This is a genomic window from Pseudomonas umsongensis, from assembly GCF_002236105.1.
In the GTDB taxonomy this organism is placed as follows: Bacteria; Pseudomonadota; Gammaproteobacteria; order Pseudomonadales; family Pseudomonadaceae; genus Aquipseudomonas; species Aquipseudomonas umsongensis.
Window position 1 is genome coordinate 1,436,678 of record NZ_NIWU01000001.1, and the last position, 809,174, is coordinate 2,245,851.

Annotated in this window: 738 protein-coding genes, 7 tRNA genes, 12 pseudogenes and 2 riboswitches (1 of these 759 cut by a window edge); of the genes and pseudogenes, 366 read left to right on the forward strand and 391 right to left on the reverse strand. The window is 60.8% G+C overall.

What is annotated here, in order from left to right; all coding sequences use genetic code 11:
- Together cobN and cobW are read right to left on the reverse strand one after the other, a co-directional pair.
- On the reverse strand, nt 1-1,365 hold the 5' portion of the coding sequence (gene cobN / locus PSUM_RS06360; RefSeq protein WP_020795438.1) for a cobaltochelatase subunit CobN. The gene continues 2,412 nt to the left of window position 1, outside the view; 1,365 of the gene's 3,777 nt are visible here — the first part of the coding sequence; the start codon lies at nt 1,363-1,365; its stop codon lies beyond the left edge, outside the window.
- Nucleotides 1,366-1,368: 3 nt separating this feature from the next.
- Nucleotides 1,369-2,430, reverse strand: a complete 1,062-nt coding sequence (gene cobW, locus PSUM_RS06365) for a cobalamin biosynthesis protein CobW (protein ID WP_020795439.1) — start codon at nt 2,428-2,430, stop codon at nt 1,369-1,371.
- A gap of 99 nt (nt 2,431-2,529) precedes the next feature.
- Nucleotides 2,530-2,741: riboswitch (cobalamin riboswitch) on the reverse strand.
- Between the two features lie 192 nt (nt 2,742-2,933).
- Nucleotides 2,934-3,158, forward strand: a riboswitch (cobalamin riboswitch).
- Nucleotides 3,159-3,280: 122 nt separating this feature from the next.
- Here cobW and PSUM_RS06370 point away from each other — a divergent pair.
- From PSUM_RS06370 to cobM, 4 genes are all read left to right on the forward strand, one after another.
- Nucleotides 3,281-3,475 (forward strand): CbtB domain-containing protein, encoded by a 195-nt coding sequence (locus PSUM_RS06370; protein ID WP_020795440.1) that lies wholly within the window; start codon nt 3,281-3,283, stop codon nt 3,473-3,475.
- Between the two features lie 11 nt (nt 3,476-3,486).
- Complete coding sequence (locus PSUM_RS06375; RefSeq protein ID WP_020795441.1) at nt 3,487-4,191, forward strand: CbtA family protein; 705 nt, start codon at nt 3,487-3,489, stop codon at nt 4,189-4,191.
- Complete coding sequence (locus PSUM_RS06380; RefSeq protein ID WP_083349221.1) at nt 4,188-4,601, forward strand: cobalamin biosynthesis protein; 414 nt, start codon at nt 4,188-4,190, stop codon at nt 4,599-4,601. Before PSUM_RS06375 ends, PSUM_RS06380 begins: the two co-directional genes overlap by 4 nt.
- 83 nt (nt 4,602-4,684) lie before the next feature.
- The gene (cobM, locus tag PSUM_RS06385) at nt 4,685-5,431 is read left to right on the forward strand and encodes a precorrin-4 C(11)-methyltransferase (protein WP_020795443.1); all 747 of its coding nucleotides are present in this window, start codon (nt 4,685-4,687) and stop codon (nt 5,429-5,431) included.
- 156 nt (nt 5,432-5,587) lie between these two features.
- On the opposite strand, the gene nfuA is transcribed toward cobM, so the two are convergent.
- On the reverse strand, nt 5,588-6,172 hold the full coding sequence (gene nfuA / locus PSUM_RS06390) for a Fe-S biogenesis protein NfuA (protein ID WP_007912592.1): 585 nt from the start codon (nt 6,170-6,172) through the stop codon (nt 5,588-5,590).
- Nucleotides 6,173-6,359: 187 nt separating this feature from the next.
- A complete protein-coding gene (locus PSUM_RS06395) occupies nt 6,360-8,657 on the reverse strand; it encodes a fatty acid cis/trans isomerase (RefSeq protein WP_083349222.1) in 2,298 nt (765 codons plus the stop codon).
- A 156-nt stretch (nt 8,658-8,813) separates the two neighbouring features.
- Between PSUM_RS06395 and metH the strand changes: the two genes are divergently transcribed.
- Entirely contained in the window at nt 8,814-12,524 is a 3,711-nt protein-coding gene (gene metH / locus PSUM_RS06400; RefSeq protein WP_033041110.1) for a methionine synthase, read from the forward strand.
- A gap of 64 nt (nt 12,525-12,588) precedes the next feature.
- Here the strand turns inward: metH and PSUM_RS06405 are convergent, their stop codons facing one another.
- Complete coding sequence (locus tag PSUM_RS06405) at nt 12,589-19,578, reverse strand: NEL-type E3 ubiquitin ligase domain-containing protein (protein WP_083349223.1); 6,990 nt, start codon at nt 19,576-19,578, stop codon at nt 12,589-12,591.
- Nucleotides 19,579-19,716: 138 nt separating this feature from the next.
- On the opposite strand from PSUM_RS06405, the gene PSUM_RS06410 reads away from it, so the two are divergent.
- The 3 genes from PSUM_RS06410 (at nt 19,717) to PSUM_RS06420 (ending at nt 22,615) form a co-directional block, all read left to right on the forward strand.
- Nucleotides 19,717-19,935 (forward strand): DUF2970 domain-containing protein, encoded by a 219-nt coding sequence (locus PSUM_RS06410; protein ID WP_083349224.1) that lies wholly within the window; start codon nt 19,717-19,719, stop codon nt 19,933-19,935.
- A gap of 543 nt (nt 19,936-20,478) precedes the next feature.
- A complete protein-coding gene (locus PSUM_RS06415) occupies nt 20,479-22,137 on the forward strand; it encodes a nitrite/sulfite reductase (RefSeq protein WP_020799148.1) in 1,659 nt (552 codons plus the stop codon).
- Nucleotides 22,121-22,615 (forward strand): DUF934 domain-containing protein, encoded by a 495-nt coding sequence (locus tag PSUM_RS06420; RefSeq protein ID WP_033041115.1) that lies wholly within the window; start codon nt 22,121-22,123, stop codon nt 22,613-22,615. The genes PSUM_RS06415 and PSUM_RS06420 overlap by 17 nt, the downstream gene beginning before the upstream one ends.
- A gap of 59 nt (nt 22,616-22,674) precedes the next feature.
- On the opposite strand, the gene PSUM_RS06425 is transcribed toward PSUM_RS06420, so the two are convergent.
- From PSUM_RS06425 to sohB, 3 genes are all read right to left on the reverse strand, one after another.
- Nucleotides 22,675-22,980, reverse strand: coding sequence for a hypothetical protein (locus tag PSUM_RS06425; RefSeq protein ID WP_033040238.1), 306 nt, complete (start codon nt 22,978-22,980; stop codon nt 22,675-22,677).
- Between the two features lie 172 nt (nt 22,981-23,152).
- Complete coding sequence (locus tag PSUM_RS06430; RefSeq protein ID WP_033040236.1) at nt 23,153-27,031, reverse strand: dermonecrotic toxin domain-containing protein; 3,879 nt, start codon at nt 27,029-27,031, stop codon at nt 23,153-23,155.
- Between the two features lie 184 nt (nt 27,032-27,215).
- Nucleotides 27,216-28,238, reverse strand: a complete 1,023-nt coding sequence (sohB, locus tag PSUM_RS06435; RefSeq protein ID WP_020799152.1) for a protease SohB — start codon at nt 28,236-28,238, stop codon at nt 27,216-27,218.
- A 201-nt stretch (nt 28,239-28,439) separates the two neighbouring features.
- On the opposite strand from sohB, the gene PSUM_RS06440 reads away from it, so the two are divergent.
- The 6 genes from PSUM_RS06440 to PSUM_RS06465 all read left to right on the forward strand — a co-directional run bounded on the left by PSUM_RS06440 (nt 28,440) and on the right by PSUM_RS06465 (nt 35,131).
- Nucleotides 28,440-29,150 carry a histidine phosphatase family protein gene (locus PSUM_RS06440; protein ID WP_083349225.1) on the forward strand — a complete coding sequence of 237 codons (711 nt, stop codon included), beginning with the start codon at nt 28,440-28,442 and terminating at the stop codon, nt 29,148-29,150.
- A gap of 64 nt (nt 29,151-29,214) precedes the next feature.
- Nucleotides 29,215-29,529, forward strand: coding sequence for an SCP2 sterol-binding domain-containing protein (locus PSUM_RS06445; protein WP_008059234.1), 315 nt, complete (start codon nt 29,215-29,217; stop codon nt 29,527-29,529).
- 293 nt (nt 29,530-29,822) lie between these two features.
- Nucleotides 29,823-31,670, forward strand: coding sequence for an amidohydrolase (locus tag PSUM_RS06450; RefSeq protein WP_083350162.1), 1,848 nt, complete (start codon nt 29,823-29,825; stop codon nt 31,668-31,670).
- Between the two features lie 122 nt (nt 31,671-31,792).
- Nucleotides 31,793-32,656: a LysR family transcriptional regulator gene (locus PSUM_RS06455; RefSeq protein WP_020799155.1), complete on the forward strand. Its 864-nt coding sequence runs from the start codon at nt 31,793-31,795 to the stop codon at nt 32,654-32,656.
- A 238-nt stretch (nt 32,657-32,894) separates the two neighbouring features.
- Complete coding sequence (locus tag PSUM_RS06460; RefSeq protein ID WP_083349226.1) at nt 32,895-34,046, forward strand: sterol desaturase/SRPBCC family protein; 1,152 nt, start codon at nt 32,895-32,897, stop codon at nt 34,044-34,046.
- Nucleotides 34,043-35,131, forward strand: coding sequence for an SMP-30/gluconolactonase/LRE family protein (locus PSUM_RS06465; RefSeq protein ID WP_083349227.1), 1,089 nt, complete (start codon nt 34,043-34,045; stop codon nt 35,129-35,131). The genes PSUM_RS06460 and PSUM_RS06465 overlap by 4 nt, the downstream gene beginning before the upstream one ends.
- Nucleotides 35,132-35,251: 120 nt before the next feature.
- Here PSUM_RS06465 and PSUM_RS06470 read toward each other — a convergent pair whose 3' ends face one another.
- Together PSUM_RS06470 and PSUM_RS06475 are read right to left on the reverse strand one after the other, a co-directional pair.
- Complete coding sequence (locus tag PSUM_RS06470) at nt 35,252-35,494, reverse strand: hypothetical protein (protein WP_020799159.1); 243 nt, start codon at nt 35,492-35,494, stop codon at nt 35,252-35,254.
- Nucleotides 35,495-35,603: 109 nt separating this feature from the next.
- Nucleotides 35,604-35,837 (reverse strand): DUF465 domain-containing protein, encoded by a 234-nt coding sequence (locus PSUM_RS06475; RefSeq protein WP_020799160.1) that lies wholly within the window; start codon nt 35,835-35,837, stop codon nt 35,604-35,606.
- A gap of 217 nt (nt 35,838-36,054) precedes the next feature.
- Here PSUM_RS06475 and PSUM_RS06480 point away from each other — a divergent pair, with 217 nt between their 5' ends.
- From PSUM_RS06480 to PSUM_RS06510, 7 genes are all read left to right on the forward strand, one after another.
- Nucleotides 36,055-36,576 (forward strand): DUF4142 domain-containing protein, encoded by a 522-nt coding sequence (locus PSUM_RS06480; protein WP_020799161.1) that lies wholly within the window; start codon nt 36,055-36,057, stop codon nt 36,574-36,576.
- Nucleotides 36,577-36,817: 241 nt separating this feature from the next.
- Nucleotides 36,818-37,669, forward strand: a complete 852-nt coding sequence (locus PSUM_RS06485) for an STAS domain-containing protein (RefSeq protein ID WP_020799163.1) — start codon at nt 36,818-36,820, stop codon at nt 37,667-37,669.
- A gap of 4 nt (nt 37,670-37,673) precedes the next feature.
- Nucleotides 37,674-38,036: an STAS domain-containing protein gene (locus tag PSUM_RS06490; protein WP_020799164.1), complete on the forward strand. Its 363-nt coding sequence runs from the start codon at nt 37,674-37,676 to the stop codon at nt 38,034-38,036.
- Nucleotides 38,033-38,437, forward strand: a complete 405-nt coding sequence (locus PSUM_RS06495; protein ID WP_020799165.1) for an anti-sigma regulatory factor — start codon at nt 38,033-38,035, stop codon at nt 38,435-38,437. The genes PSUM_RS06490 and PSUM_RS06495 overlap by 4 nt, the downstream gene beginning before the upstream one ends.
- Nucleotides 38,434-39,444 carry an ATP-binding protein gene (locus PSUM_RS06500; protein WP_083350163.1) on the forward strand — a complete coding sequence of 337 codons (1,011 nt, stop codon included), beginning with the start codon at nt 38,434-38,436 and terminating at the stop codon, nt 39,442-39,444. Before PSUM_RS06495 ends, PSUM_RS06500 begins: the two co-directional genes overlap by 4 nt.
- Nucleotides 39,437-40,312 (forward strand): sensor histidine kinase, encoded by an 876-nt coding sequence (locus tag PSUM_RS06505; RefSeq protein ID WP_020799167.1) that lies wholly within the window; start codon nt 39,437-39,439, stop codon nt 40,310-40,312. Before PSUM_RS06500 ends, PSUM_RS06505 begins: the two co-directional genes overlap by 8 nt.
- A complete protein-coding gene (locus PSUM_RS06510) occupies nt 40,302-42,245 on the forward strand; it encodes a response regulator (protein ID WP_083349228.1) in 1,944 nt (647 codons plus the stop codon). The genes PSUM_RS06505 and PSUM_RS06510 overlap by 11 nt, the downstream gene beginning before the upstream one ends.
- Before the next feature lie 735 nt (nt 42,246-42,980).
- Here PSUM_RS06510 and PSUM_RS06515 read toward each other — a convergent pair.
- From PSUM_RS06515 to PSUM_RS06580, 14 genes are all read right to left on the reverse strand, one after another.
- Nucleotides 42,981-45,620, reverse strand: coding sequence for an excinuclease ABC subunit UvrA (locus PSUM_RS06515; RefSeq protein WP_083349229.1), 2,640 nt, complete (start codon nt 45,618-45,620; stop codon nt 42,981-42,983).
- A 132-nt stretch (nt 45,621-45,752) separates the two neighbouring features.
- Nucleotides 45,753-47,864, reverse strand: a complete 2,112-nt coding sequence (locus PSUM_RS06520) for a hybrid sensor histidine kinase/response regulator (protein ID WP_080725303.1) — start codon at nt 47,862-47,864, stop codon at nt 45,753-45,755.
- 151 nt (nt 47,865-48,015) lie between these two features.
- The gene (gene tssF, locus PSUM_RS06525; RefSeq protein WP_033041244.1) at nt 48,016-49,785 is read right to left on the reverse strand and encodes a type VI secretion system baseplate subunit TssF; all 1,770 of its coding nucleotides are present in this window, start codon (nt 49,783-49,785) and stop codon (nt 48,016-48,018) included.
- A 55-nt stretch (nt 49,786-49,840) separates the two neighbouring features.
- Nucleotides 49,841-52,990, reverse strand: a complete 3,150-nt coding sequence (locus tag PSUM_RS06530) for an ImcF-related family protein (protein WP_231989926.1) — start codon at nt 52,988-52,990, stop codon at nt 49,841-49,843.
- A gap of 229 nt (nt 52,991-53,219) precedes the next feature.
- A complete protein-coding gene (locus PSUM_RS06535) occupies nt 53,220-54,212 on the reverse strand; it encodes a hypothetical protein (RefSeq protein ID WP_042955213.1) in 993 nt (330 codons plus the stop codon).
- 158 nt (nt 54,213-54,370) lie between these two features.
- Nucleotides 54,371-54,634: a PAAR domain-containing protein gene (locus PSUM_RS06540; protein WP_083349232.1), complete on the reverse strand. Its 264-nt coding sequence runs from the start codon at nt 54,632-54,634 to the stop codon at nt 54,371-54,373.
- Nucleotides 54,634-56,988 (reverse strand): T6SS phospholipase effector Tle1-like catalytic domain-containing protein, encoded by a 2,355-nt coding sequence (locus PSUM_RS06545; RefSeq protein WP_083349233.1) that lies wholly within the window; start codon nt 56,986-56,988, stop codon nt 54,634-54,636. The genes PSUM_RS06540 and PSUM_RS06545 overlap by 1 nt, the downstream gene beginning before the upstream one ends.
- Nucleotides 56,976-57,482 (reverse strand): Tli1a family immunity protein, encoded by a 507-nt coding sequence (gene tli1a / locus PSUM_RS06550; protein ID WP_083349234.1) that lies wholly within the window; start codon nt 57,480-57,482, stop codon nt 56,976-56,978. Before tli1a (PSUM_RS06550) ends, PSUM_RS06545 begins: the two co-directional genes overlap by 13 nt.
- 61 nt (nt 57,483-57,543) lie before the next feature.
- Nucleotides 57,544-58,053 (reverse strand): Tli1a family immunity protein, encoded by a 510-nt coding sequence (gene tli1a / locus PSUM_RS06555; RefSeq protein WP_083349235.1) that lies wholly within the window; start codon nt 58,051-58,053, stop codon nt 57,544-57,546.
- A 61-nt stretch (nt 58,054-58,114) separates the two neighbouring features.
- Entirely contained in the window at nt 58,115-58,624 is a 510-nt protein-coding gene (gene tli1a, locus PSUM_RS06560) for a Tli1a family immunity protein (protein ID WP_083349236.1), read from the reverse strand.
- 61 nt (nt 58,625-58,685) lie between these two features.
- Nucleotides 58,686-59,195: a Tli1a family immunity protein gene (gene tli1a, locus PSUM_RS06565; RefSeq protein WP_231989916.1), complete on the reverse strand. Its 510-nt coding sequence runs from the start codon at nt 59,193-59,195 to the stop codon at nt 58,686-58,688.
- Between the two features lie 186 nt (nt 59,196-59,381).
- On the reverse strand, nt 59,382-60,131 hold the full coding sequence (gene tla1 / locus PSUM_RS06570; RefSeq protein ID WP_020795448.1) for a toxin Tle1 chaperone Tla1: 750 nt from the start codon (nt 60,129-60,131) through the stop codon (nt 59,382-59,384).
- A 16-nt stretch (nt 60,132-60,147) separates the two neighbouring features.
- Nucleotides 60,148-62,544, reverse strand: coding sequence for a type VI secretion system Vgr family protein (locus tag PSUM_RS06575; RefSeq protein ID WP_083349238.1), 2,397 nt, complete (start codon nt 62,542-62,544; stop codon nt 60,148-60,150).
- Between the two features lie 283 nt (nt 62,545-62,827).
- Nucleotides 62,828-63,517, reverse strand: a complete 690-nt coding sequence (locus PSUM_RS06580; RefSeq protein WP_020795451.1) for a GntR family transcriptional regulator — start codon at nt 63,515-63,517, stop codon at nt 62,828-62,830.
- A gap of 140 nt (nt 63,518-63,657) precedes the next feature.
- Between PSUM_RS06580 and PSUM_RS06585 the strand changes: the two genes are divergently transcribed.
- From PSUM_RS06585 to PSUM_RS06615, 7 genes are all read left to right on the forward strand, one after another.
- Nucleotides 63,658-64,740, forward strand: a complete 1,083-nt coding sequence (locus tag PSUM_RS06585; protein ID WP_033040923.1) for an ABC transporter ATP-binding protein — start codon at nt 63,658-63,660, stop codon at nt 64,738-64,740.
- A 1-nt stretch (nt 64,741) separates the two neighbouring features.
- Nucleotides 64,742-65,659: an ABC transporter permease gene (locus PSUM_RS06590; RefSeq protein ID WP_020795453.1), complete on the forward strand. Its 918-nt coding sequence runs from the start codon at nt 64,742-64,744 to the stop codon at nt 65,657-65,659.
- Nucleotides 65,656-66,444 (forward strand): ABC transporter permease, encoded by a 789-nt coding sequence (locus PSUM_RS06595; RefSeq protein ID WP_020795454.1) that lies wholly within the window; start codon nt 65,656-65,658, stop codon nt 66,442-66,444. Before PSUM_RS06590 ends, PSUM_RS06595 begins: the two co-directional genes overlap by 4 nt.
- Before the next feature lie 17 nt (nt 66,445-66,461).
- Nucleotides 66,462-67,514 (forward strand): extracellular solute-binding protein, encoded by a 1,053-nt coding sequence (locus tag PSUM_RS06600; protein ID WP_033040925.1) that lies wholly within the window; start codon nt 66,462-66,464, stop codon nt 67,512-67,514.
- Nucleotides 67,515-67,662: 148 nt separating this feature from the next.
- On the forward strand, nt 67,663-68,859 hold the full coding sequence (locus PSUM_RS06605) for an amidohydrolase family protein (RefSeq protein ID WP_083349239.1): 1,197 nt from the start codon (nt 67,663-67,665) through the stop codon (nt 68,857-68,859).
- Complete coding sequence (locus tag PSUM_RS06610; protein WP_083349240.1) at nt 68,856-70,343, forward strand: amidohydrolase family protein; 1,488 nt, start codon at nt 68,856-68,858, stop codon at nt 70,341-70,343. The genes PSUM_RS06605 and PSUM_RS06610 overlap by 4 nt, the downstream gene beginning before the upstream one ends.
- Before the next feature lie 12 nt (nt 70,344-70,355).
- Entirely contained in the window at nt 70,356-71,018 is a 663-nt protein-coding gene (locus tag PSUM_RS06615) for a flavin reductase family protein (RefSeq protein WP_020795458.1), read from the forward strand.
- Nucleotides 71,019-71,074: 56 nt separating this feature from the next.
- On the opposite strand, the gene PSUM_RS06620 is transcribed toward PSUM_RS06615, so the two are convergent.
- The 5 genes from PSUM_RS06620 to PSUM_RS06640 all read right to left on the reverse strand — a co-directional run bounded on the left by PSUM_RS06620 (nt 71,075) and on the right by PSUM_RS06640 (nt 77,867).
- Nucleotides 71,075-74,173: an error-prone DNA polymerase gene (locus tag PSUM_RS06620; protein WP_162276365.1), complete on the reverse strand. Its 3,099-nt coding sequence runs from the start codon at nt 74,171-74,173 to the stop codon at nt 71,075-71,077.
- Nucleotides 74,149-75,564 carry a Y-family DNA polymerase gene (locus tag PSUM_RS06625; RefSeq protein ID WP_083349241.1) on the reverse strand — a complete coding sequence of 472 codons (1,416 nt, stop codon included), beginning with the start codon at nt 75,562-75,564 and terminating at the stop codon, nt 74,149-74,151. The genes PSUM_RS06620 and PSUM_RS06625 overlap by 25 nt, the downstream gene beginning before the upstream one ends.
- A gap of 7 nt (nt 75,565-75,571) precedes the next feature.
- Complete coding sequence (gene imuA, locus PSUM_RS06630) at nt 75,572-76,189, reverse strand: translesion DNA synthesis-associated protein ImuA (RefSeq protein WP_020795461.1); 618 nt, start codon at nt 76,187-76,189, stop codon at nt 75,572-75,574.
- The gene (gene lexA, locus PSUM_RS06635; RefSeq protein ID WP_020795462.1) at nt 76,189-76,806 is read right to left on the reverse strand and encodes a transcriptional repressor LexA; all 618 of its coding nucleotides are present in this window, start codon (nt 76,804-76,806) and stop codon (nt 76,189-76,191) included. The genes imuA and lexA overlap by 1 nt, the downstream gene beginning before the upstream one ends.
- 149 nt (nt 76,807-76,955) lie before the next feature.
- Nucleotides 76,956-77,867: a LysR family transcriptional regulator gene (locus PSUM_RS06640; protein WP_083349242.1), complete on the reverse strand. Its 912-nt coding sequence runs from the start codon at nt 77,865-77,867 to the stop codon at nt 76,956-76,958.
- 103 nt (nt 77,868-77,970) lie between these two features.
- Between PSUM_RS06640 and PSUM_RS06645 the strand changes: the two genes are divergently transcribed.
- Together PSUM_RS06645 and PSUM_RS06650 are read left to right on the forward strand one after the other, a co-directional pair.
- Complete coding sequence (locus PSUM_RS06645; protein ID WP_083349243.1) at nt 77,971-79,713, forward strand: amidohydrolase; 1,743 nt, start codon at nt 77,971-77,973, stop codon at nt 79,711-79,713.
- Nucleotides 79,714-79,819: 106 nt separating this feature from the next.
- Entirely contained in the window at nt 79,820-80,557 is a 738-nt protein-coding gene (locus tag PSUM_RS06650) for a TorF family putative porin (protein WP_083349244.1), read from the forward strand.
- Nucleotides 80,558-80,667: 110 nt separating this feature from the next.
- Here PSUM_RS06650 and PSUM_RS06655 read toward each other — a convergent pair whose 3' ends face one another.
- The 9 genes from PSUM_RS06655 to PSUM_RS06695 all read right to left on the reverse strand — a co-directional run bounded on the left by PSUM_RS06655 (nt 80,668) and on the right by PSUM_RS06695 (nt 89,038).
- The gene (locus PSUM_RS06655) at nt 80,668-80,952 is read right to left on the reverse strand and encodes a DUF971 domain-containing protein (protein WP_020800861.1); all 285 of its coding nucleotides are present in this window, start codon (nt 80,950-80,952) and stop codon (nt 80,668-80,670) included.
- On the reverse strand, nt 80,949-81,911 hold the full coding sequence (locus tag PSUM_RS06660) for a HEAT repeat domain-containing protein (protein ID WP_083349245.1): 963 nt from the start codon (nt 81,909-81,911) through the stop codon (nt 80,949-80,951). Before PSUM_RS06660 ends, PSUM_RS06655 begins: the two co-directional genes overlap by 4 nt.
- Nucleotides 81,908-82,756 (reverse strand): ABC transporter ATP-binding protein, encoded by an 849-nt coding sequence (locus PSUM_RS06665; RefSeq protein WP_020800863.1) that lies wholly within the window; start codon nt 82,754-82,756, stop codon nt 81,908-81,910. Before PSUM_RS06665 ends, PSUM_RS06660 begins: the two co-directional genes overlap by 4 nt.
- Entirely contained in the window at nt 82,756-83,529 is a 774-nt protein-coding gene (locus PSUM_RS06670; RefSeq protein ID WP_020800864.1) for an ABC transporter permease, read from the reverse strand. The genes PSUM_RS06665 and PSUM_RS06670 overlap by 1 nt, the downstream gene beginning before the upstream one ends.
- A gap of 48 nt (nt 83,530-83,577) precedes the next feature.
- A complete protein-coding gene (locus PSUM_RS06675) occupies nt 83,578-84,984 on the reverse strand; it encodes an ABC transporter substrate-binding protein (protein ID WP_020800865.1) in 1,407 nt (468 codons plus the stop codon).
- Nucleotides 84,985-85,220: 236 nt separating this feature from the next.
- Nucleotides 85,221-85,466, reverse strand: coding sequence for a 4Fe-4S dicluster domain-containing protein (locus PSUM_RS06680; protein WP_008060065.1), 246 nt, complete (start codon nt 85,464-85,466; stop codon nt 85,221-85,223).
- A gap of 26 nt (nt 85,467-85,492) precedes the next feature.
- Entirely contained in the window at nt 85,493-87,223 is a 1,731-nt protein-coding gene (locus PSUM_RS06685; RefSeq protein ID WP_020799174.1) for a fumarate reductase/succinate dehydrogenase flavoprotein subunit, read from the reverse strand.
- Complete coding sequence (locus tag PSUM_RS06690) at nt 87,220-87,972, reverse strand: GntR family transcriptional regulator (protein ID WP_033042528.1); 753 nt, start codon at nt 87,970-87,972, stop codon at nt 87,220-87,222. The genes PSUM_RS06685 and PSUM_RS06690 overlap by 4 nt, the downstream gene beginning before the upstream one ends.
- Before the next feature lie 178 nt (nt 87,973-88,150).
- Nucleotides 88,151-89,038, reverse strand: coding sequence for a Dyp-type peroxidase (locus tag PSUM_RS06695; RefSeq protein ID WP_033042825.1), 888 nt, complete (start codon nt 89,036-89,038; stop codon nt 88,151-88,153).
- Nucleotides 89,039-89,298: 260 nt separating this feature from the next.
- On the opposite strand from PSUM_RS06695, the gene PSUM_RS06700 reads away from it, so the two are divergent.
- Both PSUM_RS06700 and PSUM_RS06705 read left to right on the forward strand, forming a co-directional pair.
- Entirely contained in the window at nt 89,299-90,924 is a 1,626-nt protein-coding gene (locus tag PSUM_RS06700; RefSeq protein WP_020799171.1) for an NADP-dependent glyceraldehyde-3-phosphate dehydrogenase, read from the forward strand.
- A 104-nt stretch (nt 90,925-91,028) separates the two neighbouring features.
- Nucleotides 91,029-91,991, forward strand: coding sequence for an FUSC family protein (locus PSUM_RS06705; RefSeq protein ID WP_052024714.1), 963 nt, complete (start codon nt 91,029-91,031; stop codon nt 91,989-91,991).
- 6 nt (nt 91,992-91,997) lie between these two features.
- Here the strand turns inward: PSUM_RS06705 and PSUM_RS06710 are convergent, their stop codons facing one another.
- A complete protein-coding gene (locus PSUM_RS06710; protein WP_033045090.1) occupies nt 91,998-92,891 on the reverse strand; it encodes a DMT family transporter in 894 nt (297 codons plus the stop codon).
- A gap of 136 nt (nt 92,892-93,027) precedes the next feature.
- Between PSUM_RS06710 and PSUM_RS06715 the strand changes: the two genes are divergently transcribed.
- Entirely contained in the window at nt 93,028-93,465 is a 438-nt protein-coding gene (locus PSUM_RS06715; protein ID WP_007987480.1) for an Lrp/AsnC family transcriptional regulator, read from the forward strand.
- A gap of 68 nt (nt 93,466-93,533) precedes the next feature.
- Here PSUM_RS06715 and PSUM_RS06720 read toward each other — a convergent pair whose 3' ends face one another.
- The gene (locus PSUM_RS06720) at nt 93,534-94,205 is read right to left on the reverse strand and encodes a Bax inhibitor-1/YccA family protein (protein ID WP_008060078.1); all 672 of its coding nucleotides are present in this window, start codon (nt 94,203-94,205) and stop codon (nt 93,534-93,536) included.
- Between the two features lie 123 nt (nt 94,206-94,328).
- Here PSUM_RS06720 and PSUM_RS06725 point away from each other — a divergent pair.
- The 4 genes from PSUM_RS06725 to PSUM_RS06740 all read left to right on the forward strand — a co-directional run bounded on the left by PSUM_RS06725 (nt 94,329) and on the right by PSUM_RS06740 (nt 97,705).
- A tRNA-Ser gene (locus PSUM_RS06725) sits at nt 94,329-94,416 on the forward strand.
- A 93-nt stretch (nt 94,417-94,509) separates the two neighbouring features.
- Nucleotides 94,510-95,175, forward strand: a complete 666-nt coding sequence (locus tag PSUM_RS06730) for a GIN domain-containing protein (RefSeq protein ID WP_083349246.1) — start codon at nt 94,510-94,512, stop codon at nt 95,173-95,175.
- 260 nt (nt 95,176-95,435) lie between these two features.
- The gene (locus PSUM_RS06735; RefSeq protein WP_020800059.1) at nt 95,436-97,295 is read left to right on the forward strand and encodes an ABC transporter ATP-binding protein; all 1,860 of its coding nucleotides are present in this window, start codon (nt 95,436-95,438) and stop codon (nt 97,293-97,295) included.
- 119 nt (nt 97,296-97,414) lie between these two features.
- The gene (locus tag PSUM_RS06740; protein ID WP_020800060.1) at nt 97,415-97,705 is read left to right on the forward strand and encodes a hypothetical protein; all 291 of its coding nucleotides are present in this window, start codon (nt 97,415-97,417) and stop codon (nt 97,703-97,705) included.
- A gap of 75 nt (nt 97,706-97,780) precedes the next feature.
- Here the strand turns inward: PSUM_RS06740 and PSUM_RS06745 are convergent, their stop codons facing one another.
- Complete coding sequence (locus PSUM_RS06745) at nt 97,781-98,131, reverse strand: hypothetical protein (protein WP_020800061.1); 351 nt, start codon at nt 98,129-98,131, stop codon at nt 97,781-97,783.
- Between the two features lie 260 nt (nt 98,132-98,391).
- On the opposite strand from PSUM_RS06745, the gene PSUM_RS06750 reads away from it, so the two are divergent.
- From PSUM_RS06750 to PSUM_RS06775, 5 genes and pseudogenes are all read left to right on the forward strand, one after another.
- Entirely contained in the window at nt 98,392-98,949 is a 558-nt protein-coding gene (locus PSUM_RS06750) for an ATP-dependent Clp protease proteolytic subunit (protein WP_020800062.1), read from the forward strand.
- 76 nt (nt 98,950-99,025) lie between these two features.
- Nucleotides 99,026-99,181, forward strand: a pseudogene (locus PSUM_RS06755) (ArsB/NhaD family transporter); the annotation flags it as partial.
- Nucleotides 99,157-99,552: pseudogene (locus tag PSUM_RS06760) on the forward strand (NAD(P)H-dependent oxidoreductase); the annotation flags it as partial. The pseudogenes PSUM_RS06755 and PSUM_RS06760, both read left to right, overlap by 25 nt.
- A gap of 50 nt (nt 99,553-99,602) precedes the next feature.
- Complete coding sequence (locus PSUM_RS06765) at nt 99,603-100,094, forward strand: GNAT family N-acetyltransferase (protein ID WP_020800064.1); 492 nt, start codon at nt 99,603-99,605, stop codon at nt 100,092-100,094.
- Between the two features lie 634 nt (nt 100,095-100,728).
- On the forward strand, nt 100,729-101,058 hold the full coding sequence (locus PSUM_RS06775; RefSeq protein ID WP_020800065.1) for a hypothetical protein: 330 nt from the start codon (nt 100,729-100,731) through the stop codon (nt 101,056-101,058).
- A 617-nt stretch (nt 101,059-101,675) separates the two neighbouring features.
- Here the strand turns inward: PSUM_RS06775 and PSUM_RS06785 are convergent.
- Entirely contained in the window at nt 101,676-103,178 is a 1,503-nt protein-coding gene (locus PSUM_RS06785) for an aldehyde dehydrogenase family protein (protein ID WP_033042902.1), read from the reverse strand.
- 164 nt (nt 103,179-103,342) lie between these two features.
- Here PSUM_RS06785 and PSUM_RS06790 point away from each other — a divergent pair, with 164 nt between their 5' ends.
- Nucleotides 103,343-104,134, forward strand: coding sequence for an N-acetylmuramidase domain-containing protein (locus tag PSUM_RS06790; RefSeq protein ID WP_020800068.1), 792 nt, complete (start codon nt 103,343-103,345; stop codon nt 104,132-104,134).
- Nucleotides 104,135-104,345: 211 nt separating this feature from the next.
- Nucleotides 104,346-104,861, forward strand: a complete 516-nt coding sequence (locus PSUM_RS06795) for an HvfX family Cu-binding RiPP maturation protein (RefSeq protein ID WP_020800069.1) — start codon at nt 104,346-104,348, stop codon at nt 104,859-104,861.
- Nucleotides 104,862-104,913: 52 nt separating this feature from the next.
- On the opposite strand, the gene PSUM_RS06800 is transcribed toward PSUM_RS06795, so the two are convergent.
- Nucleotides 104,914-105,876 carry a Nit6803 family nitrilase gene (locus PSUM_RS06800; RefSeq protein WP_020800070.1) on the reverse strand — a complete coding sequence of 321 codons (963 nt, stop codon included), beginning with the start codon at nt 105,874-105,876 and terminating at the stop codon, nt 104,914-104,916.
- A gap of 95 nt (nt 105,877-105,971) precedes the next feature.
- Complete coding sequence (locus PSUM_RS06805) at nt 105,972-106,904, reverse strand: GlxA family transcriptional regulator (RefSeq protein ID WP_033042903.1); 933 nt, start codon at nt 106,902-106,904, stop codon at nt 105,972-105,974.
- A 202-nt stretch (nt 106,905-107,106) separates the two neighbouring features.
- Here PSUM_RS06805 and PSUM_RS06810 point away from each other — a divergent pair, with 202 nt between their 5' ends.
- Complete coding sequence (locus tag PSUM_RS06810; protein WP_083349248.1) at nt 107,107-110,595, forward strand: hypothetical protein; 3,489 nt, start codon at nt 107,107-107,109, stop codon at nt 110,593-110,595.
- Nucleotides 110,596-111,176: 581 nt separating this feature from the next.
- Here the strand turns inward: PSUM_RS06810 and PSUM_RS06815 are convergent.
- From PSUM_RS06815 to PSUM_RS06835, 5 genes are all read right to left on the reverse strand, one after another.
- On the reverse strand, nt 111,177-112,712 hold the full coding sequence (locus tag PSUM_RS06815; RefSeq protein WP_083349249.1) for an ArnT family glycosyltransferase: 1,536 nt from the start codon (nt 112,710-112,712) through the stop codon (nt 111,177-111,179).
- 3 nt (nt 112,713-112,715) lie between these two features.
- Entirely contained in the window at nt 112,716-112,994 is a 279-nt protein-coding gene (locus PSUM_RS06820; RefSeq protein WP_020799551.1) for a lipid-A-disaccharide synthase N-terminal domain-containing protein, read from the reverse strand.
- Nucleotides 112,991-113,731 carry a glycosyltransferase family 2 protein gene (locus PSUM_RS06825; RefSeq protein WP_083349250.1) on the reverse strand — a complete coding sequence of 247 codons (741 nt, stop codon included), beginning with the start codon at nt 113,729-113,731 and terminating at the stop codon, nt 112,991-112,993. The genes PSUM_RS06820 and PSUM_RS06825 overlap by 4 nt, the downstream gene beginning before the upstream one ends.
- 46 nt (nt 113,732-113,777) lie before the next feature.
- Nucleotides 113,778-114,740: an NAD-dependent epimerase/dehydratase family protein gene (locus PSUM_RS06830; RefSeq protein WP_083350165.1), complete on the reverse strand. Its 963-nt coding sequence runs from the start codon at nt 114,738-114,740 to the stop codon at nt 113,778-113,780.
- Between the two features lie 185 nt (nt 114,741-114,925).
- A complete protein-coding gene (locus PSUM_RS06835) occupies nt 114,926-115,546 on the reverse strand; it encodes a cell wall hydrolase (RefSeq protein WP_083349251.1) in 621 nt (206 codons plus the stop codon).
- A 144-nt stretch (nt 115,547-115,690) separates the two neighbouring features.
- Between PSUM_RS06835 and PSUM_RS06840 the strand changes: the two genes are divergently transcribed.
- From PSUM_RS06840 to PSUM_RS06885, 10 genes are all read left to right on the forward strand, one after another.
- Nucleotides 115,691-116,542, forward strand: coding sequence for a CAP domain-containing protein (locus PSUM_RS06840; protein ID WP_083349252.1), 852 nt, complete (start codon nt 115,691-115,693; stop codon nt 116,540-116,542).
- Between the two features lie 185 nt (nt 116,543-116,727).
- Nucleotides 116,728-117,627, forward strand: a complete 900-nt coding sequence (locus PSUM_RS06845; RefSeq protein WP_083349253.1) for a bestrophin family protein — start codon at nt 116,728-116,730, stop codon at nt 117,625-117,627.
- 78 nt (nt 117,628-117,705) lie between these two features.
- Entirely contained in the window at nt 117,706-119,058 is a 1,353-nt protein-coding gene (gene chrA / locus PSUM_RS06850; RefSeq protein WP_020799558.1) for a chromate efflux transporter, read from the forward strand.
- A 402-nt stretch (nt 119,059-119,460) separates the two neighbouring features.
- Nucleotides 119,461-120,825 carry a glutamine synthetase family protein gene (locus PSUM_RS06855; protein WP_020799560.1) on the forward strand — a complete coding sequence of 455 codons (1,365 nt, stop codon included), beginning with the start codon at nt 119,461-119,463 and terminating at the stop codon, nt 120,823-120,825.
- A 152-nt stretch (nt 120,826-120,977) separates the two neighbouring features.
- The gene (locus tag PSUM_RS06860) at nt 120,978-122,261 is read left to right on the forward strand and encodes an NAD(P)/FAD-dependent oxidoreductase (RefSeq protein ID WP_083349254.1); all 1,284 of its coding nucleotides are present in this window, start codon (nt 120,978-120,980) and stop codon (nt 122,259-122,261) included.
- Between the two features lie 495 nt (nt 122,262-122,756).
- The gene (napE, locus tag PSUM_RS06865; protein ID WP_020799563.1) at nt 122,757-122,924 is read left to right on the forward strand and encodes a periplasmic nitrate reductase, NapE protein; all 168 of its coding nucleotides are present in this window, start codon (nt 122,757-122,759) and stop codon (nt 122,922-122,924) included.
- Nucleotides 122,925-122,956: 32 nt separating this feature from the next.
- Nucleotides 122,957-123,217 (forward strand): chaperone NapD, encoded by a 261-nt coding sequence (locus PSUM_RS06870; protein WP_020799564.1) that lies wholly within the window; start codon nt 122,957-122,959, stop codon nt 123,215-123,217.
- Nucleotides 123,214-125,718 carry a nitrate reductase catalytic subunit NapA gene (gene napA / locus PSUM_RS06875; protein ID WP_083349255.1) on the forward strand — a complete coding sequence of 835 codons (2,505 nt, stop codon included), beginning with the start codon at nt 123,214-123,216 and terminating at the stop codon, nt 125,716-125,718. The genes PSUM_RS06870 and napA overlap by 4 nt, the downstream gene beginning before the upstream one ends.
- A 50-nt stretch (nt 125,719-125,768) precedes the next feature.
- Nucleotides 125,769-126,227 carry a nitrate reductase cytochrome c-type subunit gene (locus PSUM_RS06880; protein ID WP_414896148.1) on the forward strand — a complete coding sequence of 153 codons (459 nt, stop codon included), beginning with the start codon at nt 125,769-125,771 and terminating at the stop codon, nt 126,225-126,227.
- A 9-nt stretch (nt 126,228-126,236) separates the two neighbouring features.
- Nucleotides 126,237-126,833, forward strand: a complete 597-nt coding sequence (locus tag PSUM_RS06885; RefSeq protein ID WP_020799567.1) for a cytochrome c3 family protein — start codon at nt 126,237-126,239, stop codon at nt 126,831-126,833.
- A gap of 4 nt (nt 126,834-126,837) precedes the next feature.
- Here PSUM_RS06885 and PSUM_RS06890 read toward each other — a convergent pair whose 3' ends face one another.
- The 23 genes from PSUM_RS06890 to tssB all read right to left on the reverse strand — a co-directional run bounded on the left by PSUM_RS06890 (nt 126,838) and on the right by tssB (nt 155,270).
- A complete protein-coding gene (locus PSUM_RS06890; protein ID WP_083349257.1) occupies nt 126,838-127,506 on the reverse strand; it encodes an ATPase in 669 nt (222 codons plus the stop codon).
- 108 nt (nt 127,507-127,614) lie between these two features.
- Nucleotides 127,615-128,802, reverse strand: coding sequence for an OmpA family protein (locus PSUM_RS06895; protein WP_083349258.1), 1,188 nt, complete (start codon nt 128,800-128,802; stop codon nt 127,615-127,617).
- Nucleotides 128,803-128,817: 15 nt separating this feature from the next.
- Nucleotides 128,818-129,267, reverse strand: coding sequence for a type VI secretion system baseplate subunit TssE (tssE, locus tag PSUM_RS06900; RefSeq protein WP_020799570.1), 450 nt, complete (start codon nt 129,265-129,267; stop codon nt 128,818-128,820).
- 3 nt (nt 129,268-129,270) lie between these two features.
- Nucleotides 129,271-129,807, reverse strand: coding sequence for a type VI secretion system lipoprotein TssJ (gene tssJ, locus PSUM_RS06905; protein WP_020799571.1), 537 nt, complete (start codon nt 129,805-129,807; stop codon nt 129,271-129,273).
- On the reverse strand, nt 129,788-130,885 hold the full coding sequence (tssG, locus tag PSUM_RS06910; protein WP_020799572.1) for a type VI secretion system baseplate subunit TssG: 1,098 nt from the start codon (nt 130,883-130,885) through the stop codon (nt 129,788-129,790). Before tssG ends, tssJ begins: the two co-directional genes overlap by 20 nt.
- A complete protein-coding gene (gene tssF, locus PSUM_RS06915) occupies nt 130,849-132,618 on the reverse strand; it encodes a type VI secretion system baseplate subunit TssF (protein ID WP_083349259.1) in 1,770 nt (589 codons plus the stop codon). Before tssF (PSUM_RS06915) ends, tssG begins: the two co-directional genes overlap by 37 nt.
- 24 nt (nt 132,619-132,642) lie before the next feature.
- Complete coding sequence (tssA, locus tag PSUM_RS06920) at nt 132,643-134,229, reverse strand: type VI secretion system protein TssA (protein ID WP_033040821.1); 1,587 nt, start codon at nt 134,227-134,229, stop codon at nt 132,643-132,645.
- Entirely contained in the window at nt 134,226-137,591 is a 3,366-nt protein-coding gene (locus tag PSUM_RS06925; protein WP_231989917.1) for an ImcF-related family protein, read from the reverse strand. The genes tssA and PSUM_RS06925 overlap by 4 nt, the downstream gene beginning before the upstream one ends.
- The gene (locus PSUM_RS06930) at nt 137,578-138,750 is read right to left on the reverse strand and encodes a hypothetical protein (RefSeq protein ID WP_033041670.1); all 1,173 of its coding nucleotides are present in this window, start codon (nt 138,748-138,750) and stop codon (nt 137,578-137,580) included. Before PSUM_RS06930 ends, PSUM_RS06925 begins: the two co-directional genes overlap by 14 nt.
- A 115-nt stretch (nt 138,751-138,865) precedes the next feature.
- A complete protein-coding gene (tli1a, locus tag PSUM_RS06935; RefSeq protein WP_083349260.1) occupies nt 138,866-139,438 on the reverse strand; it encodes a Tli1a family immunity protein in 573 nt (190 codons plus the stop codon).
- Nucleotides 139,425-139,589, reverse strand: coding sequence for a hypothetical protein (locus tag PSUM_RS31710; protein WP_156703878.1), 165 nt, complete (start codon nt 139,587-139,589; stop codon nt 139,425-139,427). Before PSUM_RS31710 ends, tli1a (PSUM_RS06935) begins: the two co-directional genes overlap by 14 nt.
- Complete coding sequence (gene tli1a, locus PSUM_RS06940; RefSeq protein ID WP_083349261.1) at nt 139,577-140,071, reverse strand: Tli1a family immunity protein; 495 nt, start codon at nt 140,069-140,071, stop codon at nt 139,577-139,579. Before tli1a (PSUM_RS06940) ends, PSUM_RS31710 begins: the two co-directional genes overlap by 13 nt.
- Nucleotides 140,058-142,364: a T6SS phospholipase effector Tle1-like catalytic domain-containing protein gene (locus PSUM_RS06945; RefSeq protein WP_083349262.1), complete on the reverse strand. Its 2,307-nt coding sequence runs from the start codon at nt 142,362-142,364 to the stop codon at nt 140,058-140,060. The genes tli1a (PSUM_RS06940) and PSUM_RS06945 overlap by 14 nt, the downstream gene beginning before the upstream one ends.
- Entirely contained in the window at nt 142,352-142,837 is a 486-nt protein-coding gene (gene tli1a, locus PSUM_RS06950; protein ID WP_033042187.1) for a Tli1a family immunity protein, read from the reverse strand. Before tli1a (PSUM_RS06950) ends, PSUM_RS06945 begins: the two co-directional genes overlap by 13 nt.
- A 71-nt stretch (nt 142,838-142,908) precedes the next feature.
- Nucleotides 142,909-143,679, reverse strand: coding sequence for a toxin Tle1 chaperone Tla1 (gene tla1, locus PSUM_RS06955; RefSeq protein WP_033042182.1), 771 nt, complete (start codon nt 143,677-143,679; stop codon nt 142,909-142,911).
- Complete coding sequence (locus tag PSUM_RS06960; protein WP_083349263.1) at nt 143,676-146,078, reverse strand: type VI secretion system Vgr family protein; 2,403 nt, start codon at nt 146,076-146,078, stop codon at nt 143,676-143,678. The genes tla1 (PSUM_RS06955) and PSUM_RS06960 overlap by 4 nt, the downstream gene beginning before the upstream one ends.
- A 2-nt stretch (nt 146,079-146,080) precedes the next feature.
- Nucleotides 146,081-148,744 (reverse strand): type VI secretion system ATPase TssH, encoded by a 2,664-nt coding sequence (gene tssH, locus PSUM_RS06965; protein WP_083349264.1) that lies wholly within the window; start codon nt 148,742-148,744, stop codon nt 146,081-146,083.
- 138 nt (nt 148,745-148,882) lie between these two features.
- Nucleotides 148,883-149,374: an Hcp family type VI secretion system effector gene (locus PSUM_RS06970; RefSeq protein ID WP_020798295.1), complete on the reverse strand. Its 492-nt coding sequence runs from the start codon at nt 149,372-149,374 to the stop codon at nt 148,883-148,885.
- A gap of 34 nt (nt 149,375-149,408) precedes the next feature.
- The gene (locus PSUM_RS06975) at nt 149,409-151,139 is read right to left on the reverse strand and encodes an OmpA family protein (RefSeq protein WP_083349265.1); all 1,731 of its coding nucleotides are present in this window, start codon (nt 151,137-151,139) and stop codon (nt 149,409-149,411) included.
- A gap of 1 nt (nt 151,140) precedes the next feature.
- On the reverse strand, nt 151,141-151,821 hold the full coding sequence (gene tssL, locus PSUM_RS06980) for a type VI secretion system protein TssL, short form (protein WP_083349266.1): 681 nt from the start codon (nt 151,819-151,821) through the stop codon (nt 151,141-151,143).
- A complete protein-coding gene (gene tssK, locus PSUM_RS06985) occupies nt 151,818-153,173 on the reverse strand; it encodes a type VI secretion system baseplate subunit TssK (protein WP_083349267.1) in 1,356 nt (451 codons plus the stop codon). The genes tssL and tssK overlap by 4 nt, the downstream gene beginning before the upstream one ends.
- Complete coding sequence (gene tssC / locus PSUM_RS06990) at nt 153,170-154,732, reverse strand: type VI secretion system contractile sheath large subunit (protein ID WP_083349268.1); 1,563 nt, start codon at nt 154,730-154,732, stop codon at nt 153,170-153,172. Before tssC ends, tssK begins: the two co-directional genes overlap by 4 nt.
- 34 nt (nt 154,733-154,766) lie before the next feature.
- Nucleotides 154,767-155,270, reverse strand: coding sequence for a type VI secretion system contractile sheath small subunit (gene tssB, locus PSUM_RS06995; protein ID WP_020798300.1), 504 nt, complete (start codon nt 155,268-155,270; stop codon nt 154,767-154,769).
- A 411-nt stretch (nt 155,271-155,681) separates the two neighbouring features.
- Here tssB and PSUM_RS07000 point away from each other — a divergent pair, with 411 nt between their 5' ends.
- Entirely contained in the window at nt 155,682-156,422 is a 741-nt protein-coding gene (locus PSUM_RS07000; protein ID WP_020798301.1) for a hypothetical protein, read from the forward strand.
- Between the two features lie 34 nt (nt 156,423-156,456).
- Here PSUM_RS07000 and PSUM_RS07005 read toward each other — a convergent pair whose 3' ends face one another.
- Nucleotides 156,457-157,260, reverse strand: coding sequence for a hypothetical protein (locus PSUM_RS07005; protein WP_083349269.1), 804 nt, complete (start codon nt 157,258-157,260; stop codon nt 156,457-156,459).
- 298 nt (nt 157,261-157,558) lie between these two features.
- Here PSUM_RS07005 and PSUM_RS07010 point away from each other — a divergent pair, with 298 nt between their 5' ends.
- From PSUM_RS07010 to argE, 4 genes are read left to right on the forward strand one after another with little or no spacing between them, the layout of a single operon-like run.
- Nucleotides 157,559-158,869: a flavin-containing monooxygenase gene (locus tag PSUM_RS07010; protein WP_020798303.1), complete on the forward strand. Its 1,311-nt coding sequence runs from the start codon at nt 157,559-157,561 to the stop codon at nt 158,867-158,869.
- A gap of 51 nt (nt 158,870-158,920) precedes the next feature.
- Entirely contained in the window at nt 158,921-159,337 is a 417-nt protein-coding gene (locus PSUM_RS07015) for a RidA family protein (RefSeq protein WP_083349270.1), read from the forward strand.
- 11 nt (nt 159,338-159,348) lie between these two features.
- Entirely contained in the window at nt 159,349-160,026 is a 678-nt protein-coding gene (locus PSUM_RS07020) for a DUF1028 domain-containing protein (RefSeq protein ID WP_020798304.1), read from the forward strand.
- Nucleotides 160,023-161,174 carry an acetylornithine deacetylase gene (gene argE / locus PSUM_RS07025; RefSeq protein WP_083349271.1) on the forward strand — a complete coding sequence of 384 codons (1,152 nt, stop codon included), beginning with the start codon at nt 160,023-160,025 and terminating at the stop codon, nt 161,172-161,174. The genes PSUM_RS07020 and argE overlap by 4 nt, the downstream gene beginning before the upstream one ends.
- 15 nt (nt 161,175-161,189) lie before the next feature.
- Here argE and PSUM_RS07030 read toward each other — a convergent pair whose 3' ends face one another.
- Nucleotides 161,190-162,101: a LysR substrate-binding domain-containing protein gene (locus tag PSUM_RS07030; RefSeq protein ID WP_020798306.1), complete on the reverse strand. Its 912-nt coding sequence runs from the start codon at nt 162,099-162,101 to the stop codon at nt 161,190-161,192.
- A 232-nt stretch (nt 162,102-162,333) separates the two neighbouring features.
- Between PSUM_RS07030 and PSUM_RS07035 the strand changes: the two genes are divergently transcribed.
- The 3 genes from PSUM_RS07035 (at nt 162,334) to PSUM_RS07045 (ending at nt 165,056) form a co-directional block, all read left to right on the forward strand.
- Nucleotides 162,334-163,749: a purine-cytosine permease family protein gene (locus tag PSUM_RS07035; RefSeq protein WP_083349272.1), complete on the forward strand. Its 1,416-nt coding sequence runs from the start codon at nt 162,334-162,336 to the stop codon at nt 163,747-163,749.
- A 619-nt stretch (nt 163,750-164,368) separates the two neighbouring features.
- Nucleotides 164,369-164,794, forward strand: a complete 426-nt coding sequence (locus PSUM_RS07040) for a hypothetical protein (RefSeq protein ID WP_083349273.1) — start codon at nt 164,369-164,371, stop codon at nt 164,792-164,794.
- Between the two features lie 67 nt (nt 164,795-164,861).
- A complete protein-coding gene (locus PSUM_RS07045; protein ID WP_020798446.1) occupies nt 164,862-165,056 on the forward strand; it encodes a PLDc N-terminal domain-containing protein in 195 nt (64 codons plus the stop codon).
- Nucleotides 165,057-165,086: 30 nt separating this feature from the next.
- On the opposite strand, the gene PSUM_RS07050 is transcribed toward PSUM_RS07045, so the two are convergent.
- From PSUM_RS07050 to PSUM_RS07065, 4 genes are all read right to left on the reverse strand, one after another.
- Nucleotides 165,087-165,635: a cupin domain-containing protein gene (locus PSUM_RS07050; protein WP_007895886.1), complete on the reverse strand. Its 549-nt coding sequence runs from the start codon at nt 165,633-165,635 to the stop codon at nt 165,087-165,089.
- 274 nt (nt 165,636-165,909) lie between these two features.
- The gene (locus tag PSUM_RS07055; RefSeq protein WP_020798445.1) at nt 165,910-167,193 is read right to left on the reverse strand and encodes an NAD(P)/FAD-dependent oxidoreductase; all 1,284 of its coding nucleotides are present in this window, start codon (nt 167,191-167,193) and stop codon (nt 165,910-165,912) included.
- A gap of 56 nt (nt 167,194-167,249) precedes the next feature.
- On the reverse strand, nt 167,250-168,740 hold the full coding sequence (locus PSUM_RS07060) for an aldehyde dehydrogenase (protein WP_020798444.1): 1,491 nt from the start codon (nt 168,738-168,740) through the stop codon (nt 167,250-167,252).
- Nucleotides 168,741-168,833: 93 nt separating this feature from the next.
- Nucleotides 168,834-170,210: a glutamine synthetase family protein gene (locus tag PSUM_RS07065; protein WP_083349274.1), complete on the reverse strand. Its 1,377-nt coding sequence runs from the start codon at nt 170,208-170,210 to the stop codon at nt 168,834-168,836.
- Between the two features lie 280 nt (nt 170,211-170,490).
- Between PSUM_RS07065 and PSUM_RS07070 the strand changes: the two genes are divergently transcribed.
- The 5 genes from PSUM_RS07070 (at nt 170,491) to PSUM_RS07090 (ending at nt 175,777) form a co-directional block, all read left to right on the forward strand.
- Complete coding sequence (locus PSUM_RS07070; RefSeq protein ID WP_083349275.1) at nt 170,491-171,252, forward strand: gamma-glutamyl-gamma-aminobutyrate hydrolase family protein; 762 nt, start codon at nt 170,491-170,493, stop codon at nt 171,250-171,252.
- A gap of 335 nt (nt 171,253-171,587) precedes the next feature.
- Entirely contained in the window at nt 171,588-172,730 is a 1,143-nt protein-coding gene (potA, locus tag PSUM_RS07075) for a polyamine ABC transporter ATP-binding protein (RefSeq protein ID WP_020798440.1), read from the forward strand.
- 29 nt (nt 172,731-172,759) lie between these two features.
- On the forward strand, nt 172,760-173,641 hold the full coding sequence (locus PSUM_RS07080; protein WP_162831853.1) for an ABC transporter permease subunit: 882 nt from the start codon (nt 172,760-172,762) through the stop codon (nt 173,639-173,641).
- Complete coding sequence (locus tag PSUM_RS07085) at nt 173,638-174,522, forward strand: ABC transporter permease subunit (protein WP_020798439.1); 885 nt, start codon at nt 173,638-173,640, stop codon at nt 174,520-174,522. Before PSUM_RS07080 ends, PSUM_RS07085 begins: the two co-directional genes overlap by 4 nt.
- Nucleotides 174,523-174,679: 157 nt before the next feature.
- Nucleotides 174,680-175,777, forward strand: coding sequence for a polyamine ABC transporter substrate-binding protein (locus PSUM_RS07090; RefSeq protein ID WP_033044681.1), 1,098 nt, complete (start codon nt 174,680-174,682; stop codon nt 175,775-175,777).
- Nucleotides 175,778-176,064: 287 nt separating this feature from the next.
- Here the strand turns inward: PSUM_RS07090 and thpR are convergent, their stop codons facing one another.
- Nucleotides 176,065-176,604, reverse strand: coding sequence for an RNA 2',3'-cyclic phosphodiesterase (gene thpR, locus PSUM_RS07095; RefSeq protein WP_020798435.1), 540 nt, complete (start codon nt 176,602-176,604; stop codon nt 176,065-176,067).
- Between the two features lie 110 nt (nt 176,605-176,714).
- Here thpR and PSUM_RS07100 point away from each other — a divergent pair, with 110 nt between their 5' ends.
- Nucleotides 176,715-176,909 (forward strand): hypothetical protein, encoded by a 195-nt coding sequence (locus PSUM_RS07100; protein WP_020798434.1) that lies wholly within the window; start codon nt 176,715-176,717, stop codon nt 176,907-176,909.
- A 14-nt stretch (nt 176,910-176,923) separates the two neighbouring features.
- Here the strand turns inward: PSUM_RS07100 and PSUM_RS07105 are convergent, their stop codons facing one another.
- On the reverse strand, nt 176,924-177,277 hold the full coding sequence (locus tag PSUM_RS07105) for a DUF1428 domain-containing protein (RefSeq protein ID WP_020798433.1): 354 nt from the start codon (nt 177,275-177,277) through the stop codon (nt 176,924-176,926).
- Nucleotides 177,278-177,292: 15 nt separating this feature from the next.
- A complete protein-coding gene (locus tag PSUM_RS07110; RefSeq protein ID WP_020798432.1) occupies nt 177,293-178,357 on the reverse strand; it encodes a hypothetical protein in 1,065 nt (354 codons plus the stop codon).
- A 436-nt stretch (nt 178,358-178,793) separates the two neighbouring features.
- Here PSUM_RS07110 and PSUM_RS07115 point away from each other — a divergent pair, with 436 nt between their 5' ends.
- Entirely contained in the window at nt 178,794-179,054 is a 261-nt protein-coding gene (locus tag PSUM_RS07115) for a hypothetical protein (protein ID WP_020798431.1), read from the forward strand.
- On the opposite strand, the gene PSUM_RS07120 is transcribed toward PSUM_RS07115, so the two are convergent.
- From PSUM_RS07120 to PSUM_RS07145, 6 genes are all read right to left on the reverse strand, one after another.
- Nucleotides 179,026-179,973, reverse strand: coding sequence for an NAD-dependent epimerase/dehydratase family protein (locus PSUM_RS07120; protein WP_033039621.1), 948 nt, complete (start codon nt 179,971-179,973; stop codon nt 179,026-179,028). The two genes, PSUM_RS07115 and PSUM_RS07120, sit on opposite strands and share 29 nt — an antisense overlap.
- A 2-nt stretch (nt 179,974-179,975) precedes the next feature.
- Complete coding sequence (locus PSUM_RS07125; RefSeq protein ID WP_020798429.1) at nt 179,976-181,100, reverse strand: HlyD family secretion protein; 1,125 nt, start codon at nt 181,098-181,100, stop codon at nt 179,976-179,978.
- 6 nt (nt 181,101-181,106) lie between these two features.
- Nucleotides 181,107-181,949 (reverse strand): hypothetical protein, encoded by an 843-nt coding sequence (locus PSUM_RS07130; protein ID WP_020798428.1) that lies wholly within the window; start codon nt 181,947-181,949, stop codon nt 181,107-181,109.
- Nucleotide 181,950: 1 nt separating this feature from the next.
- Entirely contained in the window at nt 181,951-183,279 is a 1,329-nt protein-coding gene (locus PSUM_RS07135; protein ID WP_033039616.1) for a glycosyltransferase family 2 protein, read from the reverse strand.
- Nucleotides 183,276-184,673 (reverse strand): TackOD1 domain-containing metal-binding protein, encoded by a 1,398-nt coding sequence (locus PSUM_RS07140; RefSeq protein WP_020798426.1) that lies wholly within the window; start codon nt 184,671-184,673, stop codon nt 183,276-183,278. Before PSUM_RS07140 ends, PSUM_RS07135 begins: the two co-directional genes overlap by 4 nt.
- Before the next feature lie 512 nt (nt 184,674-185,185).
- Nucleotides 185,186-186,079: a LysR family transcriptional regulator gene (locus PSUM_RS07145; RefSeq protein WP_083349276.1), complete on the reverse strand. Its 894-nt coding sequence runs from the start codon at nt 186,077-186,079 to the stop codon at nt 185,186-185,188.
- Between the two features lie 132 nt (nt 186,080-186,211).
- Between PSUM_RS07145 and PSUM_RS07150 the strand changes: the two genes are divergently transcribed.
- Nucleotides 186,212-187,624 carry an MFS transporter gene (locus PSUM_RS07150; RefSeq protein ID WP_083349277.1) on the forward strand — a complete coding sequence of 471 codons (1,413 nt, stop codon included), beginning with the start codon at nt 186,212-186,214 and terminating at the stop codon, nt 187,622-187,624.
- Nucleotides 187,625-187,630: 6 nt separating this feature from the next.
- Here the strand turns inward: PSUM_RS07150 and PSUM_RS07155 are convergent, their stop codons facing one another.
- The gene (locus PSUM_RS07155; protein ID WP_020798423.1) at nt 187,631-188,080 is read right to left on the reverse strand and encodes a cupin domain-containing protein; all 450 of its coding nucleotides are present in this window, start codon (nt 188,078-188,080) and stop codon (nt 187,631-187,633) included.
- 849 nt (nt 188,081-188,929) lie between these two features.
- Between PSUM_RS07155 and ahr the strand changes: the two genes are divergently transcribed.
- Nucleotides 188,930-189,961, forward strand: coding sequence for an NADPH-dependent aldehyde reductase Ahr (gene ahr, locus PSUM_RS07160; protein WP_083349278.1), 1,032 nt, complete (start codon nt 188,930-188,932; stop codon nt 189,959-189,961).
- Between the two features lie 74 nt (nt 189,962-190,035).
- Here ahr and PSUM_RS07165 read toward each other — a convergent pair.
- Nucleotides 190,036-190,246 (reverse strand): annotated as a pseudogene (locus tag PSUM_RS07165) (extracellular solute-binding protein); the annotation flags it as partial.
- Here PSUM_RS07165 and PSUM_RS07170 point away from each other — a divergent pair.
- The 13 genes and pseudogenes from PSUM_RS07170 to PSUM_RS07230 form a co-directional block, all read left to right on the forward strand.
- Nucleotides 190,234-190,539, forward strand: a pseudogene (locus tag PSUM_RS07170) (LysR substrate-binding domain-containing protein); the annotation flags it as partial. The pseudogenes PSUM_RS07165 and PSUM_RS07170 sit on opposite strands and share 13 nt — an antisense overlap.
- A gap of 104 nt (nt 190,540-190,643) precedes the next feature.
- A complete protein-coding gene (locus tag PSUM_RS07175) occupies nt 190,644-191,495 on the forward strand; it encodes a putative selenate ABC transporter substrate-binding protein (protein ID WP_020800824.1) in 852 nt (283 codons plus the stop codon).
- Complete coding sequence (locus PSUM_RS07180; RefSeq protein ID WP_083349279.1) at nt 191,492-192,289, forward strand: phosphonate ABC transporter ATP-binding protein; 798 nt, start codon at nt 191,492-191,494, stop codon at nt 192,287-192,289. Before PSUM_RS07175 ends, PSUM_RS07180 begins: the two co-directional genes overlap by 4 nt.
- Nucleotides 192,283-193,110 carry a PhnE/PtxC family ABC transporter permease gene (locus PSUM_RS07185; protein ID WP_020800826.1) on the forward strand — a complete coding sequence of 276 codons (828 nt, stop codon included), beginning with the start codon at nt 192,283-192,285 and terminating at the stop codon, nt 193,108-193,110. The genes PSUM_RS07180 and PSUM_RS07185 overlap by 7 nt, the downstream gene beginning before the upstream one ends.
- A complete protein-coding gene (gene phnE, locus PSUM_RS07190) occupies nt 193,107-193,874 on the forward strand; it encodes a phosphonate ABC transporter, permease protein PhnE (protein WP_083349280.1) in 768 nt (255 codons plus the stop codon). The genes PSUM_RS07185 and phnE overlap by 4 nt, the downstream gene beginning before the upstream one ends.
- Before the next feature lie 152 nt (nt 193,875-194,026).
- Entirely contained in the window at nt 194,027-194,446 is a 420-nt protein-coding gene (locus PSUM_RS07195) for an organic hydroperoxide resistance protein (RefSeq protein ID WP_083349281.1), read from the forward strand.
- Nucleotides 194,447-195,039: 593 nt separating this feature from the next.
- Nucleotides 195,040-196,170, forward strand: a complete 1,131-nt coding sequence (locus PSUM_RS07200; RefSeq protein ID WP_020800830.1) for a PAS domain-containing protein — start codon at nt 195,040-195,042, stop codon at nt 196,168-196,170.
- On the forward strand, nt 196,167-197,603 hold the full coding sequence (locus tag PSUM_RS07205) for a sigma-54 interaction domain-containing protein (RefSeq protein ID WP_033043092.1): 1,437 nt from the start codon (nt 196,167-196,169) through the stop codon (nt 197,601-197,603). The genes PSUM_RS07200 and PSUM_RS07205 overlap by 4 nt, the downstream gene beginning before the upstream one ends.
- Before the next feature lie 931 nt (nt 197,604-198,534).
- Nucleotides 198,535-199,137: a dimethylamine monooxygenase subunit DmmA family protein gene (locus PSUM_RS07210; protein WP_083349282.1), complete on the forward strand. Its 603-nt coding sequence runs from the start codon at nt 198,535-198,537 to the stop codon at nt 199,135-199,137.
- On the forward strand, nt 199,134-200,102 hold the full coding sequence (locus PSUM_RS07215) for a PDR/VanB family oxidoreductase (RefSeq protein WP_083349283.1): 969 nt from the start codon (nt 199,134-199,136) through the stop codon (nt 200,100-200,102). Before PSUM_RS07210 ends, PSUM_RS07215 begins: the two co-directional genes overlap by 4 nt.
- Before the next feature lie 18 nt (nt 200,103-200,120).
- Nucleotides 200,121-201,161 carry a heme-dependent oxidative N-demethylase family protein gene (locus PSUM_RS07220; RefSeq protein ID WP_020801175.1) on the forward strand — a complete coding sequence of 347 codons (1,041 nt, stop codon included), beginning with the start codon at nt 200,121-200,123 and terminating at the stop codon, nt 201,159-201,161.
- 201 nt (nt 201,162-201,362) lie between these two features.
- Nucleotides 201,363-202,898 (forward strand): APC family permease, encoded by a 1,536-nt coding sequence (locus PSUM_RS07225; RefSeq protein WP_083349284.1) that lies wholly within the window; start codon nt 201,363-201,365, stop codon nt 202,896-202,898.
- 176 nt (nt 202,899-203,074) lie between these two features.
- A complete protein-coding gene (locus tag PSUM_RS07230; RefSeq protein ID WP_083349285.1) occupies nt 203,075-204,499 on the forward strand; it encodes a gamma-aminobutyraldehyde dehydrogenase in 1,425 nt (474 codons plus the stop codon).
- Nucleotides 204,500-204,603: 104 nt separating this feature from the next.
- On the opposite strand, the gene PSUM_RS07235 is transcribed toward PSUM_RS07230, so the two are convergent.
- Entirely contained in the window at nt 204,604-204,840 is a 237-nt protein-coding gene (locus tag PSUM_RS07235) for a hypothetical protein (RefSeq protein ID WP_020801332.1), read from the reverse strand.
- 178 nt (nt 204,841-205,018) lie between these two features.
- On the opposite strand from PSUM_RS07235, the gene PSUM_RS07240 reads away from it, so the two are divergent.
- From PSUM_RS07240 to yghX, 6 genes are all read left to right on the forward strand, one after another.
- Nucleotides 205,019-206,782 (forward strand): L-lactate permease, encoded by a 1,764-nt coding sequence (locus tag PSUM_RS07240; protein ID WP_020801333.1) that lies wholly within the window; start codon nt 205,019-205,021, stop codon nt 206,780-206,782.
- 195 nt (nt 206,783-206,977) lie between these two features.
- On the forward strand, nt 206,978-208,477 hold the full coding sequence (gene glcD / locus PSUM_RS07245; protein WP_020801334.1) for a glycolate oxidase subunit GlcD: 1,500 nt from the start codon (nt 206,978-206,980) through the stop codon (nt 208,475-208,477).
- Entirely contained in the window at nt 208,477-209,541 is a 1,065-nt protein-coding gene (gene glcE / locus PSUM_RS07250; RefSeq protein ID WP_083349286.1) for a glycolate oxidase subunit GlcE, read from the forward strand. Before glcD ends, glcE begins: the two co-directional genes overlap by 1 nt.
- A gap of 3 nt (nt 209,542-209,544) precedes the next feature.
- Complete coding sequence (gene glcF / locus PSUM_RS07255; RefSeq protein WP_033044510.1) at nt 209,545-210,765, forward strand: glycolate oxidase subunit GlcF; 1,221 nt, start codon at nt 209,545-209,547, stop codon at nt 210,763-210,765.
- 19 nt (nt 210,766-210,784) lie between these two features.
- Nucleotides 210,785-211,186, forward strand: a complete 402-nt coding sequence (locus PSUM_RS07260; RefSeq protein ID WP_083349287.1) for a heme-binding protein — start codon at nt 210,785-210,787, stop codon at nt 211,184-211,186.
- A 54-nt stretch (nt 211,187-211,240) separates the two neighbouring features.
- A complete protein-coding gene (gene yghX, locus PSUM_RS07265; RefSeq protein WP_020801338.1) occupies nt 211,241-212,128 on the forward strand; it encodes a YghX family hydrolase in 888 nt (295 codons plus the stop codon).
- Nucleotides 212,129-213,061: 933 nt separating this feature from the next.
- Here the strand turns inward: yghX and PSUM_RS07280 are convergent.
- The 3 genes from PSUM_RS07280 to PSUM_RS07290 all read right to left on the reverse strand — a co-directional run bounded on the left by PSUM_RS07280 (nt 213,062) and on the right by PSUM_RS07290 (nt 216,052).
- A complete protein-coding gene (locus PSUM_RS07280; protein WP_083349289.1) occupies nt 213,062-213,715 on the reverse strand; it encodes a peroxiredoxin in 654 nt (217 codons plus the stop codon).
- Between the two features lie 104 nt (nt 213,716-213,819).
- A complete protein-coding gene (locus PSUM_RS07285) occupies nt 213,820-214,764 on the reverse strand; it encodes an aldo/keto reductase (protein ID WP_080725366.1) in 945 nt (314 codons plus the stop codon).
- Nucleotides 214,765-214,774: 10 nt separating this feature from the next.
- Entirely contained in the window at nt 214,775-216,052 is a 1,278-nt protein-coding gene (locus tag PSUM_RS07290; protein WP_033043839.1) for an NTP/NDP exchange transporter, read from the reverse strand.
- Nucleotides 216,053-216,104: 52 nt separating this feature from the next.
- Between PSUM_RS07290 and PSUM_RS07295 the strand changes: the two genes are divergently transcribed.
- Entirely contained in the window at nt 216,105-216,893 is a 789-nt protein-coding gene (locus PSUM_RS07295; protein WP_033043838.1) for an alpha/beta hydrolase, read from the forward strand.
- Nucleotides 216,894-217,091: 198 nt separating this feature from the next.
- On the opposite strand, the gene PSUM_RS07300 is transcribed toward PSUM_RS07295, so the two are convergent.
- The gene (locus PSUM_RS07300) at nt 217,092-217,880 is read right to left on the reverse strand and encodes a DNA-binding transcriptional regulator (protein WP_020796451.1); all 789 of its coding nucleotides are present in this window, start codon (nt 217,878-217,880) and stop codon (nt 217,092-217,094) included.
- A 134-nt stretch (nt 217,881-218,014) separates the two neighbouring features.
- Between PSUM_RS07300 and PSUM_RS07305 the strand changes: the two genes are divergently transcribed.
- From PSUM_RS07305 to PSUM_RS07350, 10 genes are all read left to right on the forward strand, one after another.
- Nucleotides 218,015-219,673 (forward strand): bifunctional 3-(3-hydroxy-phenyl)propionate/3-hydroxycinnamic acid hydroxylase, encoded by a 1,659-nt coding sequence (locus PSUM_RS07305; protein WP_020796450.1) that lies wholly within the window; start codon nt 218,015-218,017, stop codon nt 219,671-219,673.
- A gap of 1 nt (nt 219,674) precedes the next feature.
- On the forward strand, nt 219,675-220,628 hold the full coding sequence (gene mhpB, locus PSUM_RS07310; RefSeq protein WP_020796449.1) for a 3-carboxyethylcatechol 2,3-dioxygenase: 954 nt from the start codon (nt 219,675-219,677) through the stop codon (nt 220,626-220,628).
- Nucleotides 220,629-220,643: 15 nt separating this feature from the next.
- The gene (locus tag PSUM_RS07315) at nt 220,644-221,507 is read left to right on the forward strand and encodes an alpha/beta fold hydrolase (protein WP_020796448.1); all 864 of its coding nucleotides are present in this window, start codon (nt 220,644-220,646) and stop codon (nt 221,505-221,507) included.
- Nucleotides 221,508-221,521: 14 nt separating this feature from the next.
- Nucleotides 221,522-222,310 (forward strand): 2-keto-4-pentenoate hydratase, encoded by a 789-nt coding sequence (gene mhpD, locus PSUM_RS07320; protein WP_083350167.1) that lies wholly within the window; start codon nt 221,522-221,524, stop codon nt 222,308-222,310.
- 12 nt (nt 222,311-222,322) lie between these two features.
- On the forward strand, nt 222,323-223,258 hold the full coding sequence (locus tag PSUM_RS07325) for an acetaldehyde dehydrogenase (acetylating) (RefSeq protein ID WP_020796446.1): 936 nt from the start codon (nt 222,323-222,325) through the stop codon (nt 223,256-223,258).
- 10 nt (nt 223,259-223,268) lie between these two features.
- Nucleotides 223,269-224,279 (forward strand): 4-hydroxy-2-oxovalerate aldolase, encoded by a 1,011-nt coding sequence (dmpG, locus tag PSUM_RS07330; RefSeq protein WP_020796445.1) that lies wholly within the window; start codon nt 223,269-223,271, stop codon nt 224,277-224,279.
- 89 nt (nt 224,280-224,368) lie between these two features.
- Complete coding sequence (gene mhpT / locus PSUM_RS07335; RefSeq protein WP_033042050.1) at nt 224,369-225,577, forward strand: 3-(3-hydroxy-phenyl)propionate transporter MhpT; 1,209 nt, start codon at nt 224,369-224,371, stop codon at nt 225,575-225,577.
- Between the two features lie 70 nt (nt 225,578-225,647).
- Complete coding sequence (locus PSUM_RS07340) at nt 225,648-226,919, forward strand: OprD family porin (protein ID WP_033042048.1); 1,272 nt, start codon at nt 225,648-225,650, stop codon at nt 226,917-226,919.
- 318 nt (nt 226,920-227,237) lie between these two features.
- A complete protein-coding gene (locus tag PSUM_RS07345; protein ID WP_033042046.1) occupies nt 227,238-227,873 on the forward strand; it encodes a hypothetical protein in 636 nt (211 codons plus the stop codon).
- Nucleotides 227,874-227,891: 18 nt separating this feature from the next.
- Nucleotides 227,892-228,521 carry a helix-turn-helix transcriptional regulator gene (locus PSUM_RS07350; RefSeq protein ID WP_033042045.1) on the forward strand — a complete coding sequence of 210 codons (630 nt, stop codon included), beginning with the start codon at nt 227,892-227,894 and terminating at the stop codon, nt 228,519-228,521.
- On the opposite strand, the gene PSUM_RS07355 is transcribed toward PSUM_RS07350, so the two are convergent.
- Nucleotides 228,484-229,407, reverse strand: coding sequence for a LysR family transcriptional regulator (locus PSUM_RS07355; RefSeq protein ID WP_033042043.1), 924 nt, complete (start codon nt 229,405-229,407; stop codon nt 228,484-228,486). The two genes, PSUM_RS07350 and PSUM_RS07355, sit on opposite strands and share 38 nt — an antisense overlap.
- 91 nt (nt 229,408-229,498) lie before the next feature.
- Here PSUM_RS07355 and PSUM_RS07360 point away from each other — a divergent pair, with 91 nt between their 5' ends.
- The 7 genes from PSUM_RS07360 to PSUM_RS07395 all read left to right on the forward strand — a co-directional run bounded on the left by PSUM_RS07360 (nt 229,499) and on the right by PSUM_RS07395 (nt 237,632).
- Nucleotides 229,499-230,941, forward strand: coding sequence for an aldehyde dehydrogenase family protein (locus PSUM_RS07360; RefSeq protein ID WP_033042041.1), 1,443 nt, complete (start codon nt 229,499-229,501; stop codon nt 230,939-230,941).
- 13 nt (nt 230,942-230,954) lie between these two features.
- The gene (locus PSUM_RS07365; RefSeq protein WP_033042039.1) at nt 230,955-231,941 is read left to right on the forward strand and encodes a dipeptidase; all 987 of its coding nucleotides are present in this window, start codon (nt 230,955-230,957) and stop codon (nt 231,939-231,941) included.
- A gap of 126 nt (nt 231,942-232,067) precedes the next feature.
- The gene (locus tag PSUM_RS07370) at nt 232,068-233,621 is read left to right on the forward strand and encodes a BCCT family transporter (protein ID WP_020796437.1); all 1,554 of its coding nucleotides are present in this window, start codon (nt 232,068-232,070) and stop codon (nt 233,619-233,621) included.
- Between the two features lie 23 nt (nt 233,622-233,644).
- Entirely contained in the window at nt 233,645-235,360 is a 1,716-nt protein-coding gene (locus PSUM_RS07375) for a hypothetical protein (protein WP_083349290.1), read from the forward strand.
- 1 nt (nt 235,361) lies between these two features.
- Nucleotides 235,362-236,075 (forward strand): DUF3726 domain-containing protein, encoded by a 714-nt coding sequence (locus PSUM_RS07380; protein ID WP_033042035.1) that lies wholly within the window; start codon nt 235,362-235,364, stop codon nt 236,073-236,075.
- A 28-nt stretch (nt 236,076-236,103) separates the two neighbouring features.
- A complete protein-coding gene (locus PSUM_RS07385) occupies nt 236,104-236,475 on the forward strand; it encodes a RidA family protein (protein WP_083349291.1) in 372 nt (123 codons plus the stop codon).
- Nucleotides 236,476-236,771: 296 nt separating this feature from the next.
- A complete protein-coding gene (locus tag PSUM_RS07395) occupies nt 236,772-237,632 on the forward strand; it encodes a CAP domain-containing protein (protein ID WP_020796433.1) in 861 nt (286 codons plus the stop codon).
- 46 nt (nt 237,633-237,678) lie between these two features.
- On the opposite strand, the gene PSUM_RS07400 is transcribed toward PSUM_RS07395, so the two are convergent.
- From PSUM_RS07400 to PSUM_RS07415, 3 genes are all read right to left on the reverse strand, one after another.
- Entirely contained in the window at nt 237,679-238,689 is a 1,011-nt protein-coding gene (locus tag PSUM_RS07400) for a GlxA family transcriptional regulator (protein WP_173667170.1), read from the reverse strand.
- A 914-nt stretch (nt 238,690-239,603) separates the two neighbouring features.
- Complete coding sequence (locus tag PSUM_RS07410; protein WP_020801211.1) at nt 239,604-240,233, reverse strand: Vgb family protein; 630 nt, start codon at nt 240,231-240,233, stop codon at nt 239,604-239,606.
- A gap of 35 nt (nt 240,234-240,268) precedes the next feature.
- Nucleotides 240,269-241,489, reverse strand: coding sequence for a hypothetical protein (locus tag PSUM_RS07415; RefSeq protein ID WP_020801212.1), 1,221 nt, complete (start codon nt 241,487-241,489; stop codon nt 240,269-240,271).
- Between the two features lie 197 nt (nt 241,490-241,686).
- Between PSUM_RS07415 and PSUM_RS07420 the strand changes: the two genes are divergently transcribed.
- The 4 genes from PSUM_RS07420 (at nt 241,687) to PSUM_RS07435 (ending at nt 243,947) form a co-directional block, all read left to right on the forward strand.
- Nucleotides 241,687-242,142 carry an outer membrane lipoprotein gene (locus PSUM_RS07420; RefSeq protein ID WP_033044023.1) on the forward strand — a complete coding sequence of 152 codons (456 nt, stop codon included), beginning with the start codon at nt 241,687-241,689 and terminating at the stop codon, nt 242,140-242,142.
- Between the two features lie 238 nt (nt 242,143-242,380).
- Entirely contained in the window at nt 242,381-242,833 is a 453-nt protein-coding gene (locus PSUM_RS07425; protein WP_020801214.1) for an Ohr family peroxiredoxin, read from the forward strand.
- A 65-nt stretch (nt 242,834-242,898) separates the two neighbouring features.
- Entirely contained in the window at nt 242,899-243,351 is a 453-nt protein-coding gene (locus PSUM_RS07430; RefSeq protein WP_020801215.1) for an Ohr family peroxiredoxin, read from the forward strand.
- Nucleotides 243,352-243,491: 140 nt separating this feature from the next.
- Nucleotides 243,492-243,947, forward strand: coding sequence for a MarR family winged helix-turn-helix transcriptional regulator (locus tag PSUM_RS07435; protein ID WP_020801216.1), 456 nt, complete (start codon nt 243,492-243,494; stop codon nt 243,945-243,947).
- A 120-nt stretch (nt 243,948-244,067) separates the two neighbouring features.
- Here PSUM_RS07435 and PSUM_RS07440 read toward each other — a convergent pair whose 3' ends face one another.
- The gene (locus PSUM_RS07440; protein ID WP_033044026.1) at nt 244,068-245,168 is read right to left on the reverse strand and encodes a polyamine ABC transporter substrate-binding protein; all 1,101 of its coding nucleotides are present in this window, start codon (nt 245,166-245,168) and stop codon (nt 244,068-244,070) included.
- Nucleotides 245,169-245,530: 362 nt separating this feature from the next.
- Here PSUM_RS07440 and PSUM_RS07445 point away from each other — a divergent pair, with 362 nt between their 5' ends.
- The 4 genes from PSUM_RS07445 (at nt 245,531) to PSUM_RS07465 (ending at nt 250,473) form a co-directional block, all read left to right on the forward strand.
- Nucleotides 245,531-246,193, forward strand: a complete 663-nt coding sequence (locus PSUM_RS07445; RefSeq protein ID WP_020801219.1) for a glutathione S-transferase family protein — start codon at nt 245,531-245,533, stop codon at nt 246,191-246,193.
- A 1,085-nt stretch (nt 246,194-247,278) separates the two neighbouring features.
- Nucleotides 247,279-248,655: a pyridoxal-phosphate dependent enzyme gene (locus PSUM_RS07455; RefSeq protein WP_083349292.1), complete on the forward strand. Its 1,377-nt coding sequence runs from the start codon at nt 247,279-247,281 to the stop codon at nt 248,653-248,655.
- Nucleotides 248,652-249,830: a trans-sulfuration enzyme family protein gene (locus PSUM_RS07460; protein ID WP_020796352.1), complete on the forward strand. Its 1,179-nt coding sequence runs from the start codon at nt 248,652-248,654 to the stop codon at nt 249,828-249,830. Before PSUM_RS07455 ends, PSUM_RS07460 begins: the two co-directional genes overlap by 4 nt.
- A 148-nt stretch (nt 249,831-249,978) precedes the next feature.
- Nucleotides 249,979-250,473 (forward strand): PaaI family thioesterase, encoded by a 495-nt coding sequence (locus tag PSUM_RS07465; RefSeq protein WP_083349293.1) that lies wholly within the window; start codon nt 249,979-249,981, stop codon nt 250,471-250,473.
- Between the two features lie 16 nt (nt 250,474-250,489).
- Here the strand turns inward: PSUM_RS07465 and PSUM_RS07470 are convergent, their stop codons facing one another.
- The gene (locus tag PSUM_RS07470; RefSeq protein ID WP_404821813.1) at nt 250,490-251,662 is read right to left on the reverse strand and encodes a DUF2252 domain-containing protein; all 1,173 of its coding nucleotides are present in this window, start codon (nt 251,660-251,662) and stop codon (nt 250,490-250,492) included.
- Between the two features lie 406 nt (nt 251,663-252,068).
- On the opposite strand from PSUM_RS07470, the gene PSUM_RS07475 reads away from it, so the two are divergent.
- Entirely contained in the window at nt 252,069-252,521 is a 453-nt protein-coding gene (locus PSUM_RS07475) for a hypothetical protein (RefSeq protein ID WP_083349295.1), read from the forward strand.
- 441 nt (nt 252,522-252,962) lie between these two features.
- Here the strand turns inward: PSUM_RS07475 and mqo are convergent, their stop codons facing one another.
- Nucleotides 252,963-254,606 (reverse strand): malate dehydrogenase (quinone), encoded by a 1,644-nt coding sequence (mqo, locus tag PSUM_RS07480; protein WP_083349296.1) that lies wholly within the window; start codon nt 254,604-254,606, stop codon nt 252,963-252,965.
- 371 nt (nt 254,607-254,977) lie between these two features.
- Between mqo and ilvD the strand changes: the two genes are divergently transcribed.
- Nucleotides 254,978-256,660 (forward strand): dihydroxy-acid dehydratase, encoded by a 1,683-nt coding sequence (ilvD, locus tag PSUM_RS07485; RefSeq protein ID WP_083349297.1) that lies wholly within the window; start codon nt 254,978-254,980, stop codon nt 256,658-256,660.
- Between the two features lie 133 nt (nt 256,661-256,793).
- Here the strand turns inward: ilvD and PSUM_RS32575 are convergent, their stop codons facing one another.
- From PSUM_RS32575 to PSUM_RS07495, 3 genes and pseudogenes are all read right to left on the reverse strand, one after another.
- Complete coding sequence (locus PSUM_RS32575; RefSeq protein WP_414896149.1) at nt 256,794-257,657, reverse strand: methyl-accepting chemotaxis protein; 864 nt, start codon at nt 257,655-257,657, stop codon at nt 256,794-256,796.
- A pseudogene (locus PSUM_RS32580) lies at nt 257,649-258,455 on the reverse strand (MCP four helix bundle domain-containing protein); the annotation flags it as partial. The pseudogene PSUM_RS32580 and the gene PSUM_RS32575, both read right to left, overlap by 9 nt.
- A gap of 51 nt (nt 258,456-258,506) precedes the next feature.
- Nucleotides 258,507-259,181, reverse strand: a complete 675-nt coding sequence (locus tag PSUM_RS07495) for a DUF2238 domain-containing protein (protein WP_033043295.1) — start codon at nt 259,179-259,181, stop codon at nt 258,507-258,509.
- Between the two features lie 170 nt (nt 259,182-259,351).
- On the opposite strand from PSUM_RS07495, the gene PSUM_RS07500 reads away from it, so the two are divergent.
- On the forward strand, nt 259,352-259,783 hold the full coding sequence (locus PSUM_RS07500) for a nuclear transport factor 2 family protein (protein ID WP_020796360.1): 432 nt from the start codon (nt 259,352-259,354) through the stop codon (nt 259,781-259,783).
- A gap of 88 nt (nt 259,784-259,871) precedes the next feature.
- Here PSUM_RS07500 and PSUM_RS07505 read toward each other — a convergent pair whose 3' ends face one another.
- From PSUM_RS07505 to nirB, 3 genes are read right to left on the reverse strand one after another with little or no spacing between them, the layout of a single operon-like run.
- Complete coding sequence (locus tag PSUM_RS07505; RefSeq protein ID WP_083349299.1) at nt 259,872-260,312, reverse strand: CBS domain-containing protein; 441 nt, start codon at nt 260,310-260,312, stop codon at nt 259,872-259,874.
- Nucleotides 260,313-260,343: 31 nt separating this feature from the next.
- Nucleotides 260,344-260,718 carry a nitrite reductase small subunit NirD gene (nirD, locus tag PSUM_RS07510; protein ID WP_020796362.1) on the reverse strand — a complete coding sequence of 125 codons (375 nt, stop codon included), beginning with the start codon at nt 260,716-260,718 and terminating at the stop codon, nt 260,344-260,346.
- Nucleotides 260,718-263,279, reverse strand: a complete 2,562-nt coding sequence (gene nirB, locus PSUM_RS07515) for a nitrite reductase large subunit NirB (protein ID WP_083349300.1) — start codon at nt 263,277-263,279, stop codon at nt 260,718-260,720. Before nirB ends, nirD begins: the two co-directional genes overlap by 1 nt.
- A 318-nt stretch (nt 263,280-263,597) precedes the next feature.
- On the opposite strand from nirB, the gene PSUM_RS31070 reads away from it, so the two are divergent.
- Nucleotides 263,598-263,870 carry a hypothetical protein gene (locus tag PSUM_RS31070; protein WP_141195485.1) on the forward strand — a complete coding sequence of 91 codons (273 nt, stop codon included), beginning with the start codon at nt 263,598-263,600 and terminating at the stop codon, nt 263,868-263,870.
- 898 nt (nt 263,871-264,768) lie between these two features.
- Here the strand turns inward: PSUM_RS31070 and PSUM_RS07525 are convergent.
- Entirely contained in the window at nt 264,769-264,969 is a 201-nt protein-coding gene (locus tag PSUM_RS07525; protein WP_033044098.1) for a YbdD/YjiX family protein, read from the reverse strand.
- Between the two features lie 240 nt (nt 264,970-265,209).
- Here PSUM_RS07525 and PSUM_RS07530 point away from each other — a divergent pair, with 240 nt between their 5' ends.
- The 3 genes from PSUM_RS07530 to msrA are packed head-to-tail and all read left to right on the forward strand — an operon-like array spanning nt 265,210 to nt 266,863.
- A complete protein-coding gene (locus PSUM_RS07530) occupies nt 265,210-265,815 on the forward strand; it encodes an SCO family protein (protein ID WP_020800942.1) in 606 nt (201 codons plus the stop codon).
- The gene (locus PSUM_RS07535) at nt 265,815-266,303 is read left to right on the forward strand and encodes a copper chaperone PCu(A)C (protein WP_083349302.1); all 489 of its coding nucleotides are present in this window, start codon (nt 265,815-265,817) and stop codon (nt 266,301-266,303) included. Before PSUM_RS07530 ends, PSUM_RS07535 begins: the two co-directional genes overlap by 1 nt.
- A gap of 53 nt (nt 266,304-266,356) precedes the next feature.
- Nucleotides 266,357-266,863, forward strand: coding sequence for a peptide-methionine (S)-S-oxide reductase MsrA (msrA, locus tag PSUM_RS07540; RefSeq protein WP_033044096.1), 507 nt, complete (start codon nt 266,357-266,359; stop codon nt 266,861-266,863).
- Between the two features lie 4 nt (nt 266,864-266,867).
- Here the strand turns inward: msrA and PSUM_RS07545 are convergent, their stop codons facing one another.
- A complete protein-coding gene (locus PSUM_RS07545) occupies nt 266,868-267,407 on the reverse strand; it encodes a hypothetical protein (RefSeq protein ID WP_033044094.1) in 540 nt (179 codons plus the stop codon).
- Nucleotides 267,408-267,899: 492 nt separating this feature from the next.
- Here PSUM_RS07545 and katG point away from each other — a divergent pair, with 492 nt between their 5' ends.
- A complete protein-coding gene (gene katG / locus PSUM_RS07550) occupies nt 267,900-270,152 on the forward strand; it encodes a catalase/peroxidase HPI (RefSeq protein ID WP_020800947.1) in 2,253 nt (750 codons plus the stop codon).
- 58 nt (nt 270,153-270,210) lie between these two features.
- On the opposite strand, the gene PSUM_RS07555 is transcribed toward katG, so the two are convergent.
- The 4 genes from PSUM_RS07555 to PSUM_RS07580 all read right to left on the reverse strand — a co-directional run bounded on the left by PSUM_RS07555 (nt 270,211) and on the right by PSUM_RS07580 (nt 277,428).
- Nucleotides 270,211-272,208, reverse strand: coding sequence for a peptidase U32 family protein (locus PSUM_RS07555; protein WP_083349303.1), 1,998 nt, complete (start codon nt 272,206-272,208; stop codon nt 270,211-270,213).
- A gap of 981 nt (nt 272,209-273,189) precedes the next feature.
- Nucleotides 273,190-273,570, reverse strand: a complete 381-nt coding sequence (locus tag PSUM_RS07570) for a RidA family protein (protein ID WP_033044524.1) — start codon at nt 273,568-273,570, stop codon at nt 273,190-273,192.
- Between the two features lie 97 nt (nt 273,571-273,667).
- On the reverse strand, nt 273,668-276,478 hold the full coding sequence (locus PSUM_RS07575) for an amino acid adenylation domain-containing protein (RefSeq protein WP_083349305.1): 2,811 nt from the start codon (nt 276,476-276,478) through the stop codon (nt 273,668-273,670).
- A gap of 137 nt (nt 276,479-276,615) precedes the next feature.
- Nucleotides 276,616-277,428: an AraC family transcriptional regulator gene (locus tag PSUM_RS07580; protein WP_033044523.1), complete on the reverse strand. Its 813-nt coding sequence runs from the start codon at nt 277,426-277,428 to the stop codon at nt 276,616-276,618.
- Nucleotides 277,429-277,559: 131 nt separating this feature from the next.
- Between PSUM_RS07580 and PSUM_RS07585 the strand changes: the two genes are divergently transcribed.
- Complete coding sequence (locus PSUM_RS07585) at nt 277,560-278,078, forward strand: carboxymuconolactone decarboxylase family protein (RefSeq protein ID WP_020797724.1); 519 nt, start codon at nt 277,560-277,562, stop codon at nt 278,076-278,078.
- Nucleotides 278,079-278,105: 27 nt separating this feature from the next.
- Entirely contained in the window at nt 278,106-278,357 is a 252-nt protein-coding gene (grxC, locus tag PSUM_RS07590; protein WP_020797723.1) for a glutaredoxin 3, read from the forward strand.
- 137 nt (nt 278,358-278,494) lie between these two features.
- Here the strand turns inward: grxC and PSUM_RS07595 are convergent, their stop codons facing one another.
- From PSUM_RS07595 to PSUM_RS07605, 3 genes are read right to left on the reverse strand one after another with little or no spacing between them, the layout of a single operon-like run.
- The gene (locus PSUM_RS07595; RefSeq protein WP_020797722.1) at nt 278,495-280,003 is read right to left on the reverse strand and encodes a tripartite tricarboxylate transporter permease; all 1,509 of its coding nucleotides are present in this window, start codon (nt 280,001-280,003) and stop codon (nt 278,495-278,497) included.
- An 18-nt stretch (nt 280,004-280,021) separates the two neighbouring features.
- On the reverse strand, nt 280,022-280,507 hold the full coding sequence (locus PSUM_RS07600) for a tripartite tricarboxylate transporter TctB family protein (protein ID WP_033042504.1): 486 nt from the start codon (nt 280,505-280,507) through the stop codon (nt 280,022-280,024).
- A 1-nt stretch (nt 280,508) separates the two neighbouring features.
- Nucleotides 280,509-281,474, reverse strand: coding sequence for a Bug family tripartite tricarboxylate transporter substrate binding protein (locus PSUM_RS07605; protein ID WP_083349306.1), 966 nt, complete (start codon nt 281,472-281,474; stop codon nt 280,509-280,511).
- 258 nt (nt 281,475-281,732) lie between these two features.
- Between PSUM_RS07605 and PSUM_RS07610 the strand changes: the two genes are divergently transcribed.
- The gene (locus tag PSUM_RS07610) at nt 281,733-284,114 is read left to right on the forward strand and encodes a DUF3772 domain-containing protein (protein WP_033042502.1); all 2,382 of its coding nucleotides are present in this window, start codon (nt 281,733-281,735) and stop codon (nt 284,112-284,114) included.
- A 113-nt stretch (nt 284,115-284,227) separates the two neighbouring features.
- Here PSUM_RS07610 and PSUM_RS07615 read toward each other — a convergent pair whose 3' ends face one another.
- Together PSUM_RS07615 and PSUM_RS07620 are read right to left on the reverse strand one after the other, a co-directional pair.
- Entirely contained in the window at nt 284,228-285,718 is a 1,491-nt protein-coding gene (locus tag PSUM_RS07615; protein WP_020797718.1) for an aldehyde dehydrogenase family protein, read from the reverse strand.
- Between the two features lie 52 nt (nt 285,719-285,770).
- Complete coding sequence (locus tag PSUM_RS07620) at nt 285,771-286,160, reverse strand: c-type cytochrome (protein WP_020797717.1); 390 nt, start codon at nt 286,158-286,160, stop codon at nt 285,771-285,773.
- A gap of 258 nt (nt 286,161-286,418) precedes the next feature.
- Here PSUM_RS07620 and PSUM_RS07625 point away from each other — a divergent pair, with 258 nt between their 5' ends.
- The 7 genes and pseudogenes from PSUM_RS07625 (at nt 286,419) to PSUM_RS07650 (ending at nt 294,811) form a co-directional block, all read left to right on the forward strand.
- On the forward strand, nt 286,419-287,135 hold the full coding sequence (locus PSUM_RS07625; protein WP_020797716.1) for a glycosyltransferase family 25 protein: 717 nt from the start codon (nt 286,419-286,421) through the stop codon (nt 287,133-287,135).
- Between the two features lie 206 nt (nt 287,136-287,341).
- Nucleotides 287,342-288,664, forward strand: a complete 1,323-nt coding sequence (locus PSUM_RS07630; RefSeq protein ID WP_020797715.1) for an alginate export family protein — start codon at nt 287,342-287,344, stop codon at nt 288,662-288,664.
- Between the two features lie 350 nt (nt 288,665-289,014).
- A pseudogene (locus tag PSUM_RS32585) lies at nt 289,015-290,067 on the forward strand (methyl-accepting chemotaxis protein); the annotation flags it as partial.
- 255 nt (nt 290,068-290,322) lie between these two features.
- Nucleotides 290,323-290,922, forward strand: a pseudogene (locus PSUM_RS32590) (methyl-accepting chemotaxis protein); the annotation flags it as partial.
- Nucleotides 290,923-291,203: 281 nt separating this feature from the next.
- Nucleotides 291,204-292,517 carry an amino acid permease gene (locus PSUM_RS07640; RefSeq protein ID WP_020801259.1) on the forward strand — a complete coding sequence of 438 codons (1,314 nt, stop codon included), beginning with the start codon at nt 291,204-291,206 and terminating at the stop codon, nt 292,515-292,517.
- A complete protein-coding gene (locus PSUM_RS07645) occupies nt 292,510-293,787 on the forward strand; it encodes an aspartate aminotransferase family protein (protein WP_083349307.1) in 1,278 nt (425 codons plus the stop codon). Before PSUM_RS07640 ends, PSUM_RS07645 begins: the two co-directional genes overlap by 8 nt.
- A gap of 10 nt (nt 293,788-293,797) precedes the next feature.
- Nucleotides 293,798-294,811: a phosphotransferase enzyme family protein gene (locus PSUM_RS07650; RefSeq protein ID WP_020801261.1), complete on the forward strand. Its 1,014-nt coding sequence runs from the start codon at nt 293,798-293,800 to the stop codon at nt 294,809-294,811.
- A 128-nt stretch (nt 294,812-294,939) separates the two neighbouring features.
- On the opposite strand, the gene hpaC is transcribed toward PSUM_RS07650, so the two are convergent.
- Nucleotides 294,940-295,452, reverse strand: coding sequence for a 4-hydroxyphenylacetate 3-monooxygenase, reductase component (gene hpaC, locus PSUM_RS07655; RefSeq protein WP_020801262.1), 513 nt, complete (start codon nt 295,450-295,452; stop codon nt 294,940-294,942).
- 259 nt (nt 295,453-295,711) lie between these two features.
- Here hpaC and PSUM_RS07660 point away from each other — a divergent pair, with 259 nt between their 5' ends.
- Nucleotides 295,712-296,341, forward strand: coding sequence for a response regulator transcription factor (locus tag PSUM_RS07660; RefSeq protein WP_008062087.1), 630 nt, complete (start codon nt 295,712-295,714; stop codon nt 296,339-296,341).
- Between the two features lie 118 nt (nt 296,342-296,459).
- Here the strand turns inward: PSUM_RS07660 and feaR are convergent, their stop codons facing one another.
- The 9 genes from feaR to PSUM_RS07705 all read right to left on the reverse strand — a co-directional run bounded on the left by feaR (nt 296,460) and on the right by PSUM_RS07705 (nt 304,368).
- Complete coding sequence (gene feaR / locus PSUM_RS07665) at nt 296,460-297,380, reverse strand: transcriptional regulator FeaR (RefSeq protein ID WP_083349308.1); 921 nt, start codon at nt 297,378-297,380, stop codon at nt 296,460-296,462.
- 153 nt (nt 297,381-297,533) lie between these two features.
- Nucleotides 297,534-298,484 (reverse strand): PDR/VanB family oxidoreductase, encoded by a 951-nt coding sequence (locus PSUM_RS07670; RefSeq protein WP_020799601.1) that lies wholly within the window; start codon nt 298,482-298,484, stop codon nt 297,534-297,536.
- A 158-nt stretch (nt 298,485-298,642) separates the two neighbouring features.
- On the reverse strand, nt 298,643-299,383 hold the full coding sequence (locus PSUM_RS07675; protein ID WP_083349309.1) for an SDR family NAD(P)-dependent oxidoreductase: 741 nt from the start codon (nt 299,381-299,383) through the stop codon (nt 298,643-298,645).
- Nucleotides 299,384-299,393: 10 nt separating this feature from the next.
- Nucleotides 299,394-299,894 carry an aromatic-ring-hydroxylating dioxygenase subunit beta gene (locus tag PSUM_RS07680; protein ID WP_033044314.1) on the reverse strand — a complete coding sequence of 167 codons (501 nt, stop codon included), beginning with the start codon at nt 299,892-299,894 and terminating at the stop codon, nt 299,394-299,396.
- Nucleotides 299,891-301,174: an aromatic ring-hydroxylating oxygenase subunit alpha gene (locus PSUM_RS07685; protein ID WP_020799605.1), complete on the reverse strand. Its 1,284-nt coding sequence runs from the start codon at nt 301,172-301,174 to the stop codon at nt 299,891-299,893. The genes PSUM_RS07680 and PSUM_RS07685 overlap by 4 nt, the downstream gene beginning before the upstream one ends.
- Nucleotides 301,175-301,203: 29 nt before the next feature.
- The gene (locus tag PSUM_RS07690; RefSeq protein ID WP_020799606.1) at nt 301,204-302,322 is read right to left on the reverse strand and encodes an amidase; all 1,119 of its coding nucleotides are present in this window, start codon (nt 302,320-302,322) and stop codon (nt 301,204-301,206) included.
- Entirely contained in the window at nt 302,319-302,789 is a 471-nt protein-coding gene (locus PSUM_RS07695) for a nuclear transport factor 2 family protein (protein ID WP_083349310.1), read from the reverse strand. Before PSUM_RS07695 ends, PSUM_RS07690 begins: the two co-directional genes overlap by 4 nt.
- A 3-nt stretch (nt 302,790-302,792) precedes the next feature.
- Nucleotides 302,793-303,164 carry a hypothetical protein gene (locus PSUM_RS07700; RefSeq protein WP_020799608.1) on the reverse strand — a complete coding sequence of 124 codons (372 nt, stop codon included), beginning with the start codon at nt 303,162-303,164 and terminating at the stop codon, nt 302,793-302,795.
- A gap of 40 nt (nt 303,165-303,204) precedes the next feature.
- The gene (locus PSUM_RS07705) at nt 303,205-304,368 is read right to left on the reverse strand and encodes an acyl-CoA dehydrogenase family protein (RefSeq protein WP_083349311.1); all 1,164 of its coding nucleotides are present in this window, start codon (nt 304,366-304,368) and stop codon (nt 303,205-303,207) included.
- A 323-nt stretch (nt 304,369-304,691) separates the two neighbouring features.
- On the opposite strand from PSUM_RS07705, the gene PSUM_RS07710 reads away from it, so the two are divergent.
- The 7 genes from PSUM_RS07710 (at nt 304,692) to PSUM_RS07740 (ending at nt 311,655) form a co-directional block, all read left to right on the forward strand.
- Nucleotides 304,692-306,176, forward strand: a complete 1,485-nt coding sequence (locus PSUM_RS07710) for a sensor histidine kinase (RefSeq protein WP_020799610.1) — start codon at nt 304,692-304,694, stop codon at nt 306,174-306,176.
- A gap of 169 nt (nt 306,177-306,345) precedes the next feature.
- A complete protein-coding gene (locus PSUM_RS07715; protein WP_020799612.1) occupies nt 306,346-307,497 on the forward strand; it encodes an amine dehydrogenase large subunit in 1,152 nt (383 codons plus the stop codon).
- A gap of 13 nt (nt 307,498-307,510) precedes the next feature.
- Nucleotides 307,511-308,050 (forward strand): MauE/DoxX family redox-associated membrane protein, encoded by a 540-nt coding sequence (locus PSUM_RS07720; protein ID WP_020799613.1) that lies wholly within the window; start codon nt 307,511-307,513, stop codon nt 308,048-308,050.
- Nucleotides 308,051-308,055: 5 nt separating this feature from the next.
- Nucleotides 308,056-308,682, forward strand: a complete 627-nt coding sequence (mauD, locus tag PSUM_RS07725; protein WP_020799614.1) for a methylamine dehydrogenase accessory protein MauD — start codon at nt 308,056-308,058, stop codon at nt 308,680-308,682.
- An 18-nt stretch (nt 308,683-308,700) separates the two neighbouring features.
- The gene (locus tag PSUM_RS07730) at nt 308,701-309,222 is read left to right on the forward strand and encodes a methylamine dehydrogenase light chain (RefSeq protein ID WP_008062110.1); all 522 of its coding nucleotides are present in this window, start codon (nt 308,701-308,703) and stop codon (nt 309,220-309,222) included.
- Between the two features lie 144 nt (nt 309,223-309,366).
- On the forward strand, nt 309,367-309,888 hold the full coding sequence (locus PSUM_RS07735; RefSeq protein ID WP_083349312.1) for a cytochrome C: 522 nt from the start codon (nt 309,367-309,369) through the stop codon (nt 309,886-309,888).
- 342 nt (nt 309,889-310,230) lie between these two features.
- Nucleotides 310,231-311,655 (forward strand): undecaprenyl-phosphate glucose phosphotransferase, encoded by a 1,425-nt coding sequence (locus PSUM_RS07740; protein ID WP_033039829.1) that lies wholly within the window; start codon nt 310,231-310,233, stop codon nt 311,653-311,655.
- A gap of 77 nt (nt 311,656-311,732) precedes the next feature.
- On the opposite strand, the gene PSUM_RS07745 is transcribed toward PSUM_RS07740, so the two are convergent.
- The 12 genes from PSUM_RS07745 to PSUM_RS07805 form a co-directional block, all read right to left on the reverse strand.
- Nucleotides 311,733-312,845: a glycosyltransferase 61 family protein gene (locus PSUM_RS07745; protein WP_020799617.1), complete on the reverse strand. Its 1,113-nt coding sequence runs from the start codon at nt 312,843-312,845 to the stop codon at nt 311,733-311,735.
- A gap of 71 nt (nt 312,846-312,916) precedes the next feature.
- Nucleotides 312,917-314,059 carry a hypothetical protein gene (locus tag PSUM_RS07750; protein ID WP_042955685.1) on the reverse strand — a complete coding sequence of 381 codons (1,143 nt, stop codon included), beginning with the start codon at nt 314,057-314,059 and terminating at the stop codon, nt 312,917-312,919.
- A 239-nt stretch (nt 314,060-314,298) separates the two neighbouring features.
- Nucleotides 314,299-315,042, reverse strand: a complete 744-nt coding sequence (locus tag PSUM_RS07755) for a WecB/TagA/CpsF family glycosyltransferase (RefSeq protein WP_083349313.1) — start codon at nt 315,040-315,042, stop codon at nt 314,299-314,301.
- Nucleotides 315,042-316,229, reverse strand: coding sequence for a glycosyltransferase family 2 protein (locus tag PSUM_RS07760; RefSeq protein ID WP_083349314.1), 1,188 nt, complete (start codon nt 316,227-316,229; stop codon nt 315,042-315,044). The genes PSUM_RS07755 and PSUM_RS07760 overlap by 1 nt, the downstream gene beginning before the upstream one ends.
- Nucleotides 316,226-317,428, reverse strand: coding sequence for a glycosyltransferase (locus tag PSUM_RS07765; protein ID WP_033039820.1), 1,203 nt, complete (start codon nt 317,426-317,428; stop codon nt 316,226-316,228). The genes PSUM_RS07760 and PSUM_RS07765 overlap by 4 nt, the downstream gene beginning before the upstream one ends.
- 71 nt (nt 317,429-317,499) lie before the next feature.
- A complete protein-coding gene (locus PSUM_RS07770; RefSeq protein WP_020799623.1) occupies nt 317,500-318,411 on the reverse strand; it encodes a DUF535 family protein in 912 nt (303 codons plus the stop codon).
- A 19-nt stretch (nt 318,412-318,430) separates the two neighbouring features.
- Nucleotides 318,431-319,408, reverse strand: coding sequence for a glycosyltransferase family 2 protein (locus PSUM_RS07775; protein ID WP_033039832.1), 978 nt, complete (start codon nt 319,406-319,408; stop codon nt 318,431-318,433).
- Between the two features lie 5 nt (nt 319,409-319,413).
- Nucleotides 319,414-319,938 (reverse strand): serine O-acetyltransferase, encoded by a 525-nt coding sequence (locus PSUM_RS07780; RefSeq protein WP_020799625.1) that lies wholly within the window; start codon nt 319,936-319,938, stop codon nt 319,414-319,416.
- Between the two features lie 8 nt (nt 319,939-319,946).
- The gene (locus PSUM_RS07785) at nt 319,947-320,903 is read right to left on the reverse strand and encodes a glycosyltransferase family 2 protein (RefSeq protein ID WP_020799626.1); all 957 of its coding nucleotides are present in this window, start codon (nt 320,901-320,903) and stop codon (nt 319,947-319,949) included.
- Complete coding sequence (locus PSUM_RS07790; RefSeq protein WP_020799627.1) at nt 320,896-321,513, reverse strand: acyltransferase; 618 nt, start codon at nt 321,511-321,513, stop codon at nt 320,896-320,898. The genes PSUM_RS07785 and PSUM_RS07790 overlap by 8 nt, the downstream gene beginning before the upstream one ends.
- Nucleotides 321,514-321,624: 111 nt before the next feature.
- Nucleotides 321,625-323,091: an FAD-dependent oxidoreductase gene (locus PSUM_RS07795; RefSeq protein WP_083349315.1), complete on the reverse strand. Its 1,467-nt coding sequence runs from the start codon at nt 323,089-323,091 to the stop codon at nt 321,625-321,627.
- A gap of 262 nt (nt 323,092-323,353) precedes the next feature.
- The gene (locus PSUM_RS07805) at nt 323,354-324,745 is read right to left on the reverse strand and encodes an oligosaccharide flippase family protein (RefSeq protein ID WP_033039089.1); all 1,392 of its coding nucleotides are present in this window, start codon (nt 324,743-324,745) and stop codon (nt 323,354-323,356) included.
- A gap of 103 nt (nt 324,746-324,848) precedes the next feature.
- Between PSUM_RS07805 and PSUM_RS07810 the strand changes: the two genes are divergently transcribed.
- From PSUM_RS07810 to galE, 3 genes are all read left to right on the forward strand, one after another.
- On the forward strand, nt 324,849-326,375 hold the full coding sequence (locus PSUM_RS07810; protein WP_083349316.1) for an O-antigen ligase family protein: 1,527 nt from the start codon (nt 324,849-324,851) through the stop codon (nt 326,373-326,375).
- A gap of 5 nt (nt 326,376-326,380) precedes the next feature.
- Complete coding sequence (locus tag PSUM_RS07815; protein WP_083349317.1) at nt 326,381-329,011, forward strand: glycoside hydrolase 5 family protein; 2,631 nt, start codon at nt 326,381-326,383, stop codon at nt 329,009-329,011.
- 71 nt (nt 329,012-329,082) lie between these two features.
- The gene (gene galE, locus PSUM_RS07820; protein ID WP_020799632.1) at nt 329,083-330,060 is read left to right on the forward strand and encodes a UDP-glucose 4-epimerase GalE; all 978 of its coding nucleotides are present in this window, start codon (nt 329,083-329,085) and stop codon (nt 330,058-330,060) included.
- Between the two features lie 347 nt (nt 330,061-330,407).
- On the opposite strand, the gene PSUM_RS07825 is transcribed toward galE, so the two are convergent.
- The gene (locus PSUM_RS07825) at nt 330,408-331,676 is read right to left on the reverse strand and encodes an IS110 family RNA-guided transposase (RefSeq protein WP_042955929.1); all 1,269 of its coding nucleotides are present in this window, start codon (nt 331,674-331,676) and stop codon (nt 330,408-330,410) included.
- Between the two features lie 690 nt (nt 331,677-332,366).
- On the reverse strand, nt 332,367-333,773 hold the full coding sequence (locus PSUM_RS07830) for a purine-cytosine permease family protein (protein ID WP_083349318.1): 1,407 nt from the start codon (nt 333,771-333,773) through the stop codon (nt 332,367-332,369).
- A 323-nt stretch (nt 333,774-334,096) separates the two neighbouring features.
- Between PSUM_RS07830 and PSUM_RS07835 the strand changes: the two genes are divergently transcribed.
- From PSUM_RS07835 to folD (PSUM_RS07855), 6 genes are all read left to right on the forward strand, one after another.
- Nucleotides 334,097-334,582, forward strand: coding sequence for a flavin reductase family protein (locus tag PSUM_RS07835; protein WP_008061453.1), 486 nt, complete (start codon nt 334,097-334,099; stop codon nt 334,580-334,582).
- Between the two features lie 180 nt (nt 334,583-334,762).
- Nucleotides 334,763-335,806, forward strand: a complete 1,044-nt coding sequence (locus PSUM_RS07840) for an LLM class flavin-dependent oxidoreductase (protein WP_020801142.1) — start codon at nt 334,763-334,765, stop codon at nt 335,804-335,806.
- A gap of 132 nt (nt 335,807-335,938) precedes the next feature.
- Entirely contained in the window at nt 335,939-336,094 is a 156-nt protein-coding gene (locus tag PSUM_RS31795) for a hypothetical protein (RefSeq protein WP_020801141.1), read from the forward strand.
- Nucleotides 336,095-336,186: 92 nt separating this feature from the next.
- Nucleotides 336,187-336,864 (forward strand): cysteine hydrolase family protein, encoded by a 678-nt coding sequence (locus PSUM_RS07845; RefSeq protein WP_020801140.1) that lies wholly within the window; start codon nt 336,187-336,189, stop codon nt 336,862-336,864.
- Between the two features lie 5 nt (nt 336,865-336,869).
- The gene (locus PSUM_RS07850; RefSeq protein WP_033044484.1) at nt 336,870-338,231 is read left to right on the forward strand and encodes a purine-cytosine permease family protein; all 1,362 of its coding nucleotides are present in this window, start codon (nt 336,870-336,872) and stop codon (nt 338,229-338,231) included.
- A gap of 222 nt (nt 338,232-338,453) precedes the next feature.
- Nucleotides 338,454-339,359: a bifunctional methylenetetrahydrofolate dehydrogenase/methenyltetrahydrofolate cyclohydrolase FolD gene (gene folD, locus PSUM_RS07855; RefSeq protein ID WP_020801138.1), complete on the forward strand. Its 906-nt coding sequence runs from the start codon at nt 338,454-338,456 to the stop codon at nt 339,357-339,359.
- A 117-nt stretch (nt 339,360-339,476) separates the two neighbouring features.
- Here folD (PSUM_RS07855) and PSUM_RS07860 read toward each other — a convergent pair whose 3' ends face one another.
- From PSUM_RS07860 to glnT, 5 genes are all read right to left on the reverse strand, one after another.
- Entirely contained in the window at nt 339,477-340,802 is a 1,326-nt protein-coding gene (locus PSUM_RS07860; protein WP_020801137.1) for an ammonium transporter, read from the reverse strand.
- A gap of 126 nt (nt 340,803-340,928) precedes the next feature.
- A complete protein-coding gene (locus PSUM_RS07865) occupies nt 340,929-342,251 on the reverse strand; it encodes an FMN-binding glutamate synthase family protein (protein ID WP_020801136.1) in 1,323 nt (440 codons plus the stop codon).
- Between the two features lie 20 nt (nt 342,252-342,271).
- On the reverse strand, nt 342,272-342,955 hold the full coding sequence (locus tag PSUM_RS07870) for a GltB/FmdC/FwdC-like GXGXG domain-containing protein (protein ID WP_020801135.1): 684 nt from the start codon (nt 342,953-342,955) through the stop codon (nt 342,272-342,274).
- A gap of 11 nt (nt 342,956-342,966) precedes the next feature.
- Complete coding sequence (locus tag PSUM_RS07875; RefSeq protein WP_020801134.1) at nt 342,967-343,872, reverse strand: class II glutamine amidotransferase; 906 nt, start codon at nt 343,870-343,872, stop codon at nt 342,967-342,969.
- A gap of 77 nt (nt 343,873-343,949) precedes the next feature.
- A complete protein-coding gene (gene glnT, locus PSUM_RS07880; protein WP_020801133.1) occupies nt 343,950-345,284 on the reverse strand; it encodes a type III glutamate--ammonia ligase in 1,335 nt (444 codons plus the stop codon).
- A gap of 266 nt (nt 345,285-345,550) precedes the next feature.
- Between glnT and PSUM_RS07885 the strand changes: the two genes are divergently transcribed.
- Nucleotides 345,551-346,150, forward strand: coding sequence for a helix-turn-helix domain-containing protein (locus tag PSUM_RS07885; RefSeq protein ID WP_020801132.1), 600 nt, complete (start codon nt 345,551-345,553; stop codon nt 346,148-346,150).
- Nucleotides 346,151-346,277: 127 nt separating this feature from the next.
- On the opposite strand, the pseudogene PSUM_RS32110 reads toward PSUM_RS07885, so the two are convergent.
- Nucleotides 346,278-346,421 (reverse strand): annotated as a pseudogene (locus PSUM_RS32110) (IS110 family transposase); the annotation flags it as partial.
- A 186-nt stretch (nt 346,422-346,607) separates the two neighbouring features.
- Nucleotides 346,608-347,810, reverse strand: coding sequence for an NAD(P)/FAD-dependent oxidoreductase (locus tag PSUM_RS07890; protein ID WP_020801385.1), 1,203 nt, complete (start codon nt 347,808-347,810; stop codon nt 346,608-346,610).
- A gap of 300 nt (nt 347,811-348,110) precedes the next feature.
- Here PSUM_RS07890 and PSUM_RS07895 point away from each other — a divergent pair, with 300 nt between their 5' ends.
- Complete coding sequence (locus PSUM_RS07895) at nt 348,111-348,674, forward strand: RrF2 family transcriptional regulator (protein ID WP_020801384.1); 564 nt, start codon at nt 348,111-348,113, stop codon at nt 348,672-348,674.
- 3 nt (nt 348,675-348,677) lie between these two features.
- Here PSUM_RS07895 and PSUM_RS07900 read toward each other — a convergent pair whose 3' ends face one another.
- A complete protein-coding gene (locus PSUM_RS07900) occupies nt 348,678-349,016 on the reverse strand; it encodes a hypothetical protein (RefSeq protein WP_020801383.1) in 339 nt (112 codons plus the stop codon).
- 73 nt (nt 349,017-349,089) lie between these two features.
- Nucleotides 349,090-349,308 carry a hypothetical protein gene (locus PSUM_RS07905; protein ID WP_033044453.1) on the reverse strand — a complete coding sequence of 73 codons (219 nt, stop codon included), beginning with the start codon at nt 349,306-349,308 and terminating at the stop codon, nt 349,090-349,092.
- A 169-nt stretch (nt 349,309-349,477) separates the two neighbouring features.
- Here PSUM_RS07905 and PSUM_RS07910 point away from each other — a divergent pair, with 169 nt between their 5' ends.
- Together PSUM_RS07910 and osmE are read left to right on the forward strand one after the other, a co-directional pair.
- The gene (locus PSUM_RS07910) at nt 349,478-349,717 is read left to right on the forward strand and encodes a hypothetical protein (RefSeq protein ID WP_033044454.1); all 240 of its coding nucleotides are present in this window, start codon (nt 349,478-349,480) and stop codon (nt 349,715-349,717) included.
- 13 nt (nt 349,718-349,730) lie between these two features.
- The gene (osmE, locus tag PSUM_RS07915; protein WP_020801380.1) at nt 349,731-350,084 is read left to right on the forward strand and encodes an osmotically-inducible lipoprotein OsmE; all 354 of its coding nucleotides are present in this window, start codon (nt 349,731-349,733) and stop codon (nt 350,082-350,084) included.
- Here the strand turns inward: osmE and PSUM_RS07920 are convergent.
- The 5 genes from PSUM_RS07920 to PSUM_RS07940 all read right to left on the reverse strand — a co-directional run bounded on the left by PSUM_RS07920 (nt 350,078) and on the right by PSUM_RS07940 (nt 353,968).
- On the reverse strand, nt 350,078-351,103 hold the full coding sequence (locus PSUM_RS07920; protein ID WP_033044455.1) for an ABC transporter substrate-binding protein: 1,026 nt from the start codon (nt 351,101-351,103) through the stop codon (nt 350,078-350,080). The genes osmE and PSUM_RS07920 overlap by 7 nt on opposite strands.
- On the reverse strand, nt 351,100-351,645 hold the full coding sequence (locus tag PSUM_RS07925; RefSeq protein WP_083349319.1) for a sigma-70 family RNA polymerase sigma factor: 546 nt from the start codon (nt 351,643-351,645) through the stop codon (nt 351,100-351,102). The genes PSUM_RS07920 and PSUM_RS07925 overlap by 4 nt, the downstream gene beginning before the upstream one ends.
- A gap of 117 nt (nt 351,646-351,762) precedes the next feature.
- Complete coding sequence (locus PSUM_RS07930) at nt 351,763-352,551, reverse strand: phosphate/phosphite/phosphonate ABC transporter substrate-binding protein (RefSeq protein ID WP_033044457.1); 789 nt, start codon at nt 352,549-352,551, stop codon at nt 351,763-351,765.
- A 138-nt stretch (nt 352,552-352,689) separates the two neighbouring features.
- Nucleotides 352,690-353,631 carry a fatty acid desaturase gene (locus PSUM_RS07935; RefSeq protein ID WP_083349320.1) on the reverse strand — a complete coding sequence of 314 codons (942 nt, stop codon included), beginning with the start codon at nt 353,629-353,631 and terminating at the stop codon, nt 352,690-352,692.
- Nucleotides 353,632-353,770: 139 nt separating this feature from the next.
- Complete coding sequence (locus PSUM_RS07940) at nt 353,771-353,968, reverse strand: hypothetical protein (protein ID WP_020800178.1); 198 nt, start codon at nt 353,966-353,968, stop codon at nt 353,771-353,773.
- Nucleotides 353,969-354,185: 217 nt separating this feature from the next.
- On the opposite strand from PSUM_RS07940, the gene PSUM_RS07945 reads away from it, so the two are divergent.
- Nucleotides 354,186-354,548 carry an NUDIX hydrolase gene (locus PSUM_RS07945; protein ID WP_042955771.1) on the forward strand — a complete coding sequence of 121 codons (363 nt, stop codon included), beginning with the start codon at nt 354,186-354,188 and terminating at the stop codon, nt 354,546-354,548.
- Between the two features lie 10 nt (nt 354,549-354,558).
- Here the strand turns inward: PSUM_RS07945 and PSUM_RS07950 are convergent, their stop codons facing one another.
- From PSUM_RS07950 to PSUM_RS07985, 8 genes are all read right to left on the reverse strand, one after another.
- The gene (locus PSUM_RS07950) at nt 354,559-355,332 is read right to left on the reverse strand and encodes a 1,6-dihydroxycyclohexa-2,4-diene-1-carboxylate dehydrogenase (RefSeq protein ID WP_020800180.1); all 774 of its coding nucleotides are present in this window, start codon (nt 355,330-355,332) and stop codon (nt 354,559-354,561) included.
- A gap of 11 nt (nt 355,333-355,343) precedes the next feature.
- A complete protein-coding gene (gene benC, locus PSUM_RS07955; RefSeq protein ID WP_020800181.1) occupies nt 355,344-356,357 on the reverse strand; it encodes a benzoate 1,2-dioxygenase electron transfer component BenC in 1,014 nt (337 codons plus the stop codon).
- Nucleotides 356,358-356,367: 10 nt separating this feature from the next.
- A complete protein-coding gene (gene benB, locus PSUM_RS07960) occupies nt 356,368-356,856 on the reverse strand; it encodes a benzoate 1,2-dioxygenase small subunit (RefSeq protein WP_033042204.1) in 489 nt (162 codons plus the stop codon).
- Entirely contained in the window at nt 356,853-358,217 is a 1,365-nt protein-coding gene (gene benA / locus PSUM_RS07965) for a benzoate 1,2-dioxygenase large subunit (RefSeq protein WP_020800183.1), read from the reverse strand. The genes benB and benA overlap by 4 nt, the downstream gene beginning before the upstream one ends.
- A 246-nt stretch (nt 358,218-358,463) precedes the next feature.
- Nucleotides 358,464-359,423 (reverse strand): AraC family transcriptional regulator, encoded by a 960-nt coding sequence (locus tag PSUM_RS07970; protein ID WP_020800184.1) that lies wholly within the window; start codon nt 359,421-359,423, stop codon nt 358,464-358,466.
- A gap of 218 nt (nt 359,424-359,641) precedes the next feature.
- A complete protein-coding gene (gene catA, locus PSUM_RS07975; protein ID WP_020800186.1) occupies nt 359,642-360,571 on the reverse strand; it encodes a catechol 1,2-dioxygenase in 930 nt (309 codons plus the stop codon).
- Between the two features lie 54 nt (nt 360,572-360,625).
- Nucleotides 360,626-360,916, reverse strand: coding sequence for a muconolactone Delta-isomerase (catC, locus tag PSUM_RS07980; protein WP_008029082.1), 291 nt, complete (start codon nt 360,914-360,916; stop codon nt 360,626-360,628).
- A 10-nt stretch (nt 360,917-360,926) separates the two neighbouring features.
- Entirely contained in the window at nt 360,927-362,072 is a 1,146-nt protein-coding gene (locus tag PSUM_RS07985; RefSeq protein ID WP_162276366.1) for a muconate cycloisomerase family protein, read from the reverse strand.
- Between the two features lie 127 nt (nt 362,073-362,199).
- On the opposite strand from PSUM_RS07985, the gene PSUM_RS07990 reads away from it, so the two are divergent.
- Complete coding sequence (locus PSUM_RS07990) at nt 362,200-363,096, forward strand: LysR family transcriptional regulator (protein WP_033041574.1); 897 nt, start codon at nt 362,200-362,202, stop codon at nt 363,094-363,096.
- 91 nt (nt 363,097-363,187) lie between these two features.
- On the opposite strand, the gene PSUM_RS07995 is transcribed toward PSUM_RS07990, so the two are convergent.
- Both PSUM_RS07995 and PSUM_RS08000 read right to left on the reverse strand, forming a co-directional pair.
- The gene (locus PSUM_RS07995) at nt 363,188-363,427 is read right to left on the reverse strand and encodes a DUF1652 domain-containing protein (protein ID WP_020801369.1); all 240 of its coding nucleotides are present in this window, start codon (nt 363,425-363,427) and stop codon (nt 363,188-363,190) included.
- Between the two features lie 110 nt (nt 363,428-363,537).
- Nucleotides 363,538-364,437, reverse strand: coding sequence for a polysaccharide deacetylase family protein (locus tag PSUM_RS08000; RefSeq protein ID WP_020801368.1), 900 nt, complete (start codon nt 364,435-364,437; stop codon nt 363,538-363,540).
- Between the two features lie 163 nt (nt 364,438-364,600).
- Between PSUM_RS08000 and PSUM_RS08005 the strand changes: the two genes are divergently transcribed.
- Both PSUM_RS08005 and PSUM_RS08010 read left to right on the forward strand, forming a co-directional pair.
- The gene (locus PSUM_RS08005; RefSeq protein ID WP_083349321.1) at nt 364,601-365,284 is read left to right on the forward strand and encodes an SOS response-associated peptidase; all 684 of its coding nucleotides are present in this window, start codon (nt 364,601-364,603) and stop codon (nt 365,282-365,284) included.
- A gap of 181 nt (nt 365,285-365,465) precedes the next feature.
- A complete protein-coding gene (locus PSUM_RS08010) occupies nt 365,466-365,735 on the forward strand; it encodes a hypothetical protein (RefSeq protein WP_033044701.1) in 270 nt (89 codons plus the stop codon).
- 1,304 nt (nt 365,736-367,039) lie between these two features.
- Here the strand turns inward: PSUM_RS08010 and PSUM_RS31800 are convergent.
- The 3 genes from PSUM_RS31800 to PSUM_RS08030 all read right to left on the reverse strand — a co-directional run bounded on the left by PSUM_RS31800 (nt 367,040) and on the right by PSUM_RS08030 (nt 368,264).
- Nucleotides 367,040-367,186, reverse strand: a complete 147-nt coding sequence (locus PSUM_RS31800; protein ID WP_169840430.1) for a hypothetical protein — start codon at nt 367,184-367,186, stop codon at nt 367,040-367,042.
- A gap of 68 nt (nt 367,187-367,254) precedes the next feature.
- Nucleotides 367,255-367,566, reverse strand: coding sequence for an AzlD domain-containing protein (locus PSUM_RS08025; protein ID WP_010455066.1), 312 nt, complete (start codon nt 367,564-367,566; stop codon nt 367,255-367,257).
- Nucleotides 367,566-368,264 (reverse strand): AzlC family ABC transporter permease, encoded by a 699-nt coding sequence (locus PSUM_RS08030; protein WP_020801067.1) that lies wholly within the window; start codon nt 368,262-368,264, stop codon nt 367,566-367,568. The genes PSUM_RS08025 and PSUM_RS08030 overlap by 1 nt, the downstream gene beginning before the upstream one ends.
- 407 nt (nt 368,265-368,671) lie before the next feature.
- Here PSUM_RS08030 and dapA point away from each other — a divergent pair, with 407 nt between their 5' ends.
- The 3 genes from dapA to PSUM_RS08045 all read left to right on the forward strand — a co-directional run bounded on the left by dapA (nt 368,672) and on the right by PSUM_RS08045 (nt 370,925).
- Nucleotides 368,672-369,547, forward strand: a complete 876-nt coding sequence (gene dapA / locus PSUM_RS08035; RefSeq protein WP_033044562.1) for a 4-hydroxy-tetrahydrodipicolinate synthase — start codon at nt 368,672-368,674, stop codon at nt 369,545-369,547.
- A gap of 61 nt (nt 369,548-369,608) precedes the next feature.
- On the forward strand, nt 369,609-369,983 hold the full coding sequence (locus PSUM_RS08040; protein ID WP_033044564.1) for a DUF2784 domain-containing protein: 375 nt from the start codon (nt 369,609-369,611) through the stop codon (nt 369,981-369,983).
- A gap of 24 nt (nt 369,984-370,007) precedes the next feature.
- The gene (locus PSUM_RS08045) at nt 370,008-370,925 is read left to right on the forward strand and encodes a LysR family transcriptional regulator (RefSeq protein ID WP_020801064.1); all 918 of its coding nucleotides are present in this window, start codon (nt 370,008-370,010) and stop codon (nt 370,923-370,925) included.
- A 3-nt stretch (nt 370,926-370,928) separates the two neighbouring features.
- On the opposite strand, the gene PSUM_RS08050 is transcribed toward PSUM_RS08045, so the two are convergent.
- On the reverse strand, nt 370,929-372,482 hold the full coding sequence (locus tag PSUM_RS08050; RefSeq protein ID WP_020801063.1) for a sensor domain-containing diguanylate cyclase: 1,554 nt from the start codon (nt 372,480-372,482) through the stop codon (nt 370,929-370,931).
- A gap of 49 nt (nt 372,483-372,531) precedes the next feature.
- Nucleotides 372,532-373,059: a DUF3087 domain-containing protein gene (locus PSUM_RS08055; RefSeq protein ID WP_020801062.1), complete on the reverse strand. Its 528-nt coding sequence runs from the start codon at nt 373,057-373,059 to the stop codon at nt 372,532-372,534.
- 236 nt (nt 373,060-373,295) lie between these two features.
- On the opposite strand from PSUM_RS08055, the gene ppnN reads away from it, so the two are divergent.
- The 3 genes from ppnN (at nt 373,296) to PSUM_RS08070 (ending at nt 376,675) form a co-directional block, all read left to right on the forward strand.
- Entirely contained in the window at nt 373,296-374,669 is a 1,374-nt protein-coding gene (gene ppnN, locus PSUM_RS08060; RefSeq protein ID WP_020801060.1) for a nucleotide 5'-monophosphate nucleosidase PpnN, read from the forward strand.
- 948 nt (nt 374,670-375,617) lie between these two features.
- Nucleotides 375,618-376,358, forward strand: coding sequence for a response regulator (locus PSUM_RS08065; protein ID WP_020800967.1), 741 nt, complete (start codon nt 375,618-375,620; stop codon nt 376,356-376,358).
- A 104-nt stretch (nt 376,359-376,462) separates the two neighbouring features.
- Nucleotides 376,463-376,675 carry a hypothetical protein gene (locus tag PSUM_RS08070; RefSeq protein ID WP_020800966.1) on the forward strand — a complete coding sequence of 71 codons (213 nt, stop codon included), beginning with the start codon at nt 376,463-376,465 and terminating at the stop codon, nt 376,673-376,675.
- 77 nt (nt 376,676-376,752) lie between these two features.
- Here PSUM_RS08070 and PSUM_RS08075 read toward each other — a convergent pair whose 3' ends face one another.
- The 11 genes from PSUM_RS08075 to PSUM_RS08130 all read right to left on the reverse strand — a co-directional run bounded on the left by PSUM_RS08075 (nt 376,753) and on the right by PSUM_RS08130 (nt 387,926).
- Nucleotides 376,753-378,183 carry an FAD/NAD(P)-binding protein gene (locus PSUM_RS08075; protein ID WP_083349322.1) on the reverse strand — a complete coding sequence of 477 codons (1,431 nt, stop codon included), beginning with the start codon at nt 378,181-378,183 and terminating at the stop codon, nt 376,753-376,755.
- A 14-nt stretch (nt 378,184-378,197) separates the two neighbouring features.
- Nucleotides 378,198-378,965: an ABC transporter ATP-binding protein gene (locus PSUM_RS08080; RefSeq protein WP_083349323.1), complete on the reverse strand. Its 768-nt coding sequence runs from the start codon at nt 378,963-378,965 to the stop codon at nt 378,198-378,200.
- A gap of 3 nt (nt 378,966-378,968) precedes the next feature.
- Nucleotides 378,969-380,309: an ABC transporter substrate-binding protein gene (locus PSUM_RS08085; RefSeq protein ID WP_083349324.1), complete on the reverse strand. Its 1,341-nt coding sequence runs from the start codon at nt 380,307-380,309 to the stop codon at nt 378,969-378,971.
- 25 nt (nt 380,310-380,334) lie between these two features.
- Entirely contained in the window at nt 380,335-381,384 is a 1,050-nt protein-coding gene (locus PSUM_RS08090; RefSeq protein WP_033043855.1) for a branched-chain amino acid ABC transporter permease, read from the reverse strand.
- A 4-nt stretch (nt 381,385-381,388) separates the two neighbouring features.
- Nucleotides 381,389-382,270: a branched-chain amino acid ABC transporter permease gene (locus PSUM_RS08095; protein ID WP_020800961.1), complete on the reverse strand. Its 882-nt coding sequence runs from the start codon at nt 382,268-382,270 to the stop codon at nt 381,389-381,391.
- Nucleotides 382,270-383,046 carry an ABC transporter ATP-binding protein gene (locus PSUM_RS08100; protein ID WP_020800960.1) on the reverse strand — a complete coding sequence of 259 codons (777 nt, stop codon included), beginning with the start codon at nt 383,044-383,046 and terminating at the stop codon, nt 382,270-382,272. Before PSUM_RS08100 ends, PSUM_RS08095 begins: the two co-directional genes overlap by 1 nt.
- Nucleotides 383,043-383,948 (reverse strand): acyl-CoA synthetase family protein, encoded by a 906-nt coding sequence (locus tag PSUM_RS08105; protein ID WP_083349325.1) that lies wholly within the window; start codon nt 383,946-383,948, stop codon nt 383,043-383,045. Before PSUM_RS08105 ends, PSUM_RS08100 begins: the two co-directional genes overlap by 4 nt.
- 176 nt (nt 383,949-384,124) lie before the next feature.
- Nucleotides 384,125-385,528 (reverse strand): LLM class flavin-dependent oxidoreductase, encoded by a 1,404-nt coding sequence (locus PSUM_RS08115; protein ID WP_033043275.1) that lies wholly within the window; start codon nt 385,526-385,528, stop codon nt 384,125-384,127.
- On the reverse strand, nt 385,528-385,977 hold the full coding sequence (locus tag PSUM_RS08120) for an acyl-CoA dehydrogenase (RefSeq protein ID WP_033043274.1): 450 nt from the start codon (nt 385,975-385,977) through the stop codon (nt 385,528-385,530). Before PSUM_RS08120 ends, PSUM_RS08115 begins: the two co-directional genes overlap by 1 nt.
- A 10-nt stretch (nt 385,978-385,987) precedes the next feature.
- Nucleotides 385,988-387,205: an SfnB family sulfur acquisition oxidoreductase gene (locus PSUM_RS08125; RefSeq protein ID WP_042955902.1), complete on the reverse strand. Its 1,218-nt coding sequence runs from the start codon at nt 387,203-387,205 to the stop codon at nt 385,988-385,990.
- 157 nt (nt 387,206-387,362) lie between these two features.
- Nucleotides 387,363-387,926, reverse strand: a complete 564-nt coding sequence (locus tag PSUM_RS08130; protein ID WP_020800954.1) for a helix-turn-helix domain-containing protein — start codon at nt 387,924-387,926, stop codon at nt 387,363-387,365.
- A gap of 15 nt (nt 387,927-387,941) precedes the next feature.
- Here PSUM_RS08130 and PSUM_RS08135 point away from each other — a divergent pair, with 15 nt between their 5' ends.
- The 8 genes from PSUM_RS08135 to PSUM_RS08170 all read left to right on the forward strand — a co-directional run bounded on the left by PSUM_RS08135 (nt 387,942) and on the right by PSUM_RS08170 (nt 396,431).
- Nucleotides 387,942-388,946, forward strand: coding sequence for a DMT family transporter (locus PSUM_RS08135; RefSeq protein ID WP_175582350.1), 1,005 nt, complete (start codon nt 387,942-387,944; stop codon nt 388,944-388,946).
- A gap of 253 nt (nt 388,947-389,199) precedes the next feature.
- Nucleotides 389,200-390,147: an IS110 family RNA-guided transposase gene (locus PSUM_RS08140; protein WP_033044663.1), complete on the forward strand. Its 948-nt coding sequence runs from the start codon at nt 389,200-389,202 to the stop codon at nt 390,145-390,147.
- 220 nt (nt 390,148-390,367) lie between these two features.
- The gene (locus PSUM_RS08145) at nt 390,368-393,286 is read left to right on the forward strand and encodes a monovalent cation/H+ antiporter subunit A (protein WP_083349326.1); all 2,919 of its coding nucleotides are present in this window, start codon (nt 390,368-390,370) and stop codon (nt 393,284-393,286) included.
- Nucleotides 393,286-393,630: a Na+/H+ antiporter subunit C gene (locus tag PSUM_RS08150; protein ID WP_007986256.1), complete on the forward strand. Its 345-nt coding sequence runs from the start codon at nt 393,286-393,288 to the stop codon at nt 393,628-393,630. The genes PSUM_RS08145 and PSUM_RS08150 overlap by 1 nt, the downstream gene beginning before the upstream one ends.
- Entirely contained in the window at nt 393,627-395,312 is a 1,686-nt protein-coding gene (locus PSUM_RS08155; protein WP_020800952.1) for a monovalent cation/H+ antiporter subunit D, read from the forward strand. The genes PSUM_RS08150 and PSUM_RS08155 overlap by 4 nt, the downstream gene beginning before the upstream one ends.
- On the forward strand, nt 395,309-395,797 hold the full coding sequence (locus tag PSUM_RS08160) for a Na+/H+ antiporter subunit E (RefSeq protein WP_033043270.1): 489 nt from the start codon (nt 395,309-395,311) through the stop codon (nt 395,795-395,797). The genes PSUM_RS08155 and PSUM_RS08160 overlap by 4 nt, the downstream gene beginning before the upstream one ends.
- On the forward strand, nt 395,794-396,072 hold the full coding sequence (locus tag PSUM_RS08165; RefSeq protein WP_008063386.1) for a K+/H+ antiporter subunit F: 279 nt from the start codon (nt 395,794-395,796) through the stop codon (nt 396,070-396,072). Before PSUM_RS08160 ends, PSUM_RS08165 begins: the two co-directional genes overlap by 4 nt.
- Entirely contained in the window at nt 396,069-396,431 is a 363-nt protein-coding gene (locus PSUM_RS08170; RefSeq protein WP_008063389.1) for a Na+/H+ antiporter subunit G, read from the forward strand. The genes PSUM_RS08165 and PSUM_RS08170 overlap by 4 nt, the downstream gene beginning before the upstream one ends.
- 280 nt (nt 396,432-396,711) lie before the next feature.
- Here the strand turns inward: PSUM_RS08170 and PSUM_RS08175 are convergent, their stop codons facing one another.
- The 4 genes from PSUM_RS08175 to PSUM_RS08190 form a co-directional block, all read right to left on the reverse strand.
- A complete protein-coding gene (locus PSUM_RS08175) occupies nt 396,712-397,149 on the reverse strand; it encodes a DUF3995 domain-containing protein (protein WP_020796720.1) in 438 nt (145 codons plus the stop codon).
- A gap of 106 nt (nt 397,150-397,255) precedes the next feature.
- The gene (locus PSUM_RS08180) at nt 397,256-398,269 is read right to left on the reverse strand and encodes an ABC transporter substrate-binding protein (RefSeq protein WP_083349327.1); all 1,014 of its coding nucleotides are present in this window, start codon (nt 398,267-398,269) and stop codon (nt 397,256-397,258) included.
- A gap of 118 nt (nt 398,270-398,387) precedes the next feature.
- A complete protein-coding gene (locus PSUM_RS08185) occupies nt 398,388-398,591 on the reverse strand; it encodes a hypothetical protein (RefSeq protein WP_020796722.1) in 204 nt (67 codons plus the stop codon).
- A complete protein-coding gene (locus PSUM_RS08190; protein ID WP_020796723.1) occupies nt 398,591-399,061 on the reverse strand; it encodes a hypothetical protein in 471 nt (156 codons plus the stop codon). The genes PSUM_RS08185 and PSUM_RS08190 overlap by 1 nt, the downstream gene beginning before the upstream one ends.
- A 409-nt stretch (nt 399,062-399,470) precedes the next feature.
- Here PSUM_RS08190 and PSUM_RS32115 point away from each other — a divergent pair, with 409 nt between their 5' ends.
- The 3 genes from PSUM_RS32115 (at nt 399,471) to PSUM_RS08205 (ending at nt 400,479) form a co-directional block, all read left to right on the forward strand.
- Nucleotides 399,471-399,719, forward strand: coding sequence for a hypothetical protein (locus PSUM_RS32115; protein WP_080725390.1), 249 nt, complete (start codon nt 399,471-399,473; stop codon nt 399,717-399,719).
- Nucleotides 399,720-399,868: 149 nt separating this feature from the next.
- Entirely contained in the window at nt 399,869-400,099 is a 231-nt protein-coding gene (locus tag PSUM_RS08200; protein WP_008064250.1) for a hypothetical protein, read from the forward strand.
- 140 nt (nt 400,100-400,239) lie between these two features.
- Nucleotides 400,240-400,479 carry a DUF2789 domain-containing protein gene (locus PSUM_RS08205; protein WP_020796726.1) on the forward strand — a complete coding sequence of 80 codons (240 nt, stop codon included), beginning with the start codon at nt 400,240-400,242 and terminating at the stop codon, nt 400,477-400,479.
- A 2-nt stretch (nt 400,480-400,481) separates the two neighbouring features.
- On the opposite strand, the gene PSUM_RS08210 is transcribed toward PSUM_RS08205, so the two are convergent.
- The 3 genes from PSUM_RS08210 to PSUM_RS08220 form a co-directional block, all read right to left on the reverse strand.
- Entirely contained in the window at nt 400,482-400,691 is a 210-nt protein-coding gene (locus tag PSUM_RS08210; protein WP_020796727.1) for a hypothetical protein, read from the reverse strand.
- Nucleotides 400,692-400,864: 173 nt separating this feature from the next.
- Nucleotides 400,865-402,529, reverse strand: a complete 1,665-nt coding sequence (locus tag PSUM_RS08215) for a methyl-accepting chemotaxis protein (RefSeq protein WP_404821742.1) — start codon at nt 402,527-402,529, stop codon at nt 400,865-400,867.
- Nucleotides 402,530-402,698: 169 nt separating this feature from the next.
- Entirely contained in the window at nt 402,699-403,103 is a 405-nt protein-coding gene (locus tag PSUM_RS08220; protein ID WP_007935965.1) for a TraR/DksA family transcriptional regulator, read from the reverse strand.
- Between the two features lie 364 nt (nt 403,104-403,467).
- On the opposite strand from PSUM_RS08220, the gene PSUM_RS08225 reads away from it, so the two are divergent.
- Entirely contained in the window at nt 403,468-404,079 is a 612-nt protein-coding gene (locus PSUM_RS08225) for a glutathione S-transferase (RefSeq protein ID WP_083349328.1), read from the forward strand.
- Nucleotides 404,080-404,303: 224 nt separating this feature from the next.
- Here PSUM_RS08225 and PSUM_RS08230 read toward each other — a convergent pair whose 3' ends face one another.
- Nucleotides 404,304-405,233 carry a hypothetical protein gene (locus tag PSUM_RS08230; protein WP_083349329.1) on the reverse strand — a complete coding sequence of 310 codons (930 nt, stop codon included), beginning with the start codon at nt 405,231-405,233 and terminating at the stop codon, nt 404,304-404,306.
- A 278-nt stretch (nt 405,234-405,511) separates the two neighbouring features.
- On the opposite strand from PSUM_RS08230, the gene PSUM_RS08235 reads away from it, so the two are divergent.
- Both PSUM_RS08235 and PSUM_RS08240 read left to right on the forward strand, forming a co-directional pair.
- Complete coding sequence (locus tag PSUM_RS08235) at nt 405,512-406,195, forward strand: response regulator transcription factor (RefSeq protein WP_020796732.1); 684 nt, start codon at nt 405,512-405,514, stop codon at nt 406,193-406,195.
- Nucleotides 406,173-407,567 (forward strand): sensor histidine kinase, encoded by a 1,395-nt coding sequence (locus tag PSUM_RS08240; RefSeq protein WP_020796733.1) that lies wholly within the window; start codon nt 406,173-406,175, stop codon nt 407,565-407,567. Before PSUM_RS08235 ends, PSUM_RS08240 begins: the two co-directional genes overlap by 23 nt.
- A 116-nt stretch (nt 407,568-407,683) precedes the next feature.
- On the opposite strand, the gene PSUM_RS08245 is transcribed toward PSUM_RS08240, so the two are convergent.
- From PSUM_RS08245 to PSUM_RS08255, 3 genes are read right to left on the reverse strand one after another with little or no spacing between them, the layout of a single operon-like run.
- On the reverse strand, nt 407,684-408,094 hold the full coding sequence (locus PSUM_RS08245) for an SRPBCC family protein (protein ID WP_033044548.1): 411 nt from the start codon (nt 408,092-408,094) through the stop codon (nt 407,684-407,686).
- Between the two features lie 28 nt (nt 408,095-408,122).
- On the reverse strand, nt 408,123-408,920 hold the full coding sequence (locus tag PSUM_RS08250) for an SDR family NAD(P)-dependent oxidoreductase (protein WP_033044549.1): 798 nt from the start codon (nt 408,918-408,920) through the stop codon (nt 408,123-408,125).
- 2 nt (nt 408,921-408,922) lie between these two features.
- Nucleotides 408,923-409,939, reverse strand: coding sequence for an aldo/keto reductase (locus tag PSUM_RS08255; protein ID WP_083349330.1), 1,017 nt, complete (start codon nt 409,937-409,939; stop codon nt 408,923-408,925).
- A 115-nt stretch (nt 409,940-410,054) separates the two neighbouring features.
- On the opposite strand from PSUM_RS08255, the gene PSUM_RS08260 reads away from it, so the two are divergent.
- Both PSUM_RS08260 and PSUM_RS08265 read left to right on the forward strand, forming a co-directional pair.
- A complete protein-coding gene (locus PSUM_RS08260) occupies nt 410,055-410,957 on the forward strand; it encodes a LysR substrate-binding domain-containing protein (protein ID WP_083349331.1) in 903 nt (300 codons plus the stop codon).
- A gap of 179 nt (nt 410,958-411,136) precedes the next feature.
- Nucleotides 411,137-412,057: a LysR substrate-binding domain-containing protein gene (locus PSUM_RS08265; RefSeq protein WP_083349332.1), complete on the forward strand. Its 921-nt coding sequence runs from the start codon at nt 411,137-411,139 to the stop codon at nt 412,055-412,057.
- Here the strand turns inward: PSUM_RS08265 and PSUM_RS08270 are convergent.
- The 4 genes and pseudogenes from PSUM_RS08270 to PSUM_RS32440 form a co-directional block, all read right to left on the reverse strand.
- Nucleotides 411,978-412,571 carry a DinB family protein gene (locus tag PSUM_RS08270; protein WP_083349333.1) on the reverse strand — a complete coding sequence of 198 codons (594 nt, stop codon included), beginning with the start codon at nt 412,569-412,571 and terminating at the stop codon, nt 411,978-411,980. The genes PSUM_RS08265 and PSUM_RS08270 overlap by 80 nt on opposite strands.
- Before the next feature lie 79 nt (nt 412,572-412,650).
- Nucleotides 412,651-412,788: a hypothetical protein gene (locus tag PSUM_RS31805; RefSeq protein ID WP_020796739.1), complete on the reverse strand. Its 138-nt coding sequence runs from the start codon at nt 412,786-412,788 to the stop codon at nt 412,651-412,653.
- A gap of 8 nt (nt 412,789-412,796) precedes the next feature.
- Nucleotides 412,797-413,903: an NAD(P)/FAD-dependent oxidoreductase gene (locus PSUM_RS08275; protein WP_033044190.1), complete on the reverse strand. Its 1,107-nt coding sequence runs from the start codon at nt 413,901-413,903 to the stop codon at nt 412,797-412,799.
- Nucleotides 413,903-414,103, reverse strand: a pseudogene (locus tag PSUM_RS32440) (MFS transporter); the annotation flags it as partial. The gene PSUM_RS08275 and the pseudogene PSUM_RS32440, both read right to left, overlap by 1 nt.
- Before the next feature lie 175 nt (nt 414,104-414,278).
- Between PSUM_RS32440 and PSUM_RS08285 the strand changes: the two are divergent.
- The gene (locus tag PSUM_RS08285; protein ID WP_083349334.1) at nt 414,279-415,295 is read left to right on the forward strand and encodes a GlxA family transcriptional regulator; all 1,017 of its coding nucleotides are present in this window, start codon (nt 414,279-414,281) and stop codon (nt 415,293-415,295) included.
- Between the two features lie 89 nt (nt 415,296-415,384).
- A complete protein-coding gene (locus tag PSUM_RS08290) occupies nt 415,385-415,705 on the forward strand; it encodes a DUF2388 domain-containing protein (protein ID WP_033044188.1) in 321 nt (106 codons plus the stop codon).
- A gap of 86 nt (nt 415,706-415,791) precedes the next feature.
- Here PSUM_RS08290 and PSUM_RS08295 read toward each other — a convergent pair whose 3' ends face one another.
- Nucleotides 415,792-416,583, reverse strand: coding sequence for an SDR family NAD(P)-dependent oxidoreductase (locus PSUM_RS08295; RefSeq protein ID WP_033044187.1), 792 nt, complete (start codon nt 416,581-416,583; stop codon nt 415,792-415,794).
- A gap of 123 nt (nt 416,584-416,706) precedes the next feature.
- Between PSUM_RS08295 and PSUM_RS08300 the strand changes: the two genes are divergently transcribed.
- Nucleotides 416,707-417,651 (forward strand): GlxA family transcriptional regulator, encoded by a 945-nt coding sequence (locus PSUM_RS08300; RefSeq protein ID WP_020796752.1) that lies wholly within the window; start codon nt 416,707-416,709, stop codon nt 417,649-417,651.
- 65 nt (nt 417,652-417,716) lie between these two features.
- Nucleotides 417,717-418,376 (forward strand): methyltransferase family protein, encoded by a 660-nt coding sequence (locus PSUM_RS08305; RefSeq protein ID WP_020796753.1) that lies wholly within the window; start codon nt 417,717-417,719, stop codon nt 418,374-418,376.
- 74 nt (nt 418,377-418,450) lie between these two features.
- Here PSUM_RS08305 and PSUM_RS08310 read toward each other — a convergent pair whose 3' ends face one another.
- The 6 genes from PSUM_RS08310 to PSUM_RS08335 form a co-directional block, all read right to left on the reverse strand.
- Complete coding sequence (locus PSUM_RS08310) at nt 418,451-419,149, reverse strand: HAD-IA family hydrolase (protein WP_020796754.1); 699 nt, start codon at nt 419,147-419,149, stop codon at nt 418,451-418,453.
- A gap of 136 nt (nt 419,150-419,285) precedes the next feature.
- Nucleotides 419,286-419,693: a response regulator gene (locus PSUM_RS08315; RefSeq protein WP_020796755.1), complete on the reverse strand. Its 408-nt coding sequence runs from the start codon at nt 419,691-419,693 to the stop codon at nt 419,286-419,288.
- Between the two features lie 132 nt (nt 419,694-419,825).
- Nucleotides 419,826-420,092, reverse strand: a complete 267-nt coding sequence (locus tag PSUM_RS08320) for a pentapeptide MXKDX repeat protein (protein ID WP_020796756.1) — start codon at nt 420,090-420,092, stop codon at nt 419,826-419,828.
- 52 nt (nt 420,093-420,144) lie between these two features.
- Nucleotides 420,145-420,930 carry a molybdopterin-dependent oxidoreductase gene (locus PSUM_RS08325; protein ID WP_020796757.1) on the reverse strand — a complete coding sequence of 262 codons (786 nt, stop codon included), beginning with the start codon at nt 420,928-420,930 and terminating at the stop codon, nt 420,145-420,147.
- Complete coding sequence (locus PSUM_RS08330) at nt 420,927-421,535, reverse strand: cytochrome b/b6 domain-containing protein (RefSeq protein WP_020796758.1); 609 nt, start codon at nt 421,533-421,535, stop codon at nt 420,927-420,929. Before PSUM_RS08330 ends, PSUM_RS08325 begins: the two co-directional genes overlap by 4 nt.
- A gap of 221 nt (nt 421,536-421,756) precedes the next feature.
- Complete coding sequence (locus PSUM_RS08335; protein ID WP_141195486.1) at nt 421,757-425,329, reverse strand: hypothetical protein; 3,573 nt, start codon at nt 425,327-425,329, stop codon at nt 421,757-421,759.
- A 276-nt stretch (nt 425,330-425,605) separates the two neighbouring features.
- Between PSUM_RS08335 and PSUM_RS08340 the strand changes: the two genes are divergently transcribed.
- Entirely contained in the window at nt 425,606-426,547 is a 942-nt protein-coding gene (locus tag PSUM_RS08340; protein WP_083349336.1) for a class I SAM-dependent methyltransferase, read from the forward strand.
- Here PSUM_RS08340 and PSUM_RS08345 read toward each other — a convergent pair.
- Entirely contained in the window at nt 426,531-427,307 is a 777-nt protein-coding gene (locus tag PSUM_RS08345) for a helix-turn-helix transcriptional regulator (protein ID WP_020796761.1), read from the reverse strand. The genes PSUM_RS08340 and PSUM_RS08345 overlap by 17 nt on opposite strands.
- Before the next feature lie 111 nt (nt 427,308-427,418).
- On the opposite strand from PSUM_RS08345, the gene PSUM_RS08350 reads away from it, so the two are divergent.
- Both PSUM_RS08350 and PSUM_RS08355 read left to right on the forward strand, forming a co-directional pair.
- Nucleotides 427,419-428,522, forward strand: a complete 1,104-nt coding sequence (locus PSUM_RS08350) for an extracellular solute-binding protein (RefSeq protein WP_020796762.1) — start codon at nt 427,419-427,421, stop codon at nt 428,520-428,522.
- A gap of 165 nt (nt 428,523-428,687) precedes the next feature.
- On the forward strand, nt 428,688-429,818 hold the full coding sequence (locus tag PSUM_RS08355; RefSeq protein ID WP_083349337.1) for a DmpA family aminopeptidase: 1,131 nt from the start codon (nt 428,688-428,690) through the stop codon (nt 429,816-429,818).
- A gap of 400 nt (nt 429,819-430,218) precedes the next feature.
- Here PSUM_RS08355 and PSUM_RS08365 read toward each other — a convergent pair whose 3' ends face one another.
- Entirely contained in the window at nt 430,219-430,908 is a 690-nt protein-coding gene (locus PSUM_RS08365) for a GNAT family N-acetyltransferase (protein ID WP_033043575.1), read from the reverse strand.
- A gap of 207 nt (nt 430,909-431,115) precedes the next feature.
- Between PSUM_RS08365 and paoA the strand changes: the two genes are divergently transcribed.
- Genes paoA through paoC form a run of 3 tightly spaced genes read left to right on the forward strand, consistent with a single transcriptional unit; the run spans nt 431,116 to nt 434,887 of the window.
- Complete coding sequence (gene paoA / locus PSUM_RS08370) at nt 431,116-431,739, forward strand: aldehyde dehydrogenase iron-sulfur subunit PaoA (RefSeq protein ID WP_083350171.1); 624 nt, start codon at nt 431,116-431,118, stop codon at nt 431,737-431,739.
- Nucleotides 431,736-432,692, forward strand: coding sequence for an FAD binding domain-containing protein (locus PSUM_RS08375; RefSeq protein ID WP_033043574.1), 957 nt, complete (start codon nt 431,736-431,738; stop codon nt 432,690-432,692). Before paoA ends, PSUM_RS08375 begins: the two co-directional genes overlap by 4 nt.
- Entirely contained in the window at nt 432,689-434,887 is a 2,199-nt protein-coding gene (gene paoC / locus PSUM_RS08380; protein ID WP_083349339.1) for an aldehyde oxidoreductase molybdenum-binding subunit PaoC, read from the forward strand. The genes PSUM_RS08375 and paoC overlap by 4 nt, the downstream gene beginning before the upstream one ends.
- A gap of 298 nt (nt 434,888-435,185) precedes the next feature.
- Here the strand turns inward: paoC and PSUM_RS32595 are convergent.
- The 5 genes and pseudogenes from PSUM_RS32595 to PSUM_RS08415 form a co-directional block, all read right to left on the reverse strand.
- A pseudogene (locus PSUM_RS32595) lies at nt 435,186-435,281 on the reverse strand (hypothetical protein); the annotation flags it as partial.
- A gap of 129 nt (nt 435,282-435,410) precedes the next feature.
- Nucleotides 435,411-436,463 carry a T6SS phospholipase effector Tle1-like catalytic domain-containing protein gene (locus PSUM_RS08390; protein ID WP_020796769.1) on the reverse strand — a complete coding sequence of 351 codons (1,053 nt, stop codon included), beginning with the start codon at nt 436,461-436,463 and terminating at the stop codon, nt 435,411-435,413.
- Between the two features lie 39 nt (nt 436,464-436,502).
- The gene (locus tag PSUM_RS08395) at nt 436,503-437,072 is read right to left on the reverse strand and encodes a YceI family protein (RefSeq protein WP_020796770.1); all 570 of its coding nucleotides are present in this window, start codon (nt 437,070-437,072) and stop codon (nt 436,503-436,505) included.
- A 125-nt stretch (nt 437,073-437,197) separates the two neighbouring features.
- A complete protein-coding gene (locus PSUM_RS08400; protein WP_083349341.1) occupies nt 437,198-437,857 on the reverse strand; it encodes a phosphoribosyltransferase in 660 nt (219 codons plus the stop codon).
- Between the two features lie 1,485 nt (nt 437,858-439,342).
- On the reverse strand, nt 439,343-440,704 hold the full coding sequence (locus PSUM_RS08415) for an MATE family efflux transporter (RefSeq protein WP_033044603.1): 1,362 nt from the start codon (nt 440,702-440,704) through the stop codon (nt 439,343-439,345).
- Between the two features lie 442 nt (nt 440,705-441,146).
- Here PSUM_RS08415 and PSUM_RS08420 point away from each other — a divergent pair, with 442 nt between their 5' ends.
- A complete protein-coding gene (locus PSUM_RS08420) occupies nt 441,147-441,419 on the forward strand; it encodes a hypothetical protein (RefSeq protein WP_083349343.1) in 273 nt (90 codons plus the stop codon).
- 88 nt (nt 441,420-441,507) lie between these two features.
- On the opposite strand, the gene PSUM_RS08425 is transcribed toward PSUM_RS08420, so the two are convergent.
- Nucleotides 441,508-441,583: transfer RNA gene (locus tag PSUM_RS08425), tRNA-Phe, on the reverse strand.
- A gap of 186 nt (nt 441,584-441,769) precedes the next feature.
- Nucleotides 441,770-441,985 carry a hypothetical protein gene (locus PSUM_RS08430; RefSeq protein ID WP_020800710.1) on the reverse strand — a complete coding sequence of 72 codons (216 nt, stop codon included), beginning with the start codon at nt 441,983-441,985 and terminating at the stop codon, nt 441,770-441,772.
- A 167-nt stretch (nt 441,986-442,152) separates the two neighbouring features.
- Between PSUM_RS08430 and tspO the strand changes: the two genes are divergently transcribed.
- The gene (tspO, locus tag PSUM_RS08435) at nt 442,153-442,593 is read left to right on the forward strand and encodes a tryptophan-rich sensory protein TspO (RefSeq protein WP_020800711.1); all 441 of its coding nucleotides are present in this window, start codon (nt 442,153-442,155) and stop codon (nt 442,591-442,593) included.
- Between the two features lie 47 nt (nt 442,594-442,640).
- Complete coding sequence (locus PSUM_RS08440; protein ID WP_083349344.1) at nt 442,641-443,183, forward strand: YdeI/OmpD-associated family protein; 543 nt, start codon at nt 442,641-442,643, stop codon at nt 443,181-443,183.
- 95 nt (nt 443,184-443,278) lie between these two features.
- Here the strand turns inward: PSUM_RS08440 and PSUM_RS08445 are convergent, their stop codons facing one another.
- Nucleotides 443,279-443,737: a metallophosphoesterase family protein gene (locus tag PSUM_RS08445; RefSeq protein WP_083349345.1), complete on the reverse strand. Its 459-nt coding sequence runs from the start codon at nt 443,735-443,737 to the stop codon at nt 443,279-443,281.
- A gap of 207 nt (nt 443,738-443,944) precedes the next feature.
- Between PSUM_RS08445 and gltS the strand changes: the two genes are divergently transcribed.
- Entirely contained in the window at nt 443,945-445,159 is a 1,215-nt protein-coding gene (gltS, locus tag PSUM_RS08450) for a sodium/glutamate symporter (protein WP_033042937.1), read from the forward strand.
- A 21-nt stretch (nt 445,160-445,180) separates the two neighbouring features.
- Here the strand turns inward: gltS and PSUM_RS08455 are convergent, their stop codons facing one another.
- Nucleotides 445,181-445,864 (reverse strand): winged helix-turn-helix transcriptional regulator, encoded by a 684-nt coding sequence (locus PSUM_RS08455; protein WP_020800716.1) that lies wholly within the window; start codon nt 445,862-445,864, stop codon nt 445,181-445,183.
- 105 nt (nt 445,865-445,969) lie between these two features.
- Here PSUM_RS08455 and PSUM_RS08460 point away from each other — a divergent pair, with 105 nt between their 5' ends.
- The 3 genes from PSUM_RS08460 (at nt 445,970) to PSUM_RS08470 (ending at nt 447,971) form a co-directional block, all read left to right on the forward strand.
- Nucleotides 445,970-446,911 (forward strand): carbon-nitrogen hydrolase family protein, encoded by a 942-nt coding sequence (locus PSUM_RS08460; RefSeq protein WP_020800717.1) that lies wholly within the window; start codon nt 445,970-445,972, stop codon nt 446,909-446,911.
- 55 nt (nt 446,912-446,966) lie between these two features.
- Complete coding sequence (locus PSUM_RS08465) at nt 446,967-447,395, forward strand: GFA family protein (RefSeq protein WP_020800718.1); 429 nt, start codon at nt 446,967-446,969, stop codon at nt 447,393-447,395.
- Between the two features lie 255 nt (nt 447,396-447,650).
- Nucleotides 447,651-447,971, forward strand: coding sequence for an isochorismate lyase (locus tag PSUM_RS08470; RefSeq protein WP_020800719.1), 321 nt, complete (start codon nt 447,651-447,653; stop codon nt 447,969-447,971).
- 138 nt (nt 447,972-448,109) lie between these two features.
- On the opposite strand, the gene PSUM_RS08475 is transcribed toward PSUM_RS08470, so the two are convergent.
- Nucleotides 448,110-448,592 carry a cupin domain-containing protein gene (locus PSUM_RS08475; RefSeq protein ID WP_033042944.1) on the reverse strand — a complete coding sequence of 161 codons (483 nt, stop codon included), beginning with the start codon at nt 448,590-448,592 and terminating at the stop codon, nt 448,110-448,112.
- Between the two features lie 264 nt (nt 448,593-448,856).
- Between PSUM_RS08475 and PSUM_RS08480 the strand changes: the two are divergent.
- The 3 genes and pseudogenes from PSUM_RS08480 to PSUM_RS08490 all read left to right on the forward strand — a co-directional run.
- Nucleotides 448,857-449,138 (forward strand): annotated as a pseudogene (locus PSUM_RS08480) (hypothetical protein); the annotation flags it as partial.
- Nucleotides 449,139-449,387: 249 nt separating this feature from the next.
- A complete protein-coding gene (locus tag PSUM_RS08485; protein ID WP_083349346.1) occupies nt 449,388-450,914 on the forward strand; it encodes a DUF3300 domain-containing protein in 1,527 nt (508 codons plus the stop codon).
- A 38-nt stretch (nt 450,915-450,952) separates the two neighbouring features.
- The gene (locus PSUM_RS08490) at nt 450,953-451,837 is read left to right on the forward strand and encodes a DUF2950 domain-containing protein (protein ID WP_083349347.1); all 885 of its coding nucleotides are present in this window, start codon (nt 450,953-450,955) and stop codon (nt 451,835-451,837) included.
- Nucleotides 451,838-452,103: 266 nt separating this feature from the next.
- On the opposite strand, the gene PSUM_RS08495 is transcribed toward PSUM_RS08490, so the two are convergent.
- Entirely contained in the window at nt 452,104-452,754 is a 651-nt protein-coding gene (locus PSUM_RS08495) for a TetR/AcrR family transcriptional regulator (RefSeq protein WP_033043888.1), read from the reverse strand.
- A 158-nt stretch (nt 452,755-452,912) separates the two neighbouring features.
- On the opposite strand from PSUM_RS08495, the gene PSUM_RS08500 reads away from it, so the two are divergent.
- Complete coding sequence (locus PSUM_RS08500; RefSeq protein ID WP_033043890.1) at nt 452,913-453,338, forward strand: hypothetical protein; 426 nt, start codon at nt 452,913-452,915, stop codon at nt 453,336-453,338.
- 66 nt (nt 453,339-453,404) lie between these two features.
- Here PSUM_RS08500 and PSUM_RS08505 read toward each other — a convergent pair whose 3' ends face one another.
- The 6 genes from PSUM_RS08505 to PSUM_RS08530 all read right to left on the reverse strand — a co-directional run bounded on the left by PSUM_RS08505 (nt 453,405) and on the right by PSUM_RS08530 (nt 459,173).
- On the reverse strand, nt 453,405-454,727 hold the full coding sequence (locus PSUM_RS08505; protein WP_033043891.1) for a purine-cytosine permease family protein: 1,323 nt from the start codon (nt 454,725-454,727) through the stop codon (nt 453,405-453,407).
- Between the two features lie 111 nt (nt 454,728-454,838).
- Complete coding sequence (locus PSUM_RS08510; protein WP_033043893.1) at nt 454,839-455,813, reverse strand: 5-oxoprolinase subunit C family protein; 975 nt, start codon at nt 455,811-455,813, stop codon at nt 454,839-454,841.
- The gene (locus tag PSUM_RS08515) at nt 455,810-456,682 is read right to left on the reverse strand and encodes a 5-oxoprolinase subunit B family protein (RefSeq protein ID WP_020800702.1); all 873 of its coding nucleotides are present in this window, start codon (nt 456,680-456,682) and stop codon (nt 455,810-455,812) included. Before PSUM_RS08515 ends, PSUM_RS08510 begins: the two co-directional genes overlap by 4 nt.
- Nucleotides 456,679-458,052, reverse strand: coding sequence for an acetyl-CoA carboxylase biotin carboxylase subunit (locus PSUM_RS08520; protein ID WP_033043894.1), 1,374 nt, complete (start codon nt 458,050-458,052; stop codon nt 456,679-456,681). The genes PSUM_RS08515 and PSUM_RS08520 overlap by 4 nt, the downstream gene beginning before the upstream one ends.
- 15 nt (nt 458,053-458,067) lie before the next feature.
- Nucleotides 458,068-458,313, reverse strand: coding sequence for an acetyl-CoA carboxylase (locus PSUM_RS08525; RefSeq protein ID WP_020800700.1), 246 nt, complete (start codon nt 458,311-458,313; stop codon nt 458,068-458,070).
- Nucleotides 458,314-458,414: 101 nt separating this feature from the next.
- A complete protein-coding gene (locus PSUM_RS08530; RefSeq protein WP_020800699.1) occupies nt 458,415-459,173 on the reverse strand; it encodes a 5-oxoprolinase subunit PxpA in 759 nt (252 codons plus the stop codon).
- Nucleotides 459,174-459,307: 134 nt separating this feature from the next.
- Between PSUM_RS08530 and PSUM_RS08535 the strand changes: the two genes are divergently transcribed.
- Nucleotides 459,308-460,225: a LysR family transcriptional regulator gene (locus PSUM_RS08535; RefSeq protein WP_020800698.1), complete on the forward strand. Its 918-nt coding sequence runs from the start codon at nt 459,308-459,310 to the stop codon at nt 460,223-460,225.
- Nucleotides 460,226-460,255: 30 nt separating this feature from the next.
- Here PSUM_RS08535 and PSUM_RS08540 read toward each other — a convergent pair whose 3' ends face one another.
- Nucleotides 460,256-461,119, reverse strand: a complete 864-nt coding sequence (locus tag PSUM_RS08540) for a sensor domain-containing diguanylate cyclase (protein WP_083349348.1) — start codon at nt 461,117-461,119, stop codon at nt 460,256-460,258.
- 95 nt (nt 461,120-461,214) lie between these two features.
- Complete coding sequence (locus PSUM_RS08545; RefSeq protein WP_083349349.1) at nt 461,215-462,171, reverse strand: AraC family transcriptional regulator; 957 nt, start codon at nt 462,169-462,171, stop codon at nt 461,215-461,217.
- 183 nt (nt 462,172-462,354) lie between these two features.
- Here PSUM_RS08545 and PSUM_RS08550 point away from each other — a divergent pair, with 183 nt between their 5' ends.
- Nucleotides 462,355-463,308, forward strand: coding sequence for a diiron oxygenase (locus PSUM_RS08550; protein ID WP_083349350.1), 954 nt, complete (start codon nt 462,355-462,357; stop codon nt 463,306-463,308).
- A 15-nt stretch (nt 463,309-463,323) separates the two neighbouring features.
- Nucleotides 463,324-463,752, forward strand: a complete 429-nt coding sequence (locus PSUM_RS08555; protein ID WP_083349351.1) for an MAPEG family protein — start codon at nt 463,324-463,326, stop codon at nt 463,750-463,752.
- 64 nt (nt 463,753-463,816) lie between these two features.
- On the opposite strand, the gene PSUM_RS08560 is transcribed toward PSUM_RS08555, so the two are convergent.
- Nucleotides 463,817-464,260 (reverse strand): hypothetical protein, encoded by a 444-nt coding sequence (locus tag PSUM_RS08560; protein WP_083349352.1) that lies wholly within the window; start codon nt 464,258-464,260, stop codon nt 463,817-463,819.
- Nucleotides 464,261-464,531: 271 nt separating this feature from the next.
- On the opposite strand from PSUM_RS08560, the gene PSUM_RS08565 reads away from it, so the two are divergent.
- A complete protein-coding gene (locus PSUM_RS08565) occupies nt 464,532-464,936 on the forward strand; it encodes an antitoxin Xre-like helix-turn-helix domain-containing protein (protein WP_033043897.1) in 405 nt (134 codons plus the stop codon).
- The gene (locus tag PSUM_RS08570; protein ID WP_083349353.1) at nt 464,930-465,622 is read left to right on the forward strand and encodes an RES family NAD+ phosphorylase; all 693 of its coding nucleotides are present in this window, start codon (nt 464,930-464,932) and stop codon (nt 465,620-465,622) included. The genes PSUM_RS08565 and PSUM_RS08570 overlap by 7 nt, the downstream gene beginning before the upstream one ends.
- 14 nt (nt 465,623-465,636) lie before the next feature.
- On the opposite strand, the gene PSUM_RS08575 is transcribed toward PSUM_RS08570, so the two are convergent.
- The gene (locus PSUM_RS08575; protein WP_083349354.1) at nt 465,637-467,310 is read right to left on the reverse strand and encodes a tetratricopeptide repeat protein; all 1,674 of its coding nucleotides are present in this window, start codon (nt 467,308-467,310) and stop codon (nt 465,637-465,639) included.
- Nucleotides 467,311-467,546: 236 nt separating this feature from the next.
- Between PSUM_RS08575 and PSUM_RS08580 the strand changes: the two genes are divergently transcribed.
- From PSUM_RS08580 to PSUM_RS08640, 12 genes are all read left to right on the forward strand, one after another.
- Nucleotides 467,547-467,948, forward strand: a complete 402-nt coding sequence (locus PSUM_RS08580) for a hypothetical protein (RefSeq protein ID WP_083349355.1) — start codon at nt 467,547-467,549, stop codon at nt 467,946-467,948.
- Nucleotides 467,949-468,086: 138 nt separating this feature from the next.
- Complete coding sequence (locus tag PSUM_RS08585; RefSeq protein ID WP_020796918.1) at nt 468,087-468,371, forward strand: DUF7693 family protein; 285 nt, start codon at nt 468,087-468,089, stop codon at nt 468,369-468,371.
- 103 nt (nt 468,372-468,474) lie between these two features.
- Nucleotides 468,475-469,044 (forward strand): chorismate mutase, encoded by a 570-nt coding sequence (locus PSUM_RS08590; protein WP_020796917.1) that lies wholly within the window; start codon nt 468,475-468,477, stop codon nt 469,042-469,044.
- A 181-nt stretch (nt 469,045-469,225) separates the two neighbouring features.
- Nucleotides 469,226-469,654 (forward strand): nuclear transport factor 2 family protein, encoded by a 429-nt coding sequence (locus PSUM_RS08600; protein WP_033043395.1) that lies wholly within the window; start codon nt 469,226-469,228, stop codon nt 469,652-469,654.
- Between the two features lie 120 nt (nt 469,655-469,774).
- A complete protein-coding gene (locus PSUM_RS08605) occupies nt 469,775-470,536 on the forward strand; it encodes a sensor histidine kinase (protein WP_083349357.1) in 762 nt (253 codons plus the stop codon).
- Nucleotides 470,533-471,186, forward strand: coding sequence for a response regulator transcription factor (locus PSUM_RS08610; protein WP_083349358.1), 654 nt, complete (start codon nt 470,533-470,535; stop codon nt 471,184-471,186). The genes PSUM_RS08605 and PSUM_RS08610 overlap by 4 nt, the downstream gene beginning before the upstream one ends.
- 98 nt (nt 471,187-471,284) lie before the next feature.
- Entirely contained in the window at nt 471,285-471,659 is a 375-nt protein-coding gene (locus PSUM_RS08615) for a response regulator transcription factor (RefSeq protein ID WP_083349359.1), read from the forward strand.
- 153 nt (nt 471,660-471,812) lie between these two features.
- Nucleotides 471,813-473,015, forward strand: coding sequence for an NAD(P)/FAD-dependent oxidoreductase (locus tag PSUM_RS08620; RefSeq protein ID WP_083349360.1), 1,203 nt, complete (start codon nt 471,813-471,815; stop codon nt 473,013-473,015).
- A 52-nt stretch (nt 473,016-473,067) separates the two neighbouring features.
- Nucleotides 473,068-473,328 carry a transmembrane sensor/regulator PpyR gene (locus PSUM_RS08625; RefSeq protein ID WP_083349361.1) on the forward strand — a complete coding sequence of 87 codons (261 nt, stop codon included), beginning with the start codon at nt 473,068-473,070 and terminating at the stop codon, nt 473,326-473,328.
- 520 nt (nt 473,329-473,848) lie between these two features.
- Nucleotides 473,849-474,832: a FecCD family ABC transporter permease gene (locus PSUM_RS08630; protein ID WP_162276376.1), complete on the forward strand. Its 984-nt coding sequence runs from the start codon at nt 473,849-473,851 to the stop codon at nt 474,830-474,832.
- Complete coding sequence (locus tag PSUM_RS08635) at nt 474,832-475,599, forward strand: heme ABC transporter ATP-binding protein (RefSeq protein WP_083349362.1); 768 nt, start codon at nt 474,832-474,834, stop codon at nt 475,597-475,599. The genes PSUM_RS08630 and PSUM_RS08635 overlap by 1 nt, the downstream gene beginning before the upstream one ends.
- A 26-nt stretch (nt 475,600-475,625) precedes the next feature.
- Complete coding sequence (locus PSUM_RS08640) at nt 475,626-476,510, forward strand: ChaN family lipoprotein (RefSeq protein WP_083349363.1); 885 nt, start codon at nt 475,626-475,628, stop codon at nt 476,508-476,510.
- A gap of 120 nt (nt 476,511-476,630) precedes the next feature.
- Here PSUM_RS08640 and PSUM_RS08645 read toward each other — a convergent pair whose 3' ends face one another.
- Nucleotides 476,631-477,020: a c-type cytochrome gene (locus PSUM_RS08645; protein WP_083349364.1), complete on the reverse strand. Its 390-nt coding sequence runs from the start codon at nt 477,018-477,020 to the stop codon at nt 476,631-476,633.
- Between the two features lie 205 nt (nt 477,021-477,225).
- Here PSUM_RS08645 and PSUM_RS08650 point away from each other — a divergent pair, with 205 nt between their 5' ends.
- From PSUM_RS08650 to PSUM_RS08660, 3 genes are all read left to right on the forward strand, one after another.
- Nucleotides 477,226-477,975 carry an SDR family oxidoreductase gene (locus PSUM_RS08650; RefSeq protein ID WP_083349365.1) on the forward strand — a complete coding sequence of 250 codons (750 nt, stop codon included), beginning with the start codon at nt 477,226-477,228 and terminating at the stop codon, nt 477,973-477,975.
- Nucleotides 477,976-478,030: 55 nt separating this feature from the next.
- Nucleotides 478,031-478,435, forward strand: a complete 405-nt coding sequence (locus PSUM_RS08655) for a cupin domain-containing protein (RefSeq protein ID WP_083349366.1) — start codon at nt 478,031-478,033, stop codon at nt 478,433-478,435.
- A 186-nt stretch (nt 478,436-478,621) separates the two neighbouring features.
- Nucleotides 478,622-479,089, forward strand: a complete 468-nt coding sequence (locus tag PSUM_RS08660; protein WP_080725403.1) for a hypothetical protein — start codon at nt 478,622-478,624, stop codon at nt 479,087-479,089.
- 189 nt (nt 479,090-479,278) lie between these two features.
- On the opposite strand, the gene PSUM_RS08665 is transcribed toward PSUM_RS08660, so the two are convergent.
- On the reverse strand, nt 479,279-480,109 hold the full coding sequence (locus PSUM_RS08665) for an oxidoreductase (RefSeq protein ID WP_083349367.1): 831 nt from the start codon (nt 480,107-480,109) through the stop codon (nt 479,279-479,281).
- A gap of 130 nt (nt 480,110-480,239) precedes the next feature.
- Here PSUM_RS08665 and PSUM_RS08670 point away from each other — a divergent pair, with 130 nt between their 5' ends.
- A complete protein-coding gene (locus tag PSUM_RS08670; protein ID WP_083349368.1) occupies nt 480,240-481,145 on the forward strand; it encodes a LysR family transcriptional regulator in 906 nt (301 codons plus the stop codon).
- A 168-nt stretch (nt 481,146-481,313) separates the two neighbouring features.
- On the opposite strand, the gene PSUM_RS08675 is transcribed toward PSUM_RS08670, so the two are convergent.
- Nucleotides 481,314-482,033: a cysteine hydrolase family protein gene (locus PSUM_RS08675; RefSeq protein WP_033042620.1), complete on the reverse strand. Its 720-nt coding sequence runs from the start codon at nt 482,031-482,033 to the stop codon at nt 481,314-481,316.
- A gap of 152 nt (nt 482,034-482,185) precedes the next feature.
- On the opposite strand from PSUM_RS08675, the gene PSUM_RS08680 reads away from it, so the two are divergent.
- The 4 genes from PSUM_RS08680 (at nt 482,186) to PSUM_RS08695 (ending at nt 484,621) form a co-directional block, all read left to right on the forward strand.
- Nucleotides 482,186-483,082, forward strand: a complete 897-nt coding sequence (locus PSUM_RS08680; RefSeq protein WP_083349369.1) for an AraC family transcriptional regulator — start codon at nt 482,186-482,188, stop codon at nt 483,080-483,082.
- 21 nt (nt 483,083-483,103) lie between these two features.
- On the forward strand, nt 483,104-483,430 hold the full coding sequence (locus PSUM_RS08685) for an NIPSNAP family protein (RefSeq protein ID WP_020796896.1): 327 nt from the start codon (nt 483,104-483,106) through the stop codon (nt 483,428-483,430).
- A 193-nt stretch (nt 483,431-483,623) separates the two neighbouring features.
- On the forward strand, nt 483,624-484,433 hold the full coding sequence (locus PSUM_RS08690; protein ID WP_033045360.1) for a DUF2092 domain-containing protein: 810 nt from the start codon (nt 483,624-483,626) through the stop codon (nt 484,431-484,433).
- The gene (locus tag PSUM_RS08695) at nt 484,430-484,621 is read left to right on the forward strand and encodes a hypothetical protein (protein ID WP_020796894.1); all 192 of its coding nucleotides are present in this window, start codon (nt 484,430-484,432) and stop codon (nt 484,619-484,621) included. The genes PSUM_RS08690 and PSUM_RS08695 overlap by 4 nt, the downstream gene beginning before the upstream one ends.
- Nucleotides 484,622-484,762: 141 nt before the next feature.
- Here the strand turns inward: PSUM_RS08695 and PSUM_RS08700 are convergent, their stop codons facing one another.
- The 5 genes from PSUM_RS08700 to speB form a co-directional block, all read right to left on the reverse strand.
- Nucleotides 484,763-485,221: a GNAT family N-acetyltransferase gene (locus PSUM_RS08700; protein ID WP_033045361.1), complete on the reverse strand. Its 459-nt coding sequence runs from the start codon at nt 485,219-485,221 to the stop codon at nt 484,763-484,765.
- A gap of 159 nt (nt 485,222-485,380) precedes the next feature.
- On the reverse strand, nt 485,381-487,069 hold the full coding sequence (betA, locus tag PSUM_RS08705) for a choline dehydrogenase (protein ID WP_020796891.1): 1,689 nt from the start codon (nt 487,067-487,069) through the stop codon (nt 485,381-485,383).
- 17 nt (nt 487,070-487,086) lie between these two features.
- Nucleotides 487,087-488,661, reverse strand: coding sequence for a purine-cytosine permease family protein (locus tag PSUM_RS08710; protein ID WP_020796890.1), 1,575 nt, complete (start codon nt 488,659-488,661; stop codon nt 487,087-487,089).
- Nucleotides 488,662-488,859: 198 nt separating this feature from the next.
- Nucleotides 488,860-490,368, reverse strand: coding sequence for an aldehyde dehydrogenase family protein (locus PSUM_RS08715; RefSeq protein WP_033045362.1), 1,509 nt, complete (start codon nt 490,366-490,368; stop codon nt 488,860-488,862).
- Between the two features lie 71 nt (nt 490,369-490,439).
- Nucleotides 490,440-491,438 carry an agmatinase gene (speB, locus tag PSUM_RS08720; protein WP_033045363.1) on the reverse strand — a complete coding sequence of 333 codons (999 nt, stop codon included), beginning with the start codon at nt 491,436-491,438 and terminating at the stop codon, nt 490,440-490,442.
- A gap of 152 nt (nt 491,439-491,590) precedes the next feature.
- Here speB and PSUM_RS08725 point away from each other — a divergent pair, with 152 nt between their 5' ends.
- The 8 genes from PSUM_RS08725 to PSUM_RS08760 all read left to right on the forward strand — a co-directional run bounded on the left by PSUM_RS08725 (nt 491,591) and on the right by PSUM_RS08760 (nt 501,742).
- Complete coding sequence (locus tag PSUM_RS08725; RefSeq protein WP_020796887.1) at nt 491,591-492,505, forward strand: LysR family transcriptional regulator; 915 nt, start codon at nt 491,591-491,593, stop codon at nt 492,503-492,505.
- A gap of 69 nt (nt 492,506-492,574) precedes the next feature.
- On the forward strand, nt 492,575-494,083 hold the full coding sequence (locus tag PSUM_RS08730; RefSeq protein WP_083349370.1) for a sigma-54-dependent transcriptional regulator: 1,509 nt from the start codon (nt 492,575-492,577) through the stop codon (nt 494,081-494,083).
- Nucleotides 494,084-494,481: 398 nt separating this feature from the next.
- Entirely contained in the window at nt 494,482-494,865 is a 384-nt protein-coding gene (gene gcvH / locus PSUM_RS08735; protein WP_083349371.1) for a glycine cleavage system protein GcvH, read from the forward strand.
- A gap of 10 nt (nt 494,866-494,875) precedes the next feature.
- Nucleotides 494,876-497,725, forward strand: a complete 2,850-nt coding sequence (gene gcvP, locus PSUM_RS08740) for an aminomethyl-transferring glycine dehydrogenase (protein ID WP_083349372.1) — start codon at nt 494,876-494,878, stop codon at nt 497,723-497,725.
- Nucleotides 497,726-497,854: 129 nt separating this feature from the next.
- Nucleotides 497,855-499,111, forward strand: a complete 1,257-nt coding sequence (gene glyA, locus PSUM_RS08745) for a serine hydroxymethyltransferase (protein WP_083349373.1) — start codon at nt 497,855-497,857, stop codon at nt 499,109-499,111.
- 155 nt (nt 499,112-499,266) lie between these two features.
- Nucleotides 499,267-500,223: a lipoyl synthase gene (gene lipA / locus PSUM_RS08750; protein WP_020799576.1), complete on the forward strand. Its 957-nt coding sequence runs from the start codon at nt 499,267-499,269 to the stop codon at nt 500,221-500,223.
- Nucleotides 500,224-500,261: 38 nt separating this feature from the next.
- A complete protein-coding gene (locus PSUM_RS08755) occupies nt 500,262-501,023 on the forward strand; it encodes a M15 family metallopeptidase (protein ID WP_042955683.1) in 762 nt (253 codons plus the stop codon).
- Nucleotides 501,020-501,742: a L,D-transpeptidase family protein gene (locus PSUM_RS08760; RefSeq protein ID WP_033043507.1), complete on the forward strand. Its 723-nt coding sequence runs from the start codon at nt 501,020-501,022 to the stop codon at nt 501,740-501,742. Before PSUM_RS08755 ends, PSUM_RS08760 begins: the two co-directional genes overlap by 4 nt.
- On the opposite strand, the gene PSUM_RS08765 is transcribed toward PSUM_RS08760, so the two are convergent.
- The 3 genes from PSUM_RS08765 to PSUM_RS08775 all read right to left on the reverse strand — a co-directional run bounded on the left by PSUM_RS08765 (nt 501,645) and on the right by PSUM_RS08775 (nt 505,238).
- Nucleotides 501,645-502,748 (reverse strand): sterol desaturase family protein, encoded by a 1,104-nt coding sequence (locus tag PSUM_RS08765; protein ID WP_083349374.1) that lies wholly within the window; start codon nt 502,746-502,748, stop codon nt 501,645-501,647. The two genes, PSUM_RS08760 and PSUM_RS08765, sit on opposite strands and share 98 nt — an antisense overlap.
- Nucleotides 502,749-502,896: 148 nt before the next feature.
- Nucleotides 502,897-503,742, reverse strand: a complete 846-nt coding sequence (locus PSUM_RS08770; RefSeq protein ID WP_083349375.1) for a nitrilase-related carbon-nitrogen hydrolase — start codon at nt 503,740-503,742, stop codon at nt 502,897-502,899.
- Nucleotides 503,739-505,238: a purine-cytosine permease family protein gene (locus PSUM_RS08775; protein WP_083349376.1), complete on the reverse strand. Its 1,500-nt coding sequence runs from the start codon at nt 505,236-505,238 to the stop codon at nt 503,739-503,741. The genes PSUM_RS08770 and PSUM_RS08775 overlap by 4 nt, the downstream gene beginning before the upstream one ends.
- A 199-nt stretch (nt 505,239-505,437) precedes the next feature.
- Between PSUM_RS08775 and PSUM_RS08780 the strand changes: the two genes are divergently transcribed.
- Nucleotides 505,438-506,343, forward strand: coding sequence for a LysR family transcriptional regulator (locus PSUM_RS08780; RefSeq protein WP_020799581.1), 906 nt, complete (start codon nt 505,438-505,440; stop codon nt 506,341-506,343).
- A 109-nt stretch (nt 506,344-506,452) separates the two neighbouring features.
- Here the strand turns inward: PSUM_RS08780 and PSUM_RS08785 are convergent, their stop codons facing one another.
- Nucleotides 506,453-506,986, reverse strand: coding sequence for a cysteine hydrolase family protein (locus PSUM_RS08785; RefSeq protein ID WP_033044615.1), 534 nt, complete (start codon nt 506,984-506,986; stop codon nt 506,453-506,455).
- Nucleotides 506,987-507,049: 63 nt separating this feature from the next.
- Nucleotides 507,050-508,777, reverse strand: coding sequence for a gamma-glutamyltransferase (ggt, locus tag PSUM_RS08790; protein ID WP_083349377.1), 1,728 nt, complete (start codon nt 508,775-508,777; stop codon nt 507,050-507,052).
- 135 nt (nt 508,778-508,912) lie between these two features.
- Between ggt and PSUM_RS08795 the strand changes: the two genes are divergently transcribed.
- Nucleotides 508,913-509,425 (forward strand): methylated-DNA--[protein]-cysteine S-methyltransferase, encoded by a 513-nt coding sequence (locus tag PSUM_RS08795; protein WP_033044616.1) that lies wholly within the window; start codon nt 508,913-508,915, stop codon nt 509,423-509,425.
- Between the two features lie 97 nt (nt 509,426-509,522).
- Here the strand turns inward: PSUM_RS08795 and PSUM_RS08800 are convergent, their stop codons facing one another.
- Nucleotides 509,523-509,969, reverse strand: coding sequence for a hemerythrin domain-containing protein (locus PSUM_RS08800; protein WP_033042600.1), 447 nt, complete (start codon nt 509,967-509,969; stop codon nt 509,523-509,525).
- A 145-nt stretch (nt 509,970-510,114) separates the two neighbouring features.
- Between PSUM_RS08800 and PSUM_RS08805 the strand changes: the two genes are divergently transcribed.
- Nucleotides 510,115-510,540: a GNAT family N-acetyltransferase gene (locus PSUM_RS08805; protein WP_020799586.1), complete on the forward strand. Its 426-nt coding sequence runs from the start codon at nt 510,115-510,117 to the stop codon at nt 510,538-510,540.
- 136 nt (nt 510,541-510,676) lie between these two features.
- On the opposite strand, the gene PSUM_RS08810 is transcribed toward PSUM_RS08805, so the two are convergent.
- On the reverse strand, nt 510,677-511,027 hold the full coding sequence (locus PSUM_RS08810; protein WP_020799587.1) for a hypothetical protein: 351 nt from the start codon (nt 511,025-511,027) through the stop codon (nt 510,677-510,679).
- A 148-nt stretch (nt 511,028-511,175) separates the two neighbouring features.
- On the opposite strand from PSUM_RS08810, the gene PSUM_RS08820 reads away from it, so the two are divergent.
- The 9 genes from PSUM_RS08820 to PSUM_RS08860 all read left to right on the forward strand — a co-directional run bounded on the left by PSUM_RS08820 (nt 511,176) and on the right by PSUM_RS08860 (nt 516,170).
- The gene (locus tag PSUM_RS08820; RefSeq protein WP_020799588.1) at nt 511,176-511,424 is read left to right on the forward strand and encodes a hypothetical protein; all 249 of its coding nucleotides are present in this window, start codon (nt 511,176-511,178) and stop codon (nt 511,422-511,424) included.
- 20 nt (nt 511,425-511,444) lie between these two features.
- The gene (locus PSUM_RS08825) at nt 511,445-511,774 is read left to right on the forward strand and encodes a DUF6388 family protein (protein WP_083349378.1); all 330 of its coding nucleotides are present in this window, start codon (nt 511,445-511,447) and stop codon (nt 511,772-511,774) included.
- 24 nt (nt 511,775-511,798) lie between these two features.
- Nucleotides 511,799-512,503, forward strand: coding sequence for a YoaK family protein (locus PSUM_RS08830; protein WP_083349379.1), 705 nt, complete (start codon nt 511,799-511,801; stop codon nt 512,501-512,503).
- 198 nt (nt 512,504-512,701) lie between these two features.
- Complete coding sequence (gene tusD, locus PSUM_RS08835; RefSeq protein WP_033042497.1) at nt 512,702-513,094, forward strand: sulfurtransferase complex subunit TusD; 393 nt, start codon at nt 512,702-512,704, stop codon at nt 513,092-513,094.
- A 1-nt stretch (nt 513,095) separates the two neighbouring features.
- Entirely contained in the window at nt 513,096-513,458 is a 363-nt protein-coding gene (gene tusC / locus PSUM_RS08840) for a sulfurtransferase complex subunit TusC (RefSeq protein WP_020799592.1), read from the forward strand.
- Nucleotides 513,458-513,751: a sulfurtransferase complex subunit TusB gene (gene tusB, locus PSUM_RS08845; protein ID WP_020799593.1), complete on the forward strand. Its 294-nt coding sequence runs from the start codon at nt 513,458-513,460 to the stop codon at nt 513,749-513,751. The genes tusC and tusB overlap by 1 nt, the downstream gene beginning before the upstream one ends.
- Nucleotides 513,748-514,083, forward strand: a complete 336-nt coding sequence (locus PSUM_RS08850) for a TusE/DsrC/DsvC family sulfur relay protein (RefSeq protein WP_008062047.1) — start codon at nt 513,748-513,750, stop codon at nt 514,081-514,083. Before tusB ends, PSUM_RS08850 begins: the two co-directional genes overlap by 4 nt.
- A complete protein-coding gene (locus PSUM_RS08855; RefSeq protein WP_033042491.1) occupies nt 514,080-515,081 on the forward strand; it encodes a glycosyl transferase family protein in 1,002 nt (333 codons plus the stop codon). The genes PSUM_RS08850 and PSUM_RS08855 overlap by 4 nt, the downstream gene beginning before the upstream one ends.
- A gap of 90 nt (nt 515,082-515,171) precedes the next feature.
- Nucleotides 515,172-516,170, forward strand: a complete 999-nt coding sequence (locus PSUM_RS08860) for a glutathione S-transferase family protein (RefSeq protein ID WP_033042494.1) — start codon at nt 515,172-515,174, stop codon at nt 516,168-516,170.
- A 131-nt stretch (nt 516,171-516,301) separates the two neighbouring features.
- Here PSUM_RS08860 and cysG read toward each other — a convergent pair whose 3' ends face one another.
- The 6 genes from cysG to PSUM_RS08890 form a co-directional block, all read right to left on the reverse strand.
- Nucleotides 516,302-517,696 (reverse strand): siroheme synthase CysG, encoded by a 1,395-nt coding sequence (gene cysG / locus PSUM_RS08865; RefSeq protein ID WP_083349380.1) that lies wholly within the window; start codon nt 517,694-517,696, stop codon nt 516,302-516,304.
- Entirely contained in the window at nt 517,697-518,977 is a 1,281-nt protein-coding gene (serS, locus tag PSUM_RS08870) for a serine--tRNA ligase (RefSeq protein WP_083349381.1), read from the reverse strand. It abuts the gene before it with no gap.
- Between the two features lie 15 nt (nt 518,978-518,992).
- Nucleotides 518,993-519,367, reverse strand: a complete 375-nt coding sequence (gene crcB / locus PSUM_RS08875; protein ID WP_020799521.1) for a fluoride efflux transporter CrcB — start codon at nt 519,365-519,367, stop codon at nt 518,993-518,995.
- Nucleotides 519,367-520,689, reverse strand: coding sequence for a replication-associated recombination protein A (locus PSUM_RS08880; protein WP_020799522.1), 1,323 nt, complete (start codon nt 520,687-520,689; stop codon nt 519,367-519,369). Before PSUM_RS08880 ends, crcB begins: the two co-directional genes overlap by 1 nt.
- 147 nt (nt 520,690-520,836) lie before the next feature.
- Nucleotides 520,837-521,460, reverse strand: coding sequence for an outer membrane lipoprotein periplasmic chaperone LolA (lolA, locus tag PSUM_RS08885; protein WP_008062032.1), 624 nt, complete (start codon nt 521,458-521,460; stop codon nt 520,837-520,839).
- Nucleotides 521,461-521,528: 68 nt separating this feature from the next.
- Nucleotides 521,529-523,937, reverse strand: coding sequence for a DNA translocase FtsK (locus PSUM_RS08890; protein ID WP_033044215.1), 2,409 nt, complete (start codon nt 523,935-523,937; stop codon nt 521,529-521,531).
- A gap of 305 nt (nt 523,938-524,242) precedes the next feature.
- On the opposite strand from PSUM_RS08890, the gene trxB reads away from it, so the two are divergent.
- The 4 genes from trxB to infA all read left to right on the forward strand — a co-directional run bounded on the left by trxB (nt 524,243) and on the right by infA (nt 527,037).
- Complete coding sequence (gene trxB / locus PSUM_RS08895; protein WP_020799525.1) at nt 524,243-525,202, forward strand: thioredoxin-disulfide reductase; 960 nt, start codon at nt 524,243-524,245, stop codon at nt 525,200-525,202.
- A 62-nt stretch (nt 525,203-525,264) separates the two neighbouring features.
- Entirely contained in the window at nt 525,265-525,945 is a 681-nt protein-coding gene (aat, locus tag PSUM_RS08900; protein WP_020799526.1) for a leucyl/phenylalanyl-tRNA--protein transferase, read from the forward strand.
- A 54-nt stretch (nt 525,946-525,999) separates the two neighbouring features.
- Nucleotides 526,000-526,707: an arginyltransferase gene (locus tag PSUM_RS08905; protein WP_020799527.1), complete on the forward strand. Its 708-nt coding sequence runs from the start codon at nt 526,000-526,002 to the stop codon at nt 526,705-526,707.
- A 111-nt stretch (nt 526,708-526,818) separates the two neighbouring features.
- Complete coding sequence (gene infA, locus PSUM_RS08910; protein ID WP_002553999.1) at nt 526,819-527,037, forward strand: translation initiation factor IF-1; 219 nt, start codon at nt 526,819-526,821, stop codon at nt 527,035-527,037.
- Nucleotides 527,038-527,260: 223 nt separating this feature from the next.
- Here infA and clpA read toward each other — a convergent pair whose 3' ends face one another.
- Together clpA and clpS are read right to left on the reverse strand one after the other, a co-directional pair.
- Nucleotides 527,261-529,531 (reverse strand): ATP-dependent Clp protease ATP-binding subunit ClpA, encoded by a 2,271-nt coding sequence (gene clpA, locus PSUM_RS08915; RefSeq protein ID WP_020799528.1) that lies wholly within the window; start codon nt 529,529-529,531, stop codon nt 527,261-527,263.
- A gap of 30 nt (nt 529,532-529,561) precedes the next feature.
- Entirely contained in the window at nt 529,562-529,945 is a 384-nt protein-coding gene (clpS, locus tag PSUM_RS08920) for an ATP-dependent Clp protease adapter ClpS (protein WP_020799529.1), read from the reverse strand.
- A gap of 224 nt (nt 529,946-530,169) precedes the next feature.
- On the opposite strand from clpS, the gene cspD reads away from it, so the two are divergent.
- Complete coding sequence (gene cspD / locus PSUM_RS08925) at nt 530,170-530,436, forward strand: cold shock domain-containing protein CspD (protein WP_020799530.1); 267 nt, start codon at nt 530,170-530,172, stop codon at nt 530,434-530,436.
- 80 nt (nt 530,437-530,516) lie between these two features.
- Here cspD and icd read toward each other — a convergent pair whose 3' ends face one another.
- A complete protein-coding gene (gene icd / locus PSUM_RS08930; RefSeq protein WP_007951441.1) occupies nt 530,517-531,773 on the reverse strand; it encodes an NADP-dependent isocitrate dehydrogenase in 1,257 nt (418 codons plus the stop codon).
- On the opposite strand from icd, the gene PSUM_RS31815 reads away from it, so the two are divergent.
- The 23 genes from PSUM_RS31815 to nuoN all read left to right on the forward strand — a co-directional run bounded on the left by PSUM_RS31815 (nt 531,772) and on the right by nuoN (nt 558,551).
- Nucleotides 531,772-531,939: a hypothetical protein gene (locus tag PSUM_RS31815; protein ID WP_020799531.1), complete on the forward strand. Its 168-nt coding sequence runs from the start codon at nt 531,772-531,774 to the stop codon at nt 531,937-531,939. The genes icd and PSUM_RS31815 overlap by 2 nt on opposite strands.
- Before the next feature lie 328 nt (nt 531,940-532,267).
- The gene (locus PSUM_RS08935) at nt 532,268-534,493 is read left to right on the forward strand and encodes an NADP-dependent isocitrate dehydrogenase (RefSeq protein ID WP_083349382.1); all 2,226 of its coding nucleotides are present in this window, start codon (nt 532,268-532,270) and stop codon (nt 534,491-534,493) included.
- 208 nt (nt 534,494-534,701) lie between these two features.
- Nucleotides 534,702-535,148, forward strand: coding sequence for an NUDIX hydrolase (locus PSUM_RS08940; RefSeq protein ID WP_020799534.1), 447 nt, complete (start codon nt 534,702-534,704; stop codon nt 535,146-535,148).
- A gap of 59 nt (nt 535,149-535,207) precedes the next feature.
- On the forward strand, nt 535,208-536,353 hold the full coding sequence (gene mnmA, locus PSUM_RS08945; protein ID WP_020799535.1) for a tRNA 2-thiouridine(34) synthase MnmA: 1,146 nt from the start codon (nt 535,208-535,210) through the stop codon (nt 536,351-536,353).
- Nucleotides 536,350-536,973, forward strand: a complete 624-nt coding sequence (hflD, locus tag PSUM_RS08950; RefSeq protein WP_020799536.1) for a high frequency lysogenization protein HflD — start codon at nt 536,350-536,352, stop codon at nt 536,971-536,973. Before mnmA ends, hflD begins: the two co-directional genes overlap by 4 nt.
- Nucleotides 536,974-537,097: 124 nt before the next feature.
- Nucleotides 537,098-538,468, forward strand: coding sequence for an adenylosuccinate lyase (purB, locus tag PSUM_RS08955; RefSeq protein WP_083349383.1), 1,371 nt, complete (start codon nt 537,098-537,100; stop codon nt 538,466-538,468).
- 86 nt (nt 538,469-538,554) lie between these two features.
- On the forward strand, nt 538,555-539,724 hold the full coding sequence (locus PSUM_RS08960; RefSeq protein WP_020799538.1) for a ribosomal protein uL16 3-hydroxylase: 1,170 nt from the start codon (nt 538,555-538,557) through the stop codon (nt 539,722-539,724).
- Nucleotides 539,717-540,142 carry a GNAT family N-acetyltransferase gene (locus PSUM_RS08965; protein WP_033042527.1) on the forward strand — a complete coding sequence of 142 codons (426 nt, stop codon included), beginning with the start codon at nt 539,717-539,719 and terminating at the stop codon, nt 540,140-540,142. Before PSUM_RS08960 ends, PSUM_RS08965 begins: the two co-directional genes overlap by 8 nt.
- Nucleotides 540,143-540,491: 349 nt before the next feature.
- Nucleotides 540,492-541,268 (forward strand): secretin N-terminal domain-containing protein, encoded by a 777-nt coding sequence (locus tag PSUM_RS08970; RefSeq protein WP_020799540.1) that lies wholly within the window; start codon nt 540,492-540,494, stop codon nt 541,266-541,268.
- A 458-nt stretch (nt 541,269-541,726) separates the two neighbouring features.
- Nucleotides 541,727-543,052 (forward strand): isocitrate lyase, encoded by a 1,326-nt coding sequence (gene aceA / locus PSUM_RS08975; RefSeq protein ID WP_020799541.1) that lies wholly within the window; start codon nt 541,727-541,729, stop codon nt 543,050-543,052.
- 559 nt (nt 543,053-543,611) lie between these two features.
- A complete protein-coding gene (locus PSUM_RS08980; RefSeq protein ID WP_003223812.1) occupies nt 543,612-544,025 on the forward strand; it encodes an NADH-quinone oxidoreductase subunit A in 414 nt (137 codons plus the stop codon).
- A 10-nt stretch (nt 544,026-544,035) separates the two neighbouring features.
- Complete coding sequence (locus tag PSUM_RS08985) at nt 544,036-544,710, forward strand: NuoB/complex I 20 kDa subunit family protein (RefSeq protein WP_008061991.1); 675 nt, start codon at nt 544,036-544,038, stop codon at nt 544,708-544,710.
- Between the two features lie 73 nt (nt 544,711-544,783).
- A complete protein-coding gene (nuoC, locus tag PSUM_RS08990) occupies nt 544,784-546,568 on the forward strand; it encodes an NADH-quinone oxidoreductase subunit C/D (RefSeq protein WP_083349384.1) in 1,785 nt (594 codons plus the stop codon).
- A gap of 2 nt (nt 546,569-546,570) precedes the next feature.
- Nucleotides 546,571-547,068 (forward strand): NADH-quinone oxidoreductase subunit NuoE, encoded by a 498-nt coding sequence (nuoE, locus tag PSUM_RS08995; RefSeq protein ID WP_008053447.1) that lies wholly within the window; start codon nt 546,571-546,573, stop codon nt 547,066-547,068.
- The gene (nuoF, locus tag PSUM_RS09000; RefSeq protein WP_020799543.1) at nt 547,065-548,420 is read left to right on the forward strand and encodes an NADH-quinone oxidoreductase subunit NuoF; all 1,356 of its coding nucleotides are present in this window, start codon (nt 547,065-547,067) and stop codon (nt 548,418-548,420) included. The genes nuoE and nuoF overlap by 4 nt, the downstream gene beginning before the upstream one ends.
- 137 nt (nt 548,421-548,557) lie before the next feature.
- A complete protein-coding gene (gene nuoG, locus PSUM_RS09005) occupies nt 548,558-551,272 on the forward strand; it encodes an NADH-quinone oxidoreductase subunit NuoG (RefSeq protein ID WP_020799544.1) in 2,715 nt (904 codons plus the stop codon).
- Nucleotides 551,269-552,276: an NADH-quinone oxidoreductase subunit NuoH gene (nuoH, locus tag PSUM_RS09010; protein ID WP_020799545.1), complete on the forward strand. Its 1,008-nt coding sequence runs from the start codon at nt 551,269-551,271 to the stop codon at nt 552,274-552,276. Before nuoG ends, nuoH begins: the two co-directional genes overlap by 4 nt.
- Nucleotides 552,277-552,288: 12 nt before the next feature.
- Nucleotides 552,289-552,834 (forward strand): NADH-quinone oxidoreductase subunit NuoI, encoded by a 546-nt coding sequence (gene nuoI / locus PSUM_RS09015; RefSeq protein ID WP_007970449.1) that lies wholly within the window; start codon nt 552,289-552,291, stop codon nt 552,832-552,834.
- A 9-nt stretch (nt 552,835-552,843) separates the two neighbouring features.
- Nucleotides 552,844-553,347 (forward strand): NADH-quinone oxidoreductase subunit J, encoded by a 504-nt coding sequence (gene nuoJ, locus PSUM_RS09020; RefSeq protein WP_083349385.1) that lies wholly within the window; start codon nt 552,844-552,846, stop codon nt 553,345-553,347.
- Nucleotides 553,348-553,349: 2 nt separating this feature from the next.
- Nucleotides 553,350-553,658 (forward strand): NADH-quinone oxidoreductase subunit NuoK, encoded by a 309-nt coding sequence (nuoK, locus tag PSUM_RS09025; RefSeq protein ID WP_007946416.1) that lies wholly within the window; start codon nt 553,350-553,352, stop codon nt 553,656-553,658.
- On the forward strand, nt 553,655-555,508 hold the full coding sequence (nuoL, locus tag PSUM_RS09030; RefSeq protein WP_083349386.1) for an NADH-quinone oxidoreductase subunit L: 1,854 nt from the start codon (nt 553,655-553,657) through the stop codon (nt 555,506-555,508). The genes nuoK and nuoL overlap by 4 nt, the downstream gene beginning before the upstream one ends.
- Nucleotides 555,509-555,547: 39 nt before the next feature.
- Complete coding sequence (nuoM, locus tag PSUM_RS09035; RefSeq protein ID WP_020799548.1) at nt 555,548-557,080, forward strand: NADH-quinone oxidoreductase subunit M; 1,533 nt, start codon at nt 555,548-555,550, stop codon at nt 557,078-557,080.
- 7 nt (nt 557,081-557,087) lie between these two features.
- On the forward strand, nt 557,088-558,551 hold the full coding sequence (gene nuoN / locus PSUM_RS09040) for an NADH-quinone oxidoreductase subunit NuoN (protein WP_020799549.1): 1,464 nt from the start codon (nt 557,088-557,090) through the stop codon (nt 558,549-558,551).
- 651 nt (nt 558,552-559,202) lie between these two features.
- Here the strand turns inward: nuoN and PSUM_RS09045 are convergent.
- From PSUM_RS09045 to PSUM_RS09070, 6 genes are read right to left on the reverse strand one after another with little or no spacing between them, the layout of a single operon-like run.
- Nucleotides 559,203-560,945, reverse strand: a complete 1,743-nt coding sequence (locus tag PSUM_RS09045) for an ABC transporter substrate-binding protein (protein WP_008061970.1) — start codon at nt 560,943-560,945, stop codon at nt 559,203-559,205.
- 47 nt (nt 560,946-560,992) lie between these two features.
- Nucleotides 560,993-561,265: a DUF2160 domain-containing protein gene (locus PSUM_RS09050; RefSeq protein WP_020801178.1), complete on the reverse strand. Its 273-nt coding sequence runs from the start codon at nt 561,263-561,265 to the stop codon at nt 560,993-560,995.
- Nucleotides 561,266-561,275: 10 nt separating this feature from the next.
- On the reverse strand, nt 561,276-562,076 hold the full coding sequence (locus tag PSUM_RS09055) for a carbohydrate ABC transporter permease (protein ID WP_083349387.1): 801 nt from the start codon (nt 562,074-562,076) through the stop codon (nt 561,276-561,278).
- Between the two features lie 7 nt (nt 562,077-562,083).
- Nucleotides 562,084-562,950, reverse strand: coding sequence for a carbohydrate ABC transporter permease (locus PSUM_RS09060; protein ID WP_020801179.1), 867 nt, complete (start codon nt 562,948-562,950; stop codon nt 562,084-562,086).
- Nucleotides 562,947-564,062 (reverse strand): ABC transporter ATP-binding protein, encoded by a 1,116-nt coding sequence (locus PSUM_RS09065; RefSeq protein ID WP_020801180.1) that lies wholly within the window; start codon nt 564,060-564,062, stop codon nt 562,947-562,949. The genes PSUM_RS09060 and PSUM_RS09065 overlap by 4 nt, the downstream gene beginning before the upstream one ends.
- Nucleotides 564,062-565,156 (reverse strand): ABC transporter ATP-binding protein, encoded by a 1,095-nt coding sequence (locus tag PSUM_RS09070; RefSeq protein WP_020801181.1) that lies wholly within the window; start codon nt 565,154-565,156, stop codon nt 564,062-564,064. Before PSUM_RS09070 ends, PSUM_RS09065 begins: the two co-directional genes overlap by 1 nt.
- 361 nt (nt 565,157-565,517) lie before the next feature.
- Between PSUM_RS09070 and PSUM_RS09075 the strand changes: the two genes are divergently transcribed.
- The gene (locus PSUM_RS09075; protein ID WP_042955948.1) at nt 565,518-567,350 is read left to right on the forward strand and encodes a sigma-54-dependent Fis family transcriptional regulator; all 1,833 of its coding nucleotides are present in this window, start codon (nt 565,518-565,520) and stop codon (nt 567,348-567,350) included.
- 229 nt (nt 567,351-567,579) lie between these two features.
- Here the strand turns inward: PSUM_RS09075 and cysS are convergent, their stop codons facing one another.
- Nucleotides 567,580-568,962, reverse strand: a complete 1,383-nt coding sequence (gene cysS / locus PSUM_RS09080; protein ID WP_033045696.1) for a cysteine--tRNA ligase — start codon at nt 568,960-568,962, stop codon at nt 567,580-567,582.
- Nucleotides 568,963-568,976: 14 nt separating this feature from the next.
- A complete protein-coding gene (locus tag PSUM_RS09085; protein ID WP_020801185.1) occupies nt 568,977-570,674 on the reverse strand; it encodes a glutamine--tRNA ligase/YqeY domain fusion protein in 1,698 nt (565 codons plus the stop codon).
- Nucleotides 570,675-570,925: 251 nt separating this feature from the next.
- On the opposite strand from PSUM_RS09085, the gene PSUM_RS09090 reads away from it, so the two are divergent.
- On the forward strand, nt 570,926-571,429 hold the full coding sequence (locus PSUM_RS09090; RefSeq protein ID WP_020801186.1) for a peptidylprolyl isomerase: 504 nt from the start codon (nt 570,926-570,928) through the stop codon (nt 571,427-571,429).
- On the forward strand, nt 571,426-572,154 hold the full coding sequence (gene lpxH, locus PSUM_RS09095) for a UDP-2,3-diacylglucosamine diphosphatase (protein WP_033045694.1): 729 nt from the start codon (nt 571,426-571,428) through the stop codon (nt 572,152-572,154). The genes PSUM_RS09090 and lpxH overlap by 4 nt, the downstream gene beginning before the upstream one ends.
- A 125-nt stretch (nt 572,155-572,279) precedes the next feature.
- On the opposite strand, the gene PSUM_RS09100 is transcribed toward lpxH, so the two are convergent.
- The 4 genes from PSUM_RS09100 to PSUM_RS09115 all read right to left on the reverse strand — a co-directional run bounded on the left by PSUM_RS09100 (nt 572,280) and on the right by PSUM_RS09115 (nt 577,135).
- On the reverse strand, nt 572,280-573,809 hold the full coding sequence (locus tag PSUM_RS09100) for a DHA2 family efflux MFS transporter permease subunit (protein ID WP_083349388.1): 1,530 nt from the start codon (nt 573,807-573,809) through the stop codon (nt 572,280-572,282).
- 168 nt (nt 573,810-573,977) lie between these two features.
- Nucleotides 573,978-575,180 (reverse strand): HlyD/EmrA/EmrK family protein, encoded by a 1,203-nt coding sequence (locus tag PSUM_RS09105; RefSeq protein WP_033045347.1) that lies wholly within the window; start codon nt 575,178-575,180, stop codon nt 573,978-573,980.
- A 15-nt stretch (nt 575,181-575,195) separates the two neighbouring features.
- Nucleotides 575,196-576,665 (reverse strand): efflux transporter outer membrane subunit, encoded by a 1,470-nt coding sequence (locus PSUM_RS09110; protein ID WP_083349389.1) that lies wholly within the window; start codon nt 576,663-576,665, stop codon nt 575,196-575,198.
- Nucleotides 576,662-577,135, reverse strand: coding sequence for a MarR family winged helix-turn-helix transcriptional regulator (locus PSUM_RS09115; protein WP_020801191.1), 474 nt, complete (start codon nt 577,133-577,135; stop codon nt 576,662-576,664). Before PSUM_RS09115 ends, PSUM_RS09110 begins: the two co-directional genes overlap by 4 nt.
- A gap of 245 nt (nt 577,136-577,380) precedes the next feature.
- Here PSUM_RS09115 and zapE point away from each other — a divergent pair, with 245 nt between their 5' ends.
- On the forward strand, nt 577,381-578,511 hold the full coding sequence (gene zapE / locus PSUM_RS09120) for a cell division protein ZapE (protein WP_083349390.1): 1,131 nt from the start codon (nt 577,381-577,383) through the stop codon (nt 578,509-578,511).
- A gap of 962 nt (nt 578,512-579,473) precedes the next feature.
- Here the strand turns inward: zapE and PSUM_RS09125 are convergent.
- The gene (locus tag PSUM_RS09125) at nt 579,474-580,178 is read right to left on the reverse strand and encodes a YebC/PmpR family DNA-binding transcriptional regulator (RefSeq protein WP_008063883.1); all 705 of its coding nucleotides are present in this window, start codon (nt 580,176-580,178) and stop codon (nt 579,474-579,476) included.
- 225 nt (nt 580,179-580,403) lie between these two features.
- Here PSUM_RS09125 and PSUM_RS09130 point away from each other — a divergent pair, with 225 nt between their 5' ends.
- Nucleotides 580,404-581,816 (forward strand): type VI secretion system Vgr family protein, encoded by a 1,413-nt coding sequence (locus PSUM_RS09130; RefSeq protein ID WP_083350172.1) that lies wholly within the window; start codon nt 580,404-580,406, stop codon nt 581,814-581,816.
- Nucleotides 581,817-581,820: 4 nt separating this feature from the next.
- On the opposite strand, the gene PSUM_RS09135 is transcribed toward PSUM_RS09130, so the two are convergent.
- Nucleotides 581,821-583,146: an MFS transporter gene (locus tag PSUM_RS09135; protein WP_083349391.1), complete on the reverse strand. Its 1,326-nt coding sequence runs from the start codon at nt 583,144-583,146 to the stop codon at nt 581,821-581,823.
- Between the two features lie 268 nt (nt 583,147-583,414).
- Between PSUM_RS09135 and PSUM_RS09140 the strand changes: the two genes are divergently transcribed.
- Nucleotides 583,415-584,287: a LysR family transcriptional regulator gene (locus PSUM_RS09140; RefSeq protein ID WP_020800256.1), complete on the forward strand. Its 873-nt coding sequence runs from the start codon at nt 583,415-583,417 to the stop codon at nt 584,285-584,287.
- A 104-nt stretch (nt 584,288-584,391) separates the two neighbouring features.
- Here PSUM_RS09140 and PSUM_RS09145 read toward each other — a convergent pair whose 3' ends face one another.
- Nucleotides 584,392-585,255 carry a LysR substrate-binding domain-containing protein gene (locus tag PSUM_RS09145; protein WP_020800255.1) on the reverse strand — a complete coding sequence of 288 codons (864 nt, stop codon included), beginning with the start codon at nt 585,253-585,255 and terminating at the stop codon, nt 584,392-584,394.
- Between the two features lie 109 nt (nt 585,256-585,364).
- Between PSUM_RS09145 and PSUM_RS09150 the strand changes: the two genes are divergently transcribed.
- The 3 genes from PSUM_RS09150 (at nt 585,365) to PSUM_RS09160 (ending at nt 588,193) form a co-directional block, all read left to right on the forward strand.
- A complete protein-coding gene (locus PSUM_RS09150) occupies nt 585,365-586,474 on the forward strand; it encodes a 2-aminoethylphosphonate--pyruvate transaminase (RefSeq protein ID WP_020800254.1) in 1,110 nt (369 codons plus the stop codon).
- A gap of 152 nt (nt 586,475-586,626) precedes the next feature.
- Nucleotides 586,627-587,454 carry a phosphonoacetaldehyde hydrolase gene (phnX, locus tag PSUM_RS09155; protein ID WP_083349392.1) on the forward strand — a complete coding sequence of 276 codons (828 nt, stop codon included), beginning with the start codon at nt 586,627-586,629 and terminating at the stop codon, nt 587,452-587,454.
- Between the two features lie 178 nt (nt 587,455-587,632).
- Nucleotides 587,633-588,193, forward strand: a complete 561-nt coding sequence (locus PSUM_RS09160) for a cytochrome b (RefSeq protein WP_020800251.1) — start codon at nt 587,633-587,635, stop codon at nt 588,191-588,193.
- Nucleotides 588,194-588,204: 11 nt separating this feature from the next.
- Here PSUM_RS09160 and PSUM_RS09165 read toward each other — a convergent pair whose 3' ends face one another.
- The 15 genes from PSUM_RS09165 to pedF form a co-directional block, all read right to left on the reverse strand.
- Nucleotides 588,205-589,164, reverse strand: coding sequence for a 1-aminocyclopropane-1-carboxylate deaminase/D-cysteine desulfhydrase (locus PSUM_RS09165; protein ID WP_414896139.1), 960 nt, complete (start codon nt 589,162-589,164; stop codon nt 588,205-588,207).
- Between the two features lie 122 nt (nt 589,165-589,286).
- Complete coding sequence (locus tag PSUM_RS09170; RefSeq protein WP_083349393.1) at nt 589,287-591,326, reverse strand: NADPH-dependent 2,4-dienoyl-CoA reductase; 2,040 nt, start codon at nt 591,324-591,326, stop codon at nt 589,287-589,289.
- A 141-nt stretch (nt 591,327-591,467) separates the two neighbouring features.
- Nucleotides 591,468-593,204, reverse strand: coding sequence for a PAS domain-containing hybrid sensor histidine kinase/response regulator (locus tag PSUM_RS09175; RefSeq protein ID WP_033043196.1), 1,737 nt, complete (start codon nt 593,202-593,204; stop codon nt 591,468-591,470).
- Nucleotides 593,188-594,351 carry an alcohol dehydrogenase-like regulatory protein ErcA gene (ercA, locus tag PSUM_RS09180; protein ID WP_020800247.1) on the reverse strand — a complete coding sequence of 388 codons (1,164 nt, stop codon included), beginning with the start codon at nt 594,349-594,351 and terminating at the stop codon, nt 593,188-593,190. Before ercA ends, PSUM_RS09175 begins: the two co-directional genes overlap by 17 nt.
- 234 nt (nt 594,352-594,585) lie before the next feature.
- Nucleotides 594,586-595,728, reverse strand: a complete 1,143-nt coding sequence (gene pqqE, locus PSUM_RS09190) for a pyrroloquinoline quinone biosynthesis protein PqqE (protein ID WP_083349394.1) — start codon at nt 595,726-595,728, stop codon at nt 594,586-594,588.
- Complete coding sequence (gene pqqD / locus PSUM_RS09195) at nt 595,706-595,978, reverse strand: pyrroloquinoline quinone biosynthesis peptide chaperone PqqD (protein ID WP_020800245.1); 273 nt, start codon at nt 595,976-595,978, stop codon at nt 595,706-595,708. Before pqqD ends, pqqE begins: the two co-directional genes overlap by 23 nt.
- A complete protein-coding gene (gene pqqC / locus PSUM_RS09200) occupies nt 595,975-596,727 on the reverse strand; it encodes a pyrroloquinoline-quinone synthase PqqC (RefSeq protein ID WP_033041441.1) in 753 nt (250 codons plus the stop codon). The genes pqqD and pqqC overlap by 4 nt, the downstream gene beginning before the upstream one ends.
- Before the next feature lie 116 nt (nt 596,728-596,843).
- Nucleotides 596,844-597,758, reverse strand: a complete 915-nt coding sequence (gene pqqB / locus PSUM_RS09205; protein ID WP_033041442.1) for a pyrroloquinoline quinone biosynthesis protein PqqB — start codon at nt 597,756-597,758, stop codon at nt 596,844-596,846.
- Nucleotides 597,759-597,813: 55 nt separating this feature from the next.
- The gene (gene pqqA, locus PSUM_RS09210; protein WP_003253598.1) at nt 597,814-597,885 is read right to left on the reverse strand and encodes a pyrroloquinoline quinone precursor peptide PqqA; all 72 of its coding nucleotides are present in this window, start codon (nt 597,883-597,885) and stop codon (nt 597,814-597,816) included.
- Between the two features lie 244 nt (nt 597,886-598,129).
- Nucleotides 598,130-599,650, reverse strand: coding sequence for an acetaldehyde dehydrogenase ExaC (exaC, locus tag PSUM_RS09215; RefSeq protein WP_033044683.1), 1,521 nt, complete (start codon nt 599,648-599,650; stop codon nt 598,130-598,132).
- Nucleotides 599,651-599,914: 264 nt separating this feature from the next.
- The gene (locus PSUM_RS09220; protein ID WP_083349395.1) at nt 599,915-601,690 is read right to left on the reverse strand and encodes a PQQ-dependent methanol/ethanol family dehydrogenase; all 1,776 of its coding nucleotides are present in this window, start codon (nt 601,688-601,690) and stop codon (nt 599,915-599,917) included.
- 174 nt (nt 601,691-601,864) lie between these two features.
- Nucleotides 601,865-602,803 carry a quinoprotein relay system zinc metallohydrolase 1 gene (locus PSUM_RS09225; protein WP_033044232.1) on the reverse strand — a complete coding sequence of 313 codons (939 nt, stop codon included), beginning with the start codon at nt 602,801-602,803 and terminating at the stop codon, nt 601,865-601,867.
- Between the two features lie 16 nt (nt 602,804-602,819).
- The gene (locus PSUM_RS09230; protein ID WP_083349396.1) at nt 602,820-603,581 is read right to left on the reverse strand and encodes a quinoprotein dehydrogenase-associated SoxYZ-like carrier; all 762 of its coding nucleotides are present in this window, start codon (nt 603,579-603,581) and stop codon (nt 602,820-602,822) included.
- Between the two features lie 9 nt (nt 603,582-603,590).
- Nucleotides 603,591-604,466 carry a substrate-binding periplasmic protein gene (locus PSUM_RS09235; RefSeq protein ID WP_020800572.1) on the reverse strand — a complete coding sequence of 292 codons (876 nt, stop codon included), beginning with the start codon at nt 604,464-604,466 and terminating at the stop codon, nt 603,591-603,593.
- A 3-nt stretch (nt 604,467-604,469) separates the two neighbouring features.
- Entirely contained in the window at nt 604,470-604,931 is a 462-nt protein-coding gene (gene pedF, locus PSUM_RS09240) for a cytochrome c-550 PedF (protein ID WP_020800571.1), read from the reverse strand.
- A gap of 254 nt (nt 604,932-605,185) precedes the next feature.
- On the opposite strand from pedF, the gene exaA reads away from it, so the two are divergent.
- Together exaA and PSUM_RS09250 are read left to right on the forward strand one after the other, a co-directional pair.
- The gene (exaA, locus tag PSUM_RS09245) at nt 605,186-607,078 is read left to right on the forward strand and encodes a quinoprotein ethanol dehydrogenase (RefSeq protein ID WP_083349397.1); all 1,893 of its coding nucleotides are present in this window, start codon (nt 605,186-605,188) and stop codon (nt 607,076-607,078) included.
- Between the two features lie 96 nt (nt 607,079-607,174).
- Complete coding sequence (locus tag PSUM_RS09250) at nt 607,175-607,822, forward strand: pentapeptide repeat-containing protein (RefSeq protein ID WP_083349398.1); 648 nt, start codon at nt 607,175-607,177, stop codon at nt 607,820-607,822.
- Between the two features lie 130 nt (nt 607,823-607,952).
- On the opposite strand, the gene PSUM_RS09255 is transcribed toward PSUM_RS09250, so the two are convergent.
- Genes PSUM_RS09255 through PSUM_RS32350 form a run of 3 tightly spaced genes read right to left on the reverse strand, consistent with a single transcriptional unit; the run spans nt 607,953 to nt 609,975 of the window.
- Nucleotides 607,953-608,591 carry a response regulator gene (locus tag PSUM_RS09255; protein WP_033044193.1) on the reverse strand — a complete coding sequence of 213 codons (639 nt, stop codon included), beginning with the start codon at nt 608,589-608,591 and terminating at the stop codon, nt 607,953-607,955.
- Complete coding sequence (locus PSUM_RS09260) at nt 608,588-609,850, reverse strand: sensor histidine kinase (protein WP_083349399.1); 1,263 nt, start codon at nt 609,848-609,850, stop codon at nt 608,588-608,590. Before PSUM_RS09260 ends, PSUM_RS09255 begins: the two co-directional genes overlap by 4 nt.
- Before the next feature lie 2 nt (nt 609,851-609,852).
- Nucleotides 609,853-609,975, reverse strand: coding sequence for a hypothetical protein (locus PSUM_RS32350; protein WP_020800566.1), 123 nt, complete (start codon nt 609,973-609,975; stop codon nt 609,853-609,855).
- A 157-nt stretch (nt 609,976-610,132) separates the two neighbouring features.
- Between PSUM_RS32350 and PSUM_RS09265 the strand changes: the two genes are divergently transcribed.
- The 6 genes from PSUM_RS09265 (at nt 610,133) to PSUM_RS09290 (ending at nt 615,228) form a co-directional block, all read left to right on the forward strand.
- Nucleotides 610,133-611,317, forward strand: a complete 1,185-nt coding sequence (locus PSUM_RS09265) for an ABC transporter substrate-binding protein (RefSeq protein ID WP_083349400.1) — start codon at nt 610,133-610,135, stop codon at nt 611,315-611,317.
- A 28-nt stretch (nt 611,318-611,345) separates the two neighbouring features.
- On the forward strand, nt 611,346-612,305 hold the full coding sequence (locus PSUM_RS09270) for a YVTN family beta-propeller repeat protein (protein ID WP_020800564.1): 960 nt from the start codon (nt 611,346-611,348) through the stop codon (nt 612,303-612,305).
- A complete protein-coding gene (locus PSUM_RS09275) occupies nt 612,302-613,033 on the forward strand; it encodes an ABC transporter ATP-binding protein (protein ID WP_083349401.1) in 732 nt (243 codons plus the stop codon). Before PSUM_RS09270 ends, PSUM_RS09275 begins: the two co-directional genes overlap by 4 nt.
- Nucleotides 613,030-613,821, forward strand: a complete 792-nt coding sequence (locus tag PSUM_RS09280; protein WP_020800562.1) for an ABC transporter permease — start codon at nt 613,030-613,032, stop codon at nt 613,819-613,821. Before PSUM_RS09275 ends, PSUM_RS09280 begins: the two co-directional genes overlap by 4 nt.
- Nucleotides 613,822-613,948: 127 nt before the next feature.
- Nucleotides 613,949-614,506 carry a PQQ-dependent catabolism-associated CXXCW motif protein gene (locus tag PSUM_RS09285; protein ID WP_033044204.1) on the forward strand — a complete coding sequence of 186 codons (558 nt, stop codon included), beginning with the start codon at nt 613,949-613,951 and terminating at the stop codon, nt 614,504-614,506.
- Between the two features lie 56 nt (nt 614,507-614,562).
- Nucleotides 614,563-615,228: a response regulator transcription factor gene (locus tag PSUM_RS09290; RefSeq protein ID WP_008056546.1), complete on the forward strand. Its 666-nt coding sequence runs from the start codon at nt 614,563-614,565 to the stop codon at nt 615,226-615,228.
- A 119-nt stretch (nt 615,229-615,347) separates the two neighbouring features.
- On the opposite strand, the gene nahK is transcribed toward PSUM_RS09290, so the two are convergent.
- The 6 genes from nahK to PSUM_RS09320 form a co-directional block, all read right to left on the reverse strand.
- A complete protein-coding gene (nahK, locus tag PSUM_RS09295) occupies nt 615,348-617,981 on the reverse strand; it encodes a hybrid sensor histidine kinase/response regulator NahK/ErcS' (RefSeq protein ID WP_083349402.1) in 2,634 nt (877 codons plus the stop codon).
- Nucleotides 617,911-619,074, reverse strand: a complete 1,164-nt coding sequence (gene nosP, locus PSUM_RS09300) for a nitric oxide-sensing protein NosP (RefSeq protein ID WP_020801027.1) — start codon at nt 619,072-619,074, stop codon at nt 617,911-617,913. The genes nahK and nosP overlap by 71 nt, the downstream gene beginning before the upstream one ends.
- 247 nt (nt 619,075-619,321) lie before the next feature.
- On the reverse strand, nt 619,322-620,506 hold the full coding sequence (locus PSUM_RS09305; RefSeq protein WP_020801028.1) for a porin: 1,185 nt from the start codon (nt 620,504-620,506) through the stop codon (nt 619,322-619,324).
- 250 nt (nt 620,507-620,756) lie between these two features.
- Nucleotides 620,757-623,237 (reverse strand): TonB-dependent siderophore receptor, encoded by a 2,481-nt coding sequence (locus PSUM_RS09310; RefSeq protein WP_083349403.1) that lies wholly within the window; start codon nt 623,235-623,237, stop codon nt 620,757-620,759.
- A gap of 100 nt (nt 623,238-623,337) precedes the next feature.
- Nucleotides 623,338-624,300, reverse strand: coding sequence for a FecR domain-containing protein (locus PSUM_RS09315; protein ID WP_033042267.1), 963 nt, complete (start codon nt 624,298-624,300; stop codon nt 623,338-623,340).
- Nucleotides 624,297-624,818 (reverse strand): sigma-70 family RNA polymerase sigma factor, encoded by a 522-nt coding sequence (locus PSUM_RS09320; protein ID WP_020801031.1) that lies wholly within the window; start codon nt 624,816-624,818, stop codon nt 624,297-624,299. Before PSUM_RS09320 ends, PSUM_RS09315 begins: the two co-directional genes overlap by 4 nt.
- Nucleotides 624,819-625,055: 237 nt before the next feature.
- On the opposite strand from PSUM_RS09320, the gene PSUM_RS09325 reads away from it, so the two are divergent.
- Nucleotides 625,056-625,214, forward strand: coding sequence for a DUF2986 domain-containing protein (locus PSUM_RS09325; protein ID WP_020801032.1), 159 nt, complete (start codon nt 625,056-625,058; stop codon nt 625,212-625,214).
- Here PSUM_RS09325 and PSUM_RS31820 read toward each other — a convergent pair.
- The 17 genes from PSUM_RS31820 to PSUM_RS09410 all read right to left on the reverse strand — a co-directional run bounded on the left by PSUM_RS31820 (nt 625,201) and on the right by PSUM_RS09410 (nt 642,642).
- The gene (locus PSUM_RS31820) at nt 625,201-625,374 is read right to left on the reverse strand and encodes a hypothetical protein (RefSeq protein ID WP_020801033.1); all 174 of its coding nucleotides are present in this window, start codon (nt 625,372-625,374) and stop codon (nt 625,201-625,203) included. The genes PSUM_RS09325 and PSUM_RS31820 overlap by 14 nt on opposite strands.
- A gap of 106 nt (nt 625,375-625,480) precedes the next feature.
- Nucleotides 625,481-626,521: a 3-ketosteroid-9-alpha-monooxygenase, oxygenase component gene (locus PSUM_RS09330; protein ID WP_083349404.1), complete on the reverse strand. Its 1,041-nt coding sequence runs from the start codon at nt 626,519-626,521 to the stop codon at nt 625,481-625,483.
- Between the two features lie 178 nt (nt 626,522-626,699).
- The gene (locus PSUM_RS09335) at nt 626,700-628,076 is read right to left on the reverse strand and encodes a DUF1329 domain-containing protein (RefSeq protein WP_033042266.1); all 1,377 of its coding nucleotides are present in this window, start codon (nt 628,074-628,076) and stop codon (nt 626,700-626,702) included.
- Between the two features lie 78 nt (nt 628,077-628,154).
- Nucleotides 628,155-629,372 (reverse strand): helix-turn-helix transcriptional regulator, encoded by a 1,218-nt coding sequence (locus PSUM_RS09340; RefSeq protein ID WP_020801037.1) that lies wholly within the window; start codon nt 629,370-629,372, stop codon nt 628,155-628,157.
- Nucleotides 629,373-629,448: 76 nt separating this feature from the next.
- Nucleotides 629,449-630,654: an acetyl-CoA C-acyltransferase gene (locus PSUM_RS09345; protein WP_083349405.1), complete on the reverse strand. Its 1,206-nt coding sequence runs from the start codon at nt 630,652-630,654 to the stop codon at nt 629,449-629,451.
- Between the two features lie 6 nt (nt 630,655-630,660).
- A complete protein-coding gene (locus tag PSUM_RS09350; RefSeq protein ID WP_020801039.1) occupies nt 630,661-631,131 on the reverse strand; it encodes a MaoC family dehydratase in 471 nt (156 codons plus the stop codon).
- A 10-nt stretch (nt 631,132-631,141) separates the two neighbouring features.
- Complete coding sequence (locus PSUM_RS09355; protein WP_020801040.1) at nt 631,142-631,927, reverse strand: SDR family oxidoreductase; 786 nt, start codon at nt 631,925-631,927, stop codon at nt 631,142-631,144.
- 1,010 nt (nt 631,928-632,937) lie between these two features.
- A complete protein-coding gene (locus tag PSUM_RS09365; RefSeq protein ID WP_033043317.1) occupies nt 632,938-633,816 on the reverse strand; it encodes an SDR family oxidoreductase in 879 nt (292 codons plus the stop codon).
- Nucleotides 633,817-633,875: 59 nt separating this feature from the next.
- On the reverse strand, nt 633,876-635,027 hold the full coding sequence (locus tag PSUM_RS09370) for an acetyl-CoA C-acetyltransferase (RefSeq protein ID WP_020796883.1): 1,152 nt from the start codon (nt 635,025-635,027) through the stop codon (nt 633,876-633,878).
- 3 nt (nt 635,028-635,030) lie between these two features.
- Nucleotides 635,031-636,089 carry an acyl-CoA dehydrogenase family protein gene (locus PSUM_RS09375; protein ID WP_083349406.1) on the reverse strand — a complete coding sequence of 353 codons (1,059 nt, stop codon included), beginning with the start codon at nt 636,087-636,089 and terminating at the stop codon, nt 635,031-635,033.
- 9 nt (nt 636,090-636,098) lie between these two features.
- Nucleotides 636,099-637,262, reverse strand: a complete 1,164-nt coding sequence (locus PSUM_RS09380) for an acyl-CoA dehydrogenase family protein (protein ID WP_033043316.1) — start codon at nt 637,260-637,262, stop codon at nt 636,099-636,101.
- Between the two features lie 9 nt (nt 637,263-637,271).
- The gene (locus PSUM_RS09385; protein WP_020796880.1) at nt 637,272-638,024 is read right to left on the reverse strand and encodes an enoyl-CoA hydratase family protein; all 753 of its coding nucleotides are present in this window, start codon (nt 638,022-638,024) and stop codon (nt 637,272-637,274) included.
- The gene (locus PSUM_RS09390) at nt 638,021-639,133 is read right to left on the reverse strand and encodes an NAD(P)H-dependent flavin oxidoreductase (protein ID WP_020796879.1); all 1,113 of its coding nucleotides are present in this window, start codon (nt 639,131-639,133) and stop codon (nt 638,021-638,023) included. The genes PSUM_RS09385 and PSUM_RS09390 overlap by 4 nt, the downstream gene beginning before the upstream one ends.
- On the reverse strand, nt 639,130-640,038 hold the full coding sequence (locus PSUM_RS09395) for an enoyl-CoA hydratase (RefSeq protein ID WP_020796878.1): 909 nt from the start codon (nt 640,036-640,038) through the stop codon (nt 639,130-639,132). The genes PSUM_RS09390 and PSUM_RS09395 overlap by 4 nt, the downstream gene beginning before the upstream one ends.
- 15 nt (nt 640,039-640,053) lie before the next feature.
- Nucleotides 640,054-640,851, reverse strand: coding sequence for a CoA-transferase subunit beta (locus PSUM_RS09400; protein WP_020796877.1), 798 nt, complete (start codon nt 640,849-640,851; stop codon nt 640,054-640,056).
- A 12-nt stretch (nt 640,852-640,863) separates the two neighbouring features.
- The gene (locus PSUM_RS09405) at nt 640,864-641,739 is read right to left on the reverse strand and encodes a CoA transferase subunit A (protein WP_083349407.1); all 876 of its coding nucleotides are present in this window, start codon (nt 641,737-641,739) and stop codon (nt 640,864-640,866) included.
- Between the two features lie 12 nt (nt 641,740-641,751).
- Nucleotides 641,752-642,642, reverse strand: coding sequence for a VOC family protein (locus PSUM_RS09410; RefSeq protein WP_033043314.1), 891 nt, complete (start codon nt 642,640-642,642; stop codon nt 641,752-641,754).
- 787 nt (nt 642,643-643,429) lie between these two features.
- Between PSUM_RS09410 and PSUM_RS32120 the strand changes: the two are divergent.
- Nucleotides 643,430-643,519, forward strand: a pseudogene (locus PSUM_RS32120) (outer membrane lipoprotein carrier protein LolA); the annotation flags it as partial.
- A 123-nt stretch (nt 643,520-643,642) separates the two neighbouring features.
- On the opposite strand, the gene PSUM_RS09420 reads toward PSUM_RS32120, so the two are convergent.
- The 3 genes from PSUM_RS09420 to PSUM_RS09430 are packed head-to-tail and all read right to left on the reverse strand — an operon-like array spanning nt 643,643 to nt 645,800.
- Complete coding sequence (locus PSUM_RS09420; protein WP_020801193.1) at nt 643,643-644,278, reverse strand: nuclear transport factor 2 family protein; 636 nt, start codon at nt 644,276-644,278, stop codon at nt 643,643-643,645.
- Nucleotides 644,278-645,051 (reverse strand): SDR family NAD(P)-dependent oxidoreductase, encoded by a 774-nt coding sequence (locus tag PSUM_RS09425; RefSeq protein ID WP_020801194.1) that lies wholly within the window; start codon nt 645,049-645,051, stop codon nt 644,278-644,280. Before PSUM_RS09425 ends, PSUM_RS09420 begins: the two co-directional genes overlap by 1 nt.
- Before the next feature lie 14 nt (nt 645,052-645,065).
- Complete coding sequence (locus PSUM_RS09430) at nt 645,066-645,800, reverse strand: SDR family NAD(P)-dependent oxidoreductase (RefSeq protein WP_033043322.1); 735 nt, start codon at nt 645,798-645,800, stop codon at nt 645,066-645,068.
- 253 nt (nt 645,801-646,053) lie between these two features.
- Here PSUM_RS09430 and PSUM_RS09435 point away from each other — a divergent pair, with 253 nt between their 5' ends.
- Nucleotides 646,054-646,887 carry an alpha/beta fold hydrolase gene (locus PSUM_RS09435; RefSeq protein ID WP_033043321.1) on the forward strand — a complete coding sequence of 278 codons (834 nt, stop codon included), beginning with the start codon at nt 646,054-646,056 and terminating at the stop codon, nt 646,885-646,887.
- A 79-nt stretch (nt 646,888-646,966) separates the two neighbouring features.
- Here PSUM_RS09435 and PSUM_RS09440 read toward each other — a convergent pair whose 3' ends face one another.
- From PSUM_RS09440 to PSUM_RS09460, 5 genes are all read right to left on the reverse strand, one after another.
- A complete protein-coding gene (locus PSUM_RS09440; protein ID WP_020801197.1) occupies nt 646,967-648,199 on the reverse strand; it encodes an NADH:flavin oxidoreductase in 1,233 nt (410 codons plus the stop codon).
- Between the two features lie 75 nt (nt 648,200-648,274).
- Complete coding sequence (locus PSUM_RS09445; RefSeq protein ID WP_020801198.1) at nt 648,275-649,921, reverse strand: DUF1302 domain-containing protein; 1,647 nt, start codon at nt 649,919-649,921, stop codon at nt 648,275-648,277.
- A 95-nt stretch (nt 649,922-650,016) separates the two neighbouring features.
- Nucleotides 650,017-651,633, reverse strand: coding sequence for a FadD3 family acyl-CoA ligase (locus PSUM_RS09450; protein WP_033043320.1), 1,617 nt, complete (start codon nt 651,631-651,633; stop codon nt 650,017-650,019).
- 31 nt (nt 651,634-651,664) lie between these two features.
- Entirely contained in the window at nt 651,665-652,687 is a 1,023-nt protein-coding gene (locus PSUM_RS09455) for a ferredoxin--NADP reductase (protein ID WP_033043319.1), read from the reverse strand.
- Between the two features lie 78 nt (nt 652,688-652,765).
- Nucleotides 652,766-653,953 (reverse strand): acyl-CoA dehydrogenase family protein, encoded by a 1,188-nt coding sequence (locus PSUM_RS09460; RefSeq protein WP_020801201.1) that lies wholly within the window; start codon nt 653,951-653,953, stop codon nt 652,766-652,768.
- Nucleotides 653,954-654,849: 896 nt separating this feature from the next.
- On the opposite strand from PSUM_RS09460, the gene PSUM_RS09470 reads away from it, so the two are divergent.
- The 4 genes from PSUM_RS09470 (at nt 654,850) to dmpG (PSUM_RS09485) (ending at nt 658,486) form a co-directional block, all read left to right on the forward strand.
- Entirely contained in the window at nt 654,850-655,623 is a 774-nt protein-coding gene (locus PSUM_RS09470; RefSeq protein ID WP_020796428.1) for a glucose 1-dehydrogenase, read from the forward strand.
- 73 nt (nt 655,624-655,696) lie between these two features.
- Entirely contained in the window at nt 655,697-656,488 is a 792-nt protein-coding gene (locus PSUM_RS09475) for a fumarylacetoacetate hydrolase family protein (RefSeq protein ID WP_083349409.1), read from the forward strand.
- Between the two features lie 32 nt (nt 656,489-656,520).
- Nucleotides 656,521-657,447 (forward strand): acetaldehyde dehydrogenase (acetylating), encoded by a 927-nt coding sequence (locus PSUM_RS09480; protein WP_020796430.1) that lies wholly within the window; start codon nt 656,521-656,523, stop codon nt 657,445-657,447.
- Between the two features lie 10 nt (nt 657,448-657,457).
- Nucleotides 657,458-658,486 (forward strand): 4-hydroxy-2-oxovalerate aldolase, encoded by a 1,029-nt coding sequence (gene dmpG / locus PSUM_RS09485; protein ID WP_020796431.1) that lies wholly within the window; start codon nt 657,458-657,460, stop codon nt 658,484-658,486.
- Between the two features lie 832 nt (nt 658,487-659,318).
- Here the strand turns inward: dmpG (PSUM_RS09485) and PSUM_RS09495 are convergent.
- The 11 genes from PSUM_RS09495 to PSUM_RS09545 all read right to left on the reverse strand — a co-directional run bounded on the left by PSUM_RS09495 (nt 659,319) and on the right by PSUM_RS09545 (nt 674,581).
- Entirely contained in the window at nt 659,319-660,152 is an 834-nt protein-coding gene (locus PSUM_RS09495; RefSeq protein ID WP_020800085.1) for an SDR family NAD(P)-dependent oxidoreductase, read from the reverse strand.
- An 11-nt stretch (nt 660,153-660,163) separates the two neighbouring features.
- A complete protein-coding gene (locus PSUM_RS09500; RefSeq protein WP_020800084.1) occupies nt 660,164-660,931 on the reverse strand; it encodes an SDR family oxidoreductase in 768 nt (255 codons plus the stop codon).
- A gap of 246 nt (nt 660,932-661,177) precedes the next feature.
- Nucleotides 661,178-662,413, reverse strand: a complete 1,236-nt coding sequence (locus PSUM_RS09505) for a helix-turn-helix transcriptional regulator (protein WP_020800083.1) — start codon at nt 662,411-662,413, stop codon at nt 661,178-661,180.
- A 146-nt stretch (nt 662,414-662,559) separates the two neighbouring features.
- Nucleotides 662,560-664,992: an efflux RND transporter permease subunit gene (locus PSUM_RS09510; RefSeq protein WP_020800082.1), complete on the reverse strand. Its 2,433-nt coding sequence runs from the start codon at nt 664,990-664,992 to the stop codon at nt 662,560-662,562.
- Nucleotides 664,993-665,006: 14 nt separating this feature from the next.
- A complete protein-coding gene (locus PSUM_RS09515) occupies nt 665,007-665,993 on the reverse strand; it encodes a WD40/YVTN/BNR-like repeat-containing protein (protein ID WP_083349410.1) in 987 nt (328 codons plus the stop codon).
- A gap of 579 nt (nt 665,994-666,572) precedes the next feature.
- Nucleotides 666,573-667,523, reverse strand: a complete 951-nt coding sequence (locus PSUM_RS09520; RefSeq protein ID WP_083349411.1) for a bifunctional OB-fold nucleic acid binding domain-containing protein/MaoC family dehydratase — start codon at nt 667,521-667,523, stop codon at nt 666,573-666,575.
- A 4-nt stretch (nt 667,524-667,527) separates the two neighbouring features.
- Nucleotides 667,528-668,739: a thiolase family protein gene (locus tag PSUM_RS09525; RefSeq protein ID WP_020800079.1), complete on the reverse strand. Its 1,212-nt coding sequence runs from the start codon at nt 668,737-668,739 to the stop codon at nt 667,528-667,530.
- 93 nt (nt 668,740-668,832) lie between these two features.
- A complete protein-coding gene (locus tag PSUM_RS09530; RefSeq protein ID WP_020800078.1) occupies nt 668,833-670,500 on the reverse strand; it encodes a DUF1302 domain-containing protein in 1,668 nt (555 codons plus the stop codon).
- Between the two features lie 67 nt (nt 670,501-670,567).
- Complete coding sequence (locus PSUM_RS09535) at nt 670,568-671,653, reverse strand: MBL fold metallo-hydrolase (protein WP_083349412.1); 1,086 nt, start codon at nt 671,651-671,653, stop codon at nt 670,568-670,570.
- Nucleotides 671,646-673,499, reverse strand: a complete 1,854-nt coding sequence (locus PSUM_RS09540) for a long-chain-acyl-CoA synthetase (protein WP_050511667.1) — start codon at nt 673,497-673,499, stop codon at nt 671,646-671,648. The genes PSUM_RS09535 and PSUM_RS09540 overlap by 8 nt, the downstream gene beginning before the upstream one ends.
- The gene (locus tag PSUM_RS09545; RefSeq protein ID WP_083349413.1) at nt 673,496-674,581 is read right to left on the reverse strand and encodes an alkene reductase; all 1,086 of its coding nucleotides are present in this window, start codon (nt 674,579-674,581) and stop codon (nt 673,496-673,498) included. The genes PSUM_RS09540 and PSUM_RS09545 overlap by 4 nt, the downstream gene beginning before the upstream one ends.
- Before the next feature lie 518 nt (nt 674,582-675,099).
- Here PSUM_RS09545 and PSUM_RS09555 point away from each other — a divergent pair.
- Both PSUM_RS09555 and PSUM_RS09565 read left to right on the forward strand, forming a co-directional pair.
- The gene (locus tag PSUM_RS09555; RefSeq protein ID WP_083349415.1) at nt 675,100-676,428 is read left to right on the forward strand and encodes a spinster family MFS transporter; all 1,329 of its coding nucleotides are present in this window, start codon (nt 675,100-675,102) and stop codon (nt 676,426-676,428) included.
- A 260-nt stretch (nt 676,429-676,688) separates the two neighbouring features.
- Nucleotides 676,689-677,123 (forward strand): nuclear transport factor 2 family protein, encoded by a 435-nt coding sequence (locus tag PSUM_RS09565; RefSeq protein ID WP_083349416.1) that lies wholly within the window; start codon nt 676,689-676,691, stop codon nt 677,121-677,123.
- Nucleotides 677,124-677,951: 828 nt separating this feature from the next.
- Here the strand turns inward: PSUM_RS09565 and cysQ are convergent.
- Nucleotides 677,952-678,716, reverse strand: a complete 765-nt coding sequence (gene cysQ, locus PSUM_RS09575) for a 3'(2'),5'-bisphosphate nucleotidase CysQ (protein ID WP_020801146.1) — start codon at nt 678,714-678,716, stop codon at nt 677,952-677,954.
- A 1,043-nt stretch (nt 678,717-679,759) separates the two neighbouring features.
- Between cysQ and cysD the strand changes: the two genes are divergently transcribed.
- The 9 genes from cysD to PSUM_RS09620 all read left to right on the forward strand — a co-directional run bounded on the left by cysD (nt 679,760) and on the right by PSUM_RS09620 (nt 688,100).
- A complete protein-coding gene (cysD, locus tag PSUM_RS32125) occupies nt 679,760-680,746 on the forward strand; it encodes a sulfate adenylyltransferase subunit CysD (RefSeq protein ID WP_225441952.1) in 987 nt (328 codons plus the stop codon).
- On the forward strand, nt 680,746-682,659 hold the full coding sequence (gene cysN, locus PSUM_RS09585; RefSeq protein WP_083349418.1) for a sulfate adenylyltransferase subunit CysN: 1,914 nt from the start codon (nt 680,746-680,748) through the stop codon (nt 682,657-682,659). Before cysD ends, cysN begins: the two co-directional genes overlap by 1 nt.
- Before the next feature lie 73 nt (nt 682,660-682,732).
- A complete protein-coding gene (locus PSUM_RS09590) occupies nt 682,733-683,845 on the forward strand; it encodes a DUF1214 domain-containing protein (RefSeq protein WP_020801149.1) in 1,113 nt (370 codons plus the stop codon).
- Nucleotides 683,842-685,029, forward strand: coding sequence for a sulfotransferase family protein (locus PSUM_RS09595; RefSeq protein ID WP_020801150.1), 1,188 nt, complete (start codon nt 683,842-683,844; stop codon nt 685,027-685,029). The genes PSUM_RS09590 and PSUM_RS09595 overlap by 4 nt, the downstream gene beginning before the upstream one ends.
- 18 nt (nt 685,030-685,047) lie before the next feature.
- Nucleotides 685,048-685,764: an EthD domain-containing protein gene (locus tag PSUM_RS09600; RefSeq protein WP_083349419.1), complete on the forward strand. Its 717-nt coding sequence runs from the start codon at nt 685,048-685,050 to the stop codon at nt 685,762-685,764.
- Nucleotides 685,765-685,786: 22 nt separating this feature from the next.
- Nucleotides 685,787-686,242, forward strand: a complete 456-nt coding sequence (locus tag PSUM_RS09605) for a nuclear transport factor 2 family protein (protein WP_083349420.1) — start codon at nt 685,787-685,789, stop codon at nt 686,240-686,242.
- Between the two features lie 20 nt (nt 686,243-686,262).
- Entirely contained in the window at nt 686,263-686,730 is a 468-nt protein-coding gene (locus tag PSUM_RS09610) for an SRPBCC domain-containing protein (RefSeq protein WP_020801153.1), read from the forward strand.
- Nucleotides 686,731-686,770: 40 nt separating this feature from the next.
- Complete coding sequence (locus tag PSUM_RS09615) at nt 686,771-687,562, forward strand: SDR family oxidoreductase (RefSeq protein WP_020801154.1); 792 nt, start codon at nt 686,771-686,773, stop codon at nt 687,560-687,562.
- An 82-nt stretch (nt 687,563-687,644) separates the two neighbouring features.
- Nucleotides 687,645-688,100: a nuclear transport factor 2 family protein gene (locus PSUM_RS09620; protein ID WP_020801155.1), complete on the forward strand. Its 456-nt coding sequence runs from the start codon at nt 687,645-687,647 to the stop codon at nt 688,098-688,100.
- 221 nt (nt 688,101-688,321) lie between these two features.
- Here PSUM_RS09620 and PSUM_RS09625 read toward each other — a convergent pair whose 3' ends face one another.
- From PSUM_RS09625 to PSUM_RS09670, 10 genes are all read right to left on the reverse strand, one after another.
- A complete protein-coding gene (locus PSUM_RS09625) occupies nt 688,322-689,704 on the reverse strand; it encodes a DUF1329 domain-containing protein (protein WP_020801281.1) in 1,383 nt (460 codons plus the stop codon).
- Nucleotides 689,705-689,796: 92 nt separating this feature from the next.
- Nucleotides 689,797-691,479: a class I adenylate-forming enzyme family protein gene (locus PSUM_RS09630; protein WP_083349421.1), complete on the reverse strand. Its 1,683-nt coding sequence runs from the start codon at nt 691,477-691,479 to the stop codon at nt 689,797-689,799.
- 641 nt (nt 691,480-692,120) lie between these two features.
- Nucleotides 692,121-693,263, reverse strand: coding sequence for an acyl-CoA dehydrogenase family protein (locus tag PSUM_RS09635; protein ID WP_033043865.1), 1,143 nt, complete (start codon nt 693,261-693,263; stop codon nt 692,121-692,123).
- The gene (locus PSUM_RS09640; protein WP_083349422.1) at nt 693,260-694,465 is read right to left on the reverse strand and encodes an acyl-CoA dehydrogenase family protein; all 1,206 of its coding nucleotides are present in this window, start codon (nt 694,463-694,465) and stop codon (nt 693,260-693,262) included. Before PSUM_RS09640 ends, PSUM_RS09635 begins: the two co-directional genes overlap by 4 nt.
- A 65-nt stretch (nt 694,466-694,530) precedes the next feature.
- Nucleotides 694,531-695,700, reverse strand: a complete 1,170-nt coding sequence (locus PSUM_RS09645) for an acyl-CoA dehydrogenase family protein (RefSeq protein ID WP_020801277.1) — start codon at nt 695,698-695,700, stop codon at nt 694,531-694,533.
- A gap of 10 nt (nt 695,701-695,710) precedes the next feature.
- The gene (locus PSUM_RS09650) at nt 695,711-696,889 is read right to left on the reverse strand and encodes a lipid-transfer protein (RefSeq protein WP_020801276.1); all 1,179 of its coding nucleotides are present in this window, start codon (nt 696,887-696,889) and stop codon (nt 695,711-695,713) included.
- Nucleotides 696,890-696,906: 17 nt separating this feature from the next.
- Entirely contained in the window at nt 696,907-697,326 is a 420-nt protein-coding gene (locus tag PSUM_RS09655) for a MaoC family dehydratase (RefSeq protein ID WP_033043866.1), read from the reverse strand.
- Entirely contained in the window at nt 697,298-698,431 is a 1,134-nt protein-coding gene (locus PSUM_RS09660) for an acyl-CoA dehydrogenase family protein (RefSeq protein WP_083349423.1), read from the reverse strand. Before PSUM_RS09660 ends, PSUM_RS09655 begins: the two co-directional genes overlap by 29 nt.
- Before the next feature lie 8 nt (nt 698,432-698,439).
- The gene (locus PSUM_RS09665) at nt 698,440-699,408 is read right to left on the reverse strand and encodes an OB-fold domain-containing protein (protein WP_083349424.1); all 969 of its coding nucleotides are present in this window, start codon (nt 699,406-699,408) and stop codon (nt 698,440-698,442) included.
- A gap of 56 nt (nt 699,409-699,464) precedes the next feature.
- Nucleotides 699,465-700,250: an SDR family oxidoreductase gene (locus PSUM_RS09670; RefSeq protein WP_033043871.1), complete on the reverse strand. Its 786-nt coding sequence runs from the start codon at nt 700,248-700,250 to the stop codon at nt 699,465-699,467.
- 142 nt (nt 700,251-700,392) lie between these two features.
- On the opposite strand from PSUM_RS09670, the gene PSUM_RS09675 reads away from it, so the two are divergent.
- Nucleotides 700,393-701,178, forward strand: a complete 786-nt coding sequence (locus PSUM_RS09675) for an enoyl-CoA hydratase (RefSeq protein ID WP_083349425.1) — start codon at nt 700,393-700,395, stop codon at nt 701,176-701,178.
- 130 nt (nt 701,179-701,308) lie between these two features.
- On the opposite strand, the gene PSUM_RS09680 is transcribed toward PSUM_RS09675, so the two are convergent.
- Nucleotides 701,309-702,421 carry an SEL1-like repeat protein gene (locus tag PSUM_RS09680; RefSeq protein WP_083349426.1) on the reverse strand — a complete coding sequence of 371 codons (1,113 nt, stop codon included), beginning with the start codon at nt 702,419-702,421 and terminating at the stop codon, nt 701,309-701,311.
- 222 nt (nt 702,422-702,643) lie between these two features.
- Nucleotides 702,644-702,982: a DUF6124 family protein gene (locus PSUM_RS09685; protein WP_083349427.1), complete on the reverse strand. Its 339-nt coding sequence runs from the start codon at nt 702,980-702,982 to the stop codon at nt 702,644-702,646.
- Between the two features lie 525 nt (nt 702,983-703,507).
- Here PSUM_RS09685 and PSUM_RS09690 point away from each other — a divergent pair.
- The 3 genes from PSUM_RS09690 to PSUM_RS09705 all read left to right on the forward strand — a co-directional run bounded on the left by PSUM_RS09690 (nt 703,508) and on the right by PSUM_RS09705 (nt 708,600).
- Entirely contained in the window at nt 703,508-706,141 is a 2,634-nt protein-coding gene (locus tag PSUM_RS09690; RefSeq protein WP_169840431.1) for a lysozyme family protein, read from the forward strand.
- Complete coding sequence (locus PSUM_RS09695) at nt 706,123-706,701, forward strand: lysozyme inhibitor LprI family protein (protein WP_083349428.1); 579 nt, start codon at nt 706,123-706,125, stop codon at nt 706,699-706,701. Before PSUM_RS09690 ends, PSUM_RS09695 begins: the two co-directional genes overlap by 19 nt.
- Nucleotides 706,702-707,496: 795 nt before the next feature.
- Entirely contained in the window at nt 707,497-708,600 is a 1,104-nt protein-coding gene (locus tag PSUM_RS09705; protein WP_331717092.1) for a hypothetical protein, read from the forward strand.
- A gap of 143 nt (nt 708,601-708,743) precedes the next feature.
- Here the strand turns inward: PSUM_RS09705 and PSUM_RS09710 are convergent, their stop codons facing one another.
- The 3 genes from PSUM_RS09710 to PSUM_RS09720 are packed head-to-tail and all read right to left on the reverse strand — an operon-like array spanning nt 708,744 to nt 712,926.
- Complete coding sequence (locus tag PSUM_RS09710) at nt 708,744-709,517, reverse strand: SDR family oxidoreductase (protein WP_083349431.1); 774 nt, start codon at nt 709,515-709,517, stop codon at nt 708,744-708,746.
- Nucleotides 709,514-711,208: an FAD-binding protein gene (locus tag PSUM_RS09715; RefSeq protein WP_020797529.1), complete on the reverse strand. Its 1,695-nt coding sequence runs from the start codon at nt 711,206-711,208 to the stop codon at nt 709,514-709,516. Before PSUM_RS09715 ends, PSUM_RS09710 begins: the two co-directional genes overlap by 4 nt.
- Before the next feature lie 8 nt (nt 711,209-711,216).
- Nucleotides 711,217-712,926 carry an FAD-binding protein gene (locus PSUM_RS09720; RefSeq protein ID WP_020797528.1) on the reverse strand — a complete coding sequence of 570 codons (1,710 nt, stop codon included), beginning with the start codon at nt 712,924-712,926 and terminating at the stop codon, nt 711,217-711,219.
- Nucleotides 712,927-713,380: 454 nt separating this feature from the next.
- On the opposite strand from PSUM_RS09720, the gene PSUM_RS09725 reads away from it, so the two are divergent.
- The 8 genes from PSUM_RS09725 to PSUM_RS09755 all read left to right on the forward strand — a co-directional run bounded on the left by PSUM_RS09725 (nt 713,381) and on the right by PSUM_RS09755 (nt 721,863).
- Nucleotides 713,381-714,127, forward strand: a complete 747-nt coding sequence (locus PSUM_RS09725; protein ID WP_083349432.1) for a methyltransferase domain-containing protein — start codon at nt 713,381-713,383, stop codon at nt 714,125-714,127.
- Between the two features lie 13 nt (nt 714,128-714,140).
- Nucleotides 714,141-715,058 carry a class I SAM-dependent methyltransferase gene (locus PSUM_RS09730; protein ID WP_050511616.1) on the forward strand — a complete coding sequence of 306 codons (918 nt, stop codon included), beginning with the start codon at nt 714,141-714,143 and terminating at the stop codon, nt 715,056-715,058.
- A gap of 68 nt (nt 715,059-715,126) precedes the next feature.
- Nucleotides 715,127-716,200, forward strand: coding sequence for a M50 family metallopeptidase (locus PSUM_RS09735; protein ID WP_020797525.1), 1,074 nt, complete (start codon nt 715,127-715,129; stop codon nt 716,198-716,200).
- Between the two features lie 10 nt (nt 716,201-716,210).
- Nucleotides 716,211-716,366, forward strand: coding sequence for a 3-thiaglutamate biosynthesis pearlin carrier peptide TglA (gene tglA / locus PSUM_RS31825; protein WP_020797524.1), 156 nt, complete (start codon nt 716,211-716,213; stop codon nt 716,364-716,366).
- 64 nt (nt 716,367-716,430) lie between these two features.
- Entirely contained in the window at nt 716,431-717,345 is a 915-nt protein-coding gene (locus PSUM_RS09740) for an MbnB/TglH/ChrH family RiPP precursor modification enzyme (RefSeq protein WP_020797523.1), read from the forward strand.
- The gene (locus tag PSUM_RS09745) at nt 717,335-718,138 is read left to right on the forward strand and encodes a hypothetical protein (RefSeq protein WP_020797522.1); all 804 of its coding nucleotides are present in this window, start codon (nt 717,335-717,337) and stop codon (nt 718,136-718,138) included. The genes PSUM_RS09740 and PSUM_RS09745 overlap by 11 nt, the downstream gene beginning before the upstream one ends.
- Before the next feature lie 3 nt (nt 718,139-718,141).
- Complete coding sequence (locus PSUM_RS09750) at nt 718,142-720,586, forward strand: lantibiotic dehydratase (protein ID WP_020797521.1); 2,445 nt, start codon at nt 718,142-718,144, stop codon at nt 720,584-720,586.
- On the forward strand, nt 720,583-721,863 hold the full coding sequence (locus tag PSUM_RS09755) for an MFS transporter (protein WP_020797520.1): 1,281 nt from the start codon (nt 720,583-720,585) through the stop codon (nt 721,861-721,863). Before PSUM_RS09750 ends, PSUM_RS09755 begins: the two co-directional genes overlap by 4 nt.
- 279 nt (nt 721,864-722,142) lie before the next feature.
- Here the strand turns inward: PSUM_RS09755 and PSUM_RS09760 are convergent, their stop codons facing one another.
- The 3 genes from PSUM_RS09760 to PSUM_RS09770 all read right to left on the reverse strand — a co-directional run bounded on the left by PSUM_RS09760 (nt 722,143) and on the right by PSUM_RS09770 (nt 727,040).
- A complete protein-coding gene (locus tag PSUM_RS09760) occupies nt 722,143-723,711 on the reverse strand; it encodes an amidase (RefSeq protein ID WP_083349433.1) in 1,569 nt (522 codons plus the stop codon).
- Nucleotides 723,712-723,867: 156 nt separating this feature from the next.
- Nucleotides 723,868-725,520: a methyl-accepting chemotaxis protein gene (locus PSUM_RS09765; protein ID WP_033042667.1), complete on the reverse strand. Its 1,653-nt coding sequence runs from the start codon at nt 725,518-725,520 to the stop codon at nt 723,868-723,870.
- A gap of 56 nt (nt 725,521-725,576) precedes the next feature.
- On the reverse strand, nt 725,577-727,040 hold the full coding sequence (locus tag PSUM_RS09770; RefSeq protein WP_256229515.1) for a coniferyl aldehyde dehydrogenase: 1,464 nt from the start codon (nt 727,038-727,040) through the stop codon (nt 725,577-725,579).
- 170 nt (nt 727,041-727,210) lie between these two features.
- Between PSUM_RS09770 and PSUM_RS09775 the strand changes: the two genes are divergently transcribed.
- Genes PSUM_RS09775 through PSUM_RS09795 form a run of 5 tightly spaced genes read left to right on the forward strand, consistent with a single transcriptional unit; the run spans nt 727,211 to nt 732,485 of the window.
- On the forward strand, nt 727,211-728,194 hold the full coding sequence (locus tag PSUM_RS09775; protein ID WP_020800912.1) for a flavin reductase family protein: 984 nt from the start codon (nt 727,211-727,213) through the stop codon (nt 728,192-728,194).
- Nucleotides 728,191-729,519, forward strand: coding sequence for a spinster family MFS transporter (locus tag PSUM_RS09780; protein WP_083349434.1), 1,329 nt, complete (start codon nt 728,191-728,193; stop codon nt 729,517-729,519). Before PSUM_RS09775 ends, PSUM_RS09780 begins: the two co-directional genes overlap by 4 nt.
- Nucleotides 729,520-729,564: 45 nt before the next feature.
- Complete coding sequence (locus tag PSUM_RS09785) at nt 729,565-730,242, forward strand: TetR/AcrR family transcriptional regulator (protein ID WP_033042663.1); 678 nt, start codon at nt 729,565-729,567, stop codon at nt 730,240-730,242.
- Nucleotides 730,243-730,295: 53 nt separating this feature from the next.
- Nucleotides 730,296-731,426 carry a carbon-nitrogen hydrolase family protein gene (locus PSUM_RS09790; RefSeq protein WP_033042661.1) on the forward strand — a complete coding sequence of 377 codons (1,131 nt, stop codon included), beginning with the start codon at nt 730,296-730,298 and terminating at the stop codon, nt 731,424-731,426.
- A gap of 3 nt (nt 731,427-731,429) precedes the next feature.
- Nucleotides 731,430-732,485: an AraC family transcriptional regulator gene (locus PSUM_RS09795; protein ID WP_083349435.1), complete on the forward strand. Its 1,056-nt coding sequence runs from the start codon at nt 731,430-731,432 to the stop codon at nt 732,483-732,485.
- Nucleotides 732,486-732,822: 337 nt separating this feature from the next.
- On the opposite strand, the gene PSUM_RS09800 is transcribed toward PSUM_RS09795, so the two are convergent.
- The 12 genes from PSUM_RS09800 to PSUM_RS09855 form a co-directional block, all read right to left on the reverse strand.
- The gene (locus PSUM_RS09800) at nt 732,823-733,665 is read right to left on the reverse strand and encodes a DUF2242 domain-containing protein (RefSeq protein ID WP_020800917.1); all 843 of its coding nucleotides are present in this window, start codon (nt 733,663-733,665) and stop codon (nt 732,823-732,825) included.
- A gap of 201 nt (nt 733,666-733,866) precedes the next feature.
- Nucleotides 733,867-735,738: a SurA N-terminal domain-containing protein gene (locus PSUM_RS09805; RefSeq protein ID WP_020800918.1), complete on the reverse strand. Its 1,872-nt coding sequence runs from the start codon at nt 735,736-735,738 to the stop codon at nt 733,867-733,869.
- A 101-nt stretch (nt 735,739-735,839) separates the two neighbouring features.
- Nucleotides 735,840-735,917: transfer RNA gene (locus tag PSUM_RS09810), tRNA-Leu, on the reverse strand.
- A 53-nt stretch (nt 735,918-735,970) separates the two neighbouring features.
- The gene (locus PSUM_RS09815; RefSeq protein ID WP_002552737.1) at nt 735,971-736,243 is read right to left on the reverse strand and encodes an HU family DNA-binding protein; all 273 of its coding nucleotides are present in this window, start codon (nt 736,241-736,243) and stop codon (nt 735,971-735,973) included.
- A 148-nt stretch (nt 736,244-736,391) separates the two neighbouring features.
- Entirely contained in the window at nt 736,392-738,788 is a 2,397-nt protein-coding gene (gene lon / locus PSUM_RS09820; RefSeq protein WP_033040883.1) for an endopeptidase La, read from the reverse strand.
- Between the two features lie 161 nt (nt 738,789-738,949).
- Complete coding sequence (gene clpX, locus PSUM_RS09825) at nt 738,950-740,233, reverse strand: ATP-dependent Clp protease ATP-binding subunit ClpX (RefSeq protein WP_007946893.1); 1,284 nt, start codon at nt 740,231-740,233, stop codon at nt 738,950-738,952.
- Nucleotides 740,234-740,344: 111 nt separating this feature from the next.
- The gene (gene clpP / locus PSUM_RS09830; protein WP_008062468.1) at nt 740,345-740,980 is read right to left on the reverse strand and encodes an ATP-dependent Clp endopeptidase proteolytic subunit ClpP; all 636 of its coding nucleotides are present in this window, start codon (nt 740,978-740,980) and stop codon (nt 740,345-740,347) included.
- 93 nt (nt 740,981-741,073) lie between these two features.
- On the reverse strand, nt 741,074-742,384 hold the full coding sequence (gene tig, locus PSUM_RS09835) for a trigger factor (protein ID WP_020800921.1): 1,311 nt from the start codon (nt 742,382-742,384) through the stop codon (nt 741,074-741,076).
- Nucleotides 742,385-742,779: 395 nt separating this feature from the next.
- A tRNA-His gene (locus PSUM_RS09840) sits at nt 742,780-742,855 on the reverse strand.
- 78 nt (nt 742,856-742,933) lie between these two features.
- Nucleotides 742,934-743,018, reverse strand: a tRNA-Leu gene (locus PSUM_RS09845).
- A 56-nt stretch (nt 743,019-743,074) separates the two neighbouring features.
- Nucleotides 743,075-743,150 (reverse strand) — tRNA-His (locus PSUM_RS09850).
- Nucleotides 743,151-743,182: 32 nt separating this feature from the next.
- Nucleotides 743,183-743,259: transfer RNA gene (locus PSUM_RS09855), tRNA-Arg, on the reverse strand.
- 275 nt (nt 743,260-743,534) lie between these two features.
- On the opposite strand from PSUM_RS09855, the gene folD (PSUM_RS09860) reads away from it, so the two are divergent.
- A complete protein-coding gene (gene folD / locus PSUM_RS09860) occupies nt 743,535-744,389 on the forward strand; it encodes a bifunctional methylenetetrahydrofolate dehydrogenase/methenyltetrahydrofolate cyclohydrolase FolD (RefSeq protein ID WP_020800923.1) in 855 nt (284 codons plus the stop codon).
- Between the two features lie 239 nt (nt 744,390-744,628).
- Entirely contained in the window at nt 744,629-745,570 is a 942-nt protein-coding gene (pbpG, locus tag PSUM_RS09865; protein WP_020800924.1) for a D-alanyl-D-alanine endopeptidase, read from the forward strand.
- Between the two features lie 103 nt (nt 745,571-745,673).
- Here the strand turns inward: pbpG and PSUM_RS09870 are convergent, their stop codons facing one another.
- The 3 genes from PSUM_RS09870 to PSUM_RS09880 all read right to left on the reverse strand — a co-directional run bounded on the left by PSUM_RS09870 (nt 745,674) and on the right by PSUM_RS09880 (nt 746,929).
- Complete coding sequence (locus PSUM_RS09870; protein WP_020800925.1) at nt 745,674-745,889, reverse strand: hypothetical protein; 216 nt, start codon at nt 745,887-745,889, stop codon at nt 745,674-745,676.
- A gap of 17 nt (nt 745,890-745,906) precedes the next feature.
- Nucleotides 745,907-746,113 carry a DUF6021 family protein gene (locus PSUM_RS09875; protein ID WP_020800926.1) on the reverse strand — a complete coding sequence of 69 codons (207 nt, stop codon included), beginning with the start codon at nt 746,111-746,113 and terminating at the stop codon, nt 745,907-745,909.
- Nucleotides 746,114-746,200: 87 nt separating this feature from the next.
- Nucleotides 746,201-746,929 (reverse strand): peptidase C39 family protein, encoded by a 729-nt coding sequence (locus PSUM_RS09880; RefSeq protein WP_083349436.1) that lies wholly within the window; start codon nt 746,927-746,929, stop codon nt 746,201-746,203.
- A gap of 167 nt (nt 746,930-747,096) precedes the next feature.
- Here PSUM_RS09880 and PSUM_RS31830 point away from each other — a divergent pair, with 167 nt between their 5' ends.
- Nucleotides 747,097-747,264 carry a hypothetical protein gene (locus PSUM_RS31830; protein WP_020800928.1) on the forward strand — a complete coding sequence of 56 codons (168 nt, stop codon included), beginning with the start codon at nt 747,097-747,099 and terminating at the stop codon, nt 747,262-747,264.
- Nucleotides 747,265-747,342: 78 nt separating this feature from the next.
- Here the strand turns inward: PSUM_RS31830 and PSUM_RS09885 are convergent, their stop codons facing one another.
- Nucleotides 747,343-748,092: a TerC family protein gene (locus tag PSUM_RS09885; protein WP_020800929.1), complete on the reverse strand. Its 750-nt coding sequence runs from the start codon at nt 748,090-748,092 to the stop codon at nt 747,343-747,345.
- A gap of 29 nt (nt 748,093-748,121) precedes the next feature.
- Complete coding sequence (locus PSUM_RS09890; protein ID WP_020800930.1) at nt 748,122-748,364, reverse strand: hypothetical protein; 243 nt, start codon at nt 748,362-748,364, stop codon at nt 748,122-748,124.
- Between the two features lie 242 nt (nt 748,365-748,606).
- On the opposite strand from PSUM_RS09890, the gene nhaR reads away from it, so the two are divergent.
- The gene (gene nhaR / locus PSUM_RS09895; protein ID WP_020800439.1) at nt 748,607-749,506 is read left to right on the forward strand and encodes a transcriptional activator NhaR; all 900 of its coding nucleotides are present in this window, start codon (nt 748,607-748,609) and stop codon (nt 749,504-749,506) included.
- A 4-nt stretch (nt 749,507-749,510) separates the two neighbouring features.
- Here nhaR and PSUM_RS09900 read toward each other — a convergent pair whose 3' ends face one another.
- On the reverse strand, nt 749,511-750,665 hold the full coding sequence (locus PSUM_RS09900) for an MFS transporter (protein WP_033042886.1): 1,155 nt from the start codon (nt 750,663-750,665) through the stop codon (nt 749,511-749,513).
- A gap of 324 nt (nt 750,666-750,989) precedes the next feature.
- Between PSUM_RS09900 and sstT the strand changes: the two genes are divergently transcribed.
- Nucleotides 750,990-752,222: a serine/threonine transporter SstT gene (sstT, locus tag PSUM_RS09910; protein WP_083349438.1), complete on the forward strand. Its 1,233-nt coding sequence runs from the start codon at nt 750,990-750,992 to the stop codon at nt 752,220-752,222.
- Nucleotides 752,223-752,411: 189 nt separating this feature from the next.
- Here sstT and PSUM_RS09915 read toward each other — a convergent pair whose 3' ends face one another.
- The 3 genes from PSUM_RS09915 to PSUM_RS09925 all read right to left on the reverse strand — a co-directional run bounded on the left by PSUM_RS09915 (nt 752,412) and on the right by PSUM_RS09925 (nt 755,362).
- Nucleotides 752,412-752,921, reverse strand: coding sequence for a DUF1993 domain-containing protein (locus PSUM_RS09915; protein ID WP_020800435.1), 510 nt, complete (start codon nt 752,919-752,921; stop codon nt 752,412-752,414).
- A gap of 78 nt (nt 752,922-752,999) precedes the next feature.
- Nucleotides 753,000-754,193: an acyl-CoA dehydrogenase family protein gene (locus PSUM_RS09920; RefSeq protein ID WP_020800434.1), complete on the reverse strand. Its 1,194-nt coding sequence runs from the start codon at nt 754,191-754,193 to the stop codon at nt 753,000-753,002.
- Nucleotides 754,190-755,362 carry an acyl-CoA dehydrogenase family protein gene (locus tag PSUM_RS09925; protein WP_033042888.1) on the reverse strand — a complete coding sequence of 391 codons (1,173 nt, stop codon included), beginning with the start codon at nt 755,360-755,362 and terminating at the stop codon, nt 754,190-754,192. Before PSUM_RS09925 ends, PSUM_RS09920 begins: the two co-directional genes overlap by 4 nt.
- A 227-nt stretch (nt 755,363-755,589) precedes the next feature.
- Here PSUM_RS09925 and PSUM_RS09930 point away from each other — a divergent pair, with 227 nt between their 5' ends.
- The gene (locus PSUM_RS09930) at nt 755,590-756,237 is read left to right on the forward strand and encodes a YceH family protein (protein ID WP_020800432.1); all 648 of its coding nucleotides are present in this window, start codon (nt 755,590-755,592) and stop codon (nt 756,235-756,237) included.
- 42 nt (nt 756,238-756,279) lie between these two features.
- Here the strand turns inward: PSUM_RS09930 and PSUM_RS09935 are convergent, their stop codons facing one another.
- Nucleotides 756,280-757,107 (reverse strand): shikimate 5-dehydrogenase, encoded by an 828-nt coding sequence (locus tag PSUM_RS09935; RefSeq protein WP_020800431.1) that lies wholly within the window; start codon nt 757,105-757,107, stop codon nt 756,280-756,282.
- Between the two features lie 244 nt (nt 757,108-757,351).
- On the opposite strand from PSUM_RS09935, the gene PSUM_RS09940 reads away from it, so the two are divergent.
- The 3 genes from PSUM_RS09940 (at nt 757,352) to PSUM_RS09950 (ending at nt 758,410) form a co-directional block, all read left to right on the forward strand.
- Complete coding sequence (locus PSUM_RS09940) at nt 757,352-757,735, forward strand: hypothetical protein (RefSeq protein WP_020800430.1); 384 nt, start codon at nt 757,352-757,354, stop codon at nt 757,733-757,735.
- 173 nt (nt 757,736-757,908) lie between these two features.
- Nucleotides 757,909-758,103 carry a hypothetical protein gene (locus tag PSUM_RS09945; RefSeq protein WP_020800429.1) on the forward strand — a complete coding sequence of 65 codons (195 nt, stop codon included), beginning with the start codon at nt 757,909-757,911 and terminating at the stop codon, nt 758,101-758,103.
- A gap of 115 nt (nt 758,104-758,218) precedes the next feature.
- Nucleotides 758,219-758,410, forward strand: coding sequence for a hypothetical protein (locus tag PSUM_RS09950; RefSeq protein ID WP_032831464.1), 192 nt, complete (start codon nt 758,219-758,221; stop codon nt 758,408-758,410).
- Here PSUM_RS09950 and PSUM_RS09955 read toward each other — a convergent pair.
- The 3 genes from PSUM_RS09955 to PSUM_RS09965 form a co-directional block, all read right to left on the reverse strand.
- Nucleotides 758,407-759,465 carry an AI-2E family transporter gene (locus PSUM_RS09955; RefSeq protein WP_020800428.1) on the reverse strand — a complete coding sequence of 353 codons (1,059 nt, stop codon included), beginning with the start codon at nt 759,463-759,465 and terminating at the stop codon, nt 758,407-758,409. The two genes, PSUM_RS09950 and PSUM_RS09955, sit on opposite strands and share 4 nt — an antisense overlap.
- A 193-nt stretch (nt 759,466-759,658) precedes the next feature.
- The gene (oadA, locus tag PSUM_RS09960; protein WP_020800427.1) at nt 759,659-761,467 is read right to left on the reverse strand and encodes a sodium-extruding oxaloacetate decarboxylase subunit alpha; all 1,809 of its coding nucleotides are present in this window, start codon (nt 761,465-761,467) and stop codon (nt 759,659-759,661) included.
- Between the two features lie 11 nt (nt 761,468-761,478).
- Nucleotides 761,479-762,894, reverse strand: a complete 1,416-nt coding sequence (locus tag PSUM_RS09965) for an acetyl-CoA carboxylase biotin carboxylase subunit (protein ID WP_008056950.1) — start codon at nt 762,892-762,894, stop codon at nt 761,479-761,481.
- 190 nt (nt 762,895-763,084) lie between these two features.
- Between PSUM_RS09965 and PSUM_RS09970 the strand changes: the two genes are divergently transcribed.
- A complete protein-coding gene (locus PSUM_RS09970) occupies nt 763,085-764,047 on the forward strand; it encodes a LysR family transcriptional regulator (protein WP_033042890.1) in 963 nt (320 codons plus the stop codon).
- On the opposite strand, the gene PSUM_RS09975 is transcribed toward PSUM_RS09970, so the two are convergent.
- The 3 genes from PSUM_RS09975 to uraH form a co-directional block, all read right to left on the reverse strand.
- Entirely contained in the window at nt 763,989-764,201 is a 213-nt protein-coding gene (locus PSUM_RS09975; protein ID WP_083349439.1) for a PA3496 family putative envelope integrity protein, read from the reverse strand. The two genes, PSUM_RS09970 and PSUM_RS09975, sit on opposite strands and share 59 nt — an antisense overlap.
- 171 nt (nt 764,202-764,372) lie before the next feature.
- Nucleotides 764,373-765,239: a transcriptional regulator HexR gene (gene hexR, locus PSUM_RS09980; protein WP_008056956.1), complete on the reverse strand. Its 867-nt coding sequence runs from the start codon at nt 765,237-765,239 to the stop codon at nt 764,373-764,375.
- 265 nt (nt 765,240-765,504) lie between these two features.
- Entirely contained in the window at nt 765,505-765,858 is a 354-nt protein-coding gene (gene uraH, locus PSUM_RS09985; protein WP_020800424.1) for a hydroxyisourate hydrolase, read from the reverse strand.
- Nucleotides 765,859-766,292: 434 nt separating this feature from the next.
- On the opposite strand from uraH, the gene puuE reads away from it, so the two are divergent.
- From puuE to PSUM_RS10025, 8 genes are all read left to right on the forward strand, one after another.
- Complete coding sequence (gene puuE, locus PSUM_RS09990) at nt 766,293-767,219, forward strand: allantoinase PuuE (RefSeq protein ID WP_020800423.1); 927 nt, start codon at nt 766,293-766,295, stop codon at nt 767,217-767,219.
- The gene (gene uraD, locus PSUM_RS09995; RefSeq protein WP_020800422.1) at nt 767,216-767,731 is read left to right on the forward strand and encodes a 2-oxo-4-hydroxy-4-carboxy-5-ureidoimidazoline decarboxylase; all 516 of its coding nucleotides are present in this window, start codon (nt 767,216-767,218) and stop codon (nt 767,729-767,731) included. The genes puuE and uraD overlap by 4 nt, the downstream gene beginning before the upstream one ends.
- Before the next feature lie 86 nt (nt 767,732-767,817).
- Nucleotides 767,818-768,813: an allantoicase gene (gene alc, locus PSUM_RS10000; RefSeq protein WP_020800421.1), complete on the forward strand. Its 996-nt coding sequence runs from the start codon at nt 767,818-767,820 to the stop codon at nt 768,811-768,813.
- Between the two features lie 139 nt (nt 768,814-768,952).
- Complete coding sequence (locus PSUM_RS10005; protein ID WP_007988150.1) at nt 768,953-769,456, forward strand: ureidoglycolate lyase; 504 nt, start codon at nt 768,953-768,955, stop codon at nt 769,454-769,456.
- Nucleotides 769,457-769,506: 50 nt separating this feature from the next.
- The gene (locus PSUM_RS10010) at nt 769,507-770,811 is read left to right on the forward strand and encodes a urate hydroxylase PuuD (RefSeq protein ID WP_033044497.1); all 1,305 of its coding nucleotides are present in this window, start codon (nt 769,507-769,509) and stop codon (nt 770,809-770,811) included.
- A 138-nt stretch (nt 770,812-770,949) separates the two neighbouring features.
- Nucleotides 770,950-772,302 carry a nucleobase:cation symporter-2 family protein gene (locus tag PSUM_RS10015; protein WP_083349440.1) on the forward strand — a complete coding sequence of 451 codons (1,353 nt, stop codon included), beginning with the start codon at nt 770,950-770,952 and terminating at the stop codon, nt 772,300-772,302.
- Between the two features lie 170 nt (nt 772,303-772,472).
- Nucleotides 772,473-773,258, forward strand: a complete 786-nt coding sequence (locus tag PSUM_RS10020; RefSeq protein WP_020800417.1) for an outer membrane protein OmpK — start codon at nt 772,473-772,475, stop codon at nt 773,256-773,258.
- 375 nt (nt 773,259-773,633) lie between these two features.
- Nucleotides 773,634-774,419 carry an outer membrane protein OmpK gene (locus PSUM_RS10025; protein ID WP_083349441.1) on the forward strand — a complete coding sequence of 262 codons (786 nt, stop codon included), beginning with the start codon at nt 773,634-773,636 and terminating at the stop codon, nt 774,417-774,419.
- A gap of 101 nt (nt 774,420-774,520) precedes the next feature.
- Here PSUM_RS10025 and PSUM_RS10030 read toward each other — a convergent pair whose 3' ends face one another.
- The 3 genes from PSUM_RS10030 to PSUM_RS10035 are packed head-to-tail and all read right to left on the reverse strand — an operon-like array spanning nt 774,521 to nt 776,790.
- On the reverse strand, nt 774,521-775,693 hold the full coding sequence (locus PSUM_RS10030; protein WP_083349442.1) for a patatin-like phospholipase family protein: 1,173 nt from the start codon (nt 775,691-775,693) through the stop codon (nt 774,521-774,523).
- Between the two features lie 16 nt (nt 775,694-775,709).
- Entirely contained in the window at nt 775,710-775,832 is a 123-nt protein-coding gene (locus tag PSUM_RS32355; RefSeq protein WP_020800413.1) for a hypothetical protein, read from the reverse strand.
- A gap of 25 nt (nt 775,833-775,857) precedes the next feature.
- A complete protein-coding gene (locus PSUM_RS10035) occupies nt 775,858-776,790 on the reverse strand; it encodes a lipid A biosynthesis lauroyl acyltransferase (RefSeq protein WP_020800412.1) in 933 nt (310 codons plus the stop codon).
- A 118-nt stretch (nt 776,791-776,908) separates the two neighbouring features.
- On the opposite strand from PSUM_RS10035, the gene minC reads away from it, so the two are divergent.
- From minC to PSUM_RS10070, 8 genes are all read left to right on the forward strand, one after another.
- A complete protein-coding gene (gene minC / locus PSUM_RS10040) occupies nt 776,909-777,646 on the forward strand; it encodes a septum site-determining protein MinC (protein ID WP_033044636.1) in 738 nt (245 codons plus the stop codon).
- A 200-nt stretch (nt 777,647-777,846) separates the two neighbouring features.
- The gene (minD, locus tag PSUM_RS10045) at nt 777,847-778,659 is read left to right on the forward strand and encodes a septum site-determining protein MinD (protein WP_008056976.1); all 813 of its coding nucleotides are present in this window, start codon (nt 777,847-777,849) and stop codon (nt 778,657-778,659) included.
- A 3-nt stretch (nt 778,660-778,662) separates the two neighbouring features.
- Complete coding sequence (minE, locus tag PSUM_RS10050; protein WP_007974947.1) at nt 778,663-778,917, forward strand: cell division topological specificity factor MinE; 255 nt, start codon at nt 778,663-778,665, stop codon at nt 778,915-778,917.
- 76 nt (nt 778,918-778,993) lie between these two features.
- Nucleotides 778,994-779,629, forward strand: a complete 636-nt coding sequence (locus PSUM_RS10055) for an RluA family pseudouridine synthase (protein WP_020800410.1) — start codon at nt 778,994-778,996, stop codon at nt 779,627-779,629.
- Nucleotides 779,630-779,775: 146 nt separating this feature from the next.
- Nucleotides 779,776-780,867 carry a hypothetical protein gene (locus PSUM_RS10060; RefSeq protein WP_020800409.1) on the forward strand — a complete coding sequence of 364 codons (1,092 nt, stop codon included), beginning with the start codon at nt 779,776-779,778 and terminating at the stop codon, nt 780,865-780,867.
- A gap of 88 nt (nt 780,868-780,955) precedes the next feature.
- On the forward strand, nt 780,956-782,245 hold the full coding sequence (locus PSUM_RS10065; protein ID WP_046817960.1) for a M18 family aminopeptidase: 1,290 nt from the start codon (nt 780,956-780,958) through the stop codon (nt 782,243-782,245).
- 184 nt (nt 782,246-782,429) lie between these two features.
- A complete protein-coding gene (locus PSUM_RS31835) occupies nt 782,430-782,606 on the forward strand; it encodes a hypothetical protein (protein WP_008056983.1) in 177 nt (58 codons plus the stop codon).
- 77 nt (nt 782,607-782,683) lie between these two features.
- Nucleotides 782,684-784,840 (forward strand): mechanosensitive ion channel family protein, encoded by a 2,157-nt coding sequence (locus PSUM_RS10070; protein WP_083349443.1) that lies wholly within the window; start codon nt 782,684-782,686, stop codon nt 784,838-784,840.
- Between the two features lie 217 nt (nt 784,841-785,057).
- On the opposite strand, the gene PSUM_RS10075 is transcribed toward PSUM_RS10070, so the two are convergent.
- Nucleotides 785,058-786,731 (reverse strand): DEAD/DEAH box helicase, encoded by a 1,674-nt coding sequence (locus PSUM_RS10075; protein ID WP_020800404.1) that lies wholly within the window; start codon nt 786,729-786,731, stop codon nt 785,058-785,060.
- 420 nt (nt 786,732-787,151) lie between these two features.
- Between PSUM_RS10075 and PSUM_RS10085 the strand changes: the two genes are divergently transcribed.
- Nucleotides 787,152-787,943 carry a crotonase/enoyl-CoA hydratase family protein gene (locus tag PSUM_RS10085; RefSeq protein ID WP_020800403.1) on the forward strand — a complete coding sequence of 264 codons (792 nt, stop codon included), beginning with the start codon at nt 787,152-787,154 and terminating at the stop codon, nt 787,941-787,943.
- 99 nt (nt 787,944-788,042) lie between these two features.
- Here PSUM_RS10085 and PSUM_RS10090 read toward each other — a convergent pair whose 3' ends face one another.
- On the reverse strand, nt 788,043-788,798 hold the full coding sequence (locus PSUM_RS10090) for a spermidine synthase (RefSeq protein WP_020800402.1): 756 nt from the start codon (nt 788,796-788,798) through the stop codon (nt 788,043-788,045).
- A 159-nt stretch (nt 788,799-788,957) separates the two neighbouring features.
- Between PSUM_RS10090 and PSUM_RS10095 the strand changes: the two genes are divergently transcribed.
- Entirely contained in the window at nt 788,958-790,304 is a 1,347-nt protein-coding gene (locus PSUM_RS10095; RefSeq protein ID WP_033041859.1) for a class II 3-deoxy-7-phosphoheptulonate synthase, read from the forward strand.
- Nucleotides 790,305-790,408: 104 nt separating this feature from the next.
- Here the strand turns inward: PSUM_RS10095 and PSUM_RS10100 are convergent, their stop codons facing one another.
- The 3 genes from PSUM_RS10100 to PSUM_RS10110 form a co-directional block, all read right to left on the reverse strand.
- Complete coding sequence (locus PSUM_RS10100; protein WP_083349444.1) at nt 790,409-791,638, reverse strand: winged helix-turn-helix domain-containing protein; 1,230 nt, start codon at nt 791,636-791,638, stop codon at nt 790,409-790,411.
- A gap of 67 nt (nt 791,639-791,705) precedes the next feature.
- Entirely contained in the window at nt 791,706-791,945 is a 240-nt protein-coding gene (locus PSUM_RS10105) for a DUF1127 domain-containing protein (RefSeq protein ID WP_020800399.1), read from the reverse strand.
- 162 nt (nt 791,946-792,107) lie between these two features.
- Nucleotides 792,108-792,329 carry a DUF1127 domain-containing protein gene (locus tag PSUM_RS10110; protein ID WP_020800398.1) on the reverse strand — a complete coding sequence of 74 codons (222 nt, stop codon included), beginning with the start codon at nt 792,327-792,329 and terminating at the stop codon, nt 792,108-792,110.
- A gap of 95 nt (nt 792,330-792,424) precedes the next feature.
- On the opposite strand from PSUM_RS10110, the gene PSUM_RS10115 reads away from it, so the two are divergent.
- Nucleotides 792,425-793,279 (forward strand): LysR substrate-binding domain-containing protein, encoded by an 855-nt coding sequence (locus tag PSUM_RS10115; RefSeq protein WP_020800397.1) that lies wholly within the window; start codon nt 792,425-792,427, stop codon nt 793,277-793,279.
- Here the strand turns inward: PSUM_RS10115 and PSUM_RS10120 are convergent.
- Complete coding sequence (locus PSUM_RS10120) at nt 793,269-794,018, reverse strand: sulfite exporter TauE/SafE family protein (RefSeq protein ID WP_020800396.1); 750 nt, start codon at nt 794,016-794,018, stop codon at nt 793,269-793,271. The genes PSUM_RS10115 and PSUM_RS10120 overlap by 11 nt on opposite strands.
- A gap of 112 nt (nt 794,019-794,130) precedes the next feature.
- Between PSUM_RS10120 and PSUM_RS10125 the strand changes: the two genes are divergently transcribed.
- From PSUM_RS10125 to PSUM_RS10140, 4 genes are all read left to right on the forward strand, one after another.
- Entirely contained in the window at nt 794,131-795,087 is a 957-nt protein-coding gene (locus PSUM_RS10125; RefSeq protein WP_020800395.1) for a LysR family transcriptional regulator, read from the forward strand.
- 69 nt (nt 795,088-795,156) lie between these two features.
- Entirely contained in the window at nt 795,157-795,618 is a 462-nt protein-coding gene (locus PSUM_RS10130; protein WP_020800394.1) for a MarR family winged helix-turn-helix transcriptional regulator, read from the forward strand.
- Between the two features lie 270 nt (nt 795,619-795,888).
- Entirely contained in the window at nt 795,889-796,308 is a 420-nt protein-coding gene (locus PSUM_RS10135; RefSeq protein ID WP_020800393.1) for an organic hydroperoxide resistance protein, read from the forward strand.
- Nucleotides 796,309-796,344: 36 nt separating this feature from the next.
- Nucleotides 796,345-797,355, forward strand: a complete 1,011-nt coding sequence (locus PSUM_RS10140; protein ID WP_020800392.1) for an alpha/beta hydrolase — start codon at nt 796,345-796,347, stop codon at nt 797,353-797,355.
- A 76-nt stretch (nt 797,356-797,431) separates the two neighbouring features.
- Here the strand turns inward: PSUM_RS10140 and efp are convergent, their stop codons facing one another.
- Both efp and earP read right to left on the reverse strand, forming a co-directional pair.
- The gene (gene efp, locus PSUM_RS10145; RefSeq protein ID WP_008057003.1) at nt 797,432-798,001 is read right to left on the reverse strand and encodes an elongation factor P; all 570 of its coding nucleotides are present in this window, start codon (nt 797,999-798,001) and stop codon (nt 797,432-797,434) included.
- 48 nt (nt 798,002-798,049) lie between these two features.
- The gene (earP, locus tag PSUM_RS10150; protein ID WP_020800391.1) at nt 798,050-799,192 is read right to left on the reverse strand and encodes an elongation factor P maturation arginine rhamnosyltransferase EarP; all 1,143 of its coding nucleotides are present in this window, start codon (nt 799,190-799,192) and stop codon (nt 798,050-798,052) included.
- Between the two features lie 124 nt (nt 799,193-799,316).
- On the opposite strand from earP, the gene PSUM_RS10155 reads away from it, so the two are divergent.
- Entirely contained in the window at nt 799,317-799,727 is a 411-nt protein-coding gene (locus PSUM_RS10155) for a hypothetical protein (protein WP_020800390.1), read from the forward strand.
- 2 nt (nt 799,728-799,729) lie between these two features.
- Complete coding sequence (locus tag PSUM_RS10160) at nt 799,730-800,212, forward strand: GreA/GreB family elongation factor (RefSeq protein ID WP_020800389.1); 483 nt, start codon at nt 799,730-799,732, stop codon at nt 800,210-800,212.
- 33 nt (nt 800,213-800,245) lie between these two features.
- Here the strand turns inward: PSUM_RS10160 and cysB are convergent, their stop codons facing one another.
- From cysB to PSUM_RS10185, 5 genes are all read right to left on the reverse strand, one after another.
- Nucleotides 800,246-801,220: an HTH-type transcriptional regulator CysB gene (gene cysB, locus PSUM_RS10165; protein ID WP_008057010.1), complete on the reverse strand. Its 975-nt coding sequence runs from the start codon at nt 801,218-801,220 to the stop codon at nt 800,246-800,248.
- 112 nt (nt 801,221-801,332) lie between these two features.
- Nucleotides 801,333-801,836, reverse strand: a complete 504-nt coding sequence (locus PSUM_RS10170) for a universal stress protein (protein ID WP_020800388.1) — start codon at nt 801,834-801,836, stop codon at nt 801,333-801,335.
- 94 nt (nt 801,837-801,930) lie between these two features.
- Nucleotides 801,931-802,836: a 5'-nucleotidase gene (locus PSUM_RS10175; protein WP_020800387.1), complete on the reverse strand. Its 906-nt coding sequence runs from the start codon at nt 802,834-802,836 to the stop codon at nt 801,931-801,933.
- A 25-nt stretch (nt 802,837-802,861) separates the two neighbouring features.
- Nucleotides 802,862-803,818 (reverse strand): putative 2-dehydropantoate 2-reductase, encoded by a 957-nt coding sequence (locus PSUM_RS10180; protein ID WP_083349445.1) that lies wholly within the window; start codon nt 803,816-803,818, stop codon nt 802,862-802,864.
- A complete protein-coding gene (locus tag PSUM_RS10185; RefSeq protein WP_083349446.1) occupies nt 803,815-804,201 on the reverse strand; it encodes a thioredoxin family protein in 387 nt (128 codons plus the stop codon). Before PSUM_RS10185 ends, PSUM_RS10180 begins: the two co-directional genes overlap by 4 nt.
- Here PSUM_RS10185 and PSUM_RS10190 point away from each other — a divergent pair.
- Nucleotides 804,200-804,643, forward strand: a complete 444-nt coding sequence (locus PSUM_RS10190; protein WP_020800384.1) for a PilZ domain-containing protein — start codon at nt 804,200-804,202, stop codon at nt 804,641-804,643. The two genes, PSUM_RS10185 and PSUM_RS10190, sit on opposite strands and share 2 nt — an antisense overlap.
- A 127-nt stretch (nt 804,644-804,770) precedes the next feature.
- Nucleotides 804,771-805,847 (forward strand): 3-deoxy-7-phosphoheptulonate synthase, encoded by a 1,077-nt coding sequence (locus tag PSUM_RS10195; RefSeq protein WP_020800383.1) that lies wholly within the window; start codon nt 804,771-804,773, stop codon nt 805,845-805,847.
- Nucleotides 805,848-805,919: 72 nt separating this feature from the next.
- On the opposite strand, the gene PSUM_RS10200 is transcribed toward PSUM_RS10195, so the two are convergent.
- Nucleotides 805,920-806,207: a GNAT family N-acetyltransferase gene (locus PSUM_RS10200; protein ID WP_020800382.1), complete on the reverse strand. Its 288-nt coding sequence runs from the start codon at nt 806,205-806,207 to the stop codon at nt 805,920-805,922.
- Nucleotides 806,208-806,846: 639 nt separating this feature from the next.
- On the opposite strand from PSUM_RS10200, the gene oprI reads away from it, so the two are divergent.
- A complete protein-coding gene (oprI, locus tag PSUM_RS10205) occupies nt 806,847-807,098 on the forward strand; it encodes an outer membrane lipoprotei OprI (RefSeq protein WP_003183784.1) in 252 nt (83 codons plus the stop codon).
- A 124-nt stretch (nt 807,099-807,222) separates the two neighbouring features.
- Here oprI and PSUM_RS10210 read toward each other — a convergent pair whose 3' ends face one another.
- Nucleotides 807,223-808,194 carry a L,D-transpeptidase family protein gene (locus PSUM_RS10210; RefSeq protein ID WP_020800381.1) on the reverse strand — a complete coding sequence of 324 codons (972 nt, stop codon included), beginning with the start codon at nt 808,192-808,194 and terminating at the stop codon, nt 807,223-807,225.
- Nucleotides 808,195-809,174 lie beyond the last annotated feature (980 nt).

Here is an 809,174-nt window from a genome sequence, read left to right on the forward strand (position 1 = left end):
GGCCAGGCTTTGCTGGCACGGGCGTTGATCGAGGGTTTCGAGGTCGTTGCTGACACCGCCCAACAATTGCTGGATCAACGCGGTGCCGCTGGCAGGCAGATCGGCTGGCAGCGGATAGCCTTCTTTATGCAGCGCACGCAGGATATTCAAAGCCGCAGCCGGTGTATCGAGCCCGACGCCGTTGCCTATCCGACCATCACGGGTCGGGTAATTTGCCAGAATCAGCGCTATGCGTTTTTCGCCATTGGGCAACCGCGCCAGATCGATCCAGCGCCGCGCCAGTTGCGCGACAAAGTCCATGCGTTCTGGCTGAGCGCGATAGCAGACCACGTCGGACTGACTGCGCTCGCTGCGCCAGGCCAGGTCCTTGAAGCTGATCGGCCGACTGATGATGCGCCCGTCCAGTTCCGGCAGCGCAATGTGCATCGCCAGATCGCGGGGGCCGAGGCCTTGTTCGCTGGCTCGCCAACCCGGTTCATTGTCTTGGGCGCAAATGGCCTGGATCACCGGGATATTGCGGCGAAATGGCCGCAAGTGCGGTGCCTCCGGACTGGATTGGGCGAAACCGGTGGTGTTGAGAATCACCCCCGCCTCGACTTCATCCAGCCAGTCCTCGACCACGGCAAGGCAGCCAGGCTCTTTCAGGCTGGCCAGCGCAATTGGCAACGGGTTAAGCCCCGCCGCCTGCAAGCGCTGACAGAAAACATCAATGAATGCGGTATTCGCCGCTTGCAAATGCGAGCGATAGAACAGCACCGCCGCCACTGGCTGACCGCTCTGCCACTGGGCCCGCCAGTCGCTCAGCGCCGCAGGGCTTTTTTGTGGGTGGTAAATCGCCGTACGCGGCAAGGTGTGCGGCTCGGCCCAGGCGTAGTCGCGATCGAGCCAACGATTGGCCAGGCAACGGAAAAAGTCGAGGGCATTGCCCATGCCACCCTGACGCAGGAATTGCCAAAGCCGGTCGCGATCCCCAGCGCCCACGGTGCTCAGATCACTGAGCTCCGGGTCCGGTCGATCATCGCCCGGCACCAGGATCAGCTGTACACCCCGCTGCGACAACTCCACCAGCCGCTCGACGCCATAGCGCCAATAGGCAATGCCGCCGTGCAGCGAAATCAGGATGACCTTGGCATGGCGCAGGACTTCGTCGACATACAGATCAACTGATGCATGGTTCTGCACCTGCATCGGGTTGGCCAGGCGCACGCTTGGGTAGTCTTCGGGCAACTGCTGCGCCGCTTCGGCAAGCAACGCCAGGCTGGAGTCGCCGCTGCACAGGATAACCAGCTCGGCGGGGGTTTGCCCTAGGTCGGCAATGTTGTCATCCGACACGAATCCGCCGGGCTGGGTCCTGAGCAGGTGCATGGGTTACACGCTGAGCGCGGCGCGCAATTGCGCTTCGAGCGTTGTGGCGTCCAGCGCCTGGCCAATCAACACCAGACGGGTGGTGCGTGCTTCTTCAGCGCTCCACTGGCGGTCGAAATGCTTGTCGAATCGGGTGCCCACGCCCTGGATCAGCAGGCGCATCGGTTTGTTCGGGACCGCGGCGAAACCTTTGACGCGCAGGATGCCGTGCTGCACCACCAGTTGGGTCAGTGCATCCATCAGCAGGCTTTCGTCAGATGCCGGCAGTTCGATGGAGATTGAATCGAAGGCATCGTGGTCGTGATCGTCTTCGCCTTCATGGTGGTGATCGTGATGGCTGTGACGGCTGTCGATGTGTTCTTCGGACCCGGCACCGAGGCCGATCAACACGTCCAGCGGCAGGCGCCCGCTACTGGCTTCGATGACTTTCACCGCTGGCGGCAGTTCCTCGGCGACTTCCAGGCGTACCCGTGCCAGGTCTTCAGGGCTGATCAGGTCGGCCTTGTTGAGGATCACCAGGTCGGCGCTGGCCAACTGGTCGGCGAACAGCTCGTGCAAAGGCGATTCGTGATCCAGGTTCGGGTCGAGTTTGCGCATGGCGTCGACTTGATCCGGGAACGCGGCGAACGTGCCAGCCGCGACGGCCGGGCTATCGACCACGGTGATCACCGCGTCTACGGTGCAGGCACTGCGAATTTCCGGCCACTGGAAGGCCTGGACCAAAGGTTTTGGCAGGGCCAGGCCGGACGTTTCGATCAGGATGTGGTCTAAGTCGCCACGACGGGCCACCAGTTCGCGCATCACCGGGAAGAACTCTTCCTGTACGGTGCAGCACAGGCAGCCGTTGGCCAGTTCGTAGACACGGCCGTTGGCCTCTTCTTCGGTGCAACCGATAGAGCACTGCTTGAGGATTTCGCCGTCAATGCCCAGCTCGCCGAACTCGTTGACGATCACCGCGATGCGGCGGCCCTGGGCGTTGTCGAGCATGTGCCGCAGCAAGGTGGTTTTGCCCGAGCCGAGGAAGCCGGTGACGATGGTGACGGGGAGTTTGGCCAGTGTTTTCATCGGATGCCCTTTGGCAAGGTGGCGGGCATACGGGACGAGAACCGGCAACGCACACGCGCGCAGGAAGCGTTCGCCACCGGATCACCCCGCCCGGTTGTAGTGAGAATCTGTATCGAGGCAGGTCTCCTGGCTGACGGCTGGCCAGTCGTTGGACTGGCGGTTGCTGCGCCTTCCCGCGCGCGCCATGGCTGGCGCATGCAGTGGCATGGCAGAAACTGAACCGTTCACAGTTGCGGGGGCAGCCGCGGCATTGACCGCGTTCCCTTCTTAGCTTCGACAAACGCCGAAGAACCTCGAAAGCGCAAGGCTACGCATGGTATCGGGGCGGGTCAATGTTCACATGATTCCTGCGGTGCGCCCTTCGCGAGCAAGCCCGCTCCCACACTTGAGGGTCTGCCCTGAAGGAACTCGGTCAAATGTGGGAGCGGGCTTGCTCGAAGGGAACAACTCGATGTTCAAGTGAGAACCCTTGCCAATTGACGCCCGCCCCCCGCCCATGCTCTCCTACGCATCTTGTTACGGGTGCCCTTCACAGGGTGAAACGGGAAACCGGTGAATCATGTGCTTTACTTCAGGCCATGTCAGTCCGGTGCTGCCCCCGCAACGGTAAGCGAGTGAAGCGTCAGATCCACTGTGCCAATGCGGCATGGGAAGGTGACGCTGGAAGGTTCAGGCTAACGCCTGCGCCCCTCGTGAGCCCGGAGACCGGCCCGCAACACAAAGTGACCATCACCATCACTTCAATCAACAAACCCGCGGTGGGCGGGCGCTGTTCGGACTTCTGCGCGCTCGGTCGTGCGGAGTTCTGCTTGCGCTCTTATTCCCCGCTGACCGAACAGAGGGAAGCGCCATGTCGATTATCAGCAGCACCGGCCACAGCAATGCCGCCAGCAGCACCACTACCCTGTCCCAACGCCTGACCGCGGCGATTTTTGCGTCAATCCTCGGCGCCAGCCTGGTGTATTTCGCCGGTTTCTCGCACATCGAAGCAGTGCACAACGCCGCACACGATACGCGCCACAGTTCCGCGTTCCCGTGCCATTGAGACCTGTCGACATGATCAAGCGTATTGCGCAAACCGCAGGTTTCACCGGGTTGCTGGCCGCCCTGCTGCTGACCCTGCTGCAAAGCTTGTGGGTTTCACCGCTGATTTTGCAGGCCGAAACCTACGAACAATCAGGACCAGCAGCGGTTGAAGTTCATGAACACGCCGCTGGTGTAGCCGCACATACCCACGATGCCGAAGCCTGGGAACCGGAAGACGGCTGGCAGCGCGTGCTGTCGACCACTGGCGGTAACCTGGTAGTGGCGGTTGGTTTCGCCCTGATGCTCGCTGGTCTCTACACCCTGCGCGCGCCGACCAAAACCTCCCAGGGCCTGCTCTGGGGCTTGGCTGGCTACGCGACATTTGTGCTGGCGCCGACGCTTGGCCTGCCACCTGAGTTGCCGGGCACCGCGGCTGCCGATCTGGCGCAACGCCAACTCTGGTGGATCGGCACCGCCGCCTCCACCGCTGTCGGTATCGCCCTGATCGTGTTCAGCCGTCACTGGCTGATGAAAGTCCTTGGCGTGGCGATCCTTGCGGTGCCTCATGTGATTGGCGCTCCGCAACCGCAAGTGCACTCGATGCTCGCTCCAGAGGCACTGGAAACTCAGTTCAAGATCGCTTCGCAGCTGACCAACATGGCGTTCTGGCTGGCCCTGGGCCTGATCAGTGCCTGGTTGTTCCGCCGCAAAAGCGATGGTCAATACCCCGCATGACAGGCCTCAGCGCAGCGCCGACCCTGGTGGTCGGCCTGGGCTGCCAGCGTGGCTGCCACGTCAGCACGTTGCGGGCACTGCTTGACCAGGCACTGCAGGCGCACCAGATCGAACTGCATCGGATCAAGGCCCTGGCCAGCATCGACTTGAAGCGCGACGAACCGGCGCTGAACGAACTGGCCGAACAGCTTGGGTTACAGATGATGTATTTCAGCAGTGAACAACTGGCGAGCTATCAACCCCGACTGAGCCATCATTCGGACATCGCCTTTGAACGCACCGGGTGCTATGGCGTAGCGGAAAGTGCCGCCCTGGCACTGGCCGAGCAACTGGCCAACGGCCCGGCTACATTGCTGATCCCACGCCAAAAATATGCCCAGGCTACCCTCGCATTGGCTGGCGCCGCGTAAAATCCCCGATAATCTGCGCATTCGATCATGAGCATTCTTCATCTGAAGCCTTGCCCAGCGTCCCTTTTCAACAGGAATCCTTAATGACGGTCTACTTCATTGGCGCAGGTCCCGGCGATCCCGAACTGATCACCGTCAAAGGCCAGCGGTTGATTCGCACCTGCCCGGTGATCATCTATGCCGGCTCGCTGGTGCCCGCCGCCGTGTTGGAAGGGCACTGCGCCGAACAGGTGGTCAACAGCGCCGAACTGCACCTGGAACAGATCATCGAACTGATCAAGACGGCCCATGCCAATGGCCAGGACGTGGCGCGCGTGCATTCCGGTGACCCGAGCCTGTACGGCGCAATAGGCGAGCAGATACGCCACCTGCGAGAACTCGGCATCCCTTTTGAAATAGTCCCCGGCGTGACCGCCACGGCCGCCTGCGCTGCGCTTCTGGGCGCGGAACTGACCTTGCCGGACGTTTCGCAGAGCGTGATCCTGACACGCTACGCCGACAAGACCGAGATGCCCGCGGGCGAGGAACTGGGCAGCCTGGCGCAACACGGGGCGACCATGGCGATTCATTTGGGGGTCAAACACCTGCAGAAAATCCTGGCCGAACTGCGGCCGCATTACGGCGCAGACTGCCCAATTGCGGTGATTCACCGGGCGACCTGGCCGGATCAGGACTGGGTGGTGGGGACGCTTGAGGACATTGCCGACAAGGTGGAAGCCAAGGGGTTTCGGCGCACGGCGCTGATTCTTGTGGGTCGGGTGCTGGGCAGTGAGCAGTTCAGCGAGTCGTCGCTGTATCGTGCGGGGCATGCGCATCTCTACAGGCCATGATGATCGTTCCCACGCTCTGCGTGGGAATGCAGCCCGGGACGCTCTGCGTCCCCTCTAAAGCCGAACGCGGAGCGTCCGATGAGGCATTCCCACGCAGAGCGTGGGAACGATCGGCGCTCACGATGGGCGCCGTTTTTTCATTTTGCAGCGAACACCTTAGTAGTAGGCGTTTTCTTTCTGCGTGTGGTCGGTCACGTCGCGCACGCCCTTGAGCTCGGGAATACGCTCGAGCAAGGTGCGCTCAATGCCTTCCTTCAAGGTCACGTCAGCCTGGCCGCAGCCTTGGCAACCGCCGCCGAATTGCAGGACGGCAATGCCGTCTTCGACCACGTCGATCAGGCTGACCTGGCCGCCGTGGCTGGCCAACCCAGGATTGATCTCGGTTTGCAGGTAGTAGTTGATGCGCTCGTTGACCGGGCTGTCGGCGTTGACCATCGGCACTTTGGCGTTTGGCGCCTTGATGGTCAACTGGCCGCCCATGCGGTCGGTGGCATAGTCGACAACGGCATCGTCCAGGAACGCTTCGCTGAAATGGTCGATGTAAGCGGTGAAGCTTTTCAGCCCCAGCGCGGTGTCTTCGGGTTTTTCTTCGCCCGGCTTGCAGTAGGCAATGCAGGTTTCGGCGTACTGGGTGCCAGGCTGGGTGATGAAGACGCGGATGCCGATACCCGGGGTGTTCTGCTTGGAGAGCAGATCAGCCAGGTAATCGTGGGCGGCGTCGGTGATGGTAATAGCGGTCATGGAAACTCCTCGCAGGCTTGGGCGCAGTTTACGCCAATCATCGCGCCGGACAAAGTCCTAGTATTTTTGTCGGGAAAGATTCCGACAATCCCCCTGTAGGAGCTGCCGCAGGCTGCGATCTTTTGATTCTGGTTTTCAAGATCAAAAGATCGCAGCCTGCGGCAGCTCCTACGGGTGTTAAGCGTGATTACAGGTTCTCGTAGCGATTCATGTCCAGCACGCCCTCTTCCACCGGCTCGGTTTCGTGGATATAGCGGCTCAGGTCATGGAAGTACTGCCAGAACTGCGGATGACTGCGGCGGACTCCCCAGCGCTCGACGATTTTCTCGAAGCGCTCGGCATCCTTGGCGTTTTCCATCGCATCGACGAACTCAGGCACCTGATCGGCGGCAATATTGAACATGAAGTTCGGGTAACTGCTGAGTACGCCCGGGAAAATGGTGAGCGTATCCAGCCCCGGTTGAAACCGTAGCGACTCACCCAGCAGGAACGCCACGTTGCTGTGCGCCCGGTTGCGCAGCAGGCTATAGACCACTCGCTGCCCACTCGCCGTTTCGACGCGCAGCATGGTCGCTTCCGGCAGTTGATCGATGACCCGCAGGCCTGCCGCCGGACGTGAGGCCAGGCGACTCAACGCCTGCTCGGTGGCCTGCAGCGCCGGGTCGATGTTCGGCCGCGAGCAATACGCGCCGTCGCAGCGGTTGATCGGATCAGGGGTGGCGTTCAGCTCGCCGTAGCGTGCCAACAGTTGCATGGCGAAGTCGCGCTTGGGGTCCTTCTCATCGAGTTTCAGTGCGGTCGGCGTGTCGTCATCGATGGCCTCATAGTCCAGCCACATCTTGAATTTCCCGCTGTTCTGGTACCAATCGTCGAGGTAGCCCTCCCGGGAGTCGGCCGGCATCAGGCGCAGGAAATTCTGCTCGGCGCCATTGCGGATCAGGTCGAAATACAAGCGCGTCTGGGCCTGGTGGGAAACATTGCCGAACACGTCGAAATTCACCGCCAACTGGTAGTAGGTGCGCTCCAGCAGCGGGAAGTCGAACAACCACATCGTCTGTGGTACGTCGCCCATCAGGCCCTTGGTCACCGCGGCGCTGTCGAAATGGCGGAAAATGCTCAGCAGTGCGTTGTCGTTGCCCGCCCACAGGCTCGACCAGCTCGGCGCCGGCAGATCGGCATAGCTGTCCCGGCGCAGGGCTTCGTATTCGTTACGCTTGTCGCGGTAGTCGTGCCACAGGCTCAGGACACTGCCAACGTCGTCGTTCTGCCCCGGCATCGCCAGCAACGGCGTCGCCTGGCCGCGGTAGTTCGGGTCGATGATGTAGAGGTCGTGTTCCGGTGCCTGGAACAACGCCCAGAAGTTGTCGCGGATCACATCGGTCGCGATTTGCCCACGGCAGACAGGGCCGCGAATAAAGGTGCGCACAAAATACTCGGCGTTATCGAGCATGAATTGATAACGCGCCTGGGCCGGGATCGCTTCGAAGGTGGTAAACGGATTGGCCCGGCGTTCCGGGCCGTAGCCCGGCAAGGCGTTGACCTGCCAATTGCCGTTGTAAAACAGGCTTTTGACCCGGGCCAGCTTTTTCGCGCTCAACGGATAAGTGATGTGCGTCTTGTGCACGATCACGCCCTGCACCGGCCGCAAGCGGTAATACACCTGAGTGCCGGGGTCGTCGTTCGGCCGACGGGTGTTGATCAGGTCGATGGGCTGGCCGGTCGGCGTGCGAGATCGCACCCATTGGAAGAAATGCCCCGGCTCGCCGTCCTTGAAATAGAGGTGCGCGAGAAACCAGTGCTCGAACAACCAGCGCCCCACCAGACTCTGTCGCGCGCCCGGTGCGTTGAGCAGGTTCTCCCACTGCACCACTTGCAACGCTTCCTTCGCGCTGGGCACCAGGGCCTGTTCATCGATCGGCGCACCCGAGGCCAGCCAGCGTTGCAGCGTCTGGTATTGCTGGTCGGTCAGGCCGGTGACCGCCAAGGGCATGCCCTCCTTGGGATGCGCGCTGGCATAACCGTCGAACTCGCCAGGCGAGGCGCACATATTGTTGCGATTGAGGCCCAGGACGATGTCCTCGGGCAATTTGGCATTGGGTTGCAGGCGATTGGTATGACCCAGCTCAAGCATGCGCGTCATCAATGCCGCCTGATTGCCCTGGGCGTCGAGCACCGACTGGAAGCCTTTTTGTTGCCAGGCCCGCTTGCCGAACGCGTCATAGAACAGTCGGCTCGGCGCAGCAGCCTGGCTTCGTTCACCGTCGTACACCGGGACTTTCGTCGCGCCACGTGCCGCACCTTCGCCGCTGCCCAGATTGAGCTGACAGGGGGCGTCGTTGCAGGCATGGCAGGCCACGCACTTTTCGGTAAAGATTGGCTGTACATCGCGGGTGTAGGAGATTGCAGGGGAAATCGCGGGACTTTGCGCGGACGCGCCCCAGCTCAAAAACATCAACACACTGGCGATGACGACGCGATACGACATGTCCCTGGTCCCGATCCTTTAGAAAACGCCGCGATTCTACCGGGCTGGACGCCACACCAACATGAGCGATATTCATGAAAAACCCGGACATGCTCTAAAAGCGCACAGGTTTGCTATCATCCCGGCCCTTCGTCATGGTCTTTCCGAGTAGTCCCAATGTCCGATCGCAGCGTTCGCCTCCAAGCCCTCAAGCACGCCCTCAAAGAGCGCATCCTGATTCTCGATGGCGGCATGGGTACGATGATCCAGAGCTACAAGCTCGAAGAGCAGGATTACCGTGGCAAACGTTTCGCCGACTGGCCGAGCGATGTCAAAGGCAACAACGACCTGTTGGTGCTGACGCGCCCGGACGTGATTGGTGGCATCGAGAAAGCCTATCTGGATGCCGGTGCCGATATCCTGGAAACCAATACCTTCAACGCCACCCGGATTTCCATGGCCGATTACGGCATGGAGGAACTGGCCTACGAATTGAACGTAGAAGGCGCTCGCCTGGCGCGCAAGGTCGCCGATGCCAAAACCGCTGAGAACCCGGACAAGCCGCGTTTCGTTGCCGGCGTACTCGGCCCGACCAGCCGCACCTGTTCCTTGTCGCCGGACGTGAACAACCCGGGCTACCGCAACGTGACATTCGATGAACTGGTGGAAAACTACACCGAGGCCACCAAAGGCCTGATCGAGGGCGGCGCCGACCTGATCCTGATCGAAACCATCTTTGACACCCTCAACGCCAAGGCCGCGATCTTTGCCGTACAGGGCGTATTCGAAGAACTGGGCATCGAATTGCCGATCATGATTTCCGGCACCATCACCGACGCCTCCGGCCGCACCCTGTCCGGGCAGACCACCGAAGCGTTCTGGAACTCCGTGGCCCACGCCAAGCCGATCTCGGTCGGCCTGAACTGCGCCCTGGGCGCCAGCGAACTGCGCCCGTACCTCGAAGAGCTGTCGAACAAGGCAGGCACCCACGTTTCCGCGCACCCGAACGCCGGCCTGCCCAACGAGTTCGGCGAGTACGACGAACTGCCGGCGCAAACCGCCAAGGTCATCGAGGAATTCGCCCAAAGCGGCTTCCTCAACATCGTCGGCGGCTGCTGCGGCACCACCCCGGGCCACATCGAAGCCATCGCCAAGGCCGTGGCTGGCTATGCGCCACGCCAGATTCCGGAAATCCCCAAGGCCTGCCGTCTCTCGGGCCTGGAGCCGTTCACCATCGATCGCAATTCGCTGTTCGTCAACGTCGGCGAGCGCACCAACATCACCGGCTCGGCCAAGTTTGCCCGCCTGATCCGTGAAGACAACTACACCGAAGCCCTGGAAGTCGCCCTGCAGCAGGTTGAGGCCGGCGCCCAGGTGATCGATATCAACATGGACGAAGGGATGCTTGATTCGAAGAAGGCCATGGTGACCTTCCTCAATCTGATTGCCGGTGAACCGGACATCTCCCGCGTACCGATCATGATCGACTCCTCCAAGTGGGAAGTGATCGAAGCCGGTCTCAAGTGCATCCAGGGCAAGGGTATCGTCAACTCGATCAGCATGAAAGAAGGCGTCGAACAGTTCATCCACCACGCCAAACTGTGCAAGCGCTATGGCGCCGCCGTGGTGGTGATGGCGTTCGACGAGGCCGGCCAGGCCGACACCGAAGCGCGCAAGAAAGAGATCTGCAAACGCTCCTACGACATCCTGGTCAATGACGTCGGCTTCCCGCCGGAAGATATCATCTTCGACCCGAACATCTTTGCCGTGGCCACCGGCATCGAAGAACACAACAACTACGCCGTGGACTTCATCAACGCCTGCGCCTACATCCGCGACGAACTGCCCTATGCATTGACGTCAGGCGGCGTGTCCAACGTGTCGTTCTCGTTCCGCGGCAACAACCCGGTGCGCGAGGCGATCCACTCGGTGTTCCTGCTGTACGCGATCCGCGCGGGCCTGACCATGGGCATCGTCAACGCCGGCCAGCTGGAAATCTACGACCAGATCCCTGTCGAGCTGCGCGACGCCGTTGAAGACGTGATCCTCAACCGCACCCCTGAAGGCACCGACGCCCTGCTCGCCATCGCCGACAAGTACAAGGGCGATGGCAGCGTCAAGGAAGCCGAGACCGAAGAGTGGCGCAACTGGGACGTCAACAAGCGCCTGGAGCATGCGCTGGTCAAGGGCATCACCACGCACATCGTCGAAGACACCGAAGAGTCGCGCCAGTCCTTCGCCCGCCCGATCGAAGTGATCGAAGGGCCGCTGATGTCCGGCATGAACATCGTCGGCGACCTGTTCGGTGCCGGCAAGATGTTCCTGCCGCAAGTGGTGAAATCCGCCCGGGTGATGAAACAAGCCGTGGCGCACCTGATCCCGTTCATCGAACTGGAAAAAGGCGACAAGCCGGAAGCCAAGGGCAAGATCCTCATGGCCACCGTGAAGGGTGACGTGCACGACATCGGTAAGAACATCGTCGGCGTGGTGCTGGGCTGTAACGGCTACGACATCGTCGACCTAGGCGTGATGGTACCGGCGGAGAAGATCCTGCAGGTCGCCAAGGAGCAGAAGTGCGACATCATCGGCCTGTCCGGCCTGATCACGCCATCGCTGGATGAAATGGTCCATGTGGCCCGCGAGATGCAGCGCCAGGATTTCCACCTGCCGTTGATGATCGGTGGCGCCACCACGTCCAAGGCGCACACGGCGGTGAAGATCGAACCCAAGTACAGCAACGATGCGGTGGTGTATGTCACCGACGCCTCTCGCGCTGTCGGCGTGGCGACCCAGTTGCTGTCCAAGGAACTGAAGGCCGGCTTCGTCGAGAGAACCCGCGAGGAATACATCGAAGTGCGCGAGCGCACCGCCAACCGCAGCGCCCGTACCGAACGCCTGAGCTACGCGGCTGCGATCGCCAAGAAACCTCAGTTCGACTGGAGCACCTACACGCCGGTCAAGCCGACCTTTACCGGCGCCAAGGTGTTGGACAACATCGACCTGAAAGTATTGGCCGAATACATCGACTGGACGCCGTTCTTCATTTCCTGGGACCTGGCCGGCAAGTTCCCGCGCATCCTCCAGGATGAAGTGGTCGGTGAAGCCGCTACGGCGTTGTATGCCGATGCCCAGGAAATGCTTGCCAAACTGATCGACGAGAAGCTGATCAGCGCCCGAGCGGTGTTCGGCTTCTGGCCGGCCAACCAAGTACGCGACGACGACATCGAACTTTACGGTGATGACGGCAAGCCCCTGGCCAAGCTGCATCACTTGCGCCAACAGATCATCAAGACCGACGGCAAGCCGAATTTCTCCTTAGCTGATTTTGTCGCACCCAAGGACAGCGAAGTCACCGACTACGTGGGCGGTTTCATCACCACCGCCGGCATCGGCGCCGAAGAGGTGGCCAAGGCTTACCAGGACGCTGGCGACGATTACAATTCAATCATGGTCAAGGCCCTCGCCGACCGCCTGGCCGAGGCTTGCGCCGAGTGGCTGCACCAACAGGTGCGTAAAGACTATTGGGGTTACGCCAAGGACGAGACGCTCGACAACGAGGCGCTGATCAAGGAGCAATACAGCGGCATCCGCCCTGCCCCGGGCTACCCGGCGTGCCCGGATCACACCGAGAAAAGCACCCTGTTCGCCCTGCTCGACCCTGAGGCCAGTGAAATGCGCGCCGGCCGCAGCGGCGTGTTCCTCACCGAGCACTATGCGATGTTCCCGGCGGCGGCGGTCAGCGGTTGGTACTTCGCCCATCCGCAGGCGCAGTATTTTGCCGTGGGCAAGATCGACAAGGATCAGGTGCAGAGCTACACGTCGCGCAAAGGTCAGGAATTGAGCGTCACCGAACGCTGGCTGGCGCCCAACCTTGGGTATGACAACTGATTGATCCGAGCCTTGGGCTCTGGAGGCAGACCTGTGCTGACTCCAGAGCTTTGCCGGCTGAAGATCAGGCCTGTGCGCCCAACTCGGCTACCTCACGTTCGCTGAGTGTGGTCAGCAGTTGCAGGCGGTTGGCTTTATTGACGGTATCCAGGGCGTCCACCTCCTGCAGGTAGGCCGTATTGAGCTCCGGATATTTATCCTCCAGCTCACTGACCTTGTCCTGGAAATCCTGTTGCACCCTGGTAATCTCCCCAGGGTATTTCTCCTCCAGATAGTCTCGCCAGTATTTACGCGCGGTCAGTTGCTCGATGAACACCGGCGTCTTTTCCTCGGCGAGGATCATTGCGTACGCTTCGTCCAGATCCGCTGGCGTCACCTGCGCCAAGCTCTCGTACACCATGCCTTTGGGCTGGCTGGGCAATTCAAGACGCTGAGCCAGGCCGACTCGATAGGCCAGGCGAATCTCGGCAGGATCGATAGCGGGCCTGAGCCTGATACGCGTTTTGGCAATCTCCTCGACCTGCGCCAGGCGGAACAGGTTTCTTGACAGTTTCAGCAGCTCGCGACCTTTGTGTTCCGGGGCAATGGCCTTCAAGGCATTGAACTCATAGACCTCGATTTCCAGCTCGTTGAACAACAGTATCCGACCGTCACCACAGGTCGCGCGACTCCGTAGTGCCTTCGACAGAACCATTAACCGTTCGCTCAGCGCTTGATCGCCATAAGCGGCTTCAAGGACACGCCAGACGCGCTGCGTGAGGTCCACGCGATCGGCGACAAAGTCCCGGGCATGCTGGAGTTGCGAGAGAATGTATGCAAAGTCCTGGGTGGTGTCCTGCTCCATCAAGGCACTCCACATCTGGTGTTTTTCCGAGTCTGCCGCCACGCCGGCAAACCACCGCGCCTTTTGTACTTGCGGCGTCTCATGGTCGGGATGAACCTCCTCATCAGAGCTCTCGAAACTGTCGCCCGATTCAGGCCCGTAGCCTTCGAGCAGTCGTTCAATCTCTTGCGAGGTAAACCCCAAGCCAACGCCCGTTTCCTCCATGTACTGCTGCAGTCGTAACATGTCCTCCAGTTCCAGATCGACGTTGTCGGTCATGTTGGTGCCGGCCATCAAGGTAGCGTGCTCAGGCAGCAAGGCAGCGGGAGGAATTGCCTCTATATGGTTGCGACTCAGGTTGAGGGTCGTCAGCGCCGGCGCTTCCAATGCCCCCTGGGGCCATTCCCAAAGATTGTTGTTGCTCAGATTCAGCCCTTGCAACTGCTCAAGACCGGTGACATCAAAGCTGGCAATGCGGTTCTCGCTCAAGTCCAGCCATTGCAAATGCCTCAGCGAACGCAACTGGCGCGACAACTCATCACTGGCACGCAGATTGTTATACGTGGCGCTCAACCGGGTGAGGTGTTCACATTGCCCCACAGCCTCAGGCAAGGTGCCCAGGCCGTTGCGATTGAGCGTCAGGCTACGCAACCGCGGAAACGAATGCAGGAACGCGTCCGAACTTTCCGTGAGCCCGACACCGCTAAGGTCCAATGCACCGATCTGCTCGAACGTGACCGGCAAGGCCGGCAAGTCGCCGATGATCAGGCCGGTGAAATCAAGCACAGCATCGGTCGGTGTTCCCTCGGCCGCGGGAACATCTCGCAAGGTGGCTCGCCAGCACTCCAGAAGCTGGTCAGCCGCCCGGCGGCGGTCTACCGCGCTGACCCAACCCTGGCGACTGCGAACGGCCGGAACATCGATCCAGTCATTCAAATGCTTGATCAATTGCGTCTGCTGTTGCTGCCACTCGACCAGCCGGGCTTCAATTTCCAGGGCAGTCATACCCTGGGCAAGCCATGCGTCGATCCGTTCAACGGCTTGCGTATCACCCAGCTGAGGATCAAGGCGCTGCAGTCTGGAGGCTGCGGTCCGGGGCAAATCACCTTCGCCGGGCTCCAGTTGCAAAGGCAATAAAAAGTCCGGGTGCTCCGATACTTCATCCGGAAAGAATTCCGGATCGCCTCCGGTTCGTCCGGCCGACAGGTGCACTGGCGCAATCGCCATCGGGTTAAGGGATGACGTGCGTTGCGCATATGCCCGCACCGCGGTCACTGCTTGCGGGCTCAGCCGGCAACCTTGCAGCGAGGTTCCCGCCAACAGCTGATCATGCCCGGTCAGGGCTGCGGCAGGGATGTCTGTAATCGCGCTGTGATTCAGGGCCAGACGGCGCAGGTTGGGCAATGACAACACGCCCTCGGGCCAGTTGCGCAGATGGGTATGACTCAGGTCCAGGCTCTGCAGGCCGGTCATCGAACCGACCTCAAGCGCGTCGAGTCGGTTGTACGCCAGGTTCAGCGTTTTCAAGTGAGGCAAGCGGTTCAACTGCGCTTGCGCTGAAGCCGTGATCCTTATCTGATTGAATGAGAGGTTCAACTCGCTGAGCTCTCCGAGCGCATCAATGGCTTGCGGCAGCCCGGTCAGTTGGTTGGTGCTGAGATTGAGGGAACGCAGTTGCGCAAATCCACTCAGAAACTCATTGACCTGCACGGTCGAAAGCCCGCTGCCACTGAGGATCAAGCTGCGCACATGGGGAAAGGCCGAATCGCCGAGCTCGGGTAAATCGCCCAGCGGCCCAAACCCCGTCAGGTCCAACACTTCATTCACTGCGTCACCTTGCCACCACGATGGACCTGCCAAAGGCTCCGCGGGGCAGTACCGTGCACGCAGCCCCTTGCGAGCGGACTCGCCGATTCTTTCAGCGATCAGCTCACGGTGCGCGATCTCCATCTGCCGGCCATCGACCCGCACAACCCTGCCCTTCCAGGCGTCCAATGACTGAGTCAAAGCCAGATGCTGCTCGTGCAGTGCATCAACCTTTTCCAGCAATGCCCGTCCCGATAGCCCGTCGCGACTGAAACGCGCCATTGCGTCTGATGCAAAGGTGTAATCATTGGGTGCCAGCTTCGACAAACGTCCTGCACAGTACTGGGCAATCATTTGTGGCTCGTTGACCAGATGCGCCGGGTTTTCATGCACATACTCAAAGGCCTTCAAGAAAGCTTGCGGTTCCAGGGCCGCCCAATCCAGCTGCAGGCAACGCCATATCGACTCCCGTCCACTGAACAACTCGTCAGGCAGCGATTTGATCGGCATTCGCTGTAGATCGAGGGTTTCCAGCCTGTTCAGGCCCGACACCCCGGTCGGCCACTCGGTCAAATTCCCCGCCAACCTCAAGGACCGCAGATTCGTCAGCGTGCCGAAGTCCATTACACCGATATCGCCCTTGAGCGACAGCTGCTCCAGCTGCGTCATTCCCTGTAGCGCCTGCACCAACTGCGGCGTATAGGTCTGCGATGCGCCATCAACGGCGAGCTCGGTAATCTCTGTCAATTCAGGCAGTTTTTCCGCCAGAGCCGCCATATCCCGCACTTCCACGGAGAGATCCAGCTTTTTGATCTTTGGAAACCGCTGAAGCAGTTCATTGCCCGAGTTACCGATTAGCTGCCCAGTGTCCAGTTGCACACTACGCACATGGGAGAAATCGGCTTTCCACTCCGGCAACGTGTCAGCACCGCTTAAATTCAGATGGAAAGCGGGCTCAAACTCTCGGTAAAGACCATAGCGCCAGCAATGGATCAGCCGATCGGCGATCACCCGGCGTGACTGCCCACCAGCAGGGGCCGGCACGACAGCGTCGACCCAGTTGTTCACTGCGGTTTCCAATGCGTCGAATTCCCGCTGACGGTTGTTCAACAGATTGAACACTTGCTGGTCGGTGTCCCCCGCGCTCAGGCGGTTTCTGACGAACTGGCTGGCTTGCGCATCGGAGATGTTCGGGTAAAGGTCGCGGACCCTGGAGACCAATGCAGCATCATGAAAGCCGACACCACGACCACTGGCCAGGTAACCCAGGCGGCCATTGGGCAAACGCAGCGATGGCCCGGGGCCATTCAACGGGCGCTGTTTCAAGATTAGCGCCATGTCGTTGCGATGAGTGCTGGCATGGTTCGCCAGTTTTCTTTGCAAGGCCTGGCCCTGATGACCTTCCAGGGTTGCCTTTGTCGCGTTGGGCAAGAACTCCAGCAGCGATTCATAGAGATTGCGGCCATGGGCGGGGATGTTGTTGAGAGGCCTGCCTTGGGCGTCGTATGCGCGAAAATAGCCATCGCCCTTGACCAGGTAATTGCGAAACGTCGCACTGTCGCTGCCAACGCTGTCCAGCAATGGGCCCTTGATCGAGCCGGAACGCAGCTCCACGCGCATATCCATCGACCAACCGGGCCATTGCTCCAGGCTGTGCAACGCCAGGCGATCGCTGGCCACAGACGCCATGCTCTCCAGATGCAAACCGCAGAGCGCCCGGTTGAGAGCGCCCTGCTGTAAATGGACACGAATTTCTTGCGCCTGGCGCAAGGGTATTTTTGTGCTGCTGCGCAATTGGGCCAGCTCGGCGGCACTGGCATTGCCCAGCACCTGTCGCGCACCCTCCGGCGACAACGTAGGGAAACTGCGCTGCAGTCGTTGAATATCGGTATTCGTCGTCTGCTGGCCAGCGAGCAGTCGGTCGACCAGGGACTTTTTGCTATCCAGGGCGCGGTTGGCCAGGCTGTCCCTGAACATCTGCACGCGGTTCGCGTCTTGTTGTGCGCTGCGTGCGCCGAGTAACCGGGTGATTTGTGGCTCGTCAAGCGCCCCTAATATACGTTCCGGCAATTTTCCGGCCTGCACTTCGGCTCGAGTGATCTTGATCGTGGGCTTTACATTGTTGCTTGCCGACGCTGAACCGAAGCGCTGCGACGCCCCCCGGGGTTCCGGTCCCTCGAAGACTTCCAGGACCTCCTCGACGGGCCAGTCCGGCAGCCCAACAGCCAGCGGCCCGACAGCCTCGCCAGCACCACCCAGGTCACCGCCGTTGCGGATCTGATCAATCAACTGCTGCACTTGTTGATCAGCCTTGAACGATCTGATGGTCTCGGCCAATTGCGGCGGCGGTGGCTGGAGATCGATGTGCATCTGGCGCAACGCATCATCGCTGACCCCGCTGGCCTCGGCAATTTGCTGTAGCTGCGCATCCGAAAAAACGTCCATCTGCGGCCCGATTCTGCGCAACAACGTTGGGCGGTCCCACTCCAGCGGCCTTTCAAGCGTGTGCTGCCAGGCGCCGAGCTGGTTATGCCGCAAGATCGGTTGATAGGCCTGGGGATCGCTGGGGTGCTGGATCCGCCATTTTTTCAGCGCCGGGTCGAAGCTCTTTTCGTAGACATTGCCCTCGTATCGAATACAGGTCTTGTCCCCGACCTTGTATTGCCCCAATGCATTCGGCTCGAGCCCCTCCACAGACACACTGCTCTTGTAGGGGGCCAGGTCGGGACTCCACAAACGCGGTTCACCAAAAGGCGTGGTGATCCTGGTCATCCTGCTGACAAACCGCGAGTTGATGATCGGCGGCGCCTTGCTGGCTACCGCGCCCAACACGGCCATGAAGGCTACGTTTTGCGCCACTGACGTGAGATGGCTCCAGGCCTCCTCGGCATCCCCCTCTTTCCACGCCTCCACCCCCTGGTAAACCTCGTAGGTCAGTTGCACGGCGGTGACGGCGAGCATGACCTCACCCAGTCCCGGCACGAAAAAGGCTGCCACGTTCAAGACGCTCAACCCCCATTCTGCATAGTGTTGGAGTCGCGTCATCCAGGCTTCGTGGTCGACCTCGGCGGTGGGTATGGCCAACAGCCTGGCATTGGACTTCATTCTGGCCAGATGAAACTCATAACGGGCTGCGAATACTTCGCCATCAATGAAGCTTTCATCCATGCCCAAGTCGACATTCTCGTTCCACACCTCGACATACATGCCATTGAGGAATGCACCCGGCGCATAGGGTGGGCCGGGATAAACCGGAGCCGGGTCCCATTTCTGGACCTTGAGCTGGCGCTTTAGCCGGTGGAAAAAACGACCTGCCTCATCTTGCGCGACAAAGCCGGCAAAGAACCGCTGGTAACTGACGGAACGCAGTTTGATCGCCAGGTCACGGGCGAACTCGCGGCCCGAGGCATACGCCTTGAGGGGGCTGATGGGATCGCCTGGAATGTAGACGATGACTCGTGAATCAGGCACCAGTTTGGCCAGTTCGGGTGTGAACGGCAGAAGAAAGAGCCAGGGATTTTGCAGGGTCGCTCTGACTTTGCGCGATGCAGCGCCAATAATCAGCACGTCATTCAATTTAGAGCCAAGCACCTCCACCCGACTGTGGAGGACTGACTCGCCATTGATTCGTTCCTGCGAGGTACCGTCGAGCATCGCCAACACCGTGGCATGGTCTGCGGTGTCAATGTCCGACCTCATCAGAGCGATATGCGCCTGCACGCGCATCCGTTGCTTGTCCGCCGCAATCGTCTGCTGGCGTACCGTCGCAGCCTTGTCGGGCGCATCGAACACCGCCGTCAGATGGTCCTGATACTGCTTGCCCACGTCCAGTTCCCGGCACAGGCTGGCGAACGCCGCGGGCTTGATCGACAACTTGTCACGGAGGCTGTAGCGCACCTTCGCAAACGGATACTGGGTGCGTTCGTCGTAAAGATGCTGCTCCAGTGCCCCCACCGGCGCCAGCGCGCTGGTCTCCTGCAGGGCAATGCCGTCGAAAGGCTCATTTTCTTCGAAGTTTCGCAGCGCCGCTTGCAACAATGACTGCTCTTCGGCCAGGTTGGGCGAACGCATATGAAACAGCGCCGTGTTGACGACATCCGGCGCCTGACCGAATTTTTTCTGCAATGCATCCGTCAGCAATGGCTTGGCGAACTCGGTGATGCCTTTGAAATCCTTGAGAGTCGTGGCCAGCGCCTGGCTGGAAGCGCTGCTCTGTGCCTGACTGTCGAGCAAGGCCTGGTGCAATGCCTGGGATGCCTTGGCATACAGCTCAGGGTACGCCTTGATGAATCGCTGGGCTGGATTGCGTGCCTGTGTCATGGCCTGGAGATGGGGGGTGACCAGGTGACGCGTCCAGTCGGGAAGACGGCTCTTGATAAACGGAACGTGAAATCCCGGTTCAGCGGGTATGGAAGGGTCCGGCATGATGTCGCTCCTGATGCTCGATTGAGAGCGCATCAGGACACCACGGCCATCCGGCGGCATGGCGGTACATATTTATGGGGGGAAACGGGCAGTTTGTTTGGCTATGCTGAGATCTCACACCTTGCTGAAGAGGGATTTATGGACGATCCAGTCGATAACAAGCCACCCACGTTTTGGCAGATGCTCCACAGCGTCATGGCGGCGGCGTTCGGGGTGCAGAGCGGGAAAAACCGGGCGCGAGACTTCACTCACGGCAAACCCAGCCATTTTGTAATCCTGGGGATCTTGTTCACGGCAGTATTCGCAATGACACTGTACGGCATCGTGCAGTTGGTGCTGCTTTTAGCCGGGGTATGAGCCATCAGCGTTGCGACCTGAACGGATGTCGAACGGCGTAGAAAAACTTCGCTATTGATCGTCCCGGGCCTCCGGAAAATTCGCCGCGCGTGAGAGCCAGCGAACCGACAAGCGTCGGCAGAGACCCGGACGGGTTGGTTTATTGGTGACTGACCCAGAATACCGCAGTGCCGACGACCAGGATGATCAGGAACAGAATTGCCCAGGCATCGACCGAACTGTCGCTTTTCCGTGCTTTGGTTGGGTTGCTCATTGCATCGCCTCTTGTCGGTTTTATCGGTGATTGCAGAAAGACTCGATCACAGTAAAGACGACGATTGCCCGCACCACAAACAGGGACATTGCAACAACAATTCTCATTAGTCCTTTTGGTTCTTTACATATACTCAAACATCACTTTTGCGCATAACTACAAACTGGTATCTTGCCCCGGCTCCCTAAGGAGTGCGCGGCCGTGCGCGCAGAATTGCAGAGGCTCTTGGACTGCGGCAAGCAAAAAACGCAGCTGTATCCGAGCGACCCAAGCCTGAGAACAGGACTTATATGTACGTATACGACGAATACGATCAGCGGATCATCGAGGACCGCGTCAAGCAGTTCCGTGATCAGACCCGACGCTATCTGGCAGGCGAGCTGAGCGAAGAAGAATTCCGCCCCCTGCGCCTGCAAAATGGCCTGTATATCCAGCGCTTCGCGCCGATGTTGCGGGTGGCCGTGCCTTACGGCCAGCTGACGTCGCGCCAGGTGCGAATGATGGCCAAGATTGCCCGCGACTACGACAAGGGCTACGCCCACATCAGTACCCGGCAGAACGTCCAGTTCAACTGGCCGGCCGTGGAAGACATCCCGGACATCCTGGCTGAACTGGCCACCGTGCAGATGCACGCGATCCAGACCAGCGGCAACTGCCTGCGCAACGTCACCACCGACCAGTTCGCCGGTGTCGCTGCCGACGAGCTGATCGATCCGCGTCCGTGGTGCGAAATCGTCCGCCAGTGGACCACCTTCCACCCGGAATTCGCCTACCTGCCGCGCAAGTTCAAGATCGCCGTCAACGGGTCGACCTCCGACCGTGCCGCCATCGAAGTCCATGACATCGGCCTGGAGCCGGTGCACAACGCCGCTGGCGAGCTGGGCTTCCGGGTGCTGGTCGGCGGTGGCCTGGGCCGTACTCCGGTGGTTGGCTCGTTCATCAATGAATTCCTGCCATGGCAAGACCTGTTGAGTTACCTCGACGCCATCCTGCGGGTCTACAACCGCTATGGTCGTCGTGACAACAAGTACAAGGCGCGCATCAAGATCCTGGTCAAGGCGCTGACGCCTGAAGTCTTCGCCCAGAAAGTCGACGCGGAAATGGAACACCTGCGCGGTGGCCAGACCACGCTGACCGAAGCCGAAGTGCATCGCGTCGCCAAACACTTCGTCGACCCGGACTACAAGGCGCTGGACGACCAGTCCGCCGCCCTGGCCGAACTCGACCAGCAACACCCAGGCTTCGCTCGCTGGCGCGCGCGCAATACCCTGGCGCACAAGAAGCCAGGCTACGTGGCCGTGACCCTTTCTCTGAAGCCGACCGGCGTTGCACCGGGCGACATCACCGACAAGCAGCTCGACGCCGTGGCCGACCTGGCCGACCGTTACAGCTTCGGTCAATTGCGTACTTCCCACGAGCAGAACATCATCCTGGCCGATGTCGAGCAGGACAAGCTGTTCACCCTGTGGGGCGAGTTGCGCGAGAAAGGTTTCGCCACGCCGAACATCGGCCTGCTGACCGACATCATCTGCTGCCCGGGTGGCGATTTCTGCTCCCTGGCCAACGCCAAGTCGATCCCGATCGCCGAATCGATCCAGCGCCGTTTCGACGACCTGGACTACCTGTTCGACATCGGCGAACTGGACCTGAACATCTCCGGTTGCATGAACGCCTGTGGCCACCACCACGTCGGCCACATCGGCATCCTCGGGGTGGACAAGAAAGGCGAAGAGTTCTATCAGGTTTCCCTCGGTGGCAGCGCCAGCCGCGACGCCAGCCTGGGCAAGATCCTCGGCCCGTCCTTTGCCCAGGAAGCCATGCCTGACGTGATCGAGAAGCTGATCGACGTGTACATCGAACAACGTACCGAAGACGAACGCTTCATCGACACCTACCAGCGTATTGGCATCGACCTCTTCAAGGAGCGCGTCTATGCAGCGAATCATTAAGAACAACGAAGTCGTCGACGAAACCTGGCACTTGCTGCCCAAGGATTTCAGCATCGATGAGATCACTAATTGCGACGACTACATCGTTCCGTTGCAGCTGTGGCGCGAACACAGCCGTATGCTCCTGGCCCGCGACGGTGGCTTGGGCATCTGGCTCGATGCCGATGAAGAAGCCGAGGAAATCGGTGAAGACGTGGCGCAGTTCCAGGTCATCGCCCTGAACTTCCCGGCCTTCACCGATGGCCGCAACTACTCCAACGCCCGTTTGCTGCGTGACCGTTACGGTTTCAAAGGCGAACTGCGAGCCATTGGCGACGTGCTGCGCGACCAGTTGTTCTACCTGCATCGCTGCGGTTTCGATGCGTTCGCGATTCGCGCCGACAAAGACCCGTACGAAGCCCTGGAAGGTCTCAAGGACTTCTCGGTAACCTACCAGGCTGCCACCGACGAACCGCTGCCGCTGTTCCGTCGCCGCTGAACAAAATAAAAAGCCCTGGCTCCATACGGCGCCAGGGCTTTTTTACATCGGCAGATCACTCAGAACTCGACTTGCGTCAGGCCCCTTTTTTTGAGTGCGTGCGCCAGTGCGGGCACATCCTCAAACAACTTCCCATTCATATTTCCCCAGTAGTCACCTTCTATGTACACGCTGAAGTCCGGCTTTGACTGGCTGGGTCGATGGCGCTTGATACAGGCCGCTTCAATTTCATTGTTTCTCGAACGATAGATAACCGATGAATCCTTACCGGGTCTTTCGTCGACCAGAAACATACCACTTTGCGGCAGTAGCCTTTCAAAAATGGCAAGCTCCCGTGGATCGCCTCGGTACTTACTTTCACTCATGATGCAACTTCCTTGCTGCTGTTAATATACTAGAGAGTCTAAACAAATTTTATAACCAAACAACATTATAATAAGTACAGAATATGTTTGCTTCCTGACCGCAACTTTACTCCCTTTGCTGTAAATCGGTGGCAAGTACAAACCTTCATGAACAAGTTAGCTCCTGCCATGGTTAATCTTCACCGACCGGAAACGGCTCCCCCATCGCCACCCAGTTCGCATGGAGCCTTGCACGGTTTTCCAATACGGTGAATACCGCGAACGGGTTATTGAAGGCGCCTTCCGGCATCGGAGGATTGAGGGTCAATCGCCCCCACAATTCATCTGAAGCATCCGCTTGCGATAGCAACTGCCATACCCTTGCCTGAAGTTCCGGATAATTGACTACAAAATCCGGAGTCAGGGTCAATGTACTCATGGTCCCCAGCAGCCTCCTGCCGCGAGGCTTGAGCGCAACACTATTCCAGACCTGAAGCCTTGGACCTTGCTGCCCCGCCTCCATACCGGTCAGCCAGGCCGCAGGACCCGCATACTCAGGACCTGGCGCATTCAACCACAGGTTGATGCCCGTTTGCTGACGATGGGTGACCAGCCTTTGCAATGTGTCCTCATCGGTCAACGGGTTATTCCACAGCAACACCCTGTCCGGGGCGATCGCTTGATTTAGCACTGCCTGCGGGACACGCCGAATCTGGTTCTCGCTTAGATCCAGGCTTGTCAGGTATGGCTGATCCCCGATCCCGATCGGGCAGCTCGTAATGCGGGTATTGCTCAAATTAAGAGTTCGCAACTGGTTCATTCCCAACACAATCGGAGGGATGCCCAATGGATTGTCGCTCAGATCCAGCGATTGCAGGTTCACCAACTGACTCAGTTGCCCTGCCGTATTTTCACTAAACGTCAGTTGAGTGGACTGCAAGTTCAGAGAAGTGAGGTGCTGCAACTGAGGAATCACCGGGGGCAGAACGCTCTCCATTTGGCCATCAAGGGAGAGTAATCGCAGGTCGGTATCTTGCAGGTTCAACACCCGTAAGTTGGGAAAGCGCTCGATGAACCCGTTGAGCGTTTCCCTTTCAACCAAGTGAAAGTGTTGAAGATCCAATTCGACGACATCATTGAATCGCACATTGAGCGCTGGCAATCGATGAAAGTCTTCATTACGCATGTTCATGCTGAAACCTTGGTAATGACTCCCTGAATAGTGGCTACTTTCGTGAGGATCGCGCTTTTGAAAGATTGCAACCAATTCATCAGCCAGTTCCTGCCTGATTGTGAGCTCGCTCGACATCGTAGTTTGCAGTAAATCGAAATTATGTAATGTGATTTCCCGGACTGTCATTCCCTCAGCCTCAGGATCCTCGGCTCGCAAGAAAGGGATATCCGTATCGTAGACATCAACCGAGACCTGAAGAAACCACGTATCCATGTCCACATGCAGCTGCTGCAGTTGCAGTTTTGTGCTGTCGATATGAGCCTGGCAATCGCTACCAAGCCGCTGCAACATTAAATCAGCGTCTTCATTGGAAAATTCCGGGTAGATCTCCTTAAGCTGCAATCTCATCGCATGATGAATCAACTCGGCATTTTGAACAGTATCCGGAAATGCTCCCCCTCTTAAGCCCTGCGGCTCGAAGGAAAGCTTCGAGTCCATTCTGGCAAGGCCAAGCGCCAATTCTGAACGGGATAACAGCCGGTCGTTGACCTTGAGCCTCAATTGAGCCGCTGGGCTTTTGGACGTCAGCCCCAATGCTGAACACTCGTCCGCAGACAGAATCTCGACAACAGCCTCATATAAATCTGGCGCCATGGCCGGCTGAATGGACAAGTCATTGTGAAGATAGCGTTCGCCGGACTTGATCACTGTTCGCAAATCGGCAGTATCCAGTGGACCACTACGATCGAGGAGTCGACCACCGATAGAACCTTCGCGGACTTCAATTCGTATTCCCGCAGGCCAACCAGGCACGTTCTTCAATGAGTGCAAGGCCAGGCTATCCGACTCGCCATTGACGATCGAGCGCAGATACAGACCTTCATAGGCACGATTGAGACGTACATGTTGCTGGTATTGGCGAGCCTTGCTGTCCAACTGGCTGAACAACCGTTTCGCTTCGGAAATATCCGGCAATGCCTTGAGATCGACGCCGTAACGATCAAGCATCTGTTCCACGGCGCCTTTGGGTAAATCGGGATATTGCCGTTGAAACAACCGCACCCATTCGTTCTCTGTCTTTTGCAGTGCCTGATAGCGATGATTGAACAACTCGGCACGTGCGGCAGGTGAGTCAGCCAGCCCTGCTACTTCCTGATCGATCCTGAAGCGCGCGATGGTATCGGCCAGTAACGGAGTCGGCGCACGCCCTGCCTGCATCAGGCGCAGCATGTCATCGTCGATTGCGCTGACCCTGCCAATCTGTGCCAGCACTTCGTCACTGAATGTACCTGCTGGGACACCCACGCCACGCAGGAGCTCGGTACGCGCCGGCAATGACAATTCCGACGCCGCCTCAGAAGGTTTCGACGGTGCGCCACTGCCTTCCAGTGCCTTGGCCACGCCCGTCTCCCCAGCCCCTTCGTGGCTGATCGACCCCGCCTCTGCAATCAGCGGCAGCGCATTGAGCACGCCGAATACCGTGCGGGTGATACCTTGCGAACGCTTGTCGGGTGTATCTCCGTTGATGGCCTGATCCAGGCCATAACCGGCGTCGATGAGTCCTGCAAGGGCCAACACCCCCTCGCCGCCGGGTACAAATACCGCCAGCGGACCAAACTGGTTGACCCATTGGACAATCGGTTCGACCACGGCACTCAGATTGTCGCGATTGACCTGTGCGTCGTCACGAATGGTGGCGGCACTGTCCCGCGCAGCCTGCTTCATCCCCAGCACAAGCTGTGCGAACGGATCGGTGGCTGGAGGCTGATCGTCAAAGCCGATGTAGTCGGCCGGATCCCAATAACCATCGTTGTTGAAGAAACCGGCATTGTTGGTCAGCCGATGCGCTTTCGGGTACATCGCCATGCCGTCCATCGCGGTCAGCACGCCCGCATGGAAAGTGCCATCCTGGCGATCAACCTCACTGAAGTGAGACGCCAAGGCCTGTTTCGTGTCGTTGGCGCTGCCCTGTCTCACCACCCATTGGTGCAACTGCGAAACGTTGGTGAACTCATGCAGCGGCGAGGAATTACCCGGGAGGTACATCAGCAGCCGATCACTGGCTGCCTCGCGAAACATCCAAATATCGGACGCGGTATAGCGATAAAGCTTCAGGCGGCTCGCCGTGACTTTCAGCGGCATCCGGGTGGGTGCTTGCAGCTGTTCGATCACCAGGGTTTCCCAGGACTGATCCGCTGGCAAACCGGCTGCCTGCATCGCCAGGGCAAGGCCCTTTTCGCTCAAGCGCTGTTCCTTACGCTGCAACCACGCCGCCATGACGAATGCCGCTTTGGTCGACGTTCTCAAGGGGTAAGGGCTGGCAGCCGCGAGCACTTGGTCCGACGGCCAGGCGTGATCAAGATAGGTTTTATAGCGTTCCCGCAGGTCCAGTTCCCATACCCATCGCTTGAAATCCGCCGGCCTCAAGTCGATCTGGGTCAGCGGGCCATAGGTTTGTGGAACCGCTGGGCGATAAATGCCTTCGTACGTCTGATGATTGCCGCTGCCATGATTGGCGAATTCATCGACGTGCTCGACAATCCGCACGCAAGGCCCGATGTCCGGTGGTGTGTACAGACCGAAGGCCGTTTCAGCAAAACGTCCATCACCAACGATCTGGTCATTGGCCAGAAGCGCTTGCAGCAATGATTGCGAGCTCGCCACTTGTCCCTGCTCGATACCGTCCTGAGCAGGGTGACCTTGGTAATGGTAATCAAGCGTCACCAGCAAGGTCGTCTGCGGGTCGACGTCCGCCCCCCACTTATCCTTGATCAAGCGCTCGCCAAACTGGCTGGGGGATTGCGGCAGCGCGATGTCCACGACATTTTTCAGTTCATCGCGCAGTTGCAGGGACGACACCGGGGATAGGCCGGCATCATCTTGAGATAGTTCATTCATGGTGCATTCCGTTGCAGTCATTTCAGGACCACCACCCTACTCGACCCACTCCCCCAAAAAAGCGGGAGCGATTGACAGTGGCGATAGGAAATTTCGCTGCTTGGGGACGGAAAGCGTTCTGAAGGCCAAAAAAAATGAAACCGTGGCGATTACCACGGCTTCATTGGTTTAAAAGCGTTGAACGTTACCAGAAGCGTTGCTGGGTCAACCGGCTCCACCAACTCAACAACACGCGATCAACCGAACCGCTGGCCGCGATGCCAATTCGTTCCGGCAGGCTTTTGCGTTCGGCGTAGTGCAAGTGGTAAAGCTCCGATTTTTTCGCCCGTTCAGCGAGGTATTCGTCGCTGGTCTTGAGTTCATCGACCAGTTGCTTGTCCAGCGCGGCAATACCGAGCCAGATTTCACCGGTAGCCACTTCGTCGATAGCCAGTTGCGGGCGATAGCGGGCAACGAAGTTCTTGAACAACTGATGGGTGATGTCCAGGTCTTCCTGGAATTTTTCCCGGCCCTTCTCGGTATTCTCGCCAAACACGGTCAAGGTTCGCTTGTATTCACCGGCGGTCAGGACTTCGAAATCGATGTCGTGTTTCTTCAGCAGGCGATTGACGTTGGGCAACTGTGCCACCACGCCAATCGAGCCCAGGATGGCAAACGGCGCGCTGATGATCTTCTCGCCGATGCAGGCCATCATGTAGCCGCCGCTGGCCGCGACCTTGTCGATGCACACCGTCAGCGGCACGCCAGCATCACGGATGCGCGCCAGTTGCGAGGAGGCCAGGCCATAGCTGTGGACCATGCCGCCACCGCTTTCCAGGCGCAGTACCACTTCGTCCTTGGGCGTTGCCAGGGTCAGCAGCGCGGTGATTTCGTGTCGCAGGCTTTCAGTGGCGGAGGCCTTGATGTCGCCGTTGAAGTCCAGCACGAATACCCGGGGTTTGGCGTCGGGTTGTTTCTTCTGTTTTTTCTCGGTCTTGGCCTGGGTCTTGCGCAAGGCCTTGAGCTGGTCCTTGTCGAGCAATGTTTGCTCCAGGCGTTCGCGCAACCCTTTGTAGAAATCATTGAGTTTGCTGACTTGCAACTGGCCGGCTGATTTACGTCGACCTTTGCTGCGCAAGGCCGCAAAGCTGGCCAGCACCACCAGGATGGCGATCACCAGGGTCACGGTCTTGGCCAGGAAAACGGCGTACTCGGACAAAAACTCCACGGGGACTCCTTAAACGTTGCGCGGCATGCAAGCGCGCGGGATACCACCAGCATACCCATGCGCCGCTCCTGCTACCAGCCGTGAAACCTCTGGCAACAGGCCTGTAACGAGCATTTCAAACAAGCGTATGTTTTTTCATTGACAGCTCACCGTCATCCCCATAACCTCGCCAAACCTTCAACGTACCGGGATGACGCGGACGTGGGCAGTATCTATTTGATTCGACATGGCCAGGCCTCCTTTGGTGCAGACGACTATGACGTCCTGTCGCCCACCGGTATCCGCCAGGCAGAAATCCTCGGTCGGCACCTGGCCGAACTCGGGATCAGCTTCGATCGGTGCCTGTCGGGCGATCTGCGCCGCCAGCAACATACGGCCAATAGCGCGCTTGAACAATACGCCGCGGTGGGCCTGCCGGTGCCGATCCTGGAGACCGATAGCGCGTTCAATGAATTCGACGCCGACGCGGTGATCCGCGCGCTGTTGCCTGCCATGCTGGCGGACGAGCCACAAGCGCTGGACATCCTGCGCAACGCCGCACAGAACCGTGGCGAGTTCCAGCGTATCTTTGCCCTGATCATCGAACGCTGGCTCACCGGCACCTACGACACGCCGGGCCTGGAAAGTTGGCTGGGGTTTGTCAAACGCGTGCAGGCCGGCTTGCAGCGTATCCTCGAACAAGCCGACAACACCCAGAAAATCGCCGTATTCACCTCTGGCGGCACCATCACCGCCCTGCTCCACCTCATTACGCAAATGCCTGCCAAACAGGCTTTTGAATTGAACTGGCAAATCGTTAACACCTCGCTCAACCACCTGAAATTCCGTGGTCGCGAAGTGGCCCTGGCTTCCTTCAACAGTCATGCACACCTGCAGCTGTTGAAGGCCCCGGAACTCATCACGTTTCGCTGAGTCCGGACTATTGTGACCCTGGCTGTAATCACCCAGCTCTTATTACCAAAAAAAGGATCAAACCATGACCTCCGTAGCTGATGCCGTACAAGCAATGAAAGCCAAGTTCAACCCAGCCGCTGCTGCCGGTCTGGACCTGGTCTTCGGTTTCCGCATCGACGACACCAAGAACTTTTCGCTGGTCGTCAAGGACAGCACCTGTGAATTGCTGGAAGGCGAAAACCCGGACGCCCAGGTGACCCTGGTGATGGACGGCGAAACCCTGCAAGGCATCGTCAGCGGCGAAACCGACGGCATGCAAGCGTTCATGGGCGGCAAGCTGCGCGCTGAAGGCGACATGATGCTGGCGATGAAACTGTCCGAGCTGTTCCCGGCCTAAGCGAGCCGCTTGCGACTTGCGCAAGCGTCCCTGGCTGCAAACGAATCCCGCCCCTTGTGGCGGGATTCGTCGTTTTGCGCGCCTGAAAACGGCTACCTGCGGATTTGCCGTCTATATTCCATCTGGCCGCATGCGGCTGCCGTAAGCGTTTACCCTCAACTCACGTTGCGCGGAGCACTGACATGAGCCCACCTGAGGATCACAACGGCGTCAACCGCCGCCATGTACTCCAAGGCCTGTCCGCAGGCGCCCTCGGTGCCTGGATCAGCCCGCTGTTCGCAGGGAGTAAAACCATGCCAGACACCCCCGCCGACCTCATTCTCTACAACGGACGCCTGCACACCGTCGATCGCAAGAAACCCCAGGCCAGTGCCGTCGCAATCAAGGACGGGCGCTTCGTGGTGGTTGGCAGCGACGCCCAGGCCATGGCCCTGCAAGGCCCTGGCACGCAAGTCATCGATTTGCACGGGCGTACGGTGATTCCGGGCCTCAATGACTCGCACCTGCACTTGATCCGGGGCGGACTCAACTACAACCTTGAGCTGCGCTGGGAAGGCGTGCCGTCGCTGGTCGATGCCCTGCGCATGCTCAAGGATCAGGCCGACCGCACACCCACGCCGCAGTGGGTACGGGTGGTCGGTGGCTGGAACGAATTCCAGTTCGCCGAAAAGCGCCTGCCCACGCTCGACGAACTGAACAAGGCCGCGCCCGACACACCGGTGTTCGTCCTGCACTTGTACGACCGTGCGCTGCTCAATCGCGCCGCGCTGAAAGTGGTGGGCTATACCCGCGATACGCCGAACCCGCCGGGCGGTGAAATCCAGCGCGATGCCAACGGCGACCCCACCGGTATGTTGATCGCCCGGCCCAACGCCATGATTCTGTATTCAACCCTGGCCAAGGGGCCGAAACTGCCGCTGGAGTATCAGGTCAACTCCACCCGGCAATTCATGCGCGAACTCAATCGCCTGGGTGTCACCAGCGCGATCGACGCCGGCGGTGGCTATCAGAACTACCCGGACGACTATCAGGTCATCCAGCAACTGGCCAAGGATCAGCAACTGACCGTGCGCATCGCCTACAACCTGTTCACCCAGAAACCCAAGGAAGAGCTGACCGATTTCAAGAACTGGACCAGCACCTCGCGCTACGGCCAGGGCGACGATTTCCTGCGGCACAACGGTGCCGGGGAAATGCTGGTGTTCTCGGCGGCGGACTTCGAAGATTTTCTTGAACCGCGCCCGGACCTGCCCGCTTCCATGGAGCAAGACCTGGAACCGGTGGTACGCCACCTGGTGGAACAACGCTGGCCGTTTCGCCTGCATGCCACCTACAACGAATCCATCAGCCGCATGCTCGATGTATTCGAGAAGGTCAACCGCGACGTTCCGTTCGACGGCTTGCCGTGGTTTTTCGACCATGCCGAAACCATCACCCCACAGAACATCGAGCGGGTCAAAGCACTGGGCGGCGGCATCGCCATCCAGGATCGCATGGCCTTCCAGGGTGAGTACTTCGTCGACCGCTATGGCGCCAAGGCTGCCGAGCACACCCCGCCCATTGCACGCATGCTGGCCGAGGGCGTACCGGTAGGCGCGGGCACGGATGCGACGCGGGTGTCGAGCTACAACCCGTGGACTTCACTGTACTGGCTGGTCAGCGGTCGTACTGTCGGCGGCCTGGCGCTGTTTCCACAAGGCTTGAGCCGTGACACCGCGCTGGAGCTATTTACCCACGGCAGCGCCTGGTTTTCGTCCGAGCAAGGCAAGAAGGGCCAGATCAAGGTTGGGCAACTGGCTGACCTGATCGCGCTGTCGGCCGACTATTTCCACATGGAAACCGAAGACATCAAGGGTATCGAATCGGTGCTGACCCTTGTCGATGGCAAGGTTGTCTACGCCAGTAACGAGTTCGAAAAACTCGGCCCCCCGCCCATCCCCGTGGTGCCGGAGTGGTCGCCCGTGGCGAAGGTGCCCGGCCACTGGAAGCCATCGGCACCGCTGACGACTCAGGTTCATCAATGCGTCGGGGCTTGCGCGGTGCATGCGCACAGTCACGAACGGGCGCGTTTATCGAATGCTCCAGTGAGTGACTTTCGCGGGTTCTGGGGGGCGTTTGGCTGTTCGTGCTTCGCGTTTTAAGTTGAAAAGATTGCAGCCTTCGGCAGCTCACAGGGGAACGCGTTCTCTGTAGGAGTTGCCGCAGGCTGCGATCTTTTGATTTAAGGCCCTACAATGCGAACATCTCCCGCACCGGCCGCCCCATGGACATCGATCTCGCCCGCACCTTCCTGGAAATCGTCCGCCACGGCAGCCTTGCCGCGGCCGCCGAGAAACTCCACGTCACCCAGACCGCGATTACCGCGCGGGTACAGAAGCTGGAAAGTCACCTGGGCAGCACGCTGTTCGTGCGCAACCGTGCCGGTGCCCGCCTGACGCCCAATGGCGAGGCTTTCGTGATCTATGCCAATCAACTGGTGGAAACCTGGGAAGCCGCACGCCGGGATTTGCCCTTGCCCGAGGGGTTCCACGACGTGCTGCACATCGGTGGCGAGGTCAGCCTGTGCAACCCGTTGATGCTCAGCTGGGCCGGCGTATTGCGCGACAGGATTCCCGGCCATGCGCTGCGCATGGAAATCCGCGACGGCGAAAACCTGCTGCGCCAACTGGAGCTTGGGGTGCTCGATGCAGCGCTGGTTTATCAGCCCGAATACTGGCCACGCCTGCAAGTCGAACAGATCCTCGAAGAAAAACTCATCCTCGTGCGCCACCCCGAACGCCCCGAACCCTACGTGTACATCGACTGGGGCCAGCACTTCAGGCGCCAGCACGATGCCGCCCTGCCGGAAAGAGCCAAGGCGGCGCTCAGTTTCAATCTTGGCCCGCTGGGTTTGCAGTACATCCTCGAACACGGCGGTAGCGGCTACTTCCGCACGCGGGTGGTCCAGAGCTACCTGGAAAACGGCATGCTCGAGCCCGTGCCCAAGGCCCCGGAGTTCAGCTATCCGACCTACCTGGTGTACTCACGCGACCGCGATTCGGCAGCTCTACAGCGAGCTTTCGATCTGCTGCGCGAGGTGATCAGCAGCGATGACGACTGGTCACAACGCTGGAACCCGCTGAGCTGATTGCGCCCTGACTTTTGCAAATACCCCCCAATCTCCTGTGGAAGCCAGCCTGCTGGCGATGGATGTCAATGATAACGCGCCCTGTCTGGATGATCGCGTTGTCCGGGCGCTCATCGCCAGCAGGCTGGCTCCCACAATGGGATCGTGGACACGCCAGCAAAAATACAGGGGCAGCTACCAACCAAAACCGCGGGATCGACTAATCTGCTGGAGATAACAATAACGACAGGTGATTGCAGTGAGGCAGACCACCGAAGCATTTCGCGCCCGTTACCGTTGTGACATCCATCCCCGCTATAACCCTTGGCTGCATGGCACCTTCGTGCTGATGTTCGGCCTGGTGGCGATCGGTGTTTTCTGGAGCACCGTGCACCAGGTACAGCCCCTTGAATGGCTGGCGGTGCCGGTGTCCCTGTGGTTGTTCAGTTTCATTGTGTACATGGTGCATCGTCACCTTGGCCATCACAAAAAAAACTTCGCGCGGATGTTCTATGCCCGACATGCCGGCGACCACCACAGCTTTTTCGCCCCCGGCAAAATGACTTATGACAGCGCTCGCGACTGGCGCGTCATCCTGTTCCCGGCCTGGCTGATCGTGTTGCACACGCTGCTGATCGCCCTGCCCCTGTGGTGGCTGCTCAAGCCCTTGGACGTCAACGTCGCCGGGCTGGTGGGCGGCTGCCTGGTCCTGGGGTACCTGATCTATGAAGTGTTCCATGCGTGTGAACACCTGCCGCCGCACAACCGGATTACGCGCCTGCCGTGGATCCGCCAGATGCGTCGCCTGCATGAATTGCATCACCGTCGCGAGATGATGCAGCAACGTAATTTCAACATCGTTTTTCCGTTGATGGATTACCTGTTCGGCACCCTCTACTGGGAGCCGGAACCGGAACCGGCCATCGAGGACCTCAAGAGAACGCCCATGACCCGCATGCAGCATCAGATCGACATCGCCGGTAATCCCGTTGCCGTGCTCGCCTATGCCAGCACGGTGACCCGTTGGCCGCAGTGGCATCCATCGTCCCTGCGGATCAACGGCCCGAAGGGGCCTTTGCATGCTGGCGCGCGGTTCGAGGAGGACATCCGCGCCGGTGGGCGTGACGGGCACTTGAGTTGGGTAGTCGATGAGTATCTGCCTGGACGCCGCTGGATTGCCCGGGCCCATGGCGATAATGGCCTGTCGTTGCTGCTGACTTACGAATGCGCGGCCGAAGGTAATGGCACGCGGTTCGTGCGCACGCTGGAATACCGGTTCAGTGGCCTGGCGATGCGAATGGCCAACCAATTGCTGCTCAAGCGGCGGATCGATCGCGAATCGGCGGCGTCCATGCAAGCGCTTCGCGACACCGCGCAAAAATACCTGGCCCTGTCAGGAGTCCGTGCGTGAGCCGACCGATAAGGTTTCACCATGGGTTACTGCTGCTGATCATCGCTATCGGCGCTTTCCTGCTATTGATGCCGACCAAAGTGCAGCCCGTAGCCTGGAGCCCAGAAGCCGCGCCGTCCCTCAGCAGCGACCCGTACGCGGACAACCAGCGCCTCAAGGGCGTGGTACGCGTCGGCGCCGCGGACATCGACGGCCCCGAAGCGCTGCTCCTGGAAAATAATGCGCTGATCACCGGGTTGCATGATGGCCGGGTCATTCGCACCAGCCTGGACGGCCAGGACACCAAGGTGTTGACCGATACCGGCGGCCGGCCCCTGGGGTTGGCCCGCCACCCCAATGGGTTGCTGGTAATCGCCGACGCCGTCAAAGGCTTGCTGTCACTGGACGCCCAGGGTCGCCTGGTGGCCTTGACCACCAGCGCCGACGGTGTGCCGTTGGGGTTCACCGACGACGTGGTCATCGATAAACCCGGGCACTATGCCTACTTCAGCGACGCCTCCCGCCGGTTCGGCTACGGCGAGGACCTTGATGCAATCATCGAACATGGCGGCGACGGACGCTTGCTGCGATATGACTTCCAGACCGGCAAGACCACGATGCTGCTGGACAAGCTTGAGTTTGCCAATGGCGTCACCCTGGGTCCGGACGATGCCTTCGTGCTGGTCAACGAAACCGGCGCGTATCGCATTAGCCGCTACTGGTTGAGCGGGTCGAAAGCCGGCACCCATGACCTGTTCATCGACAACCTGCCGGGATTGCCCGACAACCTGGCCTTCAACGGCCGCGACCGTTTCTGGGTGGCGCTGTATACGCCACGCAACGCCTTGCTCGACAAAACTGCACCACACCCATTTGTGCGCAAGATGATCGCCCGGGCAATGACTGTCCTGCCCAAGCCGGTGGAAAAACGCGCCTTTGTGTTGGGCCTTGACCTTGATGGCAAGGTGATCGCCAACCTGCAGGATGGCAGTAGCGGCAATTATTCGCCGATAACCACCGCGCGCGAGTACGGGGACTGGTTGTATTTTGGCTCGTTGAGAGCGAAAAACCTGGTGCGATTGCCGCTGAGTACGGCGCTGCAATAAAAGGCTAAACCGGTGGGAGCGAGCCTGCTCGCGAAGACTGCAGCGCATACAACATCGATGTCGACTGTCAGGCCCTCTTCGCGAGCAGGCTCGCTCCCACAGGGTTTGTCGTGAATTTGACTACCGCGGATCGGATTCGCCATCGCGCACCGCATTATCAGTTTCTTCACGCACCCTCTCCCGATCGATGTCGGTGCCGTCATCCTGATCCATGGGGATCGCACCCTCGTTATTCGGTAATTCATCAATGCCCGGTTCATCCTCCGGGTTGCCGGCAGTGCGACCGGGGCTCAGGGGTTCGGGATGGGTCGGAATGGGGTCGTAGCCCCCTTGTTCTTCGCTGGGAAATCTTGGATCAGCCATGGGGCACCTCGCCTGTAGCCACGTCATCGGGCTTTGAACATTCGAGGTGCCGGTTAATATCGCCGTTCCAATTATTCAGCCACCGACCGTCGGTGGCTCACCACATGCATCAGGAGGACGACTGGAGCTGTTTGACGATCTTGTCCTTGACCTCCAAACGCTTCGCCTTGAGCCTCGTCACTGCATCATCACTGGATTTGGCTTCCTCTGCCTTTACCACTTCGGCATCCGCCAGCGAGTATTTGTCGATTAGCGAATTCAGTAACGGATCCTTGGTGCGTTTCTGCTGGATTTCTTCCTTTGTGCAATGCAAGTCCTGAAAAAGATCGTGGGGCACCGGCATGGAACACCTCCATTGGATAATCGGTAGCAAACGCGACTGATTGCGTTCGCCAACTATCAGAATGGCCTTGGTTGGCCGGTTCTGTCGACCATCTGTCAGACCAGCGGTGCCCGTTCGTCGTCCTGTCGCAAATGCGATAAAACCTTCGCCCCCTCCGCGACCTCCACACTATAACGATCAATTCGATCACCCATGAAAACTGTGTGGAGAAGAACCAATGGAAGGATTTAACCTGCGCCATCTCACCTTGGCCGTCGCCTTGAGCACCAGCATGGGCGCGGCCTTCGCGGCAACCGATAATGACTTTGTCGACAAGGCCGCCGCGGGCGGCATCGCCGAAATCGAAACCAGTCGGTTGGCCCTGGAAAAAAGCCAGTCAGCCGATGTCAAAGCCTTCGCCAATATGATGATCACCGACCATTCCAAGGCCAACGATGAGCTGGTGGCCATTGCGAAAAAGAATGACATTGAAGTGCCGGACAACACGACACTGGTGAAGCAGGCCAAGGAAAAGATCCTCGATATGCGTGACGAGTCTTTTGATTCGGCCTATGCCAACAACCAGGTCAAGGCGCATGAAGACACCATCGAGTTATTTAAGAAACAAGCCAACACCGTGACCGACGACAGGACCAAAGGCGCAACGGAACTCAAGGGTTTTGCGCAAAAAATGTTGCCGGGGCTGGAAAAACACCTGGATATGGCGAAAAAACTTCAGGCTGCCCATCCAGACAAATAGCCCTGATCAGATAAAAAGACCGCATCGGTCGATGCGGTCTTTTTATTTGCGCCAGGCCTCATCGCCAGCGGTGTCGATGCAAAAAAAAAGATCGCAGGCTGCGCCAGCTCCTACAGTGCATGTATAAGCGAATGAAAATTGCTGTCGAACGCGCACAACTATTTCATTCGCTAAATGTCATTGCTTTTGCGTCGTTCATTTTTTCTGGGAATCGGGCGCAACACTCAAGGAGACACGTTCCATGGCGGCACTGCAAACCAGCACTCTCGATGCGATGAAGAACAATCAGGCACCACTGCTCGCCGAATGGAAAAATAGCCTGGAGGCCAGTGGCGCCACGCGTAACCTCAAAGAGAAAGACCTGCAACAGCAGACAGCGGAATTCCTGCAACTGGTGATTTCGGGTCTGCAAAACGGCAATGACCAGAACATCGCTACAGTCGGCTGGGATGAAATTCGCCAGTTCCTCGACAAGCTCTCCCATAGCCGTGCGCTGCTCGGCCAGGATTCGCACCAGACCGCCAGCTTTATCTTCTCGCTCAAGGGTCCGCTTTTTGCCCTGCTGCAGAATCATTACCAGGACAGCCCGGCTTTGTTGGCCGAGCAACTCTGGGAAATCTCCGAATTGCTCGACGCTCTAGGCATGCACACCATACGCACGTTCCAGAAGTCCCGCGAAGCCGTGATCAAGCGCCAACAGGAAGAACTGCTGGAGTTGTCGACCCCGGTGGTCAAGCTCTGGGACGGCGTCCTGGCCCTGCCGATGATCGGCACGCTGGACTCGCAACGTACCCAAGTGGTGATGGAATCGCTGCTGCAGCGGATCGTCGACACCGGTTCGGAAATCGCCATCATCGATATCACCGGCGTGCCGACCGTCGACACCCTGGTCGCCCAGCACCTGCTCAAGACCGTCACCGCGATTCGCCTGATGGGGGCCGACTGCATCATCAGCGGCGTTCGCCCACAGATTGCCCAGACCATCGTGCACCTGGGGCTGGACCTGCAAGGTGTGGTGACCAAGGCCAACCTGGCCGATGCCCTGAAACTGGCCCTGACCCGGCTGGGACTCTCCGTCAACAAGGCGGATTGAGCCCATGGAGCGCATTCCGATTCTGCAAATGGGTGGCTTCCTGCTGGTGACCATCCAGGTGGACATGCATGACCAACTGGCGCTGACGCTGCAAGACGACCTGTCCGAACGCATCAGCAGGACGTCCGCGCGCGGCGTGCTGATCGATATCTCCGCCCTGGACATGGTGGACTCATTCATTGGCCGGATGATCGGGACCATCTCCGGGCTGTCGAAAATCATGGATGCCGAGACCGTACTGGTCGGCATGCAGCCAGCCGTGGCCATCACCCTGGTGGAGCTTGGACTGACCCTGCCCGGTGTCAGTACCGCGCTGAATGTCGAGCGCGGGATGAAACTGCTTCAGGAACGAGTACGCAACCAATGACTGTGCGCAGCAGCGGCACTCATCCGATTCACATCGAACAGGACGTCGTCCTGGCCAGGCAGCTCGCGCGCAAACTCGCCCAGGATTGCGGCATGCGCCTGATCGACCTGACCAAACTGGTGACCGCGGTCAGCGAACTGGCGCGAAACACCATGGTGTACGGCGGTGGAGGCGACATGGACTGGCAAATCCTCGATGAAAGCCCGCGTACCGGCCTGCGGCTGACATTCCGTGACGAGGGGCCGGGAATCCCCGACGTCAAACTGGCAATGACCGATGGCTGGACCTCAGGTTCCGGCCTGGGCCTGGGCCTGACCGGTGCCAAGCGGCTGGTCAATGAATTCGAACTCGATACTGCGCCGGGAAAGGGTACTCGCGTAACGATTACCCGATGGACATGAACATCGGCGGCTCGATGACCCAAGTGCTGGTCATCGAGGACAACAGCCAGATCGGCCACGCACGACGCACCGCACAGAATCTCGCGCAGGAACACGGCTTCGACGCCACGGATGCGGGGCGGGTAGCGCTGGTCGCTACCGAGCTTGCCAGCAACATTCTCAAGCACGCCAGCCGTGGCGAATTGCACCTCAGGGTCATTCCCCGTGCCAGCGGCGCCGGTATCGAGATGCTCGCCATCGACCGCGCACAGGGCTTCGATTTGCACGCCTGCCTGGCCGACGGTTTTTCCACCGGCGGCACCCAGGGCATCGGCTTGGGTACTGTGTCACGGCAGGCTGAAGTGTTCGATGTCTATGCCGATTCACGGGGTGCCGTGCTGCTCACACGGTTGTATCCCCGAACGGACAAGGCCGCGGACCGACGCATCGGTATCAGCCAGCATTCGTTGCACCAGGATCCCGCTTGCGGTGATACCTGGCACCTGGCATTTGACGGACCGCGCATCAGTGCCCTGGTGATCGATGGTTTGGGGCATGGTGAAGAAGCCGAACGCGCCGCCCGTGCTGGCGAGAAAGCCTACGCAATGCTGCCATTCGACTCACCGTTGCTGGTGCTCCAAGACATTCATTTATCCATGACCGGCACCCGTGGCGGTGCGGTGGCCATTGCCCAGTTCGACGCTGGCAGCGACGCCTTGAAATTCGTCGGCATCGGCAACATCGGCGCCTGCCTGGTCGCGCCGGACAAGTCTCGTGGACTGGCCTCCCACCCCGGCATCGTCGGCGGGCAGTTTCGAAAGGCGCAGCCCTTTGACTATGCTCAGGTGAGCGGACAACTGCTGATCATGTACAGCGATGGCCTGCAGTCGCGCTGGAACCTTGCGGACTACCCCGGCCTGGTGCACCGCCATCCTGCCGTGATTGCCGCCATCCTGCACCGCGATTTCTGTCGTGGACGTGACGATGTCACCGTACTGGTCATAGCCCTGGAGGCAGCCCATGGCTGAAACGCCCATGAGTCAAATCGACGAACAAGCTGCACTGATCGCGCGCTTGCAGGGTGAAGCCGTTGCCCTGCGCGCCGAGCTGGATGAAACCAACCAGGGCGTCCTGGCGCTGTACGCAGAACTCGATACCCAGGCCGAACAGCTGCGCCAGGCCTCGGATCTCAAAAGCCGCTTCCTGTCCTACATGAGCCATGAGTTTCGCACGCCACTGGGATCGATCCTGAGCATCGCCAGCCTGCTGACCGATGAGCTCGACGGGCCCTTGAGCAGCGAGCAGCACAAGCAGGTGGCCTTCGTCAGTAACGCCGCGCGAGAGCTGAGCGACATGGTCGATGACCTGCTCGACCTGGCGAAGATCGAAGCCGGGCGCATCACCATTTCACCGGCTTGGTTCGATATGTTGGACCTGTTCGCCGCCCTGCGTGGCATGTTTCGCCCGATTGTCGATACCACCGCCGTTGACCTGATCTTCGAGGAGCCTGTGGGCCTGCCCCGCCTGTACACCGACGACAAGAAGCTCGCGCAGATCCTGCGCAATTTCATTGCCAATTCGTTGAAGTTCACCACCCGTGGAGAGATCCGGGTCTCGGCGCAACTGGAAAACCGCGACTACGTACGTTTCGCCGTCAGCGACAGCGGAATCGGTATCGCTCACGAACTGCATGGCGCATTATTCGAAGACTTCTCGCAAGTCGACTCCCCACTGCAAAAACGCCTGCGTGGCACCGGGCTCGGGTTGTCGCTGTGCAAACGCTTCGCGATGTTGCTGGGCGGCGAAGTCGGGGTACAGAGCACACCCGGTGTGGGTTCGACCTTTTTCGTGATCATCCCGCTGGCCATCGCCATGGAGCCTGCCGATGAAACGTGACCTGCGCTTGCTGATCGTCGATGACAACGTTGCCACGCGCTACGCCTTGCGTCGGCGCCTGGAGCGTCACGGTTATGAAGTGCTGGAGTCCGGCACCGGCAGTGAAGGCCTGGAGTTGATCGCCAGCGTGACGATCGATGCCCTGATCCTCGACGTCAACCTGCCGGACATGAGTGGCTTCGACATCGTGCGCAAACTGCGATCGGAACCTGCCACCGCCCTGCTCCCGGTGATTCATGTGTCCGCGGCGTCGATCCAGACCGGCGATATCATCACCGGCCTCGACGCCGGAGCCGACGCTTACCTGATCCACCCGGTGGACCCGGATGTATTGCTGGCGACCCTGCGCACTTTGCTGCGGGTGCGCGAAACCGAGAATGCCCTGCGTGAAAGCGAGGCACGCTTTCGCGAGATTTTCGTCAACGTGTCGGCCCCCATCGCCGTGCTGGATGCACAACTCAAGGTCCACGAGTGCAACCATGCGTTTGCCCAACTGGTCCAGGACAACCTCGACCCGGATACCCTGCGCCAGTGTTTCGCCGACGACCAGTGCGCGGTCATCGAGGAACTGCGCTTGCGCCTGGCGTACGGCGAGCGCTGGAAAGGCACCTTGAGCATGCGGGTGCAGGGCGAAATTCGCGAAACCGAGTGGCAGATTTCACCCTATCGCACGCCGGCACTGAGCCTGGTGTTCGTCGAGGATGTCACCGAGCACCGTCACCGTGAACGCTCGCACCTGGCGCGCCTGGACGACGCCACGACGCAACTGGCCAACGAAGTCGCCGAGCGCGCGCGCACCGAAGCCCAACTGTTGCAGGTGCAGAAAATGGACGCGCTGGGCAAGCTGACCGGCGGTATTGCCCACGATTTCAACAACCTGCTCACCGGCATCATCACCAGCCTGGAACTGATTCAGAAACGTGTTGCCGAGTCCCGCACCGACAAGGTGTCTTTCTATGCCGAAGCGGCGTTGAACTCGGCCATGAGTGCCGCCTCCCTGACCCACCGCCTGCTCGCCTTTGCCCGTCAGCAGCCACTCGATACCCGGCCCGTGGACATCAACGAGCACATCCGCTCCCTCGAGGAATTGTTGGTGCGCACTATTGGCGAACGCATTGCCCTCAAGCTTGAACTGACGAGCAAACCGGCCATTGCGCTGGTCGATCCGATTCAACTGGAAAGCGCAGTGCTCAATCTGGTGATCAATGCCCGCGATGCCCTGCCCCAGGGTGGCAATATCTGGGTCAACACCTATGCCGCCTATTCCCACGGTGACCCCAACCTGGCCGATGGCGCCTATGTCGCCCTGTCGGTGCGCGACGACGGCACCGGCATCGAACACAACGTCATCGATAAAGTGTTTGACCCATTCTTCACCACCAAGCCCCTGGGCCAGGGCACCGGGCTCGGGTTATCGACCATCTACGGTTTCGCCCGCCAGTCGGGCGGCGATGCGCACATCCGCAGCGTGGCGCGGCGCGGTACCGAAGTCACCATCATGTTGCCGGCCAGCGCCGACCCCAGCGCCGTCACCGTCGAACCCACGGCGACGCCCGCCCAGGGTGGCGGAGAGCACGTGCTGATCGTCGAAGACATGCCGTCAGTGCGCATGTTCGTTGCCGAAGTGCTGGTGGATGCCGGCTACCGTTGCACCCAGGTGGGCGACATCGAAGGCGCCCTCGAACGCCTGCAGAACGACGAATCCATCGACCTGTTGCTGACCGATGTCGGCCTGCCGCGCATGAGCGGCCGCGAGCTTGCCGATATTGCGCGGGGGTGGCGCGAACATCTGCCGATCCTCTTCATGACCGGCTATGCCGAAACCGCGATCAACCGCCAGGTGTTTCTCGGCGACGGCATGGAAATGCTGATCAAGCCATTCCAGATCAATGAACTGCTGGACAAGGTACGACGCACCCTCGACAGCGCCTGATAGATTCGTCGGAACGCCGCCCGGAGCCGACCCGCTCCCACATTGGAATTGCGAACGCCACAGATCCATTGTGGATGACGGGTGCACCTGGATCCCCTGTGGGAGCGAGCCTGCTGGCGATTGATCGTTCCCACGCTCTGCGTGGGAATGCCGCCAGGGACGCTCCGCGTTCCGCTGACGACGCGTTAATTGAGCCGTGCGCAACGGTGATACGGGGCGTCACAGGAAGCCCTGTGTGAAATTTGCTGTCGGAGTGCATATCCATTGTCGCCGCGATGGGCAAGGCCTGCGTTCGGCCATCGTGGTTAACGGGGCGCTCGCGATCAACAGCAAAGCGAGGCGGCCTTAAAGCCGACCTGACTTTTACCGGTGTACCTGGATCCCCTGTGGGAGCGAGCCTGCTCCGGGCGGCGTTCCGACGATTGATCGTTCCCACGCTCTGCGTGGGAATGCCGCCAGGGACGCTCTGCGTTCCGCTGTCGACGCATGACTTGAGCCGTGCACCACGGTGATGCGGGGCGTCACAGGAAGCCCTGTGTGAAATTTGCTGTCGGAGTACATATCCATTGTCGCCGCGATGGGCAATGCCTGCGTTCGGCCAGCGTGGTTAACGGGGCGCCCCAGATCAACAGCAAAGCGAGGCGGCCTTAAAGCCGACCTGACTTTTACCGGTGTACCTGGATCCCCTGTGGGAGCGAGCCTGCTCGCGAAGAGGCCCGCAAGAACGACATTGGCTCAAGCCTCACCAAGGACCCTGGCAAGAAACGGCGCCGTCCGGCTCTTTCTGCTCTTGGCCACTTTCTGCGGCTCACCCGCCACCACAACCTTGCCACCCTGATCCCCGGCCCCGGGTCCGATATCGATCACCCAGTCACTCTGCGCCACCACGCGCATTTCATGTTCGACGACGATCACCGTGTGCCCCGCCGTCACCAGGTTGTTCAATTGCTCCAACAAGCGATCGACGTCACGTGGGTGCAGGCCAGTGGTCGGTTCGTCGAGCACGTAGAGCGTCGCCCCGCGGGGGTTGCGCTGCAGTTCCGTAGCCAGCTTGATGCGCTGGGCTTCGCCTCCGGACAACTCGGTTGCCGGTTGGCCAAGGCGCAGGTATCCCAGGCCGATATCGCGCAGCACCTCCAGGGAACGACGCACCGCCGCTTGTTCGGCGAACACCTCGACGGCCTGGTCCACGGTCAATTGCAGCACCTGGGCGATGGTCCGGCCCTGCCAGGTGATCGCCAGCGTCTCGGGGTTGTAGCGCGCGCCGTGGCAGGTCGGACAGGGTGCGTAGACGCTGGGCATGAACAATAATTCGACGCTGACAAAACCTTCCCCCTCACAAGTCGGGCAGCGGCCCTTGGCAACGTTGAAGGAAAACTGCCCCGCGTCGTAGCCTGCCGCCTGCGCTTCGGGCGTTGCCGCATAAAGCTTGCGCACATTGTCGAACAGCCCGGTATAGGTCGCGAGGTTGGAGCGCGGTGTGCGGCCAATGGGCTTCTGATCGACCTGCACCAGCCGCTTGATCGACGCCAGCCCCGCCGTGACCTGCCCGCCAACGACGGTCGGTGCATCGTCTTCCAGGCTCAGTTCCTCCAGCGGTTCACTGTCGACGCCGGGGCGCCCGAGTTGCGCGCCGACCAGTTCCAGCAATGCCTGGCTGACCAGGCTGGACTTACCCGAACCCGACACACCGGTCACCGCCGTAAAACAGCCCAACGGAAACTCAACATTGAGGTTGTCCAGGTTGTTACGCGTGATGCCTTCCAGGCGCAGCCAGTCGCTGGCCTTGCGCGCGCGACGGGGTTGGCTGACGTGCTCGGCAAACAGGTAGGCGCGAGTCTGCGAATCCCTCACTTCTGCCAATCCCGCCGGTGCACCGCTGTACAGCACCCGCCCGCCATGCTCGCCCGCCGCCGGGCCAACATCAATCAACCAGTCGGCGCGGCGCATGGTTTCCAGGTCATGCTCGACCACGAACAAGGTATTGCCCGCCGCCTTCAAGCGTTGCAAGGCTTCGAACAGCGCCTCACCATCGGCCGGGTGCAAACCGGCCGAGGGTTCGTCCAGTACGTAGATCACGCCGAACAACTGCGAGCCCAGTTGCGTCGCCAGGCGCAGGCGTTGCAACTCGCCGGACGACAGCGTCGGCGTACTGCGCTCCAGGGCCAGGTAACCGAGTCCCAGGTCGATCAAGGTGCTGACCCGTTCCAGCAAGTCCTGGGCGATGCGTTGCGCGGCGAGGCGTTTTTCCACCGAGAGATTCGGCGTGTGGCGCACATCGGGGGCGTTGGCGTGACCACTGGCGCCGTGGGCTACACGCTGTTCGCGGGCCTGACGGGTCTGCAGGTGAGTCAATACCTCTCCCGCCTCATCGCCCTCTTCGAGGTAATGCCGGGCTGCCACCGGCTTTAGAACTTCGGCGACTTGCAGCAGTGGCATCTGCGACAGCTCACCGATGTCGTAGCCGGCGAAGGTCACCGACAAGGCTTCGTGCTTGAGGCGCTTGCCCTCGCACAGCGGGCAAGGACTGCCGAGCATGAAGCGCGAGACGCGCTTCTTCATCAGCGCACTTTGCGAATGGGTGAAGGTGTGCAGGATATAGCGCCGTGCGCCGGTGAAGGTGCCCTGGTAACTCGGCTCCATCTTGCGCTTGAGGGCGACCCGGGTTTCCTGCGGGGTGAGCCCGGCGTAGACCGGCACCGTCGGGGTTTCTTCGGTGAACAGAATCCAGTCACGCTGCTTTTTCGGCAGGTCGCGCCAGGGCACATCGACGTCGTAGCCCAGGGTCACGAGGATGTCGCGCAGATTCTGGCCTTGCCAGGCCATCGGCCAGGAGGCGACGGCACGCTGGCGTATGGTCAGGCTCGGGTCCGGGACCATCAACGCCTCGGTGACCTCGTACACCCGGCCCAGGCCATGGCATTGCGGACACGCGCCCTGTGGCGTGTTCGGGGAAAAGTCTTCGGCGTAGAGCATCGGCTGGCCCGCCGGGTAACTGCCGGCGCGCGAATACAGCATGCGGATCAGGCTCGACAAAGTCGTCACGCTGCCCACCGAGGAACGCGTGCTCGGCGTGCCCCGTTGTTGCTGCAAGGCCACCGCGGGCGGCAAGCCTTCGATGGAATCGACATCCGGCACGCCCACCTGATCGATCAAGCGTCGCGCATAAGGCGCCACGGATTCGAAATAGCGGCGCTGTGCTTCGGCGTACAACGTCGAAAACGCCAGGGACGACTTTCCTGAACCGGACACCCCGGTGAACACCACCAGGGCATCGCGGGGAATGTCGACATCGACGTTCTTGAGGTTGTGCTCCCGGGCGCCGCGCACCCTGACCATGCCGGAGGGAGGGTTTGGGATGCGCTTGTCGGTCATGGGGTAGCCTTGAGTCAAGAAGGTCGCGATACACATGTAGGAGCTGCCGCAGGCTGCGATCTTTTGACTTTGATTTTTGTAAGCAAGATCAAAAGATCGCAGCCTGCGGCAGCTCCTACAGTGAAGAAATGTTTAGCCGTTGAGTACGGTACGAATCGTCCGGGTCAGCGCTTGCGGCCCATAGGGCTTGCTCAGCAAATGGGTATCCGGGCTCAGCTGATGATTGCGAGAGATAATGTCACGGGTGTGGCCCGAGGTGAACAACACCGCCACCGGGGGATTCTGTACCTTGGCCCATGCCGCCAGATCCGAGCTTTTTATCAGCCCGGGCATGACCACGTCGGTGAAGATCAAGTCCACCGCCGCCCCCTCCAGCAACATCTGCATGGCCGCGTCGGCATTGGCGGCGGTGAGCACCTGATAGCCCTCTTCGCGCAGCAGCTCCACGGTTGAAACGCGCACTGCCTCATTGTCCTCGACCACCAGGATCCGCTCGTTCGCGCCCCGTTGCAGCACATCGGCACTGGGTAGTTCACTGTCCATCGAGCGCAGGTTGCGCGCAAAATACATCTGCACCCGGGTGCCCTGCCCAACGACGCTGGCCATCTCGATATGTCCGCCACTCTGCTTGACGAAACCGAACACCATGCTCAAGCCCAGTCCTGTGCCATGGCCATCGGGCTTGGTGGTGAAAAACGGCTCGAACGCCTGCCCAAGCACTTGCGGCGACATGCCCAGGCCACTGTCCGCAACCGTGACCCGCACGTAGTCACCGGCAACGATGCCCTTGCCCAGGCAGAACCCGCGGTCGAGAGTGATATTCTCGGCGCTGAGTTCAATCGTGCCCTCGCCCTCCATGGCATCACGGGCATTGATCATCAGGTTGAGGATGGCGTTTTCCAGCTGGTTGCGATCGACGAAGACCGACCAGGGGTCAACCGGGGTGCTCATGTGAACATGGATGGTTTCCCCCAGCGCACGCTGCAACAGTTCACCCAGGCCATCGAAAATCTGCTGCGCCGTGCAAACCGCCGGAGACAAGGGCTGGCGCCGGGCAAACGCGAGCAACTGCGAGGACAGTTTTGCGCCGCGCTCAACCGCGGCAATGGACGCATTGACCCGGCGCTGCACGTTGGCATTGTCCGGTTCATGACGGGCGAGCAAGTGCAGATTTCCGGCAATCACTTGCAGCAGATTATTGAAGTCGTGGGCCACGCCGCCGGTCAGGCCGCCGATGGCCTCTAGCTTCTGTGACTGGCGCAGTTGCTCTTCTGCCGCCAGTCGCGCTTCGACTTCGTCGGCCACGCGCTGCTCCAGGTTGCGGGTAAACCTGAGCAAGGACTCTTCCGCGGATTTGCGTTCGTGGATGTCGATCAACACGCCGGGGAAACGAAAGGCCTGGCCCTGCTCATCGAATTCGCAGCAGCCGCTGGCGAGCACCCACAGGTAGCTGCCGTCGGGACGTAGCACCCGGTACTCGGCGTTATACGGCACACCGGTCTGTATCGATTGCCTGACTTGTTCCTCAACCCAACTGCGATCATCGGGATGGATATGGGCTTGTGCGAGGTCCTGGGGCAAATTGTCCAGGCTTTGCCCTGGGGGAAAGGAAAACGTGCGGGCGAAGCGTTCATCGCCGCTGAGGGTATTGGCCTTGAGATCCCAGACGAATGAGCCGAGCAAGGCTCCGGCATTGAGTGCCAGGCGTACCCGCTCGTTGTCGGCGCGGTAGGCATTTTCCGCTGCCTGGCGCAGACGTTCGGAAATCACGAATTCGGTGGTGTCGACCACCATCGCCATAACGCCGGCAGGATGCCCGTCATCATCGGCAACCGGGCTGTAGTAAAGGTCCAGCCAGACGTCTTCGGGCACGCCGTCGCGCAGCAACACCAGCTGTTTGTTACGGTAGGACAAGGTCCCCCCCGCCAGGCAGGTGTCGACCACATGCCGGTTGAAGTCGGCGACTTCCGGCCAACCCAGCTCCACCGCGCAACCCAGCAGGTAGGGATGGCGCCCGCCGGCAAATATCGAATAGGCGTCGTTGTAGATCATGTAGCCGGCCCGGCCCCAGAGCATCACCATCGGCAGCGGCGAGGCGAGCATCAGCTGTACCGCGCTGCACAGGCTCCTGGACCAGTTCTCCAGGCTCCCAAGCTCAGTCCGGCTCCAGTCGAACGCACGAATGCGCCCGGCCATTTCGCCGTTCCAGCCGGCACACCCGTGGTTATCTTCTAGAAACGGCATCGACTCGCTCTGCGCCCCGGTAACTGCACCCGTTTGTTTCGAGCTTCGCGGATGACAATGGTTTCATAGAGGGTAGCTGATTCTCGCGGTCTATCTGGAACGACCGAAATCTGTGGCTGGCAAACCCCTCTGTGGAAGAGAGCCCGGGCGTTCAACCGGGAATACGTTGACTGTGATTCTCGGGCCATCGCAGACATTTTCCAGAAGGTTGAAGGATCAGCGTGAGCTGGTTGAACAGGTGGATATCGGCGTACAAACCGAAGAAGCGATGGAGCATCTCGCCAAACAGGCTGATGTCACCTTCGCCGGAAAAACCGTTGGCATCCAGTGTGACTTCGATGTCGACACCGCGCAGCAGAAAGCCTTTTTCAAAACGCTGCAGGAGGTGGTGCCTGACCTCGACGATGGCCGCCAGGCGCCGCCGGTTCAGTTCGTCGTCCGTCCAGTCATACAACGCCAGTGTGCCACGCAATACTTCAGCATTGTCGAGCATCGGCAGGAAGTTTGAGCCCAGGTGGCTGAGCACTCGCCAGTGGAAGCGGTCGCGGTTCGGCGGGTAACACGGCAATGTGGGTGCGCACAGATTGCGCACCTGCAAACCGATCTTTGAGGTTTGTGCCAGCGTATCGAGCAGTGTGCCTTGCAACGCATTGCGCGGAAGCTGGCCATGGGTGCCGGTCAGGCGCAGCGAAAGGCTTTGGTTCACGTCTAGCCGGTCCTTGTCAAATCCGTCGCCGCCGAGGATCAGCCAGGTGTCATGCAGGCCATTGGTGCCTCGTTTCAAGCGGGTATGGAAATAACGCTCGGGCATCTCATCCCGCAACATGCCGCCCTTGTGGCGGAAACTGCTGAACGGTATGTAGTCCTGGCGGTCGCCATTACTCGACGTAGTGACCTGATCCACCGAATAGATTTCGGTATGACCGTCCTGCAAACGCATGGGGCGAAGCAAGTAGTCGGTTTGTAGCGGCTGCAGTGCCAGCGGGTCGGACTCCAGTGTGAACGCATTGATCACCGGCACCGCATGCAAGCGAATGTGCCCGGTGCTCAGGTTGAACGCTTGCGGCCACGGTTCGCGTAACACCACCTCCAGTTCGAACCATAGATCGCCTGGCTTGATGAGCACAAGCTCCAGTCCACACAGGGTGACGAACATGAACTTCTCGCGGAAGGTGAAATACTCAAGCAACAGCTGATAGCCGCTGAAAGCGCTGTCGCCCTTGGGCCACAATCGATCGTCATCGGCGAACCCCTTGGGCGAAAAATAACCGTCCAGCAGAGTACGACCCGACTGGTCAGGCAGGCGTACATACAAGGCTTGAGCGTTCAGGGTCAGTGCCTGGTGCAGCGCACTGGCCAGCGATGCGTCGGCATTGAGGTACAGCGGCAGGCGACTCAGGTCCATCTCGTTCCAGGTGCTCATCGCTCCGCGGGCGAAGCGCAAGCGCAGCACTGAACGCCCGTCCGGCTCGTGGGCCAGACGCACAGACTCCAGGGCGAGTGGCCGCAGTGTCAGGTCCTGGGTGGTGGTGTATCGGCAACGGGTGCGCTGCACACCGATGGGCTGCGACAGCACTTCAAAACCAGTTTCGATCAACTCGTTGCGCTTCATCTTCCCCAGCTCCGGTGCCAACTCGACTATCGAGAGCGACGGAATGGTGCGCAGGTAATGCGGCCACAACAGACTGACCAGGCCTTCGGTCAGCTCCGGCAGGTCATCGTCAAGCTTTTCGCGCAAGCGTCCCATCAGGAAGGCAAAACCCTCGAACAGGCGTTCCACAGACGGGTCACGAGCGCCCTGCTTGTCCAGATTCAGTTGCGCCGCCCGGTCTGGAAAGGCTTCGGCAAACTCCTTGCCAGCCTCACGCAGATAGCGCATCTCGGCGTCGAAGTAATGCAGTGTCAGATTGTCCTTGCTCATAAAAAGATTCCTGAGTCGCGCTCGCCAAGGCATCGGGCAAACAATTTGTGCATTGTCATTTTTTAAACCTCCCGTTTTGTGCTGCCGCCGCCCCTTCAGCCAGGAAGATCTGCGCCGGCAACTTAAAGCCGCGCAACTTCAGCAACGCCATCGGCCCCGCCCCCAGTTCGGTGCGTAAATACCAGGTCAGGCCAATGCCATCGGGCGCCTTGAGCACCACGCGAAAACGGCTGTCGCCGTCGTCCAGCGGCGTGACCTGGGCTTGTTCCAGCAGGCGGATCAGGCCCCAGGTGCCCGCGTAGTCGCCGAACAGCCGTTCGTTGGCCTGCACGCTGGTCCAGGTCAGGCTCGCGCCGGGGTATTGGCTGCGACCCGGCCAGTTGAAGCGCTGCCAGCTTTCCTTCTGGTTGAAGTACTCGTGTTTCTCGCCGTTGAGGGTGAAGGTGGTTTGCACCACGTCGCGCACCGGTTTGCCTTGCAACTCGAAGCTCAGGCCCATGCCTCCGTCGGTAAACAGCACGTCGGCCAGGTGGCTGAGCTGGTTGATCGCCGTGAGAAACTGCGGATTGAAACGCAGGCCCTGGCTGTGCTGGGCGTCGGCTACCCAGCGGCTGCCCTCCTTGCGCAGCAAGCCGCCCAGTTCGCGCTGCAGGAATTGCTCAAGGCGCCCGGAGTCGGCGCGGATCATCTGCCCGAGCATCGGCAGCGAGGCATCGCTGGCGGTGACCGCGAAGGGGTAGCGCCCGGTGAACGCTTCGTGCCATTCGCTGACGATCGCCCGTTGCCACTGGCGGTTGAGGCTGCTGGCCGAGGGTTGCAGGACCCGCTGCCAGGCCTGCTCCAGTGGCTGCACGAACAGGGTCTGGCCGATACCGCCCCACTCCGCCCCGAGGCTGGCGGCGAGCTGGCTGCCGTAGGCGCGGGTGTCGGTGAGGTCGATGCTTTTGCCCTGGAACACCGTCTGCGCCAGGGTCTGGGTCATGTCCTGCGGGTCGGCGGCGTGGTTCACCTGTTGCAGGGTCAGGCGGGTGCGCGTGACCTGGTTGAGGAAGGCTTGCAGGCTCAGGCGCTCGTTATCGCTCTGGCCTTCGGGGGTCTTGCCGAGCAGGGCCAGCAGCGGACCGAAGGTGGCGTCCAAGGGGCCTTTGGGGCCCTGCTGCGCCTGCTCGATCAACGGCGCCGGCGCCTGGGCGATCAGCTTCTGCGCCGAGCTGATCAGCGAGTCGGCCAACGCCTGGCTGCGGGTGCCGGCCTGGCCCTGGTAGGCCAGGGTGTTCATCAGCGCGATCAGCGGCGACTGGCGCACGTCGCTCATCAGGGTCAGCTGGTCGATCACCTCGCCGAGGTTGTTGGCCGGCTGCCAGCGCAGGCGGTTGAGGAACTTCAGCCAGGCGCTGGCGTAGTCCTGGAAGTAGCGCCGGGTCAGGCGTTCGCGCAGCATGTCCGGGGTCAACTCGGCGGCGATGTCGCCCGGCCGGTCGCTGAGCACCCAGTCGATTTCCTCACGCCGCGCCTCGGCGACGGCCTCGATCGCCGGGCGCACCTGGCCCTCCCAGGCCTGGCGGGTAAACACCCCCGGCACGCTGGCCGGGCTGACGAACAACGCTCGCGCCTCGGTGTCGCCGACCATCTGCGCCAGATTTAACGCCGGGTAATGATTGGCCGAGGCGTCGAGCACCTGGCGGTACAGGCTGGCTTCGGCATTGCGCTGACCCAACTGGCCGAGCAGCAGCTGGCGCACCTGGGCCACCAGCTGCGGATCGGCCGGCATCCCCCACTGCGGATGCGCCGCCAACTGCTCGCCATAGAACTGCCAGAGCAGCGGCGACAAGCCGTGCCACAGCCCCGGCGAAACCCCGTCGGCGCTCGGTTCGAGCGAGCCCATCACTTTGACCAGAAAACTCGCATCGGCTTTTTCCGGCCGCGCCAGCATCAGGTAAGCCTTGAGTTGTTCGTAGGCCTGGGGCGCGCGCTTGAGGCGTTCGGGGCTGTCGGCGGGCAACTGGATCAGGGCAGTGAGTTGTTGTTGCAGGCTGGCCAGCGCCGGGTCGCGCAGCAGGCGCTGGTTGGCCTCGACGTAGGCGGGCCAGAGCAGTTGCAGCAGTTCTGTGTTCTTGTTCAGGCCGAAGCGCTGGTACCAGGGCGTGCCGTGGGTGGCGCGGTAATCCAGGCGGCCGAGTTCGCGGGTCAGTTCGTTGAGGGCGAGGAATTGTTCGTCGCGGGTGGCTGAGTGTTGCAAGGTCGCCAGGGAGGTTTGCACCTGGGCGATGTGTACGCGGTTGCTGACGAAGGACAGCATCATCCCGGCGCCCCAGGCCAGAGTCAGGGCGAGCATCAGGGTTTGCGCGATGCGGGTCGCGGGCCAGCCGAGGCGCTCAGGGCGAACCCTTTTGTCATCGAGCACGCCGTCCCAGGGTGGTGTGGCGTGCCAAAGGTTATCCGTATTTTCTTTAGTTTCTTGACCCCCCTGCACCGGCAGGCTGAACCACAACCCGCGTAACGGCACGCCACGGTCGAACACCCGGAACAACGGCGCAAGAACTTGCCGCCAACGGGCAATGCCCTCGGCCTGCAAATCGCGGGACAGACGCAGCAGGAAGTCATGGTTCATCGCGCCCCGTATCTGCACCCAACCACCGTCGCGCAGGGGTTGCACCAGGCTCTCCAGCCCGCTTTCCAAGGCCAGCGGCGTCACCTGTGACGGTAGCCAACAACCGATGGCCTGGGTCTGGCGCTTGTTCTGTTCCCATCCACTGTCGCAGACCTGCCACAGGTGCAGCGGCAACTGCCAGCGCAATTGGCGCGCCAGGTCTTGCAGGTGACGCACACCGGCGTCCATCGCGCTGGCGTCCATGCTCTGCTCTTTGTTCAAGGCCCAGATCACGCCGTCGAGACCGCGCCAGCGGCTCAGGCCTTGCCACGAGCTGAAGCGGCCATCAGCGAATTTGGTTTGGGTGCTGCCGCCCCAGAGCAGAACGGTGTCGTGGCCGGCGAGCCATTTTTTATCTTTCAGGTTGGGGGCGATGGCGGCGATTTGAGCGGGTTCGCCGACGACCAGCAGCAGGCGGATTTTGCGGCGCCAAAGGAAACCGTGATTTTCGTGCAGGTGTTCCTTTAACTTAGCGACCCATGAATCGTCGTCCGGAACGGGCTCTTTGCTGAATGGCGAAATCGGCGCATCAACAGCCGCGCCCGTCACGCGCATCGCCCGTGCCACCGCCAATCGATCCCAGGCGAGCAATATCACCGGGCAGAACCAGCACAAGGCAAACCAGCTTCCACCCCCCCACAGCGCCAACGATTTGAGGGGCAGCCTTGGCCAGCCGAAGTACTCGTGGGTCTAGTCGTACAGCAGACAACCGAACACCACCACGACCGTCACGACCAGCAGATAGCCCAATCCCACCTTGATCAGAGAGCCTTCGCTCGCTTGCTTATTCATTGCCATGAGGCACCGCCATTCCAATAGCCAATCGATCGTTTCCGTCCTGACTCAGCCAACCACAAGGTTGTCCGGCCTCCTTTGCCTGCAACAACGCCAGGGACATGCCGATGAAAGGCGCCAATTGCGCCAACACGCCCCAGTACCCGGACAATTGATGTTCGCCAGACTGCCAGCCACCTTTCAGGAAAGTGCCCTGGCTGGTTTTATCCAGCGCCAGGCAATCGGGCGGTGCTGCGTCCAACCCGGCATAGCGCTGGATCTGTACACAGAGCTCAGCGGGCGACTCGTCGAGCTCACTCAACAAGTACTCGCCCCTGTGCAATAACTGGCGACCCTGGTGGCTCACCAGCCAGAGAAATCCAGCTTCACCGGGAAGATCCGGCTCGCCAGCGCTCTGCACCGAGACCACCCCGGCGCAAAGCAACCAATCCGCCTCATCGCGACAGTCGTGATGAAACGCATCAATGAGCGTGTCCAGATCGGCCAGGTCATCCAAAGGCATGCGCGCTTCGGGCAACACCACGTCGCCCTTGGCCACGGCCTTCAAGTACGCACTTTGACTGGCCTCATCCCCGATCCACGCAATCCCGCGCAACGACGGCCAGCGTTGTTTCAACTCGGGGAGTTCAAGCGTCATCCTGGCCAGGCGCCGGGCCAATGCTGGCGCACGCTCACTGGACGAACCCAGCGACACCGGGCAGCGCAACATGCGCTGTGTAGCGCCGTCGGGCTTCGATGGCTTGGGGGCGGGAACACCGGCCATCAAGCCGTTGTAATGTATTTGCTCATCGCCCACGGGCCCCAGGAGCAGCACGTGTTCCACCGGCAAACCCAAGCGGCGACGTCCCCACCAACGCTGCACCGCAGCCTCCACCGTGCGTCGATACACATCGCGGTTAAACAGGCAGATTTGCCACCCCAACACGCGCAGCGCTAGGGCCAACACCCAGCAAAAAGGCATGACTGCACTCCACATCCACAGTTCTCCCCTTGGCTGCTCCTCTGGCCATAACGACAACAAAACCGCCGACTGCAACCCCCAGAGCAACAGCAAAACCAGCCACCAACGGCGCCAATGCGGTTCATGCGGTTCATGCGGTTCATGCGGTTCGACAAGGTCCGGGTATTGCGGCGCGCGGTTCATGGCGCCACGACCATGAACGAAGCCGCAAGCGAGCTGACCAGGGTGCAACCGCAATCACACTCATACCCGTGCAGGGCCACGAGCCTGCCGTCCATGATCGCCACCGAGGTACCCTCCGCGATGCGCGTCATGCCGTGCAAATCGCAGCGAGCCTGATCCCCCACGCAGGCAACCGGCTGGCCGAATGCCTCGTAGTGACCTTCAAGCACTTCACCGCCGAAAGGGCTCATCGAGTCCCCCATGCGTACCAGAGGCAACATCAGACGACCTCCCCGGTGAGTTCGAACAGACTGCCGGCCTCGCGCAGAAAGGCGGTGGTGCGGTCGATGCGTTGCGCATAGTCTTCCTGGGCAATCTGTTGCTTCAGCTCAGCCGCCACCTGGCCAATATGCGCCGTCGGCTTCAGCAACTGCGCGGCCTCCGGCAGGAACGGCAGCGCAACACCGCGCGCCTTGTCGATCACTTGATAGCCGATGCTGGCGCCACCGATGCCCGCGACCACCCCACCAACCCCGCCCAGCGCCCCACCCCGCTTAATGCCGTACACCGTTGCGCCGGCCAGCATCGCAACGCCCAGTATTCGCCCGGCCACTACCACCGGTGACAGGTCCCGGCTGTTGTCATTGCCGAAATACGTCATGCGATAGAAGAAGTAGCCCGCCCATATCTCACGCGATCCCAACGCGTCATGCATGAACCAGGCGCGTGAGTCGTGTACCTGGTCATCGAACAGCGCGACCACCAGCGCCATGCGCAGGTCCTTGCTGGGCGTGCCCCGGGCATCGCTGAACAATTGTTTGGTGCGCCGTTCACCTGCCGCCTTGATCGCAGCGTGGTCCTGCAACTCATCGTTTTCGTTGAGCAGATAGATGGCGTCGCGCAACAGCACATCGGTGATCGTGCCGACCGCACTGGTCTGCTGACGGTCGAAGCCCTTGTAGTCGCGCTTGAACTCCGCCGCCGCCTGGCTGAGCTGGGTCTTGTCGATCTGCGTTTCATAGATAGGCGGGCCGGGGTGGTTCGTCGCCGCCGCGGGCGTTTTCAGCCGATTGGCCAAAATGATTTTTTTCTGTTTTTCATAGGCCTCGCGTTGATCACTGGTGTCGAACACAGTGACTTCATTGGCCTGGATGAAGAACGGCTGATGTTTGTAGCTGTCGTTGTTCTGCAACGGGTCATCGGCGTACCGACCGATGCGCCAACCGGTGATCCAGCCCAGTTGATCGGCCAGGGTTTCTTCCAAGGTGATGCCGAGTTGCTGTGGTTTGTACTCCCAGGGTTTTGTGTGGGTGGGGGTGTCGGTGGTGATGCCTGGGAGGGTGTGGCGCCAGGCGTTGAAGCGTTCGATTGTTTGCTGACTAACCACAAACTCTGACAAGGTTTGCGGCCCCATTTCGCGCCATGCCTTATATGGCTCTAATGTTTTTGGTAGCACCGTTTCCGGCACCTGCAACGGCGCGCCGGCGGCGAAGGCTTCGGCATACATGTCGTGCAGGGCAATTTGCGATACCAGTTCATCCGTACCACCGCGAGCCTTGCCCTGGTCATTCTGCGGATAACCACCCCCAACATCAGAATGCACACCGGGGTACACCACTTCATAGGTATGGAGCGGGTACTGACCGTCCTCGTTGCGGATCGAGTCCAGCGGAAAACACGAGCGCTGCTCGAAGGCCGCGACGAAGTGCCGGCAGCATTTGACGAATTTAGGAAATTTCGCGGCGTCAGGTAACAACTGACTGTCATCGGCCCAGTCCATGTGACCCGCAAAAAAAGGCGCCGCATGGGCGATGCCGACCGAGGCGACGGTGTCTAGCACACCGAGAAATTCGATGCTGACCGGCAAGCCGATCAGACGTTGCTCAGGAAGCTGGGCCCCGGTCGGGGTGTCGAACAACTGGCTCAGCCAGTTCACGAAAGTACGAGCTTCCGCCGCCCCGCGCGAGAATCCGTACACGTACAGTTTGACTGCCAATACTTTAGGCTGCAGGGACTTTTCTTTACAGGCCTCCAAGGGGCCCAAAAGCCCATGCATGACTCGTCGTCGTTTGCCTTCCCCCAGGCCGCTCATCAGCGGTGCCTGCCAGGTGCTCATGGCATTGACTGCTTTTTTCCTGTCGGCTTTGGACAACTCTTTCTTAGTTAATGCAAACCTCAGCGCATGGGCCAATGACACCAATGCCCAATTGATGCGATCTTCACCACCCGTCGCATACCTCAGCCCCTCCGCGCTGTAATCCAGTTCGCCAATTTCGGGAAAGGGAGTACCTACACCAGGCATGTAAATAGAAAAAAAGCCCTCTTTTTCTGCCTGTTCACCCCTGAGCGACGCATGAAAAAGCTTGGCAATATTACTGGGGTGGTTTTTCTTGGTATCGTTATCTTCATTATTGTTAGTACCATCGAAAAACAAACTGATATGCAAACTTTGAACGCATTCGAACCGCTGGGACCTCCCTTTGGAGTTGACCTGTTGATGGTGACTGTCTTCCTCGGCAGTTTGCTTGTCGCAGTTGCAAGTCACCGTAAGAACTTCCCCCGGCAAACGCCCTACCACGGGAAAAGCGGGCGGTGCCCAGACCTTAGCACTCAGATTATTTTTTACTTCGGACATACAGCTGGCTCCTTCATCCGCTTAGGTTCTTTAATAGGGTTATTGGGTGACCCGTACCCCCAGCACGAAGTTGTAACTTTTATTTGATTGCAACTTAAAAAATGCACACTCAAACCACAAGAGTCCGTACCTTGCCACTCGGGGATATCCACCGTGGCGCTGTAGTGCTTATATTTAGCTTTATGTTCCAATTGAGCCAGCCGATATCCCTCTGGATCAGATGGCCACTTCGAGTACGCAAATTGATCGGTATCCACCTCCCACTCAATGTAAGCCTTTAAACCAGGCCTCCATTTAATTGGCATGACAATACAGCAAGAACTTCCGCCGCCACCGTATGCTCTATAACCATTGACTGAAAACCAATTGATCGCATGCAAGGTATGGTTAACCGCTTTTAGATTCCCTCCCGCCATTTCGTTGTCCGCTGTGGAGCATCCAACCAACGTCAACACAAACACACCCAACAACCATCGAACCCAGGTTACTTTCATTGTCGATCCCCCAACACCGGAAAGATGGGCGATATCCAGACCTTAACGCTCGAGTTAATTTTTACTTCGGGCATACGGATGGCTCCTTCATTCCCATAGGTACTCTGATCGGATAACTAGGTGAACTGGGTGCCCAGCAAGAAGTCGTAACCTTTACCTGGTTACAGGTGAAAAAATGCACTTTAAGATCACATGACTCCACTCCCGGCCACTCTGGAATATCCACCTTGGTGCTGTAACGTTTAAAATTCGCTTCATGCGCAGCCCACGCATCTTCATCGAACCCATACCCAGTAGTTTTTCTTTTTATTTTTGCAAACGGTTCCGGGTCAACTTCCCATTCAATATGCGCCTTCAAGCCAGGACGCCATTTAGTCGGCATGATAATGCAGCAAGAACGTCCCCCACCCCCGTCGGCCCGGTAACCATTCACCGAGAGCCAATTGATATTGCTCAGCGTATGATTAACCGCTTGTATATTTCCTCCCGCCATTTCGTTATCCGCTGTGGAACATCCAACCAACATCAACACAAACACACCCAACAACCATCGAACCCAGGTTATTTTCATTGTCGATTCCCCAGCACCGGAAAGACGGGCGATATCCAGACCTTAGCCCTCAAGTTAATTTTTACTTCGGGCATACGGAAGGCTCCTTCATTCCCATAGGTACTCTGATCGGATAATTAGGTGAACTGGGTGCCCAGCAAGAAGTCGTAACCTCTACCTGGTTACAGGTGAAAAAATGCACCTTAAGATCGCATGACTCCGTTCCTGGCCACTCTGGAATATCTACGACCGCGGCGTACCGTCGATAATTGGCGGAGTGTTTAGCATACGCATCTCGAAATTCTATAGAAGTAACGGATGGCAATTTTGCATGAGGCTCAGGATCAAGTTCCCATTCAATATTAGCCTTCAAACCAGGACGCCATTTCGTAGGCATAATAATGCAGCAAGAACGTCCCCCACCCCCGTCGGCCCGATAACCATTCACCGAGAGCCAATTGATATTGCTTAGCGTATGATTAACCGCTTGTATATTTCCTCCTGCCATTTCGTTATCCGCCGTGGAACATCCAACCAACACCAACACCAACACAAACACACCCAACAACCATCGAACCCAGGTTATTTTCATTGTCGATTCCCCAGCACCGGAAAGACGGGCGATATCCAGACCTTAGCCCTCGAGTTAATTTTTACTGCGGGCATACGGATGGCTCCTTCATCCCCGTAGGTACTTTTATCGGATAATTAGGTGAACTGGGTGCCCAGCAAGAAGTCGTAACCTTTACTTGGTTACAGGTGAAAAAATGCACCTTAAGATCGCACGACTCCGTTCCTGGCCACTCTGGAATTTCCACGACAGTGCTGTAGCGCTGATAGTTGGCCTTATGCTTAGCTTGAGCCACTCTATAGCCATCAGTCCCTAGCGGCGGCCATTTAGAATAAGCATAAGGATCAGTATCAACTTCCCATTCAATATGCGCCTTCAAACCAGGACGCCATTTCGTAGGCATAATAATGCAGCAAGAACGTCCCCCACCCCCATCAGCCCGATAGCCATTCACCGAGAGCCAATTGATATTGTTCAGCGTATGATTAACCGCTTGTATATTCCCTCCCGCCATTTCGTTGTCCGCCGTGGAACATCCCACCAACGCCAATCCAAATAAACCCAACAACCATATCGCCCACATTGTTTTCATTGTCATCTCCATCACCGACCATTCCCTGATTTCAGTTCAGGCTGTATGGGAAAATCCCGAATGAGCGTCTCTCCCATGAAACCGGACGATAAAAGTTATACCTGGCCCATATCCTGGTCGTTCGTTTTGCGAATACCCTCCGCCGACATCGGAATGCATACCGAGGTGCACCATTTCATAGTCAGCTCAAAGTCGTTGGCGCGCGTACTCGACTATATTGCCAAAGTAATTCTCTCGACTTGCTTGCATGGCAATCGTGTACAACATCTCAAAACGTCTTTCCTTGCTATCGTCCAGATAATCAAACTCAACGCGCACCAGAAGTTTCTGGGCATCACTAATACATCCGATCATTTCGCATTGTTCATCATTAAGTTCCACGCAGGGTTCGACTTCGATGCTGCTCTGTTTCGTCAAGCAATTGCTTTGTAGCCATTGCGGCTGGTCGTCGCGATCAAGCCAACCCCAAAAGCAAGCGACTCGCAGGAACTCGGCGCGCTGTTCGGTGGTGAGGATGGAATTCACCAGCACGGGAAAGATTCGCGGATCGTAGAAACGCAACAAGCCAGCTTGTCCACCCCACTGCAGTTGGGACAGGGCTCGCAAGGCATGACTCAGTTCTTCAAACGGCAGGTTCGAAATCAGAACCATCAGGCGAGCATCTGCTGCGCAGTGCTCGATGAGTTCTTCCAGCCAAGCCTTGTGCTGCCAAATAGTCAGGTCCAGGCGCATCAACAGCGGTGCCTGGTCCAGCAGGTTTTCCTCTGGTGTACCGGTGAACAATGAGAACCAAGGCACCTTGGGACTCAATTGCTGCAGCCCGGGAACAGCGCATTTGCTCCACGTGGCTTGATCGAGCAAAAGATCAACTTCCTGTACTTCCGTTCTGGCGCACACCTGCTCGATCTGCTCCAGCCATGGGATAGGCAATTTCATCTGTATATCTCCTCGATCAGCCTTGGCGCATCAGCAAGCCAATGGCGTTTTTCCGAGCCTTTTGCAGGCACTCCTCGCACACCGACTTCGGCAGCTCCATCAACGGAAAACGCTGGCCGCCAGGCCCCTCCCAAACGTGCTGTCCTCTGGACAGTAGTTTGGTGGGGCTATCGAATAGAATTCCGTCGGTTGGGCTGAGGCGGATTAATGCTTCTCCGCTGCCGAGCGTGATGCCCTTCTTGGCCAACAACTGCAGCTCCCCCTGCACCGACTGCACGGTGATGTCCTGCTGGGCAATCAGGTTCATCAGGTCGCCGTGGGATTCGATTTCCAGTGGGCCCTCGCCGGAGACCAGGCGCATACCTTCGCGCTGGGCGAGCAGTGAGATGCCTTTTTTGGCGTGTGCCGACAGGCGCCGGTCGGCGGCGAGGTGGATGTCGTCACGGCTTTGCAGGTACATCCCGTCGCCACTGTTGAGCAGCAGACTGGCCGGTGTGACTGCGCCGATGCCGTCGGGGGCGCTCAAGAGGATGGCTGGGGCGGACAGGTCTTTGGCGTCCGCTTGTAGTTGCTGCAGACCGTCGATGGCGGGTGGTCGACTGTTATGGGCCTGGGCAATTTCCTGCCACTGGGCCATTTGTTGTCGGGCGCTTTCGATCTGGCGGGTGGCCGGCGCCATGGCGAGTACATCGTCAGCAGCCTGGGGCTGTTCATCGGCGCTGATGAACAACCCTTTGCCCGCGCGCAGCGCCCCCCAATCATCCGTCCTTAGCTCAAACCCCTCCCCGCGTTTTTTCTTCGTGGCATCCACCAAATGCCCCAGGTTCAGCTGGCTCTTGCCGCCATACTCGGTGCTGAGCTTGACGTGTTCCTCCCCGCGCAGGTCTTCCATGCGCAGCTTGTTGTTCGCCGGTGTACGCAGCACGTTGCGTGTGTGGTCGCGCCTGCGCAGGGTCACGTGGTCCGGGTGTTCGCTGTCGTGCAGGGCGTGGGCGATGTAGGGGCGGTCGGGGTCGCCCTGTTCGAAGGCGATGGCCACTTCGGTGCCGCAGATCAGCGGCAGGTGCAGCCCAAAGGTGTCGCCGGCGTAGGCGCGCGCCTGGCGCAGCCACATGCTTTCTTCGCCGAGCTTCCACGGGTCGCGGTCGAACAGGAAGTTGACCTTGTAGCGGCCTTCGACGTCGATTTCGGCGTATTGATCGTGGGCTTCGCCACTGGTGACGCGGGCCGGGACGGTGCCGGCGATTTGGGGTTTCGGCGGCAGTGGCGGACGGAAGCACAGGGTTTCCGCATAGGGCATGGCTTCAAAGCGGCACTCGAAGCTGGCATCGCGGGCGGCGCGGGTGCGCACGCCGATGATCGCGCAACGCGGGGTGAAGGCCTTGGGTGCGCCGCCGGTGACGGTCAGCACCTGACCCGGTGCGAGGGTGGCGCTGCTTGTGATGCCGCGAAGGCGGGTCTGCTCGTTGAGGTAGCGCTCGTGGCGCAAGCGCGCGTAGAAAAAACCGCTTTCGCTTGCCAGGCCTTCGTGCCGGTCATAGGCGTCGCCGAGCACGCGGTAGGGTTCGGCGTAGTGGTAGGCCTCGCCGTAGGTGATTTTCGCACCGCGGGTCTGGTCGACGTCGGCGTCGAGGTGGGCATTGGCGTCAAGGGGGTGGTAGGTGCGGATGTTGACGTTTTTTTCCACTACCTGGTGGTGGGTTTGCAGGCCCCACACGCCGTCCGCATCGCTGCTGCTGAGCCCCGCGGGCGAGTAGTACGGCAGCTCGACGTCGAACTGGTAGCCGCGCTGACCATCGCAGAATTCCACGACGTCGATGTGCAGGCGTTGGTCGCTGGTGAGGCGGTACCAGATGCCGACCTCGGCCAGCAGCCGGCTGATGAAAGCCAGGTCGCTTTCACCGTACTGCATGACCTGCTCGCGCCGGGGGTAGTCACGCACCAGGCGGAACAGGAAGTCCTGGCCACGGAAGTCGTGGCGGCTGCGCAGGATGCTTTCGACGATTTCCGGCACCGACTGATCCTGGTAGATGCGGTATTGCCGGCCGCGTTCAAGCAAGGCCAAACGCGGTTGCAGGATGAGTTCGTAGCGGGCTTCGTCACGGGAGGCGGACAGGCGCTTGAGGCCGGTGATCACGCCGTGCAGCGTGCGCAACGGTTTGACCTCGGGCACTTTCCAGGGCATCGGCGCGACGTTCGATGACGCGGCGTGCAAGCTGAAAGAGGCGTCCTTGCCCAGCAGCTGTTCGGCTTCGAGATCGAGCTCGGCGCTGGTGAACTCTATCTCGTAGGTGAAGGGTTGGCTGAGGCGTTCTTCGCCGCGGAAGGCAAGGACATCGAGGCGGGTCTCGAGGTTGCGGACCCAGAGTTTATGGCGGCTGTGGTTGAAGAAAACGGTTGGTGCGGTGCTCATGTACAGACCTCCCTGAGAGCATACGGGGAGGCTTCATTTCCATCCCTCGTTCAAGTGCTCGACAGCTTTAGGGAAGCTGACACGTGCTGAAAATAAGACGTTTCCTTTTTGTGCGTAGGACGCGTCTTTGATTGGTGTAATTGATATGTAGGAGTTTTCCCGCTCTTGGCGCCAGGCTTCTCTGCCGCCACCATCCCCGCGATAGCAGCGTAGCTGATTGTCAGGCCCTCATCGCGGGCAAGCCCGCTCCCACAGATTGCATCTGCAGATTCAGACCGGCTGGTTACACCTCAATCAGATGCTTGAGCGGGTTGTAGCTACTTTTCAAGGTCGCCGCCACATCCAGAATCGCCTTCTCGATGCCATTCAAATGGATGCACGTCAGCTCGATCGCCGCGCTCTGGTTGCCCGCCTCGATGTACTCGATCAAACGCAGGTGTTCGTCATCGCGGCAGGCTTCGTGGCTGTCGTCATCGAGCGCGGCGGCGTACAGCGAGGCCCGGGAGATCAGCTTCTGGAACCAGTCGAGCAACACCGGGTTGTTCAGGCTGCGGGCCAGCTTGATGTGGAATTCGCCGAGCAGGTGGATCAACCGTTCGTGGTCACCGTTGCGATGCGCTTCATCCTCGAGCAGCAAGTGATCGCGCAAATCCCGGGTCACCGCCGTATCGCGCCGGCGACACAATTCACTGACGATGCCGATCTCGACCAGGCGCCGGGTTTCGAACAACGAGCGGATCTCTTCGTCGCTCGGAAGCGACACCGACGCACCTTTATTGGGCTCGGTGGTGACCAGTCCATCGGCTTCCAATTGCTTGAGCGCGGCACGAACTGACGTACGGCTGACATTGAAAAGTTCGGCCAACGAAGCCTCGCCCAGCTTCATGCCGGGACGTAGCGAGCGTTTGCTGATCGCCTCGTAAACCCCTTGGTAGACGCGATCCACCGTGGTTTCCAGTTTCTTTTCCGCCATTCGAAGACTCCTTCAGTGCTGTGCAACCGGCCCCAGGCGAATCAACAGCCTTGAAAAAGGGGGTTGCACGAGCAGGTTAATCCGGGTATTCCTAAATTGCATCCAGATTTTGCATACAATAATTAGAGGAATGCACCATTATGGGTCATCCAGTTGCAATCGAAGTGCGTAATGTCTCCAAGCGGTATTCCGACGATCCAGGGCTGGCACCCGCTCTGGACAACGTTTCAGTCGACATTGCCGATAACGAGTTCTTCACACTGCTCGGCCCTTCCGGCTGTGGCAAGACCACTTTACTGCGCACCATCGCCGGCTTCGAGCATGTCAGCGAGGGTGAGATTCGCCTCGCCGGTGAACCGGTCAACGAACTGCCGCCGTTCAAGCGCCGGGTCAACACGGTGTTCCAGAGTTACGCGCTGTTTCCGCACATGAGTGTTGCGCAGAATATCGCCTTCGGCCTCGAGATGCAGGGTCTTGATCGCACGCTGATCGCGCAGCGGGTCGATGAAATGCTGGCGCTGGTGCAAATGCAGCACCTGGCCAAGCGCAAACCCGCCGAATTGTCCGGCGGCCAGCAGCAACGGGTGGCTCTGGCACGGGCCCTGGCGCCGAAACCGAAAGTGCTGTTGCTGGACGAGCCGCTGTCGGCGCTGGACCTCAAGCTGCGCAAGGAAATGCAGGTCGAACTCAAGCGAGTGCAGAAGGAAGCCGGGATTACCTTCATTTTCGTCACCCACGATCAGGAAGAAGCCTTGACCCTGTCCGATCGCATTGCGGTGATGTCCGCCGGCAAGATCCTGCAGGTCGGCACGCCCAATGACATTTACGAACGGCCGCAGCATCAGTTCGTCGCGCAGTTCATTGGCGATATCAACTTCCTGCCCGGCCACCTCAAGCGCGGCCAGCACAATGAAAACCTGTTCGTGCCCAACGGCATGCCGGTGGAAATCCCCTGCCTGCCTCAAGGCATCGACGGCAAGGTGCAACTGGCATTCCGCCCGGAACGTTCACAACTGGTGGACCCGGCGCAACCGCACCACCTGCGCGGCGTGATCGAAGCCGTGCTGTACGTCGGCACCGCGACCTTGTACCAGTGCCGCCTGAACAACGACATCAAGGTGATGCTGCGGGAGAACAACGAGGGCCTCAATCGCAACCGTGGCGTCGGTGATCGGGTGGCGGTCAACCTGCCCCCCCACGCCTGCCTGTTGATGGAGGCTTGAGATGAGCGTCAGCAGCACTTCCCCAGCCCTCAACCGCGCGCTGTTGCTCAGCCCGGTGGTCCTGACCCTGCTGGCCCTGATCGCCATTCCGTTGGGCATCATGGGCTACATCAGCCTGCTACCGCGCAACGTCTATGGCGGCGTCGACTGGCAGGCCGACTGGCAATTGCAAAGCTACGTGCAGCTGTTTTTCCAGGAAGGTTTCGATGGCGAACTGGAGCTCAACTGGGTCTACGCCCAGGCGCTGTTGCGCTCGGTGTTCCAGGCCGGTGGGACCACGGTATTGTGTTTCCTGTTCGGCTTTCCAGTGGCGCTGTGGATGTCGAGCCTGACCCCGCGTCGGCGCAACCTGATGGTGTTGCTGATCACCATCCCGTTCTGGACCAACCTGCTGATCCGCAACTACGCCTGGTTGATCATCCTGCGCGAACAGGGCTGGGTCGCCCAGAGCCTCAACGCACTGCTCCCCAGTGCTGGCGGCATCACCCTGCTCTACAACGACTTCGCGGTCAGCGTCGGGCTGGTCTACAGCTTCCTGCCGTTCATGATCCTGCCGATTTACTCGACCCTGGAAAAACTCGACTGGCGTTTGGTGGAAGCCGCTTATGACCTGGGCGCCAATCGCTGGCACGCACTGCGGCGGATCATCCTGCCGCTGTCGATGCCAGGGGTGATTGCCGGTTCCCTGTTGGTGTTCGTGCCGAGCCTGGGAGCCTTTATCACCCCGGCGATTCTCGGCGGCGGCAAGACCCTGATGATCGGCAACCTGATCCAGCAACAGTTCGGCACCGCGCGCAACTGGCCCCTGGGCAGTTCGCTGTCGTTCCTGCTGCTGGGGATTTTGCTGCTGTCCCTGGTGCTCTACGCCCTGTATAGCCGCAGCGCCGCCAAAACTCTTCGTCGGGGAGCTACCGCATGATCGCCCTGCACCTGAAAAAACTGCCAATGACCCGGGAAGTCAGCCTGCTGATCCTGGCCTACCTGTACCTGCCGATCTTCGTGTTGATCGCCTACAGCTTCAACGCCAACCGCTCGGCGACGGTGTGGACCGAGTTCTCGTTCGCCTGGTACGGGCGGATTTTGGCCAACCCGTCTATCCAGACCGCCGCGCTGAACTCGATCATCGTCGCCGGCATCGCCACGGTCTGTGCCACGGCGATTGCCTTGCTCGCGGCGCTGGCGACCTACCGGCCGTTCTACGGCCAGAAGATGGTCGAAGGGGGGATCAACCTGCCGCTGATCCTGCCGGAGATCGTCACCGCGGTGGCCACCCTGCTGCTGTTCATGGCGCTGGGGATCAAGCTGGGGTTGCTGACGGTGATCGTCGCGCACATCGGCTTCTGCATTCCCTTCGCCTACCTGCCGATTCGCGCGCGGCTCAATGACCTGGACAAGAGCCTGCTGGAAGCGGCGAACGACCTGTACGCCAACCCGTGGCAGGTGTTTCGCCGGGTGACGCTGCCGCTGTTGTGGCCGGCGGTGCTGTCCGGGTCGGTGCTGGCGTTCGTGGTCAGCCTCGACGATTTCATCATGACCTTCTTCGTCGCCGGCCCCGGTTCGACCACCTTGCCGGTGTACATCTTCTCCGCGATCAAGGCCGGCGTGACGCCGGAGATCAACGCGATCTCGACCCTGATGCTGGTGATTTCCATCGTGCTGGTGGTGCTGGCCTTCTGGCTGGGACAGCGCGGTAAACAACAATGAGCCTGGAGTGTTCGTCCATGAAAGTGAAAAGCCTGCGTTTCGCCGTTGCCAGTCTGGCCCTGAGCTGCTTCACCGCATTCAGCGCCCACGCCGCCGAGCCCAAGGAGCTGTTCTTCTACAACTGGACCGATTACTACCCGGTCGAGCTGTTGGCCAAGTTCGAAAAGGAGACCGGGATCAAGGTCACCATGGACGGCTACGACAGCAACGAAACCCTGTTGGCCAAATTGCAGGCCGGTGGTGCGGCGTATGACGTGATCGTGCCGTCGCAGTCGATCATGCGCACCTTGATCAACCAGGACCTGCTGCTGCAAATCGACGCCTCGACCCTGCCCAACTTCCAGTACGTCAAGCCGGCGTTCCGCGACCCAAGCTTCGACCCTGGCCGCAAATTCTCGGCACCGTACCTGTGGGGCAGCACCGGGTTCTCCTATGACAGCGCGCGGGTGCCTGGCGGCAAGCTGGACGATTCGTGGAAAGAGTTCTTCGAACCACGCAAGGAACTGCAAGGGCAGCTGGCTGCCCTCGACACCTCCAGCAGCGTGATCAACGCCGCCAGTCATTACCTGAACGTCGACGAATGCACGGAAAACCCGCAGGACGCCAAGCGCATTCTCGAACTGCTGCAAAAACAGAAACCCTTCCTGAAGATGTACAGCTCGGACAACACCGTCGACCGCATGGCTTCCGGTGAAGTGATCATGATGCAGAACTGGAACGGCTCCACCGCCCGGGCCACCTTGCAGAAGAGCACCATCAAGTACGTGTATCCGAAAGAAGGCCTGGCGATGTTCCAGGACAACTTCGCCGTGCCGAAAAGCGCACCGCACCCCGGCAACGCGAAGATCTTCATCGACTGGATGATGAAACCGGAAAACGCCGCCGCCGTGTCCAACGCCATTGCCTACGCCAACGGCATCCAGAGCGACAAGCTGATCGATGCCAAGTGGCGAGTCATGGACGCCATCAACATGCCCGACGAATTCGCCTCGCGCCTGCGCCCGGAGAAGGAATGCAGCAACAAGGCGCGTGAGCTGCAGGACCGCATTTGGGCGAAGCTCAAGGGCTGATCCGAAACCGAGTCGCGGCTTCGCGAGCAGGCTCGCTCCCACAGGGTTCGGGGGTTACCCCAGATTCTGTGTCCCACATAAAACCACTGTGGGAGCGAGCCTGCTCGCGAAGAGGCCCGCCCAAACAACACAGAATTTGAGGTATGCAATGACCCAACCCCGCTGGCTGCGCAACGTGCGCCCCTACGGCGCCCCCGCCGAAGACCTGCTGATCGAGAACGGCCGGTTCAGCCAACGCCGTCCCGCTTCGAACGAAGCCTTGTCGGCCACCGACATCGACGGCCAAAACCAGCTGCTGACCCCCGCCCTGGTGGAAAGCCACGTGCACCTGGACAAAACCCTCTGGGGCCAGCCCTGGCGCCCGAACAGCGCAGGTCCCACCCTCAAGGACTACATCGCCAACGAGCGGCGCATCCTGCGCGAAGTCACCGTACCGATCGCGCAACGCGCCGGTGCCCTGCTGGAAAACTGCATCGCCCGCGGCTCGCTGACCCTGCGCTGCCACGTCGATATCGATCCGGAATTCGGCCTGCGCCATGTCGAAGCCATGCAGCAACTGCAGGAACAATACCGCGACCTGATCGACCTGCAACTGGTGGTATTCCCGCAAACCGGCCTGATCAGCCGCCCCGGCACCGTCGAACTGATGCGCGAAGCCATGGCCCTGGGCGTCGAGAACGTCGGCGGCCTTGACCCGTGTGGCATCGACAACGACCCGATCGCGCAACTCGACTTTGTGTTCAAACTGGCCAGCGAGTTCGACCGTGGCGTCGACATTCACCTGCACGACAAGGGTGAGCTGGGCCTGTGGCAGATCGCCCTGATCGCCGATTACACCCAGCGCTTCGGTCTTCAAGACCGGGTGATGATCAGTCATGCCTATTGCCTGGGGATGTTGCCGTGGAGCCAGGTCAAACCGGTGGCTGAACGCCTGGCAATATTGGGCATTTCGCTGATGAGTTCGGCGCCGGCCGATTGCGCGGTGCCGCCGTTCCTGGCGTTGCGCGAGGTTGGCGTGAATGTGTGCCTGGGTTCGGACGGCATCCGCGACGCCTGGTCGCCCATGGGCAACGGCGACATGCTGGAGCGGGCGATGTTGCTGGCGTTTCGTTTCGATCTGAACAAGGACGAAGAACTGGCGGCGGCATTTGAGGCGGCGACGGTCAATGGTGCCCGGGCGCTGGGTCATGACGGTGTTGGCCTGGAGATTGGCCAACCGGCGAACTTCCTGTTGATGCCCGTGCAGACGTTGGGCGAAGCCGTGGTTTCACGGCCACCGCGCGAGGTCTATCGCGGCGGGCAGTTGATCGCTTCCGGCGGTCGTTTACTGGAAAGTCGTTTGTGAAGCGCATCGGACTTCGGGCCAGTTGCGTGGTCGGCTTCGACGGCACGCAACATGTGCTGTGGCGCAACGGCGAAGTGGTGTTTGAAGGCTCGCGCATTGTGTTTGTCGGGCGTGATTTTCCCGGGCCGGTGGATCAGTGGATTGATTACGGCAACGCGCTGATCGGCCCAGGCTTCATCGATCTGGATGCCCTGGGCGATCTCGACTCCACGGTGCTGACCCTGGACAACGGCGACGAGCGCGACATGGGCCGGATGTGGTCGGCGCAGTATCTGGCGCGCGGTCCACGGGAGAGCTACAGCCCCGAAGAAGAAGTCTTCAAGTACCGCTACGCCTTCACCCAATTGATCCGCAACGGCATCACCACAGCCATGCCGATCACCTCGATGTACTACCGCGAGTGGGCCGAGACCTACGACGAGTTTGCCGCGGTGGCCGGCGTGGCGGCCGAGTTGGGACTGCGCACCTACCTCGGCCCCTGCTACATGAGCGGCATGAGTTACTGGCAGGCCGACGGCACGCTGGCCCATCACTGGGACGAAGCCCGGGGCCTGGCCGGGCTCGATGCGACCGAGCGGTTTTTCCAGGACTTCGACGGTGCTCATCAAGGGTTGATCCGCGGCGCTCTGCTGCCGGATCGCATCCAGACGTGCACGCCAGCGTTGCTGCAACGCACTGCTGCACTGAGCCGGGAACTCAACGCGCCGATGCGCTTGCATTGCTGCCAGGGGCTCGGCGAAGTGGCGATGGTGGAACAACTTCGCGGTTGTTCGCCGCTGGGCTGGCTGCAGGATCTGGGCCTGCTGACCCCGCGCAGCCTGTTGCCCCACGGCATCTACACCCACGGCGATGACGACCTGCAACGCGTGGTCGATGGTGGCGCCAGCCTGGTGCATTGCCCGGTGGTGTTTGCCCGCGATGGCGAGGCGCTGAATTCGTTTGGTCGCTATCGCGCCAAGGGAGTCAATTTCGCCCTGGGCACCGACACCTGGCCGGCGGACTTGCTGGACAACATGCGCCAGGGCTTGAACATCGCGCGCTTGATGGAGGGCGGCAATACGCTCACCAGCGCGCTGGACCTGTACAACGCCGCCACTCTCGGCGGCGCCATGGCCTTGGGCCGCGAAGATATTGGTCGCCTGGCACCGGGGGCCAAGGCCGACATCAGCGTGTTCAGCCTGCGCGGACTGCACTTGGGGCCGCTGTTCGACCCGCTGAAGAACCTGCTCCTGGCCGGGCGCGGTGACGATTGCATCGCTAGCTACATCGATGGCCGCTGCGTGATGCAGGACGGTCAGGTACGGGGTGTCGACTACCCCGCCCTGCAACGCCAGGCCCAACAGCAATTCGAAAAACTGATGCGCAGCCACAGCGACCGGGCCTTCGGCCAACCGGACTGGAGGACTCTGTTCCAGCCGGCCATCCCGTTCGCCGACGACTACAGCGCACAGGTGCCGCTGTGCGCCATCGATCCACTCCTTTAGAGAATTCTGCCCATGCAAAGCTTCGACTTCAGCCAACTGAGCCCACGGGACAAGTACAAGATTCTGATCGGCAGCGTGGTGCCACGACCGATTGCACTGGTCACCACCGTCGACGCTGAAGGCCGCGTCAACGCCGCACCGTTCAGCTTTTTCAACGCGCTGTCGGCCGATCCGCCGATCCTTGCGCTGGGCGTGGAGAACTACGGCGACCAGAGTCCCAAGGACACCACGCGCAACATCCAGCTCAACCAGGAGTTCACCGTGAACATCGTCAGCGATGCCCTGGTGGAAGCCATGAACGTCTGCGCCGTACCTTTCGCCCCCGGTTTCGACGAACTGACCGCCGCCGGCCTCACCGCCATCCCTGGCACCTCGGTCAAATGCCCGCGCATCGGCGAGGCACCGGTGGCGCTGGAATGCCGGCGGATGATGGCGCTGAACATCGGTCAGTCGCGGGAGATCATTTTTGGTGAAGTGCTGATGGCCCATGTGCGTGATGAGCTGATCGACCCGAAGACGTTGTACATCGATCAACTCGGGCTTGATGCGATCGGGCGGATGGGTGGGCATGGGTATGCGCGTACCCGGGATTATTTCGACCTGCCGACCCGCTCGTTGCAGGCGTGGACGGATGCGCCGGGGGGTGGCGAGCGGTTTTGGCCAATCGCCAAGTAACCGTCTTCCCACAGATCGTTCCCACGCTCCGCGTGGGAACGATCTGTGTGCGGGGGTCAGCGGAAATCCCGGCTGCGCACGCTGATGCCGTCGAGCAGTGGACTCAAGTCGCTCAAGCGCCCGGCAATCAAATGCCGCACCTCTCCCTCCTTCTCCCAGCGCCCATCGACCTTGAGCAACTGCGAGCCCACCAGCACCTGGCGCTGGCGCTCGGCCAGGTCGCGCCAGACCACCACGTTGACGTTGCCGAACTCGTCCTCCAGGGTGACGAAGGTCACGCCACTGGCGGTGCTCGGGCGTTGTCGGCCGGTTACCAGCCCGGCGACGCTGACCGGTCGCCCGTGCTCCACCTCCAGCAACTCCTTCGAACTGCGGCAGCGACGGGCTTTCAACTCACCACGCAACAAGGCCAGCGGATGCGGCCCGAGAGTGGTGCCGAGGCTGTTGTAATCGGCCAACAGGTCTTCGCCGACCGTGGGTTTGGGCAGCGCCACCGCGCCTTCCTCCTGACGGGGCAGGCCGGCAAACAGGCCGAGCTGCTTTTGCACCCCCGCCACTTCCCAGCGCGCCCTATGCCGGTCACCGGCCAGCCCGCGCAAGGCACCGGCATCGGCCAGTTGTTCCTGGGCGCGGGCATCCAGGCATGCCCGTTCGCCAAGGTCCGCGATGTCGACGAAGGCGCCTTTCGAACGCGCCGCCTCGATGCGCCGGGCATCGTCCTGCCGAAAGCCCTTGATCATGCGCAAGCCCATGCGAATCGCCGGTTGCGCACCGGCAATCGGTTCGAGGCTGCAATCCCAGTCGCTGGCCCGCACGTCTACCGGACGAATCTGCAAATGGTGACGGCGCGCGTCCTGCAGGATCTGGTCCGGGCTGTAGAAACCCATGGGCCAGCTGTTGATCAGGGCACAGGCGAAGGCCGCCGGTTCGTGGCATTTCAACCAGCAACTGGCGTAGGTCAACAAGGCAAAACTGGCGGCATGGGATTCGGGAAAACCGTAGCTGCCAAAGCCTTTGATCTGTTCGAAGATCTGCGCGGCGAAATCGGCGGTGTAGCCTTTTTTCTTCATCCCGGCGGCCAGGCGATCCCTATGCGGTTCCAGTCCGCCATGGCGTTTCCAGGCCGCCATGGAGCGGCGCAACTGATCGGCTTCGCCGGGGCTGTAGTCGGCGGCGACGATGGCGATCTGCATGACCTGCTCCTGGAACAGCGGCACGCCGAGGGTGCGCTTCAACACCTCGCGCAACTCTTCGGAGGGATAGCTTTCGAGCTCTTCCTTGTTCCGCCGCCGCAGGTACGGGTGCACCATGCCGCCCTGGATAGGACCGGGGCGAACGATGGCCACCTCGATCACCAGGTCATAGAACTCGCGGGGCTTGAGCCTGGGCAGCATCGACATCTGTGCCCGGGACTCGATCTGGAACACGCCGATGGTGTCGGCACGGCCAATCATGTCGTAGGTCAATGGGTCTTCGGAGGGGATCGTTGCCAGGCTCAAGTCCAGGTTGCGATGACGACGCAGCAAATCGAGACAACGACGAATGGCGCTGAGCATGCCTAATGCAAGGATATCCACCTTGAGCAGGCCGACCGCGTCCAGATCGTCCTTGTCCCACTGGATGATGGTGCGCTCCGCCATGGCAGCGTTTTCCACCGGCACCAGGGTGTCCAGGGGATGCTCGGAAATCACGAAACCACCGGGGTGCTGTGACAGGTGCCGGGGGAAACCGATCAGTTGCCCGGTCAGGCTCAATACCCGGCGCAACACCGGGCTCTCGGGATCGAAACCGCCTTCGCGCAGGCGCTCCACGGGCGGTGTTTCATCACTCCAGTGACCACAGCAATCGGCCAGGGCATTGATCTGGTCCGGCGGCAACCCCAACGCCTTGGCCACATCACGCACAGCGCCGGCCGCGTGGTAGGTGCTGACCACGGCAGTCAGTGCCGCGCGGGTCCGCCCATAGCGCTGGAACACGTACTGCAAGACTTCTTCACGGCGCTCGTGCTCGAAGTCCACATCAATGTCCGGCGGTTCGTCGCGCTCTTTGGAAAGAAAGCGCTCGAACAGCATGTTCATCCGGTCGGGGTCGATCTCGGTAATGCCCAAGGCGAAACACACCGCCGAGTTGGCCGCCGAGCCTCGGCCCTGACAGAGGATTTTCTCGCACCGGGCGAAGGCGACGATGTCCTGGACAGTGAGGAAATAACTCTCGTAGCCCAGCTCGGCAATCAGCCCCAGCTCCTTGTCGATCAGCCCGCGGACCTTCTCGCTCGCACCCTGGGGCCAGCGCTGGCGCATGCCCCGCTCAGTCAATTCCCGTAGCCAGGACGCTGCACTGTGCCCATCGGGCACTAGTTCGCGCGGATACTGATAACGCAACTGACCCAGATCAAAGGTGCAGCGCCGGGCAATGTCCAGGGTTTCGTCGAGCAAGGCTGGCGGATAGAGCTCGCGCAACACATCGAGGCCGCGCAGGTGCCGTTCGCCATTGGGGTGCAGGCGCAGTCCGGCATCGGCTACCGGCAGGTGATGACGGATCGCGGTCATGGTGTCCTGCAGGGCCCGGCGCCCGCGCGCATGCATGTGCACATCGCCGCTGGCCACCGCGGGTATCCGCAGTTCCCCGGCCAGCGCCAGGAGATCATTCAGTCGTCGGGTATCGTCCTGGCCGCGATGCAGCTGGACCGCCAGCCACAGGCGTTCGGCGAAGACCTGCTTCAACCAATGGCCCTGCTCAAGGTCATTGACCGCGTCCGGTACCCACAGCGCCAACAGTCCTGGCAATGCTTCGTCGAAGTCTTCGCGCAGCACTTGATACTGACCTTTTTGCGTACGACGTCGAGCTCGTGTGATCAGTCGGCACAGGGTCTGGTAACCCTCGAGGTTTTCCACCAGCAACACCAGCTTCGGGCCGTTCTCAATGCGCACTTCACTGCCGATGATCAGTGGCAGCTCCACGGACTTCGCCGCTTGCCAGGCGCGGACAATACCCGCCAGGGTGCACTCGTCGGTGATCGCCAGGGCCTGATAGCCCTGTTTTTTCGCCCGCTGGAACAATTCCAGGGCACTGGAAGCACCGCGCTGGAAACTGAAGTTCGACAGACAGTGCAGCTCGGCATATCCGGCGTTCACGCGAACCAGCCCTGCAGCCACAACTGACCACCCTCGCCCACCGCACGGTAGGCCCAACCCTGCTGGCCGGCACGGGTTTCGATCAAGTAGTAATCACGGCGCACGTCATCGCCGTCCCACCAACCGGACTCGATGCGTTCCGGCCCCATGAGGATGCGCGTCGAGCCTTCGTGCACCGCCAGCGGTTCGGTCAGCAGCCAGCCCGGTCGCTGCACGGTCGGCAATCGCGCACCGGGCTGGCTGTCGGCACTGGCCTGCCACGCGCACTCGGGCCGGTGATCGGCCTGGAAGCGCAGGCCCTGCACGGCATCATCCCCCAGCCGTGCGCGCAGGCGTTCGCGCAGTTGCTCCCAGGGCAAGGTCTGCTGCGGGCGATCGTCGAACAGCTCCTGAAACTGCGGAACGAAGCTCGGCAAATCTTCGGCGCGCAGGCGAAAACCGCGCACAGGGGCTTCGACCTGGACTTGCTCCAGGCGCCCTCGCGCCAGTTCGAACAGCATCGCCGGATCACGTTCGGCACTGAGCAGGCCGACCTTGATCAGCGTGTCCGGCAATCCGGCGTGCTCCAGGTGCAGGTCGAAACGCTGCACACCGCTGTCCCGACCGCACAGGAACGTCGACAGATCCCCCGTCAGGCGGCGCAACGGAAACAGCAAGGCCTGATGGGACTGCACATCGAAATTGAGCTCGATGCGCACATCGAAACGGTCCGGCGGCAGGTAGAACGCCAGCGCCAGGCGTCGTATGCCCAGCAATTCATCCAGGTGCTTGAGCACCTGGGCCTCGAAACGCCGGGCCAGGCTGTGCCGGGGCAACGCCTGCACCTGGCTCAAGGTGCGCAGGCCCATGCGCGACAACGCCGTGGCCACGCTGGCCGCCAGACCGATGCGGTCGATGGGCATGTGCCCCAGGTGATGCTGCAAGGCTTGCTCGTCGGCCACCACCAGGCCGTCGTAGGCGTTGGCCAGCATCCGCGCCGCCACCGGATTGGGCGCCGCGACGATGCGGTGACGAAACCCCAGTTCGCCGAGTTCGCTGCGCAGGCGCGCCTCGAATTGCGGCCAGGGGCCGAACAGTCCCAGGCTGGACTCGATTTCGAACACCAGCGCCCGCGGATAATGCACGCTGACCTGGGAGCTGAAGCGATAAGCCCAGGCGGCCAGGAATTGCTGCCAGTGTTCGATATCCGCGACGTCGTACTCGGCGGTGGCAAAGCCCTTGCTCAAGGCCTGGGCGGCGCTCATGGACTGGCCGGGGCGCAGACCCAGCGCCCGCGCCGGGCCATTGACCGCCTGCAGCACCCGCCGCTGGGCCGGGCCGGTCAGCAGTGCCAGCGGCTCCTGGGGGTCGGCGCGCTGACGCAGTACCGCGTCCAGCGCCAATTGCGGAAACAGAATACAGACCCAGCGCATGGCAACCTCAATGCCCCACGGCGAAGGCAATCGGCGCCGAGCGGGCCAATCCGCCGCGGCACTTGAGCACCCGTAATTGCGCGGGCTTGGCATCGATGGCGATGCGCAGGGCCGCTGGCGAAGGGTTGATCGCTTCGCTGAGCGAGCGATAGGCGAACGCCAGGGTCGAGCCGGTTTCCGCCGCCACCTGCAAGCGGCGCAAGGCGCGGTCATCGGCCTTGTGCGGCCAGCACAGCACCGCACCACAACTGCCCGAACGCAGGCATTGTTCCGCCGCCCACAACGCATCGCGCTCGCTGGCCTGGATGATCGACAACTGGCGCAGATCGACCCCGGCGTTCTGCCAGGCCTGGGGGTATGGCACGCAGGGCGGCGCCACCAGCACAATGCGCTCGCCCGCCGCCGATAGCCGCGCCAGCGCCGGCCACACCAGTTGCAACTCGCCCACGCCCTGCCCGGCCAGGAGGATTTCCGTCAGCGCCGCCTCCGGCCAACCGCCCGTGGGCAGTGCCGCATCCAGTGCGGCATGGCCGGTGGGTTGCGGGCTGGCGGCCGGCGGCGCAGGCCGGCCCCTCCAGACCTGGCCGCCATTGAACAGCGTATCCAGCGCAACGACGGCACCCATCAGCCTTGCCTCACCAGGCCGCAGAACACCCCTTCGATGGCCAGGTCCCGGTCGGCCTCGACGATGATCGGTTGATAGGCCGGGTTGCGCGGCAACAGGCGAACCTGGTCGCCAACCCGCTCGAAGCGCTTGATGGTGACTTCACCGTCGAGCCGCGCCACGACGATCTGGCCATTGATGGCCTCGGGGCTGCGGTGCACGCCCACCAGGTCGCCGTCGAGAATGCCGTCCTCGATCATCGAGTCGCCGCGCACCCGCAGCATGTAGTCCGGCACCCGCGAGAAAATCGATGGGTCGAGCAACAAGCGGCTATGGACCTCGGCATCGGCACCGATCGGCGCACCGGCCGCCACCCGGCCGAGCACCGGGATGTCCAGCAGCTCGGGACGCGGCGGCTGGCCGAGCAAGCGAATGCCCCGGGCCTGATGTGGATTGACCTCGATAAAACCGGCTTCGGTCAGCGCCAGCACATGCTTGCGCGCGACGCTGCGGGAGGCGAAGCCGAACGCCTCGCTGATTTCAGCGAGGCTCGGGGACTGACCATGCTCCGCGATTCGATCACGGATAAAAGTCAGGATGGCGGTACGGCGGGGAGTTAATGTCGTCATGGAGTACATTTGTACTCTTTCCGCAATTTCCTGGCAAGCCCCTACCCCCTGTAGGAGCGAGCATGCTCGCGAAAAACCCGAGGCCGTTGCGGGGTATCAGGCCCCCCGCGTTATCGTTGACGACCATCGTCGGAACGCCGCCCGGAGCATGCTCGCTCCTACAGAGGCTCCGCCAGAAACGCCGTGATGTAATCGATGAACGCCAGCACCTTGGCCGTGGCCCGCCGATGGCTGGGGTACACCGCCAGGATGTGCGGACCGAAGCTGTCCGGGTCGATGTCGTAGTCGGCCATCACCCGCACCAGGCGCCCTTCGGCAATGTACGGCGCCGCGCTCCACAACGGCGTATGCAGCAACCCGCGCCCGGCCAGGGCATTGGCCAGCAGTAAGTCGTAGTTGTCGCTGCGCAAGCGGGGTGCCTGGGGTTGCGGCGAGCTCAAACGTTGGCCGTCGCGCTCGGCCCACCAGAATTCGCGGCTGAGCAAAGGATGGCGGTACAGCAACCATTCGTGCTCATCGAGGGTCTGCGGGGTGACCGCCAGCCCCTTGCGCGCCAGATACTCCGGGCTGGCGCACAGCGCCAGGCGATTGCTGCCAACGACGCGGGCAATCAACCCCGGCAAGTCGTCATGCCCTTCACGCAAGGCCAGGTCGTAGCCGCTTTCCAGCAGATTGACGAACTCGTCACACAGGTCCACTTGCAGGTTGATCTGCGGGTATTGCTCGAGAAAACCGCCACACACCTGATCGAGAAAGGCCTGCCCATAGGCCAGCGGCGCGGTGATTTTCAGACTGCCGCGCAAACCGTGCTGCAACTGCTCGATTTCCTCGCCGGCCTCGTCCAGTCGCTGCAATACCTGGCGCGCGGTTTCCAGGTACAGCCGCCCGGATTCCGTGAGCAAGATCCGCCGGGTACTGCGCTCGAACAATCGCGCGCCGAGTTCCGCTTCCAGGTGATTGACCGCTTTGGTCAGGGCCGACGGGGTCTTGCCCAACTGCTCGGCGGCGCGACTGAAGCTGCCCAGTTGTGCGGTGACCACGAACATTTTCAGTGCACCCAGCTTGTCCATTCTTTTTCCATTCAGGCAAAAACGTTTTTCGTGAGCGAGGCGTTCTGCCGAGCGCGGTAAGCCACTAGTCTGGCCATCAGACGCAATAACAAGGAAACATTCAATGAAAAAATTCATCCCGAATCTGTTGCTGGTGGCAGTCAGTTTTGCCTCGTTGGAAGCCATGGCCGCGACTGACCTGGTGCTGTTCAACGGCAAGATCTTCACTGCCGACCGCAACCAGCCCAAGGTCCAGGCGCTGGCGGTACAGGACGGTAAAGTGTTGCAAGCAGGCAGCGATGCGCAGATCAAGGCCCTGATCGATTCGGGAACCAAGGTCGTCGACCTGGGTGGCAAGACCCTGATGCCAGGCCTGATCGACACCCACTCCCACGCGATCTTCGGCGGATTGGAGATGGTTTCGGCCAACATGGAAGATGAAGTGGTCGATCTGGACGAACTGGAAAAACGCCTGCGGGCCTGGCGTGAAGACGGAAAGGCCAAACACGGCGACATCCTGAGCGTGGCCGGTATGAGTTCGGCCTACTGGGCGCAATCTGAAGCCTTGGGCAAGAAATTCAACAGCGGCGAATGGGCCGACGTGCCCGTGGTGTTCACCGGCAGTGACCATCACACGGCCTGGGCCAACAACGTGATGCTCAAGCGCGCAGGCATTGATGCGGCGCTGCTGAAAACACTGCCAGGCGCCGAGAAAGACACCATTGGCAAACTCGCCGACGGCCGCCCCAACGGCTTCCTGGTGGACGCCGGCTGGGACCGCGTGGCCGCGAAAATGCCCTCGCCGAGCGCCACTGACATGCTCAAGGCGGCGCAAACCGCCGTGAGCTACAACAACAGCCTGGGCATCACCGCCTGGATGGACCCGGCCGCCAACGCCGCGCCCGGCGAGCCGGTGTTTGCACTCAAACCCACGGAGAAAACCGTCGGTGTCCTGCCGGTGTACAAGGCCCTGTCCGAAAGCGGCGGCATGACCGCCCACGTCGCGGCGCTGCTGGTGGCCAACGGCAAAAGCGTGCCGTCCGATCTCGACACCCTGGACAAGGTCCGCCAACAATTCCAGGGCATCCCCAACCTGACGCTGCCCGGTATCAAGATCTTCGCCGACGGCGTGATCGAGTACCCGGCCCAGAGCGCCGCGATGATCGATCCGTACACCAACTCGCACAAACCGGGCGAACTGTTGATCGACCCGAAGCATTTCGGCGAGCTGGTCAGCGCCATCGATCAGCGCGGCTGGCGGGTACACATCCATGCCATCGGCGACCGCGCGGTCCGCGAATCGCTGAACGGCATCGCCCAGGCGCGCAAAGACCGACAGAGCGGTGTGACCCACTCCATCACGCACCTGCAGATCGTCAATCCGAAAGAATTCGCCCGCTTCAAACCGCTCGACGTCATCGCCTCGATGCAACTGCTCTGGGCCAGCGCCGACGATTACACCACGGACATGATCAAGCCTTACGTCAGCGCCCTGGCGTTCCGTTACCAATACCCGGCGCATTCTTTGCTCAAACAGGGCGCGACCATCGCCGGGGCCAGTGACTGGCCAGTGTCTTCGCCCAACCCGTGGAACGCCATGGCCCAGGCCATGACGCGGGTGGGTCCGCTGGGGGTGCTCAACGCCGATGAACGCATCGACCGCGAAACCATGTTCTATGCCTACACGCTCAATGCCGCACGCACCCTTGGCCTGGATAAACAGATCGGCTCGCTGAGCGCCGGTAAACAGGCCGACTTCATCGTGGTCGATCGTGATGTGTTCAGCATCGACGAAAAAGCCCTGCATGAAACCCAAGTGCTACAGACCTGGTTCGCCGGTCGGCAGGTCTACGCGCAACCCCTCTAATAAAAACCACAACCACACCCCTGCCCGACCTCGTGTTTTTCAACACGGGGCACGGCGCAGCCTTGTCCGATTTCTGCCCATAACAATCACAATAGCGGGACGTACCATGAAAGCTTTCACACTGTTCGCCCTCGGCTCCTTGAGCCTGCTGCCTTTGAGCAGCCAAGCCATCCCCTTGAACGATGATTTCGCCTTGTTGCTGGACGTGACAATGGCCAGCGATTATCGAACCCGCGGCATCTCGCAGACTCAGAACGACCCGACACTGCAAGCCGGCGCAACCCTGGCCCACAGCAGCGGCCTGTACCTGGGCGCATGGACCTCCAACGTCGACTTTGGCGGCGGCCTGAAAACCCGGCAGGAGGTCGACTACTATGCCGGTTGGTTGTGGCAGGCCACCGATGACGTCAGCCTCGACCTGGGCTACCTCAAATATTCTTACCCGAAAGAGAGCCAGTTCAACCAGAGCGAGGCCTACGGCATTCTCAGCGTCTACGGGGTAAAACTCGGCGCCTACTACTCCGCCGATGCGCCGGGTATCGATAGCGAGCAGAACTCGCTCTACAGCTATATCGGTTACGAAACCGAGCTGCCCTACGGCGTTGGCCTCAAACTGCGCTACGGCGACATGGACTTCAAGGACCCGCACCTGTACTCACGCTCGGGTGAAGCTGAAGACTCGTACCGTGAGTGGGAGCTCAAGCTGACCCATGAACTGGCGGGTGTGATGCTGGGCCTGAGCTACATCGACACCGACCTGTCGAAGAGCCAATGCCTGAGCAATTGGGGCTTCGACGATGTGTGCAGCGCGACGGTAGTGGCGAGCGTCAGCAAGTCCTTCTGATTGCCCTGGCCCCCCTGTAGGAGCGAGCATGCTCGCGATGGACTCAAGAACGCCGCGTTTAACCAGAAACCACGCGTTAACGTTAACGACCATCGCGAGCATGCTCGCTCCTACAGGTTTGGAGTTAATCCTTCGAGATAGGCCCATGGATATATTCCGCGTTCATGCCCATCACTGAACACCAGTTGCAACCCATACCCCTGGGAATTCACCTCGATCAGCCGAACGCGGGCATCGACCAGCGGCGCCATCCCGCGCAATCGAAACGCCCGGCATTGCGAACACGGGCACTGGCGGCGCAGCTCGGCATGGTCCAGCCACTGCTCGCGGCCATCCGGCCAGTTCAGTCGCAGCTGCTGCCTGCTCCGGGAATTGCCGATGGCCACCGGGTTCATTGCAGCTGACTCAGGGCAATGCGCACCGCCTTGCGCACTTCCGGATCACCATCGTCTTGCGCGGCCTGCAGCGGTGCGATCGCGCCTTTTTCATTCAACTCGCCGAGGGCCAGGGCGGCTTCCTTGCGCAGGTTGCTGATGCGGTGGCCGAGGATTTCGATCAGCGCGTCCAGTGCCTGGGCGTAACGCAAGCGGCCGAGACTGCGGGTGGCGCGCAGGCGGACTTGCCAGTAATCGTCGCTCAGGGCTTGGACCAATGCCGGGCCGGCGTCGATGTGGCCGACCTTGCCCAGGGTGGTGGCGGCTTCCTCGCGCACTTGCCAGGCCTGGTCCTGCAAGGCTTGGCGCAGGGCCGGCAGCACCTGCTCGTCAGACGCCAGGCCGAGTGCACCGGTGGCGGCGCGGCGCACTTCGGTGTCCGGGTCTGCACTTGCCAGTCGAGCCAGGGCCGGCAAGGCGTCGAGCTGTTTGAGCCAACCCAGCACGCCGACGGCTTCACGGCGGACATTGGCCTCCTGATCGCTCAACGCAACCAGCGCCGCCGGGGCCGCTTGCGGGTAGCGCAATTCACGCAAGGCCCTGAACGCAGCGATGCGCACGTCGATGTCGGCATGCCCGGTCCACGGCAGGATCACCTCACCCGCCGCTTCGCTCTTGAGCAGACTGAGGCTTTGCGCCGCGGCGGCTTGCACCGCTGCGGATGGATCGGTCAGGGCCTGGCACAGCGCTTCGACCACAGGCTCGTCCTCCCAGGCTTCGAGTAACCGCGCGGCTTCGGCACGGACGTCTTCCGCCGGGTCTTCAGCCAGCCGGTTGACCAGCCACAGCAGCCCGTCCGCTTCTTCCAGGTCGGCCAGTTCGATCAGGGCGATGCGGCGCACGCCGGCATCGTCGTCAGTCAGGCGTGGTTGCAGGGCGAGAATGTCATCGTTATCGGTTACATCGAATAGTGAGGTCATAGGGCAAATCGCGGCAGTTTGTTTTCTGGGGGAAGTCCGAGAGGGTTCAGGCGGGGCAGCTGCCGACCGTCTTCGTGACGCAGGAGTTCGAGGCAGTGACGTTTCAAGCGGGAAAATTCGTGGCTGGTCACCAGTGCGGTGGTGCGTGGCCGGGGGAAATCCAGGCGCAGGTCTTCGATGATCCGACCGGGACGCGTACTCATCACCAGCAGGCGATCGGCGAGGAACAGCGCCTCGTCGATGTCATGGGTGACGAACACCACGGTGGTGCGAATGCGCGTCCAGATGTCCAGCAGCAGTTCCTGCATGTTCAAGCGGGTCAGGGCATCGAGAGCGCCAAAGGGCTCGTCCATGAGTAATAGCCGTGGCCGATTGACCAACACCCGGGCGATTTCCACCCGTTGCTGCATGCCACCGGACAACTGATCCGGCCAGCGCTCGGCGAAGCCTTCAAGGCCGACCAGGGCGAGGATTTCATCGGCGGCCTTGTCGCGTTCGGCTTTACCGATGCCGCGCATTTTCAGGCCGAACGCAACGTTGTCGCGCACCGTGCGCCAAGGGAACAGTGTGTGCTGCTGAAACACCATGCCGCGTTGCGGCGACGGGCCGGACACCGCCGCGCCATCAACCTTGAGGCTGCCAGCGCGTGGTTGCAGGTGCCCGGCCAGGGCGCCGAGCAAGGTCGACTTGCCGCAACCGGACGGCCCGAGGATGCACACGAACTGCCCTGGTTCGATCAGGCAATCGAGGCCCTGCACAGCTTCGAAGGCCGCGCTGCCCTCGCCCAGGCTGATCGACAAACCGCGAATATCGATCCGCCCTTCGGGCTGTTGAAAAACACTCATCAGGCTTTTCCTCGTGGTCGATGCCAGGGTGTGAATACACCGCCCAGGCGTTTGATCAGCAGGCTGCTGCCCATCCCGAGTACGCCGATCAGCAACATGCCGACCACAATGTCGGGGTAGTTCTGGATGGTGTAGGACTCCCAGGTGTAATAGCCGATGCCGTATTGGCCGGAGATCATCTCGGCGGTCACCAGGCAAAACCACGACGTGCCCATGCCGATGGAAAGGCCGGTGATGACGCTCGGTGCGGCCCCCGGCAGAATCACTTCCAGCAGCATCGCCCGTCGCCCTGCCCCGAGGCTTTTCGCCGAAGCGATCAGCCGTGGATCGACGCCTTCGACGCCGTGCACGGTGTTGAGCAGGATCGGGAACAAGGCGCCGGTAAAGGTGATGAAGACCATCGACAGCTCGGACGAGGGGAACATCAGGATCGCCAGGGGAATCCAGGCCACGGCGGGAATTGGGCGCAGCACTTCCAGCGGTGGCAGCAGCAAGTCTTCGGCCCATTTCGAGCGGCCGATGGCCAGGCCCAGCGCGACGCCGATCACCAATGCCGCGAGGTAACCGGCGAAGACCCGGCTGAGGCTGCTGCCAAGGTGTCGGGCGAGTTTTCCGGAGTCACCGAGGCCCAGTGCCGCTTCAATCACGGCAAGGGGTGTCGGGACGTTGGCGAAAGTCACCAGGCCGAGGTTCCAGTGGTGGCTGGCGGCGAGGTGCCAGAATAAAAGGCAGAGCAGCAGCGAGGCGGCTCGGGGGAGCCATCGTGCAAACATATAACACCTCCGATCGTTCCCACGCTCCGCGTGGGAACGATCACTGACTCAGCGACTGGCCACGGCCTGGGTCGTGGCATCGGTGAAATCGAACACCTTGCCGCCCTGGGCCGTGGCGAATTGCTGGGCCTGGCCCTTGAGCAGAAACGCGCTGAGGCGACCTTGCGCATCACTGGCAAACCACGCCTGGTCGGCCAGCAACTTGATCCCGCTGTCACTGGCCTGGGCATACACCGCGCGGATGTTCTTGCCTTCCTGCTTCAGCGCGGCCAGCGCGGTGAATGCCGCTTGCGCCGAGGCGTACTGACGGACTTTCGGCTCGCCGCGCACCCAGATCTCGGCCACGTGGCTGAAGTCGGTGATGGCCTGGCCACTGCCTGCATCGACGGCCTTGAGCGGCGTCTGCTGGTAATTCGCCAACTGCGCGCTGTAGTCCAGATTGGACGCCTTGAACGCGGCGCGAATGTATTGGTCGTCGATGAAGGTATTCAGGTCGAGGCCGCGATCAGCCTTCTTCAACAGCTTGAGGGTGTCGATGGCGGTGCCGACGGCCTGGCGGTATTCCGGTTTCCAGGTCAAGTCGCGGGTCTGCACGCCGAGCGGGCCGTGGAACAGGTAGTTGACCTCGGCATCGACCCCGGTGACCTTGGCGATCAACTCGCTGTACTTCTCAGGCTCGGCGGCCAGCAGTTGGTTGGCTTCGATGCTCGCGCGCAGGTAGGCGACGACGATTTCAGGGTATTTTTTCGCATAGGCCTGGTCCACCAGCGCACCGTGGAAGGTCGGCGCGCCAGCCTGGGAACCGTCGTAGATCTTGCGTGCGAACCCCCGGCTCGGGAACAGTTCGGCGAACGGCACAAAGTCGGCATGGGCGTCGATCTTGCCGGCCTGCAACGCGGAACCGGCGACTTCCGGTGGCTGGGCAATGATGTTCACGTCCTTGAGCGGGTCCCAACCCTGGGCCGCTACAGCGCGCAGCAACATGCCATGGGCAGTGGACGCGAACGGAACGGAAATGGTCTTGCCCTTGAGCTCGGCCAGTGACTGCACGCCCGACGCGCTCGGCACCACGATGCCGTTGCCACTGCCCTGGGTGCTGCCCGACAGCACGCTGATGAACAGGCTGTGCTTGCCGGCAGTTTCAAACGCCACGCCGTTGAACGACCCGGGGAAATCGGCCATGGCGCCGAAGTCGAGCTTGCCGGCGACCATCTCATTGGTCAGCGGCGCGCCGCTGGTGAAGTTCTTCCACTGCACCTCGTACTTGGCGTCCTTGTACTGGCCATCGTGGGGCAGGTATTTGTCCAGCAGGCCCAGCTCGCGGATCAACAGGCCGCCAGCGGCGCAATTGATGGTGGTGTCCTGGGTGCCGATGGCGATGCGGATGGTCTCCGCCTGCGCCGACAGGGTGAATGATGCCAGTACCAGACCGGCCAAAGCTGCACGCAATATCATGGGTGTTTCCCCTCGAATCATTTATAGGATGTTCGTCTCCGCCACGATCAGGGCGTGGTGGGAAACGAGGGGTGTCTTGAAGCAAGCGTCCGGTGGTTTCCGGGTAGCATTTTATTGTCTGCACTCGCTCCATTGTGGGAGCGAGCCTGCTCGCGAAAGCGTCCTGTCAGTCCACAAAGATGCCAGCTGTGCCGACCTCTTCGCGAGCAGGCTCGCTCCCACATTTGGGCTGTGCTTCAACGCAACAAATAAGGGATATCCACTTTCACGGCGCCAGTCGGGCAGTCCTTTTCGCACGGCATGCAGTACCAGCATTCATCGAAGGCCATGTAGGCCTTTTGCGTGGCCGGGTTGATCGCCAGCAAGTCCATCGGGCAGACGTCGACGCACACCGTGCAGCCCTTGTGGGCGATGCAAAGGTCCTCGTCGACGGTGACCGGAGCATTGGAGCGAAAGAATATTTCCTGGGGTTGGTAGGCCATTTCACGGTTTCTCTCTAGTGTCATGCTCAAGCCGCGTCGGCACCGACCCGCAACCGGTCGTAGGCCTGCATTTCATCGGCGTCCAGTGGGATGATGTAAGGTTCGATGGCTTTCTTGAAACTGGTCATCACGCCGTTTTCGCCCTTCTTCAAGTGGCAATGGCAGAACCAGTCGCTGTCGTTGCGTTGCGGGTGGTCGACCCGATAGTGGTAAAGCCCCCAGCGACTTTCGGCGCGGAACAATGAAGCACGGGCAGCCATTTCGGCGCAGTCGCGGATCATGCTGACTTCCATGGCGCGCATCAGTTCGTGGGCGTTGTGGGCCTTGATCTGATCCAGGTCACGCTGGATGTCGCTGAAGCGTTGCAGGCCGATCTGCATCTTCCTGGTCACTTTCGGCGGCTGCAGGTAGTCGTTGACGAAGCGGCGCAGCTTGTACTCGACCTGGGCCGGTGGCAGGCCGTGTTCGCGATCAAGGGGTGCGTAGACTCGCTGCTTTTCAATTGCGACCTGCTCGGCATCGAGCGCGGAAAACTCGCGTCCGGCGACAAAGTCCGCCGCGTTGGTGCCGGCAAACCAGCCATAGGTGAACGCACCGAGCATGTAGTTGTGCGGCACCGCGGCCATGTCACCGGCCGAATACAGGCCCTTGACCGAGGTCTCGGCCTTCTCGTTGACCCACACGCCCGACGCCGAATGTCCGCTGCAAAAACCGATCTCGGAGATGTGCATCTCGACCATTTGCGTGCGGTAATCGGTACCGCGATTGGCGTGGAACTGACCGCGACTCGGGCGCTCGTTGCTGTGCAGGATCTCTTCGATGTTCTGGATGGTTTCTTCGGCCAGGTGATCGAGCTTGAGGAACACCGGGCCGTTGCCACTTTCGAGCTCCTGATGGAACTCCCACATCATCTGGCCGCTCCAGTAGTCGCACTCGATGAAGCGCTCGCCCTTGTTGTTGGCGGTGTAGCCACCCAAGGGACCGGTGACGTAGGCGCAGGCCGGGCCGTTGTAGTCCTTGATCAGCGGGTTGATCTGGAAGCATTCCAGGTTCGCCAGTTCGGCTCCGGCGTGGTAGGCCATGGCGTAACCGTCGCCGGCATTGGTCGGGTTTTCGTAGGTGCCCATCAGGTAACCCGAAGCCGGCAGGCCCAGGCGTCCGGCGGCACCGCAGGCGAGGATCACGGCCTTGGCCTTGATCACATGGAAGTCGGCCGTGCGGCAATCGAAGCCCATCACGCCGTTGACCGCGCCCTCTTCGTCCTTGAGCAAACGGGTGCAGACCAAGCGATTGGTAATGCTGACCCGCGCCCGCTTCAACTGGCGATACAGGACTTTCTTGATGTCGTGGCCTTCCGGCATCGGCAGCACGTAGGCGCCCATGTGGTGGACCTTTTTCACCGCGTAGTCGCCGGTCTCGTCTTTCTCGAACTTCACGCCCCAGCGGTCTAGCTGTTCGATAGTCTCGAAGCTGTGGGTCGCGTAGGCATACACCGCGGCCTGATTGACGATGCCGTCGTTGGCGATGGTGATTTCCTTGGTGTACTGCTCCGGCGTGGAGTGGCCGGGAATGATCGCGTTGTTGAGGCCGTCCATGCCCATGCTGATCGCGCCGCTGCGCTTGACGTTGGCCTTGTCGATCAACAATACCCGCAAATCGCGGTTGCGTTCCTTGGCCTTGATCGCCGCCATCGGCCCGGCCGTGCCGCCGCCGATCACCACGATGTCGTATTCCTGCTCGAGAGTCGTTCGGGTCATGCCTGCGCCCCTTTTTGCCGGTCGATCCGCAGGCGGTACTGGAAGGCATCGCCACGGTAGTAAAGGTGTTCGAAGTCCACTGGGCGGCCTTCGGCGTCGTGGGTCAGGCGCTCGATGCGCATGATCGGCGAGCCGGCCTCGACGTTCAGCGCCTGGGTCAAGTCGCTGTCGGCCAGTACTGCGTCGATGGCCAGGTCGGCGTGGCCGAGGGCCAGTCCGCAGTCGTTTTCCAGGATCAGGAAAATGTCGCGGGTTACCAGATCGGCCTTCTCCAGGCGCTCGCCAAGGGCTTTGGGCAGGTAAGTGATTTCCAGCGAAATCGGTTCGCGGTTGATCAGGCGAACCCGCTTGATCTGCGCCACGGTCTCCCCTTCGGCGACCTGCAAGCGATCGGCGACCAGCTTGTCGGCAGCGATGAACTTGAAGCTGCGCAGGCGGTTGATCACCTCATATCCGCGACCGGTCATGGACTCGGCCAGGCCTTGCAAGGTGCTGACGTTCTGGAAGGTTTTCGGCTTGGCGACGAAGGTACCCTTGCCGTGGATTTTGAAGATCAACCCTTCCTTCTGCAGATCGCCGAGAGCCTGGCGCACCGTGATGCGACTGACCTTGAACAGCGCACCGAGCTCGCTTTCGGAAGGCATCTGGCTGTCTTGCGGGTATTCACCGTCGAGGATGCGCGCACGCAACACATCGCGCAGTTGGGTGTGCAGCGGAACGCTACTAAGCGATAGAACGTTATCGGTCATGAAGATCACTTGTCATAACGAGTTATGACGTGATCTTAGAGTTCTAAGGAATGGCTGAGAAATACTGTTTGGGCATAAGGTTAGATGGAGATCAAAAGATCGCAGCCTTCGGCAGCTCCTACAGGTTTATGCGTTCCACCTGTAGGAGCTGCCGAAGGCTGCGATCTTTTGCTTTTACTCAGCCGATGCGCATGGCCCGCAGATCCAAACGACCATCCTTCAGCGGCGGGCACCAGTAGTAGCCGCCGGTGATCGGCCGGCTGATGCGGTACAAGCCGTCAGTGATTCCGTCTTCCAGGCCGCTCATGCGGCGCAGCTGGACTTCGAAGGCGTCGAGGGAAAAACCGAAGGCCAGGAACATCAACCCGGCTCGCTCGCCTTCGATCCATGGCATCGAGCGGCGAACCACGAACGCCTCAGGGGCAAAGCTCTCCTGGGCGGTGCGTTTGACGTGGGCCGAGATCGGTGCGTCGTCGAGTTCTTCGTTATCGCTCAGGCGACGTCCCATGATGTCATCCGTCTCATGGGACGCCATCGCGCGAAAGCCCTTGAGGTCATGCTGCCACTGCTGGAGCGCGGCGAAGCTGCCGCCCACCATGCCTTCGGCGCCCTCACCCACCAGCGCGGCGGCCGCGGCGGCTTCGTCACGGGGGTTTTCAGTGCCGTCTTCGTAACCGGTCAGGTCATGGCCGTCACGGTGACGGAAACCCTCGGTCACTTGCACCAGGCGCAGGGCCGGGGCCAACGCTGCTTCGAAGGCGTGGCTGCGGTTAAGCAGTTCGCCACGGTCGGTACCGTGCAACCAGCACCAGAGTGCCTGTTGCGTCGACGGATTGTCGACGCCGACACCGCTCAGCGCTGGAAACGCCCGCAAGCCTTCGACATGCCCGCCGAGGGCCTTGACCAGGGACTCACCGAAGCCGACCACCGCCGATTTGCCATCCACCAGTTGCGTCAGCTTGTCCAACGCAGCCGGCAGCGCCGCGGCCGATTCCAGGGCGAAGAACATGTGACGGGCGAGAGGCGGAACAGGGGTGGCAAGAATGCCCGGCTGGTAGTGACTCATGTGAACTCCTTATGAAAGAGCGCGGAGTTTAACCTCGGCACCAGCCATTGTGTGCTCCCAAGTCAAAAGATCGCGTTTCACCCCAACGCCGATTGCGGTCTACGCTTGAAGCACAATAATCACACCTTCACCCCTCTATTCTGCCCATCAGCGCTCGATTGCAGTTAAAAAAACTCATCAACAAGGCGTATAACCCTTGAACTGGATTCTTCAACGGCTAGCCATAAGCGCACGGCTGACATTACACACGGGGTAGCGACATGACGACCGCACAGATTCTTGGCAACCTGTTTCCCGACGCCGGCAGCATCCCGGAAAAATACCGTCTCGACGGCCAGACCGAACAACGCGAGTACCTGGTCGATGGCGTGTTGAAAACCTGGCCAGGTCCACTCGCCCAGGTGCGCAGCCCGGTTTACCTGAGCGGCCCTGGCGGCGATGAACAGGTCATCCTCGGCAGCACGCCGTTGCTGGATGCCGCCACCGCCTTGACCGCCCTCGACGCCGCCGTGCGTGCCTATGACCGCGGCCAGGGTTTGTGGCCGACCATGCGCGTGGCCGAGCGCATCCAGCATGTCGAGACCTTCCTGGGGCGCATGCGTGAACAGCGCGACGCGGTGGTGAAGCTACTGATGTGGGAAATCGGCAAGAACCTCAAGGATTCGGAAAAAGAGTTCGACCGTACCTGCGACTACATCGTCGACACCATCAACGCCCTCAAGGAACTCGACCGCCGCTCCAGCCGCTTCGAACTCGAGCAGGACACTCTCGGTCAGATCCGTCGCGTACCGCTGGGCGTGGCGCTGTGCATGGGGCCCTACAACTACCCGCTGAACGAAACCTTCACCACGCTGATCCCGGCGCTGATCATGGGCAATACCGTAGTGTTCAAGCCGGCCAAGCTTGGCGTGCTGCTGATTCGCCCGTTGCTGGAGGCCTTCCGCGACAGCTTCCCGGCCGGGGTGATCAACGTGATCTACGGCAGCGGGCGTGAGACGGTCAGTGCGCTGATGGCCAGCGGTAACATCGATATCTTTGCCTTCATCGGCACCAACAAGGCCGCCAGCGACCTGAAGAAATTGCACCCGCGCCCTCACCGCTTGCGCGCGGCATTGGGACTCGACGCGAAAAACCCCGGGATCGTCCTGCCGGAAGTGGACCTGGACAATGCGGTGACTGAAGCGCTCACCGGCTCCCTGTCATTCAACGGCCAGCGCTGCACCGCCCTGAAGATCCTGTTTGTCCACGAAGACGTGGTCGAGGCCTTCATCGAGAAATTCAACGCCAGACTGGCCACGCTCAAACCCGGCATGCCGTGGGACAGTGGCGTGGCGCTGACACCTTTGCCGGAATCGGGCAAGGTCGATTACCTGCACTCGCTGGTGGCCGATGCCGTGGGCAAGGGCGCGAAAGTGGTCAACCCCAATGGCGGCGAGGCGCGCGCATCGTTCTTCTACCCCGCCGTGTTGTACCCGGTGACGCCGCAGATGCGGGTCTACCAGGAAGAACAGTTCGGCCCGGTGGTGCCGATCGTGCCCTATCGTCACCTGGACACGGTGATCGACTACGTCCTCGAATCGGACTTCGGCCAGCAACTGAGTATCTTCGGCACGAACCCGGTGGCGGTCGGTCGACTGGTCGACACCTTCGCCAACCAGGTCGGGCGCATCAACCTCAACGCCCAATGCCAGCGCGGCCCGGACACCTACCCGTTCAATGGCCGGAAAAACTCCGCCGAGGGCACGCTGTCGGTGCACGACGCCCTGCGGGTGTTTTCGATTCGCACGCTGGTGGCGACCAAATTCCAGGAGACCAACAAGGATCTCATCAGCGAGATCATCAGTGGCCGCAGTTCAAGCTTCCTGACCACTGACTACATCTTCTGAGGAGAGCCGACCTGAGCGCATCCACGGCTCTTCGCCTGCCACCGCTACTGCGCCGGTTACTGCGTCCGCTATTGGACCCGTACCAGCGCTATCGCCACGCGCGGATGATCCATGCCGTGCGCGTGTCGCTCGGGTTGCTGGCGACGATCCTGCTGACCACCGGCATCCACCTGCCCCACGGCGAGTGGGCCTCAGTGACGATGCTGGTGGTGATCGGCGGCTTGCAGCACCATGGCAACATCGGCAAGAAAGCCGCCGAACGGGCCATCGGCACCCTGGTCGGGGCGGCTATCGGCCTGGTCCTGGTGGTGCAACAGTCCTGGCTCGGCATGCCGTGGCTGACCTATTTCGCCATGGCGGTGGTGTGCGGATTCTTCTCGTACCATGCCATCGGCAAAGGCGGATACACCGCGCTGCTGGCCGGTATCACCGTATTCATCGTCGCCGGGCATGGTGACAATCCGGTCACTGACGGGTTGTGGCGTGGGGTGGATATCCTGATCGGCATTGCCCTGGCCCTGGCATTTTCCTTCGCCCTGCCGCTCTATGCGGTCTATTCCTGGCGGTACAACCTGGCAGATGCGCTGCGTGATTGCGCGGCGGTCTACAGTCGTATCATCACCGGCCAATCGGTGACTGGCGACGAACACCTCAGGCTGATGGGGCGACTGAACACCGTGATGGTGCAACTGCGCTCCCTGATGCCATCGGTGTCCAAGGAAGTGAAGATTTCCATGACCGAACTCGATGCCATTCAACGTCAACTGCGCCTGTGTGTCAGCACCCTTGAGATACTGGGCAATACCCGACCGGATGCCGGCGACCTGCAGTCGGCCTTGAAGGCAGAGCATCGACTGATTCGCGTGCAACTGATTGCCATGGCCCGGGCGCTCAAGTCCGGCGTCCCCCACCGGCTGGAGCGCCCCGTGGCGCTACCGATGGTCAGGCTCGATGTGCCGGTCTACAACGCCCTGGACGGTTACCGCTTGTTGACTGAGCAACTGCTTGCCAACATTGGCGAGATGCGCCAGCGACTGGCCAGGACGGCGCCGCGCTGGAACATCTGAAACGCCTTACGAGGTAACGGTGCGCCGCAATTTCAAGCTCCAGCCCTGCTGCATGCCGGCCGCGGCCAGCAGGATTGCGGCCACCCCGATCCATTGCAGCGGTTCCAGGCGATGGCCGAAGGCAAACCAGTCGACGAAAATCGCCGCGATCGGGTAGATGAACGACAGCGCGCCGGTCAATGCCGTCGGCAATTTCTGGATCGCGCCGTACAACAGCACGTACATCACGCCAGTGTGCACGATGCCCAAGGTGACGAGGCTGCCCCAGGCACTCGGTTCCTGCGGCAGGGCCGAAAAGTGCGCGAATGGCGCAAGCAGCAATACGCCGGTGCTGACCTGGACCAACGCAATCAGATGCGGTGGCGTACCGGTCAGGCGCTTGATGATCAACGCGGCAATCGCATAGAGGAACGCGGCGCCCAAGGCCAGGACGATCCCTATCAGGTACTCGTTACCGCTCTCGCCCTCCCCGCCATGTGCGCTGACAATCGCCAGCATGCCGAGAAACGAAACGCCCAGCCATGCCAGTTTCTGCAGGGTGATTTTCTCGTTGAGGAACACCGCCGCCAGCCCCACCAGCATGAACGGCTGGACGTTGTAGACCGCCGTACCGATGGCTATCGAAGCCCGGGAATAAGAGGCGAACAACAACACCCAGTTGCCGACGATCGCCACACCGCTGAGCACCGCCAACAGGAAGGTGGTACGGGTGAGGATGCCAGGGCGAAGAAAGCCGAACGCCGCGCAAATCAGCAGCAGCGCACCGGCCCCGAACAGGCAGCGCCAGAACACCACGTCCAGCACCGGTTGCCCGGACACCAGCACGAACCAGCCGATGGTCCCGGAGATCAGCATGGCGGCGGTCATTTCGAACGAGCCGCGACGTATTGAGTTGTCCATCATCAGACTCCTGTGGTTGATGGGCAAAGTATGCCAATCGACCGGGGGCTGCTCCAGCGCAAAAAGCAGGCTAAACTTCGAATCTGCCTTTTATGCGAAGGCGATTTCGCAAAACTGCCTAATAGAGGTTTTCGCCATGACCGATGACATCGACCAGGTGCTGATCACCGCCTTGATGGAAGACTCACGACGTTCGCTCAAGGCCCTGGCGCAAATCAGCGGCCTGTCCTCACCCAGCGTTGCCGAGCGCCTGCGGCGTCTTGAAGAGCGCGGTGTGCTCAAGGGCTATACCGTGGAAATCGACCCGAAATGCTTCGGTTATCAGCTGCAGGCCATCGTGCGCATTCGCCCGCTGCCCGGCCAGTTGCAGGAAGTGGAACGGCAGATCATGGCGATTCCCGAGTTCACCGAATGCGACAAGGTCACCGGTGACGACTGCTTCATCGCCCGCCTGCATGTACGCTCGATGGAACAACTGGACACCCTGCTCGACCGCCTCAACACTCACGCCGAAACCAACACCGCCATCGTCAAGAAAACCCCGGTCAAGCGACGCCTGCCGCCAATGGCCTAGCCGCCGGTACATTTGCCAAGAACAAAAAAAAACCCGCCGAAGCGGGTTTTTTCAATCATGGCTGGCGATCAATCATCGCGGCTCATGATGCCAAACAGCTGCAACAAGCTGATGAACAGGTTGTAGATCGATACATACAGGCTGATGGTGGCCATGATGTAGTTACGCTCGCCGCCGTGGATGATGGCGCTGGTCTGGAACAGGATGCAGACCGAGGAAAACAGCACGAAGCCCGCGCTGATCGCCAGTTGCAGGCCGCTGATCTGGAAGAAGAAGCTCGCAACCACCGCACCCAGCAACACGAAGAAACCCGCCGTGATGAAGCCACTGAGGAAACTCATGTCCTTGCGCGAGATCAGCACATAAGCCGACAGGCCACCGAATACCAGTGCGGTCATGGCAAAGGCCGAGCTAACCACTTCGGCGCCGCCCTGCATGCCCAGGTAACGGTTGAGGATCGGACCGAGCAGGAAACCCATGAAACCGGTCAGGGCAAAGGCCGACACCAGGCCCCAGGCGGAATCACGAAGCTTGTTGGTGAGGAAGAAAAGGCCGTAGAAGCCGATCAGCACCACGAAAATGTTCGGGTAGCCGACACGCATCTGCTGGGCAACGTACGCCATCACACCACTGAAGGCGAGCGTCAGAGCCAGCAAGCCGTATGTGTTGCGCAGGACGCGACTAACCTCTAGCTGCTCAGCCTGCACGCTGTTGTTCACTGCGTAATCCTGTTCGCGCATGGCGACACTCCTGTTGGTTTGAAACGTTCAGTCGCAAAGATCATAACAGACGCCCTGTAACAAGCTATGCAGAGAGTTTGACAGTGTGTTTCATTCAGGTATTATGGCGCCCGCAACACAAACGGAGGTGTGGCCGAGTGGTTTAAGGCAACGGTCTTGAAAACCGTCGACTGTAACAGGTCCATGAGTTCGAATCCCATCGCCTCCGCCATCTTATGTATGACAAAGCCCTGATTATTCAGGGCTTTTTCGTTTCCGGGATTTGGATTTCCCTTTCGGTACTTCTGTAAAACAAGGAGGTTGCATGAACAACATGGACACGATGAAGCTGATGCTTATGCTGCTGGCCAGCACGACCAGCTGCGCTGCACTGGCCGCCGAAAAAACCTTTGCGCTGACCGCATTCAGCAGTGTTGAGGTCCGGCAGGGAGTGAACCTGTCGATCAAATGCGCTGCAACGCCGTCAATGATGGTCTCAGGCTCTGCCGATACGCTGAACAAGCTTCAGGTGACGACAGACAACAAGGCGTTATTGCTGGTGAATGACGCAGCGAAACATGTTCGCGTCGTCTCCCCTACCCTGGATATCACGCTATATACCAGCGCGCCACTGACGGGGCTGACGGGAAAAGCAGGGGTAAAAATCGTGGCACCTGCCTGTGCCGTCGATCCGTCCAGGCTGACGGTGGCAGGCAGCATGGGCACTGACATCCAGATCGAGGGCAAGACAGGTGAACTGGTCCTTGACCTGGCGACGGGCAGCACCTTTAACAAAAAACCGTTGCCCTTCATTGCGGATGTGGCCAATGTGCGCATGAGCATGGGGGCGGCATCGTCCCTGTGCCATATCCCCCGGATCAACGGCAACCTGTCTGCCGGCGCACGTATGTCTGTGAGTCCATCGGCTCAGGTCGACAACAGCGCCACAGGCGCCTACGCCAGCAAAATTTCAACCTCTGAGTGTTTGTAAACGACAGGAATGAACAGGCCACTCTCCGCTTGATGGAAAACGGGACGAATTGTTCCGTTTGTGGCCCCCTCCTTTTACACTCCTTTACACCCTTCACAGCCTTACATCTGTAAAAGTTCAACCGAGCGCTTTAGACGCGGGCCCCCTGCATCCCTCGGCACCGTTAGCCTGGCGGTGGCGGATACGACGCCTGCCCGCAAACCCTCAAAGCAGCCACTCAATGGCAAAATCCGCTTACCCAGATCATTTCGGAGATCACAATGCTTCGCGTGTTTGAACGAAGGCTCGATCCATTCCCTCCCGACGAAGCACCGCCGCCGCCTGTCGGCCTGATGCGGTTCCTGTGGGCCTGCACGCGCGGCGCCCGCGGTTATATCCTTGCGTTGGCGCTGCTCAGTGCCAGTGTGTCGATCTACGAAGCCTGGTTATTTTCCTTTCTTGGGCAGGTCGTGGACCTGCTCTCGACCTGGCAGGCCGGTGGCGATGCGAACGGGCAGGAAAGTTCTGTGCTGTGGGGTATCGCGACAGTGTTGGTCACCAGCATTGGGCTGGTGGCGCTACGTACCATGGTGCAGCACCAGATATTGGCCATCAACCTGCCGTTGCGGCTGCGCTGGGACTTCCATCGACTGATGCTGCGGCAAAGCCTTTCGTTCTTTTCCGATGAGTTCTCCGGTCGGGTCACCACCAAGGTGATGCAGACTGCACTGGGCGTGCGCGAAGTCCTGTTCACCCTTATCGAAATCGCACCCGGAATTGGCGTTTATTTCATTGCGATCATCGCACTGGCCGGCGGCTTCGCCCTGAAACTCATGCTGCCTTTTATTGCCTGGGTCGCGTTGTTCGGGCTGGCCATGCTGTACTTTGTGCCGCGCCTGGGGCGAGTCGGGCAGGAACAGGCCCATGCGCGATCGTCGATGACGGGGCGTATTTCAGATGCCTATAGCAACATCACCACCGTGAAACTGTTCTCGCACTCCAATCGTGAAGCGCATTTTGCGCGCGCGGCAATGGAGGACTTCAAGCAAACCGGCTTCCGCCAGATGCGCCTGGTCAGCCAGTTCGAGATCGTCAACCAGGCGCTGGTGGTGATGTTGATCATGGCCGCTGGCGGCTATGCCCTGTGGCTCTGGCACCAGGGCGAGGTCGGCGCGGGAGCGGTGGCGGCAATTACGGCCATGGCGTTGCGTATCAATGGCATGTCGCACTGGATCATGTGGCAGATGGCTTCGCTGTTCGAAAGCATCGGCACCGTGCAGGATGGCATGGCAACCCTGACCCGAGGTCCCAAGGTGCAGGACGCGCCGAACGCTGGCGTACTGGTGCCCTCTGGCGGCGCGGTGACCTTTGACAACGTGAGCTTCAACTACAACGGTGAACGCCAGGTGCTCGACGGATTGAGCCTGACTATCCACCCAGGCGAAAAAATCGGCCTGGTGGGCCGTTCCGGCGCAGGCAAATCGACGCTGATCAATCTGCTGCTGCGCTTCTATGACGTCGACAGCGGTGAGATTCGCATCGACGGGCAAAACATCGCTCAGGTGACACAAGACAGTCTGCGGGCCGCTATCGGCATGGTCACCCAGGATACGTCCCTGCTGCACCGCTCGATTCGCGACAACATCGCCTACGGCCGCCCGGACGCGACCGACGCCCAGGTGCGCAGCGCCGCGATTAATGCCCAAGCCGACGGTTTCATCAGCCAACTGAGTGATCGGCAAGGCCATAGCGGCTATGACACCCTGGTGGGTGAGCGCGGCATCAAGCTCTCGGGCGGCCAGCGCCAACGCATTGCCATCGCCCGGGTGATGCTCAAGAACGCGCCAATTCTGTTGTTGGACGAGGCCACGAGTGCCCTGGATTCTGAAGTTGAAGTCGCCATCCAGGAAAGCCTCGATGAAATGATGCAGGGCAAGACCGTCATCGCCATCGCCCATCGGCTGTCGACGATTGCGGCCATGGATCGACTCATTGTCATGGACGAGGGACGTATCATCGAACAGGGTACCCATGCGCAATTGCTGGCAAAAAACGGCACCTACGCGCGGCTGTGGCAGCATCAAAGTGGCGGTTTCCTGGGAGAGGATCAGGGGGTGGCTGAGGCGATGGATCAGGCGTGAGAGTGAATGGCGAGAGCGAACGCCGCCGATGGTCGTAGCATCTCGCCTGCCACCGGCCTGTGGCTAAGCTTAATGAATCGGGGAGAATTGAAACCTGGGTACTCCCAAAGGAGACGATCATGTATGCGGTAATAAGAACCTACCTCGGTGCAGGAGCCAAACAGCTTTTCGACCTTTTGGAACAGCGCCAGACCGACGTCGAAGCGCTCCTGCGGACAGTGCCTGGCCTCGTCAGCTACACACTGCTCAATACCGGGGATGGTGGGACCTCAGTGACGGTTTGCACGGACAAGGCCGGCAGCGATGCGAGCTTGAAAGTTGCACGCGAATGGATTCAGAAAAATGCATCGAATATCCACGCGAACCCGCCGATCGTGACGGAAGGTCCGGTGATTGTGCAGATCAATTAGCGCGTCCTTGCGACTGATCTCAATCCTATCGAAATCAAGCCCCGAAAAAATCGGGGCTTGATGATTCAGACAGCATCAGGGTTTGCGTCCTCCACCTCCGCTCATCCCGTCATCTTTGCGTCCCATATCAGACTTATCGCGATCATCGGCAAAATTACCGCCGCGTCCGCTTCCTTGCCCAGTGCTGGACGATTGGTCTGCCCTGTTGCCTTGTTGTCCGCCTGAAGCCTGGCCGCCTTTCTGGCCTGGCTTGGTCATATTTTCCTTATCATCGGCAAATTCGCCTCCGCGATTGCCTTGCCCGCCTCCGGACATGCGATCGTTATCGCGCGATTGTTGCCCGCCGGAAGCCTGACCACCTTTTTTACCGGCTTCATTGGTCTTGTCCCAGTCGCTGCCGGGATTTTTATTTCCTGTATTGGCCATTTTCATTCACCTCTGCATCGTTGGTACGAGCTTGGGCCCGTATACGTCGGAGGACGCACAAAACAGAAAGTTTGAACCGAATTATCGTACTTGCGACGAGTGGATCCGGGCATTTGGTTCAATTGGAATTGCGCTCATTCGATGGATGGCGAGCATCGGATAGAGCGGCAATCTGCGAGGGTTTCAAGATCAACCGCTCGATGTTTACTAGACTTGATAACGCGTGGAAGTCCTCCAGGCATCATCCAGGTAGTCTATCGATGACTGAACATATCGTGCATTTTCATTGCCAGATCGATCAGGGAACGACTGAGCGCTTCCGGGACTGTTGCCTCGAAGCCATCGATGAAGGCGCCACCTCCCTACTCCTCAATCTGTCTACGAGCGGCGGTAGCACCAACTTTGGATTCACCCTCTATACGTTCCTGAAGTCACTGCCGGTACCGCTGTGCGCAATCAACGCGGGTAACATCGAATCCATGGGCATCATCATGTTCCTGGCGGCAGGCCGGCGCATCACCTCCCCTCACTCACGCTTCCTGATCCACCCGATGAACTGGTACTTCAGCCAGAAATCGGTCGACCACCAGCGCCTGCGCGAATACCTGTCGAGCCTTGATAACGACCTTGCGCGTTACGTGCAGATTTTCACCCTCGAAACGGCTGAGGCAGAGACCAAGCTCGACATTTTCCATTGCCTTTCGGCGGAAGAAAAAGTCATCGCTGCACACGAATCCCTGGCCTATGGCATTGCCCATGAGATGAAGCAGATGATGTTCGCTGACGATGTCAAGCATTGGAAAGTCAGCGGTGGATGAACCGGGTGCAATGGTTCCGCCATGGACGGGCGTCCCGTGCGCGATGCTGCCTGTTGCTGAACCCCTGGGCGCGGACGGACTGATTCGCAAGGCGATGATCTACGCCAACATCATCGGCTGTGACCTCGGCCCGAAGATCACCCCCATCGGCAGTCTCGCCACCCTCCTCTGGCTGCACGTGCTCGAACGCAAGGACATGCGCATCACCTGGGGCTACTACTTCAAGGTTGGTATCCACACATCCTGCTGTTGTACGGCTCGACCCGCGAACGCTCGTTCAGCCGCCTGCTGGTCGAAGAAGCCGCGCGCCTGCTGGAGCATTTCGGCGCAGAGACGCGCATCTTCAATCCGTCCAGTTTGCGGCTGCCCGACGATGCTCCTGCCGCCCACCCCAAAGTCCAGGAGCTGCGCGAACTGTTGCAGTGGTCCAAAGGCCAGGTCGGGTGTTCGCCGGAACGCCATGGCGCGATGTCGGCCTTGTTCAAGGCGCAGATCGACTGGGTTCCCCTGGAACTCGGTGCCGTTCGCCCCACCCAGGGCAAGACGCTTGCAGTGATGCAGGTGTGTGGCGGCTCGCAGACGTTCAACGTGGTCAATCAGCTTCTTCGGCCATAATGACCTGTCATGCACAGCCATCGGCGGGAACCTTTCAGATGATCTCGATTGAACTGCACGCGGCCCAACGCGACGAACTGCAGACCATTGAAAACCTGATGCAGTTCTACACCTATGATTTCAGCGAGTGGGTGCCGCTGAAGCTGGGTGAGCATGGCTTCTTCAATATCCTGCCCCTCTCGGACTACTGGCGAAAACCCGCGACCCAGGCATTTCTGATCCGGGTCGATGGGGAGTTGGCCGGGTTCGTCACCGTGGATGACGAAATCCACGTGCCCGATGCCCGCTACAACATCGGTTATCTGTTCGTCAGTCGGGGCTTTCGTGGCCAGGGCGTCGCCAGGTTTGTCGTGTCCACCCTGTTGAACCGACTCCCCGGTCGATGGCAAATTTTCCATGTCGAGGCGAACCAGCCGGCACGGCTGTTCTGGGCGGCGGTGATTCCTGAGGCGACGCAAAACCGGTTCAGCGCTCATCAACTGTACATCCAGGGGTTGCCGTGCACTGTTTACTGTTTTGAGAAAGCGTAAGCCCTGTCCCTGTAGGAGCGAGCATGCTCGCGAAAAACCTCAGGGCACTGCGGGGTGTCAGGCTCCCCGCGTCATCGTTGACCTCCATCGCGAGCATGCTCGCTCCTACACGGGGGGAGAGAAAGACCTCCTGCCTAATTCCAAATCGGCTTTGTCAGACAATATGTAGTGACTAAAAATATTCACTACAAAACCGTTGACGCCTTCGATTTGCCCTTGCATGATGCAGACATCTCCCCGATCGGGAGTACTGGTAACACGCTTGAGCAAGCTCGTCTGACCGCCGAGCTGTTTTTTCCGGATACACGCTGCCCACAAGGCAGATTGAAGAAGCTGACCTGGCCTGAACGTCCAGTACAAGGGCGAGAAGCGCTGGCGATCCATCCTCATGATGCTTGTGGCCGACCCTGAAAACGTCGGCTGGGGCCAAAGGTTATCGCCGCTTCTCTTCGTTGTGACGCTATTGCGTAGCAGTTATTCAACACGACTACATGCAACAGACGCGGGACCCCGTCGATTTCGGCGGACGACTGCTGACGTCCTGGTTTCGGTGCCAGGGATCAACTAACCGATGGGCTACATGTATTAGCGAATCAACTTTGAAAGATCACCAAATGGTCAAGGGGGCTTTATCATGAATCTGAACAATCAACCGACTATCGAAGAGCTGGCTCGCATGTTCGCGGCGCAAAAAGACAGTCACGACAGCCATATCCTGTGGATCAGCAAATCGGGCCAGGTGCATATCGACTGCCTGTCGCCACATGCCCATGAAGCGGAGTTCGACCAGAACAACCAGAACCTGCTGGCCCGACTGAAAATGTACCGTCGCGGCCATGGCTATGTTGGCAAGAAGGCCGCTGCCGACAAGGACTTCATCGGTAATGTCCTGCAAACGCTGAAACAGGCCTGGGACTCGCTGCAGGGCCAGAACGAAGTTCGGGTGATTGACCGGTTCTACTGATAATCCATAGCCATAAGAAGTCCCCTCTCAAGTTTTTTGAGCGGGGACTTTTTTGTTTACTACGTAAAATCAAGCAAGGTAGCGAAGCAGCAGTCCGTTTTGCCCGTAACCCGTGTCCAGTTTTCCATTGAGAAGAAACACATAAACATGACGACACGCTCACCGTTCACGTTGGCGTTGCCCGACAACACAAGTTTATCCTCACAAACTTGCACCATGCGAAGGATGACTGATGGATATTCCGAATGTCGGGTATCTACGTAATATTTACCCCGTTGAAACTCGGATCAGGTTGACCATTTTTCAGCAGACGTATGAGAAGCCCCCCATACACCATCAAGATCTTTTCATCGGCAGATATCAGAAGGGGGTCGACGGGTCGCCGTCGATTAATAGCTCACCCTTAAAATCGTCGGAACCTGGGGATTCGTCAGGCAGTGGGATGACTGATTTCCATGGTGACTACACGGGTTCAGCCCCGGAGCTTTATTAAGTCGGCGAAAAGCATGGCGCGTCTACTGTCAAACTTGACAGTAGACAACCCCACCTTTTGCAGAGAAAACCGTAAAGGTGCCTCTCACGTTCGAACAATATAAAGATGCTGCGACAGGCCTTTTTTAGCGTTTGATGCCCAGATCTATTTGGGTCATGCGACTGCGAATGGTGAACACACCATCACCTGAAAGAATTGCACTGCGCGCAAATAGCCGCCCGCTCTCCCAATTCGACAGGCCCAGCTCCGGCTTGTTGAGTGCGTACTGACCATCGACCCAACGGGTGATCCCGTTGCCGACAAAAGGCGCGTTGACCGCGTTGTAGAAGCGTTCCTGAGTCGCTGCAGCTTCGCTGAGCAGCGACACGGTGAACTGCGGGCTGTAGCGATTGAACAAGGCGATGGCGCTGTCCAGGTCGTCGACGATCTTCAGGCTGACTTCGGGGGTTTCTTCCCACTCCCACTCGCGACCCAGTTGATCTTCCGGCAACGCTTCGGCCAGTGCTTCGGTGCGGTAGCCTTCGGCGCGGTAGACCTCGACGCTGGCGGTTTGCCAATCCGCCGGCAGGAACGCTTCGCTGCCTTCCACGATGTGCAACTTGCAGCCCTGCCCCCGTGCCTTGCCTGCCTGTTGCAGCGCATCGAGAAACAGCGGCACCAGGTCAGCGGCGCGGTCGCGCTGGATAAGGCAGACGTTCAGGGTGTTGCAGACCTTGCGGTCCAGGGAGTTGCGCACCACAGCGGCGAAGCGCGTGGCATCTGCGTCGATGTCGGCGATCAACCAGGCACCACCGGTGCCATGGAGGCTGACGGCGGTGCCGGCCTGTTGCGCGATGCTGCCCAATTGACTGACGGCGCGCCCCGAACCACGGGCGACGGCCAGGGACAGACGGCGGTCGGCGAACATCGCCCACCCGGCGGCGTGATTGACGCTTTCCACCAACGACACCGCACCGGCTGGTAATCCGGTGGCGTTCAATGCCGGGTTCAATGCGTGAGTGACGATGGCCTGGGCCGTGCCCAACGCGTCGCTGCCAATGCGCAGCACCGCGGTGTTACCGGTGCGCAACACACCGGCGGCATCGGCGAAGACATTCGGCCTGCCCTCGAAGACGAACGCGACGATACCCAGCGGCGAGACCACCTGTTCGACTTTCCAGCCGTCGTGCTCAACGCAACTGATCACTTTGCCGCGGGTGGCCGATGCATCGCGCCAGGCGCGCAGGCCGGCAATCATGTCGCGACGCATGCGCTCATCGGCCAGCAAACGCGTGGTCGAGCGGCCACGAGCCTTGGCCCGCTCGATGTCGGCCAGGTTTGCGGCCTCGATCAAGGCCCAGCACTCAGGCGTCTCCAGGCGTTGGGCAAACTCATCGAAGAAGGCGCTGATGGCCTGGTCCGACACCGTCGACATCGCCTTGAACGCCGCTTCGGCACGTTCGATCGCCACCGCTGCCGCTTGCTGGTCAGCCACCGGAATCAGCAACAGTTCGCCGCTGACCTGCTCCACCAACAGGTGGTCACCGGGCGCAAAGCGTGCCGCCAGTTCGGGGCTGACCACAGTGACACGATTACCGGCGAAAGGGATCGGCGTGCCAGCGACTAGACGTTCGAGCGCAAGAGACATGAAGCGGTATCACCATGCAATGGGCGGGCAGAAAATGTATAGCAAAAGCCGCCGAGCGTCATCCGCCACAGCCCTGCGCCGATAATCGCAAACCCGCCGGTGCCAGCCTGGCCCACCTACGCTTAAAGCGTACCCCCGCGTTTGCTGTTTCGAAGGAGGCCGTCATGAGCAACGAATTCAGAAGCCATGGCGCAGCCCTTGACGACGAAGGTCTGGAAAACGCCCTGGACCTGGCCAAAGTCAGCGCTGCACAACTGTGGGCTGTTCTGGCAGTAGAAACCTCCGGCAACGGATTCTTTTCCGATCGCCGTCCGAAAATCCTTTTCGAGCGTCACGTCTTCAGCCGCTTGACCCACCAGGCGTTTGACGCACAACACCCCGATATCAGCAGCAAAAGCCCTGGCAACTATGGTGCGTCGGGGGACCACCAGTACGACCGGCTCAACCAGGCGATCGAGCTTGACCGCAATGCGGCGCTGCAAAGCACGTCGTGGGGGCTGGGCCAGATCATGGGGTTCAACTTCGCTTCCACCGGTTCTGCAGACGTTGAATCGATGGTCAGGCGCATGGTCCTGTCAGAGAACGAACAACTGTTGTGTATGGTCGGCACGTTGATCGGTGGCGGCTCCATCGCCGCGCTACGGGCCAAGGATTGGGCGAACTTCGCCCGTCGTTACAACGGCCCCAACTACGCCATCAACAACTACGACGTGCGGCTCAGTGCCGCGTATCAGAAGTTCTCTTACGGCGGAACGCCCGACCTGAGGATTCGCACCGCGCAAACCTACCTGACGTACCTGGGCTGGCACCCCGGCACGATTGACGGCATTGTCGGCAAACAGACCCGGGATGCGATGAACCTGTATCAGGCCAAAGAAGGCCTGGAACTGACCACGGTGCTCGATGACGAGACGCTGGCGCATCTGCGCAGCCGGGTTCTGGCGTTGCCGCTCTGACTTGATGCCCACAAAGGTCCCTGTGGGAGCGGGCCCGCTCCCACATTTAAATGCATTCGAACTGAACGTATCAAAGTGTGTACAGCCCCGCCCCTGACACACCAGGCCTTCAAATTCCCGTGCCAACGACATACCGCAGATACACCCGGTTGATGAAATACCTCTCAACGGCCCCCCCGGTCCGACATCCCTGTCTTGAAGGAGATCAACCATGAACGCCACTATTTCATCGGCCGTGAAAGGCCTGCACCTGAACCTTGACCGTGCCGGCAGCTGGATCGCGCCACTGTCCTTGCGGGTGTTCCTCGCCTGGGAGTTCTTCGAGTCGGGCCTGGAAAAATTCAATGGCGAAAACTGGTTCGCCGACATCCAGGACCGCTTCCTGTTCCCGTTCAACCACCTGCCGGCCACGCTGAATTGGGAACTGTCGATGTGGGTCGAGCTGATCTGCGCGCTCGCCCTGCTGGTGGGCCTGGCCACACGCTTCTCGGCGATCAGCCTGATCGTGGTGACCATCGTCGCGACCGCCGCGGTGCACTGGCCGGCAGACTGGTCGACCTTGAGCGAACTGGCCCAGGGTTACTCCATCAGCAACAAAGGTTTTGGTAACTTCAAGCTGCCGCTGATTTATCTCGCCGCCCTTGTGCCGTTGCTGCTTTCGGGTCCTGGCAAGTTCAGCGTCGATGCGTTGCTGGCCCGGATTTTCTGGCGCCGCAACCAGCACTGAAACAACGGAGTACTGCCTTACCGCCTTACTGTAGGAGCGAGCATGCTCGCTCCTACAGTGGATCTACCTTTTCCACTGTCTCCGGATGCGCACTGCGTTCATGCACATGGGCATGCGGGGTGCGGTCGATCAGCAGGCTGAGCAGTTCCGGACGGCTGTAGTGGCCGCGCGAATCCATCATGCGCTTGCGCTTGTCGATCAGGCTCATGTCGAGGTCGACGATCACCTCGCCTTCACCCTCGGTCAACGCACCCAGTACCACGCCATCCGGGCTGATGATCGCGGTGTAGCAACCGCCGGAAATCGGCCCGATCGGGCAGCCGGTGTCGGCCATTATCTGCGCCTGTTGCTCAGGGCTGAGCCAGGCGGTGGAGTTGACCACGAAGCACGCCGCTTCCAATGCGTGCTGGCGGATACTGACTTCCATCTGTGAGGTGAACAGCGGGCCGGCAAACGAGCCGGGGTACATCGAGGCGTGGATCTGTTCGCCATCGGCCATCAAGGCGTAGCGGGCCAGCGGGTTGTAATGTTCCCAGCACGCCAGTTGGCCGATGCGCCCCACCGCGCTGTCGGTGGCGCGCAGGCCGGACCCGTCGCCCATGCCCCAGATCATGCGTTCATGGTAAGTCGGGGAGATCTTGCGGCGGCTCTGGATCAGTGAGCCGTCGGCGTCGAACAACAATTGGGTGTTGTACAACGTACCGCCATCTCGTTCGTTGACACCGATGGACACGACCATGCCGGCCTCTCGGGCGGCAGCGCCAATGGCATCGGTCGCCGCCGACGGCACCGTCACGGCCTGGTCCAGCAGCTTGAGATGTTCGGCGCCCATGGCAAAGGGCGCCTGGACGAACGAGAAATACGGGTAGTACGGCACGACGGTTTCGGGAAACACGGCGAACTGCACGCCCTGCTCACCCAGCTCGAGAATTTTCTCGACGACTTTGTTGACGGTGCCTTCACGGCTGTGGAGCACGGGGCTGATTTGTACGGCGGCGGCTTTGACAAAGGTCATGGCGGCGATCTCATTGAGGGAATGGGTTTCAACGAGACAAATATTACGAAAATAATATTGTGACTTGAATGTCGTATACACCACCTTTTAGGTCATCAACCTCGATTGGCCCGCTGAATCACCTGGGGCGGTTGCCCGAAAGCTCGCAGGAAAGCCCGGCGCATTCGCTCCCTGTCACCAAAGCCGGTTTCGGTTGCCACCACATCGATCGAGTGCCGGCCGGTTTCCATCATCAACCGCGCGGCCTCCACCCTCAGGCTTTCGATAGCCTTGGCCGGCGATTGCCCGGTTTCGGCATTGAACACTCGGCTGAATTGTCGCGGGCTGAGATTGGCGGCGTTGGCCAGTTCCTCAACCGACAAATCGGACTTCAGGTTCTGCTTGGCGTACGTCAATGCTGCCTGGATGCGATCGGTCCTGGGCTGCAACTCCAGCATGACCGAAAACTGCGACTGCCCGCCCGCCCGGCGGTGATACACCACCAACTGCCGGGCGACCCGGCGCGCGACTTCCGCGCCCAGATCGATTTCCACCAGGGCCAGCGCCAGATCGACACACGCGCTCATGCCGGCGGCGGTCCAGATATTTCCGTCGTTGATAAAAATCCGGTCTTCCTCAACCTTCACCTTCGGAAACGCCCGCTGCAACGACGCCGCATGACACCAGTGGGTGGTTGCTCGCCGGCCATCGAGCAAACCGGCTTCGGCCAGGGCAATGGCACCGGTGCAGATCGAACCCAGGCGGCGGGTGCCCTGGCTGGCATGGCGCAAAAAGTCCACCAGCCCTTTCGATGGCGGGCGAATCAAGTTATCGCCCATGACCAACAGCGTATCGAACGAACACGGGTCAAATGGCTTGGTCTCCACAGCGAACCCTGCGGAGGTTTGCACCATGCCGCCGTGTTCGGACACCAGGACAATGCTGTACACCGGTTCATCGGCCGCACTGTTGGCCAGTTCGAATGTGGCACACATGGCCAGGCCCAGAACCTGGAAACCGGGGTAAACGATGAGTCCGATGCGATGCATGGCGTTCGTCCAGAATGACCTTAAAGGAGGCATGACCGATTATTCAGCCAGAGCACCGCACTGTACACCTGCCGCCGTAGTGCGGGTGAATAGCCGATCGACGGCAATTCGGTCAGGCAATCGTTCATTCAGGCCATTCCCCTTCATTTATTGGGTCTATAAATAACAGTACACAGTTGGCCGCAAACAAGAGGCACAGGCCATGGACAGCAAGGATTCGGGCACAAATCTGGCCCTCTGGTTGCCAGGCAGTGCAGTCATCCTGAGTCTGGTGGTATCGATGTTCGCCCTCACCCGCGAACCCTTCCTGGAGCCGCGCCCCATCGGTGCCCAGTTCCAGGCACAACTGCCCATCGAGGCCCGGTTGTGGCAGGACCCTTTCGACGCGGTGGAGCGTTATCGCAAGAAGCTTGCCGACAGCAAGAACCCGGACGCCGAGAACGTTTGCAGCCCCGACCTCTCGCCCCTGAGCGCAGGACAATCGGCGCCCGACATCATGGTCGCGCTGGTCGAGGGTGGCCCCTACGCCGATGAAGTCGAAAGGCGCCGGCGCATTCGCTATGCCTTGCTGGCCGGGTTCAAGAATTCCCACCGGGTGCCGGATCAGGAGCAGTACATCCACTGCCTGAAGCTGGCCGCCAACCTGTCACTCGAGGCACCGCAGAAAAACGCTTTCGTCGATACGCCCTACGAAGTGTTCGTGTCCAATCCGTTCGATCCACCGCAGGCGCTTGAAGGCAAGCCCGCACCCTCCGACCGAACGATCGTGTTCTGGTTGAAACAGGACGCGCTCGGCTCGATGCCGCTGCAACAGCTCGAAACGCTTCGTGACAGCCTGAAAAAAAAAGTCGCCATGGCCTGCACGCCAGCACCTTGCATCGAACCCTCGGCCAATGCCGTCTTGAAGGTCATAGGCCCCTCGACCTCGACCGTGCTGCGCGACATGTTCCAGGACCAGGACATCGGCAAGGCCTCGCCGAACATCGAAATCTATTCGCCGCTGGCCACGGCCGACAACGAGACACTGGATCGTGGCTACCAGAAGCTGTCGCCGCCGCTGGCCAACCGCGAGCCGATGAAGCTGCTGCGCACCGTCAGTGACGATGGCACCATGACCCAACTGATACTTGAAGAACTGAAGCTGCGCCGCGTCGACCCGGCCGCCGGCGTGCGTTGCAGCGAAGGCAAACTGAGCCGGATCGGCTCACCCTGCACCGGCAATCTTCGCCGCAGCGCCAACCGCATCGCGTTGATTTCCGAGTGGGACAGTTTCTACAGCCGTGCCCTGATCGAAAGCTTCAAGCTGCAGGTGGCCAGGGACGCCCGACTCGGCGACGGTGAAAACCATAAGGGTGCCGTCGACCAGTGGATCTTGCGCTTCAGTTACTTGCGCGGGCTCGACGGGCGTCTGCCGGAAGAATCAGCGAGCACCGATAAAACCGCCAGCTACGATGCCAGCAAAAACGCCCGTGGCGCATCCGCCATCGACCTCAGCCCGCTGGAGAAATCCGACGGCAACTCCCAGCTCGATTATCTGCGACGCCTCGCCGACCACATCGCCAGCGAAGACGCGGCCTATCGACGCGATGGCGAAAGTGGCATCGGCGCCATCGGTATCCTGGGTGTCGATGCCTACGACAAGCTGCTGGTGCTGCAGGCCCTCAAGAGCCGAATGCCTTACAAACTGTACTTCTCCACCGACCTTGACGCGCGCATGCTGCAACGGGGCCAGGCGCAAACCACGCGCAACCTGATCCTCGCCGCACCCTATGGCCTGACGCTGACTCGCGCCCTGCAACAGGACGTGCCGCCATTTCGCGACAGCCTGCAAAGTGCCGTGTTCATTTCAGTACTGGCGGCCTTGGCGCCGCAATCCTTTGATGCCAAGCGCGCGAAATTCGACTATTCCAAATCGGAGCTGCTCTCGCCGGGCATCTACGAAGTGGGCATCAGTGGCTTTATTCCCCTGGCCACGCGACTGGGCGCCTCACGCCCGACCAGTTGCCAGGCGCCCACCCAAGCCCAGTCGGAGCGCGGTGTGCTGCCCCACGATCTGATGGCGTTGCGCTGCCTGCAAGATCCCTCGCCGCCGCCCTACCCTGAGCCCTCCCAGTCACTGCGCGAGCGTTTCAAACACAGCCAATCGTTCTTTTGGGCCGGACCTTTGACACTCACCCTGCTGAGCATCGCTGCGTTCATTCTCTGGTGGCGCATCGAGGGCCCCCAGGACGAACACGACACACGCCTGGCGTGGGTGCGCGGCGTACCTATTACGCTGTTCATGGTCGCGGCGGCCTGCGCCTTCATTGCCACGCGCTACTGGCATGCGGAATTCCTGTGGTTCACCTTCGTGCTGGTGCTGCTGGGCATCCTGTCGTCGAACCTGCTCCGTCGCTCCACGCGGCGATTGGCACTGGCCCAGGACGCGACGTCGAGTGTGACCCCAGGTTCATACGATGCCTGGGCGTGGTACTTCGTGGTCCCGCTGGTGGTGTTCATTCTCGCGTTGATGCTGGCGTACCAGATGCGCAGCACCTTGACCGACAACGGCCTGGGCGAGCCGATGTTCTTGCTCGAAGGCATCAGCGCCTGGCCGACCGTAGCATTGCGCCTGCTGGCCGTGCTGATCTCGCTCTCGGCGTTGACCTGGGGGTGGCGCAAGCTGCGCATCAATCGCGCGGAGATCGAAAGTGCCTTCCATCTGCGCCTGCACATGCGCAAATACCAGACAACCCTGTGGGGCCAGGTACAGCGATTGATCCGCCGCGGCAAAGGCTGGAGCCTGCGCCGCTGGTGCAATGAGCTGGGCCATTGGCTGCTGCTGATTTTCTTCCCGCTGATGAGTGCCAACGAAGACTGGTCGAAGTCCTGCGCGGCCGCCCAGGCCCGCTGCACGGACGGACGCAAGATGATCGTCATTGCGCGCTTCTGGGGTGAGCACTGCATCTGTGGATCATTCGGTGCCCGCCTGTTGCGGGCGTTACTCGCTACCTGGGCCTACGTCGTGGTCACCAGCGTGTTGTTCGTGATCTGGCCGATGGAAGGCACGCCCGTGCGCGGTGCATCGGACTGGTGGATGTTGAACTGGCTGATTCCGACGCTGACGTTCCAGGTGCTGGTGTTCTGGGTCATGGATGCCAACCTGTTGCTGACGCGCTTCATCCGTCATCTGAGCGAGCACCATGCGATCTGGCCAGGGACGTTGCAGGCCGAACACAAGAAAATCTTCGGCATGCTCAAGCATCCCTGCATCGACGAGTGGGTGGATCTGCAACTGATCGCCAAGCGTACGTCGGCGGTCAATCGGCTGATCTACGCACCGACCGTGGTGCTGTTGATCCTGCTGGCCTCACGCAGCAGCCTGTTCGACAACTGGCCAACACCGCCAGGGCTGATGATTTCCTACCTGCTGACCGCGTTGCTGCTGCTCGGCTCTGCGCTCACCCTGCGTCGAGCCGCGGAAAAGGCCCGCACGGTGGCCTTGCAACGAATCGATGCCTATTTACTGGAAACACCGGAATCGACGCCGGGCTATGCCAAGTTCAAGATGATTCGCGAACGGGTTGCAACGCTCAACACCGGTTCGTTCTCGCGCTACTCCGAAGACCCATTGATCCGTTCGTTGCTGCTGTCCCTGACAGGTATCGGCGGTTCGGCGATTGTCGATGCGTTGAACTATGCGAAGTTTTGATCAGTTGCTGTTCACAAGTAGGGGACGGGGTGTATATCCATTGCTGCGGTAACGGCCACTTAGGGTTTCGCCCTTACGGCGAGTCACTTTCGAAAAGCGCGAAAGTAACCAAAGCGCTCTTGCCCCACCACTCGGTGCCTCGCCTAGGCTCGGCATGCCAGAACGAAGGCATTACTCCGTGGGTCGCCGCGATGGGCCATCCATGGCCCAGCGCGGCTAAACCGGCGTCCTGCCGGTTTAGCCACTGCGCAATGCCTGCGTTCTGCCAGCGTGGTTAACGGGGCGCCCAGATCAAAAGCCAAAGCGAGGCGGCCTGACAGCCGACCTGACTTTTGCATTTACCCCCAACACCGCTGGCTCCTACGGGGGGTCGGGTACACCCGCAAAATCAGGTCGGCTGTCAGGCCGCCTCGCTTTGCTTGTGATCGTTCCCACGCTCTGCGTGGGAATGCCGCCAGGGACGCTCCGCGTTCCGTTGACGACACATGACGTGAGCCGTGCGCAAGAATGACGCGGAGCGTCACAGGATGCATTCCCACGCAGAGCGTGGGAACGATCAATCCAAATATGCATGAGCTTCGCTAGGGCACGGACACTTGCACCTGCGGATCAGCCCACGAAAACCGATACACCGTCGATGACGCTTGCACATGACACAACCCATTATCCGCATCCGCCCCGACAATCGACCATTGCGCCCGGGAGTTCTCCCCCAGTTCCCGCGCAGCCTCGGGCTTGAAGCAGCGGTCCAGCACGTCGTCCGGCACCAGGGCGTAGTCATGCGAGTGTTCGCGCAGCCATTGCGCGGCTCTTTCGACGGTGGAGTCGAGCATACCGAAGTGCACGATCGGCTGCCGGGCGAACAGCCAGTGCCCTTCGCTCCAGTTGACAAGGACCAGGTTCGCGCCATGGGTCATGCTGTTGGCCTGGGCCATGAGCGTTTGATTGGGATTGACCCCATCCCTGACCGGTTCGACGAAACCCCGGGCGAACCACAGCACGAACCAGGTCGCGACCAATGCCGGGAACACTCGTCGCAAGCGCGGGCGCTGCCTGAACCAACGCTGCAGCAACCAGGGCACCAGCGGCGCTGCCACCAGGACCAGCGCTGGCAATGCCGGGTAGATATACAACTTGCGCTTGCCGCTGCTGATACAGAAAAACAGCACCACCAGCGCCACCCAGCCGAGCAACACCAGCACCCGGCCATCGCGCTTTTGCAGCTGGCGGCGCCAGGCCGGCACCAGCCACGGCAACACCAATACCAGTGGCAGCCAGTACTGTGGAATGACGTTGGTGAAGAAGTACCAGAAGGGTTCCCGATGATGCCAGGCGGCGGCATAGCGTCCGGCGGTCTGGCGCAGGAGGATTTCCCGCGCATAGGCGATTTCCTCAGCGGTGCCATTGAGCGCGATGGACAAGGCCAGGGGCAGCAGCCAGATCGCAATAGCAGCCAGCATGAACACAAACCCAAGCAGCCATCTGCGCGACTCGCCCGGCATCGCCACCACCCCCGGCCAGCCCTTACGCACCGCATAGGCATAGGGGATCAACAGCAACACCGGCAGAAAACCGACGCCTTTGGTGATCACGCCGATGCCCATCGCCGCGCATCCGACGTAGAACCAACGCCACGCGGGTCCAAGCAGTAGATGGCGTGCCAGCCCGTAAAGGCCCAGGGTGGTGAACAGAATCAGGAAGCTGTCGATTTGCCCGGTGCGCAGGATGCTATGGGTCTGGTAGGTCGCCAGGTACAACAATGCAGCGATGCGACCGATACGCTGGCTCCAGAGCCGACGACCCAGGTCATGGACCAGTGCCGTGACGGTTGTCGCCGACAACAGCCCGGGAATGTACAGGGCGAGGTTGGGCAGGCCGGTCAGCCAGATGAAGAATGCCACCGTCCACATGAAGATCGGCGGCTTGTCGCCGTAGATCTCCCCGGCCCGATGCGGAATCAGCCACGAGCCGTTGTGCAGCATCTCCAGGGCCACACCGAGGAAGCGCTCCTCATCGACGTTCTGTGCCTGGCGCAATCCCAGCCCGGCACCGATCAACAGCAAGGCGAGCAGCATCAGGACCAGGCATTCGACCCGGGGCGAGAGTTTTCGGCGCATGGTCTATTCCCTGGATTGTCGGTTTTTGGCAATCAATTGCAGGTTGCGCAGGTACACGATGGAGCCGAATGCCTGCCCGACAATGAACACCGGGTCCTGGCGGTAGATGGCGTAGGCAAACAACAAGGTGCTGCCGACAATACTCAGGTACCAGAAGCTCACCGGGATGACGCTGCGCTTTTTGTATTCGCTGTACAACCACTGCAGGACGAACCGTCCGGTAAACGCGATCTGTCCGGCAAAACCAATCACCAGCCACAGGGTTTCGCGGGTCATGATCATCCTTCGAGCTCCTGGGCGTGGGTGTTCAGCCGCGTGCGCTTGATCAGCCACCAGACACCGGCCAGGTCAAGAATGCCCACCAGGGCACGGTCGAGGTTGCCGTACTTGGACACCCCTGCGGTGCGCGCTCGATGGTTGACCGGGTAATTGATCGTTCGGCCGTTGTGGCGCTGGATCAATGCCGGAATGAATCGGTGCATGTGGTCGAAATACGGCAGGCGCAGAAACGCCGCGCGCTCGATCAGCTTCAGGCCGCAGCCGGTGTCCGGCGTGGCATCCTTGAGCAGGCGCCGGCGCAGACCGTTGGCGAAACGCGAAGCCCAGCGTTTGCTCGCAGTATCGCGGCGGTTGGTACGGTGACCCGCCACCAGCTGCACATTGCCCCTGCCCTGCTCACCGCGCACCAGCGCCAACATGCCGGGGATGTCCGCCGGATCGTTCTGGCCGTCGCCGTCGAGGGTGGCCAGCCATTGTCCACGCGCTTCCCGTGCCGCGTGGTAGAGCGAGGTGCTTTGCCCCAGCGAGCGTTCATGATGGAGGATGCGCAAGGCGCTCAAACCGCTGTTCCTGATCTGCCGCAGTTCGTGCAAGGTGGCATCGGTACTGCCATCGTCGACCACGATGATTTCATACGCTTCGTTTGCCATTGCCTCGCACACCTCCTCGAGCAGTGGCTTGAGGTTGTTCGCTTCGTTCCTTGCCGGAATCAGTACCGACACAAATATGTCTTGGCTCATGGAGTCCCCTCGCCCTATGGTTTTACCGTTATCAGCGGCGAACGATTCAGATCTGATAAAACTGCCGATACCACTGCACAAAGGCCCCGACCCCGGCTGCCACCGACACCTGCGGGCGAAAGTCGATCCACGCTTGCAGTGCCGAGACATCGGCCCAGGTCTTGACCACATCACCGTCCTGCATCGGCATGAAGTGACGCCGGGCTTCGGTGCCCAACGCCGACTCCAGGCACTCGATAAAATCCAGCAGCGCCATCGGTTCACCGCGACCGATGTTGAAGAGTCGATTGATCCCCTCGCCCGGCGGCCGAGTGCGCAGGCGAGCGATGCTTTCCACGATGTCATCGATGTAGGTGAAGTCTCGCGCCATCTCGCCCTGGTTGTAGACGTCGATGGGCTGGCCGTTGAGGATCGCCTGGGTGAATTTGAACGGTGCCATGTCGGGTCGGCCCCAGGGCCCGTAGACGGTGAAGAAGCGCAGTCCGCTGGCCCTAAGGCCGTACAGATGGCAGTAACTGTGGGCGAGCAGTTCATTGGCACGCTTGGTGGCCGCGTATAACGAAACCGGTTGATCGACCGCGTCTTCGATGCTGAAAGGCATCTTGCAGTTGCTGCCGTAGACCGAACTGCTCGAGGCATAGATCAGGTGCCCGGGGCGATGGTGCCGACAGGCTTCCAGCACATTGAGGAAGCCCACCAGGTTCGATTGGGCGTACACATCCGGATGGTCCAGCGAATAACGCACGCCGGCCTGGGCGGCCAGGTGCACCACTTCGCTGAACCGGTACTCGCCGAACAAGTCCAGCAATGCCGGCTTGTCGACGATGTCCATTTTCCGGAAGCGAAAGCCCGGCAACGACTCAAGCGCCTTTAGCCGTGCCTGCTTGAGCGCTACGTCGTAATAGTCGTTGAGGTTGTCGATCCCGACGACTTCATGACCGTCCAGGCACAAGCGCCTGGCCGTATGAAAGCCGATGAAACCGGCGGCGCCGGTGACAAGAACCGTCACGAGGCGTAAACCGCAAAGGACGCACCTGGCGGTGCCGAATGACTGCTGAAAAACCACGCCTGCTTCATGTTCTGTTTCCACTCATGACATTTCTAACGCGTTGCTCCGTCATGAAGCTTGTAAAACAGAAATATTGCAGTTTCGCGGGCCTGGATAAATTTCAAGGGTTTTTCACGTAAATATGATTACTTCGCATCACCGCCCTGGGGTTTGTAAAACCTGAACAATCCGATGTCCGCCGTATGGGTGTACTCCTTGGCCCAGCCAGGCTTCACCGTGCGATCATGGAAATACAGTGCGCCTTTGGTGCGATCCGGCAATTGCTTGTTCAGCGCCTTGCGTGCGATTTCCTTGGCCATCGCGTAAGGCACCTCCTCCTGAACGGAGTCCGGACGCCCATCGCACCACCAGGAAAACTGGCAGCTCCTGGTCTCCGAGCCCTGCTTGACTACAGCGCACACGGTATCGGGAAAACCTTCATGGCCGAGGCGATTCATGACCACGTTGGCCACCGCTTCCATGTCGACCGAGTCCTTGCCCTTGGCCTCCCAGTAGATCGAACGGGCGAGACAGGTGATGGCGTCATCCAGCGGCGCCTTGCCCGCCGGGTCCACGGCCTGAACCTCAGGCTGGGTAATGGCTTGAGCCTTGGGCACTGCCGCGGGGCTGCTATTTTCTGCGGCCTTGTGCTCGAGCACCTGGGCCTTGTCTTCGGCGACTTTCTGTTTTTGTTCCTGGTCAGTGGCAAATACCGGGACAGCGAGCAGGGTCAGGGCGAGGCAGGTGGAGATCCAGGCGTGGTGCATGATCGGACACTACTCCGTAGGCAGTATCGCTTGAGTGTAGTAGTGAAATGATGGCGCGAAGGATGCAACATCCCGGAAAAAGGCATTGCGCTCAAGGGGGGCACTTCGCGCATCATGGGCGCAGTCAGCTCAAGGAGGATTTCCATGCCTTTCCTATCGTCCACCCTGCGCCTTGCCGGGTTTTCACTGGGACTTCTGTTTGCCGCCACTGCGCAGGCGAGCGATGAGTCGCAACTGATCGAATCGATCAACGTCTACCGCGCCCAGTTGCAGCGTTGCGCAGGCCAGGTGTCATCGGAACTGCCGCCGCTGTCGGCCGACCCGCGGCTGGTGCTGTCCGCCGCCAGCGTTGGCAACCTGCAACAGGCCATGGCCGCTGCAGGGTATCCGATGAAAAACGTGCAGGCGATCAGCCTGACCGGGCCGCGTGATGCGCCCTCGGCGATGAAGGCGATCCAGGAAAGTTTTTGCCAGATCGTGCTCGACCCGCAGTTCGTCGACGTCGGCGTCAGCCGCCAGGACCGCGAGTGGCGCATCGTACTGGCCCGGCCATTGTTGAGCGCACGCCTGGGCGATTGGCAGACCGAAGGGCAGAAACTGCTCGCCGAACTCAACGTCGCGCGCAGCCGCCCCCGCCAATGTGGCGCACAAACCTTCAACGCCACCACGCCGCTGGCCTGGAACGCCACCCTGGCGAGCGCCGCCGAAACCCAGGCGCGCAGCATGGCCAACAACAATTACTTCGATCACAAGGACCGCGACGGCCGTACCCCAGGCGATCGCGCCGAACTGGCGGGCTACGACTTCCAGCAGATCGGCGAGAACATCGCCGCCGGGCAGGACAGCGTACGCAAGGTGGTCGACGGTTGGCTGGCCAGCCCCGGCCATTGCGCCAACCTGATGAACCCACAGTTCCGCGACCTCGGCGCGGCGTATGCGGTTGATCCGAAGAGCGATGCGGGGATTTACTGGACGGTGATGTTCGGGGCGCAATGAATGACGACAGCCGCAGCGGCGCACCATCGCTGCGCGCTTGAAAATCCTTCATAGACTCCGTCGATCACCCAGTCACTCATAGTGATTGGACGTACGGACTCGTTGCTCCTAGCCTGCGCCGCGTCATGCCCATGACCGGCGATTAAATGCCAGCTCCATCACTGTCCTTGCCCAGGCGCACAACCATGATCGTGAGACCCAAACCCAACCTGATCGGCATCCTGACTTCGCTCAAAGGCTCGATCGCCAAGCGCATCGCCTGGCGCGCCCTGATGGTGACGCTGCTCGCATCGGTCATCGTGCTCGTCGAGATGTCGCACCCCAGCTATTTTTCCAAGGTCAGTGCGACGCCCTTCACCCTGCTGGGCCTGTCGCTGTCGATCTTCATGAGCTTTCGCAACAACGCCTGTTATGACCGCTGGTACGAAGCGCGCAAGGCCTGGGGCGACATGCTGGTGGAGATTCGCTCCATGGCGCGAGAAACCCAGGTCATCAAGGATGAAGTCGAGCGTAACAGCCTGCTACGCAAACTCTGTGGCTTCGCCCACGCGCTCAACGCCAGGTTGCGCCAGGAGAACGAACAGGCGGCCAGTGGGGCCTGGCTCGATCCGATGCCGGTGGACAACGCAGGCGATCTCTGTGGGCGAATCCTGATGCAGGCAGGCCAACAATGCTCGACGCTGGCCGAGTCTGGCGTGATCAACGAGTGGCGCCACATGCTGATGGCCAACCACTTGACCCGCCTGACCCAGGTCCAAGCGGTCTGTGAACGGATCAAGAACACGCCGCTGCCCTTCCCCTACACCTTGTTGCTGCACCGCACCATCTACCTGTTCTGCATCTTGCTGCCATTCGCCATGGCCGAACCGTTGGGCTGGCTGACGCCGGTCTTCACCGCGATTGTCAGCTACACGTTCTTCGGCCTGGATGCGATTGCCGATGAATTGGAAGACCCGTTTGGTCGCGATGAAAACCAGCTGCCCATCGACGCATTGGTACGCACCATCGAGCGCGATGTGCTGGCGGCCATGGGTGAGACGACATTGCCGCCGCCGCTCATGCCGGTGGACTACGTTTTGAGTTGACGCAGTGCCCGGCTATTCAAACCGCGTGCTCATGGTTAAAGTCGCGGATCAAAGTGTCCCTGCAAAAGGAATCGCCGTTTGAGCCCTGCCCCCGCCGAAGCACAGCAACCCGCGAAGCCCGCTGCAATCAGTCTGCGAGAAGCGTTCCGTTTCTGGCTCAAGCTCGGTTTCATAAGCTTCGGCGGGCCGGCCGGGCAGATCTCGATCATGCACCAGGAACTGGTCGAACGCCGGCGCTGGATCTCCGAGCGCCGCTTCCTGCATGCGCTCAACTATTGCATGTTGCTGCCCGGCCCCGAGGCCCAGCAATTGGCGACCTACATCGGCTGGCTGATGCACCGGACCTGGGGCGGCGTGATTGCCGGCGTGCTGTTCGTGCTGCCGTCGCTGTTCCTCCTGATAGCCTTGTCCTGGGTGTATGTCGCCTTCGGTGAGGTGCCGGTGGTGGTCGGGCTTTTCTACGGGATCAAGCCGGCGGTGACCGCCATTGTGCTGCAGGCGGCGCATCGGATCGGCTCCCGGGCCTTGAAAAACGCCTGGATGTGGGGCATCGCCGCCGCGTCATTCGTGGCCATCTTCGCGCTCAACGTACCGTTTCCCTTGATCGTTTTGGGGGCAGCAATCATCGGTTATTTCGGTGGGCGCCTGGCCCCCGAAAAATTCCGTACCGGCGGGCACGGCGCCGCGCAAAAATCCTTCGGCGCCGCCGTCATCGACGACGACACACCCACGCCCGAGCATGCCCGTTTCAGCAGCTGGAAACTGCTGCGCCTGGCCCTGATCGGCGCGCTGTTGTGGGCGCTGCCGATGGCCTCCCTCACCACCCTGTTCGGCTGGGAAGGCACGCTGACCCAGATGGGCTGGTTTTTCACCAAGGCGGCGCTGCTGACCTTCGGCGGTGCCTACGCGGTGCTGCCGTATGTCTACCAGGGCGCGGTCGGCCACTATGGATGGCTGACGCCGACGCAGATGATCGATGGCCTGGCGCTCGGCGAAACCACACCCGGGCCACTGATCATGGTGGTCGCCTTCGTCGGTTTCATCGGCGGCTACGTGCATCAGGTGTTCGGTCCCGATCAGGCCTTCGTCGCCGGTGCCGTCGCCGCCATGCTGGTGACCTGGTTCACCTTCCTGCCTTCGTTCCTGTTCATTCTCGCCGGTGGCCCGCTGGTGGAATCGACGCACAACGAACTCAAGTTCACCGCGCCGCTGACCGCGATTACCGCTGCGGTGGTTGGCGTGATTGTCAATCTGGCGTGCTTCTTTGCTTATCATGTGCTGTGGCCTGAGGGCTTCGCCAATCGGCTGGACTGGCCGTCGCTGCTGATCGCCATTGCGGCCGCGATTGCCCTGCTGAAGTTCAAGCGCGGGGTCATCGAAGTATTGTCCGGTTGTGGGCTGATCGGGGTGGCCGTGCACCTTCTGCGCTGAAAACAGACGTTTACAGGTTGCGCTTTCACCCCTAGTATCCAGTCACTGCGGATAGCGTGTTATCCGCCACCGACGATTTCCCCTGCTGGAAACCTGAGTCATGAGCACCGCACCGTCAGAGCACCACTTGCTGGATGTCTCATTCCTGACCCCCTCTGCAGGGGTCGTGGACGGCATTGCCTCATGAAGCGCATCGTCAACCTGCCCATGGCCCTGCGCCGCTCCAAACTGCGTCACTCCGCACGCCCGCCGGATAGCACCCTGCTCGCCTGATTGCGTCCACGACGCGTCGAGCCCCCTTACTTTTTCGCTATCGCTGCCAGAGCGCCGTGGATCTTTATCCGCCGTCGCGCCCTGGCCTGAATCCGTGCGTCCGCGGGACGCCACCGTGAGTGATGAACAATGAAATTCGCAGCCCTTGAAGACGCCCAACGCTTTTTGGCGAACAACCCCGATATCGACATGATCGAGCTGTTCATTCTCGATGCCAACGGCGTGCCGCGCGGCAAGCTGTTGCACCGCGAGGAACTGCTGGCGGTGTATGAAAGCGGTCGCCCGCTGCCCAGCACCATCCTCGGCCTGACCTTGCAAGGCGATGACGTCGAGAACTCCGGACTGGTCTGGGAGGTGGGTGACATCGACTGCCGTGCCTACCCGCTCGAAGGCAGCCTGGTGCGTTTGCCGTGGCGGCAGATTCCGACCGCGGCGGTGCAAGTCAGCATGCACCCGCAAGAAGGCATGCCGGCGAGCATCGCGGATCCACGTCACCTGCTGATCAAGGTCATCGATCGGTTGCAAGCCGAGGGATACCACCCGGTGATGGCGTGCGAGCTGGAGTTCTATTTGCTGGACGCCAAGCGCGATCACAATGGTCGCCCGCAACCGGCGCTGGACGCTGACGGCGGTCGACCGCGACATACCCAGGTCTACGGCCTGCGTGAGCTGGAGCAGATCGAGCCATTTCTCGCCGACCTCTATGCCGCGTGCAAACTCCATGGCATTCCGGCGCGCACAGCGATTTCCGAATACGCGCCGGGGCAGGTGGAAATCACCCTGGAACACGGCGATGCCTTGCAGGCGATGGATCAGGCGGTGCGTTACAAACGCCTGGTCAAAGCCGTGGCCCACAAGCACGGCATGCAGGCGACGTTCATGGCTAAACCCTTCGATCACCTGGCGGGCACCGGCATGCACATGCACGTCAGCATCGCCGATGCCGAAGGCCGCAACCTGTTCGCGTCCGAGGACCCGGCCGGCACCCCGCTGCTGCGCACCGCCATCGGCGGCATGCTGGCGTCGCTGCTCGATTCGCTGTTGCTGTTCTGCCCCAATGCCAACTCCTACCGGCGCTTCCAGGCCAACAGCTATGCGCCGCTGGCCCCGACCTGGGGCGTCGACAACCGCACCGTCAGCCTGCGGGTGCCCGGTGGTCCGGCCAACAGCCGTCACATCGAGCATCGCATCTGCGGTGCCGATGCCAACCCGTACCTGGCAGCGGCGGCGATCCTGGCTGGCATCCATCGCGGCATCAGCGAGAACCTCGACCCCGGCGAACCGGTGCAAGGCAACGGCTACGCGCAGGCCACGCAATTGCTGCCGACCGACTGGCTGACATCACTGACGGCGCTGGAAAATTCGGTGTGGGCGCGGGATGCGTTGGGGCAGGAATTTCTGGGGGTGTACCTGGCGGTCAAGCGTGCGGAGTATCGGCAGTTCATGGCTGAAGTGGGTGAGCAGGATTGGCGTTGGTACTTGACTGAGGCGTAAACCGCCATCCGCCCCGCCCTGTGGGAGCGAGCCTGCTCGCGAAAGCGGTGTGTCAGTCACTACAAGTGCTGAATGTGCCGGCCGCTTCGCGAGCAGGCTCGCTCCCACAAGGATCGCGCTGTCTCTCGACCTCATTTCGCCTGGACAAAAACATGACCCAACGCACCAACTCCTACTACACCGCCACCCTCAACCACGAAACCGATTACCCAACCCTGCAAGGCCAGCACCGCGTCGACGTAGTCATCATCGGCGGCGGATTCACTGGCGTCGCCACGGCCGTCGAACTGGCGGAGAAAGGCCTGAAGGTCGCCATCGTCGAAAGCCACAAGATCGGCTGGGGCGCCACCGGGCGCAACGGTGGCCAGGTCACCGGCAGCCTCTCGGGCGAGGAAGCCATGCGTAAGCAGATGCGTCGCAGCCTCGGCGATGAAGTCGACGATTTCATCTGGCACCTGCGCTGGCGCGGGCACCAGATCATCAAGCAACGGGTGGAGAAATACGGCATTGCCTGCGACCTCAAGCACGGCCACCTGCACGCGGCGTACAAACCTGCCCACATGGACGGTTTGCGCAAGGACTACGACGAAGCGCTGCGCCGCGGCATGGGTGACGACGTCAGCCTGCTCGACCGCAGCCAGGTACGCGACCTGCTGCAGAGCGACCTCTACCACGGCGCGATCAAGAACACCCGCAACATGCACCTGCATCCACTCAACCTGTGCATCGGCGAAGCCCGGGCGGCAGAAAGCCTGGGCGCATTGATCTTCGAAAACAGCGAAGTGCTGGAAATCATTCACGGCGACCAACCAGGCGTGCGCACCGCCCAAGGTCGCATCGATGCCAATCAGGTGCTGCTGGCCGGTGACGTCTACCACAAACTGGAGCCGGGCAAGCTCAAGGGCAAGATCTTCCCGGCCATGGGCGGCATCGTCACCACTGCGCCGCTGGGCGACCTGGCCAAACAGATCAACCCTGAAGACCTCGCCGTCTACGACTGCCGCTTCGTGCTCGACTACTACCGCCTGACCGCCGACGGCCGCCTGTTGTTCGGCGGCGGCGCCAACTACAGCGGCAAGGATTCGCGCGACATCGCCGCCGAGTTACGCCCGTGCATCGAGCAGACGTTCCCGGCACTCAAAGGCGTGGCCATCGACTATCAGTGGAGCTGCGCGATGGGCATCGTGATCAACCGCATCCCGCAAGTGGGCAAACTCTCGGACAACGTCTGGTACTGCCAGGGCTACTCCGGGCACGGCATCGCCACCACCCACATCATGGGCGAAATCATGGGCCGCGCGATCACCGGGCAGCTTGAGCAGTACGACACCTTCGCTGCCTGCCAGCATATCCGCGTGCCCATGGGCGACCTGCTTGGCAACCCGATGCTGGCGGCGGGCATGTGGTACTACCAGTTGCTGGAGCGACTGCGCTGATAGTGCGACAGCTGAAACCCGACTGTGGGAGCCTGCTCGCCCCCACAGTTTGTCTGCAGTGACTCAAGCCGCGACTCACGCGCCAGCTATCAATTCCTTCGATCTTTCAAATCACCAAGGCGAATTTTTTATTTGCGTCAGACCTGTTCAAGATGAGCGCCATCACCCCTGACTCGGATGGAAACGACATGAATCTAAATTTCGCCTTTGCCTGCATGATCGTTGTTTCATTCACCATCGCATTGGTGCACAGCTGATGGCAACAACGCACTCCCTTTCCACCTATCGATCGGCTAAACGAACAACTACCAAACAAGAAACGCTATCAACTCGCTGCATATTGGTAACTCAGCGCTGTAACGATCCGCAGTCTTATAACTGCATGTGGCAGACCGGTGAGTATCGGCCACCGCCTGTCGATAAAAGTCGTAACAACAACCCTCCTTATAATTCCGTGATCTAGTCTGGAGTGCACGTTCGGCTGGAGCGCACTCCATGTCATTGACTGAAGAGCAAAAACCGCAACGACGCAAGGAAATGCGCCTGTTCCTGTTTCTTGTCATTTGCCTTTTCCCGTTACTTTCAGTCGCCATTGTCGGCAGTTACGGTTTCCTTATCTGGTTTTTCCAAATGCTCTACGGCCCTCCCGGACCGCCCAACTAAAAGCCCTTCAATAGAGCCTGTTGGAGTCAACCATGGACGAAATCCTGCACATCGCCAGCCTTGTGGTACTTGCCCGACCTGAACGCTTCGACGCCGTCAAAGCCAACCTGCGACTATTGGACGGCGTGGAATTGCATCAGGAAAGTGCCGCCGGGAAACTGGTGGTAGTCCTTGAGGCCGTACACGAAAACCAGATCCTGCAACGCATCGATCAAATCAACAATCTGCCGGGCGTACTCAACGCTGCGCTGATCTATCACGAAATTCTCGATCCCGCGGGAGACAGCCAATGAGCATGTCGCGCCGAGCATTCGTCAAGGCCCAGGCCGCTGCCATTGCAGCCTCCGCGGCCGGCCTGCCGATATTCACCACTGCCAGCAACCTGGTCACCGAAGCGGACATGGTCACCCTGGACTGGAACAAGGCGCCCTGCCGTTTTTGCGGCACCGGTTGCAGCGTGATGGTCGCGACCCGGGACAACCGGGTGGTCGCCACCCATGGCGACGTCAAGGCCGAGGTCAACCGCGGGTTGAACTGCGTGAAGGGCTATTTTCTGTCCAAGATCATGTACGGCGTCGACCGCCTGACCCAGCCGCTGCTGCGCATGAACAACGGCCAGTACGACAAGCAGGGCGAGTTCCAGGCGATCAGTTGGGACAAGGCCTTCGACATCATGGAAGAAAAATTCAAGCAGGCCTTGAAAACCAAGGGCCCCGAATCGGTCGGCATGTTCGGCTCGGGACAATGGACGGTGTGGGAAGGTTATGCCGCCAACAAACTGATGAAGGCCGGCTTTCGCAGCAACAACATCGACCCCAATGCCCGCCATTGCATGGCCTCGGCGGTGATGGGTTTCATGCGCACCTTTGGCGCGGATGAGCCGATGGGTTGCTACGACGACATCGAAGCCACCGACGCCTTTGTGTTGTGGGGCTCGAACATGGCGGAGATGCATCCGATCCTGTGGAGCCGCGTCACCGACCGGCGCCTGAGCTATCCGCACGTGAAAGTCGCGGTGCTGTCGACGTTCGAACACCGCAGCTTCGAACTGGCCGACATCCCCATGGTGTTCAAGCCGCAAACCGACCTGCTGATCCTCAACTACATCGCCAATCACATCATCGAAAGTGGCGCGGTCAATCAGGATTTCATCAGCAAGCACACGCGCTTCGCCAAGGGCGCCGACGATATCGGCTACGGCTTGCGCCCGGATAACCCGCTGGAAAAACAGGCGAAGAATGCCGACAAGGCCAATACCTGGACGGACATCTCCTTCGAGCAGTTTGCCGAGTTCGTCAAACCCTACACCCTGGAACGCACGGCGAAAGAAACCGGGGTTGCGCCTGATCGCCTCAAGTCGTTGGCCGAACTCTATGCCGACCCCAACCGTAAAGTCGTGTCGTTCTGGACCATGGGTTTCAACCAGCACACCCGCGGAGTTTGGGCCAACAACCTGATCTACAACATCCATTTGCTCACGGGCAAGATCAGCGAACCGGGCAACAGCCCCTTCTCGTTGACCGGCCAGCCATCGGCCTGTGGCACTGCCCGCGAGGTCGGGACTTTCTCCCACCGCCTGCCCGCCGACATGGTGGTGACCAACCCCAAGCACCGCGCCACCGCGGAAAAAATCTGGAAGCTGCCCGCCGGCACCATTCAGGAGAAAGTCGGCTTTCATGCGGTGCAACAAAGCCGCATGCTCAAGGACGGTGTGCTCAACGTGTACTGGACCCAGGCCAGCAACAACATGCAGGCCGGGCCCAACATCATGCAGGAAGTGTTGCCGGGCTGGCGCAACCCGGACAACTTCGTGATCGTCTCGGACGTCTACCCCACCGTTTCCGCCCAGGCCGCCGACCTGATCCTGCCCAGCGCGATGTGGGTGGAAAAGGAAGGCGCCTTCGGCAACGCCGAGCGCCGCACGCAGTTCTGGCATCAGTTGGTCAGCGCGCCGGGAGACGCCAAGTCCGACCTGTGGCAGTTGGTGGAGTTTTCCAAACGCTTCAAGACCGATGAAACCTGGCCCGCGGAGTTGCTGGCCAAGGCCCCGGAGTACAAGGGCAAAACCCTGTTCGAAGTGTTGTTCAAGAACGGCCAGGTCGACGAGTTTCCCGTCGAGCAAATCGAGACCGGCTACAAGAACGATGAAGCCAAGGCCTTTGGTTTCTACCTGCAAAAGGGCCTGTTCGAAGAGTACGCGCAGTTTGGTCGCGGTCATGGTCATGACCTCGCGGCCTTCGATCGCTACCACAGCGAACGCGGCCTGCGCTGGCCGGTGGTCGACGGCAAGGAAACCCGCTGGCGCTACCGCGAGGGGCTCGACCCCTACGTGGAAACCGGCAGCGAAGTGCAGTTCTACGGCTACCCGGACAAGAAGGCGATCATCTTCGCCCTGCCCTACGAGCCACCGGCCGAAGCGCCGGACGCCGACTTCCCGTTCTGGCTGAGCACCGGCCGGGTCCTGGAGCATTGGCACACGGGCACCATGACCCAACGGGTGGAAGAACTGTACAAAGCCGTGCCCGACGCGCTGGTCTACATGCACCCCGAGGATGCCAAGGCCATGAACGCACGCCGTGGCAGCGAAGTGAAGCTGATCAGCCGCCGCGGGGAAATCCGCGCCCGCATCGAAACCCGCGGGCGCAACAAACCGCCGCGCGGCCTGGTGTTCGTGCCGTTTTTCGATGCCAACAAGCTGATCAACAAGGTCACGCTCGACGCCACCGACCCGATCTCCAAGCAGACCGACTACAAGAAATGCGCGATCCGCATCGAGTTGATCAGCGTGGCTTGAGGAGAACCGCCATGACTTTTCGCATCCTGCCGTTGTTCCTGCTCGCCGTGATGGGCACTTTTTTGGGCGCTGCGATCGCCGCCGAGATTGATTACCCCCTGGATGCACCGGGCCCGGACGGACGGCGGCCAGGCGGCACCCTGACGCAAAACGCGCCAGCGCCGCCCCTGGCCGACGATGAAAACAAGGACCTCAAGCGCGAGCGCAACTACCCTGACCAGCCACCGACCATCCCGCACAGCATTCGCGGCTATCAGATCGACAAGAACGGCAACAAATGCCTGTCCTGCCACAGCCGGGCCAACAGTCCACGCAGCCAGGCGACGATGATCAGTATCACCCACTACATGGACCGCGACGGCCAGGCGCTGGCGGCTGTCTCACCGCGTCGCTACTTCTGCAACCAATGCCATGTGCCGCAAAAAGATGTGCTGCCACTGGTGGGCAACAGCTTCGAGACCATCGACAAAATCCTGCAAGACGACGCCAACGCTGCGCAGAAACGTTGAGGAGGCGCCATGAAAGCACTGTTCGCCCTGCTTAAGGACTACTGGGGCATCCTCTGTCGGCCGAGCGTTTATTTCAGCCTGGGATTCCTGACGCTGGGCGGTTTTATCGCCGGGATCATTTTCTGGGGTGGGTTCAACACGGCGCTGGAGCTGACGAACACCGAGAAGTTCTGCATTTCCTGCCACGAAATGCGCGACAACGTGTACGTCGAATTGCAGGACACCATCCACTACACCAACCGCTCGGGCGTGCGCGCCAGTTGCCCGGATTGCCACGTACCCCATGAATGGACCCACAAGATCGCGCGTAAAATGCAGGCATCGAAGGAAGTCTGGGGCAAGCTTTTCGGCACCATCGACACCCGCGACAAATTCCTCAACCTGCGCCGTGAGCTGGCGGAACACGAATGGGCCAGGCTCAAGGCCAACGACTCGCGCGAATGCCGCAATTGCCACAACTTCGAATTCATGGACTTCACCCGCCAGGGCAAACGGGCAGCGGCCATGCATTCCACGTCATTGGCCAAGGGCGAGGCCACCTGCATCGACTGCCACAAGGGCATTGCGCACAAGCTGCCGGATATGAGCGGTGTCAAAGGCTGGTAGCGGTTCAGTTGCTCGCCACATGATCCACTGGACCGGTGGTCACCAGTGTCTGCAACGACGCATCGAACTGTTTCAACGCCTTCATTTGCAACTCGGTCTGCTGATTGATTTGCGCGGCAATCTGTGGCGCGGCTTTGCCATGCACCCACACCGAGGGCATCTGCTCGGCACGTGAACCTTGCGCCTGGCCGATGTATTGCAGGTTCGAATCGTAGAACCTGGCCACAAACCGCGCCTCAACCTGACTATTGCGTTTGGACACCAGGCGACTGAAAGTGTCGAGCATCACCACCACGTCCGGATGAGCCTGAAGCGCCGCATCGAGGTTGTCATAGACCGTCACCGCGGCGAACTCCTTCTGCAACGACGTCATCAACCAACCAATCGCCCGTTGCGGGTCGGAACTGTCGACGAACGCCTGGCTGATTCGCTTATCCAGCCCGGGGTTTTGCGCCCCCTTTACCGCCACCGCGTGATAGCTCTCGAGATATTGCTGGGTGTTGAGCGTGTTTTCGCTGTAGAGCACCGCGACCTTTTGCGCGTGTTGCAAACGCACAGTGCTGTCGGCAATCGGCAGGAAACGGCAGGACGCATCGCCAGCCATGGCCGGCGCGGTTGCAGCCACACTGGCGCTGAACAGGGCGAAAAAAGCCAGCAGGGTCGAGATTCTCATCGCGCTTATTCCTTCAATGGCGAGATCGGTATGGCGCTATCTTCCTCCCTTGGCGGAAAAACAGAACTTGCATTCCTTGATGATGGGTATCGAGCGAATGAATGGTTGCTATGACGCTGCCTGCTCGCCTGTTTTCCCGCAGGCTCCCGCCTGGGGCACCAGTTGGATATCGACACGCCGGTTGGCCGCGCGCCCGGCCTCGCTGTCGTTGCTGGCGATCGGCTGGCTGTCGGCAAAGCCCTGAACCGCGAAGCAGCTGTCGGGAATATCGCCCATCCGCTGCATCCAGCCGCGCACGGCCGAGGCCCGAGCGTGGGACAGCTGCAGGTTTTGTTCGGCATTGCCCTTGGCGTCGCTGTGCCCGGCAATGACGATCAACCAGTCAGGTTGGGCCTTGATGTCGACCAGGGCGCTGATTAATACCTTGGTCGAGCCGGGCTTGAGTTCGGCGCTGCCGGGGGCGAAGAGGGAGAGGCTGTCGAGGCGTACGGGCTCGGGCACCCTGGGTGGCGCCTCGAAAACGCTGGTCAGGCGATTAACACCCTCCTTGTCCGGGCTCGCCAGCCAGGTCGTCCAGAAGGCGCCCGCGGCCAAGGTAATCATCGCGGTGGCGGCGAACAGCCAAGGGCCAAGCCGTCGCGCCTGCTTCTGTTGACCGCCAGCCAACACGACAGGCATCGGCGGCGTCGGCAGGACCACAATTGGCATCGCCGGGAGCGGTTGCGGCAGTCTTGCCGACAATGCCACCGCGTCGAACAACGAGTGGGGCTGCGTGTGGGTCTGCGCCAGCCTCTGTAGCAGACCTTCGACTTGCTGACGCAGCGCTTGCAATGTGCCCGGCGAATGCTGTGCCTGTCGATTCAGCCGTGTGTGCAAGCACTCCAGTGCCGCGCCCAGTTGAGCGATCGCTGGCAGCCCCCAGGGTTGCGGCTCCAGGCTGCGCAGCAGGGGCTGCAGGCGCGCGAACAGCCAAGCCAGGATTTCCAGGCGCGCCGGCTCCATCGCCGGCCACAGCGTTGCCCATTCGCAGACCAGCGCCTCGACCAGCGCGATCCCCTGGACCATACCTTCCAGACCGTGGAGGTGACTACGGGCCAGTACGAATGCAGCGGCTGTTTGCAACTCCGCCCCGTTGCGCTGGAACAACACCAGGCACAATTGTTCCACCTTGACCCAATCCACATCGGGGCAGGCCGGATGGCTCAGTCTGGCTAACTCTTCACGCAGTGCCTTGAACTCAATGAAGGCGCTTGGGTCGCCGCCAAGCCTGATTCGCATCTCAAACAACGCTGTCATTGCGCATTCCTTTGGTTAATCAATTCCCGACATCGATAGATAGTGCTGTCGCTTCAAGTGACGTACCAGGACATGGCCGCCTGGTGTGAGCGTGGTGCCGAAGGTCAGTCGACGGCCCCCCTTGAGTTGCACTTCGAGGCTGTACTCCAGATGACCCGGTCGGGTCTGGGGCAGCAGCTCGATGCCAATCGTGCCCAGGCGCGGCTCGTACTTGGCCAATGTGTCGGCCATGGCACTCATCAGTCCATGTGCCGTCCCCGGCAGGCCCTGCAGAATCTTGCCCATGTCCGGCAGGCCATAATCGGGCAGATGGTCGAGCGCACCGGCCCGGCTGTTTAAGATGCGGCGCAGGTTGTCCAGCACCGACAGCGTGCACTGATCCTCATCGGCGACCAGGTGCAGATCCAGTTCGCCGTCGAAATTCTGCAGAAGCGTCTCGTACAACGAGGGATTGAGATCGCTCATCCGTCACTCCTTGGCCAGTGGGCGCAGGGTCAGTCGGTTATCCCCCAGTTCGATCACCCGCACCCGGTCCGGGTCGAGGTCATCGCGTGCCAGGGTCAGGCGCCAGGTATCGGCTCGGTTATCGAACTCACGGAACAATGCGACCACGGCGATATAGCGTGCCTGCTTGTCCAGGGGGATGTTCAATTGCACACCCTGGTCGGGCTTGACCACCAGGGTTCGTTTGTCCAGCAGGTCCGCACTCAATACGTGCTCGTCCTGGCTGAGCAAGCTATCGTAGTTGGCCTTTTCCAGCACCTTGCGGTCACGCAGTTGATAAACCCGCACCAGGGTCGGCACGGACAACGCGTTCATGTCGATCCCGGCAGTGTTTAGCGCCGCGCGCCCGCTGAGGTCCAGGTGCAGGGTTTTCACCTGCTTGTAGAAGATCGCCTCGGTGGTCGAGGTCGTCGCATCTGTCACGCTCTGGGTTACCCCGCAAGCGCTGAGCAATACACCGAACGCGGCGACCCCCAATGATTTAGAAACTGTACGCGACATGCTGTGTCTCCCTGTCCTGGCGGTTTTTCTGCAGGCCTTGATAGCGGCCCAGATTGATCGTGATGGTGGTGCTTTCGCAGGCCTGCCTGGCATCACTGCCCAGGCCCAGGACCGCGGTCATGCCCAGCAACACCTGCGCTCGTCCCAATAGCGGTTGCGGCAGGCTGTGCAGGGGCAACGATAACTGCAGCTTTACCGTGCAACGCCAGCCCAGGTACACGCGCAGCAATACCAAAAGATCGTTGTACAACTGGCCACCCGGCAGCCAGCCACGGGCCTCGTCCCGGTCTTCGGTGAACAGCGAAAGATGCAACTGACTGTTGGCGTCGTAGCCGACAGCGCCCAGGGGTGTGCCCTGCGACAAGCGCACCGGATGCTCGGCGGACAGGCTCGCCGGCTGCGCCAGCAGCACTTTCTGCGGCCAGTGTGGCGTTACCTGCGTCCGGGTTTTGCGAGCCAGCAACTTCACCAGCGCAGTAATGCCTTCGGCGTTGCGAGTGGGCAGTCGCATCACGCTGAGCAAGGCGAGGAAGCGCGATATCGGCGTGGCAACCTGGCTGGCTGTTCCGGGTATGCCCAGGCCGATCAGTCCCAGCAGGCATTGCGAAGTTGCATCCGTACCACCGGCTTCGAAGGCGGCCGGATAGGAGTACTTGCGCCATATCCGGTAGAACTGGGTAAAGATCCGGTGGTTGAAAATGTCGAGGAACGCTTCAAGCGCCTCGTGTCCCTCGCGTCGCTGGGCGATATCGTCCAGAAAAGCCGTCGGCAATGGCGAGTCCACGCCGTACAGACCCAACAGGCGCGTGCGCACCGTGGGCGGACGCCAAGGATGCTTATCGTCGGTTTCAATGGCCTTCAGTTCACCGGCAGGGAAGCCCATGCCCGGGTCTGGCCGAAAGCGCACCGGATCATCCGCGGGTGACGTGGTGCTGCCCAGTGGCGGGTGATCGGGCAGCGCCTGTTCAAGCAACTGGCAGAAGCGATACAGATTCGCCTCGGCCACCTGCCCCTTCAGGGCTTCGAGTAAACCGCTGGCTTTCAGCCGGGAATACGCTGACTGTGGTTCTCGTTCCATCGCAGGCACTTTCCAGTAGGTTGCAGGATCAGCGTGAGCTGGTTGTAGAGGTGGATGTCGGCGTACAGGGCGAAGAAGCGATTGAGCATTTCGCCGAACAGGCTGATGTCGCCCTCACCGCTGAAGCCGTTGGCATCCAGGGTGACTTCGATATCCACCCCGCGCAGCAGAAAGCCTCTTTCGAAGCGCTGGACCAGGTGGTGGCCGACCTCGACAATCGCCGCCAGGCGACGTCTGTTCAGCTCACAGCCCGTCCAGTCATACAACGCCAGCGTGCCGCGCAGCACTTCGGCATTGTCGAGCATCGGCAGGAAGTTCGACCCAAGATGACTCAGCACCCGCCAGTGGAAGCGGTCGCGGTTGGGCGGATAGCACGGCAAGGTCGGCGCACACAAGTTGCGCACCCGCAAGTCGACCTGGATCGATTGCACCGGCGTATCGAGCAAAGTTCCTTGCAGTGCCTTGCGCGGCAGTTGGCCGTGGGTGCCGGTCAAGCGCAGCGACAGGCTTTCGCTGCTGTCCAGCCGATCCTGATCGAAACCTGCGCCACCCAGGATCAGCCAAGTGTCATGCAGACCATTGGGGCCACGCTTGAGTCGTGTATGGAAATACCGCTCCGGCGCTTCATCACGCAACATGCCGCCCTTGTGACGAAAGCTGGTGAATGGCATGTATTCATGGCGCACGGCGCTCTTCGAGCCGCTGACCCGATCCACCGAATAAATCTCCGTATGCCCGTCCTGCAAGCGCATGGGACGAAGCAGGTAATCTGTTTGCAGGGGCGCCAGGGTCATTGGGTCGGACTCAAGCGTGAACAGATTGATCACTGGCACGCAATGCAGGCGAATGTGCTCGGCGCTCGGAATGAACGCCTGGGGCAACGGCTCGCGCAGCACCACCTCGAGTTCGAACCAGGGGGTATTCGGTGGCAGCTCCAGGCGCTCGAGCCCGCAGAGGGTCACGAACATGAACTTCTCGCGAAAGGTGAAATACTCCAGCAGCAACTGATAGCCACTGAAGGCACTGTCGCCCTTGGGCCACAGGCGATCCTCGTCACCGAATCCCTTGGGCGAAAAATGACCCTCCAGCAGAGAGCGGCCCGTCTGGTCAGGCAGGCGTACATACAAGGCTTGAGCGTTGAGGGTCAGCGCCTGATGCAGCGCACTGGCCAGCGCCGCATCGGCATTGAGGTACAACGGCAGGCGGCTCAGGTCGATCTCGCTGGCGTTGGCCATTGCACCGCAGGCAAAACGCAGTCTCAGCAGCGAGCGACCGTCCGGTTCATGGGCCACCTGCACGCGCTCCAGGGCTAGCGGCTGCAATGTCAGGCCTTGGGTGGTGGTATAGCGGCAACGGGTGCGCAATGGTCCGATGGGTTGCGACAGCACTTCAAAACCGCTGCCGATGTGCTCGCTGCGCTTCATCTGCGCGAGCTCGGGCAGCAACTCGACAATCGAGAGCGACGGTATGGTGCGCAGGTAATGTGGCCAGAGCAGGCTGACCAGTCCTTCGGTCAGCTCCGGCAGGTCATCGTCGAGCTTTTCGCGCAACCGCCCCATCAGGAAGGCAAACCCTTCAAACAGCCGCTCCACATACGGGTCGCGCGCGCCCGACTTGTCGAGGTTCAGTTGGGCCGCCCGGTCGGGATAAGCCTCTGCGAACTCCTTGCCAGCCTCGCGCAGGTAGCGCATTTCGGCCTCGAAATACTGCAATGTCAGATTGTCGATGCTCAAAGTTAGAATCCTGATCAATGAGGTTTAGCCACAGAGCACTGCGGCACGTACCGGGTCGACTGCCACCAGCGCTGCCAGCAGCGCCTCCATGCGCCGGGTCAGGCTGGGCTTGTCCGCGTCATTGCGTTGAACCTTCAGGCGCAACAGCTTGAGCAGGCGCGCCTTGACCTCGAAACTCAGCTCCGTTTCCCATTCGGCCAACCCATGACGTTGTCCACTGGCATCCAGTTCGCCGAGCAGGTGAATGGCCAGTTCGCTCTTGCCGTATTGCTCGGCCACCCGCGCCATCAACAGGCGCAACAACCAGCGTTGGCGGCCGGTATGGATGCCCGGACGCGCGGCCAGCCAGGCCAATGAGTGCTCGACGCCATCGCTGTCGGCCTGGGCCAGCGCTTCGCCTTCCAATGACAGGATCCCGGGGTCCTCGCCGGTTGCGGCAACGGTCGGCGCCGGTAGCCATTGCTGAGGCCGATTGCCACAGACGTGCTGGCTGATCCACTCGCGTGTCACCTCGTCCGCCAAGGGCGAGCCATCGTTCCAGCACAACGCCTCCAGCCCCGGCAAGCGCTCGAGGAACATGCCCAGGTCGCGCTTGGCAATGTCGGCCCAGCTGTCCTGTGGCGCGGGTTGTTTGATCAGTGCCTGGTACAGGTACCACTGCAAATCCAGCCAGAAATGGTTCACACCCTCGGCGTAGATCCGCTCCACCAGATCCAACAGTTCATTGAAGCTCTGTTGCAGGTGCAGGCGCTTGAGTTGTGCGCGGTATTCGCCACGGGGGGGTGCCAGGCGCGTCTTGCCACTGGCGTCCTGCAGTGGTGCTGCATGCACGGTATCCCAGCGCAGGCTTTTCATCAGGCGATGAGCCGCCAACCAACCCTGGGATTGTTCGCGCAAATAACCTGCCAACGCTCGACCGCTGTCCAGCAAATCGCGCCCGGATCTGATGACCGTCGCGTCGGGGGCAGCCGCTCGCGCGTTCGTCTCGTGGCTGGCGCTGTTCTGCGGTACCAGCGCGTCGACCCCGCCCGATTGCGCCAGCCGCGCAGACAACGCGGCATATAGCGCGCCGAGGTCGGGACGCTGATCCTGGGGCCAGGCGGCCAACTCACGCTCCAGCCAGGCCAGCGCCGCAACCGTGCGCTCGGCTTCGTCCCTGACCACCTCGGGGTAGCGCGACAGAGTATCGAGCACCTTGCTGCTCGCCAGCCACTCCAGCGCCATTTTCCGGCTGTGGGGACGCGCGGGCAGCACCAGGGCGGCATAGCGTTCCAGCAATGCGGCCAACAGGTTCAGGCCGTCGGCCAAGCCTGCTTCGCCATCCCTGTGCAAGCGTGCCCATATGTAATACGTGACTACCCGCAGATCCTTGGACGATCCGGCAAGCAGCGTCTGCGCCAGGTGAATGACCTGTTCGATATCGGCCCCGGACAGTTTGTTGACCTCCTCACGCATGCGTTGGAAGTCATCGTCGCAGGCCGGGTCTTCGCCTACGGGCAAGTCCGCGTTGATGGGCTGCAACCAGGATTGCCAGTGCGCTGCCTGCGCTCGGGCAAGGCCCAAGGCATCGCGCGCTCCCAGGCAACGTTCGATCAATCGCTCCAGGCTCATTCAAACCTCCCGTTCATTGCATAGGGCACAGCTTTCTCGTCCTTGCCGAGAAAAATCTGCGTCGGCAACTTAAAGCCACGCAACTTCAGCAACGCCAACGGCCCCGCCCCCAGTTCGGTGCGTAAATACCAGGTCAGGCCAATCCCATCCGGCGCCTTGAGCACCACACGAAAACGGCTGTCGCCGTCGTCCAGCGGCGTGACCTGGGCTTGTTCCAGCAGGCGGATCAGGCCCCAGGTGCCCGCGTAGTCGCCGAACAGCCGTTCGTTGGCCTGCACGCTGGTCCAGGTCAGGCTCGCGCCGGGGTATTGGCTGCGACCGGGCCAGTTGAAGCGCTGCCAGCTTTCCTTCTGGTTGAAGTACTCGTGTTTCTCGCCGTTGAGGGTGAAGGTGGTTTGCACCACGTCGCGCACCGGTTTGCCTTGCAACTCGAAGCTCAGGCCCATGCCTCCGTCGGTAAACAGCACGTCGGCCAGGTGGCTGAGCTGGTTGATCGCCGTGAGAAACTGCGGATTGAAACGCAGGCCCTGGCTGTGCTGGGCGTCGGCCACCCAGCGGCTGCCCTCCTTGCGCAGCAAGCCGCCCAGTTCGCGCTGCAGGAATTGCTCAAGGCGGCCGGAGTCGGCGCGGATCATCTGCCCGAGCATCGGCAGCGAGGCGTCGCTGGCGGTGACCGCGAAGGGGTAGCGCCCGGTGAACGCTTCGTGCCATTCGCTGACGATCGCCCGTTGCCACTGGCGGTTGAGGCTGCTGGCCGAGGGTTGCAGGACCCGCTGCCAGGCCTGCTCCAGTGGCTGCACGAACAGGGTCTGGCCGATACCGCCCCACTCCGCCCCGAGGCTGGCGGCGAGCTGGCTGCCGTAGGCGCGGGTGTCGGTGAGGTCGATGCTTTTGCCCTGGAACACCGTCTGCGCCAGGGTCTGGGTCATGTCCTGCGGGTCGGCGGCGTGGTTCACCTGTTGCAGGGTCAGGCGGGTGCGCGTGACCTGGTTGAGGAAGGCTTGCAGGCTCAGGCGCTCGTTATCGCTCTGGCCTTCGGGGGTCTTGCCGAGCAGGGCCAGCAGCGGACCGAAGGTGGCGTCCAAGGGGCCTTTGGGCCCCTGCTGCGCCTGCTCGATCAACGGCGCCGGCGCCTGGGCGATCAGCTTTTGTGCCGAGTTGATCAGCGAGTCGGCCAACGCCTGGCTGCGGGTGCCGGCCTGGCCCTGGTAGGCCAGGGTGTTCATCAGCGCGATCAGCGGCGACTGGCGCACGTCGCTCATCAGGGTCAACTGGTCGACCACCTCGCCCAGGCTGTTGGCCGGCTGCCAGCGCAGGCGATTGAGGAACTTCAGCCAGGCGCTGGCGTAGTCCTGGAAGTAGCGCCGGGTCAGGCGTTCGCGCAGCATGTCCGGGGTCAACTCGGCGGCGATGTCGCCCGGCCGGTCGCTGAGCACCCAGTCGATTTCCTCACGCCGCGCCTCGGCGACGGCCTCGATCGCCGGGCGCACCTGGCCCTCCCAGGCCTGGCGGGTAAACACCCCCGGCACGCTGGCCGGGCTGACGATCAACGCTCGCGCCTCGGTGTCGCCGACCATCTGCGCCAGATTTAACGCCGGGTAATGATTGGCCGAGGCGTCGAGCACCTGGCGGTACAGACTGGCTTCGGCATTGCGCTGACCCAACTGGCCGAGCAGCAGCTGGCGCACCTGGGCCACCAGCTGAGGGTCGGCTGCGATCCCCCACTGCGGATGCGCCGCCAGCTGCTCGCCATAGAACTGCCAGAGCAGCGGCGACAGACCGTGCCACAGCCCCGGCGAAACCCCGTCGGCGCTCGGTTCGAGCGAGCCCATCACTTTGACCAGAAAACTCGCATCGGCTTTTTCCGGCCGCGCCAGCATCAGGTAAGCCTTGAGTTGTTCGTAGGCCTGGGGCGCGCGCTTGAGGCGTTCGGGGCTGTCGGCGGGCAACTTGATCAGGGCAGTGAGTTGTTGTTGCAGGCTGGCCATGGCCGGGTCGCGCAGCAGGCGCTGGTTGGCCTCGACGTAGGCGGGCCAGAGCAGTTGCAGGAGTTCTGTGTTCTTGTTCAGGCCGAAGCGCTGGTACCAAGGCGTGCCGTGGGTGGCGCGGTAATCCAGGCGGCCGAGTTCGCGGGTCAGTTCGTTGAGGGCGAGGAATTGTTCGTCGCGGGTGGCTGAGTGTTGCAAGGTCGCCAGGGAGGTTTGCACCTGGGCGATGTGTACGCGGTTGCTGACGAAGGACAGCAGCAGGCCGGCGCCCCAGGCCAGAGTCAGGGCGAGCATCAGGGTTTGCGCGATGCGGGTCGCGGGCCAGCCGAGGCGACGCGGGCGCGATTTTTGATCGCCGAGCACGCCGTGCCACACCGGCGCTACCGACCAGAAATGATCGCGGTCATGGGGATCCGCCGCCACCGCCGGTAATGGCAGACTGAACCACAGCCCGTGCAACGGCACGCCCCCGGCAAACTCACCGAGCAACGGTGCCAGCGCCTGCCGCCAGCGGGGAATGCCCTCGACTTGCAAATCACGGGACAGGCGCAGCAAAAAGTCATGCGGTATCTGTCCGCGCATCTGCTCCAGACCCTCCTGACGCAAGGGCTCGAGCAATTGATTCAGGCGGCTCTCCAACTCCACCGCGGTGAAGTCGGCGGGCAACGCGCAACCCACCGCCTGCGTCTGACGTGTGCGCTGCTCCCAAACAGTGTCGCAGACCTGCCACAGGTGCAACGGCAACTGCCAATGCAGGGTCCGGGCCAGATCGCGCAGGCGCCGCAGGCTGTCGCCCAGTGTTGCGGCGTCGGTGGATTGTGGCTTATTCAACGCCCAGACCACGCCATCGAGGGCGCGCCAGCGGCTCAAGCCCTGCCATTGGCTGAACAGGGTTGGCGACTGTACGCTGCCACCATGGAGCAGCACGGTGTCCTGCCCATGCAGGAACTGTCGGGTGGTCAGTCCGGGGGCGATGGCCTCGATCTGTTCGGGTTCGCCGACGACCAGGAGCAGGCGGACTTTGAAGCGCCAGAAAGGGCCATAGTGCTTGCGCAATTCTGCGAGTGCCTTTGCGCACTCGTCTGGTGGACTAGTCTCGGTATTCGGCAAGGGCAGCAGAGGCTGACTGCCCATCACCAGCTTGTGAATCCCTTTCTTCAGGACCAACCAGATCGAGACTGCCAGGCTAAAAAGCAGTGCCCAGCACATCAGTCCTTTGAGCAGCAGATCCACCCACATGGCTTGGCTGACCGGGCCGCGCCCTGTCCAAATCCACCAGGCCACGCCACCCACCGTGACCACTACAGCCACGATCAGCGCCAGCAACAGCGCCGTCGGCCAGGAAGATATTCTTGGAGCTTCAACTATCTGCATGATCGGATTCCACAATGCCCAGGGCCAGGGTGTGTTGAGGGTCATTCGCCAACCAGGCACACGGCACGCCATGCTGCTCGGCATACCAGGCAGCCAGGGTCTGCACGATCATTGCCTCAAGGTTTTGCAGCGCGCCAAAGTTGGCGTCTTGCAGGTGTTGGCGGGTGTTCCAATCCAGGACAGACAGCGGCGGCATGTCGGGTTGAGAGAACGACACGCATACCGGCGCGGAAGACTTCAGCTCGCTTTGTTGCGACACTCGCTCGGCTACCGACGCCAAGCTCTCGGCATCAGCCGCGAACCATTCCCCGCGAGACAAGCGCACCCGACCTCGCGGACCGAGCCACCACAACACGGCAGCCTCGCCCGCGGGCATGTGACTCTGTGCCTCGGGCGGCGAAGAGTGGCAACCGGCACAAAGAATGCGGAGATCCCAGGGTGCCCCGTGCAGCCGATCAATGATCGCGTCAAGGCTCTGCATGCCTTGCCAAGGCTCGGGTTGTTCGGGCAACTGGATTTGCGGACAGCACTGCCTCATCTGTTCGACAAAGGCTTGCCAGGCGTCCAGTGAACCTTGCCAGTAACAACACACTGGCTGCACCACGTCGGGTTCCGTACGCTGCTCGTTCCATTGCAGGGCCAGCAACGTCGCCAGATGCCGTTCGCGCTCGGCGACATCGCGTCCAAGTACCTGGAGCAGTCGAATCGCCGGGCCCTCGGGCGTCTCCTCTGGCACTGGGGGTTGATGCTCAGGACTGAACAGGCTTTGACGGTGTTCGGGGGAACTGCAGGCGGCGCCCAACAGCACCGATTCGATCAACCCGACCTTCTGGCGATGGTGGGTCCACCAGGTGTGCTGAACCCGCGTGGCTGCATTGGCATGATATCGCGCGATATGCCAGTTGAAACGGTAGTACAACACGCGCAACAGCAGTGCCAGCAACCACAACACTGCCACGCCAATCATCACACCCCAGACGGTGAAAACGTCCAGCAAAAATCGCAAAATACTCCAGTTACTACTTCCATCTTCGACCGACTCCAACAGATCGGCGCCTACAAACACCAAACCCAACAGTGCTGCCCCGTTAACCAGCCATCGCTTGTAGTTGGGTCGTTGCGCCTGGGGATAGGGGGTATACTCGGGAGCCACTTTCATGAGGCCACCCACGTGTCGGCGCACTGCAACTGACGCAGCAGTGACGATCCTTGATTAGTGCATTGTTTGGTCAACTGACTGGCTGCAGTGCAGCCCATTCGCCCTTCGGCGTATTTCACTTCGGACATGACTGTGGCTCCGGTAAATGCAACGGGGTCTTGATCGGGTATTCGGGGCTGCCGTAGGCGTAGCAGGAGGTGGTGACTTGCAGTTCTTCGCAGGGCAGGAAGTGCACGGTGAGGCCGCAGACTTTTTGGCCGGTGTAGTCAGGGACTGGTACGACTTTGCTGTGTTGGCGTTTTTGTGAGTCAATTCTGTCGAGCCAGGCGTAATATTTGTCCCTATCAGCAAAGCCGGGGAAACCTGCTGAACTTCCTTCTCCAGTCTCCCAATCAACACGCACTGTCATCCCCGGTTGCCAGCGTGCCGGCGCAATGAAGCAACAGCTGCCCCCTCCACCTTGATAAGGACCGATGATGTCGATGCCGGAGCGGCCATCGACACTGAAATGGTTGATTGCCCAGTGAGTGTGATTGATGGCTTCGAGAGTGCTGGCCTGAGCGCCTTGAACAAGTAGGCTGCCAACCAGAATGGCGACGACAACGGCCCGTTCGCGCCATGGGCTGGCTTTGAGCTCGGGCCTGCGGTCCTGTACCACGCCTCGAAACAAAGGTTCACGCCGATGCATTTTTCACCTCATCAGCCTGGGCATGGAACGCTTCCCACAGCGCTTCGATGTCTGGCATGGCCTGGGCCAGGTGCTCAGCGTCCAGCACCACGAGGACCTCGACCGGAAACGCTGGCAGGTACCAAAGCGAAGCGTGTTTCACTTCGGACATGACTGTGGCTCCGGCAATTGCAGTGGGGTCTTGATCGGGTATTCGGGGCTGCCGTAGGGTACGACTTTACTGTGCTGGCGTTTTTGCGCCTCGACTTTACCGACCCAAGCCAAGTACTTCGGCCTATCAGCAAAACCGGGAAATTCATCAGCGAGTTCACTCACCCCGCTGGCTCCCGTCTCCCAATCCACACGCACCGTCATCCCCTGTTGCCAACGTGCCGGCGCGACATAACAGCACCCGCCCCCGCCCCCTTGGTAAGGTCCAATAATGTCGATCCCCGAACGGCCATCGACACTGAAATGATTGATTGCCCAGTGGGTGTGATTGATGGCTTGGAGAGTGCCGGCCAGTGCGTCTTGTACAAGTAGGCTGCCAACCAGAATGCCGACGACAACGGTTCCTTCGCGCCATGGGCTGGCTTTGAGTTCGCGCCTGGGGGCCTGTGCCACGCCTCGAAAGAAAGGTTCAGGCCGATGCATTTTTCACCTCACCAGCCTGGGCATAGAACGCTTCCCACAACGCATCGATGTCTTGCATGGCCTGGGCCAGGTGCTCGGCGTCCAGCACCACGGGTTGCGCGGTGCCTGCAGGCCCGGCATTCGGGTTGGTGCGCGCCAGCACTTCACCGTTCTCGCCATACAACGCCAGGTCGCGACGGCCGGCCTCGCCGAAAAACACCATGCGTTCGCCGAAGTAACTGCCGAACCACTCACGTCCCTGTTTGTACATAAACCAGGCACGGGAGTCGTGGACCTGATCGTCGAACAGCGCGCGTAACAACCCTTCGGGTTGTGTGGCGTTGCGGCTTTCGTCGACATTGCCGCGCCGGGTTTCATTTTGATGATTGATTTCGCGCAACGGCGGCGGGAATAGCTGACCCACACGCGCCTGTCCCTGGGCTTTCATCCGCTGACGCTCGAGCTGCACCCGGGTGGAGAGCTGATGAGCAATCAAGCCGGGAATGGGCATCTTTAGTGCGACCCACATCACCAAAGGATCCGTAAGGCTGAGGACGCGATAATGGGCAGCAAATTCTTCGGCCGCTTCGCGCAACTGGGTTCGCGCCATGTCGGCATCGAAATCCTTGACCCCAGGCTCCAGCGGCATGTTCGGTTCGCGGATGAGAAACTCGCGAGCCCGCTGCTGCTTGCGCCGTTTTACGACCTCTGCCTGATTCAGGTCGCGCTTTTCTTCGGCGCGCACTTTGACCCCTTCATCTGCTTCAAGGTCGCTCGCCTGAAGATAGAATGGGGTGTGCTTGAGGCTGGTGAAGGCATAGCGGTCGATGCGCCAGGCGGTGATCCAGCTCATCTGATTACGCAGGACCTGTTCCAGGTAAGTGGTGGCGGGTAGTGGCCGGTAGTGCTCGATCTGTTCGGCGGACAGCGATTGTTGTACGGGAGGCTGGTCCAGAGTTAGCTGACGCCATGCGTTGAAACGGGTAACAAGAGTTGGTGCAACACGAAACTCCTCCAATATCGCAAATTCCATAGCCCGCCAGACTTCATGGCGCAATTCGACTGGCAACGTTTCTTTCGGCACTTTCAAAGGAGCGCCGTGGGCGAAGGCGTCGGCATATAAATCCTGCAAAGCGATTTGCGACAGCAGTAAACCGTCATTCTCGCCAATAGCCTTACCCTGATCGCCCGGCGGATAACCACCACCCTGATCCGAGTGCACGCCCGGATAAATCACCTCCAGACTATTTACCGGGTAACCACCCTTCTCACGGCGAATGGACTCCAACGGAAAACTCAACCGTTGCTCGTGACTGGCAACGATGTGCAGGCAACGCTTGACCAGACTGCTGGCGGGCAGTTCCTGGTTGCCATCGGCCCAACTCATATGGCCGTTGGCCCCTGGGACGATGTCGGCCAGACCGACCGAGGCCACGGTGTCCAGCAGTCCCAGGTACTCGACGCTGACGGGCAACCGCAGGTCAGACAATGGCAAGGCCAGCGCCGGCTCAGTCAGGGTCAACAGCTGGTTCAGCCAACTGACAAAGGCCCGCGCCGCCGCCGCGCCACGGGAAAACCCATACACGTACAGCTTGATCCCCAACAGTTTGACCTGACCGGGTTGCGGTTGGGTCAGGGCAATGCGCAAGGGCTTTTCCAGGGCTTCGAACTGTTTGCGAAACTCACGGCTGCGGGCGGCGAAGCCGGTTGCCCATTCCAGTCCGGGCGCCGTGCCCATGGCCTTGACCGCTTTGAGCAGGGCCGTGTTGTCCAGCCGTGGCAGCCGCAGTGTGCGTCGCACGGCATCGAGGATCATCAACAGGCCCCAGTTGATCCGTTCCTCGCCATACCAGGCTCCCCCCAGTCCCAGAATGCTGTAGTCGAGGTCGCCGACTTCGGTAAACGGCGTGCCCACACCGGGCATGTAGTACTTGAAGTACTGGCCGTTGCCAGTGCCCGCCGCATCGGTCAAACCCTTGGCTTCGTGACTGTGGGCGGTGCCGCCGGCATGACCGTCGCCAATGCTGGCGCGGAACATCCGGGCGATATTGGTCGGGTGCCGGGGATTCGACAGGTAGAGGTCATTGTTGAGGTTATTGCCAGTGCCATCGAAAAACAGGCTGATGTGCAAGGTCTTGCAGCACGGCGGCATCAGCCGGCGCCCGGCCACCACGCAAAGGGCATCGTGATACTGCGACTCCAGCTGACACTGGCGCTGATTATTTTGATAGACCTGCTCGACGCTACGAGGCAAACGACCCTCGGCCGGAAACGCTGGCGGGTACCAAAGAGGAGCGTGTTTCACTTCGGACATGACTGGGGCTCCGGCAATTGCAGTGGGGTCTTGATCGGGTATTCAGGGCTGCCATATGCGTAGCAGGAGGTGCTGACCTGCAGCTCATTGCAGGGCAAAAAATGGACGGTGAGACCGCAGACTTTTTGGTCGGTATAGTCAGAGACTGGTACGACTTTGCTGTGCTGACGTTTTTGAGCTCTGATTTGCTCCGCCCATGCCTCGTATTTGACTTCATCCGCAAAGCCGGGAAATCCATCGGGATAAGCCACCCCAGTCTCCCAATCCACACGCACCGTCATCCCCTGTTGCCAACGTGCCGGCGCGACATAACAGCACCCGCCCCCGCCACCTTGGTAAGGTCCGATAATGTCGATCCCCGAACGGCCATCGACACTGAAATGATTGATGGCCCAGTGTGTGTGGTTGATGGCCTCAAGGGTGCCGGCCTGGCTGTTCTGCGCGAATACGGAGGCAGTCAGATCGATGAACATGGCAACGATGACGTTGTTCACTGCGGGTGTAGGCATGAAATTCGACTCCTGTCTTTGCGGGGGCGAGGCACTCAGGCGATGCGCAACTTGTCGAGGGTGAAAGCTTCGCGTTCGGGCATCAGCAGCAATCCAGCCAGGGTGGCTTCGAGCATGGCGCCGTAGCAGGCTTGAAAGTGCTGTTCGGCGCTCCGCTCGCCAGGCAGTGCATGACGCAGGTTGTTCATGGCCAACGTGGCATCACTGGCACAACCGAGGGTGTCTACCTGACTGTCGCTGAGCTCGATGGGACTCAACATTGCGACGCTTTCGGGCGTATCGGGAGCCCCTGGAAAGTGCTGGGGAATGCCATCGCGATCGAGCCAGCTCCAGAACACCGCGGGACGCAGCCACGGCTGTTGCTGATCAGCTTGCAACACATGGCTGAACAGCAACGGGAACAGACGCGGATCGTAATAGCGCAGCAACCCTGGATAGCCGCCATTGCGTGCCTCAAGGCAGCGCCCCAGGTGCTCGGCCAAGGCCTGGAAAGGCCAGTGGGAAGCCAGCGCCAGTAGTTGTGAGCGACCTTGCAACTCATGCATCAAGCCCTTGAGCCATTGCCGCTGCAGCGGCTGCGCCAGGTCAACGCGCACCAGCAACGGCGCCAGTTCTTCGGCACCGGCTTCCGGCAGCCCGGTGAACAACGAGTACCAGGTCAGTGATGGCTGCACACTGACTACACTTGGAAGCAGTGGGGCATTGCTGCCTGCCTGGTCGATGATGATGTCCAGGCAGGTGATAGACGCCTTCACGCAGGAGGCCTCCAGCAAATCGATCCAGGTACCGCGTTGAGTGATCGTCATGCTCGCGTCTCCCTGAGTACAAAGCCCTGGGCAGCGGCCCGGGCTCTTTTCAGGCAGTCCTTGCACACTGAGCCGGGCAGTTCAGGCAAAGGAATGGCTTCGCTGGCGGGCAGGTTGAACTCGTGACGCGCCGCCTTGGCCTTGTGGTCCCCGGTCGTCCCCGATTCGATGCCGCTCGCATCGAGGATGTAGTAGCTTCCGCCGCCATTGAGGGTGATTTTCTTTTTTGCCGTGATGCGGACTTCGTCTTCGGTGCTGGTAATCGACAGTTCGTGGCGGGCCAGCAGCTCGAGTTGGTCGTTCTGCGCCTGCACGGAGACCGGGCCCTGATTGGCGATCAGTTTGATCCCCAGCTTGCGCACGAATACGCTCAGACCCTGGCCGATGCCGAAGAACAGACGCTTGACCACACTGAGGTTGGCGTCGCCGCCGGCGTTGAGCATCAAGTTGTCCTGCGCGGCCAGCTGCAGGTGTTGGCCACTGGTCAAGGCGATGCCTTGGGGCGCACTGAGCAGGATCACCTGGGCCTGGAGTGCTTCGATTTGCTCGCGCTGCATTGACAGTTGCGCCTGCACATCGGCGGGTTCGGCGAGGGCTGCCTGCGCTTCGCTGGACAGGCCTTGCAACTGCTCGACGGCCTGTTGCAAGCGGCCCAGCGCGGCTTGCATGTCCAGTACCTGACCCTGGGCGTTCGGTTGCTCATCGGCACTGATGAACACACCCTTACCGCCACGGATGGCGCCATGGCCATCCGTCCTCAGCTCAAACCCCTCCCCGCGCTTCTGCTTCTTCGCATCCACCAGATGCCCCAGGTTCAGCTGACTCTTGCCGCCATATTCGGTGCTGAGCTTGACGTGCTCCTGTCCTCGCAGGTCTTCCATGCGCAACTTGTTGTTCGCCGGTGTACGCAGCACATTGCGGGTGTGGTCGCGCCTGCGCAGGGTCACGTGGTCCGGGTGTTCGCTGTCGTGCAGGGCGTGGGCGATGTAGGGGCGGTCCGGGTCGCCCTGTTCGAAAGCCACCGCCACTTCGGTGCCGGCGAGCATTGGCAGGTGCAGGCCGTGGGTGTCGCCGCCGTAAGGCCGGGCCAGGCGCAGCCAGGTGCTTTCCTGGCCGGGTTTCCAGGTGTCGCGGTCGAACAGGAAGCGCACGCGGTAGCGGCCTTCGAGGTCGATTTCGGCGTAGCGGTCGTTGCGCTCGGGGCTGCTCAGCCGGGCTGGCAGGGTGCCGGCGATGATCGGTTTGGGCGGGACCTTTGGGCGGAAGCAGACCATCTCGGCGTAGGGAATGGCTTCGAAATGCACTTCGATGTTGCGGTCGCGGGCGGCACGGGTGCGCAGGCCGGTGATCACCGCGCCAGGGGCAAAGGCCTGGGGCGCGCCGGCGATTTTCAGCACCTGGCCTGGCGCCAGGGTGGCGCTGCTGCTGGCGCCGCTGAGATGGGTCTGGCTGTTGAGGTAGCGCTCGTGGCGCAGGCGCGCGTAGAAAAAGCCGCTTTCGCTTAGCAGGTCTTCGTCTTGGTCCAGTTTGTCACCGAGCACGCGATAGGGTTCGGCGTAGTGGTAGGCCTCGCCGTAGGTGCTGGTCGTGGTCCCGCGGGTCTGGTCGACCTCGCCATCGAGAAAGGCGCGGGCATCAAGGGGGTGATAGGCGCGAAAGTTGATGGATTTTTCCACCACCTGGTGGCGGGTCTGCAAACCCCACACGCCGTCCTCACCGCTGGCGAAACCGGCCGGTGAGCGCAGTGGCAATTTCACGCCAAACTGGTAGTGGCGCTGGTCATCGTGGAACTCGACGACGTCGATCCGCAGGCGGTCGTCATGCGTGAAGCGGTACCAGATGCCGACCTCGGCCAGCAGCCGCTCGATGAACGCAAGGTCGCTTTCGCCGTACTGCATGACCTGTTCGCGCCGGGGGTATTCGCGCACCAGCTGGAACAGGAAATGCTGGCCGAGGAAATCGTGGCGGCTGCGCAGGATGTGCTCGACGATCTCCGGCACCGACTGCTGCTGGTACAGGCGGTACTGACGGCCACGATCGAGCAGGGCAAGGCGCGGTTGCAGGGTGATTTCATAGCGCGCTTCGTCGCGGGAGGCGGACAGGCGCTGGAAGCTATTGACCATCCCATACAGGCTGCGCAACGGCTTGACCTCGGGCACTGGCAGGCCAGGGTAAGGAGGCTTTGCCGGCGGCGGATAGAGGCTGAAACTGGCGTCCTTGTTGAGCATCTTCTCGGCGCTGAGGTCTTGCTCGCTGCAGGTGAATTCGATGCGGTAAGTGAAGGGTTGGCTGAGGTGTTCTTCGCCTTCGAAGGCGAGGACATCGAACGCGGCGTCGAACCAGCGGATCGCGAATTTGTGACGGGTGTGGTTGAAGAAGATGCGCGTTTGGGTGCTCATGGTCAGGCCTCCTTGGCGACGCTTGGCATCGCTTCCTGGGAATCGATAAACCGCAGCGTGATGCCTTCATCGTCGCTGTAACCCAAGGTCACTCCCCGGGTTTGCTGATGGGCCGCCTGCCGCTGCAAAAGCTGCAGGCTAAGCACTGGCAAAATCTGCTGATTGAGCAAGCTGTCGATGTTGCGCGCGCCGGTATCGGGCAGCAGGCAGGCGGCGACCAGGGCTTGGTTGAGCGCGTTTTCGATCTGGCAGCTGAGGCCGTAGTGGCGTTGCAGGCGCTGGGCGACCTTGGCAAGTTTTTGCGCGACGATGCGTTCCAATGCTTCGACTTGCAGAGGGCGGTAGATCAGGGTCTGGAAGCGCGCGAGCAATGCCGGCTGGAAGTGCTCGCGCAACAGTGGCCGCAGCAACTCCTGCAGGGTGCTGTCAGGTGCTTCAGGATATTGCTGCACGCAGGCTTGCAGTTCATCGCTGCCAAGGTTGGAAGTCATGAGGATGACGGTGTTGCGAAAGTCGATTTCGCGCCCTTCACCATCACGCATGAAACCGCGATCGAAGACCTGGTAGAACAGGTTGAGCACGTCGCGGTGAGCTTTCTCCACTTCGTCGAGCAATACCACGCTGTAGGGGCGCCGGCGTACCGCTTCGGTGAGTACGCCACCTTGGCCGTAACCTACATAACCCGGTGGCGAGCCCTTGAGTTGGCTGACGGTATGGGCCTCCTGGTACTCGGAGAGGTTCAGGGTAATCAGCGACTGTTCGCCACCGAACAGACAGTCGGCCAGCGCCAGGGCGGTTTCTGTCTTGCCGACGCCGCTGGTGCCTACCAGCAGGAACACGCCCAAGGGAGCCTGCTCTTCGGTCAGGCCGGTCTTGGCCGCGCGCAGGCGCTGGGCCAGGGCGCCGAGAGCGTGATTCTGGCCGACGACGCGGTCACTCAATTGTTGCTCCAGTTCAAGCAGGCTGGCCTGTTCGTCCTTGAGCAGACTGCCCAGCGGCACGCCGGTCCAGTCAGCGATCACTTCGGCCACGCTGCGTGGGTTGACGTCCAGCGAGAGCAACGGCTGGCTGCCCTGCACCTTCGCAAGCTGCTGTTGCAGTCGAGTACAAAGCGAGATCTGCAGGGGGTCAGCCTGACGTGCATCAAGCAGTTGGCGGGTAAGGTCGAGTTCGTCGCGATACTGGCGCACCAGCGCAGTGCGCTGGTCTTGAAGGTCGACCCGTTGCGCATCAATCAGGTCAAGGCGCTCGTCAACGCTGCAATCGCCGAGTTGTGCATCCTCTACCAGTGCCTGCCGTTCAAGCTCCAGGGCCGCCTGCCCGGCCTTGAGTCTGACCAGTGCCTGGGGCTCGCAATCAAGGCTCATGCGCACTCGGGCACTGGCGGTGTCGAGCAGGTCGACGGCCTTGTCGGGCAGTTGTCGACCGGTCAGGTAACGCCGCGAAAGCGCGACCGCGGCCTGTACCGCCGCATCCTGAATGTGCACGCCATGATGGCTGGCGTAACGCGCCTTCAAGCCACGCAGCATGAGACAGGCATCGTGGTCATCCGGCTCGTCGACCTTGACCTTCTGGAAGCGTCGTTCCAGGGCGGCATCGCGCTCAAAGTACTGCTTGTATTCGCTCCAGGTAGTGGCGGCAATAGTGCGCAATTCGCCCCGGGCGAGTGCGGGCTTGAGCAGGTTCGCCGCGTCGGCACCGCCCGCCTGGTTGCCGGCGCCGATCAGGGTATGGGCTTCATCGATGAACAAAAGCACTGGGTTTGCCGATTGCTGCACGGCATCGATGACGTTTTTCAGGCGCTGCTCGAACTCACCCTTGACCCCGGCACCCGCTTGCAGCAACCCCAGGTCGAGAGTGCGTACGCTGACCGGTTTGAGGCTGTCCGGAACGTTGCCCTCGACGATGCGCAGCGCCAAACCTTCGACCAGTGCGGTCTTGCCGACGCCGGGCTCGCCAACCAACAGCGGATTGTTCTTGCGCCGACGACTGAGGATATCGATGACCTGGCGGATCTCATCGTCACGGCCGAACACCGGATCGATCTGCCCTTCCCGGGCCTTTGCGGTGACGTCCTGGGTGAACCTGTCCAGCACGGCCTGCAAGGCATCGTGGTTGCCGGAAGCGGATGAAGGCGTCGCCAGCCCATCAATCGAGACCGGTGCCTGATCAATGGCAGCCTCTTGCTGCACTTGGGGGCGCTCTTCGGAATGTTGATCGAGCAGCACGAACAAATGCTGCAGTTGGGTTTCGCTGATGCTGAACAGTGGCCAGGCTGCGTCACAAGCCAGCAGCTCGGGTGACTCCAGCAACGCGCCGAGCAAGTGGGCCGAGCGCAGCTGTTCCTGGCTGTCCAGCGATGCGCGCAGCCAGGCGCTCCTGATCAATTGCTGCAATTTGCCACACAGCTGCGGCTTGCCGTGCACGCTACGCTGTAGTGTGTCCAGGTGTTCAAGCAGTCCGCGCCAGAGCGCGTCCAGATCCCATTCGTAGCGACGGGCAATGAGCGTCAGGTCGCCCTCGCCCTGTTCGAATAATTTAAGCAACCAGTGCTCGATACTGATGTAGCCATGGGCGCGACTTTGGCACAGGGTCGCCGCCGCGCTCAGCGCCTGGGCACAGTAGGGATTGAGACGGCGAAGCAAGCGGGAGGCATTCTGTACCATGGGGGTACGTCCTTGTTTTGAGTGTGCGGTTGGTCATCGACGAGCCCGAAACTCGATGGGGCTGGCTGAGCGCCCGCGTTCGGACGCTCAACTCGGAAAATCGAACCCGCAGGCATGAGTACCTGCGAGCTCAGTGGGCTAAGCGCCCTGACGCTCGTCCCAGGCATCGGAGTGACTGAAGTTGCCCTCGGCGAACTTCCAGGTGATCTTCTCGTAACGCAACTGGACGTCTTCCAGGTGATTGTGTTTTTCCTTTGTCGGGTCCTTGATGTCGTGCATTTTCGTCACGACGCTCACGACCTTTACGTTTTCAAGCAGAACGGTGTAGTAAACGACCTCTTGGCCCGCGTCATCGATGCGATACCACTTGAACTCGGCGCTCTTGAACGTCTGTCCTTGGGACGCGCCCTTGAGCAAGTAGACGCTGGCAGCATCGATTTCCTTGGTGAACCTGAACGGCGTGTGGATCCGTGTGCCTGTCAGCTTGCCGGTGTTGTTGTCAGTGGGAATGGTCAAGCCATGATCCTGGGCCAGCACCTCGATGCTGCCCTGACGCCCTATCACATCGACCGAACCCTTGATGTCCGCATCGCCATCATTTTTCAGCCACAGGTAAACGGGAATTGCCATGTGAAGCTCCTTCTCTAAGAACATGAATGCCGCGTTAGGCGACAGGGGGTTGCAAGTCTGATCCCGCAGCAGGGAACACGCAGGCTCCCGGCTCCGGCACAAGACGAATATCGACACGGCGGTTAGCGCTTCGCCCGGCCTCGGTGTCATTGCTGGCGATGGGCTGGCTCGCACCGAAACCCTGAACCGCAAAGCAACTTCCAGGGATGCCGCCCATGTGCTGCATCCAGTCGTGCACGGCAGCAGCTCGGGCGCGGGACAACTGCAGGTTTTGTTCGGTGCTGCCGGTGGCATCGGTATGACCGCTGATCACGATGAGCCAGCCAGGCTGGGCCTTGATGTCGACCAGGGCGTTGACCAGGATCTTCGTCGAGCCGGCTTTGAGCTGGGCGCTGCCCGTGTTGAACAGCGACAGGCTGTCCAGGCGCACCGGCGTTGAATTGCCCGCAAGTCTTGGCGCCAACAAAGGATGACGGTGACCGGCAATCGTCGACTGCAGCCGGATGCGCAAGCGCTCGCCTCGATAAAGGCCGAGTCCCAGCGACAGGGGAGCGCCGTGTCGGTAGTAACTGTCCAGGCGCAGGGCATCCTCGCGCAGCACCGTCAGCGCCTGCTCGCGCAGGATGTATTCAGGCCGTTCAGGTTGCCCAGTCACCGGGAGGGCGTTGTAACGACGCAAGTCGTCACTGACCTGGCGGACCAACAGGGTGTTCTGCCAGGCCGAGCTGGCCAACGCTGTTATCCCGGCAACGGCGAACAACCACCAGGCGATGACGCTCGCACGCTGCAAGAGAGCGCGTTGAGCCTGCATGGGAAGCAGCGCCAGCAAGGGATCGGGGAAAGGCATGGATATGCACTGCCCTGGCTCAGCTTGCCTGGCGTCAAGCAGTGCAACCTTGTTGCGCAGCCATTGTTGCCATAAGTTGCCCGTGACTGATTGCGCGAGCAGCGGTACGAAGGTGACAGCACAAACCTTCGGCAGACCGTCAGGATCGCGGGCATCGCGGGGCGACAAGTGAGGCAATACCGTGTGATCGAGCCATGCCACGACACTGTTCAGCTTTACGCTGGCGTGCATGCGGGCAGCGCGCGTTGCACTGTCTGAAGGGTGACTTTGCCAGTCGGCCAGGCTGGTGCAGGCTCCGGCCTCGCGTACCCTGGGGCTATCCTCTGCGTCCTCCCAACTGAACCAGACAGCCTCTGCGGTCGGGGCTTGCAAGTAAGTCGCCAACAGTAGCGGCAGCGCAATGTCGCCCTTTCGGACGATACCTAGCTGATAACGCAAAGCACGCACCCGTGCAGCCAGTACGGCGCTGTCGTCCTGCTCGGCCGGGTTGACGATGAACATGACGCTGAGCTGCCTACTCCATTCCGGGCGCAGTGTCATCAGGCCGGCGGTGAGCGTAGGCAGTTGCTCAAGCTCGGGTACCCGCACATAGCAACCCTGGTGGGTCGTGCGCAAGGCCAGTTGTTCCACGGGTGTCTCGCCGAACAACTCCACAAGACCATCGCCACAGACCAGCACCACTGGTTGGCGGTAGGCTGCCGGAGGCAACGATGTATTCTCGGCCAGGATCAATGATGCGCTCATTGACGTTGCACGGCGCCCCAGCCGGTTCCAGGCCACGACCATGACGCAGACGACGGCCAGAACAGCTGTTGCCCGCAGGCCCCAGGCCAATGGCACGACTATCAACAATGTCAATGACAGCGCGCCCGCCCACAACCAGAGACCGCGCATCTGGGCCAGGGTTATTGGCCTCATTTCAGGCCTCACCAGGCAAAACCGAGTTGAGGAGATTGGCCAACAGTTGGTCAAGCCCCCACCACAGACCGACGAAGAGCAGCCCTACAAGCAGACCATGGGCCAGCGGCGAATGTGGCCACAAGCGCATGCGCAGTCGCTGTCCGATCTTCACTGTTGTCGCCAGCGAACGGCTGATTCCCAAAGGGGCGACCTGCGCATGGAAGGCGCTCAACAACTGCTCGCGCACAGGGTCGCCGGCATCGCGGTAACGCCCCTGGAAGCCCAGCATCAACACCCGATGGAACACTGTCAGCACCAGTGGATCAGGCGCAGGATCACGCAAGACTTCGCGCATGTCTTCATACAGGAACTCGCCGGCCTGGTGGCGATTGAAGAACTTCGCTTGCAAGGGCTCTTTCGTCCAGGCATCGCGAGCCTGCGTTTCGACCCGGAGAACGGTTTCATCGAGCAAGGCGCACTGGGCATGGCTGATGTGATCGATGCTGCGCGGGTTCAGGCCGGCGAGCTGGAGCAACTGGCGAACATGCTCGACCTGCTTGACGCAAAGGTCCCACAGCGCCGTGCCAGCGAGCGTCGATGCCCCCTGGCGCAGTTCCACCACCAGCAGGTAGCTGTCCTGCAGCAAGGCGTCGATATCCACCGCCAGTGCGGTAGGTTTTCTTGAGGCTTTCAGGTTCATGTGCGCAACACCGCAAAGAGTTCAAGTTTGACCTCGGCCAGCGTGCTCGGGACGTAGAAGGCGCAGACCCCCGCAGCCAGCACCGCCTGGCCCTTGGCGTGGTCGAGATCCAGGTCGAAATACTGGTTTTCCAGCCTCAGTGGAATGGCTGCCGGGACATGGCTGAGCGGCTGCAACGGCACACCATCGAGCGCGGCGTTGATCAGCTGATCGACTTCATCCGGCGTGCCGATCTTGCACAAGCGCGGAAACTGCCTCTGCACCTGTGCTGCCGGCAAGCGGCAACGCACTGACAGATAGAAATCGGCACCTTCACGCTCACGCAGACGTGGATCATTGAGGCTGACCTTCCAGCGATTGGCGCCGTCCTCCGCAAGCTCCAGGGCAATGACACGCGAAGGCAGGCTGGCCTCCAGCAAGGTGGAAACCAGGCGCAACAGCGGTGGAAAGACGCTTTCCAGATGCTCATGCCGGTAAGGCGGGATCTGCTCGATGTCGTGTTCCAGGGAAAAGGTCAGCAGGCCTCCGGCCAACTTGGCCAGCTCCCGATAGACCAGCTCGGGATGCTGTGCCGGATGGGTCTTGAGATCCGCCAGAATCGGCTGATAGGTGTTCAAGGCATTGAGCAGCCAGAACAGCGACACATCGGCTACGGCAAAATCGGCCATGCGCTGGTTGCTTTCACGCCGCATGCCCATCAACCGTTGACGCTTGGCGGACAACTGGGTCAGCAGGTTATCCAGCTGAGCCAGCAATCCCGAATGAGCCGCGAACTCGAGCAGTGGTGGCACATAAGCGCTGTCGAGGCCCCATACACCCTGCCCGTCCGGCATCAAGCGCGCGATTGGGCAGGTCAGGTAATCGGCGTTGTCGTCGTGGGCAAAACGCAGGCTCAGCGCGTGTTCGAGCACGCCGATCTGTTGCGACTCGCCATCGTAGAAATCCTGCACATTGCGCCAGTCCTGCCGATAGCGCGTCGGTCGCTCGACCTTGGTGCTATCGAGCAAGCAGTTGTTGCCATTGGCCTGTTCCAGCGGCAAGGCCAAGAGCACCGTAGCGTCCTGAACTTCACCGGAAAGCAGGTGGGTCAATTCCAGAGCACAGGGCAAACGATCCACCAGATCGCTATCAACCAAGGTGCCATCAGGCATGCGCAGGCATAACTGCGTGGCCTTGAGCTTGCCCAGGCGCAGGGCCTCCGTATCAAACGCCACCGCCTGAACCCCCCAGGGGTGGACCAGAAACAAATGTGCCAGGCGATCGTTGGACCAGGCTTCCCAGCGTGCCTGTTGCTGGAACTGCTGGGGGCACAGCAGTGCCCCCGCAGACCATACGGGACGGTCGATTTTCAAGACCTGGATTCCCCGCGAACGGTATCAGCCTTGCGCTTGGGCATCTGCGATACCAGCGAAAGGTTGACGTCCATGCCCTCCACCTGGAAGTGCGGCACGGCGTACAGCTTGACGCGGAAGAAGCCCGGGTTGTCCTCGATGTCTTCCACGGTGACCTTGGCGTCACGCAGCGGGTGCGAGGCCTGCAGGTCGTCGCCCGGGTCGGTCATCTCGGTGACCAGCCCGCCAATCCACTTGTTCAGCTCCAGCTCCAGCAAGCGCCGGTCCTTGGTGGTGCCGATGTTCTCGCGCTGGATCAGCTTGAGGTAATGGGCAATGCGCGACAGCAGAAAAATGTAGGGCAGGCGCGAATTTATGCGGCTGTTGGCGGTCGCATCGGCGGTGTCGTACAGGGCCGCTTTCTGGGTCGAGTTGGCGGAGAAGAAGCACGCGTAGTCGCGGTTCTTGTAATACGACAGCGGGATGAAACCGAGGTCGGCGAATTCGAATTCGCGAGTCTCCGGGATCATGACTTCCGAAGGAATCTTTACCTGGTTGCCGGTGCCCAGATCGTAGAGGTGGATCGGCAGTTCGGTCACCGCGCCGCCCGACTGCGGCCCGCGGATCTGCACGCACCAGCCATTGGCAATCAAGCTTTTGACCATGTTGGCGGCAAAGGCGAACGAGGCGCTGGTCCACAGGTACTTGTCGTGGTCCGGGCCCTTGACGCTCTCGACGTAGTTGAAGCTGCGCACCGGAACGGTGTCCGGCCCATAAGGCAGGCGCCCCAGGACACGGGGCATGACCAGGCCGATGTAGCGGGCGTCGTCACTGTCGCGGAACGCCTTCCATTTCAGGTATTCGGCACGGTCAAAATAGTTGCCGATGTCCTTGATGGCGGCCACTTCTTCCATCGAGCGCTTGCCGAAGAAGGCCGGGCCAACCGTGCCAATGAAGGGCATGTGCGCGGCGGCCGCGACTTTGGAAATGTTGCGCAGCAGGGCGATATCCTGCGGCCTGCAATCGAACTCATAGTTGGAGATCGCGGCGGCAATGGGCTCCCCGCCGGGAGTGTCGTACTCCTGGGTGTAGGTATGCATGTACAGGCCGCTTTGCGCAATTTCCGGTGCATCGTCGAAATCCTGGACCAGATGCTCCTTACTGATATCGAGCAATTCAATGCGCACGTTCTGACGAAAATCGGTCTGGTCGACCAGCGACTTGACCCCACGCCAGGTTGACTCCACCCGCTGGAAATCGGGGTGGTGCATCACGGCATCGAGTTGCCGGCTGATTTGCGCATCCAGGGCTGCAATGTGTTCATCGAGCAGGACTTTATCCAGGCGTTCGAATTTCTGCGAAGACTGCCCCAGCAGTTTCAGAAATACACTGACAGCCGCCGTTACTCGCTCATCGGCGGACACTTCGGAGAGAGCCTCGGTATTTTGAAATACTTCGATACTACTCAGGGTTTCGACCGGACTGAGATTGATCTTGCCAAACAGTGCGCCATATACGCCTCTTTCTTCGGACAACACTGTAGCGTCGCGCGATTGCACGTTAGAACTTTCGATGGACATTAAGGTAACTTCCCTTTAAACGAACCGAAGTGGATTAACGATTTTCTTCCGGTACCAACGTGGCCAACTCGGCGCGCAACTCGTCGCTGAGCGCATCATCCTTGAGGATACGTTCCAGCTCATGACGAAAGGTGGCGTTGTCCAGCAGATTCGACTTGAGGTCACGCAAGAGGTTGCGCATGGCCAAAAGCGCGCGCAGATGCGGGATTTGCCGCGCCACCTGCTCCGGCTCGAAGTCCTTCATGCGCTGGAACTTCAGCTCGACCGAGGCGTCGCCAGCGTCATCGACCAGGGTATTTTCCACGGCCACTTTCAACACCGGAGTAAACTCCGCCAAGACGCTATCGAAGTTGTTTTTGTTGATTGAAACCTTGCTTCGGGCTGATAAGGGGCGCTGTTCCCTGCCATTGCTGTAGTCACCCATGACCATCAGCTTCAGCGGTAATTCGACTTTTTTCTGCGCACCGCCGGTATGCAGGTCGAGTTTTATGTTGACCCGTGCCTTTGGCACTTCGTTCTGAAAGCTGCTTGAAGCCATAACCCCTCCCGTTTTTTCGTGATAACCACTTCCTTGACAATAAAATTGCAAGGACTACGTTCGACAAGCCTAGACAATCAAACAAGAAAGATGTCGAGGTTATTTGGAAATTCAGTTTCCATTTAAGTCTGTCCTCAGGACATATTTAGGCATCCTACAGCATCAATGAAGTATCCTACTTTCAACTTTTCTCACCTCAAATGCACTTTAGGAAATTTCGCACTTAGATGCGGAAAAAAGCCTACAAACCAATCGTAATAACGTTTGATACAACCCCGATACCCGCCTGTAACGCCAAGACACTTGGGCACCCTGCCCCATGCGCCTAGATTGAAAGCCTCGATGGACCGACCGGCTTGACCGCTAGCGGCCCATCGTCTGCCCGACACACCACCAAGGAAGAGGGAAACCATGAGCAAATCAATCGCTGTCAGCCAACAAAGCCAGCAGCTTCACAATGATGTGCAAGAAGCCGTCAAGTCGATCATGGGTGCTGCCACTGCGCTGAAATCCACCGATTACGGTCGGGTCTTGAGGTCCGCCCTGGCGGCTTCGCAAAAAACCGTAACCATTGAAATTGCCCCAGACGACCTGACCCAGCTGAAGAAGTCCGGCTACAAGCTGTGCTTCGCCAAGAAAGTCGGTACTGCCGACTACAACGTGGTCTGGCAGTCCTACTCCGCCTACCTGAGCAATAACGAATTCAGCTGGACGCCGCTGTATCAGCTGTTCGCCACCAACGTGTTCCAGGAAAACGTACAAGTCAAAGTCTCGACCAATGTCGTCAATATCGGTTTGGGGCAAACCTCGACACTCGATGAACACGGCTTGCTGAGCCCGGCAGTCACGGGCGGGCCCGAAGTTTCCGTGACGTTCGTGAACAACTTCGCGCCGATCCATCCGGGGATCAACCAGTTGTCCACCGGCATCGATGGCAATCAGGTCAGTACACCCATCTACGTGGCCGTCAATCGGGTGGTCACCGGCAATACCGTACTGACTCCCGTGGAAACTATCCTCGTATGGTTCGAACAGGATGTGCAGACCAGTACCATGTTCAGTACCTCACGCTCAAAGGCGATCGAAATCGACCTGACCTTCGATAACACCGCAGGTCGCCTTTACGAAGGCGGTCAATGGAAAACCGTTTGATGAGCGCAGCGGGGGCAACCACGCGTTGCCCCCTCTATTCATCGAATGGAGCTTGGGCAAAATAACCCGCTAGCGACAGGCAGATAGAGGCTGCCAGATCCTCCTGGGTAGCAATGCCATAGGGCTGATTGCGATCAAACTGGGCCGACCAGCGAATCCGCCCCTGCGCCGCATCCACCAACCGCAGCGATGCCCGAACCCGTGCCGGCTCGACCCGCACGCTGCCCTCCAGGCAATAGCAGTAGCGGCCGCCACGCCGGGCATTCGTTGTTTTCACACTGCTGCGCGGCATCCTTATCAATACATGGTTGCCACTGGTCTGTGCCTGCTCGAACGACTCGAACAGGCGACAACTGAGCTCCTCGCACAGGCCACGCGCAAAGTCATCGCCCTCGCGGGTAATGCAGGTAAAGGGCTGGATCTGCAAGACAGGGTGGTGCGCGGCCCCTGCATTGGGGCGCAGTCGCTGATAGGCCAGGCGATAACAACCAGGCGCAATGCTCAGTCGCACCGGTTCCTGCTGCCCCACCGTGGCGTAATGGCTGGCGAGTTTGCGCCGCAACCGCCCCACCTGCACCCGCACCACCGGATCGTCACCGGTGCAATACACCGCCGGATCGCGACGAAACACGGCGATACCGATGGCGTGTTCGGTCAGGGGAACATGGGCCGATTGCAGGTCGTGTTCGACCAGAAACCGCAACAGACTGCCCATGCGCCGGGACCTGGCGAACAACGGACTGGCCAGCAGCAACGCCAGCACCCGCTCCATCTCTTCAGGATCGAGCGGCACGGCAGTACCCTCTGCACTTGCAGGACCTGTGTGCTTGATCACCATTGCCTGCCTCCGTGCAGATTGCCGACAATCGCTTGCCCCTTCCGGGCCCTGGGCAGGCCAGTACGTGGCAAGGTCGAAGCTTAGCAGCCGTGATGGAATGGGCAGCGATTGCAGGGTGCCGGCCGACGAACGTTCAATCCCACCCTCGCCAACCCCACGCCGCAAACGCTCTGCATCAGTTATTTATACTCAAATGCCAGCTTAATAATATTTTACCGATATCAGGCTGATCCCTAGTCTTGAGCCCAAGAAATGGCAGGTCGACATAGACCTTTATCCAACTTCGAAGGGCAAAGAGATGACCATTGATAAAACAATAATAGATACCTTGATTGTTGGCGCCGGCCAGGCCGGCGTCGCCATGAGTGAACACCTGAGCAAGCTCGGCGTGCCGCACCTGGTGCTGGAGCGCAACCGTATCGCCGAGCGCTGGCGCACCGGCCGCTGGGATTCGCTGGTGGCCAATGGTCCGGCCTGGCACGACCGTTTTCCGGGCCTGGAATTCGACGATATCAGCCCCGATGGTTTTGCCCCCAAGGAGCGCGTGGCCGATTACTTCGAAGCGTATGCCCGCAAGTTCAAGGCGCCGATCCGCACCGGTGTGGAAGTGAAGAAAGTCGAACGCAATGTCGGCCGCCCGGGCTTCACCATCGAGACCTCCCAAGGCGTGATCGAGGCCAGCCGCGTGGTGGCTGCCACGGGGCCCTTCCAGCGTCCGGTGATCCCGCCGATCGCCCCCAAAGATGCACAATTGCTGCAGATCCACTCCGCCGACTATCGCAATCCCGGACAATTGCCCGAGGGCGCCGTGCTGGTGGTGGGCGCAGGTTCCTCGGGGGTGCAGATCGCCGATGAACTGCAGCGCTCGGGCAAGCAGGTCTACCTGTCGGTCGGCGCCCACGATCGCCCGCCCCGCGCCTATCGCAATCGCGATTTCTGCTGGTGGCTGGGCGTGCTCGGCGAATGGGACCAGGCCGCCATGAAACCCGGTCGCGAACACGTGACCATCGCCGTCAGTGGCGCCCAGGGTGGCCGCACCGTGGATTTCCGTGGCTTGGCGCATGCCGGCATGGTGTTGGTGGGCCTGACCCAAGCGTTCAATGGCAGCGTGGCGACCTTCCAGCCGAACCTGGCGGAGAACCTGGCCCGGGGCGATGAAAACTACCTGGCCTTGCTCGATGCCGCCGATGCCTACATCGAACGCAATGGCCTGGACCTGCCGGAAGAACCCGAAGCACGTCATACCTTCCCGGAGCCGGACTGTGTCACCCAGCCGATCCTCGAGCTCGACCTGGCCAAGGCCGGCGTGACGTCGATCATCTGGGCCACCGGTTTTGCCGTGGACTACAGCTGGCTGAAGGTCGACGCCTTTGACGACAACGGCAAGCCGCAGCACCAGCGCGGTGTGTCCAGCGAACCTGGCGTGTATTTCCTTGGCCTGCCCTGGCAGTCCCGCCGTGGCTCCTCGTTCATCTGGGGCGTGTGGCATGACGCCAAGTATGTGGCCGATCACATCGCCATCCAGCGCACCTACCTCGAGTACCGCGATGCTGGCCAACGCGAGGCCGAAAACGCCCCGGCCGCTAACAAGACAACCGTCAGCGCTTGATATCTGCCCGGCGCGTGAACCGCGCCGGCCCCCATACCTCAGGAGTTTTAAATGACTACGCCAACCCATACCCGCATCCGCATGTTCAACACCAAGGAAACCTACCCGAACCAGAGCCTGGACAACGACCTGTGCCAGGCCGTCCGCGCCGGCAATACCGTCTATGTGCGCGGCCAGGTCGGCACCGATTTCGAAGGTAACCTCGTTGGCCTCGGCGATCCGCGGGCACAGACCGAGCAAGCCATGCGCAACGTCAAGCAACTGCTGGAAGAAGCCGGCAGCGACCTGCGCCACATCGTCAAGACCACCACCTACCTGATCGACCCGCGCTACCGCGAACCGGTGTATCAGGAAGTGGGCAAGTGGCTCAAAGGCGTGTTCCCGATTTCCACCGGGCTGGTGGTGACGGCATTGGGTCAGCCACAGTGGCTGATGGAGATTGATGTAATCGCGGTGATCCCGGAATAAGGAGCACAGCCATGACCTTTTCCATAGCCGCCCGCTGCCCCGAAACCGGCCAGTTCGGCATCGCCATCAGCTCCTCGAGCATCGCCGTCGGCGCCCGCTGCCCCTGGTTGCTGCCCGGTGTGGGTGCCGTCTCCACGCAAAACATCACCCTGCCCTCCCTTGGCCCGGAAACCCTCGCCTTGATGGAGCAAGGCCTCGCACCTGCGGAGGCCCTGGACAAGGTGCTGACCCGCAACGGCTACAGCCAGTACCGGCAGATCACTGCCATCGACCACCTCGGCCGCACCGCGCACTTCAGCGGTGCGCAAACCCTGGGCAAGCACAATGCGGTGTCCGGCGAGCAATGCGTGGCGGCCGGCAACATGCTCGCGGCCCCCGGCGTAATCGAGGCCATGGTCAGCGCCTTCGAACAGGCCGAAGGCCATCTGGCCGACCGATTGCTCGCGGCGATGCAAGGTGGCATGGCGGCCGGTGGCGAAGCCGGGCCGGTGCATTCGGCTGCAGTGCTGGTTGTCGGGGAACTGACTTGGCCGATCGTCAACCTGCGGGTCGACTGGGCCGATGAAGACCCGATTGGCCAGCTGCAAAAACTCTGGCAGGCCTACCGTCCGCAAGTCCAGGACTACATCGACCGCGCCCTGGCGCCCGACAGGTCCCCTGGCTATGGTGTCGCCGGAGACGATCGATGAGCGCCAGCCGCGATCTGCTCGCAACGCTGGTGGCGTTCGACACCACCAGCCGCGAATCCAACCTGCAACTGATCGAGTTTGTCCGCGACTACCTCGCAGGTTTCGATGTGCCGTGCCAACTGGTCTACAACCAGGAGCGCAGCAAGGCCAATCTGTTTGCCACGATCGGCCCGGCGGACCGGCCAGGCATCGTGCTCTCGGGGCACACCGACGTGGTGCCCGTCGACGGCCAGCCGTGGACCGTTGCGCCGTTCCAGCTCACCGAACTAGGGGGCAAACTGTACGGTCGCGGCACGGCGGACATGAAGGGCTACATCGCCTGCGTGCTCGCCCTGGTGCCATCGCTGGTGCAGGCCTCGTTGCGACTGCCGGTGCATATCGCCCTGTCCTACGACGAAGAAGTCGGCTGCCTGGGCGTACGCTCCCTGCTCAAGGCCCTGGAACAACGACCGGTCAAACACATGCTGTGCATCATTGGCGAACCCACCGAACTCAAACCAGTGCTGGGCCACAAGGGCAAGCTGGCGATGCGCTGTGACATCCACGGTCACGCCTGCCATTCGGCCTACGCCCCGCTTGGGGTGAATGCCATCGAATACGCGGCCGAGCTGGTCAGTGAACTGGGGCGCATCGGCCAACGGCTCAAGGCCCCCGAACTCCATGACGTGCGTTTCGATCCACCGTTCTCCACGGTGCAGACCGGTGTGATTGGCGGCGGCAAGGCCTTGAACATCGTCCCGGCCGACTGCCGCTTCGACTTCGAAGTACGCGCCCTGCCCTCGCACGACCCGCGCCGGGTGGCGCAGGAACTGCAGGCCTACGCCGAGCAGCAACTGTTGCCGCGCATGCGCGCCGTGAGTGAGCACAGCGAGATCCGTTTCAGTGAATTGTCGGCGTACCCCGGCCTGGCCACCGATGCCCGCAGCGAAGCCGCTGAATTGATCGCGGCGTTTTCCGGTTCTCGGGATTTCGGTACGGTGGCGTTCGGCACCGAGGGCGGCCTGTTCGATGCGGCGGGAATCCCGACGGTGGTGTGTGGCCCGGGCAGCATGGAGCAAGGTCATAAACCCGACGAGTTCGTCAGCCTGGAGCAACTGCATGGCTGCGATGCCATGCTGCAACGGATGCTGCTGGCGATCGGCAACTGATGGCTGGCCCGATGCTCAGGTATAGAGCCGGGCCAGTTCTTCCTGACAGTAGTCCACGAACAGCTGCACCGGCTTGGTCAGCTGCGCCCTGCGCAACCACGCCGCTGACAACCCGGAGCCGGTCACGGCTTCGGCCAGCGGCACGCACACGACTTTTTGCCCGTCATAGGTGTATTCGGAAAACGGTTTGGTCACCAGGATCGAAAAGCCGAAACCCCGTCCTACCATCCCCCGGACCATTTCGATCGAAGGCGAACTGAAGACGATATTCGGCGTCAGCCCGCGCTCTTCGAAGATGCTCACGAAATAGGTTCGGCTGGGCACCACATCCAGCAGGATCATCGGCTCCAGCACCAGGTCGTGCAGCGAAACTTTCGCCTGCTGCGCGAAGCGGTGGTCCGCGGGAAGCAAGGCGTAGGGTTGCTGCGGCGGCATCAGTGCCACCGTCTCGATCGTGCTGTCCAGGTCGTGTTCGAAGACCATGGCCATGTCGATGCTGCCGGCGGTCAACGCTTGCACCAACTCCTGCTGCTCGCCATCGCGAATGCGGATTTCCACCCCCGGCCAACGTGCCTTGAAACCGGCGATCAGGCGCGGCAGGTACAGCGGCGCCACGGTTTCAAAACAGCCGATATCGATCTGCCCCGCCACCACGTCATTGTCCGCCAGGGCATTTTGCTCAAACTCATGGGCGACCCGCAGCAGCTCCTGGGCCTTGCGGTAGAACCGCGAGCCGCTCGGCGTCAGTGAAACGCCCTGGGCGTGATGTCGGATGAACAGTTGCACGCCAAAACTCTCTTCCAGGTGCTTGATCGCCGTCGACACCGATGGTTGCGCGATATAGAGCTTGCGCGAAGCCTCGGCCACGCTGCCGCAGTCGGCCGTGGTGACGAAATATCTGAGTTGGCGCAGGTTGTAAGCGGCCATGGGGACCTCCGGAAAGTCAAGGAATCGACAGCGCCCACAAGGGTTTTGCGTCAAGGCTGAACATACCGGAGGCGAGCGCAGCCACGGCATATATTTTTTAAGGTTTGAGGCAACAAACTTACTAATTTATCTATCCCGATCCATTGCACATGATCGCTCCAACAAGAAAAGCGTCGTTCGCGCGACGCTCACCGAAGTACGTCCACGTACTCACTTTGCCTTGGAGTTCATCATGGTAACCACTGCAGCAACGAGCGCCCCGCTCATCGAGAAACACACGATCGGCTACGTGCCGCCGCAAGATCGTCATGGCAAGACCCGAGACCTGTTCACCCTGTGGTTCGGTGGCAACATCGCCCCCTTGCCCATCGTCACCGGCGCCCTCGGCGTGCAGATGTTCCACCTGAACCTGGTCTGGGGCATCGTCGCCATCCTCGTCGGCCACTTGGTCGGCGGCGTGCTGATGGCCCTGCACTCGGCCCAGGGACCGCAGATGGGTATCCCGCAGATGATCCAGAGCCGCGCCCAGTTCGGTTCCCTGGGTGCTCTGCTGGTGGTGCTGATCGCCGGCGTCATGTACATCGGCTTCTTCGCGTCCAACATCGTGCTGGCCGGCAAATCCCTGCACGGCGTGGTTGATAGCGTGCCGGTACCGGTGGGCATCGTCATTGGTGCCCTGGGTTCGGGCATCATCGGCATCATCGGCTATCGCTTCATCCACGTGCTCAACCGTATCGGCACCTGGGTATTGGGCATCGGCATCGTGCTGGGCTTCGGCTACATCCTGACCCACGTGCAGACTGACGATTTCCTCACCCGTGGCGGTTTCAACATTTCCGGCTGGCTGGCAACGGTTTCCCTGGCCGCGCTGTGGCAAATCGCCTTCGCGCCCTACGTGTCCGACTACTCGCGCTACCTGCCGGCCAACGTGCCCGTGGCGGCCACCTTCTGGACCACCTACCTGGGCACAGTGCTCGGTTCCAGCCTCTCGTTCGTCTTCGGCGCCGTCGCCGTACTGGCCACGCCAGTCGGCATGGACACCATGGACGCGGTCAAGCTCGCCACCGGTTCCATCGGCCCGCTGATGCTGGTGCTGTTCCTGCTTAGCGTCATCAGCCACAACGCACTCAACCTCTATGGCGCCGTGCTGTCGCTGATCACCCTGGTACAAACCTTCGCCTACCGCTGGATCCCCACCGCCAAGAGCCGCGCCGTGCTCTCGGTCATTGTGCTCGCGGCCTGCTGCTTTGCCGCCGTCGGTGCCTCCGCTGACTTCATCGGCCACTTCGTCGACATGGTGTTGGTATTGCTGGTGGTGTTGGCGCCGTGGACAGCGATCAACCTGATCGACTTCTACGCCATTCACAAAGGCAAGTACGACATCGATTCGATCTTCCACGTCGATGGCGGTATCTACGGTCGCTACAATCCGCAGGCGCTGCTGGCCTACGCGATCGGCATCGTGGTTCAGATCCCGTTCATGAACACGCCGCTGTATGTCGGACCGATTTCCGAGCACATCAACGGCGCGGATTTGTCCTGGTTGGTGGGCCTGTTGATTACGTCGCCGCTGTACTGGTGGCTGGCCAATCGTGACAGTGCGTACAAGCGACGGTTGGCGGGTGGGAAGCTGGCGGCCAACGTTTAATCGCGCCGATAACCCGCATGATGAAGCCCCGCAGATTTGTAATTTAGATTGGGTGTATATCCGTTGCTGCGGTAACGGCCACCTAGGGTTTCGCTCTTACAGCGAGTCACTTGGAAAAACGGAACGCCGCCCGGCCCTAAGTAACCAAGGGCTCTTGCCCCTGGCGTTCGGTGGCTCGCTAGGGCTCGCCATACCCTCGCTCCGGTCCTGCTCCGTGGGTCGCCGCGATGGGCCATCCATGGCCCAGCGCGGCTAAACCGGCATCCTTGCCGGTTTACCCACTGCGCAGAACCTCCACTCGGCCTCTCGAGGGGGCAAGAAAATCAAAAGCCAGATCAAGATCAAACGCGAAAGCGAGGCGGCCTGACAGCCGACCTGATTTCGCGGATGTACTCATCCCTCTGTAGGAGCGAGCCTGCTCGCGAAAAATGTCCAGACAACGCGTTCATCCAGACAGGGCGCGTTATCGTTGACGTCCATCGTCGGAACGCCGCCCGGAGCATGCTCGCTCCTACAGGGTCCCTTGAAATGAAGGGAACCCCGTACCTCATCGCGTTTTCAAATCTCTGTCGGCGCCACTTCCCGATCAGGCAAAGGCGCCATTGCAGAGGAAATCCCGATGAACCGTCGACTTCTGCTCCTGATCGCCAGCCTCATTCCCGGCCTGGCCGCCGCCGAAGGCTGTGACGTGCTGACGCGATCGCAAAGCGCTGCCGTTCCCGTGGTCGAGACTCACAGCTGTTATGAATACGAAGGCATGCCGGTCAATGCCATCGATTGGTCCTGCAGCAATGAGAGCAAGGACATGCTGGCCAGCACCAAGAAAAAGGTCGAACAGTGCGCCGATCACTATCAAGCCTCCTGCGTCGCTACGCTGACCCAGGAATCCCTGGCCAACCCACATTCCACCAGCAAGGACAAGAACAGCACGTCGCTGAACATTCCCGACAGCGCCAAGGTCACCACCTATTACTACGATGCGCAGCACATTGACCAGGCCAGGATCGATTGCGAGTCCGGTGGCGGACACTGGAAAGCCAGGTAGCGGCGAAAATTAAATGAACCCCGCGATTGCACGGCCACCTAACTGACTGACTATCAGGAGGTGGCTCATGCAAATAGAAACGCTATGGATCGTATCGGCGGCAGTGCTGCTGGCGCTTGAACTGTGGGCGATCAACCGGGTGCGCAAAAGCGCAGGGAACGCCAGCAACAAGGGGGTATGGATGGTGCTGATCGTGTTTGTACCGTTGATTGGCCTGGTACTGTGGGCCCTGGCGGGGCCCAAGCACGTTGCCCAGGCGTAATGCGGCGATTGACGTCCTGGGGCCGGTTCGTCAGAAGTTCGCCGGGGTGTTCGCACTGATGATTTCCGCCTCATCCGCGCCGATGTTCCTGAACCGGTGCGGCAAGGTCGTGGGGAAATAGTACCCGTCACCGGCATTGAGCACGCTGATCTGCCCGTCCACCGTCAGCTCGACGGTGCCACGGGTGACCAGCCCGCACTCCTCGCCTTCTGAGTGCACGATCGGCTCTTCGCCGGAACTGGCACCCGGCGCGTATTGTTCGCGCAACAGACGCATCTGCCGACTCGGCACGGACGCACCGATCAGCAGCAGCCGCAGGCCGTGGCGGCCGAGGTCCGGCTGTTCGTTGGCGCGAAAGACGTATTGATGCTCGCGCGGTGGCTGATCGAAGGTGAAGAAGTCGGCCAGGGACATGGGAATGCCTTCAAGCAGCTTTTTCAGCGAGCTGACGGAAGGACTGACGCGATTCTGTTCGATCAGGGAAATGGTGGCATTGGTGACGCCGCTACGCCGGGCCAGCTCGCGCTGGGACAGTTTGTAGCTTTCGCGTACTAATTTGAGTCGTGAGCCCGTGTCCATGACAGCCTTATGTGCTTGGTACGCAAGGGTAATGGGGGTGGAGAGCAGGCGTAGATCGCGCCGTTTTCCGGTCCCGGAAACGTGAAAGGCGGCTATTAAATCACGTTTGTGGGTGTTGCTGTAGGAGCTGCCGCAGGCTGCGATCTTTTGATCTTTGATCGTCAAAAGCAAGATCAAACGATCGCAGCCTGCGGCTGCTCCTACAGGGGTACGTGGTGTTTCAGGTAAAAAAGCCGGCAGTACCTGATTGGGGTGCCTGCCGGTGAGGTAAAGTCTAGATGCCGAAACGGTCGCGCAGCGAGTAGTACACGGCGCCGAGGGCGGTCAACGGAGCCGAGAAGGTGCGCCCGCCGATCATCGGCATGTGCGGCAAGGATGCAAACGCGTCGAAACGCTCGGCGTCGCCACGTATCATTTCCGAGATGAGCTTGCCGGCCAGGTGCGAGCACGTAACGCCGTGACCACTGTAGCCCTGCATGTAGTAGGCGTTTTTCTCGATACGGCCGAATTGCGGCATGCGCGACATGGTCAGCAGGAAGTTGCCGGTCCAGCGGTAGTCGATCTTCACATCCTTCAACTGCGGGAAGGTCTTGAGGATCTTCGGGCGGATCAGTTGTTCGATGTCGTCCGGCTCACGGGCGCCGTAGACCACGCCACCGCCGTAGAGCAGGCGGTTGTCGCGGGTCAGGCGGTAGTAGTCGAGCAGGTAGTTGCAGTCTTCGACGCAGTAGTTGTTGGTGATCAGGCTGCGGGCAACTTTTTCCGGCAGCGGTTCAGTCACAACGATCTGCGAACCGCACGGCATGCTCTTGCTGGTCACGCGATTGTCCAGGCCCTGCGGCAGGTAGGCGTTACCAGCGATCAGCAGGTACTTGGCCTTTACCACGCCTTTGGCGGTGCGCACGGTGATCGGCTCGCCGTAGGTGATTTCCACCGCCGCCGACTGCTCGTAGATCTTGCCGCCCAGGCCGATGATCGCCGAGGCTTCGCCGAGGGCCAGGTTCAACGGGTGAATGTGGCCGCCCTGCATGTCCAGCAGGCCACCGACGTAGGCATTGGAACCCACTTCGCGCTTGATGTCGGCAGCGTCGAGCATTGTCAGGTTCTTGTTGCCGTAGCGTTCCCAGCTCTTCTTCTGCTCGGCCAGGCCCTTGAGTTGCTTTTTGTTCATCGCCGCGAAGATGCCACCGGGACGGTAGTCGCACTGGATGTCGTAGTGCTGTATGCGCTGACGAATGATGTCCGCACCTTCGAAGATCATGCTGCCGAGGATTTCGGCGGTCTTGTCGCCGTAGCGCTCTTCGATGACATCGACGTCGCGGCTGTAGGAGTTGACCAGTTGCCCGCCGTTGCGACCGCTGGCGCCGAAGCCGACCTTGGCCGCTTCGAGCACGGTGACGCTGTAGCCCGCTTCGGCGAGGAACAGCGCCGAGGACAGGCCGGTGTAGCCGGCGCCGATCACGCAGACGTCGCAGTCAACCGCCCCTTCCAGTACCGGGAAATCGCCGGTGAAGTTGCGGGTGGCGGCGTAGTAGCTATTAACATGTGCTTGTTTCATAGGTTTCTCCGATGGGCACCGGCAAGAGGCCGGTGACCGTCGCTTTTTTATAGGTCTTAGAGCTTGATCCAGGTCGCCTTGAGTTCGGTGTACTTGTCGAACGCGTGCAGCGATTTGTCCCGACCGTTACCCGACTGCTTGAACCCGCCGAACGGCGCGGTCATGTCGCCGCCGTCATACTGGTTGACCCAGACGCTGCCGGCACGCAGGCCACGGGCGAAGGTGTGGGCCTTGCTCAGGTTGCTGGTCCACACGCCGGCGGCCAGGCCGAAGATGCTGTCGTTGGCGATTGCCAGGGCTTCTTCAGCGGTGTCGAAGGTGATGACCGACAGCACCGGGCCGAAAATTTCTTCCCGGGCGATGGTCATGGCGTTGGTCACGCCGTCGAAAACCGCCGGCTCCACGTACAGGCCACCGGTTTCTTCGAGGGTGCGCTGGCCGCCCGCGATCAACTCGGCACCCTGTTCCCTGCCGATATCGATGTAGCGCAATACGTTGTCCAGTTGACGCTGGTCGACGACCGCGCCGACGGTGGTCGAAGGATCAAGCGCATGCCCCGGCTTCCAGGCTTGCAGGGCTTCGACCAACAATGGCAAGAACTGCTCGCGGATCGAACGCTCCACCAGCAAGCGCGAACCGGCGGTGCAGACTTCGCCCTGATTGAAGGCAATGCCGCTGGCTGCCGCTTGTGCCGCCGCGCGCAGGTCCGGTGCATCGGCGAACACCACGTTCGGGCTTTTGCCCCCCGCTTCTGCCCAGACGCGTTTCATGTTGCTTTGCCCGGCGTAGATCATCAGTTGCTTGGCGATCGCCGTGGAGCCGGTGAAGGCCAGCACGTCGACGTCCATGTGCAACGCCAGCGCCTTGCCGACGGTGTGACCGTAGCCCGGCAAGACGTTGAAAACACCTTTCGGGATGCCCGCTTCCAGTGCCAGCTGCGCGATGCGAATGGCCGTCAGCGGCGACTTTTCCGAAGGCTTGAGGATGAACGAGTTACCTGCCGCCAGGGCCGGGGCGAATTTCCAGCTGGCCATGATCAGCGGGAAGTTCCAGGGCACGATGGCCGCGACCACGCCGGCCGGTTCGCGCGTCACCAGGCCAAGCTGATCGCGGGGCGTGGCAGCGACTTCGTCGTAGATCTTGTCGATGGCTTCGGCGGTCCAGCGAATCGCGTTGGCGGTCGCCGGAATGTCGACGTTCATCGAGTCGCTGATCGGCTTGCCCATGTCGAGGGTTTCAAGCAGCGCGAGCTCTTCCTGGTTGGCCAGGATCAAGTCGGCGAAGCGGATCAGCACGCGCTTGCGCTCGGCCGGAGCCAGGCTGGCCCAGACGCCGGATTCGAAGGTGCGACGGGCAACGGCGACGGCGGCGTTGGCATCGGCTTCGTCGGTGCTGGCCACATTCGCCAGGAAACGACCGTCCACCGGGCTGATGCATTCGAACGTGGCGCCGCTGGCGGCCGCGCAGTACTGGCCGTCGATGAAGGCGCGGCTTTCGATGTTGAGGGACTGGAAGCGTTGCTCCCAGTCGCTGCGAGTGATTGTCATGGTTGTGACTCGACGCAGGGGAATATGTAGTCGAACTGACCGGTCATCCAAGGATTTGAAAGACGCTCCCACAGTTGATCGGCGTGATCCGTCTTAAACGGTATGCAGGTACCAGTTGTACTCAAGGTCGGAGATGGAGTTCTCGAACTCGGCCAGCTCGCTTTCCTTGCACGCCACGAACACGTCGATGTACATCGGGTCGATATAACGGGCCATGACTTCGCTGTCGTCCAGCTCGCGCAGGGCATCGCGCAGGTTGTTCGGCAGGCTCTGCTCGTTCTGTTCGTAGCTGTTGCCTTCCACCGGGGCGCCAGGCTCGATCTGGTTGGTCAGGCCGTGGTGCACGCCGGCCAAAACCGAAGCCATCAACAGGTACGGGTTGGCGTCGGCACCGGCCACGCGGTGCTCGATGCGCACGGCGTCCGGTGAACCGGTCGGCACGCGAACCGCTACGGTACGGTTGTCGACGCCCCAGCTCGGCGAGTTCGGCACGTAGAACTGCGCGCCGAAACGACGGTAAGAGTTGACGTTCGGGCAAAGGAACGCCATCTGCGCCGGCAGGGTCTCGAGCACACCGCCGATCGCGTGACGCAGCGCGGCGTTCTGCTCGGGATCCTCGCTGGCAAAGATGTTGTTGCCTTCCTTGTCGAGAATCGAAATGTGTACGTGCAGACCGTTACCCGCCTGGCCTGGATACGGCTTGGCCATGAACGTGGTGTCCATCTCGTGGTCGTAGGCGATGTTTTTCACCAGACGCTTGAGCAGCACCGCGTAATCGCAAGCCTTTATAGGATCGGCCACGTGGTGCAGGTTGACTTCGAACTGCGCCGGGGCGCTTTCCTTGACGATGGCGTCAGCCGGGATGCCCTGCTCTTTCGCGCCTTCGAGGATGTCCTGCAGGCAGTCGACGTATTCGTCGAGGTCGTCGATCAGGTACACCTGGGTCGACATCGGACGCTTGCCGGACACCGGCGAACGCGGCGACTGTGGGCGACCGTTCACGTTGTCCTGGTCGATCAGGTAGAACTCCAGTTCGAACGCGGCGCAGATGGTCAGGCCCATGTCGTCGAACTTGCGCACCACATTTGCCAACACTTCCCGCGGGTCGGCGAAGAACGGCTGGCCTTCGAGCTCGTGCATGGTCATCAGCAGTTGCGCGGTTGGGCGCTTCTGCCATGGCTCGATGCTCAGGGTGCCAGGGATCGGATAGCAGATCCGGTCGGAGTCGCCGATGTCCAGGCCCAGGCCGGTGCTTTCCACCGTGGAGCCATTGATGTCCAGCGCAAACAGGGACGCTGGCAGGTTGATGCCTTTCTCGTAAACCTTATGAAGACTGGTGCGTTCGATGCGCTTGCCGCGCACCACACCGTTCATATCCGCAATCAGAAGGTCGACGTACAAAACCTCAGGATATTTCTTAAGGAATGCGTTTGCTTCGTTGAGTTGAACGGTACGCAGAGGGACCGACATGATGCACCTATTAGCTGTTAATTATTATGTTCACCGCCCTTTCACGTAGCCAGTCAATCCGAAAGGCAAAGTGAAGTCAATAGCGAACACACAGCCTTTAAGCGTTTATTTTCGGGCCTCTCAGAGGCACGAGAGTGCCAGATCATCCTTGAAACACGCGTAAATCCTCGTCTTCAGACGTGCGGCGTTTAGAATTTTTTACATGAGAGTTGTTAATTAAAATCAACAAGGCTAAGCTCCAGAAAAGCTCGTTCAAGTGTGAAACTTCGAGGTGATAAAAATGGCATTCAAGCCATTGATCGGCGTTACTGCATGCGTCAAACAGATTGGCCTGCACCCCTACCACGTCAGCGGTGACAAGTACTTGCGTGCTGTCAGCGTTGCCGCGCTGGGACTGCCCGTGGTCATTCCTTCCCTGGGCGACCTGACCGAAATCGAAGACCTGCTACCGCAGCTCGACGGTCTGTTGCTGACCGGCTCGCCGTCGAATGTGGAGCCCTTCCACTATCAAGGCCCCGCCAGCGCTCCCGGCACCGAACACGATCCCCAGCGGGATCAAACCACCCTTCCCCTGATTCGCGCGGCGATTACCGCTGGCGTTCCGGTGCTCGGCATCTGCCGCGGCTTTCAGGAGATGAACGTGGCGTTCGGTGGCAGCCTGCATCAGAAGGTCCATGAACTGCCCGGCTTCCTCGATCATCGTGAAGCCGACCATCCCGACCTCGCGGTGCAATACGCACCGGCGCACGCCGTCGATGTGCAGCCCGGTGGTGTGTTCCAGGCGCTGGACCTGCCCCCGCAGTTCCAGGTCAATTCGATTCACAGCCAGGGCATCGACCGACTCGCGCCTGGCCTGCGCGCCGAAGCGCTCGCGCCGGATGGCTTGATCGAAGCGGTCTCGGTGGAGCACAGCAAGGCCTTCGCCCTCGGCGTGCAATGGCACCCGGAATGGCAGGTCCTGTCGAATCCGCCCTACCTGAGAATTTTCCAGGCGTTTGGTGACGCGTGCCGACAACGGGCGGCGCTTCGTAACTCGCGCTGACGTCATAAAAGATCAATCAATTTACTGCCCCCGTGGGTCTGGCGGGTGCGCTTGCGCGCATCCGTGACTCACGACAACAACACACTGCAATAACAACAAGTACCGCAGCCAGGAAGGCGGCACCGGATAAACCCGGACGGGGCATCCAGCGCAATCCCCTGTAGGAGCTGGCGAAGCCTGCGATCTTTTGATCTTGATTTTGAAAAGCAAAGTCAAAAGATCGCAGGCTTCGCCAGCTCCTACAGGGATCGCGACCCACTGACCGCTCGGGTTTGCAATCAACTATTAAGCCAGGCCGCGTTGGCCCGGCGAACGAAACCTGTTGGGAGTTTCACATGGCAAACGCCTCCAGCATCTACAGGAAGGCTCTTGAAGGTCACCAGGCACCGAAAAAGGTGTTGGTGAAAGTCGACCGCGTCACCAAGAAGTTCGACGAAACCACCGCAGTGGACGATGTGTCCCTGGAAATCCATCAGGGTGAAATCTTTGCCCTGCTCGGTGGTTCCGGTTCAGGTAAATCGACGCTGCTGCGCATGCTCGCCGGCTTCGAGCGCCCGACTGAAGGGCGCATCCTGCTCGACGGCGTGGACATCACCGACATGCCGCCGTACGAGCGGCCGATCAACATGATGTTCCAGTCCTATGCCCTGTTCCCGCACATGACCGTGGCGCAGAACATCGCCTTCGGCCTCAAGCAGGACCGGTTGCCCGCCAGTGAAATCGATGCCCGCGTCGAAGAAATGCTGCGCCTGGTGCACATGACCCAGTACGCCAAGCGCAAGCCGCATCAGTTGTCCGGCGGCCAGCGTCAGCGCGTGGCATTGGCCCGCTCCCTGGCCAAACGTCCAAAGCTGTTGCTGCTCGACGAGCCGATGGGCGCGCTGGATAAAAAACTGCGTTCGCAAATGCAGCTGGAGTTGGTCGAGATCATCGAGCGCGTCGGCGTGACCTGCGTCATGGTGACCCACGACCAGGAAGAAGCCATGACCATGGCCCAGCGCATTGCGATCATGCACCTGGGCTGGATCGCCCAGATCGGCAGCCCGGTGGACATCTATGAAGCGCCAGTCAGCCGCATGGTCTGCGAATTCATCGGCAACGTGAACGCTTTCGAAGGCACCGTGGTGGAAGATCTGGAAGGTCACGCGATCATTCACAGCACGGATCTGGAGCAGAAGATCTACGTCGGTCACGGCGTCAGCACCTCGGTGCAGGACAAGTCGATCACCTACGCCATTCGCCCGGAAAAACTGCTGGTCAGCACCACCAAGCCCGACACCCGCTACAACTGGTCCAGCGGCACCGTGCATGACATCGCCTACCTCGGCGGCCACTCGGTGTTCTACGTCAAGCTGCCTGGCGGCAAGGTCGTGCAATCGTTCATGGCCAACGCCGAACGCCGTGGCGCACGTCCGACCTGGGACGATCAGGTCTACGTGTGGTGGGAAGACGACAGCGGCGTGGTACTGCGCGCATGAGAACCTTCAATCAGCAATTCCTGCGCCTGGTGCCCAGCGGACGAAAACTGGTCATCGGCATTCCGTTCCTGTGGCTGTGCCTGTTCTTCATGCTGCCGTTCTTTTTGGTGATGAAGATCAGCTTCTCGGAAGCAGCCCTGGCCATTCCGCCCTACTCGGAGATCTACACCTACGCCGAGCAGAAATTCAATCTGTTGCTCAACATCGGCAACTACACGTTGCTGGGCGAAGATGAGCTGTACCTCTCGGCTTACCTCGGTTCGTTGAAGGTTGCGCTGTTCAGTACGCTGATGTGCCTGGTGATCGGTTTTCCGATGGCCTATGCCATTACCAAGGCAAGCAAGGAAGCACAGAACGTGCTGATGCTGCTGATCATGATGCCGACCTGGACCGCGATCCTGATCCGCGTGTATGCGTGGATGGGCATCCTCAGCAACAACGGCCTGCTCAACGGCTTTTTGATGTGGATCGGGCTGACCGATCACCCGATCGAGATCCTCAACACCAACACCGCCGTCTACATCGGCGTGGTGTATGCGTATCTGCCGTTCATGATCCTGCCGCTGTACGCCAACCTGGTCAAACACGACCAGAGCCTGCTGGAAGCGGCTTCGGACCTGGGTTCGAGCACCTTCAACAGCTTCTGGAAAATCACCGTGCCGCTGGCCAAGAACGGCATCATCGCCGGGTGCATGCTGGTGTTCATTCCAGTGGTCGGTGAGTTCGTGATTCCGGAGCTGTTGGGCGGTCCCGAGACCCTGATGATCGGCCGAGTGCTGTGGCAGGAGTTTTTCAATAACCGCGACTGGCCGGTGGCGTCCGCCCTGGCGGTGGTGATGCTGTTGATTCTGATCGTGCCGATTCTGCTGTTCAACCGCAGCCAGGCCAAAGAGATGGAGGCACGGGGATGAAACGCTTCGGATTTTCAAAGTTCATGCTGGTTTTCGGCCTGTCGTTTATCTACCTGCCGATGCTGATCCTGGTGATCTACTCGTTCAACGCCTCCAAGCTGGTGACGGTGTGGGGTGGCTGGTCGTTCAAGTGGTACGCCGGCCTGCTCGACAACTCGCAACTGATGGGCTCGGTGGTGCGTTCGCTGGAAATCGCCTGCTACACCGCGATTGCCGCGGTGGCGCTGGGGACATTGGCTGCATTCGTGCTGACCCGCGTCACGCGCTTCAAGGGCCGCACGCTGTTCGGTGGCCTGGTGACCGCGCCGCTGGTGATGCCGGAAGTGATCACCGGTCTGTCGCTGTTGCTGCTGTTCGTGGCCATGGCGCAAATGATCGGCTGGCCGATGGAGCGTGGCATCGTGACGATCTGGATCGCCCACACCACGTTTTGTGCCGCCTACGTGGCAGTGGTAGTCTCCGCGCGCCTTCGCGAACTGGACCTGTCCATCGAAGAAGCGGCCATGGACCTGGGTGCGAAACCGTTCAAGGTGTTCTTCCTGATCACCATCCCGATGATCGCGCCGTCACTGGCGGCCGGCGGCATGATGTCGTTTGCCCTGTCGCTGGATGACCTGGTACTGGCGAGCTTCGTCTCGGGCCCGGGTTCCACCACCCTGCCGATGGAAGTGTTCTCGGCGGTGCGCCTGGGCGTGAAGCCGGAGATCAACGCCGTGGCCAGCCTGATCCTGTTGGCTGTGTCGATCGTGACCTTCATGGTCTGGTACTTCAGCCGCCGCGCCGAAGCCAGCCGTAAACGGGCGATCCAGGAAGCGATGGACCAGACTGCCAGCGAATCCTGGCAACAACCGAAAAAGCAAATGGTCGGAGCAACGGCCTAGCACCACCCCCTGTAGGAGCGAGCATGCTCGCGATGGACGTCAACGATGGCTTGGGCAATCTGAATGAACGCGTTGTCCTTGAGTTTTTCGTCGGAACGCCGCCCGGAGCAGGCTCGCTCCTACAAGGATTTGAATAAGAAAAGAAATGGAGTTGTACATGAAAATGTTTGGCAGGACTCTGCTGACACTGTCCTTATTGGGCGTGATCGCCTCGGGCGCCCAGGCCAATGACAAGGTTCTGCGCGTCTATAACTGGTCGGATTACATTGCCCCGGACACCGTCAAGAAGTTCGAAGACGAGACCGGCATCCGCGTGACCTACGATGTCTTCGACAGTAACGAAACCCTTGAAGCTCGCTTGCTGGCGGGCAAGTCCGGCTACGACATCGTCGTGCCGTCCAACAGTTTCCTGGCCAAGCAGATCAAGGCCGGGGTCTATCAGGAGCTGGACAAGTCGAAGCTGCCCAACTGGCAGAACCTCAATCCGGTGCTGCTGAAAAACGCCTCCGCCAGCGACCCGGACAACGCCCACGCCTTCCCGTACATGTGGGGCTCGATCGGCATCGGCTTCAACCCGCAGAAGGTCAAGGATGTGCTTGGCGCCAACGCCCCGACCAACTCCTGGGACCTGCTGTTCAAACCGGAAAATGCTGAAAAACTCAAAGCCTGCGGCATCAGTTTCCTCGACTCGCCCACCGAGATGATCCCGGCCGCCCTTCACTACCTGGGCTACCCGGCGAACGACAAGGACAAGGCGCACATCGCCGAAGCCGAAGCGCTGTTCATGAAAATCCGCCCATCGGTGGCGTACTTCCATTCCTCGAAGTACATCTCGGACCTGGCCAACGGCAACATCTGCGTGGCCGTCGGTTACTCCGGCGATGTGCTGCAGGCCAAGGCTCGCGCCCAGGAAGCCGGGGACAAGGTGAAGATCGACTACAGCATCCCGAAAGAAGGCGCCGGCAGTTTCTACGACATGGTCGCCATCCCGCGCGATGCCGCCAACGTCGAGAACGCCTACCTGTTCATGAACTTCCTGATGCGCCCGGACATCATCGCCGAGATCACCAACAACATCGGCTACAGCAACGCCAATGCGGCCGCAACGCCGTTGGTGGATGAGGCGATTCGCAATGAGCCGGGTTCGTATCCGCCCGAAGCGGTGATGGCAACCTTGTATGCCATCCCTGACCAGCCGATTGCGGTACAGCGGATCATGACCCGGGGTTGGACCAAGGTGAAACTCGGCCAGTAATTCACTGCACATAAGTGTTGAACTTGATGCCGCTTTCGCGAGCAGGCTCGCTCCCACAATGGAATACGTCCCCCTGTGGGAGCGAGCCTGCTCGCGAAGAGGCCATAACATTCAACCTGGATTTCAGCTTTAGCTTTTCTATTCATGCAGCGCCTTACCACCGCTGCATCCCTCACCTGGCTCCTCGGTTAAGGTGAAGTTTGGCGCCCTCGGGCGCCTTTTTTTGTGATCGTTCCCACGCTCTGCGTGGGAATGCAGTCCGGGACGCTCCGCGTTCCAGCTTTAAGTCAAACACCCCCCAACGGCCATTCGGCCAGCGCCCGGTAACGGCCCTTGTGCGATTCGAACAACGCGAAGCGATCAGCACGCAGGACAAACTCGGGTGGCGTGGGAGACTCCGGCACCGGCGCCCGATAGTCTCGAGCCAAGGTCAAGTGCGGGCGAAATTCCCGTGGTGCATCCTCAAGGCCAAAGGGCAACAGGGCCTGCTCCAGGTCATACACCAGCCGCAACAACGCGGGCGATGCCTGCTCGGGTGCCAACACCAAGACCCCTGCCCTGCGCCAGACGTCGAGTCGATCGAGCTCCACGGTCAAGCGTTCGCCCGACGTTCGTACAGACGCGGCAGCCGTGCAGATATCGGCAATCTGCGCGATCGCGACCGCCCCCAGAAACTTCAAGGTCAGATGAAAGTTCTCGACCGGCACCGCACGTCCGCTGCGCAGTTGCAAGGCGCTGCGCCACTGGGCGATGGCCTTGCGTTGCGCCGGCGCGCAGCCGAGCGCGAAAAACAAGCGCTTGAACGGCTCATGGGTTTCGTCATTCATGCCAGATATCTCTGCCGGAAATAACCTGAGTCTACAACCTGCAAGGCCGCTTCTGGCGTCTGCCGGCATGCAAGTTATAGTTGATGCAGGCGAACCAACCGGAGGGAAGCATGCGACAGATCCTCAGTAAGGAACCCTGGTGGGCCACCCCCCCAGAACCCGGTCAGGATGAACTCAAGCTGGAATGGGGCTGGCTGGTGCATTACAGCGAAGGCGAGCCGCGCTTCGAGTTTGTCCGCGAGCGACCGTCCGATGACGAAATCCGCAACCGCAAGAGTTGCCGGATCACCCCGGCGGCGGAGTGATCCGGCGGTTCGGATCAAGCCTTCACGATCATTTCGAAACCGCCGAAGATCATCCTTTGACCATCGAATGGCATGGGATTGACGTCCGGTTGCACCCGCGGATCGCTCATCAGTTTCGCCATCCCGGCGTCACGCGTGGGCTTGTCCGGCCAGACGATCCAGGAAAACACCACGGTTTCGTTTTCTTTGAGTTTCACCGCCATGGGAAACGAGGTCACCTTGCCGTCAGGCACGTCGTCACCCCAACACTCGGCGAGGCTGAGCGCGCCGTTCTCGATGAAAATGGCAGCGGCCATCTCGGCGTGCTTGCGGAATTTTTCGCGGTTGGCGGTGGGTACGGCAATGACAAAGCCATCAACATAGGACATGAGGTTCTCCTTGGGTCATGGGTTGATCTGTTGATTAGTCGACTGGGTCGGGCTCCAATCGACAGACCCTGGGTCCGTACCGACCGACGGTTGGGCGCTTTGCGCCAGGCTCCCCTCTATCTGCGAGGCCATGTACAAGGTGCCCGCCATCACACCGGTGGTCGGGTTCTGCAGCAGCTTGGTCCAGGCCTTGTCGAACGTGTTGCCCAGGCTGCTGCGGATCAACGCTTCGCTGTCCGGTCGATCGTTGGCCTGGATGATCGCCCGAACGCCCGCGACGCCGACGGAAATCAACGCGCCGGCCAACTTGCCCGCTGCCGCCGCTACCGCACTGGCCGCCCCACGCGGGGCCATCTCGGCTTCGATGCGTTGACTGGCGCGCTTGGCCACCGGTGCCATGGCGGTGTCCGTCGAGCCCACACCCTTGTCGCCACCGGCCTTGTGGACCTTGTCGACCAGCGCGGCGTACGCCGGCAACGCGCTCAACTGCTCAGCATGCACCACCTGGTACAGCGAGGCGTCCCTGGCGGGCGGCGGCCCGAGGGCAATCGCGGGAACTTTGCGGATGCGACCATTGAGCTGCGCCATCGGCACGCCATGACGTTGGGAAATTTTCTGCAGTTCTTCCTTCATTATGTCCAGGTAGAACGCCGCTGCCAGGGTGAGAATCGCATCCGGATCCACCTCAAGCGCCGCCGGAGCCAGCACCTTTTCCTGGTACTTCTCCAGCAGATACGCTGCCAGGCGTTTCTCCGTGGCATCCTGCTCGCCCTTGGCACTGATGGTGTACCAACTGACCTTCATCGATAGCCATTCCTGGGTCCAGTAACTGCTGAACCAAGGAATGAAATTTTCTTCGGTCAGCTGATAGACCCGGGTGCGCCAGTAATCCATGGCGCCGTGGGCGTAGATTTTTGCCTGCTCGGTGGCCGACTGCGACGCATCGATAATTTCCCGGTCCACTTGCTGCCAGGTACTTGGAGAAATCATGATCTGCGGCACTTCTACCGGGGCAGGCGGAGCCGTGACGCATCCCGCCAACACTACCAGCACGGCGACGATCAGCGAACGCAGGTTCAAGATCGCGGTTCCTGAAGTGTAAGCCGAACGGGAGGTTCGGCGCTCTGAGGCCCCTGGTTTGAGTATAGGTGGCGGCGGGTAGCCGCTCAGGATTGATGGTGCTCTTGAGGCTGCCATCGTGGGCAAGCCCGCTCCCACAATGGTTACAGGTGTACACAACAATCGTGTTCCAACCCGATCCCCTGTAGGAGCGGGCTTGCCCGCGATGGGGCCATCAGAAACACCCACAACATCAGACCATCACTCCCATCGATATTCACCATCGCCACGATTGCCTTCCGCCCACGCACCGTCAGCGTAGGATCAGTTCCAACCCAACACAAAACCCTGTAGCGGAGGGTAGAACCATGCTGATCCATCTCCTGACCTGCCTGGCCCTGACGGCCTTCACGTTAAGCGTATTCGGCTGGTTCTTTCTCTCTGAGGAGCGCACGTCATGATCACCAACGTCACCTTGGCCGTGAGCTTTCCGGTGTTCGGCAACAACTACTACTCGCAGCAATTCGAGTCTCGTAAAGTATTGACCCTGATGTTCGACGAAAAATTCGAGGCACTGCTGATTCCGGCAGCCGGTCATCACTTCAGTAACGAAGTGATCGGGCTCAACGATCAGTTCCGCTTTCTCAATGACGTATTGGCCGAGCATTTGCTGGCAACCGAAGTCGCCTCTAGCGCCCGCCGGCATCAATACTTCTGAGAAGCTGACCCAGCCCCTCTGCAAAACAGGTCGGTTTTTCCAACGAAAAATGCCTCAGCAATCGACTGTTGTCGGCGAGAGAGTGCCTGATGTCACCGGATCGCGGCGCATCGTAGGCCAGCGAAAGCGGCCAACCCAGCAGTTCGCCCAGCATCGTCGCCAGATCGTTCAAGCTGGTGGAGCGGTTAAACCCGACATTGATCGGTTCATTACGCGGTTTTGATTCAGTGACCGCCTGTACCAGGATCTTGACCAGGTCATTGACATAGACGAAGTCCCTTGTTTGCTCTCCATCACCATAAACGGTGATGGGGAGTTTTTTTTGTGCCCGTTCACTGAAAATACTGATGACGCCGGAATAAGGCGACGAAGGATCCTGGCGCGGTCCATAAATATTGAAGAAGCGCAGGATGACCGGTTCCAGTCCGTGCTGGCGGCGATAGAAATCAAGGAAGTGTTCGCTGGCCAGTTTGTCGGCGGCGTACGGCGTCAGGGGATTTTTTGGTGTGTCTTCACTGATCGCGGTGCCTTCGCCGTTGTTGCCGTAAATCGCTGCACTGGAGGCGTAGACCACCCGCCTTACACCTGCCTGGCGCATGGCTTCACAGATATTGAGCGTACCGATGAAGTTGCTCTGGTGCGTGGCGATCGGGTCATCGACCGAGGCCTGCACCGAGGCGACCGCGGCCAGATGGACCACCGCGGTGCAGTCTTTCATGGCGCGCGCTACCGTCGAGGCATCGGCGACATCCCCCACTACCAAGGTCAAATGACAACGATCAATCGGCAGGTTGGATAATTTCCCGGTGGAAAGATCATCCAGGACTCGAACGCTGTAGCCGTATTCGAGCAGGGCTTCGACAAGGTGCGAGCCGATGAAGCCGGCGCCACCGGTGACCAGGATTCGCTCAGCAGTCATCATCATTGAGCCTCCGATACGCGGGTGCTGGGGTTTTGTGGTCGATCCATTGCAATCAAGTCCCCTAATTGGTTGATGAACTCACGGCTGTCACTGAGCAATTGTGGCCAATCAGTGGGAAAACGAACATTCAACGGCAATTGATCAATGCGCCAACGAGGCGACAGCGGCTGATCAAACCGCGCGGCGACCTGCAAGCCCATTTCGCTGGCTGCGAACGGCCCGCGCAATACTGTTGGCGTGCGACCCGCGCTGTCGACTGCCTGGACCACATGAGCGCTCAACCACTCGCCGTCCGGCATGCGTACCCGCAGCGGTTGACCAATCGCGGCGTAGCTGATGTTCAACGGTTCCAGATAAATCCACAGCAGCGGGTCTTCCAGTCGCTCGATGCGCATCAGCAATGTGCCAGCACCAACGTTCTCGCCGGGATTGACCAGTACTTCCGCCACGCGTCCACTTTGCGCGGCGTTGATCGGTAGCGCGGCAAGGCGAGTCTTCAACCACTGTTGCTCGGCCTGCTGTTGGATAACATCGCGCTCAACGCTCAACGGCGCCTGGTTAGCCAATTGTTCACGGCGCTCGAATGCCAGCAGGTCCGCCCTGAAACCGTCGAGTTCTGATTTGGCCGTCAACACTTCACCGGGAGACACAGCACCTCGATAAACCAGGTCTTCGAGCACCTTCACCCGTTCCTGGGCGCGGCCTATGCGGGTCTGCAGCAATGCCCGTTCGCTGCCGCCCAATTTGATATTGCGCGCAGGCTTGGTATTGGTCGGCATGGCCGCCAGTTGCGATAACCTGGCGCGCCATTCCGGGTTGTCGAGATTGACCAGGGGCTGGTCAGCCCGGACCTGATCACCGGCCTTGACGAACAGTTGCTCGACCCGACCGGTATCACGCGCACGCACCTCAAGAATCGGCAGGCGCAACTGTGCCGGCGCGTCGATCATCAGCATGCCGTAGACCAGCTTGCCTCCCAGCCAGATCAACGGGCTGGCGACCAGCAGCAGGATCAGGTACCAGCGCACGCGAAAGGCCATGCGTTTGCCTGGCGCGTAGAGCACGGTCAAACCCTGTTCCTGAGTCGGACTCAATTCTTTACGACTATCGAAACGAATCTTCATGACGGCTCACCGTTTTGGAAAGTCTCGCCAGGCTTGCCAGTCGATGCCGGCAATCCCCAGGGGTTGCAGTTGCTCACGCCAGACACTGCTCTGGTGTTGCAACTGTTCGGTCGACGCGCCGGCCCAGGATTCCGTGGCATCCAGTTGTGGCTCCGTGCTTTGGGCGAGGCGAAATTGCAGTTCGGGCCAGCGCCGGGCTATCTGCTCTGCCATCCGAGCGCTGTTTTTTGGGTTGCGGGTGTAAATCATCAGGCTGACCTGGCGCACACCGGCGGCGGGAAGCCCGCATGGCACGCAGGTTTGTCCGGGCTTGGTCTCGGCGAACCAGCGATGATGGCTGGAAATCTCGACCGGCCAAGGGCTCTCTCGGGATGCCGCGCGCAAGGTATCGAGCAAGTCCTTCAAACGCTGGTCAGGCACAGGCACGCCCAACTGCTCGACCTCCAGGTCAAGGTGCAGGCTGGTGAATGAAAGCCCTTTGAGTTTGTCCAGCAGCTCGGTGAGCTGGTGGCGCTCCTGCGGCTTCATCCATTCAGGATCGCCCAGCAACAGGCTCACTTGCAGCCCCTCGCCGGCTGCCTCCTGCAGCAATTGCTCAAGGCGCTGGCGCGTCGTGGCGAGGTCCTCCAACTGCGCGCCCTTGAGGCCAAGATAAATCTTGTCCATTCCGGCTCTGCGCAGGGCCGTCAATTCTGCCGCGCGATGATCGGGATCGAGCAATACCTCGCTGTCCCAGACATAACTGGCCTGGGACCATTTTTGTGCCTGTGCCGCTTCAAGCGTCATGGGTTGTACCGCCAGCAACACCGTGGGCATCCACAGCGACGCGGCCAGAATTATCGATCGCATGTCAAAACCTCGTGGCACGTTTAAGCACCCACCATGGCGCCATCGAGCTTTCTTCATGGCCGCGACGAAACATCTCGTTGAGCATGGCCACGACGCTCCAGCACCGCAGGAGCAGCATGAACATCGGGAACAGAGGCACCAGCAACCCCAGCACCATGTCCTGTCGAGGCCGGTCGGAGACCATCACCAGCATGGCTGCGAACATCAGCAGGGTGATCAACAGGTACAGCAGGTAGATCAGCGCAAACAGGAACAACAGCGTCTTGCCCGGCAGGATGAACAGCGCCAGCAAGGTATAAATGAAGATGACAAACGGCAGCACCAACTGGAAGAAAAAGCCCGTGATCAGGATCATCACAAAGGTGGGCCAGCCCAATAATGTGGGGCTGATATTGTGGTTGTGCTTTCTGATATAGAGAAAAAACAGGTCGCCATCCCAGCGCAAGCGCTGCATCAGAAACTGGCTCAGCGTCGCCGGTGCATCGGTATGTCCTACCGCTTCGGGCTCGAACGGAATCCTCAGGTCATGCCGCTTGAAGTAACTCTTGATGCGCAACGTCAGGTCCAGATCCTCCGCGGTGTGCGTGTTCCAGCCACCGATTTTCACCAGGAAACTGCGACGGAACGCGCCAAAGGCCCCGGAAACGTTATTGACCAGGTTCCATTCGGCCAGACCGATTTTCGACATATGGATCGACAGCAGGTACTCCAGCGCCTGCATCGCTGTCACCCAGGAACCCCAGACATTGCGCACACGCAGGCTACCGGCTACCGCAGGCACCTTAGGGTCCTCGAAATGCCGCACGATGGAAGCGACCATGTTGTTGTCGAAGGATGTATCGCCATCGAGCGCCATCACGATTTCGCCGCCGGCAAGCGACAGGCCGGCGTTGAGGGACGACACCCTGCCACCCCTCTGCCATTTGGCGATCGGCCGTAAATGGCGCTTGGGGTATAACTGCGGGTCTACATGGAAATTGCGAACGGCGCTGAGTGTGGCCTGGTTCACCGTGGCGCCATCCACCACCGGGATCATCTCGATGTGGCCGCCATAGGTTTGCTCACACAGGCTCAACAGCGTGGTCTGAACGTCCATGCCCTCGCTGTAGCAGGTAATGATGCAAGAGACCTTGGGTCGGTAAATACTGATCTTCGGAACACTGGTACGCCGACGGGTGAACCAACGCAATACGCCCAGCAACACGATGATGATCATGGGCAGTTCGAACAGGATGAACGCTGGAAAAAGCATGTAGAACAAGCGGCTCAATCCATCCGGCCCTGCGAGCGCGCTGAGTGCACTCAAGAGTTGCTCCAGGAATGGGCTCATGCCGTGTCACCCAGCTCACCGGCCATACGCGCCAGTAACAGCTCGCCATCTTCTTGATCGAGTAGATCCCGGGGTGCAGTGATACTGATGACACGCAAGGTAATGTCGCTGACCTCCGGCGCTGAAAACAATTCGGCGACCCGACCCAAGCGGCGCTTGACGACTTCCAGCCCCTTCTCGTCGGTATGGGGAAGCATGATCCAGAAGAATTCTTCGGTACTGCGCGAGCAACGGTCCGTTTCCCTGACAGATTCCTGCAATCGATCGGCCACGCTATCTATAAAGGCATGGCCGCGTTGTTCGCCCAGGTGCGACAACGCACCGGCAAGGTTGACGAAGCGCAGGCCGATCAGTGAAAACTCAGGCACCGGGTGGCGACGCACGATCTGCATCTGCCAGGTCAGCAAATCATAGAAGTCCTTGCCACCTAACAGACTGAGCCGACCGAAATGCTCAACCGTCTTTTCACTGAACTCCTGGCGGCAGCGGAATCGCCCGGCCTCGGACAGGCGCAGATCCCTGACTTCCCGTATGCGCAACTTGTCGGGTGTGTGTGACAGGCCGCAATCCAGGCAGCGCGCCTGCACCTCGGCATCGACAAAAAACGCCTGACACGACCGGCAACGATAATTCTCCATCGGGCGGTCGTAATCGCTACCAATGTGGCGCAGCCGGTTCAAACAGTTGGGGCACAGCAACACCCCGTCCTTGAGAAATGACTCCTGTGCGCCAACATGACCACAGGTAAAACAATGCAATGAAGGTTGCCGTGCAATGTCCATGGCGTGACATTCGGTACACACATCAATGTAATTGAGGCGGCCCGAACCACAATCCGAACAGAGCCGGACGCGATCCACCAGAACCCCCTCTTCCAGCCAGTCCTGTTGCACCATCAGGCTGAGCCAGACGAACGCGTTGACCTGCTCGCTGTCTGCCAGGGCGTCCAGCAACGGATAACGATAGTGCTGAGGCACCTCCGGATCGCGTAAGGCAAGCAACTGAGCGCCTTCGCGCAACCACAGCCAGGAAAGCACCCGGCTTTCGAAACGTTCGGGGGCCGAGCCATGTTCGAACAGCCGGAAGCGTTCCTGCCACACGCTCCAGAGCCTTTTTATTTCGCTAGTCTCGACGGGACACGCGCCATCGCCCAAGGCTTCACACCAGCCATCCTGATCACGGCAGCAGAAAATCAGCGTGTAGCGGTAAGGGGCAAGCGTGCGCAATTTTCGTAGCACTTTGCCAGCATACGCGGCTGGCATGTCCAGTAACACCACATCAAATGCTTCGGCAGCCAGCAAGCTGCCCAGATCGGTAAAGTGCTCAAGCTCTGGAAGATTCAGGCTCGGAACTCTGTTACCGAATATCGCAACCCTGGGGTTTGAAGTCGGCATGACGCACGTCCTCTACAAACAGACAAGTGCGGTTAATTGGAGGAAGGAACACTAGCATCACATTTGCGAAGTGTCCGATTTTATTGTTCAAGTTATTTTTTGACTCGGCCAGCGCCAAAAATTCGTCGCCATTCGTCGATAAATTCTGACGCGGCATTCATGAGACAGACGGCGCCTTCAATACAAACAAATTATTACAAAAAAACGTTTTAAATCAAAAATTTAAACATTGTAATTAAGAAAAAGCCCTATCAATCAAAACTACCGGTGAGCATCGAACATTGATAGCTTCAAGCGCCCCAATTGCAACTGAGAGACTCTTCCAATTACTCAGAATAACTTCCCAACACACTATGACCCACGAATACCGCAAACAATCTTATAAGTTCAAAGTTTTTTATATCATCGAAGCCGAGACATATAACCAAACCAAAACATATCCGCAAACAGTTACAACAATGATACAGCCATTACTTTAATATCAAATCAGGTAAATACAAGTGAATCGGTAGTTAATCAAAAGTACAAACTTCCCGCAGACAGCCACGCAGCCATCGATGCACTGGATCGGCATTCAGTCGGGGATGCCAGATCATGGCCAGGGAAAATGGAGGCAGTGACAATGGCAGTGCAAAGCTGTGCATACCGCACCGCAGATTGGCAGTATGCCGCTCGGGCACACTGGCAATCAGATCGCTCGATCGGGCAAGTGCCAGTGCCGTCGAGAAGCCGGCGACCATGGTCGCGATGTGCCGTTGCAACCCGAGCAGCTCCAGGGCTTCGTCAATCGACCCCTTGTCCAGTCCTCGCCGTGACACGCTGATGTGGCCGTGCGCAGCAAAACTCGCGGGCGTTATCTCGCCATCGCACAGCGGGTGCCCCGTGCGCACCACGCCGATGAAACGATCGCGGAACAATCCCTGGGTAAGCAGTTCCGGGCTTGCGGCCTGGCCCACCACACCCGTTTCCAGATCGACCGTACCGTCGCGCAGTGCAGCGCTGTCCTTGTCGGGCTTGTGCATGAAGCGCAGGCGTATGCCCGGCGCTTGTTCAGCGACGCGGGCGATCAGCGCGGCGCCGAAGTTTTCGACAAAGCCTTCGCTGGTGCGCAACGTGAATGTGCGCACCAAGTGCATGAGGTCAGGTTGCTCGGCCGGGCGCAGCATCGCTTCTGCCTCCTGCACAAGCTGACCGACCCGCTCGCGCAACTCCAGCGCACGCGGTGTAGGCACCAGGCCACGCCCGGCCCTGACCAGCAGCGGATCGCCAGTGGTTTCACGCAGTCGCGCCAGGGCCCTGCTCATCGCCGATGGACTCAGGCGCAGGCGCTTGGCGGCACGGGCGACGCTGCCTTCTGTCAGGAGCGCATCAAGGGTAGTCAGCAAGTTGAGATCGGGTGTGGACATACGTGGCCCCATGGTCGGCTGATGTGGCGCTGTATGCATGTATCAAGTGCGATTCGTGCGCCTTCCGCCATGTTAGGCCCGGGCGTAGATTTCTGGTAGCTCCAATCGGGAGTGACCAGAGAGGAGAACATCATGAATGACGGATCTGCAGTCGCGGCAGTTGCTCAACGGACGCCTTCGGTGAAAGGGACGCTGGCCAGCCTGTCGTTGGCAATGTTGTTGTCATCGCTGGGTACCAGCATCGCCAACGTCGGCCTGCCATCCCTGGCCCAGGCATTCAGCGCGTCCTTTCAACAAGTGCAGTGGGTCGTCATCGCCTACCTGCTGGTCATTACCACCTTGATCGTCAGCGTCGGTCGATTCGGTGACCTGGTCGGTCGACGCCGCCTGTTGCTGTGCGGCATTGCCCTGTTCACATTGGCTTCGGCCTGCTGCGCACTGGCGCCCAATCTCGGTCTGCTGATCGCTGCCAGGGCGCTGCAAGGCTTGGGCGCGGCAATCATGATGGCGCTGACCCTGGCGTTTGTCGGCGAAACGGTGGCCAAGGGCAAGACTGGCGGCGCCATGGGCCTGCTGGGGACGATGTCGGCCATTGGCACCGCGCTGGGCCCGGCGCTCGGCGGTGTGCTGATCGGCGAATTCGGCTGGCGTTCGATGTTCCTCATCAGCGTGCCTCTGGGCATGGCGACATGGCTGCTCGCGCAACGCTACTTGCCCGATGATCGCCCGGCGCAATCCGGGTGTACGGGGTTCGATCCGGCAGGCACGCTGTTGCTGGCCCTGAGCCTCGCCGCCTATGCCCTGGCCATGACCCTTGGACGCGCGCACTTCGGCCTGCCGAATATCGTCCTGCTGCTGGCGGCCTGCCTGGGTCTCGGATTGTTCGTGCGGGTTGAATCGCGGGTCGCGGCACCCCTGGTGCGCCTGGCCTTGTTTCGTGACAGCCGCCTCAGCGGCAGCCTCGCCATGAGCCTGCTGGTGACCACCGTAATGATGGCCACGCTGCTGGTCGGGCCGTTCTACCTTTCACAGACCCTGCGGTTGTCGGCAATGGAGATCGGCCTGGTGTTGTCGGTCGGGCCACTGGTCGCCGCGCTGACCGGCGCGCCCGCCGGGCGCATCGTCGACCGTTGCGGAGCCCCTGGCATGACCCTCGCCGGGCTCTTGGGCATGGCGCTGGGCTGCTTGATGTTGTCGCTCGTGCCCGAGTCGTTCGGCGTGGGCGGCTACCTCGCCCCCATGGTCGTCCTCACCCTGGGCTATGCGGTGTTCCAGACCGCCAACAACACCGCCGTGATGCTCGACGTTGCGCCTGATCAACGCGGTGTAGTGTCTGGCCTGCTCAACCTTTCGCGCAACCTGGGGCTGGTCACCGGGGCCTCGGCCTTGAGCGCCGTGTTCGCCTTGGCCTCAAGGGCGGTCGACATCGGCACCGCGCATCCGCAGGCCATCGCCAGCGGCCTGCGCACGACGTTTCTGGTCGCGCTGGGGCTGATCGTCGTCGCCTGCCTGATCGCATGGCGCAGGCAGGCTAACGGGCGGTAAACGCGATTACTGCTCCAGTACCACCAGCGGTGTGTCCTTCTTGACGATGTAGGTCGCCAGTTCCGACGCCTTGCCCTGGCCCACATTCTTGGCCACATGGGCGGTGCCGGCGGGGATGTACAAGGAGTCACCGGCCTTGAGCGTAACGGCCGGTTGCCCTTCGAGCTGATACTCGAAGGTGCCGTCGATGACGTAGGCCACTTCCACCCCGGGGTGCGAGTGTTTCGGCGACACCACGCCCGGGTCGAAATCAACGCGCACCTGGATGACTTCGCGCCCGGCGACATCCAGGTCACGGCGCACCAGGTCCGTGCGCTTGAGGCCGGCCTGCCAGTTTTTCGCCGGCGGCTGACCCGCCTCCTGGGCTTGGGCAAGGCCGGTGAAAGCGGTCAATGTTGCGGTGACGAGGGCAACGCCGAGCAGGCCTGCCGCGTAGCGGGTGGGGGTTCGGGACATGCTGATTCTCCGGTGTGCGTTAGGTAAAAGCCGTTAGGGGGCGGTTGCATTACGCACTCGCCGTGTAACGCCTTCGTGTCCTGTCACCCCGGTTTTTGTATGCGACTGTAGCTTTGTGAATGGCGGATACGTTGCGATACGTCTTGCGGATGATCGGGAACTTGGGGTGTAGATCCAGCGCTACGGTAACGGCCACTTAGGGTTCCGCTATTACAGCGGGTCACTTTGAAAAGCGGCACGCCGCCCGGGCTGGAGCGAGCATGTCGAATCGTCGCACCGTCGCGATGGAGGTCAACGATGACGCGGCCTGTCTGGATGAATGCGTTGTCTGGAAGTCCATCGCGAGCAGGCTCGCTCCCACAATGGAATCGCGGACAGATCTGCAATCAGGTCGACTTTAAGGCCGCCTCGATGTTGCTGTTGCTTTGGCTTTTGATTTTCTTGCCCCCTCGAGAGGCCGAGTGGAGGTTCTGCGCAGTGGCTAAACCGGCATGGATGCCGGTTTAGCCGCGCTGGGCCATGGATGGCCCATCGCGGCGGGCCCTGTAGGAGCGAGCATGCTCGCGAAAAACGCCAGAACAACACGGGCATTCAGATAGCCCTCGTCATCGTTGACGACCATCGTCGGAACGCCGCCCGGAGCATGCTCGCTCCTACAGGCTCTTCCAAGTGACTCGCCGTAAGGGCGAAACCCTAGGTGGCCGTTACCGCAGGAATGGATAGGTGCACAGTCAACAAAATCCAGGTCAGCTGCCAGGACGCCTTCGCCAACAAGTCTGCACGCCGCACCGCTGGCTAGCTCCTACAATGCTTGTGCGCCGCCCCTTTCCCTGGATCTGGAGGTACACCATGAGCGAGAACACCGAACTCACCACCTTTACCGGCTGGGCCGCCACCGCGGCGGGCGCGCCGCTGGAGCGCTACAGCTATGATCCCGGCCCGCTGGGGCAAGAAGAGGTGGAAGTCGCCGTGGAGTACTGCGGCGTTTGCCACTCCGACCAGTCATTGATCGATAACGATTGGGGCATCAGCCACTACCCTTTCATCCCCGGCCACGAAGTGGTGGGCCGAATCGTGCGCGCGGGTGCACAGGTGCACGGTCTCGAAGTGGGACAACGGGTGGGTATTGGCTGGTACAAGGGCAGTTGCATGCATTGCTCCTCGTGCATCGAAGGCTCACATAATCTGTGCCGCACCGCACAGCCGACCATCATCGGCAGCAACGGCGGCTTTGCCGATCGACTGCGTTCCCACTGGGCCTGGGCCCTGGCAATACCCGATGGTCTCGATCCGGCGATGGCCGGACCGCTGTTCTGCGCAGGCTCCACAGTGTTCAACCCGCTGCTGGAATTCGCCATCAAGCCCACCGACCGGGTCGGTGTGGTGGGCATCGGTGGCCTCGGTCATCTGGCGCTGCGCTTCCTCAACGCCTGGGGCTGTGAAGTGACTGCCTTCACGTCATCAAAGGGTAAGGAGGACGAAGCCAGACGCCTGGGCGCGCACAAGGTCGTCACCTCCACCGACAGCGACGCCTTGAAAGCCATTGCCGGCAGCCTGGATTTTCTCCTGGTCACCGCCAATGCCGACCTCGACTGGCCGGCCATGCTGGCGACCCTGCGCGGTAAAGGACGCCTGCATTTCGTCGGTATCGTGCCCAACGCCATCCCGGTGCATGTATTTGACCTGATTCCCCAACAAAAGAACCTGTCCGCCTCACCGGTCGGCTCGCCGAGCAACACCGCGACCATGCTCGAGTTCTGCGCCCGTCATCAGATCCTGCCGCAGGTCGAGATGTTTCCCATGAGCCAGGTCAATGCGGCCATCGATCACCTGCGCAGTGGCAAGGCGCGTTACCGCGTCGTGCTCGATGCCAGCAAATGACACAAGGCGCATCGGGTTATCCCGATGCGCCTTGCGCTACAGCGTTGTACCCGTGCGGGCAGTGGTCGATGACGTCAGGGCGCGGTGGCCGTCTTGAATTTGGTCCAGGTACGCATGCGCGCCCGCATGTCCGCCTGGGGGATATCCTTGCCGGGAATCAGCCGCGCATACGTGGCTTCGTCGATGTAGATGTCAGGGTTGTGTTGCTGATGGCGGCCATGTTCTTGGGCGCATGACGAAGTTGATGAATGTATAGGCATGCTCCGGATGCCTGGGCGGTGGAGGCCGGCATGGATGTCGGCCAGCAGGATCAGGGGATGAACTTCTCCGATCCCGGTCTGTTGCTGGATGCGGCTTGCGCGGGGCTCGGCATTGCGCTGGTCAGCCAATTGCTAAGCCGGCAAGCCTGTGCCAATGGCTTGCTGCAGCCGCTGGTGGAACCGACCATCCGCGGACCTAATTGGGCCCTGCTGACCCATCGTGATAGCGAGAACAGTGCGCGAAGCTTCAGCGATTGGTTGCTGCGCCAGCTGCAAGCCCAAAACCCGGAAACGGGTAGTGGGAACAATGGCCCGTAACCCTTACAATCGCCGCACTTCGTCTACCCTCAACAAGCACCTGACGGCTATTCATGCGTGTCAGGCGCTTGCACATATTTGCGCTAATGAACCGGAGAACTTCCATGCTCAAACGCACCCTGGCCTTGGCTGTCGGCTTGACCCTGTCGCTTTCCACCCTGCTGGCGCAGGCGGCCGACACCCTGAAGGTCAGCGCCATTCCGGATGAAGCCCCCACCGAACTGCTACGCAAGTTCCAGCCCCTGGGCAGTTACCTGGAACAGCAATTAGGCATGAAGGTCGAGTTCGTGCCGGTCAGTGACTACCCGGCCGTGGTCGAGGCGCTGGCCACTGACCGGATCGACATGGCCTGGCTGGGTGGTTTCACCTTCGTCCAGGCGCGGCTGAAGACTGGCAATGCCATTCCCTTGGTGCAGCGCGAACAGGATGCCCAGTTCACCAGTAAGTTCATCACCGCCGACCCGAACGTCAAGTCTCTCGCCGACCTCAAGGGCAAGACCTTCGCCTTCGGTTCGGTGTCCTCGACGTCTGGCAGCTTGATGCCGCGCTATTTCATGCTGCAGGACGGCATCAAGCCGGAAACGTTCTTCAGTCGCGTGGGCTACTCCGGTGCCCATGACGCCACCGTTGCCTGGGTCCAGGCGGGCAAAGTCGACGCCGGTGTGCTGAACGCCAGCGTCTGGGAAAAGCTGGTCAAGGCCGGCAAGGTCGACACCAATAAGGTCAAGGTCTTTGCCACCACCCCGGCCTACTACGACTACAACTGGACCGTGCGCGGCACCCTCGACCCGGCCCTGGCGGCAAAGATCAAGGCCGCCTTCCTCGCCCTCGATCCGGCGAACCCTGAGCAAAAAGCGATCCTGGACTTGCAGGCTGCCAGCCGTTTCATCGAGACCAAGCCTGAGAACTACAAGGGCATCGAGGAAGCCGCACGCGCCGCCGACCTGCTCAAATGACCTTGCACCTGACCCGGGTCAGCCTCACCCACGCCAACGGCGTACAGGCATTGCGCAGCCTGGACTTGCACATCGAAGCCGGTGAACAGGTCGCCATCATCGGCCCGTCCGGCGCTGGCAAGTCGAGCCTGCTCAACGTCCTTGCCACCGGCCTGCGCCCTGGCAACGGCGAATTGCAGGTGCTGGGTGAACAGCCCTGGCATCTGTCGGCGCGCCAGCGCCAACGCCTGCGCGCGCGTATCGGCCTGGTGCATCAAGCACCGCCGCTGCCACCGCGCCAGCGGGTGATCACTGCGGTGCTGGCGGGAAAAATCGGCCAATGGGGATTGGGCAAGAGCCTGTTGAACCTGGTGCATCCGCTGGATGTCCCGGGGGCTCGCGCGGCATTGGCCAGGCTGGACCTGCACGACAAGCTCTTCACCCAGTGCCAGCAATTGTCCGGCGGTCAACTGCAACGCGTGGGCATTGCCCGGGTGCTGTACCAGGCCCCCGAGGTATTGCTGGCCGATGAACCGGTGTCGGCCATGGACCCGGTGCTGGCCGGCCATACGCTCAAGGTTCTCTGCGAGCATGCGCGCGAGCATGCCGTTACCCTGGTCGCCAGCTTGCACGCGGTGGACCTGGCGCTGGCGCATTTCTCGCGGATCATCGGCTTGCGTGACGGGCAGATTCTGTTCGACCTGCCGGCCAGCGCCGTCGACCGCGAGCAGCTCGATGCACTCTACGCCAACGAACAGTTGCAGCCCTCGCCGCCCCCGGTCCTCCCCTTGAGTGTGCAGATTCCCCGATGCTGAGCCGTGACACCCGTGACCCCGCCGCCCGACCACGCCTGCTCCTAAGCCTGTTGGCGATTGCCCTGTTGTGGCCGGGCATGCGCTTGAGCGAACTGGACCTGAGTGTGTTGCTGGCCAGTGACAACCGGGGCGAGATGGGTCGCTTTGTCGCGACCTTCTGGCCGCCCGCCCATGGCGCAGAATTCCTCGAGCTGTTGTGGCAAGCCACTTTGCAGACCCTGGCCATCGCCACGGCCGGCATGGCCCTGGCGCTGCTCCTGGCGATCCCCGCCAGCCTGCTGGCCAGCCGCGCGCTGTCGTTGTCGGCTGCGTCCCGCGCCGGTCGCCCGAGCCTGTGGGGGCAACTGCTGCGCTGGCCGGTGCGCGGCGTGCTGATTTTCCTGCGCAGCGTGCCGGAAATCGTCTGGGCGCTGCTGTTCGTGCGCGCCGTTGGCCTGGGCCCGACGGCCGGGGTCCTGGCCATTGCGATTACCTACAGTGGCATGCTGGGCAAGGTCTACGCGGAAATCTTCGAGTCGGTAGACCAACGCCCCGCCCACGCGTTGCTGCAAGCCGGCAGTGGTCGGCTGGCGGCATTCAGCTACGGGATCCTGCCCAATGTCGCGGCGGAATTGTTGTCGTACACGGTGTACCGGTGGGAATGCGCTATTCGCGCTTCGGTGGTGATGGGCTTCGTCGGGGCCGGTGGCCTGGGCCAGCAAATCGACCTGTCGATGCGCATGTTCGCCGGCGGTGAGGTGGCCAGCCTGTTGCTGACCTTCCTCGTCCTGGTGCTGTTCGCCGATCAGTTGAGCAGGCTGCTGCGCTGGAGGCTGGCATGAAGCGCCTGCTCAACCTGCTGCTGGTGCTGTGCATCGGCACCGCGGTGCTCACTTCGTTCCGCTACCTGGGTATCGACCTCGGTGAACTGGGCGCCAGTGGCAACCTGAAACAGATGGCCGCCTATGTGCAGCGCTTTCTCAGCCCGGACCTGAGCACGGGGCATTTGCAGGCCATTGCCCGCGGCGCGCTGGAAACCCTTGCGATGTCAGCCCTGGGCACGCTGTTGGCAACAGTGTTCGGCTTGCTGCTGGCGTTGCCCGCGGCGGGTCGATTCGGCTGGCCGTTGCAGGGACTGTCGCGCCTGATACTCAATGCCTTGCGCGCAATTCCGGAGCTGGTGTGGGCGGTGCTGATGGTCCTGGCCGCCGGGCTCGGCCCCAATGCCGGCACCCTGGCCTTGGCGCTGCACACGACCGGTGTGCTGGGCCGGCTGTTTGCCGAAGCACTGGAAAATACCCCGCCCGAACCTGCCGATGCGATCCGCCTGCAGGGGGGCAACGCCATAGGGGCGTTCTGCTACGGCACCCTGCCCAATCTGTTCCCGCAGTTGCTGGCCTATATCCTGTACCGCTGGGAAAACAACATCCGCATGGCCAGCGTGCTCGGTTTCGTGGGTGCCGGTGGCCTGGGACAAATGCTCTACCTCAGCCTCAGCCTGTTCCAGGAAGCCCAGGCCAGCACGGTCATACTCGCGATGCTGGTGTTGGTGTTTGCCGTCGACACCCTGAGCAGCTGGAGTCGCCAGCGCTGGGTGAAAGCCTGAGGTTTTGTATCAATGTGTATTGATCGCCGGCGAACGTACACAGCGATACACATCCCTCGGTTCAGGACACATTTCCATGACATGAAGATGAAACAGTGGGTGGGTCGCACTTCAGCCAGGACTGAAGCCCCCAACCTCAGCAGGAGTCTTGCATGATCAATCAAATCGAAACTGTCCTTTACACCGGCAGGACCGTGACCACTGGCGGCCGTCAAGGCGAATCGCGAAGCGACGACGGCCGCCTGGACATCAAGCTATCCCCGCCCGGTTCTTCCGGTAGCGGCACCAATCCGGAACAGCTGTTGGGTGCGGGCTGGTCGGCTTGCTTCATCGGCGCCATGGGCAAGGCAGCCACTGCGTTGAAGGTGAGCTTGCCGGCTGACGTGAGCGTTGCTACTGAAGTGGACCTGGGCAATACCGGCAATGCCTATTTCCTTCAGGCGCGCCTGAATGTCAGCCTGCCGGGCCTGGACCCTGTACTGGCCAGGACGCTGGTGGACGCAGCGCATCAGACTTGCCCGTACTCCAAGGCAACCCGTGGCAATATCGATGTCACGATCAACCTGGTATGACAGACAAACAAATGCCCCGGAGTTCGGGGCATTTGATCTTGGCTAGCTGTATATATCCAGCTGCACAAGTCGGCTTCAAGAGCCAAGTAGGTGGCCAGCGCTGGTCTCTGGCTTACGAGGTTTATCAGGACTCCCACAGCAACAGCAATAAGCGCTGTCCTGCTTCACACGGCATAAGGGCTGGATCTCAGCGCGGAGATCTTTCTAACCGTGTACCCTTCGGAGCGCGCCCCACGCGTCCTCGCTATCCGCTTGCGCATCAGTCTGCGTTTTCACCTACAACCTCAGATTAGCAAAACAACCGGCGTGTGGGCCGGTATTTTTAGATCGATTTTTTCCTGTAGGAGCCGGCTTGATGGCGAACGCGAATTTACCCACGCCTTCACTGACAGCCCAGCGCCTGCGCATCACCATTGATTTTTCAACACGCTGCGGGTTTGCCGATTATGCTGCAATAACGCAGCACTCGATCATCACGGTTGCGCGTATGCCCTCCTGTTCAATGGTTTTTGAGTTGGCATGCGAAATGCCCTGTCAAATTGCCCTGGCACTGTGTGCCCAGGTCCCATTAGCCGAATCGAGCCGATCCACCGATGGATATCCTGAATTTGCTGGCAAACAAAACCCAGCCCCTGACCAGTACCTTTGCCGCCGACGGACAACTGCTCAGCCTGTCCTCCAGCCTGAGCGATCAATTGGGCTATGCACCTGAAGAACTGCTCAATCAGCCGATCGAACGTGTACTGAGTCTCGAATCGTTGCGCACGGTACAGGCGCTGCTTGCCAACCCGCCCGCGGACGAGCTGGTCCACAGCCTGGAACTGACGCTAATACGGCGCAACGGCGGCCTGCTGCCTGTGATTGCCAGCGGCTTGCTGCAATGGCGTGACGTGCAACCAGCCTGCCTGCACCTGTTGATGATTGCGCTGGGCACACTGGGGCACCGGTTGCGGGAGATGCATAACGCCAATGAGGTGATGAACCAGATGCTGCAAAGCGCCAAGGTCGCCTATTGGTGCATCGAATTCGCCGAGGCGGTGGACATCAACCATGCCCCGGATGAGATTGTGCGCCAGGTGTTCGAAAACGACTCTCATTGGCGCCTGTGCAACCGGGCCATGGCCGAGGTGTACGAGATGCCGTCGGATGTCGATTTCAACCAGCAACCGGTGCGCCTGTACTGGCCGCGCAGCCCGGCCAACGAAGAATTCGTGCGACGCCTGATCGAGGCCGGGTTCCATGTCGACGGAGCACTGTCGGTGGATCGCCGCCACGATGGTTCGCCTGCCTACGTGGAGAACGACGTCCGGGCCACCATCGTCAATGGCCAGCTGTTGCGCATGTGGGGCAGTATTCGTGACGTCAGCCAGGAGTTGCGCATGCAGCACGATGCCGAGCAGCGCATCGACGCCTTGCGCCGGGTCTTCGATGCCGTGCCTGACGCAGTGCTGGTCATCGATGAACACCTGCAACCGCAATGGCGCAACGCAGCCTTCGAGGACACCTTCGGCATCACCCATGGCGCCGGTATCGCCCGCTTGCTGCTGGACAATGCCTTGCCCGAACGCACCTGGCACAGCCTGCCCCTACCGGATTTGAGCGGGCGCAGCCTGAACTTCAATGTGCATTGCTCGCGCATCCTGATTCGCGAAGGCGTGGCCTGGCGCGTGGCGGTGTTTCGCGCATGCCAGGGCGTTCGCACCCCCCAAGAGTTGCACCCATGAAAGACTCCAACCTGCCACCCACGCTGCAGATGGGCATGCGTTCTTCGGTCAATGTCAGCAGCGAAGTGCTGGGCGCGCTGCTGGAAACGCCGGCCTTGCATGCCTTGCTCGACAGCTTCAGCGAAGCGCTGATCGTCACTGACGGCGAGGGCCGATTGCGCTTTATCAACCTGGCCGCCGAACGCGTCAACCGCCTGTCCAAGCAGCAGGCCGTGGGGCTGTCCGAAAGTGATTTTTTCCAGCGCTCGGCGTTGAACTACGACGATTTGCTGGCAGCGTTGAACCGCGGTGGCAACAGTGCGTTGACCCGCTCTCGGGAAGGCCGGGTGCTGCTCAGCAGTACCCACGCGATCCCCACGGGGGCCTACGAAAAACCGTTCAGGATGCTCACCCAGAAAGACTTCGACGCCAGCCAGCCGCAGCGCCGGGCTTCGCTCAATACCCGGCCACCGGAGCCTCAAGGCCTGCGTGATCCGCAGGACAACGCCCTGCACCTGTCACCGCAGCTGTCGAGCATCGCCGACACCGGCGTGCGGGCTTTTCGCCGGCGCGCGCGTCTGTTGCTGCTGGGTGAACCCGGCGTCGGCAAGACCGCCATCGCCCGGCACATTCATCGTGCGGCTGGCTGGGGGGATCGTCCGTTCATCCACGTCAATTGCGGGAGCATCCCGGAGAGCCTGTTCGAGTCCGAGATGTTCGGCTACGAGCGCGGCGCCTTCACCGGCGCCCTGGCGGGCGGCAAGCAAGGCTATATCGAAGCAGCGTCCGGCGGTACCTTGTTCCTCGACGAGATCGGTGAGATCCCGCTACACGTACAGGCCAAGCTGCTGAAATTTCTCGAAGACAGCACCATCCAGTCGGTCGGCTCGCCCCTGAGCAAATCCGTGCAGGTACAGGTGATTGCCGCCACCAACAAGGACTTGCGTCATCTGGTGGACATGGGTGAGTTTCGCGCCGACCTCTATTATCGTCTTGCCGTGCTGCCGGTGGAGATTCCGCCGTTGCGCCAGCACCGCGATGACTTGCCGTTTCTCATCGACATCCTGCTGAGCCGAATCAATGGCGATCGCGTACCGTCCCTGAGCCTGTCCGCCGGGTGTCGCAAGCGTCTGCTGAGCTACGACTTCCCGGGCAACATTCGCGAGTTGGTGAACATCTTCGAACGCCTGGCGGTGCTGGCTGACGATGAGGCGCAGGAGCATCACCTGCCGGCTGAACTCCTCCAACCGGTGCGTTCACGGGAACAGTCAGCCCCCTCGGTCGTGCAGGATGAAGCCTCGGACGACCCTCAGCAAAACCTCAAGCTTCAGGTTCAGCATTTTGAACGGCAGGTGATTTTGCGCGCGGTGCATTTGTGTGGGAGCAAGCGTAAGGCTGCGCAGCATTTGGGGATTGATATAGGGACGCTGATTCGCAAGCTGCAACGGGATTGACTGGGGGGATGGAGTACATATCCATTGCTGCGGTAACGGCCACTTATGGTTTCGCTCTTACAGCGAGTCCCTTTTTCAAACGCCAAAAAGGAACCAAAAGGCTTTGCCCCACCACTCGGTGCCTCGCTAGGGCTCGGCATGCCCTCACTCCGGCATTGCTCCGTGGGTCGCCGCGATGGGCCATCCATGGCCCAGCGCGGCTAAACCGGCGTCCTGCCGGTTTACCCACTGCGCAATGCCTGCGTTCGGCCATCGTGGTTTAACGGGGCGCCCAGATCAAAAACAAAGCGAGGCGGCCTGACAGCCGACCTGACTTTTGCAGATACCCCCCGCTCCCACAATGGGATCGCGGACAAAGCTGCAATCAGGTCGGCTGTCAGGCCGCCTCGCTTTTGCTGTTGCTTTGGCTTTTGATTTTCTTGCCCCCTCGAGAGGCCGAGTGGAGGTTCTGCGCAGTGGGTAAACCGGCAAGGATGCCGGTTTAGCCGCGCTGGGCCATGGATGGCCCATCGCGGCGACCCACGGAGCAGGACCGGAGCGAGGGTATGCCGAGCCTTAGCGAGGCACCGAACGCCAGGGGCAAGAGCCCTTGGTTACTTGGGGCTTTTCCAAGTGACTCGCTGTAAGAGCGAAACCATAGGTGGCCGTTACCGCAGGAATGGATATGTACGCAGTCAACAAAATTCCCATTGCCCGTCAGGACGCCATCGCCGGCAAGCCGGGCTCCTACAAAAAACCGCTGCAAAAACGCCTACAACCATAGTTATTTCTGCTTACACTTTTCCTCTCGAAAAACTCTTAACCTTTTAAAATCAACACCTTAAAGACTTGGCACGCCCTGTGCTCCTGCTATGCAACCCACCATCGTTGGGCTTTGCATCTGTGCCGACGTTTCACCCGTCGAGCCGATAGCCAGGAGGAATAACAAGAAATGTTGATCACCGGGATCAAAAGTCGACCGGTCTACGACCGGTTGCAACCTCTGCCAGGAGGTCTGCGGCACATCGTTGCCGGGCAAGGCAGTGGCGGGCGCGCCATGTTGCGTTTGCTCGACGAGTTGGCCGGGCTGAAGCGGCCCGTGACCTTGCTGTACTCCCAGGAGTCGTTTTCCGGGCAGGACTTCCTTGCCCAATTACAGCAGCGTCCAGGTCACGATCTACGTGTGTATGCCAGCAACCAGGCCTTGATCGACGCCCTTGATGACCTGCTCGGCAACGCGCGGATGGGCACCCGCCTCTACCTCGCCGGCTCTGAAAGCTTCCTCGGCAGCGCCATGCAGGTGGCCACCCGTTACGACCTCAATCGCGACGAAGTGCTTCGCGAACACTCCGGCACGCTGGTGCGTCGGGTCTGGTGCGTGCACTGCGACACCTACACCGAGAACGTCACCCAACGCGTCTACGAATGTCCCGGATGCAGCCTCACGCTGGTGGTGCGCGACCACTACTCCCGACGCCTGGCGGCTTTCCAGGCGGTCAAGGCCGATGCCGAAGTACCGGGCGAACTGCCCCCAGCCGAGGAGCTCGATACATGAGCCAGAACAATGGGACTTTGAACCTGCGCGTCGCTCGCATTGAAGAGGTGACGCCGGAAATCAGGCGCTTCACCCTGGTTTCGCCGACCGGCGAGCACCTGCCGGCGTTCTCCGGTGGCAGCCACGTGGTGGTACTCATCGCCAACCCGAACAATACGCTGCGCAACCCCTACTCGCTGCTGAGTTCGCCCTATGACACCAGCAGCTACCAGATCGCCGTGCGCCGGGTAGAAAGCGGCCGCGGTGGTTCGATCGCGCTGCACGACAATGTCCGTGAAGGCGACCTGATCGAGGTCACGCCACCGGTCAATCTGTTTCCGCTGATCAAGCAGGCGCGCCTGCACCTGTTCATTGCCGGCGGTGTCGGCATCACCCCGGTAATCTCCCAACTCGAAGAGTTGCGCCTGAGCAAGGTGCCCTTCGAACTGCATTACGCGGTTCGCGGCGATGAACACGCACAGCTGGGCAAAGAGTTGCAGGACACCTACGGCAAGCAGGTCCACCTGTATCGCAAAGGCATCGAAGCGCGCATGGACATCGGGCAGATTCTCGCCAGTCGCCCGCTCGGCAGTCACGTTTACGCCTGCGGTCCGGACAGCATGATCGACGCCACCCTGGCCTGTGCCCGCGAGCTGGGCTGGACCGACAGTCACGTGCACTTCGAGCGCTTCCTCGAGCAAAGCAGCGGCGGCGAAGCCTTCAGCTTCACCCTGGGTCGCAGTGGCGCAACCATCGAGGTCTCGCCGGACCAGACCATGCTCGAAGCGGTCGAGGCCGCGGGCTACAGCATGCCTTACCTGTGTCGTGGCGGCGCCTGTGGCCATTGCGAAACCGAGGTCCTGGAGCTCGACGGCGAACTGCTGCACAGCGATGACTGGCTGTCGGACGACGACAAAGCCGCCCGCAAGAAAATCATGCCCTGCGTATCCCGCGCCAAATGCAATCGCCTGGTCATCGACCTCTGATCGACGGAAGACATAACAATGACTATCGAATTCAACCGCGACGAAACCTACCGCGACGACTACACCTTCGCCAACAGCCCGGAAACCATCGCCCGCGCGCCCTTCCCGTTCCCCGATGACGACTACATGTACTCGATGAACCTCGAGCCCCATGTCTCGGTCGGCGACGGCGCCTTCCGCGCAGCGTTCGATATCGACGAGCACTACATCAGCGAATGCCGGGACCGCGCCATCACCCTGGAGAAGGACCCGGGCATGCACTACGTCTCGGCGCCGCACATGATGGAGGCGCAGTGGGACTTGCTGGAACTGATCATGGAGTCCTACGCCCGCGACTACCCGCAGTACTTCACCCTGTCCCGTGAAGGCCGCCAATGGCACTGGACCAACCGCCTGCTGGACATCGACGATCACTTCATCTTCGGCGACCCGGCGACCCTGCCGTATGAGCCGATGGAATACGTGACCCGCCAGGCCCAGGGCGACTGGGTACTGCAGGAAGAACGCGACGGTACGCTGTATTGGGGCGCCGGGATCGCCACCCAACGCGCCGACTATTCGCTGCGCTTCAACCTGGGCATGAGCTGGGAGGAATTCCACGGCCCGGTGCCGCTGGTGAAGGAAATCGGCATGCTCGACCGCGCCCTGAAATTCCTCCTGCGCCTGCGCACCGGCCACCCGGTGCGTCGCCTTAACTGGTCGCTGACGGTCAACCCGCGCCTTGAAGTATCGGCCGAAAGCCTGCCCGAATGGGCACCAGACCGAACCATCGTGACGGCCGAAAACGCCGGCAAGCTGGTGTACCTGCGCATCGAGTTGCAACCGCTGCACCGCTTGCCGCGCAGTAACGCGATTGTCTTTCCGATCCGCACCTACCTGCTCAGCCTCGAAGACATCGCCACCAACCCGGCATGGGCGCGGCGCATGCATCGGGTGCTGCGTGATTTGAATCAGCAATTGGTCGATTACAAGGGATTCAGCCGGTATCGCGATGCTGCCGTGGAGTGGCTGTCGCAGTACGACGATGGGCGTGAGAGCGAGACAAAAAAACAAGCCTGAACCTTCAGTCCCTGTGGGAGCGAGCCTGCTCGCGAAGGGGCCATCACCTTCAACATTGATGTTGGCTGATAAGCCGCTTTCGCGAGCAGGCTCGCTCCCACATAGGGTCGGCGACAACCTGATAACAACAAGCTCCACAGGAGCAACGGCGGGGTCAACCCGCCAGCACTAATCCACTGCCATTGATAATGAGGAAATAACATGAGTGGCTCATCCAACACGCGTGCAAGCAGCGCCGATCAGGACGCGGAACAACTGCGCGCCCTCGGCTACAGCTCGGATTTCAATCGCAGCATGAGTCTGTGGGAGAACTTTTCCCTGGGCTTTACCTACCTGTCACCCGTCGTCGGGGTCTACACCCTGTTCGGCTTGTGCCTGGCCGCCGGCGGCCCGCCGATGTTCTGGTCTTACTTGCTGATCGGTGCAGGGCAAATGCTGGTCTGCCTGATTTTTGGCGAGGTGGTATCGCAGTTCCCGATTTCCGGCGGTGTCTACCCTTGGGCCCGTCGCCTGGTGGGCAAGCGCTGGGCGTGGATGGTCGGCTGGGTCTATGCCTGGGCGTTATGCGCAACCATCGCCGGGGTTGCGGTGGGTGCCGGTCCGTACCTGGCGATCATGCTCGGCTTCAATCCCGGCCCGGATGCCAACATCATTATCGCCCTGGCAATCATCCTGCTGTCCACCGCGCTGAACCTGGTGGGCACCAAATTGCTGGCGCGGGTAGCGATGTTCGGCTTTCTCTGCGAACTGGTCGGCGCGATCCTGGTCGGCGGCTACCTGCTGATCTTCGAGCGTCATCAACCGATCAGCGTGCTGTTCGACACCTTCAATCTTGAGGTAAACGGCTCGTACCTGCCGGCCTTCCTTGCGGCCTCCCTGGCTGGCCTGTTCCAGTACTACGGCTTCGAAGCCTGCGGCGATGTCGCGGAAGAAACCCCGAACCCGGGCAAGCGCATTCCCAAGGCCATGCGCATGACCATCTACATCGGCGGTGCGGCAGCGATGTTCGCGTGCCTGGCGTTGATCCTGTCGGTGCCGGACATGGCCAAAGTGCTGGCCGGTGAAGACACCGACCCGGTCGCCACGATCCTGGCCAATGCCTTCGGCCCGATCGGTTCGCGCCTGGTGATGGCAGTGGTGATGGTGTCGTTCATCTCCTGCGTGCTGAGCTTGCAAGCCGCCGCCAGCCGCCTGTTGTTCGCCTATGCCCGGGACGAGATGATCGTCGGCAGTTCGCTGTTCAAGCGCCTGTCGGCCAACCATGTGCCGTCGTTCGCGCTGCTGGTCAGCGGCCTGGTGCCGGCAGCGATCGTCTGCCTAGGGATGTTCATGGCCGATGCGGTGGCCACGATCGTCGGTTTCGCTGCGATCGGCATCTACGTCGCCTTCCAGTTGATCGTGGTTGCCGCGTTGATCGCCCGCGCCAAGGGCTGGCGCCCGAACGGCCAGTTCACCCTCGGGGCCTGGGGCCTCTGGGTGAACCTCGGCGCACTGGTCTATGGCGTGTGCGCCATCGTCAACATGGTCTGGCCGCGCTCGCCGGATGCAGCCTGGTACATCAACTATTCGATGATCCTGACCACGCTGGTGGTGATGGGTGCGGGCCTGGTCTACATGCTGCTGGGCAAGCCCTACGACAAGGGCACGGCGCCGGCGGGGGATGCGTGGAAGTTTTCCAAGCCGCTGGCCAAGGGTGGTGAGCTTTCCGGTGCTGCGGTAAACAAACCAGCGATCTGACAACCCAATACCCACTGTGGAAACCGAATCAATGTGGGAGCGGGCTTGCTCGCGAAAGCGGTGCATCAGCCAGCATCAATATTGAATGTGATGGCCTCTTCGCGAGCAAGCCCGCTCCCACAGTTTGAATCGGTTTCTTCAGGGGAAATAACAACAGTTCTGACGAGGACGATGTCATGCAAACCCAACTCTTGATCAACGGCCAACTGCTCACCGGCGAAGGCCCCGCCCAACCGGTGTTCAACCCGGCGCTAGGGCGCGTGCTGGTGGAAATCAACGAGGCCAGCGAAGCCCAGGTCGATGCCGCCGTGCGCGCCGCCGATGCCGCGTTCGATAGCTGGTCGCAGACCCCGCCCAAGGAACGTTCGCTGCTGCTGCTCAAACTCGCCGACGCCATCGAGGCCCACGGCGAAGAGCTGGCCAAGCTCGAATCGGACAACTGCGGCAAGCCCTACAGCGCCGCGCTCAACGACGAGATCCCGGCGATTGCCGACGTGTTCCGTTTCTTCGCCGGCGCCAGCCGTTGCATGAGCGGCTCGGCCGGCGGCGAATACCTGCCCGGCCACACCTCGATGATCCGCCGCGACCCGGTCGGGGTGATCGCCTCCATCGCGCCGTGGAACTACCCGCTGATGATGGTCGCCTGGAAAATCGCCCCGGCCCTGGCCGCCGGCAATACCGTGGTGCTCAAGCCCTCGGAACAGACGCCGTTGACCGCGTTGCGCCTGGCGCAACTGGCAGCGGAAATTTTCCCGGCCGGCGTGCTCAACCTGGTCTTCGGCCGCGGCCCCACCGTCGGCAGCCCGCTGGTCACCCACCCGAAAGTGCGCATGGTGTCGCTGACAGGTTCCATCGCCACTGGCGCGAACATCATTTCCGGCACCGCCGACAGCGTCAAGCGCATGCACATGGAACTGGGCGGCAAGGCCCCGGTGATCATCTTCGACGACGCCGACATCGACGCCGCGGTCGACGGCATTCGCACCTTCGGTTTCTACAACGCCGGTCAAGACTGCACCGCCGCCTGCCGCATCTATGCCCAGGCAGGCATCTACGAGAAATTCGTCGAGAAGCTCGGCGCCGCCGTGAGCAGCATCAAGTACGGCTTGCAGGACGATCCATCGACCGAACTCGGCCCGCTGATCACCGCGCAACACCGCGACCGCGTCGCCGGCTTCGTCGAGCGTGCCGTGGCACAGCCGCACATCCGCCTGGTCACCGGCGGCAAGGCCGTGGAAGGCAACGGTTTCTTCTTCGAACCGACGGTGCTGGCCGATGCGCAGCAGGACGACGAGATCGTGCGCCGCGAAGTGTTCGGGCCGGTGGTGTCGGTGACCAAATTCAGTGACGAGGCACAGGTGCTGGGCTGGGCCAACGATTCCGACTACGGCCTGGCGTCCTCGGTGTGGACCGCCGACGTCGGCCGCGCCCATCGCCTGTCGGCGCGCTTGCAGTACGGCTGCACCTGGGTCAACACGCACTTCATGCTGGTCAGCGAAATGCCCCATGGCGGGCAGAAGTTGTCGGGGTATGGCAAGGACATGTCGATGTATGGGCTGGAGGATTACACCGTTGTGCGGCATGTGATGTTCAAGCATTAAAAATCAAACGCTTCGCGAGCAGGCTCGCTCCCACAGTTGATCGAATTTCCCCTGTGGGAGCGAGCCTGCTCGCGAATATCGCATCGCCAATCCCCAGCCATGCGTTACAAGGTTCTCTGGCTGTTGCCGATACCCTTGGCAATGTCAATTCCCCAGTCCATCGCTGCTTCCATGTCCAGCATATGGGGTTTTGGATCGTGGTTTTCGTCAATGACCGAGCCGTCCGGCCGGTAAACACCGATGAACATTCCCAATGAGCCGTCCTTCAGTATCTCGGCCTTGACCTTGATGCTGCATCCGTTCGAAAGCGTCTCCTTGTGCTCGATATGGCGCTCAGTCATTGCTGCTCCCCTCCCACGGTTGGTTTCGACCTATCGGCAATGCTAGCTCAGCCGCCTGCCAAGCGCTGATCGAGGCGACGGCCACCGCGCCCTGACAGCGGCGCAATGGCACCTATACTAGAGGCCACCTCCCCCCCAAGGGGCTGCACTCCCAACAACAAAAAAGCAGAGGTGGAACATGGTCTGGCAGCAAATCTACGATCCGTTCAACAACCCGGTGCTTTCGACCCTCATGGCAGCCGTGCCGGTGGTGGTGATGCTCGCAGCCCTGGCCTTCTTCCATGTCAAGGCACACCTGGCGGCACTGCTCGCCCTGGCCTCGGCCCTGGTGATCGCGATTTTCGCCTTCGGCATGCCCGCCGGCATGGCGGGGTCGGCCGCGTTGTACGGCGCCGCCAACGGTTTGTTGCCCATCGGCTGGATTGTGTTGAACATCATTTTCCTGCACCGGCTGACCACCGAGAACGGCTCGTTCAAAGTGCTGCAGGACTCCCTGGCGCGGATCACCGACGATCGCCGCCTGCAATTGCTGCTGATCGCCTTCTGTTTCGGCGCCTTCTTCGAAGGCGCAGCGGGGTTCGGTACGCCGGTGGCGGTGACCGGGGCGATCCTCATCGGCCTGGGCTTTTCACCACTGGCCGCTTCGGGCCTGGCGCTGATCGCCAATACCGCGCCCGTGGCCTTCGGGGCCCTGGGTACGCCGATCATCACCCTGGCCAAAGTCACCGGGCTCGATGAAATGGAGCTGTCGATGATGGTCGGACGGCAACTGCCGTTCTTCTCGGTAATCGTGCCTTTCTGGCTGATCTGGGCCTTCGCCGGCTGGCGCAAGATGCTGGAAATCTGGCCGGCGATCCTGGTGACCGGGGTCAGTTTTGCCGTGCCGCAGTTCATCGTGTCCAACTATCACGGGCCGATGCTGGTGGACGTGATCGCCGCGCTGATTTCCATGGCCTGCCTGACGGGTTTCCTCAAAGTGTGGAAACCGGCCACCGTGCATACCTCCGCCGCCCTGTCCGGGCGCGTCGATAACTCGGCCATCGCCGAGGAGCATGACGAAAAGCCGATCGCCAGCGCAGCCTTTGCCAGCGATGCCAAGCCCGCGGTAATGCGCGCCTGGATGCCGTGGATCATCCTCACGGTCTTCGTTTTCGCCTGGGGTACCCAAGGCTTCAAGAACATGTTCGACACCCGCCCGGCGATCGATCCGGCCACCAGCGCGGCCAAACTGGATCCCCAGGGTAAACCGCTGCGCGAGGCAAATCCGATTTTCGCCCCGGTCCTGACTTTCACTACGATTCACCAGCAGATCGAAAAGATTCCGCCCGTAGTGCCTGCACCGAAAACCGAAGAAGCGATCTACAAGTTCACGTGGTTCACCAGCACTGGCACCGGCATTCTGCTGTCGGCGATTCTCGGCGGGCTGTTGATGGGCTACTCCATCCCGCAGCTGGTTCACCAGTACCTACGCACGCTGTGGGTGGTGCGCTACTCACTGGTCACCATTACCGCGATGCTCGCCCTGGGCTTCCTCACCCGCTACTCGGGGCTGGACGCGACCATGGGCCTGGCCTTTGCCGCGACAGGGATTTTCTATCCGATGTTCGGCACCCTGCTCGGCTGGCTCGGCGTGGCGCTGACCGGCTCGGACACCGCGTCCAACGTGCTGTTCGGCGGCTTGCAAAAAGTCACCGCCGAGCAACTGGGGCTCAGCCCGGTGTTGATGGCCGCCGCCAACAGTTCCGGCGGGGTCATGGGCAAGATGGTCGACGCCCAGTCGATCGTCGTTGCCTCCACCGCCACCCGCTGGTATGGCCATGAAGGGGAAATCCTGCGCTATGTGTTTTTCCACTCGATCGTCCTGGCGATCCTGGTCGGCGGCCTGGTGACGTTGCAGGCCTATGTCGCACCGTTCAGCAATATGGTGGTGGGCGGCCATTGATCGGACAACCCGGGCAATCACCCAAATGCTGTTCACTGTAGGAGCGAGCATGCTCGCGATGGACTCAAGTACGCTGCGTTTAGTCAGTAAACACGCGTTATCGTTGACGACCATCGCGAGCATGCTCGCTCCTACAGTGACCCAGCATTACGGCAATCGCCCGGGCTTTCATGAACGGAGTATCGTAAAACGACTATGAATATTCTCTACGATGAACGCGTTGATGGCGCTCTGCCAGAGGTCGACAAGGCCGCGCTGTTGCAGGCCTTGCGCACGCAGTTGCCCGACCTGGAAATCCTGCACCAGCAGGAAGAACTCAAGCCGTACGAATGCGACGGGCTGAGCGCCTACCGCACCACGCCGATGCTGGTGGTGCTGCCGCGGGACATCACCCAGGTCCAGGGCATATTGCGCCTGTGTCACGCACGCCGGGTACCGGTCGTCGCCCGGGGTGCCGGTACCGGCCTGTCTGGCGGCGCCTTGCCCCTGGAAAAAGGCGTGCTGCTGGTGATGGCCCGCTTCAACCAGATTCTGCAGATCGACCCCGCCGCCCGTACCGCGAGGGTGCAGCCGGGAGTGCGCAACCTGGCGATCTCCCAGGCCGCCGCGCCGTTCGGCCTGTACTACGCGCCCGACCCGTCCTCGCAGATCGCCTGCTCGATTGGCGGCAACGTCGCCGAAAACGCCGGCGGCGTGCATTGCCTCAAGTACGGCCTGACCGTGCATAACCTGCTCAAGGTCGACATCCTCACCGTCGACGGCGAACAACTGACCCTGGGCTCCGACGCCCTGGATTCCCCCGGCCTTGACCTGCTGGCCTTGTTCACCGGCTCCGAAGGCATGCTTGGGGTGATCACCGAAGTCACGGTCAAGTTGCTGCCCAAGCCGCAGTCCGCGAAGGTGCTGCTGGCCGCGTTCGACTCCGTGGAGAAAGCCGGCCACGCCGTCGGCGACATCATTGCCGCCGGCATCATCCCGGGCGGCCTGGAGATGATGGACAACCTGGCCATCCGCGCTGCCGAAGACTTCATCCACGCCGGTTACCCGGTGGAGGCCGAGGCCATCCTGCTGTGCGAACTCGACGGCGTCGAAGCCGACGTGCGTGACGATTGCGACCGCGTGCGCCAGGTGCTCGAGCAGGCCGGCGCCACCGAAGTGCGCCAGGCCCGGGATGAGGCCGAACGCGTGCGCTTCTGGGCCGGACGCAAGAACGCCTTTCCGGCGGTGGGCCGCCTGTCGCCGGATTACTACTGCATGGACGGCACCATCCCGCGTCGTGAACTGCCGGGCGTGCTCAAGGCCATCGCCGAACTCTCGGCCGAATACGGCCTGCGAGTAGCCAACGTGTTCCATGCCGGCGACGGCAACATGCACCCGCTGATCCTGTTCGATGCCAATACACCGGGCGAACTGGATCGCGCCGAGGCCCTGGGCGGCAAGATCCTCGAGCTGTGCGTGAAAGTCGGCGGCAGCATTACCGGGGAACACGGCGTAGGCCGGGAAAAGATCAATCAGATGTGCGCGCAGTTCAACAGCGATGAGCTGACCCTGTTCCATGCGGTCAAGGCGGCCTTCGACCCCGGCGGACTGCTCAATCCCGGCAAGAACATACCGACCCTGCACCGCTGCGCCGAGTTTGGTGCCATGCATGTGCACGCAGGAAAACTGCCCTTCCCCGACCTGGAGCGTTTCTGATGCACCCACCTGCTGATCTCGATGACAGCACAGCGCTGCTGGAGCAGGTCAACCAGGCGTTGGCCAACGCCACGCCGCTACGGATTCAGGGCGCCAACAGCAAGGCGTTCCTGGGCCGCGTGACGGCGGGGGAAATACTCGATACACGATCGCACCGGGGCATTGTCCGCTATGACCCGACAGAACTGGTGATCACAGCGCGCTGTGGCACACCGCTGACGGAACTGGCAAGCGTGCTGGACGCCGCGCAGCAGATGTTGCCCTGCGAACCGCCGGCCTTCGGCGATGACGCCACCGTCGGCGGCATGATCGCTTGCGGGCTGTCCGGGCCGCGTCGGCCGTGGTCGGGGTCGGTGAGGGATTTCGTGCTGGGTACGCGGGTGATTACCGGGCTGGGCAAGCATTTGCGTTTCGGTGGCGAGGTCATGAAAAACGTCGCCGGTTACGACCTGTCGCGCCTGATGGCCGGCAGTTACGGCACCTTGGGCCTGATCACCGAGGTCTCGCTCAAGGTCCTGCCCAAGCCCCGGCAGGCCCTGAGCATCAGCCTGCAAATGAACGTCGAGCAAGCTTTGCTGCGCCTGGCGGAATGGGGCCAGCAACCGCTGCCAATCAGCGCCGCCTGTCATGACGGCGAGTGCCTGCACCTGCGGCTCGAGGGCGGCGAAGGCTCGGTGGCGGCGGCCCACGATCGCCTGGGTGGCGAGGTGCTCGACGCTTCGTATTGGGCCGATCTCAACGAACAGCGCCTGGCGTTCTTCGATGAAGACCAGCCACTGTGGCGCCTGTCCGTGCCCAACAACACACCGCGCCTGTCCCTGCCCGGTCGGCAACTGATCGATTGGGGCGGCGCCCAGCGCTGGCTCAAGTCCGATGCCCGGGCAACGTTCATTCGCCAGGTCGTCGCCGAGGCTGGCGGGCACGTCACCTGCTATAGCCACGGGCTCACGGACACGCCCTTCCAGCCACTGCCCGACGCGCTGCTGCGTTACCACCAGAGCCTCAAGCAGCAACTCGACCCCCAGCGCATCTTCAACCCCGGACGCCTGTACGCGGAGTTATGAATCATGCAGACCACCTTGAGCGAACGCGCCCGCCGATTGCCCCGCGCCGAAGAAGCCGACAGCATCCTGCGCACCTGCGTGCACTGCGGTTTTTGCAACGCTACCTGCCCGACCTATCAGTTACTCGGCGATGAGCTCGATGGCCCGCGCGGGCGCATCTACCTGATCAAGCAGGTGCTGGAAGGCAACGAAGTCACGGCAAAGACCCAACTGCACCTGGATCGCTGTCTGTCGTGCCGCAACTGCGAGACCACCTGCCCTTCGGGGGTCGATTACCATAATTTGCTGGACATTGGTCGCGCCGTGGTCGATGCAGCGGTGCCGCGTCCGATTGGCCAGCGCCTGTTGCGCGAGGGACTGCGCAAGCTGGTGCCGCATCCGGACCTGTTCAAACACCTGGTCAACAGTGGCCAGACACTGCGCGCGCTGCTGCCCGGTACGCTGCAGGGCAAACTGCCGCGCAACCTCCCGGTGCCCAAGCAGCGTCCCGCCACCCGCCATGCCCGGCAGGTATTGATGCTCGAAGGTTGCGTGCAGCCCGCACTGTCGCCCAATACCAACGTGGCTGCCGCCAGGGTATTGGACCGGCTGGGCATCAGCGTCATGCCGGCCCGCGAGGCCGGGTGTTGCGGTGCCGTGGATTATCACCTGGACGCCCAGGCGGCTGGCCTCGATCGGGCCCGGCACAACATCGACGCCTGGTGGCCGGGTATTGAACAAGGCGCCGAGGCCATCGTGCAAACCGCCAGCGGTTGCGGTGCCTTTATCAAGGATTACGGGCACCTGCTCGAACGCGATCCAGCCTATGCCGACAAGGCGAAAAAGGTCAGCGCGCTGGCCCGGGACCTGGTGGAAGTATTGCGCGACGAACCGTTGGAACAACTGGGCATCCACAACGCCCACCGCGTGGCGTTCCATTGCCCCTGCACCTTGCAGCACGCGCAAAAACTCGGCGGCGCGGTGGAGAAGCTGCTGATCCGCCTGGGGTTCAACCTCACCACTGTTCCAGACAGCCATTTGTGCTGCGGTTCGGCGGGCACCTATTCGCTGACCCAACCGGAACTGGCCCGACAGCTGCGCGACAACAAGTTGAATGCCCTGGAAAGCGGCTACCCCGAAGTCATCGTCACCGCCAATATCGGTTGCCAGTCGCACCTCGACGGCGCGGGTCGCACCCCCGTTCGGCACTGGATCGAACTGGTCGAAGACGCCTTGTCCCAATAACGCCCACTGGAGAACGCCCATGAACCGCAAAGCCGTCCTGAGCCAGGTCGAAATCAGCCGGATCCTCGCTGCCGCGCGCACCGAAGCCCAGGCCAACCAATGGCCGGTGACCATTGTCGTGGTCGATGACGGAGGACATCCCCTGGCCCTCGAACGCCTCGATGGCGCCTCGCCCATCAGCGCCTACATCGCACTCGAAAAAGCCCGCACTTCGGCCCTGGGGCGGCGTGAATCCAAAGGCTATGAAGAGATGGTCAATGGCGGGCGCACGGCCTTTCTGTCGGCCCCGCTGCTGACCTCCCTCGAAGGCGGGGTGCCGATCATGGTCGACGGCCAGGTGATCGGCGCGGTCGGGGTGTCCGGGGTCAAGGCCGAGCAGGATGCACAAGTGGCGAAAGCCGGGGCGCAGTGCCTCGGTTGACCACAGGGCATGTCGCTGCAAGAACCATCAATCCGCCGAAGAGGAAGCGCACCGATGCCCCGTCTCACTGCAAAAGACTTTTCCCCGCAACTGCTGGAACTCTACGACTACTACGCCCATGGCCTGATCAACCGGCGCGAATTTCTCGACCGCGCCGCGCTGTTCACCCTGGGTGGCTTGACCGCTGGTGCGCTGCTGGCGTCCCTGAGCCCGGATTACGCCCTTGCCGAACAGGTCGAATTCACCGACCCGGACATCATCGCCGAGTACGTCACCTACCCCTCTCCCAAGGGCAACGGGCAGGTGCGCGCCTATCTGGTGCGTCCGGCAAAAGCCGCCGGCAAGGTCGCGGCGGTGGTGGTCGTCCATGAAAACCGCGGGCTCAACCCTTACATCGAGGACGTCGCGCGGCGCTTGGCCAAGGCCGGTTTCATCGCCCTCGCCCCGGATGGCCTGAGTTCGGTCGGCGGTTACCCCGGCAACGACGACAAGGGCCGTGCACTTCAGGAAAAGGTCGACCCGCAAAAGCTCATGAATGACTTCTTCGCCGCCGTCGAGTGGATGATGAAGCATCCCGACGCCAGTGGAAAAGTCGGCATCACCGGGTTCTGTTATGGCGGTGGCGTCACCAATGCGGCAGCCGTGGCTTACCCGGAACTGGGCGCCGCCGTGTCGTTCTACGGCCGACAACCGGACGCCAAGGATGTGCCCCGGATCAAGGCGCCGGTGATGCTGCACTATGGTGAACTGGATACGCGCATCAACGAAGGCTGGCCCGCCTATGAGCAGGCGCTGAAGGCCGGCGGCAAGACCTATGAAGCCTATATCTATCCCGGCGCCAACCATGGCTTTCACAACGACTCCACGCCGCGTTATGACGAGGCGGCGGCGAAGCTGGCCTGGGAGCGGACGCTGGGGTGGTTTCGTAAATATCTGGTTTGATTGAATGTTTGGATTGGAGGTATATCCGTTGCTGCGGTAACGGCCACTTAGGGTTTCGCCCTTACGGCGAGTCACTTGGAGAAGCCCGTAGGAGCGAGCATGCTCCGGGCGGCGTTCCGACGATGGAGGTCAACGATGACGCGGGAAGCCTGACACCCCGTGGTGCTCTCAGGTTTTTCGTCGGAACGCCGCCCGGAGCATGCTCGCTCCTACAGAGCCCGCCGTGATGGGGCAAGAAAATCAAAAGCCAAATCAACAGCCAAAGCGAGGCGGCCTGACAGCCGACCTGATCGCAGGTCTGTTCGCATTCCCCCTGTGGGAGCGAGCCTGCTCGCGATGGTCGTCAACGATAACGCGCCCTTTCTGGATGAACGCGTTGTCTGGACATTTTTCGCGAGCAGGCTCGCTCCCACAGTGGATTGGGGATATCTGGAAAAGTCAGGTCGGCTGTCAGGCCGCCTCGCTTTGCTTTGGATTTGGGTGCCCCGTTAACCACGCTGGCCGAACGCAGGCATTGCGCAGTGGGTAAACCGGCAGGACGCCGGTTTAGCCGCGCTGGGCCAGGGACGGCCCATCGCGGCGACCCACGGAGCAATGCCGGAGAGAGGGCATGCCGAGCCTAAGCGAGGCACCGAGTGGTGGGGCAAAGCCTTTTGCTTCCTTTTTGGCGTTTGAAAAAGGGAGTCGCTGTAAAAGCGAAACCATAAGTGGCCGTTACCGCAGCAATGGATATGTACTCCGACAACCAATTTCACACAGGGCTTCCTGTGACGCCCCGCATCACTGCTGCGCACGGCTCAATTAACGCGTCGTCAATGGAACGCAGAGCGTCCCTGGCGGCATTCCCACGCAGAGCGTGGGAACGATCAAATCGAACAGCATTCCCCTGCACACCGTCCCCGCAGGAGCGGTGTACAGGTCACCCACCAGGGCCTACTTGGGTTGCGGCACCACGCGCAAATACGGTTTCAGGGTCTTGAAGCCATCCGGATACTTCTTCCTCGCATCCTCATCGGAAACCGACGTCGGAATGATCACGTCTTCGCCCGGACGCCAGTTCACAGGCGTGGCGACGGTGTGCTTGGCGTTCAGTTGCAGTGAGTCGAGCAGGCGCAGCACTTCGTCGAAATTACGCCCGGCGCTCATCGGGTAGATCAGCATCGCCTTGACCTTCTTGTCCGGGCCGATGATGAACACCGAACGCACCGTGGCGTTGTCCACGACGGTGCGCTGGCCGCCGCTGGCATTGGGGTGAATCATGTCGTAGAGCTTGGCCACCACCAGGTTGTCGTCACCGATCATCGGATAGTTCACCGCATGGCCCTGGGTTTCCTCGATGTCGCCGACCCAGGCGCGGTGGTCGCTGACCGGGTCGATGCTCAAGCCGACGATCTTGGTGTTGCGTTTGTCGAACTCGGGCTTCAGCCGGGCCATATAGCCAAGCTCGGTGGTGCAGACCGGCGTGAAGTCCTTGGGGTGCGAGAACAGGATGGCCCATTTGTCGCCGATCCATTCGTGGAAGTGGATCGGCCCCTCGGTACTGTCGGCGGTGAAATCCGGTGCCTCATCGCCAATGCGGATAGTCATGTTCGATCTCCTTGGTGTAATGGTCGGGGATGTCTTGCATGCTCAGGTTTTTCGGACCTCAATCAGTGTAGTCAGGAACACGTCTTTCAAAACCTTCCCTGGCGTCAATCCAGCAAAGCGATCAACTGATGACGCTGCGCATCGGTAAGCATCGGGCCGAAACCGGCGCTGGCGTTTTCCGTCATGTAGCGCGGGTTGCCGGTGCCGGGGATGACGCAGGTCACCGCCGAATGCGACAACAGGAACTTGAGTGCCAAAGGTGGCCAACTCTTGATCCCGACTTGCGCGGCCCAACCGGGCAACGGTTTGCCCTGCAACCGCGCGATCAATCCGCCGCCGCCGAACGGCCGGTTGCAGATCACCGCGACACCGCGGTCGCGACACAGTGGCAGGAGGCGTTTTTCGACGCCGCGATCATCCAGCGCGTAGTTGATCTGCAGGAAGTCCAGCGGCTCAGCCTTGAGCACGGCCTCCACTTCGTCATAGGCCGACGCGGTGTAATGGGTGATGCCGATGTAGCGAATGCGTCCTTCTTCCTTCCACTGGCGCAGGGTCGGCAGGTGGGTTTGCCAGTCCAGCAGGTTGTGGATCTGCATCAGGTCGATGCGGTCGGTCTGCAGCAGCTTGAACGATTGCTCCATCTGCGCAATGCCTTCCTCGCGGCCACGGGTCCACACCTTGGTCGCCAGGAACGCTGGCGATCGTGGCTCGTGAATCGACAGCAGCTCGCCGGTGGTCTGCTCGGCGCGACCGTACATGGGCGAGCTGTCGATGACCTTACCGCCCTTTTCAAACAACGCGTCAAGCACGGCTGGCAAGCTGCGGTACGCTGGATCCGAAGGCGCCACATCGAAGCCGCGATAGGTGCCAAGGCCGACAGCGGGCAATGGCTCTTTGCTGGAAGGAATGACGCGGGTCATCATGGTCTTGCCTCCTGTTCCCGCCGCTGGCGAGGTTTGCGCACCGCTCGGGCCGAGCGTGAAGACCGCCGAAGCTGCGGCAGCCAGCGTGAGTATTTGCCTGCGGGTCAAACCTTGCGCATGGCTCATGACGATTCCCTCACCGGTGGCCCGGCTCCTGTGGTCCAGCTTCGGCCAATCGCGCCTGGCGCCTTGCCAGCCACAGGCACAACCCGCCCCACACTCCCGCCACCGGCACGACCGCCAGCGCGACCAGGCCGAAGCCTGCGCCCAGGGCCGTCAAACCGGCCGACAGCCAACCACTGGCAGCGTCGCCGCCACGATAGACCAGGGTTTCGATCACATTCTTGGCCTTGTATTTCTCTTCACGGCTGACCACCGTCCACAGCACCTCACGCGCCGGCCGGACCACGCCGAACTCCACCGCGCGGCGCAGTCCCTGGGCCAGTGCCACGCTGGCTGGCACCGGTGCCAGTGCCATGGCGCAAAACGCCACGACTGTCGCCAGGGGCAGCGCCAGCAACGCGCCACCAATGCCCACCAGGCGAATCAACGGCGCCGTCAGCAACAATTGACAGACCAGGGTCAGCGCCGACACCAGCAAATCGACCACGGCGAAAAATTGCGTCCTGCTGCCTACATCAGCGTAGCTGCCAGCGACGATCCGTCCCTGCTCGAAATACAACAAAGTCGCGGCGCTGGTGTGCAGAAGCATGAAGGCCACCAACCCCAAGAGATAAGGCGAGTGCAGGATCAGCGTGATCCCGGCGAGCATGCTGCCCCCCAGGCGCCGTTCGTCCAATATCCGGTTGGCCTGCTGCGATTGCGTCCTCGCCAGCAGCCCCCGATAGCAATGCACCGCCAGTTCCAGCAGCAGCGCCGCGCCGACGGTCAACGCCAGCGGGCCCAAACGAGTGGCCATGGTCGCCGCCAGCAAGGGCCCGATAAAGGTGCCCAGGGTGCCGCCGGCCGCGATGCAGCCGAACAGCCGTCGCCCCTGCTCGTTGGAGAAACGGTCGACTAGCACACTCCAGAAAATCGAGACGATGAACAGGTTGTAGAGGCTGATCCAGACAAAGAACACCCGCCCGACCGTCACCGGCGCGACGTGGTTGCCGATCAACAGGCCAAACACCAGCATCGACACGGCAATCACCCGGTAAATCAAGGGTACGAAGCGCGTGGCCGGCAACCGCGACGCCAGCGTGCCAAACACCGGCACCATCAGCAGCATCACCACGAAGGTGGCGGTGAACAGCCACTGCAACTTCTCGACACCGCCCTCAAGACCCAAGGCATCGCGCAACGGTCGTACCAGGTAATAACTGGCAAGCACGCAGAAATGGAACGCAAAACCCAAGGCCAGGGCCGCTCTTTCTGCAGGCAACACGTTGAGCCACTTGAGCGCCATGGGCATCGGTGCCCTCCTTTACCGCCAGCTACACTCTGACAGCACCCCGGAGCCGTCAATGTTGCCCACTAACGTTAGCCGAATGTCTCGTACCCTGGTGTTACTCGTCGTCATCGCCGCTGTGCTGTACCTGGCGCTCTGCGCGGCCCTGTTCGCGTTTCAGCGCGCACTGATCTACTACCCGCAGCCCCGCGCCGTCGACTCGCCCGAGACACTGCTGACGTTGCCCGTGGACGAGGCGCAGGTGCTGGTGTCGGTGCGGTCGCATGCCGGGCCCAAGGCGCTGATTTATTTCGGTGGCAATGCCGAGGACGTCTCGCGCAGCCTGCCGGAGTTCGACCGGGCCTTTCCCGAGCATGCCCTGTACCTGCTGCATTACCGTGGATACGGTGGCAGCAGCGGTTCACCGTCCGAAGAAACGATTGCTCGCGATGCCATGAGCTTGTTCGACAAGGTCTACGCCGACCACCCGCAGGTGGCGGTGGTCGGACGCAGCCTGGGCTCGGGGGTCGCGGTGCGCCTGGCCAGTTATCGGCCGGTGGCGAAACTGCTGCTGATCACGCCGTACAACAGCCTGGAGGAATTGGCTGAGCGCCAGTTCCGCTGGCTGCCGGTGCGGTGGCTGCTCAAGGATAAATTCGAATCCTGGCGCTACGCCGAGCACATCACTGTGCCGACGCGCCTGATCGCCGCTGAGCACGACGAGGTGATTCCAGGCGCAAGCACCCGGCGCCTCTACAGCCATTTCCGCCCGGGCGTGGCGACGCTGCAGGTGATTGCAGGCACCGGGCACAACTCGATCGGTAATAGCCCCGACTACGTCAAGGCACTGAGGGATGGCTTGTAATCGCGTCATCGCTCTTCGCCTGTAGGAGCGAGGCTTGCCCGCGAACCAGACGCCGCGGTGTAGCTGTAGGACCGCTTGTAGGAGCAAGGCTGCCCGCCCTGGCTTTCATGAGAAACATCCTTATTGATCTTAAAGTTGGGTTTTACCGCGATCATCTGGAAAACGCTGCATAGAACAACCATGAAGCCCCCATAGCGTTCAGTCAGATGAACCGACCAACTGGCTCTGGATCTTCTGCACCACGCCTTGCATCGCCGGCAGGTAACGTCGGGCCGCTTCCTCGACGGACATCGCTTTGGCAATGTAGACCAGATTCAGACACCCCATCAGCCTCGCCTCAAAGGTGATGGGTATCGCAATGGCCGCAATCTTGCGCTCCTGCCCCCAATGCGAGTTGTTTTCGCCATACCCCTTGGCGACGGTGTGCTGTACCAACCGGTCGACAAAACGGCGATCGGCAGCCAGCGGCGACTGTTCGTCGTCGCGGCTGATCATCAACTCGATCAACTCTTCGCGTTCGGCAGGCGGGCAGAACGCAAAGTAGGCACGCCCGGTGGCGGTCATCAACAATGGCAGGCGCCGGCCGACCATGGAGCGGTGGAACGAAAGGCGGCTGAAGCGATGAGTGGTTTCGCGAATGACCATGGCGTCGCCATCCAGCGTACACAGGTCCGTCGGCCAAACCACCTCTTGCAGCAGTTCGCCGAGCAACGGCGCGGCGATCGAAGAAATCCATTGTTCATCGCGAAATCCCTCACTCAATTCGCGCACTTTGAGGGTCAGGCGATAGCTGTCATCCGACTCGCTGCGCCGCACATAACCCTCGGCCTGCAAGGTTTCCAGCAGCCGTCGGACCGTGGTCCGATGCAGCCCGCTGCGCTCGGCCAGTTGTGCGGTGCTGGCCCCGCCGTCGAAGCGATTCAAGCTGTTGATCAGGGCCAGGCCACGCATCAATCCCCGCACGGACTTGTATTCGGTCTCGCTCATTGATCTTTCCTTTTTTGTTGTAAATCAACGATGTGCACCCAGTGCACACTAACAAGGGTTGTCGTTGTCCACCAGTACCGCGATTCACATACTGCGCCCAACAAGAAATCCAAAAGCGCTGTATGGAGATACCCATGAGTCCTGCACCCTCGCCCTCCACGCTGGAACTGAGCACTGACGTCGCCATCGTCGGCGCCGGCCCGGTCGGATTGATGATCGCCAACTACCTGGGCCAATGCGGCGTGAACGTCACCCTGGTGGAAAAGCTCGACCGCCTGATCGATTATCCCCGTGCCATTGGCCTGGATGACGAAAGCCTGCGCACCTTCCAGGCAGTCGGCCTGGCCGAAAACGTTCTGCCGCACACCACCCCCTGGCACGCCATGCGCTTCCTCACGCCAAAGGGTCGTTGCTTTGCCGACATCCAGCCCCGGACCGACGAGTTCGGTTGGTCGCGGCGCAACGCGTTCATTCAGCCCCTGGCCGACCGGGTGCTGTACGAAGGCTTGCAGCGCTTTAAAAACGTCAAGGTGCTGTTCAGCCGCGAACTGCAAAGCTTTGCGCAAAACGACAGCGCCGTGGTGCTCGACCTCAAGGACCAGAACGGTCGCGATGAACGCCTGCATGCCCGTTACCTGATCGGCTGCGACGGCGGCAACAGCCTGGTGCGACGCAGCCTGGACATCAGCTTCGAAGGCAAGACCGCGCCCAACCAGTGGATCGTCGTCGACATCGCCAACGACCCGCTGGCCACGCCACACGTTTACCTGTGCTGCGACCCGGTGCGGCCCTATGTGTCAGCCGCCCTGCCCCACGGTGTGCGTCGTTTCGAATTCATGGTCATGCCCGGCGAAACCGAAGCCGAGTTGAGCAAGCCCGAGAACATGCGCAAGTTGCTCGCCAAGGTACTGCCCGACCCCGACCGCATCGAGCTGATCCGCAGCCGCGTCTACACCCACAACGCGCGCCTGGCCGGTCGATTCCGCCAGGGCCGGGTGCTGTTGGCCGGCGACGCCGCGCACATCATGCCGGTGTGGCAGGGCCAGGGTTACAACAGCGGCATGCGCGACGCCTCGAACCTGGCGTGGAAGCTGTCGCTGGTGATCAAGGGCCTGGCCGCCGACAGCCTGCTCGACAGCTACGAACAGGAGCGCCGCGACCACGCCAAGGCCATGATCGACCTGTCCGTGCTCGCCGGCCATGTCCTGGCGCCGCCCAAGCGCTGGCAAGGCACCCTGCGCGATGGCGTGTCCTGGCTGCTCAATTACGTGCCACCGGTCAAGCGCTACTTCCTGGAGATGCGCTTCAAGCCAATGCCGCAATACACCCGTGGCGCCTTGATCGCCCCCAACGACAAGTCCTCTGCCGTGGGCAAGATGTTCATCCAGCCGCGAGTGCTGACTGAAGCAGGCGACACCCTGTTGCTCGATGAAGTGATCGGTAGCAACTTCGCGATCATTGCCTGGGGTTGCGATCCGATCTGGGGCATGAGCCGCGCGCAAGTCGAGCAATGGAGCGCCTTGGGCACGCGGTTTATCCAGGTGTTGCCAGACGTCCAGCTAAAGGCCGCCAGTGATGTGAGCCCGGGCGTGATCCGCGTCGGCGACAGCACCGGTCGTCTCAAGGAATGGTTCGCCAGTGGGTCGGCGTCCATCGCCCTGGTACGCCCGGACCGGTTCCTCGCCGGGCTGGCCATTCCGCAAACCGTTGGCCAGGCCTGCGATCAATTGACCCTGGCGCTCAAGGCACTGCCGCAAACGCCCGCGACGACCGTCGCCAGCCAGGTGGCTTGAGATGAGCGCTTATCTGCACTGCCTGTCGCACACCCCGCTGGTGGGCCACGTCGACCCGACGCCGCAGGTGCTGGCCGAAGTCGACGCGATGACCGCCGAGGCCCGCGAGCGCATCGCCCGCTTTGCCCCGCAACTGATCGTGCTGTTCGGGCCGGACCACTACAACGGCTTTTTCTACGATGTGATGCCGGCGTTCTGCATCGGCATGGCGGCCGATGCCATTGGCGATTTCGACACGGCCGCCGGTCCCCTGGACGTGCCCAAGGCGCTCGCCGAAGCCTGCGCCCAATCGGTCCTGGATGCTGGCGTCGACATCGCCGTGTCCTACCGCATGCAGGTCGACCACGCATTCGCCCAGCCCCTGGAGCTGTTGCTCGGCGGCTTGCAGGGCTGCCCGGTGATTCCGGTGTTCATCAATTGCGTCGCCGTGCCCCTGCCCGGTTTCAAGCGCGCCCGGCTGCTCGGGGAAGCCATCGGCCAGTGGGCGAAGTCGCTGGACAAGCGCGTGTTGTTCCTCGCCTCCGGTGGCTTGTCCCACCAGCCACCGGTGCCGGAACTGGCCAAGGTCGATGCGCGCATGGCCGATCGCCTGATGGGCAGCGGTCGTCAGTTGCCAGTCGATGAACGCCAGGCGCGGCAGAACCGGGTCATTCAAGCCGCCCGGGACTTCGTCCAGGACCCACACAGCCTGCACCCGCTCAACCCGACATGGGATCAGGAATTTCTCGACACCCTCGAGCAGGGTCGAGTCAGTGACCTAGATGCCCTGGGCAATGACCAGTTGTCGGCCCTGGCCGGCAAGTCCACCCATGAAGTGAAGACCTGGGTCGCCGCCTTTGCCGCGCTGTCCGCGTTTGGCCCGTATCGCACCGAAGGTCGCTACTACCGCCCGATTCCCGAATGGATTGCAGGCTTTGCCGCCCTTGGCGCCCAGCCGCTGAACAACAACTACTGAATCCAAGGAACTGTCATGACTGCCACTGCGTTCACCGAAACCTCCACCAGTCGCTTTGCCCGTATCAAGGAAGGCGATCTGGATCTGCAACTGCATTACAACGACGTCGGCCAGGGTGCTGAAACCGTGGTCATGCTCCATGGCTCAGGCCCCGGAGCCAGCGGTTGGGCCAACTTCCACCGCAACATCGACCCCTTGGTGAACGCCGGCTACCGCGTGATCCTCATGGACTGCCCAGGCTGGAGCAAGAGCGATCCGATCGTTTGCGACGGCTCGCGCTCGGACCTCAATGCCCGTGCGCTCAAAGGCCTGCTCGACGTACTCGACCTGGACCGCGTGCACATCCTCGGCAACTCCATGGGCGGCCATAGTGCCGTGGCATTCGCCCTCGCCAACCCTGAGCGCATCGGCAAACTGGTGCTGATGGGCGGTGGTACCGGCGGCCCGAGCGCCTTCGTTCCACAGCCGACAGAAGGCATCAAGTTGATCGGCGCGCTGTACCGCGACCCGACTATCGAAAACCTGAAGAAGATGATGAACGTGTTCGTCTTCGACGCCAGCAGCATCTCCGACGATTTGTTCCAGACTCGTCTCGACAACCTCCTCGCCCGGCGCGATCACCTGGAGAATTTCGTCAAGAGCAGCACCCTCAATCCCAAGCAGTTCCCGGACTTCAGCCACCGCCTGCATGAAATCAAGGCGCAAACCCTGCTGGTCTGGGGTCGTGAAGATCGCTTCGTGCCCATGGACACCGGCCTGCGCCTGCTGGCCGGCCTGCCCGACGCGCAATTGCATGTGTTCAACCGCTGCGGCCACTGGGCCCAGTGGGAACACGCCGAGACGTTCAACCGCCTGGTCCTGGACTTCCTGACCCACTGATGAACGAGGTCGACATGAACCCAATTCAAGACACCTTGGAACAGCTCGCCGCCGACCTGCGCCAGGCTGAAACCCGCCACGAAGCCATTGCGCCACTGCGCGAACAGATCGGTGAAGAGAATGCCGAGGCGGCCTACACCATCCAGCGCCTCAATGTTGCCCACGGCGTGGCCAGCGGCCGGCGCGTGGTCGGGCGCAAGATCGGCCTGACCAATCCCAAGGTCCAGGCGCAACTTGGCGTCGATCAGCCGGACTTCGGCACCCTGTTCGCGGACATGTGCTACGGCGATAACGAAACCGTACCGATGGGCCGCGTGTTGCAACCGAAGATCGAAGCCGAAATCGCGCTGATCCTGCAGCACGATCTTCCCCGTGCCGACACCACGTTTGCCGACGTGATGGCGGCTACCGGTTGGGTCGTCCCGGCATTGGAAATCGTCGGCAGCCGGGTCCAGGGCTGGAACATCCGCTTCGTCGATACCGTGGCCGACAATGCCTCCAGCGGCTGCTTCGTGCTCGGCGGCCCGGTCCGTCGCCTCGATGGTCTGGACTTGCGCGAGGCCAGCATGCGCATGACCCGCAACGGCGAAGAAGTCTCCAGCGGCAGCGGCGCCGAATGCCTCGGTCATCCCCTCAACGCCGCCGTGTGGCTGGCTCGCACCATGGCAAGCCTGGGCGATCCGCTACGGGCCGGCGACATCATTCTGACCGGCGCACTCGGGCCGATGGTCGCGGTCGCTGCCGGCGACCGTTTTGAAGCCGAGATCGACGGTATCGGTCGTGTCTCGGTCGACTTTGCATAAGGGGCAACAACCATGAAAAAACTCAAAGTCGCCATCGTCGGCTCCGGCAACATCGGCACCGACCTGATGATCAAGATCCTGCGCAACGCCCAACACCTGGAAATGGCGGTGATGGTCGGCATCGATCCGGCCTCCGACGGCCTGGCCCGGGCCCAGCGCATGGGCGTGGCCGTCACCCACGAAGGCGTCGAAGGCCTGACCCGCATGGACGTGTTCAAGGACATCGACTTCGTCTTCGACGCCACGTCCGCTGGTGCCCATGTGAAGAACGACGCGTTCCTGCGTTCGATCAAACCCGGCATCCGCCTGATCGACCTGACGCCGGCGGCCATCGGCCCGTACTGCGTGCCGGTGGTCAACCTGGAGCAGAACCTCAGTCAGCTCAACGTCAACATGGTCACCTGCGGAGGCCAGGCGACGATCCCCATGGTCGCGGCGGTGTCGCGGGTGGCCAAGGTGCACTACGCAGAAATCGTCGCCTCGATCGCCAGCAAGTCCGCCGGCCCCGGCACCCGCGCCAACATCGACGAATTTACCGAAACCACCTCCAAGGCGATCGAAGTGATCGGTGGTGCGAGCAAGGGCAAGGCGATCATCGTGATGAACCCGGCCGAACCGCCGCTGATGATGCGCGACACGGTGTTCGTGTTGTCCGAGGCGGCGGACCCGGCGCTGGTCGAGGCCTCGATCGTCGAGATGGCCGCCGCCGTGCAGGCCTATGTGCCAGGTTATCGCCTGAAGCAAAAAGTGCAGTTCGACGTGATCCCGCAAGACGCGCCGCTGCACATCCCCGGCCTGGGCCAATTCTCCGGCCTGAAGACCTCGGTGTTCCTCGAAGTCGAAGGCGCCGCCCATTACCTGCCAGCCTACGCCGGCAACCTCGACATCATGACCTCCGCAGCCTTGGCCACCGCCGAGCGCATGGCGCAGTCGATGCTCAACGCCTGAGGAGCCTTTCATGAACGGCAAGAAACTCTACATCTCCGACGTGACCCTGCGCGATGGCAGCCACGCGGTGCGTCACCAGTATTCGCTGCAGAATGTGCAGGACATCGCCCGCGCACTGGACAAGGCCCGCGTCGACTCGATCGAAGTCGCTCACGGCGACGGCCTGCAAGGCTCGAGCTTCAACTATGGCTTTGCCGCGCACACCGACCTGGAGTGGATCGAAGCCGCCGCCGATGTCATCAGCCACGCCAAGATCACCACCTTGCTGTTGCCCGGGATCGGCACCGTGCATGACCTCAAGGCCGCCTACAACGCCGGGGCCCGGGTGGTGCGCATCGCCACCCATTGCACCGAGGCCGACGTGTCGAAACAGCACATCGAATACGCCCGCGAGCTGGGCATGGACACCGTCGGTTTCCTGATGATGAGCCACATGATCCCGGCCGAGCAGTTGGCCGTCCAGGCCAAGCTGATGGAAAGCTACGGCGCGACCTGCGTGTACATGGCCGACTCCGGCGGTGCGATGAACATGCAGGATGTGCGCGAGCGATTCCGCGCGTTCAAGGCGGTGCTCAAGCCGGAAACCGAGACTGGCATGCACGCCCATCACAACCTGTCGCTGGGCGTGGCCAACTCGATCACCGCGGTCGAGGAAGGTTGCGACCGCATCGACGCCAGCCTCGCGGGCATGGGTGCCGGTGCCGGCAACGCGCCGCTGGAAGTGTTCATCGCCGCCGCCGAGCGCCTGGGCTGGAACCACGGCACCGACCTGTACACGCTGATGGACGCCGCCGACGACATCGTCCGCCCGCTGCAGGACCGTGCGGTGCGGGTCGACCGCGAGACCCTGGCGTTGGGTTACGCGGGCGTTTATTCGAGCTTCCTGCGCCACGCCGAAATCGCCGCTGCCAAATATGGCCTGAAGACCCTCGACATCCTCGTCGAGTTGGGCAAGCGGCGCATGGTCGGCGGCCAGGAAGACATGATCGTCGACGTCGCGCTGGACCTGCTCAAGCGCTGACGTCACACAACCCTGTAGGAGCGAGCAGGCTCGCTCCTACAAGGTCGACCCTCTGTTTGCCATAACAACAATAAAACGGGTACATCCCCATGACATCGCTGAACGTGACAACCCCGCTCTACCTGGCGCGGACCATCGGTCTGTGCTTCCTCGTCGCCTTGATGGAAGGCCTCGACCTGCAAGCCTCGGGAATCGCCGCCCAAGGCATGGCGGCAGCCTTCCAACTGGACAAACTGCACATGGGCTGGGTCTTCAGCGCCGGGATCTTCGGTCTGCTGCCCGGTGCCTTCTTCGGCGGCCTGCTGGCCGATCGCATCGGCCGCAAACGCGTGCTGATGGCCTCGGTGGCCCTGTTCGGGCTGTTCTCGTTGCTCACGGCCATGGCCTGGGACTTCAACAGTTTGCTGATCGCCCGATGCCTAACGGGCGTGGGCCTGGGTGCCGCCCTGCCCAACCTGATCGCCTTGAGCAGCGAAGTGGCGGGGCCACGCCTGCGCGGCACTGCCGTGAGCCTGATGTACTGTGGCGTACCGCTGGGTGCGGCAATGGCGGCCAGCATCGGTATCGCCGACCTGGCCGGCGGCTGGCAGGTGGTGTTCTACGTCGGTGGCGTGGTGCCCCTGTTGATCGTGCCGCTGCTTGGACTTTACCTGCCGGAGTCGGCGCAGTTTCTTGGGCGAGCACAGGACACCGCTCCACGCGGAGTAGTCCGCGGCCTGTTCCGGGAAGGCGCGGCGCTGCCGACCGCGATGATCTGGGTCAGCTATTTCTTTACGCTCATGGTGGTCTACATCCTGATCAACTGGCTGCCCAGCCTGTTGATTGGCCAAGGCTTCAGTGGTGCCCAGGCGAGCTGGGTGATGCTGGCGCTGCAGTTCGGCGCGGCAGCCGGCACCCTGTCGCTCGGCTGGGTGATGGACCGGCTGCCGGTCTGGGCGCTGTCCGCGTTGATCTATGTCGGCCTGCTCGCCTCACTGACTGCACTGGGCATGGCCAGCCAATTGCAAAGCATGTTGCTGGCCGGTTTCGTCGCCGGCTTTTTCGCCACTGGCGGGCAATGCGTGCTGTATGCCCTGGCACCGCATTTCTATCGTCCATCGGTACGCGCCACTGGCGTCGGCAGCGCCGTTGCCATCGGCCGTTTGGGTGCCATGAGCGGCCCCTTGGTGGCCGGCAAAATGCTCGCACTGGGTACCGGCACCGCCGGCGTGATGATGGCTTCGGCGCCGGGGATCGTCATCGCGGCATTGGCGATGTTTTACCTGTCGGTACGACGCAACGGCGCTCAAGCCGACTGATACCGCTCAACGCAATTCCCCGCGTCGCGACGGCGCGGGCACTCCAACAACAATAAAAGTGAACCCTGCCATGCTCAGTAACTCTCGAAGGGCGCTCAGCGCTTGCGCCTGCGTTTTGTCCGTTGGCCAGGCTTGCGCCGCGGGTTTTGTCGACGACAGCCACGCCGATCTGGTTGTGCGCAACTATTACTTCGACCGCAATTACGTGAACGCCACGCCCCAGGCGGCCGCTCGCGAATGGGCACAAGGTTTCATCCTCAACCTGCGTTCGGGCTACACCCAAGGGCCAGTCGGGTTCGGCCTTGACGCCCAGGGACTTTTGGGCGTGCGCCTGGACTCTGCACCGGACCGCACCGGTACCGGCTTGCTGCCCTTCGACCCCACCACCCGTACACCTGCCAGCGAGTACTCGGAGCTGGGCCTGACCGCCAAGGCCAGGGCTTCCAATAGCGAGTTGCAACTGGGCACCATCAGCACCTTCCTGCCGATCGCCTTCGCCAGCCCTACCCGGCTGCTGCCGCAGACATTCCGTGGCGCCTATCTCAAGTCCCGGGAAATAGACGACCTGACCGTGCACGCCGGCTGGCTGGATCGCATCAACCTGCGCGATTCCACCGACTACCAGAAGATGTCGGTAGCCTCACCCAACGGGCGCTTCAATGGCGCTGCCGAATCAGACCGCTTCACCTTCCTTGGCGGCGACTACGCCTGGTCGCCGCAACTGACCCTCAAGTACTACCATGCCGAACTCGCTGGCCTGTACCGCAAGGATTTCTATGGTCTGGTCGATAATCGCCCGATGGGGCCCGGCAGCCTGAAAACCGACGTGCGCCTGTTCGTCACCGGTGAAGATGGCGCCGCCAAGGCCGGCCCGGTGGACAACCGCAACGCTGCCTTGATGCTGACGTACAGCCTGGGGGCGCATAAATTCGGCGCTGGCTACATGCAACTGACCGGCAAGACCGCCATGCCCTACCTGTTCGGCACCGAGCCGTTGGTCATCACCGAAGGCACCTTGAGCTCGGAGTTCCTCAACCCCAAGGAGCGCAGTTGGCAGGTGCGCTACGACTACAACTTCGTGGGCATGGGCCTGCCGGGCCTCAATGGTGTGTTGCGCTACGTGCGCGGCGACAACATCGAGTTGCCCAAGTTGGGCGGCTCGGACCTGACGGAAAGTGAAAAGGATATCGAACTGTCCTATGTGTTGCAGGGCACCCCGCTCAAGGGCCTGGCCGTGCGCGTGCGCAACGCCTGGTATCGCAACGACTTTGCCGCGCAGGCCAGCCACCGCGATGACAATGAACTGCGGGTGAACATCGACTACACGTGGAAGCTGTTTTAGGCGTTGGCTTGCTCCCACATTTAATCCCCGATGAACTCAAAAACCCGGCACGAAGCAGATCCTCTGTGGGAGCGGGCTTGCTCCGGGCGGCGCTCCGATGAAGAGGGCGGCACATTCAGCCTTGCTGTCGCCTGACACACCGCTTTCGCGAGCAAGCCCGCTCCCACAGGATTTATGTCATTCACAAATTAAGCGATCGGTACAAAAACCTGACGGAAAAGCATGACCGCTGATCCGGAGTTTCGGCGATATCCAATAAAAACATATTTATATGCTTTAATTGATATTGTCGATCCATCCCATTCAGAGGCTGCCGTCATGAATATCAAGACACTTGCATTGATCCTCCTGGCTTTCTGCGTGCCACCGGCCTGGAGCCAGACCTCGCCCGCTCCCGCGCCTGCTCCAACCGCCGATAGCGCCGCGCTGACAACGCGCCTGGCGCTACGGGATCTTTGGGTCGAACACATCTTCTGGATCAGGAACTACGCGCTCGCCAACCAGGCCGCCGACCGCCAGCAGGCAAAAGTGGCGACTGACCAGGTGGTCGACAACGCGACTAAAATCGCCAACAGCATCGCGCCGCTCTATGGCCAACCGGCCGCCGACCAACTGCTCAAGTTGCTTGCCGGTCACTGGGGCGCGGTGAAACACTACAGCGATGCCACGGTGGCCAAGGACAGCAAAGGCAAACAGGCCGCCGTTGCCGAGTTGACCAGCAATGCCAAGGCGATAGCGGCGTTCCTGGCCAGGGCCAACCCGAATCTGCCGGAAGCGACGCTGGTCAATCTGCTGTCGGCCCATGGCGGCCATCACGTCGCCCAGATCGATGAATTCGCCGCACACGATTACGTCGGCGAAGCACGTACCTGGTCGATGATGCGCACGCATATATTGGCGCTGGCGGACGCACTGACCGCGGCGCTGGTCAAGCAATTCCCCGACAAGTTCTGACACGGCGCGAGGTACACCATGCTGCAAGGACTGGGTCGAACCCAGCAGGACCTGCTCAACGCGCTGCTGCATCAAGCCGGCGGCATGAGCATCGATGAGTTGGCCGAGCACCTGGCCGTCACGCGTACGGCGATTCGCCAACACCTGGCGGCGCTGGAGCGGGATGGCCTGGTGTTGCGCGGCGAAACCCGGCCGACGGGGCGTCGTCCTGAGCAGCTGTATCAACTCACCGACCACGCCAGGGAACAGTTCCCGCGCCAGTATCAACTGCTCGCCAGCGCGCTGATCGATGAAGTGGCCGACATCATCGGCCCCGAGGCGCTGGCGACGCTGATGCGCAACCTGGGCCGCAAACTGGCCCTGGACCGCGAACAGCAGGTGGTCGATGAAACGAAGATCGTGCAGCACATGAATCAGGCGGGCTATGAAGCCGAGGTGTTTTTCCGCTCATCCGGCGATCAGGAAATCGTCGCCCACAACTGCGTGTTCCACCGTCTCGCCGCCGCGCACCCGGTCGTTTGTGAACTGGACCTGGCGTTGATCGGGGCGCTGGGCGGCGCTGAAGTCGAGCACACCGAATGCATGGTGCGCGGCGGTAATGTCTGTCGTTTCAAACTACGGCCGACGGAACCACCGACCCATCACTGACCTGCCCGGGCATCTGCATCTGCGCCCGCAGGAACCCCCTCAACTCGGCCGCCGCCGGCGACAGGCTATGGCCCTTGCGACACAGGATGCCAATCTGGCGCTCCACCCGGGGCTCGGCCAATGGCAGAAACACCAGCTGTTCATTGCCCTTGGGAAACGCCAGGGACGGCAGCGTGGTGATGCCGATGCCTTCTTCGAGCATCGCGATCAGCGAAATCATGTTGGAGACGAACAGCAGGCTGTTGTCGAGCAAGCTTTCCGCCTCGGTTCCCGCCAGCAGGCGCGAGGTGCCATTGCGCACCAACGGGTACGCTTGCAGGCTGGACCAATGCAGCGCCGCGCCGTTGGCCACCAACGGATGATCATGCCGACAGACCACCCCCACCCGGTCGCTCAGGATCGGCACGAACTCGATGTTGTCATCCGCCACCCACACGCTGCTGATGGCAAAGTCCACCTGCCCCTGGACCAACAACTGCTGCACGCTGTCGGCGGTGCCGTCCTGGATGCTGATCTGCATTTTCGGGTGCTCGCTCACAAACCTCGCGAGCAGGTGCGGCAACAGGCGGCTGGCGACCGACGGCACCGTGGCAATGCTCACCTGGCCTATTTCGTGCCGCGCCAGCAGGCTCACTTCCCGGGCAATGCGATCGTGATGGGCGAGCAAATCCTGGAACAGCGGCAGACAGTGCGCGCCGAATGGCGTCAGCTCGGTTTTACCGCCCTTCTCGAACAGTGGCTGGCCGAGCTTCTGTTCGAGCTCGCGCACGGCCAACGACAACGCCGGTTGCGTGCGATACGCCTGCCGCGCCGCGCCGTGGAAGCTTTTGAGCTGGGCGACGAGCACGAAATAACGCAGTTGAGTGATCTTCAGCTCGGGTGGCACGGTTAGTTTTCCTTATCGTTTCATATTTATTATTAATTTTTATTTGCAGAGTAATACTCTCAAGATGGGACCAACGCAATCGGAGGTTCCCATGGCACTGCAACCCTGCAAAAACTACATTGGCGGCAACTGGTGTGAAGGCCAGGGCCTTGTCGCCAACCACAGCCCTTCGGATGTCGAAGACCTGATCGGGCATTACCACCAGGCAAGCGCCGAACAGACCCAGGACGCCATCGCGGCTGCCCGTGACGCCCAGCCGCAATGGGCCGCCACCGGCCTGGAACAACGCCAGCAAATCCTGATGGCCATCGGCGACGAGCTGATGTCGCGCAAGCTAGAGCTCGGCGAACTGCTCTCGCGCGAAGAGGGCAAGCCGCTGGCCGAGGGCATCGGTGAGGTCCATCGCAGCGCGCAATTCTTCCACTACTACGCCGCCGAAGTGTTGCGCCAGATGGGCGAGACGGCAGCCTCGGTACGCCCCGGGATCGAGATCGACGTCCAGCGCGAACCGGTAGGCGTGGTCGGCATCATCACCCCGTGGAATTTCCCGATGGCCACCGCCGCGTGGAAGATCGCCCCGGCCCTGGCCTTCGGTAACGCCGTGGTGTTCAAGCCGGCCAACCTGGTGCCTGCCAGCGCCTGGGCCCTGACCGAGATCATCAGCCGCCAGCCCTTGCCCGCAGGCACTTTTAACCTGGTGATGGGCAGCGGCAGCGTGGTCGGTGAAAGCCTGATCCAGTCGGCCGATATCGATGCGCTGACGTTCACCGGTTCCCTGCAGACCGGTCGCCGCGTCGCGGTTGCGACCGCCGGCAACCTGGTGCGCTGCCAACTGGAGATGGGCAGCAAGAACGCCCTGGTGGTGCTCGACGATGCCGACCTGGACATCGCCGTCGAATGCGCCTTGAACGGTGCCTTTTTCGGCACCGGGCAAAAGTGCACCGCCTCCTCGCGCCTGATCGTTTGCGATGGCATCCATGACCGGTTCGTCGAGGCGCTGGTCGCGCGCATGCGCCAGCTGAAAGTCGGCCATGCCCTTGAACAAGGAACACAGATTGGCCCCGTTGCCGAAGCTCGCCAGCTGCAACAGAACCTTGATTACCTGCAGCTGGCCAAGGCAGACGGCGCGACCCTGGTCGAAGGCGGCGAATTGCTCGCCCTGGAACCAGCCGGGCACTACATGCGCCCCGCGCTGTTCACCCACACCACCAACCAGATGCGCATCAACCGTGAAGAAGTGTTCGGACCGATTGCCTGCGTGATCCGGGTGAGCGACTACGAGCAAGCCCTGGCCGTGTTGAACGACACCGAGTACGGCCTGACCGCCGGGATCATCACCCAATCGCTGCGTTATGCCAGTGACTTCAAGCGCCGCGCCCGCACCGGTTGCGTGATGGTCAACCTGCCCACCGCCGGCACCGATTACCACGTGCCGTTCGGTGGCCGCAAAAACTCGAGCTTCGGTCCGCGCGAGCAAGGGCAATACGCCCGCGAATTCTACACCGTGGTCAAGACCACCTACGTGCGACCTTGAACGGGAGATCACCATGCACGATTTATTGATGATCGATGGCCTGCAATATTCCAACTGGAGCGAAGACATCTTCCGCCAGATGCAGGAAGGTGGCCTGAGCGCAGTACACGCCACCATCGCCTACCACGAGAACGCCCGGGAAACACTGTCGCGCATCGGCGAGTGGAACCGCCGTTTCGAAACCTGGCCGCAGCTGATTCGCCCGGTGCGCGAGGCCTCGGACATTCGCCTGGCGCACGAGGAAGGCCGCGTCGGGATCTTCTTCGGCTTCCAGAACTGCTCGCCCATCGAAGACGACATCAGCCTGGTCGAAGTCTTCCGCCAGCTCGGCGTGTTGATCATGCAGCTGACCTATAACAACCAGAGCCTGCTGGCCAGCGGCTGTTATGAGAACGAAGACAACGGCATCAGCCGCTTTGGTCGCCAAGTCATCGCCGAGATGAACCGCGTCGGCATGCTCATTGATATGTCCCACAGCGCCGAGCGCAGCACCCTTGAAGCCATTGAGCTGTCGAGCCGGCCGGTGATCGTCTCCCACGCCAACCCGTCGAGCTTCCACGCCGCCAAACGCAACAAGTCCGACGCCGTGCTGCGCGCGATTGCCGAGTCTGGCGGCCTGCTCGGCTTCAGCACTTACCCGTTCCACCTCAAGGGAGCCTCGGGCTGCAGCCTGGAATCGTTCTGCGACATGGTCGCCAGCACGGCCGAACTGATGGGCGTGGAGCATATCGGCATCGGCACCGACCTGTGCCAGCAGCAACCTTTGCAAGTGCTCGAATGGATGCGCAACGGGCGCTGGAGCAAAGACAAGGACTACGGCGAAGGCTCCAAGGACAACGCCCACTGGCCGTCACCGCTGCAATGGTTCCGCGACAGCCGGGATTTCCCGGTCATCGCCCAGGGCCTGCGCGACCGTGGGTTCGCCGAGGACGAGGTACGCAACATCATGGGACTCAACTGGTTGCGCCTGCTGGAAAGCGCGACACCTGCAAAAAACTGACCCTTGATCCACTGACCCTGGTTTCACACCGTGAGGACAGCACAGCATGAAAAATAATAACAATAGCCTCCCGTTCATCCCCCAAAGCGGCGGTGCACAGCCCCAGGCGCGTATTTTGGAGGCATCATGAAAACATCCGACACCCTGCAGGGCGACGTCCAGCCACTGGACCTTGCGCCGCCGAAAACAAACATCGACTGGCCACTGTTCCTGATCAGTGGCGGCTTCCTCGGCGCCTTCCTGATCGCAGCCCTGGTCGACATCGACGGTGTGTCGCTACTGGTGAACACGTTGTTCGCCTGGTCAACGAAGTTCTTTGGCTTGTACTGGCAGATCCTGATGCTGGCGACCTTCGCCATGAGCCTGTTCATCTGCTTCAGCAAGTGCGGGCGCGTACGGCTCGGCGGCGTCGACCGACGTCCCGATACCAGTACTTTCAACTGGATCGCCGTGATCATGTGCGCCCTGCTCGCCGGTGGGGGTGCCTTCTGGGCGGCGGCGGAACCGATGATGCACTTCGCCAGTCCGCCACCGCTGTTCGCGGGCATGCAACCGCATACCGAAGCGGCAGGCCACACCGCGCTCGCGCAATCGTTCGTGCACTGGGGCTTCCTCGCCTGGGCGGTTTTGGGCAGCTTGCTGGCCATTGTGCTGATGCACTTGCACTACGACAAAGGCTTGCCACTGGCACCGCGAACCTTGCTCTATCCACTGTTCGGTGAACGTGCACTCAAGGGGCCGATTGGTACCCTGGCCGACGCCACGTCGATTATCGCCGTGGTCGCCGGCACCATCGGCCCGATCGGTTTCCTCGGCCTGCAGATCAGCAGCGCGTTGCACTCGGTGTGGGGCATTCCCAACGACCTGATGGTGCAGTCCATAACCATCGTGCTGGTCACGGTGATGTACACCATCTCCTGCCTGGTCGGGCTCGAGGGAATCCGCTTCGTCAGCGGGATCAACGTCTGGCTGATGATTGGCCTGGCGGTGTTCATGGTACTGCTGGGGCCCACTGCGTTCATCCTAGGCGGTTTCCCCACGGCGTTCGCCTTGCACATTGAACAGTTCATCCCGATGACCCTGTTCCGTGCCGACCCGAAATGGCTCGACTGGTGGACGGTGTTCTACTGGGGCTGGTTCATCGGTTACGCGCCGATGGTGGCGCTCTACGTGGCGAAGATCTCCCGGGGCCGGACCATCCGCGAAGTGATCATGACCCTGTCGATCATCGCCCCGCTGGTGACCATGTTCTGGTTCACCATTGTCGGTGGCGCCGGCATCGGCATGGAATTGCAGAACCCGGGCATCGTCACCGCCCACGGCGCGCAACCGGAAGACCTGCTGCTGGGCGTGACCCAGAACCTGCCCTTGGGCGGGCTGATCTCGGCGCTGTTCCTGTTCCTGAGCTTCATCTCGGTAGCCACCAATGGCGATGCCATGGCCTTCACCGTGGCGATGGCGATGTCCGCGAATGACAAGCCCAAGGCATGGCTGCGCGCCTTCTGGGCGATCGGCATGGGCCTGGCCGCCGTGGTGCTGATCACCATCGGCTCGGGTGGGGTCACGGCGCTGCAATCCTTTATCGTCATCACTGCCGTACCGGTTTCGCTGCTGATCCTGCCGTCGCTCTGGGATGCACTGCGCATCGCCCGGCAGATGGCTCGTGAACAGGCAGTCTGATAATGAACAGTCCAGGAATCGCAATGATGTCGCACACCGACACAGACACCTCTTCGGCCTTGCGCCCCGCCGCCCGGGTCATGGACCTGGAACGGCTGGGCAGTCACTTCCAGAGCCGCCTGAGTTTCGTGCGCAGCAGCATGCGCAAGATGATGAACGAGCAATGGCGTATCGAGCGCACTCGCTTCGATCTTGACGCCGAGGGCTTCGGCACGGCGATCTATCGGATCGACACCGCCAGTGCCCACTATCACTGCGTGATTTTCTCGATGTACCTGCCGCCGGAAAAACGCAGTGACCGGGTCATTGCCGATCAGTGGGACGTCAGCTTCGTGCTGTTGGCCGGCGATGTCGACGAGCCGCAACTGGCCGACTTGCGGCGCAACGTGCCGTTGCAGGAAGCCGGGCGTTTCGATGCGCGGGTGCTGGTGCTGTCACGGGCCAACCGCAGCCTGCGCAACTTCGAGCGCTTCCTCGGGGCGCTGGCGGAAGGTTGCCAGCCAGACCCACGGCAATTGGCCGAGGTCGGCTACCTGTATCGCACCACCGCCGTGTACGGCAACGGCAAGTTCGGCATCGCCGACTTCAGTTGCCTGCAAGGCAATGCCGACTTCACCCAACCGTTCAGCGCGCAGATGTTCACCGTGTACCTGCTGCGGCATTTCAGCATCGAGCAGATCGAGCACATGGCCCGGGCGCGCAATCCGCAACGGGCGGTCGGGCTGGACATCGAGCTGCAACGCTACCTGGGGGTTGGCAACTCCACGGGGCTGGGCATGGCGCCCTTCCTGATCAATCACCCACAACTGGTCAATCAGTGGGTGTGTGCCCGTGAAACCGCACTGGCGAAGGTGGTGGCTCAACCGGCCGACGTGCCCCGCGCGCAGCGTTTCCAGGCACTGCTGCAGCGGGCTCGGCAACACCTGCAACAAACCAGTACCGAGGATCAACGGCAAAGCGCGATCGATCGGCAGACCCTGGCCGATCTCGACCGCTTGAGCGAGTGGTTCGCCTGTCAGCCCGTCAGCGCCGAACTGTGGTCACGGCTGCAAGACTGGGTTGAGCTGAACACCGGCTTTGGCTGCCAGGAACTGCTGGTCAGCCTGCTGCTGGAGCTGTACCCCGAACAGGTCGATCCGCTGGCCGAGCAGATGTCGGTCAACGAGGGCTTTCGCCTGAACGCCGAGATGCCGCTGGACGCGCTGTGCAACCTGATCGAGACCCACTACCGCTGGGCGCTCGACTACGACCTTGAAGGGGCCGAGGCCAACCACTTCTTCTGGTATCGCTCGGCGGAAAAGGAAGAGCCACGCCTGGGCGAACGGGCCATGGAGCCTGGCGCGGAAAAGGAAATGCAGTTGGGCATCGCCCACAACCTCCAGCGTTGCCACCGTGCCTTGCTGGCCTACCGCGAACGCCATCCGCAGCAATTGACCGCGCATTTCCTGCTCGCCCAGCCGTCGTTCAAAGGCACCGTATGCCGGCTGCAGGGCATGGCCCGTTGCGCCTTCGGGGAAATCCGCTCCAACCTGATGGAACGCAACATGCTGCCGATCCACTTGCTGCGTTGCAAACTGGCGTTCTTCGGCGCTGGCAAGTTCGACCCCAAGTCCAGCCGCTGGGTGCGCATCACCTTGTTCCAGGGTGCGCCACTGGTCAGTGAGATTGGCCAGCCTTTCGCCGATGACTGGAATTTCGCCGTGATGCCGACACTGCCCACCGCTGCCGGAGAACACTGATATGCGCGTCTCGCTCAATGAAATCCAGGTGATCTGCCGCAAGGCCTTCGAGGGTATCGGCTTCGCCCCCGGTGACTGCGAAGACGCCGCCGAGATGATCGCGCGCCTGCAACTGCAAGGCCTCGATGGCATCGGCGCGTTGAAAAAGGCCTTGGCCTTTCTCCACGACGAAGTCGATCGCCCGATCGAAACCTGCTACGAAGATGCCGCGCAGTTGACCCTCGATGCCCACGGCCAAAGTGTCTTGCGCTGCGCCGCCCAGGCGGTGGAGCTGGGTGTCGGCAAGGCGTTGCGCGGCGGCAGTGCGTTGATCCGCATTCGCCATTGCCATAACCGCATCCTGCTGCTCGGCTACCTGGCGCGCTGTGCCCCGGAGGCGCTGAATTTTTGCGTGTACTGGCGTGATGCACGCCAGGAAATGGTTGCCACGTTCAGCGCCGGGCAAACCCGCCCGACCCTGCGGGTGTATGACCTGCCCCAACTGGCGCAGAGCGACGAACAAAGCATCAATGTGCTGATCTCCAGGCACTTCGCGCTGCTGCCGCGACTCAGTGCCGAGGATGCCCTGCCTGCCACCTACCCGCAGCCCGCAGAGGGGCTGGTCGTCGACGATGACGTCTGGACCCAACTGAAAAAACTGGGCGAACGGGTGCTGGTGGAAAGCACCGAGGAGTCGCGTAGGCGCGGTGCTGGCGAAAGCAGCGATGCCCGATAAAACCTTGCAATGTTCCAGGAATCAATCAATGAAACACGCGATCAAGACTGACCTTTTCGCCTCGCGCGCGCCACTGGAATGGGCGGTGGTCGGCAACGGCACGCTGTACACCGCACAGATCCCCATCGACCGCGAAGGCCTGGTCGTCAGCGGCGGCATCGAAGCGCAAACCCGGCAGAGCCTGGACAATCTGCGCCATACCCTGCAAGCCGCCGGCAGCGACCTGGACGCGGTTACCCAGGTGCTGATCTACGTCACCGACCGTAGCTACCTGGCGACGGTGAACGCGATCTATGGCGAGTATTTCCAGGCGCCCTACCCCAACCGGGCAGCCATTGTCGTGGCCGGGTTGGCTCGGGAGGAGATGTTGGTGGAACTGGTGGTGTACGCCTGTCTCTGACGGCCCACCAATTGCTGCCGCAACGGCCACTTAGGGTTTGATGAAAACCCTGTGGGAGCGAGCCTGCTCGCGATGGTCGTCAACGAAAACGCTGGCTGCCTGACACCCCGCGGTGCTTGCTCCTCCATCGCGAGCAGGCTCGCTCCCACAGAGTCGCCCCATACCCTTCGTCGGGTGCACGATCCGGCAAGCAAAACGCCTCCCCGCCGCCTTGAACCTTGTCCCAAGACGCCAGTCTTAGACGGGCATTTTTTCCTCCTACCCATCGTTGTCATCTCATCAGAGCTGTCCGCACCATGCGCCCAACCGCCCTCGCCTTGCGCTTCACTTCGCTGTGCCTGTTGACCTCGCTGCCCCTGATTTCCACCCCCGCCCACGCCGGTGCGGAGCGACAATTGGTGGACGCCATCAACGATTACCGAGCCCATCCGGAAGATTGCGCAAGGCGTCCCGCCCAACGCTTGTCGCCGCTGGCCCTGAAGTCGAGCCTGGCCTTGCCGGTCGGCTACGGCGGTGGCTTGCGCGACCGCTTGAAAGCTTCCGGGTACCAGGCCGTGGCGGTGCGCTCCATTCGCGTGGTGGGTGCCCAAGATGCCGAGGAGGCCTTTGAGATGCTGCAGAGTGATCATTGCGCCGCCTTGCTGGATAACCAGTATGCCGACATAGGCGTCAGTCGCAGTCGCGGTGAATGGCAAGTGGTGCTGGCGCGGCCTGTGCTGGACAGTCGGATGAGCGATCCGCGCAGCGTCGGCAAAACCTTGCTCGCCCAGGTCAATGCCGCCCGGGCCAAACCGCGCCTGTGCGGTCGCCAGCGCTTTGCCGCCGCGCGGCCCTTGGCCTGGAATGCCAGCCTCGGCGCGGCGGCGCAAGGGCACAGCAAAGCCATGGCCTACGGCAATTACTTCGCCCACCGCGACCCCGATGGCGACATGCCCGCCGACCGCGCGCGCGCCGCAGGTTTCCGTGGCCGACAGATTGGTGAAAACATCGCCGCCGGCCAAGGTTCACCGAACAAGGCCATGGCCGGCTGGCTGGCCAGCCCCGGGCATTGTGCCAACCTGATGAACCCGATATTCACGCAAGTGGGTGCCGCCTATGCGACGGACGCACGCAGTGATCAAGGCGTTTACTGGACGATGCTGTTCGGCGCGCAATGACCGCTGCACCGGGCATCATCGCGATGCCCGGTACTTCGGCAAGCGGTTACTTCACCAGCCGGGTTTCCCGAGACGGCCGGTAACCGAAATAGGCGCTGTAGCACTTGCTGAAGTGGCTCGGTGATACGAAACCGCAGGCCACCGAGACTTCAACGATGGTCAACGTGGTGTGCTGCAGCAATCGACGAGCCTCGGTGATACGCAGATCCATGTAGTAGCGCTGGGGTGTCGTGCCCAGTTGCTCCTTGAACAGACGCTCGATCTGCCGGCGCGACCGACCGGCATAAAGACAGAGCGCCTCCATCTCCAGCGGCTCTTCCAGATTGGCGTCCATCAGATTGACCACCTCCCTCAGCGGGCCACTGACGGACACATTCAAGGTGGGTTTGATGCGCCGGTAACGGGACGCTTCAAACGCCAGGATATCTTCGATACCGTCAGTCAACGCCTTGTCATGCAAACCCCTGATCCACTCCAGCGCCATGTAGAAACTGCCCGTTGGGCTGGACGCCGTAAGGCGGTCGCGATCGACCACGTAGGCTTCGCTGGTGACCTGGCTGAGCCTGGCGATTTCCGCCAGCGCCGGACGATGCTCCGGGTGTATGGCGCAGCGATAGCCGTCGAGCAATCCGGCTTGCCCGAGAAACCAGGCGCCGTTCCAGATGCCAGCCAGCGCAACCCCCTGTTCGGCGGCGTCGCGTAATAAGCCGGTCAAACTGTCGTCGGCCTTGAGGGCCGTGCGGTAGCCGCCACAGACAACCAACAGGTCCAGCGCTTGTATTTCGATCGGGTCCAGGCGCGCATCGGGTCGAATCACCAACCCCAGGTCGCTGACGACTTCCCCTTCGGACAACCCGAAGGTTTTCGTCGAAAACAGCTCGGGTCGCAGCAGGTTGGCGGTGACGATGGTGTCGAGCGCCTGGGTGAACGCCGGCAAGGAAAAATGTTCCAGCAACAGGAAGCCGGCCCGGGCCCGCACGGACTGGCCTTCATGGTCTTTGAGGTAGCGAAGGTTTTTACCCTTCATGGCACCGCTGAACTGACGTCGCTCTACCAACGTTCGCCTCGCCTTTCGTGTTGATCAAGATGAGATATTTCCCGCATCGATAGCCGTCTCTCGCGGCGGCTATCGATGCGCGCTCTGTTTACGCCAGTTGTACCCTATGAGCAAGCGCAATGCTGTTCACTTAACCATGAGGTTGTGTATATAAACTTGGGGGTGTACATATCCATTCCTGCGGTAACGGCCACCTAGGGTTTCGCCCTTACGGCGACTCACTTTTCCAAACGCCGAAAAGTAAGCAAAAGGCTTTGCCCCACCACTCGGTGCCTCGCTAGGGCTCGGCATGCCCTCTCTCCGGCATTGCTCCGTGGGTCGCCGCGATGGGCCATCCATGGCCCAGCGCGGCTAAACCGGCGTCCTGCCGGTTTCCCCACTGCGCAATGCCTGCGTTCGGCCATCGTGGTTAACGGGGCACCCAAATCCAAAGCCAAAGCGAGGCGGCCTGACAGTCCTGCAATCAGGTCGGCTGTCAGGCCGCCTCCCTTTTGCGTTTGATCTTGATCTGGCTTTTGATTTTCTTGCCCCCTCGAGAGGCCGAGTGGAGGTTCTGCGCAGTGGGTAAACCGGCATGGATGCCGGTTTAGCCGCGCTGGGTCAAGGATGGCCCAGCGCGGCGGGCCCACGGAGCAGGACCGGAGCGAGGGTACCCCGAGCCCCAGCGAGGGGCCGAACGCCAGAGGCAGAGCCCTTGGTTACTTGGGGCTGGGCGGCGTTCCGTTCTTCCAAGTGACTCGCCGTAAGGGCGAAACCCTAAGTGGCCGTTACCGCGGCAATGGATATGCACACCTGAAAGACAATCATCGTCTGTCAGGACGCCTTCACCGGCAAGCCTGGCTCCTACAGTAAGTGCGAAACCCTAGGTAGCCGTTACCGCAGCAATGGATATACACCCAATCCAAATCAACCCATCAAGGCCGCTGCACCACCCTCAGCCGCCCACTGCTGCCGCCCCCACAGAAAAACCGCTCGCCACCGTCGGATTCCAGCCCCGACACCCCGATGCCGTCCGGCAGCCTGAGGCTTTCAAGCACTTCGCCGGTGTTCGGGTCGACCCGGCGCAATTCGCTCTCCTCGTCTTCCCAGGTGCCATGCCACAGCGCGCCCTCGACCCAGGTCACCCCCGTGACAAAACGGTTGGATTGCAGGGTACGCAGGATAGTCCCGGTCTCGGGGTCGATCTGGTGGATTTTCCGTTCGCGGTACTGGCCGACCCACAGCGAGCCTTCGGCCCATGTCAGCCCCGAATCGTTGCCACCGCCGGGGGCCGGGATCGTGGCCAGGACTTCTCCGGTACGAGGATCGACTTTCTGGATGCGGTCCTCGGCAATCTGGAACAGATGCTTACCATCGAAGGCGGTCCCGGCATGCGCAGCAACATCGAGGGAGCGCACCGTACGACCACTCTCGGGGTCCAGGGCGTAGAGCCTGTCGGTGGTTGCAAACCACACCTGCCGGCCGTCCCAGGTGACGCCGTGCACATCATCGACGTCGGCAAAGGGGCCATATTCACGCACAATTTCGGCGGCTGACTGTTTCATCTCGGTGTTCCTCCAAAGGGGTTGACGGGATCATCCTAGCCACCGGGCAGCGGAACCGGGAGTAACAAGGTCGTCGCGAAACCGGGCACCGGCGGGGTCACCCAGCGCCGTGCCCGTCCCTGTCCGAACGACTGCACCTTGCCCTTGGCTGCCAGCGCTTCGAGCGCGCGTTGCACTGCGCGCTGGCTGCTACCCAACGCCAGGGCCAAGGCCGAACTCGACCAGGACTCGCCGTCGCCAAGCAAGGCGAATACCGCTGCATACTTTTCTTCGACCGGTGGCGTGAGCAGCACCACGTCTGGTGAAACCTGAGCAACCAATGTGAACCCGCGTCGGGTGGCGATCACCGTAGCCAAGGGTTTCAACGCCGCGCGCAAGCGTCCGATTTCAACCCGCAGCCGGGCTCGATGGGATTCATCACTGAGTTTCAACCGAAAGGCCTGCGCGATGAGGGTCTCTCTGGGCACATCGCCCGGCCAGGCCTCGGCGAGTGCTCGCACCAGGGAAAACAGGATCGGACGCCTGGACAGGGAAACCGACATGCCCGCGCCACGCACGACATAGCGGCAAGCGTCCACCACCAGTGAAGTCGAGGCGAGCAGCGCTTCCACCTCGTCCAGCAACAGAGGCCGTTCTTCACCACGCACGAGCTGGTGCGCGGCGGGGCTGTTGAGAATGGAGGATGCACTTTCGACTTCTGCAGACAGCGCGGGAATGCCGGCGAGTTGCGCGGCGAGTTCGGCCCTGGCGAGCGCGGCCCGTGCGGCTTGTGAATGCAGGTGGCGCATCGCGATCCCTGCCACGACCAGCTCATGGGTCGCCCGCAAGGGTGGCGGCAACGTTGCCGGGTCCAGGTCAACGAGTTGCCCTTGGGCCTCATCGAGCCGGCCGATCAGCAACAAGCGACGGATGCCCAGATAACGCGCGTGGGCTGCATTGATAAGATCGCCGTGGGCTTGCAGCGTGACCCGCGCCGCTTCCAGCGCCTTCACCGGCCAACCAAGATCCCGCGAGGCCAGTGCGATCTCGGCTTCGGCGACGGTGCAGCGTGCCCGCGCCACGACTTCTTTCGGCCCAAAGGCCCGCGAGGCCATGCGTACCAGCGCTTTGGCCCGCACCAAATCCCCCAGTTGCGCCATGGCGATACCGCGCAGTGCCAGCGCGGGCGCATCGTCGCGCAGCGCGATCCGGTCCAGCGCACCCAGCGGATCGCCCGCCGCCAACGCCTGCGCTGCGGCGGTGATCAGCGAATCCATTGCAGTCCTGCCACGCGTGTCACTCCTGCCGTGATAAGTCCGTATGAGTCTATCTCACCCCTCAGTGAGCGTATCCGGCAGTACAGCCAGGCCCGCCGCCACAGGGCAGCGCGTCGAGGGCCCTGTGCTAGTCTCCTTCGTCAAACGCGCACTGATGCGTTTGAACGAACTGCTTCCCCCGGATGATGGAGTTCAACATGAAAAACATCGCTTCCTGGTTAACGATCACGCTTGTAAGTCTAGTGCTTTGCGCCTGCGCCGCCGTCGATGCTGGCAGCGGTGGCGCCGGCGAGATGGAAATCCGCTCAGGAAAAATCGAGCAGATCACCATGACGCAAATGCAGACCAACCACGACAGCGGCGTCGGCGCCATCCTTGGCGGACTCGCGGGCGTGGGAATCGGTAGCCTGATCGGTTCGGGCACCGGGCGAGATGTCGCCATGGTCGCGGGCGCCCTTGCAGGTGCGGCGGGTGGCAACTACGCCGAGAAGAAAAAATACGATCAACCGCAACAGGCCCAGCAGATTATCGTGCGTACCAAGAGCGGCGTCCTGGTATCGGTGACTCAGCCGGTCAATGCCGCACTGAGCAAAGGCCAGAGTGTTTATATCGAAGGCACCGGCAATGAAGCTCGGGTAGTGCCGCAAAGCTGATCGCCTGTTGCACTCGAAATCCATGGTCACGCGTCAATGCTGATGCCCCGAGCCTGAACAGCTCGGGGCATTTTTCTTTCTGAATAAGCGGACAGCATTAGCTTCGACCGTCCGTCGTCCGGGCATAAAAATAGCGCTTGACGTCGATTGAGATCTGGAGGACTATTATTTACATCGGATGCGATCTAAGCGCACACGACATTACATACAACCTGACCGCACCCTTGAGGATTGACCCATGAGCAAGATCGAAAAAGTCCTGGCCACCGGCAAGACCCACACCACCCTGAGCAGCGCCGGCAACACCTCGCGCGGCCACAACGGCAACCTCGACATCGAACTGTCGACGCCAGGCTCCGCCCAGCCAGCCCATGTGTTCGCCGCCACCCAGCCGCACCCGAAAGCCGAGCAATTGTTCGCCGGGGCCTGGTCGGCCTGCTACACCGCGGCCGTCGGCCTGGTGGCCGCAGAGCGCAACATCGCGCTGCCGGCGGATCTGGCGGTCGACATCGAAGTGGACCTTGGCCAGACGGGCCCAGCGTACTTCCTCCAGGCCCGACTGACCCTGCGCGTGCCGGGGCTGGCACAGGACGTTGCAACGGAACTGGCGCATATCGCCGACTCCATTTGCCCCTATTCCAAGGCCACCCGCGGCAATATCGACGTTGCCCTGAACGTCATTACCGCATAATTAATATCGCATGCGATGATAGCGTATACGAACAATATACCCACAGTAAACTTGAGGAACTCATCATGAGCAAGATCGAAAAAGTCCTGGCCACCGGCAAGACCCACACCACCCTGAGCAGCACCGGCACCACCTCGCGCGGCCATAAGGGCAACCTCGACATCGAATTGTCGTCCCCTGGCAGCGTCACACCGGCACATGTGTTCACCGGCGTACAACCGCACCCCAAGGCCGAGCAACTCTTCGCCGGAGCATGGTCGGCCTGCTACATCGCCGCGGTGGGCCTGGCCGCCCAACAGGCTAAGGTGTCATTGCCGGCCGACACGGCCGTGGACATCGAAGTCGACCTGGGCCAGACCGGCGCAGCCTACTTCCTCCAGGCCCGATTGACCCTGCGGGTGCCAGGCCTGTCACATGAAGTCGCGACCGAACTGGCGCACAACGCCGATGCGATCTGCCCGTACTCCAAGGCCACCCGCGGCAACATTGACGTGAGCATCAACGTGCAGACCGCGTGATGCACCGCACGGCCGGTTCGCCAGGGTTATCCCCGGTAACCGGCCGCTTGGGGGGCGGGACCCGGAGGTTTGGAGCACTTCCGACACCATCGCATACGACGTATAATTTCAGCGTCGCAGCCTGCCCAAAGAGAGACCCCATGAAAACCACCGACAAAACGTCCGCCCTGGATCTCAAGCTTTCCGATTTCCTGTGTTTTGCGGTCTATTCCACCAACCTCGCTTTCGGCAAGGCCTACAAGCCGATGCTCGAACGACTCGGCCTGACCTATACGCAATACATCACCCTCGTTGCGCTGTGGGAGCAGGACAACCAGACCGTCGGCAGCCTCGGGGAAAAACTGTTCCTGGAATCCAACACCCTCACCCCGATCCTGAAAAAGCTCGAAGCGATGGGTTACCTGCTGCGTCAGCGCGACCCGGAAGACGAACGCCAGGTACGAATCAGCCTGACCGACGCCGGTCGCCAGCTGCGCACAGAGCTGACGGAAGACGGCTTTCCGCAAACCGGCCTCGATCCCGACGATTTCGTGCAGATGCAGCAGGCGATCGTGGCGTTGCGCAACAACCTCATCCGCAACACCAAAGCCGTGTAGGAGCGAGCACGCTCGCGATGGTCGTCAACGATGACGCGGGGCACCTGACACCCCGCGGCGCTCTCAGGCTCATCGTCGGCACACCGCCCGGAGCATGCTCGCTCCGACAGGGGTTTAGGGTTATTTGTCCGACTTGATCGCCGTCCACACCCGCGTGCGCACCCGCTCCAGCTTCTGCGGCAACGGCTGCACGACATACAGGGTTTTGAGAGCCTCGGGGGTCGGCGTCAGGTTCGGGTTGCCGGTGATTTCCTTGTTGATCAGCGCCAGCGAGTCCTTGTTGGCATTCGGGTAACCGAGGAAGTCGCTGATCGGTGCGATGACGGTCGGGTCGAGCAAGGTGTTGAGAAACGCGTGGGCTTCATCGACGTTCTTCGCGCTCTTGGGAATGGCAAAGGTGTCGAACCAGATCGGCGCGCCCTCCTTGGGCAAGCGCCAATCGACCACCACGCCATTGCCGGCCTCCTTGGCGCGGTTGCCGAACTGGTAGAAGCTGCCGGAGTAGCCGATGGCCACGCAAATGTCACCGTTGGCGATATCGGTCATGTACTTGGCCGAGTTGAAGTAGGTGACATAAGGGCGAATCTTCAGCATCAGCGCCTTGGCCTTTTCGTAGTCCTCGGGGTTCTGGCTGTTGGGGTCCAGCCCCAGGTAATGCAGGGCCAGCGGCAGAATCTCGGAGGGCGAGTCGAGCATGGCAACACCACAGGCCTTGAGTTTTTCCATATTCTCGGGCTTGAACACCAAGTCCCAACTGTCCACCGGTGCATTCTCGCCCAGGACGGCCTTGACCTTCGCCGGGTTGAAGCCGATCAACACGGTGCCGTACATGTAAGGCACGCCGTACTGGTTGCCGGGGTCGTTCTTGTCCAGCAACTTGAGCAGCGCCGGGTCCTGGTGTTTCCAGTTGGGCAGCCTGGTCTTGTCCAGTTTCTGGAACACACCGGCCTTGATCTGGGTTTCGATGAACTGATTCGACGGCACCACCAAGTCATAGCCGCTGTTGCCGGTCAGCAGCTTGGCCTCCAGGGATTCGTTGGTGTCGAAGGTGTCCCAGGTGACCTTGATCCCGGTTTTCTCGGCGAAGTCCTTGGGCACGGACGGCAGGATATAGTCCGCCCAGTTGTACACCCGCAATTCGCGCTGCTCGGCATGTACGGCACTGGCCAGCAGCGTCAGGCCGCAAACGGTGGCACCCAATAGGCGTTTGATTGTGTCCATGGATCAATTCCCCAAGTCAGCTCGATGGTTTTTATGTGCTGTACACGGCAGCGCCCGGCAAAACAGCCAAGGCAAGGAAGATCGGGTTCATAGTTATCGATGGGAGGCTCTTGCGCATCAGCCACCGGTTTTCGATTCTTGCCGACAGCCCCGCAGGTTCATAGCGCGGGGTTGGCCAAAAGGAGATCGTAATGGCCATTATCGGTGTCCGGGAGCATAGCCAATGGTCGCTACGCGAAACGTTTTCGGCAGCCTGGAATGCGGCGCAAACCTGCAGGCATGGCGAATACCGTGCCTGCGACTTAATCTGCCTGTCACAGCAATCACCCCGTGGGGCGCCCTCCCGCCCGAGGAGTTGACCGATGCCGCTGACCCTCTATTACCACCCGCTTTCGTCGTTCTGCCACAAAGTGCTGATCGCCCTCTACGAGTACGACATCGATTTCCAGCGGCGAGTCATCGATCTTTCCAGTGCAGCAGACCGCGCGGAGCTCGAGGCGTTATGGCCCCTGTGCAAGTTCCCGGTCATCCGCGATCACACGCACCCGCAGGGGTTGGCGGAATCGAGTGTCATCATCGAATACCTGGACCGCTTCCATGGAGGTGGGCGCTGCCTGCTGCCCGGTGATTGGGATACTGCCTTGCAAGTGCGCTTGTGGGATCGGTTTTTCGACCAGTACGTGCAAGTACCGCTGCAGCAGATAGTCGCCGATCGCATTCGCGCGACGAACGGCGACCTGAGCCGGGAACGGGCCATGCTCACCACGGCCTACGGCATGCTCGAGCGCCAGCTGGCTACGCGAACCTGGGTGGCCAGCCCGGACTTCAGCCTGGCCGATTGCGCCGCGGCCCCGGCCCTGTTCTATGCCAGTACCCTGGTGCCCTTCCCCGACGACTGCCAACACCTGAGCACGTATTTCGACAGGCTGGTACAACGGCCTTCATTCCGGCGCGTCATCGACGAAGCCAGGCCCTGGTTCGCCTTCTATCCATTTGCCGAGGCCATTCCCCAACGGTTTCGCTAACAACCTCATGCGCACACTGAAGGCGCTTATCGGGTGTATATCCATTGCTGCGGTAACGGCCACTTAGGGTTTCGCCCTTACGGCGAGTCACTTGGAAAACCTGTAGGAGCCCGGCTTGCCGGCGAAGGCGTCCTGGCAGACGATAATTACCTTTCAGGCGTACATATCCATTCCTGCGGTAACGGCCACCTAGGGTTTCGCCCTTACGGCGAGTCACTTGGAAAAACGGAACGCCGCCCGGCCCTAAGTAACCAAGGGCTCTTGCCCCTGGCGTTCGGTGCCTCGCTAAGGCTCGGCATACCCTCGCTCCGGTCCTGCTCCGTGGGCCCGCCGCGATGGGCCATCCTTGGCCCAGCGCGGCTAAACCGGCATCCATGCCGGTTTACCCACTGCGCAGAACCTCCACTCGGCCTCTCGAGGGGGCAAGAAAATCAAAAGCCAAAGCCAAAGCGAGGCGGCCTGACAGCCGACCTGATTGCAGGTCTGTCCACATTCCCTTGTGGGAGCCAGCCTGCTGGCGATGGACTTCCAGGCGACGCGTTCATACAGACAGGGCGCGTTATCGTTGGCGACCATCGCCAGAAGGCTGGCTCCCACAGGGAATCAGGTGCAGCAGTAAAAGTCAGGTCGGCTTTAAGGCCGCCTCGCTTTGGTTTTTGATCTGGGGTGCCCCGTTAACCACGCTGGCCGAACGCAGGCATTGCGCAGTGGGTAAACCGGCAGGACGCCGGTTTAGCCGCGCTGGGCCAGGGATGGCCCATCGCGGCGACCCACGGAGCAATGCCGGAGTGAGGGCATGCCGAGCCCTAGCGAGGCACCGAGTGGTGGGGCAAAGCCTTTTGGTTCCTTTTTGGCGTTTGAAAAAGGGACTCGCCGTAAGGGCGAAACCATAAGCCGACGTTACCGCAGCAACGGATATCCCCCCAATCCAATTCTCAAATACATCCCAGCGGGCACTTTCGATCAGACGGTTGCGAGTCTGGCGATCCCGGCCTATGGTCCAGACACAACAATTTCAAGACCGGTGCGATGATTCGCCGCCGTCTTCTTGTCCATCCATGGTGCTAGCGCAACGAGGTGACGACATGCCCAACGACTCCCGCCCCGCCGTACTCGAACTGATCGGCAACACGCCCCTGGTGCGCGTCAGCCGTTTCGATACCGGCCCGTGCACGCTGTTTCTCAAGCTCGAATCCCAGAACCCCGGCGGTTCGATCAAGGACCGCATCGGCCTTGCCATGATCGACGCCGCCGAACGCGACGGCCGCCTGCGACCCGGTGGCACCATCGTCGAAGCCACGGCCGGCAACACCGGCCTCGGCCTGGCACTGGTCGGCCGCGCCAAGGGTTATCGGGTGGTGCTGGTGGTGCCGGACAAGATGTCCACCGAGAAGGTCCTGCACCTCAAGGCCATGGGCGCCGAGGTGCATATCACCCGTTCCGATGTCGGCAAGGGCCATCCGGAGTACTACCAGGACGTTGCCGGACGCCTGGCCAGTGAAATCCCCGACGCCTTCTTCGCCGACCAGTTCAACAACCCGGCCAACCCACTGGCCCATGAGTGCAGTACCGCACCGGAGATCTGGGCGCAAACCCAGCATGATGTCGATGCCATCGTGGTCGGCGTGGGTTCAGCCGGCACGCTGACCGGGCTGACCCGGTTCTTCAGCCGTGTGCAACCGGAACTGGAAATGGTCCTGGCCGACCCGGTCGGCTCGGTGATGGCCGAATACAGCCGCAGCGGCACCCTTGGCACGCCGGGCTCCTGGGCCGTCGAAGGCATCGGCGAAGACTTCATTCCGTCGATTGCCGACCTGTCCAGCGTGCGCCACGCCTATTCGATCAGCGACGAGGAAAGCTTCGATCATGCCCGCCAGTTGCTGCGCGCCGAGGGCATTCTCGGCGGTTCGTCGACCGGCACCCTGTTGGCGGCGGCATTACGCTACTGCCGCGAGCAGACCCAACCGAAACGGGTGGTCAGCTTCGTCTGCGACACCGGTACGCGTTACTTGTCGAAGGTCTATAACGACCAGTGGATGAACGATCAGGGGCTGCTGAAAAGCAAGCAGTACGGCGACCTGCGCGACCTGATCGCGCGGCGCTTCGAGGACGGCCGGGTGATCAGCGTCGGCCCCGACGACACCCTGCTCACCGCGTTCCAGCGCATGCGCCTGGCGGATGTGTCGCAACTGCCGGTGCTGGTGAGCGGCAAGCAACTGGTCGGTGTGATCGACGAGTCCGACATCCTGCTGGGCGTGCATGAAGACGCTACGCACTTTCGCAAGACCGTCTCCAGCGCCATGACCGACAAATTGCAAACCCTGGCACCCGACGCCTCACTGGCGGATCTGGAGGCGGAACTGGGCCGTGGACTGGTGGCGATTATCCAGGATGCCTCAGGTTTTCATGGCCTGATCACCCGAACCGACATGCTCAATCACCTGCGGAGATCCCTGACATGAGTCAGCACGATGAAAATGCCCCGCCACGGGGCTTCGCCACCCGCGTGATCCATGCGGGGCAAACGCCGGACCCGTCGACCGGCGCGCTGATGCCGCCGATCTACGCCAACTCCACCTATCTGCAGCAGAGCCCTGGCGTGCACAAGGGGCTGGACTACGGGCGTTCGCACAATCCGACGCGCTGGGCGCTGGAACGCTGCGTGGCGGACCTCGAAGGCGGCACCCGGGGCTTTGCATTCGCCTCGGGCCTGGCGACCATTTCCACGGTGCTGGAACTGCTCGACGCCGGCTCGCACATCGTCTCCGGAAATGACCTGTACGGCGGCACCTTCCGCCTGTTCGACAAGGTGCGCCAGCGCAGTGCCGGGCATCGCTTCAGCTTTGTCGACCTGACCGACCTCGCCGCCTTCGAGGCCGCCTTGCAGGACGACACACGCATGGTCATGGTCGAGACGCCGAGCAACCCACTGCTGCGCCTCACCGACCTTGCCGCCATCGCCCGCACCTGCCGCGACCGCGGCATCATCTGCGTGGCGGACAACACCTTTGCCAGCCCGTGGATACAACGCCCGCTGGAACTGGGCTTCGACATCGTGCTGCATTCGACCACCAAGTATCTCAATGGCCACTCCGACGTCATTGGCGGCATCGCCGTGGTCGGGCAGAACGCCGAGCTGGCCGAGCGCCTGGGTTTCCTGCAGAACGCGGTGGGCGCCATCGCCGGGCCGTTCGACGCCTTCCTCACCCTGCGCGGGGTCAAGACCCTGGCGTTGCGCATGGAGCGCCACTGCAGCAATGCGCTGGATCTGGCGCAATGGCTGGAACGTCAACCGCAAGTCGCCCGCGTCTATTACCCGGGCCTGCCCTCGCACCCGCAGCATGAGCTGGCGCGACAGCAGATGCGCGGCTACGGCGGGATGATCTCTGTCGACTTGAACACTGACCTGGCCGGCTCCCGGCGCTTCCTGGAAAACGTGCACATTTTTGCCCTGGCTGAAAGCCTCGGCGGCGTGGAAAGCCTGATCGAACACCCGGCGATCATGACCCACGCGACCATCCCGGTAGAAACCCGCGCGCAGCTGGGCATCGGCGATGCGCTGGTGCGGTTGTCCGTGGGGGTTGAGGATATCGAAGACTTGCGTGCAGACTTGGCGCAGGCGTTAACCCGGATTTAAGGGGTATACAAATCTTGTAGGAGCCAGGCTTGCCGGCGAAGAACGATAACGCGGTGCGACAGATACACCGCGGCGTCTGGTTCGCAGGCAAGCCTGGCTCCTACGGTGGTACCCATTATTGGTCTAAATTTTTGCGGATAATCGACACATGTCCAACCTCGACACCTCCCTGCAAGACGCCGCCGCGCCCGATGGCGTGTGCTACGGCTGCGGCAGCAGCAACCCCCACGGGCTGCACATCAAGAGCTACTGGCATGAGGACGGCGTGCATGTCATGGCCGAGCACGTGCCCGATGCCAAATACTGCGGCTGGCCGGACCTGGTCTACGGCGGACTGATCGCCATGTTGGTCGACTGCCACTCCAACTGGGCGGTCATGGCTTATCACTACCGCGCGGAAAACCGCGATGCTGCAAGCCTGCCGCGCATCAGTTGCGTCACCGGTAACCTCGGCATCAAGTTCATCAAGCCAACGCCCATGGGTATCCCGCTGACCCTGCGGGCGCGGGTGGAAGGTGAAGTCGGACGCAAGACGCGGGTCATCTGCGAAGTCTTCGCCGGCGATGTGCTGACGGCAGTGGGCGACTCCATCTTCGTACGGGTCGATACCGCGCAACTGGCAGACACCGCGCACGGGCGCTAGGTGCCCCAGTCGCCGGTCACTCTTCTTCCATGAGCGCGGTGATCCGCCCGGACTTGTACGCAGCCAGCAGCGCGGCATAGTCCTTGGCATTCTGATCAGCATAGGTCACGGCAAATTTGCCGATGGCCTGGTCGAAACTATCCGATTTTCCCAGATAGCCGCTGATGAGCGCTGCGTCCCCGGATTTGGCGTGGGCCCTGGCAAGCGTCTGGCCGCACCATTGGGCATACCGCTTCAAGCGCGCTGCCGTGATGCCTTCAATCGGGGCCGACATTTTCATGTCGCGCATCTGGCGTACAAAGAAATCACGACCTTTCTGGCCACGGGTCCAGCCCAGGAAAATATCGCTGGAGGACTGCATCAGTCGCTGCCCGGTGACGACGCGCTGCCCCTGGTTTTCGAACTCGCTCTTGCCAGCGTAAGGCGCCAGCACGGAGGGGCAGGCTTCCTTGAATTGCAGGAGCAACGGCTGGTTTTCTGCGCTGAAGAACAGGCCGACGAAACAGTATGTACCCACGCTGCCGATCCCGACCGCCTTGACGGCAATGTCTTCAAGGCGATAACGATCGAACAACACACGCCGTTCATGGGGCAACGACAGTCGATAATCCTGCAGTGCCTCACGGGCTCGCTGCACGAAGTTGGGTTCATCTACATGAAAAAGGATCGGGGGCTGATCGATCAGCCGCCGGCGCCCTGCCACTTCGCTGCTGATTTTTGGATAGAGGTACTCACCGACCCGCACCCTGGCCCTGGCCATCACTTGTTCGCGAAACTTTCTGATCTCGGCCGTGGGTGCTGTGTCGATGATCGTCTGGGCATCCAGGCGCTCATACCAGACCTCCAACGGACTCAACTTTGACAGTTTACGCAAGCGCTCACGGTAATCACGCACGCACTCCACGGCGATGCCCCTTGCCACTTTATCGCTGATCCGGTTTTCGCGGGCCGCCACGACAAAACTGATCGCCAGGCGTTTCACATCCCATTCCCAGGGCGCGGGGAGCGTTTCGTCAAAATCATTGATGTCAAAAATCAGGTTGCGCTCGGGGGTGGCAAACAAGCCGAAGTTCAACAGATGGCAATCGCCGCAGGCTTGCACCTCGATCCCCGTGGAGGGGGTCTTGGCCAAGTCGTACGCCATCAAGCCCGCTGAGCCACGCAAAAAAGCAAACGGGCTGCGCAACATGCGCCCGTAGCGTACCGGTATCAGGTTGGCCAGCCGATAGCGGTTGGACGCTTCCAGCAGCTCGACCGGATCGCGATGCTTGCGCGGCGGTTTCCATTCGGCGTGCAGCGCATGGGGCAGGTTCTGGCTTAATCGTTCACCCGCGTGCAGGCGCTCCTTGCGCGAGCGAAACACCGGTTCTTCAACGACCACGGTGGATTTACCGGCTTTGGCGGGCTTACTTTTGCGGGGAGGCATGATCACTCCTTGGCCAGCGAGTCTCGACAGTTGGCTGACTGTCAAAGTCTAGAACCGGTTTCACATCTGTGCGCCTCGAATGCGGCAAAATCGACAGCCACTCAGCGCTCGAAAAATGAGCGATACCCGCTAATCTCCATTTGCCGTTTTTCAACACAGGAGTTTGGCCATGAAGCTCAGACATTCACTGGCGGCGCTGTTGATTTGCGCCAGCCTGCTCGGCTGTGCCACCTCATCCAGGCAGAGTGTGTCGGTCACCCTGGATCCTACTCGGCAGAACACCGGTCAGATCGGCAATGTCACGTTGTCCGAGTGGGACCAACAAACTGGGCTGAGTTTCTTCATCAGTGGTGTACCAAGCGGTGCCGCCCTGCCCCTGCGTCTCTACAGCTTCATCAACAAGGGCAGCTGCCAGCAACCCGGCCCCGTCGCGTACGCCATGAATGACAAGGTCAACACCGAACGCCAGCCGATTCGCGGCTGGTCGTTTTCCAGAAGCGTCCCTGTGGCCCTGCCTGTCTTGCTGTCCGGTGACTATCACATCGTCGTGCGAACCGCAGCGACAGACGGCAACGTCGATATTTTCTGTGGGAACATCAAGCAACAAGGTCCGGCGAAGTAGGCGCTCGCACCTGCGGGCCTCACACCGGCGAAATCGTTGCGAGCACGCCGATCAGAATGGTCAACACCAGAAAACCACCGAGGAAAATCGCCATCTTGCCCATAGAGCCTCCAACATTTCGAAAGTGCGGTGCACCGCGGCTACCGCTGCGCAACTTGCCGTCATTGTGGGGCTCGAACTGATTGCATTACAGCGTCAGAAAGCGCTGAAAAATACGGATCAGATGATACAGATGGAACCAATGACCTGTAGGAGCGAGCACGCTCCGGGCGGCGTTCCGACGATGGTCGTCAACGATTACGCGGGAAGCCTGACACCCCGCGGCGATCTCAGGTTCATCGCGAGCATGCTCGCTCCTACAGTTACAGGGATTTATTGCAGGTGTACAAAAAAGCCCACTGGCCATCCCTGGCTCAGTGGGCTTTTTGATCAAGCGCTCAGTTACAGCGCCATGGCCGCCGCAGCATTCTCTTTCGGTGCCTTGGCTTTTTCAGCCTCGACAGCCGGAGCCACAGCCTGGCCGATCGCAGGTGGTGGAGTCAGTTCCAGCACCTTGGCGGTGTAGGCCCATTCCTCGGCAACCTTTTCAGGGCTGGCGTTGAGCTGGGTGCCGTAGCTCGGCACGATTTGATGCAGTTTTTCCTGCCAGGCCGGGGTCGCGACCTTGTCCTTGAACACTTTCTGCAGCACGGTCAGCATGATCGGTGCGGCGGTCGAAGCGCCTGGGGACGCGCCCAGCAGGCCGGCGATGGTGCCGTCTTGCGAAGCGACGATTTCGGTGCCCAGTTTCAGTACGCCACCGGCAGCTTCATCACGCTTGATGATCTGCACGCGCTGGCCAGCTTGCCACAGGCGCCAGTCCTCGGCCTTGGCATTCGGGAAGTATTCCTTCAGGGCGTTGAGGCGGTCTTCGTCCGACAGCATCAGTTGACCGGCAAGGTACTCGACCAGCGGGTATTCCTTGATGCCGACCTTGGTCATTGGCCACACGTTATGCGTGGTGGTGGTGGTCAGCAAGTCCAGGTACGAACCCTCTTTCAGGAACTTGGTACTGAAGGTCGCGAATGGGCCAAACAGGATCACGCGCTTGCCATCCAGCACGCGGGTATCCAGGTGCGGAACCGACATCGGCGGTGCGCCAACCGAAGCCTTGCCGTAGGCCTTGGCCAGGTGTTGTTCGGCGATGGTCGGGTTCTCGGTCACCAGGAACGAGCCGCCCACCGGGAAGCCTGCGTATTCCTTGGCTTCAGGAATGCCGGACTTCTGCAGCAGGTGCAGGGCACCGCCGCCAGCGCCGATGAACACGAACTTGGCGTCGGTTTCGGATTTGCTGCCGTCTTTCAGGTTTTTGTAGCTGACGCGCCAGCTGCCGTCGGCGTTCTTGCTGATGTCCTGCACTTCACTGGACAGTTTCAGGTCGAATTTCGGCGTGGTCTGCAGGTGTGCAACGAACTGGCGGGTGATTTCGCCAAAGTTCACGTCGGTACCGATCGGAGACCAGGTGGCCGCGATTTTCTGGTTCGGGTCACGCCCTTCCATCATCAGCGGGACCCACTTCTTGATCACGGCCGGGTCTTCGGAGTACTGCATGCCGGCGAACAGCGGGCTTGCCTGCAGGGCTTCGTAGCGCTTTTTCAGGAACTTGATGTTGTCATCGCCCCACACGAAGCTCATGTGCGGTGTGGAGTTGATGAACGAACGCGGGTTCTTCAGCACGCCTTGCTGGACCTGCCAGGCCCAGAACTGACGGGAGATCTGGAACGCTTCGTTGATTTCAACGGCCTTGGGAATCGAGACGTTGCCTTTCTCGTCTTCCGGGGTGTAGTTCAACTCGGCCAGGGCAGAGTGACCGGTACCGGCGTTGTTCCAGCCGTTGGAGCTTTCCTGGGCGACGCCGTCGAGGCGCTCGATCATTTCCATCGAGGTGCCGGGTTCCAGCTCATTGAGCCACACACCGAGGGTTGCGCTCATGATGCCGCCGCCGATCAACAGCACGTCGACTTTCTTGGCTTCTTCGGCCTGGGCTGTCGTCATCCCCAACGACAAGGCCAGCCCCAGCAGGGCCGTGTTCACTTTCTTAAACATCTGTAGCACCTATGATAAAACGCCATCCGCCCTTCCAACTGCGATCGCAGGCCGCTTGTCTCACGGCATTCAGGCAAGTCTGCCGCGGGTTCTCGTACATAACGGCTGCACATGACGGCTGGAAGGTGGGCACACAAGGCCGATTGACTGCATCGACCCCAGTTATATGTCCCTACTGAACTGACTTTTTATCTTTTTTGGCTTCAGCTACTTGAGCGACAGTGATTCTGCTCGCCCGCCTCAAGGGCAGGAAAACTGAATAGATCAAACCAAGTTGTTGCGAAGAATATCACGACAAGCCCAGCCCGCGCGTGATGGATGTAGGTGGCGACTATACTCACTGGTCATCAGTTGAGCATGTGGGAGCCGCCATGAGCGACAAAGACGATCTGCGCAAATATTCCTCCCAGGTAATCGACGGCGTGGAGGCTGCCCCCGCCCGTGCCATGCTGCGTGCCGTGGGCTTTACCGACGAAGACTTCAAGAAACCACAGATCGGCATCGCCTCCACCTGGGCGATGGTCACGCCGTGCAACATGCACATCGACAAACTCGCGATCGAAGCGGAAAAAGGCGCGAATGCCGCCGGCGCCAAGGGCGTCATTTTCAACACCATCACCATTTCCGACGGCATCGCCAATGGCACCGAAGGCATGAAATATTCACTGGTGTCCCGCGAGGTGATAGCCGATTCCATCGAAGTGGTGGTCGGCTGCGAAGGCTTCGACGGGCTGGTGACCGTGGGGGGTTGCGACAAGAACATGCCAGGCTGCCTGATCGGCATGGCGCGGCTCAACCGCCCTTCGATCTTCGTCTATGGCGGCACCATCCGCCCGGGCGCCGGCCACACCGACATCATTTCCGTGTTCGAAGCCGTGGGCCAGCACGCGCGCGGTGACATCAGCGAGATCCAGGTCAAGCAGATCGAGGAAGTGGCAATTCCCGGCCCCGGCTCCTGTGGCGGCATGTACACCGCCAACACCATGGCCTCGGCCATCGAGGCGCTGGGCATGAGCCTGCCCGGTTCGAGCTCCCAGGACGCCGTTGGCGGCGACAAGGCCTCGGACAGTTTCCGCGCCGGCCAGCAAGTGATGGAATTGCTCAAGCTGGACCTCAAGCCCCGGGACATCATGACCCGCAAGGCCTTCGAAAACGCCATTCGCGTGGTGATCGCCCTCGCCGGCTCGACCAACGCCGTGCTGCATCTGTTGGCCATGGCCAATGCCGTGGATGTCGAACTGACCCTGGATGACTTCGTCGAGCTGGGCAAGATTTCGCCGGTGGTGGCCGACCTGCGCCCCAGTGGCAAATACATGATGAGCGAGCTGGTGGCCATTGGCGGCATCCAGCCCTTGATGAAGCGCATGCTCGCCGCTGGCATGCTGCACGGCGATGTGATGACCGTGACCGGCAAGACCCTGGCGGAAAACCTCGAAAACGTGCCCGACTACCCCGCTGGCCAGGACGTGATCCTGCCTTTCGATCAGCCGATCAAGAAGGACTCGCACCTGGTGATCCTGCACGGCAACCTCGCGCCCACCGGTGCCGTGGCCAAGATCACCGGCAAGGAAGGCCTGCGCTTCGAAGGCACGGCCCGTGTGTACCACGGCGAGGAAGGCGCCCTGGCCGGCATCCTCAACGGCGAAGTGCAGGCGGGCGATGTGATCGTGATTCGCTACGAAGGGCCCAAGGGCGGGCCGGGCATGCGCGAAATGCTCTCGCCGACATCGGCGGTGATGGGCAAGGGTTTGGGCAAGGATGTGGCGCTGATCACCGACGGGCGTTTTTCCGGTGGCTCCCATGGTTTCGTGGTGGGGCATATCACACCCGAAGCGTTTGAAGGCGGCCCGATCGCGTTGATCGAAGATGGCGACCGGATCACCATCGATGCGCAAACCCGGCAGATCACCGTTGATGTGTCCGATACTCAACTGGCCGAGCGCAAGAGCCGTTGGGTACGGCCGGAATCGAAGTACAAGCGCGGGGTGCTGGCCAAGTATGCGAAGACCGTGTCGAGTGCTTCGGAGGGGGCGGTGACTGACAAGTACCTTTGAAACCTGGATTTGTGTTGTCTGATCTACCGCCTTCGCGAGCAGGCTCGCTCCCACATTTTCTAATGCATTCCATTGTGGGAGCGAGCCTGCTCGCGAAGGGGCCCTTAAAGGCAGTGCAAAATGAAAGGATGTATCAAAGGCGGAAGCGATCCACCGACTGCGACAGTTGCCCCGCCAGCGAAGACAACTCATCCGTCGTCAAAGCCGTCTGCCCGATCACCTTGCTGTTGCCTTCGGACATGCCGGCAATCATCTCCACCTGATGGGCGATTTCATTGCTGGCCAGGCTCTGCTCGCCGATGGTGCGGCTGATGTCGTTGACCAGTTGCGTGGTGTTGAGCGTGGCCTCGAGGATCTCGCGGATGGCACGCTCGACGTCGGCGGTCACGGCCATGCCCTTGTCGACCTGGGACACGCCCTCCTCCATGCTGATCACCGCTTCGCGGGTGCTTTGCTGGATGCGCGAGACCATGGCGGCGATTTCCTGGGTCGAAGCGCTGGTGCGGCCCGCCAGGCTGCGCACTTCATCGGCCACCACGGCAAAACCACGGCCCTGCTCCCCAGCGCGGGCGGCTTCGATGGCGGCGTTGAGCGCCAGCAGGTTGGTCTGGTCGGCGATGCCCTTGATCACCTGGATGATGCTGAAAATTCCTTCGGATTCCTTGTCCAGGGTGCGAATCACCTGTGCCGACTGCTGCGCCGAACGGGCGATGCCGTCCATGTCGCTGACCACCTGATGGATCACCCGCCCACCATCCTTGGCCAGCGCCTCGGCCTGGTTGGCCATGTCCAGCGCCCTTCCGGCATGCCGGGTGATTTCCTCGATGCTCGCGGTCATTTCGCTGGCAGCGGCGGCCATGGTGCTGGCGGCGGCGCTTTGTTGCTGGCTGCTGCCGGCCACTTCGTGGCAACCCTCGCTCAGGCGTGTGCTCATGCCGTTGACACCATGGGCGTTGCTGCGTACTGCTTCGATCATGTCGCGCAAATCACGCTGCATGGTCGCCAGGCTGCGAATCAGGGTGCTGGCTTCGTCCTTGCGCTCGGGTACTGCAATCGTCTCGCTCAGGTTGCCATGGGCGATGCGTTCGGCGATGAGGCTGGCCGTTTGCAAGGGGTTCATGATGCTCAGGATCACCCAGCGTCCCTGGACGAGCAGCAACAACAGGCTGGCGAAAAGCACGGCGCCGAGGGCCAGGTTGGCGCTGCCGAGCGCTTGACGGGTCCCTGCACTGGTCTGTTGGGTGTTGTTTTCGATCAGCTCGCTGAGGGCCGCCATCTGGTCTTCCAGTTGGCTGAACACGCTGTTGAAGGCGCCCAGTTCTTTCTGCGCGGCCTCGGGGTTTTCCAGGGCGATTCCAACAATGCGCTCGGCCGCAGCGATGTAGGTGTCGAGGCTGGGCTTGATCTTGTGCAAAGCGTCTTTGAGGGTGACATTGACCGCCAGGTTCAGGTTGTCGCCGAGCACTTCGCGAAAGTGTGCCGCGTGCTCTTCGATGGACGTGCGCACTTCGGCCTTGCTGCTGGTACTTTTACCCAGCCCGACCAACATCGCGGACAACACGTCGGCACGTAGCGCGTCGTGCATCATGTCGGCTTCCATGTGGTTGCGCAGCACGGTCATGCCAACCTCGTTTTCCTGCACCGCATCCGCCATCCGGGCAGTCCCCAGGTAACCGACCAGGCCCATGATCAACGCGGTGAGCAACCCCGTCCCTATCAGCAGCAGCAAACGCAGTTTTATGGACACTCTGTGGTTCCTCTTTCTGGCACGTATGTCGATGGGCCAAACGGCCATCGCGAATGGCGTCTCAAGAGGTTATCGACGGGTCGCTGCGCGAATTGAAGGCTATCCCCACTGATTTCTGTTTTTGCGACATGCGGTAGGTAAAGCGGCTTTTTCTGCCGTATGTCGCAGTGAAACCAACAGCAGGCTCACCCATGCGCCAGCGACGGCGAGCGCCATGTCCTTTTGAGAATCCCAGGGGTCGTTTTGCGCGCCGACAAAGGCTTTTGCCGTGTCGTCGCCCAAGTAAGCCCCGCCAATCCATTCCACCAGTTCGTAGACGGCCGAGGTCGACAAAATGATGTTCAAGGCCATGAAGAACAGCCAGCGCCCGCGCAACGGTGTCAGCTGCAGCAGCACTTCGCGGATTGGCCAGGCCATCATTAGCCCGTAGCTCAAATGAACCAGCCGGTCGTAATGGTTACGCTGCAGGCCAAAGCTCTTGTCGAAGCTGACGCCGGTCAAGGCCGAACACCAACGATCGTAAGGCACCAGGGAATAGGTGTAATGGGCGCCTAGTTCATGAATGCACAAGAACACGAATACCAGCGTAAGGGAGGCCGCCGACAGGCGAAACTGGCGATAGAACACCACCAACGTCCCCACCAGCAGCAGCGCCAGCAGGTTTTCCAGCGCCCAATCCACCCGGCTACGTGGGGAATAGCCCAGCGCAATGACGACCAGCATGAACAGAATCAACAGCGTCAATTCGTATCGCGGATGTTCCCTGGGCTGCATCATGTGAGTTCCTCGACACCCGTGAATTCAAGATCCATAGGGACTTTTAACTTCGAGAGGAACCCTCGCCGCAAGTTCGCTTTTTTCCTTTGACTCATGCTAGGTTGTACGATGACCGATGAGCAGCATTGCCCGGTCGCTCCGATCACTCATAACAACAAGGAACCCTCATGAAAAAAGCAAAGGTGCTGATTGGTTTTCTGTGCCTGTTCTGCGGCTACGTCGCAGCCAGCCCAGCGGCCGCGGACAAGGACGTGGCAAAAGCCGTCGATCACTTGACCCAGGCAATGCTGCATAAGGACATTGCCGAGCTGAATGCGTTGACGGCCGAGAACCTCAGCTACGGCCATTCCAGCGGCAAAATCCAGGACAAGCAACAATTCATCGCCGATATCGAAACCGGCAAAAGCGCCTTCAAGACCCTTGAGATGCAGAACCAGACCATCACCGTCTCCGGCGATGTGGCGTTGGTTCGCCACCACTTTTCGGCCCAGGCTCTCAAGGGCTCCGAGGTGGTCCCGACGGAAATCGAGAACTTCCAGATCTGGCAGAAACAAAGCGGAAAATGGCTACTGGTAGGACGACAGGCGTTCAAGTTCTGATGTGGGGGTGATCCCGGGAAAAGGGGACGAATGGGCGTCTACCCGCCGATCCGTCCCCTTTCGTGCTGCGCTGATTTCGAGGCTGTTTTCAGTGCCCGCGAATGTAATGCTCAAACTGTCGAATCAAGTCGGCCTGTTCGACAATGGCTTGCTTGACCAGATCGCCAATCGACAGCAAACCGATCAACTCGCCGTTTTCCACCACCGGCAGATGCCGCAAATGGCTGTCAGTCATGACCGCCATGCAATGCTCGATGCTCTGTTGGCTGTCGGCCGTGACCACCGGCGAGCTCATGATCGCCCGGACCGGCGTGCCCACTGACGAACGCCCCAGCAGCACCACCTTGCGCGCATAGTCACGCTCGCTGATCACCCCGACGACCTGGCCCTTTTCGATCACCGGCAACGCGCCCACGTTCTTTTCGGCCATTTTCTGCACGGCCTCCAACACCATGGCGTCGGGTGCGATGCTGTGCACCTGCTGATTTTCCACGACCTTGAGCTTGAGCAACTGTGCGGCTGTCTTCATGTTCGTCTCCTGATGTAAATGGCCTGCAACGTCAGGCCACTCCGACTTCCACCAACCCTTCGTTCAACCGCACTGGCCAGACCCGCAAGCGCTGTTGCGGGTACTCCAGGCAACTGCCATCCTCAAGACGAAAATGCTGCTTGTAGATCGGCGAGGCAACGACCAGGTCGCCCTTGATGCTGCCGACCAGTCCGCGGCCGATGACATTGGCCCCCGATTGCGGGTCGTGGTTGTCGATGGCATAGAGTTGTTTGCCTTCCATGCCCGGCAGGTAGAACAGCGCCACCTGGGCACCGTCCAGCCACACCACCACACCGGAGTCATTGACCAGGTCCTGCTGGCTGCACACCGATTGCCAGACGACAGACGCAGGGGCTTCAACGCGTAGGGTATTGGACGGGTTCATCAGACACTCTCCTCGGTAACAGGGATCAGGTTGAGTTCAGCCGCCATGATCGGCCGGCGCTGGCCGCGCTCCTGGACAAAGTGGATGTCCGGATCCGGGCGTTTATCGTTGACGAAGGTCCGGAAGCGCTTGAGCTTTTCCGGGTCCTTGAGGGCATTGGCCCACTCGCATTCGTAGCGATTGACCACCAGTTGCATCTGCGACTCGAGCTCGGCGCCCAGGCCCAGGCTGTCGTGGATGATCACGTCCTTGAGGTAATCCAGGCCGCCTTCCAGGCTTTCGCGCCAGACCGAGGTGCGCTGCAGCTTGTCGGCGGTACGGATGTAGAACATCAGGAAGCGGTCGATGTAGCGGATCAGGGTCGCGTCATCGAGGTCGGTGGCGAACAGCTCGGCATGGCGCGGGCGCATGCCGCCGTTACCGGCGATGTAGAGGTTCCACCCCTTCTCGGTGGCGATCACGCCGACGTCCTTGCTTTGCGCCTCGGCGCACTCACGGGTGCAACCGGACACCGCGAACTTGAGCTTGTGCGGCGAACGCAGGCCCTTGTAGCGATCCTCAATGGTCAGTGCCATTTGCACGCTGTCCTGCACGCCATAGCGGCACCAGGTGCTGCCGACACAGGACTTCACCGTGCGAGTCGACTTGCCGTAGGCGTGACCGGTTTCGAAGCCCGCTTCAATCAGTTCGCCCCAGATGTCCGGCAACTGGTGCAACTGGGCGCCGAACAGGTCGATGCGCTGGCCGCCGGTAATCTTGGTGTAGAGGTCATACTTTTTCGCCACCACGCCGATGGCAATCAGCTTGTCGGCAGTAATCTCGCCACCGGGAATGCGTGGCACGACCGAATAGGTGCCGTTCTTCTGCATGTTGGCCATGAAGGTGTCGTTGGTGTCCTGCAGCGGCACCAGCGACGGGTCCATGATCGGCTGGTTCCAGCACGACGCCAGGATCGAGCCCACCGCCGGCTTGCACACGTCGCAACCGGTGTGGCCACGGCCATGCTTGGCCAGCAATTCTTCGAAGCTGATCACCCCTTCTACCCGTACCAGCGCATACAGCTCCTGGCGGGTGTAGGCGAAGTGTTCGCACAGGCTCTTGTCGACGCTGACCCCACGGGCAATCAGCTCATGTTCGAAGACTTGCTTGAGCAACCCGGCGCAACCGCCGCAGCCGGTGCAGGCCTTGGTCTGCGACTTGAGCAGGCCAAGGTCGGTGCAACCGCCGTCGATGGCCGAGCAGATGGCGCCCTTGGTCACGTTGTGGCACGAGCAAACCGTGGCCGTTTCCGGCAAGGCGCCAGGCCCCAGGGTTGGTGCACCTTCGGACGACGGCAGGATCAACGCGGCGGGTTCGGCCGGCAAGGCGATCGCGTTCTGCATGTATTGCAACAGCGTGTCGTAATAGCTGTTGTCGCCGATCAGCACTGCACCGAGCACGTGTTTGCCGCTGGCATCCACCACCAGGCGGCGATAGCTGGCCGTGGTTTCGTCGATGAACTGATAGCTGCGCGCGCCAGGCGTATTGGCGTGGGCGTCGCCGATGGAGCCAACGTCGACGCCCAGCAGCTTGAGCTTGGTCGACATGTCGGCACCCTGGAACGGCTCGGCGGCATCGTCACACAGGCGCGCGGCGACACTGCGGGCCATCTGGTAACCCGGCGCGACCAGGCCGAACAGGCTGCCGTTCCAGGACGCGCATTCACCGATGGCGTAGATGTTCGGGTCACAGCTCAGGCAGGTGTCATCGATCACCACGCCACCGCGCGGGCCGATCTCCAGCGCGCATTGCCGGGCCAGCGCATCCTGGGCGCGGATCCCGGCGGAGAACACGATCAGGTCGGTCTCGAGGAATTCGTCGTTGGCGAAGTTCATCCGGTAGCGGTACTGCTCGCCAGCGCTGATCGATTGCGTGGCGCGGGACAGGTGCACGCCGACGCCAAGGCGCTCGATCTGCGCCTTGAGCGCCAGGCCACCCAGATCATCGAGTTGCACCGGCATCAGGCGCGGGGCGAATTCCACCACGTGCGCTTCGAGCCCCAGGCTTTTCAGGGCGTTGGCGGCTTCAAGGCCCAGCAAGCCACCGCCGACCACCACACCGCGCCGGGCATTGGCCGCCGCGGCACGAATGGCATCGAGGTCTTCCAGGGTGCGATAGACCAGGCGCGAATCGCCTTCGGCGCCTTCGATCGGCGGCACGAACGGATAGGAGCCGGTGGCCAGGACCAGCTTGTCGTAGGCCACGCAACCTTGAGCGGTGATCACCTGGCGCCGGGCGCGGTCGATTTCCAGCACCGGTATCCCCAGGTGCAACGTGACGCCTTGGGTCTCGTACAGCCCCGCGTCACTGAGTGCCAGCGACTCGGCGTCGCGACCGGAAAAGTACTCGGACAGATGCACGCGGTCGTAGGCACGCATTGGTTCTTCGCTGAAGACATGCAGCCGATAGCGGTCAAGGGCGCCACGTTCGATCAACTGCTCGACACAATGATGCCCGACCATGCCATTGCCGATCACGACCAGCGTTTGCTGTTTGTTCAAAGTGGCTACATTGGAATTCATAAACGACACCTGCCCTAAGCCCATCACGGTGAAAAAAAGCAAAAAAAAACGCCTGAAACCTTGCGGTTCCAGGCGTCTTTGCCTGTTCTTTTGCGGTGTTGAAAACCAGACGGCCATGCCTGATCCACCGATGTTGCCCACGACCTGTGCGGCCAGTCGATCTTCGTTGACCGAGAGGGCTGCCCATCTTTTTCAGAGGGGCTTGATGGGGATTATGCAGGGTTTGTGCCAGCCGAACGCAAGAAGACATCATGGTGGTGCAGACGTGAGTGTTTAGTCCTTGCTGGCCGCCAGATTGGCAGGTTTGTGGCGAAATGAATGGTGCTGCCAGTGGTAAATGTCGCAGAGAAAAATGCATCGGCAACCCGCTTCGCACTGGTGCACGCTTTCGGTCACCGCGCTTTAAAAGTGCGCAAAACCTGTAGGAGCGAGCATGCTCGCGATGAACCTGAGAGCGCCGAGGGGTGTCAGGTGCCCAGCGGCCGCCTCGTCGTTGCTTTGGCTTTTGATTTTCTTACCCCCTCACGCCATGAGCCTGTCCGTCAACCTGTGACGATTGCCATCGGCGCTTCTACCAACGTTGATCCATGATGCGTCGAAGCCTGTGGGCGATGTTGTTGGAGTACATATCCATTGCTGCGGTAACGGCGGCTTATGGTTTCGCCCTTACGGCGACTCCCTTTTTCAAACGCCAAAAAGGAAGCAAAAGGCTTTGCCCCACCACTCGGTGCCTCGCTGTGGCTCGGCATGCCCTCTCTCCGGCATTGCTCCCTGGGTCGCCGCGATGGGCCATCCCTGGCCCAGCGCGGCTAAACCGGCGTCCTGCCGGTTTCCCCACTGCGCAATGCCTGCGTTCGGCCATCGTGGTTAACGGGGCACCCAGATCAAAAGCCAAAGCGAGGCGGCCTGACAGCCGACCTGATTTCAAGTGAGCACGTACCCCTGTAGGAGCGAGCCTGCTCGCGATGGACGTCAACGATAACCCGCCCTGTCTGGATGAACGCGCCGCCTGGAAGTCCATCGCCAGCAGGCTGGCTCCCACAATGGGATCGCGGACAGACCTGCCATCAGGTCGGCTGTCAGGCCGCCTCGCTTTGGCTGTTGCTTTTGATTTGGCTTTTGATTTTCTTGCCCCCTCGAGAGGCCGAGTGGAGGTTCTGTGCAGTGGGTAAACCGGCATGGATGCCGGTTTAGCCGCGCTGGGCCAAGGATGGCCCATCGCGGCGACCCACGGAGCAGGACCGGAGCGAGGGTATGCCGAGCCCTAGCGAGGCACCGAACGCCAGGGGCAAGAGCCCTTGGTTACTTGGGGCCGGGCGGCGTTCCGTTCTTCCAAGTGACTCGCTGTAAGAGCGAAACCCTAGGTGGCCGTTACCGCAGGAATGGATATGTACTCCGTCAACAAACAATAGGTCGGCTGTCAGGACGCCTTCGCTGGCAAACCAGCTCCCACAGTGGGTCGGGCCCGTAAGCGGGGTAGTTTTCAGCGTCAGCAACACCGCGTATTACATTTCCCGCGCCCAAAACGGGCGTCCTGACGCTCACGGAAAAACGCCTCGTAGGTCATCACCGGCTCGCCCGGATGGCTGATCGCCCTCTGTGCGACATAGTTGTCGTAATCGGGAACGCCCACCATCAAACGCGCGCTCTGGCTAAGGAAACTGGCGGCTTGCTGCAATTTGCGGATCATGGCAGTGCTCTCGATGAGATTTGGACAGCCCGATATAACCCCACTGATGTATCTGCAATGTGTCCGCTTCCCGGCCAATTGTATTTTCATGTATTCAAGCCCCCGCGACCTTTTGGCGCATGACCGGCTGGCCATCGATTGACCGCCAACGGGCAACAGTTTGTTAACATCCCTGCGCTTTTTTTCGCCTGATCCGTCAGGCACTGTGTTTTCTCTGTTGCACACAGGAAGCTTTTTTCCATGAGTACGTTGTATTCCCGCCGCACAGTCCTGCAAGGCATGAGCCTGTTGAGCCTCGGCCTGCTCGCCGGCTGCGATGACAGCAGCAAGCTGTCGTTCAAGTACGGCAAGGACCTGAGCGACAAGATCATGGGCCGCTCCTTCAAGCTCAAGGACACCGAGGGCGAAACCCGGATGCTCGGCAGCTACCAGGGCATGATGCCGATGATCTTCTTCGGCTTCACCCAATGCCCCGCAGTCTGCCCGACTACGCTGGCCCGCGCCGCCCAGGCGAAAAAACTGATGGGCCGCGATGGCGAGCGCCTGCAAGTGATCTTCATCACCCTGGACCCTGAGCGCGATACACCCGAGTTGCTCGACAAATACGTAAAGGCCTTCGACCCGAGTTTCGAGGCGCTGTACGGCACCCTGGAAGAAACCGCCGCCACCGCCAAGGAGTTCGGCGTATTCTTCGAGAAAGTCCCAAGCGGCGATACCTACACCCTGTCCCATACCGCGACCAGCTTCGTGTTCGACTCCCGTGGCAATTTGCGCCTCGGCCTGTCCGCGTCCCTTACCGCTCAAGAGTGCGCAGAAGACCTGCTCACCGTCATGGAGGTTTGCTGATGACTTCGTTTTGCGCACCACGTATCAAGCAGCTTGTACTGGGAATGGCCCTGATCGGCATGGCGTGGCAGGTGTCCGCGCAAACCCGGGTCAGCGATGCCTGGGTCAGGGCGACGGTGGCCGGTCAGCCTTCGAGCGGCGCCTTCATGACCTTGCAGGCCGACAGCGACAGCAAGCTGCTCAGCGTGCAATCGCCCGTGGCGAAGACGGTGCAGGTTCACCAGTCGAGCATGAAGGACGATGTGATGAGCATGCAGCAGGTCGAGTCCGTGGCATTGCCGGCCGGCAAGCCGGTGAGCTTCGATCCCCATGGCTACCACGTCATGCTCATGGACCTGACGGGCCAGATCAAGGAAGGCGATAGCGTGCCACTGACCCTGACCGTGGAAAACGCCAAGGGCGAGAAAGAAACGATCCAGGTGAGCGCGCCGGCAAAGGCACTGAATACGATGGATCATGGCAATATGGATCACAGCAAGATGCATTGAGGGTCTGACGGCCTCCGCCATGGAGGCCGCTCTTTGATGGGAGGTGCGTACTGATGACGACGAACACCGAAACCGCCATCCTCGCTGGCGGCTGCTTCTGGGGCATGCAGGATTTGTTTCGACGCTACCCGGGGGTGATCTCCACGCGTGTCGGTTACTCGGGGGGCGATGTACCCAATGCCACCTATCGCAACCATGGCACCCACGCCGAAGCGATCGAAATCGTCTTCGACCCGGAGCAGATCAGCTATCGCCAGATCCTCGAGTTTTTCTTCCAGATCCATGACCCGAGCACCAGAAACCGCCAGGGCAATGACTTGGGGACGAGCTATCGTTCGGCACTCTTTTACCTGGATGACGAGCAGAAACGCATCGCCGAAGACACCGTGGCCGACGTTGACGCCTCCGGCCTCTGGCCCGGCAAGGTGGTCACGGAAATAGCCCCCGCCGGGCCGTTCTGGGAAGCGGAGCCCGAGCATCAGGATTACCTCGAGCATTACCCCAACGGTTACACCTGCCACTTCATACGACCGAACTGGACACTGCCCAGACGTAAATAATGAATCAAGACAGATAACTGCGTTGTACGCAGACCCGTCGATCAATGGCCTGGCGCAACCGTTCACTGTGTTCATCCCACACTTGGGGATCGACTTTGGGTGAACGCATCAGCTCCAGCATGGCCGACTGTGCCGCCGTGTATTCGGCCTGGGCATCGTCGGCCATGATTTTCAAGCGCTCGTACTTGCTCATCTCCAGACGACGCAAGGCCAATACCGTTTCGTCAGTGATGACCGTGCTCAAGGTCAATTGTGCTCGATGGGGCGCGATGAACGGCTGGGTCTCCAGGAGAATCGCCCTGGCCCGCTGACCACCCCACTGCAGCGCCAGCGCAAACGGCTCGCGCAGGCTGCGGTCATGAAATTCTTCGCAAATCGATGAACCATTGGCGGCGTAGATCCCGATGAATACCTGGGTCATGCCCTGCAGGGTAATGCGCGCCTGGACCTCGATTTGCCTGCCGTCGCCCAGTACGTCTTCGTAGCTTTTGACGGGCAGGCGTTTATTGAGCCAAAGCCAGAATTGTGCGCCTCTATGTCGCATCCACTGCCCTCCCCGGACCGATTCCCGAGTAAGGCACAGGATGGTGCTGTTCGCCATGCCAGTGGTCGGCTGATGTGGCAAATAGCTATCAAGCCGACGTCGCCCTTGCCCGCCCCCTTTCAGCTGCCTTGTGGGAAGGAACTGAGCGGTGCCCGACAGCAATCGAAGACGCCTTGAAAGATTCCGCCTATCGGCTACAAATACTCCAGCTATTAGCCGTCTGCCCAAGGGCGGTCTAGCCTTATCTAACGCCGGTGCCGTCTGGCCGGTCGAGACCTGATAAGAAGATAAAGCGGGAGTCAGAAACCGACTAGGCATACCGTGGGTCTTCCCGTTGGCAATTCGCTTGCCAGTGCCGGAGATGCCCATTTGGCCACGATGATCAGTTGATCGACTTGCTGGGCCAACAGCCTGAGTCATTGATTTCACTCACCGCCATCGTGCCCGAAACGGAACGATGGCTGAATGAACACGACCAAAGGTAGCTCACAGATGGGAACTGAAACGAAATGCCCGTTCAATCATGCCGCTGGTGGTGGCACCACGAACCGCGATTGGTGGCCGAACCAGCTGAATCTGAAGATCCTGCACCAGCACTCGTCCCTGTCCTCCCCCGCGGACGAGGGCTTCAACTACGCCGAGGCGTTCAAGGCCCTGGATTTTGCCGCGCTCAAGCGTGACCTGACCGCGTTGATGACTGACTCTCAAGACTGGTGGCCTGCGGACTTCGGACATTACGGACCGCTGTTCGTGCGCATGTCCTGGCACGCCGCGGGCACCTACCGTACAGGCGATGGCCGAGGCGGCGCCGGCTCTGGCCAGCAACGCTTTGCGCCGCTCAACAGTTGGCCCGACAACGTCAGCCTGGACAAGGCCCGCCGCCTGCTGTGGCCGATCAAGCAAAAGTACGGCAACAACATCTCATGGGCCGACCTGATCGTCCTGACCGGTAACGTCGCACTCGAAACCATGGGCTTCAAGACCTTCGGCTTTTCCGGTGGCCGGCCTGACGTCTGGGAACCGGACGAGGATGTCTACTGGGGCTCGGAAAACAAATGGCTGGGGGGCGACGTACGCTACGACAAGGCGCAAAAAGCCATGCAGGAGCCCGGCGAAGGCCCACTTGTCGCTGAGCCCGGGGAAAATGAGGAGAGCCGTACCGAGCAAGGACGCAATCTGGAGAACCCGCTGGCGGCCGTGCAAATGGGCCTGATCTATGTCAACCCGGAAGGTCCGGAAGGCAACCCGGACCCGGTAGCCGCCGGCAAGGATATCCGCGAGACGTTCGGCCGCATGGCCATGAATGACGAGGAAACCGTGGCGCTGATTGCCGGCGGTCACGCATTCGGCAAGACCCACGGCGCTGGCCCTGCCGACAATGTCGGTGCCGAACCCGAAGCCGCTGGCCTCGAAATGCAAGGGCTGGGCTGGAAGAACAGCTTTGGCACCGGCAAAGGCCCCGACACCATCACCAGTGGCCTGGAAGTGACCTGGACCACCACGCCGACGAAATGGAGCAACAACTTCCTGGAGAACGTATTCGGTTTCGAATGGGAACTGACCAAGAGCCCGGCAGGCGCCCATCAGTGGACGCCGAAGAACGGTGCTGGCGCCGGGATCATTCCTGACGCGCACGATCCAACCAAGCGTCGCAACCCGACCATGCTGACCACGGACCTGGCGCTGCGCTTCGACCCGATCTATGAGCCGATTGCACGGCGCTTTCTGCAGAACCCCGATCAACTGGCCGACGCGTTCGCCCGTGCCTGGTACAAGCTGCTGCACCGCGACATGGGCCCGCTCTCGCGCTACCTTGGCCCGGAAATGCCCAATGAAGAACTGCTGTGGCAGGACCCGATACCTGCAGTCGATCATCCGTTGGTAAACGACAGCGACGTCGCGGCCCTGAAAAGCGAACTGCTGGCCTCGGGTCTGTCGGTCTCGCAACTGGTCTCGACGGCCTGGGCCGCGGCGTCCAGCTTCCGCGGTTCGGACAAGCGCGGCGGTGCCAATGGCGGGCGCTTGCGCCTGGCTCCACAAAAGTTCTGGCAGGCCAACCAGCCCGAGCAACTGGCGGGGATACTTTCAAAACTGGAGAGTATCCAGCAGGAATTCAACGCCGGTGGCAAGAAGATCTCCCTGGCCGACCTGATCGTGCTCGCCGGTTGTGCAGGCGTTGAACAGGCTGCTAAAAATGCCGGACACACGATCACGGTGCCTTTCTCGCCGGGGCGCACAGACGCTTCCCAGGAGCAGACCGATGTCGAATCCTTCGGTTTTCTCGAACCGATTGCCGATGGCTTCCGCAATTACCTCAAGGGGCGATACCGCGTATCGGCAGAGTCGCTGTTGATCGACAAGGCACAGTTGCTGACCCTCACAGCGCCGGAAATGACCGTGTTGATTGGCGGCATGCGCGTGCTCAACACCAACGTCGGGCAGACTTCCCACGGCGTCTTCACCACGCGGCCCGAAGCACTGACCACCGATTTCTTCACCAACCTGCTGGACATGGGCGTGGAGTGGAAACCGGTGTCGGACGCCCAGGAAGAGTTTGAAGCGAGCGATCGCAAGACCGGCCAGAAAAAGTGGACGGGGACGCGAGTCGACCTGGTCTTCGGCTCCAACTCGCAATTGCGCGCGCTGTCGGAGTTCTATGCCAGTAACGGCGAGGAGAAGTTCGTGAAGGACTTTGTGGCGGCCTGGACCAAGGTGATGAACCTTGACCGCTTCGACCTGAGGTGAGCGGACTCGCCGGGTGAGTTGACGAGCGCGCAGCCTCGGCTGCGCGCTCGCCGATCACTCAGTGGGGCGCGCGATGGATGGTCTTGAGCAGGTCTTCGGGGCTGATGTGCCCGACGACCTGTTGCACGCTGCCCGGTTGCGGCAGATCGAGGATATGCCCCTTCATCTTGCCGATCACGTGCATCTCGCACGGCTTGCAGTCGAATTTCAACGTCAGCACTTCGTCGCCGTGGATCAACTGCATCGGGGCGACCTTGGTGCGCACGCCCGTCACGCCCTTGGCCTGCTTGGGGCACAGGTTGAAGGAGAACCGCAGGCAGTGCTTGGTGATCATCACCGGGACTTCGCCGGTTTCTTCATGGGCCTCGTAGGCCGCATCGATCAGCTTGACCCCGTGACGGTGATAGAAGTCGCGGGCCTTCTGGTTGTAGACGTTGGCCAGGAACGACAGGTGCGACTCCGGATACACCGGCGGCGGGCTGGTCTCGGCCTTGCGGCCACCCCGTGGATGGGCCTGGATGCGTGCATCGGTCAACACCTCGATCACTTCGCGACGCAAGGCCTTGAGCTGCGAGTTGGGAATGAAGTACGCCTGCGGTGCATCCAGCTTGATGTCGGTGGCGTGGTATTCGGTGGTGCCCAATTGACCCAGCAGGTCATGCAGTTGCTCAAGGGCCTGCTGCGGCTTGTTGGCCACACCGAATGGCCCGTCCAGGGCAACGCTGGCGCTGACGCCCTCTTCGCTGGTGGCGGTCAGTTCCAGGCGTTCCTCGCGCAAGCGGGCGACCCAGGACAGACCGATCCGGCGCTCGGCCGAGGTTTTTTGCAGCGCTTGGGCCCAGTTGTGATCCAGGTTGCGACTCAGCGGGTGATTCGGGCGCAACTGGTGCAAGCCCTTGGGCATCTCGTTGGGCTCGACGCGGTAGCGATAGCGCTTCTCGCCGTCTTCTTCGAACTCGCCTTTAGCTTCTGCGATGTTGGTCCGCCAACCCACCACTTCACGCTTGACCAGTACGTTGAGGCCGTCACCGTTGGACAGCGGCTCGTGGGTGACCACCAGCAGATCGCGCTTGCCGACTTTTTCCACCACGCCCACGGGCAGGCCGGTGAAGGTCGGCGAGTCGAACGCGCCGATGTCGATCTTGCGTTCGCTGACGAAGTAGTCGGTACTGCCTCGGTGGAAGGTCTTGTCCGGATCGGGCAGGAAGAAATGCGCGGTGCGGCCGCTGGACGCGCGGGCCAGGTCCGGACGGTCTTCGAGCACGGCGTCCAGGCGCTGGCGGTAGTAGGCGGTGATGTTCTTCACGTAGCCCATGTCCTTGTAACGCCCTTCGATCTTGAACGAGCGCACGCCAGCTTCCACCAGTGCACGAATGTTGGCGCTCTGGTTGTTGTCCTTCATGGACAGCAGGTGTTTCTCGTAGGCGATCACCCCGCCCTTCTCGTCCTTGAGGGTGTACGGCAGGCGGCAGGCCTGGGAGCAGTCACCGCGGTTGGCGCTGCGGCCGGTCTGCGCGTGGGAAATATTGCACTGGCCGGAAAACGCCACGCACAACGCACCGTGGATAAAGAACTCGATCGCCGCCTCTGTTTCATCGGCAATGGCGCGGATCTCTTGCAGGTTCAGCTCGCGGGCCAGTACCAGTTGCGAAAAGCCGGCCTGGTCGAGGAACTTCGCCCGCTCCAGGGTACGGATATCGGTCTGGGTGCTGGCGTGCAGCTCGATCGGCGGGATGTCCAGCTCCATCACACCCAGGTCCTGGACGATCAGCGCGTCGACACCGGCGTCGTACAGTTGATGGATCAACTGGCGGGCCGGCTCCAGCTCGTTGTCGTGCAGGATCGTATTGATCGTGGTGAACACCCGGGCGTGGTAGCGATGGGCGAACTCCACCAGCGCGGCGATATCGCTCACCTCGTTGCAGGCGTTGTGGCGCGCGCCGAAACTCGGGCCACCGAGGTAAACGGCATCGGCGCCATGCAGGATCGCCTCACGGGCGATGGCCACGTCACGGGCGGGGCTGAGCAATTCCAGGTGATGTTTGGGCAGGGACATATATTTTTTAGTCAGGCTGTCACGGTCGAGGCGCGCATTGTAGCGGTGAAATGAGCGCGGGGCACCCGTGTACTGCCAGGTGGCTCTCGGATGTACTTGATCTACTATGCCCTATTCTTCCGGTGTACATATCCATTCCTGCGGTAACGGCCACTTATGGTTTCGCTTTTACAGCGAGTCACTTGGAAAAACGGAACGCCGCCCGGCCTGTAGGAGCGAGCATGCTCGCGATAGTCGTCAACGATGACGCGGGGAGCCTGACTCCCCGTGGTGCCCTCAGGCTTTTCGCGAGCATGCTCGCTCCTACAGGGCCCGCCGCGATGGGCAGAACCGGAACGAAGCCTCTCGACGGGGCAAGAAAATCAAAAGCCAAAGCAACAGCAACAGCAACAGCAACAGCAACAGCAACAGCAAGGCGGCCTTAAAGCCGACCTGATTCCAGGTCTGTCCGCGATGTGATCGTTCCCACGCTCTGCGTGGGAATGCCGCCAGGGACGCTCCGCGTTCCACTGACGACGCAAGGCTTGAGTCCTGCGCACATGTGACGCGGAGCGTCACGGGATGCATTCCCACGCAGAGCGTGGGAACGATCATTGGGGGTAACCGGAAAAATCAGGTCGGCTTTAAGGCCGCCTCGCTTTGGCTTTTGATCTGGGTACCCCGTTAACCACGATGGCCGAACGCAGGCATTGCGCAGTGGGGAAACCGGCAGGACGCCGGTTTAGCCGCGCTGGGCCAGGGATGGCCCATCGCGGCGACCCACGGAGCAATGCCGGAGTGAGGGCATGCCGAGCCTTAGCGAGGCACCGAGTGGTGGGGCAAGACCTTTTGGTTCCTTTTGGGGCGTTTGCCAAAAGGGACTCGCCGTAAGGGCGAAACCATAAGTGGCCGTTACCGCAGCAATGGATATGTACCCAATTAAACCGCGTCATCGTTCTTCGCCGGCAAGCCTGGCTCCTACAGAGCGCGCGGGGGATCAGATCAGGCCTTCGCAGCCATCGCCGTAACTTCCACCCGCATGCCCTCAACCGCCAACGACGCCACGCCCACAGCCGCGCGCACGGGCCACGGCTTGGCGAAGAAGCGCTTGTAGACCTCGTTGAAGGCGGCGCGGTCGGCCATGTCGGTGAGGTAGATAGTCAAGTGCAATACGCGGTCCATGGAACTGCCGGCGCGCTCCAGGGCCACTTTCAGCGCCTGCAGGGTGCACTCGCTTTGCAGGGTGATATCGCCCAGTTCAAGGCTGCCATCGGCACGGGTCGGAATCTGGGTGGAGACCAGCATGCCGGCGAAACCGGCGACGTCGGAGGAGATGGAGTCCGCATCGGGATCGGGAACGAAGGTCAGGTCTTGGTTAGCCATGGGGGTCTCTTGTTTGAGGTGGTAAGGCGGCGGCGCAAGCATGTCAGCCGCGGCATTCATGCGGCAACGCCTGTTGCGCCGCCAGTTTACGGAACCCTCACGCCACCCGCTCGACTTTATCCGCGCGACGTTTCTTGGCATCAAAGTTGCCACGCATCAATACCCAGCGCACGACCTTGTTCCAGGCATAAGCCACCACGACACCACCGACGACGGCGAAAACCACCCCGAGCAGCGGATAATCGCCGATGCGCCGGGCCACCGACAGGAACTGGAAGTGCGTCAGGTAGATATACAGTGTCGAGGAGGCAATCAATGCCATGCCCCTCGCCATCAGGCCGGGCACGGGAATGGAGCGGACCCAGATCACCAGGAGAGCGGCAGGCACGGCGATATCGATATGGCTCCAGACGTCGGCAGCGAGGGGTCCAAACCCCAGCATTGCCTGCATGTCCTGCCAACCTACCACCACGATGGCAACCAGCGTGACGATCCACTTCTGGGTAGTCGAATTGGCACTGTGAATGGCCATTCCGAGCACCATGATCGCCAGGTAATGCTGTGGCACCCGATTGAACAGCGCGCTTGCATCGAACACATAGCGACTGATCAGCACGTCAGCCACCGCCAACACGCAAGTCGCAATGACGAAACAGCGAAACGGGTCGGCACTGATGATGTTCCTGACGCGCTCGAACGACAGGACGAACCCGATGATCAGCAGCATCTGCACCAATACTTCGATGTACCAATAGACGAAGTTGCCGATCAGGTTCGGCGAATACCAATTGGAAATCAGCAGCAAGGATTGCCAATGCACCTTATCGAACAGCACCTGCACCAACACCGTGTACAGGATCGTGGGCACCGCGATACTGGCAACGGACTTGACCAGCGTGCGCACGCTGCCGGACTCCTTGATGGCCTTGAATTGAAACCTTGCCAGGCTGAGCCCGGAAACCAGGAACAAGGCCATTGTTTCGCCGAACATCGGCCAATGTTCAACGACCTGGAAATGCCCCATCACAATCAACACGATGGAAACCACGCGTAAAAACACCGGCACTTCCATTGCCCGTATCGAAAACCTCGAGGCCTTGGTGTCGCTGGCCAGTTCACACAACTCGACTACCGGGATCATTTCCCATTGATCGGGCAGATGACCGATAAGCTCTTCCAGCACCATTGACGCCTGAACGAACGAGAGTGAGTCCCCGCCCAGCTCCACGAACGTCAACGCTGGATCGATGCGCGGCACTTCAAGAATTTCCGCCCATGCCTGGCTCAACTTGAGCGCCAGCGGCGACAGGTCTTGGCTGCTATTGACCGGTGCCGCCTGTTTATCGACAAGCGCTTGCAACGCCCGCTTGTCGATTTTGCCGTTCGGCGTCAGTGGAATCGCCTCCACGAACACGAACAAGGCCGGCACCATGTAGTCCGGCAACTGCTGCCCCACCTGTTCACGCAGCTCAGCCGATGCAACAGGCTTGGCGCAAACGCAACAGGCCACCAGTTTCACGTTCGAACGGTCGTTGTTGGCCAGCACCACGCACTGTTTGATCCGCGGATGCCTTGAGATCGACGCTTCGATTTCGGCCAGCTCGATGCGATGGCCGCGAATCTTCACCTGGCTATCGCCGCGCCCGCGGAACATGACACTGCCATCGGCCAGGTAAGTGCCCAGGTCGCCGGTCCGATAGCAGATATCACCCTCGGCATGGGTGAAGGGGTTGACCACGAATTTTTCCCGGGTGAGTGCTGCGTCGCCGTAGTACCCCAGGGACAGATACGGGCTGCGGATCAGGATTTCCCCGACCTGGCCTTCGCCGACCAATTGATTGGCTTCATTGACCAGCAACAGTTGCGCGCCCTCGATTCCTTTGCCCAGAGGGATTTTGGCATTGTCGAGCGCAGGATCGAGTTGATGGTAAGCCATCGCCTGCGGCGTTTCGGTCGTGCCGTAGAAGTTGACGCTGACGGCGTTGGGCGCGATGGCGCGTATTTGCTCGTAAAGGGTGCTGCTCAAGGCATCGCCACCCCAAAACAGATAGCGCAGCGCGTTGAACTGCAAGCCACTGATTTTCGCGCCGGTTTCAATGAGTTTGCCCAAGGGCGGCGTGAGGTGAATGACGGTGATCCCATGCTGGTGTATCCACCTCGCCAAGGCGGCTGGATCGATCACGGTCGACTGGGCCGGGATGATGACTTTTGCGCCAATGGAGAGCGGCGTGAACACATCCCTGTAGACCGGGTCGTGGCCCAGCCCCGACAGCAGGGAAAAACAACTGTCCCTGGTCAATGAGTGACGTTGGCTATGCCATTCGATGAAATGAACCAGGGGCGAGTGATGGGTGACGATGCCTTTCGGCTCACCGGTACTGCCCGAAGTGAAGGTGATATAGGCCGGGTCTCCAGGGTTTACCTCGGGCAAGGCCTTTGGCTCGACGGCGAACGCCTTGAGCGCGTCGGTGGGCATTTCCGGTATGTCGACCACGCGTACGACGGACCCGCGTTGGGGATCTGGCTCATAGGTGGCCTCGCCGCAGACCAGGACAAAGGTCGGCTTGAGCGCCTGGATGATCTGTTCGATGCGCGCACGGGGATAGGCCATATCGGCCACGGTGAACGTCAAGCCGGCCCGTGAGGCACCGAGCATGGCGTAGACCAGGCCGGCACAGCGACTGGAGACGATCACGACCCGATCGGATGCGCTCGCGCCCTGTTCCAGCAGAAAGCAGGCAAGGCGCTGGCTTATCGCTTCGAGTTCGCCGTAACTGAACGTGGTGTCATGCGAAACCACCGCCACGGCATCGGGCGTTCGTCCAGCGTGCTGCAGGAAGTCCGTGAATATCGGACGTTCGACACAATACTCCAGATCCAGCGTCGGGTTTGGGCGCGCATCCTGCATGTTATTGGTTGACTCCCCATGGTCTGTACGACGTAGACACGACGGGACGCTCGCAAACGAGAAATTCCCCTCAAGACGCTAGCACAGCAGCCGTGGCCCGCCAGTGAGTCGACCAACATGCGCCGAGCCCTGTGCCGTTATCCTCGCCATTGCCGGGGACTGACCCCGGTCTTGCGACGAAAAGCCCGGGCCAGTGCCGAAGGGCTTTCATACCCGACCTCTTCGGCGATCAAGGCAATGGGCTTGCCTTCACGCAGGCGCTTTTGCGCCAGGCTAATACGCCAGCTCACCAGATAATCCACTGGGGCCTGCCCGACCACCCGTTTGAAGTGCTCGGCGAAACTGGCCCGGGACATGTTGGCCGCCACCGACAGTTCGGCCACGCTCCAGGCCTTGCCGGGCGTCTCGTGCATGAGGTTCAAGGGCCGCGCCAGGCGAGGATCGGCAAGACCGGCCATCATGCCGGGCTGCTGATTGCGACTGCTCAGGATGTGCCGCAACAACAGGATCACCACCAGCTCGAACAGCCGATCCATCACCGCCTCGCGACCGCAGGTACCGTCGAAGGCTTCGTTGAACAACCATTGCAACGTGTTGGCCAGGGCCGGGATTTCATCCAGTTTCAGCACCAGGTAATCCGGCAGCGCCGTGGCGAGGGCGTTACCCGCGCCGCCGTCGAAGTCCAGGGTCGCGCATACCAGTTGCGTATCGCCGTCCTGTGGGGCAAGCAGGCGGTGGCGATACGGCCGGGGGAAAAACATCAGCGTCGGCTCGGTGATGTGCAGCTCACGGTCATCCGCGAGCCTGAGGGACAACTCGCCCGCCTGGAGCAAATGCAAATGACCGCAGGCCTGGCGGCCATCGAACGCTGTCGTGCCGCAAAACGCACCGCTGTGAAAGGTCCCGGCATTGACACCGAAATGCGCAAGCAAGGTGGACAGGCGATCCATGAAGGCCCCCGGCAGCAGTTCTGGACGATCTGTCGCATATCGTCGACGATTTGCACCCAATAGGCCAGCCCGAATCATTAGCATCCACTCCGTACCCAGCGCTTGTCGCGCATCAACCACGGAGAATCACCATGCCACGCATCAACCCTGTCAGCCTCGAACACGCCGCCGAGAACTCCCGCCCATTGCTCGACGGCGTACAGAAGAAAATCGGCTTCCTGCCCAACGTGTTCCGGGTCCTGGCCCACGCCCCCGCGGTACTGGCCTCCTACCTGCAGAACTCGGCGGCATTGACGAAGACGTCCTTGAGCGCCAAACAGAAGGAAGCGATTTTCCTCGCCACCTCCCAGGTCAACGGCTGCGACTACTGCCTCGCGGCGCACACGCTGTTTGCCGGTAAGGCGGGGCTTTCCAGCGAGGAGATACTCAGTGCCCGTGAAGGCCAGCTCGATGCCTACGCGTTGCTCGCCCGGCAAATCACCGAAAGTCGTGGCCACTTGGGCAGCGAGCAAATTGCCGCGGCCCGCGCCGCTGGCATCGATGACGCGAAAATCGTCGAAGTGGTCGCCCATGTCGCTTCGCAGACGCTGACCAACTACCTGAACAACGTCGCCCTGACCGAGATCGACTTTCCGGCTATCGACGCCTGAACCACTCTGCTGCAGAGGAAAAATTTCATGAAGACGGTAACCCTGTACACCACCGACACCTGCCCGTACTGCCGCAGCGCCAAGGCGTTACTGGCCGGCAAAGGCGTGACACCGCAGGAGATCGACGTTCAGCGCACGCCCGGCAAACTCGAAGAAATGCTCAGTCGCAGCGGCCGGCGCAGCGTGCCGCAGATTTTCTTCGGCGACACGCACATCGGCGGCTTCGACGACCTGGCCAAACTGGACCGCCAGGGTGCCCTGATGTCCATGCTGGCCTGATCCCCTGTTTGTAGGGAGCGAGCATGCTCCGGGCGGCGTTCCGACGATGGTCGTCAACGATGACGCGGGAAGCCTGGCACCCCGTGGCGCTCTTGAGTTTTTCGCGAGCATGCTCGCTCCTACAGGGGACCGACATCTCAGTCATCCTCATGCAACTTGATACCACGTGCATGCAACAGCGGTGGCACCACCAGCACCAACAACGTCAGGGCCATGAACGCCGCCGAGATGGGCTGGGTCAGGAAAATCGTCCAGTCGCCCTCACTGATCGACAAGGCGTTGCGCAACTGTTTCTCGGCCATCGGGCCGAGCAGCATGCCGACAATCACCGGCGCCACCGGGAAGTCGAAGCGCCGCATCAGCACCCCAGCCCAACCGATGGCCAGCATCAGCAGCAGGTCGAAGGAAGAATGGCGCATGCCGTAGACGCCGATGGTGGCGAACACCAGGATCCCGGCGTTGAGGTAAGGCCGGGGGATCTGCAGCAGCTTGACCCACAGGCCCACCAACGGCAGGTTCAATATCAGCAAGATGACGTTGCCGATGTAGAGCGAAGCCACCAGGGTCCAGACCAGGTCGGCGGAGGTCTCGAAGAGCATCGGCCCAGGTTGCAGGTTGTAGTTCTGGAACGCCGCCAACAGGATCGCCGCCGTGGCGGACGTCGGGATGCCCAGGGTCAGCAATGGCACCAACGAGCCGGTGGCACTCGCATTGTTGGCGGCTTCCGGGCCGGCCACCCCCTCGATGGCGCCCTCGCCTTTGTTGGCCGAAAACTCTTTCGGGTATTTGCTCAGCTTGCGTTCGGTGGAATAGGACAGAAAGGTCGGGATCTCTGCGCCGCCAGCGGGAATCGAGCCGAACGGGAAACCGATCAGCGTGCCCCGCAGCCATGCAGGCACCGAGCGTTTCCAGTCGGCGCGGGTCATCCACAACGACGTCAGGCGATGCCGTCCCTCCGTCTGCTCGGTTTGATAAAGCAGGCTGTACAGGGCTTCGCCGACCGCGAACAAACCGACCGCCACCAGCACCACCTCGATGCCATCCACCAGTTCGGGTACGCCAAGGGTGTAGCGGGCAATGCCCGACGTCGAATCGAGGCCGATCAGGCCGATGGTCAATCCGATCCCCAGTGACGCAAAGCCACGCAGCATGGAGGCGCCGAGGACCGCCGACACCGTGGTGAAGGACAGCACCAGGATCGCGAAATATTCCGCCGGCCCGAAATTCAGCGCCAACCTGGCCACCACCGGTGCGAACAGGGTCAGCAGGACGGTGGCAATGGTGCCGGCCACGAACGAACCGATCGCCGCCGTGGCCAGCGCCGGCCCTGCCCGGCCATTGCGCGCCATGAGGTTGCCTTCCAGCGCCGTGACCATGGACGAGGACTCACCGGGCGTATTGAGCAGGATCGAGGTGGTGGAACCGCCGAACTGCGCGCCGTAGTAGATCCCGGCGAACATGATCAGGGCGCCCGTGGGGTCGACCTTGGCGGTGATCGGCAACAATAAGGCCACCGTCAGCGCCGGCCCGATGCCCGGCAATACGCCAATGGCGGTGCCCAGCAGGCAGCCGATAAAGCCCCACAGCAAATTGATCGGCGTCAGCGCTGCGGAAAAACCCATCGCCAGGTTGGCGAGAATGTCCATGCTGTCGATCTCCTTGGATCAGATCCAGGCGTTGACCAGCGGCGGCAGGGAGACGCCCAGCCCGGCATTGAACAACCAATAGATCGGCAGGGTCAGGGCCATGCCGATGGCCAGGTCGCGCAGCGGATGACGACTGCCAAAGCCCCGCGCCGAACAGGCAAACAGCAAGCCCGCCGCCAGCACGAAGCCGATGAGGTTGATGAGCACGGCCACACCGATCAAGCCTGCGGTGACCCAGGCCGCGCCGGCCTTGCCGCCCGCCACGGTGTGGGTCTGTTCGTTATCCAGTTCGCGAAAACCGCCACTCACCGCCTGATAACTCAACAACACGCCCACCGCCCCCAGAAAACCCGCGACCACCCAGGGGTAGACATAGGCCGGCAGTATCACGAAGCCCATCTCCGGCGGAAAGCGCCAGGCGCCCACCGCCAACACGACGCTGAGCACAATCAAGCCAACGCCAATGGCCAACTGGGTCGGTACGACAGCGCGCGCACCGGCCATTTCAAAGCAACCCGACCTTGACCAACATGGCGCGCAACCGCACGTGTTCTTCCTCGACGAATTTGCCGAAATCGTCACCGGTTAGCACGCTCGGCGTCCAGGCATTGGTCTTGATGTTGTCCTGCCAGACTTTGCTCCGGGAAGCGGCCACCACCGCGTCAGTCACTTCCTTGCGCTGCTCGGGCGTGAGGCCCGCGGCGCCATAGACACCACGCCAGTTGCCGATAACCACGTCGTAGCCACTTTCCTTGAGGGTGGGGGCATCGATCCCGGGCACGCGCTCAGGGGCACCGATGGCGAGCACGCGGAACTGGCCATTCTTGATGTATTGACCCAGTTCGGCGTAACCGCCGGTGATCACCTTGATCTGGCCGCCCAGGGCCTGGGCAACGATTTCACCGCCACCACCGGTAGCGATGTAATTCACCTTGTTGACCGGCACATCCAGCTTGCCGGCCAGTTCAGCAATGCCGATATGGTCGATCGAGCCTTTAGAGCCACCGCCAAAGGTAACGCTGGTGGACTTGGCCTTGAAGTCCTTGATCAGGTCATCGAGGGTCTTGTACGGCGAGTCCTTGCGCACCGCGATCACGTTGTATTCGGTAAACAGGCGGGCAATCGGCGTCACGTCTTTCAAGCTGATTTGCGGTTTGTTCTGTTCAATGCCCGCAACCATGATCGCCCCGACCACCAGCAACGCATTCGGGTCGCCCTTGGTGCTGTTGGCAAACTGCGCCAGCCCTAGCGTACCGCCCGCGCCACCCTTGTTCTCAAAGGTGACGGATTTGGCCGCATTGGCCTCAATCAGGGCTTTGCCGAGCACCCGAGCCGTCTGGTCATAGCCGCCACCCACCGAACCGGGGGCCATGAACTTGACGGTATCCAGCGCGAAGGCCGGGGAGCAAAGCGTGGCAGCGGTAATGCCGACCAACAGACTACGGCTGAAGCTACGGATCAAAGCGGACATGCGCACCTCCTGAGTACCTTGTTTTTATGGGTGCCATTTGCACATGTGCAGTAAACGCCTGCGCGACGACATCCGGCCTGCCAACAAGCGTAGGCCATGACGCCGTTGATCGGGCAGTTTTAACTCGTTGACCTTATTCATGGTCGCCTCGCGCCTACATATGAAGGCGCCAGGCACATCCGTCCAAAAAAAGCTCGATTGCCCCCATCATGACCTAACCTCATAGGCGCAATGACTATCAACCAGTCGAGCACGCCCATGCGTTATGCATTGAAGCTAGTGATCCTCATCGCTTTCGCGCTGCTGGGGCCGAGCGTCGGATGGCTGTCGGCGGCGCCCATGTCCGATGCCCCCGTCACCGCCCAGCCCCTCCCGTCCGCCAGCGTTTCCGACAGCGAGCTGGAGGCGTTGCTGGGCCAACTCAGCAGTTTCAAACAGCAGGTTTCACAGGCCAGCAATTACAGCCAGCTTGAAGGCCCGCAGGACCTGGTTCAGGCACTCATCAAGGAGGTCGATCGCCTGACGACGCTGCTGCTGCCCGAGCAGGCTCAGCTGCAGGCGCAATTGGGCGTGCTGGGACCCGCGCCACCGGATGCCACGCCCGAGAAATCCGACATCGCCCTGCAAAGAGCCACCCTGACGGGTCAAAAAGCCCTGGTCGACGCCAAACTGAAATCCCTGGCAACGCTTAAAAGCAGCGCGGCGGAATTGCTGATCCAGATTGCCGCCATTCGCCGCAGCCTGCTGGAATCCGAAGTGACCCAGCGGACCCGAAGCGTGCTCAATCCCTGGTTCTGGGCAACATTGTTCAATCCGCCAGAGGATGACCGGCAAAAATTCAACGCATTCCTCCAACAGATCGGCGCCACGCTTGGCGCCACCTGGCGACCGGGCGAACGCCTGTTGACCAGCTTTTTAATCGTCATGGCCCTGGTTTTCTGGATCTTCGGTCGGAGGGTGGCCGAGCGCGGGCTGACCTGGCTGTGCATTCACCGGATGCCGGAAGGACGCCTGCGACGCAGCACCCTTGCGCTTTCATCGGTGGTGGCCACGATCCTGTCTGCCTGGATCGCCCTGCAGTTGCTGTTTTTTACCGTCACCCGCGAGCTGCCCCTGACGCCGCAACTCACAGGGTTTTCCCAGGATTTTGAAAAGATCGTCTATACCTGCGTGCTGATTACCGGCCTGAGTCGCGCACTGCTATCCACGCAGCACCCTTCATGGCGCCTGCCGGCCTTTGCCGATCCGCTCGCCCTGGCGATCAAACCCTACCCCACACGCCTGGCCCTGGCATTGCTTGTGCTGGTGTCGCTGGCGCAGATAACCAATGTCACTGGCATGACCCCGGGGCTGGTGATCTCGGTCCGTGGCCTGGTCGCATTGATCGTCTCGGCCATGATCGCCATGCTGCTGTTGCGCGTTAACAAAACCCGCCGGGACATGGTCGCGGCGGGCATTGCCCCCGAAGCGGGGCGGACGTTGGCCGGGATGATCTATGCCTTCGCCAGCATCGCGATCGCGATTTCCCTCCTCGCCCTGCTCACCGGCTACATATCGCTCTCGCGGTTCATCACCTACGAACTGGTGTGGTTTTTCATCATATTCGCCGGCTTCTATTTGCTGACCCAGCTGTTCAAGGACGGCTGCGAACACCTGTTTTCCCCCCGCCACTCCACCGGCAAGACCCTCAAGCAGCTGCTGGGCATTGGCGATACGCGGCTGGAACAGATTTCGGTCATCCTGTCCGGTGCCGGTCGCGCCGCACTGTTGCTGATAGCGCTGATCACCTTGATGGTGGGCGGGATCGGCTCGACGCTCGAACAACTGGCCACCAACATCCTCGCCATGCTCGGCGGCGACGGCCTGCGCAAACTGAACATCGTCCCGGCCAACCTGTTGCATGCCGTGCTCGCCGTGGTCATCGGCCTCTACCTGATTCGTTCGCTGCGGCGCTGGCTGGACGACGAGTTCCTGCCGAAAACCGAAATGGACCCCGGCATGTGTGCCTCGCTCAGCACGCTGTTCTCCAACATCGGCTATGCCTTGGTGCTCCTGCTGACCCTGTCATCGCTGGGGGTCCAATGGACCAACCTGGCCTGGATCGTCAGCGCCCTGTCAGTGGGCATCGGCTTCGGCCTGCAGGAGATCGTCAAGAATTTCGTTTCCGGCATCATCCTCTTGACCGAACGCCCGGTGAAAGTCGGCGACCTGATCAGCATCAGCGGGGTCGAAGGCGACATCCGCCGGATCAACGTGCGGGCCACGGAAATACAGCTGGCCGACCGCTCGATCGTGATCGTGCCCAACTCGCAGTTGATCTCGCAGAACCTGCGCAACGTCACCCTGGGTGGCAGCGCCCAGGGGGTGGCGACACTTGAACTGATGTTCCCGCTGGACATCGACCCCGAGCAAGTGCGCAACCTGCTGTACGAGACCTTCAGCGAGCACGAGACCATTCTGGAAAAACCGGCGCCGGTGGTGCGCTTCAGCCAACTCAAACCGGAGGGCATTACCCTGACCGTCACCGGTTACGTCAACAGCCCGCGCATGGTCACTGCAATCAAGAGCGAGCTGTTGTTCGAGATTCTCAAGCGGCTGGGTGCCGCCGGGATAGAACTGGCGAAACCGCCAACAGCGTAACGCGAATGCCTTTGTAGGAGCTGCCGAGTGAAACGAGGCTGCGATCTTTTGATTTTGCATTTAACAATCAAAAGATCGCAGCCTCGTTTCACTCGTCAGCTCCTACGGGTTGATCAGTGAGCGATGCACACCGATTTCAGCTCGGTATAGGCCTCGATCACCGCACGACCAAACTCACGGCCCATGCCCGACTGCTTGACGCCACCGAACGGCATCGCCGGGTCGAGCAATACGTGGGCATTGACCCATACCGTACCGGCTTCGATACGCGGCACCAGGTTCATGGCCTTGCCCAGGTCGTTGGTCCACAGGCTGGCGGCCAGCCCGTAGCGGTTGTCGTTGGCCAGTGCGATGACGGCGTCTTCATCGTCGAACGGCATCACTCCCAGCACCGGACCGAACACCTCCTCGCGCGCCACGGCCATGCTGTGGTCAATGTCGGCGAGGATGGTCGGCTGGACAAAGAACCCCTCGCCTTCCAGCAACTCGCCGCCCGCCACCACCCGCGCACCTTCCTGGCGGGCCAGCTCAATGTGCTTGAGCACGCTCTGCTGTTGCTTGCGCGACACCAGTGGGTTGATCGCCGCCTCGCAGTTCATGCCCGCGCCAATCGGCATCGCCGAGACCGCCGCCGCCAGGGCTTCGACGAATTTGTCGTGGATTGAGCGATGCACGTAGAAACGCGAAGCCGCCGCACACACCTGGCCATTGTTCAGCAAGCCACCGAGGATCGCGCCCTGCACGGCTTTTTCGATGTCGGCATCGGCGAGCACGATCATCGGGTTCTTGCCGCCCAGCTCCAGGGAAAAACGTGTCATGTTTTCCATGCACGCCACGCCGACGCTCTTGCCCACGGCGGTGGATCCGGTGAACGACACCTTGCTCACCAGTGGGTGCGCGGTCAGCACGCCGCCGACCGAGGCACCGCCGCCGGTCACCACGTTGAACACGCCCGCCGGAATGCCCGCTTCAAGGGCCAGCTCGGCCAGGCGCATGGCGGTCAATGGGGTTTCCATCGCCGGCTTGATGATCACCGTGCAACCGGTGGCCAGCGCCGGCATCAGTTTCCAGGCGGCGATCAGCAGCGGGAAGTTCCACGGCACAATGCCGACCACGACCCCCACTGGCTCACGCTTGGTGAACGCCGTGAATTTGGCACCCGGCGGCAGCGGGATCGACACATCGAAGGTCTGCCCTTCGATCTTGGTCGCCCAGCCGGACATGTAGCGCATGAACTCCACCGTGGCGTTCAGGTCCAGCGCGCGGGCCATGTTGATCGACTTGCCCTGGCTCAGGGTTTCCAGCTGCGCCAGCTCTTCGGCATGCTCCTCCACCAGGCGGGTGAAGTTCAGCAGGATGCGCTCGCGGTCCGCTGGACGCAGGCCCGACCACACGCCCGACTTGAAAGCCTGGTGCGACGATTGCACGGCGCGCTCGACGATCTCCAGGGGCGCGTCGAGGGTTTCGCACAGGGTTTGCCCGGTGGCCGGGTTGACCACTGCAATGGTCTGACCTTCGGCAAACACCCACTGGCCATCGATAAAGCAGCCGTGTTGGCGATCGAGGAATGCAGCAACCTGCGGCAGAATTTCAACGTTGCTCATAAATCACCTTTGAATTCAGATGGACGAGCCGGCTTGCCGGCGAAAGCGTCAATTAGTGTTGTTCTTTGAGGAAGCACACCACCGCCTGGCGATCATCCGCCGAGGCCATGCCCATGTAGGGCATGTAGGTGCCAGGCACATAGGCCTGGGGTTGCGTGATCAGTTGCGCGATGTTCTCGGCTTGCCAGTCGATGTTCTTGTTGCGCATGGCTTGCGAGTAGTTGAAGCCTTCCAGCGAGCCGGACTTGCGCCCCACCACGCCTGCAAGGTTCGGCCCCATCATGCCCATCGTGCCTTTGCTCACCGCATGGCACACCCCGCATTCATTGGCGAACACTTCGGCGCCACGCTGCTGCAGCGGTGCGCAATCGGCGGCAACAGCAGCCTGCGCCAGAGTGACGGACAACACAGCAACGAGGGACAAACGCAGGGTGGTGAACATAAGAAACGACCTTGAAAATCCACGCATTCGCTGGCAAAGCGAACGCCAACACTGAAAGTGCCGAGGCTTTGGTGCTTCGGCAGGTTGAGAGCGATTGTCGGTGGTCGCCGGCTAGCAGGTTTTGCCCTGCCTGCCAGTTGTGTTGGCGGTTCTGCCAAAGTGCTGCACGGGCGCGATCAGCGATAGCCAGGCTTGATCCAAAGTTCTGCCTATACTGCAATCCAGCCGCCCCGATCACCTGCGCTGAGGAACTGCTGGATGAATGTGACCGACTATTTCGATCGAGCCAGAATCATCAACATCGCGTCAAGAAAGGATCGCCGCGTAGAAACGGTACAAGAATTCGCGCGCAACGGCTTTCCCTTTGATCACGAAAAAGTCAGCTTTTTCCAGGCGGTGACGCCCAGTGAAGACAACGGTTTTCCAAGCATCGGCGCCAGGGGCTGCTTCATGAGTCACCTGGGGATCCTGGAAGAGGCGATACGCCTGAATGTGAAAAACATTTTGATCCTGGAGGATGACATACAGTTTTCCAGACGCATTTCCCACTATGGAAAACAGGCCATCGAATCCCTGCAAGGCATGGAGTGGGACATCGCCTACTTTGGCCATCCGTTCGAAGGCGATTCAAGCTCGCCCACCTGGAAAGCGGTCGACCAGCCCATACACTTGTCGCATTTCTATGCGGTAAACGGCAAATGCATTACCCGGTTGCGCGATTTCCTGCTGCAGATCCTGGAGCGCCCGCCAGGGCATCCTGACGGCGGGCCAATGCACTATGACGCCGCCCTCAATACGCTCATTCATTCGAACAAAGACGTCCAGGCCTACTACTTCACCTGGAACCTGGGCTATCAAAGACCCTCGCGCACGGACTTGCATGCGCTGTCCCTGTTCGACAGGACGCCTGTCCTGCGCGATGTCATGGGCATGCTCAGGAAGTTGAAGGCCATGAACCTGAGAAGAATTCGATAGTGTCCCGCTCCGCCTCTCTTTAACCGGAAACAATCCCACACTCCCCTCTCAATCAGTGCACCCACGTGTGCACTGTCACCTCGCCATGCAATCTGGCAAGCACAACCAACTCTTTGGCACCGAGGCAACAAGGCGCAAAAAATCCCGGCATTAGTATCTGGAAGGACCGCAACCCTGCGCTCAAGAACAAGAACGGATGCCACACCATGCTCAAGTCCCCCTTGCTTCGCCTTTCAACCCTGGCGCTGATGATCAGTGCCGGCCAGGCGAGCGCCTACGAACTCTACGCCAGTGACGACAGTCATCTGAACGCCACCCTGGAAGCGGTTTTCGGCGTTTTCCACAGCCAGGAAAACTACGCCCTGTCGGGTCGCCTCGACGAAGGTTCGTCTTCTTGGCGCGAGGGCTACATCAAGTACGGCCTGAGCTTCGACCAGGGCCTGGCTGGGGTCGGCACTGCTTACGGCGCGGCGAACATGCTCAGCTCCGGCACTTGGGGCGACGGTGACGCCGCTGGCTTCACCGACGGTTCGGAGCGCACCACCAAGTTCGAAGATGCGTACCTCGGCTGGCGCTCGAGCGATCTGTTTCCCGCGCTGGGTGCTGACGGCATCGACCTGTCTTTCGGCCGCCAGAACATCGTGGTCGGCGACGGTTTCCTGATCAACGGCGATGCACTGAATCTGGGCAAGGGCCTGGCCGACGGCGAATTCAATCGCGGTGGCGCCTACTGGCTGGCCGCGCGCAAGGCCTTCGACGAAACCGCGGTGTTGCGTATCGGCGGCAAGGAAGGTTGGCGCAGTGACCTGATGTGGTTGAAATCCAACAACCGCGCGCAAGCCAAGACCGAAATGTACGTCGGCACCCTGGAGCACGTGTCCGAGGCCGGTACCGTCGGCGTGACCTACATCGACACCACGGACGTCGATGAGCAGTTCGCCTCCCCCGCGCAACTCGAGCGCGATGGCATGAAGACCTACAGCCTGCGCGCCACTGGCAACGCCGGGGTCAAGGACCTGTTCCTCTCCGGTGAATATGCCAAGCAGGACAAACCCCACACGGCCACCGAAGACGCCTGGTACCTGGAAGCCGGCTGGACCTTTTCCGAGGCGCCATGGACGCCGTATGCCGGCTACCGCTACAGCCGTTTCTCGGAAGGCTACGACACGCTGTTCTACGGTTTCAGCCGTGGCTTCGGCACCTGGTTCCAAGGTGAAGTGGCGGGCAACTACGCCGGCCCGTTCAACACCAACTCGCGCATCCAGCAACTCAAGTTCACCGTCTCGCCACTGGAGAACCTGACCGTCGGCGCGATGTACTTCAACTTCGACACCATCGACCGCGACCTGGGCAACACCGATGGCCACGAAGTCGACCTGTACGCCGAATGGCACCTGAACGACCACATCTCGGTGATGCCGCTGGTCGGTCTGTTCCAGCCGGACAAGAGCGCCGACCAAGGCGGCACGCAGCTAGGCAACAACGACAAGAACCTCTACAGCCAGCTGATTTTCGCCACCAATTTCTAATCTCGAACCGATGTAGGAGCTGCCGCAGGCTGCGATCTTTTGATCTTGAAAGTCAAAAGATCGCAGCCTGCGGCAGCTCCTACAGGTTCGTAATCGCAGCGCTATTATTTCCCATGGAAAAGGCCTTTCCGATGCACAGAAGATTCCTCACGATCCAGAGCAAGATCACCCTGCTCGCCGGCCTCTGCCTGGTGTTGGTGGTGGGTTTGCTGATGGGCCTGTCGCTCTACCAGACACACAAGAGCAGCCAGCAAGTGGCCCGGGCCAGCAGCGACATGCTCGCCGACGCGGCCCGGGAACACATGCAGGCCCTGGGTAAAGTGCAGGCCATGCAAGTGCAACGCACCTTCATGCAGACCCACGAATATGGCCAGGGATTGTCGCGGTATCTGTTGTACCTCAGGCAACTCCAGCATCAGGGCAATCTGACCCGCCAACAACTGCGCCAGGAGCTGAGCACCCAGCTTCAACAGGCCCTGATCGACAAGCCCGACCTGCTCGGGCTTTACGTCATTTTTGAACCCGATGCGCTGGACGGTGCCGACGCGGGCTTCGCCGGCAAGCCGGACCTGGGCAGCAACGAAACCGGACGCTTCTCCCTGTACTGGGTGCAAAGCAAACCCGGCGAACTGCAAGCGGTGATCGGCGATGAAGGCCTGCTGGCCAACACCGAGCCAGGCCCCAGCGGCGCACCCTACAACGCCTTCTACACCTGCGCCCGCGACACTCGCCAGGCCTGTGTGCTGGAACCCTACTTCGACGAGGCATCGGGCAGTCGCAAACTGGTGACCAGCGTCGCCTTCCCGCTGTTGGAGAACGGCAAAGTCATCGCCGTGGTCGGCCTCGACATCAACCTCGCCGCCTTGCAAAAGAACAGCGAGAACAGTGCGCTGCAATTATTCGATGGCCGCGGCCAGATCAGCATCGTCAGCCCCCGTGGCGTGATCTCCGCCAACAGCCAGGATGTCAGCCGCCTCGGACAACCGATGGACAATGCCCAGGTGATGGACGCCTTGCGCCAGGGTCAGCCGGAGGTGTTTGAAGACCCGCAGCAGATCAACGTCCTTGAACCGCTGCCACCGATTGCCGGTGCTGCGCCCTGGGGTGTGCTGGTCGGCGTGCCCCAAGACGTATTGCTGGCACCGGTCGCCAGCCTGCAAAAACAACTCGACGCCCAGGGCGTGCAAAGCACGGCGTTGGAACTGCTGCTCGGTGGCGGCTCGGCCTTGCTTGGCCTCCTGCTGATCGGGTACACGGCACGGCGCATCACCCGGCCGCTGCAAGTGCTGACCCGGGTCATGGAGGATATCTCCCTTGGCGAGGGTGATTTGACCCGGCGCCTGCAAGTACAGTCACAGGATGAAATCGGCCAGTTGGCCACGGCGTTCAACCGCTTTGTCGAGCGCATTCACCAGTCGATTCGCGAAGTGTCGTCGGCAGCCCTGGGCGTCAACGAAGGTGCCCGCCGGGTGCTGGAGGCCTCCCATTCGTCGCTGAGCAATTTCGACGATCAATCAAGCCGCACCAACAGTGTCGCCGCCGCCATCAATCAGTTGGGCGCCGCTGCGCAAGAGATCGCGCATAACGCCTCCGATGCCTCGCACCAGGCCTCCAGTGCGCGACAACAGGCCGAGGACGGTCGCCAGGTGGTGCAACGCACCATTGAAGTGATGCACGAACTGTCGGCAAAAATCAGCACGTCGTGCGCCAACATCGAAGTGCTCAACGACAAGACCGTGAACATCGGGCAAATCCTCGAAGTGATCAAGGGCATCTCCCAGCAGACCAACCTGCTGGCGCTGAACGCCGCCATCGAAGCAGCCCGGGCCGGTGAAGCCGGCCGCGGCTTTGCCGTGGTCGCCGACGAGGTGCGCAGCCTGGCCGGTCGCACCCAGTCCTCGGCGCTGGAGATCCAGCAGATGATCGAGGAGCTGCAAGTGGGTGCCCGCGATTCGGTCGCCACCATGACCGAAAGCCAACAGCACAGCGAAGAAAGCGTCACCATCGCCAACCTCGCCGGCAGCCGCTTGAGCAGCGTGACCCAACGCATCGGCGAGATCGACAACGTCAACCAGTCCGTCGCCGCCGCCACCGAAGAACAGACCGCCGTGGTCGAAGCCTTGAATGTCGACATCACCCGGATCAACACGCTGAACCAGCAAGGCGTGGAGAACTTGCAGGCGACGTTGCGGGCTTGTACTGAGCTGGAGCAGCAGGCGGCGCGGTTGAATCAGTTGGTGGGGAGTTTCAGGATCTGAGCCTTTGACCGATCGTTCCCACGCTCTGCGTGGGAATGCATCCCGTGACGCTCTGCGTCACATCCACAAGCGGAACGCGGAGCGTCCCTGGCGGCATTCCCACGCAGAGCGTGGGAACGATCAGTGGGCGCCCAATCTGGCACCCACAACCAACCACCTGGCATGCACGCAAACATGCCGCGCCGGCCCCCGCGCGTAGTATCGAAGCGCAAAGCAACGCTGAACCCCTCCATTTCTAACCAAAAAACAATAAATCGACCTTCGGGTCGCGGGAGATTTCTGTGCTCAAGAAAAGTGCGTTGGGCTGGCCAAAGATCGCCGGCCTTGGAATTGCGTTGGTGGTGGCCGGGCAGTTTTCCGGCTGGAACTTTGGCTTGGCGGCCGGTGGCTGGCTCAACATGTTGATCGCCACCTTGTTGATGGCGCTGCTGTGCGGTGGGCTGGCGTTATGCGTGGCGGAGCTGTCCACCGCGTTGCCCAGCGCCGGCGGTGTGTTCGTGTATGCGCAAAGTGCGTTTGGGCCGTTCGTGGGTTACCTGGTCGGGGTGGCGTGCGCGCTGGCCTTGACCATCGGCACCGGGGTGGCGGCAACGTTCATTTGTGCCTATACCGAGTCGATATTCGGTCTTGGCGGCTGGCCGGTGAAGGTCGCCCTGTTTGCGGTGATCATTGGCATTCACCTGCGCGGGGTGGGTGAGGCCATGGGCCTGACGTTCATTGCCGGCGTGATTGCGGTCGTGGCCCTGTTGACCTTCGGTGTGGCCATGGCGCCGCATGTCGAGTTGAACAACCTGCTGGCATTGCCGGCTAACGTCTCGGCACCGCTCAGCCTTGGCGGCATCTTCGCCTGTGTGCCGTTCGCGATCTGGCTGTTCATCACGGTCGAGCAAACCGGCTCGGCGGCGGAAGAAGCTGCAAACCCCGGCCGCAGCATGCCTCGCGGCATTCTGGCGGCCATCGGCACATTGTTGGTCACAGCCCTGGTGGTACTGGTCTGCGCACCGGGCGCCGGTGGTGTGGAACTGGTGGGCTCGGCGGGCGACCCGTTGTACGCCGCGATGTCCAGCAACAGCGCATTCGGTGAAGGCTCGTGGCTGGCCAAGGTGATTGGCTGCGGCGGCGTGTTCGGCTTGATCGCCACCTTCTTCTCCCTGGTGTACGCAGCCTCCCGGCAATTGTTCGCGATGGCTCGCGACGGCCTGTTCCCGCAGTGGCTGGGCAAGACCGGCAAACGCGGCACGCCGTATCCGGCACTGCTGCTGATCGGCGCGATCGGCTTGCCCTTGTCCGAAGTCGATCCAGCCACGGTGATGCTCGCGGTCGTGCTGCTGCTCAACGTTTGCTACCTGTGCATTTTCGGCGCGTACCTGCGCATCAAGAGCAGCCAGCCCGACCTGGCACGTCCCTTCCGCCTGATCGGCGGCAAGCTGGTCGCCTGGCTGGGTCTGGCCCTGACGCTGGTGGTCGTCGCCGCCTGCTTCCAGCTTGACCTGAGCATGCTGATCGCCCTCGGCGTGACCTTCGCACTGTGTATTTTCAACTTCCTGCTGCGCACTCGCCGCGCCGCCCAAATCGAGGTTCCAGACCATGCCTGACACTCTCCTGCAACGTCGTCATCGCGTACTCGGCAGCGCCTCGCCGCTGTTCTACGACAAGCCCTTGCACCTGGTGCGCGGCGAAGGCGTGTGGCTGTTCGACGTCGACGGTCGCCGCTACCTCGACGTCTACAACAACGTGCCTTGCGTCGGCCACTGCAACCCTCACGTGACCGACGCCATGCACCGCCAGGCCACCACGCTGAACATCCACACCCGCTACCTCGATGAACAAGTGGTGCGCTATGCCGAACGCTTGACCGCGACCTTCGGCCAACCGCTGGATACCGCGATGTTCACCTGCACCGGCACCGAGGCCAACGAACTGGCGCTGCGCCTGGCACGCTACGCCAGCGGCGGAACCGGCATTATCGTCAGCGATTACAACTACCACGGTAACTCCGCGTCGCTGGCGCAGGTCACCACCGCCCTGCCCTCGCCGGAACCCTTCGCGGCCCATGCCCGCGCCGTGCCGATTCCATGCCTGTACCGGGCACCGGTGGGCACCAGCAAGGCGCAGCTGGCCGAGCAGTACGCGGCCAACATCGCGGCCGCCATCGCCTCGATGCAGGCCCAGGGCATTCGCCCCGCCGCGCTACTGATCGACACCTTGTTCGCCAACGAAGGCTTGCCCCGGGTGCCGGCCAGTTTCGTTGCCAAGGCCGCCGAGTTGATCCGCGCCGCCGGTGGCCTGTTCATCGCCGATGAAGTGCAATCGGGTTTCGGCCGCACCGGCGATCACCTCTGGGGCCACCAGGCCCACGGCGTCGTGCCGGACATCGTCACCCTCGGCAAACCCATGGGTAACGGCTATCCGCTGGCCGGGTTGATCACCCACAAGGCGCTGGTCGAGTCGTTCGGGCGCAACGCCATGTACTTCAACACCTTCGGCGGCTCGCCCGTAGCAGCGGCGGTCGGCATGGCGGTGCTGGACGAGATTGAACAAAAGCAGCTGCTGCAAAACGCACAAAACGTCGGCGCTTATGTGCAGCAGCGTTTGCAGGTACTGGCAGGCAAACATTCGATCATCGGCGACGTGCGCGGCAAGGGCCTGTTCTTCGCCATGGAGTTGGTGCGCGATCACGCCAGCAAGGAGCCGGCCGGACTGGAGGCGCGCAAGGTGGTCAACGACATGCGCGAGAACGGCGTGCTGATCAGCAAGATCGGCGCCGGTGACAACATACTCAAGTTGCGCCCGCCGCTGGTGTTCAGCCGCGATCATGCCGACTTGTTCGTCGACACCCTGGACCACGCCCTGAGCGCGATTTGAGGCCCCTGCCATGACTGACTTCCACACGTTGAACCACGATCAGCAAGTCGCCCGATTGCACGACCTGGCGCGCCACGCCCTGCAACACTGGGACGGCGACTTCGGCGACATCGAACTGGTGAAATTCCGCGAGAACGCGGTGTTCTCTGCCCGCCGCCACGACGGTCAGCGGGTGGCCCTGCGCATCCATCGCAATGGCTATCATTGCGCAGCGGCGTTGCGTTCCGAATTGCAATGGATGGAAGCCTTGGAAAGCGCCGGGATTACCGTGCCGCAGATCATCCGCGCCCGGGACCTGCGCCATCTGATTGAAGTGAGCCATGCCGACATCGGCGAACGCCATGTCGATATGCTCGCCTGGTTGCCGGGCACCACGGCCGGCACCTCAGAGGCCGGGGTGCAGGCCGATACCGAAATCGACTTCCTGTTTGCCGAAGCTGGGGCGCTTGCGGCGCGCATTCATGTACATTCGACAGAATGGCAGCAGCCGGACGAGTTTGTCCGGCACGCCTGGGATGAGGAAGGCTTGATCGGTGCCAATCCGTTCTGGGGGCGTTTCTGGGAGCTGCAACAGCTGAGCGATGAGCAACGCGAGCTGTTGCTGCAAGCCCGGCGTGCAGCGCGCAAGGACCTGCGTCAATACGGCCGCTATCTGGGTAACTTCGGCATGATCCACGCCGACCTCGTCCCGGAAAACTTGCTGATCGAAGGCCCGCGCCTGCGCTTGATCGACTTCGATGACGCGGGGTTTGGCTGGCACATGTTCGAGCTGGCGACCGCGCTGTATTTTTGCGTGGAGGATCCGCGTTATGAGCAGATCAAAGCGGCGCTGCTGGAGGGTTATCACAGGGTCAAACCCTTGACCGAAGCGGATCGCAAGACGCTGGCGATGTTTTTGATGCTGCGTGGCACCACGTACCTGGGCTGGATTCATACCCGCCAGGGCACGCCGACGGCGATTGAAATGGCGCCGATGTTGATAGAGCGGGCGTGCCGGTTGGCCCGGGAATATCTCCACCAGTAACAGCCCCCCGCTGATCGTTCCCACGCTCTGCGTGGGAATGCCTCAACGGACGCTCTGCGTTCGGCTCTAGAAGGGACGCAAAGCGTCCCGGGCTGCATTCCCACGCGGAGCGTGGGAACGATCAATTGTCAGCAATGCGCACCAGCGTGTTCCAGGCGATGGAACAACCGGTTGAAGTACACCAGGCTATCGCGTGGTTCGCGCACGCCCACCTTGTCCAGCTGCACGAACATCACTGAGTGCGAGCCGACTTCCTTGCACTCGGTGATACGCCCTTCCAGCTGCACCAGGGCATCGCGCAGCACCGGCACGTCCGCCGCGCCGTCGTCCCACAGGTCCCAGGCAAAACGTTCGGCCATCGGCACTTGGGTCATGCCGGCGAAGTGGCGGGCCAGCTCTTCCTGTTCGCCACACAGCACGTTGACGCACAGGCGGCCATTGCTGCGGAAAACGTCGTGGGTGGCGCTGTTGCGGTTGACGCATACCAGCACCGTGGGCGGCGAGTCGGTCACCGAGCACACAGCGCTGGCAGTGATGCCGCAGCGCCCACCGGGGCCATTGGTGGTGATGATGTTCACCGCAGCAGGCAGCTGCGCCATGGCGTTGCGAAAGTCGATTTGCTGCTGGCTCAGGTCGGCCATGTCGATGCCCCTTCCTTCAGGAGGACCGCTCTGAAGCGGCCCGTAGGTGATGGAACAAGACTAAGGCTGAGGGCACGGCGCAACCATTCCTGCGATCCCCATGGCGAGGTTAGGTTTCCGCTAGTCGACTAGGTGGTTTCTTTATCGCAAGGGCCCGCGACAGTGGGTATCCTGCTAACAGGCTGGAAAAAACACAGCCGATGCGTGCCGTGCGTTCGCGTGCGAAAACAATAATTAGAAATTTTCGTGGCAGCCCCTGATGGAAACCCGCAAACCGATTGTTTACATCGTTGACGACGACAAAGACCTGCGCACCTCGCTGGCCTGGCTGCTGGAGTCGGTCAGCGTTCAGGCGCAGTGCTTCGCTGGCGCCGAAGAATTCCTCAGCCAGTACGACCCCAGGCAGCCCGCCTGCCTGGTGCTGGATGTGCGCATGCCGGAAACCAGCGGTTTCCAGCTGCAGGAGATCCTCAACCAGCGCGGCAGCACCTTGCCGACCATTTTCGTCTCGGCCCATGGCGACATTCCGATGTCGGTCACGGCGATGAAGAATGGCGCGCTGGACTTCGTCGAGAAGCCCTACAACCCGCAGCAGATGATCGACCGCATCCAGGCCGCGCTCAAGACCGCCGTGCACGCCCAGGCCGATCAGCAGCAGCGCCAGAACCTGCAGGGCAAGCTGGCGCTGCTGACCAGCCGCGAGCGTGAAGTGTTGATGCTGGTGATCGATGGCAAGGCCAGCAAGGTGATCGCCCGGGAGCTGAACATCAGCGTGAAGACCGTTGACGTGCACCGCACCAAGATCAAGGAAAAGATGGGTGTGAGCAGCATTGCCATGCTGGTGCGCGAGGTGTTGCACCTGCCGGTGGATGAGCCGGCGCGGCATTGATCAATCTGCGGCAATCCTGAGGCCGCCTTCGCGAGCAGGCTCGCTCCCACAGTAGATCTGCGGTGAACACCGAGATCTGCTGTGGGAGCGAGCCTGCTCGCGAAGAACGACAACGCGGTCAGTGCTGGCTATAGCGCTTGCGATAGGCACCCGGTGACACGCCAAAACGCGATTTGAACGCCGACGAGAAGTAGCTGGAATCGGAAAAACCCCAGGCGTAACACAGTGCCGACAGCTTCTGCTCGACATCGGCACGGCGCAGGTTTTCCGCGCAGAAGTCCAGGCGCCGGTGCTTGATGTATTGCGCCACCACCAGGCCGCGCTTGGAGAACATCCGGTACAGGCCGCGCACGGAAATCCCCACTTCTCGGGCGATCAGTTCAGGGCACAGCTCTTCGTCGCTGAGGTGCGCGTCGATGAAGGCGATGATCTTGCGGAACTGCCGCTCATGGGGATCGGCATTGCTGTCACGGGCGCTGATCCCCGGCAGCAGCAGGCTGACCAGGGCGTCGAGCACGGCCTCGCTTTCCTGCATGTCCAGCCCTTCTTGCTGGCGGGTCTCCATTACGAGCTTGTTGGCCATCGCCGCCAGAGGGCTGTTGGCGCCGATGCGCGTGGCGCAGTTCACCGCATTGAAGTGCGTACCACGCTCCACCACCTGGCGCGGCAGGATCAGCGACAACTGGCGCGAGTCATCGTTGTAGGTCATGTCGCTGGGGCGGCTGGCATCGATCAACGCGATGTCGCCACAGCCCAGTTGCGTGCGGTTGTCGCCCTGTTCCAGGTGCGAGCTGCCGTGCAGCTGGAACACCGCGTAATAGTGGCCGTCGCTGCTGGTGCTGACGTCCTTGCTGGTGCGATACAGATGCACATGCGCCATGTCGACCACACTGAGGTTGATCGCGCCGCTGCGAAACTCCGTGAGTTGGCCGTAGAAGTCGGTGTCCAGCGCCCTGGCGTCAAAACGCCCGCAGGCCTGGTTCACCTGGCTCAACCAACTTTCGAACGCCTCATTGCGCACCGTCGATGCTGTAATCATGTCCGCAAAGCCTCACAGTTCTTGTTGTTATTCTCGACCGCTTCGCCGAGCGGTTCGGTAAATAGTGTTTCGTACTCCAGCCAACCCCTCCCTTGGCGGCCGCCGGGCCTCATTCAACAGACTCCGGCGTCGGCTTTCCAGCGCGCAAAGCGATTAAATGTCCAATACCAGACGAGCGGAAAGTGCCCGTGAAACGCAGGCGCAAATCTGCTGGTTGGAGGCCTTTTCCTTGTTGGAAAGGCAGTTGTCGCGGTGCTCCGGCACGCCTTCCAGCACTTCGACGATGCAGGTGCCGCAGATGCCTTCGCGGCACTCGGTGTCGATGTCGCAACCGTGGGCCTGTAATACGTCCACCAGGCTGGTGTTGGCCGGCACTTGCAGCACTACACCGGAACTGGCCAGCTGCACTTCGAAACTGCCGGCCGGAGCGCTGTTGGCCGCCGGATCCGCAGCGAAGTGTTCAAGGTGAATGGCCTCATCGGCGCGACTGCGCGCAGCCACTTCCACCACTTTTTTCATGAACGGTGCCGGGCCGCAGGTGTAGACGTGGGCCGCCGGGTTGGCGCGATCCAGGCATGCGCTCAATGCAGCGTCCAGATCGCCCGGTTCGACGCCGTAGTGGAACTCTACGTGATCGGCGAAATTCGTTGCCAGCAGTTCGGTAAACGCGGCGTACTGCGCCGAGCGGGCGAAGTAATGCAGGCGATACGGCTGGCCGCTTTCCGCCAGTCGATAGGCCATGCTCAACAGGGGCGTCACGCCAATGCCAGCGGCGAACAGCACATGTTCGCGGGCATCGGGATCGAGGTGGAACAGGTTGCGCGGCGCGCCCATTTCCAGCTCCATCCCCTCTTCCACTTGCTCATGCAGGGCCTGCGAGCCCCCGCGTGAATTTGCCTCTTTTTTCACCGCCACCAGATAGGCGCGGCGATCCTGTGGCGGACTGCACAGGGAATACTGGCGGGTCACGCCGGTCGGCCCGGTCAGGTCGACGTGGGCACCCGGTTCATAGGTGTCGAGCGGCTGGCCGTCACTGCGCACGAGGCGAAAGGAACGGATATCCTGCGCTTCTTCGACGATCCTTTCGATTTTCACCTTCATCATGGCATCACCTGAATACTGTTGTCTTGGGTACTGCATCCTGTAGGAGCGAGCATGCTCGCGATGAACCTGAGGTCGCCACGGGGTGTCAGGTTTCCCGTGTCATCGTTGACGACCATCGCGAGCGCGCTCGCTCCTACAGGGGGGCATTTTTCTGTGGCTTAGCGCATGAACAGGCCGCCGTTGACGTCCAGGCACGCGCCGGTGACGGACGTGGCGTTGTCGGCGATCAACAACAGCACGCTGTCGGCGATGAACGCCGGGTCGCCGAGGGTGCCGGCCGGGATCATTTTCAGGATCTGTTCCAGACGCTCCGGGGCCACGGTTTCGCGCACGATCGGCAAGTCCAGCGGACCTGGCGAGATGCTGTTGACCGTCACCCCTTGCGGCGCCAGTTCACGGGCAAAGACTTTGGTCAGCGTCGCCACGCCGCCCTTGGCCGCGGCGTAATGCGCGCCGGTCGCGGTGCCGCCGTTTTGCCCGGCCAGGGAAGCGATGTTGACGATGCGGCCAAAGCCACGCTCGGCGAAGTGTGCGCCGAACACCTGGCAGGCGACGAAGGTGCCGCGCAGGTTGATCGCCATCGACTCGTCGAACTCTTCGGGCGTGATGTCCATCAGCGCCGCGACTTTCGACACCCCGGCGTTGTTCACCAGGATGTCGCAGCCGCCCCAGTGCTCGACCAACACGTCGCGGGCATGCTGGAAGTCGGACTTGCTGCGCACGTCCAGCTCAATGGCGATAGCACTGGCACCACTGGCATCCAGCTCGGCAGCCAGTTGACGCACGCCATCGAGGCGCACATCGGCCAGGGCGACGCGATACCCCGCCCCGTGCAGACGACGGGCGATGCACTCGCCCAGTCCGCGCGAGGCACCTGTTACAAGGGCTACTCGACTCATGATGTTGCCCTCACAGGAGGAAGCCGAGCGCGCTCAGGCTGTCGGTGGAGTTGATCAGCCGTACCACTTTGCGCTCCAGGGTCGGCACGCCATCGGTGAAACGGATGCGGTGGTTCAGGTCGGCCACGAACGGTGTGTGCACGCCGCGTTTGTAGGCGTACAGCAGCTGCGCCGAGTTGACTTCGACGATGTCACCGGCGGCTTCGACCAGGCGGAAACGCGAGATCGTGCGAATGGTTTTCGCCGCATCCACCGCCGACGGCGAATAGCCGGCGGTCAGGCGTTCGATGCGCAGGTCACGCATGCGTGCGTCGTCGTAGGCGTAGTTCAGCGTCGCCTCGAAGTCTTCGGTGTCCGGGTCGATCGGCACGATGTACTTGCCGCTTTCACTCCACAAGGTCGCCCACTCGGCGTAGTGCTTGTGGTCGAGCAGTTCGGCCTCGCGCCAGATGAATTCGATGGCCTGGGCCAGCGGGCCGGAAAAACCGTTCAGGGTGTCGTGATTGCTCATTGGCTCATCATCCTTTTCCACATGTCGTAGGCTCCGCGCATGCCGCCCTCGTCGGTGGCGTGGCTGACCTTGTCGCCGTTTTCAGCGGTGATTTCGCGGTTCAGGCCGCGGTTGACCAGGATTGGCGCATCGACGCCGGCGTACGAGCCACGCTGCACGCGGTCCCAGGCTTCGGCATCGTCAGGGCTGCCGAAACCGAACGGGCCCTGGAAGTGTTCGTGAATGCGCATGCGTTCGCGGTTGGCGATTTCCGGGCCGCCGTCCATGCCCAGGGCAACGTGACGGATCTCGGTTTCAGTGACCGACACCGGACGCAGCACGCGGAAGAACGACATCGACATGGCCACGTTGGGGAACAGGTTCAGGTTGAAACCGGCGCCGTGCAGCGAGCGCACGATGCGCCGTACCTGGTCGGCCGGCAGGGTCTTCGACAGTTCTTCAGTGACGTGGGCGAAGCGCTCTTGCAATTGTTCAGTGCCGTCGTCGTGATCAAGATCAACGTGCTCCGGCACCATCACCATCACACTGTGGCCGTTGCCCAGGGAGTGAGTGACCGCTTGCTCGTCGGTCATGAACGAAAGCATTTCCGAGGTTTCTTCATCCACCGACGACATGAACGACTTGTGCACGATCGGGAAGTGGTAACCGTCGGTGGTGTTTTCCAGCTGGATCTTCCAGTTGCCCTTGAAGCTGAACTTGTGTTCGCCCTGGGTCTTGATCGGGTAACCGGCGCCCTGCTTCATGAACAGGTCCATCCAGTGTTTGGCGCCGCCGAGGAAGTCTTCCAGCGGTTCGATCTCATCGTTGTAGCTGGCGAACACCATGCCGGCGTAACTCTCGACGCGCAGGCTGGTCAGCGGCAATTCGGACTTTTCCAGGATGCCTTCGTAGCCATCCGGATACGGCAGCGCACGCAGCTTGCCGTCCAGGCCATAGGACCAGCTGTGGTACGGGCAAGTGAAACCGGTGGCGTTGCCCTTGTGCTTCTCGCACACGGTGGCACCGCGGTGGCGGCAACGGTTTTCCAGCACGTTGATGTTGTTCTTCTTGTCGCGAACGACGATCACCGGGCGACGGCCAATGGTGGCGGTCTTGAAGTCGCCGCTGTTGCGCACTTCGCTTTCGTGGGCGACCCACACCCAGGTGCGGTAGAAAATCTTTTCCAGCTCGGCTTCGAACAGCGCCGGGTCGTTGTACAGCGAGACATCGACGCGGTCGTGCTGGACCAGCTCTTCGGGGCTTTTCGACGTTGCGATCAGCCGGTATTCATGAGTGCTCATGCGGTTCTCCTCATGGCTTCTTGTTAGATTTAAAGGATTGAGGCTTGCAGCTGCGCACCGAAGGCGCAGACCAGTTCGTCCTGACCTTTGCGACCGACAATCTGCAGGCCGACTTTCAGCCCGCCGCAATCGAGTTCCACCGGCACCGTCAGCGCCGGATGGCCACTGAGGTTGAAAGGACGCGCCAGCGGGGTCATGCCGGCCACGGCCTTGCTGCCGCTACGCGCTTCGCTCAGCGTGGGTGGAAGGCTCGGCAGCGTCGGCAACAGCAGCACCGCGAAGTCTTCCAGCGCGGCATCCACCTGTTGGGTAAAGCGAGTACGCACGATTTCTGCCTTTGCGAGCTCTTCACGAGTAGTGCGGCTGGCTGCGAGCAGACGGGTTTCCACATCGGCGCCGATCAGGCCCTTGCCGGTCAGGTGGCCGAACGCTGCCCAGTTTTCGAAATTGATCACGGTCAGGCCGGCGGCGAACGCCGCTTCGAACTCGCTCAATTGCAGGTGGCTGCGGCGCCAGCCCGCGCGGTCGGCGGCAGCACCGAGGCTGGCTTGCAGGTGCGCGTCGCAGGCCACTTCGAGGAAGCCGACCTTGGCGCCGTCACCTGGCAAACCTTGCACATTGAAGCCCGGGCAGATCACCTGCATGGCGGCGATCAGGTCGTCCATGGTCCTGGCGAACGGCCCCACGCAATCGAGGCTGGAGGCCAGCGGATGCGCGCCAACGCGGCTGACACGGCCAAAAGTCGGTTTTAGTCCGGTGATACCGCAGCAGGCCGCCGGCACCCGCACCGACCCCCCGGTGTCGGTGCCGATAGCGATGTCCGCCAGGCCCGCCGCGACCGCCGAGGCCGAACCGCTGGAGGAGCCGCCCGGCACGCGGTCAGGGGCTTGCGGGTTGATCGGCGTGCCGGTCCAGTCGTTGATGCCGGTGACGCCAAACGCCAGTTCGTGCAGGTTGGTCTTGCCGACGATCTGCCAATTGGCGTTGAGAATCGCGTCCACCACTTCGGCGTTTTTCGTCGCCGCTGGTACGTCGGCAAACGCACGGCTGCCCGAGCGGGTCGGATGGCCGGCAATGTCGATGGAGTCCTTGATGGCCACGCGTTTTCCGCTGCCGCCGAGGAGGAATTCGCTGACGAAAGTACTCATGCATTCAGCTCCGTATTAAACAGCCGTTGCGTGCGAAAATGCGCGATCAGCCAGACGCCGTCGACACAGCGGAAATCGATGTTCAAGCGCGTGCCGAACAGTTCGCTGCGCTGATCGGCATAGGTGGAAATCTGCTGCATGATCCACTGCCCCTGCGCCGCGTTGCCGTCGACCAAGATCGACTCGCTGGTGAGGTAATGCAGGTTCAACTGGAAGTGATCCGACGGCGGCAGGTAACCACCGACAAACGCCGCCACGGCCTCGCGTCCACGATGCTGGCCGAAGGTCTGCGCGGTCTCGCGCCCCACGCCTTCCCAGATCGCATCGACGCAGAACAGCTCGGCCAGTTCGCTGACCTGGGTCGGCACCCGCGGCACGTCGCAGAGGTCCATGTAGCGCGCCATCAAGCGACGCACTGCGCTTTCCCCTTCGAGCGTCGCCAGACGCTGCAGCAAGGCCTCGTCCATGGCTTACACCTTGGCCGCGTCAGGGATGGTCAGCGGGCGACCGATGCGCGCTTCGACCTTGGCGTAGCGCCACAGGCTGTATTCGTTCACCGGCGTGGTGCGGAACAGGTTGCAGGCGTCGATGACCGACTGGTGGCAGTCGACGTCGGCCATGATGTACACGGTCCAGGGCGAGGTGGTCGAAGGGCCGACCATCAGGCGGTCGTCATCCATGGCGCCGAGCACGTTGATGCCGGGCATCGCGCCGAGATCCGCCATCATCCGGCTGAAGCCCTTCCATACGCTGAGGCCTTCGCCGGTAGGCAGGTCAAAAAAGTTCTGGGTGATGCCGATGCAGAAGACGACGCGCAGCGGTTCTTGAGTGGTTTGAGTCATGTGTATTGATCCTTGAAAATGAAGCTCTGGAATAAAGTGTTCAGATGTAGCCCGGGAACGGCTGCACGCCGAGGAACACCGAGCCGGCGCCGTCATACAGCCCTTCGCTGAGGAAGGCGTGCTGGGTCACCACCATCGAGTCGCGCAGGTAACGCTGCAGTGGATGGCGCAGGTAAATGGCGGTGGTACCGGCCAGGCTGTAGGCGCTTTGCACCACCTCGGCGCCGGCCTGGGACACGTGAATGGCGGACAAGCGCAACAAGCTGGTCTGCTCCGGGGTGACCGGATTGCCGGCGAGGATCGAGTTCCATACCTGTTCGGTGGCGCTGTAGAAGAAGCCGCGTGCGGCGCTGAGCTTGGCTTCGGCCTTGGCGATTTCGATGCGCACATAAGCGCGGTCGGACAGTTTCGGCGCACCGGTGATACCGCTGCCGCCAGCCATGCGGCTGATTTCATCGAGGGCAGCGCGGGCAAGGCCCAGGTTGACCACCGCCAGCACTTGCGCGGCGTAGGCAATCGAGGGATAGCGGAACAGCGGTTCGTCGATGGTCGAGGCGCCACCGCGAATGAACGTCCAGCGTTCGTCGACGCGCTTGTCGGACACGCGCAGGTCGTGGCTGCCGGTGCCCTTGAGGCCGACCACGTCCCAGTTCTCGATGATCTCTACCTGCTGCGGACGGAACACCGCGGTGCGTGGCTTGCCGCCCGCAGCACCGATGCCCACGCCCAGCAAGTCCGCGCCCATGCAGCCGCTGGCGAATTTCCAGGTGCCGTTGACCTGATAGCCGCCTTCTACCGCCTCGGCCGGTTGCAAGGGAAACAGGCCGCCGGCGAACACCAGGTCCGGGCTATCGGCGTAGAGTTCAGCCAGGGTTTCGCGTGGCAAAGCCGCCAGATAGACGCCGGCACTGCCGAAACTGGCCACCCAGCCAGCGGAGCCGTCGGCCTCGGAGATGCGTTCGATCATTTGCAGGAACTTCGCCGGCGCCAGGGCGTCGCCGCCGTAGCATTTCGGCGTGGCGGCGCGGTAGATGCCCACCTGCTTGAAGCGTTCGATCATGTCCCGTGGCACATGGGAAACGCTGTCGAATTCGTTGCGACGTTGGCGCACTTCTTCCAGCACCTGCGCAAAGGCCGGGCTGTCGACGACATTCTCGTCAACACCGATCGGTGCGTCTTGTTGCACGACCGCTGAACGCAGCATGGGCTTTCTCCGTTTTGCTTATTGTTAGTGGGGGCCACACCGCACCGCTGTCTGTAGGAGCTGCCGAAGGCTGCGATCTTTTGATTTTGTTTTTGGATCAAGATCAAAAGATCGCAGCCTTCGGCAGCTCCTACAGATAAAGGCGTGGTCACCCTTGCATTGCGGTCCAGTGTAAAAACCGGATGCCGGCGCAACTATTGGTGCGTGCAGCCCCCCGCCTAAAGAAATCCCCTAGATCCACACCGGTTACCTCTGAGCGCATGCCGCTGTGCGAGCAGGTATAAAACGCCATACTGCAAATCTCTGCCGCCAGGGGCCGTGTGATGTACCAGCCAAAACCGAACGACTTCCATGCGCTGATCGAAGCCATGCCGCTGTGCATCATTCTTCACGATGCGCAGACCAAGGAAATTCTCTGGGCCAACGCCGCCGCCCTGGCGGCGCTGGGTTTTACCCTGGAGGAATTGACGCCGCTCAAGGCCCCGGACATGACCCGCGACGCACCCAAGTACCGGCGCTCGGTGGGCCTGCGCTGGCTGGAAGGTGCTGCGCGCACCGGCCAGCGCGCCATCGAGTGGTGCTATCGCTCCAAGCAAGGGGTGGAGATTCTTTCCGAGGCCGTGGCGACCCTGGTGCATCTGGACGGTCGGGATGTGTTGATGGTGCAGTTCCGCGACATCTCCAAGGAGGACAAGGTCAAGCGCGACCTCAAGCGTTTCGAAAGCCGGCTCAAGGCCTTCATGCAGGATCTGGCCGAGGGTGTGGCGGTGCTCGGTCCCGAGGGCGATATCGGTTTTATCAGCGACTCCGGCGCGCACTTGCTCGGCAGTGAAGTCCATCCGTTGATGGGCCAGAACTTCCTGGCCTGGTGCGACGAGGCTTCGCGCCAGCGCCTGCTGCAAAAATTCGCCCATGAGACGCCGGAACACACGCCCTTCAACGTGCATTACCAAGTGCAGCGCCAGGACGGCGAATGGCGCTGGCATGACGCAACGTGCCGTTATATAGAGATTGAAGACGACCTGGTCGGCCATCTGCTGCTGTTCCGCGACGTCACCGAGCAGGTGCAGGCCGAAGACGCGCGGCGGGTCAGCGAGCAGAAACTCGAATACCTGGCGCGCTACAACGCCATGGGTGAAATGGCCGTGGCCATCGCCCATGAACTGAGCCAACCGCTGGCCGCCACGCGCAACTTCATCGAGGGCGCGGTGATTCGCCTGGGCACCGCAGCCGACGCCGATCAAGGCGTCACCTGGGGTTTGCAGAGCGCCGTGCGGCAGATCGAGCACGCCTCGGTGATCATCAAGAGCGTGCGCGACTACGTCGTTAAACTGGAGCAAAGCGAAGAGCTGATCGACCTCAACGAACTGCTGCGCGAAACCCGCTACTTCATCAGCCTGCGAGCCGATCCGAGCCTGGTGCGCGTGGAAGTCGTGACCTCACCCGAGCCGCTAAGGGTGAGTTGCGAGAAGGTGTTGATCGGCCAGGTGATCCTCAACCTGGCGTTCAACGCGATCGAAGAAATGGCCGACCTGCCGCTCGAACGTCGGATTTTGCGCATTCATGCCAGCGCCGCCGACGGCGTGGCGCTGGTGCGCATCGAGGACAACGGCCGCGGCATCCAGGCCCAGGCGCAAGAGAAGCTGTTCGACGGCTTCTTCTCGTCCAAGGTCAGCGGCAACGGCATTGGCCTGGCGCTGTGCAAGAACATCATCGGCCGTCACCGGGGCGATATCTGGGCGCAAAACCTGGAGCCTTGTGGTGCGGTATTCAGCTTTTCCCTCCCCCTGATCCCCCCCGCGATCTGATCGTTCCCACGCTCTGCGTGGGAACGATCCCCCCCGACACTGGCACAGATACACAAACACTTGGCAGGCAGGGCAATTCCCGCGATTGCCGGGCGAGGCACTATTCGATGGTCAGAATCTGCCCACTCACCCGCGATCCGCGTTACCAATAATTCAGGAAGTTCCCCTTATGCGAACAAACAGGATCTCCGTACAGTCAGCGCTAGGCCTGAGCCTGCTTGTACTCGGCTTGAACAGTGCCCGCGCGGATTTGCCCGCCGACACCGGCATCGGCCAGACCACCCTGGCCTTCCCCGCTGAACCGCACCGGGCATTCGTCGTCGATGTCGAGTTCGAAAGCTTCGTCGCCGGCCGTGTCACCGTGGTCGACCCCGACCAGAAACGCGTGCTCGGCATGGTCCCGACCGGCTTTGCCGCGCCTTCGGCCCTGAGCCATGACGGCAAGCTGATCTACAGCGCCGACATCTGGTATTCGCGCGGCACCCGCGGCACCCGTACCGACGTGCTGACCGCGTGGGACAGCTCGACCCTGTCGCCGGCCTGGGAAGTACTGATCCCGAACAAGCGCGCCGAATCGCTGACCCAGCGCTACGGCCTGAAGACCAGCGGCGATGACCGTTTCGTCTACGTCTACAACTTCACCCCATCGACCTCGGTCACTGTGGTCGATACCCAGACCAAAGCGGTTGCCTCGGAAATCGCGATTCCCGGTTGCGTGCTCAACTACCCGGTGGGCAAGCGTCGCTTCGCCTCGCTGTGCGGCGACGGCAGCCTGCAGGTGGTGACCCTCAACGATCAAGGCCAGGAAAACGCGCGCAACCGCACGCCGTTCTTTGACCCGAACGCGGAAAAACTGGTGGAGCGCGCGGTCAACGTCGGCGACACCTACTACTTCACCACCACTACCGGCACCGTGCGCGCCGTGGATTTCTCCGCTGACACGCCGAAAATCCTGCCGAGCTGGTCGCTGGTCACCGACGAAGAGAAGAAAGCCGGTTGGGCCCCGGGCGGCTGGCAGCTGATGGCGGTCGCGCCGAAGCTGAACCGCTTGTACGTGCTGATGCACGACGCCCACGAACCGATGAAGTGGGAAGACCCGAGTCCCCTGATCTGGGCCTTCGATCTGAAGACTGGCAAGAAAATCGCCACCCTGGAAGCACCGGTACCGGTGTGGAGCATGCAGGCCACCGGCGACGACAAGCCACTGCTGCTGGGCACCGACGTTGAAGGCGGCTTGCAGATCTTCGACCTCAAGACCAACCAGCACACCGGCAGCATGGCCAAGGTCGCAAAAACCGCGACCCAGGTCATGAGCTACTAACAGGGATCAGGCCATGCAATCAGATCCGATCTTCATCATTGCCAGCGCCATCGCAATTGCGGTGCTGCTGGCCAGTGCCGCGACCCACAAGGTGCGAGCGCCAGCGCGCTTTCGCAAACAACTTGCCGATTATCAACTGCTGCCCGACGCGCTGGTGCGCCCGAGCGCGCGGTTGATCCCGCTGCTGGAACTGGCCATTGCGTTCGCGTTGCTGGTGCCGGTCAGCCGCCCCTGGGCAGCGTTGAGCGCGGCCAGCCTGCTGGCGCTGTACGCCGCCGCCATCGGCATCAACCTGTGGCGTGGGCGTCGCGACATCGACTGCGGCTGTGCAGGTCCCGACCAGGCGCAACCGCTGCGCCCGGTCCTGCTGCTGCGCAACAGCGTGCTGGTGGCGCTGGCATTGCTGGCAAGCGTAGCGCCGGTAGTGCGCGACATGACTGTGTTCGATGGCTTCGTGACCCTGGCTTCGGCCGCCGTCGCGCTGCTCATCTACGCCGCGGCCGATGGCCTGGCGGCGAACTCCCCTCTTCTGCTCAAATTGATTGGTAGGTAATCACAATGGAAGGCTTGATAGTTTCCAACGTTCTGCTCTGGGTATTGCTGGTGGCCGTGGCGTTCGTCGTCATGGGCCTGGTCCGTCAGATTGGCGTGTTGCACGGCCGTCTGGCCCCGGCCGGCGCGCTGATGATGGACAAAGGCGTGGCCGTCAACGAAGCCGCACCGCAAGTGACCGCTGCCGACCGTAATGGCCGCCCGGTGAACTTCGGTTATGCCGGCGAGAAATCGCAACTGCTGTTCTTCCTCTCGCCGACTTGCCCGATCTGCAAATCCCTGCTGCCGGCGATCAAATCCATCGCCAGGGAACAAGCCAGCACGCTGGACGTGGTGTTCGTCAGCGATGGCGACATGGACGCCCAGCAAGCGCTGATCCGCGAGCACAAACTCGAAGACGCCACTTATGTAGTCGGCCCGGAAGTGGGCATGACCTACCAGATCGGCAAGCTGCCGTACGCAGCCCTGATCGACAAGTCCGGCACCCTGCGCGCCAAAGGCCTGGTCAACTCCCGCGAGCACCTGGACAGTCTGTTCGAAGTCGAGCACCTCAAGCACGCGACGCTGCAGCAATACCTCAATGCGCAACCCCACGACCACGCTCATGACCACAGCCACGGCCATAGCCACTGATAAGGCAGGGAGACCTTCATGAAACTGCTGGATCTGTTATTCGAACGCTCCTCGCGCCGTGTTGCCGACACGACTTCGCGCCGCAAACTGCTGGCTCGCATGGGCTCGCTGATCGTCGCCGGTGCCGCCCTTCCCGTGCTGCTGCCGCTGGATCGCACCAGCAAGGCGCTGGCCGCCACTGACCCGAAAGCCGGTGACCCGGGTGATCCAAACAGCTGTGACTACTGGCGCTACTGCTCCATCGACGGCTTTCTGTGCAGCTGCTGCGGCGGTTCGGTGACTTCCTGCCCACCGGGCACCGAGGCCTCGCAAGTGACCTGGATCGGCACCTGCCGCAACCCGGCCGACGGCAAGGACTACATCATTTCGTACAACGACTGCTGCGGTAAACAAAGCTGCGCCCAGTGCGCCTGCACCCGTAACGACAGTGAAGAACCGGCCTACCGCCCGTTCAACAACAACGATGTGAACTGGTGCCTGGCCGCCAAGTCGCACATCTATCACTGCACCGTTTCGATCATCCGTGGCGTGGCGGTCTGACACGCACCACCGCCGGTTGCCCACGCGATCGGCGTTTTTTTTAAAAGATCGCAGCCTGCGGCAGCTCCTGGATTGACCGCGTGCTCCTGTAGGAGCTGCCGCAGGCTGCGATCTTTTCAAGGCACAACAAATAAGGGGTTCGAAATGCGTCGTTTGCTAATCCTCGGCCTGGCCTGCGCCCTGACCACCCCGCTCGCCCAGGCCCGGGCCATCCCCGACCCTACGCAGCGCCACGCGCCGGGCAACGAGGAACTGCAAAAGCCCATCGCCGAAGCTGGCTACAGCGTGGGCGTTAACTATCAGTTGCAATGTGCCGGTTGCCATCTGGGCAACGGCATGGGCTCGGCGGCCAATGACACCCCGAGAATGACCGGATTTGTAGGCAACTTCCTGAAAGTCCCGGGCGGCCGTGAATTCCTGGTGCGCGTGCCGGGCATGTCGCAATCAGCGTTGAACAACGCGCAGCTGGCCGACCTGCTCAACTGGCTGATGCGCGAGGACGGCATGGCCGGTAAAAGCCGACCCGCCGATTACCAGCCCTACAGTGCCGACGAAGTGGCGGCGTTGCGCGCCAAAACCATGCTCAACCTGCCAGGCACTCGCGCTGAACTGATCAGCAAGATGCGCTCCCAAGGCATCGCCATCGAAGACGGCATGAGCAACTGATAACGCTGCTTGTTCGCAGCCGACGTCCCAGGTCCTCCCGCCCATCCAGGCATACAATCCAGTTTCTACCGATGGTCGTCCAGTCACTCCAAAAGCAGGCCGCCCGGTGCCTGCGTGCATGCCGCAGACTAAACTTCGTCCATTGCGTGAATGAATCCACACTGCTGCTAAAGTGATAGCACGGGATGCCGCGTTCTCCCCAGCTTTGCGAATTTCGGTGGAAGGAGGATTTCTCGACTATAAGTAGCTTGCCGTTGAGGCTAAAGCTCTGAAACGAAGGTGGTTTTGACCTGGATCGCGTTCGGGTTGGGCGCGAGGGGGCAGCAAAAATGGGATCTGATCATGATTTTTGAGCCGAGCAGTAGCCGTTCCGTACTCCAGCGAAGAAGCAGTACCAGTATCTTTATCCAGGCAGGCCTCGATAGCCTCGCTGTCACCGGTGTCGCGTGGTACCTGATTGTTTATCACATAGGTTTCATCACCCAGGCTTATGTGATCATGGTCCTGTTGCTGCTGGGGGCGCTTGCGGTCGTCTACGACCACTACGCGATTTATCGAAGCAATGTCGTGTTTGCCGTCAAGGCCTTCAAACTGTTCAAGGCGTGGACCGCCGCTTTTTGTTTTCTCGTCGCCATGGCCTTTCTTACGAAACAAAGCGAACAGTACTCACGCTTGCTGGTCGGTGAGTTGTTCGTCATCGGGTATTTTGCCCAGCTGCTTTTGCACCTCGCGACCCGTGAACTGCAAAAGAAATTCCTGGCCCACCCCACCCAACGGGACAACGCACTGATCATCGGCTCGGGAGAGCTGGCGGACTTCCTGCACCAGAAAATCAGCAACAACCCCTGGTTGGGTGAACGGGTAGTCGGCTCCGTGTTGATCGGGGCGGCCGACGACCGGGGCAAGGATGGTTCGGAAAACCCCAACCGCCTGGCGATACTGGGTCATATTTGCGATCTTGACGACCTGGTCGTCCAGCATTCGATCCGCACCGTCTACTTCGTCACGCCACTGGACGGCTCCCAGGTGATCAAGGATGTGTATCTGAAGCTGTTCGACAAGCACATCTCGGTCAACTGGGTGCCAGACATCTTTTCCCTGCGCTTGATCAACCACAGCGTTCGCGAGATCGCCGGCATTCCGGTGCTGACCTTGTCGGAAACGCCACTGATGGGCATGCGCCTGCTGCTCAAGAACCTTGAAGACCGCGTGCTGGCGTTTCTGCTGTTGCTGATTGCGGCGCCAGTGCTGGCCATCGTGGCCATTGCCATCAAGCTCGACAGCCCGGGGCCGGTGTTCTTTCGCCAGCAACGGATGGGCTGGAGTGGCGGACCGTTTCGCATCTGGAAGTTCAGGAGCATGGTGGTCCATCAGCCCGAAGACGGTGTAGTCAAGCAAGCACAAAAGAATGATCCGCGCATGACCCGGGTCGGCGCCTTCATTCGACGCACCAGCCTGGATGAGCTACCGCAGTTGTTCAATGTACTGATGGGGGAAATGTCCCTGGTCGGGCCGCGTCCGCATGCCATCCAGCACGACGCGCAGTATTCACCCGACATCGCCGACTACTTTGCCCGCCACAACATCAAGCCAGGCATTACTGGCCTGGCTCAAGTACGTGGCTATCGCGGTGAAACCAAAGACATCGAACAGATGATTCGCCGGGTGGATTCGGACATCGAATACATCAACAACTGGTCGCTGTGGCTCGACTTCGTCATCCTTGCCCGGACGGTGACAGCCTTCTCCGGCAAGCATGCCTACTAATCGTATCTTGATTGCATGAGCCGCCCGGTAACGCTGACGACCAGCGTTACCGGGTTAAGCACGAGGCCGCAAAAGCGTCAGGCCGGGAACAGGTCGAGAGTACGCTCAACCTCATCGGGATCGATCCGGAAACCTTCGCCGTCCGGGGTGCCCACCACAAAACCGAAGTTTTGCTGATCGCGATCCGTCAGGTATTTGAAAAAGCAGACGAAACGATCAGGGGGTTGCAGGACCAGCAGCGAACCACCGGGCGCAAGGACATTGACGCCGTGTATGAGTTGACTGCCTTCGATGCCGATCACGGTCCTGGCGCCGGCACAAGCCGCGACGATGGTCGCCACGTCGGATTTCGAGGGGTCGATGATGCGAAAGCCGCGGCGCTCGCGCAGGCGTTCAGCCAATTCCAGTTCATTGCGCAGCAACCGCAACTCACCCTTGTTGCCCCGCAGCACGAACACCCCTGGGTGCGAGTTGACGTTGACATGGGACAACAACTTTTCCGTCATGGCGCGAAAGCGCATGTGCTTGTGGCGGTTCTGGCTGATGTCGTCAAAAATCACCAGTTCACGAAAAAATGCGTTGCGCATACGCAGCGGATTCATGCCCAGCCACTTTTCATAACCGGGGGCGTGAAGTATCCCGTGCCGGGTTACGCTGATTTCGGTTTCAGCGAGTTCCGTGGTCACCGGAACGCCGAGCTGGCTCGCCATGGGATAGGTGATGCAATCATCCACCATCCACGATCCAAACCACTTATTGCCGCCCACAGTGCAATACATCGCTGCGCGATCGATTTCGTGTTCTATGCGAATCTTCGGCAACCAACCGGCCCTGGGCGATAACCAGGATTTGGCATCACCTTTGTAAAGCGCGCCGTCGATCAGCCAGGCGTCCTTGAGCAGAAAGGCGCGAGTGGGGCCGTGCTGCACGAGCCCGTTGCCCTCCATGGTGCGACGGGGATGCTCGAAGGGATAAAACTGCCATCCCGTCACGCGTTCAAGCTGGTTGGGCAGGTAAAAAGCAGGGGGTGCAATCGATTCATCAGGGGGAGCCACGTCCCAGGTTTTTACCGCGACACTTTGCAGGTCCAGCGGCGCTTTCCTGGCAACTTTCTCCTTGAACATGTGTTTATACGCAGCAAAACTCCATTTCGCCCCAGCGCCGCTCACCAACATATTCGATTGCGACATAAGGATTACCACTCTAATGCGTTTAAATATAATTAGCGCTTGTCGTCCTTGTGCGCACTATCAAACTCCAGTCAATTGCAAATAATACTTTCCATGACAGGTGGTACCTTCAGATGACCGTATCGAGCGCGTAAAGTCTCGAGCAGTTGTTCCGGTGGTGCCTTGGCGCAATGAAGATAGACCTTGCTCAGTCCGCCAAATCCCATTTCGCGATAGCGCTCGGCAATATCCTCATCAGTTTGCCCGTCCGGCAAACCCAGATGCAGGGTCAGTTCTTTTCCCTCTACGGCAAACAAGGGTGTTTCCCAGAGAAATTGCGCAACGCCCACCTTGGGCAGCCGGACAAACAGATAGCCATGGTTATTCAGGGTATCGACATCGCCGCCACGCCTTCTTTTCCATTCCAGCAAACCGTCGTCCGGGCGCGCCAGGCAAGTGCCGATATCGTAATAATCAAAGCCGTTTTCCAGCGCCCATTCCAGCGCCATGAAGGTGGTGATCGAGTTGATTTCCCTAAGCTTTTTCGCATTCGAATAGACTGTTTCGGGGTAGCCGAAACGGATCGTGCTCCAGTAGCGCTTGCCCGCGCGGGTAATCACGCAGCCAAGGTGACAGGCGACCACCTCGTCTTCCAGCAGCACCAGGTCCAGGCGGCCGGCGGTTTTGGCCACCCTTCGCACCTCCTGCTGCTCAATTTGCGAAGCAGACGTGCCATGCCTTGCGCTGGCATAGGGTTGCAGCATGCCTTGGTCGGCGCTTTCGATTTCATCGTCGTTCAACGCCTGTTTAAGGCGATAGCGCAAACGGTTCTTGCGAAGATTGCGCCGCAGCTCAGAGTTATATCTTGCGGTGATGTCCTCGATCGAGCGGCCCAGAGGAACTACGGCGCTGAGATATTGGGGCACACAGAGTGCGCCCGGCGTCGGTATTTCACTGACGAACACCGTTATGCCTGGTTTATTCGCCCTAAGTTGCTGATTGGCAACCTGAGGTTCAGCACCCATGAGAACTTTCACAAATTCACGCTGTGCCTTACGCCCCATATAGAGAATGTCGTAAGGACTCTCTTCGCGCAGCTTGAACCTGACAAATTCCCAGCGCCAAAAACAGGCTCGGCCGGCAATATCGCGCAGCCAGGCATGGGCTTTCCGCAGTTCAAAGCGTACCGACGGCGTAATCAACTGACGCAACAGTCCCTTTACATATTCTTTCATTTGGTATTAACACTAAATGATTAAGGAAGATTATTCGAAAGTTCGAATCAAGGAATAACGAACTGAAAATCAGGCTTCAACACGATGATGGCCGGCGTCAAACTTTCGTCGCCATTCGCACCAAAGGCGAAACAAATTATTACCGCGTCAGCAAGTCGTCGCTTACATGAGCAGTAAAGATGCTACGCCGGAGTTTTGCAAGATATTACGCTGCCGAGCCTGTTCCTGCGGCACGCACCTCACCCCCGGGTCGGTACCGGGCAGGCAAGCGTTCTCAATATGAACAGAGGGTTACCGACCACATAACGACTGAACAGCCGCTTGGGTTCACTGAGCAGCCTGAATACCCACTCGCAACCCAGGCCTCGCACCCATTGCGGAGCGCGACTCACCTTGCCGCCGAGAAAGTCCAGGATCGCCCCGCCACACACGATCAGGCAGGGCACGCCGCTGGCCGCCAGCCGGGCGGCAACGATTTCCTGCTTGGGCATGCCCATGCCCAGCACCACCAGTTCCGGCTGATGTTGCCGGGCAAGTTCGAGGTAGGTCTGCACATCGTCGAAACCATGGTGGACAGACACGACATTGACTGCCAATGCCGTTTGGCAATGCTTTGCCGCATGGACCAGGAAAGGCTCTTGCGTGCCCCATAACGCCACGCGCCGCCCTTTATAGGCCGACAGTAACTTGGGGATGAAGTCCGTGCCGTTCATGTTCAACCCCGGCTCCCTGCCCATTCGGCGAAACAGGATCGACATGCCGGAGCCATCGCGCAGCAACACATCGGCGGCCGACAGTGCCTGGTAGTAGGCATCGTCCCCGGCAACCAGGTTCATCGCATGGGCGTTGACGAACCCGAGCACCGTTGCCCGCTGCGGCCAGGCCAATGCCTCGATCAAGCGCTGCTCTTGATCGCTATCGCCGATGACCTTGAGTGACTGGATGATCGTTTGCCAGTTGTGCTGCCAGGCCAATGCGCGCATCAGGAGTCATCTCGCTTGGAGCGCACCCATTCAACCTGGCGTTTAACCAGGAAGCCCAGGTACAGGGGGATTTTCTTCAGTGCGTAGAACGGTGCGTACAGCAACGCGGAAAACGCGATGATGGCGCGACCGAACTGACTCCACGCCAGCAAGATGGTCATCATCAACATGACCACCCCCACCGATGCGATCAATGCCGGCAGCCATGCACCGAACAGCAGCAACACCAACCAGGACAGGACAAACGCCGCGCCCAACAACAACGTCAGCAACGCCAGTGGCGGCACCAATAGATCCAGGGTCATGGCCAGCAGGTTGAAGTTGCGTCGGGCAAGCGACTCCACCAGTAATTTTGGCGCGTCGCCCAGGATCACGCCCAGGTGACCATGCTCCCAACGCGTACGCTGGGTCGTGAGGCCTTCGTCACTGCGCGGGAAATAGCTGGTCACCAGGGCATCAGGGCAAAACATCGGTGGCTTGCCGCTGCGACAGAAATCCAGGCCCATTTTCAGGTCTTCGACGATGTGACCACTGGCAAGCGTGATCAAGGGCAGGTCCCGCCAGACGAACGCCATGCCCGTGCCCATCAACTGACAGGGCAACCCCAGCCGAGCCCAGCCTTGCGGTCGCACCCGATTTTTGACGCACCAGGCAAACTCGGCGATCTGCACTTTCAGCCCCGAACCCGCTGGCGCACGCATCAGGTCAAGCGCCTGGGTCGGCCGCCCCGAGTCGATGCACTGTATGGCCAGGCGTTCGATGAAGCCCTCGTTCACCTGGCAATCGGCATCGACAATGATCAGCACGTCCGGCGCATCACCGGCCAGGTGACGCGCGCCAAAATCCAGTGCATAGCCCTTGCCACGCTGCTGGGCATTGCTGCGCTCCACTACCTCTGCGCCGGCCGCACGCGCCATCGCGGCGGTGTCGTCCGAGCAGTTGTCGGCGACCACCAACAGGCGGTCGCCCTCCTGCAATTGCGGGCGCAGGCAATTCAAGGTGGCCTGGATAATCGAGGACTCATTGTGGGCCGGCACCAGCACCGCGACCCGAGGTCGCGGGCGTTGTGCGAGTGCTTGCGCACGCACCGGCAAGCCAGCCAGCAGCACCTGCACGAACAGCACCAGTACCGGCAGGAGGATGATCGCCAGCGGTACGCCGAGTAGCCAATTGAGGAATGTGATCATGCTTGCGCCTTGAACAGGTGAGCCAACTTGGTCGCTTCGGTATCGATATCATGGCGCTCCAGCACACGCTGATAAGCCGCTTCGCCCATGCGCTGCAACTGCTCGACCGGCTGCGCCAGGCAGTCCGCCAGCGCCACCGCCAACTCTTCCACCGCGCCCGCGGGAAACAGCCAGCCGTTCTCGCCCTGGCGCACCAGCTCGGGAATGCCCGCCACATAAGTGGTCAGCACCGGCCGGCGCAACGCCATGGCTTCCATGATGACCACCGGCAAGCCTTCGGCGAAGCTGGGCAGTACCAGGGCCCGCGCGGCGAGAATTTCCATGCGCACCTGTTCGCTGCTGATCCAGCCAGTGATTCGCACACGCGATTGCAGGCCGTGCCGGGCAATCAATTCTTCGATCTGCGGGCGCATTTCGCCGTCGCCAGCCAGGACCAGTTCGAATGCCACGCCTTGTTCGGCCAAGCGGCGAGCGGCCTCCAGCAACAGCAATTGGCCCTTCTGCTCACACAGGCGCCCCACGCAAACCAACCGCGGCGCAGACGGCACCGCCACTGCGGGCACATCGTGAAAGGCCCGCTCCAGGCCACAATGCACAACCTTGACCCGAGCCCAATGCGCCGGGTCGACCCAGCGATACAACTGGCTGCGCCCATAGGCACTGATGGCCGCGACAAACGCCGAGCGCCGGACTTTCTCGCCCAGGTGAATGAACTGCGGTTTGTCGAACTCTTCCGGACCATGCACGGTAAAACTGTACGTCGGCCCGCCAAGTGCGTTGGCCAGCATCACCACTTCGGTCGAGTTGGTGCCGAAGTGGGCATGCACGTGCCGGGCACCGAACGCCTGCATCCAGGACAGCACGCGGCAAGCTTCGAGCAAATAGACCAGATGGTACGGCCAGGAACGATCGGCGCGCCGCCCCATGCGCAGCGCCAGCCACAGCGTCGAAAAGAACCGCCGCGGTTGGGTACGCAGCACCTGCAGCGCAGGTCGCAGCAGCGCTTTGACGCCGTCCGCCAGCACGTATTGGGTCTTGCTGCGTTCAGACTCGTCCTCGGTGTCCACCAATTCGGCATCCCAGCCTCGCAACGCGATGCGTTGGACCTCAAAGCCCTGGCGCTCCAGCGCCAGGATCTCGCGACGAATGAAGCTATGGCTGACCTTCGGGTATTGATTGATGAAATAAGCGATACGCATGGGCACCCGGCTTGAATGTCGTCGAAGTTGTTACTGCAGGTACCCCCACAGTAGTCCAGTAACCGGTCACGTCAATTCACTGCGTAGCTGCCTTTCAGCACCTGGTCGATCCTGGTGAAGGTATCGTCCAGCAGCTCATAGCGCCGGCGATACATGGCGCGTTTTTTTGAAGCAATGGTTTCCAGCGGCTTTCTGGACGAAGCCATGGGGATTTCAAAAAAGTCTTCGCGCGCAGACGGTGTCGCCCCGTGTTCAAGCCAGATCGAATCATAATTGGCGGCCAGCTCCTGGGCTTTGTGCGCACCAAAATACGGGTGGCGATGATGACGATAGACATCCCCTACCGCGTAGATTTTTCCGACGCCGATATGGCTGGCGATGTACTTGATCACTTCAATCAGAAAGCTCCTGGGTCGCAGGCCTTCGAAGTCCTTGGTGACATCCCGGTAGATGGCCAGCGATCTTTCGCTCTCGATGCCTTTATGGATGCCCTGCACGGCACCGATGAAGATGCACAGCTCACCCTCCGTGCAGCACAAGGTGAAGGCGATCGAGGCAATGCGCAGATCGCCCTGGAACAGATTCAGCACCAACTCGCCTTCACGCATGAACCAGAACGGGCGGTCCAGTACCAACGTGCAACCATCGGACCACGCCGTCAGGTCGCTCAGGACCAGGCTGTCGTCGCGCCCGAACAGCAGTAATTGCGGGCAGCTTTTCGTGACCACCTCGTAGTGCGAGGCCATCACGCCCAATTTGTCCTGGGAGTTCCAGCTTTTGCTGATGTAGGGCCAGTGGATAACACCCAGGCAATCGCCGCCGAGTCTCTCGATGCCGGTATCGCCCAGCGCGTTGGACATGCGCCCGAAAAACAGATTCAACTCGGTCCAGTTCTTGCCCACCAATAGCACAAACTTGAGTTTGTTCTTCAATGCCCTCAGGGAATAGCCAGCGTGCACGGAGAAGACGCTTTTGACGATCATCCAATAGTCCATCGAAGTCTCACTTGTATTCGATCAATGCGGATTTGCCGGCACCGAACCTGTTCAAAAGAAACTTGACCTGCCCGAACATCTCGGGAAATTTGCCCAGCACGAGGAAGAACGCCAGTAGCCAGTTTTGCCGCGCAGGGCCAGCGCCCCGCCGGGCCAGGCGCGCGACCTGCAGCGGATAGATCAACAGCAGCAACAACCCGGGCCAGCCCAGCAGCAGCGTGGCAATGACCGTCGCCAGCGGCACGCCCAAGCCCCAGAACCAGGCGCGGCGCGACTCGCGGCGCCAATGGCGCTCCGGTGCGCCACCGTGTAGAAACGCGCCCTCGGCGAAGGCATAGCCGCCGCGTAAGGTGCGCCGCCACCATTGGCCGAAGCGGGTCATGCTCGCATCGTGCAAAGTCATTTCCGCAGGCAAGCGCCAGACCTTCCACCCCTTGGCTCGCAGCCGCACGCAGAGCTCCGGTTCTTCCCCGGCAATCAGGTCCGGGCGATACCCGCCCGCAGTGGCGAAGGCGTCCGCGCGCATCAGTGCATCGCCACCGCAGGCGCTGGTCGCACCGGTTGGCGTATCCCATTCGAGGTCGCACATCAGGTTATAAATGGAGCGCTGCGGAAAACGTTCGCGGCGCCGCCCGCAAACCACCGCCACCTCAGGCCGGGCCTCAAGAAAGGCCTGTGCATGGGGTAGCCAGCTGGCAACCACCTCGCAATCACCGTCGACGAACTGCACATGACGCATCGATGGCAACAGCCGTTGCAGCCGGGCGAAACCTTCATTGCGTGCACGTGCGGCCGTGAAGGCAATGCTCATGTCCAGTTCAACCACCTCGACACCAAGCCTTCGGGCCATCTGTACTGAACCGTCGGTGGAGCCCGAGTCGACATAGACGATCTGCTGCGCCGCACCGACCAGCGAAGCCAGGCAACGCTCGAGTCGCTGGCCTTCATTGCGACCGATGACAACGACCCCAACCCCCGTCGTCACCGTGTTCATGAGAATTGCTCGGCGTCGGCAAGCTTGCGCTGCTTGATGGTCGCCGGCACGCCGACCGCCACCGAGTTGTCAGGCACATCGGTCAACACCACGGCATTGGCGCCGATCACCACATTGTTGCCGATGCGGATATTGCCCAGCACCTTGGCGCCGGTACCGATATCGACGTTGTTGCCCATCACCGGGGCGATCGGCTCCTTCACGTTCTTGAGCCCGACGACTACGCCGTTGCGGATACGGCAGTCATCGCCGAACTGCGCATAACCACTGATCACGATGCCGCCGAAATGATCGATGACGAAGTTGCGCCCGACCACCACCTCGCACGGCAGCTCGATGCCCGTTACGATCTGCACCAGCTTGAACAGCACTTTGTAGATAAAGGACAGCAATTTGCGCAGCAGCGCCGGGCGCACGCCGTAGCGCCAGCGCCCGAAGCGATACACCAGCATCACCCAGAAACCCTGGGCGCCCCAATCACCCTCGTATGCTCGCAAGTCCGCACGTATGTTTTCGAACATGGACTGACCTACCGTGTGGGTTGGCTACCGAGTTTGGTTTTACGCAACAGTGCCCAGGTCACACGTGTGTGTTGCCAACACGCCTTGATGGCGGCCCGACCGCGACCTTTCAACAAAGCCTTGAGCCCCAGGATCAGGTCGCACAGGCATACCAGCAGCATGTGCAAGGCCAACCCCGGCAAACCGTGATGCTTGCGGAAGTACAACAGCTCGCTTTCGATTTGCAGGGTCTGCAGCTGTCGGCCGTCCATGTTCAGTTTGTCGACCGACTTGGCACTCTCGCCACCGATATGCACCACCGACGTGTGGGGGTAGTAGACTACCTTCCAGCCCGCCTCCTTGACGCGCCGGCAGTGATCCACTTCCTCGTAGTAGAGGAAATAGCGCGGATCGAACAGGCCGACCTTGTCGATCACTTCACGGCGGATCAGGTAATAGCAACCGGGTACCCAGTCACACTCGCGCACCGAGGCATGATCCCAGTCCAGGTCGTCGACCAGTTTCACCCACGGGAAGAAGCGTTCAAGGCCGGCCGTCACGAGGAAGACATTCAGCGGCGTCGGAAAATAACGGCAGGACGGTTGCATCTCGCCGTCCCGACCGACCAGGCGTACACCGAGGATCCCACAATCGGGATGAGCCTCCATGTACTCCAGGGTCTTGGCCAGGGTGTCGTCGGACACAAACGCGTCGGTGTTGAGCAGCAACGCGTACTTGCCCTGCAGGTGTTCAACCAGCTGATTATTGGCCCGGCCAAAGCCGACATTGTCTTTATTGGCCAGCAACACGGCCTCTGGACAAATATCGCCCAGGCAATCCAGCGAGTTGTCCGCCGAAGCGTTGTCCACCACCAGGTAGCGTGCGTGGTCGGTACTCTTGGACTGGCGCAGCGCATTGAACATGGGCTGCAACAGACCCGCCGTGTTGTAGTTGACGACGAGCACATCCAGGGACGCGCTACTCATTGGCTTTCTCGCCAAAGAAGTACTGCGCCCTCATGGCCTTGAGCTTGGGCTCGTAATCCGGGTCGAAGTGCGTGCCGCGCTGGCGGATGAGTTCCATCCAGGGATAGGCTTCGCAACGCTCTTCGATTTTCTTGATCAGGTCTTCAACGGTGCAGAGCACCTTCGCCGGGTTCCCGCCCACCACGACACCGGGCGGAACATCCCGGGTGACCACGGCACCGGCGGCAACGATTGAATTCGGACCGATTTTGCGGCCCGGCATGACGATGGCCTGGTAACCGATGAAACAGTTGTCGAATATATCGACCGCACCGACGGAGTCGAGCTGTTTACCCGCGCTGATTTCGAACACGCCAATCAGCCCGTCATGCCCGAATATCGTGCAATCGGACAAGCCGACGTTGTTGCCGATGCGTAATAGCGAAGGGTCGGGGATGTTGCAGCCGGGATTGATCCATACTCCCTTTCCGACCGAATGAATGCCTCCCCAGCGCGCCAGGTAGTTTGCCCATTCGAAGCCTGTGGGATGGCAAAATTTCTTGAATAAACCCTTCCCCCGACCCGTTTTATTGACGTAGTAACGTATTGCACGCTTTGCTAGCCCAATCATCCTGTCAGCCTCACAAATGTCAGCGTTTCACATCGGTACCAAGACCAGATGCACCATGGTTGTTGTTCTAGTGGCACCCTGCTTTGGTGGCTCTCCCTAAGACTGTTTCACTCAAGAATACCTGCCTGCCGCAGGGCCCATTTGATGGTTGAGGTAATCCGCCAACCGCAGCGTCAGCTGCAACAGCGGCATGGTTGGATTGCTCGCGCCGGCCGTTGCAAACACACTGCTGCCAGCGACGTACAGGTTATGGGTGCCGAACACTTTGCTGTTCTCATCGACCACCCCGAATTCAGGGGAGCTGGCCATCCGCGTAGTGCCCATGTGATGGGCATGCGGCACGACTTTGAGCGGCAGGGAAACGTCATACACCGCTTCCTCCAACTTGACATAGCCAAGCCCTTCTTCGGCAAAACACTTTGCCACCTCCAGGCCGATGCTTTTTATGGTCTCCCTGTCTTCAGGGGCGAGCTCCCAATGGACGTTGACCATTCTCATCCCCAGGTCATCGTGTTCTTGCGTCAACGAGACGCGACTGTTGCGGTTGGGAAACTGCTCGATCATCGTTCCGAGCTCCCCGTCACCGGGACAGTTGAACTTGGCAATGAACTCGATCTTGTGCGCCATGCCTGCCTTGCAGGCCAGGTTCTCGAAAAAACCCTTGATTGCCGCCAAGCGTCCATAGGTTTCCACCGCCGACACCAAGGACGCGGTGACATTGCCTTTACCGGAATGATGCTCGACCACAAACGCATCCTTGGTGAAGAACTGCCTGGCCTCCCGGCTTTCACCTTCGTTGAGGATGAAGGTACCGAGGGCGATGTTCAGGTGTTCCATGAAGCATCGACCGACCAGGCCATCCTCGGTGATAACGCCGGCAGCGGCCAATGACTTGCTGTTGAGCAACTGCCTGGCATTTTCGATCGCACCGGTGGCCAGGATGAATTGCTTGGCCGAGACACGCTCTTGCTGGCGTTCGTAATCGGACACCACGACGGCGGTGATGCGGCCGGTGTTGCTGTCGAAATCGAGGTCGACGCAATTGCAATTGATGAAGACATCCAGGCCCTCGGTCTCCTCGAGTTCCTTGGCATACTTTTGTGCAAATCGGGTCGGTGGACTGAGCAGGAAACGGTCGGCTTCGAATTCATCGCTTTTAAAGGCCGCGTTGACGGTCTTGAACCCCGAGTCCAGCGGCAAGTCCAGAATGGCCATGGCCGCTGGCAGATTGCGCTCCATCTCGGAAAACGCGATGGGCCAACCGGGCAAGTTCACCGGTGGGGACAGGGCAAAGTCGGAAGGCTCGAAGGGGCGGCAACGACCTGCCCAATGATTGGAGGTGCCACCCAGATAGCGCAGGCGGGTTTCTTCAGCGAAGACATCCAGCCCCGTCGAAGGACACTTGTAGAGGTTCTGCGAATACGCGGCATACTCGCGCCCCCCGCCCTCCAGAAGCACTACACGCCAGCCATTGCCAGCCAAACGCAAGGCCAGCGTAATGCCGGCCGGGCCTGCACCAACGATGCAGAAATCATAGTGATCGCGCAGGTCTTTCTGCGTTTGGTAGTCTTTGATCATATTTGCAGTTACCGGAAATGCGCGGCAGGTAATACCCACCCGTTGATCACGACAAACTCCGATTTTCCTGCAGTAGGCCGAGCCCCAACCCCGGTAAATTTCATCGCCAGCCCCCCCAGGCTTAACAGGGCAAATGCCCGAATGAGTCCCCTGCGACTGATGACAGAGGTATTCAACACGCGTTCACTCATCACTCACGACTCCACTGGATCGAGATTTGCGTCCGAGATTCAAAGGGTGCTTCAACGTCAAGAAAAACCGGTCAAGCGCTTAAATCGAAAAGCCACTTGAAAACGACCAGCACCAGCTCCCCGCACAACGCCCCTACCACCAGCATAGGCAACACAATCAGCTCGCGCTTGATATCGAGAATACCCACGCGACGATTGACATACACAACCAACACCAAGGTCGGCAACGTATGCAGCGCGACGCCCCAGATCGCCCAATCGACCCCACCGAAAGCCAGTAACAACGGGACCAGCACCCATAACGACACCACACGGATGATGTTATCGATGGCCTGGTACTTGGTAAGCCCCAGGGCGATCCAGATTTGATTGGCCACGATGTAGCGCATCACGAAAAACGACGTCGAGAGCACGGCCATCATGTGGCCGGCCTGGGCGTAACGGTCGTCGTACAACACTTTGATGATGAGTGGACTGGTGACCCAGAGGAACCCGCAAAGAAATAGCAACGCAACGTCGACCATCATCTTGAAGCGGTAATACAAACTGCGCAGGCGCTCGAAGTCGTTGGTTCTCGCGGCTTCGCCGAAGGCTGGCAGGGCCACGGCCCCGACCACTTTCAATACGCCGGTCTGCAAAGCGCCAAGAATCAGCACGGCAATCGAATACACGCCCATTTCGAAGACTGTCATGCTGCCGCCGAAAATGATCCGGTCACCCTGCATGGACAGTACGCCCACGGCCGAAGACAACAGGATCCAGCGACCGAAGACCATCAGTTCGTGGAGTGCGGCGCGTTCCCAGCGCAGACTGTTGGACGGCCCCTCGAACCAGAAATGCCCAAGCAACGTGCTGACCAGGGCCGTGACCAGGCCGGCCGCCACCAGCGACCAGATGGAATGGGTGAAGTAACCGATGACCAGCATCACCAACAGGCCTACGACCTGGGAGACGAACTCGGCGATCACCACTTTCTTTTGCTGGAAAGCGCGGACGGCCAGGTCGACTTTCGTCGACTGGAACCCGTAGATGATCGCGGTAACACCGGTCCAGGCCAACACCATCGGCAACTCAGGGGCGGCGTAGGTGGAGTTGTGCGACCAGAAATCGATGACTTGCGAATACCAGGCAGCGGCTGCCAGCAACAGCGTAAAGGCGAACAGCACGAAGCCGCGCACGATCTGCACGGTCCAGAGGGTATTGAGGAATACCGGGTCGTCGCCGCGTGGACTCTGGAGGATGTTCTGGCGCAACCCCACATCGGAGAGCAGGTGCAGGACGAACAAAACGGTGGTAGCAATGGCGATGATGCCGAACATTTCCGGCATCAGCAGACGGGTCATCACCAGGTTGCCGCCCAGGCGTATCACTTGTGAAGTGACCAGCGCCCCCAGGTTCCATGCCCCAGCAGATATCGCTCGACGACGAAGGCTGAACGTTGGCGATATGTTAACTGACGGCATAACATCAATCCCCGTATTGAACGACTCGAAAGGTACTATAGTCGCTATTAGGCAAACCACTAGCCATTAGCCATCGCTCTCTCATCAAATAAGTCGGTAGCCCATGCCTGAGCACTTTCGCGCGTTAGTCGTCATCCTGGTCCTTGCCAGTATCGTCTTCGCTTTTGCACGGCGACCGGCGGCCGATCTGATCCCACTGAGTGATTTCACCCGCCGGCGCAACCTTTGGTTCGGATTGACGCTGCTAGCCTTTTTTTCCCATAGCTTCTGGGTGTACGCGGGCGTTACCGCAATCATTCTGGCGGTGACGCGACAGCGTGAGCGCAATCCCCTCGCATTGTTTTTCATGCTGTTGTTTCTCATTCCACCCGCCAATGCGCAGGTCCCCGGCTTCGGCCTGGTCAACTATCTTTTTGACCTGAACCATGTACGACTACTGGCACTGTGCGTGTTGCTCCCGGCTTTTCTGGCGTTGCGCAAGCGGCCGGACACACTGCCCTTCGGGCGCACACTGCCGGACAAACTGCTGCTGGCCTACCTGCTGCTGACGTCTGCGCTTTTCCTGCGCCAGACCACGCCCACCGACACCTTGCGTCAATCGCTCTATCTGTTCGTCGATGTTTTTTTGCCTTACTACGTTGCCAGTCGATCCATGAAGAATGTCAGCGACTTCAAGGATGCGCTGTTGGCCTTTTTACTCGCCGCCATGCTGCTGTCGCTGATCGGTCTCTTCGAATATACCCGCCGATGGCTGCTGTACAACGGGCTGACCTACGCCATGGGCGTGCAATGGGAAATCGCCACCTATCTCAGCCGTGGCGGCTCGCTGCGCGCCAGCGTCACCACTGGCCAGGCCATTGCGCTGGGCTATGTCATCGCCGTGGCCATCGGCTTTTACCTGTTCCTGCAGGAGGGTGTGCGCAGCAAACTGCAGCGACGACTCGGTGCCCTGCTGCTCGCTGGAGGACTGTTTGCGCCGCTGTCGCGCGGCCCGTGGATCGGTGCCGCCGTCATGATCGTCATGTTCATCGGCACCGGCCGTTATGCGGTCAGGCGCCTGGTGCTGCTCGGGGGCGCCGCCTTGCTCGCCCTGCCCCTGTTGGCCATCTTGCCCGGCGGACAGAAAATCCTTGATCTGCTGCCCTTCATCGGCTCTGTAGAAGTCGAGAACATCACCTACCGCCAGCGCTTGATCGATAACTCGTTGATCGTCATCCAGCGCAATCCATGGCTGGGTTCCTTCGATTACCGCAGCACCCCTGAAATGCAGTCAATGATCCAGGGCCAGGGCATCATCGACATCGTCAACACCTATATCGGCATCGCCCTGCAAATGGGCTTTATCGGGCTGACGCTGTTCGTGGCTTTTTTCGCCACCATTGCGCTTGGTATTCGCAAGGCGATGCGTTCGTTCCCCAAGCAGGAGGATGAGTCGCGGCGACTTGGACGTGCCTTGCTGGCGACACTGGCCGGAATACTGGTGACCATCATCACCGTCAGCAGCATTACGGTCATCCCCGTGGTGTATTGGTCGGTAGCCGGGCTGGGCGTGTCCTATGCTCAGATGGCGCGCAGGCTCAAGCGCGCAGAGACAGCAAGCAGCAAGAGTACCCTCCTACAGACCTGGTAACGCTCATGACGTGTTTTTTTTACCGCATGCCTTTGCTGTCAGTCTTTCTCCTGACCGTTGCCATTTGGCCATTGAGTACCCGGGCGGCGGAGTGGGTCGCCAGCGTGGATGAACGCAGCGGCCTGCCCCAGGTCACGCGTGGTGGCAGCCCTGCCATGGCCTCTCAATTCGTCTTTTGGGGTGGCAACTGGGACTGGGCGGATTTCACCCCCTCGCTCAAGGTGATCTCGCCCTTTGTCTACGCCATGGAGGGCAAGAGCCAGAAGCTCGATTTCGATGCGACCGGGCAGATACGCAAGCAAGACGAGCAGACGTTGAGCATCAACCTTGTGCTGGATGCCCGCAGCCTCAAGACGAACGTGATGGGCGGGGGTATCGTCTTCAACTTCGACCCGGCCCTTGCCGAAGCAATGGGTGAGCCGGTGTTGCTGCCTGGCAACCGTGGCTGGACCTGGGGCAATGCCCAGGGGCGGCGCATCGAGATGCGCTTCGAACCCGCGCTGGCGAGGGTGTATTTCGAACCGGGTGATCGATCCCAGGTGCGGGCGTTTCTCTACAAGGACCGGATCAAGCCCGGTCGCGAAAACTTCAAAGCCACGTTCAGCGTATCTGGCGATGTGGTGCTGGGGCCGACCGCCGCCGAGCGCTTTGGAATTGCGGATCCGAAAAGCTGGCCGAGCGATCGACTGGACTGGAAAACCGCACCGGTCGACCTGTCCTTTCTCAATGCCCCGGAAAAACCTGCAGGCAAGCGTGGTTTCGTCAAGGCTGTGGGCGAGCAACTGCTGTTTGCCGACAACACCCCGGCGCGCTTCTGGGGCACCAACCTGTCGGCCTATACGTTATTTCAAACACCCGACGATGCGATCAAGCTGCAGGCCAAGCGTCTCTCGGCCCTGGGTTTCAATCTGGTGCGACTGCACCACCATGATTCGTGGTGGGTCCTTCCCAACATCTTCGGTGACGGCAGGAAAGTGCATGATACCCAGCGCCTGAGCGAAGAATCGCTGAAGAAGCTCGACTTGTGGATCAAGAGCCTCAAGGATGAGGGCATCTATGTATGGCTCGACATGCACGTTCAACGAGCCCTCTGGGCTAACGACAACATCTTTGCCTTCGATGAATTGCCGAAGAACGAGTATGGCATCGCCGACCTCAAGGGCTATGCGTACGTAAACGAGACGATCCAGCGGGCCATGAAACGCTTTGCCAAGGATTATCTGAGCCACGTGAACAGCTACACGGGCCTGGCCTACAAGGATGACCCGGCGGTTGCCGCCGTGCTGATCACCAACGAAAACGACATCACCCAACACTATGGCAACGCCCTGTTGCCCGACAAGTCCGTGCCCAAGCACAACGAACTGTACATGAAGGCTGCCAAAGCCTTCGCCAAACAGCACAACCTGCCTGAAGACCAGACCTGGCGATCCTGGGAGCCTGGCCCCGCCAAGCTGTTCCTCAACGACCTGGAACGGCGCTTCAACGTAGACATGATCGAGTCGTTGCGCGAGACCGGCGTGAAAGTGCCGATTGCCACGACCAGCAGTTGGGGCGGCAATGGCCTGAGCGCCCTGCCCGCCCTGACCGCCGGTGACGTGGTCGACGTGCATATCTACGGTGGCCCGGGGACCCTTGAGAAAAACCCGCTGGCCAGCGCCAGCCTGGTGGACTGGATTGGCGCCGGCCAGGTCGTCGGCAAACCCCTGACCGTCACCGAATGGAACAACGAACCCTTCCCGATAGCCGACCGCCACTCGCTGCCTCTGTACATGGCCGGCACGGCCAGCCATCAGGGCTGGGATGCGCTGATGCAATATGCCTATAGCCAGGAACCACTCACCGGGCAATCGGAGTCAGCCGGCAACTGGCACGCCTACAACGACCCGGCCATGTTGGCCACCCTGCCCGCCGCCGCCCTGCTTTATCGTCGCGGCGACGTTCACGAAGCCAAGACCAGCTATGTCTTCGCGCCGACGCCAGAAACCCTGTTCAACCAACGCATTACACCCGACAGCTCGGCCCTGCTGCGCACCGCCATGGAGAAAGGCAAGCTGCAAATTGCCATGCCACAGACGCCGCAACTGCCCTGGTTGCAACCAGGCATCATCGCCAGGAACGCACAGGTGTTCCACGACCCGGCACAGTCTCTATTGGACGCCACGGCCAGCGAATCCACCACGGACACCGGTGAACTCAAGCGCAACTGGAAACAAGGCCTCTACACCATCGATACGCCTCGCACCCAGGCGGCCACCGGCTGGATCGGCGGCAATTCGATCCAGTTGGGCAATATCCAGGTGCAACTCAAGACCGCCTACGCCAGCGTCGTGGTGCAAAGCCTGGACGGCGTGCCCGTCGGCAAGTCCGCAGACCTGCTGATTTCCCTGGGCACCCGGGCTGTCCCCAAGGACAACGACAAGACGCCTTTCCATGTCGAGCCTCTGGAGGGCACGCTGTCCATCCAGGCCCCCCCGGGCTTGACGCTGTTCACCCAGGGCGGCCCCCTTGGGCAACTGGGGAAACTGCCTGCCACCTACCTGGATGGCCGCTACACCATCAAATTTGACGGCCTGCAGGCGTCCAATTGGTTATTGCTGAAAAAAGCATCGCAAGCGAGTGAAAATCTGAAGTGACGGCAAAGACCTTTTAAAGGACGGGTCAGCCGCCTTGCGCTGACACCGCAACAATATCAAGGAGAGGCGGCATGAAATTCCTGGTGATTGGCGGCGCAGGCTACATCGGTTCACACATGGTCAAGCAGTTGCTTGGCGCGGGGCACGAACTGGTGGTGGCGGACAACTTTTCCACGGGCTATCGCAGCGCGTTGCTGGGCGGAACACTGGTCGAGCTCGACATCGCCGACGCCCAGGCGCTGGACGCCTTGTTCGCCAGCCACCACTTCGATGCCGTGTTCCACTTCGCCTCCTTCATACAGGTGGGCGAATCCGTCACCGAACCGGCCAAGTACTACCAGAACAACCTGGCGGCCACCCTGACGCTGCTCAAGGCCATGGTTCGCGCCGGGGTCAAACGCTTCATTTTCTCCTCGACCGCCGCCGTTTATGGCGACCCGCAATACGTGCCCATCGATGAAGCGCACCCCAAGGCCGCGATCAACCCCTATGGTCGCACCAAGTGGATGGTGGAGCAGATGCTGGAAGATTTCGACCGCGCCTACGGGCTCAAGTCGGTCTGCCTGCGCTACTTCAACGCCGCCGGCGCGGACCCTGACGGGCAGTTGGGTGAACGCCATGAACCGGAAACCCATCTGCTGCCGCTGATCCTGCAGGCCGCTTCCGGACGGCGCAAAACCATCACCGTCTATGGCTTTGACTACGACACGCCGGACGGCACCTGTATCCGCGACTACATCCACGTTTGTGACCTGGTGGCCGCGCACGCCCTGGCCGTGGACTATTTATTCAAGGGTGGCAGCAGCACGGCGTTCAACCTGGGCAATGGCCAGGGCTTCTCGGTGCAACAAGTGATCGACACCGCGCGCCGCGTGACCGGCCGGGACATCTACATCGGCGAAGCTTCACGCCGCGCTGGCGACCCGCCACGGTTGGTGGCGGATGCGTCCAGGGCCAACACACTGCTGGGCTGGCGACCGCAATACGCCCGGTTGGAACAGATCGTGGCGCATGCCTGGGAGTGGGAGAGGAAGTATCCCTGGCATTGAAGGTGGGCATATTTAGTCAACAGAGTCCGGGTAGGCTGCAAGGCCGCCTTCGCTGGCAAGCCAGCTCCCACAGTAGATCGAGTACATTCGTCAGCGACTGGTTGGCTGCAAGGCCGCCTTCGCTGGCAGGCCAGCTCCCACAGTAGATCGAGTACATCCGTCAGCGGTTGGTTGGCTGCAAGGCCGCCTTCCCTGGCAAGCCAGCTCCCACAGAAAAGCAAAAGCAAAAGCAAAAGCAAAGCGGCGTACATCCCCACCCGCTCTTCACCACTCATCAGGCCGAGCGTTAGCTCGCCTTCAGCTTTTGATCTTGATCTACCCGCCCCTTCACGCCCTGAGCCTGTCCGTCAACCTGAGACTACCTCCATCGGCGCCTCTACCAACGTGGATCCACGCCCCGTCAAAGCCTGCAAGTAAGCCTTTTCGTCATAGTAGGTGCTGGTTTTCCAGCACCTATAGACGATTCTGATCCACTTGAAAGCGAGTGCTCTCAGGGTCGCCTGGTATGAGCAGCCTTTAGCCCGCTGCTGCCGATAATAAGCCTCGGCCCACGTTGATTGAGTGATGCTGTGAGCGGCCCATTCCACAAAGGTCTGACGCAAGAAGGTTGAGCATTGGTAGCGCCAATACACCACTGTCTTCTTGCCGCTACGCTGGGTCACGGGTGCGATTCCGGCATATCGCTGCATTGCATTGGCGTCGCTAAATCGATCACGCTGTTCACCAAAAGCCACCATCAGACGCGGTGCAAGATGTTGGCCGGCGCCAGGGAGTGCCTTGAAGATCGGGTAATCGGCCAAGCTGTTGGCCGTTTCTTGAATCTCGCGATCAAAATCCTTGAGCGTGCAAATGAGCCCTTTGAGTTGCGACGCCAAGGCTGTTGCGTACAACTGCGAAGGACGTATTACCCCCGGGTCCTGCGTCAAGGGCATCGCTTGGGTGATGATTTCCCAGCGCGTTTGATTGAGTTGAGCGTGACGAGCGTTGTGCTCGTTAAAGAACTTGAGAAAAGTACTCTGGCGAGAGCGCTTGAGGTGTTCAAGCGTGGGCCAGCGCATCAGAAAGTCACAGAACACCACGCTGTCATGATTGCTAAACAGCTCCAGGGCCGCTGGATAGTACTGTTTGAGCGTACAGATCAGGCGGTTGCTGACCTTTACTCGCTCATCAACCAGTGCCCGTCGATGTTCTGTCAGGCTGGCCAAAATACGCATCGCCGGGCTTTGCGGCATCAGCTGCGCAAACCGTTGGGGATAGGTGAGCAACAACTCAAGCGCCCATTGCGCATCGGTCGGATCATCCTTGGCACCGCTGCCGACAAAGGCTTTACGGTGTTTGGCCAAGGTACTCGGATTGATGGGGAACAGGCAAAAGAACTCGTACTTTTGCAGGGCCGCCACCAACGGGCCTTTGTTGAGCTCAAGAGCAATCGCAATCGGAGCGCCGTAGCGCTCAAATAACGATTTCGCCCAGCGATCAATCGACTGGGGCGTGTGGTCGATCACAGAGAAGTGCCGCCGGGATTCCCCCGCGACCTGCAAACACACGTCGTGCTTGGTATCGGCCCAATCTATTCCGACATAAGCAGTGAATCTCTGAGACAGGAGCGTTTGCATCAACAACCTCCACCGGCGCTAAAGTACATGCAGGGACATGCATGCTTGCGTCCAGCGAAAGCGATATAGAGAGCCGTGTCGGGCTTTCCCTGAGTATTCGTTAGAGGGCGCAAGCGCACCTGTGGGCTCGAAAGTGAAGGGGTAATCATCACGTGCTTGGGAGGCATATTCGTAGCCCACAGGTGCATGTTCCTTCCTTGATAAAACTGACTTCCAGACGCTGAAGTATGGAAGAAGAAAGGAACGGACAACCTATATCGGGAGGCTGAGCGGAGGTGTTCATCCGGGGATTGGCGCGCAGCGCCGTTCGACGCAGTCGAACACATCGCATGGAGGTGCCAGCGAAGCCAACCGGAGGGCGATGCCCCCGGATGAATGCCGGAGCGAAGGAACGCCGAGCCCTAGCGAGGGGCCGGACGCTGGGGCGAGCCTTTTTTTGCTTACTTTTTTTTGGCGTTTGAAAAAAAAGTGAGTCGCCGTAAGGGCGAAACCCTAAGTGGCCGTTACCGCAGCAATGGATATGTACACCTGAAAGACAATCACCAGCTTTCAGGCCGCCTTCGCCGGCAAGCCTGGCTCCTACAAGACTCTTACCCCAGTGAGGTATGGACCCAAGTATGTTCCCCAATCACCCAAACAAAAATGCCCGGCAAAAGCCGGGCATCAAAGACAAACACCAGGACTCAAAATTCAGTCGGTATAACTCAACTCAGAAGCCCTGCCCTCCTGAGTCCGCCCACGCGTAGCCAGGCAGTAATAGAGCGGACAAGTCACCACCAACCCCACCAACCAGGATAAATCCGCACCCTCGACCAGATTGGCATAAGGCCCCACATACAACGACGTGTTGGCAAACGGCAACTGCACAATGATCCCGATGAAATACGCCACGATCGCATGCAGATTGAAGCGCCCATACATCCCGCCATCCGCACGGAAAATCGAGGCAATGTCATACCGCCCACGCTTGATCACATAGAAGTCGATCAGGTTGATCGAAGCCCATGGCACCAGCACCAACAGCAATGCCAGGATCAGCCCGATGAACTGCGAGATGAAATCCGCCGAAGCGCCCAATGCCACCACACAGCAACCCGCCAGCACACCGCTCGACAACATCACGCGCACCTTGATGCTCGGCGTCCACTGACTGGCGAACGTCTGGATCGAGGTGATGATCGACAGCACCGCGCCATACAGATTCAAGGCGTTGTGGCTGATGATATTGAGCAGGAACAGCACCATCAGGATCGGTCCCAGCCAACCGGTGGATTGCTTCACCGCGGCCATCGCTTCAGTACCTTCCGGCGTCGCCAACACAGCCACCGCACCGAAGGTGAAGGACAGGATCGTGCCCAGGGTTGCCCCCAGGTAGGTGGCCCAGAACGGCTTGGCAATCCCGATATCCGCCGGCAGGTAACGCGAATAGTCCGACACGTAAGGCGAAAAGCTTATCTGCCAGATGATCCCCAGGGACACGGTGGCCAGCCAGCCGGACAGGTTAAAACCACCCCGGGTGAAAAAGTCCGCCGGCAGGTCATGGGCGAAGATGTAGAGGAACCCGGCGAGCAAGGCGCTGCCCATGACCCAGGTGCCGATGCGGTTGAGCGAATGGATGAAGCGGTAACCGATCACGCCGATCGCCGTGGCGCTGAGCGCTCCGATCAGGATGCTCGCCGGCACCGGTACCGAGGGCGCGATGCCGACAATCGACTTGCCCGCCAGGACGATGTTGGAGATGAAGAAGCCGACGTAGATCAGTGCGGCGAAGAACACGATCAGCAACGCGCCATAGCGGCCGAACTGGCCACGGCTCTGGACCATTTGTGGAATGCCCATGCGCGGCCCCTGCGCCGAGGCCAAGGCAATCACCAGCCCGCCCACCATGTGCCCGAGGGCAATCGCCAGCAGCCCCCAAAACAGGTCGAGATGGAACACCTGGACCACCATGGCACCGGTAACGATGGGCAGCGGCGCGATGTTGGTGCTGAACCACAGGGTGAAGAGATCGCGGGCCTTCCCATGGCGCTCTGCGAGTGGAACGTAATCGACCGTGTGATTTTCAATCAACGGGTCTTGCCGGGACATCTGGGACATATGCATGAACTCGAGTTTGTCTGTTCTTATCTTTGTATGAAGCCAAACCGGGGGGACTCTCTGGCCGCCCCTCAGATGCGCACCATATTATGGTATTCCAACATTTGCACAAGACTGATTCGGTCTTTAAGCGCCCATCTGATCCGGCATCCTCCGGCCAATCTGCACCTATTGCCTAGCTGAAAGCCCCGCAAACACTGACTTAAAGACCAAAGGCATACGTTTATCGGACGACCAAAAAAGCCCTTGCAAACGTTGTATTACGGTATACCATCAGACCTACAAACTCATAAAAACCACGTTCCACTCCCGAGGACAGTCCAATGATCGATGCCGCCATCTACAAACAAGTCATGGGCTCGTTCCCGTCCGGCGTCTGCGTGATCACCACACTCGATGACGATGGGCAGGTCGTCGGCCTGACCGCCAGCGCCTTCAGCTCGCTGTCGATGGACCCGGCCCTGGTGCTGTTCTGCCCTAACTACAGCTCGGACTCCTACCCGGTCCTGATCAGGAACAAACGTTTCGCCATTCATGTGCTATCCGGCGGCCAGCAGAGCGAAGCCTATGCCTTCGCACGCAAGGGCAAGGACAAGGCGCAAGGCATCGAGTGGACGTTGAGCGAACTCGGCAACCCGATCCTGGCCAACGCCACGGCGGTTATCGAATGCGAACTGTGGCGCGAGTATGAAGGGGGCGACCACGCGATCATGGTCGGCGCAGTGAAGAACCTGATCGTGCCCCAACACAATGCCGGGCCACTGGTGTATTGCCACGGCAAGATGGGTGCCTTGCCCGTTCTGGCCTGACACAGCAAAAGATCGCAGCCTTCGGCAGCTCCTACAGGGAGTATGTGAGCTTTTGTAGGAGCTGCCGAAGGCTGCGATCTTTTGATCTGATAGATTTTGCAGTATAACCGTATTATGGTATACCAATAATCAACAGCCCCGCAGTCGACGGGTCGACCACAAGAGATTCGAGGTAGCGTCATGAAATTTTCCCTGTTCGTACACATGGAACGTTGGGACGAAAGCGTCAGCCACCGCCAGTTGTTCGAAGACCTGACCGAACTGACGCTGATGGCCGAAGCCGGTGGTTTCAGCACCGTATGGATCGGTGAACACCACGCCATGGAATACACCATTTCGCCAAGCCCGATGCCACTGCTGGCGTACCTGGCTGGCAAAACCACCACCATTCATCTTGGCGCCGGCACCATCATCGCGCCGTTCTGGCACCCCATCCGGGTCGCCGGCGAATGCGCACTGCTCGATGTCATCAGCAACGGTCGCATGGAAGTGGGCCTGGCCCGTGGTGCTTACCAGGTTGAATTCGACCGTATGGCCGGCGGCATGCCAGCTTCCTCTGGTGGCCAGGCATTGCGCGAAATGGTCCCGGTGGTTCGAGCCCTGTGGCAAGGCGACTACGCCCATGACGGCGACATCTGGAAGTTCCCGACTTCCACCAGCGTGCCCAAGCCGATCCAGAAACCGAACCCGCCGATGTGGATCGCCGCCCGTGACCCGGACTCGCACAACTTCGCCGTCGCCAACGGCTGCAACGTGATGGTCACGCCGCTGATGAAAGGCGACGAAGAAGTCCTGGACCTGAAGAACAAATTCCAGACCGCCCTGGACAACAACCCGGACGTGCCGCGCCCACAATTGATGGTGCTGCGCCATACCCACGTGCATTCGGTCGACAATCCCGAAGGCTGGAAGGTCGGGGCCAAGGCGATCGCCAAGTTCTACCGCACATTCGATGCCTGGTTCGGCAACAAGGAAACCCCGGTCAACGGCTTCCTGGCACCGAGTCCGGAAGAGAAATTCGCCGGCCGTCCAGAGTTCGAACTGGAGAGCTTGCACAAGACCGCGATGATCGGCACCCCGGAAGAAATCATCCCGCGCATCAAGTACTACCAGGAGCTGGGCGTCGACGAGTTCAGCTTCTGGTGCGACAACAGCCTGCCGCATGCCGAGAAGAAGAAATCCCTGGAACTGTTTATCAAGCACGTAGTGCCAGCGTTCCGCTGAGCCCACCCCCTGTGGGAGCGAGCCTGCTCGCGAAGCGATCTGACAGTCGACATTGATGTTGGATGTGAAACCCTCTTCGCGAGCAGGCTCGCTCCCACAAGGATTGTTGAATGATGTCCAGGTTCGATTTCCATGCTCAATAATGGTCATCTCCGGTCACTCCCCCTTCCCTCCGGCGCCGCGCAGGCTTACCTGCGCGGCGAATGGACCGCTTCGCATATCCATTTGAAGCGCCTGCCCGCCAGTGTTTCCGCCAAGCAGAACGGCTTCTGGCAACCCGTTTACTGAGCCTGCCCAAATAGAAAGTCACGCACGCCATACCGCTTCATTGCGCGGTATGCACCGTGCATTGTGCTTCGGCTCATGATCAGGTTTGCCCCATGAACAATAACAACGCTCTGTTGATCATCGACATGCAACAGGAGGACGGTTTCGTCCTCGAACACTTCGACAAGGTGGTGGCCAATACGGCCTATCTTCTCGATACCGCCCGCCAGCAGCGGGTCCCGATCCTCTACACCCGCCACATCAATCAAGCCGATGGCAACGACTTGCCACGCGGCGAACCCCGTGCGTGCGATGGCGGTCCGAGCGGCTACCGCGCTGGCACCCGCCAGGTAGAGATCATCGAGCGCCTGGCCCCGCGGCCTGATGAAGCCATTATCGACAAAGGCCGCTACAGCGCCTTCCACCGTACCGACCTGGATGCCCGGCTCAAGGCGCTGGACGTCGACACCCTGATCATCAGCGGCGTGCTCACCGATGTCTGCGTGCTGACCACGGTGTTCGATGCGTTCGCCCTGGGTTATCACACTCGCCTGGTCAGCGACGCCTGCACCACGACCACCTTGGCCGGGCACTACTCGGCCCTGTTGATCATGGTCAACTGGGTCTACTCCCTGGAAATCCTCACCAGCAGTGAATGCCGGCGCGCCCTGCAAAACCTCGACTACTTGAGCCTCAATCCCGAGCACCCGGACCTGTTCGCCCACCAGCCCCATGAGCTGCCAGGCACCATCGCCCGGCTGCAAAACCACCTCGTGCGGACTCAGGAGTAATCGCCATGCAAGTCGAAAAAAGAAGCATCGATTTCATTCCCGAAGCCGAACGCCATGGCCGGCCAGGGTCGCTGTTCTTCATCTGGTTCGGCGCCAACATGAACATCACCACCATCGCCTCCGGGGTACTGCCGGTAGTGATGGGGCTCAACCTGTTCTGGAGCGCCCTGGCAATCGTCGTCGGCTCGCTGCTGGGGGCGATTTTCATGGCCTCCCATTCCGCCCAGGGGCCAAAGCTGGGCATCCCGCAGATGATCCAGAGCCGTGCGCAGTTCGGCGTACTCGGGGCGGTGTTGCCGCTGCTGTTCGTGATGCTGATCTACCTGGGGTTCTTCGTCAGCAACACCCTGCTTGCGGCGCAGGCGCTTGAGTCGGCCAGCCCGTTGCCGGCAAGCGGCAACATCTACCTGATCGGCGCCTTGTGTTTCGTGGTTGCGCTGTATGGCTATCGATTGATTCACCGTTTGCAGAAGCTGCTGTCGATCCTCTCGCTGCTAGTGTTCGCCGCCGCCACGTTGCTCGCCTTGCAACTGACGATCCCGGCCGAACAATGGCTGCCGACGGGCTTCTCGCTGTCGAAGTTCCTGGTGGCGGTGAGCATTGCCGTGACCTGGCAGCTGTCCTACGCGCCTTACGTCGCCGACTATTCTCGCTACCTGCCAAGCCGCGCGAGCGCCGCACAGGTGTTCTGGTACAGCTACGCCGGCACGGTCAGCGGCGGTGCCTGGATGATGATTCTCGGGGCGATCCTGAGCGTCGGGATCGGCGACTTCTCCAGTAATGTCGGAGGCCATGTTGCCGGGCTGTTTGGCAGCGGCGCGATCCTGCTATTCGCCTTCATCGTCTATGGCCAGGTGTCGATCAACGTGTTCAACCTGTACGGGGCGTTCATGTCGACCATCACGGTGATCGAACCCTTCGCGCGCTTGAAGGTGACGCCACGGGTACGCGGCCTGTTCATGCTGGTGATCAGCGTCATAGCGACCGGACTGTGCACCATCAGTCAGGACGACTTCATCACCTTCTTCCTCAACTTCATTTTCTTCATGAGCTACTTCCTGATTCCTTGGACGGCGATCAATCTGGTGGACTTCTATTGCCTGCGCAAGGGTGAGTACCGGATCGATGACATCTTCGACCTCAACGGGATTTATGGACGGGTCAACTGGATCGCCTGCGGCAGTTTCGTCCTGGCGATTGCCTTGGAGATTCCGTTCATGAATACCACCCTTTACGTCGGTCCGGTCGCCACAGCCCTCGACGGTGTCGACCTGGCCTGGCTGGTGGGCTTGCTGGTGCCGGCCTTGAGTTATTACTGGCTGATGAAACTCGGCAAGCGGGCCGAGCGAATCGGCGAACTGTCCTGACCCATCCCTGAAGACCACGACGCCGGATGCCATGCCCGGCGTCGTGCCCTGGCCCCGGACATTGGTCAGCACACTGAATCCTGCGGTGTACGGGTGGTGCATGGCTGCCATCAACTGGTAGCCTGAGCATCCTTGCCTGCACGTCCCTGATCAATCATCGGGGCGCGACGACACCTTGATGATCGCTATACCTTCACTCAATCCAGACAACGGTGACCTACCTTGACCAGCACCAACCCCGCACTGGCCCGCGATATCGACGGCAAAGCAATCTCTGCCAAGGTTCTCGACGAGGTTCGAGAAGAGGTTCAGGTCCTGGCCCGCCAACAGATCTACCCCGCCCTGGCCGTATTGCTTGTCGGTGAAGACCCGGCCAGCGAGGTGTATGTGCGCAACAAACTGCTGCGGGCCAAGGAAGTCGGCATCCGTTCACTGGAGTACCGCCTGCCGGAAATCGCCAGCCAGAACGACGTGCTGCAACTGATCGCGCAGTTGAACGCCGACGTCACGGTGAACGGCATCCTGGTGCAATTACCCCTGCCGGCCCACATCGATGAAGCGGCGGTGATTCATGCCATTGACCCGATCAAGGACGTGGATGGTTTTCATCGGGAAAACGTCGGTGGACTGGTTCAAGGGATCGAAGTATTGACACCCTGCACACCCAGCGGCTGCATGCGGCTGCTGCAGGAAACCTGCGGTGACTTGAGTGGCCTGCATGCAGTCGTCATCGGCCGTTCGAACATTGTCGGCAAACCCATGGCGACGCTGTTGTTGCAGGCCGATTGCTCGGTCAGCGTGGTGCACTCGCGCAGCGTCGATGCGCCGACATTGTGCCGGATGGCGGACATCGTGGTGGTCGCGGTGGGTCGCCCACAGATGATTGACGCCAGCTGGCTCAAGCCCGGGGCGGTGGTGATTGATGTGGGGATTAATCGCATCACCACCGCATCGGGCACTCGACTGGTCGGCGATGTCGATTACGCCAGTGCGCGCACTGTCGCCAGCGCAATCACGCCGGTGCCGGGTGGTGTCGGGCCGATGACCATTGCTTATCTGCTGAAAAACACCCTGGTTGCCAGCCAGTTGCAGCGTGGGGTCCGTACTCGCCACTCGATGCCACTGTAGGAGCGAGCCTGCTCGCGATGGTCTCAAGGGCGCCGCGTGTACCCAGACAACACGCGTTATCGTTAACGACCATCGCGAGCAGGCTCGCTCCTACAGGAAGAGGTAGATCACTGTCGATCAGTGGTTGTAGGCCCGCTCATTGTGCTCGCCCAGATCCAGGCCCAACTCCTCCACCGACTCATCGGCTCGCAGGCCGACCACGACATTCACCACTTTAAGAATGATCCAGCTGATGACGAAGCAATACACCGTCGTCAGCGCTACACCCTTGATCTGCGCCAGCACCTGCCCGCCCATGCTCACGCCTTCCACCAGCCCGCCCAGGGACGGCACGCAAAACACACCGGTCAACACTGCGCCGATCATCCCGCCGATGCCGTGAAGGCCGAACACGTCGAGGCTGTCGTCATAACCGAAGCGGCGCTTGAGCACGGTGACGCTCAAGTAGCAAAACACCCCGCATAACAAACCGATGGCCAGGGCGCCGCCCACGCCCACATAGGCACACGCCGGCGTAATCCCCACCAGACCGGCCAGGGCACCACTGGCCAGGCCCAGTGCACTCGGCTTGCCGACCTTGAACCACTCGGTGAACATCCAGCCAAGAATCCCGGCGCACGCTCCCAGCTGGGTATTGAGCATGACGATGCCGGACGTACCACTGAGGCCGCCACCGGAACCGATGTTAAAGCCAAACCAGCCGACCCAGAGCATCGCTGCACCGGCCATGGTCAGGCTCAGGTTGTGCGCAGGCATCGGGGTATTTTCATAGCCCTTGCGCTTACCCAGGATCAGGCAGGCGGCCAGCGCGGCGACACCGGCATTGATGTGCACCGCGGTGCCACCGGCAAAATCGAGGACTCCCCAGTTATGCATCAAGGCCCCCGCACCACCCCAGACCATGTGCGCCACCGGGGCGTACACCAGGGTGAACCACAGCGCCATGAACAACAGCGCCGCGGAGAATTTCATGCGTTCGGCGAAGGCACCGGCAATCAGCGCCGGGGTGATGATGGCAAAGGTCATCTGGAAGGTCACGAACACCCCTTCCGGAATCTCCCCGACCAGGCTTTGCGGAGTCATTCCGGAAAGGAAGGCACGGCTCATGCCGCCGACAAAACTGTTGAAGGACACCTCGCCCTCGACCATGCCCGTGGTGTCGACCACCATGCTGTAGCCATAAATCACCCACAACACGCCCACCAGCCCTGCGATGCCGAAACACTGGGTGAACAACGACAACATGTTTTTCGCCCGCACCAGGCCGCCATAGAACAGGGCGAGACCGGGCAAGCACATGAACAGCACCAATACCGCCGCCATCACCATCCAGGCCGTGCTGCCGGTGTTCAACGTGGGCGCATCGGCAGCTTGCGCCAAGGGCACCAGCGCACCACTCGCCAATAAGCCAACAAGGGATTTGCCGAGAAGACGATTGACCATGTTCAAAGCTCCTGCAATGGAAATGGGAAGTGTCGGCAGCGAGCAAGTGTTGGCGCGTGAGCCTCTTGGCGGGCCCCCTAATCTGATCGTTCCCACGCTCCTGCGTGGGAACGATCCAAATCAACCTCAGAAACCGGAACCCGGGATCCAGCTTGTCCCCGCCAGCGGCACCCGCGCCATGGCCGCCGACTCCACCGTCAACGCCACCAGATCCTCCGGGTCCAGGTTATGCAGGTGCGACTTGCCGCACGCCCGGGCCATGGTCTGGGCTTCCAGCACCAGCACCCGCAGGTAATTGGCCAGGCGGCGACCACCTTCCACCGGGTCCAGGCGCTTGGACAGCTCCGGGTCCTGAGTGGTGATCCCTGCCGGGTCACGGCCGTTCTGCCAGTCGTCATAAAAGCCTGCGGCTGAACCAATCTTGTGCAGTTCTTCATCCAGCCGCGGGTGGTTGTCGCCCAGCGCAATCAGGGCCGCCGTGCCAATGGCCACCGCGTCCGCGCCCAGCGCCATGGCCTTGGCCACGTCGGCACCGTTGCGAATCCCTCCCGAAACGATCAGTTGGACCTTGCGATGCATGCCCATCTCTTGCAAAGCCTGTACCGCTTGCGGGATGGCCGGCAAAATCGGAATCCCAACGTGCTCGATGAACACTTCCTGGGTCGCCGCCGTGCCGCCCTGCATGCCGTCGAGCACGATCACGTCGGCCCCGGCCTTCACCGCCAGCTTGACGTCGTAGTACGGGCGACTGGCGCCGATCTTGACGTAGATCGGCTTCTCCCAATCGGTGATTTCGCGGATCTCGGCGATCTTGATCGCCAGGTCATCCGGGCCGGTCCAGTCCGGATGACGGCAGGCGCTGCGCTGGTCGACACCGATCGGCAAGGTGCGCATGCCGGCCACGCGCTCGGTGACTTTCATGCCCAGCAACATGCCGCCGCCACCGGGTTTGGCACCCTGCCCCAGGACGATTTCGATGGCGTCCGCCTTGCGCAGGTCATCCGGGTTCATGCCGTAGCGCGATGGCAGGTACTGATAGACCAGATGCTGCGACTGCCCGCGCTCCTCCGGGGTCATGCCGCCATCACCGGTAGTGGTGCTGGTACCAGCGATGGTCGCACCACGGCCCAGGGCTTCCTTGGCATTGGCCGACAGCGCACCGAAGCTCATGCCGGCGATGGTCACCGGGATCTTCAGGTGGATCGGTTTCTTGGCGAAGCGGTTGCCGAGGATCACATCGGTGCCGCACTTTTCCCGATAGCCTTCCAGCGGGTAGCGCGACACGCTGGCGCCGAGCAGGAGCAAGTCATCGAAGTGCGGGACCTTGCGCTTGGTACCACCGCCGCGAATGTCATAGATGCCGGTCTCGGCGGCGCGCTGGATTTCCTGGATGGTCAGGCGGTCGAAAGTCGCGGACTCGCGCAGCACTGGAGGGGTTTTCTCATTCATATCTGTTTTCCTCGCGTGGATCAGTACGCGGACGCGTTATCGACTTTGAAGTTGTACAACTGACGGGCCGAGCCATAGCGCTTGAAGTCGGCTGCCTTGTGCTCGAAACCGGCGCGCTTGAGCAGCACTTGCAGTTCTTCCAGGTGTTCGGCACGCATCTCTTTCTCGATGCAGTCCGACCCCAGCGACGCGACCTTGCCCTTCACGTAAATGTGCGTTTCATACAGCGAATCGCCCAGCGCATCACCGGCATCGCCGCAGACGACCAAACGCCCGGCCTGTCCCATGAAACAGCTCATGTGGCCAATGCTGCCGCCGACCACGATGTCGATGCCTTTCATGGAAATCCCGCAGCGGGCCCCGGCATCGCCTTCGATCACCAGCAACCCGCCATGGGCGGTGGCGCCGGCGGCCTGCGACGCGCTGCCCTTGATCCGCACCACGCCTGACATCATGTTTTCCGCGACACCCACACCGGCGTTGCCGTGCACGGTGATGCTCGCTTGCTGGTTCATGCCCGCGCAGTAATAACCGGCGTGTCCCTGGATATCGATGGACACGGCCTGGTTCACCCCGACGGCGAGGTTGTGCTTACCGTTGGCATGGGTCACCACCCACTCAAGGTCTTCTACGTTGTGCACTTGGTCATGCAACGCCTGATTGAGGTCGCGCACGCTGGCAATGGAAAGATCGATGGTTTTCATGTGTGCGCTCCTTAAGCTGACTCGCGTTCCCAGATGTACAAGGTGGCCGGTGCCGGCTCCCAGATCCTGGCGTTCTCAATGCCCGGAAGGCTCGACAACGCCTGGTATTCCGAGGCCATGGCGACGTAGTCGTCGGTCTCGGCGAGGATCGCCGGCTTGCAGGCAATCGGGTCGCGGATCACCGCAAAGCCGTTGCGAGTACCAATGGCGAAGGTGAAGAAACCGTCGAGGTCCTCCAGTGCATGGTCCAGTGCCTCTTTCAACGAATCGCCCTGCTGCAGGCGCCAGGTCAGATAACCGGCGGCCACTTCGGTGTCGTTGTCGGTTTCGAACTGGATGCCTTCACGCTTGAGTTCCTGGCGCAGGCGGAAGTGGTTGGACAGCGAGCCGTTGTGCACCAGGCACAGGTCGGCACCGGTGGAAAACGGGTGGCTGCCTTCCAGGGTCACCGCGCTTTCGGTGGCCATGCGGGTGTGGCCGATGATGTGGCTACCCTGCATGCCGGCCAGGCCAAAGCGCTGGGAAATCTCTTGGGGCAAGCCCATGCCCTTGAGGATCTCGATGCTCTGCCCGGCGCTCATGATGCGCACGCCCGGCGCCAGTTCGGCGAGGGCCAGACGCACCGGAGTTTCTTCTGCGTGGATTTTCAATACCGCGGCGCTGGCGTTCTGGAACCAGTCCAGCGAGCAGCCGAGACGACCTTCCAGATCGCCCATCAGGGCCGGCCAATCGAAGCTTTCGTGGGTTGCCTGCAGGGTCAGCTTGACCCAGCCAGCCGCCACTTCATCGCCATAAATGGCGAAGCCGGCGCTGTCCGGGCCACGGTCGGTCATAGCCTGCAACATCGGCTCGAACAGTTGGCCCAGCCGGGATTCCAGCTGCGGGTTTTTCAGGTAAAGACCTACGATTCCACACATGACAACAGTCCTCACTACGTTCGGCAGCCGCAAGTTTCAAGCTGCGAGATGGTTCGTTTTTGCGCGTCTGCTAGCGCTTAGAAAAATTCGGTGTAGCGCGCGACTTCCCAGTCACTCACATGGCGGCTGTACTCCACCCACTCCATGCGCTTGAGCTTGATGAACTCGCCCACGATCTGCGGGCCCAGCACTTCGGCGAACAACGGGTCGGCCTCCAGCGCATCGCAGGCTTCCTTGAGCGATTGCGGCAAGGTCTTGATGCCGCGCGCGGCGATCTGCGCAAGGCTCAGGCTGTAGAGGTTTTCGTTGCAGACGTGGTCGATTTCCAATTGGCGGTCGATGCCGTCCAGGCCCGCCGCGATGATCGCGGCGCTGACCAGATAGGGGTTGCAGCCGGCATCCGGCAAGCGAAATTCCAGGCGGCCGTAAGGCACCCGGACCATTGCCGAACGGTTATTGGCGCCGAAGGCAATGAACGCCGGCGCCCAGGTAGCGCCGGACAACGAATTGCCCACCACCAGACGCTTGTAGGAGTTGACCGTGGGCGCGGCGAAGGCACACAGCGCCGGGCCATGGGCAAGTAGACCGGCAGCGAAGTGATAGGCCATTTTCGACAGGCCCATGCCGCTCGGGTCGCTGGCGTCGTGGAACAGATTCCTGTTCTCGGCGCTGCTGATCGACAGGTGAAAGTGCATGCCGTTGCCGGCGCGCTTCGGGTCGGGCTTGGGCATGAATGAACAGATCATGCCCAGGTCATTGGCGATCTCGCCGGCGGCCATGCGAAAGAAGGTGAAGCGATCCGCCGAGGTCATGGCATCGCTGTAGGTGTAGTTGATCTCGAACTGGCCGTTGGCGTCTTCGTGATCGATTTGATAGACCTCGAAATCCACTGCCTGCAAGGCCTCGGTCAAGCGTTCAAGGAACACTCGGGAGCGCGACAGGCCCTTGTAGTCGTAGCAAGGCTTGTCCAGGTTGTCGCTCAGGTCGACCAGCTGCAACTTGCCCTGTTCGTCGCGGCGCATCAGGTTGAACTCCGGCTCCAGACCGGTGTTGAGGGTCCAGCCCTTGTCCTCCAGCCGCCGGATCTGCTGCTGCAATACATAACGGCTGTCATAGGGATGCGGTTTGCCATCGACATGCCCGACGCACACTACCCGGCCATACCCCGGCTGCCAGGGCACGGGCGTCAGTGTGGCCAGGTCGCCGCGGGCCATGAAGTCCGGACCGTGGGGCTCCATGCCCATGCCACTGATCGCGAACCCGGCAAAACCGGCGCCCTCTTCGGCCACCGTCTTGAGCCCACAGATCGGCACCGACTTGGTCTTGGCCGCACCATGGATATCGACAAACTGCGCAAGCACGTACTTGATGCCGTGCTTGTCGATGATGCGCTGGGTTTCTGCTGGCAACATTGCTCGTCACTCCTCGCGAAAGGCAAATCTCTAGTGGGTTGGCCCTGACTTTCCATTTATTCCTGAAAAGAAAGTTTGTTTCCCAATAGGAATGCAAGGCCCTTGCCAGATTCGCGACGGGTGCGTGATAAACCCTGTTGTGCTGTTTATATGGGAAAAATCTTTTCCCCATGGGAATATTGGCTGATGGATGTGTTGCGGACGACGCAACTTGCACTTTCTCAGTGCGAAACTAATATTACTGAACGGAAAGTGTGCAGACGACTATGCCAACCGAAACCGCCCCTCGCCTCAAGCTCGAGCAATACCTGGGCTTGCAGATCAAGCGCCAGCGCCAGGCCCAGGACCTGAAATTGTCCGATGTGGCGAAAATCGCCGATATCAGCCAGGGCATGCTGAGCAAGATCGAAAACGCCCAGGTCTCCACCAGCCTCGACACCCTCAGCCGCCTGTGTGACGTGCTGGGCTTGCCGCTATCGAAATTGTTCAGTGAGTACGACCAGCAGGACGGCAGCGCACTCTTGGTCAAGGCCGACCAGGGCATGGAGGTGGTGCGCCGGGGAACAGAGAAAGGCCACACCTACCATTTGCTTAACCACACTCGTGGGCCCAAGAAGAGTTTCGAGGCCTACATGGTGAGCATGGATGACGCCAGCGAAGAATTTCCAACCTTCTCCCACCCCGGCACCGAGTTTTTGCATTTGCTTGAAGGCGAGCTGATTTATCGCCACGGCAATCAGCTGTATCGCATGGAGGCTGGGGACAGCCTGACCTTCGAGGGCGAAATTCCCCATGGCCCTGAGGCGTTGGTGCAGGTGCCGATCCGGATGTTGTCGATCATGAACTACGGCAGCGACAAAGAGTGATTTAAGCCACATCCAAAATCAAACCGGTCACCCGCCTCGCTTTGGCTGTTGCTGTTGCTGTTGCTGTTGCTGTTGCTGTTGCTTTGGCTCTAGATCCACCCGCCCCTTCACGCCCTGAGCCTGTCCGTCAACCTGAGACTACCTCCATCGGCGCCTCTACCAACGTGGATCCACGCCCCGTCAAAGCCTGCAAGTAAGCCTTTTCGTCATAGTAGGTGCTGGTTTTCCAGCACCTATAGACGATTCTGATCCACTTGAAAGCGAGTGCTCTCAGGCCGCCTTCGCTGCGATGCGGCGGCCCGACAGGCCAGCTCCCACAGTGGATCGAATACAGCCGCGCCGGCAAGGCGGATCGCCGCACCGCTGGCGCCTACAAGTCTTAACATGTGCGACTGCAAAAAAATCCCGCCCGGAATGCTCCGGGCAGGATTTATTGAATCGCACAACCTCACACCATTCAGGCAATCGGAATCAACGGATCCGCCGCCGCCCAAGCGCTTTTTCGATCAGCCGCCGGCGGATAAATCCACACCGTGTTGATCTGCGTCTTCAACGACTTGCCTTCTTGGCGCGTCAGCTTGACCTGACGATCCCAACCTTCGGTGTAGACCGCCCCCCAAGCCCCCAAGTCCAGGCAAGTCACATATTTGGGCTGGCTGTACGGCGTCGGGTCCACACCGAGGATCTGCGCGGCAACGTTATTGCCGGCATGACGGCCCAGCACAATGGCGTGCTGGCAGGTCATCAGCGCATGGTTGCCGATGTCATCGCTGGCCGCATAGGCCACGTCGCCGGTGGCGAAGATGTCTGGCTGACCAATGACTTGCAGGTGCGCGTCGACGTGCAGGCGGCCAAGGTGGTCGCGTTCGGCAGGGATCTGCTCGGTCAGCGAGCTGGCACGCACGCCGGTGGTCCAGATGACCGTTTTGGCGTCGATGCGCCGGCCGTCGGACAAGGTCACGCCGTTTTCATCGACAGCGACAACCGAAGCCTTGAGCTGCCATTTCACCCCGGTTTCCTCGCTGGCTTCGGCAATTTTCTCGGCGATTTCCGGGCCCATGGAGCCGCCTACCTTGTCACCGCGATCGACGATGATCACGTCGATGTCCGCACCCTCACCCAGGATGTCGCGCAAACGGGTCGGCATTTCAGTGGCCGTTTCGATGCCGGTGAAGCCACCGCCAGCCACCACGACCGTGTTGCGTGCCTGACTCTGCGGCTGGTTGACCAGGGATTTGAGGTGGGCTTCCAGGCGTATGGCCTGTTCGATCTGATCGACGTCGAACGCATATTCGGCCACACCTGGGGTATCAGGCAGTGCGAGACGGCTGCCAGTGGCCAGAACGAGTTTGTCGTAGATGCAGACCTGTTTTTCGCCCTGGGCATCGATGTAGCCCACGCGCTTTTGCTCGACGTCGATGGTCTCGGCAGCCCCCTTGATGAACTTGACGCCCACCGCATCGAACAGCTCGCCGATGGGAGCCGCCAGCTGGTGGGCGTTCGGCTCGTAGAAGCGTGGACGTACGCGCAGTTCGGCCTGGGGCGCCAGCACCGTTACGTCAACGTCATTGTGACCGTGGATATCGAACAGGCGGGTGGCGCTCAAGGCGCTCCACATGCCACCGAAACCTGCGCCAATTACCAGGATGCGTTGTTTCATTTTTAACTCCAGGGGAAAAAACCAGGCAGTGAATTGGGTTAAGGGGTCTGGAGGTCGGCACCCGCTCCCTGCTGAAAGCGTCTTCCGCTCCCGACCTCATAACTACGACTTTATTGATCGTAGTTAATTCGAGCAAGCTGTTTTTCTCAATGGTTCGAATCGATGCCATCGATAGACTTGTCACACCACGCCAAATCCGCGTTCTTGAGGGGCTTTCCAGGACCTGGAGAAAAATTCCAGATCGTTGCCTCGCTCAGGGTCAACTGCTAATATTTACGACAACATTAGTCGGAGATCGCTATGTCTCTTTACAGCGCGGGCGTCGAGTACGGCATTCATTGCCTGATATTCCTGGTGGGCAATGGTGGTGAGACCCGCGAGGCGAGCGTGCGTGACCTGGCAGAGCTGCAAGGGGTGCCACTGGACTACCTGGCGAAAATCTTCACCAAACTGGCCAAGGCAAAACTGGTGGTCGCCACCGAAGGCGTGCGTGGGGGATTCAAGCTGGCGCGGCCGGCCGATGAGATCAGCCTGCTGGACATCGTCAATGCGATCGACGGGCGCAAGGCCATTTTCGAATGCCGGGAAATTCGTGGTCGCTGCGCGTTGTTCGAGGGCGAGGTTCCCGCGTGGGCGCTGGACGGCCCTTGCTCAGTGCATGGCGCCATGCTGATCGCGCAGAAGCGCATGGAGGAAGCCCTCGCCCAGCAGACCATACTGGACATCGCCAGAAAGGTCGGGCGTAAGGCGCCTGCGCAGTTCAATGCGCAGGTCGACAGCTGGATGAGTGAGCGCAGGGAAAAGAAAGGCACCGCCGGTGCCCAGGCCGATCAACTGATCCAGGTCACCGAGATCAAAGGCTGATCCCTACAGGCAGTCGCGCACAGCCTGGCGCATCGCGCCTGACTTTGCCCAGGGCGGCCCCTGGTACAGTGAGACCCGGCTGCCGTCCTTGTACTTCACGATATCCAGCACTTCATCGGCCGTTATGATGCTCGGCGCGGTGATCCTGTAGCCGTTGGATATCGATGTCTGGCTTGTCTTGGGGATCTCCTTTTGCCAGGCCGGCAATACGCACGCCGCTACCTCCTTGGGAATCTTATCGCTCGGTTTGTTGTAGTTCGGCTCTCCCGGCACCAGGGACGCAGGCAACGAACATCCCGCCAACAACGCCATCACCACTCCCCCCATCAACATTCGACTCATGAAGCGTCCTTAAACCTGAAAAAATAAAATGTAGCCTGTTGCCGCGCTAACAGCCATTTTGTTGCATCGAGCCTCAGGGGCTGATGCTGTGATTGCCGCTGTCCGGGTAGGAGCGCTCGTTCAAAAAGCTTGTCCATCGTTCGAAGGCTTCGTGTTGCCATTGACTGACCCGCTCCCATTCCGGCCCGCTGAACTGGTGCTCGGAGATGAGTTTCATCATTTCACTGGTGGCCGCATCCAAGTCGGCTTTCAGTTCCCGGGCATGCGCCCTGAAGTCATCGGTTGTCGTCATTTTGAACGGACCCTGCCCTGGTAAAATGTCGGCACTTCACTACGACAGCGGATTTTGCGAAACGCGCAAATTTCCCGACCAATGGAAGCCCTTTGGCATCAGACGAACACAACGCCGCTCCGCGCGAATGGGTCTAAAATTTCGTAGCACAACGTTACGGGAGATCATCATGTGGCTCAACGAACATGAACAAGCGCTTCGGCGTGACCTGCAAGGGCTTGCATCGGACCTGAGATGGTCGGCGGTGGAGCTGTTGCGCATCGCCGAACAATTGCGCCTGACGGGGAACGATGTCGATGCGGAAGCCGTGAAGCGGCTGTGCGATCTGTTCCAGGGCGATGAACAACGCCTGTCAGGGTATGCCGAAGAAGTGAAAGCCAAGATCATCAGTCGAAACAAGGCTGTTTAGCGGGAGTCAGGCCGTGAACAGGTCCGTCTACACGCTTGCCACACTGATCACGGTGCTGGCGGGCTGCAGCACCGATTCCCATGTCTATCGGGATCAGCCGCTGGTGGCGAAGGTCGAGACAGGCATGAGCAAGGAGCAAGTCGAGCAAATCGGCGGCCCACCCCTGTCGATCTCCGACCGTACGGTCGAGCCCGGCACCTGTTTCGACTACAACCTGAGCCAGCCAGGTCATCAGCAACGGTACAACGTCAGCTTCGATGGCCAGGGCAAGGTCGATCATAAAAGCTTCATGACCTGTGCCGAATGGAGCCATGCGCAGCAAAAGGCCAGGGAACCGTCCCGCAGCAGCGGCGGTGGAGGCTATTGAGCCGCTAACAATTGCACCGTGACTCGATCAGCCACCTCCCCCGGTACCCAACCCTTCCAGATCTGCGGCTGGTCACGCAGGAAAGCTTCTGCCACCTGACGCGGTTGCAGGCGCTTTTCGCTCATCTGGCCCAGGGTATGGTTGAGCAGATCAACTGGCAGGTCGACCTTCTCGAAGAACGCCACCAGGTCCGGATACTGCGCCTTGAAAGGCGCGGACACACCAATCGCCAGGCTGGCCGGCATCGACCGTGTGCCCTTTGGATGCGGGTTGTTGGCGTCGGCCAGGGTCTTCCAGGCTTCGGCGTCGAACGCCGGCTCGTCGAGTTTCACCAGCTTGAAACGCCCCAACAGCGGCGTCGGCGACCAGTAGTAGAACAGCACCGGTTTGCCCCGACGGATCGAGGAAGCCACCTCGGCATCCAGTGCCGCACCCGACCCTGTGCGGAAGTTGACGAAGCTGTCGGCCAAGTCATAGGCCTTGAGTTTCTGACTGTTGACGATCTCCGATGTCCAGCCGGTTGGGCTGTTGAGGAAGCGTCCACGACTGGGGTCTTCCGGGTCGCGGAACACGTCCTTGTAGCGGGCCAGGTCGGCGACGGATTTCAGTTCCGGGGCCAGGGGCTTGATACCCCGTTCTGGGTCGCCCTTGATCACGTATTCCGGTACCCACCAACCTTCGGTGGCGCCCTTGACCGTGTCGCCCAGGCCGAACACTTTGCCTTCGGACGCGGCCTTGACCCACGCCGGACTGCGCCCGGCCCACTCTTCGCCGATCACCTGGATATCGTTCCTGGCCAAGGCCGCTTCGAGGCTGACAGTGCTGCCCGGCAAGGTATCTGTCGGGTAGCCGTAACCTTTCTCGACGATCACTCGAAGGATTTCGGTGATGAGGCTGCCGCTTTCCCAGGTGATGTCACCAAAGTGAATCGGGACGTTTTTGTCCGCCGCGGGAACCTGGGCCGAGATAAGGCTCAGGGCCAGCAGTGAACTGCCGAGCAGGGTTTTGAACGATCTCATGCGGACCTCCGGGTCAGGGCATTCAAGGGTTGGTTGGCGCTGTGCCGGTTACACTGGGCTTGGGAGCGAGTCATGTAGTCGCTGACCGAGCGTTGGGAAATGCCCAGGCGGGCGGCAATTTGCGGGTAGGTCAGGCCGTCGATCCGCGACATCAGGAAGGTGGCCCGAACCTTGCCCGGCAAGCGTTCAAGCGTGCGCTCGATGCCCTGTAACGCCTGGATCAATTGCACCTGCCCTTCGGGCGAGAGTGCTTCTTGTTGCTGATCCACGTGTTGCACCTGTTCAAGGTGCTGGCGTTCCAGATCGCGACGGCGCCAGAGCTGAAAGATCAACCGATGGGCAATGGTGGTGAGCAAGGCGCGAGGTTCGCGGATCGGGGTCAGTCCCGGCGATTCGAGTAGCTGTAGAAAGGACTCGGCAGCGATGTCTTCGACGCTGGGGCTGGCCCCCAGATACCGGCGCAGCCGTGCGCAGAGCCAAGCGTAATGCGCGCGGAATAATCCGCCCACGTGGTCACGATGGGAAAGGTCGGTGCCGGACATAGAGGCTCCAAAGGTCAGGGGTCGCTGAATGTCCGGTGATCCGGTGCGGCGATCCTAACAAGGAGCCTTATTCATTAATAATACTTAAAAAGAATTTTTATATTCCATAAAGGAATTTCACCGCAATCGTCCGAATCCCAGATCCTCGGCCTCTCTCTGGTAGTCGAGAACGATTTGATAGTCGCTATCGGTAGCGGGCAGGATCGCTTGCAAACCAAGGATTTCAGCGACGCCAGGCTCCTGCAACGCCTGGTTCATCACCTGCCGAATGTGCCCAGCCTGTTGTTCGGTGACGGTGGTCGCGGTGATGAACGGCAATGTCGGACTGAATGCACTGCGATCGACGATCCGCAGGCCGGCCACTTCTTCTTTGGCATGTCGCGCCAGGTAGGCAAAGGTCACGCTGTCGATGGCCGCCAGGTCCGCTTTACCCTCACGCAACCATCGCAGGCTTTCGCGGTGGCTGCCGCTGATACCGACATCTGCAAAAAAACGCCCGTCTTGATGCAGCGGCGCCAGTCGGTGACGCAGCAGGTTCATGCCGCTGTTGGAGTCTTCGCCATTGATCACACCGCGGCTGTCACGAAAGGCCGGCAAGCTGCGCCGTGGATCATCGGCGCGACCCAGCAACAGGCTGCAATGATTGCCGCCACTGGCGTCCGGCAGCTCATAACGAGGACGCCCGATGATTCGCACCCGACCGCGCAATGCCGTCATCAACGGATAGCCGCAGGTCTGCGTCAGCAGCAAGTGCGGGGACAGCCACAGGTCCATCAGCGAAAGCCCTTCGGCACTGCGGCGCGTGGCCCCCAATCGCTCGAGGATGCGGCTCAGCCAACGCTCGTTGGCCTGGCGCACCGGTTCGGGGGCGACGTACATCAGTAATTCAGCGAGTTGCCGTGTCATCGAAAAACTTCCCATGCATCGTAATTCCAATAGTGGGAGCGAGCCTGCTCGCGAAGAGGCCAGCACACTCAACACTGATGTTGCCTGACGCAGCGCTTTCGCGAACAGGCGCGCTCCCACAGGGGACCTCATTCGCAATCAGTGGAACGGATGCCGCGGGCTATCGATGGCCTTTACCCCGTGCCGACGCCATAACTGGCCATAACCCTGCATCAGGAACCCGCCGCTGCGCGCCAGCCATTGCTCGCGACGCGCGTGGTAAGCGCGGGGCAAGTCGTACCAGGCCAGCCCCGGCAAATCGTGATGCACCAGGTGCAGGTTGAGGTTCAGGAACAGCCAGCGCCACGGCCAGGCGGCCTCATTGATGACTGTCCTTTGCTCGGGCTCGGCATGGGGTCGGTGTTCATAGTAGGAGCGGATCATCGCAATCGATAGCGCCGGCACGCTGACCAGCAACAGGTAATGCCAGATCGGCAGCACACTGTAGCGGCCGATAAACAACAGCATCAGCAGGGTCACCGTGCCGTGGCTGAGCCACATCGACCAGGCCTGTCGCTCACCGGTCTTCAGGCGCTGCACCTCGTCCCAAGCCAACGCCAACAAGGCCAGCGGAGCCCCAAGGAGAAAACGACCCAACACGGTTTTGTTCAGCCAGTGCAGGCCTCGTTCGAACAGTGAACTGCCCTGCCATTGCGCAGCGCTCAGGTAACGGCTTTCAGGATCGCGGCCAGGCAGGGTCAGGTCTTCGTCGCGGTGATGCAACAAATGGCTGTCGCGATACAGGGTGTAGGGGTACCAGACGGCGAACGGCGCGTAGCCGAGGATCTTGTTCAGCGCTGCCCAGCGGGTGGGATGGCCATGAAGCAATTCGTGCTGCACCGACAACCAGAGCACCAGTAACGGGATCAACAACAATGTGCTCCACCACAGGCCCAACCCACCACTGCCCAGTACGATGGCGAACCAGCCAGCGTACACGCCGAACAGCAGCAACCACGTCGGCCACTCGGTGCGAGCGGTCAGGCGTTGGCGCAAGGTTTCGATTTCTACACGGTGGGCGCTATCGAAGTAATGGGGCATGGCGTTGCTCAGATCGGGGACCAATCCCCTTCTGTGCAACGGCGTCGGGTTTTCTTGCAGATTATTTTGTTCGTAAGGAGCGATGGGCCAACGTGCTTGTGATCGTTCCCACGCTGTGGGAACGATCACACACGGGCAATCATGTGGCTTGCTGATTACGCGGCTTGCCTGGACGCGCCTTGTAGCCAGGCAGCGCCGCCGCAAAGGCCAGCGCCTCTTCGCGACTGGCAAATGAGCCAAGCCGGTCACCTTGGGTGCAGACCCGCCACGGGCCGTTGTTCACACTGAGTACGTCGTAGCCGTTCATGTGCATCTTGTTCAACATCGGAACGCTCATAGTCACCTCCATCTTGGCAGTGATCACAGGGTTGACTTCCCTACCTTACACCCCCCTGCCGCGAAGATGCCGACCGGACGTCGAGTCAGCACACGGCAGTGCGATTGCACTTTTAGACACGCCTGCCGCTCAAAATATCCAGGAAACATGCAATGGGTTGCGGCCCAAATATTGCATTTTTGTTACTGTTTTATGACATTCCGGATTGAAAGAGCCCATGAAAGTACGTGCAACCGTCATTTGCGAGCAGGACCGGCACATACTCCTGGTGCGCAAACCCAGGAGTCGCTGGATGTTGCCCGGGGGCAAAGTGGAGCGCGGCGAGACCGCGCAGGATGCCGCGGCGCGCGAATTGCTGGAGGAAACCGGGCTGGGTGCCGACGATATGCTGTACCTGATGGAACTGGAAACAGGCGGCACCCGTCACCATGTCTACGAAGCATCGTTGCCGAATCCGGACCAGGCACGGCCGCAAAACGAAATTTTCGATTGCCTCTGGTACCCGCTGAATGCGGTGCACAACCTGAACCCAAGCGACGCCACGCTGCGGATCATCAAAGCGTTTCAACGTCGCCTGTAGTTCACGCGCTTCAGCCTTGGTCGCCGCCGCCCACTGGCATGATCATGCCGGTGATGTAGGACGCTTCATCGCTGGCCAGGAACAGAATGGCTGCTGCCTGTTCATCCAGCGTGCCGTAGCGCTTCATCAAGCTGCTGTCGAGGGTCTGATCGACGATCTGTTGGTACCAGACCTTCTCTTGCTCACTCTGCTCGGCACTGTTACGCGGGATAACCCGTGGCGGGGCTTCGGTGCCGCCCGGCGCAGTGGCGTTGACTCGCACCCCGCGTCCAGCGGTTTCGAACGCCAGGCAGGCGGTCAGCGCATTCACCCCGCCCTTCGCTGCGCCGTAGGGCACACGGTTGACGCTGCGGGTGGCGATCGACGATACGTTGACGATCGCGCCACTGCCCTGCTGCAACATGTACGGCAATGCCGCATGACAGCACCACAGGGTTGGAAACAGCGAACGGCGAACCTCGGCCTCGATCTGCGACGCCTCGTAATGCTCGAATGGCTTGGCCCAGATGGTCCCGCCGACGTTATTGACCAGCACATCGAGTCGACCGAAACGCTCGACGGCGCTTTGCATGACCCGGTTGCATTCCTCATATTGCTCAAGGTCGGCGGTCAGGGCCAGGACCTGGCTGTCCTTCGCCAACTGCTGCTGAACCTCGAACACCAGCTCGGAGCGATCGACCAGGATCAGCTTCGCGCCTTCAGCGGCCATGCGTTCGGCCACGCGCCGACCGATGCCCTGGGCGGCGCCGGTGATCAGCGCGACTTTTTCGTGGAATCTGTTCATGGAGGGAAACCTCACGCCGCGCTGGCAGCGAATTTTTCGTAGTAGAAATTCGCTGGATTGATGCCTTGCTCGCCGATGTACTTGCTCACCGCTTCAACCATCGGCGGTGGGCCGCACAGGTACACGTCGACGTCGCCATCGTTCAAATGCCTGGGTTCGATGTGCTGGGTCACGTAGCCCTTGAGCGGGTGCTGGCTGTCGGGACTGGCCACGCAGGCGCTGTAGGTGAAGTTGGGGATGCGCGCGGCGAAGGCTTCCAGGCGATCGAGTTCCACCAGGTCGAAATCGTTGGTCACACCGTAGATCAGGTGCAACGGGTGTTCGCTGCCCTGCTCGGCGATCTTCTCCAGCATCGCGGTGAACGGCGCCAACCCGGTGCCGCCCGCCAGCAGCAACAAGGGTCGACGGATATCACGCAGGTAAAAACTGCCCAGGGGCCCTGCCAGGCTCATGCTGTCGCCAGCCTTGGCCATGCCGGTGAGGAAGCTGCTCATCAGGCCGCCAGGCACGTTGCGGATCAGGAAGCTGACTTCGCCGTCGCGCTGCAACGAGCTGAACGAATAGGCGCGGGTTTGCTCGCTGCCGGGAATGCCCAGGTTCACATACTGGCCTGGCAGGAACGCCAGTTTGCTCAAGGACTCGCCCTTGATCGACAACGCGATGGTGCTGTCGGACAACTGGCGCACCGCACTGATGGTGGCGTCGTAGCTGGCCTGGCGGGTGCGGCAGACTTCCGAGGACGTCGGCACCCGCACCACGCAATCGCTCTTGGCGCGCATCTGGCAGGTCAGGACAAAGCCTTGCGCGGCCTCATCAGGGCTGAGGGCGTCTTCGATGTATTCCTCACCCAGATCGTAGCTGCCCGCCTCGGCAAAGCACTTGCAGGTGCCGCAGGCGCCGTCGCGGCAGTCCAGCGGGATATTGATGCCCTGGCGGTACGCGGCATCGGCCACGGTCTCGCCGGCGTTGGCGTCGATGAAACGAGTGACGCCGTCTTCGAAATTGAACGCAATGGAATGGGTCATGACGGCTGCCTCACAAGTGGTAAACATCGATGACCTGACGAACGTAGTCGTTCTTCAGGATCACTTTCTTGGCCTTGATCAAGGGGTTTTCACCGCGCACATCAAGGGTGTAGAAACTGCTGCCGAAATAGCTGTCGACGGTCTTGTAGCGAAAGCTCAGGGTGTGCCAGTTGAAGCGCACCTTGCACATTCCGTCGGCTTGCTCGAGCAGTTCGATGTTGCTGATGTTGTGGGACGTGCGGGTGTCCGGCACGCTGGCGCTGGAGCGCTCGGTCTTGATGCGGAAGATGCGGTCTTCAAGGCCGGTGCGGTTGCCGTACCAGATCAGCGAGATTTCCCGCTGTGGGTCTTCGGTCAGCTCATCGTTGTCGTCCCAGGACGGCATCCAGTACGTCGCGTCGGGGGCGTACAGTTCCAGCCACTCATCCCACTGGCGGTCGTCGAGGTAGCGTGCTTCGCGGTAGAGGAAATCACGTACCGCTTCATAGGAAATGGTCATTGCACGTCCTCCACGGCGATCAGTTTCGACTGCTCGGCAGCCAGGGCCTTGAGCATGGTCTGCTGCCAGTACTTGTGTTGCAGCACGAACAGGCCTTCGTCTTCGGTACGCACGCCGCTGAGCAGCGGATGCAGGTCAATTTCCTTGGCCGCCTCGTCGGCACCTTCGATCCAGTGCTCGGCGCCACGGGACATGTCGTTCCAGGTGGTGACGCTGCCCTGGTAGCTGGTCTGGCAGGAACGGAACTCTTCCAGATCGTCCGGCGTGGCCATGCCGCTGACGTTGAAGAAGTCTTCGTACTGACGAATCCGGCTCGAACGCGCGTGGTCACTTTCGCCTTTGGGGGCGATGCAATAGATGGTGATTTCCGTGCGGTTGACCGAGATCGGCCGGGCGATACGGATCTGCGAGCTGAACTGGTCCATCAGGTACACGTTGGGGTACAGGCACAGGTTGCGCGAGTTCTCGATCATCCAGTCGGCGCGGGCCTTGCCGAAGTCCTGGGCGAGTTCGTCGCGACGTTCGTACAGTGGACGATCCTCGGGGTTGGCCCAGCGGGTCCAGAGCAACATGTGGCCCTTGTCGAAGGAATAGAAACCACCGCCCTGCTTGGCCCAGCTCCCGGCGCTCATGGTCGGGTTCTCGTCACCGGCCTCGCGCTGTTTGCGCTGGTTCTGGGTGGCGGCGTAGTTCCAGTGCACGGAGCTGACGTGGTAACCGTCGGCACCGTTTTCGGCGGTGAGTTTCCAGTTGCCTTCGTAGATATAGGTGGACGAACCGCGCAGCACTTCCAGGCCGTCGGTGGACTGGTCGACGATCATGTCGATGATCTTCGCCGACTCGCCCAGGTGCTCGACCAGCGGCACCACATCGGCCTTGAGGCTGCCGAACAGGAAACCGCGATAGGACTCGAAGCGCGCGACTTTGGTCAGGTCATGGGAGCCTTCGCAGTTGAAGCTGCTCGGGTAGCCCGCGTTAGCCGGGTCCTTGACCTTGAGCAGCTTGCCGGAGTTGTTGAACGTCCAGCCGTGGAACGGGCAGGTGTAGGAGCTTTTGTTGCCGGACTTGTGCCGGCACAGAGTCGCGCCGCGATGACTGCAGGCGTTGATGAAGGCGTTGAGCACACCGTCCTTGTTGCGCGCGATGAAGATCGACTGGCGCCCCATGGTGGTGGTGTAGAAATCGTTGACGTTGGGGATCTGGCTTTCGTGCGCCAGATACAGCCAGTTGCCTTCGAAGATGTGTTCCATCTCCAGATCGAACAGGCGCGGATCGGTAAACATCTCGCGCTTGCAGCGATAGATACCCTGCTCTGGATCGTCTTCAAGCAGGGACTCAAGGTATTCAGGTCGCAGGGTCATGGCCGCCGCCTCCATTGTTATTGTTCAGGCAAGGCTCATGCTAGGACGGGGCAATGGGGGGGACTATCCGCGGGGTGCAGACCTTTATCCGTTTTTTGCAGGGGGCTGGTGTTGTGTCAGCGCCACCAATGTTGACAGTACCGCCCTCTTCGCGAGCAGGCTCGCTCCCACAGGAACAACGCGATCCAATGTGGGAGCGAGCCTGCTCGCGATGGCGTCAGGGCAGGCAACATCAATGTGTCGGGATCAGTGGCGGCGCTTGAGGGTATCCGATGGCAGCTCGCCGAACTGCTTGCGGTAGCTGTCGGAGAAGCGTCCCAGGTGCAGGAAGCCGTAGTCCATCGCGACCTCGGTAACGTTGCGCACGTTGCAGGTCGGGTCGCGCAGGCAGGCATTGATGCGTTCCAGGCGTTTCTGGCGGATGTAGTTTTTTGGCGTGGTGCACGCGTTGCGTTCGAACAGGCCATACAACGAGCGCAGGCTCATGCTGGCATGGCGCGCCAGCTCTTCGCTGTCGATGTCCTGCTTGAGATTTTTGGCAATGTAGTCGGCAATCGCTTCGAACGAGGCAGCCTGGGAGCCGATTTCGAGGCGGCTGACGTTGGTCTTCATCAGGCTGAGCATCTTGCTGACGATGATTTGCGCGTAATGTTCTTGCACCCGGGGAATCTGCTCGGTGGCCTCGGCCTCCTGGCAAATCATCGCCAGCAGGTTGACGAAGCCTTCCAGCTCATTGAGCTGGTAACGGTTCTCGAGAAACCGCACGCCTTGGCCCGGATAGCGCCAGCGCTGCTCGTTGCAGACGGACTCGAACAGGGACGTGGGAACCTTGAGGATGAATTTTTCGCAATCGTCAGAGTAGGTCAAATCGACCGGGTCGTCGGGATTGATCAGCAGCAACTCGCCGGGAGCAAAGTAGTGTTCCTGGCCATGGCCACGCCACAAGCAATTGCCGCGCAACAGCACTTGCAGGTGGTAGATGGTTTCCAGCGCGCCCGAAGTGACGCGAACGCTGCCGCCGTAGCTGATACGGCACAGGTCCAGGCTGGCGAATTTGCGGTGATTGAGACTGGCCAGGGGGTGCCCGGCACGAGGCATCAGGATGCAATGATTACCGACATGCTGATTGACATAACCTGACACCGCGTACGGGTCGGCTTGGTCGAATATGGTGCTGCGCTGACTCAGCAGTTGCGCTTGCATCATCGGGTCACTCTCGTTGTTGTTATAGGGTGTATCTAGTCATTCTAGGGCAGTACTGGCAGCAGTGTGTCATTGGACTGACCTGTGGGCCGTTTCAAAATATAACCTGTAGGAGCGAGCATGCTCGCGATGGGCTTGAGGACGCCGCAGGGCATCAGGGCCCCAGCGTCATCGTCAGCGACCATCGCGAGCAAGCTCGCTCCTACAGTGAATCAGGACAATCAGTCCTCCAGTGCACGAACCCGCTCGTGGCGCTGCTGCTCTTCGGGCTGTGCCGACGACTGCAGGGTGAAATCGAATTCGATTTCGGCAAAGCGACCGCTGACACCGTACTGCGCTGCACGCGCCTGGTCATCGCTGAAGGTGATCTTGGCGATCAGCTCGTCACGGGTGGCGTAGGCGAAGTCGTCGTGCAGGTATTTTTCGCCGTCCAGGTTGATCTGGGTGGTCAGGTGACGATGGTCCGGTGCGGAGATGAAGAAGTGCACGTGCGCCGGACGCTGGCCGTGACGGCCCAGTTGATCGAGCAGTTGCTGGGTCGGACCGTCCGGTGGGCAGCCGTAGCCCGACGGCACGATGCTGCGGAAACGGTAGCGGCCTTCGGCGTCAGTGACGATGCGGCGACGCAGGTTGAATTCCGACTGTGAAGCATCGAAGTACGAGTAGGTGCCGCCAGTGTTGGCGTGCCACACATCAACAATGGCGCCAGCCAGGGGTTCGCCAGCGGTGTTGAACACCCGGCCTTGCATGAACAGGGTCACACCCGGATCGACGCCGTCATCCAGACGCGCTTCGCCTTGCGAAAGCGGTGCACCGGCGACGTACAGCGGGCCTTCGATGGTGCGTGGCGTGCCACCGGATTTACCGGCCTGCTCGTCTTCGGCGTCCATCAGCAGGTCGAGGTAGTGCTCCAGGCCCAGGCCAGCCACCACCAGTCCGGCTTCCTGGCGCGCGCCCAGCACGTTGAGGTAGTTGACCGCTTTCCAGAACTCTTCCGGGGTCACGGCGAGATCTTCGATGATGTTCACCGAATCGCGCAGGATGCGGTAGATCAGGGCTTTGGTCCGTGGATCGCCGGCATCGTTGTGCAGGCCGCTGGCCTCTTCGAGAAATTTCTGGACTTCGGCAGTGTGGGAAATCTTGACGTTCATTTTACAGGTTCCTCATCTTGTAATTATTGGCATGGCGAGCTGAACGGGCTAGGTTCAGCGGTCATCCTCGCGAATTGACGAAGGATGCCGGCACATCGCGGTGACTTCGATCGCCATGTACGGATACAGCGGCAGTTGCATGAGCAAATCGTGCAGTTCCTGGACGCTGTCGACATCGAACACGCTGTAGTTGGCGTAAAGCCCGGCGATGCGCCACAGGTGACGCCACTTGCCTTGGTCCTGCAGGCGCTGGGCCAGGGCTTTTTCGTCGGCCTTGAGCTGCGCGGCGCGTTCGGGGTTCATGTCGACCGGCAAATTCACGGTCATCTTTACGTGGAACAGCATAATGCTCTCCTCAGGCTTGATGAATGGTGGATGTCTTGTCGCGGCGGAAAAACGCCAGGCGTTCTTCGTCCAGGTTCAGGCCCAGACCCGGGGTCTTGGGCACATGCAGCTCGAAATCGCGATAAACCAGCGGTTCGCTGAGAATGTCTTCGGTCAGCAGCAGCGGGCCGAACAGCTCGGTGTCCCACGCCAGTTTGTTCAGGGTGACAAAGGCTTGGGCCGAAGCCATGGTGCCAATTCCGCCTTCGAGCATGGTGCCGCCGTACAGGGCGATACCGGCCGCTTCGGCAATGGACGCGGTGCGCAGCACGGCGCGCGGGCCACCATTCTTGGCGATCTTCAGGGCAAACACCGAGGCTGCGCCTTCGCGGGCCAGGTTGAACGCGTCTTCCACGCACTCGATGGACTCGTCGGCCATGATTGGCGCCGGGCTCATGGCATTCAGGCGGGTCATGCCAGCGCGGTTGTTGCGCGAAATCGGCTGTTCGATCAGGTCGATGCCATTGGTGCCGAGGATGCGGCAGGCACGCAACGCGACGGCTTCGTCCCACGCCTGATTGACGTCGACCCGCACGCTGGCGCGATCGCCGAGGGCTTTCTTGATCGCAATCACGTGGGCCAGGTCGCGATTGACCTCGCCAGCACCGATTTTCAGCTTGAAGATGCGGTGGCGGCGCAGGTCGAGCATTTTTTCCGCTTCGGCGATGTCCTTTTCGGTGTCGCCGCTGGCCAGGGTCCAGGCCACGGGCAGCGAGTCACGCACGCGGCCGCCCAGCAACTCGCTGACCGGCAGGCCAAGGCGCTTGCCCTGGGCGTCGAGCAGTGCGGTTTCGATACCGGACTTGGCGAAGGTATTGCCACGGATACTGCGCTCCAGGCGCAACATCGCGGCATTGACATTGCCGCTGTCCTGGCCGATCAACAGCGGGGCGAAATGCTTGTCGATGTTGGTCTTGATGCTGTCAGGGCTTTCGTTGCCATAGGCCAGGCCACCGATGGTGGTAGCTTCGCCGATGCCTTCGATGCCATCGGCGCAGCGCACGCGAATGACCACCAGGGTCTGGTTCTGCATGGTGTGCATCGCCAGCTTGTGCGGGCGGATGGTCGGCAGATCGACGATGATCGTCTCGATCGATTCAATGGCTGTAGCAAGCATTTCGATACCCGTCAGGTTCTTGAAGTTCTGGAGCTGATTCTCATACGGCTTTTTCCGGGCGGCCAATATAGAATTGGTCTGGCTTGATACCCTGAAGGTATACAAGCGCTCGACATCCGGAGGCTCCATGGAACTGCGTCACCTGCGTTACTTTCAGGTGTTGGCTCAAACCCTTAATTTCACCCGCGCCGCCGAACGCCTGCACATCGCCCAGCCGCCCTTGAGCCGGCAGATCCAGCAGTTGGAAGATGAACTGGGGGTGATGCTGCTCGAGCGTGGCCGACCGTTGAAGCTGACCGACGCCGGGCGTTTTTTCCATGAGCATTCCACCGCCCTCCTCGACCAGTTGCACAAGGTCTGCGACAACACCCGACGCATCGGCCTGGGGGAAAAGACCTGGCTGGGCATCGGCTTTGCGCCTTCGACGCTGTACGGCGTGCTGCCGGAACTGATTCGCCGCTTGCGCAGCGGCGAACCGCTGGAACTGGAACTCGGGCTGTCGGAGATGACCACACTGCAGCAGGTACAGGCGCTCAAGGCCGGGCGCATCGACGTCGGCTTCGGCCGCATCCGCATCGACGACCCGGCCATCGTCCAGACCGTGCTCACCGAAGACCGACTGGTGGCCGCCCTGCCCGCCGGTCACCCGCTGCTGGCCGGGCCCGTCAGCCTGCGCGACCTGGCCAAAGAGCCGTTCGTGCTGTACCCCGGCAACCCCCGCCCCAGCTATGCCGACCACGTGATCGCGCTGTTCGAATCCTATGGGGTGAGCATCCATATTGCGCAATGGACCAACGAGCTGCAGACGGCGATCGGGTTGGTGGGTGCCGGGATAGGGATCACGCTGGTGCCGGCCTCGGTGCAATTGCTGCACCGCGACGACATCGGTTTCACCCCGCTGCTGGAAGACAACGCCACCTCACCGATCATTCTCAGTCGGCGGGTGGGCGACGTTTCACCGGGGTTGAACCATTGCTTGCGGATGATCGACGAGTTGCTGCCACAAACAATCACGCCCCTGTAGGAGCTGCCGCAGGCTGCGATCTTTTGACTTTTTCAAGAGCAAGATCAAAAGATCGCAGCCTGCGGCAGCTCCTACAGAGGCTCGGGAGTATTCAGCCAGCGAATGCCCGGCGCCCGGCTTCCATCTCGGTGCGCAATTCACCGATGAAGTCAGAGATGGTACGCACGCTGGTCAACTGCTCGGTCGATACACCGGCGATCAGCAGCTTGACTTCCCCGCTGGCGGGATCAAAAACCTCGATGCGCAGCAGCCCGCCGCTCTCCGTGCACTCGCAGGCCAGGGGCTCGAAACCGGACTCTACAATGTTGCAAAGGACTGAAATGGGTATCACGGCCGATGCCTCCGTGGCAGTTGAACGGGACGGACCCAATGAGGATAGATGCAATTTGCCGATTCCGCGCCAGTCGATACTGTTAACTGCCCCGCATTTTCGGCCTTTGCTCAATGGCTATTGTCTTTCCAGATCCAGTTCCAGATCCCCGGCAACTGCGCCGGCTGTGAACTGTCGCGCAACGTACGCGCCATGGCGGCCCGTTGCAGCGCGGCGGTATCGTCATAAAACGCTATTGGGGCAGTCCTGACCCCCGTCGCCCGGGCACTGTCGAGAAGGATCTGCAGGTATTCACGGGTATGCCGCGCGGTGTAGCGATTGAGGTCGTGGAACGTCACCACCACCGGAATCACCCCGTCTACCATCGGCAGCTCGCCCCGGGCAATGCGCTCGCGAACCTCGGACATCGAACGCAGCATATGCGCGCGGCGCCGGGGGCTGGCGTTGAAGCCCCAGATCTTGCCGTCATTGGCGCTCAGGTCGGTCAGCAGCACATGCAGGCCATGCTGCTGGTAAGCGGCGAAGGTGCGTTTGTCGTAGCTCCAGAATGGCGGGCGCAGCAGGGTCGGCGGCGCACCGGTGATCGCGGCGATGTCGGCGCACCCATCTGTGAGCGCCTGCTCCAGCTCTTGCGCGTTGAGCGAGCGATGATTGGTGTGCGAGGGCGTGGCCGTGTGGAAGGCCAGGATGTGCCCGGCATCGCGCTCGCGGTGCATGACCGCCCGCCCGATGTCACTGGCGCCAGCCCGCGAGGCACGGGTCTGCACGAAAAACACCGCCTTGATGCCGGGTTGCACAGGATTGATCGCCAGGCTGTCGAGCACGGTCTCGGTCGGGTTCCAGAAACTCGAGGCGCTGGGGCCATCGTCGAAGGTCAGCAAAAAGCGGATCGGTGGTTGCGTGCGCAACGCCTGTTCGGTTTGCGGCGTCATTTCAATGGGTGCGGCGATACAGCCCAGCAGACTGGCTGCCATGGCGAGCACCGATAGAACCTTGATCAACTGTTTCATGTTTTGCCTTGAGCCAGACCCCACGACGGTGGGACGAGGTTGGATAAGGTACACAGTGTTTGGTTCCGCCGCTCCCCACACCTCTGTAGGAGCGAGCAGGGGTTGGGTCAACGCAAAGGATTTAGACATCTATGCTGAACACACCAGCCGGAGGGTTTTATCAATGTGCGGACGCTTGTCGCAATACCGGGGCATTCGCGATTTCGTGGCGGTGCTGAGCATTCCCGACGCCTTGATCAACCACGTTGGCGATCAACCACTGGCTCGCTACAACGCTGCGCCCACCACCCAGCTGGCGCTGTTGCATCTGGAGAACGATGGCTTGCATGCCGATTCGCAGCGCTGGGGCTGGCGGCCGCACTGGGCGAAGGATCGTGCGGCGCCGATCAATGCGCGCGTCGAGAAAGTCGCCCACGGCCCGTTCTTTCGAGCCATCTGGCCCCATCGCGCTATCTGCCCGGTCGACAACTGGTTCGAATGGGTCGATGCCGGGGACGGCACGCGGCAACCCTGGCTGATTCGCCGACGTGACCAAGGGCCGGTCTTCTGTGCGGCAATCGGGCAGTTTCCGCAGGGTGGTGCAGCCCCCAGGGATGACGACGGCTTTGTCATCATCACGGCCGATAGCGCCGGCGGCATGCTGGACGTTCATGATCGCCGTCCGGTGGTGTTCAGCCCGGAACTGGCCCGCGAATGGCTGGACCCGGCGACGCCCAGGGAGCGGGCCGAACAGATGGTGCTGCTACAGGGGGAAGGCAGTGATGCTTTTGAGTGGTACCGGGTCGATAAGGCTGTGGGCAACGTCAGGAATCAGGGGGCCGGGTTGATTGACGCATTGAAGGTATGAACACCCCTAAAACATTGGCACTTTGATGCTCCTCACCGCTTGTCAGACAACGTCAGGGGCTTACATACATTTGCCAGAGCTGCGGCTAGGATTCGCGCCGTATTTCCAGTGGTATACCAAGTTGACCAAAGAGTCAGCAACAAAGGAAATTCCTTACATCAAGCCCTTGCAGAGAACTCAATTGCGCGACGATTTCACCAATAATCAAGTCGCGAGTCTGGCGTGCATTTATCTAACAAAGACAGAGCACTACCAACTCGACCATTTCATCGGGCAGTACATTCAGACCCGTAGCCTGCTTTCAATTCCCAATATCAAGCAAGTCCTGGGTTCAATCCTCGAACGCTATCCGGGTAAATCCCCGGTCATGGTCAACGAGTTGAATGCGTGGATCGACAGGAAGCTGGGTTATCGGGCCACTCATCCCGACTTTTCGCAGTTGCTGGAATAAGCTCGAAGCCCCCGCTCGATGCGTAATGCTGTTCACTTAGGCATGGGGGTTGAATAGGGATTGGGGGGGGGGGCATATCCATTGCTGCGGTAACGGCCAGCTAGGGTTCCGCTTTTACAGCGGGTCACTTTGAAAAGCGGAACGCCGCCCGGCGCAAAGTAACCAAACGCTCTTGCCCCACCACTCGGTGCCTCGCCTAGGCTCGGCATGCCAGAACGAAGGCATTGCTCCGTGGGTCGCCGCGATGGGCCGTCCCTGGCCCAGCGCGGCTAAACCGGCGTCCTGCCGGTTTAGCCACTGCGCAATGCCTGCGTTCGGCAAGCGTGGTTAACAGGGCGCTCGCGATCAACAGCAAGCGAGGCGGCCTTAAAGCCGACCTGCTTTTGGTGATGCCTGTGTTTTGATCGTTCCCACGCTCTGCGTGGGAATGCCGCCAGGGACGCTCTGCGTTCCGCTGACGACGCGTTAATTCAGCCGTACGCAACGGTGATGCGGGGCGTCACAGGAAGCTATGTGTGAAATTGGTTGTCGGAGTGCATATCCATTGCTGCGGTAACGGCCACTTATGGTTTCGCTTTTACAGCGACTCCCTTTTTCAGACGCCAAAAAGGAAGCAAAAGGCTTTGCCCCACCACTCGGTGCCTCGCTTAGGCTCGGCATGCCCTCTCTCCGGCATTGCTCCGTGGGTCGCCGCGATGGGCCGTCCCTGGCCCAGCGCGGCTAAACCGGCGTCCTGCCGGTTTCCCCACTGCGCAATGCCTGCGTTAGGCCATCGTGGTTAACGGGGCATCCAGATCAAAATCAAAAGCGAGGCGGCCTTAAAGCCGATCTGACTTTTACGGGTGTAACTGATTCCCTGTGGGAGCGAGCCTGCTCGCGATGAACGTCCAGACAACGCGATCATCCAGACAGGGCGCGTCATCGTTGACGACCATCGCGAGCAGGCTCGCTCCCACAGGGGACTGCGGACAGCCTTGCAATCAGGTCGGCTGTCAGGCCGCCTCGCTTTCGCGTTTGATCTTGATCTGGCTTTTGATTTTCTTGCCCCATCGAGAGGCCGAGTGGAGGTTCTGCGCAGTGGGTAAACCGGCAAGGATGCCGGTTTAGCCGCGCTGGGCCAGGGATGGCCCATCGCGGCGACCCACGGAGCAGGACCGGAGCGAGGCACCGAACGCCAGGGGCAAGAGCCCTTGGTTACTTAGGGCCGGGCGGCGTTCCGTTCTTCCAAGTGACTCGCTGTAAGAGCGAAACCCTAAGTGGCCGTTACCGCAGCAACGGATATACACCCAATCCATATATGTCGCTCAGAACTTGCGATCAGGCTCCGACAATTCCGTGCCATCGTCGGGATGTTTCCAATCCGGCACCGAACGCTTCTGCTGTTGGATTTCTTCTTCCGTCGGCTCATCCATGTCGTCTTCGGGATCCGGTTTTTTTTGCTCTATTGCCATGGTTTCACCTCTCTTCCTGAAGGGATCGGTCATCAACTCTAAGCGTAGAACAATTTCCCCTGCCCGGCTCACAGCCACCAACGCAGCAAAAAGAAAAAGCCCATGCTCAACAGCATGCTGAGCAAGGTGTTGCGGGTGTACAGCACCAGGCCGACGGCCACCAGCGAACTGATCAGGTAGGGATTGTCCCATTGCAGGTTCAGTTGCTTGTCCGGCATGAACACGATCGGCCCGCAGATCGCCGTCAACATGCCGGGCACGGCGAACCCCAGGAACTGCCGGGCATTGCTGCTCAAGCGCAGCGGCAGGCGCGGCTCCAGGAACACATAGCGGTTGAGAAACACCAGGACGCCCATGCCGATAATCACTGCCCAAACCATCATGTGCGCGCTCCCTGGAATTTGTTGCAGATAAAACCCGCGGTCATGCCGGCAAGTCCCGACAGCACCAGGGCCGAGCCCCATTGCCAATAGCTGAACAGCACCGAGCAGAACAGCGAGACCGCGACACAGACCACCGTCGGGACGTTGCGCACCACGGGGGTGATCAGGGCGATGAAGGTGGCAGCGATGGAAAAGTCCAGACCCAGGTGTTCCAGGCCGGGGATGCTGCTGCCTAGCACGATGCCTGCCAGGGTGAAGAGGTTCCAGGCCACGTAGAACGTCAAGCCGACACCCAAAGCGTACCAGCGATCGAACTGCTGTTTGTCGTGCTGGCTGGTCAGGGCGAACAGCTCATCGGTGAGCAAAAAGCCCAGCCCCGCTCGCCAGCGACCCGGCAATGGCGAGATCACCGAACGCATGCTCATCCCGTAGAGCAGATGCTGGGAGGTCAGCAACAAGGTGGTCAGCAAGATCGAAAAGATCCCGGCCCCGCCCTTGAGCATACCAATGGCCACCAACTGCGCGGCGCCGGCGAACACGATGCTCGACAAGCCCTGGCCTTGCAGCGGTGTGAGGTTGGCTTCGATGGCCATGGAGCCGGCCAGCAGGCCCCAAGGGGCTGTCGCCAGGGATAACGGCATGATCGCCACGGCGCCACGCAAGAATGCGCTGCGCGGCAAATGTGAGTTGGACATAACGCTCTGCAACCAGGGAAAGACCTGAGACTGTGCCAGCAGTCACGGCCGATGGCTTGAACAATCTTGCGCACTTGGGCCAATCACAGGCTGGCGCGGCATTTTCCCGATGTTGGTGATTGACAAACAGCGCGCCGGCTTTTAAAACTGGGCGCCTAATTCAGGGTGTAAGCAAAAATGTCCGCAACCTTCAATCTCGACACTTCCGTTGTTGGCTTGACAGCCAAGGCGCTAGTTCGCGTTGCGCGCACCCTCAAATCGAAGAAACAGTCGCTCATGTGACCGGGGCGCGCTGTCCCGTCAGATGAGCTGACAGGACATTGAGCGCGACGGACCACCCTCCCCTTGCTTACTTCCTACTACGCTTCTGACGGTGACGAAATCGGTCGACCATCAGGAGAAAGTGCATGTCATCGTTTCAAGGTATCTGGGTTCCCCTCGTCACACCGTTCCACAATGGCGCCATCGATTTCGTCGGATTGCGCCGGCTGGTCAGCCATCTGCTCGAAGAAGGTGTCGACGGCCTGATCGTCTGTGGCACCACAGGCGAACCGGCGGCCATGGGCAAGCACGAGCAGCTGGCGGTGCTCGATGCGGTGCTGGAACAAGTGCCGGCCCGGCAGGTCGTCATGGGTCTGGCCGGCAACAACCTGATCGAGCTGCTGCACTTTCAGGAGGAAATTCTCAAGCGCCCGCTGGCCGGCCTGCTGGTGCCGCCGCCCTATTACATCCGGCCCTCCCAGGCGGGGCTCGAAGCGTTTTTCCAGACGGTCGCCGACGCTTCCAGCGTGCCGTTGATCCTGTACGACATCCCCTACCGCACCGGCGTAGCCTTCGAACAGTCGACCTTGCTGAACATCGTCGCCCATGAGCGCATCGTCGCGATCAAGGACTGCGGCGGCAACCTGGGCAACACCCTGGCCTTGCTGGCCAGCGGTAAGGTCGATGTGCTGTGCGGTGAAGACAACCAGATCTTCAATGCCCTGTGCCTGGGTGCCAAAGGTGCGATTGCCGCGTCGGCCCATGTCCATCCGCACCTTTTCGTGGCGTTGTATCGACAGATTCGCGACAACCAGCTGGCGGCCGGTCGGGCAACATTCTTCCAGCTTCTGCCACTGATCCAGAGCCTGTTCATCGAGCCCAACCCGGCGCCGGTGAAAACCGCGCTGGCGCTGCAAGGCTTGATCACTGATGAGCTGCGTGCACCGATGCAACGCAGCAGCGATGCCATGGTCGGTCGTTTGAAGGAGGTGCTCGGCGTGCTGGGCAGCGACAATCGATAGAGTGCCAGGCGCCCGCGCGAGTACGATGGAGCGATTCGACTGACGCGCCAGGGGGGGCGACATGCTCTACCGAATCGCTGCCGATGGGCTGATGTTGTTTCACCTGGCATTCATTGTGTTCGTGGTGTTCGGCGGGCTGCTGGTTCTCAAATGGCAGCACCTGATCCTGTGGCACCTGCCCGCCGCAGTCTGGGGCGTGGCAGTGGAGGTGTTCCACTTGCCTTGCCCACTGACGCACTGGGAAAACCTGATGCGCCAGGCAGCCGGACAAGGTGGTTACGGCGGTGGTTTCATCGAACATTACGTGTGGCCGATCATTTACCCGGCGGGGCTGACACCGGCCATCCAGCTGGGATTGGGCAGCCTGGTACTGGTGCTGAACGCTGCGGTCTATCTTCGATTGATCAGGCTCAGGAAACGGCGGCGGCAATTGTAACCGTCACACACGAGGGTTCGGCCAATGCTGTCGACTGAAGACCTGGCGCTGCTGCAAGCGATTCGCGAGACCGGCAGCCTGTCGCGGGCCGCGGCCTATCTCGGCAAGGCGCCTTCTACGGTGTCCTATGCCGCGCGGCAACTGGAAGAACGCTTCGATGCCCTGCTGTTCGATCGCCGGCGCTATCGCCTGCAACTCACCCCGGCTGGAGAATTGCTGGTCAATGAAGCGGCGCGACTGATGCAAGACGTCTCGCGCCTGACCCAACGGGTGCAGCAAGTGGCCAATGGTTGGGAAAGTCGTTTGTGGATCGTCACCGATGAACTGCTGGAATTCGAAACCCTGCTCCCGGTGATCCACGAGTTCGATGCGCTGGGCTCTGGCGTACCGCTGCGCATCACCCAGGAAGTGCTGCGGGGTGTCTGGGAGGCCCTGCGTGAAGGCCGCGCGGACCTGGTCATCGGCGCCACCAACGAGCCACCGGCCATCGCGTCATTGCGCTGGATGCAACTGGGGGAAATGCAGTGGGTGTTCGCCGTCTCGCCCAGGCACCCGTTGGCCAAGGCCCGCGAACCGATCACCCGCGCCATGGTGGCGCAGCACCGGGCGATTGTCGTGGCGGATTCGTCCCGGGCCAGCGAAGGCAGTACCTACGGGGTCTCCGGTGGCCAATCGGTGCTGGCGGTGCCGACCATGCGCGCGAAAATCCTCGCCCAATGCGACGGCCTCGGCGTGGGCTGGCTGCCCAGGCATCGCGTCACCTCGTTACTGGACAATGGCTCGCTGGTGGAAAAACAGATGGCCGATCCCCGCGAGCCGAACATTCTGTATGCCGGCTGGCGCGGCGATCACGACGGGCGGGCGTTGGGCTGGTGGCTGGAAAAGCTCAAGCAACCGCACCTTCGCACCCGGCTGGTACAAGGCAGCGACCGGTTTGCCTGAGCCTCAGTTGGCAATCACGCTCATGTTGCGCCCGCTGGCCTTGGCCACGTACAGCGCCTTGTCGGCCGCCCCGATCAACTCACTGGTCTGGGCCTCGGATGCCGGATCATAACCGCAGACACCCACGCTGACCGTCACCTTGCCATCAGGGCTTTCACTGTGCGGCAAGCCGGCGGACTGGACCGCGTGGCGGATTTTTTCCGCCAGCAAAAATGCTCCGACGTAGTCAGTTCCCGGAAGCACCACGGCAAACTCCTCACCACCAAAGCGCGCAGCCAGATCGCCGGGGCGCCTGATGTGCTCGGTAATCAGCACAGCGATCTTGCGCAGGCACTCATCACCGGCCAGGTGGCCGTAGCGATCGTTAAATGGCTTGAAGTGATCGACATCGATCATCAACAGGGCCAACCCCGTCATGTTGTGCCGGGCGCGGCCCATTTCCGCCTGGATGAACAGATCGAACTGACGCCGGTTGGCCAGGCCCGTGAGCGCGTCTTCCAGCGCCAGCAACTCAAGGTTGCGATTGAGTTCGAGCAGCCGTTCCTGAGTGCCGAGCAACTCGCCCTGGATGCGGTCCTGCTTCTTCATCAACTTGATCAGGCGATAGCCGAGCCCTCCCAGCACCCCGAGCAACAGCGCAACGATGCCCGCACTGAGCAAGGACTGCTGGCGCCAGCTCGCCAGTACTTCGTCCTTGTTGAGCGCGGCAAAGACGATCAGCGGATAACCCTCGACCCGGCGATAGCCCACCACCCGCTCCACGCCATCCAGGATGGACCGGACGGTAGCCGTCCCCGAGCTGCCCTGTGGCAGCAGCCGGGTGAACAATGGGCTCTTGGCCAGGCTGGTGCCGATGTCCGCCTCGTGAAACGGCCGGCGCACGATAATGCTGGCATCGTCGGCGATCAGGTTGATCACACCGTTGCGGCCCATATCGATGCCATCGTAAAGCTGCAGGAAATGGCTGAGGTAAATGGTGGCCAGCGCCACGCCCGCGAAACGGCCATCCGGGTGATTGATCCGGCGCGACACCGTCATGATCCATTCGCCGCTGGAGCGGCTCCTGATCGAAGGGCCGATGTGCGGTCCGCGGTCAGGATGATCGCGGTGATAGATGAAGTACTCGCGGTCGGAATTGTTGGCAACCCCCACCTCGGCACCGTTGGAGTTGGCGATCCATTTGCCGGTTTCGTCATAGACGAACAGTCCATGCACCTGGCTCAACTCACGGCGCTGGGCGCCGAGCAAGCGTTGCAGGCGATCGAGCCGACCCGCGTCGATGCCGTCGTTCTCCAGGCGATCGACCAGGGTGAACAGCAGCGTGTCGGCTTGCTTGATCGCCGCCTGGGCCTGCGAGGCCAGGGTCTGCGCAAGGTTGGACATCGCCACTTCCTTGTCATGCAGATGGTACTGGCGCGAGCTCCAGGATTCCCAAATCACGATCACCGCCATCGACAGGCAGACGGCAATCAAAAAGGTGACGGCAGAGCGAGTCTTGAGCCGGGGGACACCCTGCCGGTTTTGTTCCACAGGATCGTGAATGGACGGCTGCCCCATGACGTTCGCTCCTTGAATCGAATGAAAAGGCCCTTGCTGCTCCATGGGCCTATCGCGGTGTACGCTTTAGCGCGTCAAGCCAGGCCGGGTCCAGGCGCGTCTGCCGGATATCGATGCCCAGCGCTTGCATCCGCGCCTGATGTTGCTCCATTTCCCGGTGTAGTTGCGCATCATCGCTGGAGTTACCGTCCAGTTGGTGCATCTGGCTCAATCCCAGGTGATAGAAGCGCAAAAGCTTCATGGCGTCCGGATCCCCCGCTTCCACGGCCGCCTTGAGGTGGTGCATAACGTTGGTGATGCTCATCAGGCTGCGCTTGAGTTGCCAGCTGTAGACCGCCGGCGCCATCCATTGCTGGTGCCAGAACAGCTTGCGCATCAACGCGGCCATGACCAATACCGCGGCAAACACTCCGCCGATATTGAAGCGTAGATTGTCCCCTCCCGGCTCGCCGAACAACGTCACCGCCGCGGTGGACAGGGCCATCGCCAGCGCGAGAAAGATCAGCGCGATCATCAGCGTGCTGCGCCGCGTCCGTTGCCGATAGTCGTCGGCGTTCATCGGCTGGATTTCGAACATGACGTCGGGATTCCTTGGCTTCAATGGCAAAAAAAGGGTCGCAGGGCAAAAAGACCGCGGGCCATTATCGCCTCTGCGACGGATTTAGCTATGCTGGGGCTCCTTTTCATCTATACATCATCAAAAGGAGGACATGGCGAGACCGCGCAGTTCGTGCCATCTTCTTTCATGGATACTCTCTATTCGGATGCCATTCGTTGTTTGCGCGTGAATGACATCGTTTTAAGGATCATTGAATGACCCAACGACAAGTAATCAATGCTTCGGTCAGCCCGAAAGGCAGCCTGGAAACACTCTCCCAACGGGAAGTCCAGCAACTGAGCGAAGCTGGATCCGGCAGCACCTACGACATCTTCCGCCAGTGCGCCCTGGCCATCCTCAACACCGGCGCCCACGTCGATAACGCCAAGACCATCCTCGAAGCCTACAAGGACTTCGAAATCCGCATCCACCAGCAAGACCGTGGCGTACGCCTGGAACTGCTGAACGCCCCGGCCGACGCCTTCGTCGACGGCGAAATGATTGCCAGCACCCGTGAAATGCTGTTCAGCGCCCTGCGCGACATCGTCTACACCGAAAACGAACTCGACAGCCAACGCATCGACCTGAGCACCTCCCAGGGTATCAGCGACTATGTCTTCCACTTGCTGCGCAACGCCCGCACGCTACGCCCCGGCGTCGAGCCCAAGATCGTGGTCTGCTGGGGCGGTCACTCGATCAATACCGAAGAATACAAATACACCAAGAAAGTCGGCCACGAACTGGGCCTGCGCAGCCTCGACGTGTGCACCGGTTGCGGCCCCGGCGTGATGAAAGGCCCGATGAAAGGCGCCACCATCGCCCATGCCAAGCAACGCATCCACGGCGGGCGCTACCTGGGCTTGACCGAGCCGGGAATCATCGCCGCCGAAGCGCCGAACCCGATCGTCAACGAACTGGTGATCCTGCCAGACATCGAGAAACGCCTGGAAGCCTTCGTCCGCGTCGGCCACGGCATCATCATCTTCCCGGGCGGCGCCGGTACCGCCGAAGAGTTCCTGTACCTGCTGGGCATTTTGATGCACCCGGACAACGCAGGCCTGCCCTTCCCGGTCGTCCTCACGGGCCCGAAACATGCGGCGCCCTACCTGGAACAGCTTGACGCGTTCGTCGGCGCCACCCTGGGCGCAGATGCCAAGAAGCACTACGAGATCATCATCGACGACCCGGCAGAAGTCGCCCGACAGATGACCCAGGGCCTCAAGGCGGTGAAGCAGTTCCGTCGCGAACGCAATGACGCGTTCCATTTCAACTGGCTGCTGAAGATCGACGAAGGCTTCCAGCGCCCGTTCGACCCGACTCACGAAAACATGGCCAACCTCAAGCTCAGCCGTGACCTGCCACCCCACGAACTGGCCGCCAACCTGCGCCGTGCGTTCTCCGGCATCGTCGCCGGCAACGTCAAGGACAAGGGCATCCGCCTGATCGAAAAACACGGGCCATACCAGATCCGTGGCGATGCGGCCGTCATGCAGCCGCTGGATCAACTGCTCAAGGCCTTCGTCGCCCAGCACCGGATGAAGCTGCCGGGTGGTGCGGCTTATGTGCCGTGTTATCGAGTGGTTGCGTAAGCAAGTTAATGTAAATTGTTAAGTGCGAGCCGAAGCTGATGCTTCGGCTTGCTGCTTTCAGGGAGAGGTAAATCCACATGCGCCAACGCAACGCCGCCAGACTGCTGGTCACCTGAACGCGAGCAACTGACGCGCGATGGCTGGACGGCCGAAGAAGTACAGGTGATGACTGAACGCCCAGCGCGGCTAAACCGGCGTCCTGCCGGTTTACCCACTGCGCAATGCCTGCGTTCGGCCATCGTGGTTAACGGGGCACCCAGATCAAAAACAAAAGCGAGGCGGCCTGATAGCCGACCTGACTTTTGCAGATACCCCCAATCTCCTGTGGGAGCGGGCTTGCTCGCGAAGAACGTCAACGATAACGCGCCCTGTCTGGATGATTGCGTTGTCTGGACGTCCTTCGCGAGCAAGCCCGCTCCCACAATGGGATTGCGGACAGTCCTGCAATCAGGTCGGCTGTCAGGCCGCCTCGCTTTGCTTTTGCTCTGCTTTGGCTTTTGATTTTCTTGCCCCATCGAGAGGCCGAGTGGAGGTTCTGCGTAGTGGGCAACCCGGCATGGATGCCGGGTTAGCCGCGCACGACCATGGATGGTCGATCGCGGCGGGCCCACGGAGCAGGACCGGAGCGAGGGCATGCCGAGCATTAGCGAGGCACCGAACGCCAGGGGCAGGAGCGTTTGGTTACTTTGCGCCGGGCGGCGTTCCGCTCTTCAAAGTGACTCGCTGTAAGAGCGAAACCATAGGTGGCCGTTACCGCTGGAATGGATATGTACACCTGAAAGAGAATTGGTTGACTGTAAGGGCACCTTCGCCGGCAAGCCTGACTCCTACAGTAAATCAGTAGATCAGTAGATCAGTAGATCGGGTACATCCGAGAGCTATGAGGCCGCCTTCGCTGGCAACCCAACGCCTACAAAATGTATCGTTGCAAAAAAAGAGGATCGACCGATGGACCACGTCAACCACATCCTGATCGTCGACGACGATCGCGAAATCCGCGAACTCGTCGGCAACTACTTGAAGAAAAACGGCCTGCGCACCACCGTGGTCCCCGATGGCCGGCACATGCGCAGCTTCCTCGAAGCCAACCAGGTCGACCTGATCGTGCTCGACATCATGTTGCCCGGCGACGACGGCCTGGTGCTGTGCCGCGAACTTCGCGCGGGTAAGCACAAAGCCACGCCGATCCTGATGCTCACCGCTCGCAACGATGAAACCGACCGTATCCTCGGCCTGGAAATGGGCGCTGACGACTACCTGACCAAACCCTTCTCCGCCCGCGAACTGCTGGCGCGGATCAACGCCGTATTGCGCCGTACCCGCATGCTGCCACCCAATCTGCTGATCAGCGAAAGCGGTCGGATGCTCGGTTTTGGCCGCTGGCGCCTGGACACCACCGCCCGTCATTTGCTCGACGAAGACGGCACCCTGGTGGCCCTCAGTGGCGCCGAATACCGCCTGCTGCGGGTGTTCCTCGATCACCCGCAACGGGTTCTGAGTCGCGACCAATTGCTCAACCTGACCCAAGGCCGCGACGCCGATCTGTTCGACCGTTCGATTGATTTGCTGGTCAGCCGCCTGCGCCAACGACTCAAGGACGACTCACGGGAATCGACCTACATCAAGACCGTGCGCAGCGAGGGGTACGTGTTCTCCTACCCGGTGGAAATGCTCGATGCACAGGCCTGAATAGATCAACACCCTCGATAACGACTATGCGCAAGGGTGTTTTTTCATCGCGACGCTCCAGCACTACAGTGGCCACATCTTCTCCCACGCTCTGGAGCAACATCATGAAAAGCCTCATCGGTCTCGGCTTCGCCCTTTCGGTGCTTGGTGCCACTAGCGCCATTGCCGCCCCCCACGCCACTACCCCGCTGGTTGCAGCGGCGAAAGTCAGCCAGCCGGCAACACTCAACGTGAACACCGTCAGCGCTGACCAGAAAGACAAACTCTACGTCGCAGAAAACCGCCCTGAGTTCGGCTCCAAGTATCAGCGCTATTGATCAACAGCCTTGGGCTGCCTGAAACAACAAACCCCGCCAATGCGGGGTTTGTTGCATCTACACAGCTCCTACAGGGTTTATGGTGTTGCCAATCGCGCGGCCAGTGCCTTGGCCTGGCTTGCGACATCTGTGACCGCAGTGCTTTCCCACCACATCCCGCGCAACGGTGGGCCCATGGCAAACAGGCGGCTCGCAGCCTGACCATCGGCATCCAGTACCGCACCGTCGACCTCGGCCGCAATGCCCAGCGCCAGGTGTCCCGGGCGAATCAGCCCGCGCGCCAGCAATTGCCGGGGCAATGGTCGCGCCACCCGTCGCCAGTCATATTCGATGCCGCTGGAGTTGATCAATGCCGCGCCACTGACGACAACGGTTTGCGTTTCACCTCGGCGGCGAATTCGAATACTCACCTCATTGCCCGAAGAAGGCTCCAGCCCTTTGAACGAGGCTGCCTGAATCTGCAACCGCCCTTCCTTGTGCAGGCGCTCCACCAGTTCGGCGCTCAACGGTGGCGAGCGGTGATGATGGCTTTCCCACCACGGCCGTACATGGCGCACGAATTGCCGACGCTGCAGGTCAGTGGCCTGACTCCACAGACGGCCGATGTGCGCCCGCACCGTGTCCAGCGGTGCCTGCCAGTCAATGCCCCGTGCGATGGCATCGCGGCAATGCCGGCGTAATTCACGCACCAGCTGTCGTGGCGTGCGAATGCTCTGATCCTCGGCCAGGAAATCCACCCAGGCCGGTGGTTGGCGCCGCACATGGGGCAACAGGCCGTGTCGGGAAAACACGTTGATCGGCCCGCGATGCCCAGCCTGTTCCAGCGACACCACGGCATCGACCATGGTCAGCCCCGAGCCGATGATCAGCACCGTCGACTGCGGATCGAGCTGGCGCATCGCAGCAACATCCCACGGGTCAAGCGCTGCCGCGTTCAAGCCGCTGGACTGCGTCTGCGGCGTGCGCGCGGCCGGGAACATCCCCGTCGCGAGCACGGCAAAGGAACCCTGCAGTCGCTGGCCGTCGCTCAAGCTCAAGCGCACCGACTGCGCATCGGTTTGCAGATCCACCACCTCGGCGCGCACATGCTCGACCGTCGAGCCGTTCAACGCACCCAGCGCTTGAGCCTCGGCCAAGCGCTGCTGCACGTACAGGCCAAAAATCCCCCGTGGCGGGAACAACTCGCTGACCGGTACATGCTGCTCATCCGACTCCGGCCAGCCGCCGGCCGCAATGTAGTCGGTCAACCATTGGGTCAGGTCATCGGCGTTGTCCGGATCGACACTCATGCGCGCCGCGTTGCCGTTGAGCGTATGCCCAAGCTCCACGGCGCTGTAGGCCTCGCCGCGCCCGAGCTCGGCGCGCGGTTCGATCACCAGCACCTGGCGCTTGCCCGGCAGGCGTAACAGTTGCGCCGCCAACATCGCGCCGCTGAGGCCGCCGCCGATAATCAGGATGTCCGCGTGACGGATGACGTCGCTCGCCTGTCCGTTTTGGGTTTCACTCATGCCGTTCTCACTGCTCAGTGTTTACCTAGATAGAAGTCATGCAGATCGCCCCGGGCCAGCAGCTCGCTGGCGCTGCCGGACAACACCACCCGGCCGGTGTCGAGGACATAGGCCGTGGAAGCGTACTTGAGCGCCACATTAATATTTTGCTCGGCAATCAGGAAGCTCACTTGTGCGTCGCGGTTGAGCTGGGCGACGATCTCGAAAATCTCCTGGACGATGATAGGCGCCAATCCCATGGAAGGTTCGTCGAGCAGTACCAAAGTAGGACGTGTCATCAATGCGCGGCCGATGGCGACCATCTGCTGTTCGCCACCGGACGTGAGGCCGGCCTGGGTCTTGCGCTTGGTTTTCAGGCGCGGAAACCAGGCGTAGATGCGCTCCAGCTCCCGGGCCATGTCCTGGCGACTCAAGCCGCGGACAAATCCACCACTGCGCAAGTTGTCCTCCACCGTCAATTGCGCGAAGACGTGCCGGCCCTCCAGTACGTGGACCATCCCTTCGCGCACCCGCAGGCTCGGATCGACGCCTGCGGTATCACGCCCCAGGAACTCGATGCTGCCACGACTGACCTCGGCCCGCTCGGCCCGCACCAGCCCGGAAATCGCCTTGAGCGTGGTGCTTTTACCCGCGCCGTTGGCGCCGAGCAACGCGACGATGCCGCCCTTGGGCACCGTCAGCGAGACGCCGGCCACGGCCAGGATCGCGCCGTCGTAGATCACTTCGATGTCATTGACCCGCAACAAATCGTTGACGGCAATGTCGCTGGCGGCATGGCTCATGGCTTATTCCTCCGCGGTGCAGGTGCGTGGCGTCAGGCCTTTTTCCTTGGCGAACGCGGCGGATTTCTCATCGATCAATGGCCGCAACAACGCACGGTCGGCGGCGATCCAGTCACTGATCAGCGTCCAGTTGGCGCCGTCCCACTGCTGCACCCGCGCCGAACCGCCGCCCTCGTGATCCTTGCAAGACAGCTTGAGGTTCTGCATCAGGCCGAAGTAACCCATGTCCTTGAGCCGCGCATCGTCGATATTCAGATGTTCCAGGCCCCAACGCCCTTCCTCACCGTTGAGCGGGCGCTTGCCGAATTTGCCCTGGGCGGTGCGAATCGCTTCCACCGCCACGGCGGCATTCACCAGCCCGGAGTTGTAGTAGACGCTGCCGAAATTCTTCAGGTCCTTGAGGTCGCTCTTGCCCTTGTCGAGGATGTATTGCTTGAGGCGCTTGTGGATCTCGAAGTCAGTGCCGGCCGGGTACGGCGTCAGCGCCAGGTAGCCTTTGGCGGCAGCGCCAGCGGGCAGCACGTCTTCGCTGGAGCTGGCCCAGATGTCGCCGACGATGTGGTCCACCGGGAAGCCGAAACGCGCAGCGGTCTTGACCGCCACCGGGGTCGACACGCCCCAGGTGCGCAGGAACACCCAGTCCGGGTTGAGCTGACGGATCTGCCGCCATTGCGCCGATTGCTCATTGCCCGGATCGGCCACCGGAATCTGGATGTTCTCGAACCCGTACTTCTCGGCCAACAGCTTGAGCGGCCCCAGGGTTTCGCGACCGTATGCGGAGTCGTGGTAGACCGTGGCGATTTTCTTGCCCTTGAGTTTGTCGAAGCCACCCTCTCGCTGGGCGATGTAGTTGATCAGGCTGGAGGCTTCGCTGTAGAAGGTCAGCATCACCGGGAAGTTGTACGGGAACACCGTGCCGTCGGTGGCTTCGGTGCGGCCATAACCCAGGGTGATCAGCGGAATCCTGTCGACTTCCGCCCGTTCACTCAGGGCATAGGCCGCCGGCGCGCCGTTAGGTTGATAGACCGCTACGGGCGCGCCATCCAGGCCATTCTTGAAGCGCTCGTAACACTCGATGCCCTTCTCCGCCGTCCATTCGGTTTCGCATTCCTGCCAAACCAGTTTCACCCCATTGATCCCGCCTTCGACCTCGTTGATGTAGTTGAGGTAATCGATCATCCCGGCCCACACCTGTACGCCGCTGGAGGCGTAGGCGCCGACCCGGTAAGTGGCCAACGGAAAGAACTGCTGGTCCGCCGAGGCCTGGGCCATCGGTACTGCACTGCCGAAAACCGCCAGCGCCAAAGCGGCGCCGAGCAGGGAGCGTTTCAAGGATGCACGCATGTTGTTTCTCTAGTAGTGGAAGGATTCAGAAGCGCAGCGGCCAGTGGCCCAGCCGTTCACGAAGATTGCCCAGCAGGCGGATCAAGCCTTCCGGTTCCTTGATCAGGAACAGGATGATCAGCACGCCGAAGATGATTTTTTGCAGGTTTTGCAGCTGCCCGGCATCCACCGCGCCACCGAGCAAGGCTTGGCCGAGGTGGCTGAGCAGGATTGGCAACAGGCTGATGAATGCCGCGCCGACGAAGTTGCCGGCGATGCTGCCCATGCCACCGATAATGATGATGAACAGGATCTGGAATGATCGATTGATATCGAAACTGCTGGCACTGGCGGTGCCCAGGTAGGCAAAGGCCCACAAGGCGCCGGCGATGCCCAGGTAGAACGAGCTGACGGCAAATGCCAGGAGCTTGTAGCGCGCCACGGGAATACCGATGACGGCAGCGGCGGTGTCCATGTCGCGGATCGCCATCCAGTTGCGGCCGATCTGGCTTTTCACCAGGTTCACCGCGACCCAGGTCAGCAGCAGCACAGTGGTCAGGGTCAGCCAATAGCGGCCCAGCGGCGTGTTCAGGTCATGGCCGAACAGCGCCAGTTTCGGTGCGCTGATGGTGCCGGACGAGCCGTAGTTGTAGAACCAGGGGAATTTGACGAACAGCCACTCCAGGAAAAACTGCGCCGCCAGGGTGGTAACCATCAGGTAAAAGCCCTTGATCCGCGAACTCGGCAGCCCGAAAAAAAAGCCCACCACCGCACTGATCAAACCGCCACCCAGCAACGCCACTGGCAGCCCCAGTTCAGGCAAACGCAACAGAAAACCGTACGTGGCAAACGCCCCGACCGCCATGAACCCGGCCGCACCCACCGAGGTTTGCCCGGTGTAGCCGGTCAGCAGGTTCAGGCCAAGTCCGGCCAGGGACAGCACCAGGAACGGAATCAGAATGGCGTTCAACCAATAGTCGTTGCCGGTCAGTGGAACGACGACAACCGCGATCAGCAATAAGCCGACCAGACCGAACGGCACGCGGCGCCGGACCAACACCGCCGGTGCGGTTTCACGGGTAAGGGAAATCGACATGGGTTCAGACTCGCTCGATGGCGCGCTCGCCGAACAGGCCGGCGGGACGGATGTAGAGGAAGGCCAGGGCCAGGACATAAGCAAACCACGGCGTGATGCCGCCACCGATCAGCGGGCCGATGTAGACTTCGGCGAGGTTCTCCGCCGCACCGACGATCAGCCCGCCGACAATCGCCCCGCCAATCGAGGTGAAACCACCGATGATCAACACCGGCAACGCCTTGAGCACCACCAGCGACAGGGAAAACTGCACCCCTTGTCGCGCCCCCCAGAGCAACCCGGCCACGAGTCCGACCACTCCGGCCACGGCCCAGACGATCTGCCAGATGCGGTTGAGGTTGATGCCGATGGACAGCGCGGCGGTGGTGTCATCTGCCACCGCCCGCAACGAGATGCCGATGCGGGTCTTGTTGAACAGCAGTGCCAGCACCGTCACCAGCACGATGGCCGCAGCGGCGGCGATCAGGTCGAACTGGCTGAACATCATCGCGCCAATGAACAGCGGCACGTCGTCGATGCCCAGGTCCAGCGCCCGGACCTGCGAGCCCATCAAGCCTTGCGCCAGGCCTTCGATGATGAAGGACAGGCCGAGCGTGGCCATGAACAGGGTGATCTGTGAGCGATTGACCAAGGGTCGCAGCACCAGCCGCTCGATCAACAGCGCGCCAACGATCATCACCAGCACTGTCAACAGCAGCGCCAGGGCAAACGGCACACCCTGATCGTGCAGGCTGACGAAAGTCAGCGCGGCGAACAACAGCATCGCGCCCTGGGCGAAATTGAACACACCGCTGGCCTTGTAGATCAGCACGAAGCCGATGGCGACCAGCGAATACAGGGTTCCAGCGAGCAAGCCGCCGAGCAGGGTTTCAACGAAGAACGTCATCAGTGCACCACTCCCAGATACGCCGCGATCACCTCAGGGTTGGCCTGCACCTGGGCAGGCGTGCCATCGCCAACCTTGCGCCCGTAGTCGAGTACCACCACATGGTCGGACAGGCCCATCACCACGCTCATGTCGTGTTCGATCAACACCACCGTGGTGCCAAGGTCACGGTTGATGTAGGCGATGAATCGGGCCATATCCTGTTTTTCCTCGGCGTTCATCCCGGCCATCGGCTCGTCGAGCAGCAATAGGCTCGGACCGGCGATCAGGGCGCGGCCCAGCTCGACGCGCTTTTGCAGGCCATAGGCGAGATTGCCCACCGGCACATCGCGTTGGGCTTGCAGTTCGAGGAATTCGAGGATGCCTTGGGCCTGCTGGCGAAACTGTTCGGCTTCAAGCCGGGCTCGTGGCAAACCCAATGCCTGCTCGATGAAGCTGCTGCGCAGGTGTCGCGACAGGCCGGTCAGGAGGTTGTCGATCACGCTCATTTTCTTGAACAGCGCGTTGTTCTGGAACGTTCGGCCTATGCCCCGGCGCGCAGCGCTCAAAGGATCGATGCGCTTGAAAGACTGCTGCTCGAACACGATCGAACCGGCATCGAAGCGGTACACGCCGTTGAGCACATTGAGCAACGAACTCTTGCCCGCCCCGTTGGGGCCGATCAACGCGCAGATCTCGCCACGGCGCACATCGAACGACAGGTCGTTGATCGCCTTGACGCCTTTGAAGGACAGGGAAATACCGCTGACTTGCAGGATGGAATCGGTCGAGATCATGCGATGTTCCGTTTGAATTCGGCGAGCCAGGCAGGCGTGGATTGCGCTTGCGCGGTGCGCGTGGCTTGCCAGATGAAGTGCAGGTTGTGAAAGCCCAGCAGGCGGCGGACGCGGGTCTTGATCAGGCGTTGCAGGGGCTTTTGCGGCTGGGCAATGGCCCAGTCGCACAGGCGGCGGCGCCAGGTGCCCGGTGACGCGAGGCGGCTTTCGATTTCCATGGCAAGCAGTTGCAGGCGCCCGGCGGAGAGCAGCAAGCCCGAAGGCGCCACTTCACGGCGATCACGACTGGCGCTGCCAGGGCTTTCCGGGAAAGCCAGGGTTTGCCCGACACCGAGCCATTGTTTGAACAATACCGCCAGGCCGTCCTGCCATTCGGTGCCCTCTTCGCTCCATAACTGTTCTGCGTTCACACCGAGGCGAAGCCGTTGCGGATGCTCTGTCGGGCCCAGCAGCTCGGCGAAGTCGAGCAACGACTGGCCCTGGTTGAGCCAGAGTTGCCGCGCCTGCCGTCCCTGCACAAAGGCGTGGCCAGGGCTGCTGCGCCACAGGACGTTGTGCAAGGCGGGAGCGTCGAGGTTGTCGGCGATGGCCAGCACCTCGCCGCCGATGTGCTGAGCCGCCAGGGCCAGCAGCAACAGGTTCGGCTCGAAGGCGCCGCTGACGGCCAGCCGCGAATCCTCATCGAATCCTTGCTGGCGCAAGCCATCGGCCAGGCGCTCGACATCGCGCAAGACATCGATCCAGCGCCAGGCAAACCATTGCCCGTGACGCTTGTGCCGCAGCGCTGGCTGCAAAGGACTGATTTGCGCCCAATGGCGCAATTGCTCCAGCGCCTTGGGTGCGCTGACCTGCCATTCCCTGGTATCCGCAATCGGCGGACGCTTGAGTTCGTGCACGCTCATGGGTTGACCTCCTGTTCATGGGTAATGTGGGAGCGAGCCTGCTCGCGAAGATGCCATGATCGTTCCCACGCTCTGCGTGGGAACGCCGCCATGGACGCTCTGCGTCCGCTCCTGATGCAGGGACGCGGAGCGTCCCGGGATGCATTCCCACGCAGAGCGTGGGAACGATCATCTACTCAGGCAGACACCACCTTTCTCTCCTGCTGCCGCAACCCCGCCAGATCGCGGTACCCGCTGCCCGGATGAATCTGCGGCAAGCGCGGTCCTTCACCGAACAACTTCTCGCGCAATGTCCCCGGCGCGTATTCGGTCTTGTACACACCGCGTTTCTGCAACTCCGGCACCAGCAACTCCACGGCATCGATGAACGTTTCGTGGGTCAGCGCATACGCCAGGTTGAAGCCATCCACATCCGTCTCCTCGACCCATTCCTGCAGCAGATCGGCAACGGTTTCCGGGCTCCCGACAAACAACGGGCCAAAGCCACCGATGCCCACCCAGTCGGCCAGTTCATTGGGGGTCCAGACCTTGTTCGGATTGGCCGTGGAGAACGCCTCCACCGCCGATTGAATGGCATTGGTGTGCACATGCTTGAGCGGTTCATCCGGGTTGAACTGACTGAAATCGATGCCCGTCCAGCCGGAAATCAACGCCATCGCGCCCTCATAACTGACCCAGCTCTTGTATTCCTCGAACTTGGCCTTGGCCTTGGCGTCGGTCTCGCCGAGGATCACCGTCTGCAGGTTGAAAATCAGGATCTTCGACGGATCACGCCCCGCCTGCGCTGCACGCTTGCGGATGTCGGCCACGGTTTTCTTCAGCAGCACTTTCGACGGTGCGGCGACGAACACACACTCGGCATGCTCGGCGGCGAACTGCTTGCCGCGACTTGACGCCCCCGCCTGATATAACACCGGAGTGCGTTGCGGCGAGGGCTCGCAGAGGTGAATCCCCGGCACCTGGAAGTGTTTGCCGACATGTTGGATCTCGTGGATTTTGCTCGGGTCGCTGAAGATCCGCCGCTCGCGATCGCGCAGGATCGCGCCCTCTTCCCAACTGCCCTCCCAGAGCTTGTAGCAAACCTGCAGGTACTCTTCGGCGAAGTCGTAGCGGGCGTCGTGCTCGGTCTGGGTTTTCTGCCCGAGGTTCTTCGCCCCGCTCTCCAGGTACGAGGTCACGATGTTCCAGCCAGCGCGGCCCTTGGTCAGGTGATCGAGGGTCGACAGGCGTCGGGCAAACGGGTACGGATGCTCGAACGACAGCGACGCGGTCAGGCCAAAGCCCAGGTGTTCGGTCACCAGCGCCATCGGCGGGATCAGTTGCAGCGGGTCGTTGACCGGCACCTGGGCCGCCTGGCGGATTGCCGCATCGCCGTTACCGTTATAGACGTCGTAGATGCCAAGCACATCGGCGATGAACAGGCCGTCGAACTTGCCGCGCTCGAGGATTTTCGCCAGATCTGTCCAGTATTCCAGGTCCTTGTACTGCCAGGAACGATCCCGCGGATGCGCCCACAACCCTGGCGACTGATGGCCGACGCAGTTCATGTCGAAAGCATTGAGACGGATTTCACGGGCCATCAAACGGCTCCCTTGGTTGATGTGTGCAAGCTGGGCGGGTGAATGCCGTTGAGGCGAAAGTTGCCGATGAGGTGGAGCTTGCCGCGCAGCGGATCGTGCAGCGAACCCGGCAATGCGGTGCGCTGCCCCGTGAGTTCGAATTCGGCGTTGCTGGCTGTGCTCAAAGCCTCGGCGCTGGCCAGGCGGGATTCGGCTTCGGCGATGCTGACTTCGATGTCGTCAGTGCCACTGGCGAGAAATTCTTCAGCGCGTTCCAGCAGCGCAGCGGCCACTTCGATGCGGATGTGCACATCGCCAAGGCGGCTGATCACCAGAGGCTCATCAGTTGCCTGGTTGTGCTGGCGGACGAAACGCAAGGTCGCATCGAGCAGGCTACGCGCGTTGTGCAGGTCATGCCGGCTGTTGGCCAGGGGTTGCCCGGCGGCAATCGGTTGGGTCAAGGCGTTCATGGTGGACTCCTCAGTTCCAGGCGTGGCGCGCAGGCTTTACGCCGTTGAGCAGGTAGTTGCCGATCAAGTGGTATTTCCAGCGCGCCGGGTCGTGCAGCGTATGGGTGCGGGCGTTGCGCCAGTGACGGTCGAGGTTGTATTTGCCGAGCACCGAGCGGGTACCGGCCAGTTCGAAGAGCTTGCTGCTGGTGAGCAAGGCGATTTCGGTGGACAGCACTTTCGCCTGGGCGACCACCACCGAGGCGTGCGCCACCGTGTCTTCATTGGCGTCGAGCAGCGCGGCGTCAATGGCCTGGCCGGCCTTTTTCAGGATCGCTTCGCTACCCCGCACACGCCATTCGAGATCGCCGATGGCGGCAATGCTGAACGGGTCCTGCCAGCCGTGGTCCTGGCCGCTGTCGATCCATGGCCGCGCTTCACGGGCGTAGCGCTTGGTTTCTTCCAGGGCACCCACGGCGATACCGGTGTCCACGGCGGCCTGGATGATTTGTGAGATCGGGCCGTCGGCGGTTGGCTCATCGAAGGCTTTGTGGGCCGGGATCACCGCGCTGAGCGGGACCTGCACCGCGTTCAGGGTCACGCCACCGCTGGCGGTGGTGCGCTGGCCGAATCCGTCCCAACTGTCGATCACCGTCAAGCCGGGATTGTCGCGCTCGATGAAAGCGATGAACGCCTGGTTCTGTTCGTTGACCGCCACCGCCGGCACGATGTGCGCAAACAGCGCGCCGGTGCAGTAGAACTTCTCGCCGTCGATTTGCGCGGTGTCGTCGTTGAAGTGAATACGGGTTTCAAAAGCCCCGGCGTGTTTGCTTTTCGATTCCGAGAAGGCGTTGCCGAAGCGGTAACCCTGCAGCACTTTGCCGAAGTAGTACTGCTTCTGCTCTTCGCTGGCGGTTTGCACCAGGATGTCGAGCACGCCAAGGTGGTTTTGCGGGATCTGTCCCAGGGAAGAATCAGCGGCGGAAATGATCTTGATCACTTCGGCGACGGTCACATAAGACACTCCGGCGCCACCGTAGGCTTTTGGCACGGTGATGCCCCAGAGGCCGCTAGCGGAGAACTCGTCGAGCTCGGCAACCGGCAGACGTCGTTCGCGATCGCGCACGCTGGCTTCGACGGCGAATCGCGCCGCGAGCTTGTGGGCGATGGCAATCGCTTCCGCATCCGAGCGGATCACATGGGCAGGGCTCACACTGGCCGAGCGGGGGGATTGGGCTGAGGCTGTCATGGGCCGACTCCGGGTTCTGGGTGAATGCACCAGAGCTTTTGCAGGAGTCGTGCCTGAATTTAAATTCGTTATTTATCAAAATCTTAACGAATTATTAGAGAAAAGCTTTTAGCTTCAGAACAGCAAAATGTTTATCCAGTGTTGACCGGCCAACAGTTCAGATCACCACATTGCGCACAAAGCGCACCGCGACTTCTCCCTCGTTGCGATAGGAATGCGGCTGGTTGCTGGCGAACATGAAGAACTCGCCGGCGGCGATCTTGTGCGGCACCTCGCCGACCATCACCGTCAGGCAGCCTTCGAACACGTAGAACTGTTCGCTCCAGCCTTCGGCGTCAGGCTCCGACGGATAATGCTCGCCCGGCTCCAGGCGCCATTCCCAGAGTTCGACTTCACGGGTGGCATTGGCCTTGGCCAGCAGCACCGCCTTGCTACCGGGGATCGTTCCGGCCCAGGCGAGTTCGTTGATGCGGCTATGGTCGCGCACATCGGGGGCCTGGATCAGGTCGCTGAAGGCCACGTCCAACGCTTCGGCGACACGGTCGAGGGTGGTCAGGCTAACGTTCTTTTCGCCGGCCTCGATCGCCACCAGCATCCGGCGACTGACACCGGATTTTTCCGCCAACGCGGTCTGGCTCATATCGGCGGCATGGCGCAACCGCCGAATGTTCTGGCTGACGTGTTGCAGGACCGAAGCCCGGGGCGAGGAATCTTTGTGCACTATATTGCTCACTTGATGGTGTTGCGCAGTATACTGCCCAACTTCGGGCGCATTGTGCGTCCCCCTCAAACAGTGTGCAAGATCATGACGTCGGTGAACTCCTCCCAGGCTCCCTCCCGTTTCCTGCGACTCAGCAAGGCCGAGTGCGTGCTGGTGTTGATCACCATGGTCTGGGGCGGGACCTTTCTGCTGGTCCAGCATGCGATGACCGTCAGTGGCCCGATGTTTTTCGTCGGCCTGCGCTTTGCCGCCGCCGCGATCATCGTCGCGCTGTTCTCCTGGCGCAGCCTGCGGGACCTGACCTTGTTTGAATTGAAGGCCGGCGCCTTCATCGGCGTGGCGATCATGCTCGGCTACGGCCTGCAGACGGTCGGGCTGCAAAGCATTCCCAGCAGCCAGTCGGCGTTCATTACCGCGCTGTACGTGCCCTTCGTGCCGTTGCTGCAATGGCTGGTACTGGGGCGTCGTCCGGGGCTGATGCCAAGTATTGGCATCATGCTGGCATTTACCGGGTTGATGCTGCTGTCGGGCCCTTCCGGCGCGGCATTGAACTTCAGCCCCGGTGAAATCGCTACCTTGATCAGCGCCATTGCCATTGCGGCGGAGATCATCCTGATCAGCAACTTTGCCGGCCAGGTCGATGTGAAACGGGTGACCGTGGTGCAATTGGCGGTCACGTCGCTGCTGTCGTTCCTGATGGTGGTGCCGACCCAGGAACACATTCCTGATTTCTCCTGGTTGCTGTTGTGCAGTGCCCTTGGGCTGGGCGCGGCGAGTGCGGCGATCCAGGTGGCGATGAACTGGGCGCAGAAGAGTGTTTCGCCAACCCGCGCGACCTTGATCTATGCCGGTGAGCCGGTGTGGGCCGGGATTGTCGGGCGGATCGCCGGGGAGCGACTGCCGGCGATTGCGCTGGTGGGAGCGGGATTGATCGTGGCGGCGGTGATTGTCAGTGAGTTGAAGACCAAGGGTAAGGCCGCTGTGGCTGAGGAAGCGTTGGAGCGGGAAACCCAGGGTTAACCGCAAAATCTGCAACGTCTGGAAGATAGCTTTCGCGAGCAGGCTCGCTTGTATGGTAGGACTTGAAGGGAGGAGGAGGGACAAGGCTCGATTCTGACTGTTGACGCAGTACAGACTGTGGGAGAGTTCGCCCCTCCTCCTTTCACCCAAGCGCCGATAAAGAATGCATCTGGCCTAGACCGACGATAGGAACAAGCCTGCGCCTCTGGGTGAGCCCTTCAAGTGCTTAAAACCTTATCCCGGAGGAAAACCTATGGCAATGCCGGTTTCTGTTTCAAAGCCGATCGTGGGCGTGGATGTCGCCAAGAAAGAATTGGTGATTTATCACGCCGAACTGGACCTGCTTGAAGAGATTCCCAACAACAAAATCAGCATCAACAAGTGGTTAAAGGACTTGCCGGGGAGTGTGGCTATTGCTGTTGAAGCCACCAACATCTACCACCTGGAGTTCGCTGACCTGGCCTTTGAGGCCGGCTGCGTGATTTACATGGTGGGCGGCTATGAGCTCAAACATTACCGAGAAGGTGTGAAGGTCCGTGCCAAAACCGATGCACTGGATGCCAAACTGCTTGCTCGCTATCTGAAGAACGAGCATGAAGAACTTCACCCATGGACGCCGCCGACACCGCTGTATCGCCAACTCCTGAGTCTTTTTCGCCGCCGGGCGGCCTTGGTCCAGGCCAGGGTCGGCCTAGTGCAAAGCTGGTCGAATGAGCCCTTGCTGAAGGCTGCTTTTTCCGAGCAAATAAAGTCCATGCAGCAGCTTGAGACGCTGATCGAAAAGACGATCAACGATCAGCTGAAAGAAGCCGGTTTGCTGGGGCAGTTGAAGCGTTGCTTGAAAGTTGAAGGGGTTGGATTTTTGACTGGCGCGCGCTTGCTCACGGCGTTCCAGCGCGGAGACTTCCGAAACGCAGATGCCTTTATCGCCTTTCTTGGAATGGACTTGCGGGTGTCAAAATCAGGGCAAAAAGATGGTCGCCGGAGTTTGACCAAGCGAGGCGATCCAGAAGCCCGCCGCCTTCTGCACAATGCGGCTATGTCGGCGAGTCGAACCGAAGCCTGGAAAGGGTTTTACCAAGAACAAAGAAATCGGGGTTTCAGCACCACTCAAGCCTTGGTGATGCTGGCTCGCAAGCTCGCTCGTATCGTATTCGCCCTGCTGAAGGGGCAGAGTGAATACCAACCGAAAACCAGTTGAGGGCTTCCCCTCAACCATAGAATCTCCCACAGTTGAAATGCATTCTCCTGTGGGAGCGAGCCTGCTCGCGAAGAGGCCGGACCTGCTGAACGCAGGCCTTCGAAACAATGTGAAGCAAGACTTTTCCGTCTACCTTGTAGGATTCTGCGACAGCTTGGCGTTTGGCGATCCGGGAACTGGTACGTATGATGCTTCACAAACTTCCGCAGATTAGAAGCCTATGTCCCTGATAGTTCTACTGCTTCTGCCTTTCATAGGCAGCTGTCTGGCAGCGGTGCTGCCTCACAACGCGCGTAATACCGAATCCCTACTGGCTGGCCTGGTCGCTTTGATCGGCACCGTCCAGGTCGCCCTGCTGTACCCGCAAATCGCCCATGGCGGCGTAATCCACGAAGAATTCCTTTGGCTGCCCAGCCTTGGCCTGAACCTTGTCCTGCGCTTGGACGGTTTCGCCTGGCTGTTCTCGATGCTGGTGCTGGGCATCGGCACGCTGGTGTCGCTGTACGCCCGCTACTACATGTCGCCGGACGATCCGGTACCGCGTTTCTTCGCGTTTTTCCTGGCGTTCATGGGTGCCATGCTCGGGCTGGTGATCTCCGGCAACCTCATCCAGATCGTGTTTTTCTGGGAGCTGACCAGCCTCTTCTCGTTCCTGTTGATCGGCTATTGGCACCACCGCGCCGACGCGCGACGCGGTGCTTATATGGCGCTGATGGTCACCGGTGCGGGCGGCTTGTGCCTGTTGGCGGGGGTCATGCTGCTTGGCCATGTGGTCGGCAGCTATGACCTGGACAAGGTCCTGGCCGCCGGCGAGCTGATTCGTGCTCATGCCCTCTACCCTATCCTGCTGCCCCTGATCCTGATCGGCGCGCTAAGCAAAAGCGCGCAATTCCCCTTCCACTTCTGGCTGCCCCACGCCATGGCCGCGCCGACACCGGTTTCGGCCTATCTGCACTCGGCAACGATGGTCAAGGCCGGGGTGTTCCTGCTGGCTCGCCTGTGGCCGTCGCTCTCGGGCAGTGAAGAATGGTTCTACATCGTCAGTGGTGCCGGCGCCGCCACCCTGCTGCTCGGCGCGTATTGCGCGATGTTCCAGAACGACCTCAAGGGCCTGCTGGCGTACTCGACCATCAGCCACCTGGGCCTGATCACCCTGCTGCTGGGCCTGAACAGCCCGCTGGCCGCCGTAGCCGCGGTGTTCCACATCCTCAACCACGCCACGTTCAAGGCCTCGCTGTTCATGGCCGCCGGCATCATCGACCACGAAAGCGGCACCCGTGACATCCGCCGGCTCAACGGCCTGTTCAAGCTGATTCCGTTCACCGCGACCCTGGCCATGGTCGCCAGCGCCTCCATGGCCGGCGTGCCGCTGCTCAACGGTTTCCTGTCCAAGGAGATGTTCTTCGCCGAGACCGTGTTCATCAACGCCACGGCCTGGATCGAAGCCACCCTGCCGATCGTCGCGACCATCGCCGGGACCTTCAGCGTCGCCTACTCCTTGCGTTTTACCGTTGACGTGTTCTTCGGCCCGACCGCTACCGACCTGCCCCACACCCCGCACGAGCCGCCGCGCTGGATGCGCGCGCCGGTCGAGCTGCTGGTGTTCACCTGCCTGGTGGTGGGGATCTTCCCGGCGCAAGTGGTCGGCCCATTGCTCGCCGCTGCCGCGCAACCGGTCGTGGGCGGCACCTTGCCCGAGTACAGCCTGGCGATCTGGCACGGCTTGAACGCGCCGATGATCATGAGCCTGATCGCCATGTCCGGCGGCATCGTGCTGTACCTGCTATTGCGCAAGCAGCTCAAGCTCGGTCGCTTCCATTACCCGCCGCTGATTGGCCGCTTCAACGGCAAGCGCCTGTTCGAACGCAGCCTGGTGCTGATGATGCGCCTGGCCCGACGCCTGGAGCCACTGATCAGTACTCGGCGCCTGCAGATGCAATTGTTCCTGATGGTGCTCGCCGCGGTCCTGGCCGGGTTGATCCCGATGTTGCACAGCAGCCTGCACTGGGGCGACCGACCGAAGATCCCGGGCTCGATCGTGTTCGTCATCCTCTGGCTGCTGGCGATTGCCTGCGCCCTCGGCGCCGCATACCAGGCCAAGTACCATCGTCTGGCCGCCCTGACCATGGTCAGCGTCTGCGGCCTGATGACCTGTGTGACCTTCGTCTGGTTCTCGGCCCCGGACCTGGCGTTGACGCAACTGGTGGTCGAAGTGGTGACCACGGTGTTGATCCTGCTGGGCCTGCGCTGGCTGCCACGGCGGATCGAAGAGGTATCGCCGCTGCCGAGCAGCCTGCGCAGGGCGCGCATCCGCCGCATCCGCGACTTGCTGCTGTCGGCGGTAGTCGGCGGTGGCATGGCGTTGCTGGCCTACGCGATGCTGACCCGCCAGACGCCGAACGACATTTCTTCGTTCTACCTCAGCCGCGCCCTGCCCGAAGGCGGCGGCAGCAACGTGGTCAACGTGATGCTCGTGGACTTCCGCGGCTTCGACACCCTCGGCGAAATCACCGTGCTGGCGGCCGTGGCGCTTACCGTGTTCGCCCTGCTGCGACGCTTCCGTCCGCCGAAGGAAAGCCTGCAGTTGCCGGCCCAGCAGCGCCTGCTCGCGCCGGACGTGGTCACCGACCTGGTCAACCCGCGTCACGCCAGCGACACCGCGCTCGGCTTCATGATGGTCCCGGCGGTGCTGGTGCGCCTGCTGCTGCCAATTGCGCTGGTGGTCTCGTTCTACCTGTTCATGCGCGGGCACAACCAGCCGGGCGGCGGCTTTGTCGCGGGCCTGGTGATGTCGGTGGCGTTCATCCTGCAGTACATGGTCGCCGGCACCCAGTGGGTCGAAGCGCAAATGAGCCTGCGGCCGCTGCGCTGGATGGGCGTCGGCCTGCTGTTCGCCACCGTCACCGGCCTGGGCGCGATGTTCGTCGGCTATCCGTTCCTGACCACCCACACCTGGCATTTCGACCTGCCGCTGCTGGGCGACATACACCTGGCCAGTGCGCTGTTCTTTGATGTCGGCGTGTACGCCGTGGTGGTCGGTTCGACGCTGTTGATCCTGACCGCCCTCGCCCACCAATCGGTGCGGGGTCACAAGACCGCGGCCCAGCCCAAACTTGTCGTCATCAAGGAGGCTGTCTGATGGAAGAAGTCATCGCCATCGCCATCGGCGTCCTGGCCGCGTCCGGCGTCTGGCTGATCCTGCGTCCGCGGACGTTCCAGGTGGTCATGGGCCTGTGCCTGCTGTCGTACGGTGTCAACCTGTTCATCTTCAGCATGGGCAGCCTGTTCATCGGCAAGGAGCCGATCATCAAGGACGGCGTGCCCCAGGATCTGCTGCACTACACCGACCCGCTGCCGCAAGCACTGGTACTCACCGCCATCGTCATCAGCTTCGCCATGACCGCACTGTTCCTGGTGGTCTTGCTGGCTTCGCGCGGTCTGACCGGCACCGACCATGTGGATGGCCGGGAGCCTAAAGAATGAATCCGATGTCGCACCTGATCGCCGCCCCCATCCTGCTGCCGCTGCTGACCGCCGCGATCATGCTGATGCTCGGCGAGAAGCACCGCCCGCTCAAAGCCAAGATCAACCTGTTCTCCAGCCTGCTGGGGCTGGGTATTTCAGTGCTGCTGTTGCAATGGACGCAAACCACCGGCATCGCCGGTTCCATTGGCGTGTATCTGCCGGGCAACTGGCAGGTGCCATTCGGCCTGGTGCTGGTGGTCGATCGCCTGTCGGCGCTGATGCTGGTGCTGACCGGCATTATCGGCGTCTGTGCGCTGCTGTTCGCCATGGCGCGCTGGGACAGCGCCGGTTCGAGCTTCCACGCGCTGTTCCAGATCCAGCTGATGGGCCTGTATGGCGCCTTCCTGACGGCGGACCTGTTCAACCTGTTCGTGTTTTTCGAAGTGCTGCTGGCCGCGTCCTATGGCTTGATGCTGCACGGGTCGGGCCGGGCGCGGGTGTCGTCAGGGCTGCATTACATCTCGATCAACCTGCTGGCCTCGACCCTGTTCCTGATTGGCGCGGCGCTGATCTACGGCGTCACCGGCACCCTGAACATGGCCGACCTGGCGCTGAAGATCCCGCTGGTGCCCGAAGCCGATCGCGGCCTGTTGCATGCAGGCGCGGGCATCCTGGCGGTGGCGTTCCTGGCCAAGGCCGGGATGTGGCCGCTGAATTTCTGGCTGGTGCCGGCGTACTCCTCGGCCAGCGCGCCGGTGGCGGCGATGTTTGCGATCATGACCAAGGTCGGCATCTACACCTTGCTGCGCCTGTGGACCCTGCTGTTTTCCGGTCAGGCCGGCGCCTCGGCGTACTTCGGTGGCGACTGGCTGATCTACGGCGGCATGGCCACCATCGTTTGCGCGGCCGTGGCGATCCTCGCGGCCCAACGCCTGGAGCGCATGGCCAGCCTGAGCATCCTGGTGTCGGCGGGGATCCTGCTGGCGGCGATCGGCTTCGGCCAGCCCAACCTGATCGCTGCGGCACTGTTCTATGTGGTCAGCTCGACCCTGGCGCTGAGCGCGCTGTTCCTGCTGGCGGAGTTGATCGAACGCTCGCGCTCGGCCAACGAAATGCCCCTGGAGGATGAAAACGAGATGCTGCCTCGGCCGCTGGAATCGTTGTATCCGGTCAAGGGCATCAACCTCGACGACGACCAGAAAGCCGTGGTCGGCCAAGTGATTCCCTGGACCATGGCGTTCCTCGGCTTGAGCTTCATCGCCTGCGCCCTGCTGATCATCGGCATGCCACCGCTTTCCGGGTTCATCGGCAAGCTCAGCCTGCTCAGCGCCCTGCTCAACCCGATGGGTCTGGGCAACGCCGGCGACGCACCGGTATCGAATGCCGCGTGGGGCTTGCTGACGCTGCTGATCCTCTCGGGGATGGCGTCGTTGATCGCCTTTGCCCGTGTCGGCGTCCAGCGTTTCTGGACACCGGCAGAACGCCCCTCGCCTGCGCTGCGGCGCCTGGAATGCGTACCGATTTTTGCGCTGTTGGGCTTGTGCATCCTGCTCACGCTCAAGGCCGAACCGCTGCTGCGCTACACCCAAGCGGCCGCCAACGCCTTGAACAACCCGCAGCAGTATGTGATGGCCGTGCTCGGCACCCGCGTAGTGCCAGGCCCGCAGGCCAGTGCAGCGCTGCTGGAGGTGCAACCATGAAGCGCCTGCTGCCTGCGCCATGGCTGTCGCTGGCCCTGTGCCTGTTGTGGTTGCTGCTGAACCTGTCGCTCAGCCCCGGCAACCTGTTGCTGGGCGCCCTGCTGGGGTTTTGCGCGCCTTTAATGATGCGCAAGCTGCGCCCGCTGCCGATTCGCGTTCGTCGGCCCGGGGTGATCCTGCGTCTGTTCCTGCTGGTCGGTCGCGATGTGCTGGTGTCCAACCTGGCGGTCGCCTTCGGTGTGCTCAATGCTCGCCGCCAGCCGCCGCGCTCAGGGTTCGTCAAGGTGCCGCTGGACCTGCGCGACGCCAATGGCCTGGCCGCGCTGTCGATGATCTGCACGGTGGTGCCGGGCACGGTCTGGTCGGAGCTGGCGCTGGATCGCAGCATCCTGCTGCTGCATGTCTTCGACCTGGATGACGAAGTGCTGTTCATCCAGCACTTCAAGGCGACCTACGAGCGCCCGCTGATGGAGATTTTCGAATGAGCAGCTTGTTGTCCAACGCCATCCTGCTAAGCCTGTTCCTGTTTTGCGTGGCGATGATCCTGACCCTGATCCGCCTGTTCAAGGGCCCATCGGCCCAGGACCGGGTCCTGGCCCTGGATTACCTGTACATCGTGGCGATGCTGATGATGCTGACGCTGGGCATTCGCTATGCCAGTGACACTTACTTCGAGGCGGCGTTGCTGATCGCGCTGTTTGGCTTCGTCGGTTCGTTCGCCCTGGCGAAATTCCTCCTGCGCGGCGAGGTGATCGAATGAGTGCGCCATTATCCTTGTGGGTGGAAATACCCGTGGCCATCCTGCTGGTGCTCGGCAGCCTGTTTGCCCTCATTGGCGCCACTGGCCTGTTGCGGATGAAGGATTACTTCCAGCGCATGCACCCACCGGCCCTGGCCTCGACCCTGGGAGCATGGTGCGTGGCCCTGGCCTCGATCATCTTCTTTTCGGCGCTCAAGTCCGGGCCGGTTTTGCATGCGTGGCTGATACCGATACTGCTGGCGATCACTGTGCCGGTGACCACGTTGTTGCTGGCCCGGGCGGCATTGTTTCGCAAGCGCATGGCGGGGGATGATGTGCCGGCGGAGGTTTCTAGTCGGCGTACGGAGAGTGGGGGGTGATTGAAAGATCGCAGTCTGCGTTGATGGAGTACATTCCATTCCTGCGGTAACGGCCACTTATGGTTTCGCCCTTACGGCGAGTCACTTGGAAAAGCCCCAAGTAACCAAGGGCTCTTGCCCCTGACGTTCGGTGCCTCGCTAATGCTCGGCACCGAGTGGTGGGGCAAAGCCTTTTGGTTCCTTTTTGGCGTTTGAAAAAGGGACTCGCCGTAAGGGCGAAACCATAGGTGGCCGTTACCGCAGGAATGGATATGTACTCCGTCGGCTGCGATTTTTCATCTTAGACCCAGGCCACCGCCAACAACCCAGCCCCCAGCACCACACACAACGGCGAGTAGACCCAGGTGTCCAGCCGGGCAAACCGCGACCCCTTGACCTCCTTGAAAAACCCCACCAGTTCCGAATCACCAATCGCCCGGGCGAACAGCAATAACGCAATGGCGCTGATCACCCATTGCAACCCTCGATGATCCACCTGCGGCAGCCACCAACCAACTCGCAAGCACACCAACAGGGCAATGGTCAGCAACGCCGCCGCCACCAGCATCGTCATCCAGCCACGGGGCTTGAAGGCCGGCTGCAATCGCGCTCCGCCCTCCACCGGCACCTGCGGCACCACCGCCACGACGGCCCATTTACCACCCAACGCCCAATACACGTGTGCCAGGGCGATTGCCGCAATTACCGTCGCCAGCCATTGAGCCAACACGAAGGTCATGGTCTGAAATCCTTGAAAGGGATTTGAACAGACTCATCCTAGTCGGCTTTTTTCGCCGTGCACGCGCTCATGCCAACGACCCGACCAACGCGTTTGCGGCCGCCTCCTACAAGGCGGCTGACACCTTGTCCGCGATATCCTTGGGCAACCAGGCCTTCCAGACCTGCGGATGCGCCTTCATGAACGCTTCGGCGGCCTGACGCGGTGGCGTGTGCTTTTCACTCATCTCGGCCAGCGCCCTGTTCAACGCGTCGATGGGAAAATCGACCTTGGCAAAGAACGCGGCAATCTGCGGGTACTGCTTCTGGAACGGCGTGGACACGCCGATAGACAGCTTCGAGGGCAGCGATCGGGTCGGTTGCGGGTTGGGGTTGTCGGCGTCGGTCAGGGTTTTCCAGGCCTGCGCATCGAAGGGCGGCTCTTCCAGCTGGATCAGCTTGAAGCGACCGAGCAGCGGCGTGGGCGACCAGTAATAGAACAACACCGGTTTACCCCGGCGAATCGACGAGCTGATCTCCGCATCCAGCGCCGCTCCCGAACCGCTGCGAAAATTCACATAGCTGTCATCGAGCCCATAGGCCTTGAGTTTCTGCTTGTTGACCACTTCCGAGGTCCAACCGATAGGGCTGTTGAGGAAGCGCCCCTTGTTCGGCGCTTCAGGGTCCTTGAACACGTCTTTGTACCTGGGAAGGTCGGTGACACTGCGCAAGTCCGGCGCCAGCGCCTTGATGCCCTTGGCCGGGTCGCCCTTGACCACGTACTCAGGCACCCACCAGCCTTCCGTGGCGCCCTTGACCGTATCGCCCAGGCTCACGACCTTGCCTTCCGCCTCTGCCTTGACCCAGACCGGGCTGCGCCCCGCCCACTCCTCGCCAATGACCTGGATGTCATTGTTGGCCAGTGCGGTTTCCAGGGTGATGGTAGTGCCTGGCAAGGTGTCGGTCGGCAGCCCATACCCTTTTTCGACGATGATCCGCAGGACATCGGTGATCAGGCTGCCGCTTTCCCAATTGAGGTCGGCGAAGTGGATCGGCGCGCTGGCAGCCAGCACCGCAGCGGGTGACGCCAACAATCCGAACGTGGCCACGACAGCGGCCAGCAACCGGCGAATGCCTTTCATGCTTGTGCACCTCGTGCTGTTCACAGCAATAGCAGGATGGCCTGGCAGAAGACCGCAAAGCCTCTGAATACTCAGTCAACTGACTGTAGTAGAGGTTCCTGCTTTCGAGGGACGAGGATCACTTTTCACAGGATTGCTGCAGACAGGCCAGCTCTCTCCTGACCATGCTGGCGTACGCCGCAGGTTGCAACGCGTAGATTTGCGAGGCCACCCAGTTCAGCCAGGCACCCTGCAGGACCGCCTTTTGCTCAAACAGACGCTGGGCCTCGGCTTGCGCACGGGCCTGGTGCTGTTGGTGGAAATCGGCACGGGGCAGGACCACTATTCACTGGCCTTGAACGTCACCAGTTCGCCCTTGCGCCACTTGGCGGCCTTGCCGGTCACGGCCTTGAGGGTCTTGGTCAGGCCTTCCTGCAGCTGCTGGTGGGCGGCGAATACCGTCACCACGTTGTGCCCTTCCTTGAACAGGATGGCTTGGCCGTCGGCCGTGGTCACGAAGGCGTAATCGCCCAGGCCATAGACTGTCAGTTTGATGTCGCGGAACTTGATTTCCAGTTTGCCGCCTTCGCGGCTGGGCAACACCGACGCGCTGAAATGATCGCCGACCTTAAGTTTGAGCCCCGGTTTATCGTCCACCACGAGCGCTGTCTCGGTGTCGATCTCGGCAATGTAAATGCCTTCGGCGCTCTGTTCGGTAATGTAAACAAAACGTGACTGAAACTGTTTAACCAGCTTTGCGCGCAAATCGCCCAGCACGAACAAAGCATGCATATCGAGATTACTTACTGCCAAGGAAACATCCCCACATCTGAAAATGACGCCGCACGCGAAAAAAGCGCACGGCCAAAAAAGCGGCAATGCCGAGGTGAAGCCAGATAACCCGGGTTGAGATCCTGGATGCGCAGAGCGCTCATCCCTCTCGAAGCTTGAGCAGATTACTGGATGCTGCTCACGTCGTCTCGCCCGGCGTTCGACAAAGGCTGAAGGAAAACGCCCTTGGAACCGCCAGAGAAATACGGACTATCAACTTTAGGGAAAAAACTCTTATAAAAAAGCACTTTTCTTACATATCGCCAGCCAGAAATTGCTTTAGATAAGCCTTGTCCACCCACCAGTGACGCTGATTCTAGAGCAGCGATGCTCACCGAGACTACCCATAACGACGTACATTACGTCGGCAAACCCAAGAAAAGGACTTCACATGTGCACACTGACACACTTTGCCCATCCCCAGGCATCTTACTCCAACACCCCACCTTCCCTGCACCCCGCCTTGTTCCTTGCGACCGAAGCCGCTCCTCACTGCCCCTCGCCACCACGATTTCACGTGGTTCTGGCGGGTATCGCCTTCTTTCATATCAAAGAAACTTCCACGGGGCACGTAAGAGGTTTCCGCGGCGATCATAACCAGGCCTGCGCCCTCGCGCGCGCGCTCGAGTCACATAGGTGACACTTTCATCCCGTTTTCCCGGAAGGTTTTGTCAAGCCGGCGACTTTACTCAGCCGCCGGCCTCCAACTACTGCCATACTCCCCGACCAATCAAACGCGCCTTCCCGTGGCGGGCGCGTTAAACAACAATTTCATGGGAAGGCTGTAACGTGACGGAATTTGATATCGGCGAGTTTTTCATCAGGGGCGAAGCCAGAGAGATCGACGGCGAGTTCCAGGCCGTGATCGTGATGCGCGCCAAGCCACCGCTGAAAACCGTGACCTATCATCAAGTTGAGAAAGATCGCTGGTTCAAGTCCTCCGACATCGCCGCCCTCGCCGCGCAGGAGTCGGCCAAGGAACTGAAGGCGGCCGTCGATGCAGGCGCCTTGAAAACCTGACACGCGCCATTGCGGTCTATGCTCACTGCTGCGTTGGAACATCGTTTGCGAACTTAATGAAGCACGGCTCCCTCAGATGCAGCAGAGACGTTCTTCATCTCTATCACTCGACACGACCGATGACCTGCAAGGAGATCAAGATGGAATCACCGACCCACGACCTGAAAGGCTTGTTCGACCAGCTCGGGCTGGATTCCAGCCCAAAAGCCATTGACGATTTCATTGCCAGCCACTCCCCCCTGCCCCAAGACAAAAAGCTCATTGATGCCGAGTTCTGGACCTCCCAACAGGCAGGCTTCCTCAAAGAACAACTGCGTGAAGACGCCGACTGGGCGCGAGTGGTCGACGACCTGAACCTGCGCATGCATCAGGTTCACTAAGATCAGGCACAGTGCAGGTTGCCTGGCGCTTCGGCGCGCAATTGCGCCAACCAGGCAGCCTTGCACTCTTCAGCCTCATTGCGACTGGAATAGGCTGTGCCACGGCGTTCGCCATTGAGCAGCACCACCCAGCAGATGCTTTGCCCCATCGCCCGCAAACTGGCGGGTACTCCGCTACCGATCATGACCGCGACATCAACTTTACCGTGCATGCTGCGCCTCCAATTCCGTTAGCAACCTAACTAATACAGTTATGGTAACGACAGCGCAGGCGCGAAAACAATATCGACTTTGTACAGCTTAGTTACCAAAATTGTAACAATCGCCCGCCATCATCGGGCCCCCTCTCCACAGGTTTGTTTCTTGCCTGAAGATTGCTTGAACATTATCGAGGGTTTTCCGGCTTGTAGCCCAAGCGCAAACCACCCCAATGACGGCCCTTGAGCATGATCGGCACTGACAGGTCGTGCATGAGCTCTCCGGTATCGCGGGTGTAGGTTTGCAACAGCACGGCCTGCTGATGACTGCCACAGCGGATCCCCGTCCGGTCGGCGAACTTGCGTTTGCTGCGGTTATGCAGGGTATCGTGCTGTATATCGCCGGTCAGTGGCTGGCTGAACGCCTGGTTATGCGTCGGCACGTAGCCCTGCTGGGTGCAGGCAATGGCGAATACCAGGCCTTCGTGGCGTGGCAGCAGTGGCTCCTGGATAGCCGGCAGGACCTGATCGGTGTAACGATCAAAGCGCGTTCGGTATTTGGCCGGGTGGGTATCGGGAATCGCCTGGTAATGGCGGTCGAACAGGTCTTCGAGGCTGATGTGCCCCGCATCGATATCTGCCTCGAAGCGCGCGGCAATCTGGCTCGCGCCTTCCCGGGCGAGGTCATAGATACGCTGGTGATAGTCATCCAGGCCGACTTCGGCGAGGCGCTCGCTGATGGTCTCGGCCTGGCCTTCCATCTGCACCGCTGCCAAGGCCAGGCGCTGGGTCTGCTGGTCACTGATCGCAAGGTCGCTGCGCATCTGCTCGATGGCGTGAAACAGGCTATCGAGTTGTTCGCGGTTGGTTTCGGCACCGCGAGCGATTGCCCCGACCTGGCTTTCGACACCGGCAGCCAGGCGAGCAATGTTGTCCAGGTGCTGTCCCGTCTGTTCGACCTGGCCTACGCCGGTGTCGAGGTCGCTGGACAATTGGCGGATCTGCTCGACCACTTGTGCAGTGCGCTGCTGGATATCGGCCACCATGTCGCCGACCTCTCCGGTGGCCGTGGCCGTGCGCGCGGCAAGCCCTCGCACCTCATCGGCCACCACCGCAAAGCCACGACCGTGCTCTCCGGCCCGCGCCGCTTCGATGGCCGCGTTCAGGGCCAGCAAGTTTGTCTGGCTGGCAATGGACTGGATCACCAATGTGACCCGCTGAATGTCATCGCTGCGCAGGCTCAGGGCTTCGATCAGCTCGCGGCTGTTATTGGCCCGCTGGCTGAGTTGGTGCATGCGGGCAATGGACTCGATCAATTCGGTACGCCCTGCCACGCCGCTTTGATGCGCTTCACTCGCGGCACTGAGGGCCTGGTGACTGAGGGCCGAGGTGGCCTGCTCGGTAGCGATCATGACTTCGGCATTGCCAACGATTTGTGCTGCCGCCCCCAGTTGCGACTGCAACTTGTCGGCCAGTTGCTTGACCGAGAAGGCCACGCCGGCGGCTGACAAAGCGTTATGACTGGTGGTGTAGGACAGTTCGCGGGTTAACGCCGAGAGTGTGCCGGACGTATCGACAGGCGCGGCTTCAGGCATTGCGCGTGAGCGCAGGCGCGGCAGCCAGATGATCAACACGGCCAGAGGCAGGCCAAGGTAGAGCGGCCAGCCGCCAAGGGTCATGCCACACAACAGCAGCATCAGGGCGATGCTTTGCAGTGTCGGCGTCAACCAGCGGTTGTTCGGCAAAAGCGTGGGTGCAGGCACGGCCGCCACCCGAGATCCGTCTCTCGTCATCTTTTTCACCCCGCCAATTTCTAGTTGTTGTCTTCGCATTAAACGCCAGCACAAGGCCATTATCCATGAGCCTTTAGTCGGGGACGTTGCAGCAGATCAATAGAAGTTCGGGGGGAATTTTGCAGGCGTCGAAAAGCAAAGATCGCAGCCTGCGACAGCGCCTACAGGGGGCTGCCGACGGCTGCGATCTTTTCCAGGCAGCCCAGGTTAAATGGGCTACCCGACAGAATCAGGCCTGACGCTGGTGCTTGTCGATCTGCTCGTGACGTTCTTGAGCTTCGATGCAGTACTTGGTGGTCGGGCTGATCAGCAGGCGCTTGAGGCCAATTGGCTCGCCGCTGTCATCGCACCAGCCGAAACTGTCTTCCTTGATGCGTTCCAGGGCTTGTTCCAACTGAGGCAGCATGCGCTGATCACGATCGATCGCGTTCACCAGCCAAGTGCGCTCTTCTTCAACGGAAGCGGCGTCCGCCGGGTCGGCTGGGGTGTCCAGGCTTTCGATGGCGATGCGGTTCTGTTCGATGCGCTCATGGGTTTCGACTTTCATGTTTTGCAACAGCTCAGAGAAAAAAGCATGTTGCTCGGCATTCATGTAGTCATCCGCCGGCATGGCCAGCAACTTGTCCTTTGTCATTGATATCTCTATAAAAAAACGTGCATTAAGGCGAATTAGGGAGCGTTGCGGCGGACCATCGAAGGTCATCGCAAAGGCGCCGTTTATACCAAGCGCCACCCGGCACTCAATTTACGAGGGGCGGCAGTCTAAGGCCGACTTGAGGCCTCAGCAACTGAAAAGACAGCGAATTTGTCCGACAAAGCCTCGAAAATGCTCTAAGACAGGCATCCAGGCGGATATCGGAGTGCGTTTATAGCAAGAAATTCAATCCTGCGAAGCTTATATAAAAGACAAACCGCTGAGCTGCATGCCCCGGTTTGCAGGTCGACCGGGCTCAGCTAAGGTTGTCGCTCGCGTAATGGCTATCTCAAGGAGCGGTTAAATGAAGCTGATCGGCATGCTGGATTCACCTTACGTGCGACGCGTCGCCATTTCTGCCAAGCGCCTGGGCATCGCCCTGGAGCACGAATCGGTGTCGGTGTTCAGGACCTTCGAGCAATTTAGGCAAATCAACCCGGTGCTCAAGGCGCCGACCCTGATACTGGATGACGGTGAAGTGTTGATGGATTCGACGCTGATCATCGATTACCTGGAGGCATTGGCCGGCCCGGATCGCAGCTTGATGCCTGCGGGTATCGAACATCGCCTGCGGTCACTGCGCCTGATTGGCCTGGCATTGGCTGCCAGCGAAAAGTCGGTGCAGCTTTATTATGAACGCAACCTACGCCCGGCAGAGATTCAATACGAGCCTTGGGTTGAACGGGTCGAGGGGCAATTGGCAGCCGCCTATTCGGCGCTGGAACGAGAGCTGGAAAAGCAGCCGCTGAAAAATGACGGCTCGATTGACCAGGCTGGTATTACCCTCGCTGTTGCGTGGAGCTTTACCCAGTATGTGGTGCCGGATCAGGTTCCGGTTGAGCGGTTCCCAAAAATCGCTGCGTTCACCCGCTATGCCGAGGGGCTTGAGGTGTTTATCGACACGCCGATTGACTGACGGCGTTACGGCCACCATCGCATCGCCAGCAAGCCGGCTCCTACAGGTGCGTTTCACACCTTTACATCCACCAGCAAAAACGCCGCTTCCGCCAAAAAGGCAGAAGCGGCACAGGCACGAGGCCAGGAACTATCAGTTCATGTAAACAACGCGATCAGAATGATGATCGGGATCGGTATGCCGAGAAAGAACAGCAGTAATGAACGCATGATGATTCTCCTGAGTTAGCGAACAGGTGTGGTGTTCACGTAAGTGTCGGTTTCCACATACACCACGGCATCCCGACGACGACCTCCAAATGTTGCTGCAAGGCTGGCGAAGAACGCACCGGCCAAGAGCGCAACAAACATCCACAAGGTGGTCATGGCAGCGACTTTGGCGGCGGTATCAGCAGCTTGTTGCGCAGCCAGCTTGGCGTCCGCCACGGCTTTCTGCGTGCGGGCATAGACTTCGTCGACACGACGCTCGGCGTCCGCTTGGGGCAGGTTGGTCCGTTGCGCCACCAGTTGTGCCAGGTAAGTACGGTCTTCAGCGGCCAGCTGACCGTCTTTCAGTGAGCGCACGAAAATGCGCGTCACTGTGCCTCGGGCGGCGTCTTCGCTGAGGGCGGCCGGCTGGTCATTACGAAACAGGCTGTCGATGTAGTAGCCGTACTGATCGCTGTCAGTGTTGGCTGCCGCGGTGCCCGCCGCTGCTGTCATGGCAGTGGCGGCGCCACCGGCGACCTGCGCCCCGGCCTGCACGCCACCACTGACGATGCTGCTGACCGAACCGGCGACCAACGTGGCCGTCACCAGCGTCGCCACGCACCAGGCGAGAAAACCGTGGGCGGTATCGCGGAAATAAACTTCATCGCCATGCATGTAAGCCCACTTCACCCGCAGCCGGCCGGCGATATAGCCACCGGCGCCGGAAGCGACGATTTGCGTGACAGCCAGCCAGACAATCGTCGATATGCCCAGGCCCTTGGCGCTCATGCCTTCATTGGCCCACGGCGAAACTGCCGAGAACCCCAGGCCGAATCCGAGCAGCACCAGGATCAGCGACAACGCCGCCGCCGCCGCGGCCCCGGCGAAGATCGCCCCCCAGGACACGCCCGACACTGTGCTCGATTCATCCGTGGCGGGATAGAAACCCTCAGAGGATCTATTCATTGTTGTATCGCTCCAGGCAGAAAGATGGTGTTACAAGTCTCGAAGGAGCAATTGCAGTCACCGTGCCAGTCGCGGATTTTCAATAAATCCTTTTGTTTCAGAGATTTAGAAACTTTGAACTTCCCAGCTCCATGCAAATTGCAATGAACGGCTGGTCGCAGCGGGTTTTATGCATTAAACGACGATGGATGTGTCCATGAACTTTTATTTAGTAAGCGTTCGATCATTTCTTGGCAAAATGCTGCACTACGTTGTGAATACCTAATCAGGCCAGCCTTATGACCCGCATCTTGACCATCGAAGACGACGCCGTGACCGCACGGGAAATTGTCGCCGAACTGAGCAGCCACGGGCTCGACGTCGATTGGGTCGACAACGGTCGAGAGGGACTTGAGCGTGCGGTCAGCGGCAACTATGACCTGATCACCCTCGACCGCATGCTGCCCGAACTCGACGGCCTGGCGATTGTCACCACATTGCGCACCATGGGCGTGGCCACGCCTATCCTGATGATCAGCGCCCTTTCCGACGTCGACGAGCGCGTACGCGGCTTGCGTGCCGGGGGTGACGATTACCTGACCAAACCCTTCGCCACCGATGAAATGGCTGCCCGGGTCGAAGTGCTGCTGCGCCGGCAGAACACCGTGACGGCCCAGGCCACCACGCTGCGGGTGGCAGACCTGGAGCTGAACCTGATCAGCCACGAGGCCAGCCGTGACGGCCAGTTGCTCACCCTGCTGCCCACCGAATACAAACTGCTGGAATTCCTGATGCGCAACACCGGGCAGATCCTCTCGCGGATGATGATTTTCGAAGAGGTCTGGGGTTATCACTTCGACCCCGGCACCAATTTGATCGACGTGCATATCGGCCGCCTGCGCAAGAAAATCGACCCACCTGGCAATGTTCCATTGATTCGAACGGTGCGAGGCTCGGGTTATGTCATTGCCGAACCCGTCTAAAGGCTGGCGTTCTTCCACCAGTCGCCTGCTGGCCCTCTACAGTGCGTTGTTCGTGGTCTGGAGCGGGATACTCATGGGGGTCATGTATTACGAGGTGTCCGCTTACCTCGACAACCTGGCCAAGCATTCGCTGATGCAACGCCAGCATCTGTTCTCGCACTTCCAGGGCGATCAACTGACGGACGCCCTTGCCGTCAGCATGACCTTCGACATCCGCGGCATCGACGCCTACGGCCTGTTCGATGCCGAACATCGTTACCTCAGCGGCGCCTTGCGCCACATTCCCAAAGGCCTGCCGCTGGACGGCAAGATTCACATGCTCAACGACTGCGCCGAGTCCGACGACCCGACCCTGCCCGTCGACAGCTGCGACGCGGTGGCAACCCAGACGAAAGATGGTCGCTGGCTGATCCTGGTGCGGGACAACGGTTCGTTGTTTGCCGTGACCCGGATCATCCTCCATGCCTTGTTCTGGGGCGTGACCCTGACCATCTTGCCGGGCATCGTTGGTTGGCACCTGTTGCGCCGCCGACCGCTACGGCGGATTCGCGCGATCCAGGGCAGCGCCGAAGCCATCGTCGCCGGGGACCTTACCCGGCGTCTGCCGCTGTCCAATCGCCGCGATGAACTGGACATGCTGGCCGCCATCGTCAACGCCATGCTCGAACGCATCGAGCGCTTGATGAACGAGGTCAAGGGCGTGTGCGACAACATCGCCCATGACTTGCGCACCCCGCTGACCCGCCTGCGCGCGCAGCTCTACCGCATGCAACAACAGGCCGGCGAAGGTTCGCCACAAGCGACGCAATTGGACGCGGTGTTGGCCGAGGCCGACACCCTGATGGCGCGTTTTCGCGGGCTGCTGCGGATTTCCGAACTGGAGGATCGCCAGCGCCGGTCCGGTTTCGTGCAATTGGACGCGGTGTCCTTGCTACAGGAACTGCATGAGTTTTATCTGCCATTGGCCGAGGACGATGGCCTGACGTTTGAACTGCAACTGCCCACATCGCTGCCTTCGCTCAATGGCGATCGCGCCCTGCTGTTCGAAGCGGTGGCCAATCTGTTGAGTAACTCGATCAAATTCACCCCGCCCGGTGGCCAGGTGATTTTGCGTGGGGTCAATGAGAACGGGCATACCCGCATCGAAGTACTCGACTCCGGCCCCGGCATTGCGGAGGCTGAACGCGAGGCGGTGTTCCAGCGCTTCTACCGCGCCGAGGCGGGGAATCAGAAAAGTGGTTTCGGCTTGGGGCTGTCGATCGTCGCGGCGATTGTCAGCTTGCACGGATTTGCGCTGGAGGTGGGGACAAGTGAGTTGGGTGGAGCGCGGTTGGTGCTCGATTGTCGGGAGAGTCTGATTACCCCCGCATGATCGTTCCCACGCGCCGCAAAGGAATGCCTCAAGGGACGCTCCGCGTTCCAGCTTGCGAAAGGGACGCGGAGCGTCCCGGGCTGCATTCCCACGCAGAGCGTGGGAACGATCAGTGATCAGGCTGGGTAGTTCGCCCGCAGGGCCTCAAGACCACCCTGGTAAATCCCGGTGAATAACGCCACGACTTCCTCATGGCTCACACCCACCGGCTCAAACCGACCGGACCAGGTCACCCGGGCGCCCTGCCCCTGCGCTTCAACGCGGATCGTCGCCAGATAATCAGTGGCCGGAAACGGCGCCTGCAAGATCGAGTAACTGTAGGTCTTGCCATCGTTGTCGAACGTTTGCAGGCGCTCAACCACCACCGCGCCGTCCGCCGTTTGCAGGCTGCGTACCCGCCCGCCTTCGCTGAGCTCACTCTTGGGAATGAACGGCAGCCAGTCCGGCAGCGAATTGAAACCGCCAATCAATTGCCAGACCTGATCGGCCGAGGCCGGGATGTCGATGGATGCTGAGGTTGTTGCCATGAAAAATACTCTCCAGATTCAAAAAGGTTCAGATCGCCAGGCTGTCGACGACACCGCCGTCGACCCGCAGGGCGGCGCCAGTGGTGGCCGAGGATAGCGGCGAAGCAATGTAGGCCACCAGGTTTGCGACCTCCTCGACATCCGCTACGCGCTGGATGATCGAGCTCGGCCGCGCCTTGCGCACGAACGCGTCGGCTTCTTCCCGAACGCTACGTCCGGAGGCGGCAATGGCGTCCTTGAGCATTTCCTCCACGCCGTCAGTGAGGGTCGGACCCGGCAGGATCGAGTTGACTGTCACCCCCGTGCCCGCCAGACGTTTGGCAAGGCCATGGGACACGGCAAGGTTGGCACTTTTGGTTACGCCGTAGTTGATCATTTCGGCGGGGATCGCCACGCCGGATTCCGAAGACAGGAAGATCACGCGGCCCCAGCCCTGCTTGACCATATCCGGCACGTAATGCCGGGCCAGGCGCACACCGGAGATCACGTTGACTTCATAGAAACGTGTCCACTCGCTGTCCGGGGTCTCGAAGAAGTCCACGTCGTTGTAGATCCCGAGGTTGTTGACCAGCACGTCAGCACGGGGTTCGGCGGCGAACAGTTTTTCCGCGCCTTCAGCCGTACCCAGGTCGGCGGTCAGCCCGCGCAGTTGAGCACCGGGCACTTGCTGACGAATGCTCGCCAGCGCCTGCTCGACTTTGGCCGTATCGCGGCCGATCACCACCACCGTGGCGCCGCATTCGGCCAGCGCCTTGCTGATCCCCAAGCCTATGCCGGCCGTGCTGCCGCTGACAATCGCCAGTTTTCCACTCAGATCGATTTTCATGCTCAAGCTCCAATGATGGGTAATGGGGCACGCTCGCCGATCAGCTTGGCGTCACGCAGTGCCTGCCAGAAGGCGGCGGGAATCACCTGCGACAATGCGGCGACATCTTCGGCAATTCGCTCTGGACGGCTGGCACCAGGAATAACCGCCGCCACCGCCGGGTTGGCCAGGGAAAACTGCAATGCAGCCGCTTTGATACTGACGCCGTGGGTAGCGGCAATCCGCTTGATCTGTTCGACTTTGTTGACGATCGCCGGGCTGGCCTTCTGGTATTCGAAGTGCGCGCCACCGGCCAGGATCCCCGAGCTATACGGACCGCCGACCACGATCTCGACGTTCTGCGCCAGTGCTGCGTCCATCAGACGCTGCAAGGCACGATCATGGTCGAGCAGAGTGTAGCGGCCCGCCAGCAAAAAACCGTCCGGTTGCGCTTCGCTCAGATCCAGGGTCAATTCGCACGGCTCGACCTTGTTCACCCCCAGGCCCCAGCCTTTGATCACGCCTTCTTCACGCAAGCGAGTCAGGACTTTGAACGCACCGGTACGGGCCTGGTTGAAGTACTCCAGCCATTGATCGCCGTAGAAGTCCTGGGCGATGTCGTGCACCCAGACGATGTCCAGGCGATCGGTTTGCAGGCGCTTGAGGCTGTCTTCGATCGAACGCAGGGTCGCATCGGCGCTGTAGTCATTGACGATCTTGTTCGGGCGACCATGCTCGAACACCCCGCTCTTCTCGCCCAAATCGCGAGCGGCGGCGTCTTCGACCTCGTCGAGAATCACCCGGCCGACCTTGCTGCTCAGTACATAGTCATCGCGGTTGTAGCGCGACAGCGCCTGGCCGAGGCGAATTTCCGACAGGCCCGAACCGTAGAACGGCGCGGTATCGAAATAACGCACACCGGCATCCCAGGCGGCGTGGACGGTGGCTTGCGCTTCTTCCTCGGGAATGGCGCGGAACATGTTGCCGAGCGGTGCAGTGCCGAAACCCAGTGCGCCGGGCAGTTTGTCTTTCAAGCTCATATTCAGATCCTCATCAGTTCAGTGGTCAGGTGGTGACCGTTGAGCAGATCCTAGATTGCGACCATCGGACCGTCCAAGACATAATATGCAGTACTTGAGTCGCTGGAGGTCTTACATGATCGACATCCGTCAATTGCGCTACTTCGTCGCCGTCGCCGAAGAAGAACACGTCGGTCGCGCCGCCGAACGCTTGCACATTTCCCAGTCGCCCCTGAGCCGGCAGATCGCCCAGCTCGAAGAACGCCTGGGCCTGACCCTGTTCGAGCGCAGCCAGCAACGTATCCGCCTGACCCGCGACGGCCAGACCTTCCTCGCCGAAACCCGCGCCCTGCTGACCCACGCCAACCGCCTGGAATCCCTCGGTAAACGCCTGGGGCGTGGCGAAGAAGGCGGCCTGTGCATCGGCTACATCGAAAACGCCATGCACGCCGGCGTCTTGCCCAATGCCTTGCGCGTGCTGCGTGTAACCCGCCCGAATGTGCATGTCGCGCTGTACAACCAGAGCTCCGCCGAACAACTCGAAGGCCTGCGTCAGCGTAGTCTGGATATCGCCCTGGTCAGTGAGCCGCCGACCGATGACGACCCAGACCTGCTGGGTTTCCAGGTGCTGGATGACCCTATGCTGCTGGCACTGCCCGAGCACCATCCGCTGGCCCGAAAGGTCGTGCTGACCCCGCAAGATCTCGCCGATCAGGAGTGGATTGGCGTGCAACACCACCAGAATGTCAGCAGTCGCGAAAACTTCGTCAGCGCCTGCATCCGCGCAGGCTTCACCCCGGATATCCGCATGGAAGCCACCGGCCCTTTCACTGCGATGGCGCTGGTAGCGTCAGGGCTGGGCATCGCCATGATTCAGAAAGGCTTGAGCCGCAACGCCCCCCCGGGCGTGGTACTGCGGGAAGTGCCGTGGATTGCCCTCACCAGACCATTGTGGGCGGCGTGGCACCGGATCAATCTGCGGCCGTTGGTGGAGACGTTCAGGAAGGTGCTGACAGAGCCGGAGCCGGTGCCCGCATAGGGCCGAAATCTCTGTGTGGCAAGGGGATTTATCCCCGTCAGGGCGCGAAGCGGCCTCAAAACTATAAACCGCGAAATACACCCTTCAAGTCGCCTGGCCTGCCGTCTTCGCGAGCAAGCTCGTTCCTACAAGGTTTGGTGCTTTACTGAAAAGGTTCCCAACCCCAGCGAGCCTGCACCATGAACCGCAACGACCTGCGACGCGTGGACATGAACCTGTTGGTGATTTTCGAAACGCTGATGTTCGAGAAGAACCTCACTCGGGCCGGCGAGAAGCTGTTCCTCGGCCAGCCTGCCGTCAGCGCGGCACTTGCGCGGTTGCGCGATCTGTTCGACGACCCGCTGCTGGTGCGTAACGGCCGGGTGCTGGAGCCGACGCCGCGGGCGTTGGTGATTCTCAAGGAGCTGCAACCGGCCATGGACACCATTTCCGGGGCGGTCAGTCGGGCCAAGGATTTCGACCCGTCCATCAGCCGCGATGTGTTTCGCATCGGCCTGTCCGACGATGCCGAGTTCGGCCTGTTTCCGCCGCTGCTCAAGCAGATCCGCGAAGAAGCGCAGAACGTCGTGGTGGTGGTGCGCCGGGTCAATTACCTGTTGATGTCCTCGATGCTTGCCAGCAGTGAGATTTCCGTGGGCATCAGCTACACCACGGAGCTGCCGGCCAACGCCAAGCGCAAGAAGCTACGGGACCTGAGCGTCAAGGTGCTGCGTGGCGATGACCGGCCGGGCGCCCTGACCCTGGATGAATTTTGCGAGCGTCCCCATGCGCTGGTGTCGTTTTCCGGGGACTTGAGCGGCGCTATCGACAATGACCTGGCGCGCATCGGCCGCTCCCGGCGTGTGGTCCTGGCTGTGCCGCAGTTTTCGGGCCTGCGCGCCTTGCTGGCGGGTACTGACATGCTGGCCTCGGTGCCCGACTATGCGGCCTGTGCGCTGATCGATGGCAGCAGCCAGCTGCGCGCCGACGACCCGCCCTTCGAGATCGTGCCGTCGGAACTGTCCATGGTCTGGAACGGCGTCAACGATAACGATCCGGCAGAACGTTGGTTGCGCTCGCGAATAGTGGAGCACATGTCGGCGCCACTGCCGGGGCATTGAGCGCGTTGAAGTGCGGGTCAGTCTCGCGAAGGTAGATCGGCAGGTCCGTCATCGGCGGCATGGCCGGGATTTCGAAGTACATCTGGATCACCCAGCCACGGTGATAGCTGGCGTGATTGACCACGTGCAGCAACATCGCGCCGGCGCTCATGGTGCCGCTTTCGCCGGAAACGAAAGTGAACCTCAAGGGTTTGTCCAGCGAGGCGTCGGTCTGCCGCACGCTCCAGTTGCAGTACCAGCGATCCACGTCCTGTTGCGCCAGGCGCAGCACCGCCAGTTCAGGGTGCACCAGGTCATGGGAGGTCTTGAAGCCGTGCCCTCGGCCTTCGAGGTGAGCCTGCCAGATACGGTCCACCACATAGATGTGATTGAGCGTGCCGATCATGTTCTTGAAGACACCGGCGCGTTCTTTTTCGACTTCACCTGGCGGCAATAGTGCCAGGTTATCGAAGAGACGCTGGTTGGCCCATTGTTTGTAATCGGCAAGCATGCGGGCAGTGCGTACGTTGATCATCAGATGTCTCCGATGGCGAAGAGCACATCTTCCAAGGATAGCGCTATCTGCGCGTTGCGGTGCGGGCACTGATTATCGGTCACCCCGCACCTGCACCTTTACCTTTACCTTTACCTGTAGGAGCGAGCATGCTCGCGATGGACTCGAATACTGCGTTGGGTGTCAGCCAGCCAGCGTCATCGTTGACGACCATCGCGACGGTGCGACGATTCGACATGCTCGCTCCTACAGGTGCAGACTGTTCATCACGTGCGCGGCCAACGCCAGGCAACTGGTCAGGCCTGGTGATTCGATGCCGAACAGATTGACCAGCCCGGGAATGCCATGCTCGGCGGGGCCACTGATGCGAAAGTCGGCGGCCGGCTCGTTCGGGCCGCTGATTTTCGGGCGAATGCCGCTATAGGCCGGTTGCAGGCTGTCATTCGGCAAGCCCGGCCAGTAACGGCGGATCGCCGCGTAAAAGCCGTCGGCCCGGGCTGGATCCACGCGGTAATCGACCCTGTCGACCCATTCCACATCCGGCCCGAAACGCGCCTGACCAGCGAGGTCTAGGGTCATGTGCACACCCAGCCCGGCGCTTTCCGGTGCCGGGTACACCAGATGGCGGAACGGCGCGCGGCCACTGAAACTGAAATAGCTGCCCTTGCACAATCGCGCCTGGGGAACGTATTGCGTTGGCAGGCCAGCGATTCGGCTTGCCACTTCCGGCGCGGACAATCCCGCACAGTTGATCAGCTCGCGGCAGCTCAAGGTCATGGGCTCGGCGCCACCCATGTGCAACTCGAAACCCTGTTCACTGCAGCGCGCCGACAACAGCGGCGTGTGAAAGGCCAGCGATGCGCCCAAGGCCTCGGCATCGGCCTGCAACGCCAGCATCAGGCCATGGGAGTCGACAATGCCGGTGGATGGCGACCACAGCGCGGCAACACAGGACAATTCAGGCTCCAGCGCCCGCGCCTGACCGGCCTCCAGCCATTGCAGGTCATCGACGCCATTGCGCCGGCCCTGCTCGAGCAAACCCTGCAAGGTCACACGCTGCGCATCATCGATGGCGACGATCAGCTTGCCCAGCCGACGATAATTGACGCCGTGGTCGTCGCAGAAGGCGTAAAGGCGTTGCTTGCCCTCCACGCACAACCGCGCCTTGAGACTGCCACTGGGGTAATAGATACCGGCGTGGATCACCTCGGAATTGCGTGAACTGATACCCACGCCAATCCCTTCGCCGGCCTCGACCAGGATCACTTCGCGTCCGCCCATGGCCAGGGCCCTGGCCACCGCCAGCCCGACCACACCAGCCCCGACCACCACACAGTCGACATCAACGCTCATCAAACCAGCCCTCGCTCACGGTAATCGATCAGGCTGGAGAATATCGCCAGCAGCATGGCCATGACCACGAAGAAGATCAGCACCAGGAAATACGAGCCGGTGAACTGTACTATTCAACCGATCAGGGTCGGCACGATCACCCCGGCCATATTACGGTTGAGAACGTACTTCCAGGCCAGCACACCGGCGAGCATGGTGCCAACCCCGGCAATTACGCACGCGACCAATGAGTTGAAGTTGTACGCAAACACCTATTGATTGAAGTTTTCCCGCGCAAGTGACATAAAACCCTGAATTCCGGACAGCCGACCAGATGCGATAACGCTTATATCGTTTGCGAATTATCATAATTCCAACGCGTCAACACAGAAGCCTATGAACGATATCCCCCGCACGCCCGTCACCGAGTCCCTGTCCGACCCAACGCGCTTGATCGTATTCCTCGCCTACCCCGAAATGGGCCTGCTGGATTTGACCGGCGCGCAAACCGTATTCTGGGCGGCTTCGCGCTACCTCAACAGCAGCAATCTGCCAGGCTACAAACTGCAGACCGCCAGCCTGACCGGTGGCCTGATCCATACCGCAGAGGGCCTGGCCGTCGACACAGTGCCACTGAGCACCTTCAACGACCAATCGATCGACACGCTGATCGTTCCCGGCGCACCGGCCATTATCCTGGCGATGAACAACGCCCAGAGCCTGGTCGAGTGGCTTAAGCAGGCATCGACCAAAGCCAGGCGCACCGCTTCGGTGTGCAGCGGTACGTTCCTGCTGGCCGAGGCCGGATTGCTCGAAGGTCGGCGCGCCGCCACCCATTGGGCGATGTGCGGCCTGCTCAAGGAGCGCCATCCATCCATCGAAGTCGACAATGATGCGATCTTTGTCCAGCAGGATTCAGTCTGGACCTCCGCCGGGGTCAGCGCCGGCATCGACCTGGCGCTGGCGCTGGTCGAAGAAGATGGCGGACGTGAGCTCGCACTGCTGACAGCGCGGGAAATGGTGGTGTTCCTCAAGCGCCCCGGTGGCCAGGCCCAGTACAGCCAGTTGCTGCAATCGCAAACCAGCGAAGGTGCGGCCTTCGACGACTTGCATTTGTGGATCACGCAGAACCTGTCTGGCGCCAACCTCACCGTCGAGACACTCGCCCAACAGGTTCAAATGAGCCCGCGCAACTTTGCCCGGGTCTACAAACTCAAGACCGGCCGCACGCCGGCCAAGGCCGTGGAAGTGCTGCGCGTGGAAGCTGCGCGACGCTTGCTGGAGGATTCGGAGCGCAACATCGATCAGATTTCCCGGTTGTGCGGCTTCGGGGATGAAGAGCGCATGCGCCTGACCTTCCAACGCAACCTCGGGGTTTCGCCGCGGGATTATCGCAACCGGTTTTCGCGCTGAAAACCTGCCAGGGGAACTCCTGACGACCGCCATGCATCCTAAAGGGTGAGAGACTTCCTTTTTGCTTCACGTCTTCAGAGGACACCGTCATGCGCCGTCTGATTATCATTTCTTCCCTTTTGCTGTGCTTACCTGTCGGCTCCGCGATGGCCGATGTGGATGCAAAGGATGTCGCCACGTCGGCCGGGGTTTCCGCCTCGCTGTATTCGACGTTCAAGGATGACAAACTGATGATTCCCGCCCGGGATGACGCCTCCAGCTTCGTGGCCAGTGGCGGCGCGATTCGTGGCGTTTATCTGGAGCAGGTACTGCAGCGGATTCGCCAACAGCATCCTGACCTCAACAGCGCCAGCGACGAAGACCTGGCTCGCGCAATTCTTGTCCAGGAAGGCGTTCCGGCTGGCCAGTAATGTCAGTAATGATCTATGTAGCGCGGTGTTGTTGATGGCCCCATCGCGGACTTGCCCGCGATGGGGACCAAAAGAGCACAGTCAAGCTATCGATAACGCGCTGCTGCCGTGGAATTGCCGAACAGCCCGGACAGCACTTGGCGCTGCGCTTCGTAGCGATCCCACTGCTCCCCGTCGTGTAATCCCGGAATGGTCACCACTTCCCCCTTCTCCAGCCCCACCAGTGCGGCATCGACCATTTCTTCGGCGGACATCACAATCTCCTGCGGCAAATTCTCCACCGGGTTGCCGGCCTCGCTCCAGAAGTCGGTGGCGGTCGCGCCTGGCAGCACGGCCTGGATACGAATGCCTTTATCCGCCAGTTCCCGGTGCATCGATTGGCTCAGGCCCAGGACAAATGCCTTGGTCCCGCCATACACACCATTGAGGATTTCCGGGGCGATGGCGACGATCGACGAAATGTTGATCACGGTCCCGGCACCGCGTTCGACGAAGCCCGGTATCGTCGCATAGGCCAGGCGTGTCAGCGCGGTGATGTTGAGGCTGATCATGTCTTCCATGTCATCCACGGGGCTGCCGAGCAACGGCATGACCGCGCCAACTCCAGCGTTGTTGACCAACAACGTGATGCTCGCGTCACTTCGCAGTATCTGTTCGACCCGCAACAAGTCGGCCTTGTCTTTCAGATCCGCGGCGACCACTTCCACATTACGGCCGGTCTGGTCGCTCAGCCGGTTGGCCAGCGTGATGAGTTTTGCCTGACTGCGCGCGACCAGGATCAGGTCGTAACCCTGCCGGGCGAGACGGTCGGCATACACCGCGCCGATGCCCGAAGAGGCGCCAGTGACCAGTGCAGTGCCTTTGGAGGAGAGAGCCATGTTCATTTTCCTTCACAGTGAGGCGAGACAATCGCCAGTCAGGAACTGTTATAAAGGGACTCGTGTCCGTCGCAAATGACGTTTAACCTACGTTTTTAGGACATCAGTTTTGAGGATTGGGCGATGATCAGCGTGGCGTTTGTGGTGTTCGAGGGTTTCCAGTCCATGGCGCTGGCTGCCATGCCGGTATTCGAATATGCCAATTTCAGTGCTGGGCAAGCCCTGTATGACGTGCGTGTACTGTCCGAAGACGGCCGCACCTTGCGCGCTTCTGGTGGCCTGAATGTTGGCACCGAGGCGTTCGACGAGCGGGTGTTCGATACGGTGATCGTGGTGGGCGGCGACACCATCCTCGAGCAGGCGCCCGAGGGTGTACTCGACTACGTGCGTGCCAGTGCCAGGACCGCCCGCCGTACCGCGTCGATTTGCTCTGGAGCCTTTGTCATGGCCCAGGCCGGATTGCTTGAGGGCCGGCGGGCTACCACGCATTGGGCTTATGCACGGCAACTGCAAGAACGCTTTCCATCGATCAAGGTTGAACCCGATCGAATCTACGTGATCGACGGCGCGATCTGGACCTCCGCCGGCATGACCGCCGGCATCGACCTGGCGCTGGCCATGGTCGAAAAGGATCACGGCGCCGAACTCGCACGTGCCGTAGCGCAGAAACTGGTGATGTACCACCGCCGTGCCGGCGGGCAATCACAGCACTCGGCGCTGCTGGAACTGGCGCCGAAATCCGACCGCATCCAGACCGTCCTCGCCTACGCTCGGGAGCACCTGGCGCAGACCTTATCGGTGGAACAACTGGCGCAAGTGGCGAGCCTCAGCTCGCGGCAATTCAGCCGTGCGTTCCGTACCGAAACCGGTCAGTCGCCCGCCAAGGCCATCGAGAACCTGCGCCTGGAGGCGGCACGGCAGATGCTTGAGGGTGGTCGCCTGACACTCGAGCAGATTGCCTTGGAAAGCGGGTTTATCGATCCTCGGCGCATGCGCGAAGCATTCCTTCGAACATTCGGGCAACCACCGCAGGTGATCAGGCGCAATGCGCGATCAGCGGCACAATGATGATCGTTCCCCTGCTCCGCGTGGGAACGGTCGGCGCTACACTGGGAGTGTCGGGGGTATTGCCTATGAAAATCTCGGCCAAACTGGCGTTTTTCGCCATCGTCTCCACCCTCGCCTACCTCTTGCTGGCAATTTGGGGGCTGGGCGGCTTCGCGGCGTTTTTTTCCCATACCGCCTTGGTGGTGGTTGCCCTGGCGACGCTGGTCATGGCCATCGCTTCGCTGTTTACCGAGGTCAACCTGAGTTCCGGTGAGCGCGAGGACAGGGCCAATCGCTGGGTACTGCCAGCGTTCGGAGTGATCGGGTTATTGAGTGGTTTTTTCCCGGCCTACACCGACCGCATCGACTTCTGGACCTTCGGTGGCGAAGGCGTGCGTTGGCTCGGGGCGCTGCTCTTCATCATCGGCGGCGTGCTGCGAATGTGGCCGGTGTTCGTGCTCGGCAAACGCTTCAGTGGGCTGGTGGCGATCCAGCCGGGCCATCGCCTGGTGACCGACGGGATTTATCGTCGCTTGCGCAACCCCAGTTACCTGGGGATGTTGGTGATTGCCGTGGGCTGGGCGCTGGCGTTTCGTTCGGGGGTCGGATTGCTGCTGGCCGCGCTGACCGTGATTCCGCTGATCGCGCGGATTCATGCCGAGGAAGCATTGTTACGGGCGCAATTTGGCAGTGAATATGAGGCTTATTGCGCCCGGAGCTGGCGATTGATTCCGAAACTCTACTGAGACACACCCCCCACTGTGGGAGCGAGCCTGCTCGCGAAAGCGCAGTGCCAGGCAACGTTTATGTCGGCTGGAAGTCAGCGTTCGCGAGCAGGCTCGCTCCCACAGTGGATCGTGCGAAGTCGAATCACGCCGTGGGCGTCTAGGCGGGCAACGACCTCGTCATAATTTGCCAACGTGGCGTGCGCCGTCACAATCGGCTGCTCATGTGTCGCCGTGACAATCAGTAAATCCGCCCCCGCCGCCTCGGCTGCGAGAATGCCTACCGTTGCATCTTCGAAAACCAGGCAATCCGATATTTCAACACCCAGCCGCTGCGCAGCCAATCGATAACCGGCCGGGTCAGGTTTGCCAGCGGCGACATCTTCGGCAGTGACCAGCACAGCCGGCTCCGGAATCCCTGCGGCTGCCATCCGCCGCAACGCGAGCGCCCTCGGGGCGGAGGTCACGATGGCCCATTGATCGGCTGGCAAAGACTGGAGAAAGCGCGCCGCGCCCGCCACTTCTTCAACACCCCCGACATCCTCGATTTCCGCTTCGGTGATCCACGCCGCTTCGGCCTGGGCATCGACTCCGGGCAATGCCAGGCGATTGATGGTGTCGATGGCGCGGGCACCGTGAATGGTCGGCAGGAAGGTCTCGACATCGACGCCGTGACGCACGGCCCAAGCAGCCCAGACGCGCTCGGCGGCGGCAATTGACGTAAGGATGGTACCGTCCATGTCGAACAGGAAGGCACGGTAAGGAACGTTCAAGACGGATTCGGGAGCAGACAAAGGGTCCTTCCTATCTCAAGGATCTGATGGGATGCCCCGAGAAATGTACACGATCGAACGAACTGTCGCAGGCTGCGATTTTCAAGATCGAAAGATCGAGAGATCGTCCGAACGCGGCCCGAGCCTGCGGCAGCTCCTACAGGGGACGGCGTGATTTCAGTGCGCCGTCCACGCAATCAAGCAATTGACCCACCGCCCAGGGTTTCTTGATAAACGAGACATTATGCCGGACCCCGGAAGTTGCAGGGGTTTCGAAGCCGGACATGATCATGATCGGTTTGTCCGGCCAACGATCTCCGAACAGATTGGCCAGGTCCGCGCCGTTGAGCGTTCCCGGCATGGTGATGTCCGTGAGAAGCATCCCGACTTCGGGTGCGTGGCTCTGCAAATACTCCGATGCGGCGTCCGCGCTGGTTTGCGCTTGCACTACATAGCCTTCCTCTTGAAGAATTTCGCAAAGAAACTCCAGGATCAGCGGGTCGTCCTCAACCACCAGAATCAACCCGCCATGAAGCTGTCCGCCCGCTGTCGATTCTCGACTCATGACCTTGCCGCTCCCTGATCACACCAGTTTATATGCGGGCTTGAAATCCGCTACCTACAGGTATGAGCGGCAGTCTCTGCGGAAATTCATTTTTGATACAAACAGACGACGAAATCGGTGTTTGCGAGACGTTTACCGGGACATCGGGTCTTTTTTCATAGCGTCCTTGGACATGGCGTCTTTCTTCATGCTGTCCTTGCTCATGGCATCCTTGGACATGGTGTCCTTGCTCATCGTGTCCTTGGCCATCGAATCCTTTTTCATGACGTCCTTATGCATGGCGTCCTTGGACATCGAGTCTTTGCTCATGCTGTCCTTGCTCATCGTATCGCCAGCAAAAACACTGGCAGCGCCGATGGCCAGGCACATGGACAGAACAACAGTGGTCAACTTTTTCATGGTGAAACTCCTTGATGCATGGGGTGTGGACGGGGGAATTGCCGGGGTTGCGTCAGCTGCCACCGAACCAGTTGTAGCCCTGGTCTTCCCAGTAGCCGCCGCTGTAGGTGTTGCTGACGAAAATCGCCTGGATGTGCTTGGGATTCTTGTAGCCGAGCTTGGTGGGCATGCGCAGTTTCATCGGGAAGCCGTATTCGCGCGGTAGCACAGCGCCATCATAGGTCAGCGTCAACAGGGTTTGCGCATGCAGTGCGGTGGCCATGTCGATGCTGGTGTAGTAATCGTCGGCGCACTTGAAACCGACGTATTTGGCGTCTGTATCGGCCCCGACCCGTTTCAGGAAATCGCTGAAGCGCACACCGCCCCAACGACCGATCGCGCTCCAGCCTTCGACGCAGATATGCCGGGTGATCTGCTCGGTTTGCGCCATGGCGCGCAGCTCTTCGAGCCGCCAGGTGCGCTTGTCCGTCACCAGGCCGGTGACCTCCAGCCGATAGCTCTCCTCCTCCACCGTCGGCGCTTCGTCGATGCCGTAGAAGGCATTGAACGGAAATGGCCGGGTGATCATCGACGCCGGGTAGGTCGGCGCCATGGCATTGGGGTTGAACAGCCAGCCTTGCACCCGGTCGTTGAAGCGCGACATGGCGGACAACGCGGTCTCGACGCTGTCGTTGTCGGTGAGGTTGCAACCGGACAACATGGCCACGCCGCCCAGTGTCAAGCCACGCAGCAGGAACGAGCGGCGCGAGCGGTCTTCGATCTGCGGGGCGAGGATTTTACGGGCGTCGGTCAGGATGGATGACTCATCCAGCCCGGCGTCTTGAATGGGCTTTTTCATATGGGCTCCTTGCGACCGACAATCATGGCCAACAGTGTTTTGGGAACCAGTGCCACCATCACCAGGTGGACCGCGACGAACGCCACCAACAGTGCCATCGCGATGAAATGTACATGGCGCGCACCTTCGTAGCCCCAGAGCAATTCACGCAACAGCGGGAACTGCACCGACTTCCACAGCACCAGCCCGGAGAGCACCAGCAGCGTGATATCGACCATCACGAACAGGTACGCCAGCCGTTGCACCTGGTTGTAATGATTCAGGTCGGCATGTCCCAGCTTGCCGCGCAACGCGGCCCAGAAGTCATGCAGCACGCCTTTGGGCGAGACCGGGAAAAAGCGCCGCTTCAGGCGCCCGCTGAACAGGTTGCAGGCCAGGTAGACGAGGCCGTTGACGGCCAGGAACCACATCGCCGCGAAGTGCCATTGCAGGGCGCCGCCCAGCCAACCGCCGAGGGTGATGCCTTTGGGAAAACTGAAATCGTAAAGCGGGGAAGCGTTGTAGATGCGCCAACCACTGGTGACCATGACCAACACGGCGAGTGCGTTGAGCCAGTGGGTCAGGCGCAGCCAGCGCGGATGAGATGAAACAGGTGGGCACGGCATGGTCGGCTCCCGACGGTTGATCGATGGAGCGATTATGTGAGCCGACAGATCGCCAAATCCTCACGTAAAGTTAAATTAATCGTGATAACTGCGCAGGTAGTGCGCCAAGTGTTTTCTCCGCCCATTACCCTCGCCATCAGATCAGGACGCAGTGCTGCAACATTAGGTGAGATGGGCCAGGCATTCTTCTCCAAGGCCCATCCACACATCGCCCAAATAACTTACTTACAGCCGGGTAACGAGTTTAATGTATTTTTGATACTTTCAATTTCACGCTCTACAAAACGATCCCTGCTAGCCACACGCCCCTCCAAGACATTAAGTATGCTCTGCGCCTTTTCAGTACTTCTGTTACTCGGCCATTCTTCATGAGAAAAACCGGTTGTCGGAGCCGAAATATTGTTTTCTGTGCCTGGGTTGAGCTGCCCCCTCATATTTGATATTTCCCGGGTGACTTCAGATGTAATTGAAGACCGGCTAGATGAACGACTTAACGTTCCAGGAGAGTTTATACCGGAGTCAAAACTTGTAGTGCTATCGTATCGCCCCCTGGTTAAGTCACCCGTTTTTTTAGACAATTGCACGCTACGCCAGCTATCTTCTTGTTCCTGTTTACGATTTGCATGATTCAACTTTGCCTTATCGGTTTCAGAGAGCGCAATTCCATTAAGTTGTCTGGACCATTCAACGCCCCTGTCTGCGCGGTTTTTTTCATACTTCTCCTGTTTCTCCGCTTGACTCTGCCTTAGCATATTTTGTCTCTCCCTTTCTTCCTGAACACGTTCATTCAAGAAATTTTTATAATCTCGGGCACCTGCATCAACTGAATACTTCTTCAGTTCAGCAGCCCCCTGATAAACTCTTCTTTTTACCCGCTCTTTTTCGGCACCTCTAACAGCGATATCAGAATTATCAGCTGCAATTTTTACTCTTCGCTGATCAGCAGTACCTATCAGCAAATTGATTGCCGCAGTGGCTCGCACCTCTTTATTAATATCGGCAAATATGTTAACAGTCTCGACTTTAACATCGAATATTCTTAGATAATCAGGAGGAAGAATATTCCGCGCTGCTTGTTCACCCATCGTCCCAGCGCGCACACAATTAGCTAGAGACTGCATCAAGCTATCTTTTATTTGCGCAGGCACCTGTGCTGCGCCCTGGGATGGAAAACGAGTATTAAAATAATAGCCCGGAATCTTTAACAGTTCACTTGACTGATTAAAAACCTCAGAATTTATTGCTGTGGCTTGTACCGCAGGCGAGGCCTTTGCAAGCAGACTAGTAAACTCCAGCATGCGTCCAATTTGTATTGCCTTGATTTGCCCACCTGAATTCAAAGCAATGTTCAACTTTTTTTGTAATTCGGCGCTAGATGGACCAACAGTACCTGCAGGGTTACTCCCCGGTGCAGTGGGAGGGATGATTGCATTGGCCGAACCGGATGGCCTGTCTGGCTTTGTCTCATCCTCGCTATCACTGTCAGATGTTGCCCCAGATCGGATTGCTCCCGATAACGCGCCAGCGACCGCACCGGCTCCGCCTTTGTCTGGACCGTCTTCACCGAGTTTCTTGTCAAGAGCGTTGGCAATGGGAGCGCAAACTTCTTCTTGTGTTATGTGTTGTGCCGGCCCGCCGCCTTTCAAACCCGGATTTCCTGGCAATTGAGGCCGACCGTTTTTCGCCTGAATCTTATTAAAGATACTCAAATCGTTGCCATCCGAATCCGAATCCGAATCCGAGTCGGTATCGGCATCACTCGAATTGGAGTAACACTCTTTCAAACGACGCTCCTCTGCCTCCGAGATCTGTATATACGCATTTAGCGTCTTCGTTTCAACTTCAGTCAACTCATCATGATCCTTAAATAGCTCCTCAGGAAGTATGCGCTTAACCGCTTCAGTTAAATTTCCAAAACGACGCTCAGCGATCGGTTTATAATGACCGCTGCCATTAGTCCAGAGCTTTAGCTGTCCATCTTCAAACAAAAAATCTCCCGCATAAAGTACATCCTTACCTTGGGCTAGCGAGCTGTGGCCTTCAACATAGTAGGGGTTATGATGTCGATATTCATTTAGCTCTCCTTTCGAATTCTGTTGGCCATTGTTCATACCACAATAAATACGATCAGGTTCATCTGGAAGGATGACATATGAGAAAACACCTTTCAGGTTGTACCTTCTTCCATTATCCTTGCGGACTAGCTCATATTTATCTTCGTCATTTTTCGCCACATAAAATATTTGACCGGACACCGCTTCTTTTTCCACATGAAAATCAGGAATTTGCGGTATCGGCACCATAAGCTCTGTCAAAATGCTCTCATCACGAAACTTAACTTTAAGCGCAGGACTCTTATCAAATAATTTCTCAATGACAGTCTCTTTGAGTGGATACCTATAGCCCGCCCCCTTGAGTTTATCCAAACCGGACGCTATGTAGGTTATGAATGTATTTTTACGCTTTTCGAATGGATTCACCTTGCCCAAATTCGGATTGATATGTTTATCGAACCCTAGGGTATAGGCTCTAATAGCCGCAAATTCTTCCTGAGAAATAATAGGCGCCACCCCTGACTCCTGATACAACTTGTTAATCTCTTCGGGACTACCCACCATCTTTTCAGCTTCATTTCCCCCTAGGTTAAAATCACGAAACATCTCGTAGAACAAACCTGTCAACATTGGCGAAACCGATGCGTCAACTGGTTCTAAATTTGTAGTAGGCGGCTGTACAAAACGTCCATATAGCGGCACTTCTTGATTACCAGTTCTTGAAGTATCATCGGTTCCTTGTGGTGAAGAGGTGGGAGTTGAGTCGGTAGAAAATAGTTTGTCACTCCACAACTTCGGATCCTGTTCCCACGGAGCGGAAACTGTTTTATTATTTTTATAAAACTTGACAGCATCGCCCAATTGCGCTCTGCATCGATACAAATGTCGCAACTCCTCAGCCGTTATTCCGCCTGCTTTTAAATCCTTATTACCAACCACACTTCCCATCTCAATATCATCCAGAAAAATGTGCAGGTAGGCTGTTGGCCCACCGCCACTTTTTTGCTGAACAAACTCATCAATCATACTTTTACTTTTATTAGAAAAGAGATAGGTGGCAGACTCGTGAATCCGTCGCCACGCCTCTCCTCCAGAAAACTTTCCCTGAATTTTTTCTGTTTCGAGCAGGCCGAATGCGTGGGCGTAACGAGGATGTCTGCTTAAATCTGAAAATAATTCATCCAAGCTTTTATCTGAAAGTTCGGAACAATCTTTATTAGTACCTCCGCCCTCTTTGCCTTTCTCTTCCAGCTCAACAATATAATCAAAAACCCCAGAAACAAATGCTATAACACCCTCCACGGAGGCAGTGGATGTTACATCCGACAAAGCAGTTTTGTCAGCTTTGATATTTTCACTTCCAACCGTTTCATCCCTGCCTGATTTCTTACGTCGTTGTTCTTCCTTCACGACGATAACCAGCGCGTCCTCCACATCAAGTATCGTATCTGGCTTGTCGTTTACCTTTGAGACTGGCGTGCCTTCAAAATCATAGGCTTCAGGCTGTTCGGCCATTATGTTAAACGCGACCCTCAGGTTTTCCAGCAGACGGGCTGGCGTCCATGCGGGATGTTCCTTGCTGGTAACCGAAGGCAGACCTAATATACGATCCCCTTTGGCTTCAGAAAAAGAAGAGCAAAAATTTTCTTCCGGCACTGCTTTCGTAGAGACTGTTTCGTTAGTTTTAGCTTGAACACTTTGAATGTTTGCGGAGCTGGAAGAACTGCGAGAAGGGAACATGCTATTTATTTCCACCGTCAATTTATGCAGATTTTTTAATGCCGCGAACTGGTTTGTTACGCAGTTTGAACTCCCCCTCAATGACAGCAACTCTGTTATTGTATCTAAATATTTGATACCGCCACCTATTTTTACCTTTATGAAAAGTCAAGCAATATCAATCAGCCTGAAGTTGTGGGTTGCCCTGCACCATAGGACCCCACGTTGATTACGCACCCATCCATTCGCCACAATTTTGGTTAAAATACCGCCCCCTCAAATCGCCGACCCGACCCGATGAATTCAGAAGCGCTGACCACCCTCCATGACCATCTACTGACTGCCCTGGCAACGGCACCTGCGGAAACCCGCCGCCTGTTCCACGGCCGCGGCCGCTGCTGGCCAGGGCTGGAGCAAGTGACCGTCGACTGGTTGCAGGGCGTAGTGCTGGTGTCGCTGTTCAAGGAGCCGGAAGCGGCGCAGTTGGAGGCGTTGAAAGCTGTGCTGCTGCAGATCACCCAGTCAGCGACATGGACGCAATCCGGCGCCCACACCCTGCTGCTGCAACACCGCTACCTGCTGCAAAGCACTACCGAATGGTTGCTCGGGGAAGAAATCGACGAGCTGACGATTGTCGAAGGCGGCTTGAAGTACCGGGTGGACCTGGGGCGTAAACAGAACACCGGGCTTTTCTTCGACATGCGCTACGGCCGCGATTGGGTGCGCGCCAATGCCCAGGGCAAGCGCGTGTTGAACCTGTTCGCCTACACCTGCGGTTTCTCGGTGGCGGCCATCGAGGGCGGCGCGACCCACGTGGTCAACCTGGACATGTCCAGCCCGGCCCTGAGCCGCGGGCGTGACAATCACCGGCTCAACGGGCATGACCTGGGCAAGGTAACTTTTCTCGGCCACGACCTCTTCAAGTCTTGGGGCAAGGTGATCGGTAAGGGTCCGTATGACCTGGTGATCATCGACCCGCCGTCGTTCCAGAAAGGCAGCTTCCTGCTGACCAAGGACTACCAGCGGGTACTGCGTCGCCTGCCGGAACTGCTCAGCCCCGAGGGCACGGTGCTCGCGTGCATGAACGACCCGGCCTTCGGTGCGGACTTCCTAATCGATGGCGTCACCCGTGAAGCCCCGAGCCTGCGGTTCGAGCAGCGCCTGGACAATCCGCCGGAGTTTCCGGATGCCGATATCGAGTGTGGGTTGAAGGCGTTGGTGTTTACCCTGGCGGATTGAGCACCAAAGCAAACAACTCCCCATGCCCGTTCACGTTGAGCTTGTGATAGAGATTGCGCCGATGCACCTTCACCGTCTCCGGGGAAATTCCCATCCGCTGGGCGATGGCCTTGCTGGAGAAACCCTGGAGAATCAGGCGTGCGGTTTCGATTTCGCGCACCGACAATCGTGCATCGAAGCGATCGAGCAAGGCCGCCAGGTCCCCGGCTACGGCTTCGACCGTCGGGCCTTCCGGCGGTAGCAATTGCAGGTGCCGACGCATCGCCGCCAGCACCCAGTCGCGTACGCACAGCAGGCGTCCCTGCTCTTGCAGCGTGAAGCGTGTCGCACGTCCCAGGGACAAACCGAGGACGGCGCCGTCGACGTTGACCATGAACTGCAGTTCGTCCCCGCCTACCACCGTGCGAAAGTAGCTCAGGTAGTACTCGCTTTGCTGAAACTGGTCCGGCGCCACCGAGTCGAGGCTGTGCAAGCCATCGGCGATGCCGGCGCAGACGGCCAGGTAAAACGGATCGAGCAGGTACATGCCGGCGCTGTAGTCCGCCAGTTCTTCATGCTCATCTCCGCTACCCCTGGAGTCGAAATCGATCAGCAGGCGAGGCACCCGTCCCGGTCGCATCACCGCGACCAAGGCGTTGTCCAGCGGCACCAGCAAGCGCAGGGTGTCGACCAGCGCACGCCAGAATGCGTCCTGGCCCAACACGCCAAATACCCGCGCCAATCCCTGGTGCAGCGGTAACTCTTTCAACAACGCGTCCACGCACTACCCCTTTTGAGTAACCCATCATGGGAATGGGTAACGGCCACCCCGGTCGATACGCTGCAAGCTCCTGATCATCACCGGCCTGCAGCAGGCCAGGAGTGCCGCATCATGAGTGGTCACCGCTCGTATTTCAATCTGGGGCTGGGCGCCTGTCTGGTGGCTTCGCTATCAGCGGTTGCTGCCGATGGTCCTACCGTGCACGTGTACAACTGGTACGACTACATCGGCCCCAATACCCTGCATGACTTCAAGCGGGACACCGGTATCCAGCCGGTCTACGACACCTTCGACAGTGCCGAAGTCCTCGAAGGCAAACTGCTCACCAGCCGCAGCGGCTACGACGTGGTCGTGGCCAGCAACTTCAGCCTGCCAACCCTGATCAAGGCGGGCGCGCTCGCCCCTCTGCCCCGCGCCGAGATGCCCGATTTCAACAATATGGACACCGATCTGCTGGCGAAACTGGCCAACAACGATCCGGGCAACCAGTACGCCGTGCCGTATCTGTGGGGCACCAACGGCATCGGCTATAACGTGGACAAAGTGCGCGCCATGCTGGGCGACAAGGCGCCGGTGGATTCCTGGGACCTGGTGTTCAAGGAAGAGAACCTGGCCAAACTTGGCGAATGCGGGGTGGCGATGCTCGACTCGCCCGCGGAAATGCTGCCGGTCGCCCTGCACTACCTGGGCCTGCCGCCCAACAGCACTAACCCTGAAGACTACAAAAAGGCAGAAGCGCTGCTGCTCAAGCTGCGGCCACATATCGCCTACTTCAATTCGTCGAAGTTCATCAGTGATCTGTCCAACGGCAACATCTGCGTGGCAGTGGGTTGGTCCGGCGCCATGCTCGAAGCCAAGGCCACCGCCGAGCAGGCCGGCAACGGCGTGAAGATCGCCTACAGCTTGCCCAAGGAAGGCGCACCGGTGTGGTTCGACACGCTGGTGTTGCTCAAGGACGCACCGCATCCGCAACAAGGCCTGGCCTTCATCGACTACCTGATGCGCGCCGAGGTCATCGCCCCGGTCAGTAATCACCTCAACTACCCCAACGGCAACCGTAACGCGACAGCGCTGGTGGCCGAAGCGACGCGGACCAACCCGGCTGTTTATCCGTCGGCCGAAGCCATGGCCACGTTGTTCACCCTGCAACCCTTGCCGCCGGCCACCGAGCGTGTGCGCACGCGGATCTGGAGCAAGGTCAAGAACGGCCAGTAGCTGCACCACCGCCAATCCCTTGTGGGAGCGAGCCTGCTCGCGAAAGCGGAGTGTCAGTCGACATCAACCTTGCCTGATGCACCGCATTCGCGAGCAGGCTCGCTCCCACAGGTTCCGCGCCCGAACGATTACCTTTTTGTCATTACCTTGAAGATGAGAACCCCCATGAAACCACGTGCCCGCGATCTCAACATCCAGTTTGGCCAGCTGCAGCCCGGTCCCCTCAACGCGATCACCGACGTACCTGGCGTGCGGGTCGGTCATAGCGATGTACGCGGTCGCTCCGCCAAGGGCCGCGATATCGTCACCGGGGTGACCGTGATCGAACCCCGTGCCGGTTCCACCAGCCAGCAACCGTGTTTTGCCGGGGTCCATGTGCTCAATGGCAACGGCGATGCCACGGGCCTTGAGTGGATTCGCGAAGCGGGTCTGTTGACCAGCCCGATCGCCTTTACCAACACCCATAGCCTGGGCGTGGTGCGCGATGCCTTGATCGTGCTGGACCGTGAGCAGCAACCTGACGACGGGCGGCTCTACTGGAACATGCCGGTGGTGCTGGAGACCTACGACGGCTTGCTCAATGACATCAACGGCTTCCACGTGAAGCCCGAGCATGTCGCCCAAGCCCTGCACGCGGCGGTCGGCGGCCCTGTGGCCGAAGGCAATGTCGGCGGTGGCAGCGGCATGATCTGCCACGAGTTCAAGGGCGGCATCGGCACCGCTTCGCGACGCTTGAGCAGTGCCCAGGGTGGCTGGACGGTGGGCGCGATCGTCCAGGCCAACCATGGCATTCGCAATGAGTTGCGCGTCGATGGCTACCCGGTCGGGCGCTACATGGAACAGGTCGACTCACCCTTTCTCAAGGCTGCACTGCCGCACCCGGGCATGGGCTCGATCGTGGTGTGCCTGGCCACCGACGCGCCCTTGCTGCCGCACCAATGCACCCGCCTGGCCCAACGCGCCAGCCTCGGCCTGGCCCGCACCGGTGGCGGCAATGAAGACCACAGCGGCGACATCTTCATCGCGTTCGCCACCGGCAACCAGCATGTGCCGCCAGCGGCTTACGAGAGTAAAAAAGCGCCAACCTGCGATAACCTGAGCATGGTCAATAACGATCACATCAGCGAATTGTTCCTGGCGGCCACCGAGGTTGTCGAAGAAGCCATCATCAACGCCTTGCTCGCAGCCGAAACGACGGAAGGTAACGGCCATGCGGTGCCGGGGCTGGATGCCGAAACGCTGCTCGAGGCCCTGAACCAGGCCGGTTGGCCCGGGAAGCACAATCGCAGAAGCTGACACTTGTGGGGGGATTCGACTAGTGGTACTTGAGACCGCCCCCCCATCTTCCTACGATGGAGTTGCGCAATCGCTTGCTTGTCCAAGCCGTTGCGTAGGTGGTGAGTGCACTGAACCCCTATCAAGCTCACCGCCTGCTTCATGCGCATCTTGAGCCTCAAGGGCTCTACTTCTCCCCATCAAAGAGCTTTGAGGCTCTTTTTTAACTGCGCGAAAACCACACCTGAAAAAGCCCGGCACCTGGCCGGGCTTTGTGCATTCTTATACACATCGCAGATCCCCCTGTTGGAGCGAGCATGCTCGCGAAAAACCTGAGCTCGCCGCGGGGTGTCAGTCTTATAGCGTTATCGTTAACGACCATCGCGACGGTGCGACGATTCGACATGCTCGCGCCTACAAGTTAAACGCGTTTTTCCAATCGCTCGCGGACAAACTCATTGGCCTTGCGCGTCAGCTGGTCCAGATGCCGGTCACGTTGTTTCTCAGCATCGAGCATCGCCCGCTTGCCGTGCTTTTGCAGCAGATAGGTGTGAATCTGCCGCACCTCCAGTGAGCTATAGATGGGCGCCACATCCAGCAGCGCCCTCAAGCCGTCGCTGCCATGATCACGGGTGTTCATCAGCACCTGGGTGGCTCGCACGCCCACCACCTCGAAGCCAATCGACTCGAAGTACGGCACCTTCGCCACTGCGCACGCCAGTTCGGCATGCGGGTAACGACCGACCATCTCGCGCAGCATCCTGCGCGCAATCCCTTGTCGCCGATGACCGGCAACCACCGCCATATAGGCCACGCTGCACGCGTCGGGATCATCCTTGACCGGCAGGTACAACAGGAACCCTGTGACCTTGTCCGGATCGTCCAGGTCCGTGGCGACGATCAACTCCACCTCAATGCCTTTCGTCCCGTTCAAGGCCTCCAGATACAGATGCACTTCGTAGCCGATCGCGTACTGGTAGACGTTGTACAACAGGTTGCTCGGCGCAATGGCGACCATGCTGATGTCGGTCAGGTTGTCGACCACCATCTGCAGGATCTGGCTGTTGACCGACTCAGGGCACGGGGTTTTGTAGTGGGTGATCTGGGGCATTGCGGGGATTGACTCCGGGGAATGGTCGCGACTGCCTATCATAGCGTGCCGGGCCGCGTTACTCGCCTGTCTTGATCGATTCATGAGCCACACGCATAACTCTACCGTTGAAAACCGCTAAAACTTTTCCCTGATCGCGCAGGTCAGTCAATGGATGAGGGCTGTAATCGCCAATCAACCATAGGAAACGCACCGATGCTCGACGTCATGACGATTTCCCGACGAGAACTCCTGATCGTGGGCGTGGTAACCGCAGCGGCCGTGATCCTGCCTCCGTTCATTTCTGCACAGGCATCGGCCGCCAACGCGGCGCACCCGGTCAAGACCAAACTGTCGATCTGGGTGAACGGTGCTCGGCAGGAAATGGAGTTTGACACCCGCACCACCCTGCTCGACCTGTTGCGCGAACACCTGCAGCTTACCGGCTCCAAGAAAGGTTGCGACCACGGCCAATGCGGCGCCTGCACGGTCATTGTCGACGGCCGGCGCATCAATTCCTGCCTGACCCTGGCGGTAATGCACGAAGGCGCGAAAGTCACCACTATCGAGGGGCTCGGAACGCCGGACAAGCTGCATCCGATGCAGGCGGCTTTCATCAAGCACGACGGCTATCAATGCGGCTATTGCACGCCGGGACAAATCTGCTCGGCAGTCGCGGTGCTGGGTGAAATCCGCGATGGCATTCCCAGCCACGCCAGCCCGAATCTCACCGAACCACCCAGGCTGATCGCCAGCGAACTCCAGGAACGCATGAGCGGCAACATCTGCCGCTGCGGTGCGTACTCAAACATCATCGAGGCGATCACCGAAGTCGCGGAGGCCAGCGCATGAGACCTTTTAACTATCTGCGTGCGCAGTCGCCGGCCGAAGCCGCGTCGCTCTCTGCGCAGGTCCATGGCTCGCGATTCATTGCGGGCGGCACCAACCTGTTGGACCTGATGAAACTGGACATCGAGACGCCGACGCAACTGATCGACGTCAACCATCTGGCACTGGATCGCATCGAAGCCACGCCCGAAGGTGGCTTGAGAATCGGTGCGCTGGTCAGGAACACCGACCTGGCCGCCGACCCGCGCATCAGGAAAGATTACGCGGTACTCGCGCGCGCCCTGCTCGCTGGCGCCTCGGGCCAGCTGCGCAACATGGCCACGACCGCTGGCAACCTGCTGCAACGCACCCGCTGCCCGTACTTCTACGACACCCATCAGGCCTGCAACAAGCGCCAGCCCGGCAGTGGCTGCGCCGCCATTGGCGGATTCAGTCGGCAACTGGGCATCATCGGTGTCAGCGATGCCTGCATTGCCACCCATCCCAGCGACATGGCCGTCGCCATGCGCGCACTCGATGCCCATGTTGAAACGGTTCGACCCGATGGCACGACACGCGTCATTGCCATCACCGACCTGCATCGATTGCCCGGTAATACGCCGAACATCGAAACCGCCCTGGCGCCCCACGAGCTGATTACCGCCGTGACGTTGCCGCCGCCAATTGGCGGCACGCACATTTACCAGAAAGTCCGGGACCGCGCCTCTTACGCATTCGCCCTGGTCTCAGTAGCCGCGGTGATCCAGAAGGACAGCTCCGGCCGCGTGGCCCTGGGCGGCGTCGCGCCCAAGCCGTGGCGTGTGGAGAGCGCTGAAACAGCGATGGCCAAAGGCGCAAAAGCGCTCTCGGAACAACTACTGGCCGGCGCCACCCCCACCCATGAAAACGCCTTCAAACTGACACTGGTCGAGCGCATGCTCGCTTCGGTGATGGCGCAAGCGAGGGCCCAGGCATGAAATTCGACACCCCGGCCACCACCAACCCCATCGACCAAGGCAAGGTCATCGGCCAGCCCACCCCGCGCATCGAAGGGCCGCTGAAAACCACTGGCCAAGCGCCCTACGCCTACGAACACCATGACGCCGTGCCGAACCAGGCCTATGGCGTGGTGGTCGGTTCAGGCATTGCCAAGGGGCGCATCGCTACGATGAACCTTGCGCCCGCCGAGTCGGCGCCCGGGGTGATCGCCATCGTCACCGCCGCCAATGCCGGCAAGCTCGGCCAGGGCAAATACAACACCGCCAGGTTGCTCGGCGGGCCAGAGATCCAGCACTACCACCAGGCCGTGGCCCTGGTGGTCGCCGAAACCTTCGAACAGGCCCGCGCCGCCGCAGAACGGCTGGAGATTACCTACACAAGCACAGACGGTGCATTCGATCTGGCCAGCTCACGCGGCTCAGCGGTGGAACCCAAGGAGCAGATGGAAGACACCCTGCATGGGGATTTTGAAACGGCGTTCGCGGCGGCACCGGTGCAACTGGACGCCACCTACACCACGCCTGACCAGGCCCACGCGATGATGGAACCCATGGCCTCGATGGCCGCCTGGGACGGCGACCGCCTGACCCTGTGGACTTCGAACCAGATGATTGACTGGTCGGTCGCCGACCTGGCGACCACCCTGGGCATACCGAAGAAAAATGTGCGTCTGATCTCGCCGTACATCGGCGGCGGGTTCGGCGGCAAACTGTTTATCCGCGCCGACGCGCTCCTGGCAGCCCTGGGGGCGCGCATGGCCGGCAGACCGGTCAAAGTGGCGCTGGCGCGGCCGCTGATCTTCAACAATTGCACCCACCGCCCGGCGACCATCCAACGCATCCGCATTGGTGCCGGCAGCGACGGCAAGATCACCGCCATGGCCCACGAAGGCTGGTCCGGTGACTTGCCAGGCGGCAAGGTGGAACTTGCCGCGCAACCGAGCAAACTGCTGTACGCCGGGGAAAATCGTCGCGTGACCATGCGCCTGTCGACACTCGACCTGCCCGAAGGCAACGCCATGCGCGCACCGGGTGAAACGCCGGGCATGATGGCGCTGGAAATTGCCATGGACGAAATGGCCGAGAAGCTGAAACTCGACCCAGTGGAATTTCGCATTCTCAATGACACCCAGGTCGATCCAACGAAACCGGATCGGCCCTTTTCCCAGCGCCACCTGGTCGAATGCCTGCGTACCGGCGCTGATCGTTTTAGCTGGGGCCAACGGCACACGCAACCGGCCACCCAGCGCGAAGGTCGCTGGCTGATCGGCATGGGGGTTGCCGTGGCCTTTCGCAATAACCTGCTGGTGAAGTCCGGTGCTCGAGTCCGCCTGAATGATCAGGGAATCGTCACCGTGGAAACCGACATGACCGATATCGGCACCGGCAGCTACACGATCATTGCCCAGACGGCCGCAGAAATGCTGGGCGCCAGCCTGGACAACGTGGTCGTGCGCCTGGGCGACTCGAGCTTTCCCGTTTCGGCGGGCTCCGGTGGACAGTTTGGCGGCAACTGCTCGACGGCGGGGGTGTATGCCGCCTGCGTCAAGCTGCGTGAGGCCGTTGCGCAACGCCTGGGGGTGAAGGTCAACGAAGCGCAATTCGCCGATGGCGAAGTGCGCGCGGGTGGTAAAAGCGTGCCGTTGCGCGATGCGGCGAAGTCGGGCGAACTCGTCGCCGAAGACAGCATTGAATTCGGCGAGCTGAGCAAGCAGTACCAGCAATCGACCTTCGGCGCGCACTTCGTTGAAGTCGCGGTCGACAGCGCCACCGGGGAAACCCGCGTGCGCCGAATGCTGGCGGTGTGCGCGGCCGGGCGCATTCTCAACCCGACGTCGGCCCGCAGCCAGGTGATCGGCGCGATGACCATGGGCGTCGGCGCGGCGCTGATGGAGGACCTGGTGGTGGACAAACGCCTGGGCTTTTTCGTCAATCATGACCTGGCCGGGTACGAGGTGCCGGTGCACGCCGACATCCCCCACCAGGAGGTGATTTTCCTCGATGAGACCGACCCGATGTCCTCGCCGATGAAAGCCAAGGGGGTTGGCGAACTGGGTATTTGCGGGGTCAGTGCCGCCATCGCCAACGCGGTGTACAACGCCACGGGAATTCGGGTACGCGACTACCCGATCACGCTGGACAAGCTGCTGGATAAGCTGCCTCCGATGATTTAAGCGCCGGTATCGGAGAATGGCTGACCGATCTACGCTTCGCGTGGGAGTCAGCGGTGCGGCAGGCCTTCAGCAGAATCGACAGGACCTTGAGCCCAATGCAGCGTTTGGAACAGTCGCTGGCCAAGGTAGGGCGAGCGATGCTTGAGGTCACTTTTTCGAGCGTGTCTTGCAACCGCGCGAGACCTTTCCCGAAGCCACCCATTTCCATCAGGTTTGCGATGGCCGGATGCAAATTTATTGACGGCTGCACCAATGCGTTTTTCTTTCCGGGGCAGTACTACGACTATCGCTGGCCACTGTCGGTGTCGTTGGCCAACACGTTGATGGTCACCGGCTGGCCGTTGTTGCTAGCGGCGCTTCCAGGATTGGCCACCGGTTTCTGGTTCCGGCCTTCCCGATACCGAGCCCGACCGCAACCGTACGTTCGGCCTTCGGGCAGACGGTTACGGTGCCGACAGTGGAGCACTGAAGCGCTTGGCGCCCGGACCATGCAAGGTGGACCGGGCGCCACGCAACCGCACCATCAACAGATCTTGTTCACGGGTTTGTAGGCCCCCGCCAGATAGACATCCACGTGATTTTTCGGCCGATAATTGCTGACTGTGATCACCCGTTGCTGCACGGTGTCATCGATGCATTCCTGGCCAAAACATGTCTTGCCGATCGGCCGGAAATAGCGCGCGTTCAACAGTCGGTAGGTGCCCCCCAGGAAGTCCTGATAGGAGTCGGTGATCTCCGGAAGCGCGTTCGGCGGCCGGGGGATTTTTTTCGGATTGAGCTCCAGTCCGCACTCCATCGCCTTGTTCGCCATCCAGCGCAAGGGTATATCCGACAGCGAGTTATCGGCATAACCGCCACCCACGTTGGCATGCGCGCCACAGAACCAGACCTGCTCCATCACTTGATTGGGCTTGGCAATCGGGTCCCATAAGGTGCATTCGTAGTTGGCCCGATGCTCGTCGATGGCGACGGCATGGAAGGCATTGCGCACAATCCCGCTTAGCTCGGTGTCGTGAAACTCGTAGTACTTGTGGTTGAACCACTCGGCCGATTTGAACGGCACGCCCAAGGCGCCGACCGTGTCCCAGACACCCAGGAAATGGATATCGATTTCCCGGGAATAATTCTGGCGAAAGAACTGGGCGTTTTCCGTATCCGCGCTCGAATCGCGGGTGCGGTACAAGGTATAGGCCTCATCAATGCGATCGATGTGCTTTTTCGTCAGCAAGCCGACGTTGCGGATCAGCCCCACCAGGCTACGCGCGGAATAGGCACCGCGACTGAAGCCGAAAATGAACACCTGGTCGCCCTCCTCGTACAGCTTGGCCAGGGCGACATAACCTTCCTTGATTTTCTTCGACAGCCCCACTCCGAAGGCCCCGCCTTCGAGCTTGTCGTACCAGTCGGTGCCCACGCCGGCGACATAGATTTTCTTCTGCGGCGTGCCGTCCTTGTGGCTGGGGAGGATCGCGTCATGCAGCTTGACTACATTGGTGCTGGCGTCGCCATCGATCTCCGGAGCCTGATCAGGCAGGTTCCAGGTGCCGTCGAATGCGACGATGATTTTCTTTGGCATATTCATCTCCCGTCACTGTTCACTACCCCTGCACGCTCGCTAGCGCTGTGGCGCGACCATGCGAAACTGGATATTGATTTCGTTGGAAACAAAACTGTCGGCCCACTCACCTTCCCCGATCTTGAAGTCATTGCGCTTGAGCGTCAGCTCGCCGACGAAGATCCCGACACCGCCCTCGGCCTTGAGCAGAACCGGCACATCCACCTTGCGCGTCAGGCCTCGCAGCGTCAGATTGCCGGTAATCAGGTAGCGGTCTTTGCCGAAATCCTTGATGCGCGTTGATTCGAAGGTCGCCTGCGGATAGCGCTCGGTGTCGAACCAGGCAGGCTTTAGCAGCTCGGTATTGGCGTCTTCACTACCGGCGTCGATGCTGGTCAGATCGATGGTCAGATGGGCGTGAGCTGCCTCGGGGCGGGCGGTATCGAAATCAAGGGTGCCGACAAATTCCTTGAATGTGCCAAAGGCTCGCGTTCCCATCTGGTTGTAGGTGAACCTGATAGTACTGGCCTTGGCATTCACATCCGAGTATTCAACAGCGCCACCCTGCGCAGGAACGCCCAACGCAAGCAGGGCAACCAGGGACGAAAAACGCAGGAATCGAGAGTTCATGGAACACTCCGGGCCGGGGCGCCCTCATGGGCAAGTGTCGAACACACGCAAGCCAGCAACAGGAGGACTAAAGCAAAGAACGACCGTTTATTCCACTGGCCGCACCGATTTGCGACCACTCGTCCCTACATTCCCCACGCCCGTTGCAACAACCCGATGACCTCGGCATCCGACGTCTGGGAAAAATCCATGTACCAATGCCCGATCGACATGAACCAGTCGGGTATGATCGGGCAGATCAACTCATCCACTTCACGGCGCAACGCCTGGACCGTTTCAACCGGCCCCACTGGCACCGCCACCACGATGCGCGCCGGCGCCTGCACACGCACCGCTTGCACTGCCGCCAACATCGAGGCCCCTGTCGCCAACCCGTCGTCGATCAGAATTACCACCTGGTCCTTGAGTTGCACCGGCGCCCGCGTGCCTCGGTAAACCTGCTCGCGACGCAACAGCTCCCGGGTTTCCCGGGCGACCACGGCCTCGAACGCGGCCTTATCAATGGGGTGAGCCCGCAACGCCTGTTCATTACGAATTTCGATACCGCCACTGGCAATGGCGCCCATGGCGTACTCCGGGCGGGACGGAACACCCAGCTTGCGCACCAGCATCAGGTCCAGGCGCACGCCGAGCGCCGTGGCCACTTCATAGGCCACCGGCACCCCGCCCCGCGGCAAGGCCAAAACGATTACATCGGCGCGATGGGCATAGGGGAGCAACGGCTCCACCAGGCGTCGACCGGCGTCGATGCGGTCCCGCAGGATGGATTGCGATGACTGATTCATTTGAAAACCTCCCCGGGCGATCAACACCTGTCGGTTCGCATCACATCATCAATTGTCGGTTCGACGGTGACTGGCAGCAAGCTCGAACACGAGGACAATGCTCAACCGCAATTCCTTGTGGGAGCGAGCCTGCTCGCGAAGACGGCCTGACAGCCGATCCATCTCTCACGGCTGCACCGATCCACTGTAGGAGCCAGGCTTGCCGGCGAAGGCGGCCTCACAGCCAACCCATCTCTCACGGCTACACCGATCCACTGTAGGAGCCAGGCTTGCCGGCGAAGACGGCCTCACAGCCGACCCATCTCTCACGGCTGCACCGATCCACTGTAGGAGCCAGGCTTGCCGGCGAAGGCGGCCTCACAGCCAACCCATCTCTCACGGCTGCACCGATCCACTGTAGGAGCCAGGCTTGCCGGCGAAGGCGGCCTCACAGCCAACCCATCTCTCACGGCTGCACCGATCCACTGTAGGAGCCAGGCTTGCCGGCGAAGGCGGCCTCACAGCCAACCCATCTCTCACGGCTGCACCGATCCACTGTAGGAGCCAGGCTTGCCGGCGAAGGCGGCCTCACAGCCGACTTTTCTCCTTCAGGTGTACATATCCATTCCTGCGGTAACGGCCACTTACGGTTTCGCTTTTACAGCGAGTCACTTGGAAAAACGGAACGCCGCCCGGCCCCAAGTAACCAAGGGCTCTTGCCCCTGGCGTTCGGCCCCTCGCTGAGGCTCGGGGTACCCTCGCTCCGGTCCTGCTCCGTGGGTCGCCGCGATGGGCCATCCTTGGCCCAGCGCGGCTAAACCGGCGTCCTGCCGGTTTACCCACTGCGCAGAACCTCCACTCGGCCTCTCGAGGGGGCAAGAAAATCAAAAGCCAGATCGCAATCAAAAGCGAGGCGGCCGACCGGCCGGCCTGATTGGAAGCCATACGCATACCTCCTGTAGGAGCGAGCATGCTCGCGAAAAACCCGAGAGCACCGGGGGCTACCTGGTGCCCCGCGTCATCGTTAACGACCATCGTCGGAACGCCGCCCGGAGCATGCTCACTCCTACAGGGGATCCAGGGGTATCCGTAAAAGTCAGGTCGTCTGTCAGGCCGCCTCGCTTTTGCTTTTGATCGTGGGCGCCCCGTTAAACCACGATGGCCGAACGCAGGCATTGCGCAGTGGGTAAACCGGCAGGACGCCGGTTTAGCCGCGCTGGGCCAGGGACGGCCCATCGCGGCGACCCACGGAGCAATGCCTTCGATACGGCATGCCGAGCCTAAGCGAGGCACCGAGTGGTGGGGCAAGAGCGTTTGGTTACTTTGCGCCGGGCGGCGTTCCGCTTTTCAAAGTTACCCGCTGTAAAAGCGGAACCATAGGTGGCCGTTACCGCAGCAATGGATATGTACTCAGACAACAATCTCCCACAGGCTCCGACGCGGCATGGATCAACGTTGGCAGAGGCTGATGAAGGAGCTGCCGAAGGCTGCGATCTTGGCGCCTCCCTACACCAGCCGCTCAATCTTCTGATGCTGCCACACCAGCTTGTAGTACAGCGTCTGCAACGCCAGCATCCCCAGATACGCCACCGGAAACGCCATCCACACCCCTTGCAACCCAAACCGCGCATCCAGCAGATACGCCACCGGCAACTGCACACCCACCACGCACACAATCGAAATCGCCACCGGCACCATCACCGTGCCGCTGGCGCGCATGATGCCGCCGATGATCGCCTGGAAGCCGAACACCAACAGGCTCCAGAGCATGATGTGCAGCAAGTGCTCGGCCATGCTGCGCGTCGCGTCCTCGGTGAGGAACGAGCCCAGCAACCAGTGCGACAGCAAATACCCCAACACCACCAAACCTCCAGTCAAACACACGTTGATCATCAACCCCGTGCGCAGGATCGGTCCGATCCGCTCGATGCGGCCTGCCCCGATCGCCTGCGCGCCGAGGATCGACGCCGTGATCGCAATCGACAGCGCCGGGAACTGCACGTAATTGACGATCTGCGTCACCGCGCCGTACGCCGCCGTCGCCTGGGAACCGTGCTGGTTCACCAGCGCCAGGATCACCAGCTCCGACAACGACAACACCACCATCTGCAACCCGGTGGGCAAACCGATGCGCAACACCTTGCCGAGGATCGCCATGTCCAGCTTCATGGCCGCGAAAAACTCCCGGTCGGGCGCCAACGGATGGCCCTTGCGAATCAAACGCCATGCCAGCCACCCCATCGCCGCCAGGTTGCCCGCCAAGCCGGCAAACGCCGCACTCTGAATCCCCATCGGCGGCAAGCCCAACCACCCACGAATCAACGCTGGCGTCAGTGCCAGGCCGATACAGGTCGACACCACCAGCGCCAACAACGGCGACAACGTATCACTCACCCCGCGCAACAACTGCGTGAACAACACAAACACCAACAGCGTCGGCATGAACCACAACATCACATGGGCATACGCCACCGCATCGTCCAGCACATCCCCCGGTGTCCCCAACCCCACCAAGGAAGACCGTGCGAACACACTACCCACCACGGCTGCCACCAACCCGATCAACAACCCCAACAACAACGTCGACCCGGCAATCGCCTTCACCAAATGCGTCTCCCGTGCCCCCCACGCTTGCCCGATCAACACACCCGCCCCCGCACCGAGGCCGATGACCAGGGCGATGAAAAAGAACACGATGGGGAACATGCCGGACACGGCTGCCAGCGCCTGGGTGCCGAGCATCTGGCCGATGTAGATGCTGTTGACGGTGCCAGACATGGATTGCAGGAAATTGGACAGAACCATGGGGGCGAGGAACAGCAGGTAGGTTTTCCAGAGGGCGCGTTGCGGTTGGGCTGGGGTTTGCATTGGGCAGAGGTCCATCTCGACGGCGGGCGTGTTGATTGAGGATAGCTTCGGTGGCTGTAACCAACGGGCGATGACCATCTCAGGTCTGTGTTTGGATTTCCAGCGAAGTGATGGGAAAGGTCTGAGATTTCATCATCACAGGTCCTACATAAAGCTCGGAATGCCTCACCTTGCCCATCGATCCGATGAAGCTTATAGTCCGCCCCGTCGCCCAAATGGCGACTCAGGTTTGGCGACCTGACTGATCGGATGCAAAAGCTCTGTGCTTTCTTGCAGGTGCTTTTGCACGTTCGCAAAGCTGTCTTTATGGCAGCTGTGCGCGGGAGACCTTCGGGTCTGCCGGATTCCGATCCCGGTTCGCCAACCTGCGTACAGCTGTCACCCATTTGTTTGGCGACGAATGAGGGACAGTCCACCTTTGCACTGATCGGAGTTTTCACCTATGGAAAGATACATGCCCCTCACCGGAATCGACCTGATCCCGGCCTCTCTACTCATCGACACTCAAGCCACACTCGACGTTCTGCAAGCCATGGCGGATTACCGCATTCGCACGGTGACGCAGGTACTGGAGAACATCGCCTTTCGCGCAGAGATTGGTTGCGATACGGTGGTATTGTCGGACTTTTCCAAGCTGCTGGCGATTCCGTTGCGTGATGGCTGTGACTTGATGGATGTGATTGGGCGTCGCTTGCGGGCGCAGGCGGCGGAGTAAATGAAAAAACGCAGATAACAAAAAACCCGCACAAGGCGGGTTTCTTGAGGTGTTTCGGGTGGTGTTGGAGCCACCTGAAAGCGAAAGGTGGTGCCCAGAGACGGAATCGAACCGCCGACACGGGGATTTTCAATCCCCTGCTCTACCGACTGAGCTATCTGGGCCGCGGCGCAATTAAACGTTTTTTACTGCTGGGGCGTCAAGCACGAACTCAAAAAAACTTATTAAATACCTATAGTTACGATTAGAAGTAACCAGTTGGTCGTCAGTTTTACAGATTTTTTTGCAAAACCGCCTTACTCGTTTGCTCATAAGCGAAGGACATTGTGAGGAGCAGATAGTCCAGCACCCTAGTTTTCACTCCAATACCTGGCCAGCTCATCCGTGCGATCAGCGACTCGTGGGGTCTTACTGAGCACGACACAGCGAGTCGTACCCACATACTCTTCGATCAGGTAGAGGGTGTCTCCGACGTCGACTCCCATCTCCTGCAATGTCTCATCGGGGATACGAATGCAGCCATCACCCTCCCAGTCCTCAATGACCACTTTTTTGGCGTTGTTCATAAGCACACCTCGGTAATGCTGAAAAAATCGTGATTATTGGCTCACTTTCGGTCAGCAGAAAAATGCCATCCACAAACCCAAACTTTTCACTTCTCCAAGCGTCTTCTACTTAATGCTGCGGACATGCCTTCGCAACTCAAGACACGGAACTCCACAAAGGAATAGTGATGACTTTTTACATTTTTCTCCTGGCCTGCGGGGCTGCGGCCAGCACAGGCGTTTTTTTCCAACCGGGCCAGTGGTACGAATCTCTCGCCAAACCCGGTTTCACGCCCCCCAACTGGCTGTTTCCAGTCGCCTGGACGACTATTTACCTGTTGCTCGCCTGGGCTGGGTATCGGTTGACCCAGATACCTGATAGTCAGGTAGTGCTGGCTTTGTGGGCCGCGCAGATTGCACTGAATACGCTGTGGACGCCGGTGTTTTTCGGCGCTCAACGTATTCTCGCCAGCATGGTGATCCTCGCGCTGCTTTGGCTTGTGGTCGCTGTAATGGTGGTTCTGGCCTTGCGGCTTGATGTGATCACCGGTTTGATCCTGTTTCCATATCTAGTGTGGCTTTGCCTGGCCGGCGCGTTGAACTTCTTCATCTTGCGCAATAACCGCTGATATAAGCCTTCAGGTGCGAATTTAGACTCTACGGTGAGGAGGGCGTGATGATGAAATCCCGATTCGAAGCAAAGCTTCTTCGTCCGACAAAGCCTGGTAATGATACGTCGTGGGCGTTCGTAGTGCTGCCAAGAGAAGTGAGTGAACAACTTCCGAGGCGAGGAAGGACGACAGTCGAAGGCGCGATCAATGGGCACCTTTTCCAGGCAACCCTGGAGCCGGATGGTCAGTTGAGCCATTGGTTGCAGGTCAGTCGCGAATTACTTGAAGCCGCAGGCGCGGCCGTTGGGGATGTGGTTACCCTCGAGCTAACCCCCGTGAAAAAGGAACCCGAACCTGAGATCCCCGCAGATTTTCAGGAGGCACTGGCAGCCACTCCTCAGGCTCATGAAGTCTGGAAGAATACGACGACCCTCGCACGAGTAGACTGGATACACTGGATGACTTCAGCCAAGCAACTCAAGACGCGCGCAAAACGAATAGGTGATGCCTGCGATATGCTTGCATCCGGCAAGAAGCAGGTCTGCTGTTTCGACCAGTCCGGTTTCTACAGCAAGGCCTTCCGGGCGCCCGAGGCAGAAGATTCTTGAATGGGGCATTCCATTGCCCCCTTTACCCCCTCACTTCAGCCTTGCTTGTCGCCCCCTTTCTCAAAGACATGCAACACCCGCCCCTAAGCAAACGTTCACTCCAGCAACGAAACCAGACGCGGCTCAATCGCCCCCTCTTGCACGTCAAGCAACGCCAATGTCACCGGCAACTTGAACCGTCGCGGCCCTGCACTGCCTGGATTGAGGTACAGCCGTTCACCGCACCACTCAATGCACGGCTTGTGGGAATGCCCGGTAATCACCAGCCTCGTGCCTGGCGCCAGCACTGCCGGGGCATCGGCAATGTCATGCACCAGCAACGTCTGCCATCCCTCAAGCTCGAAACTCAGGTGGTCGGCGAGATGTTCCGCCCACGCAGCTGCCAAGTCATTGTTCCCGCGCACGACATGCAGTGGCGCAATCAACGCCAGTTGTTCGAGTACTTCCGGCTTTCCGATGTCGCCGGCATGAATGATTCGTTCACAGCCCTGCAACGCCGCGAGTGCTTCGTTGCGGAGCTGGCCATGGGTATCGGAGATCACGCCAACTTTCATGCAAGGCTCCAGGTCAGTCTCGAGGATATACGCTCCCCTGTTCCGGCGATTGCGTGTTCCGGGATCAGGTGCTTGACTCACTTCGGCGAATCCGGGCCTTGACCACACCCGGATTCATCGGCGATCTGTACTTTCATTGATCCAGGTCGCAAAACCGTGCGATCGACACTGGATAATATTTTTTTGAGGTTTTTCAATAGGCTATAGATGACCGCCCAACTCTTTGCTGTTCATGGCCTGGTGAGTTTCACCCTGGCCATCCTGCTGCTCTTCCTGGGCAAGACACTGGTCCAGCACAGCACCTTGCTGCGTCAATACTGTATTCCAGAATCGGTGGTCGGCGGCTTTGTGTGTGCGGCGGTCACGAGTCTGTTGTACTTCGGTCTCAACATCCAGGTCGAGTTCGATCTGCAAGTACGCGACACCATGCTGCTCTATTTCTTTGCCGGTATCGGCTTGAGGTCGGACATGCGCCAGCTGATCAAGGGTGGGCGACCGCTGCTGATCCTGCTGGTGCTCGCCGCGGTGTTCATTTTCCTGCAGAACGCGCTGGGCATGGGCATGGCCGAGGTTTTCGGGCTTGATCCCAAGGCTGGCCTGATGGTGGGCTCGATTTCCCTCACCGGAGGGGTCGGCACGACCCTGGCCTGGGCACCGCTGTTCGTCGAAAGGCTGGGCATCCAGAACGCGCACGAATTGGGGATCGCCAGCAACACTGTCGGCCTGATTGCCGCTTGTGTGATCGGCGGCCCTATCGCCAACCGCCTGATCCGTCGCCATCAACTGACGCCATCCGGGGATGCGGCGCTGGAAGTCGGCATCCTCGAACAACAGCAAAGCAAGCCATTGGACTACTACGACGTGCTCTGGGCGTGGATGTGGCTCAATTTGACCTTGATGCTCGGTTATGGGCTCAACCTGCTGCTGGTCGATAGCGGGATCACCCTGCCCAAGTTCGTCAGTTGTCTGTTCGCCGGTATCGTCATTCACCACCTCGTGCGGGGGCTGATCGGCGAGCAGCGCCTGAAATCCTGGAGCGGCGCCAGCCAGGGTCTGTCGCTGATTTCCGATGTCTGCCTGGGTATGTTCCTGACCATGGCGCTGATGGGCTTGCAGTTGTGGCAGCTCAGCGGCGCGCTGTTGTTTATCGCTTGCGCATTGACCCTGCAGATCCTGTTGACCGTGCTCTATACGTATTTTCTGGTCTTTCGCTTCATGGGCCGCAATTACGAAGCCAGCGTGATCGCTTCAGGCTTCGGTGGTATTGCGCTGGGTTCCACCGCGACAGCCATCGTCAATATGACGACCGTGACCCAGAAGTACGGTGCGGCTCACCAGGCCTTTCTGATCGTGCCGCTGGTGTGCGGATTCTTCATTGACCTGGTCAACGCCGTGATTATCGGGATGTTCAGTGGGCTGTAGCCGCTCGTTTTGCTTGAACGGCTAACGCGCCGCGCTCCGGGTCCCGGCAAACGCGCTCGTACCCAACCAGCGCCACAGGTTTTGCGCATCCTGCGCTGCGCCATCCACACGCAGCTCTCGCGACTCAAGCACCTCCCGCGGTGTGCGGTCGCCCGCCCATACCTCAGTCAAGGCACGCACGCTTGAATCCACAACGAGCGTCAATTCACGCCCGGGGTCGTCGCGGCACAGGTCTGCCACACCCTCCTCGACCACCAGCCACCACGCTTGCTCGCCGGACCGCGCGTCGCGAAATTTGAACTGGATGACCACCGGTCGGGACGGAAACGTCTCGAGACGCACGAACCGGCGCACGTCCCACATGAGCAGGCCCGCGTCGAGTTGATCATCGCGCAGGCGACTGCCGATCCAGCGCGCGCCCCAATGCCCCAGCGCCATGATGATGGGGCGCAATTCCTCGCCCGCCTCGGTCAGGCTGTACTCCCAGACTTTGCCAACCGCGGTGCGATGCACCACGCCGATTTCTTCCAGATGGCGCAGCCGCTGTGCCAGCAAGCCGGTGGACATCCGGGGGACGCCGCGGTGCAGTTCATTGAAGCGTTTGCTGCCGCACAACAGTTCGCGCACGACCAAGGGTGTCCAGCGCTCGCACAGTGCCTCGGCACCGCGCGCGACCGTGCAGAACTGACCATAGCTTTCGTTCATTGCCTGCACTCCCATCGCTGCAACGCTTCAGATATTGAACTAGCCCCGCGACTTCGCCACGCGCACGCTCAAGTCTCCGACAGCCAACCGCCCCAGGAGAACATCATGACCAAGATCGCCATTATTCAGCGCCCGCCCGTGCTGCTCGATCGCAGCGCGACGATCGCCCGGGCCGTGCAATCGGTCTCTGAGGCCGCGACGGCGGGAGCTTCGCTGATTGTTCTGCCCGAATCGTTCATTCCAGGTTACCCGTCGTGGATCTGGCGGCTGGCGGCGGGAAAGGACGGCGCTGTCATCGGCCAGTTGCATACGCGGTTGCTGGCCAATGCCGTTGATATTGTGAACGGTGACCTGTGCCAATTGTGCGAGGCCGCCAGGGTTCACGCGGTGACGATCGTGTGCGGCATCAATGAATGCGACCGGCGCAATGGAGGGGGCACGCTCTATAACAGCGTAGTCGTTATCGGCGTGAACGGCGCCGTGCTCAACCGACACCGCAAACTGATGCCCACCAATCCCGAGCGCATGGTGCATGGCTTTGGTGATGCGTCCGGGTTGCGCGCGGTGGATACACCGGTTGGCCGCGTGGGGGCGCTCATCTGCTGGGAAAACTACATGCCGCTGGCGCGCTACGCGCTGTATGCCCAAGGGGTGGAAATCTATGTCGCGCCCACTTACGACACTGGCGAGGGCTGGATCAGTACGATGCGTCACATTGCCCTCGAAGGCCGCTGCTGGGTGCTTGGCAGTGGCACCGCGCTGCGCGGCAGCGACGTCCCTGACGACTTCCCGTCCCGTGCGCAACTGTTTGCCGATCCAGACGAATGGATCAACGACGGCGACTCGGTGGTGGTCAATCCCCAAGGCCGGATCGTGGCCGGCCCATTGCACCGAGAGGCAGGCATTCTGTATGCGGACATCGACGTCTCACTCGTGGCCCCGGCACGGCGGGCGCTCGACGTCACCGGGCACTATGCACGCCCGGACATTTTCGACCTGCAGGTGCGACGCACGCCGGCGACAGCGGTGCGCTACATCGACGGGTGAAGACAGGTAACGTTTGTGCGAGCTATCGCCTGACCATTGATCAAGGAGTCATGCCATGAACATTGAACAGTCTTACAAAGGCAGTTGTTTTTGCGGTGCGGTCGAGTTCACCGTCAGCGGTGAGCCGGCCGCGATGGGCTATTGCCATTGCGAGTCTTGCCGGCACTGGTCGGCGGGGCCGGTCAATGCCTTCACCCTGTGGAAACCGGAGGCGGTGCAAGTGACTCGGGGCGCCGACAACATCGGCACCTACAACAAGACACCACAGAGTTACCGCAAGTGGTGCAAGACGTGCGGCGGACATCTCTTCACCGAGCACCCGGGGATGGGACTCATCGATGTGTATGCTGCGCTCATCCCGGATCTTGAGTACATGCCAGGGGTTCATGTGCATTATCAGGAGTCGGTGTTGCGTATTGAAGATGGATTGCCGAAGTTCAAGGATGTACCGAAAGAATTGGGAGGATCGGGCATTAGCATGTAGGAGCGAGCATGCTCGCGATGGTCGTTAACGATAACACTGTAAACTTGGCACCCCACGGCGTACGGTCTTTCGTCGGTACGCCGCTCGGGACAACAATGGGCACAAAGTTGAAGGCAATCAAGAGAGCCGGTGCCATGCAATTGCCTCGAACCCAATGAAATTGGGATCATGCAACGAGTGCTAATGTGAGATTAAATGAGAAGCATGCTTCGGCGGCGCTTCGACGATGGACTGAAAAATAACGGAGTTACCTACATGGAAGTTTTCACCCAGTTGCAACCCGCGCAATGCAAAGGAATGGAGGACATCAGACGTGAGATCGATGCCCTCGACCAGGCCGTTATCAAGTTGTTAGGCAGGCGATTCCAGTACGTGCTTGCGGCTTCGAAATTCAAGACCTCTGCGGCCTCGGTGCGTGCTCAGGAGCGCTTCACTACCATGCTGGCAACACGTCGAGAATGGGCCGAGGCCGAGGGCCTGAGCCCGGACGCAATCGAAAAAATGTATAGCGATCTGGTTAAACATTTTATTGCCGAGGAGATGAAGCACTGGTCGGCGCAATTGTCCGAGACCTGACCCCGGTGCTTTGCATGTCCAACCCCTTGCAACCTGGATATGCGCTGTAGGAGCCGGCTTGCTGGCGATCGCAGTTCATCAGGCGACATTAGTGTCGACTGCACGTCCGCGATCGCCAGCAAGCCGGCTCCTACAGGATTAGCGAGGATCGTCATGGCTATCCACATACTCAAGCCCCAACGGACCCGTCCCGTAGACCTGCGAGATGTACTCACCTGATTTTGCCCAATGGAAGTGCGGCGTATTGGCCGGGAGTATCACGACGCTGCCCGGCCCGTAGGCAACCAGCTTGTCCGGATCGAAAACCGTTCCGAAGCCAATATAGAAAACACCGGACATGACGGTGTAGATACGATCTTCAGGATGAACATGGGGCATTAATCGAATGCCGTTGGGCACTTTGACTCGTACCACGTAGGGTGCTGGCTTGCTCGGGTCGCCGGCGATAACAGCCAGTTTTACCTCTTTGGGGAAGGCGGGGAAGCTGCGCCATTCCACGTCCTCATTATGCAAGGAAGCGGTTTTATCGAGTGGCAAGGGTTGTGCCTGAGTGGACGGCATGATTGCGCTTGCAACAAGAAGTGCTGCCAGGGCAGTTGTTTTCATAATGCGTTGAACCATGAGAGTCACCTTGACTACGCCATAAACAAATCGTCAGGCTGACTCTATGGGCGATTGGCGTTGATGATAACGATGTGATTGGGCATTACAGTTGATACGCAATGTAATCAATGCCCGGTGCCGCATCATCACGCTAACAAGGGGTCGCGAGCGGCCCCTATCAATCACATCGATGTTCACCATCACTTCAATGAAGTTCTCTAAAAAAATCCGCGGCGTAACATCAGCTCCATACCAACCAACAACACCCCGGAGCACACGATCATGAAACGCCAAACCCTCCTCAGCATCGCTTTCTCGGTTTTCGCAGTTAACGCTTTTGCCGCTACCTCTGTTCAGCCTGTGGTGGCTGAAGGTGGCTCGGATCGTCTGATTGAAAGCCGGGTGGCCGAGGGTGGTTCGGATCGCTTGATCGAGAATCGCGTCGCAGCCGATGGTTCGGACCGCCTGCAAGGCAACACCGTCGCCGCCGATGGCTCCGACCGCCTGCAAGGCAACACTGTCGCCGCCGATGGCTCCGACCGCCTGCAAGGCAACACCGTCGCCTGACCCCATCGCTGCACCGCACCCGCAAAAAGCCCGGCCTGATCAGCCGGGCTTTTTCGTGTTCACTGCACTGAGCGGCATCCATCGACTGCTATTGGTCCGGGAACCGAACGTATTCCGGGCAGATTTTTTTTGTTTGCTACTATCAATGGACGGCGTCGAAGTTGAGGTCCGGGTTTGCACGGTCGGCTCGCATTCACCTGGCATTGATCCACTCATTTCAAATCTGCCTGACCACAGGGAGCTGTGATGCGTACTCCATTTTTTTACGTGTTGTCAGCGATTTTTTTTCTGAGCAGCCCGCCCCTCGTGGCGCAGGCGGCGGATACAGCCCCCACCCCGACAGCCAGCCCTGCCAATACGGCAGCGGCCACGGTGCCCGCCAAAGACCCGGTATTTACCCAGGAACAGCTGGATCAAATGCTCGCGCCCATCGCGCTCTACCCGGACCCGCTGCTGGCACAGGTGCTGATGGCGTCCACCTATCCCGGGGAAGTCGCCGAGGCCGTCACCTGGTCGAAGGCTCACCCAGACGCCAAGGGCGATGACGCGGTTAAGCAAGTGGCGAACCAGCCCTGGGACCCGAGTGTGCAGGCGCTGGTTGCCTTCCCGCAGGTCTTGGCAACACTGGGGCAGGATCCGGTCTGGGTCCAACGCCTGGGTGACGCCTTCCTGGCGCAGCCCGACGACCTCATGAATGGCGTGCAACGCTTGCGTCGCCAGGCCCAGGCAGCCGGTAACCTGCAGAGCAACCAATATCAGAACGTAACGATCCAGAACGCTGCGCCACCGCCCCCCGCATCGACCGCCACGACCACAACGCAGGCTCCGGCCCAGGCCCCCGCCAGCAGCACCTCCACCATCATCATTCAGCCGGCCGATCCGCAGGTGGTGTACGTCCCCACCTACAACCCGACAACCACCTACGGCACCTGGGCCTATCCCGCATCGCCACCTGCCTACTATCCGCCGCCGCCCGCCTATTACCCCGGTCAGGCGCTGATGGCCGGGCTGGCGTTTGGCACCGGTGTGGCCATCGTCGGTGCGCTGTGGGGTGAATGTGACTGGGGTAATAACGACGTCGACATCGACGTCAATCGCTACAACAACATCAATGCCAACAACCGCATCACCAACAATCAGAACAAGTGGCAGCATAACGCCGCGCATCGCAATGGCGTGCCCTATCGGGACAACAGGAGCCGCGAACAGTACGGCCGGCAACTGGGAGGTGCCAGTCAGCGCCAGGCCTATCGAGGGGACAATGCCCAGCGCGCCCAGGCGCGTGAAAATGCCCGTAGCTCGATGGACCGGCACGGTATCGAACGACCTGCCACCAGCAACCTTGAGGCCCGTGATCGGGCGCGCGAAGCCCAGTCCAGGGCCTCGGCCGGCAATCGGATGCAAGCCGAAGCAGACAGGCCGAAAGCGGCCGATAGGCCGAGGGCTGCTGACCGGAGCCAAAATACCGCCAGAAATACTCGGGAGAATCAGCAATCGAGAGTTCAGCAACCGAGGAATCAGGCCAACCAGACGAATCAACGTGCACAGACGCGCCAGGCGGCGCAAAACCGCCAGGCCTCGCCGGCCGTCAATAGAGGCAGTGCCCGCAACAATGCCTTCGCCGGTGCGCGTTCGCCGTCCCAGGCCAACCTGCAAGCCAATCGTGGCCGGGCCAGCCAGGCTTCCTTCCAGCGCCCCAACGCCTCGAGGGCAGCCGGTCATCAGATCAGTCGGCCATCCGGCGCAGCGCGTTCAAGGGGGGGCCGCCGTTGAATAACCATCCTCGAGTAAAGGCACGCAAGAGTGTGCTTATGCATGCCCTGGCGCTCACAGTCGCCATGGCCTGGTCGTGCATGGCGACGGCGCAGCAGGAATTTGCAACGCCGGAAAAGGCCGCTGAAGCATTCGTCGAAGCATTGGGTACGAAAAATGCCGATCAGAAACGCCTGGCCGAGTTGCTGGGTGAAGACTGGCGCAGTTTCATCCCTCGCGACGGTGCCGAGCGCGAAGACGTGGAGGCGTTTTTGAAGCTATACCACGAGCAACACCAGATTGAAAAAACCGGCGACAACAAGGCGATTCTGTCGGTGGGCAGTGAGCACTGGACACTGCCTATCCCCATCGTAAAAGGCGCGAAGGGTTGGCGTTTCGACATCAAGGCCGGCAGTGCGGAGCTTCGTACCCGGCAAATTGGCCGCAACGAGCTGGCCGCGGTGCAATCGGCGCTGGCCTATCACGATGCCCAGATGGACTACGCCTCGGTGGATCGCGACGGTGACGGCGCCCTCGAATACGCGCAGAAAATCTTCAGTACCGCCGGCAAGCACGACGGACTCTATTGGGCGGACGACGATAGCGGACAGATCAGCCCGTTGGGGCCCGAGTTCGGCAAAACCATAGCCGGCCAACCCTGGCATGGCTACCGCTTCCGCATCCTGCTGGGCCAGGGGCCTTCCGCACCGGGCGGGGCCTACAGCTACCTCATCGGGGACAAGATGAGCCGGGGCTTTGCACTGATCGCCTGGCCGGCGAAATACGGTGAAACCGGGGTGATGAGCTTCATGATCAGCCATGAGGGACAGGTCTTCGAAAAAGACCTGGGGCCTGGTAGCGAAAAGCTGGCGCAGGCGATGAAGCGCTTTGATCCGGATGACAGCTGGACTGAAGTGCCGGCCGATGAAGAGAAGGCGGACTGACTCGAACCCGTGACGCTCTGCGTCACCACTGCGCGGACCCCAGCCTTGCGTTGCTATCGGAACGCGGAGCGTCCCTGGCGGCATTCCCACGCAGAGCGTGGGAACGATCAGGTGAACGCAAACAGATCCAGAATCAGGCTAGCCGGCCGTTTCGCTTAGCGCGGACTCCAGCCCTGCGTTGCTAGCGGAACGCGGAGCGTCCCTGGCGGCATTCCCACGCAGAGTGTGGGAACGATCAGGTGTACGCGCACTTACCATCGCGCAGATCAGCCTCGCTTTCGACGGTTTTTTTCATCCTCATCCAGTGCCTGGCGAACCAGCGCCCGCGCCGCCCAGGCGGTGGTGGCGAGTGATTCTTCGACGCTCGCGCCACCGATATCGCGCACGGCAATCAATGCCTCTGTGCCCATGACGATCGACAGCGCCTGCTTCAGGCGCTTGCGCGCCTTGGGTGACAGCACGTCTTTCATCGAGTCGACAATCGGCTCGATGTAGCTCAGGCGGCGGCCCGGTCGCAGGGGCTCGTGGGACTCGCTTTCGAGCCATACGGTCATGAACGAGCGCTCCATCACGTGCAGGCCGATCTCGTCGTCGATCAGCAGTTTGTTCAACGTGTTCGCCGCCAGGCCCATACCCTTGACCGGATCGTCCCCCAGCTGCCAGATGCGTTCCAGCGGCGGCATGTCACGATCGGCCGCTGTCTCGCTGAGCAACGCCTCGACCGTGGGAAAATAGCGATAGGCCGTGGCGCGCGACACCCTGGCGCGCTCAGCCGCTTGCGCCACCGTGGGCTGATGACCTTCGTCGCGCAAGGCGATGGCGGCCTCGATCAGCGCCTGGCGGGTGCGCAGCTTCTGGTTGACGCGACCTTGTGCATCACCCTCACCGATCAACGGGCTTGACTTGGGATTCGACATGGAATAAATGATACCTTGTCTTGTAATGAGACATGAGTCTCATAATAGACGTAAGGCAGCGGATCTGCCACCGCCCCTGTGCACGGCATCTGCGGGCATCACGATTTCAGGGATTTTCCAGCAACTGAGCGCGCCTCAGGGCGCTTGAGGTGAATGCCATGAATCACACTCCCCGTTCGCGGACCTGGTTTCGACTTGCTGCCCTCTACTTTGCCATTGGCGTGATGCTGGGGGTGACGATGGGTGCCTCTGGCGACCACTCGCTCTTCGCCGTACATGCCCACATCAATCTGTTGGGATGGGTATCGATGGCACTGTTCGGCGTCATCGGCGCATTGCACCCGAGCATGACCGAAGGTCGCGCGGCTGCAGTGCAGTTCTGGACGTACAACCTGGGCGTGCCGGTGATGCTCGGCGCGCTGACCCTGCGGCTGAAGGGCTTCGCGTCGATCGAGCCACTGATTGGCGTCGCATCGATCCTGATTGGCGTGAGTGTGCTGCTGTTTGCCTGGCTGGTATTCTCGCGCATCGGCGTTGTTGCCGGGTACTTGAGCCGTACGACAGGCGAATCACGCCTGTCGTGACCCGGTAGCTGCTGCCGCGGGTGCCGTAAGGACAAGGCACCCGTAGCGAGATATACGACTACTTCTCTACTGCGCCACCTGCAGGCGCAACCGGCTTCGACGTGACAAGCCAGCCTGCAACGCGAACGCCAGGATCACGGTCGAGGGTGCTGAAAAGCTGCCCAGGCCACCACCGCCATACATCAGGGCAAGGCCCGCTGCCGTGGCGCCAAACCACGCCGTCAGGCCCACCGGGTTGAATGCAGCCACGCGTTCCAGCGCCGCCACGTCACTGCGCCCATAAAGAATCTGCGCCAACGCCACGCCGACCCAGGCCACCACAAAAATGCCCTGGTAGGCCAACGCCTTGAGCAAATAGGCAAACACATCGGCGAGCATCAAGCCGTACACGATCACCCCCACCGCCAGGGCCCACGCCCAGTACGCACCACGCACTCCGAAACGGGCAAAGAATGCCTGCATGTTGAGCGTCGCCAGGTAGTAATTGGCGGTATTGATCCGGGTTTGCGTGGCCCAGACAAACAACAACCCCCACAAGCCCATCAACTGTAGGATCGCCATGACCACCGACACTTCGTTCAACGCGCCTTCATGGGGAATGCTGCTGACCAGATAGATGCCCGCTGCGCCGTTGAGCAAAAACGTCACCGCGTAGAACGGCATGCCGAAGTTCCAGCGACCGTGATACCCGGCGTCTTCTTCCTTGCCAAACCGGGCGTAGTCGAAGGTGAACAGCATCAGCACCCAAACCCCCATGTAGGCGACAAAGCAGTCCCACCAGCCGAAGGCGCTGGGGGTTGCCGGGCCGAAATCCAGCCATTGCGGTTGGTAGCCATACCGGCTGATCGACAGCCCCACCGCCACCAGCAATCCGCCCAGGTAGACCGGCAGCAGCACGCCATTGAGCTTGTCCAGCCAATGCTGCACGCTGCCCAATATCATCGGCACGCTGTACAGCACCACCAGCAACGCGGCCAGTGGATAGACCAGTTCCGGGTACAGGTGATTGAGCGCCACGGCGATCACCGAACCTTCGAACACCGCGTAATAGATCGCCGTGGAAAAGAAGATCAGGGTGGCCAGGCATGCTCCGGTGCTGCCGAACAACAGCCGCGAAAACAGTGCCACCGACAAGCCGCTGCGAATCGCGAAGCGACTGAGCACACTGTTGACCAATCCGTAACTGATCACCGACAGGACCATGCCGATCAGCGCATTGCGCGCGCCATAAGACAGCGCCAGGGAAGCGCCCACCACGATGTAGAACATCGCACTGCACACCGCCCACCAGGCCATGGTCAGGGACAGTCGGCCCATGCGGGCTTGAGGTGGAACGGGGTGATTGGCCGGGTCCTGCCCGGTTTGACTCGATTGCGATAAAGCAGCCATATGCGTGAACTCCAGAACCAGTCAAAGGTTGAAGCGCGGGCAGCCGCCACCGCACCGTAGTGCGGCGTTGGCTTGCCGTTTGGCTTTACCCGCGCAGTGCGGCGGGCAGCGTCAGGAAGGGAACAGCTTGCTCAGGCAGCTGAGTTTTTTCTTATAGGAACGTCGCGCTTCCAGCGCTTCTTCGAGGGTCACCGCCACGAAACGGGCTTTCTGATTGGGTTGCATCTGGCCGATCAGGTCGAGGTCGGCGCTGATCACCGTACCGATCATCGCGTAGCCACCACCGGACACCGCATCACGGTGCAACACGATGGGTTCGAGTCCCGCGGGGACCTGTATCGAGCCGATCGGGTAGCAACTGTCGACGATGTTCGACGGATCGGAGCCGGCGCCGAAGGGTTGCTCGCGCGGCTGAAAGCTCAGCGGGCTGCCGCCCTTGAAGCGATAGCCGATACGGTCCGCTTCCGAGCCGACGGTCCAGGCCTCGGCGAAAAAGCTGTCCGCCGCCGCTGGGGTCAACCGGTCGTAGTACAGCCCCGGCACCACGCGCAGGGTGATTTCGCCACCCAGGGATTGACGCAACGCCATGGGCAGACTGGCCCCGGCGCGGCCCTTGCCGCTGGCAACACCCATCGGCAATTCATCTCCGGCAATCAGGCGACGGCCCTGGAAGCCACCGAGGGCGCCCAGCGCGTAGGTGGAACGACTGCCGAGGACCACCGGCACATCGATACCGCCAGCCACTGCCAGATAAGCCCGTGCGCCGGCCTTGGGAAAATCGAAGCGCAGCACTTGCCCGGCCTTGACCGTGAAGGCGGTGTCGAGATGCATGTCCACACCATCGACCTTTGGCGTCATGTGCGCACCGCACACGGCCACCAACGCGTCTTGCGCAAATTCCAGTTCCGGACCGAGCAACGTGCATTCAAGCGCCGCCGCACCCGGCGGATTGCCGACCAACTGGTTGGCTGCGCTCAACGCGTATTGGTCGAGCGCCCCGGAAGGCGGAATGCCGAGGTGGTAGTAGCCTTCGCGGCCCAGGTCCTGTACCGAGGTCGCCAGACCGGGTTTGAGTACCTTGATCATGCCAGCACCTCCTGCAGCGACTTGGGATAGCCGACGGGGTCAGCCAGGAAAGCATCCAGGGAAAACTCCACCGGACGAATCCGCAGATCGAAACGTCCGGCTTCCACTTCGGCCACGGCAACGTCATAGGCCTCACGGTCCATCGGCTTGAATTGCACGATGTCGCCCGGGCGGAAGAACACCATGTGTTCCTTGAGGTATGCCAAGTTCTGCTGCGGATCGTAGATCGGTGCCGGCGTAACGCCGAACATCTGATAACCACCGGCACCGCGCACGGAGTAGATGCAGCCGAAGCATCCGCCATGACCCAGGGTCAATTTGGGTGTATCGGTGCGCGGCCGCAGGTACTTGGGCACCTGTAACTGACGCTCGCGCTCGACCATCTGGAACATGAACGGCAACCCCGCGACGAAACCGACCATCGAGACAAACCATGGCGCGCCACTGTGCGCGGCGATGAACGCCTCGACGTCCGCCAGGCCATTGATCCGCGCAGCGTATTCCAGGTCTGTCGCACTCGGGTCCTGGTGGCGGTCACGAAAACGCATCAAGGTTTCATGGGTCCAGGGATCGTTATAGAGCACCGGAATCTCGATGATCCGGGTCTGCAACGTCCGCTCGGCCACGGCCTCGGCTTCTGCGCCTTTTACCGCTTCGAGCAAGGTGTGAGGCGCGATACGGTCCGGGTCGAAACGGATCTGGAACGAGGCATTGGCCAGGCACACATCGAGCACGCCATCCAGCGCCAGGCGCTCCACGGCGCGGGTCACGGCCATGCCCTTGAAAAACGCTTCAAGGGACATGCTGTCGCTGACTTCGGCGAACAAATGCTCGTCGGCGCCAAAGCTGTAGCGGATTGCGGTACTCATGCTTCACCTCCGCTGCGGCGCTCGGCCAGCCAGGTTTCCAGGGTGCCAGTGTGGAAGTCGGCGCTGTGCAGCCACGGTTGTTCCAGGAGCTCACCGTGCAGCGACAAGGTGCTGGCCATGCCGGTGAGCGTGGTCTGCGCGACGGCGACTCGCGCACGGGCCAACGCTTCGTTGCGGTCGCGGCCATGCACAATCAGCTTGGCCAACAGCGAATCATAGTACGGTGGCACGCGGTAGCCTTGGTAGAGATGGCTGTCGACCCGCACACCCTTCCCTTGCGGCCAGATCAGTGATTCGACCAGGCCTGGGCTGGGGAAGAAATCCCGCGCCGGGTCTTCGGCATTCAGGCGCATTTGCAAGGCGGCGCCATTGAGCTGGATGTCGCTTTGCTTGAAGCCCAGCGGCTCGCCACCGGCAATGCGCAGCATGGCCTGGACCAGATCGATACCGGTAATGAGTTCGCTGACCGGGTGTTCCACCTGGATCCGCGTGTTCATCTCGATAAAGAAAAACTCGCCGGTGGCGTCGTCGTACAGGTACTCCAGGGTGCCGGCGCCCTTGTAGCCAAGGGCCTCGGTCAGGCGCACGGCACTGGCGCAAAGCGTCTCGCGCTGTTGTGGGTTGAGGACCGGCGACGGTGCCTCTTCGAAGATCTTCTGCCGCCGACGTTGCAGCGAGCACTCGCGCTCGAACAGGTGCACCGCGTGCTGGCCATCGCCCAACACCTGCACTTCGATGTGCCGGGCCTTGCCGATAAACCGTTCCAGATACACCGCACCGTTACCGAATGCGGCCTGGGCTTCGCGCTGGGAACGGGGAAACTCTTCGCTCAGTTGCTGGGCGTTTTCCGCCAGGCGAATACCACGTCCGCCACCACCGGCCGAAGCCTTGATCAGCAACGGGAAGCCTACGGATTCGGCAGCCTTGAGCGCCGACTCGACGTCGAACAGCTCACCGGGGGAACCGGGCACCACCGGCACGCCAGCCGCTTGCGCGGTGCGCCGGGCTTCGGCCTTGTCGCCCATGCGCCGGATCGTCTCGGCGCCGGGCCCGACGAAGATCGCGCCGGCGGCGACAACCGCTTGCGCAAAATCGGCGTTCTCCGAGAGAAAACCGTAACCCGGGTGTACCGCATTCGCACCGGTGGCTTTCAGGGCGCCGAGCAATGCCTCGACGTTCAGGTAACTCTTGTCAGCGCGGGCGGGGCCAAGGATATGGACCTCGTCGGCCATGCGCGCTGCCTGGGAGTCGACGTCCGCTTCGCTGCAGGCGGCAACGGTGGGAATCCCCAGCGCTTTGGCGGCGCGGATAATCCGCACAGCGATTTCGCCACGGTTGGCGATGAGTAATTTACGAATACCTTGAGTCATGATCGCCCCCTACCCTCAATGGCCATCGAGCGTTGCGATGACCTGACCCGGTTCCACCGGATCACCGTCTTCGACCAGGAAGGCACTGAGGCGACCGGCCGTCCCGGCGGTCAGTTCGGAAAACTGCTTCATGACCTCGATCAGGCCAATCACGGTGTCGGCGCTGACCTCTGCGCCCGGCTCGACGTAGTTCGGCGAGTCCGGTGTGGCTTTACGGTAGAAGGTGCCCGGCAACGGGGTAATAACGGTTTGTTCGGCCATGTCTGTTCCTCTTGGAATAGTTGTAGAAAGGCAGGCATAAAAATGGATCGGTGTTTGAACCCTGGCGTCTCTGTGCCTGGTGTTTCGTTGTGCTCCAGGGCTCAGCGCGGTGCGCGAACCTTGATCCCCGCGTCATCCAGCGCCTTGCGTGTGGCCTCGACCAATGCCAGGGCACCCGGTGTATCGCTGTGCAAACAGATGGAATCGAATTCGATGGCCAGGTCTTCGCCTTCGACAGTGCGCACCACACCTTCCTGGCAGGCACGCAGCACCCGCGCCGCCACTTGGGTCGGGTCGTAGGCTCGTACGTTGCGGGTAAAGACGATGGAGCCGCTGAGGTCGTACTCGCGGTCGGCGTAGAACTCGCGGATCACCGGTTGGCCGAGTTCCCGGGCGACGTGCCAGATCACTGAGTTGGGCATGCAATACAGCAGCAACTCCGGCTCCAGGCGCTGGAGATTTTCCACCAGCAAACGCGCAGCTTGCTCGTCGCGGGCCAGGTGCATGTACAGGGCGCCGTGAGGTTTGATGTGTTGCAGCGCCACGCCCTGAACCCGGGCGAGTTCACGCAGCGCACCCAACTGGTAAAGCATGTCGTCGACCAGTTCCTGGGCCGGTGCATTGATGTGCCGGCGGCCGAAGCCGACCAGGTCGCGGAACCCCGGATGCGCGCCGATGGCCACGCCCAGTTGCTTCGCCCGTTCGACGGTGCGGCGCATGGTGCTTGGGTCGCCGGCGTGGAAACCGGTGGCGATGTTGGCGGTGCTGATGAAGCCCATCAGCTCATTGTCAACGCCATCGCCGATGGTCCATGGGCCAAAGCCTTCGCCCATGTCCGAATTGAAATCTACTGCCTGCATGACGCTTGCTCCTGACGCTTGTGACTTCATGCAGGCCACGTTAAATTCCCGCCACCCCCCTTGGGAAGATCTATTATCAGAGGGGCCATCTTCTGAAAAACAGATAACCCTGAAAAACAGACAATGGAGCGCCCATGTCACTGACCCTGCGCCAGGTCCGCTATTTCGTCGCCACCGCGGAGATCGGGCAAATTTCCCAAGCGGCCATTCACCTGAACATTTCCCAGTCCGCGGTGACCACCGCGATCAAGGAGCTGGAAGCCATGCTCGGCACGCTGTTGTTCCAGCGCTCGGCCCAAGGCATGAGCCTGACCGATGCCGGGCGGCATTTTCTCAACCGTGCCTATGTGATTTTGCGCAGCGTCGACGACGCGCTGAATAGCCCGCTGCCGGACGTCCGCGCCAGTGGCCTGTTACGTTTGGCCGCGAGCTACACGGTGATCGGCTACTTTCTGCCGCACCACCTGCAACGGCTTGAACACTGGCACCCGGACGTAGCCATCGAGGTCCACGAACAAGAGCGCACGGCCATCGAGCAAGGCCTGCTGGAAGGAAAATTCGACATGGCGGTGGTGCTGACCGCGAACCTCACTCACCCGGACATCGTTTCGGAAACCCTCTTCAACTCCGAACGCCGGTTATGGCTGCCCAGCCATCACCCCCTGCTCGAACGCTCCGCCGTCAGCCTGGCTGACGTTGCGCAAGAGCCCTTTATCCTGTTGACCGTCGACGAAGCCGAACAGAGCGCCAAGCGTTACTGGGAACACGCGCACCAGCAGCCAAACGTACGGATACGCACCAGTTCAGTCGAAGCGGTGCGCAGCATGGTCGCCAATGGCAGCGGCGTGGCGATCCTCTCGGACCTGGTGCACCGCCCCTGGTCGCTGGAGGGCAAACGCATCGAAACCCTGACCGTCACTGACAAGGTAACCCCCATGAGCGTAGGCCTGGCCTGGCATCGCGAGCGCGATTTCAGCCCGGCCATGCAAGCGTTTCGTAACTATTTCCACGATGCATTCCTGGCGCCGCAACAACTGTCGGCACGGCGCTAGTTCACCCGTCGAAGCTGTGTTCCAGGTTCGTCATCCGGCCGCGGAACGTTGCCTTTTTATGCGGTACATATCGTCGTCCGCATGGCTGAGCAGCGTATCGGCATCCTCTCCGTCCGCGGGATAACAGGCGATACCGATACTGCAGGACGGCATTGTGAGTACGGAAGAGTCGGCATCCGGTGGCTCGGCCATGACCGCGAGAATCTGCGCCACTTTCTCGCACACATCGCCCTGGGACTGGATATCGGTCAACAGTACCGTGAATTCATCACCGCCCATCCGGGCCACCGTGTCCGTCTCGCGCACGCAGCCTTGCAGCCGACGGGCAATCATGCGGAGCACCTGATCGCCCGCTGCATGGCCATGGACATCGTTGATGCCCTTGAAGTCATTGACATCCAAAAACAGCAACGCCAGGCTGCTGTCGTGGCGCTGTGCCGCGCGCAGGGCCGCATCCAGCCGATCATTGAACAGCGCACGATTGGCCAGCCCTGTCAGCGGGTCATGATGGGCGAGGAAGCGCAATTCCTCCTCCGCCTGCCAGAGGGCCGTGACATTGCGCGCAACGCCGATCCGCGCCCCCACCTCCTCGGACCAGAAGGCTGCCCACAGGATGTGCACGACTCCGCCATCCTTGCGGATATAACGGTTGCGGAAATCGAAGTGCGGCTGGCCATTCATGACCCGGACAATGGAGGCTCGCGTTTTCGCCAGGTCGTCAGGGTGCATGTAGTCAGTGATCGGGGTGCCGGTCAGCTCGTCAGCACGGTAACCAAGCAGCGCCTGACAGGCATCACTGACAAATACGATCTGGTTATCCCTGTCGACCACGAAGACCGTGTCCAGCATCAGATGGATCAGTTTGGGGTAGAGCGCTTGCAGGTCAACGGGCATAGGTCAGCGAGTCCCGGTTCATGTAGCCTGATCATGCCTGATCGCGAAGGGAGGCGGCTAGGCGTGCGGCAAGGTTTTGCTGGCCCAATGCCGACTCAAGCGGAGTGCCTGCGCCAGGTGCCGGGCGATGTACCGAACTGGCGCTTGAAGGCGCGACTGAACGCCGCTTCGGATTCGTAGCCGACTGAAAAGCCGATTTGCGCCACATTCCCCCGCCCTTCCCGCAAGTGTTGAGCCGCCACGTGCATACGCCAGAGCGTCAGGTATTGCATCGGCGGCTGCCCGACCAATGCGGTGAATCGCTGGGCGAACACCGAGCGCGACATGCCCACCTCGAGCGCCAGGGTTTCAGCGGTCCAGCCCTCGGTCGGACGCGCATGGAGCAGTGCCAGTGCGCGCCCGATATGCGGATCGCGCAAACCCGCCAACCACCCGCGCCGCTCTGCCGGGAGGCTCGCGACGTACTGGCTGACGGCTTCGACGAAAAGCAATTCAGACAGTTTGGCAATGACTGCCGTTGAGCCGACGCGTCCTGCCGCTGTCTCGCTCACCGCGAAACGGAACGAGCTTTCAATCCAGGCCCCCGAAGCCGTCGCGCGCATGTCCAGTTTCAGTACCGATGGCAGCGACGACAGCAACGGACTGAAGGGGGTTTCAGAGCCGAGGAAGCCGCACAACAGCTGTGTGGCCTCCCCGCCCCCGCCGCACTTGATGCGTGAAATGCCGCCGACTGACGGCGGCGTAATGACGTCGCGCGCCGGCATGGGTGTAAAGCCCAGGTCACTGCCAAACGTATGAACATCATTGCGAGGTAGCAGGATCAATTCGCCTGCGCGCACGTCGAGGGGGGCGCCATCGTCGACGCGCAATTGCATGTGCCCCGCCGCGACAAAATGCGAGGCAATGATATGTCGAGGCGCCGCCACGAACGGTTTGCAATCGTCGGCAGAGATTCTGCCGATCATGCACCAGGGCGCAGTGAACTCTGCCTCGAGAAACACTCCCCCAGACAGCCGGATCACACGCAACACATCGGAAAGCGCATCGAGCATTTGCCACCCCTCCTTTACGGAGTCTGGAGCAAGTAATCAGGCGCAGCGGTCATTCTTCACCCGGACGGCGAGGCCTAGATTAGCACCAACGCGGACTCGGCGATCAGGACTCTCCCCAGAGGCTTCACCCTGGGTCATTGGCTCCGCCCCATTGTGGCTCGACCTGGAAAATTGGAGATCGATATGAACACCTTCGCGACCCTCCCCATCCCTGATTCGCGCAACGCCGCCCGTTACGCGCAACTGGTCAGGTCATCAAAGAAAGCCGAATGGCAGATCGATCGCGATCTGCTGCAGGACCGGCATTTCGACTTCTCGCGCAAATTCCTGCCCGACTCACTGTCGCTGGTCGACCGCCTGACCTTTCTTGACGCACACCAGGCGCGCCTGCTCAGCCAGATTCAAGGCCGGACCTATGCGTACCTCTTTGGCCTGGTCGAGCGCTTTATCAGTGCCAAAATGCTCGATCAGGGTCGCGCCCATGTGTTCGACGATCAGCTCGCACTCGAAGCGCTGGTGCGCTTCTCCAATGACGAGATCAAGCATCAGGAACTGTTCCGACGCATCGAGACAATGATTGGCTCGCAACTGCCGGCGGGATATCGTCAAGTGGCCGATCCAAACGACGTGGCGCGCGTGGTGCTGGCATCCAGCACCTGGTCGGTGCTGGCGCTGACCTGTCATATCGAGTTGTTCGTGCAATCCCACTACGCACAAAGCATCGCCCCGCACGAAGAGCTATGCCCGCTGTTCAAGGACGTCTTCAAGTTTCACTGGAAGGATGAAAGCCGACACGTCGTGCTCGATGAACTGGAGTGGAAGGCCGAGCACGCAAAACTGTCGCCCGCCGAATGCGACCAGGCAGTGAACGACCTGATAGCACTGGTGGCGGCCGTCGACGCCATCCTGCAGGCACAATCGACAGCCGATGCCGAGTACTTCACGCGCCATGCTTCACGATCATTCAGTGTCGACGAAGCAGCACGCATCAACGCCTGCATGCTGGACGCCTACCGCTGGCAGTACATTATCTCGGGCGTGCAGCATCCACACTTTGCCCGGCTGCTGACGCGCATGACAACGCCAGCCCAGATGTCGCGGATCAACACCGCACTGTCACCCATCATGGGCCATTGATCGAGACTGGCCGCCATGACAATACCGATGTGGATGCTGCTTGGGTTCGCGACCTGGACGTTACTGCTGTTAATGGCCACCGTCGGGGTCTATCGCTGGGCCAGGATACTGTTCTCGAATGCGCCGATTGCCTCTTTCCGAAGCGATCGGCTCGAGGGCGAGGACTGGTATCGGCGCGGGGTAAGGGCACACGCCAACTGCGTGGAAAACCTGCCTGTGTTTGGCGTCATCGTGTGGTTGATTTCCGCCCTTGGCGTTGAAGGACCTACGGTAAACTACTTGTCGATACTCATTCTGGTTGCCCGGGTGTGTCAGTCGCTGGTGCATGTCTGCCATGAACAAACCAATGCGTTCGTGGCAGTTCGGTTTAGCTTCTTTTTCGTTCAGTTGGCCTGTTTTCTCACGCTCATCGTGATGGCCGCCGGGTACGGCACACTCTTCTGAACCCAGGCCATGGCCTGCGCTACTTGCGCAGGCCACAGTACCGAACGGCTTGCCTGATGCGCCCCTAGCCAGCGCTGATGTTTCCGCAGAAAAGTGGGCGGCTACCGTCTGCCGGACTGCTGCGAACCAGCAAGGCATAGCTACCCTTGGTCAAATCGCTCAGCGCCACCGGTGCCTGGGCCCAATGTTGGGTACGCGGGGCCAGCGATGGGTAGTCGACGCTATTGGCCTGACGGGTCCTGTACGCCGGTTGCGTACCCAATTGCTGGCACGAGCCTGCGTAGATTGCAGTGTCGAGACGGCTGGAAACAGCCATATCGTGGGGGACTCCACCGACGGTGAGCCAGATACTGGTTTGATCGCCCACCGGGCTGAGGGTGGCTCGAGCGATATGCTCTGCGTTTTGCGGGGTAGCATTGAGGGGGACATCGACAATTTCGTTTCTGCTCGCGCAGCCCGAAATCGCCCCTGCCGCCACTACCAACGCCAGCCAAGATGCACTGTTCATCACAGGTCTCCTGAGTTGAGTTGCGTAGACTTCATCCCCCCTGTGAAGTCTAGTGGTCCCCCCCGCAAGCGGGATCTGGCTGATGGGTGGTCATCGGGCCGTAAGAGCCAGGCTTGCCAGCGAAGAACGATGACGCGGTGCAGAAAAGACACCACAGCGCATGGTTCGCCGTATCGCTGTTTCCTGCAGCTGCCGCTGGTCGAGAGCCGCTTGTTCTGTAGACTCAATATACTTATGTTTGATTCTAAGGACTCAAAGACAGGTAATGCACATGGCCGTCGCTTCCCAGCCCCAATCTTTCAGCAAAAACCAATGCGTCACCGGCCTGCGCGCTGCGGTGGGCATTCTGGAAAAGTGGCACGCCAGCAGCGAGCAGGCCTGTCGTATCCTGCGCATTTCCCGCAGCACCTACACCCGCGCGCGCCAGCATGATCCTGACTGGGCGGTGGCGCTGGATGCGGACCAGATGCAGCGCATCAGTCTTGTGTTGAACATTCACGCCACGTTGCGCCTGGTGTTCGACAATCCGGACAACGTCTATGGCTTCGTCTCGATGGCCAATGACAACGAGTTTTTCAATGGGCGCTCGCCGCTGGTGATCATGGCCCAGGGCGACATGATTTCCCTGTACGAGACCTTTCGGCGCATCGATATGCTGCGGGGCGCGCAATGGTGACGTTGAGCGAGCTGGCGGTGTTTGCCGGGCAGGCATTGCAGGCTTACCGGCTGGTCAACTCTAAGTTTCCGCCGATTGCATTGTTCGACGACGTGGCGAGCGCGGATGAATTTGAGGTGCTGTTCGAGATTCAGGCGCTGACCAATCCCCGATTGAAGAATGAGGTCGGTGAGCTTGAGTTGATCCCACGGAGCGAAATCCCGTTCGGGATTGCTGGCTGCTCGTACGCCACCGCGCCTTTCACTCACATCAATCCGGCGGGCTCGCGGTTCAGCGATGGCAGCTATGGGGTGTTGTACCTGGCGGATTCGATGGAAACCGCACTGGCCGAGGTGAGGTATCACCAGGGCCTGTACTGGTCGAAGGTATCGGGCCTGAACTATGAGCGGTTTGTGTTCAGGGGACTGTCGTGTTCATTCATGGATACGGGGATGAAAGACGCCACCGCCCTGCCGATCAACGACCCGGTGTATGCGCCTGACGATTACAGCCATTCCCACGCACTGGGCCGGGCAATCAGGAAAGCTGGCTACCCAGGCCTGCGTTATCGCTCGGTGCGCCTGCCAGGCAGTGATTGCTGGGCGTTGATGACGCCAAGGCCTGTCTCTTCAATCATCCAGACCGCTCATTACGAGATGGTCTGGAACGGGCAGATCACCAGTGTCAGCCAGATCAACGAGGCTTGAGGCAAATCTCGCACCTAGTGGCGGCAACGCTCGCCGTTGCGGCAAAAACACGACGCCGAAATCTCCACATCCGCCCGGGCCATGGCCAGGTTGAGACGAACCTGCGCAGCGGCCGCTTCGCCATCGCGACCCAGGCGCTTCAAGCATTCCACGTAGCCGTGCAGGCTCCACACGTTGTCCAGGTGCCAGGACGCGCGACTGAGGGTGTTGTCCAGGCCCAGGTCGGCACGATAGGCGTGCAGGGCTTCTTCCACCCTGCCCTGTTCCAGCAACAGCGCGCCCAGTGCGTGGCGCACCGGTTGCATCCAGCCCCAGGGCTCGTCGTAAGGCAGGTGATCGTCCAGCGATTGCGCCTCGCGCAGGTGAGCGAAAGCTTCGTCGAAGTTACCTTTGCGGTACTCGATTTCGCCGCGCAGCATGCCCGCGGCCACCGCCAGGATATCGTTGCATTTGTTGTTGAAGAGGTAGCGCGTGTCCGGCACCCGGGCCCAGGCCTCAAGGAACAGGTGATGCTCGGTCTCGGCGTTGGCGACTTGCCCGCAAGCCGCAAAGGCCACGCCTTTGGCGTAGTGCAGCATGGCCGTGGTCACGCAGTACAGCGTCGGGTCCTGGGGCGATGGTGTGGCGAGGATGTCTTGCCATTTGCCGAAGCGGATCTGCACGTGGGCCTTCATCGAGACGAAGCTTTCGAGCCAGTCGGCCATGGGCGGTGTTTCCACCCGCAGGAGGTCTTCCTTGATGGTTTCGGCCAGTTGCTCGGCGGCTTCCAGGGCCGGCTGGTACTGACCGAGGAACATCGCCGAGTAGAGTTTGAAATGGTAATTGTGGCTGCGGTACAGGGTGTAGAAGTTGATTGGCCCTTCCTTGGCCAGATAGAGACTGTCGGCCTCGATTGCCCGCTGATTGGTGATCATGGCCCCGCGATAATCGCCGCAGAGCACGTCGATGTGCGACGGCATATGGCGCAGGTGTCCGGCATCCGGTACCAGGTCGCGCAGGATATCGCCCGCGCGCAGGGCCCGTTCCGGGTACGGCGACATTTCCAGGGTGTGGACGTACATGTGCAGTACGCCGGCGTGCGGCGCTTCGCCGTGTTGCTCCATGCGTTGCAGGGCCCGCTCAAGCACGGCCACGGTTTCCAGGGTGTCGGCGCCAGCCGCCGGCTGGCCGGTTTTCAAGTCCCATAACTGCCAGGGCGTGCGGTCAATCAGCGCTTCGGCGAACAGCGCCACCACATCTGGATCGTCGGGAAATCGCTGGTACACATCGCGCATGGACGCCGCATAGGCATCGTTCCAGGTAAAGAGCTCATCTACGCTGCTCGTCTGCTCGGCCTGGTAACGTTGCTGCAACGCGTGGATCAGGGCTTGCTCCACTGGCGTCGTACCTTCGAGGTGCACCAAGGCGATTTGTGTCGCCAGTCGCGCCTGGGCCACGGCCTCCTTGAGCTCTTGTTCGATGAAGGCGTCCCAGCGCTTGTTGTAGTTGGGTCCCGAGGCATAGGCGATGCCCCAGTAGGCCATCGCGCAGTTGCGGTCGTGCTCCAGGGCCTTCTGGAAACAACGGATGGCTTCGTCGTGGTTGTAGCCGTAGCACCACATCAGGCCGCGGTCGAACCAGAGTTGGGTTTGGGCTGAGCTCGTCGTCACGGGGCGGCTGTAGGTGCCCAGGTCGTAATAGTCGTGCATCGGTTTATCCTCTCGATCAGAGTGCGGAACCTGCGAAAACCCAGCATACCCCTGTGCACCTGGCCGGGCGTCACAGCCGACGACAGGCTGCGCTCTATCATCATGCCTACACGAGGCAGGCCACTGACTCTATCAATCGCATCGATGTTCACCATCACCTCAATGAAGTTCTCTTAAAAACTCCACGGCGTAACATCAGCTCCATACCAAACAACTACACCCCGGAGCACACGATCATGAAACGCCAAACCCTCCTCAGCATCGCTTTCTCGGTTTTCGCAGTTAACGCTTTTGCCGCTACCTCTGTTCAGCCTGTCGTGGCTGAAGGTGGCTCGGATCGTCTGATTGAAAGCCGGGTGGCCGAGGGTGGTTCGGATCGCTTGATCGAGAATCGCGTCGCTGCCGATGGTTCGGATCGCCTGCAAGGCAACACCGTCGCTGCCGATGGTTCCGACCGCCTGCAAGGCAACACCGTCGCTGCCGATGGCTCCGACCGCCTGCAAGGCAACACCGTCGCCGCCGATGGCTCCGACCGCCTGCAAGGCAACACCGTCGCCGCCGATGGCTCCGACCGCCTGCAAGGCAACACTGTCGCCGCCGATGGTTCTGACCGCCTGCAAGGCAACACTGTCGCCTGATCCCATCGCTTCACCGCACCCACAAAAAGCCCGGCCTGATCAGCCGGGCTTTTTCGTCACAGGGTTCTACCCCTGGATCGCGATCGTCTATCCTGTGTGCCCGATTCTGGCCATGCCGCCATCCCGCCGGAGACACCTGTGCCGCCCCTTACTGCCCGAGAGATTTACCAGCAACTGCGCGACGCCGCCTTGGGCCTGCGCCCGCTCCGGCGACTTGACGGGCAAGCCGGTCCGGTATTCATCGACATCGAAGGTTGGCGCTTGAGCCTCGATGTCGACCACCTTCACTTGCGTCACTGCCTGCATTGCCAGAGCCCGGATGGCCGCGTGTTCGACGGTGGTCAGCGTTTCGGGACTGACCCGGTGAGTTTGCTCAGCACCTGGGAGCTGGCGCAGATCGAGCGGATGCTGGCCGGCGACTGAGGCGCAACCGGGATATTGCGAAAGTGCTCGCTGAACTATCGTTCATCTGGCTCAGCTGTGATACATAAGACCTGATGCGCATCCCGTGCCCGAGAGGTTGCTTATGTTCCGCTGCCCACGCTTGCCGCAAGTCCTGGCTTGTTCGCTGTTCGGCTTACTCGCCAGCGTCGCCCATGCCGCCACGCCCTCCCCGGCACCCGAAACGCTGCAGCCACTGCTGAACACCATCAATGAGCGCCTGGACATTGCCGACCTGGTGGCGCTGGCCAAGTGGGACAGTGGCAAACCGATCCAGGATACCGCACGGGAAACCCTGCTCATCAACAACGCCAGGAAGCAGGCAACCGGTAGCAACGTGAACCCGGACGAAGCCGCCGACTTGATCGCCGCGCAGATCGAAGCCAACAAGCTGGTGCAGTACGGACTGATCGCGCAATGGCAAGCCGCGCACAAGGCACCCGACCTGCCACGGCCAGACCTCACTCAACTGCGCGCAAAGCAGGACGAACTGCAAGCCCGCCTGTTGCAGCAATACGCCGCTTTCGTGCCCTATCGTGTCGATCCGGAATGCCCGCAGTGGCTGGCGGCGCAGCGCTCGGACCTGATCAAGGATGCGCTGCATGGCCAGGCGTTGATCCGCGCTACAGGGGAGCTGTGCATCACGGATCTATGATCGAAACCAATCTCCCCCCTGTAGGAGCGAGCATGCTCGCGATGGAGGTCAACGATAACGCAGCGAGCCTGACACCCCGCGGCGCTCTCAGGTTTTTCGTCGGAACGCCGCCCGGAGCGTGCTCGCTCCTACAGGAAGTGTTCTGCACGTTTTGAACAACAACAAAAAACAGGAGTTGAATATGTCTGAACTGCAACTGCACCCCAAGGCGGCAGAGTCCCTGAGCCTGTGGCACGCGATGATCCGCACCGGCGATCTCAAGGCCTTGCCTGCGTTGCTGGACCCGCAAGCGGTGTTTCGCTCGCCCATGGCCCACACGCCGTATCCCGGGGCACCGGTGGTTTCGATGATTCTCAACACGGTGTCCAAGGTGTTCGAAGATTTCACCTATCATCGCGAACTGGCGAGCGCCGACGGCTTGAACGTGATTCTGGAATTCAGCGCCAGGGTCGGCGACAAACAGCTCAAGGGCATCGACATGATCCGCTTTGACGAGCAGGGAAAAATTGTCGATTTCGAAGTGATGGTCCGCCCCCTCAGTGGCTTGCAGGCACTGGGCGAGGAAATGGGCCGGCGCCTGGGCGCCTACCTGGCCGCCAGCAAGACCTGATCGTTGTACCGCGCCTTGGCTTTTATTTCGGGTTTTTTGTCCTAACGGACTGAGATCGCGTGCTCCTAGGATACCGGACCTACTCTCCGCTCCCAGCCCGACCAGAAAACCGAGGCGCGTATGCTCGACCCCCGGACAAAAAATCCTGCCCACGCCCAACTCGCCCATGTCACCCGCATGACAGCCCTGGGCGAACTGGCAGCGTCCATCGCCCATGAAATCAATCAACCGCTGGCGGCGATCGCCAGCAGCGGCGAAGCCTGCCGCAACTGGCTGAGCCGCCCGCAGCCCGATCTGGTCGAAGCACGCAAGGCACTGCAACAAATCATCGCCAGCGCCCATCGGGCAAGCGAAATCACCCGCCATGTCTGGGCCTTGTCGCGCAAATGCGACCCGCTGCGCCAGAACGAATCGCTCAACGACATTGTCAGCGAGACCTTGAGCCTGGTCCGCTGTGAACTTGCCCATCACCAGATCAGTCCGAAAATCGAGTTGGGTACATTCAACCCCCAGGTCAGTGCCGACCGCGTGCAACTGCAGCAAGTCATCATCAACCTGATCATCAACGCCTGCCAGGCCATGGATGCGGTCGACGCCACACAACGGTCACTGCTGATTCGTACCTGGGTGAAGGACAACGAGGCCGTGCTGGAGGTGGCCGACCAGGGTCCGGGGATTGCCCCCGAGGTCTTGCCGCAGTTGTTCACGCCGTTCTTCACCACCAAGGAAAACGGCCTGGGCATGGGGCTTTGCATCTGCCGCTCGATCATTGATTTCCACGCTGGCCGGATCTGGGCCACCAGCACTGTGGGCCAGGGCAGTTCGTTTCTGGTTGCCCTGCCGATACGGGCCGCCATTGAGCCCTTGGGGAATCAAACATGAACGAACGGCAGTCGCTCAACCAGATCAATCACACCGAGTCCATGGTGTTCATCGTCGACGACGATGCGCCGCTGCGCGAATCCCTCGGCAGCCTGCTGCGCTCCATCGGCTTACGGGTCGAGCTGTTCGGCTCAGTCGCCGACTTCATGCAGTACCAGCGCCCGGACACCGACAGTTGCCTGGTGCTGGATGTACGGTTACAAGGCAGCAGCGGCCTGGACTTTCAAAACGAACTGGCCGTCGCCGGCATCAAGGTACCCATCGTGTTCATCACCGGGTACGGCGACATCGCCATGACAGTGCGAGCGATGAAAGCTGGCGCGGTGGATTTCCTGACCAAGCCGTTTCGTGAACAGGACCTGATCGATGCGGTGTGCGCCGCCCATGGTCGTGATAAACAGCGTCGCGAGTCCGAGCGCCACGCCGAGCAATTGCAAGCGCGCCACCAGACGTTGACCGCGCGGGAACAAACCGTGATGACGCTGGCGACTTCGGGCTTGATGAACAAGCAGATAGCCGGGGAAATCGGCCTGAGCGAAATCACCGTGAAAATCCACCGCGGCCAGGCCATGCGCAAGATGGGCGCACGCTCCTTTGCCGACCTGGTGCGCATGGCCGAGGTGCTCTCGGCCCGGCCCGCCAGCCGATAACTATACCCACGTATACTGTGCACCCTTTCAGGACGGCGTATCTTGCAATAATAGCGCAGTGCCTCTAATTGCTCTGCGTGACTACGCAGGACTTCACTATGCACAACGAGGCAATGATTGCCGTCGTCGATAACGATGATTCGCTTCGAATGGCGCTGGATACTTTATTGCGATCCAGTGGCTATACGGTGCGAACCTACGTGGGGCCGTATGAATATCTCAACTCCGACGGCCCGCTTATTACATCTTGCCTGATCTGCGATATACAAATGCCGGAGATGGACGGAATCACGATGTATGAAGCACTGGCGACCAGGGGCATGCATATCCCGGTCATCTTCATCACCGGAAATCCCTGCGCGCAGCGTCCGCCGGGGTCTCAAGCCATGCAGCCGATTGCCTTTTTCCCCAAGCCCTTCCCCATCGAAAAGTTGCTCGACTGTATCAAAACAGTACTTGAGCGACGCCACTGAACTCTGGTCATTCAAGCCACTAACACTTTGGTATAGCCCGTTAATACTTAGTCATACCCGGGCTTACCCTATGTAGCAGTGTCAGCGTTAAACCCCTCGAATAACATCTGCTCAAGATTAAGCGGCACTCGATTGTTCTTCAGGAGCTAAACAATGAAACAGCAAATCTTGATTATTGGTGCAGGGTTCGGTGGGGTCTGGAGCGCGTTGAGCGCTGCCCGCCTGTTGGACAAGCACGATCGAAACGACGTCGAGATCACCGTGTTGGCTCCTCAGGCCGAGTTGCGCATCCGCCCGCGCTTCTACGAGCCTGAGGTGCACACCATGACTGCACCGCTGCACGAACTGTTCGACGCCGTGGGAGTAAAATTCGTCAAGGGTTCGGCCGAGGTCATCGACGAGCACAACAAACAGGTCCGCTACACCAACGCCGCGGGCATCCAGGGCACGCTGACCTATGATCGCCTGGTGCTGGCCGCCGGCAGCAAGCTGATGCGTCCGCCGGTCGAAGGCATGCTGGAGCACGCCTTCGATGTCGACGAGATCGAATCCGCCACTCGCCTGGAAGCTCACATCAAGTCACTGAAGGACAAGCCGGTCAGCGCCGCCCGCAATACCGTGGTGGTGGCTGGCGGTGGTTTCACCGGGATTGAAACCGCGACCGAAATGCCGGCACGCCTGCGTGCCGTCCTCGGTGAAAACGTCGACATCCGGGTCATCGTGGTTGACCGTGCCCCGCAAGTCGCCGCTGCTCTGGGCGATGGGATCCGCCCCTCGATCGTCGAAGCCTCGCAGCACCTGGGCATCGAGTGGGTTCTCAACGCTACCGTTGCCGCGGTCGATGCCAATGGCGTCATCCTTGCCGATGGCCAGCGCATCGAATCCAACACCGTGATCTGGACCGTCGGTTTCCGTGCCAACTCGCTGACCGAACAAGTGCAAGGTACTCGCGATCATCAGGGCCGCCTGCATGTCGATCAGCACCTCAAGGTGCGAGGCCACGCCGATGTGTACGCCAGCGGCGACGTGGCCTACGCTGCCACCGATGACCAGGGTAACTTCGCGGCAATGTCCTGCCAGCATGCCATCGCCCTGGGGCGCTATGCCGGAAACAACGTCGCCGCGGAGCTGCTGGGTGTGGAGCCGATGGCCTACAGCCAACCCAAGTATGTCACCTGCCTGGACCTGGGCGCCTGGGGCGCGGTGTTCACTGAGGGCTGGGAGCGCGAGGTCAAGCTGGTCAAGCACGAAGCCAAGGAACTCAAGACCCAGATCAACACCCTGTGGATCTATCCGCCGGCGGCTGATCGTGCCGTGGCGCTGGCGGCGGCCGATCCGTTGATCCCGGTGGCCTGAAGACGATTAATACGGCCGTGCCCCCTGTCACTGCCAGTCGCAGGTAACCGACATGTATGGTTTTTTCGAGCATCCGTATCGGGTCTTGACGTTGTCCCACGTCATGTTGATCGGCGGGCTGATTGCACTGGTCGCCGGGGCCATCCTGGCCTATGGCCTGGATCAATATCTGTCGCTACCCAGCCTGGTGATGGCCCATGCCATGACGATACTCGGCCCGACCGCCATCAAGCTCGGTTATGTGATGCGCTTGCTGACGCTCAATCGCCTGCGCTGCCAGCCACTGAGCCAACCGCCTGGCCTCGCCGGGTGATGTGAAATTTCGCCTGAATCCCGGCCAGCCCACTCCTTGCTGGACCGGGACCTTTCCCAAGCGCCCGCCACTGGTTTTCTGGCGGGCGTTTTTTCTCCAGCCAGTAAACCCGTAAGAGCTAGCGGTGCGGCGATCCAACTTACCGGCGAACCCGGCGCCATGGTCTATCTGCTACCTCCCGCCACCTCAGGTTCACAACGCAGAACTTAATAGGGGCGTGTGCGCAAACTGTGCGTCGATGGCATCATCACCCGCTTTGAAGGTTTCGATGTCGACGGTGAACGGTTCACCCAGCTGTTCGGCATGCCCTGGCCGAAACCGCCACCGCCCTGATCCACTAAGGAAGCGCCCTGATGCGTATCAAATCACTGCTAGCGTGCGCCGGCATGCTCCCGAGCCAAATGGCCGTGGCTGGCACCCTGCCACAGGTGCAGGCTGCCGAGCGCCAGGCAACAGAGAGCACCCGATGACGGCCATCGTTCGGCCACGGCCGATGCTGATTACCCTGGGTCTGTTATTGCTGCTGGTGTTCTGGCTGTCCCTGGCCCTGGGGCCGGTCAGCCTGCCGCTGGGCGATACATTGCTGGCCGGGTTGCGGCTGCTCGGATTGCCGGTGGAGGGAGACGACAGCCAACAGGCGCAGCTGATCCTCGGCCAGATTCGCCTGCCGCGCAGTTTGCTCGGCATCGCGGTGGGAGCGGTGCTCGCGTTGTCCGGCGTGGCCATGCAAGGGTTATTTCGCAATCCGCTGGCAGACCCGGGGCTGGTCGGAGTGTCCGGCGGCGCGGCGCTGGGCGCGGCTGTCGCCATCGTCGGTGGCAATCTGCTGGGCGGTTTGCCGCCGGCCATCGAGCCGTACCTGTTGTCGGTATGCGCATTCGCCGGTGGCCTGATCGTCACGGCGGTGGTGTATCGCTTTGGCCGCAGCGACGGCCAGACCAACGTCGCCACCATGTTGTTGGCGGGCGTGGCGATGACCGCCATGGCCGGGGCCGGGGTCGGCCTGTTTACCTACCTGGCCGATGACGCCACGCTGCGCACCCTGACCTTCTGGAACCTGGGCAGCCTCAACGGCGCCAGTTACCCGCGCCTGTGGCCGCTGCTGATCGTGGCGGTGGGCGTGGCGTTGTGGTTGCCGCGGCGCGCGGCGGCGCTCAACGCGCTGCTGTTGGGGGAGTCCGAAGCCCGCCACCTGGGCTTCAATGTCGAGCGGATCAAGCTTGAGCTGGTGCTGTGCACCGCGCTGGGTGTGGGGGCCGCAGTGGCGGCGGCCGGCCTGATCGGCTTTATCGGCCTGGTGGTACCGCACCTGATGCGACTGCTGGTCGGTCCCGATCATCGGGTGTTGCTGCCAGCTTCATTGCTGGCCGGCGCCAGCCTGTTGTTGCTGGCCGATCTGGTCGCGCGTTTGCTGCTGGCGCCGGCCGAGTTGCCGATCGGCATCGTCACCGCGCTTATCGGTGCGCCCTTCTTCCTTTATCTGCTGGTACGGGGGCGTTCCTGATGCTACGGGCCAACAACTTGGGGGTGCGACGCGGCAATCGCACGGTACTGGCGGACATCGACATCGAGCTGCATCCGGGTCAAGTCCTCGGCGTGCTGGGCCCCAACGGCGCCGGTAAAAGCACGCTGCTGGCCGCCTTGTGCGATGAGCTGCCGGCCAACGCAGGCACGGTCAGCCTAGACGAACGTGCACTCGCCGACTGGCCGGGCCAGGAGCGAGCCAGACGCCTGGCGGTCTTGCCCCAGAGTTCGAGCCTGAACTTTGCCTTCTCAGTCAATGAAGTGGTGGGCATGGGTCGCCTGCCCCATGCCAGCGGGCGCGTGCGCGATGCGCAAATTGTCGCCCAGGCCCTGAGTGCCGCCGACGCCCTGCACCTGGCGGGACGCAGTTATCTGGCCCTGTCCGGTGGCGAACGCCAGCGTGTGCACCTGGCGCGCGTGCTCGCACAATTGTGGCCGGGTGCCGAGGGTCAGACCCTGCTGCTCGATGAGCCGACCTCAATGCTCGATCCGCTGCACCAGCACACCATCCTGCAAGCGGTGCGCGATTTCGCCGGGCGCGGTGCGGCGGTACTGGTGATCCTGCACGACCTGAACCTGGCTGCCCGTTATTGCGATCAATTGTTGCTGTTGCAGGAGGGTCGCCCGCACGCCTATGGTCCACCGGATGAAGTCCTGAACGCCCAGGCGCTGGAAGCAGTGTACGGGCTGCAAGTGCTGATTCAGCGGCATCCGGAACGCGGTCATCCGTTGATTATCGCGCGCTGATCCCCGCCGTTCTAAAAGGAAAACCGATGCGCATTGTGCTGTTATTCCTGGTCAGCCTGCTGGCTGCCTGCCAAACCCATTACGTCGCAGCGCCGCCACCAGCGATCGCCCCGCAAGGGCGAGATCACGCCGATCTCGGGTTGATCCGCGAACTCGCCAACGGACGCGCCCTCACCCCGCAGGAGCTGGTCGAGCGCCTGGCGGTTGCGCCACGGGTGCTGGTCGGCGAGCAACACGACAACCCCGATCACCATGCCTTACAACTGTGGTTGCTGCGCCAACTGGCGGCGCAGCGCCCGCAAGGCAGCCTGTTGATGGAAATGCTCAACCCCGACCAACAGGCAAAAGTCGATGCGGCCCAGGCCGCGACCCGTGCCGGCCAACCACCAGCCGACGCTTACCAGGCGCTGTCCTGGCAGGCCAACTGGGATTGGGGCATCTACGGCCCACTGGTCACCTACGCCCTGCGCCAACCCTACCCACTGCTGTCGGCCAACCTGGACCGGGCGCAGATCATGCAGATCTACAAACAGCGCCCGACGCTCAGCGGTGAAGCGTCCACTACCCAAAGGGTACAAGCGACATTGCTGGACGATATCCGCGAGTCCCATTGCGGCTTGCTGCCCGAAGCGCAAATGCCGGCGATGCTCGCTGTGCAGCAACAGCGTGACCGGCGCATGGCCGAACGCCTGCTGGCGGCACCGACGCCTGCGCTATTGCTGGCCGGGGCGTTCCATGTGCGCAAGGATCTGGGGGTGCCGTTGCACCTGCAGGACCTCGGCGCTGGCGAAGGTAACGCAGTGCTGGTGCTGGCTGAAGTGGGCAAGACCGTGAGCGCCGACAGCGCGGATTATGTGTGGTATACGGCAGCGCAGCCGGAGCAGGACCATTGCGCTGAACTGCGTCGCTAAAAATGCACCCCTGTAGGAGCTGCCGCAGGCTGCGATCTTTTGATTTTTCCAGGGCCAAAGCAAGATCAAAAGATCGCAGCCTGCGGCAGCTCCTACAGGTCGAGGTACATCTGCCAGTTTTCAGGGTGCCGGGAAGGTCTGGATGTAAGCCAGCAAATCATCGATCTTCTCTCGATCGCTGATCCCCCAGAAAATCATCCGTGTGCCCGACACCACGGCTTTCGGGTCCTCGATGTACGCCGCCAGTTTTTCCCGCGTCCAGACAATGCCCGACGATTTCATCGCATCGGAGTACTGATAGTCCGTGGTGCTGCCGGCAACCCGTCCGACAACACCGTTGAGTTGCGGACCAAAAAACGCCCGCGCCGACTCGCCGATCTGATGGCAGCCACCACACACCCGCTTGAACAGTTTACCGCCCGCCTCGGCATCGCCCTGCGCGTTCGCTTGCGTGGCGAACAGGCCTGCACCGAGGGTCAGGACGAGGGTCATCACGGCCGTTTTGTTCATTTCCAGCTCCCGCCTGCAGCGAAAAAAATGGCCGCCATTTGAGCATGACCAGGGCCCATGGCCGAAGCTTTTCGGATGTACAAGGCCCAAGCGTGCCGTCCATCCCGCCAAGCCTCGCTGCGCTTTTGCCCGCCTAGACTAGCTACTCACAACGTGAGTGGCATGTACAGCCGCCACCCCCACACCAACTTACGGAGACTCAATCATGAAAATTGTTGTCATCGGCGGTACCGGCTTGATTGGAACACAACTGTGCAAACTCCTGCGCGAAGGCGGACATGATGTGGTGCCCGCCACGCCGAGTACCGGCGTCAACGCAGTCACCGGAGAAGGCTTGCAGGCAGCCCTGCAAGGCGCCGACGTGGTGGTCGACGTCGCCAATTCACCTTCGTTCGAAGATGCCGCCGTGCTGGAATTCTTCGAACAATCCGGGCGCAACCTTGCCGCCGCCGAGGAGGCCGCCGGGGTCAAGCATCACGTCGCGCTTTCGGTAGTGGGCACGGAGCGAATGCTCGAAAGCGGCTACTTTCGCGCCAAGATGGCCCAGGAGGAATTGATCAAGAACGCGGGAGTGCCCTACTCGATTCTGCGCGCTACGCAGTTCTTCGAGTTCATCGGCGCCATTGCACAATCAGGCGCACAAGGCGACACCATTCGCCTGACATCGGCCGCCCTGCAGCCGATCGCCTCGGCCGATGTCGCCGCGGCACTGGCCAAAATTGCCGTGGCGGCGCCCACCGGCAAAATCGAGGAAGTGGCTGGCCCTGACAAACAACCTCTGGTGTCGTTCGCAAAAACCTACCTGCAACACACCAAGGATCAGCGTGAAGTGATTACCGACGACAACGCCGGATATTACGGCGCGATCATCAACGACCAGTCACTGACCCCTGGCGCCAATCCCATCCTCGGCAAGATTCACTTCGATCAATGGCTCAAGAGCACCAGCGCCTGACAAGCCAGTCGGTCAGACACTGGCACCCGCCTACTATTCTCATCAGGAGCATCCCATGCGAACCCCCATGCTTCTCGCCCTGTTTACCCTGTCCTTCACCACTACTGCAACGGCACTGGCCGCCGAAGCGCCGCCTCCGGACGTCAAGGAAGTGTCGGTCACGGCGCTGCCCGATTACCCCGGCAAGGAAGTGCTGATGCTCACCGTCGAATACCCGCCGGGCGGTGCCGACCCGGTTCATCGACACGACGCCCACGGTTTCATCTATGTGCTCGAAGGCTCGATCGTCATGGGGGTCAAGGGTGGCAAGGAAGTCACGTTGATGCCCGGACAGAGCTTCCATGAAGGCCCCAACGACATACACACGGTGGGCCGCAATGCCAGCAACGACAAGCCGGCGAAGTTTGTCGTCTTTCTGCTGAAGGACCAGGGCAAGCCGCCGGTGTTGCCTGCCGATTGAAAGTCGCTCGGCATACTTGCGTATGAGCGGCTAATACCTGGATGTTGATCTTGACAACCTATGCATGAGTGACGGGGTTTTTCAGGCAATTAAGATGCAGGCATCGAATGTCAGGGCTGCAATAGCCGGCATTCCTGCCTGCCCACTTGTTGCTTGAACAATCCCGTGACTCATTAGGTGAACATGATGAACACCCCCCGCCTTGCATCAGGACTTGCCCTCCTTTCAGCCCTCGCTTTACTCACCGCCAACGCACAGGCCGTCGAAGCGGGAGCCGGAACGTCCGGCGCCCACACGGCCGTGCATAACGCTGCCGAGGGGGGTGCAGACCGCACCAAGGAACCACAACTGGCTGCCGATGGTGCGCAGCGTCTCAAGCAGAATCAGGTCGCCGAAGGTGGGGCTGATCGTTTGAGAGAACGGCAACTGGCCGAGGGTGGCGCCGATCGCCTGCGCGAGCGGCAACTGGCATCGGACGGTTCCGATCGACTGAAGCAAAACAACGTTGCCGCAGGCGGATACAACTCGATGCGCGGGACAAGGGTGGCAGAAGGTGGCTCCGACCGCCTGCGGCACAATCATTACGCCGATGGCAGCAATGGCTACGATGCCAGCTCCGACGTCATGCCCTATTTCTGCATGGAATGCCGCTGATCTCCTGTAGGAGCGAGCATGTTCCGGGCGGCGTTCCGACGATGGTCGTGAACGATAACGCGTAGAACCAGATGCCCAGCGGCGCCCGTGGGTTTCTCGCGAGCATGCTCGCTCCTACAAGGGTAAATCTCATGCACAAAAAAATCCGGAGTCCTGTGAATGGGTCCGGATTTTTTGTTGCGCGTGTAGTCAGTCCTTGAAATCGGTGGACAGTGCCAGCTCGTTCCATTGCGCCAATTCCTGGGCGACAAAGCGGTTTTTCGCTTCGATGCGCGCGATGGTATCGCTGCCCAGTGCCAGCCGTTGTGGCGGCTTCGGTGCATTGACCAGGGCCAGCATGGCGTCGGCGAACTTCACCGGATCGCCCGGCTGGGCATGGTTGGCGGCTTCGGCATGCTTGCGCATGGCGCCGACGGTTTCATCGTAGTCCGACAGCTCCAGCGCGGTCTTCACCAGCGATTGCTCGTCGAGGAAGTCGGTGCGGAAGAAGCCCGGCTCGACCACCGTGGCATGTATCCCTAGCGGCGCCAGTTCCTGGTGTAGCGCTTCGGTAATACCTTCTACCGCAAACTTGGTGGAACCGTAGACACCCCAGCCCATGTAGGCGTGGTAGCCGCCGATGGAAGAAATGTTGATCACATGTCCGCTGCGCTGGCGACGCATGTGCGGCAGTACCGCCCGGGTCACGTTGAGCACGCCGAAGACGTTGGTGGCGAACAGACGCTCGGTCTCGCTGGCGCTGGTTTCTTCCACCGCGCCCAGCACGCCGAACCCGGCATTGTTGATCAGCACATCGATGCGGCCGAAACGCTTGATGCCTTCTGCGACGGCCTGATGCGCTTGCTCCTCGCGGGTCACGTCCAGGCGCACGGCCAACAGGTTGGGATGATCGCCGAGCCTGGCAGCTATTTCTTCGGGCTTACGGGCCGTGGCAATCACCGCGTCGCCGGCACGCAGAGCACGTTCTGCGATGAGAGTACCAAAACCACGGGAAGCCCCAGTAATGAACCAAGTACGCATTTCAACTCCTCCTCTCAGCGACCCGAGCGTTATTGCCGGGCCTTCTTGATGAGTTGACGCTACTTTAAAACTGCCTTACTGATGTGATAATCCCAGCAATATTGCATGACTTTGTGAAAGGTATTCACATATGAAAGCGCCTTCGGCCGCTGACCTCTCGACCTTCCTGTGCGTGGCCAATCACCTGAACTTCAGCCGCGCAGCGGTCGAACTGGGGCTGACCCCTTCTGCTTTGAGCCATGCGGTGCGCACCCTGGAGAACCGACTCGGTGTCAGGCTGTTCAATCGCACCACCCGCAGCGTCGGCCTGACCGAAGCCGGCGAGCGTCTCTTTGCCCGACTCAAACCGGCCTTTCGTGATATCGACGATGCCCTGGAAGACCTGAACCATTATCGCGAAAAACCCTCGGGCAACCTGAGAATCACCGCGGGTCGCCAGGCCGCCGAACTGGTGTTGCTGCCACTGGCCAGCAAGTTCCTCGAAGCCTATCCGGACGTCAAACTGGAGATCGTGACAGACGACGCGCTGGTCGATGTGGTGGCGCAGGGTTTTGATGCCGGCGTACGCTTCGGCGCTCGGTTGGAGGCGGACATGGTCTCCCTGCCGATTGGCAGCTTCATGCGTTCCGTGGTCGTGGGTTCAGCGGATTTTTTCCGTAAACATCCCATTCCGCAAAAGCCCGAGGATTTGCATGGCCTTCCGTGCATCCGCCATCGTTTCCCCAGTGGCGCTATGTATCGCTGGGAGTTCGAACGGGGTGGAATCGCCCAGGAAATCGAGATAGACGGCCCACTGACCCTGGGCGACGTCAGCCTGATGGTCGGCCCGGCGTTGCAGGGCGTCGGCCTGGCCTACATCTTCGAAGACATGGTCAAGGCGCAGATTGCCGACGGCAGCCTGATCCAGGTGTTGGGCGACTGGTGTCCCTACTACCCCGGCCTGCATCTGTACTACCCAAGCCGACGGCATGTGCCGGCAACGCTCAAGGCTTTCATCGAATGTGCACGAGCGGCACGGGAGGTCGGTCCACGATAGGTTTTTTGGAACCTGTAGGAGCGAGCATGCTCGCGAAAAACCTGAGGGCACCGCGGGGTGCCAGGCTCCCCGCGTCATCGTTGACGACCATCGTCGGAACGCCGCCCGGAGCATGCTCGCTCCTACAGTAAATCGGGTACAGCCGTCTCCCCCCTAGTATCAGGGCGATCAGGTCTTGAGGTAGTCCAGCGTCTGCGCCGTGGTCCACAAGGCATTGGCGATGTAGCGATAGTTGATCAGCGCAGCCAGGTAGCCATCGCCCTCAGGCGTGCTCGGGCCGGCGGTGGCGTCGCGGACCACCGCCACTTCAAAGCCCTGCTCCAGCAACTCACGCAGGTGCGACTCGACACAGAGGTTCGCCGCCATCCCCGCCAGTATGATTTGCGAAACACCGTGCTTGCGCAGTTGCAACGCCAAGTCATTGGTTTCAGGGCCGTACACTTTATGCGGCGAAGCGATAATGGTCTTGCCGTCGAGGATGTACGGCTTGAACCCGGGCATGAAGTCGGCACCGGAGTTTTCGAAACCGTCGAGGCTCAGCGGCCCCTGCCGATCGAACATGCAGATGCTGTGCATGACCTTTTCCAGCGGCCCGCCGAAATGCCAGTCGTGATCGCACGGGTAGTAATAGTGCGGGGAAACAGCGACGGTGATGCCTGCTTCTTTGGCAGCGGCAAACAACTGCCCGAGGTGATTGACCACATCGTGCTCGACGACACTCTTGCCGAATACACCCCAGCTCACACCTTCGGGGCTGAGGAAGTCGATCTGCGGGTCGATGACCACCAGTGCTGCGCGGGCCAGGTCGAGCTGCATGCCCGGGTCCGGCAGCGCAGGCTCTGTCGGGTCGGCATACGGGGCGGTGGTGCGAATCGAATCGTTGCTCATGACAGTTGACTCCGCTCAAGGATGGAAAAATCGCGCTGCGCCATGGCACCCGGCAGGGGTGTTGTTTACCATCGGCGAGAACGTCATCCTACGGTCGCGCCCTGTTCCTCTTTTGCCAGGGCGTACAGCGTCTTTACCCAGGCGTCTCCAACATGGATATCCTTTCCGAATTCTTCGAGCGCACACAACTGCAGGGTCGGCTGTTCTTTTCCGGCCCCATGGTGGGCACACTGGTGCTCGACAAGCCGCCGGGCATGGCGTTCATCCATGTGATCCGTCGTGGCGGTATCCACATGGTGCAACCGGGGCTGCCAACGATCTCGATCAACGAGCCCAGTGTGCTGTTTTGCCCCAGCAGCTGCCGTTATCAATTGCGCTCAAGCTCGGTCGAGGGCGCCGAATTGATCTGCGCTTCGTTCCAGTTCGGACGCAATTCCCTGCAACCCTTCCCGCTCGGGCTCAAGGAAACCCTGGTGTTTGCCTTTCGCCAACTGGAAAACCTCACGCCCCTGCTCGGCACCCTGATCAATGAATTTCAGGACAAGGCCCCCGGCCGAACCAAAGCCCTGAACCTGCTGCTCGAATACCTGTTCGTGCTCCTGGTGCGCCGCTCGGTCAGCGAGGGCAAGATATCCAGCGGTTTGCTGTACGCCCTTCAGGATGGGCGCCTCGGGACAGTGTTCAAGCGCATTCACCAGGAGCCCGAGGCGCCCTGGACCGTAGAGAAAATGGCCAGCCTTGCGAATATGTCGCGGTCAAAATTTGCCGCCTGTTTTACCCGGATCATGGACATTTCGCCGATGGGCTACGTCACCGCCTGGCGAATGAAACTGGCCCAGGATCTATTGCGCGATGGTGTGCAGATCAAAGTCATCGCCGCGACAGTCGGCTACAGTTCGCAAGCCTCGCTCTCTCGAACCTTCCTCAACGTGGTGGGCTGGCCGCCGGCCGAATGGCTCAAGCGCGATACCTGCGGCGAGGCTGTCGCAGACGTGGCGGCGCGGCTTCTGCCCGACCTGCCGGACGATTCAACCACCGAACATAGCTAACCTGTCAGAGAGAAAAAACCGATGGTCACCTGCTACCTGAAATATGTGCTGGACCCCTACAAGCTCGATGCATTCGAACACTACGGCAAACTGTGGATTCCACTGGTGGAGAAGTTCGGCGGCCAGCATCACGGCTACTTCCTGCCGTCCGAGGGGGCCAACAACGTTGCCCTGGCCATGTTCACCTTCCCTAGCCTTGCGGCCTACGAAACGTATCGCCAACAGTCTATGAAGGACGCGGAATGCATCGCCGCCTTCAAGTACGCAGAAGAAACGCGCTGCATCCTCAGCTATGAGCGCTCCTTCTTTCGTCCGGTGTTCGGCGAGCAGAAACAGCAAACGGCCTGATGGGTTCACAGCGCATTGGAATCAATAAACATGCCGCCTGACCGGGCGGCATTTTTCATTGCCAAACCCAGAGTGTAATGGCGGGTTTGAATGTCAGATGAATGGTCGGCCAATAGACGGCAAACTGCTGATGATGGGACTAACTTTACAAGTCCGCACTGCCAACCCGGCATTCTTATAGCGGTGACCTCTCATGGAAAAGATCGCCCAAAAGTTTCTCGACACTTCTATAAACCGCTTCGCTGGAGCGAGCCTCGCACTGATTATCGGCTTGAGTACATCAACAGCGGCATTGGCCGATGAGGCATATGCCAAAACACTGCTCAAGAACATGTCCGACTATATGTCAGCGCAAAAAAATATATCGTTTAGCTACGACACGATTCTGGATGTCGTTACTAAAGATAAGCAACGACTTGCACTGGCAGGTTCCGGCACCGTTGCCATCACCCGGCCTGACAAGCTGCGCGGTACACGCACCAGTGGCTTTGCCGACCTTGAGATGCTGTTTGATGGCAAGACGCTGACCTTGATCGGCAAAGGCAAAAACATCTACACGCAGGTCGAAATCCCGGGCACGGTTGACCAGCTTCTCGATACGCTGCGCGACAAATACAACAGGCCACTGCCCGGTGCAGATCTGTTGATGTCCAATCCCCAGGATCAATTGATGTCAGGCGTGACCAACATCAAGGATCTTGGAAGTGGCGTTATCGGGGGGACCGAATGCGATCACCTGGCTTTCAGGAAGAAAGACGTTGACTGGCAAATATGGATCGCCCAAGGCGATCGCCCCTACCCTTGCCGTTATGTCATCACTTCCAAAACAATTGCCGGTAGTCCCCAATACAGCATCCAGCTAAGCGACTTTAAAAGTGGCGATGCCGTCGCGGTTGATGATTTCACGTTTAACAATTCGACCAATGCCGAGAAAATCGAACTCAAAGACCTGCCCAACGCCGAGGACTTGCCCAGCAACTTTGTTCGAGGAAAAGCCCAATGAACCTATTGATGAAATCCTTCGGCTTCCTTCTGGCGGCATTCGTACTGATGTGTGCGCTGGAGCTTGGAGAGACCTTGTCGATCCCCGGCGTGCACAGCGTCGTTCCTCACGCCGAGGCGGTGGTCGGGCGTCCTCTTACGCCCGTCAGCGTTGCCGGCGTCGCGAGGCGCACGGCGCGGCGCAATTAACCTTGATGTTCGAGCAAACCAGCAATAACGATCAACGCTCGAGCGCACCTGGACGATGGTGCCTGCCAACATGGCAATCACCACGCAGATGAAAACCTGCCTCCAGAGCGGCAGCCTCGTCGAGGCTGCCGCTTTTTGAACCTAACCTTGTTTCAAGTCCAGGCAATAGGTGTAGTAACCGGGATCGCGCACATAACCCAATGACTCGTACAGACGCTGGGCACCGTAGTTGTCAGTTGCGGTTTCCAGGGTCATGCCCTTGGCTCCCATCAACCGCGCAAAGTCGCGGGCGGTATTCATCAGCAGCGTACCAACGCCTTTGCCCCGGGCGGCGGGCGTGGTGAACAGGTCGCCGAGCAGCCAGGTGCGGTGCGCGTCGATGGAGGAAAAGGTTGGGAACATCTGCACGAAACCCAGCGCCTGGCCGTCGGTGTCCTCGGCGAAGAAGATCACCGACTCGTCGCGGGCAATGCGTTCGGCAATGAAGTTGCGGGACTGGGGCAGGTTCGACGGCTGGCCGTAGAAGCCACGATAAGCGTCGAATAACGGCGCGATCGTGTCGATGTGGGAAGCGTCGGCGCGCAGGGCCAGGATAGCCATGAGGGTGCTCCATTGCGGTCTTGGGAGTTTGAGCCTAGCAATGGCAATCGAATTTTTCCTGTGGGAGCGAGCCTGCTCGCGAAGGGGCCATGACATTCAACATTGATGTTGACTGGTCCATCGCTTTCGCGAGCAGGCTCGCTCCCACACAGGATTTGCTTAAACGCGCACGTTACGTCCTGGCAAGGTCGTGCGCTGGCTGTTTTCCCAATTCTCTACCAGCCCCACCGGCACATCCGACGCTGGCAACATCTTCACCCCGCGAACCAGGTCCGAAGCCCGTTCGGCGAGCATGATGGTCGGCGCATTGAGGTTGCCGTTCGGTTCGGTCGGGAACACCGAAGAGTCGATGACCCGCAAGCCCTTGATGCCATGCACCCGCAGCTCGGAATCCACTACCGCCATGTCGTCCTCGCCCATGCGGCACGAGCCACAGGGGTGGTAAGTGCTTTCGAGGTTGTCACGAACAAAGGCATCGAGGTCTTCATCGCTGGTCACCAGCGCTCCGGGGGCGATTTCGCCGTCGCGGAAACGGTCCATGGCTTTCTGGCCGATGATCTCCCGGGTCAGGCGGATGCAGCGGCGGAAGCCTTCGCGGTCCTCTTCGCGCTCCAGGTAGTTGAAGCGAATCTCCGGGTGTTCGTACGGATCGGCCGACCGCACGCGCACATAGCCACGGCTTTTCGGTTTGTTTGGCCCTGTGAGCACCATGAAACCGTGGCCCTTGATCGGCTTGTTGCCGTCGTAGCGCATCGCTGCCGGCAGGAAGTGGAACTGGATGTCCGGCCAGCGCAGGCCCTTCTCGGAGCGAATGAAACCACCGGCCTCGAAGTGGTTGGTGGCGCCCAGGCCGTCCTTGAACAGCAGCCAGCGCAAACCGATCATCAATTTGCTCAGCGGGTCCATCTTGCTGTTGAGCGTCACCGGTTCCTTGCAGCCGAACTGGATGTACACCTCGGCGTGATCCTGCAGGTTCTCCCCTACCCCCGGCAGGTCATGGCGCACGCCGATCCCGGCCTTGCGCAGGACCTCGGCCGGGCCGATGCCGGAGCGTTGCAGCAGGTGCGGCGAACCGATCGGCCCGGACGAGATCAGGACTTCGCGGTTGCAATAAACCTGGTGGGTCTGACCCCCGTGGTCATACATCACCCCGACTGCACGCTTGCCTTCGAGGATGACCTGGCGCGTCATCGCATGGGTAATCACCGTCAGGTTCGGACGGCCCATGGCCGGACGCAAGTAGGCGTTGGCCGTGGAGCAGCGCACGCCATTTTTCACGGTCATGTGCATCGCACCGAAACCTTCCTGCATGTAGCCGTTGCAATCTTCGGTCTTGATGTAGCCCGCCTCCGCGCCGGCTTCGACCCAGGCCCCGTACAACGGATTTTTCATGTGATTGCCGTTGGTGGTGTGCAGTGGTCCGGTCTGCCCGCGATAGCTGTCGCCACCGGACTCGTAGCTTTCGGCGCGCTTGAAGTACGGCAGGCAATTCTTGTAGCCCCAGCCTTGGGCGCCAAGGGATTCCCATTCGTCGAAATCCAGGGCGTGGCCGCGAATGTACACCAGGCCATTGATCGACGACGAACCCCCCAGCACCTTGCCCCGTGGGCAATGAATGCGCCGGCCGTTAAGGTAGGTTTCCGGCTCGGTTTCGTAGCGCCAGTTGTACTTCTTGGTGTTCATCGGGATCGAGAACGCACTGGGCATCTGGATCACCACGCTCTTGTCGCTGCCACCGAATTCCAGGACCAGCACCGAGGTGGCCGGGTCTTCGCTCAGGCGGTTGGCCAACACACAACCTGCCGAGCCTGCGCCAATGATGATGTAGTCGTATTTTTGCGTGGTCATTCTTTGCGTGGTCATGACTATCTCCCGACCGTCGTTTGAGTGAATACCGGCCGTGGTTGCTGTTTATGGGTCAGCGTGTCGCCAGTGGTGTATTGCGGGGAGGTTATTTCGACCTGCTGGATAACGGCCTCTTCGCGCGCAAGGTCGATCGAACGGCTCAGCCAGTAGTACGCCAGGCCCGAGACGATCAGCCCCACCAGCCAGGCGATGTCGATGCTGCCCAGGGCCTTGGCCAGCGGGCCGACATACACTTCACGTTGCTCGACGCCGTCGTAGATGTAGAAGAACGGAATCATCGAGATAAAGCCGATGGCATAGGCGGCGATGCCACGCAGGCCCCAGTTGCCGTAGATGTTGCCGTGGGGCATGAAGAAGTGCGGGATGGCGTAGCGGCCCTTGCGCACGAAGAAATAGTCCGTGAGGTTGACCGAGGTCCAGGGCACCAGGAAGTACAGCATCACCACCAGGTAGATGCCGAGCACCGACAGGCCTTTGCCGGAACTCTGGATGCTCAGGGCCACGCCCAGTTGCAGCAGGATCACGAACGCGATGGCGAGGATCCGCGCCTTGCGGGTCGGCTCGATGTGCCTGATCGAATCGACACAGGTCAGGGTAGTCAGCTTGGCGCTGTAGATGTTCATCGCGATCACCGGCAGGAACGCCAGGATGGTCACCACCACGACCGCGGTGCCCATCAGTGGCGACACGGTGTTGCCGACTTGACCCAGGGCCACCAGCACATCGGTGGAGTGCAGGTGATCGGCCAGCCAGCCACCGACGGAAATCATCCACGCTCCGGACAACGAAGCGCCGAGAAACACCACGGCGATCAGCTTGCCGCTGGAGGTGTTCTTTGGCAGGTAACGCGAGTAGTCCGACACGTAGGGGGCATAGGCGATGTTGTAACTCGCCGCGGCCGCGAACTGCGCGATGAAACCGGTCCAGTTGAAGCCCAGCGGTGCGGGGGCCGCTTCGCCCTCGGCCAGCGCCGGCAACACGGCGTCCGGTACCCAGCCCATCAACACCGCCAGGGTCACCAGGCCGTACAGCGGCAGCGACAGGCACAACGCCCATTTGAAGCTGCGGTGCATCCAGTCATGGCCGAGGATCGCCAACACCGCCGCCGGGAGGGTCACCGCCACCGCGATCACCGCGGGGCTGAAACCGAACAGCGTGTGCAGGCCCTGCATCATCAGCACCAGGTTGACGATGTTGAACCCGGCGAACACGAACAGCGTCGCCAGCAGCACCAGGATCACCCCACGGTAACCGAACTGCGCGCGGGACTGGATCATCTGTGGCAAGCCGAGGTGCGGGCCTTGCGAACCGTGAAACGCCATGAACAGCGTGCCAAACATAATGCCCAGGGTGCCGGCGAGTGTGGTCCAGAGCGCGGTCAGGCCGACGCTTGGGCCGACGAAGCCGATGGTCATGGTGAAGAAGGTGAAATTGCCGAGGAACCAGAACGGGCCCTGGCTCGACAGTTTGTCGGTGCGCTCGTTCTCGGGGATGAAGTCAATCGAATGCCCCTCGACGACGGATTTGTCGTCGAGGGAGGAGACACTCGTGGCGGACTTGGCGTTAGTGTTCATGATGGACTCTTATTGTTGGAAGATCATGACGAGATAACCGCGTTCTTTTGGGTGAACGACATCCCTGCTGGGGAACCTGTGGGAGCGAGCCTGCTCGCGAAGGCGATGTTTCAGGCGACATTGATGCTGGATATGCCAGCCTCTTCGCGAGCAGGCTCGCTCCCACAGGGTTTGTGTCGTTCAAGAGTCAGCCATGACTCACGGCAAGGTGATCCACACCGCCTTGGTTTCGAGCAGGTAATCGAGCTGCTCGGCGCCCAGGTCCTTGCCGAACCCGGACTGCTTGTAGCCACCGAACGGCATCGACGGGTCGAGGGTGCCGTGGGCGTTGACGTAGACCGAGCCGGCCTTGAGGCGTGGTATCAGGCGATGCACCTTGCCCAGGTCGTTGGAGTACAGGGCAGCCGCCAAGCCAAAAGCTGAGTCATTGGCCAGGGCCAGGGCCTCTTCATCATCATCGAACTTTGCTGTCACCAGCACCGGACCGAAGATCTCTTCCTGGACGATGCGCATGTCGTTGCGGCAATTGGCGAAGATGGTCGGCTCGACGAAGAACCCCGGACCATCGACCGGTTGGCCGCCGTACACCAGTTCGGCGCCTTCGGCCTTGCCGGTCTCGATGTACTCGGTAACGCGCTGCTTTTGCAGGGCCGACACCAGCGGGCCGATGAAGCAGTCCGGGTCCAGGCCCGGGGCCATTTTCAGGGTGCGTGTATAGGCGATCAGCTCACGCAGGAATTCGTCATGGACGCTGCTATGAATATAAGCCCGCGTGCCGGCATCGCATACCTGCCCGGAGTTGAAAAATACGCCATTGGCGACCGCTTGTGCCGCGGCCGGAATGTCGGCATCGGCAAACACGATGACTGGCGACTTTCCACCGAGTTCGAGGGTCAGCCGCTTCATGTCGTCCAGCGCCGCGCGGCCAACGGTAAGGCCCACCGGGGTGGAACCGGTGAAGGTCAATTTGTCGATGCCGGGGTGGGTGGTCATGGCCGCGCCGACCACGCTGCCGCGACCAGTGACAATGTTGATCACGCCGTCCGGAATGCCCGCTTCCTGCACCAGTTCCGCGAAACGCAGGGCCGACAGCGAGGTCAGCTCAGCGGGCTTGACCACCACGGTGCAACCGGTGGCCAGCGCCGCGCCAAGTTTCCAGGCCATGGTTTGCAGCGGGAAGTTCCACGGCACGATGGCGCCGACCACCCCTACCGCTTCCTTGCGGGTATAGGCCAGGTAATTACCCGGCAGCGAAGGCTCGACGGTGCGCCCGTGGAGCTTGGTGGCCCAACCGGCGAAATAGCGCAGTGTATCGACGGTGCCCTGGATATCGACGTCCTTGGCGAAGCTTACCGACTTGCCCATGTCGATCGATTCGATTTGCGCCAGCTCGTCGGCGTTCTGTTCGATCAAATCCGCCAGGCGCTGGATCAGGCGTTCGCGTTGCGCCGGTTTTGCCTGGCTCCATTCACCCCCATCGAACTGCGCACGGGCAGCTTGTACGGCGCGGTCCAGGTCTTCAGTGGTGCCCATGGGAATGCGGGTGATCAGGCCTTCGGTCGAGGGCTCGATGACTTCGGACGTCTGGCCGTCGCTGGCATCGACCCAGGTACCGCCTATGAACATCTTCTGCGCTTTGCTAAGGAAGGTCTGGGTGGCTTCGCTGACACCAAACTTCTGCAGGTAATTTTTGACGATCGTGTCCATTTTTATTCTCTCTGCCCGGCAGTCAGTTCCTGCCGGGTCTTCGTGGTTTCGATATTCAGGCTGGCCAGCTCTTAAGCCAGCGATTCGCTTTCGGCGGCGGCTCGCACCAAGCCCCGCTCGTGGAAGATGAAGCCGATGCTGTTCAGCAGCAGCTGCGCAGCGAGGATCGAGGTCATGCCGGTCGGGTCGTACACCGGTGCCACCTCCACCAGGTCCATGCCAACGATGTTGCCTTTGCTGCGCTTGGCCAGGGCCTGGATGATTTCCAGCACTTCGTAGTAGAGGAAGCCGCCGTGGCTCGGGGTGCCTGTGCCGGGGGCGATGGACGGGTCGAAACCGTCGATGTCGATGGTGATGTAGTAGTTGATGTTCTGCGGGATCAGCGCCAGTACACCTTCGACGCCAAGGCGACGCACATCGCGCACCGAGAGGATCTTCGAACCGGCCTCGTGAGCCGCTTCGTAGTCGTCGCGGTTGGACGACGAGACGTTGCGGATGCCCATTTGGGTCATGCCGACAATGTGGTTCATTTCCGAGGCGCGGCGCAGCGGGTTGCCGTGGCCGTAACGCACGCCGTGGCGCTCGTCGACGAAGTCCAGGTGTGCATCGAAGTGGATGATGTGGATCGGGCCGCGCCCTTCGAAGGCCTTGATGACCGGTGCGTGCACCGAGTGATCGCCGCCCAGCACCACCGGCATCACACCGGCATCGAGGATCTTGCGCACCGCGTATTCGGTGTTCTTGTTACTGGTGGCCATGTCGGTGTGGACGATGTCGGCATCACCGATGTCGACCATGCGCACGTCCGATGCGGTGAGGTACATCACGTCATCTTCGTGATCGTAGGCCCCGGCGTGGCCGAAGGAAAACAGCGTCGATGCTTCACGAATCCCGCGTGGTCCGAAGCGTGCGCCGGAGCGCCACTGGGTGCCCATGTCGTTGGGCACGCCAAGCACCGCGACGTCGGCATCCAGCGCATCCCAATCGGTGCACACCGGGGATTTGCCAAAGGTGCAATGACCCACGAATGGCAGGTTCAGACGACCGGACTCATAACCGTTGTTCGACATTTCTAGCCTCTCCACTTCTTGTTATCGGCTTGGCGGAACTGCAAGGCGACCGCCGTTGGAAAGACTATGAGCGCAGGTTTTCGTGGAAAAAATGCTAAACATCAGATACTCATATCGGCATTCCCGATGCATCCCCATGCCGGAGGTTCCCGATGATCCAACTGCACGATGTCGACCTGAAACTGCTCAGGGTATTTGCCACGATTGTCCGCTGCGGCGGTTTCTCCGCCGCCCAGGCGGCGTTGAACGCCGGGCAGTCGACCATCAGCGAACAGATGACCCATTTGGAAACCCGCCTTGGGGTCAAGCTCTGCCAGCGCGGGCGCAGCGGCTTTCGCCTGACCGAGCAAGGCGTGGCGATCCATGAAGCCACCCAGCGCCTGCTGTCGGCGGTGGAAAATTTCTGCATGGACGCCGACGTACTCAAGCAGCACATCAGCGGCAAGCTCAACCTGGGGATCATCGACACCACCATCACCGACCCCGATTCGCCGATCCCGCGCACCACCCAGCGCTTCGTGTCGCGCGGGCATGACGTACACCTGAACGTGTACGTCGGCACTCCGGCAGAACTGGAAGAACGGGTGCTCGACGGTCGCCTGCACCTGGCCATCGGGCATTTTCCGATCCATGTACCGGGCCTGCTGCAATCGCCGCTGTATCAGGAAGCGCTGGGCTTGTATTGCGGGCGCCGGCACCCGCTGTATGGGAGCACGGCCGAAGGTGCCGAGTTGCTCGAAGAAATCGGCGCGGGTCGCATCGTCGTACGCGGCTACATGCAGCAATACGACCTGGAACACTTGGGCGTGAGCAAGGCGGCGGCCACCGTGGACAATATCGAAGCCTCGGCGATCCTGATCATCTCCGGCGCCTACATGGGTTTTCTGCCCGAGCACTTCGCCGCCCAGTGGCTCAAGTCAGGCGAAATGCATCAACTGGGCCCGGCGAGCCTGCGGCTGAAATCACCGTTCGACGTGATCACCCGGCGCGGTGTGGCACCGCCGCCGATCCTGCAGGCGTTTCTCGAGGACCTGGCGGCCAGCACCCGCAAAACGGCCAATGGATGACGTGACGCTCGCCAAACTCGAATTCGCCCCGGCATACTGATTTTCGTTCGCCCATCTTGCAGGCCTGTCATGCGCATCCACGTCACCTTCATCGACCGCGTCGGCATCACCCAGGAAGTGCTGGCCCTGCTCGGCGGGCGCAGCTTCAATCTGGACGCCGTGGAGATGGTGCCGCCGAACGTCTACATCGACGCCCCGACCCTCGGCGCCGAAGTACTGGAAGAGTTGCGCGAGGCACTGTTCGGCGTGCGCGGTGTGCAGGCGGTGACCCTGGTCGACATCCTTCCGGGGCAACGTCGGCGCCTGCAACTGGACGCCTTGCTGGCCGCCAGTTCCGACCCGGTGCTGGCGGTCGATGATCGTGGGCACGTGCTGCTGGCCAACCCGGCATTGATCGCCCTGTGCGGTCGCGAACCGGCCGGTGAATCTCTGAGCGCGCTGTTCGACGATACCGATTTGCAACGCACCTTGATCGCCCAGCATTTCCGCCTGCCCATGCACGAGGTCAGTCTTGGTGGCCACACGTTGCTGCTCGACGCCATGCCGATTACCGACGCTGGCGCCCTGCTCACCCTCTATCAGCCGAATCGCATTGGCGAACGTCTCTCGGCGCTGCACCATGATCACGCCGAAGGTTTCGATGCGCTGCTCGGCGAGTCGCCGTCGATCCGCTCGCTCAAGGCCCGCGCGCAACGGGTGGCGGCCCTCGACGCACCGCTGTTGATCCAGGGAGAAACCGGCACCGGCAAGGAACTGGTGGCCCGCGCCTGTCACGCAATCAGCGGTCGCCGTGACAAGCCGTTCCTGGCCCTCAATTGCGCGGCGCTGCCCGAGAGCCTGGCCGAAAGCGAGCTGTTCGGCTACGCCCCCGGAGCGTTCACCGGGGCACAACGGGGTGGCAAGCTCGGGCTGCTGGAACTGGCTGACCAGGGGACGGTATTTCTCGACGAAGTCGGCGAGATGTCGCCGTACCTGCAAGCCAAGCTGCTGCGTTTTTTGAGTGATGGCTGCTTCCGCCGGGTCGGGGGCGATCGCGAGGTCAAGGTCAATGTGCGGATCCTCAGCGCGACCCACCGCGACCTGGAAAAAATGGTCGGCGAAGGGCACTTTCGCGAAGACCTGTTCTACCGCCTCAATGTCCTCAACCTGCAGGTGCCGCCACTGCGCGAACGTGGCCACGACATCCTGTTGATGGCCCAGCACTTCATGCAGCAGGCTTGCGCGCAGATCCAGCGCCCGGTCTGTCGCCTGGCGCCCAGCACCTTTCCCGCCCTGCTTGGAAACCGCTGGCCGGGTAACGTGCGGCAACTGCAAAACGTGATCTTTCGCGCGGCGGCGATCTGCGAGAACCCGTTGGTGGACATTGACGACCTGGACATTGCGCGCACCGCTGTGGAGCGCCGGAACGATGGCGAGGTGGGCAGCCTTGAGGAGGCTGTCGAGGGGTTTGAAAGGAATTTGCTGGAGCAGCTTTACCAAAGTTATCCATCCAGCCGGCTACTCGCGGCGCGCCTGCAAACGTCCCATAGTGCGATTGCCATTCGGTTGCGCAAGTACGGCATACCCAACAAGTCGTAAATTCGACCCCGCCCCGTAGGAGCTGCCGCAGGCTGCGATCTTTTGATGTTGATCTTTTCCTGAGCCGCCGAAGATCAAAATCAAAAGATCGCAGCCTTCGGCAGCTCCTACAAAGAGTTGTTTGCAAATCGATACAGCGTATCGAAATCAAGACAAAACCTTCTCAACCTGTCTACACCGGACTTCGGCCCCTTCCCTTCCCGTGCCTGTCTTGATTTCAATACGGCAACCGCGCATCAATTTGCCCAATAAATCACTAAGCCATTGATTTAAAACAACTAATCAACCTTGGCACCACCCTTGCTATCTCTCCTCCAGCCAAGCTCGCTACCCACACCCGAGCCTGCCCATCGCCTCCGCCACCTGCAGCGGATGAGTCTGAACAATGAGGAGTTGATATGAGCGAATTGCGTTTTACCGTCGAACACGAATGGCTGCGCACCGAAGCTGACGGCACTGTCACCGTTGGCATCACGGCGTTTGCCCAACAGGCATTGGGGGATGTGGTATTCGTTCAGGTGCCTGAGTTGGGCAGCTTCGACGCCGGAGCCGAAGTGTCGGTCGTGGAATCGGTGAAAGCCGCCAGCAGCATCGGCATGCCGTTGGACGGTGAGGTGCTGCACGTGAATTCGGAACTGGACAGCAACCCGGAGCTGGTCAACGAAGACCCGCTGGGCGAAGGCTGGTTCTTCCGTTTCCAGCCCGCTGACGCTGCCGCGCTCGGCCAACTGCTGGATCAGGACGCCTACGACCGCCTTATCAAAGCCCAAGCCGAAGCCTGAGGAGCCTGCCATGACTATCAATCTCAGCACCGCCAATGAATTCATCGCCCGCCACATCGGCCCCCGCGCCGGTGACGAGCAAGCCATGCTCAACACCCTCGGCTTCGACTCCCTCGAAGCCCTGAGCGCCAGCGTCATTCCCGACAGCATCAAGGGCACCAGCGTGCTCGGCCTGGAAGACGGCCTGAGCGAAGACGACGCCCTGGCGATGATCAAAGGCATCGCCGGCAAGAACCAGCTGTTCAAGACCTTCATCGGCCAGGGCTACTACGGCACCCACACGCCGTCGCCGATCCTGCGCAACCTCCTGGAAAACCCGGCCTGGTACACCGCCTACACCCCGTACCAGCCAGAAATTTCCCAGGGCCGCCTCGAAGCCCTGCTGAACTTCCAGACCCTGATCAGCGACCTCACCGGCCTGCCGATCGCCAACGCCTCCCTGCTCGACGAAGCCACCGCGGCCGCCGAAGCCATGACCTTCTGCAAGCGCCTGAGCAAGAACAAGGGCAGCCACCAGTTCTTCGCCTCCGTGCATTGCCACCCGCAGACCCTCGACGTGCTGCGCACCCGTGCCGAACCGCTGGGCATCAAGGTGGTGGTCGGTGACGAGCGCGAACTGAGCGACGTGACGCCGTTCTTCGGCGCCCTGCTGCAGTACCCGGCGAGCAACGGTGACGTGTTCGACTACCGCGAACTGACCGAGCGCCTGCACGCCGCCAACGCCCTGGTGGCCGTGGCCGCCGACCTGCTGGCCCTGACCCTGCTGACCCCGCCGGGCGAATTCGGTGCCGACGTGGCCATTGGCAGCGCGCAACGCTTCGGCGTGCCGCTGGGCTTCGGTGGCCCGCACGCGGCGTACTTCTCCACCAAGGATGCGTTCAAGCGCGACATGCCGGGCCGTCTGGTCGGCGTCTCGGTGGACCGTTTCGGCAAGCCGGCCCTGCGCCTGGCGATGCAGACCCGCGAGCAGCACATCCGCCGCGAGAAGGCCACGTCCAACATCTGCACCGCCCAGGTGCTGCTGGCCAACATCGCCAGCATGTACGCCGTGTACCACGGTCCGCAGGGCCTGACGCAGATCGCCCAGCGTGTACACCAGTTGACCGCGATCCTGGCCCAAGGCCTGAAAGCGATCGGTCTGAACGTCGAGCAAGAACACTTCTTCGACACCCTGACCCTGAACACCGGCGCCAACACCGCAAAACTGCACGAGCAGGCCCACGCCCAGCAGATCAACCTGCGCGTGGTCGACGCTGAACGTCTGGGCCTGTCCCTGGATGAAACCAGCACCCAGGCTGACGTCGAAACCCTGTGGGCGCTGTTCGCCGCGGGCCAGGCCCTGCCGGACTTCGCCGCCCTCGCCGCCGCCACGCAAGCGACCCTCCCGGCCGCGCTGCTGCGCCAGTCGCCGATCCTCAGCCACCCGGTGTTCAACCGCTACCACTCGGAAACCGAGCTGATGCGCTACCTGCGCAAGCTGGCGGACAAGGACCTGGCGCTGGACCGCACCATGATCCCGCTGGGCTCGTGCACCATGAAACTCAACGCCGCCAGCGAAATGATCCCGGTGACCTGGGCCGAATTCGGCGCCCTGCACCCGTTCGCCCCGGCCGAACAAAGCGCCGGCTACCAGCAGCTGACCGATGAACTGGAAGCGATGCTCTGCGCCGCCACCGGCTACGACTCGATCTCGCTGCAGCCGAACGCCGGTTCGCAAGGTGAATACGCCGGCCTGCTGGCCATCCGCGCCTACCACCAGAGCCGTGGCGAAGACCGTCGCGACATCTGCCTGATCCCGTCCTCGGCCCACGGCACCAACCCGGCCACCGCACAGATGGCCGGCATGCGCGTGGTGGTCACCGCCTGCGACGCCCGCGGCAACGTCGACATCGAAGACCTGCGCGCCAAGGCCATCGAGCACCGCGAGCACCTCGCCGCGCTGATGATCACCTACCCGTCGACCCACGGCGTGTTCGAGGAAGGCATCCGCGAAATCTGCGGCATCATCCACGAGCACGGCGGCCAGGTGTACATCGACGGCGCCAACATGAACGCCATGGTCGGCCTCTGCGCCCCGGGCAAGTTCGGCGGCGACGTCTCGCACCTGAACCTGCACAAGACCTTCTGCATTCCCCACGGCGGTGGCGGTCCGGGCGTCGGCCCGATTGGTGTGAAATCGCACCTGGCGCCGTTCCTGCCAGGCCACGCGCACATGGCGCGCAAGGAAGGCGCGGTGTGCGCCGCGCCGTTCGGCAGCGCGAGCATTTTGCCGATCACCTGGATGTACATCCGCATGATGGGCGGCGCCGGCCTCAAGCGCGCCTCGCAGCTGGCGATCCTCAACGCCAACTACATTTCCCGTCGCCTGGAAGAGCACTACCCGGTGCTGTACACCGGCAGCAACGGCCTGGTGGCGCACGAATGCATCCTCGACCTGCGCCCACTGAAAGACAGCAGCGGCATCAGCGTCGATGACGTGGCCAAGCGCCTGATCGACTTCGGCTTCCATGCCCCGACCATGTCCTTCCCGGTGGCCGGCACCCTGATGATCGAGCCGACCGAAAGCGAATCCAAGGAAGAACTGGACCGCTTCTGCGACGCCATGATCCGCATCCGCGAAGAAATCCGCGCGGTGGAAAACGGCACCCTGGACAAGGACGACAACCCACTGAAAAACGCCCCGCACACCGCGGCGGAGTTGGTCGGCGAGTGGTCGCATCCGTACAGCCGTGAGCAGGCGGTTTATCCGCTGGACACTTTGATCGACGCCAAATATTGGCCGCCTGTGGGCCGTGTCGACAACGTGTTCGGCGACCGCAACCTGATCTGCGCGTGCCCATCCATCGAAGACTACGCATAACCCCCGTAGGAGCTGCCGCAGGCTGCGATCTTTTGATCTGGCTTTAAAAAATCAAAAGATCGCAGCCTCGTTGCACTCGTCAGCTCCTACAGGTGCCCCCCATTTCGAGAACAACAGAGGACTTTCACCATGTTCAGCAAGCAGGACCAGATCAAAGGCTACGACGACGAACTGCTGGCGGCGATAAATGCCGAGGATGCGCGGCAGGAGCACCACATCGAGCTGATCGCTTCGGAGAATTACACCAGCCAACGGGTCATGGAAGCGCAAGGCAGCGGCCTGACCAACAAGTACGCCGAAGGCTATCCGGGCAAGCGCTATTACGGCGGTTGCGAGTATGTCGACGTGGTCGAGCAACTGGCCATCGACCGCGCAAAACAATTGTTCGGCGCCGACTACGCCAACGTCCAGCCGCACTCCGGCAGCCAGGCCAACGCGGCCGTGTACCTGGCGTTGCTGCAGGCTGGCGACACCGTGCTTGGCATGAGCCTGGCCCATGGCGGTCACCTGACCCACGGGGCCAAGGTGAGTTTTTCCGGCAAGCTCTACAACGCCGTGCAATACGGCATCGACACCGCGACCGGGCTGATCGACTACGACGAAGTCGAACGCCTGGCCGTCGAGCACCAGCCGAAAATGATCATCGCCGGATTCTCCGCTTACTCCAAGACCCTGGATTTTCCGCGTTTCCGTGAGATCGCCGACAAGGTCGGTGCCTGGCTGTTCGTCGACATGGCCCACGTCGCCGGGCTGGTGGCCACCGGTCTGTACCCGAACCCGCTGCCCTACGCCGACGTGGTCACCACCACGACCCACAAGACCCTGCGCGGTCCGCGCGGTGGCCTGATCCTGGCCAGGGCCAATCCGGAACTGGAAAAAAAGCTCAACGCTGCCGTATTCCCCGGTGGCCAGGGCGGTCCGCTGATGCATGTGATCGCCGCCAAGGCCGTGTGCTTCAAGGAAGCGCTGGAGCCGGCGTTCAAGACTTACCAGGCACAAGTGATCCGCAACGCCCAGGCGATGGCGCAGGTGTTTATCGAACGGGGCTATGACGTGGTGTCCGGTGGTACCGACAACCACCTGTTCCTGGTCAGCCTGATCCGCCAGGGCTTGACTGGCAAGGACGCTGACGCCGCCCTGGGCCGTGCCGGCATCACCGTGAACAAGAACGCGGTGCCCAACGATCCGCAGTCGCCGTTCGTGACCTCAGGCCTGCGCATCGGCACGCCGGCAATCACCAGCCGTGGTTTCAAGGAAGCCCAGAGCATCGAGCTGGCAGGCTGGATCTGCGACATCCTCGATCACCTGGGCGATGCCGATGTCGAGGCCCAGGTCGCCCGCCAGGCTGCGGCGATGTGCAGTGATTTCCCGGTGTACCGCGACTGATCACACAACACAAACCCCTGTGAAAAACCTGTGGGAGCGAGCCTGCTCGCGAAGGCGGAGTGTCAGTCGACATCTGTGCTGGATGTTCCACCATCTTCGCGAGCAGGCTCGCTCCCACAGTTCCGGTTCTTGTCTGACATACCTTGGGAGCATCTATGAACACAGTGCAAGTCGGCACAAAACTGCGCGGCGCGGAAAAAGTCGCGCGGATTCCAGTGAAAATCATCCCCACCGAGGACCTCCCGCGCAAACCCGACTGGATCCGGGTACGCATGCCGGCCTCCCCCGAGGTCGACCGGATCAAGCAATTGCTGCGTAAACACAAGCTGCACAGCGTCTGCGAAGAAGCCTCGTGCCCGAACCTGGGCGAGTGTTTTTCCGGGGGGACTGCGACATTCATGATCATGGGTGACATCTGCACCCGTCGCTGCCCGTTCTGCGATGTCGGCCACGGGCGCCCGAAGCCGCTGGATGTGGATGAGCCGACCAACCTCGCCGTGGCCATCGCTGAACTGCGCCTCAAATACGTGGTGATCACCTCGGTGGACCGCGACGACTTGCGCGATGGCGGCGCCCAACACTTCGTCGACTGCCTGCGCGAAATCCGCAAGCTATCGCCGGGCATTCAACTGGAAACCCTGGTGCCGGACTATCGCGGACGGATGGACGTCGCCCTGGCGATCACCGCCCTTGAGCCGCCCGATGTGTTCAACCACAACCTGGAAACCGTTCCGCGCCTGTACAAGGCCGCACGACCCGGCTCGGATTTCGAGTGGTCGCTGGATCTGCTGCAAAACTTCAAGCAGCGGGTACCACAGGTCCCCACCAAATCCGGGCTGATGCTGGGCCTGGGAGAAACCGACGAAGAAGTGATCGACGTCATGCAGCGCCTGCGCGAGCACGATGTCGACATGCTCACCCTCGGCCAATACCTGCAACCGTCGCGCAGCCACTTGCCGGTCCAGCGTTTCGTGCACCCGGACGTGTTTGCCTGGTTCGCCGAGGAAGGCGCACGCATGGGCTTCAAGAACGTCGCGTCCGGGCCATTGGTGCGCTCGTCCTATCACGCCGATCAACAACTTCATGGAGGTGCCGCCGATTTCAAGCCATGATGAAGTGACTTGTCATGCCATTACGCAGGCCCGACCCGATGCCATTTGTCGTTCAAACATTGCTCCCGCTCCTCAGCCTCGCCTTATCGGGTGTCGCCGCTGCCGAGCCCCGGCCCGAGCACATGGTGTATTTACGCACGATCGATCCGGGTATCGAACAGGACATTCGTTATGCCAGCGCCCACAACTTCACCGGGCACCCGCTCGAGGGTTATGAAGCGCCCGAGTGCTTGCTGTCGCAGGATGCCGCCAAAGCCCTCGCCCGGGTACAAACGGCACTGCGGGCGCAAGGCTATGGCCTGAAGGTGTTCGATTGCTATCGCCCCAGTCGCGCGGTCGCGGACATGGGGCGCTTCGCCACTGAGCCGGGCGATCCGCTTAAGGCCGAATTCTATCCACGGGTGGATAAGCAAGACTTCTGGCGCCTGGGCTATGTGGCGCGCGTATCGAATCACTCCAAAGGCAGCACCGTCGACCTGAGCATGACGGGACCGGACGCCCTGCCCGCCGACACCTGGACGCCATCTGCCACGCCAGTCGATTGCACGGCGCCTTATGGGCAGCGTTGGCACGACGGCGCAGTCGACATGGGCACCGGTTTTGATTGCTTCGACGAGCGCGCCCATACCGATTCGACGTCGATCACGGCGACGGCCATGGAAAATCGCCAGCGACTGACCCGCGCCATGGCGCAGGAGGGATTCACCGGTTACTCCGCCGAGTGGTGGCACTTCACCTATACCCGGGATGCGACATTGAACACCGTCATGAACTTCCCCATCACCCCGCTGGCACCATGAACAGCCTTGGCAGAATCTGCGCGTTGCTGATCCTGTTGCTGCCCTGTGCCGCAATGGCCCAAGGGCTCGACGGTAGTGGCCAGTTGATCGTGGTCACCAGCAAGCACTGGGACGACATCCAGGGCAGCGCCCAGCGTTATGAACGGCACGGGGACAGCTTCCAGAAAGTCGAAGCGCCGTTTGCCGTCGTGCTGGGAAAAAATGGCATGGGCTGGGGCAAGGGACTGCTCGACACCGGGCAACTTCAGGGGCCGGTGAAACAGGAAGGCGATGGAAAGGCACCCGCCGGGATGTTCAAACTCGGCAGCGCTTTTGGCTACGACGCTTCAAGTGAAACCCGCCTGCCCTACCTCGCACTGACCTCGACCATCGAATGCGTGGATGACAGCCGGTCCGCTCATTACAACGAATTGGTCGACGGCGCCACGATGGCCCAAGACTGGAACAGCTCTGAACGCATGCGTCGCCATGATGACTTGTACCGCCAGGGCATTTTCATCGAGCACAACACACCCGCATCCCCCGCCGCCGGTTCCTGCATCTTCTTCCACATCTGGCGTGGCCCCACACTACCGACGCGGGGCTGCACCGCGATGGACCCAATGGATATCGCACGCCTGCTCAGTTGGCTGGACCCACGCCAGTCCCCGCTGCTGGTGCAACTGCCCGAGACGCAGTACGAGCAGTTGCGCGAACGCTGGAACCTGCCTGCGCGCTGACCGCAAGCGAGCGCCTGGCCAGGCGGATCTTGCCCAGCGTTTCGACAAAGGGCGTGATGATCAGGCTGTAGACGGTCAGGTAACGGCCATGATCCGCTTCGCAGGTGCCGAAGCGGATGGGCTCCGGTTGCGTTTGGGTGACGTACAGCGTGCCGAACATCCAGTCCCAGAGTGACAGGTTGACCCCGAAGTTCTTGTTGAAGTGCCGCGGCGCATCGCTGTGGTGGACCTGGTGCTGGGCCGGGCTGTTCAGCACATGCTCGACCACAGGCCCGAAGGACAGCCAGACATGACTATGGCGCAGATTGGCCGCCAAGGCATTGAGGATGAACACCATGTAGGTCACGCCGAACAGCGTATAGCGGCTGATCTCCCCGCCACAGGCGTACCAGAAGAGTCCGGCAAAGGCGCTGATGAACACGAGGTCAGTCAACCGCTCGACCACTTTCTCGAGGAAATGCACCCGACTGGCCGTGGCCGGGACCAGCACCGTCGCCGAATGATGGACTTTGTGGAACGCCCACAGGTAGCGCGAATGGTAAGCGCGGTGGGCCCAGTAATGGATGAAGTCCTGCAGCAGGAACACACCCAGGCCATAGAGCAAGGTCAGGACCAAGTGCTCCTCGACCTGCACCCGTGCACCCCACAGCTGAGTGAAAAAGCGGATGTAGTCACCGGAACGCAACACATAGGGGTCCACTAGCCCGACGATGGGCACCACCAGCACGACCTTGAGGATCGCGCGCACGAAGTAGTAGCGGTAATCGAGCAGCGCCGAGGGATGAAAATGCACACGGTTGCCGCCGATGAACTGCCAGAAGCTGTGCGCGTCCGTCAGCCCGCGAGCTCGGCGCCAGCGGAACAGGCCGTAGGCAACGGAGTAGGAGATGAAAAGAAAGGCGACGCAGAGACGGCCATTGAGGTCGAAGAGCCCGAGGAACTGGTTGCTGACAGGTATAAATACCCACCTGGACAGGTATTGCTCGATCAGTGCGAGAACATCCATGAAAGGCTGCCCCCTGCTGAAAGTAGAGCGTTGTGTGTGGGATGGAAAAACGCGTGTCGCAGGAACACGGCGGGCCGGCTCCTGCGGGACATTATTGCGGATGTATCTTATTCAGGTCTTGGGATTTCGGCAACCTCTGGGCCAAACGTCACTTCACTTCACTGCTCAAGCCATACAGCTGCGGCCGGCGGTCCCGGTGCAGGTCATTGCGCTCGCTGATGCGCTTGTTGCGGGCCTCGGCCAGGTTCAGGTTGGCCAGCAGCATCTGCTCGCCACCCTGCTCCGCCGGACCGGCCACCGGATAACCGTCGGCGTCGACGATCACCGAACCTTGCACCCAACTCACCCCGCGCTCAACACCATGACGGTCACAGGCGGCGATGAACATGCGGTTGACCGAGGCATTGGCCTGCACCCGCAAGACTTCCGCCGGGCGCTCGGATTGCGGTCGCGGGCCGTCGGGCCAGTTGACCGGCGCACAGAGCAGGTCGGCACCGGCCAGCGCCGGCAGGCGCACCCATTCGGGGAACTCCAGGTCGTAGCAGATCAGCATGCCGATGCGCCCGTGGACCGTTTCGATCACCGGCGGTGCGGCAGTGCCGGCTGTGAAAACTTCTTTCTCCGCATCCCACAGGTGCGCCTTGCGGTACACCGCGCGCAAACCCCGGGTATCGATCAGTGCCGCGCTGTTGGCCAGCTCATCCCCGGCCAGACGCTCGCAGAATCCACCGACGATGACCATGTTCAAATCACTGGCCAGCGCCTGCCACAGGCGCAAGGTCGGCCCCTCGGCGGTTTCCGCGAGGGCCAGTGCTTCCGCGCGGTCGGCAAACAGGTAGCCGCTCTGCACCAGCTCCGGCAACACCACCACCTGGGCACCCTGCAGGGCCGCCGAACGGATCGCGCGTTCGGTGAGCGTGCGGTTGTACGCGAGGTCGCCGATTTTCGGCGCCAATTGGCAGCAGGCGACCCGGATATTCTTTGCCGTGTTCAACGCACCGACTCCGTGGATGAATGGGTCATGGCGATAATCTCGTTTTCACTGATCGCCTCGATGACCCGGCGCTCGGCGGCCAGGTCGAGGGAGCGGCTGAGCAGGTAATAGGTCAGGCCCGAAACCAGCAGGCCCACCAGCCAGGCGATGTCCACGCCTTCCAGCACCCGTGCCATAGGACCGACGAAGACTTCCTTGCTGGCGGCGGCATCGTAGATGTAGAAGAACGGCACCATGGCGGCAAAGCCGATCAGGTAGGCCACGATGCCGCGAAACTGCCACGCGCCGTAGATGCCCTTCGGCGTGAAAAAATGCGGGATCGCGTAGCCGCCCTTGCGCACGAAGAAATAGTCCACCAGGTTGACGGCGGTCCAAGGCACGAGGAAGTACAACAGCAACACGAGGAAGGTGTTCAGCAGCGCGATGCCGTCACCCTTGATCGACAGCACGCAGGTCAGCAGGATGATGCTGATGGCACTGATCGACAGCACACGGGCGCGAGGTGTCGGGGTGATCTTGCTGATCGAATCGACGCCGGTCAGCAGCGTCAGCATGGCGCTGTAGGTGTTCAGCGCAATGATCGGCAGGAAGCCCGCCACCGACACCACCACCAACAGATTGCCCAGCCCGGGAATCATCGAGGAACCTACCTGGTTCAATGCCACCAGCGCATCCACCGCTTTCAGTTCCTGGGCGAGCCAGGCACCGAGGCCGATCATCCAGCTGCCCGACAGCGACGCGCCGATGAATATCGCCGCGATCAGTTTCGGCCGGCTGGTGTTTTTCGGCAGGTAGCGCGAATAGTCGGAGACATAGGGTGCATAGGAAATGTTGTAGCTGGCACCAATGGCGAACAGGGTAGCGAAGGCGATCCAGCTGAAGCCGAGGTCGCTGGCCGGCGTGACGCCCTCGGAACCCGCGCCGAACATCAGGGCGATGGTCACCAGGGCATACAACGGCAGCGTCGCCAGCAGCGCCCACTTGAAGGCTTTGTGCATCAGGTCGTGGCCGAAGATCGACAGCAGTGCGCCGATCAGTACCACGGTCACGGCGACGATGGTCGGGTCGATGCCGAACACATGCTCCAGCCCGTTCATGATCAGCGAGACGTTCACCACGTTGAAACCGACGAACACAAACATTGTCGCCATCAGCGCCAGGATCACCCCGCGATAGCCGAACTGGGCACGGGACTGGATCATCTGCGGCAGGCCCATTTCCGGCCCTTGCGAGCCGTGGAAAGCCATGAAGATCGTGCCGAACATGATGCCCAGCGCACCGGCCAGCAGGGTCCACAGCGCCGACAAGCCCAGGCTGGGGCCGACGAAACCGATGGAGATGGTGAAGAAGTGGAAGTTGCCGAGAAACCAGAACGGCCCCTGGCTGCTGAGTTTGGCGTGACGTTCGTTTTCCGGGATGTAATCGATCGAGTGGCCTTCGATGGCCAACCCGCCGCCCGCCTCGGTGGCGTGCGCAGAAAGTGGGGATCCTGACATACGATAGTTCCTATGCAGTAGATTGTTTTTATTTTGAGCGCAGTGGTCGATTCGACGTCCAGATCTGGCAAAACTCCAGAAAAAGCTGACGAAGACCCTGGTTTCCCTGCAATGTATGGCGTTGGCCGCAGCGATAAAATATCCAAGGCGCACTGTTCACATAGATCGGCGTCAATGTAATCGAGTATCGGGAGCCCCCATGCTGGGAACTGTAACGGAGCTGGATCTGCGCCTGATCCGGGTATTTCTCACGGTGGTCGAGGCTGGCGGGATCTCGGCGGCGCAAACAGCCCTCAATACCACGCAACCGACTATCAGCGCACAACTGGCGACGCTGGAGGCACGGGTGGGTTTTCGCCTGTGCGAACGCGGTCGCGGCGGATTTTCCGTAACGCCCAAGGGTGGTCAGTTCGTCGAGGCAGCGCGACGCTTGCTGGCTGCCGCCGAGGGCTTCAGGGTTGAAGTGCAGCACATCAACCGCAAAGTCTCGGGCAACATCAACGTCGGCCTGCTGGGGCAGATCGACCCGGTAGCGAACAAGAAAATCGGCTTGGCCATTGCCCGCCTGAGGGCTCGGCACGAGGGGCTGTACTTTCACTTCACCGAACTGTCTTCATCGCTGCTGGAAGAGAAAATCATCAACGGCCATATTGATCTGGCGATCGGTTATTTTTGGCATCGCTTGCCCAATATCGACTACTTCCCGTTGTTCCAGGAAACCCAGATCGCCTACTGCGCGCCGTCACACCCGCTGTTCGAGCAGGTGGGTGCGCTGACGCGCGAGGATGTCAGCCAGCATGACTGGGTCTGGCCCAGCCATCCCTTGCCGGAAATGCCGGCGCCGACCTCGATCGAACGCTTGACCGTGCTCACTGACAGCATGGACGGAGCGGCCCTGCTGATCCTGTCCGGCCAACACCTGGGCTTCCTGCCGCAGCATTATGCGGCCCGGCATGAACAGCTCGGGCAGCTGCATCCGCTCAATCCGCAATTGCTGCGCTACGAGGTCGGCTTTCACGCAGCGGTGCGGCATTCGGCGCGGCAGCGGGAGCTGGTCAGTGCGTTCCTCAATGAGCTGATCGATATCTTCAGCGCACCCTTGTAGGAGCGAGCCTGCTCGCGATGGACTTCAGAGCGCCTCGGGGTGTCAGGTTTCCAGCGTTATCGTTAACGTCCATCGCGAGCAGGCTCGCTCCTACAGGGGGGTGGTGTTATCAGAAGCGGATTTCAGCGGCAGGGACCACGTCGATCCGCGCCACCGAACTGCTCAGGTCGGCCCAATCCTTGTTGTGTTCGGCAATGATGTCTTCGGCCGTGGTTTTGCCATTGTCGACAGTGGAATGCGCGTCGGCGGCCAACACCACGTCGTAACCCAGTTGATGCGCCTGGCGCAGGGTTGCATTCACGCAGTAATCGGTTTGCAGGCCGCAGATGACCAGGCGATCGTAGTCTTGCACCGGCACCAGTTTCTGCAGGTTGGTCTGATAGAACGAATCACCGGTGGTTTTACGTACGCGATGATCCTCGGGCGCAGTGTGCAGCCCTTGCGCCAATTGCCAGCCTGGAGCGCCATGCTTCAACAGGTCGCCCTCTTCTTCGTGCTGGATCAGCACCACTGCCACGCCGGCTTTTCTCGCCCGGGCACTCAGGCCATTGATCGTTTCAATGACGCGCTGGATCTCGAAGCACTCGTACTCGCCGGAGCACAGGGCCTGCTGGACGTCGATGATTAACAGTGCGGTGGTCATGGTACCTTCCTTGATGAGTTGAAAAATCAGGGGACGCGTGCGCCCCCCATTCAAACACAACCATCAGTAACCCAGCGACAACCCGGTATTACGCCGTGGATCGTTGGCCCCGTAGAAACGGTTCTTGCCCACCGGCTTGCCCTCCAGCGACGGAGCCCCTACCAGGATTGCTGCCAGGTGGTTGGCGTCCTGGGGACCGGCAAACTTGTGGCCCCAGCTTTCGAGGATCTTCACCGTGTCGGGACTGGTGGTGAAGGTCTCCAGGTTGGTTTCCTCCGGCAGCCATTGCTGGTGGAAACGCGGCGCATCGACCGCTTCCTGGATGTTCATGCCGTAGTCGATCACGTTGAGCATGGTCAGCAGGGTCGCGGTGATGATGCGGCTGCCACCGGGGGTGCCGACCACCATTACCACTTTGCCGTCCTTGGTGACGATGGTTGGGCTCATGGACGACAACGGCGCCTTGCCGGGCGCGATGGCATTGGCCTCGCCCTGCACCAGGCCGTACATGTTCGGTACGCCGACTTTCGAGGTGAAATCATCCATTTCGTCGTTGAGGATGACCCCGGTCTTGCTGGCCATGACCCCGGCACCGAACCAGTCGTTGAGGGTGTAGGTCACCGATACCGCGTTGCCCCATTTGTCGACGATGGAGTAATGGGTGGTGTTGCTGCCCTCATGGGGCGCCACGCCGGGCTTGAGATCCTTGGAGATGCCGGCCTTTTGCGGCTGGATGGCTTCGCGCAGCTTGGTCGCGTAGTTTTTGTCGAGTAAATGCGCGATCGGGTTTTTCACGAAGTCCGGGTCGCCCAGGTAGCTGTTGCGGTCCACATAGGCGTGGCGCATCGCTTCGATCTGGTAGTGCATGCCCTGGGCCGAGTGGTAGCCCAGGTCCTTCATCGGATAGCCTTCGAGGATGTTCATGATCTGGCAGATCACCACCCCGCCGGAGCTCGGTGGCGGTGCCGAGACCACATGGTAGCCGCGATAGTCACACTCGATGGGTGCCAACTCGCGCGTCTTGTACTTGTCGAGGTCGGCCTGGGTGATGATGCCCTTGTTGGCTTGGCTGGAGGTGACGATGGCGTCGGCCACCCAGCCCTTGTAGAAACCGTCGGCGCCTTTCTCGGAGATTTCCCGCAGGGTTTTGCCGAGGTCTTTCTGTACCAGTTTCTGGCCGACCTGCATCGGCTCGCCATTGCTCAGGAAGATCGCGCCGGAATCCTTGATGTCCTTCTTGAACACGTCGGTGGCGTACTCCAGCAACTCGACATCGCCCTGCTCCATCACGAAGCCGTCTTCCGCCAGCTTGATCGCCGGGGCGATCACTTCCTTGCGCGGCTTGGTGCCGTATTTGGACAGCGCCAGCTCCATGCCGGACACGGTGCCCGGCACCCCGACGGCCAAGTGTCCGCGGGTGCTCAGGTCGGGGACGACGTTGCCCGCCTTGTCCAGGTACATGTCGGCGGTAGCGGCCAGCGGGGCTTTTTCACGGAAGTCGAGGAAGGTCTTACGACCGTCGGCGAGTTGAATGGTCATGAAACCGCCACCCCCCAGGTTACCGGCCGCGGGATACACCACCGCCAGCGCGTAACCCACTGCGACAGCGGCGTCGACCGCATTGCCGCCGTTCTTCAGCACATCCACGCCCACATGACTGGCCAAATGCTGGGCGGTGACCACCATGCCGTTTTCAGCCGCGACCGGGGCCACAGAGGCCGCATGGGCCATCAGGCAGCTGAGCGCCAACGAGGTCGCAATCAGCGATTTGGCAAAAGGTTCGTACTTCATGAGTCGGTCTCTTTTTGTTTTAAAGTAGGAAAACGCTTCAAGAGCAGTAGGCAGTATGGTCGGGATTGCATATTGCGCCTCCCCGGCGAGGCAGTATGCTTAACACCTGTTCAGCAATTCGGCGATGCGTGCGGCATGACCTACACCTACATCACCTTGGCATCACCCGTCGGCGAGTTGAAGCTGGTAGCGAACGATTGCCGTCTGGCGGCCATCCTCTGGGAAAATGACAAACCAGGCCGGGTGCGCCTCGGCCCGATGGATGAAGCGCCGGACAACCCGGTCCTGATGCGCACTGCGCAACAGTTGCGCGAATACTTCGCGGGCACACGCCAGGCGTTCGAGCTCGACCTTGATTTTGCCGGGACGGAATTTCAGAAGAAGGTCTGGAGGGCCTTGTTGACCATTCCCTTTGGCCAGACCCGCAGCTACAGCCAGATCGCCGAGCAGATCGGCCACCCGAGCGCGGTGCGGGCAGTGGGTGCGGCGAATGGCAGGAATCCGATTTCGATCATCGCGCCCTGTCATCGGGTGATTGGCGCGTCGGGGAAATTGACCGGGTTTGCCGGGGGGCTGGAGGCGAAGCAGACGTTGCTCACGCTGGAAGGCGGCCAATGGCCCGAAACCGCGCGCCTCCCGGGCTTTTGATCTTGTAGGAGCTGCCGCAGGCTGCGATCTTTTGATCTTGTTGTTTAAAAAGCAAAGTCAAAAGATCGCAGCCTGCGGCAGCTCCTACAGGACTACATCACGCCGGTGTAGAAAGCTGCGCCTTGTATTCCTTTTGATACTGCGTCGCCAGCGACTCTTTCTGCTTGTCGTCAAGCAACTTGCCCGCCATCTGGAAGAACTTCTGCTCCTCTTCTTCAAGGTGGTGATGGACCTTCTCGGACAATTTCTTCGCCGTCGCCAGCCAGGCCGGGCTGGACATCTCGGTGCTGTCCAGTTCTTCCATCATCTCATCCATCTCGTGGTGCTCGGAGATCGCGTGGCGACTGAGGTCTACGCCATTGTCGAATTCCATCAGCGGGATGTAGAAATGCCGTTCTTCAGCGGTTTCGTGAGCCTGCAGTTCTGACTTGAGCTGCTTGTATGCGTCGACGCGCTCAGGGGTATCGCCGCTGGTGCGGATCAGGGCTTTGGCGTAGGTACGCTGGCGCTCGTGGCTTTCGCGCAAGGCTTCGAAAATATTCACGGAATGTCCTCATCAGTCGCACTCGGGAATGGCGCGTCACAACAAGTGACCTCCGCGCACTGGCGACGGTTCCACTGGCTGAGGGTCATGGAACTATGGCGGCAACCACGATAGGCTGCCGATTCACTGCCATAAGGACATTGCCATGAACCTGCGGATAGAGTTCTCGCCCACCCCCACGGAAGAAGAGCGCCAGGCCATCCTGATGCCGCTGCGCGCCTACAATGCCTCGAAGGCCGACGGCGCCGTACCCGAGCATATCGCCCTGCTGGTACGTGACGAAAACGATGTGATCCTTGGTGGCCTTTACGCCAGGTTGTTCTACCAGTGGATGTTCATCGACCTGCTATCGGTGCCGGAGCAGGCCCGGGGACAGGGCATGGGCACGAAGCTGATGCAGATGGCCGAAGACCTGGCGCGGGAGAAAAAATGCGTGGGAATGTGGCTCGATACCTTTGAATTCCAGGCACCGGAGTTCTACAGGAAATGCGGCTACAGCGAGATTGGGCATATCGCCGACTACCCGCCGGGGTACAAGCACTTCTTCTTCCAGAAGCGCCTGGACTACTGATCACAACGCGAATCCCTGTAGGAGCTGCCGCAGGCTGCGATCTTTTGATCTTCGACGGACTTGAGATCGAGAAAAAACAAGATCAAAAGATCGCAGCCTGCGGCAGCTCCTACAGGGCATGCATCAACCCATCAGATCAGAGGCAGGTGGCCAGTGCCGCCAAGCGGCGCTTGGCGACGAAGTCGTCTTGCTGAGCGTAGTAACTCAATACGGTGCCCGAGGCATCGGTGGTCACGTCGACGAACGACTCGGCCGAGCGGGTATAGACGGTGGTGCTCCCCTTCGCTCCCGGCTCCAGGTACGCCGCAGCATCAACGCCGAACACCGCTTCGTCCTGCCAGGAATACTGCACGCACTGGGCGACGTCCTTGGCCGGCTTGTCGGAGTTCAAGGTCTTGTACGGGGCCTTGGTACGAGCATCGTTCATCGCCGAGCCCGCGCATCCCGCCAGCAAGGTAGCGGCCAGCGCCACCATCAGAATTCGCATTGCATTCACTCATGAGGAAAAAGCGGACTGTATCACCGCGGCAGGGCGTATCGTTCTGCTTTACTTCATTAAAACCGCGACATCGCGTGACGATTCGCGCACCCTGTCGAGCCAATAGCGCTGTATTACACCTTTCACTGGACGCCCCATGACACCCAACGCCGAGTTTTACAAACCGACCACTGAATATGCCGACAAGCTGATCAGCCAGATCGGTCAGACACCGTCCTGGATCGCCAAGCGAATCGGCGTCACCGACAAGCGCATTCGTTACATCCTTGAGGGCGAAAGAACCGTCAAGGGTGAAACCACGCCGATCCAGATGACCTATACCGAGCAGTTTGCACTCGAATGTCTGGCGGCAGCGGCCAAGGCCAGCAAGAAGCAGTCTTCGTAATTCGTACTCAAGGAGCGACCATGGCGGCACCCGAGCAACAACACGAACTGGCGCTGGAAAAGTTTCTCGACCAACGTCCCGAACTGCGCATCGAGCTCGACCACCTCAACCCGCTGCTGGCCCAGGCCAAGGGCGAGACCCTCGCGCAGTTTCGCGATGATCGTTTACACGAGGCCTTTGAAGCCGAAGCCGAGCGCCTGGGTTTGTTTGCCTGGGAGCTGACACTGCAATTGACCGCCGCCACTCCTGAGGACTATCAGGCCCAGCGCCTGGAAGTGCACCGGGAAGTCGCGCAAATGGCCGGCATGGACTGGCTGGAGTATTGCGACCTGTACGGGATACAACCGTAACCTTTGCTGAGGATCACTGCATCGATGCTGCCCACCGCCTCGAAGACCCACGCCAGCCCCGGACACCTGCACACGCAGAAATGGCGTGGGCGCATCGGCCTGAGCCTGGTGGCCATGCTTTCGGTGCTGGCCGGCATGACTGACGCGATCGGTTTCATGGCCAGTGGCGATTTCGTCTCGTTCATGAGCGGCAATACCACCCGGATGGCCGTCGCCATCAGTGCCGGCGACCTTGGGTTGACCCTGCGCCTGGTGATCCTCATCGCCACCTTCATCTTTGGCAATGCGCTGGGCATTATCGTCAGCCGCCTGAGCAGGCGCCGGTCACTGCCCTTGCTGTTGTGCATTGCCGCCCCGCTGTGCGCCGCAGCGGCCTGGCCCTATGACTCGCAATTGCCTGCCCTGCTGGCAGCCATCATCGCCATGGGCATGCTCAATGCCGCCGTGGAAGAGGTCAACGGCCTGCCGGTCGGCCTGACCTATGTGACCGGAGCCCTGTCGCGCTTTGGCCGCGGACTGGGGCGCTGGATGCTCGGCGAGCGCCGCAACGGTTGGCGCGTGCAACTGATCCCCTGGACCGGCATGTTCGCCGGCGCGGTACTCGGTGCCGTGCTGGAACATCATTTCGGGCTCAAGGCGCTGTTTGCCAGCGGCCTGCTGGCGGCTGCGCTGGGAGTGCTGTCACTGAAGATCCCGCGGCGTTGGCAGTTGGGCTACATGCCGCGCTGATTTTTTTGCTGCCTGTGCGGGCCTCTTCGCGAGCAGGCTCGCTCCCACAGGTTTTGCGGTGCAGCTGTGAACTTTGCCATCACACAAATCCCTGTGGGAGCGAGCCTGCTCGCGAAGGGGCCCACACCGGTAACATCGATTTAGCCCCTGCGCCGATAAAGCTTTATCATGGCCGCAGTTTCGCTGATCGAGTCCGCCATGAAGTTCGCCATCGCCGTATTTTCCGCCGCCCATGCGCCCTCTTCGCGCCGCGCCTTGCTGTTCGCCCAGGCGCTGCTTGCCGGCGGGCATGAGATTGTCCGGCTGTTTTTCTACCAGGATGGCGTTTACAACGCGTCCGGCAGCGTGGTCACACCCCAGGACGAGCTGGATGTGCCCCGGCAATGGCGCACCTTCGTCAGCGAAAACCAACTCGATGGCGTGGTGTGCATCGCCGCCGCCTTGCGCCGTGGCGTGTTGAACGAGGAGGAAGCCAGGCGCTATCAGCGCGAGGCTGTCGCCGTCGGCGCGCCGTGGGAATTGTCCGGGCTGGGGCAGTTGCATGACGCCGTGCAGGATGCCGACCGCCTGATCTGCTTCGGAGGTGCGTGAAATGGCCAAGTCCTTGCTGATCATCAGCCGCCAGTCGCCCTGGTCCGGTCCAGGCGCACGCGAAGCGCTGGACATCGTGCTGGCGGGAGGCGCCTTCGATCTGCCGATCGGCCTGCTGTTTCTCGACGACGGCGTGTTCCAGCTCGCCCCTCATCAGCACGCCAAGGCCCTGCAACAGAAAGACCTGAGCGCCAACCTGCAGGCGCTGCCGATGTTCGGCGTCGAAGAACTGTTTGTCTGTGCCGACAGCGCTGCCGAACGTGGCCTGGACCCAGGTGCCCTGGCACTGGAGGAAGCCCGCGTGTTGGCCGCCCACGAAATCACCGCACTCATTGACCATTACGACCAGGTGATCACCCTCTGATGTCGACTTTGCATGTGTTGTCTCATTCCCCGTTCGGCGACGACCGCCTGAACAGCTGCCTGCGCATAATCGGCGCCAACGACGCATTGCTGCTGTGCGGTGACGCCGCCTATGCCCTGCAGCCGGGCAGCGCCCCTTTCACGGCGCTGAGTGCGCGCGGCCTGGCCCTCTACGTGCTGGCCGAAGATGCCCAGGCCCGGGCTATCGAAGTTCCGGGTTGGGCTACGGCTGTCGATTATCCGGCCTTCGTCGAACTGTCGATCCACCACGCCAAGGTCAACAGCTGGTTATGAATGTATTGACGGTCGGCGCGCGCGCCATCGAGCTGGACAAGGACGGTTTTCTGCTGGAGCTCAGTGACTGGTCGGCAGACGTCGCCAGTGCCCTGGCCGCCGCCGAAGACATCGAGTTGAGCCCGGAGCACTGGGAAATCCTCGAACTGTTGCGCAGCTTCTACGCCGAATTCCAGCTGTCGCCGGCGACCCGGCCGCTGATCAAGTACACCGCATTGAAACTCGGCCCGGACAAAGGCAACAGCCTGCACCTGAACCGACTGTTCAAAGGCACCCCTGCCAAACTCGCCGCGAAACTGGCGGGCCTGCCCAAACCGACGAATTGCCTATGACCGACTACCCAGCGTTGACCCTCGAAACGCCCGCCGAGCACCCGTTCGCCCAATTCGTGCGCATCCTCGGCAAAGGCAAGCGTGGTGCCCGTGACCTGACGCGTGAAGAAGCCCGCGCCGCCATGGGCATGGTGCTTGACGACCAAGTCGAGGACACCCAGCTCGGCGCGTTCCTGATGCTGTTGCGCCACAAGGAAGAAAGCGCGCAGGAAATGGCCGGTTTTACCGAGGCCCTGCGCGAGCGCTTGCAAGCGCCGGCACTGGCGGTCGACCTCGACTGGCCGACCTATGCCGGCAAGAAGCGTCATCTGCCGTGGTACCTGCTGGCCGCCAAGTGCCTGGCGCAGAACGGTGTGCGGGTGTTCATGCACGGTGGCGGCGCGCACACCGCCGGTCGACTCTACAGCGAACAACTGCTCGATGAACTGAACATCCCGTTGTGCCGCGACTGGCAGCAGGTCGGCACAGCGCTGGACAACGGCGGCCTGGCCTTCATGCCGTTGGTGGATTGGGCGCCGCAACTGCAGCGCATGATCGACCTGCGCAACACCCTCGGCCTGCGCTCGCCGATCCACTCCCTGGCGCGCATTCTCAATCCGTTGGGCGCCCGTTGCGGCCTGCAAAGCATCTTCCACCCCGGCTATCAGGCAGTGCATCGCGATGCCAGCGGCTTGCTCGGCGACACTGCGATCGTGGTCAAGGGCGATGGCGGCGAGATCGAGATCAACCCCGACGCCGACAGCCACTTGTACGGCACCACCGGCGGCGAGAGCTGGGATGAGGAGTGGCCGCAACTGTCGAGCCAGCGCCACGTCAAACCCGCCAGCCTGGAACCGGCGCACCTCAAGGCGGTATGGCGCGGCGAAGTGGTGGACAGCTACCCGCAAATGGCCCTGATCTCGACCATGGCCCTGGCGCTGCGCGGCCTCGGCCATAGCCGCGAGCAGGCGTTCGAGACTGCCCAACAGTACTGGGATGCGCGGGACAAATCGATTTAATCGATCATAACCCATTAATATTTGCGCTTTTTTATCGAACCTATGAGCTTAGACTCCTCTCCAACGCTTATCGATTGAGGAGACTTGGACATGGGTTTGTTAGTTGAAGGTCGCTGGCAGGACAAGTGGTACGAAAGCAAGGACGGCACGTTCCAGCGCGAACAGGCGCAACGTCGCAACTGGGTCACCGCTGACGGCCAACCGGGCCCCAGTGGTGTCGGTGGTTTCGCCGCTACGCCAGGGCGCTATCACCTCTACGTGTCGCTCGCCTGTCCCTGGGCCCATCGCACGCTGATCCTGCGCAAACTCAAGGGCTTGGAAAGCCTCATCGACGTGTCGGTGGTCAGCTACCTGATGCTGGAGAACGGTTGGACGTTCGACAAGTCCCACGGCTCCACCGGCGACAAACTCGATCACTTTGACTTCATGCACCAGCGCTACACCGCCGACACCGCCGACTACACCGGCCGCGTCACGGTGCCGGTGCTTTGGGACAAACAACAGAAACGCATCGTCAACAATGAATCGGCGGAAATCATCCGCATGTTCAATGGCGCCTTCGATGAACTGACCGGCAATGACCTGGATTTCTATCCGGCACCGCTGCGTGGCGAGATCGACGCGCTGAACGAGCGAATCTATCCGGCCGTGAACAACGGCGTATACCGCGCTGGGTTTGCTACCTCGCAAACCGCCTATGAGGAGGCCTTCGATGAACTGTTCGCAGAACTGGATCGCCTGGAGCAGCTGTTAAGTGCCAATCGCTACCTGACCGGCGAGTACCTGACTGAAGCGGACATCCGCCTGTTCACTACGCTGATTCGATTCGACGCGGTCTATTACGGTCACTTCAAGTGCAACCTGCGACGCATTGCCGACTATCCGAACCTGTCGAATTGGCTGCGGGAGATTTACCAGTGGCCAGGGATTGCCGAGACGGTGGATTTCACCCATATCAAGCATCACTACTACGGCAGCCACAAGACCATCAACCCGACGGGGATCGTGCCGAAAGGGCCGCAGCAGGATTTCACCACGGCCCATGATCGGGAGCGGCTGAGCGGGAAAGGGGTTTGGCGCAGGGCCTGAAAGCTGATCGTTCCCATGCTCCGCGTGGGAATGCATCCCGTGACGCTCCGCGTCACAGCGTTAGAAGCGGAACGCAGAGCGTCCCTGGCGGCATTCCCACGCAGAGCGTGGGAACGATCGGTTGCAGAGATTCAGACTTGCGCCTGAGCCCCTTCAAACCACGCCAGTTTCTCGCGCAGTTGCACCACTTCTCCCACGATCACCAGCGTCGGCGCATGCACTTCATGCTCCGCCACCAGCCGTGGCAGGTCCGCCAGAGTGCCGGTAAACACCCGCTGATTGACCGTAGTGCCCTGCTGGATCAACGCCGCCGGGGTATCCGCACCGCGACCATGCTTGATCAACTGCTCGCAGATGATCGGCAAGCCCACCAGCCCCATGTAGAACACCAGGGTCTGCGCCGGCGCGACCAGGTCGGCCCACGGTAGATCGGTGGAGCCGTCCTTCAGGTGACCGGTGATGAACCGCACCGACTGCGCGTAATCGCGGTGGGTCAGCGGAATCCCGGCATAAGCAGCACAACCGCTGGCCGCCGTGATGCCCGGTACGACCTGGAACGGGATGCCATGGGCCGCCAATTCTTCGATCTCTTCACCGCCACGCCCGAAGATGAACGGATCGCCGCCCTTCAACCGCACCACACGCTTGCCTTGCTTCGCCAGGTCGACCAGTTGCTGGTTGATCTGGTCCTGCGGCACGGCGTGATCGGCGCGGCGCTTGCCGACATACACGCGCTCGGCATCACGACGGCACAACTCGATAATCGCTGGTGCCACCAAGCGGTCGTACAACACCACGTCGGCTTGCTGCATCAGGCGCAAGGCGCGGAACGTCAGCAGGTCCGGATCACCGGGACCGGCGCCCACCAGATACACCTCACCGGTGGCTACCGGCGCCTCTCCAGCAATCTTCGCCTGCAGCAATCGCTCGGCTTCCCCGCCCTGCCCGGCCAGTTGCCGGTCGGCAATCGGACCCTGGAACACGTCTTCCCAGAACGCACGACGTTGCTGCACGTCCGGGAACAGCTTTTTCACCTGGTGACGGAAACGTGCCGCCAGACCAGCCAGTTGACCATAGGTCGAAGGAATCCAGGTTTCGATCTTGGCGCGGATCAATCGCGCCAGCACCGGCGCGTCGCCACCGCTGGACACGGCAATGATCAGCGGCGAACGGTCGACAATGGCCGGGAAGATCACGCTGCACAAGGCCGGCGCGTCCACCACATTGACCGGCACGCAACGCCGATGGGCATCGGCAGACACCTGTGCATTGAGCGTTTCGTCGTCGGTGGCCGCAATGATCAGCGCACAACCGTCCAGGTCCGACTCGAGGTAACCGCGCGTCAGGCACTCGCCAGCGCTGGCGCTGACCAGCTCGCGCAACTGGGTTTCGATTTCAGGTGCGACCACCCGCAGCAGCGCACCGGCATCGGCCAGCAGGCGGGATTTGCGCAAGGCAACTTCCCCCCCGCCGACGACCAACACACGACTGCCGCGAAGGTTATGGAACAGCGGCAGATAGTTCATTTAGCCGATGACCTCAAGGCCACCCATGTACGGCTTGAGCACCTCAGGCACACGGATCGAACCGTCGGCCTGCTGGTAGTTTTCCAGCACCGCCACCAGGGTACGACCGACCGCCAGGCCGGAACCGTTCAGGGTGTGTACCAGTTCCGGCTTGCCGGTTTCCGGGTTACGGAAACGCGCTTGCATACGACGGGCCTGGAAATCGCCGCAGTTGGAGCACGACGAGATTTCACGATATTTGTCCTGGCTCGGAATCCACACTTCCAGGTCGTAGGTCTTGACCGCGCTGAAGCCCATGTCGCCGGTGCACAGCGCGATGGTGCGGTAAGGCAACTCCAGCAGTTGCAGGACTTTCTCGGCGTTGGCGGTCAGGCCCTCAAGCGCTTCCATCGAAGTCGACGGCTCGACGATCTGGACCATCTCGACCTTGTCGAACTGATGCTGGCGGATCATGCCGCGGGTATCGCGACCCGACGCACCGGCTTCACTGCGGAAGCACGGCGTGTGGGCAACGAACTTGATCGGCAGCAGTTTCGAATCGACGATTTCGCCGGCGACAATGTTGGTCAGCGACACTTCGGCGGTCGGGATCAGGTACAGGTCGGCTTCGCCTTCGCGCGCGATCTTGAACAGATCTTCTTCGAACTTCGGCAGTTGACCAGTGCCCTGCAGCGCCGGAGCCTGAACCAGATAAGGCGTGTAGGCCTCTTCGTAGCCGTGCTCGGTAACGTGCAGGTTGATCATGAACTGCGCCAGGGCGCGGTGCAGGCGCGCGATCGGGCCGCGCAGCAGGGCGAAACGAGCGCCGGACAGCTTGGCAGCGGTCTCGAAGTCGAGCCAGCCAAATTTTTCGCCCAGGGCGACGTGGTCCTGTACCGGGAAATCGAACGCGGTCGGCGTGCCCCAGCGGCGCACTTCGACGTTGCCGTCTTCGTCGTCGCCAATCGGCACCGATTCGTGTGGCAAGTTGGGAATGCCGAGCACGATCGAGTCCAGCTCGGTCTGGATCGAGTCCAGCTCGGTTTTACCGGCACTCAACTCGCCCGCCATGCGCTCGACGTCTGCCATCAACGGGGCGATGTCTTCGCCGCGCTGCTTGGCTTGACCGATGGATTTGGAGCGCGCGTTACGTTCAGCCTGCAGTGCTTCGGTGCGGGTCTGGACGGTCTTGCGCTGTTCTTCCAGCGCTTCGATGCGCGCGACATCCAGGGTAAAGCCACGGGATGCCAGGCGGTCCGCTACGTCCTGAAGGTTGCTACGTAACAGTTTGGAATCGAGCATGTCGGTCTCTCGTTATCAAAGTTTGGTCAAGGACAGGCCAGCCCAGGTGGCGAGCAGCCCGCCGAATACGCTGATGGCAGCATAGCCCAGGGCTAGCGGCACCTGCCCGCTTTCCAGCAGGCGCACCGTATCCAGTGAAAAGGATGAAAAAGTCGTCAGCCCCCCGAGGAAGCCGATGATCAACCCGGCACGCACCTCGATGGGCACCTCCGGGCGTAGCAAAAACAGACCGTATAAAACGCCGATCAGCAAACAGCCGACGATATTAACGGCCAGCGTCGCGGTATAGAAGTGCCGCGGCCAATTAGCGTTGATCCAGTTGCCCGTGGCAAAGCGTAACAAGGTGCCGGCTACACCGCCGGCGGAAACCGCAAGGATCAAGGGGAGCACTATTTTCTCCGCTGCCGGGGGCTTAATCGGTCTAGTTTCGCCAGGTGATTGAGCTTTTCGCCAATCTTCAGCTCCAGGCCACGGGGCACTGGCTGGTAAAACGGGATCGGGTCAAGTTCTTCCGGGAAATAGTCTTCTCCGGCGGCGTAGGCATCAGGTTCGTCGTGGGCATAACGGTATTCGTCGCCATAACCGAGCTGCTTCATCAGCTTGGTCGGCGCATTGCGCAGGTGCAGCGGCACTTCCAGCGAGCCATGCTCGGCGGCGGCACGTAGCGCGGTCTTGAAGCCCATGTACACCGCGTTGCTTTTCGGCGCGCACGCCAGATAAGTAATGGCCTGCGCGACCGCCAGCTCGCCTTCGGGGCTACCGAGGCGCTCCTGCACTTCCCACGCCGCCAGGCACAGGCTAAGCGCACGCGGGTCGGCATTGCCGATATCTTCGCTGGCCATGCGCACCACGCGCCGGGCCAGGTACAACGGATCGCAACCGCCATCGATCATGCGCGCGAACCAGTACAACGCGCCGTCGGGGTTGGAACCACGCACGGATTTGTGCAGCGCGGAGATCTGGTCGTAGAACGCTTCGCCACCCTTGTCGAAGCGCCGGCGGGTATCACCGAGCAGGCTTTGCAGCAGATCGATGCCGATCTCGCTGTTGTCTTCGGCCAGGTCCGAGGCGTTTTCCAGCAGATTGAGCAAGCGCCGGCCATCGCCATCGGCGGCCGACAACAGCATCTGGAAGCCCTCATCGCTGAGGGTCAGGTTGCGCTTGCCCAGGCCACGCTCTTCGGTCAGCGCGCGGTGCACCAGTTTGCGCAAGGCGGCTTCGTCGAGGCTCTTGAGCACATAGACTCGTGCGCGCGACAGCAAGGCGTTGTTGAGTTCGAACGAGGGGTTTTCCGTGGTCGCGCCGATAAAAATCAGGGTGCCGTCTTCAACATACGGCAGGAACGCATCCTGCTGGGACTTGTTGAAGCGGTGCACTTCGTCGACGAACAGGATCGTGCGTCGGCCGTACTGCGCGGCCTGCTGCTTGGCGATTTCCACCGCCTGGCGAATCTCCTTCACGCCGGCGAGCACTGCCGACACCGTTTCGAAATGCGCCTCCGATACTTCCGCGAGCAATCGCGCCAGGGTGGTCTTGCCTACGCCTGGCGGTCCCCAGAAAATCATCGAATGCAGGGCACCCTGCTCCAGCGCTTCGCGCAAGGGCTTGCCGCGAGCGAGCACGTGTTCCTGACCGACATACTCGTCCAGGTTGGTCGCGCGCAAGCGGGCGGCCAAGGGCTGGGCGATCGGGGTGCTGCGAAACAGGTCCACTATCTCTGAAACCTCAATTAAACGCCGGCTCCCCTGTAGGAGCGAGCATGCTCGCGATGGACGTCAACGATAACGCTGGCAACCTGACACCCAACGGTGTCCTTGAGTTCATCGCGAGCATGCTCGCTCCTACAGGGGTTTCGCGTTTTATTCCTGGATTACATCGGCACCCTTGGGAATGTCGAACTTGAACTTCGATGCCGGGATCGGCTCGTTAGCCTTCACCCCGGTGAACAGGATATTGGTGCGCTGGCCGACACTGTCGATCAGTTGCATGTCATTGACCAGGCCATTGCGGAACGACAGGCGCAGGCTGTCGAACAGGGTGTCCTTGGTCTTGGGCTTCAAGGTGAAGTCGATCACGCCACCGGCTTCCTTGGCGCTGATATCGAAGCTCTGGCTGATCTTCGACACATCACCGGATAGCAGCAGCGCTGGCGTCTGGGTCAGGCGCTGATCGAGGTTCTTGATGGTGGCCTGCTCCAGGTCCGGGTCCCACAGGGTGACCTTTTTACCGTCGGAGACCATGGTCTGCTCGGCAGGCGCATTGGTGTGCCAATAGAACAGGCCAGGGCGCTGCAGCGACATCTCGCCAGCGGTTTCCTGCAATTGGGTACCGGTGCCATCCAGGGTCAGCTGGGAGAAGCGCGCGGTCAGGGTCTGGGATTTTTCCAGCAATTGGGTCAGGCGTGCCACGTCCTTGTCATCGGCGTGGGCCGAGAGCGTGCTCAAAGCCAGTACCGGCAGCAACAGCATGCGGATCAGACGCATGGGAGTCCTCATAACATTCGTGGGAGTGCGGGCAGCGCCTTGGGGCGCCACCCCTTTTCAGTATCGGGTCAGTCGCGTACCGGGCCAGGGGCCAGGACTTCACGCGAACCGTTGGTGTTCATGGACGTCACGACCCCGGCCATTTCCATGGCTTCGATCATGCGCGCGGCGCGGTTGTAGCCGATCTTCAGCTTACGCTGTACCGCGGAGATGGACGCGCGACGGCTTTCCAGGACGAACTGCACTGCTTCGTCATACAGCGCGTCGGCCTCGGGATCATCGCCGTCGCCGCCACCGCTGCTGCCTTCAAAGCCGCTGCCGGCCTCTTCGACACCGTTGAGGATGTCGTCGTTGTATTCCGGCGCGCCGCGCAGTTTCCAGGCCTCGACCACGCGGTGAACCTCATCGTCAGACACGAACGCACCGTGAACCCGGATCGGCAGGCTGGTACCCGGCGGCATGTACAACATGTCACCGTGACCCAGCAATTGCTCGGCGCCGCCCTGGTCGATGATGGTCCGCGAGTCGATCTTGCTCGACACCTGGAACGCCATGCGCGTGGGGATGTTGGCCTTGATCAGGCCGGTGATCACGTCCACCGACGGACGCTGGGTCGCAAGGATCAAGTGGATACCTGCCGCCCGCGCCTTTTGGGCGATACGCGCGATCAGTTCTTCAACCTTCTTGCCGACGATCATCATCATGTCGGCGAATTCGTCGACCACCACGACGATGGTCGGCAGTTTCTGCAACAGCGGCGCTTCGTCGTGGATGCTTTCGCGCTTGTACAACGGGTCGCTCAATGGCTCGCCGGCGTCCTGCGCCTCCTTGACCTTGGCGTTGAAGCCGGACAGGTTACGCACGCCCATCTTCGCCATCAGCTTGTAGCGCCGTTCCATCTCGGCGACGCTCCAGCGCAAGGCGTTGGCGGCGTCCTTCATGTCGGTGACCACCGGGCACAGCAGGTGCGGAATGCCTTCATAGATCGACAGTTCGAGCATTTTCGGGTCGATCATGATCAGCTTGGCGTCTTCCGGGCCGGACTTGAACAGGATCGACAGGATCATCGCGTTCACCCCCACCGACTTACCGGAACCGGTCGTACCGGCCACCAACAGGTGCGGCATCTTCGCCAGGTCGGTGATCACCGGCTTGCCGCCGATGTCATGGCCCAGGGCCAGGGTGACCGGGGACTTGAAGTTGTCGTACTCGGGGGTCGACAGCACTTCAGAGAAGCGCACGATCTGCCGGTCTTCGTTGGGAATCTCGATACCGACCGTGGTCTTGCCCGGAATCACTTCCACCACACGCACGCTGGTCACGGCCAGGGAACGCGCCAGGTCTTTCGCCAGGTTGGAGATACGGCTGACCTTGACCCCGGCCGCTGGCTGGATCTCGTAACGGGTAATCACCGGACCTGGGTGGATCGAATCCACGTTGACTTCGACGCCGAATTCCTTGAGCTTGATTTCCAGCAGGTGGCCGACGGCCGCCAGGGATTCAGGCGAGTAATTGAGTTGTTTCTTTTCCGCCGGGTCGAGAATCGAGATCGGCGGCAAGGTGCCCTCCACGGCGCTGTCGACGAACAACGGCGCCTGCTTTTCTTTTTCGACGCGCTTGCTCGGCGCTGGCGGCTTGGGTGGCGCGGGGGCAATCACCGGTGGCACCTGCTTCTCGCGCTCGGACATGTGCTTGCTCAAGGCCTGCTCGCGCTCGATCAGGCGTTCCTTGACCTTGGCCTGTTCGCGCTTGTCGGTGACGGTTGGCGCGACCACGTCGTGCACGCGCTCATCGACTTCACGCAGCTGCGCCACCAGTTGCTTGCGCTCGGTACGGGCTGCCCACCAGCGATTGGCGGCACCCTGGAACAGCTCGAACAGGTCGAGGGTGATCTTGCCGGTAACGTCCATCACCTTGAACCATGACAGGTCGGTGAATACCGTGAGACCGAACAGGAACAAGGCGATGAACAGCAGCGTGCTGCCCTGGATGTTCAGCGCGTTCTTCGCCAGGTCGCCAAGGCTCTCGCCCAGCGCTCCCCCAGCGCCAGCCGGCAGACCGGTCGCGGCATGGAAATGAATATGCGCCAGCGCGGCACCGGACAGCACCAGGAACACCAGGCCGATCAGGCGCCAGGAGAACAGCCAGCCGCTCCACTCCCATGGCTCGTGGCGTTGGCGGAAGATCTGATAGGCCTTGATCGCCAGCAATAACGGGAAGATATAGGCAAAGTAACCCAGCACCATGAACAGGATATCGGCGCTGTAGGAACCCGCCGGGCCGCCAAAGTTTTGAACGTCCTCGATCTTGCTGTTGTGGCTCCAGCCCGGATCGTCCTTGCCATAGGTCAGCAAGGCCATCATCAGGAACAGGCACAACGCACCGATGGCGATCAATGCACCTTCCTTGAGGCGGTAGTGCAGGTGCTGACGCCAGAGTGGAACAACTGTTTTGGGTGCTGCGGTGGATTTCTTCAAAACCTGTTTTTCCTGCGCCAACGGCGCGTCCATCTGTTGAATGACTATAAAACTGCCCAATCCAGGCAGGTAAAAAAGTTAACAGGCGTAACCGGGTCTACTTTTAACACTGCGCATCGGTTTTCATAAACACGAAATGCGATGCCGATTTTGTTACAAACACTGTTATAGCCAGGCATTGTACGGGTTTGTACGTCCGATGCCATGCTGGCAACTCTTGGGTGTAGCATAGTCAACAGCACATTACGTGCGACTCAATTTGAGCACGCATTCTCTTTTGTGACAAAGGCTTATGAGGTGTTTTTATGAGCGTAGCGAAGCATTCCCGCCTGATCATCCTGGGATCCGGCCCCGCGGGTTACAGCGCAGCCGTGTATGCCGCTCGCGCCAACCTCAAGCCCGTTGTGATTACCGGCATACAGGCAGGTGGCCAGCTCACTACCACCGTGGAAGTCGATAACTGGCCAGGCGATGTCGAAGGCCTGACTGGCCCGGTCTTGATGGAGCGCATGCAAAAACACGCCGAGCGGTTTGCCACCGAGATCGTTTACGACCACATCCATACCGCCAAGTTGCAGCAGCGCCCCTTCGAACTTATCGGTGACAGCGGCACTTATACCTGCGACGCACTGATTATCGCCACGGGAGCCTCGGCCCAGTATCTGGGCTTGCCTTCGGAAGAGACATTTGCCGGCAAAGGGGTTTCAGCCTGCGCCACCTGCGACGGCTTCTTCTATCGCAACCAGGTGGTCGCGGTGGTGGGCGGCGGTAATACCGCCGTTGAAGAAGCGCTTTATCTGTCGAACATTGCCCGGGAAGTCCATCTGATTCACCGTCGCGACAAGTTGCGCTCGGAAAAAATTCTTCAGGACAAACTCTTTGAAAAAGCCGCCAAGGGCAATATTCGCCTGCACTGGAACCAGAATCTGGACGAAGTGCTGGGCGACGCCAGCGGCGTGACCGGTGCGCGCCTGCGCGACAGTCATACCGGCGCAATCACTGAGCTGCCCCTGACCGGCGTGTTCATCGCCATCGGCCACAAGCCCAATACCGACCTGTTCGCCGGCCAGCTGGAAATGCGTGACGGCTATCTGCTGGTCAACGGTGGCAGCGAAGGCAATGCGACGGCAACCGCCATCGAAGGGGTGTTTGCCGCGGGTGACGTCGCCGATCACGTCTATCGCCAGGCCGTCACCTCTGCGGGCGCCGGCTGCATGGCCGCCCTGGACGCAGAAAAATACCTCGACGACATTCCCACTGTTTGACGGCAAACTTCACGGCGGGCTTACGCCCGCCATCGCCCTCCCCTTCTGTAAGCCCTGATGCCATGCTGACCTGGTTACAACGCAACACCCTGACGTTCCCGGCCCTGGAAAAGGCCATGCGCGATCCCAATGGATTGCTGGCGGCCGGTGGCGACCTGTCCGCCGATCGACTGATCCAGGCCTACCGCCATGGCTGCTTCCCCTGGTTTTCCGAAGGCCAGCCGATCCTCTGGTGGTCGCCGGACCCTCGCACCGTGCTGTTTCCCGATGAACTGCACGTGTCCCGCAGCCTGAACAAACTGCTGCGCCAACAACGCTACCAAGTGACCTTCGACCAGGATTTTGCCGCGGTCATACGCGCCTGCGCCGCCCCCCGGGAATATGCGGACGGCACCTGGATCACCGAAGCCATGCAGGACGCCTACATCGAACTGCACAAACGCGGCCATGCGCACTCGGTGGAGGTCTGGGACCAGGATCAACTGGTGGGCGGGCTATATGGACTGGCGATGGGCCAGCTGTTTTTCGGCGAATCCATGTTCAGCCTGGCCGACAACGCGTCGAAATTTGGCTTTGCCACACTGGTACGACATCTGAAAGACTCGGGTTTCGTGCTCATCGATTGCCAGATGCCCACCGATCATTTGCATAGCCTGGGTGCGCGAGCGATTCCGCGACGGGTGTTTGCCGATTACCTGGCGCGGCATCTGGATCAGCCCAATCGTGCAACCTGGGTTTGCTGAGCGACTTTGGCCCGCGTGGCTTACACTTATCCAAAAGCTTTCCGAGGGTTGATCATGACCGAGTTGGCGCGCTTGAAGTTTTATGCCACTCAACCCCACTCCTGCAGCTATCTGCCCGAGGAGCAGGCCACCACCCTGTTTCTCGACCCTAGCCAGCCCATGGATGTGCACGTGTATGCAGATCTTTCCGAGATGGGTTTTCGGCGCAGTGGCGACCACCTGTATCGCCCCCATTGCCAGAATTGCAATGCGTGCGTACCGGCACGCATTCCGGTAGGGCAATTCACGCCCAATCGTCAGCAAAAACGCATTTTCAAACGCAACGCCGACTTGCAGGTCCGCCCCGCCAAGCCAGGTTTCAGCGAAGAATATTTCGATCTTTATCAGCGCTACATCGAAGAACGCCATGCCGATGGCGACATGTACCCGCCCAGCCGCGATCAGTTCTCGACCTTCCTGGTTCGCGACCTGCCTTTTTCGCGGTTCTACGAATTTCGCCTCCAGGGTCGTCTACTGGCCATCGCCGTCACCGACCTTCTGCCGAACGGTCTGTCGGCGGTCTACACCTTCTATGAGCCCGGCGAAGAGCGCCGCAGCCTGGGGCGCTACGCGATACTGTGGCAAATCGCCGAAGCCCGGCGCCTGGGGCTGGACGCAGTTTACCTGGGCTACTGGATCAAGAACTGCAAAAAAATGAGCTACAAGACCCAGTATCGCCCCATCGAACTGCTGATAAACCAGCGCTGGGTCGTTCTGAACTAGAGCAAGCCCTAAACCCCTTGGCTTAAACACCATTTTTCGGGCACAATGCACGCCGCTTTTGCCTGGCGCAGTTGCACCGGGCCATTCATTGGACACCGAGGGCTTTACTGCATGTCGAAAGAAGACAGCTTCGAAATGGAAGGCACTGTCGTCGACACCCTGCCCAACACCATGTTTCGTGTGGAGTTGGAAAATGGGCACGTCGTAACCGCGCATATCTCCGGCAAGATGCGCAAGAACTACATTCGTATTCTTACCGGTGACAAAGTGCGCGTCGAGCTGACGCCCTATGACTTGAGCAAAGGGCGCATCACTTACCGCGCTCGCTAATCAGGTCAATACAAGACGCCCGGCTTATGCCGGGCGTTTTTGTTTGCCTGGGATGCTGATCGTTCCCACGCTCTGCGTGGGAATTCCTCAACGGACGCTCCGCGTTCGGCTTTTGATTTGGGACGCGGAGCGTCCCGGGCTGCATTCCCACGCAGAGCGTGATCATCATCAGCAGACAGCAAAAAGGCGCCTCTCGGCGCCTTTTTGTTTTTGCTTCTGAACGTCAGGCCATTTCGGCCGTGGTCTCGAAGTCGAAGGTCAGCTCGCCGTCCTTCAGATCGATATGAACCACGCCACCATGGTCGGCCAGTTCGCCAAACAGGATCTCTTCCGCCAGCGGACGCTTGATCTTGTCCTGGATCAAACGCGCCATCGGGCGAGCACCCATTGCCGTGTCGTAGCCGCTTGCCGCCAGCCAGCCTCGTGCAGCGTCGGTCACTTCCAGCTGTACGCGCTTGTCTTCCAGCTGCGCCTGAAGTTCGGTAAGGAACTTGTCCACCACGCTCTTGATAACCTCATGACTGAGGCGACCAAACTGGATGATGGTGTCCAGGCGGTTGCGGAACTCTGGCGTGAAGCTCTTCTTGATCACTTCCATCGCATCGGACGAGTGGTCCTGATGGGTGAAACCGATCGAAGCGCGGGCTGCAGTTTCGGCACCGGCGTTGGTTGTCATGATGACGATCACGTTACGGAAATCCGCCTTGCGCCCGTTGTTATCGGTCAGCGTTCCGTGATCCATGACCTGCAGCAGCAGGTTGAAGACTTCCGGATGCGCCTTCTCGATTTCATCGAGCAACAACACGCAATGGGGTTGCTTGGTGATGGCTTCGGTCAGCAGACCGCCCTGATCGAACCCGACATAGCCTGGAGGTGCACCGATCAGGCGCGATACGGTGTGGCGCTCCATGTACTCGGACATGTCGAAACGAATCAGTTCGACCCCCAGCGCCTTGGCCAACTGCCGTGCCGCTTCGGTTTTACCGACACCGGTAGGCCCTGCGAACAGGAACGAACCGACGGGTTTGTCAGGCGACTTGAGGCCGGCACGGGACAGCTTGATCGCGGTCGCCAGCGAATCGATCGCCGCATCCTGGCCAAACACCGTCAGCTTCAGGTCACGCTCAAGGTTACGCAGCAGCTCTTTATCGGAACTGGTGACGTGTTTTGGTGGAATCCGCGCGATTTTCGCGACGATGTCCTCGACTTGAGGCACTTCGATGCGTTTCACCCGTTTTTCCACCGGCTGCAGGCGCTGGAAGGCACCCGCCTCGTCGATGACGTCGATGGCCTTGTCCGGCATGTGCCGGTCATTGATGTAGCGCGAAGCCAGTTCGGCAGCGGCGCGCAGGGCCTCATCACTGTATTCGATATTGTGATGGGTCTCGAAACGCCCTTTCAGGCCGCGCAGGATACCGATGGTGTCTTCCACCGAAGGCTCCGACACGTCAACCTTCTGGAAGCGCCGAGCCAGTGCACGATCCTTCTCGAAGATGCCGCGGAATTCCTGGAACGTGGTCGAACCGATGCACCGGATATCACCGGACGACAGCAGCGGCTTGAGCAGGTTCGAGGCATCCATGACGCCACCGGACGCAGCACCCGCACCGATGATGGTGTGGATTTCGTCGATGAACAGGATCGCCTGCGGACGTTTTTTCAGCTCATTGAGCAACGCCTTGAAGCGCTTCTCGAAATCGCCGCGGTATTTGGTCCCGGCCAGCAATGCGCCCAGGTCCAGGGAGTAAACTACGCTGTTGGCCAACAGGTCCGGCACCTGGTTGTCGACAATGCGCTTGGCCAGGCCTTCGGCAATCGCGGTCTTACCCACGCCTGCCTCGCCCACCAGCAACGGATTGTTCTTGCGACGACGCGCCAGGATCTGGGCGACGCGCTCGACTTCCAGCTCACGGCCTACCAATGGATCGATTCGACCCTGGCGCGCGAGTTCATTAAGGTTGCTGGCATAAGCATCCAGTGGATTGCCTGAAGATGAAGACTCACCGCCCTCGTCGTCCTGCATATCTTGCTCACCCTCAGAGTGATCGCCATGCCCTGGCACCTTGGAGATACCGTGGGCGATGTAGTTGACGACATCGATACGGGCAACGCTCTGCTGTTTCAGCAGGAACACTGCCTGACTCTCTTGCTCACTGAAGATCGCGACCAGCACGTTGGCGCCAGTCACTTCGCGTTTGCCCGAGCTCTGTACGTGAAACACAGCACGTTGCAGTACACGCTGGAAGCCCAGGGTTGGCTGGGTTTCACGATCCTCGTCATGCACGGGGATCAATGGCGTGGTGGAGTCGATGAACTCCTGCAGGTCATGCTTGAGTTTGTCGAGGTTCGCGCCGCACGCACGCAAAACGGTGGCGGCAGCCTCATTGTCCAATAGGGCCAGCAGGAGATGTTCGACGGTCATGAATTCATGACGCTTCGAACGAGCCTCCTTGAAGGCAAGATTGAGGGTGACTTCGAGCTCGCGGTTTAACATAGCTTCACCTCATACCCAAGTGGTCGGCGATTAACCGTCCTTCTCGATTTCACAGAGTAGCGGATGCTGGCTTTCCCTGGCGTACTGGTTGACCTGCATGGCCTTTGTCTCGGCGATGTCGCGGGTAAACACTCCACATACTGCCCGCCCTTCTGTATGGACGGCCAGCATGACCTTGGTCGCCAGCTCGCGATTCAGGTTAAAAAACACCTCGAGCACTTCGACGACGAAATCCATCGGTGTGTAGTCATCATTAAACAAAACCACCTTGTACATCGGCGGCGCCTGTAACGCAGGCTTGGCCTCCTGAACAGCAATGCCTGCGGAATCGTCGTCGTGTTCCTCCGGGCGATCTTTCTGGAGAGTCGGGCGATCCTGATTGAATGTTAGTCGAATCTGGCTGATTGCATGCATGGAAAGAAAGGTTCGTCAGTTGTGCAAATACAGTGGTGGGGGCGGTCTTGGGCGATTTCAACTCCGACTGCCTGGTCACCTTGACTATCGGCAAAACGGTGTTACAACCAATAGAGCCCACAGTGGGTAAAAAAGGTCCGCGGAGTCAACTTTTTTCCTAAAAAGTGACTGCGGATGTACTGGATGATACTCCAGTGATGGAGTCTGTTGCAGAGGGAGTTGGTATGTCAGGTGTCAAGGTCAGCGGCAAGGTGAAATGGTTCAACAACGCCAAGGGTTACGGCTTCATCAACGAGGACGGCAAGACAGAAGACTTGTTCGCTCACTACTCGGCCATCCAAATGGATGGTTATAAAACCCTGAAGGCCGGCCAGGCTGTCGTATTCGAAATCATCCAGGGCCCCAAAGGTCTGCATGCCGTGAACATCGGCAACCCTGTAGATGCTTCGAAAACCTCAACCCCTGCCACGCAACAGACCGTGACGGTTTAACGCCGCACCGTCATCCAGTCATAAAAAACCGCCCGACTCAATCAATTGAATCGGGCGGTTTTTGTATGCCTGTCGTTTGCTTACATGTGCTTGATCAGCGCTTCACCGAACCCGGAAGACGAAACCAGCGTCGCACCTTCCATCAGGCGCTCGAAGTCATAGGTCACGGTCTTGGCCTTGATCGCACCGTTGGTGCCCTTGATGATCAGGTCCGCCGCCTCGGTCCAGCCCAGGTGACGCAGCATCATTTCGGCCGAAAGGATCACCGAACCCGGGTTGACCTGGTCCTTGCCGGCATATTTCGGCGCGGTACCGTGGGTGGCTTCGAACATGGCCACGGTATCGGACAGGTTCGCGCCTGGCGCGATACCGATACCGCCCACTTCCGCCGCCAGGGCGTCGGAGAGGTAGTCACCGTTGAGGTTCAGCGTGGCAATCACATCGTATTCGGCTGGACGCAGCAGGATCTGCTGGAGCATGGCGTCGGCAATGGCGTCCTTGACCACGACTTCGCGGCCGGTTTTCGGGTTCTTGAATTTCATCCACGGGCCGCCATCGAGCAGCTCGGCGCCGAATTCTTCCTTCGCCACCTCATAGCCCCAGTCCTTGAAGGCGCCTTCGGTGAATTTCATGATGTTGCCCTTGTGCACGATGGTCAGCGACTTGCGGTCGTTGTCCACCACGTACTGCAGGGCCTTGCGCACCAGGCGCTTGGTGCCTTCCTTGGACACCGGCTTGATGCCGATGCCGCAGTCCTGGTCGAAACGGATCTTGGTGACGCCCATTTCTTCTTTCAGGAACTTGATGACCTTGGTGGCTTCGGGCGAGCCGGCCTTCCACTCGATACCGGCGTAGATGTCTTCGGAGTTCTCGCGGAAGATCACCATGTCGACGTCGCCAGGTTTTTTCACCGGGCTTGGCACACCTTCGAACCACACCACTGGCCGCAGGCACACATACAGGTCCAGCTGCTGGCGCAGGGCAACGTTGAGGGAGCGGATACCCCCACCGACCGGCGTGGTCAGCGGGCCCTTGATGGAAACGACGTAGTCTTTCACGGCGTCCAGGGTTTCCTGGGGCAGCCAGGTGTCCTGGTCGTAGACCTGTGTAGCCTTTTCGCCAGCATAGACTTCCATCCAGGAAATCTTGCGCTTGCCCCCGTAGGCCTTTTCCACGGCAGCATCGACAACCTTGATCATGACGGGGCTGACGTCAACGCCAATGCCGTCGCCTTCAATGAACGGGATGATCGGATTATCAGGAACATTGAGAGAATGGTCTGCATTGACGGTGATTTTGTCGCCGACGGCTGGAACCTGAATCTTCTTGTAACCCATGCTGAACTCCATTGATTGGATTGAACATCTGGCTTGGTTCGAGCGTAACCCAGTTAAATCGGCGCGCAAACCCTATGTTCCATTCATCTGCCGCAAAGCCGCTCAACGCGCGACCTACAAGCCTGAAAGCAAAGGGAAAAACGCCAATCTCAAGCACGAAGAATGACCATACGCCCTGCTCGTCCCTGCGACCTTTAGACCAATGGACGACAACAGATGTGTATGAACCATCGGCAGATTGCCAGCTACCTATGTATAATGCGGCCGCTGACTAAAGGGTCACATCAGGCTGAACAGCTCTACGACGAGTGTTTGCGCCCGATGAGACGGCCTGCTACCGCAGCCCGCCTGCTTGACGCCCTACTGATGCACCCAACATCACAGCAACGAAATCTCGATATTCGGCTCATGGATGACTTTGAACGAACGCGCTTACCCGGCGCCCCTCGAGTTTCTGCGCACGCTTTAGCAAAGAAGAGAGAGTTAATCCGAATATGCCCACCCGCTCGAAGATCATCTATACCTTCACCGACGAAGCTCCCGCCCTCGCCACCTATTCACTGTTGCCTATCGTAGAGGCGTTCACCGCCTCGGCTGATATCGCCGTTGAAACCCGCGATATCTCTCTTGCAGGGCGCATCCTGGCCAGCTTCCCCGAGCAATTGGGCGACATAGCCGTAGCCGACCACCTCGCCGAGCTGGGCGCGCTGGCCGTTACGCCTGAAGCCAACATCATCAAGCTGCCGAACATCAGCGCCTCGGTTCCGCAACTGCAAGCCGCGATCAAGGAGCTGCAAGCCCAGGGCTACGCCCTGCCGGACTATCCGGAAACCGTGACCTGCGACGCCGACAAAGAAGCCAAGGCGCGCTACGACAAGGTCAAGGGCAGCGCCGTGAACCCGGTTCTGCGCGAAGGCAACTCCGACCGCCGCGCTCCACTGTCGGTGAAGAACTACGCACGCAAGCACCCGCACAAAATGGGCGCCTGGGCCGCAGACTCCAAGTCCCACGTCGCGCACATGAGCAGCGGTGATTTCTACGGTAGCGAAAAAGCTGCCCTGATCGACGCCCCTGGCGCGGTCAAGATCGAACTGATCGCTCAAGACGGCACCACCACCGTCCTGAAAGAAAAAACCAGCGTCCAGGCTGGCGAGATCCTCGACTGCGCCGTGATGAGCAAAAACGCCCTGCGCGCTTTCATCGCCGCTGAAATCGAAAGCGCCAAGGCACAAGGCGTGCTGCTGTCGGTTCACCTCAAAGCCACCATGATGAAGGTCTCCGACCCAATCATGTTCGGCCAGATCGTTGCCGAGTTCTACAAAGACGCCCTGGCCAAGCACGCTGACGTGCTGGCGCAGATCGGCTTCAACCTGAACAACGGCATCGGCGACCTGTACTCGCGCATCAAGGCCTTGCCTGCCGAGCAGCAAGCCGCCATCGAAGCGGACATCCAGGCGGTCTACGCCGTTCGTCCGTCGTTGGCCATGGTCAACTCCGACAAAGGCATCACCAACCTGCACGTGCCGAGCGACGTCATCGTCGACGCCTCGATGCCAGCCATGATCCGTGACTCCGGCAAGATGTGGGGCACCGACGGCCAGCTGCACGACACCAAGGCGGTGATCCCGGATCGCTGCTACGCCACCATCTACCAGGCAGTGATTGAAGACTGCAAGGCCAATGGCGCGTTCGATCCAACCACCATGGGCAGCGTGCCGAACGTTGGCCTGATGGCGAAAAAAGCCGAAGAGTACGGCTCGCACGACAAGACTTTCCAGATCAAGACCAACGGCGTTGTCCGCGTGACCGACACCAATGGCACCCTGCTGCTGGAACAGTCGGTTGAAGCCGGCGACATCTTCCGCATGTGCCAGACCAAAGACGCGCCGATCCAGGACTGGGTCAAGCTGGCCGTCAACCGTGCCCGCGCAAGCAGCACGCCAGCGATCTTCTGGCTGGACCCGATGCGCGCCCACGACGGCGTGGTGATCGAGAAAGTCCAGGCTTACCTGAAGGATCACGACACTGCCGGCCTGGACATCCAGATCATGGCACCTGTCGACGCGATGAAGTTCACCCTGCAACGCACTCGCGCAGGCAAAGACACCATCTCGGTAACCGGCAACGTATTGCGCGACTACCTGACTGACCTGTTCCCGATCATGGAACTGGGCACCAGCGCCAAGATGCTGTCGATCGTTCCGCTGATGAATGGCGGCGGCCTGTTCGAAACCGGCGCCGGCGGTTCGGCTCCGAAGCACGTGCAACAACTGCTGGAAGAAAACTTCCTGCGCTGGGATTCCCTGGGCGAGTTCCTGGCCCTGGCCGCTTCCCTTGAGCACCTGGGCGTGACCTACAACAACCCCAAGGCGCTGGTTCTGGCCAAGACCCTGGATCAGGCCACTGGCCAGTTCCTGGACAACAACAAGTCGCCATCGCGCAAAGTCGGCAACATCGACAACCGCGGCAGCCACTTCTACCTGGCGCTGTACTGGGCTCAAGCCCTGGCCGCCCAGACCGAAGACACTGCACTGCAAGCGCAGTTTGCGACCCTGGCCAAGACCCTGACCGAGAACGAAGCAACCATCGTTGCCGAGCTCAACGCCGTACAGGGCAAGCCAGTGGACATCGGCGGTTACTACCACGCCGATGCCGAGCTGATCAGCAAGGCCATGCGCCCGAGCGCAACCTTCAACGCAGCGGTTGCAGCGTTGGTTTAAGGTTGTAAGGGAACATCACAAACCCCGGCCATGTGCCGGGGTTTGTGTTTTCAGCCATCACACAAATTTATCTGTCGAAACCGGACCCTGTGGGAGCGAGCCTGCTCGCGAAAGCGGTTTATCATTCAACATCAATGCTGGCTGACCCACAGCCTTCGCGAGCAGGCTCGCTCCCACAGGGACAGCATTTCAACATCAAGGGAAATTCATGGACTGGCAACCCCACATCACCGTCGCCACCATCGTCGAAGACAACGACCGCTTCCTGATGGTCGAAGAACTCAAGCACGGACGCGTGGTGCTCAACCAACCCGCCGGCCACCTGGACCCGAACGAAACCCTGACCGAGGCCGCCGTGCGCGAAACCCTCGAGGAAACCGGCTGGGACGTCGAACCCACCGGTGTACTGGGAATCTATCTCTATACCGCCCCGAGCAACGGCGTGACCTACCAGCGGGTCTGCTTCATCGCCAAACCGCTGAAACATCACCCCGAGTATCAACTGGATGAGGGCATCGTCGGTGCCAAGTGGTTGACCCGCGAGGAATTAATCGGCCGGCGCGACAACTGGCGCAGCGAGCTGATCATGCGTTGCATCGACGATTATCTGGACGGCAAACACTTCGGCCTCGAATTGATCCGCCCTTCTCTTTAGCCTTGCGGACTGGAGCCTGTTAGAATCGCGTCCTTTTTCAAGACACTCATTGAATCCCTATGCGTGATCCAGCCCCTTCTGACACACAAAAGAAGCGCGTCATTGTCGGCATGTCCGGCGGCGTGGACTCTTCCGTTTCCGCCCTCCTGCTGATCGAGCAGGGCTATGAGGTGGAAGGCCTGTTCATGAAGAACTGGGAAGAAGACGACGGAACCGAATACTGCACCGCCATGGATGACCTGGCGGACGCCCAGGCCGTGTGCGACAAGATTGGCATCAAGCTGCACACCGCCAACTTCGCCGCCGAGTACTGGGACAACGTGTTCGAGCACTTCCTGGCCGAATACAAGGCCGGTCGTACGCCAAACCCGGACATCCTGTGCAACCGCGAGATCAAGTTCAAGGCGTTCCTCGACTACGCCATGATGCTCGGCGCCGATCTGATCGCCACTGGTCACTACGTGCGCCGCCGCGACATCGACGGCCGCACCGAACTGCTCAAGGGCCTGGACCCGAACAAGGACCAGAGCTACTTCCTGCACGCCGTTGGCGGCGAGCAGATCGCCAAGACCCTGTTCCCGGTCGGCGAACTGGAAAAACCCCAGGTTCGCGCAATTGCCGAGAAATACGAGCTGGCGACCGCGAAAAAGAAGGATTCCACCGGGATCTGCTTTATCGGCGAACGGCGCTTCAGCGACTTCCTCAAGCAATACCTGCCGGCACAACCGGGCGAGATCAAGACCACCGAAGGTGAAGTCATCGGCCGCCACCATGGCTTGATGTACCACACCATCGGCCAACGCCAGGGCTTGGGCATCGGCGGCCTGAAAGACGCCAGCGACGAGCCGTGGTACGTGCTGATCAAGGACCTGGAACACAACGAGCTGATCGTTGGCCAGGGTAACGATCACCCGTGGCTGTTTTCCCGCGCCCTGCTCGCTTCGGATATCTATTGGGTCAACCCGATCGACCTGAGCCAGCCGCGCAGGCTGACCGCCAAGGTTCGTTATCGCCAGGGCGACCAGCCCTGCACCCTGGAGAAAACCGCTACCGGCTATCGCGCGACCTTCGATGACCCGCAACGCGCGGTGACTCCAGGCCAATCCGTGGTGTTCTACGACGGCGAGATCTGCCTTGGCGGCGGTGTGATCGAAGTTGCAGAACCCTGGACAAGCAAGAGCACCAGTAAAGGCCAGGCCCAATGAGTCCCACCCAGGAGCAACTGACGGCGCTGGGCGGCGTATTCCTCGCCGCGGTGCTGGTGGACAAGATCGCCAAGACCGGCCAGACCAACGAGGCCGGCCTGACCTGCATGCTCGGCAGCCTGCTGATTCGCGACCCCAAGGACACCCTGGAAGTCTATGGCGGCGACGATATCAACCTGCGTGAAGGCTATCGCGCATTGATCGGCGCCCTCGAACGCGACCCGAGTGCCCTGCAACGCGAACCGCTGCGCTATGCCCTGGCCATGCTGGGCCTGGAGCGTCAACTGGCCAAGCGCGAAGACATGCTGGAGATCATCGGCAAGCGCCTGCCGCAGATCCAGTCCCAGGTCGAGCACTTCGGTCCGGCCCACGAAAATGTGATCGCCGCATGTGGCGCACTGTATCAGGACACCCTGAGCACCCTGCGCCAACGCATCCAGGTGCACGGTGACATGCGCAACCTGCAGCAACCGAGCAACGCCTCGAAAATTCGCGCCCTGCTGCTGGCCGGTATCCGCTCGGCACGCCTATGGCGACAATTGGGCGGTCATCGCTGGCAGCTGGTGATTAGCCGCAAAAAATTGCTCAAAGAGCTTTACCCATTGATGCGTAACGAATAACCCGCATCGACAGCACCGAACTTAGCAATACGCGTAATACGCCGGTCAGTTGGCGACGGACCGGCGGATTTTTTCATGTATGATACGCGCCCCATTTCGTTGCCCGACTGTCCGAGAACACCCCATGCAGCTCTCTTCGCTCACTGCGGTTTCCCCTGTTGACGGCCGCTACGCCGGCAAAACCCAGGCCCTGCGCCCAATTTTCAGCGAGTACGGCCTGATCCGTGCCCGCGTCCTGGTTGAAGTGCGCTGGCTCCAGCGCCTGGCCGCTCACCCTGCCATCAGCGAAGTGCCGGCGTTCTCCGCCGAAGCCAACGCGGTATTGAACACCCTGGCGGAAAACTTCTCCCTGGAGCACGCCGAGCGTGTCAAAGAGATCGAGCGCACCACCAACCACGACGTAAAAGCCATCGAATACCTGCTCAAGGAGCAGGCCGCCAAGCTGCCGGAATTGGCCGCTGTCAGCGAGTTCATCCACTTCGCCTGCACCAGCGAGGACATCAACAACCTGTCCCACGCCCTGATGCTGCGCGAAGGCCGTGATGACGTGATGCTGCCGCTGATGCGCCAGACCGCCGAAGCCATCCGCGAACTGGCCATCCGCTTCGCCGACGTGCCGATGCTGTCGCGCACCCACGGCCAACCGGCGTCGCCAACCACCCTGGGCAAAGAACTGGCAAACGTGGTTTACCGCCTGGAGCGCCAGATCGCCCAGGTCGCTGCCGTTCCGCTGCTGGGCAAGATCAACGGCGCTGTCGGCAACTACAACGCTCACCTGTCGGCCTACCCTGAGATCGACTGGGAAGCCAATGCCCGCGCCTTCATCGAAGACGAGCTGGGCCTGGGCTTCAACCCGTACACCACGCAGATCGAACCGCACGACTACATCGCCGAGCTGTTCGACGCAATCGCGCGCTTCAACACCATCCTGATCGACTTCGACCGTGATATCTGGGGCTACATCTCCCTGGGTTATTTCAAGCAGCGCACCATCGCTGGCGAAATCGGCTCGTCGACCATGCCGCACAAGGTCAACCCGATCGACTTCGAAAACTCCGAAGGCAACCTGGGTATCGCCAACGCACTGTTCCAGCACCTGGCGAGCAAACTGCCAATCTCCCGCTGGCAGCGCGACCTGACTGACTCCACCGTACTGCGCAACCTCGGTGTCGGCTTCGCCCACAGCGTGATCGCATACGAAGCCAGCCTCAAGGGCATCAGCAAGCTGGAGCTCAACGAGCAGAAGATTGCCGCTGACCTGGACGCTTGCTGGGAAGTGTTGGCCGAGCCAATCCAGACCGTCATGCGTCGCTACAACATCGAAAACCCGTACGAAAAGCTGAAAGAATTGACCCGCGGCAAGGGCATCAGCCCTGAGGCGCTGCAAACTTTCATCGACGGCCTGGACATGCCAGCCGTCGCCAAGGCCGAGCTGAAACTGCTCACCCCGGCGAACTACATCGGCAACGCTGTAGCGCAAGCCAAACGCATCTGATCGACCGCTGGACCCTTTTAAGACGCCCGGCCGCGCCGGGCGTTTTTATTCCCGTATGAAAAGTGCTTTTTTTCAATAGGTTACACATGAATCCTGACATTCCTCTTCAACTTCTGGGCGGCATCACGGCACGCGAGTTCCTGCGCGACTACTGGCAGAAAAAACCGCTGTTGATCCGTCAGGCGATTCCTGATTTCGAAAGCCCGATCGATGCCGACGAACTGGCCGGCCTGGCGCTGGAAGAAGAAGTCGAATCGCGCCTGATCATCGAGAACGGCGAGCGCCCATGGGAATTGCGTCGCGGCCCCTTTGCCGAAGACGAGTTCAGCAAGTTGCCGGAGCGCGATTGGACCCTGCTGGTGCAGGCCGTCGACCAGTTCGTGCCGGAAGTCAGCGAACTGCTGGAAAACTTCCGCTTCCTGCCGAGCTGGCGCATCGATGACGTGATGATCAGCTTCGCCGCCCCCGGTGGCAGCGTCGGCCCGCACTTCGACAACTACGACGTGTTCCTGCTGCAAGGCCACGGCAAGCGCAACTGGAAAATCGGCCAGATGTGCAACGCCGAAAGCCCGCTGCTGCAACACGCGGACCTGCGCATCCTCGCCGACTTCGAGGCCACCGATGAATGGGTGCTGGAACCGGGCGACATGCTCTACCTGCCGCCACGCCTGGCCCACTGTGGCGTGGCTGTCGATGACTGCCTGACCTATTCCGTAGGTTTCCGCGCACCGAGCGCCGCTGAAGTGCTGACCCACTTCACCGACTTCCTCAGCCAGTTCCTGTCGGACGAAGAGCGCTACACCGACGCCGACGCCGTGCCGGCGGTCGATCCGCACCAGATCCAGCATGACGCCCTCGACCGCCTGAAAAGCCTGCTCGCCGAACACATGAGCGACGAGCGCCTGCTGCTGACCTGGTTCGGCCAGTTCATGACCGAACCCCGCTACCCGGAACTGGTGGTCGGCCCTGAAGACCTCGAGGAAGAAGACGTTCTCGGCGCGCTGGAGCAAGGCGCCGTACTGATCCGCAACCCTAGCGCGCGCCTGGCGTGGTCGGAAGTCGATGACGACCTGTTGCTGTTTGCCAGCGGCCAGAGCCGCTACCTGCCGGGCAAACTGCGCGAACTGCTGAAGATGATCTGCGCCGCCGACGCGCTGCACGTCGACAACCTGGGGGACTGGTTGACCGACGAAGATGGCCGCGGCCTGCTGTGCGAACTGGTCAAGCAAGGAAGCCTGGGGTTTGCCGATGAATAAGATTCACGTACGTGTCGCAGACTGGCAAAAGGACAACGCCGAGATCCGGCGCATTCGTGAAGCGGTGTTCGTCGCCGAGCAATCCGTACCACCCGAGCTGGAATGGGATGCCGACGATGTCACGGCCGTGCACTTTCTTGCCCTCGAAGGCGACTTTCCGGTCGGCACCGCCCGCCTGCTGCCTGACGGTCACGTCGGCCGGGTGTCGGTACTCAAGGACTGGCGCGGCCTGAAGGTCGGCGATGCGCTGATGCATGCGGTGATCGACGAAGCCGAAGAGCGCGGGCTGAAGCAGCAAATGCTCAGCGCCCAGGTGCAGGCCACGGCGTTCTACGAGCGCCTGGGCTTTCACATGGTCAGCGAGGAGTTCCTGGAAGCAGGGATTCCGCATGTGGACATGGTTCGTCACTCGGGCTGATACCGAGTCGCGGCCTTCGCGAGCAGGCTCGCTCCCACAAGGATCGCGCAAGACCTGTGGGAGCGGGCTTGCCCGCGATGGGGCCTTGAAGCCCACCACAAAACGCCCTGGCATCATACGATGCCGGGGCGTTTTGCTGTCTACGATTCAACTTGCCCCCTCCCAGGCCGACAAACCGGTAATACCAACACGCTGTAGGAGCGAGCATGCTCGCGATGGACTTGAGAACGCCGCGGGGTGTCAGGCTTCACGCTTTATCGTTCACGACCATCGCGAGCATGCTCGCTCCTACACACCCCGGGCCGACAAACTGGCAATATCAACACCTTTGATTGCGGAGATAACGGATATGTCCCTACGCACCCTGCTCACCACACTGCTGGTGACCTGCAGTTTTTCACTCATGGCCGCCACCGAAATCGTGCCGCTGAACTACCACAGCAGTGCCGACATGTTGCCGGTTGCGCAGGATTTCATCGGCAAGGATGGCCAAGTCAGCGCTTACGGCAATCAACTCATCGTCAAAGCCGATCAGCGCAAGATCGACGAACTTAAAGCTTTATTGAGCCAACTCGATACGGCACCCAAACGCTTGCTGATCACAGTCGATACGAACGAAAACAACTTTCAGGGCGATCAGGGCTACTCGGTGAACGGCGCCAAGCCGGGCCAGACCCGAATCATCAGCCATAGCACCGCCAGTCGCGAGGGTGGCATCCAGCAAATCCAGGCCACCGACGGCATGCCGGCGCTGATCCAGGTCGGCCAGAGCGTGCCATTGACCAGCACCCAGGTCGATTCCTACGGCGACCTGCGCAGCCAGACCGAATACCGCAACGTCACCCAGGGCTTTTACGTCACCGCCAACGTCACCGGCGAGATCGTTCACCTTTCGATCAGTACCAACCGTGACCGCATGAGCCAGGAACGTCCCGATGTAGTGAATGTGCAAAGCACCGACACAACCGTCACCGGCCGCCTGGGGGAATGGATCCTGCTGGCCGGCGTGAATCGCCAGACACAGGCCGACAAACAGGGTATGGCCCGCAGCTACGGGACCCAGGGACGCGATGACATGACCCTGCGGGTGAAAGTCGATACTTTGGACCAAGACACCAAAAACTGACTGGCAGGTCGTATTAGACCAAAGATGTAGTGCCTGAAAAAAAGCACTACAAAACGTTTGACGAGTCAAAAAAGCAAAGGCATGATGGCCTCGCTCCCGCTAATCAGGGGCCCTGGCAAGGGCCTTCGAGGCGATGTTCGCACCTACCCCGCGAACCGCTTCGTGTCTGTACCGCCCACAAGGTGTGTTTGACGAGGTTGCCGACTGGAACGAAGTTGTCCCGAGGGACGGAAGCGTAATTAGGTAATCCGGCACCACACTGATGTTCGTACCAAGGCCCACGACGCCCGAATGCGCCCGCAGTTCGCCTTTACCTGCTCACTTCCCCTCGAGCCATCGTTCATCCCGTCGCCACCCCCGCCGAACCCGACTTGACCACCTAAGCTTCTGGTCAGCGAGCGCAGGAATTTTCCACCGCAGAACAACTTTTCATAAAGACGCGACGAGGTTTATCTCCCATGGCACTGACACGCGAACAGCAAATTGCAGCCCTCGAAAAAGACTGGGCTGAAAACCCGCGCTGGAAAGGCGTGACACGCACTTACTCCGCTGCTGACGTCGTCCGCCTGCGTGGCTCGGTTCAACCTGAGCACACCTTTGCAAAAATGGGCGCCGAGAAGCTGTGGAACCTGGTTACCCAGGGTGCCAAGCCAGCCTTCCGTCCTGAGAAAGATTTCGTCAACTGCATGGGCGCCCTGACCGGCGGCCAGGCTGTACAACAAGTCAAAGCCGGTATCCAGGCGATCTACCTGTCGGGCTGGCAAGTGGCTGCGGACAACAACTCCGCCGAATCGATGTACCCTGACCAGTCGCTGTACCCGGTGGACTCGGTTCCAACCGTGGTCAAGCGCATCAACAACTCGTTCCGTCGTGCCGACCAGATCCAGTGGAAAGCCGGCAAGAACCCGGGCGACGAAGGCTACATCGACTACTTCGCGCCAATCGTGGCTGACGCCGAAGCCGGTTTCGGCGGCGTACTGAACGCCTACGAGCTGATGAAGAGCATGATCGAGGCAGGCGCCGCCGGCGTTCACTTCGAAGACCAGCTGGCTTCCGTGAAGAAATGCGGCCACATGGGCGGCAAGGTACTGGTTCCTACCCAGGAAGCGGTACAGAAGCTGACGGCTGCCCGTCTGGCAGCCGACGTTGCCGGTACTCCGACCATCATCCTGGCCCGTACCGACGCTAACGCCGCCGACCTGCTGACTTCCGACTGCGACCCGTACGACCAGCCGTTCGTAACTGGCGAACGTACCCAGGAAGGCTTCTACAAAGTGCGCGCCGGCCTGGACCAGGCAATCGCTCGCGGCCTGGCCTATGCACCGTACGCCGACCTGATCTGGTGCGAAACCGCCAAGCCAGACCTGGAAGAGGCTCGTCGCTTCGCTGAAGCGATCAAGAAGGAATACCCGGACCAACTGCTGTCGTACAACTGCTCGCCTTCCTTCAACTGGAAGAAAAACCTGGACGACGCGACCATCGCCAAGTTCCAGCGCGAACTGTCCGCCATGGGTTACAAGCACCAGTTCATCACCCTGGCCGGCATTCACAACATGTGGCATAGCATGTTCAACCTGGCGCACGACTACGCCCGCAACGACATGACTGCCTACGTGAAGCTGCAGGAGCAGGAATTCGCCGACGCCGCCAAGGGCTACACCTTCGTGGCTCACCAGCAGGAAGTGGGCACCGGTTACTTCGACGACATGACCACCGTGATCCAGGGTGGCTCGTCGTCGGTCACCGCTCTGACCGGTTCGACTGAAGAAGAACAGTTCCACTGATCTGCTTCGATTGAGACATCAGCCGCTGCGGGCCCTATAGAAAGCTAACCGCAGCGCTGCACACCTGACGCCCCGACTGGTTCGGGGCGTTTTTTTTGCGCGCAGCACCACAAACCCCCGTAACCCTGTAGGAGCTGACGAGTGAAACGAGGCTGCGATCTTTTGATTTTGCCGATAAACAAGATCAAAAGATCGCAGCCTCGTTTCACTCGTCAGCTCCTACAGTTACGTGCATGTAAGGCAACTTCCCAACCATAAACCTGATAAACAGTTTAAAAACCCACTCAAACAATATTGATTATCATTTAGCCAAAACTATGTTCGTTACATTCCCTACAAAACATATTTCCCAAAATGCCGGCTAATGCCCGCAACGCAAGGGCTACGGCGCTTTTGCCGCTCGCTATGTCCTTATTCCTATAAATAATTTCGCTATAGGAATTTTACTTGCTGGGTGTTTAGCCATAAAATCAGCGGGATTGATTGCTGCGACATATCGTCACTGCGTTGTTACCTTTTCAAGCTCAGAGACCTTTGCTCTCTGTTAAGGATTACCAGCATGCCCGAAGCGACAGGACTCATGGCCCACAACTGGGGCTTTGCCATTTTCCTTCTAGGCGTCGTCGGCCTCTGTGCCTTCATGCTGGGCGTCTCCAGCCTCCTTGGGTCAAAAGCCTGGGGCCGCAGCAAAAACGAACCGTTCGAGTCCGGCATGCTACCTACAGGTGGCGCCCGCTTGCGGCTCTCAGCCAAATTCTATCTGGTCGCGATGCTGTTCGTGATCTTCGATATCGAAGCCCTCTTTCTCTTTGCATGGTCTGTGTCCGTCCGCGAAAGCGGCTGGACCGGATTCGTCGAAGCTCTCGTTTTCATAGCAATTCTGTTGGCAGGTCTTGTCTACCTATTCCGAGTGGGCGCCCTTGACTGGGCTCCGGAAGCTCGGCGCAAGCGGCAAGCGAAGCTGAAACAATGAGGCTTTGGCAATGCAATACAATCTCACCAGGATCGACCCCGATGCTCCTAACGAGCAGTATCCGATCGGCCAGCGGGAAACCGTTTCCGATCCGTTAGAAGATCAAGTCCACAAAAACATTTTCATGGGCAAGCTCGAAGACGTGCTTAACGGCACGATCAACTGGGGGCGCAAGAACTCCCTGTGGCCGTATAACTTCGGTCTTTCGTGCTGCTACGTGGAAATGACCACCGCCTTCACGGCGCCCCACGACATCGCGCGCTTCGGCGCCGAGGTTATCCGGGCATCGCCGCGCCAGGCGGATTTCATGGTTATCGCCGGTACCTGCTTCATCAAGATGGCGCCGATCATTCAGCGTCTCTACGAGCAAATGCTCGAACCTAAATGGGTCATCTCCATGGGTTCGTGCGCCAACTCCGGTGGCATGTACGACATCTACTCCGTCGTTCAAGGGGTGGACAAATTCCTGCCCGTGGACGTCTACGTGCCTGGCTGCCCGCCCCGCCCTGAAGCTTTCCTGCAAGGCTTGATGCTGCTGCAGGAATCGATTGGACAGGAGCGTCGTCCGCTTTCCTGGGTCGTTGGCGATCAAGGCGTATATCGCGCCGAGATGCCTTCCGAAAAGGACAAGCGCCGCGAACAGCGAATCGCAGTCACCAACCTGCGCAGCCCCGACGAAGTCTGATCCAGCTCTGCTTCTTCAATAGAACGAGACACTGGCTTCATTCTTTACGTTGACCGAAAGCGATTAAATAACCATGACTACAGGCAGTGCTCTGTACATCCCGCCTTACAAGGCAGACGACCAGGATGTGGTCGTCGAACTGAACAACCGTTTTGGCCCGGAGGCGTTCACCGCCCAGCCTACCCGCACCGGCATGCCGGTGCTTTGGGTTGCCCGCGCCAAACTCGTCGAAGTCCTGACGTTCCTGCGCAACCTGCCCAAGCCGTACGTCATGCTCTATGACCTGCATGGCGTGGACGAGCGTCTGCGCACCAAGCGTCAAGGGCTGCCGAACGGCGTCGACTTCTCCGTGTTCTACCACCTGATGTCGATCGAACGTAATAGTGACGTCATGATCAAGGTCGCCTTGTCCGAGAGCGACCTCAGCCTGCCAACCGTCACCAGCATCTGGCCAAATGCCAACTGGTACGAGCGTGAAGTCTGGGACATGTACGGCATCGACTTCAAAGGTCACCCGCACCTGTCGCGCATCATGATGCCGCCGACCTGGGAAGGTCACCCGCTGCGCAAGGACTTCCCGGCCCGTGCCACCGAGTTCGACCCGTACAGCCTGACCCTGGCCAAGCAACAGCTTGAGGAAGAAGCCGCGCGCTTCAAGCCTGAAGACTGGGGCATGAAGCGTTCCGGCCCGAACGAGGACTACATGTTCCTCAACCTGGGTCCGAACCACCCTTCGGCGCACGGTGCGTTCCGTATCATCCTGCAGCTGGACGGTGAAGAGATCGTCGACTGCGTGCCAGACGTCGGCTACCACCACCGTGGTGCCGAGAAGATGGCCGAGCGTCAGTCCTGGCACAGTTTCATTCCGTACACCGACCGTATCGACTACCTCGGCGGCGTGATGAACAACCTGCCGTACGTGCTCTCGGTCGAGAAGCTGGCCGGCATCAAGGTGCCCGAGAAGGTCGACGTCATCCGCATCATGATGGCCGAGTTTTTCCGGATCACCAGCCACCTGCTGTTCCTGGGGACTTACATCCAGGACGTCGGCGCCATGACTCCGGTGTTCTTCACCTTCACCGACCGCCAGAAGGCGTACACGGTGATCGAAGCCATCACCGGTTTCCGCCTGCACCCGGCCTGGTACCGCATCGGTGGCGTCGCCCACGACCTGCCGCGCGGCTGGGAAAAACTGGTCAAGGATTTCGTCGAGTGGATGCCCAAGCGCCTGGACGAATACCAGAAAGCCGCACTGGACAACAGCATCCTGCGTGGCCGGACCATCGGCGTCGCCGACTACAACACCAAGCAAGCCCTGGAATGGGGCGTCACCGGTGCCGGCCTGCGTGCCACCGGTTGCGACTTCGACCTGCGTAAGGCGCGCCCGTACTCGGGCTACGAGAACTTCGAGTTCGAAGTGCCGCTGGCGGCCAATGGCGATGCCTACGACCGTTGCATCGTGCGCGTGGAAGAAATGCGCCAGAGCATCAAGATCATCGACCAGTGCCTGCGCAACATGCCGGAAGGCCCGTACAAGGCGGATCACCCGCTGACCACGCCGCCACCGAAAGAGCGCACGCTGCAGCACATCGAGACCTTGATCACGCACTTCCTGCAAGTTTCGTGGGGCCCGGTCATGCCGGCCAACGAATCCTTCCAGATGATCGAAGCGACCAAGGGCATCAACAGTTATTACCTGACGAGCGATGGCGGCACCATGAGCTACCGCACCCGGATTCGTACCCCAAGCTTCCCGCACCTGCAGCAGATCCCTTCGGTGATCAAAGGCAGCATGGTCGCGGACTTGATCGCGTACCTGGGTAGTATCGATTTCGTTATGGCCGACGTGGACCGCTAAGCATGAACAGCACGCTTATCCAGACAGACCGTTTCACCTTGAGTGAAACCGAGCGCTCGGCCATCGAGCACGAGTTGCATCACTACGAAGACCCGCGCGCGGCGTCGATCGAAGCCCTGAAGATCGTCCAGAAGGAACGTGGCTGGGTGCCGGACGGCGCCTTGTACGCCATCGGCGAGATCCTCGGCATCCCGGCCAGCGACGTTGAAGGCGTGGCGACGTTCTACAGCCAGATCTTCCGTCAGCCAGTGGGCCGTCACATCATTCGCGTCTGCGACAGCATGGTCTGCTACATCGGCGGCCACGAGTCGGTGGTCAGCGAAATCCAGAGCAAACTCGGCATCGGCCTGGGTCAAACCACCACCGACGGTCGTTTCACCCTGCTGCCGGTCTGCTGCCTCGGCAACTGCGACAAGGCGCCGGCGTTGATGATCGACGACGACACGTTCGGTGATGTGCAGCCAGCTGGCGTTGCCAAATTGCTCGAGGGCTACGTATGACCCTGACTTCCTTCGGTCCGGCCAACCGCATCAAGCGTTCGGCCGAGACTCACCCGCTCACCTGGCGCCTGCGTGACGACGGCGAAGCCGTATGGCTCGACGAATACCAGGCCAAGAACGGTTACGCCGCGGCGCGCAAGGCCTTCGCCGACATGGCCCAGGACGATATCGTCCAGACCGTGAAAGACTCCGGCCTTAAAGGCCGCGGCGGTGCAGGCTTCCCCACTGGCGTGAAGTGGGGCCTGATGCCAAAAGACGAATCCATCAACATCCGCTACCTGCTGTGCAACGCGGATGAAATGGAGCCCAACACCTGGAAAGACCGCATGCTGATGGAGCAACTGCCCCATCTGCTGATCGAAGGCATGCTGATCAGTGCCCGCGCACTGAAAACCTACCGTGGCTACATCTTCCTGCGCGGCGAGTACACCACCGCCGCCAAGCACCTGAACCGTGCCGTGGAAGAAGCCAAGGCAGCCGGTCTTTTGGGCAAGAACATCCTGGGCAGCGGCTTTGATTTCGAGCTGTTCGTCCACACCGGTGCCGGGCGTTACATCTGCGGTGAAGAAACCGCACTGATCAACTCCCTCGAAGGCCGCCGCGCCAACCCGCGCTCCAAGCCGCCCTTCCCTGCCGCCGTTGGCGTATGGGGCAAGCCGACCTGCGTGAACAACGTCGAGACCCTGTGCAACGTGCCGGCGATCATCGCCGACGGCGTGGACTGGTACAAATCGTTGGCTCGCGAAGGCAGCGAAGACATGGGCACCAAGCTCATGGGCTTCTCCGGCAAGGTCAAGAACCCTGGCCTGTGGGAGCTGCCGTTTGGCGTCACCGCTCGCGAGCTGTTCGAAGACTATGCTGGCGGCATGCGCGACGGTTACAAGCTCAAGGCCTGGCAGCCTGGCGGTGCCGGTACCGGCTTCCTGTTGCCGGAACACCTGGACGCACAAATGTACGCCGGCGGCATCGCCAAGGTGGGCACCCGTATGGGTACCGGCCTGGCCATGGCGGTGGACGACAGCGTCAACATGGTGTCCCTGCTGCGCAACATGGAGCAGTTCTTCGCCCGCGAATCCTGCGGCTTCTGCACCCCTTGCCGCGATGGCCTGCCATGGAGCGTCAAGCTGCTGATGGCCATCGAGAACGGTGAAGGGCAAGCCGGCGACATCGAGACCCTGCTGGGTCTGGTCGGCTTCCTTGGCCCAGGCAAGACCTTCTGTGCTCACGCACCGGGCGCCGTGGAGCCGTTGGGCAGTGCCATCAAATACTTCCGCCACGAGTTCGAAGCCGGCATCGCGCCTACCCGCGCCGCCGTCCCGCCTCTGGCAAGGCCGATCGTAGTCGGCGCGTAAATGCTTAAAAAAGGCGAAGGGTCCGTGCCCTTCGCTTTTCGCGCGATGACGCCTTCACCGGCTGTGTTGATTCGCGCGGATAACAAGATTCCATTAGCCACGCCCGCTGACACCGGGCCAACGAAGAACTTTGAACCATGGCCACTATCCACGTAGACGGCAAAGCGCTCGAAGTCGATGGGGCAGACAACCTGTTACAGGCATGTCTGTCTCTGGGCCTCGATATTCCGTATTTCTGCTGGCACCCTGCCCTCGGCAGCGTTGGCGCTTGCCGCCAGTGCGCGGTCAAGCAGTACACCGACGAGAACGACACCCGTGGTCGTATCGTCATGTCCTGCATGACCCCTGCCACCGATGGCACCTGGATCTCCATCGACGATGAAGAGTCCAAGGCATTTCGCGCCAGCGTTGTTGAATGGCTGATGACCAACCACCCTCACGACTGCCCGGTCTGTGAGGAAGGCGGTCACTGCCACCTGCAAGACATGACGGTAATGACCGGCCACAACGAGCGCCGTTACCGCTTCACCAAGCGTACCCACCAGAACCAGCAACTGGGCCCGTTCATTTCCCACGAGATGAACCGCTGCATCGCTTGCTACCGCTGCGTGCGCTTCTATAAAGACTACGCTGGCGGCACCGACCTCGGCGTATTCGGCGCCCACGACAACGTGTACTTCGGTCGCGTTGAAGACGGCGTGCTGGAAAGCGAGTTCTCCGGCAACCTGACCGAGGTCTGCCCGACCGGTGTGTTCACCGACAAGACTCACTCCGAGCGCTACAACCGTAAGTGGGACATGCAGTTCTCGCCGAGTATCTGCCATGGCTGCTCCAGCGGTTGCAACATCTCCCCGGGCGAGCGCTACGGTGAACTGCGTCGTATCGAAAACCGCTACAACGGTTCGGTGAACCAGTACTTTCTGTGCGACCGTGGCCGTTTCGGCTATGGCTACGTCAACCGCGAAGACCGCCCACGTCAGCCCCTGCTGGCCAATGGCGCCAAGCTGAGCCTCGACGAAGCCCTGGATAAAGCCGCCGACCTGCTGCGCGGTCGCAACATCGTCGGTATCGGTTCGCCCCGCGCCAGCCTCGAAAGCAACTACGCGTTGCGCGAACTGGTCGGTGCCGAGCACTTCTACTCCGGTATCGAAGCTGCCGAGCTGGAACGCATCCGCCTGGTCCTGCAGGTGCTCAAAGACAGCCCGCTGCCTGTGCCGAACATGCGCGACATCGAAGACCACGACGCCGTGTTCGTCCTCGGTGAAGACCTGACCCAGACTGCTGCTCGTATGGCCCTGTCCCTGCGTCAATCGGTCAAGGGCAAGGCCGAAGACATGGCTGACGCCATGCGCGTCCAGCCTTGGCTCGACGCTGCGGTGAAGAACATCGGCCAGCACGCGCTGAACCCGCTGTTCATTGCAAGCCTGGCTGAAACCAAGCTCGACGACATCGCCGAAGAGTGCGTTCACGCCGCTCCCGACGACCTGGCCCGCATCGGTTTCGCCGTGGCTCACGCCCTCGACGCCAGCGCTCCGGCCGTCGAAGGCCTGGACGCCGAAGCCCTCGAGTTGGCCAAGCGCATTGCCGACGCCCTGCTCGCGGCCAAGCGCCCACTGATCATCGCCGGCACTTCCCTGGGCTCCAAAGCCCTGATCGAAGCTGCCGCGAACATCGCCAAGGCCCTGAAGCTGCGCGAGAAGAACGGTTCCATCAGCCTGATCGTGCCTGAGGCCAACAGCCTCGGCCTGGCCATGCTCGGTGGCGAATCGGTCGATGCAGCCCTGCAAGCGGTGATCGACGGTAAAGCCGACGCCATCGTCGTGCTGGAAAACGATCTGTACACCCGCACTGACAAGGCCAAGGTCGACGCAGCCCTGAACGCCACCAAAGTGCTGATCGTGGCCGACCACCAGAAGACCGCTACCAGCGATCGCGCACACCTGGTCCTGCCAGCCGCCAGCTTCGCTGAAGGCGACGGTACCCTGGTTAGCCAGGAAGGTCGCGCCCAGCGCTTCTTCCAGGTGTTCGATCCGAAGTACATGGACGCGAGCATCCTGGTTCACGAAGGCTGGCGCTGGCTGCATGCCCTGCGTGCGACCCTGCTGAACCAGCCGATCGACTGGACCCAACTGGACCACGTCACCGCTGCCGTGGCTGCAAGCACGCCGCAATTGAACCGCATCGTCGATGCCGCTCCGTCCGCCGCGTTCCGCATCAAGGGCATGAAACTGGCCCGTGAACCGTTGCGTTACTCCGGTCGTACCGCCATGCGCGCCGACATCAGCGTGCACGAACCGCGTACCCCGCAGGACAAGGACACCGCGTTCGCCTTCTCGATGGAAGGTTACTCGGGCTCGGCCGAACCGCGCCAGCAAGTGCCATTCGCCTGGTCTCCGGGCTGGAACTCGCCGCAAGCCTGGAACAAGTTCCAGGACGAAGTCGGTGGTCACATCCGCGCTGGCGACCCGGGCACCCGCCTGATCGAAAGCACAGGTGATTCGCTGAACTGGTTCGCCAGTGTTCCGCGCGCGTTCAACCCGGCCCCGGGCACCTGGCAGGTCGTGCCGTTCTTCCACCTGTTCGGCAGCGAAGAGAACTCTTCGAAAGCCGCGCCGGTCCAGGAACGTATTCCGGCCGCCTACGTCGCCTTGGCCAAATCCGAAGCCGACCGCCTGGGTGTCAACGACGGCGCCATGCTGAGCTTGAACGTTGCCGGCCAGACCCTGCGTCTGCCGCTGCGCATCAACGAAGAGCTGGGCGCAGGCCTGGTGGCCTTGCCTGCGGGCATCGCCGGCATTCCGCCAGCGATCTTTGGTAAATCCGTTGACGGTCTGCAGGAGGCAGCTCAATGACCTTGTTCACTCCTGAAGTGATCGACGTGATCATCGCGGTCCTCAAGGCCGTGGTGATCCTGCTCGCCGTGGTGGTTTGCGGCGCCCTGCTCAGCTGGGTGGAGCGTCGCCTGCTCGCCCTCTGGCAGGACCGTTACGGTCCGAACCGCGTCGGCCCGTTCGGCGCGTTCCAGATCGCCGCCGACATGATCAAGATGTTCTTCAAGGAAGACTGGACGCCTCCATTCGCCGACAAGATGATCTTCACCCTGGCACCGGTCGTGGCCATGAGCGCCCTGCTGATTGCCTTCGCGATCATCCCGATCACCCCGACCTGGGGCGTGGCGGATATCAACATCGGCATCCTGTTCTTCTTCGCCATGGCCGGCCTGTCGGTCTACGCGGTGCTGTTCGCCGGCTGGTCGAGCAACAACAAGTTCGCCCTGCTGGGCAGCTTGCGGGCCTCGGCACAGACCGTGTCGTACGAAGTGTTCATGGGCCTGTCGCTGATGGGCATCGTGATCCAGGTCGGCTCGTTCAACATGCGCGACATCGTTGAATACCAAGCGCAGAACATGTGGTTCATCATTCCGCAGATCTTCGGCTTCCTGACCTTCTTCATCGCTGGCGTCGCCGTGACTCACCGTCACCCGTTCGACCAGCCGGAAGCGGAGCAGGAACTGGCCGACGGTTACCACATTGAATACGCCGGCATGAAATGGGGCATGTTCTTCGTCGGCGAGTACATCGGCATCGTGCTGATTTCGGCACTGCTGGTGACCTTGTTCTTCGGTGGCTGGCACGGTCCGTTCGGCATCCTGCCGCAGATCCCGTTCATCTGGTTCGCACTGAAAACCGCGTTCTTCATCATGATGTTCATCCTGCTGCGCGCCTCGATTCCGCGCCCACGGTATGACCAGGTGATGGATTTCAGCTGGAAGTTCTGCCTGCCGCTGACCCTCGTCAACATGCTGGTGACCGCTGCGATCGTGTTGCTCAACACGCCCGCCGTCGCGGCTCAGTGAGGATAGAGAATCATGAAGTACATATTTGACATCGTGCATGGCTTCTACACCCAGCTTCGCAGCCTGGTGATGATTTTCGGCCACGCCTTCCGCAAGCGCGACACGCTGCAGTACCCGGAAGAACCGGTCTACCTGCCGCCGCGCTACCGTGGCCGTATCGTCCTGACCCGCGACCCCGACGGCGAAGAGCGTTGTGTAGCCTGCAACCTGTGCGCCGTGGCGTGCCCGGTCGGTTGCATCTCGCTGCAGAAAGCTGAAACCGAAGACGGTCGCTGGTATCCGGACTTCTTCCGCATCAACTTCTCGCGCTGCATCTTTTGCGGCCTCTGCGAGGAAGCCTGCCCGACCACCGCGATCCAGCTCACGCCGGATTTCGAAATGGCCGAGTTCAAACGTCAGGACCTGGTTTACGAGAAAGAAGATCTGCTGATCTCCGGCCCCGGCAAAAACCCTGATTACAACTTCTATCGTGTTGCAGGTATGGCGATTGCCGGTAAGCCGAAGGGCTCCGCGCAGAATGAAGCCGAACCGATCAACGTGAAGAGCTTGCTGCCTTAAGGAAGAAAGATGGAATTCGCTTTCTATTTCGCATCGGGTATCGCTGTGGTGTCCACGCTTCGCGTGATCACCAACACCAACCCTGTGCACGCCCTGCTCTACCTGATCATTTCGCTGATTGCCGTGGCGATGACGTTTTTCGCCCTCGGCGCGCCGTTTGCCGGTGTCCTGGAAGTGATCGCCTACGCTGGCGCCATCATGGTGCTGTTCGTGTTCGTGGTGATGATGCTGAACCTTGGCCCGGCCTCGGTTCAGCAAGAGCGCGTCTGGCTCAAGCCCGGTATTTGGGCCGGCCCGATCGCCCTGGCTGCGCTGCTGCTGGTGGAACTGCTGTATGTGCTGTTCTCCCACCAGACCGGTGAGGCCGTTGGCCACACCACCGTAGACGCCAAGGCCGTGGGCATCAGCCTGTTCGGTCCGTACCTGCTGGTGGTCGAACTCGCCTCGATGCTGCTGCTCGCCGCAGCCGTGACGGCGTTCCACTTGGGCCGCAACGAAGCCAAGGAGCAATGACGATGCCTGCTATCCCTATGGAGCATGGTCTGGCGGTCGCCGGCATCCTGTTCTGCCTCGGTCTGGTCGGCCTGATGGTCCGCCGCAACATTCTTTTCGTGCTGATGAGCCTGGAGGTCATGATGAATGCCTCCGCCTTGGCTTTCATCGTTGCCGGTAGCCGTTGGGCGCAGCCGGATGGACAGATCATGTTCATCCTGGTGATCAGCCTGGCAGCCGCCGAGGCCAGTATCGGCCTGGCGATTCTGTTGCAGCTGTACCGCCGCTTCCACACTCTCGATATCGACGCTGCCAGCGAGATGCGCGGATGAATCTTCTCTATCTGACTTTCATATTCCCTCTCATTGGTTTCCTGCTGCTGTCGTTCTCCCGTGGACGCCTCTCGGAAAACCTCTCGGCGCTGATCGGCGTCGGTTCCGTCGGCTTGTCGGCCATCGTCACGGCTTACGTGATCTGGCAATTCAACGTCGCCCCACCGGAAGACGGCCACTACACCCAGGTGTTGTGGCAGTGGATGGCGGTGGAAGGCTTCACGCCGAACTTCGCGCTGTACCTCGATGGTCTGTCCCTGACCATGCTCGGTGTGGTGGTTGGCGTGGGTTTCCTGATCCACCTGTTCGCGTCCTGGTACATGCGCGGTGAAGCCGGTTATTCGCGCTTCTTCGCCTACACCAACCTGTTTATCGCCAGCATGCTGTTCCTGGTGCTGGGCGATAACCTGTTGTTCCTGTACTTCGGCTGGGAAGGCGTGGGCCTGTGCTCGTACCTGTTGATCGGTTTCTACTACAGCAACCGCAACAACGGTAACGCCGCGCTCAAGGCCTTCATCGTGACCCGTATCGGCGACGTGTTCATGGCTATCGGCCTGTTCATCCTGTTCGCCCAACTGGGTACGCTGAACGTCCAGGAACTGCTGGTGCTGGCACCGCAGAAATTCCAGGCCGGTGACTTCTGGATGGTCATGGCCACCCTGATGCTGCTGGGCGGCGCTGTCGGTAAATCCGCGCAACTGCCGCTGCAAACCTGGCTGGCGGACGCGATGGCCGGTCCTACCCCGGTTTCGGCACTGATCCACGCCGCAACCATGGTAACCGCGGGCGTCTACCTGATCGCCCGTACCCACGGCCTGTTCACCCTGGCGCCGGAAATCCTGCACCTGGTCGGCATCGTCGGCGGTGTGACCCTGGTGCTGGCAGGTTTTGCCGCCCTGGTTCAAACCGACATCAAGCGTATCCTTGCCTACTCGACCATGAGCCAGATCGGCTACATGTTCCTGGCCCTGGGCGTTGGCGCCTGGGACGGCGCGATCTTCCACCTGATGACCCACGCCTTCTTCAAGGCGCTGTTGTTCCTTGCCTCCGGTGCGGTGATCGTTGCCTGCCACCACGAGCAGGACATCTTCAAGATGGGCGGCCTGTGGAAGAAACTGCCTCTGGCCTACGCCAGCTTCATCGTTGGCGGTGCGGCCCTGGCGGCCCTGCCACTGGTGACCGCAGGTTTCTACTCCAAGGACGAAATCCTCTGGGAAGCGTTCGCCAGCGGCAACCAGGGTCTGCTCTACGCAGGTCTGGTCGGCGCGTTCATGACCTCGCTGTACACCTTCCGCCTGATCTTCATCGCGTTCCACGGTGAAGCGAAGACCGAAGCCCACGCCGGTCACGGCATCGCTCACTGGCTGCCGCTGTCGGTGCTGATCGTATTGTCCACCGCCATTGGCGCGATGATCGTTCCACCCCTGCACGGCGTACTGCCGCAAAGCGTCGGCCATGCCGGCGGCGAAGCCAAGCACAGCCTGGAAATCGCCTCGGGCGCCATCGCCCTGTCTGGTATCCTGCTGGCTGCGCTGCTGTTCCTCGGCAAGCGTCGCTTCGTCACCGCCATCGCCAACAGCGGCATCGGCCGTTTCCTCTCGGCCTGGTGGTTCGCTGCCTGGGGCTTCGACTGGATCTACGACAAACTGTTCGTCAAGCCATACCTGGCGATCAGCCACATCCTGCGCAAAGACCCACTGGACCAGACCATCGGCCTGATCCCGCGCATGGCCAAAGGCGGTCACACCGCCCTGAGCCGTACCGAGACGGGTCAACTGCGTTGGTATGCCGCCTCGATGGCTGCTGGTGCCGTGCTGGTAATCGGCGCCGTCGTGCTGGTAGCGGTCTGATATGAACCTTGCGAACTTGCGAAAGGAATTGAGCCCGTCATGATTCTGCCTTGGCTAATCCTGATCCCCTTCATCGGCGGCCTGCTGTGCTGGCTGGGTGAGCGCTTCGGCGCCACCCTCCCCCGCTGGATTGCGCTGATCACCATGTCCCTGTTGCTCGCCCTCGGCCTCTGGCTGTGGGCTAACGGCGACTATTCGTTTGCCCCGGCGCCTGGCGCCGATCCGACCTGGGCGCTTGAGTTCAAGCACGTCTGGATCCAGCGCTTCGGCATCAACGTGCACCTGGCCCTCGACGGCCTGTCGCTGTTGATGATCATGCTGACCGGCCTGCTGGGTGTCCTCTCGGTACTCTGCTCGTGGAAAGAGATCCAGCGTCACGTGGGCTTCTTCCACTTGAACCTGATGTGGATCCTGGGCGGTGTCGTCGGCGTGTTCCTGGCCCTCGACCTGTTCATGTTCTTCTTCTTCTGGGAAATGATGCTGGTGCCGATGTACTTCCTCATCGCGCTCTGGGGTCACAGTTCTTCGGACGGCAAGAAAACCCGGATCTACGCGGCGACCAAGTTCTTCATCTTCACTCAGGCTTCCGGCCTGATCATGCTGGTGGCGATCCTGGGCCTGGTACTGGTCAACTTCAACGACACCGGCGTGATTACGTTCAACTACGCCGACCTGTTGAAAACCAAGATGTCGACGACCACCGAGTACATCCTGATGCTCGGCTTCTTCATCGCCTTCGCGGTGAAGCTGCCAGTCGTACCGTTCCACTCCTGGTTGCCTGACGCTCACGCCCAGGCGCCGACCGCAGGTTCCGTGGACCTGGCCGGTATCTTGCTGAAGACTGCTGCCTACGGCTTGCTGCGTTTCGCCCTGCCGCTGTTCCCGAATGCCTCGGCCGAGTTCGCGCCGTTCGCCATGACCCTGGGTCTGATCGGGATCTTCTACGGCGCGTTCCTGGCGTTCGCGCAAACCGACATCAAGCGTCTGATTGCCTTCTCGTCCGTTTCCCACATGGGCTTCGTACTGATCGGCATCTATTCCGGCAGCCAACTGGCGCTGCAGGGCGCGGTGATGCAGATGCTCGCGCACGGCCTGTCGGCGGCGGCACTCTTTATCCTCAGTGGCCAACTGTACGAGCGTACCCACACTCGCGACATGCGCGAAATGGGCGGCCTGTGGTCGAAGATCGCCTACCTGCCAGCCCTCAGCCTGTTCTTTGCAGCGGCGTCCCTGGGCCTGCCGGGTACCGGTAACTTCGTCGGTGAGTTCCTGATCCTGATCGGCACCTTCCCGATCGCGCCATGGGTCACCATCATCGCGACGTCCGGCCTGGTGTTCGGTTCGGTCTACTCGCTGATCATGATCCACCGTGCGTACTTCGGTCCGGCCAAGTCGGATGCGGTCCTGCATGGCATGGACGGTCGCGAAATGATCATGGTGGTCGGCCTGGCTGCGCTGCTGATCTACATCGGCGTCTACCCGCAACCGTTCCTCGATACCTCTGCCGCGACGATGCATGGCGTGCAGCAGTGGCTCGGCACCGCCTTCACTCAACTCGCTTCGGCCCGGTAAGAGCGCTATGGAATTCACGACTCAACACTTTATCGCGCTAGCGCCGTTGTTGATCACCAGCGCCACGATCATCGTGGTGATGCTGGCGATTGCCTGGCGCCGCAACCACTCCCAGACCTTCCTGCTGTCGGTGGCGGGTCTGAACCTGGCTTTGCTGTCGATCCTGCCAGCCCTGAAAGTCGCGCCCCTGGCCGTGACGCCATTGCTGCAGATCGACACCTTTGCCTGCCTGTACATGGCACTGATCCTGGTCGCCACCCTCGCTTGCGTGACCCTCGCCCACGCCTACCTCGGCGATGGCGGTTCGGGTTACCCGGGCAACCGTGAAGAACTGTACCTGCTGATCCTGATGGCCGCCGCCGGTGGCCTGGTGCTGGTCAGCGCGCAGCACCTGGCTGGCTTGTTCATTGGCCTGGAACTGCTCTCGGTACCGGTCTACGGCCTGGTCGCCTATGCCTTCTTCAACAAGCGCTCGCTGGAAGCCGGCATCAAGTACATGGTGCTGTCGGCTGCCGGTTCCGCGTTCCTGTTGTTCGGCATGGCGTTGCTGTATGCCGACTCCGGCTCCCTGAGCTTCGTCGGTATCGGCCAGGCCCTGGCGGCCACCGGCCTGCCAAGCTCGCTGGCACAACTGGGCCTGGGCATGATGCTGATCGGCCTGGCGTTCAAACTGTCGCTGGTACCGTTCCACCTCTGGACCCCGGACGTCTACGAAGGTGCTCCGGCGCCGGTTGCAGCGTTCCTGGCCACGGCCTCCAAAGTCGCGGTGTTCGCGGTGATGGTGCGTCTGTTCCAGATCTCGCCAGCGGCGAGCAGCGGTGTACTGAGCGACGTGCTGACCATCATCGCCATCGCGTCGATCCTGTTCGGTAACCTGCTGGCGCTGACCCAGAGCAACCTCAAGCGTCTGCTGGGTTACTCGTCCATTGCTCACTTCGGTTACCTGCTGATCGCCCTGGTGGCGAGCAAGGGCCTGGCCGTGGAAGCCATCGGCGTGTACCTGGTCACCTACGTGATCACCAGCCTTGGCGCCTTCGGCGTGATCACCCTGATGTCGTCGCCGTACAACGGCCGTGACGCCGATGCCCTGTACGAATACCGCGGCCTGTTCTGGCGCCGTCCGTACCTGACTGCCGTACTGACCGTGATGATGCTGTCCCTGGCTGGTATCCCTCTGACCGCGGGCTTCATCGGCAAGTTCTACATCATCGCCACCGGTGTCCAGTCGCAACAATGGTGGCTGGTCGGCTCCCTGGTACTGGGCAGCGCCATCGGCGTGTTCTACTACCTGCGTGTCATGGTCACCCTGTACCTGATCGAACCAAACCTGCGTCGCCACGATGCCCAACTGCACTGGGAACAACGTGCAGGCGGCGTGATGCTGCTGGCCATCGCGGTACTGGCGTTCTTCCTCGGCCTGTATCCACAGCCGCTGTTGAACCTGGTACAGCAATCGGGTCTGGCGGGTTGATCGCTTAAGCGACACTCGGTAGTAAACAGAAACGGCACCTTCGGGTGCCGTTTTTGTTATTGAGTCGACATCAAAAGATCGCAGCCTTCGGCAGCTCCTACATTGGAACGAGGTACACCCTGTAGGAGCTGCCGAAGGCTGCGATCTTCTAACCTTCATACATTTGACCGTCCATTAGATATCGATTGCCAGAGACGGCCTCTTCGCGGGCAAGCCCGCTCCCACAGTTGATCTGCAGTGACCACAAAACTTGAGTCCGACGCCGATCTAATGTGGGAGCGGGCTTGCTCGCGAAGAGGCCTTATCAGACACAAATGAAAACGGCACCTTCGGGTGCCGTTTTTGTTATTGAGTCGACATCAAAAGATCTCAGCCTTCGGCAGCTCCTACATTGGAACGAGGTACACCCTGTAGGAGCTGCCGAAGGCTGCGATCTTCTAACCTTCATACATTTGACCGTCCATTAGATATCGATTGCCAGAGACGGCCTCTTCGCGGGCAAGCCCGCTCCCACAGTTGATCTGCAGTGACCACAAAACTTGAGTCCGACGCCGATCTAATGTGGGAGCGGGCTTGCTCGCGAAGAGGCCTTATCAGACACAAATGAAAACGGCACCTTCCGGTGCCGTTCGCATTTCACCTTCCAAACTTTTACTTACGCGCCGCCTCCCACGACTTCAGCAACTCTGCATAGCTCACAGTTTCACCCTGCGGCTTCTCATTCGCCAGTTTCGGTTTCGGGGCGCCCGGCTGGTCGAACCAGTACTGCGCGTCGCGCTCGGGGTTCATTTTCGGGGCGCAGGTGGCTTGTGCCTTCGAGCGTTCCAGCCGGGACATGATCGCGTCCTGATCCTTGGCCAGGCCGTCGAGTGCCTGTTGCGGGGTTTTTTCGCCGCTGGCGGCTTCGGCGATGTGGCTCCACCACAGTTGCGCCAGGCGTGGATAGTCCGGCACGTTGGTCCCGGTCGGGGTCCATTGCACGCGGGCCGGGCTGCGGTAGAACTCCACCAGGCCGCCGAGTTTCGGTGCCAGGTCGGTCATGGCCTGCGAGTTGATGTCCGATTCGCGGATCGGGGTCAGGCCGACGATGGTTTTCTTCAGCGACACGGTTTTAGAGGTCACGAACTGCGCATACAGCCAGGCTGCCAGTTTCTGCTTCTCAGGCGTGGACTTCATGAACGTCCAGGAACCCACGTCCTGATACCCCAGCTTCATGCCCTCCTCCCAATACGGTCCGCGTGGCGACGGTGCCATGCGCCATTTCGGCGTGCCATCGGCGTTCATCACTGCCAGGCCCGGCTTGGTCATATCGGCGGTGAAGGCGGTGTACCAGAAGATCTGCTGGGCGATGTTGCCCTGGGACGGCACCGGCCCGGACTCGGAGAAGGTCATGCCCGCCGCTTCCGGTGGTGCGTATTTCTTCATCCAGTCCACGTATTTGGTGGTGGCGAACACTGCCGCCGGGCCGTTGGTGTCGCCGCCACGGGTCACGCTGGAGCCGACCGGATGGCAATCCTCGACCCGGATACCCCATTCATCCACCGGTAAGCCGTTGGGAATGCCCTTGTCGCCACCACCGGCCATGGAGAACCAGGCGTCAGTGAAACGCCAGCCCAGGGACGGGTCTTTCTTGCCGTAGTCCATGTGCCCGTAGACACGCTTGCCGTCGATTTCCTTGACGTCTTCGCTGAAGAACTTGGCGATGTCTTCATAGGCCGACCAGTTCACCGGTACACCCAGCTCGTAGCCGTACTTTTCCTTGAACTTGGCCTTGAGGTCCGCACGTTCGAACCAATCGGCGCGGAACCAGTACAGGTTGGCGAACTGCTGGTCAGGCAATTGATAGATCTTGCCGTCCGGCGCGGTGGTGAAGGAGATGCCGATGAAGTCCTTGATGTCCAGGGTCGGCGAAGTGAAGTTCTTGCCCTCGTTGGCCATCAGGTCGGTGATCGATTCGGTCTTGCCGTATCGAAAGTGCGTACCGATCAGGTCCGAGTCGTTGACCCAGCCGTCATAGATGTTCTTGTCCGACTGCATCTGCGTCTGCAGCTTTTCCACCACATCGCCTTCCTGCAACAGGTCGTGGGTCAGCTTGATCCCGGTGATCTCGGTGAAGGCCTTGGCCAGCACCTTGGACTCGTATTCGTGGGTGGCGATGGTTTCCGAAACCACCTTGATACTCATCCCACGAAACGGCTCCGCCGCCTTGATGAACCACTTCAGCTCTTCGAGTTGCTGATCGGCCGTCAGGGTCGACGGCTTGAATTCACTGCCGATCCATTTCTTCGCGGCGTCTTCATAGGCATCGGCCCAGGCAGACGCGCTCAAACCGCTGAGTGCCAGCATGGCTGCCAATGAAATGCTATGTCGCAGCTTATTGTTTTTGTCGAACATAGAGACCTCCTTATTGAGTTTCGGAGCAACATTGCCGAGCGATTCGACTAGCCCCAACGCATCACCACCAACAGCCACACCAGGGACAACGCGAAGGCGACCCAGATGCTCCAGTCGGTCACGCCGATTACCAGCAAATGCAGGTAGGCGCTGCCGAGAAGACCGATGAACAACCGATCGCCACGCGTGGTGGCAATCGGCAAAAAACCTCGTCGCAATATGCTCGGCGAACGCAATTCCCAGGTCGTCATGCCTACGAGGATCAAGGCAATGACGCTGAAGAACGCCGCCGTGGGGACGGTCCAACTCATCCATTCCATCATCAGTTCCTCATACCCGGCCCAGGGCAAAGCCCTTGGCCACGTGGTTGCGAACAAACCAGATCACCAGCATGCCCGGCAGAATGGTCAACACCCCCGCCGCTGCCAGCACGCCCCAGTCGATGCCGGACGCCGAGACCGTGCGAGTCATCACCGCCGCGATGGGCTTGGCATTTACCGAGGTCAGGGTTCGCGCCAGCAGCAGTTCGACCCAGGAAAACATGAAGCAGAAAAACGCCGTGACGCCGATTCCGGAGCCGATCAGCGGGATGAAAAACTTCACGAAGAACTTGGGAAAACTGTAGCCATCGATGTAGGCGGTTTCGTCGATTTCCTTGGGAACGCCCGACATGAAGCCTTCGAGAATCCACACCGCGAGTGGCACGTTGAACAGACAGTGCGCCAGGGCCACGGCGATGTGGGTGTCGAACAGGCCGATCGATGAATACAGCTGGAAGAACGGCAACAGGAACACCGCCGGCGGTGCCATGCGATTGGTCAGAAGCCAGAAGAACAGGTGCTTGTCGCCCAGGAAACGGTAGCGCGAGAACGCATAGGCCGCCGGCAATGCCACGGTCAGGGAGATGATCGTGTTCAGGCTCACGTAGTACGCCGAGTTGATGTAACCGGTGTACCAGCTTGGATCGGTGAAGATCACCTTGTAGTTGGCCAGGGTGAAATCCTGTGGGAAAAGCGTCAGGCCGCCGAGAATTTCGCTGTTGCTCTTGAAGGACATGTTCAGCAGCCAGTAGATCGGCACCAGCAGGAACAGGATGTAGATCAGCAGTGGAACAAGCTTTCTCATGCTCATGATGGCCTCAGCGGTTGGCGTCAGAGTGAGTCATGGCGGTATAGAACAGCCAGGACACCAACAGGATGATCAGGAAGTACACCAGCGAGAACGCTGCGGCCGGCCCCAGGTCGAACTGTCCGATCGCCATCTGCGTCAGGGTCTGGCTGAGGAAGGTCGTGGCATTGCCTGGCCCGCCACCGGTCAGTACGAACGGCTCGGTGTAGATCATGAAACTGTCCATGAAGCGCAGCATCACGGCGATCAACAGCACACTCTTGAGCTTGGGCAACTGAATATGGCGGAACACGGCCCAGGCCGAGGCACGGTCGATCCGCGCCGCCTGGTAGTACACGTCCGGAATTGCCCGCAGCCCGGAGAAACACAACAGCGCCACCAATGAGGTCCAGTGCCAGACGTCCATCACCAGCACGGTGACCCAGGCGTCCATGGTGTTCGCCGCATAGTTGTAGTTGATACCCATGGCCTTGAGGCTCGCCCCCAGCAGGCCGATGTCGGCCCGACCGAAGATCTGCCAGATGGTGCCGACCACGTTCCACGGGATCAGCAAGGGAATCGCCAGGATGATCAGCACCACCGACGACCAGCGCCCCTTGGTCGGCATGGTCAGGGCAATCGCGATACCCAGCGGGATTTCGATCAGCAGCACGCACGCCGAGTAGATGAACTGGCGCAGCAGCGAGTCGTGCAGACGCGGGTCGAGCAGTACCTGCTTGTACCAGTCGGCACCGACGAAGTAGCGGCTGGATTGGTCGAAGATGTCCTGCACCGAGTAGTTGACCACGGTCATCATCGGGATCACCGCACTGAACGCCACCAGCAGGAACACCGGCAGCACCAGCCACCAGGCCTTGTTGTTCTGCACTTTGTTCATGGTTGCACCTCACCTACCGATTGCGGCTCCAGCAGGAAATCATCGGCATAGACCATCAGCCACTGCGCCGGAAAACTGATATACGCCGTGCCTTCGGGCACCGGTTTGTCTTCGGCCAGGCGCACTTTCAGCGGCACGCCATCGAGGTTCAAGGTCATGATCTTGTAGGTGCCGAGGTCTTCGACGTGTACGACTTGTGCACGCAGCGCGTCATCAAAAGGTTCGTCCCAGACATGAATGAACTCCGGGCGAATTCCAACCTTCAGGGTGTGCCATTCGGATTCGGCGATGCATTTCTGCATGGCCTCGGACAACGGAAGATGCGTCGAAGCGAAACCGACGCCCCCCGGTTGCGCCTCGACCTCGATCAAGTTCATCCCCGGGCTACCGATGAAATAGCCGACAAAGGTGTGGCTCGGCCGCTCGAACAATTCTCGCGGCGTGCCGAACTGCACGATCTGCCCGCCGTACATCACCGCGATCTTGTCGGCGAAGGTCGAGGCCTCCAACTGATCGTGGGTGACGTAGACCATGGTGATGTTGAACTGCTCGTGGATCTGCTTGAGCTTGCGCCGCAGCTTCCACTTCAGGTGCGGGTCGATCACCGTCAGCGGCTCGTCGAAGAGGATGGCCGAGACGTCATCGCGTACCAGCCCACGGCCCATGGAGACTTTCTGTTTTTCGTCAGCGGTGAGGTTGCTGGCTTTCTTGCTCAGCAGGCTTTGCAGGTCGAGAACCTCGGCGATTTCCCGCACCTTGGTGTGAATTTTCGCCTCGGCCATGCCCTGGTTGCGCAGCGGAAACGCCAGGTTGTCGAACACCGTCATGGTGTCGTACACCACCGGAAACTGGAACACCTGGGCAATGTTGCGCTTCTCCGGGGTCAGGTTGTTGACGGCTTTGCCATCGAACAACACATGCCCCTGGGACGGGCTGAGCAAGCCGGAAATGATGTTGAGCAAAGTCGACTTGCCGCAGCCCGACGGGCCGAGCAAGGCATAGGCGCCGCCCTGTTCCCAGACGTGGTCCATCTGGCGAATCGCGTAGTCCTCTGGGCCGCTCGGGGTACTGGTATAGCTGTGAGCGAGGTTCTGCAAACGGATTTCGGCCATCAGGCAACCCTCGCGACGCGCCGGCCGGGCGCCTGGACCAGCCGCCCCTGCGCATCGAACACAAACAGTTTATGGGTCGGTATGTAGATGCGGATCGGCGCATCGACGTCGTATTCGTGAACGCCAGGCAAGTGCAGCACCAGCAGGAAATGCTCGTTGCGCACGTGCAGGAAGGTTTCCGAGCCGCTGATTTCCGCCACTTCAACGGTCACCGCCAGTTCCAGGTCATCGTCGTTACTCGGCACCAGCGAGATATGGCTGGGGCGCACGCCGAAGCGGAACTCGCCCTCGCCCACCGGGCGCAAATCGACGTTAAGCGGGAAGTGCACGAAATTGGCGAAGCTCACTTCGTTGCCGGCAATGCGACCCGGCATCAGGTTGATCGGCGGCTCGGAGAACAACTCGGCCGCCAGCACGGTCTGCGGTTGGTGGTAAACCTCGGACGACCGGCCGCTCTGAATCACCCGGCCCTCATGGAGAATGGTGGTGGTGCCGCCCAGGGCCAGGGCTTCGTTGGGTTCGGTGGTGGCATAGATGGCGATGGTATGGCGCGCCTTGAACAGCTCGCGCATTTCCTGGCGTAGCTCTTCGCGCAATTTGTAGTCGAGGTTGACCAGTGGCTCGTCGAAAAGGATCAGTTCGGCATCCTTGACCAGCGCCCGTGCCATCGCGGTGCGCTGCTGCTGGCCACCGGAGAGTTCCAGCGGAAAACGCTGCAGGAACTTCTCGATGCGCAACATCTTCGCGGTTTCCAGCACCTTGCTCTGGATCAGCTCATTGGACACACCGGCCTGGCGCAACGGCGAGGCGATGTTCTCGAAGACGGTCATGGTCGGGTAATTGATGAACTGCTGATACACCATCGACACGTTGCGCAGGCGCACCGGGCGTTGGGTGACATCGACGCCGTTCATCAGGATGCGACCGGTGTCAGGCTTGTCCAGCCCGGCCATCAGGCGCATGAGACTGGTCTTGCCGGACAGCGTGCGCCCGAGCAAGACATTGAAGGATCCGGGTTCGAAACGCAGGCACGCATCGTCGATCCAGGTCTGGCCCTCGACGGTGCGGCTGACATGCTCCAGGGTTAATGACATGGCTCGGCCTTTTTATTTTTGGAGTCAAGCGACCTGAGCGGTATAGCGACATCTGTGCCAAAAAATACAAGTGGTTGATTTGGCTCTGAATCCTTAAAAGTGACTACCTGGTCACGTTCATTGCTGAACACAAATGAACAATCGGGACTGAACAACTGAACAGTTCAACGATTGACAATGAACATTAGTGAACAACAATCTACACACTGTTCACGCCCCCTGTAGGAGCTGCCGCAGGCTGCGATCTTTTGATTTTGCTGTTCAAAATCAAGATCAACAGATCGCAGCCTGCGGCAGCTCCTACAGGGGATAGCATGTGCCTATAACAACAATAAAAATGCTGATTCAGAGACTGACTGCCATGGTCACATCCGCCTCGCCGCTGACCCACGACGCCATCATCCAGGACTCCTGGAAACGTTGTCGCGCCTTCGGCCTCAACCATCAGAGCACCCCGGCCTTCGATCAACTGCCCGCCGAAGGCATCAAGCAATTGCTGGAGAGCCAGCATTCCCTGGTGCAGACCACCCATCAGGAAGTCCTGCCGTACTACGAAAACATCCTCAGTAACTCCAACTGCCTGATCATGCTCGCCGACAATCAGGGCCAGGTGCTGACATCCTGGGGCACCCAACGGTTTATCGAACCGAGCCTGACCCGTGGCTTCAGCGCTGGTGCCAGCTGGATGGAGCGCTGCAGCGGGACCAATGCGATCGGTACCGCGCTGGCTTGCGAACAGGCGGTGCACATCGAGCACGATGAGCACTTTCTCAAGGCCAACCGTTTCATGACCGGCTCCGCCGCGCCGATTTTCGATGCCGAGCGCAAGGTCATCGCCGTGCTGGATGTGTCCAGCGACAGCTACCTGCCGCCCTCCCATACCCTGGGCATGGTCAAGATGATGAGCCAGACCGTGGAAAACCGGCTGATTCTCAACCTGTTCCACGGCCAGCATTTTCAACTGACGTTTAACACCGGCCTGAACAATCTCGACAGCCAGTGGGCCGGGTTGCTGATCTTCGATGAGAGTGGCCAGGTGCTGTCCGCCAATCGTCGCGCCGACAACCTGCTGGGCGTGAGCTTGTCGCGGGTCAGTGTCGAGAGTCTGTTCAAGGTTTCCTTGCTGGAGCTGCTCAATCAACCCGAAGGCTTGCCCTTCTCGCTTCAGACTTGCGGGCGCAATCGATTCCAGTGCCTGTTGAAGCGGCCAAAGATGGCACCTGTTCAAGCGCGGGTGTTCACCGAACCCAGCGTCACGGCGCCCGCCGCCATCAGCCTCAACACCCTGCATTTTGGCGACAGCCGCGTGGAAAAAGCCGTGCGCCAGGCCGAGCGCCTGCTGGAAAAGGACATTCCGTTGTTGATTCATGGCGAAACCGGGGTCGGCAAGGAAGTGTTCGTCAAAGCCCTGCATCAGGCCAGCTCGCGCAACAAACAGGCGTTCATCGCCGTGAACTGTGCGGCCATTCCCGCCGAACTGGTGGAGTCTGAGCTGTTCGGCTATGAAAAAGGCGCGTTCACCGGCGCCAACCAGAAAGGCAGCATCGGCCTGATCCGCAAGGCCGACAAAGGCACGCTGTTCCTCGATGAAATCGGCGACATGCCGCTGCCAACCCAGGCGCGCTTGCTGCGTGTGCTGCAGGAGCGTTGTGTGCAACCGGTGGGCAGCAGCGAGTTGTTCCCGGTGGACATTCGCATCATTTCGGCGACCAACCGCTCGTTGCGCGAGCAGGTACAACTGGGGCGCTTTCGCGAGGACTTGTACTACCGCATTGGTGGCCTGACCCTGGAACTGCCGCCATTAAGGGAGCGCAGTGATAAAGAGGCGCTGTTCAAACGCTTGTGGGAACAGCATCGTGAACCGAGCCAGTGGGCCGGGTTGAGCCGCGAAGTGCTGGAGTTGTTCAGCCGTCATCCGTGGCCGGGGAATTTAAGGCAAGTCAGCAGCGTGATGCAGGTGGCCCTGGCCATGGCCGAGGAACAACCGGTACGGCCGGAGCATTTGCCGGATGATTTTTTTGTCGATCTGGAGATGGAGCCAGTGGAGACGCCAGAGCCGTTGGCGGTGGATCTTGATGATGCCGAGGATTTGAACCGGCAGTTGCAGGCAGTTGGGGGGAATATTTCGCATCTGGCACGGCGGTTGGGGGTTAGTCGCAATACCCTTTACAAGCGACTTCGCCAGGCGGAGTAATTCGCAATCCACCCTGGCAGTGCTCGGCTTGAGACCTTCGCGAGCAGGCTCGCTCCCACAGAGGATCTGCCTCGCACACAAAACTCAAACATCACAAAAATTGATCGTTCCCACGCGCCGCAAAGGAATGCCTCAACGGACGCTCTGCGTTCGGCTTTTGATTTGGGACGCGGAGCGTCCCGGGCTGCATTCCCACGCAGAGCGTGGGAACGATCATCCGGTGCAGCAATCAGTCAGCCAGACGCCAGGTCGTGCCGCCCTTGCCGTCTTCCAGCACCACGCCCATGGCAGTGAGCTGGTCGCGGATACGGTCGGATTCGGCCCAGTCCTTGCCGGCACGCGCCGCCAGGCGCGCAGCAATCAGCGCTTCGACTTCAGCTGCATCCACACGCCCTTCGGCGCCGGCTTGCAGGAAGTCATCGGTTTCAAGCTGCAACACGCCCAACACGCTGGCCAGTTCTTTCAAACGCGCAGCCAGGCCGGCCGCTGCGTTCAGATCGTTCTCGCGCAGGCGGTTGATCTCGCGCACCATCTCGAACAGCACCGCACAGGCTTCCGGCGTGCCGAAGTCGTCGTTCATCACCTGGGTGAAACGCTCGACGAAGGCTTCGCCACCGGCCGGCGCCACGCTCGGCAGGCCTTTCAACGCGTGGTAGAAACGCTCCAGGGCGCCCTTGGCGTCCTTGAGGTTGTCTTCCGAATAGTTGATGGCACTGCGGTAGTGGCTCGACACCAACAGGTAACGTACGACTTCCGGGTGGTACTTATCGAGCACGTCGCGAATGGTGAAGAAGTTGTTCAAGGACTTGGACATCTTCTCGCCATTGATGCGGATCATGCCGCAATGCATCCACGCGTTGGCGTAGGTCTTGCCGGTGGCCGCTTCGCTCTGGGCGATTTCGTTTTCGTGGTGCGGAAATTCCAGGTCGCTGCCGCCGCCATGAATGTCGAAGGTTTCGCCCAGGCAGCAGGTGGACATCACCGAGCACTCGATGTGCCAGCCCGGACGCCCGGCGCCCCACGGCGATTCCCAGCTCGGCTCGCCCGGCTTGGCGGCTTTCCACAGCACGAAGTCCAGCGGGTCCTGCTTGGACTCGTCGACTTCGATGCGTGCGCCGATGCGCAAGTCTTCGATTTTCTTGCGCGACAGCTTGCCGTAGCCCATGAACTTGCCGACGCGGTAGTACACGTCGCCATTGCCCGGGGCGTAGGCGTACCCCTTGTCGATCAGGGTCTGGATCATCGCGTGCATGCCCGGGATGTGATCCGTGGCACGAGGCTCCATGTCCGGCTTCTTGATGTTCAGGCGCGCTTCGTCTTCGTGCATCGCCGCGATCATGCGCTCGGTCAACGCTTCGAACGACTCCCCGTTCTCGTTGGCCCGATTGATGATCTTGTCGTCAATGTCGGTGATGTTGCGCACATAAGTCAGGTCGTAGCCGCTAAAACGCAACCAGCGGGTCACCAGGTCAAAGGCGACCATGCTACGGCCGTGGCCGAGGTGGCAGTAGTCGTACACGGTCATGCCGCACACGTACATGCGCACCTTGTTGCCATCAAGCGGCTTGAAGACTTCTTTGCTCTTGGTGAGCGTGTTGTAGATCGTAAGCACGTTATTTCCTTGAATCACTGGCCCCACGAATCACGCAGGGTCACGGTACGGTTGAACACCGGATGACCGGGTTTCGAGTCCTTGATATCCGCGACGAAGTAACCTTCGCGCTCGAACTGGAAACGGTCTTCCGGCTGTGCGTTGCCAAGCGAAGGCTCGGCACGACAACCGGTGAGTACCTGCAGCGAGTCAGGGTTGATGTTGTCCAGGAAACTGGCGCTGTCTTCGGCCTTCTCCGGGTTGGGAGAACGGAACAGGCGATCGTACAGGCGCACTTCGCACTCGACGCTGGCAGCGGCCGGCACCCAGTGCACAACGCCCTTGACCTTGCGGCCCTCAGGGTTCTTGCCCAGGGTGTCCGGATCGTACGAGCAACGCAGTTCGACGATGTTGCCATCGGCGTCCTTGATCGCTTCGTCGGCACGGATCACGTAGCTGCCGCGCAGGCGCACTTCGCCGTTCGGCTCCAGGCGCTTGTAGCCTTTTGGCGGCTCTTCCATGAAGTCTTCACGGTCGATGTAGAGCTCACGGGCGAATGGCAGGACGCGCACACCCATGTCTTCTTTAGGGTGGCATGCCAGTTCAAGGTTCTCGACCTGGCCTTCCGGGTAGTTGGTGATCACGACTTTCAGCGGACGCAGCACGCACATGGCACGCGGGGCACTGTGGTCGAGGTCGTCACGGATGCTGAATTCGAGCATGCCGAAATCGACCACGCCGTCGGAACGGTTGGTGCCGATCATTTCGCAGAAGTTGCGAATCGATTTTGGTGTGTAGCCTCGGCGACGGAAGCCCGACAGCGTGGACATGCGTGGATCGTCCCAACCGTTGACGTGCTTTTCATCGACCAGCTGCTTGAGCTTGCGCTTGCTGGTGATGGTGTAGTTCAGGTTCAGGCGGCTGAATTCGTACTGGCGCGGCTTGGCCGGCACCGGCAGGTTCTCCAGGAACCACTCGTACAGCGGACGATGGCTTTCGAATTCCAGGGTGCAGATCGAGTGGGTAATGCCTTCGATGGCGTCCGACTGACCGTGGGTGAAGTCGTAGTTGGGGTAGATGCACCACTTGTCGCCGGTCTGGTGGTGATGAGCGTGGCGGATGCGGTACATGATCGGGTCGCGCAGGTTCATGTTCGGCGAAGCCATGTCGATCTTGGCACGCAGCACGCGTGCGCCGTCCGGGAATTCACCGGCCTTCATGCGGGCGAACAGGTCCAGGTTCTCTTCGACGCTGCGGTCGCGGAACGGGCTGTTCTTGCCTGGCTCGGTCAGGGTGCCACGGTATTCCTTGGCCTGTTCAGGGGTCAGGTCGTCGACATAGGCATTGCCAGACTTGATCAGCTCCACCGCCCAGTCGTGCAACTGGTCGAAATATTGCGAGGCGTAGCGCACTTCGCCGGACCATTCGAAGCCCAGCCATTTGACGTCGCTTTCGATCGCGTCGATGTATTCCTGGTCTTCCTTGGCCGGGTTGGTGTCGTCGAAACGCAGGTGCGTGACGCCGCCGAACTCCTGGGCCAGGCCGAAGTTCACACAGATCGACTTGGCGTGGCCGATGTGCAGGTAGCCGTTGGGTTCAGGCGGGAAACGGGTGACGATTTGCGTGTGCTTGCCCGAGTCCAGGTCTGCCTGGATGATCGGCCGCAGGAAGTTGACCGGCACGGCAGGGCCGGTCTTGGCATTCGAGGTAGGGTCGACAGTGGGCTTGCTCATAGGATCCTTGAACGTACAAGTGCGTGGCCGTAATGAAGGCCGGACAAAACAAAGCCGCTATCATAGCCGATGCCGTCAAGTACCTGACAGAGCGCGCTCTGTAAACCGTCGCATTTAATAGGCTGTAAATGAAAAAACAGCCTCGAAATTCGTGCCTGTCACGCTAAACTGCGCACCTTGGCCAGCGCTGGCCAAACCGGTTGGGGGCCGTACTGCCCCGAAACCCACGAATTCCTTAAAGAGTAGCGATCATGACTCAAGTCAAACTGACCACCAACCACGGCGACATCGTCCTGGACCTGAACGCCGAGAAAGCCCCGATCACCGTGGCCAACTTCATCGAGTACGTTAAAGCCGGTCACTACGAAAACACGGTTTTCCACCGTGTCATCGGTAACTTCATGATCCAGGGCGGCGGTTTCGAGCCTGGCATGAAAGAAAAGAAAGACAAGCGCCCAAGCATCCAGAACGAAGCCGACAACGGTCTTTCCAACGACAAGTACACCGTCGCCATGGCCCGCACCATGGAGCCGCATTCGGCTTCCGCGCAGTTCTTCATCAACGTGGCTGACAACAGCTTCCTCAACCACAGCGGCAAGAACGTGCAGGGCTGGGGCTACGCGGTATTCGGTAAAGTGACCGCCGGCACCGACGTCGTCGACAAGATCAAAGGCGTGGCCACCACTTCCAAGGCCGGCCACCAGGACGTACCGGCAGACGACGTGATCATCGAGAAAGCCGAGATCATTGAGTGATACTGCTGATTTCAGACTTGCATCTGGAAGAGGAGCGCCCGGACATTACCCGGGCGTTTCTGGATTTACTCGCCGGGCGCGCCCGCTCGGCGAGTGCACTGTACATTCTGGGCGACTTTTTCGAGGCGTGGATTGGCGATGACGCCATGACCCCTTTCCAGCGTTCCATCTGCCAGGCCCTGCGCGAATTGAGCGACAGCGGCACGGCCATTTTCCTGATGCACGGCAATCGCGATTTCATGCTGGGCAAGGCGTTCTGCAAACAGGCCGGCTGCACCCTGCTCAAAGATCCGAGTGTCGTGCAGTTCAACGGCGAACCCGTGCTGTTGATGCACGGCGACAGCCTCTGCACCCGCGACGAAGGCTACATGAAGCTGCGGCGCTACCTGCGCAACCCAATCACCCTGTTCATCTTGCGGCATCTGCCGTTAAGCACCCGGCATAAGCTGGCACGCAAGCTGCGCAGTGAAAGCCGGGCGCAGACGCGCATGAAGGCCAATGACATTGTCGATGTCACGCCCGAAGAGATTCCACGGATCATGCAGCAATATGGCGTGAAAACCTTGATCCACGGGCATACCCATCGTCCGGCCATTCACAAGTTGCAGATCGGCGATCTGGCAGCCAGGCGTATCGTGCTGGGGGATTGGGATAAACAGGGTTGGGCGTTGCAGGTCGACGACAGCGGGTTTGCCCTGGCACCGTTTGATTTCCCCTCTTCTTGAGTTGATCGTTCCCACGCTCTGCGTGGGAATGCAGCCCGGGACGCTCCGCGTCCCTTCCAGAGCCGAACGCGGAGCGTCCGTTGAGGCATTGCCACGCAGAGCGTGGGAACGATCTGTCCGCTACATCAATGGCCGGATGCTGCAGGCCCAGCCTTCGCCGCAAACGGCGGTTTCGCCAGCCATACGATCAGGATCAACCCCATGAACGCCCACCCCAGTAACGTGAAGTAGTCCACGGTGGAGAGCATGTACGCCTGGCTGGTCAACACGTGGTCGAGCTGCGCATACGCCGGGTTGCTCGCACCACCCAGTGCATGCAGGGCCTCGCGGGTTACGGGCTCGTAGGTGCTGATGCTTTCGCTCATGTACGCATGGTGCTGGTCCGCACGGCGAATCCAGATCCAGGTGGTCAGCGACGCGGCAAAGCTGCCGCCCAAGGTCCGCAGGAACGTCGCCAGCCCCGCGCCGTCGGCGATCTGGCTCGGCGGCAGGTCCGACATCAGGATGCTCAGGGTCGGCATGAAGAACAACGCCACGCCAATGCCCATGAACAACTGCACCAGGGCGATGTGCTGGAAGTCCACTTCGCTGGTAAAGCCGGCACGCATGAAACAGCTCAAGCCAATCGCCAGGAATGCCAGGCCCGCCAACAAGCGCAGGTCGAACTTGTGCGCGTATTTGCCGACAAACGGCGACATCAGGACCGGCAGGATGCCAATTGGCGCCACCGCCAGGCCGGCCCAGGTTGCCGTATAACCCATCTGGGTTTGCAACCATTGCGGCAGGATCAGGTTGATCCCGAAGAAACCGGCGTACCCCAACACCAGCACCAGGGTGCCGATGCGGAAGTTGCGGTGGGCGAACAGGCGCAGGTTGACCACCGGGTGTTGGTCGGTCATTTCCCAGATCACGAACACCGCCAGCGCAATCACCGAAATGGCCGCACCGATGAGAATGAAGCTCGATTCGAACCAGTCCAGGTCATTGCCCTTGTCGAGGATCACCTGCAACGCCCCGACGCCGATGACCAGGGTGATCAAACCGACGTAATCCATCGGCTGATGGCTGGTCACCACCGGCCGCGCCTTGAGCTGCGAACGCACGACCATGACCGCGAAGATCCCGATCGGCACGTTGATGAAGAAGATCCACGGCCAACTGTAACTGTCGGTGATCCAGCCGCCGAGGATAGGCCCTGCAATCGGCGCGACCACCGTGACCATCGCCAGCAGCGCCAGGGCCATGCCGCGCCTGGCGGGCGGATAAACGGCGATCAGCAGCGTCTGGGTCATCGGGTACAACGGTCCCGCCACCAGGCCTTGCAGCACCCGAAAGCCGATCAGCTCCGGCATCGATGTGGAAATACCGCAGAGAAATGAGGCCAGCACAAACAGGACGGTCGCCCACAGGAACAGCTTCACCTCGCCGAACCGCCGGCTCAGCCAGCCGGTCAGCGGCAACGCGATGGCGTTGCTCACCGCGAAAGACGTGATGACCCAGGTGCCCTGCTCCGAACTCACCCCCAGGTTGCCGGAAATGGTCGGCAACGCCACGTTGGCGATCGTGGTGTCGAGCACCTGCATGAAGGTCGCCAGCGACAGGCCGATGGTGCTCAGCACCAGGCTGGGGGGCGTGAATGACGCGTTATTGCTCATCGCGAATCCTTTGATACTCGGCTGACGCCGCTAACCCTGTGGGAGCGAGCCTGCTCGCGAAGCGGTATCCCATCCAACACTAATGTTGACTGACCGGACGCTATCCTCGGAACGCCGCCCGGAGCAGACTCGCTCCCACAGGGGTTGGTGTGATGGCAGATTGGCGAGTCAGCGACGCGCGGTCTTGCTCACCGCGGCGCTGTTGTCGTGGATCAATTGCGTGATCATGGCATCGGCCTCGGTCAACTGGCGGTCATAGATGGCGGTGCTGAACGAAGCCTTTTGCGGCGGCTGCTGCGCCAGCACCGGGCCGCTCTGGTCACGCAGGTTCACATCGACCACGGTCGACAGGCCAACGCGCAGGGGATGCTCGGCCAGCTCCTGGGCGTTGATATGAATCCGCACCGGCACCCGTTGCACGATCTTGATCCAGTTGCCAGTGGCGTTCTGCGCCGGCAGCAAGGCAAACGCGCTGCCCGTGCCAGCGCCAAGGCTGTCGATGTTGCCGCTGTATTTCACGCTGCTGCCGTAGAGATCAGTTTCGATCTCCACCGGCTGGCCGATACGCATGTCACGCAGCTGGGTTTCCTTGAAGTTGGCGTCGATCCACAATTGATCCAGCGGGATCACCGCCATCAGCGCCTCCCCCGGCTGCACGCGCTGCCCCAGTTGCACGCTGCGCTTGGCCACGTAGCCGGTGACCGGCGCGATCAGGGTGCTTCGGGCGTTGTTGAGGTAGGCCTGACGCAATTGCGCAGCGGCGGCCATCACGTCCGGGTGCGATGAAACCACCGTGTCATCGACCAGTGCGGCGGTGGTCTTGAGCTTTTGTTGGGCGGTGGCCAAGGCGTTTTGCGCCGAGGTCAGGTCATCACGGGCGTGGGACAGTTCCTCTTGGGAAATCGCCCCGCCGACGGCGAGATTTTTCCGCCGGTTAAAGTTGTCCTGGGCTTTTTGCACCTCAGCTTGCTGGGCGTTGACCTGGGCTTTCATGCCGTCGACGTCGCTGTACAGACCGCGAACCTGACGAACAGTCCGGGCCAGATTGGCCTGGGCGCTTTGCAGACCGACTTCGGCGTCGTTCGGGTCGAAGTTCACCAACACCTGGCCTTCGTGGACCAGGTCGCCATCGTCGGCGCCGATACTGACGACGGTACCGGTAACCAGCGGGGTGATTTCCACCACGTTGCCATTCACATAGGCATCGTCGGTGCTTTCGCTCCAGCGCCCGTAAAATTCGTGATAGGCCCAGACGCCTGCGCTGCCCAGCGCGACCACCACCGCCAGGGCCAGCAGCATGAACTTGCGCTTGCCCGAATCGGGATTGGCCGGGGTGTTTTCAGTGGTTGGCGTTGTATCGGCAGTGGCCATGACAAATTCCTTGAATTATTGGGTCAGCGTGGCTGGCGCGGTATTGGCCGAGGCCATGGCCTCTGGCTGGAAACCGCCGCCCAGCGCCTGTATCAGCTGGATCGACAGGTCGATCTGCTCGGCATTCAGGTTGGCCAATTGGCGCTGGGCCTGGAGCAACTGCTGCTCGATGCTGAGCACGTCCAGATAGTTACCGATGCCGGAACCGTAGCGCTGGACCACGGTGTTGTAAGAGTCCTGGGCGATGTCGGTGGCGTGTTGCTGGGCCGCGATCTGGCGACCGATGTCACGCAACTGGTTGATGCTGTCGCTGACGTCGCCCAGCGCCCTGACCAGGATTTTGTTGTACTGCGCCACCGCCAAGTCGTAGTCGGCGTCGCGGGAATCGAGGTCGGCGCGCAGTCGACCACCGTCGAAAATCGGTACGGAAATCGTCGGTGCGACATTGAAGAAGCGGCTGGCCGAACCAAACATCGCATCGCCCAGCAATGATTCGGCACCGGCCGCGGCGCTGAGGTTCAAGTTCGGATAGAACTGGGTTTTGCCAGCATCGATATTCTTGCTCGCCGCCTCGACCCGCCAGCGCGCAGCCACCAGGTCCGGACGACGTCCGAGCAGTTCGGCTGGCAGCACCGACGGCAGGGCCACGGCACCCGGCTTGAGAATGTTCGGTCGAGCGACTTCGTTGCCGCGATCCGGGCCTTTGCCAAGCAGCACGGCCAGCGCGATCCTGGCGCTTTGCAGGCGCTTCTCGGCATCGATCAAATTGGCTTCGGAGGTGGCTTCCAGGCTTTCGGTCTGCTGGAACTGATACTGGCTGTCGATCCCCGAACTCAGGCGGCGCTGGCTCAGATCAAGCATTTGCCGGGTACGCTTGAGGTCTTCGGCGGACAGGTCATGGACGATGTGCGCCTGCCCCAGGTCGCTGTAGGCGCGAGCCACGTCAGCGGACAAGGTCAACTGCGCGGCTTGCTGGTCGACCTCGGCGGCACGGGCCTGCCCCAGCGCCGCTTCCCAGGCATCACGCTGACCGCCCCAGAGGTCAAAGTTGTAATTGAAGATGGCGCTGATGTTGCGCACCGTGGAGTAATTGCCACCCTGCCCCAGCGGGTCCTGGTCCCGGGCCAGACGCGAACGGCTGACGCCGGCGCTGGCATCCAGTGTCGGCATCCGCGCGGCGTCGGCGGCATAGGCCGCGGCGCTGGCCTGATGGGCGCGGGCGTCGGCGATCTGCATGTCGGGGCTGTCGCGCAGGGCCTCGCGGATCAGACCGTCGAGCTGCGGATCGCCGAGACTTTTCCACCAGTCGCTTTTCGGCCAGGCCGCCGGCGACAGCGTCACGCCGCTGAGGGATTGCCCCGCCTTGAGGTTTTTTGCATCAAGGCTGACACCTTCGGTGGTCAGGCCACTGTAACTGGCGCAACTGGCCAGGCCCATGGCCAACAGAAGCAGGCTGACGCCAGTGCGCAAGGTTTTCACGTTCATTGGTCACCTAACCGCTGCAGGGTGATCGAGTCACCGGCCGCTACCAGGATTTTCTTGAGAATGGATTCCAGGGTTTTCAGTTCTTCCGGCGTGATGGCTCCGGCCAGTTCATTCATGGCTTCGGTGCCGATGCCCGGCAGAAGATCGGCGAGTTTCTGGCCCTCGTCGGTCAGCACTAGCTGAATCTGCCGACGGTCTGCCTCGGAGCGCTGGCGGGCGAGGAAACCTTTCTGTTCCAGACGATCGAGCATGCGCGTCATCGAACCGCTGTCCAGGGACAGGTACCGGCACAGCTCTCCCGGCGAATCGACGCCGAACTGGGCCATGATGATCAGCACCTTGAACTGCGCCGCGGTGATGCCGTGGGGTTCCATGTGCGTATCGATGATCCGGTCCTTGAGCAGCGCAGCGCGCCCGAGCAGGAGGCCGAGGTGGCAATTATGGAAATCGTCTGGCGTGAAATGTTTCATCTGAATACCGATTAGCTGCCTAGGCAGTGAATGTATGTCGAAATATTACTGCCTAGGCAGCCAATGTCAACGTAATAGTTAGGTTGCTTAGCAATTAGTTGACCAATGGCGTTGGTTATGAGCGACCGTTTATCGACGTCATCGCCCGCAAAACCGACGACACAACTGGAAGCAAAACTACCCAACTGGTTAAACTATGCCGCCGCGGCTCAAGGAGCCTGACTGAAGATCACGGGGACATCACAGTGGCCGCTCGACCACCCAAGCATTCGCGACTCACTCCGCGCTGGCCAGCGTTGCGCCGCCTCTTCGGCAAGATATCGGCCGGGCCTGACCGTCACTGCGCGAATGCGCGGGTAATTCACGACTACTTTCACCACAAGGCCTGTTCTCAGGGCTACACCCTCAGCCATAGCCAGCAACGGGTCATCGACTGCATGGCGCAGCACGCATCAAAACTGTTGGGTACGCCAGGCAAGACACTGCCCGGGCTTTACCTGCACGGCGCCGTCGGCCGTGGCAAAAGCTGGCTGCTCGACGGGTTCTTCCAGGCGATCCCCCTTGCCCAGAAGCAGCGCCTGCACTTCCACGGTTTTTTTGCCCGTCTGCACGAGGGCATGTTCAGCCATCGCAACGAACCGGATGCGCTGGCGACCACGCTGGATGAGTTACTGAGCGATTGTCGGGTGCTGTGTTTCGACGAGTTTCACGTCCACGACATCGGCGATGCGATGCTCATCACGCGACTGTTCAAGGCGCTGTTCCACAGGGGGATCCTGCTGCTGCTCACCTCCAATTACCCGCCTGAAGGCCTGCTGCCCAACCCGCTTTACCATGCGCGCTTCAAGCCCGTGATCGACCTGATCAATGCGCGCATGCACGTCATGGAAGTCGGCGGGCCCCACGACTATCGCAGCCAGGCCAGAACCCATGCGCACCAGCTGTTCACCCAGGGCCGATACGTCTGGCCCGCCACACTGGCGCAACGCCAGGCATCGAACCTGCCGGCGCCGAACGGACCGGCCATTGCCCTGGCCGTCGGCACTCGCCATCTATCGGCCCGCTTCTGCAAAGGACGCGCCGTCGGTTTTACTTTCAGCGACCTGTGCGACCACCCCACAGCGGTCATGGATTACCTGGAGCTGTGTCGCCGCTTCGATCACTGGATCATCGACGAACTGCCCGACCTCGCCGACTGCTCGATTGCCGCGCAGCAGCGATTCATCAACCTGGTCGACGTCTTGTATGACCAGGACAAGCACCTGACATTGCTGGGCCAGCGCTCACTGCGCGAAAGCCTGGGCGGTGACGCTATAGACCTGGCGCGCACGCGTAGTCGGTTGGGGCAATTGGTGGAGGTAAGGGAGGGGGTTTGAGTTGGGGCAACTTGCTGCGGGGTTGAAGAAAAAGATCGCAGCCTGCGGTAGCTCCTGAGCCTCTACCAACGTTGGTCCATGCCGGGTCGAGGCTTGTTGTGGGAGATTGTTTTCTATCCGTTGCTGCGGTAACGCCCACTTATGGTTTCGCTCTTACAGCGACTTCCTTTTTCAAACGCCAAAAAGGAAGCAAAAGGCTTTGCCCCACCACTCGGTGCCTCGCCTAGGCTCGGCATGCCCTCACTCCGGCATTGCTCCGTGGGTCGCCGCGATGGGCCATCCATGGCCCAGCGCGGCTAAACCGGCGTCCTGCCGGTTTACCCACTGCGCAATGCCTGCGTTCGGCCATCGTGGTTAACGGGGCACCCAGATCAAAATCAACAGCGAGGCGGCCTTAAAGCCGACCTGACTTTTTGCTGCCGTACCAGATCCCCTGTAGGAGCGAGCCTGCTGGCAATGGACGTCAACGATAACGCGCCCTGTCTGGATGAACGCGTTGCCTGGAAGTCCATCGCGAGCAGGCTCGCTCCTACAGGGGGATCGCAGACAGGCCTGCAATCAGGTCGGCTTTAAGGCCGCCTCGCTTTGGCTGTTGCTTTGGCTTTTGATTTTCTTGCCCCCTCGAGAGGCCGAGTGGAGGTTCTGCGCAGTGGGTAAACCGGCATGGATGCCGGTTTAGCCGCGCTGGGCCATGGCTGGCCCATCGCGGCGACCCACGGAGCAGGACCGGAGCGAGGGTATGGCGAGCCTTAGCGAGCCACCGAACGTCAGGGGCAGGAGCCCTTGGTTACTTAGGGCCGGGCGGCGTTCCGTTTTTCCAAGTGACTCGCTGTAAGAGCGAAACCATAAGCGGCCGTTACCGCAGGAATGGATATGTACGCAGTCAACAAAACATAGGTCGGCCTTCTCCGGCAAGCCTGGCTCCTACAGGGTTGTTTTTTCAGTCGCCGCGAGGGCGCAAATCAACCCGCCAGGCCGACAAACATATCCTGCACGTCGTCATGGTTATCGAGCCCTTCAAGGAACGCTTCGACCTCAGCCATCTGCTCGTCGCTCAGGCCGCTGACCGGGTTCTTCGGCTGGTAGCCCAACTTGGCCGACAACACGGTGAAACCTTGCTCAGGCAGGGCTTTTTGTACCGCGTCCAGGTCCGTAGGTTCGGTCAGGAACAGCGTCGCGCCGTCTTCGCCCGGTTCGAAATCCTGGGCACCGGCTTCGATGGCAGCCATTTCCGGATCGGCGTCCGGAGTGTCCGGCGAGGCCTCGATCATGCCCACGTGGTTGAAGTCCCAAGCCACCGAACCGGAAGCGCCCAGTTGGCCCTTGCGAAAAGCAACGCGGATTTCAGCGACGGTACGGTTGATGTTGTCCGTTACGCACTCGACGATCAGCGGCACCTGGTGTGGCGCGAAGCCTTCATAGGTCACGCGATGGTATTGCACGGTTTCGCCCAGCAGACCGGCGCCTTTCTTGATGGCGCGATCCAGGGTTTCCTTTGGCATCGAAGCTTTCTTGGCCTGTTCGACCACCAGACGCAGGTGTGCGTTGGTGGCGGTATCGGCACCGTTGCGCGCAGCAATGGTGATTTCCTTCACCAGTTTGCCGAAGATCTTGCCCTTGGCGTTGGCTGCCGCTTCTTTGTGTTTAACCTTCCACTGTGCGCCCATTACTCACTCTCTTGTCTATGGCGCCGAAACATCTATTGGCCGACGCATGGCGCCAAGTTTATACGGCCTAAAGTTGGCAATCGACCAAAAAATCTCAGGCTCATCCAAGGATCGGCATCTTTACCGATGGTTGTAGGGCAATTCTGAAATTTCGATTGGCGATGTCCACAAGGCATGCGGGTTTCGTACTCTCTGTGGCCGTACTCCATGGTAGAAGCGCGTCAGATGCACAACGACAAGGAAAGTCCCTATACCCTGACACTCCTCGACGACCACCTGAGTTTGCAAGTAGTGCAGTTCAGTGGCCACGAGGCCCTCAACCAACCCTATCGATTCAATATCGAAGTGATTGGCCTGGCACCGGCCCTCAACCTTGAACGGCTGCTGCAACAATCGGCGTTGCTCGACCTTGGGCAAGGCCAGGGCATTCATGGCGTATTGCACAGCGCCAGCTGCGAACACCGGGGGCAAGGACGGGTGAGCTATAAACTGGTCCTGGTGCCGGCCCTTCAAGCGCTGGATCGATACCCATCGCGGCGGATCTTCCAGCACCTCAGCGTGCCGATGATCCTGCGCCAGCTGCTGGAGGAACATGACCTGCCCGCCGACAGCTATCGCCTGGAGCTGGCAGACGGGCAGTATCCCCTGCGGCCTTTTTGCATTCAGTACGAGGAAACCGACTTGGCCTTGCTGCAGCGCCTGTGCGAGGAGGAAGGCATTCACTATCACTTCGAACACCGGCGTGACAGTCATGTACTGGTGTTGGCCGACGACAACATGAGCTTTCCCCAGGAGCCGCTGCTGATGCCTTTCCAGGGCGATGAACCGGGCGATGGCGCTACGCCTGTGATCAGCGAGTTGTTCCAGCGCCATGACTCACAAGCCGTTTACCCACGAGTGGCGGCGAAAAATCGTGGAACTGCGGTCGATGAAGGTGCGGCCAATCACGCTTTTTCCCACACCTTCGCACCCGGCCCTTCCCAGGAGCAACGTCATCGAGATCAACTCGAGCGCCGCGATCTGCAGCGTATGCGTTGCCAGCAATTGCAGCTGCATGGAAAAAGCAATCAAGGCCTGTTACGCAGCGCACGCATCGTGCAGATAGCCGAGCATCCCGTGCCGGGGTTCAACGACCAATGGCTGGTCTTTCAGGCGCGGCATCAGGGCCAGCAGGGTTCGATCCTGTCTCAGGACAGCATTGTCCGGCGCTATCAAAATCAGTTCACGGCGATTCCCTGGTCGACGGTATTTCGCCCACCCCTGGACCAGGCCAGGCCGCGCATCCCTGGCTTCCAGCCCGCCCGGGTCCATGGCCTGCCCGGGCAGCGCGCAAAACAGGATGATCAAGGCCGCCTGCTGGCGACTTTGTGGCCAGGCACGGAGGTCGATCCCAAGGCGAGCAGCGGCCTCTGGCTGCCTGTCGCACTGACAATGTCCCCTACCCACGGGGAACCGAGCCAGCTGCCAATGGCCGGCAGCGACGGTTGGGTCAGTTTTCTCGACAGCGACCCCGACCGCCCGGTGCTCTGCGCCAGCGGTGGGCAGCTGCGCAGCCCACCAGCGGTACGCACCGACACCCGCCACAGCGACACCCGCCTGCTGCTCGACTGGCTGATCAATCGCACCGACCCCGAGTGACCGTTCAGGTGCGCAGGGGTTTTATGGTGATCGCCTGATTGGGCACGCGGGCCTTGTGGCTACCTTGGCCCGCGGGGCGGCTGTTCCAGTGCGGGATGAGTACCACGGCAGAGAACAACGCGCAGCCGGCAAAGACGATGAAGACGGTCACGGTGTCGAAGTAGCCTGGTAGCAACCCACCGAGAATCGCCCCGACCGAACCGCAACCGTTGACGAAACCCGCCGCCGTGGCACCCGCCTTGGCGGTGCCGAAGTCGATGGCGGCCGCACCGCTGATCATCGAGTCAGGTCCGTAGAGCGTCAGGCCCATGACGAACAGCAGGGCCACCACCAGCACCACGCTACCGCTGTGCAGCGCGCCCATGAAAAACCCCAGGGACACGGTCAATGCCAACAGGCTCAGCACGCAGGCCGGCATGCGCCGGGCGCCGAAGAGTTTGTCCGAGGCCAGGCCGAGCATGATCGGCCCGAGCAAGCCGGCCAGTTCGAACGCGGTAGGAATGATCGCCGCGCCGACTTTGCCCACCGAGGGCATCTGTTCGAAAACGATCACCGGGCCCCAGAGCAGAATCGCGTAGCGCGCCGGCTTGAGCATGAAATACGCCAACCCCAGCACCAGCACCGTGCGGTTGCGCAGAATGTCCTTCAACGGCTCCCACAGGCTGATCTTGCTTTGGGCATGGGCCTCCTCGACGGTCAGCTCAGGCTCTGGCTCAACCGCCGGCAAGCCGACGTCTTGCGGTGTATTGCGTTGGAAAATAAAAAACAGCACGGCGACCAGCCCAACCACCGCCGCACTGGAAATGAACGCCGCATGCCAGCTGCCGATCAGCGTATAGGCCCACCAACCCGCAAACGGCGAGGCCACCAGGCCGCCGAAGGCGTAGCAGGAACTCCACAGTCCCAGCACTTGCCCGCGCTGTTGGGCGGGAAAGAAACTGCCAAGGTTCTTGCACAACCCCGACCAACCGGTGGACTGCGCCAGGCCCTGGATCAGCATGCAGGTGGCGAAGATCGGCAAGGTGGCGAAACTGCCCATCACCAGTGCCGCTGCGGCGGAAATCAGCAACCCACCCAGCACCACCACCCGCGGCCCGAAGCGGTCCGCCAGGATGCCCCAGGTGAATTGGCCGATGGCGTAGGCGGTCAGGTAGATCGCGTCGAGGTTGGCCATGGCCATCTTGTCGAGCATGAAGGTCGGGTCTTCGGCGATGCCGAGCTTGGCCACGGAAAATGCTTTGCGGGTGAAGTAGAAAGCGGCGTAGGCAAGCCAGGTGATCGCGAAGATCTGCACGCGCCAACGTTTGAGGGTGCCGATATGCTGGTTCATTGTGGTTCTGACCTCAGGGTATGAGTGTGCCGGCAGATCTGAAAGAAAACGCCTGTGTTCTTATTGTTGAGCACTGCGAAATCACCTTGTCCCTGTGGGCGATTCCGGTCAGATGAGTCCTGTGTCTTGCACGCAAGGGCTCATGGCATCCGCGCTGCTCGACCGAGCAGTCACGGAACCTGAGATGAATAGAAACAATTACTGATTAATAAGTGAAATCGCTTTATCGTATTTCCAAAATAAGCGCAGCTTGTTACTGGAGATTCCCATGTCGGTTTCCCACGCCCAACTCAAAGCCTTCCATGCCGTGGCCGTGCATGGCAACTTCACCAAAGCCGCCGAACGGTTGTTTCTCACCCAGCCAGCGATTTCCGACCAGGTGCGCAAACTCGAAGAACGTTACGGTGTTTTGCTGTTCCACCGCAACAAACGCTCGGTACGCCTCACCGACCTGGGCGAGCGCTTGTTGAGCGTCACCCAGAAACTGTTCGTGATCGAAGCCGAGGCCCAGGAATTGTTGCAGGACTCCCAGGCATTGCAGACCGGAAGCCTGATTCTGGCGGTGGATGCGCCGGTGCATGTACTGCCACAGATCGCGCGCTTCTGCGAACGCTACCCCGGCATCAGCGTGAAGATCGAAACCGGCAACACCGATGAGTCGCTGTTCCGATTGTTCAATTACCAGGCCGACCTGGCGTTGCTCGGTCGCGAGGTGAGCGACGAACGATTGATCTCGCTGCCGCTGCGCAATGACCCGATGGTGGCATTCGTGTCGCGCAATCACCCGTGGGCGGATCGCCAATCCATCACCCTCGCGGACCTGGACGACACGCCGCTGGTATTGCGCGAAATCGGTTCGGTGACCCGCCAGACCCTGGAAGAAGAAATGGCCGGCGCCGGGTTCCGCATTCGTCCGGCGATCCAGGTCGAAGGTCGGGAAGCCGCCCGTGAGGCGGTGGTGGTGGGAATCGGGATTGGCGTGGTCTCGGCGGCTGAATTCGGCGCCGACTCACGGGTATGCGCGTTGCCGATCACCGATTGCAAACGGCGGTTGACGGAAACGCTGGTGTGCTTGCGCGAACAGAGCTCGCGGCGGATTGTGGCGACTTTCCTGGAGATGGTTCGCGAAAGTCTGGTGTAGGCAGGCCAGGCCCCTTCGCGAGCAGGCTCGCTCCCACAAGGGATTTTTGTCGCACACAAAACCACTGTGGGAGCGAGCCTGCTCGCGAAGGCAGACGACTCGGTCTACCTGGAAGGCGCCAAGCCGAAAAACGCCTGGATCAAACGCAAGTCCCGCCGCCGCTCCATGCACCCCATCATGTGCCGATTGACCAACCCCTCCCCGATGATCGGCACCGCCGCCACCCGCGGGTCATGGCTGACCTCCACCGACGACACCACGCCCACCCCCAACTCGGCAGCGACCGCCTCGGTCACCGCTTCGCGGCTGTCCAGCTCCAGCAACACCCGCGGATTGACCTTCGCCTGTACGCAGGCGTCATCGAAGGTACGCCGGGTGATCGAACTCGGTTCACGCAACACCATGATCACCTGGTCCAGATCCTTGAGCGGTACGCCTTTGGTGCGCCGCGCCCAGGGATGCCCCTCGGGTACCAGCGCGCATATCCGTGATTCGCTCAGGGCCTGCAAGTGCAGGCCCTTGCGCGGTTCGACCTCGGTCAATACCGCCACGTCGGCATGCTCGGACAACAGCGCCGCCAGAGTTTCCTGGGCATTGCCCAAGCGCAGGTTCACGGTGATCCCCGGATAACGCGCACGCAGGCTCGCGAGCATCGGCATGACCATGTGCGGACCGTCCGCCGCCACTTCCAGGCGCCCGGTCAGTAACTGCCGGTTGGCCTCCAGCATCGCTTGCGCTTCTTCGGCCAGACCGAACATCGCCCGGGTGATCGCCGCCAGGCGGGTGCCCTCCTCCGTCAGCTCCACACGTCGCGCGGTGCGGCGCAACAAGGTGATCTGGTAGTGCTCCTCCAGCGCCTTGATGTGGCCGGTGACCGCCGGCTGGCTGATGAACAGTCGAGCAGCGGCGCGAGTGAAGCTGCCCTCACGGGCCACGGCATCGAAGGCACGGAGCTGAAACAGGTTCATGAATAAGTCTCACTGATGGCTAGCATAACAACAAACAATTTGATTGATAGCTCGGCAAATTGCAATTTAAGCCCCGTAGCTTGATCCCATCGATTGCGAGGACACGAGAATGAGTACTGCCGCCCCCATCCTGCTCACCCCCGGCCCGTTGACGACGTCGGCCCGCACCCGCCAGGCGATGATGGTTGACTGGGGTTCATGGGATGACCGTTTCAACCAACTGACCGCCAGCCTGTGCGAACAACTGCTGGCGATCATCAACGGCGCGGCCAGCCACCACTGTGTGCCCCTGCAAGGCAGCGGCACCTTCGCCGTCGAAGCCGCGATCGGCACACTGGTGCCACGCGACGGCAAGATCCTGGTGCTGATCAACGGAGCCTACGGCAAGCGCCTGGCGAAGATCTGCGAAGTACTGGGCCGCTCGTTCAGTACGTTCGAAACCGCCGAAGACGAACCGACCACCGCTGCCGACGTCGACCGCCTGCTGCGGGCCGACGATGGCATCACCCACGTTGCCCTGATTCACTGCGAAACCAGCACCGGCATCCTCAATCCGCTGCCGGAAATCGCCCAGGTGGTCGCGCAACACGGCAAGCGCCTGATCATCGATGCCATGAGCTCCTTCGGCGCGCTGCCGGTGGACGCGCAACAGGTGCCGTTCGATGCGCTGATCGCCGCTTCCGGCAAATGCCTGGAAGGCGTGCCGGGCATGGGGTTCGTTTTCGCCCGCAAAGAATCCCTGGCCAACGCCGCCGGCAACTCGCACTCCCTGGCGATGGACCTGCACGACCAGCACACCTACATGACCAAGACCGGGCAATGGCGCTTCACCCCGCCGACCCACGTGGTCGCGGCGCTGCACGAAGCCCTGCTGCAATACAACGAAGAAGGTGGCCTGCCAGCCCGGCACCAGCGCTACGCCGCGAACTGCCAGGCCCTGATGGAAGAGATGGCCGCGCTCGGCCTGCGCAGCTTCCTGCCGGCCGCCATCCAGGCGCCGATCATCGCGACCTTCCATGCACCGAAAGACCCGCGTTATCAGTTCAAGGCGTTCTACGAACGGGTCAAGGCCAAGGGATACATCCTCTACCCCGGCAAGCTGACCCAGGTCGAGACGTTCCGCGTCGGGTGTATCGGCCATGTGCAACCTTCGGAAATGCGCGAAGCGGTGGCGGCGATTGCCGAAGTGCTGCGCGAGATGGAAGTACTCGAAATCTAACCCCCACCACTTTCCCCTGTGGGAGCGAGCCTGCTCGCGAAGACGGTCGGACATTCAACATCAATTTCGACTGATCCAGAGCTTTCGCGAGCAGGCTCGCTCCCACAAAAAGCAGCTCTCCATTTAGCCAGTTGCCACAGGACTTGATCACCATGAACTACACCACCCCAACCAAACTGCAAGCCGCCATCCTCGACTGGGCCGGCACCGTGGTCGACTTCGGCTCGTTCGCGCCCACGCAGATTTTCGTCGAGGCCTTCGCCGAGTTCGACGTCCAGGTCTCCATCGAAGAAGCCCGTGGCCCGATGGGCATGGGCAAGTGGGACCACATCCGCACCCTGTGCGATCAGCCGCAAGTCGCCGAGCGCTATCGCAAGGTGTTCGGCCGTACGCCGACCGACGATGACGTCACCGCCATCTACCAGCGTTTCATGCCACTGCAGATCGAGAAAATCGCCGAACACTCGGCGCTGATTCCCGGCGCCCTGGACACCATCGCCAACCTGCGCCAACAGGGGATCAAGATTGGCTCCTGCTCGGGCTATCCGAAACAGGTTATGGATAAAGTCGTCGAACTGGCCGCCACCAACAGCTACGTGGCCGACCACGTGGTCGCCACCGACGAAGTGCCGAACGGCCGTCCATGGCCAGCTCAGGCATTGGCCAACGTGATCGCCCTGGGCATCGACGATGTCGCCGCTTGCGTGAAGATCGACGACACCGTACCGGGCATTCTCGAAGGCCGTCGTGCCGGCATGTGGACCGTGGCGCTGATCTGTTCGGGCAACGCGCTGGGGCTGGACTATGAAGGTTATCGCGCCCTGGACAGCGACACACTGGACAGCGAACGCAAGCGCATCCACGCCTTGTTCGAAGGTTCGCGCCCGCACTACATGATCGACACCATCACCGACTTGCCGGAAGTGATTGCCGACATCAACAAGCGCTTGGCCAAAGGCGAGATGCCGCAAAGTAACTGACTCACCGCCCCCCTTTGTAGGAGCTGCCGCAGGCTGCGATCTTTTGATCTTAAAAAGTCAAAAGATCGCAGCCTGCGGCAGCTCCTACAGAGCATTCAGCGTCAAATAGCCTCAGGCAAACCCGGTGAAACAGGATTACAGTTAACGGTGGTTACACCCCCCCTGTGAGGAACACCGTATGCCGTGGAAAAATTCCGACTCGCGCTACAGCACCGTTTCGATCGCGCTGCATTGGTTGATGCTGGTCCTGCTGGCATTGGTTTACGCCTGCATCGAGCTGCGCGGCCTTTTTCCCAAGGGTAGCGGTGGTCGAACGCTGATCGTGGAGTCGCACTTCATGCTTGGCCTGACCGTATTCGTGCTGGTCTGGCTACGCTTGTTCGCCCGCAGCCTCGGCCCGGCACCGCAGATCTTCCCAGCCTCGCCCCAATGGCAAACCATGCTGGCCAGATTGATGCACTGGGCGCTGTACATCTTTATGATCGTCATGCCCATACTGGGTTGGCTGGTCACCAGTGCCAAAGGTAACCAGGTGATGTTCTACGGCTTCGACCTGCCCCTTTTGATCGCGCAGGACAAGGACCTGGCCAAGCAGATCGAGGGCTGGCACGAACTCGGTGGCACCATCGGCTACTGGCTGATCGGCCTGCACGCCGTCGCCGGGCTGTATCATCACTATGTGGTGGGCGATAACACCTTGTTGCGGATGATGCCCAAGCGGGTGAACAGGGACACTTGAGATCACCCGTATCAGGCTTGTGGATTGAAACCCCGCAGGCCTTGCAAGCCGCCCGTGTGAATAAAGATCAGCCGCGTACCCGGGGCAAACTTCCCCGCCTCGACCTGCTGCCTGAGCGCCAGCAATGCCTTGCCGGTGTACAGCGGTTCCAGGGCAATGCCGCTGGCTTGTTCGGTGCGCGCGATGAATTCGAGTAACGGCGGGTCGACCTTGGCAAAGCCTCCACGGCTGGCGTCGAACAGTTCATAAGACGAATGATTCACGCCCGCCTCCTCCACAATCTTTGCGACCTGCTGTGCCACGCCATGATCACCGGGCACCGCCAGGGCGCCATAGACCGGGTGCTCTCCCGCCTCGGCTAGGACCAGGCCCGCCAAGGTCGTGCCGGTTCCGCAGGCCAGCCACCAACCGTCGTAGCCGCTCCAGCCCAGTGCGTCCAGTTGCCGACAGGCCAATGCCTTGAGTTGCACGCAACCCTGTGCCCCCGGCAACCCGCCGCCGCCTTCCGGGACCGCAAGCAGATCGGGATACTGCGCCAGCCATGGCTCCCAGAAACCCGCTTCATGCCGCGCCCGATAACCGCCATAACCGAGCCAGTGCAGTTGCATGCCGAACGCCTGCAAATCATCCACCGTCGGCGTTTGCTGAGCGTGTCCGCGCAACAGGCCGACCGTGGCGAAACCGAAACGCTTGCCGGCAGCGCCCAGCGCATGCAGGTGATTGGAATGCGCGCCGCCGAGGCTGATGATGCCTTTGGCGCCGCACTGGTCAGCGGCTTTGAGATGTTCGGTGAGTTTGAACCATTTGTTGCCGCTGATCAGTGGGTCGATCTGGTCCAGGCGCAGGATGGCGACTTCGATGTCGGCGGTTTTGAGCCAGTCAAGATGGAGGGACTCGAAGGGGGCTTGGGGTAGCCAGTTGGAAGCAGAAGAAAACATTGGCGCCTGATTGAGCTCATGAAGAGTCAGCATTCTAATCGCTCATAAGCAGCTATCGCGAGCAGGCTCGCTCCCACAAGGGTTCTCTGAACGACACAGATCCAATGTGGGAGCGAGCCTGCTCGCGAAGGCCATTGGCACGCGGGGCCTGCGAATTACAACTCGGCCGCCAACCGCGATCCCTGATTGATCGCCCGCTTGGCATCCAGCTCCGCCGCGACATCCGCGCCGCCGATCAGATGCACGTTCTGCCCCGCCGCCACCAGGCCGTCCTGCAACTCGCGCAACGGGTCCTGCCCGGCGCAGATCACGATATTGTCCACCGCCAGCACCTGCGGTTCACCGGTTTCGCCAATGCGGATATGCAGGCCTTCGTCGTCGATCTTCAGGTACTCGACGCTGTTGAGCATCTGCACTTTCTTGTTCTTCAATCCGGTGCGATGAATCCAGCCAGTGGTCTTGCCGAGGCCGTCGCCGACCTTGGATTTCTTGCGTTGCAGCAGGAACACTTCGCGGGCCGGGGCATGGGGGGCCGCCTTGATCCCGGCGACACCGCCGCGTGCTTCAAGGTGCGTATCGATGCCCCACTCCTTCCAGAACTCATCGCGATTCAGGCTGGTGGCCTGGCCCTGGTGAACCAGGTACTCCGAGACGTCGAAACCGATACCGCCGGCACCGATCACTGCAACACGCTTGCCCACCGGTTTGCGCTCAAGCAGCACGTCCAGGTAGCTCAGCACCTTGGCATTGTCCACGCCCTCAATCGCCGGCAACCGCGGCGCAATGCCGGTGGCCAGGATGATCTCGTCGTAGCCGCCCTCGACCAGCTTTGCCACATCGACACGGGTGTTCAGGCACACCTCGACGTTGGTGGTCTGCAGCTTGCGACCGAAATAACGCAAGGTCTCGAAGAATTCTTCCTTGCCCGGCACGCGTTTGGCGACGTTGAACTGACCGCCGATTTCGCTGGCCGAATCGAACAGCGTCACCGCATGGCCACGCTCGGCCGCCACGGTCGCGGCAGACAAGCCGGCAGGCCCGGCACCGACCACGGCGATTTTCTTGACCTGCTGCACCGGCACATAGTTGAGTTCGGTTTCGTGGCAGGCACGCGGGTTGACCAGGCAACTGGTCAACTTGCCGCCGAAGGTGTGGTCCAGGCACGCCTGGTTGCAACCGATGCAGGTGTTGATTTCATCGGCGCGACCTTCAGCGGCCTTGTTGACGAAGTCCGGGTCGGCCAGGAACGGCCGCGCCATGGAAACCATGTCGGCATCGCCCTCGGCGAGGATCTGCTCGGCGACTTCCGGGGTGTTGATGCGGTTGGTGGTGATCAGCGGAATGCTCACCGAGCCACGCAGCTTGGCCGTGACCTTGCTGAAGGCCGCGCGCGGCACTTTGGTGGCGATGGTTGGAATCCGCGCTTCGTGCCAGCCGATACCGGTGTTGATGAGCGTCGCACCGGCCTGCTCGATGGCCTTGGCCAACAGCACGATTTCATCCCAGCTGCTGCCGCCTTCGACCAGGTCGAGCATCGACAAGCGGAAAATAATGATGAAGTTCGGGCCAACCGCCTCGCGTACGCGACGGACGATTTCCACCGGCAGGCGCATGCGGTTTTCGTAGCTGCCACCCCAACGGTCGGTGCGGTGGTTGGTGTGGGCGGCAAGGAACTGGTTAATGAAATAACCTTCCGAGCCCATGATCTCGACACCGTCGTACTCGGCCTGCTGGGCCAGCGTCGAGCAGGTGACGAAATCGCTGATCTGCTTCTCGATGCCTTCCTCGTCCAGCTCTTTAGGCTTGAACGGGTTGATCGGCGCCTGAATGGCGCTTGGCGCGACCTGTTTCGGGCTGTAGGCATAACGACCGGCGTGGAGGATCTGCATGCAGATCTTGCCGCCCGCCTCATGAACCGCGCGGGTGACGATGCGGTGCTTGAGCGCTTCTTCCTCGGTGGTCAGCTTGGCTGCACCGGAATACACACCACCCTCGTCGTTCGGGCCGATACCGCCAGTGACCATCAGGCCGACACCGCCACGGGCACGCTCGGCGAAGTACGCCGCCATGCGCTCGAAACCGCCGGGCTTTTCCTCAAGGCCGGTGTGCATCGAACCCATCAGGGTGCGGTTGCGCAACGTGGTGAATCCCAGGTCCAGCGGGGCCAACAGGTGCGGGTAATGAGCGGCGGTCATCGGTAACTCCACAGCGAGCGATCACGGAAAAAAGCGGAAGCTCTACGGCCCCCGTCAGTCATGTTCGACAGACTAAGAGCCGCACCGCCAGCACTCAATGACCGAAAGTGACAACTTAATGATCGAAATGTGCAGCCAAGTTCAAGCTGGCGCTCCCAACAACTGACTCAACACCGCTCGCAACTTGCCGGGTTTCACCGGTTTGTTCAGCAGCGGCGCTTCGAGCCGTTGCAATGCGCGCCGGCACTGGTCCGTGCGATCCGCGGTGATAATCACCGCAGGAATCAGCTGGTTGTAATGCTCGCGCAGATGCCTGACCACATCACACCCCACCACGCCGTGGTCAAGGTGATAGTCCGCGAGGATCAGTTCCGGGGCCTGGCCGGCCAGGGCTGCCAGCGCCGAGGCTTCATCGGTGGCCGTGACGACGTCGCAGCCCCACTGCCCGAGCAACGCGCCCATGCTCTGCAAGATGCTGACTTCATTGTCCAGCACCAGCAAGCGCCGGCCCGGCAATGGATTGCCCGTGCCTGATTGAGGCGCCGTGAGGCTGATGGGCAACGGCACTTCACGGGAGATCGGCACCTCAATGCTGAACATCGAACCCCGGCCGGGCAGTGAATGCACCTGGATCCGGTAGTTGAGGATCTTCGCGATGCGCTCGACGATCGCCAGCCCCAACCCCACGCCCTTGCGGTCGGCAGCGCGGCCGACGTCCAGTTGATTGAATTCGAGGAAGATCGAATCGAGACGATCGGCCGGAATTCCGCGTCCGGTGTCCCACACTTCCAGGCGCAGCTTGTCGCCCCGGCGCCTTGCCGCCAGCAGGATGCTGCCTTCGTCGGTGTAGCGGCAGGCATTACTGAGGAAGTTTCGCAGGATCCGGGTCATCAGGCGCAGGTCCGTGCAAATGGCGTAGTCGCCCATGTGCACCCGTAAACGCAGCCCGGCGGCCTCGGCCACGGACTGGAACTCCGAGACCAGGGGCCCAAGCAACTCGTCGAGGCGGTATAGCGCGACATCCGGCTTGACCGCCGCTTGATCGAGCCTTGAGATATCCAGCAAATCGGTGAGCAGATCCTCGGCGCCTTCCAGTGCCTGGTGAGTGCGTTCGACCAGCACCTGCTCGACTTCGGGCAGCTTGCGCTCACGCAAGGTGGAGATCAGCAACCGTGCGGCGTTGAGGGGTTGCAGCAGGTCGTGACTGGCGGCAGCGAGGTATTTGTCCTTGCTGTGATTGGCGGCCTCCGCGGCGTCACGGGCGTCGCGCAAGGCCTTGGCGATCTGCTTACGCTGGGTGATTTGTTGTTGCAGGTTGCGGTTGGCTTCCAACAGCTCATCGGTGCGCGCGGTTACGCGCTGCTCCAGTTCATCGTTGAGTTGCTGCAGGCGTTGCTGGGCGAGTTTGCGCTCGGTGATGTCGGCGACGAATCCTTCCACCAGCCCTTCCTGACCGGGCTTGAGCAACAGGTTCATCAGCACGTCGAGATGGCTGCCATCCTTGCGCCGCAACTGGGTTTCATAGCCGTGCAAGCTGCCCTGGTGGGTGAGGATTTCGCCAATGTTTTCCAGCTCCTGCACACCGCCGACAAACAGATTGCTCGCCAGGTCCGCCAGGGAAAACAGCACCTCCTGCGGGTCTTGATAGCCAAGCATGCGCGCCATCGCCGGGTTGGCGGCGCGCATGCCGTCTTGCAGGCTGGCCTGGAAAATCCCGTGGACCGCGTTTTCGAACAACCATTTGTAGCGATTGCGCTCGGCTTCCAGTTCATCCAGGCGCGCCGCCAGCTCCGGGTAATGGCTCTTGCGCGCCGAATGATTGCCTAATCCGAGCAGGCCGGCCAATGCCCGTTGTTGCTCGTCAGAGGGCTTCGCCATAGACGACCTCGACATCACGCTGGCTGGATTCACGCGGGTTGGTGAGGATGCACGGGTCATCCATGGCGTGCTGCGACAGGAACGGAATGTCGGAGGTCCTGACCCCGTGCAAACCGAGGGTTTCGTGGAAACCGATGGCGTGTTTCAGGGCAATCAGGTGCTCCACCAGGCGCCCGCAGATCTGCCGGTGATTGAGGCCCCGGCAGTCGATGCCGAACGTCTCGGCGATGACCTTGAAGCGGTCCGGCGCCGAGTCGTAGTTGAACGCCACGACGTGTTCCACCAGCACCGCGTTGCACAGGCCATGGGGCAGGTCGAGAAAGCCACCGAGACTGTGCGACATGGCATGCACCGCGCCGAGGATCGCGTTGGAGAACGCCAACCCGGCCTGCATGCTGCCGAGCATGATTTTCTCGCGCAGGGCGATGTCCGTCGGGTTGGCGATCATCTGCACCAGGTTGCCGTTGATCAGGCGCATCGCTTCCAGCGCATGGGGATCGGTCAGAGGCCCGTGCCCGGTGGAGACGAAGGCTTCGATGGCATGCACCAGCGCGTCGATACCGGTACAAGCCGAGAGGAACGGGTCCATGCTCAGGGTGGTTTCGGGGTCGATCAGCGACACATCCGGCACCACTGCCTTGCTGACGATGGAGAACTTCATGCGCTCCTGCTGATTGGAAATGATCACGAATTGCGAGACGTCGGCCGAGGTGCCGGCCGTGGTCGGAATCAGGATCAGCGGCGGGCTCGGTACGCGGATGGTGTCCACGCCTTCGAACTCGAGGATGCTGCGGCCATGGGCGACGACTATACCGATGCCTTTACCGCAATCCATCGGGCTGCCACCGCCGACGGCGACGATCACATCGCAGTGATTTTCCCGGTACATCTCGGCACCGAGCATCACCTCTTCAACACGCGGGTTGGGAGAGACGGCGCTGTAAAGGCAATATTCGATGCCCAGGGCTTGCAGGCTGGCTTCGACATCCGCCACCCAACCGGCGGCAATCACCCCCGGGTCGCTGACCACCAGCACCTTGCGCGCGCCAAAGGTCTTGGCGTAGTTGCCGACGTTGTGCCGGCAGCCGGCACCGAAGATGATTTCAGGCGAAACGAATTTACGCAGCTGACTGAGACTCTGGCTCATTGGAAAGCCTGTTTTTTATTGTTTTGGAAGGTAAGGTCCACACTAACCCATCCAGTGGTGAATGCAATCAGACCAATGGCTGGATTCACCGCAGATCCCTTGTAGGAGCGAGCATGCTCCGGGCGGCGTTCCGACGATGGTCGTCAACGATCACGCTGGGAACCTGACACCCCACGGCGCACTCTGGTTCTTCGCGAGCAGGCTCGCTCCTACAGGGGATTTATGTCGCTTGGGTCAGCCGCGGTAGATCAGGCGGGAAGCCTTCTCATTGCGCAACGTCAGGTGCTCCATGCCTAGCCCTGGCGCATCTGCTTCCTCGCGGGCCTTGAGGATCACCCCGTGATGAGGCGACTTGCTGCACACCGGGTCGGCGTTCTCGGCATCGCCCGTCAACATGAACGCCTGGCACCGGCACCCACCCAAATCCTTGTGTTTTTCATCGCAGGAACGGCAGGGTTCCTTCATCCACTCATGGCCGCGAAAACGGTTGAAGCCAAACGAATCGTTCCAGATGTGCTCGATGCTGTGCTCACGCACATTGGGAAACTGCACCGGCAATTGCCGGGCGCTGTGACAAGGCAACGCCGTGCCGTCCGGGGTGATGTCGAGAAACAGGTTGGCCCAGCCATTCATGCAGGTTTTCGGGCGCTCTTCGTAGTAATCCGGGGTGACGAATATCAATTTGCACGGATGGCCCTGCGCCTCGAGGCGCTCGCGATACTCGTTAGTGATGCGCTCGGCGCGTTGCAATTGCTCGCGCGTCGGCAACAGGCCGACGCGGTTGAGCTCGGCCCAGCCATAGAACTGGCAGGTGGCCAATTCGACGAAATCCGCTTCCAGTTCCAGGCACAAATCAATGATCCGGGCGATGTCATCGATGTTGTGTCGATGGGTGACGAAGTTCAGCACCATCGGATAGCCCTGGGCTTTCACGGCCCGGGCCATCGCCAGTTTCTGCGCGAACGCCTTGCGCGAGCCGGCGAGCATGTTGTTCACCGCTTCGTCGGCGGCCTGGAAACTGATCTGGATGTGATCGAGCCCGGCGACCTTGAAGTCCCGCACCTTCTGCTCGGTCAGGCCGATGCCCGAGGTGATCAGGTTAGTGTAGTAACCCATGTCCCGCGCGGCCTTGATCAACTCGGCCAGGTCTTGCCTTACCAGTGGTTCGCCACCGGAAAAGCCCAGTTGCGCGGCGCCCATGTCCCGCGCCTCACGGAATACCCGGATCCATTCCTGCGTGTCCAGTTCCTCGCCGTGCCGGGCGAAATCCAATGGATTGGAGCAATACGGACACTGCAACGGACAACGGTAGGTCAGCTCCGCCAACAGCCACAACGGCGGCCCCGGTAGCGCGTCACTCGATCCAGAATTGCGCATGGGCCACCTCCAGGAAGGCCAGTACGTCCTCGTCGATCCCCGGCACGTCAGGAAAACTCGCCGTCAGCCGATCGATGATCGCCGCGACGCTGCGCTGGCCGTCCACCAGATCGAGAATCTGCCCGGCACTGGCGTTGAGTTTGATCATGCCTTCGGGGTACAGCAGCACATGACAGTCCTGGCGCGGTTCCCATTGCAGGCGAAAGCCCCGGCGCAATGAGGGTGACTGCTTGCGATCGATCAGGCTCACAGGACAATCCCCCGGTGCCAGACGTTGTCCCGTGTGACGGTGTGATACGGCGGACGCTCCAGCTCATAGGCCATGCTCATGGCATCGAGCATGCTCCACAACACGTCGAGCTTGAATTGCAGGATCTGCAGCATGCGTTGCTGGGCCTCGAGGGTGACGTAATGTGCCAGGGTGATGCGCAAGCCATGCTCTACATCGCGCCGGGCCTGGCTCAGCCGTGTGCGGAAGTAGTCGTAGCCGGCGGAATCGATCCACGGGTAATGGGTCGGCCAGGCATCGAGTCGCGATTGATGGATCTGCGGTGCGAACAGCTCGGTCAGCGAACTGCTGGCCGCTTCCTGCCAACAGGCACGACGGGCGAAATTGACGTAGGCATCCACGGCGAAACGTACGCCGGGCAGCACCAACTCCTGTGACAGGATCTGCTCGCGATCGAGCCCCACCGCCTCGCCCAGGCGCAGCCAGGCCTCGATGCCGCCTTCGCTGCCGGGCACGCCATCATGATCGAGGATGCGTTGCAGCCATTCGCGGCGCACTTCACGGTCGGGACAGTTGGCCAGGATCGCGGCGTCCTTGAGCGGGATGTTGACCTGGTAGTAAAAGCGATTGGCGACCCAACCCTGGATCTGTTCGCGAGTGGCGCGGCCGGCGTACATCGCTTGATGGAATGGGTGGTGGATGTGGTAGTAGGCGCCTTTGGCACGCAGGGCCTGCTCAAATTCGGTGGGGGTCATGGGTGTATCGGTCATTGCGGGTCTCCGGGGAATCTTCGGTGTCTGATCTGGACACTTCGCGAGCAGGCTCGCTCCCACAGTGGATTGCGTCGCCCTTGTGGGAGCGAGCCTGCTCGCGAAGGCGTCCGTCGCTACAGCACAATATCCATGCCGTCGTAAGCCACCTCGATCCCCCGCCGTTCCAGCAGCGCCCGCTCGGCCGAGTCTTCATCGAGGATCGGGTTGGTGTTGTTGATGTGGATCAGCACCTTGCGCTGGCGGGGAAAACCTTGCAGCACTTCCAGCATGCCGCCGGGACCGCTCTGGGGCAGATGGCCCATGTCGCTGCCCAGGCTTTGACCGACCTCGCAGACACGCATCTCGTCATCGCGCCACAGGGTGCCGTCCAGCAACAGGCAATCGGCGCGCTGCATCCAGGCCAGCACTTGATCATCGACCTGGCCCAGGCCAGGTGCGTAAAACAGCGATGCGCCGCTGCGTTGGTCTTCAACGAACAACCCGATGGTGTCGCCCGGTTGCGGATCACCGCGATTGGGCGAATACGGCGGTGCGTTGCTGACCAGGGGAATCGCGTGAAACCGCAGGTGCGCGCAGGCGCCGATACTGAAGGGTTCGCGATCCAGCGCAATCGGTTGCCACCGCAACCCGCCATTCCAGTGCCTGAGCATGGTAAACAACGGGAAACCGCTGCTGAGATCCTGATGAACCCGCTCGGTGCACCACACCGCATGTGGGCAGCCTTCACGAAGGCTCAGCAGACCGGTGCAGTGATCGATCTGGCTGTCGAGCAACACCACGCCAGTGATGGCGCTGTCACGCAAGCGGCGGGCCGGTTGCAGCGGCGCAAAGCCCTCGAGTTGCGCGCGGATGTCCGGTGAAGCATTGCACAGCACCCAGTCCACCCCGTTGTCACTCAAGGCAATCGAGGACTGCGTGCGACGCCGGGACCGCAGGCTGCCATTGCGCACACCGGCGCACTGGCGACAGTTACAGTTCCACTGCGGAAAACCACCGCCAGCGGCGGAGCCGAGTACGCGGATGTGCATGGGCAATGCTCCAGAAGGCAGGCCCGGCCAACGCAACGGCTGGCCGGGTGGTCAATCAACGGTTGGCGAAATACATCGTCACTTCGAAGCCAATGCGCAGATCGGTAAACGCGGGTTTAGTCCACATGGGTCATTCCTCTTCTTGTGCCGGGCGATTCCGGTAGAGCCATTAATGCACGGGGCGCCGGGCGCCCGAATGCTACTTTCGAAGGAGGTTTGGGGGGGCTTTGGTAGGGGGTAAACGTATACATGAAACACACATAAACCCCTGTAGGAGCTGCCGCAGGCTGCGATCTTTTGATTGTGAATTCCAAGATCAAAAGATCGCAGCCTGCGGCAGCTCCTACAGGGGTTTATGTGCAGTCAGTGAGTTAGAAGAACCCGAGCGGATTGATGTCGTAGCTCACCAGCAGGTTTTTGGTCTGCTGGTAGTGGTCGAGCATCATCTTGTGGTTCTCCCGGCCGACGCCGGACTTCTTGTAGCCACCAAACGCCGCATGCGCCGGGTACAGGTGGTAGCAGTTGGTCCACACGCGCCCAGCCTTGATCGCCCGGCCCATGCGGTACGCGCGGTTGATGTCGCGGGTCCAGAGACCGGCACCGAGGCCGAACTCGCTGTCGTTGGCGATGGCCAGCGCTTCGGCTTCGTCCTTGAAGGTGGTGACACCCACCACCGGCCCGAAGATTTCTTCCTGGAACACGCGCATCTTGTTGTGGCCCTTGAGCAGCGTCGGCTGGATGTAATAGCCGCTGGACAGGTCACCCTCCAGGCGCTCGGCCGCGCCGCCAGTGAGCAGCTCGGCGCCCTCCTCCTGGGCGATGGTCAGGTACGAAAGGATCTTGTCGTATTGCTGTTCGGATGCCTGGGCGCCGACCATGGTCTCGGTGTCCAGCGGGTTGCCGCGCTTGATCTTGACGATCTTCTTCATGACTTCGGCCATGAACGGTTCGTAGATCGATTCCTGCACCAGTGCCCGGGACGGACAGGTGCAGACTTCGCCCTGGTTGAAGAACGCCAGTACCAGGCCTTCGGCGGCTTTTTCGATGAACGCGGGTTCAGCGTTCATGATGTCTTCGAAGAAGATATTCGGCGACTTGCCGCCCAGTTCGACGGTGCTCGGAATGATGTTCTCGGCGGCGCAATGCATGATGTGGGCGCCGACGGGGGTCGAGCCGGTGAAGGCGATCTTGGCGATACGCTTGCTGGTGGCCAGGGCCTCGCCGGCTTCGCGACCGAAGCCCTGGACGATGTTCAGTACACCCGCCGGCAGCAGGTCGGCAATCAATTCGGCGAAGACCATGATCGACAGCGGCGTTTGCTCTGCGGGCTTGAGCACGATGCAGTTGCCCGCGGCCAGCGCTGGCGCGAGTTTCCAGGCGGCCATCAGCAGCGGGAAGTTCCACGGAATGATCTGCCCGACCACGCCCAATGGCTCGTGGAAGTGATAGGCAGTGGTCAGCTCGTTGATCTCGGCGGCGCCGCCTTCCTGGGCGCGGATGCAGCCGGCGAAGTAACGGAAATGGTCGGCCGCCAGGGGTACGTCGGCGTTGAGGGTCTCGCGCACCGCCTTGCCGTTGTCCCAGGTTTCGGTGACGGCGAGGATCTCCAGGTTTTGCTCGATGCGGTCGGCGATTTTCAACAGCACCAGGGAGCGGTCCTGGGCCGAAGTCTTGCCCCAGGCATCGGCGGCGGCATGGGCGGCGTCCAGGGCCTTCTCGATATCGGCGGCGCTGGAGCGCGGGAATTCGGCGATCACTTCGCCGTTGACCGGCGAGGTGTTGGTGAAGTACTCGCCATTGACCGGCGCGACGAATTCGCCGCCGATGAAGTTGCCGTAGCGTGGCTTGAAAGTAACGACGGCGCCAGGTGTTCCGGGTTGGGCGTAGATCATGGTGGGCCTCTGTCTGGGTCGATGCCTGTCGTGTCGACAGGCGATGAACCGATACTAGAGAGCCCCGAGTGCCAGACGAATGCATCGTTGGCAGGAGGGACTCTCGTTATTTGGTCGTATATTTCACACCGCCCCCTCCCCCTGTAGGAGCGAGCATGCTCGCGATGAACCTGAGAACGCCGCGGGGCACCAGACACCCCACGTCATCGTTGACGACCATCGCGAGCAGGCTCGCTCCCACAGGGGTTATGTGGCGGATTCGGATCAGTGCTTGGCGACGAGGTCCTTGGGCAGCTTGAAGGTCCAGAGCATGCCGCCCTGGTTGAAGTCCTTCACCCGCTTGGCCACTTCGCCGCCCCACAGCGGCACGGCGCCGCCCCAGCCGGAGAGCACCGAGACGTACTGCTCGCCGTCCATTTCCCAGGTCACGGGCGAGCCGAGTACGCCGGAGCCGGTCTGGAATTCCCAGACCTTCTCGCCGGTCTTGGCGTTGAACGCCTGCAGGAAACCTTCCGGCGTGCCGGTGAATACCAGGTTGCCCTTGGTGGTCAGCACCCCGCCCCACAGCGGCGCGAAGTTCTTGTGCCGCCACACTTCCTTGCCGGTTTTCGGGTCGATCGCCCGCAGCACGCCGATATAGTCTTCATTCAATGGCTTGATGGTGAAGCCGGCACCGAGGAACGCCGCACCTTTCTTGTAGGCGATGCCTTCGTTCCAGATATCCATGCCCCATTCGTTGGACGGCACGTAGAACAACCCTGTGTCGCGGTTGTAGGCCATCGGCATCCAGTTTTTCGCGCCGAGGAATGCCGGCGCTACGAACACCGAGCTGCCCTTGGCTTCAGTGCCCGGTGCGCCAGGACGGCTGGCTTCGTTGTAGATCGGCCGGCCGTTTTTATCCAGGCCGGTGGCCCAGGTGATCTTGTCCACGAACGGGAAGCCACGGATGAATTTGCCATTGGTGCGATCGAGCACGTAGAAGAAACCGTTGCGGTCAGCGGTGGCCGCCGCCTTGATCTCCTTGCCGCCCTCGGTGTAGTTGAACGACACCAGTTCGTTGACGCCGTCATAGTCCCAACCGTCGTGGGGCGTGCTCTGGAAGTGCCACTTGATGGTGCCGTCGTCCGGGTTGAGCGCCAGGCGCGACGACGAGTACAGGTTGTCGCCAGGGCGCAGGTGCGAGTTCCACGGTGCCGGGTTGCCGGTGCCGAACAACAGCAGGTTGGTTTCCGGGTCGTAATAACCGCCCAGCCAAGGCGCCGCGCCACCGGTCTTCCACAGGTCTCCCGGCCAGGTCTTGCCCGCCTCGCCGCCGGAGATGCCGTTTTCCACGGCTTTGCCGTCCTTGTAGACGTAACCCATGTGGCCTTCGACCGTCGGCCGGGACCATAGCAAAGTACCGTTTTTCGGGTCGTAGGCTTCGATCTTGCCCACCACGCCGAATTCGCCACCAGCCACGCCGGTAATCAGCTTGCCGTTGATCACCAGTGGCGCGGCGCTGATCGAGTAGCCTTCCTTGTGGTCGGCGACTTTCTTGCTCCAGACCACCTTGCCGGTGTCCTTGTTCAGCGCCACGAGCTTGGCGTCGAGGGTGCCGAAGATCACCAGGTCGCCGTACAGCGCGACGCCACGGTTGATCACGTCGCAGCAGGGGCGAATGTCATCCGGCAGGCGCGCGTCGTATTGCCAGAGTTTCTTGCCGGTGCGTGCATCCACGGCGAATACCCGTGAATAGGAGCCGGTCATGTACATCACACCGTCCTTGACCATCGGTTGCGCTTGCTGACCGCGCTGCTTTTCCCCGCCGAAGGAGAAGGCCCACGCCGGTCGCAGCTCCTTGACGTTGTCGACATTGAGGATATCCAGCGGGCTGTAGCGCTGCCCCTGCACACCCAGGCCGTTGGTCACGACCTGCTCGGGGTTCTTGGGGTCCTGGAGAATGTCCTGGTCGGAAACCCCGGCCAATGCCTGACCGGACAACAGCATGGCACTGAGCAACAGGCTCAAGACGAAGGGCTGGCGACGTGCGGGTTGAGTCATGACGGCTTCCTCTGCAGTTTTTTGTTATTTCCGGGAAATTTTCCCGGTCTGGTGCAGATTCTTGGGCGCCGCCGCCCGGACAACAATTGCCCGCAATGTGGAGATTCCTAGTTCCTTGGTACAGGGTTGGGTGTTGAAATGATCATTCCCACGCTCCGCGTGGGAACGATCGAATCAGTTGCTGGCGGCGGAATCGACTCGCGTCATCTGCGCACGCTCGTATCGCGGGTACAAATGACTGACGCTGCGAATCAGCTCGTAGCGGCTCAGGCTGATCCCGGCGAACCGTTCGGGAATCGGGCTGCGGATCATCTCGCTCATGTCGCTACCATTGGCCGCACCGTCGCGCATCAATTGATCGAGCCAGCCCAGGTAATCGCGCATCTGTGCGAAGGGTTGCGGATCACTGGCCAGCGGGCCGTGACCGGGCACGATCAGTTTCCACGGCAAAGACTGCAGAGTCGCGATATCGGCCAGCCACACCGACAGCCCCGGACTGTTGGGCGTGGTCAGTGCCCGTTGATAAAACACCAGGTCGCCGGCAAACAGCACGCCGGTTCGCTGGTCGAGAATAGCCAGATCCGCACCCGTATGCCCACCCAGGCTCAGCAGGCGCAGATCGTGATTCCCAAAACTTTCCACACCAGGCGCCAGCGCCCGGTTCGGCAACACCACTTCGGTACCGCGCATCCAGTCGCCCACCAGCCGGTACATGTTCTCGGCCATGGCATCGCCCTGCTTTTGCAGTAACTCAGTGGTGCCGGCCAGGGCGCCGATCGGCACGTCGGTAAACGCCTGGTTGCCCAGCACATGATCAGGATGATGATGGGTCAACAGGACCTGGATCACCGGCTTGTCGGTGGTCGCCGCTATGGCCCGGCGCATGGCCTCGCCGTAACGCCTGGACGGCCCGGTATCGATCACCACCACGCCGCGCTCGGTAACGATGAATGCCGTGTTGACGATGTTGCCGCCATTGTCCTTGGCAAAATTATCGGTGCTGCCTTCCAGCAACCAGGTGTCTTCGGCGATTTGCCTGGGCTTGAGCGAATATTCGAGATCGGCCATGGCTGGCAGGCCCAGGCCGAGCAACAACAGCAGCATCCAGCGCATGACAGGCTCCTTGAATTCAGGGGATCGACGCATCGAATTGGTTGCCGCTGTTATCGCGTAGCAACAGGCGCGTCTGCCCTGCCCCTTCGATATCAAAGGCCAGGCTGGGGTTTTCGCTGACGGCGGGGAACAGTTCGAGACGGGCCAGCAGTTGATCGTGCTGATCGCGCAGCTCGGCATGTTCGAGGAAAAATTCCGGGATGCCACTGACCATCCCGTTGTCCATCGGATGCGCTACCTGCACGCGCACGCGGCTGAATTCACCACGAGGATAACGACCGCCGAGCACCTCACCGACATGCTCTTCCCAACCCGCCTCAGTGCGCACCATGCTTGGCGCGGTACAGCCGCCACCCGCGGCGTCGATCAGGGTCGACCCCACATGCCACACGCCGTCACGGGTCAGTACCGCCGCGCGCAAAGGCGTCGCCTGTTCGACGCGGATGCGGATCGACAGCCATGGCAGCACGCCACTGAGCGGCTGGAAATCGACGATTTTCGGCAAGGGGTTGAGTTCAGCCCAGGCGAGGATCCTGACCACTTCGCCCTTGAAGGCTCGGGCATCGATTTCCAGCGGCACTTGACGTGCGTCTTCGGCGAACGGTGGCGCCAGCAGCTTGACCCGCTCATCGAACACGAACGGCGCCTCACCGAGCATTTGCTTGTGATAGAAGGCCCACATCACCGACGGCACCGGGTCTTTGCCGGGATCGACAGCGCCCGCATGGGCCGCCAGGCTCAAACAGCAGGCCAACAGACAACTCCTTTGCCAATTCATCGCCTGCTCCTATTGGTACATTTCGGGCACGTCGTAGCGCAAGCCGTACTGGCCGTAGATGGTTTTCACCGAACCCTCGCGGATCAGGCTTTCCAGCGCCTCCTCCACGGCATAGGCCAGTTGCCGGTTGCTTTCGTGGACGGCCATGCCGATCTCCCAGAGTTGCTTGCCCATGTTCGGGTAAGCGTTTTCTGCCAGGGCCAATTGCGGGTCGGCGGCTTCGTGCACCTGCCAGTCGATTTCGCCACGCATGGCCATGACGGCGTCGACCTCACCGGCCTTCATCGCCGCAAACGCCTGAGGCACGCCCGGGTAGTGGCGGGTCTTGCCGGCGAGCATGCCATTGAACACCGAGGTCAGGTAGAACGAAGGCACGCTGTCGACTTCGACGCCGATCGGGTGCTGTTCAAACACCGCGACACTGGCGACCTTGTCCAGCCGGCGGCGGTCGTAAGCGACTTGCCATTGCTCGTTCTGGTAAGGGCCGAACATCACCACATGGCCGTTTTCCATCTCGCCGAATTCGTTGCGTTTCTGCGCGTAATCGCGGTCATAAGGCACCCGCATCATCAGGTCGGCCAGTTGCTGATTGTGCAGTGGGCTGGGACGCCAGATGTAATCGCGCAGGTCATCGTCGAGCTTTTCCCCGGCGGGCGCCCAGATCAGCGTCAAACGCACACCCAGGGCCTTGGCCAGCGCCTGGGCCAGTTCCACGTCCACGCCCCGGGGCTGGCCCGCGTCTTCAAAACTGTAGGGGGCGAAGTCCTTGTAGACCGCCACTTTCAGCTCACCGGCGGCGATCATTTCGTCATAGTTGCGAACCTGCGCCTGCACCGACTGGCAGCACAGCCACACAGCGCTGATCAACACCGCGAGCAGGCGCATGGGTCACTCCTCGACGTGGACGCTGTCCAGATAGGTACGCACCGCCCACAGGGCTTCCTGGCTCAGGTAATCAGCCATTTTCGGCATGTAGACCCGACCATCACGCACCGCGCCGTGGCGTACTCGTTCGACGAACCACTCATCACCGGCATCCGCGACATCGAGCATGCGCAAATCGGGGGCGATGCCACCGGACTTGGCTTCCAGGCCATGACAGGCCGCGCAGTTCTGGTTGTAGGCCGACGCGCCGATTTCCACCGCCTTATCATGTTCCGGGGAAGTACGGTAAGGGTTCACCGCTGCCCAGCCATCGGCATCGAGCGGTACGCCGGCATCCTTGATCGGTGTCAGGCCCTGGGTGGCGACGGCCTGCGGCACCACATTGCCGTGGGCCCAGACGGAACCCGCACTGATAAGACCGACCAGCAGCCCGGTCACGAGCAAGGCGTTGCGTTTTGTTGTCATTGTTATGCCCTCAGGATTGCACGCAAGACCTCTTGGCAGAGGCTATGGCAGCCATCTTAGAAACCCCGTGGCATGCACCCCATGCTGCTTTGGTGGTCGGCGCCTAATCCCTTGGTAGTAAGGCCTTGGAGGGACACCTAAATCAGGTGGCACATGGGAAGTTTTCCCGGCAACGGCGGGACATTTTCCGTATCCGCCGTCCGCCCCGGCGCCCCACCCTGTGCAGGTCAAAACCTCCACTGGGAACTGCAACCATGACAATAAGATCGCTACCCGCCCTTTCCCCCTTGACCGTCGCCGTACACGCTTTTTTGCTGGTCGGCAGCCTGTCCCTGAGCCCTGCCGGATTCGCCGAGACCGCACCGGCCAGCGCCACCCGTAACGTGAGTTGGGAAGATATTGCCAACGATCACCTGACCACCAAGGACGTGCTGCAGTACGGGATGGGCACTAACGCCCAGCGCTGGAGCCCACTGGCCCAGGTCAACGACAAGAACGTGTTCAAGCTGACTCCGGCCTGGTCTTACTCCTTCGGCGACGAGAAACAGCGCGGCCAGGAATCCCAGGCGATCGTCAGCGACGGCGTGGTCTACGTCACCGGCTCGTATTCGCGGGTATTCGCCCTCGATGCCAAGACCGGCAAGCGCCTGTGGACCTACAACCATCGCCTGCCGGACAACATTCGGCCGTGCTGCGACGTGGTCAACCGCGGCGCGGCGATCTATGGCGACAAAATCTACTTCGGCACCCTAGATGCTCGGCTGATCGCCCTGGACAAGAACACCGGCAAAGTCGTGTGGAACAAGAAGTTCGGCGACCACGCCGCGGGCTACACCATGACCGGCGCGCCGGTGCTGATCAAGGACAAGACCAGCGGCAAGGTGCTGCTGATCCATGGCAGTTCCGGTGACGAGTTCGGCGTGGTCGGCCAGCTCTTCGCCCGGGATCCGGACACCGGCGAGGAAGTCTGGATGCGGCCTTTCGTCGAAGGCCATATGGGCCGCTTGAACGGCAAGGACAGCACCCCCACCGGCGACGTCAAGGCGCCGTCGTGGCCGAACGATCCGACCACCGAAACCGGCAAGGTCGAAGCCTGGAGCCATGGTGGCGGCGCACCTTGGCAGAGCGCCAGTTTCGATGCCGAAACCAACACCATCATCGTCGGCGCCGGTAATCCAGGCCCGTGGAACACTTGGGCGCGTACCTCAAAGGACGGCAACCCACACGATTACGACAGCCTCTACACCTCTGGCCAGGTCGGCGTCGACCCGAGCACCGGCGAAGTGAAATGGTTCTACCAGCACACGCCGAACGATGCCTGGGACTTCTCCGGCAACAACGAATTGGTGCTGTTCGACTACAAGGACAAGGACGGCAAAACGGTCAAGGCCACCGGCCACGCCGACCGCAACGGCTTCTTCTATGTGGTCGACCGAAACAACGGCAAATTGCAGAACGCCTTCCCCTTCGTCGACAACATCACCTGGGCCAGCCACATCGATCTCAAGACCGGCCGCCCGGTGGAAAACGAAGGCCAGCGTCCGGCCAAGCCGTTGCCGGGGGAAACCAAGGGCAAGCCCGTGGAAGTCTCGCCGCCGTTCCTCGGTGGCAAGAACTGGAACCCCATGGCCTACAGCCAGGACACCGGGCTGTTCTATATCCCGGGCAACCAGTGGAAAGAGGAATACTGGACCGAAGAGGTCAACTACAAGAAAGGCTCGGCCTATTTGGGCATGGGTTTCCGCATCAAGCGCATGTACGACGATCACGTCGGGACGTTGCGGGCGATGAACCCGACCACCGGCAAAGTGGTCTGGGAGCACAAGGAACACCTGCCGCTGTGGGCCGGCGTGCTGGCGACCAAGGGCAACCTGGTGTTCACCGGTACCGGCGACGGGTTCTTCAAGGCCTTCGATGCCAAGACCGGTAAGGAACTGTGGAAATTCCAGACCGGCAGCGGCATCGTTTCCCCACCGATCACCTGGGAGCAGGACGGCGAGCAGTACATCGGCGTGACCGTGGGCTACGGCGGCGCGGTGCCGTTGTGGGGCGGCGACATGGCGGAGCTGACCAAGCCGGTGGCTCAAGGCGGATCGTTCTGGGTGTTCAAGATTCCGAGCTGGGATAACCAGACCGCGCAAAAATAACACCCCAACACCTGATCGTTCCCACGCTCTGCGTGGGAATGCAGCCCCGGACGCTCTGCGTCCGTTCGGCAATCTCACTCCCAAGAGAACCCTGCCATGAAATACCTGCCGCTGTTTCTTCTACTGACCCTGCAACTGGTCCACGCCGACGACGGCGGCGACACCCCACTGATCATCAACGGCTGCACCATCGCCGAACACAGCCAATGCCCCGGCGCCAAACTCAAGGGCGCCAACCTGCGTAACCAGGACCTGCGCAACATGAACCTGAGCGGTGCCGACCTGCGCGAGGCCGACCTGCGCCACGCCCGCCTCGACCTGGCCAATCTGGAACAGGCCCGGCTACAGGGCGCCAACCTGACCCGCTCCAGCCTGCAACAAAGCAATGTGCGCCTGGCTGATTTCACCGGCGCCACGCTGGTGGCAATCCAGGGCTGGGGGCTGTTCGCCCAGGGCGCGCAATTCGAGAACGCCGACCTCAGCGCCGCCGACCTGCAATTCGCGCGGCTGTCCGGGGCCAGGTTGCACAACGCCAACCTGGGCGCCGCCGATCTGGAGATGACCTGGCTGAGCAAGGCCGATCTCAAGGGCGCCAACCTCAGCGACGCCAACCTGCAAGAGGCCAAGTTGGGCGAAAGCAACCTGGAAAACGCCAACCTCGGCGGCTCGCGCCAGCATTATGCGAATTTCCAGGATGCGAACATGGAGGGCTGCACGGGGTGCCCGACGACATGGGACAGGTGACCGGGTACCGATCGTTCCCACGCTCTGCGTGGGAACGCCTCTTGTGACGCTCTGCGTCACGCTTTTGGGGACGCGGAGCGTCCCGGGCTGCATTCCCACGCAGAGCGTGGGAACGATCATCAATCCCGCGTCAGCCCGCCTTGCGCACCACCCCCATATCAATCCCCAGATGCACCAGCTCGGCATGGGAGCTCACCTGCAACTTGCTCTTGAGCAACGTCAGGTGATTGGAAACGGTCTTGCTGCTGATGCTCAACTGCTCGGCGATCTGCCGCGTGGGGGTGCCTTTGGCGAGCATCACGAAAATCTCCAGCTCGCGCTGGGTCATGCTCTGCAAGCGCGGGTCGCTGGCGTCCTGCTGGCGATGGCAGGCCAGTTGAGTGGCCAGCGGTTGTTCGATGTAGGCATGGCCTGCGAGCACGCGCCGCACCGCCTCGATCAACACTTCTGGCGCCGAGCTCTTGGTCAAATATCCCGATGCCCCTGCCTCCAGTGCCTGACGCACCAGCGGCAGTTCATCGTGCATGCTGAAAAACAGCACCCGCAATTGTGGCAGGCGTTGCCGCAGCCGCCGAGTGGTTTCCAGGCCACTGATACCCGGCAGGCCGAAATCCATGATCACCAGGTGCGGCACGCTGTCCTGAACCCGCAGCAACGCCTCCTCGCCCGTTGCCGCCTCGCGAACTTCCATCGCCGGCATCAGGGCTCGCAACAAGCTGGCGTAGCCCTGGCGGACTACCGCATGGTCATCGACCAGCAGAATACTCATGAAACCTCCAAAGGCACGCTCAAGGTTAGCGCCCAACCGGCGCCGGGCTGGCTGATGATGCGCAACTCAGCGCCCAGGCTGCAGGCGCGTTCGCGCATCGAATACAGCCCGACACCGGGGCGCTGTGGTTGCTCCGCACCGCGACCATTATCGCGCACCAGCAGGCGCAAGCGTGCGCCGTGATGTTGCAGGCGCACCCGCACCTGACTGGCGTCGGCATGCCGGGTGATGTTGGTCAGGGCTTCTTGCAGCAATCGGTACAGATGGGTTTTGTCCGGCCCCGACAGCGCCGGTAACTGCGCACTGAGCCGCAGCCGACAATCAATACCCTGCCGGCCTTGCCATTGCTCCACCAGCAACGTGATGGCTTCGGCCAACGGCAAGTGTTGCAGGACCACCGGATAGAGGTTGTGCACCAGGGCCCGAAAGCCTTGTTGAAGGTGTTCGCAGTTGTGCTCCAGTTCGCGCATCGTGCGCTCGACGGTCTGCGGTTGATCGGCCGCCAGGCGCAACAGGCACGCCTGCGCACGGATCCCGGCCAGGTACTGGCCGAGATCGTCGTGCAGGGTCTGGGCCAGCTGGGTACGTTCCTGTTCCTGCACCGCCAGCAAGGCCTGGGTCAGCCGGGCATTATCGCTACCAGCCTGTTCCAGCGCGACGGTCATGCGGTTGAAATGCGTCGCCAGTTGCCGCGCCTCCGGCCCCCCTTCTGGACGCAGGCGCACTGTGAGCTGTCCGGCACACACCTGCTGGAACGCCCGCAGCAGCTCATCGAGCAGACCCATGCCACGACGCACCGCCCAGCGGATGGTCAGCAGACTGACCACCAGGGCCATCGCACACAGGCTGAGCAGTTGTTGCACGGAGTCCCAGACTTCGTCGATTTCATCCCGTGGATCAAGCGCAATCTGCACCCGTCGGCCATCCGCCAGAGCGAGGATTCTGGCGCCATGACGCACTTCGGCGAACAGCAGGCGGCCCAGCCAGGCATCGAGCCCACTTTGCACGGCTAGCGGTGGCTGTTCCTCCGGCCCCAGCCAGCGTACGCGGACGTGGCGCAGGCCTTGGGTCAGCCGCGGTTGCAGGCTGATCGGGTCACGTTCGGCGGTTTCGCTCAGGTACTCGACCACCGCTTCGGCCGATTGCAGCTCACGTTCCACGTCCTGCAGCGCTTGATGCACCAACAACGTCATGCAAGCCAGGGTCACCAGCGCAAAAAAACCGCAGACCCACAGATTGATCCGCCACAGGGCTGACATGCCTAGCGCCCCGGTGTCGCGGGCATGACCTGCAACGCCACGGGACGCGAGCCGTGGAGCCGGTCGACGCCGATCAGGGTCAGGATCAGCAAAAACGGCAGGAGCAGTGCCTTGACGATACGCATGGTCAATCCCCTCCAGAGCAGTGGCCGTTGTTGATCATGCTAAAACCGCGCCGCCCGGCGCGGGCTACTACCTTGGTACTGGCTGCTTGGTACTTTCTGCATATTTCCCCGGCGGCATGGGCTTCCTATGCTGGCGCTACCTGTAATGGAGTGCCCTATGCGCCAGCTTGCCCCTTACGCCCTGATCTACCTGCTGGCGATTGCCTGCGCCGCCGGGCTGGTCACCCAAAGCCAGGCGGCGGACGCGCCGTTGCAGGTACGGATCGGCTACCTGGGCTATCGCCCGGACCCTGGCCCGCTGCTGTCGAACGTCATCCCCGAACCCAGCGACGCCGGGTTGCGCGGCGCCGAACTGGCGATCACCGACAGCAACAGCACCGGGCGTTTTCTCAATCACGCCTACAGCCTGGTCAGCGCCAGTGTCGACAGTCCCGAAGCCTTGCTCAGCGCCGCAAAAAACCAGCACGACCAAGGCCTGCGCCTGTTCGTGGTGAACGCACCTGCCAGCAGCCTGCGCCAACTTAGTGCAGCGCTGCCCGATAGCCTTCTGTTCAATGCCGGCAGCCCCGACGACAGCCTGCGCAGCACCGATTGCTTGCCCAACGTGCTACACAGCCTGCCGAGCCGGGCGATGCTCGCCGACGCGTTGGCGCAATTTCTGGTAGTGCGCAAATGGCAGCGGGCGCTGCTGATCGTTGGCCCGACCGGCGACGATCAAGCCTATGCCGCGGCCCTGCGCCGCGCGGCCAAGCGCTTTGGCTTGCAACTGGTGGCGGAAAAACCCTGGAGCTTCGATAACGATCAACGGCGCAGCGCCCAGGCCGACATGCCGCTGTTCACCCAGACCGCCGAATACGACGTGGTGCTGGTGGCCGATGAGCGCGGTGATTTCGGTGAGTACGTGCCGTACCAGACCTGGTACCCGCGGCCGGTTGCCGGTACCCAGGGCCTGACCCCGGTGGGTTGGCACAAGACCGTGGAAACCTATGGCGCCGCACAACTACAGAAACGCTTCGAAGCCTTGGCCGGGCGCTGGATGAATGACCGTGACTTTGCGGCCTGGATCGCCGTGCGCAGCATCGCCAGCGCCGTCAGCAAGTCGCGGCAAACCGAGCCGATGGCCATCCGCGACCTGGAAATCAGCGATCAATTGCCGCTGGACGGTTTCAAGGGACGCAAGCTCAGTTACCGCCCGTGGAACGGCCAACTGCGCCAACCGATTCCGATCGTGCAGCCGCGGGCCCTGGTCAGCACCTCACCCCAGGACGGCTTCCTGCACCCCTTCAACGAGATGGACAGCCTGGGTTACGACAAGCCCGAGGTCAGTTGCCGCTTTCCCTGAATACAACAACTACAACAAGGAAACTGCCATGCGCCGCACTCTGATTTCCTGCGCCCTGCTGCTCGCCACGGGCCATGCCGCCGCCAGCACCGCCTGGGTCTCCAATGAAAAGGACAACAGCCTGAGCCTGATCGACATGCAGACCCTGCAAGTCACCGACACCCTCGCTGTCGGCCAGCGCCCCCGTGGCCTGTTGCTGTCCCATGACAACAAGTTGCTGTACATCTGCGCCAGCGACTCGGACCGGGTCCAGGTGATGGACGTGGCCACCCGCAAGATCATCAAGGAACTGCCCTCGGGTAAAGACCCCGAGCAATTCGCCCTGCACCCTAACAATCGCTGGCTGTACGTCTCCAACGAAGACGATGCGCTGGTCACGGTGATCGACACCGAGACGTCCAAGGTCCTCGGGCAGATCAACGTCGGTGTCGAGCCTGAAGGCATGGCCGTCAGCCCTGACGGCAAGTGGGCGGTCAACACCAGCGAAACCACCAACATGCTGCACTGGATCGACACCAGCACCCAGACCCTGGCCGACAGCACGCTGGTGGATCAAAGGCCGCGCTTCGTCGAATTCAACAACGACGGTTCGCAGCTCTGGGCCTCGGCGGAGATCGGTGGCACGGTGACGATTCTCGACGTCGCCCACCGCAACATCCTCAAGACCCTGAACTTCCAGATCAAGGGCGTGCACCCGGACAAAGTGCAGCCGGTGGGCATCAAGCTCAGCGCCGACGGCAAGTACGCCTTCGTTGCCCTGGGCCCGGCCAACCACGTGGCGGTCGTCGACGCCAAGACTTTCGAGATCCTCGATTACCTGCTGGTGGGCCGACGTGTCTGGCAACTGGCTTTCACCCCCGATCAAAAGCAGTTGCTCGCCACCAATGGCGTCAGCGGCGATGTCTCGGTGATCGATGTCGACAACCTCAAGGTCAGCAAATCGGTGAAGGTCGGACGTTATCCCTGGGGCGTGGTGGTGACCCCATGAACGCCCTGGAAGTCAGCGACCTGAGTTTTGCCTACGGGCCTCGGGAGGCCTTGCGCCAGGTGAATTTCAGCCTCGCACCCGGGCGTTTCGCCGCGCTGCTGGGGCCTAACGGCGCCGGCAAATCAACCCTGATCGCTTTGCTCACCCGCCTCTATGACCTGCAGCACGGCGATATCCGGGTCGGCGGCTGTTCATTGCGCAGCGCCCCGCGTCCGGCGCTGAAACAGCTGGGTGTGGTGTTCCAGCAAAGCACCCTGGACCTGGACCTGAGCGTCGAGCAGAACCTGCGTTTTCACGCCGCGCTGCATGGCTTGTCCCGCCGCGAGACCGGCTTGCGGGTCGATGCGGAACTGGCTCGCCAGGCCCTGGACGAGCGCCGTGGCGAACGGGTGCGCGAACTCAATGGCGGCCATCGCCGCCGGGTGGAAATCGCCCGCGCGCTGTTGCATGAACCGCGTCTGTTGCTGCTCGACGAAGCCAGCGTCGGCCTCGATCCGGCCAGTCGCCTGGCGCTCAACCTGCACATTCGCACGCTGTGCCACGAGCAGCACATCAGCGTGCTCTGGACCACTCATCTGCTCGACGAAGTGCAGCCCGGCGATGACTTGTTGATCCTTCACCAGGGCCGCCTGGTAGCCAGCGGACAGGCCGACGCACTGAGCCTGGAATACGGTGGCGACCTGGGCTCGGCCTTCACTCGCCTGACCACTCCAGGAGCTGCCCAATGAACGCCTACTGGCAATGCTTGCGCGGTATCGTCCTGCGCGAGTGGCTGCGCTTCGTACTGCAACGCACGCGGTTTCTCAGCGCCCTGGTGCGGCCGTTGCTGTGGTTATTGGTGTTCGCCGCGGGGTTTCGCGCGGCACTGGGAATCGCCATCATCGAACCCTACGACACCTACATTCCGTATGAGGTCTACATCATCCCGGGACTGGCCTGCATGATCCTGCTGTTCAACGGCATGCAAGGGTCACTGTCGATGGTCTATGACCGCGAGATGGGCAGCATGCGCGTACTGCTTACCAGCCCCCTGCCCCGAACCTTCCTGCTGTGCAGCAAGCTGCTGGCCACCTCGCTGATCTCGCTGCTGCAGGTCTATGCCTTCCTGGCGATCGCCTGGCTCTACGGCGTGCGACCGCCAGCCATGGGTTTGCTGGTTGCCCTGCCGGCGCTGTTGCTGGTGGCGTTGATGCTCAGCGCACTGGGCCTGTTGCTGTCGAACGCGATCCGCCAGTTGGAGAACTTCGCCGGGGTAATGAACTTCGTGATCTTCCCGCTGTTTTTCCTGTCTTCGGCGCTGTATCCGCTGTGGAAAATGCGCGAAGCCAGCGAGTGGTTGTACTGGCTATGCGCGGTGAACCCGTTCAGCCATGCGGTGGAACTGGTGCGCTTTGCCTTGTACGAACGATTCAATCCGCTGGCGCTGGCGGTGTGCGTAGGGTTGACCCTGCTGTTCGCCCTGCTCGCCGTGCTCACCTTCAACCCACAACACGCGGCCCTGCGCAAATCCAGCTGACACTCCCTGATCATCCCCTCGCCACAGAAAACTTACTACTTTAGTACTGGTTTTACCTGTCTATCGTCGCATTCCCAACGCAGCGCGACTGGCATGTAATGGGTTCATAACTATAAGGACCTACCCCATGCCGCGTGCCCGACGTCACCTGTTGCGTCCCACACTCGCTGCGTTGTCGCTGAGCCTGTGGCTGGGCGGTGTACACGCCCAAACCCCGCTGTTTTCCCATGACGGCTATCGCATCGACCTGTACCGCAGCCCTACGCCGGACGTGATGCAGGACGCGACCATCATCGATACACCCATCCTGCAAAATCTGCTTGAACAGGACCCGCGCCCGGTGCTGATCGACGTCTACCGCCGCCAATGGCTGCAAGGCCGCTTCATCGAAGACCAACTCCACGAAAACCTGCCCGGCAGCCATTGGCTGGCCAACACGGGCGACGGTGAGCTGACGCCGCAGTGGCAGGCGTATTTCGCTGACAACCTGAAAAAACTGACGGCCGGCAACCCGACGCAACCGCTGGTCTTCTACTGCCGCTCCGATTGCTGGTTGAGCTGGAATGCGGTCAAACGCGCGGCCAGCCTGGGCTATAAATCACTGTATTGGTATCGCGATGGCCTCGACGCCTGGCAGGCTGCCAGGCTACCGGTCACGCCAGCCCAGCCCGAACCCTTTCCCTGAGCTTTACGCGTGCGTGTTGTTGCCACACCATAATCAAAATAATGAGGTGAAAGGCCATGTACAAAATTCTGATTGCCGACGATCACCCGCTGTTTCGCGAAGCCATACACAACGTCATCAGCGATGGCTTTGCCGGTAGCGAGGTGATGGAGACCGCCGACCTCGACAGTGCCCTCGCGCTGACCCAGGAACACGATGACCTGGACCTTATCCTGCTCGACCTGAACATGCCCGGCATGCACGGGCTCAATGGCCTGATCAACCTGCGCAACGAAGCGCCAACCATTCCCGTGGTCATCGTCTCCGCCGAGCAGGACAAACAGATCGTCCTGCAAGCCATCACTTACGGCGCGGTGGGTTTCATCACCAAATCCTCGCCCCGTGCGCAGATGACCGAAGCGATCCAGCAGATCCTCAACGGCAATGTCTACCTGCCGCCGGACATCATCCGCACCGCAAAAAGCAGCACGCACCGGCGGATGAACGATGCCCCGAGCTTCCCGCCGGAACTGCTCCAGGCCCTGACCCGCAAGCAACTGCAGGTCCTGGAGCGCATGACCAAGGGCGAATCGAACAAACAGATCGCCTATACCCTGGAAATCGCCGAAACCACGGTGAAGGCCCACGTCTCGGCGATCCTGCGCAAGCTCAACGTGCACAACCGCGTGCAGGCGATCCTGAGTGCCGGGGATATCGATTTCGGATCTTATCTGCGCCGGTGACCTGATCGTTCCCACGCTCTGCGTGGGAACGCCTCAACGGACGCTCCGCGTTCGGCTCTTAAAGGGACGCGGAGCGTCCCGGGCTGCATTCCCACGCAGAGCGTGGGAACGATCAGACCTCAAGGCCTGGCGAGCAGATGACTCATCGCCGCCTTCAGCTTCATCGGCCGCACCGGTTTGTGCATCAGGGTATGGCCCAGTTCGCGGATCTGCTGTTTGAGTTCATTGCTGTAGTTGGCGGTGATCATCATGGCCGGGATCGCACAAGCGCGGCGAGCATTGATCCGCGCGACGGCATCGACGCCGTTCTGGTCATTGTCCAGGTGATAGTCGGCAATCAACAGGTCGGCGCCGGCATGGTAGTTGTCCACCTGCCGTGCCAAGTCCTCTTCCGACAATGCCGTCACCACGCGACACCCCCATCCTTCCAGCAACGTGCGCATCCCGGCGCAAATGGTCGCGTCGTTGTCCAGCACCCAGACCCGCGCGCCGCGCAGCCGTTCGAGCATCGGCTCGCTCATCAGCAGGTTCGGCAATGGCTTGGGTGCGGTGGCGCTGATCGGCACTTCCACTGAAAACATCGAGCCCCGGCCAGGCCACGAACGCACGTGAATGCGGTGGCCGAGAATGCCGGCGATTTTCTCGACAATCGCCAAGCCAAGGCCCAGGCCACGGTCCTGATCCGGGCGTTGCACATCACCGCGCTTGAACTCCTGGAAGATTTCTTCCAGGCGATTTTCAGCGATGCCCATCCCGCTGTCCCAGACCTGAATCGACAGGCTTTGCTCATGACGCCGACAACCCAGCACCACGCGACCGCTGTAGGTATAACGAATAGCGTTGCTCAACAGATTGCGCAGGATGCGCGCCAGCAACTGGATGTCGCTGCGTACCAGGGCCGAACAGGCGATGAAATGCAGTTGCAGGCCTTCGCTGCGCGCCACCTGGGTGTATTCGGCGGCGAGGTTTTCCAGCAGTTCGCTCAAGGCGAACGGCGCAACATCGGCCTTGATCACACCGGCATCGAGCTTGGAAATATCCACCAGGGTGCCCAACAGGCTCTCCACATCTTCCAGTGAGTTGCTGACATTGCGCACCAGGTTCTCGTTGGCAATCGGCTCGCGTCGCTCCAGCAAGGCACTGGTGAACAACCGCGCGGCATTCAGCGGTTGCAGCAGGTCGTGACTGACGGCGGCGAGAAACTTGGTTTTCGACAGGTTGGCCTGTTCCGCTTCCAGCTTGGCCTCACGCAAGCGTGATTCGACCCGGCGGCGTTCTTCGATTTCGCGCAGCAACTGGTCGTTGAGATGGGTCAGTTCGGCGGTGCGCTCACGCACACGCAGTTCGAGATTCTGATAAGCCTGGTGCAGCGCCTCGGCGGTACGGCGGCGCTCGGTGATGTCGCGGATCAACACGAAGATCCCCACCACCTCGCCGCTGGCCAGGCGATTGGGCACATAGGAGCGCAACATGTAGCGCTCCTGGTTGTTGACGTTGGTCTCGGCGAATTCGAAGGTCACGCTCTCCCCGGCCAGCGCTCGGGCCACGTAGGACTCCAGGCGCTGGTAATGCTGCTCGCTGTGCACTTCGCGCAGGCTCTGGCCGAGCATCACGCCGCGCGGCCAGCAGTACCATTCTTCGTAGACCTTATTGGTGAACTCGTAGACCAGATCGGCATTGAGGTAGGCGATCAATGCCGGCACATGGTCGGTGATCAAGCGAATCCAGCGCTCGCTTTCGCTCAGGGCTTCGGCGTGCTGGTAGCGCTCGGTGATGTCGGTGAAGGTGTTGACGAAACCGCCGGTGGGCAACGGATGGGTGCGGATTTCCAGGACCCGGCCGTCGCACAGGCGCTGTTCGCACTCCTGCACGGGGCGCCCATTCGGACCGCGACTGGCCGGGGTGAGCAGGGTCAGTTCGCTGTCGGCTATGACTTCGGCAAAGGGCCGATGGGCGGCCACCGGTGCCAAGCCGCTGAGCTCGAGGAAGCGCCGGTTCCACAGTTCGAGAATGCCCTCGGCATTGACCATCGCCACCCCTTGGGACAGGTTGTCGACCGCCCGTTGCAGCAAGTGCGACTTCTGCGCCACCGCCTGTTCCCGGCGCACGGTCTCGCTGAGCTTGACGTCGGTGATGTCGGTAAACAGGATCACCCGCCCACCTTCCTGGGTCGGCCGTTCGCTGACTTGCAGCCAGCGACCGTCCTGCAGGCGGTACAGCAGGTTTTCGTCGGCATGCCCGCGAGGCTCTTCGGTAAACAACCCGTTGCTCTGCATCAGGCGCTTGACCTCGGTCAAACGCATGCCGGCATTGATCCGTACCCGGCTGTTGCTCCAGAACGCCTTGAAGCGGCTGTTGAACAGGACAATGCGCTGCTCGGCATCGAACAGCACGAAGGCATCGGAAATGCTCTCGATGGCATCGATCAGGTGTTGATGGGCCGTTTCGGCACGCAGGCGCGCGTCGCTGAGCAAATGATTGCCCGCCTTGAGTTCGGCCATGGCCTGGTTCAAGGCATCGGTGCGTTCACGCACCTGCTCGGCCAGCACCACCGAATGCTGGAAGGCTGCGTACGGATCGTTGCCGCGGGTGATGCCGGACTCGATGCGTTCGATCAGCGCCGCATTGATGCGTTGCAGTTTCTGATTGTCGTTTTGCAGGACGGCGATTTGCGCCCGCAGTTCAGCGCTGTCCACGGGACCGGCCGCGTGCAATGGCAACGCCGGTGAAGGTCTGGTTGATGTGCATGCCATTGAACTGTTCTCCGTAGGAGTTGAACCCCATCACCCGCTGTTCGCGCAAAAAACTGCCGATCTGCTCCAGGCTGCCGTTGTCCTCCAACTCCAGGCGCCTGAGGAAACAGTCACAACCAATGGTCAGCAACAGATCGCCGAGCCGTTGCTGCAAGCCGTCGAACAGGCTCTGCAGATTCGGCAGCAGCGGGCCCGGGGTCATGGCGGTGAGCACGATGCCGTTCTCCACCGCGCAGTAAAAACTCAGGCTCAGGTCCGGATGAACCTGTTGGATGGCGCGCACGTAATACTGCTCGTTGATCCGCACCGCCAACGGGTGCGCGGCGAAGACCCGGTGGTCGAGTTGGCCCACCGGCACGCCGATGTGCCGGGCGTACTCGGCGGCGGCCGGCTCGGCGTTGAGTTCGAAGACCCGCCGCGAGGCGCTGTCCGCGCCGGTGACCACCAGTTTCTCCGCTCGCGGCAGAATGTGGTGGGTGGTGAACACTTCAAAGTCCAGCCAGGTATTGACCAGCACCACCACCGCCGCGCCGCTGTGGAAACCGCCGCCTGAGTAGACATGGGTGTGGGTCAGGTAGTTGTCGTCTCCGGCCGAGCCGCCAAAGTGCGGGATGTCGCCCAGCGCCGCACTCAAGGCGGCCAGGACCATTTCTTCGCGGCTGGACAGGCCATCAAGCAACGTCAGGGCAAAGCTGTTGCCCTTGATGGGTGCCAGGGTGTTGCTGCGACAGCCGTTGACCAGGCGCTCGACCATCTGCTGAGCGTCGATCAGGCTGAAGTGCTCCATCTCGTCGATCAGTTCCAGGGCGATGGAAAAGTACCGATGATCAAAACCCACCGCCGTCACGCAATTGCGCCCATATCCCTGCGCAGTGATTTCCCCGGCGCTGGTGCAACCCGCCAGGCGTATGCCGCCGAAGCCTTGCTGCAACGCCTGGCCCAACCCCTGCAAATCGTACTCGGCGGAACAGAAAAACAGCACGAAGCCCAGGTGCGGATGCAGCAACTGCCGCGCCAGCTCCTGCGCCACCTGCTGCGGATCGGTGGCCTGGGACATCGCACTGACGATCCCTTCGTTCTGGACCTGCTGCATCGTCGCCCCTCGCAGGTGCGTGTGTGTGAGGCACGAGTGTACGAAGCCAGCCGAGTGCCACGAATGCTACTTGGGTAGCAGGTAGGCGCTTCAATGGGATGAGACTTGTGCCGCAGATCCAGCAGATAGTTAAATCCTTGTGGGAGCGAGCCTGCTCGCGAATGCTCTCTTGCAGTCAATAATGATGTTGCCTGAGACACCGAATTCGCGAGCAGGCTCGCTCCCACAGTGGATAGTCACGTAGCCACTACCAGGTCAACACCGCGCCGACTGCAACGGTATCGGTGTCTTCGTTCTGCGCACTGCTGTCATGCCCGTTGATTTCGAACTGGTTGTACTCGGCCACCAGCTTGAGGTTGTCGTTCACGTCATGGAACAGCGCGATGCCGCGGGTCTCGTAGTCCGCGCCACTGCCGACCACGCCGTTGCCATCGTCATTGGTCTTGCCGTAGGACAAGGCCAGGCGGTTCTTGCCCAGTTTGTAGGAGCCCTGCAACAGGTACCCGTCACTGTCGACGTTGCGCAGGGTCGGTTCGCCGGCGTTGTTGGTGAAAAACGGGTTGATGCCCTTGGCCTGGAAGCCCGACCCGGTCAGGGACAAGCCACCCATTTTTGCCTGCACGCCATAACCGACGCCTTTGGAGGTGACGGTGTCGACGCTGGAATCGGTATTGTCCGAGGTCTGGTAGCTGCCGTTGACCCAGCTGTAGATCTTCGCCCCGGCGAGGTCGAACTGATAGGTGATCTCGCTCTCGGTGCGCGGATTTTCCTGGTAGGCCTTGCCGGTCGGGCTGCTGTCATTGGTGTCCACCGGGTCCATGATTCCCACCGCCACGCGCAGTCCATCCATCACCGGCGTGCGGTAGGTGATCTGCGAGGTCGGGAACGGATAGGGATAACCGGTGCCGATGTTGCCGAACGACACCCCGCCACCATCCACCAGCCCCAGGGTATCGCTGACCTGGCCGTAGCCGGCGAGCAGCTCATCGAGCAGGATGTTGGAGCGGGCGAACAGGCCGAAGTCCTTGCCGATCAGCACTTCCCCCCACTCGGGGTTGGCCACGGTGCCGTAGAACTGCCGCACATCGATGGCAGTGTCGGTGCCATTGGTTTCACTGTCGTTGATGGTGACCCAGAACGAGGCACGGGCACCCAGCTTGAGATCATCGACCTGCTTGCCCATGTTGAAGCCCAGGTAGTTGGGCAGGAAGCCCATTTTCACCCGCGATTGACGGCGGTCGTACTGATCCCCTTCGCGGTCGACATCGCTGTTCACATAGAAGGCGTTGATGTAGCCGTCGGTGGAGAACGTGGTCTGGTCCTTGTCGTACAGCATGATTTCGGCTTCGGCCGTGGCACTCATGCCGAGGGCAGACAGGCTGGCGATCAAGGCCGGTAAAAAACGATGCGTGAAGTTCTTATTGTTGTGCATGGCGCGCTCCGCGACTGGGACGAGGTGTCGGAGGCGATTATCGAAAGCTGGCAGGCGGCGCCATACGCTGCCTTGGGGGTGGTTTCGAGGTGCTTTGGAATGGCCGCAAGCGCGCGGCAACTGTGGCGTAAGACCGCCGGTCGGCAGGGCTCACAACTTAGGGTGTAGGCCTGTACGCCCATCGAAAAGCCCGGTTCTTGCGACCCGGGCTTTTCCTGCATCGACTGCACGATTGCGGCATCTGCCGGCGTTAGAAACTCGCCTTGACCGACAACATGAAGTTGCGTGGATCACCGTAGTAGTTGCCGAACGTCTCAGTGCCGATGGTGGCGTAGTAGCGCTTGTCGAACAGGTTGTTGCCGTTGAGCGCGACCGACCAGGTGTCGTCGATGCGGTAGCCGATGCGGCCGTTCCAGATCGCATAGCCTGACTGGCTGATTTTCTCACCACTTGAAGGTGAAACACGGAAGTTATCGCTTTGCGCGTTGACCCCTGCACCCAGGGTGAATCGCTCAAGCGAGCCACTCAGGGCGTAATCGCCCCACATCCGCAACATATGCCGCGGCACATAACTGTTGAACGCTGCGCCGTTCAGGCTGGTGTCGATATCGTCGAGCGTCTTGGTCTGGGTATAGGTGTAACCCGCCAGCACTTGCAGGCGCTCAATGACTTCACCGCTGATCTCGGCTTCGAAACCCTGGGCGCGAACCTTGCCAGCATTGACGTAGCAGTAGCCGTCGGACGACGGGCAGGACGAGTTGTAGTCAGTCTGCGCCTGGTCCTTCTGGATCGTGCGGAACAGGTTGAAGGCGCTGTTCAGTCGACCGTCGTACCAGGCGCCCTTGATCCCCAGCTCATAGCTCTGGCCCACGAGCGGCTTGAGCGCAGCACCGTCTTCTGAGCGGTAATTGCCTTGCGGGGTAAAGATTTCCGAATAGCTGGCGTAGGCGGTCAGGTTTTCGTTCAGGTCCAGCAGCACACCGGCAAACGGCGTCACTTGCCCGGTCTCTGTGGTGCTGGCGTGCTCCGAAGTGCCTGTGTTGATGAAGTCGTAGTCGGTATCGGAGTTGTACCAGCTCACCCGGCCGCCAACGACAACGGTCAGTGGATCAGCCAGTTTCAAGCGCAGTGTCGAGTAAATGCCCTTCTGCCTGGTGACTGAGTCGACCGGACCGCCGCGAGATGAATTGTCGATGAAGTAGCTGTCATCCGGCTCCGGAATATACTTGTCGGGGTTGAACACATTCTGGCGCTGCGGCAGGAACGCCACCGAGTAGAAGTCGTTCTTTTTCGAACGGCTGGCATTGAAACCCACCACCAGTTCATGGCGTTGACCGAACGCGTCGAACTTGCCGTCGACGTAGGCATCCAGGCCGTAATCAACCTGATCGTAATCGTACATGCTGCCCAGCATGCCGGTGGTATCGGTGCCGGGCGTCACGGCGCCGGAAGCGAATGCGTACTTGATGTCCTGGGTGTTTTTTGTATAGACACTGGCGACCTTCAAGGCCCAGTCGTCGTTGAGCTGGTGACTCAGGTCGCTGAAGACCGTGGTGCGCTGGCTACGCCAGGTGTTCCACGCAGGATCGAGGCAGGTCGAGCGGCTGAGCTTCAAGTCGCTGCGGTCCTTGTAACGCGGCAGGCCTCCCCAGCAAGGGCTGGCATCCACGTCTTCATAGGCAACCCCCAGGCCGAGCGTGGTGTCGGGGCTCAGGTCAAGGTCCAGCGCGCCGTAATACACCTGGTCCTTGCGACTGGCGTCGTCGACGAAATAGTGCCGGCTCTGCTCCGCGACCACCGCCCGGCCGCGCAAGGTGCCGGATTCGTTCAGCGGGCCACCGGTATCGACCTGTCCGCGATAGTTGTCCCAGCTGCCACCGGACAGCGTGATGTCCGTGTGCGCGGCAGCCTGGCCGCGTTTGCGCACGAAGTTCACCCCGCCGGCGGTGCCACCCGCGCCTTTCATCATGCCCGCGGCGCCGCGCAGAATTTCCACCCGGTCGTAATACGCCATGTCGCCGCTGAAACTGTCTGCCTGGACATAGAGGTTGCCCATGTCCAGGGGCACACCGTCGTACTGATACTGGCCCGACATGCGGAACCCGCGCGAGTAGAAGTACTTGCCGCCCATGGTCGAGTCGTAGACGGTGATGCCCGGGGTCTTTTCCATGACCTGGTCGATGGTGTTCAGGTTCTGGTCATCGAGCATCTTGCGCGTCATCACCGTGACCGATTGCGGCGTTTCCCTGAGCGAGTGCTCACCCTTGCCGATGGTGACCGCTCCGGTGGTGTACGAGCCGCTGTTTTCGGTGGTCGCGCCCAGCACCTGGCCATTGATGTTGGTCGCGCCCAGTTCCAGCGCCGAACCGACTTGCGGAACCGGCCGCAGCACATACGTACCGTTAGCCTGCGGTTCGGCCTGCAGTCCGCTACCCGCCAGAATCCGCGCAAACCCTTCGCTGACACCAAACACTCCCTGGAGCCCTGGAGATTTCAAGCGATCGGTTTGTCGCGCATCGAACGAAAGCGCAGCACCCGCCGCGCTGGCGAAATGACTGAGGACTTCAGTCAGGCTGCCGCCTGCGATGTCAAAGGACTTGACCGAGTTTTGCTGTTGCGCCGGCAACTGCACCGCCAACGCTACGCTTGACCAGACACCCGCCGTCGTTGCCACCAATAGCCCGAACTTTACTGCGGCCGCCAAACGACCCGGCTTGTACACCCGTAACATGCTTCCCCTCCCCCAAAGCCGATCTGTAAAAACTCATTGAGGGATGAGCCGAACGATGTGCATCAATAGTGCAAAACGCTGACAAACTTTTTTCAACTCACTATGAAAGCGTGGTGGCAGGCGACGACACATCGACCCAATACCGGCTGTACCGAGTGACCTGTAGCGCGAAACCACTCTCCAGCGCAGCCAGCGCCAGGTCAGTGTCATCAATGGGAAAAGCGCCGGAGACTTTCAGTTGGGCAATTCGCGGATCGCAGCGCAGTACACCTGGGCGGTAGCGCGAAAGGTCGTCCAGCAACTCGGCCAGGGGACGATTGATGGCGATGATGCTTCCCTGTTGCCAGGCACCGACCGAAGCATCGTTGCGCCGTACAACGCCCAATGAGCGGCCATCGAAGTCCAGGGACTGGCCGGCTTCCACACGCACCGTCGAGCCAGCGCCAGCCGAACGGACCTCGACGGCCTTCTCGATTACCGCCACGCCAGCGCCCTGCTCATCGCAGCGGACGATAAAACGCGTGCCGAGCGCCAACACTTCTGCATGACGAGTGAGCACCTTGAACGGCCGCTGCAAGGGATCGACCGCGGTTGTCACTCGTATCTCGCCCCGCAACAGGTCGAGTACACGGTGACGACCGTCGAAGCGAAGGTTGACCGACGTATCGGTGTTAAGTAGCAACGCGCTGCCATCGGCCAAACGAAACTCACGGCGCTCACCCACTGCGGTGCGAAAATCGGCAAACAGGTTGCGCGAGGTCTCGCTGTACCAGCCCAGCCCGCCCAGCGAACCGGCTGACACGAGCACCAGCACACTGCGCAATACCTGGCGCCGGGATCGATCAGCGCCACGCAAGGCTGGCGCAGCCAATGAGCCCGGCACACTGGCCATCTGCTCGCCCACGTCGAGCATTCGCTGCCAGGCTTGGCGATGGTCAGGGTCGCAAGCCAGCCAGTCTTTCCAGGCTGCCAGATCCGCATCGGTGGCGATATCCGACCGAAGTCGGGCATACCACCGGGCAGCGGCGCCAATCGCCTTCAACTCAGCGGGCGAAAGGCTCACGCCAGTTGCAGCCGAATCTGCATCAAACAGCAATGCTCCATGGCCTTGGCCATGTAGTTGTTGACTGTGCGCGTGCTGATGTTCAAGCGCTCGGCGATCTGCGGGTAGGTCAGCCCGTCGAACTGCGACAGGATGAACGCCTGCTTGACCTTGGTCCCCAATCCTTGAAGCAGGCGGTCGATTTCCATCAGGGCTTGCAACAGGATCGCCTGTTCCTCCAATGAAGGTTGCTGCCATTCGGGCATGGCGGCCAAGGCTTCCAGGTAGGACTGTTCCAGCGAACGGCGGCGAAACAGATCGATCAGCAAGCCCTTGGCGATCATCGACAGGTAGGGCCGTGGCTCGCGAATCTCCAGCGCGTTTCGCGCCTTGATGACCCGAACGAACGTGTCCTGCGCCAGGTCCGCCGCATCGAAAGCATTGCCCAGACGCTTGCGCAGCCAGCCCTTGAGCCAACCGTGATGGTCGCAATACAGGTCATTGACAGCGTTGCGCAGGGATAAATCGTTGGCGGACATGACGATGGAATAATTCGCGAGTGATAATGACTCGCATTGTCATGCGTGCGCAGGGTGATTTGCAATAGCCACTGTGGCCTGTAGGAGCCAGCGGGCGGCAAAGCACGATAACGCGGTATTACTGATACACCACAGCGCCTGGTTCGCGGGCAAGCCTCGCTCCTACAGGCGAAGAACGAGGGCAAGGCAAGGGCGACGCTGATATCATTGAAGAACTTACAAGCCAGGTGGAAAAACATGAACCGTCAGAAAAAGCTGAAGCAGTTGTTCAAGGAGAAGGCCAAAAAGGCCAGCGCCAAACTGGCGCCGAAAAAGCCTAAATACATCAGCAAGGCCGACCGATTGAAACTGGCTGCCGAAGCTGACGCCTCGATCAGTTCCCCTAGCGAAAATTGATCCAGTTGGGGGCGCTCGAACTCATGGCCACACAGCTCGCGTAGCGCTTGCAGGCCTTGACGCTGGCCGGTTCCGGCGGCACGGAAAACAGTACGGTAAACACCAGGAAAAACAGGACCAAAAAAGGGATGTAGTAGGCGAGAAGACTTTTTATTTTCATTGTCTGTGCTCTCATGACCTTTGAATCGAAACTGCGTTAGCAGTGCCTTGGGAACGGCGCCTTTCCGCGACGGATGGGGTTCTCGGCAAGGCGCCCTGTTGCTCTGTCAGCGCTCGTCCACCGTGATGAACTCGCGACGCTCGGCCATGAACGCGGGCACGTCGTCCTCGTCGGTGAAGAACTGCTCGTACCACTCGCGCAACTGATAGACCGGGCCGTCGGTTTCGGCCAGCACTGGCTTGTCGATGCGGATCTTGTGCTTCCAGATCACCACGTCCTGATAGAACGAATCGCGGTTGCCCTGGACATAGGCCCTGGCCACTTCCTGGTTCTGCTCTTCGGTCCAGCCCGGCACCCTCTTGACCATGCAACCAAAGCGCAGGTCGAAGCTGTTGGGTGTCACCGGCACGTGGCTGTTAAGCAGGATGGCGTGGATGCGCACATCGCCGAACATCGAGCTGATATGGGTGAAGTGGGTCGCCGGGCCGTAGTAGGCCGATGGCGCGATCAGGTCGCCGCCCAGGCGCTCGGAGTCGCCATGGAAAATCTGATGGCCGATGTGCCCTTCGAAGACGTTGGCGAAGTACTTGGTCGGCGTACCGTGCACCGGCCCGAAGTGCTGGGCATCCACCAGGTTATCGACCAACTCCCGTGGGTTGGTTTCGATGTGCATGGTGTCGATGTTCCAGTCATGCACCCAGTCCGGATCGTCCATTTCGGGCAGGTGCGGAATGACCACGCCGTCTTTCGGCGCACGGCCTTCGGGGTTGTTCCAGACGAACAGCAGGTTGTTTTCCTCGCAGCTCAACCAACTGCGGGTCTTGGCCTTGGGTGGAATGCGCTTGCAGTAAGGGATCTCCACGCATTTACCACCGGTGTCGTACTTCCAGTGGTGGAACGGGCAAACCAGCCTGTCGTTCTCGACGGTGCCCTGGGACAGGTCGGCGCCCATGTGCGGGCAATAGGCATCCAGGATGCTGATGGTGCCCTGGCTGTCGGCAAAGGCCACCAGGCGGGTGCCGAAGATTTCCAGGGTGTGGGGCTTGCCATCACGGTAGTCGGCGGCATTGCCCAGGCAGTGCCAGCCGCGCGCGTAACGGTGGGTACGCTGGGCGTTCTCGATGTTGAGTTCAGCGAGTTTCGTCATTGTTATTGTTCCTCGATTACAGACTTCGGGGCAGGCTATGCCCCCAAGAAAATCAGGGTGATCCCATGGCAAGCATCATTGAGCAGCCTTGCCGGGAGAACATCCTTCAGTTGGACTAGATCAAACGCGAACCACTCTCAATGGGCGCCCCTGTCTCCACGGGCGCCACGCGGGGTGGTTACTGGCCGAAGCGGCGAGCGGCCTCCGGGCCGAAGTCCCGGGGGCTGAAACCGGTTTTGTTCAACAGGTAGCCGTTGCGCTGTTCGTTGATCAGGTTGAACGCCAGGTAGCTGCCGGCATTGAGGTCGTAGTACAGGCCCACGCCCGCTTGCGGCCGCTGGCTTTCGTAGGCGTAGAAATAGTTGACCATCGAAGTGCGCCACAGCTCGCCACGGTTGTCGTAGTTGTCGGCGAGCATCGGGAACCAGGTGTCTTCGTCGATGTACAGCTTGCGTTTGCCATATAGATGGCGGAAGCCCGGCTTGAGCGTGCCTTCCAGCTCCCAGACCCGATGGCGCTCAAAACGCATGGCATCCGGGTTGATGTGGCCGGGAGTCAGCAGGTTGGCATACTTGAGGTTGGCGGCATGCAGGCGGTAGGTATTGTAGGGAATGAACATCTCGCGCTTGCCGACGATCTTCCAGTCATAACGTTGCCCCGAACCGTTGAACAGGCGTACCTCGTCGACGGTGATGGAACCACCGCTGCCCGGGAACGACATGTCGAAGCCATACCCCGGTGACTGACGCACGCGGCGGGTACCCGGATCGTAGCGCCAGGACTGGCGCGGTTCAGTCTTGTCGTTCCAGAATTCGGTGCCGGTGTTGATCTCACCCTTGTCCCGTTGCGGCAGCAGGGTTTCATTGAGATAAAACGACGAGTTGCCAGTGGTATCCCCAATCTTGTCCGGTTCGAGCCCTGGCGCCAAGTTGCGCGAATGCACGCGGCCCCAGTTGATGTTGCCGTCCTTGAGTACGTAGGCGTTGTCGGAGATGTACTCCTCGGTCCAGGCCCTCAAGGTAAAGGTCGAGGCATTCTTCAACAGTTCCAGGCCGCTACGCGGCACCGGGAAAGCGGTGCCGCCGGTCTTGCCGACCACCCCTTCGCCATCATCGACCAGCCGCGCCACCTTGGCATTCTCTTTGGTGGCCTGGCAGACCGCGTCGTTGAAGCGAAAATCCCGGCGCGTGGGGTAAACCGGTATTTTGTAGGTGGCCGGGTACAGTTTGAACAGGGCTTTCTGCCCATCGGACAAGTAGTCATTGTATTGGCCGATGTTCTGCGCGGTCACCACGAACAGCGGCTTGTCGTCCGGGTACGGGTCCACCGGGTGGTTGCCGGTGCCCTTGAAATCAACGTGGGGTGGAACACCCAGCCACTTGCCGCTGAACGGCGGAATGCTGCCGTCGGCATTACCGGCCTTTTCCGCGCCCAGGCACGTCAAGTCCTTGCCCAGGCGCTCGACGTCCTCTGGCGCGGCATGCACCGTGCCGATGGCACAGCATCCCAACAACAACGCCAAGGCCCAGCTTGGGGACTGATTACTGCCGTTCATTTTTATTCTCCTTATTCACGTTCGCAACGGTTGCCCAGTATCGACAGGCGAGGAACCCGGCAGCATCGTCCGCACGGACTAACGCGTTTTGGCACTGGCCGGGTTCACCACCGGCTGCGGTGCCCCCAGGGCCACCACGCTGTTGAGCATGATCCGCACCAGTTCGGTCTGGCGCCGCACGCCGGTCTTGGAGAAGATCGAACGCAGGTGGGCGCGGGCGGTGTTGCGGCGGATATTGAGGATTTCCGAGGCTTCCTCCAGCGACAGGCCGTTGGCCAGTTCCAGGGCCAGCGTGGTTTCCGCCGGGGTCAGGTTGTACAGTTGCGAAGTCAGCACCGTGCTCACCAGCGACTTGCTTACCGCATCGCGCACATACACCACCACCGTGGGCTTGCCGTTACCTTCGAGCAGTTCCTGGGACGGGATCAACTCCACCACCACCCCCAGGCTGACCTGACCCGAGGGGCGGGATATCGACGTCGCCTCCGCCACCTGCACGCCCTTGCCCACGCCCTGTTTGGCGCGCTGGAAGGCATTGCGCACCAGGCGCGCCAACTCGCGATTATCACTGGGGTAAGTCGCTTCCAGCCGCCCGCCCACCACCTTGAGGCCGTCCTGGCTGTCGAGAATCTCCCGGGCCACGGGATTGAGTTGCAGCACACTGCCGGTTTCATCGAGCACGAAAGTCGCCACCGCCAGGCGGCTGATCGTCTGCGAATACAGGCTGCCCAGCGACTCACTGCGATCGAGCAGCGAATGCATGTGCAGGGCCCGGCGCAAATGCGGCAACAGCATCGCGCACAGGGCCCGTTCAAGGGCGCTGAAAGCCGGGTGCCCCTGGGGTCGATTGATCCGCAAGCGCACCGTGCCGCCATCCGGCATGCGGATATCGGCACCGAGCATGTGGTAGCAATCGTGGGGTTGGCAAAACAGCAGGTAGAACGCCGAACTGGACCATTCGGCATCGCTCATCAGTTCATCGACGGTGAACACCGTATCGGTGGGCAGGCCGTCGAACAGAGTGGATTTGGCGTAGTAGGCATAATGGTTGATACCGCCCTCCCCGAGTTCGACATCGCCCGCCACCACCATAGGCGACAACAACGGCTCATCCTGGACCCGCAAAATCAAGGTCACGAAATTGGCCTTGAACAAGGTTCTCAACTCGCGCAAAGACTCGTTCAGGCAGCGGGTGTCCATCGCCGAATCGTAGATGTTGCCAATAATCCGTTCGTACTCGGCCAAGTCCAGGCCCATTTGCGCCAGGACCTGTGCATTGGGCACACAACTTTGCATAACCATTCCCCAGCAGAGGACCCGACTGGCGGGCCCCCATGGATTTAATCGACAGAACGTCGGTGTCCCGCTGGCCTCATGGCAGCTCGAACAGGCCGGCGGCGCCCATGCCACCACCGATGCACATGGCAACCACTACATAACGCACACCGCGCCGCCGTCCCTCGAGCAACGCGTGGCCGACCATCCGCGCGCCGGACATGCCAAACGGGTGACCAATGGCAATCGCCCCGCCGTTGACGTTCAGGCGCTCTGCCGGGATCTGCAGCGCATCGCGGCAATGCAGCACCTGGCTGGCAAAAGCCTCGTTGATCTCCCACAGGCCGATGTCCTTCACGCTCAGGCCAAAGCGCTTGAGCAGCTTGGGAATGGCGATCACCGGGCCGATGCCCATTTCCTCCGGCGCACAACCACCCACGGCAATGCCGCGGTAGATGCCCAGTGGCGTCAACCCGCGGCGCTTGGCTTCGGCCCGGCTCATCAGCAGGCTGGCGGCGGCACCGTCGGAGAATTGCGAGGCGTTGCCGGCCGTGACGAACTCGCCCTGCTCGATCCAGCTGCCGTCCTTCCACACCGGTTTCAATGCCGCCAGGTCTTCCAGGCGCGTATTGGGACGGTTGCACTCGTCCTTGACCACCTGCACGCGTTCATGGCCATTGGGCTGGCCATCGGCGAACAGTAATTTATCCACGCTCAGGCCGACGATCTCATCGTCGAACAAGCCGTCTCGCTGCGCGGCGGCGGTGCGCAGCTGGCTCTGCAGCGAATACTCATCCTGGGCGGCGCGGCTGATGCCATAGCGGCGCGACACGATCTCAGCGGTCTCGATCATCGGGATATAGGCGCTGGGCATCACCTGCAGCACCGCTTCGGATCGGGCGCGATAGGCGTTCTTGTGTTTGGTCTGGGTCAGCGACAGGGACTCCACGCCGCCGCCGATGGCGATGCTCATCTCGCCGGTCATGATGCCTTTGGCGGCCATGCCGATGCTCATCAGGCCCGAGGCGCACATGCGGTCCACGGCCATGCCCGGCACGCTGTCCGGCAAACCGCCGGTGTAGGCGCAGAGCCGACCGATGTTGAAGCCCTGGGTGCCTTGCTGCACCGACGCGCCCATGATCACATCCTCTACATCGGCAGGCTCGATGCCGGCGCGTTCGACCACCGCGCGCACCACATGGCCGCCCAGCACCGGGGCCTCGGTATCGTTGAACGATCCGCGAAACGACTTGGCCAGCGCGGTACGGGCGGTGGCGACGATGACGACTTCATTCAGGTCCATGGGTACTCACTCGCAAATGGGGTTGAAGGTGTAGCGGCTGATGGTGTCGATCACGCAGCCGGGACGGGCCTGGCCTTCGACTTCAACGGTGATGCGCACCGTCAGTTGCACGGCATCGCCCAGTGGTTCGGCGCGGATGATCTGGCCGCTGCCCCGCACCCGCGAGTCGACCTTGACCGGCGCCGGGAAGCGCACCCGGTCGCTGCCGTAGTTGACCCCCATCGCCATGTTTTCAATGATCAGCAACTGCGGCATGAACAGGTTCGCCAGCGATTGGGTCAGGTAGCCGTGGGCAATGCAGGCACCAAACGGGCCACTGGCGGCGCGCACCGGGTCGACGTGAATCCACTGGTGATCGCTGGTGGCTTCGGCGAACAGATCGATGCGCTGCTGGCTGATGGTCAGCCATTCGGTGTGGCCCAGGTCCAGGCCCTCGGCCGCAAGCAACGCCTGGGCACTGCTGAAAACGTGACTCATGCGCCCATCCTCAAGCTTGTTGTGAACTGACGGACAACACTTCGCCCACCATGTAGGAGGCATAGTCGCTGGCCAGGAACATCATCACGTTGGCCACTTCCCAGACTTCGGCAGCGCGACCGAACGCCTCGCGCCCCGCCAGGCTGGCGAGCAACTCTTCGCTGGAGGCTTTCTTGAGAAAATCGTGCAAGGCAATCGACGGTGAAACCGCGTTGATGCGTACGCCGAACTCGGCAGCTTCCAGGGCGCTGCAGCGAGTCAGGGCCATTACTCCGGCCTTGGCAGCGGCGTAATGGGCCTGTTCCTTCTGTGCCCGCCAGCCGAGCACCGAGGCGTTGTTGACGATGGCCCCGGCGCCACGGCGTTGCATGTGCGGCAACATCGCCCGGGTCATGCGGAAGGTGCCGGTCAAGGTCACGTCCAGCACCCGAAGCCATTCTTCGTCGCTCATCTCCACCACGCGTTTCTGACCACCCAGGCCCGCGTTGTTGATCAGCACATCGACCCCGCCCAGCGCCTCTTCGGCCGCCGTCACCAGGGCCTGGACTTCGTCTTCGACGGTGACATTGCACAACTGGCCATAAATCGCCTGCAGGCCAGTCTCAGCCTTGAGCCGCTCCACCGCTTCCTCCAGGCGCCGCGGATGCACATCGGAAATCATCAACGCCCGACAACCTTCCTCGGCACTGCGCCGGGCCGCCGAATAACCGATACCGGCACCCGCGGCAGCGGTGATCAGCACCGACTTGCCGACCAGCAATTGATGACCGGGAACATAAGGGGGGGCTTGTTTCACAGCGTCTACCTCCGAAGAAATCAATACGCTGCAGTTGTACGCAGGGAGTTGCGTGGGCACATCGTCAAAATGGGGTAGAAAGGCCGTGGCGCAATCCCTTGCTCCATTACACCTAAGCCTGTCCGTTAATCTGTGACTACCGACGTTGATCCATGCCGCGTTAAAGCCTGGGGGAGAGTTTTTGGGAGTACATATCCATTGCTGCGGTAACGGCGGCTTATGGTTTCGCTCTTACAGCGACTCCCTTTTTCAAACGCCAAAAAGGAAGCAAAAGGCTTTGCCCCACCACTCGGTGCCTCGCCAGGGCTCGGCATGCCCTCTCTCCGGCATTGCTCCGTGGGTCGCCGCGATGGGCCATCCCTGGCCCAGCGCGGCTAAACCGGCGTCCTGCCGGTTTACCCACTGCGCAATGCCTGCGTTCGGCCATCGTGGTTAACGGGGCGCCCAGATCAAAAACAAAAGCGAGGCGGCCTGACAGCCGACCTGATCTTTGCAGATACCCCCCATCCCCTGTAGGAGCCAGGCTTGCCGGCGAAGAACGATAACGCGGTACAACAGACACACCGCAGCGTCTGGTTCGCCGGCAAGCCTGGCTCCTACAAGGGAAACGCATACGGCTCCCGATCAGGTCGGCTGTCAGGCCGCCTCGCTTTGGCTTTTGCTCTGCTTTGGCTTTTGATTTTCTTGCCCCATCGAGAGGCCGAGTGGAGGTTCTGCGCAGTGGGTAAACCGGCATGGATGCCGGTTTAGCCGCGCTGGGCCAAGGATGGCCCATCGCGGCGGGCCCACGGAGCAGGACCGGAGCGAGGGCATGCCGAGCATTAGCGAGGCACCGAACGCCAGGGGCAAGAGCCCTTGGTTACTTGGGGCTTTTCCAAGTGACTCGCCGTAAGGGCGAAACCATAAGCCGCCGTTACCGCAGCAATGGATATGTACTCCGTCAACAAACAATAGGTCGGCTGTCAGGGTGGCTTCGCTGGCAAGCCAGCTCCTACAATTGATCAGGACATTCAGCTCCCCCAGACTTTCTGCGCCTTCGGCGCTTCAGCAAGAATTGCATCCACCGCCGCGCCGATCTCTTCGACTTTCCACAACGCGCCCTTGTCGCAGGTAACGCCCGTGCGCCAGCCATCGCCCAGGGAGATGCGACCGCCCTGGCTTTCGAAGACCTGGCCGGTGACGTGGGCCGACGCCGGGCTGCCCAGCCACACCACCAGCGGCGCGACGTTCTCTGCAGCCCAGGCGTCGAAGCTGCCGTCCTCGGGTTTCTTCACCACGTCGGGCATGGCGCTCTCGGTCATCGAGGTGCGTGCGGCCGGCGCCAGTGCGTTGGCAGTGACGCCATAGCGCGCCAGTTCCGCCGCCTGCACCAGGGTCAGCGAGGCGATTCCGCCCTTGGCCGCCGAATAATTGGACTGCCCCACCGAGCCCTGTAACCCGGCGCCGGAGCTGGTGTTGATGATCCGCGCGTCCACCGGCGTGCCGGCCTTGGCCAGGTCGCGCCAGCGGCGGCCGAGGATGTTGGCCAGGCAATAATGGCCCTTGAGGTGGACGCGCATGACCATGTCCCAGTCTTCTTCACTGAGGCTGATGAACATGCGGTCGCGCAACACGCCGGCGTTGTTGATCAGCACATGCACTTCACCGAACGCCGCCAGTGCCGCATCGACGATGCGCTGCGCGGTGGCCAGGGTGGTGATGTCATCGCTGTTGGCGATGGCCTGGCCACCGTTGGCGCGAATCTCCCCTGCCACATCTTCTGCGGCCTCGGCGCGAATATCGTTGACCACTACATTGGCCCCTTGCGCGGCGAACGCCAGCGCGTAGGCGCGACCGAGGCCACCGCCGGCCCCGGTGATGATCACGGTGCGGTCTGCACACATAGCCATGTTTGACTCCTTGAGAATTTGTGTGGCCGCGCGCCCGAAGCGGCGGCCCGCATGAAAAATTACAGGCGTTCGATAATGGTCACGTTGGCCTGCCCGCCGCCTTCACACATGGTTTGCAGGCCGTAGCGACCGCCGCTGCATTCCAGTTCGTTGAGCAGCGTGGTCATCAAGCGTGCGCCGGTGGCGCCCAGCGGATGACCGAGGGCAATCGCGCCGCCGTTGACGTTGGTGCGCGCCGGGTCGTAATCGAGCTCCTTGGCCCAGGCCATGACCACCGAGGCGAAGGCTTCGTTGATCTCGACCCGATCGATGTCGCCCATGCTCAGGCCACTCTTGGCCAAGGCCCGGCGGGTGGCGGCGATCGGTGCGGTGAGGTGCCAGATCGGATCGTCACCGAGCACCGTCAGGTGATGAATCCGCGCCCGTGGCGTCAGGTCGTAGCGCTTGAGCGCCGCCTCGGACACCACCAGCAGTGCCGCCGAGGCGTCGCAGGTCTGGCTGGACACGGCGGCGGTGATCGACGGGAACTGCGGGTCCACCGGTTGCAACTCGGCCATCTTCGCCAGGCTGCTGTGGCGCGGCGTTTCATCCACCGCCAGGCCTTGGCAGCTGACGATTTCCCGGGCGAATCGGCCACTGGCGATGGCCGCCAGGGCGCGTTCGTGGCTCTGCAGGGCAAAGGCTTCCATCTGCTCGCGGCTGATCTGCCAATGATCGGCGATCCGTTGCGCGGCGTAGAACTGGTTGACGGGCTGCTGGCCAAACCGCGCACGCCAGCCAACGCTGCCCGAGAACGGATCGGCAAAGCCCAGGGGCTGGCCGGCCAGCATCGCGGAGGAAATCGGAATCTGGGTCATCGTCTGTACCCCACCCACCGCGACCACATCCTGGGTGCCGCTCATGACCGCCTGCGCGGCGAAATGCAGCGCCTGTTGCGACGAACCACACTGACGATCCACGGTGGTGCCGGGCACCGTCAGCGGCAAGCCGGCGGCCAGCCAGCTGGTGCGGGCGATATCGCCGGCCTGGGAACCGATGGTGTCGACGCAACCGAATATCACGTCGTCGTAGTCTTCGGCGGGGATCACGTTGCGCGCCACCAGCGCCTTGAGCACATGGGCGCCCAGGTCAATGGCGTGGATCTCGCTCAATGAGCCCTTGCGTTTGCCGGTGGGGCTGCGCAGTGCATCAACAATGTAGGCCTGTGCCATGACTCATTCCTCGAAAGTATGCCCCGGCCCCAGGCCGGTGGCGTCGGCGAACAGGTAGTCGCTGACACGGGTTTTGTGAAAGCCGCGGTCGCCCCAGGACGCATCGAGGGCCCAGGCACGTTTCATGAACATCTGCAAATCCACCTCCCAGGTGTACCCCATCGCACCATGCACCTGGATACCCTTGCGCGCGGCGAGCCAGCTCGCTTCGTTGGCCGCCAGGCGCGCTTGCGAGACCCAGGCGCCCGCGTTGACGTCACCCCGCGCCAAGGCATGGGCCGCGCGGTACAGCACCGGCTTGGCCTGTTCGATGTAGCGGGCGACATCGGCGAGGTGATGCTTGACCGCCTGGAAGCTGCCGATCGGCTTGCCGAACTGTTTGCGCTGGGCCACGTAGTCCACCGACAGGTCGAGCATGCGCTGCGCCAGCCCCAGCAGTTGCCCGGCCACCGACAGTGCACCGCGGTCCAGCAGGTGCGCCTGCAAGGTCCGTCCCTGCTCGCCACTGGCCACGCAGGTGGTCGGCGACGGGGTCCAGGTCACCCGCCCAAGGCGTCGCGAGGCATCGATGCTCGGGTGGTTTTCCACCTCGACCTCGGAGCGTGGCACCACATGGATGTCATCGCCATCGGTGAGGATCAACACTTCGGCCAATTGCGCATCACTGACCAGCGCATTGACCGGATGACTGACCGCCAGGCGCAAGCTGCCATCGGCGATACGCGGCAACAGGTCGGCGCGGGCCGGATGCTGCGCCGGCAGAGCGGCGAGCAAGCCGCTGGCGACATAGGCGGTGTCGGCCAATGAGTCGGGAATGGCGTAGTAACCCAGCTCCTGGGTCATCAGGGCCCAGGTCACATCGTCCATGCCCAGGCCGCCTTCGGCCTCGGGCACCGACAAGGCAGTCAGGCCCTGGCCGGCGATCTTGTTGCGCAAGTCGCGGGAGCGCCCGGCATCGGTCTCCCAGATTTCCCGGAGCATTTCCGGGGCGGCTTCGGTCATCAGGAAACGACTGATGGCTTCGTGGAATGCCAGCTGGTCATCGTTGAAAGTGAAGTCCATGGCGGTTCCTTATTTCGGCAAACCGAGCATGCGCTCGGCAATGATGTTGCGCTGGATTTCGTTGGTGCCGGCATAGATCGGCCCGGACTGGGCAAACAGGAAACCCTCCAGCCAACCCGCCGCATCGCCCGCCTGCGCGCCTTTTGCAACCAGCTCGCCACGCGTACCGAGAATGCGCATGGCGGTCTCGTGCATCTTCAGGTCCAGCTCCGACCAGATGATCTTGTTGATGCTCGATTCGGCGCCGATCTGCTCGCCCCGGCTCAAGCGCCCGACGGTGTGGTAGGCCGACAACGCATAGGCCTCGGCACCCATCCAAGTCTCCAGCACGGCATCGCGCAGGCCCGGATCGCGGTCGGCGCTGGCGCGGTTGGCTTTGTACAGCTCGACCAGCTTGCGTGCCGTGGCCTGGAAGCGCGCCGGTGAACGCAGCAGCAGGCCGCGCTCGAAACCGGCGGTGGCCATCGCCACGTGCCAACCCTGCCCCTCGGCGCCGATGCGGTTGGCCACCGGCACCCGCACGTCGTCGAAAAACACCTCGGCGAAAGCGTCCTTGCCGTTGAGCGCCTTGATCGGGCGAATGCTCACCCCCGGCGTATCGAGCGGCACCATGATGAAGGACAGGCCGTGGTGACGGGCCGACCCCGGCTCGCTGCGGAACAGGCCGAACAGCCAGTCGGCGTAGATCGCCCGGGTCGACCAGGTTTTCTGCCCGTTGATCACGTAATGGTCGCCGTCGAGCAGCGCTTTGCTGGTGATCGCCGCCATGTCGGAGCCGGCGTTGGGCTCCGACCAGCCTTGCGCCCACATGTCCAGGCTGGCCGCCATGCGCGGCAGGAAACGCTGCTTCTGCTCCGGGGTACCGAATTCCATCAGGGTCGGGCCCAGCAACAGCTGGCCGTTCTGGTTGACGCGCATCGGCGCGCCGGCACCGTAATACTCTTCTTCGAAGATCAGCCACTCGATCAAATCGCTGCCGCGACCGCCCAGTTCGGCTGGCCACATCACCATCGACCAGCGGCTCTCGAATAGCGTGGCCTCCCAGGCGCGGTGCTGCTCGAAGCCTTCGCGGGTGTCGTAGCTGGCCAAGGGTTCACGGGGCACATTGGCCGCCAACCAGGCCCGTACTTCGGCGCGGAAGGCGTTTTGCTTGGAGGTATAAGTCAGGTCCATGGCGTTATCTCAGAACTTGGCGTCGCGTTTTTCGACGAAGGCCCGCCGCGTTTCCGCGGAGTCCGGGCTGCTGTAGGCCTGCATGGTGAAGCCCTGTTCCCAGCGGTATTTATCTTCCAGGTTGCCGTCTTCGATACCGTTCAAGGCTTCCTTGGCAATGCGGATCATGCCCGGGCTCTTCTCGGCGATTTTCGCCGCGATGCCCAAGGCGGTTTCGCGCAACTGGTCCTTGCTGACAATGCGTTCGATAAAGCCGTACTGCAGGGCTTCAGGGGCGCCGATGCTGTCCCCGGTAAAGAACAGGTAACGAACTTTTTGTACCGGGAACAGCCGTTGCAAGTGCGCACCGCCGCCCATGGCGCCACGGTCGACTTCGGGCAGAGCGAAGGTCGCGCATTCGGAGGCGACGACGATGTCCGCCGCCCCGGTGATGCCGATACCACCGCCCAGGACAAAACCATGGACCGCGACAATCACCGGCACCGGGTTGCGGTGCACGGCCTTGAAGGTGGCGTAGTTACCGGCGTTGACCTCGACGATTCGCTCCGGATGCTTGTCCAGTTCCTTGATGTCGACACCGGCGCAAAAACCGCGGCCTTCGGCGCGGATCACGATCACCCGCACCTCGGGATTGGCCCCGAGCGCTTCGATCTGTCGCGCCAGGGCATGCCATTCCTGGCTGTCGAGGGCATTAACCGGTGGCTTGGCGATCACCAGTTCAGCGATCCCCTGATTGAGTTGTGTCGTAAATGCCTGGTTCACAGGGGTTCTCCGATACTGGCGGGTTGATTCGTGGCGTGTGTCTGGCTGCGTGCCAGGAGCGCATCCAGGCAGTGCTGGGCCTCGCTGGCGATGCCTTCGATGACTTCGCGGCAACTGAGCAATTCGCCAATGGCTGCGGCGACCTGGCCGCTGGGCAGGATGCCCTCGTCCGGAGCGCCATCGACCATCGAGCGCTGCAACAGCACCGGCTGGTTGGCGGCCATCACCACCTGCGACAGTTGCGAGGGGTCTTCACGCAATGCGCGCAGGAAGACTGCAGCCATGTGCCCCAGGCTCATGCCGGTCTGCTGCTTCCACTGCCACGCGCTGCCCAGGGCTATGCGCAGGCGACCGAAGGGGCCCGCCTGTTCCAGGTGATTGATGAAGCGGTTTTCGATCATCCGGTGGCGCATGCCATCCACCGCCGTGGTCACGCGCACCAACTGCGGATCGTTGACCTTCAGGTAACGTTCGAGGGTCGCGGCCGGTGTCGGCGATTCGCGGGTCATGAGGAACCGCGTGCCCATGGCGATGCCGGCACCACCGGCAGCGAGCACCGAGGCCAGGCCACGGCCGGTGGCGAATCCTCCGGCCGCGATCACCGGTACCTTGACCGCCGCCAGCACCTGGGGCAGCAGGATCGAACTCGGTACGCCGCCAGTATGGCCGCCGCCCTCACCGCCCTGGATGGTGATCATGTCGGCGCCCAGTTCCACGGCCTTGAGCGCATGCTTGAGGGCGCCGACAGTTGGAATGCACAGCACCTTGGCCGCCTTGAAGCGGGCGATGGTCTGTTTGTCCGGACCGCGCCCGTAACTCACGGCGCGCAGACGGTACTTGATCGCCAGGTCGACGCACTGCGCGGCGTTGTCCTGGAACATATGGAAATTGAGCCCGAAGTTGCTGGCGCCAGTGGCGTCGATCACCTTGCGGATTTCGCCTTCCAGTTCGTCGGCCGCGATGGTCGCGCCAGCCAGGAAACCGAAGCCCCCGGCCTGGGTCGTGGCGATCACCAGGTTGGCGTCGGCGACCCACCCCATGGCGGTCTGCACGATCGGGTAACGGCAACCGAGGGCCTCGGTCAGTGGTGTATCCAGCCAGCGGTTCATTGGCTTTTGTCCTCGGCCTGCTTGTTGGCCCGGGCCATGCCCTTGGCGTCGAAGCCGCCCAGTTTGTCGCCGGACAACAGCTCGTTATGGGCATGGGCAAAGTGATGCCAGGCGAACACGGCATCCATCGCCGTGCGTTTGCCTTGCAGGTCTTCGACGTGGTTGATCGCCTGCTTGGTCAGGGCCAGGCCCATGCGCGGCTGACGGGCAATGCCGGCGGCCAGGGCATAGGTGGCCTGCTCCAGCTCATCACGGCTGACCAGGCGGTTGACCATGCCCACTTGCCAGGCTCGGGTGGCGCTCATGCGGTCGCCGGTGAAGAGGAATTCCTTGGCGATTCGCGGGTTCATTTCATAGGGATGGGCAAAATACTCGACCCCCGGAATACCCATGCGCACCACCGGGTCCTGGAAGAACGCGTCGTCGCTGGCAACGATCAGGTCGCAGACCCAGGCCAGCATCAGCCCGCCCGCCACGCACGCGCCATGGACCATGGCGATGGTCGGCTTGGGCAGTTCGCGCCAGCGTCGGCACATGCCCAGGTACACCTCCTGCTCACGGGCATACAGTTGCTCGCCACCGGGCTTGTTGGTGTGGTCCCACCACAGGTGCGCGCGCTCGAACGGCTTGTCGATATCCCGCCCCGGCGTGCCGATATCGTGGCCCGCCGAGAAGTGCTTGCCGTTGCCCCTGAGGACGATGACCTTGACGCTGTCATCGTTCACCGCCTGGCGGAAAAAGCCGTCCAGGGCGTAAGTCATCTGCGAGTTTTGCGCGTTGTTGAAGGTCGGCCGGTTCAGCGTCAACGTGGCAATACCCTCGGCCACGCTGTACAGCACCGGGGTGTCCGTCTCGTAGACGGCGTTGTCCTGGCGGACGATGAATTCACTGTCGCTGCTGTGCATGCTCGCCTCCTTGTCTCAGGCCGTACGGATGCCGGGCGGGTTGCCCTTGATCGCCGTGGCGCGGTATTCGTGGGGATCGAGTCGGCGGATCAGCGCTAACTGCTCAGGGGTCGGATGCGCGGTTTCGTGCAACTGCGCCGACTTGAGCAACGGGAAGCCGGTGTTGTCCTGGACCTGCTCGAAACTCACGCCGGGGTGCAGCGAACGCACCTGCACTGCCCGGTCCGGACCGTTGAAGTCGAGGACGCACAGGTCGCTGACCACGCAATGAATGTCCATCAGGTCGCGACGCGTACCTTCGGGCCAGCGCTCGGCCTTGAAACCGACACCGGAAACCATGTCCACTTCGCCGCTGACGAACACCCGACTGTTATGGCTGGGCACGAAGAACGAGTTGAGGTGGTTGATGCTGTTGCCCGGCAGGCCGCGCACGCCGAGGATCGCCGTTTTGGGCTTTTGATAATCGCCGACGCAGGACAGGTTGGTCTGGCCCCAGCGGTCGATCTGGGTTGGCCCGATCATCGCGTGGCGGCGTCCGCCCCACACGCATTCGAACACTCGCTCGAACGACATGTAGCCCGAATAACGCGGTACGTAGTCGCCACGCGGGCCCAGCGGGATCGGCTCTTCGACCAGGAACGCCTCGCTGTCGGTCATCAACAGTTCCGGGCTGTGGGTCAGTTTGGCCAGGCTGGCGCCCAGGCGCGGGATCACGCCCAGGCCCGAGGCAATCACCTCGCCATTGCCGCGCCACGCTTCGCTGGCAGCGACGATCATCAGTTCAGCCAGGGTGAAATCACAGGTTGCAGACATGGTCGATATTCCTCAGAACACGGGAAGGGGCAAGGCGCCCATGGAGTCGGCACCGCCGTTCTGTGCCTGATAGGCCTGCTCGCCACCGGCGATGTAGGTCTGCACATAGTCCTGCCAGCCGTTCTCCGCCTGGCTGCTGGCGACGTAATCCTTGAGATGCTTCATGTCCCAGCCGTAGTCGGGGGCGCAGAGTGTCGGGTGCGCACCCAGGGGCGCATGCACCACGCCGCTCACCAGATAGCGCTCGAAAGTATTGAAGCGGGCTTGCTCGGCGCTCAGCGCCAGGCGATCTTCCAGGCGCTCGCACGAGACAAAGCACTGCTTGGCGGCGCGGGCAAACAGGTGATCGAAATAGGGGTCCGGCCCGGTCACCAGGCAGTTGCCCAGGCGATCGGCGACGTTGACGTGCAGGAATGCCACGTCGAGGTTGAGCGCCGGCATCGCCAGCAGCACCTCGCCATCGGCATAGGGCGACTGGATGGTCTTGAGCTGCGGGTTCAGGCGCGTCACATCGGTGGCCAGGCCACAACGAGTCGGCAGGAACGGCAGACGCATGCCAGCGGCACGCAGGCCCCACTGGAACATGCCTTCGTCCAGTTCCATCAACTCCAACTCACCGGCTTCGCGGGCCTTGCGATAGTAGGGTTCCAGCGGAATGGCATCGAGGGTGGCGAAACCGAACACCAGCTTCTTGACCTTGCCGGCAGCGCACAGCATGCCCACTTCCGGACCGCCGTAGGCGACCACGGTCAGGTCCTTGACGTCTGAGCGCAGGATCTCGCGCACGATGGCCATCGGCTTGCGCCGCGGGCCCCAGCCGCCGAAACCGATGGTCATGCCATCGCGCAATTGAGCGACCGCATCGGCCGCTGTCAGTTGTTTGTTCATCATGACAATTCCTTAACGTTGGCCGACCGAAAAGTCGTGCCCCCAAATGCTCACGCGGGTGAACTCGAACGCTGAGTGCTCGGCCCAGTCGACTTGCAACCCGCCAAAGCCGTACTCCAGGTCGAAGCCGGACGGTGTCTTCATGTAGAAACTGGTCATGCGGTCATTGAGGTGCTGGCCGAGGGTGGCCGACAGGGCTACCTCATGGGCGCGCAGACGGTCGTGGGCACGGCCGACTTCGGTCATCGAATCGACCTCGACCATCACGTGCACGCAACCTGACGGCACCGGGTACTCGGCCAGTGCCAGGCTGTGGTGGCGAGCGTTCTGGCAATGCAGGAAGTGAATGCGGATCGGCGCCACGGACGGGTCTGGACGGAAGTTGAAAATGTCCGACAGTTCGAAGCCCAGCACATCCTTGGCGAACGCCAGGGTGGCGTCGAAGTTCGGCGCCGGCAGCACCGTGTGACCCAGGCCCATGTCACCAGTGATGAAACGCGGAACACCCTGGGGCGAGACAAATGGCAGGCAATCTGAGCGATGGCCCCAGCTCAGTTCATGGCAGTTGCCCGATGGGTCGGTGAGCTTGACCAGCGCCTGTACGCCGCGCTGCTCGATCTCGGCGGCGGAGCCTGGCTGCCATTCGATACCGGCTGCACTTAGATGCTCGAGGGCGGCCTTGAATGCCGTCTCGTTGGCCAACTCCCAGCCAGAGGCCAAATAACGCGCTTCAGCGCCTTCGACGATCAGCATGCGAAACGGACGCTCGTCCATTTTCACGTACAGGCCACCGCCCGGCGCCGGGTTCACTTGCATGCCCAGCACGTCTTCGGCGTAACGCTGCCAATGACTGAGGTTTTCGATCTGCGAGACGAAATAGCTCAAACCGCGAATGTCGATCATGCCTGGGTCCTCGTTGGCTGAAAGGGTTTCGTGGTGAGCATTGTGCAAAGCAGTGCGCGTGGCTTCATCGTCCGTTGAGACTAAGCACGGGTGGGTCTTGGGCTCTTCGTGGGAGCGGGCTTGGTCGCGAAGGCTTTGTGTCTGGCGACTGGGATTTTTAGGGTGGTGTGCATATCCATTGCTGCGGTAACGGCCGCCTATGGTTTCGCCCTTACGGCGAGTCCCTTTTTCAAACGCCAAAAAGGAAGCAAAAGGCTTTGCCCCACCACTTGGTGCCTCGCTAGGGCTCGGCATGCCCTCTCTCCGGCATTGCTCCGTGGGTCGCCGCGATGGGCAGTCCCTGGCCCAGCGCGGCTAAACCGGCGTCCTGCCGGTTTCCCCACTGCGCAATGCCTGCGTTCGGCCAGCGTGGTTAACGGGGCACCCCAGATCAAAAACAAAAGCGAGGCGGCCTTAAAGCCGACCTGACTTTTCCGGTTACCCCCGACCTGATCGTTCCCACGCTCTGCGTGGGAATGCATCCTGTGACGCTCCGCGTCACCATTGCGCACGGCTCACGTCATGCGTCGTCAGCGGAACGCGGAGCGTCCCTGGCGGCATTCCTTTGCTGCGCGTGGGAACGATCACAAGCGCACGCTTCGACAAACAGGTCGGCTGTCAGGCCGCCTTGCTTTGGCTGTTGCTTTTGATTTTCTTGCCCCCTCGAGAGGCTTCGTTCCGGTTCTGCGCAGTGGCTAAACCGTCATGGATGCCGGTTTAGCCACGCTGGGCCATTGTAGGAGCGAGCATGCTCGCGATGGTCGTCAACGATGACGCTGGGCACCTGACACCCCTCGGCGCTCTCAGGTTCATCGCGAGCATGCTCGCTCCTACAGTGCAGAACCTAGGTGGCCGTTACCGCAGCAACGGATACACACCCAATCCAGACCAAACAGGCAGCCAGAGCTACCCAGCAGGAGCAAGCGGCCGGCGATTCACCACCTCAAAGATCCCACGGTTTTCAACGCACCCGAATCTTCGGATCACCCGCCCCCCGACGCAGATTGGCGAGGAAACCCTCCAACGGTGCAGGTTCGGCGATCTGCGGCAAGGCATCCTTGTCCGGGCGTTGCGCCCAGAAGGCATCCCAGGACGGAAACAGCTCGTGGAAGGTACCGGCGTAAGGCTCCCGCCCTGGCCAGCGCATTTTCAGGCCGCCGATTGGCGGTTTGTTCAGGTCGCTAGCGTACCAGTAGCACGGCAAGCGGCGACGGAAGCACCAGCGCCCGTCGATCCGCTCGTAGTCGTCCCAGTACAGCATTTGCATGACCACCCACTCGGGACCGGTCTCATGTTCGTTCTTCGAATAGACCACGCCCGTGGCGTGATCGGCATCGCTGAACTCGATGATGTGTTGCCCCAAGTGGTGGGAGGTGCCGTGGAACTGCTTGCGCATGGTTTCGTCCAGCCACGCCTTGAGGTGCGCGCGGCCGCTCTTGTCGCGGCCCACCCGCACGTCCGGGGCGAAGCAGTTGGCCATGGCGTCCATGTCGCGCATGTCCAGGGCCAGGGCGTACTTGCCGGCCAGTTGGCGGATCGCGTCCAGCGACTCCAGGCGGTCGATGCGCTCAAGCAAGCTGTCGTTGTCCTGGTTCATCAGTCGAGCACCGTGTACAGGTCCGAACCGCGTCCGCCGTCCACCGCCAGGCTCGCGCCGGTGACATACGACGCCTCGTCGCTGGCCAGGAACACAATGGCGTTGGCCAACTCCACCGGCAGGCCGACCCGTTTCATCGGGATGACTTTTTCCGTGTTGCTGCGGGTCTTGGCATCGGCCAACATGCCGGCCGTGGCCGGGGTGTCGACCACACCGGGAATGATCACGTTGCAGCGGACGTTGTGCGGTGCACCTTCACTGGCCGCCGCGCGGCTGAAGTTGATCACCGCTGCCTTGGCCGCCGAGTAACCGGCCATCCACGCCGTACCGAACAGGCCGCAGATCGAAGCAATGTTGACGATCGAACCGCCGCCCTGCGCTTTCATCAATTGCATCGCGGTGCGAGTGCCCCAGAAGGTGCCGTCCACGGTGGTGGCGAAATTGGCGTGCCAGTCGGCCGTAGTCATGGTGTCGATGCCGCCCCAGGTGTAGGCCATCGCGTTGTTGACCAGGATGTCCAGGCGCCCGTGACGTTGCGCGGTGGCTTGCAGCGCACCGACGTAGGCCTGTTCATCGCTGACATCGGCGACGGCGATCTCGGCCTGCCCACCCTGGGCATGGATCTTTTCCTGCACGCCCTGCAGGGGCTCGATGCGACGCCCGCACAGCACCACCGTGGCGCCCTCTTCGGCGAACCGCAATGCGGTGGCTTCGCCGATGCCGGAACCGGCACCGGTGACGAAGGCGATTTTTCCTTGTAGACGCTTGCTCATGGGTGACTCCCTGATCAGATAAAGGCCATGCCGCCGTTGACGGCGATGTTCTGCCCGGTCATGAAACTGGCATCTTCGCTGGCCAGGAACACCGCGACCCGGGCAATCTCGTCGGTCTCGCACATACGGCCCAGGGGCACGTTTTTCAGCAGCGCCTGCATGTAGTCGTCAGGGATGCCGGCCATCATCGGTGTGTTGGTCGGCCCAGGCACCAGGGTGTTGACGCGTATGCCACTGGCAGCCAACTCACGGGCGATCGAACGGGTCAGGCCCATCACCCCGGCTTTCGAAGCGCAGTAATGGCTTGGGCCGTCACCGGTCAGTGCGGCGGTGCTGGAGAGGTTGATGATTGCGCCCTTGCGGCCGCCCTTGACCATCAGCTTGGCGCCCTCGCGGCAGCACAGGAAGGTGCCGCCCAGGTTCACGCCGATCACCCGCGCCCAACTTTCGTCCGGCGTTTCGAGGAAGCTGTCCAGCGCGCCCACGCCCGCGTTGTTGACCAGGATGTCGAGACCGCCGAAGTGCTGTTCGGCCTGGCCCATGGCGTCGGCCACGGAGGCGCCGTCACCGACGTTGCAAGACAACGCCAGTACGCTGCCTCCCAGATCTGCCAGGCTCTTGGCCAGGGCAGCCTGGTTCAGGTCGACGGCCACCACCTTGGCGCCTTCGGCGACAAAACCGCGCACGATGGCCTGGCCCATGCCCTGCGCGGCGCCGGTCACGAAGGCCACTTTATCGAGTAACTTCATAGCAATCTCCAAGTGTGCGAATACGCTGCGGCCCGCTGTAATGGAGCCGTCACTTGCATGATTAGCGGCAAGGCCCCGGGCACACATCGTCCGATGGGACTAGCGCCACGTGGTCTGAACGGACGATGTGAACACCCCCGTCTACGCCCAGCATTCGCAAGGCGCGCATCTCGCCAGGCGCTGTTTCCCCTTCGATCCGCTGCAGCGCCTGGCGCGGTTGTGCCTCATGAATCCGCAGACAATGGAGAACCCCATGAACCAACCCGTAGACCTGCCCCTGCCCGTCGGCCATTACGCGACCCTGCCCAACGGCCTGCGCCTGCACTATCTGGATGAGGGCGCAGGCCCCGTGGTGCTGTGGCTGCACGGCAGCGGGCCGGGTGCCAGTGGCTTCAGCAACTTCAAGGGCAACTACCCGCAATTCGTCGCCGCGGGCTATCGCAACCTGGTGCTCGACCTGCCCGGTTTCGGTCGTTCGGACAAACCCGAGGACGTGCAGTACAACCTGGAGTTCTTCGTCGATTGCGTGGCGGCTTTCCTGGAGTCGGTCGGTGTGCGACGTTGCACGCTGCTGGGTAATTCGCTGGGTGGCGCGATCGCCCTGGGTCTGGCCCTGCGCCTGCCGCAACTGGTTCAGAGCCTGATTCTGCTTGCACCCGGTGGTGTCGAAGAGCGGGAAACCTACTTCAAGATGGAAGGTATCGTGCGCATGGTCAGCCTGTTCAGCGCCGGCCCCATCGGCATGGAGGAGATGCGCAGCATGATGCGCCTGCAGCTGTTCGATGACTCGATCCTGCCGGAAAGCCTGCTGCAGGAACGCGTGGCGGTGGCGATGACCCAGCCGAAGAACCTGTTCAGTACGATGATGGTGCCGAACATGGAAGCGCAGTTGGGTGACATTCAGTGCCCGATCCTGGGCTTCTGGGGCACCAACGATCATTTCAACCCGGTCAGTGGCGCCCAACGCATCATCGACGGCGCGCCGAACGCCCGCTTCATTGTGCTCAACCGCTGCGGGCATTGGGTCCAGGTGGAACACCGCGAACTGTTCAACCGCAGCTGCATCGACTTCCTGCAGAACGGCTGATCGACAAGCACCACAAAACCTGTGGGAGCGGCGGTGCGGCGATCCCACAGGGTTTGTGGTGTATTGGTTGCCTGGGTTGTCAGCGATCTGCCGCCTTCTGGCTGTTCAATATCGCGTCACCGGGCTGGCCGAGTACGCAAGACGTCCCACCCGGGGTGTACATCATCGCCACGCAGCGGTTGCAGGCGGTGCAGATCGAGTCGCGGCTGGCGCCACTTTCGAGTTTGTTGATGTAGTCATTTTCGGCCAGCAACACCCGGCCCATGGCGACCAGGTCAAAGCCCTCGGCCATGATTTTTTCGATGCTCGCCAGGCTCTTGGCACCGCCCAGATAAGCCAACGGCATTTTCACCGCCGCACGCACCTTGCGCGCATGCTCGAGCAAATAGAGTTCACGGAACTCCACCGTCGGCTCCTTGCGCCGCTGGATGGCCATCGCCAGGGCAATGATCTTGTTTTTCTGCTGCACGCGATTTTCCTTGGGGAACGAGGAGCCGAACATGGTGGTGATCGACTCGGCATTCATACCCGCGCTGAGCACCAGCAAGTGCGCGCCCTCTTCTTCCAGCATGCGGGCAATCTTCGCCCCGTCTTCGGCGCTGTTACCGGCGCGCACGCCTTCAGTGACGCTGTATTTGCAGATCACCGCCATGTCGTGGCCGACCGCATCCAGCACCGCCCGCAGCACCCGGCGCGGAAAGCGCAGGCGGTTTTCCAGGCTGCCGCCGTACTGGTCGCGGCGCTTGTTGTACATCGGCGAAATGAACTGGCTCAGCAGGTAGCCGTGGCCCATGTGGATTTCCACGGCATCGAATCCCGCCTGGCGTGCCAGGCGTGCGCCTTGCGCGAAGTCGCGCACCACTTGCTGCATGTCGGATTCGTTCATCGCCTGCTTGAGGAACATGCCACTCATCAGGCCTATCTTGTTGAAACCGCCGCTGGCCGACAGCGGACGCTTGGTCGAGCGCTCGCGGATAAAGGTAAAGCAACCGCCATGGGTGATCTGCGCGCTGGCCAGGCCACCGGCCTGGTGCACACCCTCGGTCAGGGCCTTGAAGTGCGGCAGGCTGGATTGGGTCAGGGTCAATTGGTTGGGCAAGGTACGACCATCGCTGCTCACCGCGCAGTAGGCCACGGTAGTCAAGGCGATGCCGCCAGCGGCCAGGGCCGAGTGCAGCTTGACCAGTTGCTTGGACGGCACGCTCTGGGCACTCATGCCCTCGTTGGTGGCGGACTTGATAAAGCGGTTCTTCAGGGTCAGTGGGCCAATGGTGATCGGGCTGAACGGTGATGGGGTCGGACGAGGATTCATGACAGGCCTCTCTTTATTTTTATCGGGCTAAAAACGAGGGACTGCGTCGCCAGACGCGCGACGCAGCCATGATCATCAGAAGGTGTACTTGGCGTTGAGCGACAGGTAGTCGCGGTCAGCCAGCAGTCGGCCCTGGGCAACGTCCGGCGAACTCAGGTACGCGACATAGGTCATGCCGATCTGGAAGTTGCCCAGGTACTTGAAGTCGCCACCCACGGTCAGGCGCTTCTCGTCGCGGCCCAGGCCCTGATAGGCGCTGCCGTCGACGTTCTGCGTCCATACCACTTTGGTGCTCAGGTCCAGGCCGGTGGCGATGGACGGGTAATCCATGTAGGCGCCGACGCCGAACAGGGTCGAGCCACGGGTCTGGGTCTTCGATTCGAACTGGTCGAAGGTGCCGTCCACGCCGGCCCCGCCACCGGTGATCGTCAGGCTGTCGACCCCGTCGATGTGTTGATGCACCACCTCACCCATGAAGGTGGTCTGCTGGGCGAGCAGGCTTGGCCCCAGGATGTACATGGCGTTGAGGTTGCCCTGCCAGATCTGCCCGGTGGTCGGCGCGCCGTTGTTGAGGTAGACCGAGGCACCATCGCGGTAGCTCAAGTCACCGGCGTACTGCACCGAATCGCCGACCTTGGAGCTGAAACTGACACCTGTCAGCTTGACGTCTTCGAAGTAGCCCAGGCGATAGGACGGCGCGGTGCCGTCGTGCCCGATGCCCTTGAGCGAAGAGTATTGGGTGGTGCCGGTGAAGTCGAAGAACATCGAGCCGATGCGCTCGTTATAGCGGTAATGGAACAGCCCCACTTCGGTGTTCTCGGTGATCCGGTAGCGCACGCCCAGGCCCCATTGGCCGCTGTCGCTGGCGTCTTTTTCACCGGCATAACCGACCGCCAGGCCGTTGGGCAGGCTGTTGACCACCCCGCTGCCCAGGCGATAGAACTCGGCACCGGGACCGAAGGTGTCGCTGCCGAAGTAGTCGCCCACGGGATTGAGCTGGGTCTTTTCCCACTCGTACTGGTAGTAGCCCACCAGCGCGAGGTCTTCGTTCAGCGACCACGACCCGGACACCTGCCCTACCGGCAAGTACGAGTCCTTGGCCTCGGTACCCGGCACGTTGAACTTGGTCGCATCTACCGGGGCCTGGCCCTGGCTGATGTTGGGCCAGAACAGGCTCTCGCCCCAGGCCACCAGATGCCGCCCGGCCTTGAGCGACAGGTATTGGGTCTCGCCGAGCTCGAAGTTGCCATACACATACGCATCGAGCAGGCGCGCCATGCTGCCACTGAGCCTGCGGGTTTCGTCGCTGAAACCATCGTTGTGCCCGGTCTTGTTCACCGTCTGCGGCGAATCGTTGGCATTTTTCTGGTTATAGACATCGTCATAGAACTGGCTGCCACGCAGCACCGCTCCAAGGTTGTCGTGCTTGAGCTGCAGTTCGCCGAACAGGCTCAGGCGGTTATTGATCAACGAGCCGCGCTTGAAGTTGCGCGTGCCGTCGTCGTTGTTCGGATCGTTGAGGTACTGACTCGCCTGCTTGGCGGTACGCATGGAGGCGGTGTAGTTGACCGTCAGCGACGAATCCAGGGTGGTATTTTCCCCCAGTTCGATGCTCGGTGCGGCGCTGGTCGTGGCACTGGCGATGGTGATGGCCGTTGCCAACAGACAGCGACCAACGCTCAACTCTCCCGAATGGCGCGCGACAGTGTTTCCCGTGAACATGCTCCTCTCCTTTTGTTGTTGTTTTTTCTGGTGTCGCCACAGCATGAAAAAAGCCGATGCCGCGCACATCGTCCGTTTGGTGAGATGAGTGCGCCTCATGCCTGGGCGCTATTGGCCACCAGCGCGCGCAGTTCGTTCTTCGCCACCTTGCTCGACGGGTTCAATGGCAAGGCATTGAGGAAGCGCACCTGGCGCGGCACCTTGTAATTGGCCATCTGCTCCCGGCTCCAGGCGATCAATTGCGCCTCGTCGAGCTCTCGTCCTTCACGCAGCACTACACAGGCACACCCGACTTCACCCATGCGTTCATCGGCGACACCGATCACCGCCACCTGGGCAATGGCCGGGTGCCTGATCAGCGCTGCCTCGATTTCCGCCGGGTAGCAGTTGAAACCGCCGACGATGAACATGTCCTTCAAGCGATCGGTGATGATCAGGTTGCCCGCCCCGTCCAGGCGCCCGACATCGCCGGTGTGCAGCCAACCTTCGGCGTCGATGGCTTCGCGGGTCGCTTCAGGGTTCTGGAAATAGCCCTGCATGATGTGAAAACCACGCAGGCAGATCTCACCGGTCTGCCCCGCGTCCAGCGCCTGGTTGTGCGGGTCGCGGATGCTCACTTCGGTGCCGGCGATCGGCCGGCCGCTGGTGCCGGCAATCACCTGCGCTGAATCTTGTGGATCGCAGATGGTCGCCAGTCCGCCACACTCGGTCAGGCCGTAGGCGGTGGTCACCACGGCGAATCCCAGCTCATTGCGCATGCGCTCGATCAGGCTCGGCGGGATGCTCGCCGAGCCGGTCACCGCGATTCGCAGGCTCGACAGGTCGGTCTGCTTGAGTTGCGGATGGGCCAGCAGCGAGAGATACAGGGTCGGCGCACCGGGCAGGACGCTGATGCGCTCACGGGCGATGCGCTGGAACACTTGTTCGGCATCGAACACCGCATGGGGCAGGATGGTCGCCCCGCCGATCAGGCAGGTTAGCCAACCGGCCTTGTAGCCAAAGGCATGAAAGAACGGATTGACGATCAGGTAGCGGTCCTCTGGTACCAGGCCGAGGACCCTGACGTATTCGGTGAAGGCCCGCAGGTTCTGGCCATGGCCACTCATGACGCCCTTGGGTTTGCCGGTGGTGCCGGAGGTGAACAACAGGTCGCACATGGCCTCGGGGCCGACCGCCATTGCACGGCGCTTGGCGCTGCCGGCATCGATAGTCGCGGCACCCTGCAGGAACTGTGCAAGCGTCAGGTCCGAAGGCTGCTCCGGCGTGTCGCCATCGATGATCACCAGATGTTCGAGGCTGGCCGGCCGATGAGGTGCGAGCAGCGCCGGGTAGTCGACGTCGAGAAAACGCTGCTGGACAAACAACACCCGGCAACCGCTGCGCTCCAGCACATCCGCGGCCTCAAGGCCCTTCATGCGCGTGTTGATCGGCACCAGCACCGCACCGGCGCACTGAGTGCCCAGCGCCGCGAGGATCCAGTCGCCACTGTTTGGCGCCCAGACGCCAACTCGGTCACCGGCCTGGATACCCAAGGCCATCAAGCCCCGGGCGAAGCCCATGACGCGATCGGGCAGATCGGCGTAGTCGATGCATTGGCCGTGTTCTTCAATGGCCGTGCGCCCGGCAAAACGTTCGGCACTGCTGAAGACCAACTGGGCAAGGGTGACAGGGGCAGCGCTCAGGGGCGCGGCAAGGTTCAGGCTCTGATTCATCGTGGGCTCGTGCTTGGCATCATGGAGGGCATCAATCGGGAAAGCGGATACGCAGTTGTGCGCTGGTGGGCACCGCCTGACAGGCAAGGATCCAGCCTTCGGCCAGATCGCCCGCGTCCAGTGCATCGTTGTGCAGCAGTTCGACCTCGCCGCTTTCCAGGGTGCACATGCACGAGGCGCAGCCACCGACACGACAGGCGCTGGGGGGGTTCAGGCCGGCGCGCTCCATGGCAGCCAACACGGTTTCGCCGCTGTCACAGGCCAGTTGGTGATCCTCGCCATCCAGGCGCACCGCCAACTGCGCGGCCACGGCCGCCTCGCTGCTGGTCACCAGGGGCAACTCGCCTTCGCCGGGCAGCGAGACGAAGCGTTCGACGTGCACCCGCCGATCCGGCATGCCGAGACTTTTGAGCGCACTGACCGCCGCGTCCATGAACGGGCCCGGACCACAAATGAACGCCTGGGCATCGATAAACGACCGCGCCAGCTCGGCCAGTTGGCCGACGCTCGGGATGCCCTGCACCGAATCGAGCCAATGGACGATTTGCAGGCGTTGCGGATGAGCGCTGGCGAGGTTTTTGAGTTCCTCCTTGAAAATCACCGAGGACTCATCGCGGTTGGCATAGATCAGCAGGACCCGGCCGGTTCCGGCGAGCAACGCCGAACGCAGGATCGACAGCACCGGGGTCACGCCGCTGCCGCCACCGAACAGCAGCAAGTCACCGTCAAGGCTGCGTGGCACGAACACCCCGGCCGGTGGCAGCACCTCAAGGTTCTGCCCGGCCTGCAACTCGCCGCACAACCAGTTCGACGCGCGTCCCTCGTGCACGCGCTTGACCGTTACTCGCAATGGCTCATCCAGCAACGGCGTGCTGGACAATGAGTAACATCGGGGCAGCCAACCGTCCTCGAAAGGGACGCGCAAGGTCAGGAATTGGCCGGGTTGATAGCGAAAACGTTCGCTTAGATGCTCGGGCACGTCGAACACCAGGGATCGCGCATCGGCGGTTTCCTCGATCACGCGCGCCACGCGCAGGGCAAGATAATTGTTCATAGGTCAGGTACTCATGACCACCTGGCCGTGGATCACGGACAGGTGGAAACCCAAGGGGGCGAAACAGGCTCCGTCGCCTCAGACGTAAGGGTCCGGGTTGGGCAGGCCGAGCATCACCGCGCCGTAGCTGCGCCCGTAGGCCATGTAGTTGTTGGCGATGTGTCCGCGCGCCTGGTGCAGGTCGCGGAACAGTCGTGCCACCGGGTTGGTGTTGTACAGACCCGAAGCGGCCATGCTGCGCAGCAGATCGTTGGCGCGTTCGGCGCAGATGTTGGTCACATAGGCCGACTGGTAGCGATACAACAGACGGGTCTCGGTGTCCGGGTATTCGCCGGCACGGGCCAGGGTCATCAGGTGCTCGTAGTTGCGCTCCAGCACCAGGCGCAGGCTATCGACGGTGACCATCGCTTCGGCCACGGCGGTCTGTGCCACCGGGTCCTCAGCGGTACGGGCGCCGTGCTTGCCGATGTGCTTGGCGGCATTGTCGCGGAACTCGTTGATCGCGCCCTGCAGGGCGCCGATGGCCGAGGTCGAGACGGCGCGGGAGAACACCTGGGCGAACGGGATCGCGTAGATCGGGTTGGTGTTGACCAGGCGCCCGGGTGTCGCTTCGAGGGTCCAATTGTTGGTGCGTTGCACACGATGGGCCGGGACGAATACATCTTCGACCACGATGTCATGGCTGCCGGTGCCGCGCAGGCCCATCACGTCCCAGTTGTGTTCGATCTGATAGTCGTGACGCGGCAGCAGGAAGGTACCGTGCTCGGCGGCCATCTCGCCATCGGGTGGCAGGATGCCGCCCAGGAACACCCACTGGCAGTGTTCGCTGCCGCTGGAGAAACCCCAGCGCCCGCTGATGCGGTAACCGCCCTCGACCACCGTGACCTTGGCCGCCGGCATATAGGTCGAGCAAATCAGCGCGCTGTGGTCATCGGCCCAGACTTCGCGCTGCGCCTCGATCGGGTAACGCGCCAGCTGCCAGGGGTGAACGCCCATCACACCGTAGATCCAGGCTGTGGACATGCACCCTTCGGCGAGGATGGTCTGGATTTCGAAGAAGGTGCGCGGGTCCACTTCATAACCGCCGAACGCCTTTGGCTGCAAGGCCCGCAGCAGGCCGGCGGACTGCAACTCGACGACGCTCTCCACCGGCACCTTCAAGTCCTTGTCGGCCTGCGCCGTGCGTGCCTTGAGTGCCGGCACCAGGCTGCGTGCCCGTTCAAGCAGATCACGTTCGTCCTGGGTCTTTTCTCGCATGCTGTGCATCACTCAATTCTCCCGATCTCACTGCGCCACTGCGCCAGTTGTGATGGATCATCGGATTGAGCGGGGAATCATTCATCGTCAAAGCGGACTAGGGGTGCTTTGGTGGACAGCCTACCGGGGTATTTACGGGGTACATATCCGTTGCTGCGGTAACGGCTACTTATGGTTTCGCCCTTACGGCGAGTCACTTTCGAAAAGCGCGAAAGTAACCAAAGCGCTCTTGCCCCACCACTCGGTGCCTCGCTAAGGCTCGGCATGCCCTCACTCCGGCATTGCTCCGTGGGTCGCCGCGATGGGCCATCCATGGCCCAGCGCGGCTAAACCGGCGTCCTGCCGGTTTACCCACTGCGCAATGCCTGCGTTCGGCCAGCGTGGTTTAACGGGGCGACCCAGATCAAAAACAAAAGCGAGGCGGCCTTAAAGCCGACCTGACTTTTCCGGTTACCCCCGACCTGATCGTTCCCACGCTCCGCGTCACCGTTGCGCACGGCTCACGTCATGCGTCGTCATCGGAACGCGGAGCGTCCCTGGCGGCATTCCCACGCAGAGCGTGGGAACGATCACACAGGGAGAACGCGTACGGCTCCCGATCAGGTCGGCTTTAAGGCCGCCTCGCCTTGCTTTGGCTTTTGATTTTCTTGCCCCATCGAGAGGCCGAGTGGAGGTTCTGCGCAGTGGGTAAACCGGCATGGATGCCGTTTAGCCGCGCTGGGCCAGGGATGGCCCATCGCAGCGGGCCCCGTAGGAGCGAAACCATGGGTGGCCGTTACCGAAGAAACGGATATGTACACCAACCCACCTCATCCAGCCCCCCGCTAGTCCGTTGAGACGATGCCCAACCCGATCACCGCAGCGATAGTAAACCCATCCAAAATCGACCCCACGGAGCAAGGGCCATGAGTATTTTGCAGCGTTTCCAAATGGACGGCAGCGTCGCCATCGTCACTGGCAGCGGCCGCGGTATCGGTCGGGCGATTGCCCTGGCGTATGCCGAAGCCGGCGCCGATGTGGTGTGCTCGGCACGTTCGCTGGACGAAGTGCAGGCCGTGGCCGAGGAAGTTCGCGCCCTCGGTCGGCGCGCCCTGGCCTTCGCCTGCGACGTCAACGATGCCGAGCAACGCCAGGCACTGGTGCGCCACAGCGTCGAGCACATGGGCCGGATCACTCATCTGGTGAACAACGTCGGCGGTGGCGGGCCCAATGACCCGATGACCATGACACCCGAGCAGTTCGCCCAGGTGCTGAACTTCAACGTCGCCACCACCTACGCCTTCTGCCAGTTGTGCGTACCGCTGATGCGCGAGGCCGGCGGCGGCAACATCATCAATATCAGCTCAGTGGCGGCGCGTTATGCCCAGCGCCATTTCAGCGCCTACGGTACGGCCAAGGCGGCCCTCAGCCATCTGACCCGCCTGCTCGCCCAGGACTTCGCGCCGCAAATCCGAGTCAACGCCGTCGCCCCCGGCCCCACCCTGACCGAAGCACTTAACGGCGTGATGCCTGCCGCCATGCGCCAGGTCATGGAAAACAACACCCCGCTCAAATGCCTGGGCACCCCGCAAGACATCGCCGCCGCCGCGCTGTACCTGGCCAGCCCCGCATCGGCCTGGGTGACCGGCAAGATCATTGATGTCGATGGCGGTGCCGACTCGTCGGTCTGGCCCGGCTGACCCACTCCTTTGGGTTCGCCCCTGATGACGTTGGGGCGGGCCTTTTTTCTTCCACCCCTCTGGAGCCCTCGCCATGGACGCCCATTTGATCAACGCGCTCGGTGACGAGCTGTTCAACGCCCTGCGCAGCAGGCAGACGCTGCCCCCCCTGACCCGCCGCTATCCGCAGATCACCCTGGAGCAGGCCTACGGGATTTCCCTGCAGTTCCTGCAGCGCCGTGAAGCCCTCGGCGAGCACGTGATCGGCAAGAAAATCGGGGTCACCAGCCGCGCCGTGCAGGAAATGCTCGATGTCCACCAACCGGATTTCGGCTTCCTCACCAATGCCATGCAGGTCGAGGATGGCAGTGACGTCAGCCTGGCCCGCTACAACCTGATACAGCCCCGGGCCGAAGGCGAAATCGCCTTTATTCTCGGCGAAGATTTGCAAGGCCCGGGCATCCGTGCCGAGGACGTGCTGGCCGCCAGCCAATGGGTGGTGCCGTGCTTCGAGATCGTCGACTCGCGTATCGACGACTGGCAGATCCGCATCCAGGACACCGTGGCCGACAACGCCTCGTGCGGTGTGTTCGCCCTCGGCTCCCAGCGCATCGACCCGCGCTCGCTGGACCTGGCCGCGGTGCACATGCAAATGAGCAAAAACGGCCAACCGGCAGGCTCGGGCCTGGGCTCGGCGGTGCAAGGCCATCCTTGCGCGGCAGTGGCCTGGCTGGCCAATACCCTGGGCGAGCTGGGCATCCCGTTCCGCCGTGGCGAAATCATTCTTTCCGGTGCCCTGGCGCCGCTGGTGCCGGTGATCGCCGGTGACCACATCAGCCTGTCCATGACCGGCCTGGGCGAAGCCAGCCTGCGCTTTGTCCCGTGAATCGCCCTTCCCTCTTCAGGAGCCAAAAAACCATGAGTAAAAAGATCAAATGCGCGCTGATCGGGCCGGGCAACATCGGCACCGACCTGCTGTACAAACTGATGCGCAGCGAGGTGCTGGAACCGGTGTGGATGGTGGGCATCGACGCCACCTCCGAAGGTCTGGCACGAGCACGCGAGCTGGGCCTTAAAACCACCGCAGACGGCGTGGACGGATTGCTCCCGCATGTCCTCGAAGACCAGATCCAGATCGCCTTCGACGCCACCTCGGCCTACGTCCACGCCCAGAACTCGCGCAAGCTCAATGCCCTGGGCGTGTTGATGATCGACCTGACTCCGGCGGCCATCGGCCCGTATTGCGTGCCACCGGTCAACCTCAAGGCGCAACTGGGCCTGGGTGTGATGAACGTCAACATGGTCACCTGCGGCGGCCAGGCCACCATTCCGCTGGTGGCGGCAGTGTCCAGCGTGCAGCCGGTGGAATACGCCGAGATCATTGCCACCGCCGCGTCCAAGTCGGTCGGCCCCGGCACTCGCAAAAACATCGACGAGTTCACCCGCACCACCGCCAGCGCCGTGGAAAAGGTCGGCGGTGCGAAGAAAGGCAAGGCGATCATCATCATCAACCCCGCCGAGCCGCCGCTGATCATGCGCGACACCGTGCATTGCCTTACCGCCAGCGAACCCGACCAGCCGGCGATCACCGCCGCCATCGAGGCCATGATCGAGCAAGTGCAGCGCTACGTGCCCGGCTACAAGCTGGTCAACGGCCCGGTGTTCGACGGCAATCGGGTGTCGATCTTCATGGAAGTCGAAGGCCTGGGCGACTACCTGCCCAAGTACGCCGGCAACCTGGACATCATGACTGCCGCCGCAGCGCGCACCGCCGAGATGTTCGCCGAGGAAATCCTCAAGGGCGAGCTGGTACTCACCGCTACTGCCCAAACCGCTCACGCATAAGGAGTCGACCATGGATCTTCGCGGCAAAAGCATCACCGTTCACGACATGTGCCTGCGCGACGGCATGCACCCCAAGCGTCACCAGATCAGCCTGCAACAGATGAAAGACATCGCCTGCGGCCTCGACGCGGCCGGCGTGCCGCTGATCGAAGTCACCCACGGCGACGGCCTGGGCGGCAGCTCGGTGAACTATGGCTTCCCGGCCCACACCGACGAAGAGTATCTGTCGGCAGTGATCCCATTGATGAAAAAGGCCAAGGTCTCAGCCCTGCTGCTGCCTGGCATCGGCACCGTCGATCATCTGAAAATGGCCCATGAACTGGGGGTCAATACCATTCGCGTGGCCACCCATTGCACCGAGGCCGATGTCAGCGAACAACATATCTCGCACGCCCGCAGCCTGGGCATGGACACCGTCGGTTTCCTGATGATGGCCCACATGAACAGCCCTGAAGGCCTGGTCAAGCAGGGCTTGCTGATGGAAAGCTACGGCGCCAACTGCATCTACCTGACCGATTCGGCGGGCTATCTGCTGCCCCACGACGTCAGTGCTCGCGTGACGGCGATGCGCGCGGCCCTCAAGCCTGAGACCGAAATTGGCTTTCATGGCCACCACAATCTGTCGATGGGTGTGTCCAACTCCATTGCTGCGATTGCCGCCGGGGCCAACCGCATCGACGCCGCCTGCGCAGGACTCGGTGCCGGCGCGGGCAACACGCCGATGGAAGTGCTGGTGGCGGTGTGTGATCGCATGGGTATCGACACCGGCGTCAGTGTGTTTGGCATCCAGGATGTAGCTGAAGACCTGGTGGTACCGATCATGGACTTCCCGATCCGCAGCGACCGCGATGCACTGACCATGGGCTACGCCGGGGTTTATGGCTCGTTCCTGCTGTTCGCCAAGCGCGCCGAGAAGAAGTACGGCGTGTCAGCTCGGGAAATTCTTGTTGAGATGGGACGTCGTGGGATGGTTGGTGGGCAGGAGGATATGATCGAGGACACTGCCATGACACTTGCTCGTCTGCGGCGGCAGGGGTAAGGCTTTGTGTTACGCGATTTTTTTCAGGTGTACATATCCGTTGCTGCGGTAACGGCCACCTAGGGTTTCGCTCTTACAGCGAGTCACTTTCGAAAAGCGCGAAAGTAACCAAAGCGCTCTTGCCCCACCACTCGGTGCCTCGCTAAGGCTCGGCATGCCAGAACGAAGGCATTGCTCCGTGGGTCGCCGCGATGGGCCATCCCTGGCCCAGCGCGGCTAAACCGGCGTCCTGCCGGTTTACCCACTGCGCAATGCCTGCGTTCGGCCATCGTGGTTAACGGGGCGCCCCCAGATCAAAAACAAAAGCGAGGCGGCCTTAAAGCCGACCTGACTTTAGCGGTAACCCTAATCCCCTGTGGGAGCGAGCCTGCTCGCGAAGGACGTCAACGATAACGTGCCCAGTCTGGATGAACGCGTTGCCTGGAGATTTTTCGCGAGCAGGCTCGCTCCCACAATGAGATAGCAGGCAGACCTGAAATCAGGTCGGCTTTAAGGCCGCCTCGCTTTCGCGTTTGATCTTGATCTGGCTTTTGATTTTCTTGCCCCATCGAGAGGCCGAGTGGAGGTTCTGCGCAGTGGGTAAACCGGCATGGATGCCGGTTTAGCCGCGCTGGGCCAAGGATGGCCCATCGCGGCGGGCCCACGGAGCAGGACCGGAGCGAGGGCATGCCGAGCATTAGCGAGGCACCGAACGCCTGGGGCAAGAGCCCTTGGTTACTTAGGGCCGGGCGGCGTTCCGTTTTTCCAAGTGACTCGCTGTAAGAGCGAAACCCTAGGTGGCCGTTACCGCAGGAATGGATATGTACACGAAAAAAAACAGTCGATCACTGGCCTAACGCCAATCAGCAACAATCCCATGCTCCAACGCAAACGGCTGCGCAGCAATCGTCCGACGCTGAAACCCTGGTGCCTGCTCTGCAGTAGCCAGCCACAACATCACCGCCGCCGGAACATGGGGCGGTGCGCTGCCGGAACGCAAAGCGATCAACCCTTTGTCACCGATGGTGGCCTTGAGCGCTTCGGTCGTCACCACCCCTGGATTAAGGGTGTAGGCACGAACGCCGAGATCACCCAATTCCGTGGCCATTACCCCGGAGAGTCGCGACACCGCCGCCTTGCCCGCGCCGTAGGCATAACCCCAGCCGCCCTTGCCCGCCGCCACCGGCGGATCGCTTTCGCCGGCGCCGGAGGTGACATTGATCACCACCCCGCCACCGCGCGTCACCATGTGTTCAGCCACCGCCTGGGTCAACAGGAATGGGGTGAGGATATAGCCCTGGAACATCCGCTCCAGGGTCTGGGCTTGCAAGTCCATGAACCCGGCGTTGAGGTCGCTGCCCTGGTAGATCGCGTTGTTGATCAGTACGTCGATGCGACCGTACTCGGCCAGCACCGCCTGGCAGGCGCCCAGGGCCGAAGCGCTGTCGAGCAGGTCCATGGGCACGACAAGCACCCGGCAACCAAGATCGCGCAACGCCTGCGCAGTGCCGTTGAGGCTGCCAGCCAGTGGCGCTCCGGCGGCATCGCGCAGGGCATGTTCATGTTGTTCACCCTCATTGAGGGTACGGGCGCTGATCGCCAGGTCGAAACCGGCGCGGGCGAACGCCAGCGCCGCCTCGCGACCGATACCACGGCTGGCGCCGGTAATGAATGCCACCTTGTTCATGCAAGTTCCTTTCAGAAGTGCGGAGCGCGGACCATGGCGTCCATGCCGCCATCGACGAAAACCACGCTGCCGTGGACAAAAGACGCTTGTGGCGACTGCAGGAAGACCACCACGGCGGCGATCTCATCAGGGCAACTGGAGCGGCCCAGGGGCGCGACGAAATCACGGGTTGCCTGGCCAAAGCGCGCATCATCCAGCGACGCCTGGTGCAGCGGGGTTTCTACCGCACCCGGCGCCACCACGTTCAAACGCATGCCCCGCTTGCCCCAGCTCACGGCCAGGCTACGAGCATGACGGCTGATCGCGTATTTGGAGGCCGCATAGGCGACATGAGGCTGACCGAGGGTATTGGCCAGTTCCAGAGCCTGGACTTCATCGCCTGCAATCATCGCTTCAACCATCGCCTGACCGTCGACGCCTGAGTGAGTCGCCGCCACCGAGCCGATCACCAGTGCCGCCGGTTGCTGGCCCTTGGCAAGCGCACCTTGCAAGCCATCGAGCAATTGGCTGACGCCGAAGTAGTTGACCGCCGGGATCAGGCCGCAGGTCGGCGCCGTGACACCCACTCCGGCGCAGCAGATCAGCCCGTCGAGGACGCCGCCGCTGAGCTCAAGCACTCGGGTGATGGCCGCGTCACGCCCCTGGGCAGTGGACAGGTCGGCGATCACTTCGGCGTTGCTGCGATCGATCCCGATAACCTGGTGCCCGGCGGCGCGTAGGGCGGCGGATACGGCGGCGCCGATTCCCGAGGCGCTGCCGGTGATGGCTGTTATTGGCATAGTGGTTCTCCGTGATAGGTCCGCCCAGTATCGACAGGGCAATCACGGGACGGCATCGTCCGTGCGGACTAAAAATTGATGTGTTGAAACCAGAGGAAACCCGGGCGCCGCGGTGTGACTGATACACCGCAGCGCCTGGTTCGCCTGTAGGAGCCAGGCTTGCCGGCGAAGAACAATTATGCGGAGTGACAGATACACCGCGGCGCCTGGTTCGCGGGCAAGCCTCGCTCCTACAGACCATCAAATTCAGGCCTGGCGATAAATCGGCACGGCCAGTTGCAGCGGCGGCACTTTGATCTTTTCCGTCACTTTCAACCCAAGCCTGGGTTTGCCCAAAGCCACCACGCTGTTGAGCAGGATGCGCACCAACTCGGTCTGGCGCCGCACGCCGGTCTTGGAGAATATCGAGCGCAAATGCGCCCTCGCGGTATTGCGTCTGATATTAAGAACCTCTGCAGCTTCTTCCAGGGACAGGCCGTTGGCCAGTTCCATGGCCAGGGCAGTTTCGGCCTTGGTCAGGTTGAACAACTGCTTGGTCACCACCTCGCTGGCCAGGGATTTACTCGACGCATCGCGGATGTAAACCAGCGCTGCGGGCTGGCCCTTCTCCTCGGCCCAGTCCAGGGACCGTATCGATTCAACCACTACACCGAGGGCGACCAGTCCGGAAGGACGGGTCACTGACATGGCCTCGGCGTCTTTTGGAGCATCCGGGGAAAACGCGGCGCGAATCAAGCGTTGCAGCTCGCGGTTGTCGCTGGGGTAAGTCGCCTCCAGGCGCCCGCCCACCAGTTTCAAGCCGTCGGAACGGGCGAGGATTTCCTGGGCCACCGGGTTGATCTGCAACACGCTGCCGCTCTCGTCGAGCACCAGGGTCGCCACCGATAGCCGGCTGATGGCCTGGGAGTACAACTCGCTCAGCGATTCACTGCGGTCCAGCAGGTTATGCAATTGCGAGGCACGCCGCAGGTGGGGCAGGAAACTGGCGCACACCGCGCGTTCATGGGCAGAGAAATTGGCTGCCCGTTTAGGGCGGGTCATGCGAAAACGCAGTTTGCCGCCGTCCGGCGTGGAAATGTCGGCACACATCAGGTGGTACACGTCATGGGGCTCGCAGAACATCTTGAAGTAGCCGTTCTGCTCCCACTGCGTGGTGCTCATGATGTCGTCCACGGTGAATACATGGTCCAGCGGCTGATTGGAGAAAGGTGAATTGGTTTGCGGGTAGGTCATGTAACAGACATCACCGGCACCTTCGATCTCGCCAACGATGATCATCACGCCGGTATCGGGTTGATCCGGCACCCGCAGGATCAGCGTGACGAAGTTGGCATCGTAGAGTTTGAGAAAGCTCCTGAGCGCCGTGGCCATCAGTTTCGGATCGAGTGCGCCTTCATAGATCTCGCCCACCAACTGGTTGTAGCGTGTAAGGTCCAGGCCAAGACTGGCCAGGGCTTCATGGGTCAAGTCACCGTTTTGCATAGTCTCATCTCGCTCGGGTAAGGACTGTGCCCTTCCCTTGTTATTTTTATAATTTCGGCTGGGGAGCCCAGGGCTCCCCTCTCTCGACTGCTACTTGCCCGCCAGTTTCACCAGCGCCTGCGGACTCCACAATAGGTCCGCCAGGATTATTTTTCGTTCGCGGTATCACGCGCAGCCGGGCTGTTTTTCAAGCGGAACTGCCCGTGTGCCGGTACCGGTTGGCGTACCCGTGCGGTGACCAGTGGTCGCCCGCGATTGAACCAGGCCGCCAGCGCCGGCAGGAGGAAAATTGCCCCCAACACGTTGACCAGGAACATGAACGACAGCAGCACGCCCATGTCGGCCTGGAACTTCAGCGGCGCGAACGCCCAGGTGCAGACCCCGATGGACATGGTCACAGCCGTGAACACCGCGGCCGTACCCCGTTGGCACATGGCCTCGTAGAACGCCTCCCGCAAATTGGCACCGCGCAGCATTTCATGCTGGATGCGCTCGTACAGGTAAATCCCGTAGTCGACCCCCACCCCCACTCCCAGCGCCATCACTGGCAAGGTGGCAACCTTGAGGCCGATCCCGAGCAGGGTCATCAGCGCGTTGCACAGGATCGCAACAATCGCCAGCGGCACCAGAATGCACAGCACCGCGCGGATCGACAAGAAGGTCAGCCAGCAAAACAACGCCACCGATCCGAATAGTGCCCCCAGCATGATGACTTCGGCACGCTTGACCGCCTCGTTGGAGGCTGCCATCACCCCGACGTTGCCACCGGCCAGGAGGAATTCGACTTCTGGCGAGCTGACTTCGGCAATGATGCGGTTGGCCTCACTGATCACATGGCTGACGGTGCTGCCTTCGTGGTTGGCCAGGAACACCAGGATCTGCATCTGTTGGCAGCCGTCGGTGACCAGTCCGTCATCCGGCATATAGGCCCTTGCGCCCTGGCTCAGGCCTCGGGGCGAGCCCGGAATCGCCGCCCAGCGCGGATTGCCTTCGTTATTGCCGGCGATCACCCGCTTGCCCATGTCCGCCACGCTCTGGATCGACTGAACGCTTGTGACGGTGCGCATACGAAAGTCGAACGCCTCCACCGCACGCATCACCGTGGGTGACAGGCAGCCTTCGTCGACGCCCTTGACCTGGACGAACACTGACAACACATCAAGACCGATGGAGTAGCTGTTGATGATCTTGGCGTTGTCCTGGTTGTAGCGCGAATCGGCCCGCAGTTCCGGCGCGCCCGCGCCGATGTCGCCTACCGCCAGGTCGCGAGCCTTCCAGGCCCCGGCTGCCAGGAGCAACAGGCTGACGGCAAACACCCCGAGGGCCGGCCCCGGTTCGGCAAGCGCCGACAGGCGCCACCACAGGCGATGCCTGCCCGCCGGCCGCGCCTGCGCCCGGCGCAACAGCGCAGGTTCCAGGCGCAGGTAGGAAATGATCACCGGCAGCATGAGTTTGTTGGTGATGATCATCAGCATCACGCCGATGCAGGCCGTTACCCCCAGTTCGTGGACGATGGGGATATCGATCATCATGATCACCGCGAACCCCAGGGCGTTCATCAGCAAGGCCAGGGAGCCGGGGATGAAGATCTTGCAGAACGCCAGGCGCGCCGCTTCCCTGGAACTGCTGCCGGCCAGCACGTCCTGCTTCCAGGCATTGGTCATCTGCACCGCATGGGATACGCCGATGGAGAAGATCAGGAACGGCACCAGGATCGACATCGGATCGATGCCCAACCCCAACAGCGGCAACAACCCCAGCAGCCAGACCACCGGCAGCAACGCTACCAGCAGCGCCACCACGGTCAGGCGCAGGGAACGCGAGTAAAGCCACAGCAGCAACCCGGTGATCACGAACGCGACGACAAAGAAGCCAATCACCGTGTTCAGCCCTTCGACCACGTCGCCCACCAGTTTGGCGAAGCCGACAATGTTGATCTCGATGTCAGGGCTGTTGTACTTGCCGCGAACTTCTTCCAGGCGCTTGGCGATTTCAACATAGGATACCGGCTGGCCGGTCTTGGGGTCAGTGTCCTGCAAGTCGGCACGGACCATGGCCGACTTCAGGTCGTTGGCCACCAGGCGGCCGACCTGTCCGGACGCAGCGGTGTTGCTGCGCACCTGCGCCAGGTCCTCAGGGGTGCCGCTGAAGCGCGGTGGCACCACCACGTCGCCGAAGAAGCCTTCCTCGGTAATTTCGATATAGCGCACGTTGGCGGTAAACAGCGACGTCACGCTGGGACGGCTGACTCCGGAAATGAAAAACACGTCGTCGGTGACTTTGCGCAGGGTCTCCAGGTACTCGGCGTTGTAGATGTCGCCCTCGCCTTTCCAGCGCACGCTGACCAGGAAACGGTTGGCGCCGGTGAAGTAACGGCTGAACTTGAGAAAGTTGACCATGTACTCATGACGCACCGGGATCTGTTTGTTGAAGCCCGGGTCCAGTTGCGTGTGGGTAGCGCTGTAGCCCAGGCCCAGCGTCACCAGGACAAACAGCAACAGCAGTCCCTTGCGCCAGGCCATCAGGTAGTCCGCGCACGTTTCGACGCCACGCGTCACCCAGTGTTTACCTTGATTCATTGCCTGCCTCTCATTTACTGGGTGGCCTGTGTGGCCACTAGGGCAGCAACGCTGCCACCTGAACCCTGCAATACCCCACGCTCGCCACCCACCAGCAGGCGCGAGCCCACCATCGCCGCCGAGGTCAACGTACCGAGCCCGGCCAGCCGCGCGACACCTACCAGTGCACCCTGTGCATCCAGGCGCACCACCGAGCTGCCGGCACCGACGATCACCAGGCCCGAGTGATCGGGCAGCAGTACATGGCCGTACAGCGGCAGTTGATTACCCACGTCGATCTGGGTCCAGCTGTCGCCGAAGTCGTGGCTGACGAACACATGCCCGCGCATGCCATAAGTCACCCAATTATTCGCGCTCAGGCGCACGATGCCGAACAGCGAACCGCTGTAGAACGCCGGCAAGGTCTGCCAATGCTGGCCGCCATCGGCCGTGCGCAGCACCAGGCCCTGTTCGCCCACCAGCATGCGTCGGCCATCGTCGCCACCGGCCATGCTATTGAGGTGTGCGCTGTCGATGTCCAGGACCTGTGGTGTCCAGGTCTGTCCGGCATCGGAAGATTGATAGAACTTGCCAAAGCTGCCGAACGCCATGACGTTGTCGCCACCGCTGCTCCAGATCCCCAGCAATGGCTCGCCCAAATCGCTGTCGTAGCGAATTTCCTGCCAATGGCTGCCGGCGTCCGTGGAACGCAGGATCAAGCCGTCATGCCCCACCGCCAGCAAGCGCTGCGGGTCCAGCGCCACCAGGGCAGTCAAGGTGGCATCGCGTTGCGGGGCGACACTGGCGGGCTGCCAGCTGACGCCCTGGTCGTCGCTGAGCAGGATGCTGCCGCGCTCGCCCACGGCGACCACGCGCGAGCCAAGGTTGAGCAGACCGTTGATCTGCACCCGGTCCGGGCGTGTGGCCAACAGTTCTGCCTGCGGTGGAGATTTTGGGGAAAAGGTGTAGCCGATGGTCAGGGCGACCACCAGGCAGACCAAGTAGCCGATCACAGAGCGCATGAGCAACGCTCCTGTTCGGGGCACGCGTGCATAGGGCAAGTCATAGGCCAATCCTCTTGTTCTTGTCAGGCGCCAGGGCATGCGAGGCAACCGAATCGGGCGTCGCCTCCGGGGCAATAGTCGGCGCAAGGGGTGGGTCACACATCGTCCAAATGGCTTATGGATTGGCGCAAATGGCGTGGCGGTCGGGACTTGGTTTTTTTGCGGGAGTATTCGATCCCCCGTCGGAGCGAGCATGCTCTGCGATGGAGGTCAACGATGACGCGGGGAGCCTGACATCCCGCGGTGCTCTCAGGTTTTTCGCGAGCATTCGAGCGTCGACCGGCTGCTCCTACAGGGCCCGCCGCGCTGGGCAGAACCTGCACTCGGGGGCAAAAAATCAAAAACCAAAGCAGAGCAAAAGCAAAGGCAAACGGCCTGACAGTCGACCTGATTGCAGGACTGTCCACGATCCAATTGTGGGAGCGAGCCTGCTCGCGAAGAGGCCATGCCAGTCGCCATCCAGGTCAACTGATCTAACGCTTTCGCGAGCAGGCTCGCTCCCACAGGACCTCACCCATTCAATGGCTCCGGTGGCGATCAGGCGAGGTACAGGATGACCAGGTCGTTGATCACCGACGGCCGGTCCTGGCCCACCACGTGGGTGGTGAGTTCCAGGGTCAGCTGGGTGCCACGGGCCGACAGATCGACCTTTTTCACCCGAGCCCGCGAATGGATGCGCGAGCCGGCCGGTACTGGCGCCGGGAAGCGCAGGCGGTCGGAGCCGTAGTTGACCTGGGTGGTGAAACCACTGATTTCGAAGCCCAGTGCCAGTTTCATACGTGACTGCAGCACCTGCACCAGCGCGCCGTGGGCGATCGTGCCGCCGAACGGGCTTTGCAGGCGGGCGCGTTCCGGATCGGTATGGATCCAGTAATCGTCGCCCGACAACTGGGCGAAGGCGTCGATCAGCGCCTGGTCGACCACCACCACGTTGCTCCAGTCGCTGAACTGATCGCTGACCAGGGCCTGCAAGGCCGGTCCATCGTTGAGGTCGATCTGCCGCACTGGTGGCTGCTCCGATGCCACGGGCGCCGGTTCGCTTTCCTGCGCGGGCAGCGATTCAAGGCTCGCCGCATCCTTGTCCACTCCGGTGAAACGCAGCAGGCGGTTGCCCTTGGCATCGACTTCGGCGAACACCGGCTGCAAGGCCATGCCGATGCGGATTTCGTCTTCTTCGAGGCCCACCAGGTTGGTGTTGATGCGCACCCCTTGGGCCAGCTCTACTACTGCCAGCTTCTGCGGCATTTCATCCATGAAATCCGGCAAGGTGGCAATGCGCGTCACCGTGTAGCTGTAAAGCGTCGCGGCGCCGTCGACTTCGCGCCAGGCCAAATCATGCTCCAGGCACACCGGGCAATGCCGACGCGGGTAGAAATTCCAGTGCGCACAGGCATTGCATTGCTGGATCAACAGGCGGCGAGCCTTCAGGCCCTCCCAGAACGGTGCGGAGATCTGCGTCGCGACCGGCATCGGTTTGTTGTTGGACATGTGCTTATGCTCCCTGAAGTATCAATGCGCCCTGCTCGCTCATCACGCCGCCGGTGCCGGAGACGTAGACGCTGTCGCAGCGCCCCAGTTGGCGCTCGCCGGCAGTGCCGGCGATCTGCGTCACCGCCTCGATCACCTGGCTCATGCCACCGGCCGAGGCCGACTGGCCGAAACTGAGTTGCCCGCCGTGGGTGTTCATCGGGAAGTCGCCTCGCCAGGTCAGGTCGTGTTCACGCACGAAGGCCATGCCCTCGCCCTTGCCACAGAAACCGGCGTCTTCCAGGGTCAGCAAAGTGGTGATGGTGTAGCAGTCGTAGATCTGTGCGGCATCGACGTCCTTGGGCTTGAGGCCCGCCATGGCAAAGGCCCGCTCGGAAGCCGGGCCAATCGGCGTGCGCAGCATGTCCTCGGCATACGATGGCGACTTGAATGCCAGGTGCTCGCCAAAGCCGGTAATGAAGGCCGGGCGTTTGCGGGCCCGTGCCGCGACTTCCTTGTTGGTGATGATCAGCGCGGCGCCACCGGCCACCGGCATGACGATCTCGAGGACGTGGAGAGGGTCGGCGACCATTTTGCTCGCCAGGACCTGCTCGATGGTCAACGGCTGGCCATAGAACATGGCTTGCGGGTTGGCCAAGGCATTGGTGCGCTGGTCGACGGCGATCTTGGCCATCGCCCGCTGGTCGTAGTCGTACTGAGCGGCATAACGCTGGGCGATCATCGCGTAGCCGGTGTTCTGGCCCATGTGCCCATAAGGCAGGTCGAACTCGGCTTCAGGCGCGCCAAACGCGGTGCTGTGTCCGCCGAAACGCATGGAGCGGGCCATCCAGCCGGGATCTTCGTCGGGTCCCAGCGGCGCCATGCGCGCAGGAATGACGCACAGCACGGCCTGGCACAGCCCCAGTTCGATGGCGGCGGCAGCGCGCCAGACCATGCCTACCGAGGTGCATCCACCCAGGTCCACCACTTCGGCGAAGTTCAATCGCAGGCCCAGGTATTCGGCGGCCATCGCCGGTACGAACACCGAAGCCTCGTGAAAGTGCGGGCCGTTGATCACCAGCCCATCGAGGTCCGAGGCCTTCAGCCCGGCATCGCGCAGGGCCTGTGCCGCCAGGTCGGCGACTTGCTCGAGGTGAAACATCTTGGGCGCGGTCGAATATTTTTCCGGTTTGTATTGTGCGCTGCCAACGATGGCCGCATGCCCTTTGAGTCCCATAGTGCCTCCATGCCGAAGCGTTCAGCTGCGGCCTATTCCAGGTTGTGTTGAAGCTCCGGGCACACCACGGCGACCCGGATCTTGGGGGGTCGATCAGAAGGTGTATTTCATCGAGAACGTGGCGTAGTCGCGGTCGGCGAACGGACGGTCGATCGGATCAGCTGCACCCAGATAAGAGATGTATCTCAAGCCGAGTTCCAGGTTGCCCAGGTACTTGAAGGTCGTGCCCGCGCTCAGGCGTCGGTCACCGGCGACGCCGGAGATGCTTCCGGCCATGGGCGTGGAGCCGCTGAAGACGTTGGAGAAACTGAAGGGGACTTCCAGATCCCAGCCTTGGAAAACTCCCGGATAACTGAACGATGCGCCCACGGTGTAGGCGCTGGAAGACTTGGTGCGGTAACCCGCGGCTGTGCTGTAGGTGTAGTCATCGGAAGAGGCCACTAGAGGTGCCAAAGAGGGTAATAGGTTCACGCCTTGCAGGTTCGGCGCGGCCGAAGTGGATTCGACACTGTCGACCTGCACGCGGATGACTTCGGCCGTCAGCGTTGTCTGGTTGGCCCAGGGACGGTCACCCAAAATGCGCACCGCCGACAATTGCATTTGCTGGCCCTTGCCCTTGGCCGGTACGGCGCCAAGTCCGGTATTGACCATCACCGGCGCACCGTCGCGGTACGACCATTCGGCGCCGACCTGGGTGTCGCCGATCTTGGTCGAGGCGCTGATGCCGGTCAGCTTGATGTCTTCGAAGTACTTGATCCGGTAGCCATTGCTGACGAAGGCGTTGAGGCCACCGCCCACTGGCAGCGGGTTGTAGCCGACCAGGGCGGTGGCCGGGTTCTTGTCGTGGTAGTTGACGTGGAACAGCGACAGCTCGAGGGCCGGTACCGGACGGTAGCGCATCTGCACGCCCCACTGGCCACCATCACTCGGTTCGTCGGTGCCGCGGTAGGCGATCTTCTGGCCGTTGGCGTAGATGAACTCGCGACCAGGCCCGACCACGTCGCTGCCCGACAGGTAGCTACCCACTGGCGGCAGCTCAGTGCCCTTCCATTCGTACTGCACGTACGCACCGAAGGTCAGCTGGGGGTTCAGTCGGAACGAGCCGGAGAACTGGCCCACCGGCAAGAGGATTTCCTTGACCTCGACACCCGGTTGCGAGGCTTTCACCGCGTCAGACGGGTTTTGTACGCCGTTGACCCCGGGGTAGAACAGGCTCTCGCCCCAGGATTCGATGTGTCGCCCTGCCTTGACGTCAAGCATGGTGTCGTTATCAAAACGCCAGCCGCTGAACACATAGGCATCGAGGAATTTGCTGCGACCGCCGCTGTAGTAACGGGTGTCACTGGTGAATTCGTCGTTGCTGCCGCTCTTGTTCACGGTGGCGGGCGAATCGTTGTCGTTCTTGCGGTGGTAGACATCGTCGTAGAAGGTACTGGCACGCAGCACAGCGCCGTAGTTGTCCTTGCGCAGGATCATTTCCCCCAGCGCACCCACGCGGTTGGTGGTCAGGCTGCCGCTGTCGAAGTTGCGGTTGGCATCGTCGGCGTTGACCGTCAGCAAGCGATCGCTCTGACTGCCGGTGCGCACACCGATGCCATAGCTGGTGGTCACCGACCAGTCGATGGTCGCGCCGTTGTCGAACTCAAAGGTTTCGCCGGCCCACACCGGTGTGGACACCAGCGCAATGGCTGCGGCCAGGCTCGTGACCGGAAACGCGCTCGAACCGATGACCGTAGAGTTATTGTTGTTTTTGTTGATCACACTGATTCTCCTCAAGGGCAACTCAATGGCTGCCTGGAATGTTCAACACTGCTGCCGTGCCTTGCGCTCAAAACACCTTGGGCGGAGTAACAGCGCACGCTCCCCTTACAGCACTCCGGTAGCGATACCGCCCCCGGTCCTCTTCCCGCACCAGCGACCCTTCGGCCACCAGGTAGTTGGCATGGGCCAACGTTTCGCCAAGCGCCATCAGTTCGTCGAAACGACCCGACAGCCTGGGGAACAGCACAGCCATCAGTTCGAGCACGGTGCGCGGCTCGTCACAGTTGGCCAGCAGCAGCGCCAGATGCCCGCGGTGATGGGCCTCCAACTGATCCAGGCGCTGATGCAGATTGAAGAACGGCCGTTCGTGCGCCGGCAGCACCAACACGCTGTCGGGCAAGCTGCGCAACCGCTCGATGGAATCGAGCCAGTCGTGCAGCGGGTTGGCCAACGGCTCGGTGGCATGCACGCCGACGGTGGAGGTGATGCGCGGCAACACCTGGTCGCCGGAAATCAGCAGGCCGTCATCAGCGGCATACAGGCAGGCATGTTCCGGTGAGTGTCCGCGACCGATGACCACCTGCCAGGTGCGGCCACCGATGTGCAGGCAACTGCCTTCCTGCAAACGGCGGAAATGGTTCAGTGGCGCCGGCAGGAAATGGGCATTGCTCATCACCGCGAACATCTCGGCACTCTGTTCATCGCCGACGCCGGCCTTGCGGTAGAAGTCGAGAAAGTCCCAGCCCGGTGGCTGATCGGCGGGAAACTTGACGTGCAACGACTGGAACTCGCTGACGGTCATGTACACCGGGCAGTGAAAGCGCTCCGAGAGCCACGCGGCCACGCCGGCATGGTCAGAGTGAAAGTGCGTGCAGACCACCGCCAGCAATGGCAGCCCGTCGCACACTTCACTGAACACCCGTTCCCAGACTTCTCGGGTCTGGTCGGTGTTCATGCCGGTGTCTACCGCCACCCAGCCATCGGTGTGACGCAGCAGATAGAGGTTGATGTGGTCCAGGCGAAACGGCAGCGGCATGCGCAGCCACCAAACGCCCGGCGCCACTTCGCGCACCTGCCCGCGATCGGGCGCCTGCGGCCAGGGATAACGCAGGCCGCCGCGCAGTTCGTGACCGTTGTCGTCGAGGTCAGCCATGGTTGGCCACCGAAAAGGGCGTGAGGCCGGCGCGCGTCAGGGCCTCTACCGAGTAGGGCACATAGGTGCGCGCCTGGTCGTCGCGAATGAACAGCGGATCGCTGCACAGGCTCGGGCAATAGCCCTGGCGTTGCAGATCGACCTTGCGCAGCTTGAAGCTGGCCGTCAGGTCTGCCGACTGGGTGACCCGGATGAACACCGGGGCCGCATAACGCGGCAGGCGCGCTTCGGTCAGGGCGTACAGGGCGTCGGGATCGAATGCCTGGCCGGCCTGCATCAGCACCGCGGCCATCCCGGCGCGGCCTTCATGGCCCGGCACCTGGACGCCATAGATATTGATCAGTTCCAGGCCCGCCAGGTCGCCCAGGGCGTCCGCCACTTCGAGGGTCGAAACGTTCTCACTTTTCCAGCGATAGGTATCGCCGATACGATCGACGAAATAGCAGTAACCGTTGGCATCCTCGCGCAGCAAATCGCCAGAACTCCAGTAGGCATCGCCCTCGCGAAACACATTGCGGCGGATTTTGCTCTCGGTCGCCTCCGCAGAGGTGTAACCCTCGAAACGCCCACCACCGATCTCAGGGTGATCGACGATAAAGCCCATGGCCTCGCCAACCTCGCCCACTTCGCAGAGCTGGTAGAAACCGTTTTCGTCCCGTGGGTGGCAGTCGTTTTCGATGTCGTAGCGCACCAGCCGCACGTTGGTCTTGTTCCAGTCCGGCACGCGCCCGCAAGAACCGAAATAGTTGTCGACGTTGATCACCGCGGCATTGGCCTCGGTGGCGCCCCAACCCTCGAACACCTGGATCGGGCCGAAGCGCTCCAGCCAGCGTTGCCAGGAGTCGGGTGACAAACCGGCACCGAGCATGCAGCGCAGGCTGTGCTCGCGCTCGCCCGCTCGCACGGGTTGGTTTAGCAAGTAGCGGCAGATCTCGCCGATGTACTGGAAGATACTGATCTGATGACGCGCGACGTCGTTCCAGAACTCGCGCACGCTGAACTTGCGGCGCACTACGATGGCCGCACCGGCCCGCAACGCGGTAGAGGTCACCGACGTGGCCGCGGCGCCGTGGTACAACGGCAGGCAGCAATAGAACACATCCTCGCGGGTAGCTTGCAGGGTGACTTCCATCACATCGCCCGAGGACATCCAGCGCATATGGCTGTAGCGCGCCGCCTTGGGCAAGCCGGTGGTACCCGAGGTGAAGATCAGCAGGGTCGCGGCCTGCGCTTCGATGTGCGCGCGGATATCGCGGGGAAACGGCGTGCGCGGGGCTTTCTCCAGGCGCGCATCGAAATGCCCGTCGACGCCCTTGGGCAGCGGGCCACTCCAGGAATTTTCCGCGTCGCGTATCAGCCAGCACGGGAGGTCCGGAAAACCTTCGGTGGCCTGGATATTGGCCAGGCATTCTTCACCGATCACCAGCGCCTTGGCGTCGGTGGTTTGCAACGCATGCAGCAGCGGACGGCCGTTGACCTGAGTGTTGATGAAGGCCACCACCACCCCGAGCTTGACCAGGCCAAACCAGGTGCAGAAGAACGAGGGGCGGTTTTCCATGGCCAGGGCGCAGACATCGCCGGCACGCAGGCCATTGGCATAAAACGTGTGGGCCATTTGATTGGCCCGCGCATCGACCTCCAAGTAGCTCAAGGTCTGCTCGTTGTAGATCAGGAACGGGCGATCGCCCTGTTCACGCGCCTGGTGTTCCAGTCGGTCGGCCAGGGTGTAACGATCGCTCGGCTTGATCAGCCCGGCGGCGGCCGAACGCTGGTCGAGCAGCGCCTGGGTTTGCTCCCGTGGAACGGGGTGGGTCGGCAGGACGCCGGTCAGGTCGTTCAGGTTCATTGCGCCACCTCCTGGGCGATCGCTTGATAGGCGGAGTAATCCGAGTAGCCGGCCGGGCCTGGCGTGTAGAGGGTCTTGCGGTCGAAACCACTGAGCGGCAGGCCCCGCTTCAAGCGCTCCACCAGATCGGGGTTGGCAATAAAGTGACGACCGAACGACACGGCAGCCCCCTCGCCCGACGCGAGTGCGGCGCTGGCCGAAGGGCCGTCGAAACCATCGTTGAGAATCAATGCATGGGGGCTGTGCCGGCGCGCCAGGGCGAAGGCATCGAGGTCAGCCAGGGGCGAGCGCATGATGTGCAGGTACGCCAGGCCCAACGGCGCCACGGCTTCACACAAGGCGGCCGCCGTCTCGGCCGGATCGCGGTCGTCGATGTCGTTGTAGGGGTTGCCGGGGCACAGGCGAAAGCCAACGCGGCCGGCGCCGATCGCAGTCGCCATGGCTTCGATCACTTCCTTGGCAAAACGCACCCGCCCCTTCGCGTCACCGCCGTAGGCATCACTGCGCTGGTTGCTGCCGGAGGCCATGAATTGCATCGGCAGATAACCGCTGGTGCAGTGCAGCTCGACACCGTCGAAACCGGCCTGACGCGCATTCAACGCGGCCTGGCGATAGTCTTCGATCACATCGCCAATGCCTTGCAAGGTCAGCGCCTGTGGCTCGTCGGTGTCCACCAGGCCCGCGGCATCGCTGAACACCTGGGTGCGCGCACGCAGCGCCGAAGGTGCCACCGTGGCGGCCCATGTCGGCTTGTTGTGCCGACTGGCGGCGCGGCCGACGTGCATCAGTTGCAGGACGATGCGCCCACCCTCGGCATGCACCGCCTCGGTGACCTGCTGCCAGCCGGCGATCTGTTCGCCGGTGTAGATGGCTGGGGTGCGGCAATAGCCCAGGCCGCTGGCGGACGGCGCGGTGCCTTCCGCCACGATCAACCCGGCACTGGCACGCTGGCGGTAGTACTCGACCATGGCGCTGCCGGGCACCGCATCGGCAAGGGCGCGACTGCGAGTCATGGGGGCCATGACAATGCGGTTGGCCAGTTGCAGTTCGCCCAGGGCGACCGGCTCGAACAAGACGCTCATTGCAATTCCTCAGCTTCTTATTGTTTTCTGGCGGCCTGAGGGCTTGCCACAGTGTGGGCAAGCGCTGGCACACCAGCGGATATGGGCTGAATGATTGATCGTGAGCGCGGGCGAAACATCGTCCGACAAGACTAGGTTCGCTATCGACAGGACGAACCCGATACCGCATCGTCTGTACGGTTCCGTAGGAGCCAGGCTTGCCGGCGAAAGGGACGCTGCGGTGTATCTGACACACCGCCTGTGGGAGCGAGGCTTGCCCGCGAAGAACGATGACGCGGTTTGGCAGATGTACCGAGGCGCCTGGTTCGCGGGCAAGTCGGATCGCCCCCCGCTCGCTCCTACAGACGATCGGAACACCGCGGTGTCCCTTTCATACCGCGTCATCGTTCTTCGCCGGCAAGCCTGGCTCCTACGAGTGAACCGTTCCGGGGCGAAAAAGATGGTCTGAACGGACGATGAGAAAAAACCGGGACAAGCCCAGCATCGCGACAACTAGAACAAAACCGGGAGCACCCGCAGTGAACCAATCCACCCCCGTGACATGGCGAACGCACTATGCGTTGTTCGTGCTCGCCAGCATCTACGTGTTCAACTACATCGACCGCCAGTTGATGGCGATCCTGATTGAGCCGGTGAAGCTCGAATTCGGCATCTCCGATACCGGCATCGGCCTGCTTTCGGGCGTGACCTTCGCGGTGTTCTACACCGTGTTCGGCTTCCCGCTGGGGCGCCTCTCAGACCGCATCGGACGCAAGCCGGTGATCGCCTTCAGCTGTATCGCCTGGAGCCTGATGACCATGCTGTGCGGCATGGCCGGCAACTTCCTGACCCTGGTGTTGGCGCGGATCGGCGTGGCGGTCGGTGAGGCCGGTGGCACTGCGCCTTCGGTGGCGATGGTCTCGGACTTGTACCCGGCGAACCGCCGATCCACTGCCCTGTCGGTGCTGATGCTCGGTTCCAGCCTGGGGGCGATCGTCGGCTTGGGCCTGGGTGGCTGGATTGCCCAGCACCACGGTTGGCGCTACGCCTTCTTGCTGATCGGCGCACCCGGGATCTTCCTGGGCCTGCTTTTGCTGCTGACCGTGCGCACGCCCAAGCGCGTAGTGCCGCAGGCCCATCTCGCGATGCAACAGGATGGCTGGCTCAAGACCCTGGTCGAGCTGTTTCGCATGCCCTCGTTCCTGTGCCTGGTACTCACCGGCGGCGCGGCGGCGATTGCCGGTTACGCGATTGGCACCTGGAGCCCGAGTTTCCTGATACGCTCCCACGGTCTCAACCTGCAGGAAGCCGGATTCCTGGTCGGTGTAGTGGGCGGTACCGGTGCGACCTTCGGCACCCTGCTGTGCGGCATGGTTACCGACCGCATGGCGCGTCGCGATGTCGGCTGGCAAATCGGCGTGCCGTTGTTGGGTACGCTGATCAGCATTCCCTTCGCCCTGGCGTACTTCCTCTGGCCCCAAGGCACGGCATTCCATATCGGCAACATCGCAGTACCCCAGGCGTTCCTGTTTTACAGCGCATTCGCCTTTTTCGGTGTGTGGTGGGCAACACCGTGCCTGAGCGCGATCACCCACCTGTTCCCGGCCACGCGACTGGCCCAGGCCACGGCCATTTTCGTCATGTCGATGACCCTGCTGGGCGTCGGTATCGGGCCGCTGTTCGTCGGCATGCTCAGCGATTTCTTCGTGCCGACCCTGGGCAGTGAATCCCTGCGTTATGCCCTGGCTTCGTCGGTGTCCATGCTGATGCTGGCCAGCGTATTCCTGGCCTTTGCACTGCCCCGTTATCGCCAACAGATGAAGAGCTCGGCTGCGCACCTTGCACCGGTCCGTGCCGTGACGGCCTGACCCTTTCCCGCACCATCGCGCCGCTGCAACCTCGCCAGGTTCCAGCGGCTTTTTTAAGGGTTCGTCATGCATTCCCGGGAAAAATGTATGAAGCATTACCTGTAGGAGCGAGCCTGCTCGCGAAAAACCTGATAGCACCGCGGGGCGTCAGGCTCCCCGCGTCATCGTTGACCTCCATCGCGAGCAGGCTTGCTCCTACAAGTATCGCGTTATCTGTTTTACCGGGATCGCGTGAAAAACGTTTTCTCATGAGGATCACCATGAGTACCAGCGCCGTACAGATCTGCAACCTGCTCTACCGTTACGCCGAGCACCTGGACAGCGGCCAGCTGGTCGAGGCCGCCGAGCTGTTTCGTCACGCCCGTATCAAGGTAAGCAGCCAGGACAAGTGCATTGATCACACCGCCCTGCTGGGGATCTGGCAGCAACGCATCAAGCTCTACCCCTGCGGCACTCCGCGCACCCGACACGTCATCAGCAACCCCATCGTCGACATCGATGAAGCCTCCGGAACCGCCACGGTTCGCGCCTGCTACACCGTGCTGCAGGCTACCGACACGCTAACCCTGCAACCCATCGCCGCCGGGCGTTACCTGGATGAATTCGAACGTGTCGACGGGGTCTGGCGGTTCAGCTTTCGTGATTATTCACACCTGGACATGATGGGGGACTTGCGCGGGCATTTGTTGATGTAGGCACGAAGGCGGCCTGACAGCCGGCCTGGTTACTGGCGTGTCCGCGATCCTCTGTGGGAGATTGTTGTCTGAGTACATATCCGTTGCTGCGGTAACGGCCACTTTTGGTTCCGCTTTTACAGCGGGTCACTTTGAAAAGCGCAAAGTAACCAAACGCTTTTGCCCCACCACTCGGTACCTCGCTAGGGCTCGGCATGCCCTCACTCCGGCATTGCTCCGTGGGTCGCCGCGATGGGCCGTCCCTGGCCCAGCGCGGCTAAACCGGCGTCCTGCCGGTTTCCCCACTGCGCAATGCCTGCGTTCGGCCATCGTGGTTTAACGGGGCGCCCAGATCTAAAGCCAAAGCGAGGCGGCCTGACAGCCGACCTGATTTCAAGCGAACATATGTGATCGTTCCCACGCTCCGCGTGGGAATGCATCCCGTGACGCTCCGCGTCACCATTGCGCAGGACCCCAGCCTTGCGTCGTCAGCGGAACGCGGAGCGTCCCTGGCGGCATTCCCACGCGGAGCGTGGGAACGATCACAACGAGTACATCCGCGAAATCAGGTCGGCTGTCAGGCCGCCTCGCTTTTGCTTGCGCTTTTGATTTGGCTTTTGATTTTCTTGCCCCATCGCGGCGACCCACGGAGCAGGACCGGAGCGAAGGTACCCCGAGCCCCAGCGAGGGGCCGAACGCCAGGGGCAAGAGCCCTTGGTTACTTAGGGCCGGGCGGCGTTCCGTTTTTCCAAGACTCGCTGTAAGAGCGAAACCATAAGTCGCCGTTACCGCAGCAACGGATATACACCCAATCCAAATATGCAACCAGCGCACGCAAGCGTCTGAGGTCTATAGACCCTGAGCGTAGAAATGCGGGTTGTCCAGGCCGGGCTTGCCATAACGCAGCGCATCGCCGGCAAGGGTGCGAATCTGCCCACCGGCCGCGACAAGCACCGCATGCCCCGCGGCAATGTCCCACTCCATGGTGCGCCCCAGGCGCGGATAAAGGTCTGCTTCGCCAGCAGCCACCAGGCAAATCTTCAGCGATGAACCGGCACTTTTCAGTGAACGCACCTGACGCCCGTCGAGGAATTTATCCAGCGCCTCGGCATCGCCATGGGAGCGGCTGGCGACCACGTCCAGCCCCTCCTGCGACACCGTTCGGCAGTGAATTGCCTGGCGCTCTCCCGTCTGTTCGATAAAGGCGCCGTAACCACGGGCACCGGCAAACAGTCGGTCCAGCGCGGGCGCCAGGACTACCCCGAGCACCGGTTCACCGTTATCGATCAGGGCGATATTGACGGTGAACTCGCCATTGCGATTGATGAACTCCTTGGTGCCGTCCAGCGGGTCCACCAGCCAGAACCGCTGGCCCACCTCGGGCACATGGCCGGCAGCGGCGGCCTCTTCGGAAATCACCGGGATCTGCGGCGTGCGTGCAGCCAAGGCCTGCAGAATCAGCGCCTCGGCGCGCTCGTCAGCCTCGGTCACCGGCGAGGTATCGACTTTCCCGCGCACCTCGAAATCCGAGCGATACACCTCCATCACCAGCTCGCCCGCTGCGCGAACAATACCGATGACGTCTTCAAGCAGAACAGTCATTGAGTCGTTCATGGGAATTCTCCTGTTTTTGTTCTTCGTATGGTCCGTTCGGCCTATGCGCCGTTTTGCGGATCCGGGAACAGTACAGACATCTACAGCCCCGCCACTCAGCAAATGGATGTTTAACAGGAGTTCCCGTGTCCCACGGCAATCAGTTATCCGTTGCGCAGATCAACCAGCTGCGCCTGCGTGCCGTGCAGTTGCGCATCGGCGGCAGCACGCTCAAGACCATCAGCCAGGACACCGGGCTCTCATCGCCGACCATCATCTCTGCCTACAAGGCGTGGCAAGCCGGTGGCTGGAGCGCCGTGCCTGTGCGCGAACGTGGGCGCAAGCAAGGTGAGGGCCGCAGCCTCAGCGCCGAGCAAGAACGCAGCATCTACCAATTGCTGGTCAGCACGCTGCCGGAACGGCACCAGCTGCCGTTCCTGCTCTGGCAACTGGAAGCGATGCAGGCATTGGTCAAGCGTCTGCACGATATCGACCTGCCAGAACGCACCGCCGCCCATTATCTGCAACGCTGGCAGCTCAATGCCGAGCGCCCGGCCAAGCGTGTCGCCAATGCTTCGCTGGCGGTGCAGCGCTGGTACCGCAGCACCTACCGGGACATTCTCGAACAGGCGCGTACGCAGAACGGCGAGATCCACTGGATCGATGACTACGGTGCGCGCAACGACCAGGGCAAGCTCAGTTACGGGGTGCTGCGCGCGGTCAGCAATCGCGGCAAGGTGCTCTGGCTGCCTTACGAAGACGGGTTGCGCGCCCCCCACCTGGAAGAGTTCTTCGACCGCCTGTGTCGCTCGGCCGAACGCAAAGTCTTCGCGCTGCTCTCGGGCATGCACTGGCAACGCGCCGCGACCTTTATCACCTGGGCTGGCGAACGCGCTGAACGCCTGCATCTGTTCCATCTGCCGCAAGCCAGCGCAATGCTCAGCGGTGCCCGCGAACTGGCGACCCAGATCAGTCAGCAAGCCGCGCGCGTCAGCCATGACGATGTGCCAGCGACCATCGCTCCCCCTCTTCCCCGCGACCCCATGCTGCAGATGTTGCGCCTGATGTTAAAACATCAAGTCGCGCATAAGTCCGAATCGCAGCAGTTGTACGTTGATAAACGACAACAACAAAAAGCGAGAGGAAAATCTATGACGCTTACCCACCTGCAACGACTGGAGGCCGAGAGCATCCAGGCAATGCGCGAGGTTGTCGCCGAAGCCGACAACCCGGTCATGCTCTACTCCATCGGCAAGGACAGCGCGGTCATGCTGCACCTGGCCATGAAGGCCTTCTACCCGGCCAAGCCGCCCTTCCCTTTGCTGCATGTCGACACCACCTGGAAGTTCCAGGAGATGTATCGCTTCCGCGATCAGATGGTGGCCAAGCTGAACGTGGACCTGCTGACCCACACCAACCCCGAAGGCATTGAAATGGGCATCAGCCCGTTCAAGCACGGGTCGCAGATCCACACCGACATCATGAAGACCGAAGGCCTGAAACAGGCTCTGGATCACTACGGTTTCGACGCGGCCTTCGGCGGTGCGCGACGCGACGAGGAAAAATCCCGGGCCAAGGAACGGATTTTTTCCTTCCGCTCCGACCAGCACCGCTGGGACCCGAAGAAGCAGCGCCCGGAACTCTGGCACCTGTACAACACGCGCAAGCACAAAGGCGAGTCGATTCGCGTCTTCCCCCTTTCCAACTGGACCGAGCTGGACATCTGGCAATACATCTACCTGGAAAACATCCCGATCGTACCGCTGTACTTCGCCGCGCCGCGCCCGGTGGTCGAGCGTGACGGCATGCTGATCATGGTCGATGACGAACGCATGCCGCTCAACCCGGGTGAAGTGCCGATGATGCGCAACGTGCGCTTCCGCACCCTGGGTTGCTACCCGCTCACCGGTGCCGTCGAATCCGAGGCCGACACCCTGCCCAAGATCATTCAGGAAATGCTGCTGACCCGCACGTCCGAGCGTCAGGGGCGAATGATCGACCACGACTCGTCCGCATCGATGGAGAAGAAAAAACAAGAGGGGTATTTCTAATGGCACACGTATCTGACCTGATTGCCGAGGATATCGGCCAATACCTCAAGGCCCACGAGCACAAGAGCCTGCTGCGGTTCATCACCTGCGGCAGCGTCGACGATGGCAAGAGCACCCTGATCGGACGCCTGCTCTACGATTCGAAAATGCTCTTCGAAGACCAGATGGAAGCGCTGGAGGCCGACTCGAAAAAAGACGGCACCCAGGGTGGCGAACTGGACTTCGCCCTGTTGGTGGATGGCCTGGCCGCCGAGCGCGAACAAGGCATCACCATCGACGTGGCCTACCGTTTTTTCTCCACCGACCGGCGCAAGTTCATCGTTGCCGACACCCCGGGCCATGAGCAGTACACCCGCAACATGGTGACTGGCGCTTCCACCGCGGACGTGGCCGTGGTGATGATCGATGCCCGACGCGGCGTACTGACCCAATCCAGGCGTCACAGCTACCTGGCCTCGCTGCTCGGCATTCGCAAGGTGGTATTGGCGGTCAACAAGATGGACCTGATGGACTACTCGGAGAAAGTCTTCAACGCCATCGTCGATGACTATCGCGCCTTCGCCAAACAGATCAACCTGCAGGATTTCACCGCGATCCCGATGTCCGCACTGCGCGGCGAAAACATCACCGAGCAGAGCGAGCACATGCCGTGGTACCGCGGTACCACGCTGATGGGCTATCTGGAAACCGTTGAGGTCGACGAGGCGCACCAGCAGAAACTGGCGTTCCGCATGCCGGTGCAATGGGTCAATCGCCCCAACCTGGATTTCCGTGGTTTCACCGGGACCATCGCCAGCGGCGTGATCCATCCCGGTGACCGCGTCCGTGTGTTGCCAGCCGGGCAAGAGAGCCGGATCTCGCGCATCGTTACCCTCGATGGCGACCTGCAACAAGCCGTGGCTGGGCAGTCCATCACCCTCACCCTGACCGATGAAGTCGATTGCAGCCGCGGCGATGTACTGTCCACCGCCGAAGACCCGGCCAGCGTCGCCGACCAATTCCAGGTCAGCCTGATCTGGATGCACGAACAGGCCATGCTCGCCGGCCGCCCGTACTTGATGAAGATCGGCGGCAGGACGCTGTCGGTCACCTTGGCGGTGCCCAAGTACAAGATCAACGTCAATACCATGGAGCACTTGGCGGCCAAGGAACTGGCGTTGAACGAGATCGGCGTGTGCAACCTGTTTACCAGCCAGCCGATCGCTTTCGATGCCTATAAGAACAACCGGGAAACCGGCAGCTTCATCCTCATCGACCGCCTGACCAACGCCACCGTCGGCGCCGGCCTGATCGAGTTCTCCCTGCGCCGCTCGCAGAACATCCATATGCAACACGTGGATGTGAACAAGAAGGCTCGCGCCGAACAGATGGGCCAGCAGCCGGTGCTGCTGTGGTTCACCGGTTTGTCGGGGGCCGGCAAATCGGCCATTGCCAACCTGCTGGAAACCCGCCTGTACGCTCGCGGCCGCCATACCTACCTGCTCGACGGCGACAACGTGCGTCACGGCTTGAACCGCGACCTGGGCTTCACTGACGCCGACCGCGTGGAAAACATCCGCCGGGTAGCCGAGGTGTCCAAGTTATTCGTGGATGCCGGGTTGATCGTGTTGACCGCCTTCATCTCGCCCTTCCGTTCCGAGCGCGAGATGGCGCGTGGGCTGCTGCAGGAAGGCGAGTTCATCGAGATCTTCGTCGATACGCCGCTGGCCGTGGCCGAAGAGCGCGACCCCAAGGGCCTGTACAAGAAAGTCCGCCGCGGCGAGCTGAAAAACTTCACGGGCATCGACTCGCCTTATGAGGTGCCGAGCAAGCCGGATATTCATATCCAGACCAGCAAGCTGACGCCCGAGGGTGCAGTGGATCGGATCATCGAGGTGCTGATCGAGCGCGGCTTCATCGGCAAGGAACTCTAGCCCCGGCGCCCGGTTCGCCGGGCATCCAGCGAGCACCCTGCGGCGGTGCTCGTCCCATCAAGAGAGTCTAACAATGACAATCAGCTCTATTGACGAACAACAGTTGTTGAGTGGCCAGACCTGGGCCACGTTCTGCGATCACCTCAAGCGCTGCGGCGAGCAGATCCTGCGCCCCGAAGCACCGGCCGATGCGGCCACCCGCGCCGAAGGTTTCCGCTACCTCACACGCCTGCTGCGCATCGGCCTGGAGATGCACATCGAGTTTGCCGACCCGGCCTTTCCCAGCTTTTTCAAGACTTCCCACGAGACCGCGAAGATTGGTGCCGACAACCCGGACAACCTCTACGAGTACTCGCGCCTGGACGGCACGCTGCAATACCGCATCAAAGGCCAGCGCGGCAGCGTCGCCTACCTGAGCTTTGGCACCCAGAAAGGCGGTTACGAAACCGACGGCACCTTGATCCAGACCGGCTTCATCGACGCCAGCCAGCTGCAGGTCGATGCCCAGGGCAATTTCGAGATCATCCTCAGCACCGAGCCGCAACCGGGCAACTGGCTGAAGATGGAAGACGCCACCAATGCCCTGATCGTGCGCCAGACGTTTCTTGACCGTCGCAGCGAAGTGCCGGCCAAGCTGAGCATTGAGCGCATCGGCACCGAGAGCAAGCCGCAGGCCCTTGATCCGGCGACATTCCAACAGGGCCTGGCGCGGGTATCGAGCTTCGTGGAAAACACCGCGAGGCTGTTCGCCGACTGGAGCCAAAGCTACCTGCCGCACAGCAATCAACTGCCTCCCGCCAACCAGGCGCTCTGCCAGTCCGTGGGCGGTGACCCGAACATCTTCTATTACCACTCGCACTGGGCGCTGGCCGAGAAAGAGGCGCTGGTGATTCACATCGACAAGGTGCCGGACTGCGACTTCTGGAACTTGCAGATCAACAACTACTGGATGGAATCGCTGGACTACCGCTACCACCAGATCTGCTTCAACAAGCACCAGGCCCGCTACGACGAAAACGGCGGCGTGACCCTGGTACTCAGCGAGCTCGACCCTGGGGTAAGCAACTGGCTGCAAACCGCCGGCGTACGCCAAGGCACCCTGTGCCTGCGCTGGGTCGGCGCCCAGGAGCAATGCCACCCCACCACTCGCGTAATCAACGTGTCTGCCGTGGCGGAGGTCGTATGAACGCGCTCACTCGCATTGAAGACCTGACCGTGGAAAACCTGTTGGCCAGCGCCATCGCGCGCGCCAATGGCCTGAGCGATTTTGGCGATGACAACTATCGCGAGTCGTTGCAGGCGCTGCTGGTTGCGCTGGCCGCCGAAGCCCGGCTGTCACCGTCCGGCCTGTATTTGCTGGAAGAACGGCTGGTGGGGCAACTGGTCAACCGCCTGGTGATGGAGGACTACCTGCGCCGTTACCCGGAAATTATCGAGATAGCGATCGACGATCCGCTGGTCATCGTGGGTCTGCCGCGCACTGGCACCACCATGCTTCAGCGCACCCTGGCGGTCGACCCGCGCTTCTACTCGGCCGCCTGGTGGGAGACGCGTTTTCCGGCACCGCTGGCCGACGAAACCCTGGCAGTGCCGGCCAAGCGCATTGCCCAGGCCAAGGCCGAGGTCGACCTGATGGCCGAAGTCATTCCGCAGATCCTGGCGATCCACCCTCTGGACGCCATGCTCTGCGACGAAGAGTTCATGCTCATGGAACACTCGTTCATGTGCGCCATGGACGCCTACGTCAATGTGCCCAGCTACACCCACTGGCTGGACCGCCAGGACCAGCGCCCGGTCTACACCCAACTGAAAAAAATGCTGCAGTTCCTGCAGTGGCAGAAACAACAACGGGGTGAACCGATGGGCCAGCGTTGGCTGCTCAAAGCGCCCCAGCACCTGCACACCTTGCATTTGCTGCTGGATGTCTTCCCCAAGGCCCAGGTGATTCTGACCCACCGCGAACCGGCCCAGACCATCCCGTCGATGGCCAGCATGGCCCACACCCTGTGGCAGATGTACAGCGACACCCCGGACCCGAAAGCCGCCGGCGAGCAGTGGAACACTCGCATGGCGCGCGGCATCCGGCACACCATGCAGGTACGCGATCAACACGCTGCCGAGCGCTTTCTCGACATCAACTTCGCCGACACCGTGACCCAGCCATTGCAAGTGCTGGAGAAGGTCTACGCCTTTGCCGACCTGGCGTTTACCGATAAAGCCCGCGCCGACGCGCAGGCCTGGCTGTCGCAAAACAGCCGGGAAAAACGCGCCAGCCATGACTACAGCCTGGAGCGCTTCGGTCTTAACGAGGCGCAAATGACCGAGGACTACCGCGAATATCGCGCCCGCCACCTGAGCGTCAATCACTGAACAAGGGCTGGAGTAACCATGGAAAAAATCATGTTGACCTTGTGGAAGCCGACACAACCGAGCGCCGGGCAATGGCGTGCGGATTTGCTTGGCCTACACGACGAACTGGCTCGTGCCGGCGCCAAAAATATCCGTGTCATGGTGGTCGATGAGGCGGTGGCCGCTGCCCACGCACAGCGCATCACCAACAGCGCCGCGCCGCTGGACGGGCTGCTTTCGTTGTGGCTGGACAGCGCCTCGCAATGGCCCGCCATCCAGGCAATCGTGGCGCCGCAGACCCGCCGCCAGGAGGCTTATCTGGTGGTGGAATCCGAGCCCTACCCCGAAGAACGCCAGGCTCGCGCCGCTCAGTACCGGGTGCCACTTGGCGAGCGCACACCCGGCATGAATCAGGTAGCCCTGCTACACAAGCCCCACCGGTTGAGCTACGAGCAATGGCACGACACCTGGCGCAACGGACACGGGCCCAAGGCCTATCCCCTGCAATCGATTTTCGGCTACCGACAGAACACCGTGGTGCGCTCGCTGTCCTTCGGCGCGCCGGTGCTGCACGCCATCGTCGAAGAAAACTTCCCGCCCGAAGCCATTGGCAATCAGCAGGGGTTCTTCGCAGCCCTTGGCGATCCGGACACCTGCGCAAAGCGCCAGCAGGCCATGTACGAATCGACCAGCCAGTTCATCGACTTCGAGAAAATTGACTGCATCCAGACTAGTGAGTACCAACTCAGCGAGTGAGTTGCCCACAAGGAGGCTTTCCATGTTGGATCTAGAAGCAATCGAGCTGATCAAGCAGCTCAAGGCGCGCTATTTCCGCGCCATCGACACGTGCAACCTCTCGATGCTGCAGGACATGCTCACCGAAGACATCACCCTGTCGTTCAAGAGCCCGGCCTACGAGTTCCACGTCAACGGCCTGGGCGATGCACTGGACTTCTACCGCACCTCGTTCACCAAGACCCGCCTGGCTACCCACAACGGTCACACCCCGGAAATCGAAGTCAGCGGCGATCAGGCCACAGCGCTCTGGTACCTGAGCTACGTGTTCATCAACCTCGAGGACAACACCCACATGCATGGCAGCGCGATCTACCAGGATCGCTACATCAAGCGCGGCGAGCGCTGGATGATCGCCCAGACGGGTTACGAAACCCTGCTCGAGACGATCCAGCCCTTGAGCGAACACCTGCAGATCACTTCCCGCCCCATCAACTGAACGCACGACAGGAGGCCGTCATGGCCAGAGCCGAAAACATAGTGACCTCCCACACAGTGGAAATTGACGCCCCCGCCCGAGTGGTCTGGGAAGTGCTCGTTGACCTGGACAATTACCACCTGTGGAACAGCTTCTGTCCGAGCATCCGCTGTGGCCTGCAGATCGGCGACGAAGTACATATGCAGGTACTGACTCCCGATACCGGCGAGACCGTCCCGGTCTTCGAATACCTCGTGGCCTGCGACCCCGAGCAGCTGTTGTCGTGGGAGCAGCGCCCCGTTCCCGAGAACATGGACGCCGCCCGCCGCGACCAGTACATCAAGGCCATCGATGCCAACCGCTGCAGCTATTTCACCACTGACATTTTCCTGGGCCTGAACCAGGACACCATCATGCGTGAACACGGCGCCTGGGTAAAAATCGGCTTCGACCAGATGGCCCTGGACCTGAAACGCCGCGCTGAAGAACTGCACGCCAGTCGCGCCTGATCGCCTTATTCCCGACCAAAACAATAAGAAGGTAATTGCCATGTTGCTCAAAGACAAAGTCGTCATCATTTCCGGTATCGGTCCTGGCCTGGGCATCAAGCTGGCCGTGCGTGCCGCGGAGTACCAGGCCAAGGCCGTGGTGTTGGCCGCGCGTACGCCGGCCAAGCTCGATCAGGCCGAACAAGCGGTCCGCGACGCTGGCTACAGCACCCCGATCCTGAAAGTCCCCACCGACATCACCCAGCCCGAACAGTGCCAGACGCTCGCCGACCTGACGACCGAGCACTTCGGCCGGATCGACGTATTGATCAACTCTGCCTACGCCCATGGCGCCTGGGGCACCTCCTCCGCATCGGCCATGGACGACTGGCGCAGCGCAATGGACGTCAACCTGTTCGGCACCCTGCACATGACCCAGGCCGTGCTCCCACAGATGAAGAAACAGAAGTGCGGCAGCATCGTCATGATAAACACCATGGCCACCCGCACCCCCAACCAGCTGGAATCGGGCTATGCCGTCTCCAAAGGCGCGTTGAAAACCGCCGTGCAGTACCTGGCCCAGGATCTTGGCCCGTTCGGCATCCGCGTCAATTCCACCTTCATGGGCTGGATGTGGGGCGCGCCGGTGATTGGCTACTTCCAGAGCGAAGCCAAGCGCCTGGGGGTGCCGATGGAGTCGCTGGTCGAGCAGATCGCCCAACAGATTCCGCTGCGCAAGATTCCTGAAGACAGTGATTGCGCCATGGCTGCGCTGTACCTGGCGAGCGACTACGCCAAGGCCATTACCGGCGCGCAACTGGACGTCAACGGCGGCCACTTCCTGCCCTGCTGAACCCTTCAAGGCGACGTGAACGTCGCCTCTTTTGCGACGGCCATGCGAAGCCCGTGTGGCCCTCCCCCTGGAGATTACCGACATGCTGGATCTCGTTGCCATCGAGCAGATCAAACAGCTCAAGGCCCGCTACTTTCGTGGAGTCGATACCTGCAACCTTGAGCTGCTGCGCAGCATCCTTTCACCCGACGTGAAGGTCCGATTCGACAGCCCGACTTACCAGTTCGAACTCAACGGGATAGAAGAGGCTATCGAGTTCTACCGCACCAGCTTTACCAACCGCCGTTTCGGCATGCACAACGGCCACACCCCGGAAATTGCGGTCAACGGTGATGAGGCCACTGGCCTGTGGTACCTCAACGACGTGTTCATCAACCTCGATGAGCAGACCCTGCTCAACGGCAGCGCGATCTACGAGGATTGCTACGTCAAGCTGGAAGGCGAGTGGCGCATCCTGCGTACCGGTTACAAACGGCTGCTGGAGATGATCGGCCCGCTGGATCCCCAATGGTCGATCACCTCTCAGCCGATCAACTGATACTCCTCTCCCCCTGATGATCGTTCCCACGCTCTGCGTGGGAATGCATCCAGTGACGCTCCGCGTCACCGTTGCGCAGGGCTCAAGTCAGGCGTCGACAGCGGAACGCGGAGCGTCCCTGGCGGCATTCCCACGCAGAGCGTGGGAACGATCAGTCAGCGGGCAAAAAAAAAGCCCTACCGCAATGCGATAGGGCTTTTGTCATTGCAACGACCCAGGGCTCAGCGCCCGATGGCTCGCGCCGCATCAGCGGTGTACTGGTCCGGGGTGAACTTGCCTTCGTTGAGGATCGGGCCTTTCTTCGATTCGTTGGTCATGCCGTAGCCGGTGTACTGGCCGGAGTTCAGGTCCATGAAGAACTGCGAACCGGCCTGCCAGCCGCTCATGTCAGGGTGGTAGTAGTAGTTGATCATGGCGTGCTTCCACAGCTGCCCACGGGCATCGTAGTTGTCGGCCATGACGGCGTTCCAGGTATCTTCATCGATGAACAGCACACGCTTGCCGTAGACATGACGGAAGCCTTCCTTCAAGTTGGCTTCCACCACCCATACACGGCGCAACTCGTAACGCATGAAGTCCGGGTTGGGATGATTCGGTGTGAGGATGTCGGCGTACTTGACCGTCCCGGTATTAGGCTTGAATGCGTTGGCCGGGCTGTAGATCTCGCGCTTGCCGATCAGCTTCCAGGAGAAGCGCTCCGGTGAGCCGTTGAACAAGCGGTCCTCGTCGACGGTCATGGTGCCGTTGGTGCCGATCATCGGTTGATCGTAACCATAACCCGGCAGTTGCCGTACGCGTCGGGTCGATGGGCTGTAGGACCAGGCCTGACGCGCATCGGTGCCATAGTTGTAGGGTTCATGGGCAATACTGAGGTTACCGTTGTCCCGGGCCGGTTTCAGGGTCATGTTGTTACTTAGGGCCGAGAGCTTGTCTTCCGTGCGGGAATCGACGGTGGGTGAGTTGGCCAACGACAGGTTACGCGCGTAGGCACGCCCCCAGCCAATGTTGCCGTTGGGCAGGACCGACGCCAGGTCGGAGGTCTTTTCCTCCGTGTAGGCACGGGCTGGCAGTTGGTGGTTCCACAACACTTCCACGCCGCTTTTAGGGATCGGGAACGGCACCTGGCCAATCCCGGTGAACCCGTCGCCGTTGTTGACCAGCTTGGCGTGCAACGCGTTGTCCATCGCGCGGCGGCAGACATAATCGGGGTAGCGGAAATCCCGGTGGCCTGGATAAATATTCATCTTGTAGGTGGTCGGGTATTTCTTCAGCAGGGTCTTCTGCCCTTCCGTCAGGCGCGACTCGTACTGGCTCATGTTCTGCGCAGTGATCACCAGGATCGGCTTTTCCGCGGCATAAGGATCTACCGGCTGGTCGCCGGAGTACTTCACATGATTCCAGCCTGGCACTTCACCCAGGTACTTGCCGGTGTACGGCGGAATGGTGCCCTCGGCGTTGCCGGCTTGCTCGGCGCCGACACAGGTCAGTTCCTTGCCCAGTTTGGCGGCTTCCTGAGGTGACACCTCGGCGTGCGCAGAACCCATCAGCCCGCTATTGGCTGTGACTGCGACCGCGAGCATGAGACCTGTTCTTGTTATTTTCATGTAATGCCTCCTTCGCTGATAAGGCTTTGTGGTGTGTACCCATTGTTCGTGTTCTGCCGGCCCCAACATCGTCCGGAAAGACTAAGGCGGCGTTATGCGTCCAGTTTTTCTTGCAGCTGTGCCTTGAGCACCTTGCCGGTGGCATTGCGGGGCAAGGGTTCGAGTACCCGATAGACCTGTGTCGGCACTTTGTAGGCAGCCAGGCGCTCGGCAATGAATGCGCAGATCTGCGCCGCTTGGGGCAGCGTCGATGCCTGGCCATGCACGGCCAGCCCCACCGTCTCCCCCAGCAGCGGGTCGGCGATGGCGAATGCAGCCGCTTCCAGGACACCGGGCATATCGAGGACGCAGGTTTCAACTTCAGCGGCGGAGATCTTTTCGCCACCGCGGTTGATCAACTCCTTGACCCGGCCGGTAATGCTGAGGAAACCCTCATCGTCGAGGTAACCGATGTCGCCGGTATCGAGCCAACCGTCGCGCAGGCTTTGCGCAGTGGCCTCGGGCAGGTTCCAGTAGGCGCTCATCAAGGTTGGCGAACGCAACCAGATCACCCCGCGAGTGCCCGTCGGCTGCGGCTGCTCGGGGCTTTCACCGATGCGGATGTCGACAATCGGCAATGCCCAACCTGCTGTCGCCGGCTTGTAGACAAACGGATCACCACCAATCGCCGCGCCGATGCCGTTGCTTTCGGTCAGGCCGTAGCCGGCTCCGCCGATGACGTCGGGCTTGATCTTGAGCATGTCGTCGAGCACGTTGGCGGACGATGCGCCGCCGCCCAGGCCCAGACCGAACAGGCTGGCGGTCTGCTCACTGCCAAAGCGCGGCGAGGCGAGCAATTGCTGCATCATCACCGGGGCACCGTTGAACTGGGTGCAGCGCTCGTCGCGAATCAGGTCGATCGCGCGTTCGACATCCCACTTGTACATCAGCATCAAGCGTCGACCGCCGCGCAATGCCGACAAAAACTGCGCATGCAAGCCGCTGACATGGAACAGCGGAACAGCCGCCAGCGTGGTGGGTGGATAACCGCTGTTGATCACCACACCGACACGCTCGGGCGAACTCATGGCGCAAAACGCGCCCTGGAAATCCAGGGCAAACAGGGCCTGGCAGATTGCCCGGTGACTGGACACGACGCCCTTGGCGCGGCTGGTGGTGCCAGAGGTGTAGAGGATCAGCGCTGGTGCGCCAGGATCTATTTCCAGCGTTGGTACAGGTTGTGCAGGGGCGCTGATCAAGTCCTCGAAACGCAGGCAGTACTCGGGCAAGGCAGGATCCTCAGCCCCGACGACGATCGTGGCGCGCTGCTCGCGGGCCAGGTCTTCACGCAGGGTATTGAGGCGCGCTTCGTCGCACAGCAGCAGGCGCGAACCGCTGTCCTGCAACGCGTATTGCAACTCGTCGCGCAGGCCCCAACTGTTGAGCGGCACACACACCGCGCCGCAGCGCTGGATCGCCGCGAAGGCCACCAGCCATGCCGGCTGGTTGCGCATGGCAATCGCTACCCGATCGCCCGGCTGCACACCAAAATTGGCAACCATCTGCCCGGCCAGGCGGTCGACCTGGTCGAAGTATTGGTTGAAGGTCAGGCGTTGCGATTGCCACATCAGAAATTCGCGATCGCCATGGACTCGACCGGCGTCGATGACTTGCAGCAGGTCGTGGGGGGCGTGACGGAAGTAGCGTGGAGCGCCGTCATCGGGCGTCACCACTTCAAAAGGCGAACCGGGGGCGATCAGTTGGCGCCACGCGGTTTGCCAGCGTTCAATGCTCATTTTTGTTTTCTCCAGAACGGGCGAAGGACCTGTGGGCGCGGCTCGGCATTCAACATCTTCATCGCCTGACACTCCGATATCGCGGGCAAGCCCGCTCCCACAGGGGTGTTGTGTGGTGTGCAGGTGTCGTGTACACCCGCGATCCTTGTGGGAGCGGGCTTGTCCGCGAAGGGGCCGGCACATTCAACATCTTCATGGCCTGACACTCCGCCTTCGCGAGCAGGCTCGCTCCCACAGGGGGTTATGTCGTATGCAGGTGTCGGGTACACCCGCGATCCTTGTGGGAGCGAGCCTGCTCGCGAAGGGGCCGGCACGTTCAACATCTGCATCGCCTGACACTCCGTCATCGCGGGCAAGCCCGCTCCCACAGGGGTGTTGTGTGGTGTGCAGGTGTCGTGTACACCCGCGATCCTTGTGGGAGCGGGCTTGCTCGCGAAGGGGCCGGCACATTCAACATTTGCATCGCCTGACACTTCGTCATCGCGGGCAAGCCCGCTCCCACAGGGGGGGCAGTCGTATTCACGTGTCGGGTACACCCGCAATCCTTGTGGGAGCGAGCCTGCTCGCGAAGGGGCCGGCACATTCAACATCCTCATTGCCTGGTACTGCGCCGTCGCGAGCAGGTTCGCTCCCACAGGGGTTTACGCGTTGGTCGAATAGCGTTCGCAATGGAAATCCCGGTCACCCAGGCAGCTCTGCGCAACGCGCACGCGCTTGAGGTACAGGCCGACATCCAGCTCGTCGGTGACGCCGATGCCGCCGTGCATCTGTACCGCTTCGTTGGCGACCTTGATCGCCGTGTCACCGGCCTTCCATTTCGCCAGGCTGACCAGTCGAGCGCGGGCCCGAGGGTCGAGGCTGGTGTCATCCAGGGTCGCCAGCGCGGCCATCAGGGCGCTGCGGCTCAGCGCCAGGTCGATGTACATCTTCGCGGCGCGATGTTGCAGGACCTGGAAGGTGCCAATCTGCGTGTCGAACTGCACACGGGTCTTGAGGTACTCCAAGGTGGTTTCGAACAGCTGCTCGGCCATCCCCAACAGTTCCGCCGCGAGGCAGGCGCGGCCCCGGTCCAGTGCTGTTTCCAGCACGGCCCAGCCCTCGCCCAGGTTGCCCAGCAGCGCGTCACTGCCCAATTGCACCCGATCCAGTTGCAGGCGTGCGTGGTTGCGCGAATCGATTTGCGGCAAGGCGCTGACCATCAAGCCCGGCGTATCGGCCGGCACGAGGAACAGGCTGATGCCTTGCGTCTCACCCGGCTGCCCGGACGTGCGTGCCGCCACCGCGTAGGCATCGGCACCCAGGCCATCGACCACCCAGAACTTGTCGCCGTGCAAGCGATAGCCCTGCCCTTCGGCCTTGGCCTCAAGGGCAATGCGACTCGGATCGTGGCGCGAGTGTTCGTCCACGGCCAAGGCCAGGCGCTGATCGCCACCGATCAGCGCTGGCAACCACTGCGCCTTCTGCGCCGCATTACCCGCCAGTTGCACCAGCGAGCCGCCCAGCACCACGCTGGACAACAGCGGCGTGGCAGACAGGTTGCGGCCCATGGATTCGAAAATCGGCCCAAGGCCCTTGCAACCGAAATCCAGGCCACCGAACTCTTCGGGAAACGCAATTGCGCTCCAGCCCAACGCTACCGCGTCACGCCACAGCTGCGGCTCGAAACCCAGGGCCACCGCCTCATCCCGCAACCGACGCTGGGCACTCACCGGACTGCGGGCAGCGAGAAAGTCCCGGGCGCTGTCGGCCAGCAAACGCTGGTCATCGTTGTAACGCAGGCTCATGGGGTGACTCCTTTTTTAGCGTCGGGCAAGCCCAGCACGCGCTTGGCGATGACGTTGAGTTGGACCTCCGAGGACCCGCCGGAAATGGTCAGCGCATAACTGTTCAACCAGGAACGGGTGACCGCCAGTTGCTGCTCGCTGAACGCCGGACTATTCCAGCCGAAGGCGTGCCCGGCCATGGCATCGAGTAGCACTTCGAACTTGTCGCGCTCCTGTTCAGTGTGCGTAAGCTTCATGATCGACATCAGGCCGCCGATGTCATCGCCGGCCCGTGCTTCCTCACCCATGCGCTGCACCGTCAGGTTGTAGGCATGTTCATTCATCGCGCAGGCCGTCGCCCGCGCCTGCAAGGCATGCTCGCCCTGGGTCTGTGGTGCCGGCACGTATTGGCGCATCAGCGCCAGCAGGTCGACGTGCGACGGCAAGCTGAACTCGCCGAATTTCGACATCGCCTTGCGTTCGTGCTGCAACAGGTACTTGGCCAGGTTCCAGCCGCCATTGAGCGGTCCGATCAACTGGCTCTTGGGCACCTTGACGCTGTCGAAGAACACCTGGCAGAACGCCGACTTGCCGCTGATCAAATCGATCGGTTGCGGCTTGACCCCGGGGCTGCGCATGTCCAGCACGATCAGGCTGATGCCTTCGTGTTTCGGCGCGTTGAAGTCGGTGCGCACCAGGGCATACATCCAGTCGGATTTGTCGCCGTAGGAGGTCCAGATCTTGCTGCCGTCCACCACGAAGTGGTCACCGGCATCGCGGGCGGCCATTTTCAGGCTGGCGAGGTCAGAGCCGGCGTTAGGCTCGGAGAAGCCCTGGCACCAGCGCACTTCGCCACGGGCAATCGGCGGCAGCAGGTCGCGTTTCTGTTGCTCACTGCCATAGGCCAGCAATACCGGCCCGAGCATCCAGATGCCGAGGTTGATCTGCGGCGGCCGGCACTTGATACGGCGCATCTCGCTTTCCAGCACCGCCAGTTGTTCGTCGCTCAGGCCGGCGCCGCCATATTCCTCGGGCCACTCGGGGCAGAACCAGCGTTTGTCGCGCATGCGCTCGAACCACAGGCGTGCGTCTTCGCAGGGAAACTGCGGGTTCTGGCTGCCCCACACCACATCGCCTTCCGCCATGCCCGTGCGCATGGACGGCGGGCAGTTGGCCTCCAGCCAGGCACGGGTGTCCTGCCGAAATTGTTCGATCGTGCTCATGAAAGTCCCCTTGGACCCGCCCCGGGTCCGGGGCGAGTACGGTTTTTGTTGTTGATGGACGAGCGTCAGCGCAGGGTGCGCGGCATGCCGAGGCCAAACTGGGCGATCAGTTCGCGCTGGATTTCATTGGTGCCACCGCCGAAAGTCAGGGTCGTTGCAGAGCGCAATTCATACTCCAGGTCACCCTCCAACAGCGTCGCCGCCGAACCGCTGCGCATCGAACCATTGGCACCGACGATCGCCGCCAGCTTGCGCAGGATCTCGATGGCCGACTCCGAGCCAAACACCTTGGTGGTCGAACTCAGCGCGACGCTCATGCGGTCGAGCTCGAGATCGGCGGCTATGCGCATGTTGATCAGGCGCATCGCCTCCAGGCGCGCGTAACACTCGGCCAGCGAGCTGCGCACCCAGGCTTTGTCCATCGCCCGACGGCCCTGTTCATCGCGGGCCCGCGCCCACAGGTAAACCCGGCGAAACAGCGCCACGACTTTGTCCGACCAGGTACCCAGGCCGAGGCGCTCGTGGTTCAACTGCGAGGTGATGAGTTTCCAGCCACCGTGCAACTCACCGACCAGCATCTCGTTGGGCACCCGTACGTTGTCGTAGTAGGTGGCCGCCGTCGGAGTGCCAACGGTATGGATCAGCGTGTGGGAGAAGCCCGGTGTCGTGGTATCGACGATCAGCAGCGAGATGCCTTTGTGCCGCGCCTGGGTCGGATCGGTACGGGCCGCCAGCCAGACGAAATCAGCCGATTCGGCACCTGAGGTCCACAGCTTGTTGCCATTGACCAGGAAACCTTCATCGTCCTGACGGGCACTGGTTTTCAGCACGGCCAGGTCGCTGCCGGCGTCGGGTTCGGAATAACCGATGGCGAACATGATTTCGCCCGCGGCGATCCCTGGCAGAAAGCGCTCTTTCTGCAGCTCGCTGCCATGGGCCATCAAGGCCGGGCCGACGGTGCTGATGGTCACGAACGGCAGTGGCGCCCCGGCGATGTTGGCTTCTTCGAAGAAGATCAACTGTTCGGTGGCGGCATAGCCCTGGCCGCCATGGGCCTTGGGCCAGCCAACCGCGAGCCAGCCGTCGCGGCCCATCTGGCGGATGGTCTGGCGAAACAGCTCGCCGCCTTCCTTGCCGCGCAACTGCGCGCGCATGTCCGGGGTCATCAGGGCCTGGAAATAGTCCCGCACCTTGTGGCGCAGGGCATGTTGTTCGGGAGTGAGGTCGACGAACATCTGCTGCTCCTTAGGCTGTGCCGAGTATCAGGCCGCTGGTGGGTACGCCGGTGCCGGCGGTGACCAGCACGTTCTGCACATCCGCCACCTGGTTGACCGCCGTGCCACGCACCTGGCGTACCGCTTCGGCGATGCCGTTCATGCCGTGGATATAGGCCTCGCCCAATTGCCCGCCGTGGGTGTTGATCGGCAGTTTGCCGCCACGGGCGTGGTGCCCGGCGCGGATGAATTCCTTGGCTTCGCCGCGTTTGACGAAGCCGAACTCTTCCAGCTGCGGCAAAACGAACGGGGTGAAGTGGTCGTAGATCACCGCGGTCTGGAACGCGTCCGGGCCCAGGCCCGACTGGCGATACAGTTCGCGGGCGACCACGCCCATTTCCGGCAGCCCGGTGATGTCGTCGCGGTAGAACGAGGTCATGCTCTGCTGGCCATGGCTGATGCCTTGGGAGCCGGCCTTGATGGTCACCGGCTTCTGCCGCAGGTCGCGGGCACGCTCGGCCGAGGTGATGATCATCGCTACGGCGCCATCGGATTCCTGGCAGCAGTCGAGCAGGTGCAGCGGTTCGCAGATCCAGCGCGAGGCCTGGTGTTCTTCCAGGGTGATCGGCTTGCCATGGAAAAACGCCTGGGGGTTGGTCGCAGCGAAATCCCGCGCCGCCACCGCGACACGGCCAAAATCTTCGGAGGTGGCGCCATAGGTGTGCATGTAGCGCTGGGCGAACATCCCGACCCAGGCGGCTGGCGTATGGAAGCCGTGGGGCATGTACCAGCCGTAGTTGACGTTGTCGAAGGTCGGCGTCGAAGCGAAGCCGTAGGCACCGGTGCCGAAGCGATACCAGGAACGCTCGTTCATGGCCCGATACACCACCACCACTTTCGCCACGCCGGTGGCCACCGCCATCGCCGCGTGCATCACCGGCCCGCAGGCGGCGCCGCCGCCGTGGGGCACCTGGGAGAAGAACTTGACGTCCTTGCACCCCAGCAGACGGGCGATTTCGTACTCCGGGACCTTGTCCACCGAGTAGGAGCTGAAGCCCTCTACTTCGCTTGGGTCGATGCCGGCATCCTTAAGCGCACTCAAGGTGGCCTCCAGGGCCAGGCGCAATTCGGTGCGTCCGGAGTTCTTGGAAAATTCGGTCGCGCCGAGGCCAACGATCGCGGCGCGCCCGGAAATCGATGAATCAGTCATCTGTGTCTCTCCGGCTGTCAGGGCAGGACCAGCGCGACCGTGCCGGTCACGTGGTTGCCCATGGAATTTTTGCCGCTCAAGGTGATTTCCACCGCGCGGGTGTCGGCATCGAGCGCGCTGACGCTGCCGCTGAAGGTCATGCAATCACCGGGATAATTCGGCGCGCCAAGCTTGATTTTCAGCGCGGTGAATTGCGCCAGCGGCCCGGCCCATTGTTCGATGAAGCGCTGCACCAACCCGTTGGTGGTGAGGATGTTCATGAACACATGGGGCGAACCCAGGGCACGGGCCGCCTCAGCGTCGTGGTGACCGGGAAAGTAATCACGGGTGGCAATCGCCCCGCCGTTGATCAGGGTCACGGTAATCGGCACCGCGAGCTCCGGCAGTACTTCGCCGGGGCGCACGTCTTCAAAGCGCTTGGTGTTCTTCGAGGTCATATTTCCATCCCAGCTTGTCGTTATCGTTGAGCCAGTCGCCCAGGCGTTCCAGGTTGGCTGCCGAGCCACCCAGGGCAAGGGACAGGCCGCGACTCCAGTAGAGAAAACGGTGGATCGGGTACGTCAGGTCGACGCCGATACCGCCATGCACGTGTTGGGCGGTGTGGCCGATGCGGTGCCCCGCTTCACAGGCCAGCCAGGCGGTGGCCAGGGCTTCGGAAGGCGCCGGCAAGCCGGCATCGATGCGGTAGGCCAATTGCCACAGCGCCGTGCGCAAGGCTTCGACGGCGATATGGTTGTCGGCCATGCTCATCTGCACCGCCTGGAAGCTACCGATGACCCGCTCGAACTGCCGACGCTCGCTGACATAGGCCACGGTGCGGCGGATCTGCTCTTCGCTGACCCCCAGTTGCAGGGCCGCCAATGCCGCCACGCTGCGCAGCTCCAGCCAGGCGACCGCCTCGGCCGGCAACAGCGCCGCCGCGTTCACGGTCAAGCCCTGGATGTGCAGGTCGGCCGCCGCTTCGCCGTGGGTCATCACTGCCGGCACCCGCTTTATCTCGGGCGCCGACAGATCGAGCAGCAGCAAACGTGGCTGCGCGTCGACGTCCACCAACACCAGCGCGGCCTGGGATTGCTCGCCCAATGCCAGGGCCGCGACCCGGCCGTTGACCGACCAGCCGTCGGCGCACGGACAGGCTTGCAACTCGATACCCAGCGCGCTGCTCAGGCCCTCCATGGACAGGCTCAACAGCGCCTCGCCGGTTGCTGCCCTCGCTACCCAGCCGGCACTGTCGCCAGCATCAAAACGGGCCAGGGTCGCGGCGGCCAATTGATGACGCCACAGCGGCACCTGGGCCAGGGCCTTGCCCTGGGCTTGCAGCACCAGCATCAGTTCGGTCATGCCCAGGCCGCTGCCACCGTGCTCTTCGGGAATGGCCAGGGCATGCAACCCGGTCTCGATGCACAGCGCCCACAGCGGCGCCATCATCGGCTCGCCGCTGGTATCCCACTGGCGCATATAGTCGTCATGGCAGTGGTCGACAAACAGGCCGTCGGCCATCTGCGCAATGGCGCGCTGGTCTTCGCTCAATTCGAAATCCATGGGGGCTCCTATGCCTCTACCGGCCGAAACATCGGCAGGGTCAGCTGGTCATCGAAGGTCTGGAACTCGACCTGCAACGGCTGGCCGATCTGCAACTGGTCCCGCTCGACACCGACCAGGCCGGCGATCAGGCGCACGCCTTCGGCCAGCTCGATCAGGCCGATCGGGTTGGGGTAATCGAACGGCGGCACTTCGGGGTAGTGCATCACCACGAACGAATACAAGGTGGCGCGGCCGCTGGCCTGCACAGTGTCCCAGTCGAAGCTGTGGCACTGGATGCACACCGGTGCCGGTGGATGACGCAAGGTCTTGCACGCCGTGCAGCGCTGGATCAGCAACTGGCCCTGCTCGCAGCCCTCCCAGAAGAACCGCGTGTCATCGCTGATGCCCGGCAGCGGGCGCTTGGCCTTGGCCGGTGCTGACTCAACCTTTGCCGGCGCCTGGGCATTGGCCGCTCGGAACTTGAAGACGCGAAACAGCAACTCGCCGACCGGCTCATCGCCACCGGCTTTTTCGACGAAATGGCTCATCACCAGGGTGACGAAGAAACCAGTGCCCAAGGCGGTGGTTTTCTCATCGCCGACCGAATCCAGGCGCGTGGTGTAGTAGAGTTTTTCCCCCAAGCGCACCGGGCGGGTGAAGCTCAGTTCGGAGTTCACCGCCACGGTGGAGGCGTAGCCGTAGGCTTCCATTTCCTTGAGCACCTCGTAAGGGTTCTCGTCGGTGGAGCCAGGTGGGTAGTTGTTGGCGTGCAGGCCTTCCATGGTCCACACCTGCAACATCGCAGGCGGGGCGATCAGGCCCTCATGTGCGGTGCCCAAGGCGAAACCCGCGTCGGTGTACAACGGGTTGTCCACGCCCATGACTTCGCACCACTGGCGAATCATCGGGGCGTTGACCTCGTCCCAGGCATACACGCGGCCGTACTGGCGCCCCACCCGGGCGCGCACATTGGATAGCAATTGTGGATCAGCCAAAGTCGTCTCCTTCACATTGAAGGCGGCCACCGAACCCGGTCGCCGCAATAGGTCGATCAGGTGGGCAGCACCTGCGCGGCACCGAGAAATGCCGGGCGTTCACCACCGCCATGCAGCAACAGGTTGCAACCGCTGGCGTAAGCGGCCAGCGGCGATGCGATGTAGAGGCAGGCGTTGGCGATGTCTTCGGCCACGGCCATGCGGCCCGCCGGAATGCCGGCAGCCACAGCGGCGATACCGGCCTCGGAGCCATAGTGCAGATGCGCCTGTTCGGTCAGCACCAGGCCCGGGCTGACCGTGACCACCCGCACCTTGGGCCCCCACTCCACCGCCAGCGATTGCACCAGCGCCAGCACCCCGGCCTTGGCCGCGCCGTAAGCGGCGGTGCCTGGCGAGGAGCGCAGTGCACTGATGCTGCCGATAAAGACGATGCAACCGCCCTGCGCCTGGGCCTGCATCAGCCGGTTGGCGTGCTGGGCGACGTTGAGCGGCGCGATCAGGTTCAGGCCGATGATGCTTTCATGAAACCGCGGCGATGCCGTGGCCGCGTCGGTGGCTGGGCTGCCACCGGCGTTGTTGACCACCACGTCGAGGCGGCCGAAGTCGCGCTCGATGGTGGCGAACAGGCGTTGCAGGGAATCGTGGTCGCGCACATCGGCGGCAATGAAGGTCGCGCGCTTGCCGCCCGATGTCGGCACCTGCTCGGGTTCGCGCCGGGCACAGACGATCACCCGTGCGTTCGCGGCCAGAAATCCCAGCGCGATACCGGCGCCGATGCCCTTGGTGCCACCGGTGACCAGCACCACCTTGCCGCTGTAATCAAGACCCGAATGCAGCTCCATCATGTGCTCCTTTTTCTACTGACAAGGATCACTCTAGGGACGAACCGCAGGGCAAACTACGTCTGAACGGACGATGAAAATTTAACGCCATGAACAGGACACTGGCGCCAATTCACACCTTGCCTGGTCCTCGAAGATGCCCATGTCCGACTCACCTGCTGCACCGGTTCTGCTCGAACACCCCCTGCCCGGCGTCGCCCTGCTGCGGCTCAACCGCCCCCAGGCGACCAACGCCTTGAGCCTGGAATTACAGGCACTGCTGTCGCGTCATTTCACTGAGTTGGCGATTGATCCCGAAGTGCGCTGCATCGTCCTGACCGGCGGTGACAAGGTGTTCGCTGCCGGCGGCGACATCAACAGCATGGCCGGGGTCGGCGCCATCGACATCTACAAGCGCCACACCGAACGGGTCTGGGGGCCGATCCAGCACTGCCCTAAACCTGTGATCGCAGCCGTCTGCGGCTACGCCTACGGCGGTGGTTGCGAACTGGCGATGCACGCCGACCTGATCGTCGCCGGGCGCAGCGCACGCTTCTGCCAACCGGAAATCCGCATCGGCATCATGCCCGGTATCGGCGGTACCCAACGTCTGGTCCGGGCCGTGGGCAAGGTCAAGGCGATGCGCATGGCGCTCACCGGCCAACCCATCAGCGCCGAGGAAGCCTGGGTGGCCGGGCTGGTCAGCGACCTGGTGGACGATGACCAGGTACAGGCCCACGCCCTGGAGCTGGCGCGCGTCATCGCGGCGATGCCGGCACTGGCCGCCGAGCAGATCAAGGAGGTGATCCTGGCGGGTATGGATGCGCCACTGGAAGCTGGGCTGGCATTGGAGCGTAAGGCTAATGCGCTGCTGTTTGCGTCACGGGATCAGAAGGAAGGGATGCAGGCGTTTATCGACAAGCGGCCTGCGCGGTTTGAAGGGAATTGAAATCTTCCGGACGAAAATGCTGATCCCCGAATGTAGGGTTTTAAGGATTGAAAAATGACCTAAGGTGATGAATTCATTTTCATCCAGCCCACGAAGCAAGGGGATGTCCTGCGGCAGAAGGTGGTCGCTATCACGGCACCATGTCCTTCGGCTTTCCTGCTTCCGGCAGCCCCGTCCGCGCGTCCAACCTTTTAGCTTTGGCCATCTGTGCGACCAACGTCTCCGATGGAGCCTCGCTCGGCGTGAGCTGCTCGTTCTTCCACAGGAACGTTCCGTTCCACTCGGGCAAAGCTGCAGGAGGCAATGGCACAATAGAGTTTAGGTCGGGCACCCGCGGAGCGAATTTTCTCTCATCGATCAAGAAGATGCGGATCTTCTCGTATCTTTCATAACGCGCTGCGTCCTTTGCCATTGCTAGTGATGGTGGCCAGTTCGACTTGTCGCCAAAAGCCTCCCTAAGCCTGAACGCAGCACCGTTCTCTCCCATCATTATCGCTTGCTGGAATCCCGCCATCGCTTCGGTGTAGCGCCGGTTGTCGACTTGTTTGATGGCAAGCTCGTACATCGCACCGCCGTGTCCTTGTTGTGCGGCACAGCGATATAGCGGTAATGCGAATGCGATGTCCTTGGCCTTCGCACCGAATGCTTTGGCCAGTACGACCGATTCGACGTCGAGATACTGGGCCAGTCGGTATTGCGCCTCGGCATTGCCCAAGTCCGCCGCCTTGCGGTAAAGGATGAATGCTTCATGAAGGTTATATGCCTGGGCAAACCTGTTTGCCTGGAACCAATAACCCCGGGACGGATACTGCTGCGAGAGCAGCGTCGTCAGACGCTCGACCTCTTCCGTGCGATTTCGACGAAGCTGGCTGATGACACCATCATAGGTATTATCATTTAGCCTCCATTGTAGGTCGCGCAACGCTTCGGTCGCATCGGCGTTTCCAAATGCGGACGCGATACGGTAGTAACGACTTATGCGATTGAAATCATCGACGTTCTCACTTTTGAAATCACGCCCTCCATACAAGTAATCGAGATGTCGTGCATAGGCGAACAGGCGTTGTGCATTTGCGTCCTGAGACACGACCGAAGGACCCGCATCATGCGTGCACACGAAATCTGAGCGTATACCGCTGGTCGCGACCGGCGATTCACGCCCAACGGCCACGTTGGAGCAAACCGCAAGCAGCGATGCGAACAGCGCCGCTAGTCCCACCTGCGTTGGCGTTTTCCTTTCCATGCTCTTAATCCTTTCGGCGTTTTTGGTGACTGTCCCTGCGTCACTTTGGTGTGTGCACGTACTGCGCGAACATCAGGGCGTTGAGTGCTAGAAGAACGGTATGCCGTTCGAAAGCTACAGCCCGCGTCGCCGAAAGTAAGTAGGAAACATCTGAAATTACCTGGCTCCTACAGATTTTCGTACCCCTGTAGGAGCTGCCGCAGGCTGCGATCTTTTGATCTTCTACTCCCGCGGATCAAACCGATCCAGCGCCCGGTTCACCGCCAACTCCCCCAGCATGATGACTTGCGCAATACCCAGCAGGGTATTGCGACTCGACCCCTGCGTGCGATCCGCCAGATCCAGGGCCATGACATTGGCTGAAGCCAGTGACTCACAGGCGTGGGCCAGGAGGGTTTCGGTATCGAGTTCAGGGTTTACGATGAACGTGATGCAGAGTTTGCGCGGGGTGGCGTTGATGTCGGCGGCTGAGGGGATGGGGTCGTTGGGATTGTTTGAGTCGGAGTTTTCTGACGAGGATGTGGGATCGGGGTTCGGCGGATTCGGTGTGACCTTGAACATGGGTACTTCTCCAGTAGAGCCACGACTCTTTCGCGACTAAACGAAAGGGAGGCAGCTGTGCGCAAGTTAGTCGACCGGTAAAGCACCCAAACCCGGCGCGCCCGAAGACGCCATGCGCACAGCCACCATCAAGTACAGGTGGATACCTGGCTGGATGACGCATGTGCAACCGTGAGGGAACTAACCGGGCGACTAAACCCGATCACTGATGGGCAGTGACGGGAGTCAAGTTACCGAGCGACCCCAGGGTGCACAAGCCGGCGGATTCTGGAGTAACGGTAGGCAACGACGCAAGGTGTTGTGGCTTTCGGGAATGGCCTTCCTGCGAAGACTAGGACGATCAGAAGCGTCCTACGCATCCATCAGAAACGTCCTATTTCCACCTCGACCCGACTTCGTGAAGCCTTGCGAGGCTCGCACGCGGTTGCTCATAAAAATCCTTTTTTTACCCGCGCGCGTGCCAGCGACTCTGAAGCTGACAGTTTCGCTGCCTGATCCCCTTTCGTTACAAGGAGCGTATTCACCATGGCCAAGCTGCTCGACTGGATTTTTGGACGCCACTACACTCCAAGGGCCATGCCCCAGGTCTGGCCAACCACTACCCAGCCCTCCCAGCCAGCGGCGCTCCCGGCCGCCGAACGCTTGCCGCCGCTGAAAAACTGGTGCCACCCGTTCAAGGACGCGCGCGACCCGCTGCAGCAACTGACCCACCTGGCCAGCGCCACCGCCGGTTACTACCCTCTTGGCCGTAATGGCCTGTGGCACGGCGGTGTGCATTTCGACAGCGGTACCGCTGCGGGCCTGAAACAGCAGTCCCAAGTGCACTGCATGGCCGACGGCGAAGTAGTGGCGTACCGCATTGATACGTATTCGCCGAAAACGACGTACTTCGTCAATGAAGAAGTTGAAAAACCCTTTTCGCGTAACTTCGTGCTGGTCCGCCATTGCTTGCAGCCACCGAAGCTCGAGGGCAGCACCGATCAGCCGCCGAGCCTGATCTTCTACAGCCTGTACTTGCACCTGCAGGATTGGGTGAAGTATGACGACGATCCGAACCTGGAACGGCCGGGATTCTGGCGCGAAGTGTACCGGGTCAAGGCCACGGCGAACGAGCCCCATCCTGACGATCCCGAACAACGCGGCGTGTACGTTTACTACCGCCCCCGGTCCGACAAGGTCGCTGACTTCTTGCCCTGCGGCGCCGAGCTGAGCATCAGCGGCGACGGCGAGTACCGACGTCTGGAAAACCGCCTGGGCCCGGCCAGCCTGAGCAATGCCGATGGATCGCTGCGCGGTTACCTCGCGTCCCGGTTCCTGCAGTCGGTGGTGAACGGTCAGCATCGCGTCGAAACGGCTAGAGGGGCCCTCAAGGTGCGCCCGGAAGCGAGCCTGCACAGCGAGGAAATCAGCGAACTGCCCAAAGGCACGATCGTCACCGTCAGCGGTGGAGGCGAATTTTGCAAGCTGGAACGGGTCACGCAGTGGATACAGTTCGCCGCTCTGCACAGCGCGCGGGAACCGCTGGCGACGGACCGGATCGTGGTCCTCGACACCCCCGTCGCGATCAAGGCTGGAGACTTGATCGGCCACCTCGGCCTGTATCAGGACAGTGACGCGGATCAGCCGGAAAAGAAGCTGCACCTGGAAACGTTCAGTGGTGATGACGTCGAGGCGTTCATCGAAGCCAGCCGGGCTTGGGCCCAGCGCCTGCCGGAAAAAAACCGGACCTGGCTGAAGCTCGCCAAGGGCACACCCGTGGTGGCACCTGAAGGACAAACCGCTGCGCAAATGCAGATGTCGAGTGCGACCAGCCCGTGCAGTGCCGCTGATTTGCTGATCCCCAAGAAGCTGCTCGATGATCTGCCGGCGGACCGAAAAGTCCAGGTGCCTGCAAGCGCGACCCGCAAAGCGCGCACCTGGTATCACCTGGAAAACTTGCTTCACGACGCCGACAACAATCTTCTCGACGGCTGGGTGTGTGAAGAGCCAGGCGTAACGTCCTGGGTCAGCCCGTGGGCCTGGGAAGGCTATGACGTCATCATCGACTACAGCCGACCCAAACACTTGTTGGCCTCTTTTCTCAGCGCCATTGACGGTTTCAGCGACGCGCAACGCGAGCGTTATCGCCCTATTGCCGAAAAAGACGACAAGGGCCCCATGAAAAACCGGCTATACGAGATCATCGATCGCAACCGCGACGGCAAGATGACAGCCACTGAACTGCAAACGGCTCTTGAGTTACCGGCCCATGCACAGTCGATTTCGCAGATGATCCTGTACAAGGAAAGCGAGTGGTTTCAGCAGCCAAAGATCTGGGACGCACTGGATGAGTTGCTCGGCCATAGCGGCTCGACACCGCACCTGAACTGGCTGGCGGAGAAGCAGCGGATTGCAGAGCTGGGGTGGTGGAGGGACGTCGCGGAAAAAGTCGGGTTGCCTTCGTGGGGGAGTGCCTATCACTTTCATCCGGTGGGATTAGCTACAAGGTTTAATACGGAGTGCCCTAAAGAGTGTGTTGTTGAAACTTATGAGCTGGAGGGATTAGCTGGAGTCCTTATCGTTTCAAAAGAATCATTTCAGTTCATTTTGGAAAAGGAAGGATATAGAAAACACCCTTATGTTCCGGCTGGTGCCAGCGGGGTAACTATTGGGTATGGGTATGATTTAGGACAGCAATCGGCATTGCAAGTTCGTCAAGATCTTTCCCAGCTCTATGCCCAGCAAGAAATTGAAACCTTAATAGACGCTATCGGGAGACAAGGGGATCAAGCCAGAAGCATCTTAAGTTCCGTAATCCACATATCAATCAGTAAGGAGAACGCTATAGCTCTTGCCATCAGAATGAAAAAACGATATGCGCAGTTAGTAATTGACGCCTATCCCGGAGTGATGGATTTGCATCCACACTGCCAAGGAGCTTTGCTGTCTCTTGTAGTTAATAGAGGAAACTCATTTACTCGACCAAATATTGACTCACGATTGGAGATGAAACAAATTTACTACGACTTACTGAATCTAAGTCCCGAGAAAGTTCCATCTAGACTGCGTTCAATGAAAAGACTTTGGGAGGGAAGAGCCGGGCTCGGAGGGCTAATAACCAGACGAGAAGATGAGGCTAAACTTTTTGAGAGAGGTTTGAAATGCGATTGCTGGCACTAACGTTTTGCGTTTTCATTGTTTTTTGGGGCTCGCCAACTTTTGCTGAAGGAGATTGCAAAAAAAATAGTTTTATCACTAAAGATATTTTGCAGTGCGTGAACATTGCATACAAAAAAATTGACAAAAAACTCAACGAGCAGTATTCGGCGATGGTTGCAGAGCCAAAATTTCTTCATAGGAATTTGCTTTTGGATGGTGAGCGGGCTTGGATTAGATACAGGGATGTTCACTGCGAAAATATTTACGACGCTATATTGCCAGGTGAAGAGGCTGGAATTGAAAGAATAGCGTGCCTAGCTTCTTTAACATCATCGAGATTGGTGGAGTTATTGTATTTAGATACAGGCATTAGCGGCGACGGCTTCTATAGCTCACTTTCCATTATGAGTAGAGTTTCTTCTATGACGAGGGAAGAAATATTTTCGCACATAGAAAATCTAGAAAAAACTCTTGAAGAAACTGATTATTATAAAAAAAACTGTGAGCTAACAGACGCCATTCATGCAGAAGACGAAAAAACCTGTCGAATCCGAATGAAATTTCAGGCGATGAAGGTATGAGACTACGTATCGAAACTATTCATTTAGAAAGCTTCAGATGCAAGTCTGCACTCGAACAATCATTTAGGCAGGGAGTTTTTTTCGCGCATGGCGCAAGGAGTTTTTTTCAATGACGAAAATTGAAATTTAAATGAATTTAGCAAAGTTAGTCCTCTGCTCTATTCTGATCTTTGTTTTCAGGGAAGCGGGAGCAAAGGAATCCAAAAATGATTTGTGTGAGCCTGATGAAATCATGATTGCGTCATGTAACTTAGACGAGAAAATAAATAGAACTTTATCTTTTTGTGCCAGCACTGACAGTAAGAAAATTCTTTATCGATTTGGTACGGAGTCAACGATTGAGCTAAAAAAAAGGTTTCTCAAGCGAAAATCCAGTTTTTCGTTGGATAGACACTACCACATATACAACATATTTTGGATTTAGATCATCAGGGTATGCTTATGTTTTTGGTGTTCCGCAGGAGACGCTAGGGGCGAAGGCTTTTTTGGACGCGACCAACTTTAATGGGCCTGTGATGACTCACACATGCACTGGAAATTCTTTTGGAAGAAAATCAATTGTCAGTGAAGCGATAAAAGATATAGACGATAATTTGGTTAGAGGGTCCGGCTTTATATTTCCGCCTGATAGCAACCTTACAAATAGCGCTCCTAATTTGAAACGAGAATAAGTTAATCATGCCAATCAGACTGGATAAAGTGCCTCCTCCCGCACTGTACCCCCAACCACCTCGTTTTTTGCTTTGGCTCGGCCTGTTGTTGCTGTTTTGTTTGCTGGGCACTGGAGGAACGTTGTTGTTCGGCGATGAAACCTTGCCCGAGCAGCCTTCGGATTTATGGCACTTGGCCTTGGGCTTTCCAATCCTGGGTTGGTGCGTGCTGGGTTTCGGGCGAATGCTTTTGTACGTCGGCGAACACGGTGCCGCCGAAGGGTGGGATGAAGCTCGTGAAGAAGACCTGACCCGCAAGATTCGTCAGGGGCGTCGCTCGCAACAGGTCTTGGGCGTGAGTTTGCAAACGGCGCTTCAAGAACCTGGCGATGAACCGTCAATACAACTGGAGGCTCTGCTGAGTGGAGCGAATGCGCTGAAGTCACAAGCGTCCAGAATGGATGGAGCAATACTCCGCCATAGTTGCTTATCTTGCGATGCAGATGAAAATCCGGAAGCGCTATTGCTGAGTATATGGGCACAGACGCTCGCCGACCTGGCGCCCACTTTGGCGCAGTTGCCTGCTGATCAACCACTGGCCCTGTTGCTGGACGTCGATACCGGTTTGCCGGAGAACCAGTGGCGCCGAGTCTGGCAACAAGCGTGGCGCGAATCCGGTATTCGCCAGCCCGTCACCCCTGTCGATGGCGGCGGACTGACTGCACTGGACCAGTGGCTCGACCGGCGTATCCGCGATCGGGCGTTGCTGCTGGTGGTGGCCGTGCAGTTTGCACCGCAGCAGCCTGAAGGCACGGCGGAAGCCGCCGTCGGGTTGTTGTTTGGCAACCGCCTGACGCAGACCACCTTAGCGCCAATCGCCTATCTTCACCGCCCGGAGCAGGAGCGCACGCCCTCCTCCGATGACCTTCTTTATGCCACGCGCCAGGCCCTTGATTGGGTGCCGCTTGAATCGACATCGATCGAGCGGGTTTGGCGAGTGGGCATCGATGCGCAACGGGCTGTCGCTGTCGCGAGCGTACTGAGTGAAGTCCTTATGCCGGTCAACAAGACTGGGTTGAGCAACCTCGATGCAATGCTGGGTCATCCAGGCTGCATATCGCCTTGGCTAGCTGTCGCGACTGGAACGCAGGCGATTGCGCGTGGCATTGGACCGCAATTCATCTTCAGTGGCGGCGGTGGTGCGACTGGGCTGTGGGGCACGGTGTTGATGCCGGTATCAGCACTTTGAAATAGGTGAATGGGAGCAAGCAGACGGCCATCCGACTTGCCCGCGAAGAACGATGAGGCGGTGCGGCAAATGCATCGCGGCGTCGCGTTCGCCGGCAAGTCGGATCGCCGCACCGCTGGCTCCTACGGTGGCCACATGAGCCGCTAGATACCCATCACCATCTGCCCGCTATCAACACGCAACTCCACACCATTGATCGCCCGGGATTCATCGCTGGCCAGGAACAGTACACTGGCCGCCACATCCTCAGGCCGGCACATACGGTTCATCGGGTCGCTGTCGATGGTCAGGCGGTCCGGGTCGATACCTTGGGGAAGGCTGCCGCGGGTCATGTCGGTGAGGACGCCGTCGGGGTGCAGGGTGTTGCAGCGGATGCGGTATTTGCACCGTCGGCAAAGCGCTGCCACCGAACGCGACAACGCCGCCACCGCGCCTTTGGAGGCGCTGTAGGCCAGGTAGTCGTCGCGCCCGGCGAGGGCCGCGATGGATGAGAGGTTGATGATCGAACCACCGCTGTCCTTCATCAACGCGATGCCTTCGCGGCAGCCCAGGAACACGCTGTCGGCATTGACTCGCAGCATCTTGTGCCAGTCCGCCAGGGTGGTTTCCTCGATCGAGCCGGCGATGAGGATGCCGGCATTGTTGACCAGGATGTCCAGGCGACCGTAGCGCTCGCGCACATGGTCGATGACCTGGCGCCACTCAGCTTCGCTGCTGACGTCGTGACGGATGAAGGCTGCAGTCGGTCCGATCTCCATCGCCAGGGCCTGACCTGCCTCGACGTCCAGGTCGCTGATCAGCACCTGGGCGCCCTCGGCCGCGAGCAGCCGCACGCTCGCGGCGCCGATGCCGTTGGCGCCGCCGGTGACCAGCGCGACCTTGCCGTGAACCCGGCCATTCTTGTTGTCGGTCATCATGTCATCTCGTGTGTATGGATCGTTTCGGCTTGCTGGGTGCGCGCGACAGCGGCACCGGCTCGTCGACCGGAGAACACGCAGTCGGCCAGGGACAAGCCACTGATGTACAGGTGCGAGGGAATGCCCAACGCGCTGCGGCCGGCGGCGTACAGGCCACTGATGGCTTGCCCGTGTTGGTCCAGCACCGCGCCGCTGCGCTCATCCACGCGCAAGCCGCCCAGGGTCAGGGCGCCCAGGGGGAAGACCGGATTGGTCACGGAGATATCGCAGGCATAGAAAGGCCCCTGCTCAAGCACCTGGCGACCGCCCTCGGACTTGCCGAATGGCTCCGGCGCTTCGCCACGGGCGGCGGCGTTGGCGGCCAGCACCGACGCACGCAGTACGGCGGGGTCCATGGCGGTCGCACTGGCCAACTCGCTCAGGCTCTTGCCCTTGCGCACCTTGAACAGCATCAGCGCCAAGGCCGGAAAACTCTGGAACCACCAGTAGCCGCCGAACAGCGCTTCGCGGATGGCTTTCTTGCGCAACGGCGCGTCCAGCACCAGCCATGCCTTGCCGCCCTGCTCTTCCATCAACGGTTGCCCGAGGGTGGCGCCGTAGACTTCTTCATTGCAGAAGCGCCGGCCCTCGCGATTGACCACGATGCCCTTGTGCCAACTGTACGGCGGGTTGATGAAGCGCCATGCCGATACCCGCTCAAGCCCCGAGCCCTGGCCGCCGACACTGGCGCCCAGGCGCAAGCCGCTGCCATCGCAACCGGTGGCGCCGACCTTGAAGTTGCGCCGGAACTTCGGTGCGTGCTGTTCGAGCAACTGGCGATTGAAGATGAAGCCGCCGGTGCTCAGGATCACGCCATGGCGTGCCTGCACCCGAAGGGGCCTGGCGAAATCCCGTTCCAGCTGGCAGACCTTCTTGCGCAATTTGTTGCAATAGCCCGGCGCGAAGTTCTGCAGGCGTTCGGCGCGGGCGGACAGTCGTGCGTGCAACTGGGCTTGCTTGCTGCCTTCGGGCATACACCAAAACTCGGCACCCAGTACCCGCCCCCGGGGGTCGACCAGCAGTCGTCGCGCCGCCGCCTGCAACAGCGTTTTCGCTCCGGCCTTCAGGCACGCTGCCTTCAGGTGGGCAAAAAGCACCGCGCCGCCCTGCCCTTTGCCCACGGTGCGATGCCCTCGTGGTGCAGGCGGCAAGGGGCCGCCGTGGTCGGGCACCAATTCGTTGCCCGAGTAATAGAGGAAGTAGCCGTCGGGCGGGTACGAAGTCTTTCCCCCGCCGGGTGGCATCTGGTGGGCATAGGGCGCGCCGTGGCTTTCCAGCCACTCGAGGTTGCTCACACTGTCGGCGCAGAAGCGCCGCAAAGTGTCATCGCTCACCACGCCCCCGGTTTCGTGTTTGAGGTAATCGAACATGGCTTCGGGGCTGTCGTTGAAGCCCGCGGCCTGTTGATGACGCGTACCGCCACCGGCGTAGACCACCCCGCCACTCTTGGCGCTGGCGCCGCCGCCGGTAAAGCGGTCAGCGATCAGCACGTTGGCCCCCTGGGCCCGAGCTTCCAGCGCGGCGCAGGCACCGGCAGCGCCCCAGCCGACGACCAGCACGTCGCAACGTTCGTCCCAGTCCACACTGCTGCCATCGGTTACTTGCAGGGGCGGCAGCACATCGGTGCTGGGGAGGTTATCGGACATTGACATAGCCCCTCCTAACGCTGGCTAGCCAGGTGATTGGCGGCGACATAGCCGAAGGTCATCGCCGGCCCCAGGGTGCCACCCGCTCCCGGATAGCTGGTGCCCATCACCGACGCCGAGCAGTTGCCAATGGCGTACAAGCCGGCGATGGCGGTGCCATCTTCGCGCACCACCTGGGCATGCTCGTTGGTCAACAGGCCGCCCTTGGTGCCGATGTCCCCGGCGTCCAGGCGCATGGCGTAGTACGGGCCTTTGCGCAGGGGCGCCAGGCACGGGTTGGGCTTGATGTTGCTGTCACCGTAGTAGCGATCGAAGACATTGCCACCACGGTCGAAGTCGAGGTCCACACCGGAGCCTGCATAGTCGTTGACCTTGGCCACGGTGGCTTCCAGACCGAGGCTGTCGACGCCGATCTGTCGGGCCAGGCCAGCCACAGTGTCGGCCTTCCAATACAGGTTATTGAGCCACTCCTTGCGCAGGCGGCTGTCGGGCATGATCTGCCCTGGCATCAACGGCCCCATGGCATAGTTGAAACGGAAATGCGCGTCGAAGATCACCCAGGCCGGTACCGACTTGCCGCCGGTTTTCTGGTTGTCTTGATGCATGGCATCGACAAATTCCAGATAAGGCGCGGCTTCGTTGACAAAGCGTTGCCCCAGGCCGTTAACCACGATGGCGCCGGGGAACGCACGCTCGGCAAAAATCCCCCGGGGTTTGTCTTCTCCCGGTACGGCAATGGTCGGCGCCCACCAGGCCCAATCCATCAGCGCGGTGGCCGCGCCCTGGGCCATGCCGGCTTCCAGGGCCGCGCCGGTGTTGTTGCCGGGCGGTGTCGCACTCCAGGCCTTGCGGGTTGGCTTGGGCAGGTACTGGTCACGCAGGGCCTGGTTCTGTTCGAAGCCACCGGAGGCCAGGATCACACCGTGGCGTGCCTGCAGTTGCAGCTCGGCACCGTCACGGCGCACGGTGACGCCGCTGACCCGACCGTTATCGGTGACCAGGCCGCAGAAATCGGTGTTGAGCCACAACGGTACATTGCGATCCATCAGCGAGCGGCGCAAAGACGCCACCAACGAACTGCCCAAGGACGCGCGGCGATCCATCTTGCTCTTGCGTCGCCATTTGAAGTCCAGCTTGTAGCGCAGCATCAGCTTCATGATCAGCAGGCGCCAGCCGAAGCTACGGGCCATGGCCTTGTGCGCATCGCGCGCCGTCCAGGCGATGCGCCCCATCAGCAGGGTCGAAGGCGAAGGCTTGCGCAGGTTCGCCAGTTCCTCACCCAGCAGACTGGTGTCGAACAACTCCGGATCCAGGGTCCGCCCACCGGGCAAAGCCCCCGGCAGGTGCGGATAATAATCAGGGTATTTGGCCGCCACGGCGTAGCGCACCCGGCTGATACGGGTGAGCTGTTCGATCATCTTCGGCGCATTGTCCAGGTAGGCACGCAGGCGCGTTTCACCGACATGCTCGCCCGCTGCCGCCTTCAGGTAAGTCAGGGCGGTGGCGTAGCTGTCGTTGCCCTTCATGCGCGCGAAATAGTGGTTGTTGGGAATCCAGATACCGCCTCCGGAGATCGCCGAGGTGCCGCCGTACTGGTTGCTTTTCTCCACCACCAGCACACTGAAACCCTGGTCGGCGAGGAATACCGCCGAAGTCATCGCACCTGCACCCGAACCGACGATGATCACGTCGTAGTGGGTCTGAGACTGAACTTGAGCCGTCATTGTTGTTATGCCATTAGCTGAGGTCAGGAAAGAACCGCCGACCACGCAGGGTGCGCTGGCGGAGTGCAGCCCCATGATCGGGGGTGCGGGGGGATGGGCTCATCGTCAAAGTGGACTAGGGGGGGGTGGCGCTTGTCCCTGTAGATTGGTCGCAGGAAGTCCGCGCGCCCTCGATTTTGTCCGCTTCATTAAGCACAGATTGTACCAGTCGAACTCTGACGTTCCCCTTCACCAATACCAAGGTGTTAAATACATTACGGAACAGCGGCAGATCACAACACCCTTTACTTAATGCGCCTATATGGAACGCTTTGGGAAATCCCCTACAAAATAAACATTTATTTCCCACAAATATGATGATGACACACTGATTAGAACTGGATAGCCTCTACTTGAGCAAAAAATTCAGTTGCACTAATGCGCGCTAATACTATCGCACAAGGATTTGACATACATGTCTGCCCTAACGACCTCTCTTGGCACTCTCTATGAAACCGTTGGTGATGGTGTAGAGTCCAGTAATGCCTCATGGAGTTTCGGAGGCACGACACCTGAACACTTTGACACCCATGTATCGAAATCCGTACCCAAATACAAGGACGGACACGATATCGTGCTGTCGCTCAGCGACTTTTTTGTAAAAACCGATAGCACCTGCTACGAACTTGGCAGTTCCACCGGCACCTTAACTCGGCAACTTGCACAACGCCATTTCGCATCGGCGAAGTGGGTGGGCATTGATGTGGAAGAAGCCATGACCCGCAAGGCGAATGAACTTTTAAGCGTATCGCCACAGCACAATGTCAGTTTCATCACCGATGATATTCTGAGTTTCCCCTATGAAAAAAGCGATCTGATAGTTGCGTATTACACTATCCAGTTTGTACACCCGCGCATTCGCCAAGCCTTGTTCGATCGCATTTATGAGTCCTTGAATTGGGGTGGTAGTTTTATCATGTTTGAAAAAGTACGTGGTCCAGACGCACGCTTTCAAGACATCCTCAGCAGCCTGTATGTAGATTATAAGCGGGACCAAGGCTATAGCGCCGATGAAATCCTGGCAAAAACCAGAAGTTTGAAAGGTGTACTGGAGCCTTTTTCCACGATGGGAAATATCGACATGTTATCTCGTGCCGGCTTCAGGGATATAACCAGTGTTTTCAAATATATTTGCTTTGAAGGATTCTTCTGCATCAAGTGACCGGAACGTGATCATGAACGCAACCATAGAACAAGAATATTTGCAACTTCTGCAGATGCCAGACACGTTTCGTGCGCAGAAAATGAATTGCGAATTGTGCAATTCCAAAGACCATTGGGTTTTACTGGAAAGCGTCCAAGGGCCCGGTGACCAAACTGTGGCATTGCCAGTACTCGGTTGCCAGGACTGCGGCCATATTTTCCAACAATACCGCTTCGATCAAGCTTTCTACGACGCTTACTACGACAAATACTACCGCCTGAGCCTGTTCGGCAATACGGGACCTGAGCGCGCGTTCTTTCTGGACCAGGTACGCCGCGGCGAACACCTTTGCCGGTACTTGCAGGATGTGCTTCCCGCCAAAGGCAAAATGCTTGATGTCGGCTGTTCTTCCGGCGGCCTGATGATTCCCTTCGCGAAACGGGGATGGACAGTAAGAGGCAATGATCCCGACCGGGCCTATGTAGAATACGGCAAAAATATCGGCCTGGACATCGATCTGGTGGGGGCCGAACGTATGAGCCCCAGTGGTGATTACAACCTGATCATCATAAATGGTTCTTTGGAACATGTTCATGATGTCAACCGAGTCATGCAACTTTGCCGACGGGCCAGTGCCGAGGATGGGTTGCTGTTGATTGAAGGTCGCGCGCTGGGTTATGGCATCGAACAAGGGTTTCTAACCCATAACCATCGTCGTTATTTGAGTGCCAGCAGCATCGAGTACCTGATGTGCCAGCATGGTTGGGAACCGATCCGGACCACCCGTGAGCCCATATGCGGGCCCACTCGGCCGGGGGCGGTGTTCGTACTGGGGCGAGCCTCTACCCAGCGTGCTAATGAGCACCTCGAAAGCATTAAGACCCAAGGCCGCATGGCCCTTCAGAAAACTTACATGCCAAGCCTCCTTGCGTTGCGAGCTCGCGCATGAGTACCTCGGTCCATGCTCTCGAAAACTCGAGCGCCCAAGCTCATTCCTGCTTTAGGGATGACCTGGTTGTGACGCCACTGCCAGCAGACTCGGTCACTTGGCGCTATAACCTCTACGATCCCAGTAACGATATCGGCTTTGAACTGGGCAAGGCCGAGTACTCGCTTGCTTTGCTCTTCACTGGTCAGCGAAGCCTTCCAGAGATCGCCGACGCCGCCCTTGTTCAGTATCGAATCAAGGTAAGCCCTGAGAAGCTTGCGCAGTTCGAGCGCAAACTGCTCAAACTGAAACTGCTGAGCAGCGATCAAACCGCTCATAAAAAGGACCTGCGTGACCCAGCCACGGGCATAACCTACGGCCCGCTGAAAGAGTATTTGCTGATTAACCTGGTGAAAACCAACCCGCAGCCACTGCTCGATCATATTTACCGGTTGGCGCCCTGGTGCTGCCGCGCGGCATTCATTTTGCCGTTACTGGCATTGGCCCTAGCGAGTTTCGTATACCTGGGCGTGCACTTCAGTACGTTCATGGCCGATGCTGGCGAGACCTATATCCACAGCTACCGCTGGTTGCTCTGGCACTTCCCGGTCATTTTGACTTCTATCGCCCTTCACGAACTGGGGCACGCATTGGCCTGTCGTCACTATGGGGTCAAGGTCAACGATTTCGGAATCGGCATCTACTTGTTGCTGGCCACCGGCTGGGTACGTCCGGTACAGGCGCAATGGTCGCAGCTGCCACTGAACCAACGGGTGATCACCATTCTGGCAGGCCCCTTGGTCAGCCTCCAGTATGCAGGCGTGAGCATTGTCCTGTGGGCGATGTTCCGTGACACCCAAGGGGTTTTGCCCGGTCTTTTTGTGGTGATGATCGTGGCTTCGTTTATTTCCCTCATTCCGACGCTGCTGCCCATCTTCAATGGCGACACGTACCTGGCTATTACCGAGGTTCTCGGGCAACCGCGTCTGCGCCAACGTGCTTTCAACTATGTAAAGCGCCATTGGCGCACCGCGCCGCTGGAAGCGGTTTCCCCTGCATTGCGCAGGCTCTACTGGAGCACATTCCTGTTGACCTGCCTGGGCTGGGTAATCGCCTGGTGCCTCACCGCAGCCACCCTGATTCGCCTTTTCAACCACCCATAAGGATGATGTCATGACCCAACCTACAGTGACCCCGGCTATCGCCAACACGGATGAACTTACCACCGACCCCACTGCCAGCATCACGCCGCAAGCCCTCAACGATATGCCGTTCGAGGAGTTCGACCTCGACGATATCGAAATCATCGAAAGCAAAGTTTTCGCCTGATCGCTCCGCGCCTCCTCGGCTTTACGTCGAGGGAGCCGCCCCCTTCCTCAGACTGGGCAACCACATGGCTCACTTCGTTAAGCCCGAACCAATTGGTGTGGGTATCCAGTACAACCCCGAAATCCTGGACTGGTTTCCATTTGAGGAGATCGTAGTCGATGTGCTGGAAATCCTTCTCGATAACATCATGGCCCCCATGGATGGCCCGCAGATTATCAAGCCTGGGGCTCAGGCGATGATCAATCGGCTGGCTGAGAAATTCACATTACTGGCGCATTCCAATTACGGCTGCGACTTTGGTTTCAGCCCTCTCGAAGAAACCGCCGCAGTGCAACGTCATGTGCCCCTGGCCAAGATGCTGAACAGTCCATGGGTCGCCAACCATTGTTTTTATGGCGACAACTCCTGGCTGGATATCTGGAGCAGCCCGCTGCAGTTTTCCAATTCAGAGGTGCTCCGCTGCGCCGAACGCGCGAAGACTTTGCAGGCGCATTATGGGATGCCATTGGCCCATGAAAACGCCGCCTATTACCTGCAATGCCCAGGCGCTGAAATGCGTGAAGCCGAGTTCTTGGCCCGGCTCGTGCAGCAGTCCGGCACCTTTTTGCACCTGGACTTGCACAACATCTACACCAACCATCTGAACCTGAAAAACTTCGACTTGCACGACTACCTCGACACCTTGCCATTGGACAAGGTGATCTCGGTGCATCTGGCGGGTGGCAGCTGGCACGAGGGGCTTTACCACGACTGGCATGACTCGTGTGTGCCCGAACCTGTTTGGGACCTGTACCAGGAACTCATGTCCCGCACCCGACCCTCGGCGATCATCTTGGAATACCAGGGACAGGCCCACCATGCGCTGACACGAGTGATGGACGCCAACGACGAACACATGATTGTCACCGATGTGCGGCGTGCTCAGAAAATCTGGAACTACTACACCAAACCAGTACAGGAACTGACGCATGGACGCTGAGCAGGTCTGGAGGCTATGGCGACGCCTGCTACGCGATGAAATGCTGCAGCAACAGTTGTACGAAGCTCAGGGCGCGATTGAATGGCTGCAAAACTTCCCCGATAACGAGCGGGCTATTCTGCATACCTACGCCAGTCAGTTTGAGAGGGTGAAATGGTTCGTCGAAAACTATCAGTTCCGCTTGGTCAACTCCTTTATCAATGCACTGGAAACCGGCGCCCCGCTGACTTTGCGCGCACTGATCAACATCGGGCTGGATCTGCCGACCCTTTCCAAGGCATTCCTGCGTCAACAAAAGTGGTTTGATTACGGGCCAAGAGTTTATGGCTATTGCGATGCGGTCCTGGACTTTCTACTTGAGCGCCAGGAGCTCGCTGATTACCCGCAGATTCGTGACCTGATAGGGCTTGAACGCGAATGTGTGCACCTCTACACCGGACTGGTGAAAGCCAGCGCCGTGGTGCCGGGCCAATATCAGCGCACCGACAGTGCACGCATTTACCAGAGCAGCTATGCGTTGTCGCAGTGGTTGCGTGATAAAAGCCTGCTGGGGCGTAGCAGCCCGGAGGGAACCAGCCAACACATCCTGGTGTATTTGCCCACCCCTGAGACCCGCCATAAATTCACGCTCATAAGCCCGCGCGCGACGTATCTCTATCGATGTCTTGAGCAACCACAGTCACTCGTCACCTTGACGCAGATACTGGGTTCCACAGCCGCCCAACCAAGCGGCGAGGACATTGCACTGCTCGGCAAACTTCATCAACTCAACGCCATTAGGATGCCGGTCTAGACCATGGAAAGCTCACAGTACTTCTGGCTGCGCTCGACCGGTTTTCCCATTCATCACTTGACGAATCTGGGCCGATTCGCCGAGTTGCCATTGTGCCGCGCCTTTGAACAAGACTTCCGCTCATTGCAAGCACTGAAGGCAACGTTGCTTGAAGAGGCCAACTCACACTCACCCCAGGCCTGCCGCAAATTCATCCGCAAACTCAACGAAGGCCAAGCCTTGCAACCCTCCGACCTGCCGCAGGCACTGCGCGAACCACTGAGTGAGGCTTTGCGGCGCTGGAACGGCTTGTTGGAGCGGGCCTCGGCGCGAGAAGGTACCGATCATGAGTACAACACCTATCTGGAGAGCGCCCGCCAAGGGCTGATCGACTTCCTGGACGACGAAGCGGTAGCCGAGGCCTTGTTCATATCCAACCCATCGGCGTTGACACGCATCCGTGAGCTGATCAAGGATCGGCACGGTAGAAACGATACCCGCAAAAAACAGAAGCTGCGTTTGGGTTGGAGTTACGCGCAACGATTCTGTGCCAAGAACGATACCTCAAGTTTTTTCGGTCCATTGGCCTGGGGCAGGTTCGATACCCGCCAGATGGTCAATGTGCAGCTGACCCAGGATGACACGGTGTGGATCAAGGATCGCCACACCCTCTTCGAGAATTGGGTGGTGCAACGGTTGGTCGAACAGATCAACCAACAATGTCCAGACACCGACCGCATGCCCCTGCAGCTCAATACCGGTTGCTACTTGCAGGAACAGACCCTGTTCATGCCGATTGGCAAAAGCCAGCGCCTCAACCCACAAACCGCGCAGGTACTGCATTACATCAGCGAGCAAAAGGGTCAAGAACCCACTTTTGTCGGGATGTTGAGCGTCTGTTCGGAAGTCGCGGTCAGCACACTGCACGACCTGCTGGAACATTTGGTGAGTAAACGGATCGTGCGTCGCGGCTGGCAAATGTCTCCTCGTGAGCGTAACCCCATTGTGCGGCTGCAACGATACTTGGCCACCGCGCGGGTATCCGATGAGTTCAGCCAGGTCTGGCGAGCGCGCCTTGAAGCATTGGAGGGCTTGCGCAGTGACTATGCCCACGGCGACCTGTTGCGCCGGACTGAATGCCTGGAGGGCTTGAACCATCTGCTGGGCGAGGCAGGGATCGACCTCAGCCGGGAAACCGGCGCCATGTATGTCGGCCGTTACCCGGTGTACGAGGATTGTTCAAGAAACATGGACATCAGCCTCGGCCAGGCCATGCTCAGCCACGTCAACGAAGAACTGGCGCCGCTGATGCGCATCAATCAGTGGCTGATCAAAGCCATCGCGCATCAACTCAATGTGGCTTTCGTTGATGTCTGGGAGCAGCGCCAGGCTGTCAGCCTCGGCAAGCCGGTTGATTTTCTCGACCTGCTCAACACCCTTGCTCCTCTGTTACCGACACTTGAAGCGCAAATCATCCTGAACCTCGATCAGCGCCTGGAAACGGCTTGGACGCAACTGCTGCAGGACCTCCCAAAGCATTCCGAAGTACACCTTTGTAACGCGGACATCGAACGCCTGATCATCCTGTTGGATACCAATATGGATGTAGCTGGCTTCGAGGTCTTTGGCAGCGACTACCACTCCCCGGATATCATGATCTCCAGTGCGTCGATGGAGGCCTTCAATCGCGGCGACTATGAAATCATCGTGGGTGAAGTGCATCCCGCAGTTCATACTCTTAGCCAACCCGTAGCCGCGCCGTTCGGACCGTTCAATACTCAGATAAATCAGCAGGTAGAGGCGATTTTCCAACAACCTCGTCTGATACTGGCGGATTCACCCACCAGTTATCAACGCTCGCATATCGACTGGCCTTTGCAGTCTTCTTACTTGCAATTGGTGCTGCCATCGGGTGGCGGTTGTGTTGCGGCGAATCAGCGGTTTGCTGCCGGTAGGGCACAAGTGCTGCGAGTGAATGATCGCCTGCAAGTGGTCGACGCCCTTGGACAGTTCAACGAAGACTTGCTGTGCGTATATTCGACTCCCATGCACCGGCTAGGCTTCGCCTTGGCTGGCAGTACCGTGACCAAACACGAGCACCGACGTGTCTGGTTTGGCCGCACCCTCTACAAGCGCGCTTCCTGGTTATTTACCAGAGATGACATGCCAACGCCGAAAGGCTCGGTCGACGAGCTCGAACACACTCTGCAATGGCGCGCCTGGGCTGCCGATCATGGTTTGCCCCGTTATGCGTTCGTCAAGATCGATACCGAACCCAAACCGCTGTTCCTCGACTTTGATAACCCGTTGTCCTTGGAGGGCATCACCAATGCGCTGAAGAACGCTGTCCACGTAAAGTTCTCAGAAATGCGACCGAGCCCTGATGAGCTTTGGCTTGAAGAAGAGCGGGGGCGTTTCTGCTGTGAAATACGCACAACCTTTTCCACATGCGAGGCTCTTGCGACATGAGTAATGAAAATTCAGGCTCTTGTGCAAAAGCCGATCAGGAAGCCAAACATTCGTTTTTGTACCTGTTCTTGACCATATTCATCCCCTTTGGCTTAGGTCATTTTGTGTCCTACCTGTTTCGCACGGTAAACGCCTTGATTTATGCGGATCTGGAACGGGAGCTGCTGCTTCCCGCCAGCAGCCTGGGCCTGTTGACCGGCGTGTACTTTCTAACGTTCGCCGCAGCGCAGATTCCGCTGGGTGTCATGCTCGACCGCTACGGTCCGCGCAGCGTGCAGGCCCCCATGTTGCTGTTCGCTGTGTTGGGCTCGCTGATTTTCAGCTTCTCCCATACCGAACTGGGCCTGATCATTGGTCGCGGACTCATCGGTCTAGGCGTTGCTGGTTCGCTGATGAGCGCGATCAAGGCGTGTGCCATCTGGCTGCCTGCCGAACGTCTGCCACTGAGTACAGCATGCCTGTTATCGGTGGGCGGCCTGGGCGCAATGGCGTCCACCACACCCTTGCATGAACTGCTCAAGTGGATCACATGGCGTGAAGCGTTCTTGATTCTGGCGCTGCTGACTTTGTTCGTCTGCGTAGTCATTCATCGGAGCGTGCCGCGCACCTACAAGCCCAAACACACCACCCTCGGCGAAATGTCCAAGGCCGTGGGGACGCTTTACTCCTCATGGGTATTCTGGCGGCTGGCGTTGTACTCGGTATTTGCCCATGCGATCTACATGTCAGTGTTGTCGCTATGGATGGGGCCTTGGCTACGCGATGTAGCCCATTTGGATGAGTCCAGCATGGCCCAAATCCTGCTCTGGGGTACCGTGGCGATGGTGGCAGGTTCGCTGGCCTTCGGCTCAATCACCGACTACCTGCGGCGCTTTGGTGTGCAACCGATCATGGTGTGTGGTGGCGGGGTTTCAATCTTCATCGCATTTCAATTACTGATGATCAGCGGCCTACCTGTATCGCCGCTACTGATTGCTATGGGTTTCAGCTTCTTCGGCACCTCCACCACCATGAACTACGCGATCGTGGCTCAGTCTGTGTCGCCTGAGCTTGCCGGGCGGGTCAGTTCATCGTTCAACCTGGTGGTATTCGTGCTGGCGTTCGTCTTGCAGTGGTTGATGGGAGAAATTCTGAACCTGTGGCCAGCATCTGGGCAAGGGCACCCGGTGGAGGCTTATCGGTGGTCGCTGGGAGTGATGATCGCGTTGCAGGTACCGGGGGTCTTGTTGTGGCTGAGTTTTAAACCTTGGGAACTGAAAATCGCGGTAGCGCGGTAGAACTATGACTGCCGAATGATGGGTACTGGATGCACGTCGATTTTGACGTCACGACGACCCGAAACGAATGTTCTAACCCAACAGCGTGGGAATGCATCTTGTGACGCTCCGCGTCACCGTTGCGCACGGCTCACATCATGCGTCGTCAGCGGAACGCGGAGCGTCCCTGGCGGCATTCCCACGCGGAGCGTGGGAACGATCAACGATGACGCGGTGCAGCAGATACACCGCGGCGCCTGGTTCGCCGGCAAGCCTGGCTCCTACAGGGGGGGTGTCGGGTTACAGGAAAGCGCGCCTGGCAGCCCACGGATGAGCCTTCTCCAACTGACTAGCCAGGCGCAGCAACACGTCATCGCCACCCAACCGGGCAGTGAACATCATGCCCACCGGCAGGCCGTTATCACTCTGCCCCAAGGGTAGCGAGATCGCCGGCTGCCCGCTGACGTTGGCCAGCGCGGTGAAGCCGGCGCTGCCCATGGCATTGTGGGCGTAGCTCTCCCAGGGTTGATCCAGGGACAACAGGCCGAGCTTCGGCGTCAGGCTGCCGGTGACGGGCGAGAGGATCACGTCGTAGCGTTCGAAGTGCTGCTCCATGGTCGCGCCGATGCTCTCGAACGATTGGCGGGCGCGATACAGGTCCTCCCCACTGGTGCCCTTCGCACGCTCCAGATTGACCAGGGTGATCTTTTCCAGGTCCTGTGCCGTAACCGCGCGTCCGAGCACCTGTTCACGGTCGTGGATCAGGGTCCGCAGCCCTGTGCCGATCACCGTGCCATGGGCACCGAACAATTGGCGTGGATCGACGTTGAGCGTCAATTCGTCGATCTCGTGCCCCAGGGTCAGCAGTTGCTTGAGGGTCTGCTCCAGCGTGGCGGCGATCGCCGGTTCAAGCGGCGCGCCGGTCATCGATTGACGCACCACGGCCACGCGCAGTTTGCCCGGGTCTTGCTGCAGTTCCTGCACATAGGGTCTTACCAGGGGCGGGCACCAATAGGCGCTGCCCGCTTCATGGCCTTGCCCGATATCGAGGAACAACGCGGTATCGCGCACGGTGCGCGAGACCACATTGGCCGCGCTGGCGCCAAACCAGCCTTCGAAATGCAGCGGTCCGCTGGGGGTGCGATAGCGAGTGGGCTTGAGTCCGACCAGGCCGCAGTACGAGGCCGGAATACGGATCGAACCGCCGCCATCGGTGGCATGGGCCACGGGCACGATCCCCGCCGCTACCGCCGCTGCCGCGCCACCGGAGGAGCCGCCTGCGCTCATGGCCAGGTTCCAGGGGTTATGGGTTTGGCCCCAAGCCAGGGATTCGGTGGTGGTGGTCAAGCCGAACTCGGGGCACGTGGTCTTGCCGAACGGCACCGCACCGGCCTGCTCATAGCGAGCGATCAGGGTGCTGGTGCGGGCGGCGGGCGGTGCGTCCTTGAACATCCGGCTACCGTTGCTGGTGATGGTGCCTTGCAGTGAGGTGTTGAGGTCCTTGATCAGCAGTGGCACACCAGCCAGGGCGCCCTGGTTTTGAGTGCCGGCCGCGCGGCGCTGGGCCATCAAGGCACGGGCGTAGGCTTCGTGCAGCATGTTTACCGCATTGACCCTGGGGTTGACCTCGTTATAGCGAGCAAGCGTCGCCGCCAGCAGGTCCTCGGCACTCAGCTCGCCGCTGCGGATCGCCTGGCTCATGGCCCAGGCATCCATGGCCTGGTAGTCACTGGCCGAAAGCCCTTGCGCGCGGGCGTCGGCAAAACGCCCCAGAAGCCCGACGCCAACCGCCACGGCACCGGCCTTGAGCACGCTGCGGCGCGGCCAGCCGGTGGCGGAGTTTAGTGGTGCGTTTTCTTGGTTATCCATGGTAGTGATCACGCCCTGATTGTGGGTTATTAGAGTATTCAGGCCTTACGCCCTGTGGGAGCGAGCCTGCTCGCGAAAGCGCTGGATCAGTCAACATTGATGTTGAATGTGCTGACCTCTTCGCGAGCAGGCTCGCTCCCACAGGGTTTGTGGTGTTCAAGCGACATTGAAGCGTGCCGACAACTGATCCAGTGCCCGCGCCAGTTGCTCCAGGTCCGCGGCGGCCATCGCGCTGCGCCCGGCGTTGGCCGACAGCGCACCGGTGCCGCTGGAGACACTCTCGACCCTGGCGACCATTTCCCGAGTGACGCGCACCTGTTCGGTGATCAGCGTGGCGATGGTGTCCACGCTGCGGATCACATCATCGGTGCCGCTGCGAATCTGCGCCACCGAATCGCCTGCCTCATGGGCCAGGTTGACGCCGTCACGCACCCGGCTGACCACGCGTCCCATGCCGTCGACCACCGCCAGTGTGCCTTCCTGAATACGCTGCACGGTGAGGTCGATTTCCCCAATGGAACTGGCGGTGCGTTGGGCCAACAGTCGAACCTCGTCGGCTACCACGGCAAACCCGCGCCCCGCCTCGCCGGCCCGTGCGGCCTCGATGGCGGCGTTCAGCGCCAGGAGGTTGGTCTGCTCGGCAATGCTGCGAATCACCTTGAGCACATGGCTGATCTCCCCGGAGAACCCTTCGAGCTGGCGAATGTGCACGGCCGTAGCGCTGATCACGTCGCTGATGCGGTTCATCTCCTGGGCCATGTCACGAATAAAGCCCTCGCTCTTGCCCGAACGCTGTGCCGAATGCTGGGTGATGTCGCGAGACACGCCAACCTGATTGTCCACTTCGCCAATCGACCCCGACAGGTCCTCAACCGCCCGGGAAATCCCGCGCACCGCGTCCGCCTGTTGCTGGGTGGCCGTGGAGGCCGACTCCGCCGATTCGGCCATGTGCGCCGCTTCGCGACTGACCCGCTGCACCAACTCGCGCATTTGTGAAATGAGTCCGTGCAGGCTGTCACGCATCAGCGCGATGTCGCGCAGCATCAGTGCGAATTCGTCACCGCCCTTGATCTCGATCGGCTGCACCAGGTCGCCACTGGCGATGGCCCGCACGCTGGCACCCGCCTGGGCAAACGCACGCTTGAGCCGACGCAAAGTGGAAAACGCGGTGAGGCTGCCCGCCAGCCCGCCCACCACCGCCAGCGCCATGTAAGCCAACAGCGTCGAGCGATAACGACGCTGCGCCGCCTCGTAGGCCTGCGAGGCGCTGGCTTTCTGCAGCGCTTGCAGCTTGCTCAGTTCAACCATGGCGGCATTGCCTTCCGGCTCGGCCATGCGCAAATAGGACAGGATGCCCGGCAGGCGAAAATCACCGGCGCGCAAGGAATCGAGGAAGATGCCCAACTCTTCCTGCCAGGCCTGATAGTGTTTGTCGAACGCCTCGGCGGCCTGTTGTTCCTCACCGCTCAACGTGCGCAGACGATAGCTCGCCCAGATCTCGGTCAACGCCCGGTCATTGCTCTCGATGGCACTCAGGGTGGCTTCCACCGGGCGGTCGAACGCTGCCACCAGCGGGCCTTCCGGGTCCTGCTGGATCGCCAGCAGGACCTGGCGCCGGCTTTCATCGAGCCGCTGCCTGATGTCGCCGAACATCAACAACGTCGCCAGGTCGTCCTCGTTGATGGCTCGCAGACTGTCGCGCGCCTGCTGCAAGCCATAGGCACCGAACAACACCGCCAGGGCAAACAGCAAGGTGGCCAACAACGCCCAGAGCCACAGGCGCTGGGCGATAGTAATTGCCTTGAACATGATCAATGGCCTGTCTCATGCAGCGGACGGGGTGCGCAAGGCCCCCAACGCTGGAATTAGTCGCGAGTGACGCCGGCCAGCATCGCCGCCAGGTAATGCTCGCCGTAAGGCGGCAACAGACCCCATTCACGGCGCGGGTCGTGGGCCGAGGCCTTGAACACCGTGCGCAGGTGACTGAATTCGAGAAATCCTTCGCGGCCATGGTAATGGCCCATGCCCGAGGCGCCGATACCACCGAACGGCGCATCGTGCAGGGCGGCATGCATCATCACGTCGTTGATGGTGACTCCGCCGGACAGGGTGTGCTCCAGCACGTGACGTTGCTCCCGGGCATCCTCGCCGAAGTAGTACAGCGCCAGCGGACGCGGCCTTGCGTTGATTTGCGCGATGACCTGGTCGAGGTCGTCATAACTCAGCACGACCATGGCCGGACCGAAGATTTCCTCATGCATGATCTCGCTGTCCGGGGCCGGGTCCACTACGACTCGCAGCGGGCGACGACGGTCCTGGGCATCCAGTGCCAGGGGTTCGGGCAGGCACTCGATGCGCGCCCCTCGCAACTGCGCGTCCTCGACCAGGCCCTCGACCCGCTCCAGATGACGCTGGTTGACCACCGCCACCACGTCCGGGTTGCCGGCTACCGTCGGGTTGAGGTCGCGATAAGCACTGCGCAGCGCATCGAGGAAGGCTTCGAGTCGGGCCTTGGGTACATACACCAGGTCCGGATTGATGCAGATCTGTCCGCCATTGGTGGACTTGCCTGCGGCGATACTGAACGCCGCTTTGTTCAGGTCGGCCGTGGCCGAAACGATCACCGGCGACTTGCCGCCCAGTTCCAGTGTCACCGGCACCAGGTTTTTCGCGGCATTGCCCATCACTCGCCGGCCGATCGCCGTACTGCCGGTGAACACCAGGTGGTCGAAGGGTTGGCTGCTGAAGGCCTCGCCCAGTTCCGGGCCACCATTGACCACGGCCACCACCAGCGGGTCGAGGCGTTCGGCGCACAGGCGCGCCACCAGTGCGGCGGTGCGCGGCACCACTTCCGACGGTTTTAGAATGGCCCGGTTGCCGGCCGCGAGCGCCGAGGCCAGCGGGCTGAACAAGGTGTACAGCGGCGCGTTCCAGGTACCCAGGATGCCCACCGTACCTTTTGGCTGGTGCATGACCCAGGCCCTGGCGCCGAGTTGGTCATAAGGGGAAAACATTTCGCGCGGTTCGTCTTGCATCCACTCTTGCAGATGGTCGCGGGCATATTTGAGTGAAGCCAGGGCGCCGAGCACGTCATTCATCAAGGAAAAACCGGCGGGCCGTCCGCCAAAGTCCTGGTCGATGGCCGTGGTCAATGCCGCATGGTTGTCGACCAGCAGGTCGATCACTTGCTGCAGGCGCTGGCGCCGGGTGTCGGCGCTGACACTGCCGGCGCTGGCGAAGGCCTCTTTCTGGCGCGTCAGCAGGCTGGAAAGGTCTTGGTCGCAAGACATCGTTGAACTCATTGTTATCCCCTTGCAGGTTGGCTCGATGGCCGTTGAGCGCCCGATGCGCCTGGCGCCACCCTAGCCGCGCAGACCGCTGCGCCGCCTCGTCCGATCGGACGAGGCCCTGCATTAGTGTTAGTCCGTTGAGACGATGTTGAACGCCTGCAAACGCCCAATACTGGCCATACGAAAACCTCCACTCCATGAGGCCAGTCATGGCAATGCAAAATATCAGCTTCGATCCCCAGGCCTTCCGTGCCGCACTCGGCACGTTCACCACCGGGGTCACGATCATCACCACCCAGACCGAAGACGGCTCGCCCGTGGGCATCACCGCCAACAGCTTCAACTCGGTGTCGCTCAACCCGCCGCTGGTGCTCTGGAGCTTGTCCAAGCAAGCGCGCAGCCTGCCGATCTTCAGCAGCGGCAAGCATTGGAACGTGCACGTGCTGTCCACGGAGCAAGAAAACCTCTCGGGACGTTTCGCCACCCAGGGCGAAGACAAGTTCGCCGAGATCGAACTGGACAACGGCATCAGCGAGGCGCCATTGCTGCAAGATTGCACCGCGCGTTTCCAGTGCCGCACGGCGTTCCAGTACGAAGGCGGAGACCATGTGATTTTCGTCGGCGAAGTGCTCGCCTTCGATCACAGTGATCGCGCCCCGCTGGCGTTCCAGAGCGGCCAATATGCCCTGGCCACGCGCAAGCCCCGTAGTGAGCTGCGCCTGGCAACCACGCCGCCACCGCCCGAGTGCAGCTACACCGAGGATTTGCTCGGCTACTTGCTGGGGCGCGGGCATTACCAGACACTCAATGCCCTGCGGCAACTGCTGAACAGTCAGCAGCTGGACGAACAATCGTTCTTCGTGCTGTCGATCTTGTGTATTCGCGACGATATGACGCTGGAGGAAATCAACACCTTCGTGACCTACACCGGTCGCGAAGTGACCCTGGCCAGCATGCGGTTTCTCGAGCGCCAGCGCCTGGTGGCCTTCGAGGGTCCGGCGCAATCGCCACGTTTTGTCCTCACGGCCCAAGGCCGAGAAGTGTCCCTGCATCAGCTGGCGCTGGCCAAGGCCGTGGAAGAGGATCTGTCGGCCAAGCTCGGCGCCGCCGATGCGCAAGCCCTGAAAGTCTTGCTCAAGCGCCTGATCGTCGTGAGCGACCCTGGCTTGCCTGATCTGTGGGCACCGCGATGACCGCTCGCGAGGGGACGCTGCCTGCGGCCACGGTCGGTTGGAGTAGCCATGGCCTGCTGTTGCTGCTGGCCTTGGTGTTCGCCGACAACTTCGTCGGGCGACAGATACTCGCAGTCATGGTCGAACCGATCAAAGCCGAATTCGGCGTCGGCGATACTGCCATCGGCCTGATCTCGGGCCTGGCGTTCGCGGCGGTCTATGCACTCATGGGCCTGCCGGCCGGGCGGCTGGTGGATCGCATGCCGCGTATCCGCCTGCTGGCCATGTCTTGCCTGCTGTGGGCGGTGGCAACCATGGCCTGCGGGTGGGCGGGCAGTTTCCTGGCGCTGGGCATTGCGCGAATGCTGGTTGCCGTCAGCGAATCGCCGACCACGTCGGCGTCGCTGTCGCTGATCGCCGACCTGTATCCGACGCACCGACGCTCATTCGCCATCAGTTGTTTTACCGCCGCACCCACATTTTCCTCGATCATCGGCTTGAGCATCGGCGCCTGGGTGGTCGAGCACTATGGCTGGCGCAGTGCGTTCATTGCGTTGGGGATGCCGGCCCTGGTGTTCTGTACGATCCTGGCCTTCGTCGTGCGCGAACCGCAGCGTGGCCGCTGGGACCTTACGCCACACACCCACACAGCGCCCGCGCTGCTTGGCATGGGTGCCGAAGCCCGCAAGCTCTGGGCATTGCCGGCCTACCGCTGCCTGATCCTCGCTGGCGGACTGACCACGCTCAGTTCCTATGCGATTGCGATGTGGAACACCAGTTTCCTGGTGCGCTCCCACGGTTTGTCACTGCAACACGCCGGCTTGTTGGCGGGCGTGATCTGCGGTACGTCGGCCGGATTCGGTGGCCTGCTCAGTGGTTGGTTGAGTGACCGCCTGTGCCGCCGCGATCCACACTGGCAGGTGTCCATTCCGGTAGTGGGCCATATTGCGGCGACCTGTGCGCTGGTCCCCTATCTGCTGTGGTCCGACTCCGTGCTGGTGCGCCTGGGTGATGTGCCGGTTCCAGGCGCCATGCTCTGGTGTGCACTCTATGCCTTCTTTTCCGTGTGGTGGGTCGCGCCTTCCTACAACCTCGTCACGCAGCTGGTGCCCGCCGGAAGACGCGGAACTGCAATGGCGCTGCAAACCATCGTCAGCACGCTGCTGGGGATCGGCGTCGGGCCATTGTTGACCGGTTTGTGCAGCGACCTGTTGTTACCGCTGTTCGGCCACGAGTCATTGCGGTATGCGTTGCTGCTGGTGAATCTGCCGGTGATTTGCGCGGTGTTGCTGTTGATGCGCACGGCACACCATGCTGGCAGAACGGGCTATCGCCACGGGGGATAAGTTTGCTCAAGGCCACGCTTTAATTGTCCAGTCGACGGAGCTCCAATGCCAACCAACAGCGCATCAGCCAATCCCGTACACAGCGCCCGCGATCGACTGCTCGACGCGGCACTCGAACTCTTCGCCACACACGGCTACCAGGCTATAGGCTTGCGGGACTTGGCGAGCTACCTGGGGCTGCAGGCCGGATCCCTCTACCATCACATCGAAAACAAACAGGCCCTGTTGTTCGAGCTGATCGAGTCGGCCTTATCGGACTTGCTGCTGGACACGCAGCGGCGAATGAAAGGCGCACGAAGCGCTCGCGGGCGTCTTCAGTCGTTCATTCAAGCCTTCGTCGCCTTCAACTTCAACGAAAAATACAAACTGACCCTGGTTAGCCGCGAGTTCACGAATCTGACTGAAGAACAGAAGCAACAGGTTATCCAGCTGAGAAACGAATACGCCGCTATTTTAAACGCCATCATCACTGACTCGTACGGCGAGAAAGGTGCAGCCGCTCGCGACCTCTGCCCCACCACCAGTGCAGTCATTGCCATGCTGTTCGGCCAGTCACAGTGGTACACCCTTGAGACAACCGAAGCACAATTGATAAAAACACTCACCGACGTTGTCACATGCATTATCGCGAACAGGCAGAAGACCGACGCAAGTACGACGCGGTCAATTTCCCGGAGCGCTGTCAATTTTCCCCACCCTCCCCGTGATTCGCTTTATCCTTGATGCAAATCCGATGAAAAGCCATGAATCCTGCATACGGCTGCTGACTGTTCCCCATGCGCAAACTTTTGTACCTGACTGTCTCCATGGCGTTGATCGCCGCTCTAACGACCTACGCCATGTGGGCCGCGGATCGCCCGACGGGCCTCTACCTCTCTGACCTGCGAATCGATGTCGCCGTCGACCAGGGCACGCCCGCTGACCGCGGCAATTTGCTGGGCATCCAGCCCGAGCTGTTTCCCACCGACTACCAAAGCCCCGAGCGCTTGCACCGCAAACTCGCCGCCTACTTGCAGACGGCCCGGGATCAGGGGCTGCTGAATGAAAAAACCATCGTCGTATTGCCGGAGCATGTGGGCACCTGGTTGATGGTCAGCGGCGAAAAAGACGAGTTGTACCAGGCCACCACTTTCAAGGAGGCCATGAACTGGCTGGCCGTGAGCAATCCTTTGAAGTTCGTCCGCGCACTGATTGGCGCCGAAGGCGACAGCCGCATCGAGGACGCGCACCTGCGCATGAAAGCCAAAGGCATGGCCAAGGATTACCAGTCGTTGTTTGGCGGGCTGGCTAAAGAATTTCACGTCACCCTGGTGGCAGGCTCCATCGTGCTGCCCGAGCCCAGTGTCATCGACGGCACGCTGAAAATAGGCCGCGGTGCGTTGTTCAACAGCAGCGTGGTGTTTGGCCGCGATGGCCTGCCAATCGGGCAACCCCAGCGCCAGATGCATCCGGTTTTCGAGCAGCAGGACGCGATCAAGGCCAACGGCGAACATACGCTCAATGTCGTCGACACCCCCGCCGGGCGCCTGGGCGTGCTGATCGGCAGCGACAGCTGGTACCCCGACAACTACCGCAAACTCGACACGCAGCAGGCACAGTTGGTCGCAGTCCCGGCGTTTGTTGCTGGCCGCGGTAGCTGGGACCAGCCGTGGCGTGGCTACAAGGACTCATCGACACCCGGCTCCGTCAGCCTCAAGGCCGGGGAGATCAGTGAAGGACAGGCCTGGCAGCGCCTGAACCTGAGTACTCAGGCACCCGCCAGCCAGGCCATCGCCGGCGTGAGCGTATTCCTGCGCGGACAGTTCTGGGATCAGGGCAGCGCCGGGCAGAGTTTTCTCAGCAGCAACGGCCAGCATTTCGTCGATGGCAAGGCCCGTGGCGCACGCTTGTTGAACCTTTGGCTGTAGGCCATGAAACCCACCCCGATACGCATGGGAGATCTGTCGGTGGGCTTTGTTCACAGCCTGGCCGACGCCGTGCGCAGCCACGGCACGGATCCGCAGCCACTGCTCGAGCAATATGGCCTTGATACGGCCCGACTGAGTGAAGCCGGTGCCCGTCTCTCGATCCCGCGCTACATGCGCCTGGGCTACGCGGCCATCCAACTGACCGGCAACCCGGCACTCGGCTTGCAAATGGGCCAGCTCAGCCGCCTGAGCCAGGCCGGCCTTGCCGGCGTCACTGCCGCCCAGGCACCGACGGTGCGCGAGGCGGCGCGCTGCCTGATTCGATTCGAAGCCTTGTATGGCTCAAACTATCGCGGTCAATCAAGCTTCCACGAAGACGCTCAGGGTGCCTGGCTGCGCTTCTATTCCATCAGCCCCTACAACAGCTATAACCGCTTCGTGGTGGATTCGATCCTCTGCGGCTGGTTGCATCAGTTGTCCAGCGTCAGCCCTGCCCGGCTGCGTGCCGAACGTATCGACATCGAGTTCGAGGAGCCCGGCTACCGCGCTGCCTATGAGGTTCTGGGCGACTGCCCGATCCAGTTTGGCGCCGAGCACAATCAATTGCGCCTGAGCCTGGCCAGCCTTGCCCAGCGCAATCCCGAGCATTGCCCCAGCACCTGGCGACACCTGCTGCAACTGTGCGAGCGGGAACTGGAGCAATTGACCCGCACCCGCAGCCTGCGTGAACGCATCACACAGCTGCTGGGGCCATTGCTTAATGGCGGCCGGGAACCCGACCTGGAAGAAGTGGCAACACGCCTGAAACTGCCGGTGTGGACCTTGCGCCGCAAACTCTCTGAAGAAGGCACGCAATTTCGCGCGATTCTTAACGACACCCGTCGCGACCTGGCCATGACCTATATCCGCGACACTGAGTTGGCGTTCGGAGAAATCGCCTACCTGTTGGGCTTTGCCTCAGCCGAAGCCTTTCAACGCGCCTTCAAGCGCTGGACCGCCCAGACACCCGGCGAGTTTCGCCGCAGTCGCAGGGAAACAGTCGCAGGCAGCAAGCTTTAAAGCTCGGTTGCGTCTTCGGCGGGCTCAGGTGGGTCCAGTTCAAACGCCTGATACTCGAGCAGTTCTTCTTGATAGTCGTCCATTTTCGTATCCCCCACAGCTCATAAAAAAACGTCTGAATAAATGACCAGCGCCTTGAGCCTAAAGTGCCCGCGTGAAAGAAAAATGACGCGGACACGACACTTCGTCGCCTACAGATAAAACGTAGCAGGCGGTTGGGAATTTATCACAGGTTTTTTTTGCTGCAGGTCGCGGGACGACGACCTGTTTGACGCGGATCAAGCTTTGTTATGGCGAGGGGCCCGGAGCATGAGCAGGCCGGGCCCCATCGCACCCATCACTGGCCGGTGATGGGCATGGCCTGGATCGGTTCCGAAGGTGGCGCCATGTCGCTCGGATTGGCCGGTGGCGTGATCACTTCTTCGGTGGCAGGCGCTGGCGCGGCAGTGGGGCTCGAGGTAATGGGTGCAGCCTCAGGTGGCGGCGCTACCGGCTCGGAAGCGGCCGGGGCAACTTCGGCGGCCTTGGCGGCCTCAGGCGCTGGTGCAGGCTGTGCCGCGGATTCCGGGGCCAATGGCGCTGGCGTGGCCTTGGGCTCGGGCACGCCCAGATCGGTTTTCGGCTTCTCGGGGATGTGCGCCGCTGCCTTCACTTCCTTGGGCAGGAACAGCTCCACCAGGGCGAAGAATCGCTCGTAGAACTTGGCTGAGGTGACGGTTTCGCTGGCAACCTTGACCATCGAGTCGTCGGAGGAGCCGATCGGCATCGATACCGAGCCCAGCACGCCAACACCGAGGCTTGCCGAGTTGTTGGTTTTCTTCAGCGCATACTTGTCCTGAAGGGCATTGGCGAACACGGTGGCATGGTGCGCCGAAGTGCCGTCTTCAGCGCAAACCACACTGAAACTGATCTCCATGTGGTTTTCACCGGTCTGCTGGAAGCTCTTGTGCCCACTGACCAGCTTGGGATCACTGCTGGTGATGATATAGCCCTGGCTCAGCAAGGCCCGACGAGCGGCTTCACAGGAGACCGAGTCGGTCACTGGATAGTTACGGGAAAACGTTCCGGAATCATCGAAGTTCTCATGCTCGTAGATGGCGGCTTTCTTCGACGAACAACCGGCAGCAGCAGCCAGCACCAAGGCCAGCCCGACAACCCGCATGGGAATTGATTTAAACATTGAACATCCTGAGAGAAACGGTTCGGGGCGTATTGTGCAACAGATCGATGCTTAGCGGCGCACCGATTGTGTCTTAAAACAGTTACAAAACTGTTGACCCGATGGTCGGGAGAAAATTGCCTGCGTTGCGCAATGCAGCCGAAAAAAAACCCCGGCCTTGCGGCCGGGGTCTTCTTTTCATGCAAAAAGCTCGTGTCCAGATCAGAAACGCTTGATCTCGGCCTGGCTTTCCAGCTGCTTGCGGTAGGCCGCAAAGTCTTGCTGGCCAACGCGCGAAGCGAGGAAGCGACGGTATTGAGCCTTCTCTTCTTCAGTTGGCGTTGCGGCCTCATTCACGCCGTTCAGACGCACGATCATCAGGCTGCCATCAGGCAACGTGACACTGCTGAAGGTCGGCTTGTCCTTGGCGGCAGGCTTTGGCATGCGGAACAACGCTTGCAGCACAGTCGGGTCCAGCCCTTCCTGAGTGCGAGTCGCGGCTTCGGTTACCTTCCAGTTCTGACCCTCGATCGGGCCGTTTAATGGCGTCTTGCCATCGCGCAAGCTGGCAATCAGCTCATCAGCCTTGGTCTTGGCAGCAGCGCTGGCGTGCTCCCTGGCCAATTGCTCGCGGATCGGACCCTCGACCTTTTCCAATGGCAGTTGCGCAGGCTTCAGATGCTCCTTGGCGCGCAACACGATCACGGTTTCGGGGTCGAGTTCGATGGCGGTGCTGTTGGCACCCTCATCCAGTACTTCCGGGCTGAAGGCTGCGGTGACCACGGCACGGTTGGCCGTAATGCCTTCGCCACCTTCGCGGCCGAACGGCTTCGAGGTGTGAACGGTAAGCTTCAAGTCCTGCGCAGGCTGGACCAGGTCGGACGCTTCGAACGAGGCGTCTTCCAGTTGCTTGGTCGCTTCAACGAAACGCTGCTCGACCTGCTGGGCCTTCAATTCACGGGTCAGCTTGTCTTTCAGGCTGGCGAACGTCGGCACTTCAGGCGCTTCCACACCCAACAGCTTGATCAGGTGGAAACCGAAATCGGTGCGAACCGGCTCGGAAACCTGATCCTTGGCCAACGAGTACAAGGCCTTCTCGAATGCCGGGTCGTAGACGCCAGGACCTGCAAAGCCCAGGTCGCCGCCATTGTTGGCGGAGCCCGGGTCCTGGGAGAACTCCTTGGCCAGGGCCTCGAATTGCTCGCCCTTGTTCAGGCGGGCCTGGATCTCGTCGATTTTGGCCTTGGCTTGCGCTTCGGTCGTCTTGTCGTTCACTTCGATCAGAATGTGCGCAGCGCGGCGTTGCTCGGACAGGTTCGCAGTTTCTTTCTGATACGCCGCCTGCAGGTCTTCGTCCTTGACGCTGACCTGATCAAAGAAGGAAGCCTTCTTCAACTCCAGGTAATCGATGACCACCTGATCCGGGGTCATGAATTCCTTGGCGTGCTCGTCGTAGTAGGCCTTGACCTCTTCGTCGGTCAGCTTCACGGCCGTCGGGTCGACCTTGATGCTCAGGGAAGCGAAATCGCGGGTCTGTTTTTCCAGACGGGCAAAGGCCATGACCTGGGCGTCGGTGACGAAACCACTACCCGCCACACCGGCGCGCAGTTGTCCGATCAGCATTTCCTGAGCCAGCATCTGGCGGAATTGCATGCGGCTGTAGCCCAGTTGACGAATCACCTGGTCGAAACGCTCAGGGCTGAACTTGCCATCCACCTGGAATTCAGGCGTTTGCAGGATGACCTGGTCCAGCGCCGCCTCGGAGAAAGCGAATTTGGAATTTTCTGCGCCTTGCAACAGCAGCTTGCGGTCGATCAGGCCTTTGAGGGCCGATTCGCGCAGCATTTTTTCGTCGAGCAAGGAGGCGTCGAAATCCTTGCCCAGCTGTTGCATGAGTTGACGGCGTTGCATATCGACCGCCTGGCTCAGCTCGTTTTGGCTGATTTCTTCACCATTGACCTTCGCCGCCTCGTTTTTGTGCGTCGTAGCCTGGAAAATGGCGTCGAAACCGGTCAAGGCCATCAGTGCAACGATGACCCCGATAATGGTCTTGGCAATCCAGCCTTGTGAATTGTCCCTGATATTTTGCAGCATGCGTCCCCCATAAACGGTTGAACTTCAAATTAGGCAACCGTGGAGCGTGGGTAGAATCCGGATAGAAGAAAGGCGCATCCGAGGATGCGCCTTCTCGTAACTGGCGGAGCGGACCGATGACTCGACCTTGCGAGCCTCGGTGTCTCGAACCGGCAACCTGCCGGCTGGACTACCGCTCCGCTGCCAGGTCAGGCATGACCCCGACCCGGATAGGCAAAAACCTGATTGGAACTTAGTTGACAGCTTCTTTCAGTGCTTTACCAGCTTTGAAGCCTGGTTTTTTGGCAGCTGCGATTTCCAGTGTCTTACCGGTCTGTGGGTTACGACCGATGCGAGCTGGACGATCAGTTACGGAGAAAGTACCGAAACCAACCAGAACCACGGAGTCGCCGGCCTTGAGAGCGCCAGTGACGGATTCGATTACAGCGTCCAGCGCACGGCCAGCAGCAGCTTTCGGGATATCAGCGGATGCAGCGATAGCATCAATCAGTTCCGACTTGTTCACTCTAAGTCCCCTTATATCTATTTGAGTATGATTCTAAGTTTTTTGGTGAAAGCAAAAACGAGTGCTGAATGGCCTACAGACACTTAAGAGCCGCTTTATAACAAGGGCTCTAAAAAGCTGTCAAGGAAGCCCCCCAGGCAAATACGTACTAATGCGTGCTAATTCTTTCCTTAGAATCCGACTCGCGTTTTTCATCCTTCGCGACTATCTCCGGAGCCACATCCGGCAAGGGCTCCGGGGCGTATTGCAGCGCAATTTGCAGGACCTCGTCAATCCATTTAACTGGTTTAATCTGAAGATCTTGCTTGATATTGTCCGGAATTTCCTTCAAATCGCGAACATTCTCTTCAGGAATGATCACCGTCTTGATTCCGCCACGATGCGCCGCCAGCAGTTTTTCCTTCAAGCCACCGATCGCCAATACCTGGCCACGCAGGGTAATTTCACCCGTCATGGCAACATCAGCGCGTACTGGAATGCCGGTCAGTGCCGACACCAACGCCGTGCACATGCCTACGCCTGCGCTCGGGCCGTCTTTGGGCGTCGCCCCTTCCGGCATGTGGATGTGCGTGTCGCGCTTCTCGTGGAAGTCCAGGGGGATCCCCAGGCTCTTGGCACGGCTGCGAACAACGGTCAGGGCTGCGGTGATCGATTCGACCATCACGTCACCCAGGGAACCGGTCTTGATCAGTTGGCCTTTGCCCGGAACGACAGCCGCTTCGATAGTCAGCAATTCGCCGCCCACCTGAGTCCACGCCAGGCCAGTGACCTGACCGATCTGGTCCTGCTGTTCTGCCAGGCCGTAGCGGAATTTGCGCACGCCCAGGAAGTGCTCGAGCATGTCCGCCGTCACTTTCACCGAGAAGCGTTTTTCCAGCGCATGCTCTTTCACGGCCTTGCGGCAGACCTTGGCAATCTGGCGCTCCAGGCCCCGTACACCGGCTTCGCGGGTGTAGTAGCGGATGATGTCGCGGATCGCTTCGGCGTCGAATTCCAGTTCGCCTTTTTTCAGGCCGTTGGCCGTGATCTGTTTCGGCGAGAGGTATTTGACGGCGATGTTGATCTTCTCGTCTTCCGTGTAACCGGGCAGGCGAATGACTTCCATCCGATCAAGCAGCGCGGGTGGAATGTTCATGGAGTTGGAGGTGCACAGGAACATCACGTCTGACAGGTCGTAGTCGACTTCCAGATAGTGATCGTTGAAGTTGTGGTTCTGCTCGGGATCGAGCACTTCCAGCAACGCCGACGCTGGATCGCCACGCATGTCGCTGCCCATCTTGTCGATTTCATCGAGCAGGAACAGCGGGTTGCGCACACCCACTTTTGTCATCTTTTGAATCAATCTTCCTGGCATCGAACCGATATAAGTCCGGCGATGACCACGAATTTCCGCCTCGTCACGTACGCCGCCGAGGGCCATTCGCACGAATTTACGGTTGGTGGCGTGTGCAATGGACTCCGCCAGCGAGGTTTTACCCACTCCAGGAGGACCCACCAGGCACAATACCGGACCACGGATCTTCTTCACGCGCTTCTGCACGGCGAGGTATTCGAGAATCCGTTCCTTGACCTCCTCGAGGCCGTAGTGATCGGCGTCGAGGATGTCTTCTGCGCGAGCCAGGTCAAGGCGCACCTTGCTCTGTGCCTTCCACGGCACCTGGACCAGCCAGTCGATATAGGAACGGACCACCGTCGCTTCGGCAGACATCGGCGACATTTGCTTGAGCTTGTTCAGCTCGGCGGTCGCCTTGGCGAGCGCGTCTTTTGGCAGTCCTGCGGCATCGATGCGCTTTTTCAGCTCTTCGACTTCGTTATGCCCTTCGTCGCTGTCACCGAGCTCTTTCTGAATGGCCTTCATCTGCTCATTCAGGTAGTACTCGCGCTGACTGCGCTCCATTTGTTTCTTGACGCGACCGCGAATGCGTTTTTCGACCTGCAGCAGGTCGATCTCGGCATCCAGCAAAGCCAGCACGTGCTCGACACGGGCCGACAAATCGATGATTTCGAGGATTTCCTGCTTCTGCTCGATTTTCAGCGCCATGTGCGCGGCCATGGTGTCGACCAGGCGGCCTGGCTCGTCGATGCTGTTGAGCGACGACAGGACCTCGGCAGGGACTTTCTTGCCCAATTGCACATATTGTTCGAACTGCGACAGCAGGCTGCGGACAAACACCTCCGACTCACGCTCTGGCGCATCGACCTCGTCGATCAACGAGACTTCGGCGCGGCAGTGGCCATCCACTTCGCTGAAGCGTTCCACGGCACCGCGTTGCTCGCCTTCGACCAGAACCTTGACCGTGCCGTCAGGCAGCTTGAGCAGCTGCAGGACGGTCGCAATCGTACCCACGCGATAAAGTGCGTCTTCACCGGGATCGTCGTCAGCAGGGTTTCTCTGGGCCAGCAGAAGGATCTGCTTGTCGCCCGTCATCGCTGCCTCGAGGGCTTCGATGGATTTCTCGCGCCCCACGAACAGCGGGATAACCATGTGCGGATAAACCACGACATCACGCAATGGCAGGAGAGGCAATTCGATGGTTGTCTTCATGATTTCGCCTCTACGGCGGCCATAAGGCCGGAAACAGATGGAAGTAAGCTTGAAACCAAGATGGGGGCTGCCTTCAAAAAAAACAAGCACAAAGACAGCGTTAAAACCTGGAAAAAACAAAGGGGCCCGAAGGCCCCTTCTTTGTACCGACTGCGCGACGCTTAGGCGTCTGGCGCGGCCTTGGCAGCAGGCTCACTGTTTTCGTAGATATACAGTGGCTTGGACTTGCCTTCTATGACGCTTTCGTCGATGACTACTTTACTCACCTCGGACTGCGAGGGGATTTCATACATGGTGTCGAGCAACACACCTTCGAGAATCGAACGCAGGCCACGGGCACCGGTCTTGCGTTCCAGTGCGCGTTTTGCGACCGATTTCAATGCGTCGGCCCGGAATTCCAGGTCCACGCCTTCCATCTCGAACAGCTTGGCGTATTGCTTGGTCAGCGCATTTTTCGGCTCGGTGAGGATCTGCATCAAGGCAGCTTCATCAAGCTCGTCCAGCGTAGCCAGGACCGGCAGGCGACCGACGAATTCCGGGATCAGACCGAACTTGACCAGATCGTCAGGCTCGACTTCACGCAGGGACTCTCCGACTTTCTTGCCTTCTTCCTTGCTGCGAACTTCCGCGTTGAAACCGATGCCGCCCTTGGTGGAACGGTTTTGAATAACCTTTTCCAGACCGGAGAACGCACCACCGCAGATGAACAGGATGTTACGGGTGTCGACCTGAAGGAATTCCTGCTGCGGGTGCTTGCGACCACCTTGAGGCGGAACGGAAGCCACCGTGCCTTCGATCAACTTGAGCAGGGCCTGCTGTACGCCTTCACCGGAAACGTCCCGGGTGATCGACGGGTTGTCAGACTTGCGCGAAATCTTGTCGATTTCGTCGATGTAGACAATGCCCATCTGGGCTTTTTCCACGTCGTAATCGCACTTCTGCAACAGCTTCTGAATGATGTTCTCGACATCTTCACCCACATAACCCGCCTCGGTGAGGGTGGTTGCGTCGGCGATGGTGAACGGAACGTTCAGCAAGCGGGCCAGTGTTTCGGCAAGCAGGGTCTTACCCGAGCCTGTCGGTCCGATCAGCAAGATGTTGCTCTTGCCGAGTTCGACGTCGTCATTCTTCTTGTCACGCTGGTTGAGGCGCTTGTAGTGGTTGTACACCGCTACGGCCAGAACCTTTTTCGCACGCTCCTGACCAATCACGTATTGATCAAGGATGCCGCTGATTTCTTTAGGCGAAGGCAATTTATGCGCGCTGCTTTCGGCCTGGGCTTCCTGCACCTCCTCACGGATGATGTCATTGCACAGGTCGACGCACTCGTCGCAGATAAAGACCGAGGGGCCGGCAATCAATTTGCGCACTTCATGCTGGCTTTTGCCACAGAAGGAGCAATAGAGCAGCTTGCCGTTGTCCTCGCCGTTGCGGGTGTCAGTCATTCGTTCGATCCAAATCCGATAGGCTTGCAACACAAGATGAAGGCTATTGCGGGCTTTTTCAAGCCCGCCGGTGATCAGACTTGCCGACCAGCCTTGTTTTGAGCTGCTTATTTAAGCGGGGCGCTGGTTGATCACTTCATCGATCAACCCGTACTCACGCGCGGCTTCTGCACTCATGAAGTTATCGCGGTTGGTATCACGCTCGATTTCTTCAAGGGTGCGCCCGCTGTGCTTGGCCATCAGCGTGTTGAGACGCTCACGAATGAAGAGAATTTCCTTGGCGTGGATTTCGATGTCCGACGCCTGGCCCTGGAAACCGCCCAGAGGCTGGTGAATCATCACACGCGAGTTCGGCAGGCAGTAACGCTTGCCTTTGGCACCGGCCGTCAGCAGGAACGCACCCATGCTGCACGCTTGGCCGATACAGGTGGTCGACACGTTGGGCTTGATGAACTGCATGGTGTCATAGATCGACATGCCCGCCGTCACCGAACCGCCCGGGGAGTTGATATAGAGATGGATGTCCTTGTCCGGGTTTTCCGCTTCAAGGAACAGCAGTTGCGCACAGATCAGGTTGGCCATGTAGTCCTCTACGGGGCCCACCAGAAAGATCACTCGCTCCTTGAGGAGGCGCGAGTAGATGTCGTAGGCGCGCTCGCCACGAGCGGACTGCTCGACAACCATCGGGACCAGGCCGCCTGCGGCCTGGATATCAGAGTTCTGCTGAATATACGAATTACGGAACATGCTCTGCAGTCACTCCCAAATAGTTATGTCTTGAATACGCATAAGCCAGCTCGAGAGCTGGCTTATGGTGTGTGCTTCTTAGCGCAAAAATGATCAGTCGGCTTGTGGAGCTTCTACCGGCTTGACCGCTTCTTCGTAAGAGACCGATTTGTCGGTCACGCTAGCTTTCTGCAGAACAGTATCCACAACTTGCTCTTCCAGCACAACCGAACGAACTTCGTTCAGTTGCTGGTCGTTCTTGTAGTACCAGGACACAACTTGCTCAGGCTCCTGATAAGCCGAAGCCATTTCCTGAATCATCTCGCGAACGCGGGCTTCGTCAGGCTTCAGGTCGAATTGCTTGACCACTTCAGCCACGATCAGGCCCAGGACAACACGGCGCTTGGCTTGCTCTTCGAACAGCTCGGCCGGCAGTTGGTCAGGCTTGATGTTGCCACCGAACTGCTGAACAGCCTGCACGCGCAGACGGTCAACTTCGTTGGACAGCAGAGCCTTTGGCACTTCGATCGGGTTGGTGGCCAGCAGACCGTCCATAACCTGATTCTTGACCTTGGATTTGATCGCCTGACGCAGTTCGCGCTCCATGTTCTTGCGAACTTCGGCGCGGAAGCCTTCCAGACCGGTTTCCTTGATGCCGAACTGCGCGAAGAACTCTTCGTTCAGCTCAGGCAGTTTTGGCTCGGATACGGTGTTGACGGTCACGGTGAACTCGGCGGTTTTGCCAGCCAGGTCCAGATTCTGATAGTCCTCTGGGAAAGTCAGGTTCAGGACGCGCACCTCACCGGCTTTAGCGCCAACCAGGCCATCTTCGAAGCCTGGGATCATGCGGCCGGAGCCCAGCACCAGTTGGGTGCCCTTGGCGGAGCCGCCAGCGAATACTTCACCGTCGACCTTGCCTTCGAAATCGATGTTCAGCTGGTCTTCGTTCTGGGCAGCGCGATCGGCCACTTCGAAACGGGTGTTCTGCTTGCGCAGGATGTCCAGCATCTTGTCCAGATCGGCATCAGCCACGTCAGCGCTCAGGCGCTCTACGGTGATACCTTCGAAACCGGCAACGGTGAACTCAGGGAACACTTCGAATACAGCGACGTATTCCAGGTCCTTGCCTGCTTCCAGGGATTTAGGCTCGATCGAAGGCGAACCCGCCGGGTTCAGCTTCTGCTCAACCACAGCTTCGTAGAAGGAAGACTGGATGACGTCGCCTACCGCTTCCTGGCGAGCTTCAGCGCCAAAACGACGCTTGATTTCGCTCATTGGCACTTTGCCTGGACGGAAGCCAGCAATCTTGGCCTTTTGGGCTGTCTGCTGCAGACGCTTGTTGACCTGAGTCTCGATGCGCTCAGCCGGCACGGTGATGCTCATGCGGCGCTCAAGAGCAGAAGTATTTTCAACAGAAACTTGCATGGATATTCCTCGTTGCACAGACGTTAGCCGGCCGTTTCCGACCCCAGAATCAAGGGCATGCATTCTAGTGGGTCAAACTAAAGAAGTCACCCTACTGAAAACGGGTAAAAACGCAGCAGGCAATTTATAGGTGCGAATGCACGAGTGCACCTCGCCCCGGTGGCAAATACAGCCAATCACGCCAAGGCTCTGCGCCAACCCTTCCTTATAGGGAGGAGGTTGCCAATCATTTCCCTGACAGCCGATCTTGCGAACAAGGCCGGCGGGCAGCACGGCATCATCGGGAAACATAAAAACGACGAAACGCCCTGCCCTTGCGACCCGGAACCGGCGGTCGCTGAAACCGCTGAAACAAAAAAGGCGCCAGACTATTAATCTGGCGCCTTTTCGAAATATGGGGTGGACGATGGGGATCGAACCCACGACAACGGGAGTCACAATCCCGTGCTCTACCAACTGAGCTACGCCCACCATATTGCGTGCCAAAGAAGCCAAATCACTTCTTTGTTGAACCTCAACCAGGCCAGGCGGCATGGACGAAGTCTTGTTTGGTGCGGATGAAGAGACTCGAACTCTTACGCCTCGCGGCGCTGGAACCTAAATCCAGTGTGTCTACCAATTCCACCACATCCGCGAGATGAAGCCTTAAAGCAAAGGCGCCAGATTGTTAATCTGGCGCCCTTCGAAATATGGGGTGGACGATGGGGATCGAACCCACGACAACGGGAGTCACAATCCCGTGCTCTACCAACTGAGCTACGCCCACCATATCGCGTTACTTGTGCCAAAGCTGCCTAATGGCGCACCCGGCAGGACTCGAACCTGCGACCATCCGCTTAGAAGGCGGATGCTCTATCCAGCTGAGCTACGGGCGCCTTGTTAATCTGTACTCTTGGAGGACTACAAACTAAGTGCTTTTCAGTTTTGCAGAACCGCAATCCCGCTCAACCTTCTCAACCAGTGCTAGGCTGTGCCCGACAAGTGCGACGAATAGTATAGAGCCCCCTGCAGGTCGTCAAATCCTTTTTGAAAAAAATTCATTTAATTAAAGGGGTTAGCGGAATTTGCAGACCAAGCGCCTTTGCCCTCACCGCATGACATGCGAGAATACGCTCTCTTTTTTTCCCCTCTCGATGGTTAATCACGCGCAATGACTGCACAACTTATCGACGGCAAATCGATCGCCGCCAGCCTGCGCCAGCAGATCGCCCAACGCGTCAACGAGCGTCGCCAGCAAGGCCTGCGCACGCCCGGCCTCGCGGTGATCCTGGTCGGCAGCGATCCTGCCTCTCAGGTTTATGTCTCGCACAAGCGTAAAGACTGTGAAGAGGTCGGCTTCCTGTCCCAGGCCTATGACCTGCCTTCCGACACCACTCAGCAAGCGCTGGCCGACCTGATCGATCGCCTCAATGACGATCCGGCGATTGATGGCGTCCTACTTCAACTTCCTCTTCCCGAACACCTGGACGCTTCCAAATTGCTGGAGCGCATTCGTCCGGATAAAGACGTCGATGGCTTCCATCCTTACAACGTCGGTCGCCTGGCCCAACGCATCCCGTTGCTGCGCCCATGCACGCCAAAAGGCATCATGACCTTGCTGGAAAGCACCGGTGCCAACCTGTACGGGATGAACGCGGTAGTGGTCGGCGCTTCCAATATCGTCGGACGCCCGATGGCAATGGAATTGCTACTGGCCGGTTGCACCGTGACCGTGACCCACCGCTTCACCAATGACCTGGCCGATCATGTCGGCCGCGCCGACCTGGTGGTGGTCGCTGCCGGCAAGCCAGGACTGGTAAAAGGTGAGTGGATCAAGGAAGGCGCGATCGTGATCGACGTCGGCATCAACCGCCAGGAAGACGGCAAGCTGGTGGGTGACGTGATCTATGAAACCGCCCTGCCCCGCGCCGGGTGGATCACTCCAGTGCCAGGTGGCGTCGGCCCAATGACTCGCGCCTGCCTTCTGGAAAACACGCTGTACGCCGCAGAAACCCTGCACAGCTGAGGCTTAAGGCAACGGTCACCCGCGACACAAGGAACCCCGCCCATGGCGGGGTTCTTTTTTGCCCGTGAAACCGGATCGACCATCCGCCGGAAAGTGACTTTTTTTTCATGTTTACAGGGTCTTTCACCCCGTCCTCGAACAACCATCGACAGTTATTCAGCCATACTCCAGAATGTCGCGCTTTTTAAGAAATAGCCCGTTACAAAACGGCTTATCAACACATCATTGAGTCTGCCAGCGTGAAAATCCGTCTTTCCATCCTGAGCCTATTTTTTGCAGTTACAGGGACTTTCATCACGCCAATCGCCACCGCGGGCGACACCACCACCGCGGCGCCTCGAGACACCTCGCAACTCAAACTCGCTTCCGGCAGCTCCTTGTTGCTGGACATGCAGACCAACAAAATCATCTATGCCAGCAATCCGGACGTCGTCGTCCCTATCGCTTCCGTCAGCAAGCTGATGACCGGCCTGGTCGTGGTTGAAGCCCGGCAGAACATGGACGAATACATCAACATCAACATCAGCGACACGCCGGAAATGAAGGGTGTGTACTCCCGGGTAAAACTCCGGAGCGAACTGCCGCGCCGGGAAATGTTGCTGATTGCCTTGATGTCTTCCGAAAACCGTGCCGCCGCGAGCCTGGCCCATCATTATCCAGGCGGCTATGCCGCGTTCATTGCCGCTATGAACGCCAAGGCCCGAGCCCTGGGAATGACCAATACACATTTCGTCGAGCCGACCGGCCTCTCCGCGCGTAACGTTTCGACCGCGCGCGACCTGAGCAAACTGTTGATCGCCGCGCACAAATACCCGCTGCTGACAGAGCTGAGCACAACCAAGGAAAAAACCGTCACCTTCCGTAAACCCGTCTATAGCCTGGGTTTTCGCAATACCGACCATTTGGTTCGCAAGCCAGACTGGGATATCCAGTTGACCAAGACCGGTTTTACCAACGAAGCAGGTCATTGCCTGGTGCTGGTGACCCGGATGAGTAATCGTCCGGTTGCCCTGGTGCTCCTAGACGCCTATGGCAAGTACACACACTTTGCCGACGCCGCCCGCATCCGCAATTGGGTCGAAACCGGCAAGAGCGCCGCCGTGGCTTCTGCGGCCTTGCAGTACAAATCGGACAAGAACCTCAAGCAGCGCCAGAGTGGTGTTGTTGAGGCTTCGAAGTAAGCAGGCAATGGGTGATTGAACACATATGATCGTTCCCACGCAGAGCGTGGGAACGATCATTCGCTACGATGGGCCCCGCCGAAATTGGACGACCTCCCCGCCATCAATCGTTAGGCAACGGCATCTGGTCATCATCAGGAATACCATCACCTTTGCTGGGGTCGTGCCAGCCCTGCGGATGTTCAGTCGGCACCACCGTCGGCCGCGCCAGCGGATCGCGCAGCGGACTGTCCGGGTCCATCACCGGATCCATGTCCTTCTCGGGAGTAGTCGGTACGGTTTCCGGACGTTCGTCGTTGAAGCTCGAATCGGTAGACATACGCACCTCCAAAAGAACTAGGGTTTGAGATTACCCAATGGATCGTAGGGTTTGGCCGGAGCCTTGGAGTTGTCACCCGGCTTCACATCCCTCGGGGCCTTGGCTGGCCCGATTGGATCGACCGCCGGATCGGCAAGGTCCGGGGAGTCGGGATCGAACCCCAACTCATCGCCAGACGAATGCTCGGATGAGTGAGGGCCGTCGGGGGTATTGGAATGTGCCATGACACCTCCTGATAGCCCGGGAAAATCCGGGCCTTTTAGATAAGAGGTTGGCAACGGCCGCAGGTGCCCGGCGAGTGACGAACGGGCTTACTGCGCGACCAGCGCTTTCTTCGCCTTGGCGGCAGCCTGTTCCTGGCCCGCTTGGGCAAGATCGTTGGCTGCCTTGAGCCAACGCTGCTGATCGACCTGAGCGGGCAGCTGGGTCGGATTCTGAATCAACACGGCCCATCCGCCGGCGTCCTTGAACGCTGATTCGAACGAACCAAACCCCATCATCAGCCGCTGATCCATACCTGCACGTAGCAAGACGGTCTGCTTCTGACGGTTGTATCCACTCAAAATCGCGTAGCGCGGTTCGGCCCAGAGCGCCGCGCCTTCGGTGAAGCGCACCATCACCGGGTAACCGGCCGCGACCTGGGTCAGCAAGGCGGGCAGATTGCTGTCAAGGGGATAAACCACCATCCCGTACTCGCGGGCGAGGTTCTGCATGTTCCGTTGCAACTGCGCCTCACCGCCCGGCAGATGCAATGGCTTGTCGAGTAAGCCAGGGGTGATCACGATGCCCTGTTGCGACAGCATGCTCGCCAAGACTTGCGGCCCGCTTTGATTGGCCACACCCTTGTAGAACCGGCCGCTGAGTTCGACACGCTCCGGCAGACGCTTGATCTGCGGCGAAACGCTCCCGGCGCACCCCGCCAAACTGGCAACACACCCCACAATCAGTGCCGCCGACAGCATTCGAGAAATTACTCGCACCATCATCTCTCTCTTATTCAGATGCCAGGCAATCGCATTCCCGGCTTGGCCGTCGATCATAGGGCGCCGCACTGCAGCGGTATAGCCTTAATCGGCAGTTGATCGTCTTCGATAGAGCAAACTGGTTGGTGATAGCCGACCTTTGGTCAATAGCCTGAAACACGCCAGCGACTAGACTGTCACTTGCATGGCGTGTGCGCCCGCAGCAGGGCGAAGAGGAGGCCTCGATGAGCCTGGCAATGACGATCGTAATGTTGATTTCTGGATGGTTGGCGGTAGCGGCCGCCATGTTATGGGGCGTTCTGCGCATCACCCGCCGGCACCATCATCCTGTCGAGCCGGCACCTCTGGCGAAAACCGAAAAAGCCAGCGCATCACACGCCACTGTCCACTGAACGCCCCCTGCTCACCCAAAAAATCAGTAAAAAAAACGGCCGCCTGGAATCCAGGCGGCCGCTTTATGTCAGCGAGGTTCAAGCCTCAGCGGTAACCCGCTTCTGCCGAGCCCGGCGGGACATCATGTTCAGCACCTCGATCGCTGCCGAGAACGCCATCGCCGCATAAACGTAGCCCTTCGGTACGTGGGCGCCGAAGCCTTCGGCGATCAGCGTCATGCCGATCATGATCAGGAAGCCCAGCGCCAGCATGACGACTGTCGGGTTGTCATTGATGAACTTGGCCAACGGATCAGCCGCCAGCAACATCACCAGCACCGACACCACCACGGCGATGATCATGATCGGCAAATGCTCGGTCATGCCGACAGCGGTAATGATGCTGTCGATGGAGAACACCATGTCCAACATCAGGATCTGACCGATCGCAGCGGCAAAGCCCAAGGTCACGGTCGAGGTCGCCGACTTCGGATCGTCCGGCGCCGGGTCCATGCTGTGGTGGATCTCGGTGGTGGCTTTCCACAACAGGAACAAGCCGCCAGCGATCAGGATCATGTCCTTCCAGGAGAATGCGTGGCCGAAGATCTCAATGACCGGCGCGGTCAGCTGGACGATGAATGCAATGGTACTCAGCAAGCCCAGTCGCAGGATCAACGCCATGCCGATACCGATACGCCGAGCCTTCTGCCGATGCTGCTCGGGCAGTTTGTTGGTCAGGATCGAAATGAAGATCAGGTTATCGATGCCGAGCACGATTTCCATCACCACCAGGGTGGCCAGGGCGACCCAGGCAGTGGGGCTGGCGGCTAACTGTAAAAGGTATTCCATGGGTCAGTCCTGACTCGCTGTAAGACGGTTTAGATTTCCTGGGAGGACGATGCGGATTTTTCCGCCTCTTTTTCCGATGATTCTTTTTTGCTGATCAACCCACCGGTGGCATCACTGAGCGCTTGCTCGGCGGCCTTGTGGGTATCGTCGATTGCCTGTTTCGCGCTTTCGGCAGCCTTGCCCATCAACTGCTGGGCGCTTTTTTCTGCCTGGTCGCAACCGGCCAGGACCAGCAAGGAGGTGATCAAGAAGGCCGTAGCTTTGAGTTTCATGGTGTTTTTCCTCGATATAACGAACGCAGCCGAAACGATGGCCCGTTGATAGCGAGGGATTCTAGGCAATTGAATACTTCAGGAAAATTCGTATTTTTAGCGGTTATACTTCGGTTTTAACGAACTAAATAAAAATTCACCCTGTAGGAGCTGCCGCAGGCTGCGATCTTTTGATCTTGATCTTAAAAACAAGATCAAAAGATCGCAGCCTGCGGCAGCTCCTACAAAGGAACGCAGCGTGCATGCTCAACTATCGACAATTGCATTACTTCTGGGTGGTGGCCAAGACGGGCAGCATCGTGCGCGCTTGCGAGCAACTGAACCTGACGCCACAAACCATCAGCGGGCAGATCTCGCTGCTCGAACAAACCTATGGCATTGAATTGTTCCGCCGGGTGGGTCGACAGCTTGAGCTGACGGAGGCAGGCCGGCAAACCTTGCCTTACGCCGAGCAAATGTTTCAGTTGGGGGGCGAACTGGAATTGATGCTGCGCGCGCAGCCCAACGAGCAGCAGATCCTGTTTCGCGTGGGCGTGGCCGACGTGGTGCCCAAATCCATCGTCTATCGCCTGATCGCGCCGACCATGGAGTTGAGTGAGCCACTGCGCATCACCTGCCGCGAAGACAAGCTCGAACGGCTGTTGGCCGACCTGGCCATCCAGCGCCTGGACCTGGTGATCTCCGACAGCCCGATGCCATCACACCTGGACATCAAGGGCTACAGCCAGAAACTCGGCGAATGCGGGATCAGTTTCTTCGCCACTGCCGAATTGGCGGCGCGCTATGGCCAGGACTTCCCCCGTAGCCTGCACGGCGCGCCCCTGCTGATTCCCGGGCCGGAAACCGTGGTGCGCAGCCGTTTGCAACGCTGGTTCGCCGAGCAGCAGATCCAGCCGCAGATCGTCGGCGAGTTCGACGACAGTGCCTTGATGCAGGCGTTCGGCCAATCCGGCAGCGGAATCTTCATCGGCCCGAGCGTGATCGCCAACGAAGTGCAGCGCCAATACGGCGTGCAAGTGATTGGCCAGACCGACGCGGTCAGCGAGTCGTTCTACGCCATTTCAGTGGAGCGCAAGGTCAAGCACCCTGGCATTGTCGCCATTACCGAAGGTGCCCGACGCGAGTTGTTTACCGAACTGTAAAGCCTCAGGCGCAGACTTCCCGGGGCTTGAACGTCATCAGGGCGATGGCCAGCAGGATTGAGGCGAGGATAAAAGCCGCTGCCGCGAAGCCAAGGCCTTGCAGCCCTACGCTGTCGATCACCCGCCCGCCGATCATCGCTCCCAGGCCAATACCCAGGTTGGCGCCGGCAATGTTCAGCGAAGCGGCGAACGCTGGCGCTTCAGGCGCGGCCTTCATCAGGCGCACGTGACTGACCAGGAACATCGCCGCCTGGGCCACACCCCAAACGCCCATCGCCGCGGCCAGACCAAAGGGCGAATGAATGTTCGGCACCAATGCCACCAGGCCGGCAATCATGAACGCACAGAACATCATCGACGCCATCAGCGGGTGACGATCCACCGCACGACCGCCCAGCGAGTTGCCGATCAACCCGACCGCGCCGAAGCCCATCAGGCACCAGCCAACCACGGTGCCGTTGAACCCGGCCAGGCGCTCAAGGATATCGGCCAGATAGGTGTAGGCCGTGAACATGCCGCTGAACACAATCACCGACAGCAACACATGACCCAGCATCAGCGGGCTGCGCAGGATCTTCAATTGCGACAGCAAACTCACCTGATGCTGGTGCAGGTTGGTTTTCGGCAAGTAGATAAACAGCAGCAGTGCCTTGGCAAAGGCGATGACCGCCAGAATGGCGAAAGCACTGCGCCAGCCGAACGCATCGGAAATCAACGTGCCCACGGGAATGCCGAACACCGTGGCACAGACTATGCCAAAGCCGATCTTGGCGATGGCGCGGCCGGCGTAATCGGGACCGACGATGTCCACCGCGGTCTCACTGGCCAGCGCCCAGAACACCGGCAACCCCAGCGCTGGAATCAACCGGGCAAGCGCCATGACCCAGATGTTCGGCGCCAGTGCCGCCAGGGTGTTGGCCAGGCCAAACATGATCAACACCGAGATAAACAGCTTGCGCCGCTCGAAGCGGGCGAAGTACGCCGTGAGGAATGGTCCGAATGCGGCGACAGTGAAGGCGAACAGGGTGACCAGCAAACCAGCTTGCGGGATGCTGACGTCCAGGTCCCGGGCAATGGCCGGTAACAGGCCGACGATAACGAATTCCGTGGTCAGCACCGTGAAGCCGGCGGCAGACAACAGAAGAATGGGCAACAGCATGCAAAACTCCAGAAAACGACAACACCAGCGATAGCCCGAAGGCCCACTGGCAGACATGAAAATGAGGATGGCGAATATTAACAGAGTGATTGCGCACGCGGTTGCACGAACCTGCAATTCGCGTCGCTTAGTCGAGCGGCAGTTCGTCACAGGCCTGAAGGATTCTTCCTACGCTGTGATAAAGTCCGCGCCCTGCAAAACGTACACCCAGCGTTCATCGACCTTTCATGAAGTCGATGGCGCGACCCTCTTCGGTTTCCTGCCTGAAGCTGCTCTACAGCAGCGGTGAAACCTTGCACTTATAAAAATCCGAGATGCCGTTTTATGACTGCTTCAGCCCCTTCTATATTGCAACCCTTGAAACGCCTGAGCCTGGTCACGCAAATCGTGATCGGCCTGATCGCCGGTATCGCCCTGGCCTCGTTCGCGCCTGAAGCGGCGAAATCCACGGCGTTCATCGGCAAAGTCTTCGTCAGCGCGCTCAAAGCGGTCGCGCCGATTCTGGTGTTCGTGTTGGTGATGGCATCGATCGCCAACCATAAGCACGGCCAGGAAACCCATATCCGGCCGATTCTGTTCTTGTATCTGCTGGGGACTTTCGCTGCCGCCGTGGTCGCGGTGGTTGCCAGCATGATGTTCCCGTCCAGCCTGGTGCTGTCGACCCATGACGTTGCAGTGACCGCGCCGGGCGGGATTGGTGAAGTGCTGCAAAGCCTGCTGCTGAGCGTGGTCGACAATCCGGTCAGCGCCTTGATGAACGCCAACTTCATCGGCATCCTGGCGTGGGCCATCGGCATGGGCATCGCCATTCGCCATGCGGGCGATACCACCCGTGAAGTGCTTGGAGACCTGTCCAATGGCGTGACCGTGATCGTGCGCCTGGTGATCTGCTTCGCGCCGCTGGGGATCTTCGGCCTGGTGGCCTCGACCCTGGCCACCTCCGGTTTCGGCGCCTTGATCGGCTATGCGCACCTGCTGGCGGTGTTGCTGGGCTGCATGCTGTTCGTAGCGCTGGTGATGAACCCGCTCATCGTGTTCTGGAAACTGCGCCGCAACCCGTATCCGCTGGTGCTGACCTGCCTGCGCGAAAGCGGCATAACCGCGTTCTTCACCCGCAGCTCAGCGGCGAACATTCCGGTCAACCTGGAACTGAGCAAGCGCCTGGGCTTGCACGAAGACACCTATTCGGTGTCGATCCCGCTCGGCGCCACTATCAACATGGCCGGCGCGGCGATCACCATCACCGTGCTGTCCCTGGCGGCCGTGCATACCCTGGGCATCGCCGTGGACATCCCGACCGCCATCCTGCTGAGCGTTGTTGCGGCAATCTGCGCCTGCGGTGCCTCGGGCGTGGCCGGTGGTTCGTTGCTGCTGATCCCGCTGGCGTGCAGCCTGTTTGGCATCCCGAGCGAAATCGCCATGCAGGTGGTGGCGGTGGGTTTCATCATTGGTGTGCTGCAGGACTCGGCCGAGACTGCGCTGAACTCGTCTACCGATGTGCTGTTCACCGCGGCTGCTTGCCTGGGCGAAGAACAGAAAGTCCAAAGATTGGCGTAACGCCGCAGACTCTGTGGGAGCGGGCTTGCTCGCGAAGGGGTCGTCAGCGTCAACATTAACGTTGCCTGACACACCGACTTCGCGAGCAAGCCCGCTCCCACAGGTCCGGTGCTGAGCATGAAAAATGATCGCCCACGAAAAAGCCCGCCCAGGCGCAAACCTGGGCGGGCTTTTTTGCAGCTGGACGGTTTAGAACGCGCCCATGTAGTCGCGCTTGCCCACTTCCACGCCGTTATGACGCAGCAGCGCATAGGCGGTGGTGACGTGGAAGAAGAACTGCGGCAGGCCGTAGGTCAGCAGGTAAGCCTGGCCGGAGAAACGCTTCTCTTTCGGCGTGCCCGGACGGGTCACGATCTCGATGCCTTCCTTGCCGTTGATCTGCTCGGGCGTGAACTCGCCGATGTAGGCCAGGACCTTGGCGATCAGTGCTTGCAGTTCGGCGAAGGTGGTTTCGCTGTCGTCGTATTTCGGCAGTTCGACTTCAGCCAGACGGGAAGTCACACCTTTGGCGAAATCAACGGCGATCTGCACCTGACGTACCAGTGGGAACATGTCCGGGTACAGGCGCGCTTGCAGGAAAGCGTTCGGGTCGATGTTTTTCGCAGTGGCGTGGGCCTCGGCTTTTTTCAGCACGTCGCTCAGGGCGTTGAGCATTTGCTGGAAAACAGGAACGGAGGCGTCGTACAGGGAAATAGTCATGGCAGTCTCGTGTGATGACAGGAGGAAAACGTCGGCCGATTATAGCCGTGCGCGGTCCTCCCGAGATCGCTCTTTTTGCTACTTGCCCGCACGCGCCTCCCGAGGCATGCCCAAGGCGCGCTCGGCAATGATGTTGCGCTGGATCTCGTTGCTGCCGCCATAGAGGGTGTCGGCGCGGCTGAACAGGTACAGAGACTGCAGCCGAGTCAGTTGATAAGGCGCAGCTTCGAGCAGTTCTGCCTCGGCGCCCAGTACGTCCATCGCCAGCTTGCCGAGGCTGGCATGCCAGGTCGACCAGAACAGCTTGTAGATGGTCGCCTCCTTGCGCAGCGATCCATCCTGGCTTCCCGAGAGCATGCGCAGCGAGTTGTAGCGCATGATCCGCAACCCACTCCAGGCCTCGGCCAGGCGTTGGCGCAGGATCGGATCGCGGGCAGCCCCGTTGCGCTTGGCGATGGCGATGATTTCGTTGAGTTCGTTCTGGAACTGCATCTGTTGGCCGAGGGTCGACACGCCGCGCTCGAACCCCAGCAACGCCATGGCGATTTTCCAGCCGTCGCCCGGCGCGCCGATAATATTGGCGGCGTCGGTGCGGGCGTCATCGAAGAACACTTCGTTGAACTCCGAGGTGCCGGTCAGTTGCTCGATCGGTCGCACGGTGATTGAAGCCTGGGCCATCGGGACCAGCAGGAAAGACAAACCTCGATGGCCGACGCTGCCCGGTTCAGTGCGAGCAATCACAAAGCACCAATCCGATTCATGGGCCAGGGAGGTCCAGACTTTCTGCCCGTTGATCACCCAACTGCCGGTCGCTTCGTCCAGCGTCGCGCGGGTCTTGACGTTGGCGAGGTCGGAGCCGGCCCCTGGCTCGGAATAGCCCTGGCACCAGAAGCTCGTGCCGTTGACGATCCCAGGCAGAAAACGCTGTTGCTGCTCGACCGTGCCGAATGCGGCAATAGTCGGCCCGGCCAGGCCTTCACCGATATGCCCCATGCGCCCTGGGCCGCCAGCGCGGGCGTACTCTTCGTGAAAAATCACCTGCCGCGTGATCGACAGCCCACGCCCGCCATGCTTAGGCGCCCAGCCGACGCATGTCCAGCCGCCCTCGGCCAGTTTACGCTCCCAGGCTTTGCGCTCTTGGGGAAACATGTGCTCATCGCCAGGGCCGCCGCGAAAACGCAGGGACTCGAATTCGCCACAGAGGTTGGCGCTCATCCAGTCGGCGACTTCCTGGCGAAAGCACTCGTCTTGCTCGCTGAAACTGATTTTCATGGTTGCTCTCCAAGAATCACCGCGGCGATCCGCTCGCGATGCCAGGCCGGCAGCCCGAGGAAGCTCTCGCTGGCGCGGGCGCGCTTGAAGTAGAGGTGTGGGTCATATTCCCAAGTGAAACCGACGCCGCCATGCAACTGGATCGACTCGGACGCGCAGTGGAAAAAGGTTTCCGAGCACTGCGCCTTGGCCAGCGCTGCTGCCAGCGGCAGTTCGCCCGCCACGTCGGCATCGCCCCGGGGATCAAGGGCTTCCTGAGCGACGCACGCCGCGTAGTAGCAGGCCGAACGCGCGCATTCGACTTGCAGCATCATGTCCGCGGCACGGTGTTTGAGGGCCTGGAAACTGGCGATGGGGCGACCGAACTGCTGACGCTCCTGCATGTAGGCCACGCTGAGGTCGAGCACCTGCTGCGCGCCGCCGGTCTGTTCGGCAGCCAGGCCGATGCAGGCCAGTTGCAGGACCTGCTCCAGGTGCGGCCAGCCGTTGCCGAATGTACCCAGCAGGCAGTCGGCTTCGAGGTACAGGCCCTTGAGCTCGATGCGAGCCTGGCGCCGGGTCTGGTCCATGGTCGGCAGCATTTGCCGCTCGATGCCCGCCCGCGCGGCGTCAATGGCGAACAGACTGATGCCCGCCTCGCCGGTCGATCCGGGTTGCCGTGCGGCAATGATCAAGAGGTCGGCGCCATGGCCATCCAGTACATGCTTGAGCGTGCCGTCGAGGACAAAACCGTCGCCCTCAGCCACCACCGTGGCCTGGACATCGCCGGCCGACCAGCCGTTGGCACTGCTGAACGCCAGGGTCGCGGTCAGGCTGCCGTCGGCAATCGAAGGCAACCAACGCTGCTTCTGTTCATCATTGGCGGCCAGCAATAACGCTGGCGTGGCCATGCAAGCAGTGGCGAAAAACGGCGAGCACAACAATCGCCGCCCCATCTGCTCCAGCAGGATTGCCAGCTCGACGAAGCCCAGCCCGAGGCCGCCATAGGCTTCGGGAATATGGATCGCGGGCCAGCACATTTCCTGGCATAACCGCTGCCAGAGGGCCTCGTCGAAACCCCGTTCGCTGACCATTGCCGCGCGCACGGCGGCCGAATCCGACACATCGGCGAGCAAGCCCTCGGCCGATGCGCGGATCATTTCCTGTTCGTCGCTGAATGCAAACTCCATCGCGGCGCCTTCTGCTCGTCTGGTGGGGCACGCGTGGCGCAACACCCCTTTGAACATGAAGTCTGCCGCTGTGCGGGCGCGGTGAAATCGTCAGCCTTGCCTAGTCCGAACGAGCGATGCCGTGGACAATGAAGCGCTGCACGCAGGCAAGGCTCGACTAACCTCCATCAACGAGGTCTTATAAGCCGAGAAAATCCTGACCAACCCTTAGCGAGGTTCCAGACACTGTGAGTACTGAGCAAGAAACGACTTTCGACGAACCACGCCTGAACAGCACGGAAATCCGCATTCTGGGTTCCCTGATCGAAAAACAGGCCACCAGCCCGGAAACCTACCCGCTGACCCTCAATGCCCTGGTGATTGCCTGCAATCAGAAAACCAGCCGCGAGCCGGTGATGAACCTCACCCAGGGCCAGGTTGGCCAGAGCCTGCGCGCCCTCGAAGGACGCGGCTTCGCCAGACTGGTGATGGGCAGCCGCGCCGATCGCTGGGAGCACAAGGTCGACAAGGCACTGGAACTGGTGCCAGCGCAGGTGATCCTGACCGGGCTGATGTTTCTGAGGGGACCGCAGACGGTCAACGAACTGCTGACCCGCAGCGGGCGCATGCATGATTTCGAGGATGCGGAGCAGGTCGTGCATCAGCTGGAACGCCTGATCGCCCGTGGCCTGGCAGTGCTGATCCCGCGTCAGGCCGGACAACGCGAAGATCGTTATACCCACGCACTGGGTGATCCGGCGGATATCGAAGCGATCCTCGCGGCCCGCCAAAACGCGCCGGAGCGTGGTGCTGGCGGCGCGGTATCGGTTGAACGAATCGAGGAGCTCGAAGCACGAATTGCCGCGCTGGAAGAGCGCTTGGCACGCCTCGAATAAAGGGGCGAGCCTTTGCGGGCGGCAATTGCGGCTGCCCGTCAATCAATAGGCAAGGCTGCTGCGGGCAAACTCCACGGCTTTTTGAAACTGCTCATCGGTCGGGCGCACACCGGTATAAAGCACGAATTGCTCCAGTGCCTGGATCGCAATCACTTCGAGCCCGGTGATGACATGTTTGCCCTCGGTACGAGCGCGCACGATCAGCGGAGTTTCCGCAGGAACCGCGACGACATCGAAGACGATATCCGCAGCCGCAATGGCATGGGCATCGAACGCCAACTGCTCGGCATGTGGGCCGGTCATGCCGATGGGCGTGACGTTGATGAGCATTTGCGGACGTTGCTCACCGAGCTCGGCTTGCCACGGGTAACCCAGCGACTGGGCCAATGCCTGGCCCGCGCGCTCATTACGCGCCACGATCAGGCCATCGCGGTAACCGCCATCGCGCAAGGCGCTGGCCACTGCCTTGGCCATGCCGCCACTGCCAAGCAACGCAAACGTGGTGTCCTTGGACACCTGGTGGGTCTGCAGCAACTGGGCAATGGCGATGTAGTCGGTATTGAAGGCCTTGAGATGGCCGTCGGTATTGACGATGGTGTTGATCGACTGGATGGCTGCGGCAGAAGGGTCCAGTTCATCGACCAGGGCTATGCAGGCTTCCTTGAACGGCATCGATACACCGCAACCCCGAATTCCCAGGGCGCGAATGCCGCCGACGGCGCCCGGCAGATCCTGACTGGAAAACGCCTTGTAGTAGAAATTCAGCCCCAACTGCTCATACAGGTGATTGTGAAATCGCAGGCCAAAGTTCCCAGGGCGTCCGGAGAGGGACATGCACAGCTGGGTGTCTCTGTTGGGGTTCATCTGCATATGAATCTCCTTGTGCTGCACTTTCGGATGGAAGGGATTAGCCTGCCCATCGGGTTCTGATCAATCATATTTGCGTGCACTGGCGGACGCCGCATGACCGTAAGGATGACGACACAGACCTTACACAAAATTTACCCGGCGGCTGTGCTGTTTTTTTAAAAAAAGCTGTCTTAGAAGTATCCCCGCGACATTCCTTGAGTCTATTGCAGACACAAGCGCCGGGGCGAAGCACCGAGGAGTCATCATGATCCGTAGAATCCCCACAGTGGCTTTGCTGATCGGCGCCCTCGCGGTCGCAGGCCAAGCAGAGGCCCATGGCGGTGGCGGTTGGGAAGGTCCGGCGGTATTTGGCGCGATCGTCGGCTCTGCCATCGTTGGCTCGGCAATCATCAACAGCAACCGGCCTGTGTACGTGACGCCGCAACCGGTCTACGCCCAGCCGGTTTATGCGCAACCGCAGCCGGTGTACATGGCGCCGCCCCCACCGGTCTACTACCAACCCGCACCGGTGTATGTGGGGCAACCGATCTACTACCGCCCGGCACCGGTCTATTACGGCCCACCCCGTGGTTACTACGGCCCACCTCGCGGCTACTACGGTCCGCCCCACGGCTACGGCCGCTGGTAATCCCGCGCGCGCAATCCGCCGTTCGTCGTCACAGGTCTGGAAAGATCCTGTCGGTGTCGTTCTCGGGACAGTGTCGACCGGTGAAGTCGGCAAGATTGACTCGCCCTTCCCTTTTGCGCCAGCAACAGCAATAACGGCGCCTGCAACGGGTCAATAACAACAAGGACGAGCTCATGCCCACGCAAAACCCGCACCGCATCAATGGCCTGTGCACTTGCAGCAAGGTCTACAACGCCCTGACGGAACTCAAGCAGCTCGAAGGTCATCGCAGCGCCAAGTTCCTTTCGCTACTGACGCAGAACCTGGTGAGAAAGGGACTGCTCAGCGAGCAGGAAGTGGTTCATATGCTCGACCAGGTGGTCGTCTGAGCGTCAGCCGGTGGGCTGACCTCACTGGCATCAATGACCACTATTGAAAACGTTGATTTTCCCTCGACGCACCCGGACCGTAAGGTGACTCCACAGATTGATGGAGGTCCCTATGATGTCTCAGATTCAGATCATGTCCGTTATCGGCAGCGCCGTTCCCGCACCGCTCAGAGCGCTTGGGTTGCTCGCCTGCTGGTACCTGGTCCAGGACGGCGAACAAATCAGCGGCCCGCTGACCTCACTACCGGACGCCCAGGCGTTGTCCCTGCAAATCGGCACGGGACAGCCGGGCAAGCTCAGTGCCTAAGGCAGCTGAACCCGCGGTTTGGTCTCGATGAAAATGGCCCAGCTCGACATGAACAGGGCCGCGATCAACGGACCGATGACAAACCCGTTGAGCCCGAACAGCGCCAGGCCGCCCAGGGTCGAGATCAGGATCATGTAGTCCGGCATCTTCGTGTCCTTGCCCACCAGGATCGGGCGCAGCACGTTATCCACCAGGCCGATTACGAATACCCCGAACAACCCCAGCACCACGCCTTGCCAGACTGCGCCGGTCAACAGGAAAAACGCCGCCACCGGCGCCCAGACAATCCCTGCCCCAACTGCTGGCAACAAGGACAGAAGCGCCATCAACACCGCCCAGACCAGCGCGCTCGGAATGTCGAGAAACCAGAAAATCATTCCGCCCAATGCACCCTGGGTAATCGCTACCAATAGGTTGCCCTTCACCGTGGCTCGCACCACGCGGTTGAACTTGAGCTGCAAACGGCGTTTCTGGTGTTCTTCCAATGGCACGGCCATGCGTACCTTGCGCGCGAGTTCAGCGCCGTCGCGCAGGAAGAAAAACAACAGGTAGAGCATGATGAAAAAGCTGACGATGAACTCGAATGTACCCTGGCCAAGACTGAACACCCGATTAGTCACCTCGCCGCCTGCCATCGCGCTCTTGACGATTTTCTCCCGAAGCCCGTTCAACTCTCCCACGCCGAACCGATCGAGCAAATGCTGGAAATACGGTGGCAAGTGATGCTTGAACTGCGTTACATACGCGGCAATGTCCAGCTCACCGCTCTCGATACTCTTGTACAGCGCCGTCCCTTCCTGAACCAGCAGGAAGCTGATGATGATCACCGGCAGGATCGCAATCACCAGGCAGATGCTTAACGTACAGAACGACGTCAGGTTGCGCTCCCAGCCGAACTTGAGCTGCAGCCGGCGCTGCATGGGCGCAAAGACAATCCCCAGGATCACCGCCCAGAACACCGCACCGTAGAATGGCAGCAGGATCCAGATGAACGCGATGCTCACCAACACCAGCAAAACCGCCAGCGATTTATCTTTTAGCGTCTCTTCGTTCATATCCGATCCTGGCCAGTCACCGGGCGCAACGTTGCGCCCTGATGCTTAGGCCATCACAGCGAGCGCGAGTGCCGTACGTTGTTCAAAAAGCATCGGAGGAAGGCGCCCAGGGGACCAATGGTGAAAATCCGGGCAAAAAAAAGGGGAGCACATGCCCCCCCGAGGTTTAAAGCGTTGTATCGCGGCCGTTAACTCAGCCTTCGATCTCGATCAGGATCTCGCCCGGGTTCACCCGGTCGCCCTTGGCCACGTGAATGGCGGTGACTTTGCCGGCGATAGCGGCCTGGACTTCGGTTTCCATCTTCATCGCTTCGGTGATCAGCACAGCCTGGCCCGCCTTGACACTGTCGCCTTCCTTGACCAGCACATCGACGATGTTGCCCGGCATGGTGGTGCTGACGTGGCCCGGTGCGCTGGCCTGCTTGCGCTTGCTGCTACCACCGCCGACGAATTCGTTGAGCGGCTCGAACACCACTTCTTCCGGCATGCCGTCGATGGACAGGTAGAAGTGACGCTTGCCTTCAGCCTTGACGCCCACACCGGTGATGTCGACGCGGTAGGTTTCGCCGTGGACGTCGATGACGAACTCGGTCGGCACGCCTTCGCCGCCAGCCGAAGCGACGCCGCCAGCTTCCGGAATCGGCAACAGCACTTCCGGGGTCAGGGTGCCCGCTGCACGCTCTTCGAGGAACTTGCGCCCGATGTCCGGGAACATGGCGTAGGTCAGCACGTCTTCTTCAGACTTGGCCAGGGCACCGATGTCGGCACGCAGCTTGGCCATTTCCGGCTTGAGCAGGTCGGCTGGGCGCACGTCGATCACTTCTTCGCTGCCGATAGCTTGGCGACGCAGTTGCTCGTTCACCGGGGCCGGCGCCTTGCCGTAGCCACCTTGCAGGTACAGCTTCACTTCGTTGGTGATGGTCTTGTAGCGCTCGCCGGCCAGCACGTTGAAAAACGCCTGGGTGCCGACGATTTGCGAAGTCGGGGTCACCAGTGGCGGGAAGCCGAGGTCTTCGCGAACCCGCGGAATCTCTGCCAGCACTTCGCTCATGCGGTTCAGGGCGCCCTGCTCTTTCAACTGGTTGGCCAGGTTGGAAATCATCCCGCCCGGCACCTGGTTGACTTGAACGCGGGTGTCGACGGCGGTGAATTCGCTTTCGAACTGGTGGTACTTCTTGCGCACGGCGTAGAAGTACAGGCCGATTTCCTGGATCAGCTCGAGGTTCAGGCCGGTGTCGTACTCGGTGCCCTTGAGGGCCGCGACCATCGACTCGGTGCCTGGGTGGCTGGTACCGGAGGCAAAGCTGGAGATTGCGGTGTCGATGTGGTCGGCGCCGTTTTCAATCGCCTTGAGCTGGCACATGGTTGCCAGGCCGGCGGTGTCGTGCGAGTGAATGAACACTGGCAGCGATTGCTCGGCCTTCAGCGCCCTGACCAGTTCGCCGGTGGCGTAGGGGGTCAGCAAACCAGCCATGTCCTTGATCGCCACCGAGTCGCAACCCATGGCTTCCATTTGCTTGGCCTGTGCCACGAACGCGTCGATGGTGTGCACCGGACTGGTGGTGTAGGCGATGGTGCCCTGGGCGTGCTTGCCGGCGGCTTTCACCGCTTCGATGGCGGTACGCAGGTTACGCACGTCGTTCATGGCGTCGAAGATGCGGAACACGTCGATGCCATTGACCGCTGCCTTGGCGACGAAAGCCCTGACCACGTCGTCGCTGTAGTGGCGATAGCCCAGCAGGTTCTGGCCGCGCAGGAGCATTTGCAGGCGAGTGTTAGGCAACGCGGCGCGCAGTTGGCGCAGACGCTCCCACGGGTCTTCCTTGAGGAAGCGTACGCAGGCGTCGAACGTTGCGCCGCCCCAGCATTCCAGCGACCAATAGCCGACCTTGTCGAGCTTGTCGCAGATCGGCAGCATGTCTTCAGTGCGCATGCGGGTCGCGAGCAGCGATTGGTGGGCGTCGCGCAGGATGGTGTCGGTTACGAAAATCTTCTTGGACATTGTTCTATTCCTCACAGGCCTGCGTGGGCGGCAATGGCGGCGGCGATGGCCAGGGCCAGCTCTTCGGGTTTGCGCTTGATCGAGTAGTTGGTCAGTTCAGGGTGGCTTTCGACGAAGCTGGTGTTGAACTGGCCGCTACGGAATTCCGGGTTACGCAGGATTTCCTGGTAGTAGGCCGCGGTGGTCTTGACCCCTTGCACGCGCATGTCGTCCAGCGCGCGCAGGCCGCGGTCCATCGCTTCTTCCCAGGTCAACGCCCAGACCACCAGTTTCAGGCACATGGAATCGTAGAACGGTGGAATGGTGTAGCCGGTGTAGATCGCCGTATCGGTCCGTACGCCCGGGCCGCCGGGTGCGTAGTAACGGGTGATCTTGCCGAAGCTGGGCAAAAAGTTGTTTTTCGGGTCTTCGGCGTTGATCCGGAACTGCAGCGCGAAACCGCGATGCTGGATGTCTTCCTGTTTCACCGAGAGCGGCAGGCCGGATGCAATGCGGATTTGCTCGCGGACGATGTCGATGCCAGTGATTTCTTCGGTGATGGTGTGTTCCACCTGCACCCGGGTGTTCATTTCCATGAAGTACACCTCGCCCTCGGCGAGCAGGAACTCCACGGTACCGGCGTTCTCGTAACCCACGGCCTTGGCTGCGCGCACCGACAGGTCGCCGATGTAGGCGCGCTGTTCCGGGGTCAGTTGCGGGCTCGGCGCGATTTCGATGAGCTTCTGGTTGCGGCGCTGGATCGAGCAGTCACGCTCGAACAGGTGCACCACGTTGCCAAAGCTGTCGCCGAGGATCTGCGCTTCGATGTGCTTGGGGTTGACGATGCACTTTTCCAGGAACACTTCCGCGGAACCGAACGCCTTGGTGGCTTCGGAAATGACGCGCGGGAACGCCTGTTCAAGTTCTTCACGGCTGTTGCAGCGACGGATACCGCGACCGCCACCACCGGAGGTAGCCTTGAGCATCACCGGGTAGCCGATACGGTCACCCTCGGTAAGGGCTTCTTCGATGCCCGAAACGTTGCCTTCGGTACCCGGGGTGACCGGGACACCCGCCTTGATCATGCTGCGGCGAGCTTCGGTCTTGTCACCCATGCGGCGAATGACTTCGGCCGATGGACCGATGAATTTGATCCCGCGTTCGGCGCAGATGTCGGCCAGTTCAGCGTTTTCCGAGAGGAATCCGTACCCAGGGTGCAAGGCATCGCAACCGGTTTCCACCGCCAGGTTCACCAGCTTGCGCGGGTTCAGGTAACCGGCCAGTGGCTCGGCACCAATACTGTGGGCCTCATCCGCACGTTTGACATGCAGGGCATGGCGATCGGCGTCGGAATAGATCGCGACCGAGCGAATGCCCATTTCGGCACAAGCGCGTACGATTCGTACGGCAATTTCACCGCGGTTGGCGATCAGGATCTTTTTTATCACTTGGAGTTTCCCTTGATCCGGTGGTACCCACGACCTGCTAGACCAGGTCGACGAGTGACCAAATGTTTCAATTTGGTCGCACCGCCACACTAGCGCTCACAAGGGATTAACAAAAATGAATAATTATTGGGTCATGCATAAGTAAAGACTTATAGTTGACACACCAGCCCGCGGCCAGAGTGCTCAAAAAATGCGTAAGTCCTTGATGCGTATGACATTACGTCAATTGCAGATCTTCAACGAAGTCTGTGACCTGAGGTCCTACAGCCGGGCAGCCGACGAAATGTCCCTCACGCAACCGGCCGTCAGCCTGCAGATTCGTCAACTTGAAGAGCTGGTTGGCCAGCCCCTGTTCGATTATGTCGGCAAAAAACTCTACATGACCGAGGCCGCAGAAGCGCTGCAACGAGCGAGCCGGGACATTTTCGGGCGCCTGGAAAACCTCGACATGCAACTGTCGGACATGCAGGGCTCCTTGCAAGGCCAACTAAAACTGGCGGTGGAATCGAGCGCCAAGTATTTCGTACCGCATCTGTTTGCCGCCTTCAAGCGCCAGCATCCGGAAGTGAATCTGCAACTGACGGTGGTCAATCGCGCCCAGGTGATTCGGCGACTGTCGGACAACCGCGACGACCTGGTGATCATGTCCATGGTGCCGCAGGACATGGGGCTGGAGTTCCTGCCGTTCTTGAACAATCCGATCGTTGCTGTGGCACCGCCGGACCACCCGCTGTGCCATCAGGGGCCTTTGCGCCTGCAGGATCTTGAGCCTTACACCTTGCTGATGCGCGAGGTGGGTTCGGGCACGCGATTGGCCTGCGAGGAATACTTCAAGGAGAAACGTGTGCATTTCAACCAGACCCAGGAGGTCTCCTCGGCCGAAGCTCAGCGCGAATGTGTGCTGGCGGGCCTGGGCGTGGCACTGTTGACGCGCCACGCCCTGAACCTTGAATTGGCCACCGGCGGCTTGATCGAGTTGCCGATCGAAGAACTGCCGCTCTACCGCAGCTGGTGCCTGGTACAGGCCAAGGCCAAGCGCCTGTCACCGGTGGCTCACGCCTTCCTTGCGTTCATTCGAAGCGAAAGAATTCAGATCAGCGCGCTGGTTGAGCGCTTCGACGGGAAGCTGTCGCGGCCGCCTGCCAGTAATTGAGCTCAAGGTCGCTAGTAAAATCGGCGATCTCGGCCAGCAGCTGACGCTGCTCACAACGATCTTCGATCGCACGGCGAAACGCCATGCGGCGTCGGTCTTCCTGCTGGCGACGGGTTTTGACGACACTGTTGCGTTCTTCGTAGGGCTGGGCCATTTGAGTTCTCCCAAGTCGAATACGGGAGTTTCAAGATAGGCGCGAGGGATGACGGTTTGGCGGCGGGTCGGTGACAGAGAGATGAACAATCAAAAGATCGCAGCCTGCGGCAGCTCCTACAGGGATTTGTGAACACCTGTAGGAGCTGCCGCAGGCTGCGATCTTTTGACCTTAGTCGTCCAGCGCTTTCACCGACTTGGGTGACAGGCGCAAGCTGCGCAGGCTGCGCTTGACGCTCTTGAGGTGGTTGACCAGGCTCGGCCCGCGGGCCATGGCCACGCCCATGGCCAACACATCGATCACCACCAGGTGGGCAATGCGCGAGGTCAGCGGCGTATAGATTTCGGTGTCTTCGTGCACGTCGATGGCCAGGTTGACGGTCGACAGTTCAGCCAAAGGCGTCTGGCTAGGGCACAAGGTGATCAATGAGGCGCCGCTCTCACGCACCAGGTTGGCGGTGATCAGCAGATCCTTGGAGCGGCCGGACTGCGAAATGCAAATCGCCACGTCGCTTGGTTTCAGGGTAACCGCCGACATCGCCTGCATGTGCGGATCGGAATACGCCGCCGCCGTGAGCAGCAAGCGGAAGAACTTGTGCTGCGCATCCGCCGCCACCGCACCGGAGGCGCCGAAACCATAGAATTCGACGCGCTGGGCCTGGGACATGAGCGTCACCGCACGCTGCAACTCCAGCGGATCGAGCTTCTCGCGAACCTCCATCAGCGTGTGCAGGGTGGTGTCGAAAATCTTCAGGCTGTAGTCCGCTACCGAATCGTCCTCATGGATCGCGAACTGCCCGAAACTCGCGCCCGCCGCCAGGCTCTGGGCCAGCTTCAGCTTCAAGTCCTGGAAACCCGAGCAACCGATGGCGCGGCAAAAGCGCACGATGGTCGGCTCACTGATCCCCACGCTGTGGGCCAGGTCCGCCATGGAACTGTGCATCACGGCCGCAGGATCAAGCAAAACGTGATCGGCGACCTTGAGCTCCGACTTGCGTAACAGGTGGCGAGACTGGGCGATGTGTTGCAGCAGATTCAAAGGGCTGGACTCTTTTTTATTTGGCAGGCGCCGGGGATGTAGCACGCTTGTAGTTATACTACATGAATCGCCTTTTTGCCTGCTCAATAAGTAACTGAATTGTCTTCGTCACACCCTGTTTTGGCGGGATGGGCTTTATGTAGCAGCGGATCCGGCCTTTGCCACCCAGGATTTTTTGCGAAAAAAAGCCCGCAGTGTGAGCGGGCGAAAGACCAAAGAAGCTATATGCGCAGTCGCTTCCAGGTGGAGAAAGCTGCTTGGGGGATCAGCTTCCTCGGTACGTTGAATAGCTGTAGGGCGAAATGAGCAGCGGTACATGGTAGTGATCCTGCTCGGCAGAGATGCCAAAACGTAGCACCACCACATCCAGGAATGCCGGCTCCGGCAACTGGACACCACGGGCGCGGTAATAGTCGCCCGCATGAAACTGAACCTGGTAGACGCCGGTCCGGTACTCATCGCCTTGCAGCAGCGGCGCATCGACACGACCATCGCTGTTGGTTATCGCGCTGGCGACCAATTCCAGCTGCGAACCTTCAACGCGGTACAACTCGACCTTGATCGAGCTGCCCGGGCAACCATGTGCAGCGTCCAAAACATGTGTAGTCAAACGTCCCATTGATTCTGCGCACCTGTCTGCGTGGAGCAGCCAGGCTTCGCGCCTCCCGAAGTCAGATGAAAAGGAGACCGCACCGATTCGGAGCACGAAAAGCTGCGGCGAGCGATTGATTAAGACACTTTTCAAAAAAATTGTACACAATAAAAACGACATTTTTGCGACTGATGGCGCCAACGATAAAAATCCCGCGGATTTCCTGTGAAACCCGCCACCTCTGAACCGTGCAATCATTAACTGACCAGCCAGGCAGGTTTCTTGCAGGTGCTTGTCATTAACACGCAAAGATGACCGTTAACGAAAAATGCAAAAAATCAGGCTTACAAAGTGAATATAAAGTTGTATACAATCACCCCATCGCTGTGACGCCACCCAGTGATCCAACCTTTAGTCGCGTCACACCAACTGTCACCACGAATATAAGAAGGAAGACTGCAGTGAGCGCTGACTACCCTCGCGACCTGATCGGTTACGGCAGTAACCCTCCGCACCCACACTGGCCGGGCAATGCCCGCATCGCCCTGTCATTCGTTCTCAACTACGAAGAAGGCGGCGAGCGCAATATCCTGCACGGCGATAAAGAGTCCGAAGCATTCCTCTCGGAAATGGTGTCTGCCCAGCCGCTACAGGGCGCGCGCAACATGAGCATGGAATCGCTTTACGAGTATGGCAGCCGCGCCGGCGTCTGGCGGATTCTGAAGCTGTTCAAGGAATTCGACATTCCGCTGACCATCTTCGCCGTGGCGATGGCCGCCCAGCGTCACCCGGATGTGATCCGCGCGATGGTCGATGCCGGCCACGAAATCTGCAGCCACGGCTACCGCTGGATCGACTACCAGTACATGGACGAAGCGCAGGAACGCGAGCACATGCTCGAAGCGATCCGCATCCTCACCGAAATCACCGGCGAGCGTCCGCTGGGCTGGTACACCGGTCGCACCGGCCCCAACACCCGCAAGCTGGTGATGGAAGAAGGCGGTTTCCTCTACGACTGCGACACCTACGACGACGACCTGCCCTACTGGGAACCGAACAACCCCACCGGCAAGCCGCACCTGGTGATCCCGTACACCCTGGACACCAACGACATGCGCTTCACCCAGGTGCAGGGCTTCAATAAGGGCGACGATTTCTTCGAATACCTCAAGGATGCGTTCGACGTGCTCTACGCCGAAGGCGCGGAAGCCCCGAAAATGCTGTCGATCGGCCTGCACTGCCGCCTGATCGGCCGTCCGGCGCGTCTGGCTTCGCTCAAGCGCTTTATCGAATACGCTAAAAGTCATGAACAGGTGTGGTTCAGCCGCCGCGTCGACATCGCGCGCCACTGGCAGGAAACCCACCCGTACCAAGGGGCCGCGAAATGAGCGCCTTTCAAACATTGAAACCCTCGACCCTGAGCCGCGACGCCTTCGTCAAAGCCTTCGCCGACATCTACGAACATTCGCCATGGGTGGCCGAGAAGGCCTTCGACCTGGGCCAGGACGCTTCGATCGACCAGATCGAAACCCTGCACCAGCGCATGAGCGACATCCTGTTGAGCGCTGATCACGAAAGCCAGTTGGCCCTGATCAACGCTCACCCGGACCTGGCTGGCAAAGCTGCCGTCCAGGGCCAGTTGACCGAAGCCAGCACCCATGAACAGGCTGGCGCCGGTATTCACCAATGCACGGCCGAAGAGTTCCAGCGCTTCACCGAGCTGAACGACGCCTACAAGGCCAAGTTCAAGTTTCCCTTCATCATGGCGGTAAAAGGCAGCAACCGGCATCAGATCCTCGCGGCGTTCGAAACGCGCATCCACAACCCGGTAGATACCGAGTTCAAGTGCGCGCTGGCGGAGATCAACAAGATCGCCCTGTTCCGATTACTGACCCTATAGCGAGTTTTGCCCGAGTGTTAAAAACGCTGAAGCACCCAGGGCACTGCAAGCATCCCAAGCCAACTTATTAAAGGCAGACAAGAAGAATGAAAGCTTACGCCGTACCTTTCGAGAAGTTCGTCAACCTGGCCGACGCCCGCCTGGGCACCAAGATCATCTCGGTCACCGATGACTGGTTCGCAGACGCCAACCGTCTGTTTCAACCGACCCCGGCCGTATGGAAGGAGGGCGTGTTCGATGATAACGGCAAGTGGATGGACGGCTGGGAGTCGCGCCGCAAGCGCTTCGAAGGCTACGACAGCGCCGTGATCCGCCTGGGCGTGCCTGGCTCGATCAAAGGCGTGGACATCGACACCTCATTCTTTACCGGCAACTTCCCGCCGTCGGCTTCTCTGGAAGCCTGCTTCCTGGCCGAAGGTGAGCCAGACGAAAACACCCAGTGGACCGAAGTGCTGTCGGCCGTCGAGCTGCAAGGCAACAGCCACCACTACCACGAAATCAGCAACGACCAGGCGTTCAGCCACCTGCGCTTCAACATCTACCCGGATGGCGGCGTGGCCCGCCTGCGCGTGTACGGCATCCCGTTCCGCGACTGGTCGGCGGTGGGTGACAACGAGCAGGTCGACCTGGCGGCAGCCCTCAACGGTGGCCGCGCCCTCGCCTGCTCCGACGAGCACTTCGGCCGCATGAGCAACATCCTCAACCCGGGCCGTGGCATCAACATGGGCGACGGCTGGGAAACCGCACGTCGTCGCACGCCAGGCAATGACTGGGTGATCGTCGCCCTCGGCCATCCGGGCGAGATCGAGAAAATCATCGTCGACACCCTGCATTTCAAGGGCAACTACCCGGACAGCTGCTCGATCCAGGGCGCGTTCGTGAAGGGCGGTACTGACAGCCAGATCGAAACCCAGTCGCTGTTCTGGCGCGAACTGCTGCCAAGCCAGAAGCTGGAAATGCACGCCGAACACACCTTCGCCGAGCAGATCAAGGCACTGGGCCCGATCACTCACATCCGCCTGAACGTGTTCCCGGACGGTGGTGTGAGCCGCCTGCGCGTCCTCGGCAAGGTCGCTAAATAAGGTGTAGATGATCGTTCCCACGCTCCGCGTGGGAATGCATACCGTGACGCTCCGCGTCACAGTGGACGCGGAGCGTCCATGGCGGCGTTCCCACGCAGAGCGTGGGAACGATCAAATTCAAAAGATTAAGAAGACCAGCATGCGCACACTGACGATTGAACCGCTGACCAAAGAAGCCTTCGCCCCTTTCGGTGACGTGATCGAAACCGACGGCAGCGATCACTTCATGATCAACAACGGTTCGACCATGCGCTTTCACAAACTGGCGACGGTGGAAACCGCCACGCCAGAGGATAAGGCGATCATCAGCATCTTCCGCGCCGACGCGCAGGACATGCCGCTGACCGTCAGCATGCTGGAGCGTCATCCGCTGGGCAGCCAGGCTTTCATTCCGCTGCTCGGCAACCCCTTTCTGATCGTGGTCGCGCCACTTGGCGATGAACCTGTATCAGGCTTGGTCCGCGCCTTCGTCACCAACGGCAGGCAGGGCATTAATTACCATCGCGGCGTCTGGCACCACCCGGTGCTGACGATCGAAAAGCGGGATGACTTCCTGGTGGTTGATCGCAGTGGCACAGGCAATAACTGCGATGAGCATTTTTTCAAAGAGGATGAGCGTTTGATCCTCGCCCCCCACCAATAAGAGAAGGTCTGATCACTCGACAACAGAGTGACAGGCGAGAGGTAAAGACTGTGGAAGCACATCTGTTGGAATGGCTGAACCTGAGCGTGCGCTGGGTTCACATGATTACTGGCGTGGCCTGGATCGGCGCATCGTTCTACTTCGTCTGGCTGGAAAACAACCTCAATCGGGTCAACCCGAAAAGCGGTCTGGCCGGTGACTTGTGGGCGATCCATGGCGGCGGTATCTACCACCTGGAAAAATACAAACTGGCTCCACCGACCATGCCGGACAACCTGCACTGGTTCAAATGGGAAGCCTACTTCACCTGGATGTCGGGTATCGCGCTGCTGTGCGTGGTGTTCTATTCCAACCCGACGCTCTACCTGCTGGCTCCAGGCAGCACCCTGAGCGGCCCTGAAGGCGTGGCCATCGGTATCGGCTCGTTGTTCATCGGCTGGTTCATCTACTCCTTCCTCTGTGACTCGGCCCTGGGCAAACGCCCTGCCCTGCTGGGTTTCATCCTGTTCGTACTGATCATTGGCGCCGCCTATGGCTTCAGCAAGGTGTTCAGCGGTCGTGGTGCATACCTGCACGTCGGCGCGATCATCGGCACCATCATGGTCGGCAACGTGTTCCGCATCATCATGCCGGCGCAACGCGCACTGGTGGCGGCCATCGCCGAGAACCGCACGCCCGATCCGGCGCTTCCGGCCAAAGGCCTGCTGCGTTCGCGCCACAACAACTACTTCACCTTGCCGGTGCTGTTCATCATGATCAGCAACCACTTCCCGAGCACCTACGGCAGCCAATACAACTGGCTGATCCTGGCCGGGATCGCGGTACTGGCGGTGTTGGTGCGTCACTACTTCAACACCCGTCACGACAGCCACAAGTTTGCCTGGACCCTGCCGGTGGCAGCGGTGGGCATGATTTGCCTGGCCTATGTGTCTGGTCCGAAGCCGATGTCCAGCGCGCCTGAAGTGGCCAAGGCACCTGCCGCGATCGAGTACCAGCCTCTGCCGGAAACAGCAGTGGGTGGTGGTTTGAAACCGGCTGAAGCAAAACCTGCCGAAGCCCCTGCAACCGCGCAAGTTAAGGCGTCCAACGCCGGCCCTGGTTTCGACAAGGTGCACAGCGTGATCCAGGAACGCTGCGCAGTCTGTCATTCGGCCAAACCGACCAGCCCACTCTTCAGCGCCGCTCCCGCCGGCGTGATGCTCGACACCCCCGAGCAGATCCGCCAGAACGCGGCGCGCATCCAGGCTCAAGCGGTTGCCACCCAGATCATGCCGTTGGGCAACATCACCCAGATGACCCAGCAGGAACGTGACCTGATCGGCGCCTGGATCGTTCAGGGTGCCCCGACCAATTAAGCAATAAAAGCTTCGCGAGCAGGCTCGCTCCCACACAGACAATGCAAAACCTGTGGGAGCGAGCCTGCTCGCGAATGGCCGCACCGCGGTCGACCCTGATGCAAAAATCACAAGAATAAAAATGATCCGAGGTGTTGCATGTCCGAGCTCTTCCAAGCGCGCATCCCCGACGCACCCGCCATTCAGCGTTTGCCCCTTTTGCAACTGATCCTGGTCGGTCTGCAACATGTTCTGCTGATGTACGGCGGCGCCATTGCGGTGCCGCTGATCATCGGACAGGCCGCTGGCCTGAATCGTGAAGAAATCGCCTTCCTGATCAACGCCGACCTGCTGGTCGCCGGCATCGCCACCATCGTCCAGTCTCTCGGTATCGGTCCCATGGGCATTCGCATGCCGGTGATGATGGGTGCCAGTTTCGCCGCCGTCGGCAGCATGGTCGCCATGGCCTGCATGCCGGGCATCGGCCTGCAGGGGATCTTCGGCGCGACCATCGCCGCCGGGTTCTTCGGCATGCTGATCGCGCCATTCATGTCCAAGGTCGTGCGCTTCTTCCCGCCGCTGGTCACTGGCACGGTCATCACCTCGATCGGTTTGTCGCTGTTCCCCGTGGCCGTGAACTGGGCCGGCGGTGGTGCTCAAGCCGCTCAATTCGGCTCACCGATCTACCTGACCATCGCCGCGTTGGTGCTGGGCACCATCCTGCTGGTGCATCGCTTCATGCGCGGCTTCTGGGTCAACATTTCCGTATTGATCGGCATGTGCCTGGGCTATGTACTTTGTGGCGTGCTGGGCATGGTCGACCTCAGCGGCATGGCTCAGGCGCCATGGCTGCAATTTGTCACGCCGCTGCACTTTGGCATGCCGAAATTCGAGCTCGCGCCAATCCTCTCGATGTGCCTGGTGGTGGTGATCATTTTCGTCGAGTCCACCGGGATGTTCCTGGCCTTGGGCAAGATCACCGGCCAGGAAGTCTGCCCGCGCATGTTGCGTCGCGGCTTGTTGTGTGATGCTGGTGCCTCGTTCTTCGCCGGCTTCTTCAACACCTTCACCCACTCCTCCTTCGCGCAGAACATCGGCCTTGTGCAGATGACTGGCGTACGTTGCCGCTCAGTAACCATCGTTGCGGGCGGCTTGTTGATCGTGCTGAGCCTTCTGCCCAAGGCCGCGTTCCTCGTGGCCTCGATTCCACCGGCGGTGCTGGGCGGCGCGGCGATCGCAATGTTCGGCATGGTCGCCGCCACCGGGATCAAGATCCTGCAGGAAGCCGACATCGGTGACCGACGCAACCAATTGCTGGTGGCGGTGAGCATCGGCATGGGCCTGATTCCGGTGGTTCGGCCGGAGTTTTTCGCCCACCTGCCGGTGTGGATGAGCCCGATCACCCACAGCGGTATCGCCATGGCCACGCTTAGCGCCCTGACCCTGAACTTGCTGTTCAACATCCTCGGCGGCGCCGAACGCGCGGCCATCAACGACTGTCACGCCCACTAAGACAGAAACGCCCTCCCACTGTAGGAGCGAGCATGCTCGCGATGGACGTGAAGACAACGCGTTTAACCAGATACCACGCGTAATCGTTAACGACCATCGCGAGCATGCTCGCTCCTACAGGGGTTGGGGTTTCCTGCGCCTTGAAAAATAAAAACAAGAGGGAGCAACAGATGATTCGGACACAGAAAAACATGCTGTTGGGTGCTGGCCTCCTGGCCGCGAGCCAAGCGATGGCCGGCGATCTACTGCTGTGGCAAACCAACAGCCTGAGCTATCTGTATGGCAAGGACTTCGCGGTCAACCCGCCGATCCAGCAAACGATCACTTTTGAACATGCCGACCGCTGGAAGTACGGCGACAACTTCATGTTCATCGACAGCACCTACTACAACGGCGAGAAAGACCGCAACAAAGGCGTGCACGCCTATTACGGCGAGTTCAGTCCGCGGCTCTCCTTCGGCAAGATTCTCGACCGCCGTTTCGAACTCGGCCCAATCAAGGATGTGTTGCTGGCCTTGACCTACGAGAATGGCGAAGACGACAGCGAGGCGTACCTGATCGGCCCCGGTTTTGACCTCGCGGTACCGGGCTTCAACTTTTTCACCTTGAACTTCTACTATCGCCAGACCGAAGGCTCGCGTCCCGGTGATGACGTCTGGCAGATCTCGCCGGCCTGGTCCTACACCGTGCCCCTGGGCAACTCGAGCCTGTTGATCGACGGCTACCTGGACTGGGTCGTCGACAATGACCAGAACTCGCGCGGCACGTATCACGCCAACCTGCACTTCAACCCGCAGGTCAAATATGACTTGGGCAAAACCCTCGGCTGGCGGGAAAAGCAGGTGTACGTCGGCGTCGAATACAGCTACTGGAAAGACAAGTACGGCATCGAAAACAACAACAACCTCGACACCCACGAAAGCACCACCAGCCTGCTGGTGAAGGTGCATTTCTAAGATGATCCGCAACCGTGCCCCAAACCTGTCGTCGGTGCGCTGTTGCGGAGCACTTGAGACCTGGCCGAGGAGTCAGTATTCTCCGCGGCCGCCTGAATCCGCTTTAAAAAAAAGCCCGGATTTAATTCCTGACCAGAAAGCCAACTTATCCCGGCTCTGGACGGTACCAAGGCACCCCCAAACCACTCTCAATCGACTGCTCCAGAGCCGCCGAACGGGAGTTTTTTTGTTTTCTGAAAGCCTTGGCGCAGCTCTTGCTAACAGTACAAAGCTGACCGAATGGATGATTTTTTTGCAGTTACGGAAAAAGGCGCCACACCAGAGCGTCGACCTTAAAAAAATAACGTGAAACCACTACTTTTTGGGAGCAACCGAATGAAACGTACGTGCACTAGCCTGATGCTGGCAGGATCGTTGCTGGCGGGGGGTCAGGCCATGGCCGGCGACTTGCTGCAATGGCAGAACAACAGCCTGACCTACCTGTATGGCAAGGACTTCCAGGTCAACCCGCGCATCCAGCAGACGGTGACCTTCGAACACGCCGACGGCTGGAAATACGGCGACAACTTCTTCTTCATCGACAAAATCTTCTACAACGGCAAGGAAGACGCCTTCGCAGGCAAGAACACTCACTATGGTGAATTCAGCCCGCGCTTGTCGTTCAACAAGATTTTCGATCAGAAGCTGGAGTTCGGTCCGATCAAGGACGTGCTGCTGGCCATGACCTATGAGTTCGGTGAAGACGATACCGAGTCGTACCTGATCGGTCCGGGTTTCGACCTGGCCATCCCCGGCTTTGACTACTTCCAGCTGAACTTCTACAACCGTCATACCGAAGGCGACCGCCCGGGTGACAACATCTGGCAAGTCACCCCGGTCTGGTCCTATACCATTCCAGTGGGTGACTCGGACGTGCTGATCGACGGTTTCATGGACTGGGTCGTTGACAACGACGTCAACAAGAAAGGCGAATACCACGCCAACCTGCACTTTAACCCACAGATCAAATACGACCTGGGCAAGGTGCTGAACCTGGGCGCCAAGCAGCTGTACGTCGGTGTCGAGTATGACTACTGGAAAAACAAGTACGGTATCGAAGACAGCCAGGGCTTCAAGACCGATCAGAGCGTGACCAGCTTCCTGGTCAAGGTGCACTTCTGATTTAAAAGCTTCGCGAGCAGGCTCGCTCCCACATTTGATCTTTGTCGCACTGAAGATTCACTGTGGGAGCGAGCCTGCTCGCGAATGCCGCACCGCCAATCTCAAGCCGAAACCACAGGTTCCGCCAACCCGAGAAACCGGCAAATCTCCCCGCGCTTGGCCAACGCATCCCGCCGCCCCAGATCAATCAACTCGCTGCAATACCCCGCCTCGAACAGCAGATAACTCAACACCCCCGCCCCGCTGGTCTTGGTCGCTCCCGGTCCACGCAAGAACAGGCGCAGCGCCGCTGGCAGTTCCTGGCGATGGCGTGCGGCGATCTCGTCGATCGGCTGGCTGGGTGAAATCACCAACACCTCCACTGGCGCCACCCCCAACGTACGGATCGGCGTGCCATCGGGCATGAGGCGACTGAACTGATTCAAGCGCTGCAAGAGTTCGATATCACTTTCCAGGCTATCGATGAACGTGCTGTTGAGCATATGCCCACCGATCTGCGCCAAGGTTGGCTGCTGACCGGAGTAGGCGCGTTGCAGCGGCTGCTCCGGGTCGATGCCGCGCGGGTTGCCGCTGACACCTACCACCAGCACCCGGTTGGCGCCCAGATGCAGGGCCGGGCTGATCGGTGCCGATTGGCGCACCGCGCCGTCGCCGAAATACTCCTCGCCGATTTTCACCGGGGCGAACAGCAGCGGAATGGCCGAACTGGCGAGTAAATGGTCGACCGACAATTGTGTGGGAACGCCGATCCGCCGATGGCGCAACCAGGCGTCTATAGTGCCGCCGCCCTGATAGAACGTCACCGCCTGACCGGATTCATAGCCGAACGCCGTGACCGCGACGGCCTGCAACTGCTTCTGCTCGATGGCGTGGGCAATGCCGCCCATGTGCAGTTTGTCGTCGAGTAATCCGCGTAGCGGCGAGCTGTTGAGCAACGCCACGGGCACCGGGGCGCCAAGGCCCAACAAACTGTGGCTAACGAACCGGGCGGCCTGGCTGATCACGCCCGGCCAGTCGCTGCGCAACACCAGATGGCTGCGAAAACCCTGCCAGAACGCCGTCAGCCGCTCGATAGCCGCGCGAAAATCCATCGCCCCGCTGGCCAGGCTGACGGCATTGATAGCGCCGGCGGAGGTGCCGACGATCACCGGAAAAGGATTGTCCGCACCCAATGGCAGCAACTCGGCAATCGCCGCCAGCACGCCCACTTGATAGGCCGCCCGAGCCCCGCCGCCGGAAAGGATCAAGCCCGTGACGGGTTCAGCGGGATTCATGAATAACGCTCCATGCTCATTGATGGGGATCGTCCCTTGTAGGAGCGAGCATGCTCGCGATGGACCCGAGGACGCCGCTGGGTGTCAGGCTGCCAGCATTATCGTTGACGACCATCGCGACGGTGCGACGATTCGACATGCTCGCTCCTACAGGGTGCGGCCGTTCAGCCGCGCTTTGGGTACAGCTTCGGTTCACCGGGCGGACGGCTCTTGAAGCGGCGATGGGCCCAGAGGTATTGCTCTGGGCAATCACGCAAGACGCCTTCGATCCACTGGTTGATGCGCAGGCAGTCGGCTTCCTCGGTTTCGCCTGGGAAGCCTTCGAGCGGCGCGTGGATCACCAGGCGATACCCACTCCCGTCCGCCAGGCGTTCCTGGGTGAACGGCACCACCAACGCCTTGCCCAACCGCGCGAACTTGCTGGTGGCGGTGACGGTGGCGGCCTGGATGCCGAACAACGGCACGAAAATGCTTTGCTTGGCGCCATAGTCCTGGTCCGGCGCATACCAGATCGCACGGCCGGCGCGTAGCAACTTGAGCATGCCGCGCACGTCCTCACGCTCCACCGCCAGCGAATCCAGGTTGTGCCGCTCGCGACCGCGACGCTGCACATAGTCGAATAGCGGGTTCTTGTGCTCGCGGTACATACCGTCGATGGTGTGTTGCTGGCCGAGCAGCGCCGCACCGATTTCCAGCGTGGTGAAGTGGACGGCCATCAGGATCACGCCCTTGCCCTCACGCTGGGCATTCTTCAGGTGCTCCAGGCCTTCGACATGGGCCAGTTTCGCCAACCGCTCGCGTGACCACCACCAGCTCATCGCCATTTCAAAGAAGGCGATACCGGTGGACGCAAAATTTTCCTTGAGCAGACGCTTGCGCTCTGCCGCGGATTTTTCCGGGAAGCACAGTTCGAGATTGCGCTTGGCAATGCGCCGCCGGTCGGCCGCTACCCGATACATCAAGGCACCCAGGACCCGACCGATCCACAGCAATGCAGGGTACGGCAGCTGGACAATCAGCCATAACAGCCCCAGGCCGCACCAGAGCGGCCAGAAACGCGGCATCAGAAAAGTTGTTCGAAAACGCGGGCGATCCATTAAAGGTTCCGAAAAGACGTTGGCCGCGCATTCTACATCGTTCGACCCGGCTTGCGGCTCGCGGGCGTTCTCGTTATAAGTCTGGGCACTTTTAGTGACAAGTCGTTGTATGCCGACCATGAGCCAAACCGAACCGCTTGACCAAGATCCCGTGTTCCAGTTGAAGGGCAGCATGCTTGCCATAACGGTGCTGGAACTGGCCCGAAATGACCTTGAAGGCCTCGATCGGCAGCTGGCCGCCAAAGTCGCTCAGGCGCCGAACTTCTTCAGTAATGCACCGCTGGTCCTGGCTTTGGACAAACTCCCGGCCAACGGTGGTGCCGTGGATCTGCCCGGCCTGATGCGCATCTGCCGTCAGCATGGCCTGCGTACCCTGGCCATCCGCGCCAGCCGCATCGAAGACATCGCGGCCGCCATCGCCGTCGACCTGCCAGTGTTGCCGCCATCCGGGGCCCGTGAACGGGCGCTGGACCTGAACGAAGGCGTCGTTGCGAAAAAACCGGAAAAACCAGCGGAACCGACCATCAAGCCGACGAAAATCATCACTTCGCCAGTGCGCGGTGGCCAGCAGATCTACGCCCAGGGCAGTGATCTGGTAGTGATCTCCTCGGTCAGCCCGGGGGCGGAACTTCTCGCCGATGGGAACATCCATGTATACGGCCCGATGCGCGGTCGTGTGCTGGCCGGCGTCAAAGGCGACACCAAGGCACGGATTTTCTGCCAGCAAATGAGCGCTGAACTGATCTCTATTGCCGGACATTACAAGGTTTCCGAAGATCTGCGCCGCGACCCGTTGTGGGGCTCGGGCGTGCAGGTCAGCCTGTCTGGCGATGTGTTGAACATCATTCGGCTTTAACGGATACTGCCGCATTTTCCAAGCATCTCTAAAACGTAGCGAAAACGGCTCAAACGAAGTAGGAAACAGGCTACAAACAGTGTTTACCGGGGGTAAATGCCGTCTGCGGCCATATTCCAGCCAAGGCTGTCCAACTGCTGTAGTTTTCAAGAGATGTTTTTCAGGGGCTAAAAGTCCTTTTTCCTTAGGGGTGAAACACCTTGGCCAAGATTCTCGTGGTTACATCCGGCAAGGGTGGTGTGGGTAAGACCACCACCAGCGCCGCTATCGGTACCGGCCTCGCTCTGCGCGGTCACAAAACAGTCATCGTCGACTTCGACGTCGGTTTGCGTAACCTCGACCTGATCATGGGTTGCGAGCGTCGCGTGGTGTATGACTTCGTCAACGTAGTGAACGGCGAAGCCAACCTGCAACAGGCCTTGATCAAAGACAAGCGCCTGGAGAACCTCTACGTACTGGCCGCCAGCCAGACCCGCGACAAAGACGCGCTGACGGTCGAAGGCGTGGAAAAAGTCCTGATGCAACTCAAGGAAGACTTCGAGTTCGTGGTCTGCGACTCCCCGGCGGGTATCGAAAAAGGTGCTCACCTGGCCATGTACTTCGCAGACGAAGCGATCGTGGTGACCAACCCGGAAGTCTCCTCGGTGCGCGACTCCGACCGCATGCTTGGCCTGCTGGCCAGCAAGTCCCGTCGAGCCGAGCGTGGCGAAGACCCGATCAAGGAACACCTGCTGATTACCCGTTACCATCCAGAGCGCGTGAGCAAGGGTGAAATGCTCGGCGTCGAAGACGTCAAGGAGATCCTCTCGGTGGCCCTGCTCGGCGTGATCCCTGAATCCCAGGCGGTGCTCAAGGCATCCAACCAGGGCGTTCCAGTGATTCTCGACGACCAGAGCGATGCAGGCCAGGCCTACAGCGATACCGTGGACCGCCTGTTGGGCAAAACCGTGGAACATCGTTTCCTTGATGTACAGAAGAAGGGATTCTTCGAGCGCCTGTTTGGAGGCAACTAACCAATGAACCTTTTTGACTTCTTTCGTGCCAACAAAAAGCAAAGCACCGCGTCGGTAGCGAAAGAGCGTCTACAGATCATCGTGGCGCACGAACGCGGCCAACGCAGTACCCCGGATTACCTGCCAGCCCTGCAGAAGGAACTGGTCGAGGTGATTCGCAAGTACGTCAATATCGGGTCCGATGACGTGCACGTCGCACTGGAAAGCCAGGGCAGCTGCTCGATTCTGGAACTCAATATCACCCTGCCAGATCGCTGAGTCGATCCGGGTGGAACCACGGCGGTTCAGGCCTGCAGGCCTGAACCGCCGTTGGCGTTTGTAACGAGGCTGTTTGATGCCGCTGTCCAATATTCACATCATCCATGAGGACGCTGCTGTCCTGGTGGTCAACAAACCCACCCTGTTGCTCTCCGTGCCCGGTCGGGCCGACGACAATAAGGACTGCCTGATTACCCGCCTGCAGGAAAACGGCTACCCGGAAGCGCGAATCGTCCATCGACTGGACTGGGAAACCTCCGGCATCATCCTGCTGGCCCGGGATCCCGATACGCACCGTGAACTGTCTCGGCAATTTCACGACCGCGAAACGGAAAAGGCCTACACCGCATTGTGCTGGGGCCAGCCGGAGCTCGACAGTGGCAGCATCGACTTGCCGCTGCGCTACGACCCGCCGACCAAGCCACGTCACGTGGTGGACCATGAATTCGGCAAACACGCCCTGACCTTCTGGCGCGTGCTGGAACGCTGCGGTGATTGGTGTCGCGTCGAACTCACGCCGATCACCGGACGCTCGCACCAATTGCGCGTGCACATGCTGTCGATCGGTCATCCATTGCTGGGCGACGGACTCTACGCCCATGAGCAAGCCCTGGCCGCCTGGCCACGCCTGTGCCTGCATGCAAGCATGCTTAGCTTCACCCACCCACAAAGCGGCGAGCGACTGCGCTTTGAGTGCCCTGCACCTTTTTGAGTGGCTGACCACTGAAAGCGCATTGAAAACGCCCTTGCAATGAAGGGCGCTTTTCATTTGTCGTTACAACATTTGCTGACAACAGCGCGCCTGCATTGCCCCAGGCCAATACGGTAAACTCGCGCTTCTGTTGCCTGGAGCTACTTATGCGCGAAGCGCTGCCCCCCCTGGAAAAAACACCGCACCAGTTGCTCTACCTCATCTATGGCAACCAGGATGTCTACCGGCGCGAAGCCAAATTCAGCATGCTCACCGCCCTGTCGCAACTCAAACGGGGCGAGTCATTGTGCATCAGGGTCATGACCGATCGCCCGGAAGATTATGCTGGCTGGCCGGTGGACACGATCGCCCTGAACGAGCAGACCATGACCCAGTGGCAGGGCGAAAACGGCTATCACCATCGACGCAAGGCCTGCGCCATTGCCCAAGGGCTGAAGCTTGCGCAAAAGACGCTGTTCGTCGACACCGATACACTGTTCCTGGAATCGCCGCATCGCGTCTTCGACCGCATCGCGCCCGGGCGTTATGTCATGGACCGTTTCGAGTACGACTGGAGCTACGTCTGCGAACGCCCGGACTACGTCAAGCTCGGCCGCTGCCTGCAAACCCATGGCATCTCGGCCAACAACAGTTTCAAGCTGTATAACAGCGGGCTGTGCGGTGTCACCGACGGTGATACGCGGTTGCTCGATGAATCAATCCGCCTGATCGATGAATGGACCCGAGACTCATTCGATATCCACACCATCGAGCAAATCGCCCTGTCGTTCGCGATGCGCAACCAACCCGTTCAGGAAGCAAAGAAGTTCGTCTATCACTACTTCGCGGAAAAACGCTTCTTCCATGCCATGCAGAAGCATTTTTTCTCCCGCCATGGCGAGCAGTTCCGTGCCGAGCTGCCAGCGCTGTGCACAGAAGTCCCGCGCTGCAAGCCCGTGCCCTCACCCTGGCAGCGCCTGCGCATCAAGTGGAAGCTGCGCAACAAGCGCAAGAGCGTGAAAAAGGTCGGTCGTGACCTACTCTATGGAAGCGCGGCGCCCGAACATCCTTACTACGAAGTGTGCCGCCATGAATGGTGGGAGTCCGCCTCCCGCGAAATCCTGCGCTGGGATGAAGACAAACAGAAAAGGTTTTTCGGCACGGACAAGGGTCGCTGGCCAAAACATCTGCCGCGGCCAGCCAAGTCCAGCGACGAACAAACCATCATTGCCTACCTGCGCGAGCGAATGACCCATTGAGCGCCCGGCCAGGCCCGGTGCTGCAAGCTCTTGTCCAACGCACCGGGCCAATACGTTAAACTGGCGTCATTGCTGTCTGGAGCTACTTATGCGCGAAGAGTTGAACCAAGGCCTGATCGATTTCCTCAAGGCCTCCCCTACCCCGTTTCATGCCACCGCCAGCCTTGTTCAGCGTCTGGAAGCGGCGGGCTTCCAACGCCTGGACGAACGCGAGCCATGGAACACCGAAGCCAATGGTCGCTACTACGTCACCCGTAACGACTCCTCGATCGTCGCGATCAAGATGGGCCGGCACTCGCCACTGCACGGCGGCATTCGCCTGGTCGGTGCCCACACCGACAGCCCGTGCCTGCGGGTCAAGCCTCAGCCGGAACTGCAACGCCAGGGTTTCTGGCAATTGGGCGTCGAAGTCTATGGAGGCGCCCTGCTGGCTCCCTGGTTCGACCGCGACCTGTCCCTGGCCGGCCGCGTCACCTTCCGTCGTGATGGAAAGGTCGAAAGCCAGCTGATCGACTTCAAGGCGCCGATCGCGATCATCCCCAACCTGGCCATTCACCTCAATCGTGAAGCCAACATGGGCTGGGCGATCAACGCCCAGACCGAACTGCCCCCGGTACTTGCGCAATTCGCCGGGGACGAGCGCGTGGATTTCCGCGCCGTGCTCACCGACCAACTGGCCCGCGAACACGGCCTGAACGCCGATGTCGTGCTGGATTACGAATTGAGCTTCTACGACACCCAAAGCGCGGCCGTCATTGGCCTGCATGGTGATTTCATCGCCGGCGCGCGCCTGGACAACCTGCTGTCATGCTATGCCGGCCTGCAAGCGCTGCTGACCACGGACACCGACGAAACGTGCGTCCTGGTCTGCAATGACCACGAGGAAGTCGGATCCTGCTCGGCCTGTGGCGCCGACGGTCCGATGCTGGAGCAGACATTGCGCCGCCTGCTGCCAGAAGGCGATGAATTCGTACGCACCATTCAGAAATCACTGCTGGTCTCGGCCGACAACGCCCACGGCGTGCACCCCAACTACGCCGACAAGCACGATGCCAATCACGGCCCGAAACTCAACGCCGGCCCTGTGATCAAGGTCAACAGCAACCAGCGCTACGCCACCAACAGCGAAACCGCCGGGTTCTTCCGTCACCTGTGCATGGCCGAAGAAGTGCCGGTGCAGAGCTTCGTGGTGCGCAGCGACATGGGTTGCGGCTCGACCATCGGCCCAATCACCGCCAGCCACCTTGGGGTGCGTACCGTGGACATCGGCCTGCCGACCTTCGCCATGCATTCGATCCGCGAACTGTGCGGCAGCCATGACCTGGCGCACCTGGTAAAGGTGCTCAGTGCGTTCTACGCCTGCCGCGAATTGCCGTAACCGCGCATGAATCTGCATCTTTATCTGTAGGAGCGAGCATGCTCGCGATGGAGGCACAAGCACCGCGAGGTGTCAGACGGCCAGCGATTTCGTTGGCGTCCATCGCGAGCATGCTCGCTCCTACAGACAGCAGCCTGCAAAATGCCACCTAGACTTTAACCACTCCTTTGACAAGGCAGTCGCCATGATCACGATGTCCTCATTTCACGCCATGCTCATCCCCATTCTTATCGGGATGATCATGTTGGCAGTCGGTTTCAATTTTCGCGACAAGAACGCCGGCGTGCTCGCCATGTGGCTCGGCATGCTGCTGATCCTGGCCACGGTGATCTTCAAGATCCTCGCCAAACTCAACGAATAAAATCCCCACCCCGCTCGCATTGGTTTTGACGGGCTCGTACACTCGGTCGATCTGCCCATTTCGAGGTTGACCGCCTAGTGTTCGCTCGCCTGTTCGCCCTGCCATGTCTTTTCCTTATCTGCCTGATGACCCTGATGGCGTCAGCGCCTGCCCAGGCCGTCGGGTTGCCGGGCCTGCTTGGCAGCCCGGCAAAAACCCAACCCGAGGCGCAGGAACCCCTTGGGCAATCCCTCGACGAAGTCATCAAGTCGCTGGAGAACGATCAGCAGCGCAGCAAGCTGCTGGCTGATCTGAAGAGGCTGCGCGACGCCACAAAAAAAGCCCAACCGGTCGCCGAGGAAGGCGTGCTGGGCCTGATCGGCGGGACCCTGGCCAGTTTCGAAAAGCAATTCTCCGGCGCCGACAGCCCAATCACTCGCTGGTCCGCCGAATTCGATCTGGCCAAGGATGAATTGGCGGCACTGGTGCTGCCGGCCAGCGAGTGGCTGCCGATCATCTTCGCCTTTGCCATGATCCTGATGGTCTGGAGCCTGCTGGCGGCGGTGCTGATCTGGGTCAGCCATCGGGTACGGATGCGCTTCGGCCTGACCGAGGAATTGCCGCAACACCCCCGGGCCGTGGATATGCTGCGCTTTGCCCTGCGCAAGCTGGGGCCGTGGTTGATTGCCTTGGTCATCACGGTCTACATGAGTTACGCCCTGCCATCGTCACTCGGTAAAAGCCTCGCCATGGTGTTGGCCTATGCACTGGTGGTCGGCACCTGTTTCTCAGCAATCTGCGTGATTGCCTTTTCCCTGCTCGACGGCCCGCACCGTCACCGGGCCCTGTACATCCTGCGGCACCAGGCCTTCCGACCGCTATGGTTGATCGGCAGTTTCGCCGCTTTTGGTGAGGCCTTGAGCGACCCACGCCTGGTTGAAAGCCTTGGCGTACACCTGGCGCACACGGCGGCGACGGTGGCCAATGTGTTGGCGGCGTTGTCCACGGGGCTGTTCATCCTGCGTTTCCGGCGCCCGATTGCCCACTTGATCCGCAATCAGCCACTGTCCCGGCGCCTGACCCGCCGCGCCCTCAGCGACACCATCGAAATTCTCGGCACCTTCTGGTTTGTACCGGCACTGGTGCTGGTGGGGATCTCGCTGTTCGCCACCTTCGTCTCGGCAGGCGACACCAGCACCGCGCTGCGCCAGTCGCTGATCTGCACCGTGTTGCTGGTGTTGTGCATGGTCATCAATGGCCTGGTGCGCCGCCACGCCCTCAAACCGCAACGCGGCGCAAAGCGTCACGCGCTGTATTCGGAACGCCTGAAAAACTTCTTCTATACCCTGGCCCATCTAGTGGTATGGCTGGCATTCATCGAACTGGGCCTGCGGGTGTGGGGCATGTCACTGATCGGCTTCACCGAAGGTGAAGGACATGAGGTCAGCGTCAAGCTGTTCAGCCTTATTGGCACACTGATCTTTGCCTGGCTGATCTGGATCCTCAGCGACACCGCCGTGCATCACGCCCTCACCCGCTCTCGCAAGGGCCTGGCCAACGCCCGCGCACAGACCATGATGCCGCTGATCCGCAACGTGCTGTTCGTGGCGATTTTCATCATCGCGCTGATCGTCGCCCTGGCGAACATGGGCATGAACGTTACGCCACTGCTGGCCGGTGCCGGCGTGATCGGCCTGGCCATCGGTTTTGGCGCCCAATCGCTGGTCGCCGACCTGATCACCGGCCTGTTCATCATCATCGAAGACTCCCTGGCCATCGACGACTACGTGGACGTCGGCGGCCATCTGGGCACCGTCGAGGGCCTGACCATTCGCACCGTGCGTCTCCGGGACATCGACGGCATCGTCCACACCATTCCGTTCAGCGAAATCAAGAGCATCAAGAATTACTCCCGGGAATTTGGCTACGCGATATTCCGGGTCGCGGTGCCTGCCAGCATGGACATCGACAATGCGATCAAGCTGATGCGCGACGTCGGCCAGAAAATGCGCACCGACCCGCTGCAACGACGCAATATCTGGTCGCCCCTGGAGTTTCAGGGCGTGGAGAGCTTCGAGTCCGGCAACGCGATTCTGCGGGCTCGATTCAAGACCGCTCCGATCAAGCAATGGGAAGTTTCACGGGCATTCAACCTGTCGCTCAAACGGCATCTGGATGAAGCCGGACTGGACCTGGCGACACCGCGCATGAGCATTCAGGTGGTGACGGCGGGCGGCGGGCCAACTGCCGAATAACCCCATAATGTAGGAGCAGCCAGTCGACGCTCGAATGCTCGCGATGGAGGATCAGGCAGCGCGGGGTGTCAGACAGCCAGCGTTTTCGTTGACCACCATCGCGAGCATTCGAGCGTCGACCGGCTGCTCCTACAACAACAACAACAAATCACAGGCATAAAAAATCCCCGAACCAGTCGGGGATTTTTTATGTTCGATCAATCAGCCCGTGGGCGGATCAATCTTCGCGGTAGCGACGCAGCTTCAACTGCTTACCGGCAACGCGAGTGTCCTTCAGCTTGCTCAGCAACTTCTCAAGACCGTCTTCCGGCAGTTCGACGAGGCTGAAGCTGTCACGCACCTGGATGCGACCGATGGCTTCACGCGCCAGACCACCTTCGTTGAGGATCGCGCCCAGCAGGTTCTTGGCAGCGATACCATCACGCGCACCCAGCGCGGTACGGCAACGAGCACGGCCTTCGGCCAGAGGGATCGGTGCGCGACGCTCGCGGTCACCACGCTCAGGACGATCACCGGAACGCTCTGGACGATCGCCACGCGGTGCATTGTTCGGCACCAGTGGACGCTCTTTCTCGATAGCGGCCAGGTTCAGCGCTTGACCGTTGGTTGCCTTGCGCAGCAAGGCTGCGGCCAGGGCACGCGGGCTGCAACCGATGTCGGCGGTCAGGCGATCGAGCAGATCACCGTGGGTCGATTCGGCTTCAGCCACCAGCGGCGACAGGCTGTTGGTCAGTTTCTTGATGCGCGCATCCAGAACGGCTTGAGCGTCCGGCAGGCGAACTTCAGCAACCTTCTGACCGGTTACACGCTCGATCACTTGCAGCATGCGGCGCTCACGTGGAGTCACCAGCAGCAATGCACGACCTTCGCGACCGGCACGGCCGGTACGACCGATACGGTGAACGTAGGATTCCGGATCGTACGGCATGTCGACGTTGAACACGTGAGTGATGCGCGGAACGTCCAGGCCACGAGCGGCAACGTCGGTCGCCACAACGATGTCCAGACGGCCATCCTTGAGGGAGTCGATCACGCGCTCACGCTGGTTCTGGGCAATGTCACCGTTCAGCGCAGCGGCTTTGTAGCCTTTGGCTTCCAGGGCGCTGGCCAGGTCCAGGGTCGCTTGCTTGGTGCGCACGAACATGATCAGGGCGTCGAAGTCTTCCACTTCCAGCAAGCTGAGAACGGCGGAAGTCTTCTGGTCAGCGTGAACCAGCAGGTGAGCCTGCTCGATCGCGGTAACGGTCTGGGTCTTGCTCTGGATCTTGACGTGCTTCGGATCGCGCAGGTGGCGCTCAGCGATGGCACGAATCGATTGAGGCAAGGTGGCCGAGAACAGTACGGTCTGACGGGTTTCCGGCATGGCCTTGAAGATGACTTCCAGGTCGTCCATGAAGCCCAGCTTGAGCATTTCGTCTGCTTCGTCGAGAACCAGGTGGTTCACGGTCGCCAGAACTTTTTCGTCGCGACGCAGGTGGTCGCACAGACGGCCCGGAGTGGCGACAACGATCTGTGCGCCATTACGGATTGCTTTCAATTGTGGGCCCATCGGCGCGCCGCCGTAGACAGCCACAACAGTTACGCCCGGCATTTGCTTGGCGTAGGTTTCGAAAGCGGTTGCAACTTGTAGCGCCAACTCACGAGTTGGGGCCAGGATCAGAGCTTGCGGCTCGCGCTTGGACGGATCAATGCGGTGCAGGATAGGCAGGGCAAAGGCAGCGGTTTTACCGGTACCGGTTTGCGCCTGGCCAATCATATCGTGACCGGCGAGAATGATCGGGATCGACTGCTGCTGAATGGCCGAAGGCTCTTCATAGCCGGTAGCGACTACTGCAGCGACAATATTAGGGTGAAGTTCAAGAGCGGCGAAGCCGCCGATTTCCTGGGTCATGGGTCTGCCTCTAAGTGCATCCGCAAAGACCCATGCTCCAAAGCTGCGCATGCCGTGTTGAGACTCAAGAGTCGCCCTGGCAGCTTTGTCGGCGGGGATTTGCGAAAACGAATGAATGAAAGAATCGTTTAGGAAGAGTTCGCTGGGCGAACGTGCAACCGAATCTGACTTCGGGGAATTGCGCCACCTAAACGCGGCCCGGCTAAAGGCCGGCGCGCACTATACCGGAATTTGCCGAAAAAGGGAGCTTTTTTTATCGCAAAACTCCCGCGCACGGCGTTCTATCGCAGGCTTTGCGGATAATCGCTCGAGCGTCTACTTTTCAAAGGCCCTGCCCTGCGGGCGATGACGCTAAAACGGTTCACCCACCCGCCACAGACCTTGAGTCTGCGCGCCCTCAGCCGCTCGAGGAAATGCACCATGAAAGAGCTCAATACCAGCCGTGTGAGTCGGGAAAAGCGTGGTCATGTCCTGTTGATCGGGCTGGACCGGGTGGCCAAGCGCAACGCCTTTGATATCGACCTGCTCAACGAGTTGAGCCTGGCCTACGGTGAATTCGAAGCTGACAGCGAAGCACGGGTGGCCGTGGTCTTCGGGCATGGCGATCATTTTACCGCCGGCCTGGACCTGGTCAGCGCCAGCGCGGCACTGACCGAAGGCTGGCAAGCCCCACCCGGTGGCTGCGACCCGTGGGGGGTCTTCGCCGGGCCCAGGGTCAGCAAACCGGTGATCGTCGCCGCCCAGGGCTACTGCCTGACCATCGGCATCGAGTTGATGCTGGCCGCCGATATCAACCTGTGCGCCAGCAACACCCGCTTTGCGCAAATGGAGGTGCAACGCGGCATCTTCCCCTTCGGTGGTGCCACCTTGCGCCTGCATCAGGTGGCCGGGTGGGGCAATGCCATGCGCTGGATGCTGACCGGCGACGAATTCGATGCCCATGATGCCTTGCACCTGGGCCTGGTGCAGGAAGTCATGGCAAGCGAGGATTTGCTGCCGCGGGCGATTGAACTGGCCGAACGCATTGCCCGGCAGGCGCCGTTGGGGGTTCAGGCAACGCTGATGTCTGCCCGGCAGGCCCGTTATGAAGGGGAAACGGCCGCGGCGCAGGGATTGCCGGCGCTGGTGAAGAAATTACTGGCCAGCGAGGATGCACAGGAGGGTGTGCGGTCACTGGTGGAGCGCCGGCCCGGAATTTTCAAAGGTTGTTGACCCCTGTAGGAGCTGCCGCAGGCTGCGATCTTTTGATCTTAAAAAAACAAAATCAAGAGATCGTAGCCTGCGGCAGCTCCTACACGGGGATTTGTGTTCTCAGGTCGCCGGGCGAATCGCCTTGATCAGCGACTGCAACGAATACCCCAACCGCGGCGCCAATGCTTCGGCCCGTGCGGTCAGGCTTTCCATGTCCAGCGCCTGATCCAGTTCCGACGGCACGATCAGGATCACGTTGCCCTCCTTCACCGGCAGCTCCCAGTAATGCCGATGGTAGAGCCCGCGCAGCAACGCGGCGCCCAGTGGCTTGCCATCGTCGGTGGCCCATTGGTTGATCACCAGCCAGCCTCCCGGATTCAGGCGCTTCTGACAGTTCTCCAGGAAGGTCCAGGCCAGATGCCCGACACCCGGGCCGACGTCGGTGTAGAGATCGACAAAAATCAGGTCCGCAGGCTCGGCGGTGTCGAGCAGCTCAAGCGCATCGCCCACGCGGATATACAGGCGCGGGTCGTCGTCCAGCCCCAGGTACTCGATGGCCAGGCGCGGCACATCCGGGCGCAGTTCGATGGCTTCGACATCCTCCAGGGGCAGGAACTTGAGGCAGGCCTGGGTCAGCGTTCCGGCGCCAAGCCCCAGGAACAGCGCGCTTTCCGGCTGCTCATGGCACAGCGCACCGATCAGCATCGCCCGGGTATAGTCGTACTCGAGCCAGCTCGGATCGGCCGTGAACACGCAACTTTGTTCGATGGCATCACCGAATTCGAGGAAGCGGTAATCGGCCACTTCCAGCACGCGAATCACGCCATATTCGTCCTGCACCTCGGCGAGCAGATGCTCGACGCGCTCCTCAGTCATTTCGTCTCCTGATCGTTGCCGGGCCTTCTTGGGCAAACAGCAACGCGATAAACCGCAGCGGAAGCGGCAAAGGCGCGATTGTCCGCGAATCGACGGGAACAGGTCACGCACTAATTGCTGATAACATGGTCGTCCGAGCGGAAAACACTAGAGATCATGATGAGCCAACCCTGGAGCCCTGACAGCTGGCGCGCCCTGCCGATCCAGCAACAACCCCAATACCCCGACGCGGCGCATCTGCAGCACGTCGAGCAGACCCTGGCCAGCTACCCGCCGCTGGTGTTTGCCGGGGAAGCCCGGGAATTGCGCCGTCAGTTCGCCGAAGTGACCCAGGGACGAGCGTTTTTGCTGCAGGGCGGCGATTGCGCCGAAAGTTTCGCCGAGTTTTCCGCTGCGAAAATCCGCGACACCTTCAAGGTGCTGCTGCAAATGGCCATTGTCATGACTTTCGCGGCCGGCTGCCCGGTGGTCAAGGTCGGGCGCATGGCCGGACAGTTCGCCAAGCCTCGCTCGGCTAACGACGAGACCATCGACGGCGTGACATTGCCGGCCTACCGTGGCGATATCGTCAACGGCATCGGTTTCGATGAAAAAAGCCGCGTACCGGACCCGGAACGCCTGCTGCAGTCGTACCACCAGTCCACCGCCACCCTCAACCTGCTGCGCGCCTTCGCCCAGGGCGGGTTTGCCGACTTGCACCAGGTACACAAGTGGAACCTGGACTTCATCGCCAACTCGGCCCTCGCGGAAAAATACAGCCACCTCGCCGACCGCATTGATGAAACACTGGCGTTCATGCGCGCCTGTGGTATGGACAGCTCGCCGCAACTGCGCGAAACAAGTTTTTTCACCGCCCACGAAGCGCTGCTGCTCAATTACGAGGAAGCCTTTGTCCGTCGCGACAGCCTGACCAACGACTATTACGACTGTTCGGCCCACATGCTATGGATCGGCGATCGCACCCGCCAACTCGATGGCGCGCATGTCGAATTCCTGCGCGGGGTGAATAATCCGATCGGGGTCAAGGTCGGCCCGAGCATGAATCCCGAGGAGCTGATTCGCCTGATCGACGTGCTCAACCCCGACAACGATCCGGGGCGCCTGAACCTGATCGCCCGCATGGGCGCGAACAAGGTTGGCGATCATTTGCCGCAACTGATCCGCGCCGTGCAGCAAGAAGGCCGGCAGGTGCTCTGGAGTTCCGATCCGATGCACGGCAACACGATCAAGGCCAGTAGTGGCTACAAGACTCGCGACTTTGCGCAGATCCTTGGCGAGGTGAAGCAGTTCTTCCAGGTTCACGAAGCCGAGGGCAGTTACGCCGGTGGCATCCACATCGAAATGACCGGTCAGAATGTCACCGAGTGCATCGGTGGAGCGCGGCCGATCACCGAGGACGGTTTGTCGGATCGCTACCATACGCATTGCGACCCGCGAATGAATGCCGATCAGTCGCTGGAATTGGCGTTTTTGATTGCTGAGACATTGAAGCAGGTTCGGCGTTAAACAGCGCTGAATTCTTCGCGAGCAGGCTCGCTCCCACAGTGGACCGCGTCCTACAGGGCAACTCGGTTTACTGTGGGAGCGAGCCTGCTCGCGAAGGGGTCGGCTCAGGCACCATCAATACTGGCCAATGCCACCCGCAATCTTGCCGCACTCGCCCGCGGGCAATTCAACTGGACCTGCGCCAGTCCCAGCCAATCCGCCATCCGCCGCAAATTCACCGCCAACGCCAACATCCCCTCGTCATCCAGCCCCGACGCTTCCTCATGTACCGCATGCACCGCCAACCGCCCGGCCGCCCTCTCGGCACGCAGGTCAACCCGCGCGGCAATCCGTTCATTGTGCAAAAACGGCAGGACGTAATAGCCATAGATCCGCTTGTCCGGCGGCGTGTAGATCTCCAGCCGGTAGCGAAAATCAAACAGCCGCTCGGTACGGCTGCGCTCCCAGATCAGTGAGTCGAACGGTGAAAGCAAGGCACTGGCCTCGACCTTGCGCCGCACCTTTGGCTCAGGCAGGCAATAGGCAGGTTGCCGCCAGCCCTCGACTTCGCAGCAGAGCAACTCGCCTGCCTCGACCAACTCCGCCAGGCGCGGACGACTGTCCCCAGGACCCAAGCGAAAATAGTCTCTCAGATCTTTCTCGGTGCCGACGCCCAAGGCCGACGCAGCATGCCGTATCAGCCCGCGCTGGGCCTCAGCCTCGCTCAGCAGCGGCTGGGCCAGTATTGCAAAAGGAATAACCCGCTCCGGCAGGTCGTAGAGGCGTTCGAAGCCGCGCCTGCCTGCCACTGTCACTTCACCGGCGGCGAACAGCCATTCCAGTGCATGCTTTTCCGCACTACAGTCCCACCAGGGCCCTGCCCGTTCCTGGCGAGTCGACAGGCTGCCAGCGCCCAACGCGCCCTGCTCCTGAACGCAGGCCAGCACCCGGCGAACCGTGTCCTGCTGCTCACGACCGAAACGCGCCAGTTGCTGATAAATATCTTCGCCACGGCTTGCCCGCTGCATGCGCCAGCGCATCAATGGGTACATCGACAAGGGCAGCAAGGACGCTTCATGCCCCCAGTATTCGAACAAGGTACGCTGTCGTCCCTGGCTCCAGGCGGCTTGATCTAGCAGGTCGGCGCGATACTGGCCAAGCCGGGAAAACAGCGGCAGGTAGTGCGAACGCACCAGCGCATTGACCGAGTCGATCTGCAAAATGCCCAGGCGCTCGATCAATCGATTGATCCTGGCAGGCTTGACCGGAACAGGGGGCTGGCGCCCGACAAAACCTTGTGCGGTCAGCGCCAGGCGTCTGGCTTGCTTCAAGGAAAAAGACAGGGATGCAGGCATCTGGCGACTCTTCGGCAAGGGTCTTCCCACCTTAGCGGCAGGCGGGAAAAACGCCACTACCAACGCCTCATCGCTTGAGAGGATCATTCCAGAATGGCCGGGCAGACTCCCTGCGGACATCGGCTCGACTCAAGCCAATATCACGCAGGCACTCGTCGCTCAGTCGCGCCAACTCGGTTCGATCCCTGTTCAGTTTGCGCCAGCGCTGCAATTGCGTGACCACCGCCCAAACGGGCTGTCGGAGCCTGAGCAGCGCATCGCGCACGCCATGCCTCGCACGCTTTCGTTCAATGCCTTGTCGTTCCATGACACCACTCCTCAATGTTGGGGAGGGGATCTTCGGCCAGCGCAGAACCAGGCTCCAGCAAAGCTCTATGACCATCTGTTTCGGACTCGCGCCTACCCCATCAGCCCGGGGTTTGGCCGGGATAATGGGGTAGTGACAGGACATTTCCATGGGTCGTCGAGCCTATTTTCCATTGCTCATCGGGTCTTGCCAGAAGTGCAGTTCAGCTTCGTGGGCGACGTCGGCACGACTCAAGCCGATGTCCTTCAACGCCTCATCACTCATGCTCGCCAGCATTTCGCGCTCACGGTGCAGTTCGTACCAGCGACTGAACTTGTGCAACAGGTCGGATATCAGGTGAACCGAATGTTTTTCAGTGCCGTGAATTTCATGATGACCTTTCATCTTGTTGCCCTCCGTTTGGATGGCTCAAGTCTCTGCCCAGGTCTAAGATCAATCCAACGAATGTTTCTGATGGTAACCATCTCGGAGATTGATGAATGTCCGCCTACCCGAGTATCGATACCGAAGTGCTGCGTACCTTTGTCGCCATCGCTGACCAGGGGGGCTTCACTCGTGCCGGTGAATTGGTCAACCGTACCCAGTCAGCCGTCAGCATGCAGATGAAGCGGCTGGAAGAAGATGTGCTGCAGCGCCAATTGTTCCAGCGCGACGGACGCCAGGTGCGGCTCACGGCCGAAGGCCAGGTACTGCTGGGTTATGCGCGGCGTATCCTCAAGCTGCACAGCGAAGTATTCAACACGCTGCGCGAGCCACACATGGTCGGTACGGTTCGCATTGGCACCCCGGACGACTACGTGATGCGTTTTCTGCCGGGGATCCTGCGTCAGTTTGCCCAATCCTATCCGCTGATCCAGATCGAAGTGCATTGTGAATCATCAAAACAACTGCTGATGCGCCAGGATCTCGACCTGTCCATCGTCACCCGTGAACCGGGCAGCGAAATCGGCCAGTTGTTGCGCAAGGAGCGTTTGGTCTGGGCCGAGGCGCAATGCTACAGCGCCCACGAGCAGACGCCGTTGCGCCTGGCGATGTTCAACACTGATTGCTTCTGCCGGATGTGGGCCTGTAACGCCCTTGATGCCCAAGGGCGCGATTATCGCGTGGCGTATAACAGCGACAGTCTGTCGGCGATCATGGCGGTCGTCAGCGCTGGCCTGGCTGTCACCGCGCAGCTTGAAAGCCTGATCACCGCGGACATGCGCATCCTGGGTGAAGCCGAGGACCTGCCAGTGCTACCCGAGGCCAGCATCATGCTGGTGCGCAACCTGCATAATCCGTCACCGATCACCGAGTGCCTGGCAGAGCATATCGTCGAAGGCTTCAAGCTTTAAACACAAGCATGACCGCACAGCACAGCAGGAAGCCGCAAAACAAGGCGCGCAACAGGCGCTCCGGCAGGCTGTGGGCGATCTTCACGCCCCAACTGATACTCATCAGCCCGCCGATCGCCAGTGGCACACCGATCATCCAGTTCACCTGGTGATGGACGCCATAGGTGACCAGCGTCACACCGGTGCTCGGCAGTGCCAGTGCCAGGGACAACCCTTGGGCAACCACCTGTGTAGTGCCGAACACGCTGGTCAACACCGGTGTGGCCACCACCGCCCCGCCCACGCCAAACAGCCCGCCCATGGTGCCGGATGCGGCACCGAGCACGCCGAGCCATGGCCAGGAATGGTTCATCTGCGTTGAAGGCGCTGCACTGGTGAAGAACATCCGCACCAGGTTGTAGGCGCACAACGCGATCAGGAACGCGACAAAACCGATGCGCATGCTTTGTGCATCGATACCCACCGCCCAGATCGATCCAAGCCAGGCGAAGCAAAAGCCCATCGAGGCCAGCGGCAGCGCGTAGCGCAACTCGATCTTGTTGCGCTGGTGGTAGCGCCACAGCGCCAGCATCACGTTCGGCACCACCATCACCAACGCCGTACCTTGGGCAATCTGCTGATCGAGACCGAATAACACGCCCAGCATAGGAATGGCGATCAATCCCCCGCCGATGCCAAAGAGGCCGCCGAGTGTTCCCAAGGCGGCGCCGAAAACCAGGTACAGCACAAACTCAATCACTGTGTATCTCTCCCAAACGTCAGGCGATTCATCCTACGCAACTGGTTCTGGCGGCGAAACGCACAGCAACGCACAATGGCTATGCCAAACTCGCACAAGCATCGAGCCACTCATGAATCCCAACCAACTGACCGATCAACTGGGCCTGTTTCTCGACGTTCTGGAAACCGGCAGTTTTTCCGCCGCGTCACGCCGTCATCCACTGACGCCCTCGGCTGTGGCACGGCGCATTGACAGTCTGGAAGGCGCCGTCGGCAGCCAATTGTTCATACGCAGCACCCATGCGGTGCGCGCGACGCCTGCGGGCATGGCGTTCGCTGAGCGCGCACGCAGGATCGTCGCTGAATTGCGCCTGGCCCGGGCCGAAGCGGTGTCCCTGAGCAGTGCTCCGGAAGGCCTGATTCGTATCGACGCACCGGCCGCGTTCGGGCGGCGTCACCTGGCACCGGTGATTGCCGATTTCCTGCTGCTCTATCCCGGCCTCGACGTGCAATTGCAGTTGATCGACAGCTTTGTCGACATGCAGGGCTTGAACCTGGGCAAGGTCGACCTGGTGTTGCGCGCCGGGCAATTGGCCGATACCCGGTTGGTGGCCACGCCGCTGGCGAGCATGGTTCGCATTGCCTGCGCCAGTCCCGCCTACTTGCAACGCCGCGGCGTGCCGAATGATCCGGCGCAACTGGTCGAGCATGATGGCCTGGACTGGGCCGGCCTGGCCCCTCCCTTCGCCTGGCGCTTTGAACGGAACGGCCAGATGCAATTGCATCGGCCGTCGCGCGTGCGCATGAGCGCCAACAATGCCGAAGCGTTGATCTCCAGCGCACTGGCCGGCCTGGGCATTGCCCACTTGCCGACCTGGCTCGTCAGCGAATACCTGTTGCGCGGCGAACTGCTGCCGTTGTTCTGCGAGAACGGCCTGCCAAAGCCGGAAAGCTCCGGGATCTACGCCTTGCGACTGCAGCAACAACCCAACTCCCGCAGTCGCCTTCTCCTGGAATACCTGAAAACCCGTTTCAGCCCCATTCCGCCCTGGGACCTGGAGCTGCAAACCCATCTGGGACGGCACTAGCCAAGAATTGTCTGGCGCGTTAAAGATTTGCCCGCTAGATTCATGAAGATCACTGATCAAGGTTTCCCAATGACCACCAAGCGCGACACCCCGGACAACTGCGACGACCTGCTGCTCGACAACCAGGCCTGTTTCGCCCTGCATTCCACTTCGCTGATGATGACCAAGGTCTACAAGCCCTTGCTGCAGGCGCTGGGCCTGACCTATCCGCAATACCTGGCGATGATGGTGCTGTGGGAGAAGGACGGTTTGACCGTAGGTGAAATCAGTGCGCGCCTGTTGACCGATCCCGGCTCGCTCACGCCACTGCTCAAGCGTCTGGAGGCCGAGGGTCTGCTCAGCCGCACCCGCAGCCGTGAGGACGAGCGCGTGGTGATCGTCGAACTCACCGAACAAGGCCGCGCCTTGCGCGACAAGGCCCGTGACATTCCGCAATGCATCCTCGGTGCCAGCGGCATGACGCTGGAACGTTTGCAGAAACTCCAGGCAGAACTTCAGGAACTGCGCCGGCATCTGCAAGACAGCCTCTGATTTTCAAACCTCCCGAAAATCCTCCCCTGTGGGAGCGAGCCTGCTCGCGAAGAGGGCATGTCAGGCGATATTGATGTTGCCTGGCACACCCTCTTTCGCGAGCAGGCTCGCTCCCACAGTCGTTTTGCGTTTGCGGTGAAAATTCAACTGATCCGAATTTTTTCATGAAAATATCTTGCGCACTAAACATTAGCGCGATATATTCATCTCGCACTTACTTAGCGCGCAAACATTTAGCGCAAACAACAAAACCCGAACGAGGCTTTCACCATGCAAACTCTCTACACCGCCATCGCAACATCCACCGGTGGCCGCGACGGTCGTGCGATCTCCAACGACAACGTTCTCGACGTCAAGCTCGCCACCCCGAAAGAACTCGGTGGTGCTGGCGGGGCGGCGACCAATCCTGAGCAACTGTTCGCCGCCGGTTACTCCGCCTGCTTCATTGGCGCGCTGAAATTCGTCGCCAGCCAGACCAAACGCAAAATTCCGGATGACGCGTCGATCACGGCCCACGTCGGCATCGGCCAGATCCCTGGCGGTTTCGGCCTGGATATCGACTTGCACATCAGCTTGCCGGGCCTTGAACAAGCCGACGCACAAACATTGGTCGAGGCTGCCCACCAGGTCTGCCCGTACTCCAACGCCACCCGCGGCAACGTCGAAGTGCGTCTGCACGTAACTGTCTAACGTCGCTTTCCACTCAGGCCCGAACAGGAAATGAACATGAACACTTTCAGCAAAGTCTTGACCGGTACCCTTCTCGCCCTGTCTGTCCACAGTGCATTCGCCGGCGACGTTGAACACAACACCCAGGCGTTTCTCGATGTGCTGAATGCCGGCACTGGCAAACCGATGGAACAGCTGACGCCCAAAGATGCTCGCGCCGTGCTGGTGGGCGCGCAATCCGGGGTGAAGCTGACGTTGCCAAAAGCCGATGTCAGCCAGAAGACCATCCAGGTCGATGGCCAACCGCTGGACCTGACCATCGTCCGGCCGGCCGGGGTCAAGGGTGAGCTGCCGGTGTTCATGTTCTTCCACGGCGGCGGCTGGGTTCTGGGGGACTTCCCGACGCACGAGCGTCTGGTTCGGGATCTGGTAGCGGGCTCGGGGGCGGCAGCGGTTTTCGTCAACTACACGCCGTCACCGGAAGCGCACTACCCGGTGGCGATCAACCAGGCTTACGCCGCGACCCAATGGGTGGCCGAGCACGGCAAGGAGATCAACGTCGATGGCAAACGCCTGGCGGTGGCCGGCAACAGTGTTGGCGGCAACATGGCGGCAGTGGTCGCGCTGATGGCAAAAGACAAAGGTACACCGGCAATCAAATTCCAGGTCCTGTTGTGGCCGGTGACCGATGCCAACTTCGACACCGGTTCCTATAACCAGTATGCCGAAGGGCACTTCCTGACTCGCAACATGATGAAGTGGTTCTGGGACAACTACACCACCGACCCCAAGCAGCGTAACGAGATCTACGCTTCGCCGCTTCGGGCGACCCCGGCGCAACTCAAGGGCCTGCCACCTGCGTTGGTGCAAACCGCCGGAGCCGACGTACTGCGCGATGAAGGCGAGGCCTACGCCCGCAAACTCGACGAGGCCGGCGTGGCGGTGACCTCGGTACGCTACAACGGCATGATCCACGACTATGGTTTGCTCAACGTGGTCAGCCAGGTGCCGGCAGTGCGTTCGGCGATGTTGCAGGCGTCGCAAGAGCTCAAGCAACACCTGAAGTAACACCCCCCCCTGTGTTTCCGACAGGCACAAAAAAGCCCGACTCGATGGTCGGGCTTTTTCATTCCTGAAGCAGTGCTTATTTAGCACGGCCTTTGTAGGAACCGCCTTCGCGGGTATCGATCTCGATCATGTCGCCGATTTCGATGAAGTCAGCAACCGACAGCTCGGTACCGTTCTTCAGTTTGGCAGGCTTCATCACCTTGCCGGAAGTGTCGCCGCGAGCGGAACCTTCGGTGTAGTCAACCTGACGCACGATGGTGGTCGGCAGCTCTACGGAAACCAGGCGGCCTTCGAAGAACACGGCTTCGCAAACGTCGGTCATGCCTTCTTCGATGAACGGCAGAACGCTTTCGATGTCTTCGGCATTCAGTTCGTACATGGTGTAGTCGGTGGTGTCCATGAACGTGTAGCTGTCACCGCTGATGAAGGACAGGGTCGCTTCTTTGCGGTCCAGGATCACGTCGTCCAGCTTGTCGTCGGCGCTGTAGACGGTTTCGGTCTTGTAGCCGGTCAGCAGGTTTTTCAGCTTGGTCTTCATGATCGCGCTGTTACGGCCCGACTTGGTGAATTCAGCTTTCTGAACCAGCCAAGGATCGTTGTCGATACGGATCACGGTACCGGGTTTGAGTTCTTTACCAGTTTTCATTGCGAATATCCGAATTTGGATGGGATTTACAAAAATCTAGGCCGCGTATCATATCCAATTTACATAAAACTGTACCAGCGCCGCGGCAAGATCGGTGTGCAAGGCCTGTTCCAGACACCACGTCTCGGCGTGATTTTGCAGCTGCGGCCAGTGTTTTCGGGTTGATTGCCAGTGGTCGGTCATTGTCTCACCGGCATTCCAGGCCCGCCAGAGACCACTGATCGCCTCGCCAGCCGCAGGCGAAAGGTCTTTGGTGTAGAGAGAGAGGAAGGCTTCGAGCTTGTCCAGATGAACATCTTCCTCCTGCTGATAGATGTGCCACAACATCGGCCGTCCCGCCCATTGCGCGCGGACAAAGGAATCTTCGCCGCGTACGGCGTTGAAATCACAGCACCAGAGCAGCTGGTCATACTGGTCCTGTCGGACGAACGGCAGCACCTGCACGGTCAAGGCATCGCGCACATGCAATGCCCCCGCCTGCAGGTCCTGCACGCTCAGCCAACGCTCGACGTCACCCAGGATACGCCCTTGCGGCACCAACAGATGAGTGGGCATCGAGTCGCTCGCCAAGGTGTCCAGCCAGCTGGCCAACCCGGAATTTTCATAGGCAAACAGTGAAATCAGTAGCGCACCGGGCGCGCGGTCGACTCCCAGGCCTTGCAGGAAGGTTTGCTGAGCCTCGGGACTCTGCTGGAATTGCCGGCGCCGCTCGAGCAATCCGCTTTCACGCAGCAGGCCGCCCGTACCTTTGTGGAACCCGGGGAAGAAAAAGTGCTTCTGGACGTGTTTGTATTTTACCGACGGCAAGCCGTGGCAGCCGATCACCCAGTCCTCGGCGCTCAGGTAATCGAGGTTCATCCACAGCGGCGTTTTGTCCCGCTGCGCCATGGCGTCCATGTAGGCGCCTGGCAACTGGCAGGCAAACGCGGCGATCACCACATCGGCCGCTTCTACCGGTTGCCAGTCGGCCGACCATTGACATACCTCGACACCCTGGTGCCATTGCCGACCAGCGTGAATGTCGATCTGCGGACACAGGCGCTCGAAGGCACGCAGATCATCGACCCACAAACGCACCTCCACCCCGTGCTCGGCCACCAGTTGCCGGGACAGCCGCCACGTCACGCCGATGTCGCCAAAATTGTCGACCACGGTGCAAAAAATATCCCAGCGGGTTTTCATATCAGGCATTCCAGGCTCCCGTTGGCAAAGGTGCCAATTGTCCGCATAAATCAGCCCGCGCAGAAGAGCCGACGCCGATTAATCTTCGTGCGACAATCGGCACTCGCCCGCGACCCCTCGCCAGGAGGCAACCATGCCCTACCGCCCTACTCCGCGCCGACCCATTGCGATTCACCTCAGTGCCCTGCAACTGACCGGCAGCATCGCCCTGGGGCTGTGGCTGGGTTTCATCGCCATCGCGTTGACCGGCTGGCTGGTGTCCCGGCTTTTTTTCAGCGAGCAACTGGCGCCGGTCGCTGCCGCGGTGGAACAACTGGCCAAGCCGCCAGTGGTGGCACGCCCGGTGCCGGACAATCCCGCACAGAGCCCGTTGTTCGAGCAGTATGAAGAAAACCTGCGCAAGAACGAGCAGGCGCAACGACTCGACCAGGCGCGCGGCAGCAACCGCAACCTGTCGAACCCCCGCTGCCAATTCTGGTTACAACAGGATCAGACGGCACCGAGCGAAAAAAGCCGCGCCAACGTCCTGCAATTCTGCGATTGATCATGAATAAGCACACTGTCCACCAACTGATTCTCGACAAATTGCGGGTCGATCTCGACATTGCCGAGCGCGCGGCGCAAACCGCCTACGAAACCGCGACCCACGAAGAAAACATCGCTGAAAACAAGTACGACACCCTGGGCCTGGAGGCGTCTTACCTGGCTGCAGGCCAAGCCAGGCGGGTCGAGGAGATTCGCCAGTCACTGGCGCTTTGCCAGAACCTGGCATTGCGTGCGTATGACGCGCAACGGGGTATCGAGATAGGTGCGCTGCTCGGCCTGGAGGACGAAAAGGGCCGCGAGCAATGGTTGTTCCTGGCGCCGGATGCGGCGGGCCTGAAGGTTGACCTGGTGGGGCAACTGATTACCGTCATCACCCCGCGCTCACCGCTGGGCAAAAGCCTGCTGGGCAAGCTCGCAGGCGACGAGGTGGAGATCCTGGTGGCGGGCGCTCGGCAACAGTTTGCTGTCACCGAGGTGGTTTGACCGGCTGCCCCGCCAACGCGGCGGGCCGCTCTATCAGTGAACCGGCAGTTCGACGCCGTCGAACAGCTCTTCCAGCTCCTGTTTGTTGTGGCACTGGATGGCCTTGGCCATGACTTCGCGGGTCAGGTGCGGGGCGAACTTCTCGATGAAGTCACACATGAAACCGCGCAGGAAGGTGCCGCGACGGAAACCGATCTTGGTCACGCTGGATTCGAACAACTCGCTGGCATCGAGCACCACCAGGTCGTTGTCGAGCTTGGTATCGACCGCCATTTTCGCCACGATGCCCACACCCAGGCCCAGGCGCACGTAGGTCTTGATCACGTCGGCGTCCGCGGCGGTAAACACCACCTTGGGCGTCAGGCCACGGTGGCTGAAGGCTTCGTCGAGCTTGGAACGGCCGGTGAAACCGAACACATAGGTCACGATCGGGTATTCGGCCAGGGCTTCGAGAGTCAACTTCGAGAGTTTGGTCAACGGATGCCCCTGGGGCACGACCACACAGCGATTCCAGCGATAGCAAGGCATCATCACCAGGTCGCCAAACAGCTCGAGGGCTTCGGTGGCAATGGCGAAATCCACGGTGCCATCAGCGGCCATCTCGGCGATCTGCATCGGCGAGCCCTGGTGCATGTGCAGGGCAACGTCCGGATACTGCTTGATGAAATTGCTGATCACCGGCGGCAACGCGTAGCGCGCCTGGGTGTGGGTGGTGGCGATCGACAGGGTGCCTTTTTTCTCGTTGGAGAATTCCTGGGCGATCTGCTTGATGCTTTCGACCTTGCGCAGGATCTCGCCAGCGGTGGTGATAATGCGCTCACCGGCCGGAGTAACGCGCGTCAGGTGCTTGCCGCTGCGGGCGAACACTTCGACGCCCAATTCGTCTTCCAGCAAACGGATCTGCTTGCTGATGCCCGGCTGAGAGGTGTAGAGACTTTGGGCAGTAGCGGAAACGTTGAGGTCGTGGTGCGCCACTTCCCAGATGTAGCGCAATTGTTGGAGCTTCATATGAATCCCTCAAAGCAGGTAGACGACACGGGCATCAGCGACGGTATATAACTATATTAATGGTTTGAAGAATAAATCTAGAACTTTTTGTCAAAATGCCATTATTCGTGTTCTAGCGATCCCCTTGGCGACGACGCTGCACCAGCGGCACCAGGTAGACCGGTACCTTGGCCAGTTGCAACACACGCGCTGCGGTCCGGCCCAAAGGCGTTTCAGCACCCGCACCGTGACTGTGACTCCCTACGATGAGCAAATCCACCGAGAGTTTCTGCGCCTGGTCGAGAATCACCTGCGATGGATCACCCTGCAGCACCCGTACCGCCTTGATCCGCAAAAGATCCTGCTCCCCCTCGTCACCCAACTCTTCGCGAAAATTGTCGAGCACCCGCTGCTCGATGCTGGCAATCACCGTGTTAAGACCCTGACTGTGAAATTCGTTCAATGCCTGCTCATCGAGATAACTCTGCAGCACCGATTCGGCAAACAGCCCCATGGGCTCGACGGCGTGCACCACGTACAGGTCGGCATCGAATGTTCGGGCCAATTCCAGGGCATGCTGCATCACCACGGGTGCGTACAGCCCGAGGTCAGTGGCATACAGCATCGAACGAATCATATGACCTCCTCGCGTGCCGACATGGCGGAGATTGATTCAGCTTAGCAGTGCCTTGGCGAGAGCGACATCTGGCGTAACACGTTGAACGGCGGGCTTAAACCTTTTGCTCGTTGCTTATGCCATGCGGCACATGGCCGGTAGCAACCACTTCGCGCGCCAACTCGCAGTGACCGGCCTGATCGTCGAAAAACACATCGGCGGCAAAGGCTTCGAGAAAGGCCGACTTGGTCAGGCCACCGAGAAACAGCGATTCATCCAGGCGAATATCCCACTCCCGCAACGTACGGATCACCCGCTCATGGGCCGGCGCCGAGCGTGCCGTGACCAGTGCCGTGCGAATCGGACAAGCGTCATCCGGGAATTCGCGCTGCAACAGATTGAGGGCAGCGAGGAAGCCCTTGAACGGCCCACCGCGCAAAGGCTCGCGGGCCGCTTCACGTTCGCTGGCCTGAAACGCCTCCAGCCCACCGGCCTGATAGACGCGTTCGGATTCGTCGGAAAACAGCACGGCATCACCGTCGAAGGCAATGCGCAGTTCATCGCTGGCGGCACGGCTGGCGCCGCCGGACAGAATGGTCGCCGCGGCGAATCCGGCGTCCAGCGCACTGCGTACGTCTTCGGCGTGGGTTGAAAGAAACAGATCGCAGCCAAAGGCCTTGAGGTAGGGATACGGACTGCGCCCTCCGACAAACGCCGCACGGGAAATCGCCAGTCCATAGTGATGGATCGAGTTGAATACGCGTAGGCCGGTGTCGGCGCTGTTGCGCGAGACCAAAATCACCTCGACCCGGGCGCGGCCGAGGTGGGCATTGAGGTTCAGGAGTTTTTGCACCAGCGGGAAGGCGTCACCGGGCTCGAGTATTTCTTCTTCGTGTTCAATCTGATATTGCCGGTAGGCCTCGACGCCACTCGACAGATAGACCTTGTGGCTTTCACTCAGGTCGAACAACGCTCGCGAAGAAATCGCCAGCACCAACTTGTCGTCTATGGACTTTGGCATCCCCTTCCTCCTCCGGTTGATCGACTCAGGTATTCCGTCGATCGATGAAACTCAAACTGCGATACATCGCCTCGATCCGTGGCAATTCACAGCCGACGGCCTTCGCCGCGGCCAGTGGCCGGGCGTAGATGGCCTCCAGTTCCAGCGGACGCTTGTGCAAAAAATCGTGGTACATGCTCGGCCAGTAGTCCGGCATTCTCTGCGTCACCTGCAAAAGCTGCTCGGCATAACCGGCGGGCACTTCGTGACCGCAGGCAGTTGCGCCCTGGATCACTTCGGCCATCAGCGAGGTGATCAGCTCACGGCTGTCGGCGTCGGCCATGAGCGGCGTGGTACTCGCCCCGAGCAGCACGGACAGGCCGTTGTACGGAATATTCCAGACCAGTTTCTGCCAGCGCGCCTGGTGCAGGTTAGCCATGGCCTGGGCGTCGATACCAGCCGCACGAAACAACCCGGCCCCCTCCTCGACAATCGCGGCACGCGATGGATCATCGGCCGCCGGCCCGCTGTGATAGCCGACATGTACCGCCCCCAGCGCCTGATGAGTGATGACACCAGGGCCCTGGCGATGGACGCAGATATAACAGAGCCCGCCCAGCACATGCAGCGCATCGGGCAGCAGTTCACGCAGGCTGTCTTCGACATCCAGGCCATTTTGCAACAGCAGCACCCTGGCATTCGGTGCGGCGGCTTGCACGATGGCGGGCGCGAGATCGCGGTTACTGGTGGTTTTTGCGCCAACCAGCAACCAGTCGCAAGGTGGCATGTCTTCGGCCGCCGAGTAGGCCTGCACCGGATTCAGCGTCAGCGCTCCATGTACAGCGCTGTGCAGTTGCAGCCCGCGCTCGGCCACCGCACGAAACTCGCTGCGCAACAGGAAATGCACATCGTAGCCGGCCTGCGCCAGCATCATCCCGTAGAACCCGCCGATGGCCCCGGTCCCGATAATTCCGATTGTCGGTTTCGCAACTGCACCCGTCATGGCAACTCCTCTGCTGTTCGACCCAACGCCCGCCCCAGAGCGGCGTTGAGCTCGGCGCCGGTCAGGCGCGATTTTAGTGCCCCGAAGAATTCGCCGTCGCGTACGACAAACAGCGCCGGCAAGTGAAAGACCTGATATCGCTCAACCACCCCGCCATTGTTACCGGCATCGATCCAGCACAGGCGATCGACGTCCAGGTCGAGCGCAGGCAGCTGCTCACGGGCAAAACGACAGGAGGCGCAGCCGACACTGGTGAAAATCACCAGCGATACGCCGCTCATTGCCAGCAGCCGTTGGTCGGCGTCGAAATCGGTCAGTTCCAATTCGACCACTATACTGGGTGGAACAATGTCAGATGGCCGACACATGGAGTCCGTGCTCATGGGACGTTTTCTTCCTCATCCTGACGATATACCTGTCGAGTTGACGTTGCTCAAACCTGAGTGCATCTCAAGGCAACAGCTGCACACTATCAGCCTCGGGGGCATGGCTTGCAATTATCACCGCGCCTGGCGCCATGGCACCGCGCTGGAGGTGCGCATGCCGACCCTGAACCCGGACCTGCGCTTTCTGGGCTATGTGGCCTGGTGCCTGCGACGAAAGCGAGGCTATCTGGTGGGCATTGCCTTCGTCGACGAACAGACACTTTTCAGTGCAAGAATGGGTGAGCAGGTGTGCCAGATCGAGCGCTACTGCCGCCAGCATGACGCCCACAACGACCTGCAGGAAATCCAGGCCCTGGCCCTGGAGTGGGTCCAGCAGCATGCCGACGAGTTCTCCCACGACAAGGTCCACCAGGCATTTGCACAGGCCGTACTGGATTAAACCGGGCCAGCCCATTGTCGAGCCACGGTGTAACGCGCTAAGGTTCTGCTCCCCGACGCGCTTAATTTGCTGTGCTCCGCCGCGCGGGTTCGCTGGCGGCCGGCACCCGTGACCTGACGAGTAAACGATGGCTGATTTACCGATCAACGACCTAAACGTCGCTTCCAACGAGACGCTGATCACTCCTGACCAGCTCAAGCGTGATATCCCCCTGAGCGATGCCGCCCTGCGCACCGTCACCAAGGGCCGCGAAGTCATTCGCAACATTCTCGATGGTACCGACCATCGCCTGTTCGTGGTTATCGGGCCTTGCTCGATCCACGACATCAAGGCGGCCCACGAGTACGCCGAGCGCCTGAAGGTTCTCGCGGCGGAAGTGTCCGATACCTTGTATCTGGTCATGCGTGTGTATTTCGAGAAGCCACGCACCACCGTTGGCTGGAAAGGCTTGATCAACGACCCCTACCTGGACGACTCGTTCAAGATCCAGGACGGCCTGCATATTGGTCGCCAGCTGTTGCTGGACCTGGCCGAAATGGGCCTGCCAACCGCTACCGAGGCACTCGATCCGATCTCCCCGCAATACCTGCAGGATTTGATCAGCTGGTCGGCCATCGGTGCGCGTACCACCGAATCCCAGACTCACCGTGAAATGGCTTCCGGCCTGTCCTCGGCCGTCGGCTTCAAGAACGGTACCGATGGCGGCCTGACCGTAGCGATCAACGCCCTGCAATCGGTTTCCAGCCCGCACCGCTTCCTGGGCATCAACCAGGAAGGTGGCGTGTCGATCGTTACCACCAAGGGCAATGCCTACGGTCACGTCGTACTGCGCGGCGGCAACGGTAAGCCGAACTACGATTCGGTCAGCGTAGCCCTGTGCGAACAGGCGCTGAACAAAGCGAAGATCAAGCCCAACATCATGGTCGATTGCAGCCACGCCAACTCCAACAAGGACCCGGCCCTGCAACCGCTGGTGATGGAAAACGTCGCCAACCAGATCCTCGAAGGCAATCAGTCGATCATCGGCCTGATGGTCGAAAGCCACCTGAACTGGGGTTGCCAGGCCATCCCGAAAGACCTCGCCGACCTGCAATACGGCGTGTCGATCACCGATGCCTGCATCGACTGGACTGCTACCGAAAACACCTTGCGCAGCATGCATGCCAAGCTCAAGGAAGTGCTGCCAAAACGCCAACGCACCTGATTGGCGCTTGCCGCAGACAAAAAAACGCCGGGCTGAGCCCGGCGTTTTTTTATGCGGCGATTTTCTCGGGGGTCACTGGCTCAGCTTGGCAGCATGGCGCTGGTGACGCTCCATGTAGCGCTCGACGTAGGAGCACGAGGGAATGACGGTATAGCCCATTTCCTCGGCGTACTGCAGCGCCTGTTCGGTCAGGGCCGCGGCGATGCCGCGACCGCGCAATGCATTGGGCACAAATGTGCGATAGATATCCAGGGTCTGTTTCCCCAGATCCATATAGGTCAGGTAGGCACGATGACCGTCCACATTGGTCTCGAATTGATGACCAGCCTGGTCATGGTGGATGGACAACGCCTCGCTCATCACTACTCCTCGCGGGTCTGGAATTCTGACCCCTACCTTACCGATGTTTTTCCGGCGAAGGAACAACTACGCCACCCCGTGCCTGAATCGACACCGAGAAGAGCTACACCGATCTCGCGCAACCGAGCACGTACAAATAGTAGGCACCATTGGCAGAAATGCTCAAGGTTCGCTCGTCATCATGCTGGTTGGCAGGTGCTGCTGTGGATAACGCAGGAAACAGCTCGACCGAAGGTCTTGCAGCGATCGGTTGCCTGAACATTGCCGGATGTTGAGACATAAGACGAGCGCCCCTCGTTAAAGTCACCTGAACATGGAGAAAGATATGAGAGACACCGCGCAATTTCCGAACAAAAGTGTAGACGATTGCATCTAGAAGGACTTTAGCCAAGACCGGAAAAAGAGCTTTGAGCCTGGGGAACTTTTCCTTGGCGGCTCGCTCATCTCGGGCCTTGTAGCTGGATATTTTTTATACAACGCAGTTAAAAGTTGCTCGAAAAAGAATCAACGCCTACAATTTTTTTTGCTTCTTGCTTCACGTCAGTTTACTTACGACAAGTAATGGGTAGTATGTACGCCGGCTATTTCCTCACTCGGAGGAGACAGCCACTTAATAGAAAGTCCTTGAAGGGGAACACGATGAACAACGTTCTGAAATTCTCTGCTCTGGCCCTGGCCGCAGTTCTGGCTACCGGTTGCAGCAGCGCATCGAAAGAAACCGAAGCACGTCTGACCGCTACTGAAGACGCAGCAGCTCGCTCCCAAGCTCGTGCAGACGAAGCTTACCGTAAAGCTGATGAAGCTCTGGCTGCTGCTCAAAAAGCACAACAGACTGCTGACGAAGCTAACGAGCGTGCTCTGCGCATGCTGGAAAAAGCTAGCCGCAAGTAATAGTCCTTCGGGATTATTATCAAGCCGACCCATTTTTTGGGTCGGCTTTTTTATTGCCTGCTGTTTCCTGCAGCCAATAAAAAACCCGCCGACGCGGCCTGCGTCGGCGGGTTTTTTTCAGGCATTACTGCAGCGGGTCGATCGGCGCACTCGTGACCATGGCCGCGGTAGTGTTCGGCACGCCGATTTCCACCGGCAGGCCATCTTCGGCAGCCACTACATCGCGTACCACATCCCAGTTCATACGCAGGTTATTGGTGATGTCTTCACGCTTGAGCATCGCGTTGATCACCGCAGTGTGCTTGTCGACCACCGACGGGTTGCCCTTGTCATCCAGCGGCGTGTGCGCTTCCAGGTAGACCTTGCCGCCACTCACGCCGAACTTGTAGGAGTCGTTGATGATCCGCACCGACGTTCCAACCGGGACCATGCCTGCCATTTCCAGCACGTTATTGTTGAACATGCGGAAGCAGCCATGGCTGGTGCGCATGCCGATGCCGAACTTCTTGTTCGAGCCGTGGATCAGGTAGCCCGGAGTCCCCAGGGTGAACTTGAACGGCCCCAGCGGGTTGTCAGGGCCGGCCGGCACCACGTTGGGCAGCGGATCACCATCGGCGGCATGTTCGGCCTTGATCGATGCTGGAGGCGTCCAGGTCGGGTTCGGCGTCTTGGCGGTGATACTGGTGTGGGCAATCGGCGAGCCCCAACCTTCACGACCGATACCCAGCGGGTAGGTGTACACCACGTTCCGGCCTTTCGGGAAGTAGTAGAGGCGGTACTCGGCCAGGTTGATCACAATACCTTCACGTGGTCCTGGTGGCAGTATGAAGCGGGTTGGAAGCACGATTTCAGTGCCGGCACCAGGCAACCATGGATCGACGCCAGGGTTAGCGGCCACCATTTCCGAATAACCCAGGTCGTAGGTCGTGCCCAGGTCGGCGAAGGTATCTTCGTACTTGGCCTTGATCACCTGTACCTGACCAACGATGTCTTCACCAGGCGGTGGCAGGGGTAGCTCCAATGCTGCGACGGGACCCGCTACACAGAGGGCGGCAAGTGTCAGGCAGCGGGTGACGGCGGGAAAGCGCGGCAACATCCGGAAAATCCTTTGCATGATCGACATAGGGTATAAGAACGCGATTGTACACCGCTGGCCGTTATTTCGGGGAGGTTGCGGGGGGTGTAGGCGATGCAAGGCATTTCGTGTCGCCTGCCATTCGACCTATTGTTTGTTAACGGAGTACATATCCATTCCTCCGGTAACGGCCACTTAGGGTTTCGCTTTTACAGCGAGTCACTTGGAAAAGCCCCAAGTAACCAAGGGCTCTTGCCCCTGGCGTTCGGTGCCTCGCTAATGCTCGGCATGCCCTCGCTCCGGTCCTGCTCCGTGGGTCGCCGCGATGGGGCAAGAAAATCAAAAGCCAGATCAAGATCAAACGCGAAAGCGAGGCGGCCTTAAAGCCGACCTTATTACAGGTCTGCTCGCGATCCCATTGTAGGAGCGAGCCTGCTCGCGATGGACTTCCAGGCAACGCGTTCATCCAGACAGGGCGCGTTATCGTTGACGTCCATCGCCAGCAGGCTGGCTCCTACAGGGGATTTGGTACGGCCGCAAAAATCAGGTCGGCTGTCAGGCCGCCTCGCTTTGCTGTTGATCGCAGGCGCCCCATTAACCACGATGGCCGAACGCAGGCATTGCGCAGTGAGGAAACCGGCAGGACGCCGGTTTAGCCGCGCTGGGCCATGGATGGCCCAGCGCGGCGACCCACGGAGCAATGCCGGAGAGAGGGCATGCCGAGCCTAAGCGAGGCACCAAGTGGTGGGGCAAAGCCTTTTGCTTCCTTTTTGCTGGGCCGGCACTCCGGCGTTTGAAAAAGGGAGTCGCTGTAAGAGCGAAACCATAGGTGGCGGTTACCGCAGCAATGGATATGTATGCAGGCAACCAATTCCACACAGGGCTTCCTGTGACGCTTCGCATCACCGTTGCGCACGGCTCAATTAATGCGTCGTCAGCGGAACGCGGAGCGTCCCTGGCGGCATTCCCACGCAGAGCGTGGGAACGATCAGCGAGTTCAC

Excerpts from the sequence above, each read along its gene's own strand:
- metH (WP_033041110.1), top strand. The coding sequence starts at position 8,814 with ATGTCCGATCGCAGCGTTCGCCTCCAAGCCCTCAAGCACGCCCTCAAA.
- PSUM_RS08965 (WP_033042527.1), top strand. The coding sequence starts at position 539,717 with ATGAATAAGATTCACGTACGTGTCGCAGACTGGCAAAAGGACAACGCC.
- cspD (WP_020799530.1), top strand. The coding sequence starts at position 530,170 with ATGTCAGGTGTCAAGGTCAGCGGCAAGGTGAAATGGTTCAACAACGCC.
- PSUM_RS09670 (WP_033043871.1), bottom strand. The coding sequence starts at position 700,250 with ATGGAGCTGCATTCGGGTCTTGATTACAGCGGCAAGGTGGTGCTGGTC.
- PSUM_RS08680 (WP_083349369.1), top strand. The coding sequence starts at position 482,186 with ATGGATATCCTTTCCGAATTCTTCGAGCGCACACAACTGCAGGGTCGG.
- PSUM_RS08525 (WP_020800700.1), bottom strand. The coding sequence starts at position 458,313 with ATGGCCGAACAAACCGTTATTACCCCGTTGCCGGGCACCTTCTACCGT.
- PSUM_RS09410 (WP_033043314.1), bottom strand. The coding sequence starts at position 642,642 with ATGATCGACATTCGCGGTTTGAGCTATTTCGTCTCGCAGATCGAAAAC.
- PSUM_RS08725 (WP_020796887.1), top strand. The coding sequence starts at position 491,591 with ATGATCCAACTGCACGATGTCGACCTGAAACTGCTCAGGGTATTTGCC.
- PSUM_RS09740 (WP_020797523.1), top strand. The coding sequence starts at position 716,431 with ATGGCTCACTTCGTTAAGCCCGAACCAATTGGTGTGGGTATCCAGTAC.
- PSUM_RS07180 (WP_083349279.1), top strand. The coding sequence starts at position 191,492 with ATGACCTTGCACCTGACCCGGGTCAGCCTCACCCACGCCAACGGCGTA.
- nahK (WP_083349402.1), bottom strand. The coding sequence starts at position 617,981 with ATGGCATGCACATCAACCAGACCTTCACCGGCGTTGCCATTGCACGCG.
- PSUM_RS08140 (WP_033044663.1), top strand. The coding sequence starts at position 389,200 with ATGGCAATGCCGGTTTCTGTTTCAAAGCCGATCGTGGGCGTGGATGTC.
- PSUM_RS09365 (WP_033043317.1), bottom strand. The coding sequence starts at position 633,816 with ATGGCTATGTGTGCAGACCGCACCGTGATCATCACCGGGGCCGGCGGT.
- PSUM_RS09405 (WP_083349407.1), bottom strand. The coding sequence starts at position 641,739 with ATGAACAAACAACTGACAGCGGCCGATGCGGTCGCTCAATTGCGCGAT.
- PSUM_RS08685 (WP_020796896.1), top strand. The coding sequence starts at position 483,104 with ATGGTCACCTGCTACCTGAAATATGTGCTGGACCCCTACAAGCTCGAT.
- yghX (WP_020801338.1), top strand. The coding sequence starts at position 211,241 with ATGCCCCGTCTCACTGCAAAAGACTTTTCCCCGCAACTGCTGGAACTC.
- PSUM_RS09265 (WP_083349400.1), top strand. The coding sequence starts at position 610,133 with ATGCGCCAGCTTGCCCCTTACGCCCTGATCTACCTGCTGGCGATTGCC.
- tig (WP_020800921.1), bottom strand. The coding sequence starts at position 742,384 with ATGCAAGTTTCTGTTGAAAATACTTCTGCTCTTGAGCGCCGCATGAGC.
- PSUM_RS06845 (WP_083349253.1), top strand. The coding sequence starts at position 116,728 with ATGATCGTGAGACCCAAACCCAACCTGATCGGCATCCTGACTTCGCTC.
- PSUM_RS07340 (WP_033042048.1), top strand. The coding sequence starts at position 225,648 with ATGCTCAGTAACTCTCGAAGGGCGCTCAGCGCTTGCGCCTGCGTTTTG.
- cysG (WP_083349380.1), bottom strand. The coding sequence starts at position 517,696 with ATGAACTATCTGCCGCTGTTCCATAACCTTCGCGGCAGTCGTGTGTTG.
- PSUM_RS08490 (WP_083349347.1), top strand. The coding sequence starts at position 450,953 with ATGCATGCCCTGGCGCTCACAGTCGCCATGGCCTGGTCGTGCATGGCG.
- PSUM_RS07100 (WP_020798434.1), top strand. The coding sequence starts at position 176,715 with ATGCGACAGATCCTCAGTAAGGAACCCTGGTGGGCCACCCCCCCAGAA.
- PSUM_RS06455 (WP_020799155.1), top strand. The coding sequence starts at position 31,793 with ATGGACATCGATCTCGCCCGCACCTTCCTGGAAATCGTCCGCCACGGC.
- PSUM_RS08455 (WP_020800716.1), bottom strand. The coding sequence starts at position 445,864 with ATGAACGAAAGCTATGGTCAGTTCTGCACGGTCGCGCGCGGTGCCGAG.
- PSUM_RS07410 (WP_020801211.1), bottom strand. The coding sequence starts at position 240,233 with ATGAAACAGTCAGCCGCCGAAATTGTGCGTGAATATGGCCCCTTTGCC.
- PSUM_RS09590 (WP_020801149.1), top strand. The coding sequence starts at position 682,733 with ATGACAATCAGCTCTATTGACGAACAACAGTTGTTGAGTGGCCAGACC.
- PSUM_RS09780 (WP_083349434.1), top strand. The coding sequence starts at position 728,191 with ATGACCGCTCGCGAGGGGACGCTGCCTGCGGCCACGGTCGGTTGGAGT.
- PSUM_RS06470 (WP_020799159.1), bottom strand. The coding sequence starts at position 35,494 with ATGGCTGATCCAAGATTTCCCAGCGAAGAACAAGGGGGCTACGACCCC.
- PSUM_RS06425 (WP_033040238.1), bottom strand. The coding sequence starts at position 22,980 with ATGAGTGAAAGTAAGTACCGAGGCGATCCACGGGAGCTTGCCATTTTT.
- PSUM_RS06880 (WP_414896148.1), top strand. The coding sequence starts at position 125,769 with ATGGGCACTTTTTTGGGCGCTGCGATCGCCGCCGAGATTGATTACCCC.
- PSUM_RS10185 (WP_083349446.1), bottom strand. The coding sequence starts at position 804,201 with ATGAGCACGGACTCCATGTGTCGGCCATCTGACATTGTTCCACCCAGT.
- benC (WP_020800181.1), bottom strand. The coding sequence starts at position 356,357 with ATGACCCATTCCATTGCGTTCAATTTCGAAGACGGCGTCACTCGTTTC.
- PSUM_RS07050 (WP_007895886.1), bottom strand. The coding sequence starts at position 165,635 with ATGGACACGGGCTCACGACTCAAATTAGTACGCGAAAGCTACAAACTG.
- uraH (WP_020800424.1), bottom strand. The coding sequence starts at position 765,858 with ATGGGACGTTTGACTACACATGTTTTGGACGCTGCACATGGTTGCCCG.
- PSUM_RS08025 (WP_010455066.1), bottom strand. The coding sequence starts at position 367,566 with ATGGTTTGGGCAGTGATTATCGGCATGGGCGTCCTGGTGTTTCTCAAC.
- PSUM_RS06805 (WP_033042903.1), bottom strand. The coding sequence starts at position 106,904 with ATGCATCGCATCGGACTCATCGTTTACCCCGGTTTCCAGGTTCTGGGC.
- PSUM_RS07280 (WP_083349289.1), bottom strand. The coding sequence starts at position 213,715 with ATGACTATCCGCATTGGCGATGAGGCACCGGATTTCACCGCCGACAGT.
- PSUM_RS09620 (WP_020801155.1), top strand. The coding sequence starts at position 687,645 with ATGCTGGATCTCGTTGCCATCGAGCAGATCAAACAGCTCAAGGCCCGC.
- PSUM_RS09230 (WP_083349396.1), bottom strand. The coding sequence starts at position 603,581 with ATGAATTGGCAAAGGAGTTGTCTGTTGGCCTGCTGTTTGAGCCTGGCG.
- uraD (WP_020800422.1), top strand. The coding sequence starts at position 767,216 with ATGAGCGCCTTTCAAACATTGAAACCCTCGACCCTGAGCCGCGACGCC.
- PSUM_RS08255 (WP_083349330.1), bottom strand. The coding sequence starts at position 409,939 with ATGAGCTTGAAAGACAAACTGCCCGGCGCACTGGGTTTCGGCACTGCA.
- PSUM_RS09635 (WP_033043865.1), bottom strand. The coding sequence starts at position 693,263 with ATGAGCCTGCGTTACAACGATGACCAGCGTTTGCTGGCCGACAGCGCC.
- glnT (WP_020801133.1), bottom strand. The coding sequence starts at position 345,284 with ATGTTGCCAGCAGAAACCCAGCGCATCATCGACAAGCACGGCATCAAG.
- minE (WP_007974947.1), top strand. The coding sequence starts at position 778,663 with ATGAACCTTTTTGACTTCTTTCGTGCCAACAAAAAGCAAAGCACCGCG.
- PSUM_RS08675 (WP_033042620.1), bottom strand. The coding sequence starts at position 482,033 with ATGAGCAACGATTCGATTCGCACCACCGCCCCGTATGCCGACCCGACA.
- PSUM_RS08115 (WP_033043275.1), bottom strand. The coding sequence starts at position 385,528 with ATGGCCCGTGAAATCCGTCTCAATGCTTTCGACATGAACTGCGTCGGC.
- PSUM_RS08635 (WP_083349362.1), top strand. The coding sequence starts at position 474,832 with ATGCTACGGGCCAACAACTTGGGGGTGCGACGCGGCAATCGCACGGTA.
- PSUM_RS07260 (WP_083349287.1), top strand. The coding sequence starts at position 210,785 with ATGAACCGCAAAGCCGTCCTGAGCCAGGTCGAAATCAGCCGGATCCTC.
- PSUM_RS09710 (WP_083349431.1), bottom strand. The coding sequence starts at position 709,517 with ATGATGACCGACAACAAGAATGGCCGGGTTCACGGCAAGGTCGCGCTG.
- PSUM_RS09625 (WP_020801281.1), bottom strand. The coding sequence starts at position 689,704 with ATGAAAATAACAAGAACAGGTCTCATGCTCGCGGTCGCAGTCACAGCC.
- PSUM_RS09175 (WP_033043196.1), bottom strand. The coding sequence starts at position 593,204 with ATGGCGAAGCCCTCTGACGAGCAACAACGGGCATTGGCCGGCCTGCTC.
- PSUM_RS06415 (WP_020799148.1), top strand. The coding sequence starts at position 20,479 with ATGTACGTATACGACGAATACGATCAGCGGATCATCGAGGACCGCGTC.
- PSUM_RS07695 (WP_083349310.1), bottom strand. The coding sequence starts at position 302,789 with ATGGACGAGGCCTTGCTGCAGCGTCTGGCGACGCTCGAAGGGGAAAGC.
- PSUM_RS07325 (WP_020796446.1), top strand. The coding sequence starts at position 222,323 with ATGAAAAAACTCAAAGTCGCCATCGTCGGCTCCGGCAACATCGGCACC.
- PSUM_RS08700 (WP_033045361.1), bottom strand. The coding sequence starts at position 485,221 with ATGGCTATCCTGGCCCTGCGCGCCGACGCTTCCCACATCGACACGATC.
- PSUM_RS09330 (WP_083349404.1), bottom strand. The coding sequence starts at position 626,521 with ATGACGAAACTCGCTGAACTCAACATCGAGAACGCCCAGCGTACCCAC.
- PSUM_RS07815 (WP_083349317.1), top strand. The coding sequence starts at position 326,381 with ATGACGTGTTTTTTTTACCGCATGCCTTTGCTGTCAGTCTTTCTCCTG.
- PSUM_RS08230 (WP_083349329.1), bottom strand. The coding sequence starts at position 405,233 with ATGAATAGATCCTCTGAGGGTTTCTATCCCGCCACGGATGAATCGAGC.
- PSUM_RS08520 (WP_033043894.1), bottom strand. The coding sequence starts at position 458,052 with ATGACTCAAGGTATTCGTAAATTACTCATCGCCAACCGTGGCGAAATC.
- PSUM_RS07710 (WP_020799610.1), top strand. The coding sequence starts at position 304,692 with ATGTACCAGCCAAAACCGAACGACTTCCATGCGCTGATCGAAGCCATG.
- PSUM_RS09140 (WP_020800256.1), top strand. The coding sequence starts at position 583,415 with ATGTCGGTTTCCCACGCCCAACTCAAAGCCTTCCATGCCGTGGCCGTG.
- PSUM_RS07840 (WP_020801142.1), top strand. The coding sequence starts at position 334,763 with ATGAAATTTTCCCTGTTCGTACACATGGAACGTTGGGACGAAAGCGTC.
- ggt (WP_083349377.1), bottom strand. The coding sequence starts at position 508,777 with ATGAAGTACGAACCTTTTGCCAAATCGCTGATTGCGACCTCGTTGGCG.
- PSUM_RS08560 (WP_083349352.1), bottom strand. The coding sequence starts at position 464,260 with ATGAACAGTGCATCTTGGCTGGCGTTGGTAGTGGCGGCAGGGGCGATT.
- PSUM_RS07315 (WP_020796448.1), top strand. The coding sequence starts at position 220,644 with ATGACTGCCACTGCGTTCACCGAAACCTCCACCAGTCGCTTTGCCCGT.
- mnmA (WP_020799535.1), top strand. The coding sequence starts at position 535,208 with ATGCGTGATCCAGCCCCTTCTGACACACAAAAGAAGCGCGTCATTGTC.
- PSUM_RS09520 (WP_083349411.1), bottom strand. The coding sequence starts at position 667,523 with ATGTCCAACAACAAACCGATGCCGGTCGCGACGCAGATCTCCGCACCG.
- PSUM_RS07105 (WP_020798433.1), bottom strand. The coding sequence starts at position 177,277 with ATGTCCTATGTTGATGGCTTTGTCATTGCCGTACCCACCGCCAACCGC.
- PSUM_RS31815 (WP_020799531.1), top strand. The coding sequence starts at position 531,772 with ATGCTGAACTCCATTGATTGGATTGAACATCTGGCTTGGTTCGAGCGT.
- mhpB (WP_020796449.1), top strand. The coding sequence starts at position 219,675 with ATGAGCGCTTATCTGCACTGCCTGTCGCACACCCCGCTGGTGGGCCAC.
- PSUM_RS07345 (WP_033042046.1), top strand. The coding sequence starts at position 227,238 with ATGAATATCAAGACACTTGCATTGATCCTCCTGGCTTTCTGCGTGCCA.
- PSUM_RS07625 (WP_020797716.1), top strand. The coding sequence starts at position 286,419 with ATGAATGTGACCGACTATTTCGATCGAGCCAGAATCATCAACATCGCG.
- PSUM_RS08210 (WP_020796727.1), bottom strand. The coding sequence starts at position 400,691 with ATGCACGGTAAAGTTGATGTCGCGGTCATGATCGGTAGCGGAGTACCC.
- glcF (WP_033044510.1), top strand. The coding sequence starts at position 209,545 with ATGCAGACCACCTTGAGCGAACGCGCCCGCCGATTGCCCCGCGCCGAA.
- PSUM_RS08755 (WP_042955683.1), top strand. The coding sequence starts at position 500,262 with ATGCCATTTGTCGTTCAAACATTGCTCCCGCTCCTCAGCCTCGCCTTA.
- PSUM_RS09250 (WP_083349398.1), top strand. The coding sequence starts at position 607,175 with ATGAAATACCTGCCGCTGTTTCTTCTACTGACCCTGCAACTGGTCCAC.
- PSUM_RS10180 (WP_083349445.1), bottom strand. The coding sequence starts at position 803,818 with ATGACGGGTGCAGTTGCGAAACCGACAATCGGAATTATCGGGACCGGG.
- PSUM_RS08150 (WP_007986256.1), top strand. The coding sequence starts at position 393,286 with ATGGAAGAAGTCATCGCCATCGCCATCGGCGTCCTGGCCGCGTCCGGC.
- PSUM_RS09475 (WP_083349409.1), top strand. The coding sequence starts at position 655,697 with ATGGACGCCCATTTGATCAACGCGCTCGGTGACGAGCTGTTCAACGCC.
- PSUM_RS07005 (WP_083349269.1), bottom strand. The coding sequence starts at position 157,260 with ATGGTGATCAAGCACACAGGTCCTGCAAGTGCAGAGGGTACTGCCGTG.
- PSUM_RS10170 (WP_020800388.1), bottom strand. The coding sequence starts at position 801,836 with ATGATTCGTTCGATGCTGTATGCCACTGACCTCGGGCTGTACGCACCC.
- PSUM_RS08215 (WP_404821742.1), bottom strand. The coding sequence starts at position 402,529 with ATGGCCTTGTGCTGGCGTTTAATGCGAAGACAACAACTAGAAATTGGC.
- PSUM_RS09525 (WP_020800079.1), bottom strand. The coding sequence starts at position 668,739 with ATGGGACTCAAAGGGCATGCGGCCATCGTTGGCAGCGCACAATACAAA.
- alc (WP_020800421.1), top strand. The coding sequence starts at position 767,818 with ATGAAAGCTTACGCCGTACCTTTCGAGAAGTTCGTCAACCTGGCCGAC.
- PSUM_RS07930 (WP_033044457.1), bottom strand. The coding sequence starts at position 352,551 with ATGACACGGCAACTCGCTGAATTACTGATGTACGTCGCCCCCGAACCG.
- PSUM_RS07585 (WP_020797724.1), top strand. The coding sequence starts at position 277,560 with ATGCCACGCATCAACCCTGTCAGCCTCGAACACGCCGCCGAGAACTCC.
- PSUM_RS06615 (WP_020795458.1), top strand. The coding sequence starts at position 70,356 with ATGCAAAGCTTCGACTTCAGCCAACTGAGCCCACGGGACAAGTACAAG.
- PSUM_RS07230 (WP_083349285.1), top strand. The coding sequence starts at position 203,075 with ATGCAAACCCAACTCTTGATCAACGGCCAACTGCTCACCGGCGAAGGC.
- PSUM_RS07525 (WP_033044098.1), bottom strand. The coding sequence starts at position 264,969 with ATGATCCGCAAATTGCAGCAAGCCGCCAGTTTCCTTAGCCAGAGCGCG.
- exaC (WP_033044683.1), bottom strand. The coding sequence starts at position 599,650 with ATGATCTACGCCCAACCCGGAACACCTGGCGCCGTCGTTACTTTCAAG.
- nuoJ (WP_083349385.1), top strand. The coding sequence starts at position 552,844 with ATGGAATTCGCTTTCTATTTCGCATCGGGTATCGCTGTGGTGTCCACG.
- PSUM_RS09400 (WP_020796877.1), bottom strand. The coding sequence starts at position 640,851 with ATGTCTGCAACCTGTGATTTCACCCTGGCTGAACTGATGATCGTCGCT.
- PSUM_RS08760 (WP_033043507.1), top strand. The coding sequence starts at position 501,020 with ATGAACAGCCTTGGCAGAATCTGCGCGTTGCTGATCCTGTTGCTGCCC.
- PSUM_RS08095 (WP_020800961.1), bottom strand. The coding sequence starts at position 382,270 with ATGACGTTCTTCGTTGAAACCCTGCTCGGCGGCTTGCTCGCTGGAACC.
- PSUM_RS09610 (WP_020801153.1), top strand. The coding sequence starts at position 686,263 with ATGGCCAGAGCCGAAAACATAGTGACCTCCCACACAGTGGAAATTGAC.
- PSUM_RS07715 (WP_020799612.1), top strand. The coding sequence starts at position 306,346 with ATGCGAACAAACAGGATCTCCGTACAGTCAGCGCTAGGCCTGAGCCTG.
- PSUM_RS06480 (WP_020799161.1), top strand. The coding sequence starts at position 36,055 with ATGGAAGGATTTAACCTGCGCCATCTCACCTTGGCCGTCGCCTTGAGC.
- PSUM_RS09325 (WP_020801032.1), top strand. The coding sequence starts at position 625,056 with ATGAACCGTCAGAAAAAGCTGAAGCAGTTGTTCAAGGAGAAGGCCAAA.
- PSUM_RS08375 (WP_033043574.1), top strand. The coding sequence starts at position 431,736 with ATGAGACCTTTTAACTATCTGCGTGCGCAGTCGCCGGCCGAAGCCGCG.
- PSUM_RS10015 (WP_083349440.1), top strand. The coding sequence starts at position 770,950 with ATGTCCGAGCTCTTCCAAGCGCGCATCCCCGACGCACCCGCCATTCAG.
- PSUM_RS09945 (WP_020800429.1), top strand. The coding sequence starts at position 757,909 with ATGCCCACGCAAAACCCGCACCGCATCAATGGCCTGTGCACTTGCAGC.
- PSUM_RS06490 (WP_020799164.1), top strand. The coding sequence starts at position 37,674 with ATGGAGCGCATTCCGATTCTGCAAATGGGTGGCTTCCTGCTGGTGACC.
- PSUM_RS09450 (WP_033043320.1), bottom strand. The coding sequence starts at position 651,633 with ATGAATCAGAGCCTGAACCTTGCCGCGCCCCTGAGCGCTGCCCCTGTC.
- PSUM_RS10175 (WP_020800387.1), bottom strand. The coding sequence starts at position 802,836 with ATGCCAAAGTCCATAGACGACAAGTTGGTGCTGGCGATTTCTTCGCGA.
- PSUM_RS07865 (WP_020801136.1), bottom strand. The coding sequence starts at position 342,251 with ATGAATGAGAAAACCCCTCCAGTGCTGCGCGAGTCCGCGACTTTCGAC.
- PSUM_RS08555 (WP_083349351.1), top strand. The coding sequence starts at position 463,324 with ATGACAATACCGATGTGGATGCTGCTTGGGTTCGCGACCTGGACGTTA.
- PSUM_RS07740 (WP_033039829.1), top strand. The coding sequence starts at position 310,231 with ATGATTTTTGAGCCGAGCAGTAGCCGTTCCGTACTCCAGCGAAGAAGC.
- PSUM_RS09470 (WP_020796428.1), top strand. The coding sequence starts at position 654,850 with ATGAGTATTTTGCAGCGTTTCCAAATGGACGGCAGCGTCGCCATCGTC.
- PSUM_RS07720 (WP_020799613.1), top strand. The coding sequence starts at position 307,511 with ATGCAATCAGATCCGATCTTCATCATTGCCAGCGCCATCGCAATTGCG.
- PSUM_RS10085 (WP_020800403.1), top strand. The coding sequence starts at position 787,152 with ATGAAAGAGCTCAATACCAGCCGTGTGAGTCGGGAAAAGCGTGGTCAT.
- PSUM_RS06580 (WP_020795451.1), bottom strand. The coding sequence starts at position 63,517 with ATGGCGGAAAAGAAACTGGAAACCACGGTGGATCGCGTCTACCAAGGG.
- PSUM_RS08235 (WP_020796732.1), top strand. The coding sequence starts at position 405,512 with ATGACCCGCATCTTGACCATCGAAGACGACGCCGTGACCGCACGGGAA.
- PSUM_RS09420 (WP_020801193.1), bottom strand. The coding sequence starts at position 644,278 with ATGAACCAGGACAACGACAGCTTGCTTGAGCGCATCGACCGCCTGGAG.
- PSUM_RS08600 (WP_033043395.1), top strand. The coding sequence starts at position 469,226 with ATGTCTGAACTGCAACTGCACCCCAAGGCGGCAGAGTCCCTGAGCCTG.
- PSUM_RS07580 (WP_033044523.1), bottom strand. The coding sequence starts at position 277,428 with ATGGATCGCCTGTCCACCTTGCTTGCGCATTTCGGTGTCAATGCCGGG.
- PSUM_RS06740 (WP_020800060.1), top strand. The coding sequence starts at position 97,415 with ATGTATGCGGTAATAAGAACCTACCTCGGTGCAGGAGCCAAACAGCTT.
- tglA (WP_020797524.1), top strand. The coding sequence starts at position 716,211 with ATGACCCAACCTACAGTGACCCCGGCTATCGCCAACACGGATGAACTT.
- PSUM_RS09105 (WP_033045347.1), bottom strand. The coding sequence starts at position 575,180 with ATGGCCACTGCCGATACAACGCCAACCACTGAAAACACCCCGGCCAAT.
- tssC (WP_083349268.1), bottom strand. The coding sequence starts at position 154,732 with ATGTCCATCGAAAGTTCTAACGTGCAATCGCGCGACGCTACAGTGTTG.
- PSUM_RS08935 (WP_083349382.1), top strand. The coding sequence starts at position 532,268 with ATGCCCACCCGCTCGAAGATCATCTATACCTTCACCGACGAAGCTCCC.
- PSUM_RS07905 (WP_033044453.1), bottom strand. The coding sequence starts at position 349,308 with ATGACGACAACCGATGACTTCAGGGCGCATGCCCGGGAACTGAAAGCC.
- PSUM_RS07195 (WP_083349281.1), top strand. The coding sequence starts at position 194,027 with ATGATCAATCAAATCGAAACTGTCCTTTACACCGGCAGGACCGTGACC.
- PSUM_RS08650 (WP_083349365.1), top strand. The coding sequence starts at position 477,226 with ATGAAAATTGTTGTCATCGGCGGTACCGGCTTGATTGGAACACAACTG.
- PSUM_RS06735 (WP_020800059.1), top strand. The coding sequence starts at position 95,436 with ATGCTTCGCGTGTTTGAACGAAGGCTCGATCCATTCCCTCCCGACGAA.
- PSUM_RS06430 (WP_033040236.1), bottom strand. The coding sequence starts at position 27,031 with ATGAATGAACTATCTCAAGATGATGCCGGCCTATCCCCGGTGTCGTCC.
- PSUM_RS07825 (WP_042955929.1), bottom strand. The coding sequence starts at position 331,676 with ATGCAAACGCTCCTGTCTCAGAGATTCACTGCTTATGTCGGAATAGAT.
- PSUM_RS06710 (WP_033045090.1), bottom strand. The coding sequence starts at position 92,891 with ATGGACAACTCAATACGTCGCGGCTCGTTCGAAATGACCGCCGCCATG.
- PSUM_RS09605 (WP_083349420.1), top strand. The coding sequence starts at position 685,787 with ATGTTGGATCTAGAAGCAATCGAGCTGATCAAGCAGCTCAAGGCGCGC.
- PSUM_RS06855 (WP_020799560.1), top strand. The coding sequence starts at position 119,461 with ATGAAATTCGCAGCCCTTGAAGACGCCCAACGCTTTTTGGCGAACAAC.
- PSUM_RS06585 (WP_033040923.1), top strand. The coding sequence starts at position 63,658 with ATGGGTCATCCAGTTGCAATCGAAGTGCGTAATGTCTCCAAGCGGTAT.
- PSUM_RS09890 (WP_020800930.1), bottom strand. The coding sequence starts at position 748,364 with ATGAAACTCAAAGCTACGGCCTTCTTGATCACCTCCTTGCTGGTCCTG.
- PSUM_RS06945 (WP_083349262.1), bottom strand. The coding sequence starts at position 142,364 with ATGTCCGAAGTGAAACACGCTCCTCTTTGGTACCCGCCAGCGTTTCCG.
- nuoF (WP_020799543.1), top strand. The coding sequence starts at position 547,065 with ATGACCCTGACTTCCTTCGGTCCGGCCAACCGCATCAAGCGTTCGGCC.
- PSUM_RS09350 (WP_020801039.1), bottom strand. The coding sequence starts at position 631,131 with ATGAGTCACGTTTTCAGCAGTGCCCAGGCGTTGCTTGCGGCCGAGGGC.
- PSUM_RS07375 (WP_083349290.1), top strand. The coding sequence starts at position 233,645 with ATGATGTCGCACACCGACACAGACACCTCTTCGGCCTTGCGCCCCGCC.
- PSUM_RS09685 (WP_083349427.1), bottom strand. The coding sequence starts at position 702,982 with ATGTTCAAGGTCACACCGAATCCGCCGAACCCCGATCCCACATCCTCG.
- PSUM_RS08415 (WP_033044603.1), bottom strand. The coding sequence starts at position 440,704 with ATGCAAACCCCAGCCCAACCGCAACGCGCCCTCTGGAAAACCTACCTG.
- PSUM_RS08040 (WP_033044564.1), top strand. The coding sequence starts at position 369,609 with ATGCTCTACCGAATCGCTGCCGATGGGCTGATGTTGTTTCACCTGGCA.
- clpA (WP_020799528.1), bottom strand. The coding sequence starts at position 529,531 with ATGTTAAACCGCGAGCTCGAAGTCACCCTCAATCTTGCCTTCAAGGAG.
- PSUM_RS07760 (WP_083349314.1), bottom strand. The coding sequence starts at position 316,229 with ATGATCACATTCCTCAATTGGCTACTCGGCGTACCGCTGGCGATCATC.
- tusC (WP_020799592.1), top strand. The coding sequence starts at position 513,096 with ATGGCCAAGTCCTTGCTGATCATCAGCCGCCAGTCGCCCTGGTCCGGT.
- PSUM_RS08075 (WP_083349322.1), bottom strand. The coding sequence starts at position 378,183 with ATGAGTGAAACCCAAAACGGACAGGCGAGCGACGTCATCCGTCACGCG.
- PSUM_RS09975 (WP_083349439.1), bottom strand. The coding sequence starts at position 764,201 with ATGGCCCAGCCCTACGAAGAACGCAACAGTGTCGTCAAAACCCGTCGC.
- PSUM_RS08730 (WP_083349370.1), top strand. The coding sequence starts at position 492,575 with ATGCGCATCCACGTCACCTTCATCGACCGCGTCGGCATCACCCAGGAA.
- PSUM_RS31830 (WP_020800928.1), top strand. The coding sequence starts at position 747,097 with ATGAGCCTGGCAATGACGATCGTAATGTTGATTTCTGGATGGTTGGCG.
- PSUM_RS08355 (WP_083349337.1), top strand. The coding sequence starts at position 428,688 with ATGAAACCACGTGCCCGCGATCTCAACATCCAGTTTGGCCAGCTGCAG.
- PSUM_RS08640 (WP_083349363.1), top strand. The coding sequence starts at position 475,626 with ATGCGCATTGTGCTGTTATTCCTGGTCAGCCTGCTGGCTGCCTGCCAA.
- PSUM_RS08905 (WP_020799527.1), top strand. The coding sequence starts at position 526,000 with ATGACCGAGTTGGCGCGCTTGAAGTTTTATGCCACTCAACCCCACTCC.
- PSUM_RS06790 (WP_020800068.1), top strand. The coding sequence starts at position 103,343 with ATGAGCAACGAATTCAGAAGCCATGGCGCAGCCCTTGACGACGAAGGT.
- PSUM_RS07940 (WP_020800178.1), bottom strand. The coding sequence starts at position 353,968 with ATGAGCGTTCCGATGTTGAACAAGATGCACATGAACGGCTACGACGTA.
- PSUM_RS09170 (WP_083349393.1), bottom strand. The coding sequence starts at position 591,326 with ATGACCGCCGCTCATTACCCGCACCTGTTGGCCCCGCTGGACCTGGGA.
- PSUM_RS06745 (WP_020800061.1), bottom strand. The coding sequence starts at position 98,131 with ATGGCCAATACAGGAAATAAAAATCCCGGCAGCGACTGGGACAAGACC.
- PSUM_RS10125 (WP_020800395.1), top strand. The coding sequence starts at position 794,131 with ATGAATCCCAACCAACTGACCGATCAACTGGGCCTGTTTCTCGACGTT.
- PSUM_RS09885 (WP_020800929.1), bottom strand. The coding sequence starts at position 748,092 with ATGGAATACCTTTTACAGTTAGCCGCCAGCCCCACTGCCTGGGTCGCC.
- PSUM_RS07680 (WP_033044314.1), bottom strand. The coding sequence starts at position 299,894 with ATGAGCAATCACGACACCCTGAACGGTTTTTCCGGCCCGCTGGCCCAG.
- PSUM_RS10055 (WP_020800410.1), top strand. The coding sequence starts at position 778,994 with ATGCCGCTGTCCAATATTCACATCATCCATGAGGACGCTGCTGTCCTG.
- PSUM_RS08780 (WP_020799581.1), top strand. The coding sequence starts at position 505,438 with ATGCTGGGAACTGTAACGGAGCTGGATCTGCGCCTGATCCGGGTATTT.
- clpX (WP_007946893.1), bottom strand. The coding sequence starts at position 740,233 with ATGACTGACACCCGCAACGGCGAGGACAACGGCAAGCTGCTCTATTGC.
- PSUM_RS08565 (WP_033043897.1), top strand. The coding sequence starts at position 464,532 with ATGGCCGTCGCTTCCCAGCCCCAATCTTTCAGCAAAAACCAATGCGTC.
- PSUM_RS06870 (WP_020799564.1), top strand. The coding sequence starts at position 122,957 with ATGGACGAAATCCTGCACATCGCCAGCCTTGTGGTACTTGCCCGACCT.
- PSUM_RS06820 (WP_020799551.1), bottom strand. The coding sequence starts at position 112,994 with ATGATCATGACCCGCGAAACCCTGTGGCTGGTGATTGGTTTTGCCGGA.
- benA (WP_020800183.1), bottom strand. The coding sequence starts at position 358,217 with ATGACCCTGCGACCTGAATACCTTGAGTCCCTGCTTGAAGACGATCCA.
- PSUM_RS09115 (WP_020801191.1), bottom strand. The coding sequence starts at position 577,135 with ATGAAACATTTCACGCCAGACGATTTCCATAATTGCCACCTCGGCCTC.
- tli1a (WP_231989916.1), bottom strand. The coding sequence starts at position 59,195 with ATGAAAACAATGTGGGCGATATGGTTGTTGGGTTTATTTGGATTGGCG.
- PSUM_RS08175 (WP_020796720.1), bottom strand. The coding sequence starts at position 397,149 with ATGACCTTCGTGTTGGCTCAATGGCTGGCGACGGTAATTGCGGCAATC.
- PSUM_RS07620 (WP_020797717.1), bottom strand. The coding sequence starts at position 286,160 with ATGTTCACCACCCTGCGTTTGTCCCTCGTTGCTGTGTTGTCCGTCACT.
- PSUM_RS09320 (WP_020801031.1), bottom strand. The coding sequence starts at position 624,818 with ATGTCCGCCAACGATTTATCCCTGCGCAACGCTGTCAATGACCTGTAT.
- PSUM_RS06895 (WP_083349258.1), bottom strand. The coding sequence starts at position 128,802 with ATGACAGCGTTGTTTGAGATGCGAATCAGGCTTGGCGGCGACCCAAGC.
- PSUM_RS06800 (WP_020800070.1), bottom strand. The coding sequence starts at position 105,876 with ATGACCTTTGTCAAAGCCGCCGCCGTACAAATCAGCCCCGTGCTCCAC.
- nuoI (WP_007970449.1), top strand. The coding sequence starts at position 552,289 with ATGAAGTACATATTTGACATCGTGCATGGCTTCTACACCCAGCTTCGC.
- napE (WP_020799563.1), top strand. The coding sequence starts at position 122,757 with ATGTCATTGACTGAAGAGCAAAAACCGCAACGACGCAAGGAAATGCGC.
- purB (WP_083349383.1), top strand. The coding sequence starts at position 537,098 with ATGCAGCTCTCTTCGCTCACTGCGGTTTCCCCTGTTGACGGCCGCTAC.
- PSUM_RS08330 (WP_020796758.1), bottom strand. The coding sequence starts at position 421,535 with ATGCCGTGCCCACCTGTTTCATCTCATCCGCGCTGGCTGCGCCTGACC.
- PSUM_RS08590 (WP_020796917.1), top strand. The coding sequence starts at position 468,475 with ATGTTCCGCTGCCCACGCTTGCCGCAAGTCCTGGCTTGTTCGCTGTTC.
- PSUM_RS08985 (WP_008061991.1), top strand. The coding sequence starts at position 544,036 with ATGCAATACAATCTCACCAGGATCGACCCCGATGCTCCTAACGAGCAG.
- PSUM_RS08610 (WP_083349358.1), top strand. The coding sequence starts at position 470,533 with ATGAACGAACGGCAGTCGCTCAACCAGATCAATCACACCGAGTCCATG.
- PSUM_RS09795 (WP_083349435.1), top strand. The coding sequence starts at position 731,430 with ATGAAACCCACCCCGATACGCATGGGAGATCTGTCGGTGGGCTTTGTT.
- PSUM_RS08250 (WP_033044549.1), bottom strand. The coding sequence starts at position 408,920 with ATGAAAATCGATCTGAGTGGAAAACTGGCGATTGTCAGCGGCAGCACG.
- PSUM_RS06765 (WP_020800064.1), top strand. The coding sequence starts at position 99,603 with ATGATCTCGATTGAACTGCACGCGGCCCAACGCGACGAACTGCAGACC.
- PSUM_RS06510 (WP_083349228.1), top strand. The coding sequence starts at position 40,302 with ATGAAACGTGACCTGCGCTTGCTGATCGTCGATGACAACGTTGCCACG.
- gcvH (WP_083349371.1), top strand. The coding sequence starts at position 494,482 with ATGAGCGAATTGCGTTTTACCGTCGAACACGAATGGCTGCGCACCGAA.
- thpR (WP_020798435.1), bottom strand. The coding sequence starts at position 176,604 with ATGAATGACGAAACCCATGAGCCGTTCAAGCGCTTGTTTTTCGCGCTC.
- msrA (WP_033044096.1), top strand. The coding sequence starts at position 266,357 with ATGACGACGAACACCGAAACCGCCATCCTCGCTGGCGGCTGCTTCTGG.
- PSUM_RS06665 (WP_020800863.1), bottom strand. The coding sequence starts at position 82,756 with ATGAGTGTTTTTCAACAGCCCGAAGGGCGGATCGATATTCGCGGTTTG.
- PSUM_RS08045 (WP_020801064.1), top strand. The coding sequence starts at position 370,008 with ATGCTGTCGACTGAAGACCTGGCGCTGCTGCAAGCGATTCGCGAGACC.
- PSUM_RS09455 (WP_033043319.1), bottom strand. The coding sequence starts at position 652,687 with ATGAACAATTATCTTGCCCTGCGCGTGGCGCGCGTGATCGAGGAAACC.
- PSUM_RS08795 (WP_033044616.1), top strand. The coding sequence starts at position 508,913 with ATGACCTACACCTACATCACCTTGGCATCACCCGTCGGCGAGTTGAAG.
- PSUM_RS08390 (WP_020796769.1), bottom strand. The coding sequence starts at position 436,463 with ATGCCAAAGAAAATCATCGTCGCATTCGACGGCACCTGGAACCTGCCT.
- PSUM_RS09950 (WP_032831464.1), top strand. The coding sequence starts at position 758,219 with ATGTCTCAGATTCAGATCATGTCCGTTATCGGCAGCGCCGTTCCCGCA.
- PSUM_RS07150 (WP_083349277.1), top strand. The coding sequence starts at position 186,212 with ATGAATGACGGATCTGCAGTCGCGGCAGTTGCTCAACGGACGCCTTCG.
- PSUM_RS08535 (WP_020800698.1), top strand. The coding sequence starts at position 459,308 with ATGTCACTGACCCTGCGCCAGGTCCGCTATTTCGTCGCCACCGCGGAG.
- PSUM_RS09765 (WP_033042667.1), bottom strand. The coding sequence starts at position 725,520 with ATGTTCAAGGCAATTACTATCGCCCAGCGCCTGTGGCTCTGGGCGTTG.
- PSUM_RS08225 (WP_083349328.1), top strand. The coding sequence starts at position 403,468 with ATGAAGCTGATCGGCATGCTGGATTCACCTTACGTGCGACGCGTCGCC.
- PSUM_RS10115 (WP_020800397.1), top strand. The coding sequence starts at position 792,425 with ATGTCCGCCTACCCGAGTATCGATACCGAAGTGCTGCGTACCTTTGTC.
- PSUM_RS09805 (WP_020800918.1), bottom strand. The coding sequence starts at position 735,738 with ATGCTGCAAAATATCAGGGACAATTCACAAGGCTGGATTGCCAAGACC.
- PSUM_RS09505 (WP_020800083.1), bottom strand. The coding sequence starts at position 662,413 with ATGCAAAACGGTGACTTGACCCATGAAGCCCTGGCCAGTCTTGGCCTG.
- PSUM_RS07130 (WP_020798428.1), bottom strand. The coding sequence starts at position 181,949 with ATGCGATCGATAATTCTGGCCGCGTCGCTGTGGATGCCCACGGTGTTG.
- paoA (WP_083350171.1), top strand. The coding sequence starts at position 431,116 with ATGACGATTTCCCGACGAGAACTCCTGATCGTGGGCGTGGTAACCGCA.
- PSUM_RS07595 (WP_020797722.1), bottom strand. The coding sequence starts at position 280,003 with ATGGACATTCTCGCCAACCTGGCGATGGGTTTTTCCGCAGCGCTGACG.
- PSUM_RS32575 (WP_414896149.1), bottom strand. The coding sequence starts at position 257,657 with ATGCAGCGTGATTTGCGCGACATGATCGAAGCAGTACGCAGCAACGCC.
- PSUM_RS07675 (WP_083349309.1), bottom strand. The coding sequence starts at position 299,383 with ATGAGTCGAGTAGCCCTTGTAACAGGTGCCTCGCGCGGACTGGGCGAG.
- PSUM_RS06960 (WP_083349263.1), bottom strand. The coding sequence starts at position 146,078 with ATGAGCACCCAAACGCGCATCTTCTTCAACCACACCCGTCACAAATTC.
- mauD (WP_020799614.1), top strand. The coding sequence starts at position 308,056 with ATGGAAGGCTTGATAGTTTCCAACGTTCTGCTCTGGGTATTGCTGGTG.
- PSUM_RS08775 (WP_083349376.1), bottom strand. The coding sequence starts at position 505,238 with ATGTCAGGATCCCCACTTTCTGCGCACGCCACCGAGGCGGGCGGCGGG.
- PSUM_RS08485 (WP_083349346.1), top strand. The coding sequence starts at position 449,388 with ATGCGTACTCCATTTTTTTACGTGTTGTCAGCGATTTTTTTTCTGAGC.
- PSUM_RS08065 (WP_020800967.1), top strand. The coding sequence starts at position 375,618 with ATGGACCACGTCAACCACATCCTGATCGTCGACGACGATCGCGAAATC.
- PSUM_RS06410 (WP_083349224.1), top strand. The coding sequence starts at position 19,717 with ATGGACGATCCAGTCGATAACAAGCCACCCACGTTTTGGCAGATGCTC.
- nuoG (WP_020799544.1), top strand. The coding sequence starts at position 548,558 with ATGGCCACTATCCACGTAGACGGCAAAGCGCTCGAAGTCGATGGGGCA.
- PSUM_RS08030 (WP_020801067.1), bottom strand. The coding sequence starts at position 368,264 with ATGTCCAACTCACATTTGCCGCGCAGCGCATTCTTGCGTGGCGCCGTG.
- nirD (WP_020796362.1), bottom strand. The coding sequence starts at position 260,718 with ATGAACCCGTCCAATACCCTACGCGTTGAAGCCCCTGCGTCTGTCGTC.
- PSUM_RS06885 (WP_020799567.1), top strand. The coding sequence starts at position 126,237 with ATGAAAGCACTGTTCGCCCTGCTTAAGGACTACTGGGGCATCCTCTGT.
- PSUM_RS07350 (WP_033042045.1), top strand. The coding sequence starts at position 227,892 with ATGCTGCAAGGACTGGGTCGAACCCAGCAGGACCTGCTCAACGCGCTG.
- nuoE (WP_008053447.1), top strand. The coding sequence starts at position 546,571 with ATGAACAGCACGCTTATCCAGACAGACCGTTTCACCTTGAGTGAAACC.
- catC (WP_008029082.1), bottom strand. The coding sequence starts at position 360,916 with ATGCTGTTCCACGTAAAGATGACCGTGAATTTGCCGGTCGACATGAAC.
- PSUM_RS06775 (WP_020800065.1), top strand. The coding sequence starts at position 100,729 with ATGAATCTGAACAATCAACCGACTATCGAAGAGCTGGCTCGCATGTTC.
- aceA (WP_020799541.1), top strand. The coding sequence starts at position 541,727 with ATGGCACTGACACGCGAACAGCAAATTGCAGCCCTCGAAAAAGACTGG.
- lexA (WP_020795462.1), bottom strand. The coding sequence starts at position 76,806 with ATGTACTCCATGACGACATTAACTCCCCGCCGTACCGCCATCCTGACT.
- PSUM_RS06605 (WP_083349239.1), top strand. The coding sequence starts at position 67,663 with ATGACCCAACCCCGCTGGCTGCGCAACGTGCGCCCCTACGGCGCCCCC.
- PSUM_RS07500 (WP_020796360.1), top strand. The coding sequence starts at position 259,352 with ATGAAAAAAGCAAAGGTGCTGATTGGTTTTCTGTGCCTGTTCTGCGGC.
- nuoL (WP_083349386.1), top strand. The coding sequence starts at position 553,655 with ATGAATCTTCTCTATCTGACTTTCATATTCCCTCTCATTGGTTTCCTG.
- PSUM_RS07745 (WP_020799617.1), bottom strand. The coding sequence starts at position 312,845 with ATGTCGCAATCGAATATGTTGGTGAGCGGCGCTGGGGCGAAATGGAGT.
- PSUM_RS09395 (WP_020796878.1), bottom strand. The coding sequence starts at position 640,038 with ATGCACAGCAGCGACAGTGAATTCATCGTCCGCCAGGACAACGCCGTC.
- PSUM_RS07950 (WP_020800180.1), bottom strand. The coding sequence starts at position 355,332 with ATGAACAGATTCCACGAAAAAGTCGCGCTGATCACCGGCGCCGCCCAG.
- tli1a (WP_083349261.1), bottom strand. The coding sequence starts at position 140,071 with ATGCATCGGCCTGAACCTTTCTTTCGAGGCGTGGCACAGGCCCCCAGG.
- ilvD (WP_083349297.1), top strand. The coding sequence starts at position 254,978 with ATGAGCGACAAAGACGATCTGCGCAAATATTCCTCCCAGGTAATCGAC.
- PSUM_RS07090 (WP_033044681.1), top strand. The coding sequence starts at position 174,680 with ATGAAAATGTTTGGCAGGACTCTGCTGACACTGTCCTTATTGGGCGTG.
- PSUM_RS09110 (WP_083349389.1), bottom strand. The coding sequence starts at position 576,665 with ATGAACGTGAAAACCTTGCGCACTGGCGTCAGCCTGCTTCTGTTGGCC.
- PSUM_RS07455 (WP_083349292.1), top strand. The coding sequence starts at position 247,279 with ATGCCCAACGACTCCCGCCCCGCCGTACTCGAACTGATCGGCAACACG.
- PSUM_RS08500 (WP_033043890.1), top strand. The coding sequence starts at position 452,913 with ATGAATCACACTCCCCGTTCGCGGACCTGGTTTCGACTTGCTGCCCTC.
- PSUM_RS07630 (WP_020797715.1), top strand. The coding sequence starts at position 287,342 with ATGCTCAAGTCCCCCTTGCTTCGCCTTTCAACCCTGGCGCTGATGATC.
- PSUM_RS07420 (WP_033044023.1), top strand. The coding sequence starts at position 241,687 with ATGAAAAACATCGCTTCCTGGTTAACGATCACGCTTGTAAGTCTAGTG.
- PSUM_RS09130 (WP_083350172.1), top strand. The coding sequence starts at position 580,404 with ATGCACAACGACAAGGAAAGTCCCTATACCCTGACACTCCTCGACGAC.
- tla1 (WP_020795448.1), bottom strand. The coding sequence starts at position 60,131 with ATGAAATTGCCTATCCCATGGCTGGAGCAGATCGAGCAGGTGTGCGCC.
- PSUM_RS07445 (WP_020801219.1), top strand. The coding sequence starts at position 245,531 with ATGCCGCTGACCCTCTATTACCACCCGCTTTCGTCGTTCTGCCACAAA.
- PSUM_RS08855 (WP_033042491.1), top strand. The coding sequence starts at position 514,080 with ATGACCGACTACCCAGCGTTGACCCTCGAAACGCCCGCCGAGCACCCG.
- PSUM_RS07835 (WP_008061453.1), top strand. The coding sequence starts at position 334,097 with ATGATCGATGCCGCCATCTACAAACAAGTCATGGGCTCGTTCCCGTCC.
- PSUM_RS08690 (WP_033045360.1), top strand. The coding sequence starts at position 483,624 with ATGGAAAAGATCGCCCAAAAGTTTCTCGACACTTCTATAAACCGCTTC.
- PSUM_RS09970 (WP_033042890.1), top strand. The coding sequence starts at position 763,085 with ATGCGTAAGTCCTTGATGCGTATGACATTACGTCAATTGCAGATCTTC.
- PSUM_RS08105 (WP_083349325.1), bottom strand. The coding sequence starts at position 383,948 with ATGAGCGTGCACGAACTCAAGCGTCCGCCGATTGCGGATACCAGGGAA.
- PSUM_RS09720 (WP_020797528.1), bottom strand. The coding sequence starts at position 712,926 with ATGACGGCTCAAGTTCAGTCTCAGACCCACTACGACGTGATCATCGTC.
- PSUM_RS09690 (WP_169840431.1), top strand. The coding sequence starts at position 703,508 with ATGGCCAAGCTGCTCGACTGGATTTTTGGACGCCACTACACTCCAAGG.
- PSUM_RS08275 (WP_033044190.1), bottom strand. The coding sequence starts at position 413,903 with ATGAGCGTTGATGTCGACTGTGTGGTGGTCGGGGCTGGTGTGGTCGGG.
- ppnN (WP_020801060.1), top strand. The coding sequence starts at position 373,296 with ATGACCCAACGACAAGTAATCAATGCTTCGGTCAGCCCGAAAGGCAGC.
- PSUM_RS09055 (WP_083349387.1), bottom strand. The coding sequence starts at position 562,076 with ATGAGCATGAGAAAGCTTGTTCCACTGCTGATCTACATCCTGTTCCTG.
- tusD (WP_033042497.1), top strand. The coding sequence starts at position 512,702 with ATGAAGTTCGCCATCGCCGTATTTTCCGCCGCCCATGCGCCCTCTTCG.
- nuoK (WP_007946416.1), top strand. The coding sequence starts at position 553,350 with ATGCCTGCTATCCCTATGGAGCATGGTCTGGCGGTCGCCGGCATCCTG.
- PSUM_RS08300 (WP_020796752.1), top strand. The coding sequence starts at position 416,707 with ATGATCAGCGTGGCGTTTGTGGTGTTCGAGGGTTTCCAGTCCATGGCG.
- PSUM_RS09730 (WP_050511616.1), top strand. The coding sequence starts at position 714,141 with ATGAACGCAACCATAGAACAAGAATATTTGCAACTTCTGCAGATGCCA.
- PSUM_RS09785 (WP_033042663.1), top strand. The coding sequence starts at position 729,565 with ATGCCAACCAACAGCGCATCAGCCAATCCCGTACACAGCGCCCGCGAT.
- mhpT (WP_033042050.1), top strand. The coding sequence starts at position 224,369 with ATGACATCGCTGAACGTGACAACCCCGCTCTACCTGGCGCGGACCATC.
- nuoN (WP_020799549.1), top strand. The coding sequence starts at position 557,088 with ATGGAATTCACGACTCAACACTTTATCGCGCTAGCGCCGTTGTTGATC.
- PSUM_RS06370 (WP_020795440.1), top strand. The coding sequence starts at position 3,281 with ATGTCGATTATCAGCAGCACCGGCCACAGCAATGCCGCCAGCAGCACC.
- PSUM_RS07795 (WP_083349315.1), bottom strand. The coding sequence starts at position 323,091 with ATGATCAAAGACTACCAAACGCAGAAAGACCTGCGCGATCACTATGAT.
- gltS (WP_033042937.1), top strand. The coding sequence starts at position 443,945 with ATGACCGCCCAACTCTTTGCTGTTCATGGCCTGGTGAGTTTCACCCTG.
- PSUM_RS06715 (WP_007987480.1), top strand. The coding sequence starts at position 93,028 with ATGACCGATGACATCGACCAGGTGCTGATCACCGCCTTGATGGAAGAC.
- PSUM_RS09285 (WP_033044204.1), top strand. The coding sequence starts at position 613,949 with ATGCCGCGTGCCCGACGTCACCTGTTGCGTCCCACACTCGCTGCGTTG.
- tssF (WP_033041244.1), bottom strand. The coding sequence starts at position 49,785 with ATGAGCAAGGACAATCTGACACTGCATTACTTCGACGCCGAGATGCGC.
- oadA (WP_020800427.1), bottom strand. The coding sequence starts at position 761,467 with ATGTCCAAGAAGATTTTCGTAACCGACACCATCCTGCGCGACGCCCAC.
- PSUM_RS07970 (WP_020800184.1), bottom strand. The coding sequence starts at position 359,423 with ATGATGCAAGCGCAACTGCTGAGTCAGCGCAGCACCATATTCGACCAA.
- PSUM_RS09380 (WP_033043316.1), bottom strand. The coding sequence starts at position 637,262 with ATGGACCTGACTTATACCTCCAAGCAAAACGCCTTCCGCGCCGAAGTA.
- PSUM_RS08155 (WP_020800952.1), top strand. The coding sequence starts at position 393,627 with ATGAATCCGATGTCGCACCTGATCGCCGCCCCCATCCTGCTGCCGCTG.
- PSUM_RS09310 (WP_083349403.1), bottom strand. The coding sequence starts at position 623,237 with ATGTTACGGGTGTACAAGCCGGGTCGTTTGGCGGCCGCAGTAAAGTTC.
- PSUM_RS07085 (WP_020798439.1), top strand. The coding sequence starts at position 173,638 with ATGAAACGCTTCGGATTTTCAAAGTTCATGCTGGTTTTCGGCCTGTCG.
- icd (WP_007951441.1), bottom strand. The coding sequence starts at position 531,773 with ATGGGTTACAAGAAGATTCAGGTTCCAGCCGTCGGCGACAAAATCACC.
- PSUM_RS06705 (WP_052024714.1), top strand. The coding sequence starts at position 91,029 with ATGATCCATGCCGTGCGCGTGTCGCTCGGGTTGCTGGCGACGATCCTG.
- PSUM_RS06485 (WP_020799163.1), top strand. The coding sequence starts at position 36,818 with ATGGCGGCACTGCAAACCAGCACTCTCGATGCGATGAAGAACAATCAG.
- PSUM_RS07430 (WP_020801215.1), top strand. The coding sequence starts at position 242,899 with ATGAGCAAGATCGAAAAAGTCCTGGCCACCGGCAAGACCCACACCACC.
- PSUM_RS08505 (WP_033043891.1), bottom strand. The coding sequence starts at position 454,727 with ATGGCTGCTTTATCGCAATCGAGTCAAACCGGGCAGGACCCGGCCAAT.
- PSUM_RS09760 (WP_083349433.1), bottom strand. The coding sequence starts at position 723,711 with ATGGATAACCAAGAAAACGCACCACTAAACTCCGCCACCGGCTGGCCG.
- PSUM_RS08655 (WP_083349366.1), top strand. The coding sequence starts at position 478,031 with ATGCGAACCCCCATGCTTCTCGCCCTGTTTACCCTGTCCTTCACCACT.
- PSUM_RS06380 (WP_083349221.1), top strand. The coding sequence starts at position 4,188 with ATGACAGGCCTCAGCGCAGCGCCGACCCTGGTGGTCGGCCTGGGCTGC.
- PSUM_RS07220 (WP_020801175.1), top strand. The coding sequence starts at position 200,121 with ATGACTATCGAATTCAACCGCGACGAAACCTACCGCGACGACTACACC.
- catA (WP_020800186.1), bottom strand. The coding sequence starts at position 360,571 with ATGAACGTCAAGATTTCCCACACTGCCGAAGTCCAGAAATTTCTCGAA.
- nuoM (WP_020799548.1), top strand. The coding sequence starts at position 555,548 with ATGATTCTGCCTTGGCTAATCCTGATCCCCTTCATCGGCGGCCTGCTG.
- PSUM_RS09445 (WP_020801198.1), bottom strand. The coding sequence starts at position 649,921 with ATGTTCACGGGAAACACTGTCGCGCGCCATTCGGGAGAGTTGAGCGTT.
- PSUM_RS09100 (WP_083349388.1), bottom strand. The coding sequence starts at position 573,809 with ATGAGCAATAACGCGTCATTCACGCCCCCCAGCCTGGTGCTGAGCACC.
- PSUM_RS07060 (WP_020798444.1), bottom strand. The coding sequence starts at position 168,740 with ATGACAATCACTCGCAGCGACTGGGAGCAACGCTTCCAGTCCCTCAAC.
- PSUM_RS09900 (WP_033042886.1), bottom strand. The coding sequence starts at position 750,665 with ATGCTGTTGCCCATTCTTCTGTTGTCTGCCGCCGGCTTCACGGTGCTG.
- PSUM_RS08460 (WP_020800717.1), top strand. The coding sequence starts at position 445,970 with ATGACCAAGATCGCCATTATTCAGCGCCCGCCCGTGCTGCTCGATCGC.
- PSUM_RS10065 (WP_046817960.1), top strand. The coding sequence starts at position 780,956 with ATGCGCGAAGAGTTGAACCAAGGCCTGATCGATTTCCTCAAGGCCTCC.
- PSUM_RS09750 (WP_020797521.1), top strand. The coding sequence starts at position 718,142 with ATGGAAAGCTCACAGTACTTCTGGCTGCGCTCGACCGGTTTTCCCATT.
- PSUM_RS10190 (WP_020800384.1), top strand. The coding sequence starts at position 804,200 with ATGGGACGTTTTCTTCCTCATCCTGACGATATACCTGTCGAGTTGACG.
- PSUM_RS09915 (WP_020800435.1), bottom strand. The coding sequence starts at position 752,921 with ATGACTATTTCCCTGTACGACGCCTCCGTTCCTGTTTTCCAGCAAATG.
- PSUM_RS07985 (WP_162276366.1), bottom strand. The coding sequence starts at position 362,072 with ATGCTTGCTACAGCCATTGAATCGATCGAGACGATCATCGTCGATCTG.
- PSUM_RS08180 (WP_083349327.1), bottom strand. The coding sequence starts at position 398,269 with ATGAAAGGCATTCGCCGGTTGCTGGCCGCTGTCGTGGCCACGTTCGGA.
- PSUM_RS07140 (WP_020798426.1), bottom strand. The coding sequence starts at position 184,673 with ATGCCGACTTCAAACCCCAGGGTTGCGATATTCGGTAACAGAGTTCCG.
- cobW (WP_020795439.1), bottom strand. The coding sequence starts at position 2,430 with ATGAAAACACTGGCCAAACTCCCCGTCACCATCGTCACCGGCTTCCTC.
- PSUM_RS08515 (WP_020800702.1), bottom strand. The coding sequence starts at position 456,682 with ATGAGTACCGCAATCCGCTACAGCTTTGGCGCCGACGAGCATTTGTTC.
- PSUM_RS06685 (WP_020799174.1), bottom strand. The coding sequence starts at position 87,223 with ATGACCCGAACGACTCTCGAGCAGGAATACGACATCGTGGTGATCGGC.
- dmpG (WP_020796431.1), top strand. The coding sequence starts at position 657,458 with ATGGATCTTCGCGGCAAAAGCATCACCGTTCACGACATGTGCCTGCGC.
- PSUM_RS32115 (WP_080725390.1), top strand. The coding sequence starts at position 399,471 with ATGTGCACACTGACACACTTTGCCCATCCCCAGGCATCTTACTCCAAC.
- nuoC (WP_083349384.1), top strand. The coding sequence starts at position 544,784 with ATGACTACAGGCAGTGCTCTGTACATCCCGCCTTACAAGGCAGACGAC.
- PSUM_RS08070 (WP_020800966.1), top strand. The coding sequence starts at position 376,463 with ATGAAAAGCCTCATCGGTCTCGGCTTCGCCCTTTCGGTGCTTGGTGCC.
- PSUM_RS07555 (WP_083349303.1), bottom strand. The coding sequence starts at position 272,208 with ATGTCCCTGCCCAAACATCACCTGGAATTGCTCAGCCCCGCCCGTGAC.
- PSUM_RS10090 (WP_020800402.1), bottom strand. The coding sequence starts at position 788,798 with ATGACTGAGGAGCGCGTCGAGCATCTGCTCGCCGAGGTGCAGGACGAA.
- PSUM_RS06730 (WP_083349246.1), top strand. The coding sequence starts at position 94,510 with ATGAACAACATGGACACGATGAAGCTGATGCTTATGCTGCTGGCCAGC.
- PSUM_RS06530 (WP_231989926.1), bottom strand. The coding sequence starts at position 52,990 with ATGCGCGTGACGGGCGCGGCTGTTGATGCGCCGATTTCGCCATTCAGC.
- PSUM_RS09275 (WP_083349401.1), top strand. The coding sequence starts at position 612,302 with ATGAACGCCCTGGAAGTCAGCGACCTGAGTTTTGCCTACGGGCCTCGG.
- PSUM_RS07885 (WP_020801132.1), top strand. The coding sequence starts at position 345,551 with ATGCCAACCGAAACCGCCCCTCGCCTCAAGCTCGAGCAATACCTGGGC.
- PSUM_RS06660 (WP_083349245.1), bottom strand. The coding sequence starts at position 81,911 with ATGACCTCACTATTCGATGTAACCGATAACGATGACATTCTCGCCCTG.
- infA (WP_002553999.1), top strand. The coding sequence starts at position 526,819 with ATGTCGAAAGAAGACAGCTTCGAAATGGAAGGCACTGTCGTCGACACC.
- PSUM_RS09160 (WP_020800251.1), top strand. The coding sequence starts at position 587,633 with ATGCCGTGGAAAAATTCCGACTCGCGCTACAGCACCGTTTCGATCGCG.
- PSUM_RS08660 (WP_080725403.1), top strand. The coding sequence starts at position 478,622 with ATGAACACCCCCCGCCTTGCATCAGGACTTGCCCTCCTTTCAGCCCTC.
- tla1 (WP_033042182.1), bottom strand. The coding sequence starts at position 143,679 with ATGACGATCACTCAACGCGGTACCTGGATCGATTTGCTGGAGGCCTCC.
- PSUM_RS07910 (WP_033044454.1), top strand. The coding sequence starts at position 349,478 with ATGTGGCTCAACGAACATGAACAAGCGCTTCGGCGTGACCTGCAAGGG.
- PSUM_RS08080 (WP_083349323.1), bottom strand. The coding sequence starts at position 378,965 with ATGAGCCATGCCGCCAGCGACATTGCCGTCAACGATTTGTTGCGGGTC.
- PSUM_RS09675 (WP_083349425.1), top strand. The coding sequence starts at position 700,393 with ATGTCCGACTCACCTGCTGCACCGGTTCTGCTCGAACACCCCCTGCCC.
- PSUM_RS32355 (WP_020800413.1), bottom strand. The coding sequence starts at position 775,832 with ATGTCGAATCGTCGCACCGTCGCGATGGTCGTCAACGATAATGCTGGC.
- PSUM_RS09460 (WP_020801201.1), bottom strand. The coding sequence starts at position 653,953 with ATGCACAGCATGCGAGAAAAGACCCAGGACGAACGTGATCTGCTTGAA.
- phnX (WP_083349392.1), top strand. The coding sequence starts at position 586,627 with ATGAACTACACCACCCCAACCAAACTGCAAGCCGCCATCCTCGACTGG.
- PSUM_RS08970 (WP_020799540.1), top strand. The coding sequence starts at position 540,492 with ATGTCCCTACGCACCCTGCTCACCACACTGCTGGTGACCTGCAGTTTT.
- tli1a (WP_033042187.1), bottom strand. The coding sequence starts at position 142,837 with ATGTTCATCGATCTGACTGCCTCCGTATTCGCGCAGAACAGCCAGGCC.
- PSUM_RS07145 (WP_083349276.1), bottom strand. The coding sequence starts at position 186,079 with ATGTCCACACCCGATCTCAACTTGCTGACTACCCTTGATGCGCTCCTG.
- PSUM_RS08145 (WP_083349326.1), top strand. The coding sequence starts at position 390,368 with ATGTCCCTGATAGTTCTACTGCTTCTGCCTTTCATAGGCAGCTGTCTG.
- PSUM_RS07010 (WP_020798303.1), top strand. The coding sequence starts at position 157,559 with ATGACCATTGATAAAACAATAATAGATACCTTGATTGTTGGCGCCGGC.
- PSUM_RS07755 (WP_083349313.1), bottom strand. The coding sequence starts at position 315,042 with ATGCGCGCATTGGCCTGGCAGCACAACTGGCAAACGATCATCCAGTCA.
- PSUM_RS10105 (WP_020800399.1), bottom strand. The coding sequence starts at position 791,945 with ATGGAACGACAAGGCATTGAACGAAAGCGTGCGAGGCATGGCGTGCGC.
- PSUM_RS06720 (WP_008060078.1), bottom strand. The coding sequence starts at position 94,205 with ATGCGCGAACAGGATTACGCAGTGAACAACAGCGTGCAGGCTGAGCAG.
- PSUM_RS07435 (WP_020801216.1), top strand. The coding sequence starts at position 243,492 with ATGAAAACCACCGACAAAACGTCCGCCCTGGATCTCAAGCTTTCCGAT.
- PSUM_RS09755 (WP_020797520.1), top strand. The coding sequence starts at position 720,583 with ATGAGTAATGAAAATTCAGGCTCTTGTGCAAAAGCCGATCAGGAAGCC.
- tssG (WP_020799572.1), bottom strand. The coding sequence starts at position 130,885 with ATGGAACGAGAACCACAGTCAGCGTATTCCCGGCTGAAAGCCAGCGGT.
- PSUM_RS07650 (WP_020801261.1), top strand. The coding sequence starts at position 293,798 with ATGACTGACTTCCACACGTTGAACCACGATCAGCAAGTCGCCCGATTG.
- PSUM_RS09545 (WP_083349413.1), bottom strand. The coding sequence starts at position 674,581 with ATGAGCGTCTTGTTCGAGCCGGTCGCCCTGGGCGAACTGCAACTGGCC.
- PSUM_RS06375 (WP_020795441.1), top strand. The coding sequence starts at position 3,487 with ATGATCAAGCGTATTGCGCAAACCGCAGGTTTCACCGGGTTGCTGGCC.
- PSUM_RS09280 (WP_020800562.1), top strand. The coding sequence starts at position 613,030 with ATGAACGCCTACTGGCAATGCTTGCGCGGTATCGTCCTGCGCGAGTGG.
- nfuA (WP_007912592.1), bottom strand. The coding sequence starts at position 6,172 with ATGACCGCTATTACCATCACCGACGCCGCCCACGATTACCTGGCTGAT.
- folD (WP_020800923.1), top strand. The coding sequence starts at position 743,535 with ATGACTGCACAACTTATCGACGGCAAATCGATCGCCGCCAGCCTGCGC.
- PSUM_RS07870 (WP_020801135.1), bottom strand. The coding sequence starts at position 342,955 with ATGAAAACCATCGATCTTTCCATTGCCAGCGTGCGCGACCTCAATCAG.
- trxB (WP_020799525.1), top strand. The coding sequence starts at position 524,243 with ATGAGCGTAGCGAAGCATTCCCGCCTGATCATCCTGGGATCCGGCCCC.
- PSUM_RS09680 (WP_083349426.1), bottom strand. The coding sequence starts at position 702,421 with ATGGAAAGGAAAACGCCAACGCAGGTGGGACTAGCGGCGCTGTTCGCA.
- PSUM_RS10200 (WP_020800382.1), bottom strand. The coding sequence starts at position 806,207 with ATGAGCGAGGCGTTGTCCATCCACCATGACCAGGCTGGTCATCAATTC.
- PSUM_RS08765 (WP_083349374.1), bottom strand. The coding sequence starts at position 502,748 with ATGGATGTTCTCGCACTGATCGAGCAATACCTGTCCAGGTGGGTATTT.
- earP (WP_020800391.1), bottom strand. The coding sequence starts at position 799,192 with ATGCCTGATATGAAAACCCGCTGGGATATTTTTTGCACCGTGGTCGAC.
- PSUM_RS08170 (WP_008063389.1), top strand. The coding sequence starts at position 396,069 with ATGAGTGCGCCATTATCCTTGTGGGTGGAAATACCCGTGGCCATCCTG.
- PSUM_RS06670 (WP_020800864.1), bottom strand. The coding sequence starts at position 83,529 with ATGTTTGCACGATGGCTCCCCCGAGCCGCCTCGCTGCTGCTCTGCCTT.
- PSUM_RS06405 (WP_083349223.1), bottom strand. The coding sequence starts at position 19,578 with ATGCCGGACCCTTCCATACCCGCTGAACCGGGATTTCACGTTCCGTTT.
- PSUM_RS08120 (WP_033043274.1), bottom strand. The coding sequence starts at position 385,977 with ATGAACGCCTTGACCCAACCGATTGCCGCCGGGCAACCCCTGGCCAAC.
- PSUM_RS09425 (WP_020801194.1), bottom strand. The coding sequence starts at position 645,051 with ATGAGCAAGCGTCTACAAGGAAAAATCGCCTTCGTCACCGGTGCCGGT.
- tli1a (WP_083349260.1), bottom strand. The coding sequence starts at position 139,438 with ATGCATCGGCGTGAACCTTTGTTTCGAGGCGTGGTACAGGACCGCAGG.
- PSUM_RS06640 (WP_083349242.1), bottom strand. The coding sequence starts at position 77,867 with ATGGACAAGCTGGGTGCACTGAAAATGTTCGTGGTCACCGCACAACTG.
- PSUM_RS10110 (WP_020800398.1), bottom strand. The coding sequence starts at position 792,329 with ATGAAAGGTCATCATGAAATTCACGGCACTGAAAAACATTCGGTTCAC.
- PSUM_RS06835 (WP_083349251.1), bottom strand. The coding sequence starts at position 115,546 with ATGCACCACGCCTGGATCTCCACCTGCCTCGCCCTGACCCTGCTCGCT.
- PSUM_RS09510 (WP_020800082.1), bottom strand. The coding sequence starts at position 664,992 with ATGAATCAAGGTAAACACTGGGTGACGCGTGGCGTCGAAACGTGCGCG.
- phnE (WP_083349280.1), top strand. The coding sequence starts at position 193,107 with ATGAAGCGCCTGCTCAACCTGCTGCTGGTGCTGTGCATCGGCACCGCG.
- PSUM_RS10020 (WP_020800417.1), top strand. The coding sequence starts at position 772,473 with ATGATTCGGACACAGAAAAACATGCTGTTGGGTGCTGGCCTCCTGGCC.
- PSUM_RS07875 (WP_020801134.1), bottom strand. The coding sequence starts at position 343,872 with ATGTGTGGAATCGTAGGTCTTTACCTGAAAAACCCGCAGCTGGAATCC.
- glyA (WP_083349373.1), top strand. The coding sequence starts at position 497,855 with ATGTTCAGCAAGCAGGACCAGATCAAAGGCTACGACGACGAACTGCTG.
- efp (WP_008057003.1), bottom strand. The coding sequence starts at position 798,001 with ATGAAAACTGGTAAAGAACTCAAACCCGGTACCGTGATCCGTATCGAC.
- katG (WP_020800947.1), top strand. The coding sequence starts at position 267,900 with ATGGGAACTGAAACGAAATGCCCGTTCAATCATGCCGCTGGTGGTGGC.
- tssA (WP_033040821.1), bottom strand. The coding sequence starts at position 134,229 with ATGAGCCTGGAGCGATTGATCGAACGTTGCCTGGGAGCGCGCGATGCC.
- PSUM_RS07135 (WP_033039616.1), bottom strand. The coding sequence starts at position 183,279 with ATGAGCCCATTCCTGGAGCAACTCTTGAGTGCACTCAGCGCGCTCGCA.
- PSUM_RS09715 (WP_020797529.1), bottom strand. The coding sequence starts at position 711,208 with ATGTCAATGTCCGATAACCTCCCCAGCACCGATGTGCTGCCGCCCCTG.
- PSUM_RS08625 (WP_083349361.1), top strand. The coding sequence starts at position 473,068 with ATGTATGGTTTTTTCGAGCATCCGTATCGGGTCTTGACGTTGTCCCAC.
- PSUM_RS09135 (WP_083349391.1), bottom strand. The coding sequence starts at position 583,146 with ATGAACCAGCATATCGGCACCCTCAAACGTTGGCGCGTGCAGATCTTC.
- PSUM_RS10155 (WP_020800390.1), top strand. The coding sequence starts at position 799,317 with ATGCCCTACCGCCCTACTCCGCGCCGACCCATTGCGATTCACCTCAGT.
- pqqB (WP_033041442.1), bottom strand. The coding sequence starts at position 597,758 with ATGCACATCCGCGTACTCGGCTCCGCCGCTGGCGGTGGTTTTCCGCAG.
- PSUM_RS07055 (WP_020798445.1), bottom strand. The coding sequence starts at position 167,193 with ATGAAACAAGCACATGTTAATAGCTACTACGCCGCCACCCGCAACTTC.
- PSUM_RS09085 (WP_020801185.1), bottom strand. The coding sequence starts at position 570,674 with ATGAGCAAGCCCACTGTCGACCCTACCTCGAATGCCAAGACCGGCCCT.
- PSUM_RS09800 (WP_020800917.1), bottom strand. The coding sequence starts at position 733,665 with ATGTTTAAATCAATTCCCATGCGGGTTGTCGGGCTGGCCTTGGTGCTG.
- PSUM_RS08860 (WP_033042494.1), top strand. The coding sequence starts at position 515,172 with ATGGGTTTGTTAGTTGAAGGTCGCTGGCAGGACAAGTGGTACGAAAGC.
- PSUM_RS09260 (WP_083349399.1), bottom strand. The coding sequence starts at position 609,850 with ATGTCAGCCCTGTGGCGGATCAATCTGTGGGTCTGCGGTTTTTTTGCG.
- PSUM_RS09375 (WP_083349406.1), bottom strand. The coding sequence starts at position 636,089 with ATGGACTTCACTTTCAACGATGACCAGCTGGCATTCCACGAAGCCATC.
- PSUM_RS09645 (WP_020801277.1), bottom strand. The coding sequence starts at position 695,700 with ATGTTCGTCGACCTCACTCCCGAACAACATGCCCTGCGCCACAAGGTG.
- PSUM_RS09500 (WP_020800084.1), bottom strand. The coding sequence starts at position 660,931 with ATGCCAATAACAGCCATCACCGGCAGCGCCTCGGGAATCGGCGCCGCC.
- PSUM_RS08805 (WP_020799586.1), top strand. The coding sequence starts at position 510,115 with ATGAACCTGCGGATAGAGTTCTCGCCCACCCCCACGGAAGAAGAGCGC.
- PSUM_RS07770 (WP_020799623.1), bottom strand. The coding sequence starts at position 318,411 with ATGATCGTCAAAAGCGTCTTCTCCGTGCACGCTGGCTATTCCCTGAGG.
- PSUM_RS07735 (WP_083349312.1), top strand. The coding sequence starts at position 309,367 with ATGCGTCGTTTGCTAATCCTCGGCCTGGCCTGCGCCCTGACCACCCCG.
- PSUM_RS06595 (WP_020795454.1), top strand. The coding sequence starts at position 65,656 with ATGATCGCCCTGCACCTGAAAAAACTGCCAATGACCCGGGAAGTCAGC.
- PSUM_RS07615 (WP_020797718.1), bottom strand. The coding sequence starts at position 285,718 with ATGAGCAACGTTGAAATTCTGCCGCAGGTTGCTGCATTCCTCGATCGC.
- PSUM_RS08580 (WP_083349355.1), top strand. The coding sequence starts at position 467,547 with ATGAAACGCCAAACCCTCCTCAGCATCGCTTTCTCGGTTTTCGCAGTT.
- PSUM_RS08220 (WP_007935965.1), bottom strand. The coding sequence starts at position 403,103 with ATGACAAAGGACAAGTTGCTGGCCATGCCGGCGGATGACTACATGAAT.
- paoC (WP_083349339.1), top strand. The coding sequence starts at position 432,689 with ATGAAATTCGACACCCCGGCCACCACCAACCCCATCGACCAAGGCAAG.
- PSUM_RS07925 (WP_083349319.1), bottom strand. The coding sequence starts at position 351,645 with ATGTCCGGCACCGACCTTTCCCATCGTGACCACGTGGGCGGATTATTC.
- ahr (WP_083349278.1), top strand. The coding sequence starts at position 188,930 with ATGAGCGAGAACACCGAACTCACCACCTTTACCGGCTGGGCCGCCACC.
- PSUM_RS31805 (WP_020796739.1), bottom strand. The coding sequence starts at position 412,788 with ATGTCGAATCGTCGCACCGTCGCGATGGTCGTCAACGATGACGCTGGC.
- oprI (WP_003183784.1), top strand. The coding sequence starts at position 806,847 with ATGAACAACGTTCTGAAATTCTCTGCTCTGGCCCTGGCCGCAGTTCTG.
- PSUM_RS08475 (WP_033042944.1), bottom strand. The coding sequence starts at position 448,592 with ATGGTTCAACGCATTATGAAAACAACTGCCCTGGCAGCACTTCTTGTT.
- glcE (WP_083349286.1), top strand. The coding sequence starts at position 208,477 with ATGCACCCACCTGCTGATCTCGATGACAGCACAGCGCTGCTGGAGCAG.
- PSUM_RS31070 (WP_141195485.1), top strand. The coding sequence starts at position 263,598 with ATGGTGCTGCCAGTGGTAAATGTCGCAGAGAAAAATGCATCGGCAACC.
- PSUM_RS06505 (WP_020799167.1), top strand. The coding sequence starts at position 39,437 with ATGGCTGAAACGCCCATGAGTCAAATCGACGAACAAGCTGCACTGATC.
- PSUM_RS10005 (WP_007988150.1), top strand. The coding sequence starts at position 768,953 with ATGCGCACACTGACGATTGAACCGCTGACCAAAGAAGCCTTCGCCCCT.
- PSUM_RS07535 (WP_083349302.1), top strand. The coding sequence starts at position 265,815 with ATGACTTCGTTTTGCGCACCACGTATCAAGCAGCTTGTACTGGGAATG.
- PSUM_RS31820 (WP_020801033.1), bottom strand. The coding sequence starts at position 625,374 with ATGAAAATAAAAAGTCTTCTCGCCTACTACATCCCTTTTTTGGTCCTG.
- minC (WP_033044636.1), top strand. The coding sequence starts at position 776,909 with ATGAGCCAAACCGAACCGCTTGACCAAGATCCCGTGTTCCAGTTGAAG.
- mqo (WP_083349296.1), bottom strand. The coding sequence starts at position 254,606 with ATGTTTAAGAAAGTGAACACGGCCCTGCTGGGGCTGGCCTTGTCGTTG.
- PSUM_RS08320 (WP_020796756.1), bottom strand. The coding sequence starts at position 420,092 with ATGAAAAAGTTGACCACTGTTGTTCTGTCCATGTGCCTGGCCATCGGC.
- PSUM_RS07360 (WP_033042041.1), top strand. The coding sequence starts at position 229,499 with ATGGCACTGCAACCCTGCAAAAACTACATTGGCGGCAACTGGTGTGAA.
- PSUM_RS08810 (WP_020799587.1), bottom strand. The coding sequence starts at position 511,027 with ATGCGAATTCTGATGGTGGCGCTGGCCGCTACCTTGCTGGCGGGATGC.
- PSUM_RS08160 (WP_033043270.1), top strand. The coding sequence starts at position 395,309 with ATGAAGCGCCTGCTGCCTGCGCCATGGCTGTCGCTGGCCCTGTGCCTG.
- PSUM_RS07845 (WP_020801140.1), top strand. The coding sequence starts at position 336,187 with ATGAACAATAACAACGCTCTGTTGATCATCGACATGCAACAGGAGGAC.
- PSUM_RS07810 (WP_083349316.1), top strand. The coding sequence starts at position 324,849 with ATGCCTGAGCACTTTCGCGCGTTAGTCGTCATCCTGGTCCTTGCCAGT.
- PSUM_RS06975 (WP_083349265.1), bottom strand. The coding sequence starts at position 151,139 with ATGAGGCCAATAACCCTGGCCCAGATGCGCGGTCTCTGGTTGTGGGCG.
- pedF (WP_020800571.1), bottom strand. The coding sequence starts at position 604,931 with ATGACAACAAAACGCAACGCCTTGCTCGTGACCGGGCTGCTGGTCGGT.
- PSUM_RS09925 (WP_033042888.1), bottom strand. The coding sequence starts at position 755,362 with ATGGAGTTTGCATTCAGCGACGAACAGGAAATGATCCGCGCATCGGCC.
- PSUM_RS07700 (WP_020799608.1), bottom strand. The coding sequence starts at position 303,164 with ATGACTCAAACCACTCAAGAACCGCTGCGCGTCGTCTTCTGCATCGGC.
- PSUM_RS07015 (WP_083349270.1), top strand. The coding sequence starts at position 158,921 with ATGACTACGCCAACCCATACCCGCATCCGCATGTTCAACACCAAGGAA.
- PSUM_RS08260 (WP_083349331.1), top strand. The coding sequence starts at position 410,055 with ATGATCGACATCCGTCAATTGCGCTACTTCGTCGCCGTCGCCGAAGAA.
- argE (WP_083349271.1), top strand. The coding sequence starts at position 160,023 with ATGAGCGCCAGCCGCGATCTGCTCGCAACGCTGGTGGCGTTCGACACC.
- PSUM_RS09255 (WP_033044193.1), bottom strand. The coding sequence starts at position 608,591 with ATGAGTATTCTGCTGGTCGATGACCATGCGGTAGTCCGCCAGGGCTAC.
- PSUM_RS09650 (WP_020801276.1), bottom strand. The coding sequence starts at position 696,889 with ATGACTGATTCATCGATTTCCGGGCGCGCCGCGATCGTTGGCCTCGGC.
- clpS (WP_020799529.1), bottom strand. The coding sequence starts at position 529,945 with ATGCATGCAATCAGCCAGATTCGACTAACATTCAATCAGGATCGCCCG.
- PSUM_RS08050 (WP_020801063.1), bottom strand. The coding sequence starts at position 372,482 with ATGGGGCAGCCGTCCATTCACGATCCTGTGGAACAAAACCGGCAGGGT.
- PSUM_RS07890 (WP_020801385.1), bottom strand. The coding sequence starts at position 347,810 with ATGAAACAACGCATCCTGGTAATTGGCGCAGGTTTCGGTGGCATGTGG.
- PSUM_RS07035 (WP_083349272.1), top strand. The coding sequence starts at position 162,334 with ATGGTAACCACTGCAGCAACGAGCGCCCCGCTCATCGAGAAACACACG.
- PSUM_RS06700 (WP_020799171.1), top strand. The coding sequence starts at position 89,299 with ATGACGACCGCACAGATTCTTGGCAACCTGTTTCCCGACGCCGGCAGC.
- tli1a (WP_083349235.1), bottom strand. The coding sequence starts at position 58,053 with ATGAAAATAACCTGGGTTCGATGGTTGTTGGGTGTGTTTGTGTTGATG.
- PSUM_RS06650 (WP_083349244.1), top strand. The coding sequence starts at position 79,820 with ATGAAAGCTTTCACACTGTTCGCCCTCGGCTCCTTGAGCCTGCTGCCT.
- PSUM_RS07290 (WP_033043839.1), bottom strand. The coding sequence starts at position 216,052 with ATGCCCATGGCGCTCAAGTGGCTCAACGTGTTGCCTGCAGAAAGAGCG.
- PSUM_RS10160 (WP_020800389.1), top strand. The coding sequence starts at position 799,730 with ATGAATAAGCACACTGTCCACCAACTGATTCTCGACAAATTGCGGGTC.
- tssH (WP_083349264.1), bottom strand. The coding sequence starts at position 148,744 with ATGGTACAGAATGCCTCCCGCTTGCTTCGCCGTCTCAATCCCTACTGT.
- PSUM_RS07155 (WP_020798423.1), bottom strand. The coding sequence starts at position 188,080 with ATGTCCCGAACCCCCACCCGCTACGCGGCAGGCCTGCTCGGCGTTGCC.
- PSUM_RS07530 (WP_020800942.1), top strand. The coding sequence starts at position 265,210 with ATGAGTACGTTGTATTCCCGCCGCACAGTCCTGCAAGGCATGAGCCTG.
- PSUM_RS08205 (WP_020796726.1), top strand. The coding sequence starts at position 400,240 with ATGGAATCACCGACCCACGACCTGAAAGGCTTGTTCGACCAGCTCGGG.
- PSUM_RS07785 (WP_020799626.1), bottom strand. The coding sequence starts at position 320,903 with ATGAGTAGCGCGTCCCTGGATGTGCTCGTCGTCAACTACAACACGGCG.
- PSUM_RS09600 (WP_083349419.1), top strand. The coding sequence starts at position 685,048 with ATGGAAAAAATCATGTTGACCTTGTGGAAGCCGACACAACCGAGCGCC.
- PSUM_RS09430 (WP_033043322.1), bottom strand. The coding sequence starts at position 645,800 with ATGAAGTTACTCGATAAAGTGGCCTTCGTGACCGGCGCCGCGCAGGGC.
- PSUM_RS06810 (WP_083349248.1), top strand. The coding sequence starts at position 107,107 with ATGGACAGCAAGGATTCGGGCACAAATCTGGCCCTCTGGTTGCCAGGC.
- PSUM_RS07575 (WP_083349305.1), bottom strand. The coding sequence starts at position 276,478 with ATGCAGGATGCGCGCCCAAACCCGACGCTGGATCTGGAGTATTGTGTC.
- PSUM_RS08715 (WP_033045362.1), bottom strand. The coding sequence starts at position 490,368 with ATGGACACGATCGTCAAAAATTACCTGCAGAAGTTTGGTGTCAGCGAA.
- PSUM_RS07685 (WP_020799605.1), bottom strand. The coding sequence starts at position 301,174 with ATGAGCACTCATGAATACCGGCTGATCGCAACGTCGAAAAGCCCCGAA.
- PSUM_RS07305 (WP_020796450.1), top strand. The coding sequence starts at position 218,015 with ATGAGTCCTGCACCCTCGCCCTCCACGCTGGAACTGAGCACTGACGTC.
- PSUM_RS07020 (WP_020798304.1), top strand. The coding sequence starts at position 159,349 with ATGACCTTTTCCATAGCCGCCCGCTGCCCCGAAACCGGCCAGTTCGGC.
- PSUM_RS07385 (WP_083349291.1), top strand. The coding sequence starts at position 236,104 with ATGAAACACGCGATCAAGACTGACCTTTTCGCCTCGCGCGCGCCACTG.
- PSUM_RS09390 (WP_020796879.1), bottom strand. The coding sequence starts at position 639,133 with ATGAACCGCTGGCTGGATACACCACTGACCGAGGCCCTCGGTTGCCGT.
- PSUM_RS08085 (WP_083349324.1), bottom strand. The coding sequence starts at position 380,309 with ATGCGTGCATCCTTGAAACGCTCCCTGCTCGGCGCCGCTTTGGCGCTG.
- PSUM_RS07805 (WP_033039089.1), bottom strand. The coding sequence starts at position 324,745 with ATGCCGTCAGTTAACATATCGCCAACGTTCAGCCTTCGTCGTCGAGCG.
- PSUM_RS07175 (WP_020800824.1), top strand. The coding sequence starts at position 190,644 with ATGCTCAAACGCACCCTGGCCTTGGCTGTCGGCTTGACCCTGTCGCTT.
- PSUM_RS07790 (WP_020799627.1), bottom strand. The coding sequence starts at position 321,513 with ATGATTGGGCTAGCAAAGCGTGCAATACGTTACTACGTCAATAAAACG.
- PSUM_RS09225 (WP_033044232.1), bottom strand. The coding sequence starts at position 602,803 with ATGCGCTGGATGCTGCTGTTGTTGCTCGGCCTGGGCCTGCCAGCCATG.
- nuoH (WP_020799545.1), top strand. The coding sequence starts at position 551,269 with ATGACCTTGTTCACTCCTGAAGTGATCGACGTGATCATCGCGGTCCTC.
- PSUM_RS09440 (WP_020801197.1), bottom strand. The coding sequence starts at position 648,199 with ATGAATCCTCGTCCGACCCCATCACCGTTCAGCCCGATCACCATTGGC.
- PSUM_RS08445 (WP_083349345.1), bottom strand. The coding sequence starts at position 443,737 with ATGAAAGTTGGCGTGATCTCCGATACCCATGGCCAGCTCCGCAACGAA.
- PSUM_RS07920 (WP_033044455.1), bottom strand. The coding sequence starts at position 351,103 with ATGAGATCGTTCAAAACCCTGCTCGGCAGTTCACTGCTGGCCCTGAGC.
- pqqC (WP_033041441.1), bottom strand. The coding sequence starts at position 596,727 with ATGACCGATACACCCATGACCCCCACCGAATTTGAGCAGGCCCTGCGT.
- PSUM_RS07395 (WP_020796433.1), top strand. The coding sequence starts at position 236,772 with ATGCGCCCAACCGCCCTCGCCTTGCGCTTCACTTCGCTGTGCCTGTTG.
- PSUM_RS09150 (WP_020800254.1), top strand. The coding sequence starts at position 585,365 with ATGAGTACTGCCGCCCCCATCCTGCTCACCCCCGGCCCGTTGACGACG.
- PSUM_RS09920 (WP_020800434.1), bottom strand. The coding sequence starts at position 754,193 with ATGAAAATCAGTTTCAGCGAGCAAGACGAGTGCTTTCGCCAGGAAGTC.
- PSUM_RS08980 (WP_003223812.1), top strand. The coding sequence starts at position 543,612 with ATGCCCGAAGCGACAGGACTCATGGCCCACAACTGGGGCTTTGCCATT.
- PSUM_RS31710 (WP_156703878.1), bottom strand. The coding sequence starts at position 139,589 with ATGTCCGAAGTGAAACACGCTTCGCTTTGGTACCTGCCAGCGTTTCCG.
- clpP (WP_008062468.1), bottom strand. The coding sequence starts at position 740,980 with ATGTTCCGTAATTCGTATATTCAGCAGAACTCTGATATCCAGGCCGCA.
- PSUM_RS09775 (WP_020800912.1), top strand. The coding sequence starts at position 727,211 with ATGGCAATGCAAAATATCAGCTTCGATCCCCAGGCCTTCCGTGCCGCA.
- PSUM_RS06475 (WP_020799160.1), bottom strand. The coding sequence starts at position 35,837 with ATGCCGGTGCCCCACGATCTTTTTCAGGACTTGCATTGCACAAAGGAA.
- lon (WP_033040883.1), bottom strand. The coding sequence starts at position 738,788 with ATGAAGACAACCATCGAATTGCCTCTCCTGCCATTGCGTGATGTCGTG.
- PSUM_RS06515 (WP_083349229.1), bottom strand. The coding sequence starts at position 45,620 with ATGACCGACAAGCGCATCCCAAACCCTCCCTCCGGCATGGTCAGGGTG.
- PSUM_RS07660 (WP_008062087.1), top strand. The coding sequence starts at position 295,712 with ATGGAAACCCGCAAACCGATTGTTTACATCGTTGACGACGACAAAGAC.
- lolA (WP_008062032.1), bottom strand. The coding sequence starts at position 521,460 with ATGCGTCTGATCCGCATGCTGTTGCTGCCGGTACTGGCTTTGAGCACG.
- PSUM_RS08605 (WP_083349357.1), top strand. The coding sequence starts at position 469,775 with ATGCTCGACCCCCGGACAAAAAATCCTGCCCACGCCCAACTCGCCCAT.
- PSUM_RS06520 (WP_080725303.1), bottom strand. The coding sequence starts at position 47,864 with ATGCCGTTTCTAGAAGATAACCACGGGTGTGCCGGCTGGAACGGCGAA.
- PSUM_RS09540 (WP_050511667.1), bottom strand. The coding sequence starts at position 673,499 with ATGAACCTGAACGACCTGACCGGCGTCCTGCCGACCCACCCCGTTCCA.
- PSUM_RS09165 (WP_414896139.1), bottom strand. The coding sequence starts at position 589,164 with ATGCTGACTCTTCATGAGCTCAATCAGGCGCCAATGTTTTCTTCTGCT.
- PSUM_RS07000 (WP_020798301.1), top strand. The coding sequence starts at position 155,682 with ATGAGCAAATCAATCGCTGTCAGCCAACAAAGCCAGCAGCTTCACAAT.
- PSUM_RS07210 (WP_083349282.1), top strand. The coding sequence starts at position 198,535 with ATGTTGATCACCGGGATCAAAAGTCGACCGGTCTACGACCGGTTGCAA.
- PSUM_RS08315 (WP_020796755.1), bottom strand. The coding sequence starts at position 419,693 with ATGAGTCGAGAATCGACAGCGGGCGGACAGCTTCATGGCGGGTTGATT.
- ercA (WP_020800247.1), bottom strand. The coding sequence starts at position 594,351 with ATGAGCCAGAGTCTCAGTCAGCTGCGTAAATTCGTTTCGCCTGAAATC.
- PSUM_RS08335 (WP_141195486.1), bottom strand. The coding sequence starts at position 425,329 with ATGTTCCCTTCTCGCAGTTCTTCCAGCTCCGCAAACATTCAAAGTGTT.
- PSUM_RS07205 (WP_033043092.1), top strand. The coding sequence starts at position 196,167 with ATGAAAGACTCCAACCTGCCACCCACGCTGCAGATGGGCATGCGTTCT.
- PSUM_RS08470 (WP_020800719.1), top strand. The coding sequence starts at position 447,651 with ATGGAAGTTTTCACCCAGTTGCAACCCGCGCAATGCAAAGGAATGGAG.
- PSUM_RS09305 (WP_020801028.1), bottom strand. The coding sequence starts at position 620,506 with ATGCACAACAATAAGAACTTCACGCATCGTTTTTTACCGGCCTTGATC.
- PSUM_RS08420 (WP_083349343.1), top strand. The coding sequence starts at position 441,147 with ATGGAAAGATACATGCCCCTCACCGGAATCGACCTGATCCCGGCCTCT.
- PSUM_RS08240 (WP_020796733.1), top strand. The coding sequence starts at position 406,173 with ATGTCATTGCCGAACCCGTCTAAAGGCTGGCGTTCTTCCACCAGTCGC.
- PSUM_RS09060 (WP_020801179.1), bottom strand. The coding sequence starts at position 562,950 with ATGAACAAAGTGCAGAACAACAAGGCCTGGTGGCTGGTGCTGCCGGTG.
- sstT (WP_083349438.1), top strand. The coding sequence starts at position 750,990 with ATGACTGCTTCAGCCCCTTCTATATTGCAACCCTTGAAACGCCTGAGC.
- PSUM_RS09935 (WP_020800431.1), bottom strand. The coding sequence starts at position 757,107 with ATGCAGATGAACCCCAACAGAGACACCCAGCTGTGCATGTCCCTCTCC.
- PSUM_RS06675 (WP_020800865.1), bottom strand. The coding sequence starts at position 84,984 with ATGATATTGCGTGCAGCTTTGGCCGGTCTGGTACTGGCATCATTCACC.
- PSUM_RS07240 (WP_020801333.1), top strand. The coding sequence starts at position 205,019 with ATGGTCTGGCAGCAAATCTACGATCCGTTCAACAACCCGGTGCTTTCG.
- PSUM_RS08100 (WP_020800960.1), bottom strand. The coding sequence starts at position 383,046 with ATGATCTCGACCGATTCCATCCTGCAAGTCAGCGGTATTTCCCTGTCC.
- cysN (WP_083349418.1), top strand. The coding sequence starts at position 680,746 with ATGGCACACGTATCTGACCTGATTGCCGAGGATATCGGCCAATACCTC.
- cysQ (WP_020801146.1), bottom strand. The coding sequence starts at position 678,716 with ATGAACGACTCAATGACTGTTCTGCTTGAAGACGTCATCGGTATTGTT.
- PSUM_RS10095 (WP_033041859.1), top strand. The coding sequence starts at position 788,958 with ATGAGCCAACCCTGGAGCCCTGACAGCTGGCGCGCCCTGCCGATCCAG.
- PSUM_RS07600 (WP_033042504.1), bottom strand. The coding sequence starts at position 280,507 with ATGGCCGGTGCGCGCGCTGTCGTACCGACCCAGTTGGCCATTGGCGTT.
- PSUM_RS08400 (WP_083349341.1), bottom strand. The coding sequence starts at position 437,857 with ATGAATCAGTCATCGCAATCCATCCTGCGGGACCGCATCGACGCCGGT.
- PSUM_RS32350 (WP_020800566.1), bottom strand. The coding sequence starts at position 609,975 with ATGCGTATCGTCAAGGCACTGCTCCTGCCGTTTTTGCTGATCCTGACC.
- PSUM_RS06860 (WP_083349254.1), top strand. The coding sequence starts at position 120,978 with ATGACCCAACGCACCAACTCCTACTACACCGCCACCCTCAACCACGAA.
- PSUM_RS09435 (WP_033043321.1), top strand. The coding sequence starts at position 646,054 with ATGAACCAACCCGTAGACCTGCCCCTGCCCGTCGGCCATTACGCGACC.
- PSUM_RS08960 (WP_020799538.1), top strand. The coding sequence starts at position 538,555 with ATGAATCCTGACATTCCTCTTCAACTTCTGGGCGGCATCACGGCACGC.
- tssE (WP_020799570.1), bottom strand. The coding sequence starts at position 129,267 with ATGAGCGATCTCAATCCCTCGTTGTACGAGACGCTTCTGCAGAATTTC.
- PSUM_RS07850 (WP_033044484.1), top strand. The coding sequence starts at position 336,870 with ATGCAAGTCGAAAAAAGAAGCATCGATTTCATTCCCGAAGCCGAACGC.
- tli1a (WP_083349236.1), bottom strand. The coding sequence starts at position 58,624 with ATGAAAATAACCTGGGTTCGATGGTTGTTGGGTGTGTTTGTGTTGGTG.
- PSUM_RS06540 (WP_083349232.1), bottom strand. The coding sequence starts at position 54,634 with ATGTTGCCTCTGGTACGCATGGGGGACTCGATGAGCCCTTTCGGCGGT.
- PSUM_RS07295 (WP_033043838.1), top strand. The coding sequence starts at position 216,105 with ATGTTGCCCACTAACGTTAGCCGAATGTCTCGTACCCTGGTGTTACTC.
- PSUM_RS07900 (WP_020801383.1), bottom strand. The coding sequence starts at position 349,016 with ATGAGTCGAATGTTGATGGGGGGAGTGGTGATGGCGTTGTTGGCGGGA.
- tssB (WP_020798300.1), bottom strand. The coding sequence starts at position 155,270 with ATGGCTTCAAGCAGCTTTCAGAACGAAGTGCCAAAGGCACGGGTCAAC.
- PSUM_RS07040 (WP_083349273.1), top strand. The coding sequence starts at position 164,369 with ATGAACCGTCGACTTCTGCTCCTGATCGCCAGCCTCATTCCCGGCCTG.
- PSUM_RS08350 (WP_020796762.1), top strand. The coding sequence starts at position 427,419 with ATGAGTGGTCACCGCTCGTATTTCAATCTGGGGCTGGGCGCCTGTCTG.
- PSUM_RS06500 (WP_083350163.1), top strand. The coding sequence starts at position 38,434 with ATGAACATCGGCGGCTCGATGACCCAAGTGCTGGTCATCGAGGACAAC.
- PSUM_RS08825 (WP_083349378.1), top strand. The coding sequence starts at position 511,445 with ATGGCGGCACCCGAGCAACAACACGAACTGGCGCTGGAAAAGTTTCTC.
- PSUM_RS07440 (WP_033044026.1), bottom strand. The coding sequence starts at position 245,168 with ATGGACACAATCAAACGCCTATTGGGTGCCACCGTTTGCGGCCTGACG.
- PSUM_RS07670 (WP_020799601.1), bottom strand. The coding sequence starts at position 298,484 with ATGATGAAGGTGAAAATCGAAAGGATCGTCGAAGAAGCGCAGGATATC.
- PSUM_RS09480 (WP_020796430.1), top strand. The coding sequence starts at position 656,521 with ATGAGTAAAAAGATCAAATGCGCGCTGATCGGGCCGGGCAACATCGGC.
- PSUM_RS09535 (WP_083349412.1), bottom strand. The coding sequence starts at position 671,653 with ATGGCTGACCTCGACGACAACGGTCACGAACTGCGCGGCGGCCTGCGT.
- PSUM_RS07465 (WP_083349293.1), top strand. The coding sequence starts at position 249,979 with ATGTCCAACCTCGACACCTCCCTGCAAGACGCCGCCGCGCCCGATGGC.
- PSUM_RS06625 (WP_083349241.1), bottom strand. The coding sequence starts at position 75,564 with ATGCGCTGGGTCTGTATTCTGTTTCCGCAATTGGCGCTGGACGCGGTA.
- PSUM_RS06825 (WP_083349250.1), bottom strand. The coding sequence starts at position 113,731 with ATGAGCCAAGACATATTTGTGTCGGTACTGATTCCGGCAAGGAACGAA.
- PSUM_RS09640 (WP_083349422.1), bottom strand. The coding sequence starts at position 694,465 with ATGAGCACGATCGAACAATTTCGGCAGGACACCCGTGCCTGGCTGGAG.
- PSUM_RS08265 (WP_083349332.1), top strand. The coding sequence starts at position 411,137 with ATGAACCGCAACGACCTGCGACGCGTGGACATGAACCTGTTGGTGATT.
- PSUM_RS07545 (WP_033044094.1), bottom strand. The coding sequence starts at position 267,407 with ATGCGACATAGAGGCGCACAATTCTGGCTTTGGCTCAATAAACGCCTG.
- PSUM_RS07645 (WP_083349307.1), top strand. The coding sequence starts at position 292,510 with ATGCCTGACACTCTCCTGCAACGTCGTCATCGCGTACTCGGCAGCGCC.
- PSUM_RS09220 (WP_083349395.1), bottom strand. The coding sequence starts at position 601,690 with ATGACTCAACCCGCACGTCGCCAGCCCTTCGTCTTGAGCCTGTTGCTC.
- PSUM_RS08575 (WP_083349354.1), bottom strand. The coding sequence starts at position 467,310 with ATGCACGACTATTACGACCTGGGCACCTACAGCCGCCCCGTGACGACG.
- nirB (WP_083349300.1), bottom strand. The coding sequence starts at position 263,279 with ATGAATTCCAATGTAGCCACTTTGAACAAACAGCAAACGCTGGTCGTG.
- PSUM_RS06445 (WP_008059234.1), top strand. The coding sequence starts at position 29,215 with ATGACCTCCGTAGCTGATGCCGTACAAGCAATGAAAGCCAAGTTCAAC.
- PSUM_RS08055 (WP_020801062.1), bottom strand. The coding sequence starts at position 373,059 with ATGTTCGAAATCCAGCCGATGAACGCCGACGACTATCGGCAACGGACG.
- PSUM_RS07780 (WP_020799625.1), bottom strand. The coding sequence starts at position 319,938 with ATGTTCGAAAACATACGTGCGGACTTGCGAGCATACGAGGGTGATTGG.
- PSUM_RS07235 (WP_020801332.1), bottom strand. The coding sequence starts at position 204,840 with ATGACTGAGCGCCATATCGAGCACAAGGAGACGCTTTCGAACGGATGC.
- PSUM_RS09880 (WP_083349436.1), bottom strand. The coding sequence starts at position 746,929 with ATGATCGACGGCCAAGCCGGGAATGCGATTGCCTGGCATCTGAATAAG.
- serS (WP_083349381.1), bottom strand. The coding sequence starts at position 518,977 with ATGCTCGATTCCAAACTGTTACGTAGCAACCTTCAGGACGTAGCGGAC.
- PSUM_RS10060 (WP_020800409.1), top strand. The coding sequence starts at position 779,776 with ATGCGCGAAGCGCTGCCCCCCCTGGAAAAAACACCGCACCAGTTGCTC.
- nosP (WP_020801027.1), bottom strand. The coding sequence starts at position 619,074 with ATGCAGCAGGTCCAGAACGAAGGGATCGTCAGTGCGATGTCCCAGGCC.
- PSUM_RS07225 (WP_083349284.1), top strand. The coding sequence starts at position 201,363 with ATGAGTGGCTCATCCAACACGCGTGCAAGCAGCGCCGATCAGGACGCG.
- speB (WP_033045363.1), bottom strand. The coding sequence starts at position 491,438 with ATGTCGAACAACGGTTATGAGTCCGGTCGTCTGAACCTGCCATTCGTG.
- PSUM_RS31835 (WP_008056983.1), top strand. The coding sequence starts at position 782,430 with ATGATCACGATGTCCTCATTTCACGCCATGCTCATCCCCATTCTTATC.
- tspO (WP_020800711.1), top strand. The coding sequence starts at position 442,153 with ATGACTTTTTACATTTTTCTCCTGGCCTGCGGGGCTGCGGCCAGCACA.
- PSUM_RS06545 (WP_083349233.1), bottom strand. The coding sequence starts at position 56,988 with ATGTCCGAAGTAAAAAATAATCTGAGTGCTAAGGTCTGGGCACCGCCC.
- PSUM_RS06930 (WP_033041670.1), bottom strand. The coding sequence starts at position 138,750 with ATGAAAGTGGCTCCCGAGTATACCCCCTATCCCCAGGCGCAACGACCC.
- PSUM_RS07070 (WP_083349275.1), top strand. The coding sequence starts at position 170,491 with ATGGCATTCAAGCCATTGATCGGCGTTACTGCATGCGTCAAACAGATT.
- PSUM_RS07475 (WP_083349295.1), top strand. The coding sequence starts at position 252,069 with ATGAAGCTCAGACATTCACTGGCGGCGCTGTTGATTTGCGCCAGCCTG.
- PSUM_RS06785 (WP_033042902.1), bottom strand. The coding sequence starts at position 103,178 with ATGTCTCTTGCGCTCGAACGTCTAGTCGCTGGCACGCCGATCCCTTTC.
- PSUM_RS10210 (WP_020800381.1), bottom strand. The coding sequence starts at position 808,194 with ATGTTGCCGCGCTTTCCCGCCGTCACCCGCTGCCTGACACTTGCCGCC.
- benB (WP_033042204.1), bottom strand. The coding sequence starts at position 356,856 with ATGACCATTTCCTATGAAGCGGTACGTGATTTCCTCTACCGCGAAGCA.
- PSUM_RS08830 (WP_083349379.1), top strand. The coding sequence starts at position 511,799 with ATGCTGCCCACCGCCTCGAAGACCCACGCCAGCCCCGGACACCTGCAC.
- PSUM_RS07690 (WP_020799606.1), bottom strand. The coding sequence starts at position 302,322 with ATGAGTACTTTCGTCAGCGAATTCCTCCTCGGCGGCAGCGGAAAACGC.
- PSUM_RS08940 (WP_020799534.1), top strand. The coding sequence starts at position 534,702 with ATGGACTGGCAACCCCACATCACCGTCGCCACCATCGTCGAAGACAAC.
- PSUM_RS07935 (WP_083349320.1), bottom strand. The coding sequence starts at position 353,631 with ATGCCCCATTACTTCGATAGCGCCCACCGTGTAGAAATCGAAACCTTG.
- mhpD (WP_083350167.1), top strand. The coding sequence starts at position 221,522 with ATGAACCCAATTCAAGACACCTTGGAACAGCTCGCCGCCGACCTGCGC.
- PSUM_RS08000 (WP_020801368.1), bottom strand. The coding sequence starts at position 364,437 with ATGAAACAGTTGATCAAGGTTCTATCGGTGCTCGCCATGGCAGCCAGT.
- PSUM_RS08495 (WP_033043888.1), bottom strand. The coding sequence starts at position 452,754 with ATGTCGAATCCCAAGTCAAGCCCGTTGATCGGTGAGGGTGATGCACAA.
- hflD (WP_020799536.1), top strand. The coding sequence starts at position 536,350 with ATGAGTCCCACCCAGGAGCAACTGACGGCGCTGGGCGGCGTATTCCTC.
- PSUM_RS08850 (WP_008062047.1), top strand. The coding sequence starts at position 513,748 with ATGAATGTATTGACGGTCGGCGCGCGCGCCATCGAGCTGGACAAGGAC.
- PSUM_RS08545 (WP_083349349.1), bottom strand. The coding sequence starts at position 462,171 with ATGCTCGATGCGCTTTCCGATGTGTTGCGTGTGATCCGGCTGTCTGGG.
- PSUM_RS09725 (WP_083349432.1), top strand. The coding sequence starts at position 713,381 with ATGTCTGCCCTAACGACCTCTCTTGGCACTCTCTATGAAACCGTTGGT.
- PSUM_RS07215 (WP_083349283.1), top strand. The coding sequence starts at position 199,134 with ATGAGCCAGAACAATGGGACTTTGAACCTGCGCGTCGCTCGCATTGAA.
- PSUM_RS06695 (WP_033042825.1), bottom strand. The coding sequence starts at position 89,038 with ATGAGTCACTACCAGCCGGGCATTCTTGCCACCCCTGTTCCGCCTCTC.
- PSUM_RS07570 (WP_033044524.1), bottom strand. The coding sequence starts at position 273,570 with ATGGCTAACCAAGACCTGACCTTCGTTCCCGATCCCGATGCGGACTCC.
- PSUM_RS10130 (WP_020800394.1), top strand. The coding sequence starts at position 795,157 with ATGACCACCAAGCGCGACACCCCGGACAACTGCGACGACCTGCTGCTC.
- PSUM_RS08550 (WP_083349350.1), top strand. The coding sequence starts at position 462,355 with ATGAACACCTTCGCGACCCTCCCCATCCCTGATTCGCGCAACGCCGCC.
- PSUM_RS08295 (WP_033044187.1), bottom strand. The coding sequence starts at position 416,583 with ATGGCTCTCTCCTCCAAAGGCACTGCACTGGTCACTGGCGCCTCTTCG.
- PSUM_RS06395 (WP_083349222.1), bottom strand. The coding sequence starts at position 8,657 with ATGTCGTATCGCGTCGTCATCGCCAGTGTGTTGATGTTTTTGAGCTGG.
- nhaR (WP_020800439.1), top strand. The coding sequence starts at position 748,607 with ATGCTCAACTATCGACAATTGCATTACTTCTGGGTGGTGGCCAAGACG.
- PSUM_RS07460 (WP_020796352.1), top strand. The coding sequence starts at position 248,652 with ATGAGTCAGCACGATGAAAATGCCCCGCCACGGGGCTTCGCCACCCGC.
- PSUM_RS06750 (WP_020800062.1), top strand. The coding sequence starts at position 98,392 with ATGACTGAACATATCGTGCATTTTCATTGCCAGATCGATCAGGGAACG.
- PSUM_RS08670 (WP_083349368.1), top strand. The coding sequence starts at position 480,240 with ATGAAAGCGCCTTCGGCCGCTGACCTCTCGACCTTCCTGTGCGTGGCC.
- PSUM_RS07990 (WP_033041574.1), top strand. The coding sequence starts at position 362,200 with ATGGAACTGCGTCACCTGCGTTACTTTCAGGTGTTGGCTCAAACCCTT.
- PSUM_RS08615 (WP_083349359.1), top strand. The coding sequence starts at position 471,285 with ATGCACAACGAGGCAATGATTGCCGTCGTCGATAACGATGATTCGCTT.
- dmpG (WP_020796445.1), top strand. The coding sequence starts at position 223,269 with ATGAACGGCAAGAAACTCTACATCTCCGACGTGACCCTGCGCGATGGC.
- PSUM_RS09370 (WP_020796883.1), bottom strand. The coding sequence starts at position 635,027 with ATGGCACAGGCCTACATTGTTGATGCACTGCGCAGCCCCACCGGCAAA.
- napA (WP_083349255.1), top strand. The coding sequence starts at position 123,214 with ATGAGCATGTCGCGCCGAGCATTCGTCAAGGCCCAGGCCGCTGCCATT.
- PSUM_RS08465 (WP_020800718.1), top strand. The coding sequence starts at position 446,967 with ATGAACATTGAACAGTCTTACAAAGGCAGTTGTTTTTGCGGTGCGGTC.
- PSUM_RS06815 (WP_083349249.1), bottom strand. The coding sequence starts at position 112,712 with ATGCGCCGAAAACTCTCGCCCCGGGTCGAATGCCTGGTCCTGATGCTG.
- hpaC (WP_020801262.1), bottom strand. The coding sequence starts at position 295,452 with ATGGCCGACCTGAGCCAGCAGCAAATCGACTTTCGCAACGCCATGGCG.
- PSUM_RS31795 (WP_020801141.1), top strand. The coding sequence starts at position 335,939 with ATGCTCAATAATGGTCATCTCCGGTCACTCCCCCTTCCCTCCGGCGCC.
- tli1a (WP_083349234.1), bottom strand. The coding sequence starts at position 57,482 with ATGAAAGTAACCTGGGTTCGATGGTTGTTGGGTGTGTTTGTGTTGACG.
- PSUM_RS08710 (WP_020796890.1), bottom strand. The coding sequence starts at position 488,661 with ATGAACACTAACGCCAAGTCCGCCACGAGTGTCTCCTCCCTCGACGAC.
- PSUM_RS07470 (WP_404821813.1), bottom strand. The coding sequence starts at position 251,662 with ATGTTGCGCAGCCCGTTTGCTTTTTTGCGTGGCTCAGCGGGCTTGATG.
- PSUM_RS07895 (WP_020801384.1), top strand. The coding sequence starts at position 348,111 with ATGTCTCTTTACAGCGCGGGCGTCGAGTACGGCATTCATTGCCTGATA.
- PSUM_RS08325 (WP_020796757.1), bottom strand. The coding sequence starts at position 420,930 with ATGAAAAAGCCCATTCAAGACGCCGGGCTGGATGAGTCATCCATCCTG.
- PSUM_RS09125 (WP_008063883.1), bottom strand. The coding sequence starts at position 580,178 with ATGGGCGCACAGTGGAAGGTTAAACACAAAGAAGCGGCAGCCAACGCC.
- PSUM_RS09335 (WP_033042266.1), bottom strand. The coding sequence starts at position 628,076 with ATGAACGGCAGTAATCAGTCCCCAAGCTGGGCCTTGGCGTTGTTGTTG.
- feaR (WP_083349308.1), bottom strand. The coding sequence starts at position 297,380 with ATGATTACAGCATCGACGGTGCGCAATGAGGCGTTCGAAAGTTGGTTG.
- PSUM_RS09955 (WP_020800428.1), bottom strand. The coding sequence starts at position 759,465 with ATGAACGAAGAGACGCTAAAAGATAAATCGCTGGCGGTTTTGCTGGTG.
- PSUM_RS10075 (WP_020800404.1), bottom strand. The coding sequence starts at position 786,731 with ATGACCCAGGAAATCGGCGGCTTCGCCGCTCTTGAACTTCACCCTAAT.
- PSUM_RS07860 (WP_020801137.1), bottom strand. The coding sequence starts at position 340,802 with ATGGTCAATCGTCTTCTCGGCAAATCCCTTGTTGGCTTATTGGCGAGT.
- PSUM_RS08135 (WP_175582350.1), top strand. The coding sequence starts at position 387,942 with ATGGTGTTGCGCAGTATACTGCCCAACTTCGGGCGCATTGTGCGTCCC.
- PSUM_RS09145 (WP_020800255.1), bottom strand. The coding sequence starts at position 585,255 with ATGAACCTGTTTCAGCTCCGTGCCTTCGATGCCGTGGCCCGTGAGGGC.
- PSUM_RS07045 (WP_020798446.1), top strand. The coding sequence starts at position 164,862 with ATGCAAATAGAAACGCTATGGATCGTATCGGCGGCAGTGCTGCTGGCG.
- PSUM_RS09340 (WP_020801037.1), bottom strand. The coding sequence starts at position 629,372 with ATGCAAAGTTGTGTGCCCAATGCACAGGTCCTGGCGCAAATGGGCCTG.
- PSUM_RS09065 (WP_020801180.1), bottom strand. The coding sequence starts at position 564,062 with ATGGCCGAAATCCGTTTGCAGAACCTCGCTCACAGCTATACCAGTACC.
- PSUM_RS08165 (WP_008063386.1), top strand. The coding sequence starts at position 395,794 with ATGAGCAGCTTGTTGTCCAACGCCATCCTGCTAAGCCTGTTCCTGTTT.
- aat (WP_020799526.1), top strand. The coding sequence starts at position 525,265 with ATGCTGACCTGGTTACAACGCAACACCCTGACGTTCCCGGCCCTGGAA.
- PSUM_RS07380 (WP_033042035.1), top strand. The coding sequence starts at position 235,362 with ATGCGCGTCTCGCTCAATGAAATCCAGGTGATCTGCCGCAAGGCCTTC.
- PSUM_RS07425 (WP_020801214.1), top strand. The coding sequence starts at position 242,381 with ATGAGCAAGATCGAAAAAGTCCTGGCCACCGGCAAGACCCACACCACC.
- PSUM_RS09630 (WP_083349421.1), bottom strand. The coding sequence starts at position 691,479 with ATGAGCATTGAACGCTGGCAAACCGCGTGGCGCCAACTGATCGCCCCC.
- PSUM_RS10100 (WP_083349444.1), bottom strand. The coding sequence starts at position 791,638 with ATGCCTGCATCCCTGTCTTTTTCCTTGAAGCAAGCCAGACGCCTGGCG.
- PSUM_RS07945 (WP_042955771.1), top strand. The coding sequence starts at position 354,186 with ATGAAAGTACGTGCAACCGTCATTTGCGAGCAGGACCGGCACATACTC.
- PSUM_RS08365 (WP_033043575.1), bottom strand. The coding sequence starts at position 430,908 with ATGCCCCAGATCACCCACTACAAAACCCCGTGCCCTGAGTCGGTCAAC.
- PSUM_RS07365 (WP_033042039.1), top strand. The coding sequence starts at position 230,955 with ATGCACGATTTATTGATGATCGATGGCCTGCAATATTCCAACTGGAGC.
- PSUM_RS09595 (WP_020801150.1), top strand. The coding sequence starts at position 683,842 with ATGAACGCGCTCACTCGCATTGAAGACCTGACCGTGGAAAACCTGTTG.
- glcD (WP_020801334.1), top strand. The coding sequence starts at position 206,978 with ATGAATATTCTCTACGATGAACGCGTTGATGGCGCTCTGCCAGAGGTC.
- tusB (WP_020799593.1), top strand. The coding sequence starts at position 513,458 with ATGTCGACTTTGCATGTGTTGTCTCATTCCCCGTTCGGCGACGACCGC.
- betA (WP_020796891.1), bottom strand. The coding sequence starts at position 487,069 with ATGACCACGCAAAAATACGACTACATCATCATTGGCGCAGGCTCGGCA.
- PSUM_RS07765 (WP_033039820.1), bottom strand. The coding sequence starts at position 317,428 with ATGCGTATCGCTTATTTCATCAATCAATACCCGAAGGTCAGCCATAGC.
- PSUM_RS08245 (WP_033044548.1), bottom strand. The coding sequence starts at position 408,094 with ATGGCAACAACCTCAGCATCCATCGACATCCCGGCCTCGGCCGATCAG.
- PSUM_RS09695 (WP_083349428.1), top strand. The coding sequence starts at position 706,123 with ATGCGATTGCTGGCACTAACGTTTTGCGTTTTCATTGTTTTTTGGGGC.
- PSUM_RS08270 (WP_083349333.1), bottom strand. The coding sequence starts at position 412,571 with ATGATCAACGTACGCACTGCCCGCATGCTTGCCGATTACAAACAATGG.
- PSUM_RS06575 (WP_083349238.1), bottom strand. The coding sequence starts at position 62,544 with ATGAGCACCGCACCAACCGTTTTCTTCAACCACAGCCGCCATAAACTC.
- PSUM_RS08785 (WP_033044615.1), bottom strand. The coding sequence starts at position 506,986 with ATGACCACCGCACTGTTAATCATCGACGTCCAGCAGGCCCTGTGCTCC.
- PSUM_RS08820 (WP_020799588.1), top strand. The coding sequence starts at position 511,176 with ATGACACCCAACGCCGAGTTTTACAAACCGACCACTGAATATGCCGAC.
- PSUM_RS06645 (WP_083349243.1), top strand. The coding sequence starts at position 77,971 with ATGAAAAAATTCATCCCGAATCTGTTGCTGGTGGCAGTCAGTTTTGCC.
- PSUM_RS09270 (WP_020800564.1), top strand. The coding sequence starts at position 611,346 with ATGCGCCGCACTCTGATTTCCTGCGCCCTGCTGCTCGCCACGGGCCAT.
- PSUM_RS07125 (WP_020798429.1), bottom strand. The coding sequence starts at position 181,100 with ATGAAGATTCGTTTCGATAGTCGTAAAGAATTGAGTCCGACTCAGGAA.
- PSUM_RS06450 (WP_083350162.1), top strand. The coding sequence starts at position 29,823 with ATGCCAGACACCCCCGCCGACCTCATTCTCTACAACGGACGCCTGCAC.
- PSUM_RS10140 (WP_020800392.1), top strand. The coding sequence starts at position 796,345 with ATGAACACTTTCAGCAAAGTCTTGACCGGTACCCTTCTCGCCCTGTCT.
- PSUM_RS09515 (WP_083349410.1), bottom strand. The coding sequence starts at position 665,993 with ATGCGCTCTGTGATCGGCTACTTGGTCTGCCTGGTGGTCGCCCTGACC.
- PSUM_RS07415 (WP_020801212.1), bottom strand. The coding sequence starts at position 241,489 with ATGGATTCGCTGATCACCGCCGCAGCGCAGGCGTTGGCGGCGGGCGAT.
- PSUM_RS09090 (WP_020801186.1), top strand. The coding sequence starts at position 570,926 with ATGACTCAAGTCAAACTGACCACCAACCACGGCGACATCGTCCTGGAC.
- PSUM_RS07115 (WP_020798431.1), top strand. The coding sequence starts at position 178,794 with ATGATCACCAACGTCACCTTGGCCGTGAGCTTTCCGGTGTTCGGCAAC.
- galE (WP_020799632.1), top strand. The coding sequence starts at position 329,083 with ATGAAATTCCTGGTGATTGGCGGCGCAGGCTACATCGGTTCACACATG.
- PSUM_RS07370 (WP_020796437.1), top strand. The coding sequence starts at position 232,068 with ATGAAAACATCCGACACCCTGCAGGGCGACGTCCAGCCACTGGACCTT.
- PSUM_RS06655 (WP_020800861.1), bottom strand. The coding sequence starts at position 80,952 with ATGAACCCGGTGGCCATCGGCAATTCCCGGAGCAGGCAGCAGCTGCGA.
- PSUM_RS08090 (WP_033043855.1), bottom strand. The coding sequence starts at position 381,384 with ATGTCGATTTCCCTTACCCGTGAAACCGCACCGGCGGTGTTGGTCCGG.
- PSUM_RS08645 (WP_083349364.1), bottom strand. The coding sequence starts at position 477,020 with ATGAACAAAACGGCCGTGATGACCCTCGTCCTGACCCTCGGTGCAGGC.
- PSUM_RS08695 (WP_020796894.1), top strand. The coding sequence starts at position 484,430 with ATGAACCTATTGATGAAATCCTTCGGCTTCCTTCTGGCGGCATTCGTA.
- pqqE (WP_083349394.1), bottom strand. The coding sequence starts at position 595,728 with ATGCGCAATTCTGGATCGAGTGACGCGCTACCGGGGCCGCCGTTGTGG.
- PSUM_RS09790 (WP_033042661.1), top strand. The coding sequence starts at position 730,296 with ATGCGCAAACTTTTGTACCTGACTGTCTCCATGGCGTTGATCGCCGCT.
- PSUM_RS09940 (WP_020800430.1), top strand. The coding sequence starts at position 757,352 with ATGATCCGTAGAATCCCCACAGTGGCTTTGCTGATCGGCGCCCTCGCG.
- PSUM_RS08530 (WP_020800699.1), bottom strand. The coding sequence starts at position 459,173 with ATGCAGGCAGTAGATTTCAATTCGGACATGGGCGAAGGCTTTGGCCCA.
- PSUM_RS08290 (WP_033044188.1), top strand. The coding sequence starts at position 415,385 with ATGCGCCGTCTGATTATCATTTCTTCCCTTTTGCTGTGCTTACCTGTC.
- PSUM_RS08665 (WP_083349367.1), bottom strand. The coding sequence starts at position 480,109 with ATGCGTACTTGGTTCATTACTGGGGCTTCCCGTGGTTTTGGTACTCTC.
- PSUM_RS06795 (WP_020800069.1), top strand. The coding sequence starts at position 104,346 with ATGAACGCCACTATTTCATCGGCCGTGAAAGGCCTGCACCTGAACCTT.
- PSUM_RS07830 (WP_083349318.1), bottom strand. The coding sequence starts at position 333,773 with ATGTCCCAGATGTCCCGGCAAGACCCGTTGATTGAAAATCACACGGTC.
- PSUM_RS09070 (WP_020801181.1), bottom strand. The coding sequence starts at position 565,156 with ATGTCATTAACCCTGGAGCATGTCAGCCGCACCGTCGAGGGCCAGACC.
- cysD (WP_225441952.1), top strand. The coding sequence starts at position 679,760 with ATGTTAAAACATCAAGTCGCGCATAAGTCCGAATCGCAGCAGTTGTAC.
- PSUM_RS09050 (WP_020801178.1), bottom strand. The coding sequence starts at position 561,265 with ATGGAATGGATGAGTTGGACCGTCCCCACGGCGGCGTTCTTCAGCGTC.
- tssL (WP_083349266.1), bottom strand. The coding sequence starts at position 151,821 with ATGAACCTGAAAGCCTCAAGAAAACCTACCGCACTGGCGGTGGATATC.
- potA (WP_020798440.1), top strand. The coding sequence starts at position 171,588 with ATGGCAAACGCCTCCAGCATCTACAGGAAGGCTCTTGAAGGTCACCAG.
- PSUM_RS09745 (WP_020797522.1), top strand. The coding sequence starts at position 717,335 with ATGGACGCTGAGCAGGTCTGGAGGCTATGGCGACGCCTGCTACGCGAT.
- PSUM_RS07185 (WP_020800826.1), top strand. The coding sequence starts at position 192,283 with ATGCTGAGCCGTGACACCCGTGACCCCGCCGCCCGACCACGCCTGCTC.
- PSUM_RS06420 (WP_033041115.1), top strand. The coding sequence starts at position 22,121 with ATGCAGCGAATCATTAAGAACAACGAAGTCGTCGACGAAACCTGGCAC.
- PSUM_RS07730 (WP_008062110.1), top strand. The coding sequence starts at position 308,701 with ATGAAACTGCTGGATCTGTTATTCGAACGCTCCTCGCGCCGTGTTGCC.
- PSUM_RS06970 (WP_020798295.1), bottom strand. The coding sequence starts at position 149,374 with ATGGCAATTCCCGTTTACCTGTGGCTGAAAAATGATGGCGATGCGGAC.
- PSUM_RS10035 (WP_020800412.1), bottom strand. The coding sequence starts at position 776,790 with ATGGATCGCCCGCGTTTTCGAACAACTTTTCTGATGCCGCGTTTCTGG.
- PSUM_RS07610 (WP_033042502.1), top strand. The coding sequence starts at position 281,733 with ATGCGTTATGCATTGAAGCTAGTGATCCTCATCGCTTTCGCGCTGCTG.
- PSUM_RS07030 (WP_020798306.1), bottom strand. The coding sequence starts at position 162,101 with ATGGCCGCTTACAACCTGCGCCAACTCAGATATTTCGTCACCACGGCC.
- PSUM_RS07495 (WP_033043295.1), bottom strand. The coding sequence starts at position 259,181 with ATGCAGCCCAGGGAACATCCGCGATACGAATTGACGCTGTTGATTCTG.
- PSUM_RS08305 (WP_020796753.1), top strand. The coding sequence starts at position 417,717 with ATGAAAATCTCGGCCAAACTGGCGTTTTTCGCCATCGTCTCCACCCTC.
- PSUM_RS07120 (WP_033039621.1), bottom strand. The coding sequence starts at position 179,973 with ATGACTGCTGAGCGAATCCTGGTCACCGGTGGCGCCGGCTTCATCGGC.
- PSUM_RS06495 (WP_020799165.1), top strand. The coding sequence starts at position 38,033 with ATGACTGTGCGCAGCAGCGGCACTCATCCGATTCACATCGAACAGGAC.
- PSUM_RS06925 (WP_231989917.1), bottom strand. The coding sequence starts at position 137,591 with ATGCAGATAGTTGAAGCTCCAAGAATATCTTCCTGGCCGACGGCGCTG.
- PSUM_RS06590 (WP_020795453.1), top strand. The coding sequence starts at position 64,742 with ATGAGCGTCAGCAGCACTTCCCCAGCCCTCAACCGCGCGCTGTTGCTC.
- PSUM_RS08340 (WP_083349336.1), top strand. The coding sequence starts at position 425,606 with ATGAATTCAGAAGCGCTGACCACCCTCCATGACCATCTACTGACTGCC.
- PSUM_RS09345 (WP_083349405.1), bottom strand. The coding sequence starts at position 630,654 with ATGGACCTGAATGAAGTCGTCATCGTCGCCACCGCCCGTACCGCGCTG.
- PSUM_RS07300 (WP_020796451.1), bottom strand. The coding sequence starts at position 217,880 with ATGAGCGAGACCGAATACAAGTCCGTGCGGGGATTGATGCGTGGCCTG.
- grxC (WP_020797723.1), top strand. The coding sequence starts at position 278,106 with ATGAAGACGGTAACCCTGTACACCACCGACACCTGCCCGTACTGCCGC.
- dapA (WP_033044562.1), top strand. The coding sequence starts at position 368,672 with ATGTCATCGTTTCAAGGTATCTGGGTTCCCCTCGTCACACCGTTCCAC.
- PSUM_RS09045 (WP_008061970.1), bottom strand. The coding sequence starts at position 560,945 with ATGTTCGACAAAAACAATAAGCTGCGACATAGCATTTCATTGGCAGCC.
- PSUM_RS07705 (WP_083349311.1), bottom strand. The coding sequence starts at position 304,368 with ATGCTGCGTTCAGCGGTCGTGCAACAAGACGCACCGATCGGTGTTGAC.
- PSUM_RS07065 (WP_083349274.1), bottom strand. The coding sequence starts at position 170,210 with ATGTCGGTCCCTCTGCGTACCGTTCAACTCAACGAAGCAAACGCATTC.
- PSUM_RS08570 (WP_083349353.1), top strand. The coding sequence starts at position 464,930 with ATGGTGACGTTGAGCGAGCTGGCGGTGTTTGCCGGGCAGGCATTGCAG.
- PSUM_RS06840 (WP_083349252.1), top strand. The coding sequence starts at position 115,691 with ATGCCTTTCCTATCGTCCACCCTGCGCCTTGCCGGGTTTTCACTGGGA.
- imuA (WP_020795461.1), bottom strand. The coding sequence starts at position 76,189 with ATGGGTGCCGTCGTTGCGCTGGATACGCTGTTCAATGGCGGCCAGGTC.
- PSUM_RS08285 (WP_083349334.1), top strand. The coding sequence starts at position 414,279 with ATGAACGATATCCCCCGCACGCCCGTCACCGAGTCCCTGTCCGACCCA.
- PSUM_RS06690 (WP_033042528.1), bottom strand. The coding sequence starts at position 87,972 with ATGACCGATAACGTTCTATCGCTTAGTAGCGTTCCGCTGCACACCCAA.
- PSUM_RS08510 (WP_033043893.1), bottom strand. The coding sequence starts at position 455,813 with ATGATCAAGGTACTCAAACCCGGTCTGGCGACCTCGGTACAGGACCTG.
- PSUM_RS07605 (WP_083349306.1), bottom strand. The coding sequence starts at position 281,474 with ATGTCCGCTTTGATCCGTAGCTTCAGCCGTAGTCTGTTGGTCGGCATT.
- PSUM_RS08005 (WP_083349321.1), top strand. The coding sequence starts at position 364,601 with ATGTGCGGACGCTTGTCGCAATACCGGGGCATTCGCGATTTCGTGGCG.
- PSUM_RS07750 (WP_042955685.1), bottom strand. The coding sequence starts at position 314,059 with ATGAAAGAATATGTAAAGGGACTGTTGCGTCAGTTGATTACGCCGTCG.
- PSUM_RS08540 (WP_083349348.1), bottom strand. The coding sequence starts at position 461,119 with ATGCCCGTTGACCTGCAAGCGCTCTACCCCAAACTGATCCATCTGATG.
- PSUM_RS08125 (WP_042955902.1), bottom strand. The coding sequence starts at position 387,205 with ATGACAGCCTCAGCCCAATCCCCCCGCTCGGCCAGTGTGAGCCCTGCC.
- PSUM_RS09660 (WP_083349423.1), bottom strand. The coding sequence starts at position 698,431 with ATGGATTTCGAATTGAGCGAAGACCAGCGCGCCATTGCGCAGATGGCC.
- PSUM_RS09870 (WP_020800925.1), bottom strand. The coding sequence starts at position 745,889 with ATGTCTACCGATTCGAGCTTCAACGACGAACGTCCGGAAACCGTACCG.
- PSUM_RS10195 (WP_020800383.1), top strand. The coding sequence starts at position 804,771 with ATGGCTGATTTACCGATCAACGACCTAAACGTCGCTTCCAACGAGACG.
- PSUM_RS10135 (WP_020800393.1), top strand. The coding sequence starts at position 795,889 with ATGCAAACTCTCTACACCGCCATCGCAACATCCACCGGTGGCCGCGAC.
- tssJ (WP_020799571.1), bottom strand. The coding sequence starts at position 129,807 with ATGTCGCGTACAGTTTCTAAATCATTGGGGGTCGCCGCGTTCGGTGTA.
- PSUM_RS09075 (WP_042955948.1), top strand. The coding sequence starts at position 565,518 with ATGGTCACATCCGCCTCGCCGCTGACCCACGACGCCATCATCCAGGAC.
- PSUM_RS09615 (WP_020801154.1), top strand. The coding sequence starts at position 686,771 with ATGTTGCTCAAAGACAAAGTCGTCATCATTTCCGGTATCGGTCCTGGC.
- PSUM_RS09290 (WP_008056546.1), top strand. The coding sequence starts at position 614,563 with ATGTACAAAATTCTGATTGCCGACGATCACCCGCTGTTTCGCGAAGCC.
- PSUM_RS09875 (WP_020800926.1), bottom strand. The coding sequence starts at position 746,113 with ATGGCACATTCCAATACCCCCGACGGCCCTCACTCATCCGAGCATTCG.
- PSUM_RS08620 (WP_083349360.1), top strand. The coding sequence starts at position 471,813 with ATGAAACAGCAAATCTTGATTATTGGTGCAGGGTTCGGTGGGGTCTGG.
- exaA (WP_083349397.1), top strand. The coding sequence starts at position 605,186 with ATGACAATAAGATCGCTACCCGCCCTTTCCCCCTTGACCGTCGCCGTA.
- PSUM_RS09655 (WP_033043866.1), bottom strand. The coding sequence starts at position 697,326 with ATGACCTCGAAGAACACCAAGCGCTTTGAAGACGTGCGCCCCGGCGAA.
- PSUM_RS31800 (WP_169840430.1), bottom strand. The coding sequence starts at position 367,186 with ATGGCAATAGAGCAAAAAAAACCGGATCCCGAAGACGACATGGATGAG.
- gcvP (WP_083349372.1), top strand. The coding sequence starts at position 494,876 with ATGACTATCAATCTCAGCACCGCCAATGAATTCATCGCCCGCCACATC.
- PSUM_RS10025 (WP_083349441.1), top strand. The coding sequence starts at position 773,634 with ATGAAACGTACGTGCACTAGCCTGATGCTGGCAGGATCGTTGCTGGCG.
- PSUM_RS09565 (WP_083349416.1), top strand. The coding sequence starts at position 676,689 with ATGAGTACCAGCGCCGTACAGATCTGCAACCTGCTCTACCGTTACGCC.
- cobM (WP_020795443.1), top strand. The coding sequence starts at position 4,685 with ATGACGGTCTACTTCATTGGCGCAGGTCCCGGCGATCCCGAACTGATC.
- PSUM_RS06680 (WP_008060065.1), bottom strand. The coding sequence starts at position 85,466 with ATGGCCTACCAACCCCAGGAAATATTCTTTCGCTCCAATGCTCCGGTC.
- PSUM_RS09495 (WP_020800085.1), bottom strand. The coding sequence starts at position 660,152 with ATGAACAAGGTGGCATTCATTACCGGCGCCAGCCGTGGTATCGGTCGC.
- PSUM_RS08440 (WP_083349344.1), top strand. The coding sequence starts at position 442,641 with ATGATGAAATCCCGATTCGAAGCAAAGCTTCTTCGTCCGACAAAGCCT.
- PSUM_RS06890 (WP_083349257.1), bottom strand. The coding sequence starts at position 127,506 with ATGAGAATCTCGACCCTGCTGGCTTTTTTCGCCCTGTTCAGCGCCAGT.
- PSUM_RS07285 (WP_080725366.1), bottom strand. The coding sequence starts at position 214,764 with ATGAGCCATGCGCAAGGTTTGACCCGCAGGCAAATACTCACGCTGGCT.
- PSUM_RS06600 (WP_033040925.1), top strand. The coding sequence starts at position 66,462 with ATGAAAGTGAAAAGCCTGCGTTTCGCCGTTGCCAGTCTGGCCCTGAGC.
- PSUM_RS07200 (WP_020800830.1), top strand. The coding sequence starts at position 195,040 with ATGGATATCCTGAATTTGCTGGCAAACAAAACCCAGCCCCTGACCAGT.
- PSUM_RS08430 (WP_020800710.1), bottom strand. The coding sequence starts at position 441,985 with ATGAACAACGCCAAAAAAGTGGTCATTGAGGACTGGGAGGGTGATGGC.
- PSUM_RS07505 (WP_083349299.1), bottom strand. The coding sequence starts at position 260,312 with ATGAAGACAGCCGCACAGTTGCTCAAGCTCAAGGTCGTGGAAAATCAG.
- PSUM_RS09235 (WP_020800572.1), bottom strand. The coding sequence starts at position 604,466 with ATGCGCCTGCTCGCGGTGTTGATCAGCGCTGTGTGGCTGTGCTGCCAG.
- PSUM_RS10030 (WP_083349442.1), bottom strand. The coding sequence starts at position 775,693 with ATGAATCCCGCTGAACCCGTCACGGGCTTGATCCTTTCCGGCGGCGGG.
- cysB (WP_008057010.1), bottom strand. The coding sequence starts at position 801,220 with ATGAAGCTCCAACAATTGCGCTACATCTGGGAAGTGGCGCACCACGAC.
- PSUM_RS08395 (WP_020796770.1), bottom strand. The coding sequence starts at position 437,072 with ATGAACTCTCGATTCCTGCGTTTTTCGTCCCTGGTTGCCCTGCTTGCG.
- lipA (WP_020799576.1), top strand. The coding sequence starts at position 499,267 with ATGAACACAGTGCAAGTCGGCACAAAACTGCGCGGCGCGGAAAAAGTC.